Source organism: Neisseria leonii, assembly GCF_028776105.2.
In the GTDB taxonomy this organism is placed as follows: Bacteria; Pseudomonadota; Gammaproteobacteria; order Burkholderiales; family Neisseriaceae; genus Neisseria; species Neisseria leonii.
The window spans coordinates 680174-1602919 of the sequence record NZ_CP145606.1; the positions used below are offsets into that span (position 1 = coordinate 680174).

At 57.2% G+C, this 922746-nt stretch carries 841 protein-coding genes, 23 tRNA genes, 6 rRNA genes, 2 other RNA genes, 7 pseudogenes, 1 CRISPR repeat array and 1 riboswitch (2 of these 881 only partly in view); of the genes and pseudogenes, 334 read left to right on the forward strand and 545 right to left on the reverse strand.

Annotated features, from left to right (window positions below):
* Positions 1-1210: the 5' portion of a DUF294 nucleotidyltransferase-like domain-containing protein gene (locus ORY85_RS03265; RefSeq protein ID WP_274571533.1), read on the reverse strand. It extends 596 nt beyond the left edge of the window; the window shows 1210 of its 1806 coding nt (coding positions 1-1210); its start codon is at positions 1208-1210; its stop codon lies off the left edge, out of view.
* Between the two features lie 219 nt (positions 1211-1429).
* Here ORY85_RS03265 and ORY85_RS03270 point away from each other — a divergent pair, with 219 nt between their 5' ends.
* The 4 genes from ORY85_RS03270 (at position 1430) to hemW (ending at position 5870) form a co-directional block, all read left to right on the forward strand.
* Positions 1430-3172, forward strand: a complete 1743-nt coding sequence (locus ORY85_RS03270; RefSeq protein ID WP_274571534.1) for a potassium/proton antiporter — start codon at positions 1430-1432, stop codon at positions 3170-3172.
* A gap of 47 nt (positions 3173-3219) precedes the next feature.
* The gene (locus tag ORY85_RS03275) at positions 3220-3630 is read left to right on the forward strand and encodes an NfeD family protein (RefSeq protein WP_338578321.1); all 411 of its coding nucleotides are present in this window, start codon (positions 3220-3222) and stop codon (positions 3628-3630) included.
* Positions 3631-3657: 27 nt separating this feature from the next.
* Positions 3658-4623: an SPFH domain-containing protein gene (locus tag ORY85_RS03280; RefSeq protein WP_274571630.1), complete on the forward strand. Its 966-nt coding sequence runs from the start codon at positions 3658-3660 to the stop codon at positions 4621-4623.
* A 71-nt stretch (positions 4624-4694) separates the two neighbouring features.
* Positions 4695-5870 (forward strand): radical SAM family heme chaperone HemW, encoded by a 1176-nt coding sequence (gene hemW / locus ORY85_RS03285; protein ID WP_274571631.1) that lies wholly within the window; start codon positions 4695-4697, stop codon positions 5868-5870.
* Between the two features lie 523 nt (positions 5871-6393).
* Here the strand turns inward: hemW and rplI are convergent.
* From rplI to rpsF, 4 genes are read right to left on the reverse strand one after another with little or no spacing between them, the layout of a single operon-like run.
* Positions 6394-6849 carry a 50S ribosomal protein L9 gene (gene rplI / locus ORY85_RS03290; RefSeq protein ID WP_274571535.1) on the reverse strand — a complete coding sequence of 152 codons (456 nt, stop codon included), beginning with the start codon at positions 6847-6849 and terminating at the stop codon, positions 6394-6396.
* Positions 6850-6867: 18 nt separating this feature from the next.
* Positions 6868-7098, reverse strand: coding sequence for a 30S ribosomal protein S18 (gene rpsR, locus ORY85_RS03295; protein ID WP_274571536.1), 231 nt, complete (start codon positions 7096-7098; stop codon positions 6868-6870).
* Between the two features lie 6 nt (positions 7099-7104).
* Positions 7105-7401: a primosomal replication protein N gene (gene priB, locus ORY85_RS03300; RefSeq protein WP_274571537.1), complete on the reverse strand. Its 297-nt coding sequence runs from the start codon at positions 7399-7401 to the stop codon at positions 7105-7107.
* On the reverse strand, positions 7402-7776 hold the full coding sequence (gene rpsF / locus ORY85_RS03305) for a 30S ribosomal protein S6 (protein ID WP_274571538.1): 375 nt from the start codon (positions 7774-7776) through the stop codon (positions 7402-7404).
* 288 nt (positions 7777-8064) lie between these two features.
* Here rpsF and ORY85_RS03310 point away from each other — a divergent pair, with 288 nt between their 5' ends.
* From ORY85_RS03310 to ORY85_RS03330, 5 genes are all read left to right on the forward strand, one after another.
* Complete coding sequence (locus tag ORY85_RS03310) at positions 8065-9597, forward strand: mechanosensitive ion channel family protein (protein WP_274571539.1); 1533 nt, start codon at positions 8065-8067, stop codon at positions 9595-9597.
* Complete coding sequence (nudB, locus tag ORY85_RS03315; protein ID WP_274571540.1) at positions 9594-10040, forward strand: dihydroneopterin triphosphate diphosphatase; 447 nt, start codon at positions 9594-9596, stop codon at positions 10038-10040. Before ORY85_RS03310 ends, nudB begins: the two co-directional genes overlap by 4 nt.
* Before the next feature lie 122 nt (positions 10041-10162).
* Positions 10163-10927: an endonuclease/exonuclease/phosphatase family protein gene (locus ORY85_RS03320; protein WP_274571541.1), complete on the forward strand. Its 765-nt coding sequence runs from the start codon at positions 10163-10165 to the stop codon at positions 10925-10927.
* Positions 10928-10943: 16 nt separating this feature from the next.
* Complete coding sequence (locus ORY85_RS03325) at positions 10944-11999, forward strand: aldo/keto reductase (protein ID WP_274571542.1); 1056 nt, start codon at positions 10944-10946, stop codon at positions 11997-11999.
* 156 nt (positions 12000-12155) lie between these two features.
* On the forward strand, positions 12156-12968 hold the full coding sequence (locus tag ORY85_RS03330) for a symmetrical bis(5'-nucleosyl)-tetraphosphatase (RefSeq protein WP_274571543.1): 813 nt from the start codon (positions 12156-12158) through the stop codon (positions 12966-12968).
* A gap of 432 nt (positions 12969-13400) precedes the next feature.
* Here ORY85_RS03330 and ORY85_RS03335 read toward each other — a convergent pair whose 3' ends face one another.
* The 22 genes from ORY85_RS03335 to terL all read right to left on the reverse strand — a co-directional run bounded on the left by ORY85_RS03335 (position 13401) and on the right by terL (position 34668).
* Positions 13401-14156 (reverse strand): hypothetical protein, encoded by a 756-nt coding sequence (locus tag ORY85_RS03335; protein ID WP_274571544.1) that lies wholly within the window; start codon positions 14154-14156, stop codon positions 13401-13403.
* Positions 14157-14198: 42 nt separating this feature from the next.
* Positions 14199-15782: a phage tail protein gene (locus ORY85_RS03340; protein ID WP_274571545.1), complete on the reverse strand. Its 1584-nt coding sequence runs from the start codon at positions 15780-15782 to the stop codon at positions 14199-14201.
* A complete protein-coding gene (locus ORY85_RS03345; RefSeq protein ID WP_274571547.1) occupies positions 15769-16347 on the reverse strand; it encodes a YmfQ family protein in 579 nt (192 codons plus the stop codon). The genes ORY85_RS03340 and ORY85_RS03345 overlap by 14 nt, the downstream gene beginning before the upstream one ends.
* Positions 16347-17396, reverse strand: coding sequence for a baseplate J/gp47 family protein (locus tag ORY85_RS03350; protein WP_274571548.1), 1050 nt, complete (start codon positions 17394-17396; stop codon positions 16347-16349). The genes ORY85_RS03345 and ORY85_RS03350 overlap by 1 nt, the downstream gene beginning before the upstream one ends.
* Before the next feature lie 13 nt (positions 17397-17409).
* Complete coding sequence (locus tag ORY85_RS03355; RefSeq protein ID WP_274571549.1) at positions 17410-17757, reverse strand: phage GP46 family protein; 348 nt, start codon at positions 17755-17757, stop codon at positions 17410-17412.
* 99 nt (positions 17758-17856) lie between these two features.
* Positions 17857-18501, reverse strand: coding sequence for a phage baseplate assembly protein V (locus tag ORY85_RS03360; RefSeq protein ID WP_274571550.1), 645 nt, complete (start codon positions 18499-18501; stop codon positions 17857-17859).
* Entirely contained in the window at positions 18498-19664 is a 1167-nt protein-coding gene (locus ORY85_RS03365; protein ID WP_274571632.1) for a phage baseplate assembly protein, read from the reverse strand. Before ORY85_RS03365 ends, ORY85_RS03360 begins: the two co-directional genes overlap by 4 nt.
* The gene (locus ORY85_RS03370; protein WP_274571551.1) at positions 19654-20979 is read right to left on the reverse strand and encodes a DNA circularization protein; all 1326 of its coding nucleotides are present in this window, start codon (positions 20977-20979) and stop codon (positions 19654-19656) included. The genes ORY85_RS03365 and ORY85_RS03370 overlap by 11 nt, the downstream gene beginning before the upstream one ends.
* Positions 20976-23267 carry a phage tail tape measure protein gene (locus ORY85_RS03375; protein WP_274571552.1) on the reverse strand — a complete coding sequence of 764 codons (2292 nt, stop codon included), beginning with the start codon at positions 23265-23267 and terminating at the stop codon, positions 20976-20978. Before ORY85_RS03375 ends, ORY85_RS03370 begins: the two co-directional genes overlap by 4 nt.
* A 129-nt stretch (positions 23268-23396) precedes the next feature.
* Positions 23397-23555 (reverse strand): TetR family transcriptional regulator, encoded by a 159-nt coding sequence (locus ORY85_RS03380; protein WP_274571553.1) that lies wholly within the window; start codon positions 23553-23555, stop codon positions 23397-23399.
* Positions 23556-23560: 5 nt separating this feature from the next.
* Positions 23561-23971: a hypothetical protein gene (locus ORY85_RS03385; protein WP_274571554.1), complete on the reverse strand. Its 411-nt coding sequence runs from the start codon at positions 23969-23971 to the stop codon at positions 23561-23563.
* A gap of 4 nt (positions 23972-23975) precedes the next feature.
* Positions 23976-24353, reverse strand: coding sequence for a phage tail protein (locus tag ORY85_RS03390; protein WP_274571555.1), 378 nt, complete (start codon positions 24351-24353; stop codon positions 23976-23978).
* Positions 24354-24441: 88 nt separating this feature from the next.
* A complete protein-coding gene (locus ORY85_RS03395; RefSeq protein ID WP_274571633.1) occupies positions 24442-25848 on the reverse strand; it encodes a phage tail sheath subtilisin-like domain-containing protein in 1407 nt (468 codons plus the stop codon).
* On the reverse strand, positions 25844-26044 hold the full coding sequence (locus ORY85_RS03400) for a DUF2635 domain-containing protein (RefSeq protein ID WP_274571556.1): 201 nt from the start codon (positions 26042-26044) through the stop codon (positions 25844-25846). Before ORY85_RS03400 ends, ORY85_RS03395 begins: the two co-directional genes overlap by 5 nt.
* Positions 26041-26688, reverse strand: a complete 648-nt coding sequence (locus ORY85_RS03405) for a phage protein Gp37 (RefSeq protein WP_274571557.1) — start codon at positions 26686-26688, stop codon at positions 26041-26043. Before ORY85_RS03405 ends, ORY85_RS03400 begins: the two co-directional genes overlap by 4 nt.
* Positions 26660-27103: a gp436 family protein gene (locus ORY85_RS03410; RefSeq protein WP_274571635.1), complete on the reverse strand. Its 444-nt coding sequence runs from the start codon at positions 27101-27103 to the stop codon at positions 26660-26662. The genes ORY85_RS03405 and ORY85_RS03410 overlap by 29 nt, the downstream gene beginning before the upstream one ends.
* 336 nt (positions 27104-27439) lie before the next feature.
* Positions 27440-28348 carry a Mu-like prophage major head subunit gpT family protein gene (locus ORY85_RS03415; protein ID WP_274571558.1) on the reverse strand — a complete coding sequence of 303 codons (909 nt, stop codon included), beginning with the start codon at positions 28346-28348 and terminating at the stop codon, positions 27440-27442.
* Positions 28348-29418, reverse strand: a complete 1071-nt coding sequence (locus tag ORY85_RS03420) for a phage protease (protein WP_274571559.1) — start codon at positions 29416-29418, stop codon at positions 28348-28350. Before ORY85_RS03420 ends, ORY85_RS03415 begins: the two co-directional genes overlap by 1 nt.
* Before the next feature lie 252 nt (positions 29419-29670).
* Positions 29671-30090, reverse strand: coding sequence for a phage virion morphogenesis protein (locus tag ORY85_RS03425; RefSeq protein WP_274571560.1), 420 nt, complete (start codon positions 30088-30090; stop codon positions 29671-29673).
* A gap of 99 nt (positions 30091-30189) precedes the next feature.
* The gene (locus ORY85_RS03430; RefSeq protein WP_274571561.1) at positions 30190-31476 is read right to left on the reverse strand and encodes a phage minor head protein; all 1287 of its coding nucleotides are present in this window, start codon (positions 31474-31476) and stop codon (positions 30190-30192) included.
* Positions 31463-33034, reverse strand: a complete 1572-nt coding sequence (locus tag ORY85_RS03435; RefSeq protein ID WP_274571562.1) for a DUF935 domain-containing protein — start codon at positions 33032-33034, stop codon at positions 31463-31465. The genes ORY85_RS03430 and ORY85_RS03435 overlap by 14 nt, the downstream gene beginning before the upstream one ends.
* Entirely contained in the window at positions 33034-34668 is a 1635-nt protein-coding gene (gene terL / locus ORY85_RS03440) for a phage terminase large subunit (protein WP_274571564.1), read from the reverse strand. The genes ORY85_RS03435 and terL overlap by 1 nt, the downstream gene beginning before the upstream one ends.
* Positions 34669-34682: 14 nt before the next feature.
* On the opposite strand from terL, the gene ORY85_RS03445 reads away from it, so the two are divergent.
* Positions 34683-35177, forward strand: coding sequence for a hypothetical protein (locus ORY85_RS03445; RefSeq protein ID WP_274571565.1), 495 nt, complete (start codon positions 34683-34685; stop codon positions 35175-35177).
* Here the strand turns inward: ORY85_RS03445 and ORY85_RS03450 are convergent.
* The 10 genes from ORY85_RS03450 to ORY85_RS03495 form a co-directional block, all read right to left on the reverse strand.
* Positions 35174-35680: a DUF1804 family protein gene (locus ORY85_RS03450; RefSeq protein ID WP_274571566.1), complete on the reverse strand. Its 507-nt coding sequence runs from the start codon at positions 35678-35680 to the stop codon at positions 35174-35176. The two genes, ORY85_RS03445 and ORY85_RS03450, sit on opposite strands and share 4 nt — an antisense overlap.
* Position 35681: 1 nt before the next feature.
* A complete protein-coding gene (locus tag ORY85_RS03455) occupies positions 35682-35906 on the reverse strand; it encodes a hypothetical protein (protein ID WP_274571568.1) in 225 nt (74 codons plus the stop codon).
* Positions 35903-36184 (reverse strand): hypothetical protein, encoded by a 282-nt coding sequence (locus tag ORY85_RS03460; RefSeq protein WP_274571569.1) that lies wholly within the window; start codon positions 36182-36184, stop codon positions 35903-35905. The genes ORY85_RS03455 and ORY85_RS03460 overlap by 4 nt, the downstream gene beginning before the upstream one ends.
* A gap of 12 nt (positions 36185-36196) precedes the next feature.
* Positions 36197-36406, reverse strand: a complete 210-nt coding sequence (locus tag ORY85_RS03465) for a TraR/DksA family transcriptional regulator (protein WP_274571570.1) — start codon at positions 36404-36406, stop codon at positions 36197-36199.
* Positions 36407-36621: 215 nt separating this feature from the next.
* Entirely contained in the window at positions 36622-37200 is a 579-nt protein-coding gene (locus ORY85_RS03470) for a hypothetical protein (protein ID WP_274571571.1), read from the reverse strand.
* A 141-nt stretch (positions 37201-37341) separates the two neighbouring features.
* Entirely contained in the window at positions 37342-37599 is a 258-nt protein-coding gene (locus ORY85_RS03475) for a hypothetical protein (RefSeq protein ID WP_274571636.1), read from the reverse strand.
* 137 nt (positions 37600-37736) lie between these two features.
* Entirely contained in the window at positions 37737-38231 is a 495-nt protein-coding gene (locus ORY85_RS03480) for a glycoside hydrolase family 108 protein (RefSeq protein WP_274571572.1), read from the reverse strand.
* A gap of 185 nt (positions 38232-38416) precedes the next feature.
* Complete coding sequence (locus ORY85_RS03485; protein ID WP_274571573.1) at positions 38417-38845, reverse strand: Mor transcription activator family protein; 429 nt, start codon at positions 38843-38845, stop codon at positions 38417-38419.
* Positions 38811-39254, reverse strand: coding sequence for a gp16 family protein (locus ORY85_RS03490; RefSeq protein ID WP_274571574.1), 444 nt, complete (start codon positions 39252-39254; stop codon positions 38811-38813). Before ORY85_RS03490 ends, ORY85_RS03485 begins: the two co-directional genes overlap by 35 nt.
* A 140-nt stretch (positions 39255-39394) precedes the next feature.
* The gene (locus ORY85_RS03495) at positions 39395-40105 is read right to left on the reverse strand and encodes a hypothetical protein (protein WP_274571575.1); all 711 of its coding nucleotides are present in this window, start codon (positions 40103-40105) and stop codon (positions 39395-39397) included.
* Between the two features lie 396 nt (positions 40106-40501).
* Between ORY85_RS03495 and ORY85_RS03500 the strand changes: the two genes are divergently transcribed.
* A complete protein-coding gene (locus tag ORY85_RS03500; protein ID WP_274571576.1) occupies positions 40502-40675 on the forward strand; it encodes a hypothetical protein in 174 nt (57 codons plus the stop codon).
* A gap of 112 nt (positions 40676-40787) precedes the next feature.
* Here ORY85_RS03500 and ORY85_RS03505 read toward each other — a convergent pair whose 3' ends face one another.
* The 4 genes from ORY85_RS03505 to ORY85_RS03520 form a co-directional block, all read right to left on the reverse strand.
* Positions 40788-41399, reverse strand: coding sequence for a DUF3164 family protein (locus ORY85_RS03505; protein WP_274571577.1), 612 nt, complete (start codon positions 41397-41399; stop codon positions 40788-40790).
* Between the two features lie 61 nt (positions 41400-41460).
* Positions 41461-41835: a hypothetical protein gene (locus ORY85_RS03510; RefSeq protein WP_274571578.1), complete on the reverse strand. Its 375-nt coding sequence runs from the start codon at positions 41833-41835 to the stop codon at positions 41461-41463.
* Positions 41832-42299, reverse strand: coding sequence for a hypothetical protein (locus ORY85_RS03515; protein WP_274571579.1), 468 nt, complete (start codon positions 42297-42299; stop codon positions 41832-41834). The genes ORY85_RS03510 and ORY85_RS03515 overlap by 4 nt, the downstream gene beginning before the upstream one ends.
* A complete protein-coding gene (locus ORY85_RS03520; RefSeq protein ID WP_274571580.1) occupies positions 42296-42976 on the reverse strand; it encodes a DUF2786 domain-containing protein in 681 nt (226 codons plus the stop codon). The genes ORY85_RS03515 and ORY85_RS03520 overlap by 4 nt, the downstream gene beginning before the upstream one ends.
* Position 42977: 1 nt before the next feature.
* Here ORY85_RS03520 and ORY85_RS03525 point away from each other — a divergent pair, with 1 nt between their 5' ends.
* Positions 42978-43214 carry a hypothetical protein gene (locus ORY85_RS03525; protein WP_274571581.1) on the forward strand — a complete coding sequence of 79 codons (237 nt, stop codon included), beginning with the start codon at positions 42978-42980 and terminating at the stop codon, positions 43212-43214.
* A 476-nt stretch (positions 43215-43690) separates the two neighbouring features.
* On the opposite strand, the gene ORY85_RS03530 is transcribed toward ORY85_RS03525, so the two are convergent.
* The 3 genes from ORY85_RS03530 to ORY85_RS03540 are packed head-to-tail and all read right to left on the reverse strand — an operon-like array spanning position 43691 to position 46915.
* Positions 43691-44596 carry an AAA family ATPase gene (locus ORY85_RS03530; protein WP_274571582.1) on the reverse strand — a complete coding sequence of 302 codons (906 nt, stop codon included), beginning with the start codon at positions 44594-44596 and terminating at the stop codon, positions 43691-43693.
* Positions 44597-44598: 2 nt separating this feature from the next.
* Positions 44599-46662 (reverse strand): transposase, encoded by a 2064-nt coding sequence (locus ORY85_RS03535; protein ID WP_338578340.1) that lies wholly within the window; start codon positions 46660-46662, stop codon positions 44599-44601.
* Between the two features lies 1 nt (position 46663).
* Positions 46664-46915 carry an XRE family transcriptional regulator gene (locus tag ORY85_RS03540; protein ID WP_274571583.1) on the reverse strand — a complete coding sequence of 84 codons (252 nt, stop codon included), beginning with the start codon at positions 46913-46915 and terminating at the stop codon, positions 46664-46666.
* Positions 46916-47044: 129 nt separating this feature from the next.
* On the opposite strand from ORY85_RS03540, the gene ORY85_RS03545 reads away from it, so the two are divergent.
* From ORY85_RS03545 to ORY85_RS03590, 10 genes are all read left to right on the forward strand, one after another.
* A complete protein-coding gene (locus tag ORY85_RS03545; RefSeq protein WP_274571584.1) occupies positions 47045-47860 on the forward strand; it encodes a helix-turn-helix domain-containing protein in 816 nt (271 codons plus the stop codon).
* Positions 47861-47992: 132 nt separating this feature from the next.
* Positions 47993-48310 (forward strand): S24 family peptidase, encoded by a 318-nt coding sequence (locus ORY85_RS03550; protein ID WP_338578463.1) that lies wholly within the window; start codon positions 47993-47995, stop codon positions 48308-48310.
* A 402-nt stretch (positions 48311-48712) separates the two neighbouring features.
* Positions 48713-49894, forward strand: coding sequence for a succinyldiaminopimelate transaminase (dapC, locus tag ORY85_RS03555; RefSeq protein ID WP_274571585.1), 1182 nt, complete (start codon positions 48713-48715; stop codon positions 49892-49894).
* Between the two features lie 269 nt (positions 49895-50163).
* Positions 50164-50541 (forward strand): succinate dehydrogenase, cytochrome b556 subunit, encoded by a 378-nt coding sequence (gene sdhC / locus ORY85_RS03560; protein WP_274571586.1) that lies wholly within the window; start codon positions 50164-50166, stop codon positions 50539-50541.
* Complete coding sequence (gene sdhD, locus ORY85_RS03565; RefSeq protein ID WP_274571587.1) at positions 50535-50882, forward strand: succinate dehydrogenase, hydrophobic membrane anchor protein; 348 nt, start codon at positions 50535-50537, stop codon at positions 50880-50882. Before sdhC ends, sdhD begins: the two co-directional genes overlap by 7 nt.
* Before the next feature lie 2 nt (positions 50883-50884).
* Positions 50885-52648: a succinate dehydrogenase flavoprotein subunit gene (gene sdhA / locus ORY85_RS03570; protein WP_274571589.1), complete on the forward strand. Its 1764-nt coding sequence runs from the start codon at positions 50885-50887 to the stop codon at positions 52646-52648.
* Positions 52649-52661: 13 nt separating this feature from the next.
* Positions 52662-53369, forward strand: a complete 708-nt coding sequence (locus ORY85_RS03575; protein ID WP_274571590.1) for a succinate dehydrogenase iron-sulfur subunit — start codon at positions 52662-52664, stop codon at positions 53367-53369.
* 2 nt (positions 53370-53371) lie between these two features.
* Positions 53372-53629, forward strand: coding sequence for a succinate dehydrogenase assembly factor 2 (locus tag ORY85_RS03580; protein ID WP_274571591.1), 258 nt, complete (start codon positions 53372-53374; stop codon positions 53627-53629).
* A 36-nt stretch (positions 53630-53665) separates the two neighbouring features.
* Positions 53666-54949 carry a citrate synthase gene (gene gltA, locus ORY85_RS03585; RefSeq protein WP_274571592.1) on the forward strand — a complete coding sequence of 428 codons (1284 nt, stop codon included), beginning with the start codon at positions 53666-53668 and terminating at the stop codon, positions 54947-54949.
* A 157-nt stretch (positions 54950-55106) separates the two neighbouring features.
* Positions 55107-55403 (forward strand): hypothetical protein, encoded by a 297-nt coding sequence (locus ORY85_RS03590; protein WP_274571593.1) that lies wholly within the window; start codon positions 55107-55109, stop codon positions 55401-55403.
* Here the strand turns inward: ORY85_RS03590 and ORY85_RS03595 are convergent.
* From ORY85_RS03595 to hisC, 5 genes are all read right to left on the reverse strand, one after another.
* Positions 55377-55685 (reverse strand): hypothetical protein, encoded by a 309-nt coding sequence (locus ORY85_RS03595; protein ID WP_274571594.1) that lies wholly within the window; start codon positions 55683-55685, stop codon positions 55377-55379. The two genes, ORY85_RS03590 and ORY85_RS03595, sit on opposite strands and share 27 nt — an antisense overlap.
* 39 nt (positions 55686-55724) lie before the next feature.
* Entirely contained in the window at positions 55725-57080 is a 1356-nt protein-coding gene (gene yegQ / locus ORY85_RS03600) for a tRNA 5-hydroxyuridine modification protein YegQ (protein WP_274571595.1), read from the reverse strand.
* A gap of 120 nt (positions 57081-57200) precedes the next feature.
* Positions 57201-57575 (reverse strand): hypothetical protein, encoded by a 375-nt coding sequence (locus ORY85_RS03605; RefSeq protein WP_274571596.1) that lies wholly within the window; start codon positions 57573-57575, stop codon positions 57201-57203.
* A 47-nt stretch (positions 57576-57622) separates the two neighbouring features.
* Positions 57623-58519 (reverse strand): imidazoleglycerol-phosphate dehydratase HisB, encoded by an 897-nt coding sequence (hisB, locus tag ORY85_RS03610; RefSeq protein ID WP_274571597.1) that lies wholly within the window; start codon positions 58517-58519, stop codon positions 57623-57625.
* A gap of 84 nt (positions 58520-58603) precedes the next feature.
* Positions 58604-59677 carry a histidinol-phosphate transaminase gene (gene hisC / locus ORY85_RS03615; protein ID WP_274571598.1) on the reverse strand — a complete coding sequence of 358 codons (1074 nt, stop codon included), beginning with the start codon at positions 59675-59677 and terminating at the stop codon, positions 58604-58606.
* A gap of 260 nt (positions 59678-59937) precedes the next feature.
* Between hisC and ORY85_RS03620 the strand changes: the two genes are divergently transcribed.
* The 4 genes from ORY85_RS03620 (at position 59938) to ORY85_RS03635 (ending at position 63582) form a co-directional block, all read left to right on the forward strand.
* Positions 59938-60468, forward strand: a complete 531-nt coding sequence (locus tag ORY85_RS03620) for a DUF2062 domain-containing protein (RefSeq protein ID WP_274571599.1) — start codon at positions 59938-59940, stop codon at positions 60466-60468.
* A gap of 189 nt (positions 60469-60657) precedes the next feature.
* On the forward strand, positions 60658-61803 hold the full coding sequence (gene nhaA, locus ORY85_RS03625) for a Na+/H+ antiporter NhaA (protein WP_274571600.1): 1146 nt from the start codon (positions 60658-60660) through the stop codon (positions 61801-61803).
* 107 nt (positions 61804-61910) lie between these two features.
* Entirely contained in the window at positions 61911-62882 is a 972-nt protein-coding gene (locus ORY85_RS03630; protein ID WP_274571601.1) for a PhoH family protein, read from the forward strand.
* Positions 62883-62958: 76 nt separating this feature from the next.
* Entirely contained in the window at positions 62959-63582 is a 624-nt protein-coding gene (locus tag ORY85_RS03635) for a DsbA family protein (protein ID WP_274571602.1), read from the forward strand.
* 49 nt (positions 63583-63631) lie between these two features.
* Here the strand turns inward: ORY85_RS03635 and rarD (ORY85_RS03640) are convergent, their stop codons facing one another.
* Positions 63632-64546 (reverse strand): EamA family transporter RarD, encoded by a 915-nt coding sequence (gene rarD, locus ORY85_RS03640; RefSeq protein ID WP_274571603.1) that lies wholly within the window; start codon positions 64544-64546, stop codon positions 63632-63634.
* A 125-nt stretch (positions 64547-64671) separates the two neighbouring features.
* On the opposite strand from rarD (ORY85_RS03640), the gene ORY85_RS03645 reads away from it, so the two are divergent.
* The gene (locus ORY85_RS03645; RefSeq protein ID WP_274571605.1) at positions 64672-65139 is read left to right on the forward strand and encodes an Lrp/AsnC family transcriptional regulator; all 468 of its coding nucleotides are present in this window, start codon (positions 64672-64674) and stop codon (positions 65137-65139) included.
* A gap of 97 nt (positions 65140-65236) precedes the next feature.
* Positions 65237-66076 carry an RnfABCDGE type electron transport complex subunit B gene (locus tag ORY85_RS03650; RefSeq protein WP_274571606.1) on the forward strand — a complete coding sequence of 280 codons (840 nt, stop codon included), beginning with the start codon at positions 65237-65239 and terminating at the stop codon, positions 66074-66076.
* A 106-nt stretch (positions 66077-66182) separates the two neighbouring features.
* Here the strand turns inward: ORY85_RS03650 and ORY85_RS03655 are convergent, their stop codons facing one another.
* From ORY85_RS03655 to ORY85_RS03690, 8 genes are all read right to left on the reverse strand, one after another.
* The gene (locus ORY85_RS03655; RefSeq protein WP_274571607.1) at positions 66183-66986 is read right to left on the reverse strand and encodes a carbon-nitrogen hydrolase family protein; all 804 of its coding nucleotides are present in this window, start codon (positions 66984-66986) and stop codon (positions 66183-66185) included.
* Positions 66987-67102: 116 nt separating this feature from the next.
* Positions 67103-68215: a CRISPR-associated ring nuclease Csm6 gene (gene csm6, locus ORY85_RS03660; protein ID WP_274571608.1), complete on the reverse strand. Its 1113-nt coding sequence runs from the start codon at positions 68213-68215 to the stop codon at positions 67103-67105.
* Entirely contained in the window at positions 68202-69332 is a 1131-nt protein-coding gene (locus tag ORY85_RS03665; RefSeq protein WP_274571609.1) for a Card1-like endonuclease domain-containing protein, read from the reverse strand. The genes csm6 and ORY85_RS03665 overlap by 14 nt, the downstream gene beginning before the upstream one ends.
* Before the next feature lie 30 nt (positions 69333-69362).
* Positions 69363-69659, reverse strand: coding sequence for a CRISPR-associated protein Csx16 (gene csx16 / locus ORY85_RS03670; protein ID WP_274571610.1), 297 nt, complete (start codon positions 69657-69659; stop codon positions 69363-69365).
* A gap of 94 nt (positions 69660-69753) precedes the next feature.
* Positions 69754-70035, reverse strand: a complete 282-nt coding sequence (cas2, locus tag ORY85_RS03675; RefSeq protein ID WP_274571611.1) for a CRISPR-associated endonuclease Cas2 — start codon at positions 70033-70035, stop codon at positions 69754-69756.
* Positions 70013-71020, reverse strand: a complete 1008-nt coding sequence (gene cas1 / locus ORY85_RS03680; protein ID WP_274571612.1) for a CRISPR-associated endonuclease Cas1 — start codon at positions 71018-71020, stop codon at positions 70013-70015. Before cas1 ends, cas2 begins: the two co-directional genes overlap by 23 nt.
* A gap of 22 nt (positions 71021-71042) precedes the next feature.
* Positions 71043-71321 carry a CRISPR-associated endonuclease Cas2 gene (locus tag ORY85_RS03685; protein ID WP_274571613.1) on the reverse strand — a complete coding sequence of 93 codons (279 nt, stop codon included), beginning with the start codon at positions 71319-71321 and terminating at the stop codon, positions 71043-71045.
* Positions 71322-71442: 121 nt separating this feature from the next.
* Positions 71443-71637, reverse strand: coding sequence for a hypothetical protein (locus ORY85_RS03690; RefSeq protein ID WP_274571614.1), 195 nt, complete (start codon positions 71635-71637; stop codon positions 71443-71445).
* A 22-nt stretch (positions 71638-71659) separates the two neighbouring features.
* Here ORY85_RS03690 and ORY85_RS03695 point away from each other — a divergent pair, with 22 nt between their 5' ends.
* Positions 71660-72100 carry a hypothetical protein gene (locus tag ORY85_RS03695; protein ID WP_274571615.1) on the forward strand — a complete coding sequence of 147 codons (441 nt, stop codon included), beginning with the start codon at positions 71660-71662 and terminating at the stop codon, positions 72098-72100.
* Between the two features lie 50 nt (positions 72101-72150).
* A CRISPR array of direct repeats spans positions 72151-72661; the repeat unit is 35 nt; unit sequence GTCTCAATCCCCGTGTGGTGGGGCTTTTTTGTTTC.
* A 65-nt stretch (positions 72662-72726) separates the two neighbouring features.
* Here ORY85_RS03695 and cas6 read toward each other — a convergent pair.
* From cas6 to ORY85_RS03730, 7 genes are all read right to left on the reverse strand, one after another.
* On the reverse strand, positions 72727-73698 hold the full coding sequence (cas6, locus tag ORY85_RS03700) for a CRISPR system precrRNA processing endoribonuclease RAMP protein Cas6 (RefSeq protein WP_274571308.1): 972 nt from the start codon (positions 73696-73698) through the stop codon (positions 72727-72729).
* A gap of 40 nt (positions 73699-73738) precedes the next feature.
* Entirely contained in the window at positions 73739-75400 is a 1662-nt protein-coding gene (locus ORY85_RS03705; protein WP_274571307.1) for an RAMP superfamily CRISPR-associated protein, read from the reverse strand.
* A 46-nt stretch (positions 75401-75446) separates the two neighbouring features.
* Positions 75447-76382 (reverse strand): type III-A CRISPR-associated RAMP protein Csm4, encoded by a 936-nt coding sequence (gene csm4 / locus ORY85_RS03710; RefSeq protein ID WP_274571306.1) that lies wholly within the window; start codon positions 76380-76382, stop codon positions 75447-75449.
* Between the two features lie 5 nt (positions 76383-76387).
* On the reverse strand, positions 76388-77095 hold the full coding sequence (gene csm3 / locus ORY85_RS03715; protein WP_274571305.1) for a type III-A CRISPR-associated RAMP protein Csm3: 708 nt from the start codon (positions 77093-77095) through the stop codon (positions 76388-76390).
* A complete protein-coding gene (gene csm2 / locus ORY85_RS03720) occupies positions 77092-77496 on the reverse strand; it encodes a type III-A CRISPR-associated protein Csm2 (protein ID WP_274571304.1) in 405 nt (134 codons plus the stop codon). The genes csm3 and csm2 overlap by 4 nt, the downstream gene beginning before the upstream one ends.
* Positions 77496-80153 carry a type III-A CRISPR-associated protein Cas10/Csm1 gene (gene cas10 / locus ORY85_RS03725; protein ID WP_274571303.1) on the reverse strand — a complete coding sequence of 886 codons (2658 nt, stop codon included), beginning with the start codon at positions 80151-80153 and terminating at the stop codon, positions 77496-77498. Before cas10 ends, csm2 begins: the two co-directional genes overlap by 1 nt.
* 373 nt (positions 80154-80526) lie before the next feature.
* The gene (locus ORY85_RS03730; RefSeq protein ID WP_274571302.1) at positions 80527-81711 is read right to left on the reverse strand and encodes a glycosyltransferase; all 1185 of its coding nucleotides are present in this window, start codon (positions 81709-81711) and stop codon (positions 80527-80529) included.
* Positions 81712-82059: 348 nt separating this feature from the next.
* Between ORY85_RS03730 and mfd the strand changes: the two genes are divergently transcribed.
* Complete coding sequence (mfd, locus tag ORY85_RS03735) at positions 82060-85494, forward strand: transcription-repair coupling factor (protein ID WP_274571301.1); 3435 nt, start codon at positions 82060-82062, stop codon at positions 85492-85494.
* Between the two features lie 454 nt (positions 85495-85948).
* Here the strand turns inward: mfd and ORY85_RS03740 are convergent, their stop codons facing one another.
* From ORY85_RS03740 to zwf, 22 genes are all read right to left on the reverse strand, one after another.
* Positions 85949-86287, reverse strand: coding sequence for a P-II family nitrogen regulator (locus ORY85_RS03740; RefSeq protein ID WP_274571300.1), 339 nt, complete (start codon positions 86285-86287; stop codon positions 85949-85951).
* 59 nt (positions 86288-86346) lie between these two features.
* Positions 86347-86856: a TPM domain-containing protein gene (locus ORY85_RS03745; protein ID WP_274571299.1), complete on the reverse strand. Its 510-nt coding sequence runs from the start codon at positions 86854-86856 to the stop codon at positions 86347-86349.
* Positions 86856-87728: a YgcG family protein gene (locus tag ORY85_RS03750; RefSeq protein ID WP_274571298.1), complete on the reverse strand. Its 873-nt coding sequence runs from the start codon at positions 87726-87728 to the stop codon at positions 86856-86858. Before ORY85_RS03750 ends, ORY85_RS03745 begins: the two co-directional genes overlap by 1 nt.
* Positions 87729-87795: 67 nt before the next feature.
* Complete coding sequence (locus tag ORY85_RS03755; RefSeq protein ID WP_274571297.1) at positions 87796-88380, reverse strand: LemA family protein; 585 nt, start codon at positions 88378-88380, stop codon at positions 87796-87798.
* Between the two features lie 31 nt (positions 88381-88411).
* The gene (gene trpB, locus ORY85_RS03760; protein WP_274571296.1) at positions 88412-89626 is read right to left on the reverse strand and encodes a tryptophan synthase subunit beta; all 1215 of its coding nucleotides are present in this window, start codon (positions 89624-89626) and stop codon (positions 88412-88414) included.
* Complete coding sequence (locus ORY85_RS03765) at positions 89623-90543, reverse strand: DMT family transporter (RefSeq protein ID WP_274571294.1); 921 nt, start codon at positions 90541-90543, stop codon at positions 89623-89625. Before ORY85_RS03765 ends, trpB begins: the two co-directional genes overlap by 4 nt.
* Before the next feature lie 742 nt (positions 90544-91285).
* On the reverse strand, positions 91286-92545 hold the full coding sequence (gene rho, locus ORY85_RS03770) for a transcription termination factor Rho (RefSeq protein ID WP_274571293.1): 1260 nt from the start codon (positions 92543-92545) through the stop codon (positions 91286-91288).
* Positions 92546-92797: 252 nt separating this feature from the next.
* Positions 92798-93238, reverse strand: coding sequence for a DUF4124 domain-containing protein (locus ORY85_RS03775; RefSeq protein ID WP_274571292.1), 441 nt, complete (start codon positions 93236-93238; stop codon positions 92798-92800).
* Positions 93239-93270: 32 nt separating this feature from the next.
* On the reverse strand, positions 93271-95187 hold the full coding sequence (locus ORY85_RS03780) for an ATP-binding cassette domain-containing protein (protein WP_274571291.1): 1917 nt from the start codon (positions 95185-95187) through the stop codon (positions 93271-93273).
* A 59-nt stretch (positions 95188-95246) separates the two neighbouring features.
* Positions 95247-96284 (reverse strand): pseudouridine synthase, encoded by a 1038-nt coding sequence (locus ORY85_RS03785; protein ID WP_405030341.1) that lies wholly within the window; start codon positions 96282-96284, stop codon positions 95247-95249.
* Positions 96285-96423: 139 nt separating this feature from the next.
* Positions 96424-97014 (reverse strand): SMC-Scp complex subunit ScpB, encoded by a 591-nt coding sequence (gene scpB, locus ORY85_RS03790; protein WP_274571289.1) that lies wholly within the window; start codon positions 97012-97014, stop codon positions 96424-96426.
* Between the two features lie 150 nt (positions 97015-97164).
* A complete protein-coding gene (locus tag ORY85_RS03795; RefSeq protein ID WP_274571288.1) occupies positions 97165-97719 on the reverse strand; it encodes a GNAT family N-acetyltransferase in 555 nt (184 codons plus the stop codon).
* 52 nt (positions 97720-97771) lie between these two features.
* On the reverse strand, positions 97772-98734 hold the full coding sequence (gene ylqF, locus ORY85_RS03800) for a ribosome biogenesis GTPase YlqF (protein ID WP_274571287.1): 963 nt from the start codon (positions 98732-98734) through the stop codon (positions 97772-97774).
* A gap of 72 nt (positions 98735-98806) precedes the next feature.
* The gene (gene rapZ, locus ORY85_RS03805; protein ID WP_274571286.1) at positions 98807-99670 is read right to left on the reverse strand and encodes an RNase adapter RapZ; all 864 of its coding nucleotides are present in this window, start codon (positions 99668-99670) and stop codon (positions 98807-98809) included.
* On the reverse strand, positions 99651-100682 hold the full coding sequence (hprK, locus tag ORY85_RS03810; protein WP_274571285.1) for an HPr(Ser) kinase/phosphatase: 1032 nt from the start codon (positions 100680-100682) through the stop codon (positions 99651-99653). The genes rapZ and hprK overlap by 20 nt, the downstream gene beginning before the upstream one ends.
* Position 100683: 1 nt before the next feature.
* The gene (ptsN, locus tag ORY85_RS03815; RefSeq protein ID WP_274571281.1) at positions 100684-101133 is read right to left on the reverse strand and encodes a PTS IIA-like nitrogen regulatory protein PtsN; all 450 of its coding nucleotides are present in this window, start codon (positions 101131-101133) and stop codon (positions 100684-100686) included.
* A 266-nt stretch (positions 101134-101399) separates the two neighbouring features.
* Positions 101400-102617, reverse strand: a complete 1218-nt coding sequence (locus tag ORY85_RS03820) for a sugar MFS transporter (RefSeq protein WP_274571279.1) — start codon at positions 102615-102617, stop codon at positions 101400-101402.
* Positions 102618-102766: 149 nt separating this feature from the next.
* Positions 102767-104443 (reverse strand): glucose-6-phosphate isomerase, encoded by a 1677-nt coding sequence (gene pgi, locus ORY85_RS03825; RefSeq protein WP_274571332.1) that lies wholly within the window; start codon positions 104441-104443, stop codon positions 102767-102769.
* 121 nt (positions 104444-104564) lie between these two features.
* Positions 104565-105410 (reverse strand): MurR/RpiR family transcriptional regulator, encoded by an 846-nt coding sequence (locus ORY85_RS03830; RefSeq protein WP_274571278.1) that lies wholly within the window; start codon positions 105408-105410, stop codon positions 104565-104567.
* A 103-nt stretch (positions 105411-105513) separates the two neighbouring features.
* The gene (locus ORY85_RS03835; RefSeq protein WP_274571276.1) at positions 105514-106512 is read right to left on the reverse strand and encodes a glucokinase; all 999 of its coding nucleotides are present in this window, start codon (positions 106510-106512) and stop codon (positions 105514-105516) included.
* Positions 106493-107194, reverse strand: coding sequence for a 6-phosphogluconolactonase (pgl, locus tag ORY85_RS03840; protein WP_274571275.1), 702 nt, complete (start codon positions 107192-107194; stop codon positions 106493-106495). Before pgl ends, ORY85_RS03835 begins: the two co-directional genes overlap by 20 nt.
* 171 nt (positions 107195-107365) lie before the next feature.
* Positions 107366-108805: a glucose-6-phosphate dehydrogenase gene (zwf, locus tag ORY85_RS03845; protein ID WP_274571274.1), complete on the reverse strand. Its 1440-nt coding sequence runs from the start codon at positions 108803-108805 to the stop codon at positions 107366-107368.
* A 246-nt stretch (positions 108806-109051) separates the two neighbouring features.
* Between zwf and edd the strand changes: the two genes are divergently transcribed.
* The 15 genes from edd to ORY85_RS03920 all read left to right on the forward strand — a co-directional run bounded on the left by edd (position 109052) and on the right by ORY85_RS03920 (position 118539).
* Positions 109052-110878, forward strand: a complete 1827-nt coding sequence (gene edd / locus ORY85_RS03850) for a phosphogluconate dehydratase (protein ID WP_274571273.1) — start codon at positions 109052-109054, stop codon at positions 110876-110878.
* Positions 110879-111001: 123 nt separating this feature from the next.
* The gene (locus ORY85_RS03855; protein WP_274571272.1) at positions 111002-111637 is read left to right on the forward strand and encodes a bifunctional 4-hydroxy-2-oxoglutarate aldolase/2-dehydro-3-deoxy-phosphogluconate aldolase; all 636 of its coding nucleotides are present in this window, start codon (positions 111002-111004) and stop codon (positions 111635-111637) included.
* Between the two features lie 66 nt (positions 111638-111703).
* On the forward strand, positions 111704-112573 hold the full coding sequence (locus tag ORY85_RS03860) for a DMT family transporter (protein WP_274571271.1): 870 nt from the start codon (positions 111704-111706) through the stop codon (positions 112571-112573).
* 222 nt (positions 112574-112795) lie between these two features.
* Positions 112796-113167 (forward strand): hypothetical protein, encoded by a 372-nt coding sequence (locus ORY85_RS03865; RefSeq protein ID WP_274571269.1) that lies wholly within the window; start codon positions 112796-112798, stop codon positions 113165-113167.
* Positions 113168-113295: 128 nt separating this feature from the next.
* Positions 113296-113610, forward strand: coding sequence for a hypothetical protein (locus ORY85_RS03870; protein ID WP_274571268.1), 315 nt, complete (start codon positions 113296-113298; stop codon positions 113608-113610).
* A gap of 159 nt (positions 113611-113769) precedes the next feature.
* Entirely contained in the window at positions 113770-114228 is a 459-nt protein-coding gene (locus tag ORY85_RS03875) for a hypothetical protein (protein ID WP_274571267.1), read from the forward strand.
* A gap of 165 nt (positions 114229-114393) precedes the next feature.
* On the forward strand, positions 114394-114609 hold the full coding sequence (locus tag ORY85_RS03880; protein ID WP_338578367.1) for a hypothetical protein: 216 nt from the start codon (positions 114394-114396) through the stop codon (positions 114607-114609).
* Positions 114606-114827: a hypothetical protein gene (locus tag ORY85_RS03885; protein WP_338578369.1), complete on the forward strand. Its 222-nt coding sequence runs from the start codon at positions 114606-114608 to the stop codon at positions 114825-114827. Before ORY85_RS03880 ends, ORY85_RS03885 begins: the two co-directional genes overlap by 4 nt.
* Positions 114824-115198 (forward strand): hypothetical protein, encoded by a 375-nt coding sequence (locus tag ORY85_RS03890; protein WP_338578371.1) that lies wholly within the window; start codon positions 114824-114826, stop codon positions 115196-115198. The genes ORY85_RS03885 and ORY85_RS03890 overlap by 4 nt, the downstream gene beginning before the upstream one ends.
* Positions 115195-115560, forward strand: coding sequence for a DUF2190 domain-containing protein (locus ORY85_RS03895; protein WP_274571266.1), 366 nt, complete (start codon positions 115195-115197; stop codon positions 115558-115560). Before ORY85_RS03890 ends, ORY85_RS03895 begins: the two co-directional genes overlap by 4 nt.
* 2 nt (positions 115561-115562) lie before the next feature.
* On the forward strand, positions 115563-115823 hold the full coding sequence (locus tag ORY85_RS03900; protein WP_274571265.1) for a hypothetical protein: 261 nt from the start codon (positions 115563-115565) through the stop codon (positions 115821-115823).
* A 222-nt stretch (positions 115824-116045) separates the two neighbouring features.
* Complete coding sequence (locus ORY85_RS03905; RefSeq protein WP_274571264.1) at positions 116046-117446, forward strand: phage tail sheath subtilisin-like domain-containing protein; 1401 nt, start codon at positions 116046-116048, stop codon at positions 117444-117446.
* An 11-nt stretch (positions 117447-117457) separates the two neighbouring features.
* Positions 117458-117976 (forward strand): phage major tail tube protein, encoded by a 519-nt coding sequence (locus ORY85_RS03910; protein ID WP_274571263.1) that lies wholly within the window; start codon positions 117458-117460, stop codon positions 117974-117976.
* A gap of 106 nt (positions 117977-118082) precedes the next feature.
* Complete coding sequence (locus ORY85_RS03915; RefSeq protein ID WP_274571262.1) at positions 118083-118373, forward strand: phage tail assembly protein; 291 nt, start codon at positions 118083-118085, stop codon at positions 118371-118373.
* 28 nt (positions 118374-118401) lie between these two features.
* Positions 118402-118539: a GpE family phage tail protein gene (locus ORY85_RS03920; protein ID WP_274571261.1), complete on the forward strand. Its 138-nt coding sequence runs from the start codon at positions 118402-118404 to the stop codon at positions 118537-118539.
* 3 nt (positions 118540-118542) lie between these two features.
* On the opposite strand, the gene ORY85_RS03925 is transcribed toward ORY85_RS03920, so the two are convergent.
* Positions 118543-118758: a hypothetical protein gene (locus tag ORY85_RS03925; RefSeq protein ID WP_274571260.1), complete on the reverse strand. Its 216-nt coding sequence runs from the start codon at positions 118756-118758 to the stop codon at positions 118543-118545.
* Positions 118759-118804: 46 nt separating this feature from the next.
* On the reverse strand, positions 118805-119011 hold the full coding sequence (locus ORY85_RS03930) for a hypothetical protein (protein ID WP_274571259.1): 207 nt from the start codon (positions 119009-119011) through the stop codon (positions 118805-118807).
* A gap of 40 nt (positions 119012-119051) precedes the next feature.
* Between ORY85_RS03930 and ORY85_RS03935 the strand changes: the two genes are divergently transcribed.
* Both ORY85_RS03935 and ORY85_RS03940 read left to right on the forward strand, forming a co-directional pair.
* A complete protein-coding gene (locus ORY85_RS03935; protein WP_274571258.1) occupies positions 119052-121733 on the forward strand; it encodes a phage tail tape measure protein in 2682 nt (893 codons plus the stop codon).
* Positions 121733-122071: pseudogene (locus tag ORY85_RS03940) on the forward strand (phage tail protein); the annotation flags it as partial. The gene ORY85_RS03935 and the pseudogene ORY85_RS03940, both read left to right, overlap by 1 nt.
* Positions 122072-122169: 98 nt before the next feature.
* Here ORY85_RS03940 and ORY85_RS03945 read toward each other — a convergent pair.
* Positions 122170-122688, reverse strand: a complete 519-nt coding sequence (locus ORY85_RS03945) for a hypothetical protein (RefSeq protein ID WP_274571257.1) — start codon at positions 122686-122688, stop codon at positions 122170-122172.
* A 281-nt stretch (positions 122689-122969) separates the two neighbouring features.
* On the opposite strand from ORY85_RS03945, the gene ORY85_RS03950 reads away from it, so the two are divergent.
* Complete coding sequence (locus ORY85_RS03950; protein ID WP_274571256.1) at positions 122970-125165, forward strand: TonB-dependent siderophore receptor; 2196 nt, start codon at positions 122970-122972, stop codon at positions 125163-125165.
* A gap of 114 nt (positions 125166-125279) precedes the next feature.
* Positions 125280-125960, forward strand: a complete 681-nt coding sequence (locus tag ORY85_RS03955) for a Fe2+-dependent dioxygenase (RefSeq protein ID WP_274571255.1) — start codon at positions 125280-125282, stop codon at positions 125958-125960.
* Between the two features lie 120 nt (positions 125961-126080).
* Here the strand turns inward: ORY85_RS03955 and ORY85_RS03960 are convergent, their stop codons facing one another.
* Complete coding sequence (locus ORY85_RS03960) at positions 126081-127244, reverse strand: MFS transporter (protein WP_274571254.1); 1164 nt, start codon at positions 127242-127244, stop codon at positions 126081-126083.
* 40 nt (positions 127245-127284) lie between these two features.
* Positions 127285-128184 carry a LysR family transcriptional regulator ArgP gene (locus tag ORY85_RS03965; protein ID WP_274571253.1) on the reverse strand — a complete coding sequence of 300 codons (900 nt, stop codon included), beginning with the start codon at positions 128182-128184 and terminating at the stop codon, positions 127285-127287.
* A 116-nt stretch (positions 128185-128300) separates the two neighbouring features.
* Here ORY85_RS03965 and ORY85_RS03970 point away from each other — a divergent pair, with 116 nt between their 5' ends.
* Positions 128301-128930: a LysE/ArgO family amino acid transporter gene (locus ORY85_RS03970; protein ID WP_274571252.1), complete on the forward strand. Its 630-nt coding sequence runs from the start codon at positions 128301-128303 to the stop codon at positions 128928-128930.
* Positions 128931-128936: 6 nt separating this feature from the next.
* Here ORY85_RS03970 and ORY85_RS03975 read toward each other — a convergent pair whose 3' ends face one another.
* The 4 genes from ORY85_RS03975 to cysI all read right to left on the reverse strand — a co-directional run bounded on the left by ORY85_RS03975 (position 128937) and on the right by cysI (position 135035).
* Complete coding sequence (locus ORY85_RS03975) at positions 128937-129545, reverse strand: Smr/MutS family protein (protein ID WP_274571251.1); 609 nt, start codon at positions 129543-129545, stop codon at positions 128937-128939.
* A gap of 406 nt (positions 129546-129951) precedes the next feature.
* On the reverse strand, positions 129952-130287 hold the full coding sequence (locus tag ORY85_RS03980) for a YbaB/EbfC family nucleoid-associated protein (protein WP_274571250.1): 336 nt from the start codon (positions 130285-130287) through the stop codon (positions 129952-129954).
* Positions 130288-130339: 52 nt separating this feature from the next.
* A complete protein-coding gene (dnaX, locus tag ORY85_RS03985) occupies positions 130340-132616 on the reverse strand; it encodes a DNA polymerase III subunit gamma/tau (protein WP_274571249.1) in 2277 nt (758 codons plus the stop codon).
* A 649-nt stretch (positions 132617-133265) separates the two neighbouring features.
* Positions 133266-135035: an assimilatory sulfite reductase (NADPH) hemoprotein subunit gene (cysI, locus tag ORY85_RS03990; protein ID WP_274571248.1), complete on the reverse strand. Its 1770-nt coding sequence runs from the start codon at positions 135033-135035 to the stop codon at positions 133266-133268.
* Between the two features lie 209 nt (positions 135036-135244).
* On the opposite strand from cysI, the gene ORY85_RS03995 reads away from it, so the two are divergent.
* Positions 135245-135577: a multidrug efflux SMR transporter gene (locus ORY85_RS03995; protein WP_274571247.1), complete on the forward strand. Its 333-nt coding sequence runs from the start codon at positions 135245-135247 to the stop codon at positions 135575-135577.
* A gap of 289 nt (positions 135578-135866) precedes the next feature.
* Here ORY85_RS03995 and ORY85_RS04000 read toward each other — a convergent pair whose 3' ends face one another.
* A complete protein-coding gene (locus ORY85_RS04000; RefSeq protein ID WP_274571246.1) occupies positions 135867-137645 on the reverse strand; it encodes an assimilatory sulfite reductase (NADPH) flavoprotein subunit in 1779 nt (592 codons plus the stop codon).
* A 432-nt stretch (positions 137646-138077) separates the two neighbouring features.
* On the reverse strand, positions 138078-139382 hold the full coding sequence (locus ORY85_RS04005; protein WP_274571245.1) for a sulfate adenylyltransferase subunit 1: 1305 nt from the start codon (positions 139380-139382) through the stop codon (positions 138078-138080).
* A gap of 450 nt (positions 139383-139832) precedes the next feature.
* Between ORY85_RS04005 and ORY85_RS04010 the strand changes: the two genes are divergently transcribed.
* Positions 139833-141047 carry a pyridoxal phosphate-dependent aminotransferase gene (locus ORY85_RS04010; RefSeq protein ID WP_274571244.1) on the forward strand — a complete coding sequence of 405 codons (1215 nt, stop codon included), beginning with the start codon at positions 139833-139835 and terminating at the stop codon, positions 141045-141047.
* 589 nt (positions 141048-141636) lie between these two features.
* Here the strand turns inward: ORY85_RS04010 and ORY85_RS04015 are convergent.
* Positions 141637-142800 (reverse strand): polyamine ABC transporter substrate-binding protein, encoded by a 1164-nt coding sequence (locus ORY85_RS04015; RefSeq protein WP_274571243.1) that lies wholly within the window; start codon positions 142798-142800, stop codon positions 141637-141639.
* A 298-nt stretch (positions 142801-143098) separates the two neighbouring features.
* Here ORY85_RS04015 and ORY85_RS04020 point away from each other — a divergent pair, with 298 nt between their 5' ends.
* Together ORY85_RS04020 and ORY85_RS04025 are read left to right on the forward strand one after the other, a co-directional pair.
* Positions 143099-143608, forward strand: coding sequence for an RNA pyrophosphohydrolase (locus tag ORY85_RS04020; RefSeq protein ID WP_274571242.1), 510 nt, complete (start codon positions 143099-143101; stop codon positions 143606-143608).
* A 151-nt stretch (positions 143609-143759) separates the two neighbouring features.
* Positions 143760-145775, forward strand: a complete 2016-nt coding sequence (locus tag ORY85_RS04025; protein ID WP_274571241.1) for an NADPH-dependent 2,4-dienoyl-CoA reductase — start codon at positions 143760-143762, stop codon at positions 145773-145775.
* Between the two features lie 84 nt (positions 145776-145859).
* Here the strand turns inward: ORY85_RS04025 and ORY85_RS04030 are convergent, their stop codons facing one another.
* The 4 genes from ORY85_RS04030 to dapF all read right to left on the reverse strand — a co-directional run bounded on the left by ORY85_RS04030 (position 145860) and on the right by dapF (position 148960).
* The gene (locus tag ORY85_RS04030) at positions 145860-146351 is read right to left on the reverse strand and encodes a prokaryotic membrane lipolipid attachment site family protein (protein WP_274571331.1); all 492 of its coding nucleotides are present in this window, start codon (positions 146349-146351) and stop codon (positions 145860-145862) included.
* Positions 146352-146479: 128 nt separating this feature from the next.
* A complete protein-coding gene (gene cysK, locus ORY85_RS04035; RefSeq protein ID WP_274571240.1) occupies positions 146480-147412 on the reverse strand; it encodes a cysteine synthase A in 933 nt (310 codons plus the stop codon).
* 106 nt (positions 147413-147518) lie between these two features.
* A complete protein-coding gene (locus ORY85_RS04040) occupies positions 147519-148112 on the reverse strand; it encodes a hypothetical protein (RefSeq protein ID WP_274571239.1) in 594 nt (197 codons plus the stop codon).
* A complete protein-coding gene (gene dapF / locus ORY85_RS04045; protein WP_274571238.1) occupies positions 148112-148960 on the reverse strand; it encodes a diaminopimelate epimerase in 849 nt (282 codons plus the stop codon). The genes ORY85_RS04040 and dapF overlap by 1 nt, the downstream gene beginning before the upstream one ends.
* Before the next feature lie 75 nt (positions 148961-149035).
* On the opposite strand from dapF, the gene ORY85_RS04050 reads away from it, so the two are divergent.
* Positions 149036-149524: a NemA protein gene (locus ORY85_RS04050; RefSeq protein WP_274571237.1), complete on the forward strand. Its 489-nt coding sequence runs from the start codon at positions 149036-149038 to the stop codon at positions 149522-149524.
* Between the two features lie 96 nt (positions 149525-149620).
* Here the strand turns inward: ORY85_RS04050 and ORY85_RS04055 are convergent, their stop codons facing one another.
* Together ORY85_RS04055 and ORY85_RS04060 are read right to left on the reverse strand one after the other, a co-directional pair.
* A complete protein-coding gene (locus ORY85_RS04055; protein WP_274571236.1) occupies positions 149621-150616 on the reverse strand; it encodes a cytochrome d ubiquinol oxidase subunit II in 996 nt (331 codons plus the stop codon).
* Position 150617: 1 nt separating this feature from the next.
* Positions 150618-151973 (reverse strand): cytochrome ubiquinol oxidase subunit I, encoded by a 1356-nt coding sequence (locus ORY85_RS04060; RefSeq protein ID WP_274571234.1) that lies wholly within the window; start codon positions 151971-151973, stop codon positions 150618-150620.
* Positions 151974-152231: 258 nt separating this feature from the next.
* On the opposite strand from ORY85_RS04060, the gene ORY85_RS04065 reads away from it, so the two are divergent.
* Together ORY85_RS04065 and ORY85_RS04070 are read left to right on the forward strand one after the other, a co-directional pair.
* Positions 152232-152903: a glutathione S-transferase family protein gene (locus tag ORY85_RS04065; RefSeq protein ID WP_274571330.1), complete on the forward strand. Its 672-nt coding sequence runs from the start codon at positions 152232-152234 to the stop codon at positions 152901-152903.
* A gap of 369 nt (positions 152904-153272) precedes the next feature.
* Entirely contained in the window at positions 153273-153878 is a 606-nt protein-coding gene (locus ORY85_RS04070) for a biliverdin-producing heme oxygenase (protein WP_274571233.1), read from the forward strand.
* Positions 153879-155017: 1139 nt separating this feature from the next.
* On the opposite strand, the gene glnA is transcribed toward ORY85_RS04070, so the two are convergent.
* The 22 genes from glnA to ORY85_RS04180 form a co-directional block, all read right to left on the reverse strand.
* A complete protein-coding gene (gene glnA / locus ORY85_RS04075; protein ID WP_274571329.1) occupies positions 155018-156436 on the reverse strand; it encodes a type I glutamate--ammonia ligase in 1419 nt (472 codons plus the stop codon).
* A 134-nt stretch (positions 156437-156570) separates the two neighbouring features.
* The gene (gene mltB / locus ORY85_RS04080; RefSeq protein ID WP_274571231.1) at positions 156571-157656 is read right to left on the reverse strand and encodes a lytic murein transglycosylase B; all 1086 of its coding nucleotides are present in this window, start codon (positions 157654-157656) and stop codon (positions 156571-156573) included.
* 51 nt (positions 157657-157707) lie between these two features.
* Positions 157708-159423, reverse strand: a complete 1716-nt coding sequence (locus ORY85_RS04085; protein WP_274571229.1) for a proline--tRNA ligase — start codon at positions 159421-159423, stop codon at positions 157708-157710.
* Between the two features lie 376 nt (positions 159424-159799).
* A complete protein-coding gene (gene yfaE / locus ORY85_RS04090) occupies positions 159800-160108 on the reverse strand; it encodes a class I ribonucleotide reductase maintenance protein YfaE (RefSeq protein ID WP_274571227.1) in 309 nt (102 codons plus the stop codon).
* A gap of 114 nt (positions 160109-160222) precedes the next feature.
* Positions 160223-161356 carry a class Ia ribonucleoside-diphosphate reductase subunit beta gene (gene nrdB / locus ORY85_RS04095; protein ID WP_274571328.1) on the reverse strand — a complete coding sequence of 378 codons (1134 nt, stop codon included), beginning with the start codon at positions 161354-161356 and terminating at the stop codon, positions 160223-160225.
* A gap of 126 nt (positions 161357-161482) precedes the next feature.
* Positions 161483-163762, reverse strand: a complete 2280-nt coding sequence (gene nrdA, locus ORY85_RS04100) for a class 1a ribonucleoside-diphosphate reductase subunit alpha (RefSeq protein WP_274571225.1) — start codon at positions 163760-163762, stop codon at positions 161483-161485.
* 214 nt (positions 163763-163976) lie between these two features.
* Positions 163977-164243, reverse strand: coding sequence for an RNA chaperone Hfq (gene hfq, locus ORY85_RS04105; protein ID WP_274571224.1), 267 nt, complete (start codon positions 164241-164243; stop codon positions 163977-163979).
* A 160-nt stretch (positions 164244-164403) separates the two neighbouring features.
* Positions 164404-165870 (reverse strand): ribosome biogenesis GTPase Der, encoded by a 1467-nt coding sequence (gene der / locus ORY85_RS04110; protein ID WP_274571327.1) that lies wholly within the window; start codon positions 165868-165870, stop codon positions 164404-164406.
* 163 nt (positions 165871-166033) lie between these two features.
* Positions 166034-166663: a tetratricopeptide repeat protein gene (locus ORY85_RS04115; protein WP_274571223.1), complete on the reverse strand. Its 630-nt coding sequence runs from the start codon at positions 166661-166663 to the stop codon at positions 166034-166036.
* Positions 166664-167956 carry a histidine--tRNA ligase gene (hisS, locus tag ORY85_RS04120; RefSeq protein WP_274571326.1) on the reverse strand — a complete coding sequence of 431 codons (1293 nt, stop codon included), beginning with the start codon at positions 167954-167956 and terminating at the stop codon, positions 166664-166666.
* 90 nt (positions 167957-168046) lie between these two features.
* Positions 168047-169315, reverse strand: a complete 1269-nt coding sequence (gene ispG, locus ORY85_RS04125; protein WP_274571222.1) for a flavodoxin-dependent (E)-4-hydroxy-3-methylbut-2-enyl-diphosphate synthase — start codon at positions 169313-169315, stop codon at positions 168047-168049.
* A complete protein-coding gene (locus ORY85_RS04130; protein ID WP_274571221.1) occupies positions 169312-170196 on the reverse strand; it encodes a RodZ domain-containing protein in 885 nt (294 codons plus the stop codon). The genes ispG and ORY85_RS04130 overlap by 4 nt, the downstream gene beginning before the upstream one ends.
* 46 nt (positions 170197-170242) lie before the next feature.
* Positions 170243-171001 carry a type IV pilus biogenesis/stability protein PilW gene (pilW, locus tag ORY85_RS04135; protein WP_274571220.1) on the reverse strand — a complete coding sequence of 253 codons (759 nt, stop codon included), beginning with the start codon at positions 170999-171001 and terminating at the stop codon, positions 170243-170245.
* 21 nt (positions 171002-171022) lie between these two features.
* Entirely contained in the window at positions 171023-172111 is a 1089-nt protein-coding gene (rlmN, locus tag ORY85_RS04140; RefSeq protein ID WP_274571219.1) for a 23S rRNA (adenine(2503)-C(2))-methyltransferase RlmN, read from the reverse strand.
* A gap of 196 nt (positions 172112-172307) precedes the next feature.
* The gene (gene ndk, locus ORY85_RS04145) at positions 172308-172733 is read right to left on the reverse strand and encodes a nucleoside-diphosphate kinase (RefSeq protein ID WP_274571218.1); all 426 of its coding nucleotides are present in this window, start codon (positions 172731-172733) and stop codon (positions 172308-172310) included.
* Between the two features lie 111 nt (positions 172734-172844).
* On the reverse strand, positions 172845-173990 hold the full coding sequence (gene zapE, locus ORY85_RS04150) for a cell division protein ZapE (protein WP_274571217.1): 1146 nt from the start codon (positions 173988-173990) through the stop codon (positions 172845-172847).
* A 107-nt stretch (positions 173991-174097) separates the two neighbouring features.
* On the reverse strand, positions 174098-175516 hold the full coding sequence (locus ORY85_RS04155) for an efflux transporter outer membrane subunit (protein WP_274571216.1): 1419 nt from the start codon (positions 175514-175516) through the stop codon (positions 174098-174100).
* Positions 175517-175555: 39 nt separating this feature from the next.
* Positions 175556-176683, reverse strand: coding sequence for an ABC transporter permease (locus ORY85_RS04160; RefSeq protein ID WP_274571215.1), 1128 nt, complete (start codon positions 176681-176683; stop codon positions 175556-175558).
* Positions 176684-176740: 57 nt separating this feature from the next.
* Positions 176741-179494: a ribosome-associated ATPase/putative transporter RbbA gene (gene rbbA / locus ORY85_RS04165; protein WP_338578394.1), complete on the reverse strand. Its 2754-nt coding sequence runs from the start codon at positions 179492-179494 to the stop codon at positions 176741-176743.
* A gap of 180 nt (positions 179495-179674) precedes the next feature.
* Positions 179675-179896, reverse strand: coding sequence for a hypothetical protein (locus ORY85_RS04170; RefSeq protein ID WP_338578396.1), 222 nt, complete (start codon positions 179894-179896; stop codon positions 179675-179677).
* A gap of 73 nt (positions 179897-179969) precedes the next feature.
* On the reverse strand, positions 179970-180986 hold the full coding sequence (locus ORY85_RS04175; protein WP_274571213.1) for an HlyD family secretion protein: 1017 nt from the start codon (positions 180984-180986) through the stop codon (positions 179970-179972).
* The gene (locus tag ORY85_RS04180; protein ID WP_274571212.1) at positions 180983-181648 is read right to left on the reverse strand and encodes a TetR/AcrR family transcriptional regulator; all 666 of its coding nucleotides are present in this window, start codon (positions 181646-181648) and stop codon (positions 180983-180985) included. The genes ORY85_RS04175 and ORY85_RS04180 overlap by 4 nt, the downstream gene beginning before the upstream one ends.
* Positions 181649-181926: 278 nt before the next feature.
* On the opposite strand from ORY85_RS04180, the gene ORY85_RS04185 reads away from it, so the two are divergent.
* The 6 genes from ORY85_RS04185 to ORY85_RS04210 are packed head-to-tail and all read left to right on the forward strand — an operon-like array spanning position 181927 to position 188739.
* Positions 181927-184140 (forward strand): TonB-dependent siderophore receptor, encoded by a 2214-nt coding sequence (locus ORY85_RS04185; protein WP_274571211.1) that lies wholly within the window; start codon positions 181927-181929, stop codon positions 184138-184140.
* Positions 184141-184172: 32 nt separating this feature from the next.
* On the forward strand, positions 184173-185180 hold the full coding sequence (locus ORY85_RS04190; RefSeq protein WP_274571210.1) for an iron-siderophore ABC transporter substrate-binding protein: 1008 nt from the start codon (positions 184173-184175) through the stop codon (positions 185178-185180).
* Positions 185180-186184, forward strand: coding sequence for an iron ABC transporter permease (locus ORY85_RS04195; RefSeq protein WP_274571209.1), 1005 nt, complete (start codon positions 185180-185182; stop codon positions 186182-186184). Before ORY85_RS04190 ends, ORY85_RS04195 begins: the two co-directional genes overlap by 1 nt.
* On the forward strand, positions 186181-187185 hold the full coding sequence (locus ORY85_RS04200; RefSeq protein WP_274571208.1) for an iron chelate uptake ABC transporter family permease subunit: 1005 nt from the start codon (positions 186181-186183) through the stop codon (positions 187183-187185). The genes ORY85_RS04195 and ORY85_RS04200 overlap by 4 nt, the downstream gene beginning before the upstream one ends.
* Positions 187182-187952: a siderophore ferric iron reductase gene (locus ORY85_RS04205; RefSeq protein ID WP_274571207.1), complete on the forward strand. Its 771-nt coding sequence runs from the start codon at positions 187182-187184 to the stop codon at positions 187950-187952. Before ORY85_RS04200 ends, ORY85_RS04205 begins: the two co-directional genes overlap by 4 nt.
* Complete coding sequence (locus ORY85_RS04210) at positions 187939-188739, forward strand: ABC transporter ATP-binding protein (protein WP_274571206.1); 801 nt, start codon at positions 187939-187941, stop codon at positions 188737-188739. Before ORY85_RS04205 ends, ORY85_RS04210 begins: the two co-directional genes overlap by 14 nt.
* Positions 188740-188802: 63 nt before the next feature.
* Here ORY85_RS04210 and ORY85_RS04215 read toward each other — a convergent pair whose 3' ends face one another.
* Entirely contained in the window at positions 188803-189675 is an 873-nt protein-coding gene (locus tag ORY85_RS04215) for a chorismate mutase (RefSeq protein ID WP_274571205.1), read from the reverse strand.
* Positions 189676-190170: 495 nt separating this feature from the next.
* On the opposite strand from ORY85_RS04215, the gene mnmC reads away from it, so the two are divergent.
* From mnmC to iscA, 8 genes are all read left to right on the forward strand, one after another.
* A complete protein-coding gene (gene mnmC, locus ORY85_RS04220) occupies positions 190171-191736 on the forward strand; it encodes an FAD-dependent 5-carboxymethylaminomethyl-2-thiouridine(34) oxidoreductase MnmC (RefSeq protein ID WP_274571204.1) in 1566 nt (521 codons plus the stop codon).
* A 56-nt stretch (positions 191737-191792) separates the two neighbouring features.
* Positions 191793-192206, forward strand: coding sequence for a lactoylglutathione lyase (gene gloA / locus ORY85_RS04225; RefSeq protein ID WP_274571203.1), 414 nt, complete (start codon positions 191793-191795; stop codon positions 192204-192206).
* Between the two features lie 234 nt (positions 192207-192440).
* Positions 192441-192884 carry an Rrf2 family transcriptional regulator gene (locus ORY85_RS04230; protein ID WP_274571202.1) on the forward strand — a complete coding sequence of 148 codons (444 nt, stop codon included), beginning with the start codon at positions 192441-192443 and terminating at the stop codon, positions 192882-192884.
* A 50-nt stretch (positions 192885-192934) separates the two neighbouring features.
* On the forward strand, positions 192935-194146 hold the full coding sequence (locus ORY85_RS04235) for an IscS subfamily cysteine desulfurase (protein WP_274571201.1): 1212 nt from the start codon (positions 192935-192937) through the stop codon (positions 194144-194146).
* A gap of 323 nt (positions 194147-194469) precedes the next feature.
* Positions 194470-194715, forward strand: a complete 246-nt coding sequence (locus ORY85_RS04240) for an antitoxin (RefSeq protein WP_274571200.1) — start codon at positions 194470-194472, stop codon at positions 194713-194715.
* Positions 194716-194717: 2 nt separating this feature from the next.
* Positions 194718-195116 carry a type II toxin-antitoxin system VapC family toxin gene (locus tag ORY85_RS04245; RefSeq protein WP_274571199.1) on the forward strand — a complete coding sequence of 133 codons (399 nt, stop codon included), beginning with the start codon at positions 194718-194720 and terminating at the stop codon, positions 195114-195116.
* Between the two features lie 90 nt (positions 195117-195206).
* Entirely contained in the window at positions 195207-195590 is a 384-nt protein-coding gene (iscU, locus tag ORY85_RS04250; RefSeq protein ID WP_274571198.1) for a Fe-S cluster assembly scaffold IscU, read from the forward strand.
* Positions 195591-195703: 113 nt separating this feature from the next.
* The gene (gene iscA, locus ORY85_RS04255) at positions 195704-196024 is read left to right on the forward strand and encodes an iron-sulfur cluster assembly protein IscA (protein ID WP_274571197.1); all 321 of its coding nucleotides are present in this window, start codon (positions 195704-195706) and stop codon (positions 196022-196024) included.
* A 106-nt stretch (positions 196025-196130) separates the two neighbouring features.
* Here the strand turns inward: iscA and ORY85_RS04260 are convergent, their stop codons facing one another.
* Entirely contained in the window at positions 196131-196325 is a 195-nt protein-coding gene (locus ORY85_RS04260) for an alternative ribosome-rescue factor A (protein ID WP_274571196.1), read from the reverse strand.
* Between the two features lie 60 nt (positions 196326-196385).
* Between ORY85_RS04260 and hscB the strand changes: the two genes are divergently transcribed.
* The 7 genes from hscB to ORY85_RS04295 all read left to right on the forward strand — a co-directional run bounded on the left by hscB (position 196386) and on the right by ORY85_RS04295 (position 201400).
* The gene (gene hscB / locus ORY85_RS04265; RefSeq protein ID WP_274571195.1) at positions 196386-196886 is read left to right on the forward strand and encodes a Fe-S protein assembly co-chaperone HscB; all 501 of its coding nucleotides are present in this window, start codon (positions 196386-196388) and stop codon (positions 196884-196886) included.
* Between the two features lie 60 nt (positions 196887-196946).
* Positions 196947-198803 carry a Fe-S protein assembly chaperone HscA gene (gene hscA, locus ORY85_RS04270; RefSeq protein WP_274571194.1) on the forward strand — a complete coding sequence of 619 codons (1857 nt, stop codon included), beginning with the start codon at positions 196947-196949 and terminating at the stop codon, positions 198801-198803.
* Positions 198804-198848: 45 nt separating this feature from the next.
* Positions 198849-199187 (forward strand): ISC system 2Fe-2S type ferredoxin, encoded by a 339-nt coding sequence (fdx, locus tag ORY85_RS04275; protein WP_274571193.1) that lies wholly within the window; start codon positions 198849-198851, stop codon positions 199185-199187.
* A gap of 69 nt (positions 199188-199256) precedes the next feature.
* The gene (iscX, locus tag ORY85_RS04280) at positions 199257-199451 is read left to right on the forward strand and encodes a Fe-S cluster assembly protein IscX (RefSeq protein WP_274571192.1); all 195 of its coding nucleotides are present in this window, start codon (positions 199257-199259) and stop codon (positions 199449-199451) included.
* Between the two features lie 10 nt (positions 199452-199461).
* Positions 199462-199734, forward strand: a complete 273-nt coding sequence (locus ORY85_RS04285) for a hypothetical protein (protein WP_274571191.1) — start codon at positions 199462-199464, stop codon at positions 199732-199734.
* 222 nt (positions 199735-199956) lie between these two features.
* On the forward strand, positions 199957-200565 hold the full coding sequence (locus ORY85_RS04290; protein WP_274571190.1) for a flavin prenyltransferase UbiX: 609 nt from the start codon (positions 199957-199959) through the stop codon (positions 200563-200565).
* Positions 200566-200857: 292 nt separating this feature from the next.
* A complete protein-coding gene (locus ORY85_RS04295) occupies positions 200858-201400 on the forward strand; it encodes a hypothetical protein (protein ID WP_274571189.1) in 543 nt (180 codons plus the stop codon).
* Positions 201401-201718: 318 nt separating this feature from the next.
* Here the strand turns inward: ORY85_RS04295 and ORY85_RS04300 are convergent, their stop codons facing one another.
* Positions 201719-202609, reverse strand: a complete 891-nt coding sequence (locus ORY85_RS04300; protein WP_274571188.1) for an AraC family transcriptional regulator — start codon at positions 202607-202609, stop codon at positions 201719-201721.
* A gap of 136 nt (positions 202610-202745) precedes the next feature.
* Between ORY85_RS04300 and ORY85_RS04305 the strand changes: the two genes are divergently transcribed.
* From ORY85_RS04305 to ORY85_RS04340, 8 genes are all read left to right on the forward strand, one after another.
* Entirely contained in the window at positions 202746-204977 is a 2232-nt protein-coding gene (locus tag ORY85_RS04305; protein WP_274571187.1) for a TonB-dependent siderophore receptor, read from the forward strand.
* Between the two features lie 541 nt (positions 204978-205518).
* The gene (locus tag ORY85_RS04310) at positions 205519-206355 is read left to right on the forward strand and encodes a siderophore-interacting protein (RefSeq protein WP_274571186.1); all 837 of its coding nucleotides are present in this window, start codon (positions 205519-205521) and stop codon (positions 206353-206355) included.
* 605 nt (positions 206356-206960) lie between these two features.
* Positions 206961-207896, forward strand: a complete 936-nt coding sequence (locus ORY85_RS04315) for an ABC transporter substrate-binding protein (protein ID WP_274571185.1) — start codon at positions 206961-206963, stop codon at positions 207894-207896.
* Positions 207897-208230: 334 nt separating this feature from the next.
* Positions 208231-208752 (forward strand): GNAT family N-acetyltransferase, encoded by a 522-nt coding sequence (locus ORY85_RS04320; RefSeq protein ID WP_274571184.1) that lies wholly within the window; start codon positions 208231-208233, stop codon positions 208750-208752.
* A gap of 411 nt (positions 208753-209163) precedes the next feature.
* Positions 209164-210396 carry a multifunctional CCA addition/repair protein gene (locus tag ORY85_RS04325; protein ID WP_274571324.1) on the forward strand — a complete coding sequence of 411 codons (1233 nt, stop codon included), beginning with the start codon at positions 209164-209166 and terminating at the stop codon, positions 210394-210396.
* A 123-nt stretch (positions 210397-210519) separates the two neighbouring features.
* Positions 210520-211986, forward strand: a complete 1467-nt coding sequence (gene guaB / locus ORY85_RS04330) for an IMP dehydrogenase (protein WP_274571323.1) — start codon at positions 210520-210522, stop codon at positions 211984-211986.
* A 151-nt stretch (positions 211987-212137) separates the two neighbouring features.
* Positions 212138-213424, forward strand: a complete 1287-nt coding sequence (gene eno / locus ORY85_RS04335; protein WP_274571183.1) for a phosphopyruvate hydratase — start codon at positions 212138-212140, stop codon at positions 213422-213424.
* A gap of 12 nt (positions 213425-213436) precedes the next feature.
* Positions 213437-213709 carry a septum formation initiator family protein gene (locus ORY85_RS04340; protein ID WP_274571182.1) on the forward strand — a complete coding sequence of 91 codons (273 nt, stop codon included), beginning with the start codon at positions 213437-213439 and terminating at the stop codon, positions 213707-213709.
* A 257-nt stretch (positions 213710-213966) separates the two neighbouring features.
* Here the strand turns inward: ORY85_RS04340 and ORY85_RS04345 are convergent, their stop codons facing one another.
* Entirely contained in the window at positions 213967-215199 is a 1233-nt protein-coding gene (locus ORY85_RS04345; protein ID WP_274571181.1) for a uracil-xanthine permease family protein, read from the reverse strand.
* 174 nt (positions 215200-215373) lie between these two features.
* Between ORY85_RS04345 and ORY85_RS04350 the strand changes: the two genes are divergently transcribed.
* From ORY85_RS04350 to ORY85_RS04365, 4 genes are all read left to right on the forward strand, one after another.
* Positions 215374-215895, forward strand: a complete 522-nt coding sequence (locus tag ORY85_RS04350; protein WP_274571180.1) for a DUF962 domain-containing protein — start codon at positions 215374-215376, stop codon at positions 215893-215895.
* A gap of 383 nt (positions 215896-216278) precedes the next feature.
* Entirely contained in the window at positions 216279-217409 is a 1131-nt protein-coding gene (locus ORY85_RS04355; protein WP_274571179.1) for a M14-type cytosolic carboxypeptidase, read from the forward strand.
* Positions 217410-217560: 151 nt separating this feature from the next.
* A complete protein-coding gene (locus ORY85_RS04360; RefSeq protein WP_274571178.1) occupies positions 217561-217806 on the forward strand; it encodes a helix-turn-helix transcriptional regulator in 246 nt (81 codons plus the stop codon).
* A 215-nt stretch (positions 217807-218021) separates the two neighbouring features.
* Entirely contained in the window at positions 218022-218477 is a 456-nt protein-coding gene (locus tag ORY85_RS04365; protein ID WP_274571177.1) for a DMT family transporter, read from the forward strand.
* A gap of 188 nt (positions 218478-218665) precedes the next feature.
* Here ORY85_RS04365 and ORY85_RS04370 read toward each other — a convergent pair whose 3' ends face one another.
* Together ORY85_RS04370 and ORY85_RS04375 are read right to left on the reverse strand one after the other, a co-directional pair.
* Positions 218666-219463, reverse strand: coding sequence for a hypothetical protein (locus ORY85_RS04370; RefSeq protein WP_274571176.1), 798 nt, complete (start codon positions 219461-219463; stop codon positions 218666-218668).
* Complete coding sequence (locus tag ORY85_RS04375) at positions 219438-219608, reverse strand: hypothetical protein (protein ID WP_274571175.1); 171 nt, start codon at positions 219606-219608, stop codon at positions 219438-219440. The genes ORY85_RS04370 and ORY85_RS04375 overlap by 26 nt, the downstream gene beginning before the upstream one ends.
* Before the next feature lie 209 nt (positions 219609-219817).
* Here ORY85_RS04375 and ORY85_RS04380 point away from each other — a divergent pair, with 209 nt between their 5' ends.
* Positions 219818-221056 carry an NADH:flavin oxidoreductase/NADH oxidase family protein gene (locus ORY85_RS04380; protein ID WP_274571174.1) on the forward strand — a complete coding sequence of 413 codons (1239 nt, stop codon included), beginning with the start codon at positions 219818-219820 and terminating at the stop codon, positions 221054-221056.
* A gap of 65 nt (positions 221057-221121) precedes the next feature.
* Here ORY85_RS04380 and ORY85_RS04385 read toward each other — a convergent pair whose 3' ends face one another.
* Together ORY85_RS04385 and gshA are read right to left on the reverse strand one after the other, a co-directional pair.
* On the reverse strand, positions 221122-222162 hold the full coding sequence (locus tag ORY85_RS04385) for a zinc-dependent alcohol dehydrogenase family protein (RefSeq protein ID WP_274571173.1): 1041 nt from the start codon (positions 222160-222162) through the stop codon (positions 221122-221124).
* Positions 222163-222353: 191 nt separating this feature from the next.
* A complete protein-coding gene (gene gshA / locus ORY85_RS04390) occupies positions 222354-223697 on the reverse strand; it encodes a glutamate--cysteine ligase (protein ID WP_274571322.1) in 1344 nt (447 codons plus the stop codon).
* Positions 223698-223959: 262 nt separating this feature from the next.
* Between gshA and leuC the strand changes: the two genes are divergently transcribed.
* From leuC to leuB, 6 genes are all read left to right on the forward strand, one after another.
* Entirely contained in the window at positions 223960-225384 is a 1425-nt protein-coding gene (gene leuC, locus ORY85_RS04395) for a 3-isopropylmalate dehydratase large subunit (protein WP_274571321.1), read from the forward strand.
* Positions 225385-225448: 64 nt separating this feature from the next.
* Complete coding sequence (locus ORY85_RS04400; RefSeq protein ID WP_274571172.1) at positions 225449-225838, forward strand: hypothetical protein; 390 nt, start codon at positions 225449-225451, stop codon at positions 225836-225838.
* 129 nt (positions 225839-225967) lie between these two features.
* Entirely contained in the window at positions 225968-226609 is a 642-nt protein-coding gene (gene leuD, locus ORY85_RS04405; protein WP_274571171.1) for a 3-isopropylmalate dehydratase small subunit, read from the forward strand.
* A 73-nt stretch (positions 226610-226682) separates the two neighbouring features.
* Entirely contained in the window at positions 226683-227579 is an 897-nt protein-coding gene (locus ORY85_RS04410) for an aldo/keto reductase family oxidoreductase (protein WP_274571170.1), read from the forward strand.
* A 79-nt stretch (positions 227580-227658) separates the two neighbouring features.
* The gene (locus ORY85_RS04415; RefSeq protein WP_274571169.1) at positions 227659-227958 is read left to right on the forward strand and encodes an antibiotic biosynthesis monooxygenase; all 300 of its coding nucleotides are present in this window, start codon (positions 227659-227661) and stop codon (positions 227956-227958) included.
* A 91-nt stretch (positions 227959-228049) separates the two neighbouring features.
* The gene (gene leuB, locus ORY85_RS04420) at positions 228050-229120 is read left to right on the forward strand and encodes a 3-isopropylmalate dehydrogenase (protein WP_274571168.1); all 1071 of its coding nucleotides are present in this window, start codon (positions 228050-228052) and stop codon (positions 229118-229120) included.
* A 418-nt stretch (positions 229121-229538) separates the two neighbouring features.
* On the opposite strand, the gene ORY85_RS04425 is transcribed toward leuB, so the two are convergent.
* From ORY85_RS04425 to lptF, 6 genes are all read right to left on the reverse strand, one after another.
* Positions 229539-230267: an amino acid ABC transporter ATP-binding protein gene (locus ORY85_RS04425; RefSeq protein WP_274571320.1), complete on the reverse strand. Its 729-nt coding sequence runs from the start codon at positions 230265-230267 to the stop codon at positions 229539-229541.
* A 14-nt stretch (positions 230268-230281) separates the two neighbouring features.
* Entirely contained in the window at positions 230282-230959 is a 678-nt protein-coding gene (locus ORY85_RS04430; protein ID WP_274571167.1) for an amino acid ABC transporter permease, read from the reverse strand.
* Positions 230959-231705 (reverse strand): amino acid ABC transporter permease, encoded by a 747-nt coding sequence (locus tag ORY85_RS04435; protein ID WP_274571166.1) that lies wholly within the window; start codon positions 231703-231705, stop codon positions 230959-230961. The genes ORY85_RS04430 and ORY85_RS04435 overlap by 1 nt, the downstream gene beginning before the upstream one ends.
* 64 nt (positions 231706-231769) lie before the next feature.
* The gene (locus tag ORY85_RS04440; protein WP_274571165.1) at positions 231770-232726 is read right to left on the reverse strand and encodes a glutamate/aspartate ABC transporter substrate-binding protein; all 957 of its coding nucleotides are present in this window, start codon (positions 232724-232726) and stop codon (positions 231770-231772) included.
* Positions 232727-233059: 333 nt separating this feature from the next.
* The gene (gene lptG, locus ORY85_RS04445; RefSeq protein WP_274571164.1) at positions 233060-234130 is read right to left on the reverse strand and encodes an LPS export ABC transporter permease LptG; all 1071 of its coding nucleotides are present in this window, start codon (positions 234128-234130) and stop codon (positions 233060-233062) included.
* Positions 234127-235239: an LPS export ABC transporter permease LptF gene (gene lptF, locus ORY85_RS04450; RefSeq protein WP_274571163.1), complete on the reverse strand. Its 1113-nt coding sequence runs from the start codon at positions 235237-235239 to the stop codon at positions 234127-234129. The genes lptG and lptF overlap by 4 nt, the downstream gene beginning before the upstream one ends.
* Before the next feature lie 117 nt (positions 235240-235356).
* Between lptF and ORY85_RS04455 the strand changes: the two genes are divergently transcribed.
* The 11 genes and pseudogenes from ORY85_RS04455 (at position 235357) to dut (ending at position 248040) form a co-directional block, all read left to right on the forward strand.
* Positions 235357-236769: a leucyl aminopeptidase gene (locus ORY85_RS04455; protein WP_274571162.1), complete on the forward strand. Its 1413-nt coding sequence runs from the start codon at positions 235357-235359 to the stop codon at positions 236767-236769.
* Between the two features lie 78 nt (positions 236770-236847).
* On the forward strand, positions 236848-237279 hold the full coding sequence (locus ORY85_RS04460; protein ID WP_274571161.1) for a DNA polymerase III subunit chi: 432 nt from the start codon (positions 236848-236850) through the stop codon (positions 237277-237279).
* Between the two features lie 7 nt (positions 237280-237286).
* On the forward strand, positions 237287-237556 hold the full coding sequence (locus tag ORY85_RS04465; RefSeq protein ID WP_274571160.1) for a DUF1289 domain-containing protein: 270 nt from the start codon (positions 237287-237289) through the stop codon (positions 237554-237556).
* Between the two features lie 125 nt (positions 237557-237681).
* Positions 237682-238866, forward strand: coding sequence for a 5-demethoxyubiquinol-8 5-hydroxylase UbiM (gene ubiM / locus ORY85_RS04470; protein ID WP_274571159.1), 1185 nt, complete (start codon positions 237682-237684; stop codon positions 238864-238866).
* 118 nt (positions 238867-238984) lie between these two features.
* On the forward strand, positions 238985-239863 hold the full coding sequence (locus tag ORY85_RS04475; RefSeq protein WP_274571158.1) for a DUF808 domain-containing protein: 879 nt from the start codon (positions 238985-238987) through the stop codon (positions 239861-239863).
* 16 nt (positions 239864-239879) lie between these two features.
* Complete coding sequence (gene lnt, locus ORY85_RS04480; protein WP_274571157.1) at positions 239880-241409, forward strand: apolipoprotein N-acyltransferase; 1530 nt, start codon at positions 239880-239882, stop codon at positions 241407-241409.
* Positions 241410-241556: 147 nt separating this feature from the next.
* Positions 241557-242435, forward strand: coding sequence for an RNA polymerase sigma factor RpoH (rpoH, locus tag ORY85_RS04485; protein ID WP_274571156.1), 879 nt, complete (start codon positions 241557-241559; stop codon positions 242433-242435).
* Positions 242436-242563: 128 nt separating this feature from the next.
* A pseudogene (gene msrAB, locus ORY85_RS04490) lies at positions 242564-243523 on the forward strand (bifunctional peptide-methionine (S)-S-oxide reductase MsrA/peptide-methionine (R)-S-oxide reductase MsrB); the annotation flags it as partial.
* Complete coding sequence (locus ORY85_RS04495) at positions 243502-244926, forward strand: DHA2 family efflux MFS transporter permease subunit (RefSeq protein ID WP_274571155.1); 1425 nt, start codon at positions 243502-243504, stop codon at positions 244924-244926. The pseudogene msrAB and the gene ORY85_RS04495, both read left to right, overlap by 22 nt.
* A gap of 68 nt (positions 244927-244994) precedes the next feature.
* Positions 244995-247544, forward strand: a complete 2550-nt coding sequence (glnD, locus tag ORY85_RS04500; protein WP_274571154.1) for a [protein-PII] uridylyltransferase — start codon at positions 244995-244997, stop codon at positions 247542-247544.
* Between the two features lie 43 nt (positions 247545-247587).
* The gene (dut, locus tag ORY85_RS04505; protein WP_274571153.1) at positions 247588-248040 is read left to right on the forward strand and encodes a dUTP diphosphatase; all 453 of its coding nucleotides are present in this window, start codon (positions 247588-247590) and stop codon (positions 248038-248040) included.
* Between the two features lie 139 nt (positions 248041-248179).
* Here the strand turns inward: dut and ORY85_RS04510 are convergent.
* The 5 genes from ORY85_RS04510 to ORY85_RS04530 all read right to left on the reverse strand — a co-directional run bounded on the left by ORY85_RS04510 (position 248180) and on the right by ORY85_RS04530 (position 253466).
* Positions 248180-248255 (reverse strand) — tRNA-Thr (locus ORY85_RS04510).
* 103 nt (positions 248256-248358) lie between these two features.
* Complete coding sequence (locus ORY85_RS04515) at positions 248359-249546, reverse strand: acetylornithine/succinyldiaminopimelate transaminase (RefSeq protein ID WP_274571152.1); 1188 nt, start codon at positions 249544-249546, stop codon at positions 248359-248361.
* 94 nt (positions 249547-249640) lie between these two features.
* Entirely contained in the window at positions 249641-250792 is a 1152-nt protein-coding gene (locus ORY85_RS04520; RefSeq protein ID WP_274571151.1) for a glycerate kinase, read from the reverse strand.
* 44 nt (positions 250793-250836) lie between these two features.
* Positions 250837-252102, reverse strand: a complete 1266-nt coding sequence (locus ORY85_RS04525) for a GntP family permease (protein WP_274571150.1) — start codon at positions 252100-252102, stop codon at positions 250837-250839.
* 419 nt (positions 252103-252521) lie between these two features.
* Positions 252522-253466 (reverse strand): class I SAM-dependent methyltransferase, encoded by a 945-nt coding sequence (locus tag ORY85_RS04530; RefSeq protein WP_274571149.1) that lies wholly within the window; start codon positions 253464-253466, stop codon positions 252522-252524.
* 361 nt (positions 253467-253827) lie between these two features.
* Between ORY85_RS04530 and ORY85_RS04535 the strand changes: the two genes are divergently transcribed.
* The gene (locus ORY85_RS04535; protein WP_274571147.1) at positions 253828-255177 is read left to right on the forward strand and encodes a DEAD/DEAH box helicase; all 1350 of its coding nucleotides are present in this window, start codon (positions 253828-253830) and stop codon (positions 255175-255177) included.
* Positions 255178-255295: 118 nt separating this feature from the next.
* On the opposite strand, the gene ORY85_RS04540 is transcribed toward ORY85_RS04535, so the two are convergent.
* The gene (locus ORY85_RS04540) at positions 255296-255856 is read right to left on the reverse strand and encodes an adenine phosphoribosyltransferase (RefSeq protein WP_274571146.1); all 561 of its coding nucleotides are present in this window, start codon (positions 255854-255856) and stop codon (positions 255296-255298) included.
* A 153-nt stretch (positions 255857-256009) separates the two neighbouring features.
* On the opposite strand from ORY85_RS04540, the gene gmk reads away from it, so the two are divergent.
* From gmk to ORY85_RS04555, 3 genes are read left to right on the forward strand one after another with little or no spacing between them, the layout of a single operon-like run.
* Positions 256010-256618 carry a guanylate kinase gene (gene gmk, locus ORY85_RS04545; protein WP_274571145.1) on the forward strand — a complete coding sequence of 203 codons (609 nt, stop codon included), beginning with the start codon at positions 256010-256012 and terminating at the stop codon, positions 256616-256618.
* Positions 256619-256659: 41 nt separating this feature from the next.
* Positions 256660-256866: a DNA-directed RNA polymerase subunit omega gene (rpoZ, locus tag ORY85_RS04550; RefSeq protein WP_274571144.1), complete on the forward strand. Its 207-nt coding sequence runs from the start codon at positions 256660-256662 to the stop codon at positions 256864-256866.
* Between the two features lie 20 nt (positions 256867-256886).
* A complete protein-coding gene (locus ORY85_RS04555; RefSeq protein WP_274571143.1) occupies positions 256887-259043 on the forward strand; it encodes a bifunctional (p)ppGpp synthetase/guanosine-3',5'-bis(diphosphate) 3'-pyrophosphohydrolase in 2157 nt (718 codons plus the stop codon).
* A 46-nt stretch (positions 259044-259089) separates the two neighbouring features.
* Here the strand turns inward: ORY85_RS04555 and ORY85_RS04560 are convergent, their stop codons facing one another.
* Positions 259090-259875, reverse strand: coding sequence for an alpha/beta hydrolase (locus ORY85_RS04560; RefSeq protein WP_274571142.1), 786 nt, complete (start codon positions 259873-259875; stop codon positions 259090-259092).
* A 212-nt stretch (positions 259876-260087) separates the two neighbouring features.
* Here ORY85_RS04560 and ppx point away from each other — a divergent pair, with 212 nt between their 5' ends.
* The 5 genes from ppx (at position 260088) to ORY85_RS04585 (ending at position 264232) form a co-directional block, all read left to right on the forward strand.
* Positions 260088-261596, forward strand: coding sequence for an exopolyphosphatase (gene ppx / locus ORY85_RS04565; protein ID WP_274571141.1), 1509 nt, complete (start codon positions 260088-260090; stop codon positions 261594-261596).
* Between the two features lie 11 nt (positions 261597-261607).
* A complete protein-coding gene (locus ORY85_RS04570; protein WP_274571140.1) occupies positions 261608-262093 on the forward strand; it encodes an acyl-CoA thioesterase in 486 nt (161 codons plus the stop codon).
* A gap of 65 nt (positions 262094-262158) precedes the next feature.
* Positions 262159-262779: a riboflavin synthase subunit alpha gene (locus ORY85_RS04575; protein ID WP_274571139.1), complete on the forward strand. Its 621-nt coding sequence runs from the start codon at positions 262159-262161 to the stop codon at positions 262777-262779.
* A gap of 35 nt (positions 262780-262814) precedes the next feature.
* Positions 262815-263903 (forward strand): bifunctional 3,4-dihydroxy-2-butanone-4-phosphate synthase/GTP cyclohydrolase II, encoded by a 1089-nt coding sequence (ribBA, locus tag ORY85_RS04580; RefSeq protein ID WP_274571138.1) that lies wholly within the window; start codon positions 262815-262817, stop codon positions 263901-263903.
* Between the two features lie 95 nt (positions 263904-263998).
* Positions 263999-264232, forward strand: coding sequence for a hypothetical protein (locus ORY85_RS04585; RefSeq protein WP_274571137.1), 234 nt, complete (start codon positions 263999-264001; stop codon positions 264230-264232).
* A 246-nt stretch (positions 264233-264478) separates the two neighbouring features.
* Here the strand turns inward: ORY85_RS04585 and ORY85_RS04590 are convergent, their stop codons facing one another.
* Positions 264479-265345 (reverse strand): alpha/beta hydrolase fold domain-containing protein, encoded by an 867-nt coding sequence (locus tag ORY85_RS04590; protein ID WP_274571136.1) that lies wholly within the window; start codon positions 265343-265345, stop codon positions 264479-264481.
* A 301-nt stretch (positions 265346-265646) separates the two neighbouring features.
* On the opposite strand from ORY85_RS04590, the gene ORY85_RS04595 reads away from it, so the two are divergent.
* On the forward strand, positions 265647-266837 hold the full coding sequence (locus ORY85_RS04595; RefSeq protein WP_274571135.1) for an esterase-like activity of phytase family protein: 1191 nt from the start codon (positions 265647-265649) through the stop codon (positions 266835-266837).
* A gap of 124 nt (positions 266838-266961) precedes the next feature.
* Here ORY85_RS04595 and ORY85_RS04600 read toward each other — a convergent pair whose 3' ends face one another.
* From ORY85_RS04600 to ORY85_RS04630, 7 genes are all read right to left on the reverse strand, one after another.
* On the reverse strand, positions 266962-267714 hold the full coding sequence (locus tag ORY85_RS04600) for a 1-acyl-sn-glycerol-3-phosphate acyltransferase (protein WP_274571134.1): 753 nt from the start codon (positions 267712-267714) through the stop codon (positions 266962-266964).
* 80 nt (positions 267715-267794) lie between these two features.
* On the reverse strand, positions 267795-268547 hold the full coding sequence (locus tag ORY85_RS04605) for a GNAT family N-acetyltransferase (protein WP_274571319.1): 753 nt from the start codon (positions 268545-268547) through the stop codon (positions 267795-267797).
* Positions 268548-268650: 103 nt separating this feature from the next.
* Positions 268651-269055, reverse strand: coding sequence for a hypothetical protein (locus ORY85_RS04610; RefSeq protein WP_274571133.1), 405 nt, complete (start codon positions 269053-269055; stop codon positions 268651-268653).
* 93 nt (positions 269056-269148) lie between these two features.
* Positions 269149-269307 (reverse strand): hypothetical protein, encoded by a 159-nt coding sequence (locus ORY85_RS04615; RefSeq protein WP_274571132.1) that lies wholly within the window; start codon positions 269305-269307, stop codon positions 269149-269151.
* Between the two features lie 327 nt (positions 269308-269634).
* Positions 269635-269769, reverse strand: coding sequence for a hypothetical protein (locus tag ORY85_RS04620; RefSeq protein ID WP_274571131.1), 135 nt, complete (start codon positions 269767-269769; stop codon positions 269635-269637).
* 136 nt (positions 269770-269905) lie between these two features.
* Positions 269906-270202 carry a hypothetical protein gene (locus ORY85_RS04625; RefSeq protein WP_274571130.1) on the reverse strand — a complete coding sequence of 99 codons (297 nt, stop codon included), beginning with the start codon at positions 270200-270202 and terminating at the stop codon, positions 269906-269908.
* Entirely contained in the window at positions 270184-271047 is an 864-nt protein-coding gene (locus tag ORY85_RS04630; RefSeq protein ID WP_274571129.1) for a hypothetical protein, read from the reverse strand. The genes ORY85_RS04625 and ORY85_RS04630 overlap by 19 nt, the downstream gene beginning before the upstream one ends.
* Positions 271048-271419: 372 nt before the next feature.
* Between ORY85_RS04630 and ettA the strand changes: the two genes are divergently transcribed.
* On the forward strand, positions 271420-273093 hold the full coding sequence (gene ettA / locus ORY85_RS04635) for an energy-dependent translational throttle protein EttA (RefSeq protein ID WP_274571128.1): 1674 nt from the start codon (positions 271420-271422) through the stop codon (positions 273091-273093).
* A gap of 157 nt (positions 273094-273250) precedes the next feature.
* Here the strand turns inward: ettA and ubiB are convergent, their stop codons facing one another.
* Together ubiB and hslO are read right to left on the reverse strand one after the other, a co-directional pair.
* The gene (gene ubiB, locus ORY85_RS04640; RefSeq protein WP_274571127.1) at positions 273251-274762 is read right to left on the reverse strand and encodes a ubiquinone biosynthesis regulatory protein kinase UbiB; all 1512 of its coding nucleotides are present in this window, start codon (positions 274760-274762) and stop codon (positions 273251-273253) included.
* Positions 274763-274853: 91 nt separating this feature from the next.
* Positions 274854-275750, reverse strand: coding sequence for an Hsp33 family molecular chaperone HslO (gene hslO, locus ORY85_RS04645; RefSeq protein WP_274571126.1), 897 nt, complete (start codon positions 275748-275750; stop codon positions 274854-274856).
* 126 nt (positions 275751-275876) lie between these two features.
* Between hslO and ORY85_RS04650 the strand changes: the two genes are divergently transcribed.
* The 4 genes from ORY85_RS04650 to ORY85_RS04665 all read left to right on the forward strand — a co-directional run bounded on the left by ORY85_RS04650 (position 275877) and on the right by ORY85_RS04665 (position 279453).
* Complete coding sequence (locus ORY85_RS04650; protein WP_274571125.1) at positions 275877-276719, forward strand: class II glutamine amidotransferase; 843 nt, start codon at positions 275877-275879, stop codon at positions 276717-276719.
* An 82-nt stretch (positions 276720-276801) separates the two neighbouring features.
* Positions 276802-277362 (forward strand): hypothetical protein, encoded by a 561-nt coding sequence (locus tag ORY85_RS04655; protein ID WP_274571124.1) that lies wholly within the window; start codon positions 276802-276804, stop codon positions 277360-277362.
* A 56-nt stretch (positions 277363-277418) separates the two neighbouring features.
* Positions 277419-278540, forward strand: coding sequence for a bifunctional diaminohydroxyphosphoribosylaminopyrimidine deaminase/5-amino-6-(5-phosphoribosylamino)uracil reductase RibD (gene ribD, locus ORY85_RS04660; protein ID WP_274571123.1), 1122 nt, complete (start codon positions 277419-277421; stop codon positions 278538-278540).
* Between the two features lie 175 nt (positions 278541-278715).
* The gene (locus ORY85_RS04665; RefSeq protein ID WP_274571122.1) at positions 278716-279453 is read left to right on the forward strand and encodes a HesA/MoeB/ThiF family protein; all 738 of its coding nucleotides are present in this window, start codon (positions 278716-278718) and stop codon (positions 279451-279453) included.
* A 201-nt stretch (positions 279454-279654) separates the two neighbouring features.
* Here the strand turns inward: ORY85_RS04665 and yccS are convergent, their stop codons facing one another.
* The 4 genes from yccS to wrbA form a co-directional block, all read right to left on the reverse strand.
* Positions 279655-281946, reverse strand: a complete 2292-nt coding sequence (yccS, locus tag ORY85_RS04670; RefSeq protein WP_338578427.1) for a YccS family putative transporter — start codon at positions 281944-281946, stop codon at positions 279655-279657.
* Between the two features lie 196 nt (positions 281947-282142).
* On the reverse strand, positions 282143-283657 hold the full coding sequence (locus tag ORY85_RS04675) for a catalase (RefSeq protein WP_274571121.1): 1515 nt from the start codon (positions 283655-283657) through the stop codon (positions 282143-282145).
* A 233-nt stretch (positions 283658-283890) separates the two neighbouring features.
* Complete coding sequence (locus ORY85_RS04680) at positions 283891-285360, reverse strand: DUF3360 family protein (RefSeq protein ID WP_274571120.1); 1470 nt, start codon at positions 285358-285360, stop codon at positions 283891-283893.
* 178 nt (positions 285361-285538) lie between these two features.
* A complete protein-coding gene (gene wrbA / locus ORY85_RS04685; RefSeq protein WP_274571119.1) occupies positions 285539-286144 on the reverse strand; it encodes an NAD(P)H:quinone oxidoreductase in 606 nt (201 codons plus the stop codon).
* A 56-nt stretch (positions 286145-286200) separates the two neighbouring features.
* Here wrbA and ORY85_RS04690 point away from each other — a divergent pair, with 56 nt between their 5' ends.
* On the forward strand, positions 286201-287418 hold the full coding sequence (locus ORY85_RS04690; protein WP_274571118.1) for a YihY family inner membrane protein: 1218 nt from the start codon (positions 286201-286203) through the stop codon (positions 287416-287418).
* Between the two features lie 576 nt (positions 287419-287994).
* Here ORY85_RS04690 and ORY85_RS04695 read toward each other — a convergent pair.
* Positions 287995-288882 carry a prephenate dehydrogenase/arogenate dehydrogenase family protein gene (locus ORY85_RS04695; RefSeq protein WP_274571117.1) on the reverse strand — a complete coding sequence of 296 codons (888 nt, stop codon included), beginning with the start codon at positions 288880-288882 and terminating at the stop codon, positions 287995-287997.
* A gap of 7 nt (positions 288883-288889) precedes the next feature.
* Positions 288890-289678: a 3'-5' exonuclease gene (locus ORY85_RS04700; protein ID WP_274571116.1), complete on the reverse strand. Its 789-nt coding sequence runs from the start codon at positions 289676-289678 to the stop codon at positions 288890-288892.
* 135 nt (positions 289679-289813) lie between these two features.
* Here ORY85_RS04700 and ORY85_RS04705 point away from each other — a divergent pair, with 135 nt between their 5' ends.
* The 9 genes from ORY85_RS04705 to ORY85_RS04745 all read left to right on the forward strand — a co-directional run bounded on the left by ORY85_RS04705 (position 289814) and on the right by ORY85_RS04745 (position 303176).
* Positions 289814-290566 (forward strand): DsbC family protein, encoded by a 753-nt coding sequence (locus ORY85_RS04705; protein ID WP_405030347.1) that lies wholly within the window; start codon positions 289814-289816, stop codon positions 290564-290566.
* Between the two features lie 494 nt (positions 290567-291060).
* On the forward strand, positions 291061-292419 hold the full coding sequence (locus ORY85_RS04710) for a DEAD/DEAH box helicase (RefSeq protein WP_274571114.1): 1359 nt from the start codon (positions 291061-291063) through the stop codon (positions 292417-292419).
* Positions 292420-293378: 959 nt separating this feature from the next.
* Positions 293379-294281, forward strand: a complete 903-nt coding sequence (locus tag ORY85_RS04715; RefSeq protein ID WP_274571113.1) for an OmpA family protein — start codon at positions 293379-293381, stop codon at positions 294279-294281.
* Between the two features lie 23 nt (positions 294282-294304).
* Complete coding sequence (locus tag ORY85_RS04720) at positions 294305-300205, forward strand: Ig-like domain-containing protein (RefSeq protein WP_338578429.1); 5901 nt, start codon at positions 294305-294307, stop codon at positions 300203-300205.
* A gap of 621 nt (positions 300206-300826) precedes the next feature.
* The gene (locus ORY85_RS04725) at positions 300827-301318 is read left to right on the forward strand and encodes an REP-associated tyrosine transposase (RefSeq protein WP_274571111.1); all 492 of its coding nucleotides are present in this window, start codon (positions 300827-300829) and stop codon (positions 301316-301318) included.
* A gap of 270 nt (positions 301319-301588) precedes the next feature.
* Positions 301589-301939 (forward strand): type II toxin-antitoxin system RelE/ParE family toxin, encoded by a 351-nt coding sequence (locus tag ORY85_RS04730; RefSeq protein WP_274571110.1) that lies wholly within the window; start codon positions 301589-301591, stop codon positions 301937-301939.
* Positions 301936-302235: a helix-turn-helix domain-containing protein gene (locus ORY85_RS04735; protein ID WP_274571109.1), complete on the forward strand. Its 300-nt coding sequence runs from the start codon at positions 301936-301938 to the stop codon at positions 302233-302235. Before ORY85_RS04730 ends, ORY85_RS04735 begins: the two co-directional genes overlap by 4 nt.
* A gap of 285 nt (positions 302236-302520) precedes the next feature.
* Positions 302521-302763, forward strand: a complete 243-nt coding sequence (locus tag ORY85_RS04740) for a type II toxin-antitoxin system Phd/YefM family antitoxin (protein ID WP_274571108.1) — start codon at positions 302521-302523, stop codon at positions 302761-302763.
* Positions 302763-303176: a type II toxin-antitoxin system VapC family toxin gene (locus ORY85_RS04745; RefSeq protein WP_274571107.1), complete on the forward strand. Its 414-nt coding sequence runs from the start codon at positions 302763-302765 to the stop codon at positions 303174-303176. Before ORY85_RS04740 ends, ORY85_RS04745 begins: the two co-directional genes overlap by 1 nt.
* Before the next feature lie 205 nt (positions 303177-303381).
* Here the strand turns inward: ORY85_RS04745 and ORY85_RS04750 are convergent, their stop codons facing one another.
* On the reverse strand, positions 303382-303549 hold the full coding sequence (locus tag ORY85_RS04750; RefSeq protein ID WP_274571106.1) for a hypothetical protein: 168 nt from the start codon (positions 303547-303549) through the stop codon (positions 303382-303384).
* Between the two features lie 29 nt (positions 303550-303578).
* A complete protein-coding gene (locus ORY85_RS04755) occupies positions 303579-304010 on the reverse strand; it encodes an ester cyclase (protein ID WP_274571105.1) in 432 nt (143 codons plus the stop codon).
* A 242-nt stretch (positions 304011-304252) separates the two neighbouring features.
* Here ORY85_RS04755 and ORY85_RS04760 point away from each other — a divergent pair, with 242 nt between their 5' ends.
* Positions 304253-304879, forward strand: coding sequence for a tellurite resistance TerB family protein (locus ORY85_RS04760; RefSeq protein WP_274571104.1), 627 nt, complete (start codon positions 304253-304255; stop codon positions 304877-304879).
* Positions 304880-304994: 115 nt separating this feature from the next.
* On the opposite strand, the gene dapE is transcribed toward ORY85_RS04760, so the two are convergent.
* The 8 genes from dapE to ORY85_RS04800 form a co-directional block, all read right to left on the reverse strand.
* Entirely contained in the window at positions 304995-306128 is a 1134-nt protein-coding gene (dapE, locus tag ORY85_RS04765; RefSeq protein WP_274571103.1) for a succinyl-diaminopimelate desuccinylase, read from the reverse strand.
* A 90-nt stretch (positions 306129-306218) separates the two neighbouring features.
* On the reverse strand, positions 306219-306587 hold the full coding sequence (locus ORY85_RS04770) for a SirB2 family protein (protein ID WP_274571102.1): 369 nt from the start codon (positions 306585-306587) through the stop codon (positions 306219-306221).
* A 35-nt stretch (positions 306588-306622) separates the two neighbouring features.
* Positions 306623-307183 (reverse strand): class I SAM-dependent methyltransferase, encoded by a 561-nt coding sequence (locus ORY85_RS04775; RefSeq protein ID WP_274571101.1) that lies wholly within the window; start codon positions 307181-307183, stop codon positions 306623-306625.
* Between the two features lie 59 nt (positions 307184-307242).
* Entirely contained in the window at positions 307243-308166 is a 924-nt protein-coding gene (gene era, locus ORY85_RS04780; protein WP_274571100.1) for a GTPase Era, read from the reverse strand.
* Positions 308167-308451: 285 nt separating this feature from the next.
* Positions 308452-309162 (reverse strand): ribonuclease III, encoded by a 711-nt coding sequence (gene rnc / locus ORY85_RS04785; protein ID WP_274571099.1) that lies wholly within the window; start codon positions 309160-309162, stop codon positions 308452-308454.
* Between the two features lie 25 nt (positions 309163-309187).
* A complete protein-coding gene (locus tag ORY85_RS04790; RefSeq protein ID WP_274571098.1) occupies positions 309188-309922 on the reverse strand; it encodes a pseudouridine synthase in 735 nt (244 codons plus the stop codon).
* Positions 309923-309985: 63 nt separating this feature from the next.
* Entirely contained in the window at positions 309986-310606 is a 621-nt protein-coding gene (locus ORY85_RS04795; RefSeq protein WP_274571097.1) for a LysE family translocator, read from the reverse strand.
* Between the two features lie 107 nt (positions 310607-310713).
* The gene (locus ORY85_RS04800; protein WP_274571096.1) at positions 310714-311889 is read right to left on the reverse strand and encodes a class I SAM-dependent RNA methyltransferase; all 1176 of its coding nucleotides are present in this window, start codon (positions 311887-311889) and stop codon (positions 310714-310716) included.
* 240 nt (positions 311890-312129) lie between these two features.
* Here ORY85_RS04800 and mutY point away from each other — a divergent pair, with 240 nt between their 5' ends.
* The 8 genes from mutY to ORY85_RS04840 all read left to right on the forward strand — a co-directional run bounded on the left by mutY (position 312130) and on the right by ORY85_RS04840 (position 321176).
* On the forward strand, positions 312130-313209 hold the full coding sequence (gene mutY, locus ORY85_RS04805) for an A/G-specific adenine glycosylase (protein ID WP_274571095.1): 1080 nt from the start codon (positions 312130-312132) through the stop codon (positions 313207-313209).
* A gap of 416 nt (positions 313210-313625) precedes the next feature.
* Positions 313626-315824, forward strand: a complete 2199-nt coding sequence (locus ORY85_RS04810) for a bifunctional (p)ppGpp synthetase/guanosine-3',5'-bis(diphosphate) 3'-pyrophosphohydrolase (RefSeq protein ID WP_274571094.1) — start codon at positions 313626-313628, stop codon at positions 315822-315824.
* A gap of 349 nt (positions 315825-316173) precedes the next feature.
* Positions 316174-316821, forward strand: a complete 648-nt coding sequence (locus ORY85_RS04815; RefSeq protein ID WP_274571317.1) for a vancomycin high temperature exclusion protein — start codon at positions 316174-316176, stop codon at positions 316819-316821.
* 176 nt (positions 316822-316997) lie between these two features.
* Positions 316998-317642 (forward strand): SCO family protein, encoded by a 645-nt coding sequence (locus ORY85_RS04820; RefSeq protein ID WP_274571093.1) that lies wholly within the window; start codon positions 316998-317000, stop codon positions 317640-317642.
* Between the two features lie 57 nt (positions 317643-317699).
* On the forward strand, positions 317700-318371 hold the full coding sequence (hisG, locus tag ORY85_RS04825) for an ATP phosphoribosyltransferase (RefSeq protein WP_274571092.1): 672 nt from the start codon (positions 317700-317702) through the stop codon (positions 318369-318371).
* A gap of 13 nt (positions 318372-318384) precedes the next feature.
* A complete protein-coding gene (locus tag ORY85_RS04830) occupies positions 318385-319530 on the forward strand; it encodes a PIN domain-containing protein (RefSeq protein WP_274571091.1) in 1146 nt (381 codons plus the stop codon).
* Positions 319531-319610: 80 nt separating this feature from the next.
* Positions 319611-320915, forward strand: a complete 1305-nt coding sequence (gene hisD, locus ORY85_RS04835) for a histidinol dehydrogenase (RefSeq protein WP_274571090.1) — start codon at positions 319611-319613, stop codon at positions 320913-320915.
* An 84-nt stretch (positions 320916-320999) separates the two neighbouring features.
* Positions 321000-321176: a GpE family phage tail protein gene (locus ORY85_RS04840; RefSeq protein WP_274571089.1), complete on the forward strand. Its 177-nt coding sequence runs from the start codon at positions 321000-321002 to the stop codon at positions 321174-321176.
* A 201-nt stretch (positions 321177-321377) separates the two neighbouring features.
* On the opposite strand, the gene ORY85_RS04845 is transcribed toward ORY85_RS04840, so the two are convergent.
* Positions 321378-321881, reverse strand: coding sequence for a DUF1841 family protein (locus ORY85_RS04845; protein WP_274571088.1), 504 nt, complete (start codon positions 321879-321881; stop codon positions 321378-321380).
* Between the two features lie 359 nt (positions 321882-322240).
* Here ORY85_RS04845 and ssrA point away from each other — a divergent pair.
* Positions 322241-322602: a transfer-messenger RNA gene (gene ssrA / locus ORY85_RS04850) on the forward strand.
* 324 nt (positions 322603-322926) lie between these two features.
* Here ssrA and ORY85_RS04855 read toward each other — a convergent pair.
* From ORY85_RS04855 to ung, 5 genes are all read right to left on the reverse strand, one after another.
* Positions 322927-323619, reverse strand: coding sequence for a thiol:disulfide interchange protein DsbA/DsbL (locus ORY85_RS04855; protein WP_274571087.1), 693 nt, complete (start codon positions 323617-323619; stop codon positions 322927-322929).
* A 16-nt stretch (positions 323620-323635) separates the two neighbouring features.
* A complete protein-coding gene (locus ORY85_RS04860) occupies positions 323636-324415 on the reverse strand; it encodes an SPOR domain-containing protein (RefSeq protein WP_274571086.1) in 780 nt (259 codons plus the stop codon).
* A 126-nt stretch (positions 324416-324541) separates the two neighbouring features.
* Positions 324542-326032 (reverse strand): YifB family Mg chelatase-like AAA ATPase, encoded by a 1491-nt coding sequence (locus tag ORY85_RS04865; RefSeq protein ID WP_274571085.1) that lies wholly within the window; start codon positions 326030-326032, stop codon positions 324542-324544.
* Positions 326033-326078: 46 nt separating this feature from the next.
* A complete protein-coding gene (locus ORY85_RS04870; protein WP_274571084.1) occupies positions 326079-326357 on the reverse strand; it encodes an accessory factor UbiK family protein in 279 nt (92 codons plus the stop codon).
* Positions 326358-326456: 99 nt separating this feature from the next.
* Entirely contained in the window at positions 326457-327128 is a 672-nt protein-coding gene (gene ung, locus ORY85_RS04875; RefSeq protein WP_274571083.1) for a uracil-DNA glycosylase, read from the reverse strand.
* A gap of 351 nt (positions 327129-327479) precedes the next feature.
* Here ung and ORY85_RS04880 point away from each other — a divergent pair, with 351 nt between their 5' ends.
* The 3 genes from ORY85_RS04880 to aroA all read left to right on the forward strand — a co-directional run bounded on the left by ORY85_RS04880 (position 327480) and on the right by aroA (position 332016).
* Complete coding sequence (locus ORY85_RS04880) at positions 327480-329456, forward strand: choline BCCT transporter BetT (RefSeq protein WP_274571082.1); 1977 nt, start codon at positions 327480-327482, stop codon at positions 329454-329456.
* Between the two features lie 116 nt (positions 329457-329572).
* Complete coding sequence (waaF, locus tag ORY85_RS04885) at positions 329573-330586, forward strand: lipopolysaccharide heptosyltransferase II (RefSeq protein ID WP_274571081.1); 1014 nt, start codon at positions 329573-329575, stop codon at positions 330584-330586.
* A 134-nt stretch (positions 330587-330720) separates the two neighbouring features.
* The gene (gene aroA / locus ORY85_RS04890) at positions 330721-332016 is read left to right on the forward strand and encodes a 3-phosphoshikimate 1-carboxyvinyltransferase (protein WP_274571080.1); all 1296 of its coding nucleotides are present in this window, start codon (positions 330721-330723) and stop codon (positions 332014-332016) included.
* A gap of 115 nt (positions 332017-332131) precedes the next feature.
* On the opposite strand, the gene ORY85_RS04895 is transcribed toward aroA, so the two are convergent.
* The 6 genes from ORY85_RS04895 to ORY85_RS04920 all read right to left on the reverse strand — a co-directional run bounded on the left by ORY85_RS04895 (position 332132) and on the right by ORY85_RS04920 (position 341792).
* Positions 332132-333016 (reverse strand): acetamidase/formamidase family protein, encoded by an 885-nt coding sequence (locus tag ORY85_RS04895; RefSeq protein ID WP_274571079.1) that lies wholly within the window; start codon positions 333014-333016, stop codon positions 332132-332134.
* A gap of 264 nt (positions 333017-333280) precedes the next feature.
* The gene (locus ORY85_RS04900) at positions 333281-333811 is read right to left on the reverse strand and encodes a FixH family protein (RefSeq protein WP_274571078.1); all 531 of its coding nucleotides are present in this window, start codon (positions 333809-333811) and stop codon (positions 333281-333283) included.
* A gap of 6 nt (positions 333812-333817) precedes the next feature.
* Entirely contained in the window at positions 333818-335242 is a 1425-nt protein-coding gene (gene ccoG / locus ORY85_RS04905) for a cytochrome c oxidase accessory protein CcoG (RefSeq protein ID WP_274571077.1), read from the reverse strand.
* A 288-nt stretch (positions 335243-335530) separates the two neighbouring features.
* Entirely contained in the window at positions 335531-336754 is a 1224-nt protein-coding gene (locus tag ORY85_RS04910; RefSeq protein ID WP_405030342.1) for an acetyl-CoA C-acyltransferase, read from the reverse strand.
* 87 nt (positions 336755-336841) lie between these two features.
* Entirely contained in the window at positions 336842-339208 is a 2367-nt protein-coding gene (locus ORY85_RS04915; protein ID WP_274571076.1) for a 3-hydroxyacyl-CoA dehydrogenase/enoyl-CoA hydratase family protein, read from the reverse strand.
* A 151-nt stretch (positions 339209-339359) separates the two neighbouring features.
* Entirely contained in the window at positions 339360-341792 is a 2433-nt protein-coding gene (locus ORY85_RS04920) for an acyl-CoA dehydrogenase (RefSeq protein WP_274571075.1), read from the reverse strand.
* Positions 341793-342236: 444 nt separating this feature from the next.
* Here ORY85_RS04920 and ORY85_RS04925 point away from each other — a divergent pair, with 444 nt between their 5' ends.
* The 3 genes from ORY85_RS04925 to ORY85_RS04935 all read left to right on the forward strand — a co-directional run bounded on the left by ORY85_RS04925 (position 342237) and on the right by ORY85_RS04935 (position 346350).
* Positions 342237-343292 carry a sulfate ABC transporter substrate-binding protein gene (locus ORY85_RS04925; protein WP_405030348.1) on the forward strand — a complete coding sequence of 352 codons (1056 nt, stop codon included), beginning with the start codon at positions 342237-342239 and terminating at the stop codon, positions 343290-343292.
* Positions 343293-343405: 113 nt separating this feature from the next.
* Entirely contained in the window at positions 343406-344500 is a 1095-nt protein-coding gene (mnmA, locus tag ORY85_RS04930) for a tRNA 2-thiouridine(34) synthase MnmA (RefSeq protein WP_274571074.1), read from the forward strand.
* Positions 344501-344679: 179 nt separating this feature from the next.
* Entirely contained in the window at positions 344680-346350 is a 1671-nt protein-coding gene (locus tag ORY85_RS04935) for an AMP-binding protein (protein WP_274571073.1), read from the forward strand.
* A 476-nt stretch (positions 346351-346826) separates the two neighbouring features.
* Here ORY85_RS04935 and ORY85_RS04940 read toward each other — a convergent pair whose 3' ends face one another.
* The 6 genes from ORY85_RS04940 to recO form a co-directional block, all read right to left on the reverse strand.
* Entirely contained in the window at positions 346827-348329 is a 1503-nt protein-coding gene (locus tag ORY85_RS04940) for a sodium:alanine symporter family protein (RefSeq protein ID WP_274571072.1), read from the reverse strand.
* 158 nt (positions 348330-348487) lie between these two features.
* Positions 348488-348940 carry a hypothetical protein gene (locus ORY85_RS04945; protein ID WP_338578443.1) on the reverse strand — a complete coding sequence of 151 codons (453 nt, stop codon included), beginning with the start codon at positions 348938-348940 and terminating at the stop codon, positions 348488-348490.
* The gene (locus ORY85_RS04950; protein WP_274571070.1) at positions 348921-349715 is read right to left on the reverse strand and encodes an NUDIX domain-containing protein; all 795 of its coding nucleotides are present in this window, start codon (positions 349713-349715) and stop codon (positions 348921-348923) included. The genes ORY85_RS04945 and ORY85_RS04950 overlap by 20 nt, the downstream gene beginning before the upstream one ends.
* 90 nt (positions 349716-349805) lie before the next feature.
* Entirely contained in the window at positions 349806-350186 is a 381-nt protein-coding gene (acpS, locus tag ORY85_RS04955; RefSeq protein ID WP_274571313.1) for a holo-ACP synthase, read from the reverse strand.
* 9 nt (positions 350187-350195) lie between these two features.
* A complete protein-coding gene (pdxJ, locus tag ORY85_RS04960) occupies positions 350196-350927 on the reverse strand; it encodes a pyridoxine 5'-phosphate synthase (RefSeq protein ID WP_274571069.1) in 732 nt (243 codons plus the stop codon).
* Between the two features lie 61 nt (positions 350928-350988).
* Complete coding sequence (gene recO / locus ORY85_RS04965) at positions 350989-351738, reverse strand: DNA repair protein RecO (RefSeq protein WP_274571068.1); 750 nt, start codon at positions 351736-351738, stop codon at positions 350989-350991.
* 191 nt (positions 351739-351929) lie between these two features.
* Between recO and ORY85_RS04970 the strand changes: the two genes are divergently transcribed.
* Both ORY85_RS04970 and ORY85_RS04975 read left to right on the forward strand, forming a co-directional pair.
* Positions 351930-352139 carry a (2Fe-2S)-binding protein gene (locus tag ORY85_RS04970; RefSeq protein WP_274571067.1) on the forward strand — a complete coding sequence of 70 codons (210 nt, stop codon included), beginning with the start codon at positions 351930-351932 and terminating at the stop codon, positions 352137-352139.
* A 160-nt stretch (positions 352140-352299) separates the two neighbouring features.
* Complete coding sequence (locus tag ORY85_RS04975; protein WP_274571066.1) at positions 352300-353091, forward strand: acyl-CoA thioesterase II; 792 nt, start codon at positions 352300-352302, stop codon at positions 353089-353091.
* Between the two features lie 322 nt (positions 353092-353413).
* Here the strand turns inward: ORY85_RS04975 and ORY85_RS04980 are convergent, their stop codons facing one another.
* The 4 genes from ORY85_RS04980 to ORY85_RS04995 form a co-directional block, all read right to left on the reverse strand.
* Positions 353414-354217 (reverse strand): DUF4198 domain-containing protein, encoded by an 804-nt coding sequence (locus ORY85_RS04980; RefSeq protein ID WP_274571065.1) that lies wholly within the window; start codon positions 354215-354217, stop codon positions 353414-353416.
* A 115-nt stretch (positions 354218-354332) separates the two neighbouring features.
* Complete coding sequence (locus ORY85_RS04985) at positions 354333-355214, reverse strand: LysR family transcriptional regulator (protein WP_274571312.1); 882 nt, start codon at positions 355212-355214, stop codon at positions 354333-354335.
* Between the two features lie 133 nt (positions 355215-355347).
* A complete protein-coding gene (locus tag ORY85_RS04990) occupies positions 355348-355905 on the reverse strand; it encodes an rRNA large subunit pseudouridine synthase E (RefSeq protein WP_274571064.1) in 558 nt (185 codons plus the stop codon).
* A 94-nt stretch (positions 355906-355999) separates the two neighbouring features.
* Positions 356000-358393 carry a penicillin-binding protein 1A gene (locus ORY85_RS04995; protein ID WP_405030343.1) on the reverse strand — a complete coding sequence of 798 codons (2394 nt, stop codon included), beginning with the start codon at positions 358391-358393 and terminating at the stop codon, positions 356000-356002.
* 104 nt (positions 358394-358497) lie between these two features.
* Here ORY85_RS04995 and ORY85_RS05000 point away from each other — a divergent pair, with 104 nt between their 5' ends.
* From ORY85_RS05000 to upp, 6 genes are all read left to right on the forward strand, one after another.
* Complete coding sequence (locus ORY85_RS05000; protein ID WP_274571063.1) at positions 358498-359475, forward strand: hypothetical protein; 978 nt, start codon at positions 358498-358500, stop codon at positions 359473-359475.
* Positions 359475-359990: a hypothetical protein gene (locus ORY85_RS05005; protein ID WP_274571062.1), complete on the forward strand. Its 516-nt coding sequence runs from the start codon at positions 359475-359477 to the stop codon at positions 359988-359990. The genes ORY85_RS05000 and ORY85_RS05005 overlap by 1 nt, the downstream gene beginning before the upstream one ends.
* Positions 359987-360493 (forward strand): hypothetical protein, encoded by a 507-nt coding sequence (locus ORY85_RS05010; protein ID WP_274571061.1) that lies wholly within the window; start codon positions 359987-359989, stop codon positions 360491-360493. Before ORY85_RS05005 ends, ORY85_RS05010 begins: the two co-directional genes overlap by 4 nt.
* A complete protein-coding gene (locus ORY85_RS05015) occupies positions 360490-361035 on the forward strand; it encodes a hypothetical protein (protein ID WP_274571060.1) in 546 nt (181 codons plus the stop codon). Before ORY85_RS05010 ends, ORY85_RS05015 begins: the two co-directional genes overlap by 4 nt.
* Positions 361036-361039: 4 nt before the next feature.
* Entirely contained in the window at positions 361040-362713 is a 1674-nt protein-coding gene (locus ORY85_RS05020; protein WP_274571059.1) for a type IV pilus secretin PilQ, read from the forward strand.
* An 87-nt stretch (positions 362714-362800) separates the two neighbouring features.
* Positions 362801-363433, forward strand: a complete 633-nt coding sequence (gene upp / locus ORY85_RS05025; protein WP_274571058.1) for a uracil phosphoribosyltransferase — start codon at positions 362801-362803, stop codon at positions 363431-363433.
* Between the two features lie 174 nt (positions 363434-363607).
* Here upp and ORY85_RS05030 read toward each other — a convergent pair whose 3' ends face one another.
* The gene (locus tag ORY85_RS05030) at positions 363608-364597 is read right to left on the reverse strand and encodes a Fe(3+) ABC transporter substrate-binding protein (RefSeq protein ID WP_274571057.1); all 990 of its coding nucleotides are present in this window, start codon (positions 364595-364597) and stop codon (positions 363608-363610) included.
* A gap of 214 nt (positions 364598-364811) precedes the next feature.
* Between ORY85_RS05030 and ORY85_RS05035 the strand changes: the two genes are divergently transcribed.
* Positions 364812-366422: an iron ABC transporter permease gene (locus tag ORY85_RS05035; protein ID WP_274571056.1), complete on the forward strand. Its 1611-nt coding sequence runs from the start codon at positions 364812-364814 to the stop codon at positions 366420-366422.
* Between the two features lie 4 nt (positions 366423-366426).
* Positions 366427-367440 carry an ABC transporter ATP-binding protein gene (locus ORY85_RS05040; protein ID WP_274571055.1) on the forward strand — a complete coding sequence of 338 codons (1014 nt, stop codon included), beginning with the start codon at positions 366427-366429 and terminating at the stop codon, positions 367438-367440.
* A 75-nt stretch (positions 367441-367515) separates the two neighbouring features.
* On the opposite strand, the gene ORY85_RS05045 is transcribed toward ORY85_RS05040, so the two are convergent.
* A complete protein-coding gene (locus tag ORY85_RS05045) occupies positions 367516-368586 on the reverse strand; it encodes an AI-2E family transporter (RefSeq protein ID WP_274571054.1) in 1071 nt (356 codons plus the stop codon).
* 143 nt (positions 368587-368729) lie between these two features.
* Between ORY85_RS05045 and purM the strand changes: the two genes are divergently transcribed.
* Positions 368730-369764, forward strand: a complete 1035-nt coding sequence (gene purM, locus ORY85_RS05050) for a phosphoribosylformylglycinamidine cyclo-ligase (protein WP_274571053.1) — start codon at positions 368730-368732, stop codon at positions 369762-369764.
* Positions 369765-369964: 200 nt separating this feature from the next.
* On the opposite strand, the gene ORY85_RS05055 is transcribed toward purM, so the two are convergent.
* Together ORY85_RS05055 and ORY85_RS05060 are read right to left on the reverse strand one after the other, a co-directional pair.
* Entirely contained in the window at positions 369965-370135 is a 171-nt protein-coding gene (locus ORY85_RS05055; RefSeq protein ID WP_274571333.1) for a hypothetical protein, read from the reverse strand.
* Between the two features lie 120 nt (positions 370136-370255).
* Entirely contained in the window at positions 370256-370717 is a 462-nt protein-coding gene (locus ORY85_RS05060) for a universal stress protein (protein WP_274571311.1), read from the reverse strand.
* Between the two features lie 142 nt (positions 370718-370859).
* Between ORY85_RS05060 and ORY85_RS05065 the strand changes: the two genes are divergently transcribed.
* Both ORY85_RS05065 and ORY85_RS05070 read left to right on the forward strand, forming a co-directional pair.
* Entirely contained in the window at positions 370860-371630 is a 771-nt protein-coding gene (locus tag ORY85_RS05065) for a tRNA threonylcarbamoyladenosine dehydratase (RefSeq protein ID WP_274571052.1), read from the forward strand.
* On the forward strand, positions 371627-372466 hold the full coding sequence (locus ORY85_RS05070; RefSeq protein WP_274571051.1) for a ScpA family protein: 840 nt from the start codon (positions 371627-371629) through the stop codon (positions 372464-372466). Before ORY85_RS05065 ends, ORY85_RS05070 begins: the two co-directional genes overlap by 4 nt.
* 144 nt (positions 372467-372610) lie before the next feature.
* Here the strand turns inward: ORY85_RS05070 and dnaB are convergent, their stop codons facing one another.
* Positions 372611-374017 carry a replicative DNA helicase gene (gene dnaB, locus ORY85_RS05075; RefSeq protein ID WP_274571050.1) on the reverse strand — a complete coding sequence of 469 codons (1407 nt, stop codon included), beginning with the start codon at positions 374015-374017 and terminating at the stop codon, positions 372611-372613.
* A gap of 184 nt (positions 374018-374201) precedes the next feature.
* Between dnaB and ORY85_RS05080 the strand changes: the two genes are divergently transcribed.
* Together ORY85_RS05080 and ORY85_RS05085 are read left to right on the forward strand one after the other, a co-directional pair.
* Complete coding sequence (locus ORY85_RS05080; RefSeq protein ID WP_274571049.1) at positions 374202-374783, forward strand: superoxide dismutase; 582 nt, start codon at positions 374202-374204, stop codon at positions 374781-374783.
* Positions 374773-375195: a hypothetical protein gene (locus ORY85_RS05085; RefSeq protein ID WP_274571048.1), complete on the forward strand. Its 423-nt coding sequence runs from the start codon at positions 374773-374775 to the stop codon at positions 375193-375195. Before ORY85_RS05080 ends, ORY85_RS05085 begins: the two co-directional genes overlap by 11 nt.
* 584 nt (positions 375196-375779) lie before the next feature.
* Here ORY85_RS05085 and erpA read toward each other — a convergent pair.
* Together erpA and ORY85_RS05095 are read right to left on the reverse strand one after the other, a co-directional pair.
* Positions 375780-376118, reverse strand: a complete 339-nt coding sequence (gene erpA, locus ORY85_RS05090; protein ID WP_274571047.1) for an iron-sulfur cluster insertion protein ErpA — start codon at positions 376116-376118, stop codon at positions 375780-375782.
* Between the two features lie 107 nt (positions 376119-376225).
* Positions 376226-376912, reverse strand: coding sequence for a helix-turn-helix transcriptional regulator (locus tag ORY85_RS05095; RefSeq protein WP_274571046.1), 687 nt, complete (start codon positions 376910-376912; stop codon positions 376226-376228).
* Positions 376913-377093: 181 nt separating this feature from the next.
* On the opposite strand from ORY85_RS05095, the gene ORY85_RS05100 reads away from it, so the two are divergent.
* The 3 genes from ORY85_RS05100 to ORY85_RS10585 all read left to right on the forward strand — a co-directional run bounded on the left by ORY85_RS05100 (position 377094) and on the right by ORY85_RS10585 (position 379308).
* Positions 377094-377363: a hypothetical protein gene (locus ORY85_RS05100; protein ID WP_274571045.1), complete on the forward strand. Its 270-nt coding sequence runs from the start codon at positions 377094-377096 to the stop codon at positions 377361-377363.
* Positions 377364-377427: 64 nt separating this feature from the next.
* Positions 377428-378804, forward strand: a complete 1377-nt coding sequence (radA, locus tag ORY85_RS05105; RefSeq protein ID WP_274571044.1) for a DNA repair protein RadA — start codon at positions 377428-377430, stop codon at positions 378802-378804.
* 330 nt (positions 378805-379134) lie between these two features.
* On the forward strand, positions 379135-379308 hold the full coding sequence (locus ORY85_RS10585; protein WP_367575887.1) for a topoisomerase C-terminal repeat-containing protein: 174 nt from the start codon (positions 379135-379137) through the stop codon (positions 379306-379308).
* A gap of 234 nt (positions 379309-379542) precedes the next feature.
* On the opposite strand, the gene putA is transcribed toward ORY85_RS10585, so the two are convergent.
* Positions 379543-383139 carry a bifunctional proline dehydrogenase/L-glutamate gamma-semialdehyde dehydrogenase PutA gene (putA, locus tag ORY85_RS05110; RefSeq protein WP_274571043.1) on the reverse strand — a complete coding sequence of 1199 codons (3597 nt, stop codon included), beginning with the start codon at positions 383137-383139 and terminating at the stop codon, positions 379543-379545.
* Positions 383140-383353: 214 nt separating this feature from the next.
* Here putA and ORY85_RS05115 point away from each other — a divergent pair, with 214 nt between their 5' ends.
* The 4 genes from ORY85_RS05115 (at position 383354) to ORY85_RS05130 (ending at position 387211) form a co-directional block, all read left to right on the forward strand.
* Complete coding sequence (locus tag ORY85_RS05115; RefSeq protein WP_274571042.1) at positions 383354-384313, forward strand: ornithine cyclodeaminase family protein; 960 nt, start codon at positions 383354-383356, stop codon at positions 384311-384313.
* A 51-nt stretch (positions 384314-384364) separates the two neighbouring features.
* Complete coding sequence (locus tag ORY85_RS05120) at positions 384365-385642, forward strand: MFS transporter (protein WP_274571041.1); 1278 nt, start codon at positions 384365-384367, stop codon at positions 385640-385642.
* A 133-nt stretch (positions 385643-385775) separates the two neighbouring features.
* Positions 385776-386381, forward strand: a complete 606-nt coding sequence (locus ORY85_RS05125) for a helix-turn-helix domain-containing protein (RefSeq protein ID WP_274571040.1) — start codon at positions 385776-385778, stop codon at positions 386379-386381.
* Positions 386382-386578: 197 nt separating this feature from the next.
* The gene (locus tag ORY85_RS05130; RefSeq protein WP_274571039.1) at positions 386579-387211 is read left to right on the forward strand and encodes a M23 family metallopeptidase; all 633 of its coding nucleotides are present in this window, start codon (positions 386579-386581) and stop codon (positions 387209-387211) included.
* 526 nt (positions 387212-387737) lie between these two features.
* Here the strand turns inward: ORY85_RS05130 and ORY85_RS05135 are convergent.
* Both ORY85_RS05135 and ORY85_RS05140 read right to left on the reverse strand, forming a co-directional pair.
* The gene (locus ORY85_RS05135; protein WP_274571038.1) at positions 387738-389471 is read right to left on the reverse strand and encodes an alkaline phosphatase; all 1734 of its coding nucleotides are present in this window, start codon (positions 389469-389471) and stop codon (positions 387738-387740) included.
* Positions 389472-389648: 177 nt separating this feature from the next.
* Positions 389649-390437: a TSUP family transporter gene (locus ORY85_RS05140; protein WP_274571037.1), complete on the reverse strand. Its 789-nt coding sequence runs from the start codon at positions 390435-390437 to the stop codon at positions 389649-389651.
* A 307-nt stretch (positions 390438-390744) separates the two neighbouring features.
* Between ORY85_RS05140 and gdhA the strand changes: the two genes are divergently transcribed.
* Positions 390745-392085, forward strand: coding sequence for an NADP-specific glutamate dehydrogenase (gene gdhA, locus ORY85_RS05145; protein ID WP_274571036.1), 1341 nt, complete (start codon positions 390745-390747; stop codon positions 392083-392085).
* 130 nt (positions 392086-392215) lie between these two features.
* On the opposite strand, the gene aspS is transcribed toward gdhA, so the two are convergent.
* The 5 genes from aspS to ORY85_RS05170 all read right to left on the reverse strand — a co-directional run bounded on the left by aspS (position 392216) and on the right by ORY85_RS05170 (position 396528).
* Positions 392216-394024 carry an aspartate--tRNA ligase gene (aspS, locus tag ORY85_RS05150; protein WP_274571035.1) on the reverse strand — a complete coding sequence of 603 codons (1809 nt, stop codon included), beginning with the start codon at positions 394022-394024 and terminating at the stop codon, positions 392216-392218.
* 91 nt (positions 394025-394115) lie between these two features.
* On the reverse strand, positions 394116-394790 hold the full coding sequence (locus ORY85_RS05155) for a DUF502 domain-containing protein (protein WP_274571034.1): 675 nt from the start codon (positions 394788-394790) through the stop codon (positions 394116-394118).
* 20 nt (positions 394791-394810) lie between these two features.
* Positions 394811-395911 (reverse strand): phospholipase A, encoded by a 1101-nt coding sequence (locus ORY85_RS05160; RefSeq protein ID WP_274571033.1) that lies wholly within the window; start codon positions 395909-395911, stop codon positions 394811-394813.
* A gap of 90 nt (positions 395912-396001) precedes the next feature.
* Positions 396002-396265 carry a 30S ribosomal protein S20 gene (gene rpsT, locus ORY85_RS05165; protein ID WP_274571032.1) on the reverse strand — a complete coding sequence of 88 codons (264 nt, stop codon included), beginning with the start codon at positions 396263-396265 and terminating at the stop codon, positions 396002-396004.
* 44 nt (positions 396266-396309) lie between these two features.
* The gene (locus ORY85_RS05170) at positions 396310-396528 is read right to left on the reverse strand and encodes a hypothetical protein (protein ID WP_274571031.1); all 219 of its coding nucleotides are present in this window, start codon (positions 396526-396528) and stop codon (positions 396310-396312) included.
* On the opposite strand from ORY85_RS05170, the gene ORY85_RS05175 reads away from it, so the two are divergent.
* The gene (locus tag ORY85_RS05175) at positions 396527-397678 is read left to right on the forward strand and encodes an extracellular solute-binding protein (RefSeq protein ID WP_274571030.1); all 1152 of its coding nucleotides are present in this window, start codon (positions 396527-396529) and stop codon (positions 397676-397678) included. The two genes, ORY85_RS05170 and ORY85_RS05175, sit on opposite strands and share 2 nt — an antisense overlap.
* Before the next feature lie 146 nt (positions 397679-397824).
* On the opposite strand, the gene ORY85_RS05180 is transcribed toward ORY85_RS05175, so the two are convergent.
* The 5 genes from ORY85_RS05180 to ORY85_RS05200 all read right to left on the reverse strand — a co-directional run bounded on the left by ORY85_RS05180 (position 397825) and on the right by ORY85_RS05200 (position 402143).
* A complete protein-coding gene (locus ORY85_RS05180; RefSeq protein WP_274571029.1) occupies positions 397825-398628 on the reverse strand; it encodes a basic amino acid ABC transporter substrate-binding protein in 804 nt (267 codons plus the stop codon).
* A 222-nt stretch (positions 398629-398850) separates the two neighbouring features.
* Positions 398851-399489: a UPF0149 family protein gene (locus ORY85_RS05185; protein ID WP_274571028.1), complete on the reverse strand. Its 639-nt coding sequence runs from the start codon at positions 399487-399489 to the stop codon at positions 398851-398853.
* A gap of 329 nt (positions 399490-399818) precedes the next feature.
* Complete coding sequence (locus ORY85_RS05190; RefSeq protein WP_274571027.1) at positions 399819-400607, reverse strand: RNA methyltransferase; 789 nt, start codon at positions 400605-400607, stop codon at positions 399819-399821.
* 342 nt (positions 400608-400949) lie between these two features.
* Positions 400950-401777 carry a bifunctional hydroxymethylpyrimidine kinase/phosphomethylpyrimidine kinase gene (thiD, locus tag ORY85_RS05195; RefSeq protein ID WP_274571310.1) on the reverse strand — a complete coding sequence of 276 codons (828 nt, stop codon included), beginning with the start codon at positions 401775-401777 and terminating at the stop codon, positions 400950-400952.
* Positions 401778-401789: 12 nt separating this feature from the next.
* Positions 401790-402143 carry a Spx/MgsR family RNA polymerase-binding regulatory protein gene (locus ORY85_RS05200; protein WP_274571026.1) on the reverse strand — a complete coding sequence of 118 codons (354 nt, stop codon included), beginning with the start codon at positions 402141-402143 and terminating at the stop codon, positions 401790-401792.
* 112 nt (positions 402144-402255) lie between these two features.
* On the opposite strand from ORY85_RS05200, the gene ORY85_RS05205 reads away from it, so the two are divergent.
* The gene (locus ORY85_RS05205; RefSeq protein ID WP_274571025.1) at positions 402256-402906 is read left to right on the forward strand and encodes a hypothetical protein; all 651 of its coding nucleotides are present in this window, start codon (positions 402256-402258) and stop codon (positions 402904-402906) included.
* A 98-nt stretch (positions 402907-403004) separates the two neighbouring features.
* Here the strand turns inward: ORY85_RS05205 and smpB are convergent, their stop codons facing one another.
* From smpB to ORY85_RS05225, 4 genes are all read right to left on the reverse strand, one after another.
* Positions 403005-403484: an SsrA-binding protein SmpB gene (gene smpB, locus ORY85_RS05210; protein WP_274571309.1), complete on the reverse strand. Its 480-nt coding sequence runs from the start codon at positions 403482-403484 to the stop codon at positions 403005-403007.
* Between the two features lie 6 nt (positions 403485-403490).
* Complete coding sequence (gene rnhA / locus ORY85_RS05215) at positions 403491-403931, reverse strand: ribonuclease HI (RefSeq protein ID WP_274571024.1); 441 nt, start codon at positions 403929-403931, stop codon at positions 403491-403493.
* A gap of 56 nt (positions 403932-403987) precedes the next feature.
* Positions 403988-405376, reverse strand: a complete 1389-nt coding sequence (locus tag ORY85_RS05220; RefSeq protein WP_274571023.1) for an FAD-binding oxidoreductase — start codon at positions 405374-405376, stop codon at positions 403988-403990.
* A gap of 112 nt (positions 405377-405488) precedes the next feature.
* Positions 405489-405764, reverse strand: a complete 276-nt coding sequence (locus ORY85_RS05225; protein ID WP_274571022.1) for a hypothetical protein — start codon at positions 405762-405764, stop codon at positions 405489-405491.
* Between the two features lie 418 nt (positions 405765-406182).
* On the opposite strand from ORY85_RS05225, the gene ORY85_RS05230 reads away from it, so the two are divergent.
* Positions 406183-406659, forward strand: a complete 477-nt coding sequence (locus ORY85_RS05230; protein ID WP_274571021.1) for a peptidylprolyl isomerase — start codon at positions 406183-406185, stop codon at positions 406657-406659.
* A 110-nt stretch (positions 406660-406769) separates the two neighbouring features.
* Here the strand turns inward: ORY85_RS05230 and ORY85_RS05235 are convergent, their stop codons facing one another.
* From ORY85_RS05235 to hda, 15 genes are all read right to left on the reverse strand, one after another.
* Complete coding sequence (locus ORY85_RS05235; RefSeq protein ID WP_274571020.1) at positions 406770-407549, reverse strand: ferredoxin--NADP reductase; 780 nt, start codon at positions 407547-407549, stop codon at positions 406770-406772.
* Positions 407550-407569: 20 nt separating this feature from the next.
* Positions 407570-407962, reverse strand: a complete 393-nt coding sequence (locus ORY85_RS05240) for a J domain-containing protein (protein WP_274571019.1) — start codon at positions 407960-407962, stop codon at positions 407570-407572.
* Between the two features lie 92 nt (positions 407963-408054).
* Positions 408055-411264, reverse strand: coding sequence for a carbamoyl-phosphate synthase large subunit (gene carB / locus ORY85_RS05245; RefSeq protein WP_274571018.1), 3210 nt, complete (start codon positions 411262-411264; stop codon positions 408055-408057).
* A 370-nt stretch (positions 411265-411634) separates the two neighbouring features.
* Entirely contained in the window at positions 411635-412279 is a 645-nt protein-coding gene (gene leuE, locus ORY85_RS05250; RefSeq protein WP_274571017.1) for a leucine efflux protein LeuE, read from the reverse strand.
* A 429-nt stretch (positions 412280-412708) separates the two neighbouring features.
* Entirely contained in the window at positions 412709-412897 is a 189-nt protein-coding gene (locus tag ORY85_RS05255) for a YqaE/Pmp3 family membrane protein (RefSeq protein ID WP_274571016.1), read from the reverse strand.
* Between the two features lie 143 nt (positions 412898-413040).
* A complete protein-coding gene (gene carA, locus ORY85_RS05260; RefSeq protein WP_274571015.1) occupies positions 413041-414171 on the reverse strand; it encodes a glutamine-hydrolyzing carbamoyl-phosphate synthase small subunit in 1131 nt (376 codons plus the stop codon).
* 202 nt (positions 414172-414373) lie between these two features.
* Complete coding sequence (locus ORY85_RS05265) at positions 414374-416041, reverse strand: peptide ABC transporter substrate-binding protein (RefSeq protein WP_274571014.1); 1668 nt, start codon at positions 416039-416041, stop codon at positions 414374-414376.
* A gap of 166 nt (positions 416042-416207) precedes the next feature.
* Complete coding sequence (locus ORY85_RS05270; RefSeq protein WP_274571013.1) at positions 416208-417806, reverse strand: AMP-binding protein; 1599 nt, start codon at positions 417804-417806, stop codon at positions 416208-416210.
* Between the two features lie 382 nt (positions 417807-418188).
* A 5S ribosomal RNA gene (gene rrf, locus ORY85_RS05275) occupies positions 418189-418301 on the reverse strand.
* 120 nt (positions 418302-418421) lie between these two features.
* A 23S ribosomal RNA gene (locus ORY85_RS05280) occupies positions 418422-421306 on the reverse strand.
* Between the two features lie 351 nt (positions 421307-421657).
* Positions 421658-421733: transfer RNA gene (locus tag ORY85_RS05285), tRNA-Ala, on the reverse strand.
* A gap of 17 nt (positions 421734-421750) precedes the next feature.
* Positions 421751-421827, reverse strand: a tRNA-Ile gene (locus tag ORY85_RS05290).
* A gap of 113 nt (positions 421828-421940) precedes the next feature.
* Positions 421941-423481: ribosomal RNA gene (locus ORY85_RS05295) — 16S ribosomal RNA — on the reverse strand.
* Together the 16S, 23S and 5S rRNA genes with 2 tRNA genes alongside form the textbook arrangement of a ribosomal RNA operon.
* A gap of 877 nt (positions 423482-424358) precedes the next feature.
* Positions 424359-425027, reverse strand: coding sequence for an HAD family phosphatase (locus ORY85_RS05300; RefSeq protein ID WP_274572698.1), 669 nt, complete (start codon positions 425025-425027; stop codon positions 424359-424361).
* Positions 425024-425689: a DnaA regulatory inactivator Hda gene (gene hda, locus ORY85_RS05305; protein ID WP_274572699.1), complete on the reverse strand. Its 666-nt coding sequence runs from the start codon at positions 425687-425689 to the stop codon at positions 425024-425026. Before hda ends, ORY85_RS05300 begins: the two co-directional genes overlap by 4 nt.
* 173 nt (positions 425690-425862) lie before the next feature.
* Between hda and ORY85_RS05310 the strand changes: the two genes are divergently transcribed.
* Positions 425863-426495 carry a DedA family protein gene (locus tag ORY85_RS05310; RefSeq protein ID WP_274572723.1) on the forward strand — a complete coding sequence of 211 codons (633 nt, stop codon included), beginning with the start codon at positions 425863-425865 and terminating at the stop codon, positions 426493-426495.
* Between the two features lie 93 nt (positions 426496-426588).
* Here the strand turns inward: ORY85_RS05310 and fnr are convergent, their stop codons facing one another.
* A complete protein-coding gene (fnr, locus tag ORY85_RS05315) occupies positions 426589-427323 on the reverse strand; it encodes a fumarate/nitrate reduction transcriptional regulator Fnr (RefSeq protein WP_274572700.1) in 735 nt (244 codons plus the stop codon).
* A gap of 140 nt (positions 427324-427463) precedes the next feature.
* Between fnr and hemN the strand changes: the two genes are divergently transcribed.
* Positions 427464-428867, forward strand: a complete 1404-nt coding sequence (hemN, locus tag ORY85_RS05320) for an oxygen-independent coproporphyrinogen III oxidase (protein ID WP_274572701.1) — start codon at positions 427464-427466, stop codon at positions 428865-428867.
* A 306-nt stretch (positions 428868-429173) separates the two neighbouring features.
* On the opposite strand, the gene porB is transcribed toward hemN, so the two are convergent.
* From porB to ORY85_RS05365, 9 genes are all read right to left on the reverse strand, one after another.
* Positions 429174-430268: a trimeric porin PorB gene (gene porB, locus ORY85_RS05325; RefSeq protein ID WP_274572702.1), complete on the reverse strand. Its 1095-nt coding sequence runs from the start codon at positions 430266-430268 to the stop codon at positions 429174-429176.
* A gap of 689 nt (positions 430269-430957) precedes the next feature.
* On the reverse strand, positions 430958-432190 hold the full coding sequence (locus tag ORY85_RS05330) for a heme biosynthesis HemY N-terminal domain-containing protein (protein ID WP_274572703.1): 1233 nt from the start codon (positions 432188-432190) through the stop codon (positions 430958-430960).
* Positions 432187-433485: a uroporphyrinogen-III C-methyltransferase gene (locus ORY85_RS05335; protein ID WP_274572704.1), complete on the reverse strand. Its 1299-nt coding sequence runs from the start codon at positions 433483-433485 to the stop codon at positions 432187-432189. Before ORY85_RS05335 ends, ORY85_RS05330 begins: the two co-directional genes overlap by 4 nt.
* Positions 433482-434261 (reverse strand): uroporphyrinogen-III synthase, encoded by a 780-nt coding sequence (locus ORY85_RS05340; protein ID WP_274572705.1) that lies wholly within the window; start codon positions 434259-434261, stop codon positions 433482-433484. The genes ORY85_RS05335 and ORY85_RS05340 overlap by 4 nt, the downstream gene beginning before the upstream one ends.
* Positions 434254-435198, reverse strand: a complete 945-nt coding sequence (hemC, locus tag ORY85_RS05345; protein ID WP_274572706.1) for a hydroxymethylbilane synthase — start codon at positions 435196-435198, stop codon at positions 434254-434256. Before hemC ends, ORY85_RS05340 begins: the two co-directional genes overlap by 8 nt.
* Before the next feature lie 126 nt (positions 435199-435324).
* The gene (locus ORY85_RS05350) at positions 435325-435738 is read right to left on the reverse strand and encodes an OsmC family protein (RefSeq protein WP_274572707.1); all 414 of its coding nucleotides are present in this window, start codon (positions 435736-435738) and stop codon (positions 435325-435327) included.
* The gene (gene rraA / locus ORY85_RS05355; protein WP_274572708.1) at positions 435729-436235 is read right to left on the reverse strand and encodes a ribonuclease E activity regulator RraA; all 507 of its coding nucleotides are present in this window, start codon (positions 436233-436235) and stop codon (positions 435729-435731) included. The genes ORY85_RS05350 and rraA overlap by 10 nt, the downstream gene beginning before the upstream one ends.
* A 56-nt stretch (positions 436236-436291) precedes the next feature.
* Positions 436292-437293, reverse strand: a complete 1002-nt coding sequence (rfaD, locus tag ORY85_RS05360; protein WP_274572709.1) for an ADP-glyceromanno-heptose 6-epimerase — start codon at positions 437291-437293, stop codon at positions 436292-436294.
* Between the two features lie 148 nt (positions 437294-437441).
* A complete protein-coding gene (locus tag ORY85_RS05365; RefSeq protein ID WP_274572710.1) occupies positions 437442-439226 on the reverse strand; it encodes a 2-isopropylmalate synthase in 1785 nt (594 codons plus the stop codon).
* 401 nt (positions 439227-439627) lie between these two features.
* Here ORY85_RS05365 and ORY85_RS05370 point away from each other — a divergent pair, with 401 nt between their 5' ends.
* The 7 genes from ORY85_RS05370 (at position 439628) to ORY85_RS05400 (ending at position 447402) form a co-directional block, all read left to right on the forward strand.
* Positions 439628-440767, forward strand: a complete 1140-nt coding sequence (locus tag ORY85_RS05370; protein ID WP_274572711.1) for a class I SAM-dependent methyltransferase — start codon at positions 439628-439630, stop codon at positions 440765-440767.
* A 95-nt stretch (positions 440768-440862) separates the two neighbouring features.
* On the forward strand, positions 440863-442674 hold the full coding sequence (locus ORY85_RS05375; protein ID WP_274572712.1) for an extracellular solute-binding protein: 1812 nt from the start codon (positions 440863-440865) through the stop codon (positions 442672-442674).
* Between the two features lie 241 nt (positions 442675-442915).
* Positions 442916-443128 (forward strand): 30S ribosomal protein S21, encoded by a 213-nt coding sequence (rpsU, locus tag ORY85_RS05380; protein ID WP_274572713.1) that lies wholly within the window; start codon positions 442916-442918, stop codon positions 443126-443128.
* A gap of 240 nt (positions 443129-443368) precedes the next feature.
* On the forward strand, positions 443369-443815 hold the full coding sequence (locus ORY85_RS05385; protein WP_274572714.1) for a GatB/YqeY domain-containing protein: 447 nt from the start codon (positions 443369-443371) through the stop codon (positions 443813-443815).
* 337 nt (positions 443816-444152) lie between these two features.
* Positions 444153-445946, forward strand: coding sequence for a DNA primase (gene dnaG / locus ORY85_RS05390; protein WP_274572715.1), 1794 nt, complete (start codon positions 444153-444155; stop codon positions 445944-445946).
* A 29-nt stretch (positions 445947-445975) separates the two neighbouring features.
* A complete protein-coding gene (gene hemB, locus ORY85_RS05395) occupies positions 445976-446980 on the forward strand; it encodes a porphobilinogen synthase (RefSeq protein ID WP_274572716.1) in 1005 nt (334 codons plus the stop codon).
* A gap of 128 nt (positions 446981-447108) precedes the next feature.
* Positions 447109-447402 (forward strand): DUF2288 domain-containing protein, encoded by a 294-nt coding sequence (locus ORY85_RS05400; protein ID WP_274572717.1) that lies wholly within the window; start codon positions 447109-447111, stop codon positions 447400-447402.
* Here ORY85_RS05400 and bioD read toward each other — a convergent pair.
* The 3 genes and pseudogenes from bioD to ORY85_RS05415 form a co-directional block, all read right to left on the reverse strand.
* On the reverse strand, positions 447345-448076 hold the full coding sequence (gene bioD / locus ORY85_RS05405; protein WP_274572718.1) for a dethiobiotin synthase: 732 nt from the start codon (positions 448074-448076) through the stop codon (positions 447345-447347). The two genes, ORY85_RS05400 and bioD, sit on opposite strands and share 58 nt — an antisense overlap.
* A gap of 385 nt (positions 448077-448461) precedes the next feature.
* A pseudogene (thiL, locus tag ORY85_RS05410) lies at positions 448462-449418 on the reverse strand (thiamine-phosphate kinase); the annotation flags it as partial.
* Positions 449419-449665: 247 nt separating this feature from the next.
* Entirely contained in the window at positions 449666-450331 is a 666-nt protein-coding gene (locus tag ORY85_RS05415; protein WP_274572719.1) for an OmpA family protein, read from the reverse strand.
* Positions 450332-450752: 421 nt separating this feature from the next.
* Here ORY85_RS05415 and ORY85_RS05420 point away from each other — a divergent pair, with 421 nt between their 5' ends.
* The 6 genes from ORY85_RS05420 to ORY85_RS05445 all read left to right on the forward strand — a co-directional run bounded on the left by ORY85_RS05420 (position 450753) and on the right by ORY85_RS05445 (position 459439).
* Positions 450753-451700, forward strand: coding sequence for a LysR substrate-binding domain-containing protein (locus tag ORY85_RS05420; RefSeq protein ID WP_274572720.1), 948 nt, complete (start codon positions 450753-450755; stop codon positions 451698-451700).
* A gap of 114 nt (positions 451701-451814) precedes the next feature.
* Positions 451815-453719, forward strand: coding sequence for a DNA mismatch repair endonuclease MutL (gene mutL, locus ORY85_RS05425; protein ID WP_338577748.1), 1905 nt, complete (start codon positions 451815-451817; stop codon positions 453717-453719).
* 13 nt (positions 453720-453732) lie between these two features.
* A complete protein-coding gene (gene miaA, locus ORY85_RS05430) occupies positions 453733-454692 on the forward strand; it encodes a tRNA (adenosine(37)-N6)-dimethylallyltransferase MiaA (protein ID WP_274572007.1) in 960 nt (319 codons plus the stop codon).
* A gap of 37 nt (positions 454693-454729) precedes the next feature.
* Positions 454730-455251, forward strand: coding sequence for an RDD family protein (locus ORY85_RS05435; RefSeq protein ID WP_274572008.1), 522 nt, complete (start codon positions 454730-454732; stop codon positions 455249-455251).
* Positions 455248-458856, forward strand: a complete 3609-nt coding sequence (gene recB / locus ORY85_RS05440) for an exodeoxyribonuclease V subunit beta (RefSeq protein ID WP_274572009.1) — start codon at positions 455248-455250, stop codon at positions 458854-458856. The genes ORY85_RS05435 and recB overlap by 4 nt, the downstream gene beginning before the upstream one ends.
* A gap of 43 nt (positions 458857-458899) precedes the next feature.
* Positions 458900-459439: an isochorismatase family protein gene (locus ORY85_RS05445; RefSeq protein WP_274572010.1), complete on the forward strand. Its 540-nt coding sequence runs from the start codon at positions 458900-458902 to the stop codon at positions 459437-459439.
* 329 nt (positions 459440-459768) lie between these two features.
* On the opposite strand, the gene tilS is transcribed toward ORY85_RS05445, so the two are convergent.
* Entirely contained in the window at positions 459769-461109 is a 1341-nt protein-coding gene (gene tilS / locus ORY85_RS05450) for a tRNA lysidine(34) synthetase TilS (RefSeq protein WP_274572011.1), read from the reverse strand.
* Between the two features lie 298 nt (positions 461110-461407).
* Positions 461408-462367 (reverse strand): acetyl-CoA carboxylase carboxyltransferase subunit alpha, encoded by a 960-nt coding sequence (locus ORY85_RS05455; RefSeq protein ID WP_274572012.1) that lies wholly within the window; start codon positions 462365-462367, stop codon positions 461408-461410.
* A 236-nt stretch (positions 462368-462603) separates the two neighbouring features.
* Here ORY85_RS05455 and ORY85_RS05460 point away from each other — a divergent pair, with 236 nt between their 5' ends.
* Positions 462604-463002: an RNA-binding S4 domain-containing protein gene (locus tag ORY85_RS05460; protein ID WP_274572013.1), complete on the forward strand. Its 399-nt coding sequence runs from the start codon at positions 462604-462606 to the stop codon at positions 463000-463002.
* Positions 463003-463087: 85 nt separating this feature from the next.
* A complete protein-coding gene (locus ORY85_RS05465) occupies positions 463088-463924 on the forward strand; it encodes a neutral zinc metallopeptidase (RefSeq protein ID WP_274572133.1) in 837 nt (278 codons plus the stop codon).
* Positions 463925-464251: 327 nt separating this feature from the next.
* Here ORY85_RS05465 and nqrM read toward each other — a convergent pair whose 3' ends face one another.
* The 3 genes from nqrM to ORY85_RS05480 all read right to left on the reverse strand — a co-directional run bounded on the left by nqrM (position 464252) and on the right by ORY85_RS05480 (position 467449).
* The gene (gene nqrM / locus ORY85_RS05470; RefSeq protein ID WP_274572014.1) at positions 464252-464452 is read right to left on the reverse strand and encodes a (Na+)-NQR maturation NqrM; all 201 of its coding nucleotides are present in this window, start codon (positions 464450-464452) and stop codon (positions 464252-464254) included.
* 12 nt (positions 464453-464464) lie between these two features.
* Positions 464465-465496 (reverse strand): FAD:protein FMN transferase, encoded by a 1032-nt coding sequence (locus ORY85_RS05475; RefSeq protein WP_274572015.1) that lies wholly within the window; start codon positions 465494-465496, stop codon positions 464465-464467.
* 126 nt (positions 465497-465622) lie between these two features.
* The gene (locus ORY85_RS05480; RefSeq protein ID WP_405030322.1) at positions 465623-467449 is read right to left on the reverse strand and encodes a transglycosylase SLT domain-containing protein; all 1827 of its coding nucleotides are present in this window, start codon (positions 467447-467449) and stop codon (positions 465623-465625) included.
* 189 nt (positions 467450-467638) lie between these two features.
* Between ORY85_RS05480 and tsaD the strand changes: the two genes are divergently transcribed.
* A complete protein-coding gene (tsaD, locus tag ORY85_RS05485; protein ID WP_274572016.1) occupies positions 467639-468721 on the forward strand; it encodes a tRNA (adenosine(37)-N6)-threonylcarbamoyltransferase complex transferase subunit TsaD in 1083 nt (360 codons plus the stop codon).
* A 699-nt stretch (positions 468722-469420) separates the two neighbouring features.
* Here the strand turns inward: tsaD and ubiD are convergent.
* The 15 genes from ubiD to ORY85_RS05560 all read right to left on the reverse strand — a co-directional run bounded on the left by ubiD (position 469421) and on the right by ORY85_RS05560 (position 484597).
* A complete protein-coding gene (gene ubiD / locus ORY85_RS05490; RefSeq protein ID WP_274572017.1) occupies positions 469421-470899 on the reverse strand; it encodes a 4-hydroxy-3-polyprenylbenzoate decarboxylase in 1479 nt (492 codons plus the stop codon).
* Positions 470900-471139: 240 nt separating this feature from the next.
* Positions 471140-472114 (reverse strand): dipeptide ABC transporter ATP-binding protein, encoded by a 975-nt coding sequence (locus ORY85_RS05495; RefSeq protein ID WP_274572018.1) that lies wholly within the window; start codon positions 472112-472114, stop codon positions 471140-471142.
* Entirely contained in the window at positions 472111-473100 is a 990-nt protein-coding gene (locus ORY85_RS05500; RefSeq protein WP_274572020.1) for an ABC transporter ATP-binding protein, read from the reverse strand. The genes ORY85_RS05495 and ORY85_RS05500 overlap by 4 nt, the downstream gene beginning before the upstream one ends.
* The gene (locus ORY85_RS05505) at positions 473100-474008 is read right to left on the reverse strand and encodes an ABC transporter permease (protein WP_274572022.1); all 909 of its coding nucleotides are present in this window, start codon (positions 474006-474008) and stop codon (positions 473100-473102) included. Before ORY85_RS05505 ends, ORY85_RS05500 begins: the two co-directional genes overlap by 1 nt.
* A gap of 150 nt (positions 474009-474158) precedes the next feature.
* Positions 474159-475172 (reverse strand): ABC transporter permease, encoded by a 1014-nt coding sequence (locus ORY85_RS05510; protein ID WP_274572023.1) that lies wholly within the window; start codon positions 475170-475172, stop codon positions 474159-474161.
* Positions 475173-475303: 131 nt separating this feature from the next.
* Positions 475304-476941 (reverse strand): ABC transporter substrate-binding protein, encoded by a 1638-nt coding sequence (locus ORY85_RS05515; RefSeq protein WP_274572024.1) that lies wholly within the window; start codon positions 476939-476941, stop codon positions 475304-475306.
* A gap of 201 nt (positions 476942-477142) precedes the next feature.
* A complete protein-coding gene (locus ORY85_RS05520) occupies positions 477143-477571 on the reverse strand; it encodes an EamA family transporter (protein ID WP_274572026.1) in 429 nt (142 codons plus the stop codon).
* A 9-nt stretch (positions 477572-477580) separates the two neighbouring features.
* Positions 477581-480037 carry a heavy metal translocating P-type ATPase gene (locus ORY85_RS05525; RefSeq protein WP_274572027.1) on the reverse strand — a complete coding sequence of 819 codons (2457 nt, stop codon included), beginning with the start codon at positions 480035-480037 and terminating at the stop codon, positions 477581-477583.
* A 164-nt stretch (positions 480038-480201) separates the two neighbouring features.
* Positions 480202-480278, reverse strand: a tRNA-Asp gene (locus tag ORY85_RS05530).
* A gap of 31 nt (positions 480279-480309) precedes the next feature.
* Positions 480310-480385: transfer RNA gene (locus ORY85_RS05535), tRNA-Val, on the reverse strand.
* A 94-nt stretch (positions 480386-480479) separates the two neighbouring features.
* The gene (ribA, locus tag ORY85_RS05540) at positions 480480-481082 is read right to left on the reverse strand and encodes a GTP cyclohydrolase II (protein WP_405030349.1); all 603 of its coding nucleotides are present in this window, start codon (positions 481080-481082) and stop codon (positions 480480-480482) included.
* Positions 481075-481716, reverse strand: a complete 642-nt coding sequence (locus ORY85_RS05545) for a hypothetical protein (protein WP_274572135.1) — start codon at positions 481714-481716, stop codon at positions 481075-481077. Before ORY85_RS05545 ends, ribA begins: the two co-directional genes overlap by 8 nt.
* 274 nt (positions 481717-481990) lie before the next feature.
* Positions 481991-482161, reverse strand: coding sequence for an Arm DNA-binding domain-containing protein (locus ORY85_RS05550; protein WP_338577762.1), 171 nt, complete (start codon positions 482159-482161; stop codon positions 481991-481993).
* Positions 482162-482717: 556 nt separating this feature from the next.
* A tRNA-Leu gene (locus ORY85_RS05555) sits at positions 482718-482802 on the reverse strand.
* Between the two features lie 196 nt (positions 482803-482998).
* The gene (locus ORY85_RS05560; RefSeq protein WP_274572030.1) at positions 482999-484597 is read right to left on the reverse strand and encodes an isocitrate lyase; all 1599 of its coding nucleotides are present in this window, start codon (positions 484595-484597) and stop codon (positions 482999-483001) included.
* A 468-nt stretch (positions 484598-485065) separates the two neighbouring features.
* Between ORY85_RS05560 and queF the strand changes: the two genes are divergently transcribed.
* Both queF and ORY85_RS05570 read left to right on the forward strand, forming a co-directional pair.
* Entirely contained in the window at positions 485066-485539 is a 474-nt protein-coding gene (gene queF, locus ORY85_RS05565; protein ID WP_274572031.1) for a preQ(1) synthase, read from the forward strand.
* 109 nt (positions 485540-485648) lie between these two features.
* Positions 485649-486347, forward strand: a complete 699-nt coding sequence (locus tag ORY85_RS05570; RefSeq protein ID WP_274572032.1) for a 7-cyano-7-deazaguanine/7-aminomethyl-7-deazaguanine transporter — start codon at positions 485649-485651, stop codon at positions 486345-486347.
* Between the two features lie 177 nt (positions 486348-486524).
* Here the strand turns inward: ORY85_RS05570 and ORY85_RS05575 are convergent, their stop codons facing one another.
* From ORY85_RS05575 to ORY85_RS05590, 4 genes are all read right to left on the reverse strand, one after another.
* Positions 486525-486860: a 5-carboxymethyl-2-hydroxymuconate Delta-isomerase gene (locus ORY85_RS05575; protein ID WP_274572034.1), complete on the reverse strand. Its 336-nt coding sequence runs from the start codon at positions 486858-486860 to the stop codon at positions 486525-486527.
* A gap of 366 nt (positions 486861-487226) precedes the next feature.
* On the reverse strand, positions 487227-488993 hold the full coding sequence (locus ORY85_RS05580) for an acyl-CoA dehydrogenase family protein (protein ID WP_274572035.1): 1767 nt from the start codon (positions 488991-488993) through the stop codon (positions 487227-487229).
* Between the two features lie 131 nt (positions 488994-489124).
* Positions 489125-489415: an AzlD family protein gene (locus ORY85_RS05585; RefSeq protein ID WP_274572036.1), complete on the reverse strand. Its 291-nt coding sequence runs from the start codon at positions 489413-489415 to the stop codon at positions 489125-489127.
* Positions 489412-490113: an AzlC family ABC transporter permease gene (locus ORY85_RS05590; protein ID WP_274572037.1), complete on the reverse strand. Its 702-nt coding sequence runs from the start codon at positions 490111-490113 to the stop codon at positions 489412-489414. Before ORY85_RS05590 ends, ORY85_RS05585 begins: the two co-directional genes overlap by 4 nt.
* Positions 490114-490387: 274 nt before the next feature.
* Here ORY85_RS05590 and uvrC point away from each other — a divergent pair, with 274 nt between their 5' ends.
* From uvrC to ORY85_RS05610, 4 genes are all read left to right on the forward strand, one after another.
* Entirely contained in the window at positions 490388-492223 is a 1836-nt protein-coding gene (uvrC, locus tag ORY85_RS05595) for an excinuclease ABC subunit UvrC (protein WP_274572038.1), read from the forward strand.
* 447 nt (positions 492224-492670) lie between these two features.
* A complete protein-coding gene (locus ORY85_RS05600) occupies positions 492671-493117 on the forward strand; it encodes a hypothetical protein (protein ID WP_274572039.1) in 447 nt (148 codons plus the stop codon).
* Between the two features lie 15 nt (positions 493118-493132).
* Positions 493133-493708: a D-glycero-beta-D-manno-heptose 1,7-bisphosphate 7-phosphatase gene (gene gmhB, locus ORY85_RS05605; RefSeq protein ID WP_274572040.1), complete on the forward strand. Its 576-nt coding sequence runs from the start codon at positions 493133-493135 to the stop codon at positions 493706-493708.
* Positions 493692-494423, forward strand: coding sequence for a 1-acyl-sn-glycerol-3-phosphate acyltransferase (locus ORY85_RS05610; RefSeq protein WP_274572041.1), 732 nt, complete (start codon positions 493692-493694; stop codon positions 494421-494423). Before gmhB ends, ORY85_RS05610 begins: the two co-directional genes overlap by 17 nt.
* A 512-nt stretch (positions 494424-494935) precedes the next feature.
* On the opposite strand, the gene ORY85_RS05615 is transcribed toward ORY85_RS05610, so the two are convergent.
* The 9 genes from ORY85_RS05615 to ORY85_RS05655 form a co-directional block, all read right to left on the reverse strand.
* Positions 494936-495658 (reverse strand): SDR family oxidoreductase, encoded by a 723-nt coding sequence (locus ORY85_RS05615; RefSeq protein WP_274572136.1) that lies wholly within the window; start codon positions 495656-495658, stop codon positions 494936-494938.
* A gap of 13 nt (positions 495659-495671) precedes the next feature.
* Positions 495672-496964 (reverse strand): hydroxysqualene dehydroxylase HpnE, encoded by a 1293-nt coding sequence (gene hpnE, locus ORY85_RS05620; protein ID WP_274572042.1) that lies wholly within the window; start codon positions 496962-496964, stop codon positions 495672-495674.
* Positions 496961-497809: a presqualene diphosphate synthase HpnD gene (gene hpnD / locus ORY85_RS05625; protein ID WP_274572043.1), complete on the reverse strand. Its 849-nt coding sequence runs from the start codon at positions 497807-497809 to the stop codon at positions 496961-496963. The genes hpnE and hpnD overlap by 4 nt, the downstream gene beginning before the upstream one ends.
* 115 nt (positions 497810-497924) lie before the next feature.
* Positions 497925-498482, reverse strand: a complete 558-nt coding sequence (locus ORY85_RS05630; RefSeq protein ID WP_274572044.1) for a hypothetical protein — start codon at positions 498480-498482, stop codon at positions 497925-497927.
* 437 nt (positions 498483-498919) lie between these two features.
* A complete protein-coding gene (locus tag ORY85_RS05635; RefSeq protein WP_274572045.1) occupies positions 498920-499333 on the reverse strand; it encodes a prepilin-type N-terminal cleavage/methylation domain-containing protein in 414 nt (137 codons plus the stop codon).
* Positions 499334-499337: 4 nt separating this feature from the next.
* Positions 499338-499823, reverse strand: a complete 486-nt coding sequence (locus ORY85_RS05640) for a pilus assembly protein (protein ID WP_274572046.1) — start codon at positions 499821-499823, stop codon at positions 499338-499340.
* Positions 499811-500656 (reverse strand): hypothetical protein, encoded by an 846-nt coding sequence (locus tag ORY85_RS05645; protein ID WP_274572047.1) that lies wholly within the window; start codon positions 500654-500656, stop codon positions 499811-499813. The genes ORY85_RS05640 and ORY85_RS05645 overlap by 13 nt, the downstream gene beginning before the upstream one ends.
* The gene (locus ORY85_RS05650) at positions 500605-501183 is read right to left on the reverse strand and encodes a hypothetical protein (protein ID WP_274572048.1); all 579 of its coding nucleotides are present in this window, start codon (positions 501181-501183) and stop codon (positions 500605-500607) included. The genes ORY85_RS05645 and ORY85_RS05650 overlap by 52 nt, the downstream gene beginning before the upstream one ends.
* Positions 501180-501758: a GspH/FimT family pseudopilin gene (locus ORY85_RS05655; protein ID WP_274572049.1), complete on the reverse strand. Its 579-nt coding sequence runs from the start codon at positions 501756-501758 to the stop codon at positions 501180-501182. Before ORY85_RS05655 ends, ORY85_RS05650 begins: the two co-directional genes overlap by 4 nt.
* Before the next feature lie 212 nt (positions 501759-501970).
* Here ORY85_RS05655 and ORY85_RS05660 point away from each other — a divergent pair, with 212 nt between their 5' ends.
* Genes ORY85_RS05660 through trxB form a run of 3 tightly spaced genes read left to right on the forward strand, consistent with a single transcriptional unit; the run spans position 501971 to position 503958 of the window.
* Complete coding sequence (locus ORY85_RS05660) at positions 501971-502552, forward strand: hypothetical protein (RefSeq protein ID WP_274572051.1); 582 nt, start codon at positions 501971-501973, stop codon at positions 502550-502552.
* A gap of 30 nt (positions 502553-502582) precedes the next feature.
* Positions 502583-503014: a hypothetical protein gene (locus ORY85_RS05665; RefSeq protein ID WP_338577770.1), complete on the forward strand. Its 432-nt coding sequence runs from the start codon at positions 502583-502585 to the stop codon at positions 503012-503014.
* Complete coding sequence (gene trxB, locus ORY85_RS05670) at positions 503011-503958, forward strand: thioredoxin-disulfide reductase (RefSeq protein ID WP_274572054.1); 948 nt, start codon at positions 503011-503013, stop codon at positions 503956-503958. The genes ORY85_RS05665 and trxB overlap by 4 nt, the downstream gene beginning before the upstream one ends.
* 114 nt (positions 503959-504072) lie before the next feature.
* Here trxB and ORY85_RS05675 read toward each other — a convergent pair whose 3' ends face one another.
* From ORY85_RS05675 to groES, 5 genes are all read right to left on the reverse strand, one after another.
* A complete protein-coding gene (locus tag ORY85_RS05675) occupies positions 504073-504993 on the reverse strand; it encodes a GTP-binding protein (RefSeq protein ID WP_274572055.1) in 921 nt (306 codons plus the stop codon).
* Positions 504966-505451, reverse strand: coding sequence for a Fur family transcriptional regulator (locus ORY85_RS05680; RefSeq protein WP_274572056.1), 486 nt, complete (start codon positions 505449-505451; stop codon positions 504966-504968). The genes ORY85_RS05675 and ORY85_RS05680 overlap by 28 nt, the downstream gene beginning before the upstream one ends.
* A gap of 114 nt (positions 505452-505565) precedes the next feature.
* A complete protein-coding gene (locus ORY85_RS05685; RefSeq protein WP_274572058.1) occupies positions 505566-505805 on the reverse strand; it encodes a GlsB/YeaQ/YmgE family stress response membrane protein in 240 nt (79 codons plus the stop codon).
* A 231-nt stretch (positions 505806-506036) separates the two neighbouring features.
* On the reverse strand, positions 506037-507683 hold the full coding sequence (gene groL, locus ORY85_RS05690) for a chaperonin GroEL (RefSeq protein ID WP_274572059.1): 1647 nt from the start codon (positions 507681-507683) through the stop codon (positions 506037-506039).
* A gap of 99 nt (positions 507684-507782) precedes the next feature.
* Positions 507783-508070 carry a co-chaperone GroES gene (groES, locus tag ORY85_RS05695; RefSeq protein ID WP_274572060.1) on the reverse strand — a complete coding sequence of 96 codons (288 nt, stop codon included), beginning with the start codon at positions 508068-508070 and terminating at the stop codon, positions 507783-507785.
* A gap of 345 nt (positions 508071-508415) precedes the next feature.
* On the opposite strand from groES, the gene ORY85_RS05700 reads away from it, so the two are divergent.
* The 4 genes from ORY85_RS05700 to ORY85_RS05715 all read left to right on the forward strand — a co-directional run bounded on the left by ORY85_RS05700 (position 508416) and on the right by ORY85_RS05715 (position 512437).
* Positions 508416-509375 carry a siderophore ABC transporter substrate-binding protein gene (locus ORY85_RS05700; protein WP_274572061.1) on the forward strand — a complete coding sequence of 320 codons (960 nt, stop codon included), beginning with the start codon at positions 508416-508418 and terminating at the stop codon, positions 509373-509375.
* Between the two features lie 69 nt (positions 509376-509444).
* On the forward strand, positions 509445-510413 hold the full coding sequence (locus tag ORY85_RS05705) for an ABC transporter permease (RefSeq protein ID WP_274572137.1): 969 nt from the start codon (positions 509445-509447) through the stop codon (positions 510411-510413).
* Positions 510403-511371, forward strand: coding sequence for an iron chelate uptake ABC transporter family permease subunit (locus tag ORY85_RS05710; RefSeq protein ID WP_274572062.1), 969 nt, complete (start codon positions 510403-510405; stop codon positions 511369-511371). Before ORY85_RS05705 ends, ORY85_RS05710 begins: the two co-directional genes overlap by 11 nt.
* A gap of 307 nt (positions 511372-511678) precedes the next feature.
* Positions 511679-512437: an ABC transporter ATP-binding protein gene (locus ORY85_RS05715; RefSeq protein WP_274572063.1), complete on the forward strand. Its 759-nt coding sequence runs from the start codon at positions 511679-511681 to the stop codon at positions 512435-512437.
* Positions 512438-512731: 294 nt separating this feature from the next.
* Here ORY85_RS05715 and gyrB read toward each other — a convergent pair whose 3' ends face one another.
* From gyrB to ORY85_RS05750, 7 genes are all read right to left on the reverse strand, one after another.
* Complete coding sequence (gyrB, locus tag ORY85_RS05720) at positions 512732-515131, reverse strand: DNA topoisomerase (ATP-hydrolyzing) subunit B (RefSeq protein ID WP_274572064.1); 2400 nt, start codon at positions 515129-515131, stop codon at positions 512732-512734.
* Between the two features lie 165 nt (positions 515132-515296).
* Complete coding sequence (oppF, locus tag ORY85_RS05725; RefSeq protein WP_274572065.1) at positions 515297-516289, reverse strand: murein tripeptide/oligopeptide ABC transporter ATP binding protein OppF; 993 nt, start codon at positions 516287-516289, stop codon at positions 515297-515299.
* Positions 516290-516357: 68 nt separating this feature from the next.
* Positions 516358-518232 (reverse strand): calcium-binding protein, encoded by a 1875-nt coding sequence (locus ORY85_RS05730; RefSeq protein WP_274572066.1) that lies wholly within the window; start codon positions 518230-518232, stop codon positions 516358-516360.
* Between the two features lie 131 nt (positions 518233-518363).
* Positions 518364-519332 carry an oligopeptide ABC transporter ATP-binding protein OppD gene (gene oppD / locus ORY85_RS05735; protein WP_274572067.1) on the reverse strand — a complete coding sequence of 323 codons (969 nt, stop codon included), beginning with the start codon at positions 519330-519332 and terminating at the stop codon, positions 518364-518366.
* Positions 519333-519389: 57 nt separating this feature from the next.
* Positions 519390-520298, reverse strand: a complete 909-nt coding sequence (oppC, locus tag ORY85_RS05740) for an oligopeptide ABC transporter permease OppC (RefSeq protein WP_274572068.1) — start codon at positions 520296-520298, stop codon at positions 519390-519392.
* 121 nt (positions 520299-520419) lie between these two features.
* Positions 520420-521340: an oligopeptide ABC transporter permease OppB gene (gene oppB, locus ORY85_RS05745; protein WP_274572069.1), complete on the reverse strand. Its 921-nt coding sequence runs from the start codon at positions 521338-521340 to the stop codon at positions 520420-520422.
* Positions 521341-521475: 135 nt separating this feature from the next.
* Positions 521476-523137: an ABC transporter substrate-binding protein gene (locus tag ORY85_RS05750; RefSeq protein ID WP_274572070.1), complete on the reverse strand. Its 1662-nt coding sequence runs from the start codon at positions 523135-523137 to the stop codon at positions 521476-521478.
* A 214-nt stretch (positions 523138-523351) separates the two neighbouring features.
* Between ORY85_RS05750 and glnE the strand changes: the two genes are divergently transcribed.
* Complete coding sequence (gene glnE, locus ORY85_RS05755; protein ID WP_274572072.1) at positions 523352-526033, forward strand: bifunctional [glutamate--ammonia ligase]-adenylyl-L-tyrosine phosphorylase/[glutamate--ammonia-ligase] adenylyltransferase; 2682 nt, start codon at positions 523352-523354, stop codon at positions 526031-526033.
* Positions 526034-526107: 74 nt separating this feature from the next.
* On the opposite strand, the gene ORY85_RS05760 is transcribed toward glnE, so the two are convergent.
* From ORY85_RS05760 to maiA (ORY85_RS05795), 8 genes are all read right to left on the reverse strand, one after another.
* Positions 526108-527382 (reverse strand): TRAP transporter large permease, encoded by a 1275-nt coding sequence (locus ORY85_RS05760; protein ID WP_274572073.1) that lies wholly within the window; start codon positions 527380-527382, stop codon positions 526108-526110.
* A gap of 2 nt (positions 527383-527384) precedes the next feature.
* Positions 527385-527882 (reverse strand): TRAP transporter small permease, encoded by a 498-nt coding sequence (locus tag ORY85_RS05765; protein WP_274572074.1) that lies wholly within the window; start codon positions 527880-527882, stop codon positions 527385-527387.
* Positions 527879-528217 carry a hypothetical protein gene (locus tag ORY85_RS05770; protein ID WP_274572076.1) on the reverse strand — a complete coding sequence of 113 codons (339 nt, stop codon included), beginning with the start codon at positions 528215-528217 and terminating at the stop codon, positions 527879-527881. The genes ORY85_RS05765 and ORY85_RS05770 overlap by 4 nt, the downstream gene beginning before the upstream one ends.
* A 5-nt stretch (positions 528218-528222) precedes the next feature.
* Entirely contained in the window at positions 528223-528849 is a 627-nt protein-coding gene (locus ORY85_RS05775) for a TRAP transporter substrate-binding protein (RefSeq protein WP_274572077.1), read from the reverse strand.
* A 94-nt stretch (positions 528850-528943) separates the two neighbouring features.
* The gene (locus ORY85_RS05780; RefSeq protein ID WP_274572079.1) at positions 528944-529639 is read right to left on the reverse strand and encodes a fumarylacetoacetate hydrolase family protein; all 696 of its coding nucleotides are present in this window, start codon (positions 529637-529639) and stop codon (positions 528944-528946) included.
* Between the two features lie 47 nt (positions 529640-529686).
* Complete coding sequence (locus ORY85_RS05785) at positions 529687-530715, reverse strand: cupin domain-containing protein (RefSeq protein WP_274572080.1); 1029 nt, start codon at positions 530713-530715, stop codon at positions 529687-529689.
* Positions 530716-530776: 61 nt separating this feature from the next.
* Positions 530777-531961: a 3-hydroxybenzoate 6-monooxygenase gene (locus ORY85_RS05790; protein WP_274572081.1), complete on the reverse strand. Its 1185-nt coding sequence runs from the start codon at positions 531959-531961 to the stop codon at positions 530777-530779.
* Positions 531962-532009: 48 nt separating this feature from the next.
* A complete protein-coding gene (maiA, locus tag ORY85_RS05795) occupies positions 532010-532648 on the reverse strand; it encodes a maleylacetoacetate isomerase (RefSeq protein WP_274572083.1) in 639 nt (212 codons plus the stop codon).
* 126 nt (positions 532649-532774) lie between these two features.
* On the opposite strand from maiA (ORY85_RS05795), the gene ORY85_RS05800 reads away from it, so the two are divergent.
* Complete coding sequence (locus ORY85_RS05800) at positions 532775-533734, forward strand: LysR family transcriptional regulator (RefSeq protein ID WP_274572085.1); 960 nt, start codon at positions 532775-532777, stop codon at positions 533732-533734.
* Positions 533735-533960: 226 nt separating this feature from the next.
* Here ORY85_RS05800 and ORY85_RS05805 read toward each other — a convergent pair whose 3' ends face one another.
* From ORY85_RS05805 to ORY85_RS05835, 7 genes are all read right to left on the reverse strand, one after another.
* Positions 533961-534305: a hypothetical protein gene (locus ORY85_RS05805; protein ID WP_274572086.1), complete on the reverse strand. Its 345-nt coding sequence runs from the start codon at positions 534303-534305 to the stop codon at positions 533961-533963.
* 404 nt (positions 534306-534709) lie between these two features.
* Positions 534710-535744: a tRNA preQ1(34) S-adenosylmethionine ribosyltransferase-isomerase QueA gene (queA, locus tag ORY85_RS05810; protein WP_274572087.1), complete on the reverse strand. Its 1035-nt coding sequence runs from the start codon at positions 535742-535744 to the stop codon at positions 534710-534712.
* 88 nt (positions 535745-535832) lie between these two features.
* Positions 535833-535988 carry a 50S ribosomal protein L33 gene (gene rpmG / locus ORY85_RS05815; RefSeq protein WP_003684373.1) on the reverse strand — a complete coding sequence of 52 codons (156 nt, stop codon included), beginning with the start codon at positions 535986-535988 and terminating at the stop codon, positions 535833-535835.
* A gap of 28 nt (positions 535989-536016) precedes the next feature.
* Entirely contained in the window at positions 536017-536250 is a 234-nt protein-coding gene (gene rpmB / locus ORY85_RS05820; protein WP_002216391.1) for a 50S ribosomal protein L28, read from the reverse strand.
* Positions 536251-536453: 203 nt separating this feature from the next.
* Complete coding sequence (locus ORY85_RS05825; RefSeq protein ID WP_274572138.1) at positions 536454-537893, reverse strand: efflux transporter outer membrane subunit; 1440 nt, start codon at positions 537891-537893, stop codon at positions 536454-536456.
* Entirely contained in the window at positions 537893-541087 is a 3195-nt protein-coding gene (locus ORY85_RS05830; RefSeq protein WP_274572097.1) for an efflux RND transporter permease subunit, read from the reverse strand. The genes ORY85_RS05825 and ORY85_RS05830 overlap by 1 nt, the downstream gene beginning before the upstream one ends.
* Before the next feature lie 11 nt (positions 541088-541098).
* Entirely contained in the window at positions 541099-542364 is a 1266-nt protein-coding gene (locus tag ORY85_RS05835; RefSeq protein ID WP_274572098.1) for an efflux RND transporter periplasmic adaptor subunit, read from the reverse strand.
* A 237-nt stretch (positions 542365-542601) separates the two neighbouring features.
* Here ORY85_RS05835 and ORY85_RS05840 point away from each other — a divergent pair, with 237 nt between their 5' ends.
* From ORY85_RS05840 to nusB, 7 genes are all read left to right on the forward strand, one after another.
* Positions 542602-543255: a TetR family transcriptional regulator gene (locus ORY85_RS05840; protein ID WP_274572099.1), complete on the forward strand. Its 654-nt coding sequence runs from the start codon at positions 542602-542604 to the stop codon at positions 543253-543255.
* A gap of 33 nt (positions 543256-543288) precedes the next feature.
* Positions 543289-543711, forward strand: coding sequence for a thioesterase family protein (locus ORY85_RS05845; protein ID WP_274572100.1), 423 nt, complete (start codon positions 543289-543291; stop codon positions 543709-543711).
* A 54-nt stretch (positions 543712-543765) separates the two neighbouring features.
* The gene (locus ORY85_RS05850; protein ID WP_274572101.1) at positions 543766-544479 is read left to right on the forward strand and encodes an S-methyl-5'-thioinosine phosphorylase; all 714 of its coding nucleotides are present in this window, start codon (positions 543766-543768) and stop codon (positions 544477-544479) included.
* Between the two features lie 27 nt (positions 544480-544506).
* Entirely contained in the window at positions 544507-545409 is a 903-nt protein-coding gene (locus ORY85_RS05855) for a DMT family transporter (RefSeq protein ID WP_274572139.1), read from the forward strand.
* A gap of 110 nt (positions 545410-545519) precedes the next feature.
* Positions 545520-545837 (forward strand): DUF2185 domain-containing protein, encoded by a 318-nt coding sequence (locus ORY85_RS05860; RefSeq protein ID WP_274572102.1) that lies wholly within the window; start codon positions 545520-545522, stop codon positions 545835-545837.
* A 34-nt stretch (positions 545838-545871) separates the two neighbouring features.
* Positions 545872-546342, forward strand: a complete 471-nt coding sequence (ribH, locus tag ORY85_RS05865) for a 6,7-dimethyl-8-ribityllumazine synthase (RefSeq protein WP_274572103.1) — start codon at positions 545872-545874, stop codon at positions 546340-546342.
* Entirely contained in the window at positions 546342-546785 is a 444-nt protein-coding gene (nusB, locus tag ORY85_RS05870; RefSeq protein WP_274572104.1) for a transcription antitermination factor NusB, read from the forward strand. The genes ribH and nusB overlap by 1 nt, the downstream gene beginning before the upstream one ends.
* 520 nt (positions 546786-547305) lie before the next feature.
* On the opposite strand, the gene ORY85_RS05875 is transcribed toward nusB, so the two are convergent.
* Positions 547306-548172, reverse strand: coding sequence for an ATP-binding protein (locus ORY85_RS05875; protein WP_274572105.1), 867 nt, complete (start codon positions 548170-548172; stop codon positions 547306-547308).
* Positions 548173-548286: 114 nt separating this feature from the next.
* Between ORY85_RS05875 and ORY85_RS05880 the strand changes: the two genes are divergently transcribed.
* Positions 548287-548688: a hypothetical protein gene (locus ORY85_RS05880; RefSeq protein ID WP_274572106.1), complete on the forward strand. Its 402-nt coding sequence runs from the start codon at positions 548287-548289 to the stop codon at positions 548686-548688.
* A gap of 257 nt (positions 548689-548945) precedes the next feature.
* Here ORY85_RS05880 and fabG read toward each other — a convergent pair whose 3' ends face one another.
* The 14 genes from fabG to ORY85_RS05950 all read right to left on the reverse strand — a co-directional run bounded on the left by fabG (position 548946) and on the right by ORY85_RS05950 (position 561171).
* Positions 548946-549692 carry a 3-oxoacyl-ACP reductase FabG gene (gene fabG, locus ORY85_RS05885; protein ID WP_274572107.1) on the reverse strand — a complete coding sequence of 249 codons (747 nt, stop codon included), beginning with the start codon at positions 549690-549692 and terminating at the stop codon, positions 548946-548948.
* A 120-nt stretch (positions 549693-549812) separates the two neighbouring features.
* Positions 549813-550355, reverse strand: coding sequence for a dTDP-4-dehydrorhamnose 3,5-epimerase (gene rfbC, locus ORY85_RS05890; RefSeq protein ID WP_274572108.1), 543 nt, complete (start codon positions 550353-550355; stop codon positions 549813-549815).
* Complete coding sequence (gene rfbD / locus ORY85_RS05895) at positions 550355-551254, reverse strand: dTDP-4-dehydrorhamnose reductase (protein WP_274572109.1); 900 nt, start codon at positions 551252-551254, stop codon at positions 550355-550357. Before rfbD ends, rfbC begins: the two co-directional genes overlap by 1 nt.
* Before the next feature lie 21 nt (positions 551255-551275).
* On the reverse strand, positions 551276-552151 hold the full coding sequence (gene rfbA / locus ORY85_RS05900; RefSeq protein ID WP_274572110.1) for a glucose-1-phosphate thymidylyltransferase RfbA: 876 nt from the start codon (positions 552149-552151) through the stop codon (positions 551276-551278).
* 104 nt (positions 552152-552255) lie between these two features.
* The gene (gene rfbB, locus ORY85_RS05905; protein ID WP_274572140.1) at positions 552256-553323 is read right to left on the reverse strand and encodes a dTDP-glucose 4,6-dehydratase; all 1068 of its coding nucleotides are present in this window, start codon (positions 553321-553323) and stop codon (positions 552256-552258) included.
* A gap of 1 nt (position 553324) precedes the next feature.
* A complete protein-coding gene (locus ORY85_RS05910; RefSeq protein ID WP_274572111.1) occupies positions 553325-554398 on the reverse strand; it encodes a hypothetical protein in 1074 nt (357 codons plus the stop codon).
* A 26-nt stretch (positions 554399-554424) separates the two neighbouring features.
* Complete coding sequence (locus tag ORY85_RS05915; RefSeq protein WP_338577789.1) at positions 554425-555228, reverse strand: hypothetical protein; 804 nt, start codon at positions 555226-555228, stop codon at positions 554425-554427.
* A gap of 402 nt (positions 555229-555630) precedes the next feature.
* A complete protein-coding gene (locus ORY85_RS05920) occupies positions 555631-556431 on the reverse strand; it encodes a glycosyltransferase family 25 protein (RefSeq protein ID WP_274572113.1) in 801 nt (266 codons plus the stop codon).
* A gap of 44 nt (positions 556432-556475) precedes the next feature.
* Entirely contained in the window at positions 556476-557402 is a 927-nt protein-coding gene (gene fabD, locus ORY85_RS05925) for an ACP S-malonyltransferase (protein ID WP_274572114.1), read from the reverse strand.
* 183 nt (positions 557403-557585) lie between these two features.
* Positions 557586-558545: a beta-ketoacyl-ACP synthase III gene (locus ORY85_RS05930; RefSeq protein ID WP_274572115.1), complete on the reverse strand. Its 960-nt coding sequence runs from the start codon at positions 558543-558545 to the stop codon at positions 557586-557588.
* A 109-nt stretch (positions 558546-558654) separates the two neighbouring features.
* Complete coding sequence (plsX, locus tag ORY85_RS05935; protein WP_274572116.1) at positions 558655-559722, reverse strand: phosphate acyltransferase PlsX; 1068 nt, start codon at positions 559720-559722, stop codon at positions 558655-558657.
* 74 nt (positions 559723-559796) lie between these two features.
* Entirely contained in the window at positions 559797-560324 is a 528-nt protein-coding gene (locus tag ORY85_RS05940; protein ID WP_274572117.1) for a phosphoribosyltransferase, read from the reverse strand.
* Between the two features lie 136 nt (positions 560325-560460).
* On the reverse strand, positions 560461-560640 hold the full coding sequence (gene rpmF / locus ORY85_RS05945; protein ID WP_004283533.1) for a 50S ribosomal protein L32: 180 nt from the start codon (positions 560638-560640) through the stop codon (positions 560461-560463).
* A 27-nt stretch (positions 560641-560667) separates the two neighbouring features.
* A complete protein-coding gene (locus ORY85_RS05950; protein WP_274572141.1) occupies positions 560668-561171 on the reverse strand; it encodes a DUF177 domain-containing protein in 504 nt (167 codons plus the stop codon).
* 49 nt (positions 561172-561220) lie between these two features.
* Between ORY85_RS05950 and ORY85_RS05955 the strand changes: the two genes are divergently transcribed.
* The 3 genes from ORY85_RS05955 to ORY85_RS05965 all read left to right on the forward strand — a co-directional run bounded on the left by ORY85_RS05955 (position 561221) and on the right by ORY85_RS05965 (position 562719).
* Positions 561221-561817, forward strand: coding sequence for a nucleoside triphosphate pyrophosphatase (locus tag ORY85_RS05955; protein WP_274572125.1), 597 nt, complete (start codon positions 561221-561223; stop codon positions 561815-561817).
* Positions 561818-561824: 7 nt separating this feature from the next.
* Positions 561825-562544: an SAM-dependent methyltransferase gene (locus ORY85_RS05960; RefSeq protein ID WP_274572126.1), complete on the forward strand. Its 720-nt coding sequence runs from the start codon at positions 561825-561827 to the stop codon at positions 562542-562544.
* A 98-nt stretch (positions 562545-562642) separates the two neighbouring features.
* Positions 562643-562719: transfer RNA gene (locus tag ORY85_RS05965), tRNA-Pro, on the forward strand.
* A 404-nt stretch (positions 562720-563123) separates the two neighbouring features.
* On the opposite strand, the gene ileS is transcribed toward ORY85_RS05965, so the two are convergent.
* On the reverse strand, positions 563124-565910 hold the full coding sequence (gene ileS / locus ORY85_RS05970) for an isoleucine--tRNA ligase (RefSeq protein ID WP_274572127.1): 2787 nt from the start codon (positions 565908-565910) through the stop codon (positions 563124-563126).
* 125 nt (positions 565911-566035) lie between these two features.
* On the reverse strand, positions 566036-566959 hold the full coding sequence (ribF, locus tag ORY85_RS05975; RefSeq protein WP_274572142.1) for a bifunctional riboflavin kinase/FAD synthetase: 924 nt from the start codon (positions 566957-566959) through the stop codon (positions 566036-566038).
* A 283-nt stretch (positions 566960-567242) separates the two neighbouring features.
* On the opposite strand from ribF, the gene hpnC reads away from it, so the two are divergent.
* From hpnC to ORY85_RS06005, 6 genes and pseudogenes are all read left to right on the forward strand, one after another.
* Positions 567243-568058, forward strand: a complete 816-nt coding sequence (hpnC, locus tag ORY85_RS05980; protein WP_274572128.1) for a squalene synthase HpnC — start codon at positions 567243-567245, stop codon at positions 568056-568058.
* Positions 568059-568124: 66 nt separating this feature from the next.
* Positions 568125-568583 carry a type II 3-dehydroquinate dehydratase gene (gene aroQ / locus ORY85_RS05985; protein ID WP_274572130.1) on the forward strand — a complete coding sequence of 153 codons (459 nt, stop codon included), beginning with the start codon at positions 568125-568127 and terminating at the stop codon, positions 568581-568583.
* Positions 568580-569410 (forward strand): shikimate dehydrogenase, encoded by an 831-nt coding sequence (locus ORY85_RS05990; protein WP_274572131.1) that lies wholly within the window; start codon positions 568580-568582, stop codon positions 569408-569410. The genes aroQ and ORY85_RS05990 overlap by 4 nt, the downstream gene beginning before the upstream one ends.
* A 74-nt stretch (positions 569411-569484) precedes the next feature.
* Entirely contained in the window at positions 569485-570825 is a 1341-nt protein-coding gene (locus ORY85_RS05995) for an aromatic acid/H+ symport family MFS transporter (protein WP_274572132.1), read from the forward strand.
* 72 nt (positions 570826-570897) lie between these two features.
* Positions 570898-571047 (forward strand): annotated as a pseudogene (locus tag ORY85_RS06000) (thiazole synthase); the annotation flags it as partial.
* A gap of 4 nt (positions 571048-571051) precedes the next feature.
* Positions 571052-571750, forward strand: coding sequence for a M48 family metallopeptidase (locus ORY85_RS06005; RefSeq protein WP_274570985.1), 699 nt, complete (start codon positions 571052-571054; stop codon positions 571748-571750).
* 195 nt (positions 571751-571945) lie between these two features.
* Here ORY85_RS06005 and rrf (ORY85_RS06010) read toward each other — a convergent pair.
* The 10 genes from rrf (ORY85_RS06010) to ORY85_RS06055 form a co-directional block, all read right to left on the reverse strand.
* Positions 571946-572058: ribosomal RNA gene (gene rrf / locus ORY85_RS06010) — 5S ribosomal RNA — on the reverse strand.
* A 120-nt stretch (positions 572059-572178) separates the two neighbouring features.
* A 23S ribosomal RNA gene (locus ORY85_RS06015) occupies positions 572179-575063 on the reverse strand.
* 351 nt (positions 575064-575414) lie between these two features.
* Positions 575415-575490: transfer RNA gene (locus ORY85_RS06020), tRNA-Ala, on the reverse strand.
* A gap of 17 nt (positions 575491-575507) precedes the next feature.
* Positions 575508-575584 (reverse strand) — tRNA-Ile (locus tag ORY85_RS06025).
* Positions 575585-575697: 113 nt separating this feature from the next.
* A 16S ribosomal RNA gene (locus ORY85_RS06030) occupies positions 575698-577238 on the reverse strand.
* Positions 577239-578189: 951 nt separating this feature from the next.
* Positions 578190-579923 (reverse strand): bifunctional biotin--[acetyl-CoA-carboxylase] ligase/type III pantothenate kinase, encoded by a 1734-nt coding sequence (locus ORY85_RS06035; RefSeq protein WP_274572237.1) that lies wholly within the window; start codon positions 579921-579923, stop codon positions 578190-578192.
* Entirely contained in the window at positions 579923-580423 is a 501-nt protein-coding gene (locus ORY85_RS06040; RefSeq protein WP_405030350.1) for an adenylyltransferase/cytidyltransferase family protein, read from the reverse strand. Before ORY85_RS06040 ends, ORY85_RS06035 begins: the two co-directional genes overlap by 1 nt.
* A gap of 304 nt (positions 580424-580727) precedes the next feature.
* A tRNA-His gene (locus ORY85_RS06045) sits at positions 580728-580803 on the reverse strand.
* Between the two features lie 28 nt (positions 580804-580831).
* Positions 580832-580908 (reverse strand) — tRNA-Arg (locus ORY85_RS06050).
* 39 nt (positions 580909-580947) lie between these two features.
* Positions 580948-581025 (reverse strand) — tRNA-Pro (locus tag ORY85_RS06055).
* 307 nt (positions 581026-581332) lie between these two features.
* Between ORY85_RS06055 and folD the strand changes: the two genes are divergently transcribed.
* From folD to dtd, 3 genes are all read left to right on the forward strand, one after another.
* The gene (gene folD, locus ORY85_RS06060) at positions 581333-582190 is read left to right on the forward strand and encodes a bifunctional methylenetetrahydrofolate dehydrogenase/methenyltetrahydrofolate cyclohydrolase FolD (protein WP_274572238.1); all 858 of its coding nucleotides are present in this window, start codon (positions 581333-581335) and stop codon (positions 582188-582190) included.
* Between the two features lie 182 nt (positions 582191-582372).
* Positions 582373-582906, forward strand: coding sequence for a hypothetical protein (locus tag ORY85_RS06065; RefSeq protein WP_274572239.1), 534 nt, complete (start codon positions 582373-582375; stop codon positions 582904-582906).
* A 253-nt stretch (positions 582907-583159) separates the two neighbouring features.
* A complete protein-coding gene (dtd, locus tag ORY85_RS06070; RefSeq protein WP_274572240.1) occupies positions 583160-583621 on the forward strand; it encodes a D-aminoacyl-tRNA deacylase in 462 nt (153 codons plus the stop codon).
* Between the two features lie 312 nt (positions 583622-583933).
* Here dtd and ORY85_RS06075 read toward each other — a convergent pair whose 3' ends face one another.
* Positions 583934-585523 (reverse strand): inorganic phosphate transporter, encoded by a 1590-nt coding sequence (locus ORY85_RS06075; RefSeq protein WP_274572241.1) that lies wholly within the window; start codon positions 585521-585523, stop codon positions 583934-583936.
* Positions 585524-585679: 156 nt separating this feature from the next.
* Here ORY85_RS06075 and thiE point away from each other — a divergent pair, with 156 nt between their 5' ends.
* Both thiE and rmuC read left to right on the forward strand, forming a co-directional pair.
* On the forward strand, positions 585680-586306 hold the full coding sequence (gene thiE / locus ORY85_RS06080) for a thiamine phosphate synthase (protein WP_274572242.1): 627 nt from the start codon (positions 585680-585682) through the stop codon (positions 586304-586306).
* Between the two features lie 34 nt (positions 586307-586340).
* Positions 586341-587981, forward strand: coding sequence for a DNA recombination protein RmuC (rmuC, locus tag ORY85_RS06085; RefSeq protein ID WP_405030351.1), 1641 nt, complete (start codon positions 586341-586343; stop codon positions 587979-587981).
* 86 nt (positions 587982-588067) lie between these two features.
* Here the strand turns inward: rmuC and yihA are convergent, their stop codons facing one another.
* Positions 588068-588712 (reverse strand): ribosome biogenesis GTP-binding protein YihA/YsxC, encoded by a 645-nt coding sequence (yihA, locus tag ORY85_RS06090; RefSeq protein ID WP_274572244.1) that lies wholly within the window; start codon positions 588710-588712, stop codon positions 588068-588070.
* Between the two features lie 141 nt (positions 588713-588853).
* Here yihA and ORY85_RS06095 point away from each other — a divergent pair, with 141 nt between their 5' ends.
* From ORY85_RS06095 to ORY85_RS06120, 6 genes are all read left to right on the forward strand, one after another.
* Positions 588854-589477, forward strand: a complete 624-nt coding sequence (locus ORY85_RS06095) for a cytochrome c (RefSeq protein ID WP_274572245.1) — start codon at positions 588854-588856, stop codon at positions 589475-589477.
* A gap of 232 nt (positions 589478-589709) precedes the next feature.
* Positions 589710-591731: a cytochrome c biogenesis protein ResB gene (locus ORY85_RS06100; RefSeq protein ID WP_274572246.1), complete on the forward strand. Its 2022-nt coding sequence runs from the start codon at positions 589710-589712 to the stop codon at positions 591729-591731.
* Entirely contained in the window at positions 591709-592908 is a 1200-nt protein-coding gene (ccsB, locus tag ORY85_RS06105) for a c-type cytochrome biogenesis protein CcsB (RefSeq protein ID WP_274572247.1), read from the forward strand. Before ORY85_RS06100 ends, ccsB begins: the two co-directional genes overlap by 23 nt.
* 283 nt (positions 592909-593191) lie before the next feature.
* Positions 593192-594748: a TerC family protein gene (locus tag ORY85_RS06110; RefSeq protein WP_274572249.1), complete on the forward strand. Its 1557-nt coding sequence runs from the start codon at positions 593192-593194 to the stop codon at positions 594746-594748.
* A gap of 11 nt (positions 594749-594759) precedes the next feature.
* A complete protein-coding gene (locus tag ORY85_RS06115) occupies positions 594760-595026 on the forward strand; it encodes a GNAT family N-acetyltransferase (RefSeq protein ID WP_274572250.1) in 267 nt (88 codons plus the stop codon).
* Positions 595027-595036: 10 nt separating this feature from the next.
* Entirely contained in the window at positions 595037-595303 is a 267-nt protein-coding gene (locus tag ORY85_RS06120; protein ID WP_274572251.1) for a hypothetical protein, read from the forward strand.
* Positions 595304-595483: 180 nt separating this feature from the next.
* Here ORY85_RS06120 and fabF read toward each other — a convergent pair whose 3' ends face one another.
* From fabF to ORY85_RS06150, 6 genes are all read right to left on the reverse strand, one after another.
* On the reverse strand, positions 595484-596731 hold the full coding sequence (fabF, locus tag ORY85_RS06125; RefSeq protein WP_274572252.1) for a beta-ketoacyl-ACP synthase II: 1248 nt from the start codon (positions 596729-596731) through the stop codon (positions 595484-595486).
* 210 nt (positions 596732-596941) lie between these two features.
* Positions 596942-597178 (reverse strand): acyl carrier protein, encoded by a 237-nt coding sequence (gene acpP / locus ORY85_RS06130; RefSeq protein ID WP_274572253.1) that lies wholly within the window; start codon positions 597176-597178, stop codon positions 596942-596944.
* Positions 597179-597373: 195 nt separating this feature from the next.
* Positions 597374-599386 (reverse strand): prolyl oligopeptidase family protein, encoded by a 2013-nt coding sequence (locus ORY85_RS06135; RefSeq protein ID WP_274572254.1) that lies wholly within the window; start codon positions 599384-599386, stop codon positions 597374-597376.
* A 96-nt stretch (positions 599387-599482) separates the two neighbouring features.
* Positions 599483-600136 carry a TetR/AcrR family transcriptional regulator gene (locus ORY85_RS06140; protein ID WP_274572255.1) on the reverse strand — a complete coding sequence of 218 codons (654 nt, stop codon included), beginning with the start codon at positions 600134-600136 and terminating at the stop codon, positions 599483-599485.
* Positions 600137-600157: 21 nt separating this feature from the next.
* Positions 600158-601192 (reverse strand): UDP-N-acetylmuramate dehydrogenase, encoded by a 1035-nt coding sequence (gene murB / locus ORY85_RS06145; RefSeq protein ID WP_405030323.1) that lies wholly within the window; start codon positions 601190-601192, stop codon positions 600158-600160.
* Positions 601189-602568 (reverse strand): MATE family efflux transporter, encoded by a 1380-nt coding sequence (locus ORY85_RS06150; protein WP_274572258.1) that lies wholly within the window; start codon positions 602566-602568, stop codon positions 601189-601191. Before ORY85_RS06150 ends, murB begins: the two co-directional genes overlap by 4 nt.
* A gap of 316 nt (positions 602569-602884) precedes the next feature.
* Here ORY85_RS06150 and metF point away from each other — a divergent pair, with 316 nt between their 5' ends.
* The 8 genes from metF to rplS all read left to right on the forward strand — a co-directional run bounded on the left by metF (position 602885) and on the right by rplS (position 608635).
* Complete coding sequence (gene metF / locus ORY85_RS06155; RefSeq protein WP_274572259.1) at positions 602885-603724, forward strand: methylenetetrahydrofolate reductase [NAD(P)H]; 840 nt, start codon at positions 602885-602887, stop codon at positions 603722-603724.
* 62 nt (positions 603725-603786) lie between these two features.
* Positions 603787-604314: a shikimate kinase gene (locus tag ORY85_RS06160; protein WP_274572260.1), complete on the forward strand. Its 528-nt coding sequence runs from the start codon at positions 603787-603789 to the stop codon at positions 604312-604314.
* The gene (aroB, locus tag ORY85_RS06165; RefSeq protein ID WP_274572261.1) at positions 604315-605397 is read left to right on the forward strand and encodes a 3-dehydroquinate synthase; all 1083 of its coding nucleotides are present in this window, start codon (positions 604315-604317) and stop codon (positions 605395-605397) included.
* Positions 605398-606290: 893 nt separating this feature from the next.
* Positions 606291-606671, forward strand: a complete 381-nt coding sequence (locus tag ORY85_RS06170) for a hypothetical protein (RefSeq protein ID WP_274572263.1) — start codon at positions 606291-606293, stop codon at positions 606669-606671.
* Between the two features lie 73 nt (positions 606672-606744).
* The gene (gene rpsP, locus ORY85_RS06175) at positions 606745-606993 is read left to right on the forward strand and encodes a 30S ribosomal protein S16 (RefSeq protein ID WP_274572264.1); all 249 of its coding nucleotides are present in this window, start codon (positions 606745-606747) and stop codon (positions 606991-606993) included.
* Positions 606994-606997: 4 nt separating this feature from the next.
* Positions 606998-607507, forward strand: coding sequence for a ribosome maturation factor RimM (gene rimM / locus ORY85_RS06180; protein WP_274572266.1), 510 nt, complete (start codon positions 606998-607000; stop codon positions 607505-607507).
* Positions 607507-608256: a tRNA (guanosine(37)-N1)-methyltransferase TrmD gene (gene trmD / locus ORY85_RS06185; RefSeq protein ID WP_274572267.1), complete on the forward strand. Its 750-nt coding sequence runs from the start codon at positions 607507-607509 to the stop codon at positions 608254-608256. The genes rimM and trmD overlap by 1 nt, the downstream gene beginning before the upstream one ends.
* 13 nt (positions 608257-608269) lie before the next feature.
* Entirely contained in the window at positions 608270-608635 is a 366-nt protein-coding gene (gene rplS, locus ORY85_RS06190; protein WP_274572269.1) for a 50S ribosomal protein L19, read from the forward strand.
* 402 nt (positions 608636-609037) lie between these two features.
* Here rplS and ORY85_RS06195 read toward each other — a convergent pair whose 3' ends face one another.
* A complete protein-coding gene (locus tag ORY85_RS06195) occupies positions 609038-609580 on the reverse strand; it encodes a hypothetical protein (RefSeq protein WP_274572270.1) in 543 nt (180 codons plus the stop codon).
* Positions 609581-609989: 409 nt separating this feature from the next.
* Between ORY85_RS06195 and ORY85_RS06200 the strand changes: the two genes are divergently transcribed.
* The 8 genes from ORY85_RS06200 (at position 609990) to ORY85_RS06235 (ending at position 622201) form a co-directional block, all read left to right on the forward strand.
* Positions 609990-611756, forward strand: a complete 1767-nt coding sequence (locus ORY85_RS06200) for a transferrin-binding protein-like solute binding protein (protein WP_274572271.1) — start codon at positions 609990-609992, stop codon at positions 611754-611756.
* A gap of 24 nt (positions 611757-611780) precedes the next feature.
* Entirely contained in the window at positions 611781-614627 is a 2847-nt protein-coding gene (locus ORY85_RS06205; RefSeq protein ID WP_274572272.1) for a lactoferrin/transferrin family TonB-dependent receptor, read from the forward strand.
* A gap of 281 nt (positions 614628-614908) precedes the next feature.
* Positions 614909-616360 carry a surface lipoprotein assembly modifier gene (locus ORY85_RS06210; protein WP_274572273.1) on the forward strand — a complete coding sequence of 484 codons (1452 nt, stop codon included), beginning with the start codon at positions 614909-614911 and terminating at the stop codon, positions 616358-616360.
* A gap of 158 nt (positions 616361-616518) precedes the next feature.
* Positions 616519-618819: a TonB-dependent receptor domain-containing protein gene (locus ORY85_RS06215; protein WP_274572274.1), complete on the forward strand. Its 2301-nt coding sequence runs from the start codon at positions 616519-616521 to the stop codon at positions 618817-618819.
* Between the two features lie 37 nt (positions 618820-618856).
* Entirely contained in the window at positions 618857-619669 is an 813-nt protein-coding gene (locus ORY85_RS06220; RefSeq protein ID WP_274572275.1) for a ChaN family lipoprotein, read from the forward strand.
* A 61-nt stretch (positions 619670-619730) separates the two neighbouring features.
* Entirely contained in the window at positions 619731-620516 is a 786-nt protein-coding gene (locus tag ORY85_RS06225) for a hemin ABC transporter substrate-binding protein (RefSeq protein WP_274572277.1), read from the forward strand.
* Between the two features lie 13 nt (positions 620517-620529).
* Positions 620530-621462, forward strand: a complete 933-nt coding sequence (locus ORY85_RS06230; protein WP_274572278.1) for an iron ABC transporter permease — start codon at positions 620530-620532, stop codon at positions 621460-621462.
* 1 nt (position 621463) lies between these two features.
* Positions 621464-622201, forward strand: coding sequence for an ABC transporter ATP-binding protein (locus ORY85_RS06235; protein WP_274572280.1), 738 nt, complete (start codon positions 621464-621466; stop codon positions 622199-622201).
* Between the two features lie 98 nt (positions 622202-622299).
* Here ORY85_RS06235 and tldD read toward each other — a convergent pair whose 3' ends face one another.
* A complete protein-coding gene (tldD, locus tag ORY85_RS06240; RefSeq protein ID WP_274572281.1) occupies positions 622300-623742 on the reverse strand; it encodes a metalloprotease TldD in 1443 nt (480 codons plus the stop codon).
* A 461-nt stretch (positions 623743-624203) separates the two neighbouring features.
* Here tldD and trpC point away from each other — a divergent pair, with 461 nt between their 5' ends.
* Positions 624204-624989 (forward strand): indole-3-glycerol phosphate synthase TrpC, encoded by a 786-nt coding sequence (gene trpC, locus ORY85_RS06245; protein ID WP_274572283.1) that lies wholly within the window; start codon positions 624204-624206, stop codon positions 624987-624989.
* Positions 624990-625379: 390 nt separating this feature from the next.
* A complete protein-coding gene (map, locus tag ORY85_RS06250; RefSeq protein ID WP_274572284.1) occupies positions 625380-626156 on the forward strand; it encodes a type I methionyl aminopeptidase in 777 nt (258 codons plus the stop codon).
* 304 nt (positions 626157-626460) lie between these two features.
* Here the strand turns inward: map and ORY85_RS06255 are convergent, their stop codons facing one another.
* Positions 626461-627651, reverse strand: a complete 1191-nt coding sequence (locus ORY85_RS06255; RefSeq protein WP_274572285.1) for an amino acid aminotransferase — start codon at positions 627649-627651, stop codon at positions 626461-626463.
* A 112-nt stretch (positions 627652-627763) separates the two neighbouring features.
* Between ORY85_RS06255 and dusA the strand changes: the two genes are divergently transcribed.
* The 3 genes from dusA to ORY85_RS06270 all read left to right on the forward strand — a co-directional run bounded on the left by dusA (position 627764) and on the right by ORY85_RS06270 (position 630449).
* Positions 627764-628777, forward strand: coding sequence for a tRNA dihydrouridine(20/20a) synthase DusA (gene dusA / locus ORY85_RS06260; protein ID WP_274572316.1), 1014 nt, complete (start codon positions 627764-627766; stop codon positions 628775-628777).
* Between the two features lie 237 nt (positions 628778-629014).
* The gene (locus ORY85_RS06265) at positions 629015-629638 is read left to right on the forward strand and encodes a LysE family translocator (protein ID WP_274572286.1); all 624 of its coding nucleotides are present in this window, start codon (positions 629015-629017) and stop codon (positions 629636-629638) included.
* A gap of 16 nt (positions 629639-629654) precedes the next feature.
* Positions 629655-630449: a thymidylate synthase gene (locus ORY85_RS06270; protein ID WP_274572287.1), complete on the forward strand. Its 795-nt coding sequence runs from the start codon at positions 629655-629657 to the stop codon at positions 630447-630449.
* Between the two features lie 242 nt (positions 630450-630691).
* Here ORY85_RS06270 and ORY85_RS06275 read toward each other — a convergent pair whose 3' ends face one another.
* The 4 genes from ORY85_RS06275 to ORY85_RS06290 form a co-directional block, all read right to left on the reverse strand.
* Positions 630692-631378 (reverse strand): LrgB family protein, encoded by a 687-nt coding sequence (locus ORY85_RS06275; protein WP_274572288.1) that lies wholly within the window; start codon positions 631376-631378, stop codon positions 630692-630694.
* Positions 631365-631727 (reverse strand): CidA/LrgA family protein, encoded by a 363-nt coding sequence (locus ORY85_RS06280; RefSeq protein WP_274572289.1) that lies wholly within the window; start codon positions 631725-631727, stop codon positions 631365-631367. Before ORY85_RS06280 ends, ORY85_RS06275 begins: the two co-directional genes overlap by 14 nt.
* A gap of 147 nt (positions 631728-631874) precedes the next feature.
* Complete coding sequence (locus tag ORY85_RS06285) at positions 631875-632087, reverse strand: hypothetical protein (protein WP_274572290.1); 213 nt, start codon at positions 632085-632087, stop codon at positions 631875-631877.
* A gap of 10 nt (positions 632088-632097) precedes the next feature.
* Positions 632098-632559, reverse strand: a complete 462-nt coding sequence (locus tag ORY85_RS06290; protein ID WP_274572317.1) for a C40 family peptidase — start codon at positions 632557-632559, stop codon at positions 632098-632100.
* A 199-nt stretch (positions 632560-632758) separates the two neighbouring features.
* Between ORY85_RS06290 and ORY85_RS06295 the strand changes: the two genes are divergently transcribed.
* Entirely contained in the window at positions 632759-634402 is a 1644-nt protein-coding gene (locus tag ORY85_RS06295) for an AarF/ABC1/UbiB kinase family protein (RefSeq protein ID WP_274572291.1), read from the forward strand.
* 77 nt (positions 634403-634479) lie between these two features.
* Here the strand turns inward: ORY85_RS06295 and grxC are convergent, their stop codons facing one another.
* The 7 genes from grxC to ORY85_RS06330 form a co-directional block, all read right to left on the reverse strand.
* Positions 634480-634743, reverse strand: coding sequence for a glutaredoxin 3 (gene grxC / locus ORY85_RS06300; protein ID WP_274572292.1), 264 nt, complete (start codon positions 634741-634743; stop codon positions 634480-634482).
* Positions 634744-634813: 70 nt separating this feature from the next.
* Positions 634814-635377: an L-threonylcarbamoyladenylate synthase gene (locus ORY85_RS06305; protein ID WP_274572293.1), complete on the reverse strand. Its 564-nt coding sequence runs from the start codon at positions 635375-635377 to the stop codon at positions 634814-634816.
* Positions 635378-635548: 171 nt separating this feature from the next.
* Positions 635549-636997 (reverse strand): sodium:alanine symporter family protein, encoded by a 1449-nt coding sequence (locus ORY85_RS06310; RefSeq protein WP_274572294.1) that lies wholly within the window; start codon positions 636995-636997, stop codon positions 635549-635551.
* Positions 636998-637229: 232 nt separating this feature from the next.
* Positions 637230-638699, reverse strand: coding sequence for an aldehyde dehydrogenase (locus tag ORY85_RS06315; protein ID WP_405030352.1), 1470 nt, complete (start codon positions 638697-638699; stop codon positions 637230-637232).
* 13 nt (positions 638700-638712) lie between these two features.
* Complete coding sequence (gene dapA, locus ORY85_RS06320; RefSeq protein ID WP_274572296.1) at positions 638713-639576, reverse strand: 4-hydroxy-tetrahydrodipicolinate synthase; 864 nt, start codon at positions 639574-639576, stop codon at positions 638713-638715.
* A 20-nt stretch (positions 639577-639596) separates the two neighbouring features.
* On the reverse strand, positions 639597-640856 hold the full coding sequence (locus ORY85_RS06325) for an FAD-binding oxidoreductase (RefSeq protein WP_274572297.1): 1260 nt from the start codon (positions 640854-640856) through the stop codon (positions 639597-639599).
* A complete protein-coding gene (locus ORY85_RS06330) occupies positions 640853-641800 on the reverse strand; it encodes a 4-hydroxyproline epimerase (protein WP_274572298.1) in 948 nt (315 codons plus the stop codon). Before ORY85_RS06330 ends, ORY85_RS06325 begins: the two co-directional genes overlap by 4 nt.
* Positions 641801-642056: 256 nt before the next feature.
* Between ORY85_RS06330 and ORY85_RS06335 the strand changes: the two genes are divergently transcribed.
* From ORY85_RS06335 to ORY85_RS06345, 3 genes are all read left to right on the forward strand, one after another.
* A complete protein-coding gene (locus ORY85_RS06335) occupies positions 642057-642410 on the forward strand; it encodes a hypothetical protein (protein ID WP_274572299.1) in 354 nt (117 codons plus the stop codon).
* Positions 642411-642484: 74 nt separating this feature from the next.
* Complete coding sequence (locus tag ORY85_RS06340) at positions 642485-643687, forward strand: hypothetical protein (protein ID WP_274572300.1); 1203 nt, start codon at positions 642485-642487, stop codon at positions 643685-643687.
* 50 nt (positions 643688-643737) lie between these two features.
* On the forward strand, positions 643738-644259 hold the full coding sequence (locus ORY85_RS06345) for a hypothetical protein (RefSeq protein ID WP_274572301.1): 522 nt from the start codon (positions 643738-643740) through the stop codon (positions 644257-644259).
* A gap of 128 nt (positions 644260-644387) precedes the next feature.
* Here the strand turns inward: ORY85_RS06345 and ORY85_RS06350 are convergent, their stop codons facing one another.
* The gene (locus tag ORY85_RS06350) at positions 644388-645149 is read right to left on the reverse strand and encodes an AraC family transcriptional regulator (protein WP_274572302.1); all 762 of its coding nucleotides are present in this window, start codon (positions 645147-645149) and stop codon (positions 644388-644390) included.
* Positions 645150-645327: 178 nt separating this feature from the next.
* Between ORY85_RS06350 and ORY85_RS06355 the strand changes: the two genes are divergently transcribed.
* A complete protein-coding gene (locus ORY85_RS06355) occupies positions 645328-646404 on the forward strand; it encodes an FAD-dependent oxidoreductase (protein WP_274572303.1) in 1077 nt (358 codons plus the stop codon).
* Positions 646405-646987: 583 nt separating this feature from the next.
* Here ORY85_RS06355 and ORY85_RS06360 read toward each other — a convergent pair.
* The 14 genes from ORY85_RS06360 to hppD all read right to left on the reverse strand — a co-directional run bounded on the left by ORY85_RS06360 (position 646988) and on the right by hppD (position 661967).
* Positions 646988-647617, reverse strand: coding sequence for a 3-oxoacid CoA-transferase subunit B (locus ORY85_RS06360; RefSeq protein ID WP_274572304.1), 630 nt, complete (start codon positions 647615-647617; stop codon positions 646988-646990).
* Position 647618: 1 nt separating this feature from the next.
* A complete protein-coding gene (locus ORY85_RS06365) occupies positions 647619-648317 on the reverse strand; it encodes a CoA transferase subunit A (protein ID WP_274572305.1) in 699 nt (232 codons plus the stop codon).
* Positions 648318-648415: 98 nt separating this feature from the next.
* Complete coding sequence (locus ORY85_RS06370) at positions 648416-649210, reverse strand: 3-hydroxybutyrate dehydrogenase (protein ID WP_274572306.1); 795 nt, start codon at positions 649208-649210, stop codon at positions 648416-648418.
* A 16-nt stretch (positions 649211-649226) separates the two neighbouring features.
* Positions 649227-650567: a short-chain fatty acid transporter gene (locus tag ORY85_RS06375; RefSeq protein WP_274572307.1), complete on the reverse strand. Its 1341-nt coding sequence runs from the start codon at positions 650565-650567 to the stop codon at positions 649227-649229.
* Between the two features lie 259 nt (positions 650568-650826).
* Positions 650827-652152 (reverse strand): TRAP transporter large permease, encoded by a 1326-nt coding sequence (locus ORY85_RS06380; protein ID WP_274572308.1) that lies wholly within the window; start codon positions 652150-652152, stop codon positions 650827-650829.
* Positions 652149-652691, reverse strand: a complete 543-nt coding sequence (locus ORY85_RS06385; protein WP_274572309.1) for a TRAP transporter small permease — start codon at positions 652689-652691, stop codon at positions 652149-652151. Before ORY85_RS06385 ends, ORY85_RS06380 begins: the two co-directional genes overlap by 4 nt.
* Before the next feature lie 53 nt (positions 652692-652744).
* Complete coding sequence (locus tag ORY85_RS06390) at positions 652745-653692, reverse strand: TRAP transporter substrate-binding protein (RefSeq protein WP_274572310.1); 948 nt, start codon at positions 653690-653692, stop codon at positions 652745-652747.
* Between the two features lie 196 nt (positions 653693-653888).
* Positions 653889-654083: a hypothetical protein gene (locus ORY85_RS06395; RefSeq protein ID WP_274572311.1), complete on the reverse strand. Its 195-nt coding sequence runs from the start codon at positions 654081-654083 to the stop codon at positions 653889-653891.
* 17 nt (positions 654084-654100) lie between these two features.
* A complete protein-coding gene (locus ORY85_RS06400) occupies positions 654101-655804 on the reverse strand; it encodes an FAD-dependent monooxygenase (protein ID WP_274572312.1) in 1704 nt (567 codons plus the stop codon).
* A 39-nt stretch (positions 655805-655843) separates the two neighbouring features.
* Positions 655844-656485 carry a maleylacetoacetate isomerase gene (gene maiA, locus ORY85_RS06405; RefSeq protein ID WP_274572313.1) on the reverse strand — a complete coding sequence of 214 codons (642 nt, stop codon included), beginning with the start codon at positions 656483-656485 and terminating at the stop codon, positions 655844-655846.
* A 207-nt stretch (positions 656486-656692) separates the two neighbouring features.
* On the reverse strand, positions 656693-658102 hold the full coding sequence (locus ORY85_RS06410; RefSeq protein WP_274572314.1) for a Na+/H+ antiporter NhaC family protein: 1410 nt from the start codon (positions 658100-658102) through the stop codon (positions 656693-656695).
* 511 nt (positions 658103-658613) lie between these two features.
* Positions 658614-659615, reverse strand: a complete 1002-nt coding sequence (locus ORY85_RS06415; RefSeq protein WP_274572692.1) for a fumarylacetoacetate hydrolase family protein — start codon at positions 659613-659615, stop codon at positions 658614-658616.
* A 450-nt stretch (positions 659616-660065) separates the two neighbouring features.
* On the reverse strand, positions 660066-660611 hold the full coding sequence (locus tag ORY85_RS06420) for a VOC family protein (protein ID WP_274572691.1): 546 nt from the start codon (positions 660609-660611) through the stop codon (positions 660066-660068).
* 276 nt (positions 660612-660887) lie between these two features.
* Positions 660888-661967, reverse strand: coding sequence for a 4-hydroxyphenylpyruvate dioxygenase (hppD, locus tag ORY85_RS06425; protein WP_274572690.1), 1080 nt, complete (start codon positions 661965-661967; stop codon positions 660888-660890).
* 734 nt (positions 661968-662701) lie between these two features.
* On the opposite strand from hppD, the gene ORY85_RS06430 reads away from it, so the two are divergent.
* Entirely contained in the window at positions 662702-663637 is a 936-nt protein-coding gene (locus ORY85_RS06430; RefSeq protein WP_274572689.1) for a LysR family transcriptional regulator, read from the forward strand.
* An 89-nt stretch (positions 663638-663726) separates the two neighbouring features.
* On the opposite strand, the gene ORY85_RS06435 is transcribed toward ORY85_RS06430, so the two are convergent.
* Positions 663727-663993, reverse strand: coding sequence for a hypothetical protein (locus ORY85_RS06435; protein WP_274572688.1), 267 nt, complete (start codon positions 663991-663993; stop codon positions 663727-663729).
* Between the two features lie 579 nt (positions 663994-664572).
* On the opposite strand from ORY85_RS06435, the gene ORY85_RS06440 reads away from it, so the two are divergent.
* Entirely contained in the window at positions 664573-665754 is a 1182-nt protein-coding gene (locus ORY85_RS06440; RefSeq protein ID WP_274572687.1) for an acetyl-CoA C-acetyltransferase, read from the forward strand.
* Positions 665755-665920: 166 nt separating this feature from the next.
* Here ORY85_RS06440 and ORY85_RS06445 read toward each other — a convergent pair.
* Positions 665921-665995, reverse strand: a tRNA-Arg gene (locus ORY85_RS06445).
* Between the two features lie 13 nt (positions 665996-666008).
* Positions 666009-666983 (reverse strand): polyprenyl synthetase family protein, encoded by a 975-nt coding sequence (locus tag ORY85_RS06450; RefSeq protein ID WP_274572697.1) that lies wholly within the window; start codon positions 666981-666983, stop codon positions 666009-666011.
* 137 nt (positions 666984-667120) lie between these two features.
* Here ORY85_RS06450 and yjgA point away from each other — a divergent pair, with 137 nt between their 5' ends.
* The 3 genes from yjgA to ORY85_RS06465 are packed head-to-tail and all read left to right on the forward strand — an operon-like array spanning position 667121 to position 668792.
* Positions 667121-667657, forward strand: coding sequence for a ribosome biogenesis factor YjgA (yjgA, locus tag ORY85_RS06455; protein ID WP_274572686.1), 537 nt, complete (start codon positions 667121-667123; stop codon positions 667655-667657).
* On the forward strand, positions 667657-668124 hold the full coding sequence (locus tag ORY85_RS06460; RefSeq protein ID WP_274572685.1) for a DUF2750 domain-containing protein: 468 nt from the start codon (positions 667657-667659) through the stop codon (positions 668122-668124). Before yjgA ends, ORY85_RS06460 begins: the two co-directional genes overlap by 1 nt.
* Before the next feature lie 29 nt (positions 668125-668153).
* A complete protein-coding gene (locus ORY85_RS06465) occupies positions 668154-668792 on the forward strand; it encodes a phosphatase PAP2 family protein (RefSeq protein ID WP_274572684.1) in 639 nt (212 codons plus the stop codon).
* Positions 668793-668879: 87 nt separating this feature from the next.
* On the opposite strand, the gene ptsP is transcribed toward ORY85_RS06465, so the two are convergent.
* The 7 genes from ptsP to ORY85_RS06500 all read right to left on the reverse strand — a co-directional run bounded on the left by ptsP (position 668880) and on the right by ORY85_RS06500 (position 675246).
* Positions 668880-670628 carry a phosphoenolpyruvate--protein phosphotransferase gene (ptsP, locus tag ORY85_RS06470; RefSeq protein WP_274572683.1) on the reverse strand — a complete coding sequence of 583 codons (1749 nt, stop codon included), beginning with the start codon at positions 670626-670628 and terminating at the stop codon, positions 668880-668882.
* 1 nt (position 670629) lies between these two features.
* Positions 670630-670899 (reverse strand): HPr family phosphocarrier protein, encoded by a 270-nt coding sequence (locus ORY85_RS06475; protein ID WP_274572682.1) that lies wholly within the window; start codon positions 670897-670899, stop codon positions 670630-670632.
* A gap of 11 nt (positions 670900-670910) precedes the next feature.
* Positions 670911-671315 carry a PTS sugar transporter subunit IIA gene (locus tag ORY85_RS06480; protein WP_274572681.1) on the reverse strand — a complete coding sequence of 135 codons (405 nt, stop codon included), beginning with the start codon at positions 671313-671315 and terminating at the stop codon, positions 670911-670913.
* Between the two features lie 167 nt (positions 671316-671482).
* Positions 671483-672496 (reverse strand): ketol-acid reductoisomerase, encoded by a 1014-nt coding sequence (gene ilvC / locus ORY85_RS06485; RefSeq protein WP_274572696.1) that lies wholly within the window; start codon positions 672494-672496, stop codon positions 671483-671485.
* Between the two features lie 113 nt (positions 672497-672609).
* Complete coding sequence (gene ilvN / locus ORY85_RS06490) at positions 672610-673101, reverse strand: acetolactate synthase small subunit (RefSeq protein ID WP_274572680.1); 492 nt, start codon at positions 673099-673101, stop codon at positions 672610-672612.
* Positions 673101-674882 (reverse strand): biosynthetic-type acetolactate synthase large subunit, encoded by a 1782-nt coding sequence (ilvB, locus tag ORY85_RS06495; RefSeq protein WP_274572679.1) that lies wholly within the window; start codon positions 674880-674882, stop codon positions 673101-673103. Before ilvB ends, ilvN begins: the two co-directional genes overlap by 1 nt.
* Before the next feature lie 288 nt (positions 674883-675170).
* Positions 675171-675246: transfer RNA gene (locus ORY85_RS06500), tRNA-Arg, on the reverse strand.
* A 277-nt stretch (positions 675247-675523) separates the two neighbouring features.
* On the opposite strand from ORY85_RS06500, the gene ORY85_RS06505 reads away from it, so the two are divergent.
* Positions 675524-676348: a cytochrome c5 family protein gene (locus ORY85_RS06505; protein ID WP_274572678.1), complete on the forward strand. Its 825-nt coding sequence runs from the start codon at positions 675524-675526 to the stop codon at positions 676346-676348.
* A 91-nt stretch (positions 676349-676439) separates the two neighbouring features.
* Positions 676440-677540 (forward strand): anhydro-N-acetylmuramic acid kinase, encoded by a 1101-nt coding sequence (locus ORY85_RS06510; RefSeq protein ID WP_274572677.1) that lies wholly within the window; start codon positions 676440-676442, stop codon positions 677538-677540.
* Positions 677541-677605: 65 nt separating this feature from the next.
* Here ORY85_RS06510 and ORY85_RS06515 read toward each other — a convergent pair whose 3' ends face one another.
* Positions 677606-678067 (reverse strand): hypothetical protein, encoded by a 462-nt coding sequence (locus ORY85_RS06515; RefSeq protein WP_274572676.1) that lies wholly within the window; start codon positions 678065-678067, stop codon positions 677606-677608.
* A gap of 367 nt (positions 678068-678434) precedes the next feature.
* Between ORY85_RS06515 and coaD the strand changes: the two genes are divergently transcribed.
* On the forward strand, positions 678435-678950 hold the full coding sequence (coaD, locus tag ORY85_RS06520) for a pantetheine-phosphate adenylyltransferase (protein ID WP_274572695.1): 516 nt from the start codon (positions 678435-678437) through the stop codon (positions 678948-678950).
* A gap of 355 nt (positions 678951-679305) precedes the next feature.
* Here the strand turns inward: coaD and ORY85_RS06525 are convergent, their stop codons facing one another.
* A complete protein-coding gene (locus ORY85_RS06525) occupies positions 679306-679422 on the reverse strand; it encodes a GpE family phage tail protein (protein ID WP_274572675.1) in 117 nt (38 codons plus the stop codon).
* A gap of 124 nt (positions 679423-679546) precedes the next feature.
* Positions 679547-680455, reverse strand: a complete 909-nt coding sequence (gene gluQRS / locus ORY85_RS06530) for a tRNA glutamyl-Q(34) synthetase GluQRS (protein WP_274572694.1) — start codon at positions 680453-680455, stop codon at positions 679547-679549.
* A gap of 140 nt (positions 680456-680595) precedes the next feature.
* Here gluQRS and tsaB point away from each other — a divergent pair, with 140 nt between their 5' ends.
* The 3 genes from tsaB to ORY85_RS06545 are packed head-to-tail and all read left to right on the forward strand — an operon-like array spanning position 680596 to position 682426.
* Positions 680596-681273 carry a tRNA (adenosine(37)-N6)-threonylcarbamoyltransferase complex dimerization subunit type 1 TsaB gene (tsaB, locus tag ORY85_RS06535; RefSeq protein WP_274572674.1) on the forward strand — a complete coding sequence of 226 codons (678 nt, stop codon included), beginning with the start codon at positions 680596-680598 and terminating at the stop codon, positions 681271-681273.
* Positions 681267-681704, forward strand: a complete 438-nt coding sequence (gene rimI, locus ORY85_RS06540; protein WP_274572673.1) for a ribosomal protein S18-alanine N-acetyltransferase — start codon at positions 681267-681269, stop codon at positions 681702-681704. The genes tsaB and rimI overlap by 7 nt, the downstream gene beginning before the upstream one ends.
* On the forward strand, positions 681698-682426 hold the full coding sequence (locus ORY85_RS06545; protein ID WP_274572672.1) for a uracil-DNA glycosylase family protein: 729 nt from the start codon (positions 681698-681700) through the stop codon (positions 682424-682426). Before rimI ends, ORY85_RS06545 begins: the two co-directional genes overlap by 7 nt.
* Before the next feature lie 306 nt (positions 682427-682732).
* On the opposite strand, the gene ORY85_RS06550 is transcribed toward ORY85_RS06545, so the two are convergent.
* The 10 genes from ORY85_RS06550 to tpiA form a co-directional block, all read right to left on the reverse strand.
* Positions 682733-683164, reverse strand: a complete 432-nt coding sequence (locus ORY85_RS06550; RefSeq protein ID WP_274572671.1) for a ClpXP protease specificity-enhancing factor — start codon at positions 683162-683164, stop codon at positions 682733-682735.
* A gap of 14 nt (positions 683165-683178) precedes the next feature.
* Positions 683179-683784, reverse strand: a complete 606-nt coding sequence (locus ORY85_RS06555) for a glutathione S-transferase N-terminal domain-containing protein (RefSeq protein WP_274572670.1) — start codon at positions 683782-683784, stop codon at positions 683179-683181.
* A gap of 204 nt (positions 683785-683988) precedes the next feature.
* Positions 683989-684792, reverse strand: coding sequence for a cytochrome c1 (locus ORY85_RS06560; RefSeq protein WP_405030325.1), 804 nt, complete (start codon positions 684790-684792; stop codon positions 683989-683991).
* Positions 684792-686141, reverse strand: coding sequence for a cytochrome bc complex cytochrome b subunit (locus tag ORY85_RS06565; RefSeq protein ID WP_274572668.1), 1350 nt, complete (start codon positions 686139-686141; stop codon positions 684792-684794). Before ORY85_RS06565 ends, ORY85_RS06560 begins: the two co-directional genes overlap by 1 nt.
* An 18-nt stretch (positions 686142-686159) precedes the next feature.
* Positions 686160-686741: a ubiquinol-cytochrome c reductase iron-sulfur subunit gene (gene petA, locus ORY85_RS06570; protein ID WP_274572667.1), complete on the reverse strand. Its 582-nt coding sequence runs from the start codon at positions 686739-686741 to the stop codon at positions 686160-686162.
* Positions 686742-686865: 124 nt separating this feature from the next.
* The gene (locus ORY85_RS06575; protein ID WP_274572666.1) at positions 686866-687615 is read right to left on the reverse strand and encodes a Nif3-like dinuclear metal center hexameric protein; all 750 of its coding nucleotides are present in this window, start codon (positions 687613-687615) and stop codon (positions 686866-686868) included.
* A gap of 79 nt (positions 687616-687694) precedes the next feature.
* Positions 687695-687770, reverse strand: a tRNA-Asn gene (locus ORY85_RS06580).
* Between the two features lie 485 nt (positions 687771-688255).
* Positions 688256-688341, reverse strand: a tRNA-Leu gene (locus ORY85_RS06585).
* Positions 688342-688354: 13 nt separating this feature from the next.
* Entirely contained in the window at positions 688355-688687 is a 333-nt protein-coding gene (gene secG / locus ORY85_RS06590) for a preprotein translocase subunit SecG (protein WP_274572665.1), read from the reverse strand.
* Positions 688688-688691: 4 nt separating this feature from the next.
* Entirely contained in the window at positions 688692-689462 is a 771-nt protein-coding gene (gene tpiA, locus ORY85_RS06595) for a triose-phosphate isomerase (protein ID WP_274572664.1), read from the reverse strand.
* A gap of 218 nt (positions 689463-689680) precedes the next feature.
* Here tpiA and pstS point away from each other — a divergent pair, with 218 nt between their 5' ends.
* Entirely contained in the window at positions 689681-690778 is a 1098-nt protein-coding gene (gene pstS / locus ORY85_RS06600; RefSeq protein WP_274572663.1) for a phosphate ABC transporter substrate-binding protein PstS, read from the forward strand.
* 103 nt (positions 690779-690881) lie between these two features.
* On the opposite strand, the gene rsmI is transcribed toward pstS, so the two are convergent.
* Positions 690882-691760 (reverse strand): 16S rRNA (cytidine(1402)-2'-O)-methyltransferase, encoded by an 879-nt coding sequence (rsmI, locus tag ORY85_RS06605; protein ID WP_274572662.1) that lies wholly within the window; start codon positions 691758-691760, stop codon positions 690882-690884.
* Positions 691761-691811: 51 nt separating this feature from the next.
* Between rsmI and ORY85_RS06610 the strand changes: the two genes are divergently transcribed.
* The 5 genes from ORY85_RS06610 (at position 691812) to pmbA (ending at position 695468) form a co-directional block, all read left to right on the forward strand.
* Positions 691812-692156: a YraN family protein gene (locus ORY85_RS06610; RefSeq protein ID WP_274572661.1), complete on the forward strand. Its 345-nt coding sequence runs from the start codon at positions 691812-691814 to the stop codon at positions 692154-692156.
* 3 nt (positions 692157-692159) lie between these two features.
* Complete coding sequence (locus ORY85_RS06615; RefSeq protein WP_274572660.1) at positions 692160-692753, forward strand: phosphoheptose isomerase; 594 nt, start codon at positions 692160-692162, stop codon at positions 692751-692753.
* A gap of 117 nt (positions 692754-692870) precedes the next feature.
* The gene (locus ORY85_RS06620; RefSeq protein WP_274572659.1) at positions 692871-693491 is read left to right on the forward strand and encodes a BON domain-containing protein; all 621 of its coding nucleotides are present in this window, start codon (positions 692871-692873) and stop codon (positions 693489-693491) included.
* 13 nt (positions 693492-693504) lie between these two features.
* Positions 693505-694068 carry a hypothetical protein gene (locus ORY85_RS06625; RefSeq protein ID WP_274572658.1) on the forward strand — a complete coding sequence of 188 codons (564 nt, stop codon included), beginning with the start codon at positions 693505-693507 and terminating at the stop codon, positions 694066-694068.
* A 65-nt stretch (positions 694069-694133) separates the two neighbouring features.
* A complete protein-coding gene (gene pmbA, locus ORY85_RS06630) occupies positions 694134-695468 on the forward strand; it encodes a metalloprotease PmbA (RefSeq protein WP_274572657.1) in 1335 nt (444 codons plus the stop codon).
* 926 nt (positions 695469-696394) lie between these two features.
* On the opposite strand, the gene ORY85_RS06635 is transcribed toward pmbA, so the two are convergent.
* Positions 696395-697402: an RluA family pseudouridine synthase gene (locus ORY85_RS06635; protein ID WP_274572656.1), complete on the reverse strand. Its 1008-nt coding sequence runs from the start codon at positions 697400-697402 to the stop codon at positions 696395-696397.
* A 492-nt stretch (positions 697403-697894) separates the two neighbouring features.
* Between ORY85_RS06635 and ORY85_RS06640 the strand changes: the two genes are divergently transcribed.
* Positions 697895-700669, forward strand: coding sequence for an Rne/Rng family ribonuclease (locus tag ORY85_RS06640; RefSeq protein WP_274572655.1), 2775 nt, complete (start codon positions 697895-697897; stop codon positions 700667-700669).
* A gap of 175 nt (positions 700670-700844) precedes the next feature.
* Here ORY85_RS06640 and ORY85_RS06645 read toward each other — a convergent pair whose 3' ends face one another.
* The 4 genes from ORY85_RS06645 to ORY85_RS06660 all read right to left on the reverse strand — a co-directional run bounded on the left by ORY85_RS06645 (position 700845) and on the right by ORY85_RS06660 (position 705041).
* Positions 700845-701798 carry an AEC family transporter gene (locus ORY85_RS06645; RefSeq protein WP_274572654.1) on the reverse strand — a complete coding sequence of 318 codons (954 nt, stop codon included), beginning with the start codon at positions 701796-701798 and terminating at the stop codon, positions 700845-700847.
* A 316-nt stretch (positions 701799-702114) separates the two neighbouring features.
* On the reverse strand, positions 702115-702633 hold the full coding sequence (locus ORY85_RS06650) for a gluconokinase (protein WP_274572653.1): 519 nt from the start codon (positions 702631-702633) through the stop codon (positions 702115-702117).
* Between the two features lie 9 nt (positions 702634-702642).
* Positions 702643-704031 (reverse strand): GntP family permease, encoded by a 1389-nt coding sequence (locus ORY85_RS06655; protein WP_274572652.1) that lies wholly within the window; start codon positions 704029-704031, stop codon positions 702643-702645.
* Between the two features lie 128 nt (positions 704032-704159).
* On the reverse strand, positions 704160-705041 hold the full coding sequence (locus tag ORY85_RS06660) for a lysophospholipid acyltransferase family protein (RefSeq protein WP_274572693.1): 882 nt from the start codon (positions 705039-705041) through the stop codon (positions 704160-704162).
* Between the two features lie 217 nt (positions 705042-705258).
* Here ORY85_RS06660 and metK point away from each other — a divergent pair, with 217 nt between their 5' ends.
* Positions 705259-706428, forward strand: a complete 1170-nt coding sequence (metK, locus tag ORY85_RS06665) for a methionine adenosyltransferase (protein ID WP_274572651.1) — start codon at positions 705259-705261, stop codon at positions 706426-706428.
* Between the two features lie 222 nt (positions 706429-706650).
* Positions 706651-708282, forward strand: a complete 1632-nt coding sequence (locus ORY85_RS06670; protein WP_274572650.1) for a 3-(methylthio)propionyl-CoA ligase — start codon at positions 706651-706653, stop codon at positions 708280-708282.
* A gap of 66 nt (positions 708283-708348) precedes the next feature.
* Here the strand turns inward: ORY85_RS06670 and rpsJ are convergent, their stop codons facing one another.
* The 22 genes from rpsJ to ORY85_RS06780 form a co-directional block, all read right to left on the reverse strand.
* Complete coding sequence (gene rpsJ, locus ORY85_RS06675; RefSeq protein WP_002642322.1) at positions 708349-708660, reverse strand: 30S ribosomal protein S10; 312 nt, start codon at positions 708658-708660, stop codon at positions 708349-708351.
* Positions 708661-708678: 18 nt separating this feature from the next.
* Positions 708679-709863, reverse strand: a complete 1185-nt coding sequence (tuf, locus tag ORY85_RS06680) for an elongation factor Tu (protein ID WP_338577843.1) — start codon at positions 709861-709863, stop codon at positions 708679-708681.
* Between the two features lie 437 nt (positions 709864-710300).
* Complete coding sequence (gene fusA / locus ORY85_RS06685; protein ID WP_274572590.1) at positions 710301-712406, reverse strand: elongation factor G; 2106 nt, start codon at positions 712404-712406, stop codon at positions 710301-710303.
* An 18-nt stretch (positions 712407-712424) separates the two neighbouring features.
* The gene (gene rpsG, locus ORY85_RS06690; protein WP_274572589.1) at positions 712425-712895 is read right to left on the reverse strand and encodes a 30S ribosomal protein S7; all 471 of its coding nucleotides are present in this window, start codon (positions 712893-712895) and stop codon (positions 712425-712427) included.
* Positions 712896-713013: 118 nt separating this feature from the next.
* Positions 713014-713385 (reverse strand): 30S ribosomal protein S12, encoded by a 372-nt coding sequence (rpsL, locus tag ORY85_RS06695; RefSeq protein WP_002218431.1) that lies wholly within the window; start codon positions 713383-713385, stop codon positions 713014-713016.
* Between the two features lie 285 nt (positions 713386-713670).
* Positions 713671-714882 carry a cell division protein FtsZ gene (gene ftsZ / locus ORY85_RS06700; RefSeq protein ID WP_274572588.1) on the reverse strand — a complete coding sequence of 404 codons (1212 nt, stop codon included), beginning with the start codon at positions 714880-714882 and terminating at the stop codon, positions 713671-713673.
* 118 nt (positions 714883-715000) lie between these two features.
* Positions 715001-716245 carry a cell division protein FtsA gene (gene ftsA, locus ORY85_RS06705; protein WP_274572587.1) on the reverse strand — a complete coding sequence of 415 codons (1245 nt, stop codon included), beginning with the start codon at positions 716243-716245 and terminating at the stop codon, positions 715001-715003.
* A 17-nt stretch (positions 716246-716262) separates the two neighbouring features.
* Entirely contained in the window at positions 716263-717021 is a 759-nt protein-coding gene (locus ORY85_RS06710) for a cell division protein FtsQ/DivIB (protein ID WP_274572586.1), read from the reverse strand.
* Positions 717011-717925, reverse strand: coding sequence for a D-alanine--D-alanine ligase (locus ORY85_RS06715; RefSeq protein WP_274572585.1), 915 nt, complete (start codon positions 717923-717925; stop codon positions 717011-717013). The genes ORY85_RS06710 and ORY85_RS06715 overlap by 11 nt, the downstream gene beginning before the upstream one ends.
* A gap of 2 nt (positions 717926-717927) precedes the next feature.
* Positions 717928-719361 (reverse strand): UDP-N-acetylmuramate--L-alanine ligase, encoded by a 1434-nt coding sequence (gene murC / locus ORY85_RS06720; protein WP_274572584.1) that lies wholly within the window; start codon positions 719359-719361, stop codon positions 717928-717930.
* 164 nt (positions 719362-719525) lie between these two features.
* Complete coding sequence (gene murG / locus ORY85_RS06725; protein ID WP_274572583.1) at positions 719526-720593, reverse strand: undecaprenyldiphospho-muramoylpentapeptide beta-N-acetylglucosaminyltransferase; 1068 nt, start codon at positions 720591-720593, stop codon at positions 719526-719528.
* A gap of 3 nt (positions 720594-720596) precedes the next feature.
* Positions 720597-721757, reverse strand: coding sequence for a putative lipid II flippase FtsW (gene ftsW, locus ORY85_RS06730; protein ID WP_274572582.1), 1161 nt, complete (start codon positions 721755-721757; stop codon positions 720597-720599).
* A gap of 133 nt (positions 721758-721890) precedes the next feature.
* Positions 721891-723228 (reverse strand): UDP-N-acetylmuramoyl-L-alanine--D-glutamate ligase, encoded by a 1338-nt coding sequence (gene murD / locus ORY85_RS06735; protein WP_274572581.1) that lies wholly within the window; start codon positions 723226-723228, stop codon positions 721891-721893.
* A gap of 57 nt (positions 723229-723285) precedes the next feature.
* Complete coding sequence (locus ORY85_RS06740) at positions 723286-723786, reverse strand: group II truncated hemoglobin (RefSeq protein WP_274572580.1); 501 nt, start codon at positions 723784-723786, stop codon at positions 723286-723288.
* Positions 723787-723952: 166 nt separating this feature from the next.
* On the reverse strand, positions 723953-725035 hold the full coding sequence (gene mraY, locus ORY85_RS06745; protein WP_274572579.1) for a phospho-N-acetylmuramoyl-pentapeptide-transferase: 1083 nt from the start codon (positions 725033-725035) through the stop codon (positions 723953-723955).
* 218 nt (positions 725036-725253) lie between these two features.
* Positions 725254-726618 carry a UDP-N-acetylmuramoyl-tripeptide--D-alanyl-D-alanine ligase gene (murF, locus tag ORY85_RS06750; RefSeq protein WP_274572578.1) on the reverse strand — a complete coding sequence of 455 codons (1365 nt, stop codon included), beginning with the start codon at positions 726616-726618 and terminating at the stop codon, positions 725254-725256.
* Between the two features lie 105 nt (positions 726619-726723).
* The gene (locus tag ORY85_RS06755; RefSeq protein WP_274572577.1) at positions 726724-727242 is read right to left on the reverse strand and encodes a M23 family metallopeptidase; all 519 of its coding nucleotides are present in this window, start codon (positions 727240-727242) and stop codon (positions 726724-726726) included.
* A 221-nt stretch (positions 727243-727463) separates the two neighbouring features.
* Positions 727464-729050: a Mur ligase family protein gene (locus ORY85_RS06760; protein ID WP_274572576.1), complete on the reverse strand. Its 1587-nt coding sequence runs from the start codon at positions 729048-729050 to the stop codon at positions 727464-727466.
* A gap of 13 nt (positions 729051-729063) precedes the next feature.
* Positions 729064-730830 (reverse strand): penicillin-binding protein 2, encoded by a 1767-nt coding sequence (locus ORY85_RS06765; protein ID WP_274572575.1) that lies wholly within the window; start codon positions 730828-730830, stop codon positions 729064-729066.
* 22 nt (positions 730831-730852) lie between these two features.
* Positions 730853-731116: a cell division protein FtsL gene (gene ftsL / locus ORY85_RS06770; RefSeq protein WP_274572574.1), complete on the reverse strand. Its 264-nt coding sequence runs from the start codon at positions 731114-731116 to the stop codon at positions 730853-730855.
* Positions 731117-731118: 2 nt separating this feature from the next.
* The gene (gene rsmH / locus ORY85_RS06775) at positions 731119-732099 is read right to left on the reverse strand and encodes a 16S rRNA (cytosine(1402)-N(4))-methyltransferase RsmH (RefSeq protein ID WP_274572573.1); all 981 of its coding nucleotides are present in this window, start codon (positions 732097-732099) and stop codon (positions 731119-731121) included.
* A complete protein-coding gene (locus ORY85_RS06780; protein ID WP_274572572.1) occupies positions 732096-732560 on the reverse strand; it encodes a division/cell wall cluster transcriptional repressor MraZ in 465 nt (154 codons plus the stop codon). The genes rsmH and ORY85_RS06780 overlap by 4 nt, the downstream gene beginning before the upstream one ends.
* A gap of 316 nt (positions 732561-732876) precedes the next feature.
* On the opposite strand from ORY85_RS06780, the gene ORY85_RS06785 reads away from it, so the two are divergent.
* The 5 genes from ORY85_RS06785 (at position 732877) to ORY85_RS06805 (ending at position 737160) form a co-directional block, all read left to right on the forward strand.
* Positions 732877-734028, forward strand: a complete 1152-nt coding sequence (locus ORY85_RS06785; protein WP_274572571.1) for a class I SAM-dependent methyltransferase — start codon at positions 732877-732879, stop codon at positions 734026-734028.
* A 110-nt stretch (positions 734029-734138) separates the two neighbouring features.
* Positions 734139-734215: transfer RNA gene (locus ORY85_RS06790), tRNA-Met, on the forward strand.
* Between the two features lie 6 nt (positions 734216-734221).
* Positions 734222-734297 (forward strand) — tRNA-Ala (locus tag ORY85_RS06795).
* 183 nt (positions 734298-734480) lie between these two features.
* Complete coding sequence (gene aceK, locus ORY85_RS06800; protein WP_274572570.1) at positions 734481-736244, forward strand: bifunctional isocitrate dehydrogenase kinase/phosphatase; 1764 nt, start codon at positions 734481-734483, stop codon at positions 736242-736244.
* On the forward strand, positions 736237-737160 hold the full coding sequence (locus tag ORY85_RS06805; RefSeq protein ID WP_274572569.1) for a tyrosine-type recombinase/integrase: 924 nt from the start codon (positions 736237-736239) through the stop codon (positions 737158-737160). The genes aceK and ORY85_RS06805 overlap by 8 nt, the downstream gene beginning before the upstream one ends.
* Positions 737161-737228: 68 nt before the next feature.
* On the opposite strand, the gene secB is transcribed toward ORY85_RS06805, so the two are convergent.
* The 3 genes from secB to dnaA form a co-directional block, all read right to left on the reverse strand.
* A complete protein-coding gene (secB, locus tag ORY85_RS06810) occupies positions 737229-737687 on the reverse strand; it encodes a protein-export chaperone SecB (RefSeq protein WP_274572568.1) in 459 nt (152 codons plus the stop codon).
* A gap of 124 nt (positions 737688-737811) precedes the next feature.
* Positions 737812-738915 carry a DNA polymerase III subunit beta gene (dnaN, locus tag ORY85_RS06815; RefSeq protein WP_274572567.1) on the reverse strand — a complete coding sequence of 368 codons (1104 nt, stop codon included), beginning with the start codon at positions 738913-738915 and terminating at the stop codon, positions 737812-737814.
* A gap of 23 nt (positions 738916-738938) precedes the next feature.
* The gene (gene dnaA, locus ORY85_RS06820; protein ID WP_274572566.1) at positions 738939-740492 is read right to left on the reverse strand and encodes a chromosomal replication initiator protein DnaA; all 1554 of its coding nucleotides are present in this window, start codon (positions 740490-740492) and stop codon (positions 738939-738941) included.
* A 233-nt stretch (positions 740493-740725) separates the two neighbouring features.
* Here dnaA and rpmH point away from each other — a divergent pair, with 233 nt between their 5' ends.
* The 4 genes from rpmH to yidC all read left to right on the forward strand — a co-directional run bounded on the left by rpmH (position 740726) and on the right by yidC (position 743155).
* Entirely contained in the window at positions 740726-740860 is a 135-nt protein-coding gene (rpmH, locus tag ORY85_RS06825) for a 50S ribosomal protein L34 (RefSeq protein WP_002214728.1), read from the forward strand.
* Between the two features lie 5 nt (positions 740861-740865).
* Positions 740866-741210, forward strand: a complete 345-nt coding sequence (gene rnpA / locus ORY85_RS06830) for a ribonuclease P protein component (protein WP_274572565.1) — start codon at positions 740866-740868, stop codon at positions 741208-741210.
* Positions 741207-741416: a membrane protein insertion efficiency factor YidD gene (gene yidD, locus ORY85_RS06835; protein WP_274572564.1), complete on the forward strand. Its 210-nt coding sequence runs from the start codon at positions 741207-741209 to the stop codon at positions 741414-741416. The genes rnpA and yidD overlap by 4 nt, the downstream gene beginning before the upstream one ends.
* Before the next feature lie 104 nt (positions 741417-741520).
* The gene (gene yidC, locus ORY85_RS06840) at positions 741521-743155 is read left to right on the forward strand and encodes a membrane protein insertase YidC (protein ID WP_274572563.1); all 1635 of its coding nucleotides are present in this window, start codon (positions 741521-741523) and stop codon (positions 743153-743155) included.
* 84 nt (positions 743156-743239) lie between these two features.
* On the opposite strand, the gene ORY85_RS06845 is transcribed toward yidC, so the two are convergent.
* Positions 743240-744577 (reverse strand): 23S rRNA (uracil(1939)-C(5))-methyltransferase, encoded by a 1338-nt coding sequence (locus tag ORY85_RS06845; RefSeq protein WP_274572562.1) that lies wholly within the window; start codon positions 744575-744577, stop codon positions 743240-743242.
* 132 nt (positions 744578-744709) lie between these two features.
* Here ORY85_RS06845 and ORY85_RS06850 point away from each other — a divergent pair, with 132 nt between their 5' ends.
* Positions 744710-745633 carry a L,D-transpeptidase gene (locus tag ORY85_RS06850; RefSeq protein ID WP_274572591.1) on the forward strand — a complete coding sequence of 308 codons (924 nt, stop codon included), beginning with the start codon at positions 744710-744712 and terminating at the stop codon, positions 745631-745633.
* Between the two features lie 301 nt (positions 745634-745934).
* Here ORY85_RS06850 and ORY85_RS06855 read toward each other — a convergent pair whose 3' ends face one another.
* The 9 genes from ORY85_RS06855 to arsC form a co-directional block, all read right to left on the reverse strand.
* Positions 745935-747725 carry an aminopeptidase P family protein gene (locus tag ORY85_RS06855; RefSeq protein WP_274572561.1) on the reverse strand — a complete coding sequence of 597 codons (1791 nt, stop codon included), beginning with the start codon at positions 747723-747725 and terminating at the stop codon, positions 745935-745937.
* Between the two features lie 47 nt (positions 747726-747772).
* Positions 747773-749056 (reverse strand): glutamate-1-semialdehyde 2,1-aminomutase, encoded by a 1284-nt coding sequence (gene hemL / locus ORY85_RS06860; RefSeq protein ID WP_274572560.1) that lies wholly within the window; start codon positions 749054-749056, stop codon positions 747773-747775.
* Between the two features lie 696 nt (positions 749057-749752).
* Positions 749753-749845 (reverse strand): methionine/alanine import family NSS transporter small subunit, encoded by a 93-nt coding sequence (locus ORY85_RS06865; protein WP_274572559.1) that lies wholly within the window; start codon positions 749843-749845, stop codon positions 749753-749755.
* Positions 749842-751359 carry a sodium-dependent transporter gene (locus tag ORY85_RS06870; RefSeq protein ID WP_274572558.1) on the reverse strand — a complete coding sequence of 506 codons (1518 nt, stop codon included), beginning with the start codon at positions 751357-751359 and terminating at the stop codon, positions 749842-749844. Before ORY85_RS06870 ends, ORY85_RS06865 begins: the two co-directional genes overlap by 4 nt.
* A gap of 180 nt (positions 751360-751539) precedes the next feature.
* The gene (locus ORY85_RS06875; protein WP_274572557.1) at positions 751540-752055 is read right to left on the reverse strand and encodes a CYTH domain-containing protein; all 516 of its coding nucleotides are present in this window, start codon (positions 752053-752055) and stop codon (positions 751540-751542) included.
* A 155-nt stretch (positions 752056-752210) separates the two neighbouring features.
* Positions 752211-752750 carry an N-acetyltransferase gene (locus tag ORY85_RS06880; protein ID WP_274572556.1) on the reverse strand — a complete coding sequence of 180 codons (540 nt, stop codon included), beginning with the start codon at positions 752748-752750 and terminating at the stop codon, positions 752211-752213.
* 25 nt (positions 752751-752775) lie between these two features.
* Positions 752776-753198: a CopD family protein gene (locus ORY85_RS06885; RefSeq protein ID WP_274572555.1), complete on the reverse strand. Its 423-nt coding sequence runs from the start codon at positions 753196-753198 to the stop codon at positions 752776-752778.
* Positions 753199-753218: 20 nt separating this feature from the next.
* Complete coding sequence (locus tag ORY85_RS06890; RefSeq protein ID WP_274572554.1) at positions 753219-753902, reverse strand: YdcF family protein; 684 nt, start codon at positions 753900-753902, stop codon at positions 753219-753221.
* A gap of 3 nt (positions 753903-753905) precedes the next feature.
* Positions 753906-754271, reverse strand: coding sequence for an arsenate reductase (glutaredoxin) (gene arsC / locus ORY85_RS06895; protein WP_274572553.1), 366 nt, complete (start codon positions 754269-754271; stop codon positions 753906-753908).
* 375 nt (positions 754272-754646) lie between these two features.
* Between arsC and ORY85_RS06900 the strand changes: the two genes are divergently transcribed.
* The 6 genes from ORY85_RS06900 to fba all read left to right on the forward strand — a co-directional run bounded on the left by ORY85_RS06900 (position 754647) and on the right by fba (position 761149).
* Complete coding sequence (locus ORY85_RS06900; protein WP_274572552.1) at positions 754647-755126, forward strand: TlpA disulfide reductase family protein; 480 nt, start codon at positions 754647-754649, stop codon at positions 755124-755126.
* A gap of 560 nt (positions 755127-755686) precedes the next feature.
* Entirely contained in the window at positions 755687-756865 is a 1179-nt protein-coding gene (locus ORY85_RS06905) for a phosphoglycerate kinase (RefSeq protein WP_274572551.1), read from the forward strand.
* Between the two features lie 341 nt (positions 756866-757206).
* Positions 757207-757947: a hypothetical protein gene (locus ORY85_RS06910; RefSeq protein WP_274572550.1), complete on the forward strand. Its 741-nt coding sequence runs from the start codon at positions 757207-757209 to the stop codon at positions 757945-757947.
* 84 nt (positions 757948-758031) lie between these two features.
* Positions 758032-758763: a hypothetical protein gene (locus ORY85_RS06915; RefSeq protein ID WP_274572549.1), complete on the forward strand. Its 732-nt coding sequence runs from the start codon at positions 758032-758034 to the stop codon at positions 758761-758763.
* An 81-nt stretch (positions 758764-758844) separates the two neighbouring features.
* Positions 758845-759681 (forward strand): hypothetical protein, encoded by an 837-nt coding sequence (locus tag ORY85_RS06920; protein WP_274572548.1) that lies wholly within the window; start codon positions 758845-758847, stop codon positions 759679-759681.
* A gap of 403 nt (positions 759682-760084) precedes the next feature.
* Positions 760085-761149 carry a class II fructose-bisphosphate aldolase gene (gene fba / locus ORY85_RS06925; RefSeq protein WP_274572547.1) on the forward strand — a complete coding sequence of 355 codons (1065 nt, stop codon included), beginning with the start codon at positions 760085-760087 and terminating at the stop codon, positions 761147-761149.
* 245 nt (positions 761150-761394) lie between these two features.
* Here fba and ORY85_RS06930 read toward each other — a convergent pair.
* Positions 761395-761470, reverse strand: a tRNA-Lys gene (locus ORY85_RS06930).
* Positions 761471-761485: 15 nt separating this feature from the next.
* Between ORY85_RS06930 and ORY85_RS06935 the strand changes: the two genes are divergently transcribed.
* On the forward strand, positions 761486-761713 hold the full coding sequence (locus ORY85_RS06935) for a hypothetical protein (RefSeq protein ID WP_274572546.1): 228 nt from the start codon (positions 761486-761488) through the stop codon (positions 761711-761713).
* A 67-nt stretch (positions 761714-761780) separates the two neighbouring features.
* Here ORY85_RS06935 and rpoC read toward each other — a convergent pair whose 3' ends face one another.
* The 17 genes from rpoC to ORY85_RS07020 all read right to left on the reverse strand — a co-directional run bounded on the left by rpoC (position 761781) and on the right by ORY85_RS07020 (position 780539).
* The gene (gene rpoC, locus ORY85_RS06940; RefSeq protein ID WP_274572545.1) at positions 761781-765962 is read right to left on the reverse strand and encodes a DNA-directed RNA polymerase subunit beta'; all 4182 of its coding nucleotides are present in this window, start codon (positions 765960-765962) and stop codon (positions 761781-761783) included.
* A 113-nt stretch (positions 765963-766075) separates the two neighbouring features.
* Entirely contained in the window at positions 766076-770260 is a 4185-nt protein-coding gene (gene rpoB, locus ORY85_RS06945; protein ID WP_274572544.1) for a DNA-directed RNA polymerase subunit beta, read from the reverse strand.
* Positions 770261-770471: 211 nt separating this feature from the next.
* Positions 770472-770843 carry a 50S ribosomal protein L7/L12 gene (gene rplL, locus ORY85_RS06950; RefSeq protein ID WP_274572543.1) on the reverse strand — a complete coding sequence of 124 codons (372 nt, stop codon included), beginning with the start codon at positions 770841-770843 and terminating at the stop codon, positions 770472-770474.
* A gap of 61 nt (positions 770844-770904) precedes the next feature.
* On the reverse strand, positions 770905-771405 hold the full coding sequence (gene rplJ, locus ORY85_RS06955; RefSeq protein ID WP_274572542.1) for a 50S ribosomal protein L10: 501 nt from the start codon (positions 771403-771405) through the stop codon (positions 770905-770907).
* 238 nt (positions 771406-771643) lie between these two features.
* Entirely contained in the window at positions 771644-772339 is a 696-nt protein-coding gene (rplA, locus tag ORY85_RS06960; RefSeq protein WP_274572541.1) for a 50S ribosomal protein L1, read from the reverse strand.
* Entirely contained in the window at positions 772339-772770 is a 432-nt protein-coding gene (rplK, locus tag ORY85_RS06965) for a 50S ribosomal protein L11 (protein ID WP_274572540.1), read from the reverse strand. Before rplK ends, rplA begins: the two co-directional genes overlap by 1 nt.
* Before the next feature lie 139 nt (positions 772771-772909).
* Positions 772910-773443 (reverse strand): transcription termination/antitermination protein NusG, encoded by a 534-nt coding sequence (gene nusG / locus ORY85_RS06970; RefSeq protein WP_274572539.1) that lies wholly within the window; start codon positions 773441-773443, stop codon positions 772910-772912.
* Between the two features lie 2 nt (positions 773444-773445).
* Entirely contained in the window at positions 773446-773889 is a 444-nt protein-coding gene (gene secE / locus ORY85_RS10625) for a preprotein translocase subunit SecE (RefSeq protein WP_274572538.1), read from the reverse strand.
* Between the two features lie 57 nt (positions 773890-773946).
* Positions 773947-774022 (reverse strand) — tRNA-Trp (locus ORY85_RS06980).
* 6 nt (positions 774023-774028) lie between these two features.
* Positions 774029-775213 (reverse strand): elongation factor Tu, encoded by a 1185-nt coding sequence (gene tuf, locus ORY85_RS06985; RefSeq protein ID WP_338577843.1) that lies wholly within the window; start codon positions 775211-775213, stop codon positions 774029-774031.
* Positions 775214-775256: 43 nt separating this feature from the next.
* Positions 775257-775331 (reverse strand) — tRNA-Thr (locus tag ORY85_RS06990).
* A gap of 11 nt (positions 775332-775342) precedes the next feature.
* Positions 775343-775416 (reverse strand) — tRNA-Gly (locus tag ORY85_RS06995).
* Between the two features lie 35 nt (positions 775417-775451).
* Positions 775452-775535 (reverse strand) — tRNA-Tyr (locus ORY85_RS07000).
* Positions 775536-775633: 98 nt separating this feature from the next.
* On the reverse strand, positions 775634-775885 hold the full coding sequence (locus tag ORY85_RS07005) for a YfhL family 4Fe-4S dicluster ferredoxin (protein ID WP_274571901.1): 252 nt from the start codon (positions 775883-775885) through the stop codon (positions 775634-775636).
* 82 nt (positions 775886-775967) lie between these two features.
* The gene (gene rsmD / locus ORY85_RS07010) at positions 775968-776546 is read right to left on the reverse strand and encodes a 16S rRNA (guanine(966)-N(2))-methyltransferase RsmD (RefSeq protein ID WP_274571902.1); all 579 of its coding nucleotides are present in this window, start codon (positions 776544-776546) and stop codon (positions 775968-775970) included.
* A 158-nt stretch (positions 776547-776704) separates the two neighbouring features.
* Entirely contained in the window at positions 776705-779014 is a 2310-nt protein-coding gene (parC, locus tag ORY85_RS07015; protein WP_274571903.1) for a DNA topoisomerase IV subunit A, read from the reverse strand.
* A gap of 529 nt (positions 779015-779543) precedes the next feature.
* Positions 779544-780539: a thiamine ABC transporter substrate binding subunit gene (locus ORY85_RS07020; RefSeq protein ID WP_405030353.1), complete on the reverse strand. Its 996-nt coding sequence runs from the start codon at positions 780537-780539 to the stop codon at positions 779544-779546.
* A gap of 112 nt (positions 780540-780651) precedes the next feature.
* Between ORY85_RS07020 and ORY85_RS07025 the strand changes: the two genes are divergently transcribed.
* The 4 genes from ORY85_RS07025 (at position 780652) to glpQ (ending at position 784445) form a co-directional block, all read left to right on the forward strand.
* Entirely contained in the window at positions 780652-781305 is a 654-nt protein-coding gene (locus ORY85_RS07025; protein ID WP_274571905.1) for a pyrimidine 5'-nucleotidase, read from the forward strand.
* Between the two features lie 34 nt (positions 781306-781339).
* Positions 781340-781591 (forward strand): spore cortex protein, encoded by a 252-nt coding sequence (locus ORY85_RS07030; protein WP_274571906.1) that lies wholly within the window; start codon positions 781340-781342, stop codon positions 781589-781591.
* A 57-nt stretch (positions 781592-781648) separates the two neighbouring features.
* Positions 781649-783016, forward strand: a complete 1368-nt coding sequence (gene glmU / locus ORY85_RS07035; RefSeq protein ID WP_274571907.1) for a bifunctional UDP-N-acetylglucosamine diphosphorylase/glucosamine-1-phosphate N-acetyltransferase GlmU — start codon at positions 781649-781651, stop codon at positions 783014-783016.
* A gap of 385 nt (positions 783017-783401) precedes the next feature.
* Positions 783402-784445, forward strand: a complete 1044-nt coding sequence (gene glpQ / locus ORY85_RS07040) for a glycerophosphodiester phosphodiesterase (protein WP_274571908.1) — start codon at positions 783402-783404, stop codon at positions 784443-784445.
* Positions 784446-784952: 507 nt separating this feature from the next.
* Here glpQ and glmS read toward each other — a convergent pair.
* From glmS to rarD (ORY85_RS07085), 9 genes and pseudogenes are all read right to left on the reverse strand, one after another.
* On the reverse strand, positions 784953-786791 hold the full coding sequence (gene glmS, locus ORY85_RS07045) for a glutamine--fructose-6-phosphate transaminase (isomerizing) (RefSeq protein ID WP_274571909.1): 1839 nt from the start codon (positions 786789-786791) through the stop codon (positions 784953-784955).
* Between the two features lie 1006 nt (positions 786792-787797).
* The gene (locus tag ORY85_RS07050; RefSeq protein WP_274572001.1) at positions 787798-788181 is read right to left on the reverse strand and encodes an OmpA family protein; all 384 of its coding nucleotides are present in this window, start codon (positions 788179-788181) and stop codon (positions 787798-787800) included.
* 24 nt (positions 788182-788205) lie between these two features.
* A pseudogene (locus ORY85_RS07055) lies at positions 788206-788664 on the reverse strand (outer membrane protein assembly factor BamE); the annotation flags it as partial.
* A 94-nt stretch (positions 788665-788758) separates the two neighbouring features.
* Positions 788759-800665: a YadA-like family protein gene (locus tag ORY85_RS07060; protein WP_274571910.1), complete on the reverse strand. Its 11907-nt coding sequence runs from the start codon at positions 800663-800665 to the stop codon at positions 788759-788761.
* The gene (locus ORY85_RS07065) at positions 800640-800954 is read right to left on the reverse strand and encodes an ESPR domain-containing protein (protein ID WP_274571911.1); all 315 of its coding nucleotides are present in this window, start codon (positions 800952-800954) and stop codon (positions 800640-800642) included. The genes ORY85_RS07060 and ORY85_RS07065 overlap by 26 nt, the downstream gene beginning before the upstream one ends.
* Before the next feature lie 1235 nt (positions 800955-802189).
* Positions 802190-802615, reverse strand: coding sequence for a biopolymer transporter ExbD (locus tag ORY85_RS07070; protein ID WP_274571912.1), 426 nt, complete (start codon positions 802613-802615; stop codon positions 802190-802192).
* Between the two features lie 4 nt (positions 802616-802619).
* Complete coding sequence (locus ORY85_RS07075) at positions 802620-803264, reverse strand: MotA/TolQ/ExbB proton channel family protein (protein ID WP_274571913.1); 645 nt, start codon at positions 803262-803264, stop codon at positions 802620-802622.
* 181 nt (positions 803265-803445) lie between these two features.
* Positions 803446-804234 carry an energy transducer TonB gene (locus tag ORY85_RS07080; protein ID WP_274571914.1) on the reverse strand — a complete coding sequence of 263 codons (789 nt, stop codon included), beginning with the start codon at positions 804232-804234 and terminating at the stop codon, positions 803446-803448.
* 400 nt (positions 804235-804634) lie between these two features.
* On the reverse strand, positions 804635-805543 hold the full coding sequence (gene rarD / locus ORY85_RS07085) for an EamA family transporter RarD (protein WP_274571915.1): 909 nt from the start codon (positions 805541-805543) through the stop codon (positions 804635-804637).
* Positions 805544-806039: 496 nt separating this feature from the next.
* Here rarD (ORY85_RS07085) and ORY85_RS07090 point away from each other — a divergent pair, with 496 nt between their 5' ends.
* Positions 806040-808208, forward strand: a complete 2169-nt coding sequence (locus ORY85_RS07090) for a primosomal protein N' (protein ID WP_274571916.1) — start codon at positions 806040-806042, stop codon at positions 808206-808208.
* Between the two features lie 447 nt (positions 808209-808655).
* Here the strand turns inward: ORY85_RS07090 and tsf are convergent, their stop codons facing one another.
* The 6 genes from tsf to ORY85_RS07120 form a co-directional block, all read right to left on the reverse strand.
* Positions 808656-809510, reverse strand: a complete 855-nt coding sequence (gene tsf, locus ORY85_RS07095) for a translation elongation factor Ts (protein ID WP_274571917.1) — start codon at positions 809508-809510, stop codon at positions 808656-808658.
* A gap of 129 nt (positions 809511-809639) precedes the next feature.
* Entirely contained in the window at positions 809640-810374 is a 735-nt protein-coding gene (gene rpsB, locus ORY85_RS07100) for a 30S ribosomal protein S2 (RefSeq protein WP_274571918.1), read from the reverse strand.
* A 241-nt stretch (positions 810375-810615) separates the two neighbouring features.
* A complete protein-coding gene (rsgA, locus tag ORY85_RS07105) occupies positions 810616-811488 on the reverse strand; it encodes a ribosome small subunit-dependent GTPase A (protein WP_274571919.1) in 873 nt (290 codons plus the stop codon).
* 224 nt (positions 811489-811712) lie between these two features.
* Positions 811713-813038, reverse strand: coding sequence for an MFS transporter (locus tag ORY85_RS07110; RefSeq protein ID WP_274571920.1), 1326 nt, complete (start codon positions 813036-813038; stop codon positions 811713-811715).
* A 206-nt stretch (positions 813039-813244) separates the two neighbouring features.
* A complete protein-coding gene (locus ORY85_RS07115) occupies positions 813245-814159 on the reverse strand; it encodes a polyprenyl synthetase family protein (protein WP_274571921.1) in 915 nt (304 codons plus the stop codon).
* Positions 814143-814373 carry an exodeoxyribonuclease VII small subunit gene (locus ORY85_RS07120; protein WP_274571922.1) on the reverse strand — a complete coding sequence of 77 codons (231 nt, stop codon included), beginning with the start codon at positions 814371-814373 and terminating at the stop codon, positions 814143-814145. The genes ORY85_RS07115 and ORY85_RS07120 overlap by 17 nt, the downstream gene beginning before the upstream one ends.
* Before the next feature lie 108 nt (positions 814374-814481).
* On the opposite strand from ORY85_RS07120, the gene gltX reads away from it, so the two are divergent.
* Positions 814482-815876, forward strand: a complete 1395-nt coding sequence (gene gltX / locus ORY85_RS07125; protein WP_274571923.1) for a glutamate--tRNA ligase — start codon at positions 814482-814484, stop codon at positions 815874-815876.
* A gap of 50 nt (positions 815877-815926) precedes the next feature.
* Here the strand turns inward: gltX and ORY85_RS07130 are convergent, their stop codons facing one another.
* Together ORY85_RS07130 and ORY85_RS07135 are read right to left on the reverse strand one after the other, a co-directional pair.
* Positions 815927-817255, reverse strand: coding sequence for a pitrilysin family protein (locus ORY85_RS07130; protein WP_274571924.1), 1329 nt, complete (start codon positions 817253-817255; stop codon positions 815927-815929).
* Positions 817242-818579 carry a pitrilysin family protein gene (locus tag ORY85_RS07135; RefSeq protein ID WP_274571925.1) on the reverse strand — a complete coding sequence of 446 codons (1338 nt, stop codon included), beginning with the start codon at positions 818577-818579 and terminating at the stop codon, positions 817242-817244. Before ORY85_RS07135 ends, ORY85_RS07130 begins: the two co-directional genes overlap by 14 nt.
* A 176-nt stretch (positions 818580-818755) precedes the next feature.
* Here ORY85_RS07135 and ORY85_RS07140 point away from each other — a divergent pair, with 176 nt between their 5' ends.
* Positions 818756-819244: a DUF4442 domain-containing protein gene (locus ORY85_RS07140; protein WP_274571926.1), complete on the forward strand. Its 489-nt coding sequence runs from the start codon at positions 818756-818758 to the stop codon at positions 819242-819244.
* Between the two features lie 77 nt (positions 819245-819321).
* Here ORY85_RS07140 and rsmG read toward each other — a convergent pair whose 3' ends face one another.
* The 4 genes from rsmG to ORY85_RS07160 all read right to left on the reverse strand — a co-directional run bounded on the left by rsmG (position 819322) and on the right by ORY85_RS07160 (position 824727).
* The gene (gene rsmG / locus ORY85_RS07145) at positions 819322-819945 is read right to left on the reverse strand and encodes a 16S rRNA (guanine(527)-N(7))-methyltransferase RsmG (protein ID WP_274571927.1); all 624 of its coding nucleotides are present in this window, start codon (positions 819943-819945) and stop codon (positions 819322-819324) included.
* A 193-nt stretch (positions 819946-820138) separates the two neighbouring features.
* Positions 820139-821242 carry a peptide chain release factor 2 gene (gene prfB / locus ORY85_RS07150; RefSeq protein WP_274572002.1) on the reverse strand — a complete coding sequence of 368 codons (1104 nt, stop codon included), beginning with the start codon at positions 821240-821242 and terminating at the stop codon, positions 820139-820141.
* 342 nt (positions 821243-821584) lie between these two features.
* Positions 821585-823627 carry a M3 family metallopeptidase gene (locus tag ORY85_RS07155; RefSeq protein WP_274571928.1) on the reverse strand — a complete coding sequence of 681 codons (2043 nt, stop codon included), beginning with the start codon at positions 823625-823627 and terminating at the stop codon, positions 821585-821587.
* Positions 823628-823722: 95 nt separating this feature from the next.
* The gene (locus ORY85_RS07160; protein WP_274571929.1) at positions 823723-824727 is read right to left on the reverse strand and encodes a PTS transporter subunit IIC; all 1005 of its coding nucleotides are present in this window, start codon (positions 824725-824727) and stop codon (positions 823723-823725) included.
* Between the two features lie 142 nt (positions 824728-824869).
* On the opposite strand from ORY85_RS07160, the gene ORY85_RS07165 reads away from it, so the two are divergent.
* The 4 genes from ORY85_RS07165 to ORY85_RS07180 all read left to right on the forward strand — a co-directional run bounded on the left by ORY85_RS07165 (position 824870) and on the right by ORY85_RS07180 (position 828828).
* Positions 824870-825769 carry an ABC transporter ATP-binding protein gene (locus tag ORY85_RS07165; protein WP_274571930.1) on the forward strand — a complete coding sequence of 300 codons (900 nt, stop codon included), beginning with the start codon at positions 824870-824872 and terminating at the stop codon, positions 825767-825769.
* Entirely contained in the window at positions 825766-826533 is a 768-nt protein-coding gene (locus ORY85_RS07170; RefSeq protein ID WP_274571931.1) for an ABC transporter permease, read from the forward strand. The genes ORY85_RS07165 and ORY85_RS07170 overlap by 4 nt, the downstream gene beginning before the upstream one ends.
* 423 nt (positions 826534-826956) lie before the next feature.
* The gene (locus ORY85_RS07175; RefSeq protein ID WP_274571932.1) at positions 826957-827688 is read left to right on the forward strand and encodes a TIGR00730 family Rossman fold protein; all 732 of its coding nucleotides are present in this window, start codon (positions 826957-826959) and stop codon (positions 827686-827688) included.
* A 135-nt stretch (positions 827689-827823) separates the two neighbouring features.
* Positions 827824-828828, forward strand: a complete 1005-nt coding sequence (locus ORY85_RS07180; protein ID WP_274571933.1) for a sulfate ABC transporter substrate-binding protein — start codon at positions 827824-827826, stop codon at positions 828826-828828.
* 307 nt (positions 828829-829135) lie between these two features.
* Here the strand turns inward: ORY85_RS07180 and ORY85_RS07185 are convergent, their stop codons facing one another.
* On the reverse strand, positions 829136-829909 hold the full coding sequence (locus ORY85_RS07185) for an IclR family transcriptional regulator (RefSeq protein WP_274571934.1): 774 nt from the start codon (positions 829907-829909) through the stop codon (positions 829136-829138).
* Between the two features lie 196 nt (positions 829910-830105).
* On the opposite strand from ORY85_RS07185, the gene ORY85_RS07190 reads away from it, so the two are divergent.
* The 3 genes from ORY85_RS07190 to ORY85_RS07200 all read left to right on the forward strand — a co-directional run bounded on the left by ORY85_RS07190 (position 830106) and on the right by ORY85_RS07200 (position 834352).
* Positions 830106-831497: a GntP family permease gene (locus ORY85_RS07190; protein ID WP_274571935.1), complete on the forward strand. Its 1392-nt coding sequence runs from the start codon at positions 830106-830108 to the stop codon at positions 831495-831497.
* A 48-nt stretch (positions 831498-831545) separates the two neighbouring features.
* Entirely contained in the window at positions 831546-832709 is a 1164-nt protein-coding gene (locus tag ORY85_RS07195; RefSeq protein ID WP_274571936.1) for an iron-containing alcohol dehydrogenase, read from the forward strand.
* A gap of 140 nt (positions 832710-832849) precedes the next feature.
* On the forward strand, positions 832850-834352 hold the full coding sequence (locus ORY85_RS07200) for a CoA-acylating methylmalonate-semialdehyde dehydrogenase (RefSeq protein WP_274571937.1): 1503 nt from the start codon (positions 832850-832852) through the stop codon (positions 834350-834352).
* 159 nt (positions 834353-834511) lie between these two features.
* Here the strand turns inward: ORY85_RS07200 and mmsB are convergent, their stop codons facing one another.
* The 11 genes from mmsB to ORY85_RS07255 all read right to left on the reverse strand — a co-directional run bounded on the left by mmsB (position 834512) and on the right by ORY85_RS07255 (position 843999).
* Complete coding sequence (mmsB, locus tag ORY85_RS07205; RefSeq protein ID WP_274571938.1) at positions 834512-835438, reverse strand: 3-hydroxyisobutyrate dehydrogenase; 927 nt, start codon at positions 835436-835438, stop codon at positions 834512-834514.
* Between the two features lie 539 nt (positions 835439-835977).
* Entirely contained in the window at positions 835978-836400 is a 423-nt protein-coding gene (locus ORY85_RS07210; protein WP_274571939.1) for a F0F1 ATP synthase subunit epsilon, read from the reverse strand.
* Between the two features lie 10 nt (positions 836401-836410).
* Entirely contained in the window at positions 836411-837808 is a 1398-nt protein-coding gene (gene atpD, locus ORY85_RS07215) for a F0F1 ATP synthase subunit beta (protein ID WP_274571940.1), read from the reverse strand.
* Positions 837809-837840: 32 nt separating this feature from the next.
* Positions 837841-838713 carry a F0F1 ATP synthase subunit gamma gene (atpG, locus tag ORY85_RS07220; RefSeq protein ID WP_274571941.1) on the reverse strand — a complete coding sequence of 291 codons (873 nt, stop codon included), beginning with the start codon at positions 838711-838713 and terminating at the stop codon, positions 837841-837843.
* Positions 838714-838736: 23 nt separating this feature from the next.
* Positions 838737-840284 carry a F0F1 ATP synthase subunit alpha gene (gene atpA, locus ORY85_RS07225; protein ID WP_274571942.1) on the reverse strand — a complete coding sequence of 516 codons (1548 nt, stop codon included), beginning with the start codon at positions 840282-840284 and terminating at the stop codon, positions 838737-838739.
* 10 nt (positions 840285-840294) lie between these two features.
* Positions 840295-840843 (reverse strand): F0F1 ATP synthase subunit delta, encoded by a 549-nt coding sequence (locus ORY85_RS07230; protein ID WP_274571943.1) that lies wholly within the window; start codon positions 840841-840843, stop codon positions 840295-840297.
* A 3-nt stretch (positions 840844-840846) separates the two neighbouring features.
* Complete coding sequence (locus ORY85_RS07235; protein ID WP_274571944.1) at positions 840847-841317, reverse strand: F0F1 ATP synthase subunit B; 471 nt, start codon at positions 841315-841317, stop codon at positions 840847-840849.
* A gap of 72 nt (positions 841318-841389) precedes the next feature.
* Positions 841390-841623, reverse strand: coding sequence for a F0F1 ATP synthase subunit C (atpE, locus tag ORY85_RS07240; protein ID WP_004284425.1), 234 nt, complete (start codon positions 841621-841623; stop codon positions 841390-841392).
* Positions 841624-841691: 68 nt separating this feature from the next.
* Entirely contained in the window at positions 841692-842558 is an 867-nt protein-coding gene (atpB, locus tag ORY85_RS07245; RefSeq protein ID WP_274571945.1) for a F0F1 ATP synthase subunit A, read from the reverse strand.
* Positions 842548-842901: an ATP synthase subunit I gene (locus tag ORY85_RS07250; protein WP_274571946.1), complete on the reverse strand. Its 354-nt coding sequence runs from the start codon at positions 842899-842901 to the stop codon at positions 842548-842550. The genes atpB and ORY85_RS07250 overlap by 11 nt, the downstream gene beginning before the upstream one ends.
* 234 nt (positions 842902-843135) lie before the next feature.
* On the reverse strand, positions 843136-843999 hold the full coding sequence (locus tag ORY85_RS07255; RefSeq protein ID WP_274571947.1) for a ParB/RepB/Spo0J family partition protein: 864 nt from the start codon (positions 843997-843999) through the stop codon (positions 843136-843138).
* 338 nt (positions 844000-844337) lie between these two features.
* On the opposite strand from ORY85_RS07255, the gene ORY85_RS07260 reads away from it, so the two are divergent.
* From ORY85_RS07260 to ORY85_RS07275, 4 genes are all read left to right on the forward strand, one after another.
* On the forward strand, positions 844338-845639 hold the full coding sequence (locus ORY85_RS07260; protein ID WP_274571948.1) for an aminoacetone oxidase family FAD-binding enzyme: 1302 nt from the start codon (positions 844338-844340) through the stop codon (positions 845637-845639).
* 154 nt (positions 845640-845793) lie between these two features.
* Positions 845794-847680 (forward strand): tRNA uridine-5-carboxymethylaminomethyl(34) synthesis enzyme MnmG, encoded by a 1887-nt coding sequence (gene mnmG, locus ORY85_RS07265; protein ID WP_274571949.1) that lies wholly within the window; start codon positions 845794-845796, stop codon positions 847678-847680.
* 7 nt (positions 847681-847687) lie between these two features.
* A complete protein-coding gene (locus ORY85_RS07270) occupies positions 847688-849226 on the forward strand; it encodes an iron ABC transporter permease (protein ID WP_274571950.1) in 1539 nt (512 codons plus the stop codon).
* 9 nt (positions 849227-849235) lie between these two features.
* Positions 849236-850180, forward strand: coding sequence for an ABC transporter ATP-binding protein (locus tag ORY85_RS07275; RefSeq protein WP_274571951.1), 945 nt, complete (start codon positions 849236-849238; stop codon positions 850178-850180).
* 509 nt (positions 850181-850689) lie between these two features.
* On the opposite strand, the gene ORY85_RS07280 is transcribed toward ORY85_RS07275, so the two are convergent.
* Together ORY85_RS07280 and dnaE are read right to left on the reverse strand one after the other, a co-directional pair.
* Positions 850690-853518 carry a valine--tRNA ligase gene (locus tag ORY85_RS07280; protein WP_274571952.1) on the reverse strand — a complete coding sequence of 943 codons (2829 nt, stop codon included), beginning with the start codon at positions 853516-853518 and terminating at the stop codon, positions 850690-850692.
* Between the two features lie 530 nt (positions 853519-854048).
* Complete coding sequence (dnaE, locus tag ORY85_RS07285; protein WP_274571953.1) at positions 854049-857477, reverse strand: DNA polymerase III subunit alpha; 3429 nt, start codon at positions 857475-857477, stop codon at positions 854049-854051.
* Between the two features lie 165 nt (positions 857478-857642).
* Here dnaE and ORY85_RS07290 point away from each other — a divergent pair, with 165 nt between their 5' ends.
* From ORY85_RS07290 to ORY85_RS07325, 8 genes are all read left to right on the forward strand, one after another.
* Positions 857643-857876 (forward strand): RNA-binding S4 domain-containing protein, encoded by a 234-nt coding sequence (locus tag ORY85_RS07290; protein WP_274571954.1) that lies wholly within the window; start codon positions 857643-857645, stop codon positions 857874-857876.
* Positions 857860-858066, forward strand: a complete 207-nt coding sequence (locus tag ORY85_RS07295) for an oxidoreductase-like domain-containing protein (protein WP_274571955.1) — start codon at positions 857860-857862, stop codon at positions 858064-858066. Before ORY85_RS07290 ends, ORY85_RS07295 begins: the two co-directional genes overlap by 17 nt.
* Positions 858067-858331: 265 nt before the next feature.
* Positions 858332-859177 carry a PHP domain-containing protein gene (locus tag ORY85_RS07300; RefSeq protein ID WP_274571956.1) on the forward strand — a complete coding sequence of 282 codons (846 nt, stop codon included), beginning with the start codon at positions 858332-858334 and terminating at the stop codon, positions 859175-859177.
* A 147-nt stretch (positions 859178-859324) separates the two neighbouring features.
* Positions 859325-859702 carry an adhesin gene (locus tag ORY85_RS07305; protein WP_274571957.1) on the forward strand — a complete coding sequence of 126 codons (378 nt, stop codon included), beginning with the start codon at positions 859325-859327 and terminating at the stop codon, positions 859700-859702.
* Between the two features lie 284 nt (positions 859703-859986).
* Positions 859987-860430, forward strand: a complete 444-nt coding sequence (locus ORY85_RS07310) for a tetratricopeptide repeat protein (RefSeq protein ID WP_274571958.1) — start codon at positions 859987-859989, stop codon at positions 860428-860430.
* A 228-nt stretch (positions 860431-860658) separates the two neighbouring features.
* Positions 860659-861279 (forward strand): L-threonylcarbamoyladenylate synthase, encoded by a 621-nt coding sequence (locus tag ORY85_RS07315; protein WP_274571959.1) that lies wholly within the window; start codon positions 860659-860661, stop codon positions 861277-861279.
* Positions 861280-861389: 110 nt separating this feature from the next.
* Positions 861390-862043, forward strand: coding sequence for a site-2 protease family protein (locus ORY85_RS07320; protein ID WP_274572003.1), 654 nt, complete (start codon positions 861390-861392; stop codon positions 862041-862043).
* A gap of 335 nt (positions 862044-862378) precedes the next feature.
* Positions 862379-862615, forward strand: a complete 237-nt coding sequence (locus ORY85_RS07325) for a hypothetical protein (protein ID WP_274571960.1) — start codon at positions 862379-862381, stop codon at positions 862613-862615.
* A 96-nt stretch (positions 862616-862711) separates the two neighbouring features.
* Here ORY85_RS07325 and ORY85_RS07330 read toward each other — a convergent pair whose 3' ends face one another.
* From ORY85_RS07330 to mutS, 34 genes are all read right to left on the reverse strand, one after another.
* Positions 862712-863092, reverse strand: a complete 381-nt coding sequence (locus ORY85_RS07330; RefSeq protein ID WP_274571961.1) for a hypothetical protein — start codon at positions 863090-863092, stop codon at positions 862712-862714.
* A 114-nt stretch (positions 863093-863206) separates the two neighbouring features.
* Complete coding sequence (locus tag ORY85_RS07335; protein ID WP_274571962.1) at positions 863207-863329, reverse strand: hypothetical protein; 123 nt, start codon at positions 863327-863329, stop codon at positions 863207-863209.
* A gap of 28 nt (positions 863330-863357) precedes the next feature.
* Positions 863358-864701 carry a phosphate regulon sensor histidine kinase PhoR gene (phoR, locus tag ORY85_RS07340; protein ID WP_274571963.1) on the reverse strand — a complete coding sequence of 448 codons (1344 nt, stop codon included), beginning with the start codon at positions 864699-864701 and terminating at the stop codon, positions 863358-863360.
* A 2-nt stretch (positions 864702-864703) separates the two neighbouring features.
* Positions 864704-865402 (reverse strand): phosphate regulon transcriptional regulator PhoB, encoded by a 699-nt coding sequence (gene phoB / locus ORY85_RS07345; RefSeq protein WP_274571964.1) that lies wholly within the window; start codon positions 865400-865402, stop codon positions 864704-864706.
* A 140-nt stretch (positions 865403-865542) separates the two neighbouring features.
* Entirely contained in the window at positions 865543-866574 is a 1032-nt protein-coding gene (locus ORY85_RS07350; RefSeq protein ID WP_274571965.1) for a nitronate monooxygenase family protein, read from the reverse strand.
* A 73-nt stretch (positions 866575-866647) separates the two neighbouring features.
* Positions 866648-867772, reverse strand: coding sequence for a glutamate 5-kinase (proB, locus tag ORY85_RS07355; RefSeq protein ID WP_274571966.1), 1125 nt, complete (start codon positions 867770-867772; stop codon positions 866648-866650).
* 49 nt (positions 867773-867821) lie between these two features.
* Positions 867822-868121, reverse strand: a complete 300-nt coding sequence (locus ORY85_RS07360; protein WP_274571967.1) for a DUF2818 family protein — start codon at positions 868119-868121, stop codon at positions 867822-867824.
* A 105-nt stretch (positions 868122-868226) separates the two neighbouring features.
* Positions 868227-869669, reverse strand: a complete 1443-nt coding sequence (gene nuoN / locus ORY85_RS07365) for an NADH-quinone oxidoreductase subunit NuoN (protein ID WP_274571968.1) — start codon at positions 869667-869669, stop codon at positions 868227-868229.
* A 9-nt stretch (positions 869670-869678) separates the two neighbouring features.
* Complete coding sequence (locus ORY85_RS07370) at positions 869679-871178, reverse strand: NADH-quinone oxidoreductase subunit M (protein WP_274571969.1); 1500 nt, start codon at positions 871176-871178, stop codon at positions 869679-869681.
* 66 nt (positions 871179-871244) lie between these two features.
* Positions 871245-871802, reverse strand: coding sequence for a cysteine hydrolase family protein (locus tag ORY85_RS07375; protein WP_274571970.1), 558 nt, complete (start codon positions 871800-871802; stop codon positions 871245-871247).
* A gap of 153 nt (positions 871803-871955) precedes the next feature.
* Entirely contained in the window at positions 871956-873980 is a 2025-nt protein-coding gene (gene nuoL, locus ORY85_RS07380) for an NADH-quinone oxidoreductase subunit L (protein WP_274571971.1), read from the reverse strand.
* 96 nt (positions 873981-874076) lie between these two features.
* Entirely contained in the window at positions 874077-874382 is a 306-nt protein-coding gene (gene nuoK / locus ORY85_RS07385; protein ID WP_274571972.1) for an NADH-quinone oxidoreductase subunit NuoK, read from the reverse strand.
* Positions 874379-875026, reverse strand: a complete 648-nt coding sequence (locus ORY85_RS07390) for an NADH-quinone oxidoreductase subunit J (RefSeq protein ID WP_274571973.1) — start codon at positions 875024-875026, stop codon at positions 874379-874381. The genes nuoK and ORY85_RS07390 overlap by 4 nt, the downstream gene beginning before the upstream one ends.
* 179 nt (positions 875027-875205) lie before the next feature.
* The gene (nuoI, locus tag ORY85_RS07395) at positions 875206-875685 is read right to left on the reverse strand and encodes an NADH-quinone oxidoreductase subunit NuoI (protein WP_274571974.1); all 480 of its coding nucleotides are present in this window, start codon (positions 875683-875685) and stop codon (positions 875206-875208) included.
* A 112-nt stretch (positions 875686-875797) separates the two neighbouring features.
* Positions 875798-876205, reverse strand: coding sequence for an ACT domain-containing protein (locus ORY85_RS07400; RefSeq protein ID WP_274571975.1), 408 nt, complete (start codon positions 876203-876205; stop codon positions 875798-875800).
* Positions 876206-876208: 3 nt separating this feature from the next.
* A complete protein-coding gene (nuoH, locus tag ORY85_RS07405; protein WP_405030326.1) occupies positions 876209-877261 on the reverse strand; it encodes an NADH-quinone oxidoreductase subunit NuoH in 1053 nt (350 codons plus the stop codon).
* A complete protein-coding gene (gene nuoG, locus ORY85_RS07410; RefSeq protein WP_274571976.1) occupies positions 877261-879513 on the reverse strand; it encodes an NADH-quinone oxidoreductase subunit NuoG in 2253 nt (750 codons plus the stop codon). Before nuoG ends, nuoH begins: the two co-directional genes overlap by 1 nt.
* A gap of 69 nt (positions 879514-879582) precedes the next feature.
* The gene (locus ORY85_RS07415; protein ID WP_274571977.1) at positions 879583-880023 is read right to left on the reverse strand and encodes a hypothetical protein; all 441 of its coding nucleotides are present in this window, start codon (positions 880021-880023) and stop codon (positions 879583-879585) included.
* Between the two features lie 189 nt (positions 880024-880212).
* Positions 880213-881514, reverse strand: coding sequence for an NADH-quinone oxidoreductase subunit NuoF (nuoF, locus tag ORY85_RS07420; protein ID WP_274571978.1), 1302 nt, complete (start codon positions 881512-881514; stop codon positions 880213-880215).
* A 203-nt stretch (positions 881515-881717) separates the two neighbouring features.
* A complete protein-coding gene (locus ORY85_RS07425) occupies positions 881718-882230 on the reverse strand; it encodes a DUF4411 family protein (protein ID WP_274571979.1) in 513 nt (170 codons plus the stop codon).
* Positions 882230-883372, reverse strand: a complete 1143-nt coding sequence (locus ORY85_RS07430) for an ImmA/IrrE family metallo-endopeptidase (protein ID WP_274571980.1) — start codon at positions 883370-883372, stop codon at positions 882230-882232. The genes ORY85_RS07425 and ORY85_RS07430 overlap by 1 nt, the downstream gene beginning before the upstream one ends.
* A 74-nt stretch (positions 883373-883446) precedes the next feature.
* The gene (gene nuoE, locus ORY85_RS07435; RefSeq protein WP_274571981.1) at positions 883447-883920 is read right to left on the reverse strand and encodes an NADH-quinone oxidoreductase subunit NuoE; all 474 of its coding nucleotides are present in this window, start codon (positions 883918-883920) and stop codon (positions 883447-883449) included.
* 43 nt (positions 883921-883963) lie between these two features.
* Entirely contained in the window at positions 883964-884284 is a 321-nt protein-coding gene (locus ORY85_RS07440) for a hypothetical protein (RefSeq protein ID WP_274571982.1), read from the reverse strand.
* Between the two features lie 35 nt (positions 884285-884319).
* Complete coding sequence (locus ORY85_RS07445) at positions 884320-885576, reverse strand: NADH-quinone oxidoreductase subunit D (protein ID WP_274571983.1); 1257 nt, start codon at positions 885574-885576, stop codon at positions 884320-884322.
* Positions 885566-886156: an NADH-quinone oxidoreductase subunit C gene (locus tag ORY85_RS07450; protein ID WP_274571984.1), complete on the reverse strand. Its 591-nt coding sequence runs from the start codon at positions 886154-886156 to the stop codon at positions 885566-885568. The genes ORY85_RS07445 and ORY85_RS07450 overlap by 11 nt, the downstream gene beginning before the upstream one ends.
* 102 nt (positions 886157-886258) lie before the next feature.
* Positions 886259-886489 (reverse strand): hypothetical protein, encoded by a 231-nt coding sequence (locus ORY85_RS07455; RefSeq protein WP_274571985.1) that lies wholly within the window; start codon positions 886487-886489, stop codon positions 886259-886261.
* A 94-nt stretch (positions 886490-886583) separates the two neighbouring features.
* Complete coding sequence (locus ORY85_RS07460) at positions 886584-887063, reverse strand: NADH-quinone oxidoreductase subunit B family protein (protein WP_274571986.1); 480 nt, start codon at positions 887061-887063, stop codon at positions 886584-886586.
* A complete protein-coding gene (gene ndhC / locus ORY85_RS07465; RefSeq protein ID WP_274571987.1) occupies positions 887054-887422 on the reverse strand; it encodes an NADH-quinone oxidoreductase subunit A in 369 nt (122 codons plus the stop codon). Before ndhC ends, ORY85_RS07460 begins: the two co-directional genes overlap by 10 nt.
* A gap of 283 nt (positions 887423-887705) precedes the next feature.
* A complete protein-coding gene (locus ORY85_RS07470; RefSeq protein WP_274571988.1) occupies positions 887706-889547 on the reverse strand; it encodes an ABC transporter ATP-binding protein in 1842 nt (613 codons plus the stop codon).
* 86 nt (positions 889548-889633) lie between these two features.
* On the reverse strand, positions 889634-890242 hold the full coding sequence (locus ORY85_RS07475; protein ID WP_274571989.1) for a hypothetical protein: 609 nt from the start codon (positions 890240-890242) through the stop codon (positions 889634-889636).
* 55 nt (positions 890243-890297) lie between these two features.
* Complete coding sequence (locus ORY85_RS07480; RefSeq protein WP_274571990.1) at positions 890298-890948, reverse strand: TIGR01621 family pseudouridine synthase; 651 nt, start codon at positions 890946-890948, stop codon at positions 890298-890300.
* 4 nt (positions 890949-890952) lie between these two features.
* Positions 890953-891528 carry a TMEM165/GDT1 family protein gene (locus ORY85_RS07485; RefSeq protein WP_274571991.1) on the reverse strand — a complete coding sequence of 192 codons (576 nt, stop codon included), beginning with the start codon at positions 891526-891528 and terminating at the stop codon, positions 890953-890955.
* 6 nt (positions 891529-891534) lie between these two features.
* Positions 891535-891714: riboswitch (yybP-ykoY riboswitch) on the reverse strand.
* A complete protein-coding gene (locus ORY85_RS07490) occupies positions 891700-892230 on the reverse strand; it encodes a CinA family protein (protein ID WP_274571992.1) in 531 nt (176 codons plus the stop codon). Its footprint overlaps the riboswitch before it by 15 nt.
* Positions 892217-894796, reverse strand: a complete 2580-nt coding sequence (mutS, locus tag ORY85_RS07495; protein ID WP_274571993.1) for a DNA mismatch repair protein MutS — start codon at positions 894794-894796, stop codon at positions 892217-892219. Before mutS ends, ORY85_RS07490 begins: the two co-directional genes overlap by 14 nt.
* A gap of 499 nt (positions 894797-895295) precedes the next feature.
* On the opposite strand from mutS, the gene ORY85_RS07505 reads away from it, so the two are divergent.
* The 3 genes from ORY85_RS07505 to prmA all read left to right on the forward strand — a co-directional run bounded on the left by ORY85_RS07505 (position 895296) and on the right by prmA (position 898063).
* Positions 895296-896612, forward strand: coding sequence for a Na+/H+ antiporter family protein (locus tag ORY85_RS07505; RefSeq protein ID WP_274572005.1), 1317 nt, complete (start codon positions 895296-895298; stop codon positions 896610-896612).
* 13 nt (positions 896613-896625) lie between these two features.
* A complete protein-coding gene (locus ORY85_RS07510; protein ID WP_274571994.1) occupies positions 896626-896856 on the forward strand; it encodes a SlyX family protein in 231 nt (76 codons plus the stop codon).
* A gap of 319 nt (positions 896857-897175) precedes the next feature.
* On the forward strand, positions 897176-898063 hold the full coding sequence (gene prmA, locus ORY85_RS07515) for a 50S ribosomal protein L11 methyltransferase (RefSeq protein WP_274571995.1): 888 nt from the start codon (positions 897176-897178) through the stop codon (positions 898061-898063).
* Positions 898064-898314: 251 nt separating this feature from the next.
* Here prmA and ORY85_RS07520 read toward each other — a convergent pair whose 3' ends face one another.
* From ORY85_RS07520 to ORY85_RS07530, 3 genes are read right to left on the reverse strand one after another with little or no spacing between them, the layout of a single operon-like run.
* Positions 898315-898767: a hypothetical protein gene (locus tag ORY85_RS07520; RefSeq protein WP_274571996.1), complete on the reverse strand. Its 453-nt coding sequence runs from the start codon at positions 898765-898767 to the stop codon at positions 898315-898317.
* Positions 898751-899590, reverse strand: coding sequence for a DUF3100 domain-containing protein (locus tag ORY85_RS07525; RefSeq protein ID WP_274571997.1), 840 nt, complete (start codon positions 899588-899590; stop codon positions 898751-898753). Before ORY85_RS07525 ends, ORY85_RS07520 begins: the two co-directional genes overlap by 17 nt.
* A 49-nt stretch (positions 899591-899639) precedes the next feature.
* The gene (locus tag ORY85_RS07530) at positions 899640-900851 is read right to left on the reverse strand and encodes a M20 family metallopeptidase (RefSeq protein WP_274571998.1); all 1212 of its coding nucleotides are present in this window, start codon (positions 900849-900851) and stop codon (positions 899640-899642) included.
* Between the two features lie 266 nt (positions 900852-901117).
* Here ORY85_RS07530 and speA point away from each other — a divergent pair, with 266 nt between their 5' ends.
* On the forward strand, positions 901118-903031 hold the full coding sequence (speA, locus tag ORY85_RS07535; RefSeq protein WP_274571999.1) for an arginine decarboxylase: 1914 nt from the start codon (positions 901118-901120) through the stop codon (positions 903029-903031).
* Between the two features lie 75 nt (positions 903032-903106).
* Here speA and ORY85_RS07540 read toward each other — a convergent pair.
* A pseudogene (locus tag ORY85_RS07540) lies at positions 903107-903706 on the reverse strand (hypothetical protein).
* Positions 903707-903770: 64 nt separating this feature from the next.
* Between ORY85_RS07540 and ORY85_RS07545 the strand changes: the two are divergent.
* Positions 903771-904565 carry a hypothetical protein gene (locus ORY85_RS07545; RefSeq protein WP_338577907.1) on the forward strand — a complete coding sequence of 265 codons (795 nt, stop codon included), beginning with the start codon at positions 903771-903773 and terminating at the stop codon, positions 904563-904565.
* A gap of 243 nt (positions 904566-904808) precedes the next feature.
* On the opposite strand, the gene ORY85_RS07550 is transcribed toward ORY85_RS07545, so the two are convergent.
* The 5 genes from ORY85_RS07550 to ORY85_RS07570 all read right to left on the reverse strand — a co-directional run bounded on the left by ORY85_RS07550 (position 904809) and on the right by ORY85_RS07570 (position 909012).
* The gene (locus tag ORY85_RS07550; protein WP_274572464.1) at positions 904809-906038 is read right to left on the reverse strand and encodes a DUF711 family protein; all 1230 of its coding nucleotides are present in this window, start codon (positions 906036-906038) and stop codon (positions 904809-904811) included.
* 94 nt (positions 906039-906132) lie between these two features.
* Positions 906133-906873 carry a 5-oxoprolinase subunit PxpA gene (pxpA, locus tag ORY85_RS07555; RefSeq protein ID WP_338578476.1) on the reverse strand — a complete coding sequence of 247 codons (741 nt, stop codon included), beginning with the start codon at positions 906871-906873 and terminating at the stop codon, positions 906133-906135.
* Positions 906874-906937: 64 nt separating this feature from the next.
* A complete protein-coding gene (locus ORY85_RS07560) occupies positions 906938-907861 on the reverse strand; it encodes a biotin-dependent carboxyltransferase family protein (protein WP_274572466.1) in 924 nt (307 codons plus the stop codon).
* Positions 907861-908529, reverse strand: a complete 669-nt coding sequence (gene pxpB, locus ORY85_RS07565) for a 5-oxoprolinase subunit PxpB (protein WP_274572467.1) — start codon at positions 908527-908529, stop codon at positions 907861-907863. The genes ORY85_RS07560 and pxpB overlap by 1 nt, the downstream gene beginning before the upstream one ends.
* A 141-nt stretch (positions 908530-908670) precedes the next feature.
* Positions 908671-909012, reverse strand: a complete 342-nt coding sequence (locus ORY85_RS07570) for a helix-turn-helix domain-containing protein (protein WP_274572468.1) — start codon at positions 909010-909012, stop codon at positions 908671-908673.
* 160 nt (positions 909013-909172) lie between these two features.
* Between ORY85_RS07570 and ORY85_RS07575 the strand changes: the two genes are divergently transcribed.
* A complete protein-coding gene (locus ORY85_RS07575; protein ID WP_274572469.1) occupies positions 909173-909832 on the forward strand; it encodes an NAD(P)-dependent oxidoreductase in 660 nt (219 codons plus the stop codon).
* Between the two features lie 255 nt (positions 909833-910087).
* Here the strand turns inward: ORY85_RS07575 and ORY85_RS10590 are convergent, their stop codons facing one another.
* The 8 genes and pseudogenes from ORY85_RS10590 to cyaY all read right to left on the reverse strand — a co-directional run bounded on the left by ORY85_RS10590 (position 910088) and on the right by cyaY (position 915654).
* A complete protein-coding gene (locus tag ORY85_RS10590) occupies positions 910088-910411 on the reverse strand; it encodes a gamma-glutamyltransferase (RefSeq protein ID WP_367575888.1) in 324 nt (107 codons plus the stop codon).
* A pseudogene (locus ORY85_RS07580) lies at positions 910293-910643 on the reverse strand (gamma-glutamyltransferase); the annotation flags it as partial. The pseudogene ORY85_RS07580 and the gene ORY85_RS10590, both read right to left, overlap by 119 nt.
* 230 nt (positions 910644-910873) lie before the next feature.
* Positions 910874-911578, reverse strand: coding sequence for a fumarylacetoacetate hydrolase family protein (locus tag ORY85_RS07585; RefSeq protein ID WP_338577913.1), 705 nt, complete (start codon positions 911576-911578; stop codon positions 910874-910876).
* A 96-nt stretch (positions 911579-911674) separates the two neighbouring features.
* Positions 911675-912412, reverse strand: coding sequence for a dienelactone hydrolase family protein (locus ORY85_RS07590; RefSeq protein WP_274572471.1), 738 nt, complete (start codon positions 912410-912412; stop codon positions 911675-911677).
* 345 nt (positions 912413-912757) lie between these two features.
* Positions 912758-913993, reverse strand: coding sequence for a signal recognition particle-docking protein FtsY (gene ftsY / locus ORY85_RS07595; protein ID WP_274572472.1), 1236 nt, complete (start codon positions 913991-913993; stop codon positions 912758-912760).
* A gap of 122 nt (positions 913994-914115) precedes the next feature.
* On the reverse strand, positions 914116-914802 hold the full coding sequence (locus ORY85_RS07600; RefSeq protein ID WP_274572473.1) for a 2,3-diphosphoglycerate-dependent phosphoglycerate mutase: 687 nt from the start codon (positions 914800-914802) through the stop codon (positions 914116-914118).
* Between the two features lie 128 nt (positions 914803-914930).
* Positions 914931-915292, reverse strand: an RNA gene (gene rnpB / locus ORY85_RS07605) — RNase P RNA component class A.
* Positions 915293-915324: 32 nt separating this feature from the next.
* The gene (gene cyaY, locus ORY85_RS07610) at positions 915325-915654 is read right to left on the reverse strand and encodes an iron donor protein CyaY (RefSeq protein WP_274572474.1); all 330 of its coding nucleotides are present in this window, start codon (positions 915652-915654) and stop codon (positions 915325-915327) included.
* A gap of 65 nt (positions 915655-915719) precedes the next feature.
* Here cyaY and ORY85_RS07615 point away from each other — a divergent pair, with 65 nt between their 5' ends.
* Both ORY85_RS07615 and lysA read left to right on the forward strand, forming a co-directional pair.
* Entirely contained in the window at positions 915720-915917 is a 198-nt protein-coding gene (locus ORY85_RS07615; RefSeq protein ID WP_274572475.1) for an LPS translocon maturation chaperone LptM, read from the forward strand.
* Entirely contained in the window at positions 915914-917137 is a 1224-nt protein-coding gene (lysA, locus tag ORY85_RS07620; RefSeq protein ID WP_274572476.1) for a diaminopimelate decarboxylase, read from the forward strand. Before ORY85_RS07615 ends, lysA begins: the two co-directional genes overlap by 4 nt.
* A 371-nt stretch (positions 917138-917508) precedes the next feature.
* Here lysA and ORY85_RS07625 read toward each other — a convergent pair whose 3' ends face one another.
* From ORY85_RS07625 to ORY85_RS07645, 5 genes are read right to left on the reverse strand one after another with little or no spacing between them, the layout of a single operon-like run.
* On the reverse strand, positions 917509-918102 hold the full coding sequence (locus ORY85_RS07625) for an outer membrane lipoprotein carrier protein LolA (protein ID WP_274572532.1): 594 nt from the start codon (positions 918100-918102) through the stop codon (positions 917509-917511).
* A gap of 35 nt (positions 918103-918137) precedes the next feature.
* Positions 918138-918575, reverse strand: a complete 438-nt coding sequence (locus ORY85_RS07630) for a thioesterase family protein (RefSeq protein WP_274572477.1) — start codon at positions 918573-918575, stop codon at positions 918138-918140.
* Positions 918568-919509 carry a glycosyl transferase family 2 gene (locus ORY85_RS07635; protein ID WP_274572478.1) on the reverse strand — a complete coding sequence of 314 codons (942 nt, stop codon included), beginning with the start codon at positions 919507-919509 and terminating at the stop codon, positions 918568-918570. Before ORY85_RS07635 ends, ORY85_RS07630 begins: the two co-directional genes overlap by 8 nt.
* Before the next feature lie 2 nt (positions 919510-919511).
* Positions 919512-920231: a glycosyltransferase family 2 protein gene (locus ORY85_RS07640; protein ID WP_274572479.1), complete on the reverse strand. Its 720-nt coding sequence runs from the start codon at positions 920229-920231 to the stop codon at positions 919512-919514.
* A 26-nt stretch (positions 920232-920257) separates the two neighbouring features.
* A complete protein-coding gene (locus ORY85_RS07645; RefSeq protein ID WP_274572480.1) occupies positions 920258-921964 on the reverse strand; it encodes an AMP-binding protein in 1707 nt (568 codons plus the stop codon).
* 191 nt (positions 921965-922155) lie between these two features.
* Here ORY85_RS07645 and ORY85_RS07650 point away from each other — a divergent pair, with 191 nt between their 5' ends.
* Positions 922156-922746, forward strand: the 5' portion of a protein-coding gene (locus tag ORY85_RS07650; RefSeq protein WP_274572481.1) for a bile acid:sodium symporter family protein. The gene runs 279 nt beyond the window's last position; the window shows 591 of its 870 coding nt (coding positions 1-591); the start codon lies at positions 922156-922158; its stop codon lies off the right edge, out of view.

Below are 922746 nucleotides of genomic sequence, written 5' to 3' on the forward strand. Positions count from 1 at the left end.
ATTCGCCTGCCGGTTTGCGCCACTGCGGGTTGTTTACCATAATTCTGCCCGCACAGGGCGGGTAGCCGAACCGTTCGAGCGTGGCGGAAAACTGCGCGGCCGCCGCTTCGGCCGTCTGAATATCTGCACCTTCGCGGATAATCAGCGCATTGTCCTGATCGGTTTTCAGAATCTGCTCGCCGCGCCCTTCCGACCCCATCACTATCAGGCAGGATTGCGCATAAAGGCTTTCGGGCGCAATCAGCCGCCACGCTTTTTCAAACAGGCTGCTGTTGAGTACCTGCATCAATTGTGCCAGCTGCGGCGCGCCCAAGCCGTTCTTGCGCAGCACGCGCACCGATTCGTTCATCTGTGCGGCAATCGCCGCCAAATCGTCCAGCGTGTCTGCCCTTTCCAGCCGCTGTGCTACCAGATGGCTGTGGTTGGACAGATAGGCCAACACATCAATCTGCTCCAATGCCCCCACCGGTTCGCCGTTTTCGGTAACCACCACGCGCTGGATTTTGTGCTGCGTCATGCGCAGTAAGGCGTGGAAGACAAAATCGTCAATGTCGATACTGATCAGGTCGAATGTCGCCCAACGGTGGGCCGCATCGCTGCCGGACACCCCCTCAATGACAATATTGCGGAAGGCCGATTCGGTAAACAGCCCCACACGTTTGCCGTGGCGCACCAGCAGAGATTTGGTTTTGGCCGTTTTCATCATTTGTGCCGCAGCCAAAACCGTCGCCCCCTCTTCCAGCCATACCGCTCCGTGGCGGTAGGCATCGCGCACCTTGGCCGTAAACAGTCCCGCCATCTGTTCTTCGTCCCGCCCCGCCGACAGGCTGGACAGTTTTTCCGCCGCCGAGGCGTAGCAATATGCGCCGAAACGGCTGTTGGAGTGAATCAGCGTCTGCACGGCCGCTTTCGGAATGCGGTACAGCAGCGTGTCTTCGGCGGCGGTAAACAGATTGGGCGTACTGCCCTGCATCAGTGCGCGCGCGTCAAACGTGTCCCACACATGATAGAGCGCGGCCACTTCGCCGTCTTCACCGCTTTCTTTGACCACACCCTTAATCACTACATACAGATGTTCGATCGCCGCCTGCGGCCGGATAATCGGCTCTTCTTCGGCAAAAAACACAATATCCACCGCTTTTTGCAGCAACTGCCGCTCACCCGCGTCCAAACTGTCGAACGGGGCATGACTGAAATCGAAACGCTCCATTTTTTCTCCCTTTGCCCGTGTTTGTCATAAACGGCATTATGTATCCGCGGCCGTCTGAAAATCAATCGGCAGCGGTTTTCAGACGGCCTATACACCCGCTGCTCCGCACCCGGCAGGCACCCTGAAACCCTTCCGTTTTTTGCCGAAAATACAGACCGTTCTGTGCTATAATTTGTCGACTTTTTTATCAATATCCGCTTTATCGTTCAAGGAATGTCCATGGACGGCATCAATGCCCTCTTTCTGATTATCGCTTCACTGCTGTTTGTCAGCGTCATCGCATCGCGCGTTTCCACCCGCCTCGGGATGCCGCTGCTGCTGGTTTTCCTCGGCGTGGGTATGCTGGCAGGGGAAGAAGGCATCGGCGGCATCAAATTCGACAACTTCATGGGTGCCACCATGATCGGCCAGCTTGCACTGGCGATTATCCTGCTCGACGGCGGCCTGCGCACCAAGCTGGAAAGTTTCCGCATCGCGCTCAAACCGGCCGCCGTTTTGGCCAGCTGGGGCGTATTGGCCACGGTGGCGCTGCTGGGCGTATTTGCCACCTTCTATCTCGGCATCGACTGGCGGCTCGGCCTGCTGATGGCCGCAATTGTCGGCTCCACCGATGCGGCGGCGGTATTTTCGCTGATGCGCAGCAGCGGCGTACGCCTCAACTCGCGGATTCTCGCCACGCTCGAGCTGGAAAGCGGCCTGAACGACCCGATGGCGATTCTGCTGGTAACCGCCTTAATCGGCCTGATTATGAGTCCGGCCGACATGGGGGCGGGGGCGATGTTGTGGATGCTGGCCAACCAGCTCCTGCTCGGCCTGCTGTTCGGTTACGGCGCGGGTAAATTTCTGGCACGGCTCTTGGCGCGTATCCATTTGGCCGAAGGGCTGTACGCCATTCTGATTGCCTCCGGCGGTCTCTTGCTGTTTGCCGTGACCAATCTGCTGGGCGGCAGCGGCTTTCTGGCGGTATACTTAGCCGGGGTATTCATCGGCAATTCGCGCAACCACTCTACCGAACACGTACTCAATGTGATGGACGGCTTGGCATGGCTGGCGCAGGCATCGATGTTCCTGGTGCTGGGTCTGCTCGTTACACCCAGCCGCCTGCTGGAACACGGTTTCAATTCGCTGGTTATCGCCGCTTTTCTGATTTTGGTCGCCCGCCCGCTGGCCGTCTGGTCGTCGCTGAAATGGTTCCGCTATGCCAAACGCGAGGTGGCCTATATCAGCTGGGTGGGGCTGCGCGGCGCAGTGCCGATTACGCTGGCGATTATGCCGCTGATCGAAGGCGTACCCGGATCGTATCTGCTGTTTAACGTAGCCTTTGCCGTGGTCATCTTGTCGCTGATGATTCAGGGCACGACCATTCCGCTTTTGGCCGGCAAGCTCAAAGTCGTTCTGCCGCCCACGCCCGAACCGCTGGCCTCGCGCGAAGTGTGGCTGGCCGACACGCTGCCCGTTACCCTGCAATCGTTCAAAGTGGAAGCCGATTCCGATGCCGAAAACAGCCATCCCTCGGCCATGACCCGTCAGGAAGAGTTTAGCGAGGGACATCTGTTTGCCTTGGTGCGCAAAGGCGGTACGGTCAATATCCACCCTAGCACCAAAATGCAGGCAGGCGATGTGGCCTGGTATGTTTTGAAAGACGGCTTGGGCTGTGATTTTGCCAAACAGTTTGCCGACCGCAAGCTCAGTCAGGACCAGCAGCAGTTCTACGGCGAATTTATCCTCAACCCCGAAACCAAAGTCGGTGATCTGGCCATGGCCTACGGTTTGAACATCGAGCAGGCGCAACAATCCCTGACACTGGTCGATCTTTTCCGCGAACACTTCGGCGAAATGCCCGTAGCCGGCGACCGCATTGCGCTGAACGGCTTTGAAATCACAGTCAAAGAGCTGGACGGGCGCAGCTATATCCAATCGTTCGGCCTGAAAATGCCCAAGCCGCACGCCGAGGCCGTCTGAAACCGCCCAACTGCCGCCCTGCCGATAAAGTCTTAAAGGAGCCGCTGATGTACTGGTTTGCCGCCGCCGTTACCGTTTTCATTATCGAAATGTTTCTCGGTACCGCTTATCTGCTGATTCTCGGTGCCGCCCTGACCGGCGGCGCCATCGTATCCCTGTTTTCAGACGGCCTGACACTGCCCGTTCTGACAACCGCAGTGCTCAGTGCCGCAGGCCTGATTTGGTTCTACCTGCCGCAAAACAGGCGCAGCCGCCGGCCGGATAGAGAAGATACCGGCGATTTGGACATCGGCCAAACCGTCCAAGTCGTCCGTCATCTGCACACCGACCACTACGAAGTGGCCTACCGGGGCACATTCTGGCAGGCACGCGCCCTCAACCATATGCCCGATTCCGCTGCCACCACCGCCGTCATCAACGGCAAAGAGGGCAACACCCTGCTGGTCCGCCTGCATTAATCCGCTTCCCACCCCAAGGAGACTATGATGGATTTCACTGCCTTTATCAACCTGCCGCTGTTTATTCTGATTGCCGTCATCATTTTCGGCTTCAAGGCCGTCTGTATCGTGCCACAGCAGGAAGCCTATATCGTCGAACGTTTCGGCAAATTCCATAATGTGCTGACCCCCGGCCTGAAATTCGTGGTTCCGATTATGGACCGCGTGGCATACAGGCACACACTGAAAGAAATCCCGCTCGACGTGCCCAGCCAAGTGTGCATTACCCGCGACAACACCCAGCTGACCGTAGACGGCATCATCTATTTCCAAGTGACCGACCCCAAGCTCGCCTCATACGGCACCAGCAACTACATCACCGCAATTACCCAGCTGGCACAAACCACACTGCGTTCGGTAATCGGCCGCATGGAATTGGACAAAACCTTTGAAGAGCGCGAAGAAATCAACCGGGTGGTGGTCGATGCACTGGACGATGCCGCTGTTTCCTGGGGCGTGAAAGTCTTGCGCTACGAAATCAAAGACCTGATTCCGCCGCAGGAAATCCTGCGCGCCATGCAGGCACAAATCACGGCCGAACGCGAAAAACGCGCCCGCATTGCCGAATCGGAAGGCCGCAAAATTGAGCAGATCAATCTGGCCAGCGGCCAGCGCGAAGCCGAAATCCAGCAGTCCGAAGGCGAGGCGCAGGCTGCGATTAATGCGTCCAACGGCGACAAAGTCGCCAAAATCAATCAGGCTCAGGGCGAAGCTGAAGCCCTGCGTCTGGTGGCCGGAGCCAGTGCCGACGCCATCCGCATGGTAGCCGAGGCGATACGCGCGCCCGGCGGCGAAGAAGCAGTCAAACTGAAAGTAGCCGAACAATATGTCGAAGCCTTCGCCAAACTGGCCAAAGAAAACAATACGCTGATTATGCCCGCCAATGTGGCCGACATCGGCAGCCTGGTGGCCGCCGGTATGAAAATTGCCGAAGGCGGAAAAACGTCCCGATAACGGCACCGCTCCGGCCGTCTGAAAACTGCCGCCGTGTGTTTTCAGACGGCCTGATTCCCGTGTTCTCCATGATGATCCCGATTACCCTGCCCCAACCCGCCCGTCTGAGTATCCTGCCGCCGCTTTCGCTTTACGTGCACATTCCGTGGTGTATTCAGAAATGCCCGTACTGCGACTTCAATTCGCATACTGCCAAAATCCGTCCCGACGAAACAGCCTATATCGACGCGCTTTTAACCGATTTGGAAAGCGAGCTGCCGCATATCTGGGGACGGCCGGTAGAAACGGTCTTTATCGGCGGCGGCACGCCCAGCGTATTTTCCGCTGCCGCCATCGACCGGCTGCTCAACGGCATACGCGCCCGCCTGCCGCTGCAACCGGGCGCAGAAATCACGCTGGAAGCCAATCCCGGCACTTTCGAGCGCGAAAAATTCGCCGGTTTCCGCCAAGCGGGTGTTACCCGTCTGTCCATCGGCGTGCAGAGTTTCCACAACCCCTCGCTGCACGCGCTGGGGCGCATTCACAATCAGACCGAAGCACTGCGCGCCATCGAAGAAGCAGTCAAACTGTTCGAGCAGGTCAATATCGATTTGATGTATGCCCTGCCGAATCAAACCGTACAGGCTGCCGTCCGCGATGTGGAAACCGCCGTACAGAGCGGTGTCAGCCACATCAGTGCTTATCATTTGACCATGGAGCCGAACACCCCTTTCGGCCACACCCCGCCGGCCGGCCTGCCGCAGGACGATGCGGCGCAGGACATCGAAGATGCCGTCCACGGAACCCTGCGTCTGGCCGGTTTCGAGCATTACGAAACCAGCGCGTTTACCCGCAACGGCCACTACTGCCGCCATAATCTCAATTACTGGCAGTTTGGCGACTATATCGGTATCGGTGCCGGCGCACACGGCAAAATTTCCAAACACAACGGCATCGAGCGCACCGTCCGCCGCCGCCACCCCAACGACTATCTGGCCGCCGTCGCCGCCGATGCCGCTTCGGCAGCAGAACGCCGGTCCGTTGCCGCAGCCGATCTGCCGTTTGAATTTATGATGAATGCCCTGCGCCTGAGCAACGGCGTACCGGCGGATTGGCTGCGGCAACGGACCGGCATTCCGCCCGCAGCCATTGCCGCCGAAATCAAACAGGCCGTCTCACTCGGTCTGCTCGATTCCGACCCTGCCCGCTTCGCCCCCACCGAACAAGGCAGACGGTTTCTCAATAATTTATTGCAGTGCTTTTTATAGACAAGGCGCGCAAACAGGCCGTCTGAAAACTCCCTACCACTGTTTTCAGACGGCCTGTCCAGAAATATACCAACAGCGTCATCAGCAAGCTGGTGCAATCCGCAGAACCATCCGTCGAAAAGCCTGTTTCCCGACCCCGACATCAGCAGTTTGCGAACTGACGCCCTGACAACGCAGTCCGCCGATTCGACAATTCGGTCATCTGCTGGCGAAAACAGCAGTTCGGTTCGAAAACCTTGTCCCATGCGTACCGGGCTGCCATTTTCAGGCGGCCTAAACCGAATTAAACCGATTTTCCCATCTTAAATCTTTTCGCCGCTACTACCGCCGAACCCCATCTGCCACCGTGAGACAGTCTGCTCCATTCATGTCATGAGCAAAAGTCGAACGCAGGTAAGCCGCGCGCAGGCAGTGCAGCCGCCAACAAAAAAACCGAATCCCGTGCAATACACGAAATTCGGTTTTTCCGATTTGATTTCGGCTTTCTTAAAAGAAAGCCGACTATCAGACAACCGGCGGGAAATTACTCGGCAGCAGCCGGAACCACGGCAACGGTAATTTTGGCAACGGCATCGGTATGCAGCGCCACTTCCACTTCATACTCGCCTACGGCTTTGAACGGACCTTCCGGCAGGCGGACTTCCGATTTGGCCGCTTCGATACCGGCAGCACGGATGGCTTCGGCGATGTCGGCATTGGTTACCGAACCGAACAGGCGGCCGTCCACACCGGCTTTTTGGGCAACGGTAATGGTTTGACCGTCCAATTTGGCCTGACGCGCTTGGGCATCGGCCAAAATTTCAGCCTGTCTGGCTTCCAATTCGGCACGGCGTGCTTCAAATTCGGCTTTGTTGGCATCGGTTGCACGTTTGGCTTTGCCTGACGGAATCAGGAAATTGCGCGCATAACCGTTCTTAACGGTTACGATGTCGCCCAGATTGCCCAAACCACCGATTTTTTCTAACAGGATAATTTGCATGGTGTCTTCTCTCCCGAATTATTTATGTTGGTCGGTGTAAGGCAGCAGAGCCAGAAAACGGGCGCGTTTTACGGCAACAGCCAGCTGGCGTTGGTAATGCGCCTTGGTGCCGGTAATGCGGGCGGGAATGATTTTGCCGTTTTCGGTAATGAAATCTTTCAGCAAATCAACTTGTTTGTAATCCACTTCTTGGATTTTTTCAGCCGTGAAACGGCAGAATTTTCTACGTTTGAATGATTGACGAGCCATGTCGTTTTAACCTTTATATTCTTGAATGTTCTGGATACGCAGTATCGGCTTGGGATAGCGCAGGGAGCGCACGGCCAAAAAACCTTCGGCCTGAACCATGATATTCTGCCGATGCTGCCATTGGCAGGCTGCCTCACCGAGCAATTTGGCGGCTATTTCAAACTTGACCAAGCAGGCTTGGCCGTTTTCCTGCTGCCAGGACTCATGCTTCAACACCGCATCAAGCACGGGCACACCTGCCGGTGTATAGCGCAGCTGGCCGTTGTGGCACAGCATGGCGGTGAGAATCAGCGTATTGTCCAATTAAGCCTCGGCGGCTGCCTCTTGCTGCTGGCTGCCCGACAGCAGGTTTTTAGACTTCTCCTCCTTCATCATCGGAGAAGCCTCGGTAACGGCTGCTTTGGTTTGGATAGTCAGATGGCGCAAAACGGCATCGTTGAAGCGGAATGCGGTTTCCAGCTCTTCGATAACGGCCGGCTCAGCTTCCACATTCATCAGCACATAATGCGCTTTGTGGATTTTATTGATCGGATAAGCCAATTGGCGGCGGCCCCAGTCTTCTAGACGGTGGATTTTGCCGTTGTTTTCGGTTACCAGTGCTTTGTAGCGCTCAACCATCGCGGGCACCTGCTCGCTTTGATCCGGATGAACGATAAACACGATCTCGTAATGACGCATGTTATCTCCTTACGGTTTAAAAACAGCCTTCTGCCATGCGGTGCAGAAAGCAAGGTTGCAAAACGCGGCATTATAATGCTTTTTATCCCGGCTGCGCAAGCAGCCTGCGATTTCCCGACCGCCCTGACAGAGGGTGGTTTGGCTGTGGCGTTTTTTTGCCTTTATAATGGCTATACTTAAAAAATTAATTAACTTACCGAAGATACTTATAAATGGCCGTCTGAAAACGGCTGTTCCCGTTTTATGCAAGAATATTCTGCCCCGTCCACTTCTCCTCGAGTAACCGCTATGACCGATTCCGCTGCCCAAACCGCTCTCTCCGGCCTGCCCAACGCCGCAGGCGAAACCGACAAACTGCTGTTTCAGTCGGGACTGGCCGATTTTTTCGTCCGCCTGTTTACACCGCAGGAATTTACCTCCCGCCTGCTGGAACGCAGTTTCAGCCAAACGCTGGGCTGGGTGGAGCTGGCCTTGATGCTCGGCCTGATGGCGGCGGCATGGTGGCTGTCCGGTATCGTCAATAGCCGCTTTGTCCGCAACGACATTTCGGGTTGGCCGCACATCGTACGCCGCCTGATGTGGCCGGTTCTGATGCTGGCGGCCGCCCTGCTGGCCGTATTTGTGTGGAACACCTTAGGCCTGCGCGCGGTCTGGCTGCGTTTTCTGATTCTGTCGGCCAACTGGATGATTCTCATCCGCCTGATTATGGCCGTCCTGCACACCGCCCTGCCCGCGCACCGTTTAAGCGGCCTGCTCGAACGTACGGTTTCCGCCCTGTTGTGGGTTTCATTTCTGGCCTGGGTATCGGGTTTGGACGATATGATTGTCAATTGGATGAAAAACCTCAGTATTCCGCTGGGTTCCGCCCAATTGAGCCTGTGGATGGTCTTTACCGGCATTTTATGGGTCAGCGTTATTATGGTACTGGCCATGTGGCTGGCCAAACTGGTTCAACGCCGCCTGATTGCCAGTGCGCATCTTGACCCCAGCCTGAAAATCATGCTGTCCAATATTGTCGGCATCGTTTTCGGCGCGCTGGCGATTTTAATCGCACTGCCGATTGTGGGTATCGACTTGACGGTGCTAAGCGTATTCGGCGGCGCATTGGGCGTGGGCATCGGCTTCGGTTTGCAGAAAATCGCCAGCAACTATATTTCCGGCTTTATGATTCTGGGCGACCGTTCCATCCGCCCCGGCGACCGGCTGACGGTAAACGGCTTTACCGGCTACGTAACCAAAATTTCCGCCCGCTTCGTCGTACTGCGCAGCGCCACCGGCGCCGAGGCACTGATTCCCAACGAAACGTTCGTCACCAATACCGTTATCAACGAATCCTACACCAGCAAAGCCCTGTGGCAGGGGCTGGACATTCAGGTTTCCTATGATTCCGACATTGTGCGCGCGATGGAAATCATGGTGGAGGCGGCCAAAAAACAGGAACGGGTCGATCAGGAGAAAGCCCCCAGCGCCGTACTGACCAACTTCGGAGCCGACGGCATCGACCTGCGCGTGGGATTTTGGGTAAAAGATCCGGAAAACGGTTTTGCCGGTCTTTTTTCGGCCATTCTGATCGACATCTGGCACGGCTTTAATGCCGAGGGCATCGATTTCCCCTACCCGCAGCGCGAAATCCGTATTTTGCAGAACGAGGAAAAACCCGATGCGGCCTCCATTCAAAAAGCCGCCGCCAAAGCGCGCGAAAGCACCTACACCGACCCCGCCGTCAATGCCGGACTGGGCGATGCCAACGAAGCCGACCGTGCGCAGCGTGCCGCCAGTCAGGCCGTACCGGCCGCCCCCGCTCAGGCAGACAGCCGATGACCCGCCCGCTCAAACAGCCGGTTTCGGTGCTGGTGGTGCTGCACGACGGCAACGGCAGTATCCTGCTGCTGGAACGTGCCGACCGTGCCGGTTTCTGGCAGTCGGTAACGGGCAGCGTCGAACCCGGCGAAAGCCCTGCGCAAACCGCCCTGCGCGAAGTTGCCGAAGAAACCGGCATCATTCTGCCCGCCGCCGCACTGGACGACTGGCAGCACAGCACAGTCTATGAAATTTACCCGCACTGGCGGCACCGCTATCCGCCGGGCGTTACTGAAAATACCGAACACACATTTTCCGCCCGTATCGACCGCAACACCGCTGTCCGTTTAAGCGAACATACGGCCTACTGCTGGCTGGATACGGCTGCCGCCGCGGAAAAAGTCTTTTCACCGTCCAACCGCGAAGCCATCTTGAAACTGGCCGGACGCAACAAGGCCGTCTGAAAACCGCTTCCCCGCTTTCAGACGGCCTTATATATTACACAGGCTTATATATTACAGGCTCTCCTTGCAATCTGCCCCCACATCCCTATAATCGGCATACACGCCCATTAGCCGCTGCCGCCATGACGCCCCGTCCGATTACCGTCTCCACTTACAATATGCACAAAGGCATGTCCGCGCTCAACCGCAAAGTGCAACTGGACGACATGGCTGCCGCTTTCAACCATATCCGGCCGGACATTCTGTTTTTACAGGAAGTTCAGGGGCTGAACCTGACACGCAGCCGCAGGCGGGACAACTTCCCTGCCCGCGCCCACCACGACATTCTCGGCCGCCGCCTGGCTTATTACAGCAGCTACGGCCAAAATGCCACATTCAAAGAAAAACACCACGGCAACGCCATTCTCAGCCGCCTGCCCATCGATACCCGCCGCAATCTGGACATTACGGTAAACCGTCTGGAAAAACGCGGCGTACTGCATTGCGAAATCCGCCCCGAAGGCTGGACACGGTCAGTCGTCTGCCTTTGCGCCCACCTGAACCTGCTGGAAACCGACCGCGCCAAACAGTACACCGCACTGTTTGAATACATTACCACCTATATCGATGCCGCAAGCCCGCTGATTCTGGCCGGCGATTTCAACGACTGGCGTGCCAAGTCATACCGCCACATCGGCCGCACGTTGGGCTTGGAAGAAGTCTTTCTGTCGCACTTCGGCACACACCCGAAAACCTTTCCCGCCCGCCTGCCCGTATTAAGCCTCGACCGCATCTACACCCGCAACCTGCAGATTCTCGACGCACAAATCCACAACCATGCACCGTGGACCCACTTATCCGACCACCTGCCGCTCAGCGCCACCCTGCTGCCCGGCCGAACCACGTAAAAAAGGAAAACACCATATGGAAACCCGACCACTCGGCCGCAGCGGCATCCAAGTCAGCAAACTCTGCCTCGGCACCATGACCTGGGGCGAACAGAACAGCGAAAGCGAAGCGCACGAACAGCTCGATTTCGCGCTGGCCAACGGCATCAACTTTATCGATACCGCCGAAATGTATCCCGTTCCGCCAAATCGCCACACCTACACCTTTACCGAACAATACATCGGCAACTGGATACAGCGTCGCAGACGGCGTGATGATTTCGTGCTCGCCAGCAAAATCGCCGGCCCCACGTCCGCCAACAAAATGGAAAACTATATCCGGGGCGGCAACGACTTTTCCCGTGCGCAAATCATCGAAGCCTGCAACGCCAGCCTCAAACGCCTGAAAACCGACTATATCGACCTCTACCAACTGCACTGGCCGGAGCGCGGAACCAACTTTTTCGGCAGGCTCGGCCTGAGCGACATCGATACCGCCCTGCCGTTCACCCCGTTTGAAGAAATCGCCGACACCTTGGGCGACTTGGTCAAACAGGGCAAAATCCGCGCCTACGGCTTATCCAACGAAACCGCATGGGGTGCCATGCGCTACTTGAACGCCCACGAACACAAACCCGGACACCGCCCGCGTCCCGCTTCCGTGCAAAACCCCTATAATCTGCTCAACCGCAGCTATGAGGTCGGTTTAAGCGAAGTCTCCCTGCGCGAAGACATTCCGCTGCTGGCCTATTCGCCGCTGGCCTTCGGCGTGTTGAGCGGCAAATACCGCCACGGCGCACTGCCCGAAAACAGCCGCCTCGCCCTGTATCCCCGCTTTGGGCGTTACAGCAATCCGCAGGGACTGGCGGCGGTCGAGCGTTACGCCGCCGTGGCACAAGAAGCAGGCATCAGCCTGACCACGCTGGCACTGGCCTTTGTCAGCAGCCGCCGTTTTGTCGCCAGCAATATTATCGGTGCCACCAACCTGAACCAGCTGGCCGAAAATATCGCCGCCGGACAAGCCGAACTGTCAGCCGACACCTTGGCCGCCATCGATGCGGTACACACCGAAATCAGCAACCCCTGCCCCTAAACCATTAACAGGCCGTCTGAAAATCCCCATTCGGATTACCCGTGCGGCAACATACGCTGCGGTCATTGTGCATAAAAAACTGCTGAAAGCAGCCTGCCGCAACCGAATCCGAATCCACCCGTTTTTCAGACGGCCTATCACCCACCGCAAAACATCATGGCACATTACGCAATCGGCGATCTGCAAGGCTGTTTCGAACCGCTGCAACGCCTGCTCGCACAAATCGGCTTCTCCCACAGCCGCGATACCCTCTGGCTGACGGGCGATTTAATCAACCGCGGCCCCCAATCGCTCGAATGCCTGCAATTCTGCATGGCACACGAAGGCAGCGTACAAACCGTACTCGGCAACCACGACCTGCACCTGCTCGCCCTGATGCACGGCCACGGCAGAATCAAGCGCGGCGACACCATCGCCGACCTGCTGACCCACCCCGAAGCGGAACGCATCAAAAACTGGCTGCTGCGCCAACCGCTGCTGCGCCGGCACCAAAACTACCTGCTGGTGCACGCCGGTCTGCTGCCGCAATGGACGGCACAACAGGCCGCCGCGCTGGCCGCCGAAGTCGAAACCGTTTTACAGTCGGATCGGGCCGATGCCTTTTTCGCCCGAATGTACGGCAACCTGCCCGACCAATGGCACGACAATTTACAGGGATTCGACCGTCTGCGCCTGATTACCAACGTCTTTACCCGTATGCGCGCACTCACTTTCGACAACACGCCCGATTACAGCTTCAAAGGCACGCTTGCCGATATGCCCGGCCACCTGCGTGCGTGGTTTGAAGCCCCCGGCCGCCGCCACACCGACCACACCGTCGTTTTCGGCCACTGGTCGGCTCTCGGTTACCTCGATGACAAACACGTCATCGCACTTGACACCGGCGCCGTCTGGGGCGGCCGCCTGACGGCCGTCGATTTGTCCGACCGCACAATCAGCCAGACAGCGGGAACCGCCAAGGCCGTCTGAAAGCCAACAGATAATCTCCGTCAAGGAAAACAGCCGATTACTAAATCAAATGGATACATCGCCAACCGGATACCGGTCCGCCCCCCAATATTGTGTAACGCGCTCTTAGCTTTTGCACCGTTTTCCACTAGCTTTTGCATCAATGGTAAAGACTGGCTGAATATCTGTTGCGGATATTCAGCCAGCTTTTTTCAAGGTAATACGAACGTTTTTTGAACCGATACTTAGAATCCGGCACGGCCGCGTTTACCGCCGCTCGGTACCGGACGGAACCGCGTGCTGTTTCGCCCGCAATGCCAGCGAATGCGGGCTGTGGCGGTGCGGTTCGGGCAGGCCCAGTACGGCGGCGCACCATTCGCTGCAGGTGTTTGTCGGATACGGAGTATCCGACCTACGGCAACTACGGCAACGGCGCGGGTTTCAGACGGCCGTTCAGGCCGTTTCGGGCAGGGTAAACGCGATTTCCACGGCTTCGGCGGCTTCGGCCGTTTGCGCCGCTTCGATGCGGGTTTCCAAGGCCTGCCGCTGGCCTGCGGTGTGGGCGGCCAGTTGCTCGTAGGCCAGTGTTTTGCGCAGGGCGGCGGCTTTGAGGATGCCGGCGGGAATACCCCGTGCGGCGGCGATGCCGTCCAATACGGGGGTGGCCGCGCTGTTGTCGGCCGCCCAGGCTTTGGCTTCGGTGCCCTGAATAATCCAGCTCTGGATTTCGTAGGCGGGGACTTTGTCGGCGCCGACAGCCGCGTCGATATGGGCTTGGGCGGCGCGGGAGAGTTCGGCCAGTCTGCGCTTTTTGGCTTCGGCCAGTGCGGCGGCGGCCAGTTCGGCGGCGCGTTTTTTGTTCTCCACCCAGCGGCCGTCCTGCCAGTCGTGGGCGGGGGACGGGCGCGGTTCGAGGGTCAGGCCGTCTGAAAGTGCGCCTACGGTATCGATGACGACGGCTTGGCCGTCGCCGGTGCGGTAGGCGGTGCGGCCGCGTAAATCTTCGATGTAGTCCCAGCTTTGTGTTCCGGTATTCCAGCGGGCGGCGAAACCTTCGCGGGTTTCGGGCGGTTCGGCATCGATGCAGCCTGCGGGCATCAGGTAGCTGCCGTCGCGGGTGTAGATGTCCAGTTCGGCTGTGGTTCGGCCGAGGTAGAGGCCGTCTGCGTCGAGTTGGCAGACGGGTTTTTGCCATTGGATTTGCGTCATGATGTTTTGTCCTTTCGGGTGGTTTTTGGGGTTTCAGACGGCCTAGATTTTGATGCAGGCCAAGAGGGCCACGTTGCGCGGGCGGGTCTCATGTGTGGCTTTGACGACGCGGGACGCGTCAAAGTCCATGACCCAGCCGCCGCGGCCGCCGCCGTCACCGTCCTGCTCGCCCTGATGGCGGCGCGCGAAGACGCCTGAGGGCAGTTGCGCCCAAGAAGCGGTCGGAATCACACCGGTAATATTCTCGATTGAGAAATCCTGCCATGTGCCGATGCCGCGCCCGCCGTCGGCACCGCGCCCCGCGTCCCAGCCGCGGATAAATTCGCCGCGCAGGTCGGGCAGGTTGAAGGTAGTGCGGCCGTCGCCCGCGCCGTAGCGGGTGCCGATGGCGCGGTAAAGGTCGGCAAAGACGGTACGCGAAACGGCCGCGCCGTCGGCACGCAGCCAGCCCGCCGGTGCGCTGTCGGCGGCAAAATAGATAACGGTGCCGGGCGGGACGCCGTCTGTACGGCGGGCGAAGTATTCGTGCAGCCAGCCGTAGGTGTGGTGGCGCAGGCCGTCTGCGGTTACCAGCAGGCCTTCCACACGCCGGTCTTGGTCGGCGCGCCCTGCGGGGGTCAGGTGCAGGGCGACGGCGTATTCGCCCGCATCCGCTCCGGCTTTAATCTGCATACCGCCTTTAATGACGCCCTGCACGGCACCGTCGAAGAAGGTGCTTTTACCGGCGGCGGTGTTGTCGGCGACAAAGCCCGCCCAGTCGCCGCCGTAGGACACGCGCAGCGGGCCGGCAACCGTGCCGCCCGTTTTATCCAGCTTGGTGTCCAAATCGGTGCGGCGGGCGAAGTATTCGTGCAGGTGGCCGTAGCTGCGGTGGTGCAGGCCGTCTGCGGAAACGGTCAGGGCATCGACGCGGCGGTCGCGCGCGGCATCGCCGGCCGCCGTGGCCTGAATCACAAAGTTGTAGCTGCCGCCGCCGGCCGCGCGCACCTGCATGCCGCCTTTGTAGATGTCCCGCACGGAGACGGTGAAAAAGCCGTGTTTGTCGGCTTCCCCGTTGTTGATGGTGAGGCCGGCCCAGTTGCCGTTGTAGGACAGGGTCAGCGGGCCGGTCAGAGTACCGCCGGTTTTGTCGAGTTTGCCGTCCAGTCCCGAGGCGGCTTCAAGGGCTTTGGTATAGGCCTGCCGCACGGCATTGGGCGTGGCCGCTTCGGTTTGGCTGGTGCCGGTAACCGAATCGTTCAGGCGCACGATGCCCGCCCGCGTGGTGCTGGCGGTGTCGATGGCGTGGCTGTGGCCGGTGGCGGTGGTGCCGTTGGTGCTGGCGGCGGTGATGGTGGACGGGTTGCCCAGCGAAATGGTGCGGCTGCCGCTCAAATTGCCGCCGCCGATTAAGCCGTTGCCGGCGGTGATGAAGGTGGTTTTGCTTACCGCCTGTCCGAGTGCGCTGCTGATCAGACGGTAAATCTGGTTGGGTGTGCCGGGAACGGGTTCGCTGCCGAAACCGCGGATCAGGCCGACCAGTTCGTCCTGTACGGCGTTGAGCCAGTCGGCGGTCACGACGGTGCCGAGTACGTCGCGGCCGTTGCCGTCGGCAAAGCGTTTGTCTTGGGTGTTAATCTCGCGCATGTTCTGCTCCGTAGGTAAAGCCGACCCAGGTGTGGGCGGGTTTGAGGTCTTCAAAAATGCTTTCAATCACATCGTCGGCATATTCGGACAGGCGGCCGCCGGCCGTACCGGCTCCGGCACGGAACAGCCAGATGCGCTGGCTGCTGCCCTGCACATGGACGCGCCATGTCCAGATGATGTCTTCGGGGGCAATCCTGTCGCCTGCGCGGTTCTGCCCCGCGCGGAAAGGCTGCGGTTCTTCGATGCGGATGCGGTAGCCCGCCGCTTCGGCCAGCCGGATAAAGTAGGGAATGCTCAATCCGCCCGTGGCGTTGATTTTGGCGAGAACGGCCGCGCGCCGCTGCGGATAGGATTGGCCGCTGCCGTTTAAACCGAGCAGGCGTTCCCAGTCGGGCAAGGCATCGCCTGCCGTGCGCGGATCCATGGCATTCAGTACTTGTGTGGCAGAATCCGCTATGTTATTGAGCACCCGGGCATCGATTCTCGCCTGATTACGTATTTTCAGAGCATTGCGCGCATAGGATACCGGCGGCAGCAAGCCCAATAAGGTATCGGTATAGTCCATTACATTGCGGTTACAGTAATCTGCCCCAATTTAAACCACTCAATACGCCTCAGCATCTCAGCGTTGCGGTTAGCGGCAGGGCTGGTTAAACGGCGGTCGGCAATACCGTCCGCATTGCTGATAGCGGCCTCAATTTGCGATACAATCAGGCCGTCCCCGGGTATCAGTGTGTTAAAGTATTCGGTCAAAGCCGTTTCTATACGTTCTTTTGCCGTCGGCAGATCAATGCCGTCTGTTCTAACCTGTACGGTAACCGGCACGGTCGTTACATCAGGCTTGAATACCAAGCTGCTTTTGGCTGTTACCGGCCGCATTTCGTCAATATAGGCTTGAACTCTTCCAATCACTTCATCGCTTGGCATACCGCCAGCGGAAGTAACGGCAATATCTACGGTTCCGAGGCCGCGCCGCAGCGGATAAACATAGGCCGAAGTCACGCCGTCTACATTGAGTGCCCAGTTTTTATAATCGTTCCGGTTTCCTCCTGCGGGTGGGCGGCGGATCAGTTCCAACAGTCTCGACAAGAGGGAAGCATCATTTTCGGTATCTGTTCCTCCTGCAGCCTGTATACGGCAATCTGCCGATACACCGGCTGACGGTGCCATAAGCTGTCCTGCGGTGTCGGTAGCGTTGGCGGCTGAGCCGGCAGTGTCGGCAATAATCGGCACTTCGGTTTGGCCATCGCTGCCGATTTGTGCTGCTTCAGTAGTACGGTAAAAACGGCTGCCTGCCCTGATTTGTGTTCCTGCCGGTACGTGTGCGCCGACATTGCCGCAGATCACTGCACTGCCTGCGGCAGTAGTCGGACTGCGGCGGCGCAAGCCTCGCAGAGACGCGTGCCGTTCCAAATACTCACTGTCGGCAGTATCCGGAAAAATTTGCTGTGCCATCCACACCTGATGTGCATACTGGCCGACGGCGCAGCTGGCCAAGCGGCTGGCATGTACGAAATGGTCGCTGTCGGCAGAAATGTCGGCCGTAGGATCCAGAGAGCGTGTGTCGCGCAAAACGGCATCGCGGATTTCATCAAAAGTCGGTGTCTGAAACATCGTTAAACAGCCTTTAAATCACGGGGACTCTGTGCCGGTAATCGAATCCGCCGACAGCCGTCTGTACACTGATGTACAGCAGAACGCTGCCGTTACGCGGCTGCTCTGCCGATACAGTAATGCGTTCGGCACGTCCGCTGTCGGTAATCGGCTGCAACGCTTCTTGGGCGTATTGTTCGGCCAATTGCGCTACTCTGGCCATATCTTTCTCGCGCTGCAAAAGATGCAGTTGCGACCCTAAGCTGCGGTCTGCCCACCAAGTACCCAAAGGCGTACGCAGGCGGATATAGACAGCGTTTTGCAGCGTGTCGGTTGTACGGCCGGTGTAATCTCCGGTCAGCGGATCTAACTCTTTATCCATGATGAGATTTTGCGCTTTTCAGACGGCCTTCCGAAGTGGAGGGTCTTCAATCCCGATAGGTCAAAAAAAGCAGCCCGGAGGCTGCTGAATGGTGCTGAATTACGAAATGACATTACCTGTTTCGGCACCATTGGTTTCGCTGTGCCTGTGGCCGGCACCGATGTCCACACCGTTGTTGCTGATGCTGCCCGTATTGGCGAAATCGCCCGTATGCGTGATGCTGCCGGTAAAGCTGGCACCGGCACCGCCGCGGACGGCCATGCCGCCGTTGCCGTTAATCTGCCCCTGCGCGGTCAGCTGTGCCGTACACTGTACATTCGGCGCGTCAACCGTCACGCCGCCCGGGGCGCGGATATTCAGCGTGTCGCAGTCGATTTCGATCAGACGGCCCTGCCTGAGTGTAATACTGCCGCCCGACTGGTCGTATACGGCCACTTCGCCCGCGGCCAGGCCTTTGATGCGGAAGCTGCCGTGTTCGGTGGCGACAATCACGCCGTGCGATGTTGCACCGCCCAAGGGAATCACGACTGCCTCCGTTCCTTCCGGCGGATGACTGGTAAAGCCGAACTGCTGCAAGTGTTCGACATCTTGCAGGACTTCATCGGCCAATCCGCCCAACTGCGCCCGCTGGACCGGCTCTTCTGATGCTATTCGGGTAATTTTTCCGCGAAACGCCGAACGTACCGCACTGCCCATACCGGCTGCGGCCTGTTTGGTTTTTTGCGCCAACTTCATCAAACTCATTCAAATACCGCCGTTTCTTGGTTGGGGTTTCCGGCTGCTTTTGACTGCGGCCGTTTTTTTCTTTTGTCGGTTACCCCTTTTTTCTTCCCGCTGCGCTTCCGGGCAGCTTCGGATTTTTTCGGGTAAGCATCGGGTGTCCAGACACCGTCCTCTTTCAGACGCAGTTCAGTAGTTGTACCTCCCGCACGATTCAAACTGAAACGTCGGCCCATCAGGAAATAAACGGCATCTATGCCTTCTTCTTCGTCAATGACATGTACACGCTGACCGGGCCGCCACAATGTACCGGATTCGGTTTTGTGGTCGCCTACGGTAACCGTAAGCGTCAGCCCCTCCAACCGCCAGTCGGCCAACTGCTTTTTGGCCTGTTTCTGCAGTGCGGCCAGATTATCGGCATCGGATACCACTACCGTTTTCGGTTTGTGCAAGGTCATGGTCGGGTCGGTATAAACCCATTTGAGGTCGTGCCTGGCACTATTACCGCTGCGCCCGTGCGACTGCGCCAAAAAAGTGACTTCCGAAAAACGGTTGTCACTGTCGCGCTCGGTACGGATGCGTTCGATATTGCGCCTCCGGTCGTTACGGCTCCAACACAATGTCGCTACCGGCTCCCCGGTATAGTCCGCACCGCCGATAACCAGTGTGCCACCCGGCTCCATCCACGGATGCAGCCCGACCGAATTAGCCAATTTAGTGAGTGTCTGCCAGACGGTCTCGCCCGGCTCTATATCGATTTTGTCCAGTACCGGGTTTTGTTCGGCACGTAATACCGTCTGTTTGATTTGCGGCCAGGGCGCAGTCAGTTTTCCGGCTGCGTCTAAAACCGTCATCCCTTTAATATTGATTTGGGGGGCGGAGCAGTCCACCAGCAGCCCTGCCAAATCCCTGCCGCTCAGACGCAGGCTGCGGCTGCCCTTGCCTTTATCGTGAAGCTGGCTGCCGATAATGCCGGTCAGAACCGTTTCTCCGTTGATGATGACTTCGCACGGCTCCCCACTGAGATCAGGCACTTCGTGGCCGTCAGGCAGGCCGAGATCAAAATCAAAACCGTCGGCGGGTATCAAAAAATCGCTGTCAATATCATAAGACAGCCAATGGCGGTGTTCCTGTGCACCGATGCGCACCACTACTGTATTGCCGTAAGGATAAGGTTTATCGTGCATAGCCATTAATCGGTACCCCCTGTTTGATCAAAGACGGATGCGTGATATGCGGATTGAGCCGTATCAATTCCGGCGCACGGCCGATGTCGCCGTATAAGGCAAACGCTACTTGATGGACAGTGCCGCTCAGCGGGGACGGCCGCACAATCAGTGGCGGCTTTTGGTTGATTGCAGACAGCACCATATCATTGAAGCGTCCGGCACTTTCGCGCATCGCTTCACAACACTGATGTACGGACGGGTACAGCCGGTCGGCCTCTCCCACAGATGTTGTGCGGGCTGAAATCAAAATACTGCGCAATGCCGTGATGGTGTACTGTATGTTCTGCCGCAGCGTCCGGTTGATGTGCATCAATTCCGGAGCGGTCATGTTTTCGCCGTAGGCCTCAATCAAAATTTGCCCCAAGGACAGCAGAGCAGATAAAGTGCATAAATGCAGTATCTGTGCTACGGCCTGCATTTGAGGATCAGTAATGCGTTGCATCCGCCGGTTATCCCGGCTGCCGACCGATACTTGGTGTGGCAGATCCGCCAGATTACCGGCCAAATCCACGGCAGCATCAAAACGCAGGCGCACACTGCGGTTATCGGCCTGTGCCGTACCGTCCGGATGAACCGATGCGGCGGTGAAAATCCCTTCCCGGCACATTTTCACGAAATCGTCAGATGCTGATGAAACCATTGTGGAAAAATGATCCGACCGATAGGATCCGCGGTCGGGATACAGCCTTATATCGGCCTGAACCGTCTGTCGTACAGCTGCATAGACACCGCGTAAAGCAGCCCATAATCCCTGTGCACTACCCCACAAAGCCGATAGCCCGTTTTTCGCTGCCAATAAGGCATCAAGCATGCCGACAGATGCCATACGGACGGCATCAATCCGTGAAATCAGCCGTTCCAGTGCCATCAGGAAATGGTTTTCAAAAACAAAAATCCGTTGAGCTTCTGCCGCCTCGCGGAAAGTCATGTCGATGGCAGCGTAATCTACATTTTCGGCATCGTGCCGGTAGCTCCACGAGACAGCCAGCATATTATTCAGCCGACCCCATACCGGATGAACTAAGACCCCCGCACCCGGCTCTTCAAGCACTTTTAAAAGACGCAGCAGACTGCTGCTGTACTGCTTGCCGTAAAACACGGCGGAAACCTGTACTTGGCGGCCGTCGGTTCCCATGTCCTCCAGCTCCACTCCCTGTGTAAATGCACGGGCATGTTCGACCAGAGTTTTGCCGTTGCGCTCGTCCAGTGCAGTCACATCAAAAACCACTCCTTTATAAGAGGCATCCTGTAAAATAGTGTGCCAACCGCTCATTGTGCTGCTCCCCGCCCGAACATAGCCACTTGATAACGGGATACCTCGTTGGCGATGACACGGCCGTCCAAATTAACCGTCATATTGTTTTGAATCGTTTGATTCAGGCCGGACAATAAAGCGGTAATGGCTGAAAGTGATGACGTAACAGCAGCGGTATCGTCCGCCACTGCTGCCTGATATTGTGCAGTTTGTGTACTAATCGCTGTTTGATAGGCAGCGGTTTGCTCTGTAATCACCGGCGTCAGTTTTTCCGGTGTTTCCGCTGTTTTGAGCGATGCGGGGGGTGCGGCAGGCTGTAAGGGGAGCGGCTTGGCCGCCTCGGGGATATTTGCGCGTGCTGCCGCTCCCGCGCTGCTGATGAGATCGGCCAACCGGCCACCGGCAAACGCACCGGCCAAGCCGCCGCCGATACTGCCCAAAGCCGCACCGACAGCCGTACCGATTCCCGGCGCAATAGCTGTACCGATCACAGCCCCCAATTTTCCGCCAGCCAACGCACCCGCCAAACCGCCGCCGGTTTCTCCGGCATTTTTCACTTGTGCTGTATTTTTCTCGCGGCGGCTCAAATCATTACGCCGTTCGATATTCACGGCATCGAATACCCCCGCACCGACAACGGCCAGCGGTGCGGCACGTCCGAGCCATTTCCCCGCACTGCCTGCAGCTGTGCCCAAACCGGCACGCAGACCGCCGGCCGCACCACCTCCTCGTCCGAGTAGTGCCACGGCACCCTGTGCGACTGCAGCTGCCGTAGCCGCAGCGGCCAATGCCTGCAAAGCCAGCGTGGCGTTGGGATATTCGGCCGTCAGGCTTTTCAGTGCGGTTTCTGCTTCCACAAGCGGGGCGGTAACGGCATCACGCTCCAACATGGCGAGTGATTCCGCTCGTTCCTGTTGGGCCAATGCCGTACTTTGTTGCACCGCCAGCCGTTTATCCACCAGACTGTCGCTGTCTTTCATGCCGATCAGCTCCTGATACAGCCCCTGTACCTGTTCGATATCGGAAGCCGCCAACAAACCGGCTTTGGCCTGCAAATCCGGCAACAGTTTTGACAGCACAAAACCTTTCATAATGTTCATCTGGCTTTGTGCTTCTGTATCGCCCGTATCTGCGCGCTTTTTATATTCCTGATATTTTCTGTCTTTTTCCAGTATGGTATTGGCCAGCCGCGACAATACCTGTACCGCACTTTCGCCGTTCTCCCGCCCCTTTAAAACCGACGCCTGCCAGTCGATGCCTTTTCCCGGAGCATTGGGATTCGCCATTTTTTCCAGCCGTTTCACCGTATCGGCAGACAGGGTTTTTTCCAGCAGATTGCGCACATTATTGGCCGCTTCGCTGTTGGAACCGGCTTTATTGGCAGCTGATTGCAATGTAGAGAGCAGCATGGCAAAGCCGTCCAAACCGTCCATGCCCGCTGCTTTGGCGGCAGGCAGCAGCGCCGGCAGTTCGCGTACCATATCGGCAATTTCAAAATTGCCCTGCATTCCCGATTTCATGGCGTATTCGAAGGCTTTCGCCAAATTTTCATCTTTAAAGCCGAAATCGCCCAAAACCTTCATCAGCTTTGCGGTATCTTCGGGGTTATATTCGCCCGGCCGTTCGCTGCTGGCCAGCATGGCACGGTGTGAAGCGTTTGCGTTGCCGCGTACCTGACCAAAATCCATACCGTTGGCCATCATGCTGTTAATCAGGGTTAATGCGGCATCGGCCGTGCCGCCGTTTCTGTCCACTAATTCTTTAACTAAAGCGCGGATTTCGCTTTTGCCTTCTTTGGCAATCCAGTCTGCACTTTTACTGCCGTCTTCACCGTAAGCCTGCCAAGCCACTTGCGCCATATTTGCATCAAGTTGCTTTTCGTTGTCCATTGCGGGTTTCAGTACACTGTATGCCGCCATACTGCCCGCAACGGTTCCCGCACCGATACGGCCTGCCGTCTGTAAGCCTTTCCCCCAGCGGCTTTGTGCGCCAATGCCCTGATTGAGTTCGGCTGTCAATTCACGGATACGGTTTTTGGTGGCAACGGCTGCACGCTGCAAATCGTTTTGCGATGCGGTACCGCTGCGGGCCAAACGGCGGAACGCCGCCTGCGTTTGCAGGATTTCGCGTTGGATTGCGCGTTCAGAACGGATACCGGCCAGCTCGTAGGGGCGGTTGCTGCGGGCCAACTGTTCGCGCGACAATTTGCTTTTGAGCAATTGCCGCTCGGTTTCGCGCAACAGTTTGACTGCTCCGTCATCGCGGCCGGTTAGAGACAAAACCAGCTTCATATTTGTATCGGACATAAAAAATCGGCCTTCAAACCCAGATTAACTCACGGTTAATGATGGTTCAAAGGCCGTCTGAAACGGCACGGGACAGTTTTCACGCCCTGATGCACAGCATCAACATGCTACACGGGATAGCCGCAGGTTCTAGTCTGCGGGTTTGGGGCGGCGGCGCGAAATAATCACACCGTCTCCGCCGACCGGCCGCTTCATCCCCATACTGAGTAAAATGTCGTCAAACCACGCGGCCAGTTCGGCATGACACATATTCCGTACTTCGGCCGCGCCGATACCGGCTTTGGCCATGAAAATCACGGCTTGTCGGTAGTTTTGATGACTGATGCGCCAGCTTCCGGCAGTTTGGCCGCTGCGGCGGGTGCGGGACTGCCCGTAGCGGCGGCGGATTTTCCCGCCAATACGTCCATTTCGTTCAAGATTTGACGGTAATCTTCGCCGGTCAGATTCGCCATCAGGTAATCTGCTGTCAAAGCATCGGGCGGTACGCCGTCGATATTGAGCTGCTGCGCCCAGTAAATCAGCGTTTCATAGACACTGCGTGCCGTTCGCGCAGCAGGGGCGGCATCGTCGGGCAGCGGCGGCAACTCGTCCAATTCCGTCATGGCGGCCAGCTCACCGCCGATGGTCAGCGGGCGTAAAACGGCCGTACGGAAAGTGCTGCCGTTATAAGGTACGCCCCAAGCCAAATCAAATTGATGCTTCATCGGTTTACTCCACAACTTTATCCAGTGCACCCATTTCGATATCGATGCGCGCTTCGTTGTCCGCTTCATACTGCTCACTGGTTTCCAGTGTAAAGCAGTCGATATAGGACACACGCTTATCTTCTTTATTGATGGGGTAGATGGTAATTTTTGCTTTGGTAATGTTGTCCCAATCGACGGTGGCACCGTCAATCGGAATCGCCGCAGTAACGCTTAATTTGTGTTCCGTTACGCCGTCGGCATAACCCAATACGCGGCCGGCACGGTTCATGGTTTTGACGGGTTTGCGGCCGGTGGTGGTTTGCGGTTTGATGCTGATGATTTCAATATCGCGGCCGTCGATTTCCATAATGACGGCACCGGCATAAGTGGCATCACTCATAAAGCTTGTTCCTTTCGCTTGTTTTAGCTTCGCAGAAATAGTGCTGCGCACTATTTTCAGACGGCCTGCTTTAAGGCCGCCGGTATGGTTACAGAATCAGGTCGATGCGGGCTGCGAAGACATGCAGGCCGTTGACCACGTCGGCGGGAATAACGGCATTGACGCGGTTGGCATCCTGCATGCTGCGTGATACCAGTAATTTGGCCTTGTTCTCCGCCACGTTTTCGATGATTTCGGACAGCTCCAGCTTGTAGAGTACATCCAAAATTTCACTGCGGATTTTGGGCAGCAAACGGTTGTTCAGTTTGTCGCGGGGAAAGCGCAATGCCATACGTTCTTTGACCGCACGGCGGACGTAATCCAATGTACGGACGGTGGTGATGTCGAGCAAAGAGGGATCATCGACATCGGTTGCCGATTTGGTGTAGGTGGATACTGCGCGCATAATCTGCACTTTTCCTGCCACTACTGTCAGAGGTGTCAGTCCGTTATACAGCGCGCTGTTGCATTCGTTAAACAGTGGCCAGTCGGCATCCGGCGTGATAGACAGCCCTTTGATTTCCAATGTATTGAGCGGACGCGCGGGGTCTTCTTCCGCAGCCAGCACCGCTGCATAACCGGCGGCCAGTACCGCATTGGCTTCTGCCGCCCCCTTGTACCAGGCACAGGTAATGCGGCCGTCGTTGAGCCGGGCGCTCATGGCCGCACCTGCCGACATGGTGCCGCGATGGCCGATGACACCGATGCAGCCGCGCTGTTCGATAGCATTGGATACTTGGCCGATATGGTCGGACAATGCTTTGAGATTGGTATCGTCATTAAACGGACAGACGATAATGTGATACTGACGGCCGGCTACTTTGGCCAAAGCAGGTGCAATGTCGGCATTGCGTGCACCATTGGACATATCGGATACCGTAATGCTCAGACGGCTGTTTCCGGTATCGACCGCCAAGCTGATCTCATTACCGATTTCTCCCTTGCAGCGTGCGGTTAAGGTCAGCGTACTGTCAGACAATGAGGCCGTTACCGGTAGTGCTGCGTGGTTGACAGCTGCCAGCAGGCGCGCCGCTACGACGGATGCCGCCTCGCCGCTCTGTGCTGCCACACTGACAGTTTGTCCGCCAATCAGTACACCGACTGCCGAAGTGGCCGCTACTGTTCCGTCCAGCGTGATACTGCCTTGTGCGGCCACTCCGGCATCGTGATCGGGCAGACCGATAACGGTCAAATCCAGATAGGCATGATTACGGAATGCCTGACGTACCATCATCTGCGCCCACGAACCGCGGCCGAATAAGTCGCCCGCCTGTGCATCGCTGTAAAGCGGCACCGGTGTCAGAGGAGTCTGGCTGCCGCCGCCGGCCGGTGCCAGCAGCAGTACTTTCTGCGGATTCTGCGGCAGGCCTTGAACTGCGGTTCGGGTATTAAATTCGATGTATTGACCGGGTACGCGCAGGCTGCCCGGAATGGTATCCAATGAGATATGTTCAATTGCCATGATCTGCTCCTTGGGCTTTTGGTGATTTCAGACGGCTGCTGACCGGCAGCAAATCGCCGTCGGCCAGCAGACGGCGGTAATACAGGCTGTCGCCGTCCACGGCCACCGGCTTTTGGCCGATATATTCGCGAGGATTTCCCTCCTGCGGTACGAGCAGCCCGTCTGCTGCCTTCACATTGATCAGGTTCATGCCTTGTCCTTTCCTAAATCACATGCAAACGGTATTTGTGTATCGGTTGAAGGGTCGAAAATCAAGCCGTCCATGACTTCAAACCACGGATACGGTTCGGATAGTGCCCCTTGATATTTCGTGAAAATATGGTCGGGATGCTGCGGGTTGTCGTTTTGTTCGGGAAAGCGCCCGTCTTCCAGCGGATAACTGTCAAAATGCAGGGTATATTCGACGGCAACCACACTTAAAACGGCTGTCTGTACCAAAGTATTCTTGACCAGCGGGCGTACCGCTTTCGGTGTCAGCCCGCGGCTGTCAGCCAGCCCCAAACACTGTCCGTCCAACAGACGGCGTACGGCGTAAATCAGATCGTTGCTGCCGATTTCGCGCCAGTCGATACCGCCTTGCCTCAATGCCTGTTCGTTACGCAGGCCGCGCGTGGCGCACATTACCGCAAATTCGGCCTGATCCTGATAGCGGCACTTCCCGACCGAGCGCGGCATCACTCTGCTGCCTCCATACGTTACCCATACCGCAGGCAGTGTACTGACACTGGCCGGGAGATCGTCCAGCTCGCCGTTATAACTTTTGACGGTACGCACCAAACGTCCCAGTCCCTGTCTGAGGCGTTCGCTAATCTGCTGCTCGATCCGGGTAATCACGGGCAAAAATCCTGTTTTTGGCATTGGTAAACATCACGCCGCTGTCAGCAGTTTCCGCCTGACCGGTTTCTCCGTCTGCACCGCCCAGCTGCACTTCGCCTTTGGCCAGTGCTTTGAGCAGGTTGAGTACATCAATGTGATAGCGGTTGCGGATTTCTTCGGTAATCAGCACGCCGTTGGCCGCAGTCAGCCGGTAGCGCGCAATATCGCAGCACAACCGTTTCAGAATCGGCGGTGTTTCATCAAACGGCCGCCTGAACCGCCCGAGATAGGCATCGATTTCCGCACCCGCATCGGCCAGTGCAACGGATGCCACTTCCCGATTGACGGTTCCGCTGTGGTTGCGGTCGGTCATCTCAATCATTTCAAGCTCGCCGAAACGTTCCACCATATCGGCAACATCGGCATAGGCCATCATTCGGCTCCGGCAAACTGTAATGCAGGTTCTGCCATCACTGCGGCCCAGGCTGTTGCACCGATTTCGGTACGCTTCACTTCACGCCAACTGCCGTCAAACCTCAGGCCGCTGCGCCAAAAAGGTTTACCCGATGCACTGCGTATCAACAGTTTGTCGCGGCCGCCGGCCGTTCTGAGTCCGGCGGCTTCCTGCTCTGCCGTCAGAGTATCTGTCTGTGGCGGAGCTTGTTCAGCCGTTGCATGGTTTTGGACGGCTGAACCGTTTTTTTGTTTTGCCCGTGTCATATCTGTCTCCTGTTTCAAACGGCAGGAAAGCCGTCTGAAAACCGGTTAATTACAGATGTACTGAAACATGCAGTTTCAGACGGCCTTTAAAGGTGTTGGTGGTACCGTTGATTTTGTCGGCTTCCAACAATTCGCGTGCTTTTCCTTCCAGCTCGGGCGGCACGATCAGCAGGCTGGGCTTCACATTCAACTTATAGCCACCGTCCGCTTCGATGCGCTGCATTTTGACGATAATTGCTTCCAGATTGGCTTTGGTCAGTGCGGTTTTCTCGGCCAAGTGTGCCAACTGCCACAGGCCGAAACCGGCGGCGCAACGGCGGCGTGAACCGTAAAGATAGACATCTTCCATAAACACCTTGTCCGATTTTGCCGGATCGAACTTGGCTTCAAATTCCGGTTCGGTGCGGCTTTGGAAAACCAGCGGTTTGAGTGTTTTCGTATCGTCCACCACATACCAGTTCGGTACGTCTTCGTCGGTGCCGACAGTCAGGTTTGCAGTCGGCGTGTTACCGCCCGTGCCGTCGGTTTTACTGCTGACGGGGTGGTCGGTATCAAAGAAATACTGGCCGTCGTAACAGAAGGTGGTTTTACCTGCTCTCAACAGTCCCCATACCAGAGTATCGGGCAGAGAGGCAGCAGACTCGCCCATTGCAGCCATCATCGGACGGTACATACCCACCTGATCGTCCTCAATATCGGTGCGCTCGACACTGACAGTGGCTTCAAATTTTTTATTGGCCAGACTCATCGCCTCTTTAGCCATTCTTTCGATTTGGCGCGCACCCACCCACTCACGCATTTGCGGGAATTTGCCGAGCCATGCGTAAGTATTGATGGCGGTGGTGGAAGGTACAGTCATCGCAATGGCCTGATATGACGGCTGAACGCTTTGCAGACCGTTTGCAAACTCCTTGCGGAATGCGGCGGTAATGGCCGTTAAAATGGCGGATTTATCCATTATTGATCATCCTTTTCGGTTTTCAGGCGGGCAAATTCGGCATGTGTCATACCGAGCATTTTGGCGGCGGCGGCCTCTTCGGCCGTGAGTGCGGCCACATTCGGAGTACCGTCTGCGCCCACAGCAGCAGTCTGCGTGCAGGATAAAGCGGCAACAGCTTGGGCGTTGTCCAGATAGCCGGTTAAGAAAGCCAAACCGTTGGGCTGTTTCAGCACGCTTTTGGCCCATTCTTTTTGCGCCGGCAGCAGTTTGCCTGCACTCAAAGCAGCCGCAATCAGATCTTTGCCCTTGTCGGCTTCCAATTGCGCCGACAATGCGGCCAAGCGGTTTTGCAGTTCCTGCACGACTGAAACCGGCGCATATTGTGTCGGATCGGGTGTGGCATTCTGTACGGACAGTACGGCGGCTTTTTGTCCGGCAGCAGCCGGCTGGACAAATAAATCGGCTGACAGTACGGCATCTTTGGGCTTGGCCGCCAGCAGTGCGCTTAAAGCGGCCGTCAGCTCCTCTTCTGTGGCCTGAGGCAGACCGAACAGTTGTTGCAATAACGCTTTCATCGGATTTTGCTCCGTTTCTGGTTTAAAAAACTGTGCCGACGCGGCCGCCAACACTTCGTCCATACCGTCCAATGCCGGATAGTTGGTCAATGCGGCATGATGGATTTTTCGTACATACCCCTGCGTGTCGTACGAAAATACCGCAGAGATATAGCGGTATTCTCTGGCTGCAATCGCAGCGGCCGCTTTATCTGTCCATTCCACATCGGCAAACAGCCCTTCCGGTGTAAACATCAGTCGGCGCATCCAACCGGCAGCGGGCGCGGGACGGCCGTTTTTCTCCTTGTGCAGGGTTTGGTGTTCGTAATCGACTACCAATTGATTACGGCTGCTGTTGGCCGAATCTGCTACATTCAGGCCGTTCTCTTCGGTCAGATACCAAGCAGGCGCATCAAACGGCCGGCCGTCGATCGCACGGAACTCGCCGTAGGGCAGCAGCTGGATGCGGCCGTTTTGCGGAGAGGCTTCAAAACTGCATACAGCCAGCATCAGGTCGGGTTTCTTTGGGTGCATGGTTTTCTCACTTACAATGCCGCCATTTTGCCGCAACCGCTCCGCGCCGGTCAGGGGAGAAGCTTCAACCCTTTTCCGGCCGCAAAAAAAGCAGCCCGACGGCTGCCTGTTCTTCCTGTATACGGCACTGCTCTTTAAAACCGCTTCTGATACCCCCTTGAAAACGCAGGAGCGCGTTTCCCGTTCAGTCCATACCTTTGCTACCCAAAAGACAAAACGCGCCCAAAGCGCGTTTTTTAGCCGTTTCTGCCGTCATCCGGTCAGGCGGGCAAAATAATCCTGTACATCGTCCATTAAATCCTGTTTGTCCTGATTGGTCAGCAACAGAAATTCGCGCTGCGGAATACGCACTTTTTTACCGCGCCCGGCCATGCCGCCGAAATTGTGGACGGCCGCATACACCATATTGGTACCCACCAGCGCCGTATCGTTGTCCGACAGCTGCGTGATACTGCCGCGCAGGCGGCCGGTATCGATCAGGGGTTTGCCGTTCCGGTATTTCAGGCCGAGCCACTTCGGGCGGCCGCTTTGACGGAAATTGGTCAGTACTGCCGTGTGCATGGTACCGGACAGGCGGCGCATCAACAGATAGCGGTTGTCGTCCAAGCCTCGTCCCAGCCGTTCGATTTGGTTCTGTACGACAAATAAATTGTTGATTTCGATTTCAATCATGGGTAACATCCTGAACAAGGCCGTCTGAAAAGCGGTGAATCTGCCTACCGCAGCCTGCCCGTCAGGGCGACCGAGAGCGTGTGTAGGGGAGCGGCAGTCCTACCTGACGGCCTTAATTACTTTTTTCCTTTCAAGCAATTTATTCAATTCATCTTTACCGATTCCTCGGTATGATTGAACAAATATCTCATTCTCAGGCTGGATATATTTCAAAACAGCCATCAATCCCTGACGTACCAAAATATAATTTTTCCCGTCTTGGAAAAGATATTCCGGCTCATAAATCATATCCGGCAGTAAAGCATATACCTCAGTTCCAAATTTTTGTCCTGAACGGCTTTCTATCTGCTTAATCAGGGTGTCATCCGACAGCCACACCGTAGCCCGTTTCATATCAGCTGCTTCTTGGGTTTGTCTGCTGAATACGCCTGCTGCAAATCTCAGTTTGCGGGATAAAGTATTGCGGATAACGATTTTTTCGTCTGTTGTGATTTTGTCGGGTAAGCCTAAGCGTTTCTTGACTACATCAAACTCTCCCTCCAACTGCTTAAACGCCGCCTGAAACGCCGTGCCCGCCATCTCTGCTTTGGCAAACTGATGCGCCAGAGCACGGTCGTATTTGTCCAAATCGGGGCAGTAATTCATCCGCCCGGCGTTGTAGTCGAAGCCGCGGTCGGTGGTGATTTTCGTGCCGTCGGGCGCAACATAGGCAACAGTTTTATAGCTATCGCCTTTTTTGTTGTAGATTTTATGGGCCTCAGTCAGATTGTGTCCGCCCGAAACGCTGATGCTTCGGCCTTCGCGTTCGATGTCGCGATCTGAAAGGGCAGTTACCGAACAGCGGCAGCGGTAGCCGTTGGGCGGGTAAAACGTTGCCCAAAACGGGTCGTCGTAGCGGTACACCAAGCCGTCCATTGCCGAATGTGCGGCGCGCGTCCGGTGGTCGTTTACCGCATCGTACCGCCAAAACGGCCGCGCGTCCAAGTTCTGCATATAGCTTTGATACTGCGCGGCGGAATAGGCGCTCTGCATATTAGTACGGAACAGATTGTCCAAACGGCGCGGCGTGCCGAACACTTCGCCCGTTTCCGGGTCGGTGATTTCCTGCCCGTTATGGCCGTTCGGGTGCAGCCAGCCTTTGGCGGCCAGATGGTTGAGCAGCTCTTTTTTCCATGCGGAAAACGGCTGGCCGTTTTCCGCTGCGCGAACCATGCTCTGCTTGATGTCGTTGAGCATATCCAAATTGGTCATCCGCGCGATGGTATAAACTTTCGCGATTTCAGACGGCGTTAAATGGCGGTAGTTTTCGGCGGTAACGTTTTTCGCTTTCAGCCATTCAACCGCCGCTTCGGGTTTGAGGCCGAGCGCAAACTTAATCTGCGGCATCGTGCTGTCCCAGCAAATCACTTAAAAACAGGGCTTGTTGCAGATAGCCCGCCAAAGCGCGGTTGTCCAAATCGGGGTAGAGCGCGGTTAAGACGGCATCGGCTTCTTCGTAACTTTCCGCATTCATCACGGCGGTCACGGCCTGTTTTAACACGGGATTTAACTGCGCGTTAAAGTCGGGCACGTTCAAAGCCTCGTCCAAACTCTCGTCAAGCAGCTGCTGGCCGTGTTTGGCCGCCTTGCCGCTGTTTACAGACGGCCTTGCATTCAAAGCCGCCAGCGCGGTCTGCGTAATGGGATTGTCTGCCGTTTTTCTGCCTAACACCGTTTCGCCTTCCTGCACATCGGGAATCGCCAGTTTTTCGCGTGCCCAGTTTTCGGGAATCTGTACGCCGACATCCACCAGTTTCGGCAATGCATCGGCAAATACCGCCAAGTCGGCTGTTTCACGAGTATCGAACTCAAACACCGGACAGCGGCGCGGATTGAATCCGGCAAAATTGGTTTGCAGATAGGGGCGGATAATCTGCCGGGTCAGGGTTTGTGCCAGGCGGTTGGCATCGGATACCAATAAGTCGCGCCGGATCTCGTTGTGTACCAGCCCAAGTGCGTGGGTGCTGGCTTTGCCGTCCGCGCCGCTGGTCAGCGTCTGCCCCAGAATCAGCCGCGCAGCCGATTTTTCGCACCACTCCGTCATCGTCATAAACGGATTGCTGCCGGCTGCGGTACCCGCTGCGGCCTGATGCAGTTCGATCTGCATACCGTCGGGCATAATTCCGGCAGCGTTGTGGCCGATTTCCGCCACAGCGCGCAACAGTGTGCGCTTTTCTTTTTCCGTTGCACCCGCACCGTATTTACCGATGCGTATCGGCATACCGTACAGCTCTAAAAATTCGGCAAAATCGTGTACCGAATAATGTTTGAACATATAGAGCCAGGCCAAGGTGCGGAATAAACCGCTGCGTGCGGCCTGTCCGCTGCGGTTCTTATGATGGTGGACTACCCAGCCCAGCGGCCACAGCGGTTCGCCCTCCGGCCGTTCGGGGGTTTTGAGCAGAAGGTTGTCATCCTTATCCCATTTAAACCATGACTGAGGCTTGTGGCGGAATGCGGCAGGATAATACAGGCCGTCTGAAAACGACCAATGAATTTCCAATGCGGCAAACCCGTGGCCGACCGCGTCGAGCAAATCCATCAGTAAATCTTCAAAGTCGGCAATACCGCCGATCATGACACCTGCCGCTTCGGCCAGTTTTTCTTCTGCCGCCGTCGGGTTGCGCGGCGGTGCAATCCGCCAATCCAATCCCAACAGAGCCAGCTTGCGCGTACCCAAAGCTGCGGCAATGGCACTGTCGCGCTCTTCAATGTCGGCAAACAGCTCGTGTTGTGCGGTCATATCGCCGCTTTCCGCATCTTCAAACAGTGTCCGCATTTTGGCCGGTGTGATCTGGGTACTGGGATGGTCGGTTATCACACGGCCGTTGGCGGTAATCCGGGCATCCAGCGTTTGGCTGCCCTTTGGCAGTTTGATTCTTTCGGTTTTGTCTTTTTTTGCCATTATTTTGCCCATTTGCTCTTAAATCCGCTGTCGTCAAAATCGTTGTCGGTTGTGCTGTACCATTCCACCGGCGCGCTGTTGGCCGTCGCGCCCGTCCACAGCATATGCAGCGCGTCCGGGCCGTCGTCGTGGTCGGCTTTGGGGAAGTGGCGCAGCTGGCCGGTCAAGGCCGACTGGCCGCTGTGCAGCAGAATCAGCCCGTTGGCCATATGCGGTTGCAGGGTTTCGATGCGCAGCAGCTTGTCCGCCACCGGTTTGACCGCCCGCGCGGGGACGGGCAGGCCGCGCCGTGCCGAGCGTTTGACCAGTTCGTCTTTTAAAAACTCCTGAAACTGCACCGTTTCGACAAACCACAGTTTGCAGCGGTATTTCGCGTGCAGGCGGATGACGTCTTCGATAATCAGGTCGGGCAGGCGTTTTTTAATCTGCGCTTCGACGACAAACAGTTTGCCGGTACTTCTTTGATACCCGCCCACCAGAATGGCCGACGGGTCGCGCCCCGCGCCCGCCTTGCCCAGGCTCGGGTCGAGTGCGCCGAAGTAGACCAGATCGGCGGGCAGTTCCGTCCAAAAGCGCAGGGACCGGGCAAACGGCGCATCGTCGCCGCTGACGGGGTCGTTCTGGTATTCGCTGTCAAAGGCGGCATGGCCGTCGCGGGCGCGGATTTTCATCAAATCCAAGATGCCGCGCGCCGCCCAGCCGGTTTGCGCGCCTTTGTCCATTTCTTCACGGTTGGCACGGTAGAAGGCATCGGCCATGGCTTCGCCGGCCTTGCCGTTGTTGCGCAAAACGGCCTCCCACTCGTCCCATAAGTCCATTCTGTCCGGCCACTGTAAGACGGCCTGAAACTTGATGCTGCGCCAAAACGGATTGTTCAGCGTGCGGTTGAGCACGCTGTCGTAATGCAGAATCGTGCCGATATACACCACATCGTATTTCTGGCCGACACCGCCCAAAGGCAGCACGGTTTTGGCCAGCCAGCCGGCCAGTTGGTCGCGCCGGTCGGGATTGCGCACCTGCTCGTCGTTTTCGATGTCGTCCAGAACAGTCAAATCGGGGCGGTAGGGGCCGTGGCGCAGGCCGCGCAGCTTTTTGCCGCTGCCGGCCGCCTGAATTTTGATGCCGTTGGCCGTAACCGCCGTCCCCGCATTCCACACCCGCCCCTGACCGCAGGCTTCGGGGAAATCGGTTTTTAAACGCGGATTGAATTCCAGTTCGGCCTTGACCGCTTCCAGCATGGGGTAAGCCTGATCAATGCTGTCCATCACCAGCACGATATAGTGCTTCTGCGCGGTAACGATGCAGTAGAGCGTAAACAGCTGGGTCACCAGCGTGGACTTGGCTTCGCCGCGCGGTGCGGCCACCGCGTCGTGCTGGCCTTTTTCCTGCCGCAGGATTTCGCTCAGGCGCGTGAAAAGATAAGTGTGCAGCTGCGAGGGCTCGGGCGTGCGCACATAGTGCGGAAAATAGGTATGGACGAAATACTCATAGCCGCCTACCGGATCCAATACCTTGGCGCGACGTGCTGCAGCGGCTTTGGGCGATGCGTCGAAACCGTCGGCCTCCGCTTCGATCAATCGTCGAAAACTATCGGCAATAGTGGCAAGGTTTTTCAAAAAATCTTTGTTTTTCATGACAAGGAATGGACATGCAGATTAATAGAGCGCTTCAAGAAACAATATTGAAACATTTAACGGAATGTTTTCCCGGCCATCCTGAACATAGTTTTTATAGCGAATTGATAGCAATTCATGGCGAAAAAGAAGTAGTCGGGACAATCTTATATTTGCAAATGCACAACCTCCTTGAATGTAAGGAAAGCGCAGAAATCGGGCATGGCATACCCGATATTTTATGGGGGCTGACGAGGCCAACAGCAAAAGCTTTTGACTTCCTTGCCAATGACGGCGGTCTGTCCGCCATTCTCGGTGTCGTTACGGTCAAACTGCACAGCGATACCATTCAAGCTCTGGTGGCTGCAAAAATCGACCAAGCAGAGATTTCTGATACAGAAAAAAGCCGTCTGAAAACAGAATTGGGAAAAATCAAAGACACTGCATTAAGTACACTTACGGAAAATATCATTAATGCTATTCCTGCTGCCCAACTCATCTCAGTTTTAAAATCAGCTATCAGCCCCTAACCGAATTTCTTTTCCACTTCCACCCCGAACGGTTCCAGTACTTCCACAAACGCCGCCAAATGTTTGGGGTGTTTTTCCTGCACGAACGACATCAGAAATTCAATCAGTTTCAACGCGGTGGCCAGCTCGGAGGTTTCCGGCATCACCCGTTTGTTGGCCGCCACCGTTTTGGCAAAGGCATCGGCCAGACCGGCCAGCAGTTTTGCCCGCTCGGAAGGCGGCAGATCCTCGCTGCTGCCGTCCTGCAGCAGCGTCATGGTGTGGTTGTACTGTGCCAGGAAGCCCGCCAGCATGGCGCGGCTCAATTCTTCGATGCCGCCGCCGGCCAGCGTGTAGGCCGCGCGCAGTTTTTCCCAGTCGTCGCCCGCATCGGCCGCTTTGCGTTTCCACGCGCGCGCCGTCGCCTGCGGCACTTGGCAGACCATCGCGGCGGTTTCCAGCGTCTGTTCTCCGCCGATATACAGCCGCCGCAGCTTTTCGCGCGTCTCTTTCGGGTGCGCCATCTCACAGCCCCAGTTTGGCTTTGATCAGGGCAATGCCGGCCGCCGCCATACCGCCCGACAGCGCACCGGCCACACCGCCCGCCGCCGCGCCGGTGGCCGCCGAAATGCGGCGCGTTTCGGCACGGATCTGCTGCAACTCTTCTTCCATGATTTCCTGATTGGCCAGACATAAATCCTGTTTGGCCTCAATCCGCGCCAGCGCGGCCAGAATCGGGTCTTGATTCATTTGTCTGCCTTTCTTTCCAGTTTTTCGGCCAGACGGTCGAATTTGTTTTCCAAACGCTCCAATGCGTTCATCACATGGCGGTGGTTGTCCCGCGCCTCGCTCTTGGTGGCATAATCAAGCTTGACCTGATGCACCATGGCGCGCATCCGGTCGCGTTCCGCGCGCGCCTCTTTGAGGCCGTCCGAAATCGACTTGACCCAATACCACAGCAGCGCGATTAAAAACGACACCGCCAGCCCGAAAACATATTCCACCGTAATCGGCGTATCGCCGTTCATACATTTCTCCCGTCAAGGCCACCCGTGTTCGGCATAGGCCTGACAACACACACACCTGATACAGCCCGGCACCGCCTGCCGCCGCGCTTCGGGAATCGCCGCCCCGCAGTCTTCGCACTCATACGCGCTCACCGCGTTTTCAGACGGCCTGCGTGCCCGGTGCAGGGCATCGGCCAAGAATACGGCTTCCGCCTCTGCGGCGCGGTCAATAAAATCGGTCATCGTGTTTCCTTACCGGCCGTTGCGGCATGTTTAACGTAGGTCGGATATTCATATCCGACAATCATCCCGTGCTCCCGCCACGTCGGATTCGAGAATCCGACCTACCGGTTTTCAGACGGCCTTACCGTGGGCCGGATACGCCGTATCCGGCAACGCCCGTTCCTTCTGTCCGTTCCTTCCTGTCGGATTGGACAATCCGGCCTGCGGCCGCCCACTCACGCCATGCGGCATTCTGTGTTTCCAAAGCCTGCACATAGCGGCCGAACTTCGCCGCATGTTGCAGCAGGGCGGCAGGGCTGCCCTCCGTCGGCGGATTCGGGCGCAGCGGCGGTACCGTCAAAGCGGCCGGTACCGGCGGCATCTTCATCTGCTCCACCGTCTTCACCGTAACCGAGGGCGCGGTTGTAGAGGCGCAGGCTGTCAGGGCCGATACCGTTGTAAGGCACAGCAGCGCGGTCATTGTCTTTCTGTACTGCATTCGGGATTTCCTTCTCGATCTTGGCCGTCTGAATATCCAGCCGGTTCAGCGCGGCGGCCAGTTCCGCGCTCTGTTTCCGGGCAAAGTCAAACCACTTCTGCTTTTCGGCGGCTGCTTCGGCCAGCTTGGCCGCATATTCCTGCTCCGCCGCCAGAGCGGCTGCCTGATGCGCGGCCGTCAGTTCGGCTTTTTCTCTGTCGGCGGCCGCTTCGGCCAGACGGCGGCCGTCGGCACGCCCGCCTGTGTAAACCGCCGCAACGCACACCGCCAATACAATCGGCACGGCCAAACGGCGTACCATCGGATTTATCACCATATTCATTCCCCGCAGGTCGGATATTCATATCCGACAACACCCCGTGTTTCCTGCAACTGTTTACCGTAGGTCGGATACTTGTATCCGACAAACCCTGTATTCCCGCAACGTCGGATTCAAGAATCCGACCTACGTGCTGATTCACAAATCCGCCCGCCCGTCGTCCCGCTCCCGCACCATCTGCGCCACCTGCGGCACCGCCGCAATCCCGCGCTTGATCAGCGCATAACCGCCCACCATCGCGCCGTATGCCCACCACAGCCACTCGGGCGCGTCGGCCGTCTGCGCAAATTTCCACGTCATCACGAGCGCCGCCACATTCGCCCACAGCTTGGTATGCGAAATCTGCCCCGTCGCGGGGTTGGACACCAAACCGGCCAGCCATTTCATCAGTTTCATCATTCATTCCGTAGGTCGGATACCCCGTATCCGACAACACAACCCATTCCCGCTCCGTCGGATTCAAGAATCCGACCTACTGTCATCATTTCTCCGCAGCTCCGTAGGTCGGATACTCCGTATCCGACAAATCCGGCCTACCCGTTATCGCCGGCCGCATGGCGCAGATTCTCCGCCACCCGCCGCACCCAGCCGCGGCCGAAAGTGGGAAAGGTGCTTAATTTCGTATAAAACGACAAACGCTCCGCATTAAAGCGCAGCAGCAGATCATTGACTTCCGCCGCGCGCACCGCCGCGAGCGTCAGCGCACCGACAATCCCGTCGTCCGCCACCCCGGCCGCCCGTTGCAGCATCCGCGCCGCATTGCCGAAACCGTGGTTGATGCACGCATCGAAAAACTGGAACGCCACCGCAGCGGGCATTTTGTCCGCCTGATACCGCTCCCAAAACGCCTTGCGGTAAATTTCCACCGCCTGCTGCCGCGTCATCAGCCGCACCGCCCCCGTATAACCGTTGGCCTGCGCCGTGCGCTTGGTAATGCCCCAATTTGTCTCCCCGCCCGGGTCGGACGGATGGTTCACATAACCGCCCTCGTGCGAGAGGACACGGTCGATAAAACGTTCGAAACCCATAAACAGCCTTTAACAAGGTTTTAATATGACGTTAAGCAGGATTTTATTCTCGGTGTGTGCGATGCCGCAGGGCACGGTTTTCAGTCCCTAAGACCGTCTGAAAACCGACGAAACCGGTTGCTGCAACACCAAAACAGACGGCATAAAAAACCGCCCGATGGGGCGGTAAGGTTCAGTAGGAAGAATTAGAATAAAGTATGCTGCTGCGTTACCGGTTCACATTTGCTGCGCAAAATCGTATAGGCGGTACGGTCGGAAATCCGGTAGCGCGGGCAGAGGCGGTGCATCGCCATCAAACCGCTCAAACCCTGATTTTGGGTCAAATCCATAAATTCGGCTTTGAATTTTTCATTGCGCAATGCCCGCAAAGCCTGCTCACAGCGCGGAATATACAGCTCCTCCCCGCCATAGACACGCAGCAGGTCATAAGTTTTCGCCTCGCCGATAATGGAAAACAGCATTTGCAGGCGCGGCGTATCCTGTACACCGTGTCCGAACTTAAACCGGGTGCCGCCGACGGCAGCCACTAAATCCGTGACGGCCTGCAATCCGATCACGGCAACCATATCTGCCACTGTTTCAGGCAACAGATGCTGTACGCGCTTGATGTCCATTGCCGCCTCCTTTACCGCGCTTGCGGTTGGCCGCGATCTGCAAAGCCGCCACCACCTTGCGCAAACGCACATTATCCAAATACGCTACACTTTCCACACCGAACATCCGCCGTGCCGTACCGTGGGCATAATTCCAGTGCCAGCCGTTATCCAGCAGCAGGGCTTCGATTTTACTCATCAGAGGATTGGCTGCCACACGCCGCATCGGCCGCTTTCCGGTGGTCTGCGCTTTGAAACCCAAGCGCACCAGCTCGTGTAACACCAGTTCCATTTCCGGGACGTTCATTTGCGTACAGCTGTTTTTGCCGGTTATCCGCAGCAGCATAGCGCGGTAATCCTCATCGGCCATCGATAAGGATTTCTGCCCGATTTTGATTTTGGCAATCAGCTTCTTCTGCTTCTCAATCATAGAAATTACGCTTTATAATCAATAAAATTGATACTACATCAGGTAATCCGCCTGTCAATAACATTACAATATTTAACAAAAAGCCGTCTGAACAGACGGCTAAAATAAGAAAATAGATGTTACTTTTTTTATCATGCTGACTACGAGCGGTCTCCTTGCCGGTATTCGCGTACAGCCTGCTGATAAACAGTATGGTCACTTAATGCACGTTGATAAAGCTGATCAATTTTAACATCCGCTTTATCTTTGGCTGCCCGGGTTTTATAACTTTTCTTTTTTTCTTGTAATGCTGCGATTTGCACTAAATAGTAGTGTGTTGCCAGCAACCTGAACATATGTTCGTCTATCGGCGGATGGATAAGCTGTGCGGCACGTTCGCGCACGATGGCGATACGCGATTCTATGGTTTTGGCATTTTTACTTTCAAAAATGATTTGCAGTGATTCCCAGATGATTTGTTTCGTCCGTTTTTCAGGACTTCGATATCTACTGGTCATCAGATAGGCGTGATGTATCACTTCTTGCTGCACACGCCGATAATGATGCTCTCTTTCTGCCAGAAATCCGCTCAATGTTGCACACTTTTCTGCATTTTCAGCGGCCAGCTGTTCTTGTCTTTCACGCAACAATCGCTTTTTTTCATTGGCTTTTTCATGCAATTGCGCTTGCCAGGCGGCAACTTCGATCTGCTTCCGTCTTTGTTGTTCTTCGCGGGCTGTCTGTTCCTGTTGCCGTTTCTGACTTTTTTGGTGTTGAAAATAAGTCATAGTCAGGTTCCATAATTTAACCGGCAACCAAAATACTGCGGTCATCAACATGACCATACTTTGAATGGTTTTCTTTGTTTTCATGATTTCCCTCTACCGTACAATTGTAGAATTTATTTTAGGATAAAAATAGGTTAAAAAGAAAAGCCGTCTGAAAACGGTGCGCAGTACCTTCTAAACCGTATCGGTACATTTTCGGGCGGCTTTTTTGGGCGCGGAATTTTGGGGGAAATACTTGACTATTATGTCTATACATAATATCATTCCATCCATCAGCAGCAAGGCTGATACGGGAAAAGCCCCACCGAAGCGGGGCTCTAACTGGGAGAAGAAAATGAAGCTGACCCTTCAAATTCTTATCTTGGCTATCCTGTTAACGGTAAGCGGTAACGCTTACTAGGGCTAACCAGCTGGGCGGCCTGCACGCCGTCCAGTCCCAATCTTAAAACAGAACATGCGGACAATCAAGGAGTATCCCTAATGGTTGATGCAAAGTTGGCCGAATACCGCAAACGGGCAGCGGCCAAGCGGACAATTAAAAATGTATCCTTCAACAACGAAACTGAAAAGGATTTGCTCGAATATGCCAATAAAATCGATTTTTCCCAATGGGTGAAAGAGAAAATCCGTGCGGAATTTCTGACAGGCAGATAACGTAGGTCGGATTCTTTGAATCCGACACTGAGGCGGTAAGGCAGGCCTACGCAAAAAGGTATCAAAAAAGCCGCCTGAAACCAAGTTTCAGGCGGCTTTTTCCTGTTCCGTTTCACACTTTGGCAATATCCAGATTCAACAGCCGGTATTCGCCCGCATCGTCGCGGCGGTAGACGCGGACAAAGGGTTTGCTGACCTGTACCTGCACGCTGTCGGACAGCGCGTCCATCGCCCGCTGCCAGCGCGGGTCGTCGATATTCAGACGGCGCAGGCCGAGGACGCGGGCGGTGCTGATGTTGCCTTCTTTATCGACTTGGAAGGTGTCGTTGATCAGGGTTTTCAGCTCACTTCGGCTGCCGGCCGTCCAGTCGTGGATACATTCGTCGATCAGGGCTTTGGCCGCCATCAGGCCTTCGTCGAAGGTCAGGGTGTCCTGCATGGCCAGATTGATGCGGTAGGTGCCGTCGAAGCTGTGCAGGCTGATGTTGCCTTTTTTGCCGCCCAGATGCACGCCGTAGCGTTCGGCACTGAGCTGGACGAAGGCAGCGATGTCGTCCATGGCGCGGCGTTTGAAGCCTGCGATGGTGTCGCGGACGCTTTGCGCGCGTGCGACGGTTTCCAAAACAAGTTCGTCCCGCAGCAGGTCGATTTCTTTGATGTTGGCCAGCGGCACCAGATTGCCTTTGGCATCTTGGCGGTATCGGGCTTGTTCGGCGGGGGTCATAAGCGTTTCCTTTCTCGGGTTGGGTTTCGGTCGGTTTTTTTGTCGGATACAAGTATCCGGCCTACGGGTTCATCTGTTTCTCCGCCAGCAGGCGGCGGCATTGTTTGAGAATTTCGGCAGCGTTTTTCCGTTCGCCTGCCGTGGGGCGGTAAACGGGTGCCGGCAGCGGAGGCAGCGGCCTTTCGGGCAGTCTGTCCAGCAGGTCGGCGGGGGTCGGCCAGTGGCGGATTTCGCCGGCCAGCAGGGCAAAGGCCGTCTGAAAACGCCCCGCGTCCAAACGGCCGTCCCATTGGTGCTGTGCCGTTAAGGCGGTTTCCCATGCGCGTACGGTCGCGCCCGCGGTGTCGGCGGCGGGTGCGCCGCTCAGGCGCAGGGCCAGCATCAGTTGCAGGCCGTCGACGATTTCGTTGAACAGGTTGTCGGGCAGGCGGCTCACCGTTTCAGTCCTTCCAGTTGCGCGGCGGCGGCCAGTGTCCGGCTGGGTATGGCGGGGACGGGCATGGCCGTGTGTGCCGTCTGCACCGTTTGCGGCCGCCATTGGCTGATGATTTCATAGAGATAGCCGTGCGACTTTAAGGGCAGTTTCAGACGGCCGCTGTCCCGCGCGTCCAAGGCCGTCTGAAAACCGTGTATCCAAGCTTCGGACGGTGCGGGATAAATCTGCCCGTCGCGGCGGATCTGTCCCGCGCGGATATCGGGCGCGACGGCGGCCAGAAGGCGTGCGGCACGGGCAAAAGAGAGCTGTCTTGCGGCGGGGCGGAACAGCCCCAGATAGCGCAGCGCGGGGGCGGCAAGCGCACCCAAGTCCGCCAGCTCTTTAATCAGCGCGGCCGCACCGGCCGCGGCCAGCAGGCTGTCTATGCTGTGTACGGCACCGCAGTTGGGGCAGCGGGTGTTCATGGCTGCTTTCCCAAAGTCTGTTGCGCTTCTGCGCCCACCGCATGATGCAGCTGCGCGTTTTTGCCTGTTACCCAACCGACGGCACGGTCGTTGTCGGCGTTCGTACCGCTGCCCGGTTTGGTTGTGCATGTTCTGCCTTTGGTCAGGCCTTGGTGTTCGTGCCATTGGGCCAGCAATGCCGTTTCCCGTTCTCCGTTGGCAAAGACGTCGATTTTGCTGCGTACCGCCTGCACCCAGCCCGAACAGAACGCATCGGCGCGATAGGTTTTGTTTTTCGCCAGGCACACCCGTTTGAGGACAGTGGCCATATAGCCGCGGCGTAAGGTTTTCAGCTGGCGCAGCAGCACGTTGTAGGCATAGTCCGCCAGTTCCGCCTTGTTGCCGACGCCGTAGAATTTCAACAGCGCACCGCCGAACTGCTGGTCGGTATAGCAGCGCACACCGAAACAGGCACATACGGTTGCGGCCAATTCCGCCTGCCAGCGCGGTAAAACCGCCGCGTATTTGCTGCCGGCCGATTCGCCGATGTCGCTCAAGGCCACATCCGCATCGCTGATGCCGTATTGCCGCATTAAGGCCTGCGCCTGTTTCAGAGCCAAGGCCGCCTCGTGCTCGTTGGCCGAACGGCTCAAAGCCAGACATTTTCTGATTTTTGCCAATGCTTTCTGTTCATCCATTTTGCTGTTCCTTTCCAATCAACTGTCCGTCGCCCGTGGTAATGGCGGTGGCGCCGAATTTTTCCTGTATTGCCCGCACGGCAGCCTGCCGGCGTTTTTCCCGCAGGTCGGATTCTTGAATCCGACAAAACTGCCGTTTCTGCCGCAGCAGCCAAAAGATGCCGTTGCGCCGCTGCCGGTCGGAAGACTGCCTGCGTCTAATCGTTTTCATACCGCCTCCAATATTTATTTTTCATAATTTCCGGTTCGGGCGGCCAATCACTTTTGCTGACGGCATAAACAGGCTGTGCACGTGCCAATTTCCGTTTCTTTTCGTTCCGGCAACGCAGGCATACTTCCCTGATTTGCCCTTGAACCGAGAAATGCGCCTCAGTATGCTCTTCACCGCAGCAGGGACATCGTTTGACGGCAGAATTATTGAGGTTCATCTACCACCCCGCGCATACGTTCGGCATCACTCATACGCCCGTAAACTGCCTCCCATGCCGCATCTGCCTGCCGGGCATCCGACAGTACAGCTTCACGGCAGGCCGTCACGGGCTGTTTGAATGCCGGCTCCGGTCCGTTGCAGGAACTCAGGTAAGCAGCCGTTACCAGTAAAACCACAAGGGGCAGCAATCGGCATGCTGTGCTGAGAAAAAGGAGTTTCATTTTTTAACTTTCCTTATATTTCAATATCTTATAATTTTTACTGGATAAAAAAATATAGACGGCCTAGCGGATCAGTATCGAACTGTATTTTTTGACGATACCGGCCTGAATCGGAATTTGGTTTTTGTCTGCGGTGCGCACCACACCCAGCATCAGCTTCTGCAACCGCCGCGTATTGCCGCCGCTTTCCCGCACCAGAGCCGTTACGGTTTCATCGTCCGCGCCGGGCAGTGAAGCACGGGCAATCTGCTCCAATTCCTGATCCGGCAGACTTTCGCCTACGGATACGGTCATGCTGACCCGGCTGTAAAGCTGTACCAGTTCGCCGCGTTTGCCGCGCAGATTGACAATCAGCCTCGGCATACCGCTTAAAACCAGACCGATTTCGGCTTCATCATGCAGCCGGCGCAGCAGTTCCAGTGCGCGCAGGGGCAGGTTTTCCGCTTCGTCCACGACCAAAAGCCGTCCCGAATCCTGCAAACGTTCGGCTACTGCTTCAAATACATCGTTCAAGGTGCCGTCTGTCGGCACTTTGACGGCCGATGCGATTTTGCGCATCAATACTTGGGCGGTGTAGCTCGGATTGGTTTCAATCAATACCGCCGTCGGATTTTGGCGGCAGTATTCGCGTACCGCCACGGTTTTGCCCAAGCCGGCCTGTCCGTAAACCACGCCAACTTCGCAGTCTTGATGTGTGTCGCGCATCAATTCATGAATGCGCCGTGCCGTTTTGGTCGGGACATATTCCTGATGCAGGCGGGCACGGGCACTGTTGGCTTGGACCCAATCCAGATAATCGCGGATTTTGGCCTCGATGGTTTCGATATTGCCGCCGTGTTCGGCATATTTTTTATTGATATACATACTGATGGCGGCAGGTGCCACCGTTACCGCCCGTGCCAGTTGGCTTTGGTTCAGGCCGCTGGCTTTATAGTGGGCGACAAAGGCTTCGTGTAATGGCAGATCCATGATTAATTCCCTTCCAAATCGGTTTTAAACAACACAATATCGTCATCGTCAGACGGCCGCCTGACTGTATATTCCCTGACGGCCACATCGCTGCCGGAAACTTTCTGCCACTGCATACCGAACAGTTCGTCAAAAGCCGCCGCCTGTTCGATAGCCGGATCGTTTTCGGCCTTGGCCAACGCAATGGCCTGCTCGGCACGCCGGATTTTTCTTTGCGCCCGCGCTTCGGCCAATTGGTCGCGGCGGCTGAGTGAGAAAGCCGGACGTTTGTTACCGTCGAGTTTGGCCTTGCACAGATATTTGCCGTCTAAACCGTACACCACCACATATTGCGCATCATCCAAATCATAGGCCACGCGTACTTCTTCCTGATGGTAGGGTGCCAGTTCTTCGCTGAAATATTGATGGGTAAACAAATCAATCCACCCGCGCTGTACTTTGCGGATTTCCTGAGGCATAAACAGCGTATCCAGCTCTTGGGGAAGCAGTAAGTCGGGTTCTGCACCGGAGGCTGCCAGACGGTGTGCGCGGTATTCGGCGGGGCTGTATCGGCTGCCGTCGCCTTTTTTCGGCAATTCGCCGTGCGGTTTTCGGTTGTAGGCATCAATACAGGCAGCCACATCGGCAATAAACCGGCTCCAACCGGGCAGTTTGTTCAGATACTGCTTTTGCCCACCTGTCAGTTCCCTGCCTTTTTCCAGCGCGTTAAACGCACTTTCCATCTTCCGGTACACCAGCGTTTTCGTGCTGCTGTCCATATCCGGGCCGGTGTAGGTTTCATACCGGCGGGCCAATGCCATCAGATTGTCCGGCCACCACCGTTCGATAATGCCGCGCCCCTGCGGATTGCCGGGCAGGCCGGTTTCATGATGAATACCCAGGCGGGCGGTCAGGCCGGTAATTTCGTGGTCGATGGTTTTACCTGTTTGTCCTGCGCCGTTATCCGAGTAATACATCAGCGGGACACCGAAATGTTTGATCCCGATCCGCAGACAGTCGGCCACCGCCACACAGCTTTCTGCCAAAGAAACCGAAAACCCCATAACCATCCGGCTGCAACCGTCGATAATGACCGTGACTTCCGGCTTAAACGGCCGGCCGTGTACCGGATGTGCCACCTTCGCCTTGAAACTGTGGCCGTCGCCGATCCAGACATCGTTCGGTTCCAGCGCATCCCAATCGCGTTTAACATAGGGCAATAATGCCTTATATGCCGCCCCCGTTTTGCGGCCGCGCTCCTGCATCACAACCGGCAGCCTGTTCCATACCCGTCTGACCTGACTTTCCGTCGGCAGGCCTTTTTCCGGCATATGCTGCCGCCACCATGCCGCAAACGCCTGATACGATTGCGACAGCGGCGGGGCACTCGGAATACAGTGCTGCTTGGCAAAATAAGGCAGCCAAACGTAAGCCGCTGCGGGCTTTTCCCGTTTGGTCGGCAATGGTGCCAGCAAAGCCAGCCGTGCCGACGGCGTATCACCGTGCTTGTAGTCCTGCACCCACCCCATCAGCGAGCGTGCCGACAGCTTGGTTTTGCCGCCGCTTCGGGCATTGGCCAGCGGTACTGCTGCTACCAACACGGGATCGGCTGCGCCGTTTTCAATCCGGCCGATCAGCAAAGCGACGGCCGCTTTCAACGCCAACCCGGTTGTCCTATGGATATGCAGCACCGCTGCCGCCAGAGCCATACGCGCATGGGCGCACGCTTTTTGCGATTGACTGTAACCCTTCATCAAATCGACGCTCGGCAGCGAGAGCAGATTCATTCTGCGGCGTGCCACCCCCTGTTTTTCTTTGCTTAGCGGCTTTTCAAAAGGCACCGGCAGATCGGACTGAGGCAGTACGACAGCAGCCTGCCGGATCACGTTTTCTGCCTGTTTCTCACGAATGGCCGTCTGAATATCGGCAGGCAGACTGCTGACGGCATACTCCAAACCGCCGCCTCGGCCTTTGCGCTTACGGCTGAGCCAGCATTCTCTTTGAGCAATTTTCCGCATGCCGTTTATGGTTTTGGGGAGATTGGGCAAATTCATATCTACCAAATCTTTCAGGCTCAAACATCCCATATCAGCCAACCTTTAAGAATTCTCTTAGCTCGTTAATTTTTGCCGACCGGCAGTTTTTAACTGAGTAATATGGAAATACTTCCGTCAGTTCTCTTTGAATGACTTTGGCAACAGCTTCAGCAATACGGCGGCTGCCCCGGCCGTTTCGGATAACCTCTGATACGGATTGATTAGTTACCCCCAATGCATCGGCAATCATGCGCGCAGATACATTGTTTTTCTCTAAGGAATCATAGATTTCATTAGCTCCCATAGTTACCCTCATGATAGAATATGACCTTACTTACATTACAGGCTTAGATGCTTGCCTTTCTTGCCTTGAATAATATCCCAAATATATTTGGTATAGCAAGTATATTTGTTTTTAATCTTGGGTTATTTTATGGAACGTATTGATTTGGCTTTGAATTTAGTTGAAGAGCGTACGCGCTTGGGATACTCAAGAAAAAATTTTGCTGAGCAAACAGGATGCAGTGCAGAGAGTTTGCGTCTGTATGAAACCGGCCAGGTTAATATTCCTGCAGACTTTTTAATCGCAGCAGTCCAGCTCGGGATTGATATTCAATTTGTATTTACCGGCATCCGTTCGACCAACTTGAAAGCCGTTGCTGATGACTTGGAGCAGCAATTGATCGAAAAGATCGAAAAGAATACCGTCGAGAATCAGATAAACGGCAATGTCAGCAATTCTGTTATCGCATCTTCCGGCTCTGTGGTTAATCAAATCAACACCCAAAATCATGTGACAAAAACTATCGCCGACATTAAACCCGGTCAGGATCACATTAGTTTGGGGCAGATGGCAAAACTACAGGACCTTGTTAGGCAAGTTTGGAATGCCGAAAAAATTGCAAAAAAAGAACCCAAATCGATGCGTGCTATCTGGGCGAGTCTGAATTCTTTTTGTCAGGTACCCTCATACAAACTTATTGCTCTGACCGATTATGAAAAAGCTGAAACATATCTCAGAAAATGGCTGGGGCGCTTAAGCAGTACACCCACATCAAGAAAAAATGATCCGGAATGGCGAAAGAAGAAATACGCATATATCAAATTGAATATTAAAAAATTCTCTCTGGAGGATTGGTTTGGTTCTTATATACAAAAGAATTTCGGCGTGGCCAGTCTCACTGAATTAAGCGATGCGGATCTTCAAAAAGCTTATTCGGCGGTAGCGTCCAAGAAAAATAAAATGTGAGTTCCAAGTTGGCGTAAAAGTTTAAAACATTAAAAATGTTACTAACTTGTTGAAGTTTATTTGTTTTATTCTAACTTGGAACTGCATTGCCAGTTCCAGGTTTAGTTCCAAGTTTCACTCGTTTTAAATGATATTTGTTTCCGCAATTATTTACGTGCCAACCCCAAAGATTTGTCCGTGATTTCGGTCAAGGGCGAAAGCATGGGCAGTGTGCTTGAAGACAGGGATACCATTCTCGTCAATCATGCGGAGAACCGACCGGGCAATGGTTTATATGTCGTGCGCATCAATGAAGAATTAATTGTAAAGCGTGTTCAATCCATGCCTAGTGGTAAATTGCTGATCAGTTCGGCTAATGAGGCTTATGCGCCGTTTGAAGTGGATTTACAGGATGAATTTAACGATGTTCAAATTATCGGCAGGGTCGAATGGTTTGCCCGCCAAATTTGAATGGTCGCTAAAATTGGTTTAAAGAGTGCTTAAAATCTCTAATATTCCAATCAATCCCAATCAAAAAATGTTCGATTTCATCAGATTTTTCGCAAAAGCTAATGCAAGTCCATTTTGAGAAAAGTCACTAAAAATCTATTTAACTACAAAGCCTTTTTGTAGTTCTCTCTATAAAATACTTGGTGCAAAAACTAACAGTACCCCACAATTGCCGATCCACCGTAGGTCGGATACCCCGCATCCGACCACCTGCCCCATACTTTCTGCCCACTTCCCACATCAACCGCCCAGCCATCGACACAACATATTTCAGCCGTCTGAAGGCCTTCCCCAACGCGGATTTTCAGACGGCCTGCGATTTGTTAGAATTTTTCATCTCTTACCCATCATACCGACACCCCTATGAACAGCCACCTGAACGCCCTCCTGCCCTATCCGTTTGCCCGTCTGCGCGAAACCATGCAGGACATCGCTCCACCGGCCGGATGCCGGCCCGTACCGCTGCATATCGGCGAACCGAAGCACCCCACTCCCGCCGTCATTATCGAAGCCCTGACCGCCTCGCTGCACGAATTGGACAAATACCCTGTCAGCGCGGGCCTGCCCGAACTGCGCCAAGCCTGCGCCGACTGGCTTGCCCGCCGTTACGATGGCCTGACGGTCGATCCCGACAGCGAAATCCTGCCCGTTCTGGGCAGCCGCGAGGCTCTGTTCTCTTTCGCCCAAGTGGTACTCGACCCTGCTGCCGCCCATCCGCAAACCGTCGTCAGCCCCAATCCCTTTTATCAGATTTACGAAGGTGCAGCCTTTTTGGGCGGAGCCGACATCGTTTTTGCCGACTGCACTGCGCCGCGCTTTCTGCCCGACTGGACGCAAATCGGCCCTGATGTCTGGCCGAACGTCAAACTGCTGTTTGTCTGCTCGCCGAACAACCCCAGCGGCAGCGTGATGCAGCTGGACGACTGGAAAGAACTGTTTACCCTGCAAGACCGGTACGGCTTTGTCATCGCTTCGGACGAATGCTATTCCGAAATCTATTTCGACGGCCGCAAACCTTTGGGTGCATTGCAGGCTGCGCGGCAATTGGGGCGCGGCTTCCAAAAATTGGTCATGTTTACCAGTCTGTCCAAGCGATCCAACGCACCCGGCCTGCGCTCGGGCTTTGTAGCCGGTGATGCCGACCTGCTGAAAAAGTTTCTGCTCTACCGCACCTACCACGGCAGCGCGATGAGCATTCCCGTCCAACGCGCCAGCATCGCCGCCTGGAACGATGAAACCCATGTCGCAGAAAACCGCCGCCTGTATCAGGAAAAATTCGACCAAGTCGTGCCCATACTGCGTCGCAAATTCAATGTACAGATGCCCGATGCCTCTTTTTACCTGTGGCTGAAAGTGCCGGACGGCGACGACTTGGCATTTGCCCGCAAGCTGTGGCGCGAAGCCGCTGTCCAAGTCCTGCCCGGCCGCTTCCTTGCCCGCGACAGCCGCCACGGCAATCCCGGACAAGGCTATGTGCGCATCGCACTGGTTGCCCCGCTGGCCGAATGCGTTGCCGCTGCCGAAACCATCATAGCGTTGGCCTGACAACCTGACGCAGGCCGTCTGAACCGTATACTCCCTGTTTTCAGACGGCCTTCCCCGGCAAACATTCCTCCGGCCTGCACCGCCTGAGGGTTGAAAAAATTAAAAAACACCGTCTTTTTGATTAATTTATGTAAAATAGGGCTGTTCAATAACAATTAAACAAGGTAAATTACGCCCTAACGTAACTTAGTGTAACCGCTACCGTGCCGCACTGAGTTACTTTGGTTTTGAGAACTTATAAAAACTATTCATTTTTTAAAGGAATCGAAATGCAGACGAAAAAGCGACCTGTATTTCTGGAAATCAACAACATCCGGTTGCCGATTCCCGGGATCGTGTCCATTCTGCACCGCATCAGCGGTGTTATCCTGTTTTTGATGCTGCCCGTGCTGCTGTGCCTGCTGGACGGTTCGCTGAGCAGCGGCGAAACTTTCGAATCTTACAAAAATCTGGTAGGCAACCCCTTGGTCAAGCTGGTTTTAATCGGCTTGATGTGGGCGTTTTGGCACCACTTTTTTGCCGGCATCCGCTTTTTGCTGCTGGATGCCCATAAAGGTTTGGATCTGCCCACTGCGCGGCTGACCGCAAAAATCGTTTTTGCCGCCGCATTGGTGCTGACAGTGATTCTGGGAGTCGTATTATGGTAAACCGTAAACTGACCGGTGCCCATTACGGTTTGCGTGACTGGGCCATGCAGCGCATTACCGCCGTCATTATGGGCATCTATGCGCTGGTATTCATTGCTTTCCTGCTGGGAATGGCAGGAGCTGGAGACTATGCCCAATGGCAGGCGCTTTTCAGCCAAACTTGGGTCAAAGTTTTTACCCAAACCACTTTCATCGCTTTGCTGCTGCACGCTTGGGTGGGCATCCGCGACCTGTGGATGGACTACATCAAGCCCATGGGGCTGCGCCTGTTCCTGCACAGTGCCACTGCCGTCTGGCTGGTCGGCTGTGCCGTGTATTCCGTTAAAGTGATTTGGGGTTAATCATGACGTTTCCTATCCGTAAATTTGATGCCGTCATCGTCGGCGGCGGCGGTGCCGGTCTGCGTGCCGCACTGCAATTGTCCAAAGCCGGCCTGAATACCGCCGTTTTATCCAAAGTTTTCCCGACCCGTTCGCACACCGTGGCCGCACAAGGCGGCATCTCCGCCTCTCTGGGCAACGTCCAGGAAGACCACTGGACTTGGCACATGTACGATACCGTCAAAGGTTCCGACTGGCTGGGCGACCAAGATGCTATTGAATTCATGACCCGCCGTGCGCCCGAAGCCGTTATCGAGTTGGAGCATATGGGTATGCCGTTCGACCGCGTGGAAAGCGGTAAAATCTACCAACGCCCGTTCGGTGGTCACACGGCCGAACACGGCAAACGTGCCGTCGAGCGCGCCTGCGCCGTGGCCGACCGTACCGGTCATGCCATGCTGCACACGCTTTACCAGCAAAACGTGCGTGCCAATACCCAGTTTTTCGTCGAATGGACAGCTCTCGACCTGATCCGTGACGAAAACGGCGACGTTGTCGGCGTAACCGTGATGGAAATGGAAAGCGGCGACGTTTACATTTTCCATGCCAAGGCCGTCTTATTTGCCACCGGCGGTGCCGGCCGTATTTATGCTTCTTCCACCAATGCCTTTATGAATACCGGCGACGGCTTGGGCATCTGCGCCCGTGCCGGTATTCCGCTGGAAGACATGGAGTTCTGGCAGTTCCACCCCACCGGCGTGGCCGGTGCCGGTGTTCTGATTACCGAAGGCGTACGCGGCGAAGGCGGTATCCTGCTCAATGCCGACGGCGAACGTTTCATGGAACGTTACGCGCCCACGGTGAAAGACCTGGCCTCGCGCGATGTCGTTTCCCGTGCCATGGCAATGGAAATTTACGAAGGCCGCGGCTGCGGTAAAAACAAAGACCACGTCCTGCTGAAAATCGACCATATCGGTGCCGAAAAAATCATGGAAAAACTACCGGGCATCCGCGAGATTTCCATCCAGTTTGCCGGTATCGACCCGATTAAAGACCCGATTCCCGTGGTACCGACTACCCACTACATGATGGGCGGCATCCCCACCAACTATTTGGGCGAAGTCGTCGTTCCCGACGGCGACAACCCCGAAGCCGTAGTAAACGGCCTGTACGCAGCGGGCGAGTGTGCCTGTGCATCAGTACACGGTGCCAACCGTCTGGGTACCAACTCCCTGCTCGACTTGGTAGTCTTCGGCAAATCGGCCGGCGACAGCATGATTGAATACATCAACAAGCAGAGTGGCTGGAAAGATCTGCCTGCCGATGCGGGAGCATTTACCAAACAGCGTCTCGACCGTCTGAACAGCCAAACCGGCGGCGAAAACGTCGATGCCCTGCGCAACGAACTGCAACGCACCGTCCAACTGCACGCAGGCGTATTCCGTACCGATGCTATTTTGAAAGAAGGTGTGGAAAAAGTACTCGCACTGTATGAACGTGCCAAAAACACCGAAATCAAAGACAAGAGCCAAGTATGGAATACCGCACGTATCGAAGCCTTGGAATTGGACAACCTGATGGAAGTCGCCAAAGCCACTCTGATTTCGGCCGAGGCACGCAAAGAATCACGCGGTGCCCACGCCTCGGACGACCACCCCGAGCGCGATGACGAAAATTGGATGAAGCACACCCTGTTCTACACCGCCGACAACCGTTTGACCTACAAACCGGTTCATACCAAACCGCTTACCGTAGAATACATCGAACCGGCCAAACGCGTTTACTAAGGAACACAAAACAATGGAAAAAGTCCGCTTTAAAGTATACCGCTACAATCCGGATGTCGATGCCAAGCCCTACCTGCAGGATTTCGAGCTGGAAATCGAGCCGACCGATGTCAAACTGTTGGATGCTCTGGTCAAACTCAAAGCCCAAGACGACAGCCTGTCATTCCGCCGCTCCTGCCGCGAAGGCATCTGCGGTTCAGACGGCATCAATATCAACGGCAAAAACGGTTTGGCCTGCCTGACCGACATCCGCAGCCTCAAACAGCCTATCGTGCTGCGCCCGCTGCCCGGTCTGCCGGTCATCCGCGACCTGATTGTCGATATGACGCAGTTTTTCAAGCAATACCATTCGATTAAACCGTATGTTGTCAATGACACACCGGCCGATCCGAATAAAGAGCGCCTGCAAAGTCAGGAAGACCGGAAAGAATTGGACGGCCTGTATGAATGTATTCTGTGCGCCTGCTGTTCGACCGCCTGTCCGTCTTTCTGGTGGAATCCCGACAAATTCGTCGGTCCGTCCGGCCTCTTGAATGCCTACCGCTTTATCGCCGACAGCCGCGACACCATTACCAACGAACGGTTGGACAATCTGAACGACCCCTACCGCCTGTTCCGGTGCCACACCATCATGCAGTGTGTCGATGTTTGTCCGAAGCACCTGAATCCGACCCGTGCCATCGGCAAAATTAAAGAAATCATGTTGAAACGAGCCATCTAAATATGGTAACTTTCGATGAGACAGCGAAGCGGCGCATCCGCTTCCTGACACGCCGCGGACTGCTCGAGCTCGACATCGTGCTCGGGCGGTTTATGCAGGCCGAGTTCGACCGTCTAAGTGATGAAGAACTCAGCGTTTTTGTCGAAATCCTCGACTTGCCCGATCCGGAATTTCTGGCTTTGGTCAATGAGAAGGAAGTTTGCAACAACCCCGCGTTTTTACCCCTGTTGGATAAAATCAGACAAGCCAAGGCCGTCTGAATTCTGTTTGATATAGAAGAATAAGGAGTAGAATAGATGTCTCAATCAATCAAAGTAACCGTCGAAGGCAAAGACAATATCGAACTGCCGGTATTGAAAGGCACACTCGGACACGACGTGGTCGATATCCGCACGTTTACCAAAGCCAGCGGCATGTTCACTTTCGACCCCGGCTTTGTCTCAACGGCAAGCTGCGAATCCAAAATTACCTTTATCGACGGCGACAAAGGCCAGCTCTACTACCGCGGCTACCCCATCGAACAGTTGGCCGAGCACAGCGACTACTTGGAAACCTGCTATCTTCTGATCTACGGCGAACTGCCCACCGCCGAACAAAAAGCCGAATTCGAACGTACCGTTTCCCGACACACCATGGTACACGAGCAGCTGACTTGGTTCTTCCGCGGTTTCCGCCGTGATGCACACCCGATGGCCATGATGGTAGGCGTGGTCGGTGCCTTGGCTGCTTTCTATCAAGACAGTCTGGACATCAGCAACGCCGAACACCGCCGCGTTGCCGAATACCGCCTGATTTCCAAAATTCCGACCATCGCGGCCATGTGCTACCGTTACTCCAACGGCCTGCCGTTCAACTTCCCGAAAAACGACCTGTCTTACACCGCAAACTTCATGCACATGATGTTTGCCACACCGTGCGAAGACTACAAACCGAATCCTGTTCTGGTGCGCGCATTGGATCGCATCTTTATCCTGCATGCCGACCACGAACAAAATGCTTCTACTTCAACCGTCCGCTTGGCCGGTTCTTCCGGTGCCAACCCGTTTGCCTGCATCTCGGCCGGCATTGCCAGCCTGTGGGGTCCTGCACACGGCGGTGCAAACGAAGCCGTGCTGAAAATGCTGGACGAAATTGGCGATGTATCCCGTGTGCCTGAATTTATGGAAGGCGTGAAAGAACGCAAATACCGCCTGATGGGCTTCGGCCACCGCGTTTACCGCAATATGGATCCGCGCGCCAACATCATGCGTGAAACCTGCTACGAAGTACTCAAAGAATTGGGCTTGGAAAACGATCCGAAGTTCAAACTGGCGATGGCATTGGAAAAGATCGCCTTGGAAGACGAGTTCTTTATCGAACGCAAACTGTATCCGAATGTAGATTTCTATTCCGGCATCGTCCTGTCTGCCTTAGGCATTCCGGTATCCATGTTCACCGTTATCTTCGCTCTCGCACGTACCGTCGGCTGGATCTCTCATTGGCACGAAATGATTGCCGATCCGGGTCACAAAATCAGCCGCCCGCGCCAGTTGTACACCGGTGCAACCCGTCGCGATTACGTTCCGGTCGAAAAACGCTAATCTATTTTATGCCAAACGCTGCCTTCGGGTAGCGTTTTTTTATTGCCACACCCAGAAAAGATATACAGAACAATCCGCAACAGAGATTTTCCGACAGCTTCATAATACCTAAACTGCTTAAACCGATACGGACAATATCTCTGACAGCACAAAACAGATGAAAAGCCCCACAGAAAAAATCCGCCTGACAGACAATATTCTGAAAAGCGGTTTGACGGTATCCGACGAATCTATCAGCGTCATTCAGACGGCTTCATGCCCAAATCCAATATCGCCATTTAAAAGCACAGTCCGTGATATGACCCGGGTTGATAAGCGGACAATCATTATGGGAATACCTTATAAATGTAAAACCAAGCCGATTTCAGACGGCCTGTTTGCATTAAAAAAAAGCGATTGCTCACAAGGCCGTCTGAAATCGGCGACATCAGTTTTGCTTTTTGGGAACAAATAACACGATACGGTTACCGGCATAATACCGGCCGTTAATCAGAATCTGGCAGGCTGCGCCACACATATGCCAGGCACTGCCCAGCTTAATCCCGATATGGATACCGCTTTCCTGAAAATCCAGCCGTCTGCCCAATCCCGCACGGTCAAGCGGTGTATCAAGATGATGAACCAGACGGCCGTTAATGCGGACCTCTTCGCGGCAGCGCGAAAGGTTCCACTCATTTTGCACCACGATAGACATGCCCTGATAATCTGCCTGCCACGTTTTTTTAAAATATTTCACTGCTTTATCCATCAACCCACAGGCCGTCTGAAAACTGCATCAGGGCTGCATAACGCGTGCCAACAATGCTTTTTCCCGACCCTGCATATCGGGAATTTCCACCTGAATGCCGTTCCCCGGTGCCACATCAACCGTTTTCCCTTTGCGGCGCATCGCTTCTAAAACAACGGTTCGGTTACCCGTCGGGTGGATAATCTCCAAAGTATCACCGACAGCAAAACGGTTTTTCACTTCTACCGTTGCCCAGCCCGCATCATCAACCATCAAAACATGACCGACATATTGGCTCTGCTTGGCCGTAGAATGACCGCTCAAATAGTTTTGATATTCTTTGGTTTGGTGCCGTTCCAAAAAACCGGGGGTATAGCCGCGGTTGGCCAAGCCTTCCAACTCAGCCAGCAGGGTGTAGTCAAACGGCCGGCCGGCAACGGCATCATCAATGGCTTTACGGTAGGACTGCGCCACACGCGCCACATAGTAAAGCGATTTGGTACGCCCTTCCACTTTCAGGCTGTCCACACCGATTTGTGCCAGCTTCGCCACTTGTTCAATGGCGCGCAAATCTTTGGAATTCATGATGTAGGTGCCGTGTTCGTCCTCCATAATCGGCATCATCTCGCCGGGGCGGTTGGCTTCTTCAATCAAAAAGACTTTATTGGCTTCGGGGTGGCGGATTTGACCGTTGATGCCCTCAAATGCCGCATCGGCCTGCTGCTGTGCCTGCTGGAAATCAAATCCCTGCAACAGGCGGGCATCACCCATTTCATCAGTCTCGCTGTTGTGTACCTTGTAATCCCAGCGGCAGGAATTGGTACACGTTCCCTGATTGGAATCGCGGTGGTTGAAGTAGCCAGACAGCAGGCAACGGCCTGAATAGGCAATACACAAAGCACCGTGCACAAACACTTCCAGCTCGATGTCGGGACATTCCTGCCGGATTTCGGCAATTTCGTCCATGCTCAGTTCGCGCGACAGGATAATCCGTTCGACACCGATTTTCTGCCAGAACTTGACCCCCCAATAGTTGGTGGTATTAGCCTGCACCGACAAATGTACCGGCATATGCGGCCATTTTTCGCGCACCGTCATAATCAGGCCGGGATCAGCCATAATCAGTGCATCAGGCTTCATGGCAATCAGCGGTTCCATATCCGCCGCGAATGTTTTCAACTTGCTGTTATGAGGCAGGGTATTGACTGTCAGATAAAAGAGCTTGCCGCGCTCATGCGCCTCACTGATGCCTTGTGCCAATACGTCGAGTTTGGCAAACTCATTGTTGCGTGCCCGCAACGAATAGCGCGGTGAACCGGCGTAAACCGCATCGGCACCGTAATCATAGGCGGCACGCATTCTTTCCAAGCCGCCGGCCGGCAGCAGAAGTTCGGGAGCTTTCATGATGTCTGTCAGATTGATTGGTTTTGAAAAGATTTTCAGGCAGCCGCAAAGCTGCCTGATTTCAGATGATTTTGGCTCGGATTATCCGCTTTTTCGTTCAAACGGTCAATTTCAGACGGCCTACCAACGCCGCCACCAGCCCCAAGGGCGCGGTCCGTACCACCAGTCATCATAGTAATCGCGGTGGCGTAAATCTTCCAAGCGCTGCTGCGCCGTATAACTTTCCCAAGCCATACGGTAGCAGGAACGGAACATCGGATCGCCGACTTTATCCAGATAAGCCAAACGGAATGCCTGTTTTTCCTGCTCGTTCTGCCCCGTATCGCCTGCGAATTGGCGGCGCATCAGATCAGCCGTCGGTGCATCACATTGTCCGGCCAAAGCTACTTGCAGCGCTTGCGCCTGCTGATGCTGCTGCATCTCATAAGCCGCGCGCTGCTGCGGTGTCGCACAACCCGCCAGCATGACAACTGCAATCAGAACATAATATTTCACGGCATTTCCTTTTACTCAATGAACCGATGTGGCCGGAATCCGGCTGTTTAAGCGGTCAATGTGCCTTTGGTGGACGGGGTTTGCCCCGCCATACGTGCATCATACTCAACTGCCATGCGCAACGCGCGGCCGAACGCTTTGAAAACCGTTTCTGCCTGATGATGGGCATTTTTGCCGCTCAGGTTGTCAATATGAAGCGTCATCATGCTGTGGTTGACCAAACCGTGGAAAAACTCTTCCAGCAGATCCACGTCAAAACGACCGATCACCGCGCGGGTATATTCAATGTTGTACACCAAACCCGGACGGCCGGACAAATCGATTACCACACGGCTCAATGCTTCGTCCAGCGGCACATAAGCATGACCGTAACGGCAAATGCCGCGCTTGTCGCCCAACGCCTGTTTCAGTGCCTGCCCCAATGTGATGCCGATGTCTTCTACCGTATGATGGTCGTCGATATGCAGATCGCCTTGGCAGCGTATTTCCAAATCAATCAAGCTGTGACGGGCAATTTGATCCAGCATATGGTTCAAAAACGGTACACCGGTATCCAACAGCACACGGCCTGAACCATCGAGATTAATACGGATATCGACTTGGGTTTCCGAAGTATGGCGGCTGACAGCGGCAACCCGCGCACCCTCTGCTGCGGCAGGCAATACAGTCTGTACCATCGGCTCTGCGGCGGTTTCCGCTACCGGTGCTTTTTCGCGGTGCACACGATCCAGCCAGCCTTTCGGCTTACCCATACCCTGTTCCAATTTCAGAGCCAGGATGTTGGTGATACCTCTGCTGCCTTCTGCGTTCTTTTTCAAACGGTTGTTCAGCTGATGCAGTGATGCAGGGTTATTATAACCGCAGGCACGGGCAAGTTTGGAAACATTGCCGGCCTCCTCAACCAATTTAAAGAAGTTATCACGACGTACGCTTTTTTTATCCATTATTTCATCTCTTTCCGTAAATATTGTTGTGTCAAACAGGCTGATGATACCGTTTTGCTGACGGAATCATCTGAAATATTCATATTATCCGGCTAAAATCCTACCCAGATTTGCCAGCACAACCGTATTTTGTTCGGGCGTACCGACGGTAATCCTCAGGCATTGCGCCAGCAACGGATGGCTGCCGTGCAGTTTCTTTACCCATATACCTGCTTCGCGTAAGGCTTCAAACACAGATACAGCATCGGGTACACGTATGGTCAGAAAATTGGTTTGGCTGGCAAAAACCGTTACACCGGGCAAGGCGGATAATCCGTCAAACAGACGGCCTCGCTCTGCTTTCAGCAGTGCAACTTTCTCCGCCACCCAATCATAATGGCGCAGGGCAAACTTGGCCGCCACCAAACTCAATTGATTCATATTATAAGGCGGTACGATTTTCGCCAACTCACCCATCACAGCAGGATGTCCGGCCACATAGCCGATACGCAGACCCGCAAAACCGATTTTGCTCAACGTTCTGATGACTACCAGCTTTTCTTCGCAACCGCTGAGGTTTAAAAAACTGTCTTCACTGAATGCCCCGTATGCTTCATCCACAACTACCAGGCCGGGTGCAGCCTCGATAGCGGCCGCAACTTCGGCACGGCTGAAACAGACACCGCTGGGATTATTCGGATAGGCAATAAACAGCAGATCCGGCCGGTGCTCGTCCAGAGCAGTCAGCAAAGCCGGCAGATTCAGTGTGAAATCAGCATGCAGCGGCACCTCGATATAATCCAGACCGAATAATTGAGCATTGTGGCGGTACATTACAAAACTCGGTCCCAATGCCATCACTTTGGCACCGGGCTTCGCAACCAGCATAGTCATCAATTGGATTAATTCGTCAGAGCCGTTTCCCAGCACCACCTGCGCCTGTTCAGGGATTCGGAACACTTCTTTCAACAACGGCTGCAAACCCGACACGGCCGGATTCGGATACAGATTAAGCTGCGCCTGCACCAACTCCCGTACCAATGCTTCCATCAGCGGCGGCTCAAAGCGGTAGGGCAGTTCCATCGCATCTAATTTGATACTGCCGGCGGGCACATCGGCAACCGCATAAGCCTGCATATTTTGAATATCCTGCCGTATGATTTCGCTGATTCTGCCCATCTGAAACTTTCTGACTTTAAAGCGGTACACCGATACAATAACAATAATTCATTACAACAGCCTTATCAATATTGTCATTTAAATCAATAACAAATTGCAGCTGCATTGAACAACCGTCATCATAGCACAAAATATAGCACTAAATGCTATATTTTATCCGGTATACCGAAAAACTATAAAATTTCAGCCGCTCTCAATATTGATTGCAGGAAGAACGCCGCAGGATTCCCCTGCAGACCATTCTCTTTTACAATGGATACATGACACCCCGAAATTGGCAAAACAAGCTGCCCACCCGAGAAAAAATTTTCGCCTCACGTCTGTTCAAACCCTTTGCACCGTGGTTTGAACACGACTATTTTTGGGCATTCGACCGCAACCGCGTGGCACTGGCCGCCGCTATCGGTCTGTATTGCGGTATGATTCCCACACCGTTCCAATTTGCCTGTGCGTTTGCCGCAGCCTATTTGCTGCGTGCCAACCTGCCCGTTGCCCTGTTTGCTACGCTCTACACCAATCCGATTACGCTGGTTCCGCTCTATATCGCCGCCTACAAACTGGGTTTCTGGCTGCTGTACGGCGACCTGCCCCGTTCCGAACTGGTGATGCCCCATTTTGACGACGGCCATTTCTGGCAAAACATCAGCCGTTGGGCGGCAACCTTCGGCAAACCTTGGCTGCTGGGCAGCATCTTGATGGCATCGGTATTCGCCGCAGGCGGCTATATGGCTGTCCAACTGTTGTGGCGCAGGGGTTCAGACAACGGAAAACAGACGTCCGAACCTTCCTAGGCCGTCTGAAAGACGCCCGGCAGCCATTAAACCGATCTCCGCCCGCTTTTCTGCACCCTGCCGCCATTTTCAAAAATTTGCATTTCAGACGGCCACCGGCTGTCTCTTTGCCCTGATAATCGTGTGCTGCTCACTCAATCTCATCATATAATTTCCTCCGCCATCATAACACCATCAAAAAGGGAACTTATGAAACGCAAACTTGTCTCTTTCTTCCAATCCGAACCGGCAGCAGGCATTGTCCTGATGCTGGCCGCCGCTCTCGGTCTCGCAGCCGCCAACTCCGACGCTGCCGGATATTATTTCGGCGCATTGGGCAGCTATGTGGCCGGTTTGAGCGTCCTGCATTGGGTAAACGACGGCCTGATGGCGGTCTTTTTTCTCTATGTCGGTTTGGAAGTCAAGCGCGAACTGCTCAGGGGCGAACTGGATACCAACAGCAAGCGCTTCCTGCCCGCTATTGCCGCATTGGCCGGTTTGGCCGCACCGGCGGGCATTTACCTGCTGTTCAACGGATCCGATGCCGCCGCCGCGCAAGGCTGGGCGATTCCCGCCGCCACCGATATCGCTTTTGCGCTCGGAGTCTTGGCGCTGTTGGGCAGCCGTGTGCCGGTGTCGCTGAAAATCTTCCTGACCGCGCTGGCGATTATGGACGATCTGGCCGCCATCGTGATTATCGCCCTGTTCTATACCGAACAGCTGGCCGTTAATTACCTGCTTCTGGCCGCCGCCGTTCTGGCCGTTTTGTTTGTGCTGAACAAAAAAGGAGTAACCAAAACCCTGCCTTATCTGCTGCTGGGCTTGCTGCTGTGGTTCTTCTTCCTGAAATCCGGTATCCACGCCACGCTGGCAGGTGTTCTGCTGGCATTTACCGTACCGCTGCGCATCAATGAGGACACCATTAACGAACCGCCGCTTTTAGTGTGGGAACACGCGCTGACTTATTGGGTTTCGTTCCTGATTGTGCCAGTTTTCGGCTTCGCCAATGCCGGTGTTTCCTTTGCCGATTTCAGCACTGAAACCCTCTTCTCGCCCGTGGTACTCGGCATTGCGCTGGGACTGTTCGCCGGCAAACAGTTCGGCATTTTCGGTATCGTCTGGCTTCTGACCAAACTGCGTCTGGCCAAGCTGCCCGAAGGTGCCACTTGGCTGCAATTATACGGCGTGGCACTGCTGTGCGGCATCGGTTTTACCATGAGCCTGTTTATCAGCCTGCTGGCTTTCAATTCTCCCGCCCTGCAAGATTTCAGCAAAGTCGGCGTATTTATGGGGTCGCTGCTGTCGGGCATCTTGGGTTACACCGTGCTGCGTCTGGCACCTGCCAAACAACGGTAACATAAGCTGCCGATAATCAAGGCCGTCTGAAACAATATTTTTCAGACGGCCTTGATTTTCTCCTGACCCAACCCTATAACCCTTTCCGCCTCATTTTAGGAAACCGCATGAGCCATACCGTACACCTTCAATTTGACGACATCGACAACACCGTCCTGCAACGCCTGTGCGGCGCACTGGATACCAACCTGGCCGCACTGGCCGACACGCTGGGCATTAAAATCAGCCGCCGTTTCAGCCGCTTCACATTCTTAGGCGCTCAGGCCGAAGCAGGCCGCCGCGCCCTGCTCGCCTTGGCCGACACCGCCGAAACACGCGATTTGGAAGACGGCGATATCCGTCTGGCCGCCGTCGAAGCCAAAACTGCCGAACCGGCCGAACCCACTCCGCCTCAGCAATACTACCTGCAAACCAAACGCGGCAGCATCGGCGGGCGCACCCCGCGCCAAAACGGCTATATCCGCGCGCTGCTCAACCACGACATCGTTTTCGGACTGGGGCCGGCCGGTACGGGAAAAACCTATCTGGCCGTCGCTGCTGCCGTCGATGCGGTGGAAAAACATCAGGTCGAACGGATTGTACTCGTGCGCCCCGCCGTGGAAGCAGGCGAAAAACTGGGTTTCCTTCCGGGCGACCTGGCACAGAAAGTCGATCCCTACCTGCGCCCGCTGTATGATGCGCTGTATGATTTGATGGGTTTCGACCGCGTAACCAAGCTGCTGGAAAAAGGCCTAATCGAAATCGCCCCGCTGGCCTATATGCGCGGCCGCACCCTCAACGGTGCCTATGTGATTCTGGACGAAGCGCAAAACACCACGCCCGAGCAGATGAAAATGTTCCTGACCCGTATCGGCTTCGGTGCCAAAGCAGTGATCACCGGCGACAGCAGCCAAATCGACCTGCCGCGCCACATCAAATCGGGACTGAAAGACGCGCAGGAAAAACTGCGCCATGTCGAAGGCATCTACTTCCACACCTTTACCAGCGAAGACGTGGTGCGCCACCCCTTAGTACAGCGTATTGTCGAAGCCTATGATGCGGCCGAAGCAGAAAACAATCCGAACCACCCCGGTGCCTGAGTCAGGCGGCCGCCTGTTTTTCAGACGGCCTGCCGCCACCGATTCTGCACCACCGGATATCCCCCCCGCTCCGTCTATGCCCCCCCCCGATACCATGTCCAAAATCCTCTATTTTTTCGATCCGCTGTGCGGCTGGTGCTATGCCGTCGGCAAAAACCTTGCCCGACTGGCCGAAACCGCCGAAGTGGATCCGATACCGACCGGTTTATTTGCCCATTCCGGCAAAAAAATGGATGAACGTTTTTCCCGATACGCATGGTCAAACGACCGGCGTATCGCCGATTTGACCGGACAGACATTCAGCGAGCACTACCGCCGGAATATACTGGGACAAAACGGCAACTTCGATTCGTTCAATCTGACCGCCGCACTGACCGCCGTACGGCAAACCGCACCGGAACGCGAACTGGAACTGCTCTCTGTATTTCAGACGGCCCGCTATATCGACGGTCTGGATACTGCCGTTACCGAAATACTTGCCTCAATCCTGAACCGAAACGGCCTGCCCCGTGCGGCGGATCTGCTGAACGACCCCGCACTCAGGGAGCAGACCGAGCAGAGGATTCGGTCAGGCAGGGCATTGGCCGGGCAGCTGGGCATATCGGGCGTACCGGGTTTCGCACAGCAGACTGGCCGGACTTACCGCCTGCTGACTCCCGCAGACCTGTTCGACACTCAAACCGGCACAAAGGCCGTCTGAAAGCACACCCGGGCTTTTCAGACGGCCTGTTCTGCCGCAAACGGCCAAACTATACGGCCTGAACCGGCACTTTGGCATAACGGGTGCGGCAGAGCTTCAACAGACCGTCGAAACCGCTCACAGCCAAAGCCGCAATAATCAGCGCGTAAGCCGGCCAAGATTCCGCCGCCACCGGCGTATCCAGCAGCAGCCACGCCCCCAGAAACAGCAGGACGGGTTCCAAATAACTCAAAATACCGAACAGCGGTACCGGCAGCAGGCGGCTGGCATTCAGATTCAGCTGCATCGATGCCGCACTCAATATCCCCAAAAGCGGAATCAGCAGAAGATATTTCCACGACCAGGCCGCATCACCCATACCGCTGCCGTTCAGCCACAAATACAGTGCGGCAAACGGCGCAATCACCGTCAAATCAATCAGCAGCCCGAACAAAGCCGGTACACGCATCTGGCGGCGCAGCAGATAATAAGGCGGATAGCCCAGACACACCGCCCAAGTCGTCCATGCCAGTGCCTGCGTCTGCCAGATTTCATAGAGTACGCCCGCAGCGGCCAATGCCAATGCTACTTTCTGCCACCTGTTCGGCCGCTCGCCGAGAAAGAGGCGTGCAAACACCACCATCATCAAAGGAAACAGGAAATAACCGGTCGCGGCATTGACCCCGTGCCCGTTCACCGGCGCCCACATAAACAGCCACAGCTGGGCCGCCACCAACGGTGTCGCCGCCAGAATGCCCGCCCAACGCCGCCAATTGCGGCCGGTTTCACGCAAAAATGCTTTCAGCTGCGGCCAAGCCCCCGTGGCGAATACCAACAGCCACAAACCGCCCAGCATCACCACCATACGCCAGGCAAAAACATCCGTGCCGCTTAAAGGTTTGAGCCAGGCACTGTACAGATAAATCACGCCGAACAGTATATTGGACAGTACGGCCGCAGCCACACCTTGACCGGTAGGATTCATAAAAATCTCCGCTTGGGTTGGAAGCGGCCATTTTAAAGAATTTTTATGATAAAATTTTTCACAAATAATCAAAATACAAAATCATTTATCCTTTTAATCCTGTTTTCAAATGTTTTTTTCCACAAATGACAACCCACGAATTAGACAAGCTCGACAAAGCCATTCTCAATATCCTCCAAGAAAACGCCGCCCTGCCGCTGGCGGAAATTGCCGAGCGGGTACACTCTTCGCCTGCCACCTGCCAGCGGCGTATCCGCCAGCTGCAAGACAGCGGCGTGATTCTGAAACAGGTGGCATTAGTCAGCCCGACGGCCGTCGGCCGCAGCCTGAGCGTCTTTATCGCTGTCGAAATGGCCAGCCAAAACCACCAAATGCTCGACCGCTTCGTCCACAGCCTGACGACCGAACCCGATGTCGTCTGCTGCTACGAAATTTCAGGCGACCACGACTACATGCTGCTGGTACACGCGCGCGATATGGCCGATTACCACCGCCTGACCCGCCGCATCTTTACCGCCGACAACAACGTCCGCGCCTTCAAAAGCCAATTTATCATGGATTTCAACAAAGTAGAGACTAAAATTACCCTGTAAGGCCGTCTGAAAACCGCAGATACACCGGCCTTGCTGTTTCAGGCGGCCTCTACCGCCTTCTGCTATAATCCGCCCTTTTCCACCGTTTCACCCGTTTATGAACCCGCCCGCCCAAGTCATCAACCGCCTGCTGCCGCAAACCCAATGCCGCGAATGCGGTTTCTCCGGCTGCCTGCCGTATGCGGAAGCCTTAGCCTCAGGCGAAGCCCCGTTGAATTTGTGCGCCCCGGGCGGCGAAACTGTCATCCGCGACTTGGCTGCCCTGCTGAAACAGCCGCCCCTGCCGCCGGCCAAAGTCCAGCCTCCCGTATTGGCTTGGATTGACGAGGCCGTCTGCATCGGCTGTACTGCCTGCATCCGTGCCTGCCCGGTCGATGCCATACTCGGCGCGTCCAAACAGATGCACACCGTCATCGCCGACGAATGCACCGGCTGCGGCCTCTGTGTCGCCCCTTGCCCCGTAGACTGTATCCATTTGCAGCCCGTACCCGACCGCCATCTGCCGCGCGCACGTACATTGGCAACGGCAGCGGAACCGCGTTTTGCCGCTGCCGAACACGCCCGCCTGCGCTACGAACAACGGCAAGGCCGTCTGAAACGCGATACGGCAGAAAAAAAATCCCGCCTTGCCGAACGTGAAGCCGCCGCCAAAGCGCGTCTGCAAAACACATCGGCCGCTACCGCCCCCAACCCGCTCAATCCGGCAGCACTCATTGCCCAAGCCATGAAGCGCGCCGCCGAACAGCAGACACGCCGCACCGTCCCCGCCAACCGCGAATCCTTTCAGGCGCGCCAGATTCAGGAAGCGCAACAAAAAGCCCTGTTCCGCCGCTACCAGCGCGATGCCCGCTACGGCAGCGAAGCAGAAAAAAATACCGCCATCGCCTGGCTGCGCCGCTATAAGGAAGAACAGGAAGCACACCGAACCGACACTTGACAGCAAAACCGCCGCAGGCCCAAACCTGCGGCGGTCTGTGTATCACGCCGGCCCCTATCCACCAATATGCCCGACCGTGTTTTCAGACGGCCTTGCGGCGAATACCTCACAACACACGGTGCTTTAAGGCGGGCAGACGGTTGCGCACACTTTCCAATTTGGCCGGCGACAAATCGGCACACACCACCCCTTCGCCTTGCGGCAGCTGCACCAGCACTTCGCCCCACGGGTCGATAATCATCGAATGGCCGAACGTCTTGCGCCCGCTCTCGTGCACACCGCCCTGTCCCGCCGCCACCACATAGCATTGATTCTCCACCGCACGGGCGCGCAGCAGCAACTCCCAATGCGCCTTGCCCGTGGTGTAAGTGAACGCGGCGGGCAGCATCAGCACACCGAACGGCATTTGCGCGCGGAACAACTCGGGAAAACGCAAATCGTAGCAGATGCCCTGCGCCACCCCCCAACCGTCGGTCTCAAAACGCGGCACCTGCCTGCCCGCCTCAATCGTATCCGCTTCCGCATAACGCTCCCCCAAACCCGAATAGCCGAACAGATGGATTTTGTCGTAACCGGCCAGCCATTTGCCGTCACGGCCGAAAATCGGCAGAGTATTGCGCACCTTGTCTGCCGCAGACGAAACCAACGGTACCGTACCGCCGAACAGCACCACGCCGTTCTCCCGCGCCGCCTCACTCAACGCCGTCTGAAAAACACCGTCCCCCGCCGCTTCGGCCACCGCAATTTTATCTCGGTCCGACCGCCCCATCAGCGGCCAGTATTCGGGCAGCAGCACCCAATCTGCCCCCTGCCGCGCCGCCTCGCGCACCAAGGCCTTCATTTTTTCCGTATTTTCCCGCCAGTCGGCAGAAGACACCATCTGCACCGCCGCTGCCCGAACTGTTTTCATCACACCTCCGAAACTAAAAATTATTTCCCTCAACCGCCAAAATCCATTGAATCAGATTTTCATCACACCATTTTGCAGAAACCCACCGTATCATGCCGTTTTCCGGTAGATCCATCTCAATAGCAAATCTCTATTCTCTTTTTATCCACGGCCAACTGATAGCACAGCCGGTTTCTCTCGCCTGAACTGATAATGCAGTAATACTGGGCATAATCATCCAAATGGTGCGACAACACCTTTTTAATCCGCGTCGGCACTTCTTTCCAGATTTCATCAATATCCAAAGCCCGGTAAACCGCCTGTCTGCGCTTTTCCGCTTCAACGCTTCCACCGCGCAGCTCTTTTTTAAACCGACAATAATGATGCCAATAACGCTCTTTCAAACGCTCATAGTCCGGGCTGTTTTTTTCCCGGCACAACACAACATCTTCGCATTTAAATTCGGCCATTGCCAAATAAAAGCTGAATTCCCGCTCGGCCAGCTTAATCGTTGCCATATTGCCGCAAACAATACTCAAACTCGGACAGTCAATCAATAAATGAAATCCGCTCAAACTCTGCTGAGTGATTGCTACCGCCTGTGAAAAACGCCAATCATCTGCCAAACGCAGCTTCGGCAGACCTTCCCTGATCCGAACAAACGGAATATCGGCCAACATCACTTTGGCTTTCGCTGCATCCATGCGCCCTTTCACCGTATCGATCCACAAGCTTTGGCGCGGCGGATAAAAGAATTCCCGATGCTGCTCAAACGCCTCTTCAACCAACACATGCGACAGTCTGTCCTGTCGGCGGCCGAACAGAGAGAGTGCATAACCAATATAAAAGCCCATCGATTTGCGCCCGCCCGCAATCGATACGTGCAGCTCGGTTTGATCGTCAGCACACAAGTCATGAATAAAGCGCACAATCCGGTCTGCCGCCAGGCTGTTTTCCTGAGGCGTGCGGATATCGGCCAGCGGCAAACCGTTTTCGTCCTCAATCACATGAATAAAATCCGTACCGAATCCGATGGCCGGCAAACCATATTCACGCCGCAAACGTTCAAAAAAACCTGTTTCACCCAGCAAAGATGCCGCAATATTGGCAGCACCGGTCTGCGTAGTCAGCACATGGATTTCCTGCGGCAGCCATTGCTGCTGGGTATAAAGCGCATATAGTGTTTCTGTAACAATCTGCGGCGACATACCGGTTACAGCCACCAGAATTTTTTTCTTAACGGTGTTCATTCATCCATTTCTCCAACACAGTTTTCATTCCTTTTACATCTTTTTGCTCAATAAGGCCAATCTGTGCTCCCTTAGCACGGTTTCGGATGGGAGAAGACAACTCACGGTAAGATAGCAGCATAGCCTTGGTTTTCAAACCGCCCAATTTTTTCAACGATTCCAATTTGTACAATGCTTCTTCAGCCTTATCCTCACGTTTGGCAAAATTAGCGGTTTTACACTCCAATACATGCAACACATTATTCGCCATCAACAAAACATCCAACTCATTATGCTGAAACACATGGTCTTTGGCATTCTCAATCTGTACATTTAAAGCAATATCCTGCACACCAGGCAAAGATTTAGCCGTATGAAAGACATAATCTTCAAACCAGCCTCCCGCCACATATTGCAGTGCCTCCTTACTATCAAATTCTACATACCCATTTGTACATTTGGCTAAGCGGCTTTTCTCTATCATAGACCGCAGAACAGTTATATTATTGTGGCTTGGCATTTTGCATCTTAATGTATGCTTATCGGCTTGTACTGCCTGCATAATTTCATAATTCAAACTGCTCAAAACCGGAGCCAAGCTATCACATGACCGTATCAGTTCTTCGGCAAACGGCAGCCATTCGGGGTGCGCCAACTGTCTTTTCAGCTTATCGCATGCCGGATAACCGTATAATGTCAAATAATCTTCAATTTTGATTTTGGGCGGATTCAGCTTGAAGCGTTCATGAGTATCCAACAGCAGCACTTCATTACTGCTGTCAGTAAAATAGAAAGCCGGATAACCTGCTTCTTTAAATACCGAAAATGCACCGATTGCCATCAGCTTGGTACCGCCGGTTACATTCAGTGCCACCTTATCTTTATTCTCGTTGCACAACAAATCGAATACCAGTTCACCCGTTTTTCCCATATCGTACGCATCGGTGATTGTGATCTGCGACACCTTCACCTGACAGCGTTGCTCCATCACACCGGCCAGAGCCTGTGCTTTGTCTTTCATTCTATCCGTTACCAGCAATACTACTTTCTGCGGACGGAAATCCCTATCCAATACGGGCACAAAATTCGGCACTGCCTGATCCGATACCAGACACACGTGCACATCAAATTTTTTCATTTCATACGTCCTTTTCACGTTCCGTCAATATCACACAGCCCGAACCTCAAAACGCCGCAGGCTGCACCCCATCTCCGCCATCTCTTCTGCCGAATATTCTGAACCGCGCCCGGCTTCTTCTTGCGGCAGGGTCAGAAAATAAAAAATACCGCCGCGCGCGCATACCTCCGCTGCCAAATGCAGCGGCAGCGTACCCAGCACTACATCGCCGCGCCGGATACACTGCGGATCCAAATGGCTGACAAAACAATCTACCTGCCATTTCGTCTGTTGCGCAACCCAGGCACGCGCACCGGCATGGCGGGAAACAAAATAAACCATCTGCATACCTCATGAACCTCGAAAAATTTATTTTAAAGCCGGCCGGGAATTTTGACATCAGATACAAATTTGTCCCGCTGACATTACGCCATGCTGCCGTTCAGACGGCCTCTGATTCGAAAACAGAAAGATAAACCCCTTCAGGCAACACGCGTCCGCAGGCAAATATAAAGCCGCCCGAAGGCAGCGGATAAACACGTAAATCGTCTTCTCGATGGTTTAATTTCGGCAACAGAGTGTCCAAACATTGCCGGTAGTCTGCCTGATTTCCCACCAACAGAAACACACTGTTCTGCAAAGGTAGGGCATAATGACACAAAACACGATATACTCTCTGCAAGCGTGCCGTATCGGCAATATCATACGCAATCAGCCAACGCATCTTCCGGTTCCACAATCATTATTTCCGATACGGCAAAATCGCATTCCTTACCCGCCGCCACACCCAGCGAGGCCAATAAATCCCTGCATAAACGGCGCATGTGCGGCCGCCATAATCTGGCCGCCTTTTCAAAAGCCGCATAAAAGCGCATTCTCCCTGCCTTGCCCATCATACAGGCCTGACCGCGTATCGAAAAATCTTCCGGCCGCAATACCTTGTCGGCAAACAGGCTGACCGCCCATTCATCATAAAGCGGGCGCAACGGCTCAATCAAATCACAAGCCAGCGATTCCCGGCCGTGATCGATACCGTGATAAAAACCGACAAAGGGATCCAGCCCCGTTAAATATACCTGCCTTACCAGCTCAAAATGCAACAGCGTATAGCCCAACGACAGCACTGCATTAAAAGCATCGGCGGGCGGCCTTTTATTACGGCTTTTAAAGTTTAAAGAGTCCGGCAGGATATAGGGGAAAGCGGCAAAATAATGAGCTGCTGCCGCACCTTCCAGTCCGCGCAATTGTGCCGCATCCTCAGCTGCGCCGATACGCGGCATCACTTGTGCCAGCACCGAACGGCTTCGATGCAGACGTGCCCCCACCACACTGTTTTTTTCGGCAAAGCGTTCCAAGAGTGCCGCCTGATCGGCAACTTTGCGGCCTATCCAGATTTTGGCCTGCTGCAAGCAAAAATCCGGGTTCTGCGCCAGATTAAACTGTGCCATACGCCGTAACGCATCCACTTTAAGGTTCGGCATCAACAATACCGGCTGCCTTTTCCTACCGCCCAATACAGCCACACCTACCCCCTGCCCGCCCAACTTTCCCAAAACCGACGCCGAGAGCTGCAAATCGCCGCTGATACAGACCCGCTCCAACACCCTGACAGGCACCGTACCCACCCGCCGGTCCTGATCATAAAAAGTCAGAACACCGCCGTCAGCACGCAAGGTCAAGCCTTTACGGTCAATAAATAAAGTTACCATTTCCCCTCCCGATCTGAGGCTGTTATCCGATAACAAACGGATCATAAGCCAGACTTCCGGCACAACCGTAAAAAATAGGCTGCACCGTATCGCTTAAACGAAACACATGCAGCCTGTCGCTACCGCCCAGCAAACCCCGAAATAACATGCACAACTGATGCAGCTCGGCATCAGTCAGCAAACATTCAAACAAAGACTTCTGCCCGCCCACGGCATAAGCACGCAGCATACGCCGTACCTGATTCTGTGTACGGGTTGCCGAAATATCGTAAGCGAACAAATAAAGATGTCTGCAAGCCACACCGACTCCTATGAAATACTCAGCCCATCACGCTCGGCCTTATGAAGCCGAGCTCCTCAGAATGATGGGACTTTTTTTGTTTCAAATCACAGATGCAGCAACCTGACAGCAGCTAAACAGCTTACTGGTTATCCACAGTCAAAACAGTTCGGCTTGCAACACCGTATATAACAATCTCCGATTGGTTCGACATATTGTCGACCGGCAGCAGCGGAATACCGCGCCGGTTGAAAATGCCCCACTTCTCGCCGAAAACGCGACCGATCAATTGCGCGCCGCCGAAACCGATCAGCGCATTGCCGATATGCTGCGGCATCTTCGGCACATTCGGAACGCCTATGCTGTTCCACTTCATCATTTACCTTTCAGACGGCCTGACTTACTTGTTTGAAACCGATAAACCGCTTATAAACGGCATCATTCAGTACCGCAGAAGCCAAAAACGAGATGAACGCACCACCGGCTACCCAATCATCAAAGACAAAAACGGCAGCCCCGCATTCGTCGTCCTGCCCTATGCGGATTTCCGACGCATCATGCATCCGACAGACACCCACAACGACATACCGTCCGAAGTGGCCGATGCAGCCTTGGACAACAACCGGTCTGCCCTGCGCGCATGGAGGGAATACCTGGGACTGACCCAAAGCGGAGTTGCCGCCAAACCGGGCATCAGCCAAGCGGCCTACTCCCAACACGAAAACAGCCGAACCCTGCGCCGGTCCACCCGCGCCAAAATCGCCGCCTTGGGCATCAACAGCGGGCAGCCCGGCTTTTAAAGCAAAAGGCCGTCTGAACCGTTTTTCAGACGGCTCCAGTTTCCGCTACCTAATCAGTCCCCGTGTGGTGGGGCTTTTTTGTTTCGTCAAACTTTTGAATGACTATCTTGCCAAATTCCGTCTCAATCCCCGTGTGGTGGGGCTTTTTTGTTTCAAAAGAATGAAACCGATACTGACATGGGACGAACGTCTCAATCCCCGTGTGGTGGGGCTTTTTTGTTTCCTTCTGTTTCGAGAACGGCCATGCCGAAATTGGTCTCAATCCCCGTGTGGTGGGGCTTTTTTGTTTCGTTCCGGTTTGCTGAATGAGAGTGAGTTGAATGGTCTCAATCCCCGTGTGGTGGGGCTTTTTTGTTTCTAAACCAGCAGAGGAACAGTACAAACGTACCGGTCTCAAATCCCCGTGTGGTGGGGCTTTTTTGTTTCTGAAAACGTGCCGTATTTATGTGAACTTACGGGTCTCAATCCCCGTGTGGTGGGGCTTTTTTGTTTCAGTATGGCATTGCGGCATTGGGCGGTTGTGATAGTCTCAATCCCCGTGTGGTGGGGCTTTTTTGTTTCGGCAGACCCTGATATCTCCTTTCATAAACAATCCATTACAAATACACTTTCCAAAACGGCTCACTTTAACAAAGTTGATCTTCATGTCCCGGCGGTTCCGAAAGTTGGTAGCGTCCCAAACCGAATACTGTTTCCTTGCCGATATGCAGCCATTGGCCGATATACAGAAGTTGGGCAAATGCTAACGGAAGGCTGTTGAATTGCCAAGTACCGGTGATGCCGCCCAACACCATTTTCTGCTGCTGCCGGTTGGAATAGCGTGTCCAATCCTGCCATTGTAAATCGGCGTGGTTCGGTATGCTGTCGGCAACGGCGGCAAGTTTGCCGAATTCGGCCTCTAAGGGCATTTCCCAATACCGGGTGGCTATGGCCGAGATACGGCGCATCAGTTGGCGCAGCAGTATACCGGCCTGTACGCGGCGGATGCCCAGAACGCTGCTCTTGCTTTGCAGCCGGATCGGCGTGCGGATGTGCAGGGTACAGGTTTCGGGATAGCGGAGGGGCAAGACCAGGGTATCGGGGTGCGGCAGTATCTGGCCGTCTGCAAATATGCTCTGCCAGCCTTCCGGCGTTTCCACGGCAATATTGCCCAATACGCCCTGTCCGCGGAGCGGACCGATACCGCGCCGGAATGCCTGTTGGAAGCTGTGGGCAATCAGCGGCAGCCGGCTGCGGGCTCGGCCGAGCAATACCATTTCAAAGGAAAAGGTTTCGCCTTTGCCGTAGCCGGTGCGTCCGTTTTCCGGGGCTTCGATGATATAGGGTGCCGGCGGGGTCTGCCGAAAGCTGCTGCTGAGCCGGTTGTCGGCAGTCGGAGCAAACAGGCGGGTGTAGGGGCAGCTTTGCTGCAAGGGGCAGCCGCCGCATTCTTTCTGCCGGGTCATGCAGGCGGCACGGCGCAGGGCGTGGCCGAATGCACCGCGCAGGGTGGAGCCGGCATATTCGGGCAGGCGCAGTTCGCTCTCTACGGTAAAGTCGAAGCGGTAGCGCGCCAGCGGCAGCTCATGGGGCAGCTTCAGGGCTTGGTGGTGGGTCATGGCTATTTTTTCTCACAGGCTGTGTTCAGGCAGCTTGGTTCTACTCGCCGCGCAGGCGGCGCAATACGGCCTTGATTTCTTTTTCGCGCTTGCCTTGAAACAATGAAGGCTTTTCTTTTTCCATTTTTTTGAAGCTCATCAGCTCAGCCAGCTGTATTTGTTCTTCCCGTGCCAGCTCTGTGGCGGCCTGTTCAAGGGCAGACAGCAGGCTTTGGTAAAATTGGGTGTGCGCCGACCGGTTGCGGTCGTCATACACAAAGTCTTTCAGTTTCTGCATCCATACGGCAGCCAGCCGCTGTGCCGGAGCCATGGCTGCCAGCTCGGCCTCGCGGCGGGCGGCCTCTTCGGCTTGCTGCCGTTGTTTGGCTATACGTTCCTGATCGGCCTGTCGGGCGGCTGCCTGTAATGCGGCTTTGCGCTCGGCGGCACGGGCTTTGCGTTCGGCCAAACGCTGATGGATTTGTCGGATGGCCGGCAGATGGCTGCCGTTGTCCGTGCACCATTGTTTCAAGGCGGTGTTGTCATCTTGCGGGTCTATTTCGACCAAGACCCAGCCGAAGGGCAGCAGGCCGTGGGTTTCTTTTGCCGCTTGAGCGGCCAGCCATACGGTTGTGGTTTTGGATTCGACAGTGGGTTTCTGCCCTTCGCCCTGCATAATTTTGATTTGCGCCAGGCTTTCAATCGTTTTACTCTCTGCCCCGCCGTGTTTGCCCAAACGCAGCAGCATAATGCTGCCTTGATCCAGCTTCGGCTGTAATTGTGCCAGCAAGTTGCGGATGTGTTTGAGCCAATCGGGATCAATCAGGCCGCGCGGTTCCAGCAGCGCACATTCCTGCTCAAACCGATGCAGGTGGTAGCGGTTGGCATCTTGGGCCAGTTGTTGCAGGCTGTGCGGACGGGCATGCTCTTGCGGCAGGCTTTTGTGCGGCTGCCTGATCGGTGGCCGGTGCGCCAGCAGCAGATGCTGGATGGTGCAGTCGGCGGCAAAGGCACGGTACTGGCCGTGCTGGATGGTTTCCCGCCGCCCGGTCACGTTTTTGCCTTTAACCATTTGGCCGTCTTGAATGATTTTTGCCTTTTTGTGGTTGGTGGCGTACTGGATTTGGGTAGCCACTGCTGCGGTCGGCATAAAGTCGGCGGTTTTCAACAGGCGAAAGCCGTCTGAAGCAAAACTGCCCAGGTAATCTTTTTCAAAACGGGCTGCCTCCCGCTCCGACGGTTTCGGCTGCGGTATCTGCCCGCCGACCATGCGTTCCAGCACAGTGGTGCGCAAGCAACCCTTGAATGCGCTGCCGGGAATATAGGGCTGATGGGTTTGCGGATTGGCAATAGTGCGTTCAATCTCCAAACTGTTAGCCCCGGTTTTATCACCGGCTTCACGGTTGGCAGGCTTGCCCGCTTTTTCGCGGTATTCTTTTTCCAAGGCTCTGCTCACTGCGACAGCATGGTAGGCACTGTTGACAAAGGTTTGGGCGTGGGTGTGGAAATAGCGCTGGATCCGGTCGATTGTCCCTGCCCGGGCAGCCTGCCACAATTCGCTGAGCTGCGGCGGACTTAACTCCGCCTGTACCGGATCAAATGCATACAGCACGCCGTCTGTAATTACATAATTGGTCGGTTCGTAATGCTCGCCGCAACCCAAATGAATGGGGGAGAGCGGGGTGAGAAACAGGCGGTGCCGGCTGAAAAAGGCTTGACTCATGCTTGCGCTCCGAGGCATCCGGCCGTCTGAAAACGGCAACGGGAAGTTAATTCAATACTTCGGTATCCAAATCAAAAAACAGGGCGGGTGCATAGCCCTGGTGTACGGCCTCCGGCTGGCTGTGCGAAATACCGGAGATCCCCTGCCCCACATACGGCCTGCCTGAAACGGTTCCACTCAAAACGGCACCGGTTTGCGCCATCAATACCGGCTGTTTAAACGGCCGGCCGCTGCGGGCCTGTACATTGCCGTGCCGCCCGAACCGGGTTTGGGTATGGTAGTAACTGTGTCGTGCGGCATAGCCCAAATTCTGCGGACAGCAGGCAGCCAGAGTCAAAACGGCATTGCCTTGGGCCCGGAACAGGCCGCTCTCTGCAAACTGTCGGACACTGAACTTGCCCAAGCCTGAGGAAGCATCGCGCCCATAGCCTGTTTGCCCGATATTCTCCAACACCCGTTGCAGTGAGGCTTTTTTCAGACGGCCTTCATCCAACAGGCAGTAAACCGCCCATGTGCTGCCGTCGGCATACCAAATCTGCTCGCTCTCATACGGTGCAAACCGGCCGCCGGTGCCTGTGGTGCAGGTTTGGCGGTTGAGACTGTTGTGTGGCCGACGGTGGCTGCCTGCCAGGTGCGGGCTGATTTCGGCACCGCTTTGTGCCTGCTGCTGCCATAGACGGCTGTCGGTACCCAATGCATTTTCAGGCAACCATTGTTTTTTCTTCAGCTTTTTACGGTCGGTTTCCGCCCCTGTCAGCCAATAGGCAGACGGCAGGGTGGGCAGGGGCAGGTAACCGTCCGGAAAAGCATCGGAAACTACCAAAAAAGGTCTATTGTCGGTGTAACCGTGCAGGCAGTCGGCCAGAACGCCGGTACCGTATTGCTCGGCAATACCCCAACAGATATGGCCGAACAGGGTGTCTCCCGCCAGCGGGGTGCCGAAAGCGGTTTCGGGGCACAAAGTCAGTTTATAGGCTTGCATGGGCATCACTTCGCAAAGGGTTGCATGGCATCAAAGTCATCAACCGCCTGATCATTCACGCGCAGGTTCTCGAACTTCACTTTACCGTAACCGCGAGAACCGGAACCGCCCAAGCTGTCCCATTCAAGCAGTTTCAGGCCTTGCAGCAGGGTATTGAGCAGAGCTTTGTCGTCGCCGTCGAATTCTTTGACCGTCAGTTTAAAGTCGAATCGGGCACCCGCAGGCACACGCTCGGTTTGCCGGGGGTGCTCTGCCGTACCGGCAATGCGGTTGATGCGGTTTTCGTTTTTCACTTCGGTCAGCAGCAGATTATTGTCGCGCAGGTGTTTCACATAATCCCGGTTCAAGGCGCAATCCCAGAATGACACGCGGGTGTGGCCGATTTCCTGCTGCAGGGTTTCGCTTTGGCTGTCACCGCTGATACCGAACAATTGCAAAATATGTTTGACTGCGGTTTTGTCGGCACCTTGCGCACTTTCATATTCGAATTTGCCCAAGGGAGCCTCCTGCACCATACCGCTTTTCCATTCCAGCAGACTGCGGATTTTGCCTTTGAGGCTGCTGCCGGGAATATACGGCTCGCCGCTGACCGGATGTTTGATCACGCTGTTGTCGATGCCGCCGATGTGGATTTCCCCTTCACCCGCACCAATGTGCAAGCCGGTTTGCAACACCAAAGCCGCTTCCAGAATATGAATATTGGTCAGTTTCATGTCGTGCTCCTGAATGATTTTACTTCACCGGCTTTGCGGAACCCCAGCACGGCTTCAAAAAAGAGTTTGGCATTTTTAAGGGCTGCCGCACTGTCGATTTGGCCGATAATGATGTTGAACATATCGACAAAATTCTCGTCCACATGACCGCGCCCTCGCGCATAGGCCGCCTTGGCTTTCAACATTTGGATAAACGGTGCGGCTTGTTGGTATTCGCACTCACTCTCGGCAGCCTGACAAACCTTGTCGTGCCACATGGCCAATTCGTCGTAAAACTTACGCAACTGGCTGGATTTGTTGCGATCGGCCTTGACAATATACTCCGCCGCCTCTTGTGCCACGCTGCTGAAAATATCAACCGGCAACTGTTCGGTATTTAATCGGATTCGGCTCAGATCCATTATTTTGCCCTCAACAAGTAAAAATGGTTAAACAGGGGAATGCGGTATTTCGCCTCCAAACGCTCGATACCGTTTTGATAAAATGCTTCGGTCAATTGGGCATAGGCATTGTTTTTGCTGCTGATGCACTTGTTGTCGTTTACATAACGGCGGATGCGGTAAGCTAAGCGGCTGCGCCACATACCGGCGGCAATATTGCCCTTGCGCTCTTCTCCCGCTGCCCGGCAGAACTGCAGCATATCGTAAATAAAACCTGAACTTAAACCATAAGCCTCTTTCAACTCTCCAATCCGCCCTGCCGCCGCTTCGATTTCCGGCCATTCGTGCCACGAAACACCGGTACTGTATACACAGATACTGTTTTTCTGCCCGTATTGCCGGTGGACAAAACTTTTGGCCGCATCCAGCGCTTCTTCTGCACCGGCCGCCAATCTGCCCAAAGGCAGGCCGGGTTTGGTTATCGAGATACCGGCACTGAAACTGATTTGCGCATTACCCGCCACATAATGTCCGAATGCCTGCCGCATAGCCGCCGCCAGCTTCTGTGTTTGCAGCCACGGGCCGATGAGAAAGAAATCATCGCCACCGGCAAACACGGTATAGATATTCGGATAATGTTCGGCACAATAGGCCGGCAGCCATAAGCTGAAAAAGTGGTTCATCTGGCGGGAAAGCGCTGCCATTTTGGCAAAAGTGGGTGCCTGCAAGCCTTGCTGGAAAATGGTGCCCAGGTTATCGACATCGCCTTTTAAAGCAGCAATGGCCACTTTTCCGACAAAATGCTGCCCGTCTTCACTAGTCCTGTCTTCACAGGCCAGATGGTTAAAGGTTTTCGGTTCTGCTGCTTTAACCGTCTCTTGGCCGATATCCTCCTGTACCGGACTGTATTTCTGCATCAGCCATTCGTCATTGTCGGCAAAATGCGGCACATAAGCATTGATATAGCGGCGGGCATAGCCGTGCCACACACTGCCATTTACCGTTTCCGGCAGGCTGAAATCCCAACAACGCCATAAACTGCCGTCAGCCGCCAGTCTGCCGAATTTGCCGCTCGTGTCTTCCTCCGCAGTAAAAGCAATATGCAGGCCGAACACCGGCAGGTGCAGTTTGACAGTATGGACGCCGGCATGCACTTTGCCGCCTTCCGGCAACACCAAAATACGGTTTTGCCGGGTCAGCAGACTGCCCAAAGTAATTTGGTCTTGCGACAAACGGGCTGCCGCCACACCCTCTGTTTCCATCTCTGCCGGCAACTGCCGGTTGTAGCTGCATACACCACTACTGTAATCCGCATTTAAAACGGCAGGTGCGGCGGCAGTTAAATCAAACCGTTGCAGCTTGGCCTGCTCCAATACTGCAAACGATTGCTTTACCAGCTCGGCAAAACGCAGTTTCTCGACAAAATCATGGCAGCTGGCAGCCTGAACCGACAAACCCATGCCCACTTGGCCAAAACTGTGTGCAATAAACCAATCATTGATTTCGCGTTTTACCGCTTCTACCGCAGTACGCACTTCTGCTGTATTCGGCGCAACAATCATGAATTTTCCTGCGGCATTCAAAATTTGCGAAACCGGCGGCAGATGGCACGCACGCAGCACTTTCAACGCCGCCAATTCGGCAAACAGCGACACCTGAAACGAGCGGCCGCGCAACAATTTGGCGGCCCGCTTATTGGTTTGGCTGCCTGAGGCAAAAATAAAATTTTGAATGCCGAAAAAATCGCCCTGAATCAGCAAAATTTTCTGCACGCCCCAGTCGCTGCGGTTTTTCAGTGTCTGTGCTGCCGCATCACCGGTTTGCCCTTCTGCCTCATGCCAACGCCACAGGGCAGCGGCCAATGCGGCTGTGGTTTTGCTGTGATCGTACAGGGACACTTCGGGTTTTACGCCGAAGGCAGTTGCGGCAGGAATAGCATGGGTATAGGTTTGCCACAAGGTATCGAAGTGGTCCAGCCATAAATCCCAATTTTGGCGGTGGGATGCCGGAATCGCCTGCAACGCCTGTAAAAATCCCTGCCACAAATCCCGGTATTCGGCCCGTGCCCGCTCGTTATCACCTGGTTCGACTTCATCACGCCGCCGGGGAAATACCGATTTTGGCGACAAGGCTTTAAGCGGATAACAATAATCTAAGCCCGCATGATCCAAAGACCGGGCAGTCGGATGAAGGGTAATTTGCTCAAACAGGGACAACAGGCGCACCTGATAGTGGTTTTTGCCGGTTTGGCGGCCACCCGTATTGAGAGCAGAATCATTGCTGTGGCTGTAATGTTCAAATGTTTCCCGATCAAAGCCCGAAGCAACACGGTCTGCCGTAGCGATAATCCCTTGCAGAAAGGTCTCGGGTGTGTGGCACATGGCTGAGACATTCAGCAGCGAGTCGGTCTGATCCCCGCCCGCTGCCCGATCGGCAAAAGGATACATATTGCCATGCACCAAATCGGGTATCTGCTGCCCCAAAACATCCCATGCCAAAGCCGTATAAGCAGCATGCTTGTGCGTATATTGCCGTCCGGGCTTACCCTCACGGGAGCAATACAGCTGAACATGAGTTTGCAGCTTGTCCTCCGGCACCTCCAACCGCGCCCGCTCTGCAAACTTGCCCAAATCGTGCAGATAGGCAGCAAAAGCGACCCTTGCCGTTGCATTCAACATATCGGTCTTCCTATTGTTAAATTTATGTATTTTTTGACTGAAGGATTTTGTAATGATTTGTAACGGATTGTAGCAAAGCGAATCGGCTTTTGCATATCGGCACAAATTTGTGCCGCCCCGCAATACTCTCTGACAGACCTTAGCGGAAAAATTGATAACACAAACATGTGGTTCCACAGCTTTGGTTTGATTCACTCGGATAACCGGTAACTGCATCGGCCGAAATCCGCTACTTCACCGCAGCATACATACATTGCTATGCCTATATACTGCGTAACCGAATAAAAAGTTGGCCTGCAAAAGGCACTGCATCCATTTTCCCCACAACCGGGAGCAGGTTGGGAAATAGAAAGAAACGGGGTAACCAAACAGACTACCGCCTGCCAGTCAGTTGCCCAAATAATTGATCGATTTGTTTACTGATGCTTTCAATCGAAAAATCTTCCGCACGCTTCAGGCTTTGTTCAACATAATGCTGATAACGAGCCGGATCACCCGCCAACTCCATTACAGCTTGCACAAAACGATGTTTATCGTGCATCGGAATCAGTTTTCCATATTGGTCATTGCCCAAAATATCTTTCGGCCCGGTCGGGCAATCCATGGAAATGACAGGCGTGCCGCAAGCCAAACTTTCCAGCAGCACCATTCCAAGCCCTTCGGATTCCGAGGTAAATAAAAATAAATCGGCCTGTTTGAAATAAGGATACGGATTTTTGATTTCGCCCAATAATAAGCAGTCGCCGGTCAGATTTAATTCAGTGATTTTTTGCTCTACGACAGGGCGGTAATCTCCGTCACCAATCAACACCAATTTATGCTTCACCCCATTTTGTTTTAATTCTGCATAAATTTCCAACAGCTCCAAATGGCCTTTCCCTTCCACCATACGGGAAACCTGCAAGAAATATTTTTCTTTTATTTCAGGAATATATTCCAGACTTTTTTGCCGGATAGCCTCTAAATCAATCGGATTATAAATTGTAGTGAACATCTCACAGTTTAAATCCAGTTCGCTCGCGACTTTCGTTTGCATGGCCGGGCAGATCGTAATGATTTTTCGGTGCCCCTGAAAGATCTTGCGATATTTTCGGTAACGCTTTTCCGACATATTCTTCTCCGCTTCAATTAATTTGCCGTGTATCCAACGGACACTCGGCACATTTAATCGAAAAAATTTCTGGCGGATAAGCTTATCCAAACATTCACTAAAATCAATCACCAAATCATAATCGGTTTGACGAAGTTTTTGCTTTAAAATTGTTTTATATTGCCGCTGACATTGCCATTTGCATAATTCATAGTACATCTTATGCCATAGTGATTTTTTACGCCGTTTTCCCGCCCGCTCCAATGCAAGGGAGTCGTCAGTATCCAATACTGATTGAACATGAATCTGCGCGGGAATTTCCGAACGGAAAACATTTTTATCGCCTAAATCATAGGTTAATAACAAATCGACTTGATAATTTAACTGCTTAAAAATAGGCAGATAAAACAGCAAAACCCGCTCTATTCCCCCTGCAACCAGCCATTTGTGTAAGATCAAGATCTTCATTCCGTTTTCTCCCTTTAAATAATTAGATTTTTTTCCGGATCCGTTATATTACCGTCTCTGCATCATGCCGAAATGTTCCCGTACAGACGGTTACCGCTCCATATTTATCCGTCACCATCCGCAATGATTCCAACCACCATATTGATTTTAACAAATCAGTCATTAATATGGTTATCGTTTTTATTTGCACTACTGTGGAATCACAGCAGCCCGACAGGCTCCCGATTCTGGCAACCTCTGCCCGTTCTGCTAAAATGACTGCGTTTTTCATTTCGGCCGTTTGAAATGCCCTGTGATGGTTCAGACGGCCTTATATAATTACAGGTTCTCCGACTTGCTCCTACCGCCATGACTTACCCCCTCCCCGCACCCGCCCGAAAATCCCACTGGCTTGATCTGACGCGCGGCAGTCTGCCGTGGGCTTTGGCGCGGCATCTGCCCGCAGACCGGCTCAAAGTGATTCTGACCCAGGATGCCGAACAGGCTTTGCGCATTCAGACGGCCTGGCAGTTTTTCCGCCCGCAGGACAGGGCCGTCTTCCTGCCCGACTGGGAAACGCTGCCTTACGAACGCTTTTCGCCGCATCAGGATTTGGTTTCCGAACGGCTGGCCGCGCTGTGGCAGGTCAAAAGCGGGCAGGCCGATGTGCTGGTGGTGCCGGTGGCCACGGCGATGCAGAAACTCACGCCGGTGCCGTTTCTGCTGGGGCGCACGTTTTGGCTGCAAACGGGGCAGACCATAGACATCGAGGCCTTGCGCGGCAATCTGGTGCAGGCCGGTTACAGCGCGGTTTCCCATGTGGTCGCGGCGGGCGAATTTGCCGTGCGCGGCGGGATTCTGGACATTTTTCCGACGGGGGCGGAGCTGCCCTACCGTTTGGATTTGTTCGGCGACGAAATCGACAGCATCAAAACCTTCGACCCCGACAGCCAGCGCACACTTGCGCCCGTTTCCGAAATCCGCCTGCTGCCGGCGCACGAGTTTCCCACCGATGCAGACGCGCAAAAAATTTTCCGCGCCCGCTTCCGCGAGGAAATCGACGGCAACCCGAACGCCGCTACTGTTTATCAGGCCGTCAGCGACGGACGTTTCGGCGCGGGCGTGGAATATTACCTGCCGCTGTTTTTTGAAGACGGCTGTGCCACGCTGTTCGACTACATCGGCGAAAACGCGCTGATGGCCTGCATCGGCGACGTGCACACCGAAGCGTCGCGCTTTTGGGCGGATGTGAAAAGCCGCTTTGCGATGGCGCAGGGCGACGAAACCTACCCGCCTTTGCCGCCGCCGCACCTGTATTTGAGTGAAGACCAATTCTCAGGCCGTCTGAAAGCCTACGGCCAAATCCTGCCCGATTTAAACGGCAGCAGCCACGCGCTGCCCGATGTGGCGGTGAACCGCCAATCCGAAACCCCGCTTGCCGCGCTGCACGCGTTTCAGACGGCCTTTGACGGCCGTATCCTGCTGACCGCCGAAAGCGCGGGACGGCGCGAAACCATGCTCGGCTTTTTCGCCCAACACGGCCTGAAACCGAAAAGTGTGGCCGGCTGGCAGGCGTTTTTGGACAGCGGTGCGCCGCTGGCGATTACGGTAACGCCGCTAGCTTACGGCTTCCAACTGCCGCCGGAACACCTTTCAGGCAGCCTGAAAACCGACAGGCAGCCTGAAACCCCGCTTGCCGTCATTACCGAATCTGAGCTGTATCAATATGTTGCCAAAAGCCGCAGTGCCAACCGGCGCAAAAAGCACGCGCAGGTTTCAGACGGCCTGCTGCGCGATTTGGCCGAAATCAATATCGGCGACCCCGTCGTTCACGAAGAACACGGCATCGGCCGCTATATGGGGCTGGTCACGCTGGATTTGGGCGGTGAAACCGCCGAAATGATGCTGCTCGAATATGCGGGCGGGGCGCAGCTGTATGTGCCGGTATCGCAACTGCACTTAATCAGCCGCTACTCGGGACAGGCGCACGAAAATGTGCAGCTGCACAAACTGGGCGGCGGCGCATGGACGAAAGCCAAACGCAAAGCCGCCGAAAAAGCACGCGATACTGCCGCCGAACTTCTGAATCTCTATGCGCAACGCGCCGCACAGGAGGGCTTCCGATTCCAGTTTAACGAATTGGATTATCAGGCGTTTTCAGACGGCTTCGAATATGAGGAAACCGAAGATCAGGCTGCCGCCATCGCCGCCGTCATCAAAGATTTGACCCAAGCCAAACCGATGGACAGGCTGATTTGCGGCGATGTCGGTTTCGGCAAAACCGAAGTCGCGCTGCGGGCGGCATTTGTTGCCGTGATGGGCGGCAAACAGGTGGCCGTATTGGCACCGACCACGCTGCTGGTCGAACAGCACGCACAAAACTTCGCCGGCCGCTTCGCCGATTTTCCCGTCAAAGTCGCCGCCCTGTCGCGCTTCAACAGCAGCAAAGCCACCGCCGAAACGCTCAAAGGCATGGCCGAAGGCACGGTAGACATCGTTATCGGCACGCACAAATTGGTACAGGACGATATTCAATTCAAAAATTTGGGGCTGGTGATTATCGACGAAGAACACCGCTTCGGCGTGCGCCAGAAAGAGCAGCTCAAACGCCTGCGCGCCAATGTCGATATTTTAACGATGACCGCCACGCCGATTCCGCGCACGCTGAGCATGGCTTTGGAAGGCCTGCGCGACTTTTCGCTGATTACCACCGCCCCCAGCCGCCGTCTGGCGGTGAAAACCTTTGTCAAACCGTTCAGCGAAGGCAGCGTGCGCGAAGCCGTACTGCGCGAACTCAAACGCGGCGGGCAGGTGTTCTTCCTGCACAACGAAGTGGAAACCATCGAAAATATGCGCGAGAGGCTGGAAGCCCTGCTGCCCGAAGCGCGTATCGGCGTGGCCCACGGCCAACTGCGCGAACGCGGGTTGGAACAGGTGATGCGCGACTTTTTGCAGCAGCGGTTCAACCTCCTGCTCTGCTCCACCATCATCGAAACCGGCATCGATATTCCCAACGCCAACACCATCATCATCAACCGCGCCGACAAATTCGGCCTCGCCCAGCTGCACCAGCTGCGCGGCCGCGTCGGCCGCAGCCACCATCAGGCCTACGCCTATCTGTTCACCCCCGAATACCTGACCAAAGACGCGGAAAAACGTCTGGACGCCATTTCGGCGGCCGACGAATTGGGCGCGGGCTTCGCGCTGGCGATGCAGGATTTGGAAATCCGCGGCGCGGGCGAGATTTTGGGCGAAGGCCAAAGCGGCGAAATGATGCAGGTCGGCCTGACGCTGTACACCGAAATGCTCAAACAGGCCGTCCGCGACCTGAAAAAAGGCCGCCAGCCCGATTTGGATGCGCCCCTGGGCGTAACCACCGACATCAAACTGCACAGCCCCGCCCTGCTGCCCGAGGATTACTGCCCCGACGTACATGAACGGCTGGTACTGTACAAACGGCTGGCCACCTGTGAAAACGAAGCGCAAATCAACGCGGTACACGAAGAACTGGTGGACCGTTTCGGCCTGCCCGGGCAGCCGGTCAAAACGCTGATAGAAAGCCACCGCATCCGTCTGATTGCGGAAGAAATGGGCATAGACGCGGTAGACGCTTCGGGCGAAGCGGTAACGTTTACTTTCGGCAAAGCGCACAGTCTCGACCCCACCCACATCATCATGCTGATGCAGCAGAACAAAAACTGGCGCATGGCCGGCCCCGACAGGCTGCGCGTGGCCGCAGTATCGGACAATATCGAAACGCGCATTCGCACGGTGAAAAACCTGCTGAAACAGTTGCGCGTCTGACACGTCTGCCCGATACAGAAAGGCCGTCTGAAAACCGCCCGGCCATTCAGACGGCCTGATGCTGAAAAACAGGTCGGATACTCCGTATCCGACACCGGCAGAACTACCGAATCAAGCTGCGCATCTCAGATAAAAACCCCGTACCAGTCAATCAATATCCCAACCGGATTGTCGGATTCAAGAATCCGACCTACATCTTCCTAAGAAACGTAGGTCGGATACTCTGTATCCGCCCCCCGACAGAACTACCGAATCACGCCGTGCATCTCGAATAACCGCCCTATCCGGCCAATCAATATTCCAACCGGATTGCCGGATTCAAGAATCCAACCTACATCTTCCTGAGAATTGTCGGATTCCAGAATCCGACCTACGCAAACTCAATACAAAAGGCCGTCTGAAAACGCGGGGAATCGGTTTTCAGACGGCCTTATATATGACAGGCTTCACCCGTTTACACGGCCGCATCGCCGCGTTCGCCGGTACGGATACGCACCGCTTCCTCTACCGGCAGAATAAAGATTTTGCCGTCGCCGATTTTGCCCGAATGCGCCGTTTCGACAATGACCTCGACCGCACGTTCCGCCAAATGATCGGCCAGCACCAGTTCCAATTTGATTTTCGGCAGGAAATCCACCGCATATTCTGCCCCACGGTAAATTTCGGTATGCCCTTTCTGGCGGCCGAAGCCCTTGACTTCGGTTACCGTCATGCCGGTAATACCGATGTCGGTGAGGGCTTCGCGCACATCGTCGAGTTTGAAGGGTTTGATAACGGCTTCGATTTTTTTCATGATGTTGTGTTCCGGTTCGAATAATGGGGAAAGAAACAGAAGATTCAGACGGCCTGAATCTAACGCAAAACGACTTCGTTGGGCAACTCGTCCGGCCGCGCCGAACCGTCGCACGGCAGATGACGCTGCAAAATCGCATCTACTTCAATCAAACCGAGTTTCAGGCCTTCGATATAGTCGCCGCGCCGAAAGGCACGCAGCATGACATCACAGGCCGCCTGCCACTCGGCATCTGCCGCTTTGCCGCCGATACCGCGGTCGGCCACAATTTCCACCGCATGATCGGCAAAGGACACATACACCAGCACGCCGCTGTTGTGTTCGGTGTCCCACACGCCCAATTCGCCGAACCACTGCCAGGCGCGTACACGCGGCTGCAGGCCGGTGAGAACGGCCGCCGTCGGATAGCGTGATTCGACCACAAAACGGATCTGCCCCAAATGGCGCGCTTCCGAATCGGCAATCCGTTCGGCCACGCGTTGCAGCTTCGCTTGCGGAAAATGATGCGCTACCCGTGCGCGCGGATGCAGCCAGTGCTGCCAGAGCCGTTTGAGACGGTTTGTTTCCATTACCAACCTCCTGATGCACCGCCGCCGCCGAAGCTGCCACCTCCGCCGCCGAATCCGCCACCGCCAAAACCACCTCCGCCGAATCCGCCGCCGTGCCAGCCGCCGCGCGAACCGCGTCCGCGCCCGTTACCGGCCGAAACAAACGCCCCGCTGCCCAATGCCAAAGCCAGAACCGCACTGCCTGCCGCCGCCAAAACGGCAATCAGCAGACCGCCCCCCGTCAGGCCGACCGCCAGAAAAACCAGTCCTCCGGTGGCCAGACTGCCCAAAAAACGTCCGCATACCGCCTGCAAAAAACCGGTCAGGAAAAACGGCAGGAACAGTATCAAAAACCAGTCCACACCTGCGGACTCATCTGCCCGTTCCGCTTCCGGCAGGGCTTCGCCCGCAATCAGTTTTTCAATCTGCCCTACGGCGGCGGCAATGCCTTCATCGGTTTGCCCCTGTTGCAGATAGGGGCGCAGCACGTCTTCCAGAATCCGCTTGGCGTAAACATCGGGAATCGCACCCTCCAAACCGCGCCCCACCGCCAGATGCGTTTTGCGCTCGTCGCGCACCAGCAGCAGCAAAACGCCGTCGTCAATGCCTTTGCGGCCGGGCTGCCAGTCGGCCATCACCCGCGCCGCATAGTCGAACGGCGTTTCCGGCGCAACCGCCGGTACGGTTAAAACCACAATCTGACTGCCTTTTTCCCGACTGTACTGCCGCAGCCGCGTGTCCAGCATTTCCCGCCCCTGCGCGCTCATCATACCGGCCGTGTCCATCACCGGCGCGGTCAGTGCGGGAACCGGCGTCAAATCGGCGGCAAACAGCAGGCAGGAAGTCAGGCACAGCAGCAGGAAAAAGCCAGTTTTGCGTAAAACAGCGTGCATACATATCCTTTTGGCGCGACAAAACAGCATCTTTCAGACGGCCAAACGGCAGAGGCCGTCTGAAAAATCAAAACTGTACTTTGGGTGCATTGGAAACGGCCGCTTCGTTTTCCACCGTAAACTGCGGGCGCGGCTGCATACCGAAAATCTTGGCGGTGATATTCTGCGGGAACCGGCGCAGCGTCGTATTATAAGTCTGAACCGCCTTGATATACTGGTTGCGCGCCAAGCCGACGCGGTTTTCCGTGCCTTCCAACTGGGCTTGCAGATCACGGAAATTCTGATCGGCTTTCAGTTGCGGATAGTTTTCCGATACCACCAGCAGACGCGACAACGCGCTGCTCAATTCGCCCTGCGCCTGTGCGTACTGTTTGAGTTTGTCCGCATCGGCCGCATCATCGGCCGTCATCTGAATGCTGCCTACTTTGCTGCGCGCTTCGGTGACCGCCGTGAATACCTGTTCTTCGTGTGCGGCATAGCCTTTGACGGTATTGACCAGATTCGGAATCAGATCGGCGCGCCGCTGGTACTGGTTCAGCACTTCCGACCATGCGGCATTGGCCGCCTCGTCTTGGGTCTGCATGGTGTTGTATCCGCAGCCGCTCAGCAGCGATACGCTCAATACGGCCGCAGCCGTCCATTTTTTCAACATTCGTTTATCCTTTCTCTGTTGTGCCTATCCGTCAGTCCGTCTGCTGTGCCAACCGTTCCAGCACAAAATCAATGTCTTTGTCACCCCTTCCCGACAGATTGACCAGCAACCGTCTGCCCGGCCCCAATTCGGCTGCACGGCGCAATGCGTATGCCACGGCGTGCGACGATTCGAGCGCGGGAATAATGCCCTCTTCGCGCGACAAAACCATAAAGGCATCGAGACATTCCGCATCGGTGACCGTTTCATAGCGGGCACGGCCGCTGTCTTTCAGATGGCAGTGCTGCGGGCCGACGCCGGGGTAATCCAAACCGGAAGCAATGGAATGCACGGCGGCAGGGGTGCCGTCGGTCTCTTGCAGGTAGTAGCAGTTGAAGCCCTGAATATGGCCGAACTTGCCCAAAGTCAGGGTGGCGGCGTGGCGGCCGGGTTTGTCCAGCCCTTCGCCTGCCGGTTCGACGCCTACCAGCGCGACATCTTTGTCGTCGATAAAGGCATTGAACAAGCCCAGCGCGTTCGAGCCGCCGCCCACACAGGCAACCACTTCGTCCGGCAGGCCGCCGTAGGCCGTCTGAAACTGTTCGCGCGCTTCGTGGCCGACAATGGATTGGAAATAAGCCACCATTTCGGGATAAGGCGCAGGGCCGACCACCGATCCGATGGCAAACATACTGTCGTCCAACTGCGCCATATACGATGCAAACGCGCTGTCCACTGCTTCTTTCAGCGTACCCGCACCCGCCGATACCGGCACGATTTCCGCACCCAGAATCTTCATGCGCGACACATTGGGGTGTTCTTTGGCCATATCGACCACGCCCATATGGATTTCGCATTTCAAACCCAATAACGCCGAGGCAGTCGCCAAGGCCACGCCGTGCTGTCCCGCACCGGTTTCGGCGATCACTTTTTTCTTGCCCAGCTTTTTCGCCAGCAAGACTTCGCCGATACAGTGGTTGATTTTGTGCGCGCCTGTGTGGTTCAAGTCTTCGCGTTTCAGATAAATGTCCGCACCGCGTTCGGACAGCGTGCGCGCATGATAAATCGGGCTGGGGCGGCCGACATAAGTGGTACGCAGCCGCTGCATTTGTGCAATAAAATCCGCATCGCAGACTATTTTCCGGAAACCCGTTTCGATTTCCGCCAGCGCACGTGCCAGCTCAGGGTGGCCGATTTTGCCGCCGTGACGGCCGAACAGGCCGTCTGAATCGGGGCAGACCAATGCGTTTAACTGTTCCTGAATCATGTTGATGTTCCTTTGTCTTTCTGTTTTTCCGCAGCATCGGGCCGCTTGCCGTACCATGCTGCCAAAATACCCGATGTAACGATAACGGCCATACCCATCCACTCCATCACATCAATGCGGTCGCCCTGCCAAAACATACCGGCCAGCGACGAAAACACAACAGTCAGATACGCCAGCGCGGATACGGTAAACTTCCGCCCCACGCGGTAGGCGTGCGTCATGGCCAGTTGTGCCGCAAGCGCGGCGGCACCGATACCCGCCAGATACGGCAGCGACTGTACCGGCGGCAGCTGCCAGCCCGCAAGCCATGCCCACAATGCAGAAAACAGCGTCCCCACCAGCGAAAAATACAGCACCACCCGCCAGGCCGGCTCCCCCAGCAAAGACAATTCGCGCACCTGCATATACGCCCAACCGGCCAATGCCCCGCCGCCCAACCCGGCCAGCGCCGCCCATTCCTGACCGCCCTGCAAAGAAGGCTGCAACAGCAGCACCACGCCGCCGAAGCCCGACACCAGCAGCAGGCCGTCTGCCGTACGGATACGCTCTTTCAAAACCAGCAGCGAAAACAGCGCCAGAAACAGCGACGAGGTATAACTCAACGTTACCCCCGTACCCAGCGGCAGATGCACCACGGCATAGAAAATACCGAACATCGCCAAAGTGCCGGAGAGACTGCGGCTCAAATGCGCGCGCATATGCGGCGTCGCCAACGGCTTTTTGCGCAGCACCGCCCACGCCCCCAGCACCAAAGCGGAAAACAGCATCCGCCAGAATACCAGCTCTCCGCTGCCGAAACCGAAACGGCGGCCGGCTTCCTGCACCCATAAATTCATTAAGGTAAACAGCAAAGCGGCCGCCACCATCCAGGCGGAGCCGATTGGGTCTTTTACGGAAGCAGGCGGTTGCGGATTCATACACCGAATCTTACATGAGCCTGCAAAGCGGCACAACGGCAGGCCGCAGGCTGATACCCTGCGCGGCCAATCCGCTGCTTTCCTGCCATTCTCTCCATTACCGTTTCACACCGCACAACGGACTTTCAAAACCTATTAAACCGCGCGGTTTTTAACACCTTTTCGGGCAACCTTTGACACCCGGCCGGCAGATGTAAACGGGTTAGCCGCGCAACGGTGTTCCAAAACCCTCCGTGTTCCGCACGGCTTTCTGTTTCTGCCCCGTTTGGCTGCTGCCTGTTTTGCAGTCATGACCGGACACCGGCCCGCCGCCGTTTTTCGGCGTTTTGTCACGCGGATGCCGTACACCGATTAGAGCCGTCCGGTGCGGAAGGCCGCAGACCCGAATCTGCATCAGAGATAAGGAGACAAGTCGGATACGGAGTATCCGACCTACATATCTGTTCCGACAGCGAAGACCGCCCGATACGGAAAACGGAAAGTAGGTCGGATTCTCGAATCCGACAGATTCAGATCGGAATCTGTCGGGCAAAAGAAGCAAAGCGAAAACATTCTGGCCGTCTGAAAACCGTAAAATGCGGATTCAGACGGCCTTGCCGTATGCGGTACTTGGCAGGAAAAACCGGCCGGATTCCTACATCCGGCATATTCCGACTCTTCCCTCTTTTAGCGGATTAGCAGCATGAAGGCCGTCTAAATCCGCATTTTACGGTTTTCAGACGGCCTGTATGGTTTTAAAGGCTTATTTGCCGCGCATCATTTCAAAGAAATCGTTGTTGTCCTTGGAAGCTTTGAGTTTGCCCACCAGAAACTCGGTGGCTTCCAAATCGTCCATCGGATGCAGGAACTTGCGCAGCAGCCACATCCGTTGGAGCTGATCGTTGGGTACCAGCAGCTCTTCGCGGCGCGTACCCGATTTGTTGATGTTGATGGCGGGGAAGACGCGTTTTTCGGCGATGCGGCGGTCGAGGTTGAGCTCCATATTGCCCGTACCTTTGAACTCTTCAAAAATCACATCGTCCATGCGGCTGCCGGTGTCCACCAATGCCGTGGCGATAATGGTGAGCGAACCGCCTTCCTCCACATTGCGTGCCGCGCCGAAGAAGCGTTTCGGGCGGTGCAGCGCATTGGCATCCACGCCGCCGGTGAGGATTTTGCCCGATGCGGGCACCACAGTGTTGTAGGCGCGCGCCAGGCGGGTGATGGAATCGAGCAGAATCACCACGTCTTTTTTGTGTTCGACCATACGCTTGGCTTTTTCAATCACCATTTCGGCCACCTGCACATGACGCTGTGCCGGTTCGTCGAACGTGGAGGCCACCACTTCGCCGCGCACACTGCGCGACATTTCGGTAACTTCTTCCGGCCGCTCGTCGATCAGCAAAACAATCAGCTCCACATCGGGATAGTTGGCGGTAATGGCGTGGGCAATGTTTTGCAGCATCACGGTTTTACCGGTTTTCGGCGGTGCCACCAGCAGCGCGCGCTGGCCGAAACCGACGGGAGATACCAAATCGATGGCGCGGCCGGTGATGTTTTCTTCGGCCTTGATGTCGCGTTCGAGTTTGAACTGCTTGGTAGGAAACAGCGGCGTGAGATTTTCGAACAGGATTTTGTGTTTGCACACTTCGGGGTGGTCGCCGTTGATGCTGTCCAGCCGCACCAGCGCAAAATAACGTTCGTTGTCCTTGGGTACGCGCACGCTGCCCTCGATGGTGTCGCCCGTGTGCAGGTTGAAACGGCGGATTTGGTTGGGCGAAACGTAAATATCGTCGGGGCCGGCCAGATACGATGTATCGGCACTGCGCAGAAAGCCGAAACCGTCGGGCAGGATTTCCAGCGTGCCGGAACAGGTGAAACTTTCGCCCTGCTTCATCATCTGGCGCACGATGGCAAAAACCAGATCCTGTTTGCGCAGCCGGTTGGCGTTTTCGATTTCTAATTGTTCGGCCTGTGCCAGAAGTTGGGAAATGTGTTGGGTTTGGAGTTCGGAAACGTGCATAAAAAAATCGGTTGGTTGGGTTGGACAGATTCAGTCGGACCGGACGGCACGGAAACCGGCTTTCGAGGCCGTCTGAAAAAAGACGGACGGCCGTTTGCGGCCACAGTATCGGTATATAACGGAAATGCTGTACAGACAGGATAAAGCAGAAACGGGAACATCAGACAGGCCGGCGGTTTGACACGTGCAATGAAGTGGCCTGCGGCAAAAACGGGCTGAATTGTACCATGCCGCCGTGCGGTGTCAAGACGGCTAACGGCGGCCGATTTCGCGCGCCAATGCTTTCAGGTTCAACCGTCTGTCCTGCAAACGGCCGCGCCACAGCCGTATCTGTGCCGCATCGCCGCTGGCCGAAGCATCGGCCAGTGCCTGTTGTGCCTCGGCTGCCGCCCGCTGCTCGTCAGCCAGCTCCTGCAATAAAATCTGACGGCGGCTGTCTGTGCGTGCCCCGCTGCGGGGTAGCTCAGGCCTGCTGCCGGAAACGGGCGGCGGTATGCCGGCACGGCTGCGTGCCCGGTGTGCCTGAGGCGGAATTTCCCGGTAACTGCCGATCGGCGGTAGAGCGGTACGGTAACAGTTTTCGCCCGGCCGCGAAGTATACACGGTCACGCCGCCGCTTTCGCAGCGGTACACCGCCGCCTGCACCGGCAGGCTGAGCAAACAGCCCAGCCACACCCAACCGATCCGTTCCATACCCCGCCCCTCCGTCATCAGACCGAAAAACGCTAGGCCGAAAAAAACGCTTCGATTTCGGCCGCAATCCGCTCACTTTCTTCCTGCCACGCCAGCCAGTCTTCTTCATGCTGCTGCGCGCGGCTTTTGGCATCGGCCAATTCGGCCAGCACCTGCTGCAAACGCGCTTTATTGGCTTCGTCATAAGCCGTTTCGTCGGCCAGAAAGGCTTCACAGGCCGTCTGAATCTCCGCCAGCTTGGCCATTTCTTTTTCCGCCCGGTCGATTTTCTGCTGCAACGGTTTCAAACGGCGCGATTTTTCCTGCCGCATCTGCGCTTCCTGCCGTTTGGCATCTTTGCGGTCCCGTCCTTGTGCCGACACGGCAGGCACGGCGGCGTTTTCGCGTGCCAGCCGCCATTGGCGGTAGTCGTCCAAATCGCCGTCGAACGGTTTCAGACGGCCTTCGTCAATCAGCAGGAAACTGTCGGTGGTGGCTTCGAGCAGGCTGCGGTCGTGCGAGACGACAATCAGCGCGCCCTGAAAACTCTGCAAGGCCAGCGTGAGCGCGTGGCGCATATCCAAGTCCAGATGGTTGGTCGGCTCGTCCAGCAGCAGCAGGTTGGGTTTCTGCCACACCAGCATCGCCAGCGCCAGCCGTGCTTTTTCGCCGCCGGAAAACGGCGCGACGGCTTGCAGCGCCGCATCGCCCGCAAAATTGAAACCGCCCAGAAAATTTCGGATATCCTGCTCACGCGCTTCGGGCGACAGTTGGCGGATATGCCACAGCGGGTTTTGGTCTTCGCGCAGGGTGTCGAGCTGGTGTTGGGCGAAATAGCCGATATTGAGCTTGTCTGCTTTGACCATCTGTCCGCTCTGGACAGCCAGTTCGCCCGCCAAGGCTTTGATAAAGGTCGATTTGCCGCTGCCGTTCACGCCCAGCAGGCCGTAGCGCGCGCCGCTTTCCAGCGACAGCGTGATGTTGTGCAGTACTGTGGCCGCACCGTAGCCCAAATCGGCCTGTTCCAGTTTCAGCAGCGGATTGGGCAGATGATCGGGATTATCGAAGCTGAACTGAAACTCGCTGTCCAGATGCGCGGGGGCGATGCGTTCCAGCTTGGCCAGTGCTTTCATGCGGCTTTGTGCCTGCACGGCCTTGGTGGCTTTGGCTTTAAAGCGGTCGATAAACGACTGTAAATGCTTGATGTGCGCCTGCTGTTTGACATAGGCCGAATGCTGTTGCGCCAGACGCTGTGCGCGCTCGTTTTGATAAAAATCGTAATTGCCGCCGTAGAGGGTCAGTTTCCGGCCGGAGAGTTCAACGGTGCAGTCGGTGGCGGCGTTGAGAAAGTCGCGGTCGTGGGAAATAATGATTTGCGTGCACGGCAGATTGGCCAGATGGTTTTCCAGCCACAGCACGGTTTCCAAATCCAAGTGGTTGGTCGGTTCGTCCAACAGCAGCAGATCGGCGCGACACATCAGCGCCTGTGCCAGATTCAGGCGCATCCGCCAGCCGCCGGAAAAGGCTTTGACGCTTTTGGCGTGCTCTTCCTGGGCAAAGCCCAAACCGCTCAGCAGTTTGGCCGCGCGGGCGGGCGCAGTATAGGCATCGATTTCTTCCAGTTTGGCATGATATTCCGCCATTTTCATACCGTCGTTTTGCGCTTCGGCTGCCGCCAAGGCCGTCTGAAATGCCTGCAATTCGGCATCGCCCTGCAACACATAATCCAAGGCGGAGCAGTCCAGCGCGGGCGTTTCCTGCGCCACAGCCGCGATTCTCCAGTTTTTGGGAATCAGCACGTCACCGCCATCAGGCGCGATTTCGCCTTTTATCAGGGCAAACAGGCTGGATTTGCCGCTGCCGTTTTTACCGATCAGTCCGACACGGCGGCCGGGATTGACCGTGAGGCAGGCCTGTTCCAGCAGCACTTTCAGGCCGCGTTGCAGACTGAGGTTTTTCAGTTCGATCATAACAGTATCCGGCAGGGTACAGCCGTTTTCAGACGGCCTGGCTCAACGTGAAAAGCGGTTTATCGGCGGCGGCGCTCGCCCGGCAGCGGCATATCCGCCCATTTGACGATATTGGCCACTTCCGCCGGGTTCAGCTCGTAAAACTGGCCGCGTTTGAGGCGGTTCGGCAGGGCTATCGGGCCGAAGCCCACCCGCACCAGGCGGCTGACGGTCAGCCCCTGACTTTCAAAAATACGGCGCACTTCGCGGTTGCGGCCTTCCTTAATCACCACGCTGTACCATTTGTTCACGCCTTCGCCGCCGTTCTCGCGGATGCGCTCGACTTTGGCCAAACCGTCTTCCAGCATCACACCCTCCGTCAACAGGCGGATTTGATCCGCAGTCAGCGCACCCAGCGTGCGCACCGCATACTCTCGCTCGACTTCAAAACTCGGGTGGGCAAAACGCTGCACCAGCTCGCCTGAGGTAGTGAGAATCAGCAGGCCGCTGGTATTGATGTCCAAACGGCCGATGGCCACCCAGCGGCTGCTGGCCGTCTGCGGCAGACGGTCGAAAATGCTCACGCGCCCCTGCGGGTCGTCGCGCGAAACGATTTCGCCTTCCTGCTTGTAATAGAGAATGATGCGCGGCAGGCGGTCGGCCCATTTGAGTTTGATCGGACTGCCTTTTACGCTTACCTGATCATCGGGCGTGATTTTGTCGCCCAAAGCGGCCACGCGGCCGTTTACCGTGACCCAGCCGTTGCCGATCCACTCTTCCATTTCGCGGCGCGAGCCGACACCGGAAGCGGCCAGTACTTTTTGCAGCCGCTCGGGCGCAAAACGCGACAAATCGGCGCGTTTTTCCTTCAAATCGCGCGCGCGCTCCATGATTTTGCGGTTCGGATTGCGCACCACCAGTTTTTTGGCTTTGGCCGCCCGCTGCCTGGGCGCGGCGGGCGTTTTCACTGGGGTATCTGCCGTCTGAAAACCCTTTTGGGCACGGCTTTCAGACGGCCTCTCGGCCGCCGTTTTTTTCACGGCTGCTTTTTTCGGCTTGGATGCCGTACCGTCGCGCCATTCGCGCTTGCTGATTGTTTTTTTGGACATCTGTTTCATTTCCTGAAAACCCTGCCGTCAGGCAAAGTGTGGTTTCTGTACGGACGGTTGAAATGCCGGCCGGCGGCCTATCGTTTTTGATGCGGCCGGATTTAGCCGGCATCTGGTACAACCGGCAAACCATCGGCCGTATCCGGCATCATGCTGCCGTTGTCCCCTCCGGCTCTGCCGTACCGCCATCTGCGGATTCGACCCAATCGGGCAGCACCAGTTCGCCCAATTCGGTCAGCGGCGGCAGTTCGGCCAGACTGTCCAGCTGCAAGTCGCTGAGAAAGGTATCGGTGGTCGCCCATAAAGAAGGCCGCCCGATGCTGTCGCGCTGGCCGATGACTTCAATCCAGCCCCGCTCCTGCAAGGTCTGCATGACGTTTTGCGATACGGCCACGCCCCGTATCTCTTCAATATCGCCGCGCGTAACGGGCTGCTGGTAGGCAATAATCGCCAGCGTTTCCATCACGGCGCGCGAATAGCGCGGCGTACGCTGTTCCTGCAAACTGCCCAGACGTTCGAATGCGGACGGCGCGATTTGGAAACGCCAGCCTTCGTGTGTGTGCATCAGTTCCAGCGCACGTCCGTGCCAGCGCGCTTTCAGTACGGCCAACACGTCAATCAGTTTGCCGGCCGACAGCGGCGGATCGCACAGTTCGCGCATGGATTTTTCGCTCAACGGTTCGGTTTGCGTGAGCAGTGCGGCTTCAATCAGGGCATCGGGGGAAAGTTTGTCGCTCATGTGTCGGTTGCGGCCGGAAGGCCGTCTGAAAAACAGGTTTCGGCGGCCGGACGGTGTACGGCGGTTCGGCCGCCCTGTTGCGGAAACGCCGGAGCAGGCAACCCTGAAAAAGGATACCGGTACAGGCAGGCGGCACGGTTTCAGACGGCCTTATCCGTCCAGGCGTTTGGCCAGCTCGATCATCCGGATGCTGCCGTTTTTCGGACAACCGTAGTTTTCTTCATCGCGCAGCACGCGCTCGCTGCCTGTGGCCTGATAGCCGCGCCTCCGGTAGTAGGCCAGCAGTGCTTCGCGCCCGGCGACGATTTCCATTTTCATCCAGCCTTGGCGCAGATGGCGGCGGGCAAAATCTTCCACTTGGCGCAGCATTTCGCCGCCTATGCCCTGCTGCTGGATAGCGGGGTGGACGGCCGCCATTTCGACACAGGCGGTACGCTCCGGTGCGGCCGGATCCAGCCACACCACAATACAGCCCAGCAGACTGCCCGGCGTATCGGCTTCTCCCGGCAGATTGTCGAATACGAAAAAATAACGCCGTCTGTCGGCCAGCATGGCTTCGACGGCTTCTGCCGACACCCGCTCGCCGGCGATGATGTCGGCTTCGGTCGTCCAACCCTCGCGGCCCCGGTAGCAGGTATTGAGCAGTTCGACAATGGCTGCAATATCGTCTTCATCGCCGATACGCAGCAGAAGTTGTGGATTCATGGTTTCCCCGTTCGCTATTCCGTTTTCTTTTTAGTTAGCGGTATCCCCGCTTTCAGACGGCCTCTCCGTCTTCCTGCGGCCGGTGGCGGTGCCCGCCTTTGCGTTCGGCTTTGCGCTGCTCGCGGGCGGCTTTGAGCGCGGCTTCGTTCCTGCGGGCGGCTTTCAGCCATGCCTCCCACTGGTTCGGCGTTTCCAGCGTGATGCGGGCGATATGGCCGTCGCGGAAGTCGCTTAGCACGGCTTCGGCGGCTTTCTGGTAATTGATGCGGCCGCCGCCGAGCAGCGCGCCGCGTTTGCGGCCTATCCATTCGAGCCAGGCTTCATCGTGCCAATGGCTGCTTTCGTTTTTATCGGCCGCATAGCGCGCCTGCAAATCGGCCGGATAATGACGGCGCAGATAGTCGATCAGCTGTAAGGCCACTGCTTCTTCGTCCAAAGCATTGCGGCCGACGGCACCGCCTGCGGCCAGATTATAGCCGCCCTCTTCCACTATGATTTTCGGCCACAGCATACCCGGGGTATCGTACAGCCAGAAATCGTCGGCCAGAAACAGACGCTGTTCGGCTTTGGTGATGCCCGGTTCGTTGCCGGTTTTGGCCGATTTTTTGCCGATCATGCCGTTAATCAGGGTGGATTTGCCGACATTGGGAATGCCGCAGATTAATACGCGCAGCGGTTTGTCCACCCCTTTGCGGTTCGGCACCAGCGCGCGGCAGGCGGCAATCAGTTTTTGTGCGGCCTGACGGTCGGATGCGTCCAGTGCGATGGCACGGGTGTGTTCGCGCGCATTGAATGCGGCCAGCCACAAATCCGTGCGTTCAGGATCGGCCAAATCCTGTTTGTTGAGGATTTTGAGCTTGGGTTTGTCCCTGGACAGCTGTGCCAAAAGCGGGTTTTCGCTGGAAGCGGGCATACGCGCGTCCAGCACTTCGATGACCATATCCACGCTTTTAAGGCGTTCGATGATGGCTTTTTTGGCCTTGTGCATATGGCCGGGATACCATTGGATTGCCATATTTTTCCGTTGTACTTTTCTTTTTCAGACGGCCTTGGCGGCCGGGGCCGTCTGAAAAACCTGTCGGGTCTGTCAGCCTGCCTCACGCGGCAGCGGAACCAGCTGGCGGTGGCGCACCAGCACCTGATAATGCCGGCGCAGGCGTTCGGCCAAAGCCTCGGCCACATACACCGACCGGTGCTGGCCGCCGGTGCAGCCGATGCCGATGGTTACATAACTGCGGCTCTCCACCGCCGACTGCGCCAAACGGCGCAGCATAAACTGTTCGATGTCGCCGATCATTTCATCCGCCTCCGGCCGGGCGGCCAGATACTGCCTGACCGGCTCGTCCAAGCCGTTGAACGGGCGCAGGGCGGTATCGTAATACGGATTGGGCAGGCTGCGCATATCGAACAGAAAATCGATGTTTGACGGCACGCCGTACTTGAATCCGAACGATTCCAGTACCACCATCAGGCCGTTTCGGCCGCTGTCCAGCCACTGCTGCACGGTATAGCGCAGCTGCTGCGCATTCATTTTCGACGTATCGATGCAGTACGCCCATTCCCGCAACGGCCACAGCCATTTGCGCTCGCGCACCAGACTTTCTTGAAGCGACAATCCGTTCTCGGCAGCGAGCGGGTGGCTGCGGCGGGTTTCCGAAAAACGGCGCAGCAATACCTCCTCGGCCGCTTCGAGAAACAGCAGCTCCACCCGGTGCCCCCCTTGGCGCAGCAGACGGCTCTGCACCCGCAGACGGCCGATATTGGGACGCGAGCGGATATCGACGCTCACCGCCAGATTCTGCCCGCCGCCGCCGGCGATATGGTGGCGCACCAAATCCGGCAGCAGTTCCAACGGCAGATTGTCCACGCAGTAATAGCCGGTGTCTTCCAGCAGCCCCAAAGCCACCGATTTGCCCGAACCGGACAAACCGCTAATCAGAATAATCTTCACTGCGGTTCCCGTCCTCTTTCATCATGTTCTGATGACGCTCCAAAAATTCGCGCGTGCTGTCTTTGCCCCTCAATTGCAGGACATAATTGCGCACCGCCGCTTCCACCAGCACCGCCAAATTGCGCCCCACCGCCACCGGCAGCGTGACCGCGCGCACACTGACATCTAAAATCGACTCAGTCTCCGTGCGGATACTCAGACGGTCGAGCTGCTTCATATAATCGTCGTCGGCAGGTACCAGGTTGATAATCAGTTGGAGCATTTTTTTCGGCCGTATCGATGTTTCGCCGAAAATATGGCGGATATTGAGTACGCCCAAACCGCGTACTTCCAAAAAATCGCGCAGCATCGGAGGGCAGCGGCCTTCCAGCATTTCCGGGCCGGTGCGGTAGATTTCCACCGCATCGTCGGCAATCAGACTGTGGCCGCGCGAAATCAGCTCCAACGCCAGTTCGCTTTTACCCAGACCCGACCGGCCGGTAATCAGTACGCCGATTTCAAACACATCGAGAAACACGCCGTGCTTGACCGTAGAAACGGCTAGGGTGCGTTGCAGATAAATCCGCAGCACGTCCATCAGGTGCGGGCTTTCCAGCTTGGAAGTCAAAAGCGGGATTTGGTTGGTATGGCAGTAATCGCGCAGCATGGGCGAAACCGGCAGACCGTTGGCGACAATCACTGCCGACATCGGAATGTCGAACAGACTGCCGAAATCGCCCGCTTCCGTTACGGCCTGAATCTGGCGCAGCGGGCGGGTTTTGGCGACGATGGTGGCCAAATCGTCGATATTGTCGATACCCGACTCCATCAGGCGCAGGAATTCGGCTTCGGCCGCACCGATGACCTGAACCTGATTGGGGTGGATAAAATTCAAATGGCCGACCAGCGCCAAAACGGGCTTGTCGGCCTCAATCCCGATGCGGTTGTCCGCACCCGCCGTTCCGGCCGCCCAGGCCAACTGCAATTTATGCTGGTTGTCTTGATACAGACGGCGTACGGAAATGCTCGGCATATTATTCTTCTGCCAGCAACTGCCGCACGTCTTCCGGCGCGGCGGCATTCATCAGGCTTTCCCGCACGGCTTTGTCGGAGAATTTTGCCGCCAGCTTGGAAAGCACTTCCAAATGTTCGCCGGTGGCGTTTTCGGGCACCAGCAGTGCCACCACCAGCGATACCGGTTTGCCGTCGGGTGCATCAAACGCCACCGGTTCCTGTGTGCGCACAAAAACGCCGACGGCTTTTTTCAGCGAGGCCAGACGGCCGTGCGGCACGGCCACACCCTGCCCCAATCCCGTTGTGCCGAGTTTTTCGCGGGCGAACAGGCAGTCAAACACTTCTGCGCGCGACAGTCCCGCTTCGTTTTCCAGCAGCAGGCCGACCTGTTCGAACAGGCGTTTTTTGCTGCTGACTTCTGCATCCAGAATAATGTGGGACACGGGCAGAATGGCACTAATCAGGCTCATAAAAATATTCTCTATCGGTGCGCAAACAGGAGCGGATTTTACCGACAGTTTGCACCGGCGACAACCGTCGAAGCGGTTTTTACACGCACCTTCCGCCACTGTCGGACAGCACGCGGAACGCAGTCCGGGCTCCCGCGCTTTCCGCACCCGGCAGTATTTGGCAGATGCCGCACAACCGGCAGTTGCGGCAACCGGCAGGCAAAGGCCGTCTGAAAAACCGGTGCTGCCGTTTTCAGACGGCCTGGCCGTATGCGTTTACCTGCCCGTCAGCGGGCACGGTATCCTTTCAGGCCGAAAAACAGGATATAGAGGTAGCACACGACCGGCACGGCAAACGAAACCAGCAGGCCGAAACGGTCGGCGGCCAGCCCCTGAACCACCGGCACCACCGCACCGCCGACAATGGCCGTGCAGATAATGCCCGACGCCTGACCGGTGAACCGCCCCAAGCCTTGGGTGGCCAGGGAGAAAATCGTCGGGAACATAATCGAATTGAACAGTCCCACCAGCAGCAGCGACCACATGGTTATTTGGCCGCCGCCTGCCGCAATGGCAAGGGAAACCAGCACTGCGGCGGCAACGGCATGAAAGGCCAGATACCGGTTGGGCGCGATTTTATTCATCAGTGCCGAACCGATAAAGCGGCCGGCCATCGCACCGCCCCAATAAACCGACAGATACAGTGCGCCGGAACGGTGGTCCACACCCGCCGCTTCTTCCAATACGTTAATCATCAGCGAACCGATGGCGACTTCCGCGCCGACATAGCAGAAAATCGCCAGCGTGCCGAACACCATATGGCGGTACTGCCAGACACTGTTTTTCCCGTCGCGGCTCTGTCCCGTTTCCCGGACGGCCGGTTCGCGCACATCGGGCAGGCGCAGCATTTTGACCGTGGCGGCCAACAGCAGCAGGAAACCGGCCAGACCCAGATACGGTATCTGCACCGAAGCCGCCCGTTCGGCCCCGCCCGCCGAGGCATCGACAAAAATCAGCACCGCCCCCAACGGCGGCGCAATCATAGTCGCCAGCGAATTAAACGCCTGCACCAGCGTGAGCGTGGTGGATTCTTTTCCCGGCTTGGCCAGCAGCGTGACATAAGGATTGCCCGCCACCTGCAACAGCACGATGCCCGAAGCCAAAACAAACAGCGCTCCCAGAAATACCGGATAAGAATGGCTGCCCGCAGCAGGATAAAACAGCAGGCAGCCTGCGGCGGCAATCAGAAAGCCGCCGACCACCCCGTTTTGATAGCCGATTTTTTCCACCAGTCTGCCCATCGGCACCGACATGACAAAGTAAGCGGCAAAAAAGCAGAACTGCACCAGCATGGCCTGCGTATAGGTCAGGTTGAAAATGCCTTTGAGGTGCGGAATCAGAATATCGTTCATGCAGGTGATGAAGCCCATCATGAAAAACAGGGTCGTCAGCACGCCGAGCGCGAAGGAATGGTTGCCCGCAGGCTTGGGGGGTTGATGGTTCATAATCACTTTCACAGGTTTTCCGGCTGTCAAGGCCGTCTGAATACGGCCGAAACAAGGTTTTGATGCAAGACGGCAGCCATGTATATCGGCCGGATGAAACAATCCGGCCTGCGGTTTTCAGACGGCCTTATTGCGGAACCGGCACATTCTTAAGATTCGGCCAAAGCCTCACAGGTGCCGTCGGTGTCGCAGTTGGCCCGGCGGTAGAGGCGGATCAGACGCTCGGTGGAACTGTCGTGCGCCTGCGGCGGCAGTTTGCCGTTCAATTCGGCCAGAATGGTTTTCGCCAACTGCTTGCCCAATTCCACACCCCACTGGTCGAAACTGTTGATGCCCCAAATCACACCCTGCACAAAGACTTTGTGCTCATACAGCGCAATCAGGCTGCCCATATTGCGCGGATTGACTTCGTCGAGCAGAATCATATTGGTGGGACGGTTGCCGGAAAAGGTTTTATGCGGCACCAGGCGCTCGATTTCGTCTTCGGGCAGGTTCTGTTCTGCCAGCTCGGCACGCACTTCGTCGGCGGTTTTGCCGCGCATAAAGGCTTCGGCCTGCGCGAAAACGTTGGACAGCAGGATTTCGTGATGGCCGGGCAGGTTGCTGCGCTTGGTCAGACCGGCGATCAGATCCACCGGCGTGATGTGCGTGCCCTGGTGCAGCAGCTGGAAAAAGGCATGCTGGCCGTTGATGCCGGTTTCGCCCCAGATAATCGGGCCGGTATCGCAGGATACCGCCTCGCCGCCGCGTTTGACCTGTTTGCCGTTGCTTTCCATATCGAGCTGCTGGATAAACTGGGGCAGGCGGTGCAGGTGTTGGTCGTACGGCGCAATCACATGGCTGCCGCCGCCGTAGAAGTTGATATACCAGATGCCCACCATCGCGAGAATGACCGGCATATTGCGCGCCAACGGCGCGTTGAAAAAATGCAGATCCATCAAGTGCGCACCGGCCAGCATTTCCAGAAAGTTCTCTTCGCCCAGATACAGCATAATCGGCAGGCCGATGGCCGACCACAGGCTGTAACGGCCGCCCACCCAGTCCCAAAATTCAAACATATTGGCCGTATCGATGCCGAACTCGGCCACCGCCTGCCTGTTGGTGGAAACGGCAACGAAGTGCTTGGCGATGTCTGCTTCGCACGCTTCGCGCAAAAACCATTCGCGCGCGGTGTTGGCGTTGGTGATGGTTTCCTGTGTGGTAAAGGTTTTGGAAGCAATGATAAACAGCGTGGTTTCGGGGTGGACACGTTCCAGCACATCGCGCAGCTGCGCACCGTCCACATTCGATACAAAATGCATTCTCAGGCGCGGGTGACCGAATGCTTTGAGCGCGGTACACATCATCTGCGGCCCCAAATCCGAGCCGCCGATACCGATATTGACCACATCGGTAATCACTTGGTTGGTGTAGCCCAGCCACCGGCCGCTGCGCACCGCATGGCTGAACTGCCCCATATGCGCCAGCACACGGTTGACCTGCGGCATCACATCTTCGCCGTCCACCGTAATCGGCGTGTTGGTACGGTTGCGCAGCGCAATATGCAGCACCGAACGGTGTTCGGTATTGTTGATTTTTCTGCCGGAGAACATATCGCGGATACGCTCGGGCAGGCCGGCTTCTTCGGCCAGGCGGATCAGGCCGTCCAGCGTTTCGTCGTTGATGCGGTTTTTGGAAAAATCCAGTTTCAGGCCGCCCACTTCCAGCCAGTAACGCTCCGCCCGTTCGGGATCTCGGGCAAACAGGTCGCGCATATGCCAGTGCCGCGCGGTTTCAAAATGCTGCTGCAAAGCCTGCCACGCGGGCAGTTCGACAGGATAATTCATCATCATGTTCCTCGTTTGGTTGGCGGATGACCGGCATCCTCCCTGCCGGTCAGGCCGCCCGGCGGTTATGGAGACGGCAGGCCGTCCTCCTTTTCCCTTTTCAGACGGCCTGCGGGGCGTATTATCCGGCGGCGCCCCTGCGGTGGCTGTGGATACTGCGCTTGCCTTTTTCCAATTGCAGGCTGGCGGTTTCGCCCAACCGCAGTGCCAGGCCGATGGCCAGAATATCGATGACGGTCAATTGCAGCAGGCGCGACACCATCGGCGTGTAATGGTCGCTGTTTTCATTCGGGCTGACTTGCAGCACGCAGTCGGCCAGACGGGCCAGCGGCGAGCCGCCGCGCGTAATGGCCACCACCGATGCCCCGCTCTCTTTGGCCTGGCTGACCGCATCCAAAATTTCAATCGACGAACCGGAATTGGAAATCACCACCAGCACATCTTCTTCGGTCAGCACCGAAGCGGCCATCAACTGGATATGCGGATCGGCATAAGCGACGGTGGAAATGCCGAAGCGGAAAAATTTATGCTGTGCGTCCTGCGCCACGATGCCGGAATTGCCCACACCGTAAAACTCGATGCGGCGGGCATGGGTCAGCATGGCGACGGCCGACTCCAAATCGGCTTCGTCCAGCTGGCGGCGCGCACCGAGAATCGAGGCGGCCGTATTGCCCAGCACTTTGTCCATCACGCTGCCCATGTCATCGTCGGCATTGAGTTCTTCGTGCACATACGGCATACCGTCGTGCCCGATGCTGGCCGAGAGGGCCAGTTTGAATTCCGGCAGCCCCTTGTAGCCCAAACTGCGGCAGAAACGGATGACCGTCGGCTGGCTGACCGTTGCCCGTTCGGCGATTTCGGCCACTGCGGCGTGGACGAACCATTTCGGTTCGGCCAGCGCGCATTCGGCTACTTTGCGTTCCGCTCCGGAAAGGCCGCCCAGCAATTCACTGATTTTCATTAGCATGACAATTCCCCTATTTTTTTATCGTTCTTCCACTCGGATTCAGACCGCTTCCCTTTGCGTCCGTCTGAAAACCGCCAAATGCGTTTGCCGCTTTTCAGACGGCCTACACCAAACCTTTTGCAGCCAATTCGTTTTCCAATGCCACTGCCGCCCCGGCAATACCGGGATAATCGGCCAATACGATATAGACCGGTATGGCCGCCAGATAGCCGTCGAAGCGGCCTTTGTTTTCGAAGCGGTTGCGGAAGGGCGAAGATTTGAAGTAGTCGATAAAACGCGGAATAATGCCGCCGCACAGATACACACCGCCGCGCGCACCCAGAGTCAGCGCGAGATTCGACGAAACTGTTCCCAGCATGGCGCAGAAAATATCCAGTGCCAGACGGCTTAGCGGCGATGTGCCGCTCAACGCGCGCTCGCTGATTTCCGCCGCGCTCATTTTCGGCCGCTTCACGCCCTCGCGCTCGCACAGGGCTTCGTGAATCAGCACCAGACCCGCACCGCTCAGGAAACGTTCGGCCGACACATGGCCGAAACGGCGTTTGGCAAACTGCCAGATTTGGATTTCGGTATCGTCAAACGGCGCGAAACTGACATGGCCGCCCTCGCCCGCCAATGCCGTATAGCCGCCGCGCCCGTTCGGAATCAGGCCGCTCACGCCCAAGCCCGTCCCCGGCCCCAAAACGGCTTTGGGCGCACCCGCCACCGGTTCCGTACCGCCGACCTGAATCAGCCCCGCAGCGTCCATTTTGCTGATGGCCAAAGCCTGCGCAGTAAAATCGTTCAGCAGCAGCAGGGTTTCCAAACCCAGTGCCTGACGGGTGGTTTCGACCGAAAACGCCCAATGGTGGTTGGTCATCTGCACCCAGTCGCCGACAATCGGGTTGGCAATAGCCAGCGCGGCGTGCCTGACGGGCGGATTGCCCGCCCGGCCGAGATATTCTTTGATGGCGGCCACAACCGTGTCATAGTCGTTGCACGGCAGCACATCGACATGCTCGATCCGCTGCGGCGCGGTTTCCAAGGCAAAACGGGCGTTGGTGCCGCCGATGTCGGCCACCAGGCGCGGCCAAGTGCCGTGATCAGTCGTGGTAATAGACATGGCAGTCCGCTTTCTCCGAATGTAAAACACAGCTGACGGGATAGGCCGGATTTTCGGCGGCGGCCGCCTGTCCGTACACGCGGCGTTTTTCCGCACCGCCGATGGCCAGATACACCCGGCCGGCCGCTTCGATTTGCGCCAGCGTCATGGAAATGCGCTCATGCGGCGCGGTTTGCGGCGTGGTGTGCAGCAGCGGTTGCGGATAGTCGCGGTTCAGGCCGTCGGCCAATTGCGGCGACTGCGGAAACAGCGAGGCGGTATGGCCGTCGCCGCCCATACCCAATACCGCAACGTCGGGACGGCGGTAATGCTTTAAGGCATAGGCGACAGCGCGCGCGGTATCGGCCAAATCCGCCGCGTCCGCACCGTCGTCAATCACGGGCAACCATTGCGCGGCCGCCGCACGGTTTTGCAGCAGATGCGCCCGCACCAGACGGGTGTTGCTGTCTTCATGATCCGTCGGCACCAGCCGCTCGTCCACCAGAGTTACACTCACCTTGTCCCACGCCAAATCCTGTTGCGACAAGGCCTGAAAAAACGCAATCGGCGAACGGCCGCCCGATACGGCCAGCACTGCTCCGCCCTGCGCCGCCAAGGCTGCACGCAGATCGGCAGCCACCGCACCGGCCAAAGCCGCCGCTGCGCTTTGCGCATCGGGAAACTCATGCCACTGCACACTCATTACTGCATCCTTTCTATTTTGTGTTTTCCGTCATACCGCAAGGCCGTCTGAAAACGGTGATACACTGATCCGGCACATTTCAGACAGCATATCCACCGGCCGCCCCATTTCATCAATATCTCAAAATTTCCGCCGTCGGTTTTCAGACGGCCTCCGGTCTTATTTCGGACATCAGTCCTGATCTTCCGCCCATGCGTCGCCGTTGGCCGCCAATAACGCGCGCGCCGCCTCCGGCCCCCAACTGCCCGCCGGATAGCCGTGCGGCGGCACATCCGAAGCCGCCCAGTTGTCCAGAATCGGCATCACCCACGCCCACGCCGCTTCGAGTTCGTCGCGGCGGTTGAACAGATTCAGCCGTCCGGCAATCACTTCGCACAGCAGCAGTTCGTAAGCGTCGGCACGGCGGCCGGGCAGGCTGTCGGCCAGATTCAGCACCATTTCGGCCGGTACGGCATTCAGGCCGCTGCCGGTTTCTTTTACCCACAGTTTCACGCGTATTTCTTCCTGCGGTTGCAGCGAAATCGCGATACGGGCGGGCGTTTTGCCGAACAGGCCGTCTGAATCCGCCTTGAAATTCACAACGATTTCGGCCGTTTTGGCCGCCATGCGTTTGCCGGTACGCAGATAAAACGGCACGCCCGACCAGCGCGGATTGTCCACCGCCGCTTCGATAGCGACATAGGTTTCCGTTTGACTGTCCGCTGCAACACGCGGTTCTTCGATATACCCTTTTTTGCCTGCAGCAGCCGTATACTGCCCGCGCACCACTTTGTGCCCGACTTCGGCCTGATCCATGATGCGCAAGGCCTGCACCACTTTCAGCTTTTCGTCGCGCACATCGTCGGCCGACAGGCTTTTCGGCCGCTCCATCGCCACAAAACACAACATCTGCATCATATGGTTCTGCACCATATCGCGCAGCGCGCCCGTGGCATCGTAAAACTCGCCGCGCTCTTCCACGCCCAGCTCTTCGGCAATCGTAATCTGCACCGAACGGATAAAATCACGGTGCCACACCGGCTCGAAAAACGGATTGGCAAAACGCAGCGGCAACAGATTTTGCAGGCTTTCTTTACCCAGATAATGATCGATGCGGTAAATCTGGTTTTCTTGGAAATACTGGGCCACATCACGGTTGATAGCACGGTTGGAAGCCAAATCCGTTCCCAGCGGTTTTTCCAACACCAGACGCACATTTTCGCCGTTGAGGCCAACTTCCGCCAGCGCGCGACAGGCAGCGGCAAAAAATTTCGGCGCGGTGGAAAGATAGACTACTACGTTATCCGTCTGCGGGCGCGCCTTTACTTTTTCGGCCAGCGCGGCAAAATCCTGCGCACGGGTAACGTCCAGCGAAAGATAATCGATGCGCGCCACAAACGATGTCCATGTTTGCCCGTCAAGGTTCTGTTTGATATGGATTTTGCTGTCTTTTTCCACTTTTTCCACAAAGGCGGCACGGTCAAACGCGCTGCGGCTCACGCCCAAAATGCGGCCTTCGGGGTGCAGCAGGCCGGCCGCATGTGCCTGATACAGGCAGGGCAGCAGCTTGCGCATCGCCAAATCGCCGGTGGCTCCGAACAAGACCAAATCAAAGTTTGTCAGCTTATCCATAATGAAAACTTTCTTTTTCAGTATCGGGACGGGAAACAGGCTGCTTTCAAGGCCGTCTGAAAGCACCCGCATCAAACGGTAGCAATACTACACACAGCTACAAAATTTGTCTATGCGGTTTTCCGTATTTACTTGACAAATATCGACATCTGCTTGGTTACACTGGTATAGTGTTATAAAATTACAGTCAACTGTACGGTGCAGACGCCCGTCTGCACCAACCGCATTTTCAGGGAAAGGCCGACCATGAACCTCCACCCCACACTGACCGCCGTTACCGAACGGATTATTGCGCGCAGCCGCCCCACCCGCGCAGCCTATCTGGCACGTATCCGCGCCGCCGCCCGTCAGGGGCGTGTGTCGCGCGAGCGCCTAGGCTGCTCCAATCTGGCACACGGCTATGCCGCCATGCCCGATGTCATCAAAATCGAGATGCAGAAACCCGATGTGCCGAATCTGGGCATCATCACGTCTTACAACGACATGGTTTCCGCACACCAGCCGTTTAAGGATTTCCCCGATTGGATTAAAGAAGAAGCACAGAAACACGGTGCCACCGCGCAGGTGGCCGGGGGAACGCCCGCCATGTGCGACGGCATCACGCAGGGCTATGAAGGCATGGAATTGTCGCTTTTCTCGCGCGATGTGATTGCCATGAGCACCGCCGTCGGCCTGTCGCATCAGATGTTCGACGGCGCACTGTATTTCGGCGTGTGCGACAAAATCGTTCCCGGCCTGATGATCGGCGCGCTCTCCTGCGGCCACCTGCCGGGTATTTTTGTTCCGGCCGGCCCGATGGCCAGCGGCATCGGCAACAAAGAAAAAGCGCGCACGCGCCAGCTGTTTGCCGAAGGCAAGGTCGGCCGCGACGCGCTCTTGGTCAGCGAAATGGCTTCCTACCACAGCCCCGGCACCTGCACGTTTTACGGTACGGCCAATTCCAATCAGATGATGATGGAAATGATGGGCGTACACCTGCCCGCCGCCGCTTTTTTCAATCCCTATACACCGATGCGCGAAGCCCTGACGCGCCATGCCGCCGCGCATTTGGTGGCAGGTATACGCAGCGGCAGCATCAAGCCGCTGGGCGAAATGCTGGACGAAAAATCGTTTGTCAATGCCGTGATCGGCCTGATGGCCACCGGCGGCTCCACCAACCACACCATTCATCTGATTGCGATGGCGCGCGCGGCGGGCATCATTCTCAACTGGGACGACTTCGACGCGCTCTCGTCCGTGATTCCGCTGCTGATCCGCGTGTATCCGAACGGTCAGGCCGATGTGAATCATTTTGCCGCAGCAGGCGGGCTGCCGTTCGTTATCCGCGAGCTGCGCGGCAACGGCCTGCTGCACGACGATGTCGAAACCGTCATGGGGCGCGGCATGGCCGCCTATACGCAGGAGCCGTTCCTGCGCGAAGGCCGTCTGATTTGGCAGGACGCGGTGGCCGAAAGCCGCGATACGGAAATTCTGCGCACCGTTTCCGCACCGTTCTCGCCCGACGGCGGCCTGAAACTGATGAAAGGCAATATCGGGCGCGGCGTGATTAAAGTTTCCGCCGTCCGCGACAGCCACCGCGTGATTGAAGCTCCCGCCATCGTGTTCGACGACCAGAAAGACGTGCTGGCCGCTTTCGAGCGCGGCGAACTGGAACGCGATTTTGTCTGTGTGGTGCGCTTTCAGGGGCCGCGTGCCAACGGTATGCCCGAACTGCACAAACTCACGCCGCCGCTGGCGACTCTGCTCGACCGCGGGTTTCGGGTCGCACTGATTACCGACGGGCGGATGTCGGGCGCATCGGGCAAAGTGCCCGCCGCCATCCATATGTCGCCAGAAGCCTTAAACGGCGGCGCCATCGGCAAAATCCGTACCGGCGATATGATCCGTTTCGACTCGCATACCGGCGAACTGAATGTTTTGACCGATGAAAAAACATGGGCGGCGCGCGACATTCCCGCGCCCGATTTGAGCGGCAATGAGGCCGGTATCGGCCGAGAACTGTTTGCCGGTTTCCGCACCCAGGCGGCCGATGCGGAACAGGGGGCGGCCGGTTTCGGCGGCCGCTTTGCCTGATGGCGGCCGATGCCGTTTTCAGACGGCCTTCCAAGCGTTTTGCCGCCCGGGAAGCCGTCTGAAAACACCCTTACCCGAATGGAACAACGGATACGGGCAAACAGCCCGACAGGAGCAGAAACGATGAACGCAAGAGAAATTTTATCCGCCGGCGCGGTGGTGCCGGTGATTGCCGTCGACGACATCCACAGCGCGGTCGATATGGCGCACGCCCTGGTTGCCGGCGGCATTCCCACCCTGGAAATCACCCTGCGCACCCGCCACGGCATCGAAGCGGTTAAACTGATTAAACGCGAAGTCAAAGGCGCGATTGTCGGCGCGGGGACGGTTACCGATGCCACCGCATTGCAGGCCGTGGCCGATGCCGGTGCCGAATTTGCCATCAGTCCGGGGCTGAACGCCGTTTTCGCACAGGCGGCGGCTCAAAGCCCGATTCCCGTGATTCCCGGCATCGCCACAGCGGGCGAACTGATGCTGGCCTCTGAATACGGTATGGACACGCTGAAACTGTTCCCTGCCGAAGCCGTCGGCGGCATCTCCCTACTGCAAGCACTGTACGGCCCGTTTCCGCACGTGAAATTCTGCCCCACCGGCGGCATCACGCCCGAGACCGCGCCCGATTATCTGAAACTGCCCAATGTGTTGTGCGTGGGCGGTTCGTGGCTTACCCCGAAACACCTGCTCGCCGCCCGCGACTGGGACGGCATTACCCAATTGGCCAAACAGGCGGCCGCGTTGAAAAAACATACCGCCTGTTAAAACAATCCATAACGGGCATGGCGCCTTTGCACAAAATCCCGCCGCTTTATCTTTCGGAAACCGCTGATGCCGTATCTGCTGACTGCCTCTTTTTTGTGGGGGACTTCGTTTATCGCGGGGAAAATAGCCTATGAGATGACTGATCCCGCTTTGGTGGTTCTGTGCCGCCTGCTGATTGCCGCCGCCGTTACGCTTCCAGTGTCACTGCGCTTTTTCAGACGGCACAGCCCCGTACCCTTTTCCCTGCTGAAAACCGTGATGCTGCTGGGACTGCTGACCTATCCGCTGACGTTTCTGCTGCAATTTTCTGGTTTGGGCATGACTTCCGCCGCCAGTGCGGCCACGATGATCGGTGTGGAACCGGTGATGGTGATGCTGGTCGGCTATCTGTTTTTCAGAGAAAAGGCCGCGTGGCCGGTGGTGCTGCTGGGGCTGGCCGCTTTTGCCGGTGTGGCTCTGGTGGCCGGCGGCGGCGCGGCGGAAGGCGTAAGCTTATCCGGCTGCCTGCTGGTGTTGGCTTCGACGGTACTGGTGGCATTCTGGCTGCGCCTGTCGCAATCCGTGCTGGCCGAAATGGAGGTTCAGACCTATACCGCACTGTCCCTCCAGTTGGGCACACTGGCCGGTACCCCGCTGATGCTGCTGCTCGTGGAAAACTGGACATGGAATTTTTCATGGCCGGGTATGGCCGCGCTGCTGTATCTGGGGCTGGGTTGCAGCCTGCTGGCCGCATGGTGCTGGAACAAGGGTTTGGCGGACACGCCTGCCAACATCAGCGGGATTTTTCTGGCTTTGGAACCGGTATTCGGCGTTTTGCTGGCAGTATGGCTGCTGAACGAATCATTAAGCCGGACAGCATGGGCCGGTGTGGTTCTGGCGGTTGCGGCGGCCGGCATCTGTATTCTGCTGCCGAAATCCAAAACACAAACCGCCTGAGGCCGTCTGAAAACGGTTTTTAAGGGCTTTGCAACCGCTCCCCTCCCGATGGCGGAAAGGGCAAAATGGGATTGCACAAAAGGGCATAATTATTATGGAACAATAACTTACCCTCCGCTACTCACAGAATTCCGCAGAAGTGACAAACCGGCAAATACAGAAAATGTACACCCGGCAGAGCCACCTCAGGTTGTGGTTGTAAAGGGGCTTTACAGCAAATTGGTGTTCCCGAAAACCTTGCAGGGATCAGCTATACAAGCAAAAGCGCTCGTCATGATCCGGCAATATCTGCCGAATGCCGATGTCGGACAAGCACAGGAGATTTTGGATGAAATCGCCGGCCAACACAAACCGGTTGCCAGTCCGCTCGGTTTGCTCCGCACCCTGCTGCTTCATGCTGCAAACGGAACCTTGATTTGTACGAAAGCCGCCATCGTGCAGCAGATGCGCCAAACCCGGAAACAAATCGCGGCCATGACGGAAATATCTTCACCGCCGACGGTACAGACATCAGCCAAAACCGAAATCGGCGAACAGCTGCGGCAGAAGACCCTTGCCCAGATTAAAGCCCGGATCGCATCCCTGTCAGCATAAATGGCTTATCCGGCTGTACCTCCCCTTTACAGCCATAGCGGCTTCATCCCCTCAAACCCAACTCATTCTGTAAAACCCTTTTACAGAGCAAACCACAGTCAAACTGTAAAAACAACCGCGGCCGCCGCGTGACGGTTACGGCAGCGGACTTGGCCGAGACGGCCGCTGCTTACGACCCGCAGGTACATGAAGCACCCGTGGTGGTCGGCCACCCGCTGACGGATGCGCCGGCCTACGGCTGGGTGGGCGGACTGAAAGCGAAAAACGGTGTGCTGTCTGCGGGTTTTGCCCAAGCGGACGAGACGTTTGCCGATTGGGTGCGTGCCGGACGCTATAAAAAAGTGTCGGCCAGTTTTTACCCGCCCGACAGACCGGGCAATCCGACACCAGCAAATGGGCATTGCGCCATGTCGGCTTTCTGGGCACACAGCCGCCTGCCGTGAAAGGATTGGCGGCAGTACAGTTTGCCGAAGACAGCGGCTTTGTCGCGTTCGGTGGGACGGACGACATTCCGGTGCCTGCAACGCTGCTGGGCGGGTCGGATGCCTGTGCCGTTTTTGTCGACCCGCCAATTTCTTCAACCGCCCCCCAAGGAGGACGATATGACACCGGAGGCACAACTAGCCGCCGATCAGGCTGCCCGCGAAGCGGCCGAAGCGAGAGCCGAAGCGGCCGAAGCCGAACTGCTGGTTGCAGGCCGAACAGGAGCGGGATTTGCGCGATGCGTCCCACCGGCAGAATGCAGATTTTGCCGAAGGTTTGGTCAAAGCAGGCCGTCTGAAACCGGCCGACCGCGACCTGTTGGTGCAGGTATTGGATTTTACCGACTACCCAGACCCTACCGTGCCGATTTCGGCGAGAACGGCGGGCAGACACCCGCCGGTGCCCTGCGCGGCTTTTTCAATGCGGTACTGCCGCAGCAGCTGGCCGCCGACGAGTGGACAGCCAAAAGCGGGCTGCCCGCATTTGCCGAGGGCATGAGCCACCACGAAGGCGCGCTGGCCTACCGGCAGGCAAACGGTCTCAGCTACGAAGAAGCGGCGCGCCGTACCGCCGATTAACCCTCTTTCGAAAAAAAGGAATTGTGATGAGTCAATATTTATCCATTTATCCGCCCTGCGCGAGCGCGACGAGGTGCTGACCCAACTGGCCGTTGGCCCAAAACAGGGGGCGTTCGTCGCGAACGTATCGCACCGGTCGTCTTTACCGATAAGGAAGGCATCAAAGTGCCCTGCTATGGCAAAGGGTCGTTTGTCGAATATGAAACCAAGCGTGCGGTGAGTACCGACAGCAATGTGATGACGCTGGACAGCTGCACTTATCTGCCGGTGGTGCTGGAAGAACACGATTTGGTGGCGGGGGTGGACTACCGCGTACAACACGAATCGCGTTTTGACGAGAAAGCCAAGGCCGTGCGCCGTGTAACGGCGGTATCCAGTTGAAGCAGGAAATCGAAATTGCCTGCCTGCTGCAAAACAAATCGGTATATCAGAACAGCCACAGTGAAGATTTGGCGCAGGCTGCCAATCAACAGTGGAGCAGCAAAACTGCCGATGTGCAGGCTACTCTGGAAAAAGCCAAAGAAACCGTGTGCGCTGCCTGCGGTCTGCGCCCGAATGTACTGGTGGTAGGTGCGGCCGTTTTGAGCAAGTTCGCATGAACAGCGGGCTGCGCTCGGCCTTGGGCAGCGGCCATCATAAAACCCTGCTCAATACCGATCTGCTGAAAGCCCTGCTGGATTTGGACGACATCATCGTCGGCGAGTCGGTGTATTCGGCCGACGGCAAAAAAGGCGTGCAGGATATCTGGGGCAATTTCACCAGCCTGACTGTACGCCCGCAAATCATGGCGGACGGTAACGACGAGGGGCAGACCGGCTTTGCCTACACCTTCCGCCGCCACGGTATGCCGATGGTGGACCGTTACGAGAGTGCCGGCGGCAAGGTTGAATATGTGCGCTATACCGATACCCGCAAAGCGGCCGTTGTCGGCGGTACGTGCGGTTACCTGTTCCAGCATTCGCTTGCTTGACACAACACAGCCGTCTGAATGCTTTCAGACGGCATTGGGAGATAAATTATGGCAAAACCGACCAAACAAGTGGTGCTGACCACTACTGTCCGAACCTAGGCCCCGTGGTGGCCAACCGTCTGGTTTCCTATACCGGCAAACAGGCTTCTGCCGGTGAGAATGTGCTGGGCGCGGCACTTTATGATGCCGCCGATGTATTGGACATTGTATTGGTGGAAGCGGGCGGTGCCGTGGCTGTGGGAGACGCAGTAGGCGCGGATGCGCAGGGCTGTGCGGTATCGGGAGCCGGGACGGCTGTCGTCTTCGCCCTGTCCGATGCTGCCACTGCCGGCGATGTGATTCGTATCCTACTCAGGAGCTGACCATGAGTAAAATCTGCATCGCCAATACCCCGCTGATTCTGCCCACGCCTGACGGCCGCCAGTTCCGTGTAGAAACCGGAGAAGTTACGGAACTGACCGAGGTGGTGGCTGCACACGTTACCGTTGCAGAAACTACTGCTGCCGATTTGGCGCAGCAAGAAGATACCTCAGAGGATACAGAAAACCGGCAGAATCCGGCAGGCAGAGAAGCGGCAGAACCTGCTTCCCCACCCAAAACCACCCGCCGCCGGAAAGCAGAATAAAATGTATCTCACGCTCGAGGATTTGAGCTGTGCCGTCGGCCGTAGCGAGCTGATCTAGCTGACCTGCGACGACGGACGCGGCACGGATCCGGATCCCGAAATATTACAGACAGCCGTCCGCGCTACGCATCGAATCTGATCGACGGCTATCTGCGTGACCGCTATCCGATACCGGCGCGACGGCCAACCCCTGAACCCGATTTGAAACCCAAGGAGTAAGACATGGCAGCAGCCTTCCACCACGGCACGGAAACCGTCCGCATCGACGGCGGCTCCGTCCCCGTTTACACCGCCGACGGCGCAATTACCGCCATCATCGGCACCGCCCCGACAGGCGCGGTCAACGAACTGACCGTGTGCCAAACCAAAAAAGACTTTGCCGCGTTTGGCGGCGAACTGGCCGGCAAGGGCTTCACGCTGCCCGATGCGGCGCATATCTGGACGCGCTACGGCTCGGGCGTGGCTTATGTGGTTAACGTGTGCGACCCTGCCAAACACAAAACCGAAGTTACCGATGAAGTGCTGACGGTAGACGGCGACACGCTCACCGCTTATACGGCAAAGCCCGCGCTGCAATCAGGCTATGCCGTTTCAGACGGCACGGCGGCACTGATCGAAGGGCAGCATTACGCCATCAACACACTGACGGGCGAAATCGTATTCAAAAGCAAACCCGAAGCCCCGAAAATCAGTTACCGCTACACAGATCCGGCCAAAGTAACCGAAGCCGACATTATCGGCGCGTATGTGGCCGCCACGGGCAAACGCACCGGCTTGGAGTTGCTGACCGAAGGTTTCAACCGCTTCGGTGCGGACGCGAAAATCCTCATCGTGCCCGAGTTTGACCAAACCGACACCTGCGCCGCTGCCATGATTGCTACGGCCGCCAAGCTCAATGCCGTTGCCTACATCAATGCGCCGAAAGGCACATCGTTGAGTAAGGCTTTGGAAGGCCGCGGCCCGAACGGCACGATTAATTTCAACACCTCGTCTGACCGCGCACAGCTGTTTTACCCGCACGTTACCGGTCTGCTCGGCACCGAGCATCTGGCCACCCACGCCGCCGGTCTGCGTATGAAAACCGATGTGGAAAAAGGCTACTGGTGGAGCATTTCCAACAAAGAGCTGCTGGGCGTAACCGGGCTGGAAGTGGGCTTGACCGCACGCGCCGACGACCCGCAAAGCGAAACCAACCGCCTGAACGAAAAAGGCATTACCACCGTGTTCAATTCATACGGCACGGGCTACCGCCTGTGGGGCAACCGCTTGGCCTGCTTCCCCGCCGTAAGCCACATCAAGAATTTTGAAGTGGCGCAGCGCACGGGGGATTTGATTGACGAGAGCATCCGCCGCGCCGAGCTGCAATACATCGACCGCCCGATTGACGACGCGCTGATTGACAGCCTCGTCGAAACCGTGCGTACCTATTTAGGCACGCTGCCGAGCATCGTCGGCTTTGAAGTGGATTTGGACTACGATTACGACCTGCCCGATGCGTTCAGCAAAGGCCAAGTCCCCATCAAATACGGCTACACGCCCAAGCTGCCGGCCGAGCGCATTACCAATACCAGCGTGATGACACGCAAGTATCTGGTCAACCTAGCCTCCGGCAACAGCAATTAAGGAGCTGACACATGAGCGATTACATCCACGCGATTTACAACGCCAACGTTTACGTTGACGGCAACAGCCTGTTGGGCAGGGCATCCGAGTTCAAACTGCCCGATTTTGAGATTACCCAGGACGAATACAAAGGCCTGGGCCTGTTCGGCACCGTCAAGCTGCCTTCGGGTGCGGAGGCTTTGGAAGGCGAAATCACCTGGAACAGCATTTATCCCGAAGTAGCCGAAAAGCTCTACAACCCGTTCCGCGGCACGCAACTGATGGTGCGCGCCAACCAGCAGATTCACAATGCGGCGGGTTTGGAAAAAGAAGTGCCGGTGGTCACCGTGCTGACCGTGATGCCGAGCAAAAACGGCTTGGGCACGTTCAAGCCGAAAGAGAAATCGGAACACGGCACCACCTATCAGGCCACCGAAATCCGCCAGATCATCGACGGGCGCGAAGTGCTGTATTTCAATGCCTTCAAAAACATCTACCGTATCGGCGGCAAAGATGTGTTGTCGCAGATGCGCAAAAACACCGGCGCGTAGGTTTTAAACCGCATTAAAAGCCGTTTCAGACGGCCTTTGGCACAATCGCTGTATCTCCCGCAGATACAGCGATTTTTTGTATTGAATTTTCAAAAAGGATGGAAACATGAACGAAGCACAGAAACTGCAAGAAGACTTGGGGGCCACCCAAACCGTGAAGCTGAAATACCCGGTGCGTTTGGCGACGGGTCAAATACTGGACAAAGTCAGCGTACGCCGTCCCCGCGTGGGCGATCTACGTGCCGTGATGCACATTACCAATGAAGCCGGGCAGGGTTTGATGCTGGTATCACGGGTAACGGGTTTGGTTCCCGAAGACTTGGATATGCTGGATTTGAAAGACTTGGAAGCGGTTCAGGCCGCCTTTCGCGCCGAAGAAAGCGGCGGCAGCCAATAAAACGCCGTCTGAAATCCACCGTGATTTGATGTCGGCCTGTGCCGATATGGCATGGTGGTTCGGTTGGAGTGTGCAGGACGTTTACGGCCTGCCGCTGGATGAGTTTGAGGAATGGCAGAAAGAAGCAGCCCGCCAAATTAAGGCGGGCTATCGGAAGGGGATATGATTTTCAACCTGTCTTTTTGGGCAGTATTTCGGTAATCGCCCCAAGCAGCATGGCAGCTGCTCCGATAGGAATCAGAAGGAACGGGGCAATCAGGCCGTACACGATGCCGGTTGCCCAATTTTCCAGCAGCCAGCCGGTTATGAATCCGGAAGCAGCCAGGAATTTAACCATCGTTTCTGCGCGGTCTGTATCTAAGGCAAAGTTCCAATACTTGTTCATATTCAAACCCTTTGAATGATGAAAGGATAATAAACCATGTCTGCTTTTATGTGCGGGGAAGTTGGCGGTTTTGCGCGGCTTGTTCCGCTGAAGTTTCTTCGGCAAGGCGCGGACACCAACCGTTTGATTCCGGCTCTTTTTTCAACCATGCCTCGTAAATCCATTCGAGAACAAACCATATAAACGCGGCAGCGGCGGTCAAAAGTCCGGCAATCACGGCAAAAAACAGGATGATGGAGGCAAAAGCCAACATTTCTCTTTCCTCCCATTATTCATAAACAGGATATTAACACATGGCTTCTGATTTGGGTGTTTCAATTAAGGTATCCGCCGCCGTCGGAGGTGCGTTGTCCGGCTTGGTCAGTGTCAGTAAAGCCATGAAAACGCTGGAATCGACAACCGCCGCACTTGAGGCACGGCAGCGTGAGCTGGGGAACGTGTTGGAACGGAATAAAGACAGATTGGGCGTGCAATCTGCCAGGCAGTTGTGGCAAGAGTACGACAAAATTGACCGCTCCATCAAAAAACTGACTGCCAGCTCTGTAAAATTGCAACAGATTCAGGGATTAAAAGCTGCCAACGCCGCCCGGTGGGAGAATATAAAATCCCGTTGGGCTGTTGCCGCAGCGGCAGCCGGTACATTGGTTTTGCCGGTCAGGCTCGCGATTGGTTTTGAGTCGGCGATGGCAGATGTTAAAAAAGTTGTCAATTTTGAGACGCCGCAACAGCTCAAAGAAATGGAACAGGATATTTTGCACATGACACGCAAGATTCCGATGGCGGCAGAAGAGCTGGCCGCGATTGTCGCGGCAGGCGGACAAAGCGGCGTTGCACGCGGACACCTGACCGGCTTTGCATCGGATGCGGCCAAAATGGGTGTGGCATTCGATATGGCGGCAGGAGAGGCCGGCGAAGCGATGGCCACCCTGTCCAATGTTTTACAGATTCCGATTCCGAAAATCAGCAGATTGGGCGATGCCGTCAACCATTTGTCGGACAACGCTAATTCAAAGGCAGCCGATATTGTCAATGTGCTGACCCGTGTCGGCAGCGACATCAAGCAGCTCGGCATGACGGAAACCCAAGGTGCGGCATGGGGCAGTACATTTCTGAGTATGGGTAAGGCACCGGAACTTGCAGCGCAGGCCATAAAAGGTATGGTCACTTCGCTGTCGGTTTTGAAAGCCGGAGGTAAAAAAGAGGCGGCGGCATTGGCTGAATTGGGACTGACGGCCAAAGAATTCGCCGATGCCATGAACAAAGACGCGCAAGATGCGGTGCTCAATCTGCTGGCACGGGTCAAACAGCTTCCGAAAGACAAGCAATATCCGCTGCTGATGCGTATGTTCGGCAGGCAGTATGCCGATGATGCTTTGATGCTGGCCAATAACGTCGGGGAGTACAACCGCCAACTGGATTTGCTGTCTGAAAAAGACGCTTCCGGCAATCTGAAATATCTCGGATCGATGCAGCGCGAATTTGAAAACCGTTCTGCAACGACCGCAAATCAATTGCAGATTTTGAAAAACGGTTTGGTTGAGCTGGGCATCACTGTCGGCAGCGTCATTTTGCCTGTGGTCAATGAATTTGTTGCCGAAGCCGTCAAAGTTTCCAATCAGCTGTCCGATTGGGCGGCACAGCATCCTGTGCTGACGAGAAGTGTTATTGGTACGGCCGCATCATTGCTGGCTTTTGTGGCCGGCGGTTTTGCTGTTATGGCAGCGGGCAATCGGCTGAAAGCATTATTCCTGACGCTAAACGGCGCGCTGCAATCATTTAAGGGAACAGCGCAACTGATGTCACTGGTGATGAAGGGCGGCATTCTGCCTGCCGATGTTCCCGGACGGCTCGGAACATTTGTCCGTGCTTTATCTGCTGCCCGTACCGCTATGATGGGTTTTAGTGTGTCTTCACTGATTGCCATGTGGCCGGTGGTGTTGGCGGTCGGTGCGATTGCGCTGGCCGGCTGGACGGTTTACAAAGCATGGAATCCGATTAAGGCATTTTTTGCCGGATTGTGGGACGGTTTGCTGCAGGGAATGAAACCGTTGAAACCGGTGTTCGACCGGCTTGTCAAGGCTTTGTCAGGCGTATGGCAGGCCGTCGCGCCGTTGGTTATGCCTGTGGTAGACGCGGTTGCGTCGGCATTGTCGGGTTTGTGGACGACGGTGCAGCCATTTGTGCAGCCTATTCTCGATTTCTTCGGGGACTTTTTCAGCGCGGCTCAAACCGCCGAAGGCGGCGCACGCAGCTTGGGGGAAACCGTTGGTGTATGGTTGGGTGAAAAAATCAGCGGCTTACTTGGTATGGTACTGAATGTGTGGACGGCCATGATCACCTTTTTCGACAATCGGCTGAATGCACTGATCAGCCTAATCGCCAACTTTTCCCCCGTCACTGCTTTTCAGACGGCCTTCCAAGCAGTGTGGACTTGGCTCTCCGGCTTGGGCGCAACTTTTATGTCCTACGGCAGCATGATGATCGACGGCTTGGTCAACGGCATCAAGGCAGGCATCGGCCGCGCAGTGGCGGCGGTACAAGGGGTGGTGTCGGCGGTTAAGTCTGCGTTTACGTCCGACAGCAAAGGCATGGGCATCCATTCGCCCAGCCGCGTTTTCCAAGGCTACGGCGGGTTTATGACCGAGGGTCTGGCCATCGGTGTCAATAAAGGTGCGGCGCGGCCGGTACAGGCTGTCGGTGCGTGGGCAGGCCGTCTGAAAGAGAGCTTTGCCGCCCGTATGGGCGGTCTGCGTGCCGATTTGGCGGCGCGGATTTCAGACAGCAGCGCAGATTTTGCCGCTGCACGAGCCGCCCAAAACCAAGCGGCAGGCGGCATGACCGTGAATTTCAACCCGACCATCAACGCCCCGGGCGGCGACCCTGCGCAAATTCAGACGGCCTTGCAGCTGGGCTTGCGCGAATTTGAAACGCTGTTTAACCGCATGATGGCCGACCGCGAACGGAGGGCTTACTGATGTATGCACAATTGGGCGATGTGCGCTTCGAGCTGCTGCAAAGCTTTACCGGTCTCGAATCTACCCATACGGCCAAGTTCGCCAAGCACGAAGTGCTGGCCGGGCGGCCGCGTTTGCAGGCTTTGAAAAACGATTTAACCGAACTGAAACTGTCGTTAAAACTGCATTGGCTGCTGGGCAATCCCGATACGGCTTATCAGGGGCTGCTGGCCGCCAAAGAAGCGCAGCAGGCGGTATCGCTGGTTTACGGCAGCGGCCGTTTTGCGGGCTGGTGGGTCATTGGGCGGCTGACCGAACGTGTGCTGATACAGGACGCGCAAGGCCGAACCGCCGCGCGTTCCTGCTTTTTTGATTTCTTCCGCCAGTTTTTCCGCCACCAGCCACAGCTGGCTGCCGTTGACGACACCGGTAGACGTTTTGGAAATTTTACCGGCGGCTACAGGATAATCTGCCGCTCTCCGCCCTCTCTACCGACAGCGAATACGCCCGACTCTGCGCGCCCGAGTCCGGCAAAGCCACTGTAGGTAATACCGTTTATCGTGGCGGTGTTTTCACTTGTCACCTCACGGTCTGCCGCCGAGCCTGCGCCGACCGCCACGCTGTTGCTCCGGGTAATTTGTGCGTCTTTACCCACGGCCACGATATTGCTCAGGCCATCTGAAACCGTGATATTGCTGCCCAGAATCTGTGCACCGGTTATCTGATTGAGCTTATTGTCGTTGCCCATTAAAATGAGATCGGTCGTTTGATTGACCACGTTGTTGCTGCCGGCGGTAAAAGTATCGTTCACATCGGTTACGGTATTTTTATAGCTGGTTACGGCGTTGCGTTGGATATGCTTCGCTGCATCGCTGCCTTTGAGCGTATTGCCCACACCGATTACTTGGCTGCGGATAACGTTTTCGGCCAGATTTCTACCGATAATGCCGACCGAACCCAGTTCTTTTTCGCACAAAACATCGAGTCTGCCGCGATGGACGAAGCATCATCCTCCGTAAACATCTCTTCCCGATAGGCATTGTTGATTTGGTTGCCCAAACCGGCAATCAACGCACCGTTACGATAACCGATACCGATAATCATCACAATTGACAAAAGTTAATTTTTGTTTAAAATGCGAATAGTATTGTTTCTTATTTTCCGGTTCGGCCTTCCCGAACCGGAAAATCGTGCGACAATACCCCCCAGACACAACAAGAGCCAAGTGATACAAGGATATTCGGGAGTAATCAGACAATGAAGAAACACACTCAACCCGCCGTATTGAAAACGGCACGCAAGCGAACGGCCGTTGTCGGCGCCGGCATTCTGGCAGCCGCCATGAACCCCGCCTTTGCCGAAACTCAGAGCGTCCGGCTGGATACCGTCAATGTCAAAGGCGGCAAGGTGGTACGCAGCGGCTACAAAGCCCCCAACACCACCATCGGCAAACGGATGCAGGACATTCAGAACATTCCGCAAAGTGCCACCGTCATCAACCGCCAAGTGATTCAGGATCAGGCGACCACCGATTTGAAATCCACGCTGAAAAACGCCGGCATCACCTTCCAGGCCGGCGAAGGCGGCCAGGCCGAAGTGCCGATTATCCGGGGCATGCACGCGGGCAACGATGTTTACGACGACGGTCTGCGCGGCTCTTCCGCCCAATTCAACAGCGACACCTACAACACCGAGCGTGTGGAAGTCCTCAAAGGCAGCGCGGCCGTCCTGTTCGGCCGCGGTGCGGCGGGGGGGGTCATCAACCAAGTCAATAAATCGCCCTATATCGGCACCGGGGGCGAAGTGGCAGCCGGTATCGGCACCCAAGGCAGACGCCGTGTTACCGCCGACATCAACCATGCCTTCAACGACGATATCGCCGTGCGCCTGAACGTGATGGGCGACAAAGCCGATTCCTTCCGCAAACCGGTGGAAAGCAAACGCTGGGGCATCGCGCCCAGCATCGCCTTCGGCCTGAGCGGCGATACGCAGCTGGAACTGTCCTACAAGCGCGACAACAGCGAGAAAACAGCCGATTTCGGCGTACCTTATCTGAAAACCGGTGAAAATACGCGCACGGCGGCAGTCGAAGCCGTCGATCAGTTCTACGGCTTCCACACCGATTTTGAAGACAGCAAACGCGACAGCTACACCGCGGCATTGAGCCACAAATTCAATGACAATGTGTCGCTGAACAACAATCTGCGTTACAGCCGCACCCGCTACCGCCTGCTGGGTGTGCCGCCGCGCCTGACCGAAAATAAAGACGGCACCTACACCATCGGCCGTGATCTGGGCAGGGGCAAGAAAACCATCAATTACGATGCGAACACCCTGACCAACAACACCGATGTCAATTTCAAATTCAATACCGGCGACATCAAACACGATTTGCTGGTGAACTTGGAGCTGACCCGAGAAAAACGCGACAACTACAACGACACCTACAACTTCTTCAACAAGGCAGACAACCGGCCCATTACCTCTCAGGCGTGGCGCAACCTGAAAACCCTGACCCCGGGCGTGCCTGCCGATGATGTTTACTATACCCACAGCAGCACATTGGGCAGTACACTGACCACCCGCACCGTAGGCGTGGGCGTCAACGATATTGTCGAACTGACGCCGACACTGAAAGCCGTCGCCGGTGTGCGCTTCAACAGCATCAAAACCGAAAACACGCCGGCCGGAAACGGCAACCGCGTGCAGCGTTCCGACAATATCTGGACCTACAACGGCAGCCTGATTTGGGACTACCGCCCCGGCAGCAATGTTTACGCTTCCTACAACACCGCCGCCACACCGGTAGCCTACCGCGTTACCGGCCAGAGCGACAGCCTGGATCCTTCGCAATTGGTTGCCGCACCGGAAAAAACGCGCACCATCGAAATCGGCACCAAAAATGCCTTCTTCGATGACGCACTGACGGTAAACGCCGCCCTGTTCCACACCAAGAAAACCCAGCAGTACTACCGCGATGCGGGCTTTATCGACTGGGCGAAAGTCTATGGTCTGGACCTGGAAGTGGCCGGGCGCGTTACCGACCGCTTCAACGTACTGGGCAATGTGATTGTCAGCAACGGCAAAATGCGCGCCACCTCGAGAAGCACCACCCAGCTTGACGGCCACTTCCCCGAAGCGGCGGCCAAAGTTACCGCCAACGTATGGGGCAACTACCGCATTACCGACCAGTTCAATACCGGTCTGGGCCTGCGTTATGTCGGCGACCGCTACACCCATATGCCCGCACGCGGCGGCAACGGTGTGATGAAGCAGAAACTGCCCGCCTATACTGCGGTTGATGCGATGGTCAGCTATGAAAACAGAAACTTCCGCGCCCAACTGAATGCGAACAACGTACTCGACAAGAAATACTTCGATACGGGGCACCGCCAACAGGCTATTCCGGGCGAACGCCGCAATTTCGTCGCCACCGTCGGCTACAAGTTCTAAAACCCGTCAAGGCCGTCTGAAACGCGTTTTCAGACGGCCTGTCTGTCTGTTTTTACCGTCGGGCAAACGGTTTTCCGCCTTGTCCGACGATAAAAACAGAAAGCGAGCCAAATCATGTTACTGCATATTGAAAACGTTTTAAGCGAAGCAGAATTGGTGCAGGCGCGCGCGATTCTGGCCGATGCACCGTGGGCCGACGGCAAAATCACCGCAGGCAGCCAGTCCGGCCAAGTGAAAAACAATCTGCAACTGCCCCAGTTGAGCGAAGCGGGTCAGGCCATGTCGGAGCTGGTGAAAAACGCCGTGCTGCGCAACAGTGAATTTTTCGCCGCCGCCCTGCCGCACACCGTCTTCCCGCCGCTCATCAACTGCTACCGCGAAGGCCAGCAGTTCGGCAACCACATCGACAACGCCGTCCGCCGCGACCCCTACACCGGCCAATGGGTGCGCACCGACGTTTCCAGCACCCTGTTTCTCAACGACCCCGACGAATACGACGGCGGCGAATTGGTCATTGAAGACAATTACGGCAGCCACAGCGTCAAACTCGCAGCGGGCGATATGATTGTCTACCCCGCCACCAGCCTGCACCACGTAACCCCCGTTACCCGCGGCCAGCGCATCGCCAGCTTTTTCTGGACGCAGTCGATGGTGCCGGGCGACGAAAAACGCACCCTGCTGTTCGATATGGACCGCGCCATCTCTTCCCTGCGCGCGCAATACGGCGAAAACGAAGAAACCGTTTTGCTCACGGGCGTTTACCACAACCTGCTGCGCCAATGGAGCAGCATTTGACGGCCGCCGCCAACCGCACACCGGCCGCCACAAAGGCCGTCTGAATCTCCTTCGCCCGCAACCGGCGGCTGAAATTAAAAATCTATTCCGACGAATGGATTTTTAATTTAGCAACGGACATCAGCCGCTGCGCTTCCTGCCCATCAAACACACCGTCGGCAATAAAGTGACCAAGCCTGCCACGGCATAAACCCTGTTCTGATTGCCCAGTGTATCGAGCAGCCAGCCCGAGAGCATCACCGCAGGGGCGATGGCCAAATACGAAATCAGACGGGTCAGAGCAACCACACGGCTGAGCAGGGCGTGTTCGGTCTGTGTCTGACGGTAGGTAAAATACGCCACTACGATAAACATCGAGAAAAACGACACCCAACCCCAAACAAAGGTGAGATAAAGCACATGGTCAAATGCCAGCAGAGCAAACATCAGCAGGGCAATGGCGGCAGACGAGTAAAAAATCACGCTGTCGGCAGAGTATCTGCCCACGATGTATCTGCCGGCCGTTTTTGCACCGATGATCGACATCACGCCGATAAAAATATAGTGATACGCCGCCATGCTTTTAGTCAGCTCAAAATGCACGGTATAAATCCAAATCAAAGCGGCAAGAATCATACGCAGCCCGAAATTGACAAAAAAGAACAGGTACGAATACCGCATCAAAACAGGCTGTTTTTTCAGATATGCCACGGCTTCGAGATTGTCGCTGATGAGACGGACGGGCTTTTCAGACGGCATAAAACGGTAGCGGATACCCCAAAACGAAACCGCCGACAACAAGTACAGCAGCGGTATCAGCAAAGCAATCCGGGTATTGTCCAAAAACGCAAACAGCACGCCCAATACCGCAGGGGCAATAATGCCTGTCAGACTGCTGATGGTGGCAATATCGCCATTAACCTTGGGCAGCTCCTGTCTGGCATACAGTTCAGGCAAAATCGACTGAAACACAGGGTGGTGAAACGCGGAAAAACCGGAAATCACAAAACCCAAAAAAATCATCAAATAGGCATTCTCGGCACGAAACGGCAGCAAAAACAACACTGTTGCTGCCAAAAAGCAGCAAAATTCACCCAGCAAAATCAATTTCTTTTTGTCGAACTTATCGGCAACCACACCGGCAATCGGCGTAAACAGCAGATACGGCAGAGTATCCAAAGCATAAGAAACAGACATCAATAAGGGCGAACCGGTCAGCTCCAACACCACCAGCGGAATAAAAAATAAGGCAATCCAATAGCCCAAAGTTGTGGCGAAATAGGAAAGATTGAGTCTGTTGAACATCCGGATACCCCTCTTTAAATTTTTTGTTTCATTTTTCTTGTCAAACAGCCGCCGCCTGCCCCACCAACACCTTGCGCGCCGTTTCCACAAACAGCCTGTTCAGGCGCGCCAGACGCGGGGACTGGGCTTTCCAGCAATGCCAATAAAGATGAATGTCAATCGTATGGCCGGGGTTCAGATCAACCAGTCTGCCCGCTGCCAAATCGTCCGCGCTCTGCCAGTCGGGAATCATGCCGTAACCCAGACCGAGTTTGACCGCATGGTAAAACGGCGTAGCAGCCGGCAGATAGATTTTGGCACAGCGTGCCGTATTCACGCCGAAATGGCGGCGCAGGAAAGCCGACTGCATTTCGTCTTTGCGGTCGAACATCAATAGCGGCGCGCGCTGCACGGCCTGCTTCGTCAGGCCGTCTGAAAAATGGCGTTCGACAAATACCGGTGCGGCCAGCAGCCGGTAGGCCTGAATGCCCAGATGGTGCACCTCGCACCCGGCCATCGCCTGCGGCCGGGTGCTGACCGCCGCCATCACGCGCCCTTCATTCATCAGCTTGTGGGTATGCTCTTCATTATCCGCCTGCACATCGGGCAGAACGGCTTCGTGCCGCGCCACTTCGGCCAACACCGGCAGCAGCCAGGTTTCCAGAGAATCGTAATTCGTCGCCACCGGCCATTCGTACGGGCGGTTCTGCTGTGCCAGCTCGTTGCGTACGTCCTGTTCCAGCCAGTGCAGATTGCGGATAAAGCGCAGTATTTTCTGCCCCTGCGGCGTGGCCCGGCACGGGCGGGTGCGCGTGACCAGTGCAAAACCGGTTTCTTCTTCCAAAGCCCGGATGCGCTGCGATACGGCCGAAGCGGTCAAATCCAACTGTTCGGCCGCCGCCTCGAAACTGCCCCGCTCTGTTACCGCCCACAAGGCAGTAAGCTGTTTACTGTCCCACATGAATCTTCCGTTAAAAAAATTTAAGCGGCCTGAAAAAAACTGTGCTTAGTCGCACAGTCTCTGCCGCCAAAGCATAATGCACTCCGTCTGCCACATAATAATAAACGTTTTACACCATGCAAGCATTTTTTTCGGGATTGATGATTACAGGCGGCCTGATTACGGCCATCGGCGCGCAAAACGCATTTGTGCTCAAACAAGGCCTGCTCAAACAGCACGTCGGACTGATTGTGCTGGTGTGCTGGCTGTGCGATGTGCTGCTGATCGGCGCGGGAGTGTACGGCATGAGTACGCTGATTTCGGACAACCTCTATGCCCAAACCGCGCTGGCGGCGGCAGGCGGCCTGTTTCTGCTGGCCTACGGCTGCAAAAGCGCGCGCTCGGCCTGGCTCGGCAACCATATCATGCAATTGGAGGCCGTCTCCCACACACCGCCCCCAGCCGGAAAAATCGTTCTGGCCACACTGGCACTGACCCTGCTCAACCCCCATGCCTATATCGATGCTATGATTCTCATCGGCGGTTCGGCTGCCGGTCTGCCGCAGGCGGGAAAACTGCACTTTCTGGCCGGTTCGCTGCTGGCCTCGGGCATTTGGTTTATCGCCATCGGTTTCGGCTCGCGACTGATGCTGCCGCTGTTTCAGCGCGCGCGCACCTGGCGGATTCTCGATTCGCTGATTGCGGCGATGATGCTGTATTTGTCCTACACCCTGTTCCGCCAGATTGCGCAGACGTGGTGGGTTTAGGCCGTCTTAATCTTCGCGGCGCGGGCGTTTGATTAAAATGCGCACCGCGCCGTCGTTGCCTTGATGCGGCTCGGCATAAGCCAGCACATCGGGGTGTGCCATCAGCCAGCGGCGCACCAGATTTTTCAGCACCGGCCGGTAACCGTTCGACCCCAAACCGCTGCCATGGACAATCTCGCCGCATACGCCGCGCTTTTTCAAAAATTCGATAAATTCACTCAGCACCTGCTGCGCTTCTTCCTGCGTATAACCGTGCAGATCCACATCGGCCGCCACCGCCCAATGCCCGCTTTGCAGACGGCGGATATCGTTCTGCCCCTGTCCGTTTTTGCTGAACGCGGCGGGCACATCGAGCCATTGGCCGTCGCCGACATAAAAATATTCGGTTTCATCGTCCTGATCCTGCACTCTGGGCTTAATCGGCGACAAATCGCGCGGCGGTATATAACGGCGCGTGTCTTTCAACGGCACAGCATCGCCCATCAGCGAACGGAAATCCACCGCTTCTTCGCGGTGTTTCTTTTCGGCCGCCTGTTGTGCCGCTTTCTGTTCGCTTTCCTGTTTGGCCTGTTTGCCCAGCTGTTTCAATAATTGCTGAATATCCTGATTCTGCATATTTTCCCCTGTTTTGATGCGGATTGCTGCCTGTCGAGGCTATATTTTGGCTGTCGCCGATTCGGACAACGCCCATACCGTTTTTGCCGCAGATAACCGAACTGCTTATGTCGGATTTAAAAATCCGACCTACGCCGCTGATAAATTGCCGCCGATGATATTGACTCCGGTAGGTCGGATACTCCGTATCCGACACGGCAGCACCCAAAAAAACCAGACCTCCGACAACCCCGGATAGCCGAACTGCTTTTCGCTTTGTCGGACTCGGGAATCCGACCTACTTAGCCATCCGGCCTGATGCGGCACGCCAAACCGTGCACCCGTTTTCAGACGGCATAAACGGCAAAAAGCCATTCTTCCGCCGCAACACCGTGAAAGAATGGCTAGATTTCTTAAAACAAAATTCTTATTTGAAGAAATCGCCCATACCCGCAGGCAGGCCTTTGGTGAATGCGCCCATGGTTTGCGATGTGGTCTGTTCGGCTTTTTCGCCTGCCGCATTCACGGCGGCCAACACCAAATCTTCCAGCATTTCTTTGTCTTCGGCCGCCTCGGCAATCAGATCGGGGCTGATGTCGATGCTTTTGACGACATGGTTGCAGGTCATGACCACTTTTACCAAGCCGTTGCCCGCTTCGGCACTGACTTCGGTCTGCGCCAATTGCGCTTGGGCTTTCTTCATATTTTCCTGCATTTTCTGGGCCTGCTGCATCAAGCCGCCCAAACCGGCTTTTCCGAACATTTTCCTACTCCTGTTTTGACTGTTTTCTGACAATACGGCAAAAGCCGCGGGCTTAATCGGTATGTTCCAACAATTCGAGGCTGTCCGCCTTCCATTCCCGGCAGTCCAACGCGGCCATCACCTGTTGGCAGACGGCCTCGTTTTCCAGCGAACTTTGCGCGCGTGCGCGGCCTTCCTGCTGCAAACGCGCACGGTACATCTTCGGCGTTTCCCAGCCCTGATGATCCTGCCAGTCCAGCGTTTGCAGTTTCAAATCGGGCAGCAGATAGGCATCGGCCAGAACCGCACGGATTTTATCGAAATATTCTTTGCGCGCCAGCAGCTCGGCATGGCCGTTTAACGAAAGGTACAGCAGGTTTTGCCCCGCATCATAATCCGCCCATGCGCTGTGCTGCGCCAGCATCTGCGCCGCGCCCAGCTTCGGTGCCAGCCGTTTGACCATCAGCGGCCAGTTTTCGGCGGCAAAATCGGGCAGGGGGACAAAATTTCCGGCTTCGGCCGCGGCTTCCTCTTCCGCGCCGTCTGCGGTTTCCGCCGCCATTTGCTGCACCATACTGTCCGCAGCGGCTTCGGATACCCCGTCCGCCGCGCCGCCGTCTGCCGCATCATCACGCGGCCAAGCGGCTTCTTTATATCCCAACGTCATATCAGACTCGGCAGCGGGTGCGGCCGTTACGCGGTCGGATACCGTCGGGGGGCGTTCCTGCTGCACCGTTTCTGCCGACGGATACGCCGTTACTGCCGTTTCACCGATACCGCTTCCCAAATGTCCGTTTTCAGACGGCCTTGATGTGGCGGAAGGCGGTTCCTGCTGCGCCCAAACGGCATCTGCCGCTCCCTGCTCGTCTTCCAAAGACGGGGTATCAGAAGCATCATCGGCTTGATAAACCGTGTGCCGCATACTTTCGACCGTCTGCACCACTGCCGCTTGTGCGCCGCCTGCTACATCCGCTTCTGCCTGCTGCACCGTTTCCCAAGGCGGGACATCATCGGTTTCACCGGCCGCCGATTCCTCATGCCCTACCGTTTGTGCGGCCGTTTCGATTGCCGCTTCGCTGTTCGGCAGCATACCGTCCGCGTTTTGCCCGTCTGAGGCCGTCTGAACCGCCGCTGTCGGCCTATCGGTTTCAGCTGCCGCTGCGGTTGGCTGCTGCGGCAGAACCGGCGGCTTTTTTGGCGCACCGCCCGTTTCCGCGCCCAACTGCGTCCCCTCCACCGTACCGTCCGGCGGACAACCTCCGGCGGCCAGCGGCGTGAACGCCAGCATACGCAGCAGCGTCATCACAAATCCGGCATATTCGTCGGGTGCCAAAGCCAAATCCTGCCGCCCGTGGACGACGCACTGATAATAAAGCTGAATCTGCTCGTCGCCCAAATATCCGGCCAACTGCCGCAATACCGCATATTCGGGATCGTCGGCGGCTATGGCATCGGGCACGGCTTTGAGCAGTGCCAGCCGTTGCAGCAGCGCGGCCAAATCGGCCAGAGCATGATCAAAGCCCACCGCACGGGCGGCCATTTCCTGCGCTTTAGCAATCAGCACGCCGCCGTCCTGACGAACCATGCCTTGCAGCAGTTCATACAGATAACGCTTGTCTACCGCACCGATCATGCGGCGCACATCTTCTTCGGCCACCCTGCCCGAACCCATGGCAATGGCCTGATCCAGCAGGCTCAACGCATCGCGCATCGAACCGGCTGCCGCGCGCCCGAGCAGTTGCAGCGCGCCCGCCTCAAACGGCACCTGCTCCTGATCCAGCACATAGGCCAGATGATCCGCCACCTGCTGCGCCGTCATATTGCGCAACACAAATTGCAGACAGCGGCTCAATACCGTTACCGGCACTTTGTGCGGGTCGGTGGTTGCCAGAATAAATTTCACATGGCCGGGCGGCTCTTCCAGCGTTTTGAGCATGGCGTTGAAAGCCGATTTCGACAGCATATGCACTTCGTCGATGATATAGACTTTGTAGCGTCCGGCCGTCGGCGCATACTGGGCGTTTTCCAGCACTTCGCGGATATTGTCGATGCCCGTATTGGAAGCGGCATCGATTTCCAGCAGATCGACAAAACGGCCGCTGTCGATCTGGCTGCACACAGCACATTGCCCGCAAGGCTCACCCTGCACCGTGTGTTCACAGTTGAGACTTTTGGCCAGAATGCGCGCAATCGTGGTTTTGCCCACCCCGCGCGTCCCCGTCAGCAGATAGGCGTGATGCAGACGGCCTTTGTCCAGCGCATTGCGCAAAGCCTGAACCACATGCTCCTGACCGACCAGATCGGCAAATTTTTTCGGCCGCCATTTGCGGGCGAGAACTTGATAAGCCATAAATATTCTTTTCAACCGTTTGAAGAACCTGCCTGCAACCGAAACAGAACGCGGCAAACCGCGCCATTTTAGCAGATTCGGCCGTCCCGCGTACTGCCGCAGCCGTCCGAAAGCCGAAAAGCATCATGCGGAAACAGGCAAGCCGTCTGAATCGGCCGCAACAGCGTTTTCAGACGGCCTCGGAGCCTGTATCCGACATCAACAAACCATAACCGTAGCGGCAGATCCGTAGGTCGGATTCCCGAATCCGACATCAACGGCCGGCCGCGTCAGAATGGGGCGGATACCCGTATCCGGCCTGCGGAGGGAAACTGAAAAAGTAATACAGAAATAAACAAGGCCGTCTGAATCAGGCGCAACGGCAGATTCAGACGGCCTCGGAGCCGTGAGCGGAAATATTGCCGAACCTTTGGCACCGGATTCACAAGCCCGACACCCATCATACCGATACGGGTCGGAATATCGGATAACCGGTATTCGTTCTACCGGCTCCGTAGGTCGGATTCTCGAATCCGACACCAATGGCCGGTCGCATCAGAATGGAGCGGATACCGGTATCCGGCCTACGCCTATTCCCAATATTGATATGTTGCCATATCCCAAGCCCCATCCGGTTGGGGAGGAGCTCTGCATTTCTGTCCGGCCGGATTTACGCCGCCCAGAAATCGCGCGGCGCGTCCAGAACGGGTTTGACGATGCCGCTGCGCACGGCAAAGTCGCCGAAGCCTTCGTCTTTCAGACGGCCTGCCGCCCAGGCGGCGAGCCAGCCGTCGATGATGGCGAGGATTTCGTCTTCGGTGATGTTTTCTTTAAACAGGCGCGGGATGCGGGTGCCTTCGCGGTTGCCGCCGGTGTAGAGGTTGTAGCGGCCGACGGCTTTGCCCACCAGGCCGATTTCGGCAATCATGGCGCGGCCGCAGCCGTTGGGGCAGCCGGTTACGCGCAATACGATGTGTTCGCCCGTCAGGCCGTGTCGGGCAAAGAGCGCGTCGATTTTATCGGTAAACTGCGGCAGGAAGCGTTCGGCTTCGGCCATCGCCAGCGGGCAGGTGGGCAGCGACACGCAGGCCATGCTGTGTTCGCGCTGCGGGGTAACGTCATCGCTGATTAAGCCGTGTTCGCGGGCGGTTTTTTCGATTTTGGCTTTATCGCGCGCGGATACGCCCGCCACAATCAGGTTTTGGTTGGCGGTCAGGCGGAAATCGCCTTTGTGGATTTTGGCGATTTCGCGCATACCGGTTTTCAGCGGCCGGCCGGGATAGTCAAGCAGGCGGCCGTTTTCGATAAAGAGCGTCAGGTGCCATTTTTTGTCTTCGCCCTGCACCCAGCCGATGCGGTCGCCGCGCGAAGTGAAGGCGTAGGGGCGGATGGGTTCGAACTTCGCGCCCATGCGGTTTTCCACTTCTTCTATAAACACGTTTTTGCCCACGCGCTCGATGGTGTAGCGGGTTTTGGCGTTTTTGCGGTCGCTGCGGTTGCCCCAGTCGCGCTGCACGGAAACCACGGCGGCAGCGGCGTCCAGCGTTTTTTCCAGCGGCACGAAACCGAATTCCACGGCGGTGTTGGGATAGGTTTTGGTGTTGCCGTGCTCCATCGACAGGCCGCCGCCCACCAACACGTTAAAGCCGACGAGTTTGCCGTTTTCGCCGATGGCAACGAAGTTCAAATCGTTGGCGTGCAAATCGACATCGTTGTGCGGCGGGATGACGACGGTGGTTTTGAATTTGCGCGGCAGGTAGTTTTTGCCCAACACGGGTTCGGTGGCATCACCGCTTTTCACGCCGTCCTGCAAGGGGGTGGGCTCGGCGAAGTGTTCGGTGGAATGCAGTTTTTCGCCGTCGAGCCAGATTTCGGCGTAGGCGCGGGTTTTCGGCAGCAGGTGTTCGCTGATTTTTTTCGCCCACTCGTAGGCTTCGGCATGCAGGCTGCTTTCCACGGGGTTGCTGGTGCACAGCACATTGCGGTTCACATCGCCTGCCGTGGCGATGGAGTCCAGCCCCAATTCGTTGAGCCATTGGTGCATGGGCTTGATATCGTCTTTCAACACGCCGTGGAATTGGAAGGTTTGGCGGTTGGTCAGCCGGATCGAACCGTACATGGTGCGCTCGGTGGCAAAAGTGTCGATGCCCAGCCACTGCTGCGGCGTAATGATGCCGCCGGGCAGACGGCAGCGCAGCATCACGTTTTTCAGCGGTTCCAGTTTCTGTTCTACACGTTCGGCGCGGATGTCGCGGTCGTCCTGCTCGTACATGCCGTGAAAACGGATGAGCTGGAAATTGTCGCCGTTGAAACCGCCGGTGAGGCCGTCTGAAAGGTCGTTCTTGATGGTGCCTTCCAGATAGCGGCTCTGCTCTTTCAGGCGTTCGTTGTCGGCAAGCGGCGCATCGGGCAGCTTGGCGCGCGGGTCGGTCGTGGTCATGGTGGTGTTCCTTTATGTGGTCAGCCGTTTTCAGGCTGCTTGTCGGTGGATGCGGCCGGCAGAAAGCAGATGGGCTGGGCGGGGTCGGTGAAAACCTGATACACGGCCATTCAAACCGGCTGTCATTTCATTTAAAAACAAGTCTGTTAAAAACAAGTCTGTTCATTTTTCGCTAAAATACCGTCTCTTTTACTTTACGGGGAATTGTTATGAACGCCTGGTTCTTATTGGGCATGGCCATTGTGGTTGAAGTGATTGGTTCAAATTCGGTTAAAGCCAGCGATGGCTTTACCAAACCGCTCCCCGCCACCATTGCGGTAATCGCTTTTGTGGTTGCCCTGTATTTATTGTCCATCATTACCCGCACCTTGCCGCTTGGGATTGTCTACGCCGTTTGGTCGGGGGCGGGGATTGTGCTGACTGCGATTGCCGCCTTCTTTTTATTCGGCCAAAAGCCCGATTTGGCAGGCTTTATCGGAATGGCGATGATTATCGGCGGTGTGTTGGTCATCAACCTTTTTTCGTCCGGAACGGCCCACTGACCGCTTGCACGACCCGTTGATTTTCTGCGGCGTGCCGACCGTGATCCGCACACTGTTTTCCAAGCCCGAAGCGGAACGCCGATTCCGCAAGATCATCCCCTGTCCCCACAAGGCTTGAAACACGTTCTGCCCGTCCTTGAATTTCACTGGCAGATGGGTCGCCTCACGCTCAAACACCACGCTGATTCCCGACAAAACCGGGCCGGCTTCGGCTGTTGCAGCAAATGGCTGCCGGGTAACTCGGTTCGCGATGGCTGATCCCGGTTCAGGCTGCCTGAAACGGCCGTGCTTAATACACATCGCGCTGATAGCGTTTGTCTTCGCGCAAACCGTTCAGATACTCTTCGGCATCGTCGCGGCTCAACCCGCCCTGCTGTGCGATGATGTCGAGCAGGGTGTGCTCCACATCACGCGCCATGCGTGCCGCATCGCCGCAAACATAAAGATGTGCGCCCTGTTGCAGCCATGCCCACACTTCGGCGGCGTTGTCGGCCAATTTGTGCTGGACATAGGTTTTCTCTCCGCCCTGACGGCTCCACGCCAAATCGGCACGGGTCAGCAGGCCGCTTTTGCGGTATTGCAGCCATTCGGCCTGATAGAGAAAATCGTCGGTAAATTTGCGGTTGCCGAACACCAGCCAGTTCATGCCCGTATCGCCGTTGGCTTCGCGCTGCTGCATAAAGGCGCGGAACGGGGCGATGCCGGTTCCCGCACCAATCATGATGACCGGTGTTCCGCCGTTTTCAGGCAGCCTGAACAGCTTGTTGGGCTCGACAAACACGCGCACTTCGCCGCCCTCTTCCCAATCCTGCCCCAAACAGCCCGAAGCCGCGCCGGTATAGGTTTCGCCGTGATGCTCGAAACGCACCACGCCCACGGTCAGGTGCACTTCCTCGCCCACTTCGTCCTGCGCCGAGGCGATGGAATACAGGCGCGGGGTTTGTGCGCGGAACAGATCGTGCAGGGTTTGGGCATCGGTTCGGACGGGATATTCGGCCATCACGCCCACCGGCGGCGTGGCGGCCAGATACGCATTGAGCGCGTCGGGGTTTTCGACCGTGCGCTGCAATTGGGGCGCACCGCTCAAAACGGCATACTGCTGCAACCACTGCGGCGTATTTTGCGTGATGTCCAAATCTTCGCGCAGCGCGCTGCGGATGTCGCGGCTCGATCCGTCGGCTTTTTTGACCGTTTCGCTGCCGTCCAAACCGGCATGGCGGAGGATTTCGTCCACCAGTTTGCCGTTATTGACCGGCCACACGCCCAGCGCGTCGCCCGCCTGATAGCGGATACCGGAGCCTGTCAAATCGATTTCGATATGCTGCACGTCTTTGTCCGCCCCGCGCGCGGTGATTTTCTGGCGCACCGACAAAACGGCGGTAAACGGCGCGTCTTTGCTGTATGTTTTGCCTTCGGCCGGTGCGGCGGGTGCACGGTCGGCAGCGGGCGTGCCGGAAGCGGCCGCCAGTTTCGCCACTGCGGCGGCCGTTTCGTCCGTCCACGCATCGGCCGCAGCCTGATAATCCAAATCGCATATGCCCAATGGTACAATGCGCTGCGCACCCTGTTTGGCAAACGCGGCATCAAAATCCCTGCCCGCCTGACAAAACGCGGGATAGCTCGAATCGCCCAAACCCAACACGGCAAAGCTCACCGCCTGCAAATCGGGGGCTTTTTTGCCAGTCAGCAGTTTGAAGAGCGGCACGGCCTCTTCCGGCGGCTCGCCCTCGCCCTGCGTGGACGTAACCAGCAGGACAATATCCTCCTGCGCCAACTGTTTGGCTTTGTAGTCGGCAACGGCGGTCAGCGCGGCATTCACACCGGCCGTTTCCAATTTGACCAACAGCTGCTCGGCCACACGGCGCGCATTGCCGGTTTGCGAAGCCGACAAGATGTGTACGCGGCGCGGAGCAGCATCTTGGGGCGCGGCGGCGTTTTCAGGCTGCCGGGCGGCGGCTTGGGCGGTTTGGCTTTTCGCCCAGGCATAACCGGCCACAAACGCCAATTGCTGCGGATTGAGCGTGTCCAAATGCGCTGCCAGCTCGGGCGTGATGGGAATGGTGGTCATGGGTGGTTCCTTATGATTTTGGCGCACACGATAAAACAGGCCGTCTGAAAGGGGAAAGAATGCTTTTGCTTTGCTTAAGACAGGGCAGTTATCAGCCCTGCCCCGTTTTCAGACGGCCTTTCCCGATTTCGCGCTACTGTAATCCACAGGCGGCCGCAAAGAAAAAGAATGCTTGGTTGTATCCAAAGACGATTTGGTTATAACCCGATACCGTTTTCAGACGGCCTGGCCATGATGATTGCCCGATCCCATGTCGGATACCAGTATCCGACCTACGCCAGCTACCGGTATCCGATATTGCCCGACAATATGTTTTGCAAAGCATCAAAACAAAGCAGGTCGGATTCTCGGATCCGACATTGCCCGATAACATTTCTCCCCACAGCATCAAAGCAGCAGGCCGTCTGAAAACACCCCGTCTGCCTTCTAGGATTAAATCTCGAAACAGTCGCTGTCGCCCCCGCTGATCATGCCTGCGGCAACCGTGTGGTTGGTGGCCTCGTCAATCAGGATAAACGCGCCGGTGGCCGGATTGTCGGCATAAGCAGTCGCATTTAAGGGCTGTTGCAGCGTCAGGCTGATATGGCCGATGTCGTTCATGGCCAGCGTTTCGGCCGACTGCACTTTGCTCAATGTATGCACGTCCCACACATAGTTGATGCTTTTGACTTTGGCGGCAGTAGTCTGGTGGGTGTGTTTGAGCAGGTAGCGGCGCGCGGGATTGAGCGGTTTGCCGTCAAACCAGCACACGGCGGCCTGAATCTGTTTTTCCGGTTCCACACCGCTGTCTGCGCCCACCAGCGCATCGCCGCGCGAAATATCCACATCGCGGTCCAGCGTGAGCGTCAGCACCGCGCCGGCTTCCGCTTTCTCTACCCGCCCCGAGGGCGCATAAATTTCGGCGATACGCGCCGTCTGCCCGTTCGGCAGCACTTTCACCTCATCGCCCGTTTTCAGACAGCCTGAGGCCAGCCGTCCCTGATAACCCCGGAAATCGTCGCTGCTGCTGCCGTCCTGGCGTACCACGCGCTGAACAGGGAAATGCGCCGCGCCGTTGTAATCCACTTCGGCCGCCGGCAGCCGTTCGAGCAGCGGCAGCAGAGCCTCGCCCGTGTACCACGGCGTATTCGTACTGCGGTGGACAATATTGTCGCCGCCCAGCGCGCTGATGGGGATAAAGTAGAGTTGCGCCGCCAGCCCGATCTGTGCGGCCAGCGCGCGGTAGGCTTCGGTTATCCGCTGATATTTGGCTTCGTCAAAACCGATGAGGTCGAGTTTGTTCACGGCCACGATAATGGACGGCGTGCGCAGCAGTTTCAAAATCGCGCTGTGGCGTTTGGTTTGCGGCAGCAGAACCGGCACTTCGGCGGAGAAATCGACCCGCACCGCATCAATCAGCACCACCGCCGCATCAGCCGTGGACGCGCCCGTGACCATATTGCGCGTGTACTGTTCGTGCCCCGGCGTATCGGCAATGATGAATTTGCGCTTGGGCGTGGCAAAATAGCGGTAGGCCACGTCTATCGTGATGCCCTGCTCGCGCTCGGCAGCCAAACCGTCGGTCAGCGCGGCAAAGTCGGGCGTTCTGCCGTCTGCCGCCGCCTGTTCCAACTTGGCCGCCTGATCCGAAAGCAGGGTTTTGCTGTCGTACAGCAGACGGCCGATTAACGTAGATTTGCCGTCATCGACGCTGCCGGCGGTGATAAAGCGCAATACGGCGGTTTGCGGGCTGCCCATTTTGTGTCCTTTCTCGAATGCGGATAGCGTTTTCACGCTACTGTAATCCACAGGAGGCCGCCAAGAAAAAGAATGCTTGGTTGTATCCAAAGACGATTTGGTTATAACCCGATACCGTTTTCAGACGGCCTGGCCATGATGATTGCCCGGGACAATGTCGGAATATCCTGAACATAAATCACGTGTAGGTCGGATTTTCAAATCCGACATTCTTCAAACTGGTTTTGTCGGATACAAGTATCCGACCTACGTCCTACGCCAAATTGCCCGTAGGTCGGATTCTCGAATCCGACATTTCCCGATAACATCTCTCCCGACAACATCAACAGGCCGTCTGAAAACACCCCGTCTGCCGTTTGCCCGCATTTTTCCGCCCGAGCGTCTTCAAATCCGCACAAAAACGGAGTACATTCGGTTTTTTACCGTTTGACTCAGGATACCAGTGCCATCATGGACCGTTTCCCCAAATCCGCCAAGCTCGACCACGTCTGCTACGACATCCGCGGCCCCGTACACAAAGAAGCCGTCCGACTCGAAGAAGACGGCCACAAGGTTCTGAAACTCAATATCGGCAACCCCGCCCCTTTCGGGTTTGAAGCCCCCGACGAAATCCTGATTGACGTCATCCGCAACCTGCCCACTTCGCAGGGCTACTGCGATTCCAAAGGCCTCTATTCCGCCCGCAAAGCGATTGTGCATTATTATCAGACCAAAGGCCTGCGCGACATCAGCGTCGATGATGTCTATATCGGCAACGGCGTATCCGAGCTGATTACCATGTCGATGCAGGCACTGCTTAACGACGGCGACGAAATCCTGATTCCCGCACCCGACTATCCGCTGTGGACGGCTGCGGCCACGCTGGCGGGCGGCACGGTACGCCATTATCTGTGCAATGAAGCGGACAACTGGGCCCCCGACGTGGCCGACATCGAAGCCAAAATCACGCCGTCCACCAAAGCCATCGTCATCATCAACCCCAACAACCCCACCGGCGCGGTGTACAGCCAAGCCCTGCTCGAACAGATTGCCGGACTCGCCCGCCGCCACGGCCTGATGATTTTCGCCGACGAAATCTACGACAAAATCCTCTACGACGGCGCGGTACACCACCACATCGCCGCCCTCGCGCCCGATGTGCTGACCATCACGTTCAACGGCCTGTCCAAAGCCTACCGTGCGGCCGGTTTCCGTCAGGGCTGGATGATATTGAGCGGCCCCAAACACCATGCACAAGGCTATATCGAAGGCTTGGACATGCTCGCTTCGATGCGTTTGTGTGCCAACACGCCGATGCAGCACGCCATTCAAACCGCACTGGGCGGCTATCAGAGCATCAACGAGCTGATTCTGCCCGGCGGCCGCCTGCTCGAACAGCGCAATACCGCCTACGAAATGCTGACCGCCATCGAAGGCATCAGCTGCGTCAAACCCCAGGGCGCGATGTATCTGTTCCCGAAAATCGATACCGAAATGTACGGCATCACGGACGACACCCGCTTTATCTTCGACCTGCTGCAACAGGAAAAAGTGCTGATGGTGCAGGGCAGCGGTTTCAACTGGCCGCACCCCGACCACTTCCGCGTCGTTACCCTGCCCCATGTCCACCAGCTCGAAGAAGCCATCGGCAAACTGGCACGCTTTCTCAAAACATACCGCCAATAGATACGGCAGGCTGCCGCCGGACAAAACAAGGCCGTCTGAAAACGGAAACCGGTTTTCAGACGGCCTCGGCATGCCCGCCGGCCATTCACCACCGCCAAACCCCGCGTTCAGACCGCTCCGTCCTCAAACCGTCTCCTGCTCCCCATCCGAATCCGGCCGCCTGACAGCCACAGCAAACTGCTCCCCTGCGGGCATCACCAAACCGCATTTCCCCAAACACCGCCCCACCGCAGGCCGGCAGCCTGCCGTTGCAATCTGCCGCATCCGGGCAAAAAAATGGGAAACGGCAGTACAAAGATTGGGCGGAAACAGACCATCCTGCCCGGGCGGGGCAGGATGGTGAAGCACGGTTGCTCAGCCAAACGGAATATGGATCATGACAAAAAAACAGCAGATTGGCCGCACCGCATGCCGGCAGCGCGCCCGGAACGCCACACCGAACGCAATCCGGCCGACCGCGCCGTGCGCCTGAGTGCGTTCCGCATCTGCTGCACAGCCGGCAGTAACGGCAAACCGGCAAAAGGCCGTCTGAAAACGGCTGTAACCGGATTTCAGACGGCCTTAGTTATTGCGGGCTTCGGGAACAGTTTTATTGTCCCGCTTTCAACTGCTGCCACAGCCGGGTTTGCAGCTTGATGCCTTCCGGCGATTTGGGCAGAACCACAAAGCTGTTGGCCATCACTTCGCTGCTCGGGAAGATGGAAGCATCGTTGGCATACACTTCTTCCATCATCGCGCGCGCGGGCTTGCTGGCGGGGGCATAGGTAACGAAATTGCCGTTTTTGGCCGCCACTTTGGGATCCAGCGTGTAGTTGATGTATTTGTGCGCATTGGCCACATTGGCCGCATCTTTCGGAATCATAAACGAATCGATCCAGACGCCGACACCGGTTTTCGGGGTCAGCACTTGCAGCTTCACGCCGTTGCCCGCTTCTGCGGCACGGTTTTTGGCAATGTTCAGATCGCCGCCGTAGCCCACGGCCACGCACAAATCGCCGCGCGCCATATCGTCGATGTAGCCGGAAGAGCTGAACCGCTTGATGTCGCCGCGCACGGTTTTCATCAGATCATTGGCAGCGTTCAAATCGTCGGGCGACTCGCTGTTGGGGTTTTTGCCCAAATATTGCAGCACCAGCGGATATTGTTCGGTGGGGCTGTCGAAAACGCTGATGCCGCAGCTTTTCAGTTTTGCGGTATAGGCCGGATTAAACACCAAATCCCATTCGTTTTCAGGCAGCGCACCGCCGCCCAAAGCCTGTGCCACTTTTTCGGTATTGATCGCCAGCGTGTTGATGCCCCAGAAATACGGTACGGCGTATTTGTTGCCCGGATCGACCTGCGCCATCTGTTTCAGCAGCTCGGGATCAATGTTGTTGTAGTTCGGAATACGGCTTTTGTCGATTTCCTGATATGCACCGGCCTGAATCTGGCGGCCGACGTTGGCGATGGACGGTGCCACCAGATCATAGCCGGACTGGCCGGTGAGCATTTTCGCTTCCAGCGTTTCATTGCTGTCGTAATAGTCGTAACGCACTTTCACGCCGTTTTCGGCCTCAAATGCGCTGACGGTTTCGGGATCGACATAGTCCGACCAGTTGTAGATATTCAACTTGTCGGAGCTTTTTTCCGCACCCGCAACAGGGACGGAAGCCGGGTTTTCCGAAGGTTTGTTTTCGGTTTGGGCATGATTGGAACCGCCGCAGGCCGCCAGAAGCAGGCTTGACAGCGCAGAAACCAACAGTGTTTTTTTCATTGGTGTGTCCTTGCATTGTCTGTAAACGAAAAAACATTCCCGGCTGTTTTCAGACGGCCTTCTGCCCGAAAACGGCCGGTGCCCCGCGCGATCCTGAAATGATATTCTCTCTCTTAACGGACTTGCCCCGCATTAAACGGCATATTGCCTGCCGATGCAAGCCTTTGTCCGCCGAACCGGAATTTTTTTCCGCCTTCCCGCACCGCAACCGCCCGCCCCGCCGCCCGCCGCAGCTTTTCAGACGGCCTTGAATATGGGAAAATCCGCGCATTCTTTCATTTCATTTCGAGGGGCATTGATGTTAGACAGAGAAGGTTACCGCCCCAATGTCGGCATTATTTTAATCAATGATAAAAACCAGGTTTTCTGGGGCAAGCGTGTGCGCGAGCATTCCTGGCAGTTTCCGCAGGGCGGAATCAAGCCCGGCGAAAGCCCCGAAACGGCCATGTACCGCGAACTGTTGGAAGAAGTCGGCCTGCTGCCGCACCATGTCAGAATCATCGGCCGCACACGCGACTGGCTGCGCTACGACGTGCCGAGCCACTGGGTGCGCCGCGAATGGCGCGGTTCCTACCGGGGACAAAAACAGATTTGGTATCTGCTCAAACTCGTCGGCCGCGAAAGCGATGTCCACCTGCGCGCCACCAGCCACCCCGAATTCGACGGCTGGCGGTGGCACGAATATTGGGCACCGATTGACGAAGTCATCGATTTCAAACGCGGTGTTTACGAAGGTGCGCTGCAAGAGTTGTCGCGTTACCTGCGCGGTCTGGAAAGCTATGAAGACTTTCTCGGCCGCCGCAGCTGAGTCCGCACCGGTCGAGGCCGTCTGAAAACGGATCCGTCCGGTTTTCAGACGGCCTTCCATTTGGGCTGCGGCTCTAAAAAAACACGGCAGGCTGCCGCCCTTTCCATTAACATAGGCCGCCATACCGAAAACAATCAATCAAGGAACCGCCATGACCCGCCTGCTCGCCGCCCCGCTGGTGCTGCCCCGCCATACCCTGCGCAACCGCATTATTATGGGTTCGATGCATACCGGCTTTGAGGAACACCCCGAGGGCAGCCTGCCCTTGGCCGCCTTTTACGCCGAGCGTGCCAAAGGCGGTGCGGCACTGATTATCACCGGCGGCATCGCCCCCAATCGCGACGGTGCGGTCATGGAGGACGGTGCCAGGCTGACAGACGCAGACGAAGTGGCGTGGCACCGCCCGCTGACCGCAGCGGCACACCGCCACGGTGCGAAAATCTGCCTGCAAATCCTGCATACCGGCCGCTATGCCATGAGCCGCAATCCCGTCGCCCCCAGCGCCGTCCCCACACCGATCAATCCGGCCAAACCGCGCGCCCTGACCACAGAAGAAGTACGCCAAACCGTACAGGACTATATCCGCTGCGCCCTGCTCGCCAAGGAAGCCGGTTACGACGGCGTGGAAATCATGGGCAGCGAAGGCTATTTAATCAACCAGTTCCTCGCCCCGGCCACCAATCTGCGCGACGACGCATACGGCGGCAGCCTCGACAACCGCCACCGTTTTGCCGAAGAAATCTGCACCGGTATCCGCACTGCCTGCGGCGACGGTTTTTTAATGATTTTCCGCCTCTCGCTGCTTGATCTGGTGGAAAACGGTTCGACTTGGGACGAAAACCTGATACTGGCACACAAACTGCAACAGGCGGGCGTGGATATGTTCAACACCGGCATCGGCTGGCACGAAGCGCGTATTCCGACCATCGCCACCATGGTGCCGCGCGCAGCATTCGCCGGTTTTACCGCCAAACTCAAACAGGCCGTCGATATTCCCGTGATTGCGGCCAACCGTATCAATATGCCCGAAGTGGCGGAAGACATTCTGCAAAGCGGTATGGCCGATGCGGTGTGTCTGGCGCGCCCGCTGCTGGCCGATCCCGAGTGGCCGAACAAAGCTGTGCAGCAGCAGGACGACGCCGTCAATACCTGCATCGCCTGCAACCAGGCCTGCCTCGACCACCTGTTTGAAGGCAAAGCCGCCACCTGCCTGGTCAATCCGTTTGCCGGTTATGAAACCCGTATGCACATCACACCCGCCGCCCTGCCGAAGCACATTGCCGTTGTCGGGGCGGGACCTGCCGGCCTGGCTTTTGCCGATACGGCCGCCCGCCGCGGCCACCGCATTACCCTGTTCGACCAATCCGATGAAATCGGCGGCCAGCTCAATATTGCCAAAACCATTCCCGGCAAACCCGAATTTCACGAAACCCTGCGCTATTTCCGCCACCGTCTCCACCACCCCGGCATCACACTGCAACTCGGCCGCCGTGCAGAAGCCGCCGATCTGGCCGCATTCGACGAAATCGTGCTGGCAACCGGCATACGCCCGCGCCTGCCGCAAATCGAAGGCATCGGCCACCCGAAAGTCCTCAGCTATCTGGACGTTTTGCGCGACCGCCGCCCCGTCGGCGGCAATGTCGCCATCATCGGCGCGGGCGGCATCGGTTTCGATACCGCCGAGTTTCTGGCACACAGCGGCACGGACAGCGCGCTGGACACACCGCTGTTCCTCCGTCAGTGGCAAATCGATCCCACCATGCAGGCGCGCGGCGCACTGAAATCCGACAGAGCCGCCCTGCCCGCCGCCGCCCGCCGCATCTGGCTGCTGCAACGCAAAACCGGCACGCCGGGCAGGCAGTTGGGTAAAACTACGGGGTGGATCCACCGTTTGAGCCTGGCCGGCATGGGTGTTACACTGTGGGGCGGTGTCGAATATCTGAAAATCGACGACGGAGGACTGCATATCCGCCGTGACGGCGAAGTTTCCGTTCTGCCTGCCGACCACATCGTTATCTGTGCCGGACAAGAGCCGCAACAGGAATTGGCTGCCGCGCTGGCCGCAATCGGCCGTACCGCCCATCTGATCGGCGGCGCGGAAAAAGCCGCCGAACTCGATGCCAAACGTGCCATCCGTGCCGGTACCGAACTGGCTTTACGCATCTGACCATCAAAAAGGCCGTCTGAAAACCGCATTTCCTGTTTTCAGACGGCCTGTTCTATATCAAGGCAGTTCCCGCTGCCCGTAATCTTATTGCAGCGGTTTGTCCAAACCGAGAATTTCTATCATCGCGTTGGTAAATGCCGGATTGGACGGCTTGCTGGTCATATTCGGCCACCGCTGCTGCCAACCGCGTACTGCACGCTCCACCAGACGCTTGGATTCTTCTCTGCTGATGGCACCCCGCTGACTGTCCACAGCGGCACGCAAATACACATTGTACACATCGTCATCGACCGCATTGCGGCCTACCAGATTCAGGCGGAAACGGTTGATGTACTGCGCGGCCTGTACACGGGTCATTTCCTCTTTGGCGACCTGACCGGACAAACGCTGCATTTCCGCATTCAGCTTGGCCACATCCGACCAGTGGCTTGGTGCCAGACGGAACGGCGCGGCAGAGGTGTCAATATCGGGATTGCTGCGGGCCTTAACCGGCACTTCCTGCAAAGTCGGTACATAAATGCTACTGCAACCGGCCAGCGCGAACAGCATGGCAGCGGCGGCAAAATGTTTTTTCATCGTCATCTTGATTTTTCTTTCTTCTAAAACAGCAGAATTATACCGTTTTGTTCCGACAGCGTGGCAACAAAAGCCGCCTTCTGTTGCACAATGCAGACAAAAGACGGCTTTTCGCGTCCGAACGGGTTTTATACCAAATCGGCAAACAGCGGTGTAGACAGGTAACGCTCGCCGTAAGACGGGATCAGCACCACAATCAGCTTGCCTCGGTTTTCCTCTTTGGCGGCCAGTTGCAGCGCGCTCCAAACGGCCGCACCCGAAGAAATGCCTACCAAAATGCCTTCTTTTTCCGCCATCGCGCGGGCGGTGGCGAAACTGGCTTCGTTCGGTGCCTGAACGATTTCGTCATAAACACCGGTATTCAGAATGCTGGGGACAAAACCCGCGCCGATACCCTGAATCGGATGCGGACCTTTCTGGCCGCCGCTCAATACGGGCGAGGCTTCCGGCTCGACGGCAACGATTTTGACTTCCGGTTTTCTGCTTTTCAGCACTTCGCCCACGCCGGTAATGGTGCCGCCGGTACCCACGCCGCCGACGAAAATATCGACTTGGCCGTCTGTATCGCGCCAGATTTCTTCGGCAGTGGTAGCACGGTGCACGGCCGGATTGGCTTCGTTATCGAACTGGCGCGGCATAAAGTACACATCGGGATTGTTGTCCACCAGCTCTTTGGCTTTGGCAATCGCACCGCCCATGCCGTCTGCGGCGGGGGTCAGAATCAGTTCGGCACCGAAAGCGCGCAACAGCATACGGCGTTCTTTACTCATGCTCTCGGGCATGGTAATCGCCAGCTTGTAACCGCGCGCGGCGCAGACCATCGCCAGACCGATACCGGTATTGCCGCTGGTCGCCTCGACGATGACGGTATTTTCACGGATTTTGCCTTCTTTTTCCGCCGCATCAATCATGGACTCGGCAATCCGGTCTTTCACGCTGCTGCCGGGGTTGAAAAATTCCAGCTTGGCCACCACGCGGGCGGGCAGGCCTTCGCTCAAACGGTTCAATGCCACTAAGGGCGTATTGCCGATCAGGTCGGTAATGCTGTTGGCGATTTTCATGCTCTATCCTTCGTCAGTTTGGGATGGTAATGTGCCGATACTAAGTAAAGGCCGTCTGAAAAACAAATAATTTATTCGCCCGCCGATATAACCGCCGGTTATATTTTTACGGCCGCACGCCGAAAGCCGCCAGCACACAGGCCGTCTGCATCGCCAGTGCCGCCATCAGTCCGAAATGCAGCCGCGCGCCGTCAAAATCTTGCGCCTCCTGCCCGTCCCAGCGGGCGTGAACGTAAAACAGCAGCATCAAAACCGACTGCATCGCCAGCCAGTGCAGCGGCTGGAAAAAATAAAGCTGCATCAGCCCGGCCGCCGCATACGGTGTGATGCCGTTCGGATACTGCCACCACACCAAAGCCGCCAGCAGCAGCGCGGCCGATGTCGAAACCCAGCCGCTGACCGCATACAGCGTCAGCAGACCGCTGCCGTGCCCGATGCGCCACATGCCGTTTTCCACCCGCCTCAGCTGCGGCAGCAGGCAGACGGAAGCAGCCGCAATATAAAACTGCGGCGCATACAGCAAAATCAGACGGCGTAAAGACGGTGCAGACGGCACCAGCCGGCCGGCAAGCATATCCGCCAGCAGCCACAGCAGCAGCGCACCGCCCAACCACCGCCGTTGGCGGCCGTGCCATGCGGCCAAAGCGAACAGGCTGATCTGCGCGGCCACCGCCCACAAAGCCGGATCGTTCCACACCATCAGTAAACCAGTTCACCGTCAAATACGGTTTCTGCCGGCCCCGTCATCCACACGCTGCCGCCCGGCTGCCAACTGACCGACAATTCTCCGCCCGGCAGCGACACACGCACCGCACCGCCCGCTGCCAGCAGCCCCAAACGCACACCGGCCACCACAGCCGCACACGCGCCCGTACCGCAGGCCTGCGTTTCGCCCACGCCGCGCTCGAAGACGCGCAGGCGTATATGGTGCGGATCCACCACCTGCATAAACCCCACATTCACCCGCTGCGGAAAGCGGCTGTGGCTTTCCAACTCCGCTCCCAAAGCCTGTACCGGCGCGGTATCCGTATCGTCCACCAGCAGAACGGCGTGCGGATTGCCCATATTCACACAACTCAACCGCACACCGTCCGTACCGGCCGCCACCATATGGCTGACCGCCGCTTCATCGCCGTCCGCAGGCGGCACAAACGGAATTTCAGACGGCCTCAGGCGCGGCACACCCATATCCACCTGCACCCGGCCGTCGGCTTGAAGTTTCGGCACAATCACGCCGCGCGCGGTTTCGACGACAATTTCGCGCTTGTCCGTCAACCCTTTATCGCTGACAAAACGGGCAAAACAGCGCGCACCGTTGCCGCACTGCTCCACTTCGCCGCCGTCGGCGTTAAAAATGCGGTAGCGGAAATCCACTCCCTCCGAAACCGCCCGCTCCACCACCAAAAGCTGGTCGAAACCCACTCCCGTATGACGGTCTGCCCACTGCCGGATCGGCGCACTTTCGGCATCAAACGGCTGATTGACCGCATCCACCACCATAAAATCATTGCCCAAACCGTGCATTTTGGTAAATTTCAAGCGTTTCACAGTCTATCCCTATATAATCCGCCACCAAAAAACGCATTATAGACCAAATCATCTTGCTTTTAAGGAAACACACTCATGAAAACCGCCCTTTCCGCCGCTCTGGTTTCCACGGTTCTGCTCGGTGCCTGCACCGCAGGCGCGCCCGGCATGTCCGTCAATCTGGGTATCGGCAGCAGCATCGGCCGCCATATCGGCCTCGGCACTTCCGTCAGCATTCCCGTCCGTCTCGATCAGGGGCAAACGGACAAAAGCGGCGGCCTGAACGTCATCGAAGAGCAGATTGTCGCCTATTTCGACGCTCAGGGCCGCAAAACCGACAAGCAAATGCCCGGCGGCTTCCACCGCCAGTTAATCAGCAAACGCAGCAGCAGCGACTATCTGGTTCAGGATTTTTACAGCGACAACAGCCGCAAGCGTACCGACCCGATGATCATCCCGCGCAACGCCCTGTTCGATTTCGATGCCCACCCCGCCGACGGTACCCGCACCGTCTATGCCTACAACGGCAGCCTGATGCAGCAGCAGGTTTACCAAAACAACCGTCTGATCAATGCCCGCTACTGAACGACACAAAAAGGCCGTCTGAAAGGCCGTTTGACGGTTTTCAGACGGCCTTTGCCGAAAAAATACGGCCGGAGCCAACCGCCCCGGCCGTATTGTTCAACCGTAATGCAGCTCCCCCGCTTTGCCGCGGAATGCCCAGTAGGCAAAAATGCTGTACGCGATGATGAACGGCACGGTAACGGAAACGCCGATCAGGGTAACGGCCAGAGTCGGCACAGAGGCGGCGGCTTCCCAAACCGTCAATTGGCCGATCACGGCATACGGATACAGGCTGATACCCAACCCCAGCGCACACAAAACCAGGCTCAGCACCACCCAGCCGAACGGCTGCCAACTGCCCTCGCGGCACACCGATGCGCGGCCGAGCAGCTGTTTGGCCCGGATCAGCGCGGCGGCGGCGGCAAGCGGCACCGGTGCCAGCACAAACACCCCCGGCGCGGTAAACCAGCGTTCGAAAACCCGGCCGCTCACATAAGGCGTGGCCAGCGAAATCAACACCAGACACACCACCACCGGCCACCATGCCTGATTGCCCCAGCGGCGCACTTTCTGCTGCAACGCGCCTTCGGTTTTCGGCAGCAGCCAGCAGGCCGCCAGCAGCACGTATACCGCCGGCACGGTCGCCATGATGCCCAAAGCAAACAGATAATCGGACGGCGCGGTGCCGAATGCGGTAATAAAGCGGCCGAGCATCCAGCCCTGTGTCAGTGCCATACCGGCCGAACCGAGCATAAAGGCGATGTTCCAGAGCTGTTTGTGGTTGTCGTCGGCCTTCACACGGAAATCGAATGCCGCCCCGCGCACCATCAGCGCAAACAGCATAAAGGTGGCGGGCAGATACAGATGCCCCAGTACCAGCGTGTTGGCGGCAGGAAATGCGATAAACAGCACGCCCGCACCCAGCACCAGCCAAGTCTCGTTCGCATCCCAAAACGGCCCGATCGAGCCGACCATAATATTCTGTTCAACCGCCTCGGCGCGCGGCAGCAGCATGCCCACGCCCAAATCGAAGCCGTCGAGTACGACATAAACCGTCATCGACAGACCCAGCAGTGCCAGAAACACCAAAGGCAGCCAATAAGCCCAATCCATTTTACACCTCCCTGTCCGGCATGACTTCGGAAGCCGGGCTGTCATTGGCCGGGTGCTCCGCCATGTATTTGAGTACCATCACATACGAAAACAGCAGCAGCGCATACAGCACCAGATACATCACCAGCGTCAGGCCGATGTTTTCAGACGGCACCATACGGGTAACGGCATCGCGTGTGCGCAGCAGTCCCTGTACCAGAAACGGCTGGCGGCCGATTTCGGTCACATACCAACCCGCCAGCGTCGCACCCCAGCCGGAAAACGTCATCAGTGCCAATCCGCGCAACAGCCAGCGCGGCAAGGCCTGCGGCTGCCAGTTTGCCCGCCGCAGTTTGAACCAGCCCAGCCAGCTTGTCACCAGCATCAGCAGACCGATACCCACCATGATGCGGAAAGCGAAAAACACCGGTGCCACGGGCGGGCGGTCTTCAAATTCGTTCAGGCCGCGGATTTCTCCGTCCAGACTGTGCGTCAGAATCAGCGAACCCAGATACGGAATTTTGACCGCATAATCGGTACGCCCCGCTTGCTCGTCCGGCCAGCCGATCAAGGTCAGCGGCACCGGCTTTTCCGTTTCCCACACCGCCTCCACCGCCGCAATTTTCGCAGGCTGGTATTTCAGACTGTTCAAGCCGTGCAGGTCGCCCGCAATCATCTGCAGCACCACCGCCACGGCCGCAATGCCCAACCCCGTTTTCATCACCTTGGCCGTGGCCCGGTTGGCGGTATTTTTCAGCACCTGCCACGCCGACAGTCCGACCAGCAGGAAGGAAGCCGTCAGCGTGGAGGCCAGCAGCATGTGCGCCAGACGGTAGGGGAAAGACGGATTGAACACCACCTGCAACCAGTTTGCCGCGTGGATCACCCCTTCACTGTCCACCCGGTAGCCCTGCGGTGTCTGCATCCACGAATTGAGCGACAAAATCCAGAATGCCGACAGCAGCGTACCCGCCGCCACAATCACCGAAGCGGCCATATGCACCCTGCGGCTGACCCGCTCGCGGCCGAACAGCATAATGCCCAAAAAGCCCGCTTCCAGAAAAAACGCCGTCAGCACCTCATAGCCCAGCAGCGGCCCGGCCACATTGCCCGCCCGCTCCATAAAACCCGGCCAGTTGGTGCCGAACTGCATACTCATTACCACGCCCGACACCACGCCCATCGCGAAGCTCACGGCAAACACCTTGGTCCAGAAATAATAGGCCTGCTCCCACACCGGCGCATCAGCACCGCCGCGGTTGGCACGGCTGCGAAAATACACCACCAGCCACGCCAACGCGATATTGATGGTGGGAAACAGAATATGAAAACTGATGTTCACCGCAAACTGTATGCGGCTGAGGATAAGCGCGTCCATCACGGATCCTTCTCAATCATGCACTCCGCCCGCAGGCCGCACCCGAATGAATCCGCTTACGGTTCAGACGGCCTCACAGGCAGCGCGCATTTTATCAGAGCCGCCCGGACACATACCTGCCGCTTACACAATCTAACTTTCCGCCATTCAGACGGCATAACCACCCGCCAAGGCCGTCTGAAAACGCCTGCCCGCTGCTGTACACCCCGCCGCCCCGCCGCTACAATCGCCCATTTACCCGAACGGAAAACACGCACCATGATCACCCTCCACCTGCTCAAATACTCGCGCGCGCAGCGCATCGTCTGGCTCTTGGAAATGCTGGAAACCGAATACCGCCTGCAATTTTATCCGCGCAACGAAAAGACCATGCTCGCACCCGACGCGCTGAAAACCGTACACCCGCTGGGCAAATCGCCCGTTCTGGAAGACGGCGGCACCGTACTGGCCGAAAGCGGCGCGATTGTCGATTACCTGATCCAAACCTACGGCAACGGCAATCTGATGCCCCCGCGCCAAAGCGAAAACTATTGGCCGTACCAACGCTGGCTGCATTACGCCGAAGGCTCTCTGATGCCGCTGATGCTGATGTCGCTCGTTTTCCGCCGCATCGACGACACCCCGATGCCGTTTTTCGCCAAACCCGTCGCCAAAAAAATCACCGGCAAAGTGCGCAGCCAATTCCTCGCCCCGCAGCTTGCCCTGCATCTGGGCCACATCGAAAACGAACTGGCCGGTAAAAACTGGCTCTTCGGCGACGAGCCCGGCGGAGCCGATGTCATGATGAGCTTCCCGCTCCAAGCTGCCGCCCAACGCACCGACCTGACCCCCTACCCCCATATCCGCCGCTATCTGGCACAAATCGAAGCCCACCCCGCCTACCGCCGCGCCGTCGCCAAAGCCGGTACGCCGCTGCCGCAACAGGCTTAAAGGCCGTCTGAAAACCGCAACAGGCCGTTCCGCCCGCATACGGAACGGCCTGTTTGTTTACACCGCCCGCAGAACCTGCCCACCAAGCCTTACCCGACTCCGTACTCAATTAACAATAATAATTTTTATTTGCTATAATATCCCGTATCATCATCTGCAAAACAACAGGAGAAATCATAAAATCCGTCCGCACATGGATCGCACTGCGCGACATCCGTGCCTGCTGCCGACAAACAGGGTAAAACCCGGCACGCTTCTATGCCCAGTGCCGCAACTATGCCGTATCAGCCGGAATATAAACTGCAACCGGCTCACCATATCATTCAGACGACCATCAAGGCCGTCTGAAAACGCAAACAAGGAGAAAACATGACAACCCCCACATTCGCCGAACGCCTGAAAACGGAAACCCGCGCCACCCACGACAGCGTGGATCAGCTCGTGATGTCGGTCAAGCCGTTCGACAGCAAAGAAAACTACATCGGATTTCTCAACCTGCAATCCGTCTTCCATAAAATCGTCGATGACATCTACCGTGATCCGGCACTCAACCGCGCCATTCCCGGTCTTGCACAAATGGCGCGCTACGCTGCCGTAACCGCCGATTTGGCCGACCTGAACCAACCAGAATACCGCTTTGACGGTACCCTGCCCGTCCCCACAGGCAACCGCGCCGTCGGCTGGCTGTACTGTGCCGAAGGCTCCAATATCGGTGCTGCTTTCCTGTTCAAAGATGCCAAAGAAAAACTCGGCTACGACGAGAACTTCGGCGCGCGCCACCTTGATGCCCACCCCGACGGCCGTGCCAAACACTGGCGCGCCTTCCGCGAACAGCTCAACCGCCTGAATCTGGATACGGCCGCCCAAAACGAAGCCGTAGAGGGCGCGCTGGAAGCCTTTGCGTTCTACAAAAGCGCGCTGCGGCAGATTTTCACTTCCCATGCAGAACATTCAGACGGCCTAACACCTGCCTGAAATCTGCCTGTTCACACGCGCACTACACAAAAAACGGCAGCCACCGGCCTGCCGTTTTTTGCTCTATCGGCCGTATTCCCAAATCCGATACACGGCCACAACCCGGCAGAGTATTTCGATTCTGCCCGAATCTGCCGCGTCATATCGGGTAATGTGTAGTCGGATATCCATATCCGACACCGCCAAAATCATAGAAAAACCAATATGGCGTTGATGGAAACTGCTGTCGGATTCAAGAATCCGACCTGCGTCAGGCTGTTTTCAGACGGCCCTTTCTACTTGGCCCGCACTGGTCAAATTATTCACATTTGTAGGTCGGATACTCGTATCCGACACCGCCAAACCACTTTTGACGGTTATTGATAATTCTGCCGACATGGTTTACTCTGTGAAATCATTGATATTAAAAAGAGAGCGAAAAATGTTGTGGCTCATTTGGCTATTTTTCGTGCTCTGCTTGATTTGTAGCGCGATTGGTGCGGTTTGTGGCGTGATTTACGGCTTATATGTAAGTCATAAAATTTGGTTTGGCAAATAATCTCTAACCTTCTGATATTTCTCCATTTAAAATTTCTGATACTTTTGTTTGATCTGCCGATTGACTTCATCCAGCCAGTCGGCAAACTCGTCTAACGGCAAGTCGTAAATCTCTTGCACGCTGTACCCGAACCACCATGGATAGCGCGCCCCAGCACATCGTATTCACGTTGCAGCAAAGATGTACTGCTTTTCAGATCGGTAAAACTGCGTAACACAGCACGAATCGCACCGACTGCACCACCAACTGCGGCACCAAAGAAAAAATCAAATGTTGCTTTGATTGAAAGCAGCTGAGATAAATAACCCGGCCTTGTGCAATCAATGGGATAAAGGGGAGAAAGCAGGATAAGTCGGAATCACGGTTGTGAAACGGTATTGCAGAGAGTGCAATGAATCAAAAAGCAGATTTTTTCCGCTCTTTGCATTTGTTACAGACCTTTGCTTAAATTTGATGGAAGTCTTGTCGGATTCAAGAATCCGACCTACATCTTTGCGGATAGCGGTATCAGGGGGCATGAAAAATCAGGGGCATGAAAAATCAGGCGAATAAAAAAGCCGGAGTCTCAAAAGATTCCGGCTTTGTTCCGTTGTGTTATGTGTTACAGACTGTAATACATTTCAAATTCCAGCGGGTGCGGTGCCATTTGCAGGCGGCGGACGTCTTCTTCTTTCAGGGCGATGTAGCTGTCCACCCAGTCTTTGCTGAACACGCCGCCGCGCAGCAGGAATTCGTGGTCGTCGCGCAGGGCTTTGAGGGCTTCGTCCAAAGAAGCGCATACAGTGGGGATTTGCGCATCTTCTTCCGGCGGCAGGTCGTACAGGTTTTTGCTGGCCGGATCGCCGGGGTGGATTTTGTTCTGGATACCGTCCAAACCGGCCATCAGCAGGGCGGCAAACGCCAGATACGGGTTGGCGGTCGGATCGGGGAAACGTGCTTCGATGCGGCGGGCTTTGGCACTGTTCACCGCCGGAATGCGGATGGAAGCAGAACGGTTTTTGGCCGAATAGGCCAGTTTTACCGGTGCTTCAAAATGCGGCACCAGCCGTTTGTAGGAGTTGGTGGACGGATTGGTGATGGCGTTGAGGGCTTTGGCATGTTTGATAATGCCGCCGATGTAGTACAGCGCCTCATCGCTCAAACCGGCATAGCCGTCGCCCGCAAACAGGTTCTGCCCGTCTTTCCAGATGGATTGGTGCACGTGCATACCGCTGCCGTTGTCGCCCATAATCGGTTTGGGCATAAAGGTGGCGGTTTTGCCGAAATTGTGCGCCACATTCTGAATCACATATTTCATATCCTGCGTCCAGTCGGCACGGCGCACCAGTGTGCTGAATTGGGTGCCGATTTCCATTTGGCCGGCGGTGGCCACTTCGCCGTGGTGCACTTCCACCGGAATGCCGATTTCTTCCAGAATATTGACCATGGCCGAACGCAGGTCTTGGCCGAAATCGATCGGTGCCATGGAGAAATAGTTGCCTTTAATCATCGGGCGGTGGCCGGTATTTTGACCGTCCAGAGCCGCGCCGCTGCTCCAAGCCGCGCCCTCGCTGTGGATTTGGTAGCGGGTGCCTTGGTAGCCGGTTTCGTATTCGATGCCGTCGAAGACGAAAAATTCGGGTTCGGGGCCGAAATAGGCGGTATCGCCGATACCGGAAGATTTCAGATAGGCTTCGGCACGCTTGGCGATGGAACGCGGGTCGCGGTCATAGCCGCGTCCGTCGGCAGGATCGATAATGTCGCAGGTAATGACGACGGTGGCATCGTCGTAAAACGGGTCGAGATACGCCGTGGCCGCATCGGGTTTGAGCTGCATATCGGAGGCCTGAATGCCTTTCCAGCCGTCAATCGACGAACCGTCGAAAGCCTGACCGTTTTCAAACCACTCTTCCGGGTCTTCCAATACGATGCGGGCAGGCAGGGAAACGTGTTTCTGTTTGCCTTTGGTGTCGGTAAAGCGCAAATCGACGTATTTCACGTCGTTTTCTTCAATCAGTTTGACCACGTCTTTGACGGACATCATTCTCTCCTAAAAAGGGGGTTGGATTCAGCTTGCAGTGCGATTGTACAACTAATCGTGCAGCTGCGGCAGCAGGCCGTCTGAAAAGCGCGCTCTATGCATTCAGACGGCCTGTTCCGCTCAGATTCGGCCGTTTACAGACCGCCTGCACCGATACCGTTGGCAATATCGCGCACCGCCGTAACGTACATCCGGCTGTTGTTATATTTCCATACGGCATAAAAATTGTTCAGACCGATAAAATAATCATACTGATCGGGTGCGGTTTCCAGCCGGAACAGCACCGCGCGCTCGTGATCGGCCACGCTGCCCAAAGGCTCCACGCCCCAATCGCGCAATTGGCCGACGGTATATTTCAGCTCGGTTTTCTCATCGATCAAGGCCTGCAACTGCGGCGTCAGGGTCAGCGATACCGGCACCATCACCGGCGCGCCGCTTTTCCAGCCGTGCGCTTTCAGGTAGTTGGCTACCGAAGCGGCCACATCCGGCACGCTGCCCCAGATATTGCGCTTCCCGTCGCCGTCATAATCCACCGCCCATTTGCGGTAGCTCGACGGCATAAACTGCGGCATCCCCATCGCACCGGCATAACTGCCGACAAATGAAAGCGGGTCTTGGTTTTCCTCGCGGCTCATCAGCAGCATTTCGCGCAATTCCTGTTGGAAAAACGCACTTCGGCGCGGATAGTCGAAAGCCAGCGTGGACAGCGAATCGGCCAGGCGGAAACTGCCCATATTGCGACCGTAATTGGTTTCGATGCCCACAATCGCCACAATGATTTCCGCCGGTACGCCGTATTGGCGTGCCACTTGGTCGATAACTTGGCGGTTTTGCGCATAAAACGCCCTGCCGCCGTTTATCTTGGCCGATCCGGCATTGTTGGCACGGAAACGGTACCACGGCTGAGCAGTACCGGGCTGGTTCATAATATTGATAATATTGCCTTTATAGGCCGCCTGGGCAAAAAAATCTTCCAATTGAACCCGATTCAGACGGCCTTGTGCCGCCTCGTGCCGGATAAAGTTCTGTACATTCGGATGATTCGGAAAACCCGTTTCGGCCACCGACGGCTGCGCCGCATCAAAAACAGGCTGCCCGACAGCTTGGGCCGGGGCAGCCGGTGTCCGGCTGCCCGCCGTGCTTTGCTGTTCGGACGGAACGCTGCCGCATGCAGCCAGTACGGCAGCTGCCGCTGCGGATAAAAACCACTGTTTTTTCATATCTTTTCCTGATGCTATGGCGCGGCAGTCCAATCCCTACCCTGATGACGGTTACGCCCCACAGGCAGCCGCCACCAAAGCGGCCGCTTCGTCTGCTGCCACACTTTGCGCTTCGCTGTCGGTGCGGCGGGCGTATTCGACTGCTCCTTCTTTCAAACCGCGGTCGCCGATGACGATGCGGTGCGGAATACCGAGCAGTTCGGAATCGTTCAGCAGCACACCGGCGCGCTCGTCGCGGTCGTCGAGCAAAACGTCCACGCCCGCCGCCAGCAGTTCGGCGTAGATTTTGTCGGCTGCCGCTTTCACTGCTTCGGATTTTTTGTAGTTCATCGGCACAATCACTGCTTGGAACGGTGCCATCGCCTGTGTCCAGACAATGCCGCGCTCGTCATGATTCTGCTCGATGGCCGCCGCCACAATGCGGGTGATGCCGATACCGTAGCAGCCCATTTCCATGATTTGCGATTTGCCGTTGTTGTCCAAAAAAGCGGCATTCATGGCTTGGGAATATTTGTCGCGCAGTTGGAAAACGTGGCCGACTTCGATGCCGCGCGCCAGTTTCAGACGGCCTTGTCCGCAGGGGCTGGGATCGCCTTCGACAACGTTGCGCAAATCGACGAATTCGGGTTCGGGGCAGTCGCGGCCGAAGTTGAAACCGGTGTAGTGGTAGTCGTCTTCATTGGCACCGATCACGGTGTCGGCCAGTTTTTCCACCGCATAATCGGCATACACTTTGCCTTTGAAGCCCACCGGCCCCAGCGAACCGCCGTTTGCCCCGAAGGCCGTCTGAATCGCGGCAGGGTCGGCCATCGTCAGCGGAGATTTGATGCCGGGCAGTTTTTCCGCCTTGATGTCGTTAAACTCATGATCGCCGCGCAGCAGCAGCAATACCAATTCACCCTCTTCTTCGCCTTCCACCACAATCGATTTCAACGTGCGCCCGATGGGGATATTCAGAAATTCGACCAACGCGGCGATGGTTTTTACATTGGGCGTATGCACTTTGGTTAAGGTTTCTGCGGCAGCGGCGCGTTCGCCCGTCTGCGGCAGGGTGGCGGCCAGCTCGACATTGGCGGCGTAGTCCGAAGTATCGCTGTATGCAATCACGTCTTCGCCGCTCTCGGCCAACACCTGAAATTCGTGCGAGCCGGTACCGCCGATGCTGCCGGTATCCGCAGCCACGGGGCGGTAGTTCAAGCCCAGACGGTCGAAAATGCGGCAATAGGCGTCATACATCGGCCGATAGCCGTCGCGCACCAGCGATTCGTAATCGGCATGGAAAGAATAAGCATCTTTCATGACAAATTCGCGCGCGCGCATCACGCCGAAACGCGGCCGCACTTCATCGCGGAATTTGGTTTGGATATGGTAGAAATTTTTCGGCAGCTGTTTATAGCTGGTGATTTCTTTGCGCACGATGTCGGTGATGACTTCTTCGCAGGTCGGACCCAGACAGAAATCGCGTTCGTGGCGGTCTTTGATGCGCAACAACTCTTTGCCGTAAAACGCCCAGCGGCCCGATTCCTGCCACAACTCGGCAGGCTGCACCACCGGCATCAGCAATTCCACGCTGCCCGCGCGGTTCATCTCTTCGCGCACGATGTTTTCCACTTTGCGCAGCACGCGCAAGCCCATCGGCATCCAGGTGTACAACCCCGAAGCGGCGGCTTTGATCAAACCCGCGCGTATCATCAATCGGTGGCTGGGCAGCACGGCTTCGGCGGGAGCTTCTTTGAGGGTGGAAATAAAAAATTGGCTGGCTTTCATAAGGGTCGGTGCCTGTCGGTCAAAATGGGGCTTATTGTAACGCCAAACCTGCCGTACGACACGGGATTTTCGGTTTTCCCGAACCTATTTTCCGAAAAAATCAAGCCATTCATACACAGTTTTGCGAGCACTTTGTTTTTGCTTGGTTTTTTCCGATAAGTATTGCATTGGACAGGTTTATTTTATAAATGATTGATTTTTAATGATTATTTTTGCATATTTTTTAAGCAGGTTAAGAACCGGCTTGATTTCATCGGCGGTATGGCAGCCGTTTTTCCACTTACGCACAGATTTATCCACAGATTTTGTGAATGACTCATGACAAGCACGCAAGCCGTCTGAAAAAACGGGCGGCCGGACACATCAGACGGCCTGTTCAGGTGTCCCGCGCGCCGTCGAACAAATCGGTGTCGAACAGATCGGCCTCGCGTTTCGGCAGTGAACAATCCAGCCGAAGCGGTTCCAGCGGCCGGCAGCAGCACGGCAGAATTTCACCGGGCAGAACAAACGCCAGCGGCGGCTCGGCATAATCCACCCTGCCCGCCAGCATCCTGACCCGACAGGCACCGCAATAGCCGCTGCGGCACTGGTATTCCACATCATGACCGGTGCGCTCCAACCCCTCCAAAAGGGTTTCGCCCTCTTGCAGCGTGAACATTTGATCGTTGGTGGTTATCAGCATCATCAACCGGAAACTCCGCCGCACGGCAGGCTCACTGCCCGGATTGGGCCGATCGGCCAAACAGGCCGTCTGAAAAAACAGTACGCGTGCTTTTCAGACGGCCTGAGACAGGCGGCGTTACAGCTCAAAATCGCCCAAATCTTCCGCATTGACCTCGGCATCGATCTGGCCGATCAGATAGGAGGAAATTTCCACTTCCTGCGGTGCCACCTGGACATTGTCGGAGGAAAGCCAGGCATTGATCCACGGAATCGGGTTTTGCGTGGCTTTTTCAAACGCGGCAGGCAGGCCGACGGCCGTCATGCGCAGATTGGTAATGTATTCGACATACTGGCCGAGAATATCTTTATTCAGCCCGATCATCGAACCGTCTTTGAACAGATAAGCCGCCCATTCTTTTTCCTGCATCGCGGCTTTTTTGAACAGCGCGAAACATTCTTCCTGCAACTCTGCGGCCACGGCGGCCATTTCAGGATCATCGACACCGCTGCGCATCAGGTTGAGCATATGCTGGGTACTGGTCAGGTGCAGGGCTTCGTCGCGCGCAATCAGTTTGATGATTTTGGCATTGCCCTCCATCAGCTCGCGCTCGGCAAAAGCAAACGAACAGGCAAAGGAAACGTAAAACCGGATTGCTTCCAACACATTGACGCACATCAGGCACAGATACAGCTTTTTCTTCAACTCGCGCAGGCTGACGGACACGCTCCTGCCGTTTATCTGGTGCCGTCCCTCGCCCAGCAAATTGTAATACTGACTGTATTCGATCAAATCGTCGTAATAGCAGGCAATGTCTTCGGCACGCGCCTGAATGTATTCGTTCTGCACAATATCGTCGAACACCGCCGAAGGATCGTTAACGATATTGCGGATAATGTGGGTGTAGCTGCGCGAATGGATCGTTTCGGAGAAACTCCACGTTTCAATCCACGTTTCCAGCTCGGGAATCGACACCAAAGGCAGCAAAGCCACATTGGGGCTGCGCCCCTGAATCGAATCGAGCAGGGTCTGATATTTCAAATTACTGATAAAAATATGTTTTTCATGCTCGGGCAGATTGGCGTAATCGATGCGGTCGCGCGATACGTCGATTTCTTCCGGCCGCCAGAAAAACGACAGCTGCTTTTCAATCAGCTTTTCAAAAATCTCGTATTTCTGCTGGTCGTAACGCGCCACATTGACCGGCTGGCCGAAAAACATCGGCTCATGCAGGGCATCGTTCTGCGCTTTGCTGAACGTGCTGTAAGACATGGTAAGGTGTTCGCAGGACATGATATTTCCGTTCCAAACAAAATTCATCGCTAAGGCCGTCTGAAACGGCATTCAGACGGCATATCCGATGCCGTCTGCCCACATGCCGCGACCGGCAGGACAAAGTCAGATTTTGCACGCCCCGCCCGCACAGCCGTCGTCCTGCAAATCCTGCTGGGTGTCGTCGGCACCGTCGCGGGTGTTGTGGTAGTACAGGGTTTTCAGGCCGTATTTATAGGCAGTGAGCAAATCTTTGAGCATCTGCTTCATCGGTACTTTGTGCCCGTCGAATTTGGCCGGGTCGTAGGCAGTATTGGCCGAAATCGCCTGATCGACAAATTTCTGCATCACGCCGACCAGCTTGATATAACCGTCGTTATTGGGCAGCTGCCACAGGGTTTCGTATTGGTTTTTCAAACGCTCAAACTCGGGAACGACCTGTTTCAGAATGCCGTCTTTCGATGCCTTAACCGATACCAGTCCGCGCGGCGGTTCGATGCCGTTGGTTGCGTTGGCAATCTGCGAGCTGGTTTCAGACGGCATCAAGGCGGTCAGCGTGGAGTTGCGCAGGCCGTGCTGCACAATATCGGCGCGCAGGCTTTCCCAATCCAGATGCAGCGGCTCGGTGCAGACGGCATCCAAATCTTTTTTGTAGGTATCAATCGGCAAAATGCCTCGGGCATAGGTGGTTTCACCGAACAGCGGGCAGGCTCCGTATTCTTTGGCCAGATTGACCGAGGCTCGGAGCAGGTAATACTGAATCGCTTCGAAGGTGCGGTGGGTCAGGCCGATGGCGGAATCGTCGCTGTAACGCACGCCGTTTTTGGCCAGATAATAGGCATAGTTAATCACACCGATGCCCAAAGTGCGGCGGTTCATGGTCGCGATTCTGGCCGCCTTAATCGGATAATCCTGATAATCGAGCAGCGCATCCAGCGCGCGTACCGCCAGATCGGCCAAACCTTCCAGCTCGTCCAGACTTTCCAATGCGCCCAAGTTGAATGCCGACAGGGTGCACAGGGCGATTTCGCCGTTTTCGTCGTTAATGTCGTTCAGCGGCTTGGTCGGCAGCGCGATTTCCAGACACAGATTCGACTGGCGCACCGGCGCGACTTGGGGATCAAACGGGCTGTGCGTATTGCAGTGGTCGACGTTTTGGATATAGATGCGGCCGGTACCGGCACGCTCCTGCATCAGGGTCGAGAACAAATCGGTGGCGGGAATGCTGCGTTTGCGGACAGACGGATCCTGCTCGTATTGCGTATAGAGACGCTCGAACTCGTCCTGATCGGCGAAGAACGCATCATAAAGTCCCGGCACTTCGTTGGGCGAGAACAGCGTAATATCGCCGCCCTTAATCAGGCGGGTATAGAGCAAGCGGTTAATCTGAACGCCGTAATCGAGCTGGCGTACGCGGTTGTCTTCCACACCGCGGTTGTTTTTCAGTACCAGCAGGCTTTCCACTTCGATATGCCACAGGGGGTAAAACAGTGTCGCCGCCCCGCCGCGCACCCCGCCCTGCGAGCAGGATTTGACGGCCGCCTGAAACATTTTGAAAAACGGGATACAGCCGGTGTGCTGCGCTTCGCCGCCGCGGATTTCGCTGCCCAAACCGCGGATACGTCCGGCATTGATGCCGATGCCCGCACGTTGGGAAACGTATTTCACAATCGATGAGGTAGTGGCATTGATGGAATCGAGACTGTCGTCGCACTCAATCAGCACACACGAACTGAACTGGCGCGTCGGCGTGCGCACGCCCGACATAATCGGCGTGGGCAGGGAAATTTTGAACGTGGAAGCCGCATCGTAAAAACGCTTCACATAATCCAGACGGGTGGTTTTCGGGTATTTCGCAAACAGGCACATCGCCACCAACACATACAGAAACTGCGGCGTTTCATAAATCTGGCGGGTAACGCGGTTCTGCACCAGATATTTGCCTTCCAGCTGTTTGACGGCGGCATAGGAAAACGCCATATCGCGGTTGTGGTCGATATAGCAGTTCAGCTCGTCAAACTCTTCGCGGCTGTAATCGGCCAGAATATGGCGGTCGTATTTGCCTGCTTCGGTCAGTTTGGCGACATGGTCGAACAGGTGCGGCGGTTCGAACTGGCCGTAGGCGATTTTGCGGATATGGAAAATGGCCAGACGCGCAGCCAGATACTGATAATCGGGCGAATCGTTGGAAATCAGGTCGGCGGCGGCTTTGATGATGGTTTCGTGAATATCGTCGGTACGGATACCGTTGTAAAACTGAATGTGCGATTTCAACTCTACCTGCGACACCGATACATGGTTCAGCCCTTCTGCCGCCCATGTGATCACCCGATGGATTTTATCCAAATTAATTTCTTCCAAACGCCCGTCGCGTTTGGTTACTTTCAAATTCGTTGCCGCATTCATCGCCTACCTCAGAATTGTGTGAAAAGGCCGCTGTTTCCGCGCCTGAAAGAAAGCTCGGAATATATCGGATTCATATGGTCTTTACCAGTCTTGACAAGTGCGTTTTTCCGCCTGAGCCCCAGCCTGTACGGCTTTGCCGAAATGTAAAGTTCTGCTTGCCCGCAAGATGCAAAACGCCCTGCCTCTGAGGCAGGGCGGAGCGGTTTTGCGCCTGTTATTCGGCAGCCGCTTCGGCCGGTGCCGCAGCGGCGGGCTTCTCATGCTGGAGACTGACCGCACGGGCCGGCACAATAGTGGAAATGGCGTGCTTGTAAACCATTTGTGTAACCGAAGTATTGCGCAGCAGGACGACGTATTGGTCGAAAGATTCAACTTGGCCTTGCAGTTTGATACCGTTCACCAGATAGATGGAAACCGGCACATGTTCTTTACGCAGTGCATTTAAAAAAGGATCTTGTAACAGTTGCCCTTTGGCTGTCATTGTAATACTCCATTTAATATGGTGTCTGGATGATTGGAGGCTTATTGTAACGGCGAATCGGCGGTTTGCCTAATCTTTTTCCGCAAGAATATGCAAAAGGCCGTCTGAAAACCGCTTTCCGCCACCGGCTGCCCCGCCCTGTTTTCAGACGGCCTGTCTGTTATTTCGCATTCAGCTTTTTCGCGCTGACTGCGCGCTTTTTACCGGCTTTCTTGATTCTTTCCTTTTCTTCCTTGCGCCCTTCCCGTTTGGCGATGCGGTTGCTCACGGCCACCCGGCGCAGCGGTTTTTTCTTCGGTTTGTCCGCCTCTTCTTCATACGGATTTTCCGATACATTGTATTGGATACGCAGCGGCGTGCCTTGGAGATGAAAGGCTTTGCGGAAGGTTTGCGTCAGATAGCGGGTGTAGGAATCGGAAATATGCTGCAAGGCATTGCCGTGCACCACAATCACCGGCGGGTTCATACCGCCCTGGTGGGCATAACGCATTTTCGGCCGTATCAGGCCTGCCCTCGGCGGTGCCTGCCGCTCGATGGCGGTTTGCAGTACGCGGGTGATTTTTGGCGTGGGCATTTTAATCATGGCCGCATCATAGGCCGCCTGAATGCTGTCGAACAAGCCGTCGATGCCGCGCGCCTTCAAGGCCGAAATAAAGTGGAATTTGGCAAATTCCAAAAAATACAGTTTTCGGCCGATGTCGCGCTTAATCTGCTCGCGCCGCTCTTCATCCACACAATCCCATTTATTGACGGCCACCACCAGCGCACGCCCCGCTTCCAAGGCAAAACCGGCAATGGTCGCATCTTGGTCGGCGATGTCCTGCGCCGCGTCCAACACCAAAACCGCCACATTGGCCGCTTCTATCGCCTGCATGGCTTTGATGACGGAAAATTTTTCCACCGCCTCGTCCACTTTGCCGCGACGGCGCACACCGGCCGTGTCGATAATGGTAAACGGCTTGCCTTCACGTTCGAAATCGATGTGGATACTGTCGCGGGTCGTGCCCGCCATATCGAAGGCAATCACACGCTCTTCGCCGAGAATGGCGTTGACCAGCGTCGATTTTCCCACATTCGGACGGCCGATAACGGCAAATACGGGGTGTCTGGCTTCTTCTTCCGCCGCTTCCGGTTCGGGGAAATGCGCCAAAACGTCTTCTATCAGATAATACACGCCGTCGCCGTGCGCACCGGAAATCACGTGCGGTTCGCCCAGTGCCAATTCGTAAAATTCGGCAGAGAGCACAGCCTGATTGCCGCCCTCGCCTTTATTGACCGCCAGATAAACCGGACGCGGACTTTGACGCAAACGGTCGGCAATGATTTTGTCCTGCGGGGTCAGGCCGGTACGCGCGTCCACCAGAAAAATCACCGCATCGGCTTCATCCACCGCCTGCAAGGTATGTTTGGCCATTTCGTGCAGGATACCGCTGTCCACCACCGGCTCGAAACCGCCGGTATCGACCACCAGATAAGGCTTGCTGCCGACTCTGCCGTGGCCGTAGTGGCGGTCGCGCGTCAGGCCGGGCATATCGTGCACCAGAGCGTCTTTGGTGCGGGTCAGCCGGTTAAAGAGGGTAGATTTGCCGACATTGGGGCGGCCGACCAAGGCAATTGTGGGTTTCATCATCGTTTCCCTTTTATCGGGCCGTTTTCAGACGGCCTTCCGACAGTCTCCGGCCAAACCGCATACCGTCGGCATCAAATGCTGCTCTTTTTTAAGCAGATAAAGGTTTGCCTGAGGCAAACCTGTCTGTTCCCTACCGCAAAAAGCGGATACCGCCAGCGCATCAGCGCAACTGGTCGGCTTTCATTTGCAGCAGCGCGCGTGCGGGATTGTCCTGCGCCAGTTTCGCCAACGCTTCGTCATAAGCGGTAACGGCGTCGGCCGCTTTGTCCTGCGCAGCCAACACATCGCCCTTCGTTTCGGCAAACCACGGGGCAAAAGCGGCATCGACCGGACGGTTCAGCGTCGCCAGCGCGGCATCGAACTGATTCTGCTGCAACTGGACCACGGCCAAACGCTGTGCGGCCAAAGCCTGCACCACACCGGCTTTTTGGTTGTCGAGCACCCAAGACAGATGCTTGGCAGCCTCATCATAACGGCCTTTGTCGAACTCGGCAGCCGCCACCATCATACTCGCCTGCGCCGCCGCAATACTGGCCGGATAATTCTGCTGCAAATTCTGCAGGTCGGCGGCAATCGATTGGTCGTCCTTGCCTGCCTGTGCTTTTTCCGCCAGCCGAACCAGAACGGCTGCGGCTTCCTGATTTTTAGCCGTCTGGTGTTTCTGGTACATCACCCAGCCCAAGTAACCCAACGCCGCCAGCAGCAGTACGGCAAACAGCCACCGCCCCCAACTTTTCCAGAAATATTTAAAATTTTCCAACTCTTGTTGGTCGTCGATATGTGCTGCCATTTACTGCTTCCATTCGTCCAAAGTATTCATCATGTCCACGGCGGCAACGGTGTGCTGGCCGCGCACACCCTGCATGTCTTTCAGCGTTACCCGTCCTTCGGCCAGTTCGCTTTCGCCGACAATCAGGGCAAAACGCGCGCCGCTCGCATCGGCTTTTTTCATCTGTGCCTTCAAACTTTGGCCGCCTGCGTGCTGCAATACCTGCCAGCCCGCCGCACGAAGCTGCATCGCATACTGCATGGCGGCCGGCAGGGTTCCTTCCCCCTGCTGCATCACATAAATATCGGGCGCGTCCTGATACGCCAACGTGCCGAATTCGCGCACCAGCAGCAGCAGACGCTCCATGCCCATACCGAAACCGATGCCGGGTGCGGGTTTGCCGCCCAATTCTTCCATCAGGCCGTTGTAGCGGCCGCCGCCGCAGACCGTTGCCTGCGCCCCGAGTTTGTCGGTAGTCCATTCAAACACGGTCAGATTGTAATAATCCAAACCGCGCACCAGACGCGGATTTTCCACATAAGCGATGCCCAAACCGTCCAGCAGGGCTTTCAGGCCGTTATAATGCGCCAGCGACTCTTCCCCAAGATATTCGGACAGACGCGGGGCGGCATCACATATGCTTTGCAGGGCGGGGTTTTTCGTGTCCAGCACCCGCAGCGGATTGGTATGTAGGCGGCGGCGGCTGTCTTCGTCCAGACTGTCTTCATGCTGCATCAGATAAGCCACCAGCGCATTGCGGTGTGCGGCACGCTCTTGGCGGTTGCCCAAGCTGTTCAGCTCCAGCGTCAGATGAGGCAGGATACCCAATTCGCGCCATAAATCGGCACACATGGCAATGATTTCGGCATCGATGTCGGGACCCTCGAAACCCAAGGCTTCCACGCCCACTTGGTGAAACTGGCGGTAACGCCCTTTCTGCGGCCGTTCGCGGCGGAACATCGGCCCCATATACCACAGCCGCAGCGGCCCGTTGTACAGCAGATTATGTTCAACCACCGCGCGCAGACAGGAAGCCGTACCTTCGGGACGCAGCGTCAGGCTGAGCGCGTCGTTGGAATCGGAAAACGTGTACATTTCCTTGCCGACCACGTCGGTTTCCTCGCCGATGGAACGCACAAACAGACCGGTCTGCTCGACAATGGGTGTACGGATCGGCTGATAGCCGTAGCGGCGCGTCCAGCGGGCGATACTTTCTTCAAATGCCTGCCAGAGGCCGGCGGTCAGGGCGAAATCTTTCTGCGCCACCGGCAGCAAATCGTTCATGCCTTTTACGGCTTGGATTTTTTGTCCCATAACTATCAATATATTCAAATCGTGTCTGTTATTTGACGGAAACCGCATTTTCAGACGGCCTTTCCGGCACAGAGGCCGTCTGAAAGTGCCTCAAACCGGCCGAATCGGAATCAAGCGCGGTGCAGCGCGTTTTCTGCCGCCTTCGCCGTAATGGGTTTCCACATATTCCTGCACGATGGCCAGAAACTCGGCCGCCATATTGTCGCCTTTGAGCGTCACTTTGCGCTCGCCGTCGACATAAACGGGGGCAACCGGCGTTTCGCCCGTTCCCGGCAGGCTGATGCCGATGTCGGCCAGCTTGCTCTCGCCCGGGCCGTTTACCACACAGCCCATCACGGCAACATTCAGCGATTCCACGCCCGGATATTGGTGCCGCCAAACCGACATTTTTTCGCGCAGATAGTGCTGGATGTCGCGCGCCAATTCCTGAAAGACCGTACTGGTGGTGCGGCCGCAGCCCGGACAGGCGGTTACCATCGGCGTAAACGAGCGCAATCCCATGGTTTGCAGGATTTCCTGTGCCACCACCACTTCCTGCGTGCGCGGACTGCCCGGCTCGGGGGTGAGCGAAATGCGTACCGTATCGCCGATGCCCTCCTGCAACAAAACGGCCAGCGCGGCGGTGGAGGCGACAATGCCTTTGCTGCCCATACCCGCTTCGGTCAAACCCAGATGCAGCGGATAGGCACAGCGAGCGCCCAAATCGCGGTAAACCTGAATCAGATCCTGTACCGCACTGACTTTGCACGACAAAATAATTTTGTCTTCAGGCAAACCCAAATCCACCGCTTTTTGTGCCGATTCCAATGCCGACACAATCAGGGCTTCCTTCATCACTTCTTCCGGCGGCTTGGGGGTGGCCGAAGCCTGATTGGCATCCATCATGCGCTTGGCGAGGCTTTGGTCGAGCGAACCCCAGTTCACGCCGATACGCACCGCTTTGCCGTATTCGGCCGCAGTACGGATCATATAGGCGAATTTCTCGTCGCCTTTCGCCCCTTTGCCCACATTGCCCGGGTTGATGCGGTATTTCGACAGGGCGCGCGCGCAGTCGGGAAACTCCTGCAACAGCCGCTCGCCGTTAAAATGGAAATCGCCCACCAAAGGCGTGTTGCAGCCCATATCGTTCAGACGGCTTCGGATTTCGGCCACTTTGGCCGCCGCTTCGGGTGTGTTTACCGTAATGCGCACCATCTCGGAACCGGCATCGCTCAATTCCTTCACCTGCCGCGCCGTCCCCGCCGCATCGGCGGTATCGGTATTCGTCATCGACTGCACCACCACAGGCGCATCGGAGCCGACCGTCAGATGGTCGATTTGAACTTGGTGGGTACGGCGGCGGGAAGGTACATAACTCATGGCTCGCCCACCATCAGCGAAGCGGATTTTTTGCCGACCATATGGCGCGGCACACTGTACCGGCGGCCGCCGTAATTCACTTCCGCCCCCAAGGCATAACCGATCCACACATTATACGGCGCACCGCCTTTGAAACGGTGTTCGCTGCGCGCAGGGACAATTTGGTTGATGACTTCGTTGCCCTCTTTGTCTTTCACCACCAGCATCGAACGGTAGCGCACATTAATCAGCAGCTCGTCTGCCGCGACGGCATCGGCCTGCGGCTCGGAGGCCGTCTGAACGGCGGCCTGCTGCGCATCGGATACGGCAGAGGCTTGGGTTTCGCCGGAAACCGGCTCACTGGCCATGGCCACCACCGCCACATTGCCTGCCTCCACATTCGGCGCGGCAATTTCGCCCAAACCTACTTCCGACGCACCGGCCGCTTCCTGACGCTGGTTTTCCGCATTCGATTTACTCTGCCAGGCAAACACGCCGACGGCAATCGCCGCGACGGCCAGAACGCCGAAAATCCATGTCGGAAACGGTTTTTTTACCGTTTGGTGCTGAAAATTCAAATCCTTGTCGCCCTCTTCGCGCGCGGCCGCATAATGGTTTTTACGCTCGATTGGCGCAATGCGGTCAAGGCTGTCGGCCGTCTGCTGTTCGTCCAATTCCAAGAAGCGGCTGTACGTACGCAGAAAGCCGCGCACAAACACCAATTCCGGCAAATCCCGATAATCGCCCGATTCCAGACTTTCGACTTGGCGCGCCGGCAGTTTCAAACGCTCGGCCACTTCGCCGATAGACAGCCCCTTGCGCTCGCGCGCTTCGCGCAGCCGCGCACCCAATTCGGCAGCGGCCGCCTGCGGTTGAAGTCCGTTTTCCTGAGTATGGTCCATACTTTATCCTAACAATCGTCCTAACAATCGGAATCAGACGGCATCGTCAGTGCGTCTTCCGGCTAATCCTATTCAATTCGGCCGCATACGGATAAGCGGCCGCCAATTCGCCCGCATAATCGGCCGCAGCCGAATCATCGCCTGCCGCGCGGGCAATCCGCCAGCCCAGCAGAATATCATCTGCCGACGGTTTGGCCGCCACACTGCGGAATGCGCCGTAACGGCTTTGCGCGGCGGCATAATCGCCGGCCAGATAATGATTTTCGGCCGAAGCTTTCAGTGCGGGCGAAAAATCGGACATCACCGCCAAGGCTGCGGCAAAATGCTCCTGCGCACGGGCATATTCTCCGACTTTTCCGGCACAGATGCCCGCATTCAAATGGGCAACATAAGGTTCGGGATAGGTGCGGTCGGCCAAAGCGCGGGCAAAATACGCCAGCGATTCGGCCGGACGGTTTTCCGCGCTGCACAGAAACCAGCCGTAATTGTTGTTGCCCTCGGCACTGGCCGGATTGAGCCGCAGCACCTGTTTGAGGCTGCGTTCGGCTTCCTGCCGGTTGTCGATCAGGCGGAAAATCTGCCCGCGCACCAGCCAAGCCGCCTCATTTTTCCGGTCGGCACGCACCGCCCCGTCTATCGCGGCCACCGCCTGACGCAAATCGCCCGCCTGCACATACGCCAAAGCCAAACGGGTTTGAATGGCCGCCATATCGTCTGCCCGCCCCTGCCGCGTGCCATCATAGCCGCCGCCTGCACAAGCCGCAAGCAGTACGGTCAAACAGGCAGACACAAGCATGGTTTTCATACGGCCTCCGTCGGGTGTACTTTAACCGGCTGCGATGATTTCCTGCCATTTCTGCTGGCGGCGGGTTTTATCCCGCACCTGTCCGGCCAACTGGCCGCAGGCGGCATCGATGTCGTCGCCGCGCGTTTTGCGCACCGTTGTCACCAAGCCCGCCTCCATCAGAATCTCTTTAAACACATGGATATTTTTATTGCTCGACCGTTCATAACCCGAATGAGGGAAGGGATTGAACGGAATCAGATTGAATTTGCACGGCGTATCTTTCACCAACTCAACCAGTTCGCGCGCATGGGCGGCATGGTCGTTTACCCCGTCGAGCATCACATATTCGAAGGTAACGAAATCGCGCGGTGCTTTGACCAGATAACGCTGGCAGGCTGCCATCAGTGTTTTGAGCGGGTATTTTTTATTCAGCGGCACGATTTCGTCGCGCACTTTGTCATTGGAGGCGTGCAGCGAAACAGCCAGTGCCACCGGCATATCTTCTTTCAGGCGGTCCATCTGCGGCACCATGCCCGATGTGGAAACAGTAACGCGGCGGCGGCTCAGGCCGTAGCCGTGATCGTCCAGCATAATCGACAGCGCGGAAACCACATTGTCGTAGTTGGCCAGCGGCTCGCCCATGCCCATCATCACCACATTGGAAATCACGCGCTCGTTTTTGGGCGTTACCCCCAAGGCTTTGTTCGCCCACCACAGCTGGCCGATGATTTCGGCGGTGGAGAGATTGCGGTTAAAGCCCTGACGGCCGGTGGAACAGAAGGTACATTCCAGCGCACAGCCCACCTGCGAAGAAATACACAGCGTGCCGCGTTCGGCTTCGGGAATAAAGACGGTTTCCACGCCGTTTCCGGTGCCGACATCGAGCAGCCATTTGCGTGTGCCGTCGCGCGACTGCTGCGCGGTCATCAAAGCCGGTACGCCCACTTCGGCCTGCTCGTTCAGCTTGGCGCGCAGGGTTTTGGCCAAATCGCTCATCTCATCGAAGTTCTCCGCCCCGCCCTGATGAATCCAGCGCATAACCTGTTTGGCACGGAACGGCTTTTCGCCCATTTGCGCGAAATGTCCGGTCAGTGCCGGCAGGTCGTAATTGAGCAGATTGGTTTTCATAGGCGGTACGGCTTCGGTGGGTGGTTGAGTGTCTGTTATCGCTCGGCTGTTTTTCAGACGGCCTCTTTCAAAATCGGCACAACAATAAAAAGGCCGTCTGAAAAACCGCAGAATCCGTCTTTACCGGATAAACTGCGCAAATGCCGCAAGCTGCCTGAAAGCGTTTTCAGGCAGCCTTGCGGCAGGGCATATCGGCTTAACGCGGGCAGATTTCGCCTTCTTTGAAGAAATAGGCGATTTCGATGGCGGCGTTTTCTTCGCTGTCCGAACCGTGAACGGCATTGGCATCAATCGACTCGGCAAAGTCGGCACGAATTGTACCGGCTGCGGCTTCTTTCGGATTGGTCGCGCCCATCAGTTCGCGGTTTTTCGCCACGGCGTTTTCGCCTTCCAATACCTGAATCATCACCGGGCCGCTGGTCATAAAGGCCACCAGATCGGCAAAGAACGGGCGTTCTTTGTGCACGGCGTAGAAGCCTTCGGCCTCTTCTTTGCTCAGATGTTTCATTTTCGCGGCAACGATTTTCAGGCCGTTGCGCTCGAAGCGGTCGTAAATTTGGCCGATGACGTTTTTGGCGACGGCATCGGGTTTCACAATGGAAATAGTGCGTTGTACGCTCATGACAGACTCCTTGATTTTGACAGATAGCCGAATCGTCCGCCAAAGTCGGCGGCACTCGGGAAACCGGCGCATTGTAGCAAGTTTTTCCGTTTCCTGCTGGACTGTTTTGCCTTATACCCGCCCGCCCAGCGTCAGATGCGGCTGGTCGAGGTATTCCTGCGACTGCATTTCCACCATACGGCTGACGGTACGGACAAACTCTTGGGCAAAATCGCCTTCCAGATACATTTCTTCCGGCGGCACATCGGCGGTGGCACACAGTTTGACGCGGTAGTCGTACATCACATCAATCAGCCAGGTCAGACGGCGTGCTTCGGCGCGTTCGGCCTCACTGAGTTTTTCCATGCCGGAAATAAAAATCATCTCGTAACGCTCGCACAGATACAGATAATCCGCCTGCGAACGCGGGCCGAAACACAGGGTGCGGAAATCGAACCACACAACTTTTTCGGTATGGCCGCGGCTGGGCAGCGGACGGCCGTGCACCACCAGTTCCAAAGGTTTGTGCCGCTGTTTTTCCGTTACCTGCGCAAACAGCGCGGCCAACTTTTCTTCAGCCGCCGCATCGGCGGGCAGGTAAAACACTTCTGCCGCATTCAGGGTGCGCAGACGGTAATCCTCGCCGCCGTCGACATTCAAAATCGTCAGTTTGTCTTCCAGCAGCGAGATGGTGGGCAGAAAGCTGCTGCGGTTCTGCCCTTGGGGATACAGTTCGGACGGAGCGTAATTCGATGTCGCCACCAGAACCACGCCTTCGGCAAACAGGTTTTCCAGCAGACGGCCCAAAATCATGGCATCGGCAATGTCGCTGACGTGGAATTCGTCGAAACACAGGACGCGGGTTTCTTTGGCTATTTCGGCCGCCACGGCTTTAAGCGGGTCTGCTTCGCTTTTCAGTTCGCGCAGACGGCGGTGGATTTCGGCCATAAAGGCGTGAAAATGCACACGGCGTTTGCGGCGGTACGGCAGGCAGCCGTAAAACGCGTCCATCAGAAAACTTTTGCCGCGCCCCACGCCGCCGTAGAAATACAGCCCTTTGGGCAGTTGCGGCGAACGCAGGCTGCGGCCGAGAAAGCGGTTGCGCTTGCGTTTGAACATCATCAGTTCCGTCCACAGGCGGTCGAGATGTTCGATGGCTTCGGCCTGCGCCGCATCACGGATAAAGCCCGGCTGTTGGGCGGCAGTCTGATACCACGTCAGCGGGCTGTGGTTTTGATACGGCGGCGGCGTGAAGTGTTGGGTGTGGTTTTCTTCCATTTCTTCCCGAATATTTTTTCAGATTTCAGACGGCCCCGATTATAGAGTATTTGCCCGCAGAATTCAGAATTTATCGTGAAAATGCGGCAAAATCGCTGTCTGCCGCCCTATTGCTCCGTCCAGCCGCCGCCCAGGGCCTTATACAGCCCGACCAGTGCGCGGGCGCGCGCCAGACGCGACTGAACCAGCTCCGCTTCGGCGGTTTCCGCATCCAGCCGCATGCGCAAAACATCGTCCAGCGTTTTGCTGCCGTAGCGGAACAGCTGCTGCGCCCCGGCCTCCTGACGGCGGTATCCGGCGGCACGCTGCTGCAAGATTTCCGCCTGACGGCTCAGCGAAGCATGCATCTGTGCGGCATTGTCCACATCGGCCAAGGCTTGCAGCAGGGTCTGGTCGTATTCCAGCAAGGCGGTTTTCAGGCGCGCATCGGCAGCATCGACATTCGCCTGAATCCGCCCTGCGGTAAACAGCGGCAGAGAAATGCCCGCGCTCAGCAAACCCGCCCAGCCTTTCAATACCTGCTCGCCGCCGATTTCGAAACGCCCGCCCTGCCCGAGAAAATTCAGACTGAAACGCGGATACCAGTCGGCTTTCGCACTGCCCAGACGTGCCGCCTGAACGCGCACCTGCGCCGCACGGCCGATTAAGTCCGGCCGCCGTTCGATCAGGCCTTGCGGTGTTTGCCCCTGCGGTGCGGAAGGCTGGTCCGCCAGCACATCGCGTGCGGCTGCGCCCAGTACAAACTGCTGCGGTACGGCACCGGTCAGCACGGCCATCGCGCGCAGATGTCTGCGGTATTGCGCATCGAGCACCGCCTGCCTGCCCTGCGCGGCGGCCAAGGCGGCCCGTGCTTCTCCGACTTCCTGCGCGCTGACGTGTCCCGCGCGGAAGCGGCCTTCCGTATAACGCAGCATCTGCACCAAAACGGCCGTCTGATTTTCCGCTATCTGTTTGTGCCGCTCCAAGGCGCGCGCCTGAAAATACTGCTCGGCCATCTCGGCCGCCGCCAACATCTGTGCACCGTACACCTCCGCCTGCCGCGCGGCCGCACCGTAAAGCGCGGCATCGGCATCACTGCGCTTGGCACCGAAAAAATCCGGCTCCCAAGACACGCTGAGGCCGCCTGAAAGGCCGTTGCCGCGCATATCGGCTTCCTGCGGCAAAACCGGAACAGGCAGACTGCCCTCCCGGTTGAGGCGGGCGCGCGATGCACCGCTCTGCACGGCCAAACCTGCTTTCGGCAGCAAATCGGCCTGCGCCAGCCCGGCCGTCGCGCGCGCTTCGTTCAAACGGCTCTGCGCCGTTTTCACATCGAAATTGGCCGCCAACGCCTGTTCAATCAGCCGGTCCAATTCGCTGTCCTGCCATTGCCGCCACCAGCGGCCGATGTCGGCCGGCCTTCCTGCGGACGCATAATCAAAACTTTCCGGCAGCGGCAGGCGGCTGCCGATGTCAATAGCCACCGTACCGCAACCCGCCAGCCATACCGATACGGCCAACAGGCCGATGCGCATTCCTTTCATCATTTTTCTCCGTTCGATGCGGATTGGACGTGTTCAGACGGCCTAACCCTGTTTTTCCAGCATGGTTTTAAACCGCCGCAAAGCGGGCAGCAGAAAGAGCGCGCCGCTGCCCGCCATCATCGCCAGCTGCGGCCACACCGAGTCCCAGCCCGCGCCCCTGAACAGCACATTCTGCGCAAAAGAAGCAAACTGCGTGGTCGGCCAATATTCACTGATCCATTGGGCGGTTTCGGGCATATTGCTGCGCGGCGAGTTGGCACCGGAAAACATCAATGCCACCACATACACCGGCACCATCAGCAGGCTGTATTGCGGCATGGAGGGCGCCAGCGTGGCCAGCATCACCGCCAGCGCGGCAATCGAAAACATAAACACCAGCGTCCCGCCGAAATACAGCCACACCGACCCGCCGAAATCCGCGCCGATCACTCCGCCCACCACCAATTTCATCGACAAAGCCGCCGCCGCGCACACCACCAAACCGTTGGCCAGTATTTTCGCCAGCACAATCTGGCTGCTGCTCACCGGCATTACCAGCAGATGCGCCATCGTTCCCTGCTCGCGTTCGCGGATAACCGCCGCGCCCACCAGCACCAGTCCCAGCAGCATCACCATATTGTTCACCTGCATCGCACCGAGAAACCACGCGCTCTCGCGGTTCGGATTAAACGCCGTATTCAGCACGGCCTTCACCGGCACCAACGCTTCGGCCGTGTCCGCCAAACCGAGAAACTGCAAAATTTCGCGGTTGAAAATCTGCGTGATATAAGCCTGCCCCATGCCCGCCTGCGTCATCGCCGTGGCATCGACCAAAAGCTGCGCTTCGGCCGGGCGGCCGGACAGGACATCACGCTCGAAATCGGGCGGAAACACCAGCACAAAAATAAAACCGCCCTTATCCATGCCCGCTTCGGCCTCTTGCAGCGTGACTGCCTGCGGCCGGGCAAAATACGGCTGCGGCAGCGCATCGGCAATCTGCCGCGACAAAGCCGAACGGTCATCATCCACCACGGCCACCGTGGCATTGCGCAAATCCGTTCCGCCGCCTGTGGCCGTCTGGTACACCATCACGGTAAACACCACCGCCAACAGCACGCCCAGCACCGCATCGCTAAACAGGCTGCGCCACTCTTTCCACATCAAAACCGCAATATTTTTCAAAGCCTGCATCTTTCCCCCTCAGGGCACAATAGACCCGCCGCCGTTTCCAGGCCGTCTGAAAACGGCTTATTCCTGTTTTTTCAGAAACAGGCAGGCCAGCGCAAAATAAACTGCGGCAAACAGCAGCAAAACCGCATATTGCGGCAGAAAATCCGCAAAGCCCAAGCCTTTGGTAAACCCGCCCCGGCTGACGGTGCCGAACCACGAAGCGGGAAAGCCCACGCCAACGGCATACGCACCGCCCGACAAAGTGGCCACCGGATACATCAGGCCGGAAAAATTCACCGCCGGCGTCATCGTACCGATGGTGCTGAGAAAGAAGGCGGCGGTTTGCGATTTCACAAAAGACGAGATCAACAGCCCCAGCGCGGTGGAAGCGCACACCAGCAGCACGCCGCCGAGCAGCGTGGCGGCAAACGAACCGCTCATCGGCAAGCCGAACCAGAACACCGTCATCACCGACAGCAGCAGAAAATTCAGCGTGCCCATAGCGATATACGGCAGCTGTTTGCCCAATAAATACTGCGGCACCGAAGCGGGCGACGCGTACAGATTCTGAATCGTTCCCGACTCGCGCTCGCGCACCACGGCCAACGCGCTCATCACCGCCGGAATCATCGTCAGCACCAGCATCAGCACGCCCGGCACCATCGCATTCACGCTCTTAAACTCCTGATTGTACAGAAAACGCGGCACCAATTCGGCAGCGGCGGGCAGGTCGATGCCGCGCGTTTTGAGAATTTCGCGGTTGTAGCCGCCGACAATGGCGGCCGTATAGGCTTCGATATTGGCGGCGTTGAACGGCGCAGTGCCGTCCACCGTAAAGCCGACTTCGGCCTGCCGCCCGGCTGCCACATCGCGGCCGAAACCGGGCGGAATATCAATCAACAAAGCCGCCTGTCCGCGTTGCAGCAGCCGCAAACCCGCCCCGTCCGATTCAGGCGGCGGCCGCCCGGCAAAATAGGCCGAACCGGCAAACGGCTCGACAAAAGCGCGGCTGTGATCGGAACGGTCGCGGTCGCTGACGGCAAAAGTCAGCCCCGACACATCGAACGAAATCGCCCAGCCCAAAGAAGCCAGCAGCACCGCCGGCCCCAAAGCGGCGAAAAAGAGGCGGATTTTGTCGCGCAGCAATTCGCGGCTTTCGCGCACGGCAAACGTATAAACCGCATCCAACCGGCCGCGCAGGCCGTCTGAAAACGGCCGCCATACGCCGTGTTTTTTCCGTTCCGACGGGGCGGTTTCAGCAACGGCAGAATTTCCGGTACGGTTTTCAGACGGCCCCGGTTCGGCATTCTGTTCCAGATAATGGATAAACGCGGCCTCCAAATCGGTCTGCCCGCTGGCGGCTATGACCTGTTGCGGCGTCCCCTCCGCCAATACGCGGCCTTTGTCCATCAGCGAGATGCGGTCGCAGCGCAGGGCTTCGTTCATAAAATGGGTGGAAACAAAAATCGTGATGCGCTCTTGGCGCGACAGTTCGCCCAGCTTGCGCCAAAACAAATCGCGCGCGGCCGGATCCACGCCGGAAGTCGGCTCGTCCAAAATCAGCACTTCGGGTTTGTGCAGACAGGCCGCGGCCAATTGCAGCCGCTGGCGGATACCCAAAGGCAGCGCGGCGGGTTTGGCCTCGGCCGCCGCCGTCAAATCAAAATCGGCCAAAGCCTGTGCAACGGCCGCCGCACCGTCGGCCAAACCGTACAAGTCGGCGTGCAGTTGCAGGTTTTGCCGCACGCTCAATTCTTCATACAGCGAAAACGACTGCGACATATAGCCCACGCGTTTTTTCACGGCCAAACTGCCCGCATCGGCCGGCTTGCCCAGCAGGCGCGCGCTGCCCGATGTGGGCGGCAGCAGGCCGGTGAGCATTTTCATGGTGGTGGACTTGCCGCAGCCGTTGGCACCGAGAAAACCGAAAATTTCACCCTGCGCAATGGTAAAACCGACCCGATCGACGGCGGTGAAATCCCCGAAGGTTTTGCTCAACCCTTCCGCCTCCATGGCGGGCGGCGCGTCGGGCAGCGGCACAAAAGGCGTAATCGCCACTTCGCCCGCCCCCGCCTGTTTGGCCTCGGGCAGCAGGCGGATATAGGCCGCTTCCAGATTATCCGTTCCCAAACGCGCCATCACTTCGCGCGTGGGCGCATCGGCCAGCAGACGGCCCTCGTCCATCGCCAGCAGGTATTCAAACTGTTCGGCCTCTTCGATGTAGGCGGTGGCCACCAGCACCGTCATCTGCGGCACTTCGGCACGCAACGCATCAACCAGCGCCCAAAACTGCCGCCGCGACAAAGGATCGACACCGGTGGTCGGTTCGTCGAGAATCAGCAGCTCAGGGTTGTGCACCAAAGCGCAGCACAGGCTCAGTTTCTGCTTCATGCCGCCTGAAAGTTTGCCCGCCGCACGGCCGGCAAACGGCGACAGCCCCGTAGCTTCCAGCAGCCGCGCCATGCGCCGTTCCCGCGCTTGCCCGTGCAGGCCGAACAGGCCGGCATGAAAAGCAATGTTTTCTTCAACGCTCAAAGTCGGGTAAAGATTCTTGCCCAAGCCCTGAGGCATATAGGCGGTGCGGTGCGACAGAGCGCGGCGGACATGTTTATCCGCCATATCGCCGCCCAGCACTTCTACCCGCCCGTCCTGCACCGAGCGCACTCCGGCAATCAGCGAAAGCAGGGTCGATTTGCCCACGCCGTCCGGCCCGATTAAACCTACGGTGCTGCCGCGCGGCAGCGACAGTGAAACCGACTTCAAGGCTTCGGTTTTGCCGTAACGGTAGGACACGGCCGAAAGGGCCACTGCCGGTATCTGTTTCATCTTCATCACACTTTCCACCGCCTGCCGCGCAAAACGCCAACCGGCTCTACAAATATCCGTTTTCTCTTCGCAAAACTTGCTTCGCCCGTTTTCGCTTCGCAGAAACTCGCTTCGCCCGTTTTCGCTTCGCAGAAACTCGCTTCGCCCGTTTTCGCTTCGCAGAAACTCGCTTCGCCCGGTTTACGCTCAGAAACTCGCTTCGCCCGTTTTCGCTTCGCAGAAACTCGCTTCGCCCGTTTTCGCTTCGCAGAAACTCGCTTCGCCCGTTTTCGCTTCGCAGAAACTCGCTTCGCCCGTTTTCGCTTCGCAGAAACTCGCTTCGCCCGTTTTCGCTTCGCAGAAACTCGCTTCGCCCGTTTTCGCTTCGCAGAAACTCGCTTCGCCCGTTTTCAGACGGCCTGTCTGCACCAGGCCGTCTGAAAACGTATCAACGCAAATTAATTAGCGCCGCCGCAAAATGCCGACGGCATCAAGCACGCCCTCACTCCGGCAGCTTCACCGCCAATTCCTGCGGCCATTCGCGGCTGGCGTCGGTACGCACATAGCCGTTGCCCGTCATACCGCCTTTGAGCAGCCCACGGTACTGCAAGGCCACCGCCTGCGGCACCTGCAACTTCACTTTAAACATCAACTTCTCCCGCTCGCTGCGGGTTTCCACCGCCTTGGGCGTGAACTGTGCTTCGGCAGCAATAAAACGGATTTGGGCGGGCAGCACCATCTCCGCGCCGTCCGGCACAATCCGCGCCTCATCGCCCACTTTCAGACGGCCGACAACAGGATTGGGCAGAAAAATATTCATATATACGTCTGCCGGATCAATCAGGCTGACGACTTTGCTCCCCGGTGCCACCACATTGCCCGCTGCCGCCAAACGGTATTCCACCCGTCCCGCTTGGGGCGTCGTGATGCGCATATCGCTGCCGGCCGACTCTGCGGCACGCAGTTGGGCACGGGCGCGCTCGACTGCCGCACCCGCCTGCGCCACGGCGGCCGCCGCTTCCGCTTTTCCGGCCTGCGCCGCTTTCACCCCTGCCGCCGCACTGTCGCGCTGGCTTTTCCGCCGCTGCGTTTCCGCAGGCGACACCAAATCTTCGCGTTGCAGTTTGGCCGCGTTGTCCCACTCAATCTGTGCCGCCGCCTGCTGCTGCCGCTGTGCCGCAATACGCGCTTCGGCGCCGACCAGCGCACCGCGCGCCTGACGTTCGGCCGCTTCGGCCTGCGCCACGGCGGCACGCGCCTCAGCCACCCTGCTGTCGGCCGTATCCGAAGAAAGCTGCACCAATACCGCGCCCGCCGCTACATCCTCGCCCTCTTCCACCAGCACAGCCTCCACCCGCCCGCCGTAGAGTGCGGCCACATCAAAGCGCGCCAAAGCCAGACGCCCGTTCGACCCGGCCACATAATCCGGCAGGCCGCCGCTGCGGCCGTCCCGGTACAGATACCACCCGCCCGCCGCCACGGCTGCCAGCAATACGCCGGTTAATATAATTTTTTTCATTCTGTATCCTTATCCTTAACTTGATTTTGACTGCCGTCCGCCGCCCATACGCCCAACACCCAGTCCAACCGCCGCGCCAGAGCCTCATCGCTCAAATACTGCGGCATCACGCCGGCCATTTCCGCCGGCAGAATCCCCAACCTGTGAAACTGATCGGTAAACAGCACCGGCCCTGCCGCAGCCGCCACCAGAAAATTCAGCCGCAGCAGATATTCTTCTTCCGGCCACCGCCACTGCACCGCACAGGCGCGCAAAGCCCGTCCGACACGTTGCAGATTCTGGCCGCTGTGCTGCTGCAACACTTCGGCCACCACACCCGCCCCGCCGTCCGCACAGTCGGCCAGCATACGCTGCACCCAGGCCAGATTGTCGCGCAGACTCCGCACCATCACCGTCAGCACGGCGCGCAAATCCGCCGCCGCTTCGCCCGTTTCAGACGGCCACGGATAATTCCGGCGCACCTGTTCATAGCGCTCGGTCAGCATCATGCGCACAAAATCGTCTTTACCGGCAAACAGATGGTGGAACATACCCGGACTCAGCCCCGCCTCCGCCGCCAACGCACGCACCGACAGCCCCCGGTACCCCGCCTCGGGATACAGACGGAAACCGGCCTGTAAAAACTGCCGGTAAGAATGCACGCGGTTTTTCGGTTCTTTCATACCGCCCCCGAAATTGGACAAGCGTCCAATCATAGTGAAAAAAACAGGCCGCCGCAAGCCATGCGGCTCCGGCCAACCCGAATCCCGCTGTTGGCGGTTGATGTCCGCCCGCCCGTTTTCATCCTGCGGCAGGTATTGACAGACATTCTTTTTTTGATAATCATTATCGTTTTTATAAATCAAGGCTCGGCAGACGGCCGAAAGGACATAACAGAATGGAAAGTCTGCGGATATGCCGGCCAAACCGTTCAACCGATTTTCACAAAAGGATTGAAATCATGAATTTATTCAACAAGAAACCTTTGGCATTATTACTTGGCGGGATTTTTTCGGCCAACATGCTGTTGGTTTCCGCACAGGCACAGGCACAAACCGGTGAGGCAGACAAACCGGCAGCCGAAACAGCCGAATTGGATACCGTCCGGGTAAAGGGGGAAAGAAAGTCACCCACCATCACCGAAAATACAGACAGCTATACCACTCCCATTACTTATTCGATTACCGGCATTCCGCAGGAGTTGAAAGATACGGTACAGTCCGCAAGCGTCATCACCAGCAGACGCCTCCAAGACCAGCCGGATACCAACCGTGTCATTGATGTCGTCAATCAGGCAACGGGGCTGCATTTGTCGCAAATCGAAAGCGACCGGTACAGTCTGAGTTCGCGCGGCATGGGTATCGACAGTATTTCGTATGACGGCGTAACGACTTACTACGATACCCGCTTCAATTACGGCGACAACCATATGGATACGGCACTGTACGACCGTGTCGAAGTGGTTCGCGGGGCAACCGGCTTTATGACGGGGCCGGGAAACCCGTCGGCTTCCATCAATCTGGTACGCAAACGGCCGACCAAAGACTTTCAGGGCAGCATAGCGGCAGGTGCAGGTTCGTGGAACCATTACCGGATTGAAACCGACCTGTCAGGCCGTCTGAACAGCAGCGGTTCCCTGCGCGGCCGCCTGGTAGGCGTTTACCATACCCGCGACTCCTTCCTCGACCGCTACAACAACCGCCGCCACGTTTTATACGGCGTATTGGAAGCGGATTTGGGGGCACGCACCATGCTCAGCGCAGGTGCCAACTATCAGCGCAACCGTTCGCGCGGCGTGATGTCCGGGGGCCTGCCGCTGTTTTACAGCGACGGCACCATGACCCGTTATGACCGTTCGGCCAATACGGCACCGGGCTGGGGAGCCGACAGCTACAACAGCCTGAGTGCTTATCTGACCCTGCACCACCGCTTCCAAAACGGCTGGCGGCTGGAAAGCAATTACACCCTCAGCCGCAATACGCGCGAACTGAAGAGTGCTTATGTATACGGTTCGCCCGATCCGGCCGACAATACCGGCATGAATACGGCAGCAATCAGCCTGATTGACGGTTCGCGCAAACAGGATGCCTTCGATATTAAGGTCAACGGTTTATACCGCCTGTTCGGCCGCGAACATGCCGCCCGCTTCAATTACAACTTCAACCGCAACCATTACGACAACGGCTATCAGAGTCCCGTCAAAAATACGCTGCCCGCAAAATGGGGCGATTTCAGACGGCTCGGTTTCCCGGTACCCGAGCCGCAGTGGCAGTCTGAAACCTTTACCGCTTTGCGCGGTACCATAACCCAACATGCCGCATCCGGCATTACCGATCTGTCCCTGCACGACCGTTTGAATTTAACCCTGGGCGCACGCCTGACAAACTATAAAGTGGCAGACGACAGTTTCGGCCCGTACTTCCGGCCTTACCGCAACCGCTTCAACGCCGTGTCGAAATATTTCGGTTTGAGCTATAAACTGAATGACCGGTATTCACTGTACGGCAGCTATACCGATATATTCCAACCGCAAACGACCGTCGATGCCGCAGGCAAATATCTGGATCCCGTCATCGGCGGAAACTACGAAATCGGCCTGAAAGGCGGTCTGCGCGAAGGCCGTCTGAATTTCTCTGTCGCCGCATTTGAAACCCGTCGGGACAATGTCGCCCAACCGACAGGCGAGCGCCTGCCGGGCGGGCAACCTGTAAACCGCGCCGTCGACGGTGCCAAAACACGGGGATTTGATGCGGAACTGGCCGGCTCTCTGACAGACAACTGGAATATTCAGGCCGGCTTGACGACTTTTGTGGCACGCGATGCCGCCGGCCGCCGTATCAGTCTGCAGACGCCGAACCGTATTTTCAAACTGTTTACCACATACCGCCTGCCCGCTCCGTTACAGCGTATGACCGTCGGCGGCGGGGTCAATTGGTACAGCGGAATCGAAGGTACCGTCCGTAATCCGCAAAACAAACCGGTCCAAGTACGTGCAGATGCCTATGCGGTAGCCAATCTGATGGCACGGTATGACTTTACCCCGCGCGCCTCGCTGAGCGTGAATGTCAATAATCTGTTCGACAAACGCTATTACACCTGGTTCGGGCGGTATGAACAATACCAGTACGGCGCACCGCGCAATGCACTGGCCACTTTCCGCTATCAATTCCGATGAACCGGCGCGATTTCTTATTGGCGGGCAGCCTCATGGCAGCAGGCTGCCTGCTCGGCTGCCGTCCGTTACCGTCCGGCACGAAGCCGCTGTTTGAGCATCCGGACAGCAGCGCGCCCTTCCCCGTCGTCATCCACGGCGCACTGGGCGATACGCGGATTGACCGGCCGCCGCAGCGGGTCGTGGCACTGGGCGCGGGCGCAGAGGATATTGCGCTGTCGCTCGGAGTCATACCGGTCGCGATTGAAACACATCTCTGGGGCGGCGACGAAAAGGGCTATCTGCCGTGGTTTAAAGAAGCGGTTTTACAGACTCGGCAGGTATTGCCGGATACGGTAGCCATGTATCCGGAATTGGATATAGAAAAAATTATCGGCTTAAAACCCGATTTGGTCTTGGCACCGCAATCGGGTATTTCTCCGGCCATCTTCAAACAATTATCCGGCTTTGTTCCGGTTGTTGCATATCCCGGGCGCGCCTGGCTGACCTCTGTGCAGGAACAGTTTGAAATCGCCGGTGCCGCATTGGGCAGGCTGCCTCAGGCCAGACAGGTATACCGCCTGATGCAGGAACAGATGGCCGCATACCGGGCCGCCTATCCGCATTTGCAGCAATATACATTTGCCTACCTGAACGCCGGCAGACATATGGTCAATTTATGGACTTATGTTGCCGGTGATCCGCGCGTTGATGCATTAACACAGCTCGGGTTGGAGTTGGCTCCGTCGGTTCGGAATCTGCCGGTCAGATCCGGCAGTTTTGTTGCGGAAATCGGTCTGGAAAATGCCGATATGCTTGCTGATGTCGATATTGTCGTCAGCGGGTTTATCAATGAACAGGCACGCGATGCAGTTGCCGCCGTTCCCCTCTATTCGGCCATTCCCGCGATCCGTAACGGGGCGTATGCGGCACTGACCGACAAGACATTAATCATGGCCATGTCTTACGGAACGCCTTTGAGCCTCAGTTGGGGTATTCCGCGCTTTATGCCGATACTGCTGGAAGCCGCCGCACGGGTTCCGGCGAAAATGGAAAGACTGTGATGAAATGGCAGATTTATCCGATTTTTATTTTGTCTGTACTGACCGTCATGTGCCTGACTGCCTTTACCGGCGGATTGGCTTGGGGCAGCAAAACATTGGGCTTTGACGATGTATGGATTTTTTTGACTTCCCGCGAAACCGGAATCCCCGCCGCCCGGCACTATACGGATCTGGTCATTGAAAACCGCCTGTTCCGCACGCTGGGTACATTGCTCTGCGGTGCGGCATTGGGCACATCAGGTGCCTTAATGCAGGGGCTGACCCGTAACCCGCTGGCCGACAGCGGATTACTCGGCATTAATGCGGGCGCAGCCGCCCTGATTGTCTCCGCCGCCTTAGTGCCGTCTTGGCCAATCAACCCGTTTTGGCCGGCACTGACGGGGGCATTGGCAGTCGCGGCCTTTGTCAGTATGCTCGGCTTGGGCAAAGGCGGTGATGCCGGCGGTTTGATGATTTTGGCAGGTATGGCCGTATCGGTATGCCTGTATGCCTATGTCCAAATGGTTATCCAGCTCAACCCGCAGGTATTCGACCAATACCGTTTTTGGGCAAGCGGTTCGTTCGGCGGCATAAAAGCCGTACAGCTTGCCGGGGTACTGCCCTTTTGGATCGCAGGAACGGTACTTGCCCTGTTCTGCGGACGGTATGTCAATTTAATCGCGCTGGACAAACAGACGGCCTTATCTCTGGGCGCCAATGTACTGCTCATCCGTGCAGCCGTTTTATTGGCGGCGGCAACATTATCGGCCGTCTCTGTGGCGCTGGCCGGCCCCATTGCCTTCATCGGCTTGGGTGCCGTACATATCGCACGCAGACTCATCGGCAGCGACTACCGCTTTTTAATTCCGGCAGCCATGCTCAATGGTGCCGCTTTGCTGTGCGGTGCCGATATTTTGGCCAGAACGGTAGTCAGGCCGTCTGAAATCGCCACCGGCATTATGACGGCACTGCTGGGCGCATCCCTGCTCTACGTACTGGTCATGCTCAAAAGGACAAGGATATGAACCGCTTTGCTTTATTGCTGCCGGTACCCCGCGCCGGACTTTATGCCTGCGCGGGCATGATTTTATCGGCATTAATCATGGCATTATCCACTTTGTCCGGGAAATACCAGTCATTGCTGCCGCAACTGCCCGCACTGTTACTGAATCAGGCAGATCCTGTTACCGACTGGCTGTTTTGGCAACTCTGGCTGCCGCGTACCGTCATTGCGGCAGGTGTGGGTGCAGCCTTGGCTGTGTCGGGCAGTATCTTTCAAACGCTGACATACAATCCTTTGGGCAGCCCGGACATTATCGGAGTCAATGCCGGTGCGGCAGCAGGGGCAGTACTGTCTGCATTAATCTGGCCGGGATATATCCCCGCAACAGCAGGTGCACTGCTCGGTGCACTGGCTGCCGTGCTGCTGGTCGCTTTTGCCGGACGGGAACGGCTGTCTTTCGGCATCCATATGATTGTGGCCGGCGTGGCCGTCAATGCCGCTGCGGTTGCCGTTGTCCAATTCGGCTTGACCGGTGTCCGTCAGGAAGACGCACAGCAAATGGCCGCCTGGCTGAGCGGCAGTTTGGCACAGCGCGGCTGGCAGGAAGCTGCCGTTATCTGGTTGGTGCTGCCAGCCTGCCTTTTGGTTCTGTACTCACAGAAAACGGCATTGGATATTTGGGCTGCCGGACGGCAGGCAGCAGCAGGCGTGGGCATCAATATTCCGCTGACATTTATACTGTCTCTGACTGCGGCAACCGTCTTGGCCGCAGCTGCCGTCGTAGCTGCCGGGCCGGTATCCTTCATTGCTCTGGCTTCACCGCATATCGTTAAAAGTATGCTGAAAAGCAGCCGGTGGCTGTGGCTGCAAACGGCACTGACCGGGTCACTGCTCTTGCTGGCAGCAGATGCAGCAGCCCGCCTGCTGCCGTTTTCCTCCCAACTCCCGGTAGGCGTACTGACGGCCGCACTGGGCGGATGCTATTTACTTTTACTGCTGATTCGCGAATGGTGGAACAAATGAACACAGCCGTTTACGCACCGCAAACCGCAAACCTGCTGGCGCAAATCCATCAACTCCTCCCCAGACTTTCAGGCCGTCTGAACGATACTGCTGCCGGCACTTTCCGACTCGGATGCCGAAACAATATTAACGACATCAAACAGCTGTACGAACATTTGCAGCAGCAGCACCCGGAAGGGGGGAAAATCTTTTGGTCTTGCCGCACATGGGCACTACTCATCTGGCAGCCGATTTATCTGACCGTTTTAAGCGTACAACTGCTGGGTAAGGCGGTCAGCCTGAACCGCTTCGGCATCATTACAGACCGATCCGGCGTTGCCGCTTACAGCCTCAGTCCGCGGGCTGTCTATACAGGCAAACCGTCCCATCTGGTTCTCTTTGCCGGACGGCAGATTAAAGCAACGGGCGATCACATTTACACATGCTTGCGCGAAATTACCCCGTTCAATATGAAATTGGCCGCCAAACTGCAGACAGACTGCCTGGTTTCCGCCCTACTGTTCCAAAACACGCATTACACGCAAAACAGCAAAAACGAATTGGACCGGCTGATTGCCGAATGGTTGGCCGCCGCAGGACTGCCCGACTGCCAAGCGACCTTTTATTTAAACCAGACCCGCCGGACTTTCGGCTTCAACCGGCAGGCATGTTGTCAGGAATTCCGCCTGACATCGGGCAGCTTGTGCGATGCCTGTCCGCGCCTGCCCTTATCCGAACGGGTCTACCGTATGACACAGACTGAAAGCCCCCTCCATGCTGAAAGCTGAAAATATTACCTTGTCTTACCAAAACCAAACCGTTATCGAGCATCTCTCTTTCTCGCCGCCGGAGCAGAAAATAACGGTTTTTATCGGCGCCAACGGATGCGGCAAATCCACACTGTTAAAATCCTATGCACGCCAGCTTCCGCCGCAAAATGGAAACATTATCCTGAACGGCGAAGACATCTATCAAACCTCGGGCAGACAGACCGCCAAACAATTAGCCATGCTGGCCCAGTCGGCAACCGCGCCCGAACATCTGACAGCAGAACAATTGGTCCGCTACGGCCGCTATCCCCACAGGCAGCTGCTGGCACGGTGGAGCGATGAAGACGAAAATCAAGTCAACCAAGCCATGCTGCTGACCGGAATACAGGCCTATTCCGCCCGGTTTCTTGCCGACTTATCGGGCGGGCAGCGCCAACGTGTCTGGATCGCCATGGTACTGGCACAGAACACACCTTACATTCTGCTGGACGAGCCGACTACTTATCTGGACTTGGCTTATCAGATAGAAATTCTTGATTTGCTGCAAACACTCAACAGGACACAACGCAAAACCATCGTCATGGTTTTGCATGACCTGAACTTGGCCGCACGGTATGCCGACTATGTTGCGGCAGTCAAAAACAAAACCGTCATCTGCTCGGGCAGCCCGCAACAGGTCTTTACGGAAGACAATATCCGAAACATTCTCAACCTGGACTGCAAAATCATCACCGACCCCTACTGCGGCACGCCGCTCTGTATCCCGCTCGGCAGCAGCCGGCCGCCAGATCAAATCAAACGATGAACCGCACCCCATCAATCAACCCAACCGCCGCAAGGGCGGCCGCCTGCATCTTACCCGCCCAGCTCAATCCAGCACCACCGCATGAACACCCGCTGCCAACGCCAGCTTGTGCAGTACCGCAGACGGCATCGCACTATGCTGCAAACCGCGCAGATTGGCCAGTACCGGCAGATGGCTCAAACGGCGCACCTGCACCACGGCTTCCACATCCAGCCTGTGCGGGTATTCGGCGGTAAAACTCAATGTTCCGGCCTCCCCCAAAATAATCTGGGCATTGCCTTTGAGTGCAATCTGTTCGGCCGCCACCAGCCATTGACGGTAGGTATGGTGTTTGTCTTTACACAGCACCAGCGGCGTATTCAGACGGCCTACCTCTTCCTGCAACGCACGGTTGGTCATCAGTTCTCCGCCCAAATACAGCACATCGGCCTCCGCCTGCAAGGCATGGGCGATTTGGCGGACATCGCGTATCCGCACCAAAACGGGTTTCTCCGCCCCGTGGCACGCCGCCACCGTCTCGCGCATGGCGCGGATCTGCTCTTTTTCGCTGATGCGGCCGTTGTCGGCATAGGGGTGGTTGTCGACAAAAAACGGATCGCCGTACAGCGCGTCAAACGCGGCCATATCTGCCGTCCGCACTCCAATACGCACGCATTTTTCCCCGCCGAACGCGACACCGCGCACATGAATCACACTGTCCTCGGGCTGCGCTTCGCGGCTGACAATGCGCCAGTCGTCCAACACCCGAATAGCACGCTCCACCTGCGGCAGCGCGGCTGCCTCCTGCGGTTGCAGAATGCGCTCATCGCCCACCGCACCGATAATTGTCCGCTCCTCGCCGCGCGAAATATGCTCCTGCAACCCCCTGCTGCGGATCAGTGCCACCACCGCCGCTACCGCTGCCTCATCGGCATACTTCTGCATCACAATAATCATTCCTGCCCCCTGTCCGTGGTTTGCGCCGATGGTAGCAAGTTTTCCCGCCGCTGACCATGCAGGGCCGTCTGAAAACAGTCTCCCGAAACACTGAACGACCGCCGCCGTTTTCAGACGGCCCGAACCGTGCTTTTTCCCCAAGATGCGATTTGCTATACTGCCCCGCCTGTGCCGCCTGAAAACAGCCGCCTGCATGGCAGGTGTTGCGGTTGCCTGCCGGCCGTTCCGCACGAAAAACATCGGCAGCACCCAACGGCGAAATGCGTGCCGTCGGCCGCAGCTTCTGCCGCAACGACCAAACCGCCCGCCGCATTTTCCCATCCGCCGGTTACATTCCGCGAATGTGAACCATGCGGACCGACGCACGGGATACCGTCCTGATGGCGGCATGACGTTAAACCCGGCCGTACCGCCCGACAGCGGCGGCCGTCCTGACCTGCATCCGCCCGCGCAAAAACAGCAGGCACTGAGTAACCCTGTGAAGGAACCGCCGCCATGGCTGCAACCGCGCAAACCGTAAGCCTCAACGCCGTCTGGCCGTTTCTGCCGCCTGCCGCCGAGCTGCTGCGCGCCGCCAACCGTTTCCGCCGCCTGATTGTCTGCCTGCCGCAGCACGCCGTCCCGCAGCCCGATACCGCCGGTCTGCCCGCCGCAGCGGCCGCGCGCTGGCATCAGGCGTTTTCCGCCGTTTCCCTCGAAGCCGCCAGCCTCTTCCGCCATCTGATTGACAGGTGCGAATTATGGCTGTTCCCGCCGCAGGCCGCCGCGCATCTGAACGACTATTTTTCAGACGGCCTCTGCTGGCAGGACACGCCCATTCCCCAGCAGCCCGCCGCTGCCGTCAAACCGTGGTTCCGTCCCCCGCCGCCGATAACGCCGCGCCGCATTGCCGTCATCGGTGCGGGCATTGCCGGTGCCGCCTGCGCACGCATTCTGGCCGAACACGGCATCGGCGTCACGGTTTGGGAGGCGGGCAAAGCGGCACATGCGGCCAGCGGCAACCGCCAAGGCCTGCTGTATGCCAAAATTTCGCCCCACCCCACCGAACAGACCGAGCTGCTGCTCGGTGCTTACGGCCACACCCGCCGCGCCCTGACACGCCTGCTGCCCGATGCCGGTACATGGCAGCCCTGCGGCGTCCTCCACCTCAACCACAACGCCGCCGAAGCCCGCCGCAACGCCGCACTCGGCCGCCAAACGCACCACCGCCATCTGTATTACCCCGTCGATGGCGCGGCGGCCTGCCGTCTGGCCGGTATCGACGGCCTTTCAGACGGCCTGTTCTGGCCGCAGGGCGCATGGCTGCACCCGCCCGCCTTGATCCATGCCCTGCTCGATCACCCGCTGATTACCCTGTCCGAACACACTCCGCTGCAAACCGCCGGCTACCGCAACGGCCTCTGGCATCTTTCCGCCCCGCAAAACCGCCTGACCGCGTCCCATATCATTTTCTGTACGGGTGCCGACAGCCCGCAAATCCCGCTGCTGCACCATCTGCCGTGGCAGCTGATCCGCGGCCAGACCAATCTCGCCCCCGCCGACACCCGCTCGTCTGCCCTGAAAACCGCCCTCTCCGGCTCGTCCTATATCAGCCCCGCATGGCAGGGTGTCCACTGCTTCGGTGCCACCTTCCACCCGCACAACAACGACCGCCGCCTGCACCCTGCCGATACGGCCGCCAACCTGCACGACCTGTCCGCCCTGTATCCCGATTTGGCAGGCCGTCTGAACATCAGCGACCTGGCCCGCGGCCATGCCGCCGTCCGCTGCGACAGCCCCGACCACCTGCCCACCGTCGGCCCCGTCGGCGATGCCGCCGCCATGCGCCATGCCTACGCCCGTCTGGCCGACGATAAAAACCTGCCGCTGCAAACCGAATGCCCCTACCTGCCCGGCATCTGGGTCAGCAGCGGCCACGGCAGCCGCGGCCTCACCACCGCACTGTGGTGCGCCGAAGCCCTGGCCGCCGACCTGCTCGGCCTGCCCAACCCTCTGTCCCCTCGCCTGCGCGCCGCCCTGCACCCCAACCGCCACCCCATCCGCGCCATCGTCCGCAGCTGAGCCCCGTGTTATAATCCGCGCACCGGCAAACCATAAATAAGATTCAGGAACACACCATGCGACTGCTCCACACCATGCTGCGCGTCGGCAATCTCGACCGCTCCCTTGCGTTCTATCAAAACATCCTGGGCATGAAACTGCTGCGCAGACACGACTATCCCGAAGGCCGTTTTACCCTTGCCTTTATCGGCTACGGCGACGAAGCCGCCGAAACCGTCATCGAACTGACCCACAACTGGGACACCGAAAGCTACGACTTGGGCAATGCTTTCGGCCATCTCGCCATCGAAGTCGATGATGCCTATGCCGCCTGCGAAAAAGTCAGACAGCAAGGCGGCAAAGTTATACGCGAAGCCGGGCCGATGAAGCACGGCAGCACCGTCATCGCCTTTATCGAAGACCCCGACGGCTACAAAATCGAGTTTATCCAGAAAAACTCGGGCAGCGATTCGGTACAGTACACTGCCTGAATACCGCAGCAGGCCGTCTGAAAACGGGCAGAGCAAGTTTCTGTGAAGCCAAACGGGTTCCTGCAGAGCCAAAGCGAACGGAATGAGTTGCTGAGGAGCTCAAACCCGCAACCGTTTTAGCTCCTCAGACACCCGTTCCGCCCGTTTTCAGACGGCCTTAATGCACACAATACTTGACTAAAAAACTCAGGCATAAGAAAATAGCCGTCCCCCCCCCAACCGCCGCCGACCACCATGAGACTCACCACCAAAGGCCGTTTCGCCGTTACCGCCATGCTCGATCTGACCCTGCACTGCGGCAGCGGCGCGGTGCGGCTCAACGACATCAGCACACGGCAGCATATTTCGCTCTCCTATCTGGAACAGCTCTTTGCCAAACTGCGCCGTGCAGGCTTGGTCGAAAGCATACGCGGCCCCGGCGGCGGCTATGTCCTCGCACAGGCGGCCGACCAAATCAACATTGCCCAAATCATCGCCGCCGCCGAAGACAAACTCGATGCCACCCAATGCACCGGCCGTGCCGACTGCCACAACGGCACTCCCTGCCTGACCCACAACATCTGGGAAAGCCTCAACCACACCATAGACAACCACCTGCGCGCCATCACACTGGCCGGCGCATTGAAAGCCAACCGGGAAAACCATACCCACGTTGTCCGCTTTCCCCACATCAACTAAAACCGAATCCGTTACCCGAAACAGCAGAAAATACCGAGAAAGAACACACCATGACCACCACACCCATCTACCTCGACTACGCCGCCACCACACCGGTCGACAAACGCGTTGCCGAAAAAATGATTCCCTATTTAACCGAACAATTCGGCAACCCCGCCTCCAACAGCCACAGTTTCGGTTGGACGGCTGAGGAAGCCGTCGAAAACGCCCGCGCCGAAATCGCCAGACTGATTCACGCCGACGCCAAAGAAATCGTGTTCACCAGCGGTGCCACCGAATCCAACAACCTCGCCATCAAAGGCGCGGCCAACTTCTACAAAACCAAAGGCAGACACCTCATCACCGTTAAAACCGAACACAAAGCCGTACTCGACACCATGCGCGAACTCGAACGCCAAGGCTTCGAAGTCACCTATCTCGACGTACAGGAAAACGGCCTGATTGATTTGGACGTACTCAAAAACGCCATCCGCGACGATACCGTTCTGGTATCCGTGATGTGGGTAAACAACGAAATCGGCGTCATTCAAGACATTCCCGCCATCGGCGAAATCTGCCGCGAACGCAAAATCATTTTCCATGTCGATGCCGCCCAAGCCTGCGGCAAAACCCCGATTGACGTGGAAACGGCCAAAGTCGATCTGCTGTCCATGTCCGCACACAAAATCTACGGCCCCAAAGGCATCGGCGCGCTGTATGTGCGCCGCAAACCACGCGTGCGCCTCGAAGCGCAAATGCACGGCGGCGGGCATGAGCGCGGCTTCCGTTCCGGCACCCTGCCCACCCACCAAATTGTCGGCATGGGCGAAGCCTTCCGCCTGGCACGCGAAGAATTGGAACAGGACCGCGCCCACGCCCTCAAACTGCGCGACATCTTCCTGAAAGGCATCGAAGGCATCGAAGAAGTCTATATCAACGGCGATTTGGAACAGCGCGTGCCCACCAATCTCAACGTCAGCTTCAATTTCGTCGAAGGCGAAAGCCTGATTATGGCCGTGAAAGAACTCGCCGTATCCAGCGGCTCCGCCTGCACCTCCGCCAGCCTGGAACCCAGCTACGTCCTGCGCGCCCTCGGCCGCAACGACGAGCTCGCCCACTCCTCCCTGCGCATCACCTTCGGCCGCATGACCACCGAAGAAGAAGTGAAATTCGCGGCGGAATTGATCAAGGCGAAAATCGGCAAACTGCGCGACCTGTCGCCTTTGTGGGAAATGTTTAAAGACGGTATTGATTTAAGTACAGTCGAATGGGCAGAACATTAACATAAAAAAAGACCAACCAAAGTTGACCTTTGGTTGGCTAGTTCACAATGACAATGCCAAGTAGCGCATTTGGTAATTTTTCAACACCAGAGGTTCCCTGGCAAACATTATGAATAACTACTATTTTGATAAATAGTGTCATGATCGCTCCTTTAGAAGTCTGCTGTCAGCATAGCAAGATGCCAAAGGCACGCACACATTATTTGGAAACCAGCTTAAGTCGGACACAAATATTCGACTTAAGCTACAAGATATATACCTTGATAGCCACCATTTAAGCTGCTAGACTGAAACCGACAAAATCCACTAAAAAGGAACCCATCATGCAAACCGCCAAACTATTCCAAAACGGCCGCAGCCAAGCCGTGCGGCTGCCTGCTGCGTTCCGTTTTTCGGGTGATGAAGTGTATATCCGCCGCGATGACACCACAGGCGATGTGATTTTGTCGCAACGCCCGAACGACTGGCAGGGCTTTATTGCTGTCGCATCCGAACTGACCGAACACGATACCATCGAACGCGATGCCTCCGCACAGCAACGTGACCCGTTTGCAGACTGGCTGGAATAACCGTGATTTATCTTTTAGATACCAATATGGTAAGCCATATCCTGCGCCAACAACCCAATGTGATGGCAAAGCTGCAAAGTGTACCAATGGCTGATCTGCATATTTCGGCAGTAACGCACGCCGAATTAATGTATGGCTTGGCCAAAAAGCCCGATGCAGTCAAACTGCACCGCGCCGTGCATGAGTTGCTGCTGCGCGTCAGCGTATTGCCGTTTGATGATCAAGTAAGTACCCATTACGGAAACTTTAAATCACAGGCCGAACAAGCGGGTAAAAGCCTTGCTCCTTTGGATATGATGATTGCCGCACACGGTTCGGCAGTAGGCGCGGTATTGGTCAGCAACGATGCCGCTTTTCAAAAAATAGCCGGTTTGAACGTAGAAGATTGGACCAAGTCCTAAACTTCTCTTAAAACCAACCCCGTCTTGAATTCCTTTCAGACGGCCTTAAAAGACCGATTAACCGAATATATTACACAAGGAACCCACATCATGGCATACAGCGACAAAGTCATCGACCATTACGAAAACCCGCGCAATGTCGGCTCGTTCGACAAAGACGACCAAGATGTCGGCACCGGCATGGTGGGTGCGCCCGCCTGCGGCGACGTGATGAAACTGCAAATCAAAGTGAACGAAGCGGGCGTTATCGAAGACGCGAAGTTTAAAACCTACGGCTGCGGTTCGGCCATCGCCTCATCTTCGCTGATTACCGAATGGGTCAAAGGCAAAAGCCTTGATGAAGCCATGGCGATTAAAAACAGCGAAATCGCCGAAGAGCTGGAACTGCCGCCGGTCAAAGTCCACTGTTCGATTTTGGCCGAAGATGCCATTAAAGCGGCCATTTCGGACTACAAAAAGAAAAAAGGCGCGTAACCCTCTATACCGCCCGCAGGCGTTTCAGACGGCCCGCTTTGGACAAGGCCGTCTGAAAACGGGTGAAGCGGGTTTCTGCGAAGCTAAAACCCCGCGTTTTTAAAGGATAAAAGATGATTACTCTGACCGAAAATGCCGCCCGCCACATTCAGAATTTTCTGACCAAACGCGGCAAAGGCGAAGGTATCCGATTGGGCGTCAAAACCAGCGGCTGCTCGGGAATGGCGTATAATCTCGAATTTGTCGATGAGGTGCAGCCCGAAGACCGGGTATTCGAAGCATACGGCGTGAAAGTTTTTGTCGATCCGAAAAGTCTGGTGTACCTGAACGGTACCGAATTGGACTACACCAAAGAAGGCTTGCAGGAAGGCTTCAAATTCCAAAACCCGAATGTGAAAGACGAATGCGGCTGCGGCGAGAGCTTCCATGTTTAAAAACGAAAGTGCGTTTTAGCTTCACAGAAACCCATTCCGTTCGTTTTAGCTCCGCAGAAACCCGCTTCGCCCGTTTTAGCTTTGCAGAAACTCGCTTCGCTCGTTTTCAGACGGCCTGCCGCACAAAAACAGACGGGACAGCTGCAAAACCGTCCCGCCTGTTTTTGAAAGCCTGCCTGTTGTAGCTGCCTTTACCCTTTTTATTCCGTTCGACCCGATGGCGGAACAGATTGGATTGGACCAACGCCTTCAACGCATTGTCGCGTATCGGTCCTTTATTGATTTCGACCTTTCTAGCCATTTGATTTTCCTTGATAACTCAAGCCGCGCATCATAACGCCCGGCAGAAAATTCTGCAAGCATGAGCCAATATTTCGCCCTGTTCGGCCTGCCGCCGCAGTTCGACACTGACACCGCCGAGTTGGAAAAACGCTACCGCACACTGGCCGCGCAATGCCACCCCGACAAAACGGCCACCCGAAGCGCGTTCGATCAGAAGCAGGCCGTGATGATGGCGGCGGCCGTCAATGAGGCCTACCGCATTCTGAAAAACCCGATCGACCGCGCCGCCTACCTGCTGCGCGAAGTCCACCGGACAGATGCCGATGCACCCGAACACACCTCGTTTGCCGCCGAATTTCTGATGCAGCAGATGCAGTGGCGCGAAGAGCTGGACGACGCGCGCGGCAACGAAGCCGCCCTGAACGCGTTAAACCGCGAATTGGCCGCCGCCCACCATGCCCTGACCGACGAACTGGCCGCCGCTTTTGCCGCCGGAAACAGCGAAGCGGCCGCCGAACTGGTGCGCCGGGGCCGTTTTTTAACCAAACTGCAACAAGAAATTCAGACGGCCATGCCCTGACCGCGCGCTTTTGCCATCTGAAACAGACTTTAAACCAATACAACCATACCGAGAATTTTCATGGCACTTCTGCAAATTGCCGAACCCGGTCTCTCCGCCGCGCCCCACAGGCACCGTCTGGCCGTCGGCATCGACTTGGGTACAACCAACAGTCTGGTTGCCGCCGTCAAAAGCGGCCACGCCGTCTGCCTGGCCGACCAAGAAGGCCGCCGCACACTGCCCTCCGTCGTACGCTACGGCAGCGGCAGCGATGTCGAAGTCGGCCACGATGCCTTAAAAGCCCAGCGGATCGACCCGCTCAACACCATTTCTTCGGCCAAACGCTTGATCGGGCGCAAACTGGAAGATGTGGCCGCCGCACAGCTGCCGTACCGCTTCGGCAGCCACCCGCAAATCATCAGTCTGCACACCCGTCAGGGCGACAAAACTCCGATTGAAGTGTCGGCCGAAATTCTCAAAACACTGAAACAGCGTGCCGAAGCCGCTCTGGGCGGCGACTTGGTCGGTGCGGTGATTACCGTGCCCGCCTATTTCGACGATGCCCAACGTCAGGCCACCAAAGATGCCGCCCGTCTGGCCGGTCTCAACGTGCTGCGCCTGCTCAACGAACCGACGGCCGCCGCCATTGCCTACGGCCTGGACAACGGTGCGGAGGGTACATTTGTCGTTTACGATTTGGGCGGCGGCACTTTTGATGTTTCCGTACTCCAACTGACCCGCGGCCTGTTTGAAGTCAAAGCCACCGGCGGCCATTCCGCGCTGGGCGGCGACGATTTCGACCACCGCCTGTTCTGCCACCTGCTCGAACAAAACGGCCTCTCGCAACTGCCCGAGGCCGACCACCGCCTGCTGCTGGCCTTGGCGCGCGAAGCCAAAGAAACACTGACAACGGCCGAAACCGCCACCGTTTCCACCGTGCTTTCAGACGGCCGCCGCATCGAAACCCGCATCAGCCGCCGCGAATTTGCCAACCTTACCCAACACCTCGTGCTGAAAACCATCGAACCGGTCAAACAGGCATTAAAAGATGCCGGCATCGGCAAAACCGATGTCAAAGGCGTGATTATGGTGGGCGGAGCCACCCGTATGCCGTCCGTGCAGCAGGCCGTTGCCGCCTTTTTCGGCCAAACCCCGCTCAACAATCTGAACCCCGACGAAGTCGTCGCCCTCGGCGCGGCCATGCAGGCCGACGTGCTGGCGGGCAACAAAGCCGATCACGAATGGCTGCTGCTCGACGTTACCCCGCTGTCGCTGGGACTGGAAACCTACGGCGGGCTGGCGGAAAAAATCATTCCGCGCAACAGCACCCTGCCCACCGCCCGCGCCCAAGAGTTCACCACATTCAAAGACGGCCAAACCGCGATGACGATTCACGTGGTACAGGGCGAACGCGAGCTGGTGGCCGACTGCCGCAGCCTGGCCAAATTCACCCTGCGCGGCATTCCGCCGATGGCGGCGGGGGCGGCGCGTATCCGCGTCACCTTCCAAGTCGATGCAGACGGCCTCCTGTCCGTTTCCGCCCGCGAACAGACCACCGGCGTACAGGCACAAATCGAAGTCAAACCGTCCTACGGTCTGGACGACGAAACCGTTGCCCGAATGCTGCAAGAGAGCATGAGCCACGCGGCGGACGATGCCGCCCTGCGCGCGCGCGCCGAAGCTCGGGTGGAAGCCGAAGGATTGGTAGAAGCCGTAACCGCCGCACTCGCCTTGGACGGCGACCTGCTGAACCCGGAAGAATCCGCCGCGATACGGCAAGCCATTGACGAAACGCGCCGTGCCGCCGCAGAAGACGGTGCCGCCGAAATCCGTGCCGCCGTTGCCGCCCTCGGCCGTGCCACCGACGATTTCGCCGCCCGCCGCATGAACCGCAATATCCGGCGCGCCCTCTCCGGCCAAAACATCGAAGATATTTAACACCGATACGCTAAAAAAACATAACACACCATTTCAGGAACCCTCATGCCCAAAGTAACCGTTCTGCCCCATGCCGTCCTCTGCCCCGAAGGCAAAACCATAGACAACGCCCCCACCGGCCAAACCGTCTGCGACCTGCTGCTGGATCACGGCATCGACATCGACCATGCCTGCGAAAAATCCTGTGCCTGCACCACCTGCCACGTTATCATCCGCCAAGGCTTCGACAGTCTGGCCGAGCCGTCCGAAATCGAAGAAGACCTGCTCGATCAGGCTTGGGGTTTGGAAGCCGAAAGCCGTTTGAGCTGTCAGGCCAAAGTGGCCGATGAAGACCTGATTGTCGAAATCCCCAAATACACCATCAACCACGCCCGCGAACATTAAGCCGTCCGATACCGTTTTTCAGACGGCCTCAACCGCCTATTTCCAGAATCATTTTCCAGAGCAATCATCATGAAATGGACCGATACCCGCCGCATCGCTGAAGAACTGTTCGACACCCACCCCGACACAGATCCCAAAACCGTGCGTTTTACCCAACTACGCCAGCTGATTCTCGATCTGCCCGGTTTTGACGACGACCCTGCCCGCTGCGGCGAAAAAATTCTCGAAGCCGTCCAGCAGGCTTGGATAGACGAAGCCGAATAAAGGCCGACCGATGAACAGACACCTGCCGCACTGGGCGGCCGTACTCCTGATTCCCGCCGCCACCATCACCTACTTTCTGCTGTTTCCGGTCGGACGCGGCAGCACCGGCTATCTGATACGCGGCATCATTCTGGCCTGCGAAGCGGCATTCCTGTTCAAACTCGTCCTGTTTACCGCCATCGGCCACCACCTGCGCGGCGAAAAGGCGCAAAAACGGCAAAGTCTGTGGCTGCTGCTGCCGCTGATCGCACTGTCGGGCTATACCGTTGCCTATTTCCGATAAGCCCGTCAAAAGGCCGTCTGAATCCGATCAGCCAAACCGTATCAGACAGTCGGTCGGACTCTCGAATCCGACAAACGGCACATACGGCACAAACCGGATGCAAGGCAGCAGGGTTCCAATCCGATAATCCCGCCGAATGACTACGCCTGCCCCGAGTCCGCTGCCGCACACGCTTTACATTGACACCTGCCGCACCCGTTTTCAGACGGCCTGAAAGAAGATATGAACGACATCCGCACCGTTACTCTCGCCTTTACCGGCGCCTCCGGCCTGCCCTACGGCATGCGCCTGCTCGAATGCCTGCTGGCAGCGGGTAAAACCGTGTGGCTGCTGTATTCGCAGGCCGCACAAATAGTGGCACAGCAGGAAATGAACCTGACCCTGCCCGCCTCGCCCGCTGCCTGCCGCGCCATGCTGTGCGAAAAATTCGATGCAGACGAAACCCGGTTGCGCGTTTTCGGCAAAGACGAATGGTTTGCCCCGCCCGCCTCGGGCACCAACCCCGCCGATGCGATGATAATCTGCCCGGCCAGCATGGGCGTCGTGGCCGCCGTGGCACACGGCACCTCCGACCACCTCATCGAACGCGCCGCCGATGTGGCACTCAAAGAACGCCGCCCGCTGATTATCGTGCCGCGCGAAGCCCCGCTCTCCGCCCTGCATCTGGAAAACCTGCTCAAACTGGCACGCATGGGCGCGGTTATCGTCCCACCCTCGCCCGGTTTCTACCACCACCCCCAAACCATGCAGGATTTAATCGACTTCGTTACCGCCCGCATTCTCGACCAGCTGCATATTCCCCACCGACTGATGAAAAAATGGGGCGAATAAGGAAAACGGATGGAAGGACTGTACCGCTTTATCGAAATGTTGGCGAATTTTGTCAAATGGCTATTGACACTGCTCGACAAACTGTTTTAGAGTAGCCGAAATTTTCCACGCAATCGGAATCACCATGCACCGCTCCGCCAACACCGCAGTCTTTTATTGGTACCGCTCAAACGTGCGGTATCTTTTCGTGTCTGCGTAATCTGCGAAGCCATCGAATCCGAAAGCCGCCCGTCCAACCCAACCGGCGGCTTTTTTACACCCCCCATCAGGCCGCCCGAAACGGAAACCCGATATGAACCGCGAGGAGCCTGATATGCAAACCGCCCGCCAAACCGATCCCCGACCCGCAACCTGCCGCGAAGCCTTATCGCGCTGCGCTTTGGTGGTAGACGGCAACAGCCACCGCCCCGACCTTTCCAATCCCTGCCTGCCGCAGAATTTCGGCCCCGTAGCCGCCGAATCGATGCTGCCTGCCGTGCGCACTGTCGCCCAGATGATTGCCGCTTCGCGCCACCGCTTCGACCGCCAAAGCCCCCGTGTCTTTACCGATGAAGCCGACTGGTTTGCCGCCCGCATCATCGTTTTCCGGGCACGCCGCTTCCATCTCAATCTCAACCTGCACTTCATGCTGGAAACCGCCAACCGCCGTGCAGAAGCCTTTGCCAAAACGCACCGGCTACCGTTTGCGCCCGCCAAACTCCGCATCAGCCTGTATGCCGACCGCCCGAACAACCTGCTGATGATGGACTGCGCACTCAATTTGGACGGCAGCGATCTCGGATTGATTGAAAACAGCCGCCGTCTGGCCAGACTGATCCAACAGCCTTTCGCCTGATTTCAGACGGCCTGCCCGATTGCCGACATCAATAGAGCTGCCGGACAGCGGCAGCTCCTTTCAAACCACACGCCCCGTAGCCCCGTAGGTCGGATTCTCCGAATCCGACACAATAGGCCATCTGAAAACAGCGGCATCATTCCACAAACAGCCGGATACCCGTATCCGACTGAATATCCTCTCAAAAGACCCAGTACCTACCACGCCCCGTAGGTCGGATGCTCCGAATCCGACCATAGGCCGTCTGAAAACAGCAAACACCATTTCCTAAACAAACAACCGTATACCCGTATCCGGCCGGCAGGCTGCCTGAAAAACTCACCGGCAGCCGCACGGGCTGTATCCGAATGCTTTGCGGAACGCGCGGGCGAAGCTCTGCGGGTTGGTGTAGCCCGCTTCGCGGGCGGCGGTTTCGGCGGCGGTACCGTTTTTTATCAGGCTGCGGGCGTGTTCCAGCAGGCGCAGGCGGCGGTATTGGTCGATATTCTGTCCGTAGGCCGTCTGAAAATCGCGTTGCAGGGTGGTGGGGTTGCTGTGGCACAAGGCGGCCATTTCGGCCAGCGTCAGGCGGCTGCCGTTGTCGTGCAGCAGTTCGAGCAGGCGGGCCAGGCGTTTTTCGCGCGGGGTGGCGGGGGCGGTATCGGCTGCCTGCGGAAACAGGGTTTGCAGTACTTCGGCCAGCAGCGCGGTGCTGCACGCTTCCTGATGCAGCCTGTGCCACGGGCGGGGTGCGGCAGCGGCGGTCAGGCGGCGGATGTGGGCGGCGATGGCGGGGGTCAGCGGGAAGTAGTAGGGTTCGAGGTGGGCACGCCACACAATCTGCCTCAGAAACGGGTGGGCGGCACACCATTCCGACAAACGGGCGCGGCTGAAAAAGAGGACGAGTTCGCTCTGCCGCCCCGCATGGAAGATTTTGCCGGCTTCGACGGTTTCGCACACCGGCAGCAGCATTCCGGCCTGCGGACTGCCGGCGCGCAGCTTGAATTCGCGGCGGCCGACGCGCAGGTGGGTCTGGCCGCCCAAGTTCACCACCAGCCGCAAATCGGGTGTGAAGCCGACCTGCTGCTGCCAGTATTCGGGGGTTTCCAGTTCGCTGTATTTGTATTCGATGCCGTGTGCCAACGTGTGCAGGAACACTTCGCCGTTCTGCCTCCCGCTCAAACGCAGGTGGCGGCTGCCGCCGTTTCTGTCAATTTCGGTAATCGTCATGATGCAGACCGTGAAAATGTGTGAATCGGTACATGGAAATTGTCAATCTGTCGCTGCGCTTGCGCCGCCGCGCCATTATAATATGTTCTGTATTACAAATCATTCTCACATTTTTAAAGTCAACTAAGGTGATGCCATGAAACCTGCCTGCTTCAAATATTCCCTGCTGTACAGTGCTCTGCTGGCCGGTCTGGCCCACGCTGCCGATACCGTCGAACTGGACACCGTACAGGTCGAAGGCACGCGCAATGCCGCCCGTTACAGCTACATTCCCGAAGGCGGCCGCTCCGCCACCGCCACCAAAACCGACCGTCCCCTGTCGCAAACACCGAACACCGTCAGCGTCGTAACCCGCCGCCATCTGGACGAGCGCGAGCCTTTCGACCTGCCCACCACGCTGGCCTACACTTCCGGCATCAACCGCAGCGGCTACCGCAGCGAAAACAGCTGGATCGAAGCGAGCATACGCGGCGTGAGCGGCACGATGGGCGGCGGCTACGGCGCACCGTCCTACGGCGGCACCGAACCGACCTACATCAACGGCAGCCGCTATTTCGCCCACTTGGAGTTCAACCCCTACCTGCTGCAAAGCATCGATATCGCCAAAGGCCCGAATGCCGTGCTGTACGGCCAGTCCAACCCCGGCGGCATCATCAACATGAACCTCAAAGCCCCCACCGGCAGCAACGAGCATGAAATCATCGTCAAAACCGGCACCGGCAAACGCAAAGAAATCGATTTCGACATCGACCGCAGCCTGAACGATAATCTCGACTACCGCATCGTCGGTGCGGCCAAACAGGTTGAATGGCGCGTGGGCAAAAACGGCAAACAGCAGTCGTACAGCCTCGCCCCCTCGCTCAAATGGCGCAACGACCGCACCGAACTGAAACTCGACCTGCTCTACGAAAACCAGCCCAATGCCGGCGAACGCAACTTCCTGCCGCGCAAAGGCACCATCGACGCCTATTCGGACGGCACCCGCATTCCCCGCGACTTCTTCGCCGGCGATCCGGGCTTCCACAAAGAAAGCAACCGAAAACTGCGTCTCGGCTACGACCTCACCCACACCGTCAGCGACAAACTCACGCTCAGCCAGCACGCCGCCTACGGCCGCTACGGCAGCTACATGAAAGTCCTCGCCTCGCTCGAAGGCGGCCCGTGGACACGCTTCACCCGTCCGAAAGCCGTCCAGCAGGGCATACTCGGCAGCGGCGAAAAAGACATCTACCGCGAATCGACCACCTGGGACTACAACTGGCGCGAATTCCAAATCGACAACCGCGCCCGCCTTACCTTCGACACAGGCCGTCTGAACCACACCCTCCTGGCCGGGCTGGACTACTACAACGGCCGCCAGTCGCTGCAAAAGTGGGAAAACACGCCCCAGTACGGCATCAACAGCGCGAACCCGGTATACGGCGTACCCATCCTGCCCTTCCCGCAGACCGCAGACCAAACCGGCCGCATCAGACAAACCGGCCTCTACCTGCACGACCAAATGCAGGCCGGCAACCTGCACCTGCAAATCGGCGGCCGCTACGACATGGCGCGTACCGCCCAGAGCGACCCGTTCTCCAACGGCAGCAGCCAGAGCCTGAAAAACAACCGCTTCACCTGGCGCACCGGCGCACTGTACCAACTGCCCTACGGCATCAGCCCCTACGCCTCGTACAGCACCACCTTCATTCCCGCCACAGGATTCGACAACAACGGCCGCGCCCTGCAACCCGTTACCGCCGCGCAAAAAGAAATCGGCATCAAATACCAGCCCGCCGACAACTTTATGCTGACCGCCTCACTGTTCGACATCCGCCAGAAAAACCTGTCCGCCACCGTACGCAGCCTGCGCACCAGACAGCCCGACGGCAAATGGACCAGCGGCATCGTACAGGACGGCCAAGCCCGCTCGCGCGGCTTTGAGCTGGAATGGCAGGGCGACATCACCCCCGCCTGGGGCATCAGCGGCAGCTACACCTACCTGCGCCAGACCATCGAGCGCGACCCCGCCGGCACCAGCCAAGGCAACACCCACTGGGGTCTGCCCGCCCACAGCGGCGCACTCTGGACCGACTACCGCGTCCAACGCGGCGCACTGCGCGGCCTGAGCGCGGGCATCGGCTACCGCTACACCGGCACCACATGGGGCAACAGCCTGAACACCTTCAAAGTCCCCGCCTACGGCCTGTGGGACCTGAAACTGGCCTACAAACCCGGCGAACGCTTCGCCGCCCTGCGCGGCAGCACCGTCCAGCTCAATATCCAAAACCTGGCCGACAAAAAATACGTCGCCTCCTGCGCCGAAGAGTTTGCCTGCTTCTACGGCACCGGCCGCCGCGCCACACTCTCCTTCGGCTACCGCTGGTAAACCGCAGGGCAGGCCGTCTGAAACAGGCTGCCTGCCCCCGCAGCAACACAGGCTCGTTACCCGGTATCGGACATTGGCAGACCGCAACAGGCCGTCCGAACCCGCAGCAACCGCCATCGGATTCCCGCGCCCGTCAAAACATACAGGACGGGTACTTTATCCGCCCGACCTGCCTTTCAGACGGCCTATGGCCGTCTGAACACCGGCAGACGAAGCCCGGCATCAACATGACAAGGACAAACATCAGCCGTCCGCAACCGACCACACCGGATTCAAAAATCGACCCGCCGAAAACGGAAAACTACACGTAGGTCGGATATTCATATCCGACACCGACAAACCGCAGACAGGCCGTCTGCAAAGGCTGCCTGAAAACACAACAGCCCACCCCGTAGATCGGATATCCATATCCGACACGGCAAACCGCAGACACCGACAAACCGCAGCAGGCTGCCTGAAAACACAGACAGGCCGAACCCGGCACCCGCCTTTTCAAGGCTGCCGCAACCGCCCGCATACCCGAACCGACAGGAACCGCACCATGACCGCACCGCACCCCCGCCGCGCCCGCCACATCCACGTCCAAAGCTGGCAGGATTTAAGCCCCAACCTGCGCCGCATCGTCTTCCACAGCCCCGAACTGGCCGACTACCCCTACCGCTGCAACGGCGCACACATCAAACTCCTCTTCCCCCGAGACGGCCAAACCGTCCCCCAACTGCCCGAATACAGCGAAACACGCGGCATCATCTGGCACGACAAAACCGCCAAACCCCTTGCCCGCGCCTACACCCTGCGCCATTTCGACCGCGAACGCCTCACCCTCACCGTCGATTTCGTCCTGCACGGCGACAACGGCCCCGCCTCCGCCTTTGCCGAAACCCCCGCCGTCGGCCGCACCGTCGGCCTGTCCGTCCCCGGCGGCCCCGTCCCCATGCTCAAACCCGCCGCCCGCTACCTGTTCGCAGGCGACCTGACCGCCCTGCCCGCCATCCACGCCATGCTGGAAGAAGCCGACCCGCAGGCCGAAGGCGACCTTCTGCTCTGGCTGCCCGAACCCGCCGACCTGCCCGACCTCCCCCTGCCTGCCGCCATGCGCCTGCACACCTTCTACGCCCCGCTCGGCCGCCCCGAAACCGCTGCCGAAATGGCAGCACAGTTCGCCCGCTGCCGCCCCGCACAAAACGACGCATACATCTGGATTGCCGGCGAAGCCGACCTGACCGCCCGTCTGCGCCGCACCGCCCGCCAAGACTGGCAGATCCCGCTCAAAAACTGCTACGCCATCCCCTACTGGCGCATCGGCGAAAACGAAGACGACTACCACGACAAACGCCACGACTTTCTCGACAGCGATGCCACCGGCAGCCTGAACTGAAACCGCACAGCAGCAGCCTGAAACCGGCGGGCGGACACCCCGTATGCCGCACCGTCTGCTGCCGAAAAACCCGTCGGATTTGAAAACCGCCCCGGCCGCCGCCGACAGGCCGTCTGAAACAAAGCGTAGGTCGGATACTCCGTATCCGACATTCCCGACAACAAACGGCTGCTGCAAACCGCTGTCGGATGCTGAGTATCCGACCTACCAAAAACTGAAACATAACTCCGCAGGTCAGGATACCCGACAAACCGCAACCGCCCGCAAAACACCGCCATTTTGCGGCAGCCGCGCCATCCCGCTCAGGCCCTTGGCGTATAAAGATACCGCTTCTGCGGACAGGAAAACCGCCCTATACTGCCGCCAACCCCGTCGGATTTGAAAATCCGGCCTACCACTACGCCGACAGGCCGTCTGAAAAGAACGTAGTCGGATACTCCGTATCCGACATTCCCGATAACAAACTACTGTTACAAACCGCTGTCGGATACTGAGTATCCGACCTACCGGAAACCGAAAAACAACTACTCGCAGCAAACCGGATACCCGTATCCGAACAAGCCATACCGGCAAGACAAACCGACCAACACCCGAAACCGACCGCCATGCCCAAATACCTGACCCTCCTGCTCTTTCTGACCGCACTGGCCGCCTGCCGCAGCGAGCCGCCCGCAGACGGCACCGCTTCCGCCGCCCGTTCGGACGGCCCCGCCATCGAAACCGTGCACGGCAGCCTGAACCTGTCCGCACCGCCGCAGAAAACCGCCGTTTACGACTTCGCGCTGCTCGACACCCTGACCGCGCTCGGCATCGCCCCCGCCGCCGTCCCCGCCAAACGTTTCCTGCCCTATCTGGAAACCGCCGCACAGGACATACCCACCGCCGGCACGGTGTACGAACCCGACTACGAAGCCCTGGCCCGCATCGCCCCCGACCTGATTCTCACCGGACTGGCCAACTCCAAAATCCGCGGCAACCTCGCCCAAATCGCCCCCGTCGCCGACCTGCCGATAGACGGCAGCCGCCTGATCACCGGCGGCCTCGAACGCCTGGACCAACTCGGCCGCCTCTACGGCCGCAGCCGCCAAGCGGACGAGTTGCGTACCGGCATCGAATCCCGGCTGGCCGCCGCCCGCCGTGCCGCTGCCGCACTGGGCAACGCACAAGGCGCGGTCGTCATGATCCACGGCAGCAAACTTTCCGTGTTCGGCCCCGACTCCTACTTCGGCTGGATTTACCGCGAAATCGGCCTGCACCCGCTTGAAAACGGCATGCCCGAAAGCGGCCGCGCCATGCCCGTAACCCACGAATATTTCAGCCGCCACCGCCCCGAATGGCTGGTCGTCATCGACCGCAACCGCGCCATCGGCGAACAGCGCACGGACAGCGGCGTACTCGATACCCCGCTGCTGCGGCAGACACCTGCCTTCGCCAACCGCCGCATCATCTATCTGAGCAGTGCCGCCTTCATCGCCGGCGGCGGCGTGCGGCAGATGCAGCAGGATTTGGACAGGCTGGCCGAGGCACTCTCCGCGCCCTGACACAAGGGCAGGGAATGCCGCCTGCCGCAACCACCGCGCAGACAGGGTAACTGCACCCGCTCCGCAGCACCGTCCGCCGTCCGTTTCCCTCCGACAGCCGCCCACAGGCCGTCTGAATACCGATGCAGACTGCTGCGGCGCACACAGACAGCCGCTTCCCGCAATAAAGACCAGCGGCACCCGCCGGAACACAGCCTGCACCCGCCGGACGGATACGGCAGGCAGAAACACGCAAAATGCCGGGTTCGGAAATCCGCCCCTTTCGGCACCGCTGCTTAACAAAACGCCGCCCCTCTGCCATAATCCCGTCCTGCTTTCCCTATCCCGAACCGCCATGCCCGCCGATACCGCACTGCCCGATGGCCTGACCGTCCGCCCCGCCGAAAAGGCCGACCTGCCCGACATCGTCGCCATTTACAACAGCACCGTTCCCGGCCGTCGGGCCACCGCCGACCTGCACCCCGTTTCCGTGGCCGACCGTCGGGCATGGTTTGACGCACACGGCGGCACACGCCCGCTGTATGTGGTGGAAAACGCCGCAGGCACGCTGCTGGCCTGGGGCAGTTTCAGCGACTACTACCCGCGCGATGCCTACCGCATCAGTGCCGAAATCAGCATCTATGTCCGCGAATCGGCACGCGGTTGCGGACTGGGCCGCCGGCTGGCCGAATATATGTGCCGCCGCGCCCCCGCCCTGGGTATCCGCAACATCATTGCCGTCATCTTCGCCCACAACACACCCAGCCTGCACCTGTTTGAGCGTCTGGGCTTTGAAAGCTGGGGCAGGCTGCCTGAGGTATGCGATATGGCGGGCAGCCCCGCCGATGTGGTGATTATGGGCAAAAAAGTGGCATAAACCGTTTTTGCCAGACTTCACCGTAGGTCGGATACTCGTATCCGACATTCAATATTCGGCACATATCGACCGGCCGCCTGCGTCGGATTCAAGAATCCGACCTACGAATCGTTCTATTTCCGCATAAACCGTTTTTCAGACGGCCGGATTTGCCCCCCCAACAAATATTGATACACATCAATCTGCCCCACCTGTCTGTGCCCATTTGACAAAACAGTAACCGGTGCATATCGTGCAGCCTGTGCGTACCGTCCCAATCATGCGGTTAATTCAAAAATTAAATTAGGTTTTCCGGTGCGGCAGATATGGCCAACCGCCCGCCCGAACCGCCCGATGCCGTCTGAAACAGCCCGCTGCCGCACATTCAGACGGCCTACCGCCCGAAACCTGCCCCAACAGCGAGACCATACCATGCAGATTTACTTGGTCGGCGGCGCCGTCCGCGACAACTTGCTCGGCCGCCCCACCCAAGACCGCGATTGGGTCGTGGTCGGAGCCGGTGCCGCCGAAATGCTTGCCAAAGGTTTCCTGCCGGTGGGCAAAGATTTTCCCGTGTTTCTCCACCCCGAAACGCACGAAGAATACGCCCTTGCCCGCACCGAGCGCAAAACCGCGCGCGGCTATGCGGGCTTCACTTTCCATGCCGACAAAAGCGTTACCCTCGAACAGGACCTGATGCGGCGCGATTTAACCATCAACGCCATGGCGCAGGATTCAGACGGCCGCATCATCGACCCCTTCGGCGGCCGAACCGATTTGGCGGACGGCGTTTTGCGCCATGTTTCCCCCGCTTTCGCCGAAGACCCCGTCCGCATCCTGCGCACCGCCCGCTTTGCCGCCCGCTACGGTTTCCGCGTGGCAGAAGAAACCGTGTCCCTGATGCGGCAGATGGTGGAAAACGGCGAAGCCGCCGCACTGGTGGCCGAGCGCGTGTGGCAGGAACTGGCCAAAGGATTGATGGAAAAACAGCCCGCCGTCATGTTTGAAGTCTTGCGCGAATGCGGCTGCCTGCGCGTGATTCTGCCCGAACTGGACGCACTGTTCGGCGTGCCCCAACCGCCGCAGCACCACCCCGAAATCGACAGCGGCCGGCACAGCCTGATGGTCTTGCAACGCGCCGCCGACATGGATTTGAGCCTGCCCGAACGCTATGCCGCCCTGCTGCACGACTTGGGCAAAGCCCTGACGCCGTCTGAAAAATGGCCGAAACACCACGGCCACGATGCCTTGGGGCGCGCCCCCGTCGAAGCCGTCAACCGCCGCTGGCGCGTACCCAGAGCCTGCGCCGAACTCGCACTGCTGGCCGCACGGCAGCATATCCTGATTCACAGCGCGGCCGAACTGAAACCGAAAACCGCGCTGACACTACTGCAAAACACCGATGCCTTCCGCCGCCCCGAACGTTTCGTCCAACTGCTCAACGTCTGTCAGGCCGATGCGCAAGGCCGGCTCGGCCGCTGCAATACCCCCTATCCGCAACACGCACATTGGCGCAGGCTGCTGGCTGCGGCCGCCGCCGTTCCCGCCGCCGAAATCGCCGCACAATACCGCGACACACCGCAAAAAATCCCCGCCGCACTCGAAGCGGCACGGCTGGCCGCCGTCCGCCCGCTGCACGAAGCCTTCCGCCGCCGCACGGATTAAAAACGCGCCACCCTGTCCGCAACCGGGGTAAAAACCGCCCCGCGCGCGCTTTAAATGCTTACTTTTTACGCCGAAATTTGCTACAATGCCGTGCATCTTGCACAAACCGAAAGCCCGAGCATCATGCGCATCGTAGAAAAAGCCTACACCTTCGACGACGTTCTGCTGGTTCCCGCACATTCCCGAGTGCTGCCGCGCGATGTCAGCCTTACCACCCCGCTCACCCGCACCATTTCCCTCAACCTCCCCCTGCTCTCCGCCGCCATGGACACGGTAACCGAAGCACGTCTGGCCATTTCGATGGCACAGGAAGGCGGCATCGGCATCATCCACAAAAATATGACGCCCGAGCAGCAGGCGCACGCCGTTTCCAAAGTCAAACGCCATGAAAGCGGCATCGTCAAAGACCCCGTTACCATCGCGCCGGATATGCTGATTAAAGACCTGATTGCCCAGCAGGCGCAGCGCAAGCGCAAAATGTCGGGTCTGCCTGTGGTGGAAAACGGTAAAGTAGTCGGTTTGGTGACCAACCGCGACCTGCGCTTTGAAAAGCGGCTGGATCTGCCCGTTTCGGCGATTATGACCCCGCGCGAACGGCTGGTCACCGTACCGGAAGGCACCAGCATCGAAGATGCGCGCGAAGTGATGCACGAACATAAAGTCGAACGCGTGCTGGTGCTCAACGGCAACGACGAACTCAAAGGCCTGATTACGGTTAAAGACATCATCAAAACCACCGAATTTCCCAATGCGAACAAAGATTCAGACGGCCGTTTGCGCGTGGGTGCGGCCGTGGGCGTGGGTGCGGATACCGACGAACGCGTGAAAGCGCTGGTGGCTGCGGGCGTGGACGTGATTGTTGTGGATACGGCGCACGGCCACAGTCAAGGCGTACTCGACCGCGTGAAGTGGGTCAAACAGCATTTCCCCGATGTGCAGGTCATCGGCGGCAACATCGCCACCGCACAGGCCGCACGTGATCTGGTGGCTGCCGGTGCCGATGCGGTCAAAGTGGGCATCGGCCCCGGCTCCATCTGCACCACGCGTATTGTCGCGGGTGTGGGCGTACCGCAGCTGACCGCAATCCACAATGTCGCCGAAGCCCTCAAAGGCACAGGCGTGCCGCTGATTGCCGACGGCGGTATCCGCTTCTCCGGCGATGTGGCCAAAGCCTTGGCCGCCGGCGCATCGTGCGTGATGCTGGGCGGCATGTTCGCCGGCACGGAAGAAGCACCCGGCGAAATCGAACTCTACCAAGGCCGTTCGTACAAATCCTACCGCGGCATGGGTTCGCTGGGCGCGATGAGCCAGGGTTCGAACGACCGCTATTTCCAAGAAAAACAGGAAAGTGCCGACAAATACGTGCCCGAAGGCATTGAAGGCCGTGTCCCCTACAAAGGCCCGATTGTCCACATCATCCACCAAATCATCGGCGGCCTGCGTTCGAGCATGGGCTATCTGGGCTGCCGGTCGATTGCCGAAATGCACGAAAAAGCCGAATTTGTCGAAATCACATCGGCCGGTATGAACGAATCGCACGTCCACGATGTGCAGATTACCAAAGAAGCGCCGAACTACCAGATGCGCTAAACCGCACAGGGCTTCCCATTCGAACAGCCCTGTTGTTCCGCTGCCGAATGCGACCCAAACCGTATATAATCCCCGTTTCAGACGGCCTCCTGCTGCATCAGGCCGTCTGAATACCTATTTGACTGCAATGCCAACCGTCAGGAGTGAAACCGTGACTGCGATTATCGACATCTTCGCCCGCGAAATTCTGGATTCGCGCGGCAACCCCACCGTGGAATGCGACGTGCTGCTAGAAAGCGGCGTGATGGGGCGTGCGGCCGTGCCCAGCGGTGCGTCCACCGGCCAGAAAGAAGCTTTGGAACTGCGCGACGGCGACAAAAGCCGCTATCTGGGCAAAGGCGTTTTGCAGGCCGTCTCGCACGTCAACGGCGAAATCGCCCAAGCCCTGATCGGTTTGGACGCGGCCGACCAAAGCCAAATCGACCAGGTAATGATTGATTTGGACGGCACCGGCAACAAAGGCCGTCTGGGTGCCAACGCCCTCCTGGCCGTTTCCATGGCCGTGGCCCGCGCCGCCGCCGAAGATGCCGGCCTGCCGCTGTACCGCTATCTGGGCGGTGCCGGCCCGATGGCCATGCCCGTGCCGATGATGAATGTGATCAACGGCGGTGCGCACGCCAACAACAGTCTGGACATTCAGGAATTTATGATTATGCCCGTCGGCGCGAAAAGCTTCCGCGAAGCCCTGCGCTGCGGTGCCGAAATTTTCCATGCCCTGAAAAAACTGTGCGATGCCAAAGGTTTCCCCACCACTGTCGGCGACGAAGGCGGTTTCGCGCCCAATCTGAACAGCCACGAAGAAGCCCTGCAACTGATGCAGGAAGCCGTGCGCGAAGCAGGCTACACCGCCGGCGAAGACGTACTGTTCGCGCTGGACTGCGCGTCCAGCGAGTTCTACCAAGACGGCAAATACCATCTGTCTGCCGAACAAAAATCGCTGACTAGTGCCGAATTTGCCGATTATCTGGCCGACTTGGCCGAACGCTATCCCATCGTTTCCATCGAAGACGGCATGGACGAAAACGATTGGGAAGGCTGGAAACTGCTCACCGGAAAACTGGGCGGCAAAGTCCAATTGGTCGGCGATGATCTGTTTGTTACCAATCCCGACATCCTCGCCCAAGGTATCGAAGCAGGCATCGCCAACGCGCTTTTGGTCAAAGTAAACCAAATAGGTACGCTCAGCGAAACCCTCAAAGCCGTCGATCTGGCCAAACGCAACCGCTACACCAGCGTGATGAGCCACCGCTCGGGCGAAACCGAAGATGCCACCATCGCCGATTTGGCCGTCGCCACCAACTGTATGCAGATTAAAACCGGTTCGCTGTCGCGTTCCGACCGCATGGCCAAATACAACCAGCTGCTGCGCATCGAAGAAGAGCTGGGATCCGCCGCCTACTATCCGGGCAAAGCCGCTTTCTACCAGCTGGGCAAATAATCGGAGACACGCATGAAATGGGTCAGCTTTGTGCTGCTTGCCGCACTGGCATACTGCCAATACCATCTCTGGCTCTCGCCCGACGGCTGGCAGAACATGACCGCCCTTGAACAGCAGCTTCAAGCACAGGAAGCGCGCAACCTTACCCTTGCCGTGCGCAATACGGCCTTGGCCGCCGAAGTAACCGACTTGGCCGAAGGCACCGAAGCCATTGCCGAAATCGCCCGTGTAGACTTGGGCTACATCGGACAGGGCGAAACCTTTTACCGTTTGGTGAAACAGTAAAGCTCATACCGGCCAAAAAGGCCGTCTGAAAACGGATTTTTCTGTTCTCAGACGGCCTTTTTTTAAACCGCTTCGTCAAGCCTCCCGCTCAGGCAAGAACCCGTAGGTCGGACACTCGTATCCGACATCTCCCGCATCAGATAGTAACTCTGTTCCCTATCGGTAAGCAGCAATTAATTAAGGTCGGATTCCGGAATCCGACCTACCTGTGTTATCAACAAAGCCGTCTGAAAATGCTGTTTTTCAGACGGCCTTTTTCAACTGCTAGGCTTAACTGCTTCGTCAGCCTCCCGATCGGGCAGAACCAGATTCAGCACCATGGCCAGCAGCGCGCACAAACCGACACCGGCAAAACTCAGACTGCCGAATTTGAACACCATACCGCCGACACCGGTCGTCAGCACCGAGCTGACAATCACCAGATTCTTCGGTTTCATCAAATCCACCTGCGCATCAATCAGTGTTTTCAAACCCAAAGAAGCAATTGTACCGAACAGCAGAATCATCACCCCGCCCATCACCGGCAGCGGAATCGAAGCCAGAAAGGCATTGAATTTGCCGAAAAACGCCATGGCAACGGCAAACAGTGCCGCCCAAGTCATAATGACCGGATTGCTGTTTTTCGTCAGCATCACCGCGCCGGTTACCTCGCCGTATGTCGTTACCGGCGGCCCGCCGATCAAGCCGGCCACACACACGCCCATACCGTCGCCCGCCAGCGTTTTATGCAGCCCGGGATCGGCAGCGTAATCCCTGCCCGTTACCTTGCCGATGGCCATAATGCCGCCGATATGCTCGATAGCCGGAGCAATCGCCACCGGCAGCATAAACAGCGCAGCCTGCCAATTGACTTCCGGCGCATGAAACTGCGGCACGGCAAACCACGGCGCGGCAGCAATCGCCGAAGTATCCACCAAACCCATCGCCCATGCCAGCAGATAACCCGCCGCCACGCCGACCAGAATCGGAATCAGCTTCATCATCTTGCTGCCGAACACCGCCACCAGCACCGTAACCACAAACGTAAAACCCGACAAAATCAGCGACTGCGTGTAATCCACCACCTGATCGCCGCCGGCCTGCCCCATCGCCATCTGGCTGGCCACCGCCGCCACCGACAAACCGATAACCATAATCACCGGCCCGATAACCACCGCAGGCAGCAGACGGTGCACCGCCGCCAAACCGCGCCATTTAATCAGCGCGGCAAACAGAAAATACATAAAACCTGCCGCAAACAGGCCGAACATGGTCGCCCCCATACCCCATTCGGCCATCGAATAGATAATCGGCGCGATAAAGGCAAATGACGAACCGAGAAACACCGGCACTTTTCGCCCGGTAAACAGTTGGAACAGCAAAGTACCGATGCCCGCACCCAATAAAGCCATAGCCGGATTCAAACCGGTCAAAAGCGGCACCAGTACCATTGCGCCAAAGGCCACAAACAGGATTTGCGCACCCGCCACAGCCAATTTTATCTGCTGCATTACTATCACCATTTCAGAAAAATCAAACTGCCGGATTGTAACATTGTGAGAACTTTTACGTTTAAAAAGTAAAGGGAACGGCACAGAAAAATTTGCATGACACGCCGTTTGGCGGTAAATTTCCATTTCCCTATTTCAACAAAGCCATAAAAAACAACCAACAAGGAGAACATCATGAATGCCGCCGTCCGCGCCCTCAGCAGCTACGCCGCCTACCACCGCGACAAGCGCAATATTCTCACCCACTTTATCGGTATTCCCCTCATCTGGCTGGCCATCGCCGCGCTGATCTCGCGTCCGCTGTGGCAGCCCGAATGGCTGCCGCTGGGTATTTCGCCCATGCTGATAGCCGGCATACTGCTGTGCCGCTATTACTTTTCGCTTCACCGCGATTTGGGCTGGGTCATGCTGGCAGTAATGGTACTGACCTATCTCTTTTCCGCCAATCTGGCGGCACAAAGCACAGGCACCTGGCTGGGCGTATCGCTGGGCATGTTTGCCGTCGGCTGGGTGATCCAGTTTATCGGCCATTACTACGAGCAGCGCAAACCCGCATTTTTCGACGACATCCGCGGCCTGATTATCGGCCCCGTTTTCGTGGCCGCCGAAGCCTGCTTCCTGCTGGGCCGTCTGAAAACGCTGCAACAGGCGGTTGAACGCGAAGTCGGCCCCACCGTCATCAAACCGCGTCCGTAACCGACGCCCATGCCGCAAACGGCAGGCCTACTTTCCAAACCGGCCTGCCGTTTGCTCTCTGCGCAACCGCCCTGATCCGCCGTACATCAGTCAAATACGACCGATGCCGGTTGAGCCGTTCCGCACCAGCCCGGCATGTGCGGTTCCACCTATTCCGCCCGGCAGGCATACCGATTGCCGATTCCACCCGTTCAAAACTGCACGGCTCCGGCTGCCGTCTCCGACACCGGCGCCATAAACCGTATCTGCCTGCCCCCGGCAGCATCTGCCCCTGCTTTTCAGACGGCCCGGCCATAACCGCCTGCCACTCGTAAACATATGCGCCTGCACCCGTCTCCGCTATAATCGTATCTTTATCCGCCCGTTTGCACAGGACACGCACCATGCTCAAAATCAGCAGCCAATTCGACGGCGGCGCCATCGTCGTCAAAGATTTGACCGACCCGGCCAATATCCGCCTGAATATCCGCAACGACAACGCCTCACACTTTCTCCAATGGTTTTACTTCCGTCTGCAAGGCGCGGCCTACACACCGTGCGTGATGCACTTTGAAAATGCAGGCGAAGCTGCTTTCCGCGAAGGCTGGCCATACTATCAGGCCTGCGCCTCGTACGACCGCCAAAACTGGTTCCGCGTGCCCACCCGCTACGAAAACGGCATACTGACCGTCGAACATACCCCGCTGGCCAACAGCATCTACTACGCCTATTTCGAGCCCTATTCCGAAGAACAGCATCTGAACCTATTAGGCGAAGCCCAAGGCAGCGGCCTGTGCCAGATTGATGACTTGGGCAGCACCCTGCAAGGGCGCGACATCAATTTATTAACCATCGGCAATCAGGCAGACAGCGATCTGAAAATCTGGGTAATTGCCCGCCAGCACCCCGGTGAAACCATGGCCGAATGGTTTGCCGAAGGCCTGCTCTCTCGCCTGCTCGACCCGCAGGACCCCACCGCCCGCGCCCTGCTCGACCGCGCCACTTTCTACATTGTCCCCAATATGAACCCCGACGGCTCCGCACTGGGCAACCAGCGCACCAACGCCGCCGGTGCCAACCTCAACCGCGAATGGCTCCATCCGACTCCGGAACGCTCGCCGGAGGTGTACCATGTGCGCGAAAAAATGCGCGAAACCGGCGTGGACCTGTTTCTCGACATTCACGGCGACGAAGACATTCCGTACGTTTTCGTGGCCGGCACCGAAGGCATACCCGGCTTCAACCCGCGCATCGATGCCCTGCAAACCCGGTTCAAAACCGCCCTCCAAACCGCCAGCCCCGACTTCCAAGACGAATACGGCTATCCCAAAGACGCCCCCGGCCAGGCCGATATGAGTTTGGCCACCCACTGGGTCGGCCAGGAATTCGACTGTCTGGCCTACACACTGGAAATGCCGTTTATCGACAACCACAACCTGCCCGACGACGATTTCGGCTGGAACGGCCAACGCTCCCTTCGCCTGGGCGAAGCCATGCTGTCCGCCATCTGGGCCGTCCTGCCGGATTTGCGCTGACCATCGGGCAGGCGGCCGACAAACCCAATCAAAGGCCGTCTGAAAACGTAACCACGCCTTTTCAGACGGCCTCTTTCCTGATCTCAGCCGCATCATTTGCCACACACTTTTTACCGCAACAATCCGTCCCAATTCCCAAGCCTGTCAGACCATGACCAATCACCAGCAAATACAGCAGCTGCTCAAAGACTGCATTCCGATTTTTACAGTGCTGTCTGATGAAAACCGCCACAAAATCCTGCATTTATTGCTTGAAAATGGAGCGATGAATGTCGGCACGCTCACCGAAAATCTGCACCTGTCTCGACCTGCGGTATCGCATCATTTAAAAATCATGTTGCAGGCGGGGGCGGTGTCGGTTACTACAGGTGGGCAAAGAGCGGTTTTATGCCGTTGATATTGCAGACGAGATTGAAAAATTACAGCAGCTGGTTACATTGATGGCTGAGCATTGCCCTGATCTATCAAGGTGTGAGATGGGGTGAATTGGGTCATTTTTTCAATAATTATCTAAAAGCATTGTTATAAAGTTTAAATTTCACGGATTGGTAGCTTGTCAGAGATTAAAAGATAACCAGTGTTTGGCTGATATTGCCTAAAAAGGAAGTTGTTATGAACCTGTTGCCTTATATTGCATTGAGTATCTTGGGCGGGTTGATTATTCCCTTGCAGTTGGCGATGGTGAACGCATTTCGTCAAAGTACGCACGCCAGCCAGCTGCAAGCCACTTTTTATCTGTATCTGGGCGGTGCGGTCGCCTCGCTGGTGCTGTCGCTGGCAGTCAGTGGCAGTATCAAACCGCCACAGGTGCAAAATGCCCAGTGGTGGATGTGGCTGACGGGATTTTTGGGCAGTTTTTATATTCTGTTTATGTTTATCGCTGCTCCCAAAATTGGTGCTGCCAACACTTTGCTGTGGGTGTTTTTGGGGCAGATGTTGTTTGCCACACTGCTTTCGGCAACTGGCTGGTTTGGTTTGCCTGTACAAAAGATAAATTGGCTCAAACTGTGCGGTTTGGGGCTGGTATTTGTTGGGGGTTTGCTGATGATTTATGCGGAAACTCGATAGCTGATTTGTTGCTATTGTTAAGTGGATGAATGTCTGAAATTGATTTTGTGATGTCTTGGCTGTCTGAATTTGCAGTGCTTTTACCAAGCTATTTTTGGTTGTTTTATTGACATTGTCAGACGGCAGATAAAATCAAAGCGTCTTTTGGTGGTGGTAAAAAAGGTCGGGGGCAATACCCGACCTGCTCTTTATTTGATATTAACATCTTGCCATAGATTATTGCTCACAATTTCAGGGCGACTGCCTGTAAAGGCTTTGGCTGCCTTGTGGTCTGCTGTGAGCGTGTAGGCAAACCATGCAGTCATATAGCCATCGCCATCGTGCAACATACTGCCGTGATCGGTATTTTTACGGCGTGCCATAATAGTAAGTTGCTGACTGTTAATTTGATTGTGGTTATCGTTTAACGACCAAAGAGGTGTAATGCCTGAAAGTGTATCTTTACCGTTGCCTGCATCTATAATGCCAGTGCCTGCCGTGGCAAAATAAGGCACACGGATTTTGTTAATTTGATAATCCCATTTTAACCCCTGTGCCAATGCGTGTTTGGTCGTACTGGCTGTATAGACCGCTTTAAATTGCTTACTGTTGGCAAAATTGGTGGCTGCATTGATTGCACCAACACCGCCTTGGGAATGCCCCATAATGCCTGCTCGGTTGGTGTCTAATTTGTTATAGAATAAACTGCTTTTATCACGATTTAATTCATCTAGTTTTGCCAGAGATTGTGAAGAAGAACTGCCGTCCCAACTGTTTGGATCATCGTTGGCAATGACCACAAACCCCCAGCTTGCCAATCTTGCCAAAACGGGTTCATAACGCTCATAGGGAACACCTGTGCCATTTGCCGAGATGATAACAGGGGCAGCGTTACCTTTACTGATTTCTGCTGGATACCAAATTTTGTAAGTGCTAAAGCGACTTTGTCCGCTAGATATGACTTGGCTTTGCACCGCATACTTACCCAACCCTTTGTAGCGTTTCAATCGCTCCGCCACTTTGTGTTTGCGTGTAATAATCAGATTTAATGGCAAAAGCCTGTTCGATCTTTTTACTAATAGCTGAACAGCCACTTATTATTAAAATACTGCCGAGCAGTACGGTTGTTAAAAGTCGTTTGGTATAACGCATAAGCTCTCCAAAATATGACAAAAGTCATGAAATTTTATTTTATCATAATTTTTTTTCAACAAGAGTTTGCATAATAAGCTATTTTTGTCAGTTGTCATATCATTTATCAAGTGGTTTATTTTTCTTGACTTTTGCCAAAAGTGGCTTATAATAAGTTTAAATTTTTAAACCTATAAACACAATGGTGCTAATTTAAACCATCAACTTTATTGAAAAATCATTCATCAGGAACTTTTATGCTATTTCAACCCTTTACCTTTGCCAATGGCAAAACCGCCAAAAACCGCTTTTTTAAATCGGCGATGGAGGAACATTTGGCAGACGGCAGTCGCCCCAGTCAGGCATTGGTTAATTTATACCGCACTTGGGCAAAAGGCGGAGCAGGCGTACTGGTAACGGGCAATGTGATGGTCTCGGCAAGTGGCAGAGGCTCGCCACATGATGTGCTGGTGAGCGACGACAGCAATTTGGCGGTGCTGGGCAGTTGGGCGGCAGCTGCCAAAGAAAATCAGACGCTTGCCATCATGCAGATTAACCATGCAGGCAAGCAGTCGCCAAAAACGGTGAATCGCACGCCGCTTGCCCCCAGTGCCGTACCGCTTGTCGGTATGGACGGCTTTATCAATCCGCCCAGAGCCTTACGCCATGCAGAAATAGCAGGGTTGATTACTGACTTTGTCCGCACGGCACAGATTGCCGAGCAGGCAGGGTTTGACGGTGTGCAAATTCATGCGGCTCATGGTTATCTGATTAGCCAGTTTTTATCGCCACACCACAACCGCCGTGATGATGAATATGGCGGCAGTCTTGAAAACCGTATGCGGTTTTTGCTTGCCGTGTATCAAGGCATTCGTGCGGCGGTGTCGCCTGAATTTTTGGTGGGGGTGAAATTAAATTCTGCCGATTTTCAAAAGGGTGGTTTTGATGAAACTGAGTCGGTGCAGGTGGTCAAAACGCTGTCTGATTTGGGCATTGATTTTATTGAAATTTCAGGCGGCAATTATGAAAGCCCCGCCATGCTTGCCAATAAGGACAGCAGCAAAAAACGCGAAGCCTTTTTCCTAGATTATGCCAAAAAAGCTCGTGCTGTCAGCCGTGTGCCGCTTATTATCACTGGTGGATTTCGCTCGCAGGCGGCGATGACGGCGGCGTTGGACAGTGGTAATTTGGATTTTGTCGGCATTGCCCGTCCGTTTGCACTGATACCTGATTTGCCCAAACAGATGGCAAATGGCAGTTATCAAACCCTTGCCACCGACCGCATCAAAACCGGGATTGCCGCCATTGATCACAAAATCGGTTCGGTGCTTGAGATGAATTGGTATATGACGCAAATGCAGCTTATCAGCCAAGGCAGACAGCCCAATCCCAAACTCTCGGCTTGGCGGGTGCTGGCAAAAACGCTGTGGGACAATGGCAAAGCAGGGCTGTCTACGGGTAGAAGCTGATAGGTAAAAACACAAATGCCGTCTGAAACGGCTTTTCAGACGGCCTATTCTTTCAGGAAAACGGATTATTCCGCTTCCAACACCACTTTCATCGCTCCGTTTTCCGCCGCGTGTTTAAACACATCATAGGCTTTTTCCAGTTCGCTGAATTTGAAGCGGTGCGTAAGCATTTTGGTGTAATCCACGGAGCTGGTGGAAACTGCTTTCATCAGCATCTCCGTAGTATTGGTATTGACCAAACCGGTGGTGATGGTGAGGTTTTTGATCCACAATTTTTCCAGCTTGAAATCTACCGGCGTACCGTGCACGCCCACAACGGCCACATTGCCGCCGGGTTTGACGATGTCCTGACACATATCCCAAGTGGCGGGAATGCCCACCGCCTCGATGGCTACATCGACGCCGTCTTCTCCCACAACTGCTAAAACTTGTTCGGCCACATCGCCGGAAGCGGGATTGATGGTGTGGGTGGCACCCAGCTCTTTTGCCAGTTTCAGGCGGTTTTCGTCCATATCGCACACAATCAGGATAGAGGGGCTGTACAGTTGCGCGGTCAGCAGCGCCGACATACCGACGGGGCCTGCTCCGGCGATAAAGACCGTATCGCCCGGTTTTACATCGCCGTACTGCACGCCGATTTCGTGCGCCGTGGGCAAGGCATCGGACAACAGCAGCGCGACTTCTTCGTTCACATTTTCCGGCAGCGGAATCAGGCTGCTGTCGGCATAGGGTGTACGCACATATTCTGCCTGCGTGCCGTCAATCATATAGCCGAGAATCCAGCCGCCGTTACGGCAGTGAGAATAAAGCTGCACTTTGCAGTTGTCGCAGCTGCAACATTTGCTCACACAGGAAATAATGACTTTGTCGCCTTTTTTAATATTTTTTACGCCGGAACCGACTTCTTCAACAATGCCGATACCCTCATGGCCGAGAATACGCCCTGCTTCAACTTCGGGGTTTTTGCCTTTCCAGATACCCAAATCGGTACCGCAAATGGTAGTTTTGACAATTTTCACGACTGCATCGGCGGGATCGATGATTTGCGGTTTCGGTTTCTCTGCGAGACGGATGTCGCCTGCGCCATAGTAAACCATTGCTTTCATATCAATTCCTTTCAGAGTGAACGGGAAATCCCCATGCCAATTTAGAGTAAATGCCCGATACAGTCAAATGATGATTTTCTGACACCCCGCCGCTCCCCGGACAGGCGGTAAATACTGCAAAAGGCCGTCTGAAAAAAAACCGGGAAGCGGTTTTCAGACGGCCTGATATTCAAAACTGTCCGTACGGAAAACTATTCTGCCGCCGCTTCCAATTCCAGCGCGGCGGCCAAGAGAGACAGGCGTGCCATCACGCCGTACACATAAAGCCGGTTGCATTCGCAATCGGGATTATCGGCATCAGTTTGCGGTACACCGAGCGAGTTCCATTGGGCAAACACACGTTTGCACCGCTCCTCACCGCCCTCTTCCGCACCCGCCACCGGAATTGCCTGATTGAGCGGCACAAACACCATGCCGCCCGCATTCAGATTCTCATCATTGGCGCGTCCCTCGTGTACGCGGAAAAAACCGCCGACCACAAAACGGTCCATCATATAGACCACCGGTTCGGACACCGCACCGTCCAGTGTTTCATAAGTATAAATTCCTTCCTGAACAATCACTTCGCTGACTGCCAGCCCTTCCTTGACCTTCGCCATTTTGTTGCGGTTTTTACGGTTCAGCCCGCGTACTTCGTCGGCAGATTTCACACTCATCACGCCCATGCCGTATGTGCCCGCATCGGCTTTGACAATCACAAACGGCTGATCGGTAATTCCCTTTTCATCATATTTGGCCTGAATTTTCGCCAGCATCCGCTCCACCGCAGCGGCCAGCGCATCTTCCCCTTCGCGTTCCTGAAAATCCAAACCGCCGATTTGCTCGAAATAGGGATTAATCTGCCAGACATCGATGTCCAACAGTTCGGCAAATTCGGCCGCCACGCGGTCGTAAGCGGCAAAATGAGCGGTTTTTCGGCGGGTCGTCCAACCGCCGTGCAGCGGCGGCAGTACCGTTTGGGCAATGCCCTGCAAAATTTCCGGCACCCCGCCCGACAAATCGTTGTTCAGCAAAACCAGACAGGGCGAAAAACCGTCGGCCAAATGCACCCGCTCGCGGGTACGCTGCAACGGTTCGAGCAGAACCTTGTCGCCCGATGCCGTTTCCAGCTCTGTCGGTTCCGTAATCTCGGGATTCAGACTGCCCAAACGCACTTCAAAACCGGCCGTACGCAGAATATTGCTCAGCGCATACACATTTTGCAGATAAAACGTATTGCGTGTGTGGTTTTCCGGCACAATCAGCACCGACTTGGCCTGCGGACAGGCGCGCTCAACCGCGTTTTGCGCCGCGTGCGCCGCCAGTTGGATAAAGTTCGGATTCAGATTATTGAAGCCGCCCGGAAACAGGTTCATATCGATGGAAGCCATTTTGTAGCCGGCATTGCGGATATCGACCGAACCGTAAAACGGCGGTCTGTGCACCGCCCACTGACGGCGGAACCACGCCTCGATTTTGGTTTGGTTGCTTAAAATGGTTTTTTCAAATACTTTCAGTTGCGCCAAATAAGCGCCGGACATCACAGGCAGCGACATGGTTTCTATTCCGTCAATCATCATTCGTCCCCGCATGATAGTTTTTTCAGACGGCCGATACAAGCATTGTCTCCCCTCCGCCTGCTGCCAGTTTCCTTTCCTTGCCAACAAATAGACAAAATGTCTAAAAAATAACCGAAACCACCAATCTATACCGGCATAAAACGTTTATTTAGACATTTTAACTTGCTTTTCCCACTGCAACCCGCTACTATCGCTGCCCATATTCCGCATAAAAATAGCCATCATGAAAACACAAGCCATCAAACCGCAAACCCTCTACGACAAACTCTGGAACAGCCACGTCGTACGCGAAGAAGAAGACGGCACCGTCCTGCTCTATATCGACCGCCATCTGGTACACGAAGTTACCAGCCCGCAGGCATTTGAGGGACTGAAAATGGCCGGACGCAAACTGTGGCGCATCGACAGCGTGGTGTCTACTGCCGACCACAATACCCCCACCAATGATTGGGACAAAGGCATCCAAGACCCGATTTCCAAATTACAGGTCGATACTTTGGACGACAACATCAAAACATTCGGTGCGCTGGCCTACTTCCCCTTTAAAGACAAAGGGCAAGGCATTGTGCATGTCATGGGGCCGGAACAGGGTGCCACCCTGCCGGGCATGACGGTTGTCTGCGGCGATTCGCACACCTCCACCCACGGTGCGTTCGGCGCACTGGCACACGGCATCGGCACGTCCGAAGTCGAACACACGATGGCCACCCAGTGCATCACCGCCAAAAAATCCAAAGCCATGCTGATTAAAGTAAACGGCCGTCTGAAACCGGGTGTAACCGCCAAAGATGTGGCTTTATACATCATCGGCCAAATCGGCACCGCCGGCGGCACCGGTTATGCCATTGAGTTTGGCGGTGAAGCGATTCAAAACCTCTCGATGGAAGGCCGCATGACCCTGTGCAATATGGCCATCGAAGCGGGCGCGCGCAGCGGCTTGGTGGCGGTCGATCAAACCACCATCGATTATGTCAAAGACAGACCCCTAGCCCCCAAAGGTGCGGACTGGGATAAAGCCGTGGCCTATTGGCGCACACTGGTTTCCGACGACGGTGCGGTTTTCGACCAAGTATATGAATTTGACGCCGCCGCCATCGAACCGCAGGTAACATGGGGGACTTCCCCCGAAATGGTGCTCGACATCAACGGCAGAGTGCCCAATCCCGCTGCCGAAAATGATCCCGTCAAACGCGGCGGCATGGAGCGCGCCTTGGCCTATATGGGTCTGACGGCCGACACGCCGCTGAACGAAATCCCCGTCGATGTCGTCTTTATCGGCTCCTGCACCAACAGCCGCATTGAGGATCTGCGCGAAGCGGCCGCCGTCGCCAAAGGCCGCCGCAAAGCCGACAACGTCAGCCGCGTACTGGTTGTGCCGGGTTCCGGCTTGGTTAAAGAACAGGCAGAACGCGAGGGCTTGGACAAAATCTTTACCGATGCAGGCTTTGAATGGCGCGAGCCGGGCTGCTCGATGTGCCTGGCCATGAATGCCGACCGCCTGGATCCGCAGGAACGTTGCGCTTCTACCTCAAACCGCAACTTTGAAGGCCGTCAGGGCAACGGCGGGCGTACCCACTTGGTCAGCCCGTCCATGGCCGCCGCCGCCGCCGTTTCCGGCCGCTTTACCGATGTCCGCAAACTGCCGCAATCCGCGGCCGTCTGAAAACGGCAGCGTTCCGCCGTATACGGCAAACCTTTTTTTATTTACCCGATAAGGAGTACCGCACATGAAAAAATATCTTCTGATCACCATCGCCGCTTTCGGTTTGACCGCCTGTACCAACACTTGGCACGGTGCCAAAGCCGACAGCCACCGGAACTGGAAACACACCAAAGCCGGTGCCGAAAAAGGCTGGGATAAAACCAAAGAAGTAACCCAGGAAGGTTGGGACAAGACCAAAGAAGTAAGCCAAGAGGGCTGGGACAAAACCAAAGAAATCTCGCACGAGGGTTGGAATAAAGCCAAAGAAGCCACACACGACGGCTGGGAAAAAACCAAGGAAGGCACGGAAAAAGGCTGGCACAACACCAAAAAAGGGGTCAAAAAAGGCTGGCACAAAACCAAAGAAGCCACGAAAGAAGGCTGGGAAAAAGCCAAAGATGCCGTAAGCAACTAAGTCTCTCTCCTCAAAGCGGATCTGCGTTTTCAGACGGCCTCAAACGGCCCGAACAGAATACCGCAGATTCCGTCCGCCCCCGCAATCTACCCTTATTGCGGGGGTTTACGCCAAACGAAAGTATTCAACATGAAAGCCTTCACCCAACTGCACGCCCTCGTTGCCCCGCTCGACCGTGCCAACGTCGATACCGATGCCATCATCCCCAAGCAATTTCTCAAATCCATCAAACGCAGCGGTTTCGGCCCGAATGCTTTTGACGAATGGCGTTACCTCGATCACGGCGAACCGGGCATGGACAACAGCAAACGCCCGCTCAATCCCGATTTTCCGCTCAACCAAGCCCGTTATCAGGGTGCGCAGATTCTGCTCACGCGCAAAAATTTCGGCTGCGGCTCTTCCCGCGAACACGCCCCCTGGGCCTTGGACGACTACGGTTTCCGTGCCGTCATCGCGCCGAGTTTTGCCGATATTTTCTTCAACAACTGCTATAAAAACGGCCTGCTGCCGATTGTGTTGAGCGAAGAAGTTGTCGACCAACTGTTCCGCGAAACCGAGGCCACCGAAGGCTACCGTCTGAATATCGACTTGGAAAAACAAACCGTTACCACCCCTGGCGGCGAAGCGTTTGCGTTCGACATCACCGAACACCGCAAACACTGCCTGCTCAACGGGCTGGACGAAATCGGCCTGACCTTGCAGCACGCCGATGCCATCAAAGCTTTTGAAGCCAAGCACCAAGCCGCACAACCGTGGCTGTTCCAATCCTGATAAACCCGCAGGCCGTCTGAAAACCGCATCACCCGTTTTCAGACGGCCTGTTTCACGAAAAGCCGCCTCTGTTATGAACGCCGCAACCACACCTCCCGACCTCGGCCGCCTGAGCCACGGCCACTGGCGCACCGCCCGCTGGGGATTGAGCGACCATGCCTACACCCGCCTGATTGAAGCCGTTATCGAAACGGGCATCACCACTTTCGACCATGCCGACTGCTACGGCCGCTACACCACAGAAGCCGCCTTCGGCCGTGCTTTCCGCCCGCTGGCCGATATGCGGGACCGGCTGAAAATCGTCAGCAAATGCGGCATTCTGTTTCCCAACGACACCCTGCCCGGCATTACCCATAAACACTACGACAACACCCGCGAACACATCATCGCTTCGGCCGAACGCTCCGTCACCAACCTGAACTGCGGCTATCTCGATCTGCTGCTCATCCACCGCCCGTCCCCCTGCGCCGACCCGGAAGCCATCGCAGCCGCGTTCGATTATCTGCACCAAAACGGCACGGTGCGCCACTTCGGCGTTTCCAATTACAGCGCGGCCAAATTCAGCATGTTGCAGTCTTATGTCCGCCAACCGCTGGTTACCAACCAAATCGAACTGTCGCTGTGGCACACACCGTCGTTTTCAGACGGCCTGCTGGATTTCCTGCTGGAAAAACGGGTCAAACCGATGGCTTGGTCGCCGCTGGGCGGCGGCAAACTGTTCGATACCGCCGATGAAACCGGCGCACGTATCCGCCAAACCCTGTACGAAGTCGGTGAAGCGTACGGCGAGACACGCCCCGACACACTGGCTTATGCCTGGCTGCTCAACCACCCCGCAGGCATTATGCCCGTTGTCGGCAGCGGCAAAATCGAACATATCCGCAACGCCGTCGATGCGCTCAATATCCGTTTCAGCGAAGCCGAATGGATCAAGCTGTACAGTGCCGCCATCGGGCACGATGTGCCATAAATATCCGGCAGCGATTTTTCCCAACGGCCTACGCGGCATCGGCAACACCTGCCATACCTGCAACAGAAAGCGACGAACCATGATAAACGAATTTGCACGCTTAAATGTCCGCCCCGGCCAAACCGGCGAATTTGAAACCGCTTTTACCCAAGCAGCCGGCATCATCAGAAAAATGCCCGGCTTTATCCGCCTGAATCTGCACCGCCATCATGACGAAGCCGGTATTTATCTGCTGCATGTCCAATGGCAAAACATTGAATCCCACCGCAACGGTTTCCGGGAATCTCCCGAATACCGACAATGGCGGGCACTCCTGCACCACTTTTACGACCCTTTCCCTGTTGTCGAATATTTTGAAACCATTCTGACTGCCGACTGATCAAACGGCACGGCCATACACCCGTCTGGCCGAAACTGCATCACAAAAGCAGAAAACCCACCCACCACCCCTGATTGGAAAGACTGAAACCATGACCCGAAAAATCGCTATCCTCCCCGGCGACGGCATCGGCCCCGAAATCGTCGCCCAAGCCGTCCGCGTATTGGACAAACTCATCGCCCAAGGCCTTGATGCCGCATACAGCTATGCTCCGCTGGGCGGCGCGGCTTACGACGAATACGGCCACCCCTATCCCGAGTTCACGCAAAATCTGTGCCGTGCCGCCGATGCCGTACTGCTGGGCGCGGTCGGCGGCCCGCAATACGACAATCTCGACCGCCCGCTGCGCCCCGAGCGCGGCCTGCTGGCGATCCGCAAAGATTTGAATCTGTTTGCCAACCTGCGCCCCGCCGTACTTTATAAAGAGCTGGCCAACGCTTCTACCTTGAAACCCGACGTGGTGGCCGGTTTGGATATTCTGATTGTGCGCGAGCTGACCGGCGATATTTATTTCGGCGAACCGCGCGGTATCCGCACGTTGGACAACGGCGAGCGCGAAGGTTTCAACACCATGAAATACAGCGAGGGCGAAATCCGCCGCATCGCCAAAGTGGCCTTTGAGGCGGCGAAAAAACGCGGCAAAAAACTGTGCAGCGTGGACAAAGCCAATGTCTTGGAAACCACCGAGCTGTGGAAAGAGATTTTCAGCGAAACGGCCAAAGATTATCCCGATGTCGAACTGAGCCATATGTATGTGGACAACGCCGCCATGCAGCTGGTACGCGCGCCCAAACAGTTCGACGTCATCGCCACCGGCAACATCTTCGGCGATATTTTGAGCGATCAGGCCTCCATGCTCACCGGATCCATCGGTATGCTGCCCTCCGCGTCGCTGAGCGAGAACGGCAAAGGTTTATACGAACCCTCGCACGGCTCCGCGCCCGACATCGCCGGCCAAAACAAAGCCAACCCGCTGGCGACTATTCTATCGCTCGCCATGCTGGTGCGTTACAGCCTGAACGACGAGCCGCGTGCCAAACAGATTGAACATGCCGTACAGAAAGTGCTGGAACAGGGGTTGCGCACCGCCGATATTTACGAAGAAGGCACACAGCTCGTTTCCTGCTCCGAAATGGGCGATGCCGTGTTGGCCGCGCTGTAAACGGCCTGCCCAGGCCGTCTGAAATCCGCTGTCTGCTGCCTTTTTTCTAGCGCACACAGCAGATCCGCTTTCAGACGGCCTGATAAGTATTTGCCCGGCCGAAAATCCGTATTCTCCAACTTTCTTCAAACCCGATACCCAAAATCGATTGCTTACCATTGCCCGCCGACAGAAACACCATACCGCAGAAACCGGCTTCCGTCTGCCGCCAACTTAATCGCAGTAAAAATCGGGTTTGAACAAAATATCACCGCAGAAGCCCGAGACAAGCGTCTCGGGCTCTTGCTATTGGAACAGCCACGGCGTAGGTCGGATTCTTGAATCCGACATTCTGCCGAAATCCGCCGGCAGACCGATACTTCTTCTGCAGCATCCTGTTTTCAAACGGCCTTCCAACGGCGGCCGCCCGCACCTCACATCAATGATGCAGGATTTTCGATAAAAACTGCTGGGCACGCTCGCCGCGCGGTGTGGTAAAGAACGCTTCCGAAGTAGTATCTTCTTCGATGCGGCCCTGATCCATAAAAATCACGCGGCTGGCCACTTGGCGGGCAAAACCCATTTCATGCGTCACACACATCATGGTCATACCCTCTTTTGCCAGCCCGACCATCACATCCAATACTTCCTGCACCATTTCCGGGTCCAGTGCGGAAGTCGGCTCGTCAAACAGCATCACGACGGGATCCATGCTCAACGCACGGGCAATGGCAACGCGCTGCTGCTGGCCGCCGGAGAGCTGGGCGGGGAATTTGTGCGCATGTGCACTCAATCCCACACGATCGAGATAAGCCAAGCCTTTTTTCTCGGCCTCCTGTTTGCTGCGCCCCAACACTTTAATCTGCGCCACAGTCAGATTGTCGGTAACCGACAGATGCGGAAACAGCTCGAAATGCTGGAATACCATGCCGACGCGGCTGCGCAGCTTGGGCAGGTGGGTTTTTGGGTCGGACAAAGACGTGCCATCCACCACAATATCGCCCTTTTGAAACGGCTCCAAGCCGTTCACACATTTAATCAGCGTGGATTTGCCGCTGCCCGAAGGGCCGCATACCACCACCACATCACCTTTCCGAATGGCGGTCGAACAGTCGGTCAGCACTTGAAAATCGCCGTACCATTTGTTCACGCCGCGAATATCGATCATGGGTTTGTTGTCGCTCATACTTTCAACCTCTGCTGTAATTTTTTCACACCGGCCATCGCCGCCGCACTAATCACAAAATACACCGCACCCGCCAACAGGATATACGGCGTGAGCAGGTTCATCAAATCTCCGCGTACATAGTTGGCACGGAAAAAGTCCACCAGGCCGATGGCCGCCACCAGCGTGGTATCCTGAAACAGAATAATGCTCTGCTGCAAAATCAACGGCAGCATTTTACGGAATGCCTGCGGCAGAATCACCAGCCGCATGGTTTGCCGGTAGGTCATGCCCAGCGCGTAGGCAGCATGGAACTGGCCCTTGGAAATCGACTGGATACCGGCGCGCACCACTTCCGAGAAATAAGCGGCTTCAAACAACATAAAAGCCACCGCGCAGGAAGCAAAAGCCACATTGATGGTCAGATAGCTGCCCGTTATCAGGCTGTACATCATCGGTACGGCGTAATAAAACCAGATCAGCACCAACAGCAGCGGCACAGAACGGAAATAATTGACATAGGTTTTGGCCAGAAACGACAGCCAGCCGAATTTGGACAGCCGCGCCAACGCCAGCAGTGTCCCCAATACAATCCCGCCGATTACGCCGAAAGCCAGCAGTTTCAGGGTAATGCCCAATCCCTGCATCAGCCCCGGCATGGCGGCGGACAATTCGCCCATATTGAGTCCGAACATTATTTACCTCCCTCCGCAAGCAGCCCGGGTACGCGCAGACGGCGTTCCAAGCGGGTCATCAGCATCAGCAGCGTCACATTGACCGCCATGTAAATCAGCGTGGCGTATGTGTAGATTTCCAAATTGCTCTGCGTATACTCGGCAATGGTTTTCACTTGGGAAATCAGTTCAGATACGCCGACCAGCGAAGCAATCGACGCATTTTTGAAACAGTTGGTCAATTCCGAGCCCAAAGGCGGCAGAATGGTGCGGAATGCCTGCGGCAACAGTACTTCGCGGTAAACCTGGCGGGTACGGAAACCCAGCGCATAGGCCGCCTGCGCCTGTCCGCGCGGCAGTGCCTGAATACCGGTGCGCACCTGTTCGCAAATCCGCGCGGCGGTAAACAGCCCCAAACCGATACTGGCCGAGAGCATGGCCGAAGTATTCGGCGCCAGCCCGAAAAACCACCACTGCTTCAAACCTTCGGGAAAGAAATTCGGTACAACGTAATACCAGACAAACAACTGAATCAGCAGCGGCACATTGCGAAACAGCGTCACATAAGCGGTTGCGATGCGGTTCAGGTTGCGGCCGGGCAGCGTGCGCATAATCCCCAGCACCGTACCCAGCACCATCGCAATCGTCCACGCCACCGCACCGATGGCAAACAGCCACAGCAGGCCGGTGATGACCCACTGGAGGTAAATCTCGTTACCGATGCCCGTTTTGTCCCACAAAACGCCCCAATTCCAAACATAATTCATAGTCTATTCCTGATAAGAGGCCGTCTGAAACAGTTTCAGACGGCCTCTTTCGGTTACAAAACGATTACTCGTCAGCCGCTTTATCGTTCGGGTTGGCCAGAATTTCCTTCATCTTATCCGACATCGGGAAAGCCATATTCACGTTTTTCGGCGGAATCGGCTGCTCGAACCATTGGTTGTACATCTTGTTGATTTCATCCGAAGCAAACACTTGGTTCAAGGTATCGTTTACGATTTTTTGGAACTCCGCATCGCCTTTGCGCATCATACAGCCGTAGTTTTCATACGACATCGGTGTGCCGACGATTTCCCATTTTTCCGGGTCGGCCGCCTTGGCACGCGCACCGGCCAGCAGCACATCGTCCATCATAAAGGCCTGTGCGCGGCCGTTTTGCAGCATCAGGAACGATTCGCCGTGGTCTTTGGCAGAAATGACATTGATACCGGCCTGATTTTTGTCGTTGTACTCTTTCAACAGACGCTCGGAAGTGGTACCGGCGGTGGTGACGACCGTTTTGCCTTTCAAGTCGGCATAATCTTTGATGCCTTGTGCTTTATCCGCCAGCAGACGGGTGCCGACGACAAAGAAGTTGTTGGAGAACTGAACCTGTTTTTGGCGTTCCTGATTATTGGTTGTCGAACCGCACTCCAAATCCACCGTGCCGTTTACCACCAGCGGAATACGGTTTTGCGACGTAACCAGATTATAGCGGACTTTCAAATCCGGCAAACCGAGCTGGGTTTTCAGGGCTTCCACCACTTTCAACTGCAAATCGTGCGCATAGCCGATGGGCTGGTTCGGATTGTCGGCAATATAGGAAAAGGGAATGGACGCGTCGCGGTGTCCCAACACAATAGTGCCGGACTGTTTGATTTTATCGATGGTGCTGCCCGCAGCTTCGGCCGGTGCAGCCGATGCGGCTGCCTCTTTCGGTGCTTCGGTTTTCTGACCGCCGCATGCAGCCAGAGACAATGCTGCCATACAGGCCAGTGCCAGAGGTTTGAAAATCTGATTCGCCATACAATGACTCCTTAGGAACATAAATGATGGTTGTTATTCGGCTGGGGCAGACGAGGGAACGCTGCCGGTACAGTTGTCCTATCTTTTCACAGCGCCCGTCGGATTGTCAATAATCGTAAACATTTTAACAAATAAAAACCGTTCGCAACGGAAAAAGTTAAATGATTGATGCGGCATACTTTCCCGGTTATTCATCAGTCATAGAAGTCCGCCGTTTCTGCATCGGCAGATTTTCGCGCTGTCTTGTCCGATGTCCGTTTTCAGACGGCATCCGTCCATGCTGCCGGTAAAAAAACGGGGCGGTTCCTTCCGCCCCCGTTTCATTTCCATCTGCTAACGCTTTTCCTGCTTACGGATCAGATAAACCGCCCATGCGGCAAAAATCAGCGTGGGCAGCGCTGCTGCCAAAAACGGCGGCATACCGTACAACTCGCCGCTAAATCCGAACAGACGGCCGGCAAAATGAAACGCCAGCCCCAGACAGATACCGCCGAACAGCTTCAACCCCATATTGCCGTGGCGGGTGGATTGCGGCGTAAACGCCAGCGCCACCAATGCCATGACCACCGTTGCCACCGGATACATCAGCTTGCGCCACCACGCTATGCGGTATTCACCGGTCTGCTGGCGGTTCTGCTCCAAGTGGCCGATATAGGCGCCCAGCGCAGACACCGACATTTGCGCGGGATCGACCAGCAAAACGTCCAGCAGCTGCCCGTCTATACCTGCCTGCCAATCTTCCTGCACGCTTTGCGAGACACTGACCGCATCGTCTGCCAGCAGGGTGCGGCGGACCTGATACAGACGCCACATTCCGTTTTGCCCGACCACGGCCGACTCCGCCTGCCAGCTTTCGGCCAACTTGAAACCGCCGTCGTGCCGGTAGGCGGTAATGCCGCGCAGCGTACGGTCGGGCAGCATTTCGGCAACATTGACAATGGTACCGCCTTCTTTAATCCAAACCCCGCCCGCACCGGCACTCACGCCGCCGCTGAGTGCGGCCGCCTTCATATTTTCCGCACTGCGGCTGGCTGCCGGTGCACCCCATTCGCCCAGAGCAGCCGTTGCCAGCGCAAAAACCGCCCCGAAAGACAGCAGCACGCCGATCAGGTTTCCGGTACTCATTCCGCTGGTTTTCATGACAGTGATTTCGCTGCCCGCCGCCAACTGGTTCAAAGCCAGCAGCCCGCCGATCAACACCGCCAGCGGCATCAGTTCATAAACATGGGCAGGAATCTGCAAAACCAGATACTGCATGGCTTTGAAGCCGGTATAAGTCCCTTTGCCGATGTCGCCCGATTCATTCATCAAATCGAAAAACAGATACAGTGCCAGAAACGCCAGCAGCGCGTAAACCGTCATTACGCTCAACTGTCTGATAAGATAACGGGCAATCAGTTTCATGCCGCCCCCCCTTTCCCCGGCCGTCTGAACGCGTGCCGCAGCGGCCGGGCAGGCAGACTGCGCAAACGGATCAGCCATAAAGCCAACAGCAGCATCGCGGTATGCAGCGGCAGAAAACCCGCCCAAAAACCGATTTTTCCGTCTTCGACGGCATTGCGCAAAACCGTCAGCCCGTTTTGATAAACCAGAAAAACGCCGATGGCCGACAAGATATTGTAAGTATGGCCGGTACGCGGATTGAAATACGACAGCGGCAGTGCCAGAACCACCAAAACCAGTGCCGCAACCGGCAGCGAAAGCCGCCACATCAGCTCGGCTCTGTACTGGGGCTGACTGCTGCCGATCAAATCGGCCGTGGGAATCGTACGGCGGTGGTCTATGGGGCTGACCAGCTTCGGGCTGCTGCTGACCAGCAGACTCATATGCTCGAACGACACCCGGTTGTAATCGGCCTGCCCCGGCACACCGCTGTAACGGTAACCCTGCGTCAGTTCCAGCGTGCGTCTGCCTTCGTCGGCAGAAAAACGCCCTTCTTTGGCAAAGACGACATTTTCCCGCCCTTTTTCATCACGCTCGCGCAAAAACAGATTGCGCATCAAACCCGACCCGACATCGAAGGTTTCGACAAAATAAACCCGCCCGCCGCTTTTGCCCAAACTGCGGAACACCCCCTGCTCCACCAGAGAAAGCTCCTGTTTCTGTTTGAGAATTTCGGCAAACTCGCGGCTGCGCAACTCCGCCCACGGCAAAACGGACACCTGCATCAGCGCAATCAGCAGGGCAAACGGCAGAGCGAACTGCAAGATCGGCCGCAGCCACTGACGCAGCGACAGCCCCCCCGCCAGCCACACCGCCATTTCACTGTCGCGCCAATAACGGGTCAGCACCGCCAGCACACTGATATAGGCCGTCAGCACCAGCAAAAGCGGAGTCATGCCCAGACTCCAAAAACCGATCAGTGCGGCCACCGCATCGGCCGCCACCCGCCCGTCGGCTGCGCGCCCCAACAGATTAATCGCCTGCGTGGACACCAAAACCGCCAGCAGCACCGCAAAAATACCGACTGCCGTCAGCGTCAGCTCTTTAATAAAATGGCGTTGATAAATCATAATGGTTTTCAGACGGCCTCAAACCGCAGTACAATCCGAGCCGTCATTATCATAGCAGGCCGTCTGAAAAGCCGTTCGTACGTGCTTTTTCCGCCTGCCGGTTATCGGAGAGAAAACGTGGAATTTAGCACAAAAGCCGAGAAATTGCAGCCGGACTCCGGCCGCGCCCGCCTCTATTTCTGTACCCCGGACAGCCCGTTAAACGATGAGGCCGCCAAACTGCTGCGCGCCTCGCTCAAAGAAGGCGAATGCTTTGCCGCCGCGCAAACCGTGGAAAACGGCCGTCTGAACGGCGCGGCCGTAGCGTGTCTGGCCGATCTCGACCGCAAAACCGTCGAAAAAGCCGCTGCCGAAGCCGCCGCCTGGGCACAGAAACAGCAGGCTGTCGATGTGGACTTAACCCCGTTCTGCGAAACCGACAGCCCGCGCGTGGCCGAAATCTTCACGCTGGCCGCCGGTGCTGCGGTTTACCGTTTCGACCGTTTCAAAAAAGAAGCCAAACCGGCCGAACTGAAAAATATCGCGTTTTGCCACGACCGGCACGCCGCCGTAGTGGAACAGGCCCTTGCCTTTGCCCGGGCGGCACTGTACGGCATCAATCTGTGCAAAGATTTGGCCAATACCGCGCCGAATGTCTGCACCCCGACCTATCTGGCCGAAACCGCCAAAGCCGAAGCCGAACAGGCCGGTGCGGCGGGCAAAATTCTCGGCCGCGACTATATTGAAAACCATATGCCCTCTTTCTGGGGCGTGGCCAAAGGCAGCGTGCAGGAACCGAAACTGCTGGAACTTTCCTATTTCGGCGCGGCTGATTCATCTGCCCCCCCCGTGGTGCTGGTCGGCAAAGGGCTGACGTTTGACAGCGGCGGCATCTCGCTCAAACCGGGCGAAGCCATGGACGAAATGAAATACGACATGTGCGGCGCAGCAAGCGTCATCGGCACATTTGTCGCCGCAGTCAAAGCCAAACTGCCCGTCAATCTGATTGCCGTGGTGGCCGCGTGCGAAAATATGCCCGACGGCGGTGCGGCCAAGCCTGGCGACATTGTCAAAGCCATGAACGGCATCACCATCGAAAATCTCAATACCGATGCCGAAGGCCGTCTGGTCTTGTGCGACGCACTCACTTATGCCGAACAGTTCAAACCGGCCGCCGTGATCGATGTCGCCACGCTGACCGGTGCCTGCATCATCGCACTGGGCCATGTCGCCAGCGGCGTGATGGGCAACCGTCAGGAGCTGGTGGACGAACTTCTGGCCGCTTCGCGCGAAAGCAACGACAAAATCTGGCAACTGCCGCTGTTTGAAGAATACAGAGAGCAGCTCAAATCCAATTTTGCCGACCTGCAAAACATCGGCGGCCGCGCCGCCGGTACGATTACCGCCGCCACTTTCCTCGCCCACTTTGCCGAAAACTATCCGTGGGCACATTTGGACATCGCGGGAACGGCGTGGAAATCGGGCAAAGACAAAGGCGCAACCGGCCGGCCGGTACCGCTGCTGCTGCAATTTCTGAAAAACCGCGCTTAAATGCCGCACCGGCGCAGCCCGTTCCCAACGGCTGCGCCGCTTTCCCGTTTTCTCTTTCCTTTTTCAGACGGCCTCCCCATGTCCGAAGCCACTTTCTACACCCATGTTGCCGACTTGCCGCCCTTTGTTGCCCGCCTGTGCCGCCGCGCCCTGTCGGCAGGCAGCCGGGTATTGATCTGGACGGACAGCGAAAGTGAAGCCCTCGAATGGGACAGACTGCTGTGGCAGATTCCGCCCGAAAGCTTCCTGCCGCACGAACCCCTTACCGACGGCCGTCTGCCCGATGATGTTCCCGTCCTGATCGGCAGCGGCAGCCTGCCCGAATCCTCCGGCGGGCGCGCGGTGTTAAACCTGTCGCAGCAAATCTGGCACGGTGCGGGCGAGACCGTGCGCGTGCTCGAAATCATCGGTAGCGGCGAAGACGAACTGGCCGCTGCGCGCAACCGCTTTGCCGCCTACCGCCGTCAGGGATTTACTCTCACACACCACAATATGCACAACAAGGGCTGAACGGAACATGGAGCAGGCCGATTTTTTCGACATTCCCAGCCCCTGCACCGGCGTATGCCAAGTGAACAACAAAGGCTACTGCAAAGGCTGCCTGAGAAGCCGCGAAGAACGGCTCTACTGGCTGCACCTGACCGACGGCCAGAAACACCAAATCATGCGCCTGCTCGCGCAGCGGCGCAAAAAGCTGCAACAGGCCGCACTCGACAGACTGGAAGACTTCGGCCCGGCACCCGAACAAGACCATTTCGATTTTTCCGGCTCTGGTCAGGCCGTCTGAAAACGGGCCGGCATGTTCAGACGGCCTGACCGGTTTGACCCGGATAAGACCCGCCCGACTTTATCCCCCTGCGGCCGCTTTTTTTGCTATCCTTACACCCGATACCTTTCCGACGAGAGACCACTATGAACACGCATTCCGATATTCTGATTGTCGGCGCAGGCCCGGCCGGTTTGAGCTTTGCGCGCACCTTGGCCGACAGCGGTTTGCGCATTACCCTGATCGAAAAAAGCCCGCTTGAAGACATTCAAAATCCTCCTTACGACGGCCGCGAAATCGCACTGACCCACTTATCCAAAGAAATCATGGAAAATCTGGGCATCTGGCAGCGCATCGCCGAAAACGAAATCTACCCGCTCAAAGAAGCCAAAGTCTGGAACGGCAATTCGTCCTACCAGCTGCACTTCCCCCAGCCCAGCCGGGCGCGCGGCGGCAAAACCGACCGTTTGGGCAACCTGATTTCCAACCACAACATCCGCAAAGCCGCCTACGAATCGGTTGCCGGCTGCGCCAACATCGAACTGTTGTGCGGCGTGGGCGTCAAAACCGCCAAAACCACACCCGAACAGGCCGAAGTCCTGCTCGACAACGGCCAAACGCTGACCGCCCGCCTGCTGGTGGCAGCCGACAGCCGTTTTTCGCAAACCCGCCGCCAGCTGGGCATTGCCGCCGATATGCACGATTTCGGCCGCACCGTGATAGTGTGCCGTTTCCGCCACGAGCACAGCAACGAACATACCGCCGTGGAGTTTTTCCAATACGGCCGCACGCTCGCCCTGCTGCCGCTGGAAGAAAATCTGACCAACTGCGTGATTACCATCGATGCCGACAAAGCCCCCGCCCTGTTGGCCCTGTCCGACGAAGCATTAGCCGCCGACATCGAGGCCCAGCTCAAAGGCCGTCTGGGCAAAATGGAAAAAGCGGGCAGCCTGCACACTTACCCGCTGGTGGGCGTACATGCCGACAAGTTTTACACCACCCGTGCCGCACTGATCGGCGATGCGGCCGTCGGTATGCACCCCGTTACCGCCCACGGCTTCAATCTGGGGCTGGAAAGTGCCGATATTCTGGGCAGACTGATTGCCGAAGCCGCACGCGGCGGCCGCGACATCGGTGCAGCCGCGCTGCTGGAAAAATACCATACCAAACACCAGCTCAATACCCGCCCGCTTTATCACGGTACCAATATGATGGTGCGCCTGTTCACCAACGAAGCGGCACCGGCCAAACTGCTGCGCAATCTGGTTCTGCGCGTCAGCAACAATCTGCCGCCGGTCAAAGCCCTGATTACCCGTCAGCTCACGGGCTAGGTTTTCCGCTATAATACTGCGCCCTCCCGTCCGCAAAGGCCGTCTGCGTGCAGCACGAAACTGCCGCTGCGGCCTTTCCGGCTTCTTATTGACAATCATTTGTGCAGAAAGGCTGTATATGGCCTCCGCTTCCCTGTTGATGCTGCTCGACGACATCACTTCCATGCTCGACGATGTCGCGCTGATGACCAAAATGGCCGCCAAAAAAACCGCCGGTGTCGTCGGCGACGATTTGGCACTCAATGCCAACCAAGTTACCGGCATATCGGCCGAACGCGAACTGCCGGTTATCTGGAAAGTGGCCAAAGGGTCACTGGTCAATAAACTCATTCTGATTCCCGCCGCCCTGCTGATTTCCTGGCTGGCTCCCTGGCTGATTACACCGCTTTTGATGGCGGGCGGTGCATTTCTGTGTTTTGAAGGCGTGGAAAAACTGCTGCACAAATTTTTCCCGTCCGGCCAAACCCAACCGGACGAAGCCGAACCAATGGACGAAAACGCCAAAATCAAAGGCGCAATCCGTACCGACTTTATCCTTTCGGCCGAAATCATTGTGATTGCACTGGGTGTGGCCGGTGCCGGTACCGGCTTGGCCGAACGCGCACTGATGCTCTCGGCCGTCGGTCTGGGCATGACGGTTTTGGTTTACGGGCTGGTCGCGCTGATTGTGAAGCTGGACGATTTCGGCCTCTACCTCATGAACAAAGGGCGCACGGCTGAGGCAGCCGGACGGGGCATCATCGCGGTGATGCCGTGGCTGATGCGCGGCCTGAGCATTGCGGGTACTCTGGCCATGTTTTTGGTCGGCGGCGGAATTATCGTCCACGGCATGCCCGCCGTTTCTGCCTTTCTGCACCAAATGCACTGGGACAGCGGCCTGACGGCACAGGCGGCCAATTTAATTGTCGGCCTGATAATCGGCGCGCTGGTCTGCGCGGTGGTCTGCGCGGTGGTTTTGCCGCTGAAAAAATGGTCTGCACGCCAAAACACCCATTAACCGATCCCGAGGCCGTATGAATCTGCTTGCCCGCCCCCTTTATTATTGGCCGCTGCTCATTCTGACCGCCGCCGCCACGCCGCTGGCTTTTGCGCCGTATTATCTGTTCTGGCTGATGCCGCTGCTTTTTGCCGTACTGACCGCCCTGCTGCACCTGCGCCCCGAGCGGCAGATCCGCAGTGCCTATGTATTCGGTCTGACCGCCTATACCGCCCAGTTTTATTGGGTGTATACCGCGCTGCATACCGTTTCCGGCCTGCCCAAACTCTATGCCGTGCCGCTCACGTTCCTGCTGCCCGCCTATCTGGCACTGTTTCCGGCGGCGGCGGTGTGGCTGTGGCGGCAGACCCGCCTGCCGCGCCTGTTATCGGCCGGCATCGTCCTGCCGCTGTGCTGGACGCTGGCCGAATTCGCCCGCGAACGCCTGCTGACCGGTTTCGGCTGGGGCGCATTGGGCTACTCGCAAATTGCCGACGCCTCGCCCTTGGCCGGCTGGATCAGCATCGGCGGCATCCACCTGCTCACGCTCGTTACCGCCGCCTGCGGCACATGGCTCTACCTGCTGGTTTCGCGCGCCACTCCGCTGCGCAGCCGTGTTGTGCTGGCCGTCTGTATGGCGTTTTATCTGATGCTGGGCATCTGGTTCAAACAAACCGACTACACCCGCCCCGTCGGCCGTCCCGTCAGCGTTGCCCTGATACAGGGCAATATCGAACAGGGGCTGAAATTCCGTGAAGACCAATTCCTGCCCACTCTGCAAACCTATTACCGCCGCGTGGCCGATGCCCGTGCCGATATCGTCATTCTGCCCGAAACCGCCATTCCGGCCATGCGGCAGGATCTGCCTCAAAGCGTGCTGGACGAATTTGCCGCCGCCGCCCGTGCCAACGGCAGCGCGCTGGCCGTGGGCATACCGCAATATACCGACGACACCCGCAGCGCCTATCTCAATTCGGCCGTCCACCTGACCGCCGATACGGCCGGCAGCACACCACTGCCCGCCTATTCCAAAAACCATCTTGTGCCGTTCGGCGAATACAAACCGCTGCCCGCGCTGACCGAACCGCTCTACCGCCTGATGGATATGCCGCTGTCCGATTTCCGGCGCGGCGGCGCGGCACAGCCCCCATTTGACATGGCCGGGCAAAAAGTGGCCTTCAATATCTGTTATGAAGACGGCTTCGGCGAAGAGTTGATTGCTTCCGCACAGCAAGCCACCCTGTTGGCGAACATCAGCAACATGGCCTGGTACGGCCGTTCCAACGCCATGTTCCAGCAGCTCCAACAATCCCAGGCACGCGCACTCGAACTGGGACGCTACATGGTGCGCGCCACCAATACCGGCGCCACCGCCATCGTCGATCACAAAGGACGCATCGTCTCCCAAGCCCTGCCCGATACCGAAACCACCCTCGAAGGCACGGTACAGGGCATGAGCGGCCAAACGCCCTATATGATGTACGGCAGCCGCTGGCTGTGGGCGGTGGCCGCCGCCGTCGCCGCACTGGTGCTGCACGGCAGGCTGACACGGCGCAAAGATACATAAATTAACCCCGAAAATCTGGACAGTACCGCACGTATCCTGTATTAGTAACTGCTTTGCACCGGCAAACTTTTTCAACGGCCGATACACAAAACCATCCGGCCGAAGCCGTTTTCAGACGGCCTGAACACACCCATCAGAAAGACCCGCATGAGCCAAACCGCCCTAGCCGAACGCCCCGTTACCCTGCCCGTCCCCAGCGGGCACGGCAGCCTCGAACAGTATATCCACACGGTCAACAGCATTCCCATGCTCACGCCCGAAGAAGAGCATTCGCTGGCCGAGCGCAAAATGGCCGGCGATATGGAAGCGGCCAAACAGCTGATTTTGTCGCATCTGCGCGTGGTCGTTTCCATCGCGCGCGGCTACGACGGCTACGGCCTCAATCAGGCCGACCTGATTCAGGAAGGCAATATCGGCCTGATGAAAGCCGTCAAACGTTACGAACCCGACCGCGGCGCACGCCTGTTTTCTTTCGCCGTGCATTGGATTAAGGCCGAAATCCACGAATTTATCCTGCGCAACTGGCGGCTGGTGCGCGTGGCCACCACCAAGCCGCAGCGCAAACTGTTTTTCAACCTGCGTTCCATGCGCAAATCGCTCTCCGCACTCAGCCCGAAAGAAGCGCAGGCCATTGCCGACGACTTGGGCGTGAAACTGTCGGACGTGATGGAAATGGAACAACGCATGACCGGCCGCGATGTCGCCCTGCTGGCCGACAACAGCGACGATGACGACAAGAACTTCGCCCCTATCGACTGGCTGGCCGACAACGACACCGAACCGACCCGCCAAATCGAGCAGAAAGCACATTACGCCCTGCAAACCGAAGGCCTGCAAAACGCACTGGCCAAGCTGGACGACCGCAGCCGGCGCATTGTCGAAACCCGCTGGCTGCAAGACGACGGCGGGCTGACCCTGCACCAGCTGGCCGAAGAATACGGCGTATCCGCCGAACGGATCCGCCAAATCGAAGTCAAAGCGATGCAGAAACTGCGCGGCTTTCTGGCCGAAGAAACCGGCGGTTAAAACCCGAAAGGCCGTCTGAAATCCGCCCGCACACGGTTTCAGACGGCCTTTTTCCGCAAGAGGGCTGACCGGGCGGCACAGCTGACCGCCCCCACCACGAAGAAAGAACCATCATGACACTTCCCTCCACCATCTATTTGGCCGGCGGCTGCTTTTGGGGCATAGAAGCCTATTTCCGGCGCATCGGCGGCATCATCGATGCCGTTTCCGGCTACGCCAACGGCCGTACCGCCAATCCAAGCTACGAAGACGTCTGCCGCCGCAACAGCGGCCACGCCGAAACAGTCAAAATCGTCTATAACAGCGCGGCGGTCAGTCTGGACGATATTCTGCGCCACTATTTCCGCCTGATCGATCCCGTTTCGCTAAACCGTCAGGGCAACGACTGCGGCAGCCAGTACCGCACCGGCATCTATTACACCGGCGAAGCCGACCTGCCCGTTATCCGCAGCGCATTGGCCGAAGTCCAAGCACAATACCGCGAACCGCTGGCGGTGGAATGCCTGCCGCTGGTGCATTTCTACCCCGCCGAAGACTATCATCAAAACTATCTGGGCAAAAATCCCGACGGCTACTGCCATATCGATCTCAGCCTGGCCAGTGTGCCGCTGGCGGGCAAAGCCGCGCCCAAAGGCTTTCAGGCCGAAACCTACCGCCAACCCGATACAGCCGAACTCAAACGCCGTCTGAATCCCGAACAGTTCCGCATCACACAGGAAGCCGGAACCGAACACCCGTTCAGCCACGAATACGACCGCCTGTTTGCCGAAGGCATTTATGTCGATATTGTCAGCGGCGAGCCGCTGTTTGCCTCAGGCGACAAATTCGATTCCGGCTGCGGCTGGCCGAGTTTCAGCCGCCCGATTGCACCCGACGCGCTTACCGCCCGCCAAGACCTCAGCCACGGCATGCAGCGGGTGGAAGTGCGCAGCCGCCACGCCGATTCGCATCTGGGGCACGTCTTCCCCGACGGCCCGCCCGAATCGGGCGGCCTGCGCTTCTGCATTAACGGTGCCGCCCTGCGCTTTATCCCGCTGGCGGAAATGGAAAAAGAAGGTTACGGCGCATGGAAAGCAACAATCGGCTGATACCGCCCGCGCCGTCGAAATGGCTGCCGACGCTGATGGCGGTGGTGATTTTCATGCAGATGCTGGATGCGACCATTCTCAATACCGCACTGCCGAAAATGGCGCAGGATTTGAACCAGTCACCGCTCAATATGCAGTCGGCCGTCATCTCCTACGCCCTGACGCTGGCACTGCTGATGCCTGCCAGCGGCTACCTGTGCGACCGCTTCGGTACGAAAAAAGTCTTTATCGCCGCGCTGGCACTGTTTGTCGCCGGTTCGGCACTGTGCGCCGCCGCCCCCAACCTTACCATACTGGTCGCCGCACGCATCATACAGGGCTTGGGCGGTGCCATGCTGGTTCCGGTACCCAGACTGGTCGTTTTGCGCGCCTACGATAAATCCCGGCTGCTGCAAACGATGAACTACATCATCATGCCCGCGCTGCTGGGGCCGATTCTGGGGCCGGTACTGGGCGGTTATCTGGTGGACTATGCGGGCTGGCATTGGATTTTCCTGATTAATCTGCCTATCGGTGCGGCCGCCTTGTGGCTGAGCAGCAGAATCATGCCCGATTTTTACGCCCCCGCAGGCGGCAAACCCCGTTTCGATACACCGGGATTCCTGCTCTTCGCACTGGCTGCCGTAGGGCTGAGTCTGGCGGTGGAAATACTGTCGCAAAACGGCAGTCCCTTGGCGGCCGCCCTCTGCCTGCTGCTGGGGCTGTTCGGGCTGTACCGCTTCCGTCTGCACGCGCGGCAGGACGGCGAACGCTCGCTGTACCCGCCCAGGCTGTTTCTGGTGCGCACCTTCCGCATCGGCATCATCGGCAACCTGCTCAGCCGTCTGGGCATGGCGGCCATGCCGTTTCTGATGCCGCTGCTGCTGCAAGTGGCTTTCGGCCGCAGTGCCAGTACCGCAGGCTGGGTTCTGGCACCGGTCGGACTGGCCGCCCTGCTGATGAAGCCGCTGATCAAACCGCTGATGGACCGGCTCGGCTACCGCACCGTTCTGGTCTGGAATACCCGCCTGATCGGCCTGATCATCATGTCCTTCGCCCTGCCCGACGCGTCCACGCCGCTGTGGCTCCTGATGCCGATGCTGTTTGTGCTCGGCCTGTGCAACTCGCTGCAATACTCGGCCATGAACACACTGACCATTGCCGACCTGCGGCCCGTCCATGCGGGCAGCGGAAACAGCCTGATGGCCGTCAATCAGCAGTTGGCCATCAGTTTCGGCATCGCACTGGGCGCGATGCTGCTCAACGCTTTCCGCAGCTGGCCCGCCGCCGCACCCGAAATTCACGACGCCTTCCGCTACACTTTTCTGACAATCGGCAGCATTACCTTTGCTTCTGCCTGCGTCTTTGCCCGCCTGCACCCGCGGGACGGTGCCAACCTGATCCGTCCCGCCGGGGCCGTCTGAAAACGGCGGATACCGGCACAGCCGCCCTATCCGTTTTTCAGACGGCCTGTCCGCCATAAGGAAACGCCATGCACACGCCCCGACAGGCCGTATCGCTGATGCGGCAGCAAAAAGAACAGGCAGCGGCAGCCTACCTGCGCCACCGCCGCCCCGGCCGTTTTTTCCGCCAATACGGCGCGGCACTCGACACCCTGATGCAGTCGCTGTGGCAGCAGCGGTTTGCCGGTACGCCGTTCTGCCTGCTCGCCGTGGGCGGCTACGGGCGCGGCGAAATGTATCCGCATTCCGACCTGGATCTGGCTTTGGTTACCGAAACCGAAGCAACTGCCGCCGAGCGCGAAAGCATAGCGGATTTCGTGCAGTTTTTATGGGACAACGGCCTCACGCCCGCCGTCAAAACCGGCACAGCAACCGAACTGGCCGCCGCAGCCGCCGACGACTTGACCGCCGAAACCGCGTTGCTCGAAGCGCGCTTTCTGTGCGGCAGCCGCACCTTGGCCGACCGCCTGACCCGCACACTCATACGCTCGCACAACCCGGCCGCCTTTATCGAAGGCAAACTGCTGGAAATGCAGGAGCGGCACAACAAACAGCAGGGCTCCGGCGCGGTACTCGAACCGAACGTCAAAACCTGCCCCGGCGGCCTGCGCGACATCCACACTATGATCTGGCTAGCCAAAGCGCAGGGACTGAGTGCCGACATCGGCGAACTGACAGCCAAACGCCTGCTGACCCGCGCCGAAGCGGGACAGTTGATGCACAGCCACAAAACGCTGGCGCAAATCCGTATCGAACTGCATCTGGCCGAAGGACGGGAACAGGACCGCCTGCTGTTCGACCTGCAAAGCCGCATTGCCGGCAGCATGGGTTTCCACGGCGACAACCGCTGCCGCAGCGAACAATTGATGCACACGTTCTACCGTGCCGCCAAAGCCGTCAAACAGCTCAACGGCATTCTGCTGCCCGTGCTGGCCGGACGTGTTTACTCGCGCCTGCCGCGCATCGTGCGCCCGATTGACGGGCATTATTATCAGGTCGGCCGCCTGATTGCCGTGTACGACATCCATCTGTTCCGCAAGCAGCCCGAACAGATTTTGACCGCCGTCGAATGGTTGCAGAAACGCAGCGGCCTGACCGCCCTCGCCCCCGACACCCTGCGCGCGTGGTGGGCGGCCGCCCGCAAAATCAACCGCCGCTTCTACGAAAACGAAGCCAACCGCCGCCGCTTTATCGGCCTGTTCCGCCACGGCAGCGGGCTGACCCGTGTGATGCGTTTTCTCAATCTCTACGGCGTACTCGGCCGCTACCTGCCCGCGTGGGGCAAAATCGTCGGCCTGCTCCAACACGATTTGTTCCACATTTATCCCGTAGACGACCATATCCTGACCGTTCTGCGCAATATACGCCGTCTGAATCAGGAAGAACACGCGCACGAGCTGCCTTTTGCCAGCGCGCAGATGGCCGCATTCGACAAACCCCATATCCTGTATCTGGCCGCCCTGTTCCACGACATCGCCAAAGGGCGCGGCGGCGACCATGCCCAACTGGGCGTTGCCGATGCGCGCCGTTTTGCCGAAGACCATTTTCTCGACGCGGCCGATACCGCACTATTGTGCTGGCTGGTGGAAGACCATCTCCTGATGTCGCTGACCGCGCAAAAAGAAGACATCGGCGACCCCGCCGTTATCGAACGCTTCTGCGCCAAAGTACAGACACCCGAACGGCTGGCGGCACTCTATCTGCTGACCGTGGCCGACATCCGGGGCACCAACCCGAAAATCTGGAATTCGTGGAAAGCCAATCTGCTCGAAACACTTTTTCAGACGGCCAACCGCCGTTTTTCCGGCCAAACCGACAGCCGTGCCCTATTAAGCAGCCGCCGTCAGGAAGCTGCCGCCGAAGTGCTGGCCCAAGCGGGCTTCGATACCAAACAGCAGCGCCGTTTGTGGCAGGCACTGGGCGATGCCTATTTCGTCCGCCACGAAAAACAGGAAATCGTCTGGCATCTGCCCCATCTGGCGGCCGACCCCGAAGCGGCGTGCGTGCAAATCCGCCCCTATCTCGCCCCCGGCCTGCTGCAAGTGATGGTCTACCTGCCCAACCGTCCGCGCCTGTTTGCCCGCCTGTGCCGCATTTTCAGCCGGAATCAGCTGGATATTGCCGCCGCACGCGCCTTTGTCAGCGCACACGATTATGTTCTGGATACGTTCTTAGTGCAGCTTCCCGCCGGATTCGACGAAGCCGATACCGAGCGCACCATACGCCGTCTGAACAGCGAACTGCATGCCTTTATCGCCGGCAACGCCCGAATCGACGGCGGCGGCGGCCGGCCCGGCCGGCGCGCGCGCCATCTGCCGATACCGCCCGTTGTCGAACTGGTGGCCGACGAAGAACATGCCGGCTGGTACAGTCTGGACGTTATCGCCGTCAACCGCCCCTACCTGCTGGCCGATATTGCCGATGTATTCAACCGCCACGGCATCAGCCTGCGCTACGCCAAAATCAACACGCTGGACGAACGCGCGGAAGACAGCTTCTGGCTCTTCTGCCCGCAACTGGGCGACACCAACCGCCGCCTGGCCTTCAAACGCGACCTGCTCGACTGCCTGAGCGAGTAGACACAATCCGCGCTATAATCCGCGCTTTTTAATGGAAACAACCATGCAAACCGAAATCGAACTCAAAATTCTGCGCCCAGAAATGGCGGACAAACTGCCCGCCTACGCCACCCCCGGTTCCGCCGGCCTCGACCTGCGCGCCTGTCTGGACACCGCCCTCACACTCGCCCCGGGCGAAGCCGCCCTGATTCCTACCGGGCTGGCCGTCCATCTGGCCGACCCCGACTATGCCGCCGTACTGCTGCCGCGCTCGGGACTCGGCCACAAACACGGCATCGTACTGGGCAATCTGGTGGGACTGATTGACTCGGACTATCAGGGCGAATTGAAAGTTTCGCTGTGGAACCGCAGCAGCGAACCGTTCACCGTCGAACCGTTCGAACGCATTGCCCAGATGGTAATCGTTCCCGTAGTACAGGCCGCGTTCAAAGTCGTTACCGAATTTGCCCGCAGCGAACGCGGCGAAGGCGGCTTCGGCAGCACCGGCAAAGCCTGACGACGGCAACGGTCATGCCGCAGACCGCAAAAACAGAAAACAGATACGGATCGGCCGTCTGAAAACGCAGAACTTTTTCTGCGTTTTCAGACGGCCCCAATACAAAAATACCGCCCCGAAAGGCGGTATCTTGTTATTCTGGTGCCGGCGGCAGGATTCGAACTCGCGACCCCCTGATTACAAGTCAGGTGCTCTACCAACTGAGCTACACCGGCTGAACAAGCTGGCATTATGCCCCTTTCTTTTTCCCTTAGCAAGGGCATAATGCCGTTTTTCCGGCAAAATCGGTTTATCGCAATGTTTTTAAACCGAATAAAATCAGCCCGCAGCAACCCATTCCGCCACTGCGTTTTCCAAACGTGCCAAGCCTTCTCCGGCGTCGTCATCATTCAGCAGCAGGCTCGGTGCCAGACGCAGCACATCGCCGCCCGCCACCAGCACCATCACGCCCGCATTCAGCGCGGCGGCACTCAATTCGCCCGCCCGCCCGCGATAGGCTCCGGCCAACACGCAGCCGATCAGCAGCCCCTGCCCGCGCACTTCGTCAAACACGCCATAGCGGCGGCCGATGTCGGCCAGACGGCTGCGCAGTTTTTCGCCCTGCACACGCACATTGTCCAGCGTGGCTTCGCTGTTAATCACATCGAAAGCGGCCGCACCCACCGCGCAGGCCAGCGGATTGCCGCCGAAAGTCGAGCCGTGCGTGCCGAGACCGAACGACGGCGCAAAGCGGTCGGTTGTCAGCATCGCGCCGATGGGGAAACCGCCGCCGAGTGCTTTGGCGCTGGTCAGTATATCGGGCAACGTGCCGTATTGCTGATGGGCAAACAGGCGGCCGGTTCGCCCCATACCGGTTTGCACTTCATCGAAAATCAGCGCGGCCTGATGGCGGTCGCACACTTCGCGTACAGCCTGCAAAAACTCGGCATCGGCAGGCAGTACGCCGCTTTCGCCCTGCACCGGCTCGATGATGACCGCGCAGGTCTGTCCGTTCACCGCACCGCGCAGGGCTTGGACATCGTTAAACGGAATATGGCGGATACCGGCGGGCAGCGGGGCGAAATCGCTGCTGTATTTGGGTTGGCCGCCCACAGAAACGGTAAACAGTGTGCGGCCGTGAAAGGCATTGGTGCAGGCGACGATTTCGTTTTTGCCGCTGCCGAAATGGTCGCGCGCGTATTTGCGCGCCAGTTTCAGCGCGGCCTCGTTGGCTTCGGCACCGGAATTGCAGAAAAAGACTTTATCGGCAAAAGTATGTTTGGTCAGCCGTTCGGCCAAAGCCTGTGCCGCTTCGGTGGTGTAGAGGTTGGAGATGTGCCACAGCTTGCCTGCCTGTCCGGTCAGCGCGGCCACCAAAGCCGGGTGGCAGTGTCCCAAAGCGTTTACGGCAATGCCGCCGGCCAAGTCGATATATTCGCGCCCCTGCGTATCCCACACACGGCTGCCCAAGCCGCGCTCGGGTATGATCGGTGCAAAGGCGAAATTGGGGGTTAAATAACGGTTCATGGTGTTGTTCCTTTCCATATCTGCTGGACGTGCGGCACATCAGGCCGTCTGAATGGGCGCACGGATTGTCCTGCCGCCTGTCTTCCGGCCTGTTTCAGACGGCCTTGCCCGCCGCCATCGCGGTTTTCAGCAGGCGGGCGGTATTTTCCGCCGCCGCTTCGATGTTCTGCGCGGCAGCGGCCAAAATATTTTCGCGGCTGTCTATCCGCTGCAACACCGGCACCACCGCATCGATGCCGTACCCGTACACCGCAGCGTAATCTCTACCCACCCCGCCCACCAGCGCGATAACGGGTTTGCCGAACCGCTTGGCGGTTTTGGCCACGCCCACCGGTGTTTTGCCGCGTATGCTCTGGCCGTCCATTCGGCCCTCGCCGGTAATGACCCAGTCGGCAGCAGCCACTTTCTCCGCCAGACCGACCGCTTCGGCAACAATCTCCACGCCCGGACGCAGGCGCACTTGCGGCAACAGCAGCAGGCCGCCGCCCATACCGCCCGCCGCACCCGCACCGGCCACATCTGCCATATCGGTTCCGCAGTCGTGCCGCGCCACATCGGCAAAACGGCGCAGAGCCGCGTCCAGCTGCGCCACCATCGCCGCATCCGCACCTTTCTGCGGCCCGAACACCGCCGATGCGCCGTTTGCGCCGCACAAGGGATTGTCCACATCACAGGCCGTCTGAATGTCTACATCGTGCAGCCGCCGGTCCAGCCCCGACAAATCCAGCCGCGCCAGCCGGGCCAAAGCCGCACCGCCTGCCGCCAGCGGCCTGCCCGCCTCATCGGTCAGACGCGCGCCCAAGGCGCACAGCATCCCCGCCCCCGCATCGTTGGTGGCACTGCCGCCGATGCCGAGAATGATCCGTTTCACGCCCAAATCGAGCGCGGCGCGTATCAATTCGCCCGTGCCGTAGCTGCTTGCCGTCAGCGGGTTGCGCTCGGACGGCGGCACCAGATGCAGGCCGCTGGCCGCCGCCATTTCCAGTACGGCGGTTTCCCCGTCGCCGGAGACGGCAAACTGCGCTCGGTGCCGCCCACCCGTCGGCGAAGTTACCTCAACCGTTTCCAGACGGCCGCCCAAAGCATCGCACAAAGACTCGACCGTCCCTTCACCGCCGTCGGCCATCGGTATCCGCACATAATCCGCATCAGGAAAGACTTTGCGCCACCCCCGCTCCACCGCCCGCGCCACCTGATCCGCGCTCAGGCTTTCTTTAAACGAATCCGGTGCAATCACTACTTTCATCACATTTTCTCCACAGCCGTTCAGGCCGTCTGAAAATCCGCCTGTTAAAACCAGCCGGACACACCGAACACCAGCGTGGACACCACCGCCATCACCAAGCCCACCGCACTTTCATACGGCATCAGTTTCAGCCGTTCGCGCACCGCCATACCCACACTGCCGCCTGTGGCATGGAAAAACGAACCGTGCGGCATATGGTCGAACACCGTCGCGCCCGCATGTATCATCGCCGCACCGGCCAGCGCGGCCACCCCCAATTCGGCCAGCGTCCCGCCGAACGCCCCCGAAGCCACCACCGTACCGGCCGTGGTCGAAGCCGTCGCCAGAGACATCAGCGCACCCGACACCGGTGCCAGCACATAAGGCGGCAGACCCGATGCGGCCAGAGCATCAATCAGCAGCGTTTTCAGCCCCGAATTGGCGATCACACCCGCCAGCGCACCCGTCCCCAGCAGCATGACCGCCACCGGCATCATTTTGGCCAAACCGCCTGCCGCATATACTCCGCTGCGGCGGATTTTCCCCATCAGCAGCGCACCGGCCAAGCCGCCCGCAGGCAGCGCAACCAGCGGGTCGATACTGATGCCCGCCAACGGCCGCAAAGCCAGCAGTGCAACCGCCGTCAGCGGGCCGGCCGCAGCCGCCCAGAACGGGGGCATTTCATGCGCGGGTAAGCCCGCCGGTATCTCTGCCGCATCCACGCGGCTGCCTTTGGCCGCCAGCCGTTTGGCCAGAAAACAGGTGGCCGCCGCACCGAAAACGGCCGGCACGATGCCCGCGGCCATCAGCGAAGTCAGCGGCACACCGAACGCATCAGCCGCCGCAATCGCGTTCGGATTGGGCGACATCAGATTGCCCGCCTTGCCGCCGCCGATCATCGCCAGCAGCACCGCCGGTTTGGACAAACCGGTCTGCTGCGCCAGCACCAGCGCAATCGGTGCGACCGTAATCACCGCCACATCAACAAATACGCCTGCCGCCGTCAGCACCAGCGTGGCCAGGCACAAGGCCGCCAAAGCACGGTGTCCGCCCAGCTTCGCCACCACGGTTTGCGCCACCACGGCCGCCGCACCCGACTCAATCAGCACACCCGCCAGCACACCCGCCGCCAAAATGCGCATCACGGCCGTGGTAATTCCCTGCGCACCGCCGATCATCAGCGCCACCGTTTCGCCCAAACCCGCACCGCCGATGATGCCGCCGGCCAAAGCGCCCGCCATCATGCCGTAGGCAGGCGGCACTTTGCGCAAAATCAGTACCACCGCCACCGTCAACGCAACCAATGCGCCCAAAGTCGTTACCGCCGTCATCGCGCCTCCTCCTGAAAAAACTTGAATGATTGAATCCCGACTTCCGTTTCCACACCTCAGCCGGGCCGCAGCGGCCGTCTGAAAATCCGCCATATTCAATCAGCCTCCAACCCGCCGCGCCGCCGTCCATGCTCATCAAAAATAAAACGGATACCGAACGGGTCTGAGGCCGTCTGAAAACAGACTTCCGCCGATACCGTTTTTCAGACGGCCCGATATATGACAGGCTCGAAGGAACGGAACAAAACTTCACCGTATCTTTGATCCACAGCCATGATGATTTGCACCGACCCGATCCGCGTTCCTTGATTTAACATCCGTCAACATCAAAGGAACCCGACTATGTCTGACTTAATATCGGCCTGACTCCCGAATCCGGCACCGCCGTTTTTCAGGCCGCCGTTTTTTTCAGACGGCCTTCAAGCGTGCCGTATCTGCCAGCACTGATGAATCTTTTTATTGCGGAAATCTTCCGGTACCGAATGGCGGGAAATATCGCACACCCGATAACGCGCCGCCAACCCGGTATCCAGCGTAAACGAGCGCAGGTTGTTGGAAAAATACAGCACGCCGTCGGGCGACAGCAGGCGCATCGCACCGTCCACCAGCGTCTGCTGGTCGCGCTGTATGTCCAGAATATCGCGCATTTTTTTGCTGTTGGAAAAACTCGGCGGATCCATCACCACCAAATCAAACTGCCTGCCCGCCGCAGCCGCATCGCGCAGATATTGGAAGACATCGGCGCGGACAATCCGGTGCCGTTCTCGGTCGATGCCGTTCAAATCGAAATTGCGCGCCGTCCAGTCCAGATAAGTATTCGACAAATCCACGGTTTCGCTCTCCGCCGCCCCGCCCGTGGCGGCATACACGCTGAAACTGCCCGTATAGGCAAACAGATTGAGAAAACGCTTGCCCGCCGCAATTTCGCCCACTGCCTTGCGCGTGGGACGGTGGTCGAGAAACAGGCCGGTATCGAGATATTTGTCGAGATTCACCCAAAAACGGCGGCCGTGTTCGTGTACGACAAAATCTTCGCCCGCCAAACCGGTTTTTTCATACTGTTCCCGTCCCTTCTGCCGCTCGCGCCGTTTCAGTCGGATGTGCGCGGGGGCAAAGCCGGTAACGAACGATACCGCCTCCACCGCGCCCGCCAGCCACGCTTCGTGTTCCGCAGGCGGCAGCAGCCAGCCGGTGTCGTATTCCTGCAAATGGATACGCTCTCCGTACATATCCACAGCAAAAGGAAACTGCGGCACATCGCGGTCGTACAGCCGCCACGCTTCGATTTGGTTGCGGCGCGCCCATTTCATCAGGTGTTTGATGTTTTTGCCCAATCGGTTGGCAAAAGGAGAAAAATCGGTCATAGAGACAAGACGGAGGCCGTCTGAAAATCACAGGTTGGACACGGGGCTTATTTTACCCGAATTTGCTTGACCGCCCGCAAGAAAATCCCCATAATCCGCCGCTTGATTCTGTCAATGAAGCCATCGCCAGTCAGCCTAAATGCCGTTCTGCCCGATTTCAGACGGCCTTTTCTCCGTAGTTTCCATTTGTTTGCCGCCAAACAAATCGCAAGTTGCAGGTTGCCGCCGATGTCAACCACAGGCTTTGCCTGCGGCAACCGTAATCCGGACGCAATAGCGGCTATTGCCCCTCGATTCCCCATGCTTCATGGCCGCCCGCCTGCCGGGCGGAACGCGTTGTCGTCCCCGAAGAAAAACACGCATGAGCATTCATTTTTCCGACCTGATTTCCGATAAAAACATTCTGTCCGCCCTCAAAAACGAAGGCTATGACACGCCCACGCCGATTCAGGCGCAGGCACTGCCCGCCGCACTGGCCGGACACGATATTATGGCCTCTGCGCAAACCGGTTCGGGCAAAACCGCCGCATTCCTGCTGCCCACGCTGCAAAAACTGACCCGCCGCAGCGAAAAAAGCGGCAAAGGGCCGCGCGCACTGGTGCTGACCCCCACCCGCGAACTGGCCGCACAAGTAGAGAAAAACGCACAGGCCTACGCCAAAAACATGAAATGGTTCCGCACCGTCAGCATCGTCGGCGGCGCATCGTTCGGCTTCCAGACCCGCGCGCTGTCCAAACCCGTCGATCTGGTGGTCGCCACGCCCGGCCGTCTGATGGACTTGATGCGCAGCGGCAAAGTCGATTTCAACCGCCTGGAAGTGCTGATTCTCGACGAAGCCGACCGTATGCTCGACATGGGCTTTATCGACGACATCGAAACCATCGTTGCCGCCACGCCCGCCGACCGCCAAACCCTGCTGTTTTCCGCCACATGGGACGGCGCAGTCGGCAAACTGGCCAAAAAACTCACCGACAATCCCGAAATCATCGAAATCGAACGGGTAGACGACCAAGGCAAAATCGAAGAACAGCTTTTATACTGCGACGATATGCGGCATAAAAACCGCCTGCTCGACCATATCCTGCGCGATGCCAATATCGATCAGGCCGTGATTTTCACGTCCACCAAAGCCATGACCGAAGTCATCGCCGACGATCTGTACGAAAAAGGCTTTGCCGCCAACTGCCTGCACGGCGACATGCCGCAGGGCTGGCGCAACCGCACGCTGACGGATCTGCGCAAAGGCCGCTGCAAAATCCTCGTCGCCACCGATGTGGCCGCGCGCGGCATCGACGTGCCGACCATCACCCACGTCATCAATTACGACCTGCCCAAACAGGCCGAAGACTATGTCCACCGCATCGGCCGTACCGGCCGTGCCGGCCGCACCGGCATTGCGCTGACGTTCGCCGAAGTCAATGAATATGTCAAAGTCCACAAAATCGAGAAATTCATCGGCCGCAAAATTCCCGAAGTCAGCATCGAAGGACTGGAACCCACCCGCAAACGCAGCAAAAACGGCACAGCCGCCAAAGGCCGCCGCCAAAACGGCCATTGGGGCGGCAAAGGCGGTTTCGACAAAGACAAAAAACGGGGCGGCAGAAAAGATGCTGCCAAACGCGAAAACACGTTCGGCAGCAAAGACGGCTTCAAACCGCGCGGCAAAGGCTTTGCCAAAGACGGGGTGAAAAACAAAACGCGCAGCCGCTGAACGGCATCATGCAGCAAAAAGGCCGTCTGAAAATCGGCTTTTCAGACGGCCTTATTATTACGGGCTTCATCCATTTTAATGAATCACCGTACAGGCTGCCCCTCATGCCGGTACGGTGTCAGACCGAGCCGGCATTCTGATACAGACTGAACAGCGGTACGCCCGCTTCACGGATACGCTGCCCGCCCGGCAGGTCGGTAAATTCGAGAAACGCACAGGCTTCGACAATCTCGCCGCCCAGTTTGCGCAACAACTCGACACCGGCCAGCATCGTACCGCCCGTGGCGACCAAATCGTCCACCAGCACCACTTTCGCCCCCTCGTGCACCGCATCGGTATGGATTTCCACCGTCGCCTCGCCGTATTCCAAAGCATAACTCTGCGACAGCGTATCGAACGGCAGCTTGCCCTTTTTCCGAATCGGCACAAAACCCACATTCAGCTGATAAGCCAGTGCCGCACCGATAATAAACCCGCGTGCGTCCAAGCCCGCCACCACATCGATTTTTCGGTTCATATAGCGGTACACCAGCAGATCCACCAGCAGGCGGAAATACTGCGGACTTTGCAGCACCGGCGTAATATCGTGAAACAGAATACCCTCTTTCGGCCAATGCGGAATCTTGCGCACCTTCTCCGCCAAATTCGCCACACCCATCGCTTCGGGATGAATCAACATACTTTTTTCCTTCCGTAAACGGCAGCAAGGCCGTCTGAACATACAGTCAAAACCGTCGGTGCCGATTGTAACAAAATTTACACCGTAATTGTCGGCGGCGCGCGCGCTGCGTTATAATCGGCACTTTGAACCGACAACACCACACCGCCCACCATGCAGCCCGGAAACCTCTTCATCATCTCGGCCGCCTCCGGCACCGGCAAAACCACGCTCGTTTCCCGACTGCTGGCGGCACACCCCGAAATCCGCGTCTCCGTATCGCACACCACCCGCGCCCCGCGCAGCGGCGAAGAACACGGCAAACACTATTTCTTTACCGACACCGAAAACTTCAAACGCCTGATTGCCGAAAACGCCTTTCTCGAATACGCCGAAGTCTTCGGCAACTACTACGGCACAGGTACCGCAAACGTCGAACAGTTGCAGCGGCAGGGATATGACGTTATTCTCGAAATCGACGTACAGGGTGCCGAACAGGTGCGCCGCATCCTGCCCGAGGCCGCCAGCATCTTCATTCTGCCGCCCGACATGGATACACTGGCACAACGCCTGCGCGGGCGCGGCACCGACAGTGCAGAAGTCATCGAAAACCGCCTGAAACTCGCCCGGCACGAAATGGATCAGGCGCGCCATTTCGACTACATTGTCATCAACGACGACTTGGCACGCGCACAGGCCGACCTCTGCCACATTATCCGCAGCCGCAGACTTGCCCGCCGCAATCAGACGGCCTTTCTCGACAGCCTGCTGCAAAACACATAACGCTTGACTTTCCCGTTTATCTTGACTGAAAAGGAACCCCCATGGCACGCATCACCGTTGAAGACTGCATCAGCAAAATCCCCAACCACTTCGACCTGACCCTGACCGCCGCCCGCCGCGCGCGCCAGCTCGAAAACGGCACCCAGCCCCTGGTGGACGACATCCGCAACGACAAGCCCACCGTTACCGCCCTGCGCGAAATCGCCGCCGGCGAAATCACGGCCGACCTGCTCAACCGCAGCAAATAACCCGAAAAGGCCGTCTGAAAATGTCCGCCCCGCACGCTACCGCACCGTACGACCCGCTCACGGCAGAAGCCCGCGCCCTGCTCTTCCGCACCGCCGCCTACCTGAGTGCGGAAGACAAAACGCGGTTGGAAAAAGCGTGCGCCTATGCTTTTCACGCCCATGACGGCCAAACACGCAAAAGCGGCGAACCCTACATCACCCACCCGATAGCGGTAACCGCCGAACTGGCCAAATGGCGCATGGACATTCAAACCCTGAGCGCAGGTTTGATGCATGACGTACTGGAAGACACCGGCACCACCAAAACCGAACTGGCCGCCGAATTCGGCGACACCATCGCCGACATGGTGGACGGCCTCTCCAAACTGGAAAAACTCGAATACGGCAGCGCGGCAGAACATCAGGCCGAAAGTTTCCGCAAACTGATTCTGGCGATGACCAAAGACGTACGCGTCATTATCGTCAAACTGTCGGACCGCCTGCACAATATGCGCACCCTCGATGCCATGCGCGCCGAAAAACGCCGCCGCATCTCGCAGGAAACGCTGGAAATCTACGCACCGATTGCCAACCGCATCGGCCTGAACCACGTTTTCCGCGAATTGCAGGACCTCGCTTTCCAGAATATCCACCCCAACCGCCACCGCACGCTGCACAAAGCCATGCAGGCTTTCCGCCGCAACCGGCGCGATGTCGTCGGCAAGGTGCTCAGCGCGTTCAGCCACCGTCTGGTCAGCGCCAACATCGAAGCCGTCATCAAAGGCCGCGAAAAAAACCTTTACAGCATCTACCAGAAGATGCAGGCCAAAAAACTGCACTTTGCCGATGTGATGGACATTTACGGCTTCCGCGTCATCGTCAACAACATTCCGGCCTGTTATGCCGCGCTCGGCGCGCTGCACATGCTCTACCAGCCCAAACCCGGCAAATTCAAAGACTACATCGCCATTCCCAAATCCAACGGCTACCAAAGCCTGCACACCACACTGACCGGCCCTTACGGCCTGCCGATCGAAGTGCAGATCCGCACCCGCGAAATGGATCATGTGGCCGAAGGCGGCGTCGCCAGCCACTGGGCCTACAAGTCGGGCGACGACAAACTCGACCAAGCCACACTCAATACTAACCAATGGCTGCAAAACATTCTCGATTTGCAGGCACGCAGCACCAACGCGGTCGAATTTCTCGAACACATCAAAGTCGATCTCTTCCCCAGCGAAATTTATGTGTTCACCCCCAAAGGCAAAATCATGGTGCTGCCGAAAAACGCCACACCGATCGATTTTGCCTATACCGTGCACACCGACATCGGCAACCGTACCGTGGCCGCCAAAGTGAACAACACCATGATGCCGCTGCGTACCCGCCTGAAAACGGGCGACACGGTCGAAATCATCACCTCGGAACGCGCCCGCCCCAACGCTGCCTGGCTCAGCTTTGCCGTTTCCAGCCGTGCGCGCAGCGCCATCCGCAGCTACATCAAGAACATGAACCGCCAAGATGCCATCGAGCTGGGCGAAAACCTGCTGCAAAAAGCCCTCTCCGGCCTGCTGCCGCCCAATGTGCTGCTGTCGGAAGAATTGAAAGATGCCTATCTGGCTGATTTGAACCATAAACAGACCGACTTTGAAGAGGTGCTGTACAGTGTGGGCATGGGGCATACCCTGCCCGTATCGGTGGCCATGCAGCTGGCCGCACTGGCGGGCGAACATTTGGGCGGCGAAGTCAAACTCAGCCCGGTCAAAATCAGCGGCAACGAAACCGGCCGCGTACATCTGGGTCAATGCTGCAACCCGATTCCCGGCGACAGCATACGCGCGGTGCTGATTAAAGACCAAGGCATGATTATCCACCGCGACACCTGCGCCAACCTGCTCAAAGCCGACGACGACCAGCAGCTCGATGCCGATTGGGACGCCATCGGCGGCAACACATACCGTACCGGCCTTCTGGTCGCTTCGCAAGACGCACACGGCCTGCTGGCCGCCATGGCACAGGCCATGTCCGGCGAAGGTGCGGACATCGAAGCAGTGGAAACCCCGTCGCAAAACCAGTCGGGCAACGACGGCTTTATCGAATTCAAATTCCGCATCAAAACCAAAAACCTGAGCCAGCTCCAACGCATCATCCACGCTCTGTACCACGTGCCGAACGTGCGCCGCGTAACCCGCCTCTAAACGGCACACAGGCCGTCTGAAAACGGCCTGAAAACATCCCTGCCCTTCAAACAGCCGGCGGCGGTATCAGCCCGCGTGCCGCCAAATAGTCCGCCACCTCGCCCATCGCGGCCGACAGATGCGGCTCGTTGCGGAAACTGTGCGGCGCACCCGCAATTTTCACCAGCCGCATATCGGCATAAGCGGCCGCCACCCGATCGGAATAGCCCACAGCCACCAATTCATCGGCCGTGCCGTGCAGCAGCAGCGCCGGCTGACGGTATCCGGCCATTTTCTCCAAAACGGGCAGACCGATAATATCGGTAAAAAAACGCCGCCCCACTTCCAGCCAGCCCCGGTAATCATACCGCTCCGGCACTTCACCGGGCGATGCAAACAGCCGCCCCGCATCTTCCGGCAGAATCATGGCCGGATAAAACAGCACCAGCGCCGCCACCGCCGCACCGGGTTCCACTGCCGCCAAACCCGCCGCCAATGCCCCCATACTCGCGCCGATCAGACCGGTTTTCTCCGCATCAATCCCCGGCCAGCGGCGGACCTCCTCCAACACGGTCAATAAATCGTCCCGCTCGGTCAGCAGCGACATATCGGCAATCTCCCCCTCGCTGCGGCTTTTCAAACCGCCGCCGCGAAAATCGCACAACACCACCGCAAACCCGCGCGCCGCCAGATTTTCCGCATAGGCAATCCCCGTCCGGTGCGAAGCGCCGAATTCGTGGCCGAACACCAAAGCCGGCACGGCTGCCGTACTGCGCGGCAGATAGGCTTTCAGATAAATCCGCCCGCCCGCCGCACCGGCAAACGATTCCCGAATATCGTAACGGTAAACCATCTTCCCTCCTGTTGTCCCCGGCCGGTGAGGCCGTCTGAAAACGGTACCTGCCGCACAGGCCTGCCAGCTTACCCGTACACCGTCCGCCTGCCAAGCGCAAAACAGAACCTGAAAGCTAAAAACGGCAGCGCAAATTGCAGCCGCGACATTGCAGCTTTCAGACGGCCTGTTTACAATGTCGCCTTCATGCAAACCTGTGTCCCGTACCTTTTATGAACCAATCCGCCCTGCCGATGCTGGCCTCTGTCGATCTCGGCTCCAACAGCTTCCGCCTGCAAATCTGCCAGAACCTCAACGGCCAGCCGCAAGTGGTCGATTCCATTAAAGAAATGGTACGCCTGGCTGCCGGACTGGACGAGCAGAAAAATCTCGACGAAGCCTCCCAGCAGCGCGCATTGGCCTGCCTGTCGCAATTTGGCGAACGCCTGCGCGGCTTTTCTCCCGACCAAGTACGCGCCGTCGCCACTAACACTTTCCGCGTCGCCCAAAACATCGGCAGCTTTCTGCCCAAAGCCGAAGCGGCACTGGGTTTCCCGATTGAAATTGTGGCCGGACGCGAAGAGGCGCGGCTGATTTACACCGGCGTGGTACACACACTGCCGCCCAACGGGCGCAATATGCTGGTCGTCGATATCGGCGGCGGCTCCACCGAATTTATCATCGGTTCCCAGTTGCAGCCGCTGCATACCGAAAGCCTGCCCTTAGGCTGCGTAACGTACAGCCTGGCCTTTTTCCGCCACAATAAAATCCAGACTCAGGATTTTCAGACGGCCATTACCGCCGCGCGCGCCGAAATCCAGCGCATCAGCAAAATGTACAAACGCACGGGCTGGGAATTTGCCGTCGGCACCTCGGGGTCGGCCAAAGCCATACGCGATGTACTGGCGGCCGAAGCGGGCAATCTGGAAGAATCCATCACCTACGCCGGCATGAAAAAGCTGGCCGGACGCATCGCTGCGGCAGGCAGCACCAAAAAAGCCCGCCTCGAAGGGCTGAAAGCCGAGCGCACCGAAGTCTTTGCCGGCGGACTGGCGGTGATGATGGCCGTTTTTGAAGAACTGGAAGTCGAATCGATGATTATCACCGATGCCGCCCTGCGCGACGGTGTGTTTTACGACTTAATCGGCCGCCAGCTCAATGAAGACCTGCGCGAGCAGACCGTGGCGCAGTTTCAAAAACGCTACCATGTCTCGCTCAGTCAGGCACAGCGGGTGGGCGAAACCGCGCGGCTGTTTTTCGACAGCCTCAGCCGGAACGCAGATGCCCCGACCCGCCAATACTGGCACCACTATATCCGCTGGGCGGCGGCACTGCACGAAATCGGCACCGACATCGCCTATACCGCCTACCACAAACACACCGCCTACATCCTGGAACAGGCCGATATGCCCGGTTTTTCGCGCAAAGACCAGCAGCTGCTCTCCATACTGACGCTCGGCCAGCGCGGCGACGTGCGCAAGCTGTTGGAGCCGGTCGGCGGCAACCGCCTGATGTGGCTGGCACTGTTCTCCCTGCGGCTGGCCGTTTTGTTCTGCCGTGCGCGCCTGCCGCTATCTCTGCCCGCCGATACCCGCCTGCACTATGAGGCGAAAGATGCCAATCTGGTACTGCAAATCAGCGGCCGCTGGCTGGAAGAAAACCCCCTGACTGCCGGTGCTTTGGCACAGGAAATCGGTCTGTGGGACAAAATCGGCACTCGTTTCGTCATCTCCGCCCAATAACCTGCCGCCCCATGAACACACGCACCGACCAACTGCCGCAGCACGAGCTGCAAATGACGGTTTTAATGACCCCCGACATGGCCAACTTCAACGGCAATGTACACGGCGGCGACTTGCTCAAACTGCTAGACCAAGTCGCCTATGCCTGCGCCAGCCGTTACAGCGGCCATTACTGCGTTACCCTGTCGGTCGATCAGGTAACGTTCAAAGAACCGATTTATGTCGGCGAGCTGGTTACTTTTCTGGCCAGCGTCAATCTGGTCGGCCGTACTTCGATGGAAATCGGCATCCGCGTGGAAGCGCACAATATCCGCGAGCGCACCGTGCGCCACACCAATTCCTGCTATTTCACCATGGTGGCCGTGGAAAACGGCCGTCCCGCACCCGTGCCGCCGCTGCCCGCCGGCAACGAACTGCAACGCTGCCGCCGGCAGGCGGCCGAGCAGCGCAAAGCCCAACGCTTAAACCGGCAGCAGGCCGGCTGCACCGAATGTTGAACCCTTGTGCCGCACCGCGCCTCTGTTCAGACGGCCTGCCGCACCGTTATTTTTAGGAATCCGCCATGTTTACCGGCATCGTACAGGGCACGGGCGAAATCACCGCCGTTACCGAAGAAACGAATTTCCGCACCCACACCGTGCGCCTGCCCGCCCATATGGCGGGCAACCTGCAAACCGGCGCATCGGTCGCCCACAACGGCTGCTGTCTGACCGTTACCGCCGTCCGGGGCTGCGAAGCCACATTCGACCTGATGCGCGAAACGCTGGAAAAAACCAACTTAGGCCGTCTGAAAACCGGCGATGCCGTCAATCTGGAACGCGCCGCCCGCTTCGGCGACGAAATCGGCGGCCACGTCATGAGCGGCCACATCATCGCCACCACCGCCATCACCCGCATCGAACAGTCCGGCCGCAACCGCACCGTCTGGTTTGCCCTGCCGCCCGGGCTGTCGCCCTATATCCTCACCAAAGGCTTTATCGGTCTGGACGGATGCAGCCTGACCGTAGGCGAAGTGGAAGCAAACGCATTCTGTGTCCACCTCATTCCCGAAACCCTGTCCGCCACCCTCTTCGGCCGCCGCCGGCCAGGCGACCTCATCAACGTCGAAATCGACGCGCAAACCCAAGCCGTTGTCGATACCGTTACCCGCATACTGGCACAATCAAACGGCCGCAACACCTGATTCAGACGGCCTGAAACACCAACAAGGAACCCACCATGCCCATCGCCCCCATTACCGACATCATCGCCGACATCAAAGCCGGCAAAATGGTCATCATCACCGATGCCGAAGACCGCGAAAACGAAGGCGACTTGGTGATGGCCGCCCAATTCGTTACCCCGCAGGCCATCAACTTTATGATCAAACACGCCCGCGGCCTGGTTTGCCTGCCGATGAACGACGAATTGGTGGACCGGCTGCAACTGCCGCAGATGACGCAGAAAAACGGCGCGCAATACGGCACCAACTTCACCGTTTCCATCGAAGCGGCACACGGTATTTCCACCGGCATTTCCGCCGCCGACCGCGCGCTGACCATTCAGACGGCCGTCTCGCCCGCCGTGAAACCCGAAGACATCGTCCAGCCCGGCCATATCTTCCCCTTACGCGCACAAAAAGGCGGCGTACTCGTGCGCGCAGGGCACACCGAAGCCGCCGTTGATTTGGCGCAGATGGCCGGTTTGTCGGGCGCGGGCGTCATCTGCGAAATCCTCAACGACGACGGCACGATGGCGCGTATGCCCGAATTGATGAAATTTGCCGAAGAACACGGCCTGAAAATCGGTACCATCGCCGACTTAATCGAATACCGCAGCCGCACCGAAAGCCTGCTCGAAGAAATGGGCGACACCGCCGTCCAAACGCCGTGGGGCGGATTCCGCCAACACGTTTATGTAGACAAACTGACCGGCGAAACCCACCTGGCCCTGGTCAAAGGCACCATTTCGCCCGATAAAGAAACCTTGGTGCGCGTACACGAACCGTTTTCCGTCATGGACTTTATTCAGGCCGACCCCAACCACTCATGGCCGCTGCCCGCCGCCCTTGCCCATATCCAACAGGCCGACAGCGGCGTGCTGATTCTGCTGCACCGCACCGAAGACGGCAGTGCGCTGCTCGAACGCACCCTGCCGAAAAACAGTTTCCAAGTGAAAAAATGGGACCGCAAAACCTACGGCATCGGCGCGCAGATTCTGGCCGGACTGGGCGTGCAGAAAATGCGCGTGATGGGCAAACCCTCGGCCATGAACGGACTGACCGGCTTCGGCCTGGAAGTGGCGGGCTTCGACGAAGCTCCCGCCTGAGTACTGCCCGAACCGGCCATACCGTCGCCACCCTGACAACTCGCGGACGGCTCCATCACCACCCACACCCGCCAAGCGGATACGGAAGACAAAAAATGCGTTTGCACACAGGTTCCATCATTATCTTAATCTGCGGTCTGGCCGCGCTGATTCCCGGCCTGATGACTCTGCTCGGCTTCGGCGAACAGATACATGCCCTGCTCGACGAACCCATTGCCGCCGTCGCCCTGCTGGCCATCGGCGTTTCCTGCCTGTCGGCCGCCCTCTTCCCGCTGGCCGCCACCTATCTGACCCGCAGGGAGCAAGGCAAAAAAACCTTCGACGATTAAATCCGCCCCTAACCTGGCCGTCTGAAACCGCAAAATGGTATTTCAGACGGCCTGTAAAACAGCACACCGTACCGGACGGCTCCGAACAGCTTGTCCTGTACGGTTGCTTAGTATTTGACTGAAGATAAAATCTGTTTGCGGCTTGACTTCTGCCAAACAGCCGACTGCCTTGAACAGGTAATACCGCCCTACTGTTTATCGGTACAGACGGTATTTTGCTTGTACCATATCAGCTTGTGTACCGGGTCAGCGTTTCATCACCGCTGCCACATCATCAAAGACTTTTTTTGCCTCTAGCGTAAAAGTCGCCGCCATAAAGACATGGAAGGCTTTTTCAAAAATGTGCAGCTTGTGCGGCGTGTTGGTCATGGAGAGCTTTTCGGCGAGTTTTTGCACATCGGGATACAAAATATCATAAGTGCCTTGATAGATATGCAAAGGCGGCAAATCGTTCAAGTGGTCAAAAATCGGGCTGACGAACGGGTCGCTAACCGCTCGGCTGCCTGCCCAAGCTTGTCCGCACCAAGCCAGACCATCTTTGGCAAGCATCGGGTCGTGCGGAGCGACTTCGGAGATATTTGGATTATCGAGCGTCCAATTAAGGGCGGGGGAGAATAAGAAAACCGCTTTGGGCAAAGGCTTGTTTTGATTACGCAAAGCGATGGCAAGCACCAATGACAGGTTGCCACCTGCCGAGTCGCCAGCGACAAAGACCTCGTCAGTTTGCTGTGCGTACAAGTCCAGCAAAATCAGCAATTCGCTGTCAATCGTGGCATAAGGGGCGAGGCGGTAAATCGGTACAACGACACGGCAGCCTGTGCGTTTGATGATGGCGTGGATAATATGCCAGTGTGCTGATACCAAGTCATGAACAAAAGCACCGCCGTGGATATAAATCAGTGTCTGCGTTGGTTGGCTATTTTTTGGGCAGAGGGTAATGACTTGCCGCTCTTGGAAATATTCCACGCTAACATCACAGCTTTTCTTGATGCCGTCTGAAATGTCAGCACGGGGCGCGGCAAAGCGGATATCTTCTTGAATGGATTGTACCGATTCAAAGGCGTTGGGCTTTAAGGCGAGCAGTTTGCGTAGAGCGTCTTGGATTAAGGACATAATAACATCTTGTTTTATAAAATTAAATAAATTATAGCATAATTAAAGAAGAGGGTGGGCAAGCGGCAAAACGGCGGATTTGTCTCAGAGAATGTGAACCGTGCCGGATTGAATATTCTGTTCTCTTTTGCCGCTGCCAATCCATGAAAAAATACATACGGGCCTGAAAGCGGTATACCGCCTTCCGGCATGCACCAATCGGCAGAACCAACCACCTGTCATCCAATATTCACCGGAACGTTATTTTACCGTCATCATGTCCTGCTACGCTTTCTAGGTTTCCAACCGATACCATCAAACCATGAACAAACAACTGATCGGCTTCTTGGCCGTCCTGCCTGCCTTGGCCTCCGCCCAGGCCACCCTGACCGCTTTCGCCAAACTGCCGGTCGAAACCTATGCCGCCGGGCCCGCCTCCGGTGCGGCCGTCAAAGGTGCCAACGGCATCCACCCGCCCTTCAAAGCCCAACCCGTACAGGGCTTTTCCGGCGCACTGAAAAACCGAGACGGCAGCTACACCGTCTTGGCCGACAACGGCTTCGGCGCGCAGGACAACTCGGCCGATTTCCTGCTGCGCCTCTACCGCATCCGTCCAGAATGGCGCACCGCCGCAGGCGGCAGCGGCACGGTCGGCATACTCGGTTTCACCGCCCTGCGCGACCCCGGCAAACTGATCGGCTTTAACATCGTCAATCAGCATACGCCCGACCGCCTGCTGACCGGTGCCGATTTCGACCCCGAATCCGTCCAGCGTGCGCCCGACGGCAGCTACTGGATAGGAGAAGAATTCGGCCCGTTCCTGCTCCATTTCAGTTCGGACGGCATTTTGCTCGACGCCCCTTTCCCCCTGCCTGATCCCGCCGCACCCGGCCGTATGCTGCATTCGCCGCAAAACCGCACGGCCGGTACGGCAGGCCCGGCCAAAGTACAGCAAAGCGGCGGTTTCGAGGGGATGGCGATTTCGCCCGACGGCCGCTATCTCTACCCCATGCTGGAAAAACCGCTGGCCGGTGCTGCGGCAAGGCAGCTGCTGATTTTCCAGTTCGACTTGAAGAAAAAAGCCTATACCGGCCGCCATTTCCTGTTCGACCTCGACCCCGAAGCCACCGCCATCGGCGACTTCCAAATGCTCACTGCGCAAACCGGCCTGCTGATCGAGCGCGACGACCGGCAGAACCGCCCCGATGCACACAAGAAACTGGTGCGCATCACCCTAGGCGAAAGCGGCCAAACCGTCAAACGCGAAACCGTGGCCGATTTGATGAATATCCGCAATCCGCATCTGCTCTACGGCAAGCCGCGCAGCGGCGACACCGGTACCGGCAAAACATTCAGTTTCCCGTTTTTCACCATCGAAAATATTGTTGTCGAAAGCTCTGATACCGTTACCGTACTCAATGACAACAACTTTCCTTTCTCCAACGGCCGCAATGCCAAATTGGCCGACGACAACGAAATCATCCGCCTGAGACTGCCCAAACGGCTGTACTGAAACCGCTGAAACAGGCAACAGTCCCGTATATCGGCCGATATACGGGACTGTTTTCTTTCTGTTTGACGGCCCGCAGGCAAGACCCTCATTCCGCAGAGGAGTCATCCCAACCGTCCGGCAAAACCTATTCTGCCGGACTGCCGCCCAAAGCCTGCTGTTCTGCCAACAGCAAGGCACGGGCGGCCTGCGCATATTCCCTGCGTCCTCCGGCAGGCGGAACCGGCGGCAGAAAATGTAGCTCGGCCCTCATACCGTGCCGGCTACAAATGGTTTTAATGGACTGCCAAAGACTGGTATCGCCGCAATAGGCGGCGGCAGGATTGGGACTGCCGTCGGGATTCGGATAACGGCAGAGGACAGGCACCACAGGCGTACCGCTGTCGAGTGCCGCCTGAAAAAAACTGCTTTTAAACGGCAGAATCGTCCGCCCTTCGGAACTGGTCCCCTCGGGAAACAGGGTAACCGTTGCCCCGCCTGCCAGCGCATCGGTTACGGCCCGGACTTTGGCACTGTTGCCGCTGTCTTTGCTGCGGGCGACATAAACGGTTTGCGCCTGAGTCGCCAGATAACCGATCAGCGGCCAGCGCGCCACATCGTCTTTGGCCACAAAACGGTTGGGCAGTACGGCATTGACGGCCATAATGTCGAGCCAGGAAATATGGTTGCAGACCAGCAGCTGCCCGCGCAGTTCAGGAACGCGGCCATAGACATTCAGTGTGATGCCGCAGGCGGCCAGTACGCGGCGCGACCAGATTTGAATCGCACGCAGCTTGCGCGGCGGCGTGTAGAACGGAAACAGGAAAAACATTTCGGCCGTGCCGTAAATCAGGCAGGCGGCAATGCGCAACAGACGGAAAAACAGGCGTAATCGGGTCATAAATTCAACAAGGCAGGCCGTCTGAAAACCGGCAGAATCCGTTTTCAGACGGCCTTCACGGTAACATTCGGCAAAGATGGTCAGACATCGGGGGCGAAACGCTGCAAATAGCGGTCGCTCAGGCGGGAAATATCCATCATAATCAGAATATCGGCACAATTGAACGCTTCGTCCACACAAGGCTCGCCGCAAAACCACGCTCCCGCTTTGAGATAACCTTTAATCAGCGCGGGACACTCGGGCTTTTCCACCGGCACGAGCGACTTCCAATTCATCGGATTGAGCGGTTTGACATGCCATTGCGGCGGCGCAAGGTATTTCTGTTTCAAAACATGATACAGCCCTGCCGCCTCATGGCCGCCGTCGGCAGTACTGATGCTGCCGCAGCCGATCATAAAGCGCAGCCCGTTCTGTTTCATAAACTTCATCAAACCCGTCCACAACAGCATAATCAGACCGCCGTTGCGGTAATCGGGGTGGATACAGGCACGGCCGAGCTCCACCGTATCGGGCAGAATGGCAGCCAGCGGCGAGAGGTCGAACTCGCTTTCGCTGTACCACGAACCGACCGCCCGCGCCCCTGCCGCCGTCAGCAGACGGTAGCAGCCGACCACCCTGCCCGTGGCCTCGTCAAAAGCCAGCAGATGATCGCAATATTCATCGTAGCGGTCAATATCGCGCCCGTCACTGCCCTGAATATCGGCACCGAGTTCCTGGGCAAAAACGCGGTAGCGCAACTGCTGCGCGGCAGCCACCTCCTCGGGCGTTTCGGCCAGCCGCACCTTAAAACCGATCTGCGGCTGCGCGGTATTGAAATGCACAGGTTCGCTCATCATGTCGCTCCCATCAGGCAGACAGCCTTTCGGCAACAGGCCGTCTGAAATCATCACACATTCCGCCGACACGGCGGAACAGCACAACTGCGTTAACGATATATCAACTTAATGTGTCAAACCGATGACACCCGCCGCCCCTTCCCAGCGCAAAAAACCCCGGCATCTTAGCACAACCGTTTTTCTTCAACGTTTTTTTACGTTGGCCGGAACCGGCCTTGACACGCTCGGCCTCGCCCGCATCGATCAGCTTTTTATCGTCAAAGTTGCGCACAGTCGCCAGAGCCTTTTTGGCTGCCGCCGCGTCTTCAATCCCCTCGAACGCTTTCAGACGGCTTTCCGCCGCATCCTTGGCTTCCCGGTGCCGCTTCGCTTCCGCGTTCAGGCTGCCGATTTTCTCCATCGCCGCTGCCGCATCAAACGGCACTTCCTTGCCGTCTTCATGCACATACACGGGCTTGCCGTCATGCAGCACCGCATAACCGTTTTCGTCCAATTTCAGTTTCATTCCGATACTCCGTAAAAAAAGCGGCTTCCGCCGCAACACGCCGCCGCTTTTCCAAACGGCAGGCAGAAAATAGACCGTCTGATTTCAAACGGCTTATTTATAAAACTGCGCCACAGCAGCCAATAAAGCAGCAAGCCCCGTCAATGTGGCAAAAATGACGGCCGCATTGGCAAGCCGCTTGCCGACAATTCCTGCATCTGTTGCATTCATTTTTCCATCTACCTTTACTTGATGTTTTGGGTTATACTTCAACTATGATTTTCCTTACGTAACTAAGGTTAAATACAGAAACCCTGCAAGGTTGCAGCCTTGCAGGGTTTCGCTTTTCAGGCGGCCTGTTTCAGTACAGTCAAAATTTCAGGCAGGCGCCAAATGAAAACAGCCGCCAAAACAGCAGCTGTCAGAAAATAAAGAAAATGCCGCACATTTGAAGATTTGTCTATCAACTCAAACATTTTACGCAGTTCCCTGTTTCAGACGGCCTGAAAATTATCTATAATTCAATATTGGAAGTAGGCGAAACACGGTGAATCTGCCTGCCGTAGCCATACAAATAAGTGCGCGTGATAGGGTTGCAGTCTATCCGCCTGCTTCCTTCTCAAACAAAACCGCACCCGATTTTCGCGTCCGCTGCATCTCTTTTTCGTTTGCGCCAAACAACGACACCAAATACAACTCATCTTTATTTTGGGTTGCCTTGACCACCGCTTTCAAAAAATCATTTTCTTTGCGGATAAAAGTCGGCGTAGGTCGGATTCTCGAATCCGACTGTTCAGACAGCCTGTGAGATTGGCGGACGGATAATGTCGGATACAAGTATCCGACCTACAAGACTGTTTCAGACGGCCTGTCAAAGAAACAGCCGTTTGCGCTTCAAGTTTTCAAAACATTTCTGCCATTGCGCCTCTGTCCAGTCATCATCAGCCCAAGACAGCGTTTCAGCCAAGTCTTCCCATTGCTCATTCCCGGCAAACTGCTCAAGTATCCAATCTTCCAATGACCAAGCAAACGCGGTTCGGAAATGGTTCAGGTTGCCGAAACGGCGTTCAAACTCTGTATCGGGAGGCAGCAAGGCGGCTACGCTTTCATCTTTGCCTTGTGTTTCGATGAAAACTGCCAAGATCTGTATTAATCTATCTTTTTCCATTCCGCCTTAACCGTTTTCTTTCTCATTAACGTTACAAATACGCCGTCTTCAGCCTGTATCAATGTCATATTCATTTTATCAGAAATCCAAATTAACCTACCGTCATCCTGTATAAAGTTCGGCTTATTGCTCAATATAAAATGCTTTATCTCATCTGCTGTTAATACCGGCTTTGATTTTACGCTCCGCTCAAGAATACGGCTGATGACATGGTCGTCCAGTTCAATGCCGTCAGTTTGAAAATCAAAGTAGAGCTGCTTGGCTTTGGCCTTAAATTCAGGCGTCCAGCGTTTACGTTCAATCGCTCGAACCGTTGCCGGGACAGCATACTTATCTTGTAGTTCCTGCAACGTCATCGGCACCAGCCCGCCCGATTTGACCGCATCGGAAAGGCTGATTTCGCCGTCATACAGCATCTGCCCCACGCCTTTGCCGAACTGTTCCTGTAATTGCTTCAGGCTGCGCCGTTTGACCCATTCTCCGCCGTCCATGCCGTCAAACGGCTTGTCGGGGTCGAAGACGTATATCAGGCGCGAACGGCAGTTGATGTGCAGCGGGGGCTTGGCAAAGTTTAAATCATGGCCTAAGGGGTTGCCCTGCTTGTCCCAGGTCTTGCCGTGGCGGTTGAGGCAGACGCTGCCGGTTTTGCCGTCCAGTATGGCGATATGCCGCCAGCCTTTGACCCGCGGATTGGCTTGGCCCGCCGCATAATGGATTTGGTTGGCCAGACTGCCTATCCATGTCTGCGAAAACGCCGCCAGATCGTGCGCCTTGCGCCGGAAGGTGTCGGAAACGGCTTCAAGTATCTGCTCTGTATCGGCAGGCAATACGGCGGCGGTGCACACGGCATGTTTCAGGCGGGTTTTCAGGCCCTGTGCCTGTGCGGCCAAGGCCTCGCCCACGGTCAGGCCGCCCACGGTCAGCCGTTGTACCGCCTGCACCGCTGCGGCCGCCTGTCTGTTGGGCAGTGCGGTGCCGTCGGGGCTGTCCGATACGGCATACCATCCCGCTGCCGCCAGCCAAGAATGTAGGTCGGATTCTTGAATCCGACGTCCTTTCCAACGCAGCCCCCGACCAAAGTCGCGGATTATCAAATCCAACCTGCTCAATTTTCAGACGGCCTCATTGACCAAACCGCCCATCTTTTTTCAGACGGCCTGCCGTACTTTTTGGGGTACAATAACGCGCATCATTTACCAACCCGCAGGATTGCCGTTATGAGCCAATACGTCTATTCCATGCTGCGCGTGAGCAAGGTTGTTCCGCCGCAGAAAACCATCATTAAAGATATTTCGTTGTCGTTTTTCCCCGGCGCCAAAATCGGCCTGCTGGGCTTGAACGGCGCGGGCAAATCCACCGTGTTGCGCATTATGGCGGGCGTGGACAAGGAATTTGAAGGCGAAGCCGTGCCGATGGGCGGCATCAAAATCGGCTACCTGCCACAGGAGCCGGAGCTTGATCCCGAAAAAACCGTGCGCGAAGAAGTGGAAAGCGGTTTGGGCGAAGTGGCCGCCGCACAAAAACGTTTGGAAGAAGTTTACGCGGCGTATGCCGACCCCGATGCCGACTTTGACGCGCTGGCCGAAGAGCAAGGCCGTCTGGAAGCGATTATCGCCGCAGGTTCCAGCACGGGCGGCGGTGCGGAACACGAACTCGAAATCGCTGCCGATGCTCTGCGTCTGCCGGATTGGGACACCAAAATCGGTGTCTTGTCGGGCGGCGAAAAACGCCGCGTGGCTTTGTGCAAACTGCTGCTCTCCAAGCCCGATATGCTGCTGTTGGACGAGCCGACCAATCACTTGGACGCGGAAAGTGTCGAATGGTTGGAGCAGTTTTTGGTGCGCTTCCCCGGCACAGTGGTGGCCGTGACCCACGACCGCTATTTCTTGGACAACGCCGCCGAATGGATTTTGGAACTCGACCGCGGCCACGGTATTCCGTGGAAAGGCAATTATTCTTCATGGCTGGAACAAAAAGAACAGCGTCTTGCCAACGAAGCCAAATCCGAAGCCGCGCGTATCAAAGCGATGAAGCAGGAGCTAGAATGGGTGCGCCAGAATGCCAAAGGGCGGCAGGCCAAATCCAAAGCGCGTTTGGCGCGTTTTGAAGAAATGTCCAATTACGAATACCAAAAACGCAACGAAACGCAGGAAATTTTCATTCCCGTGGCCGAGCGTTTGGGTAACGAAGTGATTGAATTCGTGAACGTTTCCAAATCGTTTGGCGACAAAGTGCTGATTGACGATTTGAGTTTCAAAGTGCCGGCGGGCGCGATTGTCGGCATCATCGGCCCCAACGGCGCGGGTAAATCCACCCTGTTCAAACTGATTTCCGGCAAAGAGCAGCCCGACAGCGGCGAAGTGAAAATCGGCCAAACCGTGAAAATGTCGCTCATCGACCAAAGCCGCGACGGCCTGCAAAACGACAAAACCGTATTCGACAACATCGCCGAAGGCCGCGATATCCTGCAAGTCGGCCAGTTTGAAATCCCCGCTCGCCAATATTTGGGCCGCTTCAATTTCAAAGGCAGCGATCAGAGCAAAATCGCGGGCAATTTGTCGGGCGGCGAACGCGGCCGCCTGCACTTGGCCAAAACCTTATTGGCCGGCGGCAATGTGCTGCTCTTGGACGAGCCCTCCAACGACCTCGACGTAGAAACTCTGCGTGCGCTGGAAGATGCGCTGCTGGAATTTGCCGGCAGCGTGATGGTGATTTCGCACGACCGTTGGTTCCTCGACCGCATCGCTACACATATTCTGGCTTGCGAAGGCGATTCGAAATGGGTGTTCTTCGACGGCAACTATCAGGAATACGAAGCCGACAAGAAACGCCGTTTGGGCGAAGAAGGCGCGAAACCGAAACGGATTAAATACAAACCGGTTACGCGTTAAACCTGATGATGGAAAGGCCGTCTGAAAGCCCGGTATGCGGTTTTCAGACGGCCTTATCACGATTAGATTCTCTCAGAATAAAGCAAGGAACAAAACCCACACTTGAAAACAGCCCGGTGACCGTTTGTTTAAAGCCAAACCCATGCAAAACCGGCGGCTACTTAAACAGCAGCAGTAACAGCAGTACCGCCGCCACCGCCGCCAGATACCAACTCTGCCGCTGCTGGATTTTAATCAGGCGGATATAGGCATCGCGCATTTCCTGCTGGCGCGTTTCGTCCACCAGCGCATTGAGTTTGCGCGGCAGGGCGGGCAGAATCTGCGCCCAGTCGGGGGCTTCGTTTTTCAGATTGCGCAACAGCGCGCGCGGCCCCAACTGCTCGTTCATCCATTTGGTCAGGAACGGTTTGGCCGTATCCCACAAATCCAAATCGGGATCGAGCTGGCGGCCGAGTCCTTCGATATTGAGCAGGGTTTTCTGCAACAGCACCAGCTGCGGCTGGATTTCGACATGGAAACGGCGGCTGACTTCAAACAGGCGCATCAGTACCAGGCCGAACGAAATCTGCGCAATCGGCTTGTTGAATATCGGTTCGCACACGGTACGCACGGCCGCTTCCAATTCTTCGGCACGCGTTTCGGGCGGCACCCAGCCCGATTCGATGTGGGCGGTGGCGACACGGTGGTAATCGCGGTTGAAAAAGGCAAGGAAATTGATGGCCAGATAGCGTTTGTCGTAATCCGTGAGACTGCCGACGATGCCGAAATCGAGTGCGATGTAGCGGTTGTCGGGGGCGACCAGAATATTGCCCGGATGCATATCGGCATGAAAAAAACCGTGGCGGAATACTTGGGTGAAGAAAATTTCCACGCCGTAGCGCGACAGCTTTTTCAAATCGATACCCGCCTCGCGCAGACGGCCGATCTGCCCGACAGGAATACCGTCCATCCATTCCAGCGTCAACACATTGCGGCTGCAATAATCGTAATACACTTTGGGCACAATCAGCATACTGCTGTTGTGGAAATTGCGCCCGAGCTGGCCGCAGTTGGCCGCTTCGCGCATCAAATCGAGTTCATCGTGCAGATATTTGTCGAATTCGGCCACCACGGCACGCGGTTTGAGCCGTTTGCCGTCGGCGAACAGGCGTTCCACCCAGCCTGCGGCAAACCGCAGCAGGGCCAAATCCTGCTCGATCAGCGGCGCGATGTCCGGCCGCAGCACTTTTACCGCCACAGCTTCGCCGCCAAACAGGCGGGCGCGGTGTACCTGCGCCACCGATGCGCTGGCCACGGGGTTTAAGTCGAATTCGGCATAAATTTCATGGAGCGGCCGCCCCAACCCGGCCTCAATCTGTGCCTGTGCCAAACGGCCGTCAAACGGCGGGACTTTGTCCTGCAATTTCGCCAGCTCCAACGCATAGGCGGCGGGAATCAGGTCGGGACGGGTGGACAGCATCTGGCCGAATTTGACAAACACCGGCCCCAAACTTTCCAAAGCCGAGCGCAGACGTACCGGCAAAGGCTCGTTCTGTGCAGACGGCGACTGCGGCAGCCTGCCCAGCAGCGCGCCCAAACGGCGCGACCGCACATACGGGCGGAGAATGTCGGCCAGACCGTAGCGGTAAACGGTGCGCACAATCACCGTGAAGCGTTTAAACCATTTCATGAGGCGGTTCCACATCAAAACCGCGCCATTATAACGCAGAAACCGCCCTATTCAGGCGGTTTCCCCGTTTTCAGACGGCCTTGGCCGGCCTTTATTGCAGGCTGCGGTTTTCGCGTACGGCGGCGGCCACATCGGCACCGAAAAGCGCATGGACATCGGTTTCGTCAAACACGTATTTTTCGCCGCAGAAATCGCAGTCTATGGCCACACTGCCCTCTTCGGCCACAATGCCGCCGACTTCTTCGCCGCCCAGCAACAGCAGCATATCGCCCACTTTGCCGCGCGAACAAGTACAGGCAAATTCGACCGCATCGGGCGTGAACATGCGCGGCGGGGTTTCGTGGAACAGGCGGTAGAGCAGATGCTGCGCGTCCAAATCCAACAGCTCCTGCGGGGAAACGGTATCGGCCAATGCGCCCACATGCACCCATGCGTTATCGTCCGCCCCGGCTTCGGGCAGCCGCTGCAACAGCAGGCCGGCGGCGGTTTCGTCATCGGCCGCCAGCACGATGCGCGTATCCGTCTGCTCGGAACGCTTCATATACGCCGTCAGCATTTGCGCGATGCTGCCGCCTTCCAAAGGCACCACACCCTGCCACTGTTCGCCCTCGTGCGGTTGCAGCGTCAGCACGAATACGCCGTTTTCACCCAGCAGATCGGCCAGCGTTTCATCATCGCCGATTTCGGCGGTTTCGTCCCAACGCGCAGTGGCACGGCAGGTTTGGCCGGAAGTGGCTTCCACCACCAGCATTTTCAGACGGCCCTGTCCCTGAACCTGCACAATCAGCGTGCCGTCCGATTTCAAATTAGCCGCCAGCAGCGTACCGGCGGCCAGCAGCTCGCCCAAAGCGCGGCGCACCGCTGCCGGATAATGTTTGCGGCCCAGAATGTGCCGCCACACTTCCCGCAGGCGCACATGCAGGCCGCGCACGGGCATGTCGTCGAAAATAAAGCGGTTGCGCCAGTCGGCGTGGCGGTTTTGCGTCATCGTCGTCTTTCCGTTGTTCAGTCAGGCCGCCGATATGATGGCAGGCCGTCTGAAATCAAGCCCTACCCTTCGCACACGTCGGCTTTATGCTAAAATTCCCGCCTGTTTTGTTACGGATATGCCGCCATGTGCCAACTGCTGGGAATGAACTGCAACACGCCCACCGACATCGTTTTCTCGTTTGAAGGCTTCCGTCGGCGCGGCGGGCTGACCGATCATCACGTGGACGGCTTCGGTATCGGCTTTTTCGAGCAGAAAGGCATCCGCCTGTTCCACGACGACAAACCCAGCGCCGATTCGCCCGTGGCCGACCTGATTAAGGCCTACCAGATCAAATCGGAAAACGTCATCGCCCATATCCGCAAAGCCACCAGCGGCCAAACCTCGCTGGCCAACACCCACCCGTTTGTACGCGAAATGTGGGGCGAATACTGGCTGTTTGCCCACAACGGCCACCTCTCCGGTTTCCAGCCCGCCCAAGGCCGCTTCTACCGGCCGGTCGGCAGCACCGACTCCGAGCGCGCATTCTGCTTTATTCTCGAATCGCTGCGCAGCCGCTTCGACAACCGCCCCGACACCGAAATCCTGTTTGCCGAAGTGGCCGCACTGGTGCGCCAAGTGCGCGCCCACGGCCTGTTCAACTTTATCCTGTCCAACGGCGACATGATGTTTGCCCACGCCAGCACGCTGCTGCACTACATCGTGCGCCAAGCGCCGTTCGGCGAAGCGCATCTGCTTGATGACGACATTGCCGTGGACTTCGCCGCCGTAACCACGCCCAACGACCGCGTAGCCGTCATTGCCACCCTGCCACTGACCGCCAACGAAACCTGGCACCAGCTCGCCTGCGACGAATTGGTACTGTTTCGGGACGGCACTATTCTGCTGCGCGACACCCCCGATTCGCCGCGCTATCTCAGTCAGGAAGAAGGTTTGGCGATTGCCCGCGCCGTCGGCGCATCGCACTGACTGCTCTTTACACAAATAAACCCGGCTTGTTGCTATACTGCCTGCCGCACTTTTCAACCCGTTTTAAGAATGTGAAATCCAGATGAAACCGACACGCTTTGCCGCAGCCGCCCTGACCCTGTCCGCCCTGGCCGCCTGCGGTTCTCAGGAAAACCAAACTGCCGCACCGCCGCCTGCCGCTGCTTCTGAAACAGCAGCCGCACCCGCCGTGCAGACCCTGACCAGCCGCGACAACACCGTCAGCATCACCGTCGGCAGCCGGAACTTTACCGACCAGTCCGCCAACCCCCAGCTGCTGCCCGAAGGTATTCCCGCCGAAAACATTACCCTGTTGCAGGAAGCCGATGACGGCACCCTGCTGTACGTCGCCGACTTGGGCGGACCGAAAAGCCCTGCCGATCAGTACTTCGCGCAGCTGAAAGCCGGTTTGGAAAAAATGACCGGTATCGACCGGCTGTCCGTCGGCGCGGCCACCGAAAACCGCATGGCCTATTCCTATCAGGGCAAAACGGAAGATGTATTGAACGAATCCTGCCTGGCCGTTTATGCCGACCGCATCTATTCGGTCTGTGCCGCCGGTACGGCCGATCCCGCACAGCTGTCCGACCTGCTCAAAGAAGTCAAGCTGACTACCGCACCCTGACCGTCACCAAGCCGGGCTTCTGCCCGGCTTTCCGCCACCATCCTACCCTGCCCGCCATGTTTTCCCCGACCGATACCCGAATGATGCAGACCGCGCTTGAACTGGCGCGCGAAGGCCTTTTTTCGACCAGCCCCAACCCGCGTGTCGGCTGCGTCATCGCACAGGACAGCCGGATTGTCGGCCAAGGCTTCCATCTGCGCGCGGGCGAACCGCATGCCGAAGTCCATGCCCTGCGTCAGGCCGCCGCTGCCGCGCGCGGTGCCACGGCCTATGTTACGCTCGAACCGTGCAGCCACTACGGCCGCACCCCGCCCTGCGCCGAAGCCCTGATTGCGGCGGGCGTTGCCAGAGTCATCGCCGCCATAACCGACCCGAACCCATTGGTGGCCGGTAAAGGGTTGGCCATGCTGGAAGCAGCGGGCATCGAAACCGCCTGCGGCCTGCTCGCCGGTCAGGCGCGCGAACTGAACCGCGGCTTTTTATCGCGTATCGAACGAGGCCGCCCGTTTGTCCGCCTCAAATGCGCCGCCTCGCTCGACGGCAGAACTGCCCTTTCAGACGGCCGCAGCCAATGGATTACCTCGGCGGCCGCGCGCGAAGATGTACAGCGGCTGCGTGCGGAAAGCTGTGCGGTCATCACCGGCATCGGCACGGTGGCGGCCGACAATCCACAGTTAAACGTGCGCGCCTTTCCCACGCTGCGCCAGCCCGTCCGCGTGGTACTCGACAGCCGTCTGCGCATCAGCGAACAGAGCCGCCTGGTGCAGGACGGCGGCTCGCCCACTTGGATTGCCACCTTGCAGGCAGACAGCGAAAAAGCACGCCGTTTGGCCGCCTATCCGCATATCCGCCTGTTGAGGCCGTCTGAAAAACAGGGAAAAATCGATTTGGCCGACCTGCTGCGCCTGCTGGCGGCGGACGGCTGCGGCGAAGTGATGGTGGAAGCCGGTGCGGCATTGTCGGCGGCCTTTGCGGCCGAAAATCTGGCAGACGAAATCGTGCTCTATCAGGCACCGAAAATTCTGGGGCAGACCGCCCGCCCGCTGTTTGCCCTGCCCGAACCGGCCAACGCACTGGATGATGCACTCTGGCAGACCCACAGCGTCGAAATACTGGCTCCCGACATCAAATGGATTTTGCGCCGAACAGCTGATCTGCCCGCACCGGAGGCCGTCTGAAAACCGGCCGAAACGGTGTTTCCGAGTCGACAAAAACCCACAAATCCTCAAAAATACACAGTCAGATTACTACACGGTCAGATTCCCATTTTCCTGACACAAATACCGCAGATTCAAATATTTAATCCGAATATGCCATTCAGCCTTTCAGAACGAACCACACAACGCAAACACCATGAACGACCACCAATTACTGCGTTACAGCCGCCACATCTTATTGGACGAAATCGGCATTGAAAATCAGGAAAAACTGTTACAGTCATCCGTATTCGTACTGGGCTGCGGCGGTTTGGGCGCGGCGGCCGTACCGTATCTGGCAGCGGCGGGCGTGGGCAGAATCATCATCGCCGACGCGGATACCGTCGATGAAACCAATCTGCAACGCCAAATCTGCTACCGCGAACGCGACATCGGCCGTCTGAAAAGCGAAGCGATGGCCGATTTTATCCGCGAACGGCATCCGCACACCGACATCATTGCGCTGACCGGATACCTGAACGCCGACACGCTGCCCGAGTGGGTCGGACAAGCCGATGCGGTACTCGATTGCAGCGACAATTTCGCCACCCGCCAAGCCATCAACGCCGCTTGTGCCGCCGCGCGCAAGCCTTTGGTATCGGGCGCGGCGGTACGCTTTGACGGCCAGATTGCCGTTTACCGCCACGACACGGGCGGCGCGTGCTACCGCTGTGTATTCGATATGGATCAGGCCGACGACGGCGCGTGTGCCCTCTTCGGCGTATTCGCCCCGCTGGTGGGCATCATCGGCACCATGCAGGCGGCAGACGCGCTGAAAATCCTGATGAACCTGCCCGCCGATGCCGACACTCTGCGCTGCTACAACGCGCTGACGGGGGAGTGGCAGCAGTTCCGCTACCGCAAAAACCCGCAATGCCCCGTCTGCGCACAGTAAACCGGATACGCCGCATCCGACACGCCACAACCGCATACAAACATTTTGTCGGATTCCAGAATCCGACCTACCAAATGGCAGCATTTCCGCCACCGCAAAAATCCACAATACCCGTCTGCACAGTAAGCCGGATACCCTGTATCCGACATGCCACGACTGACACATTTTGTCGGATTCGAAAACCCGACCTGCATAAATAATCTACAGCTCTGCCTGCAATTTGACATCCGGCCGCAGATGCGCCGCACCGTGCAATGCCTGATAAGCCGGCCCGGCAACCCGCGCAATCAGCGAAAGCTGTTGCCAGAGCAGATGATTCTGCCCGTCTTCGTATTCCGGCAACTGCCGCAAAGCCGCCAAATCGGCCAAAAGGCTGTCATGGTCTTGCTGCCAGCGCGTACGGTCCTCTTCTTCCATATTTTCCAGCAGGCCGCACAACACGCCGCCTGCGGCAAAATAGTGCCGCACAAACTCCGAATCCGCCAAGCCGTGCCGGTTCTGGCTGCGGCAGGCACCGAGTGAAGCAATATAGCCCAGCAGCGAATAATTGATTTTCAGCAGCGTAAACCCGTCGTTGATGCGGCCGCCGTACTTTTCCGGCTCGCCCGACATATCCGATACCGTGCTGGACAAGGCCGCCGCTTTTTCGTGTGCCCGACGGCGGGCGGTACGGTAGGCCATATCGTCAGCCGCCCCCTGCTGCAACTGTTTCAGGATATTACGCAGATATTCCGCGCTGCCCGCCACTGCCTGAGCACCGGTTCGGTTCAACTGCAAATAGTGCCAGTCCGGCCACAAATACGATACCGCCGCCCACGCCAATGCCGCGCCGATCACGGTATCAATCAGGCGCAGCGGCAGCGCGCCGTTCAAATCGTAGCCCGCAATCGAAAAACTGGCGAGTGCCTGAATGGTGATAAAAAAGGTGGAGTAACTGTATTTGTGGCTGCGGAAAAAGAAGAACAGCGTGGTGGAAGCCACCACAATCATCAGTTCCGCTTCCAACGAGGGCGTGAAATACGGCAGCAGCGATCCGACCAGCACACCGGCCAATGTGCCGACAATACGCTGTTTGAGGCGGGTTTGGGTGGCCGAATAATTGGGCTGGCAGACAAATACCGCCGTCAGCATAATCCAATAGCCCTGATGAATGGCCAGCAGTTCCACCACCACCCCGCATACCGACACCAGCAGCGCCATACGCACCGCATGACGGAATGTGGCCGATTGCAGCGTCATGCCGTTTTTCAGCGACTGCCACACTTCGCGCCCGCTGCCGCCGTCACTGTGGGCAATGCCGTCTGAAACAGCAGACGGCATATCGTCTGCCGCCCGTTCCAAACTTTCCAGCTGGTCGCTGACGGCACACAAATTCTCTATCAGCCGTGCCAGCGTATGCCGCTCTTCCGCCGCCGCGCTGTTTTCCTCATAGTACTTCAAAGACTGGCGCAAACCGCGCCCCGCCCGAGCCAAACGTTCGTCGTAACGGTACGGCCGGTTGGCACGCAATGCGTCGGCCACCGCGCGGCAGGCATCGGCCTGCAATTCCAACAGCCGCCGGCAGCGGAACACCAAATCGCTGTTTTTCAGCCGCGCCACCACTTCCTGATGGCGGATAAAGCTCGAACCTGCGCGCTCGTGTATGTCCTGTGCGGCAAAATAATAATGCAGCATCCGGCCGGTACGCGGGTGGCGGTGCTGGCCGCGCATACGGTAAAACAGCGTACTGCGGCATTGATTGAAGGCGGCGGTCAGCCGCTGGTTTTTCATCGCCAAATCGATTTGCCGCCGTTCCAGGCAGCCGACTTCGTCGGGATCGAAAAACCCGGCCTTGCTGTCAAGAAACGCCGCCAGCGCGGCATACGCGCCCGCCACGTTTTCCTGAACCGGCCGGTGCGGAAACAGCGCGTGCACCAACAGCGCGGCCGCATGGTAAAGCAGTGCGCCGCCGCAGATCATCAGCGGCACGGCATACCAGACGGCCTCCGCCCGATAAGTCAGCGTCGTGTAAACCGCCACCGCCAAGGTACCGAACGCGATGGTACGGTAGCGCACACCCGCCACGCCGATCAGGGTGAACACAAACGCCAGCAGCGTCATGGTCGGCACAAACCACAGCGGCCGGCCGAAAGTCAGCTGCACCGCCAGCGACGATAAGGCAAATGCCGACAGCGAAATCAGCATATTTTTCAGACGGCCGCTGAAACGGTTGTCCAAGTCCACCAACCCGCCCGCCACAACACCCAGCACCAGCGGCACGGCCAAAGCCGACAAAGCCCAATATCTCACCGCCCAAGCCGCCGCGCATACGCTGACCAATACCGGCACGGCGGCCATCACTTTGGCATTGACCGGTGGGGTTTTGATGCTCAACATCATCATCGTCCGCAAAGAAAACGGCTTATTGTACACCGCCGCCGCGCCGATACCGCAACAGGCCGTCTGAAAACGGTATGGGGCGGTTTTCACTTCGCGGCCAAAAGTCGGATACAAGTATCCGACCTACCTCTTTGCCCGTTTTCAGACGGCCTGCTTAACGTAGGTCGGATTCTTGAATCCGACATTTCCCAAAACGCATTTCAAACACAAGACCATCAAATTTTTACAACACAAAATCCTCCCATTTTTAATATAAAAAAGTCGGATACGAGTATCCGACCTACGGCTTTTTATCAAAGCATGGCTGACATCACGGCTTTAATAATCCTGCCTGCCCCTTAGCTGGATCGGTGTCATACGCCGCCAGTGCATCGGCAACGGTCAGCCCCAATGCTTTGGCAACGCCCTCGCCGTATGCGGCATCGCATTTGTTGCAGTTTCTGATATGGCGGTATTTGATGAAATCAGGGGCATCGCCCATCGCTGCGGCGGTATTGTCAAACAGTGCCTGTTTTTGGCTGTCGTTCATGAGGTTAAACAACGCTCGCGGCTGGCTGAAATAATCGTCATCATCGGCACGAAAATCCCAATGGGCAGCGTCGCCGCTGATTTTCAAAGGCGGCTCGGCGTATTCAGGCTGCTGTTGCCACACGCCGAAGCTGTTCGGCTCGTAGTGCTTGAAGCCGCCGTAATTGCCGTCCACACGCCCCTGTCCGTCTCGGTGATTGCTTGCAACAGGGCAACGCGGAGCATTGACAGGGATTTGGTTGCGGTTTACGCCTAGGCGGTAACGCTGGGCATCGGCATAGTTGAACAGGCGTGCCTGCAACATCTTATCAGGCGATACGCCAATCCCCGGTACGAGATTGCTCGGTGCAAATGCCGCCTGCTCAACATCGGCAAAGAAGTTTTCAGGGTTTTTGTTCAGCTCAAACTCGCCCACTTCAATCAGCGGATAATCGCCTTTTGGCCAGACTTTGGTCAAATCAAAGGGGTGGTACGGCACTTTTTCGGCATCTGTCTCAGGCATGATTTGCACATACATCGTCCACTTGGGGAAATTGCCCTGCTCGATGGCTTCATACAAATCTTTTTGGTGGCTTTCACGGTCTTTGCCAATCACCGCTTCGGCTTCGGCATCAGTCAAATTCTCAATACCCTGCTGGCTGCGGAAGTGAAATTTCACCCAAAACCGCTCGCCGTCTTTATTCCAAAAGCTGTAAGTATGGCTGCCAAATCCGTGCATATGGCGGTAGGATTTGGGAATACCGCGGTCGCTCATGACGATGGTAACTTGGTGGAATGCCTCAGGCAACAGCGTCCAAAAATCCCAGTTATTGGTCGGCGAACGCATATTGGTACGAGGGTCGCGTTTGACCGCTTTGTTTAAATCAGGGAATTTGCGTGGGTCCCGCAAGAAAAATACCGGCGTATTGTTGCCGACCATATCCCAGTTGCCCTCTTCGGTGTAGAACTTCAAGGCAAAACCACGAATATCGCGTTCGGCATCGGCAGCACCCCGCTCGCCTGCCACGGTGGTAAAACGGGCGAACATCTCGGTTTTTTTACCGACTTCGCTAAAAATGGCGGCACGGGTGTATTTGGTAATATCATGGGTTACGGTAAAAGTACCGAACGCTCCCGAGCCTTTGGCGTGCATACGCCGCTCTGGAATGACCTCACGGGCAAAATCGGCAAGTTTTTCATTCAGCCACAAATCTTGGGCAAGCAGCGGCCCACGAGGACCAGCAGTCAGGCTGTTTTGGTTGTCGGCAACAGGCGCACCGTTACTCATGGTGAGGTGGTTTACAGGACATTTGGACATGGCAGTATTCCTTTTTATATGGTTCGGATCGGGTTATCCTGTCGGATAACTGCACTACCATAACAGCTTTCCCCGCCGCACAAGCCCGCCATACATCAGATTTTCATTCCTTTGCACGCCATTTACCGTTTCTGCACCCGACACTGCCGCCTGCGCATCGGCGAGCCGACGCAAAAAGGCCGTCTGAAAACCATTCCCGCTGTTTTCAGACGGCCTTTTTGCCGGTATGGGATTTAAAGGCGGAACTGCGGCAGCAGCGCGGGAATGCCGGGCAGCATACCCACTGCCGCCATCGCCGCACACAACACCGCAAAACACAATACCGGCACCACCACCCGGCCGCCCAAACCCAAATCGGCGCTGCGCTGCTTGTCGCCGATCAGCCCCAGATTATCCAGCATCATGGTCAGCGACCAGCCGAACACCGGGTTTACCAGTGCGGAAGAGAACACCACAATCGCCGCCGACTGCGTGGTTTTACCTTTGCGCGTCATTTCCATGCCCGCCTCCAACAGCGGCACATACACGCCCACCACCAGCGCGACACTCAACACCGGCTGCCAGATGGCCAAATCCATCGGATACCCCCACACCCCGGCCACAATGCAAAACAGCGCGGTCAGCACCGCACCGGCCGGAATCGGCCGCTTGGCAATCGATGCGGGAACAATATACGTCCCCCACGACGAAGTAAAATTCGCCCCGCCCAACACCGACCCGGCCAACTGGCGTGCCGAACAGCCGATCATCGTATCATCAATATCCATACGCACTTTTTCCGTACGGTCGGGATAGCTGAGCTTCTGAAACACCTGATGGCCGAGAAAATCGGGCGACCACATCGCCACCGCCAATACCGCAAACGGAAACACCACCAGAAAACTTTCCACAGTCGGCAGCCCCAGCATCCAGCCCGTATTTTCGCCCCACCAGTAGGCCGGACTGAGCGGCGGCAGGCCGGGCGCGGTTTTAAAGGCAAACGGCGCACCCAGCACATAAGACGCCACACCGGCCAGCAGGCAGCCCAGGGGCACGGCCAGCCAGCGTTTCTGCCAGTGTTCCAGCAGCGCGTACAGCACAATCGTCCCCAGAATCACCACAAATGCGATATGCGGCAAACCGAAACCGCCCGCCCATTCAAACAGTTTTTTCACCTGCCCCGTCGTACCGATAAAACCCAGATAGAGCAACAGGCCGCCGCATACGCCGTTGCTGGTGAGCTTCGCCATCAGACTGCCCCCACGGCTGATGCCCAGCAGGAAACCGAACAGCGCAATCAGCAGGCCGAACGCCAGCGGGTGGCCGTTGGCCGCCACCACCAGCGGAATCAGCGGAATCAGCGGCCCGTGGGTGCCGGGCAGGTTGGCCGTGGGCAGAAACAGGCCGCACAGCAAAATAATGAATACAGAAACAATCAGCAGCTCGTAACGCACATTTTCCAGTATGAATGATTCCGGCAGCCCCAGCGGTGCGGCAAATGCGGCAGCCACCGCCCCCACCATCACCACCTTGCCTATGGTACCGGCCATAGCGGGAATCAGGTCTTCCCATTCGAAGCGGTAGTCGCGAAACGGCAGATTCAGCCGCCAACGCTTGGGCTGCATGATTTGCAGTTCGTGGTTGAGATAATCGTCTCGGCTGTCGAATGCCGCCGCTGGCCGGTGCAGATGCGTGTACCCGCGTTGGGAATGCCTATCACCCATTTCAGGTTCTCCTTGTGGTAGTCGGTTTATTTTTCATGTTAATAATAATACTAAAACCGTAAGGGTTTGTTAATACCTTTCATCAGAAACGGCACCATTTCCGATACACATAAAAAGGCCGTCTGAAAACGGGCAACAATCGTTTTCAGACGGCCTTCTCCTCCGGCAGGCACCCCGGTCAGGCGTTCAGTTTCCGCGCCAGCTCGGCCAATCTGCGCCCCTGTGCAAACGCCAGCCCGGCCTCTTCTTCCGTCAGCCCACTCCGTCCGGCCGCACCGGCCACATGGCTGGCGCCGTAAGGCGTACCGCCGCTTTGGGTGCGGTTCAGCGCAGCTTCGGTATAAGGCAGGCCGCACAGCAGCATACCGTGGTGCAACAGCGGCAGTGCCATTGTCAGCAGCGTCGATTCCTGCCCGCCGTGCTGGCTGGCGGAGCTGGTAAACACGGCGGCGGGCTTGCCGATTAAATCGCCGGACAGCCATTGCGGCATGGTGCCGTCGATAAAATACTTCACCGCAGCGGCCATATTGCCGAAACGGGTGGGACTGCCCAAAGCCAGCGCCGCACAGTTTTGCAGATCTTCGGCCGTGCAGTAGGGCGCGCCCTCGTCCGGCACACTGCCCGCCACCGCCTCGCACACGGCCGATACCGGCGGCACGGTACGCAGCACCGCTTCACAGTTTTCCACGCTTTCGACGCCGCGCGCCATACGCTGCGCCAGCGCACGTACGCTGCCGTGCAGCGAATAATACACAATCAAAACAGGCAGGACTTTTTGGCTCATGATGGTAATTCCGTTACAATACCGGCTGTCGAAAAACAGCCAAAGAAAGGCAGAATATGCTGAAAAACGCCCGCCTGCAAGCCTGGCGGCAATCGCGCCTGTTCGGATTCGCGCTGTTTCTGCTGCGCCGCTTCAACGAAGTGGGCGTACCGCAGGTATCCGCCAGCCTCACGTTTACCACCCTGCTCGCGCTGGTGCCGATTTTTACCGTGGCACTGGTCGTGGTTTCGGCCTTCCCCGTTTTCGGCGACTTTTCCGCCGCCGTGATGTCGTTTATCCAGTCCACACTGGTACCCAGCGGTGCCGATACCGTACTGGCCTATCTGGAAACCTTCAAAAACAAAGCCAGCAACCTGACCGTCATCGGCATCATCTTTCTCGGCATCACCTCGCTGATGCTGATCCAGACCATAGACCAAACCTTCAACCGCATTTGGCGCGTCGAAAACCGCCGCCCGCTGTGGCTGCAATTTTTGGTTTACTGGGCACTGCTGACTTTCGGCCCGCTGGCTTTGGGCATCAGCCTAAGCATATGGGGTCTGCTGCTCAATTACAGCCGCATCGGCGAGTTGCCGTTTTTTCTGGGACAGCTGTTCAGCGCGGCCAGCTCGGTACTGCTCAACACCGCCATCCTCTGGCTGCTTTACCGCCTGGTACCCAACCGCTACGTCCCCGCCAAACACGCTCTCGCCGGCGCACTGTTTACCGCCGTTCTGCTGGAAGCCGCGCGGCGCGGTTTTGCCTATTATGTCGGCAATTTCAACAGCTACGAACTGATTTACGGCGCATTTGCCGCCATTCCGGTTTTCCTCATCTGGCTGAACCTGCTGTGGACCATCCTGCTGACCGGTGCCGTACTCACCGCCTCGCTCTCCTATTGGCGCGGCGATGCTTTCCGCCGCAAAAACACCGCCGCCCGCCTCGATGATGTGTTGCAGGTTCTGATTCTGCTCCACCGCGCCCAACAAGACGGCCGCGCGCTGCACGTTCAGGATTTCCGCAACCACATCAATATGGGCTACGACGGCCTGGGCGATCTGCTCGACCGTCTCGCCCGCACCGGTTATACCTATCACGGCAAACAGGGCTGGGTTTTGAAGACGGCCGCCGACCAAATCAGACTCGACACACTGTTCCGCGAATTTGTCTACCGCCCACAGACAGACAACACCATCAACCGTGCCGTCGGCCGAATGACCGCCCCCTGCCTGGACACGCTCGATTTGTCGCTGGCCGAATTTGAAGCCCGCCTGAACCAAACCGCCGCGGTATAACGGCAGTCGCACAGCATCAATGATAGTGTCGGATTCAAGAATCCGACCTACATCAACCGCCGCATAACGGCAGCCCTAACAAAGCAGAGGCCGTCTGAAACCCCGTGGTTTGGAATGGATAATATTGAATACGTAAGCCTGTGATAAAGCCGTCTGAAAACCGCAGATACGGTTTTCAGACGGCATTTTTGTGTGGAAAGGTTTTTTTAAGGTAGGTCGGATTCTTGAATCCGACAAAAAGTGGTGGGTGGTGCAGTTGATATAGACAGGGTGTCGGATATAAATATCCGACCTACGGTTTGGCTGATACAGGCAGGATACTGAATCCGACATCGTTTGATACCGTTCGACATGGCCGGATAGGCTGCCGAATCCGATGGGACAGGTCATGGTTGCGCCATGACGGGCGGATACGGGCAGAATGGAATTTCTTTCGAGCAGTCATGGCTGAGGCCGTCTGAAAACGGGGCGGATATTCATATCCAACACCCTGTCTATATCAACTGCACCGCTGTCGGATTCCGGAATCCGGCCGACATCCAGCCATATTTCAACTTTCAACCACCCCGAAAAGCGTCAAACCTGCGCGTCCAGCCAATCGTCCCGCGCGGTTTTGGCACGCTCGAAATAGCGGTACAGCGCGGCCGAATCGGCCGTTTCCAGCAGCGTGCGCACAGATTCCAGTTCGCGGATATGCCCGGCCAGCAACGCCGAAACGTCCTGCCGGTTGGCCAGACAAATATCGCGCCAGATAGCGGGGTGGCTCGAAGCGATGCGGGTAAAATCGCGGAAACCCGAGGCGGCAAAATCAAGGAAACGCGCACCGTCGGCATGTCCGGCAATCTGATTGACATAGGCAAACGCCAGCACATGCGGCAGATGCGACACGGCGGCAAACACCGCATCATGCTCGGCGGCCGCCATTTCGTACACCTCTGCCCCCACCGCCCGCCACAATCCGGCCACCGTGGCCAATGCACCCTCGTCCTGCGTTTCGTGCGGGCAGAGAATCAGCTTTTTATCCTGATACAGGCCGAACTGTGCAGCCAATGCGCCGTGCCGGTCGGAACCGGCAATCGGGTGGGCGGCCACACACCAGGGCAGATGCTGCGGCAGGCCGTCTGAAAATGCCGCCAGCACCGACTGTTTCGTACTGCCCACATCGCTTACCGGCACGCCCGGCCGCAGCAGTGGTGCCAGACTGCGGCACACGGCGGGCAACGCGGCCACCGGCGTGGCAATCAACACCATATCGGATTGCGCTACCGATTCGGCACAAATCTCTCCGTATGCCCCGTCAATCACGCGCCGCTCCAAAGCGCGCGCCAGATTGGCCGCATCGCAGTCCACCCCGACCACCTGCCGCACCCGTCCCTGCCGTTTCAAATCCAGCACAAACGAACCGCCGATCAGGCCGACCCCGATCAGCGTGATGCGGCCGATGCCCGCCGTTTCCTTCGCCATCACCGTTTTACTTCCATGCTGCGGTAAATTCCTGCCAATGCGCCCCGTCCTGCGCTTTGAGATAATTTTTCAGACGGCGTATTTCCTGCTCGTATTCGTCGGCATCGAGCGCGCCGTTCATCAGGCGGAAACGCAGATACATCAGATAAGTATTGGCCGCGTCGGTTTCGCAGTAATCGCGGATTTCTTTCAGACGGCCTTCATGATAAGCCTGCCACACCCGGCTGCCGTCCATGCCCAATTTGCCGGGGAAGCCGCACAGCTTGGCCATATCGTCCAGCGGCACGGCGGCACGCGGCTGATAAAGCGCGAGCAGGTCCATCAAATCGCAGTGGCGGTGGTGGTAGCGGCTGATGTAGTTGTTCCACTTGAAATCGCGGCTGTCGCCGAAATCGCCCTCGCCCATATCCCAATAGCGCGCGGCCGCAATACCGTGAATCAGCGCGCGGTAGTGCAGAACCGGCAAATCGAAACCGCCGCCGTTCCAGCTCACCAGCTGCGGCGTGTGCGTTTCCACCAGCTCGAAAAATTTGGCAATCACGGTTTCTTCGCTATCGTCCGTACTGCCTATGGTGCCGACATGGATTTTTTCCGCCCCCCAGCGCATACAGCACGAAACCGCCACCACCTTGTGCAGATGCAGCGGCATAAAATCGCTGCCGTTTTGCGCGCGGCGTTTCTGCTGCGCAAACAGCACCGCTTCACCGTCGTCCACCGTTTGGGGCAGGTTGTAAAGGGTTCGGATACCCGCCGCGTCGGGTACGGTTTCAATATCGAAAGCAAGAATCGGCATCATGGCATATCGTCCGCAAACAGATGCCGCATTGTGCATCAAGCGGGCGGCTTTGTCATGCATATACCGCACACCGCAGCCGGAAAACCCTGCCGCAAACTTGGTCGGCGGCACGCTTTGGGGCATAATGCCGCCGTTATCGCAACAGGAACCGTTATGAAACCCACCCCCCTCCTGCTGGCCGCACTCTGTCTGCCGCTGGCCGCCTGCGGCAAACCCGCCGCCGACACCAACGCCGAGCGAACCATACGCGCCAAACTCGAAAAAGCCTATGCCGGCCAAAACCTGAGCGTATCCTCGGTACAGAAAACCCCTGCCGCCGGCCTGTACGAAGTCGTGCTCGGCGGCAGACAAATCGTCTATACCGATGCCAAAGCCGATTACCTGCTGGTCGGCGAAATGATCGACATCGCCAACAAAACCAACCTCACCGAAGCGCGCAGCGAAGAACTGAACAAAATCGACTTTGCCGCCCTGCCGCTGGACAAAGCCATCAAAGAAGTACGCGGCAAAGGAGAACTGAAAGTCGCCGTCTTCTCTGATCCCGACTGCCCGTTCTGCCGCAAACTGGAAGCCGAGTTCGCCAAAACCGACAACCTCACCATCTACACCTTCCTGATGCCCATCAGCAGCCTGCACCCGCAGGCCGCCGCCAAATCCGTCCGGATATGGTGCCAGCCCGACCACACCGCCGCCTGGCTCAAATGGATGCGCGAAGGGCAAATGCCGCCCGCTGTGGCCGAATGCCCCAACCCCGTGGCCGACACCACCGCCTTGGGTGAACAGCTCGGCTTCAACGGCACGCCCACCCTCATCTTCCCCAACGGCCGCACCCAGGCAGGCTTTATGCCGCTGCCGCAGCTGATGGAAACCATCAGGGAAAACCAATAAACCGCCCCATTTGTCTGCACAACGGCTTTTCAGACGGCCTGACCGCCATACCCGCAGGAGAAACCGTACCGGATATTCCCGCCCGGCAATCCCGAAAACCGCAGGTCGGATATTCCTATCCGACACCCTGCTGCACTGCTGCGCCGCTTCTGTCGGATTCAAGAATCCGACCTACATCAAGCTGCCGTTTTCAGACGGCCTGACCATGTCGCGGGCAAAATCTACCCGACATTCCACCTGAAACCGTAGGTCGGATATTTATATCCGACACCCTGCTGCACCGCTGCGCCGCTTCTGTCGGATTCAAGAATCCGACCTACATCAAGCTGCCGTTTTCAGACGGCCTGCCGATACTCCGCCCGCCCCGCCGCCGGCCTTTTATGGCATAATACCGCCTCCGGCCGGTCCCCGTCCGTACCGCCCTTTCCCAATATTCGCCAACCGCCTGCCCATAATAAACGATTCCAAGCGCGCGGTTTGACAGGAGTTATCCCATGAACCCATTTTCCGCCCTCGGCCTCGGCAGCGAAATCGTCTCCGCCCTCACCGAACAAGGCTATGAAACCCCCACCCCCATTCAGGCCGCCGCCATTCCCAAAGCACTGGCCGGACACGACCTTCTGGCCGCCGCCCAAACCGGCACCGGCAAAACCGCCGCCTTTATGCTGCCCGCCCTCGAACGCCTCAAACGCTTCGCCAACACCTCCGCCTCCCCCGCCATGCACCCCGTGCGTATGCTCGTACTGACCCCCACGCGCGAGCTGGCCGACCAAATCGATCAAAACGTGCAGGCCTACATCAAAAACCTGCCCCTGCGCCACACCGTCCTCTTCGGCGGCGTGAACATGGACAAACAGACGGCCGATTTGCGCGCCGGCTGCGAAATCGTCGTCGCCACCGTCGGCCGCCTGCTCGACCACGTCAAACAGAAAAACATCCACTTCTCCAAAGTCGAAATCGTTGTCTTGGACGAAGCCGACCGTATGCTCGACATGGGCTTTATCGACGACATCCGCCGCATCATGCAGATGCTGCCCAAACAGCGCCAAACCCTGCTCTTCTCCGCCACCTTTGCCCCGCCGATCCGCAAACTGGCACAAGACTTTATGCACCGGCCCGAACAAATCGAAGTCGCCGCGCAGAACACCGCAAACGCCAATGTCGAACAGCACATGATCGCGGTGGACACCTTCAAAAAACGCCACCTGCTCGAAAGACTGATCGTCGATTTGAATATGAATCAGGTCATCGTGTTCTGCAAAACCAAGCAAAGCGTCGACCAAGTAACCCGCGACCTCCAACGCCGCGGACTCTCCGCCCAGGCCATACACGGCGACAAAACCCAGCAAAACCGCCTCGAAACACTGGCCGCCTTCAAAGAGGGCAGCCTGCGCGTCTTAGTGGCTACCGACGTGGCCGCCCGCGGTCTCGATATTTCCGGCCTGCCCTTCGTCATCAACTACGAACTGCCCACCCAGCCCGAAGACTACGTCCACCGCATCGGCCGCACCGGCCGCGCCGGTGCCGACGGCGTCGCCATCTCCCTGATGGACGAAACCGAGCAGAAGATGTTTGAAGCCATCAAAGAACTGACCGGCAGCGACATCCCCATCGACCGCATCGAAGGCTTCGAACCGCGCTGGTGGCACCAAAACGGCACAGAAAACCGCACCCCGCCCGCCGAAAACGGCGGACGCGCCAACGGCAGCCGCCGCGAACGCCACACCGAAGCGCGCGACAGCAGAAAAGACGCACCGCCCGCCGAATTTGCCCGCATTCCCGGCCGCAGCCGCCACCGCCGCGGCACCCGCACCAAATGCGCATTGGTCCAACCCAACTTCGGCGTACGCTGACCCATAAAAAAGGCCGTCTGAAACGGACAGCAGGCTTCTGCCACGTTTCAGACGGCCTTTTTTACCGCATATACATTCCGCCCGCACCTTAATTATCCGAAAAATTATCCGCTTCCTTCCCCCCGTAGGCAGGATACTCGTATCCGAGACCGCCACTCCCGTAGGTCGGAGACTTATATCCGACAACACCACCCGCCAGCCCGAACAGACAGCCACTCCCGTAGGTCGGATACTCGTATCCGACACTACTGCACCCGCCAACCCGCCACACCTGAACAGACAGTCGGATACAAGTATCCGGCCTACCGTTGGCACACCCGCCTCGAACCGCCCCGATGCCGTCTGAAAACCGCGCGGTGCGCCGCTTCTGCGAAGCTAAAACAAACGAAATACGTTTCTGTGAAGCCCAAACAGGAAAAGCGGATTTCCGCACAACCAAACCGGCAGAGCAGATTGCACAACTAAGAACACCCCCAAAAAAAACGTAGGTCGGATACTTGTATCCGACCTACGCCGCCCGCTCCGCCGTTCAGGTCAAAATACCCGCTTCCGATCCGCATAACACGGTTCCGCCCGTCCAACCCGCCGCGTTATTTCCTTTCAATAATCATGTAATTTAACTAAAAAAAATCATAATAAATAATCCAAAAAATATTTCGTAAAATTTAAGTAAAAACTCTAAATTTTTTTGCCGAAATACTATGTCTCTAAACCGCAACAACATCAATATTTATAAAAATATTAAAAAACATATACTTATAGTTATATAGGGGGGGGGGGTAACACAGTCCAACTTTTTATCAATAATTGTTAATCCGAGAAAGATAACTCAACTTTATCGCTATAATCGCGCTGCATAAGTACGATTCCATCATTCCGATGGCGTTTTTTGTGCGAAACCAAGGAGAGTAAGAAGCATGCTTCCCTGCTCTGTATTAACTCAATAAGAAAGTGTCAATATGAATACTCAGCTGAAAATTTTGAGCGCAGGTATTCTGTCCGTTGCTTTGGCCGGCTGCGCAACAGGCGCCAAAGAACAATGGCAGAACTTCACCACCCGACCCGTCGTTTCCCAAGTAGCGGAAAACGATGCCGCACTGGTGTTCTACCGTGATAACACAGGCAGCGACAAAACCGCCGTCAATATCATCATCAACGGCGAATACATGACTTCACTGCAGCAAAACGGTTTCTCCCAAATCACCACCTGCGCCCTGCCGCAGCGTATCGGCGCTTTCGTAACCGGTACCGACAACCAGTACCTGCGCAAAGCCGGTCAAGGCAGCTTCTTTAATCCTGCCGCCGGTCAGGCTTCCTACTTCCGCGTCAGCGTCGGCGCAGACGGCCAAGCCGTCCTGACAGCCGTCGATGCCGATACCGCACGCGCCCAAATCGATACCGCCAAGTTCCAAAGCAATACCCTCCAACGTGTCGATAAGGCCTCAACCTGTGTAGACCGCAGACAGCCCCGTACCTACACCCTCGATGCCTCCGCACTGTTCCAGTTCGACCAGTCCGCTCCCGCCAATATCCTCCCCGACGGCCGTGAGGAAATCGCCGCCATCGCACGCGATATCCGCGAGTATCCCGTAACCATCCGTGCCATCGAAGTCGTCGGCCATACCGACCCGCAGGGCGATGCCGCATATAACCAGCGCCTCTCCGCCGCACGTGCGCAAACCGTCGGCAATCTGCTGGTACAGGCCGGTGCACCCGCCTCTCTCATCCATGCCCGCGGTGTGGGTGAAACCCAGCCCGTTGTCGCCGATTGCGCCCTGCGCCATAAAGGCAACCGCGAGGCCGTCAATGCCTGCAACCAACCCAACCGCCGTGTCGAAGTCAAGCTGCACGCGCAACAGTAATTTTTTGAACGGAGTATGATTGAATGTCTAAAAACATTACTTTGAAAGTAAACAGCGCCAAGGAAACTTTGGACACCCTGCAGTTCAATACTGCCGGCAATCAGGCCGTACGTGTCAAAGCCCAGCCCAATGTCAATTACGAGCTGACCGACGAAGCCACCGGCTTCGGCCCGGAAAACATTATGACCCAGCGTTCCGGCAATGATCTGCATATCGCTTTCGAAGGCAGCGATATTGCCCAGCCGGATCTGATTATCGAGGGTTATTACGATCAGGATAATACCAATCTGCTGATCGGCCGGCATGAAAACGGCAATTTCTATCCCTATGTCCCCGAAAGCGGTCAAACTGCCGATGCGGTCAGCATGTTGGCCGACCATGTCGCCGCCGGTCAGGCTTTGGGCGGCAATCCGGTAACCTCTCCCCTGTGGGTGTTTAATCCGTTGTGGCTGCTGGCCCTGCTGCCCATCGCCGGTGCCATTGCCGCCATTTCAGGCGGCAGCGGCGATAAAGCCGCCCCGAAAACCGCCGCTCCGACTGTAACGGTAACCAACACCGATACCGACGGCGACGGCACACCGGACAAAACCACCATCAGCGGCAAAACCGAGCCGGATGCGGATGTAACCGTCAAATTACCGGACGGCTCAACCGTTACCACCAAAGCGGACAAAAACGGCAACTACACCGTAGATACTCCGAATCCGCTGAAAGACGGCGATAAAGTGACCGTCGTGGCCAAAGCCCCGGGCAAAGATGCCTCTGACCCGACCGAAGGTACCGTACCTGCTCAGCCGGACACCACTGCTGACACCCCTGATGTGGTTGCCAACGATGACGGCTCTGTAACCGTGACGCCAGGCGATGACAATGTAACCAACAAAGTGGATTACACTGACGAAGACGGCAACAACCAAACCATCACCGCCAAAAAAGGTGATGACAACACTTGGACGGCAACCGACAAAGACGGCAACCCAATCCCAACCGCACCGGATGCCAACAACCCAAGCAAACCTTGGATTGACCCGAACACCGGCAAAATCACCCTGCCACCAGAAGCAGTGAAAGACGGCAGTGATGTTACTGCCACCGCGACTGATAAAGCAGGTAATGAGGCGAAAGACCAAGACACCGCTAAAAACGACCCGAAAAATGCCAAAGTCGTTTTTGAAGACAAAGACGGTGACGGCAACAACGACAACATCGTAACCGAAACCCCGAAAAGCGAAGGCGAAACCTTAAAAACCACCATCAAGCTGGACAACAACAACGGTGTGGACAACTTGGTTATCGGCATCAACGGTCAGGTAGACGGTGATGATTTTGATTTGACCGGCGTAACCTTCACCAACGGCGTAACCTCAAATGGCGACGGTACGGTCAATGTGCCTGCCGGCGTAACTGAGTTTGATGTGATTGTTCCGGTGAAAGCCGACCAAACCACCGAAGGCAATGAAACCGGTAAAGTGGCAGTAGGCAACCCGGGCGACGGCTCTGTCGTGGAAGGTAATGAATTTACCATCACAGACAGCTCAACCACCCCAGCCCAACCGCAGCCGAAAGCCGAACAGCCTTCTGTTACGCCGTCTGATAACGACGGTTCGGTAACGGTAACCCCGGGCAACGGCAATAACGGCGGTACCATCAGCTACACCGGCGAAGACGATAGCGACAACACCATCACCACCAAAAAAGGTGATAACGGTCAATGGACGGCTACCGACCAAGACGGTAACGACCTGCCGACACAAGCAGATCCGAACAATCCGAACAAACCTTGGATTGACCCGACTACCGGCGTGGTAACCATTCCGCAAGATGCAGTTAAAGACGGCTCTGATGTAACAGCCAAAGGTAAAGAAGACGGCAAAACCGATTCTGACCCTAAAACAGGCACAGCAGGCGAAGACAGCAAAGATGCCAAAGTCATCTTTGAAGACAAAGACAACGACGGTCAAAACGACAACATCGTAACCACCACCCCGAAAAACGAAGGCGAGAACTTGGTAACGACCATCAAGCTCACCAACGACAACGGTGTGGACAACTTGGCAGTCGGCATCACAGCCGCTTCACAAGTGGACGGCGATGACTTTGACACCGATAATGTTACCTACACCGCTTACGACAAAGACGGCAACGAAGTACCAAACGGCATCACCAAAAATGCAGATGGCACAGTCAATGTTGCCAAAGGCGTTGCCAGCTTCACCGTCAGCGTCCCTGTAACCGAGGACAACGAAACCGAAGGCAACGAGACTGGTAAAGTAGCTGTTGGCAACCCAGACGGCACAGTGGCAGAAGGCAATGAGTTTACTATCAATGACACTTCAACCACCCCAGCCCAACCGCAACCGAAAGCCGAACAGCCAACGGTTGACCCTGTGCCAAATACAGGCTCTGTAACCGTTACTCCAGGCAACGGCAACGACACCGTGGAAATCACTTTCACTGGTGAAGATGAGCAGCCGAAGACAGTTACAGTAACCAAAGGCAGCAATGGTGAATGGACAGTTACTGATCCAAACAATACCGGTGCAACGGTTGATCCAACCACTGGTAAAGTAACCATCCCACAAGATAGCATCAAAGACAACTCTGATGTTTCTGCCAAAGGTAAAGAAGACGGCAAAACCGATTCTGACCCTAAAACAGGCACAGCAGGCGAAGACAGCAAAGATGCCAAAGTCATCTTTGAAGACAAAGACAACGACGGTCAAAACGACAACATCGTAACCACCACCCCGAAAAACGAAGGCGAGAACTTGGTAACGACCATCAAGCTCACCAACAACAACGGTGTGGACAACTTGGCAGTCGGCATCACAGCCGCTTCACAAGTGGACGGTGATGACTTTGACACCGACAATGTTACTTACACCGCTTACGACAAAGACGGCAACGAAGTACCAAACGGCATCACCAAAAATGCAGATGGCACAGTCAATGTTGCCAAAGGCGTTGCCAGCTTCACCGTCAGCGTCCCTGTAACCGAGGACAACGAAACCGAAGGCAACGAAACCGGTAAAGTAGCTGTTGGCAACCCAGACGGCACAGTGGCAGAAGGCAATGAGTTTACTATCAATGATACTTCAACCACCCCAGCCCAACCGCAGCCGAAAGCCGAACAGCCAACGGTTGACCCTGTGCCAAATACAGGCTCTGTAACCGTGACTCCAGGCAACGGCAACGACACCGTGGAAATCACTTTCACTGGTGAAGACGAGCAGCCGAAGACAGTTACAGTAACCAAAGGTAGCAATGGTGAATGGACAGTTACTGATCCAAACAATACTGGTGCAACGGTTGATCCAACCACTGGTAAAGTAACCATCCCACAAGATAGCATCAAAGATAACTCTGATGTTTCTGCCAAAGGTAAAGAAGACGGCAAAACCGACTCTGACCCTAAAACAGGCACCGCAGGCGAAGACAGCAAAGATGCCAAAGTCATCTTTGAAGACAAAGACAACGACGGCAACAACGACAACATCGTAACCACCACCCCGAAAAACGAAGGCGAGAACTTGGTAACGACCATCAAGCTCACCAACAACAACGGTGTGGACAACTTGGCAGTCGGCATCACAGCCGCTTCACAAGTGGACGGTGATGACTTTGACACCGACAATGTTACTTACACCGCTTACGACAAAGACGGCAACGAAGTACCAAACGGCATCACCAAAAATGCAGATGGCACAGTCAATGTTGCCAAAGGCGTTGCCAGCTTCACCGTCAGCGTCCCTGTAACCGAGGACAACGAAACCGAAGGCAACGAAACCGGTAAAGTAGCTGTTGGCAACCCAGACGGCACAGTGGTAGAAGGCAATGAGTTTACCATCAACGACACCTCAACCGCCCCTGCAGATCCGGCAACCAGCTTCACCTTGGGCTTGACCGACAACTTAACCGATGAAAACGACCCGAACCGCTTCCCAATCAACGGCAGAACCGAAGCCTATGCCTACTATGAAGGCGGCAATACCAACAAATATATCGGTGAGATTGCCAACGCCAGCGGCGATACGGCATTAAGCCGCGACACAGGCTTGACCAACGATCCGAACATCACCTTGATTGTGAACTTGGACAAACCGTTGGCAGCAGGTCAAGAGTTGGTGGTTACCCGCTACACAATGGTGAACGGTCAGCGTACCAACCCGGAAGATGTCAGCAGCAAATTGAGCGCTGTCGCCAACACCCCGGGGCAATACTCAATGCGTGATGACCTGACCAAAACCTACGGCACGGATTATCAATATGAAGTCGTGCTGAAAACCAACGGCGTGGCAGGCACACCAAAAACCTACGACTTCCGCCTGGATACCGAAGTGGAAGCAATGGAAGTTACCAAAGCCAACTTCGCCAACGGCAATGCCGAAATCGAGCTGACCGCCCGCGGCAACTCGGAAAAAGGTGCGACCATCTACGGTATGTGGGAATCAGGCGGCAGCCAGCAGTATGTCCAGTTCACCGAAACCAACGGTGTCTACACGGCAAACCTGCAAGGCTTCAACTACAAAGATGCCAAAGGCCTGCAAATCATCACCGTGGATGCGGCGGGTAATATCCTGACCCAAAAAACCAACTTTATCCGCAACCTGTTCAGCGAGTACAACGACCAATTAGGTCCGGATACCACGCAGAGCAACCTAATCAACAACGGTGGCTATGACGATGCAAACCGCATTGCAGGTCGTCAAGGCGTGGCAGGCTCGCCAAACGGCGTAGTAACCACAGACGGCAACGATGCCTTGATTATCGGCTTGGATCAGTTCGGCAATATGGGCTTCCTAAACGGCTCATTGGCTGATGAAGGCGGTGTGGCAAACCCACGCGTCAACAACATCAACACCGGTGCAGGCGACGACTTTATCCTAGTCCGTGGTGCATACCAAGGCTTTGAAAGAGATGCCGAAATCAATATGGGCGAAGGTAACGACAAATTCCAAGTCAACCACGCCGTATTAGGCTCAATGGCAAATCCGAAACTCCGCCTGAATATGGGTGAAGGCAACAATGTTATGGTCTTCAAAGAGTACATCGGTGCGACAATGAACACCATCATCACCGCAGGCAACGGCAACGACACAATGCTGGTCGGCACTAACTGGGACGGTCCGAAAACCGCCAACTTCGGCCACGGCGACAATGTTGTCAATGTCGGCGGCTATATCGTGGGTAACGGTACTCTCGACTTCGGCAACGGCAACGACCAGCTGATCACCGGCGGACACATCGACGACCGCGACTTCACGGTTAATATGGGCGACGGCGACAACTTCCTTCAAGTCGGCGGCAGCTTGGTCGGCGGTAAAGTCATTATGGGCTCAGGCGACGATGTTGCTGTGTTAACGGGTATGGGTGCAACCCACAAACTCACCAGCGACACCGCCGACACCCAATTGATGATGGGTGCAGGTAACGACAGCGTAACCCTCACCGGCGGCTCAGTGCGTGGCTTGGTAGACCTGGGCGACGGCGACGACACATTAAGTGTTGCCACCATCACCAACTCACCAAACGCCAACGAACTCCGCTTCGACGGCGGTGCAGGCAACGACACCATCACCCTCACCGGTGGCGACGAAACCTACACAATGGCACTTATCAAGAACTTTGAAGTAATTGATATGAAAGCCACCGCCACCAAGCAGACCCTGAATGTACGCATCGAAGACATTCTCGCCAACGACAATGTTACCGAGCTGTACATCAAAGGTGGCAACGAAGATGTGGTGAACTTGGGTGGTAACAACGGCGATGCCAACCTGAACGACCGCTTAAACGGCAACAATGTGGTGTGGACGAAGATGGACGCAGCCCAAAAAACCGTGGACGGCATCACCTACGACGCCTACACCGTATCCAGCTCAACCGAGTGGGTATACATCCAACAAGGCGTACAAGTCGTTTAATGTAGGTCGGATACTTGTATCCGACTGGATGCGGTATCCGACTGGTTGCGGTATCCGACTGGATGCGGTATCCGATAACCTCGGTGTCGGATTGAAAAACCCGACCTACCGCAACTCGGATATCCGTATCCGACATTAACGGAACACCATAAACCAAACACCCCCGAAGTTCGGGGGTGTTTTTTTGTAGGTCGGATACTTGTATCCGACATTTACGCTGTATCCGACATTTCCATTTGCCTGCCATCGGTTTTTGATTATGTCTTGTATCCGACATTCACGCCGTATCCCACATTTTCCCGCACGGCAATGTCGGATTTAAAAATCCGACCTACCTATCGTGCGAATTTATCAAACCGTAGGTCGGATACTTGTATCCGACATTATGCAAATTCACATCCAACATAAAAAATGGCAAACCGTTGATAAAAATGTCGGATTTAAAAATCCGACCTACAAATCACCGTGCAAATTCATTATGATATATACATAAAAAAACCGTAGGTCGGATACTTGTATCCGACATTGCATATTTATCATCGGCATTATTATGTCGGATAAAAAAATGTCGGATTTAAAAATCCAACCGACCGACAACCATTCAAAACAAAGGAGACTTCAATGCACTACCGACGGCTCTACCACCAAGGCGGCACTTACTTTTTTACCGTGGTAACGCACAAACGCCAACCGATTTTAACCACCGACACCGTCCGCACCGCTCTGCGACAGGCTGTGATGACTGTCCGTGAACAATACCCCTTTGAAAATGTGGCGTGGGTACTCCTGCCCGACCATATGCACATCATTTGGCGGCTGCCTGACGGCGACGGCAATTTCTCCGAACGCTGGCGGCAAATCAAACGCCGCACCCAATTTCAACTCGGCTCATCGGTCAAACTGTGGCAAAACCGCTTTTGGGAACATCTGATCCGTGATGAAAAAGACTTTGAACACCATTTTGATTACCTGCATTTCAACCCCGTCAAACACGGTTACGCCCAAACCGTTGCCGATTGGCAATTTTCCACCTTTCATCGTTATGTCAAACAAGGGATTTATCCGCACGATTGGGGCGGCGGCACACAGATGGATTGGGAATTTGGCGAATAAATTGCCGATGGGAGATGATGTTACACGCCGTGCAAATGTTGATAAAAAAATGTCGGATTAAAACACCGCCCAAATCGTGCAAATATCGAAAAAAAATGTCGGATTTAAAAATCCGACCTACAAATCACCGTAGGTCGGATACTTGTATCCGACATTTTCCCCACGGATATTGTTGGATTGAAAAACCCGACCAACATTACCGATATTCTACTTGGCTTTTTATAACTTATTGGTTATAATTACCCCAAAAAAGAAATCGCAGGCGGAACAATGTTTACGGTTATTTATGCCCCACAATTTGCCGATTGGCTATCAACACTTGATGATGAAGCATTGGAAGATGTTGAGGCGATGATAGAATTGCTCAAAACATACGGCTACAACTTGGCACGCCCCTACGCCGATACCATCAAAGGCAGTAAATTTAATAACCTTAAAGAATTACGCATACAGCACGATGGCAGACCTTTGCGGGCATTTTTTATCTTCGACCCACTGCGGCAGGCGATTGTCCTGTGCGGTGGCGACAAAACAGGCGATAAACGCTTTTATCAAAAAATGATTCCGCTTGCCGAAAGCATCTATCAATACTATCTTACCCAGTTGGAGCAACCGCAATGAAATTTATCAGCCACGATGACTACATCGCCCGCCTGCCAGCCGACCAGCAGGAGCGTATCCACGCCAAAGCCCAAAAGCTCAAACAGGCATACGAACTGGCACAGCTGCGGCAAAATGCCGAGCTGTCGCAACAGGCACTTGCCGCCAAAATGGGCGTATCGCAAGCCAATATCAGCAAAATTGAAAACGGCGGCGATGTGCAGCTATCCACCCTGCAAAAATATGTCGCAGCCTTGGGCGGCAAACTCGCCATCACCGCCACAATGGCAGACGGCAAAGTGATTGCGATTGTGTAAGTTGGGCTTGCCAATAAACACCGCCTGATTTTGGCGGTGTTTTTTTGCATTGATGCCAAACCGTGGTGAATGTTGGATAAAAAAACATTGCCCAAACCGTGTAAATGTCGGATTTAAAAATCCGACCTACATTGCCAACACCCTTAAAATTACCCGCAACAAGCGGCACATCAAAACCGCATTCTCCAATCTCCAAAGCCCTTTTTCAGACGGCAACACCAATTTCTTTTCTGTTGCTGTTTTGCTATAATTAAGACCATAAAAAAGGTCTTAAAAGGAGTATTTATGCCAAGCATCAGCATTTCCGAATTGAAGAAAAATCCATCGGCAGCGATTTTTGAGGCACAAAATGAGGCAGTAACAGTACTCAACCACAACAAGCCTGCTGCTTATCTGCTGTCGGTTGCCGAATATGAAACCCTGACCGGCAGAGTCCGGCTGGGCAGCCGTATCCGTCAGCGTTTTCAAGAGATTGCCGATGACGGCTTTTTACTGCCCGATCGGGCGGATCTGCCCAGAGGTTATTAATGTATCTAATTGATACCAATGTGATTTCCGAGCTGATGCGTCCTGTGCCGAATGCTGGCGTTTTGGCGTGGCTGGACAGCCATCATCCGCTGTACATCAGCAGCATAACCCAAGCCGAGCTACTGTTTGGGGTATACCGCATGGCGGAGAGCAAACGCAAAACCGCCTATCTTGCCGCCTTGCAGGAAATGTTTGAACAGGATTTCATCGGTCGGATTATCGGTTTTGATACGGCTTGTACCACTGCCTATGCCGAAATCTGCTGCCGTCGTTTTGCCGTGGGCAAACCCATTCATACCGCCGATGCCCAAATCGCCGCCATTGCTTTGACATACGGTATGTGCCTGACAACACGCAACACCAAGGATTTTACCGATATTGACGGTTTGACGCTGATCAATCCTTTTGTTTGAATAAGAGATAGACCCAATCGACTGTGCTCCCCAAACAATCCGCCCGCTCTTAACAACTACATCGCCCGTCTACCAGCCGACCAGCAGGAGCGTATCCACGCCAAAGCCCAAAAGCTCAAACAGGCGTATGAACTGGCACAGCTACGGCAAAATGCCGAGCTGTCGCAACAGGCACTTGCCGCCAAAATGGGCGTATCGCACAATTTCAAATCAGCTCATCGGTCAAACTGTGGCCAAGTCTGCACTCCACACAGGTTGAGGCTTTATCGACACGTTGGAGGGGATTGCATTGGAACTTGCCGGTATGGATTTGGGCACGTGCGCTATCAGCATCGACAGCTGTCAGGACGGCCTGGCCGTCTGCTCTGGGCATAAAAAAGCCCCCGTATGACGGTGGCGGTTTCAGACGGCCTGTGATGGCGGCGGATAAACACCGATCTGCCACAGCAGCGACAAATGGTCGAACTGGGCAAACTCGCGCACAATCCTGCCGTTTTTCAAACGGTAGAGATTCATAGCCGAAACTTTTACCGCCCGATGGCTGGGCGCATAACCTTCAAATTCGCCCTGATGCGTCCCCACCACCGAAAAACGTGCCACCAGCACATTGCCCTCGCCCACCACTTCCTCCAAATGCCAAACCGCATCGGGAAATCCGCTGCGCAGCCGTTGGAGAATCGCCACATAACCCTCGGGGCCGGTATATTCGTGTCCGCTGACCGGCGCCCTGAACACCGCTTCAGGCGCAATCAATTCTTCGGCCAACGGCAGGGAAGCCGTATTCAAAAACATCACAAAACGCTGCATAAACGCCTGATTTCCGATTTGGCTCATGGCTCTTGTCCTTTTACTTGCCCGCAAACAGTGAAATGCATCATACGCCAAGAACGGATTTTTTTGTAGTCGCATGTAATTTCCGGCCATGCCGCCGGCCTGCGGGCAGCTATGCCGCCTCCGGGCTGTTTTTCCCCACCGACCGCCAGCCCCCGCTAACCGGAATTTACCCGACTGCCCCTTTATTTTCTGCGGTACGGCCGTCATGATGCGGTTTTCCACTAACCGAGCAAGGCACACTCATGAACCTCCAAAGCATTCTCAACCAAGTCCTCAACAGCGTACAGAACAACACACCGGTCGGCGGCCGCAGCCCGTCGCCGTTAAACGGTCTGGGCGGCGGTATGCTGACAGCCGGCATTCTGTCGATGCTGATGAAAAAGAAAAGCACCAAATCGCTGGCCAAGGCGGGATCGGTGGCGGCTCTGGGTATGCTGGCCTATCAGGCCTATCAGAGTTGGCAGCAAAACAGCCGTCCGCAGGCCGCCGCACCCGCAGCCGACCAGTTTGCCCACAATCAGGCCGACGGCGAAGCACACAGCCGTGTGATTCTGAAAACCATGATTGCCGCTGCCGCTTCAGACGGCCTGATCGATGCACAGGAGCGTGCGATGATCGAGCAGGAAGCCGTGCAGTATCCGCAGGAACAGCAATGGCTGGCACAAGAGTTCAACCGTCCGGCTTCCGCAGCGGAGGTCGCCGCAGCCGTCGGCGGCCGCCCTGCCTTGGCGGCCGAAGCCTATCTGGCCGCGCGTATGGTCTGCGACGAATTATCGCGCAAAGAAATCGTGTTCCTGTCGCAACTGTCGCAGGCATTGAATCTGGACGACCAATTGGTTGATGCGCTGGAAAAACAGGCCGGTTTTTAAGCCTGCCGCTTATCCGCTTTCCCCAAAAAAACGGACAGGCCGTCTGAAAAACACGAAACGGTTTTTCAGACGGCCTCAGTATATCTCCCGTATGCCGCCGTGCAGCCGGAAATGCTCAATCCACAGCCAAAAGTTTTTCCAGCATACGCTCATACACCGCAGACAATTCGTCTATCGCGGCCAATTCGATATGCTCGTCAATCTGGTGAATCGACGCATTCACCGGCCCCAGCTCGATCAGTTCGCGCGCCACAGCTTTGATAAAGCGGCCGTCGGACGTGCCGCCGCTGGTAGAGAGTTCGGCCTGCACACCGCACACTTCGGCAACTGCCTGACGCGCCACATCGGTCAGCCGTCCGGCCTCGGTCAGAAACGGCCGGCCGGAAAGCGACCAGACCAAATCGTAACAGAGGCCGTGTTTGTCCAAAATATCGTGCACCCGCTGTTTCAGCCCGCTGTCGGTGGACTCGGTGGAAAAACGGAAATTGAACCAAACGTCCAGCGTGCCGGGAATCACGTTCGTCGCACCCGTTCCCGCACGGATATTGGAAATCTGGAAACCGGTGGGCGGAAAATAGCCGTTGCCGCTATCCCAGGTTTCGGCACACAGCTCGGCCAGCGCGGGCGCGAAAATGTGGACGGGATTCACGGCCAGATGCGGATAGGCGATATGCCCCTGTTTGCCCTTGACCGTCAGCCTGCCCGAGAGCGAGCCGCGGCGGCCGTTTTTAATCGTATCACCCAAACGGTCGACCGCCGTCGGCTCGCCGACCACGCAGTAATCGATGGTTTCGCCGCGCGCTTTCAAGACATCGACCACTTTGGTGGTACCGTCATGCGCATCGCCCTCTTCGTCCGATGTAATCAAGAGCGCGATGCTGCCCTGATGGTCGGGCATACGGGCAGTCAGGCGTTCGGCTGCGGTCACGAATGCGGCGATACTTGTTTTCATATCGGCCGCACCGCGTCCGTATAATTTCCCGTCGCGCTCGGTGGGCACAAACGGCGGCGAAGTCCATTTTTCTTCGGGGCCGCTGGGAACGACATCGGTGTGTCCGGCAAAACACACCAGCGGTGCGCCGCTGCCGCGCCGCGCCCAGAAGTTTTTCGTCTCGCCGAACGGCATTTCCTCGACGGTAAAACCGGCCGCGTGTAGCCGTTCGGCCAAAATCGTTTGGCAGTTTTTGTCGTCGGGCGTAACCGAGGCTTGGGCAATCAGTTGTTTGGTCAAGGCCAGCGTATCACTCATCAATGTTTCTCCACACAAAAGGCCGTCTGAAAACGGTTTCCGCTGTTTTCCGGCCGACGGTAAAACCGTTTGCAGCGGTTTCAGACGGCCTTAAAACGGCTTGAAGCGCGCCAGATGGTAAACCGCAACCAGACACAGCATGGCGGCGGCGTAAAACAGTCCGGCGCGGCGGCTGCGCGGTGCGGCTTTCAAGGCTTTCAGGCCGCTGAAAATATAGGCCAGCACCAGCAGCAGTTTCACGCCCAGCCAGTGGGCATTACCGAACGGTGTCCAATGTGCCAGCGACATCAGCCACAGGCCGGTAAACAGCAGCAGCGTGTCGTTCAGGTGCGGCAGCACGTTCAGCAGCCCCGGCAGCGGTTTTGCGGGTTTGGCCGCCCGCAGCCAGAAACGCAGGTTGAACAGCACGGCGGTTACCGCGACAAAGAACATATGGCTGTGTTTGACCGTCAAATACATGGTTGGTTTCCTTTTCTGTTTCCGCCGTATTCCGCTCAACGTTTGGCTACGGCCAGCAGATACGGCGGATGATTGCGCTGGTTGGCAAACTGATAGCGCAGAACCTGAAACACGCTTTGCGGCAGATTTTGCGCCCACTGTTCAATCACAGCGGCTTCCGCCCGCCCCGCCTCATGCCCGCTGTACACCACGGCCAGCAAAAGGCCGCCCGCATCCAGCCTGTCCGCAGCGGCCGACAAGGCAGCCACGCTGGTTTCGCCTGTTGTGGTGATGCTTTTGTCGCCGCCGGGCAGGTAGCCGAAATTGAAAACGGCCAAACGCAGCGGCTGAGCCACCCATGCGGCGAGATTCTGATGGCCGTCGTGTATCAGCGACACCCGCGCGGCCAAACCGCGTTCGGCCAAACGCGCCGCCGTCGCTTCCAGAGCCTGCGTCTGTATGTCAAACGCCCATACCTGCCCGCTTGGGCCGACCAATTCGGCCAGCAGGCAGGTATCGTGGCCGTTACCCACCGTACCGTCCAAAACGCAGTCGCCCGCGCGTACCTGCTCACGGATTAGGTTATGGGCAAAATGCAGGGCTGACGGTAAAAGCATATGCGTAAAAAAGATTTGATATGGCTTAAAAAGGCCGTCTGAAAACGGCATACGGCCGCTTACAGCCCCAATTCGTTCAAAAAGCGGATATCGTCGGCCCAGCCCGATTTCACCTTCACCCACACTTTCAAAAACACTTTGCAGCCGAACAGTTTCTCCATATCCAGCCGCGCTTCGGTGGAAATTTTCTTCAGCTTTTCGCCGCCTTTGCCGATGACAATCGGCTTCTGGTTTTCCTTGTCCACCAGCACGGCGATATAGATGTGGTACATGCCGCCGTCTTCTTTAAACTGTTCGACTTCCACATTCATGGCATACGGCAGCTCTTCGCCCAAATAGCGGAACAGCTTTTCGCGCACAATCTCCATCGCCAGAAAACGGCTGGATTTGTCGGTAACCATATCCTCGGGATACAGCGCGATGCCCTCGGGCAGCAGCGGTTTGAGTGCGGCCGCCAGATTCGCAATCCGCAGGCCGTGTTTGGCACTGACCACTTCGTGACCGACAAAGTCGAACTCCGCGCGCACCGCATCGATAAAAGCCGCCAACGCATATTTGTCTTTGGCTTTCTCTTTATCGATTTTGTTCACCACCAAAAACACCGGCGTATGCTTGGGCAACTGTTTCACCACCACTCGGTCGGCATCGGTCAGCCGCATCGCCTCCACCACCAAGACCACCAAATCCACGCCGCTCATCGCCTCGGTGACATTCAGATTCAGGCGGTCGTTCAGTGCGTTGCGGTGGTCGGTTTGGAAACCGGGCGTATCGACAAACACCAGCTGCGCGGTTTCATCGGTATAGATACCGGTTACCTTGTGCCGCGTGGTTTGCGCTTTTTTACTGGTAATACTGATTTTCTGGCCGATTAGGTGGTTCATCAGCGTCGACTTGCCCACATTCGGGCGGCCGACAATCGCCACAAAGCCCGAACGGTAACCCTCGGCCGCAGGCTGTGCGGCAAAATATTGTTCTGTATCCATCAAATTGTCTCCCTGCCCTTTCAGACGGCCCCCAACGGAAGATCAGGCCGTCTGAAAACCGGTCAAACCACATCAAAATCGAAATCCGGCGTATCGGAATATCCGTCCACATTCAGACGGCTCAGTAGGTCGGATACTTGTATCCGACAACCCCAACCAATGCCGCCACACAAGTCGGATTCGAGAATCCGACCTACATTCAAGCTCCCCCGGTAGATCGGATACTCGGTATCCGATACCCCAGCAGCCGATACCACCGCACAAAGTCGGATTCGGGAATCCGGCCTACTTTGTTTTTAACGGCTTGGCGGCAATCAGCCAGTCGAAGGCTTCTTTGGCGGCCGTCTGTTCGGCAGCACGGCGGCTGCCGGCCCGGGCATAAGTGATTTTGCCCAATTCGCCCAAATCGCAGGAAACAGTAAACTCGGCTTCGTTGCCCTCGCCCGTCTGCTGCTCGATGCGGTATTTCGGCAACGGCAGACGGCGGGCCTGCAATGCTTCCTGCAACAGCGTTTTGGCATCTTTGCCCTGATGCTTGAAATCGGCCTGTGCCACACGCTGCCCGAACAGGCGGCGTACAACGGCTTCGGCTGCGGCAAAACCGGCATCGAAGCTGACGGCGGCAAACAGGGCTTCCAATGCGTCGGCCAAAATCGACGGACGGTCGAAACCGCCGCTTTTCAACTCGCCGCCGCCCAGATACAGCGCATTGCCGACGTTCAGACTGCGCGCGATTTCGGCCAGCACGTCCTGATTGACCAAATTGGCGCGCAACCGCGAAAGCTGGCCTTCCGGCACATCGGGAAACGCATCGAACAGCATTCTGGCTACCGTGTAATTCAAAACGGCATCGCCGACAAATTCAAACCGTTCGTTATGCTGCGAAGAATAGCTGCGGTGGGTCAGCGCACGTTTCAATAAGGCTTCATCACGGAAAGTATGACCCAAAGCCCGCTGAATCTGTTGCAGGGCGGCCGTTTTCAGTTTCGGATTCATCAAATATTCCACTTCTCGGCTGCGGTTAAAACCGCTCGTTTTTATCCAGATAACGCCACTGCCCGGGCGGCAGCCTGCCCAGTTTCACCCGGCCGATGCGGATGCGTTTCAGCCCCACCACTTTCAGCCCCACCAGTTCGCACATCCGGCGGATTTGGCGTTTTTTGCCCTGTTTGAGCACAAAGCGCAGCTGGTCTTCATTCTGCCATTCCACCTGTGCCGGACGCAGTTTTTCGCCGTCCAGACTCAGTCCGTGGTTGAGCAGTTTCAAACCCTCTTCCGACAAACGCCCCTGCACGCGCACCAGATATTCTTTTTCCGCTCCGCTGTCGCCGCCGATAAGCTGTTTGGCGATGCGTCCGTCCTGCGTCAGCACCAGCAGGCCCACCGAGTCGATGTCCAGCCGTCCGGCCGGTGCCAAACCCTTTTTATGGCTGTCGCGGTATTCGACACGGCTTGTGTCGCCCGACCAGCGGTTTTGCGGTGTAATCAACTCCAATGCGGCGCGATAATCTTTTTCCGGCTGGCCGCTGACATAGCCCACCGGCTTGTTGAGCAGCACCGTTACCCGCTGCGCCTGCGATTCGTGCGCCTGTTTGTTCAGATCAATGCGGTCGGACGGCAGCACTTTCTGCCCCAATACCGCCACCCGGCCGTTTACCTTGACCCACCCCTGCTCTATATAACTGTCGGCTTCGCGCCGGCTGCACAAGCCCAATTCGGCCATACGTTTGGACAGGCGGACTGCTTCCTGATTCATGACTGTCTTTCCCTACTTTTCATTTCAGACGGCCGGCACCGGCCGCAAACCGCACCGCCCTGTTCAGCGTACCAATCCCAAACGCACGCCCAAACCGATAAACACCATACCGCTGATGCGGTTCATCCAGCGCGCCAAAAACGGAAAACGGCGCAGCAGACGACCGGCCGGTGCGCCGGACACCGCGAGAAGCAGGCACCACAGCAGACTGGTGGCCAAAAAAGTCAGCCCCAGCACCAGGAAGGGCACCGCCGAGGCAGCGGCAGAAGGTACAACAAACTGAGGCAGCAGTGCGAGAAAAAACAGCACGATTTTCGGGTTGAGCAGATTGGTCAGCAGACCCTGCACAAACAGACGGCGGCCTGCCGGCATATCGGCGGCATCATCCCATTCCGCCGGCGGCGTACGCCACATTTTCACGCCCAAATACAGCAGATACAGCGCGCCGCCGTATTGCAGCAGAGAAAACAGCAGCGGCGAATGCGCCACCACCTGCGCCAGACCGAACGACACCAGCAGTACATGCACCAAAATACCCGTACATATGCCCGCTGCCGACCACACACCCGCTTTGCGCCCCTGTGCAATACTGCGCATCAGAATATAGACCGTATCGGCACCGGGCGTGAGATTCAAAATCACAGCCGCCGCAAGAAAACCCCAATAATTTTCGACCCCGTCCACTTTACTCCCTCCTGAACCGAACTGTGCGGCAATACGCCGTAACCGATACAGGCCGTCTGCAATCCGGACAAGGCGCGGAAAAGGACAAAAACGCGCCCGGACGGGTTTCAGACGGCCTGTGTACTCTGTCCCGCTGTTTTGGCACGGTTGCTGCCCGCCACCATGTCCAGCACAAACAGGCGGCAGTCGAGATTGCCGTTATACAGCGGGATTTTCCGTTTGGGCGACAGGCGCATCAGTTTGGGCATTTCGCGGTCGCCGGTAAACATGCCGACCGTCCAACCCGCATAATGCTGTTTGAGCCAGCTGCCCAATTGTGGATACAGCGCGTGCAGCGCGGCCGTTTCGGCCAGACGCACGCCGTAGGGCGGGTTGGACAGCATCAGACCGCCCGCACCGTTCGGGCGCGCGTCCTGTGCATCACAGGTCTCGAAACGGATCAGGCCGTCCACTTCGGCCGCACGGGCATTTTCTTCTGCCGCACGGACCATACGGCGGTCGTTGTCGGAAGCGGCAACCGGTGCGGTCATTTCAGCGGCCACAGCGGTTTTGGCCGCCTGTTTTTCTTTCACCCACAAGGCTTTGTCGAAATTTTTCAGCCGCTCGAAACCGAAGCGGCGCATCAGGCCCGGCGCGCGGTTTTGCGCTATCCATGCCGCTTCAATGGCCAGCGTGCCGCTGCCGCAGAACGGATCCTGAAACGGCTGTGTACCGTCGTAACCGGCCAAAAGCAGCAGTCCGGCCGCCAGATTTTCGCGCAGGGGCGCATCGCCCGTATCCTGACGGTAACCGCGTTTGAACAGGCCTTCGCCCGAAGTGTCGATAAAAATCTGCACGGTTTTATCGTCGAGAAAAACATGGACGCGCACATCGGGGCGCATTTTATCCACACTCGGACGCGCACCGCAGACATCGCGGAACGCATCGCATAAAGCGTCTTTGACCGTCAGCGCGGCAAAATCGAGGCTCTTCACCTGCGCCCGCCGGCCTTCCGCTTTCACTTTGAACGTTTGTCCGGCATCAAACCAGTTTTCCCAGCGGATACCGCGCGCCAGTCTGTAAATATCGCGCTCGCTGCGGTACGCACCCTGCGTCAGGCGCAGCAAAATACGGCTGGCCGTGCGCGAATGCAGATTGATGCGGTACACCGCCGCCAAACCGCCTCTGCATGCCACGCCGCCGTCGGTAGCGGCCGTCGCGCTGCAACCCTGCGCCGCCAATTCGGCCGCCAAAACACTTTCCAGACCGCGCGGGCAGGTGGCAAATAAAGAATAAACCGTCATAAATATCCAAACAGAAAAGGCGGAACCGCCGCCGTGCCGATAACTGCACGGATTGTAGCAGATGCCGCCCGCCCCCGCCTGCTTTTCAGACGGCCTTATATATTACAGGCTTAATATATTACAGGCTCGAAGGAGCTTAACAAAACTTCACAGTATCTTTGAGCCACAGTCATCATTACTTGCGTAAGCCTGGTTCGAGTTCCTTTATTTACAATCCGTTAAATTCGAAGAAACCCAACTATGCCTCTCTGCTACAATAGCGGCTTTTTTCCGCCCGCCCCGCTTATGCCCGATGATTTTGCCCGCCGCCTGATTGACTGGCAGCACCGGCACGGCCGCCACAACCTGCCTTGGCACAGCCGCGACCCTTACCGTGTCTGGCTGTCGGAAATCATGCTCCAACAAACCCAAGTCGCCACCGTGCGCGAATATTTCCCGCGCTTTGTTGCCGAGTTCCCCGATGTCGCCGCGCTGGCCGCTGCCGCTCAGGACGACGTACTGCGCCTGTGGGCGGGTTTGGGCTATTACAGCCGCGCACGCAATCTGCACCAAGCGGCCAAACAGATTATGACGCAGTTTGACGGCCGTTTTCCGCAATCGCGCGGCGAATGGGAAACCCTGTGCGGTGTCGGCCGCAGCACCGCCGCCGCCATCTGCGCGTTCACGCTGAACCGGCGCGAGGCCATTCTCGACGGCAATGTCAAACGCGTCTTATGCCGCGTATTCGCCCGAGACGGCGACCCGGCGGACAAAACGTTCGAAAAACGCCTGTGGGCATTGGCCGAAAGCCTGCTGCCGCCCGATGCCGCCGATATGCCCGCCTACACGCAGGGACTGATGGACTTGGGCGCCACCGTCTGCAAACGCGGCAGACCCGACTGTGCCGCCTGCCCGATGCAGGCGCGCTGCCTGGCTTATGCGCAAAACCGCACGGCCGAACTGCCGCGCCGCAAAAAAGCCGCCGCCCCCGTACACCTGCCCCTGTTCTGGCTGCAACTGCGCACGCCCGACGGCCGCCTGCTGCTGGAAAAACGCCCGCAAAGCGGCATTTGGGCGGGTATGTACTGCCTGCCCTGCTTTGAGAACTTGTCCGAGCTGTACCGTTTCGCCGCCGCATACGGCCTGACACCCGACGATTTGACCGAACACCCCGCCATCGCACACCGCCTGACCCACCGCCTGCTCGATATTACCCCGTTTTCCGCCGTACTGCCCCAAGCACCCGCCACAGACTCAGGCTGGCAAAACGCACAGCAAATCCGCCAAAGCGCGCTGCCCAAACCGTTAAGCAGCTGGCTGGCACAGCAAAATCTGCTTTGAAGGCCGTCTGAAACCCGCTTTGTCCGTTTGCGCACACGTAAGTCGGATTCTTGAATCCGACAGGCGTGGTCAGCCGGATATTGATTTCGCCCCTACCCGTTCACGGCAGCTGCCGGTCGGACTGTTCAATCCGCATAAAAGCGGCAATCGGATACCGGCATCCGGCCTATCCGTTCTCCCAAAAACGCCCCCGTTTTCACTTCACCACTCTGACAGTAGGTCGGATATTCATATCCGACACCTGCCGTGAACAGGCAGTTGTCAATCACACTCTGAAATCCGCAACCGACAACAGTCGGATACCCGATTCCAATATTCTGCCGGCCGGCCGCATTTTCAGACGGCCTGCCGTTTCAAGCCGCCCGCTTTTTCGCTACAATCCCTTCCATACTGCTTATTCTGCCGGAAAGAACGTTATGCGCGAACCCGCCCCCGCTTTACCGGATTTGTCCGCCCTGCGCCAATGGCTCAACGATTACCGGAACAGTCAGTCCCCCGACGACGCAAAGCTGCTGGAAACCGCACTCGCTCTGGCCGAAAATCATTATCCGCCCGATGCGCGCACCGAGGCGGGCGAGCCGCTGTTCAGCCACCTGCTGCATGCCGCACAAATCGTTGCCGGTCTCGATCTGCTGCCCGAAGCCGTGGCCGCCACCCTGCTGGCCGATCTGCCCGCCTATCTCGACAACTGGCACAGCATCCTGACCGAACAGTGCGGGCGGCAGACTGCCGAAATGGTGCGCGGTATCGACGAAGTGCAGAAACTCACCCACTTTGCCGATGTCGATAAACTCGACACGCCCGAAGAGCGCGCCGCCCAAGCGGAAGCCATGCGCAAAATGCTGCTGGCGATGGTGGGCGATATCCGCGTGGTCTTAATCAAACTCGCCCTGCGCACCCGCACCCTGCAATTCTGCAACACCCTGCCCGACAGCCCCGGAAAACGCGCCTTAGCCAAGCAGACGCTGGATATTTTCGCCCCGCTGGCCAACCGCTTGGGCGTATGGCAGCTCAAATGGCAGCTCGAAGATTTGGGTTTCCGCCACCACAACCCCGAAAAATACAGGGAAATCGCCCGTCTGCTCGACGAAAAACGCACCGAACGGCTCGAATACATCGATCATTTTCTCGCCACCCTGCGCGCCGAACTGGACAAATACCCGATCCGTTACGATGTGGCCGGCCGACCGAAACACATCTATTCCATCTACAAAAAGATGGTGAAAAAAAAGCTGGATTTCGACGGCCTCTACGACATCCGCGCGGTGCGCATTCTGGTAGACAGCATTCCCGAATGCTATACCACGCTGGGCATCGTACACAGCCTGTGGCAGCCGGTTCCCGGCGAATTTGACGACTATATCGCCAACCCCAAAGGCAACGGCTACAAAAGCCTGCACACTGTTATCGTCGGCCCGCAGGACAAAGGCGTGGAAGTGCAGATCCGCACTTTCGAGATGCACCAATTCAACGAATTCGGTGTCGCCGCCCACTGGCGTTACAAAGAAGGCGGCAAAGGCGACGCGGCCTACGAACAGAAAATCGCCTGGCTGCGCCAGCTTTTGGACTGGCGAGAAAATATGGCCGACAGCGGCAAAGAAGACTTGGCCGCAGCCTTCCAGACCGAGTTGTTCAACGACACAATCTATGTGCTGACCCCGCACGGCAAAGTTTTCTCCCTGCCTGCCGGTTCCACACCGATTGATTTTGCCTACGCGCTGCACAGCGATTTGGGCGACCGCTGCCGCGGTGCCAAAGTGGACGGCCAGATTGTGCCGCTTTCCACGCCGCTGGAAAACGGTCAGCGGGTGGAAATCATTGCGGCCAAAACCGGCAAACCGCCGGTCAACTGGCTGCACGAAGGCTGGGTCAAAAGCCCGCGCGCCATTGCCAAAATCCGCGCCCATATCCGCGCGCAGAATGCCGAGGCGGTACGTGAAAGCGGCAAACACCAGTTTGAAAAAGTCCTGGCTAAAATCAGCCCCCGCCCCAACCAGCAGGCTTTAAGCGAAAAACTGGGCTTTGCCGACATCGAACAGCTCTACACCGCCATCGGACAGGGCGACATCACGACCCGCGCGGTGCAAAAGGCCTGCGGCGCGCTCAGCGAACCCGCCCCGCCGCCGCTTAACGAAACCAGCATCGTCAAAAAATCCAAAATCGGCAGCAGTCAGGGCGGTATCCTGATTGACGGCGAAGGCGGCCTGATGACCACACTGGCCAAATGCTGCAAACCCGCCCCGCCCGACGACATCACAGGTTTCGTGACCCGCGAGCGCGGCATTTCCGTCCACCGCAGCAACTGCCCGTCGCTGCACCACCTCGCCCGCACCTCGCCCGACAAAGTCCTGCCCGCCGCTTGGGCCGACAGCGTTTCCGACCGGATTTTTGCCGTGGACATCGAAATCCGCGCCCAAGACCGCGCGGGGCTGCTGCGCGATGTGTCCGATGCGCTGGCGCGCCACAAAATCAATGTAACCGGCGTGCAGACCCAGTCGCGCGATCTGGAAGCCTGTATGCGCTTTACCCTTGAAGTCAAACAGGTCGGCGACCTGCCGCGCGTCTTGTTGGGCCTGAGCGAAGTCAAAGGCGTATCGAGCGTCAGCCGCCTGTAACGGAGGCCGTCTGAAAAACGGAATATGCAGAACGGCCGGACCGGGCAGGTGTCGGATAACGGTGGGACGGATAGCTGTATTCGATTTTCTTCTATCTGCTTGAACCGTCCGATCTGCCATTATGTCGGATTTGAAAATCCGACCTACTATTTATCCATTGATATCCGTGATGTTATATCCGTGATGGAATCATTGTGAACATCGGATTGAAGCCCGCCCGCCACAGCAGGCCGTCTGAATGGCAGAAATGCCTGCCTATCAGACAGGCAGAGAACGGATAACATACCGGCCGCCACCGTTTCAGACGGCCTGTTCCTTGATATTTGATTCTGAAAATGATATTGCCTTGATGACTGCCTTACTGATTACCGCCGCTCTGCTGTCGGCCGCCGCCCTGCTGGCCGATGCCGCCGTTTTCCTGCTGACCCGTACGCGCTGCTACCGCCGCGCCGAAGATGTGCCCGAATGCGATTTTATGCTGGTGCTGGGCACGGCCAAATACGTGGGCAGCCCGCCCGTTGCCAACCGCTATTACGGCAACCGCATCCGCGCGGCCGAAACCCTGTGGCGGCAGGGACGTATCGGGCAGATTATCGTCAGCGGCCACGGCCTCAACAACAGTGAAAGCGAAACCGCCCATATGCAGGCCGACCTGACCGCCGCCGGCATTCCGCCCGAAGCCGTCTGGCAGGACCGCGCGGGTTTCCGCACACTCGACAGCATTATCCGCTGCCACCGGGCGTTTCCCGATGCCCGCTTCTGCATCGTTTCCCAACCGTTCCACAACCGCCGCGCCCTGATTCAGGCACGCGCCGCCGGCATGAATGCCGTTGCCCTGCACGCAGAAGCACTGGGCTGGCGCAACGGCCCGCGCGTGATGGTGCGCGAACGCTTCGCCCGCCTGCGCCTGTGGTACGATCTGATAACCCGCACCCGACCCTCCGCCACGCTGGAACAGGAGCCGCTGCGGCAGATGCACGGTACCGCCCGCCATTGACCGGCACGGCGCAGCACGCAGGCCGTCTGAAAACCATGTTTTGCCCGCAGCAGCGGGAAAATAAACCGCATTCAGACGGCCCGGCGGTTTCCCTAAACCGTCAAACGGGTTAATATATAAACAAATAAATCTGCGGCCGCCATACCCGGCGGCCATACCGTTCCGAGGACTCCGTCATGAAACCGTACCCGATTTCCGCCCTGCTCTGCACTCTGCTGCTGGCCGCATGCCAACCGAACCCCGCACCCGCCCCGGCCGCGCCTGCCGCCTCCGATACAGCCGCAGCCTCCGCCACACCGGATACTTCCGGCTTCTACGGCACCGACATCCGCCGGGACGACATCGGCGGCGATTTCACGCTGACCGGCGGCGACGGCAAACCGTTCAGCCTCAGCAGTCTGAAAGGAAAAGTCGTCCTGCTGACCTTCGGCTACACCAACTGCCCCGACGTCTGCCCGACCAGCCTGGTTACATACAACGATGTTTTGCGCCAATTGGGCGGACAGGCAGAAGACGTGGCGGTGGTGATGGTCAGCGTCGATCCCGAACGCGACACGCCCGAAATCACCGGCCGCTACGCCGCCCAGTTCAACCCCGGCTTTATCGGTTTGAGCTCGGCCGACGCGCAAAACATTGCACAAGTCAAACAGCAATACCGCGTGGTTTCCGCCAAAGCCGCCCCGACCGGCGATAATCTTTATCTGGTCGACCACACCGCAGGCACATTCGTTATCGACAAAGCGGGCGAAACCGTCCTGTTCGAACCCTACGGAAAAACCGCAACCGAGATCGCCGCCGATGTGAAAATCTTGTTACAATAAAACGTCCCACACCACAGGCCGTCTGCATTCAGACGGCCTATTTCAGAAAGTCTGCCCATGTCCGAGCACAGTCTCACCATCGCACTCTCCAAAGGGCGCATCTTTGAAGAAACTCTGCCGCTGCTGGCTGCCGCCGGCATCGAGCCTGCCGAAAACCCCGAACAGTCGCGCAAGCTGATTATCGGTACCAACCGTACCCATATCCGCCTCGTCATCGTGCGCGCCACCGATGTCCCCACCTACGTCCAATACGGCGCAGCCGATTTCGGCATTGCGGGCAAAGACGTGCTGACCGAACACGGCGGCGAAGGCCTTTATCAGCCTTTGGATCTGCAAATCGCCCGCTGCCGCATGATGGTAGCCGTCCCCGAAGGATTCGATTACGCACGCGCGTCCCAACCGGGCAAACGCCTGCGCATCGCCACCAAATACCCCGACATCGCCGCCCGACACTTTGCCGCCAAAGGCGTACACGTGGACATCATCAAACTCTACGGCTCGATGGAACTCGCCCCTTTGGTCGGCCTGTCCGATGCCATTGTCGATTTGGTTTCTACCGGCAACACATTGAAAGCCAACAAGCTGCAAGCCGTCGAGCACATCAGCGACATTTCCAGCCGCTTAGTGGTCAATAAAGCCGCACTGAAAGTCAAATACGCCGCCATACAGCCGATTATCGACGCTTTTTCACACGCCGCCACGGCCGACGACCAACCCCCGAATATCTGAGGAGAACGAAATTATGAAGCACCTGCTGATCGAACTGACCCAAACCCAAGCCGCCGATTTGAACAAAATCCACGAACAAGACTGCTGTGTCTGGCTGTTCGTCCCCGCAGGCCGCGACAGCCTGCCGCTGGATTTGGCCGAAAGCCTGTGCCGCTTCGGCAGCCGGGTTCAGTTTATCCGCATGGCACACAAAAGCCGCGACAGCCTGGGCTTTTATTTCAGCTTCTACATCGGCCGCATCACATTGGAAGATCCGGCCGCCCAAATCATCATTCTTTCCCAAGACGAAGGGTTCGACCCGCTGTTGCAGCACATCGGCCAAAGCGGACTGGCCGACCACACCCTGCGCCTGAACCAAATCGGCGGCAAAGCGGCCGCACCGCTGCACCAACCCGAAACACCGCCCGAAAAGGCCGCACCGGAAAACGACCCGCCCGATCCGCTGGCACAAAAACATTTCGAACTGTGCCTGAAAAAAAGCATCGCCGGACTGGCCGCCGCCGACACGCGCCCTGCCGACAGCGACGGTTTGGCCAAACTGCTGAAAAAAATCCTGACCGCCGATGCCCGCCGTCTTTCCAAAGACAAACGCAAAGCCCTGCTGCAAGATATTCAGAACCGTCTGTTCGAACTGGGCTTTGTCCGCGACGGCCATTCAGACGGCCTGACCTACCGGCTGCACGCCGCCGATCTGGAAGCACGCCTGACCGATGCCGTCCGCCGCTGCAAACCGCGCAACAAAAACGCCCTGTTCACCCTGATCCGCAGCCACGCCGAACCGCTGCTGCAACACAGTTGGAGCGAACAGATTGCCTACGACATCTGCCGCCGCCTGGCCGATGCGGGCCTGCTCAACCTGCACGGCCAGCGTGTGCTGTATCCCGTCGCGCCTGCTGCCGAAGCACAAATAACCGAAATCCCCGCGCCGTCCGGCCGGACCGCGCCCGTTTCAGACGGCCTCACACCGGCCGCCGCCAAAGCACTGGCCACCCTGCGCAAAATCCACCGCACCAAACCGCGCCAATACGATAAACTGATTAACTCGCTGGTGCAGTGGCTGCGCAGCAGCGAAGACGAAGCCCGTGCCGCTGCGGCCGAACTGCTGGCAGCGGGCTACATCCGGCAAGAAGATCACGGCGGTATCGCCTACACGCTGTAAACCGCGCCCCTTTAATATTATTTTACCGGCCGCGAAACCCCGCCCGTTCAGACGGCCTGCCAACCACCGCAAACCACACCATGAAACATCTCGACACCCGCTCCCCCGATTTCCAAACCGAACTCGAAGCCCTTTTGGCCTTTGAAACCGCGCAAGACCCGAAAACCGAACAGATTGTTGCCGACATCTGCGCCGATGTGCGCCGACGGGGCGACGCGGCCCTGATCGAATACACCAACCGTTTCGACGGCACGGCGGCACACAACATGGCCGATTTGATGCTGGATCAAAACGATTTGCAGGCCGCATTCGGCCGCCTGCCCGCCGATATTCAGACGGCCTTGAAAACCGCCGCCGCCCGCGTGGAAAGCTACCACCGCCGCCAAAAACTCGAATCCTGGCACTATACCGACGAAGACGGTACGCTCCTGGGCCAGAAAATCACCCCGCTCGACCGAGTAGGCATTTACGTTCCCGGCGGCAAAGCGGCCTACCCCAGCAGCGTAATCATGAACGCCATGCCCGCCCATGTGGCCGGTGTAGGCGAAATCATCATGGTCGTGCCGACACCGCGCGGCGAACGCAACGATATTGTGCTGGCGGCCGCCTATGCGGCGGGCGTAACCCGTGTTTTCACTATCGGCGGCGCGCAAGCCGTCGCCGCGCTGGCCTACGGCACCGAAACCGTCCCGCAGGTCGATAAAATCACCGGCCCGGGCAATGCCTTTGTAGCCGCCGCCAAACGCCGCGTCTTCGGCGTGGTAGGCATCGACATGGTCGCCGGGCCGTCTGAAATTCTCGTGATTGCCGACGGCACCACGCCTGCCGAATGGGTGGCAATGGATTTGTTCAGTCAGGCCGAACACGACGAAATCGCCCAAGCGGTTTTAATCGCCACCTCCCAAACCTATCTGGACGACGTTCAAACCGCGATGGACAGACTGATGGCCGAGATGCCGCGCCGCGACATCATCGAAGCCTCACTCGCCAACCGCGGGGCGTTCATTTTGGCACGCGATTTGGACGAAGCCTGCGCCATCGCCAACTTTATCGCGCCCGAACATTTGGAACTGTCCGTCGAAAACCCGCAGCAGTGGGCGGAAAAAATCCGCCATGCCGGCGCTGTCTTTATGGGACGCTACACCAGCGAAAGCCTCGGCGACTACTGCGCCGGCCCCAACCATGTCCTGCCCACCAGCCGCACCGCCCGCTTCTCCTCCCCCTTGGGCACATACGATTTCCAAAAACGGTCGAGCCTGATCCAAGTGTCCGAAACCGGTGCACAGATACTCGGCCAAACCGCCAGCATTCTGGCACACGGCGAAGGCCTGACCGCCCACGCCCGCGCAGCAGAAATGCGCCTGAACGGTTCGAAGGGAAAATAGCCCGCCCAAAACACACCGACACCGCTCAAACCCGCCAGTTATCGGTTTGAGCGGTGCCGGTGTCGGATGGGAATCCGGCCTGCCTTGGAAAAAACGACGGTTGAAGAAGCGGTTTCCCAGTTAAACGCTGCCTGTGCAGATATGGCCTGGTGGTACAGCCGGTCGCCGCAAGCCATCGATCATCTGACTTTGGACGATTTTGCTGCCTTTCAAAAAGAAGCAACCCGCCAAATGAAGGCGGGTTTCAGACAAGGTATTTAGTTTGATGCGGCGCGGAATTTGTGCCAAGTGAGCAGCCTGGAAACCGCGCTTGCGAGCAGAAAGCCTATACCCGCACAGAACGGCGATGCCAGACAGGCGGCGAACATACCGTCTGAAAGCAAATGGCGAAGGCTTCCGCTGAGAAAACCCGCTGCCTGTTTTCAGACGGCCTATCTGTGATGGTTTGTACGCGGCAAAAGTTCAATCCCGCGCGCTGATTTTGTCGGACTGCGCCACCTCGTGCGGATTGATGCGCTCCTCGTCTTCCTGCCCCAAACCCACCAGACGGCGCAGGCGGGTCATATAGGCATTCACGTCCAAACCGCGGCCGAACCGCTGCGCTTCCCATACCGTTTCGGCCAAAGCCTCAATCATTTCATGCTCGGCCGCCACCCAGTCATCATCGTGGCGTGCGCACAATTGGCGGTGCAGCGCGCGGATACCGGGCGGCTGGTCGATACCGGCCTGCTCCTGAACCGATAAATGCAGCGACAAATGCAGAAACGGATTTTCTTCACCGTCCTGCGGCGTCCATACCTTATCCAAATAGTCTTCAACGTGTTCGAGATAATGCGCATATTCCGGATGTGCCTCGATAATCCGCAAAGCCTTCTGCTGCAATGCGTCCAACCCCAAAGGCGCAAAACGCTGCCGCCAAACCGAGGCAAAAAAACGGCGCACATCGTGCGTATTGACATCGTACATGCTGCACTATTCTCCAAAATGGCTTTCCCACCGTGCCGACACGCAGCATCGGTTGGATAAGCTGTGTTTTCTTACGGGTCTAACCCTTTTCGGGCGGTCAGACGGCTGCGATAAGGGCGATACAGACAAATCGCCATAGTCAGCCGTCCCTCGATTTTGCCGTTTTAACGGTTTCGGCGCACAATATGTCCTATCTGACGGTCAAGCGGCAATCGGTGCAGACTGCCCCGTTGCCTCAAAGCCGATTCAGACGGCCATTATAACAAAGGCCGTCTGAAAACGTTTCCCGCCAACGCCCCGAAACGCGCAAAGCACTATCCCCTTAACCGAGAATCGGCTATAATCTGCGATTCCTATCTGGGGGCGATCTTGGTTTCGACGGGGGTTGCGAAGCAGATGCGGGCATACCGGGGTCTCAGAAGCCCGTTAAACACTGAACGAAAATAGTCGCAAACGACGAAAACTACGCACTGGCCGCCTAAGGCCTGCCGTTGCAGCAGTTGGTCAATGGGCTGTGTAGCGCAAGCTACCGCAACGTCATTTTACATTGACTGGTTTCCTGTCGGGTTACTTGGCAGGAAATAAGATTTAAGGTAACTGGTTTCCCGAAAGCCTGTTGGTCGGCGCGAGGGAAATAAGATTTCAAATAGACGCAACTAAGTATGTAGAACGCTTTGTAGAGGACTTTCGGACGGGGGTTCGATTCCCCCCGCCTCCACCAGAATTTCTACCGGCTTGCCGATAAAAACCCAACCCCTGAAACGAATTGATTTCAGGGGTTTGGTTTTGCCCTACGCCGTGGCAGCCTCCTCCATCTATCGAGAATATCCGCCTGATCGGCTGCGGATATGGCAACTGTGTCAGTTGAGCGGACATAAGCCGGCTATTCTTGCGAATCCGCATTCGCCTTCCGCACCATTTTATTGATGACGGACACGCCGCACCGGCCGAAAAAATCCGGCTGACAGCAAACAGTCAGGCCGTCTGAAAACGGCACTGCGGCTGCATACCCGTGCGTTTTCAGACGGCCTGACTCGTTTTTTCTTTAACGGTTGGCCGCTTTGGCTGCCGATGCGCCCAGACTGCGGGGACGGGCTTTGGCTGCCGGTGCCTTCATACCGCGTTCTTTGCGGACTTTGGCAATCATTTCATCTACTTTATCCAGATTCTGTTCCCAAGTGCCTTTAAAGCGCATTTGGTATTTGCCGCCCACGATAAAGGTCGGCGTGCTTTCGATATTGTGCTGCATGGTCAGATCCGCCATCATCTGTGCCTGTGCCGGATTGCTGAAACCGTTATAGGCGGCCGCCAGTTTTTTGCCGTCAAATGCGGTTTGTGCTTCGGCCCATTTTTTGAACGTATCGGCATCGGCCAGATTGATTTTCTGATTGTACACAGCTTCAAATACCGCTTGGGAGGCCTGCTTCTTCATGCCGGTGCTGTTTACGGCGGCGGCAATGCGCGCTAAGCCCATCATATCGGGCGACCATACCACATGAATCGGACGCAGATACGTATCAGAAGCCCAAGTACGTTCCCGTTTGAGCAGCACAGGGTTCAGATTGTAGCAGTGTACGCAGAAGTAACCGAAAAACTCGGCCACTTCGATTTTTTCGGGATTCTGCTGGGTCATCGGCTTGGCCAGCACGACATAATCTTCGCCCTCCACCAAAGCGGCCTGAGCGGGCAGGGCTGCTGCCAGCGCCAATACTGTTGTGAGGATTTTGCTGATTTTCATGGTTTTTCCTTATGGCTTATTTGGCCTGACGCGCAAAACTGTCGATACCGTTTTGCTGCAATTTCCGTTTGGTCTGTGCAGCCGCTTCGGCATTCAGACGGCCGGTCTGCACGCGGTACATGGTTTTGCCGTTGACTTCGGCTTTTACCACCGAAGCGCTCACCCCCAACATGGCCAGCTTGGCACGCTGGGTATCGGCCGCACCCTGATCGGCATAGGAACCGACCTGCAAAATCACGCGGCCTTGGGTGCTGCCTTCGCGCGGCGTCGCAGGTTGTGCGGATTTGCCCGCCTCACCGTTCAAAGCCGCCTGGGCTTTCTTGCGCTCGGCCTCTCTGGCACGGGCGGCTTCGCGCGCTTTGTCCACACTGCCGTTGTCCAAAATTTCCTCAGGCGTCGGTTTTGCCTGATCGCGCTTGGGCTCGGGCTGTTTTTTGGTTTCCTGCGGTTTGGCCGCAGGTTTTCCGTCAGGTTTGGCCGGTGTTTTCGGTATCGGAGCAGGTTTCGGCTCTTCCGGTTTCGATGCCGGAGGCGGCTCGGCCGGTGTCCCGTCGATCACGATTTCGGAAGCCGCACCGGTATCGGGAAGGACATCGGAAGCGGGGGAACTGCCTGGCGCAGTCGGCGGGGTCAGCACTTCGGTTGGCGGAGCCTCGCGCCGGATTTCCGGTTCTTTAAAATCGGTTCGGCGGTTTTGATTCAAAAAGAAAACCAAAGCGGCAATAATCAACGTAGCCAAAAGCAAGCCGAGAACAAAACCCGAAATGCCTTTGCCGTCTTGTTTGTGTCGGTTCATCGGAGAGTACCTTGTATCAATAGGAAAAGGCCGTCTGAAAAATACCGCTGCATGGCTGCGGACCAGAAGCACGACCCTGAACAGCCCGGCATTCTAACAAAAAAACTGTGCGGACGCGCTGTCCCTTTACAAAGCTCTGCGGAAACTTACGGCACGTAACACATGGGCGCGGCCGACCCGTTCATCGCCCGCCAAATCGGCCAATGTGCGCGCCACCCTCAAAATGCGGTGGTAGCTGCGCGCGGACAGCGACAGCTTTTCCAGCAGCCCGCTCAATGCCTGTGCGGCTTCGGGCTCAATCCGGGCAACGGTATCCAATTCGGCCACGCTCAATTGTGCGTTGGTTTTGCCTTGACGGGCATATTGGCGGTCGCGCGCGGCTTCCACCCGGATTTTGACTGCGGCACTCGCTTCACCCGGACGTGCCTGAGCCAGCTCGGCCGCCGGTAACGCAGGCACTTCAATCGTTAAATCGATACGGTCCAACAGCGGGCCGGAAATTTTGCTGCGGTAAGCCGCGATACGTTCGGGAGTACAGCGGCAGGGCTTGACCGGATGGCCGAAATAGCCGCACGGACAGGGGTTCATCGCGGCAACCAGTTGGAAACGCGCCGGAAATGTGGCCTGACGGGCAGCACGCGAAATATGGATTTCGCCGTTTTCCAGCGGCTCGCGCAATACTTCCAGCACTTTGCGGTCGAATTCGGGCAGCTCGTCGAGAAACAGCACGCCGTGATGCGCCAGGGAAATTTCGCCCGGGCGCGGGTCGGAACCGCCGCCGACCAAAGCCACCGCGCTGGCACTGTGGTGCGGGGCACGGAACGGCCGTTCTGTACTGTTGTCCTGCAAATGAAGCGGCAGCAGTGAGCGCAGTGCCCACACCGAAATCGTTTCTTCGTCGCTCAGCGGCGGCAGAATGCCCGGCAATCGTTGCGCCAGCATGGATTTCCCCGTACCGGGCGGGCCGACCATCAGCAGGCTGTGTCCGCCGGCTGCGGCAATTTCCAATGCCAGCCGCGCGGTATGCTGGCCTTTGACTTCGGCCAAATCGGGCAAAGGGCGGGATTCAGACGGCCTGATGCCGCCTGGTACCGCCTGCAACGGCGCGATACCGTTCAAATGGGCGGCCACTTCGCCCAGGCAGACCGCACCATATGCCGTCAAATCTTTCAGCAATGCCGTCTGTGCGGCATTTTCCGCCGGCAGGATAAAGGCGCGTTTGTCTTTCGCACCCTGCCAGGCCATAGCCAACGCGCCGCGTACCGGCCGCAGTGCACCGGACAGAGCCAGCTCGCCCGCCAGCTCATAATCTGCCAATTTGTCGGACAATACCTGACCCGATGCAGCCAAAATACCGACGGCAATCGGCAGATCGAAGCGGCCTGACTCCTTGGGCAGATCGGCCGGTGCCAGATTGACGGTAATTTTTTTCGCCGGCATTTCAAAGCCGCTCTGCACAATCGCCGCGCGCACGCGGTCGCGGCTTTCCTTCACTTCGGTATCCGGCAGGCCCACAATATTAAACTGCGGCAACCCGTTGGCCAAATGGACTTCCACTTCGACCAAAGGCGCGCTCATGCCGCTCAATGCGCGGCTGTACACCACCGCCCACGTCATGTTTCTTCCTCTCGTTATTTTTATTTTGTGCGGCGGATCCGCAGTTTTATGCCCCGTCCGTCCCTGCCGCCGTATCCGCTGCGGCCTGCTGCGGGCCGGCAGCTTCGATTTTGGCCAGGCGTGCTTCCAGCTCGGCCAGTTTGGTGCGGGTTTTAATCAAAACCTGCTGCTGGATGTCGAATTCTTCGCGCGTGACCAAATCCATGCGGGTAAATGCGCTGCCCAACATGGCTTTCACATTTTTCTCCACGTCTTTGGCCGGGCTGTTGGCCATGGCGTCGCCGATTTTGGCACTGACTTCTTCAAACAGTTTTTTACCGATCATGTTTATTGTTCCCGTAAATATCGATGCAGGCTGCAAAACGGCATTGTAGCCAAAAAAACTCAGGCCGTCTGAAAAATCCCGCCCCCGCCGGAATCTTTTTCACACCCGATCGGGCAGCCGCCAGTCGATGGCCGCCATCCCATGCCCGTGCAAATAAGCATTGGCGCGCGAAAACGGCCGGCTGCCGAAAAAACCCCGATAAGCCGACAGCGGCGAGGGGTGTGCCGAAGTCAGCACCAGATGGCGGGAACGGTCGATAAACGCGCCTTTCTTCTGTGCGTGGCTGCCCCATAACATAAACACCAAATGCTCGCGCTCCTCTGCCAAACGGCGGATAACCAGATCGGTAAACCGTGTCCAACCCAAATCGGCATGGGAATGCGCCTGCCCCGCCCGCACCGTCAGCACCGTATTGAGCAGCAGTACCCCCTGCTGTGCCCAGCTTTGCAGAAAACCGTGCGCCGGCACGGTAAAACCATCAATATCGTCTGCCAGCTCTTTGTAGATATTCAGCAGAGAAGGCGGAATCTGCACCCCCGGCCGCACCGAAAACGCCAAGCCGTGCGCCTGCCCCTCACCGTGATACGGATCCTGCCCCAGTATCACGACTTTGACCTGCGAGAACTCAACCGCCCGAAAAGCATTAAATACATCGGCAGCCGGCGGATAGATACGGATACCCTGCTGCCGCTCGCGGCGTACCGTGTCCAAAATCTGCCGGAAATACAGCTGTTCCTTTTCCGCCCCGAGGGCTTCCCGCCATGTCTGCATATTTCTTTTTTCCTTCCGGCCGCACAACGGCGTGCGGCATATTTTTCTCTTTACCGAATTAAACGGCTACTTTCCCGCCAAAACAAGATTTAACATTTAATTTAAAAATAAAATTCTGATTATTGATTATTTTTGGAATTTTATTGCTAAATAACGGCTTTTTTAATGATTTTTAACCTGAGCTGTTTATGCATCCCGTATTTTTTGTTAGGGTAAACAGACCGCAGGGCTGCAAACACATCAAAACGCTATCAATATTTCTGAAAAGGCCGTCTGAATATATCAAACTGCTGCATTTCAGACGGCCTGTTCCGGCTCTGCATTCAACGATGATTTGGAAAGGAAGTATTCATGAACCGAAAAGCCCTGCCGGGCAGTAACAGCGGGCTGAATCCGCCCGTGTTCTATATTTCGGCCGGCATTATCCTGCTGATCAGCCTGTTTGCCGTGCTGCTGCCCGAAGTTGCCGACCAGACATTCAAAGCCGTTCAGGCGGCCATTGTGGAAAATGCCAGCTGGTATTACGTCCTGACCGTCGCCATTATCCTGCTTTTTGCCGTGTATTTGGGTATGTCGCGTCTGGGCAACATCAAACTGGGGCCGGATCATGCCAAACCCGATTACAGCAATTTTTCCTGGTTTGCCATGCTGTTTTCCGCCGGCATGGGCATCGGTCTGATGTTTTTCGGCGTGGCCGAGCCGGTCATGCACTTTCTGACTCCGCCGCTGGGCGAAGGCGGCACGGTGGCTGCCGCACGCGAAGCCATGCGCCTGACTTTTTTCCATTGGGGGCTGCACGCTTGGAGCGTTTATGCTGTCGTCGCGCTGATTCTGGCTTTTTTTGCCTACCGCCACAACCTGCCGCTGACTCTGCGTTCGGCACTGTATCCCTTAATCGGCGATAAAATCTACGGCCCCATCGGCCATGCCGTCGATATTTTCGCCGTGGTCGGCACCCTGTTCGGTCTGGCTACCTCATTGGGCTACGGTGCATTGCAGGTCAATACCGGTCTGAACCATCTGTTTCCCGTCATTCCTGTCGGCACGGTCAGCCAAGTGGTGCTGATTGCCGTCATCTGCGCCCTGGCCACCGTATCCGTGGCTTCGGGCTTGGATAAAGGCGTGAAGTTCCTGTCCGAGCTCAATATGGGCATGGCGGTGGTACTGCTGCTGTTTGTCCTGCTGGCCGGTTCCACCGTCTTTCTGCTTCAAGCGTTTGTACAAAACGTCGGCTATTATCTGTCAAACATTGTCAGCATGACATTCAACCTGTATGCCTACCAGAAAACCGACTGGTTTGGCGGTTGGACCATTCTCTATTGGGGCTGGTGGATCAGTTGGGCTCCGTTTGTCGGCCTGTTTATCGCCCGCGTTTCGCGCGGCCGCACCATCCGTGAATTTGTTCTCGGCGTACTGTTCGTTCCCGCCGGTTTTACATTCTTCTGGATGACGGTATTCGGCAATTCCGCCATCGATATGATTTTCAACCAAGGCATCACATCACTGTCCGATGTCATTTCGGCCGACGTTTCGCTCGCACTGTTCGCCTTTTTGGAGCAACTGCCGTTTTCCACCGTCTTTATCTACATCGGTTTGGCGATGATTGTGGTGTTTTTCATTACCTCGGCCGATTCCGGCGCATTGGTGATGGATATGCTCTGTGCCTACGGGAAAGGCAGCAAAGGCCTGCGCTACCGTGTATTCTGGTCGGCCGGTGCGGGTGTCGTGGCCGTGGCACTGCTGCTGGCCGGGGGACTGGGCGCACTGCAAACCATGGCGATTGCCAGCGCACTGCCGTTTGTTACCGTTTTGATGATTGCCATGTACGGCCTGTTTAAAGCCCTCCGCATCGATGCGCAGAAACAGGAAATCCTCCAACAAAACCTCACTACCCCCCTGCCTGCACAGGGCAGCGGTGCTTGGCGCGAGCGCTTGCAGCTGATTATGGATTTTCCGAACCGGAAAACCGTGAGCCGCTTTGTCGACACCACCGTCAAACAGGCGTGCGAAGAAGTCGCTGCCGAACTGGGCCAGACCGGCGTCCGTGCCGAAGTCGCCCAACCCGAAGCAGGTTGGGTAACCCTGACTATCCACCATGGCGAGGAAATCGACTTTGTTTATCAGGTTTTCACCGCCAAACATATCCAGCCGGCATTCGTACAGGCAGACAATCCTGCCTCCGAAGATCAGGAATATTACCGCGCCGAGGTGCATCTGCGCGAAGGCGGTCAGGATTACGACATCATGGGTTGGAGCAAAGAAGGTGTCATCAACGACATAGTCAGCCAATATCACCGCCATATGCACTTTCTGCACCAATTGCGCTGAAACGGCTTTCTACCCCCTGCCGGACACCGGAAGCACCCGCTTCCGGTGTTTTTACAGGTCGGCACGATACGGCCAAATCGGCTAAAATCACACTACCCGATTACTTCCCCGATATAATGAGCAAACAAATTCTGATTATTTCCCCCAGCTGGATCGGCGACTGCGTGATGACCCAGCCGCTCTACCGCCGTCTGCACGAATTACATCCCGGCTGCGCGGTAGATGTCTTTGCCCCGAAATGGTCGATGGCCGTCTTCGAGCGTATGCCGCAAGTACGCCGCGTGCTGGAAAATCCGTTCGGACACGGCGCACTGGAATGGAAACGGCGCTGGCAGTGCGGACGGGAATTGGGCAAAAGCGGCTACGATCAGGTCATCGTCCTGCCCGGATCATTCAAATCGGCACTGATTGCCCGTGCCGGCGGCATCAGGCAGCGCACGGGCTATGTCGGCGAAATGCGTTATCCCCTGCTCAACGACATCCGCAAACTCGACAAAACCGCACTGCCCCTGATGGTGGACCGCTACACCGCACTGGCCTATCCCCCCAACGGCTTCAACGGTACTTCCGATTATCCCTCCCTGCACGTTCATGCGGCCGACGCCGCAGCGGCCTGTGCCAAACACGGCTTAAACCGCGACCGCCCGATTGCCGCCTTCTGCCCCGGTGCGGAATACGGCCCGGCCAAACGCTGGCCTGCCCGTCATTTTGCCGGACTGGCAAAACTGTATACCGCCCAAGGCTATCAGATCTGGCTGTTCGGCTCGCAAAAAGATTTTGCCGCTGCCGACACCATCAACCGCCTTTCAGACGGCCTGTGTGTCAATCTGTGCGGCCAAACCAGCTTGGCCGAAGCCATCGATCTCCTGTCGCTGGCCGAAACCGTTGTCTGCAACGACAGCGGGCTGATGCACCTGGCTGCCGCCCTCGGCTGCCGTGTGGTGGCCGTTTACGGTTCTTCCAGTCCGCACCACACCCCCCCCCTGAGCAGCCGCGCCGACATCGTCAGCCTGAACCTGCCGTGCAGCCCCTGTTTCAAACGCGAATGCCCGCTCGGGCATACCGCCTGCCTGAACGACATCACGCCGCAAACTGTCTGGCAGTATGCCCGCCCGCAACACGGCGGCTGACCCGGTGCTGCCGCGCTGCTATAATCCAACGCAATTTGCCATCAAACCATCTGCCGGAAATACAGAAAACCGCAAGAAAAATCCGCTTAAACAACCATCTGCCGCATTTCATGCCACTGCGGCCGGAGCCTGCCATGACCGACTTTATCCGCCTCGATGCACGCACGCTGCACGCTTCCACCATCAGCCTGCCCGGTTCGAAAAGCATCAGCAACCGCACCCTGCTGCTGGCCGCGCTGTCCGACAACAGCTGTGAAATTTCCTCGCTGCTCAAATCGGACGACACCGACCGCATGATTGAAGCCCTGATTACCTTGGGCGTGCAGATGGAATTTTCCGGAGAAGGCCGTCTGAAAGTCCACGGTTGCGGCGGCCGTTTTCCCAATCCGCACAGTGATTTGTTTCTCGGCAATGCAGGAACGGCCTTCCGCCCGCTGACAGCCGTTCTGGCTGTTTTGGGCGGCAGCCACCATCTGCACGGGGTACCGCGTATGCACGAGCGGCCGATCGGCGATTTGGTCGATGCCCTGCGCCATGCGGGCTGCCGTATCGATTATTTGGGCAACCCCGGCTACCCGCCGCTGCAAATCGGCAGCCACAGCGGCAGCGGTGCGCGCACGATTCCGGTCAAAGGCAATGTATCCAGCCAATTTCTGACCGCCCTCCTGATGGCTTTGCCGCTGACGGGCGAGGCCTGTGAGATTCATGTCGAAGGCGAACTGATTTCCAAGCCCTATATCGACATCACGCTCAATCTGATGGCGAAATTCGGCGTGCCGGTGGAAAACGAGCGGTATCAAATTTTCCGCCTGCCCGCGCACGCGCGCTACCATGCGCCCGAAAAACTGGCGGTAGAAGGCGATGCGTCCAGCGCGTCTTACTTTCTCGCGGCGGGGCTGCTGGCCGCCACGCCCGTGCGCGTAACCGGTTTGGGCAGAAACGCGATTCAGGGCGACGTGGCTTTTGCGCACGAATTGGAAAAAATCGGTGCCGATGTGGTGTGGGGCGACGATTTCATCGAAGTGGGCCGCTGCCCCGGGCAAAAAATCCTGCCTTTCGATTTGGACGCCAACCATATTCCCGATGCGGCGATGACGCTGGCCGTGGTCGCGCTGGCTGCCGGCGCACCCTGCACGCTGCGCAATATCGGCTCCTGGCGGGTGAAAGAAACCGACCGCATCGCCGCAATGGCGGCCGAGTTGCGCAAAGTGGGCGCGTTGGTGGAAGAAGAAGCCGAGGCCATACACATTACGCCGCCTGCCGCGCTGATTGCCGATGCGCGCATCGATACATACGACGACCACCGCATCGCCATGTGTTTTTCGCTGGTTTCCCTGCTGGGCGTACCCGTCGTCATCAATGACCCGAAATGCACGCACAAAACTTTCCCGACCTATTTCGATGTATTCGAATCCATGACAAAACGCTGAACTACCGCCGTCAGGCCGTCTGAAAACACCGGCCGCCCCCACACAGTAATACAGACACCTGTCCCGCAAGCAGACAGCCCGGCTTTCGCCGGGCTTTGAATAGAATGCCGCGTCTTTATTTGCGCACGGATTCGAGCAGCGCTTTTTCCACTTCGACCCGCATGGTGCGCTGCGGATTCACCACCTGCGATGCCACCAGATGACCGGCCAGAGATAAAAACATACCGGCCTGATTCAGGCTCAAAGTCGTATGATCGGTAATGAAGCGCGCCATCTGCTCCACCGCTTGCTGACAGGCGCGTTCCAGATTCTGATCCGAAGCCAGGCTGATATACAGCTGCTCCGTTTCGACAAACGGCAGCGGCAGGGAAACATCTTTCAACACTTCCACCACCACATCCACTTCCCCGCAGATTTCCAGCCCCGATCCCATCACTTCGCCATTGCCCATCACCGCATGCAGGTCGCCCAGCGCCAGCAGCGCACCCTCGACATTGACAGGCAGATAAACAATCGATCCCTCCGTGATTCGGAGCGTATCCAGATTGCCGCCGTGCCGGTCCGGCGTTCCCGTACTGATGCCCTCTCCCTCTGCGGCCGTCCCGATCACACCGACCATTTTGCGCAGCGGCAGCCTGATGCCCAAATAATCGGCCTCCGTGTCGGAAACCGTGCAAACCACCGTTTCCTCCTGCCCGACCAAACCGGCCAGCTGGCCGAGTCCCGGCGCGGCCACTACCACCCCCTGTTTGGCCACACGGATGGCCTGAATGGACACCTTCAAAATATCGCCGGGCTGTGCACCCTCGACAAAAAGCGGGCCGGTTGCCGGATTCACTTTGGAAAAATCAATGCCGCTGACCACATCCCGCGCACTCTTTACCGTATTGGAAAAACAGTCCAACGTCTCGAACGTTACCTTATCGCCGCTGACCGCCCTGGCCGCAGGCAGATGGGACGCACTCAGCGAAAAAATCGTGTGCTCCGAACCAATTCTCATTTTTTATCCTTTATTTATCCAAAAATATTTATCCAAAAAACACTTGCACGATCAACAGAAACAGGCATCAATCCGCGATGGCTTCTGCCGCCCTCTTCCCGCTGCAAACCAAGCGCGGTGCGCCCAGTATAGCGGAAACCGCGCATTTTCCGCATCTGCCGTTGTTACCGCCAACCCGGCAGAACAAGGCCGTCTGAAAACGCACAGAGACGTTTTCAAACGGCCTAGTGATACAGCACATGCTTGGACGCGGGCAATCCGGCTTTATTTTTTGGCGTAATCTTTGGGTTTCAGATTAACCGCATGGCCCTGGCTGACAATCCACTTGTCGTCCAGCCGCCACACACCCGCCGCATCTTCCACCCGCACATACCAGTGCTGGGTTTTCGGCAGTGTGCGGAAAGCGGCACTGTACAGCGCTTTATCGCCCGATACCGCCTGATCGACAGACAGTTCAACCGTCTGATCCTGTTCTTTTTTGGCCGGATGCAGAAAAACCAGCTTCAACGGCGTACTGCGGTCGAAATCGCCGCTGACAAACACTTTGGCACTATTGCTCTCAGGGCTGACCAGCACCTGTGCCGCCATATTGCGTTTCAGGGCTTCCCGGTCGCGCTTCAAGTTCAAATCGATGTATTTGCCTTCTTTGTAGTAGTCGTCGCTCACCAGATCCGCCATATTGGTTTTGGCAATGTAAAACGTACTCAAACCGGCCACCACCACAATCATCGGCCCGGCCATCAAAATCCACGGCCACGGTTCTTTATACCAAACTTTCGACTGTCTCTCGCTCATGAATGCTTATTCTCCGATAAAAGTGGCTTTTTCGCGGAACGTGCGGGTCTGCTGCGGCGTGTCGGCATCGGCGTAGGTAAAGGTAAACTCAATCGGGTGGCTGCCTTTATCGGCGTATTCGGGAATGGTGGATACCTGTACCGGCACGGTAAGGGTTTCGCCCGCCGGTACTCTGAGGCCGTCTGCGGGCAGGCCGGTCAGCGCGATTTCGTCAAAACCGCTGACGGCGGCCGTCAAAACACGGTCTTGCTCGCTGGTATTGATAATGCGCAGATTATAGGCGTTTTCCGTCCAACCCTGATTATTTTCCCGCACCATCACGCCGCGGTCCTTAATCACATCCACCGCCATGGTTTCGCGCAATATCACGCCGGCCAAAAAAGCAACAGCCGCCGCCAGCAGCACCGCACCATAACCCAATACGCGCGGTCGTGCCAAACGTTTTTTAATGTCCCTGTCCGCATATTCGTTTGCCAGTACGCCTTCGGTGGTATAGCGGATCAGGCCGCGCGGATAATTCATTTTGTCCATGATTTCATCGCAGGCATCGATACAGGCGGCACAGCCGATACACTGATATTGCAGGCCGTCGCGGATGTCGATGCCCACGGGGCATACCTGAACGCACATGGTGCAGTTGATGCAGTCGCCCAAGGCCGTCTCCCCGGGGCGCACGTTTTTCTTGCGCGCACCTCTCGGCTCGCCCCGTGCGGCATCATAGGAAATCACCAGCGTGTCTTTGTCGAACATCGCACTCTGAAAGCGCGCGTACGGACACATATGCAGGCACACCTGCTCGCGCATGATGTGGCCGAACAGCCAAGTAACAAAGCCGTAAAATACCGCCGTTCCCAATGCCCAGCCGCCGACCTGTCCCGCAAACAGGTCCGGCACCAATTCGCGAATCGGGTTGAACCAGCCGGCAAAGGTAATCCCCGTCCATGCGGCAACCAGGAAGATTAAGAGATATTTGACGGCCTTGATGCGGATTTTGCGCGCATTCCACGGCTCTTTATCCAGTTTCAGACGTTTGTTGCGGTCGCCCTCCACCAAATGATCAATCCACAGCATGATTTCGGTATAGACCGTTTGCGGGCAGGCATAGCCGCACCACAGACGGCCTGCTATCGTCGTCCACCAGAACAGGCCGAAAGCGCAAATCATCAGCAGCAGTGCCAGATAAATCAAATCGCCCATACCGAACGACAGGCCGAAAATAAAGAAGTTGCGGCCGGGAATGTCGAACAGCACGGCTTGGCGGCCGCTCCAATTGAACCACGGAATCACATAAAACACGAACTGGGTCGCCGCAATCGCCGCCACCCGCCAGTTGGCAAAACGGCCTTTGGCCATTTTCGGGTGAATACGCTTGCTGCTCTGATAAAGCGTAATGACCTGCTCTTTCGGTTCTTTCGGTGCCACAGTGCTCATCCGGTGTTCCTTAATGATTTTATTTTATTATCCGCGCCATTATACGCCGCTTTCCCCACCGCCGATATGCTTCAAATCAAACGGCTGCCACCCCGGAGTAAGGCCGTCTGAAAACCTGTTTTTCCGGCTGCCTGACGTTGCCCAAGCCGCTGTTTGGAGACACGGGACGCTGCCATAACAAAACATACCTTTACCGCTTAACGGCAAAGGTATGTTGGGAAGGACTGAAACCGCAATCTCTATCCGACAGTCCGGTTTTCAGACGGCCTTCGGGCAGATTGCCGCCAATCAGAGTACTTCAATCAGGCCGGCCGCACCCATGCCCGTACCGATACACATGGTAACCATGGCATAGCCGGTTTTGCCCTGTTGGCGCAGACCGTGAATGGCAGTGGCGGCACGAATGGCACCGGTGGCACCCAAAGGGTGGCCGAGCGCAATCGCGCCGCCGTTGGGATTCACCAGTTCGGTATCCAGATTCAAATCGCGGATCACGGCCAAAGCCTGCGCGGCAAAGGCTTCGTTCAGCTCAATCCATTTGATGTCGGCCAGTGATTTGCCGCTGGATTTCAAGACGGCAGGAATGGCTTCTTTCGGGCCGATGCCCATGATTTCGGGCGGCACGCCGCGTACAGCGAAACCTTCGTAGCGGGCAATCGGCGTGAGATTGTAGCGTTTGAGTACGTCTTCGCTGACCACCAGGAGCGCACCCGCGCCATCGGACATCTGCGACGCATTGCCTGCGGTGACGCTGCCTTGGGCGGCGAAGACGGGTTTCAACTTCGCCAAGCCTTCCAAAGAAGTGTCGGCACGCGGGCCTTCGTCGGTATCGCACAGTTTGCGGGTTTCTTTCGCTTCGCGGCTGTCCAAATCGGCCGTACGGTATACCGCTTCAATCGGCGTGATTTCGGCTTTGAATTTACCCTCGGCAATGGCCTTCAGGGCGCGGCGGTGGCTCTCGAACGCAAATGCGTCCTGATCTTCACGGCTCACATTCCACTGCTCGGCCACTTTTTCGGCAGTCAGACCCATGCCGTAGGCAATGCCGTAATTTTCTTCTTTGGCGAAAATTTCCGGATTGAGCGACACTTTGTTGCCCATCATCGGAATCATCGACATGCTTTCACTACCCGCCGCAATCACGGCTTCGGCCTCACCCGTACGGATACGGTCGGCAGCGATTTGCAGGGCGTTAATGCCCGATGAGCAATACCGGTTGATGGTGATGCCGCCCACGGTATTGGGCAGTCCGGCCAGCAGCGCGCCGATACGGGCAAAATTCATGCCTGCTTCGGCTTCGGGAAAGGCACAGCCGGCCACCACATCGTTAATCTCGGCCGGATCCAAACCCGGCGTTTGTGCCACAACGGCACGGATAACATGCGCCAGCATATCGTCGGGACGTGTGGTACGCAGCATACCGCGCGGTGCTTTGCCGATGGGGGTGCGGGTAGCGGCGACAATATAGGCTTCTCGTAATGATTTCACAATAACACTCCTGTTTATTGGCATTCGGTTCGGAAGGCCGTCTGAAAACACCGTGTTTTCGCTTATCCGTTCAGACAGCACCGGTTTCAGACGGCCTCAACGGCGGCAAAATCAGTTGCGCAACGGCTTGCCGGTGGAAAGCATATTTTCGATGCGTTCCAGCGTTTTCTCGTTTTGAAGCAGCTCGACAAATACTTTGCGCTCCAGATCCAGAATCCACTGCTCGTCCACCACCGTACCCGGATCGACATCGCCTCCGGTCATTACCCAAGCAATTTGGCTGCCGATGTGCATATCGTATTCGCTGATATAGCCGCCCTCTTTCATATTCAGCAGCTGGCCTTTGATGGATGCGGCTCCGCTGCGTCCGGCAACGGCGAATTTGGCCGGAATTTCGGGACGGAAGCCCGCTTCTGCCAATGCGCGTGCTTCGGACAGTGCGACATACAGCAGCTCGTGGCTGTTGAACACCACCACATCGCTCTCGCGCATAAAGCCCAACTCTTTGGCTTCCAGCGCACTGGTCGCCACTTTGGCCGTAGCAATGTTCATATAGCGGTCTTTGAGCGCGGCCAAAAGATCGCCTTGGCTGGCACGTGCGGCACGCAGGGCGAAATCTTTGGTACCGCCGCCTGCCGGAATCAGGCCGACGCCCACTTCCACCAAGCCGATATAGCTCTCCAACGCGGCCACAGTGCGGTTGCAGTGCATCAGGAATTCGCAGCCGCCGCCGAATGCAAAGCCCTGAACGGCAGCCACAGTCGGAACTTGGCTGTAACGCAGGCGCATGGCGGTGTCTTGGAACAGCTTGATCATGCCCTCGATAGCAGCAAAGTCGCCGGTGGCAAATTCGGGCATCATCGATTTCAGATCGGCACCCACGGAGAACGGTGCCTCGGGCGCGTAAAATACCAGTGCTTCAAACCGCTCTTCGGCCACATCCATGGCCTGATTGATGCCTTCCAGTACCGCACGGCTGATGGCGCGCATTTTGTTCAGGTTTTCCAACACCAGTACCTTGCCGTCCAAGGTATAGGCACGCACCACATCGGTTTCAAAAACGGTTTCGCCCAACGGTGCAAAGTTTTCGCCCCGCAATGCCGCCGGACGGATTTGCCGCCGGTAAACGTCCAATGCGGAACGCGGATCATAACGGCCGGTAGTAAAATTCAGACTGCCTTCACCGGTATGGAAAGCCTCCACGCCGTCAAGCCATGCGGGCAGTGCAGCACTGCTCATGGTTTTGCCCGCCGCAATGTCTTCGCGGATCCAGCCGGCCACCTGCTGTACACCGGCCGCCTGCCAGATTTCCAGCGGCCCTTCTTCCCAGCCGAAGCCGAAGCGGATGGCAAAATCGATGTCGCGCGCGTTGGCGGCAATACTGTCGGCCTGGCAGGCGATATAGTGGAAAGCGTCGCGGAACACTGCCCACAGAAACTGCGCCTGCGGATTCTCGCTTGCACGCAGCGCGGCCAGTTTTTTGTCCCAGTCTTTCTCTTTCAGAATATCGGTTACTTCGCTGTCGGCTTTTTGGTTTGACGGCACATATCCGCCCGTTGCCGGGTCGAACATCATGATGCGCTTGCCTTCTTTTTTGAAGATGCCGGCCTTCACTTTCGCCCCCACCGCACCGCTTTCAATCAGTTTTTTCAGCCAGTCGGGAATACCGAAAAACGCGTGCCACGGGTCTTGCGGCAAATGGTCTTCCATGGTTTTGGCCACATGGGCAAACGTATCCAGCCCGACCACGTCGGCCGTGCGGTAGGTGGCGGATTTGGCGCGCCCCAAACGTTTGCCGGTCAAATCGTCCACTACATCGAAGCGCAGGCCGAATTTTTCAGTGTTGTAGATGGTTGCCAGCATGGAGAATACGCCGATGCGGTTGCCGATAAAATTGGGCGTGTCTTTGGCGCGTACCACAGTCTTGCCCAATGTGCTGACCAGGAATTTTTCCAGATTGTCCAGATACTGCGGATCGGTAGCCTCAGTCGGAATCAGTTCCACCAGCTGCATATAGCGCGGCGGATTGAAGAAATGGACACCGCAGAAGCGGTTTTTCAGATCAGCCGGAAATTTGCCGCTCAGTGTTTCGACGGACAAACCCGACGTATTGGTGGCAAAAATAGTATGCGGACCCAAATGCGGGGCAACTTTGGCATAAAGGCTTTCCTTGATGTCCAAACGCTCGGCCACCGCTTCAATTACCAAATCGCAATCGGCCAGCTTGGCCAAATCGTCGTCATAGTTGGCCGCCTCGATATAGTGGGCGGCGTTTTGATCGGCCAATGGTGCAGGATTCTGCTTTTTCAGCGCGGCAAGCGCTTTGTCGACGATGCCGTTTTTTGCCCCCTCTTTGGCAGACAGGTCAAACAATACGGTAGGCACCCGGGCATTGGCCAGATGGGCGGCAATCTGCGCCCCCATCACACCGGCACCCAAGACGGCTGCTTTACGGATGACGAAGTTTTTCGCACTCATGTTTACCTCTTTCTCTTGAATAACCGTTTTTCAGACGGCCTTTCTCTGCCGTGTGCGGCATGAGGCCGCCTGAAAAGCGGGGTTGGTATAAATCGGCACTGCCGCACAGACGGTTCGGACACCGGCCGTCGGCCGTTACAGCAAACAGGGGTTAGAACACATGGCGTTGCAGCAACTGCTCATCGTGCTGTTCCAACTGCATATCGAAGTCGTCCACCATAATGACTTCGCGTTTGAGCTTGCGGGCACGGGTAACCGAATCGAAATCGTCTTGACTGATCACACCTTTATCCAGAGCTTCCTGCAATTGGGTCAGCTGGCTCAATGCGCTGAATTCGCCCTTGCGCGCCATGCTGCGCAGCTTCTTCTCCACCGGCTCTGCCGCGATGACCGCCGCATGTGCCGGTGCCAGTACGCCGACCGGTTCGGCCGGATCCTGCGGTACATACATATACTTGGTCAGGCGTGCCAGCATCTCGCCGTTTTTCATCATTTCGCGCGCCACTTGGGTACCCAGCTTATCGGCAGGCGGTTTGAGATTATGACCGGCAGGCATGGCCAATACGCGCAACACCCATGCCAACGGACGCGAAGGCAGGTTTTTCAGCAGTCCGTCCATCGCCGTTTGTGCGTCGTACAATGCCTGCTCGACGGCATACTGCATCACGGCCTCATCTTCTTTGGGACTGCCTTGGCTTTCAAAACGTTTCAGTACCGCGCTGGCGATATACAGATTGGACAATATGTCGCCCAAACGTGCCGACAGTTTTTCCTTGAACTTCAAGCTGCCGCCCAAACTGAACATGCTCATATCGGCCAGCAGCGCGAAGTTGGCGGCCAAGCGGGTCATACGGCGGTAGTATTTGGCCTGCGGGCCGCCGGGCACGGCAGTAACGAATGCGCCGTTGGTCAGACCCAGCCAGAAGCTGCGTGCCACATTGGACGCAATGGCATGGACATGAGCACCAAAGGCTTTGTCGAATGCAGCTTTGTCATTGTTCATGGCCGCACGGATTTCCGTCAATACAAACGGGTGGCAGCGGAATGCGCCTTGCCCGAAAATCATCATGCTGCGGGTCAGAATATTGGCACCCTCGACCGTAATACCGACCGGCACAGTCTGATACGCGCCCACCAGATAATTGCGCGGCCCCTGCACGACAGTACGCCCGCCGTGAATGTCCATCGCATCATTGATGGTTTTACGCATACGCTCGGTATTGTGGTATTTCAAAATAGCCGAAATCACACTCGGTTTTTCACCGCTGTCCAAGGCGGTCAAGGCCAAATCCTGCGATGCCTCCATCTGATAAGTGTACGCACCGATGCGCGCCAAGGCTTCATCCACACCTTCAAAGAAACCGATCGGCAGGCCGAATTGGTCGCGGATACGGGCATACAGCGAAGTGGTATAACTGGTTGCTTTGCCTGCGGCAACCGAATTGGCCGGCAGGGAAATGCAGCGGCCGACAGACAGACATTCCACCAGCATCTGCCAGCCTTTGCCTGCATATTCCACGCCGCCGATGATGTAGTCCAGCGGGATAAAGACATCGCGTCCCCACGTCGGGCCGTTCATAAACACGCTGCCGGTCGGATAATGGCGGCGGCCGATCTGCACGCCTTCAAATTCCGCAGGAACCAGCGCGCAGGTAATACCGATGTCTTTTTTACCGCCCAGCAGACCGTCAGGGTCGTACAGCTTGAAAGCCAAGCCCAAAACGGTGGCCACCGGCGCCAGCGTAATCCAGCGTTTTTCCCAAGATACGCGGATACCCAGCACATCTTCATGCCGCTCGCCCGTACGCGGATCCGTATAGCTGCCGCGCGCAACGACACCATAATCGGGAATACTGCCCGCATCGGAACCGGCATGGGGGCTGGTCAGCGCAAAACACGGAATTTCCTCGCCTTTGGCCAAACGCGGCAGATAGTAATTTTTCTGCTCTTCCGTACCGTAGTGCTGTAAGAGTTCGCCCGGGCCCAAGGAGTTCGGCACCATCACAGTCACTGCGGCCGAACCGCTGCGGGTACCGACTTTCATGACCACTTTGGCGTGGGCATAATTGGAAAATTCCAAGCCGCCGTACTGCTTCTTGATAATCATGCCCAAGAAGCCTTTGTCTTTGATGAACTGCCATGCTTCCGGCGACAGATCTTTGCGCTTGTGGGTAATTTCCCAATCATCGAGCATGGCACACAGTTCTTCCACCGGCCCGTCCAAAAACGCCTGTTCTTCTTCGGACAGACGGCTCATCTGGTAGCCTTGGAGCTTTTTGAAATCGGGTTTGCCTGAAAACAGCTCGCCGTCCCACCACACCGTACCGGCATCAATCGCAGCCTGCTCGGTTTCCGACATCGGCGGCATCACTTTTTTGAATACGGTAAAAATACGCTCATTCACCGCGCGGCGTACCGGCGGAATACAGCACAGGACAAAGACCGCCGCAGGCAGAATCAGCCAGAACCAGGACGCACCGCCCGCCAGCAGCGCCACTACCGCACTCAATACCACCGCCCAAGCCGGGGCGCGCCAATACAGCGCCGCACCGACCAACAGCACAAACAACAAGAAACCGAACATTTCTGTTTTCCCTCTCTTCGCTTTGATTTTGACGACGGCGGTTGCCCGCCCCCAGGAAACGACCGCACCGCCAACGGTGCAAGTTGCATGAAATATACTATACCCGATGGCGTATTTTCCAGCTTGTACCGCGTTTTTTTTCGTGTCTTTGCTCTATCCGAATCGGTTATTTTTAAAGCAGAAACCGCCCCTCCTACAACAAACTACACATCAGGCCGCCTGAAACCGGCCGGCCGCTTTTTCATACGGCCTTCGGAATAGAAATCTCTCTGTATCTTTCATGCCGGTATGGCAGCATCGGCCGCACGAAGGCCGTCTGAAAACAGGACTGCCGCCACCGCTTATAACCCAAACGCATTAGCAAACAACCAAGCATTCTTTTTGTTTGTCCGCCGCCTGATTTACAGTCTGCTTCTGATTTCCGACCGCATGAAAGTATCCACCATGTTCAAACATTTCTCCCTTGCGGCCGCAGCCGCCCTCGCTCTGGCTGCCTGCTCGCCGAAAAACGACACGGCATCCGCCGCTTCCGCTCCGGCCGCTGCCGGCGGCGTCAAACTGCTCAACGTTTCCTACGATGTGGCGCGCGACTTTTATAAAGACTACAACCCGCTGTTTGTGGCCGAATATCAAAAACAGAATAATGCAGACATCACCGTCCAGCAATCGCACGGCGGTTCGAGCAAACAGGCTTTGGCTGTCGCCAACGGACTGCAGGCCGATGTCGTTACCATGAATCAGGGTTCGGACATCGACCTGCTGGCCAAGCGCGGCCTGCTGCGTGCCGACTGGCAGAGCGCCTTCCCCAATAACGCCGTCCCCTTTACCAGCACCACCGTTTTCCTTGTCCGCAAAGGCAATCCGAAAAATATCCGCGACTGGAACGATTTGGCGGACAATGATGTCAAAATCGTTCTGTCCAACCCGAAAGTAACCGGCAACGGCCGCTACGCCTTTCTCGGGGCATACGGCTACGCACTGAAAGCGAACGGCAATGATGAAGCCAAAGCGCGCGATTATGTCGGCCGCTTCCTCGGCAATGTGGAAGTGTTTGAAAACGGCGGCCGTGCCGCAACCACCACATTCGTCCAGCGCAATATCGGCGATGTGCTGGTTACGTTTGAAAACGAAGCGCATCTGTCGGCACAGCAATACGAGCCGGGTGCATTTGAAATTGTGTATCCGAAATATTCCGTGCGCATGGAAAGCCCGGTCGCCGTAGTGGACAGTGTGGTAGATAAACGCGGCACCCGCGAAGCGGCCACTGCCTACCTGCAAAACCTGTGGAGCAGAGAAGCGCAGGAGTTGGGCGCAAAACTGTTCCTGCGCCCCGCCGACGAAAGTGTACTGGCAGCCCATGCCGACACTCTGCCGCCGGTGGAAACGTTCCGCCCCACCGACGTTTTCGGTTCATGGGACGACATCATGCCGAAATTCTTTGCCGACGGCGGCCTGTTCGACCAACTCGCTTCGCCCGCCGCAAAAGCCAAAATCAAATAGTCTGCCCCATATGCACACAGGCCGTTTTCAGACGGCCTGTTCTGTATTTCGCGCCCGCCCTGCACAGCATGTTAAAATCCTTTCCTTTTGACACGGCTCCGCCCGGACTGTTTATGGACAACACAGCACAAAACATCATCGTCGGCCTCTCCGGCGGCGTCGATTCTTCCGTTACCGCCGCCCTGCTCAAACAGCAGGGACATGCCGTCAGCGGCGTATTCATGCAGAACTGGGAAGACGACGACACCGACGAATATTGCAGCATCAAACAGGACTCTTTCGATGCCATCGCCGTGGCCGATATGCTGGACATCGACATCGACATCGTCAATTTCGCCGCCCAATACAAAGACAAAGTTTTCGCCTACTTCCTGCGCGAATACCGTGCCGGACGCACGCCGAACCCCGATGTGCTGTGCAACGCCGAAATCAAGTTCAAATGCTTTCTCGACTATGCCCTCGAACGGGGAGCCGACGTGATTGCCACCGGCCACTACGCGCGCAAAGCCGTGCACGACGGCCGCCACCTGCTGCTCAAAGGCCTTGATGCCAACAAAGACCAAAGCTATTTTCTCTACCGTTTGCAGCCGCACCAGCTCGAACGTGCCGTTTTCCCCTTGGGCAGTTTGGAAAAACCCGCCGTGCGCCGCATCGCCGCCGACCTCCGCCTGCCCACCGCCGCCAAAAAAGACAGCACCGGCATCTGCTTTATCGGCGAACGCCCCTTCCGCGCCTTTCTCCAACAATACCTGCCCACCGACAACGGCAAGATGGTCACACCCGAAGGCAAAACCGTCGGCAGCCATCTGGGCCTGATGTTCTACACCATCGGCCAGCGCAAAGGCTTGGGCATAGGCGGCGCGGGCGAACCTTGGTTTGTCGCAGGCAAAGATTTGCACGCAAACCGCTTAATCGTGGTGCAGGGACACGGCCACCCCCTGCTCTACACCGACAGCCTCATCATGGACGATTTGAGCTGGACGCTCCCGCAACGCCCGCCCGAAGGCCGCTACACCTGCAAAACCCGCTACCGTATGGCCGATGCGCCGTGCGAACTGCGCTATCGGGACGGCACGACGGCGGAATTGTTATTTGACGAACCGCAGTGGGCAGTTACCCCCGGCCAGTCGGCAGTACTCTACGACGGAGATGTCTGCCTGGGCGGCGGCATCATTACCGCCACCGACAAACCCGTTATTACCGCCTGACCGTGCAGACCGTCTGAAAACCGCACCGGCATATTTTCAGACGGCCTTCTTCGATTAAAGTGATTGCTCGAACAAAAATATCCCAAACCGCGAAAAAAATCAGTTATATTCCGATAAGTCTGCACATTCTGCACCGAATAACAACAAGCCGAACATGTTCTTATTTTTAAGGAGGAGTCATGGAAAAAGTCTGGCTGCAAAGCTATCAGGAAGGCGTACGCCCCGAAATCGACGTGCGCGAATACACATCCATTGTCGATGTTTTTGAAAAAAGCGTCGCCCGCTTCAAAGACAAGCCCGCCTTTATCAGCATGGATAAAGCGCTCAGCTTCAACGAAATCGAGCAATACTCGCGCCAGTTTGCCTCATACCTGCAAAACCATCTCAAACTGGCCAAAGGCGACCGTGTCGCCGTCATGATGCCCAACCTGCTGCAATACCCGGTTGCCCTGTTCGGCATTCTGCGTGCCGGTCTGATTGTGGTCAATGTCAACCCGCTCTACACCCCGCGCGAGCTGGAACACCAGCTCAACGACAGCGGGGCCTCCACCATCGTGGTACTGGAAAACTTTGCCGGCACGCTGGAATCGGTAGTGGCGCGCACGCCAGTCAAAAACATCATCGTCGCCAGCATCGGCGATATGCTGGGCGGGCTCAAAGGCTGGATTACCAACCTTGTGGTACGCAAAGTGAAAAAAATGGTACCCGAATACCGCCTGCCCGGTTCGGTTACATTCAAACAGGCACTCGCCTCAGGTTCCGGCCACACACTGCGCCCTGTCGACATCACACTGGAAGATACCGCGTTTCTGCAATACACCGGCGGCACCACCGGTGTATCCAAAGGTGCCATACTGACCCACGGCAATATCTGTGCCAATATCCTGCAAGGGCGCGAATGGATACGATCGAGCCTGCGTCCGGCCGAAGAAGTGGCTGTGGCCGCCCTGCCGCTCTACCACATCTTCGCGCTGACCGTAAACACCATGATTCTGATGGAAATCGGCACAACGGCCGTACTCATTGCCAATCCGCGCGACCTGCCTGCCTTAATCAAAGACATCGACAAACACAAAGTTACCGTTTTCATCGGCCTGAATACCCTGTTCAACGCCTTGGTAAACAACGAAGCCTTCCGCAAACTCGACTTCTCGAACTGGCGGCTGACCTTGGGCGGCGGCATGGCCACCCAAAAAGCGGTAGCCGACAAATGGCAGCAGATTACCGGCCTGCCCGTGGTCGAGGCCTACGGCCTGACCGAAGCCAGTCCCGGCGTGAGCATCAACCCGCTCAATATTACCGGCTATACCGGTACCATCGGCCTGCCGATTTCCAACACGGAAGCCCAACTGCGCGATGCCGAAGGCAAAGCAGTCCCTGCGGGACAGCCCGGCGAATTGTGGATACGCGGCCCGCAAGTCATGAAAGGCTATTGGAACCGTCCCGATGAAACCGCCAAAGTACTCGACAGCGAAGGCTGGCTGGCCACCGGCGACATCGCCGTTATCGACGAAAAAGGCTGGATCAAGCTGGTGGACCGTAAAAAAGACATGATTGTCGTATCGGGTTTCAACGTGTACCCCAACGAAATCGAAGAAGTCATCGTCCAACATCCGAAAGTTCTCGAAGCAGCCTGTATCGGCGTACCGAGCGATAAAACCGGCGAGGCCTTGAAACTCTTTGTGGTGAAAAGCGACGAGAGCCTGACCGCCGACGAACTGATCGCCTTTGCCCGCACCGAGCTGACCGGCTACAAAGTGCCCAAGCAGATCGAGTTCCGCGACGAACTGCCCAAATCCAATGTAGGCAAAATCCTGCGCCGCGAGTTGCGCGATACAGACAGCCGATAACTGAAACCGACATCAAAGGCGCATCCGGCGCCTTTTTTTCCGCCTGGCACCAACCAATCCGCACCGGTCCATACGGCAGATTCTGCGGCTCCGAAGCACTTTCTGCTGCGGAAAACACCTGTCCTGACGCACCGTACAGGCATTCAGGCCGTCTGAAATTCCCCACCGGCTCTGTTTTCAGACGGCCTAACAAGCCTGACACAGCAACCTTACTCCCGCAAAAAAAAACGGCCGATGCACTCCGCCCGCCGGCACTTTGTCCTCAAAGCATCAATCCGCACGCCGCCACATCAGAACCGAACCTGCCGTTCCTGCATCAATCAGCCCCCTCTGCCTGTTTTATATCCGCCGCAACCAAATTTTCTATCCGCCAAAACACCACCCACCCCCCCAATCGGATTTTCAGACGGCCTATGCGGTTCGACCAAAGAAAAAAAGGACACCGGAGTGTCCTTTTTTTACAATAGTCAAACGGATCAGCGTTTGTTGTTGATACGGTCTTCCCAGAATGTCGCATTGCGGATGCCGAGTTTTTTCGGATCAAACGTATAGTGCTCGACACCTGCCTTGCGCTGTTCTTCATAGTCTTTCAGTGCATTGATGGTCGGACGTGCCATCAGGAAGACCATAATGATACCGACAATGTTCAACCATGCCGTCAAGCCCATGCCGATATCGCCGATTTCCCAGATATAGCCGGAGCTGTTTACCGCACCGTAGGCCACAGCCGCCATCACCAGCACCTTAACCAAGAACAGCGCCCAAGCCGATTTCATTTGGCGGGACAAATAAGCCACATTGGTTTCGGCAATATAGTAATAAGCAATGATGGTGGTAAAGGCAAAGAAGAAAATCGCCACTGCGACAAACGCAGTACCGAAACTGCCAAACACGCTGGAAACGGCCAATTGGGTAAATGCCGGGCCGCTGATAACGGTATCTGCCGCGATGTTTTGCAGAATAAACTGGCCTTCCGGCAGTGTACCTTGAATATTATATTGACCGGTAATCAGGATCATAAATGCAGTGGCCGAACAGACAAACAGCGTATCGACATAGACCGAAAACGCCTGCACCAAGCCCTGCTGCGCAGGATGCTCGACTTCGGCCGCACCGGCAGCGTGCGGACCGGAACCCTGACCCGCTTCGTTGGAATAGATGCCGCGTTTCACACCCCAGCCGATGGCTGCTCCCATACCGGCCTGCGCATTAAAGGCATCGCCGACAATCATACCGATGATACCGGGCAGCTGATCGATGTTCATAAACACAATCAGCAGTGCCATCACGATATAGCCCAGAGCCATAAACGGCACAACAATCTGGGTAAACCCGGCAATACGGTTGATACCGCCGAAAATAATCAGTGCCAGCACCACCAGGATAAACAGCAGGGCAATCAGCTTGTTCATACCCACCGTACCGAATGCCGTCTCGACCATGCTGCCTTCGCCGACAATCATCACCACGGCATTGGCCACACCGTTGGCCTGCACGCCCGGCAGAAGGACGCCGCAGGAAACAATCAGGGAAACAGCCAGAATAAAGCCGTAAATCTTACCGGCAGTGCCGCCGAAGAATTTATTGAAATAATAAGCCGGGCCGCCACGGTACTCACCGTCCTGCTCGACTTTGTAAATCTGTGCCAGTGTGGACTCCACATAAGCGGTACTCGCACCTAAAAATGCCACCACCCACATCCAGAAAACCGCACCCGGACCGCCGAAACCGATGGCCGCCGCCACACCGGCAATATTGCCCATGCCCACACGGTTGGCCAATGCCACTGCCAGAGCCTGAAAAGACGAAATACCGACATCGCCCTTTTTCGGCTTAAACAAAAGGCGCAGCATCTCGGGGAATTGGCGCACCTGTACAAAACGGGTAATCACGGAAAAAAACAGACCTGCACCCAAACACAGATAAACCAGAGCCGGGCTCCAAATCCACCCGTTCACGGTACTGATAAACTCTTGCATCTCATTCTCCTGACAGACATTATTCGATGGACGGCGGAAACATTTAACATTTTTAATTAAAATGTTAACAACCAACCCGTTCATGTAAATCGCATTTTACATACGGCTTTTTTAACTGTCTATGATTTTCACAATCGGATTAGAGTCATTCCGCCATTTCAGCGGGCGGTAAACGGGATACGGTAACGCTGCCCGTCCAGCGTCAGTTCGGCGATAAAATCGCTCCGATCGGCCGTACAGTACGGCAGGCGCACCGCACGCGCGCCCAGGCCGTCTGATTGCGGCTGCAAATCATAACGGTTGAAACCCATTTCCATATCCTGCATGGTAAAACTTAACGAGGCACGGGCAGCTGCGGTTTTCAGATGCACATCAAACGGCGTTTTCCGCCCCGGCGGGGTGAACGTCAGCAGCGAACCGTCGGGCAGGCGGCAGCCCGCGACCACATCGCAAACCACCGTCTGCGGCGCGCCCCCCGTTTCCTGACTGCGGCTCCACCAATAAAGCGCAGCCAATTTAACGGCAGCAAAAACCAACAGCAGCAAACCGGCCGCCAACCATTTTTTCCTGCGCGTATCCAAAGCCGTCCTCCTATGCCCGTTCAGTTTCATCGTCGGCCAGCAGGGCGTGCGCCCCTGCGTTCAGCCACGCCCTGCCCCACCGGCGGCAGTCTTCGGCCGAAGCCGCCACAATCAGCGGCTGCGGGACACCCGCCGCCAGCACGTCTGCCAGCGCAGCGGCCGATGCGCCGCCGCTTACCCGCCAAATCCAGCCGTCCGCATCGGCCGTCTGCACCATTTCTTCGGCCGATTCGGCCAATACCCACACACTCTGCGCCTGCGGCATTCTGCCCAGTCCCGCCAATTGCGCCGCCGTCAGCCAGACGCCGCTGTGGTGCGCTTCGCCCGGATACGGCGCAATCCAATAACGGCCTTGGGCGTTTTCACCGCCGAATCCCGTTTTCAGACGGCCTGTCAGCTCCTGCGGCACCGCCAAGGCTTTCAACAGCGCGCTGTTGGCGGGCAGCATCGGCTCTACCGTATAGTCGCCCGCCCGCTGCCAACGCCACTGCTGGCCTTCCTTCCCCTCGGGCGCGCCCGACCACTGGCCGGCGGCAATCCGGTAAAACCGCAGATACACCCGCGCGTGTTCGTAATCGTGGATTTTCGTCAGCCACAAACGCGCACCGTGAACCGTAATCCCCAGCTCTTCGGCAAACTCGCGCCGCAAGGCCGCTAACTCCGTTTCCCCAGCCTCGACCTTGCCGCCGGCAAATTCCCAATAACCCGCATACGGCTTGCCCTGCGGCCGCGAACTGAGCAGGCACTCGCCGGCTTCGTTAAACAGCACACCGGCCACCACATGAAGACACTTCCGTTCCGTCATCCCGGTTTTCCTGATTCCACCGGCCGGTTTGAATGACCCGCCGGTATGTTCCATACAAAAGGCCGTCTGAAAACGCCCCGCAAATGTTTTTCAGACGGCCTCGGCCACTGCAAACGCCAACACACAGCCGGCATCGTCGCTCAAACTCACATGCACGGCAGCAATCCCCTGCCGTGCCAGCCAACCGGCCAGACTGTCGGTATAAAAAAACTGCGGCCGCCCCAAGCGGTCATGGCGGATACCGATTTCGGCAAACGATACTTCGCCGCGTATCCCCGTGCCCACCGCTTTGGCAAACGCCTCTTTGGCGGCAAACCGCTTGGCCAGAAAGTTGGCCGCATCGGCCGCCGCATCAAATGCCGCTATTTCCTCTGTATGCAGCAGCCGTTGCGCCAAACGCCGTCCGTGCCGCCCATAAGCCTGCCGCATCCGTGCCAGCTGCACCATATCGGTGCCGATACCGTAAATCATGGCCACGGCTCAATACGGCAGGGCGCGCGCTTTGTGCATCACGTCCTTCATCTGGCGTATGGCTTCGGGCAGGCCGAGAAACAGTGCCTGCGCAATCAGCGCGTGGCCGATATTCAGCTCGCGGATGGCCAGAATCTTGGCAACCAGGGCGACATTGTGAATCGTCAGCCCGTGTCCCGCGTTCACAGTCAAACCCAAATCGGCGGCAAAATTCGCCCCCTCTTCAATCCGCAATAATTCGGCCTGCCGTTCGCGGCTGCCGCGCGCTTCGGCATAAGCACCGGTGTGCAGTTCGATCACCGGCGCGCCGACATCTTTGGCCGCGCGGATTTGGGTTTCGTCGGCATCGATAAACAGCGACACGCGTATGCCCGCTTCCGTCAGGCGGCGTACGTAAGTGGCCACTTTGTCCTGCTGTCCGGCCACGTCCAAACCTCCTTCCGTCGTCAGCTCTTCGCGCTTCTCCGGCACCAGACACACATCTTCGGGCATCACGGCCAGCGCGTTGTCCAACATCTCCGGCGTGAGTGCCATTTCCAGATTCATGCGCGTACGGATGGCGTTTTTGACCGCGAACACATCGGCATCTTGAATATGGCGGCGGTCTTCGCGCAGATGCAGCGTAATCAGATCCGCACCGTGTGTTTCCGCAATCAGTGCCGCTTCCACCGGACTGGGATACACCGTACCGCGCGCATTGCGCACCGTAGCCACATGATCGATATTCACACCCAACAACATGAGTTTTTCCCTTAATCAATTGACCGTTTCCAACCGTTTTCAGACGGCCTCAAACGCCCGTTTACGCCGTCTGAAACACATCTGCGGCATCAAATTCGCGCATCTGCTGCAACACGCGGCGGCTGTGCACACCCTGCGGCAGATAATAATCGATAAACAGGCGCGTCAGCCGCAGCGCCTGCTGCAAATCCGCCCCGTCCGACCATTTTCCCTGCTGCAACGCCAGCAGCACCGTCCCGTCCACCACTACGCCGTTATCCGTATCCGCCGCTTCCTGCGGCTGCGGCAGCTGCTCGGCCGCCATACGGTAAAGCCGCCCTGCCGCCACCGTCTCCCCTGCCGCATCACGGCACAAATCGGGCGCGTAACCCAGCAGTTGCAGCAGCCGCCATTCAAACAGACGCAAATCGGCCGTGTGCCGCCCGCCGCCGCAGACGGCCTGCAAAACCGTATCCAGCGCATGATAAACGGGTGCGGCGGCATCTTCGCGCGCCGTCAGCCGCAACACCAGCTCGTTCACATACAGCGCACTGAACAACGCGCGACCCGAAGGCTGCGGACGGCCGCCCAGCCATTCGGCACGGTGCAGCGTTTTCATCTCCTGCGCGCCGAACCACGACACCGACACCGGCACAAACGGCACCAGCACGCCGCGCAAATCGCTCTGCCGCCGCCGCGCGCTGCGCGCCAGCAAGGCCACCCGTCCGTAATCGCGGCTGAACATTTCCAAAAGCAGGCTGCTCTCCCGCCACGGCGCGGCCGAAAGCAGAAAAGCGGGCTGTTGGTTGATGCGTTCGCTGCGCGCGCCCATAGCATTACCGTTATCCGTCAAAACTGCGGCATTATACGCCAAGCCTTCTTGCAGTGCAGCCGCCGCAGAACGGCCGTTTTTTACACAGACCGTACCCGGCAGGTACTTGCAACGGTACGGCTCCTATATTATATTTCTACCCACACAAACAATATTCACTATCACTACCATTACACAGCAGGAGAGTCATCATGTTTGTCTGCATCTGCAACGCGGTTACCGACCGCCAAATCCAAGAAACCGTTGCGGCGGGTGCTGCTACGCTGGGCGATTTGCAGGCACAGTTGGGCGTGGCCACCTGCTGCGGCAGTTGCAGCGATTTGGCCGCATCGTTTTTAAACGCCGCCGCACAAAGCCACAACGCCTCCTCCGTTACTGCTGGCATCAAAGTTTCACTCTGACACGCCCATCCGGCAATCTCCATCCAGGCCGTCTGAAAACAGCGTTTTCCCGTTTTCAGACGGCCTTTTGCCGCCCTGCCGCCGACACGGCAAATTTAGAGTATCGTCTTCATACCCGCAGCCGCTATACTGGCCGCCACCCCACACACAGGAGAACAGCATGGATTTGAACCGAACCTTTGCCCGTTTGGCCGATGACGACACCATCACGCTCGATCCGGGCTGGGCGCAGGGACGCGCCCTGTTCGGCGGCTTGAGCGGCGGCCTGATGCTGGCTAAACTGCAACACGCCATCGACCGTCCGCGCCGCCTGCGCTCGCTGACCGTCAGCTTTGTCGGCCCCATCGACACCAGCGGCGAGATTGGTCTTCAAGCGCAGATTCTGCGCGTGGGAAAATCGGTATTGCAGGGCGAAGTCCATTTGACACAAAACGGCGGTGTACAGGCTGTTTTGCTGGCCAGCTTCGGCGAAGCGCGCGAATCGGCTGCCCGAATCGCCGCCGACAGCCCGCCGCCCGCCATGCCTCAGGTCGGGCAGATTCCCGCTATTCCCGCCGGCGTGCCGGATATGCCCGCTTTCCTGCAACACTTCGACATACGCTGGGCGCACGGCCCGCTGCCGTTCAGCGGCAGCACACAGGCCGAATTCGGCGGCTACCTGCGTTTTCGCGGCCAAGAAGGAGCGTTTACCCTGCCGCATCTGGTCACACTGACCGACGCTTTTCCGCCCGCCGTTGTTACCCTGCTGCCGCAGCCCGCCCCCGCCAGCAGTCTGACTTGGACGCTGGAACTGCTGCACGAGCCGGACGGGGCGGACATGGCCGATTTCTGGCAATACCGGGTCCGAACCGATTATGCCGCCGACGGCTACGGCCACACCGAAGCCCGCATCTGGGACAAAAACGGCCGTCTGATGCTGATCAGCCGCCAGACTGTTACGGTTTTCGGCTGATACCGCCACTTTGAGGCCGGGTGCACAGCATTATCCCTCCCAATGTGCCAACCCGTCCAAGAACCGGATGCCGACCGGTTTCCGGTTCTCGGGTTTCCGCTCACTTCCATTACCGATTACGCAGATTCGGCTCATTACCGGGCAATATTCCCTTCTCTGCCGCATATCGATGCGTTTACCGGCGGCATTTTCAGACTTTCATGCATATGAAATTGAAGGCTTTTCAGACGGCCTGAACAGTCCGGCAAACGGCTGTCCGTCCCGTCTTCTGGGCATCGGAAAGGCGGTACCGGTTACACATAACCGGCACCGCCCGTCCGACTCAGTGATGATCATGCCCGATATCGAATGTCAGCGTTGCATAAGTTGCCTCTTTCCCGCAAATCCGCGAATCGGCAAAATCGGCTTTGTGTTCCACGCTGGCTTTCCAGAAACCTTGGCGCAAAGGAATGATTTCCACCGTACCGTCTGCGCCGGTAATATCGGAAAACGCCTGTGCTTCCGTCTTATGCGTTTTACTGCGGTCGCTCATATCGAATCCTTCGAACGTAGCCGTCAATACTGCCCCGGCCAGCGGCTCTCCGCGGTACAGCACTTGTACTTTAAACAATCCGCCTACCCGTACATTGGCCGGATTATCCAATGGCACAATCTCCAAAAGATGACCGAGGGGTTGGGAAATAGTTTGCATATCGGCACTTCTGTGTCCGACATTGACAATATTTTTACCGTACATCCTGGTTTGTTCGCAATATTCCGCATCCGGCATCTGACGCATATCGGCCTGCCGCCAACCTGCTTTGTTTTTCGACCAGAATGTCGGCCGGTATTGCGCACTGATCACATAACTGCCTTCTGCCACCGGCTTTCTGCTCCGGTATTCGTAATTCTGTCCCTGCTGTACCAAATCCTCGCTGCCGCCGGCCGTATGCAGCTGCATCGGACGGTTGAAGATCGATACGCGATCCGGACTAATCGGTTCAAAATCCGGAAATTCACCGTAGCCCAGTTTGGCTTTCAGTATCTGGCCGCCATGCGTATGCTCCGAAGCCACCCATACACGATGGGCTTGGGCAGTGGTACATATAAAGGCCAATACAGCAGCTGACAGATGCAGTCTGATCATGATGATTGCTCCACAGGTTAAGAAAAGAAATGTTATATTATAACATTAAATCCATGCTGTAAACCATGAATGACTCACTGCTTCACAAAACAGTACTCCGCACCGCCGATGCCGGTTAAAGCTGCCAGATTTGGGTAACGGCTTCTTTAATCAGCACCAATCCGGGATCTTGTTCGTATTCGTCCAAATAAATAAAGCTCAACGGCAGGGTCTGCCGGTATTGTTCGATCACGGTAATAGGACGGCCCGCCGCCACCGCATCATCGGCCTTGTTGGCCGGTACCATCGCCACGCCCACGCCGGCCGCCACCAGGTCGATAATCGTTTGCGGATAATCACAGATAATCTGCTGCTTGGGCGACAGGCGGTTGGCACGCCAAAATTGTTGCAGGTGCTTGTTGCTGCCCGATGTACCCGACATTTCGATCCAGGTAAATTCTTCCAGACTTTTCGGCAGGCCGTTGCGTATGGCCGCTTCGGCCGAAAGGGGGCAAATCAGCGAATAGTGGATATTTTCCAGAAAAATGCTGTGGACGCTGCGGCCGGTTACCGGCCCGAGAAAAAAACCGCCGTGCAGTTTTTTCGCCAATACGCGGCCGAGAATTTCGCCGCTCATGCCGTATTGCAGATGCAGTTGGACATGCGGCGCACGCCCGCGCAGCCATTGTACCAATCCGGTTACCTTATTGGCCGTCAGTGGGTGGATCAGGCCGATATCCGCCTCCTCTTTGTAACCGCTGGCCAGCATTTTGGCAAAATGGTCAAGCCGGTGTTTGTGTTGGAGCAGCAGTTCGGCTTCGGGCAGCAGGACTTCGCCCGCGCGGGTAAGGGTCATGCCGTTGCTGGTCCGCACAAACAGCGGTGTATCCAATTCGGTTTCGATGGCTTTGATTTGTGCCGAAACGGCAGGCTGCGACAGACAGAGAAACTCCGCTGCCTGTGTCAAGTTGCGGTGTTGTGCCACCGTAACGAATGATTTGAGCTGGTGCAGATCCATCATTTCCCTCTTCCGTCTGCCGTTTAGTGCGGCGTGGCTGCTGTTTCTTTTATTCAGATATTAACATTTTCACAGGCCGTCTGAAAATACTGCCGCAACCGCCGTATTCCGATCCATCTTTGGCGGCACGCCATCAGGGCAGACGGCCGTAACGCCAGCTTCCCGGTTCCAGCTGCTCATCAAACAGCGAAATTCCGCCCACTGCCACCCGCACCAAGCGCAGGCAGGGGTAACCGGCCTTGGCGGTCATGCGGCGCACTTGGCGGTTTTTCCCTTCGCAGATACGGATTTCCAGCCAGAAATCGGGCACACTTTTGCGCACGCGTATCGGCGGTACGCGCGGCCACAAATGCGCGGTTTCTGCTGCCGCCATCACGCTCACTTTGGCCGGACGGGTAACAAAACCGCCCAAATCCACGCCGCGGCGCAAGCTGTCCAAACGCCCTTCGTCGGGTACGCCCTCCACCTGCGCCCAGTAGGTTTTTTCACTTTTGAATTTCGGATCGGCAATTTTGGCCTGCAAACGCCCGTCGTCTGTGAGCAGCAGCAGGCCTTCGCTGTCGGTATCGAGGCGGCCTGCGGGGTAAACGCCCGGTACGTCGATATAGTCTTTCAGCGTAGCGTATTTTTCATGCGGGCTGAATTGGCAGATGACGCCGTAAGGTTTGTTGAACAGAATCAGTTTACTCATAATCTTCTCTGCGCCGCCGCGCTTTCGGAGGGAAAACAAGGCCGTCTGAAAACGGTTTGCCCCGATTTTCAGACGGCCTGCCATCAAACTGCCATCAGAACAGTGCGTCTGCCGTACCGGCAGCAGGCGGCGGAGCGGCAGGTGCCGGCGCTGCTGCGGGTTTGCCGCTGTCGGGACGGGCATCCGGTTCGGCACCATTACCGGCTCCCGCCACTTCGCCGTCGCGCTCGGACTGGCTGATCGGACGGCTGGCACGGTTGTCCAACGCCAAATCGGGATTGGTGCTCTGCTGCTCGCGCAGGAAGTATTCTCCGTCGCGCACCACCACCCCCTCAGGCACTTTCATGCCTTTGCCGCCGACACCGTTGAGGGCGTAACGCATATATTCGTTCCACACCGGCAGGGCGATGGTGCCGCCGTAACCCGCGCGCCCCATGCTTTTGGGTTTGTCGAAACCGATATACACGGCCGTAACCACTTCGGGGTTGAAACCGACAAACCAGGCATCTTTATTGTCGTTGGTTGTCCCGGTTTTGCCCGCAATATCGGAGCGGCCGAGCGATTTGGCGCTGCGTGCCGTACCGTAGTTCACCACATCGCGCATCATCTGGTACATCACATAAGCATTGCGCGGATCAATGGCCTGCGGCGCATTCTCTCCGGCCACCAGCGGCTGCATCTGAGCCCGCAGACGGCCCTGCCCGTCGTAAATCTTATCGATCACGTAAGCCGACACCTTATAGCCGCCGTTGGCAAACACGGCATAACCTTCAGCCATCTGCAACGGCGTGGTCAGGCCGGTACCCAGCGACATCGACAAACCTGCGGGGTGGTCGGACGGTTTAAAACCGAAACGCTGGATATATTGATGGGTGTAATCGATGCCTGCCGCCTGCAACAGGCGGATCGACACCATATTTTTCGAGGCCGTCAGTGCCTGACGCATGGTAATCGGGCCGGCATAGCGGCCGTCTGAATTTTTCGGATTCCACGTTGTGCCGCGCGGCCCCGCACCGGGAATCGAAATCGGCGCATCGTTAATCACGGTCGCCGCCGTCATACCTTTTGACAAGGCGGCCGAATAGACAAACGGCTTGAATGTCGAACCCGGCTGGCGTTGCGCCTGTGTGGCGCGGTTGAAACTCTTACTGTGGAAATCGTAACCGCCCACCAGTGCCTTCACTGCACCTGTTTTGGCATCCAGCGACACCAGCGCGCCCTGTAACAGCGGCTCCTGAGCCACCGCCCAGCTTTTCCCGTTTTTGCGCAAACGGATGACCGAACCGCGGCGCAAAGCCGCATCGCCCAATTTTTTATTGCCGATCGCGGTGCGGGCAAAACCCGTCTGTTCCGGTGTCAGCTTGATGCGCCCGCCCGGCAGCTGCACGGTCAGACCGTTTTTCGCCGATGCCGCCAACACCACACCCGGCACCATGCCGTCCACCTCATAAAGGCCGGACAGATATTCGCCGACTGTATCTTCTTCCTCTTCGGCATCAGTGATTTTGTCCAGATTGAGAAAATCCTCGGCACCACGGTAGGCACTGCCCCGGTCAAAGCCCAGCAGCGTGCGGCGCAATGCGGCCGTTGCCGCCCGCTGATGGCCGGTATCGACGGTGGTATAAACCTTGAAACCCTGCGTATAGGCATCTTCGCCGTATTTGTCATACAGCTCCTGACGCACCATTTCGGCCACATACAGCGCGCTTTGGTCGATTTTCTGTACATAACGCTCATATTGCAGCGGCTCGGCCGCCGCCGCATCACGTTCGGCCGCCGTAATCCAGCCCAATTCGTACATATTGTTCAGAATGTAACGCTGGCGCAGCTTGGCGCGTTCGGGATTCACAATCGGATTGAACGCGGAAGGCGCTTTGGGCAAACCGGCCAGAATCGTGGCTTCGGCCAGGCTCAAATCCTGAACGGGTTTATTGAAATAGACCTGTGCCGCCGCCGTAAATCCGTAGGCACGCTGCCCCAGATAAATCTGGTTGAAGTACAGCTCGAGAATTTCGTCCTTGGTCAGCGACTGCTCTATTTTATAAGCCAGCAGTGCTTCATTGAATTTACGGGTAAAAGTGCGCTCGTTGGTCAGATAGAAATTACGCGCCACCTGCTGCGTAATCGTACTGGCACCCGATTTCACGCCGCCGGTCAGATTGCCGACCACCGCGCGTGCCACGCCCATCACATCCACTCCCCAATGCTCGTAAAAACGCTTGTCTTCCGCCGCCAAAACCGCCTGTTTGAGGTTTTTCGGAAAATCTCCGATTTTCGTGAACGCCCGCCTCTCTTCGCCGTACATACCGATCAGTCTGCCGTCTGCCGAATAAATCATCAGCGGCATCCGCGGCTGGTAATTCTGCACAGCCTCCAAAGAGGGCAGCTTTGGGTAAGTGACCAAAATGGCAATCGCCACCAAACCGACGGCAAACAGTGCCAGACCGATCAGCAAACCGAAAACCGCAGTAATGAATCTCTTAATCATGTTTACTCAATTTTCCCTTTGACAACAGGAAACGAAAAGGTTAAATATGCACATATCATAAAAAAGACGGCGGACATGGCCGCTTTTATCTGCAAGGAGTGCTTATGCCTATGCTTTCCCGTTTGTTCCGCCGTCCGGCCAGGCGCAGCGAAGGGTGGGATTTGGGTGCGGCGGAAACGCGCATGGTGGCACTTTGCGGCAGCAGTTTAAACCAAATCCGTTTGGAAACCTATACTTTTGCACCTCGCGGCACGCCCGTCCGCACCGGCGGCAAGGCAAACCGGCGCACTACCCGCCGAACCGTCGCCCTGCCTGCCGCACAAAGCATTATGGAAATCCTGCCTTTCAGGCCGTCTGAAAATCCGCTGCACACCGGGCAAACCGACACGGAACACCGGACACAGGCGGCCGATTATACCGAATTTCATCTGGCCGGACTCGGCCTGCCCGACAATATCGTCCACGACCACCACTTATTCGCCGCCCGCCATACGGACAGCTCTGCCCTGCTGATCGCCGCCGCCCGTGCGGAAGCGGCCGCCGCGCAACTGGAACAGGCCGCCGCACTCGGTCTGAAAGCCGATTATCTGGACATCGACATACTGGCACTGGCCAACGCATTCCTGTTCGGCTCGCAACCCGCCGCCGACGGCTGCCGGATCCTTCTCCGTCTGGAATCTGAAAGCATACAGATGCTGGCCTTCGACAACGGCCGCGTGTGCCATATACAGGAAACGCTGCTGCCGACCGCAGCAGACAGTCCCGACTCCGAAAACCGCCGTCCTGCTTTTCAGACGGCCTCAACCGATGCCGTCTGCCGTGAAGCACAGCACCTGCTGCAACTGTACCGCCACACACGCAACCCCGCCGCCATGCCCGACATTACCCTGACCGGCACGCTGGCCTCCACCGTCGAAAGCGGGCTGGCCGCCGCCGGTCTGCCCGCCCGCTGCCGGCACCCGATCCACGCCCTCGATCCCGACATCGCCGAGGCCGATGCCGCCCGCCTGAGTACTGCATTCGGGCTGGCACTCAAACCCTTTATCGCATCGGCAGCCCGATCAGAAAGTGCAGGCCGCTGATGGAATGGATCAATATCAACCTGATACCGGCAAAACCCGCCGCACACCGCCCTTCCGCCGCCACTACCGCCATCCTGCTGATTGTCCTGATCAGCGCGGCCGCCTATGCCTTTCTATATGCCGCCCAGCAACGCCAGCAAACCCGAAACCGCTGGCTGCAACAAGCCTTCATACAGGCCGAAAACGAACACCGGGCACGCACCGGACAAATCGAGGCGTACCGCCGCCTGCAACAGGAAATCGAACAATTTTCAACGCACCGTACCGCCGCCGCACAAACCCTGCAACTGCTGTCGGCACTGCATCAGGCTCCGCCCGGCACCCGCTGGCAGGAAATCCGTTTCGACAACGGCAGCGGCACGCTGCAACTGACCCTGTCTCCAGGAGCAGACGCATGGACGGACGGGCTGAACAGGCTGGGCATCGGCCGTTTCGACCCGCTTCCGCCACAAAACGGCACACAGCAAATCACTTTCCGCCTCCATCCGATACCGCAGGCAGGAGAACAGCCATGAACCGTCAAATGCCGCTCTACCGCCTGATGCTGCCGGTTGCCGCACTCACCGCCGCCATACTGTTACTGTGGCCGCAATGGCGGGATTGGCGGCAGTCTCTGGCCCGCGAAGCTCATTTGAAAAACCAGTACCAAACCCTGCGCACCCGGACTGCCGCCCTGCCTGCCGTACCGGATACCGAAGCCGCAACCGCCGCGCTTGCTCCCTACACCGCAGCCGACAACCGCAACTGGCCGCAAACCGCAGCCGAGTACCGTCTGACGCTGCTGGCCGCCGACCGTCTGCCTGACGGTACCGAACAACTGCACCTCAGCGGCGCCTATCCCGATCTTTACCGCCTGCTGTACAGCCTGATTGGCCGGACACCGGCTGCCCAGCCCCGATCATGGCAGCTGAGGCCGTCTGAAAGCGGTGCTTCCCTGAATATCGTCCTGCAATATTTCCCGATACCGGATGCAGAAAACAGCGGCAGCCCGGACAATGCTGCGGGGGCGCGCCGATGATACGCCTCTTTTTCCCCTGCATTCTGTTGCTGCTGGCAGGCTGCCGCGCCGACATCGCCGACTTGGAAGACTGGCGCGACGGCATCGACCGCCAAGCCGCCGGGCAAAATACCGATGGATTACCGCCGCTGATGCCGCCCGAACCCATCCTGCTGCCGGAAAACACAGCCGTGCCGGACTTATTTGCCCAAACTGCACCCCGCCCCTGCACCGACTGTACCGCCGCCGAAGTTCCGCCGCTGCAACGCCTGCCTTTAAGCCAGCTGGCCTACATCGGCCATATCCGCCGTGCAGGCCGCATCACTGCTTATCTGCAAACAGATGATGCCGTCTTACCCGCCGCTCCCGGGCAAACCGTCGGCAGCGAAGGCGGCCGCCTGATCCGCATTCTGCCGCAGGCACTGCACATCGAAACCGCCGGGAAAGTCCGTATCCTGCCGCTGCGCCGCGACGATGACGGCAGCGGCCGACCGTCCGGCCTGCGCCAACCGCGCCATACCGAGCCTCCTACCGGATCCGCCGCCTCTGCCGTTCAGGAGTAATGCCATGTCCAAAAGCCTGACCCTGCTGATTCTGATTCTGCTCTGCTGCCGTACTGTCGATGCCCGTTCCCCTGCCGATCCGTCCGACAGCCTCTTTCCTGCCCGCCTGACCGTTACCGCCGCACCTCAGGGCGGCACGTTGATCGAGCTGGCCGCGCCCAACCTGCCCGCACCCGACATCCGCCGCCAAGGCCGCCGCTTGTCTGTCCGCCTGCCCGGCTACACACTGCCGCCGCTTGATCTGCCCCAAAATTACCGGGGCACACCGATTGAACACATCCGCCGCGAACAACACACCGACGGCAGCATACTGACCGCCACCCTGCGCGGCGGCTGGCAGTTCGACAGTCAAGCGACTCCCGACCGCATACGCCTGCTCATCAGACCGTCTGAACGCCCTCACGCACCTGCGGACCACACCGGCAAGCTGATTTCGCTGGATTTCCAAAATATCGATGTCCGCACCTTACTGCAAATCATCGCCAAAGAATCGGGTATGAATATCGTGGCTTCCGATGCCGTGAACGGCAAAATGACCATTTCGCTCAAAAACCTGCCGTGGCCGCAGGCACTCGATGTGGTACTGCAGGCACGCAGTCTGCACATGAGCCGCAGCGGCAACGTCATCCACATCAGGCCGAAAGCGGCTTATCTGGCCGACAGCAAAGCCGAACTGGCTCTGGAAAACGAATTGCAGCAGCAATTGCCGCTCCGCTCCCGCACATTCCGCCTGCAATACAAAAATGCCGAAGAACTGGCCAAAATGCTGAAAAGCGACGGCAAACAGAGCAGCGGCCTGCTCAGCCCGCGCGGCAGCATTTTGGCCGACAGCGGCGGCAACAGCCTGGTGGTACACGACACCGAAGCCGTGCTCTCGCGGATTGACGCACTGATACAGGAATTGGACCGTGCAGCCGACCAAGTGATGATAGAAGTGAAAATTGTCGAAGCCAACGACGGTTTCTCGCGCGAATTGGGCGCAAAATTCGGATACAGCGGACGGCGCGGACACAACAGCTGGGGCAGTTCCCTGCAACAGCTGGCCGATACGGCTGCCGCCGTTCCCGTATTCAGCCCGAATGTCAGCCTGCCCGCCATGGCCTCGGCAGGCAGTATCGCACTGGTCCACGCCGCCGCCAGCAGTGCGCTGGGCTTGGAATTGAGTGCACAGCAGGCACAAAGCCGTGCCAAAATCATTTCCAGCCCGCGCATCCTCACCCGGAACCGGCAGGCCGCCTTAATCGAATCGGGTACCGAAATCCCGTATCAGGAAGCCACATCCAGCGGCGCCACCTCCACCGGCTTCAAAAAAGCGGTTTTGGGACTGAACGTACTGCCCGCCATCACGCCGGACGGCCATATCATTATGGACATCAAAGTCAATAAAGACACGCCGACTGCCTGCGGCGCAAGCGAGCCGTGCGTTTCAACCAAACGGCTGCAAACCAGCGCGATGGTGGAAAACGGCGGAACCTTGGTCTTGGGCGGCATTTATGAGGAAAACAGCGGCGACCGGATACAGAAAGTACCGCTGCTGGGCGACATTCCGCTGCTGGGACACCTGTTCAGCAGCCGCGCACGCAACCAAGAGCGCAAAGAACTGCTGGTTTTCATCACCCCGCATATTGTCGGCCGCCCCGGTTTCTTACCGCAAAACATGCCGCCGCTGCCCGAATAGCCTGTTCAGACGGCCTCAAAGCCGCTTTCACAGCCGTCGGCAACGTCATATAATACAGGCCGTTTTCCCATTTTCCCGGTCTCAATTATGAATATCACCGTTATCGACCACCCGCTGGTCAAACACAAACTCACCCTGATGCGCGAAGCCGAATGCAGCACCTATAAATTCCGCACGCTGACCACCGAACTCGCCCGCCTGATGGCTTATGAGGCCAGCCGCGATTTCGCCTTGGAAGATATTGAGTTCGACGGCTGGTGCGGCCGCATCAAAGGCCAGCAGATTAAAGGCAAAACACTGACCGTTGTGCCGATTCTGCGTGCGGGGCTGGGTATGCTCGACGGCGTGCTGGATCTGATTCCCACTGCAAAAATCAGCGTCGTCGGCTTGCAGCGCGATGAAGAAACACTCAAGCCCGTATCGTATTTTGAGAAATTCGTCAGCAATATGAGCGAGCGTCCGGCTCTGATTATCGACCCCATGCTCGCCACCGGCGGTTCCATGGTGGCCACCATCGACCTGCTCAAAGCCAACGGCTGCCGCAACATCAAAGCACTGGTATTGGTCGCCGCACCCGAAGGCGTCAAAGCGGTGAACGACGCCCACCCCGATGTTACGGTTTACACCGCCGCGCTCGACAGCCATTTGAATGAACAGGGCTACATCATTCCGGGTTTGGGCGATGCGGGCGACAAAATTTTCGGCACCAAACACGGATAACCCCCACCGGTCCGCAAACGGTACAGAAAACCGCCGATATGGCCAGAACGGCTTTGACCGCAACAAACCGCTTTCAGACGGCCTGACAGTCCGCCGTCCGTTCCGGCAAACGCCCGGTACAGCAAAAAACCGCCGCCCCGAATCGGGCGGCGGTTTGGGCATTTATCCGTATGCTTAGCGGTAACCGGCCTGTCTCATCAACATCACGGCACGTGCCTGATTGCTGCCCGCTACCGATACATTGATCAAATCCTGTTTGAAACTGCCCCATTTGGCCACACGGGGATCCGGATTGACTTTCGGGTTGGCCGGATATTCGTGGTTCAAATCGGCAAACAGGTTTTGTGCCTCTGCACCGGACAGCCATTCAATGAATTTCTGCGCTTCTGCGGGCTGTTTGCTGTATTTCACCACACCCGCACCCGAAACATTGACATGGGTACCTTTGCCGTTCTGGTCTGCAAAGAACACACCCACCGGCAGATCCGGTTTTTTCTCCAGCAAACGGCCGTAGTAATAAGTATTGGCAATACCGACATCGCAACGGCCTGCCGCAATAGCTTCCAAAACCGCAGTATCGTTGGCAAAGGGTTCTGCAGCCAGATTGTTTACCCAACCTTTAACAATATCGGCAGTTTTCTTGGCACCGTGGTTCGCCAGCATGGTCGCGGTCAGCGATTGGTTGTACACATTGCCGGACGAGCGCAGACACAGCTTGCCTTTCCATTTCGGCGAAGCCAGATCGGCATAAGTGGACAGCTCGGACGGCTTCACTTTCTGCGTATTGTAGAAAATGGTGCGGGCGCGTACAGACAGGCCGAACCATTGGTTTTTCGGATCGCGCAGGTGGGCGGGAATATTGGCTTTGAGCGTAGCCGAATTCACCGGCTGCAACAGCCCCATCTGCGCGGCCTGCCACAGATTGCCTCCATCCACTGTAATCAGTACATCGGCCGGCGTATTGCGCCCTTCGGCTTTCAGTTTTTCGGCCAACGGACCGGGCTTGTCGGTTACCAGCTTGACATTCACACCGGTTTTTTGGGCATAAGCATCGACAATCGGTTTCAGCAGATTGTCGGCGCGGGAAGTGTAAACCACCAAGTCGGCGGCAAACACCGGGGCGGCACTCATCAGGGCAACCGATACGGCCAGAATTTTTTTCATACACAATTCTCCTTTTTGCGGTTTTTGCGGATAAGGTTGGATACAGACAAACTTTACTGCCGCCTATCATTATAGAATAAGGATTCCCTATAAACAATAGTCAGTATCATTTTCCAATAAGAAATTTTCTCATTGCCAGACCTGCGTTTTATCGGGATAATCACGCCCTGCTTACACTTCACTACATTTCCATGACTAAAGGCCGTCTGAAAACATGAATGCCAGAACCGTCCCGCTTCTGCCCGCCCGTCTGTGGCTGCTGCTGTGTATCACGCTGCTGCTGATTCCGCTGGGTGTGATTGCCGCCGCGTGGGGGACGTGGGACGAAGAAATCTGGGCGTTCATGCTCGATTTCCAGCTGCCGCTGCTATTGTCCAACACACTCTGGCTGGTACTGGGTGTGGGAGCGGGAACGGCTCTGCTCGGCAGCAGCACGGCCTGGCTGACTGCGATGTACGACTTCCCGCTGCGGCGGCTGTTTTTCTGGGCGATGATGCTGCCGCTGGCCGTTCCGGCTTATGTGCTGGCTTTCACCCAACTGGGCCTGTTCGACTATACCGGCCCCGTCAGTACCTATCTGCGCGACCGGTACGGTTTTTCAGACGGCCTGCCCGACATCCGCAACCGCTGGGGGCTGATTGCCGTGATGAGCCTCACATTTTACCCGTACGTTTATCTGCTGGCACGCAACGCCTTCTGCGGCATGGGCGCACAGGCACTGGAAGCCGGTGCTTCTCTCGGCCTGCCGCCGCTTCGTTCCTTTATCAAAATCGCCCTGCCGATGGCGCGCCCGTGGATAGGCGGCGGCGTGATACTGGCACTGATGGAAGTGCTGGCCGATTTCGGCACCGTTTCCGTGTTCGGCTACGACACGTTCACCACAGCCATTTATCAGGCCTGGTTCGATCTGTTTTCCATTGAAACGGCCAAACAGCTTGCCTCCCTGCTGATTATGGGGGTATTCGTACTGCTGGCCGCCGAGCAGCTCTCGCGCGGCCGCCGCCGCTACACACCGCCCGGACGCGGGCGTTCGCGCCGCAGACACTCCCTGGGCGGTGCGGGCGCATGGGCGGCAACCGCATACTGCGGCCTGATTCTGACCGCCGCTTTCCTGCTGCCGCTGATCCAGCTGTTGATCTGGGCGGTGCAGACTTTTCACGACGGCTTCAATACCTCGCTGTGGCAGCAGGCATGGCACTCGTTCTCTGCTTCGCTGGCCGGTGCGCTGGCTGTGGCCGCCGCCGCCCTGCTGTTGGCTTTGGCCAAACGGGCCGACCGCAGCCGTGCCGCAGCCGTTGCCGCCCGCATCGCCACCTTGGGCTACGCCGTACCGGGTACCGTTTTGGCTGTCGGCATTTTCGTACCGGTAGCCGCACTCGACAATGTCCTGATTGAGACGTTCCAATGGCAGGATACCCGCGATGCCGTCTTCAAAGGCACGCTGGCGGTTCTGCTGCTGGCCTACCTGATCCGCTTTCTCGCCGTCGGTTATTCTGCCGTCGAGGCCGGGTTGGAGCGCATCAGCCCCAGCCAAGCCGAAGCCGCACGTACACTGGGGCATAACGGCACAGGCATTCTGCGACGCATCTACCTGCCGCTGCTCAAAGGCGCATTGGGAACCGGTATGCTGATGGCATTTGTCGATATGATGAAAGAATTGCCGATTACACTGATGATGCGCCCGTTTGACTGGGATACGCTTGCTGTCCGCGTGTATGCCTTTACCACCGAGGGCCAGTACGCCAACGCCGCCCTGCCCGCCCTGCTGATTGTCCTGACCGGCCTGCTGCCCGTTATCCTGTTTTCCCGCACCGAAACGGAATAAACCTATGCTGACCCTCGACCGCATTACCGTTGCATTCGACAACCGTCCGGTTGTCGAACAGTTTGATTTCCATTTGGCCGCAGGCGAAACCGCCTGCCTGCTCGGTCCGTCGGGCTGCGGCAAAACCACCGTCCTGCGCACCATCGCCGGTTTTGAAACCCCGCAAAACGGCCGCATCAGCCTCAACGGGCAGGACATTACCGCCACGGCTCCGCACAAACGCGGCATCGGCATGGTATTCCAAGACTACGCCCTGTTCCCGCATCTGACCGCTGCCGGCAACATTGCTTTCGGCCTGCAACATTGGGATAAAGCCGCACGGCAGGCACGCGTAGCCGAACTACTGAACCTCATCGGCCTGCCGCAAACCGCCGCACGCTATCCCCACCAGCTCTCCGGCGGCCAGCAGCAGCGTATCGCACTGGCCCGCGCACTCGCCCCCAAACCCGGGCTGATACTGCTGGACGAGCCGTTTTCCAATCTGGACAGCGATTTGCGCAGCCGTCTGGCCAAAGAAGTCCGCCAACTGCTCAAACAGCAGCAAACCGCTGCTGTTATGGTAACGCACGATCCGCAGGAAGCCTTTGCTATGGCCGACAGAGTCGGCATCATGCGGCAAGGCCGCCTGCTGCAATACGATACACCGCAGACACTCTACCGCCGCCCCTCCTCCCCCGAAACCGCCGCCTTTCTCGGCAACGGCAGTCTGATTGATGCCGTGCGCAACCCCGACGGCAGCCTCCAATGCGCTGTCGGCCGTATTGACTGCGAAACAGACAGCAACGCAGCACATTGGCAGCTTTTTCTGCGTCCCGAAGACCTCTGCCCCAATCCGGACGGCCAACCCTGCGCCACCCTGCTGGATGCCGACTTCCAAGGCAGCCGCTACCTTGCCCGCCTGCAACTGGACAGCGGCGAACCCCTGCTGGCGGAACTGGAAGAACTGCCGCCCGTCGGCAGCCGTATCGCCTTATGCCTGCGCCACAACCGCCCGGCCGCCTTCCCGAAACACGCCTAACCCGCCCGAACGCAGCAAAGGCCGCCTGAAACCTTTTCAGACGGCCTTTGCCTAGCCGGACAACCTCCTCCCGAATCAGTTGCGCCGGTAAAAAGCACTTTTAAAATAAGCGTCCGCCCCCTCACGCAACAATACCAGCGTTACTGCAGCCAGCGGCAGGCCGATCAGCATACCGATAAAGCCGAACAGTTGGCCGAAAGCCATCAGCGAAAAAATCACCCAAAACGGCGACAGACCGATGCGGTCGCCGACAATCTTCGGCGTGATAAAGAAACTTTCCAAAAACTGCCCCGCGCCGAACACCGCCCAGACCATCAGCAGCCCCTGCCACGACCCGAATTGCAGCAGCGCGGCCACCGTCGCCAGCAGCAGACCGGTAAACGCACCCAGATACGGCACAAACACCAAAATACCGGCAATCATACCGATGGCAAAGCCGGAATCCAGCCCCACCAACATCAACCCTGTGCCGTAAATGATGCCCATCACCAGCATCACCGTCAGCTGGCCGCGCAAAAATTCGCCCAACACTCTGTCCATATTGCCCGAAATACGCAGATAGCCGTCCAAATAACGGCGCGGAATCATGGTGCGGATACCGTCCGACCAACGCTGCCAGTCCAACAGAAAGTAATACAGCAGAAACGGCAGCAGCATCGCATTAGTCACACCCAAAGCCACATTACTGCTCTGCTGCATCAGCGTTACCATCACCCGCCGCAATGCATTGCTCAGCGTACCGGTATGCGATTGCAGCCACGCCACAACACTTGCCGTGTCCAGACTGACAGTGTTTCCCAAATACTGCCCCACCCAAGGCACCAGCGTTTTCTCGGCAAACGAAATCAGCTGGGGCAGACGCATCACAATATTATTAAACTGGCTGATCAGCATCGGCACAATAATCAGCACCAACGCCAGCAGCACCAACAGCGCAAACACCATGACCAGCATGGATGCCAAACCGCGCTTGACACCTTTTCTGCGCAGCTTTTCCACCAGCGGATTCAGAATATAGGCCAGCACCGCCGCCACAAAAAACGGCGTCAGAATATTGCCCAAGGCATACACCAGCCACAACACCGCCGCCATGACCAACAGCGGCATCAACCAAATGCGCAAACCGCGCTTTCTCGCCTGATACATCGTTATATCCCGATTCAAAACGGCGCAAGCATACCAGTTTCCCCCCAACGGCGCATCAACAATCGACACCGCAGATTTACACGCGCCGCAGCACAAAATCGGGTAAAATCGCGCCGTTTATCCCTCATTTGCGAAAGTAAACCATGAACCCGTCCCTGAGCTACCGTGATGCCGGTGTCGATATCGATGCCGGCGACCAACTGGTCGAAAACATCAAACCCTTTGCCAAACGCACCATGCGCCCCGAAGTGCTGGGGGATTTGGGCGGCTTCGGCGCGCTGGTGGAAATCGGCAAAAAATACCAAAATCCCGTTTTGGTTTCCGGCACCGACGGCGTGGGCACCAAGCTGAAACTGGCCTTTGAATGGGACAAACACGATACCGTCGGCATCGACCTGGTGGCCATGAGTGTGAACGATATTCTGGTACAGGGTGCCGAACCGCTGTTTTTTCTCGACTATTTCGCCTGCGGCAAACTCGACGTGGCACGTGCCACCGACGTGATCAAAGGCATCGCGCAAGGCTGTGAAGAATCGGGCTGCGCACTGATCGGCGGCGAAACGGCGGAAATGCCGGGCATGTATCCCGAAGGCGAATACGATTTAGCGGGCTTCGCCGTCGGCGTGGTGGAAAAAGACCGCATCATCAACGGCCGCAGCATCGCTCCGGGCGATGTGGTGTTGGGACTGGCTTCCAACGGCGCGCATTCCAACGGCTATTCTTTAATCCGCAAAATCATCGAGCGCGACGCACCCGATTTGGACGCACCGTTCGACAACGGCAAAACCCTGCGCGAAGCCGTCATCGCCCCCACCCGCCTGTATGTCAAACCGGTTCTGGCCGCATTGCAGCAGTTTGAAATCAAAGGCATGGCGCACATCACCGGCGGCGGCATCACCGAAAACGTGCCGCGCGTGCTGCCGGAAAACTGTGTGGCGCAAATCGACGCGCACTCATGGCAGCTGCCCAAACTGTTCCAATGGCTGCAAGAAGCGGGCAACGTGGAAACGCAGGAAATGTACCGCACCTTCAACTGCGGCATCGGCATGGTGCTGATTATTGCCGCCGAAAATGCCGAAGCTGTTCGGACTTTCTTGACGGAACAGGGCGAAACCGTTTACCGCTTGGGCGAAATCCGCCCGCGCAACGGCAGCGAGCATCAAACCCAAGTGGCCTGACTTTCAGTCAAAAAGGCCGTCTGAAAATACGCTAAACCGCGCTTTCAGACGGCCTTATCCATCACAGGCTTCCGATACATCTTCTGATTCGGCTCCGCCACGGCCGGCTGCGATACCGAACGGCACATGTCGTTCTTTTCCCGGGTGGACGAACCCAAACCGGGGCGGATAATGTATCCGCACACCGCTTCGCCGGCCTGTTAAATCTTGCAGGCTCCGCCGGCACAGTTGTCGTCTTCCTCTGCCGCATCGGTTCCGCCCTCCACAGCCACGCCGTCAAAACAGTTCAAAGCGTTATCCAGATGATCCAAATCCCACTCATCGGTGTCGTCGTCATGATTTTTCCTTAGTCCGGGTAATGCGCTGCCCAACTGGGGGCAAGGACGGGCATTGCAAGTCCGTCACCGTTTTTTATCCGCCGCCCCGCAAAAAGGCCGTCTGAAAACGCGATAAAGCGCATTTTCAGACGGCCTGAACGGCAAGCAGGATGTCTATTCTTCGGCCTCGCTGCGGATAATCAGCAGCGGCAAATGACTTTGACGCATCACGGTTTCGGCAAAACTGCCCATTAAAAGGTGCATCAGGCCGGTGCGCCCGTGCGTGCCCAATACCAACAAATCCGCACCCTGCGCATCGGCATAATCCACCAGCTCCTGCGCCATTTCGCGCGCGCCTTTATTGGCAACGAGCAGGTGCGTTGCCGCACCGGATATGCCGTTTTCCGCCGCCAAGGCCGCCGCTGCGGCCAATACTTCATTGCCGCCCTCAACGGCGGCGGCTTCGTAACTGTCGTGTTGCAGAAATTCGGGCGCCAACGCCATATACTCGGCCGGATTGGCCACGTGGACCAAAGTCAGCCGCGCCCCGCCGCTTTGCGCGACACCGCAGGCATGTTTCAATGCGTTTGCCGAAGTGGCACTGCCGTCCACCGCTACCACCAAATGTCGATACATCATTTCATCTCCTCTCAACGTTTCGGCATCTATCCCGATACCGGTCGAGACAGCACAAGCATGTGCTGCCTGCTTGCAGTATAATGCAGCTTTTTCACGCCGTTCCGGTTTTTTGCCACCCTTTTGATGTAGCACAATCCCCATGAATGCTCCCGCTTCCGGCCGCCGTTTCGGCGGCATCGGCCGCCTGTACGGCACGGCCGCTTTGCAGCGTTTCCATCATGCGCACATCTGCGTTGTCGGTGTGGGCGGGGTCGGGTCGTGGGCAGTAGAGGCACTCGCACGCAGCGGCATCGGCCGCCTGACCCTGATTGATTTGGACAATATTGCCGAATCGAACACCAACCGCCAACTGCACGCCCTGACGGCCGATTTCGGCAAAGCCAAAGTGCGCGCGCTGCACGAGCGCATTATGCAGATCAATCCGGACTGCACAGTGCACGAAGTCGAAGATTTTGTCGATGAAGACAATCTGGCCGAGCTGTTTGCCCGTCCGTTCGATTTTGTCATCGACGCCATCGACCAAGTGCGCGTCAAAGCAGCAATGGCTGCGCATTTTGTCCGCACAGGCCGGCCTTTCATTGTCAGCGGCGGCGCGGGCGGGCAGAAAAACCCCGCGCTGATTCAGACGGCCGATTTGAGCCGCACCACCCACGACCCGCTGCTGGCCAATCTGCGCTATACCCTGCGCAAACGTTACGGCTTTTCCCGCGATACCCAACAGAAAATGCACGTTCCCTGCGTATTCTCCACCGAAAACATCACGCCGCCGCAAACCGCCGAAGCCTGTGATGCCGCCGCACCGCAAGGCTTGTCCTGCGCGGGCTACGGTGCGGCCATGCCGGTAACGGCCACATTCGGCCTTTACTGTGCCGCCGCCGCCCTCAACCATCTCGCCGCAGGCCGACCGTGAGTCCGGCCTCTACCGCCCCTGCTGCCCAACCCACGCTGGCTTGGATTTTCGGCCAACCGGTTACCGATCTGCCGCAGGATCTGTTTATCCCGCCCGACGCGCTCAAAGTGGTACTCAGCAGTTTTCAGGGGCCGCTGGATTTGCTGCTGTATCTGATCCGCAAACAGAATATCGATGTGCTGGATATTCCGATGACGCAGATTACCGAGCAATATCTGGCGTATATTGCGCAGATGGAAGCCGGCCAGTTCGATTTGGCAGCCGAATACCTGCTGATGGCGGCCGTTCTGATTGAAATCAAATCGCGTCTGCTGCTGCCGCAAACCATCTCTGCCGCAGACGAAGAACCTGCCGATCCGCGCGCCGAACTGGTACGCCGCCTGCTGGCCTACGAACAAATGAAGCTGGCCGCCCAAGGCCTCGATGCCCTGCCCCGCGCGGGTCGCGATTTTGCCTGGGCTTACCTGCCGCTGGAAATTGCCGCCGAAGTGAAACTGCCCGAAGTGCAGCTGGCCGATCTGACACAGGCGTGGCTCGCCATTCTCTCGCGCGCCAAACACCATAAAAGCCACGAAGTGGTCCAGGAAACCATTTCCGTGCGCGCACAGATGAGCGCGATTTTACGCCGTCTGAATCAGGGCGGCTGCCGCTTCTCGCAACTCTTCTCCGCCGAGTGTACGCCGGCTCATCTGGTGGTCAGCTTTATTGCACTATTGGAATTGGCCAAAGAAGGGCTGGTCTGCATTGTCCAGCCGGAGAATTACAGCGAAATCGAAATCGCCCTCAACCAGACTGTGCAGGATACGGCCGCCGCAAACCGTTCGGAAAACGGATAACTGACGGCAATGGTGGATTTATCGATCATTGATAACCAATAAATACCGCCGAGTCGGATTCAAGAATCCGACCTACGCGGATAAAAACAACAAGGCCGTCTGAAAAACCGCGCCCTCGGTTTTCAGACGGCCTCAACCGTTTCCCTAATCGTCCGTCATCGCCGAATCCGGCACATAAGCCGCATTGTCGAACTTGGTAAACTGCCCCATCCAAGTGAGAAACACCTTGCCGGTGGGACCGTTACGGTGTTTGCCAATAATGCACTCGGCCAGGCCCTTCATCTGCGATTCCGCATTGTAATACTCGTCGCGGTACATAAACATAATCAGATCCGCATCCTGCTCGATTGCGCCCGATTCGCGCAGATCCGACATCATCGGCCGCTTGTCGGTACGGCTTTCCACCGCCCGGCTCAATTGCGACAGCGCGATAATCGGCACCTGCAATTCCCGCGCCAGAGCTTTGAGCGAGCGCGAAATTTCACCCAGCTCCGCCGTGCGGTTGTCATGGCGGCCGCTGCCCGACATCAGTTGCAGATAGTCGATCACAATCAGGCCGAGCTTGCCGTTAAACTGGCGTGCCAGCCGCCGCGCCCGTGCGCGCACTTCCAGTGCAGTCAACCCCGGTGTTTCATCAATAAACATCGGCGCATCCGACAACTTGACAAATGCCTCCTGCAAACGCCCCCAATGTTCGTCCTGCAAACGGCCGGTTTTCAATACATGCTGATCCAGACGGCCGACCGAGCCGAGCATACGCATCACCAGTTGCGCACCGCCCATCTCCATGGAAAACACCGCCACCGGCAACTTTTTCTCCACGGCCACATGCTCGGCAATATTGATGGAAAACGCGGTTTTCCCCATAGACGGCCGCCCGGCCACAATAATCAGGTCGCCCGCTTGAAGGCCGGATGTTTTTTTGTCCAAATCGATAAATCCGGTGGAAATACCCGTTACTTCGTCGGGATTCTCGCGCGAATACAGCATTTCGATACGCGCCACCACTTCTTCCAGCAGAGTCGGCATACTCAAAAAACCCTGCTGCGTACGCGCCGTCTGCTCGGCAATCTGGAAAACCCGGTTTTCCGCCTGATCCAGCAGCGCGGCGGCATCATTCCCCTGAGGGTTGTAGGCACTGCGCGCAATCTCCGTACCCACCTCGGCCAGCTGGCGCATAATCGAACGCTCGCGCACAATTTCGGCATAACGGCGGATATTGGCCGCAGACGGCGTATTCTGCGCCAAGCCGATCAAATAATCGAACCCGCCGGCCGCCTCCAACTCATCTTGACCGAGCAAAGCCTCCTGCACCGTAATCACATCGGCCGGCCGGTTCTGATGAATCAGCCCCGCCAGCGCACGGAAAATCACCCTGTGTTCGTGCCGGTAAAAATCACTCTCGGACACCACATCGGCAATCCGGTCCCATGCCTGATTTTCCAGCAGCAGACCACCCAATACCGATTGCTCCGCCCCCACCGAATGCGGCGGCAGCAAACCGCTGATTTCACTGTTTTCAGACGGCATTCCGTCGGCAACATCGCTCATCTCCACACTCCGAATACGGCAAAGCCGCTATTATATATGACCGGATACCGCAACACGGCTTACCCAATATAACTTTTATCTATTGGTCTTTTTCTGCGTCAGCAGGTAAAATGGGCATGCACTAAAAAACGGCCGTTTCAGCCGTTTTTCCGCCATTTCCAAACCAAGAAATCAGGAGCACATCATGGAACACAAACTGCCCGAACTGCCCTACGCGCTTGACGCACTCGAACCGCACCTGTCCAAAGAAACTTTGGAATACCACTACGGCAAACACCATCAAACCTACATCACCAACCTGAACAACCAAATCAAAGGCACCGAATTTGAAAACGCCTCTCTGGAAGAAATCGTGAAAAAATCTTCCGGCGGTGTATTCAACAATGCGGCGCAAACCTGGAACCACACTTTCTACTGGCTGGGTTTCACACCCGAAGGCCAAGGCAAGCCTTCCGGCGAACTGGCCGATAAAATCAACGCCAAATGGGGCAGTTTCGAAGCCTTCCAAGAAGCGTTCAATGCCTGTGCGGCCGGCACATTCGGCTCAGGCTGGGCTTGGCTGGTCAAAACACCGGCAGGCGAACTGGATCTGGTTTCCACTTCCAACGCCGCCACACCGCTGACCACCGAAAACACACCGCTGCTGACCTGCGATGTATGGGAACACGCCTACTACATCGACTACCGCAACAGCCGCCCGAACTACTTGAAAGGCTTCTGGGAAATCGTCAACTGGGACGAAGTCGCCCGCCGCTTTGCTGCCTGATACGGTTCAACCCGATACTGCACACCTGCCCGATTGGGCAGGTTTTTTCATCCGAACAACCATATATCATCATATCCCGCCTGCCGCACTTATTCTTCTGCGACAGAGGCTCCCCCCGTTTAAGATAACAGCTATATCCGGTCACATAATACTCAACATCTGCTCCGAAAATTCCTTCTCGCCCGTTCGCGAAATAACCCACCCAATCTTCACCGCTGCCGACACCCTGCATACAAACCATACTGTCGTCATGCTGCCTCGGCCAAAATGCCAACAACAGCAGGAAAAATCGACCGAAGCAGAAAACCCTGCCGGATTGCAGCAGAATATTGAAACTTTCCTGCGCAACATGAAAATTGAGCAAGATTTACCGGCCGCCCATCTGCCTTACCGGCGCCGAGAGCAGTTTTGATGTGGTGTCATTGATGCAACGGCCAATGGAAACAGAGCGCACATGATGGAACTTGCAATAAAAGGCCGTCTGAACACAGAAAAGCATTTCAGACGGCCTTTTATTCCAAGCCTGAAAAACCAAACAAATTCAACAGCATTTTTGAGCCACAGTCATCATCACCGGCATAAGCCCAGTTCGGGTTCCTTTATTTACCATCCGTTAAATTCAAAGAAACCCGACTCTGTCTGCCCCCCATAGTCCTCTTCTTTACTTCCACCAAAGGCGGTGTCGGTAAAGCTGCGTTAACCGCAAACTTGACCGGCTTGTAGCGGATCCAACCTATCCATATCCGGCACCCGCCTATTCGATATAGAAAATCTGTATTCTGTTCCGGAAACGGTACAGACCGGCCATGATTGTCGGCCGTTACCATGCCGAACCGGCATACGGAATCCACCCACGGATTTTCCGCTGCAAGCCCCGGCGGCCAAGACAAAGGCCGTCTGAAAACGTTTTCCGTTTTCAGACGGCCTTTTCCGGCAAAATGGCAGAATACTGTTCAAATTAACGGTTACCTGCCAACCGGCCTCAACCGTTCCGGCTCAAACCGAAAAAGACGAACCGCATCCGCAGGTTGTTTGGGCATTCGGATTGCGGATAACGAATTGCGACCCGTGCAGACTTTCGGTGTAATCGATTTCCGCTCCGACCAAGTATTGATAACTCATCGGATCCACCAAAAAAATCAAGCCGTTCTTTTCGATTTCAAAATCATCGTCGTTCTTGATTTCATCAAATGTAAATCCGTACTGAAACCCGGAACAGCCGCCGCCGTTGACAAAAACGCGCAACTTCAAATCGGGATTATTTTCTTCGGCAATCAAATCCGCCACTTTGGTACAGCAGCTTTCGGTAAATACAATCGGGGTTTCTTCAGACATGACCTTTCCTTTCCTGAATCTTTTCATTTTTCCGGACATTGTCGCGTAATCTGGGGGGACAGGCAAGCAATTCAAGACCTATGCCGTACCTCTTTTGCACTTGCCGGTTACATCATACGGCCGAACCACTCCACCCTTCCGATAACGGCAAAATCCTCTTCCGGCCGGTTCAGATTAATTTCAAATGTGGGATAGGCCTCATTGGCCGAAATCACGTTTACAATCCCACCGGGCATCACCTGCAGCCGTTTGACCAATAAATTGTTATTGATACGCAGAACATACAGACCGTCACGCGGCACAGTGTGCTGGTGATTGACCAAAATGGTATCGCCATCGTTCAGCACACCCTCCATGGAATCGCCTTTCACAAAAATCACCGACAACTTCTCTACGGAACGGGTAATTCTGCCCAACCAATCACGCCGGAATGCCAATGCCGACACAGGCTCTTCACCGTAAACATTCTGCCCGTGGCCTGCGGCTGCATAAACATCATACAGCGGCACAAAAACATAGTCTCCGACATCAACCAGATTATCCAACGTATCGTATGCCGCAGCGGCCGGCAGCGTTTGGCGGCTGGGAAACGGCTCTCCCTCCCCGGTCAGCAGCCAATCGATGCTGCAACCTTTCAACTGCTTGATCTTTTTAAGCGTTTCAGCCTTAGGCAAGCCTTCTTCATTCCAAATCCGGCTGAAGCCGGCAATCGTCATGCCGATATCTGCCGCGATTTTGGCCTGTTTCGCCTCGTTCTGCCATAAGAAGCAAAGCCGCTCTTTAAATGAATCCATTGAAAATCCTTTATTTTTCCGTACTCAACATTCCATTTCTCACAATATTACGCTATTTTCCAAAAAAATGTAAGAAAAATTTGAGACAAATAAGAAAAAACAGTTGATGAGTTTAGTTTTAATGATTAAAATAAGAAAAAATAAATTAATGGTTAATAAATTCTCACTTTGAGAAAGGAAAATGATGAAACCTATTAAAATACTCGGTATCGCTGCCGCTTTGATTCTCGGCACCTCTCTCATGCCGTCCATCCATGCCGAGGCGCAATCTGCCGATATGACAGCCGCGCAATTGGACTGCGCATATCTGGCCGGTACTGCCGAAACCGAGATGGATGCACGCCAACGCGCCTATGCCGTCCGCTGCGATGCCGCGGCAGCCGATGCCGCTTGGCAGCAGACATATGGCGGAATAAACGGACAATGGGAAACGGCAACCGTTTATGAATAGTACGCCCGATATACAAACCGGCTTGTGCTAAACTATTCTCTCCCATTTTCAGACGGCCTACATCATGGCAAAAGCACCCAAAGTCATTTACCAGTGCAGCGGATGCGGCGGAACGGCCGTAAAATGGCAGGGCAGATGCCCGCATTGCGGCGAATGGAATACCCTGCAAGAGCAGGCTGCCGTACCGGAAAACAAAAACGTGCGTTTCCAGTCTTGGGCGGCCGATGCTTCGCAGGTTCAGGCTTTATCTGCCGTCAGCGCACAAGAAGTACCCCGCCGCGCTACCGGTATGGGGGAACTGGACCGAGTACTCGGCGGCGGTTTGGTACGCGGTGCGGTCATTTTACTCGGCGGCGACCCCGGCATCGGCAAATCCACCCTGCTGCTGCAAACATTGGCCAAAATGGCAGGCAGCCACACAGTACTCTATATTTCCGGTGAAGAATCGGCCCAGCAGGTCGCATTGCGCGCGCAACGGCTGGAACTGCCCACCGACGGCGTCGATCTGTTGGCAGAAATCCGCATGGAAGCTATTGCTGCCGCATTGAAAAACCATGCTCCCGATGTGGTAGTCATTGATTCGATACAGACCATGTATTCCGATCAGATAACCTCCGCACCCGGCTCCGTTTCACAAGTCCGCGAATGCGCCGCCCAACTGACCCGCATGGCCAAACAGATGAATATCGCCATAATTTTGGTCGGCCACGTAACTAAAGACGGCGCCATCGCAGGCCCCCGCGTATTGGAACATATGGTCGATACCGTACTGTATTTCGAGGGCGACCAGCACTCCAACTACCGCATGATACGCGCCATTAAAAACCGCTTCGGTGCAGCCAATGAATTGGGGGTGTTCGCCATGACCGAACACGGACTCAAAGGTGTATCCAACCCTTCCGCCATTTTTCTGGCCAGCTACCGCGACGATGTTCCCGGCTCCTGCGTTCTGGTTACACAGGAAGGATCGCGTCCGCTGCTGGTGGAAATTCAGGCACTGGTTGATGATGCGCACGGCTTTACCCCCAAACGCCTGACGGTAGGCTTAGAACAAAACCGCCTCGCCATGCTGCTGGCCGTACTCAACCGCCATGCCGGCATTGCCTGTTTTGATCAGGACGTTTTTCTGAACGCAGTAGGCGGGGTTAAAATCAGCGAACCGGCCGCCGATTTGGCCGTTATTCTGGCCATGCTGTCCAGCTTCCGCAACCGCCCGCTGCCGGAAAAAATGGTCGCTTTCGGCGAAATCGGCCTCAGCGGCGAAGTCCGCCCTGTCGCACGGGGGCAGGAGCGGCTCAAAGAAGCCGAAAAACTGGGTTTCAAATGCGCTATTGTCCCCAAGGCCAATCTGCCGCGCAATCCTCAGGAATTTCCCGGCCTGAAAATTTTCGGTGTTTCCAGTCTCCAAGAAGCCGTCGATATTTGCCGGCACAACGGCTGATGGCAAGCCGTCTGAAAACGATGGCCAATTTCAGACGGCCAAAAACCATTCTTCCTCCCTTACAGAATCCCTCCGCACCGCCATCAGCAGACCGCAAGCCATAGAACGCTTGGCCAGCGTCAAACCTCGGCCGATTTGAAGTTCTGTAACCCGAAGACAGGCACAAATTTCACTGCCCCCTTTGTCTGCAGAAAACCGATAAAGGAAAGCCGCATGCCGGTTTTATTTCGCAAAAAACACGGCCTTAGCACTCCCCCTGCCCGCTGAAAAAAAGAAAAAAACCGGTGCAAAGCGGCATAGCTGTCCGGTGTTGAAGCCTGCGAACTTAAGGTGTTTACCCAAATTGCCGGTGTCGTATTGAAGCCGAATGACATCATGGATCTGCTGAAAGGCAGAGCCGCCCGGCCGGTAACCGGGCTGACTTCCAAAGCGGGTAAGGTTTTTAAGACCCGGAGAAAACTGAACATCCGATCGGAAAAAATCGATTTTATTTTTGAGACTTGATCATAAAACACATAGTCATCGACAAGATGGTCTCTCTACCCATGCAATAAATCACCACTTTTCAGACGGCCGCCAAGTTACCGTATTTGAGCGTTTCCCTTCTTTTCAGAACGCAGCCAATCCTCTTTATGGTTGCGCCCGAAGGAACTGGGGGCAGCCCGAAAAAACACAAAATACGCCATCTGCCTGCACCATAAAAAAACCGGAAAGCACCCGCTTTCCGGTTTTACCGCATCAGGCCTCCGCCATCGCCATCAGGCTCGCATTGCCGCCCGCTGCCGTGGTGTTCACGCTGACACTGATTTCTTCAAATACGGGCAGAATATCCAAGCCGTCCGCCGCGTCGATGACTTTCACCAATGCGCCCGGCTGTTCGGCCAAACGGCGGCGGGTATCGCCGTCCAGAGCTGTCAGCGCGACCACATGGCTGATGCCCGTAGGTATGCTGTCGCGGCTGACGGACAACAGACCCTGCGCGTGTTCGCGCCATATCGCCAACGGGTGGCTGCCGTCCACCACAATGCGCCCGCCTGCGGCGGCAATCCGAATCCACGCTGCAAACGATGCCGCCAAATCGCCGCCGTACAGCCACACTTGGTGCGGCATCCGCCAAGCGGCACTGTTACGCTCGCCGGTGGGGCCGGGCAGCAATGCTTCCGCACCGCGCAGGTTGTGGATACGGCTCTCGCCCATCACGCGCCCTAACGCCACTTTTTCTTCGTGGCCGAACGCCATCTGCTGCATCAGTTTGTCCAAAACCGCCAAGGCTGCTTCATCGGCTTGGGCGGGTCGGTTCAGCGGCGGCATCGTCCACGCGCCCCGGCTCAACCGTTGCAGATAGAAGCTGCCGCCTGCTTTGGGGCCGGTACCGGAAAGGCCGTGTCCGCCGAACGGCTGCACGCCGACCACCGCACCGACGATATTGCGGTTCACATATACATTGCCCGCTTCGATGCGCTGTTTGATATGTTCCACCGTGCCGTCGATGCGGCTGTGGATACCGTGGGTGAGCGCATAACCTTTGGCGTTAATCTGATCAATCAGCGCGTCCAGCTCACCGGCACGGTAGCGCACCACGTGCAGCACGGGGCCGAACACTTCGCGCTGCAACTGATCCAGATTATCCAGCTCAAACAGAGTCGGCGGCACAAATGTACCGTTTTGCGCGTTTTCAGACGGCCTGATCTGATGATAAGACACCGCCACCGTCTTCATTTTTTCGATATGTGCCAACAGGTTGGCCTGTGCTTCGCCGTCAATCACGGGGCCGACATCGGTAGCCAGCATCATCGGATTGCCGACACGCAATTCGTTCATCGCGCCTTTAATCATGGCAACCATATGATCAGCCACATCCTCCTGCACGCACAACACGCGTAGCGCGGAGCAGCGTTGTCCCGCCGAATCGAACGCCGACAGAAGCACATCGGCGCACACCTGTTCGGCCAGCGCGGTGGAATCGACAATCATGGCGTTTTGGCCGCCCGTTTCCGCAATCAACACCGGCTGATCGTCCCGTTCAGCCAGACTGCGGTTAATCAGCTTGGCAACTTCGGTAGAGCCGGTAAAAATCACGCCGTTGATGCGCGTATCCGCACTCAACGCCGCACCGACATCGCCCGCGCCCAATACCAGCTGCACCGCCGCCTGCGGCACGCCCGCCCGGTGCAGCAGGCCGACGGCATAATGCGCTATCAGGCTGGTCTGCTCGGCCGGTTTCGCCACCACGGTATTGCCCACAGCCAAAGCCGCCACCACTTCGCCGACAAAAATCGCCAGCGGAAAATTCCAAGGACTGATGGCGGCTACCGTACCCACAGGCGCGCGTCCGGCGCAAACGGTTTCGGCTTCAGCGGCATAATATCGGCAGAAATCCACCGCCTCGCGCACTTCGGCAATCGCATTATTCAGCGTTTTGCCCGCTTCGCGCACCGCCAGCATCATCAATGCGGGCGTATGTTCTTCCAACAGGTCGGCAAAACGGCGCAGGCAGACGGCACGCTCCGACGGCGCGCGTCCCGCCCAATCGGCTTCGGCCGCCTTGGCTGCTGCCACCACCGCCGCCACACTTTCTGCCTCGATAAATGCCGCCGTGCCGACAATATCGTGATGGTCGGCCGGATTGCGCACTTCGTGTGCCTTCTGAACAGCCGCCGGCGCACACACCAGCGGAACAGCGGCATAATCGCGCGCAGCCGCCTGATTCATTTCTTCCTGCAAACGCCGCAACACAATTTCATTGCTTAAATCAATGCCCTGCGAATTCAGACGGCCTTCGCCGTACAGATGGCGCGGCAGCGGCAGGGCTTGGTGCATTTTGCCGCCGGTTTGCGCCGCCGCTTCCAACGGGCAGCGCACCAAATCGTCCACACTCACATTTTCATCAACAATCTGGTTCACAAAAGACGAATTGGCACCGTTTTCCAACAGGCGGCGCACCAAATAGGCCAGCAGCGTTTCATGCGTGCCGACCGGCGCGTAAATGCGCACGCGGCGGCCTAAGTTTGGCGCGCCGACCACTTGGTCATACAGCGTTTCGCCCATGCCGTGCAGGCATTGGAATTCAAACTCTTTGCCTTCACCCATTTGGTAAACCGCCGCCAGCGTGTAGGCATTGTGCGTGGCAAACTGCGGGAAGACGGCATCTTGCGCCGCCAGCAGTTTGCGTGCGCAGGCCAGATACGACACATCGGTATGCACTTTGCGGGTATAGACGGGATAGCCGTCCAAGCCGTCTACCTGCGCCCATTTGATCTCGCTGTCCCAATACGCGCCTTTTACCAGACGAATCATCAGCTTCTGGTGATTGCGCCGCGCCAAATCCACCAAATAATCAATCACAAACGGACAGCGTTTCTGATACGCCTGCACCACAAAACCGATGCCGTTGAAACCGGCCAAGTCGGGATCGGACACCAAAGATTCCATCAAATCGAGCGACAATTCCAAGCGGTTGGCCTCTTCGGCATCAATATTCAGGCCGATATTGTATTGTTTGGCCAACAGAAACAGATTTTTCAGCTTGGGCAGCAACTCCGTCATCACCCGTTCGTGCTGGGCGCGGACATAACGCGGATGAATCGCCGACAGCTTCACCGAAATACCGTTGCCTTCGTACACGCCCGCATTTTGCGCATCTTGGCCGATGGCGTGAATCGCGTTCACATAATCCTGATAATAACGGTCAGCATCGGCCTGCGTCATCGCCGCTTCACCCAGCATATCGAATGAAAAACGGTAGCCCAGTTTTTCGCGCTCTTTGCCGTTTTTCAAAGCCTCTTCAATGGTCTGCCCGGTGACAAACTGTTTACCCAGCAGGCGCATCGCATAATCCACACCTTTGCGGATTAGCGGCTCGCCGCCCTTACCGATCATGCGGGTCAAAGCCATACCCAAGCTCTGCTCGTTGGTGGCCGAAGTCAGCTTGCCGGTAATCAGCAATCCCCATGCCGCCGCATTGACAAACAGCGACGGGCTGTTGTTCAGATGGCTTTTCCAGTTGCCGCCGGACAACTTGTCCTGAATCAGCCTGTTGCGCGTTGCCTTATCGGGAATCCGCAGCAGGGCTTCGGCCAGACACATCAAGGCCACCCCTTCTTCGCTGGAAAGCGAAAACTCGTGCATCAGTGCATCCACCCCGCCAGCCTTACTGCGGTCGGCGCGCACCTTGGCTACCAAACCGCGTGCCAAGTGGGCGGCCGCCTCTTTCTCTGCCGCACTCATCTCTGCCTGCGCCTGCAGATCCTGCACAGCGTCATGCTCGTCTTTGCGGTAAGCCTCAGTAATCAGACGGCGCAGCGGCTGCGGCGCATCATGGGCAAAACGGAACATTTTCGGAACTCTCCTTCAAAACAATCATCTTGACAGCAACAGCAGCCGACTCGGCCGCACACTTATCGGGCAATCTGACACCCAATCAACAGCCGTTATTTTATCAATAAGAAACGTTTCTTATCCAAATATTGACAGATATTATTTTACGATATAAATTTTCCTATAAGAAAATTTGACACTACTACTCCATGAATCTAAGAGAGTACAAGCCATGCAATACTACAATGCAGAGCAAACCATCGCCGCACTGCCGTTTGACAAGCTCATTGATGCCGTCTGCAATATGTTCCGCCAAGATTGTGAAGTCCCGTTGCGGCACAACCATACCATCTGCGGCCGGAAAGGCAATCCATTGGGCAATCTGCTGTTAATGCCCGCCTGGCAACCCGAACAATGGCTGGGTGTCAAAACAGTTTCCATTTTTCCTGACAATAACCGCATCGGCCTGCCCGGACTGCATTCGGTCTATATCCTTTACAGTGCCGCCAGCGGAAAACCCGCCGCCATACTGGACGGCGATACCGTTACCTCCCGCCGTACCGCTGCCGTTTCCGCGTTAGCCGCACGCTATTTGAGCCGTGAAGACAGTACGCATTTATTGATTGTGGGTGCCGGACGTGTGGCCTCTCTGCTGGCCGATGCCTACCGCAGCGTCCGTCCCATCACACAGGTTACTGTTTGGAATCCTACTGCCGCCAAAGCACAAGCCTTGGCTGCACGTCTGCGCCATCAAGGGTTTGATGCCGCCGCTGCCGCCAATCTGGAAACAGCGGCACAACAAGCCGACATTATCTCCTGCGCCACATTGTCCACCCGCCCCCTGATTCTTCGCAAATGGCTGCGCGCAGGCAGCCACCTGGATCTGATCGGCAGCTTTACCCCGCACATGCGCGAAAGCGACGATGACTGTTTTGCCGACACACGTGTCTTTATCGATACCGACGAAGCTCTGCTCAAAGCAGGCGATTTACTGGCACCGGTGCAAAACGGTGTGTTCCATGCCGAGAGTGTTGCCGCAGACTTAACACAGCTGTGCCGCCATATCCGTACAGGCCGTCTGAAAAAGGATGACATTACCGTTTTCAAATCCGTAGGCAGCGGCCTGGCGGACTTGGCAGCGGCCGTTTTGGCATACGGCACACTCAACCCGCCTGCCTCCGACACAAGATAACCGGCCGTTGCTGCCGTTTTTCAACCTGTCAAAGAAAAAAGGAGAAATGAAATGAATACAAAAATATCGACCCGAGTCCTGCTGGCCAGCCTGATCGGCAGCGCAATCGAGTGGTTTGACTATTTTCTCTACGGTACTGTCGCCGCCCTGGTTTTCAACCGGCTGTTTTTTCCTGCCGAAGATCCCTCTGTCGGTACCATGCTGGCCTTTGCCTCATTTGCCCTGTCGTTCTTTATCCGCCCGTTCGGCGGCATCATATTCAGCCACATCGGCGACAAAATCGGCCGCAAGCAGACTTTGGTCATGACGCTTTCGCTGATGGGCGGTGCCACCGTACTGATGGGCCTACTGCCCACTTACCAAGCCATCGGCATTGCCGCACCACTCTTAATGGTACTGCTGCGCTTGGTACAGGGATTGGGCATCGGCGGCGAATGGGGCGGCGCCATGCTGCTGGCAGTCGAGTATGCACCGAAAGAGAAGCGCGGCTTTTTCGGCAGCGTGCCGCAAATGGGCGTTACCGTAGGTATGTTGCTGGCAACCCTGGCTCTGACCGTCATGTCCATGCTGCCGGAAGAGCAATTTTTGTCTTGGGGCTGGCGTGTGCCGTTTGTTTTCAGTGCGGTTTTAGTATTCGTCGGACTGTGGATACGCAAAGGTATCGATGAAACGCCCTCGTTCAAGAAAAATCAAGCGCAAGGCAAGGTAGTCAATGTGCCGCTGCTGGAAACCCTGCGCCGGCACAAGCGCGAAGTGCTGATTGCCATAGGTGCCAAATTTGTCGAAACCGCACCGTTTTACATCATGTCCACTTTTATCGTGTTTTATGCCACACAGATGCTGGATTTTCCGCGTACCACCGCATTGAATGCCGTAACCGCCGCTACTGTCGTTGCCACACTGCTGATTCCCGTGATGGGCATACTGTCTGATAAAATCGGCCGTAAAACGGTTTATATCGGCGGTACTCTACTGATGGCGGCCTACGCATTCCCCTACTTCTGGCTGCTGGACAGTAAAACCGCTACCGGCCTGTTCACAGCAACCATTTTGGGCTTGGGTATTATCTGGGCACCGGTTACTGCCGTATTGGGTACAATGTTTTCCGAAATATTCGACAGCAGCGTGCGTTACACCGGTATTACTTTGGGTTATCAAATCGGCGCCGCACTGGCTGGCGGCACCGCACCGCTGATAGCAACATTCCTGCTCAATACATTCAACCGTTCTTACACACCGATTGCGGTTTACATCATCATAACCGGCATCATTTCGCTGACAGCCGTTTTGACAGCCGGCGACTACGCCGGCAAACCACTCAAAGACTAAATTGCTCAAAGCGGCAGCCGACGTATCCGACTGCCGCTTTTCTCCTGTACACTGTATATCTTACCGGCAACAGCCGTACCGAATTTGCTATAATCCGCCGCATTCTGATGACACCAAATTCCAGGTAATCTTTATGCAGGATACCCAACCTGTCAGCGAAACATCTATCGACGTCCTATCCCAAAAAATCAAACTGCTGCGCCGGCGTGCGCAACTGACACTCAAACAATTGAGCCTGCGCAGCGGTATATCAGTATCGACACTATCCAAAATCGAAAACGGCCGACTGTCGCCCACTTATGAAAAAATCGCCGCCCTTGCCTACGGCCTGTCTGTCGATGTCGGCGAACTGTTCCGCCTGCCGGGCCATGAAACACACCTAGGACGGCGCAGCATCAGCAGTTCTGCCACCAGCCTTGTGCACGATACCCGCCCCTACCGTTACACCGTGCTGCACAACGATCTGGCCCACAAACGCTTTATCCCTCTGCTCGCTACCGTCAAAGCACATGAACGGCATGAGTTTCCCAAAACATTACACCGCCACCACGGTGAGGAATTTATTTATGTATTAAGCGGGCAAATTACCCTGCTGACCGACCTGTATGCCCCGCAAACACTCAATCCCGGCGATTCCTGCTATTTTGACAGCGGGATGGGGCATGCTTTTCTCTCAACCTCGGCCGAAGATGCACAGATTTTGTGGATCTCGTGTACATTGCCCTCCAGTCCCGAATAGCTTACCCTTACCCGTTCTCCCGGGCCGTCTGAATCGGACGCAGTCTGCCAAAACAGTAAAAACTTTGATTTAACGCCAAGTTTCCTGAGAAATAAATTGACTTTGCCGCAGACGAAACTTAAACTTACTGATTATCAAATAATCCCAGTATGCCCTGCGGCTGATGTCGGCCGTTTTTAACGCTACGGAAACCCATCATGCATTACCGTTTGACGCTTACTCTGACTGCCGCCCTGCTGCTGCCCGTGTCTGCCCATGCGCAATTCGGCCAGCAGGATACACTTGGCGACTTTATCCAAAACAATCAGAATGTCCAAGTCAATCTGCGCTCTGCCGACGGAAACGATGCCGCCAGCCAGCGCCGTTACGACAATCTGGAACAGCTGGTACAAAGTCTGGTTCTGAATAACGGCAGCAGTGCAAGCCGCCCCGCAGCACCTGCCGCACAAAGCGGATTTATCCGCCCGGTCGCCTATAAAACCAATTCCGCTTTCGGCCGCCGCCTGCACCCCGTATCGAAAAAAATGAAAGCGCATACGGGCATCGACATCGCGGCACCGGCCGGCACACCGATTCATGCGGCCAAAGACGGCATCATTACCTTTTCCGGTACGCAGCGGGGATACGGTCGCACCATCGTCATCAAACACGATGATCAATATTCGACACTTTATGCCCACGCCAGCAAACTCATAGCTAAGCAGGGGCAAACCGTCAAACAGGGCGAAGTGATTGCCTTGGTCGGATCGAGCGGAACGGCCACCGGTTCGAACCTGCATTTCGAAGTGATTGAAAACGGCCGTAAAATCAATCCTGAAAACAAGATTTAATCTGCATTCCCGCAATCATCTTTGGAACGGCCGTCTGAAAATGCATTCGGCCGTTTTTTCATCCCCGCCTAACGCCGCCCAACGGTTCAGCTTAACGCTTGACCGCTCACGGAATACCGAGACCAACCGGCAGTATATATCCACCTGCCGCATCAATCATAAGACACTCCGGTCAAACCGCATGTCCCGTCGTTTTCAGACGGCCTGATATTCCGCCTGCCTATCTGAGCCGCGTCTTCCAATCAGTCGAGCCAACCTGCCAAATTGCCCGGATACCCGCAAGCGGCCACAGCCCGTGTAGCCGGGCTTCTGAGTCCGGCCGGATTCAGGCTTACCCGCTATCGGCCGGATTCCGTACCGGCCGTACTGTGAGGCCGTCTGAAAATCCCGCTTCTTGTTTTAACCCGTCCGGCCGCCCTGCCGGCAACAGAAAACCCCCTGAAAGCCGCTATATTCGGGTTTTCAGGGGGTTGAGAAGAAGTACCGCAAGCTGCCGATTCCTATCCGGTACCGGCACGCTCATGCTTTACTTCACGGCAAAGGCATCCACGATGATTTTGAACAAATCGGAATTTTCCATATAGCCTCGGACATTTTCCGCACCGGGTCCGACGGCCTGCACCACCATATCATCAACCGAATGCACACCGCTGTCCGCACTGCGCGGCAGATTGCCCTCACGCAGTACCGCACCGGGCACGTCCTTATATTTGCTGTTGGCCGCATACTGACCCTGACTGTCTTTCAGTGCCGGGTTGAACTGGCCGTCCAGTTTCGGGCGGAAGGTTTCATAATAATCGGGATAAGCGGCGAAGAAAACGGCCAAGCGTTTGCTGACGTCCCAATTATCGGGGTAGCCGTCACCGTTCTTGTCCTGATAATCCAGCCAGCCGGCATGTTGGTAAGTGCCGACTTTTTCGCGCATATCGCCCGCTTTGCCGTCATCAACCGTGCCGACAATCGAAATGCCGTGCGTATGGTCGCCGGTTACGATAATCAGCGTATCGGGATTTTTTTTGGCAAAATCTTTGGCCACCGCCAAAGCCTGATCCATCATGATGGTGCTGGCCATCGCCCGCTCCCAATCCAGTGAATGGGAAGCTTTGTCAATCATGGCGGATTCTACCATCAGGAAAAAGCCGTCTTTATTTTTCGACAAAACGTCCAGCGCCGTTTTGGTCATCTCAGTCAAATCGGGCTGGTCGGGAAAGTTTTTTGTGCTGCCGTTGTTGAGAAAACGGCGGTCGAGTACGGTATTCATATTGCCGGTATGGAACAGACCCAGCAGCTTGTCGGTATTTTTGCCGCTGACCTGCCGCAGCTCACCGGCATTGCTCACCAAACGGTAACCGGCATTTTTAAAGGCGGCAACAAAATCCTTGTCGTCCTTGCGCTTGGAACCTGCCGTGCCCTGGGGCATAAAATACGCCGCACCGCCGCCGAGCAGGACATCGGGCTTCGCATCGAACAGCATTTCGGTAATGGCCGCTTTTTCAGAACGGCGGCGGGTTTGTGCAACAACGGCGGCAGGCGTAGCATCCTGCAATTCCGCATCCGATACAATGCCTACCGCTTTATTGGTACGACGTTTGAGCAGTTTGCCCAAAGTTTCCTGTTTCGGGTGATTGAAATTGCTTTCCGAACGGCTGGCATAAACACCCAGCGCATTCACGGCCGATTTGTGGCCGGTCATGTACGCACTCATGGTATTGGCACTGTCTGTGGCAATCGAATCGGTACTCGATGTACCGATTAAGCCCATATACGGCAAATCGTCCATCGCCAGACGGCCGTTTGCCTTGCCTTCCGTTACACCTTTGGACAGAATCCGCGCACCGGTGCGGTGCGCCATGGACAGGCCGTCACCGATAAACAGAATCACGTTTTTGGCTTTTGCTCTGGCAGGTGTGGCATAAACGTTCCAATTGACCGACGTTTTTTTGCCGTTTACCGTAACATCCACCCGGTAATCGCCCGCCCGCTTGATGGAAGCATCGCGCACCCACAAAGCCGAAACGTTTTTACCGTCTTCCCGTGCCACAAACTCGATCCGTCCGTCGGCCAGTGTTTTCTTAAAATCCTGCCCGTTAATCAGAATCTTGGCCTGGCCGTCTGAAATCACTTCGTCAAATTCAACCTTAAAGTCGAATTTGGCACCGGCCATCATGGTGGCACGGTCGATCGGATAAATAACACTGTCGGCCCAAGCGGCAAACGGTACGGCTGCCGCCAGCAGCGCCGCCAAATAACGAGATTTCATCAATGATTACTCCGTGATCGTGAATAATATGTCGAATAACTGCTGATTCAGTCATCATCAGTTAGGCCGATATATATCACGCCAGTATGTCAGCTTCATGACGGACGGCCGCCGCTGCCTTTCCGACAGAAAAAACGGCCGCAAGCACACGGCCGTTTTCCATCCATGCAAAAACGGCTATACCGCCTGTTCAAGCCACATATCCCAACCGAACTTACCGATCAGCAGACACAGCAGCACCATAAACGCATAGCGCATAAAGCGCGTACCGCCCGCAATCGCCAGCCGTGCCCCGACCAAACCGCCCAACAGATTGGCGCAGGCCAGCGGCAGTGCCCATGCCCAAAGCATATGTCCCGCAGGAACAAAAAAGCACAAGGCCGCCAAATTAGTTGTCAGATTAATCACTTTTGCCGAACCGGTTGCCGTCAAAAAGTCATAGGCAAAAAAACGCACAAACACAAACGCCAGCAGGCTGCCCGTACCCGGCCCGAATACGCCGTCATACAGGCCGATCAAGCCCGCCAGCACAATCCCCCAGTACCGCTCCCCCCGGCTCAAAGCCGTCTGCCGCACCGCCTGTCCCAGATCTTTTTTGAAAAAAGTATAGACAAACATCAACAGCATAATCACAAACATGGCCGGTTTCATATACTGTACCGGCACTTCGGCCGCCACTTTCGCACCGGCAAACGATGCCGCAAACGCCAGCACTGCCGCAGGCAGCAGCATTTTCCACGGCAACGCCACCCGCCGCACAAACTGCCGTGCCGCCATCAGCGTTCCGGCAAACGAAGCGGCTTTGTTTACCCCCAATACCGAAGCAGGCGGTACACTTTGCGGCAGCAGGCCGAACAGCGCGGGAATCTGCAACAGTCCCCCGCCGCCGACGGCAGCATCCATCAAACCGGCAGCGAACCCGGCCGCCAACAGCCAATACAGCGTAACACCCGTTAATTCCCACATTTCCATGCTTTTTATCCCGACTAAGAAAGATTCCGACAATTTTTCTGCCCGCGCGTACCGGCAACCCTGCCGTCTGAATATCCGACACAAAGCGGTATGATTTTAAAATCCGCAGCCATTTTGAAATTTCATACCAATAAAATATGGTACATCACGATTTTTCCTTAAAAATCAGTACAAAATAGTCATAAATTTCCCCCACCGCCGCCAAATACCCGTCAATCGGGTATGGATATTTTACGCTGTCTGTTCTAAAATTACGCCCAACCTAACAGTTTTCCAACCAAGTGCTTTCAGGAGCTTCAAAATGAGTACCTTAAACGCCCTGTTCCAACAAATCAAGCAGCGTGATCCCAACCAAACGGTCTTCCACCAGGCTGTCGAAGAAGTCTTCGGCAGCCTGGAACCGTTTTTGGCCAAGCATCCGCAATATACCCGCCACGGTCTGTTGGAACGTCTCGTCGAACCGGAACGCGTCATCATGTTCCGCGTGTCTTGGGTAGACGACCAAGGCCGCGTTCAGGTAAACCGCGGCTACCGTGTACAGATGAACTCGGCTATCGGCCCGTATAAAGGCGGCCTGCGCTTCCACCCCACCGTGGATTTGGGCGTCTTGAAATTTCTGGCTTTCGAGCAGGTCTTCAAAAATGCACTGACCACGCTCCCGATGGGCGGCGGCAAAGGCGGCTCCGATTTTGATCCCAAAGGCAAAAGCGACAGCGAAGTCATGCGCTTCTGCCAAGCCTTTATGAGCGAGCTGCACCGCCACATCGGCGCCGACACCGACGTTCCGGCCGGCGACATCGGCGTGGGCGGCCGCGAAATCGGCTTTTTGTTCGGCCAATACAAAAAACTGCGCAACGAATTTGCCTCCGTACTGACCGGCAAAGGCCTGACTTACGGCGGCAGCCTGATCCGGCCCGAGGCCACCGGCTACGGCACGGTTTACTTCGCACAAAGTATGCTGCAAACCCGGGGCGACAGCATGGAAGGCAAGAAAGTGCTGATTTCCGGTTCGGGCAATGTGGCGCAATATGCGGCCGAAAAAGCCATTCAGCTGGGTGCGAAAGTGCTGACGGTTTCCGATTCGGGCGGTTTCGTCAAATTTGCCGATGCCGGCATGAACGAAGTGCAGCTGGCGGCTCTGATCGAGCTGAAAGAAGTGCGCCGCGAACGCCTGTCGGTTTATGCACAAGAACAGGGTTTGGAATACTTTGCCGGTCAGAAACCGTGGGCCGTGGCCTGCGATGTGGCTCTGCCCTGCGCCACACAAAACGAACTGGACGAAACCGATGCCAAAACCCTGCTGTCCAACGGCTGTTTCTGCGTGGCCGAAGGCGCGAATATGCCGTCCACGCTGGGCGCGGTCGAAGCCTTTATCCAAGCCAAAATCCTGTACGCTCCGGGCAAAGCCTCCAACGCGGGCGGCGTGGCCACTTCCGGCCTGGAAATGAGCCAAAACGCTATCCGTCTGTCGTGGACGCGCGAAGAAGTTGATAATCGCCTGTTCGGCATTATGGAAGACATCCACCAGAACTGTATCGAAAACGGCAGCGACGGCAAGGGTTACACCAACTATGTGAACGGTGCCAACATCGCGGGCTTCAAAAAAGTGGCCGATGCCATGCTGGCACAAGGCGTGGTATAAACGCAGCCTGTACCGAACGCCTGCACAGCTGTGCAGGCGTTTTTGATTTGCCCGCTTGGCTTGAAACCGCAAAAAGGCCGTCTGAAAACGGGGAAACGGTTTTCAGACGGCCTTCTTGTCGGAGATGCAATTAGGCTTGGCTGCTTTCCGCCGCTTTCTGGCGCAGGCGCAGGCTCAATTCGCGCAATTGCTTGTCGTCCACCGCATTGGGCGCGTTGGTCAGCAGACATTGCGCGCGCTGGGTTTTCGGGAACGCAATCACATCGCGGATCGATTCGGCACCGGTCATCAGGGTCACCAGGCGGTCGAGACCAAAGGCCAAACCGCCGTGCGGAGGTGCGCCGTATTTCAGATTGTCGAGCAGGAAGCCGAATTTCTCCTGCTGCTCTTCGGGCGTGATTTTCAGCGCGGCAAATACTTTTTCCTGAATATCGGCACGGTGGATACGGATGGAACCGCCGCCGATTTCCCAACCGTTGAGCACCATATCGTAAGCGCGTGCCAGACAGTTTTCGGGGTCGCTTTCCATCAAGTCTTCATGGCCCGGTTTGGGCGATGTGAAGGGGTGGTGCATGGCGGCGTAGCGGTCGTTCTCTTCGTCGTACTCGAACATCGGGAAATCGACCACCCACAGCGGCCGCCACTCATCGGCAAAATAGCCGTTTTCCAAACCGTGCTCGTGACCGACTTTGACACGCAGCGCGCCCATCGCTTCATTGACAATTTTGGCTTTGTCCGCGCCGAAGAAAATGATATCGCCGTTTTGCGCACCGGTTTGCCCGATAATGGCTCTCAAAGCGTGTTCGGACAGGTTTTTCACAATCGGGCTTTGCAGGCCGCTGTCTTCGCCGTTGCTGATTTTTTCCACATCGTTCACTTTGATGTAGGCCAGACCCTTGGCACCGTAAATGCCGACAAATTTGGTGTATTCGTCAATTTCTTTGCGGCTGAATTTCGCACCGCCGGGCACGCGCAGTGCCACCACGCGGCCGCCCTTCATATCGGCGGCGGCACGGAAGACTTTCAATTCTTCCGTTTTCATCAATTCGGTCAGCTCGGTAAATTTCAGGCTTACACGCATATCGGGTTTGTCCGAGCCGTAGTAGAACATCGCTTCGGCATACGGCATACGCGGGAAATCGCCCAAATCCACGCCCAGCGCGTCTTTGAACACCTGTTTTGCCATGCCTTCGGTGATGTCCATGATTTCGTTTTCGGATAAAAACGAGGTTTCCAAGTCGATTTGGGTAAATTCGGGCTGGCGGTCGGCACGCAAATCTTCATCGCGGAAACATTTGGTGATTTGGTAATAACGGTCGAAACCGGCTACCATCAAGAGCTGTTTGAACAGTTGCGGCGACTGCGGCAGGGCGAAAAACTCGCCCGGATGAACACGGCTCGGTACCAGATAATCGCGCGCGCCTTCGGGGGTGGAGCGTGTCAGCATCGGCGTTTCGATGTCGATAAAGCCCTGTGCGTCCAAATAGCGGCGCACGCCCATGGCCACCTGATAACGCAGGCGCAGGTTTTTCTGCATCTGCGGGCGGCGCAAATCGATAACGCGGTGGGTCAGGCGCACGTTTTCACTCAGGTTTTCATCGTCGATTTGGAACGGCGGCGTGGCAGCGGCATTCAGCACTTCGATTTCTTTGGCCAGAATCTCGATTTTGCCGGACACCATTTTATCGTTGGTCGTGCCTTCGGGACGGTTGCGTACACGGCCGGTAATGGCCAGTACATATTCGTTGCGCGCCGAATCGGCCGTCTGAAATGCCTCGGGCGTATCCGGGTCAACCACCACCTGCACCATGCCTTCGCGGTCGCGCAGGTCGATAAAAATCACCCCGCCGTGGTCGCGGCGGCGGTGCACCCAGCCTTTAACGGTAACGGTTTGGTCTAAATATTGCTCGCTGATTAAACCGCAGTAGTTGGTACGCATATCGGGTTTCCTTGGTTTGATAAGATGAAACAGTTTGACGGCCGCGAAAACATCCGTGCCGGAAATCACCGGCGGTTTGCGGCTTGCCTTTTCAGACGGCCCGGGACGGCAGTTTCGGCACGCCGCCCTCCTCCGGCATTACCATGCCGAGCGAAATCACATATTTGAGCGCTTCGTCCACGCTCATATCCAGTTCGCGCACATCACAGCGGCGCACCATAATATAGTAGCCGCCGGTCGGGTTGGGCGTGGTCGGCACATATACGGAAAGATAGTCCGCACCTTCGGGCAGCTTTCCCGCCACCGCTTCGGGCAGGCTGCCCGAAACAAAAGCAATCGTCCAAATATCGGGCTGTGGAAACGGCACCAGCACCGGTGTCTTGAACGACCGGCCGTTATCGGAAAGCAGACTGTCCGATACTTTTTTTACGCTGGAATAAATCGACTTGACTACCGGAATGCGGCCGAGCAGCGTGTCCCACCCGTGCAGGATTTTCCTGCCCAGCACATTGGCGGCAAACACGCCGGTAAAAAACAGTATCAGCAGCGCGACAATAAAGCCCAAACCCGGTAAATCAAAACCCAGATAGTGCGCGGGCTGCCACTGGCGGGGCAGCCATTCGATGATTTGGTCGGTTGCCGAAATAATGTAGGTTACCGCCCAGATGGTAACCGCCAGCGGCAGCCACACCAGCAAACCCGCCAACAGGTATTTTTTCAGGGCACGGCCGAAACGGCTGCCTTCCTGCATTTTCAGTTCGCTCATGTTCGGTTGCACGGCATGGCTCAAATGCCGTCCCAGTCGTTAAACATCAAACCGATGCCGACACCGGTCTGTTTATGGTTGTAATCCATCAGATTTTCGCCGTAACCGTGAAAAGCACGGATATAGGCTTTCATTTTGCCTTTGAGCGGCGCGGCATATGCCGCCTCTACCGCCCCTTTGCCGCTGGCCGGATTATAGCGCAGCAGCGCGGAGAGGGTTTGTTTGCCGTTGAAGCGGTATTGCAGGCGCATATCGCCATAACCCATATAATCCGTAATGTCGGGATTGTCGTCACTCGATGCCGGGCCGGTATCGGTACGCACCCAGACACGCGGCAGAACCGTCAGCCTGCCCCATTCCATACCCGCCATGGCGTAAACCCGGTTCCACGAACGCGAATCGGGACGGCTCTGGCCGTTGGACTGGTGCACATAACCCAAGCCCAGCACACGCAGTCTGCCGCCGCCGGGCAGCTCGGCCGTTACCGGCTGGGTAACGAACAGCTCGGGCTGGTAATCGGTATTGCGGAACGGCGCCGACTTTCTGCCTTGGTTGAAAATCTGCCAATCCGACTTCTGCGTATAGGCAAACCAGACATCGGCACGGCTGGCAAACACATCTTCCATCAATTTGCTTTTGAAGGAAAGCTGCATTTTCGATTCCGCACGCTTTTGCCGGTAGAATTTCTCCGCACCGCTCACACCCCGGCTGGGGCTGGACGGATAATAATTGGGGCGGGTGTTGTACCACACCGGCAGCAGATAAGTCGGTGCGTGTCCGCGCAGGGTAAACAGTCCGTCGGAACGGTTGCCGTTCAAATCGAACATTTCGCTCAAAGGCGTATAAGCCTCTGCCGCACGCAGCTCAGAAGCAGCGTCATCGGCCAAGACGACCGCCACTTCGCGGCGTTCGGCACTTTCGGACAAAGTCTGCACCAAATCCACCGGTGCCTTTACCTCGGCAGCCATGCCGTTTTGACGGGAATATCCGGCAGGCGGAAACAGCCTGTCATAACAGGCCAGACGCTGTGCATTATCCGCCACCGCCGCGCAGGCCGCAGCATCTTGCGCCCGAGCCTGAACCGGCAGCACGAGCAGCAGGCAGACTATCTGTTTCCACATACCGAAATCACATCATTCATTAAAGAAGCCCCCGAAGCAGACTGCATAGCAGCCGCCCACAGGGGCATACGGCGCGCCGTTGCGATCGAATCAGGCCATGGCCTTGACTTTGGCAGACAGGCGGCTTTTATGGCGGGCAGCTTTGTTTTTGTGGAACACGCCTTTATCGGCGATGCGGTCCAGAATTTTTACCGATTCGCGGTATTGGGCTTGGGCAGCCGCCTTGTCGCCGCCTTCAACCGCTTTCAACACTTTTTTCACTGCGGTACGGAAAGCCGTACGCAGACTGGCGTTGTGGGCGCGGTTTTTAATTGCCTGGCGGGCACGTTTGCGGGCTTGTGCGCTGTTTGCCATTGGGTATATCTCCTGATAAATACAATTTTCGTAAACTCGCTATTTTAATATCCAAACCGCAGGCACGCAAGTGATTTTATCCCCTGCCGTTTTTCAGGCGGCCTGAAACGTGCAGGAAAACGACAATCGGCGGCAGAGCCTGCCGCCGCACCGCCACGGCGGTTTAACATTTTGATTTTCCGCAAACACTCCATTACAATCGCACAGGCCGTCTGAATGGCGGCCTGTTTTCCATCTACCATCAAGGAATGATAACCCATCATGAAAAAATCTTTATTGACCGCACTTGTTACTTTCGCGCTGGCAGCCTGCGGCGGCCAGTCCGACAAACCCGCCCAACCCAAAGCCGAAGAGGCTCCCGCTTCCGCAGCCTCCGCCGCTTCGGCTCTGCCGCAAACCGATGCGCTCAATATCTACAACTGGTCGAACTATGTCGATGAAAGCACGGTTGAGGAATTCAAGCAGCAGTACGGCCTGAAACTGAACTACGACCTGTACGAGAACAACGAAACCCTCGAAGCCAAAGTACTGACCGGCCAGTCCGGCTACGATCTGGTGGTTCCGGGCATCGCGTTCCTGCCGCGCCAGATTCAGGCAGGCGCTTATCAAAAAGTCAATAAAGATCTGATTGAAAACTATAAAAACATTAATCCCACCCTGCTGGAAATGCTGCAAACCGCAGATCCCGGCAACGAATACGCCGTCCCCTACTTCTCGGGCGTGAACACGCTGGCGATTACCGAAAAAGGCAAACAGGCTCTGGGCGGCCAGCTGCCGGAAAACGGCTGGGATCTGTTGTTCAAACCCGAATACACCGCCAAACTCAAAGGCTGCGGCATCGCCCTGTGGGATACACCGAGCGAAATGTTCCCCATCGTACTGAACTATCTGGGTAAAAACCCGGCCGGTACCGACAGTGCCGATATTGAAGCGGCGGCCGAGGTACTCAAAGGTATCCGAGGCGACGTGAAACGGTTCAGCCCGTCGGTTATCGACGAATTGGCGCGCGGCGACGTGTGTCTGGCGGCCGGTAACGGCGGCGATTTGAACATGGCGAAAAAACGTTCGGAAGAAGTCGGCAGCAGCGTGGGCATCGACGTGCTGACCCCGAAAGGCATGGGCTTCTGGATTGAGTCCTGGCTGATTCCGGCCGATGCCAAAAACGTTGCCAACGCCCACAAATATATCAATTGGACCTTGGACGAAAAAATCGCCGCACGCAACGGCGACTTCGTCACTTTCGCCCCGGCCAGCCTGCCCGCCCAAAAACTGATGGATCCGGAATTGGTCAAAGTGCGCTCGATTTTCCCGAACGAGGAAGATATGAAAAACGGTTTCGTGATGCCGCAAATGAGCGACGAGGCGAAAAAGCAGACCGTCGCCCTGTGGCAGCGCATCAAAGCGGGCAACTGACCCTGCCCCAAAAAATCGGACGGACTGCCCGCGCAGTCCGTTTTTTTTACACCCGCATGCCGTACAGCCAAGCGGACAGACCGCCCTGACAGAAAGGCCGTCTGAAAACCCCTCCCGGTTTTTCAGACGGCCTCCGATACGGAGCCTTATTTTTGGTCTTTAAACCATTTTGCCTCAATGGCGGCATAAGTGCCGTCGGCCTTAATGGCGGCCAAACCTTTATTGATACGCTCGCGCAAATCGTCGCTGCGGCCTTTTTTCAGGGCAAAGCCGTATTGCTCTTTCGGAAAGGAGGCATCGACAAACATATTGTAATTGCCCGGATTCTGCGCCACAAAATACTGTACCACACCGTTATCGCCGACCGTCGCATCCACACCGCCCGCACTCAATTCTTTAAACGCCAGCGGCATATTTTCAAAACGGCGGATCAACTGACTGTCTTTGCCCTGCAAATCCTGCAAAATCAGATCGGCCGTCGTCCCCGTCTGCACCGATACACTGCGGTTTTTCAGATCGGCAAACGATTTGATGTCCCGCCCTTTTTCACCCGTTACAATCATTTGGGTCGCTTCAAAATAAGGATCGGTGAAATCCACCATCTGCTTGCGCTCGTCGGTAATCGTGATACTCGCCAAAGCTACATCGCTGTCGCCCTTGTCCACATTGGCAAAGATGCCTTCAAACGGCGTATTCACAAACTGAAAATCAATCCCCTCTTTTTCGCCCGCCGCTTTCAGAATATCGTGTGAAAAGCCGACCACCTGATCGCCTTCCATATACTCAAACGGCGCATAAGCGGCATCGGTCGCCACGATATAAACCTGCTTCCCGGCCGGAGCGGAAGCCTCGCCGCTTTTGTCCGCTTCCGTCTGCGCTCCCTGCTGCGAACAAGCCGCCAATAAAACGGCAGCGGCCAAACCCGCCGCCAAAGTCATTTTTTTCAACATGATGTCCCTGTCTTTCTTTTCTGATTGAAATTTTACTGAAATCACGCATCATACCGCAATTTCACCCGCCGGAAAACCGCCCGAGGCCGTCTGAAAACGGGCGCAGCGAGTTTCTGCGGAGTTACGGTAGGTCGGATACTTGTATCCGACTATCGCTTTCCGTGTCGGATTTGTGTCGGATTCAAGAATCCGACCTACGTCTGCGCCGTCCAATCCATGCCGTCAATGGCGGCCGCAGCAGGCTTTGTATTTTTTGCCGCTGCCGCACGGGCAGGTATCGTTACGGCCGGTTTTGGCCGTTTCGCGGCGGAATGTGGCCGGTTTGTTGCGCTTGGCCTGCCAGAAACGGTATACGGCCAAAACTGCATCGGGCAAATCCTGTCTTGCCTGAATCCGTTCCGCCTCATCGGTATCCAGCACAATACCCGTTTCTTCGTCATCGAATACGCCAGCCAGCAGCATCATCGGATAAAACAAATCCTCAAACTCTTCATTATCGGCGGCGGCAAACCAGTCGGTTTCGGTCAAATCCAACGCATAAAGATAGGCATTGCTCCACACTTCATAATCCGCCCCGCCCGTTTCAGACGGCAGCAGGTGCAGTTCGGGCATACGGCCGCCGGCCAGTTCGGCGCGGATACTGTCCGCCCACTCCTGCACCAAAGCTGCCGCTTCCGCCCGCCCGGCATCGGGCATATCGGTTTCATCAAAAAAACCGTCCAACCAAGCCAAATCAAAATCATCGGGACCGGACACCAGCGCGGCCAGCATGGCCTGCACTTCGTCGCTGCGCACACCGGCCGATTCGGTAACATAAGGATCGATAAGTTCGGCCAAGCGTTCGATTTTTTGTGTTTCCATTGTTGCAGTTCCTTTACTGTTGTGCGGCTTCGCCTGTGGTTCGGCCGACAGCCCTTATGGGGTAAACGGTTTGAGCTACACCCGTTTCATCAGACACAGGTCGGATTCTTGAATCCGACACGATGTACGACAGTCGGATACGGGGATCCGACCTACCCGTTTACTTTTACAGAAACCCGCCCTTGCGCCGCAGAAATATACCTTTGGCAGTTTCGAAGTAGGTCGGATTCTGGAATCCGACATGATGTGTGATAGTCGGATACAAGTATCCGACCTACCTGTTCTTCGCAACCTCGTTTTAGCTTCGCAGAAACTCGCTGCGCTCGTTTTCAGACGGCCTGTTGGCGCATTTGCTCGAACAGGCAGACGGTGGCGGCCATCGCAACATTCAGCGATTCCGTACCTGCCGCCATCGGAATGCGTACCGTGGCATCAGCCAAGGCCAGCACTGCCGTACTCACACCGCTGCCCTCGTTGCCGAATATCCACGCGCAAGGTTCGGCCAGATTCATATCATACAGGCTGTAATGGTTGTTTTCCGTCAGGGCGGTGGCATATACCGCACGGCGGTAGCCCTGCCGCCATGCGGCCAAATCGTGGCAGTCAGCATCGATATCGAGCAGAAAATGCGCGCCCATGCCGCTGCGCAGGACTTTGGGCGACCATACGTCCGCACTGTCGGCACTCAGTATCACGCGGCGCACGCCCGCTGCCGCCGCGCTGCGCAAAATCGTGCCGACATTGCCGGGATCCTGCACGCGGTCAAGCACCACGCACGTTCCGTCGGTACAGGCGGCCGACGGGCGCGGCTGCGCAATCAGCGTGATGAGGTCTTCGCCCTGCGCCAAGCCGCCGACTTTGGCCAACAGGCCGTCTGCGGCAGTCAGAATTTCCGTCTGTACGCCCAAACGCGCCGTCAGACGGCGTACAGCGTCTTTATCCTGCTTGGCCTCGGGCAGCCAGCATTGCAGCGGCACACCGCCGCTGTCCAGATACATTTCCAGCAAATGCTCGCCTTCCAGCACGGCCAACCCGTCCGCCTGTCTGGCTTTGCCTGAGGCGGCTAATTTGGCCAGCCGTTTGAGTGCGGCATTTTGCGCCGAGGTAATGTGTTTCACGCCAATCCTTCTTGTTTTCCCCGATGCGGTCATCAGGCCGTCTGAAACGGCGCCGCCCCGTTCGGACAAAATTTTATTTTCCGTATGATTTATCCGTATTTCCCCAACCCGCCGACACCGTTTTTACAGCTGAACATATCCGTCGGATTCGAGAATCCGGCAATAGCAAAAAAACCGATCAAGACGTCGGATTCGAGAATCCGACCTACCATACTTGCTTGCACAGAAAAGCCTGTCGCCAGCCCACCCCCCGATAAAGCCGTCTGAACAACAGGCTGTTTGGTTCACCGGTAGCAGCAAAAAAATCTGCTAAACCGTCGACCACTGATTTTCAGACGGCCTTTAATCGCGCACCGTGCGCCAATAATGCGCCAAGGGGCCACGGCCTTTGCCCAGATGCCAATACTGTCCCGCCGAAATCGCGCCGTGCAGATAACTCTTGGCTGCCGCCACCGCCACGTCCAACCGCTGTTTGTGCGGATACAGCGCGGCGACGGCACTGGAAAGCGTGCAGCCCGTTCCGTGTGTATGCGGCGTATCGATGCGGCTGCTGACAAAGCATTGTTCCGGTGCATCTGCCCGCAACAGCCAGTCGCGCGCCTCGCGGCTGCCGTGCCAATGGCCGCCTTTGAGCAGCACGGCTTTCGCCCCCTGCGCCAACAGTTTTCCGCCCTGCGCGCGCATTTCAGTTTCGTCACCTGCCACAGGACTGCCGGTCAGTTGCGCCAACTCGCTCAAATTGGGGGTAACCAAATCGGCCTGCGGCAGCAGTTCGGCCAGCATGGCGGCGGCAGTGTCTTCCAACGCCAAACGGTCGCCCGAAGTCGCCACCAATACCGGGTCCAGCACCACAAACGGCACCGCATAATGCCGCAGCACCGCCGCCACTGTCTCAATCGATGCAACATCCGGCAGCATGCCGATTTTCACCGCATCGATGCGCATATCGTCCAATACCGATTCGCACTGGCTGCGTATCATCTGCGGCGGGACGGTATGCACCGCCTGCACGCCCTGCGTATTCTGCGCCGTAACGGCGGTTATCGCGCTGGCACCGTATGCGCCCAGTGCGCCGAAGGTTTTCAAATCCGCCTGAATACCCGCACCGCCGCCCGAATCGGAACCGGCAACGGTTAAAACGCGCGGGAACGGTCTGGCTGCATTCTGCATCATGCCCTCCTGTCAGAGTCCGAGCAGCTGCCGGTAGGTTTCGCCATCGAAACCGGCATGAAGCCGCCCGTCGGCGGTTTGCAGAACAGGCCGTCTGATCAGGCTGGAATGGGCCGCCATCAAGGCCGCTGCCGTTTGCGGATGATCGGCTGCCGCCTGTTCTTCACTGTTTAACTTGCGCCACGTGGTACCGCGTCTGTTGAGCAGAACCGCCAACGGTATCTGTTCCAGCCAGCCGCGTATCTGCGCTTCGTCAGGCGGCGTTTTTTTGAAATCGACAAAATCGGCCGCCACACCGGCTTCGGCCAGCCAAGCACGCGCTTTTTTCACCGTATCGCAATTGGCAATACCGTATAAAACCGTCATAGTCATGCTCCGTATCGGTAAACGTCACGACCGATTGTAGCAAAAAGCCTTGTCGGCCACCGATAAAAAAACTATGCTTGGGATTTTCCACCGTCCCAACCAAGCATACGATATGAAACAAGCCCTTCTGATGATGGCTGCCGCCCTGTCTCTGGCCGCCTGCGGCAGCAACCCGCAGGAAGCCACCGAAGCGAATCTGAAAAAAGCCGTCGAACAATCCGCCGTCCCGCCATTGTGCCTGCCGCTGGCTTTGGACATTACCGCACCCGACGGCCGGCCGGTTTCCGCCGGCAATGCGTTGGGCGGGACAGTCATCAAAATAGCCGAACGCTCATTTAACGGCGAAAAAATCAACCGTGAAGCGCAAAAACAGCTGGACATTCTGACCGATCAGAGGTTTTACCGGCGCGAGAAAGACGAATATACCGGTAACGACGGCAAAACCGCCGTACGCGTTTACACGCTGACCGAAAAAGGCGCGGCGCAGACCCGTCCGTCGCCGCACGGCCCGCTGTTCTGCCTGGGCAACCAGAAGGTCAATAAAATCAACTGGTTTACCACTCCCTCACCCGCCAACGGCGTGGTCATGACCAAAGTCAGCTATACCGCTGCCTTGGATGCCGAGAGCTGGGCGGACAAACTGATCCGGGCGGGCGGCGAATCTTGGCAAACGCTGACGGAAGAAAAAAACCGGCTGGCAACGCTGATACAGACCAACCGGGGCTGGCGCGACTGGCAGAGTCTGCGCGACACAGCGGAATAATGCCCGTCGAAACAGTCAGGCCGTCTGAAAACGCGCAATATGCGTTTTCAGACGGCCTTTTTTTATGAGTCGGGTGGGACGGTTTTCGTTTCAGCGCATCAGCGGGTTGTTTTCATCAACCGCTGTTTTTCGCGCTTCCAATCGGCCTCTTTCAGACTTTGGCGTTTGTCGTGCTGTTTTTTACCTTTGGCCAGGCCGATATCCATTTTGATGTAGCCGCGTTTGAAATGCAGATTGAGCGGCACCAGCGTATAGCCGCTGCGCTCGACTTTGCCGATTAATTTGCTGTTTTCGGCCTGTTTGAGCAGCAGTTTGCGCGGGCGTACGGGATCGGGTTTGACATGGGTGGACGCGGTCGGCAGTGCGGTAATGTGGCAGCCGACCAGATAAAACGCATCGCGTTTCCAGTAAATATAGCTTTCTTTGAGCTGGACGCGTCCGGCGCGCACGGCTTTCACTTCCCAGCCTTCCAGTACCAGCCCCGCTTCCAGTTCGTCTTCGATAAAATAATCGTGAAAGGCTTTTTTGTTGTTGGCAATACTCATTTCCGGTTTCCTTTCTGTTTCCCCGCCGTTCAGACGGCCTCATGGGGCAAACTGCGCCGCCCCCCGGTTGGCCAGTGCATCCGCGCGCTCGTTGTCCGCATGGCCGGCATGGCCTTTTACCCATTTCCACGCCACATCGTGCGCCGCCGTCAGGCGGTCGAGTTCGCGCCATAAATCTTCGTTTTTCACCGGCTGTTTGGCTGCGGTTTTCCAGCCGTTTTTTTTCCAGCCGTGTATCCAGCTCTCCATGCCGTTTTTCACATATTGCGAATCGGTGCAGATGACGACGCGGCTCGTCCGTTTCAGGGCTTTGAGGCCTTCGATGACGGCGGTCAGCTCCATGCGGTTGTTGGTGGTGTCCGCTGCGCCGCCGGACAGTTCTTTTTCGTGCACACCGTAGCGCAAAAGCACGCCCCAACCGCCCGCGCCCGGATTGCCCTTGCACGCACCGTCGGTATAGAGATAAACCGTTTTATCCATCTTTCCGCTTCCGGCCAAACGTTGCATCATAGCATAAAGCAGGCGGCATCTGCATTTCAGACGGCCTCCCCGTCCGAGGGCGGCAACAGTTTGCCCGGATTCATCAGGTTTTTCGGATCCAGATGCGCTTTGACGGCGCGCATACAGGCGATTTCCGCCGCCGTGCGCACACTCGGCAGCCAATGGTTTTTCACCCGGCCGATGCCGTGCTCCGCCGCTACCGTACCGCCGCAGTCCAGCACATGGCGGTACACGGTTTCATTGACCGCATCTTCATACGCATACGCTTCATGGCTCAAAATATCCGGCAGAAAAGTGTTGTAGTGCAGGCTGCCGTCGCCCAAATGGCCGAAGACGATGATGTTGATGCCGCGATAACGCCGCTGCAAGTCCGCACCGCAACGGACAACAAATTCCGCCACGCGCGTAATCGGTACCGCAATATCGTGCTTGATGCTCACGCCCAATCCGCGCTGGGCGGCGGAAATATGCTCGCGCAGTTTCCACAATTCCAGCCGCTCGCGCTCCGACTGCGCCAAAACGGCATGGTCAAATCCCGCTTCCAGCAGACAGGCCGCCAGACGGTCGCCCAAATCCCCGCACACCAGCGAATCGCCCAATTCCAGCAGGATATGCCACGGCGCGTCCAATGGTTCGGGCAGGCCGCAAAACGCAGCCGACAGCGACAATGCCGCACCGCCCACCAGCTCGAAGCTGTGCAGCCGCTCGGCAAACGTCCCCTGTACCACCATCAACAGCCGCACGGCCTCATCAATATCCGCCACGCCCACCCACGCGGTTTCCACCGTTTGCGGACGGGCAAACAGTTTGAGCGTGGCGGCGGTAATCACCCCCAGCGTCCCCTCGCTGCCGATAAACAGATGTTTTAAATCGTAGCCGCTGGTATTTTTGTGCAGGGGCGACAGATGGGAAACCAAAGTACCGTCGGGCAGCACCACTTCCAAACCCAGCACCAGATCACGCATGGTGCCGTAGCGCACAACATTCAGCCCGCCCGCATTACAGGCAATATTGCCGCCGATCTGGCACGAACCTTCGCTGGCCAGACTTAACGGGAACAGCCGTCCGGCCGCCTGCGCCGCCTGCTGTACGTCGTGCAGCACACAGCCTGCTTCTGCCGTCAGCGCATTATCGGCCACACTCACCTGACGGATACGGTTGAGCCGGCTCAAATTGAGCAGCACACCGCCCTCCGGCACTGCCCCGCCGCACAAACCGGTATTGCCGCCCTGCGGTGTTACGTTGATGCCGTGCGTGAAACAGTAGCGCATCAGTTTCTGTACCGATGCCACACTGTCGGGCACCACCATCACATCGGCACGGCCGGTGTAGCGGCCGCGCTGGTCGGTAAGCCATGCTTCGTTACTGCCGTATTCGTGCGCGGCCAGCAGGGCAAGCAGGCCGCTGCGCACTTGCGTATCCATCACTTCTCTCTGCGGTAAAAAAGCAATATTACTCCAAGCCCGGCACATCAAGCAAAAACGGCAGGCAAATAAAAACGGAGCCTGGCGGCTCCGTTTCTGCTGCAATAGCAGATTATTTGGAAGCAGCTTCGGAGGCGGCAGAAGCGGCAGCGGCTTCGGCAGATGCAGCAGCTTCAACAGCCTGCTCGGCCGCAGAAGCAGCCGATGCGGCATCGGCGGCAGCTTCGACATGAGCGGCAGCGGCAGAAGCGGCAGATGCAGCAGCCTCAGTAGCGGCAGAAGCGGCTTCGGAAGCAGCAGAAGCCGCTTCTTGGGCTTGCTGGGTTTGACCGCCACAAGCAGCCAGCAGCAGAGACATCATCGCGGCAGCCAACAGGGATTTTTTCATTTTAACACCTTCTTTGTGGAATAAAATAACAATCGGATCAGGGTAAATTGCTGCCGTCAATCATGACCGCCTGAGCGGTATACGGCAGGATTCATTGCTGAACGCTGTAATTATGCACCAAGCCCAAGCCGATAACAATCGGCACAACCTTTTCGGATTATTACTTTTCCATACCGAATCCGAAACTTCCCCCGCGCGGACGCTACTGCAAACCGCTGATCCAAAAATAATATTATGATTTTAATAAATTTTTAAAATATGCTTCCGTAACAGTCGTTTGATGCCTACATGACATTTTTTTGCCAGTCAGTCGCAAAAATGCAACATTTCCATGCTAAGGATAACGTATGCGGCAGGCAGCGTAGCTGTGCTACAATGGCCGCCTTCTGTTTCCGACCCACCCGCCCGAGGACGCACAATGAGCATTCAAAAAAATTCCGTGGTTACTCTGCATTATGAAATGTTTGATGCAGACGGCCGTTTAATCGACAAAACCGAAGAGCCGATTGCCTATCTGCACGGCGGCTATGACGGTATTTTCCCGTTGGTGGAAGAAGCCCTGCACGGGAAAAACACCGGCGACATTGTCGATGTTACCCTCCAACCGGACGATGCGTTCGGCGAACAGGATCCCGAACTGATCCGCATCGAAGCGGCCGATTCGTTTCCTGTCGAAGCCGAAGTGGGCATGATGTTTGAAGCGGATATGCCCGACGGCGATTTAGTCGTTTTCCGCGTTACCGATGTGGCCGACGGCAAAGTCGTCGTGGACGGCAACCACCCGCTGGCCGGCATGAAAATCCGCTTCAAAGCCACGGTTGAAGAAGTGCGCGATGCCGGCGAAGAGGAAATCGCCCACGGCCATGTACACGGTGCACACGGCCACCACCATTAAGCCGCTTGCGCACCAAAAAGGCCGTCTGAAAACGCACGCCGCCATCTGTTTGCTGTACAGAAACTGCGCTGCGGTTTGTTTTCAGACGGCCTTTTTGCGCCAAACGGCTTCTAGAAACCGTTTTCCATCAGAATCTGGCCGGGAATCCGGTTGCGGTGCATGGCAAACCCCATATCCAGCAAGGCTTGGAAGGTGTCTTTCACCATCGCCGGATTGCCGCAAATCATAAAGCGGGTATCTTCCGCAGTAAAAGGCCGCCCTGCCGCCCGGGCCAGACTGCCGTCTTTGAGCCGTTCGGGCAGCCGTTTGCCGCACAGCGCGCCTTCGGCCTGATCGCGGGTCAGCACGGGGATAAACGTGAGTTTGTGGAAATCGTCCTCAATCAGCGGGTGCTGCGCCAAAGCGGCAATATCGCGGTTGAACACCAATTCGTCGCGGTAGGATACCGAATGGACCAGGGTCAGGCTGTCGAAACGCTGCCATATCTGCGGCTGGCGCACCACCGACAAAAACGGCGCAATCCCCGAACCCGTGCTGAGCATGACCAAATCGCGGCCGTCGGCAAAACGCTCGGGCAGCAAAAAGCCCGTTGCTGTTTTATCGAGCAAAATCCGGTCGCCCGCCTGCAATTGCGCCAATCTGGCCGACATCGGGCCGTTTTCGATCAGCACGGCAAAGTACACCAACTCTTCATCATATTCGGCAGACACCACCGAATACGCCCGCCAGATATAGCCTTCGCCGTCGCGGAAACCCAAGCGGGAAAACTGCCCGGCGGCAAAGCGGTAGCTTTCGGGACGGCTGACGACAAAAGTCATCAACTTCGGTGTATGGCGTTCCACACGCAAAACGGTTTCTTCGGTGTATTTGGCTTCGGGGGAAGCGGTCATGGCTCGGCTTTCCTGAATGTTTAGGCAGAAAAATAGAGATGCTCGGTATAGACGGCGGACAGTAACAGCAATACTGCCAATACGGCCAGCCAAACCGCTATCCTTTTCCACGGCAGCGGCTCGTGCGCGCGGCGGAAACCGCCCGGCATCGGGCTGGCGATTCTCGGCGGCGGTGCGGGACGGCGGTGCGCGGCAATCCACGCATCGTGTTTCTGCCGCGCCGTTTCATCGCTCAAAACGGCATACGAGCGGTTGACAATGCTCATAATCCGCTCGGCCTGGGGGTGGCCGGGATTGCGGTCGGGGTGGTATTGGCGGCACAGGGCGCGGTAGGCCGCACGAATCTCTTTGGCCGACGCATCGGGCGGCACTTTCAGATTGTCGTAATGCGTGTGCAGCCGTTTGGCCATCATCAGCTTCCCGAACCGGTCATCAAGGCCGTCTGAAAACGGTTGGCACGCAACACGCTTGCTGTTTTCAGACGGCCTTTAAATGCAGACAGGCCTTACTTTTTCAACCGCCCGTGCAGTTCCTGCACGCTGTACACGCCCATGGCATTCAGGCTTTTCACGCCTTCGCTCATGGCTTCGCCGCCGGCGATGGTGGTGTATTGCGGCACGCGGGCGGTCAGCGCGGTGCGGCGGATGCTGTGGCTGTCGGCGACCGACTGCGCATCGCTGCCGACGGTGTTCACCACCAGCGCGATTTCGCCGTTTTTAATCGCATCGACAATATGCGGGCGGCCTTCCAAAACTTTATTCACCACCTGAACGGTGATGCCGTGTCCGGCCAGATAGGCCGCCGTGCCGCGCGTGGCGCACAGGCCGTAGCCCAAGGCTTGGAAGTTTTTCGCCGTCTGCACCACCAGCGGTTTGTCTTCGTCGCGCACGGCCAGGAAGACTTTACCCGTAGCAGGCATACGCTCGCCCGCAGCCAGCTGGGATTTCAGATAGGCTTCGCTGAATGTCGCACCCACGCCCATCACTTCGCCGGTGGAGCGCATTTCGGGGCCGAGAATGGTGTCCACGCCGGGAAATTTGATAAACGGGAACACGGCTTCTTTGACGGCGTAAAAATCGGGTACGACTTCTTTTTCCACGCCCTGCCCGCTCAGCGAAATACCCGCCATCGCACGTGCGCCCACTTTCGCCAGCGGCACGCCGGTGGCTTTGGATACGAACGGCACGGTGCGGCTGGCGCGCGGGTTCACTTCGAGTACGAACACCACGCCGTCCTGCACGGCAAACTGCACGTTCATCAGGCCGATCACGTCCAAAGCCTTGGCCATCGCCACTGTCTGACGGCGGATTTCGTCTTGGATTTCCGAGCTCAATGAATACGGCGGCAGCGAGCAGCCTGAATCGCCCGAGTGGATACCGGCCTGTTCAACGTGCTGCATGATGCCGCCGATGACAACGGTTTGGCCGTCTGAAACGCAGTCCACATCGACTTCAATCGCATTGTTCAGGAAGAAATCCAGCAAAACGGGGCTGTCTTCGGATACCTGCACCGCCTCGCGCATATAGGTTTTCAGCTGTTCGGCCGAATGCACCACCTGCATGGCGCGGCCGCCGAGTACATAGGACGGGCGCACCACCAGCGGATAGCCGATTTCTTCGGCTAACACCAAAGCCTCTTCTTCATTTCGCGCGGTGCGGTTCGGCGGCTGGCGCAGGCCCAAATCGTTGAGTACTTTCTGGAAACGTTCGCGGTCTTCGGCGGCATCGATCGAATCGGCGGACGTGCCGATGATGTTCACGCCGTTTTCCACCAAAGCATTCGCCAGTTTCAGCGGGGTTTGGCCGCCGTAATGCACAATCACGCCCCACGGGTTTTCGGTGCGCACGATTTCCAGCACGTCTTCCAGCGTCAGCGGCTCGAAGTAGAGGCGGTCGGAAGTATCGAAATCGGTGGACACGGTTTCGGGGTTGCAGTTGACCATAATGGTTTCAAAACCGCTTTCGCGCAGTGCCAGCGCGGCATGGACGCAGCAGTAGTCGAACTCGATGCCCTGCCCGATGCGGTTGGGGCCGCCGCCGAGAATCATCACTTTGCGGTTTTCAGACGGCCTCGCCTCGCACTCTTCTTCATAAGTGGAATACAGATAGGCCGTATCGGTGGCAAACTCGGCCGCGCAGGTGTCCACGCGTTTGTACACAGGGTGCAGGTTCAGCGCATAGCGGTGGTCGCGCACGGCTTTTTCGCTGATGTCCAACAATTGCGCGATGCGCTTGTCGGAAAAGCCTTTGCGTTTCAGACGGCGTAAAGCGGCGTAGTCCAAACCGTTCAGGCTGCCTGAAACCACTTTTTGCTCTTCGGCCACGATGTCTTCGATTTGCGCCAAAAACCACGGATCAATGGCGCAGATTTCGTGGATTTCGGCGATGGTGAAGCCCGCACGGAAAGCATCGGCCACATACAGGATACGATCGGGGCCGGGGTTGGCCAGCTCGCGGCGGATTTCGGCTTTGTCGGCGGTTTTCGGGTTGAAGCCGCACAGGCCGGTTTCCAAACCGCGCAGGGCTTTCTGCATCGATTCCTGAATGGTGCGCCCCATCGCCATCACTTCGCCGACCGATTTCATCTGCGTGGTTAAGCGGTCGTCGGCGGCGGGGAATTTTTCAAAGGCAAAACGCGGGATTTTGGTCACCACATAATCGATGGCCGGCTCGAACGATGCGGGGGTGCGCCCGCCGGTGATGTCGTTGCGCAATTCATCCAACGTAAAGCCCACCGCCAGTTTGGCCGCCACTTTGGCAATCGGAAAGCCCGTGGCTTTGGAAGCCAGCGCGGAAGAGCGGCTCACGCGCGGGTTCATCTCAATCACAATCATTTCGCCGTTAGCGGGGTTCACCGCAAACTGCACGTTCGAGCCGCCCGTGTCCACGCCGATTTCGCGCAATACTGCCAAACTCGCATTGCGCATGATTTGGTATTCTTTGTCGGTCAGCGTCTGTGCGGGCGCAACCGTGATGCTGTCGCCGGTGTGCACGCCCATCGGGTCGAAGTTTTCAATCGAGCAGATGATGATGCAGTTGTCGTTTTTATCGCGCACCACTTCCATCTCGTACTCTTTCCAGCCGAGTACGGACTGTTCAATCAATAATTCATGCGTGGGCGAAGCATCGAAACCGCGTTCGCAAATGGCGGTAAATTCGTCTTTATTGTAGGCAATGCCGCCGCCCGAGCCGCCCATGGTGAAAGACGGACGGATCAGCGTCGGGAAGCCCACTTCTTCCTGCGCGCGCAGGGCTTCGTTCATGGTGTGGCAGACAAAGGATTTGGGCGTATTCAGGCCGATTTTTTCCATCGCTTCCTTGAAACGGCCGCGGTCTTCGGCTTTGTCGATGGCGTCTTCCGTCGCGCCGATTAATTCAACGTTGTATTTCGCCAGCACACCGTTTCGCGCCAAATCCAGCGCACAGTTCAAGGCCGTCTGCCCGCCCATCGTCGGCAGCACCGCATCGGGGCGTTCTTTGGCGATAATCTTCTCCACCGTCTGCCACATAATCGGCTCGATATAGGTAACATCGGCCATATCGGGGTCGGTCATAATCGTGGCGGGATTGGAGTTCACCAGAATGACTTTATAGCCTTCCTCACGCAAGGCTTTGCAGGCTTGTGCGCCCGAATAGTCGAATTCGCAGGCCTGACCGATAACGATGGGACCGGCGCCGATGATTAAGATGGATTTAAGGTCGGTACGTTTGGGCATGGTGGGTCTTTCTCTTCAATTTATTAAGTTATTAAGCAAAATAAATTCAATTTTTAATTAAAAATAATACGTTAGTAATTAAATGTAGGTCGGATACCGATATCCGGCAAACTGTTTCATGCCTGCCTGAAACGGTTGGGCCTGCCGTTGTTTCTGTGGTGGATTGTCGGATTTAAAAATCCGACCTACTTATGCAACCGTATCCGCGTTGTTATTTCAGTGCCAGCCCAACCGGCATTGCTGCGTCTGAAAAGCCTTGCTGCCGTTTCCCGACAAGCGTAGGTCGGATACTTGTTATCCGACAATCACAACAAGCCGTCTGAATCACTGCCGCTGCCGCAATCCCAATCGTCGGATTTAAAAATCCGACCTACCCTGTCCACATTTTGACGGCAAAGCCGATAAACAGCAGGCCGACGGCGGCCATGCCGGTGGCGGCGGTTTTGGTGCGGCGGCGGAAGGTTCGGGTCAGACGGCGGCCGGCAAACACCAGTACCGTCAGATAGCCGAAACTCACCAGTTGCAGCACGGCGGCCAGTATCAGGAAGGACAGGCCGGGATACGGATAGGCCGGATCGACAAACTGGATAAAGAACGACAGGAAAAACAGTATGGCCTTCGGGTTCATCAGGCTCAGCAGCAGGGCACGGCGGAAAATTCCACCGCCTCCGCCCGGTGTGCCGTCCTGTCCGCCGGCCGTTGCGGGCGGAGGCATATGCCATTTTTTGACGGCATGGCGCAGCAGGTTCCAGCCCAGATAGGCCAGATACAGTCCGCCGACCAGCTGCACGGCTTGGAACAGGGCGGGATAGAGTTTCAGTACCGTGCCCGCCCCCAAAGCGGCCGCCAGCATCAGCAGGCTGTCGCCGAGCAAAACCGCAGCCACCGCACGGTAAGCGGCTTGCGCTCCGTACCGCCCCGCTACGGTCAGGCAGTACATCGAGTTGGGGCCGGGCAGCAGAATAATGGCAAACACGCCGATGATGTAGGTGGCAAAATCGGTAATACCGAACATTTCAGACGGCCTTATATATTACAAGCTCGAAGGAGCCTACAAAATTTCACAGTATCTTTGAACCACTGTCATCATCACTTGCGTCAGCCCGGTTCGAGTTCCTTATTGACACCGTTAAAATCAAAAGAACCCGACTTGTCTGCGCCCATAATCCTCTTTTTCGCAGCTTCTGTTTTCATGGGAAGGGGATCGGCACCTTGGCGGATTCCGACAGCTGCTTTCTGGTTATCCGCCTCCCAATGCTACGGCCTGCCCCGCCGTCTGCCGTATCCTGCCCCCGATTTCAGACGGCCTGCCGTCAGCCTGACTTTTGACTGCTGCGGGCTGCCTTGTTTAGCCGTCGGCAATTCTGCTCAGGCTGTCGGCCGTACGCTACGCAGACGTCCGCCGCACAAGGAATGCAGCCCCGTCCCATATCGGCCATTTGACTTACCTGCCCACCGCCTTACGGATTTTTTGGTCGGTTTTATACTGGCTCAACGCATACACCGACCAAATCGCGGCGGGAATCCAGCCGATCAGGGTGATTTGCAGAATCAGGCAGACGATTCCGGCAAACGGTCGCCCGATGGTGAAAAATTGCAGCCAGGGAAGAAAAATCGCCAATAATAAACGCATCGTCATGCCTCCGTTCCAACATTCAAAATCATATTGCCTGATGCAGCTGTTGCAGCGGCTGTACCGCTACCGTCAATGCTGCAAACCAAATATCGCAACCTGTTTCAGACGGCCTTTCTGCCGAACCGCCCTGCTCCGCCCGCTTATCCGCGTGCCTGTTTCATGCTGTCGATAAAGCGGTCAAACAGATAAGCCACATCATGCGGGCCGGGGCTGGCTTCGGGGTGGCCTTGGAAGCTGAATGCGGCCTGGTCGGTCAGCTCGATGCCCTGCACCGTGCCGTCGAACAGCGAGCGGTGGGTTACGCGCATATTGGCAGGCAGCGTGTTTTCATCGATTTGGAAGCCGTGGTTCTGGCTGGTAATCAGTACACGGCCGCTGTCCAAATCCTGCACGGGGTGGTTGGCGCCGTGATGACCGAACGGCATTTTGCCGGTTTTCGCGCCGCCGGCCAGCCCCAATAATTGATGCCCCAGACAGATGCCGAACAGCGGTTTTTTCGCCGCCAGAATCTCGCGGATGGCGGCAACGGCATAGTCACAGGGTTCGGGGTCGCCCGGCCCGTTGGACAGGAACACGCCGTCGGGATTCATCGCCAGCACTTCCGCCGCAGGCGTTTGCGCCGGAACGACGGTCAGGCGGCAGCCGCGCTCGGCCAGCATACGCAGGATATTGGTTTTCACGCCGAAATCGTAAGCCGCCACATGATAGGGCTGGCTGTCAGGCCGTCTGAAACCCTCGCCCAGCTTCCATTCGCCTTCCGTCCATTCGTAGCTTTGTGTGCAGGTTACTTCTTTGGCCAAATCCTTGCCCACCATGCTGCCGAATTCGGCAATCAGCGCGCGGGCTTTGTCTTCCGACGCATCGGCGCCGGTCAGAATCGCGCCCGCCTGCGCACCTTTGTCGCGCAGAATACGGGTCAGGCGGCGGGTATCGATGTCGGCAATGGCGACGGTTTGGTGGCGCACCAGATAGTCGTGCAGGCTTTCGGCACTGCGGAAATTGCTGTGCAGCAGCGGCAGGTCACGGATAATCAGGCCGGCGGCATAGATTCTGCCGCTTTCCACATCTTCCGCATTGGCACCGGTATTGCCGATGTGCGGATAAGTCAGGGTAACGATTTGCTTGGTATAGGAAGGGTCGGTCAGGATTTCCTGATAGCCGGTCATGGAAGTATTGAACACCACTTCGCCGGAAGTGCTGCCTTGATAGCCGATGGAGGTGCCGTGGAAGATGCTGCCGTCGGCCAAGACTAAAATTGCGGGTTGGGTCATATCGGAATCCTTCATTGATCGCGCTCGCGGCAACGCCTGCCGCCGCCATGATGTGCCATCGTCTTCGCAGATGGTAAAAAGCACGCCGACACCCCGAATCGGGCCGATGCGTGCTTGCCGGTACAGACGGCATCATGCCGTACCGACCGAAGAAGCAAGGCATTTTATACGAAAGCGGCTGCCGGTTCAAGGCAGCCGCCCCTTATCGGGCGCCTTCAAACGACCAGTTTTTTACCAGCCATGACGCAGTCGCATCTTCGGGCGAATAACCGCGCAACTTCGGATTGACCAGACTGCTGGCCACCATGTTGTATACAAAGACCGCAGGATAGGCCTCGCCGACCATTTTCTCGGCTTCGCGGTACACTTCGCCGCGCTGGGCCGGAGTCAGCCCCGCTTCCAAAGAACGGTCCAGCAGTGCATCATAATCGCGGCTGGAAAAACCGGAAGCATTATTGGCATTATTGCTGCGGAAAACATTCAGGAACGTAGAAGGTTCGTTATAGTCGGCACACCAAGACCAAAACGACAGGCCGAATTTGCCTGCTTTGCGCGTATCCAGAAAGGTTTTCCACTCCTGATTGACCGGCCGGATACGGATGGCGGGAACGGCTTCCTGCCATAAGGAAGAAGCTGCGCTTACCAAGCGTTTGCCCGCTTCGCTGGTACTGTACAGCAGTTCGATTTCCAGCGGTTTTTCCGCCGTAAACCCGGCCTGCGCCAAAAGCTCCGATGCCGCCGCGCCACGCTTGGCCATATCCCACCGCGCCCACTCCGGCCATGCCTGCACATAGCCGTTAATGGCCGGCGGCAGGAATTGGTAGGCCGCCGTTTCGCCCCGGCCGAGCACTTTTTCCGCCATCACTTCGCGGTTCAATGCCATCGATACGGCACGGCGTACATTGACATTGTCGAACGGCTGCCGCCTGCCGTTAAATTCCATATAAGAGGTACACAGGCGGGGGTTGGTTTTGACTGCATCGGGGTAGGCTTTGCTCAATTCGGCAAAACGCTCCGGCGGCACGCCGGTCAAATCGATTTCTCCGGCTTGAAAGCGGCTGACTGCTGCGGTCGAATCCAACGGCAGCAGCATCACTTCGCCGATTCGGGTTGCACTGTCGTTGTAATAGTGCCGGTTGCGCGCCAACAGAATATGGCCGTTGACTACCCACTCTTTCAATTGATACGCACCGCTGACCACAATATTTTCCGGCAGGGTCCATTTATCTCCGTATGTTTCTACCGTTTTGCGGTGCACGGGGAACGTTGAAGGCAGCATCAGCATTTCCGGCAGATACGGCACGGCCTCAGTCAGCGTGATTTGCAGGGTTCCCGCATCCAGCGCACGCACGCCCAAAGTATCGGCAGCAGCCTTGCCCGCATTGATTTCGGCAGCATTCAGCACTTTCGCATCTGCCAGATAAGAGCCGTAATCGCCCGCCGTGGCCGGATCCGTCAGGCGGCGCAGGCTGTAAACAAAATCATCGGCAGTAATGGGATCGCCGTTACTCCATTTGGCCTCACGCAGATAGAACGTCCAAATTTTATTGTCTTCGGTTTCCCACCGCTCGGCCAGACCGGGAACCGGCAATCCTTGCGGATCATTGCTGACCAAACCTTCAAACAACTGGCGCTGTACTGCAAACGCGGGCATATCGCCGCTCTTGTGCGGATCCAGCGTAGACGGTTCCATGCCGTTGTTAATCGTTACACGGCTGCCGTCCCGGCTTGCAGTCTGCACAGATGCAGCCGAAGAAGCAGCCTGTTCCGCCTGACCGCCGCCACAGGCCGCCAGACTCAATGCAATACCCCCCCCCAGAACCTTGACAACCTGCCGGAGGGCCGCAGAAACAGAAGATGTGTTTGTCATATTCTCTCCTCACAAAAAATCAAATCAGACAGCACAGCAAACATGAAACTAAACTTAACATTTGTCAAGTATCTTTAAGACCGAGGCCGTCTGAAAACACGCCGAATCATGCCTGCTGCCCGCACGACGGCCCAAGCCCGCAAATCTCAAAATCAACACCGTCCGTTTACGCTTTTAAATTTTTACGCAGAATCTTCCCGACAGCCGATTTGGGTATTTCATCAATCCATTCAATATATTTCGGCAACTTGTAGGCAGTCAGATACTGTCTGCCCCAGGCTTTCAGGCCGTCTGAATCCGGTGAACCGGCCACACCGACAACAAACAGTTTGACGGCCTCGCCGCTGCGGCCGTCCGGCACGCCGACGGCACAACATTCCCGGATATCGGGGTGGGCAGAAAACACTCTTTCTATTTCGCTGGGATAAACATTAAATCCCGAAACATTTATCACATCTTTTTTGCGGTCGATGATTTTGATAAAGCCCGCTTCGTCCATCACGCCGATGTCGCCGGTTTTGAAATAACCGTCCGGCGTCATATATTCATTGCGCTCGTGCTCCCGCCGCCAATAAGCCTTCATCACCTGCGGGCCTGCCACACAGATTTCCCCGCTCACGCCGGGCGGACACTCTGCTCCGCCCTCATCGGCAATCCGAATATCCGTCAGCGGCAGGGGGATGCCGATACTCGCGGTATAACCGGCTGCCGGCGGATTGACCGAAATGACGGTACCGGTTTCCGACAATCCGCAACCTTCGATAATCGGTTTGCCGACTACTGCCGCCCAACGTTCGGCCGTATCATTCAGAATAGCCATACCGCCGCCGACGCACAGTTTGACATGGCTGTGATCCATACGGCAAAAACCGCTGTCGGACAACAAAGCATTAAACAGCGTATTGACGGCAGGAATCATAACGGGCTTGTACGTCTGCACTGCTTGAACCAGAGCGGCCAGATCTCTGGGATTGGGAACCAGCAGGTTGGCCAACCCTGCCTGCATACCGAACAGAACACAAACCGAAAAAGCAAAAATATGGTACAGCGGCAAGGCAGTTAAGATATAGCCGTTGCTGCCGTCCAATTCCCTACCGACAACGGCGTCCAGCTGATAAATATTGGCAATCAAGCCTTGATGGGTCAGCATGGCACCTTTCGCCACACCGGTTGTACCGCCTGTGTATTGCAGCAGTGCGACATCGGTACCGCTGATCTCCGGCCGTATATACCGGCTGCCGTCTGCGGGAAGCAGTTCGCCGAAACAGTCGCAAAAATCCCGCGTACCGGCAGTCTTAACCACATATTCCACTGCCGTCTGCCCGATAATCTCTTCCACCGTCCCGGAAAAATGCCCGGCAACAATCAGGGCTTTGGCCTGCGCATCATTCAATTGATGCAGCAACTCCCGTGCCGTATAAAGCGGATTCACATTGACCAGCACCAACCCTGCACGGATAACCGCCGCCATGGCAATCGGATAATGCAGAATATTCGGCATCATCACGGCCACTTTATCGCCCGACCGCAAACCCGACTGTTGCAAATGCGCCGCCAAAATGCGGCTGTGGTACGCCAACTCATCAAACGTCAGCGAAACACCCGCACATGTAAACGCCGTTTTCCCGCTCTGTTTGGCAAACAGGTAATCCAAATAATCGACCAGCGTTTCCACACCGTCAGGCCGGGTTATCTGGTTGGCGATGTGGAATTTTTGGTAAGACAGATGCCATGGGCGGTCAGCCAAACCGATAACAGTACTCATGATTTCTCCTCCTATGATATTCATGCACAGAAAACAGCAAGCAGTGTTTCTGCACTGATACTATATCACGGCACTGCACTTTCAGCCCCAACCAGCCTGACCCCAATCCCCGCCCTACCCGCCTGCGGCTTCCGCTACACAGCCATCACCAACACCCCGCCTACCTCAGGCCGTCTGAACCGCGTAGGTCGGATTCTTGAATCCGACACGGGGTGATTGATATTTGAGAATCAAAGGATATTCAGCACAGTGCCGGATACCCGTATCCGACCTACTCCCCCTCCCTCATTCCCCGGTCTGCACTTTCATTTTCCGCCCAAGCTGCCATAAATCAGCACATAAAAGCAAACCCCCGCACATTGTGCAGGGGTTCTGAATTGGTGTCTGGCGGTGACCTACTTTCACATGGGCATCCACACTATCATCGGCGCTGGTTCGTTTCACGGTCCTGTTCGGGATGGGAAGGCGTGGGACCAAACCGCTATGGCCGCCAGACATAAACTGTACAAACCGGAAAGCCGTTACGCTGTTGCGTTTATTTATTGTTTAATCAACTGGTGATGAAGTATTTCATCAGTAAGCTTAATCTTTGAGCATCAAAGTGCTTCAAATGATAGAGTCAAGCCTCACGGGCAATTAGTATCGGTTAGCTGCACGCGTTGCCGCGCTTCCACACCCGACCTATCAACGTTGTGGTCTACAACGACCCTTCAGGAGGGTTAAACCCTCAGGGAAGTCTCATCTTCAGGCGAGTTTCGCGCTTAGATGCTTTCAGCGCTTATCTCTTCCGAACTTAGCTACCCGGCGATGCGACTGGCGTCACAACCGGTACACCAGAGGTTCGTCCACTCCGGTCCTCTCGTACTAGGAGCAGCCCCCGTCAAACTTCCAACGCCCACTGCAGATAGGGACCAAACTGTCTCACGACGTTTTAAACCCAGCTCACGTACCACTTTAAATGGCGAACAGCCATACCCTTGGGACCGACTACAGCCCCAGGATGTGATGAGCCGACATCGAGGTGCCAAACTCCGCCGTCGATATGGACTCTTGGGCGGAATCAGCCTGTTATCCCCGGAGTACCTTTTATCCGTTGAGCGATGGCCCTTCCATTCAGAACCACCGGATCACTATGTCCTGCTTTCGCACCTGCTCGACTTGTCGGTCTCGCAGTTAAGCTACCTTTTGCCATTGCACTATCAGTCCGATTTCCGACCGGACCTAGGTAACCTTCGAACTCCTCCGTTACGCTTTGGGAGGAGACCGCCCCAGTCAAACTGCCTACCATGCACGGTCCCCGATCCGGATCACGGACCTGGGTTAGAACCTCAAAGCCACCAGGGTGGTATTTCAAGGACGGCTCCACAGAAACTGGCGTCTCTGCTTCAAAGCCTCCCACCTATCCTACACAAGTGACTTCAAAGTCCAATGCAAAGCTACAGTAAAGGTTCACGGGGTCTTTCCGTCTAGCAGCGGGGAGATTGCATCTTCACAACCATTTCAACTTCGCTGAGTCTCGGGAGGAGACAGTGTGGCCATCGTTACGCCATTCGTGCGGGTCGGAACTTACCCGACAAGGAATTTCGCTACCTTAGGACCGTTATAGTTACGGCCGCCGTTTACTGGGGCTTCGATCCGATGCTCTCACATCTTCAATTAACCTTCCAGCACCGGGCAGGCGTCACACCCTATACGTCCACTTTCGTGTTAGCAGAGTGCTGTGTTTTTAATAAACAGTCGCAGCCACCGATTCTCTGCGACCCTCCAACGCTTACACCGCAAGGGCTTAACGTCAAAGGGCATACCTTCTCCCGAAGTTACGGTATCAATTTGCCGAGTTCCTTCTCCCGAGTTCTCTCAAGCGCCTTAGAATTCTCATCCTGCCCACCTGTGTCGGTTTGCGGTACGGTTCTGATTCAACTGAAGCTTAGCGGCTTTTCCTGGAAGCGTGGTATCGGTTGCTTCGTGTCCGTGGACACTCGTCGTCACTTCTCGGTGTTATGAAGACCCGGATTTGCCTAAGTCTTCCACCTACCGGCTTAAACAGACTATTCCAACAGTCTGCCAACCTAACCTTCTCCGTCCCCACATCGCATTGAATCAAAGTACGGGAATATTAACCCGTTTCCCATCGACTACGCATTTCTGCCTCGCCTTAGGGGCCGACTCACCCTACGCCGATGAACGTTGCGTAGGAAACCTTGGGCTTTCGGCGAGCGGGCTTTTCACCCGCTTTATCGCTACTCATGTCAACATTCGCACTTCTGATACCTCCAGCACACTTCTCAATGCACCTTCTACGGCCTACAGAACGCTCCCCTACCATACCTTACGGTATCCGCAGCTTCGGTTACAGATTTGAGCCCCGTTACATCTTCCGCGCAGGACGACTCGACCAGTGAGCTATTACGCTTTCTTTAAATGATGGCTGCTTCTAAGCCAACATCCTGGCTGTCTGGGCCTTCCCACTTCGTTTACCACTTAATCTGTCATTTGGGACCTTAGCTGGCGGTCTGGGTTGTTTCCCTCTCGACACCGGACGTTAGCACCCGATGTCTGTCTCCCGAGGAACAACTTGATGGTATTCTTAGTTTGCCATGGGTTGGTAAGTCGCAATGACCCCCTAGCCATAACAGTGCTTTACCCCCATCAGTCTCTTACTCGAGGCACTACCTAAATAGTTTTCGGGGAGAACCAGCTATCTCCGAGTTTGTTTAGCCTTTCACCCCTATCCACAGCTCATCCCCGCATTTTGCAACATGCGTGGGTTCGGACCTCCAGTGCGTGTTACCGCACCTTCATCCTGGCCATGGATAGATCACTCGGTTTCGGGTCTACACCCAGCAACTATCCGCCCTATTAAGACTCGGTTTCCCTACGCCTCCCCTATCCGGTTAAGCTCGCTACTGAATGTAAGTCGTTGACCCATTATACAAAAGGTACGCAGTCACGGAACAAGTCCGCTCCCACTGTTTGTATGCATCAGGTTTCAGGTTCTGTTTCACTCCCCTCCCGGGGTTCTTTTCGCCTTTCCCTCACGGTACTGGTTCACTATCGGTCGATGATGAGTATTTAGCCTTGGAGGATGGTCCCCCCATCTTCAGACAGGATTTCTCGTGTCCCGCCCTACTTCTCGTATACTCAGTACCACGCTTGAAATTTCGAATACGGGGCTGTCACCCACTATGGCCGAGCTTTCCAACTCGTTCTTCTATTTCAAGCGCTATCGTATACAGGCTCCTCCGCTTTCGCTCGCCACTACTTGCGGAATCTCGGTTGATTTCTTTTCCTCCGGGTACTTAGATGGTTCAGTTCTCCGGGTTCGCTTCGCTAGTCCTATGGATTCAGACCAGGATACACATTGCTGTGTGGGTTTCCCCATTCGGATATCACCGGATCATAGCTCTATTGCCAGCTCCCCGATGCTTTTCGCAGGCTTACACGTCCTTCGTCGCCTATCATCGCCAAGGCATCCACCTGATGCACTTATTCACTTGACTCTATCATTTGAAGAACCTTTCGACTTCGCCTTACCCGGCGTTGACTACCCGGTAAAACTTAAATTCTCTACTCTGATAAAGCTTACTGCTTTGTTGTGAGTAGTTTGTGCCTTTTGTCTTCCACAAACTACTTGATACAATCATCACCCAAATTCTGTTCCGATTTGTTTTACGCCTGAAATACTGTTGCATCAGTATTTCAAACCAAATCAGACAGTGTCTTTGTTTGTTGATTTCGGCTTTCCAATTTGTTAAAGATCGATGCGGTGTTTTTTCAACTTCGCAAATAAAAGCAAGCTGCGCATTCTAGCAGCTTTCTTTGATTTGTAAAGTCTGTATCCGGCAGGCTTGTGGTGGAGGCAAACGGGATCGAACCGATGACCCCCTGCTTGCAAAGCAGGTGCTCTACCAACTGAGCTATGCCCCCAGTGTCTTGCTGTATGATGGTGGGTCTGGTAGGACTTGAACCTACGACCCCACGCTTATCAAGCGTGTGCTCTAACCACCTGAGCTACAAACCCATGTCCTGTAAAGAAACCGGTCATCATCAATGATACTCTTTCAGACGGCCTGCTTCTTCCGCATTCTCTGATTACCGATAAGTGTGGGTGCCCGAGCCTCTTCTTTTCTCTAGAAAGGAGGTGATCCAGCCGCAGGTTCCCCTACGGCTACCTTGTTACGACTTCACCCCAGTCATGAAACATACCGTGGCAAACGGGCCCCTTGCGGTTACCCTATCTGCTTCTGGTATCCCCCACTCCCATGGTGTGACGGGCGGTGTGTACAAGACCCGGGAACGTATTCACCGCAGTATGCTGACCTGCGATTACTAGCGATTCCGACTTCATGCACTCGAGTTGCAGAGTGCAATCCGGACTACGATCGGTTTTGTGGGATTGGCTCCGCCTCGCGGCTTGGCTACCCTCTGTACCGACCATTGTATGACGTGTGAAGCCCTGGTCATAAGGGCCATGAGGACTTGACGTCATCCCCACCTTCCTCCGGTTTGTCACCGGCAGTCTCATTAGAGTGCCCAACCAAATGATGGCAACTAATGACAAGGGTTGCGCTCGTTGCGGGACTTAACCCAACATCTCACGACACGAGCTGACGACAGCCATGCAGCACCTGTGTTACGGCTCCCGAAGGCACAAACTCGTCTCTGAGTTCTTCCGTACATGTCAAGACCAGGTAAGGTTCTTCGCGTTGCATCGAATTAATCCACATCATCCACCGCTTGTGCGGGTCCCCGTCAATTCCTTTGAGTTTTAATCTTGCGACCGTACTCCCCAGGCGGTCGATTTCACGCGTTAGCTACGCTACTAAGGTGTCAAGCACCCCAACAGCTAATCGACATCGTTTAGGGCGTGGACTACCAGGGTATCTAATCCTGTTTGCTACCCACGCTTTCGGGCATGAACGTCAGTGTTATCCCAGGGGGCTGCCTTCGCCATCGGTATTCCTCCACATCTCTACGCATTTCACTGCTACACGTGGAATTCTACCCCCCTCTGACACACTCTAGCCTGCCAGTTCAGAACGCAGTTCCCAGGTTGAGCCCGGGGATTTCACATCCTGCTTAACAAACCGTCTGCGCCCGCTTTACGCCCAGTAATTCCGATTAACGCTCGCACCCTACGTATTACCGCGGCTGCTGGCACGTAGTTAGCCGGTGCTTATTCTTCAGGTACCGTCATGAGGCAACGGTATTAACATCGCCCTTTTCTTCCCTGACAAAAGTCCTTTACAACCCGAAGGCCTTCTTCAGACACGCGGCATGGCTGGATCAGGGTTGCCCCCATTGTCCAAAATTCCCCACTGCTGCCTCCCGTAGGAGTCTGGGCCGTGTCTCAGTCCCAGTGTGGCGGATCATCCTCTCAGACCCGCTACTGATCGTCGCCTTGGTAGGCCTTTACCCCACCAACCAGCTAATCAGATATTGGCCGCTCGAATAACGCGAGGTCCGAAGAGCCCCCGCTTTCTCCCTCAGGACGTATGCGGTATTAGCTAATCTTTCGATTAGTTATCCCCCATTACCCGGTACGTTCCAATATGTTACTCACCCGTTCGCCACTCGCCACCCAAGAAGCAAGCTTCTCTGTGCTGCCGTCCGACTTGCATGTGTAAAGCATGCCGCCAGCGTTCAATCTGAGCCAGGATCAAACTCTTATGTTCAATCTCTAACTTTTTAACTTCTGGTCTGCTTCAAAGAAACCGACAAGGATAAATAAATCTATCCTGTCTGTTTTTGTCGCAGTGTGAGGCTCGCGCACTCACACTTATCGGTAATCTGTTTGTTAAAGAGCAAAGACGATTATTTTAGCACGCAATTTAAAAAAGTCAAAATCTTTTTTCAATCAAACCAAAATAACCCGCCGCAGAAGCAGCGAAGAACAACACTATACCCCCACATAAACAAAAATGCAAGCACTCCAACCGGTTTTTTACCAAAACGTGACAGTCAATCTTTCAAATCTCTATTTTATATGGATTTTATATGCACCCTTTATCGGGCTTCTATGGTCGCGGCTTCTGTGCACGCTTTGATGGGGCTTCTCCCGACGCATAAGGCGGAAGCCCAGGGGCTCGGGACGGGCGCATCCGTAATAACGGGTAACCGTTCGGTACCGCCGGCTTGCGGCCTCCCAAATCCCGGCTTTATTTGGCAGTTTGGTTTTCAGCAAAATCCCCCATCCGAAAAATCTCCCTTCCGCCGGCCTCTGTGCAGGTTAGTCTGCTATGGCTGCCGGATAAAAAGAGGGAAATCTGGAAATCTGGAAATCTGGAAATCTGGAAATAAGGTAGGAAAGGTAGGAAGTAAAGGGCAGAAAGAAAATGTCGGATACAGGTATCCGACATGCGCCTTTAAAAAAACATCCCACCACCAAAAAACGGGGACGTGCTCAAATTAAGTATCTATGAATGCTAGGGCTTTTTTGCCCGATTCTTAGGTAATGCCGGATACGTCCGGCATTCGGTCGAATTGCAAATAGGCCGTCTGTATTCGCGGTTCAGACGGCCTCATGTTTTTTTGGCTGTATTGAGTCGGCTGTTATTTGAAATACAAAACCGGCCAGCCTTTTTCTGCGGCTTCGGCGGCCAGCACCTCATCGGGATTGACGGCAACGGGGGAGGATACCTTGCGCAGCAGCGGCAAATCGTTTTTCGAGTCGCTGTAAAAATAAACGGTTTCATAGTCCGCCAAGGTTTGACCGCGTGCGGCGAGCCATTCGTTCAGGCGGGTGATTTTGCCTTCTTTCAAACTGGGTGTGCCGATATACCGGCCGGTGTAACGGCCGTCCGCACCGGTTTCCAATTGGGTACCGATAATGTTGTCGATGCCGAACAGGCGGCAAATCGGGCTGATGATGAATTCGTTGGTGGAGGAAATGACCAGCAATTCATCGCCTGCGGCGCGGTGACTGTCCACCAAAGTACGCTGCATCGGCGTGATAAAGGGTTCGATAAATTCGGCGGTAAATTCGCGGTGCATGACGGCCAGCTCTTCTTGGCTGAACCGGCTGAGCGGAGCCAGATGAAAGGCGAGAAATTCATCGATATTCAGACGGCCTTGCTGGTAGTCGCGATAAAATTTATCGTTTTGGGCGCGGGTATATTCGATATCGACCAAACCTTTTTTCATTAAATACTGCGGCCAGGCATGATCGGAATCGGTGTTGATGAGTGTATTGTCGAGATCGAAGATGGCGAGTTTGGTCATGACTGTTCCTGTTTGAGCAGTTGGCGCAAGAGCGGTAATGTGAGCGGTCGGCGCATGGTGGCAGTGTAATGGGTCAGTGTATCCAGCATTTTTACCAGACTGTCCATATCGCGCCGCCAATGGTTGAGCAGGTAGGCGAAAATTTCATGATCAACATTTAATTGGCGCGCGGCTGCCATTTCGGCCAAAGCGCGAATTTTTTCATCGTCGTTTAAGGGCTTGACATCATAAACCAGACAGTAACCCATGCGCGTACGCAAATCTTCGCGTATGGTCAGCCGGGCGGGCGGTACATCAGCGGAAAACAGCAGGAAGCCTTTGCCGCTGTTGCGGGCACGGTTGAAAATTTCAAACAGCAGCGCCTGCTCGGCGGTATTGAGTTGTTCGATTTGATCGACAGCCAGATAATCGGCATCTAAGGCGCGGTCGGTCAGCACATCGTTTGCCGCATCGACATATGCCGCCCGTGCGCCGCGCTGCCCGGCCTGCGCCACCCATGCGCGCAACAGGTGGCTTTTCCCGCTGCCCGGCTGCCCCCAGACATACACAAACTGCTCCGACTGCTGTTGCAGGATATGCAGCAGTTCATCATTGGATGCACCGAGAAAGCTGTCGAAACCGGGATAGTCGCGGCTGACAAAATCGAAAATAAGCTGGTTCACCGCAGGCCTTTAAGGGAAAACGGCAGATATTGTACGTTTTTTTACCTGCCGTTTAAACCTTCCTCCCTACGCAAACCGCGCTTTTTTGCCTTAGAATGCAGCCTGACTATTTTTCTTTACAGGCCGTCTGAACCGCCGCCCGAGCGTTTTCAGACGGCCTGCCGAATATGACTATGATGACCGCGATTATCGACTTTATCCTCAATATCGACCAACATCTGGCCGCACTTTCCGCACAATACGGCCTGTGGATTTACGCCATTCTGTTTCTGATTGTTTTCTGCGAAACCGGCTTGGTGGTGACACCGTTTCTGCCGGGCGATTCGCTGCTGTTTGCCGCCGGCGGTATTGCGGCAGTGGGCGGCATGAATATTCATGTGATGGTACTGCTGCTGCTGGCAGCGGCGATTATCGGCGACGCAGTCAATTTTGCCGTCGGCAAATATTTCGGCGCGCGGCTGTTTGCCGACCCCGATTCCAAAATCTTCCGCCGCAGCTATTTGGACAAAACCCATGCGTTTTACGAAAAATACGGCGGCAAAACCATCATCATCGCCCGCTTCGTACCAATTGTGCGTACCTTTGCCCCGTTTGTTGCCGGCATGGCCGATATGGATTATGCCAAATTTATCCGCTACAACATTATCGGCGCGGTATTGTGGGTGGTGCTGTTTTCCTATGCGGGCTATTTTTTCGCCAACCTGCCGGTCGTCAAAAACAATTTGGGTTTGGTGCTGGCGGCGATTATCGTCATTTCCGTCCTGCCTGCCCTGATTGAAATCCTCCGCGCCCGCCGGAAAAACTGATGCGGTGTCCATGTGCGAAAAAATGCCGGAAAACAATCCGGCATTTTTTATCGTGCTTGGCAGGCAGACGTTTTTCAGACGGCCTGTTTCCCCTCAACAGGAAGCCGTACAGCCCGCCACCATCTTGTTCAAAGCTGCCGTGTCCAAAAGCCTGATATGCTTGTGATCGACTGCAATCAGACCGTCATGGTGAAATTTCGACAAAGTACGGCTGACCGTTTCCAATTTCAGGCCGAGATAGCTGCCGATTTCCTCGCGCGACATACGCAGAATAAAATCATTGGCGGCAAAACCGCGCTTGTGCAGCCGTTGCGACAAATTGAGCAGAAACGATGCCAGCCGCTCTTCCGAACGCATATTGCCCAACAGCAGCATCACGCCCTGATCGCGCACGATTTCACGGCTCATCAGGCGGAAAAAATGACTCTGCACCCCGGGAATGCGGCTGCCCAGTTCCTCCAAGCGGTCAAACGGCAGCTCGCACACTTCGCTGTCTTCCAAGGCCACCGCATCGCAGGTATGCAGGTGCGAACAAATCCCGTCCATACCGATCAGCTCGCCCGACATAAAAAAACCCGTTACCTGATCGCGGCCGTCGCGGCTGCCCAGAATGGTTTTGAAAAAACCGGTGCGTATCGCATACAGCGACGCAAACGCCTCACCGGCACGAAACAGCACTTCGCCCTTTTTCAGACGGCGGCTCTGCCTGATGACCGCGTCCAACTGCTCGAACTCATTCGGATCCAGCCCCACGGGCAGGCACAATTCGCGCAGCGAGCAGGTGGAACACAATGCTTTCAAAGGCTGTAAAAGCTGGCGTTTCGACATAAAACCTCCGACACCGCACGCGATTCTGCCCAAATGCAGTTGATACACGTCAAGGTGCTGATAACACTTTTCTGCCATTCTACCAAACCCGGCACAACTGCGCCTAATCATTACGACAAAATACACCGCACAAACCCGCCATGAAAACCATTCCCATCATCTCCGGTCAGGAAAAACCCGTATTCGACCGCGCCCTGATTGCCGCCCTGCCCGCCAGCGGCCCGCGCTATACCTCTTATCCCACTGCCGACCGCTTTACCGCCGCTTTCGGCCAAGAGCAATACCGCTCCACACTCACCCTGCGCCGCAGCGGCCGACCGCTGTCGCTGTATATCCACATTCCGTTTTGCAACACCATCTGCTACTACTGCGGCTGCAATAAAATCATCACCAAAGACACCGCCCGCGCCGATACCTATCTCGACTATCTGGAACACGAAATGGCTCTGATTGCACCGCATTTGGGCGGCGGCAGACAGCCCTTGGCGCAACTGCATTTCGGTGGCGGCACACCCACATTCCTCAACGACAGCCAGCTGGAACGCGCATTCGCCCTGATCCGCCGCCATTTCGACCTGCTGCCCGACGGCGAATATTCCATCGAAATCGACCCGCGCAAAGTCAGCCGCGAAACCGTCCGCCACCTCGGCCGACTGGGCTTCAACCGCATGAGCGTGGGCATTCAGGATTTCGATCCCCAAGTACAGCGGGCGGTAAACCGCATTCAGAGTGTGGCAGAAACCCGCGCCGTTATCGAAGCCGCACGCGAAACGGGTTTCCAATCCGTGAGCGTCGATTTGATTTACGGCCTGCCGCACCAATCCGTTTCCGGCATTGCAGCCACACTCGACACCGTTCTCGATCTCGATCCCGACCGCCTTGCCCTTTACCACTACGCCCACCTGCCCCACCTTTTCAAACCCCAGCGGCGCATCGATACCGCCGCCGTACCCGACAGCGAAACCAAACTCGACATTCTGCAATACGCTGTCGAACGGCTGACTGCCGCAGGCTATCTGTTTATCGGTATGGACCATTTCGCCAAACCCGGAGACGAACTGGCTGCCGCCCTGAAAAACGGCCGTCTGCAACGCAATTTCCAAGGCTACTCCACCCATGCCGACTGCGACCTGATTGCGCTCGGCGTATCCGGCATCGGCAAAATCGGCAACGCCTATATCCAAAACGAAAAAGACATCGAGGCCTACTACGCCGCCATCGATCAAGGCCGCCTGCCCGTTCTGCGCGGATACACCCTCAACCGCGACGACCTTCTGCGCCGCGCCCTGATTCAAGAACTGATGTGCCGTTTCTCACTTGACATACCCGCATACGAAACCGCCCACAGCATTACCTTCGCCGACTACTTCGCCACCGAACTGGCCGACCTGCACCGCATGGAACAGCAAGGCCTGCTGCAGCTGACACCCGACAACCTGCACGTTACCCCCAAAGGCCGCTTCCTGATCCGCAACATCGCCATGGTCTTCGACTACCACCTGCGCCACAAAACCACACAGGCCGCCTACTCGCAAACCGTCTGACTGCCGAGGCCGTCTGAAACAGCCGCCATACCGATCTATGTCGGATTTAAAAATCCGACCTACCGGCCCCGCCGCAAACCGTGTAGGTCGGATACTCTGTATCCGACATTTTTCAACATTGCGGCATTTCAGTAGGTCGGATTCTTGAATCCGACATCTCAAATAAATCCGACATCTCAAACAGAAATGTCGGATACGGGGTATTCGACCTACAAAAAATACGGGGTATGGCGAGATACGGGGTTATGCGGGCAGCAATGCAAAAAGAGCCTGCATTTGCAGGCTCTTTTTTTCTAACCGTTCAGATTAGAATTTGTGGCGCAGACCAACCAGACCGGCAGTCTCATCACGTTTGTTGTCGCCGCTGCCGGTTTTCAGCCAGCCGGCTTGTGCGAAAGCAGTAGTGCGTTTAGAGAAGTCGTAGTCGGCACCCAGAACCACTTGTTTGTATTGAGAGCCGTTCAGTTTCTCGCCACCTTCGCTCGCTTTGGCTTTCCAGCCGTGAGCGTAAGACAGTTTCGGAGTTACGTTGCCGAAGCGGTAGCCGACAGTTGCGGCAGCTTCCAGAGTTTTCACGCCTGCATCTGCGCTGCCACCGGTCACAACAGCATTGTCATCATTGTATACAGCTTTGGCGTAAGAACCGGCAGTATCCCAGTTTTTGGTGTATTGCGCACCCAAGCCTACGAACAGGTTGTTGGCATCGTAACCGGCTTCCAAGCGGTGTGCGTAGCCGTCTTTACCTTTTGCATAGGTATTGGCAGCACGCTCAACGTTGTTCTTTTTGAAGCCGAAGCCGTATTGGGCGAATACGCCTGAGTTGGCGAAGTTCAGACCGGCATAGTAGGCATCACGGCCGGCAACTTCTTTGGTGTATTTGTCAGACGGATTGGCATTGTCGCGCGGGGTGTATTGTACGCTTGCGCTGAAGCCGCCGAAAGACGGGGTGTCATAGCGGGCAGATACGACGCGGCTGCCGGTACGGGTAAAGATGCCCAGACCCAGAGCGTTGTTGTCGTATTCCCAATTGTCGATGGTACCCATGTTGTTCAGCGGGGTGCTGATGTAACCGGCACGTACCTTACCGAAGCCGCCTTCCAAACCGATGAAAGAATCGCGGGTACCGAAACCGCGGTTTTTATTACCGTCAACGCTTACACGGCTTTCCACCTGCCAAATCGCATCCAGACCGTCAGCCAGGTTTTCTTTGCCTTTGAAGCCGATGCGCGAACCGAAGTCGGCGATTTCAGTGGCAGTAGAAGATTTTTCATTGCTGCTGCCGTTTTTGTTTTTGAATTTGGAAATTTCAACACCGGCTTTGACTTGGCCGTACAGGACAACGTCAGCCATTGCAGCAACCGGCAGAGCGGTCAGCGCCAGAGCAATCAGAGTTTTTTTCATTGCTGTATTCCTTTTCGAGATTAAGAAAAAAAACCTAAGATGGCATGGAAAAGATTCCATCTAAAGCTTTCTGGTTAATCGCATCGGTCGCGATTTCATGGCTGCTAATATAATTGCTTCATTGCGAAAAAACAAATTTTCCCGCCAAGAGTTTGGCGGCAGCACGGCAAAAAGTGTGGCCTTTTTCCAACAGGTTATTTTATTTTCTGTTTTGATTCAATGGCATAAAATTTGAAAAACACAGTATCGACCCGGTGTTGTTTTTCTGCACATCTGGACGTTTTTTGGCGCTTTCTGCGCAGAAAAGCAGGAAAGCGGGTGTTTTTCGGGGGTTTGCAAGGGGGGAGGCTGCGGGTGGGAAAGTGTTCCGGCAGTGTGTATATCGGATTCGGGAATACTGCCTGCGGCGGGTTTAGATGCAGGAGCGATACCGTATCTGTCCTGTCGGCTGTGGTCGGCAGCGGTGTAGTCGGATACTTGTATCCGACACCCCCGATACGGTGACTGCGGCTGCGCTGTCAGTCGGATTTGAAAATCCGACCTACGGGCTACGGGCGGTATGGAATGAAAAGGCCGTCTGAAAACACAGAAAACGTGTTTTCAGACGGCCTCGTAGTTCAATCAAACGGTTTTCTGCATTCGATTGAACAGGATTCGCGTTTTTTCAGGCATCTTCCCGAACACGGCGGTCAGCGGCTGTCGGGCAATACGGCGGGGGCTGCCTGCTCTTCTTCCTGTACGGCTTCGTCGAATGCGTAGCGGCGTTGGGCTTCGGCCTTGGCGTGTCCGCCGGTTTCGTCGAATACTTTCGCCAAGACTAAGCGCGCCTGTACGCTTTCGCGCAAGGCCAGGCTGGCTTCCAGATAGCTTTGTGCTTTGCCCCACAGACCCTGCCCGTAGGCCAGGATTCCCAAATGCAGCAGCAGGGCGGCATCATCGGGATGCTGTTTGAGCCAGCCGTCGGCGGTATCGATGGCACGGCGGCGGGCTTTTTCGTCGAGATAGCGCACGCTGCGGGCAAAAACGGGCAGCAGCTCTTCCTGACGGGTTTGCGGGTAGTGTTTCTCCACCCATGCCGCTGCTGCGCCGTACATGCCCAAGTGTTCGTATTTCTGTGCTACGGCAACGCACAAACCGCCGCTTTTCTGTTCGTCGGGAATGCGCTTTAAGGCGGCTTTGACGCCGTCTGAATCAGCAGCCAGCGACAGCAGGCGGCGGTAGGCCCACTCTTGGTGCTGATCCAGTTCGCGGCCGTTGATGGCACCGGCTTTTTTCAGTTTGGCGGCTTTTTCCAAGACGGCTGCGGCATCGCCGTGGTCGAGCGCGTAGCGCAGGTCGAGCTTGGCCAAGCGGGTCAGTCCGGGGTTGAGGCGGCGGGCATCGTCCATATGCCTTGCGGCGGCCTCGTAGTCGCGTGCCGCCAGCGCGCCTTCGGCTTGCAGCAGGTGGCGCGAAAGCTGGCTTTTGCCGGGCAGTTTGGCGATTTCCTGCAAGTAGCCGTCACGGCGGGCGGTATCGTCCACGGCATCGGCGGCGTGTGCGGCCAGCATCAGTGCCAGTGTGCGGTTGTCGCCCGTATTTTTGCCGGTCAATACTTTATCGGCCTCCTGCGCGGCTTTTTGGTACCGGCCTTCAAAATAGGCCAAGCCTGCCGCATTCAGGTGGCTGCCCGCCTGTTTTTCCTGACGGCGGCTGCGGAAGCGGCCGATGCGGCCGGGCAGGTCGAGCAGGCCGGCGATCAGGCGGACCAGCAGGTAGAGTACGACTACGGCCAGAATCAGCCCCAAAACAAAGGTATGCAGATTGATCCGCAGCAGGGTTTGCCCGACCGCGATATAGACGTTGCCGTCATAAGCTCCCGCAGCCACGGCCAAGCCCACCGCTGCGGCAAACAGCACAATAATCCAAATCAGGTTTTTCATGCCGCTTCCCCTTTGATGTCGGTTTGGGAAGCTGCTTTTTCCTGCGGTGCCGATGCGGCAGGCGCGGAAGCTTCACCGGCTTGCGGCGCAGAGGCTGCCGACGGGGCAGGATCGGAAGCAGCAGGCTCGGAAGCGGCGGCGTTCGGGCCGGATACCGTGGCGCGCGCGTTGTCCTGATAGTCTTTGACGGCGGTCAGGCCGGCTTTCAGCACTTCGCCCGACAGACTGCCCACATCAAGCGTTTTGAGTTCGACCAGCTCTTTGAGCCAAGCCTGCACGGCGGGCGAGCCAGTATCAAAATACTGTTTGACCGCCGCTTCGGCACTGTTCAAATCGCTCAGGTAAATATCGCCGTTGTGGCGCAGCATGGCGGTACGCGCGTCCAGCAGGCGCAGGCGCAGGTTTTCGCGCACGAAATAAACCTGCTCGGGCGACATCAGCATGGCATCGTCGTTTTTCAGACGGCGTACTTCCACCAGACCCTGCAATGCACTCAATGTTTTATCGCGCAGGTTTTCCCACCATGTGCCGCCCGTATTAACGGCGGGCGGTACACCGTTTTCGGTGGGTTTCAAGGTATTGTCGATAGTCAGCGGCAGTCCGGATACCGCGCTTTCCAGCCGGTCAAGACGCAGGGCCGTTCCCGAAACGTCGAGATACTGGCGTTTTTTCAGTTCCGCCAGATCGGCACTGACAGCCTGTTTGATCGGCAGCAGCGCGGCCTGATCGAAAGATTGCAGGCGGTTTTCGATATTTTCCAGCACCCTGACCGCCGCCGGTACGTTACCCGACAGCAAAAGCTGCTGGGCAGCCGTATTGAGGGCGGATTCGACTTCGTTTACCAGCCAGTCGGTACGGCTGCGCAGCAGTTCCTGATAAGCGCGGTTGGCGCGGGCAATCTGTTCGCCCTGCGCTTTGCCGGCGGATTCCAGCTGCGCCAGCTGCGCGGCCGCTTCGTCTTGCCTGCGCAGGCTCTCTTGCAGCAGGGCGGCGTTTCCACTCTCGCCCAAAGCCGCTTTTTCGATTTTCTGGTTTAAAGCCAGCTCCTGATTTTTCAAAACGTTCTGACCCTGCACAAACAGAAAGCCGCCGGCACCGAGTGCCAGCAGGGAAAGTACCAAGGCACTGCCCGCCAATACTTTGCCGCCGGACTGTTTGATGATGACGGGTGCGGCCGGCGGGGCGGTTTGTGCGTCTGCGGCAGACGGTGCCGCCTGCACCACGGCCGGAACGGGCGCGGTATCCGCAGGTTTGCGGTCGGCATGATCCGGCTGCTTGTTTTCTTGCTCGCTCATGATGGGTTCTCCGTATCGGGATTCAAAATAACCGCGTCCGGCATACCGGCCGTTTCAATCTGCCGCACGCCTGCCGCACGCAGATCGGCGGCAATACGCGGATGATGGGTGAAGTATATCAAGGATTGCAGGGTTTGCATCATTTCGGGCGGCGCGCGGTCGAAGAAGAGGCGCACCATTTCGCGCGACGTTATCCACACGGCGCGCACATCGGCCGTCTGAAAAACCGTCCAGTCGGGCGTTTGCGGCACGCGGCGGTAGATTTCGCCGAAATGCACATCCAATCCGCGCCGCCGCAGCTGTGCGGCCAGCCAGCCGCGCCCGCCTTCGCCGCGTATGATGCCGACTGCGGCTCCGGCAGGCAGTGTATCCCAAACCGGCAGGGCGGCGGCGGCTTCGCTGTCATTGCCGCCCTGCGGGCAATGTATCTGCCTGCAACCGGCACGGTGCAATGTCCGGGCGGTTGTCCGGCCGACCGCGATGTGCGGCAGAGACAGAACGTGTTCCGTGAAAAAAGGCTGCGCGGCTTCCACCGCGCTCGGGCTGACCCAAAACAGCGCAGAGGCCGTCTGAAAAAGGTTTGCCAGAATACTGTGCCGTTCCGGCAGCGGTTCAATCCGCATCACGCTGAATGCGATGCCCTGCCAGCCTACCGCCTGCCACACTGCCGAATCGGCCGCCGCGCGTGCCTGCGGGCGCACCAGCAATACTGCCGCCCGACGGCCGTTTTCCGCCAAGGGCGCGGGGGGCGGGAAGCGGCGGCCGTTTTCAGGCATCGGGCTGTTCCGCCAATACAGCGGCAATCAGTTCGTGCGCGCCCTCGTCGGCCAGCTGTTTGGCGACCGCGCGGCCGAGTGCGTCGGCATAGGCCAGCGGAGCTTGTGCAGAGGCTTGGAGCAGCACCGAACCGTCGGGGTGGCCGACCAGTCCGCGCAGGGTCAGCAGGCCGTTTTCTTCGGTGCAATAGGCGGCCAGCGGCACTTGGCAACTGCCGCCCAAAGCGCGTGCCAAAGCGCGTTCGGCGGTTACGCAGGCGTTGGTCAGGCTGTGGTTGAGCGGATTGAGGACTTCCAGCAGTTCGATGCGGGAAGCGGCAATTTCGATACCCAATGCGCCCTGCCCCGCCGCAGGCAGGCTGTCGGCGGGCGACAAGACGCAGCGGATGCGGTCGGCCAAGCCCAACCGCGCCAAACCCGCTTCTGCCAGTATGACGGCATCGTATTCGCCGTTGTCCAGCTTAGCCAGACGGGTTTGCAGGTTGCCGCGCAGCGGGCGGACGGCCAGTTGCGGGAAACGGGCACGCAGCTGGGCTTCGCGGCGCAGGCTGGACGTTCCCACTACCGCACCGGCCGGCATCTCTTCCAAGCGCGCGTAACGGTTGGACACCAATGCGTCAAATGCACCGGCACGCTCGCACACGGCCGCCAACAGAAAGCCTTCGGGCAAATCCATCGGCACATCTTTTACCGAATGCACGGCCAAATCCGCCCGCCCGTCCAGCAATGCCTGCTCCAACTCTTTGACAAACAGTCCTTTGCCGCCGACTTTGGACAGGGTGCGGTCGAGGATTTGGTCGCCGCGCGTGGTCATGCCCAAGATGCTGACGGCGCAATCGGGATAAAGCTTCTGCAAACGGCTTTGGATATGCCCGGCCTGCCACATGGCCAGACGGCTTTCTCGGCTGGCAATCACCAGTTTTTTCGGTGCATTCATGAAAATATACCTTGGTGGAAAACGGCAAAAGTGTAACAGAATCGAGGCCGTCTGAAAAACCGCATCCGGCGTTTTCAGACGGCCTCTCCACGTCGGGCAAAACGGGGGGTACAGACAAGTGCCGCCCTAATCCGCCAGGATTTCAAAACTGTGGGTGATTTTGGCGGCCTTGCCCAGCATCAGGGAGGCTGAGCAGTATTTTTCCGCCGACAGCCCGACGGCTTTCTCCACCGCCGCCGGATTCAGATCGCGGCCGTAAACCTGAAAATGAATGTGGATTTCGGTAAACACGCGCGGGGCGGTGTCGGCGCGCTTGGCCGTTACTGTGGCGCGGCAGTCGCTGACCTGCTGACGCTGCTTCTGCGCAATCATCACCACGTCGATGCCGGCACAGCCCGCTACGCCCAGCAGCAGCATTTCCATCGGACTGGGGCCGCGCTTGTCTCCTTCCGCCGCCGCACCTTCCATAATGACGGTATGGCCGTCTGCGGTTCGCCCCTCGAAACACAGGCCGTCTATCCATCTGCTGTTTACCTGCATGACGATGCCTCTCCGGCCGGTGCAATCGGTTCGGCCGATACCAATATACCGTCGGCATCGCTGTACAGATAATGCCCCGGCACAAAATCGACACCGCCGAACGAAACGGTTACATCAACTTCGCCCGCACCGTCTTTGGCACTTTTGCGCGGATTGCAGCCCAAAGCTTTCACGCCGAAATCCATTTGATCTATGGCTTCGCTGTCGCGGATGACGCCGAAAATCACCGCCCCCGCCCAACCGTTGGCCGCACCGGCTGCCGCAATCATGTCGCCCATCAGTGCACTGGAAAGCGAACCGCCCCCGTCCACCACCAACACTTCGCCGTCCGACGGCCGGTTCATCAACTGTTTGACCAAACCGTTGTCGCGGAAACAGCGCACGGTGCGGATACGGCCGCAAAAGCGGCGGCGGCCGAAACTGCGGAACTGGGTTTCGCAGGAAGGGGTATCGGGTGCCGCATCAATCAGATCGGCGGTGGCAAATGCAGACAACATGATTTTCTCCTTTTTTTCAGGCGGTTTTCAGACGGCCTTGGCGGCCGGGAATCCGGTCAGGCCCGTTCCAGCAGCCACGCCACATAACGCGCCACGCCCTCTTCCACGCTGTAAAACGGCATGGCGTAGCCTGCGGCGCGCAGTTTGGCAATATCGGCCTGGGTGAAACTCTGGTACTTGCCTTTCAGTGCGTCGGGGAACGGCAGGTAGCGGATCAGCCCGCTGTCCACCAATTCCGCCAGCGGCAGCGGGTCTTTGCCTTCGGCCGCGCGGCAGGCATTGACGGTGGCGGCGGCCAAGTCGTTAAACGGCTGGCTGCGGCCGGTACCCAGATTGAAAATGCCCGACTGCATGGGGTGGTCGAGAAAATGCAGGTTGACCGCCACCACATCTTCGACGCTGACGAAATCGCGGCTCTGGCCGCCGTCGGCATAACCGTCGTAGGCACCGAACAGATTGACAAAGCCCTGTTCTCGGTATTGGTGGAAATGATGGTAGGCCACCGAAGCCATGCGGCCTTTGTGCTGCTCGCGCGCGCCATAAACGTTGAAATAGCGGAAACCGGCCACCTGCGCGCTCAATCCTTCGGCCATGCGGCGGCGCACCACTTGGTCGAACAGGAATTTGGAGTAGCCGTACACATTGAGCGGCGCCTCCAAAGCGCGCTCTTCACGGAAAACTTCGCCTTTGCCGTACACTGCCGCGCTGGAAGCGTACAGGAAGGGAATGCGCTGGTCCTGACACCAGTCGAGCAGGTCGAGGCTGTATTGGTAGTTGTTGTCCATCATGTACAGGCCGTCGTGGTTCATGGTGTCGGAACACGCGCCCTGATGGAAGACTGCCTGTATATCGGCAAACGGAAAGCTGTGGTTGCGCACCTGGCGGATAAATTCGTGCTTATCCAGATAATGGCCGATGTCGCAGTCGGCCAGATTTTGGAATTTATCGCCGTGCGCCAGATTATCGACGGCCACAATATCCGTGATCCCGCGCCCGTTCAAAGCCTTGACGATGTTGCTGCCGATAAAGCCGGCCGCGCCGGTTACGATGATGGTCATGATGCACTCTTTCCTGAAAATAAGCCGCCCGCAGGCGTGCTGGCTATTGTAACGCAATCCGCCGTTTTGCACGAACGGCGGTCAAAAAAGCCGTCTGAAAACGGCGTTTGGCAGCCAAACGGTTTTCAGACGGCCTTTTGCCGGGAAATTACAAACCCTGCGCTTTGACTTTTTCCGCACCGGATTCCAGCTTGTTCAAAGCCGACAGATAGGCTTTGGCCGTTGCCGCCAGAATATCGGTATCCGCCCCCTGCCCGTTGACCACACGGCTGCCGCGCGCCAGACGCACGGACGTTTCGCCCTGACTTTCTGTACCCTGCGTCACGGCATTGACCGAATAAAGCTGCAAGACCGCGCCGCTTTGCGCCACGCTTTCGATGGCTTTGAAAACCGCGTCCACCGGCCCGGAACCTGTGGCCTCGGCCTGTTTTTCCTCGCCTTTGACGCTGAACACAATCTGCGCGCGCGGCAGTTCGCCGGTTTCGGTGACGATTTTCTGCGAGATAAAGCGGTAGTTGTCCTGATTGAGGGTTTCCATCTCGTCGGACACCAGCGCGTGCAGGTCTTCATCGAAAATTTCGCGTTTTTTGTCGGCCAGTTCTTTGAAACGGGCAAACGCGGCATTCAAGGCTTCTTCGCTGCCCAACTCAATGCCCAAATCGGCCAGCTTGGTTTTGAAAGCGTTGCGGCCGGAGAGCTTGCCCAGACTCAAACGGTTGGCCGCCCAGCCGACCGATTCGGCCGACATGATTTCATAGGTTTCGCGGTGTTTGAGTACACCGTCCTGATGAATGCCCGATTCGTGGGCAAACGCGTTGGCACCGACCACAGCCTTGTTCGGCTGCACGGGATAGCCGGTGATGGTGGAGACCAGTTTGGAAGCGGGCACAATCTGCGCCGTGTCGATGCCGGTTTCCAGACCGAACACATCGTGGCGCACTTTCAGAGCCATCACAATTTCTTCCAGCGAGGCATTGCCCGCCCGCTCGCCCAAACCGTTGACGGTGCATTCCACCTGACGCGCGCCGCCTTGGAGCGCAGCCAGCGAGTTGGCCACGGCCAAACCCAAATCGTTGTGGCAGTGTGCCGACCATACGACTTTTCCGCTGCCCGGGGTTTTGGCAATCAGCTCGCGGAACAAGGCTTCGGTACGGTGCGGAACCGAATAGCCCACGGTATCGGGGATATTGATGGTGGTCGCACCCGCCTCAATCACCGCACCGCAGATTTCGGCCAGAAAATCAATGTCCGAACGCAGCGCGTCTTCGCATGAAAATTCGACATCGTCGGTATATTCTTTAGCGATTTTTACCGCCTTAACCGCCGCTTCCACCACTTTGGCCGGTTTCATTTTCAGCTTGTGTTCCATATGGATCGGGCTGGTGGCGATAAAGGTGTGGATCCGTTTTTTGGCCGCAGGCGCAACGGCTTCGCCCGCTTTGCGGATGTCGCTTTCCACCGCGCGCGACAGCGAGCAGACGGTGGAGCGGGTAAGCGTTTTGGCGATTTCGTTTACCGCCTCCCAGTCGCCCGGGCTGGCGGCGGCGAAACCGGCCTCAATCACATCGACCCCCAGTTTTTCCAACTGGCGGGCAACGCGGATTTTTTCTTCTTTGGTCATGGCGGCGCCGGGCGACTGTTCGCCGTCGCGCAGGGTGGTGTCAAAAATAATGACGCGGTTGTTTTGGGGCATGGCCTGCTTCTCCAGAGTGGTTTGTTGATGCATAAAGGCGTTCAAATCCAGCGGCCGTCCCTGCGCTTCGGCCAGCGCGCCGAGCCGCCGCAGCTGGTTGAGCGGCAGCGAACCGCGGGTGCGCCATTTATAAATCGCCGCCGCGCTGGCTGCGTGTTCGGGATCTTGTTCTTTTAGTGCTTCGGCCAGCGCGCTCACGCCGCCGAAATAGGCAATTAAACGGTCGATATCCAACTGCATAATGTGTCCAATCGCGAAAGGCCGTCTGAAAATGACAAGTGGCGATTATACCCAAATTGGACATTTCGACAAGCATTGCTCGCTATATTTTAAAAATCCTTATCCCAAAGAGATATTTTTAGACTTATTGTCCAAATTTGCACAGCAAATCTCGGTAGGCGACATGAAGCGCAGAGACTTTTTTAGTTGGGAACTTTGGATATATTTACATTCATGGCGCGGTTTCGGATAACAGAATCATGCCTGATGAAAGACCGTCAATAAAGCCGGAAAATGACAGGACAGCAACTTTCATATCGGGAAGAAGCAATACCGTCTCCTTTCCATTATTCCCCGCCCGCTCAGGCCGCCTGAAAGTTGAAAATATAGTACACTGTCCGTTTTCCGCACCCTGCCCTGCCATGCAGCCGATTACCACTTCCCGCACGCCCGTGATGTTCTGGCATACTGAAAGCAGCCAAAAACCGCCCCGACACGCCGTTTTTGCCGACCGCCTTTCGGCCGGTGCCCTGCTGAAAGCCGCCCGCGACCATACGGCAACGGTATGGACGGGCGATTTCCACCAAGCCAAGCAGGTGTTGGCCGCGCTGAAAAAACGTGTGCGCAGCCCTGCCAAACCGCCCGCCGCAACAGCAACTGATATTCAGACGGCCTTCCACCGCCACCGCCTGAGGCAGGCACAGCAAAGCCGTCTGATCAATATGCTGGCGGTAGAAATCCTGCCGGATTTCCGTCTCGGCCTGCCCCGCGCGCCCGATGTGCGCGCCGCACTGGCCGATGTCTTCGCCAGCCCCAACCGCGAACCCTTCCTATTGCCGCTCAACCAGCTGCTCGGCTTTATCGGCGCACACGAATGGCACAAAAAAGGCGTGTTTGTCGAACCCCTGAATGCGCGTATCCACGTCCCCTTCGGCGTATTCTCGCCCCTGCGCGGCGAATATCTGGCCTTGGCTGCCGACGCGCCGCTGCCCGAAGGTGTGCAAACCGCATTCGACATCGGCACCGGCTCGGGCGTACTGGCCGCCGTTCTGGCCAAACGCGGCGTCGCCCGCATCAGTGCCACCGACAACAATCCGCGTGCCATAGCCTGCGCCCGCGCCAACTTCGCACGGCTGGGGCTGAACCATATCGCCCTGCTGCAAACCGATCTGTTTCCCGACGGCCGCGCCGACTTGATTGTCTGCAACCCGCCGTGGCTGCCCGCCAAACCGACCTCGGCCGTCGAAACCGCACTTTACGACCCCGACAGCGCGATGCTGCGCGCATTCCTGCAACAGGCGGCGCATCATTTGAACCCCAACGGCGAAATCTGGCTGATTATGTCGGATTTGGCCGAACATCTCGGCCTGCGCGCGCCGGACGAATTAAACCGTCTGTTCCAAGCCGCCGGTTTCAGCGTCAAAGGCCGTCTGAACGCACGCCCGACCCACGCCAAAGCCGCCGCCTCAGACGACCCGCTGGCCTTCGCCCGCCGCCGCGAAACCACCACACTCTACCGCCTGCAACCCGTATCGCCTTTCCTGCCACCGAAAGCCGTCTGAAAACAGGCACGGCGGATTTCTGCAAAATGCTGGACGGACAGCGCATTTTTCCGCCCTGCAACCGCCCTTTTCAGACGGCCGGAACGAACCGCACTATGAACAAAACCTATTACTCGGCCGTCCTGTTGGCCGCTTTCTGCTGCTCCGCCGCCCTGGCCGCCCACGGCATCGCATTGGGCAGCACACCGCGCTATCCGGCCGGTTTCCCCCACTTTTCCTATGTCAATCCCGATGCACCGAAAGGCGGCAGCCTGACCCTGCCCGCCCAAGGCGGCTTCGACAGCCTCAATCCGTTTACCCTGAAAGGCAGTCCACCCGCCGGCATCGACCTGACACTCGACACACTGGCCGAACAGAGCTGGGACGAGCCTTTTGCCATGTACGGCCTCTTGGCGCAGGACATCGCACCGGCCGCAGACGGCCTCTCGGTTACGTTCACACTCAATCCGCGCGCACGTTTCCACAACGGCGACCCCGTACGGGCAGAAGATGCGGTCTACTCGTTCCGCACCCTCACCCAAGACCCCGCAGCCTCACCCGCCTACCGCTTTTACTGGGCCGACGTAGCCGCCGCCGAAGCCCTGGACAGCCGGCGCGTCCGCTTCCGTTTCAAAAAACGCAATGCCGAACTGCATATGATTTTGGGGCAACTGCCGGTATTTTCGCGCAAAAGCTTCCCCAACGGGCTGGCCGGGGCCGCCAACCGCGCACCCATCGGATCAGGCCCCTACCGCCTGCTGAAAACCGAAACCAACCGCTCGGCCGAATACCGCCGCGACCCCGCCTATTGGGGACAAAGTCTGCCCGTACGGCGCGGCATGTTCAATTTCGATACCGTCCGCTTCCGCTACTACCGCGACCCGGCCGTACGCGTGGAAGGCATCAAAGCCGGACGCTACGATTTCGCGCAGGAAAACACCGCCCGCGACTGGGCGCGCGCCTATCCCGACAGTATTCTGCAAAAACGCGGCCTGACCAAACAGAGTACCGCCCACAGCGGCACCGCCGGTATGCAGGGTTTTGTGATGAATCAGAGGCGCAGCCTGTTTGCCGATGTCCGCGTACGCCGTGCACTGGTATTGAGTTTCGACTTTGAAAGCCTCAACAGCCGCCTGTTCTACCAAAGCTACCGCCGCAGCGACAGCTTCTTCACCAACAGCACGCTGGCCGCACGCGGCCTGCCCGATGCGGACGAGAAGGCCGTCTTAACACCGCTCAAACCGCTGCTGCCCGATGCCGTATTCACACAGCCCGCCCCCGTACCGCCCGCGGCCGACCCGCATTTGGGCATCCGCCCCAATCTGAACGCCGCGCGCGCACTGCTCGAAGAAGCGGGTTACCGCTACCGCAACGGCCGCCTGATTTCGCCCCGGGGCAAACCGGTCGAAATCGAACTGCTCATTTCCGGCAAAACCTTCGAACGGCTGGCGGCCAAATGGCAGCGCGACTTAGCCAAAATCGGCATCACGCTGGACATCCGCCCGGCCGACCCCGCTGTGTACCAAAAACGGCTGAACCATTTCGATTTCGACATCACCACCGTGGTATACGCCAACAGCGAAAGCCCCGGCAACGAGCAGGCCGACTATTTCAGCTGTGCCGCCGCCAAAACGCCGGGCAGCCGCAATTGGGCGGGCATATGCAATCCGGCCGTGGAAAAACTGCTGGCCCGCTTCGAGCATTTCGACAACCGCCGCGAACTGGCCGCTGCCGCACGCAGCCTCGACCGCGTACTGCGCCACCAATACCTCGTCGTACCGCACTGGTACAGCCCGAACTACAACCTGATCTACCGCAGCACCCTGCACCGGCCCGCCGTCCTGCCGCCATATTATTCGCCGCAGCAATGGGTATTGCAGACTTGGTGGCAGAATCCGAAAACCATTGACAGCGCAAACAAAAAATAAGACAATCGCCCTTTTTCTCCGCCGCGCGTCTTGCCCTATGCCGCGCCGCACAGCCAACCGCTTTTTGCCGCGCAAAAAGCCCGTAAGGAGGTGGTGTTCCCCATCACGGCGCGTATCGCGCCCTGCCGCAAACGGCAAAACCCGATACGGAATCCGAAGGGAAAGCCCGTCCGCCAAGCCTGGTTTCAGACGGCCTTTTCCGCATGAAACGAACAACAAATTGAAAAGTTAGGAAGTCAAAATGCCTGCTGTACGTGTAAAAGAAAACGAACCCTTTGAAGTTGCGATGCGCCGTTTCAAACGCGCCGTGGAAAAAACCGGCCTGCTGACCGAGCTGCGCGCCCGCGAAGCCTACGAAAAGCCGACCACCGAGCGCAAACGCAAAAAAGCCGCTGCGGTCAAACGCCTGCAAAAACGCCTGCGCAGCCAACAGCTGCCGCCGAAAATGTACTGAATCAAGGCCGCGCCTTGATTGCGAAAAACACCGTCAGGTTTCCCGCCTGCGGTGTTTTTCCGTTTGCGGCAACGGCACGGGTTTTGCGATAATGCCGTACCGTTCGGCAGCACTGCCAATCCGCCGCAGCTTCTCCCGATACTGCCCTGAAACTGCGGCCGTTTCAAACGGCATACCATCAATCTAAGACGGCAAAGCGCAGCCGATTTATGCCCGCCCCACCGGAAAAAGGATACTCTGATGAACCTGAAAACCCGCCTGTCCGAAGACATGAAAACCGCCATGCGCGCCAAAGACAGCGTTACCCTGTCCACCGTGCGCCTGATTAACGCCGCCGTCAAACAGTTTGAAGTGGACGAGCGCGCCGAAGCCGACGATGCCAAAATCGCCGCCATCATCGCCAAAATGATTAAGCAGCGCAAAGACTCGGCCAAAATCTACACCGATGCCGGCCGCAGCGATCTGGCCGATAAAGAGTGTGCCGAAATCGATGTCCTGAACCGCTATCTGCCCGAAATGCTCTCGGCAGACGAAATCGCCGCCGCTGTGCAGCAGGCCGTTGCCGAAACCGGCGCAGCGGGCATGGCCGATATGGGCAAAGTGATGGGGCTGCTGAAAACCCGTCTGGCCGGTCAGGCCGATATGGGCGAAGTGAACAGGATTTTGAAAGCCGCACTGACTGCCTGATACCCGCCGAAGGCCGTCTGAAAACGCTGCTCTGCCGCATCAGGCCGCCCGTTTTTTCAGACAGCCGCCATGAACGGCACAGCAAACCGATGGATTGCACGGCAAAGTTGCGGCACGCACCGTATCACCGCCGCCAGTCCGCCTGCCTGCGCAACATACAACCGCTGCCGACCGCGCGGTTTTCCATAACCGCCGGGCATTCCCCGCCCTAGTCATACCGCAAAGGCACGCACCATATCGAAACAATTTATTGAACAAAAAAGAATTTTTTATTGAATCATTTTTCAGACGGCCTTTTAAACCGACAGGCCGTCTGAAACAACAAACACCCCGCCCCATGATACCTTCTGAGTTTATCGACGAGCTGCTGGCCAAAATCGATATTGTCGATTTAATCGACGAATATGTGCCGCTGAAAAAAGGCGGTGCCAACTATATGGCCTGCTGCCCGTTCCACAAGGAAAAATCGCCGTCGTTTTCCGTCAGTCCGCATAAGCAGTTCTACCACTGTTTCGGCTGCGGCGCGCACGGTTCGGCCATCGGTTTTCTAATGGAATATCAGGGGCTGGCGTTCACCGAAGCCGTCCGGCAGCTGGCCGACCGCGCCGGTATGTCTGTCCCGTACAGCCGCAGCGGCAGCGAGCCGCCGCAACAGCGCGCCGAACGCAAAAAAAAGCAGCAGACATTGGAAGAAACCCTGACCGCGTGCAGCGATTTCTACCGACAGCAGCTCAAACTGCACCCCCAAGCACAAGCCTATCTGGAACAGCGCGGCATCAACGCCGAAACCGCCGAACGCTACGGCTTGGGCTACGCCCCCGACGGCTGGCAGCCGCTGGCGCAAGTGTTCCAACCCTATCCCAATCCCGCCCTGCTGGAAAGCGGCCAAACGGTTCATAACGACGAAAACGGCCGTGAATACGACCGCTTCCGCCACCGCATTATGTTCCCGATCCGCGACAGCCGCGGCCAAGTCATCGGCTTCGGCGGGCGCGTGCTGGACGACAGCAAACCCAAATACCTCAATTCGCCCGACACGCCGCTGTTCGACAAAGGCAGAAACCTCTACGGTCTTTACGAAGGCCGCGCCGCAGTCAAAGAGGCCGGACGGATTCTGGTGGTGGAAGGCTATATGGACGTGGTGGCGCTGGCACAGTTCGGCATCGGCTACGGCGCGGCCGCGCTCGGTACGGCCACGACTGCCGAACACATCAAAATCCTGATGCGGCAGACCGACCAAATTTATTTCTGCTTCGACGGCGACGCTGCGGGGCGCAAAGCGGCCAGCCGTGCATTGGAAAACGCCCTGCCGCAGCTGAAAGACGACAAAGCCCTGCATTTTCTGTTTCTGCCCGCCGAACACGACCCCGACAGCTATGTCCGCGCATACGGCGCGGCGCGCTTTGAAGAACTTCTGCTGTCGCAAAGCCTGCCGCTGTCGGCCTATTTCTGGCAGACACTGACAGCAGGGCTGAATCTGGACGGCGACGAGGGCAAGTCGCAGCTGATAAAAGCCGCCGCGCCGCTGCTGGCACAGATTCAGGCACCGGCACTGGGCTTTCTGCTCCGACAGCATCTGAGTACACTGGTGGGCATCGATCCGGCCGATCTGGCACAACTGATGGGACAGGCCGCCCCGCAGCGTACCGTCCGGCAAAAAAACTACAAACTGCCGCAGGCAACTTTCCGCCAGCCCGCTATGCCCACGCTGGTGCAGAAGCAGATTCACACGCTGATCCACCGGCCGCAGCTGGCCGCCGAAGTGAAGCTGCCCGATTATTTGACCTTACACGGCGAGCTGGCCTGCCTGGCCTATTTGGCCGAGCTGCTGCAAAGCCGCCCGCACTTGAATACCGGCCAAATCGGCGAACATCTGCGCGGCAGTCCTTACGAACCGGTTGTGGGAAAAATCATGTCCCACCCCGATTTGAACAGCCATGCCGCCGCAGACCATGCCGATGCCGAATTGGAAAAACAGGCATTTTCAGACGGCATGAAACGCCTGTTTGCCGATTTGCAGCAAAACCTGATCCATGCACTGAAACAGAAAGCCGCACACGGCGGTTTGAACGATGCGGAAAAAAAACAGCTGATCGCCCTGCTGGCACAAAAACCGCATCAGGCCGTCTGAATCCCCATCATGCCAAGAAAGGTTGAACCATGAATTTCCCGCCCCGCCACATACCCGCCAGCCGTATGCGCCGTATGCGCAAAGACGATTTCTCCCGCCGCCTGATGCGCGAACACACGCTGACGGCCGACGACCTGATTTATCCGGTGTTCGTTTTGGAAGGCACAGGCAAAGAAGAGGCCGTCGCCTCCATGCCCGGTGTGGTGCGCCAAAGCCTCGACAAACTGCTCTACACCGCCGAAGAGGCACTCGGACTCGGCATTCCGATGCTGGCGGTTTTCCCCGTTATCACGCAAAACAAAAGCGAAACCGCCGAAGAGGCCTGCAATCCCGAAGGGCTGGTGCCGACGGTAGTGCGCGAACTGCGCCGCCGCTTCCCCGAGCTGGGCATCATGACCGACATCGCACTCGACCCCTACACCTCGCACGGCCAAGACGGCCTGACCGACAGCCAAGGCTATGTCTTGAACGATGAAACCGTCGAAGTGCTGGTCCGCCAGGCCCTGTGCCATGCCGACGCCGGCGCGCAGGTGGTCGCCCCGTCCGATATGATGGACGGACGCATCGGTGCCGTGCGCGAAGCGCTGGAAGATGCCGGCCATATCCACACCCGCATCATGGCCTATTCGGCCAAATACGCTTCGGCTTTTTACGGCCCGTTCCGCGATGCGGTGGGCAGCGCGGCCAACCTGGGCAAAGCGGACAAAAAAACCTACCAGCAAGACCCCGCCAACAGCGACGAAGCCCTGCACGAAGTGGCCTTGGACATTCAGGAGGGTGCGGATATGGTGATGGTCAAACCGGGTATGCCGTATCTGGACGTCATCCGCCGCGTCAAAGACACTTTCGGCGTGCCGACTTTCGCCTATCAGGTTTCGGGCGAATACGCCATGATGCAGGCCGCCGTACAAAACGGCTGGCTGGACGCGGACAAAGTCATTTTGGAAAGTCTACTCGCCTTCAAACGTGCCGGTGCCGACGGTATTCTCACCTATTACGCCCTCGATGCCGCCCGCCTCCTGCAACAACGCTGACATCAGGCCGTCTGAAAACGGTGTACAGCGGGGTTCTGCAAACCAAAAACATAAACCCAAACACCCGCCGCGTTTTGACACCTGCCAAACGCATTTTCAGACGGCCTCCGCCTTTTGCCTGCATCAAAATGACCGAACCTTTACTCAACGAAAAACTCAATGCCGAAACCGCCCGTATCGCGTGGCGCGAACTGCAAACCCACTTTGCCCGGGGCGCGGCGGTATATGTCGCCCCCGAACTGGATTTGATTGCCACCGCACGGCTGGTGGCCGACGATAACGGCGAAGCCGTGCACAAACTGATGGCACAAGGCCTCTTCGGCCCCGTCAGCGAAACACAAGCACGCACATTTTGGGAAAACGATCAGGAAATGTGGGCGGTGGTGGTTGCGCCGTGGGTACTGATGCAACCTGTCGGATAAGCGGCCAGATACCCGGCTCCGTCTGCCAGATAAGCGGCAGCCCGATCCGCCCCCGCCTGCGGCAGATACGGCACCACGCCCAGCAGCGGTGCGGGCAGCCGCTGCGACAAATCGGCCACATAATCCGTCAAACGGTGCGGCTGCGCAGTCGGACAGTTGGCAATCCACCCTGCCAGCGGCAGTCCCGACTGCGCTACTGCGGCCGCCGTCAGCAGTGCATGGTTCAAACAGCCCAGCTTCATGCCGACCACCAACACCACCGGCAAAGCATGGTCCGCCGCCCAATCGGCCAATGTCCGCCGCCCGTCCAGCGGTGTCAGCCAGCCGCCGGCCCCTTCTGCCAAAACCAGCTCTGCCGACTGTTGTAAAGACCGCAGCTTCCGGTTCAAAACGTCCGTATCGATCCGCCGCCCCTCACCGGCCGCCGCCAGATGCGGTGCCGTGGCCTCGGCAAATGTATAAGCGTTATGATCGGCATATGCCCCAGGCTGCGACGATGCGGCCTGCAAGGCCAAAACATCCGCATTGCACCCGCCCGCCGCACCCGAAGCCACGGGTTTGAAACCGGCCGCCCGATAACCCGCCGCCGCCCATGCCCGCAGCAAGGCCGTACTGCACAAAGTTTTTCCGGCATCGGTATCCGTACCGGCAACAAAAAATGTTTTTGCCGTCATCTGCCACTCCCCGTTAAGGCCGTCTGAAACGGGCCGGATACCTTTATCCCGCCGCCTGAGCATGGTGCTGCCGTGCAGATACGGTATTTTCAGACGGCCTGATATATGAAATACTCAAAAATTTAACAAAACTTCACAATATCTTTAAACCTCAGTCATGATGGCCTGCATCAGCCCGGTTTGCGTTCCTTTATTGACCATTCGTCAAACTCAAAAGAACCCGACTGTGCCTGCGTCCATCACTCCTCCCCCGGCTTTTACCAAAAGCGGTGCAGCTAAAACAGCGTTAATCGCGAACTTGGCCGGTTTACAGGCCGTCTTCGGTTTGCGCGTCTCCATGATTGGTGCCGATGTACCGCCCGGCCTGAGCCGCCGCTTCGTCCGCAAAATGATCAAATCCTGTTTTTTCCACCAACAACGGGCAGCCGTCGGCGGCCAAAACCTGCAAACCCGGTTCTGCCGTTACGCTGCCAATCAGCGAAACCGCCACCCCCGCCGCCTGAGCCGCCTGCCGTATCTCTGTACGTACTGACGGCGGCGCGGTAAACACTAATTCATAATCGTCCCCGCCCGCCAGTACCCAATCCCGGTACTGTGCCGGCGAAACAGCGGCAGCCAAACATTCGTCCAAGGGCAGCTGCGGCCAATATATCCGCCCGCCGACACCCGATGCCGTCAGAATATGCCCCAAGTCCTGCACCAAACCGTCAGACACATCTTGCGCAGAATGCGCCAGCGGCAGCAGGAGACGCCCCAAAGCCACCCGTGGTGTCGGCCTCAACAATGCCGCCAAAGCCTGATCGGCACAGGCAGGCGGCAGCTCAACCGTTTTCAGACAGTGCTGCAAACCGGCCGCCGCCCAACCCAACTGCCCCGATACCCAAATATCGTCGCCTGCCTGTGCCGCACTGCGCGTCAATGCGCGCCCGCACGGCACCTCGCCGATAACCGTAACACTGAATACCCAACCGCCCCGCGTCGTATCACCGCCAATCAACGCCACACCGTATTCCCGGCACATGGCAAAAAACCGGCCGGAAAAACGGCTGATCCATGCTTCGTCCAATTCAGGCAACGCCATGCTGAGCAATACCCAGCGCGGTACCGCCCCCATTGCCGCCATATCGGACAAATTGACCGCCAATACCTTATGTGCCAGATCTTCCGGCGCAGTATCGAAAAAAAAATGGCGGCCGCCGACCAGCATATCGCTGCTGACACACCAATCCGACTCCGCATCGGTACGCACCACCGCCGCATCGTCGCCGATACCGACCACAACTCCGTTTTCCGCCTGTGCGTCGGCCTGCAAATAACGGCGGATAAAATCAAACTCGCGCATTGTCTGCTCCTTCAACCCGGCCGTCTGAAATTCATGTCTTAGGCCGATGGTTGCCGATTCTATTACAACGGTATCGGCACAGCCAAACAAACCGCATATCCCTGTTTCCTGCCTGACCGACACCGGTAAACCGCCTGCCTTCGGGTTGGACATCAGAACAATCATGCCGATGCTACCCGACTAAGAAAAAACCCCGCTGTTTCAAGCGGGGTTGATATTATCGGAATCGGCTTTGAACCGAAACGGATTATTGTACGCGGGTAGTCACCACGCTGCGGATGCGGACATCAACGCGGCGGTCGGGTTCGATACAAGAAATCAGCTCTGCACGGCGTTTGGCGGCAGATACACGTTTGCCCAATTGGGCAACCTGTGCCTGACACTGTTCAGTCATACGGGCTTGCGACTCGCCCAAACCAACGGCAGAAATTTTAGCCGCCGGTACACCGCGGTTAACCAGGTAGTTGGCAACGGTATTGGCGCGACGCTCTGACAGCTGCTGGTTGTAAGATTCGGCACCCATAAAGTCGGTGTGGCCTTCTACGCGCACGGTTTGTACGTTTACATCAGACAGACGTACAGCCAGATCGTTCAGGGTTTGGACAGCTTCGGGGCGCAGGTTGTCTTTATCGAAACCGAACAGGGCACGTGCAGACAGAGAAACGACTTCGTCTTTATATTGCGGAGCAGGTGCGGGGGCGGCAGGTGCTACGGCATCGCCGCACTCAACCAGACCATTGGCGGATTTGTTCAGATAAGCGTTTTCCCAGCATTCGCCGTAGTTGTTGCGGACGACTTGTTTGCTCCGTTCGCTTACGGTGTAACCGGGGGCAGGGTGGGTCTGATTGGCCAGAGCGTTACCGGAAGCAATGGCGGCAACAATCAAAGCGCCTAATTTAAGCTGTTTGGTCATTATGATTCCCTCGTCAAAAAATGGTTATGCGGCAGCAGATACCGCATAGCACTAAGATAATACAGGCCGCAGCCGGAGCCGCAGCAAACGGATATTTCAAGCCAGAACTATAAAAAGCCGTTCCCGAGCTGTCAATACTCGGCTGCACCAAGCCATCTGCAAACCGGCTTCTTAATGCCGAACTATGCCGAAAAAACAGACGGCTGTCATGTATTTGCGGCAAAATCCGCCTGCCCCGCCATACGGCGTTGCGCAAAAGCAACAGTAAAAGCCGCCGGGCTGTGCAGGTACCGCAACCGGTTCGGACCGCTCCGACACGGCAGCAAACGGTGCGGTTTCCGCATACGGTTCGGTTTTATGTTAAAGTGGCACGGTTTTCTGTAAATCGGCTGCGCCGCACACACATCCATAGTCCGTTCTTATGAAACTGCAACAGTTACGCTACGCTCTCGAAGTTTACCGGCACAATCTCAATGTTTCCGAAGCAGCCGATGCGCTGTTTACATCCCAGCCCGGGGTGTCCAAGCAGATCCGCCTGCTGGAAGACGAATTGGGCATACAGATTTTTATCCGCAGCGGCAAACGGATTGTATCGGTGTCGCAGCCGGGCAAAGCCGTACTGCAAATGGCGGAACGGATTTTGCACGATATTCAGAACATTAAAAATATCGGCCGCGAATTCAGCGGGCAGGACAACGGTACGCTGACCATCGCCACCACGCACACACAGGCGCGCTATGTTCTGCCCGATGTTGTGGCTGCCTTTATGCAGCGTTACCCGAAAGTACGCCTGAATATCCGCCAAAGCGATCCCGAGGGCATTGTGCAGATGCTGCACGAAGACGGGGCGGATTTGGCGGTTCTCAACGAACTGCCCGCTTCCTGCGGCGATTTGCGCCGCCTGCCGTGCAAACGGTGGGTATACGGGCTGGTCATGCCCGAAGACCACCCGCTGCTCGACAATATGGGACTCAGCTGGGAAGCCCTGCTCCGCTACACGCTGATTACTTACGAATCTGCTTTTTCACCCGGCAGCAGCAGCGCGCGCGCATTCGGCCGGGCGGGGGTTTCGCGGGACGATATTGCGCTGTTCGCTGCCGATGCCGATGTATTGAAAGCCTATGTCCGGCGCGGCTTGGGCATCGGCGTGGTGGAAAAAATGGCATTCTCGCCCGAGTCCGATCAGGGTTTGGTAATGGTGGATGCCGCCAAACTGTTCGAGCCTGCCGACACCAGCGTGCTGCTGCGCCAAGATACCTATCTGCGCGGCTATATCTACGATTTTCTCGAACTGTTCTCCCCCGAACTGACCCGCAACCACATCGACCATCTGCTGTACGCACCGGCCGTGGAAGACTTCTCGATTTAAGCAGTACGATACAGGCCGTCTGAAACCGCACCCGCCCGTTTTCAGACGGCCTTTTTCCGTGCAATCGTCCCGCACGCTTTGTATAATGGCAGCCTTGTTTTACGGAAAACCGCCATGAACCGCATCGCCGCCCTGCCCGACCATTTAATCAACCAGATTGCCGCCGGCGAAGTGGTGGAACGGCCGGCCAACGCACTCAAAGAAATCATCGAAAACAGCATTGATGCCGGTGCGGACAAAATCCAAGTGGAAATCGCAGGCGGCGGCATCAAGCTGATACGCGTTACCGACAACGGCGCGGGCATACACGCCGACGATACCGCACTGGCTCTCTCCCGCCACGCCACCAGCAAAATCGCCAGTCTGAACGATTTGGAACGTGTCGCCAGCATGGGTTTCCGCGGCGAAGGGTTGGCCAGCATCGCCTCTGTTTCGCGCCTCACGCTCACCAGCCGCCGGGCGCAAACCGGCCATGCCGTGCGCGTGTATGCCGAAGACGGCAAAATCGCGCCGCCTCAGGCCGCCACCCACCCCGAAGGCACCACAGTCGAAGTGGCCGACCTGTTTTTCAACACCCCCGCCCGCCGCAAATTCCTCAAATCCGAAAACACCGAATACGCCCATTGCGCCGCCATGTTCGAACGTCTGGCACTGGCACACCCGCACATTGCCTTCCACCTGAAACGCGACGGCAAAACCGCAGCCGACTACCCCGCCCAAACACTGGCTGACCGCGCCGCCGCCATACTGGGCGGCGACTTCGCCCGCGCCTCGCTCGAAATCGACAGCACAGGCGGACCGATGCGCCTGTACGGCCTGATTGCCAAACCCACCTTTGCCAAAGGCAAAAACAGTCAGCAGTATTGTTTTGTCAACCGCCGCTTCGTGCGCGACAAAGTGATGCTGCACGCTGTCAAACAGGCCTACCGCGACGTGCTGCACCACGCCCTTACCCCCGCGTTCGTTTTATTTCTCGACCTGCCGCCCGAAGCGGTGGACGTGAATGTCCACCCCACCAAAACCGAAGTGCGTTTCCGCGACAGCCAGGCGGTACACCAGCTGCTCTTCCACAGCCTGAACAAAGTACTGGCGCACACCGGCGCGGCCGAAACCGAAAGTGTCAGCAACGCCGGCGAAGTCCTGCATCACATGTTGGGCATTACCGCACCGGCATCCGCAGCAGATACCCCGACAGCCGCACCCGATACCGCCCCGCCCCCGTTTTCAGACGGCCTGACCGCTGCCGGATCCCGCCGCACGCCTGCAGCCTACGCCCCCGCCGCCCGCGCGCCGCAACAGCGCAGCCTGTCGTTAAACGAAAGCCGTGCCGCGCTCGACCGCTACGCCGAACTGTACCGCCGCCCGTCCGAAAACGAAACCCGCCCGCCCGCCGACACCCACCCCGCCGGCCATCAGAACGACCCCGCCGCCCACTATCCACTGGGCTTCGCCATTGCACAACTGCTCGACATCTATATTCTGGCACAAGCCGAAGACGCACTGCTGCTCATCGATATGCACGCAGCGGCCGAACGCGTGAACTATGAAAAAATGAAAGCCCAGCGCGATGCGCAAGGCCGCGTCGCCAGCCAAACCCTGCTGATTGCGCACACTTTCCGCGCCACCCACCAAGAAACCGCCGCATTGGCCGAACACGGCAGCCTGCTGGCTTCGTTCGGCCTTGCGCTGACCCAAACCGCGCCCGACACCATCGCCATTCAGGCAGTACCCGCCATGCTGGTGCGCGCCGACGCGGAACATCTGGTGCGCAGCGTATTGGAAGAAATCGCCGAACACGGCAGCAGCCAAACCGTTACCCGCCTGGAAAACCAAATCCTCGCCACCTTGTCCTGCCACGGTTCGGTACGCGCCGGCCGCCGCCTCACGCTGCCGGAAATGAACGCCCTGCTGCGCGATATGGAAAACACGCCGCGCAGCAACCAATGCAACCACGGCCGGCCCACTTGGGTCAAACTCACCCTGAAAGAACTGGACGCGCTGTTTCTGCGCGGCCGCTGACCGGAACCCGCCGATGCCCCACGCCCGCACCGCCCCGAAAGCCCTCGCCCTGCTCGGCCCCACCGCCTGCGGCAAAACCGCGCTGGCTCTCGCCTTGGCCGAACACTGGCCGGTAGAAATCATCAGCCTTGATTCGGCCTTGGTATACCGTGAAATGGACATCGGCACGGCCAAACCCTCGCCCGCCGAACTGGCCGCCGTACCGCACCACCTCATCGACATCATCGACCCGCCGCAAAGTTACAGCGCGGCGCAATTCGTTGCCGACTGCACCCGCCTGACCGCCGAAATTACCGCGCGCGGCCGGCTGCCGCTGATTGTCGGCGGCACCATGATGTATTACCACGCCCTGACCGCCGGTTTGAACAGCCTGCCCGAAGCCGATGCCGCCACCCGCGCCGCACTGCGCGCGCAAAAAGCCGCCGAAGGCACCGCCGCGCTCTACCGCCGCCTGCTCGCCGTCGATCCCGCCACCGCCGCGCGGCTCGCTCCGGGCGACAGCCAGCGCATCGAACGCGCCTTGGAAGTCTATCTGGTAAGCGGCCGCCCGTTGAGTGCGCATTTTGCCGCACAAAAAACCGCCGCACCCGCCCTCCGTCTCTGCACCCTAGCCCTGATTCCCGAAAACCGCCGCCTGCTGCACACGCAAATCGAAAAACGCTTTATCACCATGCTGGAAAACGGTTTGCTGGACGAAGTCGGCCGTCTGAAAACACGCTATCCCGAACTCAATGCCGACAGCCCCGCCGTGCGCTGCGTCGGCTACCGGCAGGCGTGGGCGCATCTGGCCGGCGAAACCGACTATGCCCAACTGGCCGCACAAGGCACCGCCGCCACCCGCCAGCTCGCCAAACGCCAGCTCACCTGGCTGCGCAAACTGAATGCCGACATCACGGCCGACCCCTTCGCCCAAACGCCCGCCGCCCTGATTCAGACGGCCTCCGAAGCCGTCCGGCGTCATTTTTCACCATAACATTCCACCACAGCCCCGATTTTGCGAAAGTCCGACCATGCCGCCCGCCGCACCGCTCAAACGCCGCACCGCCGCCCTGATTTACGAACTGCTGCTCGCCGCCGCCGTGGGCTGCGTCGCCGCCATACCTGCCGGTTTGGCCGCCCTGCTGCTCAATCCCGTGCTGCCCCAGCTGTCGAGCATCGCCGTTTCGCTGATTCTGCTGGCCGCCTGGTGGCTGTATTTCCGGCTCAACTGGCAGAAAAAAGGCCGCACCCTGCCGATGAAAGTATGGCATATCGGCCTGACCGACCGCCACGGCCGCCCGCCTGCAATGGTACAGCTGCGACTGCGCTTCGTCTGGGCATGTATTTTGTGGCTGTTTATTCCCATGCTGGCCTACGGCGTACTGCAACGCTGGGGGCAGATACCGCCGAAAACCGCTTTCGGTGCCGCCCTGATTTGGTGGCTGCTGCCGTGGGGCTTCGCCCTGCTCAATCCCGACCGCCAGTTCCTGCATGATTTTCTGGCCGGCACCCGCCTGACCGACACCCGCCCGCGAAAACGGAACACGCCATGACCGCCCAAGCCTTCGACCCGCTCGATATTCCGATTCAGGGAACCAACCTGATCGAAGCCTCCGCCGGCACCGGCAAAACTTACGGCATCGCCGCCCTGTTTTCCCGCCTGATTGTGCTGGAACAGATGCCGGTAGAGAGCGTGCTGGTGGTTACCTTTACCAACGCCGCCACCGCCGAACTGAAAAACCGTCTGCGCGCGCGGCTGGCCGAAATGCTTGCGGTATTGGAAGCCGTGCCGCAGGCTGCGGATGACCCCGCCGCCTTGGCCGAATACTGCCGAAGCCGCCATGAAGGCGATGATTTTCTGCCGCAAATCCTGCACAAAGCCTTGCAGAATGAAGCGCAAAACCGCGTGATTCTGCGCCTGAAAGCCGCGCTGTCCCAGTTCGACAATGCCGCCATCTACACCATTCACGGTTTCTGCCAGCGCATTTTGCGCGACTATGCCTTTTGGTGCGAATCGCCTTTCGACATCGAGCTGGCCGACAACCACGACCGCCTGCTGCTGACGGCGGCACAAGACTTCTGGCGCAAACGCGTTGCCGCCGACCCCGTAACCGCACAGGCGGTTTTCAGCGCACGGCTGACCCCGCAAACCCTGCTGGCCGGACTGCGCCGCCATATCGGCACGCCCGCCCTCGATTTCAGACGGCCTGAACCGGCCGACGGCCGCGCCCGTGCCGATGCCCTCGCCTGCTGGCAGCAAGTGCAGCCGCAACTGGCGCAGCTGGAAACCCTGTTTTGGCAGGTTCACCCCCAACTCAAAGCCAATATCTACCAAAAAGCCACGTTCGAACGCATCTTCGCCGCTTTACGGCAAACCCCGCCGCACCAACTGCCGCCTGCCGAAAAACTGGACAAATTCCGTGAAGAGGATTTGCGGGCCGGTTTGAAAAAAAATGCCGACATCGCCGCCGGAACTGTAAACTCCCTGAACGTTCTGGGCCGTCTGCACACCCGGCTGCAACAGGCCGCACAGGAAGACGAAAACATTCTGATTCTGCTGTCGCAGGATTTTCTGACCCATCTGCGCCAAACCTTGACCGCCGGGAAAAACCGCCGCCGCGAGCGTACATTTGACGACTTATTGGCCGATGTCCACCGCGCCCTGACCGAGCTGCCGCAAGCAGCCGCACTCGCTGCCGTACTTGCCCGAAACTGGCAGGCCGCCTTAATCGACGAATTTCAAGACACCGACCCGCAGCAATACGCCGTTTTCGAACGGATTTTTGTCGCACACGGCCGGCCGCTGTTTCTGGTGGGCGACCCCAAACAGGCCATCTACCGCTTTCGCGGCGCGGATATCCATGCCTATCTGTATGCCGCCGCCCGAGCCGGCCGCCGCTACACGCTGACCCGCAATTTCCGCAGCCATCACGCGCTGACCGGGAGCATCAACCATCTGTTCCGCCAAAAACACCGCCCGTTTATTCTGGCCGACATTCCCTATCCCGAAGTGGCGGCCGCACGGCAGAACAGCCGCCTGCACCCCGAACCGCCCGCTTTCACCGTGCGCTGGCTGCACGGCAGGGACAATGAACCGGCCAACAAAGCCGTTCTGGACACCCGCGCGGCAGAATATTGCGCCGACGAAATCGCCGCACAGCTCAATCAAGGCGCGGCAGGCCGTCTGAATATCGTCAGCGGCAGCGGTTCCCGCCCGCTCGCGCCCGGCGACATCGCCGTTTTGGTGCGCAACCGCAGTCAGGCCGCAGCGCTGGCCGATGCCTTGAAAAAACGGCGTGTCCAAAGCGTGATGATCCGCAAAGATTCCGTTTTCCATACCGCCGAAGCCGCAGCACTGGCCGCGCTGCTGCAATGGTGGCTCAACGCTTCGCACACCGACCTGCTGCGTTTTGTGCTGGCCGGACCGCTGTTCAAACGCAGCGCGGACGAACTGGCCGCGCTCAACGAAAACGAAGCGCAGATCAGTGCCTATATCACGGCTGCCGACCACGCCGTCGAGCTGTGGCAGAAGCACGGCATTTACACCGCCCTGCAATATTTCTCCGGCCGGTGCGGCCTGGAAACGGGGCTGTTGGCCTGCGGCGACGAACGCGCGCTCACCAATTATCTGCAATTGGCCGAACTCTTGGCCGCCGAAGACGAACACGGCCGCCCGTCCGCCGCACTGGCCGAATGGCTCAACCGGCAGATTCAGACGGCCTCCGACAGCGACGAACACATGCTGCGGCTGGAAAGCGACGAAGCCTTGGTGAAAATCATCACCATGCACGCGGCCAAAGGTTTGCAGTATCCCGTGGTGTACTGCCCGTTTCTGTGGTCGGTACAGGCTGCGCAAAACGACGGCTGGCAGGTGCTGCAATCGGCCGGCCGCCGCGAACTGCTCGCCCCGTCCCAACTGGATGCCGCCGCGCAGGAACAAATCGGCGCCGATCTGCTGGGCGAAGAACTGCGGCTGTTTTATGTCGCCCTCACCCGCGCCGAAGAGCAATTAATCGTGTATGCGGCGGCCGACCGCCAAACCGCACACCACCCGATCGCCCACCTGCTCGAAGGCACGCCCGATACCCCGCCGGCCGAAACCGCCAAAAGCTACCGTGCGGAAAAAGACACCGCCGCCATGCTGCGCCGAAACTGGCTGCGCCTGATGGAAAACGCGCCCGAAGACACATCGTTCGCCTGGTACGACACCCCGCCCGAACCCGCAGTTTATACACCGCCGCAAAGCGGACAGGCAGACGGCTTCACCGCGCGGGAATTTGCACCGCGCCCGTTTGAAGCTGTCCGCCAAACCAGCTTTACCGCCCTCACCCGCCGCCGCGAAGCGGCCGCACCGGACGAATGGCACAGCCGCATCGACCCGGGCGAAACCGCTGCCGGCACGCCGCCCGACACTCCGGATCCGGACAGCCGCGACGCTGAACCTGCAAACGGTATGGCCGCCTTCCCGCGCGGCATACAGGCCGGCCTGTGCCTGCACGACATTCTGGAAACCTTCGATTTCAGACGGCCTGCCGCCGAACAGCAGGCCCATGCGGCCGCCTGTCTGGCGAAACACCGCTATGAAGCGGATTGGCTGCCGGTTTTACTGCCCATGCTCGATGCCGTCGGCTGCACCACCCTCAACCCGCAGGGCGTGAGCCTGAGCAGCCTGCCGCCGGAAAAACGCCTGCCCGAAATGGGTTTTGTCATGCACGCGCACGACTTTTCGCCCGACCGGGTGCGCCGCGCGCTGGCAGCGGCCGGTTTGACCGAAACCTGCCTGAATGCGGCGGCCGCACTCGATTTCGACACGGTGCGCGGTTTTCTCAACGGCTTTATCGACATGACCTGCATGAGCGGCAGCAGCGAAGTGTGCATCATCGACTACAAATCCAACCATCTGGGCAACCATGCCGCCGACTACCGCACCGCCGCACTGAATGAAGCCGTGGCACACCACCACTATTACTTTCAGGCTTGGATTTACGCCGTGGCCGCCGCCCGCTATCTGCATATCCGCCGCTACCCGCTGCACACCGTGCGTATCCGCTATCTTTTCCTGCGCGGGCTGGACGGTACGGGCAACGGCGTGTGGCAGTGGGACATTCCCGCCGCCGCCCTGACACCGTGGCTTGAACAGACGCACAATCCCCGCTAATATCGTCCATACCCGTTTGGCATTTTCTATTCAGGAGAAACTTATGAACCCTGCCTTCCGCCCCGAAAACACCGCCTGTCTCGTGGTCGATATCCAAACCCGCCTGTGCCCTGCACTGCACCAGGCCGAAGCCATGACCGCCAACAGCATCACCCTGCTGCAAGGCCTGAACGCGCTCGATGTACCGGTCATGATCACCGAACAGTATCCCAAAGGTTTGGGACACACCGTCCCCGAAATCGCCGAGCTGCTCCCCGCCGCGCCTGTGGCGGAAAAAACCCGCTTCTCCGCCCTGACCGACGAAACCGAACACTTCCTGCGCGGCAAACAGCACGTCATTCTGATCGGCGCGGAAGCCCACGTCTGCATGCTGCAAACCGTGCTGGATCTGCGCGGACGCGGTTTCCATGTCTGGATACCGTTTGAATGCACCACCTCGCGCAACCCCGCCAACCGCGACAATGCCCTGACCCATATGCGGCAGGCCGGTGCCGTTGTCAGCAATGTGGAAAGCATTCTGTTCCTGCTGCTGCAAGATGCCAAACACCCTGTCTTCAAAACCATATCCGGCCTGATACGCTGACAGCCGATGCCCACGGCAAAGGCCGTCTGAAAACCCTGTTCCGGTTTTCAGACGGCCTTGATTTCTAATCGGCAGGCGGTACCGTATTGCCGATAAGTATCGCGAACCTGCCCTTTAATCGGAGAATGTCGGATTCGAGCATCCGGCCTGCACACCCGCCCTAGCGGGACGGATACTGATGCACGGCGCAATCCATCCGCTTTTTTCCTGCAATCAATTCTCTCCATAACCTTTTCACCGCGCACGGTGTTTCCAAACCCTGCTGTGCTCCGACAGGGTTGCCTCAGCCCGAGTAGCCCGAGTAGGTCGGATTCTCGAATCCGACACTTCTAAATATCCGCCACGGTAAAACCATCCGCCTCCCCAATCCGACGGTGCATCACCCAGCGCATCAACAGCGGCCAATACGGCAGCAGGCCGCCGCGCACGGTGTGGGTACGGGCGGCACTGATGCCGATCAGTGCAGCGCATTCGCCGTCGATTTCCAACACCGGCCAATCCGTGCGCAACAGCGGCGGCACGCCCGCTTCCTGCAATATTTTTTTCACCGTTTTGCTGCCGCCCGCCACCGCCATACGCTCGCCCGAGCGCGCGGGACGGATGCGGCCGTGTCGGGCGAAACATTCCGCTGCCAAGCCGTTTTCAGACGGCCGAAGCTGCCACAGGCCGTCTGAAAACAGGGTCTGCACGCAGCCTTCCTGCCCGGGCGGATAGGTTTGCCGCCATGCGGCTTCCAAAGCATACAGACGGCCTTGATGCGCCAGCAGGCTGCCGCCCGCCAAGAGCCAGCGGCCGCTGTCCGCGCGGCACAATACCCGGTCGGCATCGGCCAGCATGGTTCGGTTCAAACCGCCCAAACCGTTTTCCCGTGCAAAATTCAGCAACTGCCGCCGCCGCCGCCCGCTGCCCAAACCGCGCCACAAGGCCAAATCCAACACCCCGCCCCGGCACACCAGCGCGGCATCGGCCGCTTCGATTTCCGCCAACAGGGCCGCTTCTTCCTGCAACTGCGCCACCGATGCCGAAATATGGCGCGCCAAATGCGGCATATGCGTCCGCCATGGCGGCAGACCGCTGAGCCGCAGCCAGTTGCGCAAATAAATCTGATGGCCGTTGCTCGGATCTTCGATAAACGGTAAATGATGGCGCGCGGCATAAGCGGCCAGCTGTTCGCGGCTGTATGACAGCAGCGGCCGCCACAGGCATTTGTCCGCCAGCGGCCGTTCGCGCGGCATGGCCGAGAGCGCGCGCAGCCCGCCGCCGCGCAAAGCCGCCAGAAAAAACGTTTCGACCTGATCGTCGGCATGGTGCGCCAATGCCACCACTTCGGCCGGCGAGGCGGCAAACACACGGTAACGTGCCTGCCGCGCCGCCGCTTCCACGCCCGAACCGTCAGCCGCCACCCGTACTTTTTCCACCCGAAGCGGTACCTGCCAATCCGTGCACAGCTGCGCGCAAAACCGCGCCCATTCGTCGGCGGCCGTCTGCAAACCGTGATGGACATGCACCGCCTCCAACTCGAAACGGTGCACTTCGCGCAGGCGGCGCAGCAAATGCAGCAGCACCACCGAATCCAAACCGCCGCTCAGTGCGGTTTCCACCCGAATGCCTTCACGCCACACCTGCGGCAGCTGCGCCGCCAGCCCTTGCAGCCACGCCTGGTCCTGCATACCCTTCCTTCATCTTCAAAACGCAATGCGGTCTGAGCCGCGCCCAACTTGGCACAGGCCGTCTGAACCCGCACCCGGCTTCGGCTGTTTGCCGTTTTCAGACGGCCTGAACCGCCACGCTGCCCGCCCGCTCCAACCAAAAGCAAGCCCGAGCCATTCCAGTCAGATTCCCTAGCCCGACAAACTGCCGTCCGCGTACCGACTTCCGCCCGCCTGCCGGGCACCGGTTTTCAGACGGCCAAGCGCCGCAATGCCCAACAAAAAAGCAAGCCTGCGCTTGCTTTTCGGATTCTGCCGTTTATTTCTCGGCAAACTGCCCGTACGCCATAATGCGGTCGAAACGGCGTGTCAGCAAATCGGACAGAGGCATATCCTGCGCCCGCCGCAACTGGTCGGTCAGCACCTCTTTTACCCGCTTCATCAGCTCTTCATAATTGCGGTGCGCGCCGCCCAGCGGCTCTTCGATCACTTTGTCCACCAGATTGAGTTTTTCCAGACGGTCGGCCGTAATGCCCAATGCGGCTGCGGCTTCCGGTGCCTTCTCGGCGGTTTTCCACAAAATCGAGGCACAGCCTTCGGGCGAAATAACGGAATAAGTGGAATATTGCAGCATATTGACATAATCGCCCACCGCAATCGCCAGCGCACCGCCCGAACCGCCCTCGCCGATGACCGTACAGATGACCGGCACTTTGAGTTTGGTCAATTCGTACAGATTTTTACCGATGGCCTCCGACTGGTTGCGCTCTTCTGCACCGATACCGGGATATGCGCCGGGCGTATCGATAAACGTCAGCACGGGCAGGCGGAATTTTTCCGCCAGATGCATCAGGCGCAGGGCTTTGCGGTAGCCCTCGGGGCGCGGCATACCGAAATTGCGGCGGATTTTTTCTTTGGTATCGCGGCCTTTCTGATGGCCGACCACCACCACGCTCTGCCCGTTGAAACGCGCCAAACCGCCTACCACCGCATCATCGTCGGCAAAATGGCGGTCGCCGTGCAGCTCCTGAAAATCGGTACACAGCGCGGCGATGTAATCGAGTGTATAGGGACGCTGGGGGTGGCGGGATACTTGGGAAACCTGGGCGGGTGTGAGTTTGCCGTAGATGGATTTGGTCAGCTCCCTGCTTTTTTTCTGCAGGCGGGCGATTTCTTCGCTGATGTCCAAGGCCGATTCGCCCTGCACAAAACGTAATTCTTCGATTTTGTTGTTCAGCTCGGCAATCGGCTGCTCGAAGTCAAGAAAGACGGGCTTCATAAAATTTCGCTCCCTTTTAAACGGGTTGCCCCGCAAGACACACCGGAACCGGGGCGGCCGGCCGGCATCATCATTGCGGGTAAAAATCTTGTCGCAATGTACGCGATAATCCGCTTCGGGGCAAGAGGCCGTCTGAAAATTTAGAGTCAATATTTTAATGGAAAGGCATACGGCAGCAGCGGCTGCGCTGTGGTACACTGGACACCCCGAAACAATCCGGCAACGGCAGAAACGAGATGGCAGAATCCGACAGCCATACCATGCGCCTCGACAAGTGGCTGTGGGCGGCGCGCTTTTTCAAAACCCGTGCGCTGGCGCAGCGGCATATCGAGTTGGGACGTGTTTTGGTAAACGGCGCAAAAGTGAAAAACAGCAAATACATCGTGCCGGGCGACACAGTGCACCTGACACTCAACTCTCTGCCCTACGAGCTGACGGTGGCCGCACTCAACCACCAACGCCGTCCCGCACCCGAAGCCCGCCTGCTCTACCGCGAAAACGCCGAGGTAGCAGCAAAACGCGAACAGCAGAAACTGCTGGATCAGGCCTCGCGCATCAGCGCGGCCTATCCCGACGGCCGTCCGACCAAGCGCGACCGCCGCCAGATCGACAAGGTCAAACGCGGCAGCTGGTAGGCCGTCTGAAAACAGAGCAAACGGCCGCCCCGCTGTTTTATTTTTTGAGATTGTGATTGATTTACCCACCCGTAAGGATTTGATGATGCGCTGGCAAGGACGCAGACAGAGCAGCAATGTAGAAGACCGCCGTTCACAACGGACAGGCGGCAGAAAAACCACCGGCATTTTGGGGCTGATTGTCCTGCTGGTGGGCGCGTATTACGGCGTGGATCTGTCGGGCATCGTCGGCACCCCCCAGCTGGGCGGCGCACAAGTCCGGCAGTCCGCGCTCGACAGTAAACAGGAAGCACAGCTCAACGAACTGGCACGCGTGGTACTGGCCGACACCGAAAGCGTGTGGCAGCAGTATTTTGCCGCACAAGGTGCCGCCTACCGCCCCGCCACCTTGGTACTCTACTCCGGCGCCACCCAAACATCGTGCGGCACCGGCCAGGCGGCGATGGGGCCGTTTTACTGCCCTGCCGACAGCCGTGTCTATCTGGATTTGTCGTTTTACGAAGACATGCGTACCAAACTCGGTGCGGCCGGCGAAGCCGCATTCGGCTATGTGATTGCCCACGAAGTCGGCCACCATGTACAAAACCTGACCGGCGTACTGCCGAAAATCCATCAGGCACAGCAGCAGGCACGCAGTCAGGCAGAAGCCAACGCCCTTTCCGTGCGTTTGGAGCTGCAAGCCGACTGCTACGCTGGACTGTGGGCGAAATACGGCCGCGAATACCAATTGCTCGGCAACCGTGATGTCGAAAACATTCTGGCCGCCGCCGCTTCCGTCGGCGACGACCGCCTGCAACACCGCAGCGGCGCGCGCGCCGTACCGGAAAACTTCACCCACGGTTCATCGGAACAGCGTATGGCCTGGTTCCGACGCGGCCTGCAAAGCACCGATCTGAACCAGTGCAACACCTTCAAAGGCTGATAGCAGTAGGTCGGATTCTCGAATCCGACATGCCCGCCTATGCTTTACCTTAATCAATAAAGATAGTCGGATACAAGTATCCGACCTACACCTACGTCTGCCACGCCCCGACACCATGCCCAACCTGTGCCACATCATGAAAACCGAATCCGCACCCAATTAAAGCACAGGCCGTCTGAAAACCGTTATCGGCATATTCAGACGGCCTTTATGCGGGAATAAGGGATAAAGTCGGTCGGATTCTTGAATCCGACACACACCCGCATCCTTTACCGTTCTAAGATACAGTCGGATACAAGTATCCGACCTACACTGTTCTGTGATTTCTCAACCGTTTCTGCGTGCCTGCTCCATCTGTGCACGGCGGCGCGCACACGGGGTTTCGCAGTCGCACACTTTTTCGATGCCCAGCGCGGCAATGCCGCCGCAACTGCCTTTAATCTCGCGCCTTTTCACGATATAGCCCAAAGCCATACCGAAAATCACCAGCAGAAACAGTCCGAAAGTCATCAAAAAAACGGTCGTCATTTGTGTATCCTTTTATTTTTCGTCCAACAGGCGGCGCAAAGCCGGCGACATGCGGGTTTCAAAGCCCCCGTCGCGGTAAATAATCAAAAAAACAGGCAGATTCTGCGCTTCAGCCACCGCCATCGCCTCATCTTCGCCCAAGACAAACAAACCTGTCGCCAAGCCGTCGGCCGTTACCGCCTGCGGTGCCAGCACGCTCACCGATGCCAGACTGTGGCTGATCGGCCGCTGCGTTTTGGGGTGGATAATATGCGACAGCCGCTGTCCCGCCCCGTCCAGACGGAAATTGCGGTAATCGCCCGATGTGGCCAGCGCCATATTGTCCAGCGGCACCACCAAGCTGCCCGCCTGCCCCTGTGCCAAAGACGGCTGTTCGATGCCCACCTGCCACGGCTGCCCCTGCGGGTTCGTCCCCCTGCCGCGCAGCTCGCCGCCCACTTCCACCAAATAGCGCGACACACCCAAGGCTTCGAGGCGGTGCGCCAGCACATCGACACCGTAGCCCTTGGCAACCGCCGACAAATCCAGATAAACGCCGTCGGCTTTTTTGCCCAAAAACGCTTTGCCGCCGCTGCGGCGCAAGCTGATTTTATCGATGCCCGCCACTTCTGCCGCTGCGGCCAGCTGCCGCGCCGTCGGCTCGCGGGTAATCTTTTTATCGGGTCCGAATCCCCACAAATTCACCAGCGGCCCGACGGTAACATCCAGCGCACCGCGCGTGATGCCGTTCAGGCGTACCGCCTCGTCCACCACTTCGGCAAACCCCGCCGACACCGCCGCTTCACCCGCCCCCATGCGGTTGAATGCGCTGATTTCCGAATCTTCGCGATAGGTGGACATTTCGCGGTTGACCGATTCGAGCAGGGCTTCCAGCTCCTGCTGCACACGCTCCCGTGCCAAACCCTGCGGTTCGATGTATTTCACCGTATAGGTCGTCCCCATGGTCTGCCCCTGGATCACGGCCACGGCAGACGGTTCGCGCATACAGGCTGCCAGCAGCCACAGGCCGCCCCACAGCAGCAGTCGGCAAAACAGCCGCTTCATCTCGTTCCTTTACGGAAAAAAGCATATTTTAAACCAAAGCACACCGGTATGCCTATGGCGGCCGAGGCCGTCTGAAACCGCACCGGACAAGCGGTTTTCAGACGGCCTCGGTGCGGGACACGCTTCCTAACGGCGGGCGGGCACCACACCCATACGCGCTTTGAGCGAAGTTTGCGGCTCGTTGAACAGGCTCGCGTAATAAGTGGCGTTGGTCATGACTTTTTTCACATAGTCGCGCGTTTCGTCAAACGGAATAGTTTCGGCATAAACCGCACCCTCCAGCGGCACGGCGGCCTGCCAGTTGCGCGCACGGCCGGGGCCGGCGTTATAGCCTGCCGTCGCCATCACTTCGTTGTTCTGCAAACGGCGTTTGGCATCGCCCAAATACCAGGTTCCCATGCGGATATTGCCGTTCATGGTATAGAGTTCGCTGCTGTCCATACCGATTTTGGCCGCGATTTCGCGCGCGGTGGCCGGCATCACCTGCATCAGTCCCTGCGCGCCCACGCTGGACTGCGCACCCAGCATAAAGCGGCTCTCCTGACGGATCAGACCGTATACCCACGCCGGATCCACGCCCGCCTGTCCGGCATACGGCACGGCAATGTCGCGGAAAGGCGAAATATAGCGCAGGCGGTAGTTGAGTTTGTGGTCGGTACTTTCGGCGGTATTGACCGCCATTTCGTAAAACTGCCGCTCATAGGCCAGCTGTGCAGCCGCCAGTTTTTCATCTTCATTGAAGTGGCGAACGGCATAACGCCATTCGGCCTGCGCGGCACGGCGCATATTCCAGTTGCCGCTGCTCGCCTGAAACAGCGTCAGCGCACGGGAAACCGCACCGTCCTGCGCCATACGTTTCACAGCCTCCGGTTGTGCGTCCGCCACATTATTGCGTGTGCTGATGCGCCCGCCCAACTCTTCCGTTGCCATCACGGCATAGAAATTGCGCCCGCTCTGTGCCGCCTGACGGTACAGAGCGTCCGCCCGAGCCGCTTCCCCCTGTGCGGCCAGACTGCGCGCCATCCAATACTGCCACGTCGGATTCTGTTGCAGTTTGGCGGGCATGGCACGGATCACGGCCGCCAGTTCGTCCCAACGTTGCAGGCGCAAAGCGGAACGGGCATACCATTCGATTTGGTCGTCGGTCAGCTGCGCGGGCATGGCGCGCCGGTAATGCGCCAGCGCGGTATCGAAATTCTGTTTTTTCGCCTGATAATAGCCCAACACGCCCCACGCATAACCCGCCTGCTCGCGGGTCAGGCTGTCTTCCAGCGCGCTCAGGCGTGCGGCCGAAGCGGCAGACGAACGGCCGGACGGACCGATAATGTCGCGCAGCAGATTTTCCTGCGCACCGCGTCCGCTGCCGCTGTCCAGCGGACTGCCCAATGCGGCGGCCAAATTGCGCGCATCGGTGATTTGGTTCTGACTGATCAGACCCCGTACGCGCCGCCACGCCAGCTCACTGTCCAAACGCCCCTGTGCGGCACGGTTTTCAATCAGGCGGGTACAGCCTTCGGGCAGACGGCCGGTTTCATTGACCAGTTCGTCCGCCAAACCGCCGCCGGTTCCGGCCACCTCGGCATAACAGCGCACTTCCTGACTGCGCCCCGCCGCTTCAAGCTGCGCGTATTCGCGCATAAACGCCGCCCAATCGCCGCGTTTGGCCAGCGTTTTCAGCCACTCGTTGCGCACCGCCTCACCCATCGCGCTTTGGCTCTGACGGCGTAAAAAATCGGCCGCCGCCGCATCGTTTCCGGTCTTGGCCGCCGCCAGCGCGCTTTCATAAACGGCAAAATCGGCCAGCGTCTGTGCAGCGGGTTCCGCACTGCGCGGCGCAGCCGCAGCGGTTTTCGGCAGCCCGGGTTCGGCAGCGGTCGGCGGCGTTTCGGAAGTGGAACAGGCCGCCAGCAGCAAAGCTGCGGCAGTCAGCGAGAGTCCGGCAGTTTTCATCATAGATACCTTCTGGAAAAGCGGATACGGACGGCTGCATACAGCCGCTCCAAAACGCCCGATGATAACAGCTTTCCGCCCCTGCCAAGGGTAAGCGCAATGTAAAAAGCGGGCGTTTTTCCCGCTGCGGCGGCTGATGGGCGGACTGCTTTGCGTTAAAATACGCGTTTTCTGTTTTCAGACGGCCTGACTATGCGCGTTCTCGGCATCGAATCCTCCTGCGACGAAACCGGTGTCGCCCTCTACGACACCGATCTCGGCCTGACCGGCAACCAGCTCCACACCCAAATGGCCATGCACGCCGAATACGGCGGCGTGGTTCCCGAACTGGCCAGCCGCGACCATATCCGCCGTCTGGTGCCGCTGACCGAAGCCTGTCTGGCCGAAGCCGGTATCGGCTATCGGGACATCGATGCCGTGGCCTTTACCCAAGGGCCGGGCTTGGGCGGCGCGCTCCTGGCCGGTACGGCCTATGCCAACGCACTGGCTTTTTCACTGGGCAAACCCGTGATTCCCGTACACCATCTCGAAGGCCATCTGCTCTCGCCGCTGCTGGCCGACGACCGTCCCGAGTTCCCTTTTGTCGCACTGCTGGTGTCCGGCGGCCATACGCAACTGATGGCCGTATACGGCATCGGCGACTACCGCCTTTTGGGCGAAAGCATCGACGATGCGGCGGGCGAAGCCTTCGACAAAACCGCCAAACTGCTCGGCCTGCCCTACCCCGGCGGCGCGAAACTGTCGCAGCTGGCCGAATCCGGCCGCCCCCGCGCATTCTCCTTCCCCCGCCCGATGCTGCACTCGCGCGATTTGCAGATGAGTTTTTCCGGTCTGAAAACCGCCGTGCTGACCGCCGTCGAAAAAGTGCGTGCCGAACACGGCGGCGATGTCCCCGACGATGTGCGGAACGACATCTGCCGCGCCTTTCAAGATGCTGTGGTCGATGTTTTAACCGCCAAAACACATCAGGCATTACTCGATACGGGACTGCGCACACTGGTGGTGGCGGGCGGCGTAGGTGCAAACCGCCAACTGCGCGCCGCTCTGAACACACTGACCGTCCGCCCCGCCGCCAAAGGCCGTCTGAAACCGCCCGCCGAAGCCGTCCGCGTCTATTTCCCGCCGCTGCACCTGTGCACGGACAACGGCGCCATGATCGCCTTCGCCGGCGCCATGCGTCTGCAACAGGCAGAAACCGCCGGCGCCTTCGCCGTCAAACCGCGCTGGCCGCTGACGGATATCGTGCAGCCGCCGCTATCCGGTTCAGACAGATAACATCTGCACCAAAGAGGCCGTCTGAAAAGTATTTTGGTTTTTCAGACGGCCTGTGCGTTTCCATTGCCCCAAATATTTCAACCCGCAATGCCGTATCCGATAACCACCGATAAAATATCCGCCGTAGGTCGGATTCTCGAATCCGACAAAAGTGCGATGATGCTGGATTTAAAAATCCAACCGGCATAATGTCCGCCCAACCGTTAAACCGATTACCAAACGGCAGCGTGCGGCGGCAGAAGCCATGACGGACAGACTGCCGACATCAAAAGGCCGTCTGAAAACACATGTTCTGTTTTTCTGACGGCCTTCGGATCAAACCCAACCGGTTTTGATTCACAAAAATTCACACCTTTGTCGGATTCAAGAATCCGACCTACCTAACTACGCTTACTTAGGTGGTCGAAAGCTGTCTCGATCGATCATATGTTTGATTCTATTATCGACAATATCCCTTACTTGCTGCTTGCTTTCTCCTAACGCAGAAATAACAAATATAACCATTACTACCACAGTAGTCATGCCAACCAACCATAATATTTTTTGCATGAATATCCTTTCAAACAAATCATAAAAATAACGTGGAGATTATTTCCACCAGAACATTCTATATAGCGGTTGCCATCAAAAAGGCCGTCTGAAAACACTATTTGCGTTTTTCAGACGGCCTTTATATTTGAAAGATTTTTACGGCGGCGGTTACAGCCCCAAATCTTTCCACATTGCATCGACTTTTGCCGCAACGGCGGCATCTCGCACGATCACGCGGCCCCATTCGCGGTCGGTTTCGCCCGGCCATTTATTGGTGGCGTCCAAACCCATTTTGCCGCCGAGGCCGCTCACGGGGCTGGCAAAATCGAGATAGTCGATGGGCGTGTTTTCCATCAGCACGGTATCGCGCACGGGATCCATGCGTGTGGTAACCGCCCAAATCACTTCTTTCCAGTCGCGGCAGTCCACATCGTCGTCCACCACAATGATGAATTTGGTGTACATAAACTGGCGCAGGAAACTCCAACAGCCCATCATCACGCGCTTGGCATGACCTGCATACTGTTTTTTAATCGACACCACCGCCATGCGGTAGGAACAGCCTTCGGGCGGCAGGTAGAAATCGACGATTTCGGGAAACTGTTTTTGCAGCAGCGGCACAAAAACTTCATTCAGGGCCACGCCCAAAACGGCCGGTTCGTCGGGCGGTTTGCCGGTGTAGGTGGAATGGTAGACCGGGTTTTTGCGCATGGTGATGCGCTCGACGGTGAAGACGGGGAAATCATCCTGCTCGTTGTAATAACCGGTGTGGTCGCCGTACGGCCCTTCCAACGCGGTTTCGTCGGGGTGGATCACGCCTTCCAGTACGATTTCTGCACGCGCGGGCACCTGCAAATCGCTGCCGATACATTTTACCAACTCTGTACGCGAACCGCGCAGCAGTCCCGCAAACTGATATTCGCTCAATGTGTCGGGTACGGGCGTCACCGCGCCGAGAATGGTGGCGGGGTCGCAGCCGAGCACCACGGCCACGGGATACGGCACGCCCGGGCGGGCTTTTTTGTGTGCCTGAAAATCCAGCGCGCCGCCGCGGTGTGCCAGCCAGCGCATAATCAGTTTGTTTCTGCCGATGACCTGCTGGCGGTAGATGCCCAGATTCTGGCGTTTTTTGTGCGGCCCGCGTGTAACGGTCAATCCCCACGTGATAAGCGGTGCCACGTCTTCCGGCCAACAATGCTGAACCGGCAGGCGGCTTAAATCGACTTCATTGCCTTCGATAACGATTTCCTGACACGGCGCGTTTTTTACCACATTCGGCGCCATGCTCCAAATGTCTTTCAGCAGCGGCAGTTTGGCAAACGCATCTTTAATACCCTTTGGCGGCTCGGGTTCTTTCAGATAAGCCAGCGTGCGGCCGATTTCGCGCAGCTTGGCCACGCTGTCCGCCCCCATGCCCATCGCCACACGCTCGGGCGTGCCGAACAGATTCGCCAGCACGGGATAATCATAAGTGCGGCCGTCTGAACCGACGGGGTTTTCAAACAGCAGCGCAGGCCCTTCGGCACGCAGCACGCGGTCGGCGATTTCGGTCATTTCCAAATGCGGCGACACGGGCGCGGTAATACGTTTGAGTTTGCCCTGCTGTTCGAGCATGGCCATAAATTCGCGTAAATCTCGGTATTTCATGATGTGGCTTTCAGACGGCCTGCCTGTGGCCGTCGGTTCGGGCAGGCGGCGGTTTGACCATAAATATACGCACAGGCTTGGCCGGGATAGCTGTCCGCATGGAAACTGTCTCAGGCAAGCAACCTGCCGCTGCCCATACAGCGGTAACCGCATCATTCGCAAATGCCGCCCGACGGACAAAATGAAAACAGGCCGTCTGAAAAAACGGCAACCCGTTTTTCAGACGGCCTAGATTATCGCTTATGCGGCGATTTCTTCCAAGCGCAGACAGGCAACTTTCCGCCCGTGCCATTCGCGCAGCTGCGGCTCTTCGGCGGCACAGCGCGCCACGGCGTGCGGGCAGCGGCGGTGCAGCGCGCAGCCGGTGGGCGGGTTGAGCGGGCTGGGCAGTTCGCCGGAAAGTTTGAGCTGGATATTCTGCCCTTTCAGACTGGGTGCGGCAGACAGCAGGGCTTGGGTGTAGGGGTGCAGCGGCCGCTCGAATACGGCACGGCTCTCGCCGTGTTCCACCGCTTTGCCCAGATACATCACCATAATGTCGTCGGCCACATGTTCGACCACGGACAGGTTGTGCGAGATAAACACATAAGCCGTATGGTATTGCGCCTGCAAATCCATAAACAGGTTCAGCACCTGCGCCTGAATGGAAACGTCCAGCGCGGAAGTCGGCTCGTCGGCCACCACGATTTTCGGGTTCAGCATCATGGCACGCGCCAGGGCAATCCGCTGGCGTTGGCCGCCGGAAAACATATGCGGGTAGCGCGAAGAATGTTCGGGACGCAGGCCGACGGTTTTCATCATTTCCACCGCGCGCGCGTAGCGTTCTTTTTTGCTGAGTTTGGTGTGTATCGCCAGCGGCTCCATCAACTGAAACGCAATGGTTTGGCGCGGATTGAGGCTGGCGTAGGGATTTTGGAACACCATTTGGATTTCGGTGCGCATTTTTTTCAGTCCGCGCGCCGACAGCTTGGCGGTTTCCACGCCGTTGACCGCCAGCGAACCGCTGCTGGGGGCTTCAATCAGCGTCAGCTGGCGCGCCAGCGTGGATTTGCCCGAACCCGATTCGCCCACCACGGCCAGCGTTTTGCCCGCGCGCAATTCGAACGAAATGCCGTTGAGTGCCTTCACCACCTGCCTGGGTTTGCCCAAACCGCCGCCCACCGGATAGTGGCGGGCGAGTTCACGCGCCTGTAAAACGATTTCCGGGCCACTCATTTCACGCCCCTCCATTGGGTTAAATTATCCGCAACACAGCGCACGCGGCCGTAAGGGGCGGCCAGCATGGGCGGCGGCAGCGCGCAGGCTTCGCGCACATACGGGCAGCGCGGCGACAGCAGGCAGCCGGCGGGTCGGTCGTATTGGCTGGGCACGACGCCGGGCAGCGATTTCAGACGGCCTTCGCCGGCGGAAAATTCGGGAATCGCTTCCAACAGGGCCTCGGTGTACGGGTGGGCGGGAGACTCGAACACCTGCGGTACTCTGCTCTCTTCCACCACCTGCCCCGCATACATTACCACCACGTTTTCGGCATGCTGCGCCACCAGCCCCAAATCGTGGGTAATCAGAATCATCGCCATGCCGCGCTCCTGTTGCAGGCGGTGCAGCAGGTCCATAATCTGCGCCTGAACGGTAACATCCAGCGCGGTGGTCGGCTCGTCGGCAATCAGCAGTTTCGGCTCGCAGGCCAGCGCCATCGCAATCATCACACGCTGGCTCATGCCGCCCGACAATTGGTGCGGATAGGCTTTCAGACGGCCTGCCGCATCGGGAATTTCCACCAGTTCCAGCAGCTCCACCACGCGGTCGCGCGCGGCGCGGCCTTTGAGCCCCAAATGGACTTTGAGCACTTCGGCAATCTGCATTTCGACAGTAAAACTGGGGTTCAGGCTGGTCATCGCGTCCTGAAAAATCATCGAAATGTCTTTGCCGATGATGCGGCGTTTTTCGCGCGCGCTCATAGCCAGCATATCGCGGCCGTTAAAATGCAGTTTGTCGGCCCGAACCGCTGCCGTATCCGGCAGCAGCCCCATCAGCGCCATCATCGACACCGATTTGCCCGAACCCGATTCGCCCACCACGGCCAGCACGCCGCCTTCGGCCACATTCAAACTGACAGCGTCCACCGCACGGAATGCACGCGCACCCCGCCCGAACGTTACTTGCAGATTTTCGATGTTCAATAAAGGTTGCTTCGCTTCCATTACGACACCTGTTTCAGTTTCGGGTCGAGCGCGTCGCGCAGGCCGTCGCCCGTCAAATTAATCGACAGTGCGGCGATGAAAATCGCCAAACCGGGGAAAACCGCCATCCACACATTGCTTTGGATATATTGGCGCGCATTGCCCAGCATCGCGCCCCATTCGGCCGACGGCGGCTGTACACCCAAGCCCAGAAAGCCGATCGCGCCCGCTTCCAGAATGGCGGAAGAAAAAATCATGGTGGCCTGAACAATCAGCGGCCCCATGCAGTTGGGCAGCACGGTAATCAGCATCAGGCGCGGCAGCCCCGCCCCCATCACGCGTGCGGCGGTAACATAGTCTTTTTGCAGTTCCACCAGTGCGGTGGCGCGGGTGATGCGGATAAACGGCGGCATACACACCAGTGCAATCGCCAAAACCGTGTTGGTCATCGACGGGCCGAGAATGGCGGCAATGATAATCGCCAGCAGCAGGCCGGGGTAGGACATCAGAATATCGTTGAGCAGCATAATCAGTTTGCCCGCCGATTTCGGCCAGAAGGCGGCAGCCAAACCGAGGCAAACCCCCGCCAGCATGGCAATCAGCGTGGCGGCCAGACCGATCAACAGCGAATAGCGGCTGCCGTAGAGAATGCGCGACAGGGTATCGCGGCCGGCATCGTCAGTGCCGAAAATAAATTCCGCCGTACCGCCGAAAAGCACGGGCGGCAGCTGTTCTTTGCCGGCATGGAGGATATTGGGATCATACGGCGCGATCCACGGTGCCAGCACGGAAGCCAACACCAACAGCAGCAGCACCAGCAGGCCGGCGGCCGCGCCTTTGTTTTTCAGGAAAGCCGCCGCAAACTGCTGCCATTCGCCCGGCGGTTTGAGCGCCGTGGCGGCAGAGGGCGCGGGAACGCTTGAAGTCATAATGTGTTCCTTTTTTGTTTTTGGTACCGTATCGGCGGCAGCGGGTCAAATACCGCTGCGAACCGGAAACCGGCTTTTATTTTTCCGTATTGCCCGTTTCAGACGGCCTGCCGCTTCCAAGCACAACAGAGGCCGTCTGAAAACCGGCATTTAAGCATGACGGATACGCGGATTAATCAGGCCGTAGGTAATATCCACCAGCAGGCTGATGAGCATCAGCATGGTGGCCACCAGCAGAATACCGTTCTGGACAATGGGATAGTCGCGGCTGAAAAAGCCGTCGAGCAGCCAAGTGCCGACTCCCGGACGGCTGAAAATGGTTTCGGTCAGAATCGCGCCGGCCATCAGGGTTGCCATTTGCAGGCCGACCACGGTAATCACCGTAATCATCGTATTGCGCAGAACGTGTACGAGAATAATGCGCGCAGGCGAGAGGCCTTTGGCTTTGGCGGTGCGGACATAATCTTCGCCCAGCACTTCGAGCATGGCCGAACGTGTCATACGCGCAATCATGGCCAACGGAATGGTGGACAAAGCCACCGCAGGCAGTATCAAATGTTTGACCACATTCCACAGTGCGCCCGCATCGCCCGACACGGCCGCACCCAACAGCCAGGAACCGTACAGCGGCTGCACATCGATATAGCGGATCACATTAATCACGCCGGATACGGGCAGCCAGCCCAGATAGTGCGCGAAAATACCGGTCAGAATCGGCCCCAGCAGGTAAATCGGCATCGAATAGCCCGCCAGTGCGCCGCTCATCAGCACATAATCCAGCCAGCTGCCGCGCTTTAAGGCGGCGATGATGCCCAAGGATACGCCCGCCAAGGAAGCAATCACAATGGCGCACAACGCCAATTCCAAAGTGGGAACGAAATATTGGAAGAAGTCCTGTAAAACAGGCGTACGGGTGCGGAACGTCTCGCCGAAATCGCCGCCGAGGATTTTCAGCAGATAATCCCAATACTGCACGATAATCGGTTTGTCCAAGCCCAAACGCTGCATCATGGCTTCGCGGACGGCCAGATCGACTTTGTGCTCGCCCATCATCACCAGTACCGGATCGCCCGGCACCAGACGGATCAGCGTGAACGTGGTAATCGTCAGGCCGATATAAATCGGCACCATCAGCAGCATACGGCGCAAAATATACGGAAGCATAAGCCTTACTCTGGTTGCGGTTTGCAGAATTATTGTTGTTATCGGGTGTTTTCAGACGGCCTTGCCATGCCGTCTGAAAACGCGAAAACACCGGTTTGCCCGCAAAGGCAAATCGGTGTTCGGACGGCGTATTATTCTACGCTGACACCTTCAAAACGGGTGCTGCCCAAAGGTTCGAGCACATAACCTTTGACGTTTTTCGCCAACAGTGCGTCGGTTACGGAGTGGGCGATGTAAACGGCCGGTTTCTTCTGGACAAGCTGGGCCTGTGCGTTCAGATACAGCGCGGTACGCTCGTCTTTATCGGTGGTCGAACGGGCATCGAGAACGGTCTTGTCGAACTCTTTGTCGCAGAAACCGCCGTAGTTGGATCCGCCCACCGCGCCGCAGCTGAGCAGGTTGCCGAACCAGTTGTCCGGATCGCCGTTGTCGCCCGTCCAGCCGATCAGCATGGTATCGGCTTCGCCTTTTTTACCCCGGCTGAGGTATTCGCCCCATTCGTAAGTAACCAGCTTGGTGTTCAGCCCCACTTTCGCCCAGTCGGCCTGAATCATTTCGGCCATCAGCTTGGCGTTCGGGTTGTACGGACGCTGAACCGGCATATACCACAGCTCGATGGCCGCATTTTCCTTGCCCGCCTCTTTCAGCAGGGCTTTGGCGCGCTCGGGATCGTATGCCGACGGTTTCAGGTTGGTATCCACGCCCCACTGGCTCGGCGGCAGCAGGCCGGCGGCGCGTTTGCCCGCACCGGCAAATACCGCATTGATAATCGCGTCTTTATCGATGGCCAGATCCAGAGCTTCGCGTACGCGTACATCAGAGGCGATGCGGCCTTCGCGGCTGTTCAGGCTCAAATAGCCGGTGTTGTAGCCCTCGCGAGACTCGACATTGACTTTACCCGATTTTTTCGCCGCTTCCACTTCGGCTACTTTGTTGTAGCGCGACAGGCTGCACTCGCCCGCTTCCACTTTCTGCGCGCGTACGCCGGAATCTTTGGTAATCGAGAAAATCAGGTTGTCGAGTTTGACATTGTCTTTGTTCCAGTAGTCCGGATTTTTCACATAACGGATCTGCTGGTCTTTCTGATACGACTTCAAGACAAACGGGCCGGTACCGACAGGCTGGGTGTTGATGTCGGCATGTTTGCCCGCCGCTGCCAGCTTGTCGGCATATTCGGCCGACAGGATATAGGCAAACGGCATCGCCAGATTTTGCAGGAAGGGTGCATTGACTTTGTTCAGCGTGATTTTGACGGTGTTGTCGTCCACTTTTTCAACCGAAGCGACATCTTCCACCATGCCCATATCGGCCGCATAGGGGAACTCGGCCGGATACGCGGTGTTGTACGGGTGCTTCTGGTTCAGCATACGCTGCAAGGTAAACACCACATCATCGGCATTGAAATCGCGGCTCGGGGTAAAGTAGTCGGTAGTATGGAATTTCACGCCCTGACGCAGTTTGAAGGTGTAGGTTTTGCCGTCTTCGGATACGTCCCAGCTCTCGGCCAGGGCAGGTTCGACATCGGTGGTGCCGATTTTGAACTGTACCAGACCGTTGTACAGCGTATGCGCGGAAGCATCAAAGGTGGCACCGTCGGTAAACTGGCCGGGGTCGAAGCCGCTCGGGCTGCCCTCGGAGCAGTACACCAGCGTCGCATTACTGCCGGAAGCAGCCCCCCCCCCCGCACTTTCTTCTTTTTTGCCGCCGCAGGCCGCCAAACTCAGGGTCAGCGCAGCCAGCGCGGTCAATTTAAACAGTGGTTTTTCCATACTCGACTCCTTAATTTAATTTTCGATTATTCTTGATTCCGTCCCGACAAAAGCCGCTTCTGCCCGGTAACAGACGCAATATATATGTGAAAAATTGTTCACGCAAGCCATTTAATTGTTAAGAATGAAACAAAACCAACAGAAAGGCCGTCTGAAAATGCATCAAACAGCATTTTTCAGACGGCCTTTCTATTCCGATTGCTAGCGTTTCAAGGCCAAAACCAGTACGCCGCCGCCGATCAGCACGATGCCCAGCCATTCCTGCGCACCCGGCCGCTCTTTGAGAAACACCACCGACATCAGCACCACCAGCACAATACTGAATTTGTCCACCGGTGCCACTTTCGATGCCTCGCCCATCTGCAAAGCCTTGAAATAGGCCAGCCACGATGCGCCCGTCGCCAAGCCCGACAAAATCAGAAACGTCCAGTTTTTCGCACTGAAACCGGCCACACCCTGCCATTTGCCGGTATAGCTCAAAAATGCCGCCAGCGCGCCCACAATCACCAGCGTGCGGATAAAAGTGGCAAAATCCGAATCAATGCCCTGCAAGCCCGCTTTGGCCAGCACCGCCGTCAGCGCGGCAAAAAATGCAGAAGCCAACGCCCAATAAAACCAAGTCTGTTCCATTTTTCTCCCTCAACGGCGCAAACGCAGCGCATTGAGCACCACCACCAGCGAGCTGGTACTCATGCCCAAAGCCGCCACCCACGGCGTTACCCACCCCGCAGCCGCCAACGGTACGGCCAGCAGATTGTATACCGTGGCCCAAATCAGGTTCTGCCGGATTACGGCAGCCGTACGCTTGGCCTGCGCCACCGTTTCGGCCAGTATGCCCATTTCATCGTTCAGCATCAGCACATCGGCACCTTCGCGCGCCACATCGGCACCGCCGGCCACCGCCACCGAAACATCGGCCGCTGCCAGCACCGGAGCGTCATTGATGCCGTCGCCCACCATCAGCACTTTCCTGCCCTGCCGCTGCAAATCCGCCACATAGGCCAGCTTGTCTTCCGGCGAGGCTTGGGCACGGTAATCGTCCACACCCAACACCCCCGCCGCCGCCGCTACCGCCGCCGTACGGTCGCCACTCAAAATATGCGGGCGCAAACCCTGTGCTCTGAGTGCCGCAAGCATGGCCGCGCTGTCGTCCTTCATCGGGTCATCCAGCAGAAACAGCGCGGCAAAACCGGCCGTGCTGCCCAAAGCCACCAGCGTCCCGTTGTGCGTCGGCCGCTGCCAGTCATCGGGCAGCACTCCGGCAATTTCGGCCACAAATTCCGGCCGCCCGATGCGCCAAACCGCCGTTTCGCCGTTGAGACGCACATCAGCGGCCACGCCGTAACCCACGCGGTTCGTCCGCCCGGAAACAGCGATTTCCATGCCGTCTGAAAACGGTGTTTTTTCAGACGGCATCCGGCAGACGGCACGGGCAATCGGGTGTTCCGACTGTGCTTCAAGCACCTGCGCCAGCCGCACGGCCGTCCCTTTGTCGAAGCCTGCTGCGGCCAACACTTTGGAAACTCGGAGCCGCCCCTGTGTCAGCGTGCCGGTTTTATCGAACACGACATCGGTGGCCGCCGCCAGCGTTTCGAGTGCCTGCGCACCCGATACCAGCACCCCCTGCCCCGCCAGCCTGCCCGTGGATGCGGCCAGCGCGGTGGGTGTGGCCAGCGACAGGGCGCACGGACAGGTAATCACTAACAGCGACACCGTTACCCACAAAGCCTGATAAACATCGCTGTACCACCACCAGCCCAAAAACACCGGCACGGCAAAAACAATCATGCTGCCGACAAAAGACGAAGCATAACGGTCGGCCAATACTGCCAGACGCGGTTTCTGCGACAGGGCTTTGTCCAGCAGCCGCACAATATGCGCCAGCCGCGTCCCGCCGCCCACTTCTTCGGCACGCACCACCAGCGGGCTTTCGCTGTTGAGCGTACCGGCCGTTACCCGATCGCCCGACCTCTTGACCACCGGCAGGTTTTCGCCGGTGAGCATGGCTTCGTCCACCGCCCCTTCGCCCGACAAAACCACACCGTCCACCGGCACGACTTCGCCCGGCTTCACCAATACCACATCGCCCGCTTTCAAACGGACAACGGCCGCCTCGGTAACCGTTTCATCGGGATAGCCTGCCAACTGATGACAGAACGCCGGCACCAGCCTGACCAACCGCTCGGCCGCGTCTCCGGCCTTGTAGCGCGCATTCTGTTCCGCATAACGCCCCAAAAGCAGCAGGAACACCAGCATCGCCAGCCCTTCAAAATACATCCCCTGCCCCGCACCGCTCAGCAGGGCATAAACCCCCGCCCCGAAAGTCAGCGCAACCGCCAATGCAATCGGCGTATCCATACCGGCACGGCGGTTTTGCACATCGCGCCAAAACCCGCGATAAAACGGCTGCGCGGCATAAAAAATGACCGGCAGCACCAGAATAAACGTCGCCCAATGCAGAATATTCAGATAAAGCGGTTCGATGTTGTCATACAGATAAGTCGGCACCGCAAACATCATGGTCTGCATCATCGACAGCCCCGCCACCGCCAGCCTGAACAACGACTGTTTGCGCGCCTTTTGCGCCTGAACTTCGACTTTCTGCGCATCATACGGCGCGGCCGTATAACCGGTTTGATGAATGGTCAGCAAAATATCCGACAGGCGCACCCGCGTTTCGTCCCAACGCACGCGTGCGCGCTGCGAACTGTAATTCAAATCCGCCGACAACACCCCCGGCAAACGCATCAGCCGCTGCTCGATCAGCCACACACAAGCCGCACAGGTAATGCCGCCCAGCATCAAAACCGCTTCACGCACATCATCGGGATGCGTTTCGACAAAATCGGCCTGCACCTCGGGCAAATCATACAGCCGGATCTGATTGAGCATTTCCTGCGACGGCAGCGCCGCCCGTTCGGCATCGGCCGTACGCTGACGGTAATAATGCCCCAAACCCGCATGGATAATACTCTGCGCCACCGCCTGACAGCCCGCACAGCAGGCAGGCTCGCTCCGCCCCTCATATTCGATGGGCAGATCAAGATTTTCAGGCACGGGCAGCCCGCAGTGGAAACAGGAAAGCGGATGGTTCATGGTGCGGATTGTACTCCCGATTCACATGGCAAAAAATGCTTTACATCAACATTCGGCAGGCCGTCTGAAAAACCAAAACCCCCGTTCAGACGGCCTTAAGGACGGCATACCGCCTATCGGATACGCACGCAAAAACAGCAGCCGTCAGGCTGCTGTTTTTATCTTGGCGCGGCGGACGGGGCTCGAACCCGCGACCCTCGGCGTGACAGGCCGATACTCTAACCAACTGAGCTACCGCCGCGCATTGCCGTTTCAATGCGGCAAAGGAAACTTGGTGGGTGATGACGGAGTCGAACCGCCGACATTCTGCTTGTAAGGCAGACGCTCTACCAACTGAGCTAATCACCCGTTTGCTGAAAAGCGAAAACGTGATTAAACCAAATTTAACGCCACACCGCAAGCAAAAAAACGGCTGCCGAAAGGAAACCCTTGTTCGACAAAATTATTTCTTTTCACTGCCGTGCAGCAGATGCCCCAATTTTTCCGCTTTCGTATGCAGATAACGTGCGTTTTCCGCATGTTCGCCCACCTGTAACGGCACTCGTTCCGCCACATTGATGCCTGCTGCCTGCAACACCGCCACCTTATCGGGATTGTTGGTCAATAAGCGCACGCTTTGGACACCCAAATAGGCGAATATTTCCTGTGCCAGCCGGAAATCGCGTGCATCCACCGGCAAACCCAGTGCAACATTGGCTTCCACCGTATCCAATCCCTGATCCTGCAATTGATACGCACGGATTTTATTAATCAAGCCGATACCCCGCCCCTCTTGGCGCAGATACACCACTACACCTCGCCCTGCCTGCTGAACTGCCTGCATCGCCGCTTGAAGCTGCGGACCGCAATCGCACTTTTGCGAAAACAGCGCATCACCGGTCAGACACTCAGAATGCACCCGCGCCAACACCGGCTCGCCGTCGTCCACCTGCCCCATCACCAGCGCAATATGCTCTCTCCCTCCGGTTTCCTCAAAACCGTACATTTGAAACACGCCCCATTCGGTCGGCAGACGGCAGGCCGCCCGATAAGTCAGTTTACTCATCATCGGCTCCACCATCCGTACGGTCGGACAACAGCATCAAAGGCGCAGCCAAGGCTACCGCCAGCCCCACCCATGCCGCCTGTGCCGTTTCATCAAATGCCCCCGCCTGCGCCGCCTCCACATATAGTACGCCGAACACCGCACCGCTTTCCGAACACACCGGTGCCGCCAATTGCGCGCCGCTATGGTGCATACCGCCCAAACTGCCCGATGCCAGCCAGGCCGCCACATCATCGGCCACACTCAACCACCCCGTCTGCGCCGCGCGCGCCGCCAGCGAGCATTCAACGGAAGCCGCATCAACCGTCAGCCGCTGCACACCCACCTTACCCTGCTGCGCCACCCGCACCAGCACATCATCAGCCGTATAAACATACACTACCGCCGACACCGCCCGTTCATCACGTGTCCATGCCGAATCCAAGGCCATAAACACCTGCTTTAACGCTGTCCCGCGCGTGTCGTCCTGCTCAATATAATCGGCCAACCGCCAATCTTCCTGCATATGCCACAGTACACCGTACTCCACAGCCGACTGCCCGCCCGCCATCACAGCTTCTGCCGCCAACTGCGCCACCCGCACCTCATCACGCGGCAGCCGCAAACCCTGCATTTTCACATAATCGTCCAACACTACCGTCAATTCCTTTAAACATCATACCCGCCATATTGCCCGTACGCAGACAGTCAATCCCACCATCGCAAGACAGCGGCAAACCCCGCAGCTACCTGTTCCGGCAGTTTGATGTCGGCAACTCCGATATCACCAACCGACGATATGCAGGGAAACGCCTTTGCCAAGATAATTCACCATTCGTGCAGCATGATCGGCTTTCCGGCGCTACCAAATTATTGCCGAACCAACGGCGGAACCGCCTCAAACATATTCAGCCGCCCGCTGCGCCTGCTTATCGGCGACAGAGAATCGGCTTTCCGCCAGCAAGCGGCGCATTTTCCGCTCCCACTGCTACCAACGTAACAGCGGGATACCTGCCGATATACAGCGCCTTTTCTTTGCCGTTGATCCAATATTTCAGCCGACAAAACCTCCATCCAGACGGCATAACCAGCCAAAACAAACCCCCGCCGTCTGCCAGCTTATAGGCTTGACGGACTGCTTGGCATTCCTGATCCGACAGTCGTTTGCAGCATTGAGAGAGGGGGATTTTTTTCAGACATTTTCAGAAAAATTCGAACTATACCCCCATATTTCGGGCAATTCAATTAAACGGCATCGGACGGCATCAGGCGGTTCAAAAAACCAAATCAGCCCGAAAGCCTTACCAATATTGGGATTGGTTGATTGCGTTAGATTGCATTAGACAAAAAAATAACCCCTGAAAGGGGTTGGGTGGGCGAAGAGACTCGAATTATAGACTTAAATTATTGATTTTAATAGTTGGTGTTTTTTATTAAATCAGAAAATACCCCCAAATATACCCCCAATTTTCAGCCTATTCAATTAAACGGCGTTATACGGGATTAGACAGCCAAGCAGGCGGAATAACAGAAAAAAGGAACCGGAAACTAGAAATAAATATTTTATTTTTAATAATTTATCTTATTGCATTAGATGCCGTCGGACGGTATTGGACAAACAAAAAACAGCCCCGAAAGGCTGTTGTTTTTTGAGTGTGGTGCGGACGGAGAGACTCGAACTCTCACACCTCGCGGCGCTGGAACCTAAATCCAGTGCGTCTACCAATTCCGCCACGTCCGCACGATTTTGCGCAAGCGGTGTATTATACAAGGTTGCCCGCCCTTTGCAAGAAAAAGGCAGCCCCATACAGGCTGCCCGAATCTTTTCAATCAGAAATTTCTTTAAAAGCGACAAATGCCCACAAAATCAACCTGTCCGGATAAGTCTTGTTTCAGACGGCCTCCGGCATACCTGAGGCCGTCTGAAACACACCGGATCAGTGGAATTGATTCATGGTGTTGTCTTTGCCGCCCGCTTTGAGTGCGGCTTCTCCGGCAAAGTATTCTTTATGGTTGTCGCCGATGTCGGAACCGGCCATGTTTTGGTGTTTCACAGTGGCGATACCTTGACGGATTTCTTCGCGCTGGACACCTTTCACATACGCCAGCATACCTTGGTCGGCAAAATAGCCTTTGGCCAGATTGTCGGTTGAAAGTGCGGCGGTATGATAGGTCGGCAGGGTGATCAGATGATGGAAGATACCGGCTTGGGCTGACGCATCTTTTTGGAAAGTACGGATACGCTCGTCGGCTTCCTTGGCCAAATCGGTGTCGTCGTAATCCGCGCTCATCAGCTTGGTACGGTCGTAGGCGGATACGTCTTTGCCCGCTTCCTGCCATGCGTCGAACACTTGTTGGCGGAAGTTCAACGTCCAGTTGAACGAGGGGCTGTTGTTGTACACCAGCTTGGCGTTCGGAATGGTTTCGCGGATTTTGTCCACCATTTCTTTAATCTGGCCGATGTGCGGTTTTTCGGTTTCAATCCACAACAGGTCGGCACCGTTTTGCAGCGAGGTGATGCAGTCGAGCACCACGCGGTCGATACCGGTTCCTTTGCGGAATTGGAACAGATTGCTCGGCAGGCGAACGGGTTTGATGGTTTTGCCGTTGGTATTGACAATGACATCGCCCGGTTTGATTTGGCTCAGGTCGGTAATTTCCTCACCGTCCAGAAAACTGTTGTATTGGTCGCCCAAATCGCCCGGCTCCTGAGAATAAGCGATTTGCTTGGTCAAACCCGCGCCCAGAGAATCGGTGCGGGCGACAATCACGCCGTCGTCCACGCCCAATTCCAAGAATGCGTAGCGCACAGCGTTGATTTTTGCCAGAAAATCGACGTGCGGAACGGTTACTTTACCGTCTTGGTGGCCACATTGTTTTTCGTCGGAAACCTGGTTTTCGATTTGGATACAGCAGGCACCCGCCTCGATCATTTTTTTGGCCAAAAGATAAGTGGCTTCGGCATTGCCGAAACCGGCATCGATGTCGGCAATAATCGGTACAACGTGGGTTTCGAAATTGTCGATCTGGTTTTGGATTTCCTGCTCTTTGGCTGTGTCGCCCGACGCGCGGGCAGCATCGAGTGCGGTGAACAGCAGGTCAAGTTCGCGTGCGTCGGCCTGTTTCAGGAAGGTGTACAACTCTTCAATCAGCTTGGGTACACTGGTTTTTTCGTGCATGGATTGATCCGGCAGCGGGCCGAACTCGGAACGCATACCGGCCACCATCCAGCCGGAGAGATAGAGATAACGCTTATTGGGCGTTTTGTGGTGTTTTTTGATGGCAATCAGTTTTTGCTGGCCGACGAAACCGTGCCAGCAGCCGAGCGATTGGGTGTAGTTTGCGGGATCGGCATCGTATTCCGCCATATCGCGGCGCATGATGGCGGCGGTATATTTTGCGATGTCCAAACCGGTTTTGAAACGGTTTTGCAGCCGCATACGGGCAACGTATTCCGGCGTGATGGCGTGCCAGCCGCCGCCTGCCTGCTGTTTGATTTCGCCCGCTGTGCGGATTTCTTCCTGATAATTAGCCATAAGAGAGCTCCTTTGTTCTCGCTTGATTTTTGGATCACTCTGCTGCTGATGCCGGCACCGTGCAGCCGGTGGACAGCAGCGAAGCGCGGAATGAATTTACCTTTATTTTCATCTTCTGCCAAGACCAAACCGCTAAATTTAATCAGATTTCTTACTCTAATTTCCGCCAAGCCCAAACCAGCGAAAACATTTTTTAACAAATACCCGCACAAAATAAAAACGATATAGCACCAAAATGCCGTTCTTTGGCATTTGCTACCGCGTTTCCCTTTAAAAATATTTTTTCCGTACAACCGCCGCCGCTGCTTTTTCAGACGGCCGCAACCCAACTGTCAAGCCGCCTGAAAACCGCCTGTTATGCGGTAAAAGGCAAAACAGGAAACGGCTGACAAAAACGCGGCACAACCGTATAATGCCCGCCCCTGTGGTTCGCAAATCCGCCCACATTAAAAAACTAGGAACCCCGATATGACACGCCAAGCCTGCGAGCTGGGCGGCATCAGCCTGCTGGGCGACAGCCGTACCCGCTATCCTTCCGATTACGCGCCGGATATTCTGGAAGCGTTCGACAACAAACACCCGGGCAACGATTATTTCGTCAAATTCATCTGCCCCGAATTCACCAGCCTGTGCCCGATTACCGGCCAGCCCGATTTTGCCGATATTATTATCCGTTACATTCCCGACGCAAAAATGGTGGAAAGCAAATCGCTGAAACTGTATTTATTCAGTTTCCGCAACCACGGCGATTTTCATGAAGACTGCATCAATATCATTATGAAAGACTTAATCGCCCTGATGAATCCGAAATACATCGAAGTGGCCGGCGAATTTACACCGCGCGGCGGCATCGCCATTCATCCGTTTGCCAATTACGGCCGCCCCGGCACGCCGTTTGAGAATATGGCGCGCGAACGGCTGATGCGCTACGAATTGCCCTAATATATGCCACACAGGCCGTCTGAAACGGCGCATCTTGCGTTTTTCAGACGGCCTGCCTACCCACCCTGAGGTTCGCAATCCTCCCGCATCAACAAAACTAGGAACCTTCATGAACACCTACACTTTTTCCCGTGCACAACAGCAAAAAGCCCTGTTTTGGCTTACCTTTTTCCACATTCTGATTATTGCATTGAGCAATTATCTGGTGCAGTTTCCGTTTACTGTCTCCCTGCCCGGCGGCAGCCAAGTACATTCCACTTGGGGCGCGATCAGCTTCCCCTTCATCTTTCTGGCCACCGACCTGACCGTCCGCATTTTCGGCCGCCGCCCGGCACGGCGGATTATTTTCTGCGTGATGCTGCCTGCCCTGCTGATTTCCTACGCGTTCTCCGTCCTGTTTTCCGGCGGCACATGGGCGGGCTGGGGCGCATTGGCGGAATTCGACGCTTTCGTTTTCCGCATCGCGCTGGCCAGTTTCACTGCCTATGCCGTCGGCCAGCTGCTGGATATTCGGGTGTTCGACCGTCTGCGCAAACTGCGTACATGGTGGATCGCGCCGACGGCATCGACTTTTGCGGGCAACGCGGTGGACACGCTGCTGTTTTTCGCCGTGGCATTCTATGCCGGCAGCGATGAGTTTATGGCGGCAAACTGGCCGCAGATCGCTTTTGTCGATTATCTGTTCAAACTGTTTATCTGCACGCTGTTTTTCCTGCCCGCCTACGGCCTGATACTCAGCATACTGACCCGGAAACTGACCACCCTGAGTGAAAACGGCCGCCTCACCGCCGTTGCCGACGGCCGCTGATTTCAGCAGGCCTGCCCCGAAAACCGGCCTACAAATAAACGGCCGTCTGAAAACAGGCAACACCCGTTTTCAGACGGCCTGTGGTGCGGCCGGGAAAAAATCCGTTCCAAAGCCCGCACCGGCTGCCCCAAACCGATTCTAACGGTATCCGTTCGTACCCTGCCGCTTCCGGCCGGCTCACGCTTTCCAGTACAGCGGGGAAAGTTCAACCACTTCAACCGAATATTGCGGCTTACAATCAAACGGCAGTCCGCCCAACACCGCCAAAACGGCTTGCGCCAATGCCTGTTTGACCGCATCCGTCCGCCCCGCCAGCAACAGCAGGCGGACGGCGATAAAATCCTGACTGCCCCCGCCGGTACCCACCAGCGAAGCATCGGCACGGTATAGACGGCTTTTAATATCGCTCAACACAAATTCGCCGCTGTCATACAGTGCCTGCGCCAAATCCGCCAAGAGTTTCGTCTCATCAACTGCCAGCCCGGCACTGATCTCAACCATCAGATGCGGCATATTTTTCTCCTTGAATCCGGTAAAACGGGAAAGGCCGCCCCTGTTCCGCAGCAAACAGCCCGCCATAACGGAAACAGGCCGTACTCCTTGCCGGTGCCGTCTGATACACGGTACAGCCACGCAGCAATCCTGCGGCCGCTTCGGCTTCCCAAAAAGCCGCGCACCGATTTTGGCTGCACAGAAACCCGCTTCGCCCCCATGTAGGCCGGATACCTGTATCCGACAAAAGCAGTTTCATTCGTTTTAGCTTATGCAGAACTCTGCTTGCCCGTTTTAGCTCCGCAGAAACCCGCTGCGCTCGTTTTAGCTCCGCAGAAACTCGCTGCGCTCGTTTTCAGACGGCCTCGAAAGTCAATGCGCGGCCGCCTAAACCGCCCACACGTCCGGCGCCGCCAATACCGCCCCGCTGCCGTGCAGGACTTGGACGGCATATGTGTGGACTTGCGGCAGCACATAAGCGAAATATCCCTCGGTAATCTGACGGCGCGCCCGCACAAAGGTTTCGCCGAAGGTTTCCGCTTCGGCCGCCGCGTATTCCCGTGCCAGTGCAACCGCACCCAATGTACAGGCCATTTGGTGCAGATAGGCATGGGAGGCGGCAGCGGCCGCTTCCGGTTCGGCGGCCATGGCGCGCACAATCTGTGCAACCGACGCTTCGGCCGCGTCCAAGGCCTGAGTCAGGCTGTCGGCCAACTCCGCCGCACCGGCTTTGCGCAGCCCATCGGCAGCCCCGCGCCCGTCGTCTAACAGCATACGGGCGGCACGTCCTTCGTCGGCAGCGGTTTTGCGGCCGATCAGATCCAATGCCTGAATACCGTTGGTTCCTTCGTAAATGGCGGTAATCCGCACATCGCGCACATACTGCGCCACACCGGTTTCCTCGATATAACCCATGCCGCCGAATACCTGCACGGCCAGATTGGTCAGCAGCGTACCGTTGTCGGTACACCATGCTTTCACAATCGGAATCAGGAAATTCAATTCGGCCTGCGCCGAACGCCGCACATCGTCATCAGCCGCACCGTGTGCCAGATCCAACGCGGCGGCGGCACGCATATACAGCGCGCGCTGTGCCGCCAGCGTGGCTTTCTGTACCAGCAGCATACGGCGCACGTCGGGGTGGCGGATAATGGCTACCGGCGTGGTACTTTGGCCGCCGATACTGCGGCTCTGCACCCGTTCTTGCGCATAAGCCAGCGCGGCTTGGTACGCACGCTCGGCCACCGCATGGCCTTCAATGCCCACACCCAGACGGGCATGGTTCATCATAGTAAACATATAGGCCAGCCCCTTGCCCGCTTCGCCGACCAGATAGCCTTCGGCTTCGTCGAACTGCATCACGCAGGTGGGGCTGGCGTGGATACCCAGCTTGTGTTCCAGTCCGACCGCCGCCACGCCGTTTCGCGCACCCAAACTGCCGTCGCCGTTTACCAGATATTTCGGCACGATAAACAGCGAAATGCCTTTCACGCCCGGCGGCGCATCGGGCAGGCGCGCCAGCACCAGATGGACAATGTTTTCGGTCAGCTCGTGATCGCCCCAGGTAATAAAGATTTTCTGGCCGCTGACCGCATACGCACCGTTGTCTTTCGGTACGGCTCTGGCCGCTACCTGTGCCAGATCGCTGCCGGCCTGCGGCTCGGTCAGATTCATGGTGCCGCTCCAAATACCCGCACTCATTTTCGGCAGATAAAGCTGTTTTTGTGCATCGGAACCGTGGTTCAGAATGGCTTCGGCCGCCCCCAGAGTCAGCATCGGCAGCAGCGAGAGTGCCAGATTGCCCGCACACCACATTTCTTCGCAGGCCGCCGCGACCACCGCAGGCAGACCTTGGCCGCCGTATTCGGCCGGTGCGCGCAAACCCGGCCAGCCCGCCTGACGGTACTCGTCGAACGCTTGTACCAAATCGGGGTGGGTATGCACCCGGCCGTCTGAAAGACGGGCACCGTGCAAATCGCCGGTCCGGTTGGTGGGCGCAATCATTTCTTCGGCAAAACGGGCAGCCTCTTCCAATACGGCATCGGCCGTATCACTGTCCAGGCCGTCCGCAGCAGGCAGCGACAGCACCTGATCCAGCCTGCCGTGCACACGCAGGGCAAAACGCAGTTCGTTCAACGGGGCTCGGTAAGTCATCGGGTTCTCCTTCCTTGGGTATTTTTGTTTTGACAGCACGGCAAAGCGTATCACAGCTTCGCGCTTTGCCGCCGTTTAAATTTCGACTGACTGCTCTACACCGCACACAGTATGACCTGCCCGCCAGACCTTTAAAGCCAATGCCTGAACAGCGCAGCCGATGCCACAGCAATCAGCACCGTCGGCAACAGCGGAAAACGCAGCACCGCCAGTACAGTCACGCCCGCAGCCAGCATATCGGCAGGCTTGCCCGACACCAGCACCGGCGCGATCACGGAAACCAGCACACACCCGGGCACTGCTTCCAACACCCGCAGCATACGCGGCCCCCACTGCCGCCGCCCCAGCAGCAGATACGGTATCGCACGGGTCAGATAAGTGGTCAGCGCCATCAGCACAATCGTGACCAAGGCGGCCGTCATACTTTTTCCCTACACCAGAAAGCGGCCAGCATCCCCGATACTGCACCGCCTGCCACATACCATGCCCCGTCGAAGGCGTGGTACATACCTCCCGCCACCGCCAAACTCACCAGCCACGGTATAGCAGGGAGGATACCGCGCCACATACCTTTGAGCAGCACCAGAAACACCGCCGTAAACGCCATATCGAAACCGTATGCGTCCAAATCACCGAGCAGCGGCCCCGACAACGCCCCCGCCGCCGTAAACACCACCCATGCCAGATACAGATGGCACGACACACCGAAATAATACGGCAGGTTCAATTGCGTCCTGTGGTGGCGGCGCGCCTCGGCAATCCCCATCGCCCAAGCCTCGTCGCACATAAAATACAGCGCAGCCAGAGCCTGCTTGCGCGGCACCCCTGCAAGCAGCGGGCTGAACGCCAGACTCATCACCAAGTGGCGGCTGTTTACCAGTACCGACATCAGCACCACCAAACCGATATTGACCGGATTACCCCACAAACTGACGGCGGCAAACTCCGAACCGCCGGCAAAATTGGTTCCCGTCATCAGCGGCACCTGCCAGACCGCCATGCCGCTTTTGACACCCGATGCACCCAACACCAGCGCAAACGGCACCAAGCCCAATATCACCGGCACGGCTTCTTTCATGCCGCGCCAAAACTCCGGCCGCATTGCGGCAGCATTCTGCATGACTGTTTCTCCTGACTGCTCCGATACAGCAGGCCGTCTGAAACGGGTACAGCGGGTATCCGCAAAGCAAAAACAGGCCACTGCGGCCGTTTCCGTCAAATGCAAACCGCCCGCAAAAACGGGAAACAGCCGTTTCAGACGGCCAGCCTTGCAAATATTAACAGAAACCGCCAACCGGCAAAACCGCCCGATGCACGCACGGCGGCAAGCTGGTATCATCGTGTTTTTTCATCATGCCCGGCCTGTTTCAGGCCGTCTGAAAAAGCCCTGAACCGTGTCTGAACCTTTCGACCTTGCCGTTTTCCTGAAAAACCTGCCCACCCTGCCCGGCGTGTACCGTATGCTGGGCAAAGACGGGCAGGTGCTTTACGTGGGCAAAGCCGTGAACCTGAAACGGCGCGTGTCGAGCTATTTTCAAAAAAACGACCACTCGCCGCGCATCACGCTGATGGTGAAACAGGTGCATTCGGTGGAAACCACCGTTACCCGTTCCGAAGCCGAAGCGCTGATTCTCGAAAACAATTTCATCAAAGCCCTGTCGCCCAAATACAATATCCTGTTCCGCGACGACAAAACCTATCCCTATCTGATGCTCAGCGGCCACACTTTCCCGCAAATGGCCTATTACCGCGGACCGCTCAAAAAGCCGAACCAATATTTCGGCCCCTACCCCAACGGCTGCGCCGTGCGCGACAGCATTCAGATTTTGCAGAAAGTATTCCGCCTGCGCACCTGCGAAGACAGCGTCTTCGCCAACCGCGACCGCGCCTGCCTGCTCTACCAAATCCGCCGCTGCTCCGGCCCCTGCACCGGCCACATCAGCGAAGCGGACTATCAGGCCGACGTGCGCGAAGCCGCCGCCTTTCTCAACGGTAAAACCGGCGAACTGACCCAAACCCTGCACCGCAAAATGCAGCAGGCCGCCGAATCGCTCGATTTTGAAGCCGCCGCCCGTTACCGCGACCAGATTCAGGCACTGGGTCTGGTGCAGAGCCGGCAGTTTATCGACAGCAAAAATCCGAATACGCCCAACGACATCGACCTGCTGGCCTTGGCGGTGGAAGGCGGCAGCGTGTGTATCCATTGGGTCAGCATCCGCGGCGGGCGGCACGTGGGCGACAAAAGTTTTTTCCCCGACACCCGCCACGACCCCGAACCGGACGGGCAGGATTACGCCGAAGCCTTTGTCGCGCAGCACTATCTGGGCAAAGCCAAACCCGATGTCGTTATCAGCAATTTCACCCTGCCCGAAGTCGTTCAGACGGCCTTAATCCAAGAACACGGCAAACCGATCCAATTTGTCGCCAAAACCGTCGGCGAACGCAGGGTATGGCTGAAAATGGCCGAACAGAACGCCAAACTCGCCATCGCCCAACACCGCCTGCAACATGACAGCCGCCAAAACCGCATCGAAGACTTGGCGCGCGTGCTGGAAATGGAAGCCGACAGCCTGCAACGTCTCGAATGCTTCGACATCAGCCACACACAGGGCGAGGCCACCGTCGCTTCCTGCGTGGTGTACGACGAACACAATATCCAGCCCCCGCAATACCGCCGCTACAACATCACCGGCATCACAGCAGGCGACGACTACGCCGCCATGCGCGAAGTGCTCACCCGCCGCTACGGCAAAATGGCCGAAGCCCAAGCCGCCGGCGAAACCGTCCGCTGGCCCGATGCCGTCTTAATCGACGGCGGCAAAGGCCAAATCGGCGTGGCCGTGGACGTATGGGCGCAATTGGGGCTGACCATTCCGCTGGTCGGCATCGCCAAGGGCGTGGAACGCAAAGCCGGGCTGGAAGAGCTGATTCTGCCCTTTTCCGGCCGCACCTTCCGCCTGCCGCCGCACAGCCCCGCCCTGCACCTTTTGCAAACCGTACGCGACGAAGCCCACCGCTTCGCCATCACCGGCCACCGCAAAAAACGCGACAAAGCGCGTGTTACCTCGTCGCTGAACGACATTCCCGGCATCGGCAGCAAACGCCGCCAAGCCCTGCTCGCCCGTTTCGGCGGCCTGCGCGGCGTGGCCGCCGCCGGTGTGGAAGAATTGGCACAGGTGGAAGGCATCAGCCGCACACTGGCCGAAAAAATCTACCACAGCCTGCATTGACACCGGGCCGTCTGAAACGGCAGCGGGCGGTTTTCACACCGCAGATACTGCGCCGCGTTTCGTTTCCCCGCCCGCAGAACCGGTTTTATTCCGTTCCCGCGCCGCTGAAATGACCAGTGTCGGTTTTTCTCCGCAGAAACCCGCTGCGTCCTCATGCAGGTCGGATACCTGTATCCGACAAAAACCATTTCGCCCGTTTTAGCTGATGCAGAACCCCGCCTGCGTGTTTTAGCTTCACAAACCCGCTGTGTTCTCATGTAGGTCGGATACTCGTATCCGACAAAAGCAATTCGCTCATTTTAGCTCCGCAAACCCACTGTGATGGGTTTTAACCCGCTGCACCCTTTTTAGCTTTGCAGAAACGGTGCCCGCACCGTTTTCAGACGGCCTGTTTTGCAAATGGCCCGTTACCGTTATAATTCCCGCTCGACGACCCGGACAACCGCCATGCTCTACGACCATATTTCTTTTCATTTGGACGAACACTATCCGTCCGGCCTGCCCGAGTGCCATGCCGCACACCATATCGGCTATTACTACGCTTGGGCGGTGTCGCAAAATCTGCACAGCGAAGCGGCCGCCGCGCTGGACGGTTTCGCCTATATGCAGAGCGGGCGCATTTCCGGTGCCGCTTTCGTTCTCGAACGGCTCAACGGCGGTATCGACACCGCCTGTTTCAACGACTTGGGCAACCGCTTCACCCGCTATTACTATGCCGACGAAGACGAAGGCTACGGCCATTTTATGACCGATTATTTCGCCGCGCTGGGGCTGGAAACGCAGAACGATTTCTACCGCACGCCCGACAACGCCGCCTGCCGGCAGCGTCTCGACGCCGTTTTTCAGACGGCCTTCGACCGCTGGCAGGCCACGCTGATGCCGTCTGAACGCTGAATACGGAAAACTGCCATGAAACTGATTATTCTCGACCGCGACGGTGTCATCAACCAAGACCGGGACGATTTCGTCAAATCGGCCGATGAGTGGGTGCCGATAGAAGGCAGCATGGATGCCGTCGCCTTTCTCACGCAGGCCGGTTACACACTGGCCGTCGCTACCAACCAGTCGGGCATCGGACGGGGCTATTTCTCCATGCAGGAATTGACCGAAATGCACAATAAAATGCACAAGCTCGTCCAGCAGGCAGGCGGCCACATCGACGGCATCTGGTTCTGCCCGCACACAGGCGAATCGGGCTGCACCTGCCGTAAACCCGCCCCCGGCATGGTGGAAGACATCATCGCCCGCTTCAACGCCCGTGCCGAAACGGTTTATATGGTGGGCGACAGTCTGCGCGATTTGCAGGCTGTCGAAACTGTGGGCGGCAAACCCATTCTCGTGCTGACCGGCAAAGGCAAGAAAACCTTGTCCCGGCACGGCGACGAACTGCCCGAGCACACCCAAATCTTCGACAGTCTGCTCGCCTTTGCCCAACACCTGATTCAAGAACACCGCACGGAAGCCGACCATGCTGCTGATTCGTAACCTGATTTACTGGCTGATTCTGGTATTCAGCCTGATTCTCCTGTTTCCCTTTCTGATGGCGGGCGCACTGTTTCCCAACGGCATCCGCCGCGTGGCGCACTGCTGGGTACAGATTCTGATGTGGTCGCTCGAACACGTCATCGGCCTCAAATACCGCATCAGCGGTGCCGAAAACATTCCCGACCGCCCCACCATCGTCTGCGCCAAACACCAAAGCGGCTGGGAAACCCTCGCCTCACAAGTCATCTTCCCGCCGCTGGTTTTCGTCGCCAAACGCGAACTGTTCAAAATCCCGCTGTTCGGCTGGGGGCTGAAATGGGTCAAAACCATCGGCATCGACCGCACCAGTCTGCACGCCTCCGAACAGCTGCTCCGGCAGGGTCTGGCACGCAAAAGCGAGGGTTTCTGGATTGTGATTTTCCCCGAAGGCACCCGTGTTCCGCCCGGCAGCCGCGGCCGCTACAAGCCCGGTGCCGCGCGCATGGCCAAACTGTTTGAAATGGATCTGCTGCCTGTCGCACTCAACAGCGGCGAATTCTGGCCGCGCAACTCCTTTCTGAAATACCCCGGCACCATCGATGTCGTCATCGGCCCGCCGGTTGCCCACCAAAGCGGCAACGAAGCCGAGTTGACCGCCGCCTGCGAAAACTGGATCGAATCGCAGCAGGAAATCATCAACGGCCGCGGCCCCTGCTACCCGCGCCGCAGCGCATAAAGCAAAAACGCCTGCCGCAAACCGCGGCAGGCATTGGCAAAATCCGTCAGTCAAACCCGAGGCCGTCTGAAAACCCCGTTTCAGACGGCCTGTGTCTGTCTACTCCCCCGTGCATCACCCCGACGCAGGACGGATACTCCGTATCCGACATCTCCACGTTACCGCTCATGTCGGATTCAAGAATCCGACCTACGCAAAGGCAGCTGCCCGAAACAGTATCCGTACTGTTTTGATTTCGCGCGGCAGGCCGTCTGAAAACGGCTAAAACAGGTAGGTCGGATACTCCGTATCCGACATTTTCCACGCTCCCGCACTGTCGGATTCAAGAATCCGGCCTACTGTTCCGAATCCAATCTATCCGAATAAGAAAGAGTCGGATACCGGTATCCGACCTGCTACTTTCTATGGGACAGTGCGTGCCGCAACCGACAAACGTAGGTAGGACTCTATATCCGACATTATCCACACTCCCGCACTGTCGGATTCAAGAATCCGACCTACCATTTTCAGACTTACAGATACACAATCTCGCCGCTGCGTCCCCTGCTTTCCGCACCTGCCCAATAGACAAACTGCGGCATGATGTCGTCCAGACTGCGGCGTTCCGCCGACGACTCGCCCGGGTGGGTTTTTTCGCGCTGCGGCGAATTGACCGCACCGGGAACCAGAACATTGGCACGCAGATTGTCGAAACGGCTCCATTCGTCGGCCGCCACGCCGCACAGGTAATTGAGTGCCGCTTTGGACGCGCCGAAGCCGCCCCAATAGGCCTGCGGTTTTTCGCTGTGGCTCTCGCCGACGAACAACACTGACGCATCGGGCGAATTTTTCAGCAGCGGCAGCAGGGCACGGGTCAGTCCCATCGGCGCGACGGTGTTGATGCGGTATTGGTTGACCCATTCGGCCACGGTTTGAAAATCCAGCGGCGAGAGGGCGTAAAAATAGGAAGCGCAATGCACAATACCGTCCAAACGGCTGCCTGCGGATTCGGCCAAGGTTTCGGCCAGTTGGGCAAATTCCTTTTCTTCTGCTGTCAAAAGGTCCAGACAGACGGCAAACGGCTCGGGGCCGCCCGCCGCTGCAATTTCGTCATACACGCTTTCCAGTTTTTTGCGGCTGCGTCCCACCAGCACCACCGTCGCGCCTTCCTGCGCATAGGTTTTGGCCACGCGCGCGCCCACGCCCTGTGAAGCGCCGGTAACCAAAATGGTGCGTCCCTGCAATTTTCCCGACATCATTATCTCCTGTTTACATTCCGTATTCGTCAATCATCATTTCGGCGGCGGCGCGCCCGCTCTGCACGGCGGCTTCCAGCGTGGCCGGATAGCGCGGGTGCAGCCAGTCGCCCGCCGGATAAATCCCCTGCCGGTGCAGCCAAGTGCAGTCGGGCAGGCGGCGGCCGGCGGTTGAAGCGGCGGTGGCGCGTTTTTCGGTGATCACGCGCACGGCCTGCGGCTCGGGCAGGTTCGGCACCAGTCTCAACAAATCGCGGTGCGCGGCTGCTGCCCACTGCCGGGTATCGTGCGGCGGCAACCGGTCGGATACGCTGATAACCGCCGCCACTTCTTGCGCCTGCCCTGCCACATCTTCACGCGCAATAAACCACTGCACCGTTGCGTCGGCCAAGCCGGTCATCGGCGCGGGCAGCGAAAAGGCACGACCGTAGCGCAGATAAACCGTGGTAATGGCATGATACGCCGTATTCCGCCATGCCGACACCCATTCTTCGGGCATCTCTTCGGGCAGCATCGCCGCGCCGTGATACGGTGCCACGGCCAGCACGACGCCGTCGAACCATTCACCGTCCACCGCCACTTTGCGCCCCACAGCGGTTTTCAGACGGCTTACCCGCTGCGAAAACCGCAAATCCGCCCCCTGTTCACGCAGATAACGCACCGCCGGTTCGGGTACGATGCTGCCCAAATCACTTTGCGGCAGCCAGTATTGCGCCGCATTTTTATCTGCCCAAACGCCGTCCTGCAACACCGCGCGCACAAACTGTATCCCTGCCTGCTCCAAAGGCGTATTGAGCGCGCCCCAAATCAAAGGCTGCCAGAAATCGCGCACTAAAACCGGCGGGCAGCGGCACTCACGCAACCATACCGCTGCTGCCACATCGCGCGTTTCCTTTTTCAGCGCGGCCATTTGGCGCAAAAGCTGCCATTTTTCGTACCAGCCGATGCCGCGCGCGCGGGCAATACCGGCCAGCAGATGCCACGGCGCAGGCAGGTCGGCCGTCTGAAACTGCAAGCCGTCGGCCAGATACCATTGCAGCGGCAGTTGGCGCAGCGTACCGGCCGGGCTGCCGATTTTGTCCATCAGTTCGGCCACGCTGCGGTACGCGCCCATCAAAATATGCTGGCCGTTGTCGAGAAAGCGGAAACCCGCCTGATCGCCCGCCAGCGTACGCGCGCGGCCGCCTGCGGTTCTGCCCGCCTCGAATACAGTCAAATCGGCGCGGCCGCTCAAATACACCGCCGCCGCCAGCCCGCTCCACCCCGCACCGATAACGGCGATTTTCGGTTGCTTTCGCGCGCTCACGGCCGAAATCCGAACAGCCAGGTTTTCAGGGCAATGCGCTTTTTGCGCGCCGAGGGCAGCGCGATTTTGTAGCGCAGCACATTGTGCGCGCCGTCGCGGCGGATTTCGTGCAGCAGCGCGTAATACACCGCCCCCATCACCAAACCGACTTTCTGCCGTTTGCGGTCGGCTTTCGGCAATAGTGCAACGGCTTCGCGGTACACCGCTTCGGCACGCGAAATCTGAAATGCCATCAGGCGGGCAAATGCTTCACTGTCCCGCGCGTTCAAAATATCCGCCGCCGGCACATCAAAACGCTGCAATTCGTCCACCGGCAGATAAATCCGCCCCATGCGTGCATCTTCGCCCACATCGCGGATAATGTTCGTCAGCTGCAAGGCCAGACCGAGTTTTTCGGCATATACCAAAGTTGCCGCATCGGAAAAACCCAAAATACGCGCAATCAGCCGCCCCACCACGCCGGCCACGCAATAGCAATAAGTTTGAAGCGCGGCAAAATCGGCATAGCGCATCTGATTCAAATCCATCTGCATACCGTTGATTAACTCGGCCAGTTCGGCCTCGGGCAGAGCATAATCCGCCGCCACAGTTTTCAAAGCCCGATTGACCGGATGCGCAGGCAGGCCGTCTGAAAAGACAGCAGCCAAATCGGCGCGCCACCATGCCAGCGTCGTCTGCGCCACGCCCGCATCGCGGCAGTCGTCCACCACATCGTCCAGCTCGCGGCAATAAGCGTACAGAACGGCCAGCGCATCACGTTTTTCAGACGGCAGAAAGCGGAAGCCGGATAAAAAGCTCGAACCGCTGGCAGCGGCTTTTTCACGACAATAATCTAAGGGGGTCATTCAGAATGCCTTTTCAGCATCGGTATCGCTCCGGCAAGGGCGGATTGCCGACGCGCTTTTGGTGCAGGCAGCCGGTACACAATCCGCCGCTGCCGCATATCGGGTTTCCAAAGATTCAAACACGTGTGCAGGTCTGCATCACTTCCATGCCGTCCTTGGTCAGTTTGCCGACAAAATTCTGCGCATCCAGCCGGACAATTTCGGCAGAAATTTCCCGCTCATCGAATGCACCCAGCTCACGCAAGGCTTCGGCCTTCAAACCGGCCAGCGCGGGATTACTTTTTTCCAACATCCGCAAAAGGATACGCTCGGACTGACTCTCGGCAGGCAGCATCCACACTTTCGGCTTAGCAACCTGCTGCTCGAAATAATGCCCGCCGTCAATACGCCATCTGCTTTGATTTTCCTGCATAAACCGCCATACCGCACCTTCGCCCAACGCAATAGTAATCAAGGATTGTCCCTCGGCAGTACCGTCGCGGCGGAACAGGGCATCGGTTCGGATCAGCGCATTGGGCAGAGAGGCTTCACACTGCCATTTTCCGGCCAGCAGTTCCGCACGCTGCGGCAGAGAGGCTTGAACAGGCGGACTGTCCGCACGCTGCGGCGGTACGGTTTGGGCACAACCGGCCAAAGCCGTGAAACATACGATAGCGCAAATTTTCTTTTTCATCGGGATCATTCTCAACATAAAGGCAACCCGCAGGCCGTCTGAAAACGGTGCGCGGCACTGTTTCTGCGAAGCTAAAACGAACGCAGCGGGTAAAACAAGCACAGCGGGTTTCTGCGGGGCTAAAACGAATGAAACTGTTTTTGTCGGATACAAGTATCCGACCTACATGGGCTAAAACGCATGAGTCGGATACAAGTATCCGACCTACACGGGAGTTTCTGCGAAACCAACAAGTGCAACAAGGTCAGCAAACCAACGCGCCCAACGGTTTTGCAACCACTAAACAGACAAGACGTTTCGCACCGCCCGACCACTGCCGCAACCGTATCAATTGGGGCATACGCGCCCCTCCTGCCCGAATGCGGACAAACAGAACCTGCCTCAAAGCGGCAGAAAGTAGCGGATTGTACCGTATTTTCAGACGGCCACAAATCAGGCTAAAACCGGCTGCACGCCGTTTCGTCATGATTTTGCGCCGCCTGCGCCTGCGTACACCAATACACGCCGCGCGACACTTCCGCCCAAGCCGCGCGCGCTGCCGCACGGTCGGGCAATGCGGTCAGATAAACCGTCCCGCCCTCCACTTGGAGCGAAAAACGGTAGCCCCCGCCCTGATCGGGATAGGCCGCCAGCAGGGTCTGCAAACGGCCGTTGTCCCACGGTTCAGACGGCCTTTTCAGATTTTCCGCCTCGATGTCGCCCAGAAGCTGCCACAACAGTGTCTGCACCGCCGCTTCGGCGGCTTCGGCACGGCTGTGCTGCCACGAGTGTACGGCCACCCCCGCCAGCAGCGCGGCCAAAACCAGCACCACCGCCATTTCCATCAAACCGAATCCCGACTGCCGCTTCATTCCGTTACTCCCATGCCGCATGGCTTTGCAGCGTTACCGCCGTATTCGGGTGCGCGCCCCACGCGCGTACGGTGATGCGGAAGATTTCCGCCCCGTCCTGCGTGCCCAAATACTCAATCAGATAACGCGGCGGTTTGGCCGTTTTGCCGCGTACCGCCACTTTTACCCCCCATGTTTCCAGACAGGGCCGTCTGCCGCATTCCCTCAGCCAAACCGCCGTCCTGCCGGGCAGGCACAAACCGTTCGGACAGTTTTCGCCGAAGCGTGCCAATGCGGCTTCATCGGCCAGTTTTTCCCGGACAATGCGCGTCTCGGCGGCGGCCAAAGCCGTTTCAGCCGCCTGCAATGCCCATTGGCGGTCGGCATCGAGACGGTAACGCTGCTGCGCGCCGAAGTAAAACTGTACCGCCGCCCACACCAGCAGGCTCACGCCGAGCAATACCACCAGCGTAAACAGCAGCACCCAGCCTTTTTCGTTCACGCCGCGCATCGTCCGCCCCCGCGCACCGCTACCGTGCCGCCGTGCGTCTGCATTTCGCCGTCTCCCTTATCCAGACGGACTTCAAACAGCAGCCATGCCGCCGCTCCCGCCTGTTCCGCCGTCTGCCGCCAGCCGGTTACGCGGCCGTTTTCGCACAGCGGATAGCCCGCCTGCCACCGCCAGCTTTTCACGCCGGGCAGAATCAGCCGCGCGCCGCCCTCGTTCTGCCAACGGTACAGACCGTCCGAACCGAGGCCGTAAACAATGCGGTTGCGGCGCAGCAGCAGCGTTTTGCCGTCTGCCTGTGTGCCGGGCGGTGCGGCGGCAGTGCGCTCCAAGCCGCCCGTCCGGTTTTGCCACTGCGGCGCAGGCTCCGACCGCAAACCGGCGCAATCTGCCGCCAGCCACTCGCCGCCCTCGGCCAATGCACTGCCGTCGGCGGCCGAAGTCTGCCAATTCTGTCCGTCAAAGCGCGCACTGCCGCTGCCGTAAGCCAGTTGCAGCACATTGCCCGACAAATCCGTTATGCCGTCTGAAAACCCGTTTTCGGCCGCCCATTGCGGTTCGGCATAAAAGCAGCCGAAACTGCCCGCCTGCCGCACATCGTCGGCCAGCTGCCGCCACAAATCATGCAGCGGCTGCCGGTACTGCAACACGGCGGCGGCGGCCCGGTTCAGGCGTGCTGCCGTTGTATATGTGGAAGCGGCAGCCGCCACCAAAAGCGCGCCCAAGGCTGCCGCCAGCAGCACGTCAATCAAACCGAACCCCGCCTGATCCCGCATACGCCCCCCTACTGCGCCACACCCGCCTGATGGCTGTACCACGGCCGCTGTGCCGACCATACCCCGCCCGCCTGCCACACCACTTTGACCGTCCAGGCACCGCGCCCGTTGCAGACGAAATCCACCCTGCCGCCCGTGATCTGCACCGGTGCGGCGCGGTCGTCGCGGCAGACTGTCCACGCCGTCTGTACCGGCAACGCTGCCAAGGCCGTCTGAAAACGGCATAAATGGAACGCCGCCCAATCCTGCGCCTGCCACGATTGCGGCCAGCTGTCGCAAGCGGCGGCGGGCAGCGTTGCGCCAAATACCGCCGCGCCTTCGGGCAGGTCGGCCGCCGCCGTCATCGCTTCATACAGATGCTGCACTTCACTCACCACCGCAGCCTGGACGGCTGCCGTCCGCGCCGCGCCCGCAGCCCGTGCCTGAACCGCCAGCCAGGCCGCCACACCCAATGCCAACAGCAGGGCAGCCACCATCACTTCCACCAAGCCCGAACCGCACTGTCCCCTGCCGCCCCATTCTGTCTGCCGCACCGGTGCTGCCCCATAGGCCGAAACCGTTTGATGCCCCTCCGCCGTCCGTTTCACAATTCCTCCTGTGCACACGCCGCCGAAACCGAACCGCCCGCATCCAACCAAACCACCGTACTGCGCGTCCCGGCGGCCAAATGCAGCCGTATCAGGCCGTCTGAAAACCGCGCGCCATTGGTTTTCCCCGCCGCCCATGCCGCCCACACCAAACGCCCGTCGGGCAAAAAAGCCGGCATCCGCGCGCCGTCGTCCAAAGGGCGGCAGGAGCTTGAAAACGGCCGCAGCGAAAACTCTTCTACACCCTGCAGGAAAGCCACACTGCGCAGGGCAATATCGGTACCCCGGCGGTAGAAACCGTCGGCATCGCTGTCCGCCCACGACGCCAAGCCCTGCAAACGGTATGCCGGACGACAATACGCATTCGGATTACCGTCGCTGCGGATCTGTACGGGACAGACATACACCGGCAGATTCAGCCGCACCGCTTCGCTGCGCGCCGACGAGAGCAGCAACACCGTCTGCTGCGCCGCCGTTTCCAAACGCCGCTGTACCGCCCAGCCCGATAAGCCCGGCCATGCCGCCGCCAGCAAAACCGCCGCAACCGCCCACGCCGCCAGCCATTGCGGCAACATAAAACCCGCCTGCCTGCCGTTCATCACACCGCCCTTATGCCGACATCATTTTATGCATTATAAATATTTTTAACCCTTCTGCCACACGCTTTCACTATCGCCGCCATAAAATAGCCAAATCCGGTTTTCAGACGGCCTTTTTACAGGCTACAATGCTTGAAAATCCGCAAACCGCCGCTATCTGCGGCGCATCTTTCGCATAAGGAAACCCGATGAAATACACGCCCGCCATACTCGCCGCCGCCCTGCTGCTGGCCGCCTGCGGCGACAACCGACAGGCGCAGCTCGAAGCGCAGCTGAAAGCCCAGCAGGAACAGATCGCCCAACAGCAGGCACAACTTCAAGCCCTGCAAAACGGTGCCGCCCAAGATCAAACCGTTTACCAGCTGCAACCTGAAGCGGTCAACGAAACCCTGTCCGCCCAAGCGCAGGAACAGGGTAAAAACGGCGCAGTCGTTACCGGCAACGACGGCCAGCAGTATATGTACGACCCCTCGACCGGCTCTTGGCTGCTGCAAAGCCTGATCGGCGCGGCGGCCGGTGCCTTTATCGGCAATGCGCTGGCCAACAAATTCGCCAAAGCCCCGGCCGGCAGCCCCGCCGCCCAACAGGTGCGCACCCAATACGCGCAGCAGTACCGGGGCCGCACCGCGCAAGCCCCCGCTACCCTCTCCCCGCGCCAGCAGGCCGCACAAAATGCCCGCCAGCCGCAGTACCGCCCAACCCAACAGGCGCAGCCCAACTACAAACAGCCGCGCCGCAGCGGCTTCGGTTTCGGCAAACGCCGCCGCTGATACACGACAGGCCGTCTGAAAACGAACGAAGTGAGTTTCTGCGAAGCTAAAACGAACGAAGTGAGTTTCTGCGAAGCTAAAACGAACGAAGTGAGTTTCTGCGAAGCTAAAACGAACGAAGTGAGTTTCTGCGAAGCTAAAACGAACGAAGTGAGTTTCTGCGAAGCTAAAACGAACGAAGCGAGTTTCTGCGAAGCTAAAACGAATGAAGCGAGTTTCTGCGAAGCTAAAACGAACGAAGTGAGTTTCTGCGAAGCTAAACGAACGCCGTGGATTCCTGCGAAACCCAAAAACGGGCAAAGCGGGTTGCTGCGGAGCGAAAACAAGCGGCGTGGATTTTGTGAAGCTAAAACAGCACAGTGGGTTTCTGCGAAGCCGAAACACCGCTGTCCCGTTTCAGACGGCCTGAGATACGCTTTCTATTTTTCATTATCCTCTGACAGGAAAAAGGATTTCCCATGAGCCAACACCACCGCCTGATTATTCTCGGCTCCGGCCCCGCCGGTTACACCGCTGCCGTTTACGCTGCCCGCGCCAATCTCGAACCGGTCATCATCACCGGTCTGGCACAAGGCGGCCAATTGATGACCACCACCGAAGTGGACAATTGGCCGGCCGATGCCGACGGCGTGCAGGGCCCCGAACTGATGGCACGCTTCCAAGCCCATGCCGAACGTTTCGGCACCCAAATGATTTTCGACCATATCCACACCGCCCAATTGCAGCAACGCCCGTTCAGGCTCACCGGCGATATGGGCGAATACACCTGCGACGCACTGATTATCGCCACCGGTGCATCGGCCAAATATCTCGGCCTGCCCGCCGAAGAACAATTTGCCGGACGCGGCGTTTCCGCCTGTGCCACCTGCGACGGTTTCTTCTATAAAAACCAAGATGTCGCCGTGGTCGGCGGCGGCAATACCGCCGTGGAAGAAGCACTCTATCTGGCCAACATCGCCAACACGGTTACCCTGATCCACCGCCGCGACACTTTCCGTGCGGAAAAAATCATGGTCGATAAACTGATGAAGCGCGTGGAAGAAGGCAAAATCGTCCTGAAACTGAACGCCAATCTGGACGACATCTTGGGCGACGAAAAAGGCGTCAACGGCGCGCGGCTGAAATTCAACGACGGCAGCAGCGAAGACATTGCCGTTCAGGGCGTGTTCATCGCCATCGGCCACAAGCCCAACACCGATATTTTCCAAGGCCAGCTCGATATGGACGAAACCGGTTATCTGAAAACCCGTGGCGGCAGCGGCGACAATGTCGGCCTGACCAATATCGAAGGCGTATGGGCGGCGGGCGACGTGAAAGACCACACCTACCGCCAGGCCATTACCAGCGCGGCTTCCGGCTGTCAGGCGGCACTGGATGCCGAACGCTGGCTGGATGGTCAAAACTAAACCGCCTTCTCAGACAGCAAAAAGGACAAACGCCGCACCGTTTGTCCTTTTTGCTGATTTTAACTTCCCGCCATGCCGTTTTCAGACGGCCTCGCGGTTGGGCAAACCTATGGCTCACTCCAACGCCGCATAAAGCCGTTTTTCAATTTCATCGGCATCAAATGCTTTCGCAATCAGCTCGAAGCGGCTGTCCCGCCGCCACGCCACCTGATTCGCCCCCCATTGTCCGTCCACCCAGTTGAGCCAGACCCAAGTACCCAAAATCTGAAACACACCCTTGGCGCGTACCAATCCTTCGGCCATCTGCGGCAAATCGTCGAAAAAACGTGTCAGCTTTTCGCCGTCGAAATCGCGTCCCGCAGGAAAGGTAAACCCCTGCGACTGATAACCCATGCTGCTGTCGGGCAGGGTTTTGAGGCGGTAACGCGGTTTTTCCGCGACGGCAATATCCAGCCATTCGGGCGATAAACGCGCATTCTGCACTTCGACAATTTTAGCTTTCGGCGGAAACAGCGCGGCGGCTTTTTCGCGGAACTCAGCCAACTGTTCCGCCGTACACAAATCGGTTTTACTCGCCACCAGCACATCGCACACCCCGACTTGATCTTGATACAGCGGCTGGCGCGCATAGTCGGGATTGATGAACTGGCGCGGATCCACCACCGTAAACACGGCAGCCACTTCCAAATCCTTCTCGAACCGTTTGGTGCGCAGCTCGTCAATCACACCGGCCGCATGCGCCAGCCCGCTGGCCTCAATCATCATACGGTCGGGCCGCTGCGCTTTCAGCAGTGCGGCAACGGTATCGCCCATATCCGCCCCTGCCGCACAGCACAGGCAGCCGCCGGCAATTTCCGCAACGGGAATGCCGTCTTGCGTCAAAACCGCGCCGTCGATGCCGACCTCGCCAAATTCATTTACCACCACCACCCATTTTTCAGACGGCCTTTTTTGCGCAATCAGGCTTTTCAGTGCCGTGGTTTTGCCCACACCCAAAAAACCGGAAATCAGATGGACTTTTGTTTTTGCCGGCATTCTGCACACACCCCTGTTAATACAACATGTTCTTCCGTCAGCATAAAACCGCTGTCGGCCACCGCATGGCGCAACGCACCCCACTCCTGACGCAGTGACTGCTCGTCCACCACGCCGCATTCGGTGCACACCAAAATAAACGCACTGTGGCCGTCTGCCTGCGCCGGTGCCGCACAATGCTGCCCGCACTCATGCCGTGCATGGGCACACACCACATAGCCGTTCACCGCCGCCACTTTGTGCAGCACGCCCTGCTCTACCCAGAAATCCAAGGCACGGTAGGCCGTAGGCGGAGCCAGCGGCGTTTCACTGTCTGCCTGAAGACGTGCCAGCACCTGATAAGCCTTAATCACCTGCTGCTCACCCAGCACAATATCCAGCGCCTTCTCGCGCAATGCCGTGACCAGCCCGCCCCGTTCGCGGGTTTGACGGATAATCTTTTGCTTGATTTCACTCATTTTCAGACGGCCTGATGTCTAAACTTTTATGGTTGATTATAACACCGCAGACGGTACACCTCCCGCCCAATAAAAAACCGGACGCATACAGCGTCCGGCACTTACCGTTCAGGCTTATTTTTTAACCACGCGGGTGTAAACAAACAGAATCACCACCGCAGCCAAAGTCGAAGCAATCCAGCCTGCGGGCTGTTCCGGCGCATACCAGCCGGCAGACTGGCCGACAAAACCGGCCAGTACCGAACCGGCAATACCCAACAGCGTCGTCATGATAAAGCCCAGATTGTCTTTGCCCGGATGCAGGAATTTCGCCAGTACGCCGACGATGAAACCGATAATAATCGTTGCAATCATTTTTTCAGATTCCTTATTTAAGCATGGAAGCACAGGGAACCCGGCTGCCGTCTGTACCATATGGCGGCCGGAAAACCCTGTAAGCATAACACGCATGATTTGACAGAAACTTTAATCTTTCTCCGTTTTCTCAAAAAGCGTGTAAAGATCAATCGCTCATCCGCTTCCCATTATCTTTAACACAAATTAAAACACCCCGCCGAAGCGGGGTGCGATTCGGTACAGCACGGTTTACATCATACCGCCCATGCCGCCCATTCCTCCCATGCCGCCCATATCGGGCACAGCCGGTTTGTCTTCAGGAATTTCGGCAATCATGCAGTCGGTCGTCAGCATCAGGCCGGCAATTGATGCGGCATGCTGCAATGCAGAACGGGTTACTTTGGCCGGATCCAGTACGCCCATTTCGATCATGTCGCCGTAAGTGTCGTTACCTGCGTTGTAACCGAAGTTGCCCTCGCCTTCCAACACTTTGTTTACCACCACGCTCGGCTCGCCACCTGCGTTTTTCACGATTTGGCGCAAAGGTGCTTCAATCGCGCGCAAAACGATCTGCACACCGGCTTCCTGATCGCTGTTGGCAGTTTCCACTTTGCCCAAAGCGGCACGGGCACGCAGCAGTGCGACACCGCCGCCGGCCACCACGCCTTCTTCAACGGCCGCACGGGTAGCGTGCAGCGCATCATCGACGCGGTCTTTTTTCTCTTTCATTTCCACTTCGGTGGCCGCACCCACTTTGATGACGGCCACGCCGCCGGCCAGTTTGGCCACGCGCTCTTGCAGTTTTTCTTTGTCGTAATCGCTGGTGGCGGTTTCAACCTGCTGGCGGATTTCCTTCACACGCGCTTCTACCAGAGCTTTGTCGCCCAAACCGTCGATAATGGTGGTGTTTTCTTTGCCCACCTCGATACGTTTGGCCTGACCCAAATCGTCCAGCGTGGCTTTTTCCAGCGACAGGCCGACTTCTTCGGCAATCACGGTGCCGCCGGTCAGAATGGCAATATCCTGCAACATGGCTTTGCGGCGGTCGCCGAAGCCAGGGGCTTTAACGGCCACGGTTTTCAGAATGCCGCGGATATTGTTGACCACCAATGTCGCCAAGGCTTCGCCTTCTACGTCTTCGGCGATAATCAGCAGCGGACGGCTGGTTTTGGCCACTTGTTCCAACACCGGCAGCAGGTCGCGGATATTGCTGATTTTCTTATCGAACAGCAGAACCCAAGGGCTGTCCAGCGCGGCAATCTGTTTTTCCACATCGGTAACAAAGTAAGGCGACAGGTAGCCGCGGTCGAACTGCATACCTTTCACAACTTCCACTTCGTTTTCCAGTGATTTGCCGTCTTCCACGGTAATCACACCCTCTTTGCCCACTTCGTTCATGGCTTTGGCGATAATTTCGCCGATAGCTTCGTCGCTGTTGGCGGAAATGGAAGCCACTTGGGCGATTTCTTTCGATTTCTCGGGAACGGGCTTGGCAATGTTTTTCAGCTCTTCAACCAAAGCGGCAACCGCTTTGTCGATACCGCGTTTCAGATCGGTCGGGTTCATGCCGGCGGCCACATATTTCATGCCTTCGGCTACTACGGCTTGCGCCAGAACGGTAGCGGTGGTGGTACCGTCACCCGCCACATCGGACGTTTTGGAAGCCACTTCTTTCACCATTTGCGCGCCCATATTTTCGAATTTGTCTTTCAATTCGATTTCTTTGGCGACAGACACGCCGTCTTTGGTAATGTGCGGGCCGCCGAATGCGCGGTCCAGAACCACATTGCGGCCTTTCGGGCCCAAGGTAACTTTTACCGCGTCGGCCAGAACATTGACACCGCGCACCATTTTTTGGCGTACTTCATTGCCGAATTGAACATCTTTTGCTGCCATTTCAATCTCCAAAAATAAATTCGATTTTCTTGAACAGGCCGTCTGAAAGCCGACAGTTCCGCTTTTCAGACGGCCTCTGTATCAGGTAACCGTGCCGGATTAAGCCAGAACGCCGAAAATGTCTTCTTCGCGCATCACCAGCAGCTCTTCGCCGTCCACTTTGACGGACTGGCCGCTGTATTTGCCGAAAATGACTTTATCGCCGACTTTCACATCCAAAGCCACGCGCTCGCCCGCTTCGTTGCGGCGGCCTTCGCCTACGGCCAGTACTTCGCCGATGTCGGGTTTCTCGGCAGCCGCACCCGGCAGCACAATACCGGAAGCGGTTTTCTCTTCAGCTTCAACACGTTTCACGACCACGCGGTCATGCAGGGGACGAATGCTCATGTGTATTCTCCATAAGATTGAAAGTCAAACCCGCACGGGGCAGATACAAACCCGGTATCGGGTTTCTTTTGAACAGCGCGCAAATAAAGCCTTCTCAGTAAACTTCAAGATAGGGATTACATTTTTTTACAATTATCCGCAGTCGGGCAGACCGGCACCCCCTGCCGCATCACGGCGGCAGCGCGGCCGAATAGCCGGTACCGCCCGCTTGGCAGGCAGAGCTTCCGGTGCTAAAATAACAGAGAATTATTATCAAATTTAAACTTTAAAACCAGCAGCTCCGTCCGAAAACCGCAGCCTGCGCTTTTTCAGACGGCCTTTGTTCTTTCCGTGGAGTTCGATAACATGAAAACATTCCGTCTGACCGCAACTGCCCTGTGCCTGGCCGTTTTGGCCGCCTGCTCGCCTCAGGGGCAGGACAGCAGCAAAGCCGATACTGCCGCTTCGGCCGCCGCCAATCAGGATCTGGTGCGCATCGCCACCGCACGCGGCGAAGCGGCCGTACCGCGCCTGCCCGAACGCATCGCGGTTTACGACCTGGGTATGCTCGATACGCTGCAAAAACTGGGCATCAAACCCGGCGCGTCATTGGATACTGTGGGTCTGGATTATCTGAAACCGGCCATCGAAAATGCACAGAAAGCGGGTACGCTGTTCGAGCCGAATTACGAAGTGCTCAACGCCTACAAGCCGCAGCTGATTATTACCGGCTCGCGCACGGCCAAAGCATTTGACGAATTGGGCAAAATCGCCCCCGTCATCGAAATGACCGCCGATACGGCCAATATGCGCGAAAGCACTATTCAGCGCATCGACGATTTCGCACGCATTTTCGACAAACAGGCCGAAGCGGACGCGCTGAAAAACGAAATCAACCAAGCCTACGAGGCCGCCAAACAGGCCGCACAGGGCAAAGGACGCGGTTTGGTCATTATCGTCAATAACGGCAAAATTTCCGCCTTCGGCCCCGAATCGCGTCTGGGCGGCTGGATTCACCGCGATTTGGGCGTGCCGACCGCCGACGAAAACATCAAAGAAGGCAGCCACGGCCAGCCTGTGTCGTTCGAATACATCAAACAGCAAAACCCCGACTGGCTGTTTGTGCTTGACCGCTCTGCCGCCATCGGCGAAGAAGGACAGGCCGCCAAAGACGTTCTGGACAATCCGCTGGTTGCGGAAACCGAAGCCTGGAAAAAAGGCCAAGTGGTCTATCTGCTGCCCGGGGCCTATCTGGCAGCCGGAGGTGCGCAGAATCTGATCGACGGCTTCAACCAGCTCAAAGATGCCTTTAACGCGGCCAAATAACCGCCATGTATTTTCAGACGGCCTCAGGCTTGCGGGGCCGTCTGAAAACCGGCTTTTACCGTTTCAATGATGCCCGCCAAATCCCCTTCCTATTATTTTTACAGCTTTGCCGCCCTGCTCGTGCTGTCTGCCCTCAGCCTGTCGATAGGCGTGGCCGACTTCCATTGGGGGCGGCTGTTCGAGTTTTCCGACGATATGCAGCTGATGCTGATCAGCCGCCTGCCGCGCACGCTGGCCATTATCCTGACCGGCGCATCGCTGGCTGTGGCCGGCATGATTATGCAGATTCTGATGAGAAACCGTTTTGTCGAACCTTCGATGGTGGGTGCCGGGCAAAGTGCGGCTTTGGGTCTGCTGCTGACGGTACTGCTGTTCCCCGCCGCCGCGCTGAGCGTCAAAATGGCGGCGGCGGCCGTTTCCGCGCTGGCGGGTATGCTGGTCTTTATGGTGCTGATCCGCCGCCTGCCGCCCACCGCGCAGCTGATGGTACCGCTGGTGGGCATTATTTTCGGCGGCGTCATCGAATCGGCGGCACTGTTTATCGCATATGAAACGGAAATGCTTCAAGTGTTGGGCGTTTGGTTGCAGGGCGAATTTTCGGGCGTGCTGCTGGGGCGGTACGAACTGCTGTGGCTGACCGGTTTTCTCGCCGTATGCGCCTATCTGATTGCCGACCGGCTGACCATCATCGGGTTGGGCGAAAGTGTGGCAGTCAGTCTCGGCCTGAACCGCAACGCCGTTTTATGGGCGGGTTTGATGATTGTCGCGCTGATTACCGCACTTGTGCTGGTTACAGTCGGCAATATCCCGTTTATCGGACTAGTGGTGCCGAACATCGTTTCGCGCATCATGGGCGACAGGCTGCGCCAAAGCCTGCCCTTAGTCGCGCTGATGGGCGCGTGCATGGTACTCGCCTGCGACATTATCGGCCGTCTGATCCGCTTTCCGTTTGAAATTCCCGTAGCGACGGTGTTCGGCGTGGTCGGCACGGTGCTGTTTCTGTATCTGTTATTGCGAAAGAACACCCATGCCGTCTGAATACACCCGCCCCGTACTGCTGGCCGCCGTGCTGCTGGCAGTCTCCTGCACTCTGTTTATGACGCTCAATGCCGGCGGCAACTGGGCATTTGTGCTGCCGCTGCGTGCAGCCAAACTGGCTGCTTTGCTGATGGTGGCCTATGCGGCGGGCGTATCGACATTACTGTTCCAAACGCTGACCAACAACCCCGTTCTCACACCCTCCCTGCTCGGTTTCGAGTCGCTCTATGTTTTTCTGCAAACCCTGCTGGTGGTGGTGCTGGGCGGTGCGGGTTATACCCACCTGCCGCCTTTGGGCAAGTTCGGTTTCGAACTGGCCGCCATGATCGGCGGCTCCCTGCTGCTGTTCCGGATCCTGCTCAAACAGGGCGGCCGCGATTTGGCACGGGTCATTCTGATCGGCGTGATTTTCGGCGTACTGTTCCGCAGCCTCTCTTCCCTGCTGCAACGTCTGATTGATCCGGAAGAATTTGCCGTCGCACAAGCCTATACCTTTGCCTCGTTCAACAGCATCAATCGGGAAATGCTCGGTATCGGTTCGCTGATGGTATTGCTGACCGCGCTGTTTGTGTGGCGCGAACGCCACCGTCTCGATGTGCTGCTGCTGGGGCGAGACCAGGCCGTCAATCTCGGTATTTCCTATGCCCGCCATGCTCTGCTGATTTTGGTCTGCGTATCCGTACTGGTATCGGTATCGGTGGCCGTAGTCGGCCCGTTCGGCGGGCCTGTCAGCTTTTTCGGCCTGCTGGCGGTGGCACTGGCCAATTGGTTTTCGCGTACCGTCAGCCACAGCATTCGCCTGCCGATGGTCTTTCTGACCGCCGCCCTGCTGCTGGTCGCGGGACAAACCCTCTTCGAGCATGTATTGGGCATGAAAGCCGTGTTGAGTGTGGTGGTCGAATTTGCCGGCGGACTGGTTTTTCTGTGGCTGGTTTTGAAAAAACGGCAGGCCGTCTGAAAAAGGTACTGGCGGTACGCGGGATTTGACGGATAGCGTGAATACCGCCGAAACAGGAATCCCGACCGCCGCATGGCCGGAACAGGAGGGGCGTCCGTATCAAAACGGACGCACCGGCCAGACCGGCCGGCCTGATTTTCCGGTTTCCGCCGACCCATACCGGGCCGGCTGTTACAGACGGCATCCCGCTGCGGGATACTTTGCAGCAGCGAACCGCCCGCACAGCCAAAGCAGCTATGCCCTGTATCCGCCGTTTCGGCGGCTGCTCTATATAATTTATTTTTCCATCCGGTGAACTTTCCGCAACATGATCGAAATCCGCAATATCAGCCACACCATTGACGGCCACACCATTCTCAACAATGTCAGCCTCGATATTCCGCAGGGCGGCATTACCGCGCTGATCGGCCCCAACGGTGCGGGCAAATCGACGCTGTTCTCCCTGATGGCCCGCCTGCAACCGCTAAGCGGCGGCAGCATCGCCTACAACGGCCGCAGCATATCGGCCACACCGACGGCCGAACTGGCGCGTATCGTATCGATACTGACTCAGGAAAACAGCATCATCAGCCGTATCTCCGTGCGCGATCTGCTGATGTTCGGCCGCTATCCCTACCATCAGGGCAGGCCGTCTGAACAGGACAGGGAAATTGTGCAGAACGCGCTGGCCGAATTCCGGCTCGACAGTTTTGCCCACCGTTACCTGACCGAGCTTTCCGGCGGCCAACGCCAGCGGGCGATGATTGCCATGGTGTTCTGCCAGAGTACCGAATATGTGCTGCTGGACGAGCCTTTGAACAATCTCGATATGTATTATGCCCGCAGCCTGATGCAGCTGCTGAAAAAACTCACCCACGAACACAAGCGCACCACGGTGGTGGTACTGCACGACATCAATCAGGCCGCCGCCTATGCCGATTTCGTGGTCGCCATGAAAAACGGCGAAGTGGCACAAACCGGCCGCCCCGATGAAATCTTTACCCGCGAAAACATCAAAGCTCTGTTTGATATGGATGTCGATGTGCTGGATTACGGCGGCAAAAAACTGGTGGTGCACCATATTTGAACGGCAATGGCCGCAACAGCACTCAGGCCGTCTGAAAACCCGTTTGCAGGTTGTTCAGACGGCCTCTCATTCCATACAGAACCGCCACGGCGGCCGCACGGACAAGGTCTGCCTGTCCCTCCCATGCATTCAAACGGCCCGCCGAACCGGCAAAAAGCCGTCTGAAACCCGGTCGGGATATTCAGACGGCCTGACTCATCAAACCATACGAAAGGCCGATACGGCAGCGCAACGCCGTTTTTTTTTCAGACGGCCTTGGCGGATATTCCGTTCGAGGCCGTCTGAAATACCGCATCACACATCGATATTCTGCGCCAGCAGCGCATTGTTTTCGATAAAGGCGCGGCGCGGTTCGACCTCGTCGCCCATCAGGGTAACAAATACTTCGTCGGCGGCAATCGCATCTTCAATCCGCACTTTGAGCAGGCGGCGTTGGTCGGGCTGCATGGTGGTTTCTTTGAGCTGGTCGGGATTCATCTCGCCCAAACCTTTATAACGCTGAATCACCAATCCTTTCTGCACCGACTGCATCAGCGTATCCAGCACTTCGCCGAAAGTGGCAACCGCAACCGTCTGCTCCCCTTTCACCACCACCGCACCGGGCTGTACCACGCCGTCCAGTGCCTGCGCGGTTTGCAGCAGGGTTTGATAGGCTTTGCCGTCCAAAAACTTACCGTCCAGATAGCTGACCGCCTGATTGCCGTAAAGACGGCGCGTGATGCGGATAAAATGACGGCTGCCGTCCTCCGACGACAAGGGCTGCAAACTGATTTGTCCGGCATCGAGCAAAGCGGCCAACACCTGTGCCGAGGCTTCGGCGGCTGCGCCGTCGGCCAGACTCAAAGGCTGCGGCAGTGCCAGCATCGCGGCCAGCACCTGATCGTCGATAATCCGGCTCTCCTGCGCAATCACGTTTTTCGCCGCCTGATACTGGCGCGCCAATTCCAGCAGATCTCCGCCTTCCCACACTTTGCCGCCCGATTCCAGACGCGCTTTTTCCACGGCCAAGCCCAACAGCCATTGGTCTTTTTCCTTATCGTCTTTCAAAAAACGCTCCTGCTTGCCGAATTTGCCTTTATACAGCGGCGGCTGGGCGATATAGACATAGCCGCGCTCAATCAGCTCGGGCATCTGGCGGTAGAAAAAGGTCAAAAGCAGCGTGCGGATATGCGCGCCGTCCACATCGGCATCGGTCATAATGATGATGCGGTGGTAACGCAGCTTTTCGGGGTTGAACTCTTCTTTGCCGATGCCCGCACCCAAAGCAGTAATCAGCGTGGCCACTTCCTGACTGGCGAGCATTTTCTCGAAACGGGCTTTTTCGACATTCAAAATTTTGCCTTTCAGCGGCAAAATGGCCTGAAATTTGCTATCACGTCCCTGCTTGGCCGAACCGCCCGCAGAATCGCCCTCCACCAGATACAGCTCGGAAAGCGCGGGATTTTTCTCGCGGCAGTCGGCCAGTTTGCCCGGCAGGCCGCCGCCGCTCATCACGCTCTTGCGTGTGGCTTCGCGGGCTTTGCGCGCCGCTTCGCGTGCGCGCGCGGCTTCGATGATTTTTCCGGTGATGATTTTGGCTTCGCCGGGGTTTTCTTCCAGAAAATCGGTCAGCGCGCGGCTGATGACTTCATTCACTACCGGCCCGATTTCACTCGACACCAGCTTGTCTTTGGTTTGCGAGGAGAATTTGGGGTCGGGCAGTTTGACGGACAACACGCAGGTCAGGCCTTCGCGCATATCGTCGCCGCCGGTTTCGACTTTGGCTTTTTTCGCCATTTCGTTGGCGGCGATATAGTGGTTGAGCGTACGTGTCATCACTTGGCGTAAAGCGGTCAGATGGGTGCCGCCGTCGCGCTGCGGAATATTGTTGGTAAAGCACTGCACGCTTTCCTGATAGCTTTCGTTCCACTGCATGGCGCATTCCACGCTCATGCCGTCTTTTTCGCCCTCAGCGTAGAAAATCTTTTCGTGCAGCGGTTTTTTGGTGCCGGTGGCGTATTTGACGAATCCCACCACACCGCCGGATTCGGCGAAGTTTTCGTGTTTGCCGTCGCGCTTGTCAAAGAGTTCGATTTTCACGCCGTTGTTCAGAAACGACAGCTCGCGGATCCGCTTGGCCAGCGTTTCAAATTTATAGCGCACTTCGCCGAACGTTTCTTCGCTGGCGAGAAACTGAACGCGTGTGCCGCTTTTTTCCGGCGCGCAGTCTCCGGCCACTTTCAGCGGCTCTACGGCATCGCCCCGGCGGAATTCGACAAAATGCTCTTTGCCCTCGCGCCAGATGGTGAGTTTGAGCCAGTCGGACAGGGCATTGACCACACTCACGCCCACGCCGTGCAGGCCGCCGGAAACTTTATAGCTGTTGTTGTCGAACTTACCGCCCGCATGCAGAACCGTCATAATGACTTCGGCGGCCGAACGGCCTTCTTTGGGGTGGATACCGGTGGGAATACCGCGTCCGTTGTCCTCGATGGTGATGCTCTCGTCGGCATTGATGGAAACGGTGATGTTGTCGCAATGACCGGCCAAGGCTTCGTCGATGGCATTGTCCAGCACTTCGAACACCATATGGTGCAGGCCGGAACCGTCTTGGGTATCGCCGATATACATACCCGGGCGTTTGCGTACTGCTTCCAAACCCTCCAATACCTGAATGCTGTCGGCACCGTATTCCTGTTTCTGCTGTTCGGTCATCGTGATTTCTATCCGTTTCAAAGGGCGGCGGAGCAGCCGCCCGGACGAGTTTTCAAACTGCCGATTATACCCGATGCTCACTGTTTTTTCAGCACCGCCAAACGATAAAAGGCCGTCTGAAAACGGATTTCCCCGCTTTTCAGACGGCCTCCCGGTTTCTGCCCGTCAGGCTACGGCACGGCGCAGACAGGCGATTTGGTGGCTTTCCCGCCCTTTGAGTACGGGCTTTTGCTCGGCACATTCGGCCGCCGCTTCGACACAGCGTGTGCGGAACACGCAGCCGGAAGGCGGGTGGATGGGGCTGGGCAAATCGCCCGCCAGCAGTTCGATGGTTTTGCCGCGTTCGGCAGCCGGATCGGGCAGCGGCACGGCCGACATCAGTGCGCGGGTGTAGGGATGTGCGGTCGCGGTATAAACCGCTTCGTCCGTACCGCATTCCACCGCATTGCCCAGATACATCACCAATACGCGGTCGGAAATATGGCGCACCACCGACAAATCGTGGGCGATAAAAATCAGCGCCAAGCCCATTTCGGCCTGTACGGCTTTGAGCAGGTTGATGACCTGCGCCTGAATCGATACGTCCAGCGCGGACACCGGCTCGTCGCAGATAATCAGTTTCGGTTCGAGAATCAGCGCACGCGCAATGCCGATACGCTGGCACTGGCCGCCTGAAAATTCATGCGGATAACGGTTGATCTGATTGGGCAGCAGGCCGACTTTCTGCATGATGGCCTTTACTTTTTCCTCAACCGCCGCTTTGCCCATTTCGGGGTGAAACGTGCGCAGCGGCTCGGCGATGATGTCGCCCACCGTCATGCGCGGGTTGAGTGAGGCAAGCGGATCCTGAAAAATCATCTGAATGTCTTTGCGTTTCAGGCGCAGGGCTTTTTCGTCCAAACCGGCCAGCTCTTCGCCCTGAAAGCGGATACTGCCCGAGGCAGTTTTCACCAAGCCGATAATCGCCCGCGCCAGCGTGGATTTGCCGCAACCGGATTCGCCTACCACGCCCAGCGTTTCGCCCGCATCCAAATGGAACGATACGCCGTTTACCGCTTTCAAGGCGGCCGGTTTCTGCCAGAACCACGCGCCCGGTTCGCGGACGGGGAAACGGACATGCACGTCGCGCACTTCAAGCAAATGCTCTTTCTCGCTCATTTCGCTGCCTTTTGTCTCCAAATTTAGCCGGAACCGCCGACAGACTCTGCCGGCGGCATACGGCTGAATTAAACGATTTCGATATACGAACTGTCAAGTGCGGCCAGCTCCGTACCTTTCAGGACAATGCTGCCGCCCTTATAGCCGATCACGACATCGCTGCCTTGCTGCCGGGCAGCGGCCAATACGCTCTCGCGGCCGGAAAACAGTGCCGAATCGAATACCAACTTGTCTTTGTCGCCCGCATAGTGGTTGAAATCACTGATTTGCTGGATACCGCGCGAAGCCTTATCGAATGCGAACACATCGTTGCCCACACCGCCGGACATCACGGTACGCCCGCCCTGACCGCCGTACAGGAAGTCGTTGCCTTCCGCACCGTACAGCTCGTCATTGCCCCGTCCGCCGAACAGCATATCGTTGCCTTCGCCGCCGTGCAGCAGCGATGAAGTTTTTGCCGCAGTCAGCACATCGTTGCCCGCACCGCCGAAAAGGGTTTTGCCTTTCAGCACATCGTTCCCCGCACTGCCCTCCTGATGGCGGCCGTAGGCAACATCCTGATTCAGGAATTTCAACACCGGATAGCTTTTGTCCGTCAAACCGTATGTCCCGACTTCAAAGGGGTTGAGCGTCGTCCGCCATTCGCCCTCAAAGCTGACTTTCTCGATATTTTCCGCCTGTTTGAGGCCGCTGCCGTCTTTGGCATGGAAAAACACATCGCCGTCGGCCGTGCGGTAAACATTCCAGTCGCTGCGCCTGCCGCTCAGAATCAGCGTATCGACACCCTCGCCGCCGTCGATTCTGTCGGCACCCGTACCGGTTTTGATTTTGTCGTTGCCCGCGCCCGCATCGATGTAGTCGCCGCCGACCCCGCCTTTGAGCAGATTGTCGCGGTCGCTACCGATGATGAATGCCGGTGTGCCGTAATGGCCGGACGTATGCGAGGCTTTGTCTTCCACCCATGTGGTTGCCCGGGTCAGGCCGGTCAGGTAATCGACAACCACGGTGCTGTCGGCCGCGGTGTACTCGTAATAGCTGGAATTGGCGATACGGGTAAACGGTGTACCCAGCAGGCCGTCGATATGCGCCGACCATGCGGTAGGAATATTGATCAGCGAAAACGGGCTGATTTTCCACAGGGGCGAGGCGTAGGTATCGTTGAACAGCACCACATTGTCCATGGTGGTGGCAAACGGTTTGTCGGGATTGACCAAACCGGGTTTGGCGGCAGCAACGGCTGCACCCAGAGTCGGCGCATCGCCCGCGGCGCGGTAAACGACATCGTTTTCAAAACCGGCATTGAGAATGACTGACGGATTGTCGTAAATCAGCGGCGAAGCATGGCCGATATAGTCGGCATCGGCAAAGAATCCGTCGGCCAGCGTTTCGCGGTATTTCGCCATCAGGTTGGTCATCGCACCGCCCAGACTGTAACCGGTTACCAAGACATCCGAACCGCTCAGGCCGTTGGCTTCGGCGTAGTTTTTGACCACTTGCAGAATCGGCTCCATTTTCGGTGCCATCTCGCCGCTGTTGAGTTGGACATAGTCCACAATATCCAAGGGGTCGTTGGTACCGCAAAAACCGATGCTCAACGCCGTAACCTTGCCCACATCATTAAATTTGCCGAAGATTTTCAGCTGCGGCCCCATGCCGGGAATGGTATTGTGGCCGGTCAGCGGACTTTCGACGGTATAGAAACCCAAAGGATCGACACTGTTGGCCGGCAGCCCCAATTCAGACGGCTCCAAAGCACGCCAGCCGTCGGGCGGCGACATTTCCAGCCTGTCGGCCAGGTAATTGCCCGCCAGTTTACCCAATGCATTCAGTGTACCGCTGATGAATTTCGGGCTGACATTGGTGTAAACCGCCAGCTTGTGACTGACGGACATCAGGCGCGCGGCTTCTGCGCTGCTGTATTGTTTGTAATCGAACATTGCCATGATTGTCTCCCATGTAGATAGATTGCGGATTGCCGCCGTATCGGCGGTCGAATGATTAATGTATGAATAACAAAATCTTACATAAGGATAATCAAACGGCTGATAGAGTGTCTATTCCAACCTGCACGTTTTTACCCGGCACTCTGCCAATGGCAGGCACGGTTGCGGCCGTCGGCACCCGACAGCAGCGGCGGGGCTTCGCGGCGGCAGATGTCGCGGACATGGCCGCAACGCTCCTGAAATGCGCAGCCCGGCGGCAGCTGTGACAGATTGGGCGGGTTGCCCGGAATGGTGGGCAGAACGTCCTCATGGCCGTCCAGGCGCGGTACCGCGCCCAGCAGACCGATGGTATAGGGGTGGGTCGGCCGGTAGAACATATCGTCCACGCCGCCGTATTCCATCGTCCGCCCCGCATACATGACCAGCACTTTGTCGCAGATGCCCGCTACCACGCCCAAATCGTGAGTAATCATGATGATGGTGGTGGCAAAATCACGCTTCAAATCATTGAGCAGGGCCATAATCTGCGCCTGCACGGTTACATCGAGTGCGGTGGTCGGCTCGTCGGCAATCAGCAGGCGTGGGCGGCACAGCAGCGCCATCGCAATCACGACGCGCTGGCGCATACCGCCGGAAAATTCGTGCGGATACATACCCATGCGTTTTTTCGCCTCGGGGATTTTCACCGCATCGAGCATTTTGGCCGCTTCGTCCCACGCCTCGCGTTTGCCCATACCTTTGTGCAGAATCAGCACTTCGGCCAACTGGTCGCCCACTTTCATATAGGGATTGAGCGAAGTCATCGGGTCTTGGAAAATCATCGCAATATCGCGTGCGCGGATGCGGTTGAGGGCTTTTTCGGGCAGGTTGAGGATTTCTTTGCCGTCAAACAGCACGCTGCCGTCCGCCCGGCCGTTTTTGGCCAGCAGCCCCATAATGGCAAACGAGGTTTGCGATTTTCCCGAACCGGATTCACCGACTATCCCCAGCGTTTCGCCGGGATAAAGGTCGAAATTGAGCCGGTTGACGGCGGTTACGGCACCGTCTTCGGTGTGGAACAAAACTTCCAGATCTCTGACTTGCAGCAGCGGATGACTCATCTCAAATCCTTCCTGTTTCAGACGGCCTTCTGCGGCAGAGGCCGTCTGAAAAACGGGTTAGCGGTCTTTCGGATCCAGCGCGTCGCGCAGGCCGTCGCCGATAAAGTTGAAACAGAACAGGGTAACCACCAGAAACACGCTCGGCACAATCAGCTGCCAGGGTGCCACCTGCATGGTTTGTGCCCCTTCCTGCAACAGCGCGCCCCAACTCGTCATCGGCTCCTGCACGCCCAAACCCAAAAAGCTCAAAAACGATTCAAACAGAATCATGCCGGGCACCAGCATGGACGCATACACCACCACCACGCCCAGCACGTTGGGCACGATATGGCGGAACACGATGGTGGCTTTGCCCACGCCGCCCACATGCGCCGCCTCCACAAATTCTTTGCGCTTCAAACCCAGCGTCTGCCCGCGCACAATCCGCGCCACATCGAGCCACGACACCAGGCCGATAGCGACAAAGATAAAAATCAGATTGCGGCCGAAAAACGTGACCAGCAGAATCACGAAAAACATAAACGGAAACGCATTGAGAATTTCCAGCAGGCGCATCATCAGCGAATCGGTTTTGCCGCCGATAAAGCCCGACACCGCGCCATATACCGTACCGAACACCACGGCCACCAACGCGCCGGCCACCCCCACCATCAGCGAAATACGCCCGCCGATGGCCACCCGCGTCAGCAAATCGCGGCCCAGTGAATCCGTACCCAGATAATGGCGGTTTTCCAGAGAAGGCGGCGACTGCATCGCGCCCCAGTCGGTATGGTCGTAGGCAAAAGGCGCAACCATCGGCACCACCAGCACAAACACGGCAATCAGCACCAGAACCAGCATACTGCCCACCGCCGCCTTGTTGCGTTTGAAACGCCGCACGGCATCCTGCCACAGGCTGCGCCCTTTGACTTCCGTCTGCGCGGCCGCCGCCGATACTGCGGCAGCCTGTTTTTTACTGACTAACATCGCTTATCCTTATTACAGGTATTTTCAGACGGCCTGTTTGACGGCAGGCCGTCTGAAAACCGGGCTGCTGCGGCGGAAAACGGCTTGCACGCCGCACCGCACATCAAACGGCAGCCCCCGATCAATAGCGGATTTTCGGATCGATAACCGCATAAAGAATATCGACCACCGCGTTAAACGCAATCGTCAAAACGCCCACCAGAATGGTCAGGCTCAACACCATGCCGTAATCGCGGTTGAGCGCGCCGTTCACAAACAGCTGGCCGATACCGGGCAGGCCGAAAATGGTTTCGATGACAATCGAACCGGTAATGATACCGACAAATGCCGGCCCCAAATAGGAAATCACGGGCAGCATGGCCGGACGCAGGGCGTGCTTCCACACTACCTGCCGCATCGGCACGCCTTTGGCACGCGCGGTACGGATAAACGGACTGTTCATCACTTCAATCATCGACCCGCGCGTAATCCGTGCAATGCTCGACACATACGACAAAGACAAAGCGGCCACCGGCAGAATCAGATTCGGCAGCGCGCCGTCGTTCCAACCGCCGGCAGGCAGCCATTTGAACGTCAGCGAAAACAGCAGCACCAGCAGCGGCGCTTTGACAAAACCGGGAATGACCACACCCGTCATGGCCGCGCCCATCAGCACATAATCCAACCACGTATTCTGCTTCAAAGCGGCAACCACGCCCAGCAGCACACCCAAAATCAAGGCCGCCGCAAAAGCATAAACCCCCAGTTCGAGCGAAACGGGAAACGATTGCGCCAGCAGCTCGTTCACGCTGAAATCTTTGTACTTGAACGACGGGCCGAAATCGCCGCGCGCCAATTGTTTGAGGTAATTGAGGTATTGCAGCCAAACCGGATCATTCAGACCGTATTTGGCTTCAATATTGGCCAGCACGGCAGGCGGCAGGTTGCGCTCGCCGGTAAACGGGCTGCCCGGTGCCAGCCGCATCATAAAAAATGATACGGTAACCAGCACCAGCAGCGTGGGTACCGCTTCCAGTATGCGGCGCAAAATCAGTTTGAACATGGTTGCGAACCTTCATTTTATCCGGCTGTATACCGGATTTTATAAGAATTTCCCTACTTAGGCCGTCTGAAAAACCGCCGCACCTTGCAGCAGGGGCGGCGGTTCAAAGCTGATGACTGTACCCGGCCGCCGGAATCAGTGTTTCAGGATAGACCAGTATTTCACTTGGAAATTGTTCAGCGGGTCGTTGCTGGAAAAGCCCTGCACGTACGGTTTCACCAGACGCGGCGAAACATAATGGTACACAAAAATCGTTGCCGCATCTTTGTCCAGTACGCCCTCGGCCTGACGGTACAGCTCGCCGCGCTGTTCGGGCGTTACATCCGCACCCAGCGTCTGCTTCATCAGGCTGTCGAACTCGGCACTCTTGTATTTGCCGTAGTTGCTGCTGTTATCCGATTTAAACGTATTCAGGAAGGTCGATGCCTCGTTGTAATCGGCACACCAGCCGCCGCGCGACATTTGGTGTTTCTGAGTGCGGCGCGTGTCCAGATAGGTTTTCCACTCCTGATTGTTGAGGGTTACGTCCACAAAGCCCAAGTCTTTTTTCCAGTTGGCGGCCGCAGCGGTTGCCAGCTTTTTGTGGTTTTCGTTGGTGTTGTACAGCAGCTCGAATTTCAGCGGGTTGGATTCGCTGTAACCGGCTTCGGCCAGCAGTTTTTTCGCTTCTTCGATGCGTTTTTCCTTAGGCCACGCTTTCCATTCCGGTTCGTAGTCTTTCATGCCCTGCGCAGCCGGTGGCGTGAACTGGTAGGCCGGTGTCTGCCCCTGGCCGAGAATCTGCTCGGCAAACAGCGGGCGGTCGAACGCCAGCGTCAGGGCTTTGCGCACGTTCGGGTTGTCGAACGGTGCTTTGGTGTGATTGAACTCGTAATAGTAAGTACACAGCTTGGGCGAAACTTTCAGCTGGTCGCCCAGTTCCGCCTGCAGGCTCTTGAACTGTTCGGTAGGAATTTCGTCCTGCGTTACATCGACTTCGCCCGCTTTGAAACGGTTGACATCGGTGGTCGAAGACGGAACGGCCAGCATGGTTACTTCATCGATTGCAGTGTTGGCATTGTCGAAATACTGCGGGTTGCGCTCCAAGACAATGCGCTCGTTGACCGTCCACGATTTCAGTTTATAGGGGCCGTTTACCACAATGTTTTCCGGCTGTGTCCATTTGTCGCCGTGGGTTTCCACCGCTTTTTTGCTGACCACTTTCGGTGAAGTGTGAACCAGCATATCGGGCAGATACGGTACAGGCTCAGTCAGTGTCAGCTCGACGGTTTTCGCGTCCAGCGCCTTCACGCCCAAGGTATCGGGTTTGGCCTTACCGTCCACGATTTCCTGCGCATTGAGCATTTTGGCATCGGCCAGATAAGTGGCATACGGCGAGGCCGTGGCCGGATCGGTCAGGCGGCGGAAACTGAACACCACGTCTTCGGCCGTTACCGGTTCGCCGTCCGACCATTTGGCATCACGCAGGGTAAACCGCCACACTTTGTTGTCTTCGGTTTCCCATTTTTCCGCCAATCCCGGGACGGTGTTGCCGTCGTTGTCCGTAGAAGTCAGACCGACAAACATTTGGCGGCTGATATTGGATTCGGGTACGCCGCTGACTTTGTGCGGATCGAGCGATTCGGGTTCGGCGGCGTTATTGATGGTTACGGACTGTTTTTCGGCCAATTCGCCGGAAACCGGCGCACCTGAGGCCGCAGGCGAAGCAGCAGGTGCGGCTGCTTTTTCGCCGCCGCAGGCGGCCAATGCCAACAGGGAAGCCAATGCAATCAATCGGACGGTAGGCTGTTTTTGCATAATGTTCTCCTCAACTCGGATGGGGGTTTTCAAAGATGCCGATTCGGCAGCAGAACCGCTAAACGGAAATATGGGTTTCCGCTTATGTTAAAATAAATCAAAAAATAGTCAATTCTTTTTATACCGCCGCACACTGCCTGCTTTGCGCGCCTACGGACCGGAGCGGCGGCAGGCCGTCTGAAAAAACCTTTCTTTTCAATACTGTAATACTGACATGAATGTTGCCGAACACGCTGCCCGCTATTCTCCCTATCTTGCCCGCCTCTTGGCCGGCGGCCTGCTGAAAGCCGAAATACTCAATCCGATGCTGGACAAAGTCCTGGATACGGCCGATTTTCAGGCGTTTGCCGACTGGGACTCAATCTGCGGCGAAGAAAATGAAGCCGAACTGGCGCGCCAACTGCGCCTGCTGCGCCGTTATGTGGTGGCGCAGATTATGGTGCGCGACTTGAACCGTATCAGCGATTTGGCCGAGGTTACCCGCACCATTACCCTTTTTGCCGATTTCGCCGTCAATACCGCGCTGGATTTCGCCTATACCTATTATCGGGGGCTGTACGGCACACCGCGCGGCCGCCATACGGGCCAGGTGCAGTATTTGAGCGTGGTGGCGATGGGCAAGGCGGGCGGTTATGAATTGAATGTGTCGTCCGATATCGACCTGATTTTTGTTTACCCCGAAGCGGGTGAAACAGACGGCCGCCGTGGGCGCGACAATCAGGAATTTTTCACCAAAGTCGGGCAGAAACTGATTGTGCTGCTCAACGACATCACGGCCGACGGACAGGTGTTCCGCGTGGATATGCGGCTGCGCCCCGACGGCGACTCCGGCCCTCTGGTATGGAGCGAAACCGCGCTGGAACAGTATTTAATCCGGCAGGGACGGGAATGGGAGCGTTACGCCTGGTGCAAAGGCCGCGTCATCACACCGTATCCCAACGGCATTAGTGCGCTGGTGCGTCCGTTCGTGTTCCGAAAATATCTGGATTACAGCGCCTACGAAGCCATGCGCGCGCTGCACCGCCAAATCCGCAGCGAAGTGGAACGCAAAGGCATGGCGGGTAACATCAAACTGGGGGCGGGCGGCATACGCGAAGTGGAATTTATCGCCCAGATTTTCCAAATGATACGCGGCGGCCGCACCCCGGGCCTGCAATTGAAAGGCACACAGGAAACCCTGCACGAATTGGCGCGGCTGAACATCATCGGGCGGGAGACCGCCGATACTCTGCTGGCCGCCTACCGTTTTTTACGCGATGTCGAACACCGCCTGCAATATTGGGACGACCGGCAGACACAAACCCTGCCCGATGCGCCCGAACAGCAGCAACGCTTGGCCGAAAGCATGGGTTTTGCCGACTATGCCGCATTTTCAGACGGCCTCGACGGCCACCGGCGGCGGGTAGACGCCGTGTTCAACGACATTCTGGCCGAACCGGCCGACGAACCGCAACAGGCCGCCTCTTGGCAGTGGATATGGCAGGAAAGCGCCGACGAAGCGGCCGTGAACCGCCGGCTGGCCGCGCACGGTTTCGATTCGGCTGTGGCCGAACGGCTGGCACAGCTGCGCCAAAGCGGCAAGTACCGCCGTCTCTCGGCCCAAGCCCAGCCGCGCTTTGATGCCGTGATACCGAAACTGGCCGAAGCAGCCGCCGCCCGTCCCAATCCTGCCGCCACCCTGCTGCGCCTGCTGGATTTTCTCGAAAACATCAGCCGCCGCTCCGCCTATCTGGCCTTTCTCAACGAACACCCCCAAGCCCTGCACCAAGTGGCCGGTATTTTCAGCCAGAGCGCGTGGGTGGCCGCCTATCTGACCCGATACCCGATTCTGCTCGACGAATTGCTGAGTGCGCAATTGATGGATACCGCCTTCGACTGGCCCGCACTCGGCCGCGCCCTTTCAGACGGCCTGAGTGCCGCTGCGGGCGACACCGAAGCACAGATGGATCTGCTGCGCCATTTCCAGCACACCCAAGTATTCTGCCTGGCCGTTCAGGATTTGGCGGGTCTGTGGACGGTGGAAGCCCTGTCCGACCAACTTTCCGCGCTGGCCGATACCGTCCTGACCGCCGCCTTGCCCGCCGTGTGGGCAGATACGCCGAAAACCCACACCGACACGCCCCATATCGCCGTCATCGGTTACGGCAAACTCGGCGGCAAAGAGCTGGGCTATGCCTCCGATCTCGATTTGGTCTATCTCTACGACGACCCCCACCCCGACGCGCCCGATGTTTACGGCCGCTTCGTCCGCCGCCTGACCAACTGGCTGTCGGCCGCCACCGGAGCGGGCACACTCTATGATGTCGATTTGCGCCTGCGCCCAAACGGCGAAGACGGTTTCCTCGTCCACAGCACCGCCGCTTTTGAAAAATACCAGCGCGAAAACGCATGGACATGGGAACACCAATCCCTGACCCGCGCCCGCTTTATCTGCGGCCGCCCCGAAATCGGTGCGGCATTCGACCGCATCCGCCAAGACTTGCTCACACAGCCGCGCGATGCCGCCGCCCTGGCCCGCGACATCACCGCCATGCGCGAAAAAATGTTCGCCACCCGCCCGCCACACGATGGCGATGTCAAATACGCGCGCGGCGGCGTGGTCGATGTCGAATTCATTGTCCAATATCTGATTCTCGCCCATGCCGCCCGCCACCCGCAGCTGCTCGACAACTACGGCAACATCGCCCTGCTGCGCATCGCCGCCGAAGCCGGACTGATTGAGCCGGAACCGGCCGCACAAAGCCGCACCGCCTACCGCTTCTACCGCCTGCAACAGCACAACGCCAAACTGCGCGATGCCGGTAAAGCCGAACCCACCCCCGAACTGCTCAGCCACTATCAATCCGTCCGCCGCCTGTGGCAGCAGGTGTTCGGCGAACCGCCCGCCACCGCCTGAAACCCTGCCGCACACACAGCAAGGCCGTCTGAAAACACCCGAAAGGTTTTCAGACGGCCTGCTGCTTACTGTTCCTATTTCAACCACACTCCGGGCAGCCACAGCGACAGTGCCGGAACCAGCGCAATCAGCAGCATACAGAACAGCATGGCGGCCAGAAACGGAATCATGGCGCGGAACAGCGGCATCATTTTCAGATTTGCCGACTGCATGGCAATAAAGAGACCGGGGCCGACCGGCGGCGTAACCAGTCCGACCAGCGTTGCCAAACTGACGACCACACCGAAATGTACAGGATCGATACCGAAACTCCTTACCGCAGGCAGCAGCAGCGGTACCATAACAATCATCACACTGATACTTTCCAAAAACATCCCCAAAACCACCACCAGCAGATAAACCGTCAGCAGGAATATGGTTTTAGAGTCTGTCAACGACACGAAAAAAGCGACAATCTGATCGGGTATGCCCTCGAAAGTCAGCGTCCAGCCGAACAGCGACGCAGCCGCAATCAGGCCGGTAATGGCGGCCGTTCCCGTACAGACACGGGCGAAGATGCCCGGCAGGTCGCGCCATTTCAGCCTGCGGTAAAGCACCGTACCGATCGCGAATGCCAACACGGCAGCCACCGCCCCCGCTTCGGTAGGCGTCATTACACCGGTAGCAATGAGCAGGATCACGGCAACGGGAATGCAGCCCGGAATCATGCCCGCCAACAAGTCTGCACGGACACGCTGCCTCACCGCGCGGCTGCCTGAGGGCAAGCCGTGCGTCCAACCGATAACGGCAATTACCAGTGCAAACGCCGCCACAATCAGCACCCCCGGTACGATGCCGGCCAAGAACAGTGCCGATACAGGCTGATACGCAATCACACCGTAAATAATCATCAGCATCGACGGCGGAATGACCGGCCCCAGCAGGCCGCCTGAAACGGTAACGGCGGCGGCAAAATTTTTGTCGTAGCCTTTCTTTTCCATTTCGGGAATCATCAACCGGCTCATTACCGCAATCTGAGCAGTAGCCGAACCGAGAATAGAAGCGGCCATGGCATTGGCCAGCAGGTTCACATAAGCCAGTCCGCCGCGCAAGCCGCCGACAAACAGACCGGCACAGGCAATCAGCCGCTGCGTCAGTCCGCCCCTGTTCATCAGCTCGCCCGCCAGCATAAACAGCGGCACCGCCAATAATCCGCTCTGGCCCAACACCCCGTCAAACTGGATCACGACTTCACTGACCAATACACCATTTCCGCTTTCAAACATAAACAGCAGCGCGGCCAGCAGAAGCGCGGTAAAAATCGGCACGCCGGCAAACAGTGCAATCAAAAATCCGAATACTGCCAGCATAATCAATCCTCCTTGGTCTCTGCGGCATGCGGCCGAATCAGTTGTACCGCCAAATGCCAGGCCATCAGGCCGAAACACACCGTCATGGCCAAATGGCCGTACCATTTCGGCATACCGGTAGTGGCCGACAGTAAAAAACGGTTTTCCGGCCGCATCAGCCAAATGACACCATAAGCACACACTGCCAGCAAAGTCAGCAGACCCGCCGCAGTAATCACGCGCTGCATGGGACGGTGTATGGTTTCGGGCAGTATGGCGGCCAACAGATCGACTTTCAGCATTCCGTTGCGGTAAATCAAATAACTTGTGCCGATACAGGTGGCCAGCACCAGCATCTGTACCGCCGCTTCCTCTGCCCAGAAAAGCGGGTTGCCGAATACATAACGCAAAGCCACCTGCGCAGTCAGAATCACAGTCAGTGCCGCCATCAAACCCACCATGGCGGCATATTCCGCACGGGCGATACAGCGGTCGATACGGTTGAGTACATCCATCATCATTGCCCCTCCTGACCGGCAGAAACACGGTAAAAAACTGCCGCTTCGGGATAGCGGCGGATATATTCCCGAGCCGTTTTTTCACCGACGGCCTTCAATGCCGCATAATCGGGTTCCGCAACGGTCACACCGGCTGCTTTGAGTGCGGCAATATTGTTCCGTTCCTGTTCCGCCTGCTGTGCCAGCCCCCAGCGTTCGGCTTCCGCAAATGCCGAACGTACCTGCCGCCGCTCCTCTGCCCCCAGCGTATCCCACCAAGTTTTCGATGCCACGGCCACGCCGGGAAAAGCCATATGGTTGGTCAAAGTCAGATACGGCGCACGGTAATACATTTTCATACCGGCTACGATGTCCAAATCGGCATCGACACCCGAATCAGATTGGTCGTCAGTGCGGGCATAATGTCGCTGACGGCCAGTGCGGTCGGTGCCGCATCCAGATTGCGCCACCACGAGTTGAACAACGGATTGGGAAACGATCGGATTTTGCGCCGGCGAAAATCCTCCACTCCCCGTACCGGCTGAGTCGTCAGTACATGGCGCATTCCCGCCATCGTATAGCCCAAGCCGACCAATTTGTGCCGTTCGAGACCGGCCAGCAGACGGCGTGCTTCGGGCGAACCCACGGCGGCATTGGCCTCATCCATACCGGAAAAGGCATACGGCAGAAACCAGGCGTTCATGGCCGGTTCGCGGTTGGACAGATTGCCTGCCGTCAAAACGGCAAATTGCAGTGCGCCCGACTGCAACAGACTGATCATCTGGTCGTCGCCGCCCAGTTTGGACAAAGGGTAAATCACGGTCCGGTATTTACCGCCGCTTTGCTGTTGCAGGTTGTCGGCAAACCGTTGGGAAACTTTGTGCCAGATATGTGCGGGCGGAGTGACGTGCCCCAGACGCAGGGTCTGCGCGCCCGCAGGATAAATGATGCAGGCTGTCAGAAACGCAGCCAGTTTGTATATGACGCCCATCTCATACTCCTCTGATTTTTTTTGTTTTAACAGGCATATCATCGGTTAAGGCCGTCTGAAAACGGATAAAGCGGGTTTTCAGACGGCCTTGCATTCAGCCGATACGCAAATCGATCTCACCGATACCGTCAATCGAACCGGCCAACACATCACCGCCTTTCACCGCGCCCACTCCCTCCGGCGTACCGGTAAAAATCAGGTCTCCGGCCTGCAAACGGTAAAACTTCGACAGGTGGGCGATGATTTCGCGCACATTCCAGATCAACAGGTTCAGGTTGCTGCTCTGTACTGTTTTGCCGTTTACACGCAGTTCGATGGTGCCGCTGTCAAGCACACCGGTACCGCTTTTGCGTACAATCGGCGACAACACGGCCGATTGTGCGAAATTTTTACCCAAATCCCAAGGGCGGCCGCTTTCGCGTGCTTTAAGCTGCAAATCGCGGCGGGTCATGTCCAAGCCGCAGGCATAACCGTAAATCAGGCCGTCCGCTTCGTCCTCGTCCACCTCGAAGCCGTCTGCACCGATGGCAACGACCAACTCCATTTCATAATGGTAATGCTCTGTTTGCGGCGGATAAGGGACGGTACTGCCGCTTGGCACATAAGCCGATGCGTCTTTCAGAAAATAAAACGGCTCTTGGCTGTGCTTATCCACGCTGACGCCCATTTCTGCCGCATGGGCGTGGTAGTTTCGTCCGACACAAAAAATGCGTCTGACGGGAAATTTGCCGCTGCTGCCGGCAATATCCGCCAGAACGGGCGGCGGCGGGGGAAATACGGTTGCTGTCATCGGAAGACTCCTGGTTTGTCGGTCAAAAGGATACGGGCATACACGGCTTAAAAAATGCCCAGATACTCGTGCAGCGGTGCTTCGTCGGCCGTGATGAAAAAGGCATCTTCACTGCCGGTATTGGTCAGCGTAATGCGGCTGTAACCGGGTGTGCAGAAGGTATCTTTGTCCCGCCACACAGCCTGTCCCGCAGGATCCACATTCAGACGGCCTTCTCCGCCCACCACATGAAAGACGCAGGGAGTAGTGCGTTCCGGCAGGGTAACGGCAGACCCGGCACGCAGCATCGCGGCACCGAAGCCGATGCTCGGAAACAGGCTGCGCCCGTTTTCCGGATTGACATAAGCCGCCTGCACCCAACTGCTGCCGCTGTGGGCGGCCATTTCCGTCAGGCAGCGGTGCGTTCGGTGCCACGGATAGCGCAACATCGGTACACGGTTTTGTCCGCGCACAAAGCCGGGACTCGGCACCATGCCGCAGGCACTGTATTCGGCAAACGGTTTATCCGCCTCCCGGGTCATGGTTTGTGCCGCCCCCTCCTGTGCCCACGATCCTTCCAGACGGTAAATCAGCGGTAAATCCAGTACGTCCAGCCACACCACCGGTTCATCGCCCGTGTGGCTGTGTTCGTGCCACATACCGGAAGGTGTCAGAATCAGGTCTCCGCGCGCCATGCGGCAGGGCTCGCCGTTTACCGTGGTACAGGCACCCTCTCCTTCCACGATAATCCGCACAGCATTGGGCGTATGGCGGTGGTTCGGCGCGGTTTCGCCCGGCAGAATCAGTTGCAGGCCGAGATAAATGCTCGGCGTAGCGCGCAGATTGTCCAAGCCGTGCCCGGGATTGGCCAACACCAGCACCCGCCGTTCTGCTTTTTCTATCGGTGTCAGCACTCCTGCTTCCATCAGCAGCGGACGCACGTTTTCATACGGCCAAATCTGTGTCTGTGTGCGGCATGCGGGTTTGCCGGGCGGCAGCAGCCCGCGCATACTCGGCCACAGCGGCACCAGATGGTTGGCCTGCAAACTGTCGCGGTAGGTTTGGGGCAGTTCGTCCAAAGAGGCTAACGGATTCATGACTCATCACTTTCTGTTGTTCCAAAAGATACGGCAGCACCTTCATATAGGCCGTCTGAAATCAGGTATCCAGACAATTGGCGGCGTTCCAGCCGTACAGCCATTCCACCGCATCGTAAAACCGATCTTGGCTGCGTCCCCGCCACATTTGGTTGCGGATCAGCCGCTCCACACCGGCAGCATGATATAGCCGGCCCATTTCTCGGGTAGACAACACCACGCGGGCGGTACGCGGAATACGGATCTGCTCGTAACGGCGGAAAGCGGCGGCCAAATCGCCGCCGGACTCTGCAACGCACCGCCCCAACACCACGGCATCCTCCAAAGCCATACAGGCACCCTGTGCCAGATACTGCATCAGCGGATGGGCGGCATCGCCCAGCAGGGTCGCGCAACCCCTGCCCCAGCTTTCAACCGGCTGGCGGTCGGCGGTTGCCCACCGCTTCCATGACTTAGGTAAAGACAGCAATCTGCGCGGGCTGTCGTCTATCCCTTGGAAGTACGACAGTACCTCTGCCTGAGAGCCTTCCCGTACGCCCCATTCCTCCTGTTCGCGGCTGTGAAACGTCACCACCAGATTGTATTGCCGGCCGCCGCGCAAGGGATAATGCACCAAATGGCAATTGGGCCCTGCCCACAACACCGGCCCGTTGATGCGCAAATCCTCCGGCATTTCCGCCGCGTCCACCACGGCACGGTACACCACATGACCGGATACGCGTGCGGCATCACCGATAAGTGTTTCACGTACCACCGATTTCACACCGTCCGCACCCACCAGGGCATCACCCAGGTAACGGTTGCCTGCTGCATCTTCCACCGCCACGCCGTCATCACTCCAATCAACTTTGACAACGCGGGCAGAAGTTTGAAAACGGATCTGCGGATGGCGCTCCACCGCCTCCAAAATCGACCGATGGATATCGGCACGGTGGATGACACCGTAAGGATTGCCGAAACGCCGTCTGAATGCATCGCCCACGGCCATTTCCGCAATTTTTCCGGTATCGACAGCATCCATCATGACCAATCTGTCGACAAAAACAGACCGCCGCCGCGCCGCTTCGCCCACACCCAAATCGTCCAGCGCGGCATACGCATTGGGGCCGAGCTGGATACCCGCACCGATTTCGCCGATGCTTGATGCCTGTTCCAGCAACAATACTTCCATATTCTGCCGCACCAGTGCCAAAGCAGCGGCCAAGCCGCCGATACCGCCTCCGACAATAATCATGCGTTGTGCCATTTTTTGTCCTCCTGAAAGCTGAATGGGTTCTCTGATGAATCAAGAGTTTCAAGCAGTAAAATCCGGCTGGCACTCGGGTTTCGCCCGCATAAAGGCCGCCTGTGCCATACAGTGGCGGTAAACCGCTGTCAGACGCGGATAAAGGTTTAAATCACAACCAAAACGTTCGGCATTGGCCATTTGCGGTATCAGGCAGACATCGGCCAGCGTCGGTACACCGCCGAAACAGTACGGAGAAGCCGGACGGTTCGATAACACCTGCTCCGCACTGCCCAAACCCTCAGCCACCCAATGCCGGTACCAAGTCTTTTTTTCCGCTTCCGAAACCGACAGCGTCTCAGTCAGATATTTCAATATCCGCAGATTGTTCAGCGGGTGGACATCGCAGGCGATGCCGTAGGCAAACGCACGCACTTCGGCCTGAAAACGGATTTCCTCCGGCAACAGCGGCGGTTCGGGATATTGCCGGTCGAGATACTCGATAATGGCCAAAGACTGGTTCAGTACAAAATCCCCATCAACCAAAACAGGCACGCCTTTGGCCGGATTCAGCTGCCGATACCCTGCCGATGCCTGTTCTCCGATACGGATATTGATGCCTGCATATTCATAGTCGATGCCTTTGAGTGCTAACGCAATCCGCACGCGGTAGGAAGTCGAGCTGTTGAAAAAACTGTAAAGTTTCATATTGCCTGTTATCTGTGTTCCCGGCAGCCTGAACATTTCAGACCGCCTATCGGTCCGCACTATTATTCCCAACAAAAGGCATATCTGTATAATGATTAAATTTGATATCTCCATAGCGGAAATGATATGAATATAAAGTGGGCCAAAAGACTCAAACTCAAACAATTAAAACTGCTGATACTGCTGGCCGAAACCGCAAACTTGAGCGAAACAGCCAGACAGGCAAATATGACCCAGCCTGCTTTGTCCCGCTGGCTGAAAGAACTGGAAGAAGATACCGGCCACGAATTGTTTGCCCGCCATGCCCGAGGCTTAACGCCCACCGCTGCGGGCAATATTCTGATTGCCCATGCCCGCCGTATTCTGATTGAAGCCGAACGCACCCAACAGGATTTGGACGACACCGCCAGGGGCGACAGCCGTACACTGCTTATCGGCATGTCGCCCGCAGCCGCACCGCATTTTGTCCCCACCGCCGCCATGCGCTTTTTACAGGCCAATCCGAAGGTATATCTGGAAATACAGGAAGGCACCATGGATCACTTGGTCGGCCGTCTGAAACAGGGCTTGCTGGATTTGGTAGTCGGCCGTCTCGACAATTACGAACCGGACAGCGAACTGCAAAGCGAACAGCTTTATCTGGATCCCATACGCATCGTTGCCCGTATGCACCACCCTCTGACACAAAAATCCGCCCTGAAATGGGCAGATTTGGAACCTTACGAATGGATTATCTGGCCGTCCGGCACCCCCATACGCAGCCGTTTGGACAACGCATTGACTGCCGCAGGCAGGCGCGCGCCGGTTTACCGTATCCAGTCTACCTCGCAAGTGGCCAACCTGTGGCTGCTGCAATACAGCGATATGCTCTCGGTTGCCTCAAAAGGCGTGGCAGAACATTTCCACCGCCGCGGGCTGCTGACCGAACTGAACCTGCCCTTGGATACTGCCGACGGTGCTGTCGGTATGGTCTGGCGGGAACAGGCACAGCCGGACACTCTGCTGCACCAGTTTATCGGATGCTGCCGCACGGCAGTCCGCACCATCGGTGCCGATGCAGGGCCGCTCTCTTTTCAGGCAGTTTGAAACTGCCGGATGCCTGCTATGTGAAAACAGGCCGTCTGAAAACACTCGAAAGGTTTTCAGACGGCCTTGCTCTTGGCGGTTAAGCCCGATCGGGCAGTATCCGCTTCATACGCGGGCGGGCGGCCGCAGGCCGGCCAGTCCGGCAAATATGCTGCCCGAAGCGGTATCCTTTACCCCAAACATAGTGATGCCGCTGATAAGCAGCGCGGAAATCTGCGCTTCCAGTTCATTCCATCAAGCTGTTGATTTTGCGCGTAGTTTGGGCGGCAAACACGGTTTTAATCAGCGCGGATCGGCTGACATGGGAAAAGCTGAGGAAAATCTGGCAGGTAACGCAGGTAAAAAAGTACAACCCCATCGCCGCCAGCATCATGCGGACGGACGTGCGGTCCACAATAAAACCGATCCACGGCATCAGAAAACAGAGCAAGATACCGGACAGCATGGCCGCACCGGACAGCATACTGCCGCCTTCCGCCGTTTTGCCGGGCAGCCACGGCGCGATCACCATACCGATACCGACGGAAACCGAAGCCGTGAGATTGGCAATCAACAAGAGCCATACCCGCACCGCACCCTCCTTATCCGCCCCCTATGATCAACCGCCCGCTTGTAACCCATCTGTCTGTCATGCCAAACGCATCATCGGACACACGGGCATAACGGGATTTCAGACGGCCTCGGTAAGACATGACCGCAACGGCATTTACGGCAAGCCCGACGGTTTTGACGGACAGGCGCAGCCCCGGTTTCGGCCATGCAGCCGCAGACGGTGCAGATCCGTAACCCCTGCCGGCCAATCTGGCCCGGCCGTTTTGTCTGCCGGAGAAGACAGCCAAGCCGCCTGAAACGGCCGCCATACCGCATATGCCGGTACTACCAAACCGCCCGGCAAAACCGGATCAGGCCATACGGCGGAAACCGTTGGCAAATGACCGCCGGGAAAATTTTTCCTGCCGCCGCGCCAAACGGTTTTCAGACGGCCTCTTCTCCGCAACGACCCAGCAGCATGGCATCGCCGTAGCTGAAAAAACGGTATTGCTGCGCGACGGCATGACGGTAAACCTGCCGGATATGTTCCGTTCCCGAAAACGCGCTGACCAGCATCAGCAGTGTCGATTTGGGCAGGTGGAAATTGGTAATCAGACGGTCGATGACCTGAAAACGGTAGCCCGGTGTGATGAAAATATCGGTGTCGCCCTGCCCTGCACGCAAGCCGCCGCGCGCGGCCGATTCCAAAGCGCGCATCGATGTCGTACCCACCGCCCAAACCCGTCGCCCGCGCGCCTTGGCCGTTTCGACAGCCGCCACGGTTTCGGGCGGCACGTCGTACCATTCGCTGTGCATTTTGTGTTCGGCAATATTATCCACCCGCACCGGCTGGAACGTCCCCGCACCGACATGCAGCGTAACTTCGGCCAACACCGCCCCTTGGGCACGCAGCCGGTCCAGCAGGCCGTCTGTAAAATGCAGCCCCGCAGTCGGCGCGGCCACCGCCCCCTGATGCTTGGCATAAACGGTTTGATAACGCCCCTCATCATCTTCATCGGCCGCACGCCCGATATACGGCGGCAGCGGCAGGCGGCCGTGCTGTGCCAATAAATCGTACACGCTCTGTGTTCCGGCAAATTTCAGGCAGAACAGTTCGCCGTGCCGTTCCGTCATTTCCGCCTCGATACCGCCGTCAAACAGCAGGCAGGCACCGGGCTTGGGCGACTTGGACGCACGGATATGCGCCAGCGCGGTATGCGTATCGACCACCCGTTCGATTAAGGCTTCGATACGCCCGCCGCTGGCTTTCTGCCCGAACAGGCGCGCCTTCATCACTTTGGTATTGTTGAACACCAGTACATCACCCGCTTCAATATAATCGGGCAAATCGGCGAAGCGGCCGTCTGAAAACGGCCCGCCGGGCAAAGCGGCCAGCAGGCGGCTGGTGCCGCGCTCGGCAGGCGGGTGCTGGGCAATCAGGTGTTCGGGCAGGTCGAAATCGAAATCGGACAGCTGCATGGCGGATTCCTGTGAAATTCGGCCGTTTTCAGACGGCCTAAAAAGAAAAAGCCTTCGCTTTTGCAAAGGCTTTCGGACAAAAACCGGATTATTTCAATTTGGTTTCTTTATAGATAACGTGCTTGCGGGCAACGGGATCAAATTTTTTGATTTCCAGCTTGCCCGGCATGGTACGTTTGTTTTTGGTCGTCGTATAGAAATGACCGGTACCGGCTGACGATTCCAGTTTGATTTTATCGCGCATTGCTCAGATTCCTTGATTAAAAAATTCGTTAGGCTTCGCCGCGTGCGCGCAAATCGGCCAATACAACGTCGATACCCACTTTGTCGATGGTGCGCAGCGCAGCGTTGGATACACGCAGGCGAACCCAGCGGTTTTCGCTTTCCACCCAGAAACGGCGTGATTGCAGGTTAGGCAAAAAACGGCGTTTGGTTTTGTTGTTGGCGTGCGATACATTGTTGCCGGACATCGGGCGTTTACCGGTTACCTTGCAAACTCGTGCCATGGTTGAACTCCAAACTTCTGAAACAGTAAAACGCGATTTATACCACAAAATCCGTTTGCTTTTCAAGCCTTGCGGCAAAATCGCCGTCAAAGCGCGCTTGATGTGTTGTTTTTTCACAAACGCGCCGCGCCGGTCAGGCCGTCTGAAAACGGCCGGCGCAACACCGTCCGAACCCGCTTCCCGTTTTCAGACGGCCTTCCGCATCAGGGCGCGGCAGATGCCGGGTCGCCGCCGTGCCGTTTCAGGCCGCCGCCCAAGGCTTTATACAGGTCGGCCAGATTTTCCAGACGGGTCAGGCTGCCGGCCAGAAGCTGGGTCTCGGCAGCATAGCTGCTGCGTTCCGCATCGAGCAGGTCCAGCGCGCTGGCGATGCCGTGGCGGTAGCGCAGATTGACCAGCCGCAGATAATCGGCATAGGCGTTGCGCTGCTTGACGAGCGCGGCATGGCTGTTGTCCAGCTGCGCGCGCGCGGCCAGCGCATCGGCCACATCGCGGAATGCCGACTGGACGGCCGATTCATAATTGGCCACTTCCACCTGCTGCATCAGTTTGGCGTAATCCAGATTGGCCTTGTTGCTGCCCCAGTTGAAAATCGGCAGGTTGATGCTGGGCATAAACGCCCATGTGGCATTGCCGCCCTTGAAGAGGTTGGCCAGCTCGGCAGAGCCCGTACCGATGGTGCCGGTCAGGCTGATGCTGGGGAAAAACGCCGCGCGCGCCGCACCGATGTTGGCATTGGCACGTCTGAGCGCGTGCTCGGCCGCACGGATGTCGGGGCGGTTGAGCATCACTTCCGAACTCAATCCGGCAGGCAGACGGCTGATTTTGAACTGCTGGTCCAAAGGCAGTCCGGCGGGTAAATCAGACGGCAGCGGCCGGTTGATCAGCACGGCCAGCGCATTTTCCGCCTGCTCTTTGGTCTTCACCGCACCGGCATAATCGGCTTTGGCCGCTTCAATCAAGGCCTCCTGCTGGCGCAGATCCACAGCGGAAACCACACCCGCCTGATGTTTCAACTGTGTCAGCCGGTAAGTTTCTTCACGGCTTTTCAGCACTTTTTGCGCCAAAGCCATACGCTCTTGGGCATAAAGTCCGTTGAAATAGGCTTTGGCCACCGAAGCGACCAGCGTCAGATGCACCGAGTCGCGTGCCGCCGTACCGGCAAAATAGCTTTGCAGCGCGGCTTCGGCATTGCTCTGCACGCGGCCGAACAAATCCAGCTCGTAGGCCGTGATGCCCAAGCCCACGTTATATGCGGATGAAACATACGAGCGGCCGCTGCCGCTCAAATCGGCGGCGGTACGGGCACGCTGGCCGCTGCCCGAAGCGTTGAGGCCGGGCAGCAGGTCGGCACGCTGGATCATATAGCGTTTGCGCAGGGCTTCGGCATTGAGTGCGGCGGCACGCAGATCGGTATTGCGTTCCAACGCGGTTTCAATCAGCCGGTGCAGGCGCGGGTCGGCAAAATAGTCCTGCCACCCCAAAGAGGCCGCCTGAATCCCCGCTTCCCCGGCTTCATCGTATTTGAACGTTTCCGCCACACTGACCTGCGGCTGCTCGTATTTCGGCATCATGCTGCACGCCGACAACACCAGCACGACGGCCAGAGCGGTACACAACGGTTTGAGAGTGAATGTTTTCATCATACAGAATCCTTGTCGTCGGTACGGACGGCGGCCTCTGCCGTCCCACCGTGTGCCAAACGGCGCGGCTGTCCGTTAAAGAAACGGCGCACCACCACATAAAACAGCGGTACCAGAAATACAGACAGCACAGTGCCGATCAGCATACCCCACAGCACGGTCGTACCGATGGCGCGCTGGCTGGCCGAGCTGGCACCCGATGCGATATACAGCGGCACCACGCCCAAAATAAAGGCGAACGAAGTCATAATAATCGGACGGAAACGCAGATGGGCGGCCGACAGTGCCGCATCCAGCACACTCTTGCCCTGCGCCTGCAAGTCTTTGGCAAATTCGATAATCAGAATCGCGTTTTTCGCACTCAAACCGATAACCGTAATCAGGCCGACTTGGAAATAAACGTCGTTGAGGTATTGGGGCGGCAGGCCGAACAGGCCGCCGGCCAGGTTGCGGCCGGTCACACCCAGCACCACCCCCAAAAAGCCCAACGGCACCACCAGAATCACGGCCAGCGGAATCGACCAGCTCTCATACAGTGCCGCCAGCACCAGGAACACGGCCAGAATGGCGAAACCGTACAGAACATAAGTCTGCGAACCGGCTTTGGCCTCTTCGCGCGACTGGCCGCTCCATTCGAGGCTGAACCCCGGCATTTCGTCCACCATTCTCTGCACCTCGGCCATCACATCGCCCGACGAATAGCCCGAGGCGGCCGCGCCCGAAATCTGCATGGCGGGATAGCCGTTGAAACGCACACTCTGCTCCATGCCTTTTTCCCAAAACACCCGCGCCACAGTCGATAACGGCACCGCCGTACCGCTGCCGTTGGGTACGGGCAGCGCGAGAATATCGGCAGGCTGCATCCGCGCGGCGGCATCGGCCTGCACAATCACGCGCTGCAAACGGCCGTTGTTCGGGAAATCGTTCACATAAGTGGAGCCGAAAGCCGTTCCCAACACATTTTTAATCGCGGCAAAACCGATGCCCTGAGCAGCGGCGGCCTGACGGTCGATTTCGATTTTCAGCTGCGGCGCATCCTCCAGGCCCGAAGCGCGCACATTGGACGCATCAAACATCGGGCTTTGGCGCATTTTGGCAATCAGCTCGTTGCGTTTGGCCAACAGAGCCTCATGACCGGCATTGCTGCGGTCTTGCAGATACATTTCAAAACCGGCACTGGTACCCAGCTCCATAATGGCGGGCGGGTTCATCACAATGGCGAAACCGTCGCGCACGCTGCCCATCAGCGCACCGGTAATTTTACCGGCCACCGACGCGGCATCACTGCCCGGTGCCGTGCGCTCTTTCCAGTCTTTCAGCGTTACAAAACCGAAGCCCACATTCTGGCCGGAACCGGCAAAGCTGAAACCCGACACACCGATAAAATTATCCACTTCGGGCATCGACGTAATCACTTGGTTGGCCACGGCCAATGTCGCATCGGTACGCGCTTTGGTGGCACCGGCAGGCAGCTGTACCATCATCATCAGGCTGCCCTGGTCTTCAGGCGGCAGAAACGATGCGGGAATACGCACAAACAGCAAAACGGCCACCACCGCCAGTGCCACATAGACCGCCATCATGCGCGCGGATTTGCGCAGCAGCTTGGCTACCCGGCTTTCGTAACGATGGGTGCCGTCTGAAAACTTGCGGTTGAACCAGCCGAAAAAGCCCTTTTTCTCCTCGTGATGCCCTTTGGGCAGGGCTTTGAGCATGGACGCGCACAATGCGGGCGTGAGCGTGAGCGCGAAGAAGGCCGAGAACGCAATCGCAATCGCCATGGTAACGGCAAACTGGCGGTAGATATTGCCGGTGGCGCCGCTGAACATCGCCAGCGGGATAAACACCGAAATCAGCACGGCGGTAATACCGATTACCGCGCCGGAAATCTGGCCCATGGCTTTTTTGGTGGCCGCCACCGGCGGCAGACCTTCTTCAGCCATAATCCGCTCGACGTTTTCCACCACCACAATCGCATCGTCCACCACAATACCGATGACCAGCACCATCGCAAACATAGTCAGCACGTTAATCGACATGCCCAGATACCAAATCGAGGCAAACGCGCCCAGCAGCGAAATCGGCACCACAATGGTGGGAATCAGCGTATAGCGGATATTCTGCAAAAACAGGAACATCACAACAAACACCAGCACCACCGCCTCAATCAGCGTATAGACCACTTTCTCGATGGAGATATTGACGAATTTCGAAGTGTCGTACGGTGCCGACCACTGCATATCGTTGGGGAAAAAACGCTGCAACTGATCCATTTTTTCGCGCACGGCCGCTGCCGTGGCCACCGCATTGCCGCTGTTGGACAGCATCACCGCCATGCCGACCGCAGGCTCGCCGTTGAGGCGGGTATCGGCCGCATAACTCTGGCTGCCCAACTGAATATCGGCAACATCTTTCAGATAAACGTTGGCACCGCCGCCCGTACTGCGCAGCATAATATTGCCGAACTCTTCCGGCGTGCTGACCTGCCCGTCGGCAACAATGGTGGCGGAAATCGTCTGCCCCTGCACCGCAGGCAGATCACCCAGCGTACCGACCGACAATTGGGCGTTCTGCGCACTGATGGCCGCAGAAACGTCGGCAAACGACAGATTGTAGTTTTGCAGTTTTTTCGGATCCACCCACACGCGCATGGCACGCTGTGAACCGAACAGGCGGGCATCACCCACCCCTTCTACGCGCTGAATTTCCGGCTTGATGTTGCGCTCGATATAGTCGGCGATTTCTTCCGTATTCATCGATTCGGAAGACATCATCAGCACCATCAGGAAGTTGGATCGCGATTTGGAAACAATCACACCGTTCTGCTGAACCGCAGCAGGCAGCATCGCCGAAACTTCGGACAATTTGTTCTGCACCTCAACCTGCGCCATATCTTCGTCGGTTTCCGGCGTAAACGTCAGGCTGACCGAACCGCTGCCGCTGGATGTGGCGTTGGTGGACATATAGTCCAAACCTTCCACGCCGTTCATATTGCGTTCGATGACGGACAACACGCTGTCTTCCATCACTTTGGCCGATGCGCCCGGATAAGTGGCCGTCAGCGTGATGGTGGGCGCGCCGACCGAAGGATATTGCGAAACCGGCAGATTTCTGATGCCCATCACACCCGCGATAATCACGAAAATCGCAATCACCCAGGCAAAAATCGGACGGTCGATAAAGAATTTAGCCATATTCCCCTTCCTTATCTGCTTTCAGAGGAAGCGGCGGCAGGCTCGGAGGCCGTCTGAACGGCAGAAGCCGCAGATGCCGGCGCGGCGGCCTGCCTTGCCTGTGCGGCAGACGGACTCCACTCTTTCGGCGTGACTTTTTTCGCCTGCATCATACCGGCCACCGCAATCCCGTCCACAATCACTTTATCGCCGTTTTGCAGACCGCCGGTAATAATCCAACTTCCGTTCTGCTGTCCGGCCACCGTTACCGCACGCGGCTCCATGCCGCCTTCGTTGTTCACAATCATCACCGTATCCTGCTGACCGCGCGTTACCGCCTGCTGCGGCAGCAGATACGCACCGGCCACCGCCGCCTGCGGCAGCGAAGCGCGCACATACAGACCGGGCAGCAGCAGATTGTCGGGATTGGGCACTTCCACGCGCAGTTTCACTTGGCCGGTCGCCTCGTCCACCGAAGGGTCGGCAAACAGCAGACGGCCTTGATGGGCGTATTTGGTGCCGTTTTCCAACAGAATATCCACCGCAATGCGGCCGTTGACCGACTGCATCTTGCCATCGGCAATATCCTGCCGCAGCTTCATCACTTCGCCTGCCGACTGGGTAATGTTCACATACATCGGATCGGTCTGGCGGATATTGGCCAGAACCTTGGCATCGCCCGCCGCCAGCAGCGTCCCCTCCGACACATTCGACTGGCCGATAAAGCCGGAAATCGGTGCCGTAATCCGCGAGTAGTTCACATTAATCTGCGCCGAACGGATCGCAGCCTGCGCAGCCTTGACGGCAGCCTCGCCCGAACGCTTGGCCGCCACGGCCGCATCATATTCCTGCCGGCTCACGGCATCGGCCGCCACCAGCGGCTTGTAACGTGAGACATCGGCATCGGCCTTGGCCAAAGCCGCCTGTGCCGTTGCCAGCTGGGCACGCGCACTTTCCAGACCGGCCGCATACACGGCATCGTCCAACTGATAAAGCGCCTGCCCCGCCCGCACATAAGTGCCTTCCCGGAACAGACGCTTCTTGATAATGCCGCCCACCTGCGCACGCACATCGGCCGAACGGTTGGCCTCCAAACGGCCGGGCAGCTCGGTACTCAGCACCACTTCCTGCGCCTGCACCGTAACCACGCCCACCACCGGCGCGGGCTGCTCCTGAGCCGCTGCGGCTTTCCCGCCGCCCGCTCCGCCTTCTTTGCCGCCGCAGGCGGCCAGAACCAAAGCGGCAGACACCGCCAGCACACCGGCACGCAGCGGTACGGATACACTGATCCTTGCCATAATTTTTCCTTTACTCGAAAAACGGTTTGATGTGTGAAAAACAGAAAAGGCCGATACACCGCCCCAAGCCGCCATACCGCACGGACAGCCCGCCGGCCGGGCATCTGCCGACGGCCCGCCCTGCGGCAGGCCGTCTGAAATCCAAGATGCGCGCGATTATACATACAATCCTGTATGTAATAAAGTTAAATTTCTGCGTTATAATGCCCGTTTTCCAACCTGCAACCCCGTTTCCGCATGAGAAAAGCCAAAGCCCAAGCCACCAGACAGCAGCTGCTGGATGCCGCACTGGAAGCCTTTTACGAAAACGGCGTGGCCGACACTTCGCTCGATGCCATCGCCAAACGCGCCGGTGTCACCCGGGGTGCGCTGTACTGGCACTTTAAAAACAAAGAAGACCTGTTCGAAAACCTGCTCAAACAAACGTTCGACACCGTCCGCCACGCCTTTTCAGACGGCCTCACGCAGCAGGCGGACGCAGCAGGTACGCCGCTGAAAAACGCGCTGACCTATCTGCTGGCCCATGCGGAAGAAAACGAAACCACCCGCAAGCTGTGTACCATCCTGCACCTGAAATGCGAACACATCGAAGCGAACCGCACCATCACCGATATTCATAAAAAGTACAGCACGCTGTGGGAAGCCCATTTCCGCGCCGCCATCGAACAGGAAATCCGCGACGGCCGCCTGCCCGCCGATTTGGACACCGATGCGGCCACCGTCTTTCTGCAAGCCGCCGTCAACGGCCTGCTGCAAAACTGGCTCTATAATCAGGAATGGGATTTAAAACGCCTTACCCCGCCCGTTCTCGATACCGCCCTGTTCGCCCTAAGCCGCAGCCCCACCCTCCGCCCCCCCGGCAGCTTGCCGGCGACGGACAATCGGGGCTAAGATAGCGTACCGACCGTCCGATAAGGAACCGCCATGCCGCGTATCCGCCTTCCTGCACCCGAACGCATTCTCTTTTCTACCGACATCACCGTCTGCATCGGCGACATCAACTACGGCAACCATCTGGCCAACGATGCCGTCCTGCGCCTGATGCACGAAGCCAGACTGCGCTGGCTCGCCTCGGGCGGTTTCAGCGAAACCGATGCCGGCGGCTGCGGTCTGATCATGGCCGATGCCGCCGTACAGTATCTGGCACAGGCCTATCGCGGCGATGTGCTGCGTTTCGACCTCGGCATCGGCGAAACCACCCGCGCGGGCTTTATCCTGCTGGCCGCCGTCTACCGCGCCGGCGACGGCACGCCCGTAGCACTCATACAGAACGGCATGGTCTTTTTCGACTACGCCGCCCAACGCACCGCCGCCATGCCCGCCGCCTTCCAAGCCTTTATCGCCTGAACACCATCGGTTACAATCGCCCCGTTTCCCCATACAAAACGTCAGGACTTTGCCATGTTTGCCGTGATCGGAGGCAGCGGCCTCACCCGCATTCCCGAACTGGAAATCACCCACCGTCAAATTATCCGCACACCCTACGGCCTGCCCAGCGCGCCGGTTCTGACCGGCCGGCTCGGTTCGCGGCAGATTCTGTTTCTCGCCCGCCACGGTCTCGCCCACACCCTCGCCCCGCACGAAATCAACTACCGCGCCAACATCTGGGCGTTGAAAGAAGCCGGTGCAGACGGCATCATCGCCATTTCGGCCGTTACCGCACTCCGTGCCGATCTAACCGCCGGTTCACTGGTTCTGCCCGACGACTTAATCGACTACACCTCAGGCCGCGCCGACACCTTCTTTGAAGGCGGCAATGCCGCAGTACGCCACACCGATTTCAGCGAGCCCTATGATGCCGCCCTGCGCGCCGCCCTGCTGGATTTGGGACAGAAACACGACACCCCTATCCTCAGCAGTGCCGTTTACGGCTGCCTGCCAGGGCCGCGTACCGCCACCCGCGCCGAAATGCGCCGCTTTACCCGCGACGGGGTGGACGTTATCGGCATGACCGGTATGCCCGAAGCGGTTTTGGCACGCGAACTGGACCTGCCCTACGCCCACCTGTGCGGCGTAGTCTGCTGTGCGGGCAGCAGCACCGGCAACACACACCAGCGCGACATGCAGAGCCACAGCGCGATCGGACAGATCCGCCGCCTGCTCAAAGACTGGTAACCCCTTTTCGGAAGGAATGCTGTTTTGCTGCCTGCATTTTCTCCCACCCGCCACGCCGCCCCCTTGCTGGTGACAGGCTGCATCCTGTTCGGACTGGGCAGCCTGATTGTGAAATTTTCTTCCGTCGGCCCATATGCCCTGTCGATGTGGCGGTTATTGACCGCCGGTCTTATTTTTGCCTGCCTGACACGGTTTTTCGGCCACAAACTGCCCGAAAACCGCCGCGCCGTATGGTGGTCGCTGCTGGCCGGCGTGTTTTTGGCATTTGATTTGGCCCTATGGGCGGAAAGCATTCATGCCGTCGGCCCCGGTATTTCCACACTGCTCAACAGCTTGCAGATTTTCTTTTTAACCGCCTTCGGCTTTTTTCTCTTCGGCGAGCAGCCGGGCCGCCGCCAGTCGGCCGCAATGGCCGCCGCCGTGGCAGGCGTGGTGCTGATTGCCGCGCCGGAATTCGGTAACAACAGTGCCGCCGCTTGGGGTTTTGCCAGCGGCACGGCGTCGGGCGCCATGCTGGCCGCTTCCATGCTGGCCGTACGCAAAGCACATCAGGCCGAAACCGTGGCACTGTTTCCCATGATGCTGCTGATCAGCTTGGGCGGCGTGGTGTCGCTGATTCTGCCCGCACTGCTGTTCGACCGGCACGCGCTGTATCCGACAAGTGCCGCCGATACCGGACTGGTGCTGGTGTACGGCGCCGTCATGCAGTGCCTGGCCTGGGGCATGATTGCCTATACTGTACCGCTGCTGCCGCTCTCACTGACCGGCCTGCTCCTGTTGACCGAACCGGCAGCCGCGCTGCTGATTGATGCGTTCTGGCTGGGAAAAACGGTTGAACCTATGCAGTGGTGCGGAGTATGGATTACGTTGGCGGCCGTATATCTCGGCTCGCCCCGGAGTCCGTCGCCCGGACATGCGTCCGCAAGCTGACAAGGCCGTGCGGAACCGGCCGGATTGGTGTAAAATCCGCCGTTTAACGACAACAGGCCGTCTGAATCCGCCGATACGGATTTTCAGACGGCCGCCACCGTAAAAACCGCATGAAACCGTTTGCCCAAGCCCTCAGTGCCGCACTCGACCGCTGCATTGCCACCAAAGAAATCAGCCGCCAAGGCCGTCCCGTCGGCTTTCTCTACCGCGAAGCCCCCGTCTTCGAACACGACAGCGGCTGGCGTTTTTTCAGCGGCGGCGAAAGCGACGAATATACCGACAACCCCGACAACTTCACCGTTTCGGGCATCGGCGACATTCTCGCCGCCAACCCCGACATCGCCCCACTGCTGCAGGAAGCCGAAGGCGCATGGGAATGGACGGAAAACGGCTTTGCACCCGTGGCCGATTGGCAGCCGCAGGCCTGACCGCCCCTACCCTCCTTATCCGAAAGACAAAACCATGAACATTATCGAACCCAATCTGAACGGCGAACACCTGCGCATCGGCATTGTGCAGGCGCGTTTTACCAACGAAGTCGGCTCGGCCATGCTCGAAGCGGCCGTCAACAAACTGCGCCAACTGGGCGTACACGACGACAACATCACCGTTGCCACCGTACCCGGCGCGCTGGAAGTGCCGCTGGTACTTGACTCGATGGCCGGTACCAGCCAGTTTGACGCACTCATCGCCATCGGCTGCATTATCCGCGGCGAAACCTACCATTTCGAGCTGGTTGCCAACGAATCCGGCGCAGCCCTGACCCGCGTAACGCTGGACTACAAAATCCCCGTAGCCAATGCCATCCTCACAACAGAAAACGACGAACAGGCGCACGCGCGCATTGTCGAAAAAGCCGAAGATGCCGCCGTAGTGGCCGTCGAATGCGGCAACTTGATCAACCTGCTGTTAGGCGAACAGGAAGAAGACTGATGCCGCACACGCCCAAAAAAACCAGCCCCCGCCGCCGTGCCCGCGAACTGACCGTACAGGCACTCTACCAAACCGCTCTGGGCGGCCATTCCGCCGTTGAAGCGGCGCAAAATATCCGCGAACATAAAGACTTTGCCTTTGCCGACGAACAACTGTTTACCGCACTCTTTTTCGGCGCACACGGCAACAGCAGCCAATATATCCAAACCGTGCGCCCGCTGCTCGACCGCGACGAAAAAGACATCAACCCCGTCGAGCGCGCCGTTTTGCTGATGGCCTGCCACGAACTGTCGGCGATGCCGGAAACACCGTATCCCGTCATCATCAACGAAGCCATCGAAGTCACCAAAACTTTCGGCGGCACCGACAGCCACAAATTCATCAACGGCATTCTGGACAAACTGGCCGCACAACTGCGCCCGAACGATCCCAAGCGCGGCTGAAACCGTCCGCCGGCAACCCTGCCGGCCGCACGCGCACGCGACATCTCAGGCCGTCTGAAAACCGCCATTACGGATTTTCAGACGGCCTGAGTACTCGGCTGCAATATATTTGGCGGACGACGGCTCCCCATGGAATCAAAATATCCGCCCGAAATAGCTATGTTTTCCCATCCTGTCTTGCAACCCTGAACACTATTGCCGGATACAGGGTGTCCAATCTACCCATGCGGGCAACGCGCATTCATATTCCATTCCAACGGCAAAACGTAGGTCGGATTTTCAAATCCGACATCGTCCCAAAATGCTTGTCGAACCGGTATCCTGCCTGCCCATTGCCAAAACATCGCTCTATCGCTCTCAGTTGTCGGATACAGAGTATCCCACCTACCCATCCTGACACACGCGATTTTAAAAACAAAACGCAGGTCGGATGCCTGAATCCGACATCGGCACAGATTTCGCAAATCATCAACAATCGATACCGATTATCCGGCCTTATCCGCCCTGCTCCTCACAAATTCTAGTCAAACACCTTGCGCGCCTGCGGCGGCCGTCCCGCCCAGTCGCAGACAAACTGCCATGCCGTCCGGCCGGAACGGCTGCCCCGCGTCTGCGCCCAATTGAGCGCGGCATGGCGGGCGGTATCGTCCAACTGCAAACCGAAATCGGCCAGCCAGTTTTCCACCGCCTGCAAATAATCGTTTTGATCAAAAGGATAAAAACTCAGCCACAAACCGAAACGGTCGGACAGGGATACTTTTTCTTCCACCGCTTCCTTGGGGTGGACTTCGCCGCGCCCGCTGCCGAGATTTTCGTCCATATATTCGGGCATCAGGTGGCGGCGGTTGGACGTGGCATACACCAGCACATTGTCGCAACGCTGCGACAGGCCGCCGTCCAAGGCGGTTTTCAAGGCCTTGTAGCCGTCTTCGCCGTCTTCAAACGACAAATCGTCGCAAAACACGATAAATTTTTCCGGCCGCCCCGCCACCAGCGTCAGCAGCGCGGGTAAAGCAGTCAGATCGCTTTTGTCCACTTCGATCAGGCGCAGGCCGCGGTCGGCGTATTCGTGCAGCATGGCTTTCACCAGCGAAGATTTTCCCGTGCCGCGCGCACCCGTCATCAGCACATTATTGGCCGGACGGCCGTCGAGAAACTGCTCGGTATTGCGCACCAGCTTGGCCGCCTGTCCGTCCACCGCCGCCAGTTTGGATACCGCAAATGTATGCGGGTGCGGCAGAGCCTCCAACACTCCGCCCTGCCCGTTTTTGCGCCAACGGTAGGCCGATGCCTGCCAGTCGGGTTCGGCCGCCTCGGGCGGCAGCCACGCATCGAGGCGGCGCATCACGCTGACCGCCAAACGCAGAAAATCCTGAAAACTGCTCATATCCGTTATCCTATACTCAGAGCGGTGCAATATAGCACAGCCGCAACGCCGCATCATTAGGCAAAGCCGCCGATTTGCGGTATATTCCCTATCGGAAATTTGTGGAGACAAACCATGTTCAAACGCCCCGAAGAACTCATCATGGCCGCGCTCGCGCTGCTGTGGGTGGTATTCAGCTATTTTGCCGTTTCCTATCTCGGCGCACCCGCACAAACCGCGCTGCTGACCGCCGCGCTCACGCTGATTTGGGCAACCGTGTTTTTCCTGCTGTGGCAGCGCAATCTGACCCGCCTGATCTGGCCGCTGTTTCTCGGCCTGCTCACCGCCTGCTGGTGGCCGGTTCTGGACTGGTTTGCCGTGCGCGGGCTGGTTGCACCCGAAGCATTCGGCGACACCATTATCGTACAGAAACCCTGGTACGCTTCGTGGACGTTCAAACTCATTGCCGCTGCGGTCGTCGCGCTTTCGGGCTACGGTTTCAAATGGAAACAGTATAAAAAGCATACGATTGACTGATACTGCCTCAAAAGGCCGTCTGAAAACGGGTTTTCCGTATTTCAGACGGCCTTGATTGTTCCCGGCATACGGCGGCATCACAAGATACAGACTATCCCCCATTTTCAAAACCGTAGGTCGGATTCCCGAATCTGACATCAACACAACCGTATCGGAGAAATCTGTCGGATACCAAGTATCCGACCTGCAAAAAGGCCGTCTGAAAATACGGAAATTCCGTTTTTTCAGACGGCCTTTTTTTCCATCTTGGAAACCGGTTACGGCATCAGCATACCGCCGTTGACATGCAGGGTTTGGCCGGTAATGTAGGCGGCCTGATCGCCCGCCAGAAACAGTACCGCATCGGCAATATCCTGCGCACTGCCGAAACGGCCGAGCGCGGTTTGCGCTTCAAACATTTTGCGCTGCCCGTCCGGCAGGGCGCGGGTCATATCGGTGTCGATAAAGCCGGGCGCGACGGAATTGACCGTAATCCCACGGCTGCCCACTTCGCGCGCCAGCGATTTGGCAAAACCGATCAGACCGGCTTTGGCGGCGGCATAGTTGGCCTGTCCGGCATTGCCCATCACGCCGACCACCGATGTGATATTGATGATGCGGCCGCTGCGCTGCTTCATCATGCCGCGCATGGCCGCTTTGCTGGCACGGAAAACGGATTTGAGATTGACCTGCATAATCTCGTCCCACTCTTCCTCTTTCATGCGCATCAGCAGATTGTCGCGGGTAATGCCCGCGTTATTCACCAGAATATCCAGTTTGCCGAACTCTTTTTCGACTGCGGCAATCAAATCTTCGATGCTGCCCGCTTCGGCCGCATTCAGCGCGCGGCCCTGTCCGCCCCACTGCGCCAACCGTTCGCCGATGGCCTGCGCACCGTTTTCCGATGTGGCCGTACCGATGACGGTAGCTCCGGCCGCCGCCAGCGTATCGGCAATCGCCGCACCGATGCCGCGCGATGCACCGGTTACCAGCGCGATTTTGCCGTTCAAATCTTGTGAAGCCATCTCTGTTTCCTCCGAATCAAATGAGTCCAGCCGTCTTATACCACAAATCGGGCTTTTAAACCCGAAACGCACAGAGAAAAACCGCCCTCAGGCGGTTTTCAGACGGCCTCAAACCGAAAGTCAGTCAAAGCAGACTGCGGCGGCCAAAGTTTTGCCCGACCTGTCTTTGGCCGACAGCACCGGCTCGCCCTGCAACGGCCACCCGATGCCGATTGCCGCATCGTTCCACAGCAGCGAATGTTCGGCCTGCGGGCAATAATAGTCGGTACATTTGTACACCAGTTCGGCTTCGTCTTCCAAAGCGTAAAAACCGTGGGCAAAACCCGGCGGCACCCACAACTGGCGGCGGTTTTCCGCCGACAGCTCCACACCCGCCCAGCGGCCGAAATCGGGCGAAGAACGGCGCATATCCACCGCCACATCAAATACCGCGCCGCGTATCACGCGTACCAGTTTGCCCTGTGTTCTTTCCGTTTGGTAGTGCAGGCCGCGCAGCACGCCTTTGGCCGATTTGCTGTGGTTTTCCTGCACAAAGGTGTAGTCGGCCACATGGTCGCGGAACCACCCGTCGCGGAACGTTTCCATAAAAAATCCGCGCGCATCGCCGAATATTTCGGGTTGCAGGATTTTCACCCCGGCAAGCGCGGTATCGATAATCTTCATCAAGGCTCCTTTGCTGCGGCAGGTGCGGACAAATAAGGCTGCAAATCGGTCAGGGCACGCTGCCAGTCGCCCGGCATGATGCCGAAGGCCGTCTGAATTTTGTGCAAATCGAGGCAGGAATTGGCCGGACGGGCAGCCGGTGTGGGATAGTCGGCCGTGGCAATGGCCTGCAATTCGGGCGTACGCACCAGTATGCCCTGTGCCGCCGCCTGCGCAAAAATAGCGCGGGCAAATTCAAACCAGCTCACATAAGGGCTGCCGGAAAAATGATAAATACCGGATGCCTGCGACCGGCCGCTGTGCAGCTGTTCCGTGATACGGATCAGTGCGTCGGCAATATCGCCCGCATAAGTGGGCGCACCGTACTGATCGGCTACGATGCCCAGCCGGTCCCGCTCCGCACCCAAACGCAGCATGGTCTTGACAAAGTTACCGCCTTTCTCGCCGAACACCCACGCCGTGCGCAGAATAATATGGCGCGGACAGGCCGCCGCCACCGCACGCTCGCCCGCCAACTTGCTTTGCCCGTAGACATTTTGCGGCGCAACCGCATCATCTTCGCGGTAAGGGCGGCCGAGACGGCCGTCAAACACATAATCGGTGGACAAATGCAGCATCAGCGCGCCGTTTTCCGCCGCTGCTTCGGCCAAATGGCGCGCGCCGTCGCAATTGACGGCAAAAGCGGTTTCGCGCTCGCTTTCCGCTTTGTCCACCGCCGTATAGGCGGCGGCATTGATCACGGCATCGGGGCGGAACGCAGCGGCCGCCCGCATCACGGCTTCGCGGTCGGTAATGTCGAGTTCGGCGCGGCCGACGGCCGAAACTTCGGCTCTGCCCTGCCATTGCCGCGTCAGACAATGCCCCACCTGGCCGTCTGCACCGGTAATCAGAATTTTCATCTACACTCCCGTCAGAAACACTCAACCCAAACGGCGGTCCAGCAGATGCAGCAGATATTGTCCGTATTCGTTTTTCGCCATCGGCGCGGCCAGCTCGGCCAGCCGTTCATTGCTCAGCCAGCCGTTGCGCCACGCGATTTCTTCCAGACAGGCCACTTTCAGATTTTGGATATGTTCGACGGTTTCCACAAACGAAGCCGCTTCCAACAGGCTGTCGTGCGTACCGGTATCCAGCCAGGCAAAGCCCCTTCCGAGCCGTTCGACATTCAGCAGCCCGGCTTGCAGATACATCTCGTTCAGATCGGTAATTTCCAATTCGCCGCGTTCAGACGGCTTCAACTGCTTTGCCCACTCCACTACACGGTTGTCATAGAAATACAGGCCGGTTACCGCCCAATCGGACTTCGGATTCTGCGGTTTTTCCTCAATCGACAAGGCTTTACCCTGCTCATCAAAAGCCACCACACCGAAACTCTGCGGATTTTTGACCCGGTAGGCAAAAACCGTCGCACCCTCCGTACGGACGGCGGCCTGCTTCAAGGCGGCGGAAAAATGCTGGCCGTAAAAAATATTGTCGCCCAATACCAGACAGACGCCGTCGCTGCCGATAAAGTTTTCACCGATAATAAATGCCTGAGCCAAGCCGTCGGGACTGGGCTGCTCGGCATACTCGATACCTATGCCGAAATCCGACCCGTCGCCCAACAGGCGGCGGAATGCGGCATTGTCCTGCGGCGTGGTAATGACCAGCACCTCGCGGATACCCGCCAGCATCAGCACCGACAGCGGGTAATAAATCATAGGCTTGTTATACACCGGCAAAAGCTGCTTGGACACGCCCCGCGTAACCGGATACAGGCGCGTACCGCTGCCGCCTGCCAAAATGATGCCTTTCATCTCTCTCTTCCTTCTCCCGAGCCCTGCCGCCGAACGGGCTCGCATAGGCCGTCTGAATATCGGAACCGCGCAGTTTTCTGCGGCTGCCGCCCTTCTGCGGCGTATCAGCCTCCTGTTCCCAAACGCTGCAAACGGTACGTCCCGTCCAGCACCCGCTGCCACCATCCCCGGTTGGCCAAGTACCATACCACCGTTTTGCGGATACCGCTTTCAAACGTCTCCTGCGGCTGCCAGCCCAGCTCGCGGCGGATTTTCGCCGCATCGACGGCATAGCGCACATCGTGGCCGGGACGGTCCGGCACAAACGCAATCAAATCTTCATACCGCGCCACACCCGCAGGTTTTTCCGGTGCCAATTCTTCCAACAGCGCGCAGATGGTGCGCACCACCTCGATATTGCTTTTCTCGTTATGGCCGCCGATGTTGTAGGTTTCGCCCACCCTGCCGCGCGTTACCACCGCATACAGCGCGCGGGCATGATCCTCGACAAACAGCCAGTCGCGGATCTGCCGCCCGTCGCCGTAAACCGGCAGCGGCCGGCCGTGTACGGCATTTAAAATCATCAGCGGAATCAGTTTTTCGGGGAAATGGTACGGACCGTAATTGTTCGAACAGTTGCTGACCAGCGTCGGCAAACCGTAGGTACGCTGCCAGGCCCGTACCAGATGGTCGCTGCCCGCCTTGCTGGCCGAATACGGACTGGAAGGGGCATACGGTGTGGTTTCGGCAAACAGGCCGTCTGAACCGCACAAATCACCGTACACTTCGTCCGTCGAAATATGATGGAAGCGGAAAGCCGCTTTCCGCTCCGCCGGCAAACCCTGCCAATACGCGCGGGCTGCTTCCAGCAGTGTGAACGTACCGACAATATTGGTCTGCACAAAAGCCTCCGCACTGTCGATACTGCGGTCTACATGGCTTTCTGCCGCCAGATGCATCACCGCATCGGGCCGGTGCTCGGTAAAAATACGGTCCAGCGCACCACGGTCGCCGATATCGGCACGGACAAACGCATAGCGCGGACTGTCGGCCGCCCCGGCCAGCGATTCGAGATTGCCCGCATAAGTGAGCTTGTCCACATTGACCACGCTGTCGCCGGTATGGCCGATAATATGGCGCACCAGCGCCGAACCGATAAAGCCGGCACCGCCGGTAACCAGAATTTTTTTCATTTTAACAATCAAACTGTTCAGCCTTTGATTCCCGCACACCGGCCAAAGGCAGCTCTATCGGCCGGTACGGCGGAATCTGCAAGACATACCGTATCCAGTTGCCGAAACTGTATTTTTCACGGATTGCCGCTTCCATTTCCCGATACGGCCGTCTGAGAAAATCATCTATGCCGTCAAAATTCCTGCCGTCCCAAATCAAGATATTGTCGGGGTGGTAAAAGTCATAGTGCCGGACGGCGGCATTAGTGGTAATCAGCTTTTTGCGGCAGCCGATTGCCTCAAAAGCACGGAAAGACAAACCGTTATGTCCGGGCGTCTTGAAATCGACCAGCACTTTCGCCCGGCGGGCACGCCGCAGATTCTCGCCGTAAGCATAACCGCTGTCCAGAACGTTGATGCTGCCGGGATACAGCTGCCTGACACTCCGAATCTTCCGACGGGCGCAGACAATATTGAAATCCAGCGTCCAACCGTATTGTTCCGCCTGTCTGCCAAACGCCGCAACCGCATCGCTGCGCCCGGGCAGATGGGAACCCAAAAAATAAAAATCCCTGTCCGCCTGCGGCAGGCTCTGTCCCGCATTTTCCAGATAGAAATTCGTCAGCGGTAAAAAATCCGTGCCCGAATGCAAATCGGCCGGATCAAAAACATAAAACCGGTCAAATGCCGCCACATGCTGCCAGATTTCGGGATAACGGTTCATACCGTCCCATTGATAATTCACCATCGAATACCGGACACGGGTACGCACCTCGTCCAAAAACGCCCGACTGTACAAATCGCCCCGGATAAACAGAGCATAATCAAACTGCCCTGCCGGTTGCAGCATCTGACGCATACTGCGTTCAAATGCAGCCTGACACAACTGCCGCCTGACACTCCGGTCTCCGAATATCCATTTCCGAAACAACGCATGCAGCCGCTCTTTCAGGGAAAGCCTGAGAAGTTCGCGGTACTGCCGTTCATCAAACACAATCTCGGTAACATCGAAACCCTGCGCAGCCAATGCAGCCGAAATTTCGCGGTAAATGCCCATATGATCGGGCATACCCAATAAAATAGTCGGTTTCGCCATAGAGATCCTGCCGCAATCCGCTGTCCTTACTCAGAAAACATCCGCCATATCCAGCTGCCGAACGAATAATACTGTTTCACGGCAGGATCTAAAGGTACATACGGTTTGCGCAAGAATTCGACCAAACCGCCCGTATTTTTGCCGTCCCAGATAAAAATATTGTCCGGGTGGTAGAAATCATATTCCCTGACCGTCCGGTTATTGGTAATGACCTTTTTATCGAAGCGCATGGCGTCGAAGAAACGGAACGACAAACCATAACCGGAAAACTGCACAAAATCGACCACAACCCCGCAGGCTGCTACTTTTTGCAGATTTTGCTCAAAGTCCAGCACCGTATCGCGGTTCAAATAAGTAACACCTTCCCGTCCCAAAACCTTCTGGGCACGGCGGTCTTTGCAGTAGATATGGAAATCCAGCGGCAGTTTCAGACGGCGTGCCGCATCAAGAAACCGCTTGGTATCCAGAGAACGGTGCATTTCATAACCGCCGAGAAAATACAGGCCGCCGTTCTGCTCGGGCTGCCCAACCGGAAAATCGAAATAAAAATTAGTGGTGGCGGTAAAACGGTGTTGCGGATAACGGCCAACATCTTTTTTATCGAATACAAAAAAGCGGTCGAAATAAGGCAGGTAATCAATGATATCGGGAAATCGCCCGATGCCGTCCCAGTGATAATTCACGCAGAAAGCAGCATGTTCGCGGATTTTACGTATGATGGCTTTCGGATAAATATTGGCGCGGATGCACAATGCAAATTCGGCCTGCCTGCCGCCCAAAGACACGAGCTTGCGCCCGATATCCCAACGAAAACGCGAATATTTCAGCATTTTCTTATAGTCTTGGTTTTTCCGAACCTTTTTCTGATACAGGGCAGCCAGCCGGCTGCCGAAATACGGATAATAGGAATCCCTGTCGTCATAACACAGATTGATCACATCAAAGCCGTAATGATGCAGGTTCTTTTCGATACACCGATCTAAACCATACATATACGGCATAGCCAAAATGACCCGTTTTCCGTCAAACGGCTTTAACAAAGCACACCCCCATTGATCGGCCTGAACATACAGCAGACGCAAATCCGACAAAACCAGCATGCTTCAATTAATCAAGCATGTATCAGAGATTGTACATCAAGCCGCTCACGGGCAATGCTTACCCCCCCCTGAATTATTACATAACTTTACAAAATAAAACCCAAGTTCGCTTATTTCGGCTCAAATTATCAGTTACTGCTTTTTTATATAGTTGAGAATAAAATACTTTACCCACCCTTTCACACTGCGCACCGCCCAACTGTGCCATTTCGGCAAACAATCTCCCAAAGACTCACAGCGGATGGTACTTCGGAGTTTTTCCAATGCTTCCAATACGAAAGCCGGGCGGCTGTGTATCACGCGCACCTTGCCGTGCTGTTCGAAATACAGCCAGTCGTCGGCTGCCACACAGGGGGGAGTATTGACATTAATTAATTTTTGTGCTGCATCGAGGGTGGCGATATAGGCCACTGTGCCGCAGCCATACTGTGCCCACGGCGTTCCGACATAGCCCGCCTCGCCGTTCACGTCCCATGCCGCCAGCCGCTTCAAAGGGATACGGCGGTAGTAATACGGTAAATATTTCGGCAGCGTTTTAACATAGCCGATCATCAGTACATCAAACGGAACACGTTCCCTCAGCATTTTCAGACGGCCTGTATCCAACAGCGGACGCGGATCACGGATAAACATCGCATCATCTTCCAAAATCAATGCGTATTCTTCCTGCTGCTCCAACATACGGCGGTACACCTGCAAATGAGATAGCGCGCAGCCCAATTCGCCGGGTTTGAGCCAACGCTTTTTCTTGCCCTGTTTATGCTCGGGCAGGCAGGAGCGGCTTTGCAGTTCGGCCAGGCCGATACCGCGCATATCGCAGGCATCGACAAATACCGGCCGGATACCGAACTTGCTGCATTCTTCGGCAATATGCGCCCGCCTGACCGTCTCGCCGGCCAGTGAAACTACATAAGTCGGAATCTGCACCGTCATCAATTTTCTCCTCCCGGTTGCGCGGGCCGCTCCGCATGGTCCGTTCAATGTACCTCAATAAACGCTGCCACCGCTTCCTGCGACACCAGCGCATGACAGACGGCCTCTTTGTTAATCCGTTTGGCCAAACCCGCCAGCACTTTGCCCGGACCGCATTCGGCCGATTCGGCAACACCCTGCTCCACCAGCAGATTCACCGTTTCCGTCCAGCGCACCGGGCTGTAAAGCTGGCGCACCAGCGCATCTTTGATTTGCGCGTCGTCGTCATACGATGCCACATCGGCATTGTGAATCACGCGGATTTGCGGACGGCTGATACTGATACCTTTCAGGGCTTCGGCCAGTTTTTCGGCCGCAGGCTTCATCAGGCTGCAATGCGAAGGCACGGAAACCGGCAACGGCAGCGCGCGTTTGGCACCGGCGGCTTTGGCGGCCGTCATGGCGCGCGCCACCGCTTCGGCATGACCGGCAATCACTACTTGTCCCGGCGAATTGAAATTCACCGCCTCCACCACCTGACCCTGCGCCGCTTCCGCACAAATCTGTTCCACTCGGGCATCTTCCAGCCCCAACAGCGCGGCCATCGCCCCCACGCCTTGCGGCACGGCATTCTGCATCAATTCGGCACGCAGGCGCACCAAGCGCACCGCGTCGGCAAAATCGAGCGCACCGGCAGCCACCAGCGCGCTGTATTCGCCCAAGCTGTGTCCGGCCACCACATCGGGCGTTTTGCCGCCGGCGGTCAGATAGGCGCGGTACGTGGCGATACCGGCCGCCAGCATCAGCGGCTGGGTGTGGACAGTCTGACCGATCAGTTCTGCATCACTACCGTTCATCATCGCCCACAAATCCTGACCCAAGGCGGCCGAGGCTTCGTCAAACGTGGTTTTGACGATGGCCGCACCGTCAAAACCGTCCATCATATTCAGGCTCTGCGAGCCTTGTCCGGGAAAGAAAAACGCAAAAGACATGATGATTCCTTTCTCAATAACCGCAGGCACCCGCAGGCCGTCTGAAAAGACGGCGCAGCCGCCCGCCGAATCCGCAAACCGAAGAATAACCCGAAACGATATGCCGAACCGTCTGTACGCTGTACGGGTTTCAGTACGGCATGACGCGATACAGTGTTTTCAGACGGCCTCCGACAGATGCAGTCAATAGGTCAGCAGCACTGCGCCCCACGCGAACCCGCCGCCGATACCTTCCAACAGCAGCCGCTGGCCGCGCCGTATACGGCCGTCGCGCACGCCGGCATCCAGTGCGAGCGGAATCGAAGCGGCCGATGTGTTGCCGTGATCCTGCACGGTATAGATGATTTTGTCCTGACCGATGCCCAGATGCTTGGCCGTGCTGTCGATAATGCGCTTATTCGCCTGATGCGGCACCACCCAGTCGATTTCCTCCGCACTGATGCCGCTTTCCGCCAACACGTCCGCGCCGACCTGCGCCAAGGTTTTGACGGCGAATTTGAAAACGCCCTGCCCGTCCATTTCGACGAACGGGTTGCCGCACACCTGTCCGCCCTGCATACTGGCCGGCACTTTGAGCAGGTCGAGATAGGCGCCGTCGGCGTGCAGTTTGCTGTACAGAATGCCCGGTTCGTCCGCCGCGCCCAAAACCACCGCACCCGCACCGTCGCCGAACAGCACGCACGTTGTGCGGTCGCGCCAATCGACAATGCGGCTGAATGTTTCCGCGCCGATAACCAGGGCTTTTTGCGCCAAACCGCTTTGAATATAGGCATTGGCAGTCGTCAGTGCATACATAAACCCCGCGCAGACGGCCGCCACGTCAAACGCCGCACAGCCGCCGATACCGAGTTTGTGCTGGACGATGGTGGCGGTGGCGGGGAACTGCATATCCGGCGTGGCTGTGGCCACAATAATCAAATCGATGTCGTTAGCAGCAACACCGGCCGCCTGCAAGGCCTGCCGTGCGGCGGCAGCGGCCAGATCGCTGGTCTGCTCGTTTTCGGCCGCGATATGGCGGTAACGGATGCCGGTACGGGCGGTAATCCACTCGTCGGAAGTATCAACCATGGCGGCCAAGTCGTCGTTGCTCAGCCGTTTGGCCGGCAGATAACTGCCGGTACCGAGAATTTTGGCATATTTCATGGATGCGCCTTTTTATTTATTGTGATGCGGATAGAATAATTACACCAATCACACCCGAAAGCAAGAAAAGGCGGCTCCGCCGCCTTCGCTGTTGCCCGCCGTTGCGGCCTTATTTATCGAGATTGTCGGCCATCAGTGCCTGCTCGGCCACCAGTTTCTGCATACTGATGACCGCCAGCCGGGCGGCCACACCTTCTTCGATACGTGCCAGACTGTCCGATTCGGCTTCGTGATACGCCTCCTCCAACGCATAGAAAAAGCCGGTTTCGTCCGTCCCGCCGTGGCTTTTGACCACCACACCGCGCAGGCCGAGAAAAATCGCACCGTTGAATTTGCGCGGATCCAGTCTGTTTTTGAAACCTTTCAGCGCAGGCATGGCTGCCACAGCACCCAGCTTGGTCAGCAGGTTGGCCTGAAACTCCTGCTTGATGGCTCCGCCCATAAACTTCACCGCGCCTTCAATGGTTTTCAGCACGATATTGCCGACAAAGCCGTCGGCCACCACCACGTCCAGCTCGCCGCCGAAAAGGTCATCACCCTCGACATTTCCGACAAAATTCAGATCGCTCTCTTTAAGCAGGGCAAAAGCCTGTTTGACTGTCTCGGTGCCCTTAATCTCCTCGCTGCCGACATTGAGCAGGCCGACACGCGGCGCACCCGCCTGCGGCCGCAGTGCCTGCACCAATTCACTGCCGGCCACGGCAAACTGCACCAACTGCTCGGCCGTACAATCGACATTCGCCCCCAAATCCAGCATCAGCGTCATATGGCCGTCGGCGGCAGGCAGGAATTTGGCAATGGCCGGACGCTCGATGCCCGGAATGGTTTTCAGCACGAAACGGGCGGTTGCCATCAATGCGCCGGTATTGCCCGCCGAGACAGCCGCCTGCGCCAAACCTTCTTTGACCTGATTGATGGCTACGCGCATGGACGAATCTTTTTTGTTTTTCAAAGCCAATTGCGGCTGCTCATCCATCGCCACCACCTGTGCGGCATGTACCACCTCAATACGCTCCATCGGTGCACGTGCGGCTTTGAGTGCGGCATAAAGCTGCACTTCGTCGCCCACCATCAGCAGACGTGCGGCGGGGCGGCGGCGCAAAAATGCCACCGATCCCGGAACGGTTACGCCCAATCCGACATCGCCGCCCATGGCGTCCACAGCTAAGGTAATCATTTCGGTTCCCTCTTTCTCTATTCAGACGGCCTGCCGTCATACCGAGGCCGTCTGAAACCGCTTATGCGGCGGTTTTACGGTTTTGCGGCCGAAGCCAGACGGTTGTGTTCCACAATATCGCAGGCGTCCCACGGATAATTGATCCACCAGTCCTCGACGGTGATGCCGCTGAAATAATGCACATCTTCGGGAATGCTGCCCGTTTTCTCCTTGATCTTCTCATGCAGCACCGCCACGCCGATTTCGCCCAAATGCTCGCGGCGCAATTCGTTCAAAACAAACTCCATGGTAACGCGCGAATCGTCCACCTCGTCCACCACCAGCACATTTTTCCCTTTGAGGGATTCCGGCAGGGGATCGAGCCACTGGATTTTGCGCACGGCATCAGTCGGACGGCCGTCGCTGTCGCCGTCATAATAGGCCGTGGTCACAGCATAAATCGGAATATTCAGAAAACAGCGCAGAATCCGCGCCGGAATAAAACCGCCGCCGCCGATGGCAATCATGGCATCAAACTTCACGCTGCCCGCTGTGATTTTTTCCGCCAACGCCTTTAAAACCTGATGAATATCGTCATAGGTGTACCAAATTTTCTGAACCATTTTTCTGACCCCGCTCAACAATAACCCGGCAGCCGGTTGGCAAGTATAGCGCGAAAACCGCACCTGCGGCGCATCTGCCGGACAGTAACGAAAAACGGAAATCCCTCAGGATTTCCGTTGCAATCGGCAGGCGAGTTTATTCGCCTTTGGCTTTGACCACTTTGCGGCCGCGGTACATACCGTTGGGCGAAATGTGGTGCGGGCGGTGTACTTCGCCGGTTGCGCTATCTACAGACAGGGCAGGCGCGGTCAGCGCATCGTGCGAGCGGTGCATACCGCGTTTGGAGGGAGATTTTTTGTTTTGTTGAACAGCCATTTCAAGCTCCTAGAAAATAAATAAAGTTTACGTATTGCTTTTCAGCCCCGCCAGTACGGCAAACGGATTGGGCCGGTCTTGATTGACCTGCGACAAAACCTCATTGCCGCAGTCCTCATGGCGCGGCGACAAAGGCATAGCCATCAGAATCTGGTCTTCCACCAACCCGCGCACGTCCAGCACTTCGGACATCACCATGCCTTCCAATTCCTCATCAGCCAGCATGGCCTCGTCCAGTTTCTCCTCATCGGCAAACCAAACGATGCGCACGCTTTCATCCAAGAGATAAGGCATGGGCTGCAAACAACGCTGGCAGTACAGAGACAGCTCGGCCTGAACCGACAAATCCGCATACGGCCGCTGCCAACGGTCTTTCCCGCCGCGCAGCGAGAAAGCGGCTGCCGCACTTTGATCGGCCAGATATTCGTGCGACGACAGACGGCCGTCCAGCTCGTTCAGACGAAAGCTGCCGCTCAGCGTCTGCGCCTGACCGGCAAACGCCTGGGGGGCAATCAAATTAGGGTCTAACATAAACGGAGCATGATATAATTCAAACGCTTTCAAGTCAATGCTTTTCACCATGAATAAACCGCTTCCCCTGATTTTGGGCTCCGGCTCCGTATTCAGAAAACAACAGTTGGCACGTTTGGGGCTGGATTTTCAGACGGCCTCTCCCGATTGCGACGAAACACCGCTGCCCGGCGAATCCGCCGCCGATACGGCCCACAGACTTTCGGTTGCCAAAGCCCGCTCGCTGGCCCCGCACTATCCCGCCCACCTGATTATCGGTGCCGACCAAGTCGCGCTGTGCAACGGCCGCCAACTGGGCAAACCCATGCACACCGGTGCGGCGGCAGACATGCTGGCCGCCCTGTCCGGCCAAACCATCGAATTTTACAGCGCGCTGGCACTGCTCAACACACAAAGCGGCCGCCTGCACACGCATACCGACCGCACCACCGTCAAAATGCGTCCCCTCACCGGCAGCCGGATCGCCGCCTATCTGACGCGCGAACCCGATGCCGTCTATTGCGCCGGTGCCGCCAAAAGCGAAGGTTTAGGCGGCGCGCTGATTGAGCGCATCGACAGCAGTGACCCCAACGCCTTAATCGGCCTGCCGCTGTTCCGTTTAATCGACTTCCTCGCTGCCGAAGGCGTGGAAATACTCACCGCATAACATCACCATGACCCCCGTTCTTTATCTGATTCCCACCCCGCTGGGCGCACCCGACACCCCCTGCCTGCTGCCGCACGAAGCGGCGCAAATCGCACCGCTGACCGATTTTGTCGTAGAAGCGGAAAAAACCGCCCGCGCCCACCTGAAACATCTCGGCGTCCGCACCCCTGTCCGCGAACTGAACCTGCAACCGCTCAACGAACACACCGACAGCCGCCGCCTGCCCGAACTGCTCGCCCCCCTGCTGGCCGGACGCAGCATGGGGCTGTTAAGCGAAGCCGGCTGCCCCGCCGTGGCCGACCCCGGCGCGCAACTGGTGGCACTGGCACACGCACACGGCTTTGAAGTGCGCCCGCTCATCGGCCCTTCCAGCATTCTGCTCGCCCTGATGGCTTCGGGTGCCAACGGACAGAACTTTGCCTTCAAAGGCTATCTGCCCGCCGAAAAAAACGCCCGTGCCGAAGCCCTAAAAGCTTTGGAAACCCGTTCGCGCCAAGCATCGGAAACCGCCGTCTTCATCGAAACACCCTACCGCAACAACGCCCTGCTGGCCGATGCCGTGCAGCTGCTCCACCCCGCCACGCGCCTGTGCGCCGCCTGCGACCTGACACTGTCCACCCAACACATCATCAGCCGAAGCATCGGCGAATGGCGCAGACACCCCCTGCCCGATTTGAAAAAACGGCCGACGGTTTTTGTCCTGTATGCGGGACAACAGGCCGCCTGAAAACCTGCTGCCCAACGTTTTTCAGACGGCCTGACGGATTTGCGGCAAAAAAAACGGTTGCCAAACCGCCGTGCAAAATTTATAATCCGTTTTCTTTTCGGAATGTAGCGCAGCCCGGTAGCGCACTTCGTTCGGGACGAAGGGGTCGGAGGTTCGAATCCTCTCATTCCGACCAATTGAAAAAGCCCTTGATTTCATTATCAAGGGCTTTTTAACGTCCCGTGGCGGAAAATTTTTCCGGCCAATCCGACCGATTCCTATCCTTTCCTTCGAACCTTCCTTCTCTTCTTTCCGCACATCAAAACAAAGCGGCCGGCTATCCGCCCGCCTGATGTCGGATTCGAGAATCCGACCTGCCGATCCGTCCGCTTCAACGGAACACAAGGCCGGATAACCCGTATCTGAGTAGGCCGGATAACCCGTATCCGACTCCCTCCCCAAAAAAACGGATCAAACCGTATGGCAGCGATACGGAATTCAATCATCCAAATGCCGAAAACAACCCAAAAAAGGCCGTCTGAAAACACATACCATGCGTTTTCAGACGGCCTGATGACGCAGTCGGCCAGACCTTAAATCTCAGACATAATCGCGCTGCTCGCCTGTACCGTCGATGTTGTCCGCACAACGCGCGCAAACGGTTTCGTGTCCGGCTGTACTGCCCACGTCGTCGGTATAATGCCAGCAGCGTTCGCATTTATCACCGCCACTGACAACAGCTTCGACGGTCAACGCTTCGGCTTCACGCACTTCGGCACGGGACACCAGCAAAGCGAAGCGCAATTCTGCACCCAATGCACGCAGGTAGACCGCCTGGTCGGCAGGTGCGGCGATGCGTACTTCGGCTTGCAGCGACGAACCCAGCGATTTATCGGCACGCAGCGGCTCGATGGCCGCCGTTACCGCCGCGCGCACTTCGCGTACAGCCTGCCATTTTTTCACCAGCTCCGCTTCACCGGCTGCGGGCATGGCGGGGAATTCGTGCAGCGTATGGAACAGGACGCTGTCCTCTTCGCCGCCGCCGATAATCGCCCAAGCCTCTTCGGCGGTAAAGCACAGAATCGGCGCCATCAGCAATACCAGACTGCGCGTGATGTGGTACAGCGCGGTTTGCGCGCTGCGGCGGGCGTGGCTGTCGGCACGGGTGGTATAGAGTCTGTCTTTCAGAATATCCAGATAGAATGCGCCCAAGTCTTCCGAACAGAAGTTCACAATATCCTGTACCGCCAGATGGAAGGCATAGCGCGGATAATAATCGCCCGCCAGACGCTCCTGCAACTGACGCGCCATCACCAGCGCGTAGCGGTCGATTTCCACCATATCGGCCTGCGGTACGGCATCTTCCACCGGGTTGAAATCGGAAAGATTGGCCAGCAGGAAGCGCAGCGTATTGCGCAGACGGCGGTAGCTTTCCGTTACACGTTTGAGGATTTCTTTGGAAATCGCCAGTTCGCCGGAATAGTCCGTTGCGGCCGTCCACAGGCGCAGAATATCGGCACCGAATTCGTTGTACACTTCCTGCGGTGCCACCACATTGCCGATGGATTTGGACATTTTGCGCCCGTTCTGATCGACCACAAAACCGTGCGTCAGCAATTGTTTGTACGGCGCGCGGCCGAGTGTGGCGCAGCCTGTGAGCATGGACGACTGGAACCAGCCGCGGTGCTGGTCGCTGCCTTCGAGATACAGATCCGCCGGCCAGGCCAGCTCTTCACGCTGTTTGAGTACGGAAAAATGGGTGCTGCCCGAATCGAACCAAACGTCCATTGTGTCGGTCAGTTTGTCGTATTGTGCGCAGTCTTCGGCACTCAACAGCTCGCTTTTATCCAGTGCAAACCAAGCCTCGATGCCTTTTTCTTCGATGCGCTGCGCCACTTGTTCCAGCAGTCCGGCCGAATCGGGGTGCAGTTCGCCCGTTTCTTTATGGACGAAAAACGTCATCGGCGTACCCCAGAAACGCTGACGCGACACCACCCAGTCGGGGCGGCCTTCAATCATTGCCTGCAAACGCGCGCGTCCCCACGCGGGGAAAAATTCGGTATCGTCCACAGCCTGCAACGCACGGTTGCGCAGCGTATTGCCTGCCGTACCGGCTTTGTCCATACCGATAAACCATTGGCCGGTGGCACGGTAAATCAGCGGGGTTTTGTGCCGCCAGCAGTGGGCGTAACTGTGTTCGATTTTGCCGCTTGCCAGCAGGCGCGCATTTTCTGCCAGCCATTCGATAATCACGTCATTGGCCGCCCATACGGTCAGACCCGCCACGCGCGGCACTTCGGCAATATAGCGGCCTTCGGCATTAACCGGATTGTACAGTTCGATGCCGTATTGTTTGCAGACCAGAAAATCTTCCACACCGTGTGCGGGGGCAGTGTGTACCAGGCCGGTACCCGCTTCGGTGGTGACGTGGCTGCCGTTGAGCAGCAGAATATCGCGGTCCAGGAAAGGATGCGCCAGATGCAGGTTTTCCAGTTTGACACCGGCGGTTTCGGCCAATACGCGCGCGCCGTCTGCCAAGCCGTAGCGTTGGAGCGCGTCTTCAGCCAAATCTTTGGCCAGTACGAGTTTGCCTTTGGCCGTGTCCGTCAGTTGGTACACAATGTCGGCACCGGCCGAAACGGCCTGGCTGGCCGGCAGTGTCCACGGCGTAGTCGTCCAAATCACGCCGAAAGCCTCGCCTGCCAGCTCGGGCAGGCCGAACGCGGCCGCCAGCGCGGCATTGTCTTTGAACCGGTACGCCACATCGATGGCGGGCGATACTTTGTCTTTATATTCCACTTCGGCTTCGGCCAGCGACGAACCGCAGTCCAGACAGAACTGGACGGGCTTCGCGCCCCGATAGAGATAACCGGCCCGATAAATCTCACCCAACGTGCGCACAGTATCGGCTTCGGTTTTAAAATTCATGGTGAGATACGGATTGTCCCAGTCGCCCAACACCCCCAAACGGATAAAGTCGCGCTTTTGTCTGGCAATCTGCTCGGCGGCATATTCGCGGCACAGTTCGCGGAAACGCGCCATCGGCATCTCTTTGCCGTGCAGCTTTTCCACCATCACTTCAATCGGCAGACCGTGGCAGTCCCAGCCGGGCACATAAGGCGCATCGAAACCGGCCAGCGTTTTGCTGCGGATAATGATGTCTTTGAGGATTTTATTGACCGCATGGCCGATATGGATATCGCCGTTGGCATAAGGCGGGCCGTCGTGCAGGATAAATTTCGGCCGGCCGGCGGCTTTTTCGCGCAGTTTTTGGTAACGCTTCTGCTCATACCAGCTTTTGATCCAGCCCGGTTCGCGCTTGGCCAGATCGCCGCGCATCGGAAACGGCGTATCCAGCAGATTGACGGTTTGGCGGTAATCAGTCATGTTCTTTCCCAACAAAGAGTTTGAACCGTTTTTCAGACGGCCTGTCTGAAAAGGCCGTCTGAAAAACGGTATATCGATAAAATGGAAGCATTGTAACCGAATTAAATTATCGGTTGGCGGCGGATTTAACGCCAGTTGCGCGCCAGCACCATATCGGCATGAATGCGGCGGCGCAGACTGTCCAAATCGGCAAACTTTTCTTCGTCGTGCAGCTTGTGCAGAAAATGCACCGTCAGCCGCTCGCCGTAAAGATTGCCGGAAAAATCGAAAATATGGACTTCCAGTTTCTGCCCGCCGTCGGTCTCTACCGTCGGATTGCGCCCGAAACTGGCCACCCCCCTCCGGCGGCCGAAACGCCCCGCCGCCTCCACCACAAACACGCCGCTCAAAGCATAATGATGCGGCGGCAGGTGGACATTGGCCGTCGGGCAGCCCATCTGCCGCCCCAACTTTTTCCCGTGTTTCACCCGCCCGCTGAGGACATAATCATGCCCCAAAATCTGTGCCGCACGGTCCAGCCGCCCCGCCTGCAACGCGCTGCGCACCGCCGTACTGCTGGCACGCTCGCCCGCCACCAGAATACTCGGCGTCTGCTCGGTAACAAACGCGGTCTGCGCCTGCAATAAATCGAAACCGCCTTCGCGTCCGCAGCCGAAACGGAAATCGTCGCCCACCAGCAGATAACGCGTGTTCAATTCGGCCAGCAATACCGTGTCGATAAACCGCTGCGCGGGCTGCGCGGCAAACGGCGTGCCGAAATGGAGTACGCGCACCGCATCGACACAGCCGCTGTCACGCAACAGGCCGAGCTTGTCGCGCAGCGGCGACAGGCGGGCGGGCGGCGTGCTGCCGCGCAGGCGGGCAAAAAACTCATTGGGCTGCGGTTCGAACACCACCGCCACCGCAGGCAGACTGCGGGCGGCAGCCTCCGCTTTCAATTTCTGCAAAATATGCCGGTGTCCCGTATGCACGCCGTCAAAATTGCCGATGCTCACCGCCGCACCCGGCAGCAAATCCGGCACGGTGCTGCGGTTGAACCAGATGTCCATCATCCATCCATCGCCGTCAGGCAAAAAGGCATTATTGTAAACAGATTCACGGCCTGAATAAACCCGCTGCGGAATGCAAAAACGCAAAAGGCCGTCTGAAAACGGGGAAACGCGGTTTTCAGACGGCCGGGTTCCGGCAGGCATGGTGCGCCAGTATCCCGCACCGCGCTGCAAGCGCAGCAGGTACGGTGGATCCTGCCGGACGCATAGTCTGCTTCTTCTTAAATTTTTGTTACAATCATCCCGTTTTCCGTTCACACCCGTTTTCAGACGGCCTGATGCGATGTCTGTCGATCATTACGAAAATTTTCCGGTGGGTTCGCTGGCGCTGCCGCGCCGTCTGCGGCGGCCGGTACACGCGGTTTATGCCTTTGCGCGGTATGCGGACGATCTGGCCGACGAAGGTTCCGCCCCGCCGCAGGAACGGTTGGCGGCACTGGGCGCGTTGGCCGCCGACCTCGACCGTATCGCCGCAGGGGAGCAGCCGCATTCGGCTCTGATGCGGCGGCTGGACGATGAAGCCGTGCGGCCGTTTGCCCTGCCCTTGGCACCGTTTTACGATTTGCTGTCGGCTTTCCGGCAAGATGTCCGGGTTACGCGTTACCGGCATTATGCCGATCTGGCGGATTACTGCCGCCGCAGCGCCAATCCGGTGGGACGGATTATGCTGCATCTGTTCGGGCAGACCGATTCAGTCAGCATCGCACAGAGCGACGGTATCTGCACGGCACTGCAACTCATCAACTTCTGGCAGGACGTGGCAGCCGACTGGCAGAAAGGCCGGGTGTATCTGCCTCAGGAAGATATGGCGCGTTTCGGCGTAACCGAAGCGCACCTTGCCGAAGGACGTGCCGATGCGGCGTTTCAGCGGCTGATGGCGTTTGAATGCGGCCGTGCGTTCAAGATACTGAAAGCCGGTTCGCCGCTGGGCAAAACGCTGCGCGGACGGGCAGGGTTCGAGCTGCGCATGATTGTGGTGGGCGGCCTGCTGGTTTTACAGAAATTGGACGGTGTGCAATACGATGTGTTCCGCCGGCGGCCGGTTTTGGGTTGGAAAGACGGGGCGGTCATGTTCCGCCGCGCGCTGCTGAAAAAATAGCAGCCCTGTTTTTCAGACGGCCTACGGCGTTTTCAGGATATTTCGAAAAATTGGAAAGAGCGGTTTATGCAGAAAATTTTAATCATCAACGGCCCGAATCTGAATTTGTTGGGGACGCGCGAACCGCAGATTTACGGCAGCACCACGCTGGCCGATATCGAACGCGGCGCGGTGGCGCAGGGGCACGAATGGGGACTGGCGGTCAGCTGTTTCCAGAGCAACTGCGAGGGTGATTTGGTCGGCCGCATTCACGCGGCGCGCGATGAGGGGGTGGACGGCATCATCATCAATGCGGGTGCCTACACCCACACCAGTATCGCCCTGCGCGATGCTTTGGCGGGCGTAGCCATTCCGTTTGTCGAAGTGCATATTTCCAATGTGCATCAACGCGAACCGTTCCGCCATCATTCTTATCTGTCCGACCGGGCTGTCGGCGTGATTGTCGGCTTGGGGGTTTACGGTTACGAAGCGGCACTGCGCTATTGGGCGCAGACGCTTGGTTCTGCTCGGGAAGCCGGCAAATGAACATCAACGGCAGCACACAAGTCATCGCACACATCGGCTTTCCGACGTTTACCTTTAAATCGCCGATGATTTACAACCCGTATTTTGAAGCGGCCGGCATCAATGCGCTGGTTGTACCGTTTGCCTCGCAGGCACCCGAATACCCCGATTTTCTGCACGCCCTGTTCGGCTGCGGCAATGTCATCGGCGCTCTGATTACTATGCCGCATAAGGTTTCGACGGCGGCACTGGTCGGCCGTCTGAGCCGCACGGCCGAAATTGCCGGTGCGTGCAATGCCGTGCGGCGTGCCGCTGACGGCACGCTGGAAGGCGAGATGTTTGACGGCGAAGGCTTTGTACGCAGCGCACAGCGCAAAGGGTTCGACCCCTCGGGCAAGCTGGCGTTGGTGGCCGGTTGCGGCGGTGTGGGTTCGGCAATCGCCGCTTCGCTGGCTGCGGCAGGTGTGGCCGGTTTGCGCCTATTCGATGTCGATTCGGCTGCCGCCGAAGCATTGGCAGGCCGTCTGAAAACACACTATCCGCAACTTACCGTCGAAACCGGAAACAGCAATCCGTCGGATTGCGGCTGGGTGGTCAATGCCACGCCTTTGGGCATGAATGCGGGCGATGCCATGCCTTTGGACACAGCCCGCATTCCGTCTTCCGCGCTGGTGGGCGATGTTGTTCTGCAAAGTGAAACCGCTTTCCTGAATGCCGCACGCGGCCGAGGCTGTACGGTACTGACGGGTACCGATATGCTGTTCGAGCAGATTCCCGCCTATCTGGATTATTTCGGACTGCCGGCAACAACGGCGGAACATTTGCGCAGCGTGGCCCGTTTGGCATAAAGCGCACCGGCAAGCTTTTCAGACGGCCTTCTGCCGCCAAACCACAACACCCTTCTCGGAATTGAGGAACAACTATGCCGCAAAACCATGAAATCAATGTCCGCGCACTGCTCGACAGCCGCGGCATCAGCCTGTATCAGAAACTGGTCATTTTCCTCTGTTTTCTGATTGTGGTCATGGACGGCTTCGATGTGGTGATTATGGGATTTGTCGCCCCTTCCCTGCGCGAAGCTTGGCAGTTGAGCAATAACGAACTGGCTCCGGTCATCAGTGCCGCCCTGTTCGGGCTGACCTTCGGCGCCCTGACCGCAGGCCCGCTGGGCGACCGCTTCGGGCGGCGCAAAGTACTGATTGCCAGTGTATTCACTTTCGGCCTGTTTACGCTGCTGGCTGCGTTTTCCACCGAAATCTGGCATTTGATCTCCAAACGCTTTATCGCCGGTTTTGCCATGGGCGGCATTATGCCGATGGCTGCCACACTGGCCAAAGAATATTCGCCGCAACGCCACAGTGCGCTGCTGGTAACGGTTGTATTTGCCGGTTTTACCGTCGGTGCGGCAGGCGGCGGTTTCTTGGCGGCATGGATGATTCCGAAATGGGGTTGGGAAAGTGTTTTTGTTTTCGGCGGCGTACTGCCGATGCTGTTGAGCATTTTTATGTTATTCAAGCTGCCCGAATCCCTGGCTTTTATGGTGTACCGGGGCGACAGGCGGGAAACCGTGCGCGCCATCGTCGAACGCTGCGCGCCCGGCAGCACCACCGCACACAGCACATTCAGCATTCCCTCTGCCCCCGCAGCATCAGGCGGCCGAAATCCGGTCAAAACCGTACTCAATCCCCACTACCGCAGCGGCACCCTGCTGCTGTGGCTCATCTATTTCAGCCATCTCTTTCTGGTGTACCTGCTGGGCAGCTGGATGCCCACCATGCTGCGGGAATCGGCCATGAACCTCGAACAGGCATCGATCATTTCGGCCATGTTCCAACTGGGCGGTCCGCTGGGTTCGGTACTGCTGGGCTGGCTGATGGACCGCTTTGAGCCGCACCGTATCTTATCGCTCTCCTATTTGAGTGGCGCGGCCGTTTTGGTCTTGATGAGCAGCCTCGGTACCGACTACCTGCTGCTGTGTCTGACCGCATTTTACATCGGTGCCGCATTCAACGGCGGCGGAACCGGCATGAACGCCCTATCCAGCAACTTCTTTCCGCTGTCGGCGCGCGCCACCGGCAACGGCTGGATGCACGGTATCGGCCGTACCGGTGCCATCATCTCGGCTTTTGCCGGTGCATGGATGCTGAATGCAGGGTGGAATTTCCCGACCGTCGCACTGGCACTGACCGTTCCGGCCATGCTCATCGCTGCGGCTTTGAACATCAAATATATTCTCTACCGCAAAAAAACGCATAACATGTAGCCTTACTGCGCCGTCCTGCCATTTCAGACGGCCTGCCGCACACAACCGCCACGCAGGCTTACAAAGAAATCTCCGGTCAACATGTCCGTTGCCTTTTCCCAAGCCGTCGACAGCGGGCGGCGCGCCTACCTGTCGGCACCGGTTGCCGCCTGCGCCCAAGCACGCGCCAGCACCCCTACCGTCGGCCAACCGTTCTGGCACAGCAGCGGATACACCGAATAAACACATGAAGCAGTTGCCCTACACCTTTTCAGACGGCCTCTCCATCACCCTGCTGCTGTCGCAGCGCGCCAGAAAGCACATCATTCTGCGCCCCAACGATACCCGCAGCCTGCGTATCAGCCACCCGCCCCATCTGTCGCACCCTGCCCTCCTGCGCTGGCTGCACGCCAACGAATCCGCATTGCGCCAAGTCTTGTCCCGCACCCCGTCGCCCCAAGAGCGGCCGTCTGAAATCTACTATCTCGGCCGCAAACTGCCGCTGCATACACACGCCGCCCCCGATGTCCGCATCACCGGAGATGCCGTTTACCTGCCCGAAACCGATTACCCAAGCCGACAGACAGCCCTAACACAGCATTTATATCGTCAGGCAGAGGCCGTCCTACTGCCGCAGCTGAACCGCCACGCCCGCACACTCGACCTGTATCCCGCAAGCATTTCACTAAGCCGCGCAAGCACCTTTTGGGGCGTCTGCCGCCCGAGCGGCATCAAACTCAACTGGCGGCTGATCGGCGCACCCGAATGGGTGAGCGACTATGTCTGCATCCACGAACTGTGCCATCTGCTCCATGCGAACCACAGCGCACAGTTCTGGACGGAAGTAACCCGCCACACCCCGCATAGAGAAACAGCAAAGGCCTGGCTTCGCCGGCAGGGCCGTTTTCTGTTTCTGCCCCAACCGGCCTTAAATATTACTTGGTAGGTCGGATTCTTGAATCCGACACGGGGTGATTGATATTTGAGAATCGAAAGATATTCAGCACCGTGCCGGATACCCGTATCCGACCTACTCCCCCTCCCCCATTCCCCGGTCTGCCATTTCATTTTCCGGGCAAGCCGCCATAAAGCAGCACATAAAAGCAAACCCCCGCACATTGTGCAGGGGTTCTGAATTGGTGTCTGGCGGTGACCTACTTTCACATGGGCATCCACACTATCATCGGCGCTGGTTCGTTTCACGGTCCTGTTCGGGATGGGAAGGCGTGGGACCAAACCGCTATGGCCGCCAGACATAAACTGTACAAACCGGAAAGCCGTTACGCTGTTGCGTTTATTTATTGTTTAATCAACTGGTGATGAAGTATTTCATCAGTAAGCTTAATCTTTGAGCATCAAAGTGCTTCAAATGATAGAGTCAAGCCTCACGGGCAATTAGTATCGGTTAGCTGCACGCGTTGCCGCGCTTCCACACCCGACCTATCAACGTTGTGGTCTACAACGACCCTTCAGGAGGGTTAAACCCTCAGGGAAGTCTCATCTTCAGGCGAGTTTCGCGCTTAGATGCTTTCAGCGCTTATCTCTTCCGAACTTAGCTACCCGGCGATGCGACTGGCGTCACAACCGGTACACCAGAGGTTCGTCCACTCCGGTCCTCTCGTACTAGGAGCAGCCCCCGTCAAACTTCCAACGCCCACTGCAGATAGGGACCAAACTGTCTCACGACGTTTTAAACCCAGCTCACGTACCACTTTAAATGGCGAACAGCCATACCCTTGGGACCGACTACAGCCCCAGGATGTGATGAGCCGACATCGAGGTGCCAAACTCCGCCGTCGATATGGACTCTTGGGCGGAATCAGCCTGTTATCCCCGGAGTACCTTTTATCCGTTGAGCGATGGCCCTTCCATTCAGAACCACCGGATCACTATGTCCTGCTTTCGCACCTGCTCGACTTGTCGGTCTCGCAGTTAAGCTACCTTTTGCCATTGCACTATCAGTCCGATTTCCGACCGGACCTAGGTAACCTTCGAACTCCTCCGTTACGCTTTGGGAGGAGACCGCCCCAGTCAAACTGCCTACCATGCACGGTCCCCGATCCGGATCACGGACCTGGGTTAGAACCTCAAAGCCACCAGGGTGGTATTTCAAGGACGGCTCCACAGAAACTGGCGTCTCTGCTTCAAAGCCTCCCACCTATCCTACACAAGTGACTTCAAAGTCCAATGCAAAGCTACAGTAAAGGTTCACGGGGTCTTTCCGTCTAGCAGCGGGGAGATTGCATCTTCACAACCATTTCAACTTCGCTGAGTCTCGGGAGGAGACAGTGTGGCCATCGTTACGCCATTCGTGCGGGTCGGAACTTACCCGACAAGGAATTTCGCTACCTTAGGACCGTTATAGTTACGGCCGCCGTTTACTGGGGCTTCGATCCGATGCTCTCACATCTTCAATTAACCTTCCAGCACCGGGCAGGCGTCACACCCTATACGTCCACTTTCGTGTTAGCAGAGTGCTGTGTTTTTAATAAACAGTCGCAGCCACCGATTCTCTGCGACCCTCCAACGCTTACACCGCAAGGGCTTAACGTCAAAGGGCATACCTTCTCCCGAAGTTACGGTATCAATTTGCCGAGTTCCTTCTCCCGAGTTCTCTCAAGCGCCTTAGAATTCTCATCCTGCCCACCTGTGTCGGTTTGCGGTACGGTTCTGATTCAACTGAAGCTTAGCGGCTTTTCCTGGAAGCGTGGTATCGGTTGCTTCGTGTCCGTGGACACTCGTCGTCACTTCTCGGTGTTATGAAGACCCGGATTTGCCTAAGTCTTCCACCTACCGGCTTAAACAGACTATTCCAACAGTCTGCCAACCTAACCTTCTCCGTCCCCACATCGCATTGAATCAAAGTACGGGAATATTAACCCGTTTCCCATCGACTACGCATTTCTGCCTCGCCTTAGGGGCCGACTCACCCTACGCCGATGAACGTTGCGTAGGAAACCTTGGGCTTTCGGCGAGCGGGCTTTTCACCCGCTTTATCGCTACTCATGTCAACATTCGCACTTCTGATACCTCCAGCACACTTCTCAATGCACCTTCTACGGCCTACAGAACGCTCCCCTACCATACCTTACGGTATCCGCAGCTTCGGTTACAGATTTGAGCCCCGTTACATCTTCCGCGCAGGACGACTCGACCAGTGAGCTATTACGCTTTCTTTAAATGATGGCTGCTTCTAAGCCAACATCCTGGCTGTCTGGGCCTTCCCACTTCGTTTACCACTTAATCTGTCATTTGGGACCTTAGCTGGCGGTCTGGGTTGTTTCCCTCTCGACACCGGACGTTAGCACCCGATGTCTGTCTCCCGAGGAACAACTTGATGGTATTCTTAGTTTGCCATGGGTTGGTAAGTCGCAATGACCCCCTAGCCATAACAGTGCTTTACCCCCATCAGTCTCTTACTCGAGGCACTACCTAAATAGTTTTCGGGGAGAACCAGCTATCTCCGAGTTTGTTTAGCCTTTCACCCCTATCCACAGCTCATCCCCGCATTTTGCAACATGCGTGGGTTCGGACCTCCAGTGCGTGTTACCGCACCTTCATCCTGGCCATGGATAGATCACTCGGTTTCGGGTCTACACCCAGCAACTATCCGCCCTATTAAGACTCGGTTTCCCTACGCCTCCCCTATCCGGTTAAGCTCGCTACTGAATGTAAGTCGTTGACCCATTATACAAAAGGTACGCAGTCACGGAACAAGTCCGCTCCCACTGTTTGTATGCATCAGGTTTCAGGTTCTGTTTCACTCCCCTCCCGGGGTTCTTTTCGCCTTTCCCTCACGGTACTGGTTCACTATCGGTCGATGATGAGTATTTAGCCTTGGAGGATGGTCCCCCCATCTTCAGACAGGATTTCTCGTGTCCCGCCCTACTTCTCGTATACTCAGTACCACGCTTGAAATTTCGAATACGGGGCTGTCACCCACTATGGCCGAGCTTTCCAACTCGTTCTTCTATTTCAAGCGCTATCGTATACAGGCTCCTCCGCTTTCGCTCGCCACTACTTGCGGAATCTCGGTTGATTTCTTTTCCTCCGGGTACTTAGATGGTTCAGTTCTCCGGGTTCGCTTCGCTAGTCCTATGGATTCAGACCAGGATACACATTGCTGTGTGGGTTTCCCCATTCGGATATCACCGGATCATAGCTCTATTGCCAGCTCCCCGATGCTTTTCGCAGGCTTACACGTCCTTCGTCGCCTATCATCGCCAAGGCATCCACCTGATGCACTTATTCACTTGACTCTATCATTTGAAGAACCTTTCGACTTCGCCTTACCCGGCGTTGACTACCCGGTAAAACTTAAATTCTCTACTCTGATAAAGCTTACTGCTTTGTTGTGAGTAGTTTGTGCCTTTTGTCTTCCACAAACTACTTGATACAATCATCACCCAAATTCTGTTCCGATTTGTTTTACGCCTGAAATACTGTTGCATCAGTATTTCAAACCAAATCAGACAGTGTCTTTGTTTGTTGATTTCGGCTTTCCAATTTGTTAAAGATCGATGCGGTGTTTTTTCAACTTCGCAAATAAAAGCAAGCTGCGCATTCTAGCAGCTTTCTTTGATTTGTAAAGTCTGTATCCGGCAGGCTTGTGGTGGAGGCAAACGGGATCGAACCGATGACCCCCTGCTTGCAAAGCAGGTGCTCTACCAACTGAGCTATGCCCCCAGTGTCTTGCTGTATGATGGTGGGTCTGGTAGGACTTGAACCTACGACCCCACGCTTATCAAGCGTGTGCTCTAACCACCTGAGCTACAAACCCATGTCCTGTAAAGAAACCGGTCATCATCAATGATACTCTTTCAGACGGCCTGCTTCTTCCGCATTCTCTGATTACCGATAAGTGTGGGTGCCCGAGCCTCTTCTTTTCTCTAGAAAGGAGGTGATCCAGCCGCAGGTTCCCCTACGGCTACCTTGTTACGACTTCACCCCAGTCATGAAACATACCGTGGCAAACGGGCCCCTTGCGGTTACCCTATCTGCTTCTGGTATCCCCCACTCCCATGGTGTGACGGGCGGTGTGTACAAGACCCGGGAACGTATTCACCGCAGTATGCTGACCTGCGATTACTAGCGATTCCGACTTCATGCACTCGAGTTGCAGAGTGCAATCCGGACTACGATCGGTTTTGTGGGATTGGCTCCGCCTCGCGGCTTGGCTACCCTCTGTACCGACCATTGTATGACGTGTGAAGCCCTGGTCATAAGGGCCATGAGGACTTGACGTCATCCCCACCTTCCTCCGGTTTGTCACCGGCAGTCTCATTAGAGTGCCCAACCAAATGATGGCAACTAATGACAAGGGTTGCGCTCGTTGCGGGACTTAACCCAACATCTCACGACACGAGCTGACGACAGCCATGCAGCACCTGTGTTACGGCTCCCGAAGGCACAAACTCGTCTCTGAGTTCTTCCGTACATGTCAAGACCAGGTAAGGTTCTTCGCGTTGCATCGAATTAATCCACATCATCCACCGCTTGTGCGGGTCCCCGTCAATTCCTTTGAGTTTTAATCTTGCGACCGTACTCCCCAGGCGGTCGATTTCACGCGTTAGCTACGCTACTAAGGTGTCAAGCACCCCAACAGCTAATCGACATCGTTTAGGGCGTGGACTACCAGGGTATCTAATCCTGTTTGCTACCCACGCTTTCGGGCATGAACGTCAGTGTTATCCCAGGGGGCTGCCTTCGCCATCGGTATTCCTCCACATCTCTACGCATTTCACTGCTACACGTGGAATTCTACCCCCCTCTGACACACTCTAGCCTGCCAGTTCAGAACGCAGTTCCCAGGTTGAGCCCGGGGATTTCACATCCTGCTTAACAAACCGTCTGCGCCCGCTTTACGCCCAGTAATTCCGATTAACGCTCGCACCCTACGTATTACCGCGGCTGCTGGCACGTAGTTAGCCGGTGCTTATTCTTCAGGTACCGTCATGAGGCAACGGTATTAACATCGCCCTTTTCTTCCCTGACAAAAGTCCTTTACAACCCGAAGGCCTTCTTCAGACACGCGGCATGGCTGGATCAGGGTTGCCCCCATTGTCCAAAATTCCCCACTGCTGCCTCCCGTAGGAGTCTGGGCCGTGTCTCAGTCCCAGTGTGGCGGATCATCCTCTCAGACCCGCTACTGATCGTCGCCTTGGTAGGCCTTTACCCCACCAACCAGCTAATCAGATATTGGCCGCTCGAATAACGCGAGGTCCGAAGAGCCCCCGCTTTCTCCCTCAGGACGTATGCGGTATTAGCTAATCTTTCGATTAGTTATCCCCCATTACCCGGTACGTTCCAATATGTTACTCACCCGTTCGCCACTCGCCACCCAAGAAGCAAGCTTCTCTGTGCTGCCGTCCGACTTGCATGTGTAAAGCATGCCGCCAGCGTTCAATCTGAGCCAGGATCAAACTCTTATGTTCAATCTCTAACTTTTTAACTTCTGGTCTGCTTCAAAGAAACCGACAAGGATAAATAAATCTATCCTGTCTGTTTTTGTCGCAGTGTGAGGCTCGCGCACTCACACTTATCGGTAATCTGTTTGTTAAAGAGCAAAGACGATTATTTTAGCACGCAATTTAAAAAAGTCAAAATCTTTTTTCAATCAAACCAAAATAACCCGCCGCAGAAGCAGCGAAGAACAACACTATACCCCCACATAAACAAAAATGCAAGCACTCCAACCGGTTTTTTACCAAAACGTGACAGTCAATCTTTCAAATCTCTATTTTATATGGATTTTATATGCACCCTTTATCGGGCTTCTATGGTCGCGGCTTCTGTGCACGCTTTGATGGGGCTTCTCCCGACGCATAAGGCGGAAGCCCAGGGGCTCGGGACGGGCGCATCCGTAATAACGGGTAACCGTTCGGTACCGCCGGCTTGCGGCCTCCCAAATCCCGGCTTTATTTGGCAGTTTGGTTTTCAGCAAAATCCCCCATCCGAAAAATCTCCCTTCCGCCGGCCTCTGTGCAGGTTAGTCTGCTATGGCTGCCGGATAAAAAGAGGGAAATCTGGAAATCTGGAAATCTGGAAATCTGGAAATCTGGAAATCTGGAAATAAGGTAAGAAGGTAAGAAGGTAAGAAGGTAAGAAGGTAAGAAGGTAAGAAGGTAAGAAGGTAAGAAGGTAAGAAGGTAAGAAGGTAAGAAGGTAAATGTCGGATACCAGTATCCGACCTACTCCTTAAAAAAACATCCATGAAGCCCAAGAACAGAGGCGTGCTTAGCATTAAGTATCTATGGCCGCTAGGGCTTTTTTGCCCGATTCTTAGGTAATGCCGGATACGTCCGGCATTCGGTCGAATTGCAAATAGGCCGCCTGTTTTACCGGTTCAGACGGCCTATCTTTAATAGCAGTATATATTGCAAACCTTATGGCTGCCCTTGTTCTTGCTGAATCCAACCCAGAAGGCCGATTAAAACCAAATTGTCTGCAATACAGATCTGTCCCCAATCGGGCGCGCTCGGCCTTAATGCCTCTGCCACTCTGGCCGCACCGCCGCCGGTAATGACGATATCGACCGTTTTCCCGCCCACGCGGTTGCGCAGTCTTGCCTGCATCAGCAAAACGGCACCGCAAACCGCATCCATCATGCCGCTGGCCAATGCGTTGGGTGTGGTGGTCGCAAACGGATAGACTTTGCCGTGCGGGCGGTTGAGATTGGCGGTTTTCTGCGCCATGGCCTCTTTCATCAGATGGAATCCGGGCATAATGCTGCCGCCGAGATAATGATTGTCGTCGGTCAGCGCGTCGATGGTTACCGCCGTGCCGCAACTGACAACGACGCAGGCATTTTGGCTGAAACGGCGGCTGCCCAGCACATTAAACCAGCGGTCGGCTCCGTGCTCCTGCGGGTTGCGGTAATGGTTTTTGATACCCATGCCCTGTGTCATCGACCCCAACCAGCGTATCGGCTGCAACAGCTGTGCGGCCACTTTGGCCTTTTTTTCTTCGCCGCAAACCGCGCTGCCGATAATCTGCCACTGCACACCGCCGTTCTGCCGCCAGTCTTCCCCCAGCGCGGACAAATCGCGGTAAGGTGCTTTGGAAACGCTTTTCAGACGGCCGTTTTCCACCCACGCCCATTTGAGTTGGCTGTTACCGCCGTCCAAAAGCAGATACTGCGGCCGACTGCCCGGGGGCGGCAGAGGTTCACTCTGCCTCAGGCTGATTTCTCCGCCGAAAAAACGCTGTCTGCCGGCCGGCGTTGCCAAAAGCAGTGCACCCTGATCGTCCACACCGCTCATCTGCCCCTCGGCCAGGCAAGTACCATTGTGCAGCAGGCGTACAGATTGGCCGCAATCACGGTTGGCCGCTTCATAATCCGCACGGTAAGGCGCAAAGCCGTTTTGTGCATAACCGGACAGAATTTGCGCCAACTCGCACATCAACGCCGCCACCAACTCATCGGCGGCCACGGGGCGGGCAGCAACAGCCTGCACCGACGCCACCTGCCCGACTGTCTTGGGCAGCACAAAATTAATACCGATGCCGATGACCGCAACGGTTTTGCCGCCGCTGCGCACAGTTTCAATCAAAATACCGCCCAATTTGCCGGCACCGCAAACCAAATCGTTCGGCCACTTAATCCGGGCAGGAACGCCCGCTGCGGACAAAGCACGCTGGCAGGCGAGCGCGCACACCAAAGCCAGCGCGCCCAACTGCGCCTGCGGCCGGTCAAACACCCACCCCAGACTGAACATCAGGCATTCGCCTTCACGCGCCTGCCAGCTCTTGCCCTGCCGGCCGCGCCCTGCGGTTTGACAATAGACCTGCCGCCAAACACGGTGCGCCGACTCGGGCGACTGTTTGGCCAGCCGCATGACCTCATCGTTGCTGGACGTACACTCATACAGCAAGGCCGTCTGAAAACCGCTTTTTTCACCGCTTCGGTGCAGCAAATCTTCATTCAGCACCGCCAACGGCCGCACCAGCCTCCATTGGCCGTCATGCTGGCGCAGCAGACCGCGGATATGCGGCGGCATCTGCTGCCACAAGCCGTTCAAACCGTGCGGCGGCACACCGGCCGCGCGCGCCAATTCAGTAACATGGCGCGGCAAACCGGACGCCAGCAGCGACAGAAGCCGCCAATGCTGCGCCTGCATCAGGACACCCCTGCCGCACGGATTCGGGCCAATGTCTGCGTCGTCGAGGTTTGATGCCGAAACGGAATAGACAGCACCCGTCCGCCGCGCGCCAGTGTTTCCGCCGCACCGACGATTTTGTCCACCGGCCAGTCGCCGCCTTTCACCAATACATCAGGACGAATCATTTCAACCAACCCGGCCGGTGTATCCTCGTCAAACCACGTTACCAAATCCACACTGGCCAACGCCGCCGCCACCGCTGCACGGTTTGCCAGCGGATTGACCGGCCTGTCGCCACCCTTGCCCAAGCGGCGCACCGAATCATCGGTATTCAACGCCAGCACCAGTGCCGCACCCTCGGCGCGCGCCTGCGCCAGATAAGTAACATGGCCGCGGTGCAGAATATCGAAGCAGCCGTTGGTAAACACCAACGGACGCGGCAAAGCCGCAAGCCGTACCGCCAAATCAGTCGGCGCACAGATTTTCTGCTCGAAATCGGGATTATCGAAACCGTCCATCATATTCTCCCCAACCAAATATCTGCCGCGCATCATACCCGAAGCACGCCCGCAGCAGCAATGAAACACAGGCAGCCTCTTGTTTTATCCACAAAAAGCCTGACCGCCATAGATTAGGTATGCCGTCAAACCCGCCATATTCACCTCTACTTTGCAGAGCCCTGCTGCGCCGGTTTTAGCTTCACAGAAACTCACTTCGCTGGTATTAGCTATGCGGAAAATATTGTTGCACACTATTTCCAGACAGCATAATTTCAGACGGCATAAAACAAAACCCGCCTGAATACAGGCGGGTTTGAATATATGGGGTGGCTGATGGGGCTCGAACCCACGACAACCGGAATCACAATCCGGGGCTCTACCAACTGAGCTACAGCCACCACAAAAAACTTGCGGACTTTCCCATTCTGGCGCGCCCGACAGGAATCGAACCTGTAACCGCCCGCTTAGAAGGCGGGTGCTCTATCCGGTTGAGCTACGGGCGCTCTAACCTTATTTCCTGTCGCGCTTGACATCAAGGGCGTTGGTCGGGGCGGTGGGATTCGAACTCACGACCCTCTGCTCCCAAAGCAGATGCGCTAACCAGGCTGCGCTACGCCCCGACAGAAGCGCGAACTATACCGGCCATTTTCCATTCCGTCAATCACGAAAACACCGGATACGCCAACCAATGTCCTTATCTGTTTTATTTTTATCGGAATTTATTTCACAGCCGCCCGACAACGGGGAACCGTCTGTTTCAGGCAGGCTTGTACCATGCCGTCTGAAAATAGTGCGCAACACTATTTCTGCGAGGCTAAAATTTCTTCGAAGCCAAAACCGGCGCAGCGGGTTTCTGCGGAGGCGGAAAAATGCGACAATACCGCCCGCTATCTTTAATTCATTTCCATTCCGCAAGAAAGAATGCTCATGTCTGCACAACTGATTAACGGTAAAGAAATTTCCCGACAACGCCTGGATATGGTGGCCGGACGCGTGGCCGAACGCACCGCAAAAGGGCTGCACACGCCCTGTCTGGCGGTGGTACTGGTGGGTAACGACCCCGCCAGCGCGGTATATGTGCGCAACAAAAAAATCGCCTGCGAAAAAGTCGGCTTCCGCTCGCTCTCCTATGAATTGGACGCCGACACCACCCAGCAGCAACTGTTGGAACTGGTCGACAAATTAAATGCCGACGATTCGGTGGACGGCATTTTGGTACAACTGCCTCTGCCCGCCCAAATCGACAGCCAGGCCGTTTTAGAACGGATTCTGCCGCACAAAGATGTAGACGGTTTCCACCCGTACAATGTCGGCCGTCTGGCCGTGAAAATGCCGCTGATGCGCCCCTGTACGCCCAAAGGCGTGATGACGCTGCTGGAAACCTGCGGTATCGATGTCGAAGGCAAAAAAGCCGTGGTCGTCGGCGCATCGAATATTGTCGGCCGCCCGCAGCTGCTGGAACTGTTGCTGGCGCGTGCCACGGTAACCATCTGCCACAGCAAAACCCGAAATCTGGCCGAAGAAGTGGCCGCCGCCGATATTGTGGTCGCGGGCGTGGGCATTCCGAACTTTATCAAAGGCGAATGGATCAAACCCGGTGCCGTCGTTATCGATGTCGGCATCAACCGCCTGCCCGACGGCAGCCTGTGCGGCGATGTGGAATTTGAAGCAGCCAAAGCGCGCGCAGCCATGATTACACCCGTTCCCGGCGGCGTGGGACCGATGACGATTGCCACCCTGCTGGAAAACACTTTATACGCCGCCGAACTGCACGACCCGGCCTAAACACTAATAATGTAATTATTCTCTGTCTCAGATGATGATAGTCAACGTTTACGAACAAATATGGCAAAAACGAGAACAATTGTCCCAGTAAATCCTAGCTACAACCTTCCTCTTTATGGAAAATAGAAGCAACGCACAACCGCGATAGGATATGTGACCTTTCATTAGAAAAGAAGACTGCTATGCTGATTGTTATAGGTGGATCCGGTATGCTTTTGGAGGCGACCCAGGTTCTGACTAAAAGGTATAGAGCAGATGTGTTACTGTGCAGTAGAGACCGTGATTCTTATGGCTCTCTTCTGAAAGAAAATGCTCATGCTCAGTTTGTCCCTTTTGATTTCTCAAGGGAAAGCGATTATCAAAGCTTGGAAGAGCAGGTGATTCATCGAGAGGAAAGGTTACAATTCTTGGTTTGGGTTCATAGTCCTTATTATCCATATCTGTCAAAATTTTTGATGAAGTTGAAAAAATTGATTGATATCGTTTATTTGGTTAAGGGGAGTAACAGTCACTCCTTACCCCTAAATTTGACACAAGAATTGCCCTTAAAACTTATCCAGTTAGGAGTCCATCCGACAGAAAACCGCTGGTTGACCAATCATGAAATTAGTCAGCAGGTTTTAGATGCGATGCTTGAAAAAAGAAGAGTTTTGGGAAGCAATAGAGCGCCAAGAGATTTATTCTATAATAAAAATTATTGTTCATGCGTTTGTTGAAAATGGCCAAACTGAGGCGGCTCCAACAACAGCCCGTCTGAAACAGCACAGGCGTTTTAGCTTCGCCAAATCCGCCTAAACGGCGTTTTAGCTTCGCAGAAACTCGCCGTGCTCGTTTTCAGACGGCCTCTTTGGTACAGATTGCACAGCCTGTAACCCGACACCACCCTTTAACCGGAAACCGTAGGTCGGATTCCAGAATCCGACCTACCATCCAGTACGCCAGTCTTTTTATACCCCGACGGAGATACCCATGCGCGCCGTGATTCAAAAAGTAACCCATGCCGCCGTTGATGTGGTGGACGGTACACACCGCGAAACCGTCGGCAAAATCGGCGGCGGGCTGATGGTACTGCTCGGTGTCGGACACGGCGACAGCGAAGCCGATGCCCGCTATATCGCCGACAAAATCGCCACCCTGCGTATTTTTGAAGACGAAAACGGCAAACTCAACCGTTCGCTGCACGACACCGGCGGCAGCGTGCTGCTGGTATCCCAATTCACGCTCTATGCCGATGCACGCAGCGGACGGCGGCCGTCATTCTCCGCCGCCGCCCGCCCCGAAGAAGCCGAACGGCTGTATCAAACCGTTGCCGCACAGCTGCGCAGTCACGGCATCGATGTCGCGACCGGCCGTTTCCAAACCCATATGCAGGTTTCTTTGTGCAACGACGGCCCGGTTACCCTGCTGTTGGACTCGGCCAAACAGTTTTAAGCACACAGCAAGAGGCCGTCTGAATGCAGACCATGCTGTTTTCAGACGGCCTCTATCACCAATCGTGCCTTCCATTTGATGTGCGGTTTGAAACGTCCTGCTGCATCACGCAAAGGCCGGGTCTGCCGCCGATAAGAATACGGCCTCCATTTTTGCCGACACCCCTGCACCCTCCCCGGCCACGCGCATCGCCCGAAACGCAAATCCTGCTGTATTTTCGGCCGTAAAAAGCCCCGGAAGCCGGTAACCGGCTGCCGGGGCACAGTTCAAAAGAGGCGGTATGACTCTGCACAACCGCCCGACCGCGTCGGTCTAGCCGAATACCGCCCGCAGAATAAAGAAGCAGACAACCGACAAAATCGATGCGGCAGGCAGCGTGATGACCCATGCCAGCGCAATCGGCTTCATCGCCTGCCAGTTGGCATTGCGGTTTACCAGACCGATACCCAATACGGCACCGACCAGAACGTGCGTACTGGAAATCGGCAAACCGGAAAGAGACGCCATCATCACAACCGAAGCGGCGGCCAGCTCCGCAGTAAAACCGGAAGACGGATGCATCTCGGCCAGCGTCGTCCCAACCGTTTTAATCACTTCCTTGCCGATAAACCACAAGCCCACAATCAAAGCAATGCCGAACGTCAGCAACACCACCGGCGGCACCGGAGCCGATGTACCGATTTCGCCCGTACGCAATACATCCATAATCGCAGCAAACGGGCCGATGGCGTTGGCAATATCGTTGGCTCCGTGGCTGAACGCAAAACCCGCCGCCGTAAATACCTGCATCCAGCTGAACATCAGGAAAGTCGATTTAGCCAAATCTTTGCGTTTGAGCGTTTTGGCATAAATAAACGTAGCCAGCCAAATACCGGCACCGATCATCAGAATCGTCAGATAGCTGCTCAATTCGCTCATGCCCAAGTTCAGGTTTTTCAAACCTTTGAAAATCAGCATCGCCGAAATCATCATACCGCCCACCGCAGAAATCAGCGGCACCCAAGAATGCAGTGCTTTATAGGTATCGATGCTGTTTTTGCGCTCGTTAATCTCGTGCAGACCCTGATAATACGCAGACTCCAACTCACTGGCATCAAAATCCTGCTCATTGTAGATCTGCGCATCACGCGCCATAGCGGAAGCAACCTGAATTTTTTCCTGCTCAGACAACGCTTCAAAACGTTGGCGGTAATCTTCTTTATAAGCCTTCTTTTCCGCCTTAATCTCTTTCAGCCGCTCTTCAATACGGTCGTTATAGTCCAAAACGTATTTTTTGACTTGGGAAAACAGGATATAGGAGACCAAGCCCCCCATCACCGGAGACAGTATCCAAGAAACCGCAATCTGACCGATTTTCCCCCACTGCACCAAAGCCAGCGAACCCGACGCATCGCCGCTGAGCAGATAGCCCAGCATCATCGAGCTGCCGACAATACCGCCGATAATCGCATGCGTTGTCGATACGGGAAAACCCCTTTTGGTAGCAAACAGCAGCCACAAAGCCGCCGCCAGCAGAGAAGACATCATCACATAGACAAACTGCATCGGCTCCATCGGAATGGAATCCATATTGACGATGCCGCTGCGGATGGTGGCCGTTACCTCGCCGCCTGCAATCACCGCTCCGCTGACCTCAAAAACAGCGGCAACCAGCAAAGCCTGAGTAACCGTCAGCGTTCCCGCGCCCACCGAAGTACCGAATGAGTTGGCCACATCGTTGCCGCCGATATTGAATGCCATAAATACGCCGAACAGCGTAGCCAAAAGGAACATCGTGATATGGTTGTACTGGGTATAGCCCAAACCCCAATAAACAAAATAGCCGACCATGCTTACCAGCATGACAGCAAACGTTATATTGATTTTATACATATGGGTGTTTACGGATTTCGTCTGCACCATGATACGCCCTCAGGAACCTGTCAAAAATGAAAATACCTGCCGCTTGCAGGCTGGCGAAGTATAAACAGCCAATATGACAAAAATGCGACAGCACACAAACTTGCACTAAAAGCGGTAACTATTATAAATTCAAGTACTACGCCAAGAAAGATACCGATGCACCAAAACCTGAACTTTCCCGCACCCTCCGCACCGCTGCGCTTTTACGCCGTCGTTCCCGACGCACAATGGGTAGCACGCATGGCCGCCGCCGGTGCCGATACCGTTCAGTTGCGCAACAAAACACTCAGCGGAGCGGCACTGGAAGCCGAAATCCGCCGCAGTGTGGCCGTCTGCCGCGATACCGCTGTCCAGCTGTTTATCAACGATTACTGGGAGCAGGCCATCGATGCGGAGGCATACGGCGTTCACTTGGGACAGGAAGATATGGACAGTGCAGACTTGGCCGCCATCGCAAAAGCCGGTCTGCGCTTGGGCATCAGCACCCACTCAACTGACGAACTCGACCGCGCCCTGGCCGTCTGCCCCAGCTACGTTGCCTGCGGTGCCGTATTCCCCACCACCACCAAAGTCTTGAAAAGCGAGCCGCAAGGCTTGGAAAACCTGCGCCGTTATGTACAGCAGGCAGGCAGTACGCCCGTCGTCGCCATCGGCGGCATTGACTTGGACAACGCACAGGCCGTCTTAAAAACCGGCGCCGCCTCGCTGGCCGTAGTACGCGCCGTAACCGAAGCGGCCGATCCGGAAGCCGTTGTCCGCCGTTTTCAGGCCTTATGGCCTTAACCCCCAACCGAGTAAACCGACCATGAACACCGATATAACCTTGTTGACGTACTTATTACCTGCCGCAGCCGCCCTGCTTGCCGGCCTGATTATGTGGATCGTGATGCGCAGCCGCGCGCAGCAGGCCGCCCGAACCCAAGCAGCCGCCTACCAGTCCCGCGAAGCCGAATCGGCACAACGGTTGGCAGTTGCCCAAGACCGCCTGCTGCATACCGAAACCTTATATCAGGAGGGCGAAACTGCTTTACAGCAAATCCGTGCCGAACATACCGCCCTGCACCACCGTCTCACCGAAGCGGAAACCCTCTGCCGCCGCCTGCCCGAATTGGAAGCACAACTGGCCGAGAGTCTTGCGTACACACAACATTGGCAGGAACAGGCACAGCAGCATGCCCGCGAACTCAGCGGGCAAGCCGAACACGTCCGCCATCTGGAAACGCAAACCGCCGAAACAGGCCGTCTGAAAGCCGCCCTGACCGAACTGCAGCAGCAATTGGCCGACAGCCGCCTGCAATACACCCGGCTGAAAACCCAAGCCGAACAGGAGCAGGCCGCCCACGAAGAAAAACTTGCCCTGCTCAACGATGCCCGCAACCAGTTGGGCGCACAGTTTCAACACCTGGCCAACGCAATCTTCGAAGAAAAAAGCCGTCGCATTACCGAGCAGAACCATGAATACTTAGGCCGCCTGCTCACCCCGCTGAACGAACGTATCCACGGTTTCAGCCAACTGGTGCAGCAGACCTACGAAAAAGAAACCAAAGAACGGCTGACCTTAGAAAACGAACTGAAACGCCTGCAACTGCTCAACAGCCAGCTGCACCACGACGCCAAGGCCCTGACCCAAGCCCTGCTCGGAACACAGAACAAATCGCAGGGCAGCTGGGGCGAAATGATATTGGAAAGCGTGCTGGAACACTCCGGCCTGCAAAAAGGGCGCGAATACATCACTCAGGCCGTCGGCAGCCGCACAGAGGAAGACGGCAGTATCCGCCGCCTGCAACCCGACGTTTTAATCAACCTGCCCGACGGCAAACAAATCATCATCGATGCCAAAGTTTCGCTCACCGCCTATGTCCGCCATACCGAAGCGGCGGATACCGAGACTGCCGCACGCGAACTGGCTGCCCATATCCAATCGGTACGCAGCCACGTCAAAACCCTGTCGCAAAAACAGTACAGCGATATCGAAGGCCTGCATACACTGGATTTCGTCTTTATGTTTATTCCGATCGAACCGGCCTACCTGAGCGCGCTGCAACACGACGGCAGCCTGTTTCAGGAATGCTTCGACAAACGCATCATGCTGGTCGGCCCCAGCACCCTGCTCGCCACCCTGCGCACCGTCGTCAACCTCTGGCGCAACGAACAGCAGAACCTCAACGCCCAGAAAATCGCCGAAGAAGGCGGCAAACTGTACGACAAATTCGTCGGCTTCGTACAGACGCTGGAAAAAGTGGGCAAAAACCTCAGTCAGGCACAAAGCGAATACCAAAACGCCTACAACCAACTCTCCGGCGGTCGCGGCAACCTGATTACCCGTGCCGAAAAACTGCACCGTCTGGGCATCAAAGCGGGCAAACGGCTCGACAAAACGCTGACGGAAGCAGCCGCACACACCGCCGACCGCCTGCCTCTGCCCGCCGGCCAATCCGACTCCGAAACCGGCCACTGACACTTTGCCGCACCCGCAGACAAAAAAGGCCGTCTGAAAACGGTATACCCGGCATAGGTTCCCGTTTTCAGACGGCCTAATTTATATTAAAGGTCCGCCCGTCCGCCTGAATCGGCTGCCTGCTCCGTATCAGCCAAACGGGCAAACCATGCCCCCACCACCTGATTGACCTCGTCAATCCCCTGTTTTTTCAGACTGGAAAACAGCTGCACCGACACTTCTTGGCGGCCGGTAAACGGTTTTAAGGCTTTTTTGACAGAAGACAAAGTTTTCAGCTGGTCGTTCCTGGATAATTTATCTGCCTTGGACAGCAGGATATGCACCGGCCGGCCGGTAGGTGCTAAAAAATCCAGCATCTGAATATCCAAAGGTTTGAGCGGGTGGCGGCAGTCCATAATCAGCACCAAACCCAAAAGCTGGCGGCGGGTTTGCAGATAACGGCCGAGCAGTTCCACCCAATGGCGGCGCACCGCCTCCGGCACTTCGGCATAACCGTATCCCGGCAGATCCACCATAAAATGCCCGTTGGCCAAACCGAAAAAATTGATATGCTGCGTCCGCCCCGGCGTTTTCGACACATAAGCCAGCCGCACATGGTTGCACAGCGCATTGATCGCGCTGGACTTGCCCGCATTCGAACGGCCGACAAAAGCAATTTCCGCGCCGGTATCGGGCAAATCTTTCACATGATTGACCGTGGTAAAAAATTTTGCGTTTTGAAATAAGTTCATAAATCTGGAAAAACAAAGTAAATCTGGTATAGAATACCACGTTTGAAGAATAAACGGTTTAACCGGGCGGCAGACAACGTCCGGCATATGTATAAGAAAAGGTACCGCGCAATCCGGCGGTACCGCTATCAGGAGCCTTCCATGAAACGTATGACCCTGCTTGTCCTGGCATCCGCCGCCGCTGCGGCATCGGCCGCGCCCAAAGCCGACATCGCCAGAGGCAAAGAAATCGCCACCACCGTCTGCGCGGCCTGCCACGCGGCAGACGGCAACAGCGGTGTGGTAATGTACCCGAAACTGGCCGGACAACACCCCGCCTACACCATCAAAGAAACTCTGGCGATTAAAAACCACAAACGCCTGACCGGTGCCGCCGCCTCCATGGCACCGATGGTGGCCGGACTGTCCGACCAGGACATCGCCGATGTGGCCGCCTATTACAGCAAACAATATCCCAAACCGGGCGAAGCCAATCCGAAGCAGAACTTTGAGCTGGGTGCCAAAATCTTCCGAGGCGGCCTGGCAGACAAAAAGATTCCCGCCTGCATGGCCTGCCACAGCCCGAACGGTGCCGGTATGCCCGCAGGCGGTACCGAAGTGGCGGCCTATCCCCGTTTGAGCGGCCAGCATCAGTCCTACATTGTAGAACAGCTCAAAGCCTATGCTTCCGGCCAGCGCAAATCGGGCATGATGGGCGACATTGCCAAACGCATGACGGAAGAAGAAATGAACGCCGTCGGCAACTTTATCCAAGGCCTGCACTAAACTGCCTGTATGTTCGGGCTGCCGTACCTCCGGTACCGGCAGCCCGATTGTTTTGCCTGTTTAGGCCGTCTGAAACACGGCCGTCCGCTATCCGTCCGCCAGCCCTGTTTTCAGACGGCCTGACAGTCTGTTTTTTACGCGTTTCCTGCTGGTCAATCCAACAGGTTTATCAGATAATTACCCTTTTTGTCCGCCAGCGGCAAACACTTATCCGAACCACGCCTGCCACCTTATGAAACCCGAACGAACCCCGCTTATCCGCCGCCCGTGGTTTGCCTTTCTCAGCTCCATGCGCTTCGCCGTCTCTCTGCTGAGCATTCTGGGCATTGCCTCGATTATCGGCACGGTTCTGCCGCAGAATATGCCGATGACCCAATACATCGTCAAATTCGGCCCGTTCTGGACGGAAATCTTCCGCACCCTCGGACTGTTTGACGTTTATGCTTCGGGCTGGTTTGTGCTGATCATGATCTTTCTGGTACTCAGCACCGCCCTGTGTCTGTGGCGCAACATACCGCCGTTCTTGAAAGACATGCGCTCCTTCCGCCTGAAAACCGGCGAAAAATCCCTGTCCGCCATGAGGCACAGCAGCCTGCTTCCCGCAGCCCTGACACCGGAAACCGCCGCACGCTACCTGACCGCGCAAGGCTTCCAAACCCGTCAGGCACGCCGCGAAGACGGTTCGGTACTGGTCGCGGCCAAAAAAGGGGCAATGAACCGCTGGGGTTATATTTTTGCCCATCTGGCCTTGATTGTGATCTGTATCGGCGGCCTGATCGACAGCAATCTGTTTTTAAAAATCGGCACCCTGACCGGCCGCATCGTCCCCGACACCGGCTCCCAATTCGCCAACCAGTTCAAACCCGAAAGCAAAATGGGGCTGAACAATATCTCGTTTCGCGGCAACGTCAACATCACCGAAGGCCAAACCGCCGACGTGGTTTTTTTAAATGCCGACAACGGTATGCTGGTTCAGGATCTGCCGTTCAGCGTGAAGCTCAACCGCTTCCATCTGGAATATTACGATACCGGTATGCCGAAAAACTTTGCCAGTGATCTGACCATCACCGACAAGGCCAGCGGCAAATCGTTCGACCAAACCATACGCGTCAACCACCCGCTCAGCATCAACGGCATCACCATCTATCAGGCCAGTTTTGCCGACGGCGGCTCCGATGTACGCTTCAAGGCATGGGACTTGGCTGGTTACAGCAGCCGCTATGCCGACCTGAACGCCGTTTCCATGAGTACCTTCCCGCTGAATTTGGGCAGCGGCAAAGAATACCGTCTCGAAATCGACCAGTTTACCGCCACCAACATCGAAGACATGAGCGCGCCGCCTGCCGAAAGAAGCTGGGGCGAAGCCATCAATGATGTCCGGGCGGTGCGCCACGCCAAAAAATTCAGCAATCTCGGTCCTTCGGTCATCTACCGCCTGCGCGACGGTGCGGGACAGGCCGTCGAATTTAAAAACTATATGCTGCCGGTCGAGCAGGAAGGCGACTACTACTACATTACCGGCACGCGCACCGATGTGAAAAAGCCCTACCGCTGGCTGCGTATTCCCATCGACAAAGCCGGGAAAATCGATACCTTTATGGCCTTGCGCCAATCCGTTGCCGATGCCGCCCTGCGCCGTGAAATTGTGGCCGCTGCGGCGGCCGAGTCGCCCGAAGCCATCCGCAAACCGTTTACCCGGGCCGTCGAAAATACGCTGGCACTGTTTGCACGCGGCGGCTATCTGGCGCTCAACGATTTTATGAACGGCAATATCCCCGAAGCCGAACGCGAAAAAACCCGCGATTATTTCTACCAAATCCTGTACGGCAGCCTCAACAGCCTGCTGGAAGAAACCATCAGGCGCAACAAGCTGCCCGAATGGCCGCAGGACGAAGCGCGCAACCGCTTCCTGCTCGCCGCGATGGACGCCTACACCGGCCTGACCGAATACCCCGCCCCCGTCCTGCTGCAACTGGACGGCTTCAAAGAAGTGCGCTCTTCCGGCCTGCAAATGACCAAATCACCCGGCGCCGCTTTGGTGTATCTGGGGTCGGTACTGCTGGTTTTGGGCACGTTTTTTATGTTCTACATCCGCGAAAAACGCGCGTGGCTGCTGTTTTCAGACGGCCGTATCCGCTTTGCCATGTCTTCCGGCCGCAACGAACGCGATCTCGAAAAAGAATTTCCCCAACACGTTGAACGTTTGGCGCAATTAGCACAGGACTTAGACCATGAATCCCAACCCCGCCGATAAATCCGCCCCCGCACCGCAACACGCGCTGCTGTATTCCGCCTCCCCCATCGGGACGCTCGGCCCGGCCGACTGGCTGTTTGCCGCAGCCATGGCCGCCGTTGCCGCTTTTGTCCAATACACTCTGCCGCAGCACATGGACATCTATGAAACCGTGATTCTGTGGAGCAGTGCCGCCGGTGCCGTTGCCTTAGGCTGGTTCTTCAAACCCCTGCGCTGGTATCTTCCCCTGTGCATCGCGCTGGCTTACAGTGCCGTCAAACTGTATGCGGGCGATATGCAGAACGGCGAAGACTTTTTACTGCGCTATTTTCTCAGCAGCCAGTCGGCCATTATGTGGCAGTGTACCTTTGTCTTTATCGCCTGGTTCTGCTATCTGGCCGGCACTTTGGCCGCCCGCCGCCACAGCAGCCCCACCAATACCCTGCTCAACCTCGGTACGGCCTTCACTTGGCTCTCCGCTGTCGGCGGGCTGACCGGCCTGTTGGTGCGCTGGCATGAAAGCTATCTGCTGCGCCCCGATGCCGGTTATATTCCGGTGTCCAATCTCTATGAGGTCTTCGTCCTGTTCCTGATTGTTACCGCCCTGATGTATCTCTATTACGAGAAAAAATTCGCCATTCAGCGTCTGGGCGTATTTGTACTGACCTTTATGGCCGCTTTGGTCGGCTTTATTCTGTGGTACAGCATTTCGCGCGGCGCGCACGCCATTCTGCCGCTGATTCCGGCCTTGCAGTCGTGGTGGATGAAAATCCATGTACCGGCCAACTTCGTCGGCTATGGCGCGTTCTGTATTGCCGCCATGCTCGGTGTGGCCGAACTTTGGGTGTTGAACCGGGAAGCCAAAGGCCTCAAAAGCCGCCTGCCCGCTTCACACCTGATTGAAGAAGTCATGTACAAAGCCATTGCGGTGGGCTTTCTCTTTTTCACCATCGCCACCATTCTCGGCGCACTGTGGGCGGCGGATGCGTGGGGGCGTTATTGGAGCTGGGACCCGAAGGAAACTTGGGCGTTTATCGTCTGGCTCAACTACGCCGTCTGGCTGCATCTGCGGCTGGTGGCCGGCTGGCGCGGCAAGATATTGGCCTGGTGGGCGGTAACCGGCCTGTTCATTACCGCCTTTGCCTTTATCGGCGTGAATATGTTTCTCAGCGGTCTGCATTCTTACGGCAGTCTGTAACCCTTAGGCCGTCTGAAAACCTTTTCATACAGTTTTCAGACGGCCTTTATTACCGGCCCGAAGAAGCCTAACCAAGCTTCACAGTATCTCTTCCCGCGGCGGGCATTGGTTTTTTCAATGCAAGCTGTTAAACTGTCCGCATCTTTATTTTCAGGATCGGCACACTTTATGAAAGACGCGGAGCAGAGCGGGTTAAACCACCATACCGCCGTCTTTATGCGCCGTTTTCGGGCAGCCTGATGTTTGCAGGCTGCTTTTTGCTGTTTGAAGGAAACACATCATCATGGATTTCAGCTGGCTGGCCGAACCGCACACTTGGATAGGCTTTGCAACCCTGCTGCTGCTCGAAGTCGTGCTCGGCATCGACAATCTGGTCTTCATCGCCATTCTGGCCAATAAAGTCAAACCCAAACTGCGCGACCGCGCCCGTATTGTCGGCCTGTCGCTGGCCGTGGTCATGCGCGTCATTATGCTCGGCCTGATGGCCTATGTGATGGCACTGACCGAACCGTTTGTGGAAATATTCGGCTGGCCGGTAGCGGGCAAAGACCTGATTATGCTGCTGGGCGGCCTGTTCCTGCTCTACAAAGCCACCACCGAACTGCACGAACGGCTGGAAGGCGCAAACCACTTCGCCGTTGCCGACACGCAGAAAAAACACGCACCGTTTTGGGGCGTGGTAGTACAGATTCTGGTACTGGACGCAGTATTTTCGATTGATTCCGTCATTACCGCCGCTGCGATGGTGGACCATATCGTCGTGGCCATGGCCGCCGTAGTCATCGCGATGGCCGTCATGCTGATGGCCAGCAAACCTCTGACGGACTTTGTCGAACGCCACCCCACTGTCGTCATGCTCTGTTTGGGCTTTTTGCTGATGATCGGTTTCAGCCTGATTGCCGAAGCTTTCCATTTCCAAATTCCCAAAGGCTATCTCTACGCCGCCATCGGTTTCTCGATTCTGATTGAAATATTCAACCAAGTATCGCAGAAAAACACCAAACGCAACGACTACATCAGCAGCTCGTGGCGGCAGCGCACCGCCGAAAACGTTCTGGGCATGATGGGCATACGCGAAAGTATTCTGGCCACTTCCGGCAACAGCGGCAGCGGCCACTTTGAAGAAAACGAAAAATCCATGATCCGCAGCGTGCTGACACTGGCCGAACGGCCGGTCATGGGCATCATGATTCCGCGCCGCGACATCGAACGGCTGGACATTTCTCAAAGCCGCGAAGAGCAGAAACAGCACCTGAAAAACACGCCCTACTCCCGCCTGCTGGTGGTCGGCAAAGCCGGTGTCGACGAGCCTTTGGGCTACATCAATAAAAAAGACCTGCTCGGCCAAATGCTGGAAAACGGCGACTGGAATATCCAAGCCGCCCTGCGCCAGCCGCTGATTCTGCCCGACAGCACCAACGCCCTGACCGCCATCGAACTGTTCCGCGCCAACAGTGCCGACTATTCGCTGGTGGTCGATGAATTCGGTGCCATCTTGGGCATGGTTACCATGAAAGACCTGCTGGAAACCATCGCGGGCGATTTCCCCGAAGAATTCGAACGCGAAGAAGCAACCGCCGAAGCCGCCACCGTTTCCGATTCGGGCATGATTGTGGACGGCTCGCTGGAATATGTCGAACTGGCACCGCAACTCAACCTGCCGCCGCAGGAAGAAGATGCCGACTACCACACCGTCGCCGGCCTGATGATGGAAGAAATGCAGAGCATTCCCGAAGTGGGCGAAGGCACGGCGTTTCACGGCTGGTATTTTGAAGTACTGGAAAAAGAAGGCCAACGCATCGAACGGATTAAAATCACCCCGCTACCCGCCGAAGAGTAAAGGAAACTGCCATGAATATCGTGCACCAACCCGAATCCCGCCGCTTCGTCTATCAGGAAGACGGCCACACCGCCCATCTCGATTACCGCGATGAAAACGGCCGTCTGAACTTCCACCACACTTGGGTTCCGCCCGAACTGGGCGGGCGCGGCATCGCCTCGGCACTCGCCCGCCACGCACTCGATCACGCCCGCAGCGAAAAACGCCTCGTCATTCCGTCCTGCTCCTTTGTCGCAGGCTATATCGAAAAACACCCCGAATATCGGGACTTGCTCTGACAATTTACGTTTGGCCAAACCGACAGAATACGGCATCTGCCCCGTGAGGCCGTCTGAAAACCAAGCAGGCCGCTGTTCAGACGGCCGCCGACCAAACCGCACACCATCATGCTGCATCGCGGCACATCATCTGGTGCGGATACACCAAACATCCAGTACACACAGTCGGCAGCCATCGGGCTTTACCCTGTACCCTGCCGAACAACCCATCAGCCGCATCGGCTCTGCCGTTTTGGCCGACAGCCCGCGTTGTGCCGCTTCACACTGCCTGCGCTGACGGCAAAAAATCTGCACACGCGGTGTACCATCGCACAACCCATAGAAAAAAGCACGGAAGGGAATCCGTGCTTTTTGATTGTCGGCAGAATATCGGCCGGCTGAACCGGCAATCGATATTCTATCTGCATTCATTACAACTGCCGGCCCCAATCGGATACAGGTACCGGCCGTATCCGTTTTAACCGGTAAATTTCTTAAATACCAGCGTACCGTTGGTACCGCCGAAGCCGAACGAGTTGGAAATGGCCACATCGATTTTCAAATCGCGCGCTTCGTTGGCGCAATAGTCCAAATCGCAACCGCCCTCAATGTCCTGCTCGAAAATATTGATGGTGGGCGGCGATTTCTGTTCGTATACCGCCATCACGCTGTAAACCGCCTCCACGCCGCCGGCCGCGCCCAGTAAATGACCGGTCATCGATTTGGTGGAATTGATGACGGCTTTTTCCGCCTGGCTGCCCAAAGCCAGTTTCAGCGCATTGGTTTCATTGGCATCACCCAGCGGCGTGGAAGTACCGTGTGCATTCACATAATCCACTTCGTCGGCACGGATACCGCCGTCTTTCAAGGCTCGCGTAACCGCCAGCGCGGGACCTTCGGTATTCGGCGCGGTAATGTGGTACGCATCGGAGCTCATACCGAAACCCGCCAATTCGGCGTAAATCTTCGCCCCGCGTTTTTTGGCGTGTTCCAGCTCTTCCAACACCAGCACGCCCGCACCCTCGCCCATCACAAAACCGTCGCGGTTTTTGTCCCACGGACGCGAAGCGGTTGCGGGATCGTCGTTGCGGGTGGACAGTGCCTTCATCGCGGCAAAACCGCCCATGCCCAGCATACAGACCGCACCTTCCGCCCCGCCGGCAATCATCACGTCCGCATCGCCGTATTGAATCATGCGGGCGGAATCGCCGATAGAGTGCGCGCCGGTGGTACAGGCCGACACCATGCCGTAGCTGGGGCCGCGGTAGCCTTTGAGAATGGTTACATGACCGGAAATCAGGTTAATCAGCGAGCCGGGAATAAAGAACGGATTGATTTTGCGCACGCCGTTTTCAAATACGGCCTGTGCCGTCTGCTCGATGCTCGGCAGGCCGCCGATACCCGAACCGATGTTCACGCCCACCCGGTCTTTGTCCAGAACGGTGCAGTCGTCCAATCCCGCATCGGCAATCGCCTGCAGGGAAGCCGCGATGCCGTAGTGGATAAAGTCGTCCATACGGCGCGCCTCTTTGGCACTGATGTATTGCCCGATGTCGAAACCGCGCACTTCTCCGGCAATCTGGCTGTTGAGTTCCGAAGCATCGAAACGGGTAATGGCACCGATGCCGCTTTTGCCCGCGAGCAGATTTGTCCAAGCCGAAGCCACATCGTTTCCCACGGGCGATACCTGCCCCAAACCGGTAATAACCACTCTTCTCTGACTCATATATCATCTCGCTGTGTGTTGCCCGACCCGAGGCCGTCTGAAAATCTGTTCTGCAACAGCCACCGGAACCTGCATCTGCCATACTCAGGTTTTACCCGGCGGAGGGAAAGACGCAGGCGCCTGATCCCGATCGGATTGACCGACCAATCAATAAAACAGCCCCTGTGTGCAGGCAAGCCCGCGCGCAGAGGCCGGTTTATTCAACGGGCATCAAGCCTGATGGGCGGTAATGTAGTCGATTGCCAGTTGTACGGTGGTGATTTTTTCGGCTTCTTCATCGGGAATTTCACAGCCGAAAGCTTCTTCCAAAGCCATCACCAGCTCGACAGTATCCAGAGAGTCTGCACCCAGATCGTCTTGGAAGGAAGATTCGTTTTTCACTTCGGCTTCGGCAACACCCAGCTGCTCGGCAACGATTTTCTTCACTTGTTGTTCGATGTTTGACATATTTTCAGTCCTTTAAAAGCCTTTTAACGGCGTGGTTACAGTAAAATTCAACCGTTCGACGCGGATTGTATCAAATCGGTTTAGAGTTTTCCATCTATTTTTAAACGCGCAGACTGCGGTTTTCAGACGGCCTGTCTGTGCCGCATATTAGCATAGGCTGAATTTGCACTACAAGCGGCTTTTGCGCGGCGCGGATCAGCCTGCCTTTGTGCCGACGGTTTGGCGCAGGAAAGTCAGCAGGGCAGCCAATTCTTCGGCGGCGGCCTCCTGTGTGCCGTTGCCGGTATGCCCGCCCTGACCGGGGGCGTACAGCCAGCTTTGCGGCGAGATTTCACGCAGGCGCGCATAGAATTTCAGTGCGTGGGCAGGGTGGACGCGGTCATCGCTCAGGCTGGTGCTGATCCATGCGGGCGGATAATCCGTACCTTCGCGCAATTGGTGGTAGGGCGACAACTGCGCCAGATAAGTGTGCATTTCGGGTTGGTCGGGGTCGCCGTACTCATCTGTCCAGCTGGCACCGGCCGACAGGCGGTGGTAACGGAGCATATCGGTCAGCGGCACTTCGCACACCAGCGCGCCCATGCGCCCGGGTGCGCGGACAAACGCACAGGCCGCCACCAAGCCGCCGTTGCTGCCGCCCTGAACCGCAATTTTTGCGGGCGAAGACAGGCCGCGCTGTGCCAAATCGCCGATAACGGCCAATAAGTCGTCCGCGCTTTTGTGCTTGTTCCGCCCCTGCGCCGCGCGGTGCCAATATTTGAATTCGCCGCCGCCGCGCACATTGGCCAGCACGAACGCACCGCCCGCCGCCACCCAATGCCGCCCGATATTGCCCAAATAGTGCGGCAGCTCGGGCACACCGAAACCGCCGTACACATACACCAGCGCGGGCGTGTCGGGCGATGCATCCTTGGCGACATAATAGTAGGGAACGGCCGTACCGTCGGCACTGTCCGTCCAATATTGGCCGACCTGCACGCCTGCCGTGTCGTACTGTTTGGGCTGGCGGCGCAGCACACTCAGCTCATTAACCTGCAAATCGAGTGAAAACAGTGTCAGCGGCGTGGTGAAATCGCCCGCGGCCAGATACAGCACATCGCCGCCCCACGGCTGGTCGGCCAATTCCAGCGCGCCTTGGGGCAAGTCGGGCAAGGCCTGTTCCTGCCAGGTGTCGTCCTGCCATTTCCACGCTTTCAGACGGCCTGCCACATTGTCCAGCAGATTGACGACGATAAAGCGTTTGGTGGTTTCCACGGCGGCAACCGCCTGTTTGTCGTCCGGCTCGAAAATCACTTGTGCCGCACCCAATACGCCTTTGTTGAGTTTGACCGCCACCAGTGCACCGGCCGGATAATGTTGGTTGGCGCGCGTCCATGCGCCGCGCAGCTGAACCAGCAGCTGACCGGCCAGATAGCCGACAATATCGCAGTCCGGCGGCAGGTTGAGACGGACGGTGCTGCCGTCGGCCAACACCTGCAAATAGTCTTTGGTAAAAAAACCGTCTGCCGATTCGATGAAATCTACCGGCGCACCCTGCCCGTCCAGATAACGCCAGGCATGGACCATCATGCCGTCGGTTTCCATGCGGTACACCGGCAGGCCGTCTGAAAATGCTTCGCCCCTGCGCAGCAGCCACACTTCACGCGGATAACCCGACGACGTCAATTGGTTTTCGTCCCAAGCGGGGCAGACCCACACACTGTTTTCGTCGCGCCACGCGATATGGCTTTTGGCGGCGGGAAAATGGAAACCGTCGGCCACAATCTGCCGTGCGGCCAAGTCGAATTCCAGCGTATAGGCCGCATCGCCGCCCGCCACACTCAGGCTGAGCAGGGCGCGGTGCGGGGCTTCGACATAATGCGACACACCGTCCAGATACACATCGTCGCCCAATATTTCATCAAAATCGGCCACCGAAAACAGAATCTCCCAATCCGGTATCCCCGCGCGGTAAGCCGATGCCGAGCAGACGCGGTACACGCCTTTCGGATAATCGGCACTTTGATGGAAATGGTACATCCGTGCGCGGTGTTCCTGACAAAACGGAATCTGCCTATCGTCCTGCAATTGGGCAAGAATATCCTGTTTGAGACGCCGAAATTCATCGGACTGCATAAACCGCTGCCGGGTTTGTGCGTGTGCTTGGGCGGCGAAGCGGCGGGTGGCTTCGGCGTCGATGTCTTCAAAGTGTGAAAAAGGATCGTGCATAAATCAGGCCGTCTGAAAAAGGAAGTCGGTCACGGATCGGGAAAACGGTAAAAGGCAGACACAGCCTGCCTTTTGCCCTGGCAACGGATACCGCCCTCAGCTGCGGACGGGCATCAACCTGGCCACAGCCGCCTCCAAAGCCTCGCGGTGTTCCGCCGCAACATAGGGGCGCAACAGGCTGAGATCCCGCAGCACGCCCAACTGTTTCGACTCCGCACCCAACTTGTCGCGCCCGCGCACCGAGCCGTGGAAATCAAACCAGTATTTCGTGATAATCCACAGATTTAATGCAAGACTCTGCAAATCTTCACGGCTTGCCTGCAACAGCCCCTGACCGACCAGCGTTTCCAGATAATGCAGCACGCGCGGCGAGGCTTTGGCACGGGTAAATTCATTGTGGTCGCCCAACAGTTCGGCACTGCGCGACAGCAGCGAATTCATGTCGCTGAACAAAAAGCGGTAATCCCACATAATATCGAATACGCCGGTTAAATGTTCCACCACCATATCGATGCTTTTGGGCAGCTCGGCACCGCGTATCCACGCCATCATGCGGCTGCTGTACTGCTGGTGCAGCTGCAAAATGATTTCGTCTTTATTGCGGAAGTGGTAATACAGATTGCCCGGACTGATGCCCAAATGGGCGGCGATATGGTTGGTGCTGATATTGCGCTCGCCCTCTTCGTTGAACAGAACCAAACTGGCTTCCACAATCCGCGCGTAGGTATTCGGTCGGGTTTCTTTCGCCATCTTTCTCTCCTTATGGTTTCATCAGCCATGCACCGGCAGCCATACCGGCTCGGGGTACAGCACCACATCAAACTGCCGCGCCACCCGGCGGCAGATTTCCGCCGCCAGCGCACGCACATCGGCCGCCGTTGCGCCGCCACGGTTCACCAGCACCAAGGCCTGCCTGTCGTGCACCGCCGCACCGCCCACGGCAAAACCTTTCAGGCCGCACCGGTCGATCAGCCAACCGGCCGCCAGTTTCACCGCTCCGTCGGCCTGCGGATAATGCGGCATGGCCGGATACGCCGCCAGCAGACGGCCTGCCTGCTCTGCCGCCACGACCGGATTTTTAAAGAAACTGCCCGCATTGCCCAACACGGCCGGATCGGGCAGTTTCCGCATACGGATACGGCAGACGGCATCGGATACGTCTTTGGCCGTGGGGCTGCGGCCGCCGCACGATTCTGCCAGCACCTGAGCCAAATCGCCGTACTGCACATTCGGCCGGAAACTTTCGTTCAACACAAACCGCACCGACACAATCACATAACGCCCTTTGCCCGCCTGCTTGAACAGGCTCTCGCGGTAGGCAAAACGGCAGTCTTCGTTGCTCAGCCGCACAAATGCGCGCGCTTCCCAGTCGTAACAGTACACCGAGTCGATACGGTCTTTCACTTCCACGCCGTACGCGCCGATGTTCTGCACCGGTGCCGCGCCCACCGTCCCCGGAATCAGGCTGAGATTTTCCAAACCGCTCAACCCCCGATCCAAAGTCAACCGCACAAAATCGTGCCACACTTCGCCCGCCTGCACGTCCAGCCACACCCGGCCGTTTTCGCGCCCGACTTCCTGAACACCCTTATTCTCCAAGCGTACCACCAAGGCCGGATAATCGCCGTCAAACAGCACATTGCTGCCGCCGCCCAACCACAGCACACTTTGCGGATCGAACTGCGGACAGTCCGCCAAATCGGGCAAATGACGGACATCTTTCAGCGCATAAAACCATTTGGCGCGCGCCGGCAGGCCAAACGTATGGTATCCCCGCAAATCCACATCTTGCCGAATATCCATCACACCAATCCTCTTTCCCGCGCCACGCGCCCGCTGTGCCGCTCCAACAGCCACAACAACAGCCCCGATGCGGCGGCCAGCGACAGTATCAACGCCGTCCAAAAACCGAAAATCCCCATCTGAAACCCGTTGGCAAAATAATAACCCGGCAGCAGCCCCATGCCCCAGAATGCCGCCGCATGCACCAGCATCGGTGCTTTGGTGATTTTATAGCCGCGCAGTGCGTAAGAGGCAATGCACTGGCCAAAATCGAAAAACTGGAACCATGCCGCCAGCAGCAGCACCGACGCAGCCAGCGCGCGCACGTCCGCATCGGGGGTAAACGCCGCCGCCAGAGGTTCGCGCGCCAATATCAGAAACAGCATCGTGCACACCGCCAACACCATGCCCGACACCACCGCCACACCCGAAATATAGCGTGCCTGCTGCCGCCTGCCGCGCCCGAGCGCATAACCCACCCGCACCGTAGCCGCCGCACCGAGTGCCTGCGGAATCATATAAACCACACTCGTGATACTGATGACAATCTGCTGTGCGGCCACACTGTCCGCGCCGAATTTCGCCACCAGGAACACAATCAGCGAAAACAGGCTCACTTCCAGAAAATACGATGCCCCGATCGGCCAACCCAACCGCCAAATCTGTTTCAAAGCCGCCTTATCGGGCCTGCTGAACCCGCCGGTCAGGCCGAACGGTACAAAATAGCGGTTTTTCTTCACATACAGCCACAACGCGGCCGCATTGAACCAAAACACCAGCATGGTAGCCAAACCGCAGCCCGCACCGCCCAAAGCAGGCAGGCCGAACCGGCCGTACACAAACACATAATTGAGCGGGATATTCAGAAACAGCGCCGCCCAACTGATCCACATCACCGCTTTGGGTTTGTTCAGACTCGACACATAAGCGTGCAGGGCGCGGTGCAGCATGGCCGCGGGCATACCGAGTGCGGCAAACACCAGATACTGCGCCAGCATCGATTCTACCGCGCCGCCCAAATCGAGATACCACATCAGCGGACGTACCGCCGCCAGCAAAAGCACCATGCCCGCCGTCCCGACCATCAGACCGAACCACAAACCCTGCCGCCCCAAACGGCCGACCGCTTCGGTCTTCCCGGCACCGAAAAGCTGCGCAATCATCGGATTGAGTGCCGTCATCACACCGATCAGCGTAATCAGCACCAGGCTCATCGCCGACGACCCCAAGGCCACCGCCGCCAAATCGTCCTTACCGGCCGCCCCCGCCATCGCCGTATCGACCAGACCCACACCCACCGTGGCCATCTGCGCCAGCATCATCGGCAGAGCCAAAACGGCCAATGCCGAACATTCTTTACGGAACACCGGCCAAGCATACCGGTTGATACTCAATAACATAAAACACCGTCAATCCGCCCCGGGGCCGTCTGAAAACCATAACTGTCTTTTCAGACGGCCTGCCGTATTATTTCCTGCGGCATACCGTCAAACTGCGGATTCTAACAAATTCCCCGCAAAAGCGCGGACATTTTGCCCGCCGCAGCGGCCGCGTTTGCCCAATCTGTTCCCAATCCGAATCGGGCAGCACAAATTTCATTCATCTTGATTCGGGAAAAATTTCAAGCCGCACCACCCAATTTAGCCTTGATTTCGCCGCACCGAGCGCATAATCTCAAACTGTACCGAACGGCTTTACCCCATACAAGGAAAAAACATGACCGGCCACCCCCAAAAACTCAGCTTTGAATTCTTCCCCACGCGCACGCCCGAAGGCCGCGCCAAACAGGTTACCACCCGCAAACAGCTGCGCCAGTTCGCCCCCGACTTCTTCTCCTGCACCTCCGGCGCGGGCGGCTCCACCAAAGACGGCACCCTGCAAACCATTACCGACATTTTGAACGAAGGCACGCCCGCTGCACCGCACCTGCCCTGCGTCGGTCAAACCCCGCAGGAAATCGTTGAGCTGCTCGATACCTACAAAGCCCTGGGCGTGCGCCACATCGTCGCCCTGCGCGGCGACATACCGTCCGGCGTCGGCGCAGGCATGACCGGCCTGCGTTATGCCAACGAACTGGTCGAGCTGATTAAACACACCTACGGCAGCCACTTCCACATCGAAATCGCCGCCTACCCCGAATACCACCCGCAGGCGCGCAGCGCGGAAGACGACATCAACAACTTCGTGCGCAAAGCCAAAGCCGGTGCCGACTCGGCCATCACCCAATATTTCTACAACGCCGATGCCTACTTCCGTTTTGTGGACGACGTACAGGGGCGCGGCGTGGACATTCCGATCGTCCCCGGCATCATGCCGATTGCCAGCTTCTCCAAACTGGCGCGCTTCTCCGATACCTGCGGTGCCGAAATTCCGCGCTGGCTGCGCCTGAAATTGCAGTCTTATGCCGACGACACCGCCGCCATCAAAGCCCTCGCGCTGGACGTGGTAACCGAAATGTGCGAACGCCTGCTGCGCGAAGGCGCGCCCGGCCTGCATTTTTACACCCTCAATCAGGCCGGACTGGTTTCCACCATCTGTCAGCGGCTGGGCTACTGACCCCGCATAGAGGCCGTCTGAAAAAGCCCGCCCTATCCGTTTTTTTCGGTTAAAATCCGCCCATGAATGCACAACAGAACATTTTTCTCATCGGCCTGATGGGCGCGGGGAAAACCACCGTCGGCAAACAGCTCGCCCAGCAGCTCGGCCGCCCGTTTTACGACAGCGACCACGTCATCTGCGAGCGCACCGGCGTTTCCATTCCCACCATCTTCGAATTGGAAGGCGAAGACGGTTTCAGACGGCGTGAAGAAAACACCATCGACCATTTAAGCCGTCTGAACGGCATTGTTTTGGCCACCGGCGGCGGTGCACCCATGCGCGAAGCCAACCGCCGCTGCCTGAGCGGACGCGGCACCGTCATCTACCTGCACGCCCGCCCGCCCGTCCTGCTCGAACGCACCCGCGCCGACAAAAACCGCCCGCTGCTGCAAGTGGCCGATCCCTTGGCCAAACTGCAAGAACTCTACGATTTGCGCGATCCGGTTTACCGCCGCACCGCCGCCCACATTGTCGAAGCCGACAACCCGAGCTGCACCAAAACCGTGCAGCACATTCTCAACCTTCTGCACAACCATAAGGCCGTCTGAATGCGCACCCTGACCGTCGATACCCCGTCCCACCGCTACCCCATCTACATCGGCAGCGGCCTGAGCGGACAACTGGCGCAACTGCTTGCCGCCCACACCACACGCCGTGCCGCCATCATTACCAACACCACCATCGAACCGCTCTACGCCCCGCGCCTGCGCGCCGCCCTCGACGAAACCGGCACCGCCCACTTCACCATCATCCTCGAAGACGGCGAACAATATAAAGACTGGCACTCACTCAACCGCATTTTCGACGGCCTGATGCAGGCCGAAGCCGAACGCAACACTACCCTGATTGCCTTGGGCGGCGGCGTCATCGGCGACATCACCGGCTTTGCCGCCGCCTGCTACCAGCGCGGCGCGCCGTTTATCCAAATGCCCACCACCCTGCTAAGCCAGGTCGATTCGTCCGTCGGCGGCAAAACCGCCATCAATCACCCCTTGGGCAAAAACATGATCGGCGCATTCTACCAGCCGCAGGCCGTACTGGCCGATCTGGACACCCTCGCCACCCTGCCCGCACGCGAATTTTCCGCCGGCATGGCCGAAGTCATCAAATACGCGCTGCTGGGCGATGCCGGATTTCTGCTGTGGCTGGAAAACCACATAGACAGACTGATGGCACAGGAACCCGACATTCTGGCACAGGCCGTTTACCACTGCTGCCGCATGAAAGCCGACATTGTCGCCGCCGACGAAACCGAACGCGGCATCCGCGCCTGGCTCAATCTCGGCCACACCTTCGGCCACGCCATCGAAGCCGAAATGGGCTACGGCAACTGGCTGCACGGAGAAGCCGTGGCCGCAGGCATGGTTCTGGCCGCACGCCTGTCCGTCGAAACCGGCCGTCTGAACAGCAGCGATGTCGCGCGCATCACCGCACTGCTGGCACGCGCCGGCCTGCCCGTCGAACCGCCGCGCTTCCCGTTTGACCACTGGCTCGCCCACATGCGGCACGACAAAAAAGTCAGCAACGGCGTGATGCGCTTTATCGGCCTGGAACAATTGGGCCGCGCCGTCATCGACGACATCACCGACCACACCCTTCTGCACCGCACACTCGCCCCGTATCTGCCGTAACGCGTAAACAGATATTCAGACTGCAGCAGGCCGTCTGAACAGCCTGCCCCCCGACCTTTCGGGAGCCGTCATGAATGCCCACCCGCCGCAACGTCTGCCCCACCCCGCACACACCGCCGTCATCGGTACCCGCCGGCGGCCGGGCAGTTCCGGCAAACGCATTTTCTCCGCGCTGCCCCGTCCGCCAACATACTGTATCCCGTCAATCCCAAACACAAAACTGTCGCCGGACTCAACGCTTTCACCCATATCGACAAAATCCCCCATATCATCGACTGCGGCCTGATGCTCACCCCGCCGGACACCGACGGCAGCCTGCCGCAGCAAACGCGTACGCCACACCGTTATCCTGCGCCCCGACACCCCGCCCGACCTGACCGAATCCCTTACCCGACAAGACGCAGTCTCCGAAGGCCGTCTGATTGCGTACGGCGCAGACAGCCCCGCCGAAAACCGGGCTGTCGGCCCGCACCTTTCCCCAACGGGAAAAATCGCCCTGATCGGCCACTATCCCTCGTCCACCGCCGACGTACTGCACCACCTCGGCGGCCTGCCCGTCGGCTTTGCCAACCACATCAACCTGACTGTCTGCAACCGGCAAACCGTCCGCCTAATCGGCTGTTTCCAAGAAAGTCGCAGCGTACAAATCCTGCTCGTCGGACACAGTATGCAGACCGACGGTTCCATTTTTAAGCGCACCGTGCCAAGCAGCCAAACGCAAAACCGCCACCCTGCACCACCCACAACACCCTGCCGTCCGCCGAAAATCCCTGCTGCAACACACCGCAGGAGCTGCGCACCACCGTCCGTGCCGCCTACAACCCGAAAAAAACAGTGTGCCGCAGGCCTGCATATTCTGACTCCTTGCGAAAACGGCAGGCTCCGCCGCCCTGTTGCCGGATACCGCCCAAGACGAATGGCCGTCTGAAAACGGCGCACTGGCCGTACGCGACCATGCCGCCCGCCTGCTGGCCGGCGAACACTGCCGCACGCTTTTGATCGACACCGCAGGCCGTGAAAAACCGCCGCCCCAAGCCGCCCTTCCTGCTTCTGCCGACAACCGGCACAGCGGCAACCTGACCGCCGCCCTGCACCGGCCGCTGCCTGCGAAAACCTGCCGGCCGAACTCCTGTCCGACAATCCGCCATGATCCAAACTGGTGCAGAATCCGGGATTTTCCCTCCAACCTGCCGCCCATAACCGTATACCGACTGTCGCAAATCTGCCGCCAAATCCGTCCCGTCCGGCCTAAAAAATGCCCCGCCCGCAACTAATACTTGCCAGCATGGTTTAAATTACTCTAAAATTAGCGGTTTTCTATATCTCCGTATTTAAGGAATCAATCACATGGTAGTTATCCGTTTAGCCCGCGGCGGCTCTAAAAAACGCCCGTTTTACAACATCGTCGTAACCGACAGCCGCAACCGCCGCGACGGCCGCTTCATCGAGCGCGTGGGTTTCTACAATCCTGTTGCCAACGAAAAACAGGAACGTGTCCGCCTGGATGCCGACCGCCTGAACCACTGGATCGGCCAAGGCGCGCAAGTGAGCGATGCCGTTGCCAAACTGGTCAAAGAGCAGAAAGCCGCCGCCTAAACCCATGGACAGCCGCACACAATGGGTAGCCATGGGCTACGTCAAAGGCGTATTCGGCATCAAAGGCTGGGTGAAAATCTCGGCCGACACCGAATACACCGACAGCCTGCTGGATTACCCCGAGTGGCGTTTGGTCAAAGACGGCCGCGTACAGACCCTGACCGTCGAAGCAGGCAAACTCAACAGCGGCGAACTGCACGTCAAATTCGAAGGCATTGACGACCGCGACAGCGCATTTGCCCTGCGCGGCCATACCATCGAAATCGCCCGCAGCGATTTTGCCCCCGCCGAAGATGACGAATACTACTGGGCGGATCTGGTCGGCATGACCGTGATTAACCGCAGCGGCGAAGCCCTCGGCAGCGTCAAAAACCTGATGGCGACCGGCGCGCACGACATTCTCGTTATCGAAGGCAGCCACGGCAGCAAACTGATACCGTTTGTCGCCCACTTTATCGACAGCGTGGATCAGCAAACACGCACGATTACCGCCGACTGGGGCTTGGACTACTGATGCACATTCAGGCCGTTACCCTGTTTCCCGAAATGTTCGCCGCCATCACCGAATACGGCGTCACCGGACGGGCACTCAAACAGGGATTGTGGCGGTTCGGCACCGTCAATCCGCGACAGTTTGCCGACAACAAATTGGGCTATATCGACGACCGCCCTTTCGGCGGCGGCCCCGGCATGATTATGATGGCACCGCCGCTTCATGCCGCCATCGAACAAGCCAAACAGGCCGCAGGCGGTGCGGCACACGTGGTTTATTTAAGCCCGCAGGGGCGGCCGCTGACCCACAGTCGGGCGGCCGAACTGGCTCAAACCGACAACCTGATTCTGCTGTGCGGCCGCTACGAAGGCATAGATGAACGCCTGTTGCAGCACAGCGTAGATGAAGAAATCGGCATCGGCGACTTTGTCGTCTCCGGCGGCGAACTGCCCGCCATGATGCTGATGGATGCCGTTTTGCGGCTGGTGCCGGGCGTATTGGGCGATATGCAGTCTGCCGAACAGGATTCGTTTTCAGACGGCCTGCTGGACTGCCCCCACTATACCAAACCCTTAGAATTTCAAGGCATGGGCGTTCCCGAAGTGTTACGCTCGGGACATCATGGCTTGATTGCGCAATGGCGGTTGAAACAATCGCTCTCGCGCACCTTGGCGCGGCGGCCGGATTTACTGGCCGGCCGTACCTTAATCCCACAGGAAGCCCGCCTCTTGGCCGAAATCGAACAAGAGCAACAGGCATTCCCATCATAACTTAGGAAAAAAAATGAACTTGATCCAACAACTCGAGCAAGAAGAAATTGCCCGCCTGAACAAAGAAATCCCCGAATTTGCCCCGGGCGACACCGTTGTCGTATGGGCGCGCGTAGTCGAAGGCAGCCGCACCCGTCTGCAAGCTTACGAAGGCGTCGTGATTGCGCGTAAAAACCGCGGCCTGAACAGCAACGTCATCGTCCGCAAAATCTCCAACGGCGAAGGCGTCGAGCGTACTTTCCCGATTTACTCTCCGCGCGTCGAAAAAATCGAAGTCAAACGCCGCGGCGATGTACGCCGTGCCAAACTGTACTACCTGCGCGGTCTGACCGGCAAAGCGGCACGCATCAAAGAAAAACTGCCCGCACGCAAAGGCTGATCGGTCGTACAGCCACACCGGAAAACCACCCGGACGGACAAGTTTCGGGTGTTTTTTTGCATTCCGCCGCCAATCCTTTTTCCGTCCGCGCCCACTATCTGTATCAGACGGTTCAAATCGATATCCATAACCGATCTACATTCAAACGGCCCGACTGAACTTGCGCAGCCGATATACAGACACCGCAGCACACCGCCTCCCGGACACTCCCAGCCGACACGTTCGGCCGTCCAGCATCAAGCATCGACTCTGCCTGCATTCTGCACACCAGCCTTTTCATACAACCACTCCGGCCGCGCGTCCTACCCCGCAGCCAGACAGCCGCTTGCAGGCCGTCTGAACGCCGTCTGCAACAAAAAACGCTGCAACCTCCCGTTGCAGCGTTATTGATCACGACCCGCATCAATACTGCGGCGTACCACGCATCACCGTACGGCTTTGGAAAGTCGCCACAATACAGTCGGCATAACCGGCCGGTGCCATGCGGCCGGAATCAAAGCGGCCGTTGTTGCCGGCGGCATAACTGCCCACATGATTGACACGGCGCACTGTCCCCCGCGCCCGGCGCGGATTCTGCAAATTGTTCACCCCGTTGATAATGGCGCGCTCGCAGCTTTTCGCCTCATCGCGGCCGAAAGAACGTGCCGCGGCATTGGTGCGCAGCTCGCCGCTGCCGCCGAAGCTGACCGGTACATTATTGCTCAAAGCAGATTGCGCTTCGGCCGTTTTCAGCACAGCGGCAATATTGCAACGGAACACCATATTTTTGCCCGCACCTTCATTGTCGCGCTGCAATTTGCAGGCACCCGAATCCGCCACGGCAGACCGGCCCGGCGCAGAAGATGCACCCGCACCGCCGCCCTTGCCCGAAGCACCGGTACTGCCACATGCAGCCAAAGCCAGCACCGCCGCACAGGCCAAAACCGTTTTTTCAAAAATCTTCATCGCATCACTCCTTAAACCATTATTCTCTGTCCATATGCGGGCCGTCTGTTTCAGACGGCCCGCAAACGGTGTTACCCGCACATTATAACCGTAATTTCCCGCCACACTGCAAAGATGTGCGGTTTACCCGGCATCGGACAACCGGAAAACATAAATAAAAGCCAAAACCATTTACAAAATTTAAACATGTGTTATAATTGGTAATTATTATCAATAATGTTTGACGGTTATGTTATCCCACGCCCCGCATCTGCCTGATGCCGCACCCTGTTTTCTGATTCCCGTCTAAACGCCCGCAGACGGCATGTGTCGTTTCAGACGGCCTGCCCGCAGTTTTCCGCCATTCCTTCCATCTTTCACGACCGGCCGCACACCCTGCTGTGCGCCGACCGTCTTCAAGGAGAACCTGATGCCTTTCCCGGCCAAACGCAGCTCCGCGCTGCTGATTTCCCTGCTGCTTGCCGCCTGCGCCGGCGGCGGCAGCTTCGATACCCAAAACATTTCTGTCAATAACGACCCGCCGCCCGCACCGAAAGAATGGAAAGATGCGGAAAGCCGCCCGCACCAGACACCGCAGCAGGTGGAAGGCATCATGCAGCCCGCACTCGGCTACTCCATGCCGATTCCGCGCCGCAACTGGTCCAAACTCGATCAAAACGGCAACAGAATTCCCGACGGTTCGGATGCGGAACCTTACCTGAAACTGAACGCAGATAACGTCCAAGCCATCTCCGGCACCACCGGCACCGTGCCGCACGAAGAAAAAATTACCGAAAACCTGAGAAATCCAACCAGGCCGCACCGCGTCATCACATCAAAGAAAAACAGCGGCTTCCAATTTGTCCATGCCGGTTTTGCCTATTCCGATGCCGGTCTGGAAATGATCAGAAAAGACGGTAACGGCCCGATCATTTCCGCCCGAACCGGCTTCAAAGGCTATGTGTACTATCAAGGCCAAACGCCCGCCACCGCCCTGCCTGTCGGCCAAACCGCCACATACAGAGGCAACTGGCATTACGTTACTGATACCAAGCAGGGACGCAACGGCCGCCTATACGGCACAAACGATCAATTTGCAGGGAATCGGTACGGCCTGCTGTCCAACGACGATACGGGCAGCTTCGTCAAAAGTTACGACAGCGAATTTCAAGCTGACTTTGCTGCGAAAAAACTGACCGGCACCCTCAAAGAAACCTTGGTCACCAGTAATGCACAAAATGCACCCGAAAAAACCCGCTATACCATCGAAGCCGATATTGCCGGCAACCGTTTCAGAGGAAAAGCCAAACACCTGCCGGACGATACGCGCCTGTTTGCCAGCGACTCATCACTGCTCGAAGGCGGTTTCTACGGCGATAAAGCACAGGAGCTGGCAGGCAAATTCCTGGCCGACGACGACAGCCTGTTTGCCGTTTTTGCCGCCAAACAGGATAACCCCCTGCCTGCCGAGACCGTATTTGATGCCAAAATCATCGACAAACAGAATCCGCAGGACGCACCGCAGAATCTGACTACTTTCGGCGATGTTACCGCCCTGCTGGTTGACGGCCGAACCATTCCGCTCTATCCGGCCGATGTCAAGGGTTTTGTCATGACCACCGGCAATAACGGCACCACAGCGGAAATCTGCTGCCGCAATCTGGACAATGTGCGCTTCGGTATACTGTCCCGGCAAGGAGAGATGCAGCAACTGTTCCTGCAGGGCGAGCGTACGCCCGCCGCCGCTATGCCGCAGGACGGGCAGGCTTTCTACCGCGGCACATGGAGCGCATTTATTTCCGGGCCGTCTGAATGGGCGGCCGCTGCCGACAACAATGCAGACAGCGGAAACCGGGCAAAATTCCATGTCGATTTCGGCAATAAAACCATTGTCGGCGAACTGATGGCGGCCGAACGTCTCACCCCCGCCTTTCTCATTAACGGCACCATCAGCGGCAACGGCTTTACCGGCACGGCCAAAACCGGGGACAGAGGTTTCAGTCTCGACCCGCAAAACGCCAACGATCCCAAAACCGTCCACCTCAAAGCCGCTGTGAGCGGCGGCTTCTACGGCGACCAAGCCCAAGAATTGGGCGGTGCGTTTTCCGGCAGCCGTTCGGGCTACGGACACAGCAATCCGGACACCCAATTCGGCGTCGTCTTCGGTGCGAAACGCCAAGTCAAAAACAACGAATAACAGATGATGGAAAGGAAAGCGTCGATGTATCGCCATCACCCGAATTTTAAAGTCAAGGCCGTCTGCATCGCCCTGTCCGGCCTGCTGGTTCAGACGGCATGGGCAGACAGCCCCGCCGTCCCCGAAGCCGGAAATACAGTACAGCTGCAAGACGTGGTCGTCAAAGGACAGAAGCGTGCCACGCGCCGCAGCAATGAAATCACAGGCTTGGGCAAAATCGTGAAAACCACCGATGCCATCAATCAGGAACAGGTACTCAATATCCGCGACCTGACCCGCTACGATCCGGGCATTTCCGTCGTCGAACAGGGACGCGGCGCCAGCTCGGGCTATTCGATACGCGGCGTGGACCGCAACCGCATCTCCCTGTCGGTGGACAACCTGCCGCAGATTCAGTCCTACTCTATCCAAGGTGTGAACAGCGGCAGCGGCGCGATTAACGAAATCGAATATGAAAACGTACGCGCCATCGAATTGAGCAAAGGTGCCAGCTCCGCCGAATACGGCAACGGCGCATTGGGCGGCGCGGTGGGCTTCCGCACCAAAGAAGTCGATGACCTGCTGCCCGACGGCAAAGACTGGGGGTTGAACAGCAAAACCGCATACAGTTCCAAAAACCGCCAACTCACCCAATCACTCGGCTTTGCCGCCCGTAAAAACGGCTTGGAGGCGATGGTGCAGTACACCCGACGTAAGGGCGGGGAAACACAGGTACACAAAGATGCGGACAAAAGTACCCGCTATGAAATTACCCGCTTGGGTGCATTTGCAGGCGAATACGACTTTCTGGGCGATGCCAACCGGAAACACAGCAGTTGGTTTGTTTTGCAGGACGAATGCCCGACTTTGAACTGCGCGCCCAAACCGATTGCCGCCGCCACCGAAAGCCATTTCCGCTACGACCGCACGCAAAACGGCTACGACCCCTACACCCCCGAAGAGCAAGCCGAAGCCAAACGGCTGGTGCACCCCGTTGAAAAAGTAAACGCCAAAGACTATACCGGCCCCGACCGCGTGCTGCCCAATCCGATGGACTACCGTACCGGCTCGTGGCTGACCAAACTCGGCTACCGTTTCTCACCCGAACACTATCTGGGCGGCGTATTCGAGCAGACCGCACAAAATTACGACATCCGCGATATGAGCGTACCCGCCTATTATCTGGGTGCAGACCGCAAAAACATCAAAACATTGGACGGCAAAGGCATTTACTCCGGCCAAAATCTCGGCGAAGGGCTGACTTTCGGGGCGAACCCCGCCCAAGACGCTTCGGCCGGGCTGGGCTGGTCGCGCAGCCAGTTTTTCGACGAACGGCACCGAAAATCACGCAAAGGCCTGGTATACCGCTTCACGCCGAACGGCGCGGCAGACAGTCTCTCGCTCTCATACGACGAACAGAAAATCGGCTTGGACAGCCGCCTGAAAACGCTCAACTGCGCACCTTATCCCACTGTGGACAAAAATTGCCGGGCCGCGCCGGACAAACCTTGGAGCTACACCCGTTCGGAAACAAACCGTTACGAGGAAAAGCACCGCCTGGCACAGCTGAACTTTGACAAAACGGCCGAAACCGGCCCGGTCAGACACCAATTCAGCGGCCTTCTGGGCGCGGACTTCTTCCAATCCACCCTCACGCGCAGCGAAGATGTCAGCGAATATGTGAAACAGAAATGGACACTGCTCGACCGCAACGTACGCGGCCAAAACCATGCGGGAAACGGTACGCCCGACAACCCCTACATCTATCAAAACGGCGGCACCGAGCTGATCCGCACCAACGAATGCTACGGCGAAAGCGAAGGTTCGTGGAACTGCGGCCAACGGAAAATTACCGGCCGCAGCGAATTTATCGCCCTGCGCGACCAAATGAAAATCGGCCGTCATCTGGAACTCGGCCTCGGCGCGCGTTACGACCGCTACCGCACCCGTTCCAACGACGAATGGACAGCCGCCAAAACCTACAAAAACTTCTCGTGGAATGCAGGCGTGGTCGTCAAACCCACCGCCAATATCAATCTCGCCTACCGCGCGTCCACCGGATTCCGGGTACCGAGCTTCCAGGAAATGTTCGGCTTCCGCACACCGGGCTATTCCAAGGCCGATGCCGAAGCTTATCAGAAACAATACGGCAAGCCGATGTTCCAGCCCACCGATGCCGAACCGGAAAAATCCTTCAATCAGGAAATCGGCATCGGCTTCAAAGGCGGTTGGGGTATGCTGGAAATCAGCCATTTCCGCAACCGTTACGACGGCCTGATTGCCGCCGCCCGCAAAGAAGGCAATACCGCCAACAAAGCCTACTACAACGTACAGGACGTTAAACTGACCGGCTACAACCTTATCGGCAAAATCGACTGGCACGGCATCTGGAACAAACTGCCCGAAGGCCTGTATACCACACTGGGCTATAACCGCGTCAAACCCGACAGCATCCGCAACCGTCCCGGCTTTACCCGAATCGACACCTACCTGCTGGATACCATACAGCCTTCGCGTTACGTTGCCGGCTTGGGCTATCACGATCCGGGCGAACGCTGGGGCGTGAATGCCATGATGACTTACTCGAAAGGCAAAAACCCCGGCGAGCTGATCGGCAAGTCCACGCACGGCGGCCGGGAGTACAACATCAGTGCCACCGGCAAAGCCAGCAGGAGTTGGCAGATTGTCGATCTGACCGGCTATGTGAACCTGAAAAAAGATTTCACCCTGCGCGCCGGTGTCTATAATCTGTTCAACCACCGCTACGTAACCTGGGAAGCACTGCGCCAGTCGTCTACCGGTGCCGTACACCAGCAGCGCAACGTCGGCAATTATGCCCGCTACGCCGCGCCCGGCCGCAACTATACCGTGTCGCTGCAAATGAAATTCTAGGCCGTCTGAAAACCGCAGCCTGCCGGATCTACACTGTCCGGCAGGCTGCGGTTCGGGTGTCGGCCTGCAATCCGTGCCGCACGGCTTTTCAGACGGCCTGACGGCACGCAGGCCGGATACGTATCCGAAAAAAGCCCGGACAGACACCCGGATACCTTTTCTTTCCCCAAAACGGACACCTGCCGGAATCGGGCACCAGACCGCAGCACATTTTTCAGACGGCCTCCCTCAGGCCGTCTGAAAACCCGGTACAGCCCGTCTGCCGAAACCGCCGCCAAACCATGAAAAAACTGTTTTCCCTGACCCTGACCGCCGCCCTCTCCTGTCATGCCTACGCCGACGACGACAGCAGCCTCATCGCCGACCGCCTGAACGATCAACGTGCCGTAACAGCGGCCGCAGCCGCTCCGCCTGCCGCACCGGCAGAACCTGCAGCCGCCGTACCGCCGCCGGTAACCCGCACGCTTGCCATCTCGAAAGAAGAACTGGCACGCCGCCCCGAACTGGTGGTACGCGCCCTGATGGCCGCTGTGGTACAGAACAACCGCACCGCCGTCGATTTGGTCTATCCGCTCTACCAAGCCCTGCCCGCCGCCCATCACGACCCGCAGCTTACCCTGTGGGCACAGGCGGTCTTGGCGCGGCAGCAGGGCGATCTGCGTGCCGGCATCGCACAATACCGCCGCCTGCTGGCCGAAACGCCCGAGCTGACCGCCGCCCGCCTGCAATTGGCCGCCGCGTTGTTTGAAGACAACCAGACAGAAGCCGCCGAAGACCAGTTCCAAAAGCTGCGCACCCTCCCCGATCCGAACGTACGGCGTATCGCCGATACCTATCTCGATGCTCTGGCCCGGCGCGACCGTTGGACGCTTTCCGGCAGCATCAGCTACCTGAACGACCCCAATATCAATAACGCCCCCAAATCCGGCACCCGCTACGGCAACTGGCACGCCCCCGAGACGGAATCCGCCCAAGGCATCGGCCTGAATCTCAATCTGGGCAAGAAATGGTCGTGGGGCAACGGCTTTTACAACGAACTGCGGATCCATGCGCAAGGGAAATACTATTGGGACAACCGCAAATACAACGATGCGGGCGGCCGCGCCAGCCTCGGCATCGGTTTCCGCAATGCCAAATGGCAGGCTGCCCTGCTACCGTTTGCCGAACAGTCGCTGTATGCAGGCGGCCGTACGGGACAAACCCGCTACAAACGCTTTTACCGGGGCGGCGGGGCTACGCTGGAAGGCAGCTACTGGCTGTCCCCGCAATGGCAGTTCACCGCAGGTTACGAGCAGATGCAGCTGCGTTACGCCAGCCGCAGACACCTCAACGGCGGCTACCGCCAGATCAGCGGCGGCATCCACTATCTGCCCGATGCCACACGCCTGTTTTTTGCCAATCTCCACTATAACCGCACCGACACCCGCGACCGGGACGACAGTTTTATCCGCAAAGGCATCACCGCAGGCTGGGGGCAGGAATGGGAGCAAGGCTTGTCCACACATGTTTCACTCGGTTTCGCCCAAAAACACTATCAGGCACCGATGCCGGTGTTCGGCATCACCCAGCGCAACCGCGAATGGAATGCACAGGCCGCCGTGTGGCACAGAGCTTTCCATTTCAAAGGCATCACACCGCGCCTTACCTACGGTTACAACCGTGTCCAAAGCAACCACAGCTTTTACAGCTACGCCAAACACCGCGTATTTGTCGATTTCAGCAAGCGGTTTTGAACAACAGGCAGAGACCGTCCCTTCGTTTTTCCGACAAGCCGGAAGACGCTGACCGCTTTGAAGCGGTACCGCCCCACCCGCCGTCCATGTCAAAACTTAATAATGATAATAATTATTGATTTTATTTTTAACCAATATTAAAATTCGCATCTCCGCAGATGCCTGCCCTGCCGGCATTGCGGCAATTTCCCGTTCCGTTTTCCGAATTTTCCAACTATCCCGACCGCATGAACACCCGTCTTTACACTCCCGTTGCACTCTCAGCCGCACTGTGCCTGGCCATACCGGCCGCACTTGCCGAATCCTCCGTTACCGGCCCGGACAAACCGGCCAAAACAACGCAAAAAGAACCAGTCAAACTACCGGCCGTGGTTGTCAAAGGCAGGCACATCGGCAAACCGTTTGAAACACCGGCCGCCGTCAGCCGCCACGGACAGGACGAACTGGGACAGGACATCAATACCCTGATCCGCACCCTGCCGGGTACGTTTACCCAGCACGACATCGGGCAAGGCGGTTTTGCCGTCAATATCCGCGGTTTGGAAGGTTTGGGGCGGGTCAATACCACGGTGGACGGTGTCAGCCAGACTTTCTACCAAACCAACCCCGCGCACGGCTGGAACGGCAATACCACTTATGTCGATGAAAACTTTATCGCAGGTATCGAAGTGACACGGGGAACGGCCGCCGGTGCGGGCGGCATCAATGCGCTGGCAGGCCATGCCGAATTGCGCACCATCGACATAGACGATTTAATCGACAAAGACCGCAATTTCGGTATGCAGACCACTTACCGCCAAGGCAGCAACGGTTACGGAAAAAACGGTATGCTGGGCGTTGCCGCCCGTTACAGCCTGAATGAAGACAGTAGCATCGGCTTTTTGAGCGCGGTCAGCGGAAAACGGAAGCTGGGTTACAAAAACGGGGCGGGCGAAACCATTGCTTCAGACGGCTTCGACGAAAACCTGCCGATGGAAAGCGGCCTGCGCGCGCGCAGCACACTCAACAAACTGCAATGGCAGATCGGGAAAAACCATGCACTGACACTCAGCCATATGGGCAGCCGCTCCCGCTTTACCAACAACCACAGCCCCCTGCAAGTGCGTACCCGGACCGGCCTGCTCAAATACCGCTACACGCCTCTGTCCGACTTGGTCGATTTGCGTGCAGATCTTTCCTATACCGATGCGCGGCAGACATTCCTGCGCGGCACCAACAGCAGCGAAGATTATGTCGGCCGCACCACCGCCAATCCCTCTTGGGCTTTCACCCTGCAAAACCGCAGCCTTTTCGATCTCCAAGGCAGCGACTTGATACTCGACTACGGCGGCAAAACCATGCGCACCCGCTACCGCAGTAATTACAGCAACAAACTGCTTCTGGCCGAAGGCAGGCAGAATACGGACAGCCTGTTTGCCGATGCCCGGTGGCAGCCGGGGAAATGGACGGTATCCGCAGGCATCGGTTACCAGCGTTACGGCATACAGGGCTACCTGCCGCCGACCGACGACAACGGCGCAATTGTGCTGCCCAAAGGCGGAGACATTCATTTCAAGCGCACGGAAGGCCGTCTGAATCCGCGATTCGGGCTGGCATACCAAGCCTTGAACTGGCTGCAAATGTACGCCAATATCGGCCGCAGCAGCCGCAGCCCCAATGTCCAGGAATTTATGTACACCAACAACGTGCAGGGCAACCCCTATTCGGTCAATCCCTACCTGAAAGGCGAAACGGCCCTGAACCGCGACATCGGCCTGAACATTCTCAAATACGGCCTGCTCAAACCGGATGACAGCCTGCGCCTGAAAGCGGGCTATTTCGACAACCGCATCAAAAACTTCATCACCCAGACCCAGCTCTACATCTGCGGCGAGGACAGTCTCAGCCGTTGCAGCTTGGACGATTACGCAGGCGGCAGCAACCGCATCGCACCGGTCGGGCTCTTCCTCAACCTGCGCGATACCGTCCGCCAGCGCGGCTGGGAAGTTGAAGGCGGTTATGATTTCGGACGCGGCTACATCAATCTGAGTTGGAGCAAAACCACCAACAACTTCCCTTCCGACTACTTGGCAGACATGGGCTTCTCCCATATACGCACCCTGCCGGAAAACGTCTGGTCGCTGGACATCGGCTCCCGCTGGCTGGACAACCGCCTGATTGTCGGCGCACGCCTGAACCGTACAGGGAAGGACACCATTGCCGGCGGCGTGGACAGCGAGAGCGGCATCCAGTCGACCGCCAAGCTGTCCGCCAATCCCACCATCATCGACCTCTATGCCAGCTATCAGGCCGCCAAGCAGCTGAAACTGTTTCTGAATATCGACAATCTGACCAACCGTGTTTACAACTACCCGCTCAGCGGCGGCACATTGGGTACAGGCAACTTGGGATACAGCAATGCCAACCGCGGCACCGGCAGGGGGCGGACCATTTACGGCGGCCTGTCGGTGAAATTCTAAATCCGTGCCCGCCCCAGCCCGCTATCGGGACAACAGCATGAATACATACCTGAAAAAATGGTCCGGCATCATCATCCTGTACCTGCTGTCGGCAGCGGCGGCAGCACAGGTACCCGCCGGACGCATTTACGATACGGCAGCCCAAACCGACATCACGGCAGAAGCACTGGTACAGGCACTGGCACAAAGCCCGATGGTGATTATCGGCGAAAAACATGATGAAACCGCCCACCACCAAGCCGAGTTATGGCTGTTGCAGCAAACCGAAACACCGCGCAGCCGGGGTTCGGTCTTATTGGAAATGCTGGATACCGCACAACAGCGGGACGTCACGCGCGTTCAGCAATGGCTTCTGGACGGAGGCAGCACAAGCGAGCGGCGGCTGCCGGAAAAAATGGCGTGGAACCATGCCTGGAACTGGCCGGATTACGCCAGTACCGTATCATGGATCATGCGCCGTCAGGCCAAGGTTCTGGCTGCCGCACCCGGCAGGGACGATGTACGCCGTGCTGCCGCTTTCGTTCCCGACGGCAGATACAGCGGCGCACCTGCCGTCCGGCAGGCATTGGAGCAGATCATCGGCACCAACCATACCGGCACGGGCAATACGGACAAGGTCTCCATGCAGCAGTTCAAAGACAGCACCATGGCACAGAATCTGGCTGCCGCACCCCGACCCGCCTGGCTGCTGACCGGATCGATACATGCCTCCAAACAGCTGGGCATACCGCTGTTTTTACGCGATGCGGGCAAGGCATCCGATGCCAAAGTACTGATTCTGACTACCCGAGACAGCGACATCGATACCGGTCACGGCGATTACATCTGGTATCTGGATCCCGCCCCCTGACCGGCCGCGCCGTTTTCAGACGGCCCGGCCGCCCCAACCCTACCGCATCAGGAAATACACCATGAAAAAATACCTCTCCCTCCTGTTACTGGCCGCCTGCCTGCCCGCCGCCGCCCAGCGCGTTATCGTGCTCACGCCCGATGTGGCCGATATTGTCGCCCGGCTCGGTGCGGAAAAAGAAGTCGTCGGCATTCACGAATTCAACCGCAACCCCGCCTTCAACAATACGCCGTCCGTCGGTTTTTACCGCAACCTTTCTGCCGAACCGATACTGGCGGGCAAACCCGATCTCGTCATCGGCAGCTGGCTGGCCAAACCGGACGGTATCTACACCCACCTGCGCAATGCCGGTGTCAAAGCCGAAAATGTCCATACCGACGAATCACCGGAAAACTACCGCCAAAGCCTGATGCGCATCGGCAGGCTGCTGGGCAAAGAACCGCAGGCCGCCAATCTCGCCCGCACATTCCAAAACGGCATGCAGCCCATGCCGAAAACCGGCAAGCGTTATTTGCTCAGCTACGACGGCCGTTATGCGGCAGGCAGAAACACCGTCGGCGACACCCTGATCAGACTGGCAGGCGGCATCAATGCCGCAGCACAAGTGGACGGCCTCAAACCGCTCTCCCGCGAGGGCTGGCTGAAAGCAAAACCCGATATCGTGATTATCGCCAAACATAACGAACAAAGTATCGGCGGTGCCGCCAAAGTCCTGCAACGCCCCGAAATCGCTGCCAGCCCGGCGGGACAAAACCGGCGCGTCCTGTTCTGGCCTGCCGACGACTATATGCGCTACGGCCTGTACACCCCCGATATTGTGCGCCGTCTGCACGGTTTGGCCCAATAAAACGGGGACGCGCATGAAAAAATATCTGGCCGTATGGCTGGCCGCAGCCGTTTTACTCGTCTGGTTCTGCGCCGGTATCGGCGAAGGCGGCTGGCGCAATCCGCTGGCCGCAGACCCTGTGCTGATGCAGATCCGGCTGCCCAGAATAGCGGCCGCACTGCTGGCCGGAGCCGCACTGGCGGCCAGCGGTTCCGCCTTGCAGGCATTGTTTGAAAACCCTCTGGCCGATCCCAGCCTCATCGGTACGTCGGGCGGGGCGGCCATGGGCGTGGTATCGGCCATCGCCTTCGGCTGGCCGGTGGCCGTTCCGGCCGCCGCATTTATCGGTGCGTTTGCCGTCTGTATGATTATTCTGGCCGCCCACCGCCTTTTCGGCGGCGGCAAACTCGGACTGCTGGTGATGGGTTTCGTCATCAGTGCGCTGTGCGGTGCACTGGTCAGCCTGGTCTTGTTCCTTTCAGACGACATGGCACTGCGCAGCGCCATGACCTGGCTCTCGGGCAGTTTCTCCGAAGCGGGATTCATCTCGCCGCTGTATGCGGCCGCGATTATGCTGGCCGGTTTCGTGATTCTGACCGTATGCGGCCGCCGGCTCGACTATCTGCTGCTGGGCGACGAAGTGGCGCACACGCTGGGTATCCATATCGGACTGACCCGCATCTTGACCGTTACCGGTGCCGCCCTGATGACCGGTGCGGCGGTTTCGCTCGGCGGCATTATCGGCTTTGTCGGCATGATGGTACCCAATGTGCTGGCACAAACCGTCGGCGGCGGCCGCACCCGCTTAATCGCACTCTCGGCAGCGGCCGGATCGCTGTTTATGCTGGCAGCCGATACATTTGCCCGCCGGGTGGTTTATCCGGTGGATCTGCCGGTCGGCATCGTCATTGCCATTCTCGGCGGCCCTTTCTTTTTATGGCTGATTATCAGGGAACAGAAGCGTTAATATGACCCTATCGCTCAGAAACTGCACGGTTCACGCCCATCACCGGACCATTCTGTCGGTCGGCCGAATCGACATTCCCGCCCGTGAAATCAGCGCTGTCATCGGCCCCAACGGAGCGGGGAAATCCACGCTGCTCAAACAGTTTCTCTATCACGCGCAAACCGAATGGTGCGGCCTGCCCATGAAGTCCGCCCTGAAACAGCGCAAAATCGCCTGGGTCGGACAGCACGAACATTTCCGCCTGCCGATGACGGTAGCCGAATATGTCGTGATGGGGCGGGCACAACCGGCATGGTTCCGCCCGGCACGGCCCGCCGGTAACGATTTAAAAACACTGCTGGATCTCTTTGACCTGACACCGCTGCAAGACAAACGCATCGAAACGCTCAGCGGCGGCGAGCAGCAGCGTGCGGCCATTATCCGCGCCCTGCTGCAACAGCCCGAACTGCTGATGCTGGACGAGCCGACCAACCATCTCGACGTACACTACCAACACCGTCTGATGCACCACCTGCAAACGCTGCCGCAACAGGGCACCACCGTGGTGATGGTGCTGCACGATCTGAATCTGGCCGCCCATTACAGCAGCCACGCCCTGCTGATGGACAAAGGGGGCGTGGCCGCATCAGGCGCAACGGCACAAGTGATGGATACCGCCCTGCTGAGCCGTATCTATGATTGGCCGATATGCGCCTATCGGGCAAACGGCAAAACCTGGTTTCAGGCCGCAACCTTATAAGCAATTGGGGACATGCCAAAGGCCGTCTGAAAACGCTTCATCTGTTTTCAGACGGCCTTGATGTTACCAACCGTCGCGGACGGCCAGACTTCGGACGGCTAATGCTCGCTGCCGCCCACAATCAACCCGGCATCGATTTTCAGCGTCGGCTGCCCCACGCCCACCGGCACACTCTGGCCGTCTTTACCGCACACGCCCACGCCTTTGTCCAAAGCCGTATCGTTACCGATCATGGACACGTGTTTCAACACTTCCGGCCCGTTGCCGATAATCGTCGCCCCTTTCACCGGATACTGCAATTTACCGTTTTCCACCCACCATGCCTCGGAAGCGGAAAACACGAATTTGCCGCTGGTGATGTCCACTTGGCCGCCGCCGAAATTGACCGCGTAAATGCCTTGGTCCACCGATGCGATGATTTCCTGCGCGTCATACTGTCCGTTTTCCATAAACGTATTCGTCATGCGCGGCATGGGCGCGGAAGAATAACTTTCGCGGCGGCCGTTGCCCGTTACCGGCACGCCCATCAGGCGGGCATTGGTTTCGTCTTGCAGATAGCCGGTCAGAATACCGTCTTCAATCAAGACGGTACGGCCGGTGGGGTTGCCCTCGTCGTCGATATTGAGCGAACCGCGCCGGTCGGCCAGATTGCCCTGATCGACTACGGTAACGCCCTTGGCCGCCACCCGCTGCCCGATGCGTCCGGCAAACGCACTCGTGCCTTTGCGGTTGAAATCGCCTTCCAAACCGTGCCCCACCGCCTCGTGCAGCAGCACACCCGGCCAGCCGCTGCCCAACACGACCGTCATCGCACCCGCCGGCGCGGGGCGTGCTTCCAGATTCACCAAAGCCTGCTGCACGGCCGTCTGCACATATTCCTGCAATTTCACCTCATCGAAATAAGCCAAATCAAAACGGCCGCCGCCACCCGCCGACCCCATCTCGCGCCGCTGCCCCTGCTGTGCAATCACGCTGACGCTCAGACGCACCAGCGGACGGATATCCGCCGCATGGCGGCCGTCCAGCCGCGCAATGTAGATTAAATCGTATTCGCAGGTCAGCCCCGCCATCACCTGCACTACGCGCGGATCCGCCGCCTTGGCCAAAGCCTCCACACGGTTGAGCAGGGCGACTTTGTCCGCCGAATCCAAACTGTGAATCGGATTGCCGCTGCCGTGCACCGCCGAGGCCGTCTGAATAGCGGTATCCGGCACCTGAAACCGGCCGCCTGCCGCGCCGATGGCTTTGACCGTATCGGCCGAACGCAGAATACTGTCCGCATTCAGGCTGTCGGCATAGGCAAAAGCCGTTTTCTCACCGGCCACCGCCCGTACGCCCACACCCTGATCAATCTGGAAGCTGCCCGACTTCACCAGCCCTTCTTCCAAATGCCAGCTTTCAAACGCCGTCCGCTGGCAGTATATATCGGCAAAATCCACATGGCGGCTGCCGATGCGTGCCAGCGCACCCGCCAGTATGTCCGGTGCCAGCCCGTTGGCCGCCAGCAAATCGCGGCACACCGTTTCATGATGTGTCTGCATAACATTTTCCACTATTCAAACGGCTGCCATTATACGGCAGTTTGGCGGCGTCTTTGTACCGCTGCCCACCCTGCTGCCCAAACAACAAACATTAAAATAAATTCATTTTAAATTCATTCGCTTATAAAAAATCTCGCTGATTTTCAAAAGATACTATTGATAATAATTATCGTTTTATTATAATAGGCCTACCGATTACTCAGTCGGCCATTAAACACCCCAAAATCTTTTTTATTTAACGCATATACGGAGCCTGCTTATACGACTGACCTTCCGATTCCCTCATACTCAAAACCAAAGCCGCGCCCCGCTGTTCCGACAGCGGGGCGCGGCTTATCAATTGCCCCGTCCTGTTTTATAATCGGCCGCACCTGCCGCCAAACACGCGGCCAACCGCCGTTTTAGCTTCGCAGAAACTCGCTGCGCTCGTTTTCAGACGGCCTCTTTTTTACGGACGCACCATGAGCGATATTCTCAACCGAATCCTGACCACCAAAGCCGCCGAAGTGGCCGCCGCCAAAGCCGCCCTGCCCTTGGAAACCCTCAAACGTCAGGCCGAAACCGCCCCGCCGGTGCGCGGTTTTACCGATGCCCTGCGGCGCAAACACGCCGCCGGCCTGCCCGCCGTTATCGCAGAAATCAAAAAAGCCAGTCCGTCTAAAGGCCTCATCCGCCCCGACTTCCAACCGGCACAACATGCCCGCGACTACGAACGCGCCGGTGCGGCCTGCCTGTCCGTACTCACGGACGAACCCTATTTCCAAGGCTCGCCCGACTATCTCAAAGCGGCACGCGAAGCCGTTTCCCTGCCCGTGTTGCGCAAAGATTTTATTATTGACGAATACCAAATCTACCAAGCCCGTGCCTGGGGTGCCGATGCCGTCCTGCTGATTGCCGCCGCCCTGAGCCGCACCGAACTGGAACATTTCGAGCAGGTAGCGCACAGTTTGGACATGGCCGTCCTGCTCGAACTGCACGATGCGGCCGAACTGGAAAAATGCCGCAACCTCACCACACCGCTGCACGGCGTGAACAACCGCAACCTGCGCACCTTTGAAGTCGATTTGCAGCAAACCCTGCAACTGCTCCCCGATCTGGCCGGCCGCATCGTGATTACCGAAAGCGGCATACGCGATAAAGCCGATGTCGATTTCATGCGCCGCCACGGCGTGCACACCTTTCTCATCGGCGAAACCTTTATGCGCGCCGACGACATCTGCGCCGAAGTCGGAAAATTGTTTGAATAGACCATGTTAAACCGCCCGAACGTAGGTCGGATACGGGCCTGCGTCCAACTGACCGCTCAAACGTAGGTCGGATTCTCGAATCCGACTGCATCCGCCCGATACCGTCAGGAATGTCGGATACAGAGTATCCGACCTACTTTTCATGATACAGCCGATCAGATTCGGTACTTTAATTCAGCCATTTCCCGATACTGTCCGAACCATATCGGACACCCGCCTGCGCCCGACCACCAGCCCAATCGTAGGTCGGATTCTCGAATCCGACTTCACCCACCCAATACCGCCTGGCAAGTCGGATACGGAGTATCCGACCTATCTCATGCAGCACCGCTTTCAGACGGCCGGGACGATTTGCGGTATAATCGCCTATCATTTTCAGCCTGCACAACCATGACCGTTATCATCAAAACCCCCGAAGAAATCGAGAAGATGCGCGAACTGGGCCGTTTGGCGGCCGAAGCCTTGGACTATATCGGCCCCTTCGTCAAACCCGGCATCACCACCAACGAAATCGACCGCCTGATTCACGATTACCATATCAATGTACAGGGCGGCTATCCCGCCCCGCTCCACTACGGCAACCCGCCCTACCCCAAATCGTGCTGCACCTCGGTCAATCACGTTATCTGCCACGGCATTCCCAACGACAAGCCGCTCAAAGAGGGCGACATTCTCAATATCGATGTCACGATTAAAAAAGACGGCTTTCACGGCGATTCCAGCCGTATGTTCGCGGTAGGCAAAATCAGCCCGCAGGCACAGCGGCTGATTGACGTGACCCACGAAAGCATGATGGCGGGCATCGCCGCCGTCAAACCCGGCGCCACTTTGGGCGACATCGGCCACGCCTGCCAAACGGTTGCCGAAAACGCGGGTTATTCGGTGGTACAGGAATTTTGCGGCCACGGCATCGGCCGCAGCTTCCACGAAGCCCCGCAAGTGCTGCATTACGGCCGCAAGGGGCAGGGCATGAAACTGGCACCGGGCATGATTTTCACCATCGAGCCGATGATCAACCAAGGCAAACGCCATCTGCGTATACTGGCCGACGGCTGGACGGTGGTTACCAAAGACCGTTCGCTGTCCGCCCAGTGGGAACATGAAGTACTGGTTACCGATACCGGCTGCGAAATCCTCACCGTCAGCCCCGCCACCGGCAAACCGTAAACATCAAGGCCGTCTGAAAACGAGCGCAGCGGGTTTCTGCGAAGCTAAAACGCATGAAATGCCTTGTCGGATACAAATATCCGACCTACATGGGAGCAAAGCGGGTTTCTGCGCAGCAGAACGAAGTCATGCTAGCCTCTCAGAAACAGCGGTTTCAGACGGCCCGTTATCCCCGCAGAGTCAAAATCCGCAGCAAAACCAAAACAGTTTTCCTTCCATGCCTCCTGCTTCAAACCGGCACCCATAACGCAAAAATCACGGCCGAACTGCTCCGGCCGTGATTGTCTGACACCGGCGTGCCTGTTTACTGCAACACGGCCGCCATGGCATCGGCCACATAATCGATATTCGACTCGTTCAGTCCCGCCACGCACATCCGCCCGCTGCCCACCAGATAAACGGCAAATTCGTCCTGCAAACGCTGCACCTGTGCGGGGTTCAGGCCGGTGTAACTGAACATGCCGCGCTGTTTGATAAAGTAGTCAAAGTTGCGCCCGGGCAGTTTGCGGCTGAGCGTGTCGTACAGTTTTTGGCGCATGGCGCGGATACGGCCGCGCATGGCCGCCACCTCGTTTTCCCAGCTTTGGCGCAGCTCAGGCGTATTCATCACGGCGGCAGTAATAAACGCACCGTGGGCGGGCGGGCTGGAATAGATGCGGCGCACACCGAATTTCAGACGGCTGAGTACCCGTTCCGCCTCTGCCGCCGTCGGGCAGACCACGCTCAAACCGCCGACCCTCTCGCCGTACAGCGACAGGTTTTTGGAAAACGAATTGCTCACAAATACCGTCAGCCCCATCTCGGCCGCTTTGTGAATGGCATAAGCATCTTCCTGCAAGCCGTCGCCGAAGCCCTGATAGGCGATGTCCATAAACGGAATCAGCCCGCGCTGTTTCACCGCCGCCAAAAGCGTATCCCATTGATCACGGCTCAAATCCACACCGGTGGGGTTGTGGCAGCAGGGGTGCAGCAGCACCACGCTGCGTTCGGGCAGACCGTTGAAAAAATCGAGCATCGCATCAAAGCGCACGCCGACCGTTTCGGCATCGTAATAGGGATAAGTGCCGACGGTGCAGCCCGCCCCCTCAAAAATCGATTTGTGGTTGTCCCAAGTCGGGTCGCTCACATACACCTCGGCATCGGGAAACCACTGGTGCAGAAAATCCGCCCCCAATTTCAACGCACCCGACCCGCCCAAAGTCTGCACCGTGGCAATCCGCCCTTCGTCCAAAGCCGCACAGCCGGCAAACAGCAATTCCTGCACCGCGCGGCGGTATTCGGCCAGGCCCTCCATCGGCAGGTAACTGCGCGGCTGCGGTTCGGCGGCACGCGCTTTCTCGGCAGCGGCCACACTCGCCGGCACGGGCAGACGGCCGTTTTCGTCAAAATAAATCCCGATGCCCAAATTCACTTTTTCCGCGCGCGGATCGTTCAGAAATTTTTCCACCAACCCCAAAATCGGGTCGCCCGCATACGGTTCGACATGTCCGAACATCTCTTTTCTCCTTTTGACGATACAGATAAAGACTTTATTCTATGTCGGCAGAGGCCGTCTGAAAAGCCTGTTTGCCTGCTATAATGGCCGCCTGATGAAAACGGATACCGCCATGAACGCCATTCTGCCGCCGCGCCGCCTGTCCGTCGCGCCCATGCTCGACTGGACCGACCGCCACTACCGCCACATGGCGCGCCAGATTACCCGCCACACTTGGCTCTACACCGAGATGATTAACGCCGGTGCCGTGATTTACGGCGATCCGGCGCGCTTTTTGCACAAAAACGAATGTGAAAACCCCGTCGCCCTGCAACTGGGCGGCAGCGAACCGGCGGCCTTGGCACAGGCGGCGGCCAAAGCGGCGGCTTTCGGTTACGACGAAATCAACCTCAACTGCGGCTGCCCCAGCCCGCGCGTACAGAAAGGCGCGTTCGGAGCCTGCCTGATGAACGAAGCCGGTCTGGTCGCCGACTGTCTGAACGCCATGCGGGACGCTGCGCCCGACTGTGCGGTTACCGTCAAACACCGCATCGGCGTCGACCGCCAAACCGACTATCAGACCGTGGCCGATTTTGTCGGCACGCTGCGCGATAAAACCGCCTGCACCACCTTTATCGTCCATGCGCGCAATGCCTGGCTGGACGGCCTGTCGCCGAAAGAAAACCGCGAAGTGCCGCCCCTGAAATACGATTATGTGTACCGCCTGAAACAGGAATTTCCCGATTTGGAAATCATCATCAACGGCGGCATCACCACCAACAGCGAAATCGCCGCTCATCTGCAATATGTCGACGGCGTGATGGTCGGGCGCGAGTGCTACCACAATCCGATGATTATGCGCGACTGGGACCGGCTGTTTTACGGCGATACCCGCGCGCCGATTGAGTTGGACGAGCTGGTCGGCCGTCTGAAACACTATGCCGAAACGCAGATTGCCGCCGGAAACGGCACGATTCTGCGCCATATGGCGCGCCATTATCTGGGGCTGATGCACGGCTTGAACGGTGCGCGCGTCTGGCGGCGTATGCTGTCCGATGCCGCCCTGCTCAAACCGAACAATCCCGAGCTGATTGCTGCCGCATGGGCCGAAGTGCAGAAACACGCGCATACCCGTCAGGCCGTCTGAAAATAGTGCGCAGCACGATTTCTGCGAAGCTAAAACGAGCAAAGCGGGTTTCTGCGGAGCTAAAACGAATGAAACTGCTTTTGTCGGATACAAGTATCCGACCTACATGAGAACGCAGCGGTTCTGCAAAGCCAAAACGAGCGAAACTGCTTTTGTCGGATACAAGTATCCGACCTACATGAGAACGCAGCGGTTCTGCAAAGCCAAAACCCGCAGCCGAATCTATAAGGAATCTGCATGACAACCGTTATCGGTACTTATCTGCTCACCGTTCTGCTGTTTCTGGTTCTGCCCGGGCCGGTGAATCTGGCGGTGGTGGACCATGCCGCACGCGGCGGCTGGAAAGGCGCGCTGCTGGCCGTGTTCGGCAGCAATCTGGCTTCGCTGGTGCTGATTCTGGCAGCCGGCTTGATGCTCGACGGCTTGGGACGGATACACGAATCGTTGCTTGATGTGCTGGCGGCGGTCGGCGGCCTGTACCTGCTGTATTACGGCAGCCGTTTGTGGCACAGCCGCCACGACCTGCCCGCCGCCGAAAGCGCGCCTGCCGCACGCGGACACGGCGCGAAAATCGTCGCCTCCGCCTTTATCATCGGCATTTCCAATCCGAAAGACGTGGTCTTTTTTATGACCTTTTTCCCGCCGTTTATCGTGCGGCTGGGTTGGGATTTGTGGCCGGGGCTGCTGTTGCTGACGGCCTTGTGGTGCCTCTTGGATTACGCGGTTTTGCTTGCCTACGGCATGGGTGCGGCCAAAATCATCACACCCGCGCGCGCCCGTACCGTTCATACCGCGTGCGCCGCCCTGTTTATCCTGATCGGCCTGTACGCTTTCGGCAGCGGCATCGGCCGTTTTATCTGACAAACGGAAACTGTTTATGAAAGCTTATTTAGACCTGATGCGCCATGTGCTGGAAAACGGCCGCGACAAATCCGACCGCACCGGCACCGGTACACGCTCGATATTCGGCTACCAGATGCGCTTTGACTTAAACGCGGGCTTCCCGCTTTTAACCACCAAAAAACTCCACCTGCGCTCCATCATTCACGAACTGTTGTGGTTTCTCAAAGGCGACACCAACATCCAATACCTGAAAGACAACCAAGTATCGATTTGGGACGAATGGGCGGACGAGAACGGCGATTTGGGGCCGGTGTATGGTTATCAGTGGCGCAGCTGGCCGACACCCGACGGCGGCCATATCGACCAGATTCAGAACATCATCGACCAAATCCGAACCGCCCCCGATTCGCGCCGCATCATCGTTTCGGCATGGAATCCCGCGCTGGTCGATCAGATGGCACTGCCGCCCTGCCACGCGCTGTTCCAGTTTTACGTGGCCGACGGCCGCCTGTCGTGCCAACTCTACCAGCGCAGTGCCGACATCTTTCTCGGCGTGCCGTTCAACATCGCCAGCTACGCGCTGCTCACCCTGATGCTGGCGCAGGTATGCGGCCTGCGGCCGGGCGAATTTGTCCACACCTTCGGCGATGCCCACCTCTACCGCAATCATTTTGAACAGGCCCGGTTGCAGCTGGCCCGCGAACCGCGCGCCCTGCCGAAAATGACGCTCAATCCCGCCGTGGACGACTTGTTCGCCTTCACTTTCGACGACTTTACCCTGACGGATTACGACCCGCACCCGCACATCAAAGCCCCCGTGGCCGTCTGAAATGTAGGTCGGATGCTCTGAATCCGGCATGAAGGCATGAGACAGTAGGCCGGATACTCCGTATCCGACACGGCCGCCCGTACCGGTCAAATGTCGGATGCTCTAAATCCGACACCTGCAAAAAACGCCATAAAAAAATATCGGACGACCTTGCCCGATATGTTCAAGGCCGTCTGAAAACGGTACACAACCCGTTTTCAGACGGCCTGATTTTTGACGGAACTTAATCCGCACCGCTGCGCCTAATCCACCAGCAGCGGCACCACAAAGGGTGCCAGCGCGGCCGTGATAATCCCGTTGAGAATCAGCCCCAGACTGGCATAGGCGGCAAACTTTTTGCTGCGCTCCAAAGACGCGGCAATCCCCATAGCGTGCGAAGCCGAACCCATCGACATGCCCTGCGACATCGGCCGGCGCACACGGCTGCGGCGCATAATCTGATAACCGGCCACCTGCCCCACCAAACCCGCCAAAATCACCGTGGCCGCCGTAATCGGCGGAATACCGCCGATGGCTTTGGTGACTTCCAGCGCAATCGGCGTGGTAACGGATTTGGCCGCCAGACTCAGCATCACCTCGCGTCCCGAACCGGACATTTTCGCCAGCCAAACCACGCTGACCATGCCGGTGAGGCTGCCTGCCGTCTGCGACAGGATAATCGGCAGCCACTGCCTGCGGATTTTGCCCCAGCTCAGATACAGCGGCACCGCCAGCCCCACCACCGCCGGTTTGAGCCAGAAATCGATATACTGCGCCGCCCCGTGATAAGTGGCATAGTCGATATCGAACAGGCGCAGGTAAACAATCACGGCAAACGTACTCCACGCCACCGGATTGACCAGCACGCTGCCGGTACGCGCACGCAGAATATTGACCACCCAATACACAAACAGCGTCAGCCACAGCAGGGTAAAACTATGATTCAGCACGGCCGCCCTTTCCCTTGCGCAGCCATTCGTGCACTTTGCCGGTTACCAGCAGCACCGCCACCGTACTCAACACCGTTGCCGACACAATCGACCACAGATCCGACGCAATCAAATCCAGATAATTCATCACCGCCACACAGGGCGGCACCAGAAACAGCGACAGATTGGCCATTAACAGATCGGTCAGCCCCGACAGCCAGGATGCCTGAACCCAACCGGCCTGCAAAGCCGCAAACAGAAGGCCCAATCCGACAATACTGCCCGGCAGCGGCACACCGCTGAACAGCACCACACCCTCGCCCGCCGCCAAAAAACCGAAAATAATACACAAAGCCCGAATCAAAACCATAGTTCCGCGTCCCCAATGCACACAAGCGCGAACACAAAATATAAACACCATCTTAACAAAAATCAACAATCCGGCCGCACAAAACCGAAAGGCCGTCTGAAAAAAGCCCGACAGCCCTTTTCAGACGGCCTTTTCATCGGCCTGCACTCAGCGGTAGGGGTTTTCCAGCCCCGCCACCAGTGCCTGCAGATAATCGCGCAACTGCGCCTCGCCGCACCCCATCAGGAGGGCGTCTTCAAATGCGTCCTGCGCCGTTTGGTACAGCTCGTCCATATTTTCGGTCATCACCTTGATTTTTTCGGTACACGACACCGGCGCACCGTCGTCGCCGTACCATTTCGGCATCTCGGGTTTGGCCATTCACACGCCCCTAAAAACTGTTCTGCACAGGCTGTACACGCCGCGCGGTAACATAACGCTTGCTCCAATACGGATTGCCCAGACTGACGATTTCCACACTTTTGCCGGTACGCGGCGCATGTACGAAACGGTTATTGCCGATGTACAGCCCGACATGGGAAATCCGCCTGCCTGCCGTATTGAAAAATACCATATCGCCCGGCTGCAAATCGCCGCGCGCCACCGCGACACCCACCTTGGCCTGCTCTGCCGACGTACGCGGCAGGCTGACCTGCATGGTTCTGCCGAAAATATACTGCATCAGACCGCTGCAATCGAACCCCTTCGCCGGCGATGTCCCGCCTAAACGGTAGGTCACGCCGACCAGCCCCACCGCACCGAAAATCAGCGCATCGGTATCGGCAGTCTGTACGGTACGGACGGCCGCCGCTCCGTCCGTCAAATCATCGGCTGCCGCCTGTCCGCACAGCATCACGGCCGCCGGCAGCAGGGCAAAAAAACGTTTCCACTTCTCTGTCATCATTCCCATCCGTATTACGGCCGTCTGCTCATGCGAAACAGCAGACACAAGGCCTTTGCGGTAAGGATTTCCGCAGCGGAAAATCATTACCGCAAAGGTCTTCGCGGATTATGGTATGCTGCCTGCCTGAACGCACGTCCGGTACCGCAGCATGATGATCCCCACCCTTCTGGCTTTGCGCGACTTTTCCCGTATGCGCGAAATCGTCGCCGTTCTGAGCAAATACGGCTTGGGCGAGTTTGTCCGGCGCATCAAATTGGCGGGCAGTCCGTCCGATGCCGCCGATGAGGCAGGCAACCGTTACCTGAGCACGCCGCGCCGTTTCCGGCTGGCTTTTGAAGAGCTGGGGCCGACGTTTATCAAACTGGGGCAGATTTTATCGACCCGTGTCGATATTTTCAACGCCGAATGGATTGAAGAGTTCGAGCGTTTACAGAGCAATGTCTCCCCTATAGACGGCGCGGAAATTCCCGCCGTCATGGCCGCCGCCCTCGGCCGCGACCCCGAAGAAGTCTTCCTCAGCATCGACAGCCGCCCCATCGGCAGTGCCTCCATCGCCCAAGTCCACCGTGCCGTCCTGCACAGCGGACAGACGGTTGCCGTGAAAATCAAACGCCCCGACATCGACAAACTGATTCACGCAGATTTACGCATTCTTAACCATCTGGCCGCCCTGATTGAATCGGAAATTCCCGAAAGCCGCCGCTACCGCCCTGTACAGATGATGCAGTATTTCGCGCGCAGCCTGGCCAGAGAAACCGATTTGTCGGTTGAAATACGCTATATGCAGCGCTTTGCCTCGGCGTTTTCCGGCCACGGTGCCGTCTGTATTCCCAAAGTCTATGCCGAATATTCCGGCCGCCGGATGGTGGTGCAGGAATACATCGCCGACACGCTGCTCGCCCATACAGACATTTCCGCCCTGCCTGCCGGACGGCGCACCGAATGGGCGCACACGCTGACCGATACGCTGTTTACCATGATACTCGAACACGGCTTTTTCCATGCCGACCCGCACCCGGGCAATATCTTCATCGGAGAAAACGGCCGCATCACACTGATCGACTACGGTTTGGTCGGCCATCTGTCGGCCGAGCGCCGCCGCGAAATCACCGACTTGATTCAGGCTCTGATAGCACGCGATGCGGCCGCCATTCAATACGTACTGAGCAATTGGGCGCAGGGCGATCTGCCCGACGAAAGCCTGCTGGGTGCGGACGTGCTGGAAATGCTGCTCAACTACGAGCATACACCGGTACGCGACCTGCGCATCAGCCAAGTCATCAACGATATTACCCATCTGATGCGCGAACACCGGCTCACGCTGCCGGGCGACTTGGTCATGCTGTTCAAAGCACTGATTACGCTGGAAGGTGTAGTCAAACAGCTGGACGGCGGCACCGAACTGTTCGCGCGTGCCAAACCGATTGTACTGGCGCAACTCCGCCGCCGCGCCTCGCCGCATGAATGGCTGGGCAAAACCCGCAGCCGCCGCTTCCTGCTGCGGCGCGCCGTATCCGACCTGCCGCACAATCTGCTGCAACTGTCGCGCCGTATCCAAAGCGGCCGTTTCAGCGTCAATCTCGACGTCAAACGGATAGACGACCTCAACCACCAGCTAGACCGCACAGCCAACCGCCTGACCATGGGCATCGTTACCGCCGCCCTGATTATCGGCTCTTCCATTGTGATGAGTACGGGAAACGGCCGTCTGCTCGGCCTGCTGGGTTACCTGCTGGCCTTTGCCAACAGCCTGTGGATTATCTGGTCGATCTGGCGTTCGGGCAAACACTGATACCGCCGGAAAAGGCCGTCTGAAAACGCATGGTGTTTTCAGACGGCCTTCGGCACACCGGATTCAGACGGCCGGCATCAGCCTTTTCCGTGCAGCAGCGGCAGCAGGCCGCCCGCCTGATGCAGCGCGCGCAGGTCGGTAAAGCCGCCGACGTGGGTGTCGCCGATAAAAATCTGCGGCACGGTGCGGGTGGCAGTTTCCTCGACCATTTTGCGGAACGCCCCGGGGTCGGACTGCTGCGTGATTTCCTCAATCTGCATCACGCCCACCTGCGCCAGCAGCTGCTTGGCCATCACACAATACGGACAATGGGAGCCGGAATATACAGTAACTTTCTGCATCGGAAAAACCTTTCTGTCAAATATCGGTCGGCACATCATACGGATACCGCACCGCAGCCGTACCGTCCGTTCAACGCAGCCGTATGCCGCTGCGCCAATCAACGATTTCGCTCGGCCGTTTGGCACCGCCGGTGCGGCCGCCGACGATTTTCACCTGACGGCCGAACTGGCGGCGCACCTCGCGCTCGCTGCGGCAGGGACGTTTGCCCGCACGGTTGCACGATGTGGACACCAATGCCGAACCGGCACGGCGGCACAAAACCCGGGCGGCGGCATGGTCGGGAACCCTGACGGCCAAAACGTCCCGACCCCGGCCGCGCAGCGCCGGCAGCACCCGCCGCCCCGCCGCCAGCAAAAAAGTTTGGCGCGCCGGCCAAATCTGCGCCAACCGCCCTGCCGTATCGGGCGGCAGCGCCGCCAGCCACGGCTGCAACTGGCCGACACCGGCACCGATGACAATCATGCCTTTGTGCTGCGGCCGTTTTTTCAGCCGCATCAGACGCACCAAAGCCCGCGCATGGCCGGGCAGACAGCCCAAACCGTAGCTCGATTCGGTGGGGTATGCGACCAAACCGCCGCGCTGCAAATGCCGCCGCAGGCTTCGGCCGGCCGCTTCGGACAAACGGGTTTCCATAAAACGGTGCGGGCAAAAGCGTGATTGTACACGATTCAGACGGCCTGTCCGCCCGCTGCGTCCGAAAGGCCGTCTGAAACGGGGTGCATACTGTGCGATAAAACGGCCGTGCCGGGCGGATTGTCCGTCACACCCGAAACCCGCCGTGCTGCGGGCGGGTTTCGGGCCGGTTTAACGCCGGTGGCGGCGCGCATATTCCACCCAGAAATCGGCACCGTCTATTCCCGCCGCACGCGGGTCGAATACCGGATCGATACCGGCTTTGCGCTGGCGGTCGTAATCGCGCAGCGCGCGCAGGGCGGGTCTGCTCAGCAAAACGATGGCAATCAGGTTCAAATAGCACATACTGCCGAAACCGATGTCGCCCAAGCCCCACATCAAACCGGCCGACTGGACGCTGCCCGCGAACACCACCGCCAGAAACACCAGCCGCAACGCTCTGCCCAGCAGCGGGTATTTCAGCTTTTGATCCAGATACAGCAGCGCCGTTTCAGCGATGTAGTAATAAGCCATCAGACAGGTGAAGGCGAAAAAGAAAATGCCGACGGCGACAAAAATCCCGCCGAAACTGCCGAACACCGTACCCAAGGCTGCCTGCGTGTAGGCCGCACCTGCGGCCACGCCGGGAATGTTCGCCACCAGCGGCGTATCCATACCGGGCGACTGCACATTATACATGCCGGTAATCAGAATCATCACAGCGGTGGCACTGCACACCACAACGGTATCGATGTACACCGAAAACCCCTGCACCAAACCCTGTTTGACGGGGTGGCTGACTTCGGCCGCCGCCGAGCTGAACGTTGCCTCGCCCGCACCGGCCACATTGGAAAACACCGCACGGCGCACGCCCCAAGCCACGGCCGTGCCGACCATGCCGCCGAACAGCGCATCGGTACCGAACGCACTGCCGACAATCAGGCCGACCGTCTCGGGAATACGGCCGGCATGGGCAACCAGCACCACCAGCATCAGGCAGACATAGCCCAACGCCATCAGCGGGATAATGCGGTCGGCGGCGCGGGCGATGCGTTTCGTACCGCCGAAAATCAGAAATGCCAGGAAAAGGCTGACCGCCGCCCCGGTTACCCATGACGGCAGACCGAAGGCCTGATCAAACGAAGCGGCGATGGTATTGGCCTGAATCCCCGGCACCAGCACGCCGTAACTGAGGCAGATGACCACTGCCACCAGCACGGCAAAACCTTTCAACTTCAAACCTTTCTCAATATAGTAAGGCGAACCGCCCCGGTATTCCGTACCGACTTCGGTTTTATAAATCTGCGCCAGCGTCGATTCGGTAAAAGCGGCGGCTGCGCCCAAAAGCGCCATCACCACCATCCAGAACACCGCACCCGGCCCGCCTGCCGCAATCGCGGTGGCGACACCGGCGATATTGCCGACACCGATGCGTCCCGACAGCGACATACAGAACGCCTGAAACGGCGAAATGCCCGCCCCCGATTCCTGCCGCTCGCGCAGCAGGCGGATCATCTCGGGCAGATAGCGGAACTGCACGCCCCGGGTGGCCAGCGTAAAATACAGGCCGACGGCCAAAGCCAGATACACCAGGCCGTTGCCCCAGATATAGTCCACCAGCGTATTTACCATTTGTTCCATCTTTTTCTCCTTTTTATTGTCCGCCGCAACCGTCGCGGCTGCGGCATTTTTTGACGGCACCGCCTGCTTTCAGACGGCCGTCACCGTTCCCGATGTCGGATACAGAGTATCCGACCTACACGGTTAAACCATCACGGTAGGTCGGATTCTCGAATCCGACACAGGCCGTCTGAAAACAGATCGACAGATGACGGATTACAGTTGTCGGATACCGAGTATCCGGCCTACGCGGTTATGCCATCAGCCAGACGGTTTTGGTCTGCGTGTACTGCTCGAACGCTTCCACGCCTTTGTCGCGGCCGCCGAAGCCCGACTGCTTGTAACCGCCGAACGGGGTGGCGATGCTGCCTTCGGAGAAACCGTTCACCGATACCGTACCTGCCTGAATCCGGCGGGCAACCCGGTGGGCGCGGCCGATGTCGGCGGTGTAGAACGAAGCGGCCAGCCCGTAATCGGAACGGTTGGCCAGCCGCACTGCTTCTTCCTCATCCTCAAATACCGTAACCGCCAAAACAGGGCCGAATATTTCTTCTTTGAAAACCGTCATCTCCTCGGTAACACCGTCGATAATCGCCGGAGCGAAATACCAACCGTCGCCGGTTCGACCGCCGGTAACCAAACGGCCGCCCTCTTGCAGCGCGGTATCGAAATAGCGGCACACTTTCTCGAAATGCGCCTGCTCCACCAGCGGGCCGAGATTGGTTTCGGGCAAACGCGGGTCGCCGACCTTCCAATTCTGTTTCAGGCCGTCTGAAAGTTTGGCCAGCAGGCTGTCTTTGACGCGCGCATCGACAATCAGGCGCGAACCGCAACTGCAATTTTCGCCCATGTTCCAGAATGCGGCGGCCAGAATCGAGGGCACGGCCTTGTCCAGATCGGCATCGGCAAACACAATCTGCGGGCTTTTGCCGCCGCATTCGAGCACGATTTCTTTCAGATTGCTCTGCGCCGAATATTCCAGAAAGTAACGGCCGACTTCGGTGGAACCGGTAAAGGCCACCATATCCACATCGTGATGCAGCCCCAGCGCGCGGCCGGCGGTTTCGCCCAAACCGCACACCAGCGTCAGCGCGCCTTCCGGCACACCCGCCTCGTGCGCCAGCTGTACCATGCGGCAGGCACTCATCGAAGTCAGCTCGGCCGGTTTCACAATCACGGAATTGCCCGCCGCCAGCGCGGGTACGACTTTCCATGCAAACATCTGGGCGGGGAAATTCCACGGCAGTACCGCACCGACCACGCCGACCGGCTCCTGCACAATCAGCCCCAGCGCATCATTGCCCGAAGGTGCTACGCGGCCGAAGGCTTTATCGACATATTCGGCATAGAAATAAAAAGTTTCGACCGTGGCGGGCATATCGGTATTCAGGCATTCGCTGATGGGTTTGCCCGCCTCGATGCAGTCCAAGGCCGCCAACTCTTCGGCGTGCGCTTCGACCAGCTGCGCCCACCGCAGCAGCACGGCGCGCTTTTCGGCCGGGCTTTTGTCCGCCCACAGGCCGTCTGAAAAAGCACTGCGCGCCGCACGTACGGCCGCATCGATGTCTTCCGCACCGCCGTCGGCAATGTAGCCGATGAGCGAGTTGTCGATAGGGGTGCGGTTTTCCAGTTTTTTGCCCGAATCGGTGTGGCCGGGAATCAGATGCCCCGCCCACAGGCTGCCTGCCCGGGCAGTGTCGAAAATGTCCTGTACTGTTTTCATCATGCTCTCCTTGTCAATGAAGCAAAGCTGCAAATTCGGCCGCTTCCGCCGCGCTCAGGTTGTGCAGCGGCAGGCGCACCCGTCCGGCGGGTTTCGTGCCGTTCAGGCAGCCGATTTTGGCTTTTTGGTTGTAACCGCCCGACTCCATCGAGTGCAGGGCGGGATAAAGCGTGTCGAAAATGGCACGCGCGGTGTCCCAATCCCCTTCCTGCGCGGCGCGGAACAAAGCCACCTGCTCGCCGGGGAACACATTGGCCGCCCCCGCAATCCAGCTTTTCACGCCCCAGAAGAAAAAATCCAAAGGCTGGTCGTCGCAGCCGCATATCACTTGGAAATCGTCGAAACCGGCCTGAATCAGGCGCAGTGCGTCGGAAAAACTGCCGCTGCTCTCTTTGATGCCGACAATATTCGGGTGTCCGGCCAGATGCGCCACGGTTTCAAACGTCAGGCCCACACCGACGCGGGCGGGAAAGTTGTACAGAATCACCGGCAGATCGGTTTGCGATGCCGCATATTCAAAATGTTCGATGATGCCCTGCTGCGACGGCAGACTGTACGGCGGTGCCGAAAGCATCAGTCCGTCGTACCCCAACTCCTTGGCACGGACAGCGCGGCGGGCGGCGGTTTCGCTCGACATACCGCTGATGCCCGCAATCAGCGTGCAGCGTCCGGCGGCGGCCTGAACAATGGTGGCCAGCACGGTTTCGCGCTCTTCTTCCGACAAGGCGTAATACTCGCCCGTGGTGCCGCAGGCGACGATGCCGCGCACGCCTTTGGCGATAAAGGCGTCCACCAGCTCCGCCAACAGCGCGGTATCCACGCGGTTATCGTCGGTAAACGGGGTCACAATCGGTACCAAAATCCCTTCGATATTCATAAACACTCCTTGGTATACAGTCAGAAAACGGGGGAAAAACGGTTGAGCCGGTAGGGGCTCAAATCGATTTCGGGCGTTTCGCCGAAATACAGGGCTGTGACCAACCGCGCAGTCAGCGGTGCCTGCGTCAGCCCCAAATGCTGATGGCCGAATGCCAGCAGCACATTGCCCACACGGTCGATGACCGGCAGCGAATCGGGCAGCGACGGACGGAAACCCAGCCACGGCACGGCATTTCCGCCGTTCAGACGGCCTTTGAGCACGGGCTGCGCCAAATCGTGCAGCCTGAATGCCCGCCGCATATCGGGCAGTGCGTGCAGTCCGGCAAATTCCACCGTTCCGGCCAGCCGCAATCCCGCATCCATCGGTGTCATAATCAATTTGCGCTCGAAACTGCTCACGGGGACGGCCGGCATATCCGTCTGCTGTGGCAGCATCAAGTGGTAGCCGCGCTCGGTATCGAGCGGTGCGCTGCGGCCGCACAGTTTTTTCAGCCACGGTTTGGAAAACGCCCCCGCCGCAATCACAATCCGCCCGGCCTCGAACAGCCCGCCGCGCACGATCAGGCGGAAACGGCCGTCTGAAAGCGGCGCCGCATCGGCCACTTCGGTATGTTCGTACAGCGTACCGCCTGCCCGTACAAACGCCTGCCGCAAATCTGCCGCCATGCCCGCCAGATCGGCCACATGGCCGGTGTCGGGGAAAAACAGCCCGCCGCAGATGCGGTCGGACAAGGCCGGTTCGCGCGCGTGCAGTCCGTCCCTATCCAGCCATTCGTTCGCCACACCCAAACCGGCCAGTACCCTGCCGTGCCGCTGTAAAGCCGCCTGTCCGTCCGCACTTTCACACACCAGCAGCGAACCCCGCACCTTCAAGTGCCTTGCCGCCCCCCATTGGCTGGCGAAATCCTGCCATGCGGCCAAAGCACGGCCGTTGAGTGCGGACAGCGCGCGGCGGCTGTGCTCAAAACGCGCAGGGGTCAGGTTGTACAGCAGCCTGAACAGCCACGGTGCAATTTGCGGCAGATACCGCCAGTCCAGCCGCAGCGGGCCGAGCGGGTCGGCCAGCATACGCGGCAGCTGCTTCAATATATCGGGCGAGGCAATCGGAAACACCTGCTCCGCAGCGATGTGCCCCGCATTGCCCCAAGACGCACCGCCGCAGACCGTGCCGCGCTCCAACAGCAGCACCCGTTCGCCGTACCGCTGCAATTCCAGTGCGGTACACAGACCGACAATGCCGCCGCCGACCACCGCCGCCGAAAATACCTGCCCGTTCATGATGTTTCGATTCCGCAGGCAAACGGATCGTCCGGCCGGACAAAAATATCCGCCGCCGCATGAATATGCGCCCGCCCCGTGATGGTCGGCACAATCAGGCCGTCTGAAAGCGGCTCGTACGAAGCGGCAAAGCGGCTGCCGATCACACTTTCCTGTATCCACGCTTTTTCAGGCGGCCACACACCGTCTGCCGCCAGACAGGCCAGTTTCGCGCTGGTGCCCGTCCCGCAGGGCGAACGGTCGTACGCCCCGCCCGGGCAGAGGACGAAGCTGCGGCTGTCGGCCGTATCCGTCGGTCCGAACAGCTCGATATGGTCGATTTCGGCTCCGTCCTTTCCCCTGATGCCCTGCTCATTCAATGCCGCGCGGATACGCGCAGCGGCATCGGTCAGCCGTGCCAGATTGTCGGATGCGACCGTACAGCCGTGGTTGTCGGTCAGAAAAAACCAGTTGCCGCCCCAGGCAATATCGCCCGTAATGCGGCCGACACCCGCCACATCGAGCGGCACCGCCCTGCGGTAGCGGTAGGCCGGCACATTGCGCACACTGACCGAACCGTCTTCATGCAGCGTACAGCACACATCGCCCACCGGCGTTTCCAGCAGATGCGTGCCGGTACCGATGCGCCCGAGATGATGCAGCGTCTTCACCAAACCGATGGTGCCGTGGCCGCACATGCCCAGATAACCGCTGTTATTGAAAAAAATCACCCCGGCCGCCGCTGCGGCCGACTGCGGGCGGCACAGCAGCGCCCCCACCAGCACGTCCGAACCGCGCGGTTCCAAAATCAGCGCGCGGCGCAAATGGTCGAAACGCGCGGCAAAGTCCGCACACTGCGCTTTCACGCTGCCTCCGTCCAATTCGGGAAACCCGCCGTACACCACACGCGTCGGCTCGCCGCCGGTATGGGAATCGATTACAGAAAAAACATATCCGTCAGCCATCACGCCATCCTGTCCAAAATACTACCCGCCCCTACCTTACCCGCCCAATGCCCGCACTGTCTTGACGGATTCCGCCCGTTTTTTGTCGAAACAGGCACAACGCCCGCAAAAAGGCCGTCTGAAACACCCGCACCCACGGTTCAGACGGCCATATTTAAATGATAATAATTATCTATTATAATCAACCAACCGCTGCTGCGGCCAATATGCGGCAGCGGATATTTGCAAAAACCATATTCAAAGGAGAAACTGATTCATGACCAATCTTTGCAGCAAGGACAACTTCGCCGGCGGAATCGCCAAAAACGATTCCGGCCGGGACTGCGCCGATAGGGACAATTCGTTTTCCGGCACAGGCCGGTCGGATTCCGCACCGGACAAATCCCATGACCGTAACGGGGTTCAGAATATCCATCTGACTGAGACAAAGATAACCTACGGCAAGATACAAAACATCGAATTGGCTCCCGTTTCCGTCTCAGCCGGCCGCCCTTTCCGCCTGATATATGACGGTAAATCCGGCAATCGCCCAGATGCAGATGCCTTGAACGCAACCGGCACCGCAGCTCCAAATCACGCCCCGCCGCCCCGTCCGCACCTCCTTCCCTGAGACCGGGATTCGGCATTATCGGAAATCATGCCGCCTACATCGATGCGGCTGCCCGCAACCCGCACAAGACCCTGATGAAGCAGCTCGAACAACTGAAAAGCCAGGCATCGGCCAAACACAATCTGGCTTCGGCACTCTCGCACAACATCATGGCTTTTGAAGAAGGCCATATCTATGACGAACGCAAAGCATTCTATGCCGCCAACCGCGAAGCCTTAAACGAAGCAGTAGAAAAACTGCGTGCCGATACGGCGGAATTGACGCAGAAATACGGCGAAACCGCCGGCAAACTACATGCGCTCGAAGGCATCACCAAAATCACAGGTGCGATAGGCGACCTGGCCGATGCCTACGAACTCGGCAGCCGTATCAAACAGGCCTGTCAGGACGGCAATTGGGACCCCGTTGCCGGAATGATTGCCAAAATCGCCGCAACCGACGCAACAATCAGCGGCAGTGCCGCCATTGCCAGAATGCTGGGAATGGCACTGCTGGGAGTCAGTGCTCCTGCCGGTGTGCTTACTGCCCTTACTATCGGCACAAGCGTCTTACTGACATTTATTGCCATCAATACTTTTATTGACTCATTGGACAAAGAACTTTCCACCTCCGGCCTGTTGGATTTCGGCAGCAATACCTTTCCATATTCGGATTTGGTCGTATTCGGCAACCATCAATACACCGGCCATGTCAAACTGACAGCCGACAACATTACTCTGATCGGCCGGCAACAATTTCAAACACTGGAAATCGACAGCAACACCCTGACCGTTATCGGCAATATCGACGCATCGGCGCATCTGAAGATCAACAGCCCGAAAATCGAGATCATCGACAATCGGGATATTCTGGAAAAAATCATGCAACAATCCGAAGCCGGGATGCCCGGTTCCGAAGCCGGACAGACATCAGACAGCCCGCCTGCCGCAGAAAGCACAACCGGATCCGGTACGGCACCGCAAGCCGCTGCACATCCGCCATCCGATCCCGATCCGCAGATCGATTATGCCTACTTGAACGCGGCAGCCGCCCGGTTCAATATGTCGCCGCAAGACTATCTCGATTCGCTGATCAGAACGGAGATTGACTGGGAAAGCCTGCCCGATCCGCGTTTGGCCGATGAAATCATGGAACGGAATGCGCGCGAATTGGACCGTATCTTCGGCAGCCCTACTTTGGAAACGCCCGCCCCGTTACCCGAAGAACAACCCCGCTATCCCGACGCATTCACCAATACCGTTTATCCGTATGATGACGCAGGAAATGTATGGGCATAACCATCAAAGCCGTCTGAAAACAGTTCAGACGGCTCCGGAGCTTAAATATCATGAACAGAACCAAAATTGAAGAATATACTGTCTATTCCATATTAATCTTACCCGCCGTATTGTTTATTTTTATACCGGCACACCCGACAGGCAGTTTCGATCTCGCCCTCAACCGCTTTATCGATGATTATCTACTGGGAAACGGATATTTTCTGCCTTCCAATTATCCCTTTGCCGCCAAAGTCATCAACAATTTCTCTGTTGTCCTTGCCGTTATCTCGGGCGCGTTTATGGGATTTTGGCGGAGGAACGATCTCGTCATACCGCTTCCGAAAAATATCCGAAAAGCCAACCTGATTCTCTTATGCCTTGGGCTTTGGGCGTTCTGGTTCAGCCTGTACCGGCAAGAATTTTCCATCTTTAAAGGTAGAAACTTTATGGCGACAGAATCTTTTCATAATACCCCCCACTTATTCCTGGCTCTGCTCAGCTCAAAAACAATATGTATTTATGCAGGATTGAGGTTTCCCATTACTTTCTCCCTGTATTTTCTCGGGAAAACCAATATCAAAAGAAAATAAGGGGTGTTTGACGAAACAGGCCGTCTGAAAACAGTTCAGACGGCCCAAGAGCCGAACCGCCAACAGAACCGAAGCGGAAGTATCCGCCTGCCATGCTTTGCAGATTGCGTCCGCCGCCGCTTCCCACTTCACACCCTGCCCTCTTGCCGCGACTTTTTAAATTCGGACGGCGAAATGCCGATCAGGTTTTTGAACTGGCGCGTAAACGCGCTGTGGTCGGCATAGCCGCAGCGGGCGGCGGTTTCCGTTACCGACAAATCCGTTTCCAGCAGGGCGACGGCGGCCTCCATACGCACTTTCTGGATATATTGCGACGGCGTGATGCGGAAGATTTTTTTGAAATAACGCTCGATTTGGGCGGTGGAAAGGCGGGAAATCCGTTCCAAATCCTGCATTTTGATGTTTTGGCCGAAATGTTCGGCGATATAGGTTTCGATCAGGGCGATTTTGCGGTTGAGTTCGGGACGGTTGCCGTCGTTGCCGTCCACGTCCACGGATACGCCGAACATGGCGATGATGCCGCCCTGCGGGTTGTATACCGGCATTTTGTGGGTGATGCACCAGCCCAAACCGCCCGAAGTGTAGGTATGCAGTTCCAGCTTGCCGCTGATGGTGCGGCCGCCGGACAGCACTTCCCTGTCCTGCTGCGTGTACCGCCGTCCCCACTCGGAACGGAACAGGTCTTCGGACGTTTTGCCCGTCAATGCCGCCATATCGGGCAGTTGCAGGCGGTGCAGCAGTGTATCGTTGGCATAGACATATTCCGCCCGTGTGTTTTTGACAAAAAACACGGTGCTGGGCAGCACGCGCAGCACCGGTGCGAAAAGGTGCAGGCTGCGGAGCAGTTCGTCCAAATCGGCCGGACGGTAGGCAGGCAGTTCGGGATTCATGATGGGATCGGGATATACGGTTCGGCGGCGGAGAACGGGCGGCTATGCGTATTCAGACGGCCTTTTTGCGGCTAGAATACAGCGGAAACCCGAAAAACGGAACCGGATAAGTCTATTTATCCCGCCGGGCGGCCGTCTGAAAAGTGCGCCGTCAGCCGACAGAAAGGTACCGATTCTGATGGAAGATATTGCTGTTTTGGGCGGCGGCCTGCTCGGCCGTTTGTGCGCGCTGAATCTGGTCGAACGCGGCCGGAATGTCAGCCTGTATGAACAGGGCGGCGAAGCGGGCGGAGGTTCGGCGGCCTATATTGCCGCCGCCATGCTCGCGCCCTCGGCCGAATCGGTCGATGCACCGCCCGAAGTGGTTTCGCTCGGCCGCCGCAGCCTGCCGCTGTGGCGCGCGCTGGTTTCCAAACTGCCTCTGCCCGTATTTTTTCAGGAAAACGGCAGCCTGATTGTCTGGCACGGCCAAGACCGCCCACTGTCGGTGCAGTTTTTGCAGCACCTGCAACGCAGCAAACCGCCCGCAGCACCGGAAATCTGGACGGCACAACAGCTTGCCGAACACGAAAAGCAGCTGTCCGGCCGTTTTCAGACGGCCTGTTTCCTGCCGCAGGAAGGCCAGCTGGACAACCGCCAAACACTGGTCGCGCTGGCCGAAGCCTTGAAGCGGTACGGTGTATGCTGTCATTGGCACACGGCTGCCGATCCCGATACCTTGGCGGCACAGCACGGTCTGATCATCGACTGTCGGGGATTCGGTGCGCAAAACAGCTGGCATCGGGCAGACGGCAGCCGCCTGCGCGGGGTGCGCGGCGAAGTGGCGCGCGTCTTTGCGCCGGAAATCACGCTCAACCGCCCTGTCCGCCTGCTGCACCCGCGTTATCCGCTCTATATCGCGCCCAAAGAAAACCATATTTTTGTGGTAGGTGCCACCCAGATTGAAAGCGAAAGCCGCGCACCGGCAAGCGTTCGCTCGGGATTGGAACTGCTCTCGGCACTCTATGCCGTCCACCCCGCATTCGGCGAGGCCCAAATCCTCGAACTGTCCGCCGGCCTGCGCCCCACCCTCAACCACCACCGTCCCGAAATCCGTTACAGCCCGAGCCGCCGCCTGATTGAAGCCAACGGCCTGTTCCGCCACGGTTTTATGATTGCGCCCGCCGTCAGCGCGGCCGTGGCCGATCTGGCCGTGCAGCTGGCAGACGGCGGCCGCGTACGGCACGATCCCGATATCCGCTACACTGCTATGTAGGCTGGATTCTTGAATCCGACTGCCAACCGTATTGCAGAAAACAGCCGTTGCGCAGCTTCCATTTTGTCGGATAACGGGTATCCGACCTAACATAGCCCGTTTGACCGGATACCCGAATCCGACTTAAACAGAACCGGGCAATCCGTATCCGATCTCCAACCGTTGCCGGTGTTTTTCAGACGGCCTGTGCGCGGCATCAGCGCAATACGGTTACCCCTGTGGCCGTCTGAACGGTATCGAAATCCACGCCGTCGGCCATGTAGCAGGTCGGATTTTCCAATCCGACCATGCCGCTGCGGTTTTCAGAAACATCTCTGTTCGACTGTCTCGTTTTGTCGGATAGCAAGTATCCGACCTACGTTTCGGTTATCCCGCTTTTCAGGCTGCCTCATGTAGGTCGGATTCTTGAATCCGACTGCCAGCCGGATTTCAGAAATAACCGTTGCACAGCTTATGTTTTGTCGGATAACGGTTATCCGGCCTGCATAACCCGTTTGGCCGGATAGCCGAGTCCGACACAAACAGAACCGGGCAAGCCGTATCCGGCCGCTGCCGATGTTTTTCAGACGGCCTGTGCGCGGCATCAGCGCAACACGGTTACCCCTGTGGCTGCCTGAACGGTATCGAAATCCACGCCGTCGGCCAGCTCGATCAGTTTCAGGCCGTCGGGCGTGATATCGAATACGCCCAGATCGGTGATGATGCGGTGGACGACTTTTTTGCCCGTCAGCGGCAAATCGCACTGCGGTTTGATTTTGAATGCGCCGCCTTTGGCGGTGTGTTCCATCAGCGCAATCACGCGCTGCACGCCCGCCACCAAATCCATCGCGCCGCCCATGCCTTTGACCATTTTGCCCGGAATCATCCAGTTGGCCAGATCGCCCTGTCCGGATACTTCCATCGCGCCCAGAATGGCCAAATTGATTTTGCCGCCGCGTATCATGGCGAACGATTGCGAGCTGGAAAAAAAGCTCGCGCCCTGTGCGGCGGTTACGGTCTGCTTGCCCGCGTTGATTAAATCGGCGTCGATTTGGTCTTCATCGGGGAAGGCGCCGATGCCCAACAGGCCGTTTTCCGATTGCAGCATCACGTTCACGCCCTCGGGAATGTAGTTTGCCACCAGTGTGGGCAGGCCGATGCCCAGATTGACGTAAAAACCGTCCTGCAATTCCTGTGCGGCGCGGCGCGCCATCTGTTCGCGTGTCCAAGCCATGTTATGCCTCTCTTACGGTGCGTTGTTCGATACGTTTTTCGGGATTTGCGTTCACGATGATGCGGTGGACGTAAATGCCGGGCAGGTGGATTTGGTCGGGGTCGAGGCTGCCTGTTTCCACCAGTTCTTCCACTTCCGCAATGGTGGTTCTGCCTGCGGTAGCGACGTCGGGATTGAAGTTGCGCGCGGTTTTGCGGAAGACGAGGTTGCCCGCCGTATCGGCTTTCCAGGCCTTGACCAGCGCGATGTCCGCCGTGAGCGAGCGTTCCAGCACATATTCCTGCCCGTCAAATTCGCGGATTTCCTTGCCTTCGGCCACTTGGGTGCCGACGCCGGTTTTGGTGTAGAAAGCGGGGATGCCCGCGCCGCCCGCCCGCAGTTTTTCCGCCAGCGTGCCCTGCGGCGTGAGTTCCACTTCCAGTTCGCCCGATAAAAACTGCCGCTCGAATTCTTTGTTTTCGCCCACATACGAGGCAATCATTTTTTTGATTTGGCGGCTTTCCAGCAGCAGGCCCAGACCGAAGCCGTCCACGCCCGCGTTGTTGCTGATGCAGGTCAGGTCTTTCACGCCGCTGTCGCGCAGGGCGGCAATCAGCGCTTCGGGAATGCCGCACAGGCCGAAGCCGCCGACGGCAACGGTTTGGCCGTCTGAAACAATGCCTGCCAACGCGGCGGCAGCATCGGGGTAACGTTTGTCCATATATGGCTCCTTCGTTGTGTTGTTAAAAGCGGTGGAGGCCGTCTGAAAGCCGTATCTGTTTTCAGGCAGCCTGTATGTTTATGGGCGCAGGGCGGCCGTTATTTCATGCCCCAGCCGTGTCCCGCCAGAAACGACTGCCCGGTGAACACGTTGGTCGGAAAAGCCGCCAAAAAGCAGGCCAGATGGGCAATGTCGGCGGTGGTGGTAAATTCGCCGTCCACCGTGTTGCCCAGCATGATGTTTTTGACCACTTCTTCTTCGCTGATGCCTTTTTCACGTGCCTGCTCGGGAATCTGCTTTTCCACCAGCGGCGTTTTGACAAAACCCGGGCAGATGACGTGGCTGCGCACGTTGTACGCCGCCCCTTCCTTGGCCAGCACGCGGCACAGCCCCAGCAGGCCGTGTTTGGCGGTTACATACGGGGCTTTGAGCGGCGAGGCCTCGTGCGAATGCACCGAACCCATATAAATCACCGTGCCGCCGCGTTTGTCCGCATACATATGTTTTAAGGCTGCCTGCGTTGTCAGAAACGCGCCGTCCAGGTGAATGGCCAGCATTTTTTTCCAATCGGCAAAGGCCAGTTTGTCGATGGGGTCGATAATCTGCACGCCCGCATTGGATACCAGAATATCGATGCCGCCGAATGTTTCGGCCAATTTATCCGTACCCGCATTCACGGCGGCCTGGTCGGTAACGTCCATCGTCAAAGCCAACGCGCTGCCGCCTGCGGCGCGGATTTCGCTTACTGTGTTTTCGGCAGCCTGCACATTCAAATCGGCGACACCCACGTTTGCACCCGCGCGGGCGTATTGCAGGGCGATTTCTTTGCCCAAGCCGCTGGCCGCACCGGTAACCAAAGCGGTTTTGCCGCTCAAATCATACTGCACCGCCATATCCGCCTCCGCAGCCTTAAACCAAAAACAGGAACACCGCCGAAATCAGCAGCCCCGAATAAAGCAGCGCCATCAGGCAGTAGCCCATCACCGCACGCGCGTCCAAACCGGCAATGCCCAGCAGCGGCAACGCCCAAAACGGCTGAACCATATTCGTCCACGCATCGCCCCAAGCCACCGCCATCGCCGACACCACCGGACTGACACCCAGCTCCACCCCCGCAGGCAGCATAATCGGCCCCTGCACCGCCCACTGCCCGCCGCCCGAAGGCACAAACACATTCACCAAACCCGCACTCAGAAACGCCAGCACGGGGAAACTGCGGCTGTCCGACCATGCCGCAAACGCGTTGCTGACTACCGCCGCCAGCGACATCCCGCCCTCCGGCGCAGCCGTCATCAGCCCCATAATACCGCCGTAAAACGGAAACAGCAGCACAATGCCCGCAATCCCCTTCACACTCTCTTCCACCGCACGGCCGTAACGCTCGGGCGTACCGTGCGCCAGCAGACCGGCAAACAGAAACACCGCGATGACGATATTCAGCGCCAGATTAAACCCTTTGCCGCTGAAATGGCCGTACAGATACACCCCGCCCAAAACCGCCGGCACCAACGCCGCCAGACGGCTGTCGTCCCACCGCTGCGCCGGCGTATCGCGCGGCGGCGGCACAATTTCAGGCTCCCGCAGCTTCGCCGCCTCCACCGCCACCGGATTTTTCGGCATCATCAGCATATTCATCAGCGGCAGCCCGACCAGCAGCCCGGCCACAATCGACAGATTCAGCGGCGAAAACAGCGTTTCGGCCACCGGCACGGCCGTCTGAACCGTGCCGCCCGACATTTTCAGCAAATCCGCCCCTTCCGTGGCCAAAGCCAGCGGAATCGACCCGGACAGCCCGCCGTGCCAAATCAGAAAACCCGAATAGGCCGATGCCACCAGCAAAGGATAATCCGCCCCCTTCACCTGACGCGCCAGCGCCTTCGCCAACACCGCGCCGACCACCAGCCCGAATCCCCAGTTAATCCAGCAGGCTGCCAAAGACACCAGCGTAACCGTTACCACCGCCGTACGCGGACTGCGCACCCGCGCGGCCAAACCGTCCAGCAGACGGCTGACCGCAGGCGCTTTCGCCAGCACATGACCGGTAGCCAGAATCAGCGCCATCTGCATGGAAAACCCCAGCAGCGACCACAAACCCCTGCCCCAGGCATCGGCCGCAGCCGCCGGTGTCTGACCGCCTGCCAGCACCGCCGCGGCATACACCAAAACCGTCAGCAGAATACAGAACACAAACGGCGACGGCAGATAATTCTGCACCAGCCGCACACTCAACGCAGTAACGGTACGGAACATTTCTTTTTCTCCTCTCAATATGAATACGGCCGTTGCGGCGGCACGGAAACATACCGCCCGCTTCCGCTGCACGGAAATCCGCTTTACCCGTTTGGACTGTGCAGAAATCCAACCCGTCCGCTTCAACTCCGCAGAAACCCGGCCTTGGCGGTCTTGGCTTCGCTGAAACCCGCCTTTGGCGGTTTTAGCTCCGCAGAAACTCACTTCGTTCGTTTTAGCTTCGCAGAAATAGTGCTGCGCACTATTTTCAGACGGCCTTTCAGGACAGCCAATACACCAGCCCCAGCGTTACGGGAGGCACAAACGCCAACAGCACGATACGGATCAAATCGGAACACAGAAACGGCAGCACCCCCCGATAGGTTTCCTTCATCGGCACCCCTTTTGCCATACTGTTTACCACAAAAATATTCATGCCTACGGGCGGCGTAATCAGTCCCACTTCCACCACCATCAAAGCCAGCACGCCGAACCAGACTGCTTTGTCCGTCGGATTCAGACCGAAAAAATCCATGCCCATAATAATCGGCAGGAAGACCGGTATTGTGAGCAGAATCATCGACAGGCTGTCCATCACGCAGCCGAGTATCAGGTAAATCAAGATGATTGCCAACAACACCGCCCACGCAGGCAGCCCGCTGCCGGCCACCCATTCCGCCACCCCTGCGGGCATTTGCGACAGGGCGAAAAAGGCATTTAACACATCCGCCCCCAGCAGAATCAGAAAAATCATCGCGGTGGCCGATGCCGTATCCAGCAGAGCCTGCATCAGGCCGCTGCCGTCCAGTTCCCGGGTCAGCCAGGCGAGCAGCCCCACAGCCACCGTGCCGATTGCAGCCGCTTCGGTGGGTGTAAAAATGCCGCCGTAAATACCGCCGATAACGGTCACAAACACTGCCGCCACCGGCCACACGCCTTTAAGCAGCCGGAAGCGTTCCCCCCACGGCACACGCGGCATGGCAGGCCCGCTGCCGGGTTTGAGCCGTACATAAACCGCCACGGCGGCCATATAGCCCAGCATGGCAATGATACCCGGCACCAGTGCCGCCATAAACATCACGGATACATTCTGCTCGGCCAGTACCGCATAAATCACCAGCACCACAGAAGGGGGAATCAGAATGCCCAATGTTCCGCCTGCCGCAAGTGCGCCCGTAGCCAGCGCATCGGAATAACCGGCGCGTTTCAGCTCCGGCAGGGCAACCTGCCCCATGGTGGCGGCAGTGGCCAGCGACGATCCGCAAACCGCGCCGAACCCCGCACACGCGCCGATGGCGCTGACCGCAGCACCGCCGCGGTAATGCCCCAAAAACGCATTGGCCGTCTGAAACAGCCGCCGCGACAGTCCGCCGCGCGAAGCCAGATTGCCCATCAGCAGAAACAGCGGTACAACCGACAGGTCGTAGACGGAAAAACGGGCAAACGCAACGTTTTTCAAATAATTCAACAAAGGCAGCCAGCCTGCTACCCACATATAGCCCAGCGAACCGGCCAACAGCATGGCGGTACCGATATGTATGCGCAGCACCAGCAACCCGATAGTGAATGCACCGATGATCAATCCTATGGTTACCGTATCGGTCATGATGCCTCCGATGATGATTGATTGTGCGGCCGGATAACATGCCACGCGGTATACAGCGCAGTCAGTCCCAGCAGAAAAAAGCCGGGTGCAATGCTGATGTGCGACCACCATTCCGGCCAGCCTAAAATCATGGTGGCGGATTTGGACTTAAACGCCCCCACCGCACCGAAATAACTGCGCCATGCCAATACAAAGCCGATTGCCGCCAATATCAGTGCAGCCGCTGCATCTAATAGGCGGCGCACTGCCTCAGGGGCTTTCATGGTAAAGAAATCGACAATCACATGCGCATTCTTCATTTGCGCATAAGGCAGAAAAGCACTAATCGCCAGTGCGCAACCTATCTGCACCAATTCCACATCACCTTTCAGCGGAGCCGAAAACAGCCACCTGCCCAGCACGCTGACGGTAGAAATCAGGCAAACCAAAACTAAGATGACGACACCGCCCAAAGCAGACCATTTTGACCATATCCATAACAATCTGCCCGGAGCGTCTTGCGGTATTTTCTCTGTTCCGATTTCAGTATCGACCGACATGTTGTACCTACTTTACTTGATGGTTGGGCGCATGGCCGCTTTGGACTGGGCAGTTACGGTTGGGCCGCTTGGGCAATCAGTGCTTTGGCGCGCGCCACCATCGCTTTGCCGTCATAACCTTTTTGGCCCATTTCGTTCATCCAGTCTGCTTCCACTTGGGCCGCGGCCGCCTTGATTTCATTGATGCCCGCATGATCAATAGCATTAATGGCATTGCCGCGCTCAACGGCAGGTTGTTTGGCAGTATTGACCGATTCGTCCCAAGCCTTGCCGATAGCGGCCGAAAAATCAGCACCCGAGTTATCGTCAATCACTTTTTTCAGATGATCAGGCAGGCCGTCATAGCGCTGTTTGTTCATAGCAATTGTAAACAGCGCACTGAATAAAGCATTTTCCGGTGCATTGATTTCGGAATGGTATCGGGTCATATCATGCAGTTTCATGGTGGGGATGACCTCCCACGGCAAAATATAACCGTCGGCTACGCCTTTGGATACCGAATCCGCCAGACCGGGCAGGGGTATATTGACCGGTGTCGCCCCGAAAGCGGACAACATTTTATTGGTCAGGCGTGTGGGTGCGCGCATTTTGAGGCCTTTAAAATCTGCCAGCCGCGTAATGGGGCGGACATTGTTATGTATTTGCCCGCGATCATGCACATTGAACGCCAGAGGTTTCACGTCGGTAAAATCTTTGCGGCCGAATTCGTCATAGATTTGCCAGGCAACACGGCTGCCGGATTCGGCCGTTCGGGTCATAAACGGCAGTTCCATCACCTCCATGCTGGGGAAGCGACCTGCACTGTAACCGGGCAGCGTCCAGACAATATCGGCTATACCGTCGGCAGCCTGATCAATCAGCTGGGGCGGTGTACCGCCCAACTGCATGGCGGGATAAATCTGGCAAGTCATCTGCTGTTTGGATGCTTCGGCAATTTTGGCACACCAAGGTTCCAGTATTTTTTTCTGGGCCAGCGAAGTAGCCGGCCAGAAGTGGGCCACTTTTAATACAATAGGTTGATTGCCATCACCTGTTTGGCCGGTACCGATATCTTCGCTGCATGACGATAATGCAGCGACACAGACTGCAGCTGACAAATAGGTTTTAAAGTGTTTTCGCGGACGCATCATTTACTCCTTTGTATTGATGTTGTGATGAAAGCCAAAACAGATTTTTCAGACGGCATAGATTGCGGTTTCATTCCTCCAATACGGCAGCCTGCCGTATTAATTCAAGGAAAGCAGCAGTATTGCCCAACGCCTCCGCCGATAATAATGACAACTTAACCAGAAAAATTTTTTGTTTTTCCGGCGGAATACTATCCAATGTTTCTGCCAACCTGTCATAAATGGCTTCCAAGCCTGCAAGGTCTAACCTGTTCGGTACATTCATGGCCGTGCCTTTCCTCATCAAAGTCGGGCGCAAAATGGTTTGAAGGTTTCAGTAAGCCTACCTGCCTGATACGTTTGCCAGCGTCCCATCACATGATGGTCCGGGCGTACCAAATAAACGGTGCCCTCTTGTGCGCCATAACGTTTACTGTCGTCCGGATGGCTTAAACCCGGTGTGCGGCCGGATTGGCATTCAGACGGCATATCTTGATTTAGGCGGATAATCGGGGACTGAATGGGAATGCCTGCTGCCTGTAAAGTATCCATTTCTGCTTCATAAGCCGGTTCAGGCTGCCCGCTGCCGGAGAAATAGACCGCCGTAAATCGGTTGGCCAGCCGCCCGTATAAAAAACTGCCGTCGGCAAAACGGTAATCCGGAAACAGGGAACCGTTTTCCGCACCGCCGGTCATCACGCCATCGTCATCGCAGCCGCTATTCAGCAAAGATGTGCGGTATACATGGGCGCGGGAAGTACGCCAGTGAAACAGCGGGCGGACAAAGTCGTGCTGTAAGGATAAGGACAAAACCGCATCGCGCAATAAACGGTAACCTTCGCTGGGCGGCGACATAAAACGTGTGGACTTACCCGCTTCGGCACAAATTTCACGGGCCGCACCCACACGGTCGGCACTGTAACTTTCCAATAGGCTGCGTTTGGCCCAACCATGAATCACACCCGCCAGTTTCCAGCCCAGATCGAAAGCATCTTGAAAACCGGTATTCGCACCGCGCACGCCGAAAATGGGTAACAGATGTGCGGCATCACCCGCGAATACAATATTGTTGTGTACGTAATCAGGCAGCGTTAAGGCTTTGGCGGAATAAACAGTACACCAGTCCAATTCCCAGGTCAGATGCCCTTTGCCTATCATTTCCAATTGGGATTGAACGGCATATTGCAGATTTTCGGGCGATAAGGCTTGTTCTGCGGGGACATCCGGATCAATTTGCCAGTCAAACCGCCAAATATTGTGCGGTTCCCTGTGCATCAGAATGGTCTTGCCCGGATTCCAGTCTGGCGAGAAAAATGCCAGCCGTTCTGTCGGATAGTCCAGATCAATGCGTATATCGGCAATCACAAAGCGGCCTTCATAGCTGTTGCCTTCCATTTTCAAACCCAGGTGTCTGCGTATGAAGGATCGGCCGCCGTCGGCGGCAACCAGCCAAGGCGTCCTGTGGCAATAGCTGCCCTCTGGCGTATCGACAGTCAGCAGGACTTCGTTATCTTTCTGTAACAAATCAATAACTTTATTCCCCCAACGCAGCTCAATCAAACTGTTCTGCCCAATTTGGCGCAACAGTGCCTCTTCCAAATAATTCTGTTGCAGATTGTTCAGAGGGGCAAAACGGTCATGCCGATCGGTCGGGCTGGCCATGCGGAATACGGTCCGGCCTTTGTAAACGGAATTGCCGTGCGTCCACGGCAAAGCCTGTGCAGCCACATCTTGTACGGCACCGGCTGCCGCTAAAATGTCCATTGAGCGTTTGGTATACACCAAAGCCCTGCTGCCTTCCGACAACTGTCGCTCGTCATGGATTAACACAACAGGAATCCCCCAGTCAGCCAATATCAATGCCGTCAGCATACCGATCGGCCCCGCCCCCACAACGGTGACACCGTTTTCCGGCGATACGGTTGGTTCCTTACTGAAAAAATAAGGGTAAATCTTGTAGTGGAAATACAGTGAACGGCGCGGCGTTTGAACCGGGATATGCATCATGAACCTCCCTGTTTCTGTGCGGTATGAGCCGGTAAACGGCTACTCCGCATCCGGCTGGTTTTCCGGTGCGGCGGCGGCGAATGCGGGCAAGGGGGTGCATTCGGCGGCGATGCGGGCGATGGTCGGGTAGGCGGTCAGGTCGATACCGAAGCGGCGGGCGTTGTACACCTGCGGAATCAGGCAGCAGTCGGCCAGTGTCGGGTTGTCTCCATGGCAGAAGCGGCCGGTCTGCGGGCTGTGCAGCAGGGTTTCCAGTGCGGTAAAGCCTTCGTTTATCCAGTGGCGGTACCAGTGGTTTTTGGCTTCGCCGTCGGCGGCAAAGTGCTGTTCGAGGTATTGCAGCACGCGCAGGTTGTTGAGGGGGTGGATGTCGCAGGCGGTCAGTTGGGCGATGGTGCGTACGCGGGCGCGGCCTGCGGCATCGGCAGGCAGCAGGGGCGGTTCGGGGCAGGTTTCGTCCAGGTATTCGATGATGGCGAGCGATTGGGTAAGTACGCCGTCGGGGGTGGTGAGGGCGGGAACCAGTTTCTGCGGGTTGAGGGCGGTGTATTCCGCGCCGCGCTGGCGGCCGCCGTCTTGCAGCAGGTGGACGGGCTCCGTTCGGTACGGCAGGTTTTTCAGGTTGAGGGCGATACGCACGCGGTAGGCGGCGGAGCTGCGGAAATAGGAATACAGTTTCATGGTTTTGCTCTCAAAAGGCCGTCTGAAAAAATGAACGGGACGGATTACGGCTGTGCCGGAGCGGGCGGCGGGTGTCCGTTGCCCGGTAAGCCTGCCGCAACCGTTTCCGCTTCGCAGACCCGCTTTGACGGTTTTAGCTTCGCAAACCCGCCTTTGACGGTTTTAGCTTCGCAAACCCGCTTCGCGGGTTTTCAGACGGCCTGTGGGTCAGGTGTTGTCGGTCTGCTGCGGGTTTTGCGGCGGTACTTTGCTGATGGTGAAGCCGGTAAAGCCGTAGATCAGGGTCAGCAGCAGGCTGAAATAGCAGAAGAAGGCATACGGTACGTAATCCACCACCGGTACTTGCAGTATGCCCGCCAGGAATACGCCGTACACGCCCCACGGCACCAGCGGGTTGATGACGGTGCCGGCGTCTTCGATGGTACGCGCCAGATTGCGCGGGTGCAGGCCGAGACGCGCATACAGGGGTTTGAAGGCGTTGCCCGAGAGCAGCAGGCTCAAATATTGTTCGCCGATCAGGAAGTTGATGCCGAACGCGGTGGCCGCTGCGGTGGCGGTGGCACGGCCGACGCCGGTAATCAGGTGGCCGATGCCGGAGAGCAGTGCGGGCAGTACGCCCAAGCCGCCCAGCAGGCCGCCCAGACTCAAAGCCAGAACGACGATGGTTTGACTGAAAAACATGCTTTCCATGCCGCCGCGCGATACCAGACGGCCGACCGCGCCCAAATCCAAGCCTTCGGCCGGTTTGTAGCCGCCGAAGAACCAGCCGCCCAGTTGGGCGAGTGAGGGGCTGCTGTGCAGATAGGTTACGGCAATGGCGGCGGTAATGGTGGCGATGATGGTGTACACGGCGTTTACTTTCAGCACGGCCAGCAATACCAGCAGAGCCAAGGGCAGCAGCGCGTAGCCGTGCACCAGACCGCTGTCGGTCAGCTGCTGCTGCATGGCGGCGGCACCGGACAAGTCTCCCTGCCCCGCCTGTCCGCCGAACAGCCACAGGCACAGCGCGGTCAGCAGCCATGCGGGAACGGTGGTGTAGAGCATGTTGCGGATGTGGTCGAACAAATCGATGCCGACCACCGAAGCGGCGATGGTGGTGGTATCCGAGAGCGGCGACATTTTGTCGCCGAACAGCGCACCCGATACCACCGCACCCGCCACAATAGCCGGTTCGGCGTTAAATGCTTCGGCCATGCCCAAAAAGGCCACACCGGCGGTGGCGCAGGTGGTAAAGCCGCTGCCCAGCGAAATACCGATAACGGAACACAGCACAAAGGCCGAAATGTAGAAATAGTTCGGCGAAATCAGCTCGAAGCCGTAATACATCAGCGTGGGAATCGCGCCCGACATCATCAGCGCGGCCACCAAAAGGCCGATATAGAAAAACAGGTAAATCGCGCCGATACCCGACACCACACCGTCGGCCATTTTGACCTGCATGGCGGCAAAATCCAGCCCACGCAGACGGCCGTAGGCAAACAGGCCGCACATCACCAGCACAATCGAAAGGTGCGGCACCCAGCCGAAGCCGATCATGGTAATACCCATCACCGCCACAATCATGGCGGCGATCACAAACGCCTCTTTCGGGCGCATGGCAATTAACGCTCCGTTCATGTTTCTTCCCCTGTCTGAATCTGAATATGTTCAGGCAGCCTGACCCTGCTCTGCGCCGGTTCCGGCTTTGCAGCAATCCGCTCTGTCTGTTTGGGCTGCCGAACCCGTTTCGCCGGTTCCGCTTTGCCGAACCGCCTTGGGCGGTCGGGTGCCGCTGAAACCTGCTGTGTTTATTTCCGCTTTTCACAAACCCGCTTCGCCCGTTTTGGCTCCGCAGAAACCCGCCTTTGGCGGTTTTAGCTCCGCAGAAACCCGCCTTTGACGGTTTTAGCTCCGCAGAAACCCGCCTTTGACGGTTTTAGCTCCGCAGAAACCCGCCTTTGACGGTTTTAGCTCCGCAGAAACCCGCCTTTGACGGTTTTAGCTCCGCAGAAACCCGCCTTTGACGGTTTTAGCTCCGCAGAAACCCGCCTTTGACGGTTTTAGCTCCGCAGAAACCCGCCTTTGACGGTTTTAGCTCCGCAGAAACCCGCTTCGCGGGTTTTCAGACGGCCTGATGTAAACGGCGGTATCAATACTGCGTGTTTACGCGGTTGATGATGGTGCCGAAAATATTGTTGCCGTCCGAATCGCGCATTTCGATTTCCACCACATCGCCGTGATCCATAAACGGCGTTTGCGGTTTGCCGGTTTCGATGGTTTCGTACATGCGCACTTCGGCCAGACAGCAGTAACCCGCGCCGCCGTTTTCCACCGACGAACCGTGCAGGCTGCCCTGTTTGTTGGACACCGTACCCGATCCGACAATCGTACCGGCAGCGGCATCGCGGGTTTTCGCCACATGCGCCAGCAGGCGGCCGAAATCGAACGTCATGTCCTGACCGGCATCGGGACGGCCGAACGGCCTGCCGTTCAGCTTCACCAGAAGCGGCAGGTGGACTTTGGCATCACGCCACGCATCCCCCAGTTCGTCGGGCGTTACCGCCACCGGGCTGAACGCGCTGGCCGGTTTGCTCTGGAAAAAGCCGAAGCCTTTGGCCAGCTCTGCCGGAATCAGGCCGCGCAGCGACACATCGTTCACCAGCATCACCAGCCTGATGGCGGCGGCGGCCTCTCCGGGCGCGGCACCCTGTTTCAAATCACCGCTCACCACCGCCACTTCGGCTTCAAAATCGATGCCCCACTCGGGCTGGGCCAGAATCTCGTCGCGCGGGCCGATAAAGCTGTCGGAGCCGCCCTGATACATCAGCGGGTCGTCGTAAAACGATGCCGGTACTTCGGCATTACGCGCCCTGCGCACCAGTTCGACATGGTTCAGATAGGCCGAGCCGTCCGCCCACTGGTAAGCGCGCGGCAGCGGCGAATGGCACTGTTCGGGATCAAACGCCTCACCTTTGGCGGGATCGGCATTCAGTTCGTCATACAGCGTTTTCAGACGGCCCTGCGCGTTGTCCCAGTCGTCCAACGCGGCTTGCAGCGTGGGAATATCGGGCAGCGCGTAACGGCCCAAATCGCGGCTGACCACCGCCAGGCGGCCGTCGCGCCCGCCCTGTTTCAATGTTGCCAGTTTCATGATTGTTTCCTTGTTGATTTTTCCGGTTCGGGGTTCAGGCTGCCTGAACGCCAGCAAAGTGAACCGCCGCCCGCCATCTGCGGCTTTTACGGCACGGCTGCCGTCAGGCCTTCCTGCCACGGCAGTCAAACGGCGGCAGGCGTTTCCGGCGCTGCCTGAACCCGCCCCGTCTTGTTTGCGCTCCGCAGAAACCCGCTCCGCTCCCATGTAGGCCGGATACTTGTATCCGACAAAGCATTTCATTCGTTTTGGCTGATGCAGAACGCTGCTTGCACGTTTCAGCTCCGCAGAAACCCGCCTTTGGCGGTTTTGGCTCCGCAGAAACTCACTTCGTTCGTTTTAGCTTCGCAGAAATAGTGCTGCGCACTATTTTCAGACAGCCTGAAACGGAACGGCATCGAAGCCCGCCTGACGGCCGTCTGAAACGGTGTTGCGTCCTGTCTGCATGCTTTACACTTCGGGCGGTTCGCTGCCGTCGTGAATCCAACGTGCGTGCTGCGGGGCGCGTTTGGTCTGCGCCCATTCGTTGAGCATCTCCCATTTGACTTTGTCCAACGCGCGGTTCATTTTCGGCGTGGACACTTCGCAGGCCAGCTCGATGCGGTGGCCGTTGGGGTCGAAGAAGTAGATCGAATGGAACAATGTGTGGTCCACCGGCCCCAGTACATCGACACCGCCCGCCACCAGTTTGTCTTTGGTTTTCAGCAGGGTGTCCATATCGTCCACTTTCAGGGCCAGATGCTGCGTCCACAGCGGCGTGTTGGGATCGCGCCCCATTTCGGGTTTGGTCGGCAGTTCGAAAAAGGCCAGAATGTTGCCGCCGCCGGCATTCAGGAAAATGTGCATATAGGGGTCCGGCTCGCCGGTGGACGGTACTTTGTCTTCGGCAATCGCCAGCACAAAATCCATGTCCAGATGTTTTTGATACCATTCCACTGTTTCTTTGGCATCTTTGCAGCGGTAGGCAACGTGATGCACGCCTCGGGTAATCGACATAATGTTGCTCCTCTCGACAGTCGGCGGGCAGCCGGGTCTGCCGCACCGGTTGGCAGCCTGAACGTATGGTTCGGGCAGGCTGCGGTTTTCCGTTTCAGCTCCGCAGAAACCCGCCTTTGGCGGTTTTAGCTCCGCAGAAACTCACTGCGCTTGTTTTAGCTCCGCAGAAACCCGCTTTGCGGGTTTTAGCTGCGCAGAAACTCGCTTCGCTCGTTTTCAGACGGCCTCCTGCGCCCTCCGGCTGACCGGGCAGGCGGCAGGCTGCCGTGCCTGTCATCAGACTTCCAACGAGCCGCGGCGGATCTGGTCGCGTTCCAGCGATTCGAACAGGGCTTTGAAGTTGCCCTCGCCGAAGCCTTCGCGGTAATCGCCTTTGCGCTGGATAAACTCGAAAAATACGGGACCCAGCAGGGTTTCGGAAAAGATTTGCAGCAGCAGGCGCGGGTGGCCGCCTTCGGTGGTGCCGTCCAGCAGAATGCCGCGCGACTGCAATTCGGCCACCGGCTCGCCGTGTCCGGGCAGCCGTCCGTCCAGCATTTCGTAATAAGCAGCTGGCGGGGCAGTCATCAGCGGAATGCCGGCCGCACGCAGTTTGTCGATGGTGTCCAACAGGTTGTCGCTCAACAGCGCGATGTGCTGGATGCCCTCGCCGCCGAACTGCATCAGGTATTCTTCAATCTGGCCGCCGCCCTGTTTGGCTTCTTCGTTGAGCGGAATGCGGATGAGGCCGTCCGGCGCGGTCATGGCGCGGCTGGTCAGGCCGGTGTATTCGCCTTTGATGTCGAAATAGCGGATTTCCTGGAAATTGAACAGTTTTTCGTAGAATTTCGCCCAGTAGTCCATGCGGCCGCGATAGACGTTGTGGGTCAGGTGGTCGACGATTTTCAGGCCGTGTCCGAACGGCTCGCGGTCCACACCGGGCAGAAACTCGAAGTCGATGTCGTAAATCGATTTGCCTGCTTCAAAACGGTCGATTAAATACAAAGGTGCGCCGCCGATACCTTTAATCGCGGGCAGGCGCAGCTCCATCACCGAAGTCGGAATCTCCACCGGCTGCGCACCCAGTTCCAGCGCGCGCTTGTAGGCCGCCTGCGCGTCGCGTACGCGGAACGCCATGCCGCAGGCGGAAGGGCCGTGTTCGGCGGCAAAATAGGCCGCCTGACTCTTCGGCTCGCGGTTCACGATAAAATTGATCCCGCCCTGACGGTAAAGCAGCACGTCTTTCGAACGGTGCCGCGCCACCAGCGTAAAGCCCATTTTTTCAAACAGCGGTTCCAGCACATCGGGTTCGGGCGAGGCAAACTCGACAAATTCAAAACCGCACAAACCCATCGGATTGTCAAATAAATCAGCCATCTTGAATCTCCTTCACATCGTAATCGCGGCAGCAGCCGCGTGTTGTCCGTCTGTCTGTACCGACGGCTTGCACATCATCATAAAATACCGAATAATTATTGTACAATCAGTTTTTTCAGCAATATTTATCAGTTTATCTTTTTAATAAACGCCGAAAAACCGACCGGCAACCTATCGTTCAGCGCGGCGGGCAGGAAATCGAAATGCCCCTTTCCCCTCAATCTGCCTGCTGCATACGGAAAAGCGGTACATCGGTATCGGGCGTCCGTTCAAACAGTTTGATCATGACCATGGTTGTGCGTTCATGATTTTTGACGGGTTCGACATTACAGGCCGCCCCGGCTGATTTTCCTCATCAGGACTTATCGGACCGGTATGATTCAGACGGCCTGAAACAGACGGAAATATGAAAGCAAAACAGATTGGATTGACCGACCGTCAACCCGGTACCGCTGTTGATGCCCCAATGCGGCCGAAAGTCCGAAAGCGGTTGCGGAATATGTTACAGTAGGGGCTGACAACCGTGCGTCCGCCCTTGGCCGGAAAAGGTTGTTTTGCAGCAGAAAACAGAAAAACCTACATCATCAGCCGCCCGGTTCCCGCTTAATTTTCAAACAGATGCAACCCAACCGAAACGCAATATGGCGCATCAGCCGCCCCGGTGCCGCCTGCCGGTATGAAAACAAAAACGCGGCTGATTTTGCTGTTTTTATAGAGGAGAGGTATCCCGTATCATGATTACCAGTTTGCGCCAATTACGCGCGTTCATCACCATTGCCGAGCACGGCAGTTTCAGCGCGGCGGCACAAGCGTTACACCTGACCCAGTCTGCGTTGAGCGGCCTGATGAAAGAATTGGAAACCCACCTGGAAGTGCGCCTGTTCGACCGTACCACCCGCCGTATCGACTTGTCCGATGCGGGCATCAGGCTGCTGCCCTACGCCAAACGGGTGCTGAACGAAGCCTCCGCTTTGCAGAAAGAAGTCGAACTGCTGAAAAACGGCGGCAGCGGGCGGGTGAAACTGGCCGTATCGCAGCAGTTGGCCGCTTCGGCCATGCCGCGCATTCTCGGCGCATTCCGCCGCAGGCAGCCCGATATCGACGTACAGATGCTGGACTGTTCGGTGGAACAGGTTATCGCGCAAGTGCATAATGCCGAAGTCGATTTCGGCATCGGCCCCGAACGCAAAACACCCGAGGGCATCGAGGCGGTTGAGCTGTTTACCCTGCCGTTTTACGCGGTACTGCCGCCCTCGCACCCGCTGGCGGCCCAGGAAACCGTCGATTGGGCCGAACTGCGGCACGAACCGCTGATTCTGCTCAACGGCTCGTTCAGCGACCACCTCGCCGCCGCCCTGCCAACCAAACTGGCTCCGCTGCTCAACCGGCGGCGGTATTCGGTAAACTTTCTGTCCACCGCGCTGGGGCTGGTGAAAAACGGTGCCGGGCTGACCTTCTGCCTGCCGTTTGCCGCCGACTGGGTACACAGCCACGGCCTGATGATGCGGCCGCTGTGCAACCCCGAAATCGAACGCCGTTTTTTGATTTACCGCCGCCAGAACCGCAGCCTGTCGGCCGCCGCCGAAAACGTACTCCGCTTTCTGACCGAACCCGGCATCTGGCAGCCCCGCCCCGAAACCGAAACGGCCGACGGCGCCCAAGCCGTCTGAAAAAATGCGCCCGCCCAACCGGCACTGCCCTCCGGTTCGGACTGTACCGCCAACCCGTGTTCAGGCTGTCTTTGGGGCGGACAGCCGTTTCAGACGGCATAAGCATCCTGCAAACGGGTACGGTGGGTTTCTGCGAAACCCGAACCCGCGCCGTGCGTTTCAGAGAAGCCGCAATGTCCAAAGCGGGCGTGCGGCAAAACCAACACGGCAGGTTCCTGCGGGACAAAAACAGCCGCCGCAGCCACAGGCTGTCTGAAAAATGCGTTCCGCCCAACCGGCACCGTCTGCCGGTCCGGACTGTACCGCCAACCCGTGTTCAGGCTGTCTTTGGGGCGGACAGCCGTTTCAGACGGCATAAGCATCCTGCAAACGGGTACGGTGGGTTTCTGCGAAACCCGAACCCGCGCCGTGCGTTTCAGAGAAGCCTCAATGTCCAAAGCGGGCGTGCGGCAGCAAAACTGGCACGGCAGGTTCCTGCGGGACAAAAACAGCCGCCGCAACCATACAGGCCGTCTGAAAACCCGCGAAGCGGGTTTCTGCGAAGCTAAAACGAACAAAGTGAGTTTCTGCGAAGCTAAAACGAACAAAGTGAGTTTCTGCGGAGCTAAAACGAACAAAGTGAGTTTCTGCGGAGCTAAAACGGGCGCAGCGGGTTTCTGTAAAGCGGAAACGGACAAAGTGAGTGGCTGTGAAACGAAAACAGCGAAAACAGACGCAGCCACTCAGCAAAACCAAACCCGCGCTGTGCATTGCTACGCAACAGAAACCGCCCGAGACGGGTGTGCGGAATCCAAACGGATGCAGTATGCCGCCCGGCACCGCCGGTGCAGACTGCACACATACCGACAAGCCGAAACCGCCGCATCAGGCAGAACCGATTTCCCAACCAACCGTCCGGCAAAACGCATACCGCCGGCAAACAAAGGAGTCTGAAAATGAACCGAACCGTTGTCGTTGTGGCCGCCAAGCGCACCCCTGTGGGCAGTTTTCTCGGCAGCCTGTCCTCCCTGTCCGCCCCGCAGCTGGGTGCGGCGGCCATACGCGCCCTGCTGGACGAAACCGGCCTGCCCGCAGAGCAAATCGACGAAGTGATGATGGGCAACGTGCTGACCACCGGCGTGGGACAGAATCCCGCCCGTCAGGCCGCCATGGCTGCGGGCATTCCCGAACACGTCCCCGCCGTTACCGTCAATGCCGTCTGCGGTTCGGGGCTTTACGCCATCCGTCAGGCCGTGCAGAGCATTGCCTGCGGCGACAACGATATTGTGATTGCAGGCGGGCAGGAGTCCATGTCGCAGGCACCGCATTTTGTTTCATTGCGCCAGGGACGGAAAATGGGCGATGCGCCGCTGGCCGACAGCATGGTGGCCGACGGGCTGACCGATGTCTATCACGGCTACCACATGGGCATCACCGCCGAAAATGTGGCGGAAAAAATCGGCATCGGCCGCGCCGAGCAGGACGCATTCGCCCTGCAATCGCAGCAACGTGCCGCCGCCGCCCGCGCCGAAGGCCGTTTCCGCGACGAAATCGTACCGGTCGAAATCCCGCAGCGCAAAGGCGGCATGCTGACCGTATCCGAAGACGAATACATCAAGGCCGACGCATCGGCAGAAGCGATGGCCAAACTGCGTCCCGCCTTCAAGGCCGACGGCACGGTTACCGCCGCCAATGCTTCCGGCCTGAATGACGGTGCGGCCGCCGTGCTGCTGATGAGTGCGGATAAAGCCGCCGAACTGGGTCTGCGCCCGCTGGCCGTCGTCAAAGCCACTGCCGCTGCCGGCATCGCCCCCGAAATTATGGGACTCGGCCCTGTTCCCGCCATGCGCAGGGCATTGGCGCAAAGCGGCTGGCAGGTCGGAGATCTGGACTTGGTCGAAGCCAACGAAGCCTTTGCCGCCCAAGCCTTGGGCGTGTGCCGCGAACTGGGGCTGGATCCGGCCAAAACCAATGTGAACGGCGGCGCCATCGCCATCGGCCACCCCATCGGCGCATCAGGCTGCCGCATTGTGGTTACCCTGCTGCACGAAATGCAGCGGCGCGGCGTGCAGAAAGGTGCGGCCACCCTGTGCATCGGCGGCGGCATGGGCGTAGCCGCAACATTTGAGCGCGAGTAACACCGCCTGACCGGCAACGGCTGCCTGAAACATCGGCGGCCCAAAAGCCAAGGCCGTCTGAAAATACCGCATCGGGCTTTTCAGACGGCCTCAAAGTGAACCGGACCGGCAAAACCGGCGGACGGTTCACAAAAAACGCCCGCCCATCGGGCAGGCTGGAAACGGCTGGCCCCGCCGACAGGAATCGAACCTGTATTTTACGCTTAGGAGGCATACGTTCTATCCGTTGAACTACGGCGGGAAACTTGATAACTTTACGACACACGCGCCAGAGACTGTTGCGCCAGCGCGCGCATGGCTTGGGTGGCTTCATTATCGGGCAGTTTGTCGAGACAGACCAGCGCCTGCTGCACGGCGCTTTCTGCCTGACGCACACAATAACCCAGCGCGTCGGATTCGGCCACATGGCGGTAGATGGTTTCAAAACGGTTGCGGTCGGCGTTTTGCAGCGCATCACGCACATCGGCGGCGGCGGTTTCGCTGCCTTGGCGCATCAGATAAATCAGAGGCAGCGTGGGCTTACCTTCGGCCAGATCGTCGCCGACATTTTTGCCGATTTCTTCGGGCTTGCCGCCGTAGTCCAACACATCATCGATAATCTGAAACGCAGTGCCGACATACATACCGTAATCTTTCAATGCCTGCTCCTGTTCGGGCGCGGCACCGGCCAGCACCGCGCCCACTTGGGCGGCAGCTTCAAACAGCTTGGCTGTTTTGTATTGGATCACCTGCACATATTCGCTTTCGCTGATGTCGGTATTGCCGATGTTCATCAGCTGCATCACTTCGCCCTCGGCGATGATGTTGGTGGCATCGGCCATCACTTCCAAAATCTTCATGCTGCCCGAACCGACCATCAGCTGGAATGCGCGCGTGTAAAGAAAATCGCCCACCAGCACGGCGGCGGCATTGCCGAACAGGCTGTTGGCGGTTTTGCGTCCGCGCCGCAGTTCACTCTCATCCACCACATCGTCATGCAGCAGGGTGGACGTATGGATAAACTCCACCATCGCCGCCAGCGAATAGAGCTTGTCGCCCTCATAACCCAACGCCCTGCCTGCCAGAATGGTCATAATCGGGCGCAGGCGTTTGCCGCCCGCGCTGATGATGTAACTGCCGATCTGCGAAATCAATGCCACTTCGGAAGTAACGGCACGGTCGATGACTTCATTGACACGGCGCAAGTCGTTTTCCAGATGCCGCCGGAAATAAGGCAGGTTTTCAAGCATGACGTTTTCCCAAGCAAACACGGCCTTTCCGGCCAAGACGGCGGATTATAACATTCCCCGCCGCAACCTGCTTGACAAAGCGCGGCAAGGCACGCCGGCTGTGCTAAAATGGCGCAGTTAAAGCAAAGAAATATATTATGGAACAGCAGAATGAAGAATGGGTCAGCAAGACCCGGATGAAAAAGCGCATGAACGAATTGCAGGATTTGGGCATGGAGTTGACCCGCCTGTCGAATGAAACGCTGAAAAAAATCGGCCTGCCGGAAGCTCTGTACGAAGCGGTGCGCGAATACAAAAAAATCACGTCCAACGGTGCCACCAAACGCCAAACCCAATATATCGGCCGTCTGATGCGCGAAACCGACCCCGCGCCGATACGCGATTATCTGGCCAAACTCAAAGGCGAACACACCGCGCACAATGCCTTTTTGCAGCGTGTGGAAGCACAGCGCGAACGGCTGATTGCCGACGACGGCGCACTGACCGCTTTTGTGGCCGACCACCCGCACGCCGATACGGGCGCGCTGCGCACCCTGATCCGCAACGCGCGCAAAGAAAAAGAACAAAACAAGCCGCCGAAAAACTTCCGCGCACTCTATCAGGAAATCAAAGCCGTGATGGACACGCAGAATACGTTTTCAGACGGCCTTGACGACACCGGCGGAGAAGTCTGATGTTCCCCTATGCCGACGATCCCGCCTACAATGCCTTTATTCTCAACATTCTGGCACAGGAAACCGTTTACAGCCTGAGTCTGCACGGCGAAACGGCCGAATGCCCCTCGGAAGTGTACGACGACGAACAGGGCGAGCCGCTGCCGGTATTCTGCGTGTGGCAGAGTGCCGCCAAAGCGCGCGCCTGCCGCAGTGCGGAATGGGCGGATTTCCAAGTGGAAGCGGTAACACTCAACGACTTCCTGCACGACTGGCTGATCGGTTTCGACCAGAACGAAGTCTTGGTCGGCGTGGATTTCGATGCCGACCTTTTCGGCATGGAAATCGAGCCGGTGGAACTGTTGGGCGATATTCTCGATGCGGCCGCGCAAAACCGGCAAACCCATTTAATCGACCAATACGACGACCTGATGGCCTACCGCTTGGAATGGGAACGCCTGATGGCCGGCCAGAAACACCTCAACTGAATCCGGCGGCACAAGCCGCCGTTTAATCTATGCGCCCTATCGTTTCCCGCCGCCTGACGGCCGCCGCAGCCGCACTCTCGCTGTGCGCCGCCGCCCTGTTCGGCCTGACCCTGCACCCGACTGAACCGTTTGCCTTTGAAAATCCGCTGCTGCTGTGGCTGCACGCCCACACCGTACCCGCGATGACCTGTCTGTCGCTGGCTTTGCACTTTTTCGGCAAACCGCTCTATGCCACCCTGTTTATCCTGTGTCTCTCATCTTGGCTGTGGTATCGCGGCCGTGTGCGGCACGCCCTGCTTCTGGCCCTGGGTACCGGCCTGTCCGCCGCCCTGATGCACTATGCCAAACTGTTTTTTCTGCGCAGCCGTCCCGAATTGTGGCCGCGTCTGGCGGAAGAAACCAGCGCGTCATTTCCCAGCGGCCATGCCACGTATGCCGCCGCGCTGGCCGCCGCCCTCTTCATCAACCACCGCCACTCGCCGCACCGCAGCCTGTGGCTGGCGGGCGGCATACTGTTTGCTCTGGCGATGGGTCTGTCCCGGCTGATTCTGGGCGTACACTACCCTACCGATATTGCGGCGGGCTGGATAACCGGCACGGCGTGCGTTGTTCTGCTCCATACCCTGCTGCCGGAACGGCAAACCGCTGCTTTAAGCAGGCAGCCGTAACCGCCGCCTGCCATACAAAAGGCCGTCTGAAAACCACGCAACCGCGTTTTCAGACGGCCTTATCTATTACAGGTTTTTGCTACACGGCTAATCCGCCGCGCCCTCATTCAGGCTTTTCAGCAGTTTCTCCGCCTTATCGGGATCTTCGTTGCGCATCACCCGCGCCACGCTGCGCTCCAATTCGTCCAGATGGCTGTGAATCACCCGGTCTTTGACTGCCAGCAGGTTGTTGGTATTCATGGAAAAACGGCGCAGGCCGATGCCCAGCAGCAAACGGGTAAACAGCGCATCGCCCGCCATTTCGCCACACACCGATACCGACTTGTTCATGCGGTTGGCCGTGCGGATAATGTGGCTGATCAGACGCAATACGGCCGGATGGGCGGGCTGGTACAGATAGCTGACGGAATCGTCGCCGCGATCGACCGATAACGTATATTGAATCAAATCGTTGGTGCCGATGGAAACGAAATCGATGTATTTGAGCAGCGTGGAAACGGTCAGCGCGGCAGAAGGCACTTCAATCATGCAGCCGACTTTGATGCCGCCGAACGGCTCGCCGCGCTCTTCGAGCTGGCGGCGCGCGGTTTCCAGATGCAGCAGCGACTGCCTGACCTCGGCCACCGACGCAATCATCGGCCACATCATGTTCACCGGCCCCAGGGCCGCCGCGCGCAGAATGGCGCGCATTTGGGTGCGGAACATCACGGGTTCGGCCAGACACAGGCGGATACCCGTCATGCCCAAAGCCGGATTGAGACTGCCGTTGGGCGTGCCGCTGTGGCCGAACCAGCGCGGATTTTTATCCACGCCCAAATCCACCGTGCGTATGGTCAGCGGTTTGCCTTTGAGTTTTTTGACAATGTCGCTGTATACGGCAAACTGCTCTGCTTCGTCGGGCAGCGTGTCGCGGTTGAGATAGAGAAACTCGCTGCGGAACAGGCCTACGCCGTCTGCACCGTAATTGTGCAGTGCTTTGATGTCTTCGGCCGATTCGATATTGGCCAACAGCTCGATTTGCGTACCGTCGGCAGTGGTGGCGGCAGTTTTTTTCAGCTTATTGAGTGCGCGCTTCTTGCTGCGGTATTCGCGCTGACGGCGGCGGTATTCGGCCATCACCAAATCATCGGGGTTGATAATCAGCACGCCGTTGATGCCGTCCACAATCACCCATTCGTGTTCGCGGATCAGACGGCGTGCGTGATGCAGGCCGATGACGGACGGAATGTCCAGACTGCGCCCCAAAATCGCCGTGTGGCTGGTGGGGCCGCCCGCATCGGTGACAAAAGCCACCACCCGCTGCTCTTTCAGATGCACCGTATCGGCCGGCGACAAATCGTGCGCAATCAGAATGGTGTCTTCCAAAAGATTCACGTCCAAATTCAGATCGCTGCCCGAACCGGTTAAATGGTTGTGAATCCGCTCCACCACTTGCAGCATATCCTGTTTGCGCTGGCGCAGGTATTCGTCTCCGATGGCGTCAAACTGGCTGCTGAGATGGTCGGTTTGGATTTTGAGCGCCCATTCGGCATTGATATTCTGCGCTTTGATAATATCGATCGGGTCGCGCGAGAGGGTTACATCGGTCAGCAGCATCAAATGCAGCGAGATAAACGCGCCCAGTTCGGTGGGCGCGTTTTCGGGAATCGAACTGCGCAGCCGCTCCAACTGGCGGCGCGCGGCTTTGACCGCAGCCTCAAACCGGCCGGTTTCGGCCGGGATTTCGTCTTCGGCCAGATGGTGCTGCGGCACTTCGTCCATACCGCGCACCAACAGATGCGCGCGGCCGATGGCAATGCCTTTGCCCGCCGCCACACCGTGCAGCATAAAACTCATCTCATTCCCCTTCGCCGAAATAATCGTTGATTAAATCCACGAGTGCCTGCATGGCTGCGGCTTCGTCGGGGCCGTCTGTTTCCAGCCCGATGAGGCTGCCTTTGGCCGCCGCCAGCATCATCAGCCCCATAATGCTTTTGCCGTTTACCCGCCGCTCCCCGCGCGTTACCCACACTTCGCTCTGAAAACCCGAAGCCGTCTGCGTGAATTTGCTGGACGCACGGGCGTGCAGGCCGAGTTTGTTGATGATTTCGATTTCCTGTTTCAGCATGGCGCGTATCCTTATTCGGGCGGGTGGGTAATTTCCAAAATGCCGTCTATGGCGGCCTGTTTGACTTGGGCGGCAAACAGCAGCAGATCGTCGGTCTGCGTGTGGTACTGCACGGCTTTTACCATCATCGGCGCATTCAGCCCGGTCAGCATGGCCACTTTGCCCGGCACCACCAGTTTGCGCGCGGCATTGCACGGTGTGGCACCGAAAATATCGGCCAGCACCAGCACGCCGTCCGGGCAGTCCAATTCCCGTATGCTTTCTTGAATACGGCCGATGACATCGTCGTGGTCTTCATCGGGCGATATGCCGAGCAGGGCGGTTTTCGCCATACCCATACCGGAAAAAAAATGATTCGCCAGCTTGCGGTAGGCTTCGCCCACGGTTTCGTGGGTAACAATTATCAGGCCGATCATGATGCTATGCTGTTTTTGGCAACGCGGGCATTATAAGCTCTGTCAGGCCGTCTGAAAACACGCCCTCTCCCGACAGGTGCAGCCATGCCGTATTCAGACGGCCTATTCCGGCGCGGCAGCAAAAAACCGCCTGCTTGGGCAACAGGCGGTCTGAAAAACGGAACCAATCAGTTTTTATCTTGATCGACCAGTTTGTTTTTGGCAATCCACGGCATCATGCTGCGCAGTTGCGCGCCGACTTTTTCGATTTGGTGGTCGGCATTCAGACGGCGGCGGGCGGTCATGCTGGCGTAGTTGGTCGCACCTTCCTGAATGAACATTTTGGCGTATTCGCCCGACTGGATGCGGTACAGTGCTTTTTTCATCGCTTCTTTGGTGGCCGGGGTAATCACTTCTGGGCCGGTAACATATTCGCCGTATTCCGCATTGTTGGAAATCGAGTAGTTCATGTTGGCGATGCCGCCTTCGTACATCAAATCCACAATCAGTTTCAGCTCGTGCAGGCATTCGAAATAAGCCATTTCGGGCGCGTAACCGGCTTCCACCAGGGTTTCAAAACCGGCTTTCACCAGTTCGACCGCACCGCCGCACAATACGGCCTGCTCGCCGAAGAGGTCGGTTTCGGTTTCTTCGCGGAAGTTGGTTTCAATCACGCCGCCTTTGGTACCGCCGTTGGCCGCCGCATAAGAGAGGGCGATGTCGCGCGCTTTGCCGCTGTTGTCTTGATAAACGGCAATCAGCGAAGGCACGCCGCCGCCTTTCAGAAATTCGCTGCGTACGGTGTGGCCGGGGCCTTTGGGCGCAACCATGATCACATCGACGTTTTTCGGCGGCACGATTTGGTTGTAATGCACGTTGAAACCGTGGGCAAAAGCCAGAGCCGCACCGTCTTTGAGGTTGTCGCGGATTTCGCTGTTGTACACGGCGGGCGCAGATTCGTCAGGGAGCAGAATCATCACCACATCGGCGGCTTTGGCCGCTTCGGCAACGGTTTTCACATCGTGGCCGGCTTTCACGGCTTTGTCCCAAGACGCACCTTGGCGCAAACCGATGACCACGTTGACGCCGGAGTCTTTCAGGTTGGCCGCGTGGGCGTGGCCTTGCGATCCGTAGCCGATGATGGCGACGGTTTTGCCTTTGATGAGGGAGAGATCGGCATCTTTATCGTAATAAACTTGCATCATAGTTCCTTTTAACTGTGTTTCCGGTCATGAAAATAAAATGAAAAAAATCCGGGTTCCGTTTTCAGACGGCCTGCTGCTGCACGAAGGCCGTCTGAAAACAGCGTTGCGCGCTAAATGCGCAGAATCCGCTCGCCGCGACCGATGCCCGCCGCACCGGTACGCACGGTTTCGAGAATCAGCCCTTTACCGACGGTTTCCAAGAAAGAGTCCAGTTTGTCGGACGTGCCGGTGATTTCGACAGTGTAGGATTTGTCGGTAACGTCCACCACGCGGCCGCGGTAGATTTCGGCCAGCCGCAGTATTTCGTCGCGGTCTTTGCCCACCGCGCGCACTTTGACCAGCATCAGCTCGCGTTCGACAAAGCGGCTTTCGTTCAAGTCCACCACTTTTACCACTTCAATCAGCTTGTTCAGCTGCTTGGTAATCTGCTCGATGACGCTGTCGTCGCCGCTGGTTACAATCGTCATGCGCGAGAGGGTTTTGTCTTCCGTCGGTGCCACCGACAAAGAGTCGATGTTGTAGTCGCGTGCCGAAAACAGCCCCACCACACGGCTCATCGCGCCCGATTCATTTTCCATCAGGATAGATAAAATGTGTCGCATTATGGCACGCTCCTTGTATCATAGTCGCGGTCGTTCACGTCGTTCACATCGCTGTCGGCCTTGCTCTCGCGCATATGCAGCGGCAGCACCATTTCGTCCAAACCTTTGCCGTTGCCCACCATCGGGAAAACGTTCTGTTTTTTATCGGTAATAAAATCCAGGAACACAAAACGGTCTTTCATCGCCAGGGCTTCGCGCAGCGCGCCTTCGACATCCGATGCTTTTTCAATCCGCATACCGACATGGCCGTAGGCTTCGGCCAGCTTGACGAAATCGGGCAGCGAGTCGAAATAGGTTTCCGATTCGCGGTCGCTGTAATACAGCTCCTGCCATTGGCGCACCATGCCCAAATAACCGTTGTTCAGGCAAATCACCTTAATCGGCAGTTTGTATTGGAAGCAGGTACTCAATTCCTGAATATTCATCTGAATCGAGCCTTCGCCGGTGATGCAGCAGACATCTTTGTCCGGCGCGGCCAGATACGCGCCCATGGCATACGGCAAGCCCACGCCCATCGTGCCGAGGCCGCCTGAATTGAGCCACTGGCGCGGCCGCTCGAACGGATAATACTGCGCGGCAAACATTTGGTGCTGTCCCACATCGGACGTGATGATGGCATCGTTGTTGGTCACTTCGGCCAACGTTTTCACCACCATCTGCGGCAGGATAATGCCGCCCTCGGTATCGGGCAGACGCAGGCAGTCGCGGCTGCGCCATGCCTCGATGGTGTGCCACCATTTGTCCAGCGGCGCTTCGGCAAAGGCCAGATTCTGTTTGCGCCACAAAGCGGCCATATCGCGCAACACGTTTTTCACGTCGCCGACAATCGGAATATCCGCCTTGACACGTTTGGAAATGCTGGACGGATCAATATCGATATGGATGATTTTTTTCGATTTTTCGGCAAATTTGGCCGGAACGGAAACCACACGGTCGTCAAACCTCGCCCCCACGGCCAACACCACATCGGCATTCTGCATCGCCAGATTGGCTTCGTACGTGCCGTGCATACCCAGCATACCCAGAAACTGTCTGTTGCTCGACGGATACGCACCCAAACCCATCAAAGTGCCGGTACACGGCGCGCCGGTCAGTTTCACAAAATCGGTCAGCTCTTGTGCAGCATTGCCCAGCACCACGCCGCCGCCGAAATACACCAGCGGCCGCTTGGCTGCCGCCAGCATCTGTACCGCTTTTTTCATCTGGCCTGCATGGCCGTTGACGACCGGCTGGTACGAACGGATAAAAATATCTTCCTGCGGATAGCTGAATTTGGCCATCGCCTGGGTAACGTCTTTGGCGACGTCTACCACCACCGGCCCCGGACGGCCGCTTTTGGCAATTTGAAAAGCCTTTTTAATGGTATCGGTCAGCTCGTGGATATTCGTTACCAGAAAATTGTGTTTCACACAGGGGCGCGACACCCCGACCATATCGATTTCCTGAAACGCGTCCGAACCGATGGCGGGCGTACCCACCTGGCCGGAAATTACCACAATCGGTACGGAATCGGTATAGGCCGTGGCAATGCCGGTAATGGCATTGGTCGCCCCCGGCCCGGATGTTACCAGTGCCACGCCCACTTTGCCGCTGGTACGCGCATAAGCATCGGCCGCATGAACCGCCGCCTGCTCGTGGCGCACCAAAATATGTTTGAATTTGTTTAACTGGAAAAGTGCATCGTAGATTTCGAGCACCGCACCGCCGGGATAACCGAAAACGTATTCCACGCCCTCGGCTTTCAGACTCTGCACAATAATCTGTGCACCTGATAATTGCATGATGGCCTCTTAATTTCCGCACGGGAACCAATAATAAACACAGGCTTTGCCGCAGCAACTTTAATGCTTGTAGTCCCGAACAGCGGTTTAGGGTACGCGAACGGGGAGAACAGACAACCAACCGTATGCTTCAGAATTGATTCCGATGCTATTAGAGTTAAAAAGTAAAGAATCGCAAAGATAGCGCAATCCCACTCCGCTGGCAAGCAAATTTTCCTCTTGCCGCACCCAAAGAAAAGCCGCCGCCGGACGGCCGGAAGCGGCATATCTTTTTTACTCTGCATCGAGTGGCGCACCCGACTGGGATCGAACCAGCGACCTTCAGCTTCGGAAACTGACGCTCTTCCAACTGAGCTACGGGTACATCGCCTGACAAAGTGTGCATTATCCCACAATCGGCCGCCGCTGCAAAATTTTTGTATCCCGTCCCGCGCCACTGCCGGCAGAAAAACAGACTTTATTTGAGTTAAACCAAACTTTAAAGATTGGAAAGCGCCGGCGGATTCAGTATAATCCAGCAAAATATTGTTAATACCCTTTACGAAATGCCGTCTGAAAACAGGCCGGAATCCCAAAACGGCCGACCGGCAGCATTTCGCGGAACCTTTCGAACCCTACCCACCCCGGCGAGGCGCAACCCAATGAACCACTACTCCGACAACAAAAACGTCCGCGGCTCTGCAGCCACCACCATTATCGGCGGCATCGCGATTCTGCTGGCCGTTTTGTTCTTCCTGGTCAAACTGGCCACTTCCGGCTATTACAGCGACGTTGCCGATACGACTCCGACCGCTACCGAAACCCGCATCATGCCGCAGGGCTCGGTTATCATGGGCGACGGCACACCGGTCGGCCAGCGTACCGGCGAACAGATTTTCAAAAAAACCTGTATCCAGTGCCATGCAGCCGACAGTCAGGTTCCCAACGCACCGAAGCTGACCGACAGCGGCGACTGGGCACCGCGCATCGCCAAAGGCTTTGAAACCCTGTTCAACAATGCGCTCAACGGCTTCAATGCCATGCCTGCCAAAGGCGGTGCCGCCGACCTGACCGATGACGAACTTAAGCGCGCCATCGCCTATATGACCAACCAGTCGGGCGGCAATTTTGACGCCCCCGCCGTCGGTGCGGAAGACTCTGCCTCCGCAGCCAGCGGTACGGCTTCCGACGCCGCACCCGCCGCTTCGGCTACGGCATCCGTTGACGGCAAAAAAGTGTTCGACGGGCTGTGCATGGCCTGCCATGCCGCCAACTCCGCCATTCCCGGCTCGCCCAAAATCACCAATACCGCCGACTGGGCCGACCGCATCGGTCAAGGCCGTGCCACTTTGGTCAAACATGCCATTGAAGGCTTTACCGGCAAAAACGGTATGATGCCGGCCAAGGGCGGCAACCCCAACTTGAGCGATGCCGAAGTCGAAGCGGCCGTGGTTTATATGGTCAATCAGTCCGGCGGCAAAATTTAAACCCCGCAGCATCGGGCGCACCTCAGAACGGTGCGCTTTTTTCATGCCTGCACTTTTTGTACAATAACCGTTTTATTCGGATTCGGCAGCCATGGACGCCACCCAATACTACATCGGCATCATGTCGGGTACCAGCATGGACGGTGCCGATGCCGTCCTGATCCGCATGAACGGCATGCACTGGCATTCGGCCGGTGCCCATGCCTTTTCCCCCTATCCCGCCGAGCTGAAGCAGGCACTGCTCGACCTGCAAAACTGCGGCAACGACGAATTGCACCGCAGCCGCCTTCTGGCGCAACAGCTCAGCCGTCTATACGCCGAAACCACCGCCAAACTCCTGCAAAAAAGCGGCTTGATGCCGTCTGAAATCACCGCTATCGGCTGCCACGGCCAAACCGTACGCCACGCTCCCGAACACGGTTACAGCATCCAGCTCGCCGACTGGGCATTACTGGCCGAATTAAGCGGCATACCCACAATCGGCGACTTCCGCAGCAGCGATCTGGCCGCAGGCGGCCAAGGCGCCCCCTTGGTTCCCGCCTTCCATCAGGCACTGTTTGCCGCCCCCGGCGAAACCCGCGTGCTGCTCAATATCGGCGGCATCGCCAACATCAGTGTCCTGCCTGCCGACCGACCCGCCTTCGGTTTCGATACCGGTCCCGGCAATATGCTGCTGGACGCTTGGATGCAGCGTACATTCAACCGTCCCTACGATGCGGACGGTCAAACTGCCGCCAGCGGCCGCACCCTCCCGACCCTGCTCGCACGCCTGCTCGATCATGAATATTTCCACCGCCCTCCACCCAAAAGCACCGGCCGCGAACTGTTCTCCCCCGCCTATCTCGATGCCCTGCTCGACGGCAGCGAACAACCCCACGACGTTTTGCGTACCCTTGCCGCATTCAGTGCCCAAACAATTGCTGCCGAAATCCGCCGACACGCCCCCGATGCACGGCAGATTTACCTTTGCGGCGGCGGTATCCGCAACCGCACGCTGACCGGCGAACTGCAAACCCTGCTGCCCCAAGCCACGCTGCACAGTACAGCCGAACTGAATCTGGATCCGCAATGGGTCGAAGCAGCCGCGTTCGGCTGGCTGGCCGCATGCCGCACCCACCGCCTGCCCGGCAATCCGCATCACGCCACCGGCGCACGCGGCCCGCGCATTCTGGGCTGTATGTACCTGCCCTGACACCGGCAAAAAAAATCGCCCCTGAAACAGGGGCGCAAAAGGAACACAAACCACTACCAAAACTTTTAACAATCGGCAAAACGTCTGACCCGCTCCGCCGCCGGGTAAAGCGCACGCTGCAAATGCTCGGGCGAAAGCGCACAATCCCATTGATCCTGAATACTCAGCCGCCCTTGCTGGGGACACAGCTCCCACAGGCAACCGATGGCATCTTCTCCGCACCGGCGGCTGAGTGCGGCACAGGCACCGGCGTATTTACAGTCTTTGCAGGCCACGCGGCGCGCTTCACCAACCCAACTCAATCTGACTGACCGCTGCTCGTCCTCAATCAGTACAATCGCAGCCTGTTCCCGGACAGAACCGCAATCATTCGGCAGAGAAAAATAATAACAACCGTCGACATGGACATACGGGCTGCCGACCACTTCGGCACCGCTCCGGCCCTCCAACACCAACCAAGAATTTGCCGTTTGCTGGTGGAGGCGCAGAATATCGACTGCAAAGCGCTGAAACAGGGATTCAGACATTTCTCACTCCTACCGCAAACTGCCCGCAGGCCGTTGAACTGGTTGGCATCTTAGCAAAGCGTTCAAATAAAATCAAATAAAAATTATTATCATTTCAAATATAAAATACAAGATTCTGTTTTTTAATTGAATTTAGTTTTCAAAATTGCGGCGGGAATGGAATTTTCAGACGGCCGGAACGGTTCCACACCGCTTCAGGCCGTCTGAAAATACGGCTGCATTCCGCCAAGCAGCCAAGCCGGCACCATCCGCCCGCACCCTCTCCGCCGTACCGTATCCCGCCATACCGCCCGAAACTGCCGCCCCGCTTTTGACTTTTGCAGTCAAACCCTCTATTCTGGCAGCTTTTCCGCCCATACCGCCTGCCATGACGCACACACCCGCCGTCCGCCGCGCCGTTTATGCCGGCAGTTTCGACCCGCCCACCAACGGCCATTTGTGGATGATCCGTCAGGCACAATGCCTGTTTGACGAACTCATCGTCGCCATCGGTGTCAATCCCGATAAAAAAAGTACTTATTCCGTGGACGAGCGGCGCAGTATGCTGGAAGACATTACCCGCGAATTTCCCAATGTGCGGGTCAGCTCGTTTGAAAACCGCTTCCTGGTCAATTACGCCCACAGCATCAACGCAGGCTTCATCATACGCGGTATACGTTCCGGCTTCGATTACGAATACGAGCGCACCATCCGCTACATCAATTCCGATTTGCAGCCCGACATTGCCACCGTCTTCCTGATGCCGCCGCGCGAATTTGCCGAAGTGTCGTCCACTATGGTGAAAGGACTGGTCGGCCCGCAAGGCTGGCGCGACATTATCCGCCGTTACCTGCCCGACGCGGTCTACCGGAAAATCCTGCGCGACCACGAAAACAGCAACTGAATACCGCCCAACGCAACAGGCCGTCTGAAACGGGATTTCCCGGTTTTCAGACGGCCTTGAAACCGCTCCTCCCGCCCCAACCGATTACGGCATGATTCCCCTTCCGCTCCCCCCGTTCTCTTTCCGCAACCCTTTCAGCCGCTCATACCGTCTGCCAATAATGTGCCGCCAATGGCTGCGCCGACTTTAATGGCTATTGATAACTCGGCTGACATGATTTTTTATTTCGTGCGGCATAGTAATTTATGCGTTATTGACTGCCGTGGCGGTTTTGTCGGGTACTTTTTCTGTGTGTCGGGTGGCATACCGCAGCCATAAAACGCCGACGCGTCCGTAAAATCATTCATGAAATGCGCTAACCTTTCAGATACTTTTGCCTAATCTGCCGATTGGCTTCATCCAGCCAGCCGTCAAACTCGTCTAACGGCAAGTCGTAAATCTCTTGCATGCTCCACCCGAACCACCATGCCATATCCGCACAAGCCGGCAACAAATCTTTATTCAGTTGTTGAGAAGTTTTGTGATCCGCCTGTTTCGTCTTCGCTTATTGCCGTCCAACCCATCGGCATCAGCACCATGCCCTGCCGTTCCGCCGTTCAGACGGCCTCCGACACTTCCGTTTCCGTGCAAATGGCCGCCGACGGCACTTTGTCCAGCCGCCAATGCGCCACCGTCCATGCCAGCAGCGCGCGGCAGTCGGCTCCGTGCGGCGCGGGCGGAATGTTCAGGTATGCCATCACGCGGCGCAGCAGTTCGGTTTTACAGGCCGTATCCAGCGCGGGGGCAAGAGTCTGTTTCGACCACTTCTGGCCGAAGCGGTTTACCAGCAGCGGCAGATGGGCGTAAGACGGCGTCGGCAGCCGCAGGCAGGATTGCAGATAAATCTGACGCGGCGCGGACACCAGCAAATCCTGCCCGCGCACCACATGGTTCACGCCCTGCTCGGCATCGTCCACCACCACGGCCAATTGATAAGCCCAAAATCCGTCGGCGCGCAGCAGGACAAAATCGCCGATGTCGTCGGCCAGATTCTGACGGTAATGTCCTACCACCGCATCATCGAATCCGACGGCCTGCGCACCGACCTTCAACCGCCATGCGGGCGTTTTCGCAGATGACGGGGCGCGTTCCGCCGCATCGCGGCAGCGGCCGTTGTAAACAAAACCGTCCGCCCCCGCCCGTGCCGCCGCCTGCCAGTCTTTGCGGCTGCAATAGCAGGGATACACATCACGCTGCCGCTGCAACTGTGCCAAAGCGGCACGGTAGGCCTCGTGGCGGCGGCTCTGATACATCACGCTGCCGTCCCACTCGAAACCGAACGCTTCCAACGTGCGCAGAATATCGTCCGCCGCCCCGCGCATTTCACGAGGCGGGTCCAAATCCTCCATACGCACCAGCCAACGCCCGCCCGCCGCCCGCGCATCGGCATAAGAAGCCAGCGCCGTCAGCAGCGAACCGATATGCAGCTGCCCTGTGGGGCTGGGGGCAAAACGTCCGACATACATATTTTCCACTCCCGTGCGCCGTGTGTCGGCCGCACCATAGGCAAAAACGGCATTTTAACCGATTTCAGACGGCCTATCCGCCGCCCGAATACGCGCTTTGCGCTATAATGGCCGTCTGAAAAACAGTCTTTCCCGCCGCCATGCCCGTCGATTTTTCCCGCCCCCTGCTCGCCATCGATACCGGCACGCCTTTTCTCTCGCTGGCATTGTCCGCACACGGGCAGACCCTGCTGTTTCACGAAGCCGCTGCCAACCGCCAGTCCGAACAGATTCTGCCGCAAATCGGCCGCCTGCTGGCCGAAGCGGACTGCCGCACCGCCGACCTTGGCGCCATCGTGTACGCACAGGGGCCGGGCGCGTTTACCGGCCTGCGCATCGGTGCGGGCGTAGCACAGGGCTTGGCCGCACCGCACGGCCTGCCGCTGATCGGCATTCCCGGCCTCGATGCCGTGGCATACCAAATCCGCGCACCACTGGTTCTGGCCGCCACCGATGCGCGCATGGGCGAAGTGTTTTACGCATGGTTCGATACCGAAAACGGCCGCCGGTTAAGCCCCTACCGGGTCGGCCCGGCCGATACCGTCGAACCGCCGCAGGCAGGCAGCGTCTGCGGCATCGGCAACGCCTTTGCCCTGCCCGAACCACCGCCGTTTGCGGGTCGCGCCGATATGCCCACCGCCGCCGATTATCTGAACATGGCGCGCAGCGGTGCGTATCCCGTTCAGACGGCCGCACAGGCCGATTTGCTGTATGTGCGCGACAAAATCGCCCTCACCGCCGCCGAACAGGCTGCCGCCAAACAGGCCGCATCATGCTGATCCGTGCCGCCCTGCCCGCCGACTGCGCCGCGCTGGCCGCGCTGGACGCACAATGCAACCCTTCGCCGTGGCGCGAAACCCAGTTTTCTGCCGCGTTGGGCAACACACACAGCCAAACCATTTTGGCCGAATCAGACGGCCTGCTGCTCGGTTTCGCCGTCTGGCAGACCGTCTGCGGCGAATCGGAACTGCACCTGATTGCCGTGAGCCCGGAACACCGCCGCCAAGGCATTGCCGCCGGATTGATGGCAAACTGGCTGACACAAACCGCCGGCGCAGCAAAACACTTTCTCGAAGTCCGCCACAGCAACGAAGCAGCCATCGCCCTGTACCGCCGTTTCGGTTTTGACGAATGCGGCCGCCGCAAAAACTACTACCCCCTGCCCGACGGCACGCGCGAAGACGCCATTCTCATGGAGCAAATATGTTAAGCAGCCGCTACCTGCATTTACACGAAGCACTCGGCTTGGGACCGATGTGGCTGCGGCGCGGCGCCAAACTGCGTCCGCCCGAAACTGCGCAGACACAGGCCGAAACCGCCGACACGCTGCCTGACGGCGGCAGCCCGTCCGCCCCTGCCGCCCGCGAAACACTCTTGGCCGCAGTCAGACAAGCCGCCAAAACAGCGACACCGTCAGCCGAACCAAACCGCGAAACCGCAGCACCAGCCTCGGCGGCCGATACCGCCGATAAAGCCGTCCATCTCGAAGCCTTACGCGGCCGTATCCAACCGGCCAAACTGATGTTGGCCACCGTCTGCCCCACGCCCGAAGACTTGATGGCAGGCAGCCTGTTCAGCGGTACAGACGGCATTCTGCTCGACAATATGCTGGCCGCCATCGGCCTCACCCGCGCGCAGACCCACTGCACCGCCTGGCTGGCAAACACCGCCTTCGCGCCGCAGCCGTCGGCAGACGATATGCTGGCGGCGGCGGGCAGAATCCAAGCCGAATTGACCCTGTCGGAAGCCAAAGCCCTGATTGTGCTGGGGCAGATATTCGAGCAGCCCGAGCATCAGGCTGCCGCCCGCCAAGCCTGTGCCGGCATACCGCTGTTCCACCTGCCCCACCCCGCCCGCCTGCTGCGCCAGCCGCATTTGAAAGCGCAGGCATGGCAGACCTTGAAACAAATCCGCCGCCTGCTGCAAAATTAACGGCCGTACCGGCCGCCCCTTCCCAGCAGCATTCGAATCGGCAGCTGGTTCAGTCGGCGGGCAACCTGCCAGCAACCACCCGAGTTACGTTACCGAAAGGCCGTCTGAACACCTGCTTTCAGACGGCCTTGACTTGTCTGCCATGGTTTCTATCCGGCCTTTTTTCAACCAATCACGCCGATCAGTACAGACTGCCGGCATTTTTGCTTACCGACAAAAAGGCCGTCTGAAAACGGATCGGGTACATTCCTGTCAAGCAGCATAAAACACCCGCCACGTTTTCAGACGGCCTCGGCCGCACACGGTTTATTTTCCCAATTTCAAAATCTTTTTCTTCGGCTTCTGCCCCGCAGCACCGTCAGGACGTGCAGCCGTTTGGGGAGCGGGCGCACTGTCGGCCTGTATACCGTCCGTTTCGTTTTCCCCGTAAGGCTCGACTTCAAAACCCATGCCTTCGCCGGTTTCACGGGCGAAAATACCGCGCACATGGCCGACGGGAATCCAAATATCTTGTGCCACTCCGGCAAAACGGGCGGAAAAGCTGACCCATTCGTTATCGATATGCAGATTTTTCGCCGCATTCGGGCCGATATTCAGCACAATTTCGCCGTTTTCTACATATTGCGCCGGTACCCGGGTATGCGCGTTTACCCACACCGCAATATACGGCGTATGGCCGCTGTCGGTACACCATTCATACAGCGCGCGCAAAAGATAGGGTTTGGTGGATAAACTCATCACGCCCCTCCGCCTTAACGCCGCATGGCCTTCTCAGCCGGAGTCAGTGCTTCGATAAAGGCTTCGCGCTGGAAGATGCGTTCGGCGTATTTCAGCAGCGGCGCGGCACTTTTGCCCAATTTGATGTCGTAATGATCCAAACGCCACAGCAAAGGCGCCAGTGCCACATCAATCATGGAAAAATCATCACCCATGATGTATTTGTTTTTGGCAAATGCCGGTGCCAGCATGGTCAGCCCCTGCGCAACGGCTTCACGCGCTTTGGCCTGCTCTTTGCTGCCCGCCTCGGGCGACTCCAACACCTGAACGTGGCTGAACAGTTCTTTCTCCAAACGGTACAGCACCAGACGGCCCCGGCCGCGCTGCACCGGATCGCCCGGCATCAGTTGCGGGTGCGGAAAACGCTCGTCGATGTATTCATTGATGATGTTCGACTCGTGCAAAATCAAATCACGCTCCACCAGCACCGGCACTTGGTTGTACGGATTCATCACAGCCAAATCTTCGGGCTTGTTGAAAATATCCACGTCTTTGATTTCAAAGTCCATGCCTTTTTCAAAAAGGACAAAACGGCAGCGGTGGCTGAACGGACAGGTAATGCCGGAATACAGTATCATCATATTGCACAAATCCTTATCTCAAATGCCGCAATTGTGCGGTTCAGGCTGCGGCAGACGGTTTTCAGACGGCCTGCCGCAGACAGTGAAAAATAAATGGAAATCATAGCCGATTTATGCCGGAAATACCAGAAAATCAGAACAAGCATTTGTTTTAATAATAAAAAAGCAGAATCTTCCGATTCTGCTTTGAGAAAACGCACCTGCTTAATGCACGTCTTTCCAATACTCTTTTTTCAAGAAATACGCCAACGGCAGCAAAACGGCCAGCAGGAAAATCATCACGACATAACCGATCTGCTTACGCTGCATTTGTGCCGGTTCGGCCATGTACACCATAAAGCCAACCAAGTCGCGGACATAGTCGTCATAGTCTTTCTCGATGACATTGCCGTTGGGCAGTTGGCGGCTGTGCAGGCCGGTTGCCTCCCAGCGAAGCTTCGGCACGGTGTTGCCGTGTGCGTCCTGCTCCATCACAGGATTGCCCTTGTCGTCCAACTCCACTGCTTTGATGCCCTGCTGCTCCCACAGCGGATGCGGCATGGCGGCATTGGGCAGAACCGTGTTGTTCCAGCCGGTCGGGCGGGTCGGATCTTTATAGAAACCGCGCATATAGGCGTACAGATAATCCGCACCGCGCGAACGGGCAATCAACGTCAAATCCGGCGGCGCGACACCCAGCCATTTTTTCGCATCCTGCGGATTCATGGCCGCCTGCATGACATCACCGACCTTGTCGGTGGTAAACATCATGTTCTTTTTGATTTCGTCTTCAGTCAGCCCCAGATCCTGCAGGCGGTTAAAGCGCATACTCGTGGCCGAATGGCACGAAAGACAATAGTTCGTAAAAATCTTGGCACCGTTTTGCAGGCTGATTTGGTTACCCAAATCAATGTCCACCTTTTCATAGCTGACATTGCCGCCGGCCGCCAGAGCCATACTTACCGGTGCCGCCAAAACCAAGGCAGCAACCCATTTTTTCAAGGTTTTTTTCATCTTCACCGCCCTCATCAAATATTGACTGCAAACAGATAAGCGCCAACCAAAGCCAAAGCCGTATATACAAAGAACATCAGCTTCTGCCTACCCGTACTCATGGTAACGCGCTCCGGTACGGCTTTGTTTTTGTCCAGCTTGGTGTAAAAAGGCATACCCAAAAAGAAAACAAAGTAGATAACACTCAAAATTTGCGATACAACCGTACGCAGGTTGCTTGCCGGCAGTGCACCCAAAATACCCAAGCCGATAAAGGCGATCACAAACAGAACCAGCATGGTACGGAAAATCGGGCCGCGGTAACGGACAGATTTGACTTCCCCACGATCCAGCCACGGCAGCAGGGCAATCAAAATGACCGCAGCCCCCATTGCCAATACCCCCCAGACCTGAGTACCCCAGAACGACGGAACCGCACGCAAAATGGCATAGAACGGCGTAAAGTACCAAACGGGCGCAATATGGGGCGGCGTAACCATCGGATTGGCCGGATCAAAGTTGGGCTTCTCCAAGAAATAGCCGCCGGCCTCGGGCGCAAAGAACATGATGGCGCAGAAAACAATCAGGAACACCACCACGCCCAAAATATCCTTCACCGTGTAATACGGATGGAAAGGAATACCGTCCAGCGGGATACCGTTTTCGTCTTTCAGTTTTTTGATTTCGATGCCGTCGGGATTATTGGAACCCACTTCGTGCAGCGCAATCAGGTGCGCAACCACCAAACCCACCAGAACCAGCGGCAGAGCAATCACATGCAGGGCAAAAAAGCGGTTAAGCGTTGCATCGGAAACGTTAAAGTCGCCGCGAATCCAAGTCGATAAATCGGGGCCGATAACGGGAATGGCCGCAAACAGGTTAATGATGACCTGCGCGCCCCAAAACGACATCTGCCCCCACGGCAGCAGATAGCCCATAAAAGCTTCGGCCATCAATACCAGGAAAATCAGTGAGCCGAACACCCACACCAGTTCGCGCGGTTTTTTGAACGAACCGTAAATCAGGCCGCGGAACATATGCAGGTATACCACGACAAAGAACATGGAAGCACCGGTCGAGTGCATATAGCGGATAATCCAACCGCCCGAAACATCGCGCATGATGTATTCGACAGCAGTAAACGCCACCGGCACATTGTAACTGTTCAGGTTGCCGTCAGGCTTGTAGTTCATGGTCAGAAAAATGCCGCTGACGATTTGGATCACCAGCACCAGCATGGCCAGAGAACCGAAGAAATACCAAAAATTGAAGTTTTTCGGCGCGTAATACTCGGTTACGTGCTCTTTCATCATTTTAGACAAGGGGAAACGCGCGTCCACCCAGTCTAACAATGCTTTTGCTTTGCTATTGGTTTGGTTTGCCATAATGGAGTCCCTTACTTATCAATCTTCGCCTACCAGCAAAGTGGCATCGTCCAAATATTTATGCGGCGGGATAACCAGATTGCTCGGTGCGGGCACGCCTTTGTAAACGCGGCCGGCAATATCGAATTTGGAACCGTGGCACGGGCAGAAGAAGCCGCCTTTCCAATCGGCACCCAAATCCGCCGGACCGATATCGGGACGGTAGGTCGGCGAACAGCCCAAGTGGGTACAGATACCGACGGCCACCCAATACTGGGGCTTGATGGCACGTGTTTCATTCTTGCAGTACTCGGGCTGCTGATCCGCATCGGAAGCGGGATCGACGAGATTGCCGTCAAGCGATGCCAGATCTTTAAGCTGCTGCTCGGTGCGGTTTACCACCCAAATCGGCTTGCCGCGCCATTCGGCCGTCAGCATCTGGCCGGATTCGATTTTGGAAATATCGATCTCGATAGAAGCACCGGCGGCCTTGGCTTTTTCCGACGGGAACCAGCTCGCCACCAGCGGCACAGCCGTACCGGCGGCGGCCAGACCGCCCGCACCGGCTGTTGCCAGCGTCAAAAACCGGCGGCGGCCTTGATTGATTTCTTGATTACTCATTATTTCAGTCGTCCTAAATAATTGGGAAATACCGAGCCATTAAACCCCTTAATTCTACCTGAACTTTCAGGCTGACTTAAAGCATTATTTAAAATAAGTTAAAGTTTTACAGCAAAATTTGATTTTAAGCAGGGTTTTGCTCATCAAAGAAAACCGTTTCCACACCGAACTGTGCGGCAAGCGCCGCCGCCAATGCCTGCACGCCGTAACGCTCGGTGGCATGATGTCCCGCGCTGACAAACGCTACACCCGTTTCATTGGCCAAATGAAACTGCGCTTCGGAAATTTCACCGGTCACATAAGCATCAACCCCCTGCTCCAAGGCCGTCTGAAACCAGCCCTGCGCACCACCGGTACACCACGCTAGACGGCAGATTTTCCGCTCCATATCGCCTGCCGCCACAGGTGCACGCGCCAATTTCCCGTACAACTGCGCCGTCAGATCCGCCAATGTACCGCCTTGCGGCCAGATCCCGACACTCAGCAAACCCTGTTCCCCGCAGGTATATTCCGTCTCCCACCCCATCAAAGCGGCCAGTTGGGCGTTATTGCCCCACTCCGGATGCGCATCGAGCGGCAGATGATAGCCGACAAGGTTGATATTGTGCGCCAGCAACGCAGCAATCCGCTGCCGTTTCCACCCCACCAGCGGTACCGGCTCGCTCTTCCAGAACATGCCGTGATGCACCAACAGCATATCCGCACCTTCCGCCACAGCATAATCAATCGCCGCCTTACTGGCCGTTACCGCCGCCACAATACGGCGCACCGTATGCCCGCCCTCCACCTGCAAACCGTTGGGCGCATAATCCTTAAATGCCGCCACATTCAACGCCCGCGCACACCACGCCAAAAGCTCATCGCGTCCGACCATATTTAAGCCTCCTGTCGCACCGCCAGATGGCGGCACTACCGAAACAAAAGCCCTGAACAAACGTTCAGGGCTTAAAATCTGGCTCCCCGACCTGGGCTCGAACCAGGGACCTGCGGATTAACAGTCCGTCGCTCTACCGACTGAGCTATCGGGGAATGAAAGCGCGCATTATAAATACAAATATAGAAACCCGTCAAGCAGGCGGATAAAAAATCTGCCGCACCCGCCTATAAATACCTCCCGATTCATTTCACCCCCGTTTTCAGACGGCCTGACCGCCACCTGAACCTGTTTATTTATTCAGCACCCGATTTCTCACTCAACCGGATACAGCCGTTTCGCACACCAGCCAAAAATACCGTCAAATGAAACTTAAATTAATAGATTACATTACTGGTTTAAATCATCTAAATTTTTATCAAATCAGCCCCCCAAAAAAATACCCCCAATTTTCAGACAATTCAATTAAACAGCATCGGACGGCATGAGACAGCCAAACAGGGAAGCAGGACGGAAAAGGGAAAGCAGAAATCAGGCTGAAAGCCTTTGTTGATACAGGTTTTGCTGACAGCATTGGGCAGCGTTAGGCTGCATTGAATATAAAAAAAACCGCCTGAGTTCCAGACGGTTTTTTGTTTGATGGTGCCGACAATGAGACTTGAACTCATACGACCTAGGGTCACTACCCCCTCAAGATAGCGTGTCTACCAATTTCACCATGTCGGCATTGAAAAGAAATTTATTTTGCCCCGCTTGCCGGTACCGCCGCAGGCGCAGCAGCCGGCGCACTTTGCTGCACATTGCTGAAATCCAAGCCGTGCTGCGGTGCATTCGTGTAAATATACACCAAAGCCATACAGGTTGCAAAGAAAACCGTCGCGGCAATTGCCGTACTGCGGCTCAGGAAGTTGGCATTGCCGGCCGAGCCGAACACACCCTGCGCGCTGCCGCTCCCACTGCCGAACGCGGCACCGGCATCGGCTCCTTTGCCGTGCTGCATCAAGACCAGAATGATGACGGACAGGGCGGCAAAAATATTGACAATCCAAATAACGGTTTTAAATGCTTCCATATACTCAGGCTTGTTGTGCGGCTTCTTGTTGTGCGGCTTTGATAATCGCGGTAAACGAATCGTATGTGAGCGATGCGCCGCCGACCAAAGCACCGTCCACGTGGGGGACGCTGAAAATCTCCGCCGCATTGGCCGCATTCACACTACCGCCGTAAAGGACGCGGATTTTAGCACCCTCACCCACCAAAGACAAGATTTCGTGGTAAATAAAGGCGTGCATATCGACAATCTGCTCGGTGGTGGCCACTTTTCCGGTACCGATCGCCCAAACCGGCTCGTAAGCCACCGCGAAATGTTTGGTTTTCAGTCCTTTAAATACCGACAACTGATAGGCCACCGCTTCTTTTTCGCGGCCGTCTTCCCGCTCTTTCAGGCTTTCCCCCACGCACAGCAGCGGCGTGAGGCCGACTTTGAGCACGTTTTCGATTTTGTGCCGCTGTACGTCGTTTTTTTCATTGAAATACAGGCTGCGCTCGGAGTGGCCGATTAAGACAATATCCACGCCCACATCTTTGAGCATTTCGGCAGACACTTCGCCCGTGTAGGCACCGCTGCCGCCGAAACGGCTGACATCCTGCGCACAGGTGTGGATAGGATTATTGATGACTATCTGTACCGCATTATGTACCTGAGACAGGTACACCGTCGGCGGCGTGATGCCGATACAGACCTTGTCCTGCACTTCCAGCGTGCGCAGTTTGTGCACCAAAGCATTGTTGTACTGCAACTGTCCGTTCATTTTCCAGTTGCCGATCACCCATTTCTGATCCCACATGAGTTATCCCTTTCAGGCCGACCGCCGTTTGTCTCGCGAAGCGGAATTGTACCAAATTTTGCTCTGCGCAACAGGATTCAGACGGCCTCTCCGCACACCGCACCGCTGTCACATTTCCGACATTTTTCTTTCATCATTCTGCAATATTTTTTTCATAGACTGGCGGCGTTCGCAGCGATTTGCGCTTTTTGTTTGACTCATTCTGCAAAGGACCCACCATGCGTATCCGTTTGACTGCCCTTCTCATCACTTCCGCTTTTGCTTTGGCCGCCTGCGGCGGTTCCGAAAGCAGCAACACCGCCGCCCCCGCTTCCGCACCGGCCGCCCAGGCTCCTGCCGCCGCCGAACAGGTAGGCATCCAAGTAACCGGTGCCGGCGCATCGTTCCCGCAACCCGTTTACGCCCAATGGGCGCAGGCCTATCAGGCAGCCAGCGGCGGCCAGGTAAACTACCAGTCCATCGGCTCTTCCGGCGGCATTAAACAGATTGTCGCCAAAACCGTCGATTTCGGCGCATCCGATGCCCCGCTGACACAAGAGCAGCTGGAAAAAGACGGTTTGGTACAGTTCCCCACCGTGATCGGCGGCGTGGTTCCCGTGATTAATGTGGACGGCATCGAACCGGGCAAACTGCAATTGGACGGTGCCACTTTGGCCGACATCTACTTGGGCAACATCACCAAATGGAACGATCCGAAAATTGCTTCACTCAACCCCGACCTGCCCCTGCCCGATGCCGACATTACCACCGTCTTCCGTTCAGACGGCTCGGGTACCACCTTTATCTTCACCCATTATCTGGACCAAGTTTCACCGGCTTGGCGTGAAAAAGTCGGCGTAGAAAAAACTGTTAACTGGCCGACTGCACAAAGCGGTGCCGCCGGTAAGGGCAACGAAGGCGTCGCCGCCTATGTCGGCCGTGTGAAAAACTCCATCGGCTATGTAGAGTACGCTTACGCCAAACAGAACAATATGTCTTACGCTTCGCTGAAAAACGCCGCAGGTAATTTCGTCCAACCCTCTCAGGAAAGCTTCGCCGCCGCTGCCGAAGCCGACTGGAAATCGGCTCCCGGCTTCAATCTGGTACTGACCAACCAGCAAGATGCCAAAGCCTGGCCGATTGCCGCCGCTACCTTCATTCTGGTACAGAAGCAGCCCGCCGATGCCGCCAAAACCAAAGCCGCACTGGATTTCTTCGACTGGGCATTTAAAGAAGGCGACAACGCCGCCGCCCAACTGGATTACGTCCCGCTGCCCGAATCGGTTAAAAACCTGATCCGCGACGAGTGGAAAAAAGTAGAAGGTTCCGGCCGCTAACCGCACCCCGCCGAACAGGCCGTCTGAAAACCGTTTCAGACGGCCTGTTCGGTCTCCGACAACCCGGCTTCCTGCTACCGGGCCGGATTGCGTTCAAACGGTATCACGCATCTTTCCACGCCAAAGCCGCATCGTATAGCGTTTTTTTCCCCGCACCGGTAATCTTCGCCGCCAAATCGGCTGCCTGCTTGGTCGGCAGCTCCGCCGCCAGTATCCGCATCACCCGTTCCGCCTCCCGAGACAGACCGTCCGTTCCGTTGCGCACGGCAGCAGGGTGCAGCACCAACACCATCTCGCCTCGGCTCTGATTAGCGTCCTGCTGCAAGGCCGTCTGAATTTCAACCACCGTGCCGCTCAATACCGTCTCAAACGTTTTGCTGATTTCCCGCGCCAATACCAAATGCCGGTCGGGCAATACTTCGGCCATATCGTCCAATGCCGCCCCGATACGGTGCGGCGTTTCAAACATCACCACTGGAAAAGCCGTTTCGCGCCAACCGGCCAGCAGCTTTTTGCGCTCGCCGCTTTTGGGCGGCAGAAAACCGTGAAAATAAAACGACGGCTCCACCACACCGGCCACACTCAACGCCCCCATTACCGCACTCGCACCCACCACCGGCACCACGGGATAACCCGCTGCCCGCACCGCCGCCGCCAGCCGCGCACCGGGATCGCACACCGCAGGCGTACCCGCGTCCGACACCTGTGCCACCACCTTCCCCGCCGCCAGTTCCGCCAGTACCCGTTCGACCATCTGCCGCTCGTTGTGTTCGCGCACACTGAGCAACTTGGCCTGAATGCCGTAGGCACGCAGAAGCTGCGCCGTGACCCGCGTATCTTCCGCACACACCCAATCCGCTTTGCCCAACACCGCCAAAGCGCGTAAAGTGATGTCGGCCAAATTGCCGATGGGCGTCGCCACCACATATAATGTCGAACCCTGCACGCTGTCGCAGGCTTTCTGATAATGTTTCTGCATCATTTATGCCGTCTGAAAACCGGAAAACGGCATTATAAAGCAAAGGAAACCGCCATGCGCCTGAACCACCCGCAGGGTGAAGCGGCCGAGGCCGCCGCCCTCGCCTTTCTGACCGGACAGGGCTGCACCCCCGTGGCACGCAACTGGCACTGCACGCACGGCGAAATTGATTTAATCGTCAGACACGGTAAGATGCTGGTATTTGTCGAAGTGCGCTACCGCAAAACTGCCGCATTCGGCGGTGCCGCCCACAGCATCACACCGGCCAAGCTCGGCAAGCTGCAAAAAAGTGCCGAAGCCTACTTACAGCAACACCGCATCCAAACGCCATGCCGCATCGATGCCGTCCTCATCGAAGGCGGCGCGGCACCGCAATGGCTGCAAAACATTACAGGTTAAACCATGACAACACTGCAATCGCGCATCCGCGCCCACTTTGAAGAAAGCATCGCCGCCAAACAGCAGGCAGCCGACATATTGGCCGAACCGGCTGCCGAAGCCGCACAAATGCTGACAAACTGCCTGATGAACGACGGCAAAATCCTCATCTGCGGCAACGGCGGTTCGGCCGCAGACGCACAGCACTTCGCCGCCGAAATGACCGGCCGTTTCGAAAAAGAACGCATGGAACTGGCCGCCGTCGCCCTGACCACCGACACTTCCGCCCTGACCGCCATCGGCAACGACTACGGCTTCGACCACGTATTCAGCAAACAGGTGCGCGCACTGGGCCGTGCAGGCGACATTCTGGTCGGCATCTCCACTTCGGGCAACTCCGCCAACGTCATCGAAGCCGTCAAAGCCGCCCACGAACGCGAAATGCACGTCATCGCCCTGACCGGACGCGACGGCGGCCAAATCGCCGCCATGCTCCGCGACAGCGACATCCTCCTGAACGTACCCCACCCGCGTACCGCGCGCATTCAGGAAAACCACATCGTTCTGATCCACGCTCTATGCGACAGCATCGACACCCTGCTGCTCGAAGGGCTGTAAAACCCCCAAAACTATCCGCCGCAGGACAAAACCGCTAAAATAGCCCGTCCGCGCCCGGCAAAGGCCGTCTGAAACCGCTCAGCGCGTTCCGCCAACCCATGACGAAAGGATACTCCGATGAATACCGCCCCATTCAAAGCCCTGTGCTGTGCTGCCGCTGCCGCCGTCCTGTTGGGCGGCTGTGCCGCTGCCTTGGTCGGCGGTGCCGCCGTCGGTGCGGAGTCCGCTCTCGACCGCCGCACCACCGGCACACAGGCCGATGATCAGGTCATGGAATTGCGCGTACGCAACACCGCCCTGTCGTATCTGGAACAAAACCGCAACCCTTCGGCCGCACCGCCGCGCCTGAGCGTGGTCAGCTACAACCGCCACCTGCTGCTTTTGGGTCATGTTTCCAGCGAAGCGGAAAAAGCATTCGCCGCCCAAGTGGCGCGTGCCGAACAATCCGCCGAAGCCGTCTACAACTACATCCAAGTTACCTCTCAGCCGCGCACCATCGGCAATATCTCCGCCGACACATGGAGTACCGCCAAAGTACGTACCGCCTTACTGGGCATTCAGGGCGTCTATCCCGGCCGCGTCAAAATCGTTACCTATGACGGCGTAACCTATGTCATGGGTATTCTGACGCCTGCCGAACAGGCGGCCGTAACCGAAAAAGTCCGCACCACCGCAGGCGTACAGCAGGTGGTCACGCTGTACCAGAACTTTGCGCCGCAAATGCCCGCCGCCAACTGATTAACCGACCGATATGAACACCTCCCGTCCCAAACCCGCTTTCCGCCTGACACCAAAAAAGCTGCTGCTGGCCGTTTTCCTGCTGGCTGTTTCCGCTGTCGCCGCGCTCCTGGTCGGCGTCTTCCGCACCCTGAACCAAACGCCGGCCGCCGCTGCCGCACCTGCCGACAATCATACCGCTGTCGAAATCTGGTCGCCCGGCCGCAGCAGTGCCGTCGGCACCCTGCCCGCCGGCCAGGCCGTTCCGCCCCTGCCCGCCAACGATGAGGTACAGACGGCCGACAATACCGCCGACAGCACCGAATCCGCAGAGCCTGCCGCCGCACCGAATCCGGCCGCCACCGCCAAAGCCGCACGCAGCGAACCCGCTGCACCGGCAGTCAAAACCGAAACAGTAAAAGAAGCTGCTGTCAAGGCCGAAACACCTCAGGAAACCGTACCCGGACCGGTTGCCGCGAAACCTGATACACCGAAGGAGACACCGGCCAAACCCGTTGCCGCCAAAGCGGAAGCACCGAAAGAAGCCGCGCCCAAACCGGCAGCCAAACCCAAAGACCTGACCGACAATCTGTTCTGACCGCCCGTTTTCAGACGGCCTGCCGCCACGCAGGCCGTCTGAATCCCATGATTCACGGATTTCCTATGTTCAACCATTCCGCTTCCGAACTGAACGAACTGTGCCTTCTCGCCCTGAATGCCGCACGCCGTCAAGGTGCTTCTGCGGCCGAAGTCGATTTAAGCGAATCACTGGGGCAGAACGTACAGGTCAGACTGCAACAAATCGAACAGATCGAACACCAGCAGGACAAATCGCTCGACATCACGGTTTACAGCGGACAGAGCAAAGGCCGCGCCAGCACTGCCGACTTCTCCCCTCAGGCCGTCGAACAAACCGTCCGTGCCGCCCTCGACATCGCCCGCCACACCGCCCGCGACGAATACGCAGGCTTGGCCGATGCCGCACTGATGGCGCAACACATCGGCGATCTCGACAAATTCCACCCGTGGGACTTATCCCCCGCCGCTGCCGCCGAGCTGGCCAAACGCTGCGAAGCGGCCGCACTCGACACCCACCCCGCCGTGCAGAATTCCGAAGGCGCGGATGTCCACACCAACCACTACCAATTCGTTTACGGCAACAGCCACGGCTTTATGCAGCACCAGCAGGGCACGCGCCACAGCGTATCCGTCAGCGTGGTGGCGGCCGACAGCGGCGGTATGCAGCGCGATTACTGGTACGACCTCGCCCGCAGCCCGCATGAAATCGACAGCATGGAAAACATCGGCCGCACCGCCGCCGAACGCACCGTCCGCCGTCTGGGCGCGCGCAGCCTGCCCACAGGAAACTACCCCGTCCTCTTCGACACCACCGTATCCGGCAGCCTGATCGGCCACTTGGTCGGCGCACTCTCGGGCGGCGCGCTCTACCGCCAAAGCAGCTTCCTCACCGGCAGTCTGGGCAGCCGGATTCTGCCCGAGTGGCTGAGCCTGCGCGAAGAGCCGCATATCCCGCGCGCTTGGAGCAGCACCTATTTCGATGCCGAAGGCGTGGCCACACAGCCGCGTTTCGTGATTGAAAACGGCCGCGTGGCGGGCTATTTTCTCTCCGCATACAGCGCGCGCAAACTCGGTATGCAGACCACCGCCAACGCTGGCGGCGCACACAACCTGATACTCGGCCACACCTGTGCCGCCCAATCCGACCTGTTGCGCCAGATGGGACGCGGCCTGCTGGTAACCGAACTGATGGGACAGGGCGTGAATATGCTGACCGGCGACTACTCGCGCGGCGCGGCGGGCTTTTGGGTGGAAAACGGCGTGATTCAATATCCGGTCGAAGAAATCACCATCGCCGGCCGCCTGCAAGATATGCTGCGCAACATCGCGGGCGTGGCCGACGATGCCCTGCGCCGCTCGTCGCACAAAGTCGGCTCGGTACTCATCGGCGAAATGACCGTGGCCGGACAATCATCATAAATCCGGCCGCCATCACACATACCGTTTCAAAGCCCCCGACACAGGCCGTCTGAAAACGAGCGAAGCGGGTTTCTGCGCAACTAAAACGAGCGAAGCGGGTTTCTGCGTAGCTAAGTCAAAACAAACGGAATTGCTTTTTGTCGGATACAAGTATCCGACCTACATGAGAGCGAAGCGGGTTTCTGCGACACCCAAACACGCCGGATTCCTGCCAAACAATCCATATCCGTTTCCACAGCAGCATTTTCAGACGGCCTGAAAACGAATCGCACCATGCCTTCCTACGCTTTCCTGCCGTTCTGACTGAGCCGCCGAGTCGGATTCGAGAATCCGACCTACCTACTCATGGTCAATCATGTGCCGGGAATCCACGCCGCCAGATACAGCATAATCTGATACCAAGCCTACCCGCCGTAGGTCGGATTCTTGAATCCGACACCACCGTCCACGCCCCCAATATCGCCACCCGACAACAACCTTCCCGCAAAACAAGGCCGTCTGAACGGCTCGATGCACAAACACCCCCGTTCAAACGGCCTGCAAACTGATACACGATGCGATCAATCCGCTACTTTTCTGCAACAAATTCTCCATAACCGTTTCACACCACGCAACGGTATTTCAAACCTGCCGTGTTCCGGCAGGGTTTTCCGTTTCATCCCCTATTTTGCGGCTGCCTGTTTTTCAGTAATGACAGGCCCGCCGCTGGTCGTTTTGCCGAGTGAGATGCTGTATGCCGATTCGAGCTGTTCGGTGCGGAAATCTTTAAGTGCCCGTAGGTCGGATTCTCGAATCCGACACCCCCGCTTCCCCGTCTACCTGCCGCTCCGAACCCATTTCTTTTTTCCAATCAAAAACAGATATATTTTCCGATCCAACCCAAACCGTAAACATTAAGCCGACATATATTACCGTTCCCATACGGATCAACAGTCTTCGGGCTGATTTTTATCCTCCGCCCGCCCGTCTGCCGCCAAACCCGCCGTAAAATCCGCCAATTCCGGCGGCAGAGGGGCGTGCAGATGCAGCATTTCGCCGCTTAACGGATGCGGCAGATGCAGCTCGGCCGCATGGAGAAACATCCGTTTCAAGCCCAATTTCTGCAACCGCCTGTTGGCCTGATAATCGCCGTAACGCTCGTCCCCCGCAATCGGCAGACCCTGCGATTGAAGATGCACGCGGATTTGATGAGTGCGCCCCGTTTTCAGCGTGGCTTCCAGCAGAGTCAGCGCGCCAATACCCGCCCGATGCAGACGGCCGTCTGAAAAGCGCGACGCCACACGGAACAGCGTATGCGCCTGCTGCCCTTCCCCGCTCACCCGCACCATCTTCTCGCCCTGCGCACCGGTGTACTTCAACAGCGGCAGCTTCACGGCAAACCCGTCCTGCGCCGCCGCCCCGACAGCAAGCGCCAGATAAATCTTCTTCGGCTTGTCGTTGCGGATCATCTCGTGCAGCTTCACCAGCGCGCTGCGCTTTTTCGCAACCATCAGCAGCCCGCTGGTATCCTTGTCCAGACGGTGCACCAATTCCAGATACTTCGCCTGAGGCCGCGCACGGCGCAACTGCTCGATCACGCCGAAGCTCACCCCGCTGCCGCCGTGCACCGCCACCCCGGATGGTTTGTTCACCACCAGCAGCGCATCGTCCTCAAACACAATCTCAAACACCCGGGGCGGCACCGCACCGTTTTCAGACGGCCTGTTCGCCGCCACCCGCACCGGCGGAATCCGCAGGAAGTCGCCCGCTGCAATCCGGCTCTCCGGCTTGGCGCGTTTTTTATTCAAACGCACCTCGCCCGCACGGATTATCCGCCAGACATGGCTTTTCGGCACCCCTTTGAGCAGTTTGAGCAGGTAATTGTCGAGCCGCTGACCGGCTTCATGCTCGGCAACGGTGAGGAACGTAACGGAATCTTTGCTAATCGGCGGCATTTTCTCTATAATCCGAAAGCCCGTATATCCGCACACAAACGGCAAAACAAGGCCGTCTGAAAAGGTGCCGGGGCAGAACAATCCGCCGGACACACCGGCAAACGCCTGCTTTTGCGCGGCAGCGCGGCACGGGCAATACTGCAAACCCGCTATTTTATCTGAAAAGCGCACTCGACAAAGCATTTCCTTGCAGCGGCAACAACCTGCCGATGCAGGATCGTAATTAAGTTTGACCGACACCCGGCCGCCGCCCACCGGCGGCACAACCGCGACGGGATTCCGGATTTAAGAAGACGACGGTTCCGATAATTTTAAGTTTGGCGGTGTTTTTCTGTTTACCGACACAACACGCAAACGGCGCCGCAACCTGCGGCGGATGTTCTTTATTTCCTTCTTAACCGGGCGGCACATGGCCGGCCATACCGGCATGAACCCCTGCCGCCGCAAGCTCAAATACTGATTACCGCCTCGAGAGTGCCAACCGAGGTCATCATGAAAAGAATGTTATTCAATGCCACGCAGGCCGAAGAGCTGCGCGTGGCGATTGTGGACGGGCAGACCCTGCTCGATCTCGACATCGAAACGCTGGGCAAAGAACAGCGCAAAGGCAATATCTATAAAGGCGTGATCACACGCATCGAACCCTCCCTCGAAGCCTGCTTCGTCGATTACGGCACCGACCGCCACGGCTTTCTGCCGTTCAAAGAAGTCTCCCGCAGCTATTTCCAAGACTACGACGGCGGCCGCGCCCGCATTCAGGACGTACTCAAAGAAGGTATGCAGGTTATCGTGCAGGTGGAAAAAGACGAACGCGGCAACAAAGGCGCGGCACTCACCACCTTTATCAGCCTGGCCGGACGCTACCTCGTCCTGATGCCGAACAACCCGCGCGGCGGCGGCGTATCGCGCCGCATCGAGGGCGAAGAACGTCAGGAACTCAAAGAAGCGATGGCGCAGCTTGATGTACCGCGCGGCATGAGCCTGATTGCGCGCACCGCCGGCATCGGCCGCAGCGTGGAAGAGCTGCAATGGGATTTCAACTATCTGCTGCAACTGTGGCAGGCCATCGAGGCAGCGGGCCAAGCCCACAGCGAACCCTACCTGCTGTTTATGGAAAGTTCCCTGCTTATCCGCGCCATCCGCGACTACTACCGCCCCGACATCGGCGAAATTCTGGTCGATAATCCCGAGGTACATCAGGAAGTGGCCGAATTTATGAGTTATGTGATGCCCGGCAACGTCGGCCGTCTGAAACTCTATCAGGACCACACACCGCTGTTTTCCCGCTTCCAAATCGAACATCAGATTGAAAGTGCGTTCGCGCGCAGCGTCAGCCTGCCCTCCGGCGGCGCCATTGTCATCGACCACACCGAAGCACTGGTTTCCATCGACGTCAACTCCGCCCGCGCCACACGCGGTGCCGACATTGAAGACACCGCGTTCAAAACCAATATGGAAGCGGCCGAAGAAGTCGCCCGCCAAATGCGCCTGCGCGACTTGGGCGGTCTGGTGGTCATCGACTTCATCGATATGGAAAACCCCAAACACCAGCGCGATGTGGAAAACGTACTGCGCGACGCGCTGAAAAAAGACCGCGCGCGCGTTCAGATGGGCAAACTTTCCCGCTTCGGCCTGCTCGAACTCTCCCGCCAGCGGTTAAAACCCGCGCTGGGCGAAAGCAGCCACATCGCCTGCCCGCGCTGTGCCGGCACCGGCGTGATCCGCAGCATCGAATCCACCGCCCTGCACGTTTTGCGCATCATTCAGGAAGAGGCGATGAAAGACAACACCGGCGAAGTGCACGCACAGGTGCCGGTCGATGTCGCCACCTTCCTGCTGAACGAAAAACGCGCCGAACTGTTCGGACTCGAAGAACGTTTGGACGTTTCCGTTTTCCTGATTCCGAATATCCATTTGGAAAACCCGCATTACGAAATCACCCGGGTGCGTACCGACGACATCGAAGAAAACGGCGAACCGAGCTACAAACGCGTGGAAGTACCGCCGGCCGATGAAAACGACAAACCTTTCGGCGGCGAAAAAGCCAAAGCCGCACGGCCGGAACCGGCCGTCAAAGGCCTGCGCCACAGCCAGCCCGCCCCGGTTAGCGAAACACCCGCCGCCCCGGGCTGGTGGCAGAACCTGAAAAACTGGTTTAAAGGCCTGTTTGCCGCACCCGAGGCCGCACCGGCCAAGCCCGAACGCAAAGCAGACGGCAAGCCCCGCCAAAATGGCGGACGGCGCAATCCGCAAAACCGCCGCCGGAACAGCCGCCACAGCAAAGCGCAGGAAGCGGACGCCACAGCCGAAACCCCAACCGGGGCGGCCGGAGACGAAAACCGCAACGGCAACCGCCGCAAACGCCATGACGCTTCCGAACAGCGCAACGGCAGCGAACGCCACAACGAACGCCGCAGCCGCAACAGCGAAACGGCAGCCGAAGACGAAACCCTGAATAACACTCCGTTAACGGCGGTTCAAAACGGGCAAGACGACACCGCAGCCGCAACACAGCCGCGCCGCCGCCCGTCCCGCCGTCAGGAAAACCGCACGCCCCAAGAAACAGCACTGCCGCTTGCCGCCGAAACGGAAACGGTATCCGATGATGCCGCGCCGGAGGCAGAACAGCCGCAAAGCGATACGGCAAATGCGGAAACCAAGCCCAAACGTGAGCGCAGCCGTAGCGGCAGCCAGCGCGAGCGCAACCGCCGCAACGATAAAAAACGCCATATTCCGTCGGCAGAAAAAATCGAGCAGTATCTGATGATTGACGAAGCGGGCGACAAAGTGCGCGCGGCCGTTGCCCATGTTTACGGCGAAACCGTTGCGGAAAACCGCCCTGCCGCAGACGATATGCCCTCAGACGGGCCGCTGATTATTACCCTGCCCGCCGCCGAAGAAGCGGCACAAACCCCGGGTACGGCCGACAGCAGCGAGCCGCTGGTGGTCACGCTCAGCCCGATTGAAAACGAAGCAGACGATGCGGTACAGCCCGAAGCAGAGGCCCACCCCGCACCCGAGCCTGCCGATGAAGACGAACCGCAGCCTGCCAAGCGCAAGCGCGCGCCCAAAGCGAAACCGAAAAAGGCGGAAACCGTGCTGCCCGAAGGCATGGTGATGGTTCAAACCCGAACCGATGCCGTGGCCGCTGCCGATGTCCCGCAGCCGTCGCAGGCAAAAGGTTTGCGCCGTTCCGATGTGCCGCGCCGTGAAACGGCAGCCGCCGAACCTGCCGAAATGGTGCAGGTGGAAACGCACAACGGCTGATGCCGCAAAACCGAAAAGGCCGTCTGAAAACCGCACCCGCCGGTTTTCAGACGGCCTTATATATTACAGGCTCGAAGGAACTTAACAAAACTTCACAACATCTTTTACTGCATGATCATCCGTCGCACTCAAACGACAGTACACCGCTCCCGATACCGGTACACCGAGTGCAGAACTACATCAGGCCGAATCCGCGCAGCAACACCATACCTGCCGCAGCGGAAAACATCGCGCCGAATGTCGTGATGCCGACAATATTGGCCGCCGCCACATCGTTACCGCCCATGGCCTTGGCCATCACATAGCTGGCCGATGCCACCGGCGTCGCCACCATCAAAAACAATACCCCCATCGCCACGCCGTTCAAGCCGAAAGCCAAGCCGGTCAAAACCGCCACCACCGGTGCCACTGCCAACCGACCGATACCCGCCTGCAACGCAACATCCGATACTTTCGCCATCGAACGCCAGTCAAACGTCGCACCGGCACAAATCAGCGCCAGCGGCAGCGAAATATCGCCCACATAATCGGCCGTCTGCATCAGCGCGCGCGGCACGGGAATTTGGAAACGCTGCAACAGCAGCGCAAACACAATCGCCACAATCAGCGGATTGGTGTAAATCTTCTTTACCGTATGGTGCCATTTGGCCGCCGCCGACCCACCCTGCGCACGGCTGAGCGTCACCACTGCCAAAATATTGTACAGCACGGTAATCACGCCCATATACACCGCACCCGCCGCCAATCCGCTTTTGCCGTAGGCATTGAGCACAAACGCCAGCCCCATAATGCCCATATTGCTGCGGAACACGCCCTGCACAAACACCCCTCTGTCGCGCACATCGGCGATTTTGCGCCACGCATAAACTTCCGCACCGAAATACAGCACCAGCGTCGAAACCGCGCCCGCCGTCAGCAGAACCGCCTGTTCGGCGTAATCGATTTCCGCCGCCGCCAAACGGGAAAACAGCAGCAGCGGCAGGCCGTAATGGAACACCAGATTCGATGCCTGCGCGACAAACTCCGCCCCCACCTGCCCGCTGCGCCGCAAAAACACACCGAACAACAACAGCAACACGCTGGGCAGCGTCACATTCACCGCAAACCACACCGCATCAAAAAAGCCCATACTGCACCGTTTGTGAATATCGAAACAAAGTCCTATTCTAGTGCAGGCGGAAACAGGAAAAAAGGCCGTCTGAAAAAATAAAGACATGCACAAAATAGTGATTAGCAGGATTTTCCCTGTATACACTGCCGATTCGGCAGCACAAGCGCAACATCTGCCGCAAAAAGGCCGTCTGAAAACGGTGTCTTGCACCGTTTCTGCGAAGCTAAAACGATGCCCTGCGCCGTTTCTGCGAAGCTGAAACAGAGCGCAGCCGGTTTCTGCGATGTGATGAAACCCGCTGCTCATTTTCAGACGGCCTCTGCCTGTCCGCCGCTCAGCCCGATAAACCCGCCAGCCATGCCGAAACGGCAGCGGCCGCTTCATCGGGCGTACCGCTGCCGTCGAGCGTGATGCCCGCCTCGCCGTCTGTCAGCGGTTCGAGAACCGCCAGTTGCGAATCGAGCATGTCTGCTTTCATATAATGGCCGACCCGCGCTTCCAAACGCTGCCTGTTTACATCAACGGGTACGGACAGATGCACGAACACCACCTGCCCCTGCGCACCGCGCAACACATCGCGGTAGCTTTTTTTCAAAGCCGAACACGTTACCGCGCTGTACGCCTGTCCTGCCGCCTGCTGCGCACTCATCCAGTCGCGCAGGCGCATCAGCCACGGCAGACGGTCTTCATCGGTTAAAGGCGTGCCCGCGCCCATTTTGTCGCGGTTGGCCTGAGAATGGAAATCGTCGCCCTCGGCATACGGGCAGCCGAAATGCTGCGCCAAAATACGCGCAACAGTCGTTTTGCCGCTGCCCGACACGCCCATGAAAACGATATGCACGGTTTCACTCATCGGCTTCTCCTAACCCAGCAGCACCACGGCCGCCGCCGAAAAGGCAAAACCGCACAGCGCAATCAGGGTTTGATTGACCGTCCACGTTTTCAGCGTGGTCGGCACGTCCATATCCAGCAGGCGGCCGACCAGCCAGAAGCCGGAATCATTGACATGGCTGGCGCACACCGAGCCTGCCGCCGTTGCCAGCACCACCCCGGCCAACTGCCATTCGTTGTAGCCCGCCGCCGCCACGGCCGGCGCCATCAGCGCGGCAGCCGTTGTCAAAGCCACGGTGGCCGAACCCTGCGCCACGCGCAGCACCAGAGCCACCAAAAAACAGCCCAATAAAACGGAAATACCCAAGCCGTCCATCGTATCGGCCAAGGCTTTGCCGATACCCGAAGCGCGCAACACGCCGCCGAACATACCGCCCGCACCGGTAATCAGAATCACCGAACACACCGGCGCCAAAGTACTGTCCAGCGTTTTTTCCAAGGCCGAGCCGTTCAGGCCGCGCTTCGACCCCAACACATACATCGCCGCCAATACCGAAATCAGCAGTGCCACCGGTGTCGCACCGATCATACGCAGCAACTGCACCCACGCGGCCCGGCCGTCCACCCAACCCGCTGCGGCAGCCATATGCAGGCCGGTATTCATAAAAATCAGCACCATCGGCACCAGCATCAGCGCAACCACCGTCGAGGCTTTGGCGGGGTGCTCCGGCTGGTCGTTATCCTGTACACCGCCCGCCACCAAATCGGGTACCGGCAGCGGAAACAGCCTGTCCGCCTTCAAACCCCACCAATAACCGCTCACCAGCCAGCTCAACACCGCCACCGGCAAACCCAAAACCAGCACATAACCGATATTCGCGCCGTAAAATTCGGACGCGGCAATCGGCCCCGGATGCGGCGGCAGAAAAACGTGCATGACCGAAAACGCGCCGATGGCGGGCAGCGCATACGCCAACACATTGGCTTTCATGCGCCGCGCGGTGGCAAACACAATCGGCAGCATCACAATCAGCCCGGCATCGAAAAACATGGGAAAACCGAAAATCAGCGAGGCCACACCCAAAGCAAACGGCGCGCGCTTTTCGCCGAATATGCGGATCAGCGCATCAGCCAGCGACTGCGCGCCGCCGGAAGTTTCCACCAACCGGCCGAGCATCGCCCCCAAGCCCACCAGCAAAGCCACCCCGCCCAAAGTCGCACCGAAGTTTTTAACCAGTACCTCCCCCACCAATGCGTTCAATGGCAAACCGGTTGCCAATGCAGTCAGCAGACTGACCAGAATCAGCGTCAGCAGCGCGTGTATGCGGAATCGGATAATCAGCACCAAAATCAGCGCAACCGCACCGGCGGCAACCGTCAGCAGCGGCCCCGTGCCCAAAGTCTGTGTCCAGTTTTCCATCGGTACCACCTGTCCGTGAGTTAATGGTCGGAATAGGATGAGTCAAACAGCGGAGAATATATAGTATAGCCCCGAGCCGTATTACGCACCGGGCAGCACAGGCCGTCTGAAACGCACCCCGCCCGCTTTCAGACGGCCTGATTATCCGGCTCAGGCGCACCGGCGGGCTGTTTGTAGCGGTTGTAGGAAAACAGGTATTGCGCGGGGAAGCGGCGCACCCATGCTTCGATGTTGTCGTTCATCAGTTGCGCATCGCGGATTTTGTCGCCGGTCAGCGTTCCCGCCAACGGTGCAACGTGCAGCACAAACCCGCGCCCGCCACTCAAACGCTCGCCGCAGAAAAACAGCGGGCAGACGTTCTGCACCTGCGCCAGCTTGGCCGCCAGCGTCATGGTGTAGGCCGGGCGGCCGAAAAAACGCACCCACACACCGCCGCCCTCTTCCGGCTTCGGCACATGGTCGGGCAGTACAATCGTCGCCTCGCCCGAACGCAGCGCCTTCATGACCTGCTTGACCCCCTGCACGCTGGCCGGTGCGGTTCTGCCTTTGCCGCGCACCCTGCCCGCCTGCATGATTTCGTCCAACACACGGATTTTCGGCGGTTTGTACATCGCCGTCAGCGCGAAAGGCAGCCGCTCGCTGATATAGCGTCCCGCCAAATCGTAGCTGCCCAAATGCGGGGTCAGCAGCAGCAGGCCCTGCCCCGCCGCCACCGCACGCTCGATATGCGCCCAACCGTGTACTTCGACAAACAGCGCACTGACCGCCTCAGGCTGTCTGAAAAACGCCACCGGCAACTCCAAACCGCCCTTGGCCGTTTCCCGCAGCACGGCTTTGACCGCCGCATCATCACACGGCAGACGCGCCTGCGCCAGATGCTCGCGCACACGCGTCCGGCTGCGGGGTGCCGTATAAAACACGGCCGTTCCCGCCAGACTGCCCAGAGCGTGCAGCACGCGCAACGGCAGGCGTGCGGCCAGCCCGAACAGGAAAAAAACCATTTTTTGCACCATCTGCGGCCTCCCAAGTGCGCATTGTAACATTCCCACATATATCTTGGCCGTCTGAAACGGCACGGCTTTCAGACGGCCATGAAGCCCGCTCACTTTCCCCGTGCAAATTATTCATCTGCCGCTGCGGGGATACCGCCCGCCATCTCTGCTATAATACGGCCGAACCGCCATACGGCCGCCGCGCCGTTTTTCTTCTGCATAGAAAGTCCGAATCATGAATGAATATCTGTTTACTTCCGAATCCGTTTCGGAAGGCCACCCCGACAAAGTTGCCGACCAAATTTCCGATGCCGTACTGGATGCCATTCTGGCACAAGACCCCAAAGCGCGCGTGGCCGCCGAAACGCTGGTGGCCACCGATTTGTGCGTGCTGGCCGGCGAAATCACCACTTCGGCCAAAGTCGATTATGAAAAAATCGCCCGCGACACCATCGCGCGCATCGGCTACTGCAACCCTGAATGGGGCTTTGCCGCCGATTCGTGCAAAGTGGTACTCAACTACGGCGAGCAGTCGCCCGACATCGCACAGGGTGTGAACGAAGGCGAAGGCGTGGATCTGAATCAGGGCGCAGGCGACCAAGGCCTGATGTTCGGCTATGCCTGCGACGAAACCCCGTCTCTGATGCCGTTTCCGATTTATTACAGCCACCGCCTGATGCAGCGTCAGAGCGAAGTACGCAAAAGCGGCATCCTGCCCTGGCTGCGACCCGATGCCAAAGCCCAGCTGACCTGCGTGTACGACGGTGAAACCGGAAAAGTCAAACGCATCGACACCGTCGTCCTCTCCACCCAGCACGACGAGGGCATCAACCGCGACGATTTGATTGCCGCCGTCAAAGAACACATCATTCTCCCCGTTCTGCCGTCTGAAATGCTCACGGAAGAAACCAAATACCTGATCAATCCCACGGGCAATTTCGTTATCGGCGGCCCGCAGGGCGACTGCGGTCTGACCGGCCGTAAAATCATCGTCGATTCCTACGGCGGTGCCGCACCGCACGGCGGCGGCGCATTCTCCGGGAAAGACCCGAGCAAAGTGGACCGCTCGGCCGCCTATGCCTGCCGCTATGTGGCCAAAAACATTGTCGCCGCCGGTTTGGCCGGACAGTGCCAGATTCAGGTCTCCTACGCCATCGGCATTGCCGAGCCGACTTCGATTGCCATCGACACTTTCGGCACCGGCAAAATCAGCCAGGAGAAACTGACCGCCATCGTACGCGAACATTTCGACCTGCGCCCCAAAGGCATTATCCAAATGCTTGACCTGCTGCGTCCGATTTACAGCAAATCCGCTGCTTACGGCCACTTCGGCCGAGAAGAGCCGGAATTTACGTGGGAGCGTACCGACAAAGCCCGCCTGCTCAGACAGGCAGCAGGCCTGTAAGCATTCCGGCCGTCTGAACGCCGTTTCCACATCACGCTCCAAACGGATTCCGCTTGACGGAATCCGTTTTTGTATCTCATCAACACCGCTGCCCAATGCGTTATTTCCAACAGCCGTATTGTATTCCGTCAGCCCCTCATGCTACATTCAAATCCGCAGCCGTATATAAAACCACCACAAGCGGCCGCATTCCCCCTATCACGAAACAAGGAGAAGAAACTTATGTTAGGCCTGATGCAAAACCAGCCGCTGCTGATTTCCACCCTGCTTGATTCAGCCGCCCGCCACCACGGCAGCAATGAAATCGTTTCCCGCCGCGTCGAAGGCGACATCCACCGCTACACTTGGAAAGACCTGCAAAACCGCGCCAAACAGGTTGCCAACGGTCTGGAAGAACTGGGTGTGGCCGACGGCCTGCGTGTCGGCACCCTGGCGTGGAACGGCTACCGCCATCTGGAACTTTATTACGGTGTCAGCGGAGCTGGGCGCGTGATTCATACCGTCAATCCGCGTCTGTCGCCCGAACAAATCGCATGGATTATCAACCATGCCGACGATCAGGTGCTGTGTTTCGACATGACCTTTCTGTCTACCGTACAGCAAATCCACACACTCTGCCCGTCCGTCAAACACTATATCGCGCTGTGCGACAGTGGCGCACTGCCCGCCGACAGCGGCATTCCCAACCTGATCTGCTACGAAGACTGGCTGGCCGCCCAATCCACCGATTATGTCTGGCCGGATTTAGACGAAAACACCGCTTCCGGCCTTTGCTATACCAGCGGCACCACAGGCAACCCGAAAGGCGTACTGTACAGCCACCGTTCCAGCGTGCTGCACGCTTACGCCATCAGTCTGCCCGACACCATGTGTCTGCGCGAAGCCGATGCCGTTCTGCCGGTCGTACCCATGTTTCACGTAAACGCCTGGGGCATTCCTTACGCCGCCGCCATGGTCGGCTGCAAACTGGTGCTGCCCGGCCCGCAATTGCACGGGGAAGCACTGTACAGCCTGATGGAACAGGAACAGGTTACTTTTTCGGCAGGTGTCCCAACCGTCTGGCAGATGCTGCTGTCTTATGTTCAGGAACACAAGCTGACATTTAGCTCGCTGAAACGCGTCGTCATCGGCGGCTCAGCCGCGCCGCGCTCCATGATCGAAACTTTCCTGAACAACTACCACATCGAACCGCTGAATGCCTGGGGCATGACGGAACTCAGTCCCGTCGGTACGTTTTGTACGCTGAAAGCGAAACAGCGCAGCTGGAACGAGGCCGATCAGATTACCGTCCGCCAGAAACAGGGGCGCGCCGTATTCGGTGCTGACATCAAAATTCTCGACGAAAACGGCAACGAACTGCCGTGGGACGGACAAAGCTGCGGCGAACTGTACGTGAAAAGCCCGTGGCTGCTGTCCCGCTATTTCAATGAAGACAGACTGCCACTGAAAGACGGCTGGTTTGCCACCGGCGATATTGCCGTTATCGATGCAGACGGCTTTATGCAGATTACCGACCGCAGCAAAGACATCATCAAATCGGGCGGCGAATGGATCAGCTCCATCACACTGGAAAACATCGCCACCGCCCACCCTGCCGTCGCCATGGCCGCCTGTATCGGCATCCCCCACCCGAAATGGGACGAACGGCCGATTGTCGCTGTCGTCCTCAAACCCGGAACCGAATTGGCCGTACAGGATTTGCAGGCATTTTATGCGGATAAAGTCGCCAAATGGCAGATTCCCGACGATGTCGTCATCATGGACGCTCTGCCTCTGGGCTCAACCGGAAAAATCCTGAAAAGCAAACTGCGCGAACAGTTGAAAGACTACCGCCTGCCCGTTCAGACGGCCTGACGGCGGTCAGACGGACACGGCAACAAAAAAGCCTGAACAAAGTTCAGGCTTTTTTCCGTTCAATGCTTATTGCACTTTGATTTCTACATCAACACCCGCAGGCAGGTCGAGCTTCATCAGCGCATCGGTCGTTTTGTCGGTCCAGTCCACAATGTCCATCAGACGCAGGTGGGTACGGATTTCCAACTGTTCGCGCGACGTTTTATTGACGTGCGGCGAGCGCAGGATATTGAAACGCTCGATTTTGGTCGGCAGCGGAATCGGGCCTTTAACCACAGCACCGGTACGCTTGGCGGTTTCCACAATTTCTTGCGCGGAACGGTCGATCAGGCTGTAATCGTATGCTTTCAAACGGATACGGATTTTTTGGTTTGCCATTGTCAATATCCTTTCCGATTAAGCGATGACAGAAGAAACGACACCGGCACCTACGGTACGGCCACCTTCGCGAATCGCAAAGCGCAGACCGTTTTCCATGGCGATCGGGGCAATCAGTTCAACTGTGATTTTCACGTTCTCGCCCGGCATAACCATTTCCACGCCTTCCTGCAAGGATACCGCACCGGTTACGTCGGTGGTACGGAAGTAGAATTGCGGACGGTAGTTCGCGAAGAACGGTGTATGGCGGCCGCCCTCTTCTTTGCTCAGTACGTATACTTCGGCTTCGAATTTGGTGTGCGGGGTAATCGTACCCGGTTTGGCCAATACTTGGCCGCGCTCGACTTCTTCGCGTTTGGTACCGCGCAGCAGTACGCCCACGTTGTCGCCTGCCTGGCCTTCGTCCAGCAGTTTGCGGAACATTTCCACACCGGTACAGGTGGTTTTTTGGGTGTCTTTCAGACCGACGATTTCAATCTCGTCGCCGACGTGGATGATGCCGCGCTCGACACGGCCGGTAACCACGGTACCGCGGCCGGAAATCGAGAATACGTCTTCAATCGGCAGCAGGAAGGGTTTGTCTACGGCACGCTCGGGGGTCGGGATGTAGCTGTCCAAAGCGGCAGCCAGTTCGAAGATTTTTTCTTTGAATGCGGCATCGCCTTCCAAAGCTTTCAGGGCAGAGCCTTGGACGATCGGGCAGTCGTCGCCCGGGAAGTCGTAGCTGGACAGCAGGTCGCGGATTTCCATTTCAACCAGCTCCAGCAGTTCTTCGTCGTCCACCATGTCACATTTGTTCATGAAGACGAGAATGTAGGGTACGCCTACCTGACGCGCCAGCAGGATGTGCTCGCGGGTTTGCGGCATGGGGCCGTCTGCGGCGGATACGACGAGAATCGCACCGTCCATTTGGGCGGCACCGGTAATCATGTTTTTCACGTAGTCGGCGTGACCCGGGCAATCTACGTGGGCGTAGTGGCGGGTTTCGGTTTCGTATTCTACGTGTGAGGTGTTGATGGTGATGCCGCGGGCTTTTTCTTCCGGGGCATTGTCAATCTGGTCGTAGCCTTTGGCCTGGCCGCCGAATTTTTCGGCCAAGATGGTGGTCAGGGCAGCTGTCAGGGTGGTTTTACCATGGTCAACGTGACCGATGGTGCCAACGTTTACGTGCGGTTTGCTACGTTCGAATTTTTCCTTAGCCATGAGCTAATTTCCTTAAATCAAAGAGCGAGTTGAAAGAACGGACAAGGCATCAGCCCTGCCAAAAGTTCGGGCGGCATTTGTGCCACCCTGAAAATAAGGAAGCGATTATCGACCATCGCATAAAAAAAATCAAGTATTTTCAAGCATTCCTTTTTCAGACGGCCTCACTGATATATCCACCGCACCGCATAGCGGCACAGGAAGGGAATAGGCACACAAACATCCATAAATGAATTCATGGTGTATACACTGCTTTTGTCCGAATCAAAAAGCATAACAGACAATAGATGACCCATACTTCTAACGCCAGACGGCCTGTCAGGCCGTCTGAAAACAACCGGATAAAAAAAACCGGATTTTTCCAAACACATCGGAAAAATCCGGTTTTGCCGTTTCAGAACAGCAGGAATATTCCCGCTGCCCTAAACCGCCGATACTCAGCCTTTACGCGCCTCAGTTACCGCAGCGGCAACGTGCGCCGGAGCTTCGGCATATTTTTTAAATTCCATAGAGTAAGTGGCACGGCCTTGGGTGGCGGAGCGCAGGTCGGTCGAATAACCGAACATTTCGGCCAGCGGCACTTCGGCGCGGACTTTTTTGCCGCCGATGCCGTCGTCATCCATACCCAGAACGATACCGCGGCGGCGGTTCAAATCGCCCATCACATCGCCCATATACTCTTCGGGGGTTTCCACTTCAACCGCCATAATCGGTTCCAGCAAAGCAGGAGAAGCCTGACGCATACCTTCTTTAAAGGCTTGCGATGCAGCCAATTCAAACGCCAGCTGCGAAGAGTCCACATCGTGATAAGAACCGAATACCAGACGAATGCGCACATCCACAACCGGGAAGCCCGCAACCACACCGTTCGGCAGGGTGTCGCGGATACCTTTATCGACAGACGGGATAAATTCACGCGGAATCACGCCGCCCTTGATTTCATCGATAAACTCGTAGCCTTCGCCACCCGGCTCCATCGGCTCCATCTCGATCACCACGTGACCGTATTGACCTTTACCGCCCGATTGCTTGGCGTGTTTGTGCTCGGCTTTAACGGCTTTGCGGATGGTTTCGCGGTAAGCCACCTGAGGCGCACCGATATTGGCTTCCACACCAAACTCGCGCTTCATGCGGTCCACAATGATTTCCAAGTGCAACTCGCCCATACCGGAAATAATGGTTTGACCCGATTCTTCGTCGCTGCGTACACGGAACGACGGATCTTCCTTGGCCAGACGGTTCAGAGCGATGCCCATTTTCTCTTGGTCAGCCTTGGTTTTCGGCTCAACAGCGACGTGGATTACCGGTTCGGGGAATTCCATACGCTCCAAGATAATCGGTGCATCTTCCGCACACAGGGTCTCGCCTGTGGTTACGTCTTTCAGGCCGATGGCGGCGGCGATGTCGCCGGCACGCACTTCTTCGATTTCCGTACGGTCGGCAGCAGTCATCTGAACCAGACGGCCGATGCGCTCGCGGGTACCTTTAACCGAGTTAATAACGGTGTCGCCAGACTTCACAAAACCGGAATAAACACGGATAAAGGTCAGCTGGCCGACATATTTGTCGTTCAGCATTTTGAACGCCAGAGCCGAGAACTTGGCATCATCGCTGGCTTCGCGTGTTTCAGCCGCATCAGTAGACGGATTGACACCGGCAACCGGCGGAATGTCGGTCGGCGCAGGCAGAAACTCCACCACCGCATCCAACATACGCTGTACACCTTTGTTTTTGAACGCAGAACCGCACAACATAGGCTGAATTTCACCGGCCAGAGTACGCTGACGCAGCGCGCCGACGATTTCTTCCTCGGTCAGCTCTTCACCGCCCAAGTATTTGTCCATCAGCTCTTCGCTGGCCTCGGCAGCCGCTTCGATCATGTTTTGACGCCATTCTTCAGCAGTCTCCACCAGATCGGCCGGAATATCGCCGTATTCGAACGTAGTACCTTGAGTGGCATCGTCCCAAATGATGGATTTCATTTTCAACAGATCCACCACACCGCTGAAGCTGTCTTCCGCACCGACCGGAATCACAATCGGAACCGGATTGGCGCGCAGACGGGCTTTCATCTGCTCGACCACACGGAAGAAATTAGCGCCTTGGCGGTCCATTTTATTGACAAATGCCAAACGCGGCACTTGGTACTTGTTGGCTTGGCGCCATACGGTTTCAGACTGGGGCTGTACGCCACCTACCGCACAGTAAACCATGACCGCACCGTCCAAAACGCGCATGGAACGCTCCACCTCTACGGTAAAGTCCACGTGTCCCGGAGTATCGATGATGTTGAAACGGTGCTCTTTAAACTGACCGCCCATACCTTTCCAGTAGGAAGTTACGGCTGCGGAAGTAATGGTAATACCGCGCTCTTGCTCTTGTTCCATATAGTCGGTAGTAGCCGCACCGTCATGCACCTCGCCCAGTTTGTGGGTCAGGCCGGTATAGAACAGGATACGCTCGGTCGTCGTCGTCTTACCTGCATCAATGTGGGCAGAGATACCGATATTGCGGTATAGGCTGATTGGGGTCTTGCGAGCCATTGGATTAGCCTTTCAAAATTAGAAGCGGAAGTGGGAGAACGCTTTGTTGGCTTCGGCCATGCGGTGTACTTCTTCACGTTTTTTCAACGCACCGCCGCGGCCTTCGGAAGCATCGATCAACTCGCCGGCCAAACGCAGATCCATCGATTTCTCACCGCGTTTGCGGGCAGCATCGCGTACCCAGCGCATCGCCAGAGCCAAACGGCGTGAAGCACGTACCTCAACAGGAACTTGGTAGTTGGCACCGCCGACACGGCGGCTTTTCACTTCGACCAGCGGTTTGGCATTGGAGATAGCTTCGTTGAATACTTCGATAGCTGCTTTGCCGGTTTTTTTCTCGATTTGCGCCAGCGCACCGTAAACAATGCGCTCCGCTACGGATTTTTTACCGTCAATCATCAATACGTTCATGAATTTAGTCAGCTCGACGCTGCCGAATTTCGGATCAGGCAGAACATCGCGCTTGGGGACTTCTCTACGACGTGGCATATCAATTTCCTTTAAATCTATTCAGCTGGGAACATTCCCACAAATACCCAACGGGGCATTCGCTTACTCGGCCGTTTTTTTTCAAATCAGGCGGCCGACGTGCCTAATGAAGTCCGAATTACTTGGGACGCTTCGCACCGTATTTGGAACGGGCCTGTTTACGGTCTTTCACACCTGCGGTATCCAGAGAACCGCGTACGGTATGGTAGCGCACACCCGGCAAGTCTTTGACACGACCGCCGCGGATCAGCACCACGCTGTGCTCTTGCAGGTTGTGGCCTTCGCCGCCGATATACGAAATGACTTCGAAACCGTTGGTCAGGCGGACTTTGCAGACTTTACGCAATGCAGAGTTCGGTTTTTTCGGAGTAGTGGTGTACACACGGGTGCATACGCCGCGTTTTTGCGGGCAGGCTTCCAGTGCGGGCACTTTGTTTACGTACACGGGCTTTTGACGGCCTTTGCGTACTAATTGGTTAATCGTTGGCATATTTTCTCGTCCTGTTGAGTTCAATATTTGCCGACACCATGCCGACAAGAGCGGAATTATATTATCAAGGCAAGTCAAAGGTCAATGCCTGATACTATTTTTCTGTTTAAAATCAGCCGATTTTTGGCAGCACTTTTTGACCGCACACAAAAAGGCCGTCTGAAAACGGAGAAACGGGCTGTTTCCGGGCAATGGAAATTTCCGAATCCGTTTTCAGACGGCCTTGTGTTGGCAGGTTCGACAAGTTTGGCCAAACCTTACAATACGCAAGCCGGCAAGCCGGTCTTATTTATCGAAATGGTTTTGGCGGCGCAACACGGCAGGAACTTCCAAATCGTCCAACACGGCCTGATTGGAAAAATCGGCAGCCGACAGATTCATATTGCGGGTATCGCGGCCGGAACGGATGACGCTTTCAATATTCGGCATATCGGCAGCATAATCTTCGCGGCTGAATACCGGCTGACGGATGCGCGCCGATTCCTTCACGCTGCGGATATGCGACTGGCTCGCGCCGGTAAATGCGCCTTCTTTCAGGCCCGTGGCAATGATGGTAACGCGGATCGCATCTTCCGGCATACTTTCGTCTTCCGCCGTGCCGTATTTCCGCTCGGCATCCGGGTGCACATAATCGTCAATCATGCGCATGATGGTGTTGTATTCCGACATTTTCAGACTGTCGGGCGCAGTCGTGATATTTACCAGTACACCGCGCGCACCGTCCAGGCTGACGTTGTCCAGCAGCGGGCTGGCAATCGCCTCTTCCGTTGCCAGACGGGCACGGTCCACGCCCTGAGACGCACCGGTTCCCATCATGGCCATGCCGGTAATCCCCATTACGGTTTCGACATCCGAGAAATCGGCATTCATAAAGCCCGGGCGGGTAATCAGTTCGGAAATGCCTGCCACGGCGGCATACAGCACATTATCTGCCGCACGGAAAGCCTCGCGCACGGTAACGTCTTCGCCCAAGGCTGTCATCAATTTGTCGTTCGGAATCACAATCAGCGAATCGACTTGGCTTTTCAGATGCTCGATACCTTGTTGGGCAACATGGATACGCTTGCCTTCATGCTCGAAAGGACGGGTAACCACGGCAACGGTCAATACGCCCATTTCTTTGGCAATTTCCGCCACCACCGGAGCAGCACCCGTTCCCGTACCGCCGCCCATGCCGGTAGTGATAAACAGCAGATTGGCACCGCTGATGGCTTCGGCAATGGCTTCGCGGTCTTCCAAGGCGGCATCCCGACCGACTTCGGGGTTGGTACCCGCACCCAAACCTTTGGTCAGATTGCGCCCCAACTGGATACGCTTGGCCGCACGGCTTTTATTTAAAGACTGTGCATCAGTATTGGCACTGATGAAGTCCACGCCTTCAATCGTATTGTCGATCATATTGTTGATGGCGTTACAGCCGCCGCCGCCCACACCGATGACTTTAATCACCGCAGGGCTTGCGGCATTTTCTTCGACCACGTCGTAAACAAAATCCATGTGTTTTCTCCGGCGCCCCGTTACAGGACGAATAAAATAAATGGTGTCGATTATATAAGATGCTGCCGTTTTTTGGCAAAACGGTCACCGGCTCTTTACCTGTTTTTATGGCACATCTTTAAAACGCATTGCGCAGCCACTCTTTGATGCGTACCAGCAGCCCCTCTCCCGAATGACTGTTGCGCACCTGAACCGCATGACTGCTGGGCGCACCCTCCGCCTCGCCGCAAGCTTCCTGCAACAGGCCGATAACGGTCGCATAACGCGGATTGCGGATGCGCTCGGACACGCCGGACATTTCTTTCGGCACACCGATGCGCGCAGGCAGATTGAACACGTCTTCGGCCAAATCGACAATGCCCGCCAGCATAGACGCCCCGCCGGTCAGCACCACGCCCGAAGTCAATACTTCTTCGGGGAAACCGCTGCGGCGCAGTTCGTTAAGCGTCAATTCCAGAATCTCTTCGACACGCGGGCCGATCACGCTGGCCAAAACCCGGCGGGAAATCTGACGCGGCAGCCGATCGCCCACACTCGGCACTTCCACCATTTCGTCCAAACCCTCCAAATCGGGGTGTGCGGCACCGTGGTGCACCTTAATGTATTCGGCCGATGCGTAAGGCGTACGCAGGGCTTGCGCCAAATCGCCGGTAATCAGATCACCTGCTACCGGAATCACGGCCGTATGGCGGATGGCACCGTTGGTATAGACCGCAATGTCGGTGGTACCGCCGCCGATGTCGATCACGCACACACCCAAATCTTTTTCATCTTCGGTCAGCACCGCACGACCGCTGGCCAAAGGCTGCAACATCATTTGGTTCATTTGCAGTCCGCAGCGTTTCACGCATTTTTCGATGTTCTGCATCGCGGTTACCGCACCGGTGATAATGTGGACGCGGGTATCCAGCCGCACACCGCTCATACCGATGGGTTCGCGCACGCCCGGCTGGCTGTCGATGATGTATTCCTGCACGACGGTATGCAGAATTTTATGATCCGGCGGAATATTCACCGCTTTGGCCGTTTCAATCGCACGGTCGATATCCGCCTGCGCCACTTCGCCGTCTTTGATTTTCACCACGCCCTGCGAATTGAGACTGCGGATATGGTTGCCCGCGATGCCTGTGGTGACGCCGGAAACTTTGCAGTCGGCCATCAGCTCTGCTTCGCCCACCGCCTGCTGAATCGCCTGAGCGGTGGCATCGATATTGGTTACCATGCCGGCTTTGAGGCCGCGCGAAGGCGCCTGCCCCAAACCGACAATCTGAATCTCGCCGTCTTCGTGCACTTCGCCGATCAGGGCAATGACTTTTGAAGTACCGATATCGAGTGCCGTAACGTATTGCTTGCCTTTAACCATAATTTGCTTCCTAACAATTAATTTGATGGTGCGGCCGCTGCCGCTGATGCCGCCTGATCCGGCGCGGCTTCGTCCGCCGGTTTTGCACGCACGGCAAAACCGTCTTTATAACGCATATCCACATATTGCAGACGCGGTGCCTGTTCGCGCAACACCGGCTGCCACACGGCAATAAAGCGTGCCAAACGGGCATTTTCGTCTTCGCGCCCCAAGCGCACGGTCAGCCCGTTGTCCAATACCAGCTCCCACGCCGAACGCGGTGTGTAAACCAAGCGGCGTACCGCCAGTTTTTCACGCGCCAAGGCCGTCTGAAAAGCAGAAAGATGCGCCACCATATCGCGTGCGGCCTCCGCTTCTCCCACCAGCTGCGGCAGCGGTTCGGCCACTTCGCCTACAAATACCGTACCTTCCGTATCTACCAGCCGTCCCGCCTCTTCACCCCAGCGTGCAACGGCAATGCGTTCGCGCAACACGATTTCCACCGTATCGGGCAGACGGCGGCGCACCTGCGCTTCCGCCAGCCACGGCAGCGCGGCATAGGCGGTCTGCGCGCCGTTCAAATCCGCCCGCAGAATATTCCCCCGGATATACTGTTTGGCAATCTTCTGCAATACCGCCTCATCGGTATGACGGATGTCGCCGCTGATGACAACCTGTTTGATGGGGAAATACGGCGAATGGTACAGCCACGCACCGCCCGCCGCCAACAGCAGCAGGAACAGCAAAACAGTCAGCCAACCGCTGATGCGGCGCATGGCGGAAGCATTATTCCACATGGGCGGTTTTCAAAATCTCGATGCACAAATCGGCAAAACCGATGCCTGCCTGCGCGGCCGCTTTGGGAACCAGACTGTGGCCGGTCATGCCCGGCAGCGTGTTGGCTTCCAGCAGATACAGCCTGCCGTCGCCGTCTTTCAAAAAGTCGATGCGTCCCCAGCCCGTTCCGCCGATGGCGGCAAACGCCCGCTCGGCCAGACTGCCCATCAGCCGTTCGTCTTCGTCCGAAAGATCCGAAGGACACAGATATTGCGTGTCGTCGCGGCTGTATTTGGCTTCGGCATCGTAAAATTCGGTGGCCGGAATGATGCGCACGGACGGCAGCGCGCGGCCGTTGAGTACGGCACAGGTATATTCGCCGCCGCCGATAAACCGCTCGGCGATAATCTCGCCTTTAAACTGCTTCAATTCGGCATACACACTTTTCAGACGGCCTGTTTCTTTCACTTTCACCACGCCCACGCTGCTGCCCTCGGCAGCGGGTTTGACAAACAGCGGCAGACCCAACCGTGCCTCGACCGCATCGAAATCGCAGTCGTCGGACAAAACCGCATAATCGGGCACAGGCAGATCCAAGCCTTTCCACAACAGTTTGCAGCGGTATTTGTCCATACCGACGGCCGAAGCCATCACGCCGCAGCCGGTATAAGGAATACCCAAGGCGTTCAATGCCCCCTGCACCGTGCCGTCTTCACCGAAACTGCCGTGCAGGATATTGAAGACACGGTCAAATCCCTGTGTTTTCAGGTCGGCCAACGGTATTTCTTTGGGGTCGAACGCATGCGCATCAATGCCTTTGCCCCGCAAAGCGGCCAAAACGGCGCGCCCGCTGTTGAGCGACACTTCGCGTTCACTGGAAAAGCCGCCCATTAAGACGGCCACTTTGCCGAAATGCTGCGTCATGCTTATTCTTTCTCGATTAATTGGTTTTTCAGACGGCCTGCCGCATCGGCCAAGGCCTGAGGCACTTTATTGATACTGCCCGCACCCATATTCAGCAACACATCACCGTCTTGCAAGAAATCGAGCAGCACTTGCGGCAGCTCGTTCACACCGCCGCAGTACACCGGCTCCACTTTACCCAAAACGCGTACCGCCCGCGCCAATGCGCGCGAATCGGCGGCGGCAATCGGTTCTTCGCCTGCGGCATAGACATCGGTCAGCACCAGCGCGTCCACCGTATTGAGTACACGGGTAAAATCTTCAAACAAATCGCGCGTGCGCGTGTAGCGGTGCGGCTGGAATGCCAGCACCAAACGGCGGTCGGGATACGCACCGCGCGCCGCCGCCAGCGTGGCGGCCATTTCGACGGGGTGGTGGCCGTAATCGTCGATGACCAGAGCCTGACCGCCCTGCGGCAGGGCGATTTCGCCATAACTCTGGAAACGGCGGCCGACACCTTCAAAGCCGAGCAGCCCCTGCTGAATCGCAGCCTCGTCCGCACCGCACTCCAAAGCCACGCCGATGGCGGCCAGTGCGTTCAGTACATTATGGCGGCCGGGCATATTCAGCACCACGTCAAACGGTTCGCGCGCCTGCCCCTTGTACTGCACATGCACGGTAAATTTCATCTGTGCGCCGCAATTTTCGATGTTGTCGGCGTAAATATCGGCCGAACTGTCCAAACCGTAGGTAACGAAAGGCTTGCTCACTTTGGGCAGAATGGCCTGCACATGCGCACTGTCGCAGCACAAAAACGCCTTGCCGTAAAACGGCATACGGTGGATAAAGTCGATAAAGGCCTGATGCAGCTTATCGATGCTGTGATCATAAGTATCCATATGATCTTCATCGATATTGGTAACGACCGTCATCACGGGGGTCAGGTGCAGGAACGAAGCATCCGACTCGTCGGCCTCGGCGACAATATAGTCGCCGCTACCCAAGCGCGCATTGGTTCCGGCGGCAGTCAGTTTGCCGCCGATGACGAAAGTGGGATCCAGCCCGGCCGCCGCCAGAACCGATGCGGTCAGGCTGGTGGTGGTGGTTTTGCCGTGGGTGCCGGCAATGGCGATGCCGTCGCGGAAACGCATCAGTTCGGCCAGCATCAGGGCGCGCGGAATAACGGGAATCTGCTGCGCCTGTGCTTCCACCACTTCGGGATTGTCGGCTTTCACCGCCGTGGAAGCCACCACGACATCGGCTCCGTGCACATGCTCGGCGGTATGCCCCGGATACACGCGGATACCCAGTGCGGCCAGATGGCGCGTTACCGAACTTTGTGCCTGATCGGAACCGGACACGCCGAAGCCCAGATTGTGCAGCACTTCGGCAATCCCGCACATACCCGAACCGCCGATGCCGACAAAATGAATGTGTTTGACCCTGTTTTTCATCATAATTCTGAACTTCCGCCCGCAATCTTGTCCCGAAAAAGGCTTTTCAGACGGCCTGCCGCTGTCTGAGGCCGTCTGAAAAGCCTGCCGTCCGCCGAGAATAAAAGTCTGGATTGTAAACGCGCTGCCCGCTGCCCGCTATCGGAAAAATTGTTTTTCGCTTAATTTTACTTCAAACAGGCAATGGCGGCCTGTGCCACGCGCTGCGCGCTGTCGGGTACGGCCAAAGTACGCGCGTTCCCCGCCCATTGCAGACAGCGTTCCCGCGTCAGCCCGGCCAGCACTTCGGCCAGTTTTTCCGCGCTCAGCTGCGCCTGCGGCAGCAGCAGCCCCGCTTCGGCCTGAACCATAAAACGTGCGTTGGCGGTTTGGTGGTCGTCCACCGCCTGCGGATACGGCACCAAAAGCGCGCCCACCCCCGCCGCCGTCAGTTCGGCAATCGTCAGCGCGCCGGCGCGGCACAATACCACATCGGCATCGCGGTAGGCGGCGGCCATATCGTCGATAAATTCGCTGCATTCGGCGGCGACACCGGCCTGACGGTAAGCAGTTTCCAGTGCTTCGAGTTTGCCGCGACCCGACTGGTGGCGCACCTGCGGCCGCATTTCGGCCGGTATGGCCGCCAATGCCTGCGGCACGGTTTCATTTAATACCTGCGCGCCCAAGCTGCCGCCCACCACCAGTATTTTCAGACGGCCTGTCCGTCCGGCAAAACGTGTTTCGGGTGCGGGCAGCGCGGCGATTTCCACGCGCACGGGGTTGCCCACCAGCCCGCCTTCTGCGTCAAAGGCTTTGGGGAAGGCATACAGCACCCGTTCCGCCCAGCGTGCCAGCTGTCTGTTCGCCAAGCCGGCCACCGCGTTCTGCTCGTGAATCACCATCGGCACGCCCGACAGTTTCGCCGCCAAACCGCCGGGGAAAGTCACAAAGCCGCCGAAACCGATTACACAGGCGACACGGTGTTTTCGGATAATGCGCCGCGCCGCGTTGACCGTCTGCCACAGGGTAAACGGCAGCATCAGTTTGCGTTTGAGACCGTTGCCGCGCACGCCTTTAATCGCCAGCGTTTCGAGCAGAATGTCCTGTTGCGGCACAATCCGCGTTTCCATCGCCCCTTCGCTGCCCAACCAGACGACATGATGGCCTTCGGCCTGCAAGGCACGCGCCACGGCCAGCGCGGGAAAAATATGTCCGCCCGTACCGCCTGCCATCAGCATAAAGGTTTTTCCGCCCATCTCTTACCCTTCCACTTTAAAGCCGCGCATTTTGAGGCGGTTTTCATAATCCACACGCATCAGCAATGCCACGCACACCAGCATCATCACCACCGACGAACCGCCGTAAGACATCAGCGGCAGCGGCAGCCCTTTGGTGGGCAGAATGCCGACATTGACCCCGATATTGAAAAAACTCTGAATCCCCAGCCAGATACCGATGCCCTTGGCGACAAATGCACCGAAAAAGAGTTCCAGATCGCGCGCCTGCTTGCCGATGGAAAAAGCGCGCCATACCAGCCAGCCGTAGCAGAACACCAGCACGCACATACCGGCAAAGCCGAACTCTTCGCCGATAACGGCAAAAATAAAGTCCGTGTGCGCCTCGGGCAGATAAAACCGTTTTTCCAAACCCGCACCCAAGCCCACACCGAACCATTCGCCGCGCGTAATCGCCATCAGCGAATGCGAAAGCTGGTAGCCCGAGCCGAACGGATCTTTGAACGGGTCGAGGAACGACGTTACCCGTGCCACACGGTAAGGTGCAGCCGCAATCAGACCGGCCATCATCATCAGCCCGACCGCCACCATGACGCTGAACCACTGCCACGGCAGACCGGCCAGATACAGCATACCCACGGCAATCACGGAAATCACCACAAACGAGCCGAAATCCGGTTCCAGCATCACCAGCCCCAGGCCCAGCCCGATCAGCATGCCCGGCGGAATGATTTTTTTAAACTCGCGCAGCACCTCGGCCTTTCGGGTAAAAAAACTGGCCAGATACAGAATCACCGCCAATTTGAAAATCTCCGTCGGTTGGAGATTGACCGGCCCCAACTGTATCCAGCGTTTGGCACCGTTGATCTCCCGTCCCACGCCGAGTACGGCCATCAACAGCAGCAACGCAACACCGAAAATCAACGGCGTCCACTTTTTCCACACCGCCAGGCGGATTTTGGCCGCTGCCAGTGCCGCTGCCGCCCCCGTGGCGACAAATGCCGCCTGACGGGTCAGGAAAAACATTTTGTCGCCGTTCTCCTGCCCCGCATACACAATCGAGGCAGAATAAATCATCAGCAGGCTGAACGCGGTGAGCAGCACCACCATCCATAATAAAGACTGGTCGATTTTATGCCCGCTTTTGAGCACCGGCCGGTCCAGAAGTTTCGATTCGCTAATCATATCCGACTTCTTAAAATTGACTCCGAAGGCCGTCTGAAAACGAGTGCAGCGGGTTTCTGCGAAGCTAAAATAGTGCGCAGCACTATTTCTGCGCAGCGAAAACAAGCAGAACCAGTTTTCAGACGGCCTGAATTTATAGGGCGCGGAATGCTTCGGCAAACACCTGCGCGCGGTGGGCATAGCCGTCAAACATATCGAAGCTCGCGCAGGCGGGCGACAGCAATACAGTATCGCCGCTTTGCGCCAGACGGTAGGCCGTCTGAACCGCTTCGGGCAGCGTGGCACAATCGGTCATCGCCACACCCGATCCGGCCAAATCGCGGCGGATTTGCGCCGCATCGGCACCGATCAGCAGCACCGCGTGCGCTTTGTCGCGCACCGCAGGCACCAGCGGCGTAAAGTCCTGTCCTTTGCCCTGCCCGCCCAAAATCAGCACCAGCGGCGCGGACAAACCCGAAATCGCCGCCAGCGTCGCGCCGACATTGGTGCCTTTGGAATCGTCGATAAAGGTAATGCCGTTTTTCTCGCCGATTTTTTCCACACGGTGCGGCAGGCCTTTAAACGTTTGCAGGTGGCGCAGCAGCTCCGCACGCGGCAGGCCGATGCTTTCGCACAGAGCCAGCGCGGCCAGCGCGTTGGCCGCATTGTGCAGCCCCTGCAACGGCACGGCTTCCAGCGCAAGCAAATCCGTGCCGCCGTTTTTCAGACGGCCTGCCGCCGTATCCGCCCAATAATCGTTTTCCTGCCGCAGCGAAAACCATTTCACTTCGCGCCCGCCGCGCCGCATCGCACGGCAGAAGGCATCGTCGGCATTGAGCACCTGCACGCCGCTGCCGTTGAACACGGCGGTTTTGCTGTGCGCATAATCGAGCAGGTCGTTGTAGCGTTCGAGATGGTCTTCGGAAATATTCAGGCACACGGCGGCATCGGCATTCAGACTCGGCGCGGTTTCCAGCTGGAAACTCGACAATTCCAACACCCACACACCGGCTTTTTTGCCGCCGCGCTGCATTTCGGCTTCCAGCACCGGCAGGCCGATATTGCCCGCCACCACGGTATCCAACCCGCTTTCGCGGCACAAATGGCCGACCAGGCTGGTTACCGTGGTTTTGCCGTTGCTGCCGGTGATGGCGATGACTTTGTCGCCGCGTGCGCGCACAATCCGCGCCAGAATTTCCACATCACCCAGCACTTCGCCGCCGCGCCGTTCAAACGCGGCAACGGCCGCCTGACGGCGCGTGATGCCCGGGCTGAGCACCAGCGTATCGAAATCCGCCAGCGGCACATCGTCCAAACGGCCGCCATATAAAGGCAAATCGGGGAAACGCGCCGTTAATCCCTCAGCGCGCGCTTCGTCCAAGCCGGTATCGTAGGCCGATACCGCCGCGCCGCTGCCGCGCAAATAGGCAATCGCGGACACGCCGCTGCCGCCCAGACCCGCTACCAGAATTTTTCGCTTTTGCCAGTTCATATCCGTCTTCAAAAATCTTCGGGTTTACATTTGTCCTGCCAACGGCCGGCACGGTTTTCAGACGGCCTCGAAAACGTCCGCCATACCGTATTCGGCGAGTACCTCAGCCAATTCGGGCAGGCGGTCGTGCATACTGCCCGCCACCGGCGGCTGCGGCGGCGCGTATTTCGGCTCGTTTTGGTTGCGCATCCAGTCGGCCAGCACAAACAGATGCAGCAGCACCGCCCCCGCCGCATCGCGCGCCAAAGGCGTACTCCGCAAGGCTTCGGCAAAACAGGCAATCCATTGATTGCGCGTTTTCACCGTTACCGCAAAAGGAAAATGCCGCCGGCGCAGGCGCGGGTGGCCGTGGCGCGTTTCATACAGCGGCGGCCCGCCCGTCCAGCCGCTTAAAAACTCAAACAGCCGCTCTTCGGCATAGTCCAGCGTTTCGCCGTGTACCGCGCGCAAAGCGGCATAACGCGGATTGGTGTCCATCAGATGATAGAAACGGCCTACCAGTGCGGCCAAGCCTTCTGCCCCGCCGAGCAGGGTGTAGAGTGTGGTGGGTTCTGTCATTTTCGGTTCCACAAACGGGCGCGCTGCCGTTTCCGCCGCGCAGAAATACCGTACCTGTTTTCACTTTGCAGAAACTTGCCCCGTGCCGTTTTCACTGCACTCAACCCGCTTCGCCCGTTTTAGCTGCGCAGAAATAGTGCTGCGCACTATTTTCAGACGGCCTGTATCAGCGGATTTTCAGCGTACTCAAACCCACCAGCACCAGCACAATGGTGATAATCCAAAAACGCACCACCACCTGTGTTTCTTTCCAGCCTTTTTGTTCGTAGTGGTGATGAATCGGCGCCATCAGGAAAATGCGCTTTTTGCGCGTTTTATACGAGCCGACCTGCAACATCACCGACAAAGCCTCCACGACAAACAGCCCGCCCATAATCAGCAATACCAGCTCCTGCCGCACAATCACGGCCACCGTTCCCAAGGCCGCGCCCAGGGCCAGCGCACCCACATCGCCCATAAACACCTGCGCCGGATAGGCGTTGAACCACAAAAAGCCCAGACACGCGCCGCACATGGCCGCGCAGAAAATCACCACTTCATTCGCACCGGCGACAAAAGGCAGTTGCAGATAATGGGCAAACTGGGCGTGCCCCGTGGCATAGGCGAACACGGCCAGACCGCCCGCCACCAGCACCACGGGAAACGCCGCCAGACCGTCCAAACCGTCGGTCAGGTTCACCGCATTGGACGTACCGACAATCACAAAATACGTCAGCACCACAAAGCCGATGCCGCCCAAAGGATAGGCAATCTGTTTGAAAAACGGCACGATAAACGCATTGCTCGCGCCCAGGCTGGCAAAATAAAACAGAAAAATGCCCGCACCCAGCGCAACGGCCGACTGCCAGACAATCTTGAACCGCCCCGACACGCCGTTGGGGTCTTTGTACACCACTTTGCGCCAATCATCGTAAAAACCCAGCGCGCCCGTCGCCAGCAGCACCGCCAGCAGCACCCAGATATACGGATTCGCCCAATTGCCCCACAGCAGGGTGGACACGGTAATCGCCGTCAGAATCAGCGAACCGCCCATCGTGGGCGTACCGTTTTTAATCAGATGGGTCTGCGGCCCGTCGGTGCGCACCGCCTGCCCCACTTTCAGCGCGGTCAGGCGGCGTATCGTCCAGGGCCCCAAAAGCAGCGAAAACCCTAATGCCGTCAGCGCGGCCATCACGGCGCGGAAGGTGGTGTATTGGAAAATATTCAGCGCGGAAATCCAGTCGCTGAAATGGGTGAGCCATAAAAACATGGGGCTTCCTTCGGGTTGGTTCTGTTTTGGTTCCGTAACGGTTTTTGCATCATGCGGACGGTGCCGCCAAAGCCGTCTGAAACCGGCGAAGCTGTTCTGCGAAACCAAATCAGCGGCGCGGATTTCTGCACCGTTAAAACGGAAGGCAGCAAATTTCAGTTTTGCAGAAACCCGCTGCACCCGTTTTGGCTGCGCAGAAATAGTGCTGCGCACTGTTTTCAGACGGCCTCAGCCAGCAGCGCATCGGCCACTTCTTCCATCTTCATAAAGCGCGAGCCTTTCACCAAAACGTGTGCGTGTTCGGGCAAGTCGTGGCGCAACACCTGTATCAGCGGGTCTTTGTCGGCAAACCACAGACCGTTGCTGCCGAAGGTTTCGGCGGCGTGTGCGCTGTCGCTGCCGGTGAAATAAGCGGCTTCGATGCCTTTTTCGCGTGCGTATACGCCCACTTCGGCGTGCATGGCGGCCGTTTCGGCTTCGCCCAGTTCGCCGATGTCGCCCATCACAAACACGCGCGGGGCGGGCAGCGCGGCCAGCACGTCGAGCGCGGCTTTCATGCTGTCGGGATTGGCGTTGTAGGTATCGTCCAGAACGGTTGCACCCTTGATGCCCGCCTTAATATTCAGACGGCCTTTGATGTTGGCAAAGTCAGACAGGCCGTCTGAAATCTGTTGCAGCGTCAAACCGGCCGCCTGCGCCAACGCGGCGGCGGCCACGGCGTTGGCGATATTGTGCCGCCCGGGTACAGGCAGCCTGACGGCGGCACGCTCACCGCCGCACACCAAATCAAATTCGCACGACAGCGGTTTTAAAATGATGTTTTCGGCATGAATGCCGCCTTTTTCCACGCCGAAGGTCTGCATTTTCAGACGGCCGGCCGCTGCCTGAAAGGTTTCCGCGTTCGCATCTTCGCACGGAATCAGCGCAAGGCCGTCTGAATCCAGGCCTGCGTAAATTTCGCTTTTCGCTTTCGCGATACCGGCCACGCCGTCGAAACCGCAGCCCACATGCGCGCGCAGGGCATTGTTCACCAGCGCGGCATCGGGCCGGGCGATGCGGGTCAGCACCGACAGTTCGCCGGCATGGTTCATGCCCATTTCAATCACGGCATAGCGGTGCTGCGGCGCGAGTCGGAGCAGGGTCAGCGGCAGGCCGATGTGGTTGTTGAAATTGCCCGCCGTCGCCAGCACGGCCGCTTCGCCGAATGCGCGCCGCAACACCGCCGCCAGCATTTCTTTGACCGTGGTTTTGCCGCTGGAACCGGTGATGCCGAACACAAAGGGATCGACTTCGCCGCGCCACGCCTGCGCCAGCTTTTGCAGCGCGGCCAAAGTGCCGTCCACCACCAAAGCCCCACCCAAACCCGCACAGTCCGCCCGCGACACCACAACGGCCGCCGCACCCCGCGCCAAGATGTCCGGCACGAAATCGTGGGCATCAAACCGTTCGCCCGCCAGCGCAAAAAACACATCGCCGCCCTGAATATCGCGGCTGTCCGTTACCACACGCCCGACCGCGCGGTTTTCACGCGGCGCGGGCAGGTTCAGGGTTTGGCAGATAAAGTTTAAATCTAAATGTTTCATATTTTCCGTGCCGTTCATGGCCATTTTGCAGCCGGGCAGAAACCCGCTTTGCCGATTTGAGCTTCGCAGAAACTTCGCTGCGCCGATTTTACCGTTTCAGACGGCCTAACGGTTCTGATCAATCAGCGGATAAGGATTCACCGCGCCCTCAGGCAGATATATTCCGTAATGCAGCTGCGGCATACCTTTGGCATTGCCCGTGTCGCCGACATAGCCGATGATGTCGCCGGCGCGCACCCGCGCATAGCGTCGGTGGCCGGCGGTGCGGCTCAAATGGGCATAGTAATGCTGCGCGCCCGCACTCTGCACATAAACGGCTTTTCCACCCAAGCCGCCGTCTGAAAAGCGGATAATGATACCGTCGGCGGTACTGCGCACGGGGGTTCCGCGCTCGGCCAAAATATCGACGCCCTCGTGTTTGCGCCCGCCGCTGCGCGGTGCACCCCATGTATCGGCAAAACGGTGGCCGCGCACGGGATTGGGCAGGCTCATCATTTCGGGCGGCGGCTGCATTTTCAACGCGGCCAATTCCGCCGCAGGCACGGGCGGCGAGAGACTGCGGCAGGCTGCCGCCGATAGGGCGGCGGCCGCCAACATCAGGCGGCACAGGCTGCGTTTTGTCATCGTTTCTTCCGTAGTTCGTGTACGGGGCGTTTCAGACGGCCTTTACCGCAATCACATCATGCCGTTGCCGTTTTCCGCTTTTATCAGGCCGCCTGAAACGGGCAAAGCAGGCTTTTTCACAGCTCAAATAAATGCGCAGCCAAAACGGGAAAGCGGTTTCTACCCGTCCAAAGCGGCCGCAATGCGTTTTTCATTCGTGAAAACAGCCGACGGTACGGCATTTAACGTGCCGCCAATGCGGCTTGCGCGGCTTCAAAGTCGGAAAAGTGCTGTTTTTCGCCCAATATGTCCTGATAGGTTTCATGGCCTTTGCCTGCGATCAGGACAATATCGTCTGCTGCCGCGTGCCGGACGGCATATTCAATGGCGGTTCGGCGGTCGGCCGACACATATTCGGGCTGCGGCACGGCAGGCAGAATATCGTTGATAATGGCCTGAGGTTCTTCCATGCGCGGGTTGTCGCTCGTCACGACCACTTTGTCGGCACCGCCGTACGCAGCCGCGCCCATCAGCGGGCGTTTGCCCTTGTCGCGGTTGCCGCCGCAGCCGAACACGCACCATAAATCCGCGCCCTGCGGCTTGATTTCCTGCAAGGTGGCCAGTGCTTTTTCCAGCGCGTCGGGCGTGTGGGCATAATCGACGACGACCAGTGGTTTGCCCGCATTCATGATGCAGTCCATGCGGCCGGTGGCGGGGCGGATTTGCGCCAGCGCGTCCAATACCTGCGCCAAGGGATAACCCGCCGCGCACAGCACGCCCGCACAGGCAGCCAGATTCTGCGCATTGAATCGGCCGAGCAGCCGGGTTTGGCAGCGTCCCTGCCCCCACGGTGTTTCCAGTACTACTTCCATGCCGTTGGCGGAAGCGGCAAATGATGCAATGCGGATATCGGCCTGTGCCGAAAATCCGTAGCCGTAAACTTCCGGCCCGCCGCGCTCGGTTTGAGCGGCACGGAGATTCACGCCGTCTGTTTCGGCCTCGCAGAAACCTGCTTCACTCGTTTTAGCTTCGCAGAAACCCGCTGCGCTCGTTTTCAGACGGCCTGCCAGTTCCGCACCAAAGGCATCGTCCACATTGATGACGGCGTGTTGCAGCCCCCGCCAGTCGAACAGGCGCGCTTTGATGTTGCCGTAAACTTCCATGCTGCCGTGATAATCGAGATGGTCGCGGGTAAGGTTGGTAAACACGGCCGTCTGAAATGCCACACCGTTCACACGGCCTTGGTCGAGGCCGTGGCTGGATACTTCCATCGCCACGGCACGCGCGCCCTGTTGCCGGAATCCGTGCAGCAGGGTTTGTACGCTGACGGGATCGGGCGTGGTGTGGGTGGCTTCGGCCAAACTGCCCCAAAAGCCGTTGCCCACTGTGCCGATGACGGCGCAGCTGTTCGGGCGGCCTTCCAGAATGTCGGCGGCCTGTGCCAGCCATTGGGTGATGGAGGTTTTGCCGTTGGTGCCGGTTACCCCCCATACGTTCAGGCCGTCTGAATCGATGCGCGACGGGAGGCCGTAAAGTTGCGCGGCCAACAGCCCTGCCCGTTCAGTCAGATTTTTGATGCCTTGATGGGGGACGCACCATTCACTGTTCCAGGTAAATGTGCCGTCGTCGTCCCAAAATACAAACGCCGCGCCGCGGGCAAGGGCATCGGGGATAAAGTTGCGCCCGTCGGTGTATTCGCCTCGGCAGGCAATAAAAATATCGCCGCTGCGGATGTTGCGGCTGTCGGCATGAAGCAGCCGCCCCGCCGCGTTTTCACACAGCAGGGGCGGCAGAACGGTTTCGGCCGGGGGAAATGACTCGCTGAACATAACGTGCTTTCCGTCAGTTTTTCGCGGCTTGAACGCCGCCGCTCTCTTTCAGGGGCTTGGTCGGTGCCACGCCCATGATATTCAGGCTGCCCGCCGTAACCGCTTTAAAAACAGGCCCGGCCACCGTGCCGCCGTAATAACCGTTAGCGGAAGGCTCGTCCACCGACACAGCCACAATCACGCGCGGTGCTTCGGCCGGCGCAAAGCCGATAAAGGTGGCCACGTGTTTGTTGTCGGCATAACGGCCGTTGACCAATTTGCGCGCCGTACCGGTTTTGGCCGCCACATCAAATCCGTCCACCGCACCGGCCGTACCCGTGCCGCCTTTTTCGGTTACCGCAATCATGATTTTGCGCATGGCACGGGCAGTTTCCGGTTTGATAACCTGCTCGCCCTGCGGTGTCTGCTCCTGTTTTTCAAATGAAACCGGCATCAGCTTGCCGTCGGTGGTCAAAACCGTATAGGCGCGCGCCAGTTGCAGCAGGCTCAGCTGCAAACCGTAGCCGAACGACATGGTAGCCTGCTCGATGGGCCGCCAGTTTTTCCAGTTGCGCAGCATACCCGGGGTTTCGCCGGGAAAACCGGAATACATACGCTGCCCCACACCGATCTGCCGGTAGAAATTGTACATATCCTGCGGCGCGTACATGGCGGAAATACGGCTGGTTCCGACATTTGACGATTTCTGGATAATGCCGCGCACGTCCAGCGAGGCATAGTTGTAGGTATCGCGCACGGTGGCGGGGCCGATTTTATAGCTGTTGGTGTTGAACCACGAATTTACGCCGATTTTGCCGTCGTCCAACGCTTTGGCCACCGGAAAAGGTTTGAGTGCGGAACCGGGTTCCAGCATATCGGTTACTGCGCGGTTGCGGCGCTGTTCGCTGTTTGCGTTGCCGGGATTATTGGGGTCGTAATCCGGCGCATTGACCAAAGCCAGAATTTCTCCGGTTTGTGCGTCCAGAACAACGGCACTGCCCGCCTTGGCACGGTGGTAAGCCACCGCCTTGTTCAATTCTTCATACACCAGCGTTTGAATGCGCTGATCCAGCGACAGCCGGACATCGAGGCCGTCTTTCGGTTCGCGGTTGCGCGGCGAATCGATGCCGTCCACGATATTGCCTTTATTGTCGCGCAGTACCACTTTGGCACCGTTCTCGCCGCGCAGGCGTTTTTCCAACGCCAGTTCGAGACCTTCCTGCCCTTTGCCGTCGATATTGGTAAAACCGACCACTTGGGCAAACAGCCTGCCCGACGGGTAATGGCGTTTCGTTTCCTTCTCAAACGCCAGACCTTTAATATTCAATGCCGCGATTTTATCGGCCGTCTCTTTCGGCAGCTGGCGTTTCAGGTAAACAAATTCCACCGGTCTGCCCGATTCGGTTTCCTTGCGCGCCAAACGGCTGCGCAGGGTTTCCTGCGGCATATCCAGCAGTGCGGACAATTGCGCCAACTGATCATCACCCGGCATTTCCATACCCGCCGGCACGGCATACAGTGATTCCGTGGGCGCGGAAATGGCCAGGCGCGTACCGTTGCGGTCGGTAATCAGGCCGCGCGACGCAGGCAGGGTAACCGTACGCACAAAACGGTCGTCGCCGTACTTCTTGTACTCTTCGTATTTCACGGTATTCATGCGCACGCCCTGAAAAATAATGGCGCTGAACGCCACGGCAAACGCACCGAGTACCAAAACGATACGGCCGTTACTGGTAACCGGTTTTTTGCCTTTGGGCTGGCGCGGAAGCATCCGCGGCTTGTAGTCGTTCTTAATCAGCATATGACTTCCGAATACTGCTTTTTTATTGTTTTACCGTAATGATTTTGGTGTCGGCCGCAATAGGCGGCTGCAATTTCTGACGCTCGGCCGCCGCTTTAATCAGGCGGGTATTGGCCAGTTTTGCCTGAGCCAGTTGCAGGCGCGCATAATCCTGTTCCAGTTTGATTTCGGCCTTCTGTGCCCGATCCAGTTCGCTGAACCGCAGGCGGGTTTGGTTTTTGACCGTCACCACCGTCATGGCCGAAGCAAAAGCCACCGCCAGCAAAATAATGTTCACTTTATTCATTTTCAGACGGCCTGTTCTCTGTCGGGCAATCCGTGTACTGCAAATCCGCCTGCGGTACGCTCGGCCACCCGCAACACAGCGGAACGCGCACGCGGATTGGCCGCCACTTCCTGCGCCGAAGCCTTTTGCGCCTTGCCGATCAACGTCAAAGGCGGCTGCGGCAAATCCGCTTCGCGCACCATCACCCACTTGGGCAGCTGCTCGCGGCCGGCACAGCGTTTCATAAACTGTTTGACGATCCGGTCTTCCAAAGAATGAAAGGCAATTACGGCCAAGCGGCCGCCGACATTCAGACGGCCTACCGCCTGCGGCAGCACCGCCTCGATTTCTTCCAATTCGCGGTTGATAAAAATCCGCACCGCCTGAAACGTACGCGTGGCCGGATCCTGCCCGCGCTCGCGGGTGCGCACATTCTGCGCCGCCACCGCCGCCAGCTTGGCCGTCGTATCAATCGGTGCTGCGGCCCGCTGCGTCACAATCGCGCGCGCAATCTGACGGCTGAACCGCTCTTCGCCGTAGTTTTTAATCACTTCGTGAATCTCGTCTTCCGAAGCCGATGCCAGCCATTCGGCGGCAGACTGCCCCCGCGTCGGATCCATGCGCATATCCAGCGGCGCATCAAAACGGAAACTGAAACCGCGTGCCGCCTCATCAATCTGCGGCGACGAAACACCCAGATCAAACAGCGCACCGTCAATCTGCCCGATACCCAAGCCGTCCAAGGCCGTCTGAAAAGCGGCAAATCCGTCATGCACCACCGACACCCGCTTATCTTTCGCCGCCAGCTCACGCGCCACCGACACCGCCTGCGGGTCTTTGTCGAACACCACCAGACGGCCTTTTTCGCCAAGCTTCGACAAAATCAGGCGCGAATGGCCGCCGCGGCCGAACGTGCCGTCCACATACACACCGTCGGGTTTGACTGCCAGCGCGTCCACCGCCTCATGCAGCAGCACCGTAATATGAACCGCTTCTTTCGTCATAACGGCAGATCCAGTCCGGCCAACTCGGCAGCCAGCACCTCGGGATCCATCGCCAGCACTTCGGCCTGCTGCCGCTGCCACACACCGCGATCCCACAATTCCAGCTGATTGCCTTTGGGCACCAGATTCACTTCACGGTCAAACGATACCTGCCGCCGCAGCCCGCCCGGCAGCAAAATGCGACCCGCGCCGTCCAAATCGACCGATTCGGCATTGTGCAGCATCATATTCTGTACACGGCGCGCCAACGGATTACCCTGCGCCGTGGTCGGATCCAAAAGTTTGGGCACCCAGCCCGCCCATACCTGCTCGGGGAACAGCAGCAGATGATTTTGACTGGCAATCGTGATGACCAGCGTCGGCGTATATTGGCGGTGCAGGACATCGCGAAGCTTGGCCGGTATAGCCAAACGCCCCTTGCTGTCTATGCTCAATTCCTGAGCGCCGCTGGTAAAAAACACGCCGTTCTCCGATTGGATCTCTTTCGGCAAATATCCCACTTAAAGACACTTTGCCCCACATTTCGACACTATAAGAAAAATCCGCAGCCACGTCAAACAAGCCCGACACAAAAACAATCCGTCTAACAAACACTTAGCCGCCACCCAACCGCACACACCCGCAGCCAAACCGCCCCAAAAAACCAGCCAAACCAAAATATTCGGTAAAAATACAAACATTTACTATCCGGCAGCCGACACCGTACACCTCCATGACAATCCGCAACCGGCACGCTACAATAGCCGCCGCACCTGAACTTTTTACAAAATCTAACCGATGCCCCCCGACCTGCCCCAACCCGAAACCGATGCCCTGCACGCCAGCCTGATGCTGCAAGAAACCGTCAAGCAGGAAATCCGCCGCCAAGGCGGCTGGATACCGTTTTCCCGCTTTATGCAGCTGGCACTCTATGCCCCGCAATACGGCTACTACACCGGCGGCGCGCACAAAATCGGTGCCGCAGGCGACTTCATCACCGCCCCGACACTCTCCCCGCTGTTCGGCCAAACCCTCGCCCGCCAGCTGGCCGAATTACTGCCGCAAACCGCCGGTACCGTGTACGAATTCGGCGCAGGCACCGGCGCACTGGCCGCCACCCTGCTGCAACACCTGCCGCCGCACAGCCTGCGCGAATACTGCATCATCGAACTGTCTCCCGACTTGGCCGCCCGCCAGCTGGACCATATCCGCCGCCACGCCCCCGAAGCCGCCGCCAAAGTCCACCGCCTGAACACCCTGCCCGATACGTTCGACGGCATCATCATCGGCAACGAAGTACTGGACGCCATGCCTGCCGAACGCATTGCCCGCATTTCAGACGGCCTGATGCAGGTCGGCACCGGCATCGAAAACGACACTCTGTGCCTGCAAAACCGTCCGCTGGATAATCCCGGACTTATCCGTGCAGCCGAAACCTACCTGCCGCACCTCACCCCCTACACCAGCGAGCTGCACCCCGCCCAACACGCCTTTATCCGCACACTCGCCGACAAACTCACACGCGGTGCGATGATTTGGATAGACTACGGCTTCGATGCCGCCCAGTACTACCACCCGCAGCGCAGCGACGGCACCCTGATCGGCCACTACCGCCACCATACCGTCCACGACCCGCTGTTTCTCCCCGGCCTGACCGACCTGACCGCCCACGTCAATTTCACCGACATTGCCGATGCCGGCTGCTCGGCCGGACTCGACCTGATCGGCTATCTGCCGCAAAGCCGCTTTCTGCTGAATCTCGGCATCACCGACCTGCTCGCGCAAACCGCCCCTCCCGACAGCGCCGCTTATCTGCATGCAGCCGCCGCACTCAACCAACTGACCGCACAGCACGAAATGGGCGAACTCTTCAAAGTCATCGCCTTCGGCCGCCATATCGGCATCGACTGGACGGGCTTTCGGCACGGCGACATCTGCCATAAGCTGTAAAAGAAATTTAAATTTACAGATAAATCAAACAACAACAGCCGGCCCATCAGTAAAACATCAGACAGTATTTGACAAACTGGCAGGCAGACTTTATAGTTGCAACTTCGCTAGGCGAATTAGCTCAGTCGGTTAGAGCAGAGGAATCATAATCCTTGTGTCCGGGGTTCGAGTCCCTGATTCGCCACCAGAATACGGGGGTATAGCTCAGTTGGTAGAGCGCTTGCATGGCATGCAAGAGGTCAGCGGTTCGATCCCGCTTACCTCCACCAAACAAAAAAAAGCAGTCGGTTTGTCCGACTGCTTTTTTTATTTTTGCCGCCCCTGCCGGCCCGGTTTCTCTGTCTGCCGAACGACATCTTTATTTCAGACGGCCTATCCGCCTTGCCATTTGCTGCGAAAAGCAATATGGTTATGCGGCAGCACCATATCCAGCAGCCGCAAAGGAATCCGCCATGTCTCCACCCTGCCCGCGCACCATCGCCGAAACCATTCTGGCCGGTTTCAACCGCCATTACCGCCTCTACCGCGAAGCCTCGTCCCAGGCCAAACATCTGTTTGAAACCCGCAACTGGAAAGGCATTCAGGATTTGGTGGCCTACCGCATCCAAATGTATGACAACCGCGTACGCGAAGCTGTGGACGTATTGCGCGAAACCCTGGCCGACTGCTGCGGTTCCGATGCGCTGTGGGCGGGTGCGAAAAAGGAATACATCGCCCTGCTGGTGAACCACAAACAGCCTGAATTGGCCGAAACGTTTTTCAATTCGGTATCCACCAAGGTTTTGGCCAAGGAATACTTCAACAACCAGTTTATTTTCGTCAAACCGGCCATCAGCACCGAGTTTATCGATTCCGACCCGCCCGCTTTCCGCACCTTTTATCCCGCCCAATCGAGTCTGGCCGACTGTTTCCGCCAGATTCTGCACCATTTCGGCTGGCAGGTGCCGTTTGCCCACGAAGATGAAGACATCGCCCATATTCTGACGGCGGCCGAACGGCACCTGCGGCAGGAATGGCCCTTACAGGAAATGAACCTGCATATCCAAGTACTGCATTCGCCGTTTTACCGCAACAAATCGGCCTATATTTTCGGCCAGATTGTCAATGGCAGCAGCAAACACCCGTTTGCCCTGCCCGTTCTGCACAACGATGACGGCAGGCTGATGATTGATGCTGCGCTGTTCGATCCCAAGCAGATTTCGGTATTGTTCTCGTTTGCCCGCGCCTATTTTTTGGTCGATATGCCGGTTCCCAGCAGCTATGTGCGTTTTCTGCGCGAAATGCTGCCGATGCGTTCGGACGGCGACTTCTACACGCTGCTGGGACTGCACAAGCAGGGCAAAGGCATTTTCTGGCGCGAGTTTACCCAGCATCTGCAATATTCCGACGATAAATTTATTCCCGCACCCGGCATCAAAGGCTTGGTGATGAGTGTATTCACCCTGCCCTCGTTTCCTTATGTTTTCAAAGTCATTAAAGATGTTTTCGGCCACAATAAAGATTTCGACCGCGACTATGTGCGCGGGAAATACCTGCTGGTGAAAAAGCACGACCGTGTCGGCCGCATGGCGGATACGCTGGAATTTTCCAATGTGCCGCTGCCCAAACACCGCTGCGATGAAACTTTCCTGCAAGAAATGCGCACACTTGCCCCCAATCAAATCGAAGAAACCGAAGATTGGGTCATCATCAAACACGTTTACATCGAACACCGCCTCAAACCGCTCAATCTGTTTATGCAGCAGGCCTCGCCGGAAGAAAAAGCCGCCGCCGTTATCGATTACGGCTTCGCACTCAAAGAGCTGGCTTCGGCCAATATTTTCCCCGGCGATATGCTGTATAAAAACTTCGGCATGACCCGTTTCGGCAGAGTGATTTTCTACGACTACGACGAAATCGAATACATGACCGACTGCAACTTCCGCAAAATCCCGCCCGCCCCCTCGCCGGAAATGGAAATGTCCGACGAAATCTGGTATCCCGTCCGTCCCGGCGATGTCTTTCCCGAAGAATTCGGCCCCTTCCTGCTGGGCGAACCCGATGTACGCCAAGTATTTATGAAGCACCACAAAGACCTGCTGACCGTCGAATTCTGGCAGGGCAAAAAAACACGCCTGCAAGCCGGACTGTATGACGATTTCTACCCCTATCCGCAATCGGTCCGCTTCCGCCCGCAGAAAACCGCCGAAGGCCTGGTGGACGATACCGATGTCTGACATTGCCGGTTTTTTCGCCCATCAGGAAGCCTATTTCACCCGCCTGGCCCAACAGGGAAAATCGGCACACACCTTGTCCGCCTACCGCCGCGACTTGGCCGAACTGGCCGCATTGATGCCGTCTGAAAACGGTGTACTGCACCCGCACCACTTCACGGCCGCGCTAAAAAAACTCTCGCAGCGCAACCGGCATCCGCGCTCGCTGGCACGCAAATTGTCGGCATGGCGGCAATACGCACGCTACCTTCAGGAACAAAACCTGATCGATACCGATCCGCTTGCCGGTCTGCGCGCCCCGAAAACCCCCGAAAGGCTGCCCAAAGCCGTCGATGCCGAACCGCTCAACCGCACCTTCGACCATGCCGCCGCCGACACTCTGCCCGACTGCCGCGACTTGGCCATTTTCGAACTGCTGTACGGCTGCGGCCTTCGGCTGGCGGAAGTACACGGCCTGAATGTGGACGATATCCACCTGGACGGCGGCTGGGTCAGTGTTACCGGCAAAGGCGGCAAACCGCGCCAAGTTCCCTTGGGCAGCCAAAGCAGGGCTGCCCTGCACCGTTATCTGCCCCGGCGCCATGCCCCAAGCGGCGAGCAGGCACTGTTTACCAACAACAGAGGCCGCCGCCTGGGTATGCGCCAAATCCAGAACCGCCTGCGCGACTGGGCACTGAAAAACGGCAGCCCACAGCATTTAAGCCCGCACATGCTGCGCCACAGCTATGCCAGCCACCTGCTCCAATCGGCAGGCGACATCCGCGCAGTACAGGAGCTGCTCGGCCACAGCCGTCTGTCCACCACCCAAATCTATACCAAACTGGATTTCGACCATCTGGCCGCCGCCTATGATGCCGCCCACCCGCGCGCGCAGCGGCAAAACAGCAGCCCGGACACCGACGAACAGGCCGGACGGTAAAAGGCCGTCTGAAAACACCCCCGGCGTTTCAGACGGCCTTCAAGCCTTCAAACATCAGCAGTCGGAAATCAGGCGTTGCCCGCCGCTTCCTGCTGCTGTTGGTACATCGCCTCGAAATTGATCGGCGCGAGCATCACGGGCGGGAAGCCCGCACGGGTAACGGTACTGGAAACCGCCTCGCGTGCATACGGGAACAGGATATTCGGGCAGGCAACGCCCAGCAGCAGCTGGCGGTCTTCCTCGGGAATACCCGCCAGACGGAAAATACCCGCCTGCGTTACTTCGTTCAGGAACATCACGCGCTCATCGGCCAGCTTGGCGGTTACGGTAACGGTTACGGCCACATGGAAAAATTCGTCTTCCAACTGCTCGCTTTGGGTAGAAATGCGCATATCCACTTCCGGCTCGCCTGCTTCCAGAAAAATCTTCGGCGCATGGGGCACTTCCAAAGACAAATCTTTGATATACAGTTTTTCAATACTGAAAACCGGTTGCACTTCCTGCTGTTCTTGCACTTGTTCACTCATTTCACTACTCCGCTTGTCTAAATAGGCCGTCTGAAAACGGCAGGTCAAGATAATCTGCGGCCACCGCCGCCTGCTTCATACAGACAGCACCATACCGCTTATTCAGGGACACCGCAAGCCCGGCCTAAATCCGCATCGGCATCACGATATATTTGAAGTTCGGATTGTTCGGCACGGTAAACAGCGTCGAACGGTTGGCATCGCCGAACGCCAGCTGCATATCGTCGCTGTGGACATTGCGCAACACGTCCATCAGATAATTGATATTGAAGCCCACTTCCAGCTCTTCGCCCTGATAAGCGATTTCCAGCTCTTCGCGCGCCTCCTCCTGCTCGCTGTTGCTGCACACCACGCTCAACAGGCCGGGTTGGAGCAGCAGGCGTGCGCCGCGGAATTTTTCGTTGGCCAAAATCGCCGCACGCTCCAACGCGCCCAGCAGCGCGGTGCGGCCGACCAGAAAGATTTTATCGTTATCGAGCGGAATCACGCGGTTGAAATCGGGGAATTTGCCGTCCACCACTTTGCTGACGATAATCGTATCGTTGCAGCGGAAACGGACTTGGTTGTTCAGCAGCTCGACCGTTACCTGCTCTGTCGGCTGGTTGAGCAGTTTGAACAGTTCCAACACCGTTTTGCGCGGCAGAATCACTTCGGCTTTGGGCAGCTGCGCATCAATGGAAGTGGCGGTATAGGCCAGACGGTGGCCGTCTGTCGCCACCAGACTCAGCCGGTTACCCTCAACCTGCATCAGCAGGCCGTTGAGATAATAACGGATATCCTGCACCGCCATGCTGTACTGCACCTGAGACAGCATATTTTTCAGCACTTCCTGCGTCAGCGAAAAAGCCGAGCTGACTTCCTCGCCCACACTCATCAGCGGAAAATCTTCCGCCGGCAGGGTTTGCAGGGCGAAACGCGACTTGCCCGCTTTCAGTGTCAGCCGGTTTTGTGCCCAATCCAAAGCCACCAGCGACCCTTCGGGCAGTGCGCGCAGAATATCCTGTAATTTTTTGGCGTTGGTGGTGATGCGGAAGTCTTCGGCCGCGCTGTCGGGGCCGGCGGTGTTAATCTGGATTTCCAAATCGGTGGCCAGAATATTCGTTTGGCCGTGCACATTTTCCAACAGCACATTAGACAGAATCGGCAGCGTGTGGCGTTTTTCCACAATGCCGGTTACTGCCTGCAGCGGTTTGAGCAGCGCATCGCGTTCGGCTTGTAAAATCTGCATTTTTCGTTATCCCTTTATGCGGATTAATTTCGGATTAAATTGAACAGTTTTTCGTAATCTTGCGCCACTTCGGGATCTTCCGAACGCAGCTGGCCGACTTTTTTCACACCGTGCATTACCGTCGTGTGATCGCGTCCGCCGAAAGCGTCGCCGATGGCGGGCAGGCTCATATTGGTCAGCTCTTTGGTCAGGCACATGGCAATCTGGCGCGGGCGGGCAATATTCTGCGAACGCTTTTTGCCGAGAAGATCGCTGATTTTGATGCGGTAGTGGCGCGCCACTTCTTCCATAATCAAATCGGCCGTGATGACCTTGTAGGCACTCGCCACCATCGCACCCAATGCTTCGCGCACCAAATCCAGATCCACTTTTTTGTTCAGAAAACGGCTGCGCGCTTCCACCTGCTTGAACGCCCCTTCCAGCTCGCGCACGTTCGAGCGGATATGCTTGGCGATAAAGTCGGCCACTTCTTCACTCAACTCTATGCCCGACAATTCGGCTTTTTTGCGCAGAATATCCACGCGCATCTCAAATTCCGGCGGAGCCAGTTCCAGAGTCAGGCCCCAGACAAAACGCGATTTGAGACGGTCGTCCAACTCTTCTATGCGCGCAGGCAGGACATCGCAGGTCAGAATCAGCTGTTTTTTCTTTTCATGGAAATGGTTGAAGAGGTAGAAAAACTCCTCCATCGTGCGGTCTTTGCCTTTGATAAACTGAATATCGTCGATAATCAGCAAATCATATTGCTTGTATTTCTGCTTGAACGCTTCAAAACCCTTATTGCGGAACGCCGCCATCAGGCCGCGCACATAATCGTCAGCGTGCATATAGCAGACCTTGGCCTGCGGATTCTTGGCCAGCAGGCTGTGGCCGATGGCCTGAGCCAGATGGGTTTTACCCAAACCCGTGCTGCCGTAGAGAAAAAAAGGATTGTATTGCTGGCCGGGGTTTTCGGCAATGGCCTTGCCTGCTTCCGCCGCCATGCTGTTGCCCTTGCCCACCACCAAAGTTTCAAACAGATAGTCGGGAGCCAGATTGCTTTGCTTCAAACGTTCGGTATGCGCATCAAACGCGCCTGTTTCCGCATCAGCCTGCACTGTTGCCGCCGTCCGGCCGTCTGAAACCGGTGCGGCGGCAGTTTTCGCCGACAACCGGCGCACACGTTCACTCAAAATATCGGCCGCCTTGCCGCGCATCACGGTTTCATCCGCCTCAACCCGCTCCGCAACACCGTTTTCAGACGGCCTGAAATCGCCCTGCATCTCTTCCCGCACTCTTGGCAAAGAAGCCGCCTTTTGCGTCTCAAAAGTCTCGGACGCCATCGGATAACTTTCCCCGCGTCCGGTTTTAATCAACAACGGCGGACGGGCAGGCACCAGCTCGGCACGCACCGCCTCCAAATGGACGGCAAACTGCGTTTTCAGCATATTGCAGCAAAACTGGTTTTTGGCATACACCGTCCAAACACCCGCCTCTTCTCCCACAGTCAGCGGCGCAATCCAAGTTTCAAACTGTTGCGGCGTCAGCATTTGGGAAAGGCGGCGCAGACACTGCGGCCAAAAATCGGCTAAATCCATTTCATACCGTCCGAAAAATCAGGTAAACCCCTGAAACCAATCATAAAGGCACCGGCCGTGCCAAGATGCGCGGATTATACCGAATTTCCCCACCATCGGCTATGAATAAAGCTGCGGCATATACGCTCCGTTTACACTCCGCGCACACGCAAAGAGTTTATATTGTTTGACAAAAGCCGCTTTTTAGGTTGTAATTGTCCGTTTGATATTTCTGATACATTTTAGGAAACAGTATGAAACGCACTTACCAACCCTCCGTTACCAAACGCAAACGCACCCACGGCTTCCTGGTCCGCTCGAAAACCCGCGGCGGTCGTGCCGTTTTGGCCGCACGCCGTGCCAAAGGCCGCAAACGCTTGGCTGTGTAACGCCCATGCCGTCATACGGCTTCGGCAAGCCTTACCGCTTACGCAAAACGGAAGATTTTTCTTCCGTTTTTGCTTTAAAAAAGCAGCGTCACTCCGCACTGTTCCAAGTCTGGTTTGCCGCTTCGGACGGACACTGCCACCCGCGTCTCGGCTTGATTGTCGGCAAAAAAGCCGCCAAGCGCGCCAACCGGCGCAACTACATGAAACGCCTGATCCGCGAATGGTTCCGCCTCAACCGCCACACGCTGCCGCCGCACGACTTTATCGTGCGCGTCCGCTGCGGCTTTACCCGCAGAGAAGCCGCACAGGCACGCGCGCAGCTGGCACGGCTGCTGGGCGGCCGAATATGAGCAGGCTGCTGCAATGGCTGGTGCAGTTCTACCGCTACGCCGTCAGCCCGCTGATCCCGCCACGCTGCCGCTATACCCCGACCTGCTCGCAATATGCACTGGAAGCTCTGCAAAAGTACGGCGCCCTCAAAGGCAGTTTGCTGGCCGCCAGACGCATCGCCCGCTGCCACCCGTGGGGCGGCCACGGCCACGACCCGCTGCCCTGATGCAAATAGCGTTCGGCAAAGCCCGATTTATCTGCTATCCTTAGCCGTTTCAGCCTGCGGCCGAGTTGCCGCAACCCCTTAATCCCGAAACACAGGAAAACACCATGGATTTCAAACGCATGACCCTGTTTTTTGCTGTGGCTCTGCTGATTCTGCTGGGCTGGGAACAACTGTTTCCCACCCCGAAACCCGCGCCGCAATCCGCCGCGCAGCAGCAGGCACAACAAAAAGCAGCGGCTGACACGGCATTGAAGCCCGCCGTCCCGGTTACGGTAACGACCGACACCGTCCAAGCCGTCATCGACGAAAACAGCGGCGACCTGCGCCAGATGACGCTGCTGAAATACGATGCGGCCAACGACAAAGCCAAAAATTTCCAGCTGTTTGGCGACAGCCAAGCCTATACCTACATCGCACAGGCCGATTTGGTGGACGATGCGGGCCGCAGCCTGACGAAAAACCTGACGTTCAGCGCACCGCAAAAAACCTACAACCTCAACGGCGGCAAAGCCGAAGTGAAACTGTCGGCCACAGCAGACAACGGCCTGCAAATCGATAAAATCTATACCTTTACCGAAGGCAGCTATCTGGTCGATGTCCGTTTTGACGTAACCAACAACAGCGGCACCGCCGTCAAAGCCGATCCGGCCTACCGCGTGGTACGCGACAAGAGTGCGCCCGAGGGTGAAGGCTTCTTTATGTACAGCTTTACCGGCCCCGTGCTCTACACCCCCTCGGGCGAGTTCCAGAAAGTCGCTTTCGACGACTTGGACGACGATTTCGAGAGCGGCCGCGAACAATCCGAATACCAACGCCGCACCGATTCGGGCTGGGTCGGCATGGCCCAGCACTATTTCATGGCCACTTGGATTCTCCAACCCAAAGACGGAGCCAGCGTCTGCACCACCGGTGTATGCAACATCGAGATCAAACGCCGCAGCAACAATCTTTACTCGGCCGGTGTCAGCGTTCCGATGAACGAAATCGCGCCGGGCACCGCCCGCAGCACCAATATGCAGCTTTACGCCGGTCCGCAGACCACCGACGTCATCCGCAATGTGGCCGACAAATTGGAGCTGGTCAAAGATTACGGCCGCGTCCACTGGCCGGCCACCGGCCTGTTCTGGCTGATGGAAAAAATGTACAAACTGACCGGCAACTGGGGCTGGGCGATTGTCCTGCTGACGGTTATCGTGAAAGCCCTGCTCTATCCGCTGACCAATGCCTCATACAAATCGATGGCCAAAATGCGTGCCGTCGCGCCGAAAATGGAAGCACTCAAAAAGCAGTACGGCGACGACCGCATGGGCATGCAGCAGGCCATGATGCAGCTTTACCGAAACGAAAAAATCAACCCCTTGGGCGGCTGCCTGCCGATGCTGTTGCAGATTCCCGTATTCATCGGCCTGTATTGGGCGATTTTCAACTCGGTCGAACTGCGTCAGGCACCGTGGCTGGGCTGGATTACCGACCTGTCGCGTACCGACCCGTGGTTTATCCTGCCCGTTCTGATGGCGGCCACCATGTGGTTTCAAACCACACTCAATCCGCCGCCCACCGACCCGATGCAGGCGAAAATGATGAAGATCATGCCTTTGGTGTTTTCCGTCATGTTCTTCTTCTTCCCCGCAGGCTTGGTACTGTACTATGTGGTGAACAACCTGCTGTCGATTGCCCAGCAGTGGTACATCAATAAGAAAATCGAAAGCCAACGCCAGCAAGGCGAAGTCGTTTCGTAACACAGGAAATGGCAAGGCCGTCTGAAAACCGTCCATAGCGGTTTTCAGACGGCCTTTTTATCCGCATGCCATTTCCATCCGCACTCAGCCGCCATACTCGAAGCGCGCCACCAATTCCACATGGGCGGTTTGCGCAAACAGATTCATCACGCCCGCTTCTTCCAATACATACCCTTTGCGCACCAACACCGCCGCATCGCGCGCAAACGTAGCCGGATTGCACGACACATACACCAGCCGTTTCGGCATACCCGCCGGCAAAGCCTGCACCAGCGCATACGCGCCCGCGCGCGGCGGATCAATCAGCATCTTATCCAAATGCCCCCAAGCCGCAACCGTTTGCGCCGTACATGCAAACAAATCGGCCGTCTGAAAACGGATATGGCCGGCCAAACCGTTCAAGCACGCATTGGCCTGTGCCCGCCGCGTCAGCGAAGCCAAACCCTCCACCGCCAGCACCTGCGCGCCGCTTTGCGCCAACGGCAGGGTAAAATTGCCCAAACCGCAAAACAAATCGGCAATCCGCTCCCCCGCTGCGGGATTCAGCAATGCCAGCGCACGCGCCACCATCAGCTCATTGGTTTCGGCATTGACTTGGGTAAAATCGCCCGGTGCAAACGGCATACGGATACCGTATTGACGCAACTCATAATACAAATCCGCCGCCTGCCCCGCCACACATTCGGCCGCCCCGCGCCCGTGCGACAGCCACAGCTGCAAAACCGTACCTGTTTCCTCCTGCCATGCCGCCAACGCCGAAATCAAGCGCGCACGCACCGCATCCGCCAGCGGGTGGCGCGTATGAATCTGCCACGCCAGTACACGGCTGCCTTGGGCAAACGACAGACCCTCCAAGGTTGCTTTGTCCAGCAGAGCACCGAGCAGCTGCTGCCACAAGGGCAGCATTCGCGCCACCGCCTCAGGCAGTACCAAACACCCGCCGGCCGCCACCACCCGATGACTGCGCCGCGCCTGAAACCCCAGCCGCAAGCCGTTTTCCGTCCATTGCGCGCGCAAACGGCCGCGCTGGCGGTAATGGCGGGCAAAACCGTAAATCGGCGGCAGCCAGCGTTGCGGGCGCACCCTGCCGATGCGCCACAACTGCTCTTCCACAATCCGCTGCTTAAACGCCACCTGCGCACTGTCTTCAATATGCTGCAACGCACAGCCGCCGCATTCGCCGAACTGCGGACACGGCGGTTCGCGGCGCACGGGCGAAACGTCGGACAGCGACACCGCTTCGGCCTCATCAAAGCCCTTATGCCGCCGCACAATACGGTATACCGCCCGCTCCGACGGCAGCGCACCGGCCACAAACACCGTTTTCCCCGCACCGCGCACCACCCCGCGCCCTTCCTGATCGATGCCCGACACCCGACCCTCGCCCGTCAAGGCCGTCTGAAACGCACCGGATTTCATCATGTTGTATCCTTGTCATTACTCAGCCGCACCGCGCGGCAAAAACGCATATTTTCGCACAACCGTCAGCAAACTTCGGTATGATAGTCGGTTATTTTTTCCAACCGACAGCCCTACTGAAAGTCTGCCATCATGATGAAAAAACTCGGATTCAGCCTGCCGGCCGCCATATTGAGTGCCGCAGCGGCCGCCAACAACCCAACCGCCCTGCCCGATGTCGCGCCGCTGGCGCAAGGCCAGCACGCCGCCGTCAATATTCCGCAACAGCGCCTGTTCCTGTATCAGGACGGCAAGTTGGTCAAAATCTATCCGGTCGGCGTAGGCAAAGCGGATACCCCCACCGATCTGGGCCGCCATTTAATCGGTGCCACCGCATACAACCCCACATGGTATGTCCCCAAATCGATTCAGAAAAAACGCAATGACGGTGTCAAAGTCGTTCCGCCCGGCCCCGATAACCCGTTGGGCGGCGTATTTATCCGCATGGGCGAACCCAAACTGGGGCTGGGCATCCATGCCACCAACACGCCTTCCAGCGTCCCCGGTGTCGTCAGCGCGGGCTGCGTGCGCATGAAATCTCCCGATGCGATGGAATTTGCCCGCACCATCAAACGCGGCACACCGGTTGATGTCATCTACCAGCTGGCCGCCCTCAACAGCGACAGCGACCAAAACCTCTGGCTGGCGGCATTCCGCGACCCCTACAAACAGAAAAACCTCGATACCGCCGCACTGCGCAAAAGCATCGCCGAATGGGCAAAAGCCAACGGTAAAACCGTACAGGCCAAACGTTTGGAAGCCGTCCTGAAAAACCGTACCGGCACACTGAACTGCATTACCTGCACCGCCCCCGCCAAAGTCAAAGGCAGCCTGCAATCGATTGAGTGGACAAGCGGCCGAGGCGTACTGACCGGCACCGAAGCCGTCAAAACCCCTGCCACTCCGGCCGAACCGACCGAAACGCTGCCCGAGGGTACGGCCATCGAAGTCGATGTCGGCGACACCGCACCGGCTTCCACCCCCGCTTCGGCACCGACTGGCAGCAATACCCTGTTTTAAACCGCGCCAAACGAAAGGCCGTCTGAAAACACACTTTACGTTTTCAGACGGCCTTATATATTTACAGGCTCGAAGGAGCTTAACAAAACTTCACATCATCTTTGATGCCACAGTCATCATCACTTGCGTAAGCCTGGTTCGGGTTCCTTTATTTACAATCCGTTAAATTCAAAGGAACCCAACTATGCCTTTTGCCGTTTTACCGGTGCCGCAACCGCCTCAGCCGGATTTTCCGATCGATACCGGCAGCCGCTTTTACCGGATACCGGTATCCGTCCTGCCCCAAACCTGATTCAGAAATTCAGACAGCCTCTGTACGCGCCAGCAGCCAATCGCGTGCCGCGCCGTCGGTCAGCGGCAGCAGGGCTTCGCGCACTTTGGCATGATAGGCGTTCAGCCAGGCGGTTTCGCTTTCCGTCAGCAGCGCGCGCTCAATCAGGCGTGTGTCGATCGGGCAGAGTGTCAAATCTTCAAAATACAGGTAGCTGCCGAATGCGGTTTCCTGCGGTGCTTCGACTTTGCGGGCGGCCACCAGATTTTCGATGCGTATGCCCCATTGGCCGGGACGGTACAGCCCCGGTTCGTTGGACGTAATCATACCCTCGCGCATGGCGTGGTTGGGATTGGGTTGGGCGGTATAGGCAATGACCTGCGGGCCTTCGTGGACGTTCAGGAAATAGCCCACGCCGTGTCCCGTGCCGTGGCCGTAATTGCATTGTGCCTGCCATAAGGGTTTGCGGCAGACGGCATCGAGCATCGGTGCCAAAATGCCTTCGGGGAAAACGGTTTCGGCCAGCGCGATATGGGCTTTGAGCACCAGTGTGAAATCGCGGATTTGGGCGGCCGACGGTTGGCCCACAGGCACAACGCGCGTGATGTCGGTGGTGCCGCCCAAATATTGGCCGCCCGAATCAATCAGCAGCAGGCCGTCGCCTTTAATCACGCTGTGCGCTTCGGGCGTGGCGCGGTAGTGCGGCAGCGCGCCGTTGGCGTTGAAACCGGCAATGGTATCGAAGCTGGGCGAAATAAAACCCGGCTGCTTGGCACGTTCGTTCAACAGCATTTCATCGATATCGATTTCGGTCAGACGCACGCCGTCGGCCAGTTTCTGCTCGAAATCGGCAAAAAACGCACACAAGGCCGCACCGTCATACGCCATCGCCTGCCGGATATGTGCCAGATCGGCAGCGGATTTCTGTGCCTTGAACAAGGTGCTCGGATTGATGTTTTCCACCAGGCGGACAGTGTCGGGCAGACGGTTCAAAGTAGACACAGCGGTTTTGTTCGGCTCAATCAGCAAACTGCCCGAAACGCCGGCCAAATCCGCCGCAGCGGCGGCATAAGGGCGGGTTCGCACCGCTGCCGCTGCCAGAGCCTGCCGTGCGGCCGGATTGAGTTTGCCCTCATCGACATACAGAACGGCATCACCGGCACTCAGCAGCAGAAACGATAAAAAGACGGGGTTGAACGATACATCACTGCCGCGCAGATTGGTCAGCCACGCAATATCGTCCAGAGACGAAATGAAATGATAATCCGCCTCCTGCGCCAGCATGGCGGCACGCACGCGGCGGATTTTGTCGGCCGCGCTTTCGGATACATAGGCCGCATCGTGAGGATACACCGTTTCCTGCGGCAGCGGCGGCCGCTGCGGCCACACCGCACTGTTTAAATCCCCGTCCAGGTGCAGTGTCATCTTCTTGGCGGCAAAAGCCGCTTCCAACTGGCGTTTGCCGCTTAAAGACAGCATATCGGCCGCCGCACCGGCGCGCGCGCCTTCGGGCAGATGTTGCGCCAGCCATTCGTGATACGGCGGCACTTCGCCCGCCTTTTGCAGCGTAATGCCGGAACCGGCCAACTGCGCGGCCGCCTGCTCCCAATAACGGCTGTCCACCCACAAGCCCGCAGTATCGCGGCAAACCACCAAAGTCCCGACCGAGCCGGTAAAGCCGGAAAGATAACGGCGCGCCTGCCAGTGTTCGGGCAGGTATTCCGACAAATGCGGATCGGCCGACGGCACAATCCACGCGTCCAAACCGTGTTGCGCCATGTGTCCGCGCAAAGCGGCCAAAGTCTGTTGAACCTGATTCATGATTTTCCCTAGGATTAGTATGTTGCAGAATACTGTCGATACGCTTTTCAGACGGCCATACGGTTAAAGACCGTTCGGGCGTGTGCCACGGTTTCATCAATCAATTCCGGCGTATGCGCGGCCGACATAAAGCAGGCTTCAAATGCCGAAGGGCCGAATGCCACGCCCTCGTCCAACATACCGTGGAAAAACCGCTTGAACGCTTCGGTATCGGACGCGGCCATATCGGCATAACTTTGCGGAATTTCTGCCGCAAAATACAGGCCGAACATACCGCCGACACAATCGGCGTTAAAGACCACACCCGCCTGTCCGGCCGCCTCCTTGAAGCCTTTGACCAGTTGTTCCGTGCGCGCACTCAGGTTTTCATAAAAACCCGCGCGGCGGATAATTTCCAGCGTTTTCAGACCGGCCGCCACCGCCACGGGGTTACCCGACAGCGTACCGGCCTGATACACGCCGCCCAAGGGCGAAATACATTCCATAATCTCGCGCCTGCCGCCGAAAGCCGCCAACGGCATACCGCCGCCGATGACCTTGCCCATCGTCGTCAAATCGGGCCGGATGCCGTGCAGCGACTGCACCCCGCCCAAGGCGGCACGAAAACCCGTCATCACTTCGTCGTAAATCAAAACGGCACCGTTCTGCTCGGTGATGCCGCGCAACAGTCGGACAAATTCGGCCGAGGGTTTCACCAGATTCATATTGCCCGCCACCGGCTCCCAAATCACGCAGGCAATCTGCGCGCCGTATTCGGCAAAACAGGCTTCCAGCGCAGCCGTATCGTTATACGGCAGCACCAGCGTATGTTGCGTGAAATCAGACGGCACCCCTGCCGAACTCGGGTTGCCGAACGTGAGCAGACCGCTGCCCGCTTTGACCAACAGGCTGTCCGAATGACCGTGATAACAGCCTTCAAACTTCACAATTTTGTCGCGTCCGGTGTAACCGCGTGCCAGACGGATCGCGCTCATGGTCGCCTCTGTACCCGAGCTGACCAGACGCAGCCGCTCCACCGAAGGCAGGGTTTCGGCAATCACTTCGGCCATCACGATTTCGGCCTCTGTGGGTGCACCGAACGACAAGCCGCCCAACGCCGCTTCGCGCACAGCCTCCACCACTTCGGGGTGCGCGTGGCCGACAACCGCAGGCCCCCACGAGCCGACATAATCGATATAACGCTGCCCGTTTTCGTCCCATACAAACGCGCCTTCTGCCTTTTTAATAAAGCGCGGCACACCGCCCACACTGCCGAAAGCGCGTACGGGCGAATTGACCCCGCCGGGGATAATCTGTTGCGCGCGGCGGAAAAGCTGTTCGTTACGGTTCATCGTGATTCCTTAAAATTGAAAAAAGACAGCGCACTCAGGCCGTCTGAAAGCGGACGAATCGGGTTTTTGCGAAACTGAAACTGATGCGCAGACCGGACTCCAAAATCTGCAAAAAACAGTACTGCCATGTAAAACGGAACAATCCGGCCTGCACAGTAGGTCGGATACTGGTATCCGACAAAAGCATACCCGCCACGTCGGATTTGAAAATCCGACCTACAGCCATACTGCGCAGCACAGTAGGTCGGATACTGGTATCCGACAAAAAGCATACCCGCCATGTCGGATTTGAAAATCCGACCTACTCAGCCAAAACGGCATTCCTGTCTCACAGTAAGATTCCCGAATCCGACAAAAGCAGTATTGCTGTCAGATGGAATAATCCGACCTACTCAGCTGCGCTCATTTTAGCTACGCAGCACCGTAGGTCGGATACTTGTATCCGACAAAAAACATACCCGCCGTGTCGGATACAAGTATCCGACCTACTGTCAGGCAAAACGGCATTCCAGCCTCGCAAACAGGCACGACACACCATTTAGCTGCGCAGAAACGGTGCTTTGCACCGTTTTCAGACGGCCTGTCCGCCGTTATCCTGTCAAAACTGTTATTTTAACAGCTGCCGTGCCGCACCCCAAGCCGCCAAATGCAAAACCTGCCGCATCAGAACGGCAGGTTTTGCATGGTTGCGGCCGGTTATTCTTTCGGCAGGCGCAGGACGGATACAATCAGACCGCCCCAGATCACCACCAAAGCCACCAGCATCATCACAATGGCAATTGCACTCATGAATCGTCTCCTTCACGGTAATTGTCGGCACCGTCGTGCCAAGCCAGTTTCGACAGGATAAAGGCCAGGACAATCAGGCCGACGGCCATCGCCCAGCCGAACGTGCCCACAAACCAAGACGGATAGCCTTCATAGCCGTTTTGGGCCACTTTGAGTATTTCGGATACCAGCATATAGGTCAGCACGACGGGCGTGATGATGCCCGCAAACAGTTTCCAGCCCGCACCCAGCTTGAACGACGAAACCGAATTGATGTGCGCGGCCAGAATATCGAAACGCTTGGTCAGCATAATCGCGCAGATAGATGCAAAGCCCACGGCAACGATACCGAAACTATTGACGAATTTGTCCATCACATCCAGTACCGGCAGGCCGGTCGTCGTGCCGAACAGCAGCGTCGATACCGCCATCAGCGGCAGGCCGACGGCAAACGTTGCCGTGATGCGGTTCCAGCGCAATTTGTCCTGAACGGCGGCAATCACCACTTCGAGAATCGAAATCAGCGAAGTGATACCGGCAAATACCAGCGAACCGAAAAACAGCACGCCGATAACCGAACCGAACGGGGCTTTGTCGATAATGGTCGGGAACGCGATAAAGGCCAGGCCGATGCCCGATGTCGCCACTTCGCTCACTTCTTTACCCGCCGACACCGCCATAAAGCCCAACGCGGCAAAGACGCCGATACCGGCCAGCAGCTCGAAACTGCTGTTGGCAAAACCCACCACCATACCGGTGCCGGTCAGGTCGGTCTGCTTTTTCAGGTAGGAAGCATAGGTAATCATGATGCCGAAACAGATCGACAGCGAAAAGAAAATTTGACCGTAAGCGGCAATCCAGACGGTCGGCTCGGCCAACTTGCTCCAATCGGGGGTAAACAGGGCGTTCAAGCCTTTGGCCGCACCGTCAAGCGTCAGCGAGCTGAGCACCAGAACAATAAACATCACAGTCAAAAGCGGCATAAAGAACACCGAAGATTTGCCTACACCGTTCTGCACACCCAAAGCCATAATCAGCAACACGGCGATCCACACACCGATCAGCGGGCCGACGATGGTATCGACAAAATCGAAACCCACGCCCACTTCTTTGGACATTTTCAGAAAGTCGCCGAAGAAGAATGCCGCCGGATCCGCACCCCAGCCGCTGTTGAAGGCGTAGTAGGTGTAACTGGCCGCCCAGCCGATAATCACGGCATAGTAAACGGCGATAATCACATTAATCAGCACCTGCCACCAGCCGAAAGTTTCAAAGCTTTTGCTCAGGCGGCGGAATGCCAAAGGCGCCGAACCGCGGTATTTGTGGCCGATGGCATAGTCGAGGAACAGCAGCGGGATACCGGCGGTCAGCAGAGCCACCAGATAAGGCAGGATAAACGCACCGCCACCGTTGTCGTAAGCGATATAGGGGAAACGCCAGATATTGCCCAAGCCGACTGCCGAGCCGATGGCGGCAAACATAAACATCCGCCGGCTGGAGAAGGTTGCGCGTTCTGATTGCTGTGTGTTGGACACAATACACCTCCGAAAGGTTTTGTTTTTCTTCACATGAAACATTTAACAGGATAAAGAAAAGGAACGGTAGCGGCACACCTGCCGATTCCGTTACCTATCTTTTCAAAAGTTTGCAGCAAAAAACGTCTTGATGCAACAAAAAGATGCCGTCTGAACAGCGGCGGTGTGCTTTTGCGGCTTTTACGCCCCCTGGCCGTCGGCGGGAACGGCACGTTCCTCAGCCGTCCATGCCGAATAAGGGCGGGTACTTAAATACGCATTGGTGTAACGGCCGTGCGCGGTAATCTCCGCACCCAGCCAATCGGGGCGCGGATAACCGGCATTTTCATCGGCCAATTCCAGTTCAACCACCACCAAAGGCGCGTTGTCGCCGAAATACTCGTCGATTTCAAATACATGACCCTGCTCATGCACTTCATAGCGGTGTTTTTCCAGACGGAACGGGCACAGCGTGCGCATCATGGTTTCCGCATCTGCCGGCGGGATTTCGTATTCAAACTCGCTGCGCGACACGTCGGAAAGGTAGCCTTTCAAAGTCAGCCAAGCCCGATTGCCGATAATGCGCACCCGAATGGTGCACGCCTGATCCACGCTCAAATAGCCCTGCCGTATCAGGCGCGGCGTCCCCGCCACCGCCCGCCAACCGTCATGCGCCGGCAGAAAGCGGCGTTCGATTTCGATATTTGCGTTACTCATCAAAATATTCCGTTTATTCCATCAAAATGCCGTCTGAAAAGTAGGTCGGATTTTTAAATCCGACATGATTTGGCGGCGGGCTGCTTTTTGCCGGAAACAGGCAAAAATCACGACAAAAAATGAATGTCGGACAATGTCGGATTTGAAAATCCGACCTACTTTTCAGACGGCCTACCTGCTCTATGGCAGCCGTTAGGGCGCACTGGGGCACGGGTAAAAATCCGCACTTCGCTAGTGACCGCACCCAATTGAAAAGGCTTGCGCGCGCCGCTGTCTTCATAACCGAGCGAACGCCAGAACGGCTCGGCCAAACGGGCATTGCTGCCCACGATGCCCAAACGCAGAGTCCGAATACCGGCGCGCTCATCCAGCCGCGCCAAATAAGCCTCATGCAAAGCCCGCCCCACACCGCGCGCCCGACTGTCGGGGTGCACCAGCAGCAGGCCGATATGCGCGGTTTGCGCAGTCGGAAAGCCGACCACGGCAATCAGTATGCCGACCAAACGGCTACCCTCGAATGCGCCCAACAGAATCGGCGCACCGCTGATACCGGGCGGAAACTGCGTCAGATTTTCCCGGGCGGAACCGGGTTCGGCCGGTCGGCCGGAGATATTGAGAAAATAATCCGGTGTCTGCCCGTACAGGGTTTGCACCAGACCGGCATCATGAGCCGTCAGGCTGCGGATTGCCGTCATACCGGCTCCTCAATCTTAAAAAATCTTAAAAAGGTTTGAACACGGCCAGATACAGTGCCGCCATCAGAAACAATACGGGAATTTCGTTAAACACGCGGAACCATGTATGCGAATGGCGGTTGCGCTCTTCCTGAAAATCCAGCAGCAGACGGTAGCAGTAGAAATGGTAGGCCAGCAGAATCACACCGATGGTGATTTTGGTATGCACCCAGCCCTGCCGCCACCAGCCGGTCAGAAAGGGAATCGCCAAACCGCACACCAGCGCACCGATGCCCAGCGGCGTCATAAATTTCCACAGCCGCCGCGCCATACCCAGCAGCCGCCGGTATTCCCCCTTGTCGGCCGGATCGGTTTGGGCCAGATTGACAAAAATGCGCGGCAGGTAAAACAGACCGGCGAACCAGCCGACGATAAAAAAAAGATGCAGCAGTTTGAACCACAAATACATAAAACACTTTCAGCAGGAAATTATTCGGAATCCGGCAGACGGCGCGCCGACGGTACAACCCAATCCAGCAGGCGGCCGCCCCAATCCGCCACATAATATGCAAACAGCAGCGAAGTTTCCTGCCACCAAAACCGCCACTTTTCCCACCCTTTGCTGTAACGCGTGGTGGGCGTGGGCGATAAGTCCGCCGCCAAACCCAAACGGCGCGCCATCGCCGCCGCACGCGCCAAATGAAACGGGTCGCTGACCAACACCACCCGCCCCAAACCCTGACCGGCCAATACCGGACGGATATTGCGCAGATTTCCGTAAGTATCGCGCGAGGTGTTTTCCAGCACCATATCGCGCAGCGGTACACCCTGGCGCGAAGCATAACGCCGTCCCACTTCGGCCTCGGTCATAAACCCGGGCTTGGGCGTCCCGCCGGTAAACGCCAGTTTGCCGACCTTGCCGCTCTGATACAGTACAATCGCATGATTAATCCGTTCGCGGAACACCGGCGAGGGACGCACATCCCACGCCGCCGCCCCCAGCACCACCGCCGCATCACCGCGGTAATCTTCCGGCAGCGTTTGCTGCGCATAGTAATACACCTCGCCCCCGCACCAGAGAAACAGCAGCACCGCCGCCAACACACTCAGCTTGATTCCGCGCCAGACGTAACGCCACAGGGTGCGGCCGGGCCGTTTGAACGGGAAACGCATGATTCAGACGGCCTCTGCCACCAGCGCGGCAATCTTTTCCAACGGCCGCCCGATGGCCGCCCGTCCGCCGTACACCGCCAGCGGCCGCTCCAACAACACCGGCTCGGCCGCCAGCGCGGCCAGCAATGCCGCCTGCGTCAAATCGGGATGATCCAAATCCGCCGCCCGATACGCCGCCTCCTTGCGCCGCATCATCATGCGCACATCTTCCGCGCCCAGCATGGCGGCCAGACGCGCCAGCGTATCCGCATCGGGCGGCGTTTTCAGATATTCCACCACCTGCACGGCATAACCGTTCTGCCGCAGCCAGTCCAAAGCCTCGCGCGACTTGGAACAGCGCGGATTGTGATACAGCACCACTTCGCCCATGATTTTCTCCCCCTTTATCACCGCAATCAGAAACCAAAAGTCAAACTGCCCGGGAAAGGCCGTCTGAAATCCCTTCAACCGTACAAACCAGCCTTACCCGTTTGAACCTGGCTACGCTCCTCATTGTAGTCGGATACTTGTATCCGACAAAAGAAACCAAGTCGGATTTGAAAATCCGACCTACAATCTTCTAAGTTTCAGCTACGCAGAAACGGTGCTGCGCACCGTTTTCAGACGGCCAATATATCTTTACGCCATTTTACACGCTTGCCGCTGCCTTGTCTGCCGCACAGCCGTACGCCTTTTGTCCCCGCGCAAAAAAACACCCGCCAAACAGGTTACAATACCGCCTTACCCGCCTTATCAGGAGCTCCCGTGAAAACCCTGCTTGCCGCCTTGCTGGCCGCCGCCCTGCCCGCCGCCGCGTCCGAACTGGTGTCCTTTCCCGACAACCGCCCGCAACAGCGCAGCCAAACCGGCGCACCGGTTACCGTCATCAACTTATGGGCGGCATGGTGCGCCCCCTGCCGCAAAGAAATGCCGCTGATGTCGGCATGGTATGCCAAACAGCCCAAAGGTTCGGTGGCCTTAATCGGTATCGCGCTCGACAGCGAAGCCAATATCGCCCGCTTTCTGCGCACCACGCCGGTGAACTATCCTGTCTGGCGTTATACCGGCAACGACAGCCGCGCCTGGATGAACGCATTGGGCAACACCGTCGGCGGCATTCCCTACACCTTGATTGAAGCGCGAAACTGCTCATTCAAGCACAGCATCACGGGCGAAGTAGACGGCAAAAAACTGGACGAAGCGGTCAAATTGGTACGCAGCCGCTGCAAAACCGCCCGCCGCTAACACCCACAGGCCGTCTGAAAACGGTGCGCAGCACCGTTTCTGCGTAGCTAAAACAAGCGTAGTGCAGTTTCTGCGGAGCTAAAACGAGCGAAGCGGGTTTCGGTTCAGCCCATGTAGGTTGGATACCGGTATCCGACAAAAAATACACGGCCAGATTTGAAAATAGTCGGATTTGAAAATCCGACCTACTATATATGGCAGGTGCGGACGGAAACAGAAGATTATGCCGTGAACACATCATGTCGGATTGAAACCATCCGACCTACGACTGTACGGGATCTGCGGGCTGAAAAGAAAACGGTAAGTTTCTGCCGGTTAAAACCTTTACTGAAAAGTAGGCCGGATTTTTAAATCCGACACCACCCGATACGGTCGGAACCGTTATCCTGTCTACGAAAACAGATTCCCGCCCATCAAAACGCCCAACCGCTGCCCCGCCCGCCAAACCGAAACGCCGATACCTTAGCCGCACCGTTTCAGACGGCCTGCTTGTCCCGCCGCCCAAAACATTCGATAATTCCGCTTCGTCCATCACAATCCATCAGAGAAGAAGAGAAATCATGCACTTTTTGAAACTGACCGATCAAAACGTCCGCGGCCAAACCGTGTTAATCCGTGCCGACTTCAACGTCCCGCTGAAAGACGGCACCATCAGCGACGACACCCGTATCCGCGCCTCGCTGCCCTCTATCCGCTATTGTCTGGACAACGGCGCGGCGGTCATTGTGATGACCCATCTTGGCCGCCCCACCGAAGGCGAATACCGTCCCGAAGACGATGTCGCGCCCGTGGCCGCCCATCTGGGCAAACTGCTGGGACAGGACGTGCGCGTGCTGGACGACTGGCGCGAAAACCGTCCGCAATTGGCGGCGGGCGAAGTGGCGCTGCTGCAAAACGTACGCATCAACCCGGGCGAAAAGAAAAACGATGCCGCGCTCGGCCAAGCCTATGCCGCCCTGTGCGACCTGTTCGTCAACGATGCATTCGGCACCGCCCACCGCGCACAAGCCTCCACCGAAGCCGTGGCCGCCGCCGCACCGCGTGCTGCCGCCGGTATTCTGATGGCCGAAGAGTTGGACGCTTTGGGCAAAGCACTTCAACAACCCGCCCGCCCGATGGTGGCCATTGTGGCCGGCAGCAAAGTGTCCACCAAACTCACCATTCTGGACAGTCTGGCCGACAAAGTGGACCAGCTGATTGTCGGCGGCGGCATCGCCAACACCTTCCTGCTGGCTGCGGGCAAACCGATCGGCAAATCACTGGCCGAACCGGATTTGGTGGACGAGGCGAAAAAAATCATCGACAAAATGGCGGCCAAAGGCGGCATCGTTCCGCTGCCCGAAGATGTGGTAACCGCCAAAGAATTTGCCGAAAACGCCGCAGCCGAAACCAAATCCGTTACCGATGTGGCCGATGACGATATGATTTTGGACATCGGCCCCCAATCGGCCGCCGTACTGGCCGACATCGTCCGCAAAGCAGGTACGATTGTCTGGAACGGCCCGGTCGGCGTTTTTGAATTTGCCCCATTTGCCGGCGGCACGCAGACACTGGCCAAAGCCGTGGCCGAGAGCAGCGGTTTCTCGATTGCGGGCGGCGGCGACACCCTGGCCGCCATCGCCAAATTCGGCATTGCCGACCAAATCGGCTATATCTCCACCGGCGGCGGCGCGTTTTTGGAATTTCTGGAAGGCAAAACCCTGCCTGCCGTAGCCGCTTTGGCACCATTCGCCCGCTAAACCACCCGTCCCGCACAGGCCGTCTGAAAACGGTGCAAAACACCGTTTCTGCGCAGCTAAAATAGCGCGCCGCACCATTTCTGAGAAGCTGAAACGGTGCGACGTCAAGTACCGTTTCAGCAAAGCCAAAACGGAGCATATCCGACCTACTGGACTTTGAGTCCGCAATATATCAGGCCGTCTGAAAATGGCATGATGGGTTGGTCGGATTGTAAAATCCGATTTTTGTTTGATGTCTCATGCCGGTTACCCGACTCATAGTCCTAAACCTGTCACAATCATGCCATTTACTTCCGATAGACTGGCTCTCCAAACTGAGCCAAGTTTTAAGGAGTAATATTTTGCTAAAAATAAAACTTTTTCTATTAAGAACGCAAGGATTTTTATTTTTTCTTTTCATATCTTCAATAACAATATCGTTTGCACTTTTGGGTTCATCGGTTATAAAAAAACTTGGATTTAGTGAAGCATTTTACGTTGTAGCTGCATTTGTGCTGATTATGCTATCAGCATTCCTTACCTTTGGTCTTTATAATTTTCGGGTTCGCCGAAGTAATCAGTTGATTTATCAACACGGTGTGCTTGGTAAAGGGAAAATGACCAAAATCATCACAAGTCGTAGTAGCGAGGGTACTCCGTATTATCGATACCACTATGTGATTTTGCAGGCAGACGGCAAACCGTATCATTCCTTTTTTTGGGTTTATGATAAAGATAGGCTTGATACCCCAAGAGGTAATTTGACATATCCGACCAGACAGTTTGTCCGCTATCCGAAGGTTGATGAAGAATTTGAGGTGAAATATATTCCGGGTAATCCTAAGTATTTTGTGATTTTAAATACGGGAGACAGTGAATTTGCCCGCAGTATCGGAGTGCAATATAAAAAAGAGTTTATTTGGAAACTGGAATATCGCGTCAGTCATGCCAAATACCTTTTAGATGCCGACCCACATAATCCCGAGCGACAAAAGATTTATCAACAAGCACAACAGGATTTACACAATTATCAGCAATTTGGCACAGAGCCTATGTTGATAGAAAGAGTGAGAGGAGAACTTGCGTTTAAATCAAATCCATAGCCAAAAACCTGTCACAGTCATGTCATTTACTCGCGCTAGACTGCATAAATATGAATTGTCATATTAGGTAGATGGAAGACTAGAATGAAAATACTATCAATTCTTTTTGCTCATTTGATTGTAAGAGTATGGCCATTAGCTATTTTAACTAGCCTATTGATTGCTTGGTGTATTTGGCGATATAGTCCAGATGGTCAATCTAATATTTGGGGTACTGCATTCCCATTGTGGTTGGTGAGTAGCGGTCTTTATTTTTATGCCCGGTGGTGGTTTCTCCGATTGATAATCGGATCTTATGGGGAACGTGCGGATGCGATGATGGAGTCCTCTTCTGAAATTGTGAATGCTAATCGGGCAGAGAATAGGGAACTTATCCGCTATATGTTTTCATTCGTCGATGCTTCTGGACAAAAGCATAAAAAGAGCTTTCTAGAAATCCGATATAGTCCGCGGCCTGCTCAAAGTAGCGCAATGCCTACTTACCCTAAAGAAAAGTTTGTCCGCTATCCAAAACTGGGGGAAAAATTTGAAGTCTTGTACCTAAAGGGATTAGAAAAATATCCAATGATTCTAAATACAGGGGAAAGTGAATTTGTGCGCTCTATTCAAGAGGATGGTAAACAAAACTTTATTCAGCAATTAAGTGATCGTGTAAGCAAAGCGAAAATCCTTGCGGATGCCGACCCCCACAATCCGGAACGGCAAAGGCTTTATCAACAAGCACAACAGGACTTACACAATTATCAGCAATTTGGTACAGAGCCGATGTTGATAGAAAAAGTAAGCGGAGAACTCGCGTTTAAATCAAATCCATAGCCACAAAGCTGTCGCAGTCATGTCATTTAGCATCACTAGACTGCATAAATATGAACTATCATATTAGGCAGAGGGGATATAATGAGTATGAAAACCTTATCGATTCTTTTTGTACGCATAATCATAAAGAAAAGGTTTTTAATCGCGTTTTTTATTAGTTGTGGCTATTTATTGCTGTCTCTGTATTTTAAATGGGATTTATTCCTGGGGATTGGAGAGGATGTTTTTGGAAAGACTGGGGGAGAATTTTTTAGGGCGAGTGGAGGAGATTGGAGTGCTTATTTGACGGCAGGGTTAACGTTGTTGAAATTGTTACTTATTGTTCTAGCCCTTTCTTTTCTGGTGGCAATAGTCATTGATTTTCTTAGTTGGCCACGATGTTGTAAAATCATTGCACGTTATGGAGAACGTGCGGATGCATTGATGGAAATGACTTCTGAGATTGGTAATCCCAACCGTGAGGAGCATAACAAAATCTTTCGTTGTATGTTTTCGTTTGTTGATGTGCATGGAAAAATGCATAAAAACTATTTTTTGAAGTCTAGCGATATTCCTTTGCCTACGCAAAGTCGCGTAGTGCCCACTCATCCTAAAGACAAGTTTGTGCGCTATCCAAAGCTCGGGGAAAAATTTGAGGTATTGTATTTAAAGGGCTTAGAAGACTGGCCGATAATTTTAAATACAGGCGATAGTGAATTCGCTCGTCATATCCAAGAGGAACACCGGCAAAAATTTATCCGGCAATTAAGTGAGCGTGTGAGTAAGCTGAAAATCCTTGTAGATGCGGATCCCCTCAATCCCGAGCGACAAAAAATTTATCAGCAAGCAGAGCAAGACTTACACAATTATCAGCAATTTGGTACAGAGCCGATGTTGATAGAAAAAGTAGGAGAACTCAAGTTTAAATCAAATCCATAGCCGCAAACCTGTCTCAAATATGTCTCTCTCGCTAGACTTCCTGAATATGAATGGTCATATTGGGCGGATGGAATATTAACCTTATCGATTCTTTTTGCCCGCATCATCATAAAGAAAAAGTTATTGATCGCATTTTTTATCAGTTGTTGTTGCTTATCGATTTCTCTATATTTTAAATGAGATTGATTTCTGGGGATTGGAAAGGATATTTTTGGAAAGAATTTTGTCGGATACAAGTATCCGGCCTACATAAGCTATTTCAGCTACGCCATTTCAGACGGCCTTTTCTCTCGTACAACCACCTGCCCCTCCCCGCTTTCCGCACGCCCAAGTGCTGTATTTTCCGCACCGCTGCCTGTTATAATAGCCGCTACATTCCACTACACAGATACAGGAGTTTCAAATGGCACTCGTCTCCATGCGCCAGCTGCTCGACCATGCCGCCGAGCACGGCTACGGCCTGCCCGCTTTCAATGTCAATAATCTCGAACAGATGCGCGCCATTATGGAAGCCGCTGATGAAGTGAACGCACCGGTGATTGTGCAGGCCAGCGCGGGCGCGCGCAAATATGCGGGCGCGCCGTTTCTGCGTCATCTGATTTTGGCCGCCATTGAAGAATTTCCGCATATTCCCGTCGTCATGCACCAAGACCACGGCGCATCGCCCGATGTCTGCCAACGCTCGATTCAGCTCGGATTCAGCTCGGTGATGATGGACGGTTCGCTGCTGGAAGACGGCAAAACCCCGTCCAGCTATGAATACAATGTCGAAGTAACGCGCAAAGTCGTCGAATTTTCCCATGCCTGCGGCGTATCGGTAGAAGGCGAAATCGGCGTTTTGGGCAATCTGGAAACCGGCGAAGCGGGCGAAGAAGACGGCGTGGGCGCAGCCGGCAAACTCTCGCACGACCAAATGCTCACCAGCGTGGAAGATGCCGCCCGCTTTGTGAAAGACACCGGTGTGGACGCGCTGGCCATTGCCATCGGCACCAGCCACGGTGCCTATAAATTCAGCCGCCCGCCCACAGGCGATGTGCTGCGTATCGACCGCATCAAAGAAATCCATGCCGCCCTGCCCAACACCCACATTGTCATGCACGGATCCAGCTCCGTGCCGCAGGAATGGCTGAAAGTCATCAACGAACACGGCGGCAACATCGGCGAAACCTACGGCGTGCCGGTGGCAGAAATCGTCGAGGGCATCAAGCACGGCGTGCGCAAAGTCAATATCGACACCGACCTGCGCCTGGCCAGCACAGGTGCCATCCGCCGTTACATGGCCGAGCACCCCGCCGAATTCGACCCGCGCAAATATCTGGCCGAAAGCGTCAAAGCGATGAAGCAGATCTGTATCGACCGCTACACCGCGTTCGGCTGCGAAGGCCAAGCCGGCAAAATCCAACCCGTTTCACTGGAAAAAATGGCCGCCAGATATGCCAAAGGCGAGCTGAAACAGATTGTCAAATAACCCCCAAAACGCCAAAGGCCGTCTGAAAACACAGATTCCCGTTTTCAGACGGCCTTTGGCTGCCCGACAAAAATCGGATCACAATACCGTTTCCGATATTCGGGGCATGTGGGCAACGGCAGCAATCGGTTTCGGTTTCCCGCACAATCCATGCACACTGCCCGATAACAGGTTGCCAACGCCACAGTGTGCCCGGAAATGCCATAACAATAAACCCCAAGCCTAGGCTTGGGGTTTCAAAATGCTGGTGGGTCGTGAAGGATTCGAACCTTCGACCAACGGATTAAAAGTCCGCTGCTCTACCGGCTGAGCTAACGACCCGAAAGAGTGTATTATATGCAGACATTTATTTATCGTCAAGCCAAAGCATCAGCAATTGATACCGTTCAAGTTAAAAAACTGTTTTATCTGACAATATTTTCCATCGGCTTCGAGCATGTACAGCTGCCTGATATGCCTTCTTCCGCCGTTACTGCCTACGTAAACCCACAGTTCTTTCTGCTGCGCAAAAACTGCACCCTACTCCGTTTTCAGACGGCCTCGGCACCGCCCTATGCCGTCTGAAACGGACTGCCCACAACAAAAAACCGCCTGCCGGTATTTCGGCAGGCGGTTTGCCTGAAAACGGTGCTTACTCCTGCGGCTCGGCCGCTTCTGCTTCGACAGCTGCTCCTGCCTGTTCCGCCCACTGGCGGCGGCGGGTGCGGTGGTAAGTCAGGCCGGTACCGGCCGGAATCAGACGGCCGACAATCACGTTTTCTTTCAAACCGCGCAAATCGTCCTGTTTGCCCATAATCGCCGCTTCTGTCAGCACGCGGGTGGTCTCTTGGAACGATGCGGCGGAAATAAAGCTGTCTGTGGACAGAGAGGCTTTGGTAATACCCAGCAGGATATTGTCGAAACGTGCCGGCTCTTTGCCTTCCGCTTCGGCTTTCTCATTGGCCAACATGACATCGGCGCGCTCCACCTGCTCGCCCGTGATAAAGCGGGTATCGCCCGCATCGGCAATGTTCACGCGGCGCAGCATCTGGCGGATGATGACTTCGATGTGTTTGTCCGAAATCTTCACACCTTGCAGACGGTAAACTTCCTGCACTTCCTGCACGATGTAGCGTGCCAGGGCTTCGATGCCTTGCAGACGCAGAATGTCATGCGGATCCACGGCACCATCGACAATGGTTTCGCCACGGTTCACCACCTGACCGTCGTGCACCAGAATCTGTTTCTCTTTGGAAATCAGGGTTTCGTAGGCCACACCGTCCACATCGGTGATAATCAGACGCTGCTTGCCTTTGGTTTCCTTGCCGAACGAAACCGTCCCCGTTACTTCGGCCAGCATACCGGCATCTTTCGGGATGCGCGCTTCAAACAGTTCGGCTACACGGGGCAGACCGCCGGTAATGTCGCGGGTTTTGGACGAAGCCTGCGGAATACGTGCCAGCACGTCGCCTTTACCGATTTCCTGATCTTCGCGTACGGTAATCACCGCCCCCACCGGGAAGGCCATCGAAACAGCGGTATTGGTACCCGGAATCAGCACCTCTTCGCCGTTTTCGTCAATCAGCTTCACAGTCGGCCGCAGCAGCTTGGACGTGCTGGACGAACGGCGTTTGCCGTCAATAACCACCAGCGTGGACAAACCGGTGATTTCGTCGGTCTGCTTGGCCACGGTAACGCCCTCTTCCACGTTTTCAAACTTCACGCGGCCGGCATGTTCGGTAATCATCGGACGGGTATGCGGATCCCAAGTCGCCAGCGTTTGGCCGGCTTTCACGCCCTCGCCGTCCTGCACCAGCAGCGTCGCGCCGTAAGGCACTTTGTGCCGTTCGCGCTCGCGGCCGATGTCGTCGTGAATCACCACTTCGGAAGAACGGCCAATGACAATCAGTTCGCCCTTGTTGTTGGCCACATAACGCATTTGGCTGTTAAAGCGGGCGGTACCGTTTGATTTGGCTTCCACCTGGCTGGCTGCCGCCGCACGCGAAGCCGCACCGCCGATGTGGAAGGTACGCATGGTCAGCTGAGTACCCGGCTCACCGATGGACTGCGCGGCAATGACGCCCACAGCCTCGCCGGAGTTCACCAGTTTGCCGCGCGCCAGATCGCGGCCGTAACACTTGGCACACAAACCGTAACGGGTTTTACAGGTAATCGGCGTGCGTACTTTCACTTCGTCCACACCCGAATTGTCGATCATATCCACCAACTGTTCGGTCAGCATCACACCGGCTTCAACCATGGTTTCACCCGAAGTCGGGTCTACCACGTCCTGAGCGGCCACACGGCCCAAGATACGGTCGCGCAGCGGTTCGATCACGTCGCCGCCCTGTACCACGGCTTTCATCATAAAGCCGTCTGAAGTGCCGCAATCGTCTTCCACTACCACCAAATCTTGGGTAACGTCTACCAGACGGCGGGTCAGGTAACCGGAGTTGGCGGTTTTCAGTGCCGTATCCGCCAAACCCTTGCGCGCACCGTGTGTCGCAATAAAGTATTGCAATACGGTCAAGCCTTCGCGGAAGTTCGACGTAATCGGCGTTTCGATAATCGAGCCGTCCGGCTTGGCCATCAGGCCGCGCATACCGGAAAGCTGCTTAATCTGGGCTGCCGAACCGCGCGCACCCGAATCGGCCATCATATAGATGGAGTTGAACGACTCTTGATCGACTTCTCTGCCTTCGCGGTCGATGACTTTCTGGGTCGAAAGGTTATCCATCATGGCTTTGGCGATTTTATCGCCCGCACGTCCCCAAATATCCACCACTTTGTTGTAACGCTCGCCGTTGGTGACCAAACCTTGACGGTATTGGTCTTCGATTTCCTTCACTTCGGCTTGCGCTTCGGCCAACAGCGCGGTTTTCTCTTTGGGCACTTCCATATCGTCCACACAAATCGAGATGCCGCCTTTGGCCGCAAACGCAAAACCCGTGTACATCAGGTGGTCGGCGAAAATGACGGTATCGCGCAGGCCGCACAAGCGGAACGACGCATTAATCAGTTTGGAGATTTCTTTTTTCTTCAATGCCTTGTTGATGTATTCAAACGGCAGGCCTTTGGGCAGGTGCTCGGACAGAAGCGCGCGGCCGACGGTGGTTTCATAGCGGTTCACCACCGCCTCGAACTCGCCCTCGCCGTTTTTCACCCATTCGCGCAGGCGCACGGTAATTTTGGTGCCCAGCTCGACCTGTTTGGTGTGATAGGCACGGTGTACTTCTTTCACATCGGCAAACAGGCTGCCCTCGCCCGGTGCGTTGATGCGGTCGCGGGTCATGTAGTACAGACCCAAAACAATATCCTGCGACGGGACGATAATCGGCTCGCCGTTGGCGGGGGACAGAACGTTGTTGGAAGCCAGCATCAACGTGCGCGCTTCCATTTGCGCTTCCAGACTCAGCGGAACGTGGACGGCCATTTGGTCGCCGTCAAAGTCGGCATTGAACGCGGCACAGACCAAGGGGTGCAGCTGAATGGCTTTGCCTTCGATCAAAATCGGTTCGAATGCCTGAATACCCAAGCGGTGCAGTGTCGGCGCGCGGTTGAGCATAATCGGATGTTCGCGGATGACCTCTTCGAGGATGTCCCACACTTCCGCCACTTCCTGCTCGACCAATTTCTTGGCCGCCTTAACGGTAGAAGCCAGACCGCGCAGTTCCAGTTTGTGGAAAATAAACGGCTTGAACAGCTCCAAAGCCATTTTTTTCGGCAGGCCGCATTGGTGCAGGCGCAGGTAGGGGCCGACGGTAATCACAGAACGGCCGGAATAGTCCACACGCTTACCCAGCAGGTTTTGACGGAAACGGCCGCCCTTGCCCTTAATCATATCGGCCAGAGATTTGAGCGGGCGTTTGTTGGCACCGGTCATCGCTTTACCGCGCCGGCCGTTGTCCAGCAGACTGTCCACAGCTTCCTGCAACATGCGTTTTTCGTTGCGCACGATAATATCGGGGGCATTCAGTTCCAGCAGACGTTTCAGGCGGTTGTTGCGGTTGATGACGCGGCGGTACAGATCGTTCAAATCGGAGGTGGCGAAACGGCCGCCGTCCAGAGGTACCAACGGACGCAGATCCGGCGGCAGCACGGGCAGCACGTCCATAATCATCCATTCCAGCTTCATGCCGCTGCGCTGGAATGCCTCCAACACTTTCAAACGCTTGGCGATTTTTTTGATTTTGGTATCCGAACCGGTCGATTCCAACTCTTGGCGCAACAGGCCGGTTTCCGATTCAACATCCATTTTGGCCAACAGGTCGCGGATGGCTTCGGCACCCATTTTGGCATCGAAGTCGTCGCCGTATTCATCCAACTTGGCATAATAGTCTTCTTCGGTGAGCAACTGGCGGCGTTGCAGCGGAGTCATGCCCGGATCAATCACGACAAAGGCTTCGAAATACAGCACGCGCTCGATGTCGCGCAGGGTCATGTCCAGCACCATACCCAAACGCGACGGCAGCGATTTCAAGAACCAGATGTGTGCAATCGGTGCAGCCAGTTCGATATGGCCCATGCGCTCGCGGCGCACTTTGGACAGGGTAACCTCCACGCCGCATTTTTCGCAGGTAACGCCTTTGAATTTCAACCGTTTGTATTTGCCGCACAAGCATTCGTAGTCTTTCACCGGGCCGAAAATTTTGGCGCAGAACAGGCCGTCGCGCTCGGGTTTGAACGTGCGGTAGTTGATGGTTTCGGGCTTTTTCACTTCGCCGTAAGACCATGAGCGGATGGTTTCCGGCGATGCGATGCCGATTTTGATGGCATCGAATTCTTCTTCCATGCCGGCAGACTGCAACGGATTAAACAGATTTGCTAAATTCATTTTTGCTCCTTGGGGAACGGGTTTTCAGACGGCCTTGACGGCCTTCTCCCATAACTTGCTTTTCAGACGGCCTGCGGTCGGACTGTGAGGCCGTCTGAAAACCGTTCCGGTATTCAATAACGTTCCAAATCGATATCCAGGCCCAACGAACGGATTTCTTTCACCAATACGTTGAACGATTCCGGCATACCGGCATCGATTTTGTGCTCGCCTTTGACAATGTTTTCGTACATTTTGGTACGGCCGGTAACGTCGTCCGACTTCACGGTCAGCATTTCCTGCAATGTGTAAGCCGCACCGTAGGCTTCCAGTGCCCACACCTCCATCTCGCCGAAACGCTGGCCGCCGAACTGGGCTTTACCGCCCAAGGGCTGCTGGGTAACCAGCGAGTACGGGCCGGTCGAACGGGCGTGCATTTTCTCGTCTACCAAGTGGTGCAGTTTCAGATAGTGCATCACACCGACGGTTACTTTGCGGTCGAAGGCTTCGCCCGAACGGCCGTCGTACAGGGTAATCTGGGTTTTACTGTCGTTGAAGCCCAGCTTCCGCACCTGCTCGTCATCACTCGGATAAGCCAGTTCCAGCATGGCTTTGATTTCGTCTTCATGCGCACCGTCGAACACCGGCGAAGCAAAGGTCGCGCCGCGTTTGAGGTTTTCGGCCAAGGCGATAATTTCTTCGTCGCTCAACTCGTCCAACTGCTCTTTCTTACCGCTGCCGTTGTACAGCCGGTTCAGGAATGCGCGCACTTCGCCTGCCTGGCGCTGTTCGGCCAGCATACGTTCGATGCGCTCGCCGATGCCTTTGGCTGCCCAGCCCAAATGGACTTCGAGAATCTGACCGATGTTCATACGGCTCGGTACGCCCAAGGGGTTCAGCACGATGTCCACCGGACGACCGTCGGCCATATACGGCATGTCTTCTACCGGCAGAATGCGCGACACCACGCCTTTGTTACCGTGGCGGCCGGCCATTTTGTCGCCTGCTTGCAGACGGCGTTTGATGGCGATGAAGACTTTCACCATTTTTTGTACGCCCGGCTGCAATTCGTCGCCTTGGGTCATTTTTTTCTTTTTGATCTCATACAGCTCGTCGGCTTCCTGACGCTTGTCGGCCAGACTGCCTTTAATCAGCTCGATCTGTTTGGCAATACCCTCATCGGCCATACGGATATCGAACCAGTCGTGGCGGCTCGGCAGGGATGTCAGATAGTCTTTGGTGATTTCGCTGCCTTTGGCCAGTTTCATCGGCCCGCCGTTGGCTTTTTGGCCGACAATCATGCGCTCGATACGGTCGAAAGCATCATTGTCGAAAATACGCAGCTGGTCGCTCAAATCCTGGCGGTAGCGTTTCAGCTCGGCATCAATAATCGCTTGGGCGCGTTTATCGCGCTCGATGCCCTCGCGGGTAAACACCTGCACGTCAATCACCGTACCGCTCATGCCTGTGGGCATACGCAGCGAAGTGTCTTTCACATCGGAGGCTTTTTCGCCGAAAATGGCGCGCAGCAGTTTTTCTTCCGGTGTCAGCTGGGTTTCGCCTTTGGGGGTTACTTTGCCCACCAGCACATCGCCCGCTTCCACTTCGGCACCGATATACACGATGCCCGATTCGTCCAAACGGTTCTGCATGCGCTCGGAGAGGTTCGGAATATCGCGGGTAATATCTTCCGCACCCAGTTTGGTATCGCGGGCCACGACATTCAATTCTTCAATGTGGATAGACGTGTAGCGGTCGTCTGCGGCCACTTTTTCCGAAATCAGAATCGAATCTTCGTAGTTGTAGCCGTTCCACGGCATAAAGGCGATGGTCATGTTCTGCCCCAAAGCCAGTTCGCCCAAATCGGTTGATGCACCGTCGGCCACCAAATCGCCGCGTTGCAGCACGTCGCCCGCTTTCACGGCCGGACGCTGGTTGATATTGGTAGATTGGTTGGAGCGGGTAAATTTCACCAAATTGTAAATATCCACACCCACTTCGCCGGCCACTGCCTCATCATCGTGTACGCGGATCACCACGCGGTTGGCATCGACATACTCAACGACACCGCCTCGGCGGGCAACGATGGCCGTAGCCGAATCGACCGCAACATCGCGCTCGATGCCTGTGCCGACCATCGGTTTTTCCGCGCGCAGGCAAGGTACGGCCTGACGCTGCATGTTCGCACCCATCAAGGCGCGGTTGGCATCATCGTGCTCCAAAAACGGAATCAGCGATGCGGCTACCGATACCACTTGTCCGGTGGCCACGTCCATATATTGAACGCGGTCGGCAGTGGCCATAATGGTTTCGCCTTTTTCGCGGCAGGTAATCAAATCTCCGGTCAGGTTGCCCGCTTCGTCCAAATCGGCATTAGCCTGCGCAATCACGTAGCGGCCTTCTTCGATGGCGGAAAGATAATCGATTTGGTCGGTTACTTTGCCGTCCACCACGCGGCGGTACGGCGTTTCCAAAAAGCCGTATTCGTTAGTGCGCGCATAAACCGACAGCGAGTTGATCAAACCGATGTTCGGACCTTCCGGCGTTTCAATCGGGCAGACGCGGCCGTAATGGGTGGGGTGAACGTCGCGCACCTCGAAGCCCGCGCGCTCGCGGGTCAGACCGCCCGGGCCCAAAGCCGATACGCGGCGTTTGTGGGTAATTTCGGACAGCGGGTTGGTCTGATCCATAAATTGGCTCAACTGGCTGGAACCGAAAAATTCTTTAATCGCGGCGGAAACCGGCTTGGCGTTAATCAGATCAGTCGGCATCAGGTTATCGGCTTCGGCCTGGTTCAAACGTTCCTTAACGGCACGCTCGACACGCGACAGGCCGCTGCGGAACTGGTTTTCCGCCAGTTCGCCGACCGAACGCACTCGGCGGTTGCCCAAGTGGTCGATGTCATCGACTTCGCCGTGACCGTTGCGCAGCTCCACCAATGTGGCAATGGATGCCACAATGTCTTCCACGCTCAGAACATAGCCGCCCTTCTCTGCCGCACCGGCAAAGGTTTCGTTCAGCAGGCGGCCGTACCACGAGGCCGTCTGATCGGCACTGAGTTTCTGATCATAGGTGCGGGTATTGAATTTCATACGGCCTACACGTGAAAGGTCATAGCTTTCTTCGTTGAAGAACAGGCGGTTGAACAGCAATTCCACCGCTTCTTCCGTAGGCGGTTCGCCCGGGCGCATCATGCGGTAAATCGCCACACGGGCAGCCTGCTGGTCGGCAGTCTCGTCGGTACGCAGGGTGGCGGAAATATAGCCGCCCTGATCCAGATCATTGATATACAGCGTTTGGATTTCGCCGATACCGTGAATATCGAATTGTGCCAGCAGCTCTTCGGTAACCTCATCGTTGGCCGTTGCCAGCACTTCGCCGGTATCCGGCACAATGACATCGCGGGCCAAGCTCTTACCGATGAGCGAATCGGCATCGACCGTCAGGCGTTTCAAACCGGCCTTTTCAATATCGCGGATATTTTTCGCCGTGATGCGTTTACCCGCCTGCACCAATACATTGCCTTCACCGTCTACAATATCCAGCTTGGCCGTTTCGCCTTTCAGACGGCCTGCAACGAGATCGGTCTGCACACCGTCTTTCGACAGATAATAGGTTTCTTTGTCGTAAAACGTTTCAAGAATCTGCTCGTCGTTATAACCCAATGCTTTCAGCAGAATGGTCACCGGCATTTTGCGGCGGCGGTCGATACGGAAATAGAGCAGATCTTTCGGATCAAACTCGAAATCCAGCCAAGAACCGCGGTAAGGGATAATGCGGGCAGAGAACAGCAGCTTGCCCGAAGAGTGGGTTTTACCCCGGTCATGTTCGAAAAACACGCCCGGCGAACGGTGCAGCTGGGAAACAATTACCCGTTCGGTACCGTTGATCACAAACGATCCGCTCGGTGTCATCAGCGGAATTTCGCCCATGTATACTTCGTTTTCCCGCATTTCCTTCAAAGTCTTAGATGCTGCGGAAGCTTCTTTGTCGTAAATTTTCAGGCGGATACGCGCACGCAGCGGAGCCGCATAAGTAATGCCGCGCAACTGGCATTCGGGAATATCGAATAAAGGCTCGCCCAAAGTGTAATGGACAAAATCCAACTCGGCATAACCGTTGTGGCTCACAATCGGGAAAATGGAGTTGAATGCGGCCTGCAAACCTTCGTCATCACGCCGGTCGAAGGGTTTGTCCTGTTGCAGGAACTTGGCATAAGAATCCAACTGGGTAGCCAGCAGAAACGGCACTTCCAAGACATTTTCGCGCTTCGCAAAACTTTTGCGGATGCGCTTTTTCTCGGTAAACGAATAACTCATTGCGGAATACTCCATTTGATGAGAAGACACAAATAACAGGACACTAATCGGATCCGCCGTCTGCTTTCAGACGGCCTTAATATGAAATTTACAATTATTTACCTGATAAAATTACCAAACAGGTAAATTACGGTAAAAAACACAGATTTCAACCAATGGAAACGCAATAAGGCTGGCAGTCCGACTGCCAGCCTTCCATCCGGAAAACGGATTATTTGATTTCGACTTTGGCGCCGGCCTCTTCCAATTGTTTTTGGATGTCTTCGGCTTCGGCTTTGGATACACCTTCTTTGAGGGTTTTCGGTGCACCGTCAACAATTTCTTTCGCTTCTTTCAGACCCAGACCGGTCAGAGCGCGTACCACTTTGATCACGCCGACTTTTTGCTCACTGGCCGCAACCAGGATAACGTCAAACTCGGTTTTCTCTTCGGCAGCAGCGGCACCGCCGGCAGCAGGGCCGGCAACGGCAACAGCGGCGGCAGAAACACCGAATTTTTCTTCAAACGCTTTAACCAGCTCGTTCAGCTCCATAACAGTCAGCTGTTCAACGGCGCTCAAAATGTCTTCTTTAGTAATAGCCATGCTATTTAACTCCAAATATTGTCAAAAAATAAATCAGTTGAAACAAAATGTCTGCCGAAGATTAAGCGGCTTCTTCGCCGGCTTTCTTCTCGGCCAAAGCAGCCAAACCGCGTGCAAAGCCGGAAACAGGCGCCTGCATAACGAACAGCAGTTTGGACAGCAGCTCTTCGCGGCTCGGGATAGATGCCAACTCCGCCACTTGGGCAGCATCCAACACATCACCGTTATAAGAACCGGCTTTTAGAACGATTTTGTCGTCTTTTTTCGCGAATTGATGCAGCACTTTTGCCGCAGCGACGGCATCTTCTGATGCAGCGTAAACCAGCGGACCGACCATCTGATCCGCCAAACCTGCAAAAGAAGTACCCTCTACTGCGCGGCGAGCCAATGTATTTTTCAGAACGCGCAGATACACGCCTTCTTTACGGGCATTGGCACGCAGCTCAGTCATGCTGGCAACACTGATACCGCGATATTCGGCAACCACCAGAGTTTGCGCATTCGCAATTGCGGCGCTGATCTCTTCAACGGCTACCTTCTTGGTTTCAATATTGAGACTCAAGGTCTACCTCCCACTGTTTAAATTCAGAATATTCCCCAAAAGAATATTCCACCAGCGCGGCAACCCCTAGAAGACATTTGAACAAGCAGTGCTTGATAAATATTTCAGGACTACCGTCTGCGTAGGGCAGTTACGATTAAATCTTGCGATCCCTACGGTCTTGGACATCTACTTATATGATAAGTAGCCCAATACAAACGCCCGACTGCCGACAAAGCAGTCAGGCCGTCTGAATTTCTCAGCTGTTTACGCTGGACGTATCGACACGTACACCCAGCCCCATCGTGCTGCTCACAGCCACTTTTTTGAGGTACTGGCCTTTAGCGGCAGCCGGTTTGGCCTTGACAATCGCATCCAGCAGAGCATCAAAGTTTTCTTTCAGCGCAGCCTCTTCGAAAGAAGCGCGACCGATAGTGGCATGTACGATACCGGCTTTATCGGTACGGTATTGAATCTGACCGGCCTTGGCATTTTTTACCGCCTCGGCAACATTCGGCGTAACCGTACCCACCTTCGGATTCGGCATCAGGCCGCGCGGACCCAAGATGGTACCCAACTGGCCGACAATACGCATGGCATCGGGAGAAGCAATTACGACATCAAAGTCCATATTGCCTTTTTTCACCTCTTCGGCCAAATCTTCAAAACCGACAATATCCGCACCGACTTCCTTGGCGGCCTCTGCGTTGGCACCCTGGGCAAATACCGCTACGCGGGTGGTTTTACCGGTACCTTTGGGCAAAACGACAGAACCACGGATAACCTGATCCGATTTGCGCGGATCCACACCCAGATTGAACGACACATCAACAGATTCGTCGAACTTGGCCGTCGCCGCTTTTTTAACCAGCGCAATCGCTTCGTCAATTGCGTACAGCTTATTGGCTTCAACAGACGCACGCAACGCTTGCAGACGTTTAGATACCTTAGCCATCACACACCCTCCACATTCAGACCCATAGAGCGGGCAGAACCGGCGATGGTACGCACGGCCGCATCCAGATCAGCGGCAGTCAGATCCGGCTCTTTCGTTTTTGCAATCTCTTCCAACTGGGCACGGGTTACTGTACCGACTTTTTGCGTCAGAGGATTGGCACTACCCTTTTGCAGACCCGCAGCTTTTTTCAGCAGAATGGTTGCCGGCGGGGTTTTCATCACAAAAGTGAATGATTTGTCCGCAAACGCGGTAATCACCACAGGAATCGGCAAGCCCGGCTCCATTGACTGGGTAGCCGCATTAAATGCCTTACAAAATTCCATAATATTCAAACCGCGCTGACCCAAAGCCGGGCCGACAGGCGGAGACGGATTGGCTTTACCCGCAGGAATCTGCAGTTTGATATAGCCGATAATTTTCTTTGCCACAATTTAGCTCCTAAAAAACGGGTAATCACGCGGAATCTTCCGCTCCCCAAAAAATCAGACCGCGCATTATATCGGTTTTTCGATTCAAAATCAAATCAATCATTCCAAGGCCGTCTGAAACGTATCATTCTCACCGCAATCAGATTTTCTCAACCTGGCCGAACTCCAACTCCACCGGCGTTTCACGGCCGAAAATCTGTACCGATACACGCAACTTGTTGCGCTCGTAATTTACCTCTTCCACCAGTCCGTTAAAATCGGCGAACGGCCCTTCGGTCACGCGTACCTGCTGCCCGACTTCAAACTCCACACGCGGCTTGGGCTTCTCCCCGCCCACTTGGACCTGCGCCATAATCGCATCAACCTCCCGCTGCGAAATCGGCAGCGGACGGTTGGCCGTACCGCCGATAAAGCCGGAAACCCGGGGGGTACTCTTGACCAAATGCCAAGAGTCATCGCTCATTTCCATTTCCACCAGCACATAGCCCGGGAAAAATTTGCGCTCACTGACCGTACGGCGGCCGTTTTTAATATCGACCACTTCTTCAACCGGTACCAGTATCTGGCCGAAATATGCCTCCATTCCCTCACGGGCGATGCGTTCTTTCAACGTTTTTTGGACATTCTTCTCAAAGCCGGAGTACGCCTGTACCACATACCAACGCTTAGACATCTCTATCCCCTCTTCATTAATACGTCAAAAAACAACCAAGAAATCAGCGTATCCACACCATAAATAAATACAGCCAGAACCGTAACAAAAGCCACCACAAACATGGTCATACGAAGCGTATAACTGCGCTCCGGCCAAACAACTTTCTTCACTTCTTTGACAGATTCGCGCACATAACGGCCGAACCTGCCGAAATTGCCCGCCATCAGAACAATCAGTGCCGCAACGCAAGCCAAATACGGCATCAGGCTTTTGAGCGGATTATCCAGCCACAACAGGTTCTGATGGGAAACCCACACACCGGCACCGACAATAACCGCAGCCAGCAACAAACGGAAAAAACCGATGACACCGGATTTCGGCTTCGGCTCTTCCAAAACAGCCTGCGACCGAAACGGTACTTTTTGGTTTTCCTCGGGCGACTTCAAAGGTGTCTGCTCAGACATAACAATACCTAACACGGAAATAAAAAACTAACCGGCAAGGCCGGTTAGTTTTTTGTTTGGCAGGCCAGGAGGGTCTCGAACCCCCAACCCTCGGTTTTGGAGACCGATACTCTACCAATTGAGCTACTGGCCTCTAAAATTAAGCGATGACAGAAGAAACGACACCGGCACCTACGGTACGGCCGCCTTCGCGAATCGCAAAGCGCAAACCGTTTTCCATGGCGATCGGGGCAATCAGCTCAACCGTGATCTTCACGTTCTCGCCCGGCATAACCATTTCCACGCCTTCCTGCAGCGATACCGCACCGGTTACGTCGGTGGTACGGAAGTAGAATTGCGGACGGTAGTTCGCGAAGAACGGTGTATGGCGGCCGCCCTCTTCTTTGCTCAGTACGTATACTTCGGCTTCGAATTTGGTGTGCGGGGTAATCGTACCCGGTTTGGCCAATACTTGACCGCGCTCGACTTCTTCGCGTTTGGTACCGCGCAGCAGTACGCCTACGTTGTCGCCCGCCTGGCCTTCGTCCAGCAGTTTGCGGAACATTTCCACGCCGGTACAGGTGGTTTTTTGGGTGTCTTTCAGACCGACGATTTCAATCTCGTCGCCGACGTGGATGATGCCGCGCTCGACACGGCCGGTAACCACGGTACCGCGGCCGGAAATCGAGAATACGTCTTCAATCGGCAGCAGGAAGGGTTTGTCTACGGCACGCTCGGGGGTCGGGATGTAGCTGTCCAAAGCGGCAGCCAGTTCGAAGATTTTTTCTTTGAATGCGGCATCGCCTTCCAAAGCTTTCAGGGCAGAGCCTTGGACGATCGGGCAGTCGTCGCCCGGGAAGTCGTAGCTGGACAGCAGGTCGCGGATTTCCATTTCAACCAGCTCCAGCAGTTCTTCGTCGTCCACCATGTCACATTTGTTCATGAAGACGAGAATGTAGGGTACGCCTACCTGACGCGCCAGCAGGATGTGCTCGCGGGTTTGCGGCATGGGGCCGTCTGCGGCGGATACGACGAGAATCGCACCGTCCATTTGGGCGGCACCGGTAATCATGTTTTTCACGTAGTCGGCGTGACCCGGGCAATCTACGTGGGCGTAGTGGCGGGTTTCGGTTTCGTATTCTACGTGTGAGGTGTTGATGGTGATGCCGCGGGCTTTTTCTTCCGGGGCATTGTCAATCTGGTCGTAGCCTTTGGCCTGGCCGCCGAATTTTTCGGCCAAGATGGTGGTCAGGGCAGCTGTCAGGGTGGTTTTACCATGGTCAACGTGACCGATGGTGCCAACGTTTACGTGCGGTTTGCTACGTTCAAACTTTTCCTTTGCCATGGCAAATTCCTATCTTAAAACTAAAATAAACAGGGTAAGCTTTTGGTGCCCATGGGCAGATTTGAACTGCCGGCCTCTCCCTTACCAAGGGAGTGCTCTACCCCTGAGCTACATGGGCCAATCTGATTTTGGAGCGGGTGAAGGGAATCGAACCCTCACCGTAAGCTTGGAAGGCTTCTGCTCTACCATTGAGCTACACCCGCATACTTACTGTTCTCTGCTCCAACGAGTTGGAATTTGGTGGTGGGAGAAGGATTCGAACCTTCGAAGCTCTCGCAACAGATTTACAGTCTGCCCCCTTTGACCGCTCGGGAATCCCACCAAAAGAGAAACGTAATATTAAAGTTCTTGCCGGAAACCGTCAATGCCTATTTGGTACATTTCAACAAATAATCACCAAACGGCTAATTCTAAATAAAATTATTTTTGCGCAATAATCCGCTCGTATTTGGCCTGCAGCTCTTCCTGCGTTTCCGGGTTTTCTTCGTCAATCAGGATACAGTCCACCGGGCAGACCTGCTGGCACTGAGGTTCGTCGTAATGGCCGACGCACTGCGTACACAGACCGGGGTTGATTTCGTAAATTTCCTCTCCCTGATAAATGGCATCGTTCGGGCATTCCGGCTCGCACACGTCGCAATTGATGCATTCATCGGTAATAAAAAGAGACATTTGCCCTATCCTTCATTCATACTTTTCAAACCAAGGGCGGATTATAGCACAATCCGCCTTATGCCTGTTTGACCGAAGGCCGTCACATTGATGCAGCCTGCCTGTCTGTCCGGTGCAGCAGTGCGAAGCGGCTTATGCCCGCTTTGCCCTCGCGGTAAACCGTCAGCCAGTCGGGCAGCGGCGGCATGTCGCCCGCCTCCATATAAACCCAGGCATGATTTTTCAGACGGCCTTCCAGCACAGCGAACAGCTGCGGCCAGTTTTTCCACGCAAACGGCGGGTCGAGAAAGACACCGTCAAACCGGTCATGACTGTCGCGCAGATAGGCCAAACCGTCCGCCTGCCGCACTTCCGCCCGCTCCAAGCCCATCAATGCGGCGTTTTTTTTCAGGTTATGTACGGTCGGGCGGTGGTTGTCGAGCAAAAGCACGCGGCGGGCACGGCGGGAAGCCGCCTCGAAACCGAGTGCGCCGCTGCCGGCAAATACGTCCAATACCGACTGGCCGGTCAAATCCTGCCCCAGCCAGTTGAATACTTTTTCGCGTACCATATCCGGTGTCGGCCGCAATCCTTCGGCGGCAGGGAAAGTCAGTTTGCGGCCGCGGCACTCGCCGCCGATGATGCGTACCTGATTACTGTGTCTGCTGTTTGTTTTTGCCACGGAAAATCCTTTCGGTCGGCCAAGAATCCGCCATCATGATAGCAGGCAAACATGACGTTTTCCCATACTGTCCGGCCGTCTGAAAACGAGCGAAGCAAGTTTCTGCGCAGCTAAAACGGCTGCACCGCCCCAAACCGCTAGGTGCGTTTTCAGACGGCCTACTCCGCCGCCTTGACGGCATCAATGACACCGGCAATATCGAGCAGGCGGCCTTTGCGGCCGCGTTTGGCGGCAATGTCCTGTATACGCAGGCGCTCCTGATGCGCACCGCCGCGTCTGCCCGTACTCTCGACGATAAATTCGGGCGCGGCCACAACGGCCAGATGCGCCAACCTGTCGCCGTCGCCCAAACTCATCAATTGCAGGCCGCGCCCTTTGGCCATCACTTCCAATTCGCCGAGCGGGAAAGCCAGCAGCCGCTTGGCTTCGCTGACCGCCACCACCTGACAGTCGGGATTAATCAGCGAAACGGCCAATACGGGCACGGGCGGCAGGACGGTTTCGCCCGCCTTCACGGTCATCAGCACTTTGCCCGCTTTCACCCGGGCAACCATATCGCCGAGTTTGGCGATAAAGCCGTAGCCGCCGCTGTTGCCCAGCAGATAATGGCGGTCGGGCAGGCCGGTCATGACGGCAACGACATGGGCGCCGTTCTGCAAGTCAATCAGCGAAGCCAGCGGTACGCCGTCGCCGCGCCCGCCGGGAATATCGGCGGCATCGAGCGTGTAGGTGCGGCCGTGCGAATCGAGTACGACAACCGGCCACACCGTGCGCCCTTCGATCACCTGTTTGAGGCCGTCGCCTTCTTTGAATGCGGTTTGCCCCAAATCGAGATGGTGTCCGGCGCGGCTGCGTATCCAGCCCTGACGGGACAGAATCAGCGTAACCGGCTCATCGGCGGTGGTCTGAGTCAGCGTGGCGCGTTCGGCGGCTTCTACCAAAGTCCGCCGCTCATCGCCGTACTGCTTCATATCGGCCTGCATCTCTTTGATAATCAGCTTTTTCTTTTCGTTTTCATCGCTCAGCAGGATATTCAGACGGCCTGCTTCGTCGCGCAGTTCATTCAATTCTTTTTCCAGCTTGAAGCCTTCCAGACGGGCCAGCTGGCGCAGGCGGATTTCGAGAATGTCTTCGGCCTGGATTTCGGTCAGGCCGAAAGCGGCCATCAGGTCGGGCTTGGGTTCGTCCGATTCGCGAATCACCCGAATCACTTCGTCGATGTGCAGAAAGACCGTCATGCGCCCTTCGAGAATGTGGATGCGTTTTTCCACCTGCTCCAAACGGAAATTCAGACGGCGTGTAACCGTGGCGGTACGGAATTCCAGCCACTCGCTCAAAATGGTTTTGAGGTTTTTCTGGGCGGGGCGGTTGTCCGTTCCCATCATCACAAGGTTCACCGGCACATTGCCTTCCAGAGAAGTCTGCACCATCAGCGTGTTGATGAAGTTTTCCGGGTCGATGCGGCCGGATTTCGGCTCGAACACCAGCCGTACGGGCGATTCGCTGTCGCTCTCGTCGCGCACGCGGTCCAACAGGGAAAGCATCAGGGCTTTGGTGTTCTGCTGCTCTTGGGTCAGGGCTTTTTTGCCCGATTTGGGTTTGGGATTGGTCTGCTCTTCGATTTCGGCCAGAATTTTCTGCGCCGAAGTATGGGGCGGCAGCTCGGTTACGATGATGCGCCACTGGCCTCGCGCCAGTTTTTCGATTTCGTAACGCGCACGCACGCGCACGCTGCCTTTTCCGCTTTCGTAAATCTGCTGCAAATCGGCAGCGGAAGTGATGATGTGGCCGCCGCCGGCAAAATCGGGCGCGGGGAGATACTGCATCAGCTCGGCCGTGGTCAGCGACGGTTTTTTCAGCAGGGCAACCGCGGCTTGGGTAACCTCCGTGAGATTGTGCGGCGGGATTTCGGTGGCCATACCGACGGCAATCCCCGATGCGCCGTTGAGCAGCACCATCGGCAGCCGCGCGGGCAAATGTACCGGTTCTTCAAACGCGCCGTCGTAGTTGGGCACAAAATCCACCGTGCCCATATTGATTTCGGACAGCAGCAGCTCGGCAATCGGCGTGAGCCGCGCCTCGGTGTAACGCATGGCCGCCGCGCCGTCGCCGTCGCGCGAACCGAAATTGCCGATGCCGTCGATTAAAGGATAGCGCAGCGTGAAATCCTGTGCCATGCGCACCATCGCTTCGTAGGCCGAACTGTCGCCGTGCGGGTGGTATTTACCCAAAATCTCGCCGACCACGCGGGCGGATTTCACCGGCTTTGCACCTGCGGTCAAGCCCATATCGCGCATGGCATACAGAATGCGCCGCTGCACGGGCTTTTGGCCGTCTGAAACCTCGGGCAGGGCGCGGCCTTTGACAACGCTCATCGCATATTCGAGATAGGCACGCTCGGCATAGCGGCCCAGCAGCAGGTAATCTTCTCCGGCAACGGCCGAAGACGGTTTCATCACGGTTTCCATACAATTTCCATCTGACGGGTGGACAATCTGACGCAGGCGGCATTGTAAAGCAATTTGCCGGTACGGGCATGACGGCAAACACAGCAAGGACGTGCATGGGCCTGTCCGGTTTCGGGACAAGATACTTTTCCATCAACGGCAAATTGTCGGATTCCAGAATCCGACCTACTGTTAAAACAGGTTTCTGCAAAAGCAAACTACCGTTACACCGTTTCAGGCGGCCTATGCCGCCCGCACATTGCTCGTTCGATTCGAGACAAACAACTATTTACAATCGTAGGTCGGACTCTTGAATCCGACACTCCAATTACAGAAATTCAATGTGCCGGTCGGGTTTCGCAATCCGATATTCCTGCCCCCTCTAACCCTATCCCATCGCACCTATCCACCCGAAAAAGTCGGATTCAAGAATCCGACCTACGGAATTTTCCGATAAAACAGGCCGTCTGAAAACACACGGTTCAGACGGCCTGATGGCGGAACGGACGACGGCAGAAACCGATACACCGTTTCCCGCCGTACCGATCATTTATTTCAACACAACACGGATCCAGCGGTTCACCCAGCGGCGCTGCTTCATGCCGATATCCGTTTCATTCGGATTGTCTGCTTTGGGCGGCAGGCCGGCGTGTTGGAACACGGCGGGCAGTTCGGTATTTTTTACCGCCGGATACACCCACATTTCGGCCGGTATCGCTTTCTGTACCGCACCGCTTTGCAGGTACTGCACCAGTTTGGCCGCCAGCACAGGCTCTTTCGCGCCTTTGAGCACGGCCGCGCCCTCTACCTGGCGGAACACGCCGCCTTTCAGAAACAGATTGCCTGTCGGCGGCACGCTGTATTTGCCCTTGCTGTAAAACACTTCGGCTGCAGGGCTGGTCGCATAGCTCACCACCAGCGGGCGCGAACCGCCGTTTTGCGTGAATTCGGTGTAGTACGCCTCACTCCAATCGCGCGCCACTTTCACGCCGTTGGCACGCATTTTCTGCCACCAGTCGAACGCCCTCTGCTCGCCCATACCCTGAATATTGGCCAGCAGGAAGCCCAAGCCCGTACTCGACATACCCGGATTGGGCATCACCAGCAGATTTTTATATTGCGGCTTGACCAAATCGTCCAGCGTGGCGGGCAGCGGCAGTTTCTGCTTTTCAAACCAGGCTTTATCGTAATTGAGTGCGATATAGCCGTGATCCACCGCCAGCGCACCCGGCAGCGACACCGACACCGGAGCCGACGCAGGCTGCTTCTCCGCCAGAATGCCCGACTGGCGGGCTTTATGTACCGTCGTATTGTCCAAACCGTAAACCGCATCGGCCACCGGCCGGGCACGGCTCAAAATCAGCTTGTTCACCATCTCATTGCCGCTGCCCACTTTAATCACGCTGACTTTGGCATCATTGGCCTGCTCGAAAGCGGCAAACGCATCTTTGGGCAGACTGAACGACTTATGCACCGCCAGACGCACTTCGGTTGCCGCCTGCACGCCCGCACTCAGCAAACAGGCGGCCACTGCCGCCCACAACATTTTTCCCTTCATGCTTTTTCCCTTCATTCCGCTATCCTTTTTCTGTTTGACCGTTTCACGCCCTATCCGGCTGCGCTATGATAATGCCAAACCCCGACCCGATTCAAACTTTATGCACCCGCAACCCGTTTGGCTGATTGATTTGGACAACACGCTGCACGATGCCGACAGCGGCATTTTCCCGCTGATCAACCGCACCATGACCGAATCCGTCGCCCGCCGCCTCAACCTGCCCCTTCACGAAGCCGACCGTCTGCGCCGCGACTACTGGCAGCAGTACGGCGCCACCCTTTCCGGCCTGATGCAGCACCACCCCGGAACCGACCCGGCCGCTTTTCTGCGCGAAAGCCACCCCATGACGCAGATTCTGCCGCTGCTCAGCCCTGCTCCCGGCCTCGACACCGCGCTGGCCGCCCTTGGCGGACGGCGTGCCGTTTTTTCCAACGGCCCGCAGTTTTATGTGGACGGCCTGCTCGAAGCCATGAATATCACGTCTTATTTCCATGCCGCCTACGGCATCGACAGCTTGGGGTTTCAGCCGAAACCGCAGCCCGAAGCCTACCGCCGCATCTGCCGCCTGCTGGCGGTCGAAGCACACCGTTGCATCATGGTGGACGACAGCGCGGCCAACCTGATCACCGCCAAAACACTGGGCATGACCACCGTTTGGTACGGCAGCCATGCCCGCGCCGCCGCCTTTGCCGACTACACCGCCGCCGATATGCAGCAGTTGGCCGCCATAGCAAATCGCGCCGCAACGCGCTAAAATACGCCGTTTTACCGATCCGAAGGAATCCGTCATGCGAACCGCCGCCCTGCTTATGCTCAGTCTGGCATTAAGTGCCTGCTCGTGGGAGACTTACCGAAACAGCGAAGGCCGCACCGGCCTGCGTCCCAAATACGAAGCGGGTACCCGCGTTTACTATCAGGACGGCACCTACTCGCGCAACGGCCTCAACCACCAATACCGCCCCGAGCAGCACGCGGTCAAACCCGACGGTACCGGCCTCCCCGCCGATAACCGTACCCACTGGCAAACGCCCGCCCGCTAAGCCCGAGGCCGTCTGAAACCCGTTTTCAGACGGCCGTTTTCCCTTTTCGGAGTATCCATGAACACGCTGCATATCGTTATTCTCGCTGCGGGCAAAGGCACCCGTATGTATTCCCGACTGCCCAAAGTGCTGCACGAAATCGGCGGCGAACCGATGCTGGCGCGCGTCATCGACACCGCGCGCAGCCTGAACCCCGCAGGCATTCATGTCGTGATCGGCCACGGCAGGGAGCAGGTGCGCGAAACCGTCGTGCGCGATGTGAACTGGGTGGAGCAGACCGAACAGCTCGGTACCGGCCACGCACTCAAAACCGCCCTGCCCCACCTGCCCGCCGACGGCCGCACCTTAGTCCTGTACGGCGACGTACCGCTCACCGACACCGCCACGCTGCACACCCTGCTCGACGCGGCGGGCAGCCAAGTCGGCCTGCTGACCGATGTGTTGGAGAATCCCACAGGCTACGGACGCATTATCCGCAACGTGCAGGACAAAGTAGTCGCCATCGTGGAAGAAAAAGATGCCGATGCCGCGCAAAAAGCCGTCCGCGAAATCAATACCGGCATTCTGGTGCTGCCCAACGCCCGCCTGGCCGACTGGCTCGGCCGCCTGTCCGCCGACAATGCGCAGGGCGAATATTATCTGACCGACCTGATCGGCCTGGCCCATACAGACGGCATCACGGTTACGCCCGTGCCGGTGCGCGCCTCCCATCTGGCCGCCGGTGTCAACAACAAAGCGCAGCTGGCCGAATTGGAACGCATTTTCCAGGCCGGTCAGGCACAGGCCTTATTGCAGGCGGGCGTTACCCTGCGCGACCCTGCACGTTTCGACCTCAGAGGCCGTCTGAAACACGGCCAAGATGTAGTCATTGATGTCAATGTCATCATCGAAGGCGATGTGGAACTGGGCGACGGCGTACAAATCGGCGCGCACTGCGTCATCAAAAACGCCAAAATCGGCGCGGGCAGCCGCATCGCCCCGTTCAGCAGTCTGGAAAACTGCGAAATCGGCGCAGACAACCACATCGGCCCCTACGCCCGCCTGCGCCCCGGCACCCGACTGGCCGACGGTGTCCATATCGGCAATTTCGTCGAAGTGAAAAACAGCCATATCGGCCAAGGCAGCAAAGCCAACCACCTGACCTATCTGGGCGATGCCGACATCGGCTGCCGCACCAATATCGGCGCGGGCACCATCACCGCCAATTACGACGGCGTACACAAATACCGCACCAGCATCGGCGACGAAGTGCGCATCGGCTCGAACAACGTCCTGATTGCCCCCGTAGAGATCGGCAACCGCGCCACCACCGGCGCGGGCAGCGCCATCAGCAAAAACTGCCCCGAAGGCAAACTGAGCATCGCGCGCGCGCGCCAAAGCGTTATCGAAGGCTGGATCCGCCCCGAAAAACCGGCCGAAAAATAAGCCTTCGCCACAATCAGGCCGTCTGAAACCGCATATTTCGGGTTTTCGCTTCGCAGAAACCCGTTTCACTCGTTTTAGCTTCGCAGAAACCCGCTTCGCGGGTTTTCAGACAGCCTTCAATCTTCTGCCCCACTCCGGTCAGGCTCCCGAATCCGCCAGACCGCCCCCCGCTTTTGCGTCGCGCAACCCGATACCTTGGTTCCAGCTGCGCAGAAATAGTGCTGCACACCGTTTCAGCTTCGGCGCAATTCTGCTTCGCCCGTTTTAGCTGCGCAGAAACCCGCTTCGCGGGTTTTCAGACGGCCTGACACACAATTGCCATCAACACCCGTTACAGTAGGCACAACGGCTTGGCCGTCTTTTCCATCTGTTTCGGAGTCCGCATATGAAAACCGTTCTGACCGCGCTGCTGCTGTTGAGCCTTTCCGCCTCTCTGTGGGCACAAAAACTGATTATCGCCCACCGTGGTGCCAGCGGCTATCTGCCCGAGCACACTCTGGAAAGCAAAGCCCTGGCGTTCGGCCAGCGCGCCGACTATCTGGAACAGGATTTGGCGATGACCAAAGACAACCAACTGGTTGTCATTCACGATCATTTCCTCGACGGCCTGACCGATGTCGCACAAAAATTTCCCGGCCGCGCCCGTGCCGACGGCCGGTTTTATGTGGTGGATTTCACACTGGACGAAATCCGTTCGCTGCGCATGACGGAAAACTTCAAAACCGAAAACGGCCGCCAAGTGGCCGTCTATCCCCAACGCTTCCCGCTGTGGCAGGGCAATTTCCGCATCCACACTTTTGAAGAAGAGCTGCAATTTATCCGCGGACTGGAAAAATCCACCGGCAAAACCATCGGCATCTATCCCGAAATCAAAGCCCCGTGGCTGCACCATCAGGAAGGCAAAGACATCGCCCGCGCCACTTTGGAAATGCTGAAAAAATACGGCTACACCGGCAGGCAAGATGCCGTTTTCCTGCAAACCTTCGACTTTAACGAACTCAAACGCATCAAGCAGGAGCTGATGCCGCAGATGGGCATGGATGTGAAACTGGTGCAGCTGGTGGCCTATACCGACTGGAAAGAAACGCAGGAGCGGCGCAACGGCAAATGGGTCAATTACAGCTACGACTGGATGTTCAAGCCCGGTGCAATGAAAGAAATCGCCCGCTATGCCGACGGGGTGGGGCCGGCCTGGTATATGCTGCTGGACGGGAAAAAATCGCAACGCGGGCGCATCGCCGTTACCCCGATGGTGGCCGACATTCAGAACGCGCGCCTGAAACTGCACCCCTACACCGTGCGCCGCGACGCGCTGCCGCCCTATGTTGCCGACATCGACGAAATGTATGCCGCCCTGTTCAATCAGGCACACGCCGACGGCATCTTTACCGACTTCCCCGACACTTTGGCCGCCTATCTGAAAAAATAGGCAGCGGTTTGGCAGTCTGAAAAATCAGCCGAAAGGCCGTCTGAATACACAGCCGTTTTCAGACGGCCTTAAATTTTCTGCCCGCGCAGATTCTCCTGCCGGATACCGGTATCCGACCTGCTTCCTGCTCCCGATCTACCAGCCCGTAGGTCGGATTCCCGAATCCGGCACACCCAACCGCCAACATTGAGGATTCCGATACGGATTGATTGTTGATTGGATTTTGATTTGTCGGATTCGGGAATCCGGCCCACCCATTTACAGCCCGATCCGTCCAAAGTCAAACAGCCCGCACAACGGTTACCGTTGTCCAAAAAAGGCCGTCTGAATCCCCAAATCAAGGTTTCAGACGGCCTCAGTATGCAGGTCGGATTCTGGAATCCGACACACCAAACCGCAACATTGCCCTGCCCGATCCGATGTCATTGAACACCGCCGATACGGATGGGCTGTCGGTTGGATTGTCTTCCGTCGGATTCAAGAATCCGACCTACCCAAGATACAGCTTTATTCCACGGTTACCGACTTGGCCAGATTGCGCGGTTTATCGACATCGGTACCGCGTGCCAAGGCGGTATGGTACGACAGCAGCTGCACGGGGACGGTATGCACGACAGGCGACAAAATGCCGACGTGGCGCGGGGTACGGATGACATAAACGCCCGCATCTTCGCTGAAATGGCTGTCCGAATCGGCAAATACGAACAGTTCGCCCCCGCGCGCGCCCACTTCCTGCATATTGGCTTTCACTTTATCGAGCAGGCTGTCGTTGGGCGCAATCACCACCACGGGCATATTTTCGTCCACCAAGGCCAAGGGGCCGTGTTTCAGCTCGCCTGCCGGATAGGCTTCGGCATGGATATAGGTGATTTCTTTCAGTTTCAGCGCGCCTTCCAGCGCAATCGGGTAATGAATGCCCCGGCCGAGAAACAGCGCGCTGGTTTTCTTGGCAAACTTTTGTGCCCATGCGGCAATCTGCGGTTCGAGGTTCATCACGTGCTGGATACTGCCCGGCAGCTGGCGCAGTTCTTCCGTATAAGCCTGCACCTGCGCTTCGCCGATCAGGCCGCGCTGTTTGGCCAGCGTCACCGCCAAGCCGAACAGCGCCACCAGCTGCGTGGTAAACGCCTTAGTCGATGCCACACCGATTTCGGCACCCGCACGGGTGTAGAACACCAAACTGCTTTCGCGCGGCAAGGCCGACTCCATCACATTGCAGATGGACAGACTGTAACGGTGGCCGAGCGATTGGGCGTATTTCAGGGCTTCCATCGTGTCCAGCGTTTCACCCGACTGCGAAATAGTGATGACCAACTGGTCGGGGTCGGCAATCACTTGGCGGTAGCGGTATTCACTGGCGATTTCGACATCGGTGGCGATTTTCGCCACTGCTTCGAGCCAGTATTTGGCCGTCAGCGCAGCATAATAGGACGTACCGCAGGCCAAAATCTTGATGCTGCGCACGACATCGAACACTTCCCGCGCACCGGTGCCGAAGTTTTCCGCCTCAAAACCGCCGTTGAGAAACACTTCGGCCGTATCGGCCACCGCCTTGGGCTGCTCGTGGATTTCTTTCTGCATAAAATGGCTGTACGGCCCCAGTTCCAGCGATGCGAGCGACAACTCGGACACGCGTGCTTTGCGCTCTGCCGCCGCGCCGTTTTTATCCGTCAGCCGCACAAACCCCTGCGCATTCAGTTCGGCAATATCGCCGTCTTCCAAAAACGCCACATGGCGGGTAAACGCAATCACGGCCGACACGTCGGACGCGATAAAGGTTTCGTCTTCGCCCAAAGCCACCAAGAGCGGGCAGCCCATACGCGCCACCACCATGCTGCCCGGTTTGTCCTGCGCCATCACCGCAATCGCATACGCGCCGTGAAAACGCGCCGCCGCCGCGCGCACCGCTTCAAACAGGCAGCCGCCGTTGCGGCCGTATTCGTGCTGCACGCTGTGGGCGATGACTTCTGTATCGGTTTGCGACTCGAACGCATAGCCCAAAGCCTGCAAACGCTCGCGCTCGGCTTCAAAGTTTTCGATGATGCCGTTGTGCACCACCGCAATCAGGCCGCCCGAAATATGCGGGTGGGCGTTCGGCTCGGTTACCCCGCCGTGCGTCGCCCAGCGGGTATGGCCGATGCCCGTATGGCCGCTCAGCCCTTTGCCTTTGGCCGCCGCCTCCATCATGGCCACACGGCCGACACGGCGCACGCGGCGGATACGATCCCCGTCGTGCACCGCGATACCCGATGAATCATAACCGCGATATTCCAGCCTTTTGAGGCCGTCGGTTAAAAAATCCACAACATTGTGATGGGCGCGAACCGCGCCGACGATACCGCACATAATCTGTTCCTTAGTATCCGATTGATCAAAAAAACGCCGTTTCAGACGGCCTCTGCGCCCGCCCCCGAATCGTTGGAACGGACGTTTTCCGCTTGCGGCCGCAGCGGCGCACCGCCCCCTGCCGCATCGGAACCAGCCGCCGATTATAACCCGAAACCGCCGTCTGAACGGCAGCACGGCAGCGCGCAAATGTGCCCGCAGCGTTTCAACCTATGCCCCCATACCGTTTATCAAGCACGAAAGTAAGACGGATACGCCTTGCCAGCCGCACCTTGCGGTAGGTCGGATTCTTGAATCCGACACCCTTTTTCTGCCTGACCGAACCGTGTCGGATACAAGTATCCGACCTACGTTCAGACAGCAAAACAATCGGCCGCCCCAATCAAGCGCAATGCCGAAAGCACACAACAAAAGGCCGTCTGAAATTCAGCTTTGGCCGGATACACGTAGGTCGGATACGCTGTATCCGACACCGGCTCGGCCGCCACCGGATCGGTTTTCACAAACACAATCGGTACGCTATCGCCGGAGACCCGATTATCCGAAATACCTCATCTGACTGAATCATGCCGGATATGAAATCTCCGTCCTACCAAGACTGCCCTAAAATACCTGAAACTGGTTTCAGCCCTTACCCAAGGCTGTCTGAATGCCGATTGAGCCGAATATGCGTAGGTCGGATACTCGTATCCGACACCAGCTTGGCTGCTGGCAAGATGTGTTTTTGGCCGGATACGGGCAGCATTGTATCGGATACTCGATATGCGGAAATCCCACTCCCGACCTCCTTATATCGGCACAGATATCCGGCCTATGCTCTTCGCTAACCGGTCGGATTCACGCCCTTGCCGGATACAAGTATCCGGCCTACGTTCTCAATCCTACGCTTTTTCAGACGGCCATACAGACGGATTTCCGGCAGCGATACCCTGCCTGCGGACACAAAAAACCCGCAAAACACAGGTTTTGCGGGTTGGGATACAAAACGGAAAATCCGCTGTCAATATCAGTCTTGACGCAGCTGGCCGATACCGTCCACTTCGATTTCCACGCGGCGGTTCGGTTGCAGACAGGCGATTTCCTGCTCGCGCGGCAGCGTGGCGGCACACTCTTTGACCGGATAGCGTTTGCCCAAGCCCTGCGCGCTCATGATGCCGACCGGTACACCGCGCGACACCAGATAGCGGCGTACGGTTTCGGCACGGCGCATCGACAGCGCGTCATTGTAGGCATCGCTGCCTTTGCGGTCGGTATGGCCGATGATACGGATGGCGTTGATGCGCTCGAAACGCTTAACGTCTTCGGCAAAACGGTCGAGTTTGGCATAGCCCTCGGGCAACATATCGCTGCTGCCGCTCTTATCGAAGGCAAACAGCGCATCGGCGCCCAAAGTCAGCCGCTGGGTAGATGATTTTTCCGATACCGGGCCTTTGGGCGGGCAGACGGCATCTTTCGGATATACCGGCTTCCAATAGAAGCTGCGGGCGAATTTATCTTTGTCGTAAATAACTTTGAACTGGCAGGTGGTCACATCGGCCACGTTCGCCGTATTGTCGGGATCCTTCGGCACACCCGGGGTATGGAAGTGGAACAGATAATCCCACTCGCGTACATTGAACATGCCTTCATCGTAATGCGGACGGCCGATCAGCTTGTACAGCTCGTCTTTCGTCATACCCGCTTTGATGTTAACCAATTCATCGGTGGTCGGGAACGTACCGCGCTTATTGTTGAACGTCAGCGAATATGGTTCGGGGAAAACAGGTTCGTCTGTCGTACCGTCGGCACGGACATCACTCTTGGTGGCACAAGCAGCCAGCAGACTGACCGCCAGCAGGGTCGCGCCTGTTTTCCAGAATTTAATGGATTTCATCTTTCATTCCTTAACAAATAGTGAACACAGTAACGGTTGCTGCTAAAACAAGCAGGGATTCTAGCAGCAACCGCCGGTTCTGGCTACCTGCCGTTTACCATTGGTAACCCACAGCCGCAGTGGCACCGAAGTGGCCGCGCGAATTGCCGGAAGCCGTACCTTTGATAATCCAGTTACCGCCGTCTGAAATGCTCGAATAGCCGACTGCATAACCGGTCGCACCACGGTACACACCGCCGCCGACAGCCATCATGCTCTTGCCCGGCAGATAGGCCTGCGGCAGACCGGCTGTGGCCAAAGCTTGCGCCACACCGGCTTTGGCATCGGCATTGACTTCGTCAATACGGTTGCTGATACCTTGTGCCAGGCCTTTCAACTGACCGACATTCACCGCATCGGTATCCGCCACACCCGGCGCCACATTGGTGATGCGGTTGCCGCCGTTGTTCAGACCGCTGCCCGTCAGGCTCACAGGGGCTGCACCGTTGCTGCCGCCGATGGTGATGCCGTCTGTATTGACGGTCGTGTTGCCTGCAGTAACGGTATCCGCCGTTACGCTGCCCACTTTCACATCTTTGGCAAGCTGAACTTCCAAAGTACCGTTACCATCAGCTTTGACATTGATGTTGCCAGCAGCCGATTGGAAGGCAGCCGATTGGTCTTTATCCACGCCCTCGCCTTTGACAGTAACTACGCTGTTGAGCTTATGACGGTTTAGGGTATCACTGTTGTTACCTGTGAAGATTAAGCCATCGTTTAGGTTGGCTACTTCTTGGGTAACAGACTTGGTTGGGTCTTGTGGGTCTTTGGTCTCATAGACAAGACGAGTTGTACCGTCTTTACCTGGTAGACCATTGACACCATTTGTACCATCAACACCTTGCGCACCATCAGCACCTTTTAGGGTGAGACCGTTTGCACCGTCTTTACCGTTCAAGCCGATAGAGCCGTCTTTGCCGTTAATCACAACCGCTGAGCCGTCTTTACCGTTTACGCCGATAGTACCATCAACGCCGTCTTTGCCTGGTTCGCCTTTTTCGCCAACTTGGATATTATCGGCGGTTAGGTCGCCTTTGGTGGCAAAGGTGATTTTGCCGTCAGCTTCTTGCTTCACAGTCAAGTTCTTGCCAGCAACCAATTCAACGGTTTCGCCAGATTTAATCAGCTCATCGTTACCTGAGACTTTTTCACCGCCATCGGTGGCTGATGATTTTAAGGTAAAGCCAGAGTTGTTGATGGCATCAGCCACAGTCTTAGCATTTACCAGCTTGTTCTCATCAGCAGCATCAGGCGTGGTTACCTTGCCGTCTGTATTGGTCAGCGGTGTAGTGTTGGCTTTGATTTCGCCGTTGTCGCCTTTGGTGATGGTTGTGCCATCGGTATTGACGCTCAAATCAAAGATTTTCGCACCGCCTGCTGTACGACCTGAGTCGTCCACTTTCACCGAGCCGTCTTTTGAGGTTACTTCTTCGCGAGAAGCTGCAACCGCTGTGTTCAGCTGGCTGACATTGACCGCATCATTCGGAGCTGTGCCATCAGCAACATTGGTAATCTTCACGGCATTGCCGTTGGTATCACCTACTTTCAGGTTGCCGTTGCCGTCGTTCGTGATAGACGGATTATTGGCAGCGTCTTTTGGACCAAATGACACTTTGTCAAAGTTCACATCACGCTTGGTTTCCACTTTATAAGTGGTTGAACCGTCTGCGTTCACGGTTGGGATAACGGTGATGTTATCGCCCTCAACCACTTTGGTGGTGGCAGCCGCCGCAGCTTGTTTGAGCTGGTCTTCGGTCGCTGCTTGTCCGCTGACGATGTTGTCAGGATTCCAAGTGGTGTTGGTCAAGCCGCCCACTGTGCCTTTGTTGCCGTCGATGGTTACAGGATTGTCGCCGCCCACGGTCAAGCCGTCTTTGGTCAATTTGCTGCCACCAATCGTCAAGCTACCATCTTTGGTCAAATCAACATCTTTGTTGAGACCATAAGTGATGTTTGCACCATCACGGGTTACATTTAAGTTGTCTTTGGCTTTAAAGGTTACGGTATCAGCTGGGTTGATTAGCTCTTTACCGTCTGTGCCTTCGGCTGCCAAGTTCCAACCAGAGTTGTTGATGGCGTTAGCGATGTCGCCAGCAGTTGCCAAGGCATTGGCAGCGGCAGGTGTGTTTACTTTGCCGTCTGTATTGTTGGTCAATTCGCTGGTAACGGCTGCAATATTACCCTTGTCATCAACTTTTACAGTTGTGCCGTCAGTTTTGGCAGCAACGGTGTAAGTGGTTGAACCATCTGTATTGGTTTCAGGGGTAACGGTTACACCTTGGTCGCCTTGAACCTTAGTGGTCGCAGCAGCAGCGGCTTTTTGTAGGTCGCCCACATTCACTGCGTTTTTCAACACATCACCAGAAGCATTGGCAAGTTCAACTTTGTTGCCGCTTGCATCTTTTAATCCACTGTCCAAGTTTTGGATTTGGATTGGTGATACGGTTGTGCCGTTCACAGAACCAAGTTTTAAGTTGTTGCCGTTTGCCACAAGCATTGGACCGTTATTGATGATAAGTCCGTCTTTAGTCAGAGCGGTTTCACCAATCTTCAATGAGCCAGCATCAGTTAGGTCAATGTCTTTGTTGAGCTTCACGGTCAGTTTGTCTGTACCATCAGCTTCAACGCTGATATTGCCAGCAGCTGACTGGAAGGTCTTCGCCGCATCTTTATCAACGCCTTCACCCTCAATGGTTACCACGCTGTTTAGCTTATGACGGTTTAGGGTATCGCTGTTGTTACCTGTGAAGATTAAGCCATCGTTTAGGTTGGCTACTTCTTGGGTAACAGACTTGGTTGGGTCTTGTGGGTCTTTGGTCTCATAGACAAGACGAGTTGTACCGTCTTTACCTGGTAGACCGTTTGTACCATTTGTACCATCAACACCTTGTGCACCGTCAGCACCTTTTAGGGTTAAGCCGTTTGCACCGTCTTTACCGTTCAAGCCAATAGAGCCGTCTTTGCCGTTAATCACAACCGCTGAGCCGTCTTTACCGTTTACGCCGATAGTACCATCAACGCCGTCTTTGCCTGGTTCGCCGTTTTGACCTGGTTCGCCTTTTTCGCCAACAGTGATGTTGTTGTTCAGAGCAAAGCGGATTTCGTTATCAGCCACGGTGGTAACAATGTTTTTGTCGGTGCTGGTGAAATTCACCGTTTGACCAAGGTTCACATTGTCTTCTTTGGCATTGCCTGCCAAGGCAGAGTTATCCGCGGTGATGTTAAAGCCTTTTTCAACCAAGTTTTGTGAAGCGGTTTTCAAGTCGCCCACATTCACGGCGTTGTTTAAGGTTTCACCAGTGGCGTTAGCAAGTTCAACTGGGTTGCCAGCTGTATCTTTTAATCCACTATCCAAGTTTTGAATTTGGATTGGTGATACGGTTGTGCCATCAACAGAACCTAGTTTTAAGTTGTTGCCGTTACTCACCAACATCGGACCGTTATTGATGATAAGTCCGTCTTTGGTCAATGCAGTGTCGCCGATTTTGAGTGAACCGTCTTGGGTCAAATCAACATCTTTATTTAGACCATAAGTGATATTTGCACCATCACGGGTTACATTCAAGTTGTCTTTGGCTTTAAAGGTTACAGTATCGGCTGGGTTGATTAGCTCGCTGTCAGGTGTGCCTTCGGCAGCAAGTTTCCAGCCAGAAGCATTGATTGCTTCGGCAACATCGCCAGCAGTAACTAGGCTGGTCGGTGTCGTTGCAGTTGATTTACCATCGTTATCGGTTGTGATATCACTGGTAACCGCTTTCACCTCGCCTGTTGTTGGGTCTTTGGTGATGGTGGTGTTGTCGGTGTTTACGCTCAAATCGTACACATTCGCACCAGCCGCATTTTTGGTGGTGGTTACGGTTACTGATTTGTCGTCAGATTTCACTTCCTCTTTTGAAGCAGCCACTTCGGTCTTCAACTGCGATACATTGACTGCATCGTTGTCGTCTGTGCCAGCTTCTAGGTTGGTGATTTTCACAGGGGCAGCCGTGCCGTCATCGCCAACTTTGCCGACTTTAAAGTTGCCATTGTTGTCGTGGGTTAAGATTGGACCGTTGTTAATCATCAAGCCGTCTTCGGTCAGCAGGGTATCACCCAGCTTCACGCTGCCGTCTTTGGTCAAATCAACATCTTTGGTCAGCTGAACTTTCAATTTGCCATTGTCGTAGTTCACGCCAATGTTGTTGTCAGTTAAGCTGTCTTTGTCCGCACCGCCGATGATGTCTAGCTGTTCGTTCAGTTTTTTGCTGATGATTTGGTTGTCATCGCCTTTGAACTTCAAGCCGTCATTGAGTGTTGCCACTTCTTCTTTTTCACCGTTTGGTTTTTCGTAAACGATACGGGTTTGACCGTCTTCACCGTTTTGACCGTCTTTGCCGTCAAGGGCAGGTTGGGCTTTTTCAACTTGCAGTTTAACTTGACCGTCTTTGCCGTCTTTGCCGTCTACGCCGTTAAATACGATGGCATCAGGGGTCAAGGTCAAGCCGTCTTTGCCGTCTTTGCCGTTCACGCCAATTTGACCGTCTTTGCCGTCTTTACCGCCAACGCTGATTTGGTCATTCAAGCCAAATTGGATTTGGTTGTTTGACACGGTGGTAACAATGTTGCCGTCAGGGTCGGTGAATTTCACGGTTTCGCCGAGATTCACATTGTCATCAGTGCCGTTGTCGGCTGCGATGTTAAAGCCTTTTTCAACCAAGTTTTGTGAAGCGGTTTTCAAATCGCCCACATTCACTGCGTTGTTTAAGGTTTCGCCAGTGGCGTTAGCAAGTTCAACTGGGTTGCCGTTCGCATCTTTTAATCCGCTGTCCACATTTTGGATTTGGATTGGAGAAGCTTCACCGTTGTCATTTACTGAACCCAATTTCAAGTTGTTGCCGTTTGACACAAGCATCGGACCGTTGTTGATGATTAAGCCATCTTTGGTCAGAGCGGTTTCGCCAATGGTCAAGCTACCATCTTTGGTCAAATCGACATCTTTATTTAGACCATAAGTGATGTTTGCACCATCACGGGTTACATTCAGGTTGTCTTTGGCTTTAAAGGTTACGGTATCAGCTGGGTTGATTAGCTCTTTACCGTCTGTGCCTTCGGCTGCCAAGTTCCAACCAGAGTTGTTGATGGCGTTAGCGATGTCGCCAGCAGTTGCCAAGGCATTGGCAGCGGCAGGTGTGTTTACTTTGCCGTCTGTATTGTTGGTCAATTCGCTGGTAACGGCTGCAATATTACCCTTGTCATCAACTTTTACAGTTGTGCCGTCAGTTTTGGCAGCAACGGTGTAAGTGGTTGAACCATCTGTATTGGTTTCAGGGGTAACGGTTACACCTTGGTCGCCTTGAACCTTAGTGGTGGCTGCTGCGGCGGCTTTTTGTAGGTCGCCGACATTAACAGCGTTGTTTAACACATCACCTGAAGCATTTGCCAAATCAACGGTATTGCCAGCTGTATCTTTCAATCCGCTATCCAAGTTTTGGATTTGGATTGGTGATACGGTTGTGCCGTCAACAGAACCAAGTTTTAAGTTGTTGCCATTTGCCACAAGCATTGGACCGTTATTGATGATAAGTCCGTCTTTGGTCAGAGCAGTGTCGCCGATTTTGAGTGAACCATCTTGGGTCAAATCGACATCTTTGTTCAAGCGGACATTGAAGTTTTTGCCGTTGGTGTCGTTCAATCTGTCTTGCACCACGGTGATATTGCTATCGCCGTCTACGCTCTCTTCTTTGGCGATTTGAGCTTTGGTTTCGTCAGACAAATCAACGGTGTATTCACGGGTTTTGGCATCTTCGTTGTCGTTTGGTGTAACGGTCAAGGCAGAGCCTGCCGCCACTTTGGTATCCCAAGCGTCCACTTTGTAGATGGTTTGACCGTCTGTGCCAGCCTCGCTACGCACGGTGGTGTTTTTGCCGTCTGCAACTTCTGTCTTCGCTGCTTTGAGCTGTTTCACATTCACCGCATCGTTGTCGTCCGTACCCTCGGCAAGGTTGGTGATTTTCACAGGTTGGGCTTGACCGTCATCGCCAACTTTGCCAACTTTAAAGTTGCCATTGTTGTCGTGGGTCAAGATTGGACCATTGTTAATCATCAAGCCGTCTTCGGTCAGCAAGGTATCACCCAGCTTCACACTGCCGTCTTTGGTCAAATCGACATCTTTATTCAAGCCATAGATGATGTTGCCATTTTCACGGCTGACATTTAAGTTGTCTTTGGCTTTGAAAGTTACGGTATCGGCTGGGTTAATCAGCTCAGTGCCGTCTGTACCCTCTGCCGCCAGTTTCCAACCGCTTTCGTTAATCGCATTGGCAACATCGCCAGCGGTGATAAGGCTAGATGACGTGGTCGCCGTGGCTTTGCCGTCATTATTGGTGATACCGCTGGTAACCGCTTTCACCGCACCTGTTGTTGGGTCTTTGGTGATGGTGGTGTTGTCGGTGTTCACGCTCAAATCAAAGACATTCGCACCGTCAGCATTTTGCGTGGTAACCACAGTTACTGATTTGTCGTCAGATTTCACCACTTCTTTAGACGCAGCAACGGCTTTATTCAACTGCGATACATTGACTGCATCGTTGTCGTCTGTGCCAGCTTCCAAGTTGGTGATTTTCACAGGGGCAGCCGTGCCGTCATCGCCAACTTTGCCAACTTTAAAGTTGCCTTGGTTGTCGTGGGTCAAGATTGGACCGTCATTGATGATTAAACCATCTTTGGTCAATGCAGTGTCGCCGATTTTGACTGAGCCGTTATCACCCAAATCCACATCGTTGTTCAAAGTAACTTTGTACTCTTTACCGCCTGTGGCGTTCGTACCATTTTCGGCAACGGTGATATTGCCCTCACCAATCACGCTTTCTTCTTTGGCGATTTGGTCTTTGGTCGCTTGGCTTAAATCGATGGTGTAGTTGCGGGTTTTGTCGGTGTCGTTATCGTTTGATGACACAGTTACCGCCGCACCGTCAGCCGCTGCCACTTTGGTATCCCAAGCGTCCACGGTGAAGGTTTTGGCAAAGGTATCTGGGTCTTCGGTTGAAGTTACCGCCGTATTTTTGCCGGCTTCCACCACGGTTCTTGCACCTTTGAGCTGTCTTACATTCACTGCATCTTCATCATTTTCACCATCGAAAACATTGGTGATTTTGACAGGTTCGCCCTTATTGCTGCCCACCATCAGGTTGCCGTCGCCATCATGCTGAAGTCTCACCATACCGCCGTCAAGCGTTACGTTATCAAAATCTACTTGACGCTTGATTGAGTAGGTGATGTTTGAACCTTCGCGTACCACAGATAAGTTTCGATCACCTGTGTTGAAACTTACGGTATCGCCCGGGTTAATTATCTCGCCAGCATCGAAATTCGGTGGATACAACATATCCTGAACTTTGACTTTCCAACCGGAGTTGTTAATCGCATTGGCGACATCGCCGGCGGTTGCCAACGCCCCAGTGGTGGCAGGGGGTGCTACTTTGCCGTCTGTTACGGTCAGCGGTGTAGTATTTGCAGAAATCTGACCGCTTGCAACCTTAATCGTGGTGTTGTCGGTATTGACATCAAAGGTAATGTTTTGACCGTCTGCACGAGCGGTGGTGGCGTTACCATTGACAAAGTTCACATCGTTATTGCCTTGGTTGATGGTTTCAACCGTTTGACCATTTACCGAAGTGGTGAATGACTGCACCGCCGTGTCGGCTTTGGCTAGGCTTTCTTTGGCAGCTTGCGATAAATCCAGCTCAAAGTTGGTTACATCAGCCGCACCTTCTTTTGCCGTGCCTTTGTTGGCAACGGTCAATTTATCGGTGGCTGAGGTTACTTTTGCCGAGGTGTCTTTTGCCGAGACGGTATAGACAGGGTTGCCGTCTGTGCCTTGGCTTGGGGTTACGGTTACATTTTCGCCCGCTTGAACTTCGGTTTTGGCGGCTTTTAACTGTTTGACATTGACTGCGTCAGTCGGGTTTACGCCGTCTGCCACGCCAGTGATGGTTTTATCGCCTGCGTTAATGCCGTCTGAATTGATGGTTACAGGTCCGATTTTGGCTTCGTTGGCGGTTACTTTTGGCGTATTTAAGCCGTCTTTATTGAGCGAGCTTCCGCCAATGGTCAATGAGCCTGTGTCGCCCAAATTGACATCTTTATTGAGTTTCACGGTCAAAGTGTCGTTGCCGTCTGCCACCACGCCGATATTGCCATCGGTCAGATTGGCTGCATTGGTCGCATTGCCTTTGACATTGACGGTTTCGCCCAATTTGCGGGTTACATTAGTGCCTGTGTCGCCGGCAAAGGTAATGCCTTGGTTGTCCACCTTATCTTTGGCATCGACACCTTTTTGAATGTCTTCTTTGGTTTTGGTAGACAAATCAACGGTGTAAGCACGGGTTTTGGCGTTGTCGTCATTGTTTGGCGTTACCGTGATTGCGTCAGAGCCTGTGGCGGTGGTATCCCACGCATCGACTTTGTAGATTTTCTGACCATTTGCCCCATCACGACTGCTGACGGTGGTATTTTTGCCGTTTTCCAGCTCGGTTTTGGCGGCGTTTAGCTGTTTGACATTGACTGCGTCAGTCGGCGCTGTGCCGTCTGCCACATTGCTGATTGGCTTATTGCCAGCGTTAATGCCGCCGTTATTGATGGTTACGCCACCGACTTGCAATGAGCCGTTGTCGGTCAAATTGACATTGTTATTTAGGCTGACTTTAAAGTCTTTACCGCCTGTGCCGTTTGTGCCGTTGTCGGTAACGGTAATATTATCGCCTGCCGATACGCTTTCTTCTTTGGCAAGTTGGCGTTTGGCATCGGCGGACAAATCCACGGTGTAGTTGGTTACGGTTGCTCCGTCTACGGTGGTTTCGCTGCCTTTTTGGACATCAATTAAGTTTGAGCCAGAGACAGAGGCTGAGGTGTCTTTGCCGTTTGCCACTAATTGACCTTGGTCGTTAATGGTTACGGTTGTGCCGTCTACATTGACTTTAAAATCAAGGGTGCTGGTTTTTTGGTCGTTGCTTAAACCTGTCTCGATGCTGACCGATTTATCGCTGGATTTAAAGTTGACAATATCTCTTGGCTGGACATTATCCACTTTTGTGCCGTCTTTTTGCAGCTCCCAGCCTGCCCCCAACACTTCGGCAACCGCATACAGCTGCGAGCCGTTGATGGCATCGGTGGAAGTGGCGGAGATTTGACCTGCGGCGACATTTTGGATACGGCGTTCCATACCGTTTGCCCCCACGGTTACCACACCTTGCGGGCTATGACCAGCAAATTTGCCGAAAGTCAAATCGCCGACTTGTTCGCCATTGACCGTGGCACTGACAACGCCTGTCTCCACTTTACTCATACCGCCCGTGGTGTTTGTGCCTAAGGCTTGGACATCTTTGCGGTCGTTTCTGTAACCGCCTTTATCAACTTGATGATTTATCCAAGTGCCTGAGGCTGCGTCCCAAGTTGCCCCAGAGCCGTTGGCAGAGCTGTCATCACCCAAATAGACCGAGTTGGCAATCGTGCCACGCAAGTAGCGAATTTCATCACCCGTGCCTACGGTATCAATACCACTACCAAACACCAGAGTTTTCGGGGTTAAGATACGGTTGTGGCTACCGATGGAAATCGAGCCAGAAGAATCCCTATCACCACTAAAGCTGTTATCAGAGTCTAACTGACCGTTATAATAACTCACTTCAGTACCAATGATATTTTGGTTACCCATCACAAAGGCATTGGCAGAGGTTTCGCCGATGGCATTATTATTACCGACGCTGTAACTGCCGTCGCCACGCACATCGTTAGGGTCGCCGAATGCCCCTGCGTTTTTACCGCTGACTCGGTTACCCACACCCACCGCAATGGACTGCGAGCCTGTGGCTCGGGCGTTCGGACCGATGGCGATAGCACGCTCGCCTGTGGCTTGGGCAGCTGTGCCGACTGCGATAGAGTCTGAGCCAATGTAGGTTTGACTCCTGTAATCCCGTATACCGGCGACCGCCCCTGTACCGATGGCAATCGAGTTCTTACCGTAACCGGCAGCTTCCGAGCCTGCTGCGAATGCGTTGGCACTCGCTGCTTTGGATTTGTTACCGATTGCCGTGGCATTGGCTGCGGAGGCTTGGGAAGCAACCCCCAAAGCAACAGCGGCTTGACCGGATGCAGCAGAAGCCACCCCTAAAGCAGTAGAAGCAAAACCTGAGGCATTAGCACGGGTACCAAAGGCAGCTGCAAAATCACCCGCTGATTTAGATTGTGTCCCCACAGCAGCCGAAGCTCCGCCACTTGAAGTAACTTTTTTGAAATCACCTTTTGTAATGGTGTCGCCTGTTAAATTTTTATAATTGTTTGCAGACTGAGTGTCGACCAATTTATCCATATCATCAGCACCGATAGCGATCGATGAATGACCAGACGCAATCGAATCTGCACCCAAGGCAGTAGATTGGAAACCTGAAGCTTTTGCAAAACGACCAATCGCAACAGCTTGTGCGTTATCTTCGCTCGTCATCGTTGATGTGCCAGCGGTCGCTCCTGTACCGATAGAAACAGAGTTTTGACCGTAAGCCTCAGATTGTACGCCAGCCGCCAATGAATTAATACCTGTCGCTTTGGCTGCTTTACCAACTACTACAGTTGATTCACCAGAGGCAACAGAACCAGTACCGATGGCGATCGCATCTTGGGCGGAAGAGTTGGCAGATGAGCCAATGGCGGTCGCCCGTTGACCGCTGGCGGTGGTATTGCCACGAGTGGTTGTTCCCAAGGCAAGGGCATTTTCCCCTGATGCCAAGGCATTTTTACCCAGCACCGCCGCCGAATTGCCTGTGGCTTGTGCGTTTTGACCCACGGCAATGCTGTCCGCTCCCGTTGCTTTGGCAATATTACCCACCGCAACCGATTGTGCATTCGCTTGGGTTTCCGAACCTAACGCCACCCCGTTTTTACTCGCATTGGCTTTATAACCAATTGCACTTGCGTTAATCTCTGTGCCTGTTGCTTCACGCCCCATTGCAATCGCACTTTGACCTGAAGCGGTGGCTGATGTTCCCACGGCAATGCTATGGCTGTCGGTGGCTTGTGCAGATACCCCTGCGGCAACCGCTTTATCGCCTTTTGCCCCACCGATACCATCAACCGCATCTAAGTTGGTGGCATTACCCGCCTGAGCCGAGCCTGTACCATTGGTGTGGAAGTAGTTTTGTTTGTCAGTGCCTGCTGAGTTGTTAATGGCTTGTTGTAAAGCGTATAGCTGACTACCATTGACCGCATCGGTGCTGGTGGCAGAGACTTGACCTGCGGCAACATTGATGATTTGGCGTTCGCCACCTGCTTTACCTACCGAGAGTACGCCTTTTGATGGGCTACCTTGACCTGCAAAGGTATAGTTTTTGCCGTTGACAGTCATACCTGTCTCGGCAGTAGCAGCACGGTCGGTACTTTCATTACCCAGCACCACGCTGTTGGCTTGGCTGGTGGTGATATTGCGACCTAGGGCAAAAGTGTTGGTTTGTCCGACATTGACATTACGACCGATGGCATAGGCATCTTGAGCCGATGCGGTGCTATCGTAACCGAATGCCACAGCATCTTTGCCTGTGGCTTGGTTATTGATACCCAAAGCGATGACACCACGGTTGATTTGGTTGTTAAAACCGTATGCCAACGCACCGTTAGAATCAGGGCTGTTGGTAATGATATTGTTATAACCCACCGCAGATGATGAGTCGGCACTGGCTTGGTTACGCTGACCGATAGCGACCGCTAAGCGGTTGGTGGTGTTGCGAAAACCCATAACCACCGAGTTATGTCCTGCCGTGTTGTTTGAACCAACGACATTGATGACATCGCCATTGGCGGTGTTTTCTGTACCGATGACATTGACCTTTGACGGGGTGTTTTCGTCATAAGCAGCATTGCCTGTGGCTTCAATGATAGTACCTTTAAAAGCGTTTTGATCACGGACATCATTATATATATTGACCAAATACCACAAGCGGTGAGGTCGCATCGGCAGTTTGCACGACATTGTTACCGCCCAAAATCAGCTGGTCGGCATTGGTGGCTGTGCGGTAAGTAACGGCGTTTGCCTGTGATGCAAAGCCCAATGCTGCAAACACCGCCACTGCAAGCGGTGTGATTTTGAGAAATTTCACGGCTTTAACCGCAGTTGATGCCGCACTATTATTCACAGTGTTATTTTTACCCTGTGATTTCGCAAACTCTGCCACGGCAGTAAATGTGCCGGTGGCTTTGTTGAATACGACTTTATAAATATGGTTCATAACATTCTCCGAATTTTCTGCAACCGGTTTAATCAAAAAATAAAACAATAAAAAAACTCTATCCGCAGGCCATCTGAAAACGGTGCTTTGCACCGTTTCTGCGCAGCTGAAATGCGCACCGCGAGCTTCTCAGCGAAAACCGTAGGTCGGATTCCCGAATCCGCCGCTGCTTGTCGGTCTTACCGATAAATATCCGCCCTGTGCTTCCATTTGGTTTTATCGGATTCCGGAATCCGACCCAATATTGCCACCACTCTTTTTAGAGCAAGCGACCACAAGGCAGACGAAAAACTCTGCCATTGTACGGATTCATCTTGTGCTGACAAGTAGTTACCATATCCTATGGGGTCAGGCGGTAACGCCGCCTGCTCCGCAAGCCATAGCAGTATGCATATTAATCTTTTTTTGATTTCAATCAATTAAAATAACGATTGTTCTTGTCAATCAGGGCAATAGGTCTACCCCCCCCCGCAGGTTTACATTTTTTGACTTAATCATGCACTATTTTCCGCGCAATCTGTAACTTTTTTGAAACATTCGCACACAGAAATGCCCAACCGGCATATTTTCTACCAAACACGCCTGCCGAAACAGAAAGCGTATGAGTCCGCCCGTGTCGGATTCTTGAATCCGATCGGCCGTTTGGGCTGGCGAAGCGGATAGGAGGCGGGGGGCATGTCGGATACAGAGTATCCGACCTACATGGGTTGTTTCGGCCGTTCAAATTGCCGAATCAGAACGTAGAGACGTAGGTCGGATTCTTGAATCCGACATGGACGGTTACAGCCGTTCGGGCTGGCGAAGCGGATAGGAGGTGGGGGCATGTCGGATACGGAGTATCCGACCTACATGGGTTGTTTCGGCCGTTCAAATTGCCGAATCAGAACGTAGAGACGTAGGTCGGATTCTTGAATCCGACACGGACGGTTACAGCCGTTTGGGCTGGCGAAGCGGATAGGAGGCGGGGGCATGTCGGATACGGAGTATCCGACCTACATGGGTTGTTTCGGCCGTTCAAATTGCCGAATCAGAACGCAGGGCGGATTCTTGAATCCTACTTTCCCCGATACTGCGGCATACCGCCGTTTGTGGCGGATATCCGGCCTACTGCTGAAATTAAAGAATAGAAAGATTGTCGGAGACGGGGTTTGTCGGATTCAAGCATCCGGCCTACGCAGGGAATATCCGGCCTGCACGCTGATGCCCGGGGCGTGCAGGCGGAAGCGGGAAGCGGTTCAGTCGGCGCGTTTTTCGGTTACGAAGCCGACTTTGGCCAAGCCCGCGTCTTTGGCCATGTTCAGGGCTTGGGCGACGGCATCGTAGGCGGTGTCTTTGTCGGCATCGATGGCGAGAACGGTATCGGGGTTGGCGGTTTTGGCCTGGACGAAGGTTTGCGCCAAGGCTTCCGGCGAGGTCTGTTTGTCGCCCAGATAATAGGCTCCGTCGCGGTCTATGGTGAGCCGCAGGGGGTCTTTCGGTTCTTCTGCGGGCTTGGCCTGATCGGAAGCGGTGGGCAGGGAAATGGGTATGGTGTGGGTGAGTACGGGCATGGTGATCATAAAGACAATCAGCAAGACCAGCATCACATCGACCAGCGGGGTTACGTTGATTTCGCTCATCGGCGCATCATCGCCGTGGCCGTTCAGGGATCCGAATGCCATGCGTTTAGTCCTTTTGTCGGTTGACGGCCTGCATGTGCAGGGTATGGGCGTAGGCGTGCAGGTCTTGGCTGAGGGTTTTGTTGCCGCGCACCAAGAAGTTGTAGGCCAAGACGGCGGGAATGGCGACGAACAGACCCAAAGCGGTGGCCACCAGGGCTTCGCCGATGGGGGTGGCGACGGCGGCAATGCTCATCTGGCCGCTGGTGCCGATGTTGATCAGGGCGTTGTAGATGCCCCAGACGGTACCGAACAGGCCGATGAAGGGGGCGGTGGCGCCGATGGTGGCCAGTGCGGTCATGCCGCCTTCAAAGCTGCGCATCTGTTGGCCGGCCTGATGGTGGATGCTGTGCAGCATGTATTCGGCATAGGGCATTCCGCCGCCGCTGCGGTAGGCGGCTTCGGCTTCGGCGGCATGACGCACCAGACGGGCATACGGGGCTTCGCTGTTTTGGGCGGCGGCAAGGGTTTGCTGCCAGTTTTGCGCGTTTTCGAGCTGCGGGCGGATTTCGGCGTTGGCCGCTTTGGCGCGGCGCAGGCGCAGGTAGCGGACGATGGCGGCCGTCCATGTGATGACGCTCATGGCGACAAGCATCAGAAATACCGCAATCAATACGGGATCGCCCTGTTGGAATACCAGTCCTAAGTTCATGGGTTTCGCTCTTTCCTGTTTGGTTTGGTTGATGGGTTAAAGGGTTGGCCGTCTGTTCCGGGGCGTCGGATTCCGGAATCCGGCCTGCGGCTATACGGTTCAAGCGGGGTGTCGGATTCAAGAATCCGACCTACGGTTCAGGCGCACCGGCCGGGCGGGATTTCGGTATCCGGGCTTCGGCTTACTCGATACGGAAGGCAACCGGTACGCTGAATTCCATCCATGCCGACGCATTGAAGCGGCCGTTTTTGGCACTGTTGGCCGCCGCACGGTCGAGACGGGCAAAACCGCTGCTTTTGGCAACGCTGACCCTTTCCACCCGGCCGCCCGGGGCAACCAGCACTTTCAGCATCACCGTGCCTTCTTCGCCGTTTTCCAGCGACAGCGCGGGATAGGCGGGGCGCGGGATGCTGCCGGTAGCCCTAATCGGGTTGCCCGCACTGCTGCCCGCACCCGAGCCGCTGCCGCCGCCGTCGGGCGTGCCCCTGCTTTTGCTGCTGCCCACGGCGGCGGTTTCGCCGTTGCCGCTGCTGCCTGCGGCGCGGTGTACGGCCTCACCCCGGGGGTTGGCTTCGGCAGGTCTGGTTTCGGGTTTGGCCTCGGGCTCGGGACGGGGCTTGGGCTCGGGGCGCGGTTCGGGTTTGGGCTTCGGTTCCTCGCGGCGCATATCGGCCTTGGGATTGTCCGTTACCACAGCCTTGACGGGCGGTTTTTCGCGCTTCGGCTCGGGCTTGGGCTGCTCCCGTTTCGGTTCGGGCTTCGGTGCGGGTTTGGGCGGCGCGGGTTCGGGCAGCGGCGGCGCAGCCGAACCGCCTTCGGGGGTACCGAAGGCGGCCAGATCGACAAATTGAATATCGCCCGACTTCAACAGTTGGGGCGGTCTGCTCTGCCAGCTCCATGCAAACAGGAGGGCGTGTATCAGCAGCACAACGGCCAAAGTCTGCGGTGTCAGCATAGGTTCGTTTTTCATAAGGCGGCATTTTAATTGAGAACTATTAATGTTTGCAAATTTTTTTACAGCGGTGCAAAGAAACGTCCGGCAGGCGGATTGGAGGCCGTCTGAAAACAGCGCGGTGCGCTGTTTCTGCGAAGCTAAAACCCGCGAAGCGGGTTTCTGCGGAACTAAAACGGGCGTTGTGCTTTCCCGGCGGGATATACGGCAGATGCCGGCACGGCTGTCCGCAAGTTGTCTGCCCGAGGGGCGGATTTGAACATCTGCCCTGCGGGCTGTGCTTTGTCCGCTCATCCGGCAAGGCGGTGTTCCCGCCTTTGCGGCACCGGCGGCATTTGTCTGTTTGGAAATCCGGCCTGCCGGGCGGGGATAACGGGATACGGGTATGTTCAGACGGCCTTGACGTGCCGATTCCGTATCAGGCGGTACGCTGCTGCCGCCAGGCCGCCGCCAGATACAGCACCACGCCCAGCCAGACCCAACCGTAGCCGATCAGGCGGGCGGTATCGAAGGTTTCGCCGAACAGCAGCAGCCCCGCCAGAAGCTGCAAAACGGGGGAAATATACTGCATCATGCCGAGCACGGACAGAGATATGCGCCGCGCGCCTGCGGCAAACATCAGCAGCGGCAGGGTGGTCATCACACCCGATCCGATTAAGACGGCCGACGGCACAACACCGTATTGGGCAAATTGCAGGCTGCCCGCAACCGCATGGTAAACAAGATAGGCCGCCGCAAACGGCAGCAGTACCAGCGTTTCCCACATCAGCCCCACCAGCGCGCCGACGGGCGCGGTTTTGCGGATAAAACCGTACAGGCCGAAAGTGAACGTGAGCAGCAGCGCCACCCAAGGCACCTGCCCCGCCGGAACCGCCAGCCACAGAATACCGGCAAACGCCAGACAAACGGCCGCAGCCTGCAATTTGTCCAAACGCTCTTTCAACACGGCACGGCCGAGAAACACGCTGAACAGCGGCGAAATAAAATAACCCAAACTGGCATCGAGCACATGATTGCCGGTAATCGCCCACAGGTACACCAGCCAGTTCATGCCGATGCATAAACCGCTCAACATCAGCGCGGCAATGAGTTTCGGCTGCCGCGCCACAGCGGCAAAAGCGGCCGTGTTGCGGGTAAACAGCATCACCGCACCCGCAAACAGCGCAGACCAGACAATACGCTGCGCCAGTACCTGATCGGCCGCCATACCCGCCTGATTGACGGGATACCAGTAAATCGGAAACATGCCCCAAACGGCATAACAGCCGGCGGCATACCAAATGCCTTGGCGGAATTCTCGGGAAGCGGCGGTTCGGACGGCATTCATAATCAAACGGCAAAAAGCGGATTATCTGCCCGAAACCCCCGGCCGACAAGCGCAGCCATGTCTAGTCGTCCGCCGCTCCGCCCAACCTCAAACACCCGCTGCTTTAATGCAGGTCGGATTCTGGAATCCGACACCGTAACGGCAGGCACGGCATAACGGATTGGATACAGGCGGGATTGCGGTCAGCGGGTTTGTCGGATACGGGTATCCGGCCTACGTCAAGGCCGTCTGAAACGGGGCGGCAGGGGTCGGGAATTTGTCCGCAACCACCACGCCATTCAATCTCAAATATCCGCCGCTTTAATGTAGGTCGGATTCTGGAATCCGACACCGTAACGGCGGACGCGGCATAACGGATTTCATACGGCGGGATTGCGGTCAACGGGTTTGTCGGATACAAGTATCCGACCTGCGTCAAGGCCGTCTGAAACGGGGCGGCAGGGTTCGGGCATTTTCCTGCAACCGGCAAACGCATCCTTTGTTTTATAATGGCGGCATGATTCTGCACCATATCGCCCTGAATGTGCCGCTTTCAGACGGCCTTTTGACCTACCGCCACCCGTCCGCCCTGCCCGCAGGCTGCCGGGTGGCGGTACGCTTTCGCGGCCGGACGGTGGCGGGCGTGGTGTGGGCGGGCGGTGTGGAAAGCACGCTGGCGGCGGACAAAATCCTGCCGGTTGATGCGGTGTTCGACCAAGAGCCGCCGCTGCCCGAACACTGGCGCGCGCTGCTGGCGTTTACGGCGCGCTATTATCATTATCCGCTGGGGCAGGCGGTGTTTGCCGCGCTGCCGGCGGGATTGCGCGCCGCCAAGCCCGTTTCGCCGCCCGCCCCGCCGCTGCGCTACACGCTCAATGCGGCAGGACGGGCGCAAACGCCGCCGCCCGAACGTTTCCGCAAACAGCACGCGCTGTGGCAGGCTCTGTATTCAGACGGCCTCGATGCGGCGGCACTCAGGCAGTTCGGCGCGCAGGCGGGCGGTTTGGTGCAGAAATGGGCAGATGCGGGCTGGGTGGATTCGTTTGAGGCCGCCGCGCCGGTATTGAGGCCGTCTGAATACACACTCAACAGCGCGCAGCAGGCGGCCGCCGACACAGTAACCGCCGCCATCGGCACTTTCGCGCCCTTTCTGCTGTTCGGCATCACGGGCAGCGGCAAAACGGAAGTGTATTTCGAGGTGATGGCCGAAGTGCTGGCGGCGGGGAAACAGGTGCTGTTCCTGCTGCCGGAAATCAATCTGACTCCGCAGCTGCTCGCGCGCGTCCGCCGCCGTTTCGGCGGCGTACCGACGGCGGTGCTGCACAGTCAGGCCGCAGCGGGCGAGCGCACACGGGATTATCTGCGCGCCATGCTGGGGCAGGCCAAACTGATTATCGGCACGCGGCTGGCGGTGTTTGCGCCGCTGGCCGATGCCGGGCTGATGGTGGTGGACGAAGAGCATGACGGTTCGTTCAAACAGGATAACGAGCTGCGCTACCATGCGCGCGATTTGGCGGTGTGGCGCGCCAAACAGAGCGGCTGCCCGATTATTCTGGGATCGGCCACGCCGAGTTTGGAGAGCTGGCACAAGGCACAGAGCGGCGCATACCGCCTTTTAACCTTGGACAAACGCGCCCGCACCGCCGCCCGCCCGCCGCAAGTAGATATTCTGCACACCGGCCGTCTGAAACTGGACAACGGTTTCTCGTCGCAGGCACTCGCATTATTGGCAGACAATTACCGCCAAGGCGGCCTGTCGCTGGTTTATCTGAACCGGCGCGGCTTCTCCCCCGCCCTGTTCTGCGGCGACTGCGGCCATACGTTCGGCTGTACGCGCTGTTCGGCCAAAATGGTGCTGCACCGCCACACACGCCAATTGCGCTGCCACCATTGCGACCTGCGCCAACCCGTTCCCCACCGCTGCCCCGACTGCGGCAATCAGGATTTAACCGCCGTCGGCCAAGGCACGCAGCGCGTGGAAGAAACCCTGCGCGCGCTGCTGCCGCAGGCGGCCGTTGTCCGCGTAGACCGCGACAGCACCGCGCGCAAAAGCGACTGGGACGGCCTGTACCGCCGCATTGCCGAAGGCGGCGTCGATGTCTTGGTCGGCACACAGATGCTGGCCAAAGGCCACGACTTTGCACGGCTGAATCTGGTGGTGGTGCTCAACGCCGACGGCAGCCTGTACAGCGCGGATTTCCGCGCACCAGAACGGCTGTTTGCCGAACTGATGCAGGTTTCCGGCCGCGCCGGACGGGCGGACCGCGCAGGCCGCGTGCTGATTCAGACCCAAGTGCCCGAACACCCCGTTTTTGCCGCCGTGCAGGCACAGGACTACCGCCGCTTTGCCGAGACTGAAACGGCCGAACGCCGCGTGATGAATATGCCGCCCTACGGTTTTCAGACGGCCATACGCGCCGATGCCGCGCACTTGGCCGATGCCATGACGTTTCTCACCGATATTCATGCCGTTACCGCCCCGCTGACGGACGGGCAGGTTTCCGTTTTCGGCCCTGCACCGATGTTGATGGCACGGCTGGCAGAGCGCGAGCGCGCGCAAGTGTTTCTCGAATCCGCCGACCGCCGCAGCCTGCACCGCGCCGTCAGCCTGTGGGTGCAGGTGATGCAGCAGCACCGCGACGGGCGGATACGCTGGTCTGTCGATGTGGATCCGCAGGAAATGTAGCCGCCCGGTTCGGCACGGCCGTGTCGGATTCGGGAATCCGGCCTACGCCTGAAATTCAAAAATCCGCCCCACGCCTCCTAACCGAACGCAAACAACCCGTGTAGGTCGGATACTCCGTATCCGACACCGCCGCCCGCTTTTCCCCCTGATTCAACAGTCCGAACGGCTGTAACCGCTCGTGTCGGATTCGAGAATCCGACCTACGCCTGCTGAAATTCAAAAATCCGCCCCACGCCTCCTAACCGAACGCAAGCAATCCGTGTAGGTCGGATACTCCGTATCCGACACCGCCGCCCGCTTTTCCTCCTGCTTCGGCAGTCCGAACGGCTGTAACCGCTCGTGTCGGATTCGAGAATCCGACCTGCGCCCGATTTTGTCGGACTCAAAAACCCGATGCGCATAAAAAACACCTGCCGTTCGGGCAGGTGTCTGCGTGTGCTTGCCGGTTTATACTTTGGCGGCAGCGGCCACTTCGGCGGCATAATCGACAACGGCTTTTTCAATGCCGTCGCCCACTTTGTAGCGCACGAAAGACAGCACTTCGGTGCCGTTTTCTTTCAGGAACTGTGCCACGGTTTGATCGGGGTTCATGACAAACGCTTGGCCGTTCAGGGTGATTTCGGCCAGGAATTTCTTGATGCGGCCACCGACCATTTTGGCGGCGATGTCGGCCGGTTTGCCCGACTCGATGGCCTGCTGGGTATAGATACGGCGCTCTTTTTCCACCAGGTCGGCATCGACTTCGGCTTCGCTCACGCATTGCGGCTTGGCGGCAACAATGTGCATACCGACTTTGCGCGCCACGTCTTCGGAACCTTTGAACTCGACCAAAACGCCTTCTGTCGCCAGCGCGCCGTGAATGTAGGCGGTCAGGCTGTCGGCGGTTTCAATCAGCTGGAAGCGGCGTACGGACATATTTTCGCCCAGTTTGGCGATAATGGCTTTGCGCTCTTCTTCCACCAGTCCGCTCAACTCTTCGACGGTGGCCGGTTTTTTGGCAACGGCGGTCTTGGCTACCGAGTTGGCAAAGGCGACAAAGCCTTCGTCTTTGGCGACAAAGTCGGTTTCGCAGTTCACTTCGACCAGCGCACCCACGTTGCCTTCAACGGCATAAGCCAGAACGCCTTCGGCAGCCGTACGGCCGGCCAGTTTGCCGGCTTTCGCGCCGGATTTGATGCGCAGGATTTCTTCGGCTTTTTCCATATCGCCTTCGGCTTCAACGAGGGCTTTTTTACATTCCATCATGCCCAAGCCGGTGGCGGCGCGCAGATCGGCCACCATTTTTGCAGTAATTTCTGCCATATTGTGTCTCCTAAACGGGAAAGGCAGGCCGCCGTGCGGCCTGTGTGAATGGGGCGGCCGTCTGAAAGTACGGTACGGAACACCGCTGCCCGTTTTCAGACGGCCTCTGTGCCTCAGGTGCAGCCGGAATTATTCGGCGGCTTCCTGTGCGGCTTGGGCAGCGGCGGCCACTTCGGCCACAGCCTGATTTTTGCCTTCCAACACGGCATCGGCCATGCCGCGGCAGTACAGACGGATGGCTTTGGCCGAGTCGTCGTTGCCCGGAATCACGTGTTTCACGCCGTCGGGGCTGTTGTTGGTATCCACCACGGCAATCACGGGAATACCCAGCTTGGCCGCTTCAACCAGTGTGCCGTGCTGGTAGCCTGTATCGATGACGAAAATCGCATCGGGCAGGCCTTTCATGTTTTTAATGCCGCCCAAAGAGCGTTCCAGCTTTTCCACTTCGCGGGTCATGTCCAGCAGTTCTTTTTTATTGAAACCGCTGGCTTCGGCGTTTTCCAGAACGGCCGCTTTTTCTTCCAGACGCTTGATCGACTGTTTGACGGTTTTGTAGTTGGTCAGCATACCGCCCAACCAGCGGTGGTCTACATAAGGCATACCGGCGCGCTGGGCTTCTTCGCGCACGATTTCGCGTGCCTGGCGTTTGGTACCGACAAACAGCACGGTACCTTTGTTCGCCACCAGACGGCGCACCACTTCCTGTGCTTCGTGGAACAGCGGCAGGGTTTTTTCCAGATTGATGATGTGGATTTTGTTGCGCGCGCCGAAAATGTACTGCTCCATTTTCGGGTTCCAGTAACGGGTTTGGTGGCCGAAGTGTACGCCGGCTTCCAGCATTTGGCGCATGGTAACTTGAGACATAGTTTTTCCTTAAAATGAAAGGGTTATCGCAAACATTCGCGCACAGAACCGCACGGAAAACAGCCATTAAAAGCATGGCTGCCCCTTTTTCCGGTGCAGCACCCTTCGGGCGCGGAATGCGGGCTTGTAAAAAATAAGAAGTTCCCGCCAATCGGGAACGGGCGGGATTATAGGGAAAAATATGCGGCAGGGCAAGGATTTAGCCCGCCGGATACGGATTTTTTACGCACGTCGGCCGCATTCAGGCACGCGCATCCAGTTCTTCGGCAATACGCTGCAAAAACGCCAGCCGCTCCGGCCTCACCGTACCGTTTTGTGCCGCTTCCTTGACCGCACAGCCGGGTTCCTGCCGGTGCCGGCAGTTGTGGAAGCGGCATTGCCCGGCCAAGCCGCGCATATCGGGCAGATAATGCAGCAAATCGGCCGCCTGCAAATGAAACAAGCCGAATTCCTGCAAACCCGGCGAGTCAATCAGATGGCTGCGGCTGTCCAAATCATACAGTTGGGCGTGGGTGGTGGTGTGGCGTCCGGCATCGAGTGCGGCGGAAATTTTTCCCGTGCGCGCCGCCTCTTTCCCCAACAAAGCGTTGGTCAGCGTGGATTTGCCCATGCCCGACTGGCCAAGAAAAATACCGGTGGCGTTTTCCAGCCACGGCCGCAACACTTCGGCACTTTCCAGTGCGCACACCCTGACGGCGGGATAGCCCAAACCGCGGTAAAACGCCAGCTTGTCCCACCAGTCCCGGGTTTGCGGCAGGTCGGCCTTGTTCAGCACAATCACAGGCTCGATGCCGCCCGCCTCGGCCGCCAGCAAAGCGCGCTGCAACAGCATTTCGCTGGGCGCGGGCACCGCCGCCAGCACGATAAACACCCTGTCCACATTGGCGGCAATCAGCTTGGTGCGCCGCGCGTCCTGCCGGTAAAGCAGGCTGGCGCGCGGCAGATAACCGGCAATCACCGCCTGCTCGCCGTTCTGCACCTCGATTTCCACCCAATCGCCGCAGGCAAAATCCACCCGCTTCTTGCGCGTGGTGGCATCGTATACCCGCCCGGCAGCCGTGCGGACGGTATAACGGCGGCCGTAACTGGCGATAATGCGGGCGGTATCGGTCATGGCAGGCTTTGCGTCAGTCAAAAGCAGCGATTCTACCGCAAACGGCATCAGGCCGTCTGAAAAACGGGTTTTCAGACGGCCTTACTCCCGACTCATCATGATATATTTGATTTTTAAACGGCCGGACTAGGAGTTATAACGAATCTGTATAGCGTGCCCGCAGGCGGTATCCGTTTCAGACGGCCAAAAAAAACCTGCCGCAGGCGGCAGGTTCGGAGGCGGGCTCAACTGCCGCCGTACAGTTTCTGTTTGAGCAGCAGGCAGGCACTCAGCAGCAGCGAAGGTACGGACAGAATCAGGAAGATGGCGGTAAAGTCCAGCTGCCACGCCACCAGCTGGCCGGTCAGAAAGGTGCCGGCGATGGCGCCGAAGCGGCCGATGCCCAGCATCCACGACACGCCCGTGGTGCGGCAGCCTGTGGGGTAGAATTTGGCCGCCAGTGCGGGCAGCGAGGATTGGGCGGTGTTCTGCATCACGCCGGCAAACAGGACCACGGCAATCAATACGCCCACGCCCTGCCCCAACGCCCAGCCGATGCAGGCAACGGATGCGGCCGTCAGGAAAGAGAGCAGGGCAATCAGTTTGTTGCCGTTGAAGCGGTCCATCAGATAGCCGTTGAATACCGCGCCCAAGCCGCCCAGGGCAAACAGGCCGGAAATGCGCGGCCCCCATTCAGACGGCATACCGGCTTCTTTAAACAGTACCGGCATCCAGTTGATCATGGCATAGAAAATAATCAGGCCGCTGAAATAGGCCAGCCAGAGCAGCAGCGATCCGGTGCGGAAATGTCTGCCCAAAACGGTCGCCATCGGGTTGGCATCGCGTGCGTTGTGCTGCTCGTTTACCGCAAAGTGTGCGTGGGACAAATCCGCCTGCGGGTTAATCCGTTGCAGGATGGCACGCACTTCGGCGGCCGGGCGGTTGCGCTGCACCAGAAACGACGGCGAGCGCGGCAGCAGCACCATCATCAGCACGCCCAAGGCCAGCGGCACCAGCCCCGACCACATCAGTGCGGCACGCCAACCGTATTCGGGAATCAGCCACGCGGCGGCAAAACCGCCCGCCGCCGCACCGACAGGGAAACCGCAGAACATGGTATTCACAATCAGGGCGCGTTTGCGGTCGGGGCAGAATTCGGACAGCAGCGTGACCGCGTTGGGCATCGCCGCACCCAAACCCAGGCCGGTAATAAAACGCAAAACGGTCAGCTGGGTCAGGTTTTCGGCAAAAGCGGAAACGGCGCAGACGGCGGAAAACAGTATGACCGAAAACGTCAGCACGACTTTGCGGCCGATTTTGTCGGCCACCGGCCCGAACGACACCGCGCCGACCGCCAGGCCGAACAGGGCCGCACTCAAAACGGGTGCCAATTGCTTTTTCTCGATGCCCCAGTCGACAAGCAGACTGGGGGCGATGTAGCCGATGGCGGCGGTATCCATGCCGTCGAAAAAGGCCACCAGAAAGCAGACGGCAAAAATCAGCCACTGATAGGGCGAAAAGCGCGATTCGTTGAGAAACTGCTGGATATTGACGGTTTCTGCCGGTTTCATCTTTCTCTCCTGTATTGCTGTTATGGTGTACGGATTATTGAAGAGATACAAAACGGAAAAAAGCACCTGTGCCGCATAGGTGTTATAACAAATTTGGATAACGCGGCTGTAAAAAAACCGTTTCAACAACGGGGTCGGAACGGTCGGTATCGGTTGAGGCCGTCTGAAAACGGTTTGACGGCAACGGTTTTCAGACGGCCCGGCTGTCAATGGGTGCGCGCCACAACGAATTGTGCCAATTGGCGCAGGCGCAGGGCGCGACCGTCGAAGTCTGCCAATTCGGCCAATGCCCCGTCAATCAGATGGTGCGCATAATTTTTGGCTTCGGCCAAACCCATCAGCCGGACATAGGTCGGCTTGTCGTTGTCGGCATCTTTGCCGGCGGTTTTGCCCAAAGTGGCGGTATCCGCTTCGCAGTCGAGCACGTCGTCCACCACTTGAAACGCCAGCCCGATTTGGCCGGCATAAGCGTCCAGACGCGCCAAAGCCGCCGTATCCAAATCTTCGCAGCACAGCGCGCCCATACGCACGGCGGCACGGATCAGCGCACCGGTTTTCAGGCGGTGCATCTGTTCCAGCTCGGGCCGGGTCATCGGCAGGCCGACATGGGCCAAATCGACCGCCTGCCCGCCCGCCATGCCCAAACTGCCTGCCGCACGCGCCAAAACGGCCACCTGCGCCAGTCTGCGCCGTGCGCCGTCTGCCGTGTCGGCCGCTTCGCCGTCGCCGCTGCTCAGAATATCGAACGCCAGCGTTTGCAGGGCATCGCCGGCCAAGAGCGCGGTGGCTTCGCCATACTGCACATGGCAGGTCGGTTTGCCCCGGCGCAGGCTGTCGTTGTCCATCGCGGGCATATCGTCGTGCACCAGCGAATAGACATGAATCAGCTCCACCGCCGCCATCACGCGCGTCAAAGCCGCCGTGTCCGCCCTGCCCAATTCGGCCGCCGCCGCCGCCAGCATCGGCCGCAGGCGTTTGCCGCCGCCCAGCGCGGTATAGCGCATCGCTTCGTGCAAACGCACGGGCAGGCTGTTTTCAGACGGCATCAACCGTGCCAACGCATCTTCCGTCTGCGCCTGCACCGCCCGCTGCCACAGGGCAAAATCATTCGCTGTGTTCAAGGTTCCATTCCTTCAACTGTTCTCCGTCCAATATTTGCAGCTTCTGCTCCACTTCGGCCAGCTTGTTCTGGCAATACTGCACCAGTCTGTTGCCCTCCTGATAGGCGGCCAGAGCCGCTTCCAGCGGCATATCGCCCGACTGCATCTGCTGCGTGAGCACTTCCAGACGGCTTAATGCTTCTTCAAAAGACTTCGGCGCGGTCTGTTTCTTCATCGCAATCCCCTTCGTTTTCCGGCCACAGCGGCAAAGCGGCTATTGTAGCATTGTTGCACACCGCATTAAGGCATAAAATAAGGGCTTTATTTTCAGTCGGAAACCATCATGACCGTGAAAACCCGTTTCGCCCCCAGCCCCACGGGCTACCTGCACATCGGCGGCGTACGCACCGCCCTGTTTTCGTGGGCTTTTGCCAAAAAACACCAAGGCAGATTTCTGCTGCGCATCGAAGACACCGATTTGGAACGTTCCACCGCCGAATCGGTCAATATCATTCTGGACGGCATGAAATGGGTGGGTCTGGATTATGCCAACGCCGATGACGTGGTCTATCAGACCCGCCGTTTCGACCGCTATAAAGAAGTCATCGCCGAATTGCTCGAAAAAGGCCATGCCTACCACTGCTATTGCAGCAGAGAAGAGCTGGAAGCCATGCGCGAACAGGCGGAAAAAGACGGCACGGCTACATACGACCGCCGCTGGCGGCCCGAGCCGGGCAAAACCCTGCCGCCCGTACCCGAAGGCGTTACCCCCGTCGTCCGCTTCAAAACCCCGACCGACGGCGTTACCCGCTGGCACGACCTGGTCAAAGGCGACATCGCCATTCCCAACGAAGCCTTGGACGACTTAATCATCGCCCGCGCCGACGGCACGCCCACCTACAACTTCTGTGTGGTGGTAGACGATTTCGACATGGGTATCACCCACGTTATCCGCGGCGACGACCACGTCAACAATACGCCGAAACAGATTAATATCCTGAAAGCCATCGGTGCCGAACTGCCCGAATACGCCCACCTGCCGATGATTCTCAACGAACAGGGCAAAAAAATCTCCAAGCGCAGCGGCGACACCGTTGCCGTTACCGATTACGGCGCGATGGGCATTCTGCCCGAAGCCATGCTCAACTATCTGGCCCGCTTGGGCTGGGCACACGGCGACGATGAATTTTTTACCATGCGGCAGTTTATCGAATGGTTCGACTTAAAAGACGTTTCCCCCTCGCCCAGCCGCATGGATCTGAAAAAACTGTACTGGATTAACGGCGAACACATCAAAGCCATGTCCGATGCAGAACTGGCCGGACACGTCCGCCCCCGCCTCGAAATGCGCGGCATCGCCGACAGCACCCGCCCGCCGCTGGAAGACGTGCTGGCTTTGGTCAAAGACCGCGCACAGGATTTGAACACACTGGCCGACGAATGCCTGTATTTCTACGCCAAACAGACCCCGGCCGAAGCCGATACCGCCAAACACTGGGACGACGAAGCCGCCGCGCGTATGCTGCGCTTTGCCGACCGTCTCGAAAGCGTGAACGACTGGAACCCCGCCGCCATTCACGACTTATTCGCACCGTTTTGCGAAGCCGAAGGCATCAAAATGGGCAAACTCGGTATGCCGCTGCGCCTTGCCGTGGCCGGTACCGCCAAAACCCCGAGCGTCGATGAAGTGCTGGCTCTAATCGGCAAAGAAGAAGTCTTGCGCCGCATCCGCAGCTGATTGCCCGCAAACCGCAAAATTCCAGCACAGACAGGCCGTCTGAATCCCGCCTACTGCGCGCCGACCAATACTGCGTTCATACGGCTCGGGTCCACCCGACGCTGCCACACGCGGCGGATTTCGTCGGCGGTCAGATCCGCCACTTCCTGCGGATAGCGGTCGAAACGGTCGGTCGGCAGCTGATACACGCCGACCGACGAAGTGTGCGGCAGCACTTTGGCGTTGGTATCGAAGCGCAGCGGGTGGCTGCCGATCAGATAGTTTTTCGCCTGCTGCAATTCGGCCTCTGTCGGCCCCTGAGCGGCAAAATCGGCCAGTACCCGCCGCGCTACGGCCAGCGCACGGTCTGCCCCGCCCTTTTGGGTGGTAAACGACACGGTAAACGGCCCTTTTTCGGCCAGCGGACTCATGCTGCTGGACACGCCGTACACCAAGCCTTCTTGATCGCGCAGGATTTTCATCAGACGGCTGTCGAAACCGCCCCCGCCCAAAATGTAGTTGCCTACGGTCAGCGCGATGCGGTCGGGGTCGTCAATGCCCAGCAGCGGCATACTCATGACCACGGTTGCCTGTTCTTTATCGGCAAACGGAATACGCTGCTCACGGCCTGCCTGCCGTACCACTTCCGGCACTGCCTGCCGCACTCCGTCAGACTGTCGGGGCAGGCCGCGCAGAATCCGTCCGGCCAAGGCTTCGGCCTGCTCGCGCGTTACATCACCCACTACCGACACATACGCATTGTCGCGGCGGTAGAAGCGGCGGTGGAAGGCGGCCAAGTCGTCGCGGCTCAATCCCAGAATGCCGGCCTCGCTGCTGCGTGCGCCGTTGGCATAGGGGTGGCTGCCGTAATTGAGCAGGGTGGCGGCACGGTCGGCCAGAAACGACGGCGACTGCTCGCTTTGTTTGAGCGCGGTTACGGCCTGCCGCTGTTCCCGTGCCCAGACGGCGGCATCGAACACCGGCCGTACCAAAACCTCGTTCAGCAGGTCGGCAGCAGCGTTTAAGGTGTCGGGACGGCTGAGCGATACCAGCGTTACCGCGCTGTTTTCGGTGCCGGCCGACGCATCGATACTGATGCCCAGACGGTTGCTCTCATCGCGCAATGCGTCTTCGCTGTATTTCTGCGTACCGTACACCAGCATAGCGGCCACTGCGCCCCCCAGATCCGGCTGCGCACCGGCTGCCGTTCCCGCGCCTTTGAATACCACGCGCAGATGCACGGTAGGCAGTTCGTGGCGCTCCGACAGGGTCAGCGTGTTGTCTTCGGGGGTCTGCCAGCGTTGGATATCCAAGGCAGAGGCCGTCTGAAAACCCCATATCAGGACAGCCGTCAGCAGTATGCGCGCGGCCGAATGTAAAAACGGTTTATTGCGTCTCATGGGCGGTCTCCCCGGATAAATTGGGCAGCAGCACGGTTTCGCTGTAAGGGCGTGCCAGCAGCATCCGCGCCGCCTGCTTTACCTGCTGCGGCGTGACCGCCAACAGGCGGCGCAGCATGGTTTCCTCGTATTGGTGGCCGAAGCCGTTTTGCTCGTCTTCGCCCAGTAAATCAGCCTGCGTGCGCACCGAATCTTTGGCCAGAATTTTCCCGCTCTCCAAGGAGCCGCGTATCAGTGCCAATTCTTCGCGGCTCACCCCCTTATCGGCAATATCGCGGATTTCCGCCAACAGGCGCGTTTTCAACTGTTCGACACTGACACCGCCGTTGGGCATCGCCGTCACGGCAAACAGCGCGTTTTTACGCCCGTATCCGCTGCCGCCTGCCGATACGCCCAAAGCCAGACTGTCGCCGCGCACCAGTTTGCGTTCATAACGCGCCGAATCGGTACCGCTGAGCACCATGCCGAGCATCGACAGCGCATAGCCCGCATCATCTTGAACCGACTGCATTTTCGGTACGCGCCAATTGAGGCTTAACACCGGTTGAGCAGTAACGGAATACACGACGCCTTTCCCTGCTTTGGCCGCCTGAACCGCTTCATAATCATCCCGCCGCTCGGGCAGGGCGCGCGCGGGAATCTTGCCGAATATCTCGGCGGCCGTCCGAACCGTCTGCGCCGCATCGACATCGCCGACAATCACCAGCATGGCATTGTTGGGCGCATACCATTTGCGGTACCACGCGCGCAAATCTTCGGCAGTCAGCGCGTGCAGGTCGGCCATTTCGCCGATCACGCTGACTTGGTTGTACGGTTTGTGCCACAGACGGCGCATCGCCGCCTCATTCAGTTTGCCGAACGGATTATCCTCCACCCGCCAGCGGCGTTCTTCGCGGATCACCTTCATTTCGTTCTCGAAATCGCGGTCGCTGAAATTGAGGTTGACCATACGGTCGGCCTCCATCTGCAACACTTCGCGCAGATTTTTCACTGCCAAATCGGCGGTATAGACCGTATCGGTGCGGGTGGTGTACGCATTATTGTCGCCGCCCAGCGCCGCCACGCGGCGGCTGTACTCGCCCGAAGGCACAGACGGCGTTCCTTTGAACATCATATGTTCCAGCGCATGACTCAGACCGGTCTTGCCCGCCTCTTCATCCACACTGCCCACGCGGTACCACAGGCGCACGGCCGCCACCGGCGCGCGCCGGTCTTCTTTCACCAATATCTTCATACCGTTGCCCAGCACCGCTTGGCGCGTTTCGGCCTGCGCGGCAGAAACGGCTGCCGCACAGGCCAGCAGAACCACTATATGTTTCAACATAATTACCCCTTTCCGGACTGCCCTATCATAGCACACGCAGACTGTCCTGCCGAAAGGCCGTCTGAAATGCCCGTTCAGACGATATGGAGAATATTTGCACTAAAATCCCGCCCGCAAAACAGCGCTAAGGGGTTATGATAAGTCTCCGTACCCACTCTGCCCGAACAGGAGCCGCCATGCGCACCGAAAACCGAATCACCCGCCAACTCGCCGCCCTTTCCCACTTGGACGAAACCGAACGCGCCGCCGCGCAAACCGCCGCCATGAATCAATTAGTGCCGTTTCTGAACACGGTCGGCACGCGCTTTGACGTGCTGCGTCAAGACGAAGTGCGTGTCAGCGTAGACAACCGCCCCGAAGTGCAGAACCATATTCAGAGTGTTCACGCCTGCGTCACCGCATTGCTGGCCGAAACCGCAACGGGTTTTGTCACCATGCTCAACACGCCCGACGACAAGATGATTGTGTGCAAAAGCATGAATATCCGCTATACGCGCCGCAGCAGCGGCAATCTGTATGCGGTTGCCAAATTGAGTGAAGCGCGGGCGGCGGTCATCGCGGCCGAAGAACGCGGCAATATGACAGTTCCCTGCCGCGTGTATGATGAGGACGGCGAACAGCCGGTAGAAATTGAAATGACTTGGGCATGGCTGCCGCGCGGCTGATGCCGCTTGCCGGACAGACAAAATCCCCGAAACAGACAAACCGTTTCGGGGATTTTTCACACGATGCACACCGGTGCTTATTTCGGCCGCATCAGCACCATATGGCGGTCTGCATCCAGCTGCGGCACAAACAGTTTTTCCACTTTGAACGCTTCGACATCGGCCGGCAGCTGTTCCAGTTCTTCATAGGGATACACGCCCTTCATCGCCGCCCAATAGCCGTTTTCGTTCAGCAGGTGTTTGGTGAGCGCGATAAAGTCGGCCAGTTCGGCAAACGCGCGGCTGGTCACAACATCGACTTTTTTGTCGTGCATGGCTTCCACCCTTCCGGCCGCCACGGTTACATTGGTCAAACCCAGCTCAATCACTGCCTGTTGCAGGAAAGTGGTTTTTTTGGTGTTGGCATCGAGCAGGGTGATGTGCAGATCAGGGCGGCAGATGGCGGTGGGAATGCCGGGCATTCCGCCGCCCGAGCCTACGTCCATCAAAGTTTGGGCACCGGCCACATACGGCAGCAGGGTCAGGCTGTCGAGAATGTGGTGGCTGATCATTTTGTTTTCGTCGCGCAGGGCGGTAAGGTTGTAAGTACGGTTCCACTTTTTCAGCAACGCCACATATTCGAGCAGCAGCAATTGTTGCGCGGTACCCAGCGTCAAACCCATTTCCTGCAAACCGTTTTGCAGTTGCTGTTTGTTGTCCATTCTGTTTTCCTGAATCTTGCTTTGTCCGACATCAGGGCAATGTTAGCCCAAAACCGCAAGGAGTCGGTGTGAAATCTTTACACATCGGGCGGGAATATGATTCATGTCCGCACAAAGGCCGTCTGAAAATGCACAGAATATTGTCGGATTCGAGAATCCGACCTACCCGTTTTCAGACGACCTGTTCCCGCCGTCAAACACCCTGTTTCAGGCTCGCTTCGATAAAGCCGTCCAAATCGCCGTCGAGCACGGCTTTGGTGTTGCCGACTTCGTATCCGGTGCGCAAATCCTTGATGCGCGAAGAGTCCAGCACATACGAACGGATCTGGCTGCCCCAGCCGACATCGCTTTTGCCTTCTTCCAAAGCCTGTTTCTCTTCGTTGCGCTTGCGCATTTCCAGTTCAAACAGTTTGGAACGCAGCATTTCCATCGCAGCGGCCTTGTTGGCGTGTTGCGAACGGTCGTTCTGACACTGCACGACGATGCCCGTCGGCTCGTGGGTGATGCGCACAGCAGAGTCTGTTTTATTGATGTGCTGGCCGCCCGCGCCCGATGCGCGGTAGGTGTCGATGCGCAAATCGGCGGGGTTGATTTCGATTTCGATGGAGTCGTCCACTTCGGGATACACGAATACCGAAGCAAACGAAGTATGGCGTTTGTTGTTGGAATCGAAAGGCGAATAACGCACCAGACGGTGTACGCCGGTTTCGGTGCGCAGCAGGCCGTAGGCATATTCGCCTTCCAAGCGGATGGTGGCGCGGTTGATGCCCGCGATTTCTCCTTCATCTTCCTCCAGAATCTCGACTTTGAAGCCTTTGCGCTCGCCGTAGCGGCTGTACATACGCAGCAGCATACCCGCCCAGTCTTCCGCTTCCGTGCCGCCCGCACCGGCCGTAATATCGATAAAGCAGTTGTTGGCATCGGCAGGCTGGTTGAACATGCGCTTGAATTCCAGCTCGGCCATCTTGGCTTCCAAAGCGGCCACATCTTCCTGCACAGCGGCAAATCCTGCTTCGTCGCCCTCTTCCACCGTCATCTCAATCAACATGCGGTTGTCTTCGATACCGGTGGCGATGCTGTCCAGCGTCAGCACAATGTCTTCCAGCATTTTGCGCTCTTTGCCGATTTCCTGCGCTTTTTTCGGATCGTTCCACAAATCGGGATCTTCCGACAGACCGACCACTTCTTCCAGCCGCTCTTTTTTGCCCTGATAATCCATATAGGCGCGGATGTCGGTACTGCGGGTTTCCAAGTCGTTTAAGGTGTTGTTCAACTGATTGATAATTTCAGCTTCCATCATGTTCTTCTGTCTGTAAAATTCAGCCGGACATTGTACGGGATTTGCCGCCTTTTTCCTAGAAAAGGCCGTCTGAAAACGGTGCGCTGCACCGTTTCTGCGGAGCTGAAACGAACCTGTACGTTTTTTTCAGACGTAGGTCGGATACTTGTATCCGACAACCGAGCCGAGGGGGTATGGAAATCGTCGGATTCAAGAATCCGACCTACGGGGCGGCTGATACACAAAGGCCGTCTGAAACGGAGCAGCGGTTTTCTGTGCCGCCGACACATGCCTCATAACGGTGTCGGATTCTCGAATCCGACCTACGCTGTGGTTCAGGTTTCAGACGGCCTCACCGATTCAGGCGGCATTCAAACCCAAATGGCGCAGCAGCGCGTCCGGCTGCGGTTCGCGCCCGCGGAAGGCTTTGAACGATTCAGCCGCCGGACGGCTGCCGCCCACGGCCAGAATCTCGTTCCAGAATCTGGTACCGGCGGCCTTCACGTCGCCGCCCTCCTCAAACGCGGCATAAGCATCGGCACTCAACACCTCCGCCCACGCATAACTGTAATACCCTGCCGCGTAACCGCCGGCAAAAATATGGCCGAAGCTGTGCGCGAAACGGTTGTAGTCCGACTGCGGCACCACCGCCACTTCGGCACGCACTTCATCCAAAACCTTTGCCCAATCCAGCGGCCGCGTACCGCCGCTGCGGCTGTAAATCAGCATATCAAAGAGGCCGAATTCGATTTGGCGCGCCAGAAACATGCCGACTTGGAAATTTTTCGCCGCCAGCATTTTGTCGAACAGTTCGCGCGGCAGCGGGCGGCCGTCTGTTTCGTGCGCCGACATGGCGGCCAGTACATCATACTCCCAGCAGAAGTTTTCCATAAACTGACTGGGCAGCTCCACCGCGTCCCACTCCACGCCGTTGATGCCCGACACGCCCAATTCGTCGATGCGCGTGAGCAGATGGTGCAGGCCGTGCCCCATTTCGTGAAACAGGGTAACGATTTCGTCGTGGCTCAAATAAGCGGGACGGCCGCCCACAGGCGGCGTGAAGTTGCACACCAGATACGCCACCGGTGTCTGCACCTGCCCCGCTTTGGCACCGGAAACAAATCGGCGGCGGCCGCGGTAATCGTTCATCCATGCGCCGCCGCGCTTGCCTTCGCGGGCGTACAGATCCAGATACACGCCGCCGATCAGCGCACCGCCTTTTTCCAGCTCGTAATAGCGCACGTCGGGGTGCCAGACGGGGACGCTTTTTTCGATAAAGTTCACGCCGTAAAGCGTGTGGATTTGAGCAAACAGCCCTGCCAGCACTTTATCGGCCGGGAAATAGCGTTTGACTTCGTTTTCGTTAAACGCATATTTGGCTTCACGCAGTTTTTCCGCAGCATAGGTCAGGTCGTACGGCTGCGGATCGGCAATGGCTAATTTTTCACGCGCAAACGCCATCAGTTCGGCCGCCTCGGCCAGGCCGTGCGGTTTGGCGCGCGCGGACAAATCGCGCAGGAAAGCCAAAACCTGCTCGGGGCTGTCGGCCATTTTGGTATACAGCGACAATTCGGCATAATTGGCAAAACCGAGCAGATCGGCTTCGCGCTGCGCGATGTGCAGCATCCGCGTGATGTTCGCCGTATTGTCGAAACGTTCTTCGCCCAAATCGCTGGCGCGCGACAGATAGGCACGGTGGATTTCGGCACGCAGAGCGCGGTCGTCGGCATGCTTCATTACCGCCAGATAATGCGGCATCTGCAAACCGATTTTATAACCTTCTCTGCCTTCGGCGGCAGCGGCGGCGGCAAACATGGCTTTTTCGTCGTCGGTCAAACCGTTCAGACGGCCGTCATCGGGTAGGTAGAGCGCGAACGCATCGGTGGCGTCCAACACATTCTGGGCAAACTGCGCGCCCAATTGTGCCGATTCGGTTTGCAGTGCGGCAAATTCCGCCTGTGCCGCCCCGTCCAGTTCCGCACCGGCCAGCACAAAACCGCGCAAATCGTGTTCCAGCTTGGTCTGCTGCGCCGCATCGAGCCTGTCGAATGCCGCCGAAGCGCGAATCGCTTTAAAGCGCGCGTACAATTCGATATCTTGGCCGATTTCGGTGAAAAATTCGGTTACTTCGGGCATCAGTGCATTGTATTCGGCACGCAGCTCGGGCGTATCGGCCACCGCGTTCAAATGCGATACCACGCCCCAAATACGGCCGACCCGTTCAGTCGTATCCGTCAAAACTTCCACCGTATTCGCCCAATCGGCCTGCGCCTGCGCCTTAACCGCCGCAATGGCAGCACGTGCTTCGGCCATCGCCTGCTCCATGGCCGGACGGATGTCTGCCGTGCGGATTTCGTGAAAACGCGGCTCGTCGCCCAAATTCAATAATGTATTCTGTATCATCGTCAGTCTCGCTGGTTTTCAGACGGCCTTAACCGCCGTCCGCATCATCAGGTTGGAAAAACATCTCCCGCCTATGGGGGTCAAGGCGGCCGACTTCAAGCCCCCAGCTTCAAATCGCCAGCCCGAATCCGCCCGCTGCGGCGCAGCGGCAGGGCAATCAGCCAAGTCAGCAGCGCGGGCAGCACGAAATGCAGCAGAAGCATCATCAGCCAGACACCGGCAGAATTGCCCATGGCTTCCAGCGTGCCCATCTGCCCGACCAGTCCGCTGCTGCCCATGCCCGCGCCGTAAGGGACGTTTTCCATCCCCAAAACGGCCGCCAGACTGCCGCCTGCCGCACCGGCCAGCGTAGGCGGCAGCCAAATGAACGGATTTTTCACGATATTGGGCATTTGCAGCATACTGGTTCCCAAGGCCTGACTGAGTACGCCGCCCCAGCCGTTGTCGCGGAAACCCAAAACGGCAAAGCCCACCATCTGCGCACAGCCGCCCGCCGTAGCCGCACCCGCCGCCGTACCGTCCAGGGACAGCGCAACCGCCACCGCCGCGCTCGACAGCGGCAGCGTCAGCAGCATACCCATCACCACAGCAACCGCCATGCCCATCAGCACCGGCTGCCAATCCACCGCAGCGGCAATCATGCCCCCTGCCGCCGTCATGGCCGAGCCGACCAGCGGGCCGGCAAACTGGGCGGCCGCCAAACCCGCAAGCAGGGCGGCCGCAGGGGTAACAATCATATCGGCCGGCGTGGTTTTACTGACCAGCTTGCCTGCCTCCGTACCGGCGGCCGCTGCCAAAAAACAGCCCGCAGGCCCGCCCGCAGCCGCGCCCGCCAAACCGGTGGCCGCCGCCGCAAACAGCACCAAAGGCGGGGCTTTCAAGGCATACGCAACCGCCAAACCGACTGCCGCCCCCATCGCGCCCTGCGCCTGCGCCCCTGCCTGCACCAGCCAGGGCAGCCCCAAACCCGTACCCGCCGATTTCAGAATCAGCCCGACAATCAGCGACGCAAACAGTCCCAAAGCCATCAAATTGACCGCTTCGACCGCGTAACGCTGCACGCTGAATTCAATATTTCTGGCCTGTAAAAATGCTTTCATACGATCCTCCTGTCCCGGCCGCCGAGGCCGTCTGAACGGCCCGCCGCCCCGTGATGCGCGCACCGCTCATTCTATCCCTTATTTTCCGCCTGCGGACAAGATATAATGCGGTTTTCCCTTACTTCGTACCGCCGCCGACCTTATGACACACGCCCTCCGCATCTGTCAGGCACAGAAAACCTACGCCAACGGCTTTACCGCCCTGCACGGCATCAGTTTCGATGTACGGCAGGGCGAGTTCTTCGCCCTGCTCGGCCCCAACGGCGCAGGCAAAACCACCCTGATCTCCGCCATGGCGGGACTGAACCGCCTCAGCGGCGGCCGCATCGAAGTCATGGGCTTCGACGTGCAGAAACACGCCCGCGAAGCGCGCATGAGTCTGGGCGTGGTGCCGCAGGAACTGGTGTTCGACCCGTTTTTCACCGTACGCGAAACCCTGCGCCTGCAATCGGGCTACTTCGGCCTGCGCCGCAACGACGACTGGATAGACGAATTATTGTCCGAACTGGGACTGGCCGACAAAGCCGATACCAACACGCGGCGGCTCTCCGGCGGCATGAAGCGGCGGGTGATGGTGGCACAGGCACTGGTACACCGCCCGCCCGTCATTGTACTGGACGAACCGACCGCCGGCGTGGACGTGGAACTGCGCCACAGCTTATGGGCGTTTATGCGCCGGCTCAACCGCGAGGGCCATACCATCATTCTCACCACGCATTATCTGGAAGAAGCACAGGACAACTGCTCGCGCATCGCCGTACTCAAACAGGGACGGCTGGCCGCGCTCGATGCCACGGAAAACCTGCTGCACAGCAGCGAAGTGCGCGTCCGCCTGCTGACGGACGCGCCGCTGCCGCCACTCCGGCAGGGCAAAGCCGCCGTTTCAGACGGCCTCGAATACACCCTGCTGCTGGACGATTACAACCAACTGGCCGCCGTATTGGCCGACCTGCGTTCGGCAGGCATCAACGTGCGGCAGGTACAGATTTTGGAAAACGATTTGGCACAAGTCTTCGTCCGCCTGACAGGAGCAGATTCATGACCCGACCATTGACCGGCTTCACCACCCTGCTGCGCAAAGAAATGCTGCGCTTCGGCAAAGTCTGGCAGCAGACGCTGGGCGCGCCCGTGCTGACCGCGCTGCTCTACCAGCTCATCTTCGCCCAGGCACTGGGCAAACACGTCGATGCCCTGCCGGGTGTCTCTTACGGCGTATTCCTGATTCCCGGCCTGGCCATGATGAGCATGATGCAGAACGCTTTTGCCAACGCCTCATCCAGCCTGATTCAGTCGCGCATCACCGGCAATCTGGTGTTCATTCTGCTGCCGCCGATTTCGCCCGCCGCCTTTTTTACCGCCTATGCGGCCGCCGGCATCCTGCGCGGCCTGCTGGTGGGTGCGGGCATTGTGGCGGCTACCGCCTGGTTCGGCCTGCCGCCGCCCGCCCACCCGCTCTTTATCGCGGCCTTTGCCCTGCTCGGCTGCCTGCTGATGGCTTCGCTCGGCCTGATAACCGGCATTTGGGCGGAAAGTTTCGACCAGCTTGCCGCCTGCCAGAACTTCCTGATTATGCCGCTGACCTTTCTTTCCGGCGTTTTCTACTCGATACAGAGCCTGCCGCCTTTCTGGCAGACCGTCAGCCTCGCCAACCCGGTTTTCTATATGATAGACGGCTTCCGCTACGGCTTTTTCGGCGTATCCGACACCTCGCCGTGGCTGTCGCTGGGCATCGTTGCCGCCTTCGCCGCCGCAGCCGGCCTGACCGCCTTTATGCTGATCCGATCGGGCTGGAAACTGCGCGGCTGACCCCGCCCCTGTACAGGCCGTCTGAAAGCCGAACCGTCTGCCGTTGTCCGAATCCGGCAATACCGCTCGTTATCGATGCCGGATGTGGGAATCCGGCCTGCATCCCTACCCTCTGTCGGCGCACACTGGCCGTCTGAAAATAGTACGCAGCGCTATTTCTGCGAAACGAAAACCGCGAGACGTGTCGTTTCTGTACAGCAAAACGGGCAAAGCGGGTCTCTGCATCACCAACATGCGGAACGGAAACGGCGCACCATGCCGTTTCCGGCGAAGCCAAAACAAGGACGGCGGGTTTAGCTTGCCAGCAACTGCGTTTTAGCTTTGCAGAAATAGTGCTGCGCACTATTTTCAGACGGCCTGCCGCTTGCACCGGCAGCCGAATCGGGTTATAAAAAAACCGCCATCCACAACCGAACCGCCATTATGTCCCTGCAACAAAAACTCCCCTCCCCCATGCTCACCGACGGCACGCGCCGCGAAATCTGGTCGAAAGAAAGCTACCACCTGCTGAAAATCCTGTCGGAATTTGTCGAAGCGGGCGAAGAGCTGCGTGCCATCCAGCCTGCCGTCAGCATTTACGGCAGCGCGCGCACGCCGGCCGACCACCCCGACTACCTGCTTACCGAACGCCTGTCACGCAAGCTCTCCGACGCGGGTTTCAGCGTGATTTCCGGCGGCGGCCCCGGCATTATGGAAGCGGCCAACAAAGGCGCGCACGCGGGCAAAAGCCCCGCCGTCGGCCTGAACATCGAACTGCCGCACGAACAGAGTGCCAACACCTATCAGGATTTGTCGGTCAATTTCCAGCACTTTTTCCCGCGCAAAGTCATGTTTGTCAAACACGCGGTGGCCTATGTCGTCATGCCCGGCGGCTTCGGCACGCTGGACGAGCTGTTTGAAAGTCTGACACTGGTTCAAACCGGAAAAATCCCGCTGCGCCCCGTTATTCTGGTGGGACGCAGTTTCTGGCAGGGGCTGGTCGACTGGATACGCAGCCAACTGCTGACACGCAGACTGATCAGCCCGGGCGATTTGGATCTGTTTGAAATCATTGACGACGAAGACGAAATCATCGCCAAAATCTTCGCCCACTACGAGCAATGCGCGGGCGGTTTCTGCATCTCGCCCGAATCGGATTGGGAACTGGGTCTCTAAATGTCCGCATACACGCCGCCACGGCGTGTTTTTTCGGCAATATAACCAAAACCGTCCGCCACATAGCCAAAGATTCTTTCTCTTTTACAGCCGCAATCCGTACAGTCGGCGCATACCGTTTTCAAGGAAACCGCCATGCGCCGCCTGTCCCTCCTGCTTGCCGCTTTTTTGTTGTCCGCCTGCACGCCCGAATCCGCCGCACCCGCCGCCGACAGCGGCCTGATGAACGTGTCCTACGATGTTTCGCGCGACTTCTTCAAAGACTACAACCCGCTGTTTCAGACGGCCAACCCGCAGGCGGGTACGGTCAAACAGTCGCACGGCGGTTCCAGCAAACAGGCTCTGGCCGTCGCCAACGGCCTGGCGGCCGATGTCGTGACCCTGAATCAGGAATCCGACATCGAGCTGCTGGTGCAGAAAGGTCTGGTCAAGCCCGACTGGGCGCAGGCATTCCCCAACCGTGCCGTCCCGTTCACCAGCACCACCGTCTTTCTGGTGCGCAAAGGCAATCCGAAGCAGATCCGCGACTGGGCGGATTTATCCCGCGACGGCGTGCAGATTGTTATAGCCAATCCGAAAGTTTCGGGCAACGGCCGCTATGCCTTTCTGGCCGCCTACGGTGCCGCGCTGAAACAGCACGGCGGCAATGAAGCGGCCGCACAGGCACAGACGCAGCGGCTGCTGGCCAATGTGGCCGTGCTGGAAAACGGCGGCCGCGCGGCCACCACCACCTTTATCCAACGGGAAATCGGCGATGTGTTAATCAACGCCGAAAATGAACTGAAACACACCGCCCGCCAATTCTCCGATGCAGGCTACGAGGTTGTTTATCCGAGTTATTCCGTCGCCATCAACAGCCCCGTAGCCGTTGTGGACAGCGTTGCGGACAAGCGCGGCACCCGCAAAGCGGCCGAAGCCTACCTGAACGGCCTGTGGACGAAACCGGCACAGGAACTGGCCGCCCGCAACAGCCTGCGCCCCGCAGACCCCGGCGTGCGCGCCGCCTACGCTGCCGATTTCCCGCCGGTCGAAACCTTCCGGGCCGACGAACTGTTCGGCTCATGGCAGAACATCATGCAGCAGTTTTTCGCCGACGGCGCACTGTTCGACCGGCTGTATACCCGCAGCCGCACGCCATAGCCTGCGTGCCCCGCCTGTACAACAGGCCGTCTGAAAGACAGGGGCAATTGTCTGTGAAGCCAAAACAGCAGAAAATGCGTTTGCAGACGGCCTGCATGACAGACGTAGGTCGGATTATCGAATCCTGCTGCATCGATAAAAAACCGATGTTGTCGGATTCGGATACCTGGCCGGCGCAGTTTCCGTGCGCAGAAACGCTCTTTGCCTGTTTCAGCTGCGCACTGTTTTAGCTGCGCAGAAACTGCGTTTTAGCTCCGCAGAAACTCGCTTCGCTCGTTTTCAGACGGTCTGCTTGGCGTTTTGCCCCTTAGTCTTGCAGTTCAAACAGCAGTTTGCCCAGCTCCTGAGCAGCCTGCTGCATATCGGGCAGAAAGGCGAGCAGGTCGGGCAGGCGCTTGCGTATCGTGGGTGCATGGGTGTAGAGGCCGCCGGTAAACCGGCCGCTGCCGTCGTACACCGGTACGGCAAAGCCGACCATGCCGGCGATAAATTCTTCATTATCCACACCATAACCGCGCTGCTCCGTCTGGCGTACATCGTATTCCAAATCGGGCAGGGCGGATAAGGTATTCTGCGTCATGCGGGTCAGCGGCAGGTGCGCCAGCAGGCGGCGGCGTTTGTGGGCGGGTAGCGTACTCAGATAGAGCTTGCCGCCTGCGGTGCAGTAGAGCGGAACCTGTGTGCCGCTGGGCAGATAAACTTGAAGCGGCCAGTTGGTCTGCACACGGTCGGCATAAGTCATCATATTGCCGTGCGGCACGGTAATACCGCAGGTTTCGCCGATTTTTGCCGACAGTGCGCCCAACAGGGCTTCGCGTTCTGCTTTGTAATGCCTGTTTTGCCAGATATTGACACTTAGACGCAGGGCGCGGCTCCCCGGTACGATACCGCCCTGAATATCCTGACGGATAAACTGTCCGTTTTCCAGCAGTTGCAGCAGGCGGTGCAGGCTCGGTTTGGGAATATCCAAGTCCTGAATCAAATCCTGCGGTGCAAGCGGCCGCCCGGCTGCGGCTACCGCTTCGATAATTTCCAATACGCGCAGAATCGACGATCCGCGCTCGCGGTTGTTTCCAGCCATCTTTCAAATCCAATCAACAATAGTAAGTTCTGCAAGCGGTTTTGTTATTTTCATTAAAAATCAATTATATAAAAAATAACTGATGAAGGGTATCAGAAAAAATCATTTCTCTTCTGATTCGGGTTACCATATTTTATAAATCGATACAAAATGTATCGATTTATAAAATATTAAATAAAAAGAGGAGGAGGGAATCATGTTGAGCTTATCAGGCATTGTCTTATCGCTGCTTCTGCTGATGTATCTGGCCTATCGGGGCATCAGCGTGCTGATATTGGCACCGCTCTTGGCGATGCTGGCGGTAGTGTTCGGCGCGCCGGGCAACGAGCTTTTGGGAACCTACACACAGGTCTTTATGCAGGGCATGGGTGGGTTTGCGGTTAAGTTTTTTCCGGTTTTCCTGTTGGGTGCGGTATTCGGCAAGCTGATGGAGGATTCGGGTGCGGCGCACAGTATTGCTTATGCGCTGGTAAACCGTTTCGGCAGGCAGAAAGCCCTGTTGTCGATTATTGCCGCGTCGGCGGTACTGACTTACGGCGGGGTATCGGTATTTGTTGTAACGTTTGCCGTTTATCCGATTGCCGCCGCGCTGTTTCGGGAAATCGATATTCCGAAACGCCTGATTCCGGGGGCGGTTGCTGTCGGTGCGCTGACGTTTACCATGACAGCCATGCCGGGCACGCCGTCGATTCAGAATGCGATTCCGATGCCGTATTTTGCGACGGACGCCTTTGCCGCACCCGGTTTGGGTGTGATGGCGGGAGCGGTGATGTTGGCGGGCGGCGTATGGTGGATGCAGCGCCGTCTGAAAAGCGCGCTGGCGGCAGGCGAGGGTTACGGTTGCCATGATGATGCCGGTGTCAGGGAACAGGATTTCAGCCATCTGCCGGCTTTATGGCAGGCGCTGGTGCCGATTGCGGTCGTGATTGTGCTGAATTATGTGTTGAGCAAATTCGTTTTTCCCATGATGGATACGGCTTATCTGGCCGATAAGAAATTTGGTGCGACCTCGCTGAATGCGGTATCGGGTCTGTGGGCGATTATCACGGCTTTGCTGGCAGGCTGTCTGATCTTGGTGTTTGCCAACCTGAAATATTGGCGCAATTTGAAAAAAACACTTAATGAAGGTGCCATGGGTTCGCTGCTGCCGATTTTCAACACGGCTTCCGAAGTGGGTTACGGATCGGTTATTGCTTCTTTGGCCGGTTTTGTGATTCTGCGCGACTTTATGGTCGGCCTGTCGCCGGACAACCCGCTGATTTCCGAAGCGGTCGTGATTAATGTGATGGCGGGGATTACCGGTTCGGCATCGGGCGGTATGAGTATTGCGCTCAATGCGATGGGGGAAACCTATATGCAGTTGGCACAGCAGGCCGGTATTTCGCCGGAATTGATGCACCGTGTGGCATCGATTGCATCGGGCGGTTTGGACGCACTGCCGCACAACGGCGCGGTCATCACCATGCTGGCCATTTGCGGTTTGACCCACAAAGAATCGTATCTGGATATTTTTGTCGTGGCCGTTGCGGTACCGCTGGCGGCGTTAGCGGCGGTGATTGCCGCCGGTACGCTGTGGGGTGCGTTTTGATTTTCAGACGGCCTTTCCGACTCTGTACCTACATCTGAGGAGAAAATCATGACTACTACACAAACCGTTATTCTGCCGCGCATGATGCAGATCGGACAGGGAGCCTGCGCGAAACTGCCCGATTTTGTGCGGGCGGCGGGCGGTAGCAAACCGCTGCTGATTACCGATAAAACGATGGTGCAGTTGGGTTATGCGGATCAGGTACTGACCTTGCTGCACGAAGCAGGGCTGGGTGCCGATGTGTACGACGATACTGTGCCGGAGCCGACGGCTGCTTCGATTGAGGACGGGGCGGCAATGGTGCGCGGCGGCGGCTACGACCTCATCATCGCATTGGGCGGCGGCAGCCCGATAGACAGTGCCAAAGCCATTGCCGTATTGGGCAAATACGGCGGCACGATACGCGATTACTGCTTCCCGCGTCAGGTCAACGAAGCCGCGCTGCCGTTGATTGCCATACCGACTACGGCGGGAACGGGTTCCGAGTGCAGCAAGGTAACGGTGATTACCGATGATGCCGCCAGCGAAAAGCTGCTGTGTGTCGGTACGGCCTTTATGCCTGCCGCCGCCATTGTCGATTACACATTCAGCCTGAGTGTGCCGCCGCGCACCACCGCCGATACCGGTATCGACGCGCTGACCCATGCCGTTGAAGCCTATGTCAGCCGCAAAGCGGGCCTGTACAGCGATATGCAGGCACTGGCTGCCATGCGCCTGATCGGCGGTCATCTGCGTACGGCTTATCGCGACGGCGGCAACCGTGCCGCCCGCGAAGCCATGATGCTGGGTTCGACACTGGCAGGCATTGCGTTCAATAACGCATCGGTGGCATTGGTACACGGCATGAGCCGTCCGATCGGCGCGTTTTTCCATGTGCCGCACGGCTTGTCGAACGCCATGCTGCTGCCCGCCGTTACCGCCTATTCCCTGCCTGCCGCGCCGGAGCGGTATGCCGACTGCGCGCGTGCCGTCGGTGCGGCAGGAACGGCGGACGATACGGATACGGCCAACCGCAAACTGCTTGATGAGTTGATTGCCTTAAACCGCGAGTTGAAAGTGCCGACTTTGGCCGAATTCGGCGTAGCCAAAGCCGATTTTGAGGCGGTGGTGGAAACGATGGCCGAACAGGCGCTGGCATCGGGTTCGCCCGCCAATAACCCGCGCGTGCCGCCGAAAGAAGATATTGTTGCGCTGTACCGTTCGCTCTGGTGAGCGTTTTGCCGGTTTGAGCTTCGTATTTTCAGACGGCCTTTTCCGCTGACTCCGAATCAGGCCGTCTGAAAACGAGCGCAGCGGGTTTCTGCGAAGCTAAAACCGGTGTTTGTGATGATTATTGTAAAAGGAGAAACATCATGTCCCATATTGTCGGCCATTTTATCGGCGGAAAAACCGTTCACGATGCCGCCTCTGTCCAAGATGTGTACAACCCTTCTACCGGTGCGGTCGCTCGACAGGTGGCGTTGGCGGGAAAGGCTACCGTGGAAGCTGCGGTGGCGGCGGCGCAGGCCGCTTTTCCCGAATGGCGCAAAACGCCTGTATTGAAGCGGGCGCGCATCATGTTCCGCTACAAAGAACTGCTGGAGCAGAACCGCGACAAAATCTGTGCCTTAATCGGCGAGGAGCACGGCAAAATCGTCCACGATGCCGCCGGCGAGTTGCAGCGCGGTATTGAGAATGTCGAATTTGCCTGTGCCGCCCCCGAGATGCTGAAAGGGGAGTACAGCAAAAACGTCGGCCCCGAGATTGATTCGTGGAGCGATTTCCAGCCTTTGGGCGTGGTGGCCGGGATTACGCCGTTCAATTTTCCCGCGATGGTGCCGCTGTGGATGTTTCCGCTGGCCATTGTCTGCGGCAATACTTTTGTCTTGAAGCCGTCTGAACGCGACCCCAGCGTGTGCCTGCTGTTGGCGCAGCTGATGCAGGAAGCGGGTTTGCCCGACGGGGTGTTGAATGTAGTCAACGGCGGCAGAGAGGCGGTCGATACGCTGCTGGCCGACCCGCGCGTGCAGGCAGTCAGCTTTGTCGGTTCGACCCCCGTCGCCAAATATGTTTACGCCACGGCGACTGCCAACGGCAAACGCTGTCAGGCGATGGGCGGGGCGAAAAACCATGCCGTCGTTCTGCCCGATGCCGACTTGGACAATGTCGTCAATTCCCTGCTGGGGGCGGCATTCGGCTCTTCGGGCGAACGCTGCATGGCTTTATCGGTAGCCGTGGCGGTGGGAGATGCAACGGCAGACCGTATGGTGGCGGGCATCAAAGCGGGTATGCGGCATCTGAAAACCGGCCCGTTTTCCGATGCGGCCAACCATTTCGGTCCGCTGATTACCGCCGCACACAAAGCCAAAGTGGAGGACTACATCGCAGGTGCGCAGGCTCAGGGAGCCGAAATCGTTGTCGACGGACGCAATCCGTCCGTACCGGCCGGTTATGAAAACGGTTTTTATCTGGGTGCGACATTAATCGACCGCGTTACGCCCGATATGGTGAGTTATCGGGAAGAGATTTTCGGCCCCGTGTTGCAGGTGGTCCGTGTGGACACTATGCAGGAAGCGATGGATTTGATTGACGGGCATATTTACGGCAACGGTACCTGCATCTACACCCGCGACGGCGAAGCCGCACGTTATTTTGCCGACCGCGTATCGGCAGGTATGGTCGGCATCAATATCCCGCTGCCCGTACCGGTGGCCTACCACAGTTTCGGCGGTTGGAAGCAGTCGATGTTCGGCGATTTGGGGACTTACGGCCCTGACGGTACCCGCTTCTACACCCGCCGCAAAACCGTTACCCAGCGCTGGCCGACCGCCGAAGTGCGCGAGGGCGCGGTATTCGCCATGCCGGTTTTGGGTTGAGGCGGGCAGCCCGTACGGCAGCTCTGTCCAGGCCGTCTGAAAATAGTGCGTAGCACTATTTTCAGACGGCCTCTGCCATGTCTCAAAACCGCGCCGGTCTTGCATCCATTCCGGCCGGAAAGCGGCACACTGCTTCGGCTGCCCGTATACCGGCAAACCTTACCGCCGGGGCAGAACCTGCGGCAGATACTCGCCCAATACGGCGGAAAAATCCAAACTGCCGTTTTGGGTATCGGCAGCAAAATGCTCATACATCTGCCGCGCCTGTTCCCCCATCGGCGTTTCCAGCCCCGCCGATTCGGACAATCCGGCCGCCAGCCGTAAATCTTTCAGCATCAACCTGCTCGAAAAACCGTTACGGTAAGCATTTGCCGCCGGTACATTTTTCATCGCGCCGGGATACGGGTTATAGACATTCAGCACCCAATTACCGCCGGAACTTTTCGCCATAATATCGGACAGCACCGACGCGTCCAGCCCGCTTCTGACGCCCAGCGCAATAGCCTCTGCCGTTCCCGTCATCAATATGCCCAACAGCATATTGTTGCAGATTTTGGCAGTCTGCCCCGCACCACAGCCCCCTGCATGAAAAACATTGCGACCCATGGCCTGCAACAGAGGCAAAGCACGCTCGAAATCGGCAGTTTCCGCGCCGACCATAAAACTGAGGGTTGCCGCTGCCGCACCCGCCGTACCACCCGACACCGGCGCATCGGCAAAAGCAATGCCGCGCTTGACCGCCTCTGCCGCCACCAAACGGGCATCATCTGCCGCAATCGTACTGCAATCAACAGCCAGTGCACCTGCGGATAAAACGTCCAATATCCCTTTGCCGCCCTCTGCACCCAAGTAAACAGCCTTTACCTGCCTGCCGTCCGGCAGCATGGTAATGACGGCATCTGCCCCCTCTGCCGCCTGATGCGGCGTAACACTGTGATACGCCCCCTGCGCCACCAAAGCCGATACTGCTTCGGCATTCACATCGGCTACACTGACCCGGTAACCCTGCTTCAACAGATTCACCGCCATTGGTGCACCCATATTGCCCAACCCGATAAAAGCGATATGCGGCATATCCGGTTTCATGTTTCACTCCTCCCTTTTGCGTTGCAGACCGTCAAATCATACAAATAATCACAAATTGATACAAATCGTATTATTTTAATTATTCCATCAAAAAATCTGATAAAGGCTGTATCAAACCGATCAGGCCGTCTGAAAGCGGACAGGGGTGGGTTTCTACAAACCAAAACGTGCATAGCAGGCTTCTGAATCTAAAACGAACGAAGTGGGTTTCTCTTCACCATAGACAAAGTCAGGCAGACAAAATCAGAACCACACCCTCTCATCTGCACAGCGCAGCAGACCGTTCAGGTATGCAATTGCCGGCTCATCAGCAGCACACAACGAAAGATACGGATACACAGATTCCAACCATACATTTCACTATCCCGCCCGCCGTTATCCGGCTTTCAGACGGCCTCATTTGCCAAATTGGCCTGCACAATCCGCAACCGCACCACTTACCGTGGCGCGACAGCCGACAGAGTATAAAGACATCGCCGCACCGGGTGGGCAAATAAAAAAAGCACGGCCAAAACCGTGCTTTTATCAGTCGTTTCAACTTAATGCTTTTGCGAACGAATATAATCCAGCGTTTTGAGTTCGGCAATCGCAGCGGCCAAAGCAGCTTGGGCTTTGGCACGCGATTCATCGTCTTTTGCCTGACGGATACCCGCCTCCGCAGCTTTTTTGGCCTCTTCGGCACGCGCCTGATCCATTTCCGTACTGCGCACGGCCACATCGGCCAACACAGTCAGTTTGTCAGGCTGTACTTCCAACAGGCCGCCCGATACGGCTACCAGCACTTCTTCAGACTGGCCGGGAACTTGCAGGCGCAAAACACCCGGGCGCACCAAACTCATAACCGGCTCGTGTCTTGGGTAAATACCGAGTTCACCTTGTACAGTCGGCACCACAACAAAGCTGGCTTCGCCTGAATAGATGTTTTGTTCGTTACTGACCACTTCAACTTGCATGACACTCATGCCGGCCTCCTTAATTTAAGGTTTTTGCTTTCTCTACCGCTTCTTCGATGCCGCCTACCATATAGAACGCTTGTTCAGGCAGGTGGTCGTATTCGCCGGAAAGAATGGCTTTAAAGCCTGCGATGGTATCGCGCAGCGAAACATATTTGCCCGGCGAGCCGGTAAAGACTTCGGCCACATGGAAAGGCTGGGACAAGAAGCGCTGGATTTTACGCGCACGCATTACGGTCAGTTTGTCTTCATCAGACAATTCGTCCATACCCAGAATAGCGATGATGTCGCGCAATTCTTTGTATTTTTGCAGGGTAGACTGGACACCGCGCGCCACATCATAGTGTTCCTGACCCAACACCATCGGGTCAAGTTGGCGCGAAGTCGAATCCAGCGGATCCACTGCCGGATAAATACCCAGAGAAGCAATGTCGCGGCTCAATACCACTGTTGCGTCCAAGTGGGCGAATGTCGTTGCAGGAGACGGGTCGGTCAAGTCGTCGGCCGGTACATAGACGGCTTGGATTGACGTAATCGAACCTGTCTGCGTTGAGGTAATACGCTCTTGCAGACGGCCCATTTCTTCCGCCAGCGTCGGCTGATAACCTACGGCAGACGGCATACGTCCCAGCAGGGCGGATACTTCGGTACCGGCCAGCGTATAGCGGTAAATGTTATCGACGAAGAACAGGACGTCGCGGCCTTTGCCGTCGGCATCTTTTTCATCGCGGAAATACTCGGCCATCGTCAGACCGGTCAGGGCGACGCGCAGACGGTTGCCCGGGGGTTCGTTCATCTGGCCATATACCATAGCCACTTTGTCCAACACGTTGGAATCTTTCATCTCGTGGTAGAAGTCGTTACCCTCACGGGTACGCTCGCCCACCCCGGCAAACACAGACAAGCCGCTGTGTGCTTTGGCGATGTTGTTGATCAATTCCATCATGTTTACGGTCTTACCTACACCGGCACCGCCGAACAGACCGACCTTACCGCCCTTGGCAAACGGGCATAGCAAGTCGATGACCTTGATGCCGGTTTCCAGCAGCTCGGTTGTGCTCGACAATTCGTCGAATTTCGGTGCTTCCTGATGAATGGCACGGGTATGTTCGGAATTGACCGGACCGGCTTCATCAACCGGGTTGCCCAGCACGTCCATGATGCGGCCCAATGTTGCCTGACCGACCGGCACGGTAATCGGCGATCCGGTATTGCTCACGTCCATACCGCGTTTAAGGCCGTCTGAACTGCCCATTGCAATAGTACGCACCACACCGTCGCCCAGAAGCTGCTGCACTTCCAGCGTCAGGTCCGTATCAACCAATTTCAAAGCATCGAATACACGCGGAATCGAATCGCGGGGAAATTCCACATCGACAACCGCACCGATAATTTGTACGATTTTGCCTTGGCTCATTATCGTATCCTATTTTAACTGGCCTGCGTGCCTTAAACGGCTGCCGCTCCGGCCACAATTTCTGACAACTCTGTGGTAATCGCTGCTTGGCGCGATTTGTTGTAAATCAAACGCAACTCTTTGATCGCATTACCGGCATTGTCGGTAGCCGCCTTCATCGCCACCATGCGGGCAGCCTGCTCGGAAGCCATATTGTCGCTCAATGCCTGATATACCACAGACTCTAAATAACGGCGGACTAAGTATGCCAATACAGCATTGGGATCGGGTTCGTAACGGTAATCCCAGTTGTAATCGCCGACAGGGGCTTCTTCCAACGTATTTTTGCCGATGGGCAACAATACTTCGATGCTCGGTTCCTGGCGCATCGTATTGACGAATTTGGAATAAACCATATGGATGACATCCAACTCGGCTTTTTCGTAACGCTGGAAAATTTCCGTCAGCGCACCCAGCAGCAATTCCATTTTCGGCGTATCGCCCAAATTGGTTGCACTGGCCACAACATTCAAACCGACACGCTGGCAGGCTGCCAAACCCTTGCTGCCGAAACACACCACATCAACTTCTACGCCTTGCTCCTGATACTGTTGCACTTGGGCAAAAAACTTTTTCAGGGCGTTTGCATTCAAACCGCCGCACAATCCTTTATCGGTGGTAATCAGAATGAAACCGGCACGGCGTACTTCACGATGCTCTTCCAGCAGTGCGATACCGTGATGGTCGCTGGTCTGTGCCAAATGGCTCATGACCAGACGCACTTTATCGGCATACGGACGCGCCAAACGCATCCGATCTTGAGTCTTCCGCATTTTAGAGGTTGACACCATCTGCATTGCCTTAGTGATCTTTTGGGTATTCTGAACACTGCGGATTTTGGTGAGAATCTCTTTTCCTACTGCCATTTCAGACTCCTTTCATCAAGTGCTTACGCCGCGTAGTTGTAAGCCGCTTTGAAAGATTTCATGGCAGCAGTCAATACTTGCTCGTTTTCGTCAGACATAGCGCCTGAAGCATTAACCGCATCCAGCACTTCGGGGTGCTGGGTACGCACATGGCTCAGAAATTCGCTTTCGAATGCCAAAGCCTTGGACACCGGTACATCGCTGTACGAACCATTGTTGATTGCCCACAGCGTCAGTGCCATTTCTGCGGTATTGAGTGTACTGAACTGCTTCTGCTTCATCAATTCCGTTACCACTTCGCCATGTTGCAACTGCTTGCGGGTTGCTTCGTCCAAATCGGAAGCAAATTGCGAGAACGCCGCCAATTCGCGGTATTGCGCCAAAGCCAAACGGATGCCGCCACCCAATTTTTTGATGACTTTGGTTTGCGCCGCACCGCCCACGCGCGATACAGAAATACCGGCGTTAATGGCGGGACGGATACCCGAGTTAAACAAGTCGGTTTCCAAGAAAATCTGGCCGTCTGTAATCGAAATAACATTAGTCGGTACAAACGCAGATACATCGCCGGCCTGTGTTTCAATAATCGGCAAAGCAGTCAGCGAACCGGTTTTACCTTTGACTTCGCCGTTAGTCAGCTTTTCCACCTCATCTGCATTGATGCGCGCGGCACGTTCCAGCAGGCGGCTGTGCAGATAAAATACGTCGCCGGGATAGGCTTCACGACCGGGCGGACGGCGCAGCAGCAGGGAAATCTGACGGTAGGCAACAGCCTGTTTGGACAAATCGTCATAAACAATCAGGGCATCTTCGCCGCGGTCGCGGAAGAATTCGCCCATAGTGCAACCGGCATACGGCGCGATAAATTGCAATGCCGCCGCTTCGGAAGCAGTCGCAGCCACCACAATAGTATGCGCCATCGCACCATGCTCTTCCAATTTACGCACCACATTGGCAATGGAAGAGGCTTTTTGACCGACTGCCACATAGATACAGATGACACCGGTACCTTTTTGATTCACGATGGCATCCAATGCCACAGCCGTTTTACCGGTTTGACGGTCTCCGATAATCAGCTCACGCTGACCGCGGCCTACCGGCACCATCGAATCAATTGCCTTCAAACCCGTCTGCATCGGCTGATCGACCGACTGGCGCGCAATAACGCCCGGTGCGATTTTTTCGATCGGCGCAGTCAGAGTTGTATTGACCGGACCTTTCCCGTCAATCGGCTGACCCAATGCATTGACTACGCGGCCAACCAGCTCTCTGCCGATCGGCACTTCCAAAATACGGCCGGTGCATTTGACTTCATCACCTTCCTTGATATGCCCGTACTCGCCCAATACAACAGCACCGACAGAGTCGCGCTCCAAGTTCATGGCCAAACCGAACGTATTGCCCGGAAATTCGAGCATCTCACCTTGCATTACATCTGATAAGCCGTGAACGCGGACAATACCGTCCGTTACCGAAATCACCGTACCGCGGGTACGCAATTCCTGTTTGGTATCCAAGTTCTCGATTTTGGCTTTCAGCAAATCGCTGATTTCAGCAGGATTAAGCTGCATGAAAACTCTCCTAATTTGTCATTGCCGCGTACAGCTTCTGCAACTTACCCTGTACGGACAGATCCAATACTTGATCACCCACCTCCACTTTGATACCGCCGATCAATGCCGGATCGGTTTTGAAAGTGGCTTCCAAACGGCTGTTGAAGCGTTGTTCCAAATCAGTGACAATCTGCTGCTTCTCTGCTTCGGAAGCAAAATCAAACGCACTGAAAACAACCGCTTTTTTGGCATTATTGCGTGACAAGGCCAAATCTTGGTATTGGGTATAGATTTCCGGCAAAACCTGCAAACGTTTCTCTTGCGCGACAATATGTACGAAATTACGGAACATCTCGCTTTGCACCGCAGGAGAATCAGCCAGCAAACCAATCAGCCAATCGGCTTTCTGCTTGCTGTCGGTTTCGGTCTGCTCAATCAACTCAGCAACCTTGGGCTGCTGCACAGACCATGCCATTTCTTTCAGTCCGCTCAACCAAGATTCAATTTGATTTTGTTTGTCTGCCAGATCGAACAATGCTTTTGCATAAGGTCTGGCAATGGTTGCGAACTCAGCCATACATTACAGCTCCTGTTTCAGGTTGCTCAGCAATTCGGCGTGCTTTTCGGCATTTACCTCGCTACGCAAAATCGATTCTGCCCCCTTCACAGCCAAAGCAGCAACTTGTTCACGCAAAGCCTCGCGGGCGCGGTTGGCTTCTTGCTCCACATCGGCTTTGGCTTGCGCCGTAATACGGGCAGCTTCGGCAGAAGCTTGGCTTTTTGCCTCTTCCACGATTGCCGCCGCACGTTTTTCCGCATTAGCCACCATTTCGGCAACTTGGCTGCGGCCATCGGCCAAGAGTTCTGCAACTTTCTTTTCAGCCTGCTCAAAATCGCTTTTACCGCGCTCGGCAGCAGCCAAACCCTCGGCGATTTTAGCGGCACGCTCGTCAAGCGCTTTTGCAATCGGCGGCCACACGAATTTCATCGTAAACCAAACCAGAATGAAAAAGACGATTAACTGCGCAAATAAGGTTGCATTTAAATTCACTTTACTTAACCTTCGTATCAGGGTTAATCAAACAAACACCGTTTCCGAAAAGGAAATCCAGTCCGTGTCGGATTAGCCAGCAAACGGGTTAACGAAAGCAAACAGCAGGGCAATAGCAACACCGATCAGGAAGGCGGCATCAATCAGACCGGCGATCAGGAACAGTTTGGTTTGCAGCGGGCCGATCAATTCAGGCTGGCGTGCAGAAGATTCCAGATATTTGGAACCGACCATAGCGATGCCGATGGAAGCACCCAGAGCGCCCAGAGCAACGATCAAACCACATGCAATAGCAATCAAACCCATTTTAAAACTCCTTAAAAAGAAACAGAAAGGTTATAAACTACGTTGGAAAAAATGAAAAACAACAAAATTTAGTGCGCCTCATGCGCCTGACTGATATAAACAAACGCCAGTGCCATAAAAATGAAAGCCTGCAGGGTAATTACCAAAATATGGAAAATCGCCCATGCCACTCCGGCTAAAATATGCATCACAAACAGGAACGGATCCATCAGCGTCACACTGCCGGAAGCCGCCCATGCACCACCCAGCAAGGCGATCAGCATAAACACCAGCTCACCGGCATACATATTACCAAACAACCGCATACCGTGCGATACGGTTTTGGACAGGAATTCAACAATATTCAACAGAAAGTTGGCCGGCGCGAGAAAAGGGCCGAAAGGTGCCGTAAACAGCTCGTGCAGCCAGCCTTTACCGCCCTTGATTTTGATATTGTAATAAATACACACCAAAAGCACCCCGATTGCCAACGCCAATGTGGTATTCAAATCGGCTGTCGGCACCACGCGCAGCAATGCGCCTTTGTCGCCGTTTACCCCCTGCCACGCCATCGGCAGCAGATCCACCGGCAGCAAGTCCATGGCATTCATCAGGAAAATCCACACGAACAGCGCCAAACCCAGAGGGGCAACAGCCTTGCGCGACTCTGCATTATGGATAATGCCTTTGCACATATCGTCGACAAACTCATAGAGCATTTCGACAGCCGCCTGAAAACGGTTCGGTATGCCCGCAGTAGCGGCTTTTGCACCGCGCCACAGGAAAAAGCTGCCCAACGCACCCAAAACAACCGCAAAAAAGACGGCATCGATATTGACAAAAGAAAAGTCAGCAATATTTTTCAGGCCCTGGCCTCTTGTTACATCCGACAGACTGGTCAAGCTTTCCAAGTGGTGCTTGATGTAGTCGGCAGCGGTCATCGATTCACTTGCCATAACGTTTAACTTTCCAAAATGCTAAAAAAACCACATGACTGACAGCCAGAAGCCCGGCCAGAAAAGCCGGAAAATGAATTTGCCGACGGTAGAGGGCAAACAGAACCACCATCATGGCCAATGCCAGTACTATTCTTAAACCCTCTCCGAAAATAAATGCATATCCGGCATATTGCGGATAATTGCGGAAAAGCTTTAAGACCAATACCGTGGCCGCCGAAGGCAGTAAATAGCATAAGCCGCCCGCTGCCGCCCATACTGCCGCCGTACCGCCGGACACCAGCCAAGCCAAACCAGCAGCCACCGACAGCACAACCGCCTGTAAGGATAAGATTTTGAACATTTTATTACCACTACACGCAGCAACAGGCTATTTAGGCCGCGCTACTATAATAAAAAGGGGGCGCATCAGTCAAGACAAATCGTTAATTCTCGTGAGTTTTCGCATATTTCCTGCCTGCTTGCGCCCGGATTCGCAGGCCGTCTGAAAAGCACGGTGCGCATTTGGCGGCATAAGCCGTTCCGCCCGACCCCAAGAAAGCACCGGACGGAACGTTTCCGACAAACGGAAAGCCGTTCAGTCGTAACGGACACCGAGTTTGTGCAGCAGCGCGTCCAAAGTATCGGCATTATCGAAATGCAGCACGATTTTCCCTTTGTGCCGACGGCTGCTTTTCACTTCGGCATTCACGCCCAATGCCTGCGTAATCGCTTCGTTCAGGCGCAGCAGATCCGGCGGCGTGGGTTTGGCCGGAGTATTTTTCCTTCCCTGCTGCGCCAGCTGGCTGCGCCGCTCCACTTCACGCACCGACCAGCCGTTTTTCACGGTTTTTTGTGCCAGTTCAAGCTGCTCGACCACCGGCAGCCCCAACAGGGCGCGGGCATGTCCCATTTCGAGACGGCGCGCATACAGCAAATCCTGAACCGGTTCGGGCAAAGCCAGCAGACGCAGGCTGTTGGAAATCGCGCTGCGGCTTTTGCCTACGGCTTTGGCGATGGTCTCATGAGTGAGACTGAATTCGTCGGCCAGGCGTTTCAGGCCGCGCGCTTCTTCAATCGGATTGAGGTTTTCGCGCTGCAAATTTTCAATCAAACCCATCGCCAGTGCGGTTTCGTCGCTGATGCTTTTAATCACGACGGGAATTTCGCTCAAACCGGCCATCTGCGCCGCCCGCCAACGCCGCTCGCCCGCAATCAGTTCGTATCCGGTCAGCCCGTATTCACGCACAATCACCGGCTGAATCACGCCCTGCGCCTTAATCGATTCGGCCAGTTCCTGCAAGGCCTCATCGTCCATCTGCACACGCGGCTGATAACGGCCGGGCTTGATGTCGGCCAAAGGCACAGTTGTGAGACGGTCGCCCGCACTGTCTTCGGAAGCGGCCGCCATCAGCGCGTCCAAGCCGCGGCCGCCCAGACCGCCGGATTTTGTTTTTGCCATCTTGATATTTCCTTTTAGCGGCACACCGCCGCGCCTGATACGGATTCAAACAACCGCGCATTCTATCGGATATTGCCGCCCGCGGACAAACCGTTTCGTCCGGCCGTCTGAAAACGGTGCAGGCAGCCGTCCTGCCATTCTCTCGACAACAGCCGTTTATCCACCCGACCTGCGCACCCCGCCCGCACGGCACCCGGCAAACGGCCGCTTTATCTTTGCCGCACCGATACACGCCGCACCGGCTTTTCGGATTCAGACGGCCTGAGCGGCAGACAAAAACCGTACAAACCCAGCCCGCCGCCAGTACAATAGGCGTTTTTTCCAAACGGGACGGCAGCATGGCGACGGTCAAACAAATGGCCACGGTCAAACAATACGATGCAGTCATACTCGGTGCGGGGGCGGCGGGCATGATGTGCGCCGCACAGGCCGGACAGCAGGGGCTGCGGGTGGCCTTGGTTGATCATGCGGTGAAAATCGGCGAAAAAATCCGCATCTCCGGCGGCGGCCGCTGCAATTTCACCAACCGCCTGATCGACGGACGGGACCCCGCACCGTTTTATGTTTCGCAACAGCCGCGCTTTGTGCGCCATGCGCTCGCGCGCTACACCGCCGCCGACTTCACCACCCTACTCGACCGCCACGGCATAGCTTATCAGGAAAAACACAAAGGCCAGCTGTTTTGCCGCAACAGCGCGCAAGACATCATCGCCATGCTGCAAACCGAATGCCGCAGCGGAAATGTCGACTGGCATACCGGCCGCCGAATCCGCCAAACCGCCGTATCCGAACCGTCCGAACGTCAGGACAGCCCGCCAGGCCGCACCGTTTTTGCAACGGTAACCGATCAGGAAATCCTGCACAGCCGTTTTTTGGTGGTGGCCACCGGCGGGTTGGCCGCTCCGGCCGTCGGTGCCACGCCGCTGGGCTACGAAACCGCCAAACAGTTCGGCCATACCGTTGTCCCGCCTCAGGCCGCATTGGTACCGCTGCGCTTTGAAAACTGGGAACAGACAGGCTATGCGGATTTGGCGGGCATTGCCCTGCCGGTGCGCATCGGCACGGCACACGGGCGCGGCATGATGTGGTTTGACGAAGATCTGCTCTTCCGCCACAAAGGTTTGAGCGGCCCGGCGGTTTTGCAGATTTCCAGTTATTGGCAAAGCGGGCAAATCCTCGAAATCAATCTGGCACCCGATATGGACTTGGCCGAACGGCTGTGCAGGGGCAAGGCGGGCAGCAGAAGCCGTCTGAAAACCGCACTCAAACAACTCTGCCCCCACCTGCCGGACCGCCTGCTGTCGCTGTGGCTCGCCCGCAGCAGCGCGGCGGCGTATGCAGAAAAAAACTGGGCGGACACCCCCGATACCGTTTTGGCGCAACTGGGCGGCAGCTTCAATTGCTGGACGGTTCTGCCCTCCGGCAGCGACGGCCACAAAAAAGCCGAAGTGACCCGGGGCGGCGTGGACGTTTCCCAAATCGACACGCGCACCATGCAGAGCAAACTCACCGCCGGCCTGTATTTTATCGGCGAAGTCATGGACGTTACCGGCTGGCTGGGCGGCTACAATTTCCAATGGGCCTGGTCTTCGGCCGTATGCGCGGCACGCCATATGGCCGAAACCGCCAAAGCCGCCTGAGTCAGAACACCCAAATACTGCATTTCAGACGGCCTGATCCGGCAGCAGCACAACCAGCACATACAGGCACCGCCTGCCGCCTATGCCGCCCGCCTTTTCAGACGGTCTGAAAAACGCGTACAATCACGCTATTTTTCTCTGCACATTCAAGATCATGATTTACCCCAAAACCTACGATGTCATCGTCGTCGGCGGCGGCCACGCCGGTACCGAAGCCGCACTGGCGGCCGCGCGTATGGGCGCGCAAACGCTGCTGCTTACCCACAATATCGAAACCCTCGGCCAGATGTCGTGCAACCCCTCCATCGGCGGCATCGGCAAAGGCCATCTGGTGCGCGAAGTCGATGCGCTCGGCGGCGCGATGGCACTGGCGACGGATATGAGCGGTATCCAGTTCCGCCGCCTGAACGCCAGCAAGGGCGCGGCGGTGCGAGCCACGCGGGCGCAGGCCGACCGTATTCTGTATAAAGCCGCCATCCGCGAAATGCTGGAAAATCAGGAAAATCTCGAACTCTTTCAGCAGGCAGTGGAAGACATCACGCTCGACGGCGAACGCATCAGCGGCGTGAAAACCGCGATGGGCGTAGCGTTCAAAGCCCGCGCCGTGGTGTTGACCGCCGGCACGTTTCTGGCGGGCAAAATCCATATCGGCTTGGAAAACTATGCGGGCGGCCGTGCGGGCGACCCGGCCGCACAAGGTTTGTCCGGCCGTCTGAAAGAATTGAACCTGCCCGTTTCTCGCCTGAAAACCGGCACGCCGCCGCGCATCGACGGGCGCACGATTGATTTTTCCCAATTGGAAGAACAGCCCGGCGACACGCCGACACCCGTGATGTCGGTACGCGGCAATGCCGAAATGCACCCGCGCCAAGTATCGTGCTGGATTACCCATACCAACCTGCAAACGCACGAGATTATCCGTTCGGGTTTCGACCGCAGCCCGATGTTTACCGGCAAAATCGAAGGCGTGGGGCCGCGCTACTGCCCCTCCATCGAAGACAAAATCAACCGCTTCGCCGACAAAGACAGCCATCAGATTTTTCTCGAACCCGAAGGCCTGACCACCCACGAATACTACCCCAACGGCATTTCCACCAGCCTGCCGTTCGATATTCAAATCGCGCTGGTGCGCTCGATGAAAGGCCTGGAAAACGCCCATATCCTGCGCCCCGGCTACGCCATCGAATACGACTATTTCGACCCGCGCAACCTCAAAGCCGGCCTCGAAACCAAAACCGTCCAAGGCCTCTTCTTCGCCGGACAGATTAACGGCACCACGGGCTACGAAGAAGCCGCCGCACAAGGCCTGCTGGCGGGCGCGAACGCCGTGCAGTATGTGCGCGGGCAAGAGCCTCTGCTGCTGCGCCGCGAGCAGGCATATTTGGGCGTACTGGTGGACGACTTGATTACCAAAGGCGTGAACGAACCCTACCGCATGTTCACCAGCCGCGCCGAATACCGCCTGCAGCTGCGTGAAGACAACGCCGATATGCGGCTCACCGAAGACGGCTACAAAATCGGCTTGGTCGGCGAAGCGCAATGGCGCGCGTTCAACGAAAAACGCGAAGCCATTGAGCGCGAAATCCAACGCCTGAAAAGCACTTGGTATACACCGCAAAAACTGGCCGAAAGCGAACAAATCCGCGTATTCGGCCAAAAACTGTCGCGCGAAGCCAATCTGCACGACCTGCTGCGCCGCCCAAATGTCGGTTACGCCGCGCTGATGACGCTGGACGGTGCGATGCCGTCTGAAAATCCGGCCGAAGACGTTGCCGAGCAGGTGGAAATCCAAGTGAAATACCAAGGCTATATCGACCGCCAAAACGAGGAAATCGAAAACCGCCGCGACATCGAAACGCTGAAACTGCCGTCTGAAATCGACTACGCCAAAGTCAAAGGTCTGTCGACCGAAGTGCAGCAGAAGCTGAACCGGCACCGCCCCGAAACCGTCGGTCAGGCCTCACGCATTTCAGGCATCACGCCTGCTGCCGTCGCGCTGCTGCTGGTGCATCTGAAACGCGGTTTCAAAGACGCGGAATAAACCGTCCATGCACCGTCTGTCCACATTCTGCCTTGCCCTGCTGCCGCTGGGTTTCCTGCTGGTGATGGTGGCCGCGCCGCTGGGCGCGCTGTCGCTGTATGACGACGGCAGCGGCGGTGCCGTTTGGGCAGACGTTTTGGCCGACGGCTATATCCGCGGGCGCATAGTGTGGACGGTGGTGCAGGCCGCGGTTACCGCCGTGCTGACCCTGCTGTTGGGCGTACCGGCCGCATGGGTGCTGGCACGGCTGGCATTTCCCGGCCGTGCGCTGATACTGCGCCTGCTGATGCTGCCCTTTGTGATGCCCACGTTGGTGGCGGGCATGGGCGTATTGGCGCTGTTCGGAACCAACGGCCTGCTGTTTTCAGACGGCCGGGACACGCCCTATCTGCTGCTTTACGGCAATGTGTTTTTCAACCTGCCCGTGTTGGTGCGCGCCGCCTATCAGGGGTTCAACCAAGTGCCCGCCGCCCGCCTGACGGCCGCGCAAACGCTGGGGGCGGGTGCGTGGGCGCGTTTCCGCCACATTGAACTGCCCGTGCTCAGGCCTTGGCTGGCAGGCGGTATGTGCCTCGTTTTCCTGTACTGCTTTTCCGGCTTCGGCCTGGCCCTGCTCTTGGGCGGCACGGCTTACAGCACCGTCGAAGTGGAAATCTACCGCCTGATTACTGTGGAACTGGACATGGCGCAGGCCGGCGTTCTGGTGTGGCTTTCGCTCGGCATCACGCTGGTCTCGGGCGCGGCCTATGCGTTTTTCAGCCGCCGCACCCACAGCGGCCGCCGGATTGTGCCGCTGCCGCCGCAGGCACCGTCCCGCCCGCTGCATTATGCGGCCATTGCCGCTGCGGCCGCCGTCTTGGCCGTCTGCTGCGCGCTGCCTTTGGCCGCCGTATGGGCACAGGCCGCCACAGCGGGGGCTTCGTGGCGGGTACTGCTGGAAACCGACACCTTGTCCGCCGCCGCCAACACGCTGCGTTTTACCTTTTCCGCCATACCGCCCGCCCTGATTCTCGGTATCAGCCATGCCGCTCTGGCGCGGCGGATGCCGTGGCTGCGCGGCATCACGTTTTTACCGTTTATGGTTTCGCCGGTGTGCATTTCTTTCGGCCTGTTGCTGCTTTATCCCCAATGGACGGCTTCGCTGCCGCTTTTGATTGCCGCCTACGCGCTGCTGGCCTATCCGTTTATCACCAAAGACCTGCTCGCCGCCTGGGACGCGCTGCCCGAACGCTACGCCCGTGCGGCGCAAACGCTGGGGGCAGGCGGTTTTCAGACGGCCCTGCGCATCACCGCCCCGCTGCTGCTGCCCGCCGTACGCCGGGGTACCACACTGGCCGCCGCCACCTGCGCGGGCGAATTTGCCGCCACCCTGTTTCTCTCGCGCCCCGAATGGACCACTCTGACCACCCTGATCTACCAATATCTCGGCACCGCCGGCAGCGACAACCACGACAAAGCCATGGTGCTGACCGCCGCCCTGATGACGCTGGCCGCCGCCGTCTTCCTGCTGCTCGACCCCCGGGAACAAAGGCCGCCACCCTATTGAAAGCCCGCCATGCTCGAACTGATACGCCTGCACAAAACTTTCGGCACCAAAACCGTAGCCGACCACATTTCGCTGACCGTTCCCGCCGGCCGCCTGCTGGCCGTATTGGGCGCATCGGGCGGCGGCAAAACCACCCTGCTGCACATGGCGGCGGGGCTGGTCCGACCCGACAGCGGGCAAATCCGCATCGGCGGCCGCGACGTTACCGGAATCCCGCCCGAACGCCGCCGCACCGGCCTGATGTTTCAGGACTACGCCCTGTTTCCCCATCTGACCGTGGCACAAAATCTGGCTTTCGGCCCGGCCATGCACGGTATCCCCGCCGCCGAACGCCGCACACGCATCACACGCATACTGGCCGACATCGGCTTGGAAAACGAAGCACAGCGTATGCCCGACAGCCTGTCCGGCGGCGAACAGCAGCGCGCGGCCTTGGCACGCGCCATGCTGATCGAACCGGAACTGCTGCTGTTGGACGAACCCTATTCCAATCTCGACAGCCACCGCCGCCACGACCTGCGCACGCTCACACTGGCCCAAATCCGCCACCGCAACATTCCCGCCGTACTGGTTACCCACGACCCAGCCGAAGCCCTGCAAATGGCCGACGAAATCGCCCTGATGCAGAACGGCCGCATCATTCAGCAGGGCGCACCCGCCGAACTGCTGCACCGTCCCGCCTCGGCCGACGCCGCCCGCCTGCTCGGCTTGGCCAATGTCTCGCCCGACCACTATATCCCGCCGCAGGCCGTCAGGCCGTCTGAAAACGGCACACCGTCGCGCGTCAGCCGGATCCTGCTCCACCCGCAACACAGCCAGATCATCGTGCAACACCCCGAATGGGGCAGCCTGCATATGCCGCTGCCGCCGTCTGCCGCCGTCCCCGAAACCGGCAGCCTGCTGAACATATCTGTGGACCGGACCGCCGTCGTCATATTCGACCCCGCCGCGTGAACCATACCGCATCCAAGGTCGGATACTTGTATCCGACAATCCTCCAAAAGCAGGTAAAGATATTGATTACCCGACAACCATTTCATTGATAGCGCCGGATTCGGGAATCCGGCCTACCCTTTGCACGGATACCCGTTGCCCATATCCGTCAACCCCATCAAAAAGGCCGTCTGAACCGGTTTCCCGATTTTCAGACGGCCTTTACCTGCCGCAAAAACACCGCAATTTGCCGACCATTGCCCACCCATTCAGAATCAGAACCCAAAGCTCATGAGTCGGATTCAAGAATCCGACTACGCCCATTATCCGAGCAGGCAGACCGCCAACCCTATCCGAATCAGTAGGTCGGATACTCGTATCCGACACCCCGCCGAAAACAGGTGTGATATGGCTCTTTCCGCCACCATGCCATGTTTATAATCATGCCGGATTCGAGAATCCGACCGAACGGATGCAAAAAAATGCCGTCTGAAATTTCAGACGGCATCTGTTTACCCGAAAAAATCCGCTTATCCGTTTTGCAGCTTCGCCAACTGTGCCGCGACTTTGGCCGCTTTGTCCTGCAAGTCAGCCAATTCGGCTTGGTCTTTGGCCACCAGATGAGCGGGGGCTTTTTCGGTGTAGCCGGGTTTGGCCAGTTTGGCGGTCAGTTTGTCCAAGGCTTTTTGCAGTTTTTCCGCCTCTTTGTTCAGGCGGGCGGTTTCGGCGGCTTTGTCGATTTCCACTTTCAGCATCAGGCGTACGCCGTTGCAGACGGCGACAGGGGCGTCTTCACCCTCGGGCAGGACACCGACAGGCTTCGCTTCGGTCAGGCGGGTCATCGACGGCAGGTATTTGAGCAGGCTTTCGTCGGCATTGCCTTCGATGAACAGCGGTGCTTTCACATTCGGCGCAATGCCCATTTCACCGCGCAGATTGCGCACCGCGCCGATCAAATCCTGCAACGCGGCCATTTTGTCAAAGGCCGTCTGAACGATTTTTTCCGGCTCGGCACGCGGCCATGCGGCAGTCATAATACTGTCGGTGTGCTTGGCACCGGCCAGCGGCGCAACGGTCTGCCACAGCTCTTCGGTAATGTAGGGCATAATCGGGTGCAGCAGGCGCAGAATCACTTCCAACACGCACACAAGTGTATGGCGGGTGGTGCGCTGCGTGGCCGGGCAGCCGGTTTGAATCTGCACTTTGGCCAGCTCGATATACCAGTCGCAGAAATCGTTCCACACAAATTCGTACAGCGTTTGCGCGGCCAGGTCGAAACGGTAGGTATCAAACGCTTCGGCCACGGCGGTTTCCACCTGCTGCAGGCGGCCGATAATCCACTGGTCGGCAAAGGTATAGGCGCGCGGCGCGCTTTCGTCCAAACCGCAATCTCGGTTTTCCACATTCATCAGCACGAAATTGGTGGCATTCCACAATTTGTTGCAGAAGTTGCGGTAGCCTTCGGCGCGTTTGAAGTCGAAATTGATGCTGCGCCCCAGGCTGGCGTAGCTGGCCATCGTGAAGCGCAGCGCGTCGGTACCGAATACGGGAATGCCCTCCGGAAAGAGTTTTTTCGTCGCCTCAATGACTTGCGGTGCTTTTTCGGGACGGCGCAGGCCGGTGGTACGCTTAATCAGGAGCGGTTCGAGTTCGATGCCGTCAATCAAATCCACAGGGTCAATCACATTGCCCTCGGATTTGGACATTTTTCTGCCTTCGTGGTCGCGCACCATGCCGTGAATGTACACATCTTGAAACGGCACTTTGCCGGTAAAGTGGGTGGTCATCATAATCATGCGCGCCACCCAGAAGAAGATGATTTCGTAACCGGTTACCAGCACGCTTGAGGGAAGAAAAGCTTTCAGTTCATCGGTTTCAGACGGCCAGCCGAGTGTGGAAAACGGCACGAGAGCGGAGGAGAACCAAGTATCGAGTACATCCTCGTCGCGCGTCAGGCCGGTTTTGCCCGCCAGCTTTTCCGCCTCGGCCTGATTGCGGGCGACAAAAACACGGCCGTCTGCATCGTACCAGGCGGGAATCTGATGCCCCCACCACAATTGGCGCGAGATACACCAGTCTTGGATGTTGTTCATCCACTGGTTGTAGGTATTGACCCAGTTTTCGGGGATAAATTTCACCTGCCCGCTGTCCACTGCGTGTCTGGCTTTTTGCGCGAGGCTCATGCCTTGGAACTCGCTCTCGGGTTCGCCGCCGTTTGGTACGGCAGACATGGCGACAAACCATTGGCTGGTGAGCATCGGCTCGATAACGGAGCCGGTGCGGTCGCCCTTGGGCGTCATCAGTGTATGCGGCTTCACTTCGGCCAACAGCCCTTGTGCGTCCAAATCGGCAACGATTTGTTTGCGCGCGGCAAAGCGGTCGAGGCCGGCATAGGCTTCGGGCAGGGCAACAGCCGTCTGAACCTCGCCTTTATAGTTGAACACTTCGGCTTCGGCCAATACTTTGGCTTCCAAATCAAATACATTGATTAATCGGGTATCGTGGCGCTTACCGACTTCGTAGTCGTTGAAATCGTGGGCGGGCGTGATTTTCACGCAGCCGGTGCCGAAGTCTTTATCCACATATTCATCGGCAATCACGGGAATGGTACGCCCCGTCAGCGGCAGCAGCAGCTCTTTGCCGACCAGATGGGCATACCGTTCATCTTCGGGGTGGACGGCCACCGCCACATCGCCCAGCAGCGTTTCGGGGCGCGTGGTCGCCACAATCACGCTTTCAGACGGCCTGTCCGCCACAGGATAACGGATATGCCACATCGACCCCTGCTCTTCCACGCTTTCCACTTCCAAATCGGAAACGGCCGTACCCAGCACGGGATCCCAGTTCACCAAACGCTTGCCGCGGTAAATCAGCCCCTGCTCAAACAGGCGCACGAACACTTCGGTAACCGTGTCGGCACGCACGCTGTCCATCGTGAAATATTCGCGGCTCCAATCGGCCGAACAGCCCATGCGGCGCATCTGCTGCGTAATCGTGCCGCCGGACTGCTCCTTCCATTCCCACACTTTTTCCAAAAACTTTTCCCGCCCCAAATCGTGGCGCGAAATGCCCTGTTCGGCCAATTGGCGTTCCACCACAATCTGCGTGGCAATGCCCGCGTGGTCTGTTCCGGGAATCCAGCAGGTGTTGCGGCCTTTCATGCGGTAATAGCGCGTCAGGCCGTCCATAATCGTTTGATTGAAGGCATGACCCATGTGCAGCGTACCGGTAACATTCGGCGGCGGCAGTTGGACGGAAAACGACTCGCCCGGCTGCATATGCGGCCGGAAATAACCTTGGTTTTCCCAATGCTGATAATGCTTGGCTTCGATTTCGGCGGGATTGTATTTGTTTAACATAATGCGGATACGTTCTGAGAAATGAAGAATAAACGGAATTATAACGGATAAGCCCGCTTAAAAACGAGCAAAGCGGGTTTCTGCGAAAAGAAACCGTAGGTCGGATCCTTGAATCCGACACCGTTCATCTGACAGGTTTAAAGATTGCGGTGAAGAAAAAGTCGGATTCGAGAATCCGACCTACGCATTGGGGGAAACGCATGGTTTGTTGCTAAAACGGACGGGGTGGCAATCGCACCGTGTCGGCGGCTGTCTGTCTGTCGCAACAGGAAACCGTAGGCCGGATTCTCGAATCCGACCATGAGCAAACCGGAATAGGTGCAGCAAGCCTTAGCCAAAGGCCGTCTGAATCGCCCGACTCACGCTGCACCGCCTCGTCCATACCGCTCTATTTGGCAGGATCATCAAGCTATTGCACCAATCGGCAAACCCTACACCCCGAATCCGCCACCGGCCGCAACACACCTGCCGCCGAGAACAGATTCGGGAAAATTCAGGCTGCCGTTTCCGAATCCGCACAAAAACCCGCTCTACCAACCGATAGAAACATAGTACTCGCCCAGCATATCGCCCAAACGCTCGAATAACTCGGCCGAGGCGCGCACACGGCGGGCGTGTCCCAAATCCAATTCGCCCCGGGCCGCATCGTTGCCCAGCCACACCCGCAGCGGCAGGTCGGCCGTACCGCCCGCGTATTCCTGCAACAAAGCCAGCGCGCCCGCCGCATCGCAGCCGGGGGTAAAGCGCACCGTCAGCGAACGGGCATATTTTTCCCGCGCCTGCTGCAAGGTCATCACGCTGTTGGCCATAATGCGCAAACCGTCGCCGCCGCCGTAATCGTCGCGCATGATTTTGGCTTCGATAATCAGCACGCAATCGCTTTTGAGCAGCGCACCGTAGTGTTCCAGCGTCTCGCCGCTGATCAGCACTTCCACCTGACCGCCCTGATCTTCCAGCGTAACAAACGCCAGACGGCCGCGTTTGCCCATCATGGTGCGCACGGCGGTGGCAAATCCGGCCACGCGCACGCTGTCCCCCGTTTTCAGACGGCCTAACGGTACGGGCGCAAAGCGGCGCACTTCATCGGCAAACGGGCCGAACGGGTGGCCGGAAAAATAAAAGCCGATAACCTGTTTTTCTTCCGCCAGCTTCACCGCCTCGCGCCATGCGGGCACCGGCACCATTTCGATTTCGGCCATCGCATCAGAGGCAAAATCAAACAGCCCGCCCTGATTGGCATTGGCCGCGTTCTGCTCCGCGCTGCGCATCGCCAGATCCACATTCGCCAGCAGGGCGGCGCGGTTGTCGTCAATGCTGTCGAATGCACCGGCGCGGATTAGGGATTCGAGCGTGCGCTTGTTGATGTGCTCTTTGCCCACCCGTTCGCAGAAATCGAACAGACTGACAAACGCACCGCCTTTGGCACGGGCTTCGGCCACCGCCGCCACCGCGCCCTCGCCCACGCCTTTAACCGCACCCAGCGCATAACGGATACGGCGTTCGTTGTCGGGCGTAAACAGATAGTCGGATTCATTGATGTCCGGCGGCAGAAAGCGGATACCGTTGGCGCGCGCATCGTCGTGAAACAGTTTGAGCTGCTCGGTATCCGTCAACTCGCTCGACATGGTGGCGGCCATAAATTCGGCAGGATAGTGCGCTTTGAGCCAGGCGGTTTGATAGGAAATCAGCGCGTAGGCGGCGGCATGGGATTTGTTGAAACCGTAGCCGGCAAACTTTTCCATATAGTCGAAAATTTCATCGGCTTTTTGGCGCGGAATGTTTTTTTCCGCCGCACCTTGGGCGAAAATTTCGCGGTGCTTCACCATCTCTTCGGGTTTCTTTTTACCCATCGCGCGGCGCAGCAGATCCGCGCCGCCCAGAGAATAGCCGCCGATAATCTGCGCCGCCTGCATCACCTGTTCCTGATAAACCATAATGCCGTAGGTGGGCGACAGCACCGGTTCCAGCAGCGGGTGGATATATTGGAACGTCTGCCCCTTCATGCGCGCGACGAAATCGGGAATATTGTCCATCGGGCCGGGACGGTAGAGCGACACAAACGCAATCAGCTCTTCAAATTTGGTGGTGTGCGCCGTTTTCAGCATTTTCTTCATGCCGGTCGATTCAAACTGGAAAACGGCGGTGGTGTTGGCATCGCGGAAGATTTTATAGGCCGCCTGATCGTCGAGCGGGATAAAATTGACATCGACTTCCTCCCCCGTTGTGCGGCGGATATTCTGCTGTGCCATTTCGATAATGGTCAGGTTGCGCAGGCCGAGAAAGTCGAACTTCACCAAGCCGACATCCTCCACATCGCCCTTGTCGTACATCGACACGGGCGCGGCTTCGCCGTCGGCCTGATACACGCCGCAGAAATCGGAAATCTTGCCCGGCGCAATCAGCACGCCGCCCGCGTGCATACCGAGGCCGCGCGTCAAATCTTCCAACCGCTTGGCCAGATCAATCAGATCCTGCGCATTTTCCGCATCAATCAACTCCTGAATCTGCGGCTCGGCGGCCATCGCTTTTTCCAGACTCAACGGCTTGTTGGCTTCCAGCGGAATCAGTTTGGACAATTTGTCGCACAGGCCGAACGGCAGTTCCAGCACACGGCCGACATCGCGGATAATCGCTTTGGACGACATCGTGCCGAAAGTAACAATCTGACTGACCGCGCCCGCACCGTATTTGTCGCGCACATATTCAATTACGCGCCCACGGTTGGCCTGACAGAAATCAATATCGAAATCGGGCATGGACACGCGCTCGGGGTTCAGAAACCGCTCGAACAGCAGCGCGTATTTAAGCGGGTCCAGATCGGTAATTTTCAACGCATAGGCCACCAGCGAGCCCGCGCCCGAACCGCGCCCCGGCCCCACCGGACAGCCGTTTTCTTTCGCCCAGTTGATAAAGTCCTGTACGATCAGGAAGTAGCCGGGAAAACCCATCTGGATAATGATGTCCAGCTCGAAATCCAAACGCGACTGATATTCGGCCATCTTCGAGGCGCGCTCGTCCGCATCGGGATACAGCTGCGCCATACGCTCCTGCAAACCTTCGTTGGCCAGCTGGCGCAGGTAGTCGTCCAAGCCCATACCCTCGGGCGTGGGAAACAGCGGCAGGAAATTTTTGCCCAGAGTCAGTGTCAGATTGCAGCGTTTGGCGATTTCCACCGTGTTTTGCAGGGCTTCGGGTATATCGGCAAAACGTTCGGCCATCTCTTCGGGCGAAGCGAAATACTGGCCGGGGAAAAAATCGCGCGGCCGTTTTTTATCGGCCAATACCCAACCTTCGGCAATACACACCCGTGCTTCATGCGCCTGAAAATCGTCCGGCTCGAGAAACTGGGTCGGGTGCGTGGCGGCGACGGGCAGATCCAGTTCGGCCGCCAGAGCCAAACTGCCCGATACGGCGGTTTCCCACTGCGGCCGTCCCGGCAGCCGTTGCAGTTCCAGATAAAACGCATCGGGAAACCATGCCGCATATTTCTGCGCCGCCGCTTTGGCCGCCGCATCGTGCCCCAACATCAGATTCACGCCCACCTCGCCCAAATGCGCGCCCGACAGGCACAGCAGGCCGCTGTTGTCGCCGCCGTCCAGCCACGCTTCGCGCAGATACGGCGGCAGGCCGTCCTGCTGGCGGCTGTGCGCCTCAGTGAGCAGCTCGCTCAAGCGCAGATAGCCCGCCTGATTTTTCGCCAGCAAAAGTGCGCGGAACGGCTGCTCCGGCTTTTCGCGGTTTTCCAGCCGCACGTCCACCGCAGCCAACGGCTTGATGCCCGCCGCGCGGCAGGCTTTGTAAAATTTCACCAACCCGAACTGGTTCATCAGATCGCTGATACCCAAAGCGGGCAGGCCGTAACCTTGTGCCTTTTTAATCAACTGCTTGATGCGCACCGTACCGTCCGTAATAGAAAACTCGGAATGCAGGCGCAGGGGGACATAAACGGGATCGCTCATAATCAACGGGCAAGATGGCGGGAAACGCATCATTGTAGCAGCGAACACCCGGCCGTGCTATCGGCCTGAGGCCGTCTGAAAAACCGCATCAGCCGATTCAGACGGCCTGCCGCCGCCGGCAAAATGGCGTAAAATACCCCGCAAACCAACCCTGAGGACACCGTCATGCACGCCACCGTTTACCTGCAAGAGAGCGAATACATCGCCTTGTGCGACCTCATCAAACTGGCCGGACTCGCCGAGAGCGGCGGACAGGCCAAAGCCCTGATTGCCGACGGGCGGGTGTTGCGCAACGGCACGGTCGAAACCCGCAAAACCGCCAAAATACGCGGCGGCGAAGTGATCGAACTGGACGGCGCGGTTCTGGAAGTGGAAAACGGCGATGATCCCGAAAGCTGAACAGGCGCGGCTGGCCGCCCTTCTGGGCGAAACCCTGCTGGAAGAACCCGAAGCCCCCGCAGATTGGGAATGTTGCGGCAGCGAATGCGGCGATGCCTGTATCCAAACGATTTACAGCAACAGCAGAGCCGCCTACCTTGCCCAGCAAAACCGCCTGAAACAGCTGGCCGAAAACAAACAGGCCGTCTGAAAACGGGCGCAGCGGGTTTCTGCGCAGCTAAAACGAACGGTGTGCGTTTCTGCGAAGCTAAAACCCGCAAAGCGGGTTTGCGAAGTAAAAACGCGTTACACGGTTTCTGCGAAGATTACCGTAGGTCGGATTCTCGAATCCGACACGGCTATAACGTGCGCACTGTAAAACGATAAGCTGATTTCAATGCCCGTATTGTTGTTCTCTGATTGTCGGATTCAAGAATCCGACCTACCATATCTCAAACGGCCGGGATTCGGACACCATGATTGATCTACACTGCCATTCCCATATTTCCGACGGCGCACTCAGTCCTGCCGAAGTCGTCCGCCTGGCACACGCCAACGGCTGCACCCTGCTCGCGCTGACCGACCACGACCACACCGGCGGCCTCGCCCAAGCGCGTGCAGAAGCACAAAAATGCGGCCTGCGCCTGATTAACGGCGTGGAAATCTCCGTTACGTGGCGCAAACGCACCATCCACATCGTCGGACTGGATTTCAACGACACCGACACTGATCTGCAAAACCTGCTGTCCGCCGTACGCCAAGGCCGTCTGAAACGCCTGGCTGCCATCGCCGCCAAACTGGAAAAACTCGGCATCACGGGGGCATACGGAGGCGCGCTGGCACAGGCCGCCAACCCCGAAATGGCCTCGCGCACCCACATTGCCGAATATCTGATGAAACAGGGCTTTGTGCGCAACAAGCAGCAGGCGTTTACCAAATATCTGGGCGACGGCAAACCGGCCGCCGTGTCGCACGAATGGACGGATTTGCCTTCTGCGGTTGCCGCCATCAACGGCGCGGGCGGACTGGCCGTCATCGCCCACCCCATGCGCTACGGTTTTTCCGCCACCGCCAAACGCAACCTGTTTGAAGAATTTAAAGCCTTGGGCGGCGCGGGCATCGAGGTGCACAGCGGCAGCAGCGACAAAAACGACCGCATGAACTACGCCCTACTGGCCGATCGCTGCGGCCTGATGGCCAGCGCAGGCAGCGATTTCCACCGGCTCGGAGATTACGGAGGCGGCATATTGGGCGCCTGCCCCGAACTGCCCGCCAACTGCCGCCCCGTCTGGCAGGCCTTCCGCGAACCCCATACCGTCTGACAAGACAGATTCGCCCCCTGCTGCTTTTACACAAAATTGCATTGATTGCCGTTTTCCTCCGCAGGCGCGGCATTATACTGCGAAGCGGACGTACCGCCCTACGGGCGGATACCGATTCAACTGTCAAATATTTTCAGAGGATCCGATATGAAAAAAGTTTTATCTGCCGCACTCTTTACCGTTGCCTCTTTGGCCGCAGGCATGGCACAGGCCAACAACATCTCGGACACCGCCGTCAGCAGAACCGCCGTCAAATACACCTGCCAGCAAGGCAAAAAAATCACTGTTACCTACGGTTTCAACAAGCAGAAACTGCCCGTTTACGCCGAAGCCCATGTAAACGGCAAAACCCGCCATATGCCGATTAATCTGCACCGTTCGGACAATGTGGACACCATTTTCGGCGACGAAAACAACTTCTCGCTGAGCACCGACGGCATGACCCGCAGCAACGTACGCAAAAAAGCCGTGATGATCACCTCTCCGGCTTCGGAAATTCTCTACAAATCCTGCAAACCGCGCTAAATCGGGCATGCTCCGCCGTCAGGCCGTCTGAAATCCAAACAGACGGCCTGAAATATATTCACAATAAAGCCATACCGTTTGCCGACACAACGATGCCCGAACGGCATCCACTCCGCCGTCCGCCCGAAATCCTGTCGGATGCCGGCCGTCAACCGCCTGCCCAAGCAAAGAAAAGTCCATACTGCTATAATTGTGGTGCAATCTGCCGTACAGTTCTGCCCTAAAAACCGGCTGCCTTGCAACAGTCTGCCGTTTCTTATTTTTCTTTAATTTAAGAACACAAAATGAATTTTACGCCCTGCAAACTGCTTGCGCCGGCCGCCGCTGCCCTGCTCTGCCTGTCCGCCCCCGCGGCCGGTCCGGCAGATTTCAAAGCGGCAGAGACCGCCTATGAAAGCGGAAACTATACAGAAACATTCCGTTTGCTCTTGCCGAAAGCCGGGCAGGGAGATGCGGTTGCGCAGTACCTGATCGGTGTCAAGTATATGACAGGCGACGGTGTGCCGCAGGACTATGGTCAGGCTTTGACTTGGTTCCGCAAGGCCGCAGAACAGGGTGCTGCCATAGCACAAATCACTATCGGTGCCATGTATTTTAGTGGCGAAGGCGTGCCGCAGGACTTCGGCCAAGCCCGTTTCTGGCTGCAAAAAGCCGCACAAAATAAGAATCAGGAAGCCCGCAAATTAGCTGTGGAGGCTTTAAATCAGTTGGAACAGATGAACAGATAAGCCGCCGACCGAGACTTGGTGTTCAAGCAAGGCCGTCTGAATTACTGTAGGTCGGATTCTTGAATCCGACAGTCAATCCGGCAATTTAGAAACGGTGTCGGAAATGTCGGATTCAAGAATCCGACCTACGGACTTGGTGCTTCCCGTGCCGTTTGAACACATCAGGCCGTTTTCAGACGGCCTGATGCTGTTGCGACAGGCAGATGACAACAGGAAAGGATGCCGGAAATGGCACAATTTTTCGCAATACACCCCGACAATCCGCAAGAGCGCCTGATCAAACAGGCCGCCGACATCATCAGACAGGGCGGCGTGGCGGTTTACCCTACCGACTCCTGTTACGCGCTCGGCTGCCGCCTGGGCGACAAAGAAGCGATGGAGCGCATTTTGCGTATCCGCCAAATCGACCAGAAACACCATCTGACCTTGATGTGCGCCGATTTGCGCGAACTGGGCACCTACGCCAAAGTGGACAACAGTCAGTTCCGCCAACTGAAAGCCGCCACCCCCGGCAGCTACACCTTTATCCTGCCCGCCACCAAAGAAGTGCCCAACCGCACCCTGCACCCCAAACGCAAAACCATCGGCCTGCGCGTACCCGACAACCAAACCGCCCTTGCGCTGCTGGCCGAACTGGGCGAGCCGCTGCTCTCCTGCACCCTGATGCTGCCCGAAAACGACGAACCGTTAACCGACCCTTACGAAATCCGCGACCGCCTCGAACACAGCGTCGACTTGGTCATCGACGGCGGCTGGTGCGGCACCGAACCGACCACCGTCATTGATATGACCGACGGTGTCGAACTCATACGCGAAGGCAAGGGCGACAAAAGCCTGTTCGGCCTGTAAGATTCCACCCGTCAGGCCGTCTGAATGCCTGCAACCGCGTCATCTGAGGCCGATTTTCAGACGGCCTCCATGATGCCGGTTTCATTGATTGAAAAGCATAACAAGGGATAATCATGCAAAATTTCGATTTGGGCATTTTTCTGCTGGCCGTGCTGCCCGTCCTGCTGGCGATTACGGTACACGAAGCCGCCCACGGCTATATGGCGCGCCACTACGGCGACCGCACCGCCGAACAGCTCGGCCGCCTGACGCTCAACCCGCTGGCACACATCGATCCGATCGGCACCATCGTCGTGCCCGCAGTCATGTTTTTTACCACCGGTTTTCTGTTCGGCTGGGCCAAACCCGTTCCCGTCGTGCCGCGCCACTTCCGCGATATGCGGATGGGTATGCGTATGGTGGCCGTAGCCGGACCGCTGGCGAATCTGGCCATGATGTTCGGCTGGGCAGTGCTGATGGGACTCTCACCGCTGGTACCCGAAAGTTTCCAATTCCCGCTGGGCAAGATGGCGCAATACGGTATTTCCATCAACGCCGTACTGTTCGTACTCAATATGCTGCCGGTTCTGCCGCTGGACGGCGGCCGTTTTGTGGACAGCTTCCTGCCCGCCCGCGCTTCGATGAATTTCCGCAAAATCGAGCCCTACGGCATGTGGATCATCGTTATCCTGCTGATAACCGGCCTGCTGGGCAAAATCATGCAGCCTTTCCTGATGCTGATTTTCGGCGCAGTCAATCAGTTTATGCGCCTGTTCGGCGGCTGATGGGCGAAAGGCCGTCTGAAACGGATTCGTGCTATCCGCATCCGGCACTGACGTGAACTACCCCATACGGATTGCCACCCCGTTTTGCAAACAGGCCGCGTCCCGCCAAAGCACAGGCCGATTCTCGAATCCCGGCTGCGGCAGCTGCCAAGCGATAACAATATTTCACAAAAAGAAACCATAACCCAAAATATGACATCAATATTTCCAAATAGGAAATATTCAATCAATAAAATCCCCATTTATCCTGCCGTGTAATATCCCTACAATGCAATGCAACAGGAGCAGCAACATCTGTTCCTTGATGGCAAAAACAATCTGTAAGGATATTTATCATGAAAAAAACCGTATTGACCCTGATCGCCCTGTCTGCCGCTTCGGCCGCTTTTGCTTCCGACATTCCCGCACGCCTGCAACAGGTTGCCGGTTTGCAGGAAATCCATGAAACCAAACTGACCGACCGTAACCCGAAACAGGACGACAGCCTGAAAGTCCGCTACACCGGCAGCCAAGACCAATCCCAGGCAGATTCGTCCTACCAACGCATCGGCCGTTACGAAGCACGCCTGTAAGTCGAAAGTGAGCAGCCCCGCCGGATAATCAGCCGGCGGGGCTCGTTTTTGAAATTTGTCGGAACCGGACAGCCGGATCAAGCATCCGGCCTGCGGTTACTGCATTTTGTCTGTTTTCTGTATTTTTACAGTGCCTTTTTCTATCTGAAATCGGGGGCTTGCGGGCATTGTACTGTAATACAGCGGCATTCCCTTGCCATCAAAACCTTGAAGCTCATACACAGCACCATTTTCTTCTTTTCTGTAAGGGATTCCCCTTTCCTTTGCCGTTTTCATCAACTCTTCCCCGGAAAGCTTTTTCTTTTTCAAATATTCTTTCAGGTATTCAGCTTGGTCTTTGATGCCGGTTTCAGCTGTATCTTGTGTGATTCTGCCGGTTTCCTTGATATCGGTCTGTGTCCCGTTTTTTCCACTTTGGCAAGACAGCAGCAGAAGCCCTGCCATGCAACTGAATGCTGTGAATATGCTTTTCTTCATGTTAGTCCATTTTCCGATGAAGAACTCAAATCCTCATTATGAGCGGTACAAAGAAACACTTGCCCGTTTCAGACGGCCTGCCGTCTGCGGATAAACGCAATGTGTTACGGCAGGCTAACGGCTGCGCGACATTTCCACACCGGCGCTGATTTGGCCGTAAATCTGACTGTTGCCGCCGCCCGTGGCACAGGCAGCCAGCAGGGCGGACGTTAAAAAGGCGGTGATGGCGGTTTTCATGCTCCGTATCCTGTCGGACAAAGAATCATCATACCGCACTTTCCGCCGTCCCACACCACGCCGGCGCACTCTGTTTGAGTACGGTGGAAAATTCGCTGCCTACGCCCACTTCGCTGTCAATCTGCAAGACCGCGCCGTGTTCGGCCAGAGCGTGTTTGGTAATCGCCAAGCCCAGGCCGGTACCGCCGCTCTGGCGGCTTCTGCCTTTGTCCACGCGGTAAAACCGCTCGGCCAAATGCGGCAGGTGTTCGGCGGCAATGCCCGGCCCGTTGTCCCGCACCGCAAAACGCACATCGGGCAGCATGAAGGGATTGCCCGGAAGCAGCGGTTCCAGCGACACCTCGATTTCTCCGCCTGCGGGCGTATAGCGCACGGCATTGAAAACAATATTGCTCAAAGCGTTGTACAGATCGGTATAAACGCCGTTTACCCACAAATCGGGCGTGATACGGCTGCGGATACGGTGGCGGCCGTCTGAAAGGCGCGATCCTTCTTCCACCAGCGAGGCGGCCAGTGCCGACAAATCCAGCGGCACAGGCTCGCCCGGCACGCCCGATTCCAGACGTGAAAGCGTGAGCAGGTCGGAGAGCAGCGTCTGCATTCTGCTGCCTTCCTTACGCATGATGGCGACAAACTGCTGTATCTGCTCCGGCGGCATCTGCGGCATATCGGCGATGGTTTCGAGAAAGCCGTTAATGACGGTAAGCGGGGTACGCAGCTCGTGCGAGACATTGGCGACAAACGCCGTGCGCGTGGCATTGAGTTTTTCCGCTTCGCTGACATCGCGCACAATCAGCAGGCGGCTGCCCCGCTCAAACGGCACCAGCAGGCAGTGCAAATGCCGTTCGCCCACCGGCCGGCGCGGCAGGGTCAGTTTCAGTTCGGCCGCCTCCTGCACCGGTGCGGCCAGAAAACTCTGAAATTCGGGCAGGCGCACGACGTTGTGCAGAATACCGCCCCAATCGCGGAAATCCAGATTCAGATACTGCACGGCCAGGCTGTTCATCCAGCTGATACGGCCTTCCGCATCGAGAATCATCACAGCGTTGGGCATGGCCTCGGCCGCGCGGTTGAAACGCTGCAAGGCCTGCGCGAGCTTCTGCTTGCGCTTTTTGCGGCTTTTGTTCTGTGCCAGCAGACGGTCGAACACACTGCCCCACAGGCCGTCTGCGGCGGGGATTTTGCTGCTTTTCGGATAGGCCAGCCAAGCCGACAGGCGCGCAGTATAATAAAGCTGCACCGCCAACTGCACCGCCAGCACCGCCGCCACGGCGGCAAACAGCCCTGCCCAGCCGTATACCGCGTAGCCGGCCAGCGCGGCCGGCAACAGTGCAAACAGCCCTTTGGACAACGCCCACCAAAACTTCTGCATATTCAGACGGCCTTTTTCGATGAAAAGCGGTAACCCGAGCCGCGCACGGTCTGGATAAAGCCGTCATACCCGCTGGGTTCGAGCGCGCGGCGCAGGCGGCGGATATGCACGTCCACCGTGCGTTCCTCGACAAACACATGGTCGCCCCACACCAAGTCGAGCAGTTGGCGGCGGCTGTAAACCCGCTCGGTGTGCGTCATAAAAAAATGCAGCAGTCTGAACTCGGTCGGGCCGAAATTGACCGGTATACTGCCGCCGAAAACACGCTGCTCAGACGGATCCAGCTTCAAACCCTCGATTTCGATGCACTCGCTGGTTTTCTGCGGCGCACGGCGGCGCAGCAGGGCATTGATGCGTGCCACCAGCTCGCGCGGCGAAAACGGCTTGGTCAGATAATCGTCGGCACCCTGATTCAGCCCCTGCTCCTTATCCGCATCTTCGCTGCGTGCCGTCAGCAAAATAATCGGCAGGTCGCGGCTGCGCTCTTCCTGCCGCAGCTGGCGCACAAACTGCACGCCCGAAGCTCCCGGCAGCATCCAGTCGACCAGCACCACATCGGGCAGCGCCGCCGCCAGAAGCGGCTTGGCCGCCTCCACACTCTCTACCGTCTCTACCACAAAACCCGCCTGTTCCAAAGAAAAGCGGATCAGCGCCTGAATCGATTCTTCGTCTTCGACCACCAATATGCGCACATCAGCCATGTTTTTCGTTCCCGTTTTAGGTTAATTCCAGTCTGTTTATCCGGCAAAAGTACCCGCAGACGGCATACCGCCCGACGACTTTTACCGATTCAGACAAGCATACGCTGCCGAGATGTCTAAAATATGACAAAGAAACCGCCTCAGATGACAGATCCACCGCCCGTCAGATAACGCACAATTTCCGCCGTGCTGCCGCTTGTGGCCAACGCCGCACTCTGCCCCGCCCAAAATGACGAAAATGCACTGCTGCCCGCCCGTTCGGCGGCGGCTTTGAGCATACCGGCCGCCGCACCTGCTGCCGGGAACGGTAGCGCATACGGGCTGACCGGTCCGGCTTCATCCATAAAGCGGTTGCGGATACCGCGCGCCAAACCGCCGCTGAACAGATTGGTCAGCACCGTATCGTGTGCCTGCGCGCTTTGCAGCGCGGCACGGTGGGCGGCAGACGTTTTCGCTTCGTCGGCCAGCAGGAAAGCCGTCCCGGCCTGAACCGCCGCCGCACCGAGCGCTTTGGCCGCCGACACCGCTTCGGGTGTGGCGATGCCGCCTGCGGCAATAACCGGGCACGATACCGCGCGCACGATATTGGGCAGCAGCGAAAACAGCCCCATTTGGCGCGTTACGTCGGGGCTGAGAAACATACCCCGGTGCCCGCCCGCTTCCAAGCCCTGCGCAATCACGGCATCGGCACCGTTCTTCTCCAACCACACCGCCTCTTCCACCGTGGTCGCGCTCGACCAGATTTCGACACCGCAGGCTTTGAGTGCCGCCAGCAGGTGCGGTTCGGGCAGGCCGAAGTGGAAACTGACGACCGGCACGCGGAAGCGGCGCACGACGTCCAGCGCGGCACCGTCAAACGGGCGGCGGCCGCCGTCTGCCGGAATATCCGCCATGCACAAGCCGAAAGCCTCGAAATACGGCTGCAACTGTTGATGCCACGCATCGCGTTGTGCCGCACTGATCTGCGGCGTACGGTGGGCGAAAAAATTGACATTGTATTTGGCCGTTCCGACCGCTGCCTGAATCCGTGCCAATTCCGCCGCCAGCGTTTCCGCGTCCAGCATGGCGGCCGGCAGCGAACCCACCGCCCCGGCACGGCAGGCGGCAACCGCCAATGCGGAATCCTGTACACCGGCCATCGGTGCCTGAATCAAACCGTATCGTCCGAACATATCTGTCTCCGTGTCGCATTCATGTTTCAAGGCCGTCTGAAACCCGTTTGCGGCGGTTTTCAGACGGCCTCTTTTACCAGTGTGCCATATTGTCGCGGTGTATCACTTCGTCTTCCAATGCGTAGCCCAGTTTCCCGGCAATGCCCTCGGAAGGTGTCCTCAGGATCCGCACCAGCTCGCCGCTGCCGTAATTCACCAGGCCGCGCGCGATTTCGTTTCCGTCCGCCCCCACCACGGCCACCAACTCGCCGCGCCGGAAATGCCCTTCACAGGCGGTGCAGCCCACCGGCAGCAGACTGCGCCGCCCTTCGGTGAGGGCTTTTTCCGCCCCTGCGTCCACCACCACGCGCCCGGCCGTCTGAACATGGCCGAGCAGCCACTGTTTGCGTGCGGCTACGCGGCTGTGGCTGCTGGTAAACAGCGTGCCGACGGATTCGCCGCGAAACAGGCGCAGCAAAACATTTTCCTCGCTGCCCGACGCCACCACGGTTACCGCCCCGCCCAGAGCCGCCCGCTTGGCCGCGCGCACTTTGGTGTACATGCCGCCCGTACCCACGCCGCTGCCCGCACCGCCCGCCATACGCTCCAAATCGGGGTGGTCGGCTTCGATACGGCTGATGAATGCTGCCTGCGGATTTTTGCGTGGGTCGCTGTCGTAGAGGCCGTCTTGATCCGTCAGAATCAGCAGCGCATCGGCGTCCACCAGATTGGCCGCCAGCGCGCCCAAAGTGTCGTTGTCGCCGAGCTTGATTTCGTCGGTGGTCACCGTGTCGTTTTCGTTGATGACCGGCACGATGCCTTTGGCCAGTAAGGTATTCAGCGTACTGCGCGCATTAAGATAGCGGGTGCGGTTGCTCAAATCGTCGTGGGTAAGCAGGATTTGCGCCGTATGCACGCCGTAGGGGCGGAACGCGTTTTCATACGCCTGTGCAATGCCCATCTGGCCGACGGCGGCGGCGGCCTGCAATTCGTTCAGCGCGGTGGGGCGCGCCGTCCAACCCAAACGCTTGATGCCCTCGGCAATCGCGCCGCTGGACACCCACACCACCTGTACGCCCTGCGCTTTCAGTTCGACAATCTGCGCCGCCCAACGCTCAATCGCCTTTTGGTCGATGCCCCTGCCCCCGGCCGTTACCAGACTGGAACCCACCTTGACGACAATCCGCTTGGCCAGCTGCAATTCGTTTCCCGTTTTCATTCCGTATCCTTTTGCCTGAACACACTGTCCCGCCCGTTTCAGACGGCCTTTACTGTTTGTGTTTGACCTGCCAGAAATAACGCCATACGAATCCGGGGAAAGCCGCCACCAGATACAGGCAGACGGTAATCACAAAAAATTCCCAGATTTTCGGATACACGCTGCCCGCGCGGCTTTCCAGCAGATACGCCAGCGCGGCCATCAGCGCATACCCCGCCGCCAGTTCGGTCAGATGGTGGACAAAGCGTTTTTCTGCCAGAGGCACTACGCCGAACCAGCGCGGCACGACAAACGGCAGATTGGCGAAAATCAATGCCAGAACAATCAGAATATACATCGGTGCGGTCATGATTTGCTTTCCTGTTTGCAACAGCCGCCCATGCAAAGCGGCAGAAGGCTCAATATTAACCAAAGCGGCAGCCGTTTGGGCTGCCGTCCGTTAAAAAATGATGGTTCAGAACGCATTTTGCAGCGCGCGTACGCACCAGTCCATCACGCTCTGCGGCAATATACCCCACACCAGCAGCAAAAGCGCATTCGCCGACAACAGCACTTTGGCGGCAGAATCGCCCGCCACCGCGCCACGGTTGCCCGCCTCGTCAAAATACATGGCTTTGACCACACGCAGGTAGTAGAACGCGCCGATCAGGCTCATCAGCACGGCAAAAACCGGCAGCCAGATATGGCCTTGCGCCAGCAGGGTTTTGAGTACCGCGAATTTGGCGTAAAAACCCATCAGCGGCGGAATGCCCGCCATCGAAAACATGACCAGCAGCATCAGGAAGGCATACCATGCGTTGCGCTGGTTCAGCCCGTTCAAATCGCTGATGTTTTCGCATTCGCCGGTTTCGTCCGACAACAGCATCAGAATGCCGAAACCGGCCAGACCGGTCGCCAAATAGGCAACGGCATAATACATGGCGGCGGAAAAACCCCATATGCCGCCCATAAATGCCAGCAGCACAAAGCCCATATGCGAAATGGTCGAATACGCGAGCATACGCTTGATATTGGTCTGCATCACGGCCGCCAGATTACCCGCCAGCAGCGATACCACCGCCAACACCGCCAGCATGGGCGACCATTCGCCCGCATAAGCCTCCAAAGCGCCGATTAAGATGCGGAACGAAAACACCACCGCCGCCACTTTGGGCACCGTACCCACCAGCGCGGCCACTGATGTGGGTGCGCCCTGATACACATCGGGTACCCACATATGGAACGGCACCGCACCGAGTTTGAACGCCAACGCCGCCACCACAAACACCGTACCGAGCAACAGCAGCAGACCGTTGGCCTGTCCGGCATGGACGGCGGCCGTGATCCGGGCGAAATCCAGCGAACCGGCGGCGCCGTAAATCAGCGAAATGCCGTACAGCAACAGGCCGGAAGCCAGCGCACCCAGCACAAAATACTTCAATGCCGCCTCGGCCGCATCGGCCGCATCGCGGCGCAGGGCAATCATGGCGTACAGCGCGAGCGAAAGCAGTTCCAAGCCGATATAGGCCGTCAGAAAATGGCCGGCCGAAGCCATCACGCTCATACCCAGCAGGGCAAACAGCGACAGCGTATAAAACTCGCCCTGAAACATCGCGCGCGCCTGATTATACGGCTTGGCGTAAACCAGCAGGGCAAACAGGGCGACGTACATACTCATCTTGGCAAACTGCGCCATGCCGTCTGAAAGATACATACCGCCGAAAGCTGCGCTGCTGCCGCTCTGCCACACCGCCCATTGGGCGGCGGCAGTCAAAACCAGCGCGCCCAGGCTCAGATAGTGGGTAATGTGGCGTTGCGCATCCTTCAGCCACAAATCCGCCAGCAATATCGTACACAAAGCCGAAAGCAAAACGATTTCGGGCAATGCGCTGATTAAATTCAAACCGGTTACGTTCATCTACCCACCTCAAATCTTGCTTTGCGCCACTTGGGCAATCAACTGATCGGCCGCCTGATGCACCACTGCGATAAACGGCTGCGGCCACAAACCCATGCCCAACACCGCCGCCGCCAATACCGCCAGAACGGCAAACTCGCGGCAGTTGATATCTTTGAGCGTTTTCACTTCGGGATTGGTGATTTCACCGAAAATGGTACGCTTATACATCCACAACGTATAAGCTGCGCCGAAAATCAGCGTCAGCGCCGCCAGCGCGCCCACCAGCAGGTTGTAGCGCACCGCGCCCATAATCACCATAAATTCGCCGACAAAGCCCGATGTCGCGGGCAGACCCGCATTGGCCATGGCAAACAGCATCATAAAGGCGGCAAATTTCGGCATCACATTCACCACACCGCCGTAATCGGCGATATTGCGCGTGTGCAGGCGGTCGTACATCACGCCGATACACATAAACATCGCCGCCGACACGAAACCGTGCGAAATCATCTGCACAACCGCACCTTTCAGTGCCCACGGTTCCAGAGTGTTGCCGATAAACAGAAACAGACCCAGCGTCACAAAACCCATATGGCTGATGGAAGAATAGGCCACCAGTTTTTTCATATCGGTCTGCACCAAAGCCACCAAACCGATATACACCACCGCAATCAGGCTCAACACAATGACCGCCGGCGCAAAATAGCGCGAAGCATCGGGCAGAATCGGCAGAATAAAGCGCAGAAAACCGTATGCCCCGACTTTCAGCGTAATCGCCGCCAACACCATCGAACCGCCGGTCGGTGCCTCCACGTGGGCATCAGGCAGCCAGGTGTGTACCGGGAACATCGGCACTTTGACGGCAAATGACAGGAAAAATGCGATAAACAGCAACTGCTGCACACCCAAGGGAATCTGTTTCAGATTCTGGAAATCCGCAATGGCAAAACTGCCGCCCGTCTGATAAGACAGATAAACCAGTGCCACCAGCATCAAAAGCGAACCCAGCAGCGTGTACAGAAACAGCTTCACCGAAGCATACACGCGGCGCGGGCCGCCCCACATACCGATAATCAGATACAGCGGAATCAGCATTCCCTCGAAGAACACATAAAACAGCATCGCGTCCTGCGCGGCAAACGCCCCGTTAATCAGACCGCTCATCATCAGAAACGCCGCCATATACTGCGCCGTTTTCTTCTGAATCACTTCCCAACCGGCCAACACCACCATCAGCGTGATAAATGCATTCAGAATGACAAACAACACCGAAATGCCGTCCACACCCAAAGCATAGTTGATGTTCAGCGCGGGAATCCAGCGGTAAAACTCGGTGAACTGATAACCGCCGCTCAAACGGTCGAAACCGGCAAACAGCGGCAGCGTAACCAAAAATCCGGCCAACGCGCCGCAGAAAGCCAATATCCGCGCCAGCGGCGCACGGCTGTCGCTGCCCGTGGCCAGCACCAAGACACCGGCCACGATCGGCAGCCAAATTGCCCAGCTTAATAAGTTATTGAAAAACATATTTAAAGCCTGTTTCTATTCTTATTCAAAATCTATCGTATTGCTTTTCAGACGGCCTGAAAGGCACTATCCCATCATATCGGCACTTTGGACAACCGTCGCAAACTCGCCGTTCAGGCTGGCCAGTGCGGTTTGATGAATCAGTTCCGCATCAAATTTCTCGCCATGTATACCGACTTTGTCGAAAGTGGCCGTTGCATCTGCCAACACATAAACCCGATAACCCAGATTGCCTGCCATGCGTGTGGTTGTCGAAACACAGTGGTCGGTCGTCAAACCCGCAATCCATAATGTCTCTATCTGCTTTTCCTGCAAATAATCATGCAGCCGCGTACCGATAAACGCACTATTGACATTTTTGGTAAATACGGTTTCATGGTCTCTCGGCTCAAACCCCGGCTTGAACGCAAAACCCTGATGATTCGGGTTCAGACGGGACTGCGCCAGCGTCGAGGCGTGCCGTATATGAATCACGGGCAGATTGGCTTGGCGGAATTTTTCCAGAACTTTGAGTGCGGCCTGCTCGGCCTGCGGATTATTGCGCGCACCGCCCCAGTAGGCCACATCGTCGAACCCCTGCTGCATATCGATGAGCAGCAGTGCCGTATTGTGATCCATCTCCATAAACCCACTCCCTACTTTCCGATCGATTTCAGCTTACATGTAGGTCGGATACTGCGTATCCGACAACGCCCCAACCGGAACACTCCGTTTTTGATTTCAAGCCAAGCGGTTTTCAGACGGCCTCAACCTCCATCAAGGCCGTCTGAAACTCTGCTACGCAAACAGACGCCAGAACACCAATCCCAACAGCACCAACACGCCGAACACCATCATGGCGGCGTAGGTGTAGATAAAGCCGGTCTGCATTTTGCGCACCCGAGCCGCCAGCGCGCCGACGGCTTTGGCCGAGCCGTTTACTGCGCCGTTGTCGATGATCAGGGTATCGACGGCTTTCCAGAAGAAGTTGCCCAGCGCGCGGCTGCCTTTGGCGAAAACGTTGAAATAGAGCGCGTCCAGGTAGTATTTGTTTTCCAGCAGGGTGTAAACGGGTTTGACGGCCGTCTGAATTTTGGCGGGCAGGTGCGGGGCTTTGGCATACAGCAGCCATGCGGCGGCCACGCCCGCCAGCATCAGGTAGAACACGGGCGTTTGCAGGCTGTGCAGTGCCATGCCGGTTGCGCCGAGAAATTCTTCGGCCATGATGCGCATGGTCGGGTGGGCTTCGCTATCGACATAAATCACGCCTTTGAAGAAGTCGCCGTAGAGCATGGGCTTGATGGCGATATAGCCGATAATGACGGACGGAACGGCCAAAAGCAGCAGCGGCACGGTTACCACCCAAGGGCTTTCGTGCGGGTTGTCGTGTTTGCCCAAGCCGTGATGGTGGCCGTCGTCATGGCCGTCTGAATGATGCTCGATTTCGCGCCATTTTTCTTTGCCGTGGAACACCATGAAATATTGGCGGAAAGCGTAAAAAGCGGTAACGAACACGCTCGCCAGCACGGCGTAATAGGCAAACGTGCTGCCGGGAATGGTGCTGTTTCTGGCCGCTTCGATAATCGAATCTTTGGAATAGAAGCCGGAGAAAAACGGCGTGCCGATGAGGGCGAGATTGCCCAGCAGCATGGTGATCCACGTAATCGGCATGTATTTTTTCAGGTTGCCCATATGGCGCATATCCTGATCGTGGTGCATACCGATAATCGCGCTGCCCGCCGCCAGAAACAGCAGGGCTTTGAAGAAGGCATGGGTCATCACATGGAACATGGCCGCCGAATAGGCCGATGCGCCGAGTGCCACCGTCATATAGCCCAGTTGCGACAGGGTGGAATAGGCCACAACGTGCTTGATGTCGTTTTGGATAATCCCGAGAAAGCCCATAAACAGGGCGGTAATCGCACCGATCACCATAATCACGGACAGGGCAGTGGTACTCATCTCGTACATCGGCGACATGCGCGACACCATAAACAGACCGGCGGTTACCATCGTCGCCGCGTGAATCAGCGCGGAAATCGGCGTCGGGCCTTCCATCGAATCGGGCAGCCAGACGTGCAGCGGGAACTGGGCAGATTTACCCATCGCGCCGACAAACAGCAGCAGGCAGGTAACCGTTACCAGACTCCATTCCACTCCGGGAAAGAAAGAAATCGTCGCCGTCTGAATCTGCGGCAGATAGGCGAACACATCGGCATAACGCAGGCTGCCGCCGAAATAGGCCAGCACCAGTCCGATACCGAGAATAAAGCCGAAATCGCCGACACGGTTCACCAAAAACGCTTTCAGGTTGGCAAAAATCGCGCTTTCGCGTTTGAAATAAAACCCGATCAGCAGATAAGACACCAAGCCCACCGCTTCCCAGCCGAAGAACAGCTGGATAAAGTTATTGCTCATAATCAGCATCAACATACTGAATGTAAACAGCGAGATATAGCTGAAAAAGCGTTGGTAGCCGACCGCTTCGTCCTTCATATAGCCGATGGTGTAGATATGCACCATCAGCGACACAAACGTGACCACTACCATCATCATCGCGGTTAAGGTATCGACCAGAAAGCCCACCGAAAAATCCACGCCGCCCATCGTCAGCCAGGTGTACACATTCTCGTCGAACTTCGCGCGCGAACCGTCGATAAAGCCCCACAGCACATACATCGACAACACGGCCGAAGCGGCCACGCCGAGTATGGTGGCCGTATGCGCACCCGCACGGCCGATCCGGCTGCCGAACAGGCCGGCCAGCAGACAGCCTGCCAAAGGCAGCAGCGCGATGGTGAGATATAAAGTCATATCAGTCATTTTTTAACCTTATCAGCTTGGGTGGGGTTAAGGGTTTCGTGGTCGGTATGGTCTGCCGCAACCGCAGACGGCCGCTTTTCAGACGGCCTCGACCCGTCAGCCGCGCAGGGTATTCAAATCGGTTACGTTAATCGTATGCCGGTTGCGGTACACCAGCACCATAATCGCCAGCCCGATGGCCGATTCGGCCGCCGCCACCGTGAGAATAAAGAATACGAACACTTGGCCTGCGGTATCGCCCAGATATTGCGAAAAGGCGATGAAGTTGAAATTGACCGCCAACAGCATCAGTTCGATAGACATCAAAAGAATCAGCACATTTTTGCGGTTCATAAAAATACCCATCGCGCTGATTCCGAACAAAAGCGCGGCCAGAACCAGATAATGCGTTACCGTAATCATGCTTCGCCCTCCCCGGCGGTTTCGGCCGGTACGGCCGTTTTCTGCGTTACCGCGTCCATTTTCACCATTTTCAGACGGCCCTGTTTCGCGTCCACTTTCACTTGATCGGCCGGATTGATGCGCTTGGGATTAAAGGTTTTGCGGTGTACCAATGCAATCGCCGCCACCATACCCAGTAACAGCAGCACCGCCGCCAGCTCGAAAGGCAGCAGATAAACGGTATAAAGCTGCAAGCCCAAATCGCGCACATTGCTGTAATCGGCGGGAATATCGGCCATTTCGCCGAAAGCGGCCAGATTGGTTTGCGGCGCGAGCAATACCAGCAACAGCACCGCCGCCATCAATATGCCCACGGTAAACGCCGCCGGCGCATGGCGCCAAAAGCCCGCGCGCATTTCTTCGATGTCGATATTGAGCATCATCACGACAAACAGGAACAGCACCATCACCGCCCCGACATACACCACCACCAGCGTGATGCCCAGAAACTCGGCCTGCATCAGCATCCACATCATCGCGCTGATACAGAATGTGAGCACCAGATACAGCGACGCGTGTACCGGGTTTTTCGCGGTAACGGTTTTCACCGCGCCGAATAAAATCACGGCAGCCAGTATATAAAACAGAATCAGGGAGAAAGTCATAAACGTGCTCTTTATCGTTGGATAGCATATGGCGGCAAACGGTTTTGCCGTTTGGCCGTCTGAAAACGGCGGCTGACACACTCAGCCAACCCGCCGCCCTCGGGCATGGCGCAATATCCGGTATTTCAGACGGCATGGCAGCGGCGCAGGCGGTTTCCATCATCTGCACCGCTTTTCATTTAACGGTACGGCGCGTCGGCTGCTTTGCGTTTGGCGATTTCGGCTTCGTAGCGGTCGCCGACGGCCAGCAGCATGGGCTTGGTGTAATACAGGTCGCCGCGTTTTTCGCCGTGGTATTCCAGAATATGGGTCTCGACAATCGCATCGGTCGGGCAGGCTTCTTCGCAGAAACCGCAGAAAATACATTTGGTTAAATCGATGTCGTAGCGGGTGGTGCGGCGGGTACCGTCTTCGCGCTGCTCGCTTTCGATATTGATCGCCATGGCGGGACAGACGGCCTCGCACAGTTTGCAGGCGATGCAGCGTTCTTCCCCGTTCGGGTAGCGGCGTTGCGCGTGCAGGCCGCGGAAACGCACCGACTGCGGCGTTTTCTCTTCGGGAAACATAATCGTTTCCTTGCGGGCGAAAAAGTTTTTGAGCGTAACGCCCATACCTTTAACCAGCTCGCCCAGCAGGAAAGTTTTGACTAAATTTGCCATTTTGGTTTAACCCTTTTGGTTCGGGGTGTGGTTTATCGTAGTTTCAGACGGCCTGAACTGCTTCAACCGCCGGATTCGTTTTCTGTTGTTTTTCAGGCCGTCTGAAAGACGGTCAGACTGCCTGCTGCAAACGCCGCAGAACCGCCATCGCCGCTTCTGCTTCCCCATAAGGGACAAAAATATGGTCGTGGCAGTTTCCCGCCACCACATTGCAGCTGATTTGTGCCTCGCCCAGCGCGGCGGCAAACGCGGCCGTCAGGCCGACGGCGGCCAAATCGGAATGCACATTCAACGTAATCCATGCCGCGCGGAAATGGCTGGTCAGGCCGTATTGGCGCAGCAGCGGTTCGGCCATCACCACCGACAGCCCTTCCCGCTCCCGAATGCTGGCCACCACATCGCGCCAATCCAAACCGGCAGCGGCGGCATCGGAAACCGTAGCGAAAGCGTACACGCCCTCGTTCCATACCGGCTCCATCGAGCGCAGCAGAACGGTTAAATCACGAATCGCGCCGCCCATTCTTTATTTCCACAAGCTCAACGGCGAAGCCATCCAGGCCGCCAAAACCACAATGCAGACAAAACCCACGGGAATCAGCACTTTCCAGCCCAAGCGCATGATTTGGTCGTAGCGGTAGCGCGGGAAAGTGGCACGGATCCACAGGTAGAAATACAGCACGGCGGCCATTTTCGCGAACATCCAGAGTGCCGACGGCGCGCCGATCATGCCCCAGCTCTGCGGGAAAGGCGACAGCCAGCCGCCGAAGAACATCAGTGCGGTCAGTGCGGCAATCAGAATCATGAAAATGTATTCGGCCAAGAAAAACAGCGCGAAAGCAAAGCCGGAGTATTCCACATGGAAACCCGCCACGATTTCGCTTTCGCCCTCGGCCACGTCGAACGGGGCGCGGTTGGTTTCGGCCACGGCGGAAATCAGGTACACCACAAAGGCGGGAAAGAGCGCGAACCAGTTCCACGAAAACAGCGAACCGCCCGCCATACCCTCTGCCTGCGCCGCCACAATTTCGTTAAAGTTCAGGCTGCCCGACACCATCACCACGCACACCAAAGCCGCGCCCATGGCAATTTCATACGAAATGGTTTGCGCGGAAGAGCGCATCGCGCCGAGAAACGCATATTTGGAATTGGAAGCCCAGCCCGCGATAATGGTTCCGTACACCGACAGCGAAGTAATCATCAGGATAAACAGCAGACCGGCATCGACATTGGTCAGCAGCCATTCTTCATTAAACGGAATCACCGCCCATGCGGCAAACGCCGGCATCAGCGACATCATCGGCCCGATATAGAACAGGGCTTTGTTCGACAGTTTCGGGCGGGTCACTTCCTTAAACAGCAGTTTCAATACGTCGGCAAACGGCTGGATCAGGCCGAACGGGCCGGTCACGTTGGGGCCGACGCGCAGCTGCATATAGCCGATGACTTTGCGCTCGAAATAAGTCAGATAGGCCACGGTCAGAATCAGCGGTGCCAGAATGATGACGATTTTGACGATAATCGACACAATCAGTCCCAAATCGTTACCCAATAAAGACTGGAAAAAATCTTGCATCATCAGGCTCCTGCCAATTCGATTGCATTCATCATGCCGCCCAAATCCGCCAGCGCGGGATAAAGCGGCAGATGCACCACATTTTCCGGCAGGCCGTCATCGGCAGCCAGCACAACGTTTACCGCCCCCGCGCCGCTTTTAGCCAGAACGGTTTGGCCGTCTGAAAAGCCGAGTACGGCCAGCGTCCGGCTGTGTACGCGGGCGGCAGGTACGGCCGCCTGCACGGTGGCCTGCAAGGGTGCGGAACGGCGGACTTGGGCATCGCTGCTGTAAATCGCCGTACCGCCGGTGCGCACCAGTTGCGCCGCCGTGTATCGTGCGGCAGACGCAGACAACGCGGCACGGTTGTCCATATCGATCAGGCGCGGCACGGCTTCTTTCAACACGCTCTCGCTGTTGTCGAAATCAAAGCCGTCCAAACCGAACACATTGCCCAACACGCGCAGCACTTTCCACAGCGGGCGCGATTCGCCCAAGCCGCGCACTACGCCGTGGAACGACTGCAGACGGCCTTCCATGTTGATAAAGCTGCCCGAAGTTTCGGCCGAAGGCGCAACCGGCAGCAGAATATCGCACACTTCGCGCAATACGTCGCTTTCATACGCGCTGAACGCCATCACGCTTTGGGCCTGTTTCAAAGCTTCCACGGCGGCACGCCCGCCTGCGGTGTCGATGTCCGGCTCCACATTCATCAGCCAAACAGCCTGTTTGGGCGAAGCCGTCATCTGCGCGATACTGTCGCCGCTGTCGAATGCCAGCCGTTCCGCGCCGACACTGTTGGCCGCCTGCGGCAGAATGCCCAAAGTCGCACCGGTGCGCTCCGCCAAATCCTGAGCGGCGGCATAAATGGCGGCATAATCGGGGTGGTTCTGCGCTTCTGCGCCCAGCAGCACGGCCGCACGGGCGGCCTGCGACAATGCGCCGGTAATATAACTGCTTTCCGCTTCGGCCAAACCGGCTACGAAACCCGCCCAGTCGTTCGGGTGCAGCACTTCCTGTGCGTCCAACGGCATATGCAGGGTTTCTTTCTGTGCCGCCACAATGCTCAACGCCATGCCGTTTTTGGCCGCACGGCGCAGGCGGGCGGTTAAGAGCGGCTGCTCTTGACGCAGGGTCGAGCCGATAATCAGCACGGCTTCGTTGGCCGCCAAGTCTTCAATCGACTGACCCAGCCATGCCGCGCCCTGCAATGCGGCCGACACGCGCATATCCTGCTCGCGCAGACGGGCAGCCAGATGCCTGATGCCCAAACCGCGTGCCAGTTTCTGAGTCAGATACAGCTCTTCCAGCGTATTGGCCGGATTGGCCCAAATGCCCACCGCATCTCGGCCGTCTGATTTTTGGATACATTCCAGCGTTTTTTTCACATAATCCAGCGCGGTCGGCCAATCCACTTCGTGCCATTGGCCGTCGTGTTTGATTTTCGGCGTTTTCAGACGGCTTTCGTGATACAGACCTTCGTAGGCGAAACGGTCGCGGTCGGCAATCCAGCATTCGTTCACCGCTTCGTTTTCCAGGGGCAGGACGCGGCGCACGGTGTGTTCTTTGGTCTGCACAATCAGGTTGCTGCCCAAGGCATCGTGCGGTGAAACGGTTTTGCGGCGGCTCAATTCCCACGAACGCGCATCGTAACGGAACGGTTTGCTGGTCAGCGCGCCGACGGGGCACAAATCAATCACGTTGCCCGAAAGTTCGCTTTCCACCGCTTTGCCGACAAAGGGCATGATTTCGGAAAACTCGCCGCGGTTGGCCATCGCGATTTCCTGCATACCGGCAATTTCTTCGGTAAAGCGCACACAGCGGGTGCAGTGGATACAGCGGCTCATTTCGGCAGCAGAAACCAAAGGCCCCATGTCTTTGGGTGTTACCGAGCGTTTTTCTTCGGTATAGCGGCTGGCGGTTTTGCCGTAACCCACCGACAAATCCTGCAATTGGCATTCGCCGCCCTGATCGCAAATCGGGCAGTCCAGCGGGTGATTGATCAGCAGAAACTCCATCACGCCCTGCTGCGCTTCTTTGGCTTTGGGCGAATGGGTGTGCACCACCATGCCGTCTGTAACCGGCGTGGCACAGGCAGGCAGCGGCTTGGGTGCTTTTTCCACTTCCACCAGACACATGCGGCAGTTGGCGGCGATGGACAGTTTTTTGTGGTAGCAGAAATGCGGGATATAAGTGCCGAGCTTGTGCGCCGCTTCGATGACCGTCGCGCCCTGCTCCACCGCAATCTGTTTGCCGTCGATTTCGATTTGTAACATGGTGTGTTTCCTAGTTACGTTCTGATTTTATTGATATTTCATTTCCGGGACACCATCAGCCCCACAGATTTATTCCTGCGCCTGTCCCAGCAGCAGCTGTACGATCCGGTCCGTCTGGCCGGTCAAACCCTGCTCTTGGGCCAACTGCTTTTCCTCATTGCGCGTATAGTAAACCACGGTTGTCAAAGGCCGGCGGCGCTCGCCCGTATTTTCCACGATGGTGAATTTACTGCGCTTAATCCGGCCGTCCCCGCCGCCTTTCACCTTACCGTTCAGAAGATAGCGGCAGTCCGACAAGCCTTCCTGAACGGATTGGATTTCGGCACTGACTCCGGCCCTTTGGAAACTGGCGGCCAGTTCCTGTGCCAGGTGCGGCATCCGGTTTCCATAAGTGTCGCGTACACAGATTTGTTTGACTTCCGCCAAAGCCGCTTCGTCGAAACGCTTCACATCGATTGCGGAACACGCCGCCAGCAGCGGCACCAAAAGCAACAGGATAAATTTCTTCATTTTTATTGTTTGACCATTTCGTTTGCTGTTTTCAGACGGCCTAATCCCGTATCGGAAATACCGTTTCTTTCCCGCCTCAATGCGGATAGCACGCAGCCAGCAGAAAAACCGCGGCAATCAGGACAAATGGATTCATCGCAAACACCCGCTTTCACCAGGATACAGATTTTCGGTTTGAGGCCGTCTGAATTACCAGCCGCCCCACTGATGCGCCTTCATCGGTTTGCCATGTTCGATGTAGTGCTCGAACTCGTGGCGGAAGTGTTTGGTAAAGCTGCGCACGGGGAAAACGGCCGCATCGGCCAATGCGCAGATGGTGCGCCCGGCCATGTTGTTGCCCACGGAATCGAGCAGGTCCAAATCTTCGGGACGGCCTTTGCCCGTGGCTATGCGGTGGACGACGCGGTAAAGCCAGCCCGTGCCTTCGCGGCAGGGGGTGCATTGGCCGCAGGATTCTTCAAAATAGAAATAGCTCAAACGCTCCAAGGCTTTCACCATGCACACGTCTTCGTCCATCACGATGACTGCGCCCGACCCGAGCATCGAACCGGCTTTGGCGATGGCATCGTAATCCATGGTCAGCCCCATCATGATGTCGGCGGGCAAAACGGGTGCGGACGATCCGCCGGGAATCACGGCTTTGAGTTTTTTGCCGCCGCGCATACCGCCTGCCATGTCCAGCAGCTCGGCAAACGGCGTACCCAGCGGGATTTCATAGTTGCCGGGGCGTTCCACGTGGCCGGAAACGGAAAACAGCTTGGTACCGCCCGCATTGACGCAGCCTTTGTCGGCAAAGGTCTGGCCGCCGTCGCGGATAATAAACGGCACAGAAGCGAATGTTTCGGTGTTGTTGATGGTGGTGGGTTTGCCGTAGAGGCCGTATGAAGCGGGGAACGGCGGTTTGAAGCGCGGCTGGCCTTTTTTGCCTTCCAGCGATTCCAGCAGGGCGGTTTCTTCGCCGCAGATGTAGGCACCGTAGCCGTGGGCGGCAAACAGCTCGAATGAAAAACCCGTACCCAGAATATTGCTGCCGAGCAGTCCGGCTTGGCGGGCTTCGGCCAACGCGGCTTCAAAGCGTTGGTAGCCCTCGAAAATTTCACCGTGGATATAGTTGTAGCCCGCCGCCGCGCCCATGGCGTAACCCGCAATAATCATGCCTTCGATTAAGGCGTGCGGATTGAACATAATAATGTCGCGGTCTTTGAATGTGCCGGGCTCGCCCTCATCGGTGTTGCAGACGACATATTTGGTGCCGGGAAACGAACGGGGCATAAAGCTCCATTTCAGGCCGGTGGGGAAGCCCGCACCGCCGCGCCCGCGCAGGCCGGAAGCTTTCACTTCTTCAATCACTCCGGTTTGCGGAATGTTTTCGGCCAGAATCTTGCGCAAAGCCCGATAACCGCCGCGCGCCTCGTAGGCGGCCAGCGTCCAGCAGTCGGGTTGGCGGGTATCGACTTGGTCGAAAATCACGCCGGATCGGTAAATAGCCATTTGTGTGCCTATGCGTTTTTTAATCAATTACGGTTCAGTCGGCTGTCGGTAGCCTATTTTGTTTTAGTTTTATATGCTTGTCTGAAAAGTTTCAGACGGCCTTTCGATCTGTAGATCGGGCATGATGCTCGACAAAACATTCCCAAAATGCCCAGCCTACGCCGCTTGGAACTTTACCGACTTTTAAGACATAACTTTCTTACTTACTCAAATTTTTTCATTTGGAAATTATTTTCTGAGACCAACTCCAAAAAATCATATAAATCCACGCATTCCACTCCAACTTGTTTAGCTGCATTTGGAATTTTTACTGATTTTTTAATATTAGGGTCATATCTTTCATGCGTAACAATTTTCATGCCATTTGCTGCCGCATATGAAACCAACCATGGATCTGCATGTTCAGAAGCAAATTTATTTTTAGCTGTCTCTGTAAATTGTGAGTTACTTACTGCCCAATTCATTAATTCACCATAACAAACTTGAGCTTCTTTCGTTCTTTCATCGCGGAAGAACTCATCAGGCAACATCCCTATCCATTGCGCTAACTTATCATCTTTCTTAGTCAACTCCTGCTTTACCGCACGAATAGAAAACACTTTCCCTGCATTATGCAACATTTCCAGCAACTCCCAAAAACCACCACAAAATGAGAAACGATATTCTAAGAAAGATGACTGAATGAAAATATTGCTATCTAACAAATAACGCTCCATCAATCTTTCCCTTTATTACGTTTATAAAGTTCAACCATTGTCGCCGGTGTCGTATTCAATAACTTTGCACCTTCTCTTAACAAGATTTCTTTACCCATCGCCGCCCGTAAAACGGTCTGAGTAAATCTCTTACTGTTGCGTAACGGAATGTTGGCATAAGGATTTCCACCAGTACCTTCTTTTTTTGGAGTGCTTAATACCTCTTGCCGAATTTTCCGCCACTCTTGTAGAGTTATCAGTTTATTTTGATAAGCTTTAATAACAATCACATATTTACTAACATGAAACTGTCTTGCTAATCTTTCTAGATTTTCTTCAATGCTCGTTTCAGATTTCCATGCACTTGTGAATTCGCTACTTGGAACAAGAAATTCTGCAGCAACACGGTTGCAAAGTTGCTCAGTTTTATTTTCATTGGTTGGGTCTGGATTAGAAACGCCACTTACTCCCAACCAAATATGTGCCGTTTCATGCAACAAAGTAAATAGTTGTGCAGATGCCGCATCTGCTCCATTGATAAAAATGGCAGGTACTTGCTTATCAGCGATAGCAAAGCCACGAAACTCGCATACATTTAATTTTTTGTGCGTATTACTGCCAACAATTCCATTTTTAAATACTAAAATTCCAACTTGCTCCAATAAACTACTGATATAACTGAAATACCCATCTTTACTGAGTTTTCGACGTTCGGTTACATCATAACCAATAGTTTCTGCAATATCAGCAGCAATCTTTTCTGCCGTATTTTTCAAACTAAATTTGCCAACAAACGGTAAATTTTCAGGCAGCCTGTCAGTTTGACTCAAATAATCGCGATACCAATCAACTTTGTCGTTAATATCGCTTAATACTGTATAAAAATCTGCGGACAATGGCTCACTATCTTGAACAATACGGAAGTCAGGCAAAGACGGTTTCCCAAAATTTTCAGACGGCGGCTGTTTCAAAAAGAGAAAGCCGAATGGGATATTTGCCATCTTAATCAACTTGTCAGCCTGACTTTGGTTAATAATGCCTTCAAGAAATTTTTGACGTTTTTTAGGCGCAATAAGCCCTGCCAAGCCATTTCTGTCAGTGGCTTGCGTCTCAGCTATCCAATCCAACATAGCGGTGGACACATGGTAATCTATGCTGCTCATCGCGATTCCATATCAATTTTAGCCTTACGACTTAATCTATATCTATTGTGGCTAGAAAATTTTTCAGACGGCCTTTACTGTAACTCCGCCAATTTCTTCTCAATCGCCTCTTCGGTCATAAAGCTGCACATTTTGTGGTTGTTCAGCAGCATCACGGGGGCATCGCCGCACGCGCCCATACATTCGCCTTCCAACAGCGTAAATCTGCCGTCGGGCGTGGTTTCGCCGAAGCCGATACCGAGTTTGCTTTTCAGATAATCGGCCGCATCGACACCGCCGCGCAGGGCGCAGGGCAGGTTGGTGCAGACGGTGAGTTTGTATTTGCCGACGGGGGCAAGGTCGTACATATTGTAAAACGTGGCGACTTCGTAGGCAGCGGCAGGCGGAATGCCGACATAACCGGCAACATATTCAATCGTTTCGACGCTCAGCCAGCCCTTTTCCGTTTGAGCGATACGCAATGCGCCCATAATCGCGCTGCGGCGTTGATCGGCCGGATATTTGGCCAGCTCGGTATCAATCTGCTGTAAAGATTCTGCGGACAACATGGTTTGTATCTGCCTTGCTTATCTGTTTGTTCTTGTAAGGTTTTTAACGCTGCAAAAACTCATGGCTTTTCAATACGCCGTTTTTATCGAAAAAGAATACTGCGCCCTCGTTGGCGGCATTCGTACAGGCATAACCGTCGTCTCCGGCCGGGTTGGTGATTTTGTCGGTGCAGGCCATATTGGATGTGAACACTTTGATTTGGCATTTCAGTGTCCGGCCGTTTTTGATTGCCAGCACGCCCCGGCCGTCTGTAACCGGCTCGGGACAATCCGTACGCCAAGGGTTGGCGGACACCGTGCCGCAGGCAGTTAAAACGGCTGCCGCCGCCACACCGAAAACCGCTGACGGAATCCTGTTTTTCATTGCGCCTGAGTCCTGTTTTTTATTGTTCCGGCCGCCTATCGGTCCACTTCGCCGAACACGATGTCCTGTGTACCGATAATGGCCACCACGTCGGCCAGCATATGACCGCGCGCCATTTCGTCCATGCCTTGCAGGTGGGCAAAGCCGGGGGCGCGGATTTTCAGGCGGTAGGGCTTGTTGGCGCCGTCTGAAATCAGGTAGATGCCGAACTCGCCTTTGGGGTGTTCCACGGCCGTATAGGTTTCGCCTTCGGGAACGTGCATACCTTCGGTAAACAGCTTGAAGTGGTGGATCAAATCTTCCATGCCTTCTTTCATATCGGCACGTTTGGGCGGAGCGAATTTGTGGTTTTCCGTAATCACCGGGCCGGGATTGGCACGCAGCCAATCGACACATTGTTTGATAATGCGGTTGGATTGGCGCATCTCGTTGATGCGGCAGAGATAGCGGTCGTAGCAGTCGCCGTTGAGGCCGACGGGAATGTCGAAATCCATGTCCGCATAGGCATCGTACGGGGCTTTTTTGCGGATATCCCACTCGATGCCCGAACCGCGCAGCATCACGCCGGTAAAGCCTTTTTGCAGCGCGCGCTCGGGCGATACCACACCGATGCCGACGGTACGCTGTTTCCAGATGCGGTTGTCGGTCAGCAGGCTTTCGTATTCGTCCACGCAGGCGGGGAAACGTTGGGTAAAGGCATCGATAAAATCGAGCATCGTCCCTTCGCGCGCTTCGTTGAGTTTTTTCAATACCTTGGCATTGCGGAATTTGCTCGACTCATATTTGGGCATGAAATCGGGCAGGTCGCGGTACACGCCGCCGGGGCGGAAATAGGCTGCGTGCATACGCGCGCCGGAAACGGCTTCGTATAAATCCATCAGCTCTTCGCGCTCGCGGAAGGCATAGAGAAATACCGTCATCGCGCCGATGTCGAGCGCATGCGAACCGATACCCATCAGATGGTTGAGGATACGGGTAACTTCGGCAAACATCACGCGGATATACTGCGCACGCAACGGCACGTCGATACCCGCCAGTTTTTCCACCGCCAGACAATAGGCCTGCTCGTTCACCATCATGGATACGTAGTCCAAACGGTCCATATACGGCAGGGTTTGCAGATAGGTGCGCGTTTCGGCCAGTTTTTCGGTGCCGCGGTGCAGCAGGCCGATATGCGGGTCGGCGCGGACGATGGTTTCGCCCTCCAACTCCAAAATCATGCGCAATACGCCGTGGGCGGCGGGGTGCTGCGGGCCGAAGTTGATGGTGTAGTTTCTGAGTTTAGTGGCCACCGTAATGCTCCTCGCGGACAATGCGCGGCGTAATTTCGCGCGGCTCGATGGTAACAGGTTGGTAAATCACGCGCTTTTCCGCTTCGTCGTAACGCATTTCCACATGGCCGGAAATCGGGAAGTCTTTGCGGAAAGGGTGGCCGACAAAGCCGTAATCGGTCAGGATGCGGCGCAAATCGGGGTGGTTGTTGAACAGAATGCCGTACAAATCGAAGGCTTCGCGCTCATACCAGTCGGCACTGCTGTAAATGCCGGTTACCGAATCGACCACCGGCAAATCGTCGTTTTCCGCCCAAACGCGTACGCGGATACGGCGGTTGTGTCTGACGGACAACAAGTGGCTGACCACGGCAAAACGCCGCCCCGTCCACGCTTCGTTTTTGTAGGTACTGTAATCCACGCCGCACAAATCAATCAGCGATTCAAAATGCAGGGCTTCGTGGTCGCGCAAAGTGCGCATGACCTCTGTGTAATCTCCGGCAGCGCACTCGACGGTTATTTCGCCCAAAGCACACGACACACCGGCTGCCTTGCCGCCCAATATTTCCAGGACGGCGCGTTGCAAATCTTCCAAATCCATTTCTCAAAGCCCCAATTTGCAGCAGTGCGCAGACCGCAAAGGCCGTCTGAAAACGGCACGGGCTGCGCAGGCTGCAATTTTTATCTGTTCAGCCGTTTAGCGTCAGGCCAGCAGCAGCGGACTGCCCAAACAGATCAAAACCGCAATATTGATCACAACCAGCAGCAGTCTGCGGCCGCCGGCGGCAAAGAGCAGCGACAGCACCAATGCCGCAGCCGCCACCAACAGGGCGGGAATCCACAAACCGCCCAAAGAAGTAACCGTCATCGCCAGCACGGCCAGCACCGCAGACACCACCGTCATCACCGTAGCCCAGTTCGATTTTCCATTCATCGTTCATCTCCTAGTTAAAATCAATTAAGCGAAAAAACAGAATCACCGTCCGCCATTGGCGGAAGGCGGCCACAGTTTACACGATATTCATATATTAATGGCGGGCGATGGTATAAGTTCGCTTGATTTTACCTTGCAGTTGGATCAGGCCGTAAATCAGCGCTTCGGCCGTGGGCGGACAGCCCGGAACATACACGTCCACCGGCACAATGCGGTCGCAGCCGCGCACCACAGAATAGGAATAATGGTAATAACCGCCGCCGTTGGCACACGAGCCCATCGACAGCACCCAGCGCGGTTCGGCCATTTGGTCGTACACGCGGCGCAATGCGGGTGCCATTTTGTTGCACAGCGTACCGGCCACAATCATCAGATCCGACTGGCGCGGCGAGGGGCGGAAAATGATACCGAAACGGTCAAGGTCGTAACGCGCCGCACCGGCCTGCATCATCTCCACCGCACAGCAGGCCAGACCGAATGTTACCGGCCACAAAGAACCCGTGCGCACATAGTTCAGCACCGTATCCGCGCTGGCGGTAACAAAGCCTTTGTTCAAAACGCCTTCTATTCCCATTCCAGCGCACCTTTTTTCCATTCGTAAACAAAGCCCACCGTCAGCACGACGATGAACACAAACATCGGCCAAAACGCAAACATGCCTGTTTCTGCCATCAATTCTTTATACACCACGGCCCAGGGGATGACGAAAGCGACTTCCAAATCAAACAGGATAAACAGAATCGCCACCAGGTAATAGCGTACGTCAAACTTCATGCGCGCGTTTTCAAATGCCTCGAAACCGCATTCGAACGGCGCGTCTTTTTCCGCATAATGGTGTTTGGGGCCGAGAATATTGCCCAATAAAAGAAACACGATACCGGCAATCAGACCGACCGCAAGAAAGATGAGTACGGGAAAATAATTGGCCAACATGGCTTGACACCTGTACGGTAAACGCAGAACGCGCCTGCAAACCGGCGGATTGTAGCGAAATTCCCTTTTAAATTAAAGACGCTCGGGCAAAAAAAGCGCAGAAAATCCAATATTTTCAAGCATATAGTTGATAATGGTTATTGTTTTGCTTTAAAATGAAAGTAAATCAAACTGTTAGCAGGAATGTCTCGGCAGGGATATAAAAGGCCGTCTGAAAAACGGCAGGGATGAAAAAACGCCCTGACCCGCTTTTCAGACGGCCTCCGCACATTTCTTCCGTCCGTTAATCATCCGCACTCAAAAAGCCGCCACTCTGGCGCGCCCACAAAGACGCATACAGCCCTTTCTTCGCCAGCAGCTCGGCATGACTGCCCGCTTCCACGATGCGGCCTTTATCCAGCACAATCAGACGGTCCATTGCGGCAATGGTGGATAAGCGGTGGGCGATGGCAATCACGGTTTTGTCCGCCATCATCTTGTCCAAACTGTCCTGAATGGCCGCCTCCACTTCGGAATCGAGCGCGCTGGTGGCTTCGTCCAGCAGCAGAATCGGCGCGTCTTTCAGCATCACCCGCGCAATGGCGATGCGCTGCCGCTGGCCGCCGGACAGTTTCACGCCGCGCTCGCCGACATGGGCATCGTAGCCGCGCCGCCCTTTGGCATCGGACAGGGCGGGGATAAAGTCCGCCGCTTCGGCACGCTCGGCCGCCGAAATCATTTCCGCCTCGCCCGCTTCGGGGCGGCCGTAGATGATGTTGTCGCGCACCGAACGGTGCAGCAGTCCGGTGTCCTGCGTTACCAAGCCGATCTGCGCGCGCAGGCTCTCCTGAGTTACCTCACGGATGTCTTGACCGTCTATCGTAATGCGGCCGTTCTGCGGTTCGTAAAAGCGCAGCAGCATATTGACGATGGTGGACTTGCCCGCACCGCTGCGGCCGATCAGGCCGACTTTTTCGCCCGCACGTATCGTCAGGTTGAAGTTGTGCAGCACGTTGCGCCCCGCTTCGTAGCCGAAGTCGATGTCCTGAAAGCGGATTTCGCCATGTGTGATGCTCAAAGGCAGCGCACCGGGTTTGTCGGTGATGGTATGCGGTTTGGACAGCGTGCGCATACCGTCATTGACCGTGCCGATGTTTTCAAACAGGCGCGCAGACTCCCACATGATGTATTGCGACAAGCCGTTGACCCGCAGCGCCATCGCCGTAGCCGCCACCACCGCACCCACACCGACCTGCCCCTGATGCCACAGCCAGACGCCCAAGGCGGCGGTGGAGAGTGTGAGCGAAATATTGACGATGTAGCAGAGAATGTCGAGCGTGGTGGCCAGCCGCATCTGCGCGTACACGGTTACCATAAACTCCTGCATCGACTGCTTGGCGTATTTGGCTTCGCGCGCACCGTGGGAAAACAGCTTGACCGTGGCGATATTGGAATAGGCATCGGTAATGCGGCCAGTCATCAGGCTGCGCGCATCAGCCTGCCTTTGCGCGGTTTGCGCCAGACGCGGGATCACGAAACGCATAATGGTGCCGAACGCGGCCAGCCAGCAGACAAACGGCAGCAGCAGCCATGCATCAAGCGAGACGAGAATCACGCCCGACGTAATAAAATACACACCGACATACACCACCATATCGGCTGCGGTCATCACCACATCGCGCACAGCCAAGGCCGTCTGCATCACTTTGGCCGACACACGCCCGGCAAATTCGTCCTGATAAAAACCCAGGCTCTGCCCCAGCATCAGGCGGTGGAAATTCCAGCGCAGCCGCATCGGAAACGCGCCCTGCAAGGTTTGCAACCGCACATTGGTGGCAGCAAAGTGCCACAGTACGGAAAACACCAGCACCGCCGCCATACCGAGAAGCAGGCCGCCTTTCTCCGCCCACAGCGTCTGCGGCGTGTACGCCGTCAGCCAGTCCACCAGTTTGCCCATAAACTGAAACAGCAAGGCTTCAACCATGCCGTTGCCCGCCGTCATCACCGCCAGCACCAGAATCCAGCCGCGCACGCCCTCCATGCCCGACCAGATAAAGCGCAGCAGGCCGCGTCCATCGGCTGCCGGCAGCGCTTCGGGATAGATTTCGATGCGGGATTCAAACCAGCGGAATATTCTGTCCATCATTCTTTATCTAGCACTAAAAACGGATTTTCAGACGGCCTAGACCGGGCCGTCTGAAAACGGCAGGCACAGCGGCCGTGCCCGGAAATTCAACTGCCCAGCTCACGCTGTAAGGCACGCAGATTGGCTTCGCGGTCGCGCACCGTCTGCAACAGCGCGGCCGTATTGCCGCCGCTTCTTTTGGCCGCTTCCAAACGGGCTTTGGCACTGTTGAGCGCCGCCCGCTCGTTGCCGATTTCGCGCTGCAGAATCTGGCGGCGGCTCAACTGCGGCCTGACCGCAGGCATGGCGGCGGCAGGCGGTGCGGCGCGTACGGGAGCCGCCGCCCGCACAGGGACGCGTGCGGCTGCCTTTTTCCCTCCATTGCCGCCGTTGCGCAGGCGCACTTCCAGCCTGGGTGCGGCCGCCGGCCGGCTTGCGACGGCAGGCTCGGTACGCGGCAGGATTTTCACATCGTCATACGCGCCGAACATTTCTTTTTCCACGACGCGGCTGACGGCATCGTAATCTGCCGACGCCGCCGTACCGTCCGCCTCGCCGCTGATGCCGTTCATCACCGATAATTGGCAGTCTGCTCCGATTTTCTCGCTGGCGAACACCGCTTTGCCGTTCAACTGGCAGATATAGGAAGCCGCCTGCGCCTGCCCCGCCGACAGCAGGCCGCATACCGTCAGGCATCGAATGATTTTCCACATCATTTCCGGTCTTTTCATCGTCAATCCGGCCGCCATCATAAAAGCGGACGGCGTTAAATTAAGTTGCACTCGGTAAATCCGCCGCCGGTGTGCGTAACGCATCGGGCAGCGGCGGCCACGGCGGGGCCGGCAGGCGGCGGAAAACAAATTTTTCGCCGCCGTATTCAAACGCCAATACGGCCGCGTGCAAAAACAGCCGTTCCGCTGCCCGCCCGCCGTAAAGCGTATCGCCCAAAATCGGGCTGCCCAGACTTTTCATCGCCACCCGCAATTGATGGGTGCGCCCCGTCTGCGGCCGCAGCACAAACCAGCGCAGGCCGTCTGAAAACGGCGCGGTGTGAAAGTCGGTAACCGCTTCGTTGTCACGCCCTCGGGTCAGTTTCCATGCCCCGCCGCGCGCTTTCGCCATGCCGCCGCGTATCCTGCCCTGCTTCTTTTTCGGCCGGTCGGGGCTGAGCGCGAGATAGGTTTTCGCCACCTGCCGCTGTGCAAACATCCGGCCGAACACACCCGCCGCTTCGGCATTGAGTGCCAACAGCAGCAGGCCGCTTGTCGGTTTGTCCAAACGGTGCACCAGCCAGACGCGCGGCACTCCGGCCGCAGCGGCCACCGCCGCCGTCAGGCTGCCGTTTTCACCGCTGTGCACCGACACGCCGGCCGCCTTGTCAATCAGCACAAAATCACGGTGGCGGAAAACCATCTCAAACACGGCATCACCCCAAAACCAAGCTGCCGCCCGCCAGCGTCAGCACACCCAGCAGACAAAACACCGCGCAGGCAATGCGGCGCACGGTTTGCGCCGGAATCCGCCGCAACAGCGCGTCGCCCAGATATACCGCCGGCACATTGGCCAGCATCAACCCCAGCGTGCTGCCGCACATCACGGCAAACGCCGCCTGATATTTGGCCGCCAGCAGCACCGTGGCAATCTGGGTTTTGTCGCCGATTTCGGCCAGAAAAAACAGCACGGCCGTAGCGGCAAATGCGCCGTATTTGAGCCAGCGGCCATCGTCCCCGCCGCCGTCTTTGTCCGGCACCAGCAGCCACAGTCCGACCGCGATAAAGCTCAAACCCACCAGCCATTTCACCACACCGGGCGGCACAGTCTGAGCCAGCCACGCACCGAACACCGCCGAAACGGCATGATTGAGCAGGGTTGCAGCCAAAATACCGGCAATCACCGCTTTTTTCTGCGGGAAACGCGCGGCCAGAAACAGCGCGAGCAATTGGGTTTTGTCGCCGATTTCGGCAAACAGCACACCGGCGGTCGAATACCAAAACGCTTCCATCTCCATACTCCGAACGGCAGGCAAACAAAAAAGATATACCCCGCGCGCCTGCCGCCGCCGGATATATCTTAAGTCTTGCCTGCCGCTGAAAATCAGGGTGCGCGCACCATGCCGCAACGGGCGGCAATTATGTTGATGCACGCTGCGGCACGCGGCCGCATGGCTACTCCCCTAAGAGCAGGCTGTATTATATGCCGAATCGCCCCCGCCGGCAACGGCCTGCCCGTCCAGCACGGCCGAGAGCCAGTCCAAAACAAATGCCGCCGCCTGTCCGCGTACCGCACTGCGGCCGCCTGAAAAACGGCATTGGCGCGTTTGCACACCCGAAGCACCGGCCAGCGCGAAGTACACCGTCCCTACCGGTTTTTCCGCCGAACCGCCGCCCGGCCCCGCAATGCCGCTGACCGCCAAAGCCCAATCCGCACAGGCAATCCGCCGCGCACCGAGCGCCATTTCGGCAACGGTTTCACAACTGACCGCTCCGAATGCCGCCAACGTTTCGGCGCGCACGCCCAGCTGTTGCTGCTTGGCCTCATTGCTGTATGTGACCCAGCCCTGATGAAACCAGGCCGAACTGCCGGGCAGCTCAGTCAGTGCGGCGGCCACCAGTCCGCCGGTGCACGACTCCGCCGCTGCTACCGTCTGGCCGCTTTGTGCCAACCGCGCGGCCAATTTAGCCATCGCCGCTTCAATCTGTTCCATCTTCCGCCTCCTGTGCCCACTGTTTGATTTCATAAAGTTTATCCAAGGCTTCGCGCGGGCTGAAATGGTCGGGCTGGATACCGTCCAGCGCATCGAGCAGGCAGCGGACGGCTTCGGGCAAAACGGCGGATACTGCGTTTTCAGACGGCCGCTCGGCAAAAATATCCAATTGGTTCTGCCCTTGTGCGGCCGCACTTTCCAACTGCTGCAGATACTGTTGCGCGGCTTTGAGCGCGCGCGCGGGCAGTCCGGCCAGCTTGGCCACCGCAATGCCGTAGCTTTTGCTGGCCGGGCCGGGTTCGATTCGGTGCAGAAAGACAATATCGCGCCCCTCTTCCAAGGCAGCCAGATGGCGGTTGACCGCTGCCGGATACTGCTCGGGCAGCGCGGTCAGTTCAAAATAGTGGGTGGCAAACAGGCTGAACGAGCGGTTTTTCTGCAACAAATGTTCGGCAACCGCCCGCGCCAGAGCCAACCCGTCAAAGGTGGACGTGCCGCGCCCGACTTCGTCCACCAACACCAGCGACTGTTCGGTGGCATGGTTCAGGATATAGGCCGTTTCGCTCATTTCCACCATAAACGTGGAGCGGTTGCCCGCCAAATCGTCGCTGGCACCGATGCGGGTAAAAATCTGATCGACGGGGCCGATTTTCACTGCCTTGGCCGGTACATACGCACCGGCGTGCGCCAGCAGCACAATCAGCGCGACTTGGCGCATATAGGTGGATTTGCCGCCCATATTGGGGCCGGTGAGCAGCATCAGGCGGTGTTTGTGGTCCAGACGGGTATCGTTGGCATGAAAATGCGCCACCTGCCGCTCGACTACGGGGTGGCGGCCGTCTGAAATCTCGAGGCACGGATAATCGACAAATTCGGGCGCGCAATAGTCCGCCTCGGCCGCCAGCACGGCAAAACTGCACAGCACATCGAGTGTGGCGGCGGCTTTGGCGGTACGCTGCAACAGCGGCAGTTCGGCTTGCAGGCGCACCAGCAGTTCGTCATAAAGTTTTTTCTCCAATGCCAGCGCGTTGTCCTGCGCCGTCAGCACCTTGTCTTCAAACGCTTTCAGTTCGGGCGTGATAAACCGCTCGGCATTTTTCAGCGTTTGGCGGCGCTGGTAGTCTTCGGGCGCGGAAACGGCTTGGATTTTCGACAGCTCGATATAGAAACCGTGAACGCGGTTAAACTCGACTTTCAAAGTGGACAGCCCCGTGCGTTCGCGTTCGCGCGCTTCGAGCGCGGCCAGAAACTCGCCGCCGTGGCTTTGGATATGGCGCAGCTCGTCCAATTCGGCCGAATAGCCGGTATTGATGACGCCGCCGTCGCGCAGCCACACCGCCGGTTCGGGCAGCACGGCGCGGTGCAGCATCTGCGCCACCGCCGCGCCTTCGGGAAACGTCTGCCCCAAGGTATCGAGCAGCGGCGAAGCGGGCAGCGTGAGACCGGCCAGCTCGGACAAACTGTCGCGCAAAGCACTCAAATCGCGCGGGCGGGCCGAGCCGACGGCAATGCGCGCGCTGATTCTTTCCAAATCGGCCACATTTTTCAGACGGCCATGCACGCGCGCGGCATCGTTCAGCAAAGCCGCCACCGCACCCTGCCGCTGACGGATATGGCTGCGGTTGCGCAGGGGGTGGTGCAGCCATTGCGCCAGCAGGCGGCTGCCCATATTGCCCGCACAGCGGTCGGTAACGGAAAACAGGGTGGGCGATTTTTTGCCGCCGAGCGTGGCGGTCAGTTCCAGATTGCGCCGCGTGGCCGCATCCATCGCGATGTACTGCGATTCGGTTTCCAGCGACAGCCCGTCCAGATGGGCGGGCAGTTGCGACTGGGTCAGCCGGATATAGTTGAGCAGCGCGCCCGCCGCACCGATGGCGGCGGCGTGTTCTTCCAGATTCAGGCCGAAACCCTGCAAATCCTGACTGCCGAAATAGCGCGTCAGCAGAGCAAACCCGCTGTCGGCAGCAAACTGCCAGGCATTCAGCCGCGTGATATTGGCCTGCGGCAGCAGAATATCGGGTGCGGACGGCCGGTCGGCCAGCAGGATTTCGGCGGCAGCCAGGCGTGCCAGCTCGTCGGCCAGCTTGGCCGGTGCAATCAGCTTGACCTTAAACTCGCCGCTTTGCAGCGATGCCCACGCCAGGCCGAACTGTTTTTTGTCGGCCGTACAGACGGCCGCAATGCGGTTGGTTTCCTTGTCTTCCAACAGTGCGGCATCGGTCAGCGTGCCGGGGGTAACGATGCGCACCACCTTGCGCTCCACCGGCCCTTTGCCCGCGCCCACTTCGCCCACCTGCTCGCAGATGGCGACGCTCCGGCCCATTTTCACCAGACGCGCCAGATACTGTTCGGCGGCATGATACGGCACACCGGCCATCTGAATCGGCTCGCCGTTCATCTGGCCGCGCGTGGTGAGCGTGATGTCGAGCAGTCCGGCCGCTTCGGCCGCATCATCGAAAAACAGCTCGTAAAAATCACCCATACGGTAAAACAGCAGCTTGTCCGCATGGTCGGCTTTGATGCCCAGATACTGCTGCATCATGGGCGAAACGGGGGATTTGCTCATTTTCACACGGTCTGACGGAAAAATACCGGTACATTGTACCAAACGGACAAGGCCGCCTGAAAATCACTTTTCAGACGGCCTTACCATATTCGGCTGCTTCAAATTATTTGTTCAAACCGCCAAGAGCTGCGGGTTACTTCCGCCGGCCGAAGAAAAACGACAGAACCGACAGAGTCAAGAAGCCGAAAAGCAGGAGTTTGGCCATACCCGCCTACTGCCGGCAATGCTGCCGAAACCCAACACCGCCGCGATCAGCGAAATCTCAAAAAATATAACGGCATAAAGCAAGATAAAAACTTTCTCTTGTTATTGTTAAAAATGATATGGCCGCCCGCCGTACCGGCAGACCGAATCTGCCACCCGGCACGGGGCGGCGGAGAAGGTATACAATAAATAATCAGGTAAATTCCTGTCATGTTATGATACATTTCTTTAACACCAACAACACATCAGGCTGCGGAACGGCTGGGAACCGAAGCCTGGGAAAGATAACTTAATGATGAATGCTGTTGCTGCTGCCGTTACTGTGATGCTGATTCTCTCTCTGTGCCGCCTGCACGTCGTACTCAGCCTGCTGCTGGGTGCGCTTGCAGGCGGGTTGCTTGCGGGCATGGGGCTGACTGAAACCCTGACCGTTTTCCAGCGCGGACTGGCAGGCGGCGCACAAATCGCACTCTCATATGCCCTCTTGGGCGCGTTTGCCGTGGCCATCGCCCATTCCGGCCTGCCCAAAATGCTGGCCGACACCATCACACTGCGCCTGAACCGGTCCGATACCGGCAGCAGAATCAAATGGATGCTGCTGATTCTGCTGGCGGCCGTCAGCATCATGAGCCAAAACCTGATTCCGATCCACATCGCCTTTATCCCGCTGCTGGTTCCGCCGCTGCTGCCGCTGTTCAACCGCCTGCAAACCGACCGCCGCCTGCTCGGCTGCGTGATGACTTTCGGCCTAGTTACCACCTATATGTTTCTGCCTTACGGTTTCGGCGAAATTTTTCTCAAACAGATTCTGCTGGGCAATATTGCCAAGTCCGGCATGCCGGTTGAAAACATCAACGTGATGCAGGCGATGGCCATTCCTGCACTGGGCATGACGGCCGGCCTTCTGACCGCCGTTTTTGTCAGCTACCGCAAACCGCGCGCCTACCGAAGCGGCACGGTACAGGCCGGAACAGCGGCCGACAGCGGGCCGCCTTCACGTTACCGCAGCTTGGTCGCACTGGCGGCCATTGCCGTTTCTTTCGGCGTACAGCTGTTTACCGACTCCCTGCTCTTAGGCGCACTGGTCGGATTTGCCGTCTTTATGGCCGCCGGCGTGGTGAAATGGCGCGATGCCGATAACGTGTTCGACAGCGGTGTGAAAATGATGGCGATGATCGGCTTTATCATGATTGCCGCACAGGGGTTTGCCGAAGTGATGAAGGAAACCGGCGCGATTGCGCCTTTGGTGGAATCGGCCGCTTCGCTGTTTGCGGGCAGCAAAGGCATGGCGGCACTGGCCATGCTGGCCGTCGGCCTGCTGGTCACGATGGGCATCGGTTCTTCATTTTCCACCCTGCCGATTATCACCGCCATTTATGTGCCGCTGTGTATGGGCATGGGCTTCTCGCCCTTGGCCACCGTCGCCCTCATCGGCACAGCCGGCGCGCTGGGCGATGCAGGTTCGCCCGCTTCCGACTCCACCCTCGGCCCCACGGCCGGTCTGAATGCCGACGGTCAGCACAACCATATGCGCGACACCGTTATCCCCACCTTCCTGCACTACAATCTGCCGCTGACGGCCGCAGGCTGGGTGGCGGCGATGGTACTGTAATTTGGAGTATGCGATGCACGCCCCGGACAACGATGACGATAGCCGCCTGACCGAGCTGGAAATCCGTCTGGCACTGCAAGACGACCTGCTGCAAAGCCTCAACGATACCGTAGCGGCACTGAACCGTACCGTCGCCCTGCAACAGGCGCAACTGCGGCTGCTGTATCAGAAATTACAGGAAAAATCGGCCGACGGCGGCACAGAAGGCTTCGCCCCCGCCGACGAAATCCCGCCGCATTATTGACACACATCGCCCGCCGCTGCGGTTTTCAGACGGCCTCAAACAGACCTCTTAAAATTTATCAACAACCACTGCCCTGGACATCAACAGTAATGTAGGTCGGATTCTCGATTCCGACACCGCCGCAACCGATTGCGGGAAAGAATGTCGGATAACAAGTATCCGACCTACGTTTGGTATAACCATTCAGACGGCTGCCAACCCATAAAGGCCGTCTGAAAGTAGTGCGGAGCACTATTTCTGCGAAGCTAAAACCGTGTTTTCCCGCTCCTTATCCGCTACAATCGCACCTGACGCATTCTCTTTATCAAGGAAACCCACCATGCCCTACCAACAAGCCACATTCGCCGTGGGCGAACGCTTTGCCGAAGCCCTCTCCGATGCCTTAATGGCCGAAGGCGCACTCTCTGCCGCCATTGAAGACGCCTACGCCGGCACCGACGAAGAACAGGCTCTGTTCGGCGAACCGGGTATGCCCGCCGAACCCGTCTGGCAGCGCAGCAAAATCATCGCCCTCTTCGACGAAACCGCCGACATCGAACCGCTGATCCGCGCCGCCGCCGAAACAGCGGGCATCGAAATGCCCGATTATCAGGTCGAGCTTTTGCCCGAACAGGACTGGGTGCGCCTGACCCAATCGCAGTTCGAGCCGATTCAGATTTCCGACCGGCTGTGGATTACCCCTTCCTGGCACGACGCCCCCGACACCGCTGCCGTCAATCTGCAACTGGATCCCGGCCTGGCCTTCGGCACCGGCAGCCACCCTACCACCCATCTGTGCCTGCAATGGCTGGACAACCATCTGCAAGGCGGCGAACGCGTACTGGATTACGGCTGCGGCTCGGGCATTCTGGCCATTGCCGCCCTCAAACTGGGCGCGGGCAGTGCCGTGGGCGTGGACATCGACCCGCAGGCCATCGCCGCCAGCAACGACAACGCCGCCCAAAACCGCGTCCAAGCCGAATTTTATCTGCCTGACGCCCTGCCGGAAGGCGAATTCGACTTAGTCGTCGCCAATATTCTGGCCAATCCGCTGCGCCTGCTCGCCGACATGCTGGCCGGACGCACCCGCCGGGGCGGCCGCATCGTCCTTTCCGGCCTGCTCGAAGAACAGGCGGCGGAACTGGGCGGCATTTACAGCCGGTGGTTCGACCTCGCCCCCGCCGTTACCGACAACGGCTGGGCCTGTCTGAGCGGCGTGAAACGCTGACCCCGCACAGCACCATCATCAGGCCGTCTGAAAAGCCGTTTTTACTGTTTTCAGACGGCCTGATTGACGCACACCCACCACACGGGTCCGATAGCGGAAATCGGCCACCCGTTTTCCAAACAGCCGCGACGGCAATGTCCGGGCAGCCCATATATCCCATTGAACGTCTGTAATATATTTAAGGTCAATATATAAGGCCGTCTGAAAACCGCAGCTCATTTTCAGACGGCCTGTTGGTTTTTGGCCCGGATTCAGACCAAACCCTGCCAGCGCAATACCGCTTCCGCCACCACGGCCGAGCCGAGATAAGTTCCGACGAACACCAGCACGGCCACCAGCAGCGCGCGCCAGCCCAGCCGCCGGAAATCCGCCAGATTGCGGCCGATGGAAACACCGGCATAAGCCAGAATCGGCGTGGTAATCGACAACAGGCTGATTTGGCCGGTCAGGCGCACCACTTCGGCCGACCCCGGCATCTGCGGCAGCGAAATCAGCACGCCGATGAGCGTGATATAGGCAATGCTCGGCAGCCTGAAAGGCAGCACTTCGGCCAATACCATACCCGCCAGTGCCACCGCCAGCAGAATCAGCATACCGCCTGCCGCCCCGTCCCATGCTGCATCGGGCGAACCGAGCGCATTGCCCGCCAGATTGACGGCACAGAAAACCGCCAGCACCAAACCCCATTCAATGATTTTCTGCACGTTGCCCTCCTCCATGCCTGCGGGTCAGCAGGCCGTAAAGTTTTTCCGTCAAAGGCAGGCCGACAAACAGGCTCGCATACAGGCCGGTGGCGGTGGAAATCAGGTTGCTCGCACCGGCCAGCGCGATAATCTGTTCTTCGGACTCGGGGAAAGCGGCAATCAGCGAGCCGCTGGAAGCCGCCATCATGCTGCCGCTGCCCACCCCCGAAGCCATCGCCAAGGCCTGCGGGCTGAGCGGCGTGTAAGCCGCCAGTACGGCGGCCAGCAGTCCCAGAAAAACCGCACCGAACACCGTCCCGAACACATACATCGCCATCACGCCGCGTCCTTCGGGCGAATTGAAGCCGTATTTGGACGCAATCAGGCCGACATTGGGTTCGCGGCCGATGGAATGCACCATGCCTACGGCCTCGCGCTTCATACCCAGCCAAACCGCCACCGGCAAAGCCAGCAGAATGGTGCCGAAATTGCCCAACTCCTGTAACAGCAGGGCGGGCCCCATCTGCGCCAGTTTGCCGATATTGGGGCCGATGACGATGCCGATTTTGGCAATCAGCACGCCCAAGCCCAACACAATTACCGGTTCGGCATTCTGCGATCTCTCCCTGTCCACCAGCGGGGTAAAAAACAGTGCCGCCCCGATGACCAGTGCATACAGCAGCGGCAGCAGCACGATTGAGCCGACGCCGACTTTGAAGCTGATTTTGCCGACCGATTCGGCCGCCACCACAATCGCCAAAACCAAAAGATGCAGCCGCCAGTCGCGCAGCAGCTGCCCGATCTGCCGTTCCCCGCCGGCCGTATGGTCCGGTTTCCGTTCCATGATTTCCTCCTGATGGATGCCCCATTGCTAAATTGAGTGGGCCTGACGGTCAGGCAGACTGTGCCGCGCCGCCGGACTGCTCCCGTCCGCGCGGTATGGCCGCCCCGTTGGCAACCAAAGCCAAATAGGCCGCCACCCCGTGATACAGTGCCGTTTCAGACGGCAGAAAGCATTCGTGGTGCAGTTTGTAGCTGCCGCCCGCCCCGTCGCCCACGCCCAGAAACATAAACGCCCCCGGCACCTGTTCCAGATAATAGGCGAAATCCTCGCTCGCCATACTCGGCTGCTCCAACAGGCGTACCGACTCTGCACCGAAGGCCGTCTGAAACGCGGTGCGGGCAAAATCGACGTGGCTGTCGTGGTTGAACGTAACCGGATAGTCGGCGGTATAACGGATTTCGTGCCGCAGGCGGAACGCGGCCGCCACACCGCCCACGATGCGCTCGAAGGCCGCCAGCACCTGACGGCGCGTCTGCGGGCGGACGGTACGGATATTGCCGAGGATTCTGGCTTGTTCGGCAATGATATTCGACCCCCTGCCCGCCGACATCTCGCCGACCGATACCACCACGGCATCGAGCGGGTCGGTTTCGCGGCCGGCAATGCTTTGCAGCGCGGTAATCAGATGCGCGCCGCCGACCATGGCATCAATGCCCTGATGCGGTGCCGCACCGTGCCCGCCGATGCCGGTCAGCACCACTTCAAATGCGTCCATACTGGCCATCAGCGCCCCGTGGCGCAGGCCGATCACGCCCGCAGGCAGGTCCGGCCACACATGGAAACCGTAAACACAATCGATATCGGGATCGCGCAGCGCACCGTCGGCAATCAGTTTTTTGCCGCCCGCACGCATTTCTTCGGCGGGCTGGAAGATAAACTTCACCGTCCCGTGCCAATCGGCCCGCTGCCGTGCCAGTATCCGTGCCGCCGTCAGCAGCATGGCCGTATGCGCGTCATGCCCGCAGGCGTGCATCACGCCCGCCCGGGTGGAACTGAACGCCGCACCGGTCTGTTCGGCAACCGGCAAAGCATCCATATCCGCCCGCAGGCCGATGACCGGCCCGTCGGCCGCCCCGCGCAGAATGCCCACCACACCGGTACCGGCAAAACCCGTCTGTACCTCGATACCCGAAGCGGCCAATTCGGCCTGTATCAGTGCCGAAGTTTCGTATTCCTCAAATGCCAGCTCGGGCTTGGCGTGTATGGTGCGGCGGATACGCGCCAGATAGGCTTTGTCCGCTTCGGTCAATTGAATCTGCATCCGTCCCTCCGTCCTTGTCCGAATCGGGAAAACTGTACCGCAAATGTCCCCGCTGCTCAAATCCGGCACGGCGGCCTGTCATCAAACCGCCATCAAAACGGGCAATACTGTCGGATTGGCTGGCCGCTGCCGGGCGTTTTCGGGGCATTTTCAGACGGCCTGCCGCTCCGCAGCCGCTTTTTCGCCCCGCCTGTGCCGATTTGGCTTATCATTGCCTTCCCCACCGTGGGTTCACGGCTTTATCCACCACTTCGTAAAGGTTGAACATGACTTGGACGATTTCCGATTCCGCATCTTTATACGGTATCAAACATTGGGGCGACGGCTATTTCACCGTCAATCAGGAAGGCCGCGTGGCCGTTACGCCCAACCGCAGCAGCGGTGTCGGGGTTGATCTCTACGGCCTGATTGCCGAATTGAACGAGCGCGGCCACGACCTGCCGATGCTGTTCCGTTTTCCCGATATTCTGCAAGACCGCGTATTGCGCCTGTGCCGCGCATTTAACCGCTCCATCCGCAAAAACGATTATCAGGGGCGCTACACCGCGATTTATCCGATTAAAGTCAATCAGCAGGAAAGCGTGGTCAAAAACATCATCGTACCCAAAAACGACGAAGTCTCCATCGGGCTGGAAGCGGGCAGCAAGCCCGAATTGATGATTGTGCTGGCCTTCGCCCCCAAAGGCGGCGCGATTGTGTGCAACGGCTACAAAGACCGCGAATTTATCCGTCTGGCACTGATGGGGCAGAAACTCGGCCACGAAGTGTTTATCGTGATCGAAAAAGAAGCCGAAGTGGATTTGGTGATACAGGAATCGGCCAAACTGGGCGTAACCGCCAATATCGGCCTGCGCGTGCGCCTCTCTTCACTCGCTTCCAGCAAATGGGCCGACACCGGCGGCGAAAAAGGCAAATTCGGCCTCTCCGCCGCCCAACTGCTCTCCGCCGCCGACAAACTCAAAGCGGCCGGCTTGGGCGGTGCCGTGCGCCTGATGCACTTTCACATGGGGTCGCAGATTTCCAATATCGCCGACTACCGCAGCGGCTTCAAAGAAGCCGTACGCTACTTTGCCGAGCTGCGCACCCTCGGTCTGCCGATCGATTATGTCGATGTCGGCGGCGGCTTGGGCGTGGATTACGACGGCACCCACTCGCGCAACACCAGCTCCATCAATTACGACATCGGCGAGTATTCGCACACCATCATCTCCATGTTGCGCGAATACTGCGACGAATACGGTATCCCCCACCCCCACGTCTTTTCCGAATCCGGCCGCGCCATGACCGCGCACCATGCCGTTTTAGTGATGAACGTAACCGATGTGGAAAGCCTGCCCGAAGACGTGCCCGGCACCGGCAACACGGCAGAATGGTCGTTTGCCACCCAAAAACTGGCCGCCCTGCTGGAAAAAGGCATCGACAGCGAAATGGTGACCGAAACCTACTACCGCGTCGGCCACTATCTGGCCGAAGTCACCGAAAACTACATCGAAGGGCGCGTTTCCTTGCAGGAAAAAGCACTGGCCGAACAGATACACGCCGTGTTGTGCCGCCGCATGAAAACCTGCCTGTCCGCCGACGGACGCAGCCAGCGGCAGGTATACGACGATTTGAACGACAAACTGGCCGACAAATACTTCTGCAATTTCAGCGTCTTCCAAAGCCTGCCCGACACCTGGGCCATCGGACAGGTTCTGCCGATTATGCCGATTCACCGTCTGGACGAAAAACCGTCCCGCCGCGCCGTGTTACAGGATTTGACCTGCGATTCAGACGGCAAAGTCAGCCAATACGTTGACCGCCAGAGCATCGAACCGAGTATGCCCGTTCACGCACTCAAAACGGGCGAGCCGTATATCTTGGGCGTATTTATGGTGGGCGCGTATCAGGAAATTCTGGGCGATATGCACAACCTCTTCGGCGACACCGACTCGGTCAATGTCTATGTCCGCGACGACGGCACTGTCGAATACGGCGGCATGGAAGAACACGACACCATCGAAGACATGCTCAAATATGTGCATCTGGAAGCCGACGAAGTCATCAACAAATTCGAAGAAAAAACCCGCTGGGCCAAACTCAAACCCGCCGAGCGCAAACTCTTCACCGCCGAATTTCTCCACGCACTCAAACAAAGCAGCTATCTGAGCTTGGAAGATGAAGACGGAGAAACCGCATAATCCAAACTCAAAGGCCGTCTGAAAACACTGAATAATGCGTTTTCAGACGGCCTCTTTATCGGCGGGACGGCAATATCAGGCCATCAGGTTGCCGATATATTTAATCAGCGTTTGCGCACTCAGAACCGCCATGGCGATCACCACCACGCCTGCCGGCGTCATCCACAGCGGGTGTTTAAGGATACGGAAGTATAAGCCGCACCGATAACCGAGGTAATCGACGCCGCCCAAATCACGATGCCGAAAATAATCAGGCCGAAGTTGCCCGCCACATATTGGAACGGGGTGGACGCGGGGTTGGCTTTGTCCAACTGCACGCCCTGAGACACCACGCCCAAAACGGCCGGAAACAGAATCACGCGCATGACCGAGGCAATCAGAATCGCCGATACGCAGATTCAGCCCCAAGCCCGCACCGCCAACGTTGCCGATGTTGAACGCCAGCCCGCCCATCACAGTCAGCAGCGCAAGGAAATAGCCCGCGCCGGGAAACACTTGGTTGGCAATATCCTGCGCGCGCCGTCCGAAAACGGTAATGATGCACCAGATATTGAGCTGCGCGCCGATGTCCGACAAAATGGACAGCAGAATGACAAAGCCGAAACCGGCCATCAGCGTTTGGGTAAAGGTGGCGGTTTGTGTCAGAAAACCGGGGCCGATGGCCGAGGTGCCCATAGGAAGGCGGCATTCATCTAGATTGGAAGCAAATCAGTTAACAACGCTTTTGTAGGAAATAAGAATGAAAACCTTATCGATTCTTTTTGCCCGCATCATTATACGAAAGTGGACATTCGCTTTTCTTATCAATTTTTGTGGTTTTTTATTGGTTTTTTTATTTTTTAAAAAGACCGTTTGGAATGGTATTGGAGATGATTGGCACGAAGTTTTGATGACAGGGTTCACGTTGTTTGTAATACTACCCGTTGTTTTTCTATTTCTTTGTATACCTACTACAGCCTCAGTGATTCACTGTATTGGTTGGCGGCTATGCCGGAAAACCATCGTGCGATATGGCGAACGTGCAAATGCCATTATGGAAACAGTTTCTGAGGTTACCAATCCCCTGATCCGTGCGGAGAATGACCGAACCTTCCGTTATGTGTTTTCATTTGTTGATGCATCTGGACAAAGACATACCAAATTTTTTCTGAAGTCTGGCGATAGCCCAACGGCTGTTGAAGAGGATGGAGTGCCCACTTATCCTAAAGAAAAGTTTGTCCGTTATCCCAAACTCGGTGAAAAGTTTGAAGTCTTATACTTAAAGGGATTAGAAAAACACCCAATAATCTTAAATACAGGTAATAGTGAATTTGTTCGCCATATCCAAGAGGAACATCGGCAAAATATTATCCGGCAATTAAGCGAGCGTGTGAGTAACACGAAAATCCTTGCAGATGCGGATCCCCATAATCCGGAACGGCAAAGGCTTTATCAGCAGGCACAACAGGATTTATACAATTACCAGCAATTTGGCACTGAGCCTATGCTCATAGAATCATTTTCAAGAGGGTTGGTATTTAAATCAAATCCATAGTCCTAAACCTGTCACAATCATGTCAGTTACTCTCGTTAGACTGGGTCTAAATTAGGGAGTAGTGATTTACTAAATATAAAACTTTTTCTATTAAGGCGCTGCGCCGGGCAGATTGGGACATGGTTATCTCCTGTTGCAGGGAAAAGAAAACGGCAGACAGAGCCAAACGGAAATCTGCATACCGTGCAAACGGCCGCCGGCTCCTTTCTGCCTGATATGCAGGGGGAGTGTTTTCAGACGGCCTTACGGTACGGCCAAAACCGCACAATTGCACAAATCGCTGCTGTCAAAACGCGTTTCGTCGCCCGCTTTCAGGCCGGGGACGGGGAACAGGCGCACGGTCAGCGGTTTGTTGAGGCGGAAAGCCATCGTTCCGGTATCCCGCATCAGGGCGGCGATTTTCTGCGGCGGGGTGTCGCCCGCAATGGGGACGGTGTCCAAACCGATGCCGCATACGCTGCTGTAAGTGAGCAGCGCGCGGATATCGAACCGGTCGGCGCGGGTGGCTTCGGCCAAACCTTCGTCTTCGGTAACCGCCAGCATCAGGCCGGAAAAGCCCTGCATCTGCACACCGGCAAGTGATTTGAACACGCGCGTGAGCAGTGCGGAAGCTTCTACTGTCCCCGCCGCGCCGAAATACGGTACGCGCAGCCCGCGATACACATCTACCATAGAGGCACAGTTTTTCGACGGCGCAGCCGAAGTGTCCATGCCCGCATAATGCCAGCCCGCACCCAATTCATGCGCCGACACCAAAGCCTGCACCGCATCAACATGATGCTGCAAGGCGTTGCGCATGGCCGTAAAGGCCGTCTGAAAAAAGGCCGCCTGCTCTTGCGGCTGCCCGTTCAGGTTTTGCAGCGCAGCCACCAGCAAGTCGGGGGTTTCCAAGCCGAGCACCAGACATTTACCCGCGCCGGCGCGATGGTAGGATGCGGGGAAATACGGAATCAGCGGCGCACAGTTAAAATTGACGGTGAAATTAAAGTTGCCCATGCCCTCGGGCGTGATGCGGGCGATTTCAGCCACGGCTTCGGTGCAGCGCAAGATGGTTTCATTGTCGAGAAAACCGTTTTCGTCCTGCCCGATATTGACACAGGCGTTGCACAAATCGCCGTATTCGCGGATCAGTTCGGGCAGCAGGGCGATTTCCTGCGGTGTGCGCGCTTCGCCCACGGCAAAACGGATACGCAGACCGTTTTCGTTGAGGGCGCCCAAAATGCGCCGGATTTCGGCCAAACCTTCACCGGCCGCCGCCGCATCGGCGGTATCCAGATATTCGCCGAACGGATTGCTGACGATGCGCACCGACTGCACAATGTAGCCGCCCGCCGCCAGCGCGGCCGCCAATCGGTCGCATTCGCGCTTGGCTTCACCCAGAATCTGCGGCCATTCGGCACGGTCGGCTCCAAGCACAGTAAACGCCGTTACCGCGCGCACGCGGCATAAATCTTTTTGTGTCAAATCCTGCATCGAAATGTCTTTCCGGCCGGACGGCCTGACTGATTAAAATCGATTCAAAAATGCCGTCAGCCGTCTGCTGCGGAATAGAGGCGGCGCGTTTTTTTCAGACGGCCTGCACCGCGATGCCCGCCGCCTGCAATGCGGCACGGATACGGTCGGCAAAGTCGAGCGCGTGCGCGCCGTCGCCGTGCAGGCAGATGCTGTCGGCACGCACCGGCACACGGCTGCCGTCCACCGCCGTTACCGTGCCTTCGCGCACCATCTGCAACACCTGCGCTACCGCTTCATCGTCGCTGTCCACCTGTGCATCGGGGCGGGTGCGCGGCACCAGCGTGCCGTCGGGCAGGTAGCGGCGGTCGGCAAATACTTCCGAAACCGTTCCCAATCCGGCCGCTTCACCCGCCGCCAACAGCAGGCTGCCGGAAAGTGCCATCAGTTTCAGGTTCGGATTGAAACCGCGCACGGTATCGGCGATTACGGCAGCCAATTCCGCATCCTGCGCGGCTTGGTTATACAGCGCACCGTGCGGTTTCACATAGGCCGTTTCCACGCCTGCGGCCGCACACAAGGCCTGCAATGCGCCTAATTGGTAGCGCAGGTGGGCGCGCAATTCGTGTTCAGGCAAATTCATCGTGCGTCGGCCGAAGTTTTCGCGGTCGGGGAAGCTCGGGTGCGCGCCGACACGCACGCCGTTCTGTTTCGCCCACACCAGCGCGGCCGCCATGTCCGCCGCCCCGCCCGCATGAAGCCCGCAGCAGATGTTGGCAGACGTTACGCGCCGCAGCAATGCCTCGTCGTTACCGCAGCCTTCGGCCAAATCGGCGTTTAAATCTACTTGCATGATGTTTCCTTCTCCGGCGGCGGCCGACGCGCACGAGGCCGTCTGAACGGCCGCCGCCCGTTCCCGTTTATACTGCCGCGATGCGGCGGATCTGGTTCAGATAGGCTTCGTTGCGGCGCAGCAGGCGGGCGGCCTGTGCGGCATCGGCCGCCTGAAAATAGACTTTGCTGCCGAAACGGATTTGCGCCAGCCGCCCCAAATCGGCCTGTGCCACAGCGGCAATTTTAGGGTAGCCGCCGGTGGTCTGCGTATCCGCCATCAGGATAATCGGCTGCCCCGACGGCGGCACTTGCACCGTGCCGAACTGTACGGCATGGGACAGCATTTCGGCTTCCTGCACCCGCTCCAATCCGCCGCCGCCGAAACGGTAGCCCATGCGGTTGCTGTCGCTTTGCAGCGTCCAGCCGTTCTGCCAGAAGCGGTAGTGCGCTTTTTGGCTGAACAGATGATATTCGGAAGAAGGCAGAGCATGGATGCGGTCGGTGAGCGCAATCGGCGCGATGCCCATTTCGGGCAGGCTGCGGCCGTCTGAAAACGTGGGCAGTTCGTCGCCTGCTTTGAGGCTGCGCCCGTGAAAACCGCCGAATGCGGCTTTCAGGTCGGTGCTGCGCGAACCCAGCACTTCCGGCACATCGATACCGCCCTGCACGCACAGATAAGCGTACATGCCCTGCACGGCGCGCACCAGCCGCAGCGTCTGCCCCGCCCGCGCGGTATAACGCCAATACGAATACACCGCGCGGCCGTCCAAATCGGCTTCATAGGCCGCGCCGGTCAGACAAAATGCCGTATCGCGTGCAAACACCAGCGTCAAACCGCCCAAAGCGATTTCGACGGCGGCCGCGTGTTCCTCGTTGCCCAGCAACAGATTGCCCGCCCGCAAGGCCAAAGTATCCATGGCGCCCGCGTGGCCGATACCCGAACTGCGGTGGCCGTAACGCCCCAAATCCTGTACCGCCGCCGGTGCGGCGGCCTGTTTGATGACCAACATCAGTCCACCCCCGATCCATATTCGGCCGAAGCCGCGACAAACTGCACCGTATCGCCAGCCGCCAGCAGCGTGGGCGGATTTTTTTGCGCATCAAACAGCGGCAGTGCCGTGCGCCCGATAATCTGCCAGCCTCCGGGCGAGGCAAACGGATACACGCCCGTCTGCGCCCCGCCGATGCCCACCGAACCGGCTGCCACCTGCGTACGCGGTACGGCGCGGCGCGGGGTATGCAGGTTTTCCGGCAGGCCGCCCAGATACGGGAAGCCGGGCTGGAAACCCATCATAAACACGGTGTACACCGTTTCCGTATGCCGCCGCACTACCTCTTCGGGCGAAATGGCGTGAAACGCCGCCACTTCGCCCAAATCGGGGCCGCCCGCGCCGCCGTAATGTACGGGAATCTCGACATGCCGCCCTCGGTAATCGGCCGCCGATACTTTCGGCCACAAAGCTTCCAGCGCGGCGGCCGTGTCGTTCAGACGGCCTGCCTCATACACAAACACGGTGAGATTGTTCATGCCCACCACGGTTTCGGCCACACCGGCCAAGGCCGATACCGCATCGGCAAACGCCCACAAACGCCGCTGCCGGCCCAAATCGGCCGGCGGCGGCAACATAAATGCCAGCGCATTTTCGCTGACGGCAGTCAGTTGGTATTCTTTCGTCATATTTTTGATGTGCGTAAAAGTAAAAGTTTAGAGTTTTTACCTTCGGCCATCATACGCAAGTTCCCCTTGACCCACAACCAACCCTCTCAGGCTTTCGTTGCCGCTGTATTCAAGCGTATGTATGCCGCCACAGCTTCCCGCTCAATCCGTGCCCGCATCGGGTGCGGCCGTCTGAATGGCGGCCAGATTGGTTTCCAGCCAGTCCGCCAAATCGGCAATTTTCGCCCCTGCCTGCCGCCCGTAATCCGTCAGCGAATATTCCACATGGGGCGGCACGGTGGGGAATGCCCGCCGGTGTACCATGCCGTCCCGTTCCAGCTGTTGCAGCGTCTGGGTCAGCATACGTTCGCTGATGCCTTCAATCTCGCGGCGGATTTCGCTGAAACGCTTGGTGCCGCCGGCCAAAACCGCCATGACCAGCCCGCCCCAACGGCTGGTCAGGTGCTGGAAAATCTGTCGCGACGGGCAGTCTTGCGCCAGCACCCGCCCCCTCCGTCCGCTTTCCCCGTTTTTTCTCTCCGATATATCAACATCTTGCACAACCACCTCCAAACTAACATTTTTGTAAGTACTTACGGAAAGTAAGTTTAGAAATTATACTGCTCCCACTGCATCATTGCACCAACCGAACGAAAGGAAAATCATGAAGAAATTTGCCGTTATCGGTGCCACAGGCTATGTCGGCCGTGCCGTTGTCGCCGAACTGGCCGCACGCGGCCACCGCGTTACCGCTTTCTCGCGCCGGCCCGCCGCACAAACGCAGGCGGACAATGTGTCGGCCGAAACCGCCGATGTCAATGCGCCCGACTTTGCCGCCCGCCTGGCCGGTTTCGATGCCGTCATCAGCGCATTCAATCCCGGCTGGGACAATCCGAATATCGGCGCGGACTTTAAGCGCGGTGCCGATGCCGTCGTCGAGGCCGCCAAAACTGCACAAGTTCCCTATCTGCTGCTGGTCGGCGGGGCGGGCAGCCTGTTTGTCGCACCCGGCACCCAGCTGATTGATACGCCCGACTTTCCGCAGGAAATTTACGACGGTGCCGATGCCGCCCGCCATCTGCTGCGCGGCCTGCAAGATCGGCGCGATGTCAACTGGGCGATGGTTTCCCCGCCCGCGCGTCTCGGTGCGGAGGCCGGTTACAGCGAAGAACGCACCGGCCGGTACCGCTTGGGTCAAGACGATTTGCTGATGGACGGAGTACAGCCCGCAGGCATCAGCGTGGCCGATTTGGCTGTTGCCATTGCCGATGATGCGGAACAGCGGGCACACCTGCACCGGCGGTTTACCGTAGCCGCACCCTAACCGTTTCGGAAAACGGGTGGGCAACAGGTTCCGCCTGCTCCCAACCCCTGCCGCAAACGGCACGGCCGAAATGCGGACAGATACCCCATAGAATCAGGCCGTCTGAAAATGCGCAAACCTGCGTTTTCAGACGGCCTTGATGCGGCCGAACGGCCGAACGGCGGTATCAGTCGCCCATCACGCGGCCTTCGTGGCGCGGGCCGGCTCCGCCCGTCAAGCCGCTTTCGCCGATAACGATGCCCTGCACGCCCGAACTCAAATCACGGATTTGTACCTTGCGGCGGTGTTTTCTTCCAACTCGTACACACTGCCCCGATGAAGACGGTTGGGCAGGTCGATGGCCGTCTGAATGTCCATTCCCCGGTCGATATGGGCCGTCAGGGTTTTGGCAACGCAGCCGATGATGCGGCTGGCCGCCGGGCAGGAAATAGGCGGCGGTTTCGGGGTAGCGCTGCAAATATTTCTGATTCTGCTCAATCGACTTGGCCATGCGCGGCGAACGGCAAAACCCTGTTCGGCCAGCGCAATCGGTTTGGCAAACAGGGTGTGCCACGGCAGTTTGCCGTAACGCTTGTGCATGCCTTCCAGCAGTTTGGGTACGCCCGCCCACCACCGCCTGCATAAATTCGAGCGGTTTGCCGTTTTCGTCCAAGAAAATCTGCGGCGCAGCAGATTGCGGTGCGGTTTCGCACGCATCAAAAGTCGTGAGTCTTTTGGCCCGATTATCCCAATAAACGGCAAACGCACTGCCGCCGCGTTTGAGGATTTCGTAGCCTGCTTCGGTCGCCGGCGGGTTGGCCGATACGGCCATAAATTTTTCCGCCGACACCGGCCGCTGAGCCGTCCGCCCCGTTCCCTGCTCGGGTGCGCGGTTTTCTTCGGCGGCAGGCGTTGCGAGCCGGAAGGTGTACAGGGCGGCGGGGGGGGGGACGGACAGCAGGCCGATTATCAGGGGCTTGAACAACGGTTGTTCTCCTCGGTGCTTGGCGGCATGGCAGGCTAGGGAAACGCCGTCTGAATTCAGACGGCCCCGCCGCCTGTTCAGACGATTTCCGCCCGCAGTACGCCCAGTCCGGCAACCGATGCCTCAATGATGTCGCCGCGCACTACTGCGCCCACGCCCGCAGGCGTACCGGTGAAAATCAAATCGCCCGGCTGCAAGGTAAACAGCTGCGACAGGCGGCTGACGATTTCGGCGGCCGGCCAGATCATATGCCCGATGTCGCTGTGCTGGCGGGTTTCGCCGTTCACACTCAGGCGGATTTCGCCGCTGTTGATTTCGCCCGTATGCGACAGCGGATACAGCGTGCCGACCGGCGCGGAACAATCGAAAGCCTTGCCCGCTTCCCACGGCCGGCCGGCTTTTTTCATTTCGGCCTGCACATCGCGGCGCGTCATGTCCAGGCCGACGGCATAGCCGAAAATATGGGCGGCCGCTTCCTGCAGCGCAATATCCGCCCCGCCTTTGCCCACGGCCAGAACCCATTCGGCTTCGTAATGCAGATCAGCCGTCTGCGGCGGGTAAGGCAGGCGCACGGTCTGCCCGTCTGCCGCCGCAACGACAGAATCGGCATCGCCCGCTTTGCAGAAGAAAAACGGCGGCTCGCGCACGGGGTCGCCGCCCATTTCGCGCGCATGGTCGGCATAATTGCGGCCGACACAGTAAACGCGGCGCACGGGAAAGCGCGCCGGTGTGCCGTAAACCGGCAGCTCGGCGCGTGCAGATGGGGCAAAGACATATTCCATCGCCATACCTTTCACAACGTTAAACACGGTTACACCGGTTTTCAGACGGCCTGAAAACGGCCTGCCCGCTGCCGGAACAGGCCGTCTGAAACCGCGTCAGAGACAGCGGCCGAACAGATTGAGCATATTCTGCCACGCCGTTTCTGCGGCTGCTTCGTTATATTCGAGATCGGCACCGTTTTTCCGCCCGTTTTCAGTAGCCTGCGGATTGGTGAAACCGTGCCGCGCACCGGGCAGAATATCGATTCGGCAGCGCACGTCCGCCGCCGCCATTTCTTCGCGGAACGCGGCCACATCGTCCAAGGTAACCATGCTGTCCAATTCACCGTGCGCCACCAGCAGTTCGGCCTTCACCATACCGGCCACGGCAGGCTGCTGCGCGGCCAAAACGGCATGGAACGCCGCCACCGCTTTCAAATCCGCACCGCGCCGCGCCATATCCAGCACCACTTTGCCGCCGAAGCAGAAACCGGCCGCGCCCAGCGACAAAGCGTTCACTTCGGGGCGGGCGGCCAGCGTTTCATACGCCAGGCGGGTGCGCTCTTCCAAAACGGCCGGATTGTCGAGCAGGTAGTTCATTTCGGCGGCGGCAACGGCCGCATCGTCGGTCAGCCGCGCACCGCCGTACAAATCCGCTGCCAGCGCGGCATAGCCCGCTTCGGCCAAACGCTCCGCCGCCCGTTTGGCGTGGCCGCTCAATCCCCACCACTCGGGGGCGACCAACACGCCCGACAATTCGGCCGCCGCATCGGCCGGACGGCAGAAATGGCTGTGCAGGGTAACACCCTGAGAATCGGTGTAGCTTAATGTTTCAGTGATGATTCGGTTTTCCATAATGGTCTCCTCTGCTGGGTAATGATGATGGAAACAACCGCACGCGGCGGATTCACTATCCAATGAACGGTATCCGATTTTCTGCCGGCTGCGGCAGCGGCTGCCTCGCAGAAACAAAACGATGCCGTCTGAACTGCCTGCCCTGCCGCCGTCTGCCGAGCCTTATCCGAACACAACACAAGACAAACCGCATCGGCCAACCGCCCCGACCTCAGGCGGTTTCAGACGGCATCGAGAGGCTAATCGGCCGGCTGCGCGGCAGAAAACGGCTGCGGACTCTGAACAGAAAAATAGAACATGCGCCGGACAGATTCATGCCGGCCGCCATTTTGACCGGCCGTTCCGTCAATCCTCAATCAGCGCATCGACAAAAGCGCGGGCATCGAAGGGACGCAAATCGTCTATGCCCTCGCCCACGCCGATGTAGTGCACGGGAATAGGCCGTGCTGAAGCCAGTGCGGCCAATACGCCGCCTTTGGCCGTGCCGTCGAGCTTGGTCACAATCAGGCCGGTTACGCCCAGAGCATCGTCAAACGCGATGACTTGGTTGACCGCGTTCTGGCCGATGTTGGCATCGAGCACCACCATGATTTCATGCGGCGCGTCGGGCATGGTTTTCTGCAATACGCGTTTGACTTTTTTAATCTCTTCCATCAAATGCAGCTGGGTGGGCAGACGGCCGGCCGTGTCGGCCAGTACCACATCGATTCCGCGCGCCTTGGCCGCTTCCACCGCATCGAAACAGACGGCCGCCGAATCGCCTTTGGCCTGCGAAATGACGGTTACGCCGTTGCGCCGCCCCCATTCCTGCAACTGCTCGCGCGCCGCCGCACGGAAGGTGTCGCCCGCTGCCAGCACCACGCTTTTACCCTGCTGCTGGAAATATTTCGCCAACTTGCCGATGGACGTGGTTTTGCCCGCACCGTTGATGCCCGCCATCATGATGACGAACGGGCGGCCGTCGTCTGGCAGCCGCAGGGGCGACTGCAAAGGTTCGAGCAAATCATAAAGCGCGTCTTTCAGGGCTTGGCGCAGCTCGGTACTGTCGCGCAGGCCTTTGAGCGATACGCGGCGGCGCACTTCGTCCATCAGCCGTTCGGTCGCTTCGATGCCCATGTCGCCGGTGAGCAGGACGGTTTCCAGCTCTTCATATAGGGCTTCGTCGATTTTGCCGCCGCCGAACACACCGGCCAGCGATTTGGCCATCTGGTTGCGCGATTTGCTCAATCCCTGTTTCAGGCGCGCCGCCCACCCGGTTTTTTCCGCTTCGGCAGGCTGTCCGGCCGATACCGGATTTTCCGCCGTATGGCCATGGTACGCCGGCGGCGCAATCGGCCTTTCTGCCTGAACGGCAGCCGTCTCTCCGTGCGGCACGGCTGTACCGGCTGCATTTTCGGCAGGAGGCGGCGTACTTTCCGCCTCTGCCCCGCCCTCCGCCGAAGGTTGGACAATCTCGCTCAAATATTGCGGCTCTTCCCCGGTTTCCTGCGGCATCAAGAGGGGGTTGGTTTCAGACGGCCTCTGCGCCGTTTGGGCGGTCTCTTCCTCCGGTTGCGGGCGGCGTTTGAACAATCCGAACATTTCTTTTTTCCTAACTGACAATCGGCCGCAGCAGCGGCGTTTTTATATGAAGGTTACTGTATCACATCGGGCACGGCGGGCAAACAAACGGCCGCCGTCCGGCAGCCGTTCTGTATTGATGTTCAGAGATAGAATTTTTCCAGTACTTTAAGCGTATCGTCGAGCCGGTAAACCAAGGGCTGGCCGGTGGGGATTTCCACCGCCATGATGTCGTCGTCGGAAATGCCCTCGATGTGTTTGACCAGCGCGCGCAGCGAGTTGCCGTGTGCCGCCACCAATACGCGTTTGCCCGCCAATACGGCCGGTGCAATCTGATCCTGCCAAAACGGCAGCACGCGATCGAGCGTAACTTTCAGATTTTCGCCGTCGGGCACGACATCGGCAGGCAGGTGGGCATAGCGGCGGTCGTTATGGGCGGAAAATTCGTCGCTGCGGTCGAGCAGGGGCGGGAGGGTGTCGTAACTGCGCCGCCAGATGTGTACCTGCTCGTCGCCGTATTGCTCGGCCGTCTGTTTTTTGTCCAAGCCCTGCAAACGGCCGTAATGACGCTCATTCAACCGCCAGCTTTTGATTTGCGGGACAAACAGTTGATCGCTCTCTTCCAAAACGATATTGCAGGTTTTGATGGCGCGGGTCAGCACCGATGTGAAGGCGATGTCGAACTGATAGCCCTGCTCTTTCAGTTTGCGTCCGGCCGCTGCGGCTTCTTCGATGCCTTTTTCGCTCAGTTTGACATCGCGCCAGCCGGTGAACAGGTTTTTGGCGTTCCATTCACTCTGGCCGTGGCGGATAAAGACAAGTTCCGTCATATTTGCACTCCTCATTTTTGGTTTTCATGGCGTTCGGGATAGGATTGGCATCAGGCCGTCTGAAAACCGTGTGGCCACGGTGAAGACCGGATACGGGATTTCAGACGGCCTGATGCGCCGATTCGGGGCACACGGGCAGGACGGTAAGCCGGGTTCTGTCGCGGACAGTCATTCATCTAGGCGTGCCGTTGCCGGCACACTCAAGCAACCTACCCGAACGCTCGGCGGGCCGCGTCAATGCGTTCTGTTTGGTCTTGCTGCGGATGGGGTTTGGCCTGCTGCGTCTTGTTGCCAAGCGCACGGTGCGCTCTTACCGCACCTTTTCACCCTTGCCTGTGCCTGCCGGTGCAGGCCATCGGCGGTTTGGCTTTCTGTTCCACTTTCCGTCGCGTTGCCGCGCCCGGCCGTTAGCCGGCATCCCGCCCTGTGCAGCCCGGACTTTCCTCCCCGCAGGCTGTGAAGCCCGCGCGGCGACTGTCTGTCCTGCCCGTGTGCGCGGCGATTATAGCACAGGCTCCCCCGTCAGCCCGCAAACGGTTCGACGGCGGCCGCCGCGCCCGAGGTTTCGGCCAATGCGCGGTTGAGCACGGCGAAAAACTCGCTGCCGTCGCGCGCGGCCAGCCATGCACCGTCTCTCAGCGAAAAATGGTAACCGCCGCTTTTGGCCGCAATCCACAATTCCTGATTGGGCGTGTGGCGGTTGATGACGATCTGGCCGCCGCCGTCTGCTTCCAGAGTCAGCACATTGCCCGCCAAACGGCAGTCGACATCCAAACCCGCCTCGTCGATTTGGTCTTCGATATGGGCAAACAGACGGTCGGTGTACTGCAAAAACGCGCTTTCGGTCATCATGGTTTTATGTTGTTCCGTTTTTTGTGTAAGATGGCAAATCTTGCCATATCTGCCGACAAAATACCATGACGCGAACCACTCTTGCCTTACTGCCGGCCGCCGCACTCCTGTTGTCGGCCTGCGGCTACAAAGGCGATCTCTACCTGCCGCGCGAAGGCGATAAAGCCCGTTTCGGCGTGATCCAGACCGGCCTGCCCCTGCCCGGCCGCACGCCCGCCACCGTACCGCCCCCGTCCAATTCAGACACACCGGAACAGCCATGACCCTCTCTTGCGAACATATCAGCTACACCGCCCTGGCCGAACAATTCGGCACTCCGCTCTACGTTTACAGCCAATCCGCCATCGATGAAGCATTTGCCCGTTATCAGACGGCCTTTGCCGCCCTCAACCCCTTAATCTGCTATGCCGTCAAAGCCAACGGCAATTTGAGCGTGCTGCGCCGTTTCGCCCGGCTGGGCAGCGGCTTCGACATCGTTTCCGGCGGCGAACTGGCACGGGTGCTGGCGGCAGGCGGCGATGCGGGCAAAACGATTTTCTCCGGCGTAGGCAAAACCGAAGCCGAAATCGAATACGCGCTCACGGCGGGCGTGAAATGCTTCAATGTCGAATCGCTGCCCGAGTTGGAACGCATCAACCGCGTGGCAGGCCGTCTGAACCGCACCGCGCCGGTTTCGCTGCGCATCAACCCCGATGTGGACGCGCAAACCCACCCCTATATTTCCACCGGTCTGAAAGCCAATAAATTCGGCATCGCCATGCAGGACGCGCCTGCGGCATACGCCCGCGCCGCCGCGCTGCCCCACCTGCGCGTTACCGGCATCGACTGCCACATCGGTTCGCAACTGCTCGACAGCGCGCCGCTGACGGAAGCAGCCGAACGCCTGCTTGTTCTGGTAGACAACCTTGCCGCACAAGGCATCGTGCCGGAACACATCGACTTGGGCGGCGGCATCGGCATTCCCTATCGAGCAGACGAAACCGCGCCCGATTTGTCCGCCTATGCCGCCGACATCGCCAAACTGTTGGCCGGACGGCCGCTGTCGCTGATTCTCGAACCCGGCCGCAGCCTTGTCGGCAACGCCGGCGTACTGCTGACGCGGGTGGAATTCGTCAAACACAACGGCGACAAAAATTTCGTCATCGTCGATGCCGCCATGAACGATTTGATGCGCCCCACGCTCTATCAGGCCTACCACCATATCGAACCGGCCGAAACGCCGTCTGTCGCGCCGTTTGAAGCCGACATTGTCGGCCCCGTCTGCGAAACCGGCGATTTTCTCGCCCAAGGACGCAGCATTGCGGCACAGGCAGGCGACCTGCTTGTAGTGCACGGTGCGGGGGCTTACGCCGCCAGCATGGCAAGCAACTACAATACCCGTCCGCGTGCGGCCGAAGTGCTGGTATCCGGCAGTGAAGCCAAACTCGTGCGTGCGCGCGAAACGGTGGCCGGTATGCTGGCCGCCGAACAGGCCTGCCTGTAAGCGGACAGCTTTCCGTACCGCACCGAGGCCGTCTGAAAACAGAACAGCGTTTTAGCTTCGCAGAAACTGCGTTTTCAGACGGCCTCGGTTTACGCAGAGAATCCAAGAAGGAAAACATCCGAAACCGATTTATGTCCCGATGATGTGCAGGATTTGAAGATTTGCCTGCGCCAGTATCAAGACCAATACACCGTTCGCCCCTGAACGGCACAAGCATCAAACTCAGGCGGCAAATTGACATCTGCCGCCCGAGTTTGTGAAGCATATACGCTCTCAACCCGGCCGCCTGTCAGTATGCCGAGTGATTTGAGTTGTACAAAAATTACCGGATTGCACTTTGAATAAAAATACCGTATCTGTGCGCGGGCGGCTCAGTCCGCAAACGATGCTTTGACCGCTGCGTCCAGCTCGCCGTCAATCTGCACCCGGTGAAAGCGCATCACCGTGCGGTCTCCCTGTTTTTCGTTCAGCCCGATACGGCGCACCACGCTGTCGCCCTCGATTTCGACAGAAGTAAAAATCTGCTTCATCAGGGCGGTTTTCGGCATCAGCCGCAGCGTCCATTTTTGCGGCGTGCCGCTCACATTCAAATCAAACTGCTTTTCCAGAGCCTGCACATTGCCGCCGATCAGGTCGAGAAACAGGCCGATTTGGCGGCCCTGCGCCGCATTGCCCGCACCGCCCGTCCAGTTTTTGCCGTCCCACTGCATGATGCCGTCCGCACGCACGCGCAGGCGGTTGTCGAACGGCTGCTGCATATGCCAGATCAGCCCTTTGTGCGGCAGCAGGACAAAACGCCCCGAGGCACTCATCGGCTTGGGCAGCGATTTCAGATACCGTTGCTGGCTGAACGCGCCCTGCACCGATGCGGGTTTTTGCAGAATCTGTGCCAACTCTGCGGCGGAAAATGCCCACAGCAGCGGGCTGGCCAGCATCAGGGCGGCCGTTGTCAGGATTTTTTTCATCATGGATTTGCTCTTTCTCTGTGTGGCGACGGTTTTCAGACGGCCTGAAAGGTCGGGTGCCGCCGCACTGCTTCCAGCCAGCTCGGCGGAGTTTGGAACTGCATGAGGCCGTCTGCCAGCGATACCGCCGCCTGAACCGTGCTGCCCTTGGTCAGTTTCGTGCCGCTGTCGCAGTCGGTAATCGTGTAGCGGATACGCAGGCAGCTTTCGATTTCGGTTACCGCCAGATCGATACGTATCCTGCTGCCGAAACGGGCGGGTTTGATGTATTTCAGGTTCAGCTGCACCACCGGCCAACTGTACCCCTGCCGCCCCATTTCACTGTAATCGTAGCCGATGGCACTCAAAAACGCGCAGCGCGCCACTTCGAGGTATTTCACATAATGGCCGTGCCAGACGATGTGCAGCGCATCGACATCGAAAAAGGGCACTTCCAACTCGGTACTGTGGCGGCAGTAAATATGTTCAGTCATGATCCGCATCGCTCCAAAAATCGTAAAAGTTAAACCATTGCAGCGGGTTTTGCGCACATTCCCGCGCCAAAATGTCGGCAAAACCTTGGGCGGCAGCGGCCACGGCGGCGGCACGCCCGCCGCGCTGCCAGTCGGCCGTGTCCAGAAAGCGGCGCAGTTTGAGGTGGTAGCGTCCGTTTTGTCTGACGCAGAACAGGGTATGCACGCGGGTTTTCAGCAGCCCGGCCAACAGCCATGCGCCCTGCGGCATTTCGGCGCGGTGTCCCAGAAACGATACCGGCACCGTTTTCCCGCCGCGCACCGGCACGCGGTCGGCCGCCACCGCCAACCATTCGCCCTCATCGATGCGCCGGTGCAGCTCCATCATCAGCGCCGCATCCAAATCGCCGACCTGAATCATGCGGATACGGTCGGCACCGGCTTTGTGCAGGGCTTCGTTAAAGGCTTCGGCGTGGCGGCTGTGTACCAATACGTTCAGCCGGAAACCCTGATGGTGCGACACCAGCGCGCGGCACACCTCCACATTGCCCAGGTGCGAACAGGCAAATATCTGCCCGCGCAGGCTGCGGTCGCGTATCAGGGCGTACACATCATCGGGATCGTCCACCACCAGATCTTCGTAGCGGATTTTGCGCTGCCACACGGCAAAGCGGTCGCACACCGCACGCCCGAATGCGGCAAACTGTTTGAACACGGGCAGCCGCCCGGGCAGCACGGCATCGGGAAAGGCCGTCTGAATCCGCTGCTGGTAACGCGCAATATGGCGGCGCGGTTTGGGCGCGGTGGCGTAGAAATACAGCACGACAAACCAGATACACGGGTTCATCAGCCACGGCGGCAGATAACGCACCATCAGTGTGGTAACGGCCAGAAACAGGCGGCTGCCGCGCTCATTTTGCGCCGCCCAATGTTCGGGGTTCAGCGGTTTCGCCATATTCAGACGGCTCCGCCCGTGATGCGCCGCCACAACATCGTGCAGAACAGCCGGGCGTGCATTTTACTGATAAGCACATTGTCGCCGAAAGCGCGGAAATGCGACACGCCGTCCGCCGCATAACGCACCGGCGTTTTTATCCATACCGGCCGCACGCCGCGCCAATACAGGCGGATCAGGATTTCTGTATCAAAATCCATGCGCTCGCCGACATATTCTTCCCGCACCACGGCCAAAGCCGGCGCGAGCGGGTACAGACGGAAACCGCACATACCGTCTTTGATGTCGGTGGAAAACGTGTGCAGCATATTCCAAAAATCGGTGATTTTCCGCCCGTACAACCGGGCTTTGGGCGCATCGGCACCGTATTGCGGCCAGCCGCACACCACGGCCTCGGGCTGCTCTGCGGCGGCAGCCAGCAGTTTGGCAATATCGTCCAGACAGTGCTGCCCATCGGCATCGACCTGTAAAACATGGGTATAGCCCTTTTGCGCCGCATACGCCAGCCCGTCTTTCACGGCTGCGCCTTTGCCGCCGTTGGCCGCGCGGTACAGCACCGATACGCCGTCCCGCTGTGCCAGATCTGCCAAAACCGGCCGGCAGCCGGCAGCCGAGCCGTCATCGACAATCAGCGTGTCCAAACCGAATCCGCGCACCGTCGCGGCCACGCGGGCTACGGTGTCGGCGTGGTTGTAATGGGGAATGACGGCAAGGGTTTTCATAATGCTCCGTTCGGCCGCAGCCGTATTCAGACGGCCTCGAAAGTGCCGAAAACCAGCCGGCCGGACGCACACACGGCCTGCCCGTTTTCGATTTTGAAGGCGAGCTTGTCTTTGGCCGCATCGTATTTCAGCTCGACACGCACCATATCATAGGGGCGGACAAACTGCTGGTATTTCAGATTTTCCACGCACACGATGCCGCGCCCCCGGCCGCAACGCGCGGCCAGCCCGCGCACCCACTGCAATTCGACCACGCCCGGCACCAGCGGGAAACCGGCAAAATGCCCGCCGAAATAGGCCGCATCCAAAGGCACACGTCCCTGAAAACACACTGTATCCTGCGTTTCAGACGGCATCTGCCGCCATTCGGGTTCACCGGGTGCCTGCGTGAAGGCCGTCTGAAAATCGGCAGCCGTGATTTTCGATTGCGGATTGCGCGGCAGCGTGTCGCTGAAACGCCAGTAGCGCGGCAGGGCGGCGGTATCCTGTGTGGCGGCCAAATGTTTTTTCAGCACGGCCGCCACCTCTGCCCGTCCCCGCTCACGCAGCGCTTCGATGCCTGAGCCGTTCAATGCCGCCCACACGGCAACGCGCCGGTGCTGCGGATGCGGGGCACAGAAGGCGTCGGCAATCCATTCGTGCGCCAGCAGGTCGTGTTCGATTTGGTTCAGCGACACGCGCTTGTCCTCGAATTTGATGATACGGTCTTTGCGGCCGAGCAGCGCAAAACCCTCCGTCCGCATTTCGATTAAGTCGGCCGTCTGAAAACGCCCTGCCGTCCACGGCGATTGTGCCCACAATGCGCCGTCTGCGTCCTGTCCCACGCCGACGGCGGCAAACGGCTGCCATTCGCGGCGGCCGCTGCGGGCGGCAATGATGCCGGTTTCGGTGCTGCCGTACACTTCGAACGGCCGCACGGCGTGCTGTTCCAGCAGATCGGCCACCGCTTCGGGCAACTCGCCGCCCGCCGATACGATGCCGGCCAACCGCCCGCGCAATGCCTGCCAGTCGCGCGCGCCGCCCAAACGGTTCAGCACGGCCGGGCTGGCAATCCATACCGTTTTTTCGTAGCGCGCCGCCGCGGCCAGCAGGGTTTCGGGGTAAATATGCTGCGGCCGGTCCAGCGTCCAACCCATTACCAGCGGCAGGGCAAAGCGGAATGTGAAGCCGTACATATGCTGCGTGCCGACGCTGCCGGTCAAAACGGGGCGGGCAGCGGCAAACGGCAGGGATTCGGCCAGTACCGCCGCTTCGGCCGCCATTTGGGCGGCGGTTTTGACGATGATTTGCGCCCCGCCCGTCGAGCCCGATGTTTTCAGCCATGCCTCGGCTTGGGGCGGAATCCGCCAATCATCAGGCATGTTTTCCGCCTCTTCCCCGTCCGGTATGCCGAGCGTCCACACACCGCCTTCCGTCAGGCCGTCTGAAAATGCGGTTTCGTGCGGAACATCGGTTAGCCAGATGTCCGCCGTGCCGCCCCATGCGGCATTTTCGCGCGCCAGATTGGGCGGCAGCAGTACCCGCACGCCCGCGTGCCACGCGGCCAAAACGGCGCAGGCAAACTGTGCGGCATCTTCAAACCACAGAGCGGCACTGCGCACGCCGCGCGCTTTCAGACGGCCGGACAGGGCAAAGACGGCACGGTTGAAACTGCCCCGCGTCCAGTCGGGGGCGGCGGCGATGAGGTCGGTTGCGGGCAAGTGCGGCGAAAGGATATGAGTCAGCTGGTTCATGGTGTCCGAATATTGCGGCGCGGGGGCGTTTTCAGACGGCCACCCGCAGGATAGTGCCGATTGTAACCCAAATCCGCCCGCTGCCGCCTGCCGCACAGGACTTTCGCACCGTACGGCAAAGTTTCTCTATAATGGTTCCGTTCAGATGCCGTCTGAATCACGATAACAAGGAATGTAAAGGAGAATCAACTATGTCGGGTCAACTGATTGCGGTAATTCTGCCGCTCTGTCTGATGATTGTGATGGCCGGTTTGGGGCTGGAATTGACCGTGCGCGATTTTGTGCGGGTGAAAAATAACCCCAAAGTGATTGTGATTGCGCTGTTCTGCCAGCTGGTGCTGCTGGTGGCCGCCGCTTTTGCCGTCTGCGTGCTGCTGGGGCTGCCGCCGGTTTTGGCGGTGGGCATGATGATGCTGGCCGCCTCGCCGGGCGGGGCAACGGCCAATCTGTTCAGTTATCTGTATAAAGGCGATGTCGCGCTGAATATCAGTTTAACGGCGGTAAATGCGCTGATTGCCGCAGTCAGCTTCCCGCTGATTGTCAATGCGGCCGTGGCGTATTTTCTGCCGGACGGACAGCAGCTCGGCCTTCAATTCGGCAAGGTGCTTCAAGTGTTTGTGATTATCCTGCTGCCGGTGGCGGCAGGCATGGCACTGCGGCATTACCGCCCGCATCTGGCAGAAAAGCTGCAACGCTTTGTGCGCCTGTTTGCGACAGTGTTCCTGCTGCTGATTATTGTCGGGGCGGTGGCGGCGGAACGGGCCAATGCGGCGGAGTATATC

Excerpts from the sequence above, each read along its gene's own strand:
- ORY85_RS03270 (WP_274571534.1), top strand. The coding sequence starts at position 1,430 with ATGGACGGCATCAATGCCCTCTTTCTGATTATCGCTTCACTGCTGTTT.
- ORY85_RS03275 (WP_338578321.1), top strand. The coding sequence starts at position 3,220 with ATGTACTGGTTTGCCGCCGCCGTTACCGTTTTCATTATCGAAATGTTT.
- ORY85_RS03280 (WP_274571630.1), top strand. The coding sequence starts at position 3,658 with ATGGATTTCACTGCCTTTATCAACCTGCCGCTGTTTATTCTGATTGCC.
- hemW (WP_274571631.1), top strand. The coding sequence starts at position 4,695 with ATGATCCCGATTACCCTGCCCCAACCCGCCCGTCTGAGTATCCTGCCG.
- rplI (WP_274571535.1), bottom strand. The coding sequence starts at position 6,849 with ATGCAAATTATCCTGTTAGAAAAAATCGGTGGTTTGGGCAATCTGGGC.
- rpsR (WP_274571536.1), bottom strand. The coding sequence starts at position 7,098 with ATGGCTCGTCAATCATTCAAACGTAGAAAATTCTGCCGTTTCACGGCT.
- rpsF (WP_274571538.1), bottom strand. The coding sequence starts at position 7,776 with ATGCGTCATTACGAGATCGTGTTTATCGTTCATCCGGATCAAAGCGAG.
- ORY85_RS03310 (WP_274571539.1), top strand. The coding sequence starts at position 8,065 with ATGACCGATTCCGCTGCCCAAACCGCTCTCTCCGGCCTGCCCAACGCC.
- nudB (WP_274571540.1), top strand. The coding sequence starts at position 9,594 with ATGACCCGCCCGCTCAAACAGCCGGTTTCGGTGCTGGTGGTGCTGCAC.
- ORY85_RS03320 (WP_274571541.1), top strand. The coding sequence starts at position 10,163 with ATGACGCCCCGTCCGATTACCGTCTCCACTTACAATATGCACAAAGGC.
- ORY85_RS03325 (WP_274571542.1), top strand. The coding sequence starts at position 10,944 with ATGGAAACCCGACCACTCGGCCGCAGCGGCATCCAAGTCAGCAAACTC.
- ORY85_RS03330 (WP_274571543.1), top strand. The coding sequence starts at position 12,156 with ATGGCACATTACGCAATCGGCGATCTGCAAGGCTGTTTCGAACCGCTG.
- ORY85_RS03335 (WP_274571544.1), bottom strand. The coding sequence starts at position 14,156 with ATGACGCAAATCCAATGGCAAAAACCCGTCTGCCAACTCGACGCAGAC.
- ORY85_RS03340 (WP_274571545.1), bottom strand. The coding sequence starts at position 15,782 with ATGCGCGAGATTAACACCCAAGACAAACGCTTTGCCGACGGCAACGGC.
- ORY85_RS03345 (WP_274571547.1), bottom strand. The coding sequence starts at position 16,347 with ATGGACTATACCGATACCTTATTGGGCTTGCTGCCGCCGGTATCCTAT.
- ORY85_RS03350 (WP_274571548.1), bottom strand. The coding sequence starts at position 17,396 with ATGTTTCAGACACCGACTTTTGATGAAATCCGCGATGCCGTTTTGCGC.
- ORY85_RS03355 (WP_274571549.1), bottom strand. The coding sequence starts at position 17,757 with ATGGATAAAGAGTTAGATCCGCTGACCGGAGATTACACCGGCCGTACA.
- ORY85_RS03360 (WP_274571550.1), bottom strand. The coding sequence starts at position 18,501 with ATGAGTTTGATGAAGTTGGCGCAAAAAACCAAACAGGCCGCAGCCGGT.
- ORY85_RS03365 (WP_274571632.1), bottom strand. The coding sequence starts at position 19,664 with ATGCACGATAAACCTTATCCTTACGGCAATACAGTAGTGGTGCGCATC.
- ORY85_RS03370 (WP_274571551.1), bottom strand. The coding sequence starts at position 20,979 with ATGAGCGGTTGGCACACTATTTTACAGGATGCCTCTTATAAAGGAGTG.
- ORY85_RS03375 (WP_274571552.1), bottom strand. The coding sequence starts at position 23,267 with ATGTCCGATACAAATATGAAGCTGGTTTTGTCTCTAACCGGCCGCGAT.
- ORY85_RS03380 (WP_274571553.1), bottom strand. The coding sequence starts at position 23,555 with ATGGCCAAAGCCGGTATCGGCGCGGCCGAAGTACGGAATATGTGTCAT.
- ORY85_RS03385 (WP_274571554.1), bottom strand. The coding sequence starts at position 23,971 with ATGAAGCATCAATTTGATTTGGCTTGGGGCGTACCTTATAACGGCAGC.
- ORY85_RS03390 (WP_274571555.1), bottom strand. The coding sequence starts at position 24,353 with ATGAGTGATGCCACTTATGCCGGTGCCGTCATTATGGAAATCGACGGC.
- ORY85_RS03400 (WP_274571556.1), bottom strand. The coding sequence starts at position 26,044 with ATGAACCTGATCAATGTGAAGGCAGCAGACGGGCTGCTCGTACCGCAG.
- ORY85_RS03410 (WP_274571635.1), bottom strand. The coding sequence starts at position 27,103 with ATGGCCTATGCCGATGTTGCCGATATGGTGGAACGTTTCGGCGAGCTT.
- ORY85_RS03415 (WP_274571558.1), bottom strand. The coding sequence starts at position 28,348 with ATGGATAAATCCGCCATTTTAACGGCCATTACCGCCGCATTCCGCAAG.
- ORY85_RS03420 (WP_274571559.1), bottom strand. The coding sequence starts at position 29,418 with ATGCACCCAAAGAAACCCGACCTGATGCTGGCTGTATGCAGTTTTGAA.
- ORY85_RS03425 (WP_274571560.1), bottom strand. The coding sequence starts at position 30,090 with ATGATTGAAATCGAAATCAACAATTTATTTGTCGTACAGAACCAAATC.
- ORY85_RS03430 (WP_274571561.1), bottom strand. The coding sequence starts at position 31,476 with ATGCCGCAGATTAAGTTTGCGCTCGGCCTCAAACCCGAAGCGGCGGTT.
- ORY85_RS03435 (WP_274571562.1), bottom strand. The coding sequence starts at position 33,034 with ATGGCAAAAAAAGACAAAACCGAAAGAATCAAACTGCCAAAGGGCAGC.
- terL (WP_274571564.1), bottom strand. The coding sequence starts at position 34,668 with ATGAAAAACAAAGATTTTTTGAAAAACCTTGCCACTATTGCCGATAGT.
- ORY85_RS03445 (WP_274571565.1), top strand. The coding sequence starts at position 34,683 with ATGCAGATTAATAGAGCGCTTCAAGAAACAATATTGAAACATTTAACG.
- ORY85_RS03450 (WP_274571566.1), bottom strand. The coding sequence starts at position 35,680 with ATGGCGCACCCGAAAGAGACGCGCGAAAAGCTGCGGCGGCTGTATATC.
- ORY85_RS03455 (WP_274571568.1), bottom strand. The coding sequence starts at position 35,906 with ATGAATCAAGACCCGATTCTGGCCGCGCTGGCGCGGATTGAGGCCAAA.
- ORY85_RS03460 (WP_274571569.1), bottom strand. The coding sequence starts at position 36,184 with ATGAACGGCGATACGCCGATTACGGTGGAATATGTTTTCGGGCTGGCG.
- ORY85_RS03465 (WP_274571570.1), bottom strand. The coding sequence starts at position 36,406 with ATGACCGATTTTATTGACCGCGCCGCAGAGGCGGAAGCCGTATTCTTG.
- ORY85_RS03470 (WP_274571571.1), bottom strand. The coding sequence starts at position 37,200 with ATGGTGATAAATCCGATGGTACGCCGTTTGGCCGTGCCGATTGTATTG.
- ORY85_RS03475 (WP_274571636.1), bottom strand. The coding sequence starts at position 37,599 with ATGAAACTGATGAAATGGCTGGCCGGTTTGGTGTCCAACCCCGCGACG.
- ORY85_RS03480 (WP_274571572.1), bottom strand. The coding sequence starts at position 38,231 with ATGGGTTTCGAACGTTTTATCGACCGTGTCCTCTCGCACGAGGGCGGT.
- ORY85_RS03485 (WP_274571573.1), bottom strand. The coding sequence starts at position 38,845 with ATGGACATCAAGCGCGTACAGCATCTGTTGCCTGAAACAGTGGCAGAT.
- ORY85_RS03490 (WP_274571574.1), bottom strand. The coding sequence starts at position 39,254 with ATGATTGAGAAGCAGAAGAAGCTGATTGCCAAAATCAAAATCGGGCAG.
- ORY85_RS03495 (WP_274571575.1), bottom strand. The coding sequence starts at position 40,105 with ATGAAAACAAAGAAAACCATTCAAAGTATGGTCATGTTGATGACCGCA.
- ORY85_RS03500 (WP_274571576.1), top strand. The coding sequence starts at position 40,502 with ATGGTTGATGCAAAGTTGGCCGAATACCGCAAACGGGCAGCGGCCAAG.
- ORY85_RS03505 (WP_274571577.1), bottom strand. The coding sequence starts at position 41,399 with ATGACCCCCGCCGAACAAGCCCGATACCGCCAAGATGCCAAAGGCAAT.
- ORY85_RS03515 (WP_274571579.1), bottom strand. The coding sequence starts at position 42,299 with ATGAACACCCGCTGCCCCAACTGCGGTGCCGTACACAGCATAGACAGC.
- ORY85_RS03520 (WP_274571580.1), bottom strand. The coding sequence starts at position 42,976 with ATGGATGAACAGAAAGCATTGGCAAAAATCAGAAAATGTCTGGCTTTG.
- ORY85_RS03530 (WP_274571582.1), bottom strand. The coding sequence starts at position 44,596 with ATGGATCTGCCATTACACGAAGCCTTTGTCGCCCACTATAAAGCCAGC.
- ORY85_RS03535 (WP_338578340.1), bottom strand. The coding sequence starts at position 46,662 with ATGGGATGTTTGAGCCTGAAAGATTTGGTAGATATGAATTTGCCCAAT.
- ORY85_RS03540 (WP_274571583.1), bottom strand. The coding sequence starts at position 46,915 with ATGGGAGCTAATGAAATCTATGATTCCTTAGAGAAAAACAATGTATCT.
- ORY85_RS03545 (WP_274571584.1), top strand. The coding sequence starts at position 47,045 with ATGGAACGTATTGATTTGGCTTTGAATTTAGTTGAAGAGCGTACGCGC.
- dapC (WP_274571585.1), top strand. The coding sequence starts at position 48,713 with ATGAACAGCCACCTGAACGCCCTCCTGCCCTATCCGTTTGCCCGTCTG.
- sdhC (WP_274571586.1), top strand. The coding sequence starts at position 50,164 with ATGCAGACGAAAAAGCGACCTGTATTTCTGGAAATCAACAACATCCGG.
- sdhD (WP_274571587.1), top strand. The coding sequence starts at position 50,535 with ATGGTAAACCGTAAACTGACCGGTGCCCATTACGGTTTGCGTGACTGG.
- sdhA (WP_274571589.1), top strand. The coding sequence starts at position 50,885 with ATGACGTTTCCTATCCGTAAATTTGATGCCGTCATCGTCGGCGGCGGC.
- ORY85_RS03575 (WP_274571590.1), top strand. The coding sequence starts at position 52,662 with ATGGAAAAAGTCCGCTTTAAAGTATACCGCTACAATCCGGATGTCGAT.
- ORY85_RS03580 (WP_274571591.1), top strand. The coding sequence starts at position 53,372 with ATGGTAACTTTCGATGAGACAGCGAAGCGGCGCATCCGCTTCCTGACA.
- gltA (WP_274571592.1), top strand. The coding sequence starts at position 53,666 with ATGTCTCAATCAATCAAAGTAACCGTCGAAGGCAAAGACAATATCGAA.
- ORY85_RS03590 (WP_274571593.1), top strand. The coding sequence starts at position 55,107 with ATGAAAAGCCCCACAGAAAAAATCCGCCTGACAGACAATATTCTGAAA.
- yegQ (WP_274571595.1), bottom strand. The coding sequence starts at position 57,080 with ATGAAAGCTCCCGAACTTCTGCTGCCGGCCGGCGGCTTGGAAAGAATG.
- hisB (WP_274571597.1), bottom strand. The coding sequence starts at position 58,519 with ATGGATAAAAAAAGCGTACGTCGTGATAACTTCTTTAAATTGGTTGAG.
- hisC (WP_274571598.1), bottom strand. The coding sequence starts at position 59,677 with ATGGGCAGAATCAGCGAAATCATACGGCAGGATATTCAAAATATGCAG.
- ORY85_RS03620 (WP_274571599.1), top strand. The coding sequence starts at position 59,938 with ATGACACCCCGAAATTGGCAAAACAAGCTGCCCACCCGAGAAAAAATT.
- nhaA (WP_274571600.1), top strand. The coding sequence starts at position 60,658 with ATGAAACGCAAACTTGTCTCTTTCTTCCAATCCGAACCGGCAGCAGGC.
- ORY85_RS03630 (WP_274571601.1), top strand. The coding sequence starts at position 61,911 with ATGAGCCATACCGTACACCTTCAATTTGACGACATCGACAACACCGTC.
- ORY85_RS03635 (WP_274571602.1), top strand. The coding sequence starts at position 62,959 with ATGCCCCCCCCCGATACCATGTCCAAAATCCTCTATTTTTTCGATCCG.
- rarD (WP_274571603.1), bottom strand. The coding sequence starts at position 64,546 with ATGAATCCTACCGGTCAAGGTGTGGCTGCGGCCGTACTGTCCAATATA.
- ORY85_RS03645 (WP_274571605.1), top strand. The coding sequence starts at position 64,672 with ATGACAACCCACGAATTAGACAAGCTCGACAAAGCCATTCTCAATATC.
- ORY85_RS03650 (WP_274571606.1), top strand. The coding sequence starts at position 65,237 with ATGAACCCGCCCGCCCAAGTCATCAACCGCCTGCTGCCGCAAACCCAA.
- ORY85_RS03655 (WP_274571607.1), bottom strand. The coding sequence starts at position 66,986 with ATGAAAACAGTTCGGGCAGCGGCGGTGCAGATGGTGTCTTCTGCCGAC.
- csm6 (WP_274571608.1), bottom strand. The coding sequence starts at position 68,215 with ATGAACACCGTTAAGAAAAAAATTCTGGTGGCTGTAACCGGTATGTCG.
- ORY85_RS03665 (WP_274571609.1), bottom strand. The coding sequence starts at position 69,332 with ATGAAAAAATTTGATGTGCACGTGTGTCTGGTATCGGATCAGGCAGTG.
- csx16 (WP_274571610.1), bottom strand. The coding sequence starts at position 69,659 with ATGCAGATGGTTTATTTTGTTTCCCGCCATGCCGGTGCGCGTGCCTGG.
- cas2 (WP_274571611.1), bottom strand. The coding sequence starts at position 70,035 with ATGCGTTGGCTGATTGCGTATGATATTGCCGATACGGCACGCTTGCAG.
- cas1 (WP_274571612.1), bottom strand. The coding sequence starts at position 71,020 with ATGGTAACTTTATTTATTGACCGTAAAGGCTTGACCTTGCGTGCTGAC.
- ORY85_RS03690 (WP_274571614.1), bottom strand. The coding sequence starts at position 71,637 with ATGCCGCAGCATATCGGCAATGCGCTGATCGGTTTCGGCGGCGCGCAA.
- ORY85_RS03695 (WP_274571615.1), top strand. The coding sequence starts at position 71,660 with ATGCTGTTCCACTTCATCATTTACCTTTCAGACGGCCTGACTTACTTG.
- cas6 (WP_274571308.1), bottom strand. The coding sequence starts at position 73,698 with ATGACCCACCACCAAGCCCTGAAGCTGCCCCATGAGCTGCCGCTGGCG.
- ORY85_RS03705 (WP_274571307.1), bottom strand. The coding sequence starts at position 75,400 with ATGAGTCAAGCCTTTTTCAGCCGGCACCGCCTGTTTCTCACCCCGCTC.
- csm4 (WP_274571306.1), bottom strand. The coding sequence starts at position 76,382 with ATGCAAGCCTATAAACTGACTTTGTGCCCCGAAACCGCTTTCGGCACC.
- csm3 (WP_274571305.1), bottom strand. The coding sequence starts at position 77,095 with ATGAAACTGACCAATATTCATATTCTGGAAGCGGCTTTGGTGTTGCAA.
- csm2 (WP_274571304.1), bottom strand. The coding sequence starts at position 77,496 with ATGGATCTGAGCCGAATCCGATTAAATACCGAACAGTTGCCGGTTGAT.
- cas10 (WP_274571303.1), bottom strand. The coding sequence starts at position 80,153 with ATGTTGAATGCAACGGCAAGGGTCGCTTTTGCTGCCTATCTGCACGAT.
- ORY85_RS03730 (WP_274571302.1), bottom strand. The coding sequence starts at position 81,711 with ATGAAGATCTTGATCTTACACAAATGGCTGGTTGCAGGGGGAATAGAG.
- mfd (WP_274571301.1), top strand. The coding sequence starts at position 82,060 with ATGACTTACCCCCTCCCCGCACCCGCCCGAAAATCCCACTGGCTTGAT.
- ORY85_RS03740 (WP_274571300.1), bottom strand. The coding sequence starts at position 86,287 with ATGAAAAAAATCGAAGCCGTTATCAAACCCTTCAAACTCGACGATGTG.
- ORY85_RS03745 (WP_274571299.1), bottom strand. The coding sequence starts at position 86,856 with ATGGAAACAAACCGTCTCAAACGGCTCTGGCAGCACTGGCTGCATCCG.
- ORY85_RS03750 (WP_274571298.1), bottom strand. The coding sequence starts at position 87,728 with ATGCACGCTGTTTTACGCAAAACTGGCTTTTTCCTGCTGCTGTGCCTG.
- ORY85_RS03755 (WP_274571297.1), bottom strand. The coding sequence starts at position 88,380 with ATGTTGAAAAAATGGACGGCTGCGGCCGTATTGAGCGTATCGCTGCTG.
- trpB (WP_274571296.1), bottom strand. The coding sequence starts at position 89,626 with ATGATTCAGGAACAGTTAAACGCATTGGTCTGCCCCGATTCAGACGGC.
- ORY85_RS03765 (WP_274571294.1), bottom strand. The coding sequence starts at position 90,543 with ATGAATCCGCAACCGCCTGCTTCCGTAAAAGACCCAATCGGCTCCGCC.
- rho (WP_274571293.1), bottom strand. The coding sequence starts at position 92,545 with ATGCACGTTTCCGAACTCCAAACCCAACACATTTCCCAACTTCTGGCA.
- ORY85_RS03775 (WP_274571292.1), bottom strand. The coding sequence starts at position 93,238 with ATGGAACGGATCGGTTGGGTGTGGCTGGGCTGTTTGCTCAGCCTGCCG.
- ORY85_RS03780 (WP_274571291.1), bottom strand. The coding sequence starts at position 95,187 with ATGATCGAACTGAAAAACCTCAGTCTGCAACGCGGCCTGAAAGTGCTG.
- ORY85_RS03785 (WP_405030341.1), bottom strand. The coding sequence starts at position 96,284 with ATGAAACAGATGTCCAAAAAAACAATCAGCAAGCGCGAATGGCGCGAC.
- scpB (WP_274571289.1), bottom strand. The coding sequence starts at position 97,014 with ATGAGCGACAAACTTTCCCCCGATGCCCTGATTGAAGCCGCACTGCTC.
- ORY85_RS03795 (WP_274571288.1), bottom strand. The coding sequence starts at position 97,719 with ATGAATCCACAACTTCTGCTGCGTATCGGCGATGAAGACGATATTGCA.
- ylqF (WP_274571287.1), bottom strand. The coding sequence starts at position 98,734 with ATGGCAATCCAATGGTATCCCGGCCATATGCACAAGGCCAAAAAAGCC.
- hprK (WP_274571285.1), bottom strand. The coding sequence starts at position 100,682 with ATGCCGAGCATTTCCGTACGCCGTCTGTATCAAGACAACCAGCATAAA.
- ptsN (WP_274571281.1), bottom strand. The coding sequence starts at position 101,133 with ATGAGCCTGATTAGTGCCATTCTGCCCGTGTCCCACATTATTCTGGAT.
- ORY85_RS03820 (WP_274571279.1), bottom strand. The coding sequence starts at position 102,617 with ATGAACCATCAACCCCCCAAGCCTGCGGGCAACCATTCCTTCGCGCTC.
- pgi (WP_274571332.1), bottom strand. The coding sequence starts at position 104,443 with ATGAATTATCCTGTCGAACTGCCCGCGTGGCAGGCTTTGCAGCAGCAT.
- ORY85_RS03830 (WP_274571278.1), bottom strand. The coding sequence starts at position 105,410 with ATGCTAATGAAAATCAGTGAATTGCTGGGCGGCCTTTCCGGAGCGGAA.
- ORY85_RS03835 (WP_274571276.1), bottom strand. The coding sequence starts at position 106,512 with ATGTCTATTACCACGACTGATCACGGCACTTGGCCGCGCCTGGTGGCC.
- pgl (WP_274571275.1), bottom strand. The coding sequence starts at position 107,194 with ATGAGTGTGCAGTGGCATGAGTTTCCCGATGCGCAAAGCGCAGCGGCG.
- zwf (WP_274571274.1), bottom strand. The coding sequence starts at position 108,805 with ATGGATAAGCTGACAAACTTTGATTTGGTCTTGTTCGGAGCCACCGGC.
- edd (WP_274571273.1), top strand. The coding sequence starts at position 109,052 with ATGAACCTCCACCCCACACTGACCGCCGTTACCGAACGGATTATTGCG.
- ORY85_RS03855 (WP_274571272.1), top strand. The coding sequence starts at position 111,002 with ATGAACGCAAGAGAAATTTTATCCGCCGGCGCGGTGGTGCCGGTGATT.
- ORY85_RS03860 (WP_274571271.1), top strand. The coding sequence starts at position 111,704 with ATGCCGTATCTGCTGACTGCCTCTTTTTTGTGGGGGACTTCGTTTATC.
- ORY85_RS03875 (WP_274571267.1), top strand. The coding sequence starts at position 113,770 with ATGACACCGGAGGCACAACTAGCCGCCGATCAGGCTGCCCGCGAAGCG.
- ORY85_RS03890 (WP_338578371.1), top strand. The coding sequence starts at position 114,824 with ATGAACAGCGGGCTGCGCTCGGCCTTGGGCAGCGGCCATCATAAAACC.
- ORY85_RS03900 (WP_274571265.1), top strand. The coding sequence starts at position 115,563 with ATGAGTAAAATCTGCATCGCCAATACCCCGCTGATTCTGCCCACGCCT.
- ORY85_RS03905 (WP_274571264.1), top strand. The coding sequence starts at position 116,046 with ATGGCAGCAGCCTTCCACCACGGCACGGAAACCGTCCGCATCGACGGC.
- ORY85_RS03910 (WP_274571263.1), top strand. The coding sequence starts at position 117,458 with ATGAGCGATTACATCCACGCGATTTACAACGCCAACGTTTACGTTGAC.
- ORY85_RS03915 (WP_274571262.1), top strand. The coding sequence starts at position 118,083 with ATGAACGAAGCACAGAAACTGCAAGAAGACTTGGGGGCCACCCAAACC.
- ORY85_RS03920 (WP_274571261.1), top strand. The coding sequence starts at position 118,402 with ATGTCGGCCTGTGCCGATATGGCATGGTGGTTCGGTTGGAGTGTGCAG.
- ORY85_RS03925 (WP_274571260.1), bottom strand. The coding sequence starts at position 118,758 with ATGAACAAGTATTGGAACTTTGCCTTAGATACAGACCGCGCAGAAACG.
- ORY85_RS03930 (WP_274571259.1), bottom strand. The coding sequence starts at position 119,011 with ATGTTGGCTTTTGCCTCCATCATCCTGTTTTTTGCCGTGATTGCCGGA.
- ORY85_RS03935 (WP_274571258.1), top strand. The coding sequence starts at position 119,052 with ATGGCTTCTGATTTGGGTGTTTCAATTAAGGTATCCGCCGCCGTCGGA.
- ORY85_RS03950 (WP_274571256.1), top strand. The coding sequence starts at position 122,970 with ATGAAGAAACACACTCAACCCGCCGTATTGAAAACGGCACGCAAGCGA.
- ORY85_RS03955 (WP_274571255.1), top strand. The coding sequence starts at position 125,280 with ATGTTACTGCATATTGAAAACGTTTTAAGCGAAGCAGAATTGGTGCAG.
- ORY85_RS03960 (WP_274571254.1), bottom strand. The coding sequence starts at position 127,244 with ATGTTCAACAGACTCAATCTTTCCTATTTCGCCACAACTTTGGGCTAT.
- ORY85_RS03965 (WP_274571253.1), bottom strand. The coding sequence starts at position 128,184 with ATGTGGGACAGTAAACAGCTTACTGCCTTGTGGGCGGTAACAGAGCGG.
- ORY85_RS03970 (WP_274571252.1), top strand. The coding sequence starts at position 128,301 with ATGCAAGCATTTTTTTCGGGATTGATGATTACAGGCGGCCTGATTACG.
- ORY85_RS03975 (WP_274571251.1), bottom strand. The coding sequence starts at position 129,545 with ATGCAGAATCAGGATATTCAGCAATTATTGAAACAGCTGGGCAAACAG.
- ORY85_RS03980 (WP_274571250.1), bottom strand. The coding sequence starts at position 130,287 with ATGTTCGGAAAAGCCGGTTTGGGCGGCTTGATGCAGCAGGCCCAGAAA.
- dnaX (WP_274571249.1), bottom strand. The coding sequence starts at position 132,616 with ATGGCTTATCAAGTTCTCGCCCGCAAATGGCGGCCGAAAAAATTTGCC.
- cysI (WP_274571248.1), bottom strand. The coding sequence starts at position 135,035 with ATGACCACGACCGACCCGCGCGCCAAGCTGCCCGATGCGCCGCTTGCC.
- ORY85_RS03995 (WP_274571247.1), top strand. The coding sequence starts at position 135,245 with ATGAACGCCTGGTTCTTATTGGGCATGGCCATTGTGGTTGAAGTGATT.
- ORY85_RS04000 (WP_274571246.1), bottom strand. The coding sequence starts at position 137,645 with ATGACCACCATTCCCATCACGCCCGAGCTGGCAGCGCATTTGGACACG.
- ORY85_RS04005 (WP_274571245.1), bottom strand. The coding sequence starts at position 139,382 with ATGGGCAGCCCGCAAACCGCCGTATTGCGCTTTATCACCGCCGGCAGC.
- ORY85_RS04010 (WP_274571244.1), top strand. The coding sequence starts at position 139,833 with ATGGACCGTTTCCCCAAATCCGCCAAGCTCGACCACGTCTGCTACGAC.
- ORY85_RS04015 (WP_274571243.1), bottom strand. The coding sequence starts at position 142,800 with ATGAAAAAAACACTGTTGGTTTCTGCGCTGTCAAGCCTGCTTCTGGCG.
- ORY85_RS04020 (WP_274571242.1), top strand. The coding sequence starts at position 143,099 with ATGTTAGACAGAGAAGGTTACCGCCCCAATGTCGGCATTATTTTAATC.
- ORY85_RS04025 (WP_274571241.1), top strand. The coding sequence starts at position 143,760 with ATGACCCGCCTGCTCGCCGCCCCGCTGGTGCTGCCCCGCCATACCCTG.
- ORY85_RS04030 (WP_274571331.1), bottom strand. The coding sequence starts at position 146,351 with ATGAAAAAACATTTTGCCGCCGCTGCCATGCTGTTCGCGCTGGCCGGT.
- cysK (WP_274571240.1), bottom strand. The coding sequence starts at position 147,412 with ATGAAAATCGCCAACAGCATTACCGACCTGATCGGCAATACGCCCTTA.
- ORY85_RS04040 (WP_274571239.1), bottom strand. The coding sequence starts at position 148,112 with ATGGTGTGGAACGATCCGGCTTTGTGGGCGGTGGCCGCGCAGATCAGC.
- ORY85_RS04050 (WP_274571237.1), top strand. The coding sequence starts at position 149,036 with ATGAAAACCGCCCTTTCCGCCGCTCTGGTTTCCACGGTTCTGCTCGGT.
- ORY85_RS04055 (WP_274571236.1), bottom strand. The coding sequence starts at position 150,616 with ATGGATTGGGCTTATTGGCTGCCTTTGGTGTTTCTGGCACTGCTGGGT.
- ORY85_RS04060 (WP_274571234.1), bottom strand. The coding sequence starts at position 151,973 with ATGGACGCGCTTATCCTCAGCCGCATACAGTTTGCGGTGAACATCAGT.
- ORY85_RS04065 (WP_274571330.1), top strand. The coding sequence starts at position 152,232 with ATGATCACCCTCCACCTGCTCAAATACTCGCGCGCGCAGCGCATCGTC.
- ORY85_RS04070 (WP_274571233.1), top strand. The coding sequence starts at position 153,273 with ATGACAACCCCCACATTCGCCGAACGCCTGAAAACGGAAACCCGCGCC.
- glnA (WP_274571329.1), bottom strand. The coding sequence starts at position 156,436 with ATGTCCGTCAAAGACGTGGTCAAACTGATTGAAGAAAACGACGTGAAA.
- mltB (WP_274571231.1), bottom strand. The coding sequence starts at position 157,656 with ATGAAAAAACAGTGGTTTTTATCCGCAGCGGCAGCTGCCGTACTGGCT.
- ORY85_RS04085 (WP_274571229.1), bottom strand. The coding sequence starts at position 159,423 with ATGAAAGCCAGCCAATTTTTTATTTCCACCCTCAAAGAAGCTCCCGCC.
- yfaE (WP_274571227.1), bottom strand. The coding sequence starts at position 160,108 with ATGATGCTGATAACCACCAACGATCAAATGTTCACGCTGCAAGAGGGC.
- nrdB (WP_274571328.1), bottom strand. The coding sequence starts at position 161,356 with ATGTCTTACAGCACGTTCAGCAAAGCGCAGAACGATGCCCTGCATGAG.
- nrdA (WP_274571225.1), bottom strand. The coding sequence starts at position 163,762 with ATGAATGCGGCAACGAATTTGAAAGTAACCAAACGCGACGGGCGTTTG.
- hfq (WP_274571224.1), bottom strand. The coding sequence starts at position 164,243 with ATGACAGCCAAAGGGCAACTGTTACAAGATCCTTTTTTAAATGCACTG.
- der (WP_274571327.1), bottom strand. The coding sequence starts at position 165,870 with ATGAAACCCACAATTGCCTTGGTCGGCCGCCCCAATGTCGGCAAATCT.
- ORY85_RS04115 (WP_274571223.1), bottom strand. The coding sequence starts at position 166,663 with ATGGCAGCACATATCGACGACCAACAAGAGTTGGAAAATTTTAAATAT.
- hisS (WP_274571326.1), bottom strand. The coding sequence starts at position 167,956 with ATGGGACAAAAAATCCAAGCCGTAAAAGGCATGAACGATTTGCTGCCG.
- ispG (WP_274571222.1), bottom strand. The coding sequence starts at position 169,315 with ATGAGTTATGTACCTTCCCGCCGCCGTACCCACCAAGTTCAAATCGAC.
- ORY85_RS04130 (WP_274571221.1), bottom strand. The coding sequence starts at position 170,196 with ATGGACCATACTCAGGAAAACGGACTTCAACCGCAGGCGGCCGCTGCC.
- pilW (WP_274571220.1), bottom strand. The coding sequence starts at position 171,001 with ATGAAAACCATGCTTGTGTCTGCCTGTTTGACCGTACTGCTTGCGGCT.
- rlmN (WP_274571219.1), bottom strand. The coding sequence starts at position 172,111 with ATGAAAACCAATCTGCTCAATTACGACCTGCCGGCACTGACCGGACAT.
- ndk (WP_274571218.1), bottom strand. The coding sequence starts at position 172,733 with ATGAGCGTACAACGCACTATTTCCATTGTGAAACCCGATGCCGTCGCC.
- zapE (WP_274571217.1), bottom strand. The coding sequence starts at position 173,990 with ATGGAAGAAAACCACACCCAACACTTCACGCCGCCGCCGTATCAAAAC.
- ORY85_RS04155 (WP_274571216.1), bottom strand. The coding sequence starts at position 175,516 with ATGATGAAAGGAATGCGCATCGGCCTGTTGGCCGTATCGGTATGGCTG.
- ORY85_RS04160 (WP_274571215.1), bottom strand. The coding sequence starts at position 176,683 with ATGCAGGCTTTGAAAAATATTGCGGTTTTGATGTGGAAAGAGTGGCGC.
- rbbA (WP_338578394.1), bottom strand. The coding sequence starts at position 179,494 with ATGAAGATGAAACAGATACCGGCAGTGGCCCTTTCGGCCGTGTCCTAC.
- ORY85_RS04175 (WP_274571213.1), bottom strand. The coding sequence starts at position 180,986 with ATGAAAAAAATTATATTAACCGGCGTATTGCTGGCAGCCGTGGCGGCG.
- ORY85_RS04180 (WP_274571212.1), bottom strand. The coding sequence starts at position 181,648 with ATGAAAGAACCGAAAAACCGCGTGCATTCTTACCGGCAGTTTTTACAG.
- ORY85_RS04185 (WP_274571211.1), top strand. The coding sequence starts at position 181,927 with ATGAATTTATTCAACAAGAAACCTTTGGCATTATTACTTGGCGGGATT.
- ORY85_RS04190 (WP_274571210.1), top strand. The coding sequence starts at position 184,173 with ATGGCAGCAGGCTGCCTGCTCGGCTGCCGTCCGTTACCGTCCGGCACG.
- ORY85_RS04195 (WP_274571209.1), top strand. The coding sequence starts at position 185,180 with ATGAAATGGCAGATTTATCCGATTTTTATTTTGTCTGTACTGACCGTC.
- ORY85_RS04200 (WP_274571208.1), top strand. The coding sequence starts at position 186,181 with ATGAACCGCTTTGCTTTATTGCTGCCGGTACCCCGCGCCGGACTTTAT.
- ORY85_RS04205 (WP_274571207.1), top strand. The coding sequence starts at position 187,182 with ATGAACACAGCCGTTTACGCACCGCAAACCGCAAACCTGCTGGCGCAA.
- ORY85_RS04210 (WP_274571206.1), top strand. The coding sequence starts at position 187,939 with ATGCTGAAAGCTGAAAATATTACCTTGTCTTACCAAAACCAAACCGTT.
- ORY85_RS04215 (WP_274571205.1), bottom strand. The coding sequence starts at position 189,675 with ATGATTATTGTGATGCAGAAGTATGCCGATGAGGCAGCGGTAGCGGCG.
- mnmC (WP_274571204.1), top strand. The coding sequence starts at position 190,171 with ATGGCTGCAACCGCGCAAACCGTAAGCCTCAACGCCGTCTGGCCGTTT.
- gloA (WP_274571203.1), top strand. The coding sequence starts at position 191,793 with ATGCGACTGCTCCACACCATGCTGCGCGTCGGCAATCTCGACCGCTCC.
- ORY85_RS04230 (WP_274571202.1), top strand. The coding sequence starts at position 192,441 with ATGAGACTCACCACCAAAGGCCGTTTCGCCGTTACCGCCATGCTCGAT.
- ORY85_RS04235 (WP_274571201.1), top strand. The coding sequence starts at position 192,935 with ATGACCACCACACCCATCTACCTCGACTACGCCGCCACCACACCGGTC.
- ORY85_RS04240 (WP_274571200.1), top strand. The coding sequence starts at position 194,470 with ATGCAAACCGCCAAACTATTCCAAAACGGCCGCAGCCAAGCCGTGCGG.
- iscU (WP_274571198.1), top strand. The coding sequence starts at position 195,207 with ATGGCATACAGCGACAAAGTCATCGACCATTACGAAAACCCGCGCAAT.
- iscA (WP_274571197.1), top strand. The coding sequence starts at position 195,704 with ATGATTACTCTGACCGAAAATGCCGCCCGCCACATTCAGAATTTTCTG.
- ORY85_RS04260 (WP_274571196.1), bottom strand. The coding sequence starts at position 196,325 with ATGGCTAGAAAGGTCGAAATCAATAAAGGACCGATACGCGACAATGCG.
- hscB (WP_274571195.1), top strand. The coding sequence starts at position 196,386 with ATGAGCCAATATTTCGCCCTGTTCGGCCTGCCGCCGCAGTTCGACACT.
- hscA (WP_274571194.1), top strand. The coding sequence starts at position 196,947 with ATGGCACTTCTGCAAATTGCCGAACCCGGTCTCTCCGCCGCGCCCCAC.
- fdx (WP_274571193.1), top strand. The coding sequence starts at position 198,849 with ATGCCCAAAGTAACCGTTCTGCCCCATGCCGTCCTCTGCCCCGAAGGC.
- iscX (WP_274571192.1), top strand. The coding sequence starts at position 199,257 with ATGAAATGGACCGATACCCGCCGCATCGCTGAAGAACTGTTCGACACC.
- ORY85_RS04285 (WP_274571191.1), top strand. The coding sequence starts at position 199,462 with ATGAACAGACACCTGCCGCACTGGGCGGCCGTACTCCTGATTCCCGCC.
- ORY85_RS04290 (WP_274571190.1), top strand. The coding sequence starts at position 199,957 with ATGAACGACATCCGCACCGTTACTCTCGCCTTTACCGGCGCCTCCGGC.
- ORY85_RS04295 (WP_274571189.1), top strand. The coding sequence starts at position 200,858 with ATGAACCGCGAGGAGCCTGATATGCAAACCGCCCGCCAAACCGATCCC.
- ORY85_RS04300 (WP_274571188.1), bottom strand. The coding sequence starts at position 202,609 with ATGACGATTACCGAAATTGACAGAAACGGCGGCAGCCGCCACCTGCGT.
- ORY85_RS04305 (WP_274571187.1), top strand. The coding sequence starts at position 202,746 with ATGAAACCTGCCTGCTTCAAATATTCCCTGCTGTACAGTGCTCTGCTG.
- ORY85_RS04310 (WP_274571186.1), top strand. The coding sequence starts at position 205,519 with ATGACCGCACCGCACCCCCGCCGCGCCCGCCACATCCACGTCCAAAGC.
- ORY85_RS04315 (WP_274571185.1), top strand. The coding sequence starts at position 206,961 with ATGCCCAAATACCTGACCCTCCTGCTCTTTCTGACCGCACTGGCCGCC.
- ORY85_RS04320 (WP_274571184.1), top strand. The coding sequence starts at position 208,231 with ATGCCCGCCGATACCGCACTGCCCGATGGCCTGACCGTCCGCCCCGCC.
- ORY85_RS04325 (WP_274571324.1), top strand. The coding sequence starts at position 209,164 with ATGCAGATTTACTTGGTCGGCGGCGCCGTCCGCGACAACTTGCTCGGC.
- guaB (WP_274571323.1), top strand. The coding sequence starts at position 210,520 with ATGCGCATCGTAGAAAAAGCCTACACCTTCGACGACGTTCTGCTGGTT.
- ORY85_RS04340 (WP_274571182.1), top strand. The coding sequence starts at position 213,437 with ATGAAATGGGTCAGCTTTGTGCTGCTTGCCGCACTGGCATACTGCCAA.
- ORY85_RS04345 (WP_274571181.1), bottom strand. The coding sequence starts at position 215,199 with ATGCAGCAGATAAAATTGGCTGTGGCGGGTGCGCAAATCCTGTTTGTG.
- ORY85_RS04350 (WP_274571180.1), top strand. The coding sequence starts at position 215,374 with ATGAATGCCGCCGTCCGCGCCCTCAGCAGCTACGCCGCCTACCACCGC.
- ORY85_RS04355 (WP_274571179.1), top strand. The coding sequence starts at position 216,279 with ATGCTCAAAATCAGCAGCCAATTCGACGGCGGCGCCATCGTCGTCAAA.
- ORY85_RS04360 (WP_274571178.1), top strand. The coding sequence starts at position 217,561 with ATGACCAATCACCAGCAAATACAGCAGCTGCTCAAAGACTGCATTCCG.
- ORY85_RS04365 (WP_274571177.1), top strand. The coding sequence starts at position 218,022 with ATGAACCTGTTGCCTTATATTGCATTGAGTATCTTGGGCGGGTTGATT.
- ORY85_RS04375 (WP_274571175.1), bottom strand. The coding sequence starts at position 219,608 with ATGCGTTATACCAAACGACTTTTAACAACCGTACTGCTCGGCAGTATT.
- ORY85_RS04385 (WP_274571173.1), bottom strand. The coding sequence starts at position 222,162 with ATGAAAGCAATGGTTTACTATGGCGCAGGCGACATCCGTCTCGCAGAG.
- gshA (WP_274571322.1), bottom strand. The coding sequence starts at position 223,697 with ATGTCGCTGCCTGTGATGTCCGGCGCTTATTTGGCGCAACTGAAAGTA.
- ORY85_RS04400 (WP_274571172.1), top strand. The coding sequence starts at position 225,449 with ATGAAAAAATATCTTCTGATCACCATCGCCGCTTTCGGTTTGACCGCC.
- leuD (WP_274571171.1), top strand. The coding sequence starts at position 225,968 with ATGAAAGCCTTCACCCAACTGCACGCCCTCGTTGCCCCGCTCGACCGT.
- ORY85_RS04410 (WP_274571170.1), top strand. The coding sequence starts at position 226,683 with ATGAACGCCGCAACCACACCTCCCGACCTCGGCCGCCTGAGCCACGGC.
- ORY85_RS04415 (WP_274571169.1), top strand. The coding sequence starts at position 227,659 with ATGATAAACGAATTTGCACGCTTAAATGTCCGCCCCGGCCAAACCGGC.
- leuB (WP_274571168.1), top strand. The coding sequence starts at position 228,050 with ATGACCCGAAAAATCGCTATCCTCCCCGGCGACGGCATCGGCCCCGAA.
- ORY85_RS04425 (WP_274571320.1), bottom strand. The coding sequence starts at position 230,267 with ATGATCGATATTCGCGGCGTGAACAAATGGTACGGCGATTTTCAAGTG.
- ORY85_RS04430 (WP_274571167.1), bottom strand. The coding sequence starts at position 230,959 with ATGTTCGGACTCAATATGGGCGAATTGTCCGCCGCCATGCCGGGGCTG.
- ORY85_RS04435 (WP_274571166.1), bottom strand. The coding sequence starts at position 231,705 with ATGAATTATGTTTGGAATTGGGGCGTTTTGTGGGACAAAACGGGCATC.
- ORY85_RS04440 (WP_274571165.1), bottom strand. The coding sequence starts at position 232,726 with ATGGCGAATCAGATTTTCAAACCTCTGGCACTGGCCTGTATGGCAGCA.
- lptG (WP_274571164.1), bottom strand. The coding sequence starts at position 234,130 with ATGAAACTGATTGCCCGTTATCTTATCAGACAGTTGAGCGTAATGACG.
- lptF (WP_274571163.1), bottom strand. The coding sequence starts at position 235,239 with ATGATTTATCAACGCCATTTTATTAAAGAGCTGACGCTGACGGCAGTC.
- ORY85_RS04460 (WP_274571161.1), top strand. The coding sequence starts at position 236,848 with ATGTCCGAAGCCACTTTCTACACCCATGTTGCCGACTTGCCGCCCTTT.
- ORY85_RS04465 (WP_274571160.1), top strand. The coding sequence starts at position 237,287 with ATGGAGCAGGCCGATTTTTTCGACATTCCCAGCCCCTGCACCGGCGTA.
- ubiM (WP_274571159.1), top strand. The coding sequence starts at position 237,682 with ATGAACACGCATTCCGATATTCTGATTGTCGGCGCAGGCCCGGCCGGT.
- ORY85_RS04475 (WP_274571158.1), top strand. The coding sequence starts at position 238,985 with ATGGCCTCCGCTTCCCTGTTGATGCTGCTCGACGACATCACTTCCATG.
- lnt (WP_274571157.1), top strand. The coding sequence starts at position 239,880 with ATGAATCTGCTTGCCCGCCCCCTTTATTATTGGCCGCTGCTCATTCTG.
- rpoH (WP_274571156.1), top strand. The coding sequence starts at position 241,557 with ATGAGCCAAACCGCCCTAGCCGAACGCCCCGTTACCCTGCCCGTCCCC.
- ORY85_RS04495 (WP_274571155.1), top strand. The coding sequence starts at position 243,502 with ATGGAAAGCAACAATCGGCTGATACCGCCCGCGCCGTCGAAATGGCTG.
- glnD (WP_274571154.1), top strand. The coding sequence starts at position 244,995 with ATGCACACGCCCCGACAGGCCGTATCGCTGATGCGGCAGCAAAAAGAA.
- dut (WP_274571153.1), top strand. The coding sequence starts at position 247,588 with ATGCAAACCGAAATCGAACTCAAAATTCTGCGCCCAGAAATGGCGGAC.
- ORY85_RS04515 (WP_274571152.1), bottom strand. The coding sequence starts at position 249,546 with ATGAACCGTTATTTAACCCCCAATTTCGCCTTTGCACCGATCATACCC.
- ORY85_RS04520 (WP_274571151.1), bottom strand. The coding sequence starts at position 250,792 with ATGAAAGTAGTGATTGCACCGGATTCGTTTAAAGAAAGCCTGAGCGCG.
- ORY85_RS04525 (WP_274571150.1), bottom strand. The coding sequence starts at position 252,102 with ATGACGGCGGTAACGACTTTGGGCGCATTGGTTGCGTTGACGGTGGCG.
- ORY85_RS04530 (WP_274571149.1), bottom strand. The coding sequence starts at position 253,466 with ATGACCGATTTTTCTCCTTTTGCCAACCGATTGGGCAAAAACATCAAA.
- ORY85_RS04535 (WP_274571147.1), top strand. The coding sequence starts at position 253,828 with ATGAGCATTCATTTTTCCGACCTGATTTCCGATAAAAACATTCTGTCC.
- ORY85_RS04540 (WP_274571146.1), bottom strand. The coding sequence starts at position 255,856 with ATGTTGATTCATCCCGAAGCGATGGGTGTGGCGAATTTGGCGGAGAAG.
- gmk (WP_274571145.1), top strand. The coding sequence starts at position 256,010 with ATGCAGCCCGGAAACCTCTTCATCATCTCGGCCGCCTCCGGCACCGGC.
- rpoZ (WP_274571144.1), top strand. The coding sequence starts at position 256,660 with ATGGCACGCATCACCGTTGAAGACTGCATCAGCAAAATCCCCAACCAC.
- ORY85_RS04555 (WP_274571143.1), top strand. The coding sequence starts at position 256,887 with ATGTCCGCCCCGCACGCTACCGCACCGTACGACCCGCTCACGGCAGAA.
- ORY85_RS04560 (WP_274571142.1), bottom strand. The coding sequence starts at position 259,875 with ATGGTTTACCGTTACGATATTCGGGAATCGTTTGCCGGTGCGGCGGGC.
- ppx (WP_274571141.1), top strand. The coding sequence starts at position 260,088 with ATGAACCAATCCGCCCTGCCGATGCTGGCCTCTGTCGATCTCGGCTCC.
- ORY85_RS04570 (WP_274571140.1), top strand. The coding sequence starts at position 261,608 with ATGAACACACGCACCGACCAACTGCCGCAGCACGAGCTGCAAATGACG.
- ORY85_RS04575 (WP_274571139.1), top strand. The coding sequence starts at position 262,159 with ATGTTTACCGGCATCGTACAGGGCACGGGCGAAATCACCGCCGTTACC.
- ribBA (WP_274571138.1), top strand. The coding sequence starts at position 262,815 with ATGCCCATCGCCCCCATTACCGACATCATCGCCGACATCAAAGCCGGC.
- ORY85_RS04585 (WP_274571137.1), top strand. The coding sequence starts at position 263,999 with ATGCGTTTGCACACAGGTTCCATCATTATCTTAATCTGCGGTCTGGCC.
- ORY85_RS04590 (WP_274571136.1), bottom strand. The coding sequence starts at position 265,345 with ATGTCCTTAATCCAAGACGCTCTACGCAAACTGCTCGCCTTAAAGCCC.
- ORY85_RS04595 (WP_274571135.1), top strand. The coding sequence starts at position 265,647 with ATGAACAAACAACTGATCGGCTTCTTGGCCGTCCTGCCTGCCTTGGCC.
- ORY85_RS04600 (WP_274571134.1), bottom strand. The coding sequence starts at position 267,714 with ATGACCCGATTACGCCTGTTTTTCCGTCTGTTGCGCATTGCCGCCTGC.
- ORY85_RS04605 (WP_274571319.1), bottom strand. The coding sequence starts at position 268,547 with ATGAGCGAACCTGTGCATTTCAATACCGCGCAGCCGCAGATCGGTTTT.
- ORY85_RS04610 (WP_274571133.1), bottom strand. The coding sequence starts at position 269,055 with ATGAAACTGAAATTGGACGAAAACGGTTATGCGGTGCTGCATGACGGC.
- ORY85_RS04625 (WP_274571130.1), bottom strand. The coding sequence starts at position 270,202 with ATGGAAAAAGATAGATTAATACAGATCTTGGCAGTTTTCATCGAAACA.
- ettA (WP_274571128.1), top strand. The coding sequence starts at position 271,420 with ATGAGCCAATACGTCTATTCCATGCTGCGCGTGAGCAAGGTTGTTCCG.
- ubiB (WP_274571127.1), bottom strand. The coding sequence starts at position 274,762 with ATGAAATGGTTTAAACGCTTCACGGTGATTGTGCGCACCGTTTACCGC.
- hslO (WP_274571126.1), bottom strand. The coding sequence starts at position 275,750 with ATGACGCAAAACCGCCACGCCGACTGGCGCAACCGCTTTATTTTCGAC.
- ORY85_RS04650 (WP_274571125.1), top strand. The coding sequence starts at position 275,877 with ATGTGCCAACTGCTGGGAATGAACTGCAACACGCCCACCGACATCGTT.
- ORY85_RS04655 (WP_274571124.1), top strand. The coding sequence starts at position 276,802 with ATGAAACCGACACGCTTTGCCGCAGCCGCCCTGACCCTGTCCGCCCTG.
- ribD (WP_274571123.1), top strand. The coding sequence starts at position 277,419 with ATGTTTTCCCCGACCGATACCCGAATGATGCAGACCGCGCTTGAACTG.
- ORY85_RS04665 (WP_274571122.1), top strand. The coding sequence starts at position 278,716 with ATGAACGACCACCAATTACTGCGTTACAGCCGCCACATCTTATTGGAC.
- ORY85_RS04675 (WP_274571121.1), bottom strand. The coding sequence starts at position 283,657 with ATGTCCAAATGTCCTGTAAACCACCTCACCATGAGTAACGGTGCGCCT.
- ORY85_RS04680 (WP_274571120.1), bottom strand. The coding sequence starts at position 285,360 with ATGGGTGATAGGCATTCCCAACGCGGGTACACGCATCTGCACCGGCCA.
- wrbA (WP_274571119.1), bottom strand. The coding sequence starts at position 286,144 with ATGAGCCAAAAAGTCCTGCCTGTTTTGATTGTGTATTATTCGCTGCAC.
- ORY85_RS04690 (WP_274571118.1), top strand. The coding sequence starts at position 286,201 with ATGCTGAAAAACGCCCGCCTGCAAGCCTGGCGGCAATCGCGCCTGTTC.
- ORY85_RS04695 (WP_274571117.1), bottom strand. The coding sequence starts at position 288,882 with ATGGCGAAGGAAACGGCGGGCATCGGCCGCATCACGCTGATCGGGGTC.
- ORY85_RS04700 (WP_274571116.1), bottom strand. The coding sequence starts at position 289,678 with ATGATGCCGATTCTTGCTTTCGATATTGAAACCGTACCCGACGCGGCG.
- ORY85_RS04710 (WP_274571114.1), top strand. The coding sequence starts at position 291,061 with ATGAACCCATTTTCCGCCCTCGGCCTCGGCAGCGAAATCGTCTCCGCC.
- ORY85_RS04715 (WP_274571113.1), top strand. The coding sequence starts at position 293,379 with ATGAATACTCAGCTGAAAATTTTGAGCGCAGGTATTCTGTCCGTTGCT.
- ORY85_RS04720 (WP_338578429.1), top strand. The coding sequence starts at position 294,305 with ATGTCTAAAAACATTACTTTGAAAGTAAACAGCGCCAAGGAAACTTTG.
- ORY85_RS04725 (WP_274571111.1), top strand. The coding sequence starts at position 300,827 with ATGCACTACCGACGGCTCTACCACCAAGGCGGCACTTACTTTTTTACC.
- ORY85_RS04730 (WP_274571110.1), top strand. The coding sequence starts at position 301,589 with ATGTTTACGGTTATTTATGCCCCACAATTTGCCGATTGGCTATCAACA.
- ORY85_RS04735 (WP_274571109.1), top strand. The coding sequence starts at position 301,936 with ATGAAATTTATCAGCCACGATGACTACATCGCCCGCCTGCCAGCCGAC.
- ORY85_RS04740 (WP_274571108.1), top strand. The coding sequence starts at position 302,521 with ATGCCAAGCATCAGCATTTCCGAATTGAAGAAAAATCCATCGGCAGCG.
- ORY85_RS04745 (WP_274571107.1), top strand. The coding sequence starts at position 302,763 with ATGTATCTAATTGATACCAATGTGATTTCCGAGCTGATGCGTCCTGTG.
- ORY85_RS04750 (WP_274571106.1), bottom strand. The coding sequence starts at position 303,549 with ATGCCCAGAGCAGACGGCCAGGCCGTCCTGACAGCTGTCGATGCTGAT.
- ORY85_RS04755 (WP_274571105.1), bottom strand. The coding sequence starts at position 304,010 with ATGAGCCAAATCGGAAATCAGGCGTTTATGCAGCGTTTTGTGATGTTT.
- ORY85_RS04760 (WP_274571104.1), top strand. The coding sequence starts at position 304,253 with ATGAACCTCCAAAGCATTCTCAACCAAGTCCTCAACAGCGTACAGAAC.
- dapE (WP_274571103.1), bottom strand. The coding sequence starts at position 306,128 with ATGAGTGATACGCTGGCCTTGACCAAACAACTGATTGCCCAAGCCTCG.
- ORY85_RS04770 (WP_274571102.1), bottom strand. The coding sequence starts at position 306,587 with ATGTATTTGACGGTCAAACACAGCCATATGTTCTTTGTCGCGGTAACC.
- ORY85_RS04775 (WP_274571101.1), bottom strand. The coding sequence starts at position 307,183 with ATGCTTTTACCGTCAGCCCTGCATTTTGCCCATAACCTAATCCGTGAG.
- era (WP_274571100.1), bottom strand. The coding sequence starts at position 308,166 with ATGGATACAGAACAATATTTTGCCGCACAGCCTGCGGCCGAGGGTTAC.
- rnc (WP_274571099.1), bottom strand. The coding sequence starts at position 309,162 with ATGAATCCGAAACTGAAAACGGCCGCCCTGCAACAGATTCAGCGGGCT.
- ORY85_RS04790 (WP_274571098.1), bottom strand. The coding sequence starts at position 309,922 with ATGAATCAGGAAGCAGTCCGCCTGTCCAAACGTATGGCCGAATTGGGC.
- ORY85_RS04800 (WP_274571096.1), bottom strand. The coding sequence starts at position 311,889 with ATGACGGTTTATTCTTTATTTGCCACCTGCCCGCGCGGTCTGGAAAGT.
- mutY (WP_274571095.1), top strand. The coding sequence starts at position 312,130 with ATGCCTCTCTGCTACAATAGCGGCTTTTTTCCGCCCGCCCCGCTTATG.
- ORY85_RS04810 (WP_274571094.1), top strand. The coding sequence starts at position 313,626 with ATGCGCGAACCCGCCCCCGCTTTACCGGATTTGTCCGCCCTGCGCCAA.
- ORY85_RS04815 (WP_274571317.1), top strand. The coding sequence starts at position 316,174 with ATGACTGCCTTACTGATTACCGCCGCTCTGCTGTCGGCCGCCGCCCTG.
- ORY85_RS04820 (WP_274571093.1), top strand. The coding sequence starts at position 316,998 with ATGAAACCGTACCCGATTTCCGCCCTGCTCTGCACTCTGCTGCTGGCC.
- hisG (WP_274571092.1), top strand. The coding sequence starts at position 317,700 with ATGTCCGAGCACAGTCTCACCATCGCACTCTCCAAAGGGCGCATCTTT.
- ORY85_RS04830 (WP_274571091.1), top strand. The coding sequence starts at position 318,385 with ATGAAGCACCTGCTGATCGAACTGACCCAAACCCAAGCCGCCGATTTG.
- hisD (WP_274571090.1), top strand. The coding sequence starts at position 319,611 with ATGAAACATCTCGACACCCGCTCCCCCGATTTCCAAACCGAACTCGAA.
- ORY85_RS04845 (WP_274571088.1), bottom strand. The coding sequence starts at position 321,881 with ATGTACGATGTCAATACGCACGATGTGCGCCGTTTTTTTGCCTCGGTT.
- ORY85_RS04855 (WP_274571087.1), bottom strand. The coding sequence starts at position 323,619 with ATGAAAATCAGCAAAATCCTCACAACAGTATTGGCGCTGGCAGCAGCC.
- ORY85_RS04860 (WP_274571086.1), bottom strand. The coding sequence starts at position 324,415 with ATGAACCGACACAAACAAGACGGCAAAGGCATTTCGGGTTTTGTTCTC.
- ORY85_RS04865 (WP_274571085.1), bottom strand. The coding sequence starts at position 326,032 with ATGACGTGGGCGGTGGTGTACAGCCGCGCATTGAGCGGCATGAGCGCG.
- ORY85_RS04870 (WP_274571084.1), bottom strand. The coding sequence starts at position 326,357 with ATGATCGGTAAAAAACTGTTTGAAGAAGTCAGTGCCAAAATCGGCGAC.
- ung (WP_274571083.1), bottom strand. The coding sequence starts at position 327,128 with ATGCAGACATGGCGGGAAGCCCTCGGGGCGGAAAAGGAACAGCTGTAT.
- ORY85_RS04880 (WP_274571082.1), top strand. The coding sequence starts at position 327,480 with ATGAACCGAAAAGCCCTGCCGGGCAGTAACAGCGGGCTGAATCCGCCC.
- waaF (WP_274571081.1), top strand. The coding sequence starts at position 329,573 with ATGAGCAAACAAATTCTGATTATTTCCCCCAGCTGGATCGGCGACTGC.
- aroA (WP_274571080.1), top strand. The coding sequence starts at position 330,721 with ATGACCGACTTTATCCGCCTCGATGCACGCACGCTGCACGCTTCCACC.
- ORY85_RS04895 (WP_274571079.1), bottom strand. The coding sequence starts at position 333,016 with ATGAGAATTGGTTCGGAGCACACGATTTTTTCGCTGAGTGCGTCCCAT.
- ORY85_RS04900 (WP_274571078.1), bottom strand. The coding sequence starts at position 333,811 with ATGAGCGAGAGACAGTCGAAAGTTTGGTATAAAGAACCGTGGCCGTGG.
- ccoG (WP_274571077.1), bottom strand. The coding sequence starts at position 335,242 with ATGAGCACTGTGGCACCGAAAGAACCGAAAGAGCAGGTCATTACGCTT.
- ORY85_RS04910 (WP_405030342.1), bottom strand. The coding sequence starts at position 336,754 with ATGCCAATAAACAGGAGTGTTATTGTGAAATCATTACGAGAAGCCTAT.
- ORY85_RS04915 (WP_274571076.1), bottom strand. The coding sequence starts at position 339,208 with ATGAGTGCGAAAAACTTCGTCATCCGTAAAGCAGCCGTCTTGGGTGCC.
- ORY85_RS04920 (WP_274571075.1), bottom strand. The coding sequence starts at position 341,792 with ATGTTCGGTTTCTTGTTGTTTGTGCTGTTGGTCGGTGCGGCGCTGTAT.
- ORY85_RS04925 (WP_405030348.1), top strand. The coding sequence starts at position 342,237 with ATGTTCAAACATTTCTCCCTTGCGGCCGCAGCCGCCCTCGCTCTGGCT.
- mnmA (WP_274571074.1), top strand. The coding sequence starts at position 343,406 with ATGGACAACACAGCACAAAACATCATCGTCGGCCTCTCCGGCGGCGTC.
- ORY85_RS04935 (WP_274571073.1), top strand. The coding sequence starts at position 344,680 with ATGGAAAAAGTCTGGCTGCAAAGCTATCAGGAAGGCGTACGCCCCGAA.
- ORY85_RS04940 (WP_274571072.1), bottom strand. The coding sequence starts at position 348,329 with ATGCAAGAGTTTATCAGTACCGTGAACGGGTGGATTTGGAGCCCGGCT.
- ORY85_RS04945 (WP_338578443.1), bottom strand. The coding sequence starts at position 348,940 with ATGAAACTGAACGGGCATAGGAGGACGGCTTTGGATACGCGCAGGAAA.
- ORY85_RS04950 (WP_274571070.1), bottom strand. The coding sequence starts at position 349,715 with ATGACGGAACGGAAGTGTCTTCATGTGGTGGCCGGTGTGCTGTTTAAC.
- acpS (WP_274571313.1), bottom strand. The coding sequence starts at position 350,186 with ATGATTTACGGTATCGGCACCGATATGGTGCAGCTGGCACGGATGCGG.
- pdxJ (WP_274571069.1), bottom strand. The coding sequence starts at position 350,927 with ATGTTGTTGGGTGTGAATATCGATCATGTGGCTACGGTGCGCAATGCG.
- recO (WP_274571068.1), bottom strand. The coding sequence starts at position 351,738 with ATGGGCGCGCGCAGCGAACGCATCAACCAACAGCCCGCTTTTCTGCTT.
- ORY85_RS04970 (WP_274571067.1), top strand. The coding sequence starts at position 351,930 with ATGTTTGTCTGCATCTGCAACGCGGTTACCGACCGCCAAATCCAAGAA.
- ORY85_RS04975 (WP_274571066.1), top strand. The coding sequence starts at position 352,300 with ATGGATTTGAACCGAACCTTTGCCCGTTTGGCCGATGACGACACCATC.
- ORY85_RS04980 (WP_274571065.1), bottom strand. The coding sequence starts at position 354,217 with ATGATCAGACTGCATCTGTCAGCTGCTGTATTGGCCTTTATATGTACC.
- ORY85_RS04985 (WP_274571312.1), bottom strand. The coding sequence starts at position 355,214 with ATGGATCTGCACCAGCTCAAATCATTCGTTACGGTGGCACAACACCGC.
- ORY85_RS04990 (WP_274571064.1), bottom strand. The coding sequence starts at position 355,905 with ATGAGTAAACTGATTCTGTTCAACAAACCTTACGGCGTCATCTGCCAA.
- ORY85_RS04995 (WP_405030343.1), bottom strand. The coding sequence starts at position 358,393 with ATGATTAAGAGATTCATTACTGCGGTTTTCGGTTTGCTGATCGGTCTG.
- ORY85_RS05000 (WP_274571063.1), top strand. The coding sequence starts at position 358,498 with ATGCCTATGCTTTCCCGTTTGTTCCGCCGTCCGGCCAGGCGCAGCGAA.
- ORY85_RS05005 (WP_274571062.1), top strand. The coding sequence starts at position 359,475 with ATGGAATGGATCAATATCAACCTGATACCGGCAAAACCCGCCGCACAC.
- ORY85_RS05010 (WP_274571061.1), top strand. The coding sequence starts at position 359,987 with ATGAACCGTCAAATGCCGCTCTACCGCCTGATGCTGCCGGTTGCCGCA.
- ORY85_RS05015 (WP_274571060.1), top strand. The coding sequence starts at position 360,490 with ATGATACGCCTCTTTTTCCCCTGCATTCTGTTGCTGCTGGCAGGCTGC.
- ORY85_RS05020 (WP_274571059.1), top strand. The coding sequence starts at position 361,040 with ATGTCCAAAAGCCTGACCCTGCTGATTCTGATTCTGCTCTGCTGCCGT.
- upp (WP_274571058.1), top strand. The coding sequence starts at position 362,801 with ATGAATATCACCGTTATCGACCACCCGCTGGTCAAACACAAACTCACC.
- ORY85_RS05030 (WP_274571057.1), bottom strand. The coding sequence starts at position 364,597 with ATGAAAAAAATTCTGGCCGTATCGGTTGCCCTGATGAGTGCCGCCCCG.
- ORY85_RS05035 (WP_274571056.1), top strand. The coding sequence starts at position 364,812 with ATGAATGCCAGAACCGTCCCGCTTCTGCCCGCCCGTCTGTGGCTGCTG.
- ORY85_RS05040 (WP_274571055.1), top strand. The coding sequence starts at position 366,427 with ATGCTGACCCTCGACCGCATTACCGTTGCATTCGACAACCGTCCGGTT.
- ORY85_RS05045 (WP_274571054.1), bottom strand. The coding sequence starts at position 368,586 with ATGTATCAGGCGAGAAAGCGCGGTTTGCGCATTTGGTTGATGCCGCTG.
- purM (WP_274571053.1), top strand. The coding sequence starts at position 368,730 with ATGAACCCGTCCCTGAGCTACCGTGATGCCGGTGTCGATATCGATGCC.
- ORY85_RS05060 (WP_274571311.1), bottom strand. The coding sequence starts at position 370,717 with ATGTATCGACATTTGGTGGTAGCGGTGGACGGCAGTGCCACTTCGGCA.
- ORY85_RS05065 (WP_274571052.1), top strand. The coding sequence starts at position 370,860 with ATGAATGCTCCCGCTTCCGGCCGCCGTTTCGGCGGCATCGGCCGCCTG.
- dnaB (WP_274571050.1), bottom strand. The coding sequence starts at position 374,017 with ATGAGCGATGTTGCCGACGGAATGCCGTCTGAAAACAGTGAAATCAGC.
- ORY85_RS05080 (WP_274571049.1), top strand. The coding sequence starts at position 374,202 with ATGGAACACAAACTGCCCGAACTGCCCTACGCGCTTGACGCACTCGAA.
- erpA (WP_274571047.1), bottom strand. The coding sequence starts at position 376,118 with ATGTCTGAAGAAACCCCGATTGTATTTACCGAAAGCTGCTGTACCAAA.
- ORY85_RS05095 (WP_274571046.1), bottom strand. The coding sequence starts at position 376,912 with ATGGATTCATTTAAAGAGCGGCTTTGCTTCTTATGGCAGAACGAGGCG.
- ORY85_RS05100 (WP_274571045.1), top strand. The coding sequence starts at position 377,094 with ATGATGAAACCTATTAAAATACTCGGTATCGCTGCCGCTTTGATTCTC.
- radA (WP_274571044.1), top strand. The coding sequence starts at position 377,428 with ATGGCAAAAGCACCCAAAGTCATTTACCAGTGCAGCGGATGCGGCGGA.
- putA (WP_274571043.1), bottom strand. The coding sequence starts at position 383,139 with ATGTTCCGTTTTGCCCATGATGCGCCGCAGCCGCTGCGCCGTCTGATT.
- ORY85_RS05115 (WP_274571042.1), top strand. The coding sequence starts at position 383,354 with ATGCAATACTACAATGCAGAGCAAACCATCGCCGCACTGCCGTTTGAC.
- ORY85_RS05120 (WP_274571041.1), top strand. The coding sequence starts at position 384,365 with ATGAATACAAAAATATCGACCCGAGTCCTGCTGGCCAGCCTGATCGGC.
- ORY85_RS05125 (WP_274571040.1), top strand. The coding sequence starts at position 385,776 with ATGCAGGATACCCAACCTGTCAGCGAAACATCTATCGACGTCCTATCC.
- ORY85_RS05130 (WP_274571039.1), top strand. The coding sequence starts at position 386,579 with ATGCATTACCGTTTGACGCTTACTCTGACTGCCGCCCTGCTGCTGCCC.
- ORY85_RS05135 (WP_274571038.1), bottom strand. The coding sequence starts at position 389,471 with ATGAAATCTCGTTATTTGGCGGCGCTGCTGGCGGCAGCCGTACCGTTT.
- ORY85_RS05140 (WP_274571037.1), bottom strand. The coding sequence starts at position 390,437 with ATGTGGGAATTAACGGGTGTTACGCTGTATTGGCTGTTGGCGGCCGGG.
- gdhA (WP_274571036.1), top strand. The coding sequence starts at position 390,745 with ATGAGTACCTTAAACGCCCTGTTCCAACAAATCAAGCAGCGTGATCCC.
- aspS (WP_274571035.1), bottom strand. The coding sequence starts at position 394,024 with ATGCGTACCAACTACTGCGGTTTAATCAGCGAGCAATATTTAGACCAA.
- ORY85_RS05155 (WP_274571034.1), bottom strand. The coding sequence starts at position 394,790 with ATGAGCGAACTGAAAATGCAGGAAGGCAGCCGTTTCGGCCGTGCCCTG.
- ORY85_RS05160 (WP_274571033.1), bottom strand. The coding sequence starts at position 395,911 with ATGTGGAAACAGATAGTCTGCCTGCTGCTCGTGCTGCCGGTTCAGGCT.
- rpsT (WP_274571032.1), bottom strand. The coding sequence starts at position 396,265 with ATGGCAAACAGCGCACAAGCCCGCAAACGTGCCCGCCAGGCAATTAAA.
- ORY85_RS05175 (WP_274571030.1), top strand. The coding sequence starts at position 396,527 with ATGAAAAAATCTTTATTGACCGCACTTGTTACTTTCGCGCTGGCAGCC.
- ORY85_RS05170 (WP_274571031.1), bottom strand. The coding sequence starts at position 396,528 with ATGATGGGTTATCATTCCTTGATGGTAGATGGAAAACAGGCCGCCATT.
- ORY85_RS05180 (WP_274571029.1), bottom strand. The coding sequence starts at position 398,628 with ATGTTGAAAAAAATGACTTTGGCGGCGGGTTTGGCCGCTGCCGTTTTA.
- ORY85_RS05185 (WP_274571028.1), bottom strand. The coding sequence starts at position 399,489 with ATGGAAACACAAAAAATCGAACGCTTGGCCGAACTTATCGATCCTTAT.
- thiD (WP_274571310.1), bottom strand. The coding sequence starts at position 401,777 with ATGCAGAATGCAGCCAGACCGTTCCCGCGCGTTTTAACCGTTGCCGGT.
- ORY85_RS05200 (WP_274571026.1), bottom strand. The coding sequence starts at position 402,143 with ATGACGGTTTTATACGGTATTGCCAATTGCGATACGGTGAAAAAAGCG.
- ORY85_RS05205 (WP_274571025.1), top strand. The coding sequence starts at position 402,256 with ATGAAACAAGCCCTTCTGATGATGGCTGCCGCCCTGTCTCTGGCCGCC.
- rnhA (WP_274571024.1), bottom strand. The coding sequence starts at position 403,931 with ATGGATAAAACGGTTTATCTCTATACCGACGGTGCGTGCAAGGGCAAT.
- ORY85_RS05220 (WP_274571023.1), bottom strand. The coding sequence starts at position 405,376 with ATGGATACGCAAGTGCGCAGCGGCCTGCTTGCCCTGCTGGCCGCGCAC.
- ORY85_RS05225 (WP_274571022.1), bottom strand. The coding sequence starts at position 405,764 with ATGAAAAAATCCCTGTTGGCTGCCGCGATGATGTCTCTGCTGCTGGCT.
- ORY85_RS05230 (WP_274571021.1), top strand. The coding sequence starts at position 406,183 with ATGAGCATTCAAAAAAATTCCGTGGTTACTCTGCATTATGAAATGTTT.
- ORY85_RS05235 (WP_274571020.1), bottom strand. The coding sequence starts at position 407,549 with ATGACCGCTTCCCCCGAAGCCAAATACACCGAAGAAACCGTTTTGCGT.
- ORY85_RS05240 (WP_274571019.1), bottom strand. The coding sequence starts at position 407,962 with ATGATGGCCAAACGGCTGCACACGCATTACGACAATCTGAAAGTGCCG.
- carB (WP_274571018.1), bottom strand. The coding sequence starts at position 411,264 with ATGCCCAAACGTACCGACCTTAAATCCATCTTAATCATCGGCGCCGGT.
- leuE (WP_274571017.1), bottom strand. The coding sequence starts at position 412,279 with ATGTTCGGTATTACCGATTTTGCCACCTACATCATCGGCGTGTTTGCC.
- ORY85_RS05255 (WP_274571016.1), bottom strand. The coding sequence starts at position 412,897 with ATGCGTTTATTATTGGCGATTTTTCTTCCCTGGCTGCAATTTTTCACC.
- carA (WP_274571015.1), bottom strand. The coding sequence starts at position 414,171 with ATGACCCAACCCGCAATTTTAGTCTTGGCCGACGGCAGCATCTTCCAC.
- ORY85_RS05265 (WP_274571014.1), bottom strand. The coding sequence starts at position 416,041 with ATGACAAACACATCTTCTGTTTCTGCGGCCCTCCGGCAGGTTGTCAAG.
- ORY85_RS05270 (WP_274571013.1), bottom strand. The coding sequence starts at position 417,806 with ATGAGTACTGTTATCGGTTTGGCTGACCGCCCATGGCATCTGTCTTAC.
- ORY85_RS05300 (WP_274572698.1), bottom strand. The coding sequence starts at position 425,027 with ATGACCAAACTCGCCATCTTCGATCTCGACAATACACTCATCAACACC.
- ORY85_RS05310 (WP_274572723.1), top strand. The coding sequence starts at position 425,863 with ATGATGACCGCGATTATCGACTTTATCCTCAATATCGACCAACATCTG.
- fnr (WP_274572700.1), bottom strand. The coding sequence starts at position 427,323 with ATGTCGAAACGCCAGCTTTTACAGCCTTTGAAAGCATTGTGTTCCACC.
- hemN (WP_274572701.1), top strand. The coding sequence starts at position 427,464 with ATGAAAACCATTCCCATCATCTCCGGTCAGGAAAAACCCGTATTCGAC.
- porB (WP_274572702.1), bottom strand. The coding sequence starts at position 430,268 with ATGAAAAAAACTCTGATTGCTCTGGCGCTGACCGCTCTGCCGGTTGCT.
- ORY85_RS05330 (WP_274572703.1), bottom strand. The coding sequence starts at position 432,190 with ATGAAAAACCTGATTTGGATTATTGTGCTGTTTGCCGCAGCGGTGGGC.
- ORY85_RS05335 (WP_274572704.1), bottom strand. The coding sequence starts at position 433,485 with ATGAGCGAGCAAGAAAACAAGCAGCCGGATCATGCCGACCGCAAACCT.
- ORY85_RS05340 (WP_274572705.1), bottom strand. The coding sequence starts at position 434,261 with ATGCCTGAAAACGGCCGCCGCTTCCCGCCCCCCGCGCCCTTGGCGGAA.
- hemC (WP_274572706.1), bottom strand. The coding sequence starts at position 435,198 with ATGAATGCACCGAAAAAACTGGTGATTGCCAGCCGAGAAAGCCGTCTG.
- ORY85_RS05350 (WP_274572707.1), bottom strand. The coding sequence starts at position 435,738 with ATGCAGGTAAACAGCAGATGGATAGACGGCCTGTGTTTCGAGGGGCGA.
- rraA (WP_274572708.1), bottom strand. The coding sequence starts at position 436,235 with ATGTTGTCTGCATTTGCCACCGCCGATCTGATTGATGCGGCACCCGAT.
- rfaD (WP_274572709.1), bottom strand. The coding sequence starts at position 437,293 with ATGACCATCATCGTAACCGGCGCGGCCGGCTTTATCGGCAGCAACATC.
- ORY85_RS05365 (WP_274572710.1), bottom strand. The coding sequence starts at position 439,226 with ATGCAGTTGGATATCGACCGTTTAATTGCCTATTTCGGCGGCGTGAGC.
- ORY85_RS05370 (WP_274572711.1), top strand. The coding sequence starts at position 439,628 with ATGCAGCCGATTACCACTTCCCGCACGCCCGTGATGTTCTGGCATACT.
- ORY85_RS05375 (WP_274572712.1), top strand. The coding sequence starts at position 440,863 with ATGAACAAAACCTATTACTCGGCCGTCCTGTTGGCCGCTTTCTGCTGC.
- rpsU (WP_274572713.1), top strand. The coding sequence starts at position 442,916 with ATGCCTGCTGTACGTGTAAAAGAAAACGAACCCTTTGAAGTTGCGATG.
- ORY85_RS05385 (WP_274572714.1), top strand. The coding sequence starts at position 443,369 with ATGAACCTGAAAACCCGCCTGTCCGAAGACATGAAAACCGCCATGCGC.
- dnaG (WP_274572715.1), top strand. The coding sequence starts at position 444,153 with ATGATACCTTCTGAGTTTATCGACGAGCTGCTGGCCAAAATCGATATT.
- hemB (WP_274572716.1), top strand. The coding sequence starts at position 445,976 with ATGAATTTCCCGCCCCGCCACATACCCGCCAGCCGTATGCGCCGTATG.
- ORY85_RS05400 (WP_274572717.1), top strand. The coding sequence starts at position 447,109 with ATGACCGAACCTTTACTCAACGAAAAACTCAATGCCGAAACCGCCCGT.
- bioD (WP_274572718.1), bottom strand. The coding sequence starts at position 448,076 with ATGACGGCAAAAACATTTTTTGTTGCCGGTACGGATACCGATGCCGGA.
- ORY85_RS05415 (WP_274572719.1), bottom strand. The coding sequence starts at position 450,331 with ATGACCAAACAGCTTAAATTAGGCGCTTTGATTGTTGCCGCCATTGCT.
- ORY85_RS05420 (WP_274572720.1), top strand. The coding sequence starts at position 450,753 with ATGAAACTGCAACAGTTACGCTACGCTCTCGAAGTTTACCGGCACAAT.
- mutL (WP_338577748.1), top strand. The coding sequence starts at position 451,815 with ATGAACCGCATCGCCGCCCTGCCCGACCATTTAATCAACCAGATTGCC.
- miaA (WP_274572007.1), top strand. The coding sequence starts at position 453,733 with ATGCCCCACGCCCGCACCGCCCCGAAAGCCCTCGCCCTGCTCGGCCCC.
- ORY85_RS05435 (WP_274572008.1), top strand. The coding sequence starts at position 454,730 with ATGCCGCCCGCCGCACCGCTCAAACGCCGCACCGCCGCCCTGATTTAC.
- recB (WP_274572009.1), top strand. The coding sequence starts at position 455,248 with ATGACCGCCCAAGCCTTCGACCCGCTCGATATTCCGATTCAGGGAACC.
- ORY85_RS05445 (WP_274572010.1), top strand. The coding sequence starts at position 458,900 with ATGAACCCTGCCTTCCGCCCCGAAAACACCGCCTGTCTCGTGGTCGAT.
- tilS (WP_274572011.1), bottom strand. The coding sequence starts at position 461,109 with ATGCAGGACCAGGCGTGGCTGCAAGGGCTGGCGGCGCAGCTGCCGCAG.
- ORY85_RS05455 (WP_274572012.1), bottom strand. The coding sequence starts at position 462,367 with ATGAAGCCCGTCTTTCTTGACTTCGAGCAGCCGATTGCCGAGCTGAAC.
- ORY85_RS05460 (WP_274572013.1), top strand. The coding sequence starts at position 462,604 with ATGGCAGAATCCGACAGCCATACCATGCGCCTCGACAAGTGGCTGTGG.
- ORY85_RS05465 (WP_274572133.1), top strand. The coding sequence starts at position 463,088 with ATGCGCTGGCAAGGACGCAGACAGAGCAGCAATGTAGAAGACCGCCGT.
- nqrM (WP_274572014.1), bottom strand. The coding sequence starts at position 464,452 with ATGACGACCGTTTTTTTGATGACTTTCGGACTGTTTCTGCTGGTGATT.
- ORY85_RS05475 (WP_274572015.1), bottom strand. The coding sequence starts at position 465,496 with ATGAAGCGGCTGTTTTGCCGACTGCTGCTGTGGGGCGGCCTGTGGCTG.
- ORY85_RS05480 (WP_405030322.1), bottom strand. The coding sequence starts at position 467,449 with ATGATGAAAACTGCCGGACTCTCGCTGACTGCCGCAGCTTTGCTGCTG.
- tsaD (WP_274572016.1), top strand. The coding sequence starts at position 467,639 with ATGCGCGTTCTCGGCATCGAATCCTCCTGCGACGAAACCGGTGTCGCC.
- ubiD (WP_274572017.1), bottom strand. The coding sequence starts at position 470,899 with ATGAAATACCGAGATTTACGCGAATTTATGGCCATGCTCGAACAGCAG.
- ORY85_RS05495 (WP_274572018.1), bottom strand. The coding sequence starts at position 472,114 with ATGAGTGGCCCGGAAATCGTTTTACAGGCGCGTGAACTCGCCCGCCAC.
- ORY85_RS05500 (WP_274572020.1), bottom strand. The coding sequence starts at position 473,100 with ATGGAAGCGAAGCAACCTTTATTGAACATCGAAAATCTGCAAGTAACG.
- ORY85_RS05505 (WP_274572022.1), bottom strand. The coding sequence starts at position 474,008 with ATGACTTCAAGCGTTCCCGCGCCCTCTGCCGCCACGGCGCTCAAACCG.
- ORY85_RS05510 (WP_274572023.1), bottom strand. The coding sequence starts at position 475,172 with ATGCTTCCGTATATTTTGCGCCGTATGCTGCTGATGGTGCCGATTTAT.
- ORY85_RS05515 (WP_274572024.1), bottom strand. The coding sequence starts at position 476,941 with ATGGAAAAACCACTGTTTAAATTGACCGCGCTGGCTGCGCTGACCCTG.
- ORY85_RS05520 (WP_274572026.1), bottom strand. The coding sequence starts at position 477,571 with ATGGAACAGACTTGGTTTTATTGGGCGTTGGCTTCTGCATTTTTTGCC.
- ORY85_RS05525 (WP_274572027.1), bottom strand. The coding sequence starts at position 480,037 with ATGAACCATCCGCTTTCCTGTTTCCACTGCGGGCTGCCCGTGCCTGAA.
- ribA (WP_405030349.1), bottom strand. The coding sequence starts at position 481,082 with ATGAGTAAACTGACTTATCGGGCGGCCTGCCGTCTGCCGACCGAATGG.
- ORY85_RS05560 (WP_274572030.1), bottom strand. The coding sequence starts at position 484,597 with ATGGCTAATTATCAGGAAGAAATCCGCACAGCGGGCGAAATCAAACAG.
- queF (WP_274572031.1), top strand. The coding sequence starts at position 485,066 with ATGACACGCCAAGCCTGCGAGCTGGGCGGCATCAGCCTGCTGGGCGAC.
- ORY85_RS05570 (WP_274572032.1), top strand. The coding sequence starts at position 485,649 with ATGAACACCTACACTTTTTCCCGTGCACAACAGCAAAAAGCCCTGTTT.
- ORY85_RS05575 (WP_274572034.1), bottom strand. The coding sequence starts at position 486,860 with ATGCCGCATCTGATGGTTGAGATCAGTGCCGGGCTGGCAGTTGATGAG.
- ORY85_RS05580 (WP_274572035.1), bottom strand. The coding sequence starts at position 488,993 with ATGACTTACCGAGCCCCGTTGAACGAACTGCGTTTTGCCCTGCGTGTG.
- ORY85_RS05585 (WP_274572036.1), bottom strand. The coding sequence starts at position 489,415 with ATGACGGCCGCCTTGGTCACGATTGTGCTGATGGCGCTGACCACTTAT.
- ORY85_RS05590 (WP_274572037.1), bottom strand. The coding sequence starts at position 490,113 with ATGCAGAATGCTGCCGCAATGCGGCCGGAGTTTTGGCGCGGCATGAAA.
- ORY85_RS05600 (WP_274572039.1), top strand. The coding sequence starts at position 492,671 with ATGCTCTACGACCATATTTCTTTTCATTTGGACGAACACTATCCGTCC.
- gmhB (WP_274572040.1), top strand. The coding sequence starts at position 493,133 with ATGAAACTGATTATTCTCGACCGCGACGGTGTCATCAACCAAGACCGG.
- ORY85_RS05610 (WP_274572041.1), top strand. The coding sequence starts at position 493,692 with ATGCTGCTGATTCGTAACCTGATTTACTGGCTGATTCTGGTATTCAGC.
- ORY85_RS05615 (WP_274572136.1), bottom strand. The coding sequence starts at position 495,658 with ATGTCGGGAAAATTGCAGGGACGCACCATTTTGGTTACCGGCGCTTCA.
- hpnD (WP_274572043.1), bottom strand. The coding sequence starts at position 497,809 with ATGACCCCCTTAGATTATTGTCGTGAAAAAGCCGCTGCCAGCGGTTCG.
- ORY85_RS05630 (WP_274572044.1), bottom strand. The coding sequence starts at position 498,482 with ATGAAAAAGAAAATTTGCGCTATCGTATGTTTCACGGCTTTGGCCGGT.
- ORY85_RS05635 (WP_274572045.1), bottom strand. The coding sequence starts at position 499,333 with ATGAAGCGGCAGTCGGGATTCGGTTTGATGGAAATGGCGGTGGTGCTG.
- ORY85_RS05640 (WP_274572046.1), bottom strand. The coding sequence starts at position 499,823 with ATGCGCGGCGTGAACGAAAAAGGCTGGGTGCTGCTGTTTACGCTGGTG.
- ORY85_RS05645 (WP_274572047.1), bottom strand. The coding sequence starts at position 500,656 with ATGGTCGGCACAGCGGCCGTGGTACAGCCATCAGGCGGGTGTGGCGCA.
- ORY85_RS05655 (WP_274572049.1), bottom strand. The coding sequence starts at position 501,758 with ATGTTGCCGCAATGGCTGGCGGCGTGGGCGGTTGCGGCGGTTTTGCTG.
- ORY85_RS05660 (WP_274572051.1), top strand. The coding sequence starts at position 501,971 with ATGAAATACACGCCCGCCATACTCGCCGCCGCCCTGCTGCTGGCCGCC.
- trxB (WP_274572054.1), top strand. The coding sequence starts at position 503,011 with ATGAGCCAACACCACCGCCTGATTATTCTCGGCTCCGGCCCCGCCGGT.
- ORY85_RS05675 (WP_274572055.1), bottom strand. The coding sequence starts at position 504,993 with ATGCCGGCAAAAACAAAAGTCCATCTGATTTCCGGTTTTTTGGGTGTG.
- ORY85_RS05680 (WP_274572056.1), bottom strand. The coding sequence starts at position 505,451 with ATGAGTGAAATCAAGCAAAAGATTATCCGTCAAACCCGCGAACGGGGC.
- ORY85_RS05685 (WP_274572058.1), bottom strand. The coding sequence starts at position 505,805 with ATGATTGCAACGATTATTATCGGTTTCATCGTCGGCGTACTGGCGAAA.
- groL (WP_274572059.1), bottom strand. The coding sequence starts at position 507,683 with ATGGCAGCAAAAGATGTTCAATTCGGCAATGAAGTACGCCAAAAAATG.
- groES (WP_274572060.1), bottom strand. The coding sequence starts at position 508,070 with ATGAGCATTCGTCCCCTGCATGACCGCGTGGTCGTGAAACGTGTTGAA.
- ORY85_RS05700 (WP_274572061.1), top strand. The coding sequence starts at position 508,416 with ATGAAAACATTCCGTCTGACCGCAACTGCCCTGTGCCTGGCCGTTTTG.
- ORY85_RS05705 (WP_274572137.1), top strand. The coding sequence starts at position 509,445 with ATGCCCGCCAAATCCCCTTCCTATTATTTTTACAGCTTTGCCGCCCTG.
- ORY85_RS05710 (WP_274572062.1), top strand. The coding sequence starts at position 510,403 with ATGCCGTCTGAATACACCCGCCCCGTACTGCTGGCCGCCGTGCTGCTG.
- ORY85_RS05715 (WP_274572063.1), top strand. The coding sequence starts at position 511,679 with ATGATCGAAATCCGCAATATCAGCCACACCATTGACGGCCACACCATT.
- gyrB (WP_274572064.1), bottom strand. The coding sequence starts at position 515,131 with ATGACCGAACAGCAGAAACAGGAATACGGTGCCGACAGCATTCAGGTA.
- oppF (WP_274572065.1), bottom strand. The coding sequence starts at position 516,289 with ATGAGCGAGAAAGAGCATTTGCTTGAAGTGCGCGACGTGCATGTCCGT.
- ORY85_RS05730 (WP_274572066.1), bottom strand. The coding sequence starts at position 518,232 with ATGGCAATGTTCGATTACAAACAATACAGCAGCGCAGAAGCCGCGCGC.
- oppD (WP_274572067.1), bottom strand. The coding sequence starts at position 519,332 with ATGAGTCATCCGCTGCTGCAAGTCAGAGATCTGGAAGTTTTGTTCCAC.
- oppC (WP_274572068.1), bottom strand. The coding sequence starts at position 520,298 with ATGTTAGTCAGTAAAAAACAGGCTGCCGCAGTATCGGCGGCGGCCGCG.
- oppB (WP_274572069.1), bottom strand. The coding sequence starts at position 521,340 with ATGTTCAAACTGATTTTGCGCCGCATACTGGAAGCGGTACCCACGCTG.
- ORY85_RS05750 (WP_274572070.1), bottom strand. The coding sequence starts at position 523,137 with ATGCAAAAACAGCCTACCGTCCGATTGATTGCATTGGCTTCCCTGTTG.
- glnE (WP_274572072.1), top strand. The coding sequence starts at position 523,352 with ATGAATGTTGCCGAACACGCTGCCCGCTATTCTCCCTATCTTGCCCGC.
- ORY85_RS05760 (WP_274572073.1), bottom strand. The coding sequence starts at position 527,382 with ATGCTGGCAGTATTCGGATTTTTGATTGCACTGTTTGCCGGCGTGCCG.
- ORY85_RS05765 (WP_274572074.1), bottom strand. The coding sequence starts at position 527,882 with ATGATGATGGATGTACTCAACCGTATCGACCGCTGTATCGCCCGTGCG.
- ORY85_RS05770 (WP_274572076.1), bottom strand. The coding sequence starts at position 528,217 with ATGAAAATGTATTACCGTGCGCCGTATCTGACTTTGACCAACCATATG.
- ORY85_RS05775 (WP_274572077.1), bottom strand. The coding sequence starts at position 528,849 with ATGGGCGTCATATACAAACTGGCTGCGTTTCTGACAGCCTGCATCATT.
- ORY85_RS05780 (WP_274572079.1), bottom strand. The coding sequence starts at position 529,639 with ATGACAGCAACCGTATTTCCCCCGCCGCCGCCCGTTCTGGCGGATATT.
- ORY85_RS05785 (WP_274572080.1), bottom strand. The coding sequence starts at position 530,715 with ATGAATCCGTTAGCCTCTTTGGACGAACTGCCCCAAACCTACCGCGAC.
- ORY85_RS05790 (WP_274572081.1), bottom strand. The coding sequence starts at position 531,961 with ATGGCACAACGCATGATTATTGTCGGAGGCGGTATCGGCGGCTTGGCC.
- maiA (WP_274572083.1), bottom strand. The coding sequence starts at position 532,648 with ATGAAACTTTACAGTTTTTTCAACAGCTCGACTTCCTACCGCGTGCGG.
- ORY85_RS05800 (WP_274572085.1), top strand. The coding sequence starts at position 532,775 with ATGAATATAAAGTGGGCCAAAAGACTCAAACTCAAACAATTAAAACTG.
- queA (WP_274572087.1), bottom strand. The coding sequence starts at position 535,744 with ATGCAGCTGTCCGATTTCGATTTCGACCTGCCCGAACACCTGATTGCC.
- rpmG (WP_003684373.1), bottom strand. The coding sequence starts at position 535,988 with ATGCGCGATAAAATCAAACTGGAATCGTCAGCCGGTACCGGTCATTTC.
- rpmB (WP_002216391.1), bottom strand. The coding sequence starts at position 536,250 with ATGGCACGAGTTTGCAAGGTAACCGGTAAACGCCCGATGTCCGGCAAC.
- ORY85_RS05825 (WP_274572138.1), bottom strand. The coding sequence starts at position 537,893 with ATGAAAACATTCACTCTCAAACCGTTGTGTACCGCTCTGGCCGTCGTG.
- ORY85_RS05830 (WP_274572097.1), bottom strand. The coding sequence starts at position 541,087 with ATGGCTAAATTCTTTATCGACCGTCCGATTTTTGCCTGGGTGATTGCG.
- ORY85_RS05835 (WP_274572098.1), bottom strand. The coding sequence starts at position 542,364 with ATGGCAAGGATCAGTGTATCCGTACCGCTGCGTGCCGGTGTGCTGGCG.
- ORY85_RS05840 (WP_274572099.1), top strand. The coding sequence starts at position 542,602 with ATGAGAAAAGCCAAAGCCCAAGCCACCAGACAGCAGCTGCTGGATGCC.
- ORY85_RS05845 (WP_274572100.1), top strand. The coding sequence starts at position 543,289 with ATGCCGCGTATCCGCCTTCCTGCACCCGAACGCATTCTCTTTTCTACC.
- ORY85_RS05850 (WP_274572101.1), top strand. The coding sequence starts at position 543,766 with ATGTTTGCCGTGATCGGAGGCAGCGGCCTCACCCGCATTCCCGAACTG.
- ORY85_RS05860 (WP_274572102.1), top strand. The coding sequence starts at position 545,520 with ATGAAACCGTTTGCCCAAGCCCTCAGTGCCGCACTCGACCGCTGCATT.
- ribH (WP_274572103.1), top strand. The coding sequence starts at position 545,872 with ATGAACATTATCGAACCCAATCTGAACGGCGAACACCTGCGCATCGGC.
- nusB (WP_274572104.1), top strand. The coding sequence starts at position 546,342 with ATGCCGCACACGCCCAAAAAAACCAGCCCCCGCCGCCGTGCCCGCGAA.
- ORY85_RS05875 (WP_274572105.1), bottom strand. The coding sequence starts at position 548,172 with ATGAGCAGTTTTCAGGATTTTCTGCGTTTGGCGGTCAGCGTGATGCGC.
- ORY85_RS05880 (WP_274572106.1), top strand. The coding sequence starts at position 548,287 with ATGTTCAAACGCCCCGAAGAACTCATCATGGCCGCGCTCGCGCTGCTG.
- fabG (WP_274572107.1), bottom strand. The coding sequence starts at position 549,692 with ATGGCTTCACAAGATTTGAACGGCAAAATCGCGCTGGTAACCGGTGCA.
- rfbC (WP_274572108.1), bottom strand. The coding sequence starts at position 550,355 with ATGAAGATTATCGATACCGCGCTTGCCGGGGTGAAAATCCTGCAACCC.
- rfbD (WP_274572109.1), bottom strand. The coding sequence starts at position 551,254 with ATGAAAATTCTGATTACCGGTGCAGACGGCCAGGTGGGGCATTGTCTG.
- rfbA (WP_274572110.1), bottom strand. The coding sequence starts at position 552,151 with ATGAAAGGCATCATTTTGGCAGGCGGCAGCGGTACGCGCCTGTATCCG.
- rfbB (WP_274572140.1), bottom strand. The coding sequence starts at position 553,323 with ATGAAAAAAATTCTGGTTACCGGCGGTGCCGGCTTTATCGGTTCGGCG.
- ORY85_RS05910 (WP_274572111.1), bottom strand. The coding sequence starts at position 554,398 with ATGGCGAAACCGACTATTTTATTGGGTATGCCCGATCATATGGGCATT.
- ORY85_RS05915 (WP_338577789.1), bottom strand. The coding sequence starts at position 555,228 with ATGCTGAAATATTCGCGTTTTCGTTGGGATATCGGGCGCAAGCTCGTG.
- ORY85_RS05920 (WP_274572113.1), bottom strand. The coding sequence starts at position 556,431 with ATGACGGTGCAGATTCCGACTTATGTAGTTTCACTGGCCGGCGAGACG.
- fabD (WP_274572114.1), bottom strand. The coding sequence starts at position 557,402 with ATGTCTTTTGCGTTTTTCTTTCCCGGACAAGGCTCGCAGAGCCTGAAT.
- ORY85_RS05930 (WP_274572115.1), bottom strand. The coding sequence starts at position 558,545 with ATGAAATATGCCAAAATTCTCGGTACCGGCAGTTATCTGCCGGCCAAA.
- plsX (WP_274572116.1), bottom strand. The coding sequence starts at position 559,722 with ATGATTACCTTAGCTGTGGACGCCATGGGCGGCGATGTCGGATTGGGC.
- ORY85_RS05940 (WP_274572117.1), bottom strand. The coding sequence starts at position 560,324 with ATGGTTCAGAAAATTTGGTACACCTATGACGATATTCATCAGGTTTTA.
- rpmF (WP_004283533.1), bottom strand. The coding sequence starts at position 560,640 with ATGGCTGTTCAACAAAACAAAAAATCTCCCTCCAAACGCGGTATGCAC.
- ORY85_RS05950 (WP_274572141.1), bottom strand. The coding sequence starts at position 561,171 with ATGTTAGACCCTAATTTGATTGCCCCCCAGGCGTTTGCCGGTCAGGCG.
- ORY85_RS05955 (WP_274572125.1), top strand. The coding sequence starts at position 561,221 with ATGAATAAACCGCTTCCCCTGATTTTGGGCTCCGGCTCCGTATTCAGA.
- ORY85_RS05960 (WP_274572126.1), top strand. The coding sequence starts at position 561,825 with ATGACCCCCGTTCTTTATCTGATTCCCACCCCGCTGGGCGCACCCGAC.
- ileS (WP_274572127.1), bottom strand. The coding sequence starts at position 565,910 with ATGACTGATTACCGCCAAACCGTCAATCTGCTGGATACGCCGTTTCCG.
- ribF (WP_274572142.1), bottom strand. The coding sequence starts at position 566,959 with ATGGACATCTGGTTCAACCGCAGCACCGTGCCGGATTTGCTGCCGGGT.
- hpnC (WP_274572128.1), top strand. The coding sequence starts at position 567,243 with ATGTCTGTCGATCATTACGAAAATTTTCCGGTGGGTTCGCTGGCGCTG.
- aroQ (WP_274572130.1), top strand. The coding sequence starts at position 568,125 with ATGCAGAAAATTTTAATCATCAACGGCCCGAATCTGAATTTGTTGGGG.
- ORY85_RS05990 (WP_274572131.1), top strand. The coding sequence starts at position 568,580 with ATGAACATCAACGGCAGCACACAAGTCATCGCACACATCGGCTTTCCG.
- ORY85_RS05995 (WP_274572132.1), top strand. The coding sequence starts at position 569,485 with ATGCCGCAAAACCATGAAATCAATGTCCGCGCACTGCTCGACAGCCGC.
- ORY85_RS06005 (WP_274570985.1), top strand. The coding sequence starts at position 571,052 with ATGAAGCAGTTGCCCTACACCTTTTCAGACGGCCTCTCCATCACCCTG.
- ORY85_RS06035 (WP_274572237.1), bottom strand. The coding sequence starts at position 579,923 with ATGCAGGCGCAGCATTGGCGGCTTCTGTCGCTGCTGGCGTCCGGTTTG.
- ORY85_RS06040 (WP_405030350.1), bottom strand. The coding sequence starts at position 580,423 with ATGGACGGTTTCGATAATCCCGATTTCGAGCAGAAAATCTGTGCGCCG.
- folD (WP_274572238.1), top strand. The coding sequence starts at position 581,333 with ATGTCTGCACAACTGATTAACGGTAAAGAAATTTCCCGACAACGCCTG.
- ORY85_RS06065 (WP_274572239.1), top strand. The coding sequence starts at position 582,373 with ATGCTGATTGTTATAGGTGGATCCGGTATGCTTTTGGAGGCGACCCAG.
- dtd (WP_274572240.1), top strand. The coding sequence starts at position 583,160 with ATGCGCGCCGTGATTCAAAAAGTAACCCATGCCGCCGTTGATGTGGTG.
- ORY85_RS06075 (WP_274572241.1), bottom strand. The coding sequence starts at position 585,523 with ATGGTGCAGACGAAATCCGTAAACACCCATATGTATAAAATCAATATA.
- thiE (WP_274572242.1), top strand. The coding sequence starts at position 585,680 with ATGCACCAAAACCTGAACTTTCCCGCACCCTCCGCACCGCTGCGCTTT.
- yihA (WP_274572244.1), bottom strand. The coding sequence starts at position 588,712 with ATGAACTTATTTCAAAACGCAAAATTTTTTACCACGGTCAATCATGTG.
- ORY85_RS06095 (WP_274572245.1), top strand. The coding sequence starts at position 588,854 with ATGAAACGTATGACCCTGCTTGTCCTGGCATCCGCCGCCGCTGCGGCA.
- ORY85_RS06100 (WP_274572246.1), top strand. The coding sequence starts at position 589,710 with ATGAAACCCGAACGAACCCCGCTTATCCGCCGCCCGTGGTTTGCCTTT.
- ccsB (WP_274572247.1), top strand. The coding sequence starts at position 591,709 with ATGAATCCCAACCCCGCCGATAAATCCGCCCCCGCACCGCAACACGCG.
- ORY85_RS06110 (WP_274572249.1), top strand. The coding sequence starts at position 593,192 with ATGGATTTCAGCTGGCTGGCCGAACCGCACACTTGGATAGGCTTTGCA.
- ORY85_RS06115 (WP_274572250.1), top strand. The coding sequence starts at position 594,760 with ATGAATATCGTGCACCAACCCGAATCCCGCCGCTTCGTCTATCAGGAA.
- fabF (WP_274572252.1), bottom strand. The coding sequence starts at position 596,731 with ATGAGTCAGAGAAGAGTGGTTATTACCGGTTTGGGGCAGGTATCGCCC.
- acpP (WP_274572253.1), bottom strand. The coding sequence starts at position 597,178 with ATGTCAAACATCGAACAACAAGTGAAGAAAATCGTTGCCGAGCAGCTG.
- ORY85_RS06135 (WP_274572254.1), bottom strand. The coding sequence starts at position 599,386 with ATGCACGATCCTTTTTCACACTTTGAAGACATCGACGCCGAAGCCACC.
- ORY85_RS06140 (WP_274572255.1), bottom strand. The coding sequence starts at position 600,136 with ATGGCGAAAGAAACCCGACCGAATACCTACGCGCGGATTGTGGAAGCC.
- ORY85_RS06150 (WP_274572258.1), bottom strand. The coding sequence starts at position 602,568 with ATGTTATTGAGTATCAACCGGTATGCTTGGCCGGTGTTCCGTAAAGAA.
- metF (WP_274572259.1), top strand. The coding sequence starts at position 602,885 with ATGACCGGCCACCCCCAAAAACTCAGCTTTGAATTCTTCCCCACGCGC.
- ORY85_RS06160 (WP_274572260.1), top strand. The coding sequence starts at position 603,787 with ATGAATGCACAACAGAACATTTTTCTCATCGGCCTGATGGGCGCGGGG.
- aroB (WP_274572261.1), top strand. The coding sequence starts at position 604,315 with ATGCGCACCCTGACCGTCGATACCCCGTCCCACCGCTACCCCATCTAC.
- rpsP (WP_274572264.1), top strand. The coding sequence starts at position 606,745 with ATGGTAGTTATCCGTTTAGCCCGCGGCGGCTCTAAAAAACGCCCGTTT.
- rimM (WP_274572266.1), top strand. The coding sequence starts at position 606,998 with ATGGACAGCCGCACACAATGGGTAGCCATGGGCTACGTCAAAGGCGTA.
- trmD (WP_274572267.1), top strand. The coding sequence starts at position 607,507 with ATGCACATTCAGGCCGTTACCCTGTTTCCCGAAATGTTCGCCGCCATC.
- rplS (WP_274572269.1), top strand. The coding sequence starts at position 608,270 with ATGAACTTGATCCAACAACTCGAGCAAGAAGAAATTGCCCGCCTGAAC.
- ORY85_RS06195 (WP_274572270.1), bottom strand. The coding sequence starts at position 609,580 with ATGAAGATTTTTGAAAAAACGGTTTTGGCCTGTGCGGCGGTGCTGGCT.
- ORY85_RS06200 (WP_274572271.1), top strand. The coding sequence starts at position 609,990 with ATGCCTTTCCCGGCCAAACGCAGCTCCGCGCTGCTGATTTCCCTGCTG.
- ORY85_RS06205 (WP_274572272.1), top strand. The coding sequence starts at position 611,781 with ATGTATCGCCATCACCCGAATTTTAAAGTCAAGGCCGTCTGCATCGCC.
- ORY85_RS06210 (WP_274572273.1), top strand. The coding sequence starts at position 614,909 with ATGAAAAAACTGTTTTCCCTGACCCTGACCGCCGCCCTCTCCTGTCAT.
- ORY85_RS06215 (WP_274572274.1), top strand. The coding sequence starts at position 616,519 with ATGCCTGCCCTGCCGGCATTGCGGCAATTTCCCGTTCCGTTTTCCGAA.
- ORY85_RS06220 (WP_274572275.1), top strand. The coding sequence starts at position 618,857 with ATGAATACATACCTGAAAAAATGGTCCGGCATCATCATCCTGTACCTG.
- ORY85_RS06225 (WP_274572277.1), top strand. The coding sequence starts at position 619,731 with ATGAAAAAATACCTCTCCCTCCTGTTACTGGCCGCCTGCCTGCCCGCC.
- ORY85_RS06230 (WP_274572278.1), top strand. The coding sequence starts at position 620,530 with ATGAAAAAATATCTGGCCGTATGGCTGGCCGCAGCCGTTTTACTCGTC.
- ORY85_RS06235 (WP_274572280.1), top strand. The coding sequence starts at position 621,464 with ATGACCCTATCGCTCAGAAACTGCACGGTTCACGCCCATCACCGGACC.
- tldD (WP_274572281.1), bottom strand. The coding sequence starts at position 623,742 with ATGCAGACACATCATGAAACGGTGTGCCGCGATTTGCTGGCGGCCAAC.
- trpC (WP_274572283.1), top strand. The coding sequence starts at position 624,204 with ATGAGCGATATTCTCAACCGAATCCTGACCACCAAAGCCGCCGAAGTG.
- map (WP_274572284.1), top strand. The coding sequence starts at position 625,380 with ATGACCGTTATCATCAAAACCCCCGAAGAAATCGAGAAGATGCGCGAA.
- ORY85_RS06255 (WP_274572285.1), bottom strand. The coding sequence starts at position 627,651 with ATGTTCGGACATGTCGAACCGTATGCGGGCGACCCGATTTTGGGGTTG.
- dusA (WP_274572316.1), top strand. The coding sequence starts at position 627,764 with ATGAACGCCATTCTGCCGCCGCGCCGCCTGTCCGTCGCGCCCATGCTC.
- ORY85_RS06265 (WP_274572286.1), top strand. The coding sequence starts at position 629,015 with ATGACAACCGTTATCGGTACTTATCTGCTCACCGTTCTGCTGTTTCTG.
- ORY85_RS06270 (WP_274572287.1), top strand. The coding sequence starts at position 629,655 with ATGAAAGCTTATTTAGACCTGATGCGCCATGTGCTGGAAAACGGCCGC.
- ORY85_RS06280 (WP_274572289.1), bottom strand. The coding sequence starts at position 631,727 with ATGGTTTTGATTCGGGCTTTGTGTATTATTTTCGGTTTTTTGGCGGCG.
- ORY85_RS06285 (WP_274572290.1), bottom strand. The coding sequence starts at position 632,087 with ATGGCCAAACCCGAGATGCCGAAATGGTACGGCGACGACGGTGCGCCG.
- ORY85_RS06290 (WP_274572317.1), bottom strand. The coding sequence starts at position 632,559 with ATGCTGTGCGGACAGGCGGCAGCCGATGATTTGACGGACGGAGCGGCG.
- ORY85_RS06295 (WP_274572291.1), top strand. The coding sequence starts at position 632,759 with ATGATGATCCCCACCCTTCTGGCTTTGCGCGACTTTTCCCGTATGCGC.
- grxC (WP_274572292.1), bottom strand. The coding sequence starts at position 634,743 with ATGCAGAAAGTTACTGTATATTCCGGCTCCCATTGTCCGTATTGTGTG.
- ORY85_RS06305 (WP_274572293.1), bottom strand. The coding sequence starts at position 635,377 with ATGGAAACCCGTTTGTCCGAAGCGGCCGGCCGAAGCCTGCGGCGGCAT.
- ORY85_RS06310 (WP_274572294.1), bottom strand. The coding sequence starts at position 636,997 with ATGGAACAAATGGTAAATACGCTGGTGGACTATATCTGGGGCAACGGC.
- ORY85_RS06315 (WP_405030352.1), bottom strand. The coding sequence starts at position 638,699 with ATGAAAACAGTACAGGACATTTTCGACACTGCCCGGGCAGGCAGCCTG.
- dapA (WP_274572296.1), bottom strand. The coding sequence starts at position 639,576 with ATGAATATCGAAGGGATTTTGGTACCGATTGTGACCCCGTTTACCGAC.
- ORY85_RS06325 (WP_274572297.1), bottom strand. The coding sequence starts at position 640,856 with ATGAACGGGCAGGTATTTTCGGCGGCGGTGGTCGGCGGCGGCATTGTC.
- ORY85_RS06330 (WP_274572298.1), bottom strand. The coding sequence starts at position 641,800 with ATGGCTGACGGATATGTTTTTTCTGTAATCGATTCCCATACCGGCGGC.
- ORY85_RS06335 (WP_274572299.1), top strand. The coding sequence starts at position 642,057 with ATGACCAATCTTTGCAGCAAGGACAACTTCGCCGGCGGAATCGCCAAA.
- ORY85_RS06340 (WP_274572300.1), top strand. The coding sequence starts at position 642,485 with ATGAAGCAGCTCGAACAACTGAAAAGCCAGGCATCGGCCAAACACAAT.
- ORY85_RS06345 (WP_274572301.1), top strand. The coding sequence starts at position 643,738 with ATGAACAGAACCAAAATTGAAGAATATACTGTCTATTCCATATTAATC.
- ORY85_RS06350 (WP_274572302.1), bottom strand. The coding sequence starts at position 645,149 with ATGAATCCCGAACTGCCTGCCTACCGTCCGGCCGATTTGGACGAACTG.
- ORY85_RS06355 (WP_274572303.1), top strand. The coding sequence starts at position 645,328 with ATGGAAGATATTGCTGTTTTGGGCGGCGGCCTGCTCGGCCGTTTGTGC.
- ORY85_RS06360 (WP_274572304.1), bottom strand. The coding sequence starts at position 647,617 with ATGGCTTGGACACGCGAACAGATGGCGCGCCGCGCCGCACAGGAATTG.
- ORY85_RS06365 (WP_274572305.1), bottom strand. The coding sequence starts at position 648,317 with ATGGACAAACGTTACCCCGATGCTGCCGCCGCGTTGGCAGGCATTGTT.
- ORY85_RS06370 (WP_274572306.1), bottom strand. The coding sequence starts at position 649,210 with ATGGCGGTGCAGTATGATTTGAGCGGCAAAACCGCTTTGGTTACCGGT.
- ORY85_RS06375 (WP_274572307.1), bottom strand. The coding sequence starts at position 650,567 with ATGTTCCGTACCGTTACTGCGTTGAGTGTGCGGCTGGTGCAGAATTAT.
- ORY85_RS06380 (WP_274572308.1), bottom strand. The coding sequence starts at position 652,152 with ATGACCGATACGGTAACCATAGGATTGATCATCGGTGCATTCACTATC.
- ORY85_RS06385 (WP_274572309.1), bottom strand. The coding sequence starts at position 652,691 with ATGTCGGTCGATACTGAAATCGGAACAGAGAAAATACCGCAAGACGCT.
- ORY85_RS06395 (WP_274572311.1), bottom strand. The coding sequence starts at position 654,083 with ATGAATGTACCGAACAGGTTAGACCTTGCAGGCTTGGAAGCCATTTAT.
- ORY85_RS06400 (WP_274572312.1), bottom strand. The coding sequence starts at position 655,804 with ATGATGCATATCCCGGTTCAAACGCCGCGCCGTTCACTGTATTTCCAC.
- maiA (WP_274572313.1), bottom strand. The coding sequence starts at position 656,485 with ATGAAACTGTATTCCTATTTCCGCAGCTCCGCCGCCTACCGCGTGCGT.
- ORY85_RS06410 (WP_274572314.1), bottom strand. The coding sequence starts at position 658,102 with ATGAACGGAGCGTTAATTGCCATGCGCCCGAAAGAGGCGTTTGTGATC.
- ORY85_RS06415 (WP_274572692.1), bottom strand. The coding sequence starts at position 659,615 with ATGAAACTGGCAACATTGAAACAGGGCGGGCGCGACGGCCGCCTGGCG.
- ORY85_RS06420 (WP_274572691.1), bottom strand. The coding sequence starts at position 660,611 with ATGTCGATTACCCGAGGCGTGCATCACGTTGCCTACCGCTGCAAAGAT.
- hppD (WP_274572690.1), bottom strand. The coding sequence starts at position 661,967 with ATGGCTGATTTATTTGACAATCCGATGGGTTTGTGCGGTTTTGAATTT.
- ORY85_RS06430 (WP_274572689.1), top strand. The coding sequence starts at position 662,702 with ATGATTACCAGTTTGCGCCAATTACGCGCGTTCATCACCATTGCCGAG.
- ORY85_RS06435 (WP_274572688.1), bottom strand. The coding sequence starts at position 663,993 with ATGCCGTCTGAAACGGCTGTCCGCCCCAAAGACAGCCTGAACACGGGT.
- ORY85_RS06440 (WP_274572687.1), top strand. The coding sequence starts at position 664,573 with ATGAACCGAACCGTTGTCGTTGTGGCCGCCAAGCGCACCCCTGTGGGC.
- ORY85_RS06450 (WP_274572697.1), bottom strand. The coding sequence starts at position 666,983 with ATGCTTGAAAACCTGCCTTATTTCCGGCGGCATCTGGAAAACGACTTG.
- yjgA (WP_274572686.1), top strand. The coding sequence starts at position 667,121 with ATGGAACAGCAGAATGAAGAATGGGTCAGCAAGACCCGGATGAAAAAG.
- ORY85_RS06460 (WP_274572685.1), top strand. The coding sequence starts at position 667,657 with ATGTTCCCCTATGCCGACGATCCCGCCTACAATGCCTTTATTCTCAAC.
- ORY85_RS06465 (WP_274572684.1), top strand. The coding sequence starts at position 668,154 with ATGCGCCCTATCGTTTCCCGCCGCCTGACGGCCGCCGCAGCCGCACTC.
- ptsP (WP_274572683.1), bottom strand. The coding sequence starts at position 670,628 with ATGAGTTTTATGCTGCACGGTGTGGCGGCGGGCAAAGGCATTGCCATC.
- ORY85_RS06475 (WP_274572682.1), bottom strand. The coding sequence starts at position 670,899 with ATGCTGAAACAGGAAATCGAAATCATCAACAAACTCGGCCTGCACGCC.
- ORY85_RS06480 (WP_274572681.1), bottom strand. The coding sequence starts at position 671,315 with ATGATCGGCCTGATAATTGTTACCCACGAAACCGTGGGCGAAGCCTAC.
- ilvC (WP_274572696.1), bottom strand. The coding sequence starts at position 672,496 with ATGCAAGTTTATTACGATAAAGATGCCGATCTCTCCCTCATCAAAGGC.
- ilvN (WP_274572680.1), bottom strand. The coding sequence starts at position 673,101 with ATGCGACACATTTTATCTATCCTGATGGAAAATGAATCGGGCGCGATG.
- ilvB (WP_274572679.1), bottom strand. The coding sequence starts at position 674,882 with ATGCAATTATCAGGTGCACAGATTATTGTGCAGAGTCTGAAAGCCGAG.
- ORY85_RS06505 (WP_274572678.1), top strand. The coding sequence starts at position 675,524 with ATGAACCACTACTCCGACAACAAAAACGTCCGCGGCTCTGCAGCCACC.
- ORY85_RS06510 (WP_274572677.1), top strand. The coding sequence starts at position 676,440 with ATGGACGCCACCCAATACTACATCGGCATCATGTCGGGTACCAGCATG.
- ORY85_RS06515 (WP_274572676.1), bottom strand. The coding sequence starts at position 678,067 with ATGTCTGAATCCCTGTTTCAGCGCTTTGCAGTCGATATTCTGCGCCTC.
- coaD (WP_274572695.1), top strand. The coding sequence starts at position 678,435 with ATGACGCACACACCCGCCGTCCGCCGCGCCGTTTATGCCGGCAGTTTC.
- ORY85_RS06525 (WP_274572675.1), bottom strand. The coding sequence starts at position 679,422 with ATGGCATGGTGGTTCGGGTGGAGCATGCAAGAGATTTACGACTTGCCG.
- gluQRS (WP_274572694.1), bottom strand. The coding sequence starts at position 680,455 with ATGTATGTCGGACGTTTTGCCCCCAGCCCCACAGGGCAGCTGCATATC.
- tsaB (WP_274572674.1), top strand. The coding sequence starts at position 680,596 with ATGCCCGTCGATTTTTCCCGCCCCCTGCTCGCCATCGATACCGGCACG.
- rimI (WP_274572673.1), top strand. The coding sequence starts at position 681,267 with ATGCTGATCCGTGCCGCCCTGCCCGCCGACTGCGCCGCGCTGGCCGCG.
- ORY85_RS06545 (WP_274572672.1), top strand. The coding sequence starts at position 681,698 with ATGTTAAGCAGCCGCTACCTGCATTTACACGAAGCACTCGGCTTGGGA.
- ORY85_RS06550 (WP_274572671.1), bottom strand. The coding sequence starts at position 683,164 with ATGAGTTTATCCACCAAACCCTATCTTTTGCGCGCGCTGTATGAATGG.
- ORY85_RS06555 (WP_274572670.1), bottom strand. The coding sequence starts at position 683,784 with ATGATGATACTGTATTCCGGCATTACCTGTCCGTTCAGCCACCGCTGC.
- ORY85_RS06560 (WP_405030325.1), bottom strand. The coding sequence starts at position 684,792 with ATGAGGGCGGTGAAGATGAAAAAAACCTTGAAAAAATGGGTTGCTGCC.
- ORY85_RS06565 (WP_274572668.1), bottom strand. The coding sequence starts at position 686,141 with ATGGCAAACCAAACCAATAGCAAAGCAAAAGCATTGTTAGACTGGGTG.
- petA (WP_274572667.1), bottom strand. The coding sequence starts at position 686,741 with ATGAGTAATCAAGAAATCAATCAAGGCCGCCGCCGGTTTTTGACGCTG.
- ORY85_RS06575 (WP_274572666.1), bottom strand. The coding sequence starts at position 687,615 with ATGGTCGGACGCGATGAGCTTTTGGCGTGGTGTGCGCGGGCGTTGAAT.
- secG (WP_274572665.1), bottom strand. The coding sequence starts at position 688,687 with ATGGAAGCATTTAAAACCGTTATTTGGATTGTCAATATTTTTGCCGCC.
- tpiA (WP_274572664.1), bottom strand. The coding sequence starts at position 689,462 with ATGTGGGATCAGAAATGGGTGATCGGCAACTGGAAAATGAACGGACAG.
- pstS (WP_274572663.1), top strand. The coding sequence starts at position 689,681 with ATGCGTATCCGTTTGACTGCCCTTCTCATCACTTCCGCTTTTGCTTTG.
- rsmI (WP_274572662.1), bottom strand. The coding sequence starts at position 691,760 with ATGATGCAGAAACATTATCAGAAAGCCTGCGACAGCGTGCAGGGTTCG.
- ORY85_RS06610 (WP_274572661.1), top strand. The coding sequence starts at position 691,812 with ATGCGCCTGAACCACCCGCAGGGTGAAGCGGCCGAGGCCGCCGCCCTC.
- ORY85_RS06615 (WP_274572660.1), top strand. The coding sequence starts at position 692,160 with ATGACAACACTGCAATCGCGCATCCGCGCCCACTTTGAAGAAAGCATC.
- ORY85_RS06620 (WP_274572659.1), top strand. The coding sequence starts at position 692,871 with ATGAATACCGCCCCATTCAAAGCCCTGTGCTGTGCTGCCGCTGCCGCC.
- ORY85_RS06625 (WP_274572658.1), top strand. The coding sequence starts at position 693,505 with ATGAACACCTCCCGTCCCAAACCCGCTTTCCGCCTGACACCAAAAAAG.
- pmbA (WP_274572657.1), top strand. The coding sequence starts at position 694,134 with ATGTTCAACCATTCCGCTTCCGAACTGAACGAACTGTGCCTTCTCGCC.
- ORY85_RS06635 (WP_274572656.1), bottom strand. The coding sequence starts at position 697,402 with ATGCCGCCGATTAGCAAAGATTCCGTTACGTTCCTCACCGTTGCCGAG.
- ORY85_RS06640 (WP_274572655.1), top strand. The coding sequence starts at position 697,895 with ATGAAAAGAATGTTATTCAATGCCACGCAGGCCGAAGAGCTGCGCGTG.
- ORY85_RS06645 (WP_274572654.1), bottom strand. The coding sequence starts at position 701,798 with ATGGGCTTTTTTGATGCGGTGTGGTTTGCGGTGAATGTGACGCTGCCC.
- ORY85_RS06650 (WP_274572653.1), bottom strand. The coding sequence starts at position 702,633 with ATGAGTGAAACCGTGCATATCGTTTTCATGGGCGTGTCGGGCAGCGGC.
- ORY85_RS06655 (WP_274572652.1), bottom strand. The coding sequence starts at position 704,031 with ATGGAAAACTGGACACAGACTTTGGGCACGGGGCCGCTGCTGACGGTT.
- metK (WP_274572651.1), top strand. The coding sequence starts at position 705,259 with ATGAATGAATATCTGTTTACTTCCGAATCCGTTTCGGAAGGCCACCCC.
- ORY85_RS06670 (WP_274572650.1), top strand. The coding sequence starts at position 706,651 with ATGTTAGGCCTGATGCAAAACCAGCCGCTGCTGATTTCCACCCTGCTT.
- rpsJ (WP_002642322.1), bottom strand. The coding sequence starts at position 708,660 with ATGGCAAACCAAAAAATCCGTATCCGTTTGAAAGCATACGATTACAGC.
- tuf (WP_338577843.1), bottom strand. The coding sequence starts at position 709,863 with ATGGCTAAGGAAAAATTCGAACGTAGCAAACCGCACGTAAACGTTGGC.
- fusA (WP_274572590.1), bottom strand. The coding sequence starts at position 712,406 with ATGGCTCGCAAGACCCCAATCAGCCTATACCGCAATATCGGTATCTCT.
- rpsG (WP_274572589.1), bottom strand. The coding sequence starts at position 712,895 with ATGCCACGTCGTAGAGAAGTCCCCAAGCGCGATGTTCTGCCTGATCCG.
- rpsL (WP_002218431.1), bottom strand. The coding sequence starts at position 713,385 with ATGCCAACGATTAACCAATTAGTACGCAAAGGCCGTCAAAAGCCCGTG.
- ftsZ (WP_274572588.1), bottom strand. The coding sequence starts at position 714,882 with ATGGATTTTGTTTACGACGTGGTCGAAGAAAATGCCGCAAGCCCTGCG.
- ftsA (WP_274572587.1), bottom strand. The coding sequence starts at position 716,245 with ATGGTTAAAGGCAAGCAATACGTTACGGCACTCGATATCGGTACTTCA.
- ORY85_RS06710 (WP_274572586.1), bottom strand. The coding sequence starts at position 717,021 with ATGTGGAATAATGCTTCCGCCATGCGCCGCATCAGCGGTTGGCTGACT.
- ORY85_RS06715 (WP_274572585.1), bottom strand. The coding sequence starts at position 717,925 with ATGACGCAGCATTTCGGCAAAGTGGCCGTCTTAATGGGCGGCTTTTCC.
- murC (WP_274572584.1), bottom strand. The coding sequence starts at position 719,361 with ATGATGAAAAACAGGGTCAAACACATTCATTTTGTCGGCATCGGCGGT.
- murG (WP_274572583.1), bottom strand. The coding sequence starts at position 720,593 with ATGGGCGGAAAAACCTTTATGCTGATGGCAGGCGGTACGGGCGGACAT.
- ftsW (WP_274572582.1), bottom strand. The coding sequence starts at position 721,757 with ATGATTAGCGAATCGAAACTTCTGGACCGGCCGGTGCTCAAAAGCGGG.
- murD (WP_274572581.1), bottom strand. The coding sequence starts at position 723,228 with ATGAACTGGCAAAAGCGAAAAATTCTGGTAGCGGGTCTGGGCGGCAGC.
- ORY85_RS06740 (WP_274572580.1), bottom strand. The coding sequence starts at position 723,786 with ATGACAGAACCCACCACACTCTACACCCTGCTCGGCGGGGCAGAAGGC.
- mraY (WP_274572579.1), bottom strand. The coding sequence starts at position 725,035 with ATGTTTTTATGGCTCACCCATTTCAGCGACTGGATTTCCGCGCTGAAT.
- murF (WP_274572578.1), bottom strand. The coding sequence starts at position 726,618 with ATGAAACATTTAGATTTAAACTTTATCTGCCAAACCCTGAACCTGCCC.
- ORY85_RS06755 (WP_274572577.1), bottom strand. The coding sequence starts at position 727,242 with ATGACAAAACGCAGCCTGTGCCGCCTGATGTTGGCGGCCGCCGCCCTA.
- ORY85_RS06760 (WP_274572576.1), bottom strand. The coding sequence starts at position 729,050 with ATGTTCAGCGAGTCATTTCCCCCGGCCGAAACCGTTCTGCCGCCCCTG.
- ORY85_RS06765 (WP_274572575.1), bottom strand. The coding sequence starts at position 730,830 with ATGCTGATTAAGAACGACTACAAGCCGCGGATGCTTCCGCGCCAGCCC.
- ftsL (WP_274572574.1), bottom strand. The coding sequence starts at position 731,116 with ATGAATAAAGTGAACATTATTTTGCTGGCGGTGGCTTTTGCTTCGGCC.
- rsmH (WP_274572573.1), bottom strand. The coding sequence starts at position 732,099 with ATGACGAAAGAAGCGGTTCATATTACGGTGCTGCTGCATGAGGCGGTG.
- ORY85_RS06785 (WP_274572571.1), top strand. The coding sequence starts at position 732,877 with ATGCCCCCCGACCTGCCCCAACCCGAAACCGATGCCCTGCACGCCAGC.
- aceK (WP_274572570.1), top strand. The coding sequence starts at position 734,481 with ATGTCTCCACCCTGCCCGCGCACCATCGCCGAAACCATTCTGGCCGGT.
- ORY85_RS06805 (WP_274572569.1), top strand. The coding sequence starts at position 736,237 with ATGTCTGACATTGCCGGTTTTTTCGCCCATCAGGAAGCCTATTTCACC.
- secB (WP_274572568.1), bottom strand. The coding sequence starts at position 737,687 with ATGAGTGAACAAGTGCAAGAACAGCAGGAAGTGCAACCGGTTTTCAGT.
- dnaN (WP_274572567.1), bottom strand. The coding sequence starts at position 738,915 with ATGCAGATTTTACAAGCCGAACGCGATGCGCTGCTCAAACCGCTGCAG.
- dnaA (WP_274572566.1), bottom strand. The coding sequence starts at position 740,492 with ATGGATTTAGCCGATTTTTGGCCGCAGTGTCTGCGCCGCCTTTCCCAA.
- rpmH (WP_002214728.1), top strand. The coding sequence starts at position 740,726 with ATGAAACGCACTTACCAACCCTCCGTTACCAAACGCAAACGCACCCAC.
- rnpA (WP_274572565.1), top strand. The coding sequence starts at position 740,866 with ATGCCGTCATACGGCTTCGGCAAGCCTTACCGCTTACGCAAAACGGAA.
- yidD (WP_274572564.1), top strand. The coding sequence starts at position 741,207 with ATGAGCAGGCTGCTGCAATGGCTGGTGCAGTTCTACCGCTACGCCGTC.
- yidC (WP_274572563.1), top strand. The coding sequence starts at position 741,521 with ATGGATTTCAAACGCATGACCCTGTTTTTTGCTGTGGCTCTGCTGATT.
- ORY85_RS06845 (WP_274572562.1), bottom strand. The coding sequence starts at position 744,577 with ATGATGAAATCCGGTGCGTTTCAGACGGCCTTGACGGGCGAGGGTCGG.
- ORY85_RS06850 (WP_274572591.1), top strand. The coding sequence starts at position 744,710 with ATGAAAAAACTCGGATTCAGCCTGCCGGCCGCCATATTGAGTGCCGCA.
- ORY85_RS06855 (WP_274572561.1), bottom strand. The coding sequence starts at position 747,725 with ATGAATCAGGTTCAACAGACTTTGGCCGCTTTGCGCGGACACATGGCG.
- hemL (WP_274572560.1), bottom strand. The coding sequence starts at position 749,056 with ATGAACCGTAACGAACAGCTTTTCCGCCGCGCGCAACAGATTATCCCC.
- ORY85_RS06865 (WP_274572559.1), bottom strand. The coding sequence starts at position 749,845 with ATGAGTGCAATTGCCATTGTGATGATGCTGGTGGCTTTGGTGGTGATC.
- ORY85_RS06875 (WP_274572557.1), bottom strand. The coding sequence starts at position 752,055 with ATGAGTAACGCAAATATCGAAATCGAACGCCGCTTTCTGCCGGCGCAT.
- ORY85_RS06880 (WP_274572556.1), bottom strand. The coding sequence starts at position 752,750 with ATGACGGCAATCCGCAGCCTGACGGCTCATGATGCCGGTCTGGTGCAA.
- ORY85_RS06885 (WP_274572555.1), bottom strand. The coding sequence starts at position 753,198 with ATGTATTTGTGGTTCAAACTGCTGCATCTTTTTTTTATCGTCGGCTGG.
- ORY85_RS06890 (WP_274572554.1), bottom strand. The coding sequence starts at position 753,902 with ATGCGTTTCCCGTTCAAACGGCCCGGCCGCACCCTGTGGCGTTACGTC.
- arsC (WP_274572553.1), bottom strand. The coding sequence starts at position 754,271 with ATGGGCGAAGTGGTGCTGTATCACAATCCGCGCTGTTCCAAGTCGCGC.
- ORY85_RS06905 (WP_274572551.1), top strand. The coding sequence starts at position 755,687 with ATGCACTTTTTGAAACTGACCGATCAAAACGTCCGCGGCCAAACCGTG.
- ORY85_RS06915 (WP_274572549.1), top strand. The coding sequence starts at position 758,032 with ATGAAAATACTATCAATTCTTTTTGCTCATTTGATTGTAAGAGTATGG.
- ORY85_RS06920 (WP_274572548.1), top strand. The coding sequence starts at position 758,845 with ATGAGTATGAAAACCTTATCGATTCTTTTTGTACGCATAATCATAAAG.
- fba (WP_274572547.1), top strand. The coding sequence starts at position 760,085 with ATGGCACTCGTCTCCATGCGCCAGCTGCTCGACCATGCCGCCGAGCAC.
- ORY85_RS06935 (WP_274572546.1), top strand. The coding sequence starts at position 761,486 with ATGCAGACATTTATTTATCGTCAAGCCAAAGCATCAGCAATTGATACC.
- rpoC (WP_274572545.1), bottom strand. The coding sequence starts at position 765,962 with ATGAATTTAGCAAATCTGTTTAATCCGTTGCAGTCTGCCGGCATGGAA.
- rpoB (WP_274572544.1), bottom strand. The coding sequence starts at position 770,260 with ATGAGTTATTCGTTTACCGAGAAAAAGCGCATCCGCAAAAGTTTTGCG.
- rplL (WP_274572543.1), bottom strand. The coding sequence starts at position 770,843 with ATGGCTATTACTAAAGAAGACATTTTGAGCGCCGTTGAACAGCTGACT.
- rplA (WP_274572541.1), bottom strand. The coding sequence starts at position 772,339 with ATGGCTAAGGTATCTAAACGTCTGCAAGCGTTGCGTGCGTCTGTTGAA.
- nusG (WP_274572539.1), bottom strand. The coding sequence starts at position 773,443 with ATGTCTAAGCGTTGGTATGTGGTACAGGCGTACTCCGGCTTTGAGAAG.
- secE (WP_274572538.1), bottom strand. The coding sequence starts at position 773,889 with ATGTCTGAGCAGACACCTTTGAAGTCGCCCGAGGAAAACCAAAAAGTA.
- tuf (WP_338577843.1), bottom strand. The coding sequence starts at position 775,213 with ATGGCAAAGGAAAAGTTTGAACGTAGCAAACCGCACGTAAACGTTGGC.
- ORY85_RS07005 (WP_274571901.1), bottom strand. The coding sequence starts at position 775,885 with ATGTCTCTTTTTATTACCGATGAATGCATCAATTGCGACGTGTGCGAG.
- parC (WP_274571903.1), bottom strand. The coding sequence starts at position 779,014 with ATGGAAACCGTGATGAAACCGTCTTCGGCCGTTGCCGGAGAAGATTAC.
- ORY85_RS07020 (WP_405030353.1), bottom strand. The coding sequence starts at position 780,539 with ATGTTGTGGGCGGCAGTGGCCGCCTGTTTGCTGAGTGCGGGCGTGCAG.
- ORY85_RS07025 (WP_274571905.1), top strand. The coding sequence starts at position 780,652 with ATGCACCCGCAACCCGTTTGGCTGATTGATTTGGACAACACGCTGCAC.
- ORY85_RS07030 (WP_274571906.1), top strand. The coding sequence starts at position 781,340 with ATGCGAACCGCCGCCCTGCTTATGCTCAGTCTGGCATTAAGTGCCTGC.
- glmU (WP_274571907.1), top strand. The coding sequence starts at position 781,649 with ATGAACACGCTGCATATCGTTATTCTCGCTGCGGGCAAAGGCACCCGT.
- glpQ (WP_274571908.1), top strand. The coding sequence starts at position 783,402 with ATGAAAACCGTTCTGACCGCGCTGCTGCTGTTGAGCCTTTCCGCCTCT.
- glmS (WP_274571909.1), bottom strand. The coding sequence starts at position 786,791 with ATGTGCGGTATCGTCGGCGCGGTTCGCGCCCATCACAATGTTGTGGAT.
- ORY85_RS07065 (WP_274571911.1), bottom strand. The coding sequence starts at position 800,954 with ATGAACCATATTTATAAAGTCGTATTCAACAAAGCCACCGGCACATTT.
- ORY85_RS07070 (WP_274571912.1), bottom strand. The coding sequence starts at position 802,615 with ATGGCATTCGGATCCCTGAACGGCCACGGCGATGATGCGCCGATGAGC.
- ORY85_RS07075 (WP_274571913.1), bottom strand. The coding sequence starts at position 803,264 with ATGAACTTAGGACTGGTATTCCAACAGGGCGATCCCGTATTGATTGCG.
- ORY85_RS07080 (WP_274571914.1), bottom strand. The coding sequence starts at position 804,234 with ATGAAAAACGAACCTATGCTGACACCGCAGACTTTGGCCGTTGTGCTG.
- rarD (WP_274571915.1), bottom strand. The coding sequence starts at position 805,543 with ATGAATGCCGTCCGAACCGCCGCTTCCCGAGAATTCCGCCAAGGCATT.
- ORY85_RS07090 (WP_274571916.1), top strand. The coding sequence starts at position 806,040 with ATGATTCTGCACCATATCGCCCTGAATGTGCCGCTTTCAGACGGCCTT.
- tsf (WP_274571917.1), bottom strand. The coding sequence starts at position 809,510 with ATGGCAGAAATTACTGCAAAAATGGTGGCCGATCTGCGCGCCGCCACC.
- rpsB (WP_274571918.1), bottom strand. The coding sequence starts at position 810,374 with ATGTCTCAAGTTACCATGCGCCAAATGCTGGAAGCCGGCGTACACTTC.
- rsgA (WP_274571919.1), bottom strand. The coding sequence starts at position 811,488 with ATGACCGATACCGCCCGCATTATCGCCAGTTACGGCCGCCGTTATACC.
- ORY85_RS07110 (WP_274571920.1), bottom strand. The coding sequence starts at position 813,038 with ATGAAACCGGCAGAAACCGTCAATATCCAGCAGTTTCTCAACGAATCG.
- ORY85_RS07120 (WP_274571922.1), bottom strand. The coding sequence starts at position 814,373 with ATGAAGAAACAGACCGCGCCGAAGTCTTTTGAAGAAGCATTAAGCCGT.
- gltX (WP_274571923.1), top strand. The coding sequence starts at position 814,482 with ATGACCGTGAAAACCCGTTTCGCCCCCAGCCCCACGGGCTACCTGCAC.
- ORY85_RS07130 (WP_274571924.1), bottom strand. The coding sequence starts at position 817,255 with ATGAGACGCAATAAACCGTTTTTACATTCGGCCGCGCGCATACTGCTG.
- ORY85_RS07135 (WP_274571925.1), bottom strand. The coding sequence starts at position 818,579 with ATGTTGAAACATATAGTGGTTCTGCTGGCCTGTGCGGCAGCCGTTTCT.
- ORY85_RS07140 (WP_274571926.1), top strand. The coding sequence starts at position 818,756 with ATGCGCACCGAAAACCGAATCACCCGCCAACTCGCCGCCCTTTCCCAC.
- rsmG (WP_274571927.1), bottom strand. The coding sequence starts at position 819,945 with ATGGACAACAAACAGCAACTGCAAAACGGTTTGCAGGAAATGGGTTTG.
- prfB (WP_274572002.1), bottom strand. The coding sequence starts at position 821,242 with ATGGAAGCTGAAATTATCAATCAGTTGAACAACACCTTAAACGACTTG.
- ORY85_RS07155 (WP_274571928.1), bottom strand. The coding sequence starts at position 823,627 with ATGATACAGAATACATTATTGAATTTGGGCGACGAGCCGCGTTTTCAC.
- ORY85_RS07160 (WP_274571929.1), bottom strand. The coding sequence starts at position 824,727 with ATGAAAGCATTTTTACAGGCCAGAAATATTGAATTCAGCGTGCAGCGT.
- ORY85_RS07165 (WP_274571930.1), top strand. The coding sequence starts at position 824,870 with ATGACACACGCCCTCCGCATCTGTCAGGCACAGAAAACCTACGCCAAC.
- ORY85_RS07170 (WP_274571931.1), top strand. The coding sequence starts at position 825,766 with ATGACCCGACCATTGACCGGCTTCACCACCCTGCTGCGCAAAGAAATG.
- ORY85_RS07175 (WP_274571932.1), top strand. The coding sequence starts at position 826,957 with ATGTCCCTGCAACAAAAACTCCCCTCCCCCATGCTCACCGACGGCACG.
- ORY85_RS07180 (WP_274571933.1), top strand. The coding sequence starts at position 827,824 with ATGCGCCGCCTGTCCCTCCTGCTTGCCGCTTTTTTGTTGTCCGCCTGC.
- ORY85_RS07185 (WP_274571934.1), bottom strand. The coding sequence starts at position 829,909 with ATGGCTGGAAACAACCGCGAGCGCGGATCGTCGATTCTGCGCGTATTG.
- ORY85_RS07190 (WP_274571935.1), top strand. The coding sequence starts at position 830,106 with ATGTTGAGCTTATCAGGCATTGTCTTATCGCTGCTTCTGCTGATGTAT.
- ORY85_RS07195 (WP_274571936.1), top strand. The coding sequence starts at position 831,546 with ATGACTACTACACAAACCGTTATTCTGCCGCGCATGATGCAGATCGGA.
- ORY85_RS07200 (WP_274571937.1), top strand. The coding sequence starts at position 832,850 with ATGTCCCATATTGTCGGCCATTTTATCGGCGGAAAAACCGTTCACGAT.
- mmsB (WP_274571938.1), bottom strand. The coding sequence starts at position 835,438 with ATGAAACCGGATATGCCGCATATCGCTTTTATCGGGTTGGGCAATATG.
- ORY85_RS07210 (WP_274571939.1), bottom strand. The coding sequence starts at position 836,400 with ATGAGTGTCATGCAAGTTGAAGTGGTCAGTAACGAACAAAACATCTAT.
- atpD (WP_274571940.1), bottom strand. The coding sequence starts at position 837,808 with ATGAGCCAAGGCAAAATCGTACAAATTATCGGTGCGGTTGTCGATGTG.
- atpG (WP_274571941.1), bottom strand. The coding sequence starts at position 838,713 with ATGGCAGTAGGAAAAGAGATTCTCACCAAAATCCGCAGTGTTCAGAAT.
- atpA (WP_274571942.1), bottom strand. The coding sequence starts at position 840,284 with ATGCAGCTTAATCCTGCTGAAATCAGCGATTTGCTGAAAGCCAAAATC.
- ORY85_RS07230 (WP_274571943.1), bottom strand. The coding sequence starts at position 840,843 with ATGGCTGAGTTCGCAACCATTGCCAGACCTTATGCAAAAGCATTGTTC.
- atpE (WP_004284425.1), bottom strand. The coding sequence starts at position 841,623 with ATGGGTTTGATTGCTATTGCATGTGGTTTGATCGTTGCTCTGGGCGCT.
- atpB (WP_274571945.1), bottom strand. The coding sequence starts at position 842,558 with ATGGCAAGTGAATCGATGACCGCTGCCGACTACATCAAGCACCACTTG.
- ORY85_RS07250 (WP_274571946.1), bottom strand. The coding sequence starts at position 842,901 with ATGTTCAAAATCTTATCCTTACAGGCGGTTGTGCTGTCGGTGGCTGCT.
- ORY85_RS07255 (WP_274571947.1), bottom strand. The coding sequence starts at position 843,999 with ATGGCAAAAACAAAATCCGGCGGTCTGGGCGGCCGCGGCTTGGACGCG.
- ORY85_RS07260 (WP_274571948.1), top strand. The coding sequence starts at position 844,338 with ATGGCGACGGTCAAACAAATGGCCACGGTCAAACAATACGATGCAGTC.
- mnmG (WP_274571949.1), top strand. The coding sequence starts at position 845,794 with ATGATTTACCCCAAAACCTACGATGTCATCGTCGTCGGCGGCGGCCAC.
- ORY85_RS07270 (WP_274571950.1), top strand. The coding sequence starts at position 847,688 with ATGCACCGTCTGTCCACATTCTGCCTTGCCCTGCTGCCGCTGGGTTTC.
- ORY85_RS07275 (WP_274571951.1), top strand. The coding sequence starts at position 849,236 with ATGCTCGAACTGATACGCCTGCACAAAACTTTCGGCACCAAAACCGTA.
- ORY85_RS07280 (WP_274571952.1), bottom strand. The coding sequence starts at position 853,518 with ATGTTAAACAAATACAATCCCGCCGAAATCGAAGCCAAGCATTATCAG.
- dnaE (WP_274571953.1), bottom strand. The coding sequence starts at position 857,477 with ATGAGCGATCCCGTTTATGTCCCCCTGCGCCTGCATTCCGAGTTTTCT.
- ORY85_RS07290 (WP_274571954.1), top strand. The coding sequence starts at position 857,643 with ATGCACGCCACCGTTTACCTGCAAGAGAGCGAATACATCGCCTTGTGC.
- ORY85_RS07295 (WP_274571955.1), top strand. The coding sequence starts at position 857,860 with ATGATCCCGAAAGCTGAACAGGCGCGGCTGGCCGCCCTTCTGGGCGAA.
- ORY85_RS07300 (WP_274571956.1), top strand. The coding sequence starts at position 858,332 with ATGATTGATCTACACTGCCATTCCCATATTTCCGACGGCGCACTCAGT.
- ORY85_RS07305 (WP_274571957.1), top strand. The coding sequence starts at position 859,325 with ATGAAAAAAGTTTTATCTGCCGCACTCTTTACCGTTGCCTCTTTGGCC.
- ORY85_RS07310 (WP_274571958.1), top strand. The coding sequence starts at position 859,987 with ATGAATTTTACGCCCTGCAAACTGCTTGCGCCGGCCGCCGCTGCCCTG.
- ORY85_RS07315 (WP_274571959.1), top strand. The coding sequence starts at position 860,659 with ATGGCACAATTTTTCGCAATACACCCCGACAATCCGCAAGAGCGCCTG.
- ORY85_RS07325 (WP_274571960.1), top strand. The coding sequence starts at position 862,379 with ATGAAAAAAACCGTATTGACCCTGATCGCCCTGTCTGCCGCTTCGGCC.
- ORY85_RS07330 (WP_274571961.1), bottom strand. The coding sequence starts at position 863,092 with ATGAAGAAAAGCATATTCACAGCATTCAGTTGCATGGCAGGGCTTCTG.
- ORY85_RS07335 (WP_274571962.1), bottom strand. The coding sequence starts at position 863,329 with ATGAAAACCGCCATCACCGCCTTTTTAACGTCCGCCCTGCTGGCTGCC.
- phoR (WP_274571963.1), bottom strand. The coding sequence starts at position 864,701 with ATGCAGAAGTTTTGGTGGGCGTTGTCCAAAGGGCTGTTTGCACTGTTG.
- phoB (WP_274571964.1), bottom strand. The coding sequence starts at position 865,402 with ATGGCTGATGTGCGCATATTGGTGGTCGAAGACGAAGAATCGATTCAG.
- ORY85_RS07350 (WP_274571965.1), bottom strand. The coding sequence starts at position 866,574 with ATGTTCGGACGATACGGTTTGATTCAGGCACCGATGGCCGGTGTACAG.
- proB (WP_274571966.1), bottom strand. The coding sequence starts at position 867,772 with ATGAAAACGGGAAACGAATTGCAGCTGGCCAAGCGGATTGTCGTCAAG.
- ORY85_RS07360 (WP_274571967.1), bottom strand. The coding sequence starts at position 868,121 with ATGACCGCACCGATGTATATTCTGATTGTTCTGGCATTGATTTTCGCC.
- nuoN (WP_274571968.1), bottom strand. The coding sequence starts at position 869,669 with ATGAACGTAACCGGTTTGAATTTAATCAGCGCATTGCCCGAAATCGTT.
- ORY85_RS07370 (WP_274571969.1), bottom strand. The coding sequence starts at position 871,178 with ATGTTTTTCAATAACTTATTAAGCTGGGCAATTTGGCTGCCGATCGTG.
- ORY85_RS07375 (WP_274571970.1), bottom strand. The coding sequence starts at position 871,802 with ATGGAGATGGATCACAATACGGCACTGCTGCTCATCGATATGCAGCAG.
- nuoL (WP_274571971.1), bottom strand. The coding sequence starts at position 873,980 with ATGACTGATATGACTTTATATCTCACCATCGCGCTGCTGCCTTTGGCA.
- nuoK (WP_274571972.1), bottom strand. The coding sequence starts at position 874,382 with ATGATTACGGTAACGCATTATCTGGTTCTGGCCGCGCTTTTGTTCGGA.
- ORY85_RS07390 (WP_274571973.1), bottom strand. The coding sequence starts at position 875,026 with ATGACTTTCTCCCTGATTCTGTTTTATATACTGGCTGCCGTGATTTTA.
- nuoI (WP_274571974.1), bottom strand. The coding sequence starts at position 875,685 with ATGGCAAATTTAGTCAAAACTTTCCTGCTGGGCGAGCTGGTTAAAGGT.
- ORY85_RS07400 (WP_274571975.1), bottom strand. The coding sequence starts at position 876,205 with ATGGGCGGCGCGATTCGTGATTTAACCGTTCTGCTGCGCTCGATGGAG.
- nuoH (WP_405030326.1), bottom strand. The coding sequence starts at position 877,261 with ATGATGCAAGATTTTTTCCAGTCTTTATTGGGTAACGATTTGGGACTG.
- nuoG (WP_274571976.1), bottom strand. The coding sequence starts at position 879,513 with ATGTTACAAATCGAAATCGACGGCAAACAGATTGCGGTGGAGCAGGGC.
- ORY85_RS07415 (WP_274571977.1), bottom strand. The coding sequence starts at position 880,023 with ATGAAGAAATTTATCCTGTTGCTTTTGGTGCCGCTGCTGGCGGCGTGT.
- nuoF (WP_274571978.1), bottom strand. The coding sequence starts at position 881,514 with ATGGCTATTTACCGATCCGGCGTGATTTTCGACCAAGTCGATACCCGC.
- ORY85_RS07425 (WP_274571979.1), bottom strand. The coding sequence starts at position 882,230 with ATGGAGCGTTATTTGTTAGATAGCAATATTTTCATTCAGTCATCTTTC.
- ORY85_RS07430 (WP_274571980.1), bottom strand. The coding sequence starts at position 883,372 with ATGAGCAGCATAGATTACCATGTGTCCACCGCTATGTTGGATTGGATA.
- nuoE (WP_274571981.1), bottom strand. The coding sequence starts at position 883,920 with ATGTTGTCCGCAGAATCTTTACAGCAGATTGATACCGAGCTGGCCAAA.
- ORY85_RS07440 (WP_274571982.1), bottom strand. The coding sequence starts at position 884,284 with ATGAAAAACAGGATTCCGTCAGCGGTTTTCGGTGTGGCGGCGGCAGCC.
- ORY85_RS07450 (WP_274571984.1), bottom strand. The coding sequence starts at position 886,156 with ATGGATTTGGAAGATTTGCAACGCGCCGTCCTGGAAATATTGGGCGGC.
- ORY85_RS07455 (WP_274571985.1), bottom strand. The coding sequence starts at position 886,489 with ATGAATGGAAAATCGAACTGGGCTACGGTGATGACGGTGGTGTCTGCG.
- ORY85_RS07460 (WP_274571986.1), bottom strand. The coding sequence starts at position 887,063 with ATGGGAATAGAAGGCGTTTTGAACAAAGGCTTTGTTACCGCCAGCGCG.
- ndhC (WP_274571987.1), bottom strand. The coding sequence starts at position 887,422 with ATGTTGGCCAATTATTTTCCCGTACTCATCTTTCTTGCGGTCGGTCTG.
- ORY85_RS07470 (WP_274571988.1), bottom strand. The coding sequence starts at position 889,547 with ATGATGGACAGAATATTCCGCTGGTTTGAATCCCGCATCGAAATCTAT.
- ORY85_RS07475 (WP_274571989.1), bottom strand. The coding sequence starts at position 890,242 with ATGATGTGGAAAATCATTCGATGCCTGACGGTATGCGGCCTGCTGTCG.
- ORY85_RS07485 (WP_274571991.1), bottom strand. The coding sequence starts at position 891,528 with ATGGAAGCGTTTTGGTATTCGACCGCCGGTGTGCTGTTTGCCGAAATC.
- ORY85_RS07490 (WP_274571992.1), bottom strand. The coding sequence starts at position 892,230 with ATGGAACAGATTGAAGCGGCGATGGCTAAATTGGCCGCGCGGTTGGCA.
- mutS (WP_274571993.1), bottom strand. The coding sequence starts at position 894,796 with ATGAGCAAATCCCCCGTTTCGCCCATGATGCAGCAGTATCTGGGCATC.
- ORY85_RS07505 (WP_274572005.1), top strand. The coding sequence starts at position 895,296 with ATGAATGCTGTTGCTGCTGCCGTTACTGTGATGCTGATTCTCTCTCTG.
- ORY85_RS07510 (WP_274571994.1), top strand. The coding sequence starts at position 896,626 with ATGCACGCCCCGGACAACGATGACGATAGCCGCCTGACCGAGCTGGAA.
- prmA (WP_274571995.1), top strand. The coding sequence starts at position 897,176 with ATGCCCTACCAACAAGCCACATTCGCCGTGGGCGAACGCTTTGCCGAA.
- ORY85_RS07525 (WP_274571997.1), bottom strand. The coding sequence starts at position 899,590 with ATGGAACGGAAACCGGACCATACGGCCGGCGGGGAACGGCAGATCGGG.
- ORY85_RS07530 (WP_274571998.1), bottom strand. The coding sequence starts at position 900,851 with ATGCAGATTCAATTGACCGAAGCGGACAAAGCCTATCTGGCGCGTATC.
- speA (WP_274571999.1), top strand. The coding sequence starts at position 901,118 with ATGACTTGGACGATTTCCGATTCCGCATCTTTATACGGTATCAAACAT.
- ORY85_RS07545 (WP_338577907.1), top strand. The coding sequence starts at position 903,771 with ATGAAAACCTTATCGATTCTTTTTGCCCGCATCATTATACGAAAGTGG.
- ORY85_RS07550 (WP_274572464.1), bottom strand. The coding sequence starts at position 906,038 with ATGCAGGATTTGACACAAAAAGATTTATGCCGCGTGCGCGCGGTAACG.
- ORY85_RS07560 (WP_274572466.1), bottom strand. The coding sequence starts at position 907,861 with ATGTTGGTCATCAAACAGGCCGCCGCACCGGCGGCGGTACAGGATTTG.
- pxpB (WP_274572467.1), bottom strand. The coding sequence starts at position 908,529 with ATGACGAAAGAATACCAACTGACTGCCGTCAGCGAAAATGCGCTGGCA.
- ORY85_RS07575 (WP_274572469.1), top strand. The coding sequence starts at position 909,173 with ATGAAGAAATTTGCCGTTATCGGTGCCACAGGCTATGTCGGCCGTGCC.
- ORY85_RS10590 (WP_367575888.1), bottom strand. The coding sequence starts at position 910,411 with ATGCACAAGCGTTACGGCAAACTGCCGTGGCACACCCTGTTTGCCAAA.
- ORY85_RS07585 (WP_338577913.1), bottom strand. The coding sequence starts at position 911,578 with ATGGAATATGTCTTTGCCCCATCTGCACGCGCCGAGCTGCCGGTTTAC.
- ORY85_RS07590 (WP_274572471.1), bottom strand. The coding sequence starts at position 912,412 with ATGGAAAACCGAATCATCACTGAAACATTAAGCTACACCGATTCTCAG.
- ftsY (WP_274572472.1), bottom strand. The coding sequence starts at position 913,993 with ATGTTCGGATTGTTCAAACGCCGCCCGCAACCGGAGGAAGAGACCGCC.
- ORY85_RS07600 (WP_274572473.1), bottom strand. The coding sequence starts at position 914,802 with ATGACGGAACTTGTCTTTATCCGCCACGGCCAGAGTGAATGGAACGCC.
- cyaY (WP_274572474.1), bottom strand. The coding sequence starts at position 915,654 with ATGATGACCGAAAGCGCGTTTTTGCAGTACACCGACCGTCTGTTTGCC.
- ORY85_RS07615 (WP_274572475.1), top strand. The coding sequence starts at position 915,720 with ATGACGCGAACCACTCTTGCCTTACTGCCGGCCGCCGCACTCCTGTTG.
- lysA (WP_274572476.1), top strand. The coding sequence starts at position 915,914 with ATGACCCTCTCTTGCGAACATATCAGCTACACCGCCCTGGCCGAACAA.
- ORY85_RS07625 (WP_274572532.1), bottom strand. The coding sequence starts at position 918,102 with ATGAAAAAAATCCTGACAACGGCCGCCCTGATGCTGGCCAGCCCGCTG.
- ORY85_RS07630 (WP_274572477.1), bottom strand. The coding sequence starts at position 918,575 with ATGACTGAACATATTTACTGCCGCCACAGTACCGAGTTGGAAGTGCCC.
- ORY85_RS07635 (WP_274572478.1), bottom strand. The coding sequence starts at position 919,509 with ATGGCGAAACCGCTGAACCCCGAACATTGGGCGGCGCAAAATGAGCGC.
- ORY85_RS07640 (WP_274572479.1), bottom strand. The coding sequence starts at position 920,231 with ATGAAAACCCTTGCCGTCATTCCCCATTACAACCACGCCGACACCGTA.
- ORY85_RS07645 (WP_274572480.1), bottom strand. The coding sequence starts at position 921,964 with ATGAACCAGCTGACTCATATCCTTTCGCCGCACTTGCCCGCAACCGAC.